843 protein-coding genes, 9 tRNA genes, 2 pseudogenes and 4 riboswitches (1 of these 858 running past the window's edge) are annotated in these 909,356 nt (G+C 65.4%); of the genes and pseudogenes, 525 read left to right on the top strand and 329 right to left on the bottom strand.

What is annotated here, in order from left to right; translation table 11 throughout:
• Positions 1-44 precede the first annotated feature (44 nt).
• The 3 genes from HY57_RS20125 to HY57_RS20115 all read left to right on the top strand — a co-directional run bounded on the left by HY57_RS20125 (position 45) and on the right by HY57_RS20115 (position 1,221).
• Positions 45-503, top strand: coding sequence for a PIN domain-containing protein (locus tag HY57_RS20125; protein ID WP_019465236.1), 459 nt, complete (start codon positions 45-47; stop codon positions 501-503).
• A 74-nt stretch (positions 504-577) separates the two neighbouring features.
• Entirely contained in the window at positions 578-1,000 is a 423-nt protein-coding gene (locus tag HY57_RS20120) for a hypothetical protein (protein ID WP_019465235.1), read from the top strand.
• 32 nt (positions 1,001-1,032) lie between these two features.
• Positions 1,033-1,221, top strand: coding sequence for a CPXCG motif-containing cysteine-rich protein (locus tag HY57_RS20115; protein ID WP_019465234.1), 189 nt, complete (start codon positions 1,033-1,035; stop codon positions 1,219-1,221).
• Here the strand turns inward: HY57_RS20115 and pncA are convergent, their stop codons facing one another.
• The gene (pncA, locus tag HY57_RS20110) at positions 1,222-1,869 is read right to left on the bottom strand and encodes a bifunctional nicotinamidase/pyrazinamidase (protein ID WP_019465233.1); all 648 of its coding nucleotides are present in this window, start codon (positions 1,867-1,869) and stop codon (positions 1,222-1,224) included.
• Between the two features lie 200 nt (positions 1,870-2,069).
• Between pncA and HY57_RS20105 the strand changes: the two genes are divergently transcribed.
• Together HY57_RS20105 and HY57_RS20100 are read left to right on the top strand one after the other, a co-directional pair.
• On the top strand, positions 2,070-2,462 hold the full coding sequence (locus HY57_RS20105; RefSeq protein WP_019465232.1) for a hypothetical protein: 393 nt from the start codon (positions 2,070-2,072) through the stop codon (positions 2,460-2,462).
• Between the two features lie 69 nt (positions 2,463-2,531).
• The gene (locus tag HY57_RS20100) at positions 2,532-3,731 is read left to right on the top strand and encodes an MFS transporter (protein WP_019465231.1); all 1,200 of its coding nucleotides are present in this window, start codon (positions 2,532-2,534) and stop codon (positions 3,729-3,731) included.
• 106 nt (positions 3,732-3,837) lie between these two features.
• Here HY57_RS20100 and cls read toward each other — a convergent pair whose 3' ends face one another.
• Complete coding sequence (gene cls, locus HY57_RS20095; protein ID WP_019465230.1) at positions 3,838-5,238, bottom strand: cardiolipin synthase; 1,401 nt, start codon at positions 5,236-5,238, stop codon at positions 3,838-3,840.
• Positions 5,239-5,304: 66 nt separating this feature from the next.
• Entirely contained in the window at positions 5,305-6,234 is a 930-nt protein-coding gene (locus HY57_RS20090) for a LysR family transcriptional regulator (protein ID WP_019465229.1), read from the bottom strand.
• 147 nt (positions 6,235-6,381) lie between these two features.
• On the opposite strand from HY57_RS20090, the gene HY57_RS20085 reads away from it, so the two are divergent.
• The 3 genes from HY57_RS20085 to HY57_RS20075 all read left to right on the top strand — a co-directional run bounded on the left by HY57_RS20085 (position 6,382) and on the right by HY57_RS20075 (position 9,877).
• On the top strand, positions 6,382-7,611 hold the full coding sequence (locus tag HY57_RS20085; RefSeq protein WP_019465228.1) for an MFS transporter: 1,230 nt from the start codon (positions 6,382-6,384) through the stop codon (positions 7,609-7,611).
• 33 nt (positions 7,612-7,644) lie between these two features.
• Positions 7,645-8,703: an SDR family oxidoreductase gene (locus tag HY57_RS20080; RefSeq protein ID WP_019465227.1), complete on the top strand. Its 1,059-nt coding sequence runs from the start codon at positions 7,645-7,647 to the stop codon at positions 8,701-8,703.
• Between the two features lie 160 nt (positions 8,704-8,863).
• The gene (locus tag HY57_RS20075; RefSeq protein ID WP_019465226.1) at positions 8,864-9,877 is read left to right on the top strand and encodes a zinc-binding alcohol dehydrogenase family protein; all 1,014 of its coding nucleotides are present in this window, start codon (positions 8,864-8,866) and stop codon (positions 9,875-9,877) included.
• Between the two features lie 46 nt (positions 9,878-9,923).
• Here HY57_RS20075 and HY57_RS20070 read toward each other — a convergent pair whose 3' ends face one another.
• Together HY57_RS20070 and HY57_RS20065 are read right to left on the bottom strand one after the other, a co-directional pair.
• Entirely contained in the window at positions 9,924-11,294 is a 1,371-nt protein-coding gene (locus tag HY57_RS20070) for an FAD/NAD(P)-binding protein (protein ID WP_019465225.1), read from the bottom strand.
• A 38-nt stretch (positions 11,295-11,332) separates the two neighbouring features.
• Positions 11,333-11,911 carry a cysteine dioxygenase gene (locus HY57_RS20065; RefSeq protein WP_019465224.1) on the bottom strand — a complete coding sequence of 193 codons (579 nt, stop codon included), beginning with the start codon at positions 11,909-11,911 and terminating at the stop codon, positions 11,333-11,335.
• A 223-nt stretch (positions 11,912-12,134) separates the two neighbouring features.
• Between HY57_RS20065 and HY57_RS20060 the strand changes: the two genes are divergently transcribed.
• The gene (locus HY57_RS20060) at positions 12,135-12,425 is read left to right on the top strand and encodes a hypothetical protein (RefSeq protein WP_019465223.1); all 291 of its coding nucleotides are present in this window, start codon (positions 12,135-12,137) and stop codon (positions 12,423-12,425) included.
• A gap of 75 nt (positions 12,426-12,500) precedes the next feature.
• On the opposite strand, the gene HY57_RS20055 is transcribed toward HY57_RS20060, so the two are convergent.
• Positions 12,501-13,157: an energy transducer TonB gene (locus tag HY57_RS20055; protein WP_026033916.1), complete on the bottom strand. Its 657-nt coding sequence runs from the start codon at positions 13,155-13,157 to the stop codon at positions 12,501-12,503.
• A 173-nt stretch (positions 13,158-13,330) separates the two neighbouring features.
• On the bottom strand, positions 13,331-14,158 hold the full coding sequence (locus HY57_RS21020) for a universal stress protein (RefSeq protein WP_019465221.1): 828 nt from the start codon (positions 14,156-14,158) through the stop codon (positions 13,331-13,333).
• A 290-nt stretch (positions 14,159-14,448) separates the two neighbouring features.
• On the opposite strand from HY57_RS21020, the gene HY57_RS20045 reads away from it, so the two are divergent.
• The 3 genes from HY57_RS20045 (at position 14,449) to HY57_RS20035 (ending at position 16,078) form a co-directional block, all read left to right on the top strand.
• Complete coding sequence (locus HY57_RS20045) at positions 14,449-14,883, top strand: hypothetical protein (protein ID WP_019465220.1); 435 nt, start codon at positions 14,449-14,451, stop codon at positions 14,881-14,883.
• A gap of 152 nt (positions 14,884-15,035) precedes the next feature.
• Positions 15,036-15,704 (top strand): PAQR family membrane homeostasis protein TrhA, encoded by a 669-nt coding sequence (trhA, locus tag HY57_RS20040; protein ID WP_019465219.1) that lies wholly within the window; start codon positions 15,036-15,038, stop codon positions 15,702-15,704.
• A 17-nt stretch (positions 15,705-15,721) separates the two neighbouring features.
• Positions 15,722-16,078 carry a TfoX/Sxy family protein gene (locus tag HY57_RS20035; protein ID WP_038581478.1) on the top strand — a complete coding sequence of 119 codons (357 nt, stop codon included), beginning with the start codon at positions 15,722-15,724 and terminating at the stop codon, positions 16,076-16,078.
• A 57-nt stretch (positions 16,079-16,135) separates the two neighbouring features.
• On the opposite strand, the gene HY57_RS20030 is transcribed toward HY57_RS20035, so the two are convergent.
• Together HY57_RS20030 and HY57_RS20025 are read right to left on the bottom strand one after the other, a co-directional pair.
• Entirely contained in the window at positions 16,136-17,902 is a 1,767-nt protein-coding gene (locus tag HY57_RS20030; RefSeq protein ID WP_019465217.1) for a DUF885 domain-containing protein, read from the bottom strand.
• Positions 17,903-17,991: 89 nt separating this feature from the next.
• Entirely contained in the window at positions 17,992-18,474 is a 483-nt protein-coding gene (locus HY57_RS20025; protein ID WP_026033915.1) for a DUF456 domain-containing protein, read from the bottom strand.
• A gap of 128 nt (positions 18,475-18,602) precedes the next feature.
• Between HY57_RS20025 and HY57_RS20020 the strand changes: the two genes are divergently transcribed.
• Positions 18,603-19,238: an RIO1 family regulatory kinase/ATPase gene (locus HY57_RS20020; RefSeq protein WP_019465215.1), complete on the top strand. Its 636-nt coding sequence runs from the start codon at positions 18,603-18,605 to the stop codon at positions 19,236-19,238.
• Positions 19,239-19,443: 205 nt separating this feature from the next.
• Here the strand turns inward: HY57_RS20020 and HY57_RS20015 are convergent, their stop codons facing one another.
• On the bottom strand, positions 19,444-20,343 hold the full coding sequence (locus HY57_RS20015) for a LysR family transcriptional regulator (RefSeq protein WP_026033914.1): 900 nt from the start codon (positions 20,341-20,343) through the stop codon (positions 19,444-19,446).
• 117 nt (positions 20,344-20,460) lie between these two features.
• On the opposite strand from HY57_RS20015, the gene HY57_RS20010 reads away from it, so the two are divergent.
• Positions 20,461-21,063, top strand: coding sequence for a short chain dehydrogenase (locus HY57_RS20010; RefSeq protein WP_019465213.1), 603 nt, complete (start codon positions 20,461-20,463; stop codon positions 21,061-21,063).
• Positions 21,064-21,179: 116 nt separating this feature from the next.
• On the opposite strand, the gene HY57_RS20005 is transcribed toward HY57_RS20010, so the two are convergent.
• Positions 21,180-21,956 (bottom strand): ferredoxin--NADP reductase, encoded by a 777-nt coding sequence (locus HY57_RS20005; protein WP_019465212.1) that lies wholly within the window; start codon positions 21,954-21,956, stop codon positions 21,180-21,182.
• Between the two features lie 269 nt (positions 21,957-22,225).
• On the opposite strand from HY57_RS20005, the gene dusA reads away from it, so the two are divergent.
• From dusA to HY57_RS19985, 4 genes are all read left to right on the top strand, one after another.
• Positions 22,226-23,239, top strand: a complete 1,014-nt coding sequence (dusA, locus tag HY57_RS20000; RefSeq protein ID WP_019465211.1) for a tRNA dihydrouridine(20/20a) synthase DusA — start codon at positions 22,226-22,228, stop codon at positions 23,237-23,239.
• Between the two features lie 97 nt (positions 23,240-23,336).
• Entirely contained in the window at positions 23,337-23,657 is a 321-nt protein-coding gene (locus HY57_RS19995) for a PepSY domain-containing protein (RefSeq protein ID WP_019465210.1), read from the top strand.
• Positions 23,657-24,349, top strand: coding sequence for a response regulator transcription factor (locus tag HY57_RS19990; protein ID WP_019465209.1), 693 nt, complete (start codon positions 23,657-23,659; stop codon positions 24,347-24,349). Before HY57_RS19995 ends, HY57_RS19990 begins: the two co-directional genes overlap by 1 nt.
• A 46-nt stretch (positions 24,350-24,395) precedes the next feature.
• Positions 24,396-25,733 carry an ATP-binding protein gene (locus HY57_RS19985; RefSeq protein ID WP_019465208.1) on the top strand — a complete coding sequence of 446 codons (1,338 nt, stop codon included), beginning with the start codon at positions 24,396-24,398 and terminating at the stop codon, positions 25,731-25,733.
• Between the two features lie 1,053 nt (positions 25,734-26,786).
• On the opposite strand, the gene HY57_RS19980 is transcribed toward HY57_RS19985, so the two are convergent.
• Positions 26,787-27,554 carry a zinc-dependent peptidase gene (locus HY57_RS19980; RefSeq protein WP_019467006.1) on the bottom strand — a complete coding sequence of 256 codons (768 nt, stop codon included), beginning with the start codon at positions 27,552-27,554 and terminating at the stop codon, positions 26,787-26,789.
• A gap of 12 nt (positions 27,555-27,566) precedes the next feature.
• Positions 27,567-27,788 carry a hypothetical protein gene (locus HY57_RS19975; RefSeq protein WP_144240860.1) on the bottom strand — a complete coding sequence of 74 codons (222 nt, stop codon included), beginning with the start codon at positions 27,786-27,788 and terminating at the stop codon, positions 27,567-27,569.
• Between the two features lie 335 nt (positions 27,789-28,123).
• Between HY57_RS19975 and HY57_RS19970 the strand changes: the two genes are divergently transcribed.
• The 6 genes from HY57_RS19970 (at position 28,124) to HY57_RS19945 (ending at position 32,145) form a co-directional block, all read left to right on the top strand.
• A complete protein-coding gene (locus tag HY57_RS19970) occupies positions 28,124-29,092 on the top strand; it encodes a biotin--[acetyl-CoA-carboxylase] ligase (RefSeq protein ID WP_019467008.1) in 969 nt (322 codons plus the stop codon).
• On the top strand, positions 29,089-29,847 hold the full coding sequence (locus tag HY57_RS19965; RefSeq protein WP_019467009.1) for a type III pantothenate kinase: 759 nt from the start codon (positions 29,089-29,091) through the stop codon (positions 29,845-29,847). The genes HY57_RS19970 and HY57_RS19965 overlap by 4 nt, the downstream gene beginning before the upstream one ends.
• 38 nt (positions 29,848-29,885) lie before the next feature.
• The gene (locus HY57_RS19960; protein WP_019467010.1) at positions 29,886-30,608 is read left to right on the top strand and encodes an SPOR domain-containing protein; all 723 of its coding nucleotides are present in this window, start codon (positions 29,886-29,888) and stop codon (positions 30,606-30,608) included.
• Positions 30,609-30,656: 48 nt separating this feature from the next.
• A tRNA-Thr gene (locus tag HY57_RS19955) sits at positions 30,657-30,732 on the top strand.
• Between the two features lie 345 nt (positions 30,733-31,077).
• Complete coding sequence (locus HY57_RS19950; RefSeq protein ID WP_019467011.1) at positions 31,078-31,422, top strand: hypothetical protein; 345 nt, start codon at positions 31,078-31,080, stop codon at positions 31,420-31,422.
• Between the two features lie 174 nt (positions 31,423-31,596).
• Positions 31,597-32,145, top strand: a complete 549-nt coding sequence (locus tag HY57_RS19945; protein WP_019467012.1) for a DUF922 domain-containing protein — start codon at positions 31,597-31,599, stop codon at positions 32,143-32,145.
• 92 nt (positions 32,146-32,237) lie between these two features.
• On the opposite strand, the gene HY57_RS21015 is transcribed toward HY57_RS19945, so the two are convergent.
• Entirely contained in the window at positions 32,238-32,771 is a 534-nt protein-coding gene (locus tag HY57_RS21015; RefSeq protein ID WP_081500734.1) for a YybH family protein, read from the bottom strand.
• Positions 32,772-32,919: 148 nt separating this feature from the next.
• On the opposite strand from HY57_RS21015, the gene HY57_RS19935 reads away from it, so the two are divergent.
• Positions 32,920-33,219, top strand: coding sequence for a hypothetical protein (locus HY57_RS19935; RefSeq protein WP_019467014.1), 300 nt, complete (start codon positions 32,920-32,922; stop codon positions 33,217-33,219).
• A 119-nt stretch (positions 33,220-33,338) separates the two neighbouring features.
• Here the strand turns inward: HY57_RS19935 and HY57_RS19930 are convergent, their stop codons facing one another.
• Both HY57_RS19930 and HY57_RS19925 read right to left on the bottom strand, forming a co-directional pair.
• Positions 33,339-33,644 (bottom strand): hypothetical protein, encoded by a 306-nt coding sequence (locus tag HY57_RS19930; RefSeq protein ID WP_019467015.1) that lies wholly within the window; start codon positions 33,642-33,644, stop codon positions 33,339-33,341.
• A 163-nt stretch (positions 33,645-33,807) separates the two neighbouring features.
• On the bottom strand, positions 33,808-34,053 hold the full coding sequence (locus tag HY57_RS19925) for a hypothetical protein (RefSeq protein WP_019467016.1): 246 nt from the start codon (positions 34,051-34,053) through the stop codon (positions 33,808-33,810).
• Positions 34,054-34,453: 400 nt separating this feature from the next.
• On the opposite strand from HY57_RS19925, the gene HY57_RS19920 reads away from it, so the two are divergent.
• The 6 genes from HY57_RS19920 (at position 34,454) to HY57_RS19895 (ending at position 39,460) form a co-directional block, all read left to right on the top strand.
• Complete coding sequence (locus HY57_RS19920; RefSeq protein ID WP_019467017.1) at positions 34,454-35,449, top strand: sterol desaturase family protein; 996 nt, start codon at positions 34,454-34,456, stop codon at positions 35,447-35,449.
• Positions 35,450-35,669: 220 nt separating this feature from the next.
• Entirely contained in the window at positions 35,670-36,065 is a 396-nt protein-coding gene (locus tag HY57_RS19915) for a rhodanese-like domain-containing protein (protein WP_081500735.1), read from the top strand.
• 38 nt (positions 36,066-36,103) lie between these two features.
• On the top strand, positions 36,104-37,018 hold the full coding sequence (rocF, locus tag HY57_RS19910; protein ID WP_019467019.1) for an arginase: 915 nt from the start codon (positions 36,104-36,106) through the stop codon (positions 37,016-37,018).
• Between the two features lie 50 nt (positions 37,019-37,068).
• Entirely contained in the window at positions 37,069-38,442 is a 1,374-nt protein-coding gene (locus HY57_RS19905; protein ID WP_019467020.1) for a tryptophan--tRNA ligase, read from the top strand.
• A 35-nt stretch (positions 38,443-38,477) separates the two neighbouring features.
• The gene (locus HY57_RS19900; RefSeq protein ID WP_019467021.1) at positions 38,478-38,804 is read left to right on the top strand and encodes a hypothetical protein; all 327 of its coding nucleotides are present in this window, start codon (positions 38,478-38,480) and stop codon (positions 38,802-38,804) included.
• Between the two features lie 14 nt (positions 38,805-38,818).
• On the top strand, positions 38,819-39,460 hold the full coding sequence (locus HY57_RS19895) for a DUF6348 family protein (protein WP_019467022.1): 642 nt from the start codon (positions 38,819-38,821) through the stop codon (positions 39,458-39,460).
• Between the two features lie 218 nt (positions 39,461-39,678).
• Here HY57_RS19895 and HY57_RS19890 read toward each other — a convergent pair whose 3' ends face one another.
• Complete coding sequence (locus HY57_RS19890) at positions 39,679-41,382, bottom strand: SulP family inorganic anion transporter (protein ID WP_019467023.1); 1,704 nt, start codon at positions 41,380-41,382, stop codon at positions 39,679-39,681.
• 13 nt (positions 41,383-41,395) lie between these two features.
• Positions 41,396-41,779: a VOC family protein gene (locus tag HY57_RS19885; protein WP_019467024.1), complete on the bottom strand. Its 384-nt coding sequence runs from the start codon at positions 41,777-41,779 to the stop codon at positions 41,396-41,398.
• A gap of 177 nt (positions 41,780-41,956) precedes the next feature.
• On the opposite strand from HY57_RS19885, the gene HY57_RS19880 reads away from it, so the two are divergent.
• Complete coding sequence (locus HY57_RS19880; protein ID WP_019467025.1) at positions 41,957-42,361, top strand: globin; 405 nt, start codon at positions 41,957-41,959, stop codon at positions 42,359-42,361.
• Positions 42,362-42,633: 272 nt separating this feature from the next.
• Here HY57_RS19880 and HY57_RS19875 read toward each other — a convergent pair whose 3' ends face one another.
• The 3 genes from HY57_RS19875 to pdhA all read right to left on the bottom strand — a co-directional run bounded on the left by HY57_RS19875 (position 42,634) and on the right by pdhA (position 46,210).
• Positions 42,634-44,019 (bottom strand): dihydrolipoamide acetyltransferase family protein, encoded by a 1,386-nt coding sequence (locus HY57_RS19875; protein WP_019467026.1) that lies wholly within the window; start codon positions 44,017-44,019, stop codon positions 42,634-42,636.
• Between the two features lie 121 nt (positions 44,020-44,140).
• A complete protein-coding gene (locus HY57_RS19870; RefSeq protein ID WP_026034225.1) occupies positions 44,141-45,121 on the bottom strand; it encodes an alpha-ketoacid dehydrogenase subunit beta in 981 nt (326 codons plus the stop codon).
• Positions 45,122-45,124: 3 nt separating this feature from the next.
• Positions 45,125-46,210, bottom strand: a complete 1,086-nt coding sequence (gene pdhA / locus HY57_RS19865; protein ID WP_019467028.1) for a pyruvate dehydrogenase (acetyl-transferring) E1 component subunit alpha — start codon at positions 46,208-46,210, stop codon at positions 45,125-45,127.
• Positions 46,211-46,425: 215 nt separating this feature from the next.
• On the opposite strand from pdhA, the gene HY57_RS19860 reads away from it, so the two are divergent.
• The 3 genes from HY57_RS19860 to HY57_RS19850 all read left to right on the top strand — a co-directional run bounded on the left by HY57_RS19860 (position 46,426) and on the right by HY57_RS19850 (position 50,947).
• The gene (locus HY57_RS19860) at positions 46,426-47,274 is read left to right on the top strand and encodes a tryptophan 2,3-dioxygenase (protein WP_019467029.1); all 849 of its coding nucleotides are present in this window, start codon (positions 46,426-46,428) and stop codon (positions 47,272-47,274) included.
• Between the two features lie 238 nt (positions 47,275-47,512).
• A complete protein-coding gene (locus HY57_RS19855) occupies positions 47,513-49,021 on the top strand; it encodes a peptide MFS transporter (RefSeq protein ID WP_019467030.1) in 1,509 nt (502 codons plus the stop codon).
• A gap of 429 nt (positions 49,022-49,450) precedes the next feature.
• Positions 49,451-50,947: a peptide MFS transporter gene (locus tag HY57_RS19850; protein ID WP_019467031.1), complete on the top strand. Its 1,497-nt coding sequence runs from the start codon at positions 49,451-49,453 to the stop codon at positions 50,945-50,947.
• Positions 50,948-51,034: 87 nt separating this feature from the next.
• Here the strand turns inward: HY57_RS19850 and HY57_RS19845 are convergent, their stop codons facing one another.
• Entirely contained in the window at positions 51,035-51,523 is a 489-nt protein-coding gene (locus HY57_RS19845; RefSeq protein WP_050997984.1) for a MarR family transcriptional regulator, read from the bottom strand.
• Between the two features lie 91 nt (positions 51,524-51,614).
• Between HY57_RS19845 and hppD the strand changes: the two genes are divergently transcribed.
• The gene (gene hppD, locus HY57_RS19840) at positions 51,615-52,712 is read left to right on the top strand and encodes a 4-hydroxyphenylpyruvate dioxygenase (RefSeq protein WP_019467033.1); all 1,098 of its coding nucleotides are present in this window, start codon (positions 51,615-51,617) and stop codon (positions 52,710-52,712) included.
• Between the two features lie 43 nt (positions 52,713-52,755).
• Here the strand turns inward: hppD and HY57_RS19835 are convergent, their stop codons facing one another.
• Positions 52,756-53,151 (bottom strand): DUF5362 domain-containing protein, encoded by a 396-nt coding sequence (locus HY57_RS19835; RefSeq protein WP_019467034.1) that lies wholly within the window; start codon positions 53,149-53,151, stop codon positions 52,756-52,758.
• A gap of 138 nt (positions 53,152-53,289) precedes the next feature.
• Between HY57_RS19835 and hmgA the strand changes: the two genes are divergently transcribed.
• The 9 genes from hmgA (at position 53,290) to tpx (ending at position 62,888) form a co-directional block, all read left to right on the top strand.
• Complete coding sequence (gene hmgA, locus HY57_RS19830) at positions 53,290-54,588, top strand: homogentisate 1,2-dioxygenase (RefSeq protein WP_019467035.1); 1,299 nt, start codon at positions 53,290-53,292, stop codon at positions 54,586-54,588.
• A 66-nt stretch (positions 54,589-54,654) separates the two neighbouring features.
• Entirely contained in the window at positions 54,655-55,641 is a 987-nt protein-coding gene (locus HY57_RS19825; protein ID WP_019467036.1) for a fumarylacetoacetate hydrolase family protein, read from the top strand.
• 120 nt (positions 55,642-55,761) lie between these two features.
• Positions 55,762-57,162, top strand: coding sequence for an oxygen-independent coproporphyrinogen III oxidase (gene hemN / locus HY57_RS19820; RefSeq protein WP_019467037.1), 1,401 nt, complete (start codon positions 55,762-55,764; stop codon positions 57,160-57,162).
• A 12-nt stretch (positions 57,163-57,174) separates the two neighbouring features.
• Positions 57,175-57,987 carry a helix-turn-helix domain-containing protein gene (locus HY57_RS19815; RefSeq protein WP_050997985.1) on the top strand — a complete coding sequence of 271 codons (813 nt, stop codon included), beginning with the start codon at positions 57,175-57,177 and terminating at the stop codon, positions 57,985-57,987.
• Positions 57,988-58,050: 63 nt separating this feature from the next.
• Positions 58,051-59,550 carry a copper-containing nitrite reductase gene (gene nirK / locus HY57_RS19810; RefSeq protein ID WP_019467040.1) on the top strand — a complete coding sequence of 500 codons (1,500 nt, stop codon included), beginning with the start codon at positions 58,051-58,053 and terminating at the stop codon, positions 59,548-59,550.
• A 10-nt stretch (positions 59,551-59,560) separates the two neighbouring features.
• Positions 59,561-60,319 (top strand): formylglycine-generating enzyme family protein, encoded by a 759-nt coding sequence (locus HY57_RS19805; protein ID WP_026034227.1) that lies wholly within the window; start codon positions 59,561-59,563, stop codon positions 60,317-60,319.
• A gap of 9 nt (positions 60,320-60,328) precedes the next feature.
• Complete coding sequence (locus tag HY57_RS19800; protein WP_019467042.1) at positions 60,329-60,898, top strand: SCO family protein; 570 nt, start codon at positions 60,329-60,331, stop codon at positions 60,896-60,898.
• A gap of 178 nt (positions 60,899-61,076) precedes the next feature.
• Positions 61,077-62,306 carry an alginate export family protein gene (locus HY57_RS19795; protein ID WP_019467043.1) on the top strand — a complete coding sequence of 410 codons (1,230 nt, stop codon included), beginning with the start codon at positions 61,077-61,079 and terminating at the stop codon, positions 62,304-62,306.
• An 81-nt stretch (positions 62,307-62,387) separates the two neighbouring features.
• Positions 62,388-62,888 (top strand): thiol peroxidase, encoded by a 501-nt coding sequence (gene tpx, locus HY57_RS19790; RefSeq protein WP_019467044.1) that lies wholly within the window; start codon positions 62,388-62,390, stop codon positions 62,886-62,888.
• A 70-nt stretch (positions 62,889-62,958) separates the two neighbouring features.
• Here the strand turns inward: tpx and azu are convergent, their stop codons facing one another.
• Positions 62,959-63,408 carry an azurin gene (gene azu, locus HY57_RS19785; protein ID WP_019467045.1) on the bottom strand — a complete coding sequence of 150 codons (450 nt, stop codon included), beginning with the start codon at positions 63,406-63,408 and terminating at the stop codon, positions 62,959-62,961.
• 184 nt (positions 63,409-63,592) lie between these two features.
• The gene (gene gap, locus HY57_RS19780; protein WP_019467046.1) at positions 63,593-64,606 is read right to left on the bottom strand and encodes a type I glyceraldehyde-3-phosphate dehydrogenase; all 1,014 of its coding nucleotides are present in this window, start codon (positions 64,604-64,606) and stop codon (positions 63,593-63,595) included.
• A 188-nt stretch (positions 64,607-64,794) separates the two neighbouring features.
• Between gap and HY57_RS19775 the strand changes: the two genes are divergently transcribed.
• Entirely contained in the window at positions 64,795-65,265 is a 471-nt protein-coding gene (locus HY57_RS19775) for an OsmC family protein (protein ID WP_019467047.1), read from the top strand.
• 73 nt (positions 65,266-65,338) lie between these two features.
• Positions 65,339-66,154 (top strand): S1/P1 nuclease, encoded by an 816-nt coding sequence (locus HY57_RS19770; protein WP_019467048.1) that lies wholly within the window; start codon positions 65,339-65,341, stop codon positions 66,152-66,154.
• Positions 66,155-66,178: 24 nt separating this feature from the next.
• On the opposite strand, the gene HY57_RS19765 is transcribed toward HY57_RS19770, so the two are convergent.
• Positions 66,179-68,233: an alpha/beta hydrolase family protein gene (locus tag HY57_RS19765; RefSeq protein WP_019467049.1), complete on the bottom strand. Its 2,055-nt coding sequence runs from the start codon at positions 68,231-68,233 to the stop codon at positions 66,179-66,181.
• 449 nt (positions 68,234-68,682) lie between these two features.
• Between HY57_RS19765 and pyk the strand changes: the two genes are divergently transcribed.
• The 3 genes from pyk (at position 68,683) to HY57_RS19750 (ending at position 71,937) form a co-directional block, all read left to right on the top strand.
• Entirely contained in the window at positions 68,683-70,155 is a 1,473-nt protein-coding gene (pyk, locus tag HY57_RS19760; protein ID WP_019467050.1) for a pyruvate kinase, read from the top strand.
• Between the two features lie 176 nt (positions 70,156-70,331).
• Entirely contained in the window at positions 70,332-70,781 is a 450-nt protein-coding gene (locus HY57_RS19755; RefSeq protein ID WP_019467051.1) for an energy transducer TonB, read from the top strand.
• Between the two features lie 148 nt (positions 70,782-70,929).
• Positions 70,930-71,937 (top strand): class I fructose-bisphosphate aldolase, encoded by a 1,008-nt coding sequence (locus tag HY57_RS19750; protein WP_019467052.1) that lies wholly within the window; start codon positions 70,930-70,932, stop codon positions 71,935-71,937.
• Positions 71,938-72,015: 78 nt separating this feature from the next.
• On the opposite strand, the gene HY57_RS19745 is transcribed toward HY57_RS19750, so the two are convergent.
• Positions 72,016-72,627, bottom strand: a complete 612-nt coding sequence (locus HY57_RS19745; protein WP_019467053.1) for an outer membrane beta-barrel protein — start codon at positions 72,625-72,627, stop codon at positions 72,016-72,018.
• Between the two features lie 255 nt (positions 72,628-72,882).
• On the opposite strand from HY57_RS19745, the gene tkt reads away from it, so the two are divergent.
• A complete protein-coding gene (gene tkt, locus HY57_RS19740) occupies positions 72,883-74,886 on the top strand; it encodes a transketolase (protein ID WP_019467054.1) in 2,004 nt (667 codons plus the stop codon).
• Positions 74,887-75,016: 130 nt separating this feature from the next.
• Positions 75,017-75,565, top strand: a complete 549-nt coding sequence (locus tag HY57_RS19735; protein WP_019467055.1) for a DinB family protein — start codon at positions 75,017-75,019, stop codon at positions 75,563-75,565.
• Between the two features lie 115 nt (positions 75,566-75,680).
• On the opposite strand, the gene HY57_RS19730 is transcribed toward HY57_RS19735, so the two are convergent.
• Positions 75,681-76,313, bottom strand: a complete 633-nt coding sequence (locus tag HY57_RS19730) for an HAD hydrolase-like protein (protein WP_019467056.1) — start codon at positions 76,311-76,313, stop codon at positions 75,681-75,683.
• On the bottom strand, positions 76,313-77,491 hold the full coding sequence (locus tag HY57_RS19725; RefSeq protein WP_026034229.1) for a phosphoglycerate kinase: 1,179 nt from the start codon (positions 77,489-77,491) through the stop codon (positions 76,313-76,315). Before HY57_RS19725 ends, HY57_RS19730 begins: the two co-directional genes overlap by 1 nt.
• Before the next feature lie 136 nt (positions 77,492-77,627).
• Here HY57_RS19725 and maiA point away from each other — a divergent pair, with 136 nt between their 5' ends.
• Complete coding sequence (gene maiA / locus HY57_RS19720) at positions 77,628-78,296, top strand: maleylacetoacetate isomerase (RefSeq protein ID WP_019467058.1); 669 nt, start codon at positions 77,628-77,630, stop codon at positions 78,294-78,296.
• A gap of 49 nt (positions 78,297-78,345) precedes the next feature.
• On the opposite strand, the gene HY57_RS19715 is transcribed toward maiA, so the two are convergent.
• Positions 78,346-79,461 (bottom strand): PilT/PilU family type 4a pilus ATPase, encoded by a 1,116-nt coding sequence (locus HY57_RS19715; RefSeq protein ID WP_026034230.1) that lies wholly within the window; start codon positions 79,459-79,461, stop codon positions 78,346-78,348.
• Positions 79,462-79,668: 207 nt separating this feature from the next.
• On the opposite strand from HY57_RS19715, the gene HY57_RS19710 reads away from it, so the two are divergent.
• From HY57_RS19710 to HY57_RS19685, 6 genes are all read left to right on the top strand, one after another.
• Complete coding sequence (locus tag HY57_RS19710; protein ID WP_235186592.1) at positions 79,669-80,139, top strand: DUF4398 domain-containing protein; 471 nt, start codon at positions 79,669-79,671, stop codon at positions 80,137-80,139.
• A complete protein-coding gene (locus HY57_RS19705; RefSeq protein WP_019467061.1) occupies positions 80,136-80,753 on the top strand; it encodes a DUF4398 domain-containing protein in 618 nt (205 codons plus the stop codon). Before HY57_RS19710 ends, HY57_RS19705 begins: the two co-directional genes overlap by 4 nt.
• A 406-nt stretch (positions 80,754-81,159) precedes the next feature.
• Positions 81,160-81,387 carry a YdcH family protein gene (locus tag HY57_RS19700; RefSeq protein WP_019467062.1) on the top strand — a complete coding sequence of 76 codons (228 nt, stop codon included), beginning with the start codon at positions 81,160-81,162 and terminating at the stop codon, positions 81,385-81,387.
• A gap of 156 nt (positions 81,388-81,543) precedes the next feature.
• Complete coding sequence (locus HY57_RS19695; protein ID WP_019467063.1) at positions 81,544-82,914, top strand: pyridoxal-phosphate dependent enzyme; 1,371 nt, start codon at positions 81,544-81,546, stop codon at positions 82,912-82,914.
• 147 nt (positions 82,915-83,061) lie between these two features.
• The gene (gene glmS, locus HY57_RS19690) at positions 83,062-84,891 is read left to right on the top strand and encodes a glutamine--fructose-6-phosphate transaminase (isomerizing) (protein ID WP_019467064.1); all 1,830 of its coding nucleotides are present in this window, start codon (positions 83,062-83,064) and stop codon (positions 84,889-84,891) included.
• 152 nt (positions 84,892-85,043) lie between these two features.
• A complete protein-coding gene (locus HY57_RS19685; protein ID WP_100218283.1) occupies positions 85,044-86,384 on the top strand; it encodes a phosphomannomutase in 1,341 nt (446 codons plus the stop codon).
• A gap of 44 nt (positions 86,385-86,428) precedes the next feature.
• Here the strand turns inward: HY57_RS19685 and HY57_RS19680 are convergent, their stop codons facing one another.
• The 5 genes from HY57_RS19680 to rfbB are packed head-to-tail and all read right to left on the bottom strand — an operon-like array spanning position 86,429 to position 91,266.
• On the bottom strand, positions 86,429-87,841 hold the full coding sequence (locus HY57_RS19680; protein WP_026034232.1) for a mannose-1-phosphate guanylyltransferase/mannose-6-phosphate isomerase: 1,413 nt from the start codon (positions 87,839-87,841) through the stop codon (positions 86,429-86,431).
• Positions 87,835-88,785 carry a dTDP-4-dehydrorhamnose reductase gene (gene rfbD, locus HY57_RS19675; RefSeq protein ID WP_019467067.1) on the bottom strand — a complete coding sequence of 317 codons (951 nt, stop codon included), beginning with the start codon at positions 88,783-88,785 and terminating at the stop codon, positions 87,835-87,837. The genes HY57_RS19680 and rfbD overlap by 7 nt, the downstream gene beginning before the upstream one ends.
• Positions 88,782-89,339, bottom strand: a complete 558-nt coding sequence (gene rfbC, locus HY57_RS19670) for a dTDP-4-dehydrorhamnose 3,5-epimerase (protein WP_019467068.1) — start codon at positions 89,337-89,339, stop codon at positions 88,782-88,784. Before rfbC ends, rfbD begins: the two co-directional genes overlap by 4 nt.
• The gene (rfbA, locus tag HY57_RS19665; protein ID WP_026034233.1) at positions 89,336-90,220 is read right to left on the bottom strand and encodes a glucose-1-phosphate thymidylyltransferase RfbA; all 885 of its coding nucleotides are present in this window, start codon (positions 90,218-90,220) and stop codon (positions 89,336-89,338) included. The genes rfbC and rfbA overlap by 4 nt, the downstream gene beginning before the upstream one ends.
• The gene (rfbB, locus tag HY57_RS19660) at positions 90,217-91,266 is read right to left on the bottom strand and encodes a dTDP-glucose 4,6-dehydratase (RefSeq protein WP_026034234.1); all 1,050 of its coding nucleotides are present in this window, start codon (positions 91,264-91,266) and stop codon (positions 90,217-90,219) included. The genes rfbA and rfbB overlap by 4 nt, the downstream gene beginning before the upstream one ends.
• A gap of 152 nt (positions 91,267-91,418) precedes the next feature.
• Between rfbB and HY57_RS19655 the strand changes: the two genes are divergently transcribed.
• The 12 genes from HY57_RS19655 (at position 91,419) to HY57_RS19600 (ending at position 106,138) form a co-directional block, all read left to right on the top strand.
• Complete coding sequence (locus HY57_RS19655; protein WP_038581463.1) at positions 91,419-92,609, top strand: trans-sulfuration enzyme family protein; 1,191 nt, start codon at positions 91,419-91,421, stop codon at positions 92,607-92,609.
• Positions 92,610-92,618: 9 nt separating this feature from the next.
• The gene (locus HY57_RS19650) at positions 92,619-93,446 is read left to right on the top strand and encodes an ABC transporter permease (protein WP_235186591.1); all 828 of its coding nucleotides are present in this window, start codon (positions 92,619-92,621) and stop codon (positions 93,444-93,446) included.
• Positions 93,447-93,448: 2 nt separating this feature from the next.
• Positions 93,449-94,162, top strand: a complete 714-nt coding sequence (locus tag HY57_RS19645; RefSeq protein WP_038581460.1) for an ABC transporter ATP-binding protein — start codon at positions 93,449-93,451, stop codon at positions 94,160-94,162.
• A gap of 39 nt (positions 94,163-94,201) precedes the next feature.
• Positions 94,202-94,927 (top strand): glycosyltransferase, encoded by a 726-nt coding sequence (locus tag HY57_RS19640; RefSeq protein ID WP_019467074.1) that lies wholly within the window; start codon positions 94,202-94,204, stop codon positions 94,925-94,927.
• Positions 94,927-95,676: a hypothetical protein gene (locus HY57_RS19635; protein WP_038580136.1), complete on the top strand. Its 750-nt coding sequence runs from the start codon at positions 94,927-94,929 to the stop codon at positions 95,674-95,676. The genes HY57_RS19640 and HY57_RS19635 overlap by 1 nt, the downstream gene beginning before the upstream one ends.
• A 47-nt stretch (positions 95,677-95,723) precedes the next feature.
• Positions 95,724-96,866, top strand: coding sequence for a UDP-galactopyranose/dTDP-fucopyranose mutase family protein (locus HY57_RS19630; RefSeq protein WP_019467076.1), 1,143 nt, complete (start codon positions 95,724-95,726; stop codon positions 96,864-96,866).
• Positions 96,867-97,094: 228 nt separating this feature from the next.
• Positions 97,095-98,279 (top strand): glycosyltransferase, encoded by a 1,185-nt coding sequence (locus HY57_RS21010; RefSeq protein WP_026034236.1) that lies wholly within the window; start codon positions 97,095-97,097, stop codon positions 98,277-98,279.
• Positions 98,276-99,763, top strand: coding sequence for a glycosyltransferase (locus tag HY57_RS21005; protein WP_019467077.1), 1,488 nt, complete (start codon positions 98,276-98,278; stop codon positions 99,761-99,763). The genes HY57_RS21010 and HY57_RS21005 overlap by 4 nt, the downstream gene beginning before the upstream one ends.
• Before the next feature lie 241 nt (positions 99,764-100,004).
• Positions 100,005-101,042, top strand: a complete 1,038-nt coding sequence (locus HY57_RS19615; protein ID WP_144240859.1) for a hypothetical protein — start codon at positions 100,005-100,007, stop codon at positions 101,040-101,042.
• Between the two features lie 1,003 nt (positions 101,043-102,045).
• Positions 102,046-103,329, top strand: coding sequence for an NAD(P)/FAD-dependent oxidoreductase (locus HY57_RS19610; protein WP_026034237.1), 1,284 nt, complete (start codon positions 102,046-102,048; stop codon positions 103,327-103,329).
• Between the two features lie 109 nt (positions 103,330-103,438).
• Complete coding sequence (locus HY57_RS19605) at positions 103,439-103,885, top strand: GtrA family protein (protein ID WP_039732549.1); 447 nt, start codon at positions 103,439-103,441, stop codon at positions 103,883-103,885.
• Between the two features lie 27 nt (positions 103,886-103,912).
• A complete protein-coding gene (locus tag HY57_RS19600; protein WP_039732553.1) occupies positions 103,913-106,138 on the top strand; it encodes a hypothetical protein in 2,226 nt (741 codons plus the stop codon).
• 292 nt (positions 106,139-106,430) lie between these two features.
• Here the strand turns inward: HY57_RS19600 and HY57_RS19595 are convergent, their stop codons facing one another.
• From HY57_RS19595 to HY57_RS19575, 5 genes are all read right to left on the bottom strand, one after another.
• Positions 106,431-107,168, bottom strand: a complete 738-nt coding sequence (locus HY57_RS19595; protein ID WP_019467082.1) for an SDR family oxidoreductase — start codon at positions 107,166-107,168, stop codon at positions 106,431-106,433.
• Positions 107,162-108,475 carry an FAD-binding oxidoreductase gene (locus HY57_RS19590; RefSeq protein ID WP_038580132.1) on the bottom strand — a complete coding sequence of 438 codons (1,314 nt, stop codon included), beginning with the start codon at positions 108,473-108,475 and terminating at the stop codon, positions 107,162-107,164. The genes HY57_RS19595 and HY57_RS19590 overlap by 7 nt, the downstream gene beginning before the upstream one ends.
• The gene (locus tag HY57_RS19585; RefSeq protein ID WP_268746176.1) at positions 108,475-109,929 is read right to left on the bottom strand and encodes a UbiA family prenyltransferase; all 1,455 of its coding nucleotides are present in this window, start codon (positions 109,927-109,929) and stop codon (positions 108,475-108,477) included. The genes HY57_RS19590 and HY57_RS19585 overlap by 1 nt, the downstream gene beginning before the upstream one ends.
• A 411-nt stretch (positions 109,930-110,340) precedes the next feature.
• Complete coding sequence (locus HY57_RS19580) at positions 110,341-111,282, bottom strand: electron transfer flavoprotein subunit alpha/FixB family protein (protein WP_019467085.1); 942 nt, start codon at positions 111,280-111,282, stop codon at positions 110,341-110,343.
• Between the two features lie 80 nt (positions 111,283-111,362).
• Positions 111,363-112,109 (bottom strand): electron transfer flavoprotein subunit beta/FixA family protein, encoded by a 747-nt coding sequence (locus HY57_RS19575; RefSeq protein WP_019467086.1) that lies wholly within the window; start codon positions 112,107-112,109, stop codon positions 111,363-111,365.
• Between the two features lie 140 nt (positions 112,110-112,249).
• Here HY57_RS19575 and galE point away from each other — a divergent pair, with 140 nt between their 5' ends.
• Positions 112,250-113,224, top strand: coding sequence for a UDP-glucose 4-epimerase GalE (galE, locus tag HY57_RS19570; RefSeq protein ID WP_019467087.1), 975 nt, complete (start codon positions 112,250-112,252; stop codon positions 113,222-113,224).
• Between the two features lie 7 nt (positions 113,225-113,231).
• Here galE and HY57_RS19565 read toward each other — a convergent pair whose 3' ends face one another.
• From HY57_RS19565 to HY57_RS19555, 3 genes are all read right to left on the bottom strand, one after another.
• On the bottom strand, positions 113,232-115,298 hold the full coding sequence (locus HY57_RS19565) for a glycoside hydrolase family 99-like domain-containing protein (RefSeq protein WP_026034239.1): 2,067 nt from the start codon (positions 115,296-115,298) through the stop codon (positions 113,232-113,234).
• A gap of 48 nt (positions 115,299-115,346) precedes the next feature.
• Positions 115,347-117,356, bottom strand: a complete 2,010-nt coding sequence (locus HY57_RS19560) for a glycosyltransferase (protein ID WP_019467089.1) — start codon at positions 117,354-117,356, stop codon at positions 115,347-115,349.
• Between the two features lie 87 nt (positions 117,357-117,443).
• The gene (locus HY57_RS19555) at positions 117,444-119,048 is read right to left on the bottom strand and encodes an electron transfer flavoprotein-ubiquinone oxidoreductase (RefSeq protein WP_019467090.1); all 1,605 of its coding nucleotides are present in this window, start codon (positions 119,046-119,048) and stop codon (positions 117,444-117,446) included.
• A 167-nt stretch (positions 119,049-119,215) separates the two neighbouring features.
• On the opposite strand from HY57_RS19555, the gene HY57_RS19550 reads away from it, so the two are divergent.
• Positions 119,216-120,613: an amidase gene (locus HY57_RS19550; protein WP_019467091.1), complete on the top strand. Its 1,398-nt coding sequence runs from the start codon at positions 119,216-119,218 to the stop codon at positions 120,611-120,613.
• A gap of 18 nt (positions 120,614-120,631) precedes the next feature.
• Positions 120,632-121,252, top strand: coding sequence for an alpha-ketoglutarate-dependent dioxygenase AlkB family protein (locus tag HY57_RS19545; RefSeq protein WP_019467092.1), 621 nt, complete (start codon positions 120,632-120,634; stop codon positions 121,250-121,252).
• Between the two features lie 4 nt (positions 121,253-121,256).
• On the opposite strand, the gene HY57_RS19540 is transcribed toward HY57_RS19545, so the two are convergent.
• From HY57_RS19540 to HY57_RS19525, 4 genes are read right to left on the bottom strand one after another with little or no spacing between them, the layout of a single operon-like run.
• A complete protein-coding gene (locus HY57_RS19540) occupies positions 121,257-121,880 on the bottom strand; it encodes an ABC-type transport auxiliary lipoprotein family protein (protein ID WP_019467093.1) in 624 nt (207 codons plus the stop codon).
• Positions 121,877-122,815 (bottom strand): MlaD family protein, encoded by a 939-nt coding sequence (locus HY57_RS19535; protein ID WP_019467094.1) that lies wholly within the window; start codon positions 122,813-122,815, stop codon positions 121,877-121,879. Before HY57_RS19535 ends, HY57_RS19540 begins: the two co-directional genes overlap by 4 nt.
• Before the next feature lies 1 nt (position 122,816).
• Positions 122,817-123,632 (bottom strand): ABC transporter ATP-binding protein, encoded by an 816-nt coding sequence (locus tag HY57_RS19530; protein ID WP_019467095.1) that lies wholly within the window; start codon positions 123,630-123,632, stop codon positions 122,817-122,819.
• Positions 123,629-124,774 (bottom strand): MlaE family ABC transporter permease, encoded by a 1,146-nt coding sequence (locus HY57_RS19525; protein WP_026034243.1) that lies wholly within the window; start codon positions 124,772-124,774, stop codon positions 123,629-123,631. The genes HY57_RS19530 and HY57_RS19525 overlap by 4 nt, the downstream gene beginning before the upstream one ends.
• Positions 124,775-124,975: 201 nt before the next feature.
• Between HY57_RS19525 and cysD the strand changes: the two genes are divergently transcribed.
• From cysD to HY57_RS19495, 6 genes are all read left to right on the top strand, one after another.
• Entirely contained in the window at positions 124,976-125,869 is an 894-nt protein-coding gene (gene cysD, locus HY57_RS19520) for a sulfate adenylyltransferase subunit CysD (protein ID WP_019467097.1), read from the top strand.
• Positions 125,869-127,755, top strand: a complete 1,887-nt coding sequence (gene cysC / locus HY57_RS19515) for an adenylyl-sulfate kinase (protein WP_019467098.1) — start codon at positions 125,869-125,871, stop codon at positions 127,753-127,755. The genes cysD and cysC overlap by 1 nt, the downstream gene beginning before the upstream one ends.
• Before the next feature lie 201 nt (positions 127,756-127,956).
• On the top strand, positions 127,957-129,057 hold the full coding sequence (gene gcvT, locus HY57_RS19510) for a glycine cleavage system aminomethyltransferase GcvT (protein ID WP_019467099.1): 1,101 nt from the start codon (positions 127,957-127,959) through the stop codon (positions 129,055-129,057).
• Positions 129,058-129,160: 103 nt separating this feature from the next.
• The gene (gene gcvH, locus HY57_RS19505) at positions 129,161-129,556 is read left to right on the top strand and encodes a glycine cleavage system protein GcvH (protein WP_019467100.1); all 396 of its coding nucleotides are present in this window, start codon (positions 129,161-129,163) and stop codon (positions 129,554-129,556) included.
• A gap of 625 nt (positions 129,557-130,181) precedes the next feature.
• On the top strand, positions 130,182-130,766 hold the full coding sequence (metJ, locus tag HY57_RS22235) for a met regulon transcriptional regulator MetJ (protein ID WP_081500737.1): 585 nt from the start codon (positions 130,182-130,184) through the stop codon (positions 130,764-130,766).
• Positions 130,767-131,106: 340 nt separating this feature from the next.
• Positions 131,107-132,147, top strand: a complete 1,041-nt coding sequence (locus HY57_RS19495) for an energy transducer TonB (RefSeq protein WP_019467102.1) — start codon at positions 131,107-131,109, stop codon at positions 132,145-132,147.
• 85 nt (positions 132,148-132,232) lie between these two features.
• Here the strand turns inward: HY57_RS19495 and HY57_RS19490 are convergent, their stop codons facing one another.
• Both HY57_RS19490 and HY57_RS19485 read right to left on the bottom strand, forming a co-directional pair.
• On the bottom strand, positions 132,233-133,540 hold the full coding sequence (locus HY57_RS19490; RefSeq protein ID WP_019467103.1) for a serine hydrolase domain-containing protein: 1,308 nt from the start codon (positions 133,538-133,540) through the stop codon (positions 132,233-132,235).
• Positions 133,541-133,697: 157 nt separating this feature from the next.
• Complete coding sequence (locus HY57_RS19485; protein ID WP_019467104.1) at positions 133,698-135,302, bottom strand: GMC family oxidoreductase; 1,605 nt, start codon at positions 135,300-135,302, stop codon at positions 133,698-133,700.
• Between the two features lie 143 nt (positions 135,303-135,445).
• Between HY57_RS19485 and HY57_RS19480 the strand changes: the two genes are divergently transcribed.
• Positions 135,446-136,690 carry an NTP/NDP exchange transporter gene (locus tag HY57_RS19480; protein ID WP_038580123.1) on the top strand — a complete coding sequence of 415 codons (1,245 nt, stop codon included), beginning with the start codon at positions 135,446-135,448 and terminating at the stop codon, positions 136,688-136,690.
• A gap of 11 nt (positions 136,691-136,701) precedes the next feature.
• On the opposite strand, the gene HY57_RS19475 is transcribed toward HY57_RS19480, so the two are convergent.
• The 3 genes from HY57_RS19475 to mtgA form a co-directional block, all read right to left on the bottom strand.
• Positions 136,702-137,130 (bottom strand): CBS domain-containing protein, encoded by a 429-nt coding sequence (locus HY57_RS19475; protein WP_019467106.1) that lies wholly within the window; start codon positions 137,128-137,130, stop codon positions 136,702-136,704.
• A gap of 103 nt (positions 137,131-137,233) precedes the next feature.
• Complete coding sequence (locus HY57_RS19470; protein ID WP_019467107.1) at positions 137,234-138,172, bottom strand: glycosyltransferase family 2 protein; 939 nt, start codon at positions 138,170-138,172, stop codon at positions 137,234-137,236.
• A gap of 64 nt (positions 138,173-138,236) precedes the next feature.
• Entirely contained in the window at positions 138,237-138,977 is a 741-nt protein-coding gene (mtgA, locus tag HY57_RS19465) for a monofunctional biosynthetic peptidoglycan transglycosylase (RefSeq protein WP_019467108.1), read from the bottom strand.
• A gap of 119 nt (positions 138,978-139,096) precedes the next feature.
• Between mtgA and HY57_RS19460 the strand changes: the two genes are divergently transcribed.
• On the top strand, positions 139,097-139,996 hold the full coding sequence (locus HY57_RS19460; RefSeq protein ID WP_019467109.1) for an Hsp33 family molecular chaperone HslO: 900 nt from the start codon (positions 139,097-139,099) through the stop codon (positions 139,994-139,996).
• Between the two features lie 219 nt (positions 139,997-140,215).
• Here the strand turns inward: HY57_RS19460 and HY57_RS19455 are convergent, their stop codons facing one another.
• Positions 140,216-143,113 (bottom strand): EAL domain-containing protein, encoded by a 2,898-nt coding sequence (locus HY57_RS19455; protein ID WP_019467110.1) that lies wholly within the window; start codon positions 143,111-143,113, stop codon positions 140,216-140,218.
• A 263-nt stretch (positions 143,114-143,376) separates the two neighbouring features.
• Here HY57_RS19455 and HY57_RS19450 point away from each other — a divergent pair, with 263 nt between their 5' ends.
• Positions 143,377-144,291, top strand: coding sequence for a hypothetical protein (locus HY57_RS19450; RefSeq protein ID WP_026034247.1), 915 nt, complete (start codon positions 143,377-143,379; stop codon positions 144,289-144,291).
• A gap of 83 nt (positions 144,292-144,374) precedes the next feature.
• On the opposite strand, the gene HY57_RS19445 is transcribed toward HY57_RS19450, so the two are convergent.
• From HY57_RS19445 to HY57_RS19425, 5 genes are all read right to left on the bottom strand, one after another.
• A complete protein-coding gene (locus HY57_RS19445; RefSeq protein WP_019467112.1) occupies positions 144,375-145,277 on the bottom strand; it encodes a DUF4097 family beta strand repeat-containing protein in 903 nt (300 codons plus the stop codon).
• Between the two features lie 19 nt (positions 145,278-145,296).
• Entirely contained in the window at positions 145,297-145,743 is a 447-nt protein-coding gene (locus HY57_RS19440; protein ID WP_019467113.1) for a hypothetical protein, read from the bottom strand.
• On the bottom strand, positions 145,740-146,291 hold the full coding sequence (locus tag HY57_RS19435; RefSeq protein ID WP_019467114.1) for an RNA polymerase sigma factor: 552 nt from the start codon (positions 146,289-146,291) through the stop codon (positions 145,740-145,742). Before HY57_RS19435 ends, HY57_RS19440 begins: the two co-directional genes overlap by 4 nt.
• Positions 146,292-146,418: 127 nt before the next feature.
• On the bottom strand, positions 146,419-148,263 hold the full coding sequence (locus HY57_RS19430) for a phosphoenolpyruvate carboxykinase (GTP) (RefSeq protein ID WP_081500738.1): 1,845 nt from the start codon (positions 148,261-148,263) through the stop codon (positions 146,419-146,421).
• A gap of 247 nt (positions 148,264-148,510) precedes the next feature.
• Positions 148,511-149,089 (bottom strand): TetR/AcrR family transcriptional regulator, encoded by a 579-nt coding sequence (locus tag HY57_RS19425; protein WP_019467116.1) that lies wholly within the window; start codon positions 149,087-149,089, stop codon positions 148,511-148,513.
• A 124-nt stretch (positions 149,090-149,213) separates the two neighbouring features.
• Between HY57_RS19425 and HY57_RS19420 the strand changes: the two genes are divergently transcribed.
• The 4 genes from HY57_RS19420 to HY57_RS19405 all read left to right on the top strand — a co-directional run bounded on the left by HY57_RS19420 (position 149,214) and on the right by HY57_RS19405 (position 153,565).
• Positions 149,214-150,104 carry an alpha/beta fold hydrolase gene (locus HY57_RS19420; protein ID WP_019467117.1) on the top strand — a complete coding sequence of 297 codons (891 nt, stop codon included), beginning with the start codon at positions 149,214-149,216 and terminating at the stop codon, positions 150,102-150,104.
• Between the two features lie 66 nt (positions 150,105-150,170).
• The gene (locus HY57_RS19415) at positions 150,171-152,642 is read left to right on the top strand and encodes an acyl-CoA dehydrogenase (protein ID WP_019467118.1); all 2,472 of its coding nucleotides are present in this window, start codon (positions 150,171-150,173) and stop codon (positions 152,640-152,642) included.
• A gap of 13 nt (positions 152,643-152,655) precedes the next feature.
• Positions 152,656-153,045, top strand: a complete 390-nt coding sequence (locus HY57_RS19410; RefSeq protein ID WP_019467119.1) for a hypothetical protein — start codon at positions 152,656-152,658, stop codon at positions 153,043-153,045.
• 49 nt (positions 153,046-153,094) lie between these two features.
• Complete coding sequence (locus HY57_RS19405) at positions 153,095-153,565, top strand: hotdog fold domain-containing protein (protein ID WP_019467120.1); 471 nt, start codon at positions 153,095-153,097, stop codon at positions 153,563-153,565.
• A gap of 176 nt (positions 153,566-153,741) precedes the next feature.
• Here the strand turns inward: HY57_RS19405 and HY57_RS19400 are convergent, their stop codons facing one another.
• The 9 genes from HY57_RS19400 to HY57_RS19360 form a co-directional block, all read right to left on the bottom strand.
• Positions 153,742-154,737, bottom strand: a complete 996-nt coding sequence (locus HY57_RS19400; RefSeq protein ID WP_019467121.1) for a diguanylate cyclase domain-containing protein — start codon at positions 154,735-154,737, stop codon at positions 153,742-153,744.
• Complete coding sequence (locus tag HY57_RS19395; protein ID WP_019467122.1) at positions 154,734-155,303, bottom strand: chemotaxis protein CheB; 570 nt, start codon at positions 155,301-155,303, stop codon at positions 154,734-154,736. Before HY57_RS19395 ends, HY57_RS19400 begins: the two co-directional genes overlap by 4 nt.
• 1 nt (position 155,304) lies before the next feature.
• On the bottom strand, positions 155,305-156,174 hold the full coding sequence (locus HY57_RS19390) for a CheR family methyltransferase (protein ID WP_019467123.1): 870 nt from the start codon (positions 156,172-156,174) through the stop codon (positions 155,305-155,307).
• Positions 156,171-159,854 (bottom strand): response regulator, encoded by a 3,684-nt coding sequence (locus tag HY57_RS19385; protein ID WP_019467124.1) that lies wholly within the window; start codon positions 159,852-159,854, stop codon positions 156,171-156,173. Before HY57_RS19385 ends, HY57_RS19390 begins: the two co-directional genes overlap by 4 nt.
• A 91-nt stretch (positions 159,855-159,945) precedes the next feature.
• Positions 159,946-160,866: a CPBP family intramembrane glutamic endopeptidase gene (locus HY57_RS19380; RefSeq protein ID WP_019467125.1), complete on the bottom strand. Its 921-nt coding sequence runs from the start codon at positions 160,864-160,866 to the stop codon at positions 159,946-159,948.
• A gap of 112 nt (positions 160,867-160,978) precedes the next feature.
• Positions 160,979-162,580, bottom strand: a complete 1,602-nt coding sequence (locus HY57_RS19375; protein WP_019467126.1) for a peptide chain release factor 3 — start codon at positions 162,578-162,580, stop codon at positions 160,979-160,981.
• A gap of 170 nt (positions 162,581-162,750) precedes the next feature.
• On the bottom strand, positions 162,751-163,248 hold the full coding sequence (locus HY57_RS19370; protein WP_019467127.1) for a GFA family protein: 498 nt from the start codon (positions 163,246-163,248) through the stop codon (positions 162,751-162,753).
• Positions 163,249-163,279: 31 nt separating this feature from the next.
• A complete protein-coding gene (locus HY57_RS19365; RefSeq protein ID WP_026034248.1) occupies positions 163,280-163,942 on the bottom strand; it encodes a M24 family metallopeptidase in 663 nt (220 codons plus the stop codon).
• 81 nt (positions 163,943-164,023) lie between these two features.
• Positions 164,024-164,380: a DUF1304 domain-containing protein gene (locus HY57_RS19360; RefSeq protein ID WP_026034249.1), complete on the bottom strand. Its 357-nt coding sequence runs from the start codon at positions 164,378-164,380 to the stop codon at positions 164,024-164,026.
• Between the two features lie 255 nt (positions 164,381-164,635).
• Here HY57_RS19360 and HY57_RS19355 point away from each other — a divergent pair, with 255 nt between their 5' ends.
• The 4 genes from HY57_RS19355 (at position 164,636) to HY57_RS19340 (ending at position 169,148) form a co-directional block, all read left to right on the top strand.
• Positions 164,636-165,427, top strand: coding sequence for a hypothetical protein (locus tag HY57_RS19355; protein WP_019467130.1), 792 nt, complete (start codon positions 164,636-164,638; stop codon positions 165,425-165,427).
• Between the two features lie 158 nt (positions 165,428-165,585).
• Positions 165,586-165,703: riboswitch (SAM riboswitch) on the top strand.
• Positions 165,704-165,789: 86 nt separating this feature from the next.
• The gene (gene metX, locus HY57_RS19350; protein ID WP_019467131.1) at positions 165,790-166,818 is read left to right on the top strand and encodes a homoserine O-succinyltransferase MetX; all 1,029 of its coding nucleotides are present in this window, start codon (positions 165,790-165,792) and stop codon (positions 166,816-166,818) included.
• Positions 166,819-166,857: 39 nt separating this feature from the next.
• A complete protein-coding gene (metB, locus tag HY57_RS19345; protein ID WP_019467132.1) occupies positions 166,858-168,066 on the top strand; it encodes a cystathionine gamma-synthase in 1,209 nt (402 codons plus the stop codon).
• Positions 168,063-169,148, top strand: a complete 1,086-nt coding sequence (locus HY57_RS19340) for a homoserine dehydrogenase (protein ID WP_019467133.1) — start codon at positions 168,063-168,065, stop codon at positions 169,146-169,148. The genes metB and HY57_RS19340 overlap by 4 nt, the downstream gene beginning before the upstream one ends.
• A gap of 254 nt (positions 169,149-169,402) precedes the next feature.
• Here the strand turns inward: HY57_RS19340 and HY57_RS19335 are convergent, their stop codons facing one another.
• Complete coding sequence (locus HY57_RS19335) at positions 169,403-171,010, bottom strand: APC family permease (protein ID WP_019467134.1); 1,608 nt, start codon at positions 171,008-171,010, stop codon at positions 169,403-169,405.
• 278 nt (positions 171,011-171,288) lie between these two features.
• On the opposite strand from HY57_RS19335, the gene HY57_RS19330 reads away from it, so the two are divergent.
• A complete protein-coding gene (locus tag HY57_RS19330) occupies positions 171,289-172,296 on the top strand; it encodes a tetratricopeptide repeat protein (RefSeq protein WP_019467135.1) in 1,008 nt (335 codons plus the stop codon).
• A gap of 198 nt (positions 172,297-172,494) precedes the next feature.
• Here HY57_RS19330 and HY57_RS19325 read toward each other — a convergent pair whose 3' ends face one another.
• Together HY57_RS19325 and HY57_RS19320 are read right to left on the bottom strand one after the other, a co-directional pair.
• On the bottom strand, positions 172,495-173,877 hold the full coding sequence (locus HY57_RS19325) for an L-serine ammonia-lyase (protein WP_019467136.1): 1,383 nt from the start codon (positions 173,875-173,877) through the stop codon (positions 172,495-172,497).
• Positions 173,878-174,101: 224 nt separating this feature from the next.
• The gene (locus tag HY57_RS19320) at positions 174,102-176,261 is read right to left on the bottom strand and encodes a TonB-dependent siderophore receptor (RefSeq protein ID WP_019467137.1); all 2,160 of its coding nucleotides are present in this window, start codon (positions 176,259-176,261) and stop codon (positions 174,102-174,104) included.
• Between the two features lie 225 nt (positions 176,262-176,486).
• Here HY57_RS19320 and HY57_RS19315 point away from each other — a divergent pair, with 225 nt between their 5' ends.
• The gene (locus HY57_RS19315; RefSeq protein WP_235186675.1) at positions 176,487-176,714 is read left to right on the top strand and encodes a glutaredoxin family protein; all 228 of its coding nucleotides are present in this window, start codon (positions 176,487-176,489) and stop codon (positions 176,712-176,714) included.
• Positions 176,715-176,794: 80 nt separating this feature from the next.
• Here the strand turns inward: HY57_RS19315 and HY57_RS19310 are convergent, their stop codons facing one another.
• The 3 genes from HY57_RS19310 to HY57_RS19300 are packed head-to-tail and all read right to left on the bottom strand — an operon-like array spanning position 176,795 to position 178,544.
• Positions 176,795-177,355, bottom strand: a complete 561-nt coding sequence (locus HY57_RS19310) for a YceI family protein (protein ID WP_019467139.1) — start codon at positions 177,353-177,355, stop codon at positions 176,795-176,797.
• A complete protein-coding gene (locus HY57_RS19305) occupies positions 177,352-177,927 on the bottom strand; it encodes a cytochrome b (RefSeq protein WP_019467140.1) in 576 nt (191 codons plus the stop codon). The genes HY57_RS19310 and HY57_RS19305 overlap by 4 nt, the downstream gene beginning before the upstream one ends.
• Positions 177,924-178,544 (bottom strand): YceI family protein, encoded by a 621-nt coding sequence (locus HY57_RS19300; RefSeq protein ID WP_019467141.1) that lies wholly within the window; start codon positions 178,542-178,544, stop codon positions 177,924-177,926. Before HY57_RS19300 ends, HY57_RS19305 begins: the two co-directional genes overlap by 4 nt.
• A gap of 164 nt (positions 178,545-178,708) precedes the next feature.
• Here HY57_RS19300 and HY57_RS19295 point away from each other — a divergent pair, with 164 nt between their 5' ends.
• On the top strand, positions 178,709-182,299 hold the full coding sequence (locus HY57_RS19295) for a hybrid sensor histidine kinase/response regulator (RefSeq protein WP_019467142.1): 3,591 nt from the start codon (positions 178,709-178,711) through the stop codon (positions 182,297-182,299).
• A gap of 32 nt (positions 182,300-182,331) precedes the next feature.
• On the opposite strand, the gene HY57_RS19290 is transcribed toward HY57_RS19295, so the two are convergent.
• Both HY57_RS19290 and HY57_RS19285 read right to left on the bottom strand, forming a co-directional pair.
• Positions 182,332-182,754 (bottom strand): DNA polymerase III subunit chi, encoded by a 423-nt coding sequence (locus tag HY57_RS19290; RefSeq protein ID WP_019467143.1) that lies wholly within the window; start codon positions 182,752-182,754, stop codon positions 182,332-182,334.
• Positions 182,755-182,829: 75 nt separating this feature from the next.
• Positions 182,830-184,317: a leucyl aminopeptidase gene (locus HY57_RS19285; RefSeq protein WP_019467144.1), complete on the bottom strand. Its 1,488-nt coding sequence runs from the start codon at positions 184,315-184,317 to the stop codon at positions 182,830-182,832.
• Between the two features lie 210 nt (positions 184,318-184,527).
• Here HY57_RS19285 and lptF point away from each other — a divergent pair, with 210 nt between their 5' ends.
• The 3 genes from lptF (at position 184,528) to HY57_RS19270 (ending at position 187,230) form a co-directional block, all read left to right on the top strand.
• Positions 184,528-185,625: an LPS export ABC transporter permease LptF gene (gene lptF, locus HY57_RS19280; protein ID WP_430536790.1), complete on the top strand. Its 1,098-nt coding sequence runs from the start codon at positions 184,528-184,530 to the stop codon at positions 185,623-185,625.
• Positions 185,625-186,725: an LPS export ABC transporter permease LptG gene (gene lptG / locus HY57_RS19275; protein ID WP_019467146.1), complete on the top strand. Its 1,101-nt coding sequence runs from the start codon at positions 185,625-185,627 to the stop codon at positions 186,723-186,725. Before lptF ends, lptG begins: the two co-directional genes overlap by 1 nt.
• A 226-nt stretch (positions 186,726-186,951) precedes the next feature.
• The gene (locus HY57_RS19270) at positions 186,952-187,230 is read left to right on the top strand and encodes a hypothetical protein (protein ID WP_019467147.1); all 279 of its coding nucleotides are present in this window, start codon (positions 186,952-186,954) and stop codon (positions 187,228-187,230) included.
• On the opposite strand, the gene HY57_RS19265 is transcribed toward HY57_RS19270, so the two are convergent.
• Positions 187,210-188,982, bottom strand: a complete 1,773-nt coding sequence (locus HY57_RS19265; RefSeq protein ID WP_019467148.1) for a glucan ABC transporter ATP-binding protein/ permease — start codon at positions 188,980-188,982, stop codon at positions 187,210-187,212. The genes HY57_RS19270 and HY57_RS19265 overlap by 21 nt on opposite strands.
• A 148-nt stretch (positions 188,983-189,130) precedes the next feature.
• Here HY57_RS19265 and ltaE point away from each other — a divergent pair, with 148 nt between their 5' ends.
• On the top strand, positions 189,131-190,147 hold the full coding sequence (ltaE, locus tag HY57_RS19260; RefSeq protein ID WP_019467149.1) for a low-specificity L-threonine aldolase: 1,017 nt from the start codon (positions 189,131-189,133) through the stop codon (positions 190,145-190,147).
• A gap of 1,191 nt (positions 190,148-191,338) precedes the next feature.
• Here ltaE and HY57_RS19255 read toward each other — a convergent pair.
• The 3 genes from HY57_RS19255 to HY57_RS19245 all read right to left on the bottom strand — a co-directional run bounded on the left by HY57_RS19255 (position 191,339) and on the right by HY57_RS19245 (position 193,975).
• Positions 191,339-192,592, bottom strand: coding sequence for a polyhydroxyalkanoate depolymerase (locus tag HY57_RS19255; protein ID WP_019463989.1), 1,254 nt, complete (start codon positions 192,590-192,592; stop codon positions 191,339-191,341).
• 96 nt (positions 192,593-192,688) lie between these two features.
• The gene (locus HY57_RS19250; protein WP_019463990.1) at positions 192,689-193,432 is read right to left on the bottom strand and encodes a class I SAM-dependent methyltransferase; all 744 of its coding nucleotides are present in this window, start codon (positions 193,430-193,432) and stop codon (positions 192,689-192,691) included.
• Between the two features lie 42 nt (positions 193,433-193,474).
• Positions 193,475-193,975 carry an RDD family protein gene (locus tag HY57_RS19245; RefSeq protein ID WP_038580113.1) on the bottom strand — a complete coding sequence of 167 codons (501 nt, stop codon included), beginning with the start codon at positions 193,973-193,975 and terminating at the stop codon, positions 193,475-193,477.
• A gap of 66 nt (positions 193,976-194,041) precedes the next feature.
• Here HY57_RS19245 and xerD point away from each other — a divergent pair, with 66 nt between their 5' ends.
• The 6 genes from xerD (at position 194,042) to HY57_RS19215 (ending at position 202,823) form a co-directional block, all read left to right on the top strand.
• Positions 194,042-194,953, top strand: a complete 912-nt coding sequence (gene xerD, locus HY57_RS19240) for a site-specific tyrosine recombinase XerD (RefSeq protein ID WP_019463992.1) — start codon at positions 194,042-194,044, stop codon at positions 194,951-194,953.
• 159 nt (positions 194,954-195,112) lie between these two features.
• On the top strand, positions 195,113-195,862 hold the full coding sequence (locus HY57_RS19235; RefSeq protein WP_019463993.1) for a DsbC family protein: 750 nt from the start codon (positions 195,113-195,115) through the stop codon (positions 195,860-195,862).
• A gap of 184 nt (positions 195,863-196,046) precedes the next feature.
• Complete coding sequence (gene purL / locus HY57_RS19230; protein WP_019463994.1) at positions 196,047-199,907, top strand: phosphoribosylformylglycinamidine synthase; 3,861 nt, start codon at positions 196,047-196,049, stop codon at positions 199,905-199,907.
• Positions 199,908-199,940: 33 nt separating this feature from the next.
• Entirely contained in the window at positions 199,941-200,684 is a 744-nt protein-coding gene (locus tag HY57_RS19225) for a hypothetical protein (protein WP_235186590.1), read from the top strand.
• A gap of 370 nt (positions 200,685-201,054) precedes the next feature.
• Positions 201,055-201,927, top strand: coding sequence for a glycosyltransferase family 2 protein (locus HY57_RS19220; RefSeq protein WP_019463996.1), 873 nt, complete (start codon positions 201,055-201,057; stop codon positions 201,925-201,927).
• Positions 201,924-202,823: a DMT family transporter gene (locus tag HY57_RS19215; RefSeq protein ID WP_019463997.1), complete on the top strand. Its 900-nt coding sequence runs from the start codon at positions 201,924-201,926 to the stop codon at positions 202,821-202,823. Before HY57_RS19220 ends, HY57_RS19215 begins: the two co-directional genes overlap by 4 nt.
• 109 nt (positions 202,824-202,932) lie before the next feature.
• Here the strand turns inward: HY57_RS19215 and HY57_RS19210 are convergent, their stop codons facing one another.
• From HY57_RS19210 to HY57_RS19200, 3 genes are all read right to left on the bottom strand, one after another.
• On the bottom strand, positions 202,933-203,445 hold the full coding sequence (locus HY57_RS19210) for a DUF2127 domain-containing protein (protein WP_019463998.1): 513 nt from the start codon (positions 203,443-203,445) through the stop codon (positions 202,933-202,935).
• A 336-nt stretch (positions 203,446-203,781) separates the two neighbouring features.
• Positions 203,782-203,976: a YbdD/YjiX family protein gene (locus HY57_RS19205; protein ID WP_019463999.1), complete on the bottom strand. Its 195-nt coding sequence runs from the start codon at positions 203,974-203,976 to the stop codon at positions 203,782-203,784.
• Between the two features lie 10 nt (positions 203,977-203,986).
• Entirely contained in the window at positions 203,987-206,062 is a 2,076-nt protein-coding gene (locus tag HY57_RS19200) for a carbon starvation CstA family protein (RefSeq protein ID WP_019464000.1), read from the bottom strand.
• 317 nt (positions 206,063-206,379) lie between these two features.
• Here HY57_RS19200 and def point away from each other — a divergent pair, with 317 nt between their 5' ends.
• From def to HY57_RS19180, 4 genes are all read left to right on the top strand, one after another.
• Entirely contained in the window at positions 206,380-206,919 is a 540-nt protein-coding gene (gene def, locus HY57_RS19195) for a peptide deformylase (protein WP_019464001.1), read from the top strand.
• A 988-nt stretch (positions 206,920-207,907) separates the two neighbouring features.
• Complete coding sequence (locus HY57_RS19190; RefSeq protein WP_019464037.1) at positions 207,908-209,905, top strand: OPT family oligopeptide transporter; 1,998 nt, start codon at positions 207,908-207,910, stop codon at positions 209,903-209,905.
• A 188-nt stretch (positions 209,906-210,093) separates the two neighbouring features.
• A complete protein-coding gene (mprF, locus tag HY57_RS19185) occupies positions 210,094-212,658 on the top strand; it encodes a bifunctional lysylphosphatidylglycerol flippase/synthetase MprF (RefSeq protein WP_019464036.1) in 2,565 nt (854 codons plus the stop codon).
• Positions 212,655-213,443, top strand: a complete 789-nt coding sequence (locus HY57_RS19180; RefSeq protein ID WP_019464035.1) for a virulence factor family protein — start codon at positions 212,655-212,657, stop codon at positions 213,441-213,443. The genes mprF and HY57_RS19180 overlap by 4 nt, the downstream gene beginning before the upstream one ends.
• 71 nt (positions 213,444-213,514) lie before the next feature.
• Here HY57_RS19180 and HY57_RS19175 read toward each other — a convergent pair whose 3' ends face one another.
• Positions 213,515-214,510 (bottom strand): SMP-30/gluconolactonase/LRE family protein, encoded by a 996-nt coding sequence (locus HY57_RS19175; protein WP_019464034.1) that lies wholly within the window; start codon positions 214,508-214,510, stop codon positions 213,515-213,517.
• Between the two features lie 97 nt (positions 214,511-214,607).
• On the opposite strand from HY57_RS19175, the gene HY57_RS19170 reads away from it, so the two are divergent.
• Together HY57_RS19170 and HY57_RS19165 are read left to right on the top strand one after the other, a co-directional pair.
• A complete protein-coding gene (locus HY57_RS19170) occupies positions 214,608-215,489 on the top strand; it encodes a LysR family transcriptional regulator (protein ID WP_019464033.1) in 882 nt (293 codons plus the stop codon).
• Positions 215,489-216,643: an acyltransferase family protein gene (locus HY57_RS19165; RefSeq protein ID WP_019464032.1), complete on the top strand. Its 1,155-nt coding sequence runs from the start codon at positions 215,489-215,491 to the stop codon at positions 216,641-216,643. The genes HY57_RS19170 and HY57_RS19165 overlap by 1 nt, the downstream gene beginning before the upstream one ends.
• 7 nt (positions 216,644-216,650) lie before the next feature.
• Here HY57_RS19165 and HY57_RS19160 read toward each other — a convergent pair whose 3' ends face one another.
• From HY57_RS19160 to HY57_RS19140, 5 genes are all read right to left on the bottom strand, one after another.
• Complete coding sequence (locus HY57_RS19160) at positions 216,651-217,613, bottom strand: MBL fold metallo-hydrolase (RefSeq protein WP_019464031.1); 963 nt, start codon at positions 217,611-217,613, stop codon at positions 216,651-216,653.
• 91 nt (positions 217,614-217,704) lie between these two features.
• Entirely contained in the window at positions 217,705-218,517 is an 813-nt protein-coding gene (gene pyrF / locus HY57_RS19155; RefSeq protein ID WP_019464030.1) for an orotidine-5'-phosphate decarboxylase, read from the bottom strand.
• A 105-nt stretch (positions 218,518-218,622) separates the two neighbouring features.
• Entirely contained in the window at positions 218,623-220,284 is a 1,662-nt protein-coding gene (gene ettA, locus HY57_RS19150) for an energy-dependent translational throttle protein EttA (protein WP_019464029.1), read from the bottom strand.
• A 209-nt stretch (positions 220,285-220,493) separates the two neighbouring features.
• A complete protein-coding gene (locus tag HY57_RS19145; RefSeq protein ID WP_019464028.1) occupies positions 220,494-221,105 on the bottom strand; it encodes a TetR/AcrR family transcriptional regulator in 612 nt (203 codons plus the stop codon).
• Position 221,106: 1 nt separating this feature from the next.
• A complete protein-coding gene (locus tag HY57_RS19140) occupies positions 221,107-222,207 on the bottom strand; it encodes an alpha/beta hydrolase family protein (RefSeq protein WP_019464027.1) in 1,101 nt (366 codons plus the stop codon).
• A gap of 144 nt (positions 222,208-222,351) precedes the next feature.
• Between HY57_RS19140 and glyA the strand changes: the two genes are divergently transcribed.
• From glyA to HY57_RS19115, 5 genes are all read left to right on the top strand, one after another.
• A complete protein-coding gene (glyA, locus tag HY57_RS19135) occupies positions 222,352-223,605 on the top strand; it encodes a serine hydroxymethyltransferase (RefSeq protein ID WP_019464026.1) in 1,254 nt (417 codons plus the stop codon).
• Between the two features lie 108 nt (positions 223,606-223,713).
• Positions 223,714-224,232, top strand: coding sequence for a transcriptional regulator NrdR (nrdR, locus tag HY57_RS19130; protein ID WP_026033715.1), 519 nt, complete (start codon positions 223,714-223,716; stop codon positions 224,230-224,232).
• Between the two features lie 896 nt (positions 224,233-225,128).
• Entirely contained in the window at positions 225,129-226,229 is a 1,101-nt protein-coding gene (gene ribD / locus HY57_RS19125; protein WP_026033682.1) for a bifunctional diaminohydroxyphosphoribosylaminopyrimidine deaminase/5-amino-6-(5-phosphoribosylamino)uracil reductase RibD, read from the top strand.
• Between the two features lie 32 nt (positions 226,230-226,261).
• Positions 226,262-227,131: a phytanoyl-CoA dioxygenase family protein gene (locus tag HY57_RS19120; RefSeq protein WP_019463806.1), complete on the top strand. Its 870-nt coding sequence runs from the start codon at positions 226,262-226,264 to the stop codon at positions 227,129-227,131.
• A complete protein-coding gene (locus HY57_RS19115) occupies positions 227,128-228,144 on the top strand; it encodes a Gfo/Idh/MocA family protein (RefSeq protein WP_019463807.1) in 1,017 nt (338 codons plus the stop codon). Before HY57_RS19120 ends, HY57_RS19115 begins: the two co-directional genes overlap by 4 nt.
• 40 nt (positions 228,145-228,184) lie before the next feature.
• Here HY57_RS19115 and HY57_RS19110 read toward each other — a convergent pair whose 3' ends face one another.
• Positions 228,185-229,195, bottom strand: coding sequence for a zinc-dependent alcohol dehydrogenase family protein (locus tag HY57_RS19110; RefSeq protein ID WP_019463808.1), 1,011 nt, complete (start codon positions 229,193-229,195; stop codon positions 228,185-228,187).
• Positions 229,196-229,284: 89 nt separating this feature from the next.
• On the opposite strand from HY57_RS19110, the gene HY57_RS19105 reads away from it, so the two are divergent.
• From HY57_RS19105 to HY57_RS19055, 11 genes are all read left to right on the top strand, one after another.
• Positions 229,285-230,196, top strand: coding sequence for a LysR family transcriptional regulator (locus tag HY57_RS19105; protein WP_026033683.1), 912 nt, complete (start codon positions 229,285-229,287; stop codon positions 230,194-230,196).
• 96 nt (positions 230,197-230,292) lie between these two features.
• A riboswitch (FMN riboswitch) is annotated at positions 230,293-230,459 on the top strand.
• 133 nt (positions 230,460-230,592) lie between these two features.
• The gene (locus tag HY57_RS19100; RefSeq protein ID WP_019463810.1) at positions 230,593-231,234 is read left to right on the top strand and encodes a riboflavin synthase; all 642 of its coding nucleotides are present in this window, start codon (positions 230,593-230,595) and stop codon (positions 231,232-231,234) included.
• Between the two features lie 196 nt (positions 231,235-231,430).
• Complete coding sequence (gene ribBA / locus HY57_RS19095; RefSeq protein ID WP_019463811.1) at positions 231,431-232,522, top strand: bifunctional 3,4-dihydroxy-2-butanone-4-phosphate synthase/GTP cyclohydrolase II; 1,092 nt, start codon at positions 231,431-231,433, stop codon at positions 232,520-232,522.
• A 178-nt stretch (positions 232,523-232,700) separates the two neighbouring features.
• Complete coding sequence (gene ldcA, locus HY57_RS19090) at positions 232,701-233,666, top strand: muramoyltetrapeptide carboxypeptidase (RefSeq protein WP_019463812.1); 966 nt, start codon at positions 232,701-232,703, stop codon at positions 233,664-233,666.
• Positions 233,667-233,709: 43 nt separating this feature from the next.
• Positions 233,710-234,171 (top strand): 6,7-dimethyl-8-ribityllumazine synthase, encoded by a 462-nt coding sequence (ribH, locus tag HY57_RS19085; protein ID WP_019463813.1) that lies wholly within the window; start codon positions 233,710-233,712, stop codon positions 234,169-234,171.
• On the top strand, positions 234,171-234,608 hold the full coding sequence (gene nusB / locus HY57_RS19080; RefSeq protein WP_019463814.1) for a transcription antitermination factor NusB: 438 nt from the start codon (positions 234,171-234,173) through the stop codon (positions 234,606-234,608). Before ribH ends, nusB begins: the two co-directional genes overlap by 1 nt.
• A complete protein-coding gene (locus HY57_RS19075; RefSeq protein ID WP_019463815.1) occupies positions 234,608-235,147 on the top strand; it encodes a GNAT family N-acetyltransferase in 540 nt (179 codons plus the stop codon). The genes nusB and HY57_RS19075 overlap by 1 nt, the downstream gene beginning before the upstream one ends.
• Positions 235,148-235,176: 29 nt before the next feature.
• Entirely contained in the window at positions 235,177-236,154 is a 978-nt protein-coding gene (gene thiL, locus HY57_RS19070; RefSeq protein WP_019463816.1) for a thiamine-phosphate kinase, read from the top strand.
• The gene (locus tag HY57_RS19065) at positions 236,151-236,651 is read left to right on the top strand and encodes a phosphatidylglycerophosphatase A family protein (protein WP_019463817.1); all 501 of its coding nucleotides are present in this window, start codon (positions 236,151-236,153) and stop codon (positions 236,649-236,651) included. Before thiL ends, HY57_RS19065 begins: the two co-directional genes overlap by 4 nt.
• A 666-nt stretch (positions 236,652-237,317) precedes the next feature.
• Entirely contained in the window at positions 237,318-238,472 is a 1,155-nt protein-coding gene (locus HY57_RS19060) for an acyltransferase family protein (protein ID WP_019464545.1), read from the top strand.
• A 39-nt stretch (positions 238,473-238,511) separates the two neighbouring features.
• Positions 238,512-239,087, top strand: coding sequence for a hypothetical protein (locus HY57_RS19055; protein WP_019464544.1), 576 nt, complete (start codon positions 238,512-238,514; stop codon positions 239,085-239,087).
• Between the two features lie 53 nt (positions 239,088-239,140).
• Here the strand turns inward: HY57_RS19055 and HY57_RS19050 are convergent, their stop codons facing one another.
• Together HY57_RS19050 and ahr are read right to left on the bottom strand one after the other, a co-directional pair.
• On the bottom strand, positions 239,141-239,386 hold the full coding sequence (locus tag HY57_RS19050) for a DUF6868 family protein (protein WP_019464543.1): 246 nt from the start codon (positions 239,384-239,386) through the stop codon (positions 239,141-239,143).
• Positions 239,387-239,407: 21 nt separating this feature from the next.
• Entirely contained in the window at positions 239,408-240,415 is a 1,008-nt protein-coding gene (gene ahr / locus HY57_RS19045) for an NADPH-dependent aldehyde reductase Ahr (protein ID WP_019464542.1), read from the bottom strand.
• A gap of 148 nt (positions 240,416-240,563) precedes the next feature.
• Between ahr and HY57_RS19040 the strand changes: the two genes are divergently transcribed.
• The 24 genes from HY57_RS19040 (at position 240,564) to HY57_RS18925 (ending at position 269,041) form a co-directional block, all read left to right on the top strand.
• Complete coding sequence (locus tag HY57_RS19040; RefSeq protein ID WP_019464541.1) at positions 240,564-241,532, top strand: potassium channel beta subunit family protein; 969 nt, start codon at positions 240,564-240,566, stop codon at positions 241,530-241,532.
• Between the two features lie 264 nt (positions 241,533-241,796).
• Positions 241,797-242,687 (top strand): subclass B3 metallo-beta-lactamase, encoded by an 891-nt coding sequence (bla, locus tag HY57_RS19035; protein ID WP_019464540.1) that lies wholly within the window; start codon positions 241,797-241,799, stop codon positions 242,685-242,687.
• Between the two features lie 70 nt (positions 242,688-242,757).
• The gene (gene hemP, locus HY57_RS21760; protein WP_019464539.1) at positions 242,758-242,985 is read left to right on the top strand and encodes a hemin uptake protein HemP; all 228 of its coding nucleotides are present in this window, start codon (positions 242,758-242,760) and stop codon (positions 242,983-242,985) included.
• 183 nt (positions 242,986-243,168) lie between these two features.
• On the top strand, positions 243,169-243,756 hold the full coding sequence (locus tag HY57_RS19025; RefSeq protein WP_019464538.1) for a hypothetical protein: 588 nt from the start codon (positions 243,169-243,171) through the stop codon (positions 243,754-243,756).
• Between the two features lie 192 nt (positions 243,757-243,948).
• A complete protein-coding gene (locus tag HY57_RS19020; RefSeq protein WP_019464537.1) occupies positions 243,949-245,220 on the top strand; it encodes an efflux RND transporter periplasmic adaptor subunit in 1,272 nt (423 codons plus the stop codon).
• Between the two features lie 52 nt (positions 245,221-245,272).
• Positions 245,273-245,995, top strand: coding sequence for an ABC transporter ATP-binding protein (locus HY57_RS19015; protein ID WP_019464536.1), 723 nt, complete (start codon positions 245,273-245,275; stop codon positions 245,993-245,995).
• Positions 245,996-246,056: 61 nt separating this feature from the next.
• On the top strand, positions 246,057-247,370 hold the full coding sequence (locus HY57_RS19010; RefSeq protein ID WP_026033797.1) for an ABC transporter permease: 1,314 nt from the start codon (positions 246,057-246,059) through the stop codon (positions 247,368-247,370).
• 10 nt (positions 247,371-247,380) lie between these two features.
• Positions 247,381-248,613 carry an ABC transporter permease gene (locus HY57_RS19005; RefSeq protein WP_019464534.1) on the top strand — a complete coding sequence of 411 codons (1,233 nt, stop codon included), beginning with the start codon at positions 247,381-247,383 and terminating at the stop codon, positions 248,611-248,613.
• 64 nt (positions 248,614-248,677) lie between these two features.
• On the top strand, positions 248,678-249,991 hold the full coding sequence (locus HY57_RS19000; RefSeq protein WP_026033795.1) for an ABC transporter permease: 1,314 nt from the start codon (positions 248,678-248,680) through the stop codon (positions 249,989-249,991).
• Between the two features lie 15 nt (positions 249,992-250,006).
• A complete protein-coding gene (locus tag HY57_RS18995) occupies positions 250,007-251,236 on the top strand; it encodes an ABC transporter permease (protein ID WP_019464532.1) in 1,230 nt (409 codons plus the stop codon).
• Between the two features lie 31 nt (positions 251,237-251,267).
• Entirely contained in the window at positions 251,268-252,569 is a 1,302-nt protein-coding gene (locus HY57_RS18990) for an ABC transporter permease (RefSeq protein ID WP_019464531.1), read from the top strand.
• Positions 252,570-252,579: 10 nt separating this feature from the next.
• Complete coding sequence (locus tag HY57_RS18985) at positions 252,580-253,803, top strand: ABC transporter permease (protein ID WP_019464530.1); 1,224 nt, start codon at positions 252,580-252,582, stop codon at positions 253,801-253,803.
• Between the two features lie 19 nt (positions 253,804-253,822).
• Positions 253,823-255,145 (top strand): ABC transporter permease, encoded by a 1,323-nt coding sequence (locus HY57_RS18980; protein WP_019464529.1) that lies wholly within the window; start codon positions 253,823-253,825, stop codon positions 255,143-255,145.
• An 8-nt stretch (positions 255,146-255,153) separates the two neighbouring features.
• Positions 255,154-256,365, top strand: coding sequence for an ABC transporter permease (locus HY57_RS18975; protein WP_019464528.1), 1,212 nt, complete (start codon positions 255,154-255,156; stop codon positions 256,363-256,365).
• A gap of 114 nt (positions 256,366-256,479) precedes the next feature.
• Positions 256,480-257,811, top strand: coding sequence for an ABC transporter permease (locus tag HY57_RS18970; protein WP_019464527.1), 1,332 nt, complete (start codon positions 256,480-256,482; stop codon positions 257,809-257,811).
• A gap of 10 nt (positions 257,812-257,821) precedes the next feature.
• Positions 257,822-259,072 carry an ABC transporter permease gene (locus tag HY57_RS18965; protein WP_019464526.1) on the top strand — a complete coding sequence of 417 codons (1,251 nt, stop codon included), beginning with the start codon at positions 257,822-257,824 and terminating at the stop codon, positions 259,070-259,072.
• Positions 259,073-259,377: 305 nt separating this feature from the next.
• Entirely contained in the window at positions 259,378-261,186 is a 1,809-nt protein-coding gene (locus HY57_RS18960; RefSeq protein WP_019464524.1) for a DUF885 domain-containing protein, read from the top strand.
• 52 nt (positions 261,187-261,238) lie between these two features.
• Entirely contained in the window at positions 261,239-261,640 is a 402-nt protein-coding gene (locus tag HY57_RS18955) for a hypothetical protein (RefSeq protein WP_019464523.1), read from the top strand.
• 82 nt (positions 261,641-261,722) lie between these two features.
• Entirely contained in the window at positions 261,723-263,060 is a 1,338-nt protein-coding gene (locus HY57_RS18950) for a sigma-54-dependent transcriptional regulator (protein WP_019464522.1), read from the top strand.
• A 153-nt stretch (positions 263,061-263,213) separates the two neighbouring features.
• Positions 263,214-263,522: a hypothetical protein gene (locus tag HY57_RS18945; protein WP_144240858.1), complete on the top strand. Its 309-nt coding sequence runs from the start codon at positions 263,214-263,216 to the stop codon at positions 263,520-263,522.
• 28 nt (positions 263,523-263,550) lie between these two features.
• On the top strand, positions 263,551-264,939 hold the full coding sequence (locus HY57_RS18940; protein WP_019464520.1) for a sensor histidine kinase: 1,389 nt from the start codon (positions 263,551-263,553) through the stop codon (positions 264,937-264,939).
• 60 nt (positions 264,940-264,999) lie between these two features.
• Entirely contained in the window at positions 265,000-265,953 is a 954-nt protein-coding gene (locus tag HY57_RS18935) for an SPFH domain-containing protein (RefSeq protein ID WP_019464519.1), read from the top strand.
• A gap of 9 nt (positions 265,954-265,962) precedes the next feature.
• Positions 265,963-266,409 carry an NfeD family protein gene (locus HY57_RS18930; protein ID WP_019464518.1) on the top strand — a complete coding sequence of 149 codons (447 nt, stop codon included), beginning with the start codon at positions 265,963-265,965 and terminating at the stop codon, positions 266,407-266,409.
• A 1,357-nt stretch (positions 266,410-267,766) separates the two neighbouring features.
• The gene (locus HY57_RS18925) at positions 267,767-269,041 is read left to right on the top strand and encodes a threonine/serine ThrE exporter family protein (protein ID WP_026033674.1); all 1,275 of its coding nucleotides are present in this window, start codon (positions 267,767-267,769) and stop codon (positions 269,039-269,041) included.
• Positions 269,042-269,107: 66 nt separating this feature from the next.
• On the opposite strand, the gene HY57_RS18920 is transcribed toward HY57_RS18925, so the two are convergent.
• The 3 genes from HY57_RS18920 to HY57_RS18910 all read right to left on the bottom strand — a co-directional run bounded on the left by HY57_RS18920 (position 269,108) and on the right by HY57_RS18910 (position 272,039).
• On the bottom strand, positions 269,108-269,434 hold the full coding sequence (locus tag HY57_RS18920) for an H-NS family nucleoid-associated regulatory protein (RefSeq protein WP_019463719.1): 327 nt from the start codon (positions 269,432-269,434) through the stop codon (positions 269,108-269,110).
• A gap of 375 nt (positions 269,435-269,809) precedes the next feature.
• Positions 269,810-271,507, bottom strand: a complete 1,698-nt coding sequence (locus HY57_RS18915; RefSeq protein ID WP_019463720.1) for a proline--tRNA ligase — start codon at positions 271,505-271,507, stop codon at positions 269,810-269,812.
• A 100-nt stretch (positions 271,508-271,607) separates the two neighbouring features.
• Positions 271,608-272,039: a DUF4124 domain-containing protein gene (locus HY57_RS18910; protein WP_019463721.1), complete on the bottom strand. Its 432-nt coding sequence runs from the start codon at positions 272,037-272,039 to the stop codon at positions 271,608-271,610.
• A gap of 198 nt (positions 272,040-272,237) precedes the next feature.
• On the opposite strand from HY57_RS18910, the gene pssA reads away from it, so the two are divergent.
• The 4 genes from pssA to HY57_RS18890 are packed head-to-tail and all read left to right on the top strand — an operon-like array spanning position 272,238 to position 274,882.
• Positions 272,238-273,008 (top strand): CDP-diacylglycerol--serine O-phosphatidyltransferase, encoded by a 771-nt coding sequence (gene pssA / locus HY57_RS18905; protein WP_019463722.1) that lies wholly within the window; start codon positions 272,238-272,240, stop codon positions 273,006-273,008.
• Positions 273,008-273,490 (top strand): hypothetical protein, encoded by a 483-nt coding sequence (locus tag HY57_RS18900; protein WP_019463723.1) that lies wholly within the window; start codon positions 273,008-273,010, stop codon positions 273,488-273,490. Before pssA ends, HY57_RS18900 begins: the two co-directional genes overlap by 1 nt.
• A 7-nt stretch (positions 273,491-273,497) precedes the next feature.
• Complete coding sequence (gene rimI / locus HY57_RS18895; protein WP_019463724.1) at positions 273,498-273,968, top strand: ribosomal protein S18-alanine N-acetyltransferase; 471 nt, start codon at positions 273,498-273,500, stop codon at positions 273,966-273,968.
• A 59-nt stretch (positions 273,969-274,027) separates the two neighbouring features.
• Positions 274,028-274,882: a phytanoyl-CoA dioxygenase family protein gene (locus HY57_RS18890; protein WP_019463725.1), complete on the top strand. Its 855-nt coding sequence runs from the start codon at positions 274,028-274,030 to the stop codon at positions 274,880-274,882.
• A 52-nt stretch (positions 274,883-274,934) separates the two neighbouring features.
• On the opposite strand, the gene HY57_RS18885 is transcribed toward HY57_RS18890, so the two are convergent.
• The 5 genes from HY57_RS18885 to HY57_RS18865 form a co-directional block, all read right to left on the bottom strand.
• Positions 274,935-277,763 carry a valine--tRNA ligase gene (locus HY57_RS18885; RefSeq protein ID WP_019463726.1) on the bottom strand — a complete coding sequence of 943 codons (2,829 nt, stop codon included), beginning with the start codon at positions 277,761-277,763 and terminating at the stop codon, positions 274,935-274,937.
• 583 nt (positions 277,764-278,346) lie between these two features.
• Complete coding sequence (gene hemE, locus HY57_RS18880; protein ID WP_019463643.1) at positions 278,347-279,414, bottom strand: uroporphyrinogen decarboxylase; 1,068 nt, start codon at positions 279,412-279,414, stop codon at positions 278,347-278,349.
• Between the two features lies 1 nt (position 279,415).
• Positions 279,416-279,676: a WGR domain-containing protein gene (locus tag HY57_RS18875; protein ID WP_019463642.1), complete on the bottom strand. Its 261-nt coding sequence runs from the start codon at positions 279,674-279,676 to the stop codon at positions 279,416-279,418.
• A gap of 234 nt (positions 279,677-279,910) precedes the next feature.
• On the bottom strand, positions 279,911-281,002 hold the full coding sequence (aroB, locus tag HY57_RS18870; RefSeq protein ID WP_019463641.1) for a 3-dehydroquinate synthase: 1,092 nt from the start codon (positions 281,000-281,002) through the stop codon (positions 279,911-279,913).
• Positions 280,999-281,538, bottom strand: a complete 540-nt coding sequence (locus tag HY57_RS18865) for a shikimate kinase (protein ID WP_019463640.1) — start codon at positions 281,536-281,538, stop codon at positions 280,999-281,001. Before HY57_RS18865 ends, aroB begins: the two co-directional genes overlap by 4 nt.
• Positions 281,539-281,596: 58 nt before the next feature.
• Between HY57_RS18865 and HY57_RS18860 the strand changes: the two genes are divergently transcribed.
• Together HY57_RS18860 and HY57_RS18855 are read left to right on the top strand one after the other, a co-directional pair.
• Positions 281,597-282,430: an NAD-dependent epimerase/dehydratase family protein gene (locus HY57_RS18860; protein WP_019463639.1), complete on the top strand. Its 834-nt coding sequence runs from the start codon at positions 281,597-281,599 to the stop codon at positions 282,428-282,430.
• A 79-nt stretch (positions 282,431-282,509) separates the two neighbouring features.
• Positions 282,510-282,854, top strand: coding sequence for a YbjQ family protein (locus HY57_RS18855; protein ID WP_019463638.1), 345 nt, complete (start codon positions 282,510-282,512; stop codon positions 282,852-282,854).
• A 239-nt stretch (positions 282,855-283,093) separates the two neighbouring features.
• Here HY57_RS18855 and HY57_RS18850 read toward each other — a convergent pair whose 3' ends face one another.
• Positions 283,094-283,924, bottom strand: a complete 831-nt coding sequence (locus HY57_RS18850; protein ID WP_026033655.1) for a kinase — start codon at positions 283,922-283,924, stop codon at positions 283,094-283,096.
• A gap of 41 nt (positions 283,925-283,965) precedes the next feature.
• On the opposite strand from HY57_RS18850, the gene pdxH reads away from it, so the two are divergent.
• The 3 genes from pdxH to HY57_RS18835 are packed head-to-tail and all read left to right on the top strand — an operon-like array spanning position 283,966 to position 285,852.
• The gene (gene pdxH / locus HY57_RS18845) at positions 283,966-284,553 is read left to right on the top strand and encodes a pyridoxamine 5'-phosphate oxidase (protein ID WP_026033654.1); all 588 of its coding nucleotides are present in this window, start codon (positions 283,966-283,968) and stop codon (positions 284,551-284,553) included.
• Positions 284,554-284,585: 32 nt separating this feature from the next.
• Entirely contained in the window at positions 284,586-285,023 is a 438-nt protein-coding gene (locus HY57_RS18840) for a secondary thiamine-phosphate synthase enzyme YjbQ (protein ID WP_019463635.1), read from the top strand.
• A gap of 4 nt (positions 285,024-285,027) precedes the next feature.
• Positions 285,028-285,852 carry a cobalamin-binding protein gene (locus HY57_RS18835; RefSeq protein WP_019463634.1) on the top strand — a complete coding sequence of 275 codons (825 nt, stop codon included), beginning with the start codon at positions 285,028-285,030 and terminating at the stop codon, positions 285,850-285,852.
• A 1,275-nt stretch (positions 285,853-287,127) separates the two neighbouring features.
• On the opposite strand, the gene HY57_RS18830 is transcribed toward HY57_RS18835, so the two are convergent.
• The 5 genes from HY57_RS18830 to HY57_RS18810 form a co-directional block, all read right to left on the bottom strand.
• Positions 287,128-288,384: an EAL and HDOD domain-containing protein gene (locus HY57_RS18830; RefSeq protein ID WP_019463579.1), complete on the bottom strand. Its 1,257-nt coding sequence runs from the start codon at positions 288,382-288,384 to the stop codon at positions 287,128-287,130.
• Positions 288,385-288,478: 94 nt separating this feature from the next.
• Positions 288,479-288,925: a flagella synthesis protein FlgN gene (locus HY57_RS18825; protein WP_019463580.1), complete on the bottom strand. Its 447-nt coding sequence runs from the start codon at positions 288,923-288,925 to the stop codon at positions 288,479-288,481.
• A complete protein-coding gene (gene flgM / locus HY57_RS18820) occupies positions 288,922-289,245 on the bottom strand; it encodes a flagellar biosynthesis anti-sigma factor FlgM (RefSeq protein ID WP_019463581.1) in 324 nt (107 codons plus the stop codon). The genes HY57_RS18825 and flgM overlap by 4 nt, the downstream gene beginning before the upstream one ends.
• An 86-nt stretch (positions 289,246-289,331) precedes the next feature.
• On the bottom strand, positions 289,332-290,024 hold the full coding sequence (gene flgA / locus HY57_RS18815) for a flagellar basal body P-ring formation chaperone FlgA (RefSeq protein WP_019463582.1): 693 nt from the start codon (positions 290,022-290,024) through the stop codon (positions 289,332-289,334).
• Complete coding sequence (locus HY57_RS18810; protein WP_019463583.1) at positions 290,021-291,328, bottom strand: methyl-accepting chemotaxis protein; 1,308 nt, start codon at positions 291,326-291,328, stop codon at positions 290,021-290,023. The genes flgA and HY57_RS18810 overlap by 4 nt, the downstream gene beginning before the upstream one ends.
• 164 nt (positions 291,329-291,492) lie before the next feature.
• Here HY57_RS18810 and HY57_RS18805 point away from each other — a divergent pair, with 164 nt between their 5' ends.
• The 45 genes from HY57_RS18805 to HY57_RS18575 all read left to right on the top strand — a co-directional run bounded on the left by HY57_RS18805 (position 291,493) and on the right by HY57_RS18575 (position 339,372).
• The gene (locus tag HY57_RS18805) at positions 291,493-292,422 is read left to right on the top strand and encodes a chemotaxis protein (protein WP_019463584.1); all 930 of its coding nucleotides are present in this window, start codon (positions 291,493-291,495) and stop codon (positions 292,420-292,422) included.
• A gap of 1,445 nt (positions 292,423-293,867) precedes the next feature.
• Complete coding sequence (gene flgB / locus HY57_RS18800; protein ID WP_019464400.1) at positions 293,868-294,269, top strand: flagellar basal body rod protein FlgB; 402 nt, start codon at positions 293,868-293,870, stop codon at positions 294,267-294,269.
• Positions 294,269-294,697: a flagellar basal body rod protein FlgC gene (flgC, locus tag HY57_RS18795; protein ID WP_019464399.1), complete on the top strand. Its 429-nt coding sequence runs from the start codon at positions 294,269-294,271 to the stop codon at positions 294,695-294,697. The genes flgB and flgC overlap by 1 nt, the downstream gene beginning before the upstream one ends.
• A 17-nt stretch (positions 294,698-294,714) precedes the next feature.
• Positions 294,715-295,389, top strand: a complete 675-nt coding sequence (locus HY57_RS18790) for a flagellar hook assembly protein FlgD (protein ID WP_019464398.1) — start codon at positions 294,715-294,717, stop codon at positions 295,387-295,389.
• Between the two features lie 34 nt (positions 295,390-295,423).
• The gene (gene flgE, locus HY57_RS18785) at positions 295,424-296,641 is read left to right on the top strand and encodes a flagellar hook protein FlgE (protein WP_019464397.1); all 1,218 of its coding nucleotides are present in this window, start codon (positions 295,424-295,426) and stop codon (positions 296,639-296,641) included.
• A gap of 25 nt (positions 296,642-296,666) precedes the next feature.
• Positions 296,667-297,407 carry a flagellar basal-body rod protein FlgF gene (gene flgF / locus HY57_RS18780; protein WP_019464396.1) on the top strand — a complete coding sequence of 247 codons (741 nt, stop codon included), beginning with the start codon at positions 296,667-296,669 and terminating at the stop codon, positions 297,405-297,407.
• Between the two features lie 183 nt (positions 297,408-297,590).
• Positions 297,591-298,376, top strand: a complete 786-nt coding sequence (gene flgG, locus HY57_RS18775; RefSeq protein ID WP_019464395.1) for a flagellar basal-body rod protein FlgG — start codon at positions 297,591-297,593, stop codon at positions 298,374-298,376.
• Between the two features lie 8 nt (positions 298,377-298,384).
• Positions 298,385-299,068, top strand: a complete 684-nt coding sequence (gene flgH, locus HY57_RS18770) for a flagellar basal body L-ring protein FlgH (protein WP_019464394.1) — start codon at positions 298,385-298,387, stop codon at positions 299,066-299,068.
• Entirely contained in the window at positions 299,068-300,237 is a 1,170-nt protein-coding gene (locus HY57_RS18765; RefSeq protein ID WP_019464393.1) for a flagellar basal body P-ring protein FlgI, read from the top strand. Before flgH ends, HY57_RS18765 begins: the two co-directional genes overlap by 1 nt.
• The gene (gene flgJ / locus HY57_RS18760) at positions 300,237-301,205 is read left to right on the top strand and encodes a flagellar assembly peptidoglycan hydrolase FlgJ (RefSeq protein ID WP_019464392.1); all 969 of its coding nucleotides are present in this window, start codon (positions 300,237-300,239) and stop codon (positions 301,203-301,205) included. The genes HY57_RS18765 and flgJ overlap by 1 nt, the downstream gene beginning before the upstream one ends.
• Before the next feature lie 18 nt (positions 301,206-301,223).
• Positions 301,224-303,098 (top strand): flagellar hook-associated protein FlgK, encoded by a 1,875-nt coding sequence (gene flgK, locus HY57_RS18755; protein ID WP_019464391.1) that lies wholly within the window; start codon positions 301,224-301,226, stop codon positions 303,096-303,098.
• Positions 303,099-303,104: 6 nt separating this feature from the next.
• On the top strand, positions 303,105-304,331 hold the full coding sequence (flgL, locus tag HY57_RS18750) for a flagellar hook-associated protein FlgL (protein WP_026033778.1): 1,227 nt from the start codon (positions 303,105-303,107) through the stop codon (positions 304,329-304,331).
• Between the two features lie 323 nt (positions 304,332-304,654).
• Positions 304,655-306,094 (top strand): flagellin, encoded by a 1,440-nt coding sequence (locus tag HY57_RS18745; protein WP_019464389.1) that lies wholly within the window; start codon positions 304,655-304,657, stop codon positions 306,092-306,094.
• A gap of 195 nt (positions 306,095-306,289) precedes the next feature.
• Positions 306,290-307,804 (top strand): flagellar filament capping protein FliD, encoded by a 1,515-nt coding sequence (fliD, locus tag HY57_RS18740; RefSeq protein WP_019464388.1) that lies wholly within the window; start codon positions 306,290-306,292, stop codon positions 307,802-307,804.
• Between the two features lie 16 nt (positions 307,805-307,820).
• Positions 307,821-308,252: a flagellar export chaperone FliS gene (fliS, locus tag HY57_RS18735; RefSeq protein WP_019464387.1), complete on the top strand. Its 432-nt coding sequence runs from the start codon at positions 307,821-307,823 to the stop codon at positions 308,250-308,252.
• A 2-nt stretch (positions 308,253-308,254) separates the two neighbouring features.
• The gene (locus HY57_RS18730) at positions 308,255-308,548 is read left to right on the top strand and encodes a flagellar protein FliT (RefSeq protein WP_019464386.1); all 294 of its coding nucleotides are present in this window, start codon (positions 308,255-308,257) and stop codon (positions 308,546-308,548) included.
• 73 nt (positions 308,549-308,621) lie between these two features.
• Positions 308,622-309,179 (top strand): PilZ domain-containing protein, encoded by a 558-nt coding sequence (locus HY57_RS18725; protein WP_019464385.1) that lies wholly within the window; start codon positions 308,622-308,624, stop codon positions 309,177-309,179.
• 360 nt (positions 309,180-309,539) lie between these two features.
• Complete coding sequence (locus tag HY57_RS18720) at positions 309,540-310,958, top strand: sigma-54 dependent transcriptional regulator (RefSeq protein ID WP_019464384.1); 1,419 nt, start codon at positions 309,540-309,542, stop codon at positions 310,956-310,958.
• Positions 310,959-311,212: 254 nt separating this feature from the next.
• Entirely contained in the window at positions 311,213-311,536 is a 324-nt protein-coding gene (gene fliE, locus HY57_RS18715; RefSeq protein WP_019464383.1) for a flagellar hook-basal body complex protein FliE, read from the top strand.
• 50 nt (positions 311,537-311,586) lie between these two features.
• The gene (gene fliF / locus HY57_RS18710) at positions 311,587-313,287 is read left to right on the top strand and encodes a flagellar basal-body MS-ring/collar protein FliF (RefSeq protein ID WP_019464382.1); all 1,701 of its coding nucleotides are present in this window, start codon (positions 311,587-311,589) and stop codon (positions 313,285-313,287) included.
• A gap of 57 nt (positions 313,288-313,344) precedes the next feature.
• Positions 313,345-314,340 (top strand): flagellar motor switch protein FliG, encoded by a 996-nt coding sequence (gene fliG / locus HY57_RS18705; RefSeq protein ID WP_026033777.1) that lies wholly within the window; start codon positions 313,345-313,347, stop codon positions 314,338-314,340.
• Entirely contained in the window at positions 314,337-314,987 is a 651-nt protein-coding gene (locus HY57_RS18700; protein ID WP_019464380.1) for a flagellar assembly protein FliH, read from the top strand. The genes fliG and HY57_RS18700 overlap by 4 nt, the downstream gene beginning before the upstream one ends.
• Complete coding sequence (gene fliI / locus HY57_RS18695) at positions 314,984-316,348, top strand: flagellar protein export ATPase FliI (RefSeq protein WP_019464379.1); 1,365 nt, start codon at positions 314,984-314,986, stop codon at positions 316,346-316,348. The genes HY57_RS18700 and fliI overlap by 4 nt, the downstream gene beginning before the upstream one ends.
• A complete protein-coding gene (fliJ, locus tag HY57_RS18690) occupies positions 316,345-316,779 on the top strand; it encodes a flagellar export protein FliJ (RefSeq protein WP_019464378.1) in 435 nt (144 codons plus the stop codon). Before fliI ends, fliJ begins: the two co-directional genes overlap by 4 nt.
• Positions 316,780-316,813: 34 nt before the next feature.
• Complete coding sequence (locus HY57_RS21360; protein ID WP_081500591.1) at positions 316,814-318,055, top strand: flagellar hook-length control protein FliK; 1,242 nt, start codon at positions 316,814-316,816, stop codon at positions 318,053-318,055.
• A 1,527-nt stretch (positions 318,056-319,582) separates the two neighbouring features.
• Positions 319,583-320,080 (top strand): flagellar basal body-associated FliL family protein, encoded by a 498-nt coding sequence (locus HY57_RS18675; protein WP_019466563.1) that lies wholly within the window; start codon positions 319,583-319,585, stop codon positions 320,078-320,080.
• A gap of 13 nt (positions 320,081-320,093) precedes the next feature.
• The gene (gene fliM / locus HY57_RS18670; protein ID WP_019466564.1) at positions 320,094-321,110 is read left to right on the top strand and encodes a flagellar motor switch protein FliM; all 1,017 of its coding nucleotides are present in this window, start codon (positions 320,094-320,096) and stop codon (positions 321,108-321,110) included.
• Entirely contained in the window at positions 321,107-321,448 is a 342-nt protein-coding gene (fliN, locus tag HY57_RS18665; protein ID WP_019466565.1) for a flagellar motor switch protein FliN, read from the top strand. Before fliM ends, fliN begins: the two co-directional genes overlap by 4 nt.
• Before the next feature lie 5 nt (positions 321,449-321,453).
• The gene (fliO, locus tag HY57_RS18660; protein WP_235186589.1) at positions 321,454-321,825 is read left to right on the top strand and encodes a flagellar biosynthetic protein FliO; all 372 of its coding nucleotides are present in this window, start codon (positions 321,454-321,456) and stop codon (positions 321,823-321,825) included.
• The gene (gene fliP, locus HY57_RS18655) at positions 321,825-322,616 is read left to right on the top strand and encodes a flagellar type III secretion system pore protein FliP (protein ID WP_019466567.1); all 792 of its coding nucleotides are present in this window, start codon (positions 321,825-321,827) and stop codon (positions 322,614-322,616) included. The genes fliO and fliP overlap by 1 nt, the downstream gene beginning before the upstream one ends.
• A 172-nt stretch (positions 322,617-322,788) precedes the next feature.
• Positions 322,789-323,058, top strand: a complete 270-nt coding sequence (gene fliQ, locus HY57_RS18645; RefSeq protein ID WP_019466569.1) for a flagellar biosynthesis protein FliQ — start codon at positions 322,789-322,791, stop codon at positions 323,056-323,058.
• The gene (fliR, locus tag HY57_RS18640) at positions 323,055-323,825 is read left to right on the top strand and encodes a flagellar biosynthetic protein FliR (protein ID WP_019466570.1); all 771 of its coding nucleotides are present in this window, start codon (positions 323,055-323,057) and stop codon (positions 323,823-323,825) included. The genes fliQ and fliR overlap by 4 nt, the downstream gene beginning before the upstream one ends.
• Before the next feature lie 10 nt (positions 323,826-323,835).
• The gene (gene flhB, locus HY57_RS18635; protein WP_019466571.1) at positions 323,836-324,972 is read left to right on the top strand and encodes a flagellar biosynthesis protein FlhB; all 1,137 of its coding nucleotides are present in this window, start codon (positions 323,836-323,838) and stop codon (positions 324,970-324,972) included.
• Positions 324,973-324,982: 10 nt separating this feature from the next.
• On the top strand, positions 324,983-327,076 hold the full coding sequence (gene flhA / locus HY57_RS18630; protein ID WP_019466572.1) for a flagellar biosynthesis protein FlhA: 2,094 nt from the start codon (positions 324,983-324,985) through the stop codon (positions 327,074-327,076).
• A gap of 143 nt (positions 327,077-327,219) precedes the next feature.
• Entirely contained in the window at positions 327,220-328,647 is a 1,428-nt protein-coding gene (gene flhF / locus HY57_RS18625) for a flagellar biosynthesis protein FlhF (RefSeq protein ID WP_019466574.1), read from the top strand.
• A 14-nt stretch (positions 328,648-328,661) separates the two neighbouring features.
• The gene (locus HY57_RS18620) at positions 328,662-329,585 is read left to right on the top strand and encodes a P-loop NTPase (protein ID WP_019466575.1); all 924 of its coding nucleotides are present in this window, start codon (positions 328,662-328,664) and stop codon (positions 329,583-329,585) included.
• Between the two features lies 1 nt (position 329,586).
• A complete protein-coding gene (locus HY57_RS18615) occupies positions 329,587-330,363 on the top strand; it encodes an RNA polymerase sigma factor FliA (protein ID WP_019466576.1) in 777 nt (258 codons plus the stop codon).
• Between the two features lie 134 nt (positions 330,364-330,497).
• Positions 330,498-330,905: a chemotaxis response regulator CheY gene (gene cheY / locus HY57_RS18610; RefSeq protein WP_019466577.1), complete on the top strand. Its 408-nt coding sequence runs from the start codon at positions 330,498-330,500 to the stop codon at positions 330,903-330,905.
• A complete protein-coding gene (locus HY57_RS18605) occupies positions 330,902-331,543 on the top strand; it encodes a protein phosphatase CheZ (RefSeq protein ID WP_019466578.1) in 642 nt (213 codons plus the stop codon). The genes cheY and HY57_RS18605 overlap by 4 nt, the downstream gene beginning before the upstream one ends.
• Positions 331,544-331,741: 198 nt before the next feature.
• Positions 331,742-333,694 carry a chemotaxis protein CheA gene (locus HY57_RS18600; protein ID WP_019466579.1) on the top strand — a complete coding sequence of 651 codons (1,953 nt, stop codon included), beginning with the start codon at positions 331,742-331,744 and terminating at the stop codon, positions 333,692-333,694.
• A gap of 2 nt (positions 333,695-333,696) precedes the next feature.
• The gene (locus HY57_RS18595) at positions 333,697-334,437 is read left to right on the top strand and encodes a flagellar motor protein (protein WP_019466580.1); all 741 of its coding nucleotides are present in this window, start codon (positions 333,697-333,699) and stop codon (positions 334,435-334,437) included.
• Positions 334,438-334,451: 14 nt separating this feature from the next.
• Positions 334,452-335,603 carry a flagellar motor protein MotD gene (gene motD / locus HY57_RS18590; RefSeq protein ID WP_019466581.1) on the top strand — a complete coding sequence of 384 codons (1,152 nt, stop codon included), beginning with the start codon at positions 334,452-334,454 and terminating at the stop codon, positions 335,601-335,603.
• A 52-nt stretch (positions 335,604-335,655) separates the two neighbouring features.
• Positions 335,656-336,117 (top strand): chemotaxis protein CheW, encoded by a 462-nt coding sequence (locus tag HY57_RS18585; protein WP_019466582.1) that lies wholly within the window; start codon positions 335,656-335,658, stop codon positions 336,115-336,117.
• 88 nt (positions 336,118-336,205) lie between these two features.
• Positions 336,206-338,143: an AI-2E family transporter gene (locus tag HY57_RS18580; protein ID WP_019466583.1), complete on the top strand. Its 1,938-nt coding sequence runs from the start codon at positions 336,206-336,208 to the stop codon at positions 338,141-338,143.
• Between the two features lie 284 nt (positions 338,144-338,427).
• Positions 338,428-339,372, top strand: coding sequence for a SphA family protein (locus tag HY57_RS18575; RefSeq protein WP_019466585.1), 945 nt, complete (start codon positions 338,428-338,430; stop codon positions 339,370-339,372).
• A 72-nt stretch (positions 339,373-339,444) separates the two neighbouring features.
• Here the strand turns inward: HY57_RS18575 and HY57_RS18570 are convergent, their stop codons facing one another.
• The 3 genes from HY57_RS18570 to HY57_RS18560 form a co-directional block, all read right to left on the bottom strand.
• Positions 339,445-340,515 carry a hypothetical protein gene (locus HY57_RS18570; protein WP_019466586.1) on the bottom strand — a complete coding sequence of 357 codons (1,071 nt, stop codon included), beginning with the start codon at positions 340,513-340,515 and terminating at the stop codon, positions 339,445-339,447.
• A gap of 437 nt (positions 340,516-340,952) precedes the next feature.
• Positions 340,953-341,228, bottom strand: coding sequence for a hypothetical protein (locus tag HY57_RS18565; protein ID WP_019466587.1), 276 nt, complete (start codon positions 341,226-341,228; stop codon positions 340,953-340,955).
• A complete protein-coding gene (locus HY57_RS18560; protein WP_019466588.1) occupies positions 341,225-342,367 on the bottom strand; it encodes a flagellar hook-length control protein FliK in 1,143 nt (380 codons plus the stop codon). Before HY57_RS18560 ends, HY57_RS18565 begins: the two co-directional genes overlap by 4 nt.
• Before the next feature lie 194 nt (positions 342,368-342,561).
• On the opposite strand from HY57_RS18560, the gene HY57_RS18555 reads away from it, so the two are divergent.
• From HY57_RS18555 to HY57_RS18505, 11 genes are all read left to right on the top strand, one after another.
• Positions 342,562-342,879, top strand: a complete 318-nt coding sequence (locus tag HY57_RS18555) for an STAS domain-containing protein (RefSeq protein ID WP_019466589.1) — start codon at positions 342,562-342,564, stop codon at positions 342,877-342,879.
• Between the two features lie 14 nt (positions 342,880-342,893).
• The gene (locus HY57_RS18550) at positions 342,894-343,256 is read left to right on the top strand and encodes a response regulator (protein ID WP_019466590.1); all 363 of its coding nucleotides are present in this window, start codon (positions 342,894-342,896) and stop codon (positions 343,254-343,256) included.
• Between the two features lie 166 nt (positions 343,257-343,422).
• Positions 343,423-345,405 carry a chemotaxis protein CheA gene (locus HY57_RS18545; RefSeq protein WP_019466591.1) on the top strand — a complete coding sequence of 661 codons (1,983 nt, stop codon included), beginning with the start codon at positions 343,423-343,425 and terminating at the stop codon, positions 345,403-345,405.
• Positions 345,406-345,707: 302 nt separating this feature from the next.
• Positions 345,708-347,390: a methyl-accepting chemotaxis protein gene (locus tag HY57_RS18540; protein ID WP_026034152.1), complete on the top strand. Its 1,683-nt coding sequence runs from the start codon at positions 345,708-345,710 to the stop codon at positions 347,388-347,390.
• Positions 347,391-347,646: 256 nt separating this feature from the next.
• Positions 347,647-348,153 (top strand): chemotaxis protein CheW, encoded by a 507-nt coding sequence (locus tag HY57_RS18535; RefSeq protein ID WP_019466593.1) that lies wholly within the window; start codon positions 347,647-347,649, stop codon positions 348,151-348,153.
• A 26-nt stretch (positions 348,154-348,179) separates the two neighbouring features.
• On the top strand, positions 348,180-349,895 hold the full coding sequence (locus HY57_RS18530) for a methyl-accepting chemotaxis protein (protein ID WP_019466594.1): 1,716 nt from the start codon (positions 348,180-348,182) through the stop codon (positions 349,893-349,895).
• A 2-nt stretch (positions 349,896-349,897) separates the two neighbouring features.
• The gene (locus HY57_RS18525) at positions 349,898-350,779 is read left to right on the top strand and encodes a CheR family methyltransferase (RefSeq protein ID WP_019466595.1); all 882 of its coding nucleotides are present in this window, start codon (positions 349,898-349,900) and stop codon (positions 350,777-350,779) included.
• Positions 350,776-351,435, top strand: coding sequence for a chemoreceptor glutamine deamidase CheD (cheD, locus tag HY57_RS18520; RefSeq protein WP_081500708.1), 660 nt, complete (start codon positions 350,776-350,778; stop codon positions 351,433-351,435). Before HY57_RS18525 ends, cheD begins: the two co-directional genes overlap by 4 nt.
• Before the next feature lie 306 nt (positions 351,436-351,741).
• The gene (locus HY57_RS18515; protein WP_026034155.1) at positions 351,742-352,839 is read left to right on the top strand and encodes a protein-glutamate methylesterase/protein-glutamine glutaminase; all 1,098 of its coding nucleotides are present in this window, start codon (positions 351,742-351,744) and stop codon (positions 352,837-352,839) included.
• Positions 352,840-352,854: 15 nt separating this feature from the next.
• Positions 352,855-354,039, top strand: coding sequence for a methyl-accepting chemotaxis protein (locus tag HY57_RS18510; RefSeq protein WP_019466598.1), 1,185 nt, complete (start codon positions 352,855-352,857; stop codon positions 354,037-354,039).
• 11 nt (positions 354,040-354,050) lie between these two features.
• The gene (locus HY57_RS18505) at positions 354,051-354,353 is read left to right on the top strand and encodes an STAS domain-containing protein (protein WP_019466599.1); all 303 of its coding nucleotides are present in this window, start codon (positions 354,051-354,053) and stop codon (positions 354,351-354,353) included.
• A 106-nt stretch (positions 354,354-354,459) separates the two neighbouring features.
• On the opposite strand, the gene HY57_RS18500 is transcribed toward HY57_RS18505, so the two are convergent.
• From HY57_RS18500 to cdd, 9 genes are all read right to left on the bottom strand, one after another.
• The gene (locus HY57_RS18500; RefSeq protein WP_019466600.1) at positions 354,460-354,837 is read right to left on the bottom strand and encodes a cupin domain-containing protein; all 378 of its coding nucleotides are present in this window, start codon (positions 354,835-354,837) and stop codon (positions 354,460-354,462) included.
• Between the two features lie 330 nt (positions 354,838-355,167).
• A complete protein-coding gene (locus HY57_RS18495; protein ID WP_019466601.1) occupies positions 355,168-356,364 on the bottom strand; it encodes a GGDEF domain-containing protein in 1,197 nt (398 codons plus the stop codon).
• Positions 356,365-356,582: 218 nt separating this feature from the next.
• Positions 356,583-356,948 carry a hypothetical protein gene (locus HY57_RS18490; protein WP_019466602.1) on the bottom strand — a complete coding sequence of 122 codons (366 nt, stop codon included), beginning with the start codon at positions 356,946-356,948 and terminating at the stop codon, positions 356,583-356,585.
• 94 nt (positions 356,949-357,042) lie between these two features.
• On the bottom strand, positions 357,043-357,618 hold the full coding sequence (locus tag HY57_RS18485) for an NUDIX hydrolase (RefSeq protein WP_026034159.1): 576 nt from the start codon (positions 357,616-357,618) through the stop codon (positions 357,043-357,045).
• Between the two features lie 76 nt (positions 357,619-357,694).
• Complete coding sequence (locus HY57_RS18480) at positions 357,695-358,657, bottom strand: DMT family transporter (RefSeq protein ID WP_019466604.1); 963 nt, start codon at positions 358,655-358,657, stop codon at positions 357,695-357,697.
• Positions 358,658-358,820: 163 nt separating this feature from the next.
• Positions 358,821-359,645 (bottom strand): AraC family transcriptional regulator, encoded by an 825-nt coding sequence (locus HY57_RS18475; RefSeq protein WP_019466605.1) that lies wholly within the window; start codon positions 359,643-359,645, stop codon positions 358,821-358,823.
• A 98-nt stretch (positions 359,646-359,743) separates the two neighbouring features.
• Positions 359,744-360,643, bottom strand: coding sequence for a 5'-3' exonuclease (locus HY57_RS18470; RefSeq protein ID WP_019466606.1), 900 nt, complete (start codon positions 360,641-360,643; stop codon positions 359,744-359,746).
• Positions 360,631-361,200 (bottom strand): nitroreductase family protein, encoded by a 570-nt coding sequence (locus HY57_RS18465; protein WP_019466607.1) that lies wholly within the window; start codon positions 361,198-361,200, stop codon positions 360,631-360,633. Before HY57_RS18465 ends, HY57_RS18470 begins: the two co-directional genes overlap by 13 nt.
• 225 nt (positions 361,201-361,425) lie before the next feature.
• Positions 361,426-361,833, bottom strand: a complete 408-nt coding sequence (gene cdd, locus HY57_RS18460) for a cytidine deaminase (protein WP_019466609.1) — start codon at positions 361,831-361,833, stop codon at positions 361,426-361,428.
• 162 nt (positions 361,834-361,995) lie between these two features.
• Here cdd and HY57_RS18455 point away from each other — a divergent pair, with 162 nt between their 5' ends.
• A complete protein-coding gene (locus HY57_RS18455; protein ID WP_019466610.1) occupies positions 361,996-363,096 on the top strand; it encodes an NAD(P) transhydrogenase subunit alpha in 1,101 nt (366 codons plus the stop codon).
• A 240-nt stretch (positions 363,097-363,336) separates the two neighbouring features.
• On the opposite strand, the gene HY57_RS21000 is transcribed toward HY57_RS18455, so the two are convergent.
• The 3 genes from HY57_RS21000 to HY57_RS18440 are packed head-to-tail and all read right to left on the bottom strand — an operon-like array spanning position 363,337 to position 364,888.
• Complete coding sequence (locus HY57_RS21000; RefSeq protein WP_019466611.1) at positions 363,337-363,927, bottom strand: DUF3106 domain-containing protein; 591 nt, start codon at positions 363,925-363,927, stop codon at positions 363,337-363,339.
• A 2-nt stretch (positions 363,928-363,929) separates the two neighbouring features.
• Positions 363,930-364,307, bottom strand: a complete 378-nt coding sequence (locus HY57_RS18445) for a hypothetical protein (RefSeq protein WP_019466612.1) — start codon at positions 364,305-364,307, stop codon at positions 363,930-363,932.
• Positions 364,304-364,888, bottom strand: coding sequence for an RNA polymerase sigma factor (locus HY57_RS18440; protein ID WP_038581391.1), 585 nt, complete (start codon positions 364,886-364,888; stop codon positions 364,304-364,306). Before HY57_RS18440 ends, HY57_RS18445 begins: the two co-directional genes overlap by 4 nt.
• 138 nt (positions 364,889-365,026) lie before the next feature.
• Between HY57_RS18440 and HY57_RS18435 the strand changes: the two genes are divergently transcribed.
• Complete coding sequence (locus tag HY57_RS18435; protein WP_019466614.1) at positions 365,027-365,332, top strand: NAD(P) transhydrogenase subunit alpha; 306 nt, start codon at positions 365,027-365,029, stop codon at positions 365,330-365,332.
• The gene (locus HY57_RS18430; RefSeq protein WP_019466615.1) at positions 365,332-366,759 is read left to right on the top strand and encodes an NAD(P)(+) transhydrogenase (Re/Si-specific) subunit beta; all 1,428 of its coding nucleotides are present in this window, start codon (positions 365,332-365,334) and stop codon (positions 366,757-366,759) included. Before HY57_RS18435 ends, HY57_RS18430 begins: the two co-directional genes overlap by 1 nt.
• Before the next feature lie 3 nt (positions 366,760-366,762).
• Here HY57_RS18430 and HY57_RS18425 read toward each other — a convergent pair whose 3' ends face one another.
• Positions 366,763-367,203, bottom strand: a complete 441-nt coding sequence (locus tag HY57_RS18425; protein WP_019466616.1) for a hypothetical protein — start codon at positions 367,201-367,203, stop codon at positions 366,763-366,765.
• A gap of 238 nt (positions 367,204-367,441) precedes the next feature.
• Here HY57_RS18425 and sufT point away from each other — a divergent pair, with 238 nt between their 5' ends.
• The gene (sufT, locus tag HY57_RS18420) at positions 367,442-367,999 is read left to right on the top strand and encodes a putative Fe-S cluster assembly protein SufT (RefSeq protein WP_019466617.1); all 558 of its coding nucleotides are present in this window, start codon (positions 367,442-367,444) and stop codon (positions 367,997-367,999) included.
• A gap of 821 nt (positions 368,000-368,820) precedes the next feature.
• Positions 368,821-371,472, top strand: a complete 2,652-nt coding sequence (locus tag HY57_RS18415) for a protease pro-enzyme activation domain-containing protein (protein WP_144240856.1) — start codon at positions 368,821-368,823, stop codon at positions 371,470-371,472.
• A 243-nt stretch (positions 371,473-371,715) separates the two neighbouring features.
• Here HY57_RS18415 and HY57_RS18410 read toward each other — a convergent pair whose 3' ends face one another.
• The 3 genes from HY57_RS18410 to HY57_RS18400 all read right to left on the bottom strand — a co-directional run bounded on the left by HY57_RS18410 (position 371,716) and on the right by HY57_RS18400 (position 375,242).
• A complete protein-coding gene (locus HY57_RS18410) occupies positions 371,716-372,207 on the bottom strand; it encodes an asparaginase domain-containing protein (RefSeq protein WP_019466619.1) in 492 nt (163 codons plus the stop codon).
• A gap of 206 nt (positions 372,208-372,413) precedes the next feature.
• The gene (locus HY57_RS18405) at positions 372,414-374,060 is read right to left on the bottom strand and encodes an acyl-CoA dehydrogenase family protein (protein WP_019466620.1); all 1,647 of its coding nucleotides are present in this window, start codon (positions 374,058-374,060) and stop codon (positions 372,414-372,416) included.
• Between the two features lie 177 nt (positions 374,061-374,237).
• A complete protein-coding gene (locus HY57_RS18400; RefSeq protein ID WP_019466621.1) occupies positions 374,238-375,242 on the bottom strand; it encodes an aldo/keto reductase in 1,005 nt (334 codons plus the stop codon).
• A gap of 110 nt (positions 375,243-375,352) precedes the next feature.
• Between HY57_RS18400 and HY57_RS18395 the strand changes: the two genes are divergently transcribed.
• Positions 375,353-376,246 (top strand): LysR family transcriptional regulator, encoded by an 894-nt coding sequence (locus HY57_RS18395; RefSeq protein WP_019466622.1) that lies wholly within the window; start codon positions 375,353-375,355, stop codon positions 376,244-376,246.
• A 194-nt stretch (positions 376,247-376,440) separates the two neighbouring features.
• Here HY57_RS18395 and HY57_RS18390 read toward each other — a convergent pair whose 3' ends face one another.
• Both HY57_RS18390 and HY57_RS18385 read right to left on the bottom strand, forming a co-directional pair.
• Positions 376,441-377,202: a class I SAM-dependent methyltransferase gene (locus HY57_RS18390; RefSeq protein WP_019466623.1), complete on the bottom strand. Its 762-nt coding sequence runs from the start codon at positions 377,200-377,202 to the stop codon at positions 376,441-376,443.
• Positions 377,203-377,214: 12 nt separating this feature from the next.
• The gene (locus tag HY57_RS18385) at positions 377,215-378,210 is read right to left on the bottom strand and encodes a hypothetical protein (protein ID WP_019466624.1); all 996 of its coding nucleotides are present in this window, start codon (positions 378,208-378,210) and stop codon (positions 377,215-377,217) included.
• 100 nt (positions 378,211-378,310) lie between these two features.
• Between HY57_RS18385 and HY57_RS18380 the strand changes: the two genes are divergently transcribed.
• The gene (locus HY57_RS18380; protein WP_019466625.1) at positions 378,311-379,786 is read left to right on the top strand and encodes a PLP-dependent aminotransferase family protein; all 1,476 of its coding nucleotides are present in this window, start codon (positions 378,311-378,313) and stop codon (positions 379,784-379,786) included.
• 109 nt (positions 379,787-379,895) lie between these two features.
• On the opposite strand, the gene HY57_RS18375 is transcribed toward HY57_RS18380, so the two are convergent.
• Both HY57_RS18375 and wrbA read right to left on the bottom strand, forming a co-directional pair.
• Entirely contained in the window at positions 379,896-380,243 is a 348-nt protein-coding gene (locus HY57_RS18375) for a DUF2069 domain-containing protein (protein WP_019466626.1), read from the bottom strand.
• Complete coding sequence (gene wrbA, locus HY57_RS18370; protein ID WP_192813464.1) at positions 380,240-380,914, bottom strand: NAD(P)H:quinone oxidoreductase; 675 nt, start codon at positions 380,912-380,914, stop codon at positions 380,240-380,242. The genes HY57_RS18375 and wrbA overlap by 4 nt, the downstream gene beginning before the upstream one ends.
• 60 nt (positions 380,915-380,974) lie before the next feature.
• On the opposite strand from wrbA, the gene HY57_RS18365 reads away from it, so the two are divergent.
• Genes HY57_RS18365 through HY57_RS18355 form a run of 3 tightly spaced genes read left to right on the top strand, consistent with a single transcriptional unit; the run spans position 380,975 to position 382,994 of the window.
• A complete protein-coding gene (locus tag HY57_RS18365; protein WP_038581383.1) occupies positions 380,975-382,246 on the top strand; it encodes a YihY family inner membrane protein in 1,272 nt (423 codons plus the stop codon).
• Entirely contained in the window at positions 382,246-382,725 is a 480-nt protein-coding gene (locus tag HY57_RS18360) for a TlpA family protein disulfide reductase (RefSeq protein WP_019466629.1), read from the top strand. Before HY57_RS18365 ends, HY57_RS18360 begins: the two co-directional genes overlap by 1 nt.
• A 2-nt stretch (positions 382,726-382,727) precedes the next feature.
• Positions 382,728-382,994: an acylphosphatase gene (locus HY57_RS18355; RefSeq protein WP_026034160.1), complete on the top strand. Its 267-nt coding sequence runs from the start codon at positions 382,728-382,730 to the stop codon at positions 382,992-382,994.
• A 4-nt stretch (positions 382,995-382,998) separates the two neighbouring features.
• On the opposite strand, the gene HY57_RS18350 is transcribed toward HY57_RS18355, so the two are convergent.
• Positions 382,999-385,776, bottom strand: a complete 2,778-nt coding sequence (locus HY57_RS18350; RefSeq protein ID WP_019466631.1) for an EAL domain-containing protein — start codon at positions 385,774-385,776, stop codon at positions 382,999-383,001.
• A 274-nt stretch (positions 385,777-386,050) separates the two neighbouring features.
• On the opposite strand from HY57_RS18350, the gene HY57_RS18345 reads away from it, so the two are divergent.
• Positions 386,051-386,551 (top strand): VOC family protein, encoded by a 501-nt coding sequence (locus HY57_RS18345; RefSeq protein ID WP_019466632.1) that lies wholly within the window; start codon positions 386,051-386,053, stop codon positions 386,549-386,551.
• A gap of 54 nt (positions 386,552-386,605) precedes the next feature.
• Here HY57_RS18345 and ppk2 read toward each other — a convergent pair whose 3' ends face one another.
• From ppk2 to hemA, 4 genes are all read right to left on the bottom strand, one after another.
• Positions 386,606-387,385, bottom strand: coding sequence for a polyphosphate kinase 2 (gene ppk2 / locus HY57_RS18340; protein ID WP_019466633.1), 780 nt, complete (start codon positions 387,383-387,385; stop codon positions 386,606-386,608).
• A 121-nt stretch (positions 387,386-387,506) separates the two neighbouring features.
• Positions 387,507-389,612 (bottom strand): tetratricopeptide repeat protein, encoded by a 2,106-nt coding sequence (locus tag HY57_RS18335; protein ID WP_081500710.1) that lies wholly within the window; start codon positions 389,610-389,612, stop codon positions 387,507-387,509.
• A 173-nt stretch (positions 389,613-389,785) separates the two neighbouring features.
• Entirely contained in the window at positions 389,786-390,865 is a 1,080-nt protein-coding gene (gene prfA / locus HY57_RS18330) for a peptide chain release factor 1 (RefSeq protein ID WP_019466635.1), read from the bottom strand.
• 68 nt (positions 390,866-390,933) lie between these two features.
• Complete coding sequence (hemA, locus tag HY57_RS18325; RefSeq protein ID WP_019466636.1) at positions 390,934-392,208, bottom strand: glutamyl-tRNA reductase; 1,275 nt, start codon at positions 392,206-392,208, stop codon at positions 390,934-390,936.
• Between the two features lie 104 nt (positions 392,209-392,312).
• Here hemA and HY57_RS18320 point away from each other — a divergent pair, with 104 nt between their 5' ends.
• The 9 genes from HY57_RS18320 (at position 392,313) to HY57_RS21355 (ending at position 400,690) form a co-directional block, all read left to right on the top strand.
• A complete protein-coding gene (locus HY57_RS18320; protein ID WP_019466637.1) occupies positions 392,313-394,052 on the top strand; it encodes a tetratricopeptide repeat protein in 1,740 nt (579 codons plus the stop codon).
• The gene (gene lolB, locus HY57_RS18315) at positions 394,049-394,678 is read left to right on the top strand and encodes a lipoprotein insertase outer membrane protein LolB (RefSeq protein WP_019466638.1); all 630 of its coding nucleotides are present in this window, start codon (positions 394,049-394,051) and stop codon (positions 394,676-394,678) included. The genes HY57_RS18320 and lolB overlap by 4 nt, the downstream gene beginning before the upstream one ends.
• Positions 394,679-394,799: 121 nt before the next feature.
• On the top strand, positions 394,800-396,194 hold the full coding sequence (ispE, locus tag HY57_RS18310; protein ID WP_019466639.1) for a 4-(cytidine 5'-diphospho)-2-C-methyl-D-erythritol kinase: 1,395 nt from the start codon (positions 394,800-394,802) through the stop codon (positions 396,192-396,194).
• Between the two features lie 17 nt (positions 396,195-396,211).
• Positions 396,212-396,288, top strand: a tRNA-Gln gene (locus tag HY57_RS18305).
• Between the two features lie 43 nt (positions 396,289-396,331).
• Positions 396,332-397,282, top strand: coding sequence for a ribose-phosphate diphosphokinase (locus HY57_RS18300; protein WP_430536789.1), 951 nt, complete (start codon positions 396,332-396,334; stop codon positions 397,280-397,282).
• A 106-nt stretch (positions 397,283-397,388) separates the two neighbouring features.
• Positions 397,389-398,033, top strand: coding sequence for a 50S ribosomal protein L25/general stress protein Ctc (locus HY57_RS18295; protein ID WP_019466641.1), 645 nt, complete (start codon positions 397,389-397,391; stop codon positions 398,031-398,033).
• Between the two features lie 45 nt (positions 398,034-398,078).
• On the top strand, positions 398,079-398,678 hold the full coding sequence (gene pth, locus HY57_RS18290) for an aminoacyl-tRNA hydrolase (RefSeq protein ID WP_019466642.1): 600 nt from the start codon (positions 398,079-398,081) through the stop codon (positions 398,676-398,678).
• A gap of 53 nt (positions 398,679-398,731) precedes the next feature.
• Positions 398,732-399,823 (top strand): redox-regulated ATPase YchF, encoded by a 1,092-nt coding sequence (gene ychF / locus HY57_RS18285; RefSeq protein WP_019466643.1) that lies wholly within the window; start codon positions 398,732-398,734, stop codon positions 399,821-399,823.
• Positions 399,824-400,102: 279 nt separating this feature from the next.
• Positions 400,103-400,690 (top strand): GNAT family N-acetyltransferase, encoded by a 588-nt coding sequence (locus tag HY57_RS21355; protein ID WP_026034161.1) that lies wholly within the window; start codon positions 400,103-400,105, stop codon positions 400,688-400,690.
• 5 nt (positions 400,691-400,695) lie between these two features.
• Here HY57_RS21355 and HY57_RS22185 read toward each other — a convergent pair.
• Positions 400,696-401,523 (bottom strand): annotated as a pseudogene (locus HY57_RS22185) (glycerophosphodiester phosphodiesterase family protein); the annotation flags it as partial.
• Between the two features lie 174 nt (positions 401,524-401,697).
• Here HY57_RS22185 and HY57_RS18275 point away from each other — a divergent pair.
• From HY57_RS18275 to HY57_RS18030, 50 genes are all read left to right on the top strand, one after another.
• Positions 401,698-402,186 (top strand): acyl-CoA thioesterase, encoded by a 489-nt coding sequence (locus HY57_RS18275; RefSeq protein ID WP_019466646.1) that lies wholly within the window; start codon positions 401,698-401,700, stop codon positions 402,184-402,186.
• A 104-nt stretch (positions 402,187-402,290) separates the two neighbouring features.
• Positions 402,291-402,376, top strand: a tRNA-Tyr gene (locus HY57_RS18270).
• A 30-nt stretch (positions 402,377-402,406) separates the two neighbouring features.
• Positions 402,407-402,480 (top strand) — tRNA-Gly (locus HY57_RS18265).
• 26 nt (positions 402,481-402,506) lie between these two features.
• A tRNA-Thr gene (locus HY57_RS18260) sits at positions 402,507-402,582 on the top strand.
• A gap of 66 nt (positions 402,583-402,648) precedes the next feature.
• Positions 402,649-403,839 carry an elongation factor Tu gene (gene tuf, locus HY57_RS18255; RefSeq protein WP_038580082.1) on the top strand — a complete coding sequence of 397 codons (1,191 nt, stop codon included), beginning with the start codon at positions 402,649-402,651 and terminating at the stop codon, positions 403,837-403,839.
• Between the two features lie 133 nt (positions 403,840-403,972).
• A tRNA-Trp gene (locus HY57_RS18250) sits at positions 403,973-404,048 on the top strand.
• An 82-nt stretch (positions 404,049-404,130) separates the two neighbouring features.
• The gene (gene secE / locus HY57_RS18245; RefSeq protein ID WP_019464003.1) at positions 404,131-404,526 is read left to right on the top strand and encodes a preprotein translocase subunit SecE; all 396 of its coding nucleotides are present in this window, start codon (positions 404,131-404,133) and stop codon (positions 404,524-404,526) included.
• A 9-nt stretch (positions 404,527-404,535) separates the two neighbouring features.
• Entirely contained in the window at positions 404,536-405,096 is a 561-nt protein-coding gene (nusG, locus tag HY57_RS18240; protein WP_019464004.1) for a transcription termination/antitermination protein NusG, read from the top strand.
• Positions 405,097-405,369: 273 nt separating this feature from the next.
• A complete protein-coding gene (gene rplK / locus HY57_RS18235) occupies positions 405,370-405,798 on the top strand; it encodes a 50S ribosomal protein L11 (protein WP_019464005.1) in 429 nt (142 codons plus the stop codon).
• Between the two features lie 3 nt (positions 405,799-405,801).
• Positions 405,802-406,509, top strand: coding sequence for a 50S ribosomal protein L1 (gene rplA / locus HY57_RS18230; protein WP_019464006.1), 708 nt, complete (start codon positions 405,802-405,804; stop codon positions 406,507-406,509).
• Between the two features lie 356 nt (positions 406,510-406,865).
• Positions 406,866-407,390, top strand: a complete 525-nt coding sequence (rplJ, locus tag HY57_RS18225) for a 50S ribosomal protein L10 (RefSeq protein WP_019464007.1) — start codon at positions 406,866-406,868, stop codon at positions 407,388-407,390.
• 46 nt (positions 407,391-407,436) lie between these two features.
• A complete protein-coding gene (gene rplL, locus HY57_RS18220) occupies positions 407,437-407,808 on the top strand; it encodes a 50S ribosomal protein L7/L12 (protein ID WP_019464008.1) in 372 nt (123 codons plus the stop codon).
• A 207-nt stretch (positions 407,809-408,015) separates the two neighbouring features.
• Complete coding sequence (gene rpoB, locus HY57_RS18215) at positions 408,016-412,173, top strand: DNA-directed RNA polymerase subunit beta (RefSeq protein ID WP_019464009.1); 4,158 nt, start codon at positions 408,016-408,018, stop codon at positions 412,171-412,173.
• Positions 412,174-412,262: 89 nt separating this feature from the next.
• Positions 412,263-416,477: a DNA-directed RNA polymerase subunit beta' gene (gene rpoC, locus HY57_RS18210; protein WP_019464010.1), complete on the top strand. Its 4,215-nt coding sequence runs from the start codon at positions 412,263-412,265 to the stop codon at positions 416,475-416,477.
• 179 nt (positions 416,478-416,656) lie between these two features.
• Positions 416,657-417,031 (top strand): 30S ribosomal protein S12, encoded by a 375-nt coding sequence (rpsL, locus tag HY57_RS18205; protein WP_019464011.1) that lies wholly within the window; start codon positions 416,657-416,659, stop codon positions 417,029-417,031.
• Between the two features lie 16 nt (positions 417,032-417,047).
• The gene (gene rpsG, locus HY57_RS18200) at positions 417,048-417,515 is read left to right on the top strand and encodes a 30S ribosomal protein S7 (protein ID WP_019464012.1); all 468 of its coding nucleotides are present in this window, start codon (positions 417,048-417,050) and stop codon (positions 417,513-417,515) included.
• A 33-nt stretch (positions 417,516-417,548) separates the two neighbouring features.
• Positions 417,549-419,666, top strand: a complete 2,118-nt coding sequence (gene fusA, locus HY57_RS18195) for an elongation factor G (protein ID WP_019464013.1) — start codon at positions 417,549-417,551, stop codon at positions 419,664-419,666.
• Positions 419,667-419,713: 47 nt separating this feature from the next.
• On the top strand, positions 419,714-420,904 hold the full coding sequence (gene tuf, locus HY57_RS18190; RefSeq protein WP_038580082.1) for an elongation factor Tu: 1,191 nt from the start codon (positions 419,714-419,716) through the stop codon (positions 420,902-420,904).
• 461 nt (positions 420,905-421,365) lie between these two features.
• Complete coding sequence (gene rpsJ / locus HY57_RS18185; RefSeq protein ID WP_014402136.1) at positions 421,366-421,677, top strand: 30S ribosomal protein S10; 312 nt, start codon at positions 421,366-421,368, stop codon at positions 421,675-421,677.
• A gap of 20 nt (positions 421,678-421,697) precedes the next feature.
• Positions 421,698-422,339, top strand: a complete 642-nt coding sequence (rplC, locus tag HY57_RS18180; RefSeq protein ID WP_019464898.1) for a 50S ribosomal protein L3 — start codon at positions 421,698-421,700, stop codon at positions 422,337-422,339.
• An 11-nt stretch (positions 422,340-422,350) separates the two neighbouring features.
• A complete protein-coding gene (gene rplD, locus HY57_RS18175) occupies positions 422,351-422,953 on the top strand; it encodes a 50S ribosomal protein L4 (RefSeq protein ID WP_019464897.1) in 603 nt (200 codons plus the stop codon).
• Positions 422,950-423,243, top strand: a complete 294-nt coding sequence (gene rplW / locus HY57_RS18170) for a 50S ribosomal protein L23 (protein WP_019464896.1) — start codon at positions 422,950-422,952, stop codon at positions 423,241-423,243. Before rplD ends, rplW begins: the two co-directional genes overlap by 4 nt.
• An 18-nt stretch (positions 423,244-423,261) precedes the next feature.
• Positions 423,262-424,083 carry a 50S ribosomal protein L2 gene (gene rplB / locus HY57_RS18165; protein WP_019464895.1) on the top strand — a complete coding sequence of 274 codons (822 nt, stop codon included), beginning with the start codon at positions 423,262-423,264 and terminating at the stop codon, positions 424,081-424,083.
• A gap of 12 nt (positions 424,084-424,095) precedes the next feature.
• The gene (gene rpsS, locus HY57_RS18160; RefSeq protein WP_017461870.1) at positions 424,096-424,368 is read left to right on the top strand and encodes a 30S ribosomal protein S19; all 273 of its coding nucleotides are present in this window, start codon (positions 424,096-424,098) and stop codon (positions 424,366-424,368) included.
• On the top strand, positions 424,368-424,703 hold the full coding sequence (rplV, locus tag HY57_RS18155; protein WP_019464894.1) for a 50S ribosomal protein L22: 336 nt from the start codon (positions 424,368-424,370) through the stop codon (positions 424,701-424,703). The genes rpsS and rplV overlap by 1 nt, the downstream gene beginning before the upstream one ends.
• Before the next feature lie 13 nt (positions 424,704-424,716).
• A complete protein-coding gene (gene rpsC / locus HY57_RS18150) occupies positions 424,717-425,466 on the top strand; it encodes a 30S ribosomal protein S3 (RefSeq protein WP_019464893.1) in 750 nt (249 codons plus the stop codon).
• Between the two features lie 11 nt (positions 425,467-425,477).
• Positions 425,478-425,891, top strand: a complete 414-nt coding sequence (gene rplP, locus HY57_RS18145) for a 50S ribosomal protein L16 (protein WP_019464892.1) — start codon at positions 425,478-425,480, stop codon at positions 425,889-425,891.
• A 1-nt stretch (position 425,892) separates the two neighbouring features.
• The gene (rpmC, locus tag HY57_RS18140; protein WP_019464891.1) at positions 425,893-426,078 is read left to right on the top strand and encodes a 50S ribosomal protein L29; all 186 of its coding nucleotides are present in this window, start codon (positions 425,893-425,895) and stop codon (positions 426,076-426,078) included.
• 12 nt (positions 426,079-426,090) lie between these two features.
• Positions 426,091-426,351 carry a 30S ribosomal protein S17 gene (gene rpsQ, locus HY57_RS18135; RefSeq protein WP_019464890.1) on the top strand — a complete coding sequence of 87 codons (261 nt, stop codon included), beginning with the start codon at positions 426,091-426,093 and terminating at the stop codon, positions 426,349-426,351.
• Between the two features lie 14 nt (positions 426,352-426,365).
• On the top strand, positions 426,366-426,734 hold the full coding sequence (gene rplN / locus HY57_RS18130) for a 50S ribosomal protein L14 (RefSeq protein ID WP_007513359.1): 369 nt from the start codon (positions 426,366-426,368) through the stop codon (positions 426,732-426,734).
• A 14-nt stretch (positions 426,735-426,748) separates the two neighbouring features.
• Positions 426,749-427,063 (top strand): 50S ribosomal protein L24, encoded by a 315-nt coding sequence (gene rplX / locus HY57_RS18125; RefSeq protein WP_019464889.1) that lies wholly within the window; start codon positions 426,749-426,751, stop codon positions 427,061-427,063.
• Positions 427,064-427,073: 10 nt separating this feature from the next.
• Positions 427,074-427,616 carry a 50S ribosomal protein L5 gene (gene rplE / locus HY57_RS18120; RefSeq protein WP_019464888.1) on the top strand — a complete coding sequence of 181 codons (543 nt, stop codon included), beginning with the start codon at positions 427,074-427,076 and terminating at the stop codon, positions 427,614-427,616.
• Positions 427,617-427,633: 17 nt separating this feature from the next.
• Complete coding sequence (gene rpsN / locus HY57_RS18115) at positions 427,634-427,939, top strand: 30S ribosomal protein S14 (protein ID WP_026033858.1); 306 nt, start codon at positions 427,634-427,636, stop codon at positions 427,937-427,939.
• Positions 427,940-428,164: 225 nt separating this feature from the next.
• Entirely contained in the window at positions 428,165-428,560 is a 396-nt protein-coding gene (rpsH, locus tag HY57_RS18110) for a 30S ribosomal protein S8 (RefSeq protein ID WP_019464886.1), read from the top strand.
• A 10-nt stretch (positions 428,561-428,570) separates the two neighbouring features.
• On the top strand, positions 428,571-429,098 hold the full coding sequence (gene rplF / locus HY57_RS18105; RefSeq protein WP_019464885.1) for a 50S ribosomal protein L6: 528 nt from the start codon (positions 428,571-428,573) through the stop codon (positions 429,096-429,098).
• A 29-nt stretch (positions 429,099-429,127) separates the two neighbouring features.
• Complete coding sequence (gene rplR, locus HY57_RS18100; protein WP_019464884.1) at positions 429,128-429,481, top strand: 50S ribosomal protein L18; 354 nt, start codon at positions 429,128-429,130, stop codon at positions 429,479-429,481.
• Positions 429,482-429,602: 121 nt separating this feature from the next.
• The gene (gene rpsE, locus HY57_RS18095) at positions 429,603-430,112 is read left to right on the top strand and encodes a 30S ribosomal protein S5 (RefSeq protein WP_019464883.1); all 510 of its coding nucleotides are present in this window, start codon (positions 429,603-429,605) and stop codon (positions 430,110-430,112) included.
• The gene (gene rpmD / locus HY57_RS18090; protein ID WP_019464882.1) at positions 430,105-430,299 is read left to right on the top strand and encodes a 50S ribosomal protein L30; all 195 of its coding nucleotides are present in this window, start codon (positions 430,105-430,107) and stop codon (positions 430,297-430,299) included. Before rpsE ends, rpmD begins: the two co-directional genes overlap by 8 nt.
• Complete coding sequence (gene rplO / locus HY57_RS18085) at positions 430,299-430,736, top strand: 50S ribosomal protein L15 (RefSeq protein WP_200873945.1); 438 nt, start codon at positions 430,299-430,301, stop codon at positions 430,734-430,736. The genes rpmD and rplO overlap by 1 nt, the downstream gene beginning before the upstream one ends.
• A gap of 4 nt (positions 430,737-430,740) precedes the next feature.
• The gene (gene secY, locus HY57_RS18080) at positions 430,741-432,066 is read left to right on the top strand and encodes a preprotein translocase subunit SecY (protein WP_019464880.1); all 1,326 of its coding nucleotides are present in this window, start codon (positions 430,741-430,743) and stop codon (positions 432,064-432,066) included.
• A 137-nt stretch (positions 432,067-432,203) separates the two neighbouring features.
• The gene (rpsM, locus tag HY57_RS18075; protein WP_019464879.1) at positions 432,204-432,560 is read left to right on the top strand and encodes a 30S ribosomal protein S13; all 357 of its coding nucleotides are present in this window, start codon (positions 432,204-432,206) and stop codon (positions 432,558-432,560) included.
• 12 nt (positions 432,561-432,572) lie between these two features.
• Positions 432,573-432,959, top strand: a complete 387-nt coding sequence (rpsK, locus tag HY57_RS18070; protein WP_007513384.1) for a 30S ribosomal protein S11 — start codon at positions 432,573-432,575, stop codon at positions 432,957-432,959.
• Positions 432,960-432,970: 11 nt separating this feature from the next.
• On the top strand, positions 432,971-433,597 hold the full coding sequence (gene rpsD / locus HY57_RS18065) for a 30S ribosomal protein S4 (RefSeq protein WP_019464878.1): 627 nt from the start codon (positions 432,971-432,973) through the stop codon (positions 433,595-433,597).
• A 16-nt stretch (positions 433,598-433,613) separates the two neighbouring features.
• Positions 433,614-434,612, top strand: coding sequence for a DNA-directed RNA polymerase subunit alpha (locus tag HY57_RS18060; RefSeq protein ID WP_026033857.1), 999 nt, complete (start codon positions 433,614-433,616; stop codon positions 434,610-434,612).
• 308 nt (positions 434,613-434,920) lie between these two features.
• Positions 434,921-435,301, top strand: coding sequence for a 50S ribosomal protein L17 (gene rplQ, locus HY57_RS18055; RefSeq protein ID WP_019464876.1), 381 nt, complete (start codon positions 434,921-434,923; stop codon positions 435,299-435,301).
• Positions 435,302-435,472: 171 nt separating this feature from the next.
• Positions 435,473-435,970: a disulfide bond formation protein B gene (locus tag HY57_RS18050; protein WP_019464875.1), complete on the top strand. Its 498-nt coding sequence runs from the start codon at positions 435,473-435,475 to the stop codon at positions 435,968-435,970.
• A gap of 27 nt (positions 435,971-435,997) precedes the next feature.
• Entirely contained in the window at positions 435,998-437,371 is a 1,374-nt protein-coding gene (locus HY57_RS18045; protein ID WP_019464874.1) for a class II 3-deoxy-7-phosphoheptulonate synthase, read from the top strand.
• 234 nt (positions 437,372-437,605) lie between these two features.
• Positions 437,606-439,276 carry an MASE1 domain-containing protein gene (locus HY57_RS18040; RefSeq protein ID WP_019464873.1) on the top strand — a complete coding sequence of 557 codons (1,671 nt, stop codon included), beginning with the start codon at positions 437,606-437,608 and terminating at the stop codon, positions 439,274-439,276.
• A gap of 186 nt (positions 439,277-439,462) precedes the next feature.
• Positions 439,463-440,221, top strand: coding sequence for a c-type cytochrome (locus tag HY57_RS18035; protein WP_019464872.1), 759 nt, complete (start codon positions 439,463-439,465; stop codon positions 440,219-440,221).
• Positions 440,218-441,501, top strand: a complete 1,284-nt coding sequence (locus HY57_RS18030) for a cytochrome c (RefSeq protein ID WP_019464871.1) — start codon at positions 440,218-440,220, stop codon at positions 441,499-441,501. Before HY57_RS18035 ends, HY57_RS18030 begins: the two co-directional genes overlap by 4 nt.
• Before the next feature lie 6 nt (positions 441,502-441,507).
• On the opposite strand, the gene HY57_RS18025 is transcribed toward HY57_RS18030, so the two are convergent.
• The gene (locus HY57_RS18025; protein WP_019464870.1) at positions 441,508-442,485 is read right to left on the bottom strand and encodes an NAD-dependent epimerase/dehydratase family protein; all 978 of its coding nucleotides are present in this window, start codon (positions 442,483-442,485) and stop codon (positions 441,508-441,510) included.
• Between the two features lie 92 nt (positions 442,486-442,577).
• Here HY57_RS18025 and HY57_RS18020 point away from each other — a divergent pair, with 92 nt between their 5' ends.
• Positions 442,578-443,474 (top strand): LysR family transcriptional regulator, encoded by an 897-nt coding sequence (locus HY57_RS18020; RefSeq protein WP_019464869.1) that lies wholly within the window; start codon positions 442,578-442,580, stop codon positions 443,472-443,474.
• Positions 443,475-443,492: 18 nt separating this feature from the next.
• Here HY57_RS18020 and HY57_RS18015 read toward each other — a convergent pair whose 3' ends face one another.
• Positions 443,493-444,002: a mismatch-specific DNA-glycosylase gene (locus HY57_RS18015; RefSeq protein ID WP_019464868.1), complete on the bottom strand. Its 510-nt coding sequence runs from the start codon at positions 444,000-444,002 to the stop codon at positions 443,493-443,495.
• A gap of 169 nt (positions 444,003-444,171) precedes the next feature.
• On the opposite strand from HY57_RS18015, the gene rng reads away from it, so the two are divergent.
• Positions 444,172-445,665, top strand: coding sequence for a ribonuclease G (gene rng / locus HY57_RS18010; protein WP_019464867.1), 1,494 nt, complete (start codon positions 444,172-444,174; stop codon positions 445,663-445,665).
• A 36-nt stretch (positions 445,666-445,701) separates the two neighbouring features.
• On the top strand, positions 445,702-449,613 hold the full coding sequence (locus tag HY57_RS18005) for a YhdP family protein (protein ID WP_026033856.1): 3,912 nt from the start codon (positions 445,702-445,704) through the stop codon (positions 449,611-449,613).
• A 107-nt stretch (positions 449,614-449,720) separates the two neighbouring features.
• On the opposite strand, the gene HY57_RS18000 is transcribed toward HY57_RS18005, so the two are convergent.
• Entirely contained in the window at positions 449,721-450,926 is a 1,206-nt protein-coding gene (locus tag HY57_RS18000; RefSeq protein ID WP_019464865.1) for a sterol desaturase family protein, read from the bottom strand.
• Positions 450,927-451,070: 144 nt separating this feature from the next.
• Between HY57_RS18000 and tldD the strand changes: the two genes are divergently transcribed.
• The 4 genes from tldD to HY57_RS17980 all read left to right on the top strand — a co-directional run bounded on the left by tldD (position 451,071) and on the right by HY57_RS17980 (position 456,189).
• Positions 451,071-452,510, top strand: coding sequence for a metalloprotease TldD (gene tldD / locus HY57_RS17995; protein ID WP_019464864.1), 1,440 nt, complete (start codon positions 451,071-451,073; stop codon positions 452,508-452,510).
• Positions 452,511-452,774: 264 nt separating this feature from the next.
• Positions 452,775-454,370, top strand: a complete 1,596-nt coding sequence (locus HY57_RS17990; protein WP_019464863.1) for a S53 family peptidase — start codon at positions 452,775-452,777, stop codon at positions 454,368-454,370.
• Between the two features lie 191 nt (positions 454,371-454,561).
• Positions 454,562-455,983, top strand: a complete 1,422-nt coding sequence (locus HY57_RS17985; RefSeq protein WP_026033855.1) for a YeiH family protein — start codon at positions 454,562-454,564, stop codon at positions 455,981-455,983.
• On the top strand, positions 455,980-456,189 hold the full coding sequence (locus tag HY57_RS17980; protein WP_038580066.1) for a hypothetical protein: 210 nt from the start codon (positions 455,980-455,982) through the stop codon (positions 456,187-456,189). The genes HY57_RS17985 and HY57_RS17980 overlap by 4 nt, the downstream gene beginning before the upstream one ends.
• An 87-nt stretch (positions 456,190-456,276) precedes the next feature.
• Here the strand turns inward: HY57_RS17980 and yjgA are convergent, their stop codons facing one another.
• Both yjgA and HY57_RS17970 read right to left on the bottom strand, forming a co-directional pair.
• Positions 456,277-456,867 carry a ribosome biogenesis factor YjgA gene (gene yjgA, locus HY57_RS17975; protein ID WP_019463501.1) on the bottom strand — a complete coding sequence of 197 codons (591 nt, stop codon included), beginning with the start codon at positions 456,865-456,867 and terminating at the stop codon, positions 456,277-456,279.
• A gap of 28 nt (positions 456,868-456,895) precedes the next feature.
• Positions 456,896-457,144 (bottom strand): DUF1653 domain-containing protein, encoded by a 249-nt coding sequence (locus tag HY57_RS17970; protein ID WP_019463500.1) that lies wholly within the window; start codon positions 457,142-457,144, stop codon positions 456,896-456,898.
• Positions 457,145-457,508: 364 nt separating this feature from the next.
• Here HY57_RS17970 and pmbA point away from each other — a divergent pair, with 364 nt between their 5' ends.
• Together pmbA and HY57_RS17960 are read left to right on the top strand one after the other, a co-directional pair.
• Positions 457,509-458,870 carry a metalloprotease PmbA gene (pmbA, locus tag HY57_RS17965; RefSeq protein WP_430536784.1) on the top strand — a complete coding sequence of 454 codons (1,362 nt, stop codon included), beginning with the start codon at positions 457,509-457,511 and terminating at the stop codon, positions 458,868-458,870.
• A 123-nt stretch (positions 458,871-458,993) separates the two neighbouring features.
• Entirely contained in the window at positions 458,994-459,431 is a 438-nt protein-coding gene (locus HY57_RS17960; RefSeq protein WP_038580064.1) for a DUF4870 domain-containing protein, read from the top strand.
• Positions 459,432-459,475: 44 nt separating this feature from the next.
• On the opposite strand, the gene HY57_RS21865 is transcribed toward HY57_RS17960, so the two are convergent.
• From HY57_RS21865 to HY57_RS17915, 9 genes are all read right to left on the bottom strand, one after another.
• Positions 459,476-460,219: a hypothetical protein gene (locus HY57_RS21865; RefSeq protein ID WP_019464652.1), complete on the bottom strand. Its 744-nt coding sequence runs from the start codon at positions 460,217-460,219 to the stop codon at positions 459,476-459,478.
• A 106-nt stretch (positions 460,220-460,325) separates the two neighbouring features.
• Complete coding sequence (locus tag HY57_RS17950) at positions 460,326-461,249, bottom strand: polyprenyl synthetase family protein (protein WP_026033820.1); 924 nt, start codon at positions 461,247-461,249, stop codon at positions 460,326-460,328.
• Entirely contained in the window at positions 461,209-461,460 is a 252-nt protein-coding gene (locus HY57_RS17945) for an exodeoxyribonuclease VII small subunit (RefSeq protein ID WP_038580060.1), read from the bottom strand. Before HY57_RS17945 ends, HY57_RS17950 begins: the two co-directional genes overlap by 41 nt.
• 192 nt (positions 461,461-461,652) lie before the next feature.
• Positions 461,653-462,942 (bottom strand): tRNA lysidine(34) synthetase TilS, encoded by a 1,290-nt coding sequence (gene tilS / locus HY57_RS17940; RefSeq protein ID WP_100218171.1) that lies wholly within the window; start codon positions 462,940-462,942, stop codon positions 461,653-461,655.
• The gene (locus HY57_RS17935) at positions 462,935-463,690 is read right to left on the bottom strand and encodes an NYN domain-containing protein (RefSeq protein ID WP_019464656.1); all 756 of its coding nucleotides are present in this window, start codon (positions 463,688-463,690) and stop codon (positions 462,935-462,937) included. The genes tilS and HY57_RS17935 overlap by 8 nt, the downstream gene beginning before the upstream one ends.
• Positions 463,691-463,798: 108 nt before the next feature.
• Complete coding sequence (locus HY57_RS17930; RefSeq protein ID WP_019464657.1) at positions 463,799-464,881, bottom strand: hypothetical protein; 1,083 nt, start codon at positions 464,879-464,881, stop codon at positions 463,799-463,801.
• Positions 464,882-465,193: 312 nt separating this feature from the next.
• Positions 465,194-466,150 carry an acetyl-CoA carboxylase carboxyltransferase subunit alpha gene (locus HY57_RS17925; RefSeq protein WP_019464658.1) on the bottom strand — a complete coding sequence of 319 codons (957 nt, stop codon included), beginning with the start codon at positions 466,148-466,150 and terminating at the stop codon, positions 465,194-465,196.
• A 378-nt stretch (positions 466,151-466,528) separates the two neighbouring features.
• Positions 466,529-470,086: a DNA polymerase III subunit alpha gene (dnaE, locus tag HY57_RS17920; protein ID WP_019464659.1), complete on the bottom strand. Its 3,558-nt coding sequence runs from the start codon at positions 470,084-470,086 to the stop codon at positions 466,529-466,531.
• Positions 470,087-470,178: 92 nt separating this feature from the next.
• On the bottom strand, positions 470,179-470,730 hold the full coding sequence (locus HY57_RS17915) for a TlpA disulfide reductase family protein (protein ID WP_026033821.1): 552 nt from the start codon (positions 470,728-470,730) through the stop codon (positions 470,179-470,181).
• A 161-nt stretch (positions 470,731-470,891) separates the two neighbouring features.
• On the opposite strand from HY57_RS17915, the gene HY57_RS17910 reads away from it, so the two are divergent.
• Positions 470,892-472,331, top strand: a complete 1,440-nt coding sequence (locus HY57_RS17910; protein WP_019464661.1) for an amino acid permease — start codon at positions 470,892-470,894, stop codon at positions 472,329-472,331.
• Positions 472,332-472,558: 227 nt separating this feature from the next.
• Here the strand turns inward: HY57_RS17910 and HY57_RS17905 are convergent, their stop codons facing one another.
• The 15 genes from HY57_RS17905 to rpsB all read right to left on the bottom strand — a co-directional run bounded on the left by HY57_RS17905 (position 472,559) and on the right by rpsB (position 487,741).
• On the bottom strand, positions 472,559-472,768 hold the full coding sequence (locus HY57_RS17905) for a hypothetical protein (RefSeq protein WP_019464662.1): 210 nt from the start codon (positions 472,766-472,768) through the stop codon (positions 472,559-472,561).
• A 342-nt stretch (positions 472,769-473,110) separates the two neighbouring features.
• Positions 473,111-473,737, bottom strand: a complete 627-nt coding sequence (gene rnhB, locus HY57_RS17900; RefSeq protein WP_019464663.1) for a ribonuclease HII — start codon at positions 473,735-473,737, stop codon at positions 473,111-473,113.
• Entirely contained in the window at positions 473,730-474,944 is a 1,215-nt protein-coding gene (lpxB, locus tag HY57_RS17895; RefSeq protein ID WP_019464664.1) for a lipid-A-disaccharide synthase, read from the bottom strand. The genes rnhB and lpxB overlap by 8 nt, the downstream gene beginning before the upstream one ends.
• Positions 474,945-475,008: 64 nt before the next feature.
• On the bottom strand, positions 475,009-475,782 hold the full coding sequence (gene lpxA / locus HY57_RS17890) for an acyl-ACP--UDP-N-acetylglucosamine O-acyltransferase (RefSeq protein WP_019464665.1): 774 nt from the start codon (positions 475,780-475,782) through the stop codon (positions 475,009-475,011).
• Entirely contained in the window at positions 475,779-476,252 is a 474-nt protein-coding gene (gene fabZ / locus HY57_RS17885; protein ID WP_019464666.1) for a 3-hydroxyacyl-ACP dehydratase FabZ, read from the bottom strand. Before fabZ ends, lpxA begins: the two co-directional genes overlap by 4 nt.
• Positions 476,245-477,273 (bottom strand): UDP-3-O-(3-hydroxymyristoyl)glucosamine N-acyltransferase, encoded by a 1,029-nt coding sequence (gene lpxD, locus HY57_RS17880; RefSeq protein WP_019464667.1) that lies wholly within the window; start codon positions 477,271-477,273, stop codon positions 476,245-476,247. The genes fabZ and lpxD overlap by 8 nt, the downstream gene beginning before the upstream one ends.
• Positions 477,274-477,410: 137 nt before the next feature.
• Positions 477,411-479,873: an outer membrane protein assembly factor BamA gene (gene bamA, locus HY57_RS17875; protein WP_019464668.1), complete on the bottom strand. Its 2,463-nt coding sequence runs from the start codon at positions 479,871-479,873 to the stop codon at positions 477,411-477,413.
• A 217-nt stretch (positions 479,874-480,090) separates the two neighbouring features.
• The gene (gene rseP, locus HY57_RS17870; protein WP_026033824.1) at positions 480,091-481,437 is read right to left on the bottom strand and encodes an RIP metalloprotease RseP; all 1,347 of its coding nucleotides are present in this window, start codon (positions 481,435-481,437) and stop codon (positions 480,091-480,093) included.
• Between the two features lie 22 nt (positions 481,438-481,459).
• Positions 481,460-482,647, bottom strand: coding sequence for a 1-deoxy-D-xylulose-5-phosphate reductoisomerase (locus tag HY57_RS17865; protein ID WP_019464670.1), 1,188 nt, complete (start codon positions 482,645-482,647; stop codon positions 481,460-481,462).
• The gene (locus HY57_RS17860; protein ID WP_019464671.1) at positions 482,644-483,462 is read right to left on the bottom strand and encodes a phosphatidate cytidylyltransferase; all 819 of its coding nucleotides are present in this window, start codon (positions 483,460-483,462) and stop codon (positions 482,644-482,646) included. The genes HY57_RS17865 and HY57_RS17860 overlap by 4 nt, the downstream gene beginning before the upstream one ends.
• A 13-nt stretch (positions 483,463-483,475) precedes the next feature.
• Complete coding sequence (uppS, locus tag HY57_RS17855) at positions 483,476-484,216, bottom strand: polyprenyl diphosphate synthase (protein WP_019464672.1); 741 nt, start codon at positions 484,214-484,216, stop codon at positions 483,476-483,478.
• A gap of 26 nt (positions 484,217-484,242) precedes the next feature.
• Positions 484,243-484,800 carry a ribosome recycling factor gene (gene frr / locus HY57_RS17850; protein WP_019464673.1) on the bottom strand — a complete coding sequence of 186 codons (558 nt, stop codon included), beginning with the start codon at positions 484,798-484,800 and terminating at the stop codon, positions 484,243-484,245.
• A gap of 156 nt (positions 484,801-484,956) precedes the next feature.
• On the bottom strand, positions 484,957-485,679 hold the full coding sequence (gene pyrH / locus HY57_RS17845) for a UMP kinase (protein WP_019464674.1): 723 nt from the start codon (positions 485,677-485,679) through the stop codon (positions 484,957-484,959).
• 234 nt (positions 485,680-485,913) lie between these two features.
• On the bottom strand, positions 485,914-486,792 hold the full coding sequence (gene tsf / locus HY57_RS17840) for a translation elongation factor Ts (RefSeq protein WP_019464675.1): 879 nt from the start codon (positions 486,790-486,792) through the stop codon (positions 485,914-485,916).
• Between the two features lie 58 nt (positions 486,793-486,850).
• A complete protein-coding gene (gene rpsB / locus HY57_RS17835; RefSeq protein ID WP_019464676.1) occupies positions 486,851-487,741 on the bottom strand; it encodes a 30S ribosomal protein S2 in 891 nt (296 codons plus the stop codon).
• A gap of 345 nt (positions 487,742-488,086) precedes the next feature.
• On the opposite strand from rpsB, the gene map reads away from it, so the two are divergent.
• The 6 genes from map (at position 488,087) to dapE (ending at position 495,848) form a co-directional block, all read left to right on the top strand.
• Positions 488,087-488,854, top strand: a complete 768-nt coding sequence (gene map / locus HY57_RS17830) for a type I methionyl aminopeptidase (protein ID WP_019464677.1) — start codon at positions 488,087-488,089, stop codon at positions 488,852-488,854.
• Positions 488,855-489,620: 766 nt separating this feature from the next.
• The gene (gene glnD, locus HY57_RS17825; protein WP_019463794.1) at positions 489,621-492,275 is read left to right on the top strand and encodes a [protein-PII] uridylyltransferase; all 2,655 of its coding nucleotides are present in this window, start codon (positions 489,621-489,623) and stop codon (positions 492,273-492,275) included.
• A gap of 136 nt (positions 492,276-492,411) precedes the next feature.
• Positions 492,412-493,239, top strand: a complete 828-nt coding sequence (gene dapD / locus HY57_RS17820) for a 2,3,4,5-tetrahydropyridine-2,6-dicarboxylate N-succinyltransferase (RefSeq protein ID WP_026033680.1) — start codon at positions 492,412-492,414, stop codon at positions 493,237-493,239.
• Entirely contained in the window at positions 493,236-493,592 is a 357-nt protein-coding gene (locus tag HY57_RS17815) for a Spx/MgsR family RNA polymerase-binding regulatory protein (protein WP_019463792.1), read from the top strand. The genes dapD and HY57_RS17815 overlap by 4 nt, the downstream gene beginning before the upstream one ends.
• 1 nt (position 493,593) lies before the next feature.
• The gene (locus HY57_RS17810) at positions 493,594-494,661 is read left to right on the top strand and encodes a VIT1/CCC1 transporter family protein (RefSeq protein WP_019463791.1); all 1,068 of its coding nucleotides are present in this window, start codon (positions 493,594-493,596) and stop codon (positions 494,659-494,661) included.
• Between the two features lie 53 nt (positions 494,662-494,714).
• Positions 494,715-495,848, top strand: a complete 1,134-nt coding sequence (dapE, locus tag HY57_RS17805) for a succinyl-diaminopimelate desuccinylase (protein WP_019463790.1) — start codon at positions 494,715-494,717, stop codon at positions 495,846-495,848.
• Positions 495,849-496,019: 171 nt separating this feature from the next.
• On the opposite strand, the gene HY57_RS17800 is transcribed toward dapE, so the two are convergent.
• A complete protein-coding gene (locus HY57_RS17800) occupies positions 496,020-498,440 on the bottom strand; it encodes a penicillin acylase family protein (protein ID WP_019463789.1) in 2,421 nt (806 codons plus the stop codon).
• 51 nt (positions 498,441-498,491) lie between these two features.
• Positions 498,492-499,304 carry a phosphodiester glycosidase family protein gene (locus tag HY57_RS17795; RefSeq protein WP_100218131.1) on the bottom strand — a complete coding sequence of 271 codons (813 nt, stop codon included), beginning with the start codon at positions 499,302-499,304 and terminating at the stop codon, positions 498,492-498,494.
• A 112-nt stretch (positions 499,305-499,416) separates the two neighbouring features.
• On the opposite strand from HY57_RS17795, the gene HY57_RS17790 reads away from it, so the two are divergent.
• Genes HY57_RS17790 through HY57_RS17780 form a run of 3 tightly spaced genes read left to right on the top strand, consistent with a single transcriptional unit; the run spans position 499,417 to position 500,728 of the window.
• A complete protein-coding gene (locus HY57_RS17790) occupies positions 499,417-499,782 on the top strand; it encodes a VOC family protein (protein WP_019463787.1) in 366 nt (121 codons plus the stop codon).
• A 50-nt stretch (positions 499,783-499,832) separates the two neighbouring features.
• Positions 499,833-500,321, top strand: a complete 489-nt coding sequence (locus HY57_RS17785) for an NUDIX hydrolase (protein WP_019463786.1) — start codon at positions 499,833-499,835, stop codon at positions 500,319-500,321.
• Entirely contained in the window at positions 500,300-500,728 is a 429-nt protein-coding gene (locus HY57_RS17780; RefSeq protein ID WP_235186587.1) for an NUDIX hydrolase, read from the top strand. The genes HY57_RS17785 and HY57_RS17780 overlap by 22 nt, the downstream gene beginning before the upstream one ends.
• A gap of 1,282 nt (positions 500,729-502,010) precedes the next feature.
• On the opposite strand, the gene HY57_RS17775 is transcribed toward HY57_RS17780, so the two are convergent.
• Both HY57_RS17775 and HY57_RS17770 read right to left on the bottom strand, forming a co-directional pair.
• A complete protein-coding gene (locus HY57_RS17775) occupies positions 502,011-503,225 on the bottom strand; it encodes a beta-ketoacyl-[acyl-carrier-protein] synthase family protein (protein WP_019464828.1) in 1,215 nt (404 codons plus the stop codon).
• Between the two features lie 3 nt (positions 503,226-503,228).
• Entirely contained in the window at positions 503,229-503,480 is a 252-nt protein-coding gene (locus HY57_RS17770) for an acyl carrier protein (RefSeq protein ID WP_019464829.1), read from the bottom strand.
• A 232-nt stretch (positions 503,481-503,712) separates the two neighbouring features.
• On the opposite strand from HY57_RS17770, the gene HY57_RS17765 reads away from it, so the two are divergent.
• The 3 genes from HY57_RS17765 (at position 503,713) to HY57_RS17755 (ending at position 506,563) form a co-directional block, all read left to right on the top strand.
• Positions 503,713-504,771, top strand: coding sequence for a GNAT family N-acetyltransferase (locus HY57_RS17765; protein WP_019464830.1), 1,059 nt, complete (start codon positions 503,713-503,715; stop codon positions 504,769-504,771).
• A complete protein-coding gene (locus HY57_RS17760) occupies positions 504,758-505,633 on the top strand; it encodes a hypothetical protein (RefSeq protein WP_019464831.1) in 876 nt (291 codons plus the stop codon). The genes HY57_RS17765 and HY57_RS17760 overlap by 14 nt, the downstream gene beginning before the upstream one ends.
• Positions 505,634-505,747: 114 nt before the next feature.
• Positions 505,748-506,563 (top strand): type II CAAX endopeptidase family protein, encoded by an 816-nt coding sequence (locus HY57_RS17755; protein ID WP_019464832.1) that lies wholly within the window; start codon positions 505,748-505,750, stop codon positions 506,561-506,563.
• Between the two features lie 7 nt (positions 506,564-506,570).
• Here the strand turns inward: HY57_RS17755 and HY57_RS17750 are convergent, their stop codons facing one another.
• From HY57_RS17750 to crcB, 10 genes are all read right to left on the bottom strand, one after another.
• Positions 506,571-507,770, bottom strand: coding sequence for a DegT/DnrJ/EryC1/StrS family aminotransferase (locus HY57_RS17750; protein WP_019464833.1), 1,200 nt, complete (start codon positions 507,768-507,770; stop codon positions 506,571-506,573).
• 2 nt (positions 507,771-507,772) lie between these two features.
• Complete coding sequence (locus HY57_RS17745; protein WP_019464834.1) at positions 507,773-508,216, bottom strand: EamA family transporter; 444 nt, start codon at positions 508,214-508,216, stop codon at positions 507,773-507,775.
• A gap of 1 nt (position 508,217) precedes the next feature.
• A complete protein-coding gene (locus HY57_RS17740; protein WP_026033850.1) occupies positions 508,218-508,583 on the bottom strand; it encodes an EamA family transporter in 366 nt (121 codons plus the stop codon).
• Between the two features lie 9 nt (positions 508,584-508,592).
• A complete protein-coding gene (locus HY57_RS17735; RefSeq protein ID WP_019464836.1) occupies positions 508,593-509,432 on the bottom strand; it encodes an alpha/beta hydrolase in 840 nt (279 codons plus the stop codon).
• 267 nt (positions 509,433-509,699) lie between these two features.
• Positions 509,700-510,227, bottom strand: a complete 528-nt coding sequence (locus tag HY57_RS17730) for a hypothetical protein (RefSeq protein WP_019464837.1) — start codon at positions 510,225-510,227, stop codon at positions 509,700-509,702.
• A gap of 185 nt (positions 510,228-510,412) precedes the next feature.
• Positions 510,413-512,650 (bottom strand): DNA topoisomerase IV subunit A, encoded by a 2,238-nt coding sequence (gene parC / locus HY57_RS17725; protein WP_019464838.1) that lies wholly within the window; start codon positions 512,648-512,650, stop codon positions 510,413-510,415.
• Between the two features lie 240 nt (positions 512,651-512,890).
• Positions 512,891-513,766: a TraB/GumN family protein gene (locus HY57_RS17720; protein WP_019464839.1), complete on the bottom strand. Its 876-nt coding sequence runs from the start codon at positions 513,764-513,766 to the stop codon at positions 512,891-512,893.
• Positions 513,767-513,892: 126 nt separating this feature from the next.
• Positions 513,893-515,011: a cyclopropane fatty acyl phospholipid synthase gene (cfa, locus tag HY57_RS17715; RefSeq protein WP_019464840.1), complete on the bottom strand. Its 1,119-nt coding sequence runs from the start codon at positions 515,009-515,011 to the stop codon at positions 513,893-513,895.
• Positions 515,012-515,065: 54 nt separating this feature from the next.
• Positions 515,066-515,410, bottom strand: coding sequence for a DUF190 domain-containing protein (locus HY57_RS17710; protein ID WP_019464841.1), 345 nt, complete (start codon positions 515,408-515,410; stop codon positions 515,066-515,068).
• 8 nt (positions 515,411-515,418) lie between these two features.
• Positions 515,419-515,802: a fluoride efflux transporter CrcB gene (crcB, locus tag HY57_RS17705; protein WP_019464842.1), complete on the bottom strand. Its 384-nt coding sequence runs from the start codon at positions 515,800-515,802 to the stop codon at positions 515,419-515,421.
• 75 nt (positions 515,803-515,877) lie between these two features.
• Positions 515,878-515,961, bottom strand: a riboswitch (Fluoride riboswitch).
• A 167-nt stretch (positions 515,962-516,128) separates the two neighbouring features.
• Here crcB and HY57_RS17700 point away from each other — a divergent pair.
• Positions 516,129-517,397 carry a multidrug effflux MFS transporter gene (locus tag HY57_RS17700; protein ID WP_038581356.1) on the top strand — a complete coding sequence of 423 codons (1,269 nt, stop codon included), beginning with the start codon at positions 516,129-516,131 and terminating at the stop codon, positions 517,395-517,397.
• Positions 517,398-517,676: 279 nt separating this feature from the next.
• Here the strand turns inward: HY57_RS17700 and HY57_RS17695 are convergent, their stop codons facing one another.
• Positions 517,677-519,701, bottom strand: coding sequence for a S1 family peptidase (locus tag HY57_RS17695; RefSeq protein ID WP_019464844.1), 2,025 nt, complete (start codon positions 519,699-519,701; stop codon positions 517,677-517,679).
• 210 nt (positions 519,702-519,911) lie between these two features.
• On the opposite strand from HY57_RS17695, the gene HY57_RS17690 reads away from it, so the two are divergent.
• From HY57_RS17690 to HY57_RS17680, 3 genes are all read left to right on the top strand, one after another.
• Complete coding sequence (locus HY57_RS17690) at positions 519,912-520,790, top strand: pseudouridine synthase (RefSeq protein ID WP_026033851.1); 879 nt, start codon at positions 519,912-519,914, stop codon at positions 520,788-520,790.
• 65 nt (positions 520,791-520,855) lie between these two features.
• On the top strand, positions 520,856-521,923 hold the full coding sequence (locus HY57_RS17685) for a class I SAM-dependent methyltransferase (protein WP_019464846.1): 1,068 nt from the start codon (positions 520,856-520,858) through the stop codon (positions 521,921-521,923).
• Complete coding sequence (locus tag HY57_RS17680; RefSeq protein WP_019464847.1) at positions 521,920-522,633, top strand: pseudouridine synthase; 714 nt, start codon at positions 521,920-521,922, stop codon at positions 522,631-522,633. Before HY57_RS17685 ends, HY57_RS17680 begins: the two co-directional genes overlap by 4 nt.
• Positions 522,634-522,658: 25 nt before the next feature.
• Here HY57_RS17680 and HY57_RS17675 read toward each other — a convergent pair whose 3' ends face one another.
• Positions 522,659-522,856 (bottom strand): hypothetical protein, encoded by a 198-nt coding sequence (locus HY57_RS17675; RefSeq protein WP_019464848.1) that lies wholly within the window; start codon positions 522,854-522,856, stop codon positions 522,659-522,661.
• 223 nt (positions 522,857-523,079) lie between these two features.
• On the opposite strand from HY57_RS17675, the gene HY57_RS17670 reads away from it, so the two are divergent.
• Complete coding sequence (locus HY57_RS17670; RefSeq protein WP_019464849.1) at positions 523,080-524,639, top strand: protein adenylyltransferase SelO; 1,560 nt, start codon at positions 523,080-523,082, stop codon at positions 524,637-524,639.
• 6 nt (positions 524,640-524,645) lie between these two features.
• On the opposite strand, the gene trxC is transcribed toward HY57_RS17670, so the two are convergent.
• Positions 524,646-525,083 (bottom strand): thioredoxin TrxC, encoded by a 438-nt coding sequence (trxC, locus tag HY57_RS17665; RefSeq protein WP_019464850.1) that lies wholly within the window; start codon positions 525,081-525,083, stop codon positions 524,646-524,648.
• A gap of 69 nt (positions 525,084-525,152) precedes the next feature.
• Here trxC and HY57_RS17660 point away from each other — a divergent pair, with 69 nt between their 5' ends.
• Positions 525,153-525,626: a hypothetical protein gene (locus tag HY57_RS17660; protein ID WP_019464851.1), complete on the top strand. Its 474-nt coding sequence runs from the start codon at positions 525,153-525,155 to the stop codon at positions 525,624-525,626.
• Positions 525,627-525,638: 12 nt separating this feature from the next.
• On the opposite strand, the gene HY57_RS17655 is transcribed toward HY57_RS17660, so the two are convergent.
• The 6 genes from HY57_RS17655 to HY57_RS17630 form a co-directional block, all read right to left on the bottom strand.
• Positions 525,639-526,994, bottom strand: coding sequence for a glycosyltransferase (locus HY57_RS17655; protein ID WP_235186586.1), 1,356 nt, complete (start codon positions 526,992-526,994; stop codon positions 525,639-525,641).
• Between the two features lie 354 nt (positions 526,995-527,348).
• Positions 527,349-528,119 (bottom strand): SH3 domain-containing protein, encoded by a 771-nt coding sequence (locus tag HY57_RS21860; protein ID WP_019464853.1) that lies wholly within the window; start codon positions 528,117-528,119, stop codon positions 527,349-527,351.
• Positions 528,120-528,176: 57 nt separating this feature from the next.
• Positions 528,177-529,499 (bottom strand): amino acid permease, encoded by a 1,323-nt coding sequence (locus tag HY57_RS17645; RefSeq protein ID WP_019464854.1) that lies wholly within the window; start codon positions 529,497-529,499, stop codon positions 528,177-528,179.
• Positions 529,496-530,584 (bottom strand): aromatic ring-hydroxylating oxygenase subunit alpha, encoded by a 1,089-nt coding sequence (locus HY57_RS17640; protein WP_019464855.1) that lies wholly within the window; start codon positions 530,582-530,584, stop codon positions 529,496-529,498. Before HY57_RS17640 ends, HY57_RS17645 begins: the two co-directional genes overlap by 4 nt.
• 99 nt (positions 530,585-530,683) lie before the next feature.
• Complete coding sequence (locus tag HY57_RS17635) at positions 530,684-532,510, bottom strand: 3'-5' exonuclease (RefSeq protein ID WP_019464856.1); 1,827 nt, start codon at positions 532,508-532,510, stop codon at positions 530,684-530,686.
• A gap of 182 nt (positions 532,511-532,692) precedes the next feature.
• On the bottom strand, positions 532,693-533,616 hold the full coding sequence (locus HY57_RS17630) for an oxygenase MpaB family protein (RefSeq protein WP_019464857.1): 924 nt from the start codon (positions 533,614-533,616) through the stop codon (positions 532,693-532,695).
• Positions 533,617-533,871: 255 nt separating this feature from the next.
• On the opposite strand from HY57_RS17630, the gene HY57_RS17625 reads away from it, so the two are divergent.
• Positions 533,872-534,969 carry a 3-deoxy-7-phosphoheptulonate synthase gene (locus HY57_RS17625; protein ID WP_019464858.1) on the top strand — a complete coding sequence of 366 codons (1,098 nt, stop codon included), beginning with the start codon at positions 533,872-533,874 and terminating at the stop codon, positions 534,967-534,969.
• Positions 534,970-535,130: 161 nt separating this feature from the next.
• Here HY57_RS17625 and HY57_RS21735 read toward each other — a convergent pair whose 3' ends face one another.
• On the bottom strand, positions 535,131-535,457 hold the full coding sequence (locus tag HY57_RS21735) for a hypothetical protein (RefSeq protein WP_144240855.1): 327 nt from the start codon (positions 535,455-535,457) through the stop codon (positions 535,131-535,133).
• On the opposite strand from HY57_RS21735, the gene HY57_RS17620 reads away from it, so the two are divergent.
• Both HY57_RS17620 and HY57_RS17615 read left to right on the top strand, forming a co-directional pair.
• Positions 535,437-535,712, top strand: a complete 276-nt coding sequence (locus HY57_RS17620) for a GNAT family N-acetyltransferase (protein WP_026033854.1) — start codon at positions 535,437-535,439, stop codon at positions 535,710-535,712. The genes HY57_RS21735 and HY57_RS17620 overlap by 21 nt on opposite strands.
• A gap of 134 nt (positions 535,713-535,846) precedes the next feature.
• Positions 535,847-536,536, top strand: coding sequence for a DUF1345 domain-containing protein (locus HY57_RS17615; protein WP_019464860.1), 690 nt, complete (start codon positions 535,847-535,849; stop codon positions 536,534-536,536).
• A 1,285-nt stretch (positions 536,537-537,821) separates the two neighbouring features.
• On the opposite strand, the gene HY57_RS17610 is transcribed toward HY57_RS17615, so the two are convergent.
• The gene (locus tag HY57_RS17610; protein WP_019465646.1) at positions 537,822-538,304 is read right to left on the bottom strand and encodes a YajQ family cyclic di-GMP-binding protein; all 483 of its coding nucleotides are present in this window, start codon (positions 538,302-538,304) and stop codon (positions 537,822-537,824) included.
• 110 nt (positions 538,305-538,414) lie between these two features.
• On the opposite strand from HY57_RS17610, the gene HY57_RS17605 reads away from it, so the two are divergent.
• Together HY57_RS17605 and HY57_RS17600 are read left to right on the top strand one after the other, a co-directional pair.
• Positions 538,415-539,593 (top strand): NAD(P)/FAD-dependent oxidoreductase, encoded by a 1,179-nt coding sequence (locus HY57_RS17605; protein ID WP_026033990.1) that lies wholly within the window; start codon positions 538,415-538,417, stop codon positions 539,591-539,593.
• 64 nt (positions 539,594-539,657) lie between these two features.
• Positions 539,658-540,545, top strand: coding sequence for an NAD(P)-dependent oxidoreductase (locus HY57_RS17600; RefSeq protein ID WP_019465648.1), 888 nt, complete (start codon positions 539,658-539,660; stop codon positions 540,543-540,545).
• 203 nt (positions 540,546-540,748) lie between these two features.
• On the opposite strand, the gene HY57_RS17595 is transcribed toward HY57_RS17600, so the two are convergent.
• Positions 540,749-541,216, bottom strand: coding sequence for a YaiI/YqxD family protein (locus HY57_RS17595; RefSeq protein WP_019465649.1), 468 nt, complete (start codon positions 541,214-541,216; stop codon positions 540,749-540,751).
• The gene (locus HY57_RS17590) at positions 541,213-542,094 is read right to left on the bottom strand and encodes a PhzF family phenazine biosynthesis protein (RefSeq protein WP_019465650.1); all 882 of its coding nucleotides are present in this window, start codon (positions 542,092-542,094) and stop codon (positions 541,213-541,215) included. The genes HY57_RS17595 and HY57_RS17590 overlap by 4 nt, the downstream gene beginning before the upstream one ends.
• Positions 542,095-542,257: 163 nt before the next feature.
• Here HY57_RS17590 and HY57_RS17585 point away from each other — a divergent pair, with 163 nt between their 5' ends.
• From HY57_RS17585 to HY57_RS17570, 4 genes are all read left to right on the top strand, one after another.
• A complete protein-coding gene (locus HY57_RS17585) occupies positions 542,258-542,860 on the top strand; it encodes a rhomboid family intramembrane serine protease (RefSeq protein ID WP_019465651.1) in 603 nt (200 codons plus the stop codon).
• A gap of 127 nt (positions 542,861-542,987) precedes the next feature.
• Positions 542,988-543,794, top strand: a complete 807-nt coding sequence (locus tag HY57_RS20995) for a histone H1-like repetitive region-containing protein (RefSeq protein ID WP_019465652.1) — start codon at positions 542,988-542,990, stop codon at positions 543,792-543,794.
• Positions 543,795-543,919: 125 nt separating this feature from the next.
• Positions 543,920-544,309, top strand: a complete 390-nt coding sequence (locus HY57_RS17575; RefSeq protein WP_019465653.1) for a hypothetical protein — start codon at positions 543,920-543,922, stop codon at positions 544,307-544,309.
• A 92-nt stretch (positions 544,310-544,401) separates the two neighbouring features.
• Positions 544,402-545,430, top strand: coding sequence for an aminopeptidase (locus HY57_RS17570; protein WP_019465654.1), 1,029 nt, complete (start codon positions 544,402-544,404; stop codon positions 545,428-545,430).
• 31 nt (positions 545,431-545,461) lie between these two features.
• On the opposite strand, the gene HY57_RS17565 is transcribed toward HY57_RS17570, so the two are convergent.
• Positions 545,462-546,277 (bottom strand): cytochrome c, encoded by an 816-nt coding sequence (locus HY57_RS17565; protein ID WP_019465655.1) that lies wholly within the window; start codon positions 546,275-546,277, stop codon positions 545,462-545,464.
• Positions 546,278-546,609: 332 nt separating this feature from the next.
• Here HY57_RS17565 and pncB point away from each other — a divergent pair, with 332 nt between their 5' ends.
• Entirely contained in the window at positions 546,610-547,806 is a 1,197-nt protein-coding gene (pncB, locus tag HY57_RS17560) for a nicotinate phosphoribosyltransferase (RefSeq protein WP_019465656.1), read from the top strand.
• Positions 547,807-547,921: 115 nt separating this feature from the next.
• Here pncB and HY57_RS17555 read toward each other — a convergent pair whose 3' ends face one another.
• The 3 genes from HY57_RS17555 to HY57_RS17545 all read right to left on the bottom strand — a co-directional run bounded on the left by HY57_RS17555 (position 547,922) and on the right by HY57_RS17545 (position 550,538).
• Complete coding sequence (locus HY57_RS17555; protein WP_019465657.1) at positions 547,922-548,734, bottom strand: MetQ/NlpA family ABC transporter substrate-binding protein; 813 nt, start codon at positions 548,732-548,734, stop codon at positions 547,922-547,924.
• 95 nt (positions 548,735-548,829) lie between these two features.
• Positions 548,830-549,513 (bottom strand): methionine ABC transporter permease, encoded by a 684-nt coding sequence (locus tag HY57_RS17550; RefSeq protein ID WP_019465658.1) that lies wholly within the window; start codon positions 549,511-549,513, stop codon positions 548,830-548,832.
• Complete coding sequence (locus tag HY57_RS17545; RefSeq protein WP_019465659.1) at positions 549,510-550,538, bottom strand: methionine ABC transporter ATP-binding protein; 1,029 nt, start codon at positions 550,536-550,538, stop codon at positions 549,510-549,512. Before HY57_RS17545 ends, HY57_RS17550 begins: the two co-directional genes overlap by 4 nt.
• A gap of 130 nt (positions 550,539-550,668) precedes the next feature.
• Here HY57_RS17545 and HY57_RS17540 point away from each other — a divergent pair, with 130 nt between their 5' ends.
• Positions 550,669-551,154 (top strand): glutathione peroxidase, encoded by a 486-nt coding sequence (locus tag HY57_RS17540; RefSeq protein WP_019465660.1) that lies wholly within the window; start codon positions 550,669-550,671, stop codon positions 551,152-551,154.
• On the opposite strand, the gene dacB is transcribed toward HY57_RS17540, so the two are convergent.
• Positions 551,139-552,740: a D-alanyl-D-alanine carboxypeptidase/D-alanyl-D-alanine endopeptidase gene (gene dacB, locus HY57_RS17535; protein WP_019465661.1), complete on the bottom strand. Its 1,602-nt coding sequence runs from the start codon at positions 552,738-552,740 to the stop codon at positions 551,139-551,141. The genes HY57_RS17540 and dacB overlap by 16 nt on opposite strands.
• 149 nt (positions 552,741-552,889) lie before the next feature.
• On the opposite strand from dacB, the gene HY57_RS17530 reads away from it, so the two are divergent.
• Positions 552,890-553,372 (top strand): FKBP-type peptidyl-prolyl cis-trans isomerase, encoded by a 483-nt coding sequence (locus HY57_RS17530; protein ID WP_019465662.1) that lies wholly within the window; start codon positions 552,890-552,892, stop codon positions 553,370-553,372.
• Between the two features lie 77 nt (positions 553,373-553,449).
• Here HY57_RS17530 and HY57_RS17525 read toward each other — a convergent pair whose 3' ends face one another.
• Together HY57_RS17525 and HY57_RS17520 are read right to left on the bottom strand one after the other, a co-directional pair.
• Positions 553,450-554,571, bottom strand: a complete 1,122-nt coding sequence (locus tag HY57_RS17525; protein WP_019465663.1) for a phospholipase A — start codon at positions 554,569-554,571, stop codon at positions 553,450-553,452.
• Positions 554,572-554,700: 129 nt separating this feature from the next.
• Positions 554,701-555,045: a hypothetical protein gene (locus tag HY57_RS17520; protein ID WP_144240854.1), complete on the bottom strand. Its 345-nt coding sequence runs from the start codon at positions 555,043-555,045 to the stop codon at positions 554,701-554,703.
• A 296-nt stretch (positions 555,046-555,341) separates the two neighbouring features.
• Between HY57_RS17520 and HY57_RS17515 the strand changes: the two genes are divergently transcribed.
• Complete coding sequence (locus tag HY57_RS17515) at positions 555,342-556,565, top strand: winged helix-turn-helix domain-containing protein (protein ID WP_026033993.1); 1,224 nt, start codon at positions 555,342-555,344, stop codon at positions 556,563-556,565.
• A 3-nt stretch (positions 556,566-556,568) separates the two neighbouring features.
• Here HY57_RS17515 and HY57_RS17510 read toward each other — a convergent pair whose 3' ends face one another.
• Positions 556,569-557,057, bottom strand: coding sequence for a hypothetical protein (locus HY57_RS17510; protein ID WP_019465666.1), 489 nt, complete (start codon positions 557,055-557,057; stop codon positions 556,569-556,571).
• A 343-nt stretch (positions 557,058-557,400) separates the two neighbouring features.
• On the opposite strand from HY57_RS17510, the gene HY57_RS17505 reads away from it, so the two are divergent.
• The 6 genes from HY57_RS17505 (at position 557,401) to HY57_RS17480 (ending at position 561,520) form a co-directional block, all read left to right on the top strand.
• On the top strand, positions 557,401-557,610 hold the full coding sequence (locus HY57_RS17505) for a cold-shock protein (protein WP_019465667.1): 210 nt from the start codon (positions 557,401-557,403) through the stop codon (positions 557,608-557,610).
• Positions 557,611-557,896: 286 nt separating this feature from the next.
• Positions 557,897-558,106: a cold-shock protein gene (locus tag HY57_RS17500; protein ID WP_019465668.1), complete on the top strand. Its 210-nt coding sequence runs from the start codon at positions 557,897-557,899 to the stop codon at positions 558,104-558,106.
• Positions 558,107-558,238: 132 nt separating this feature from the next.
• A complete protein-coding gene (locus HY57_RS17495; RefSeq protein WP_038580039.1) occupies positions 558,239-559,126 on the top strand; it encodes an alpha/beta hydrolase family protein in 888 nt (295 codons plus the stop codon).
• A gap of 61 nt (positions 559,127-559,187) precedes the next feature.
• The gene (locus HY57_RS17490; protein WP_019465670.1) at positions 559,188-560,246 is read left to right on the top strand and encodes an NADH:flavin oxidoreductase/NADH oxidase; all 1,059 of its coding nucleotides are present in this window, start codon (positions 559,188-559,190) and stop codon (positions 560,244-560,246) included.
• Between the two features lie 19 nt (positions 560,247-560,265).
• Entirely contained in the window at positions 560,266-561,138 is an 873-nt protein-coding gene (locus HY57_RS17485) for a pirin family protein (RefSeq protein ID WP_019465671.1), read from the top strand.
• A gap of 79 nt (positions 561,139-561,217) precedes the next feature.
• Positions 561,218-561,520 carry a DUF962 domain-containing protein gene (locus HY57_RS17480; protein ID WP_019465672.1) on the top strand — a complete coding sequence of 101 codons (303 nt, stop codon included), beginning with the start codon at positions 561,218-561,220 and terminating at the stop codon, positions 561,518-561,520.
• 111 nt (positions 561,521-561,631) lie between these two features.
• Here the strand turns inward: HY57_RS17480 and HY57_RS17475 are convergent, their stop codons facing one another.
• On the bottom strand, positions 561,632-562,021 hold the full coding sequence (locus tag HY57_RS17475) for a cytochrome c (protein ID WP_019465673.1): 390 nt from the start codon (positions 562,019-562,021) through the stop codon (positions 561,632-561,634).
• 113 nt (positions 562,022-562,134) lie between these two features.
• Here HY57_RS17475 and HY57_RS17470 point away from each other — a divergent pair, with 113 nt between their 5' ends.
• On the top strand, positions 562,135-562,980 hold the full coding sequence (locus tag HY57_RS17470; RefSeq protein ID WP_019465674.1) for a tRNA threonylcarbamoyladenosine dehydratase: 846 nt from the start codon (positions 562,135-562,137) through the stop codon (positions 562,978-562,980).
• A gap of 226 nt (positions 562,981-563,206) precedes the next feature.
• Here the strand turns inward: HY57_RS17470 and phbB are convergent, their stop codons facing one another.
• Together phbB and gluQRS are read right to left on the bottom strand one after the other, a co-directional pair.
• Complete coding sequence (gene phbB, locus HY57_RS17465; RefSeq protein ID WP_019465675.1) at positions 563,207-563,947, bottom strand: acetoacetyl-CoA reductase; 741 nt, start codon at positions 563,945-563,947, stop codon at positions 563,207-563,209.
• Positions 563,948-564,102: 155 nt separating this feature from the next.
• The gene (gene gluQRS / locus HY57_RS17460; protein WP_019465676.1) at positions 564,103-564,963 is read right to left on the bottom strand and encodes a tRNA glutamyl-Q(34) synthetase GluQRS; all 861 of its coding nucleotides are present in this window, start codon (positions 564,961-564,963) and stop codon (positions 564,103-564,105) included.
• Positions 564,964-565,179: 216 nt separating this feature from the next.
• On the opposite strand from gluQRS, the gene htpX reads away from it, so the two are divergent.
• The 7 genes from htpX to HY57_RS17425 all read left to right on the top strand — a co-directional run bounded on the left by htpX (position 565,180) and on the right by HY57_RS17425 (position 571,396).
• On the top strand, positions 565,180-566,079 hold the full coding sequence (htpX, locus tag HY57_RS17455) for a protease HtpX (RefSeq protein WP_019465677.1): 900 nt from the start codon (positions 565,180-565,182) through the stop codon (positions 566,077-566,079).
• 118 nt (positions 566,080-566,197) lie between these two features.
• Positions 566,198-568,069, top strand: coding sequence for a molecular chaperone HtpG (gene htpG, locus HY57_RS17450; RefSeq protein WP_019465678.1), 1,872 nt, complete (start codon positions 566,198-566,200; stop codon positions 568,067-568,069).
• A 288-nt stretch (positions 568,070-568,357) separates the two neighbouring features.
• Positions 568,358-569,260, top strand: coding sequence for an AEC family transporter (locus HY57_RS17445; protein WP_019465679.1), 903 nt, complete (start codon positions 568,358-568,360; stop codon positions 569,258-569,260).
• A gap of 10 nt (positions 569,261-569,270) precedes the next feature.
• Complete coding sequence (locus HY57_RS17440) at positions 569,271-569,630, top strand: DUF4440 domain-containing protein (RefSeq protein WP_019465680.1); 360 nt, start codon at positions 569,271-569,273, stop codon at positions 569,628-569,630.
• Between the two features lie 166 nt (positions 569,631-569,796).
• Positions 569,797-570,195, top strand: coding sequence for an RNA-binding S4 domain-containing protein (locus tag HY57_RS17435; RefSeq protein WP_026033995.1), 399 nt, complete (start codon positions 569,797-569,799; stop codon positions 570,193-570,195).
• A 103-nt stretch (positions 570,196-570,298) separates the two neighbouring features.
• Positions 570,299-570,880, top strand: coding sequence for a response regulator (locus HY57_RS17430; protein ID WP_019465682.1), 582 nt, complete (start codon positions 570,299-570,301; stop codon positions 570,878-570,880).
• A 264-nt stretch (positions 570,881-571,144) separates the two neighbouring features.
• Positions 571,145-571,396 (top strand): hypothetical protein, encoded by a 252-nt coding sequence (locus tag HY57_RS17425; protein WP_100218227.1) that lies wholly within the window; start codon positions 571,145-571,147, stop codon positions 571,394-571,396.
• A gap of 72 nt (positions 571,397-571,468) precedes the next feature.
• Here the strand turns inward: HY57_RS17425 and mutS are convergent, their stop codons facing one another.
• Positions 571,469-574,045: a DNA mismatch repair protein MutS gene (mutS, locus tag HY57_RS17420; RefSeq protein WP_019465684.1), complete on the bottom strand. Its 2,577-nt coding sequence runs from the start codon at positions 574,043-574,045 to the stop codon at positions 571,469-571,471.
• A gap of 342 nt (positions 574,046-574,387) precedes the next feature.
• Between mutS and HY57_RS17415 the strand changes: the two genes are divergently transcribed.
• From HY57_RS17415 to HY57_RS17335, 17 genes are all read left to right on the top strand, one after another.
• A complete protein-coding gene (locus HY57_RS17415; RefSeq protein ID WP_019465685.1) occupies positions 574,388-575,725 on the top strand; it encodes an MFS transporter in 1,338 nt (445 codons plus the stop codon).
• A 26-nt stretch (positions 575,726-575,751) separates the two neighbouring features.
• Entirely contained in the window at positions 575,752-578,316 is a 2,565-nt protein-coding gene (gene nirB, locus HY57_RS17410; RefSeq protein ID WP_019465686.1) for a nitrite reductase large subunit NirB, read from the top strand.
• A gap of 3 nt (positions 578,317-578,319) precedes the next feature.
• Complete coding sequence (gene nirD, locus HY57_RS17405) at positions 578,320-578,667, top strand: nitrite reductase small subunit NirD (protein ID WP_019465687.1); 348 nt, start codon at positions 578,320-578,322, stop codon at positions 578,665-578,667.
• The gene (locus tag HY57_RS17400; RefSeq protein ID WP_019465688.1) at positions 578,664-579,902 is read left to right on the top strand and encodes an NAD(P)/FAD-dependent oxidoreductase; all 1,239 of its coding nucleotides are present in this window, start codon (positions 578,664-578,666) and stop codon (positions 579,900-579,902) included. Before nirD ends, HY57_RS17400 begins: the two co-directional genes overlap by 4 nt.
• Entirely contained in the window at positions 579,899-582,604 is a 2,706-nt protein-coding gene (locus tag HY57_RS17395; RefSeq protein ID WP_019465689.1) for a nitrate reductase, read from the top strand. Before HY57_RS17400 ends, HY57_RS17395 begins: the two co-directional genes overlap by 4 nt.
• A 30-nt stretch (positions 582,605-582,634) precedes the next feature.
• The gene (gene cysG, locus HY57_RS17390) at positions 582,635-584,077 is read left to right on the top strand and encodes a siroheme synthase CysG (RefSeq protein ID WP_019465690.1); all 1,443 of its coding nucleotides are present in this window, start codon (positions 582,635-582,637) and stop codon (positions 584,075-584,077) included.
• Positions 584,078-584,135: 58 nt separating this feature from the next.
• The gene (locus tag HY57_RS17385) at positions 584,136-584,957 is read left to right on the top strand and encodes a uroporphyrinogen-III synthase (protein WP_038581319.1); all 822 of its coding nucleotides are present in this window, start codon (positions 584,136-584,138) and stop codon (positions 584,955-584,957) included.
• 91 nt (positions 584,958-585,048) lie between these two features.
• Positions 585,049-586,452: an amidohydrolase family protein gene (locus HY57_RS17380; RefSeq protein WP_026033998.1), complete on the top strand. Its 1,404-nt coding sequence runs from the start codon at positions 585,049-585,051 to the stop codon at positions 586,450-586,452.
• Complete coding sequence (locus tag HY57_RS17375) at positions 586,436-587,581, top strand: dipeptidase (protein WP_026033999.1); 1,146 nt, start codon at positions 586,436-586,438, stop codon at positions 587,579-587,581. Before HY57_RS17380 ends, HY57_RS17375 begins: the two co-directional genes overlap by 17 nt.
• A gap of 82 nt (positions 587,582-587,663) precedes the next feature.
• Positions 587,664-588,170 carry a CinA family protein gene (locus tag HY57_RS17370; protein ID WP_019465694.1) on the top strand — a complete coding sequence of 169 codons (507 nt, stop codon included), beginning with the start codon at positions 587,664-587,666 and terminating at the stop codon, positions 588,168-588,170.
• Positions 588,171-588,295: 125 nt separating this feature from the next.
• Positions 588,296-589,330, top strand: coding sequence for a recombinase RecA (gene recA, locus HY57_RS17365; protein WP_019465695.1), 1,035 nt, complete (start codon positions 588,296-588,298; stop codon positions 589,328-589,330).
• A 101-nt stretch (positions 589,331-589,431) separates the two neighbouring features.
• Positions 589,432-589,923, top strand: a complete 492-nt coding sequence (locus HY57_RS17360) for a regulatory protein RecX (RefSeq protein ID WP_019465696.1) — start codon at positions 589,432-589,434, stop codon at positions 589,921-589,923.
• An 84-nt stretch (positions 589,924-590,007) separates the two neighbouring features.
• Complete coding sequence (alaS, locus tag HY57_RS17355) at positions 590,008-592,644, top strand: alanine--tRNA ligase (RefSeq protein WP_019465697.1); 2,637 nt, start codon at positions 590,008-590,010, stop codon at positions 592,642-592,644.
• Positions 592,645-592,912: 268 nt separating this feature from the next.
• A complete protein-coding gene (gene csrA / locus HY57_RS17350) occupies positions 592,913-593,119 on the top strand; it encodes a carbon storage regulator CsrA (RefSeq protein ID WP_019465699.1) in 207 nt (68 codons plus the stop codon).
• Between the two features lie 74 nt (positions 593,120-593,193).
• Positions 593,194-593,286: transfer RNA gene (locus HY57_RS17345), tRNA-Ser, on the top strand.
• Between the two features lie 908 nt (positions 593,287-594,194).
• Positions 594,195-595,445 (top strand): YXWGXW repeat-containing protein, encoded by a 1,251-nt coding sequence (locus tag HY57_RS20990; protein ID WP_019465457.1) that lies wholly within the window; start codon positions 594,195-594,197, stop codon positions 595,443-595,445.
• A 178-nt stretch (positions 595,446-595,623) separates the two neighbouring features.
• Positions 595,624-596,211: a YajG family lipoprotein gene (locus tag HY57_RS17335; protein WP_019465458.1), complete on the top strand. Its 588-nt coding sequence runs from the start codon at positions 595,624-595,626 to the stop codon at positions 596,209-596,211.
• A gap of 50 nt (positions 596,212-596,261) precedes the next feature.
• On the opposite strand, the gene lpxH is transcribed toward HY57_RS17335, so the two are convergent.
• The 5 genes from lpxH to phoR all read right to left on the bottom strand — a co-directional run bounded on the left by lpxH (position 596,262) and on the right by phoR (position 602,838).
• On the bottom strand, positions 596,262-596,990 hold the full coding sequence (lpxH, locus tag HY57_RS17330) for a UDP-2,3-diacylglucosamine diphosphatase (RefSeq protein ID WP_019465459.1): 729 nt from the start codon (positions 596,988-596,990) through the stop codon (positions 596,262-596,264).
• A gap of 6 nt (positions 596,991-596,996) precedes the next feature.
• Positions 596,997-597,677, bottom strand: coding sequence for a peptidylprolyl isomerase (locus HY57_RS17325; protein WP_019465460.1), 681 nt, complete (start codon positions 597,675-597,677; stop codon positions 596,997-596,999).
• 89 nt (positions 597,678-597,766) lie between these two features.
• A complete protein-coding gene (locus HY57_RS17320) occupies positions 597,767-599,284 on the bottom strand; it encodes a Ppx/GppA phosphatase family protein (protein WP_019465461.1) in 1,518 nt (505 codons plus the stop codon).
• Positions 599,285-599,531: 247 nt separating this feature from the next.
• Entirely contained in the window at positions 599,532-601,634 is a 2,103-nt protein-coding gene (ppk1, locus tag HY57_RS17315; RefSeq protein ID WP_019465462.1) for a polyphosphate kinase 1, read from the bottom strand.
• A gap of 109 nt (positions 601,635-601,743) precedes the next feature.
• On the bottom strand, positions 601,744-602,838 hold the full coding sequence (phoR, locus tag HY57_RS17310) for a phosphate regulon sensor histidine kinase PhoR (RefSeq protein ID WP_019465463.1): 1,095 nt from the start codon (positions 602,836-602,838) through the stop codon (positions 601,744-601,746).
• Between the two features lie 12 nt (positions 602,839-602,850).
• Here phoR and HY57_RS22180 point away from each other — a divergent pair, with 12 nt between their 5' ends.
• Positions 602,851-603,027 (top strand): hypothetical protein, encoded by a 177-nt coding sequence (locus HY57_RS22180; RefSeq protein WP_019465464.1) that lies wholly within the window; start codon positions 602,851-602,853, stop codon positions 603,025-603,027.
• Positions 603,028-603,130: 103 nt separating this feature from the next.
• Here the strand turns inward: HY57_RS22180 and phoB are convergent, their stop codons facing one another.
• Positions 603,131-603,820, bottom strand: a complete 690-nt coding sequence (gene phoB, locus HY57_RS17305; protein ID WP_019465465.1) for a phosphate regulon transcriptional regulator PhoB — start codon at positions 603,818-603,820, stop codon at positions 603,131-603,133.
• 122 nt (positions 603,821-603,942) lie between these two features.
• A complete protein-coding gene (locus tag HY57_RS17300; RefSeq protein WP_019465466.1) occupies positions 603,943-605,625 on the bottom strand; it encodes a M48 family metalloprotease in 1,683 nt (560 codons plus the stop codon).
• A gap of 208 nt (positions 605,626-605,833) precedes the next feature.
• Between HY57_RS17300 and grxC the strand changes: the two genes are divergently transcribed.
• The 4 genes from grxC (at position 605,834) to HY57_RS17280 (ending at position 608,983) form a co-directional block, all read left to right on the top strand.
• On the top strand, positions 605,834-606,097 hold the full coding sequence (gene grxC, locus HY57_RS17295; protein WP_019465467.1) for a glutaredoxin 3: 264 nt from the start codon (positions 605,834-605,836) through the stop codon (positions 606,095-606,097).
• On the top strand, positions 606,094-606,501 hold the full coding sequence (locus tag HY57_RS17290; protein WP_019465468.1) for a carboxymuconolactone decarboxylase family protein: 408 nt from the start codon (positions 606,094-606,096) through the stop codon (positions 606,499-606,501). Before grxC ends, HY57_RS17290 begins: the two co-directional genes overlap by 4 nt.
• A gap of 219 nt (positions 606,502-606,720) precedes the next feature.
• The gene (locus HY57_RS17285; RefSeq protein WP_019465469.1) at positions 606,721-607,734 is read left to right on the top strand and encodes an isocitrate dehydrogenase; all 1,014 of its coding nucleotides are present in this window, start codon (positions 606,721-606,723) and stop codon (positions 607,732-607,734) included.
• A gap of 154 nt (positions 607,735-607,888) precedes the next feature.
• On the top strand, positions 607,889-608,983 hold the full coding sequence (locus tag HY57_RS17280) for a sterol desaturase family protein (protein ID WP_019465470.1): 1,095 nt from the start codon (positions 607,889-607,891) through the stop codon (positions 608,981-608,983).
• Between the two features lie 8 nt (positions 608,984-608,991).
• On the opposite strand, the gene HY57_RS17275 is transcribed toward HY57_RS17280, so the two are convergent.
• The 8 genes from HY57_RS17275 to HY57_RS17240 form a co-directional block, all read right to left on the bottom strand.
• The gene (locus HY57_RS17275; RefSeq protein WP_019465471.1) at positions 608,992-609,459 is read right to left on the bottom strand and encodes a carboxymuconolactone decarboxylase family protein; all 468 of its coding nucleotides are present in this window, start codon (positions 609,457-609,459) and stop codon (positions 608,992-608,994) included.
• 35 nt (positions 609,460-609,494) lie between these two features.
• Positions 609,495-610,394, bottom strand: coding sequence for an RNA polymerase sigma factor SigJ (sigJ, locus tag HY57_RS17270; RefSeq protein ID WP_019465472.1), 900 nt, complete (start codon positions 610,392-610,394; stop codon positions 609,495-609,497).
• Positions 610,395-610,452: 58 nt separating this feature from the next.
• Positions 610,453-611,397 (bottom strand): aspartyl/asparaginyl beta-hydroxylase domain-containing protein, encoded by a 945-nt coding sequence (locus HY57_RS17265; RefSeq protein WP_019465473.1) that lies wholly within the window; start codon positions 611,395-611,397, stop codon positions 610,453-610,455.
• A 97-nt stretch (positions 611,398-611,494) separates the two neighbouring features.
• Positions 611,495-612,280, bottom strand: a complete 786-nt coding sequence (thiD, locus tag HY57_RS17260) for a bifunctional hydroxymethylpyrimidine kinase/phosphomethylpyrimidine kinase (protein ID WP_019465474.1) — start codon at positions 612,278-612,280, stop codon at positions 611,495-611,497.
• Between the two features lie 215 nt (positions 612,281-612,495).
• Complete coding sequence (locus tag HY57_RS17255) at positions 612,496-612,789, bottom strand: GIY-YIG nuclease family protein (RefSeq protein WP_019465475.1); 294 nt, start codon at positions 612,787-612,789, stop codon at positions 612,496-612,498.
• Between the two features lie 52 nt (positions 612,790-612,841).
• Positions 612,842-614,221, bottom strand: a complete 1,380-nt coding sequence (locus tag HY57_RS17250; RefSeq protein ID WP_019465476.1) for a PhoH family protein — start codon at positions 614,219-614,221, stop codon at positions 612,842-612,844.
• Between the two features lie 151 nt (positions 614,222-614,372).
• Entirely contained in the window at positions 614,373-614,834 is a 462-nt protein-coding gene (locus tag HY57_RS17245; protein WP_019465477.1) for a peroxiredoxin, read from the bottom strand.
• A gap of 279 nt (positions 614,835-615,113) precedes the next feature.
• Positions 615,114-615,680 carry a glycine cleavage system protein R gene (locus tag HY57_RS17240; protein ID WP_019465478.1) on the bottom strand — a complete coding sequence of 189 codons (567 nt, stop codon included), beginning with the start codon at positions 615,678-615,680 and terminating at the stop codon, positions 615,114-615,116.
• 245 nt (positions 615,681-615,925) lie between these two features.
• Here HY57_RS17240 and dapA point away from each other — a divergent pair, with 245 nt between their 5' ends.
• Positions 615,926-616,819 (top strand): 4-hydroxy-tetrahydrodipicolinate synthase, encoded by an 894-nt coding sequence (dapA, locus tag HY57_RS17235; protein WP_019465479.1) that lies wholly within the window; start codon positions 615,926-615,928, stop codon positions 616,817-616,819.
• A 38-nt stretch (positions 616,820-616,857) separates the two neighbouring features.
• The gene (locus HY57_RS17230) at positions 616,858-617,451 is read left to right on the top strand and encodes a hypothetical protein (RefSeq protein WP_019465480.1); all 594 of its coding nucleotides are present in this window, start codon (positions 616,858-616,860) and stop codon (positions 617,449-617,451) included.
• A 117-nt stretch (positions 617,452-617,568) separates the two neighbouring features.
• On the opposite strand, the gene fdxA is transcribed toward HY57_RS17230, so the two are convergent.
• Together fdxA and HY57_RS17220 are read right to left on the bottom strand one after the other, a co-directional pair.
• Entirely contained in the window at positions 617,569-617,892 is a 324-nt protein-coding gene (fdxA, locus tag HY57_RS17225; protein ID WP_026033958.1) for a ferredoxin FdxA, read from the bottom strand.
• A gap of 50 nt (positions 617,893-617,942) precedes the next feature.
• A tRNA-Glu gene (locus tag HY57_RS17220) sits at positions 617,943-618,018 on the bottom strand.
• Positions 618,019-618,203: 185 nt separating this feature from the next.
• On the opposite strand from HY57_RS17220, the gene pcnB reads away from it, so the two are divergent.
• From pcnB to pgi, 6 genes are all read left to right on the top strand, one after another.
• Entirely contained in the window at positions 618,204-619,562 is a 1,359-nt protein-coding gene (gene pcnB / locus HY57_RS17215; RefSeq protein WP_019465481.1) for a polynucleotide adenylyltransferase PcnB, read from the top strand.
• Positions 619,559-620,041 carry a 2-amino-4-hydroxy-6-hydroxymethyldihydropteridine diphosphokinase gene (folK, locus tag HY57_RS17210; RefSeq protein WP_019465482.1) on the top strand — a complete coding sequence of 161 codons (483 nt, stop codon included), beginning with the start codon at positions 619,559-619,561 and terminating at the stop codon, positions 620,039-620,041. Before pcnB ends, folK begins: the two co-directional genes overlap by 4 nt.
• Positions 620,042-620,097: 56 nt before the next feature.
• A complete protein-coding gene (gene panB, locus HY57_RS17205; protein WP_019465483.1) occupies positions 620,098-620,928 on the top strand; it encodes a 3-methyl-2-oxobutanoate hydroxymethyltransferase in 831 nt (276 codons plus the stop codon).
• 20 nt (positions 620,929-620,948) lie between these two features.
• Entirely contained in the window at positions 620,949-621,794 is an 846-nt protein-coding gene (gene panC / locus HY57_RS20985) for a pantoate--beta-alanine ligase (RefSeq protein ID WP_019465484.1), read from the top strand.
• A 100-nt stretch (positions 621,795-621,894) separates the two neighbouring features.
• Positions 621,895-622,281, top strand: coding sequence for an aspartate 1-decarboxylase (gene panD / locus HY57_RS17190; protein ID WP_019465485.1), 387 nt, complete (start codon positions 621,895-621,897; stop codon positions 622,279-622,281).
• Between the two features lie 113 nt (positions 622,282-622,394).
• On the top strand, positions 622,395-624,038 hold the full coding sequence (pgi, locus tag HY57_RS17185; RefSeq protein WP_019465486.1) for a glucose-6-phosphate isomerase: 1,644 nt from the start codon (positions 622,395-622,397) through the stop codon (positions 624,036-624,038).
• 105 nt (positions 624,039-624,143) lie between these two features.
• On the opposite strand, the gene queG is transcribed toward pgi, so the two are convergent.
• Complete coding sequence (gene queG, locus HY57_RS17180; RefSeq protein WP_019465487.1) at positions 624,144-625,214, bottom strand: tRNA epoxyqueuosine(34) reductase QueG; 1,071 nt, start codon at positions 625,212-625,214, stop codon at positions 624,144-624,146.
• A 59-nt stretch (positions 625,215-625,273) separates the two neighbouring features.
• Between queG and HY57_RS17175 the strand changes: the two genes are divergently transcribed.
• The 5 genes from HY57_RS17175 (at position 625,274) to HY57_RS17155 (ending at position 631,984) form a co-directional block, all read left to right on the top strand.
• Positions 625,274-626,758: a bifunctional ADP-dependent NAD(P)H-hydrate dehydratase/NAD(P)H-hydrate epimerase gene (locus HY57_RS17175; RefSeq protein WP_019465488.1), complete on the top strand. Its 1,485-nt coding sequence runs from the start codon at positions 625,274-625,276 to the stop codon at positions 626,756-626,758.
• On the top strand, positions 626,755-627,225 hold the full coding sequence (gene tsaE / locus HY57_RS17170) for a tRNA (adenosine(37)-N6)-threonylcarbamoyltransferase complex ATPase subunit type 1 TsaE (protein WP_019465489.1): 471 nt from the start codon (positions 626,755-626,757) through the stop codon (positions 627,223-627,225). Before HY57_RS17175 ends, tsaE begins: the two co-directional genes overlap by 4 nt.
• 187 nt (positions 627,226-627,412) lie before the next feature.
• Entirely contained in the window at positions 627,413-629,068 is a 1,656-nt protein-coding gene (locus HY57_RS17165) for an N-acetylmuramoyl-L-alanine amidase (RefSeq protein WP_026033960.1), read from the top strand.
• 87 nt (positions 629,069-629,155) lie between these two features.
• Positions 629,156-630,994: a DNA mismatch repair endonuclease MutL gene (mutL, locus tag HY57_RS17160; protein WP_019465491.1), complete on the top strand. Its 1,839-nt coding sequence runs from the start codon at positions 629,156-629,158 to the stop codon at positions 630,992-630,994.
• Positions 630,995-631,069: 75 nt separating this feature from the next.
• Positions 631,070-631,984 (top strand): DUF1684 domain-containing protein, encoded by a 915-nt coding sequence (locus HY57_RS17155; protein WP_019465492.1) that lies wholly within the window; start codon positions 631,070-631,072, stop codon positions 631,982-631,984.
• A gap of 60 nt (positions 631,985-632,044) precedes the next feature.
• On the opposite strand, the gene HY57_RS17150 is transcribed toward HY57_RS17155, so the two are convergent.
• Positions 632,045-632,827, bottom strand: coding sequence for an enoyl-CoA hydratase/isomerase family protein (locus HY57_RS17150; protein ID WP_019465493.1), 783 nt, complete (start codon positions 632,825-632,827; stop codon positions 632,045-632,047).
• Positions 632,828-632,998: 171 nt separating this feature from the next.
• Here HY57_RS17150 and HY57_RS17145 point away from each other — a divergent pair, with 171 nt between their 5' ends.
• The 4 genes from HY57_RS17145 (at position 632,999) to HY57_RS17130 (ending at position 635,509) form a co-directional block, all read left to right on the top strand.
• Positions 632,999-633,715, top strand: coding sequence for an FKBP-type peptidyl-prolyl cis-trans isomerase (locus tag HY57_RS17145; RefSeq protein ID WP_026033961.1), 717 nt, complete (start codon positions 632,999-633,001; stop codon positions 633,713-633,715).
• 116 nt (positions 633,716-633,831) lie between these two features.
• Positions 633,832-634,029 carry a DUF1289 domain-containing protein gene (locus HY57_RS22310; RefSeq protein WP_026033962.1) on the top strand — a complete coding sequence of 66 codons (198 nt, stop codon included), beginning with the start codon at positions 633,832-633,834 and terminating at the stop codon, positions 634,027-634,029.
• The gene (locus tag HY57_RS17135; RefSeq protein ID WP_026033963.1) at positions 634,029-634,631 is read left to right on the top strand and encodes a CoA pyrophosphatase; all 603 of its coding nucleotides are present in this window, start codon (positions 634,029-634,031) and stop codon (positions 634,629-634,631) included. Before HY57_RS22310 ends, HY57_RS17135 begins: the two co-directional genes overlap by 1 nt.
• Positions 634,628-635,509, top strand: a complete 882-nt coding sequence (locus HY57_RS17130; RefSeq protein ID WP_019465495.1) for a sulfurtransferase — start codon at positions 634,628-634,630, stop codon at positions 635,507-635,509. Before HY57_RS17135 ends, HY57_RS17130 begins: the two co-directional genes overlap by 4 nt.
• A 121-nt stretch (positions 635,510-635,630) precedes the next feature.
• Here HY57_RS17130 and HY57_RS17125 read toward each other — a convergent pair whose 3' ends face one another.
• The 4 genes from HY57_RS17125 to uvrA all read right to left on the bottom strand — a co-directional run bounded on the left by HY57_RS17125 (position 635,631) and on the right by uvrA (position 641,511).
• Entirely contained in the window at positions 635,631-636,386 is a 756-nt protein-coding gene (locus tag HY57_RS17125; RefSeq protein WP_019465496.1) for an enoyl-CoA hydratase/isomerase family protein, read from the bottom strand.
• 162 nt (positions 636,387-636,548) lie between these two features.
• Positions 636,549-638,006 (bottom strand): DUF4139 domain-containing protein, encoded by a 1,458-nt coding sequence (locus HY57_RS17120; RefSeq protein ID WP_019465497.1) that lies wholly within the window; start codon positions 638,004-638,006, stop codon positions 636,549-636,551.
• 104 nt (positions 638,007-638,110) lie between these two features.
• Complete coding sequence (locus tag HY57_RS17115; protein ID WP_019465498.1) at positions 638,111-638,617, bottom strand: acyl-CoA thioesterase; 507 nt, start codon at positions 638,615-638,617, stop codon at positions 638,111-638,113.
• Entirely contained in the window at positions 638,614-641,511 is a 2,898-nt protein-coding gene (gene uvrA, locus HY57_RS17110; protein ID WP_019465499.1) for an excinuclease ABC subunit UvrA, read from the bottom strand. Before uvrA ends, HY57_RS17115 begins: the two co-directional genes overlap by 4 nt.
• A gap of 231 nt (positions 641,512-641,742) precedes the next feature.
• Here uvrA and HY57_RS20980 point away from each other — a divergent pair, with 231 nt between their 5' ends.
• The 4 genes from HY57_RS20980 (at position 641,743) to cgtA (ending at position 644,377) form a co-directional block, all read left to right on the top strand.
• Entirely contained in the window at positions 641,743-642,438 is a 696-nt protein-coding gene (locus HY57_RS20980; RefSeq protein WP_019465500.1) for a DUF2059 domain-containing protein, read from the top strand.
• A gap of 97 nt (positions 642,439-642,535) precedes the next feature.
• Positions 642,536-642,850, top strand: a complete 315-nt coding sequence (gene rplU, locus HY57_RS17100) for a 50S ribosomal protein L21 (RefSeq protein ID WP_019465501.1) — start codon at positions 642,536-642,538, stop codon at positions 642,848-642,850.
• Positions 642,851-642,869: 19 nt separating this feature from the next.
• Positions 642,870-643,127, top strand: coding sequence for a 50S ribosomal protein L27 (rpmA, locus tag HY57_RS17095; protein WP_019465502.1), 258 nt, complete (start codon positions 642,870-642,872; stop codon positions 643,125-643,127).
• A gap of 170 nt (positions 643,128-643,297) precedes the next feature.
• Positions 643,298-644,377, top strand: coding sequence for an Obg family GTPase CgtA (cgtA, locus tag HY57_RS17090; RefSeq protein ID WP_019465503.1), 1,080 nt, complete (start codon positions 643,298-643,300; stop codon positions 644,375-644,377).
• A gap of 1,259 nt (positions 644,378-645,636) precedes the next feature.
• Here the strand turns inward: cgtA and rpsT are convergent.
• Complete coding sequence (rpsT, locus tag HY57_RS17085) at positions 645,637-645,900, bottom strand: 30S ribosomal protein S20 (RefSeq protein ID WP_017460878.1); 264 nt, start codon at positions 645,898-645,900, stop codon at positions 645,637-645,639.
• A gap of 278 nt (positions 645,901-646,178) precedes the next feature.
• On the opposite strand from rpsT, the gene murJ reads away from it, so the two are divergent.
• The 6 genes from murJ to HY57_RS17055 all read left to right on the top strand — a co-directional run bounded on the left by murJ (position 646,179) and on the right by HY57_RS17055 (position 653,916).
• A complete protein-coding gene (murJ, locus tag HY57_RS17080; protein WP_019466916.1) occupies positions 646,179-647,771 on the top strand; it encodes a murein biosynthesis integral membrane protein MurJ in 1,593 nt (530 codons plus the stop codon).
• A 169-nt stretch (positions 647,772-647,940) separates the two neighbouring features.
• On the top strand, positions 647,941-648,894 hold the full coding sequence (locus tag HY57_RS17075; protein WP_019466915.1) for a bifunctional riboflavin kinase/FAD synthetase: 954 nt from the start codon (positions 647,941-647,943) through the stop codon (positions 648,892-648,894).
• A gap of 232 nt (positions 648,895-649,126) precedes the next feature.
• Positions 649,127-651,994, top strand: a complete 2,868-nt coding sequence (ileS, locus tag HY57_RS17070; RefSeq protein WP_019466914.1) for an isoleucine--tRNA ligase — start codon at positions 649,127-649,129, stop codon at positions 651,992-651,994.
• 265 nt (positions 651,995-652,259) lie between these two features.
• On the top strand, positions 652,260-652,751 hold the full coding sequence (gene lspA, locus HY57_RS17065) for a signal peptidase II (protein ID WP_019466913.1): 492 nt from the start codon (positions 652,260-652,262) through the stop codon (positions 652,749-652,751).
• Positions 652,752-652,827: 76 nt separating this feature from the next.
• Positions 652,828-653,787, top strand: a complete 960-nt coding sequence (ispH, locus tag HY57_RS17060) for a 4-hydroxy-3-methylbut-2-enyl diphosphate reductase (protein ID WP_019466912.1) — start codon at positions 652,828-652,830, stop codon at positions 653,785-653,787.
• 53 nt (positions 653,788-653,840) lie between these two features.
• Positions 653,841-653,916, top strand: a tRNA-Thr gene (locus tag HY57_RS17055).
• 315 nt (positions 653,917-654,231) lie between these two features.
• On the opposite strand, the gene HY57_RS17050 is transcribed toward HY57_RS17055, so the two are convergent.
• Positions 654,232-655,104, bottom strand: coding sequence for an ATP-grasp domain-containing protein (locus HY57_RS17050; RefSeq protein ID WP_038579996.1), 873 nt, complete (start codon positions 655,102-655,104; stop codon positions 654,232-654,234).
• A gap of 14 nt (positions 655,105-655,118) precedes the next feature.
• Positions 655,119-655,194: riboswitch (S-adenosyl-L-homocysteine riboswitch) on the bottom strand.
• Positions 655,195-655,412: 218 nt separating this feature from the next.
• Complete coding sequence (locus tag HY57_RS17045; RefSeq protein WP_200873889.1) at positions 655,413-656,390, bottom strand: LysR family transcriptional regulator; 978 nt, start codon at positions 656,388-656,390, stop codon at positions 655,413-655,415.
• A 51-nt stretch (positions 656,391-656,441) separates the two neighbouring features.
• Here HY57_RS17045 and pcaD point away from each other — a divergent pair, with 51 nt between their 5' ends.
• The 10 genes from pcaD (at position 656,442) to HY57_RS17000 (ending at position 666,895) form a co-directional block, all read left to right on the top strand.
• On the top strand, positions 656,442-657,248 hold the full coding sequence (gene pcaD / locus HY57_RS17040) for a 3-oxoadipate enol-lactonase (protein WP_019466909.1): 807 nt from the start codon (positions 656,442-656,444) through the stop codon (positions 657,246-657,248).
• Positions 657,249-657,274: 26 nt separating this feature from the next.
• Positions 657,275-657,574 (top strand): hypothetical protein, encoded by a 300-nt coding sequence (locus tag HY57_RS21720; protein ID WP_144240853.1) that lies wholly within the window; start codon positions 657,275-657,277, stop codon positions 657,572-657,574.
• Between the two features lie 216 nt (positions 657,575-657,790).
• Complete coding sequence (locus HY57_RS17035) at positions 657,791-658,303, top strand: GspH/FimT family pseudopilin (RefSeq protein ID WP_157786204.1); 513 nt, start codon at positions 657,791-657,793, stop codon at positions 658,301-658,303.
• A gap of 50 nt (positions 658,304-658,353) precedes the next feature.
• The gene (gene pilV / locus HY57_RS17030; protein WP_019466906.1) at positions 658,354-658,833 is read left to right on the top strand and encodes a type IV pilus modification protein PilV; all 480 of its coding nucleotides are present in this window, start codon (positions 658,354-658,356) and stop codon (positions 658,831-658,833) included.
• Positions 658,830-659,837 carry a PilW family protein gene (locus HY57_RS17025; RefSeq protein WP_019466905.1) on the top strand — a complete coding sequence of 336 codons (1,008 nt, stop codon included), beginning with the start codon at positions 658,830-658,832 and terminating at the stop codon, positions 659,835-659,837. The genes pilV and HY57_RS17025 overlap by 4 nt, the downstream gene beginning before the upstream one ends.
• Before the next feature lies 1 nt (position 659,838).
• Positions 659,839-660,441, top strand: a complete 603-nt coding sequence (locus HY57_RS17020) for a pilus assembly PilX family protein (protein ID WP_235186584.1) — start codon at positions 659,839-659,841, stop codon at positions 660,439-660,441.
• Positions 660,442-660,477: 36 nt separating this feature from the next.
• Entirely contained in the window at positions 660,478-664,386 is a 3,909-nt protein-coding gene (locus HY57_RS17015; protein WP_026034210.1) for a pilus assembly protein, read from the top strand.
• A gap of 11 nt (positions 664,387-664,397) precedes the next feature.
• Positions 664,398-664,886, top strand: a complete 489-nt coding sequence (locus HY57_RS22170) for a type IV pilin protein (protein ID WP_019466902.1) — start codon at positions 664,398-664,400, stop codon at positions 664,884-664,886.
• 409 nt (positions 664,887-665,295) lie between these two features.
• Positions 665,296-666,285: a PilW family protein gene (locus HY57_RS17005; protein WP_019466901.1), complete on the top strand. Its 990-nt coding sequence runs from the start codon at positions 665,296-665,298 to the stop codon at positions 666,283-666,285.
• A 34-nt stretch (positions 666,286-666,319) separates the two neighbouring features.
• On the top strand, positions 666,320-666,895 hold the full coding sequence (locus HY57_RS17000) for a pilus assembly PilX family protein (protein ID WP_019466900.1): 576 nt from the start codon (positions 666,320-666,322) through the stop codon (positions 666,893-666,895).
• 3 nt (positions 666,896-666,898) lie between these two features.
• Here HY57_RS17000 and recD read toward each other — a convergent pair whose 3' ends face one another.
• From recD to recC, 3 genes are read right to left on the bottom strand one after another with little or no spacing between them, the layout of a single operon-like run.
• Positions 666,899-668,890, bottom strand: a complete 1,992-nt coding sequence (recD, locus tag HY57_RS16995) for an exodeoxyribonuclease V subunit alpha (protein ID WP_026034208.1) — start codon at positions 668,888-668,890, stop codon at positions 666,899-666,901.
• Positions 668,880-672,542 carry an exodeoxyribonuclease V subunit beta gene (gene recB / locus HY57_RS16990; RefSeq protein WP_019466898.1) on the bottom strand — a complete coding sequence of 1,221 codons (3,663 nt, stop codon included), beginning with the start codon at positions 672,540-672,542 and terminating at the stop codon, positions 668,880-668,882. The genes recD and recB overlap by 11 nt, the downstream gene beginning before the upstream one ends.
• Positions 672,539-676,024 (bottom strand): exodeoxyribonuclease V subunit gamma, encoded by a 3,486-nt coding sequence (gene recC, locus HY57_RS16985; RefSeq protein ID WP_019466897.1) that lies wholly within the window; start codon positions 676,022-676,024, stop codon positions 672,539-672,541. The genes recB and recC overlap by 4 nt, the downstream gene beginning before the upstream one ends.
• Before the next feature lie 197 nt (positions 676,025-676,221).
• Here recC and HY57_RS16980 point away from each other — a divergent pair, with 197 nt between their 5' ends.
• The 3 genes from HY57_RS16980 (at position 676,222) to HY57_RS16970 (ending at position 679,261) form a co-directional block, all read left to right on the top strand.
• Complete coding sequence (locus HY57_RS16980; RefSeq protein WP_019466896.1) at positions 676,222-676,671, top strand: DUF3574 domain-containing protein; 450 nt, start codon at positions 676,222-676,224, stop codon at positions 676,669-676,671.
• 1 nt (position 676,672) lies between these two features.
• Positions 676,673-678,265, top strand: coding sequence for a hypothetical protein (locus tag HY57_RS16975; protein ID WP_019466895.1), 1,593 nt, complete (start codon positions 676,673-676,675; stop codon positions 678,263-678,265).
• 240 nt (positions 678,266-678,505) lie between these two features.
• Positions 678,506-679,261 (top strand): hypothetical protein, encoded by a 756-nt coding sequence (locus HY57_RS16970; protein ID WP_019466894.1) that lies wholly within the window; start codon positions 678,506-678,508, stop codon positions 679,259-679,261.
• Positions 679,262-679,286: 25 nt separating this feature from the next.
• On the opposite strand, the gene HY57_RS16965 is transcribed toward HY57_RS16970, so the two are convergent.
• The 3 genes from HY57_RS16965 to HY57_RS20975 form a co-directional block, all read right to left on the bottom strand.
• Complete coding sequence (locus HY57_RS16965) at positions 679,287-679,736, bottom strand: hypothetical protein (protein ID WP_144240852.1); 450 nt, start codon at positions 679,734-679,736, stop codon at positions 679,287-679,289.
• Positions 679,737-680,007: 271 nt separating this feature from the next.
• Positions 680,008-680,355 carry a zinc ribbon domain-containing protein YjdM gene (locus tag HY57_RS16960; protein ID WP_019466892.1) on the bottom strand — a complete coding sequence of 116 codons (348 nt, stop codon included), beginning with the start codon at positions 680,353-680,355 and terminating at the stop codon, positions 680,008-680,010.
• A gap of 92 nt (positions 680,356-680,447) precedes the next feature.
• Positions 680,448-680,681, bottom strand: a complete 234-nt coding sequence (locus HY57_RS20975) for a ribbon-helix-helix protein, CopG family (RefSeq protein ID WP_019466891.1) — start codon at positions 680,679-680,681, stop codon at positions 680,448-680,450.
• A gap of 485 nt (positions 680,682-681,166) precedes the next feature.
• Between HY57_RS20975 and HY57_RS16950 the strand changes: the two genes are divergently transcribed.
• The 4 genes from HY57_RS16950 (at position 681,167) to HY57_RS16935 (ending at position 685,357) form a co-directional block, all read left to right on the top strand.
• Positions 681,167-683,995, top strand: coding sequence for a TonB-dependent receptor plug domain-containing protein (locus tag HY57_RS16950; protein ID WP_050997977.1), 2,829 nt, complete (start codon positions 681,167-681,169; stop codon positions 683,993-683,995).
• A 159-nt stretch (positions 683,996-684,154) separates the two neighbouring features.
• Positions 684,155-684,343: a DUF1737 domain-containing protein gene (locus HY57_RS16945; protein ID WP_019466889.1), complete on the top strand. Its 189-nt coding sequence runs from the start codon at positions 684,155-684,157 to the stop codon at positions 684,341-684,343.
• Positions 684,344-684,363: 20 nt separating this feature from the next.
• On the top strand, positions 684,364-684,870 hold the full coding sequence (locus HY57_RS16940; protein WP_019466888.1) for a GNAT family N-acetyltransferase: 507 nt from the start codon (positions 684,364-684,366) through the stop codon (positions 684,868-684,870).
• Between the two features lie 31 nt (positions 684,871-684,901).
• Positions 684,902-685,357: an NUDIX hydrolase gene (locus tag HY57_RS16935; protein ID WP_019466887.1), complete on the top strand. Its 456-nt coding sequence runs from the start codon at positions 684,902-684,904 to the stop codon at positions 685,355-685,357.
• A 19-nt stretch (positions 685,358-685,376) separates the two neighbouring features.
• Here the strand turns inward: HY57_RS16935 and HY57_RS16930 are convergent, their stop codons facing one another.
• Positions 685,377-685,958 (bottom strand): flavin reductase family protein, encoded by a 582-nt coding sequence (locus tag HY57_RS16930; protein WP_019466886.1) that lies wholly within the window; start codon positions 685,956-685,958, stop codon positions 685,377-685,379.
• A gap of 116 nt (positions 685,959-686,074) precedes the next feature.
• On the opposite strand from HY57_RS16930, the gene HY57_RS16925 reads away from it, so the two are divergent.
• Positions 686,075-686,524, top strand: coding sequence for a helix-turn-helix transcriptional regulator (locus HY57_RS16925; RefSeq protein ID WP_019466885.1), 450 nt, complete (start codon positions 686,075-686,077; stop codon positions 686,522-686,524).
• Positions 686,525-686,561: 37 nt separating this feature from the next.
• The gene (locus HY57_RS16920) at positions 686,562-686,972 is read left to right on the top strand and encodes a VOC family protein (protein WP_019466884.1); all 411 of its coding nucleotides are present in this window, start codon (positions 686,562-686,564) and stop codon (positions 686,970-686,972) included.
• Between the two features lie 106 nt (positions 686,973-687,078).
• Here HY57_RS16920 and HY57_RS16915 read toward each other — a convergent pair whose 3' ends face one another.
• On the bottom strand, positions 687,079-687,999 hold the full coding sequence (locus tag HY57_RS16915; RefSeq protein ID WP_019466883.1) for a LysR family transcriptional regulator: 921 nt from the start codon (positions 687,997-687,999) through the stop codon (positions 687,079-687,081).
• Positions 688,000-688,237: 238 nt separating this feature from the next.
• Between HY57_RS16915 and HY57_RS16910 the strand changes: the two genes are divergently transcribed.
• The 8 genes from HY57_RS16910 (at position 688,238) to HY57_RS16870 (ending at position 700,830) form a co-directional block, all read left to right on the top strand.
• Positions 688,238-690,298 carry an FUSC family protein gene (locus HY57_RS16910; protein WP_050997975.1) on the top strand — a complete coding sequence of 687 codons (2,061 nt, stop codon included), beginning with the start codon at positions 688,238-688,240 and terminating at the stop codon, positions 690,296-690,298.
• Complete coding sequence (locus HY57_RS16905) at positions 690,291-690,500, top strand: DUF1656 domain-containing protein (RefSeq protein ID WP_019466881.1); 210 nt, start codon at positions 690,291-690,293, stop codon at positions 690,498-690,500. Before HY57_RS16910 ends, HY57_RS16905 begins: the two co-directional genes overlap by 8 nt.
• A gap of 10 nt (positions 690,501-690,510) precedes the next feature.
• Entirely contained in the window at positions 690,511-691,407 is an 897-nt protein-coding gene (locus tag HY57_RS16900) for a biotin/lipoyl-binding protein (protein WP_019466880.1), read from the top strand.
• On the top strand, positions 691,401-692,810 hold the full coding sequence (locus HY57_RS16895) for an efflux transporter outer membrane subunit (RefSeq protein WP_019466879.1): 1,410 nt from the start codon (positions 691,401-691,403) through the stop codon (positions 692,808-692,810). The genes HY57_RS16900 and HY57_RS16895 overlap by 7 nt, the downstream gene beginning before the upstream one ends.
• Before the next feature lie 106 nt (positions 692,811-692,916).
• The gene (locus HY57_RS16890) at positions 692,917-693,600 is read left to right on the top strand and encodes a LuxR C-terminal-related transcriptional regulator (protein WP_026034203.1); all 684 of its coding nucleotides are present in this window, start codon (positions 692,917-692,919) and stop codon (positions 693,598-693,600) included.
• Positions 693,597-695,456 (top strand): sensor histidine kinase, encoded by a 1,860-nt coding sequence (locus HY57_RS16885; RefSeq protein ID WP_019466877.1) that lies wholly within the window; start codon positions 693,597-693,599, stop codon positions 695,454-695,456. The genes HY57_RS16890 and HY57_RS16885 overlap by 4 nt, the downstream gene beginning before the upstream one ends.
• A gap of 537 nt (positions 695,457-695,993) precedes the next feature.
• Positions 695,994-698,231 carry a catalase/peroxidase HPI gene (katG, locus tag HY57_RS16875; RefSeq protein ID WP_019466875.1) on the top strand — a complete coding sequence of 746 codons (2,238 nt, stop codon included), beginning with the start codon at positions 695,994-695,996 and terminating at the stop codon, positions 698,229-698,231.
• A gap of 478 nt (positions 698,232-698,709) precedes the next feature.
• Positions 698,710-700,830 carry a putative bifunctional diguanylate cyclase/phosphodiesterase gene (locus HY57_RS16870; RefSeq protein WP_019466874.1) on the top strand — a complete coding sequence of 707 codons (2,121 nt, stop codon included), beginning with the start codon at positions 698,710-698,712 and terminating at the stop codon, positions 700,828-700,830.
• 4 nt (positions 700,831-700,834) lie between these two features.
• Here the strand turns inward: HY57_RS16870 and HY57_RS16865 are convergent, their stop codons facing one another.
• Positions 700,835-701,125: a DUF1330 domain-containing protein gene (locus HY57_RS16865; RefSeq protein WP_019466873.1), complete on the bottom strand. Its 291-nt coding sequence runs from the start codon at positions 701,123-701,125 to the stop codon at positions 700,835-700,837.
• Positions 701,126-701,246: 121 nt separating this feature from the next.
• The gene (locus HY57_RS16860; RefSeq protein WP_019466872.1) at positions 701,247-701,471 is read right to left on the bottom strand and encodes a hypothetical protein; all 225 of its coding nucleotides are present in this window, start codon (positions 701,469-701,471) and stop codon (positions 701,247-701,249) included.
• A 328-nt stretch (positions 701,472-701,799) separates the two neighbouring features.
• Between HY57_RS16860 and HY57_RS16855 the strand changes: the two genes are divergently transcribed.
• Together HY57_RS16855 and HY57_RS21715 are read left to right on the top strand one after the other, a co-directional pair.
• A complete protein-coding gene (locus tag HY57_RS16855) occupies positions 701,800-702,762 on the top strand; it encodes a hypothetical protein (RefSeq protein WP_019466871.1) in 963 nt (320 codons plus the stop codon).
• A 164-nt stretch (positions 702,763-702,926) separates the two neighbouring features.
• The gene (locus HY57_RS21715; RefSeq protein ID WP_019466870.1) at positions 702,927-703,478 is read left to right on the top strand and encodes a hypothetical protein; all 552 of its coding nucleotides are present in this window, start codon (positions 702,927-702,929) and stop codon (positions 703,476-703,478) included.
• Positions 703,479-703,547: 69 nt separating this feature from the next.
• Here HY57_RS21715 and HY57_RS16845 read toward each other — a convergent pair whose 3' ends face one another.
• A complete protein-coding gene (locus HY57_RS16845) occupies positions 703,548-704,498 on the bottom strand; it encodes an alpha/beta hydrolase (protein ID WP_019466869.1) in 951 nt (316 codons plus the stop codon).
• 138 nt (positions 704,499-704,636) lie between these two features.
• On the opposite strand from HY57_RS16845, the gene HY57_RS16840 reads away from it, so the two are divergent.
• From HY57_RS16840 to HY57_RS16825, 4 genes are all read left to right on the top strand, one after another.
• Positions 704,637-705,671, top strand: coding sequence for an AraC family transcriptional regulator (locus HY57_RS16840; RefSeq protein WP_019466868.1), 1,035 nt, complete (start codon positions 704,637-704,639; stop codon positions 705,669-705,671).
• 316 nt (positions 705,672-705,987) lie between these two features.
• Entirely contained in the window at positions 705,988-706,863 is an 876-nt protein-coding gene (locus tag HY57_RS16835; protein WP_019466867.1) for a DUF4124 domain-containing protein, read from the top strand.
• Between the two features lie 242 nt (positions 706,864-707,105).
• Positions 707,106-707,579, top strand: coding sequence for a nuclear transport factor 2 family protein (locus HY57_RS16830; protein WP_019466866.1), 474 nt, complete (start codon positions 707,106-707,108; stop codon positions 707,577-707,579).
• Positions 707,580-707,922: 343 nt separating this feature from the next.
• Positions 707,923-708,783 (top strand): hypothetical protein, encoded by an 861-nt coding sequence (locus HY57_RS16825; protein ID WP_019466865.1) that lies wholly within the window; start codon positions 707,923-707,925, stop codon positions 708,781-708,783.
• A gap of 99 nt (positions 708,784-708,882) precedes the next feature.
• Here HY57_RS16825 and HY57_RS16820 read toward each other — a convergent pair whose 3' ends face one another.
• Both HY57_RS16820 and HY57_RS16815 read right to left on the bottom strand, forming a co-directional pair.
• Positions 708,883-710,064 (bottom strand): WD40/YVTN/BNR-like repeat-containing protein, encoded by a 1,182-nt coding sequence (locus tag HY57_RS16820; RefSeq protein ID WP_019466864.1) that lies wholly within the window; start codon positions 710,062-710,064, stop codon positions 708,883-708,885.
• 379 nt (positions 710,065-710,443) lie between these two features.
• On the bottom strand, positions 710,444-711,070 hold the full coding sequence (locus tag HY57_RS16815) for a dihydrofolate reductase family protein (protein ID WP_019466863.1): 627 nt from the start codon (positions 711,068-711,070) through the stop codon (positions 710,444-710,446).
• A 519-nt stretch (positions 711,071-711,589) separates the two neighbouring features.
• On the opposite strand from HY57_RS16815, the gene HY57_RS16810 reads away from it, so the two are divergent.
• Positions 711,590-712,540 (top strand): glycosyltransferase family 2 protein, encoded by a 951-nt coding sequence (locus tag HY57_RS16810; RefSeq protein ID WP_019466862.1) that lies wholly within the window; start codon positions 711,590-711,592, stop codon positions 712,538-712,540.
• A 7-nt stretch (positions 712,541-712,547) separates the two neighbouring features.
• On the top strand, positions 712,548-714,329 hold the full coding sequence (locus HY57_RS16805; protein ID WP_039732533.1) for an ABC transporter ATP-binding protein: 1,782 nt from the start codon (positions 712,548-712,550) through the stop codon (positions 714,327-714,329).
• A 280-nt stretch (positions 714,330-714,609) separates the two neighbouring features.
• Here the strand turns inward: HY57_RS16805 and HY57_RS21345 are convergent, their stop codons facing one another.
• Positions 714,610-715,452 carry a class I SAM-dependent methyltransferase gene (locus HY57_RS21345; protein WP_081500725.1) on the bottom strand — a complete coding sequence of 281 codons (843 nt, stop codon included), beginning with the start codon at positions 715,450-715,452 and terminating at the stop codon, positions 714,610-714,612.
• 487 nt (positions 715,453-715,939) lie between these two features.
• Between HY57_RS21345 and HY57_RS16795 the strand changes: the two genes are divergently transcribed.
• The 5 genes from HY57_RS16795 to HY57_RS16770 all read left to right on the top strand — a co-directional run bounded on the left by HY57_RS16795 (position 715,940) and on the right by HY57_RS16770 (position 723,243).
• Positions 715,940-718,135 carry a hypothetical protein gene (locus HY57_RS16795; protein ID WP_019466859.1) on the top strand — a complete coding sequence of 732 codons (2,196 nt, stop codon included), beginning with the start codon at positions 715,940-715,942 and terminating at the stop codon, positions 718,133-718,135.
• 445 nt (positions 718,136-718,580) lie between these two features.
• On the top strand, positions 718,581-719,003 hold the full coding sequence (locus HY57_RS16790) for a hypothetical protein (RefSeq protein ID WP_019466857.1): 423 nt from the start codon (positions 718,581-718,583) through the stop codon (positions 719,001-719,003).
• Positions 719,004-719,508: 505 nt separating this feature from the next.
• A complete protein-coding gene (locus HY57_RS16780; protein ID WP_026034201.1) occupies positions 719,509-721,371 on the top strand; it encodes a potassium transporter Kup in 1,863 nt (620 codons plus the stop codon).
• 131 nt (positions 721,372-721,502) lie between these two features.
• Positions 721,503-721,925 carry a YybH family protein gene (locus HY57_RS16775; RefSeq protein WP_038579984.1) on the top strand — a complete coding sequence of 141 codons (423 nt, stop codon included), beginning with the start codon at positions 721,503-721,505 and terminating at the stop codon, positions 721,923-721,925.
• A 268-nt stretch (positions 721,926-722,193) separates the two neighbouring features.
• Entirely contained in the window at positions 722,194-723,243 is a 1,050-nt protein-coding gene (locus HY57_RS16770; RefSeq protein WP_200873888.1) for a fatty acid desaturase family protein, read from the top strand.
• Positions 723,244-723,308: 65 nt separating this feature from the next.
• Here the strand turns inward: HY57_RS16770 and HY57_RS16765 are convergent, their stop codons facing one another.
• On the bottom strand, positions 723,309-724,250 hold the full coding sequence (locus HY57_RS16765) for an alpha/beta hydrolase family protein (RefSeq protein ID WP_019466852.1): 942 nt from the start codon (positions 724,248-724,250) through the stop codon (positions 723,309-723,311).
• 304 nt (positions 724,251-724,554) lie between these two features.
• Here HY57_RS16765 and HY57_RS16760 point away from each other — a divergent pair, with 304 nt between their 5' ends.
• The 3 genes from HY57_RS16760 (at position 724,555) to HY57_RS16745 (ending at position 726,367) form a co-directional block, all read left to right on the top strand.
• A complete protein-coding gene (locus HY57_RS16760) occupies positions 724,555-724,959 on the top strand; it encodes a DoxX family protein (RefSeq protein WP_026034199.1) in 405 nt (134 codons plus the stop codon).
• Between the two features lie 504 nt (positions 724,960-725,463).
• The gene (locus tag HY57_RS21710; RefSeq protein WP_144240851.1) at positions 725,464-725,802 is read left to right on the top strand and encodes a hypothetical protein; all 339 of its coding nucleotides are present in this window, start codon (positions 725,464-725,466) and stop codon (positions 725,800-725,802) included.
• A gap of 34 nt (positions 725,803-725,836) precedes the next feature.
• Positions 725,837-726,367 carry a hypothetical protein gene (locus tag HY57_RS16745; protein WP_144240850.1) on the top strand — a complete coding sequence of 177 codons (531 nt, stop codon included), beginning with the start codon at positions 725,837-725,839 and terminating at the stop codon, positions 726,365-726,367.
• Between the two features lie 93 nt (positions 726,368-726,460).
• Here HY57_RS16745 and HY57_RS16740 read toward each other — a convergent pair whose 3' ends face one another.
• Positions 726,461-726,961, bottom strand: coding sequence for an OsmC family protein (locus HY57_RS16740; protein ID WP_235186582.1), 501 nt, complete (start codon positions 726,959-726,961; stop codon positions 726,461-726,463).
• A 45-nt stretch (positions 726,962-727,006) separates the two neighbouring features.
• Between HY57_RS16740 and HY57_RS16735 the strand changes: the two genes are divergently transcribed.
• Entirely contained in the window at positions 727,007-727,636 is a 630-nt protein-coding gene (locus HY57_RS16735; RefSeq protein WP_019466846.1) for a GntR family transcriptional regulator, read from the top strand.
• A 37-nt stretch (positions 727,637-727,673) separates the two neighbouring features.
• Here HY57_RS16735 and HY57_RS16730 read toward each other — a convergent pair whose 3' ends face one another.
• Genes HY57_RS16730 through HY57_RS16720 form a run of 3 tightly spaced genes read right to left on the bottom strand, consistent with a single transcriptional unit; the run spans position 727,674 to position 730,079 of the window.
• The gene (locus tag HY57_RS16730) at positions 727,674-728,423 is read right to left on the bottom strand and encodes a LytR/AlgR family response regulator transcription factor (protein ID WP_019466845.1); all 750 of its coding nucleotides are present in this window, start codon (positions 728,421-728,423) and stop codon (positions 727,674-727,676) included.
• On the bottom strand, positions 728,416-729,486 hold the full coding sequence (locus HY57_RS20970; protein WP_144240848.1) for a sensor histidine kinase: 1,071 nt from the start codon (positions 729,484-729,486) through the stop codon (positions 728,416-728,418). The genes HY57_RS16730 and HY57_RS20970 overlap by 8 nt, the downstream gene beginning before the upstream one ends.
• Positions 729,487-729,491: 5 nt before the next feature.
• Positions 729,492-730,079, bottom strand: coding sequence for a hypothetical protein (locus tag HY57_RS16720; RefSeq protein WP_019466844.1), 588 nt, complete (start codon positions 730,077-730,079; stop codon positions 729,492-729,494).
• 205 nt (positions 730,080-730,284) lie between these two features.
• On the opposite strand from HY57_RS16720, the gene HY57_RS16715 reads away from it, so the two are divergent.
• From HY57_RS16715 to HY57_RS16680, 8 genes are all read left to right on the top strand, one after another.
• Complete coding sequence (locus tag HY57_RS16715) at positions 730,285-730,971, top strand: ABC transporter ATP-binding protein (RefSeq protein WP_019466843.1); 687 nt, start codon at positions 730,285-730,287, stop codon at positions 730,969-730,971.
• Positions 730,964-733,333 carry an FtsX-like permease family protein gene (locus HY57_RS16710; RefSeq protein ID WP_019466842.1) on the top strand — a complete coding sequence of 790 codons (2,370 nt, stop codon included), beginning with the start codon at positions 730,964-730,966 and terminating at the stop codon, positions 733,331-733,333. Before HY57_RS16715 ends, HY57_RS16710 begins: the two co-directional genes overlap by 8 nt.
• A 165-nt stretch (positions 733,334-733,498) precedes the next feature.
• Positions 733,499-734,434 carry a DUF6662 family protein gene (locus tag HY57_RS16705; protein ID WP_019466841.1) on the top strand — a complete coding sequence of 312 codons (936 nt, stop codon included), beginning with the start codon at positions 733,499-733,501 and terminating at the stop codon, positions 734,432-734,434.
• Positions 734,435-734,443: 9 nt separating this feature from the next.
• The gene (locus HY57_RS16700) at positions 734,444-734,974 is read left to right on the top strand and encodes an FMN-binding protein (protein WP_019466840.1); all 531 of its coding nucleotides are present in this window, start codon (positions 734,444-734,446) and stop codon (positions 734,972-734,974) included.
• On the top strand, positions 734,943-735,821 hold the full coding sequence (locus HY57_RS16695; RefSeq protein WP_081500723.1) for an FAD:protein FMN transferase: 879 nt from the start codon (positions 734,943-734,945) through the stop codon (positions 735,819-735,821). The genes HY57_RS16700 and HY57_RS16695 overlap by 32 nt, the downstream gene beginning before the upstream one ends.
• Positions 735,818-736,300, top strand: coding sequence for a hypothetical protein (locus HY57_RS16690; protein ID WP_019466838.1), 483 nt, complete (start codon positions 735,818-735,820; stop codon positions 736,298-736,300). Before HY57_RS16695 ends, HY57_RS16690 begins: the two co-directional genes overlap by 4 nt.
• Before the next feature lie 152 nt (positions 736,301-736,452).
• Complete coding sequence (locus HY57_RS16685; protein WP_019466837.1) at positions 736,453-736,866, top strand: VOC family protein; 414 nt, start codon at positions 736,453-736,455, stop codon at positions 736,864-736,866.
• Between the two features lie 108 nt (positions 736,867-736,974).
• A complete protein-coding gene (locus HY57_RS16680; RefSeq protein WP_050997973.1) occupies positions 736,975-737,439 on the top strand; it encodes a GNAT family N-acetyltransferase in 465 nt (154 codons plus the stop codon).
• Positions 737,440-737,495: 56 nt separating this feature from the next.
• Here the strand turns inward: HY57_RS16680 and HY57_RS16675 are convergent, their stop codons facing one another.
• The gene (locus HY57_RS16675) at positions 737,496-738,026 is read right to left on the bottom strand and encodes a dihydrofolate reductase family protein (RefSeq protein ID WP_019466835.1); all 531 of its coding nucleotides are present in this window, start codon (positions 738,024-738,026) and stop codon (positions 737,496-737,498) included.
• 247 nt (positions 738,027-738,273) lie between these two features.
• Here HY57_RS16675 and HY57_RS16670 point away from each other — a divergent pair, with 247 nt between their 5' ends.
• The 3 genes from HY57_RS16670 (at position 738,274) to HY57_RS16660 (ending at position 740,870) form a co-directional block, all read left to right on the top strand.
• A complete protein-coding gene (locus tag HY57_RS16670) occupies positions 738,274-738,984 on the top strand; it encodes a hypothetical protein (protein WP_019466834.1) in 711 nt (236 codons plus the stop codon).
• A 207-nt stretch (positions 738,985-739,191) separates the two neighbouring features.
• Positions 739,192-740,262 carry an alginate lyase family protein gene (locus HY57_RS16665; protein ID WP_157786203.1) on the top strand — a complete coding sequence of 357 codons (1,071 nt, stop codon included), beginning with the start codon at positions 739,192-739,194 and terminating at the stop codon, positions 740,260-740,262.
• Positions 740,263-740,420: 158 nt separating this feature from the next.
• Positions 740,421-740,870, top strand: coding sequence for a thioesterase family protein (locus HY57_RS16660; protein WP_019466832.1), 450 nt, complete (start codon positions 740,421-740,423; stop codon positions 740,868-740,870).
• 138 nt (positions 740,871-741,008) lie between these two features.
• Here HY57_RS16660 and HY57_RS16655 read toward each other — a convergent pair whose 3' ends face one another.
• A complete protein-coding gene (locus tag HY57_RS16655; RefSeq protein ID WP_026034195.1) occupies positions 741,009-744,254 on the bottom strand; it encodes a TonB-dependent receptor in 3,246 nt (1,081 codons plus the stop codon).
• Positions 744,255-744,559: 305 nt separating this feature from the next.
• On the opposite strand from HY57_RS16655, the gene HY57_RS21705 reads away from it, so the two are divergent.
• Positions 744,560-744,979: a hypothetical protein gene (locus HY57_RS21705; protein WP_144240847.1), complete on the top strand. Its 420-nt coding sequence runs from the start codon at positions 744,560-744,562 to the stop codon at positions 744,977-744,979.
• A 30-nt stretch (positions 744,980-745,009) separates the two neighbouring features.
• Here the strand turns inward: HY57_RS21705 and HY57_RS16650 are convergent, their stop codons facing one another.
• Together HY57_RS16650 and HY57_RS21340 are read right to left on the bottom strand one after the other, a co-directional pair.
• Positions 745,010-745,561: a hypothetical protein gene (locus HY57_RS16650; RefSeq protein ID WP_019466829.1), complete on the bottom strand. Its 552-nt coding sequence runs from the start codon at positions 745,559-745,561 to the stop codon at positions 745,010-745,012.
• A 116-nt stretch (positions 745,562-745,677) separates the two neighbouring features.
• Positions 745,678-747,393, bottom strand: a complete 1,716-nt coding sequence (locus tag HY57_RS21340; protein WP_158407937.1) for a PLP-dependent aminotransferase family protein — start codon at positions 747,391-747,393, stop codon at positions 745,678-745,680.
• 49 nt (positions 747,394-747,442) lie between these two features.
• Between HY57_RS21340 and HY57_RS16640 the strand changes: the two genes are divergently transcribed.
• The 12 genes from HY57_RS16640 (at position 747,443) to HY57_RS22230 (ending at position 760,670) form a co-directional block, all read left to right on the top strand.
• A complete protein-coding gene (locus tag HY57_RS16640) occupies positions 747,443-748,525 on the top strand; it encodes a GGDEF domain-containing protein (RefSeq protein WP_019466827.1) in 1,083 nt (360 codons plus the stop codon).
• 55 nt (positions 748,526-748,580) lie between these two features.
• Positions 748,581-749,597: a hypothetical protein gene (locus HY57_RS16635; RefSeq protein ID WP_019466826.1), complete on the top strand. Its 1,017-nt coding sequence runs from the start codon at positions 748,581-748,583 to the stop codon at positions 749,595-749,597.
• A 215-nt stretch (positions 749,598-749,812) separates the two neighbouring features.
• The gene (locus HY57_RS16630) at positions 749,813-750,844 is read left to right on the top strand and encodes a virginiamycin B lyase family protein (protein WP_026034192.1); all 1,032 of its coding nucleotides are present in this window, start codon (positions 749,813-749,815) and stop codon (positions 750,842-750,844) included.
• 95 nt (positions 750,845-750,939) lie between these two features.
• Positions 750,940-751,302 (top strand): ArsR/SmtB family transcription factor, encoded by a 363-nt coding sequence (locus tag HY57_RS16625; protein WP_019466824.1) that lies wholly within the window; start codon positions 750,940-750,942, stop codon positions 751,300-751,302.
• The gene (locus HY57_RS16620) at positions 751,299-751,682 is read left to right on the top strand and encodes an arsenate reductase ArsC (protein WP_019466823.1); all 384 of its coding nucleotides are present in this window, start codon (positions 751,299-751,301) and stop codon (positions 751,680-751,682) included. Before HY57_RS16625 ends, HY57_RS16620 begins: the two co-directional genes overlap by 4 nt.
• Positions 751,679-752,383: an aquaporin gene (locus tag HY57_RS16615; RefSeq protein WP_019466822.1), complete on the top strand. Its 705-nt coding sequence runs from the start codon at positions 751,679-751,681 to the stop codon at positions 752,381-752,383. Before HY57_RS16620 ends, HY57_RS16615 begins: the two co-directional genes overlap by 4 nt.
• Positions 752,384-752,436: 53 nt before the next feature.
• Complete coding sequence (locus HY57_RS16610; protein ID WP_019466821.1) at positions 752,437-753,750, top strand: hypothetical protein; 1,314 nt, start codon at positions 752,437-752,439, stop codon at positions 753,748-753,750.
• A 533-nt stretch (positions 753,751-754,283) separates the two neighbouring features.
• Positions 754,284-756,836 (top strand): type VI secretion system Vgr family protein, encoded by a 2,553-nt coding sequence (locus HY57_RS16605; RefSeq protein WP_081870094.1) that lies wholly within the window; start codon positions 754,284-754,286, stop codon positions 756,834-756,836.
• A 19-nt stretch (positions 756,837-756,855) separates the two neighbouring features.
• Positions 756,856-758,079 (top strand): VRR-NUC domain-containing protein, encoded by a 1,224-nt coding sequence (locus tag HY57_RS16600; protein ID WP_019464795.1) that lies wholly within the window; start codon positions 756,856-756,858, stop codon positions 758,077-758,079.
• A gap of 43 nt (positions 758,080-758,122) precedes the next feature.
• Positions 758,123-759,349, top strand: coding sequence for a type VI immunity family protein (locus tag HY57_RS16595; RefSeq protein ID WP_026033841.1), 1,227 nt, complete (start codon positions 758,123-758,125; stop codon positions 759,347-759,349).
• Entirely contained in the window at positions 759,346-760,551 is a 1,206-nt protein-coding gene (locus HY57_RS16590; protein WP_019464797.1) for a type VI immunity family protein, read from the top strand. The genes HY57_RS16595 and HY57_RS16590 overlap by 4 nt, the downstream gene beginning before the upstream one ends.
• Positions 760,548-760,670, top strand: coding sequence for a hypothetical protein (locus tag HY57_RS22230; protein WP_268746170.1), 123 nt, complete (start codon positions 760,548-760,550; stop codon positions 760,668-760,670). The genes HY57_RS16590 and HY57_RS22230 overlap by 4 nt, the downstream gene beginning before the upstream one ends.
• An 81-nt stretch (positions 760,671-760,751) precedes the next feature.
• Here the strand turns inward: HY57_RS22230 and HY57_RS16585 are convergent, their stop codons facing one another.
• Positions 760,752-761,825: an alkene reductase gene (locus tag HY57_RS16585; RefSeq protein ID WP_026033842.1), complete on the bottom strand. Its 1,074-nt coding sequence runs from the start codon at positions 761,823-761,825 to the stop codon at positions 760,752-760,754.
• Positions 761,826-761,986: 161 nt separating this feature from the next.
• Between HY57_RS16585 and HY57_RS16580 the strand changes: the two genes are divergently transcribed.
• Positions 761,987-762,862: a LysR family transcriptional regulator gene (locus tag HY57_RS16580; protein WP_019464799.1), complete on the top strand. Its 876-nt coding sequence runs from the start codon at positions 761,987-761,989 to the stop codon at positions 762,860-762,862.
• Positions 762,863-762,916: 54 nt separating this feature from the next.
• Here the strand turns inward: HY57_RS16580 and HY57_RS16575 are convergent, their stop codons facing one another.
• The 5 genes from HY57_RS16575 to HY57_RS16555 all read right to left on the bottom strand — a co-directional run bounded on the left by HY57_RS16575 (position 762,917) and on the right by HY57_RS16555 (position 767,181).
• On the bottom strand, positions 762,917-763,435 hold the full coding sequence (locus HY57_RS16575; RefSeq protein WP_019464800.1) for a hypothetical protein: 519 nt from the start codon (positions 763,433-763,435) through the stop codon (positions 762,917-762,919).
• Between the two features lie 85 nt (positions 763,436-763,520).
• Positions 763,521-763,916, bottom strand: a complete 396-nt coding sequence (locus HY57_RS16570) for a DUF4440 domain-containing protein (RefSeq protein ID WP_019464801.1) — start codon at positions 763,914-763,916, stop codon at positions 763,521-763,523.
• A gap of 36 nt (positions 763,917-763,952) precedes the next feature.
• Positions 763,953-765,827, bottom strand: coding sequence for a hypothetical protein (locus HY57_RS16565; RefSeq protein ID WP_019464802.1), 1,875 nt, complete (start codon positions 765,825-765,827; stop codon positions 763,953-763,955).
• A 20-nt stretch (positions 765,828-765,847) separates the two neighbouring features.
• Positions 765,848-766,759, bottom strand: coding sequence for an ABC transporter ATP-binding protein (locus tag HY57_RS16560; protein WP_019464803.1), 912 nt, complete (start codon positions 766,757-766,759; stop codon positions 765,848-765,850).
• Positions 766,760-766,773: 14 nt separating this feature from the next.
• Positions 766,774-767,181, bottom strand: coding sequence for a GntR family transcriptional regulator (locus HY57_RS16555; RefSeq protein WP_019464804.1), 408 nt, complete (start codon positions 767,179-767,181; stop codon positions 766,774-766,776).
• A gap of 175 nt (positions 767,182-767,356) precedes the next feature.
• On the opposite strand from HY57_RS16555, the gene HY57_RS16550 reads away from it, so the two are divergent.
• The 4 genes from HY57_RS16550 to HY57_RS16535 are packed head-to-tail and all read left to right on the top strand — an operon-like array spanning position 767,357 to position 771,740.
• Complete coding sequence (locus HY57_RS16550; RefSeq protein ID WP_026033843.1) at positions 767,357-768,049, top strand: DUF3348 domain-containing protein; 693 nt, start codon at positions 767,357-767,359, stop codon at positions 768,047-768,049.
• Positions 768,050-768,086: 37 nt separating this feature from the next.
• On the top strand, positions 768,087-770,462 hold the full coding sequence (locus HY57_RS16545; RefSeq protein ID WP_019464806.1) for a DUF802 domain-containing protein: 2,376 nt from the start codon (positions 768,087-768,089) through the stop codon (positions 770,460-770,462).
• Positions 770,459-771,103, top strand: coding sequence for an OmpA family protein (locus HY57_RS16540; RefSeq protein WP_019464807.1), 645 nt, complete (start codon positions 770,459-770,461; stop codon positions 771,101-771,103). Before HY57_RS16545 ends, HY57_RS16540 begins: the two co-directional genes overlap by 4 nt.
• A complete protein-coding gene (locus HY57_RS16535) occupies positions 771,096-771,740 on the top strand; it encodes a DUF2894 domain-containing protein (RefSeq protein ID WP_019464808.1) in 645 nt (214 codons plus the stop codon). The genes HY57_RS16540 and HY57_RS16535 overlap by 8 nt, the downstream gene beginning before the upstream one ends.
• A gap of 48 nt (positions 771,741-771,788) precedes the next feature.
• Here the strand turns inward: HY57_RS16535 and HY57_RS21700 are convergent, their stop codons facing one another.
• Both HY57_RS21700 and HY57_RS16525 read right to left on the bottom strand, forming a co-directional pair.
• Entirely contained in the window at positions 771,789-772,526 is a 738-nt protein-coding gene (locus tag HY57_RS21700; protein WP_144240846.1) for a hypothetical protein, read from the bottom strand.
• Between the two features lie 102 nt (positions 772,527-772,628).
• The gene (locus HY57_RS16525) at positions 772,629-773,228 is read right to left on the bottom strand and encodes a TetR/AcrR family transcriptional regulator (protein WP_026033844.1); all 600 of its coding nucleotides are present in this window, start codon (positions 773,226-773,228) and stop codon (positions 772,629-772,631) included.
• A 139-nt stretch (positions 773,229-773,367) separates the two neighbouring features.
• Here HY57_RS16525 and HY57_RS16520 point away from each other — a divergent pair, with 139 nt between their 5' ends.
• Both HY57_RS16520 and HY57_RS16515 read left to right on the top strand, forming a co-directional pair.
• Positions 773,368-774,831: a phytoene desaturase family protein gene (locus tag HY57_RS16520; RefSeq protein ID WP_019464811.1), complete on the top strand. Its 1,464-nt coding sequence runs from the start codon at positions 773,368-773,370 to the stop codon at positions 774,829-774,831.
• Positions 774,832-775,038: 207 nt separating this feature from the next.
• A complete protein-coding gene (locus HY57_RS16515) occupies positions 775,039-776,391 on the top strand; it encodes a phenylacetate--CoA ligase family protein (protein ID WP_026033845.1) in 1,353 nt (450 codons plus the stop codon).
• Between the two features lie 40 nt (positions 776,392-776,431).
• Here the strand turns inward: HY57_RS16515 and HY57_RS16510 are convergent, their stop codons facing one another.
• The 3 genes from HY57_RS16510 to HY57_RS16500 form a co-directional block, all read right to left on the bottom strand.
• On the bottom strand, positions 776,432-776,719 hold the full coding sequence (locus HY57_RS16510; RefSeq protein ID WP_144240845.1) for a hypothetical protein: 288 nt from the start codon (positions 776,717-776,719) through the stop codon (positions 776,432-776,434).
• Positions 776,720-776,755: 36 nt separating this feature from the next.
• A complete protein-coding gene (locus HY57_RS16505; protein ID WP_157786182.1) occupies positions 776,756-777,175 on the bottom strand; it encodes a nuclear transport factor 2 family protein in 420 nt (139 codons plus the stop codon).
• A 99-nt stretch (positions 777,176-777,274) separates the two neighbouring features.
• Entirely contained in the window at positions 777,275-778,867 is a 1,593-nt protein-coding gene (locus HY57_RS16500; protein ID WP_100218174.1) for a glycoside hydrolase family 30 protein, read from the bottom strand.
• A gap of 399 nt (positions 778,868-779,266) precedes the next feature.
• Here HY57_RS16500 and HY57_RS16495 point away from each other — a divergent pair, with 399 nt between their 5' ends.
• The 3 genes from HY57_RS16495 to HY57_RS16485 all read left to right on the top strand — a co-directional run bounded on the left by HY57_RS16495 (position 779,267) and on the right by HY57_RS16485 (position 782,108).
• A complete protein-coding gene (locus HY57_RS16495; RefSeq protein WP_019464817.1) occupies positions 779,267-779,656 on the top strand; it encodes a hypothetical protein in 390 nt (129 codons plus the stop codon).
• Positions 779,657-779,889: 233 nt separating this feature from the next.
• On the top strand, positions 779,890-780,414 hold the full coding sequence (locus HY57_RS16490; protein WP_100218175.1) for an FHA domain-containing protein: 525 nt from the start codon (positions 779,890-779,892) through the stop codon (positions 780,412-780,414).
• Positions 780,402-782,108: a protein kinase domain-containing protein gene (locus tag HY57_RS16485; protein ID WP_235186581.1), complete on the top strand. Its 1,707-nt coding sequence runs from the start codon at positions 780,402-780,404 to the stop codon at positions 782,106-782,108. The genes HY57_RS16490 and HY57_RS16485 overlap by 13 nt, the downstream gene beginning before the upstream one ends.
• Before the next feature lie 13 nt (positions 782,109-782,121).
• Here the strand turns inward: HY57_RS16485 and HY57_RS16480 are convergent, their stop codons facing one another.
• The 3 genes from HY57_RS16480 to HY57_RS16470 form a co-directional block, all read right to left on the bottom strand.
• Complete coding sequence (locus HY57_RS16480; protein WP_050997889.1) at positions 782,122-783,066, bottom strand: LysM peptidoglycan-binding domain-containing protein; 945 nt, start codon at positions 783,064-783,066, stop codon at positions 782,122-782,124.
• Positions 783,063-783,902 carry a PP2C family protein-serine/threonine phosphatase gene (locus tag HY57_RS16475; protein ID WP_019464821.1) on the bottom strand — a complete coding sequence of 280 codons (840 nt, stop codon included), beginning with the start codon at positions 783,900-783,902 and terminating at the stop codon, positions 783,063-783,065. The genes HY57_RS16480 and HY57_RS16475 overlap by 4 nt, the downstream gene beginning before the upstream one ends.
• Before the next feature lie 303 nt (positions 783,903-784,205).
• Complete coding sequence (locus tag HY57_RS16470; protein WP_019464822.1) at positions 784,206-785,357, bottom strand: acyltransferase family protein; 1,152 nt, start codon at positions 785,355-785,357, stop codon at positions 784,206-784,208.
• 298 nt (positions 785,358-785,655) lie between these two features.
• Here HY57_RS16470 and HY57_RS16465 point away from each other — a divergent pair, with 298 nt between their 5' ends.
• Together HY57_RS16465 and HY57_RS16460 are read left to right on the top strand one after the other, a co-directional pair.
• Positions 785,656-786,612: a hypothetical protein gene (locus HY57_RS16465; protein ID WP_019464823.1), complete on the top strand. Its 957-nt coding sequence runs from the start codon at positions 785,656-785,658 to the stop codon at positions 786,610-786,612.
• A gap of 197 nt (positions 786,613-786,809) precedes the next feature.
• Positions 786,810-787,313 (top strand): hypothetical protein, encoded by a 504-nt coding sequence (locus tag HY57_RS16460; RefSeq protein ID WP_019464824.1) that lies wholly within the window; start codon positions 786,810-786,812, stop codon positions 787,311-787,313.
• 157 nt (positions 787,314-787,470) lie between these two features.
• On the opposite strand, the gene HY57_RS16455 is transcribed toward HY57_RS16460, so the two are convergent.
• The gene (locus tag HY57_RS16455) at positions 787,471-789,069 is read right to left on the bottom strand and encodes a hypothetical protein (RefSeq protein ID WP_026033848.1); all 1,599 of its coding nucleotides are present in this window, start codon (positions 789,067-789,069) and stop codon (positions 787,471-787,473) included.
• Between the two features lie 279 nt (positions 789,070-789,348).
• A complete protein-coding gene (locus tag HY57_RS16450) occupies positions 789,349-790,398 on the bottom strand; it encodes an alpha/beta fold hydrolase (protein ID WP_019464826.1) in 1,050 nt (349 codons plus the stop codon).
• A gap of 213 nt (positions 790,399-790,611) precedes the next feature.
• Between HY57_RS16450 and HY57_RS16445 the strand changes: the two genes are divergently transcribed.
• Positions 790,612-790,962: a hypothetical protein gene (locus tag HY57_RS16445; protein ID WP_019464827.1), complete on the top strand. Its 351-nt coding sequence runs from the start codon at positions 790,612-790,614 to the stop codon at positions 790,960-790,962.
• Positions 790,963-791,323: 361 nt separating this feature from the next.
• Here the strand turns inward: HY57_RS16445 and HY57_RS16440 are convergent, their stop codons facing one another.
• Positions 791,324-791,602 (bottom strand): hypothetical protein, encoded by a 279-nt coding sequence (locus HY57_RS16440; RefSeq protein WP_019466156.1) that lies wholly within the window; start codon positions 791,600-791,602, stop codon positions 791,324-791,326.
• Positions 791,603-791,906: 304 nt separating this feature from the next.
• On the opposite strand from HY57_RS16440, the gene HY57_RS16435 reads away from it, so the two are divergent.
• On the top strand, positions 791,907-793,346 hold the full coding sequence (locus HY57_RS16435; protein ID WP_019466157.1) for a DUF1254 domain-containing protein: 1,440 nt from the start codon (positions 791,907-791,909) through the stop codon (positions 793,344-793,346).
• Positions 793,343-794,371, top strand: a complete 1,029-nt coding sequence (locus HY57_RS16430; protein WP_019466158.1) for a DUF1214 domain-containing protein — start codon at positions 793,343-793,345, stop codon at positions 794,369-794,371. The genes HY57_RS16435 and HY57_RS16430 overlap by 4 nt, the downstream gene beginning before the upstream one ends.
• A gap of 134 nt (positions 794,372-794,505) precedes the next feature.
• On the opposite strand, the gene HY57_RS16425 is transcribed toward HY57_RS16430, so the two are convergent.
• The gene (locus HY57_RS16425; protein WP_019466159.1) at positions 794,506-795,120 is read right to left on the bottom strand and encodes a peroxiredoxin; all 615 of its coding nucleotides are present in this window, start codon (positions 795,118-795,120) and stop codon (positions 794,506-794,508) included.
• A gap of 450 nt (positions 795,121-795,570) precedes the next feature.
• Between HY57_RS16425 and HY57_RS16420 the strand changes: the two genes are divergently transcribed.
• The 4 genes from HY57_RS16420 to HY57_RS16405 all read left to right on the top strand — a co-directional run bounded on the left by HY57_RS16420 (position 795,571) and on the right by HY57_RS16405 (position 799,255).
• Positions 795,571-796,410, top strand: coding sequence for an SAM-dependent methyltransferase (locus HY57_RS16420; protein ID WP_019466160.1), 840 nt, complete (start codon positions 795,571-795,573; stop codon positions 796,408-796,410).
• Positions 796,411-796,596: 186 nt separating this feature from the next.
• The gene (locus HY57_RS16415) at positions 796,597-796,881 is read left to right on the top strand and encodes a hypothetical protein (protein WP_158407936.1); all 285 of its coding nucleotides are present in this window, start codon (positions 796,597-796,599) and stop codon (positions 796,879-796,881) included.
• Positions 796,882-796,889: 8 nt separating this feature from the next.
• Positions 796,890-798,671 carry a tetratricopeptide repeat-containing diguanylate cyclase gene (locus tag HY57_RS16410; protein WP_019466162.1) on the top strand — a complete coding sequence of 594 codons (1,782 nt, stop codon included), beginning with the start codon at positions 796,890-796,892 and terminating at the stop codon, positions 798,669-798,671.
• Positions 798,672-798,847: 176 nt separating this feature from the next.
• Complete coding sequence (locus HY57_RS16405) at positions 798,848-799,255, top strand: VOC family protein (RefSeq protein ID WP_019466163.1); 408 nt, start codon at positions 798,848-798,850, stop codon at positions 799,253-799,255.
• A gap of 43 nt (positions 799,256-799,298) precedes the next feature.
• Here the strand turns inward: HY57_RS16405 and HY57_RS16400 are convergent, their stop codons facing one another.
• Complete coding sequence (locus HY57_RS16400) at positions 799,299-800,009, bottom strand: DUF899 family protein (RefSeq protein ID WP_019466164.1); 711 nt, start codon at positions 800,007-800,009, stop codon at positions 799,299-799,301.
• Positions 800,010-800,236: 227 nt separating this feature from the next.
• On the opposite strand from HY57_RS16400, the gene HY57_RS16395 reads away from it, so the two are divergent.
• The gene (locus HY57_RS16395; protein ID WP_019466165.1) at positions 800,237-800,689 is read left to right on the top strand and encodes a GyrI-like domain-containing protein; all 453 of its coding nucleotides are present in this window, start codon (positions 800,237-800,239) and stop codon (positions 800,687-800,689) included.
• 4 nt (positions 800,690-800,693) lie between these two features.
• Here HY57_RS16395 and HY57_RS16390 read toward each other — a convergent pair whose 3' ends face one another.
• The gene (locus tag HY57_RS16390) at positions 800,694-801,314 is read right to left on the bottom strand and encodes a hypothetical protein (RefSeq protein WP_019466166.1); all 621 of its coding nucleotides are present in this window, start codon (positions 801,312-801,314) and stop codon (positions 800,694-800,696) included.
• Positions 801,315-801,520: 206 nt separating this feature from the next.
• Here HY57_RS16390 and HY57_RS16385 point away from each other — a divergent pair, with 206 nt between their 5' ends.
• On the top strand, positions 801,521-802,969 hold the full coding sequence (locus HY57_RS16385) for an alkaline phosphatase family protein (RefSeq protein ID WP_019466167.1): 1,449 nt from the start codon (positions 801,521-801,523) through the stop codon (positions 802,967-802,969).
• Positions 802,970-803,139: 170 nt separating this feature from the next.
• Positions 803,140-805,443, top strand: a complete 2,304-nt coding sequence (locus HY57_RS16380) for a transferrin receptor-like dimerization domain-containing protein (RefSeq protein WP_019466168.1) — start codon at positions 803,140-803,142, stop codon at positions 805,441-805,443.
• A gap of 22 nt (positions 805,444-805,465) precedes the next feature.
• Here the strand turns inward: HY57_RS16380 and HY57_RS16375 are convergent, their stop codons facing one another.
• Together HY57_RS16375 and HY57_RS16370 are read right to left on the bottom strand one after the other, a co-directional pair.
• Positions 805,466-805,786: a GIY-YIG nuclease family protein gene (locus HY57_RS16375; protein WP_019466169.1), complete on the bottom strand. Its 321-nt coding sequence runs from the start codon at positions 805,784-805,786 to the stop codon at positions 805,466-805,468.
• Between the two features lie 194 nt (positions 805,787-805,980).
• Positions 805,981-806,436, bottom strand: a complete 456-nt coding sequence (locus HY57_RS16370) for a hypothetical protein (RefSeq protein WP_019466170.1) — start codon at positions 806,434-806,436, stop codon at positions 805,981-805,983.
• A gap of 110 nt (positions 806,437-806,546) precedes the next feature.
• Between HY57_RS16370 and HY57_RS16365 the strand changes: the two genes are divergently transcribed.
• Positions 806,547-807,206 (top strand): 2'-5' RNA ligase family protein, encoded by a 660-nt coding sequence (locus HY57_RS16365; protein WP_019466171.1) that lies wholly within the window; start codon positions 806,547-806,549, stop codon positions 807,204-807,206.
• A gap of 46 nt (positions 807,207-807,252) precedes the next feature.
• Here HY57_RS16365 and HY57_RS16360 read toward each other — a convergent pair whose 3' ends face one another.
• Positions 807,253-807,654 (bottom strand): ExbD/TolR family protein, encoded by a 402-nt coding sequence (locus tag HY57_RS16360; RefSeq protein WP_019466172.1) that lies wholly within the window; start codon positions 807,652-807,654, stop codon positions 807,253-807,255.
• Between the two features lie 308 nt (positions 807,655-807,962).
• Here HY57_RS16360 and HY57_RS16355 point away from each other — a divergent pair, with 308 nt between their 5' ends.
• The 5 genes from HY57_RS16355 to HY57_RS16335 all read left to right on the top strand — a co-directional run bounded on the left by HY57_RS16355 (position 807,963) and on the right by HY57_RS16335 (position 812,668).
• Positions 807,963-809,360 carry a M20/M25/M40 family metallo-hydrolase gene (locus HY57_RS16355; RefSeq protein WP_019466173.1) on the top strand — a complete coding sequence of 466 codons (1,398 nt, stop codon included), beginning with the start codon at positions 807,963-807,965 and terminating at the stop codon, positions 809,358-809,360.
• A gap of 88 nt (positions 809,361-809,448) precedes the next feature.
• Entirely contained in the window at positions 809,449-810,216 is a 768-nt protein-coding gene (locus HY57_RS16350) for a class I SAM-dependent methyltransferase (protein ID WP_019466174.1), read from the top strand.
• Positions 810,217-810,259: 43 nt separating this feature from the next.
• A complete protein-coding gene (locus tag HY57_RS16345) occupies positions 810,260-810,448 on the top strand; it encodes an oxidoreductase-like domain-containing protein (protein ID WP_019466175.1) in 189 nt (62 codons plus the stop codon).
• A gap of 191 nt (positions 810,449-810,639) precedes the next feature.
• Positions 810,640-811,452, top strand: a complete 813-nt coding sequence (locus tag HY57_RS16340; protein ID WP_019466176.1) for a creatininase family protein — start codon at positions 810,640-810,642, stop codon at positions 811,450-811,452.
• A gap of 40 nt (positions 811,453-811,492) precedes the next feature.
• On the top strand, positions 811,493-812,668 hold the full coding sequence (locus HY57_RS16335; RefSeq protein ID WP_019466177.1) for a YncE family protein: 1,176 nt from the start codon (positions 811,493-811,495) through the stop codon (positions 812,666-812,668).
• Between the two features lie 57 nt (positions 812,669-812,725).
• Here HY57_RS16335 and HY57_RS16330 read toward each other — a convergent pair whose 3' ends face one another.
• The 5 genes from HY57_RS16330 to HY57_RS16315 form a co-directional block, all read right to left on the bottom strand.
• Positions 812,726-814,153, bottom strand: a complete 1,428-nt coding sequence (locus HY57_RS16330) for a carbohydrate porin (protein ID WP_019466178.1) — start codon at positions 814,151-814,153, stop codon at positions 812,726-812,728.
• A gap of 95 nt (positions 814,154-814,248) precedes the next feature.
• The gene (locus HY57_RS16325; protein WP_019466179.1) at positions 814,249-815,892 is read right to left on the bottom strand and encodes an Nramp family divalent metal transporter; all 1,644 of its coding nucleotides are present in this window, start codon (positions 815,890-815,892) and stop codon (positions 814,249-814,251) included.
• 110 nt (positions 815,893-816,002) lie between these two features.
• Positions 816,003-816,431 (bottom strand): S-adenosylmethionine decarboxylase, encoded by a 429-nt coding sequence (locus tag HY57_RS16320; RefSeq protein ID WP_019466180.1) that lies wholly within the window; start codon positions 816,429-816,431, stop codon positions 816,003-816,005.
• 175 nt (positions 816,432-816,606) lie between these two features.
• A complete protein-coding gene (locus tag HY57_RS21695; RefSeq protein ID WP_039732448.1) occupies positions 816,607-816,924 on the bottom strand; it encodes a hypothetical protein in 318 nt (105 codons plus the stop codon).
• A 384-nt stretch (positions 816,925-817,308) separates the two neighbouring features.
• Positions 817,309-818,367 carry a DMT family transporter gene (locus tag HY57_RS16315; RefSeq protein ID WP_038579967.1) on the bottom strand — a complete coding sequence of 353 codons (1,059 nt, stop codon included), beginning with the start codon at positions 818,365-818,367 and terminating at the stop codon, positions 817,309-817,311.
• Positions 818,368-818,504: 137 nt separating this feature from the next.
• Between HY57_RS16315 and HY57_RS16310 the strand changes: the two genes are divergently transcribed.
• Positions 818,505-819,503, top strand: coding sequence for an LLM class flavin-dependent oxidoreductase (locus HY57_RS16310; protein WP_019466182.1), 999 nt, complete (start codon positions 818,505-818,507; stop codon positions 819,501-819,503).
• Positions 819,504-819,733: 230 nt separating this feature from the next.
• On the opposite strand, the gene HY57_RS16305 is transcribed toward HY57_RS16310, so the two are convergent.
• The 9 genes from HY57_RS16305 to HY57_RS16265 form a co-directional block, all read right to left on the bottom strand.
• The gene (locus HY57_RS16305; RefSeq protein WP_085931562.1) at positions 819,734-820,792 is read right to left on the bottom strand and encodes an HDOD domain-containing protein; all 1,059 of its coding nucleotides are present in this window, start codon (positions 820,790-820,792) and stop codon (positions 819,734-819,736) included.
• A gap of 69 nt (positions 820,793-820,861) precedes the next feature.
• Positions 820,862-822,121, bottom strand: a complete 1,260-nt coding sequence (locus HY57_RS16300) for a TIGR03862 family flavoprotein (RefSeq protein ID WP_026034087.1) — start codon at positions 822,119-822,121, stop codon at positions 820,862-820,864.
• Positions 822,122-822,338: 217 nt separating this feature from the next.
• Positions 822,339-823,088 carry a slipin family protein gene (locus HY57_RS16295; protein WP_019466185.1) on the bottom strand — a complete coding sequence of 250 codons (750 nt, stop codon included), beginning with the start codon at positions 823,086-823,088 and terminating at the stop codon, positions 822,339-822,341.
• Between the two features lie 23 nt (positions 823,089-823,111).
• Complete coding sequence (locus tag HY57_RS16290; RefSeq protein WP_235186579.1) at positions 823,112-824,482, bottom strand: NfeD family protein; 1,371 nt, start codon at positions 824,480-824,482, stop codon at positions 823,112-823,114.
• A 236-nt stretch (positions 824,483-824,718) separates the two neighbouring features.
• The gene (locus tag HY57_RS16285; RefSeq protein WP_026034089.1) at positions 824,719-825,225 is read right to left on the bottom strand and encodes a hypothetical protein; all 507 of its coding nucleotides are present in this window, start codon (positions 825,223-825,225) and stop codon (positions 824,719-824,721) included.
• 73 nt (positions 825,226-825,298) lie between these two features.
• A complete protein-coding gene (minE, locus tag HY57_RS16280; protein WP_019466188.1) occupies positions 825,299-825,568 on the bottom strand; it encodes a cell division topological specificity factor MinE in 270 nt (89 codons plus the stop codon).
• 5 nt (positions 825,569-825,573) lie between these two features.
• Positions 825,574-826,389, bottom strand: a complete 816-nt coding sequence (gene minD / locus HY57_RS16275; RefSeq protein WP_019466189.1) for a septum site-determining protein MinD — start codon at positions 826,387-826,389, stop codon at positions 825,574-825,576.
• Between the two features lie 43 nt (positions 826,390-826,432).
• The gene (minC, locus tag HY57_RS16270) at positions 826,433-827,209 is read right to left on the bottom strand and encodes a septum site-determining protein MinC (protein WP_430536849.1); all 777 of its coding nucleotides are present in this window, start codon (positions 827,207-827,209) and stop codon (positions 826,433-826,435) included.
• 8 nt (positions 827,210-827,217) lie between these two features.
• Entirely contained in the window at positions 827,218-827,838 is a 621-nt protein-coding gene (locus HY57_RS16265; protein WP_019464488.1) for a GNAT family N-acetyltransferase, read from the bottom strand.
• A 211-nt stretch (positions 827,839-828,049) separates the two neighbouring features.
• Between HY57_RS16265 and HY57_RS16260 the strand changes: the two genes are divergently transcribed.
• The 7 genes from HY57_RS16260 (at position 828,050) to HY57_RS16230 (ending at position 836,306) form a co-directional block, all read left to right on the top strand.
• Complete coding sequence (locus HY57_RS16260) at positions 828,050-829,279, top strand: sensor histidine kinase (RefSeq protein ID WP_019464489.1); 1,230 nt, start codon at positions 828,050-828,052, stop codon at positions 829,277-829,279.
• A 105-nt stretch (positions 829,280-829,384) separates the two neighbouring features.
• The gene (locus HY57_RS16255; RefSeq protein ID WP_019464490.1) at positions 829,385-830,026 is read left to right on the top strand and encodes a response regulator; all 642 of its coding nucleotides are present in this window, start codon (positions 829,385-829,387) and stop codon (positions 830,024-830,026) included.
• 226 nt (positions 830,027-830,252) lie between these two features.
• Positions 830,253-831,602, top strand: coding sequence for a hypothetical protein (locus HY57_RS16250; RefSeq protein ID WP_019464491.1), 1,350 nt, complete (start codon positions 830,253-830,255; stop codon positions 831,600-831,602).
• Between the two features lie 170 nt (positions 831,603-831,772).
• Entirely contained in the window at positions 831,773-832,705 is a 933-nt protein-coding gene (locus HY57_RS16245; RefSeq protein ID WP_019464492.1) for an ABC transporter ATP-binding protein, read from the top strand.
• On the top strand, positions 832,702-833,436 hold the full coding sequence (locus HY57_RS16240; protein WP_019464493.1) for an ABC transporter permease subunit: 735 nt from the start codon (positions 832,702-832,704) through the stop codon (positions 833,434-833,436). Before HY57_RS16245 ends, HY57_RS16240 begins: the two co-directional genes overlap by 4 nt.
• A gap of 2 nt (positions 833,437-833,438) precedes the next feature.
• A complete protein-coding gene (locus HY57_RS16235; protein ID WP_026033790.1) occupies positions 833,439-835,343 on the top strand; it encodes a GldG family protein in 1,905 nt (634 codons plus the stop codon).
• Positions 835,344-835,442: 99 nt separating this feature from the next.
• A complete protein-coding gene (locus tag HY57_RS16230) occupies positions 835,443-836,306 on the top strand; it encodes a cytochrome c oxidase assembly protein (RefSeq protein ID WP_019464495.1) in 864 nt (287 codons plus the stop codon).
• Positions 836,307-836,513: 207 nt separating this feature from the next.
• On the opposite strand, the gene HY57_RS16225 is transcribed toward HY57_RS16230, so the two are convergent.
• Together HY57_RS16225 and HY57_RS16220 are read right to left on the bottom strand one after the other, a co-directional pair.
• The gene (locus tag HY57_RS16225; RefSeq protein WP_019464496.1) at positions 836,514-836,975 is read right to left on the bottom strand and encodes a copper chaperone PCu(A)C; all 462 of its coding nucleotides are present in this window, start codon (positions 836,973-836,975) and stop codon (positions 836,514-836,516) included.
• On the bottom strand, positions 836,972-837,589 hold the full coding sequence (locus HY57_RS16220; RefSeq protein ID WP_019464497.1) for an SCO family protein: 618 nt from the start codon (positions 837,587-837,589) through the stop codon (positions 836,972-836,974). Before HY57_RS16220 ends, HY57_RS16225 begins: the two co-directional genes overlap by 4 nt.
• Positions 837,590-837,670: 81 nt before the next feature.
• Between HY57_RS16220 and HY57_RS16215 the strand changes: the two genes are divergently transcribed.
• Positions 837,671-838,057, top strand: a complete 387-nt coding sequence (locus HY57_RS16215; RefSeq protein ID WP_019464498.1) for a DUF423 domain-containing protein — start codon at positions 837,671-837,673, stop codon at positions 838,055-838,057.
• 3 nt (positions 838,058-838,060) lie between these two features.
• Here HY57_RS16215 and HY57_RS16210 read toward each other — a convergent pair whose 3' ends face one another.
• The 5 genes from HY57_RS16210 to HY57_RS16190 all read right to left on the bottom strand — a co-directional run bounded on the left by HY57_RS16210 (position 838,061) and on the right by HY57_RS16190 (position 841,517).
• On the bottom strand, positions 838,061-838,525 hold the full coding sequence (locus tag HY57_RS16210; RefSeq protein WP_019464499.1) for a DUF1203 domain-containing protein: 465 nt from the start codon (positions 838,523-838,525) through the stop codon (positions 838,061-838,063).
• Positions 838,526-838,600: 75 nt separating this feature from the next.
• The gene (locus tag HY57_RS16205) at positions 838,601-838,804 is read right to left on the bottom strand and encodes a hypothetical protein (RefSeq protein ID WP_019464500.1); all 204 of its coding nucleotides are present in this window, start codon (positions 838,802-838,804) and stop codon (positions 838,601-838,603) included.
• A 97-nt stretch (positions 838,805-838,901) separates the two neighbouring features.
• Positions 838,902-839,093: an Arc family DNA-binding protein gene (locus HY57_RS16200; RefSeq protein ID WP_019464501.1), complete on the bottom strand. Its 192-nt coding sequence runs from the start codon at positions 839,091-839,093 to the stop codon at positions 838,902-838,904.
• Positions 839,083-839,952: an SPFH domain-containing protein gene (locus HY57_RS16195; protein WP_019464502.1), complete on the bottom strand. Its 870-nt coding sequence runs from the start codon at positions 839,950-839,952 to the stop codon at positions 839,083-839,085. Before HY57_RS16195 ends, HY57_RS16200 begins: the two co-directional genes overlap by 11 nt.
• Before the next feature lie 62 nt (positions 839,953-840,014).
• A complete protein-coding gene (locus HY57_RS16190) occupies positions 840,015-841,517 on the bottom strand; it encodes a transglutaminase domain-containing protein (protein WP_019464503.1) in 1,503 nt (500 codons plus the stop codon).
• A gap of 146 nt (positions 841,518-841,663) precedes the next feature.
• Here HY57_RS16190 and purT point away from each other — a divergent pair, with 146 nt between their 5' ends.
• From purT to adhP, 3 genes are all read left to right on the top strand, one after another.
• Positions 841,664-842,845 (top strand): formate-dependent phosphoribosylglycinamide formyltransferase, encoded by a 1,182-nt coding sequence (purT, locus tag HY57_RS16185; RefSeq protein ID WP_019464504.1) that lies wholly within the window; start codon positions 841,664-841,666, stop codon positions 842,843-842,845.
• Positions 842,846-842,985: 140 nt separating this feature from the next.
• Complete coding sequence (locus HY57_RS16180; RefSeq protein WP_019464505.1) at positions 842,986-844,509, top strand: FMN-binding glutamate synthase family protein; 1,524 nt, start codon at positions 842,986-842,988, stop codon at positions 844,507-844,509.
• Positions 844,510-844,715: 206 nt separating this feature from the next.
• Positions 844,716-845,753: an alcohol dehydrogenase AdhP gene (gene adhP / locus HY57_RS16175; RefSeq protein ID WP_026033791.1), complete on the top strand. Its 1,038-nt coding sequence runs from the start codon at positions 844,716-844,718 to the stop codon at positions 845,751-845,753.
• Positions 845,754-845,858: 105 nt separating this feature from the next.
• On the opposite strand, the gene HY57_RS16170 is transcribed toward adhP, so the two are convergent.
• The 4 genes from HY57_RS16170 to HY57_RS16155 form a co-directional block, all read right to left on the bottom strand.
• Positions 845,859-846,569 (bottom strand): arginyltransferase, encoded by a 711-nt coding sequence (locus tag HY57_RS16170; RefSeq protein WP_019464507.1) that lies wholly within the window; start codon positions 846,567-846,569, stop codon positions 845,859-845,861.
• Between the two features lie 81 nt (positions 846,570-846,650).
• Positions 846,651-847,043 (bottom strand): putative signal transducing protein, encoded by a 393-nt coding sequence (locus tag HY57_RS16165; protein WP_019464508.1) that lies wholly within the window; start codon positions 847,041-847,043, stop codon positions 846,651-846,653.
• An 87-nt stretch (positions 847,044-847,130) separates the two neighbouring features.
• Positions 847,131-847,994: an acyl-CoA thioesterase II gene (gene tesB / locus HY57_RS16160; protein WP_019464509.1), complete on the bottom strand. Its 864-nt coding sequence runs from the start codon at positions 847,992-847,994 to the stop codon at positions 847,131-847,133.
• A gap of 59 nt (positions 847,995-848,053) precedes the next feature.
• Positions 848,054-848,620 (bottom strand): N-acetylmuramoyl-L-alanine amidase, encoded by a 567-nt coding sequence (locus tag HY57_RS16155; RefSeq protein WP_019464510.1) that lies wholly within the window; start codon positions 848,618-848,620, stop codon positions 848,054-848,056.
• A gap of 82 nt (positions 848,621-848,702) precedes the next feature.
• Between HY57_RS16155 and HY57_RS16150 the strand changes: the two genes are divergently transcribed.
• The 5 genes from HY57_RS16150 to egtD all read left to right on the top strand — a co-directional run bounded on the left by HY57_RS16150 (position 848,703) and on the right by egtD (position 854,374).
• Positions 848,703-849,224: an alpha/beta hydrolase gene (locus tag HY57_RS16150; RefSeq protein ID WP_019464511.1), complete on the top strand. Its 522-nt coding sequence runs from the start codon at positions 848,703-848,705 to the stop codon at positions 849,222-849,224.
• Positions 849,221-851,428 (top strand): bifunctional 23S rRNA (guanine(2069)-N(7))-methyltransferase RlmK/23S rRNA (guanine(2445)-N(2))-methyltransferase RlmL, encoded by a 2,208-nt coding sequence (gene rlmKL / locus HY57_RS16145; RefSeq protein ID WP_019464512.1) that lies wholly within the window; start codon positions 849,221-849,223, stop codon positions 851,426-851,428. Before HY57_RS16150 ends, rlmKL begins: the two co-directional genes overlap by 4 nt.
• A gap of 126 nt (positions 851,429-851,554) precedes the next feature.
• Positions 851,555-851,893: a hypothetical protein gene (locus HY57_RS16140; RefSeq protein WP_019464513.1), complete on the top strand. Its 339-nt coding sequence runs from the start codon at positions 851,555-851,557 to the stop codon at positions 851,891-851,893.
• A gap of 247 nt (positions 851,894-852,140) precedes the next feature.
• The gene (gene egtB / locus HY57_RS16135) at positions 852,141-853,391 is read left to right on the top strand and encodes an ergothioneine biosynthesis protein EgtB (RefSeq protein WP_026033793.1); all 1,251 of its coding nucleotides are present in this window, start codon (positions 852,141-852,143) and stop codon (positions 853,389-853,391) included.
• Positions 853,388-854,374 carry an L-histidine N(alpha)-methyltransferase gene (gene egtD / locus HY57_RS16130; protein ID WP_019464515.1) on the top strand — a complete coding sequence of 329 codons (987 nt, stop codon included), beginning with the start codon at positions 853,388-853,390 and terminating at the stop codon, positions 854,372-854,374. The genes egtB and egtD overlap by 4 nt, the downstream gene beginning before the upstream one ends.
• A 21-nt stretch (positions 854,375-854,395) precedes the next feature.
• Here the strand turns inward: egtD and HY57_RS16125 are convergent, their stop codons facing one another.
• From HY57_RS16125 to HY57_RS16110, 4 genes are all read right to left on the bottom strand, one after another.
• Positions 854,396-855,550: a calcium:proton antiporter gene (locus tag HY57_RS16125; protein ID WP_019464516.1), complete on the bottom strand. Its 1,155-nt coding sequence runs from the start codon at positions 855,548-855,550 to the stop codon at positions 854,396-854,398.
• A gap of 12 nt (positions 855,551-855,562) precedes the next feature.
• The gene (locus HY57_RS16120) at positions 855,563-855,985 is read right to left on the bottom strand and encodes a VOC family protein (RefSeq protein WP_019464517.1); all 423 of its coding nucleotides are present in this window, start codon (positions 855,983-855,985) and stop codon (positions 855,563-855,565) included.
• A 1,233-nt stretch (positions 855,986-857,218) separates the two neighbouring features.
• Positions 857,219-860,674: a transcription-repair coupling factor gene (mfd, locus tag HY57_RS16115; protein ID WP_019465456.1), complete on the bottom strand. Its 3,456-nt coding sequence runs from the start codon at positions 860,672-860,674 to the stop codon at positions 857,219-857,221.
• Between the two features lie 200 nt (positions 860,675-860,874).
• Positions 860,875-861,486, bottom strand: coding sequence for a GNAT family N-acetyltransferase (locus tag HY57_RS16110; RefSeq protein WP_026033955.1), 612 nt, complete (start codon positions 861,484-861,486; stop codon positions 860,875-860,877).
• 181 nt (positions 861,487-861,667) lie between these two features.
• On the opposite strand from HY57_RS16110, the gene HY57_RS16105 reads away from it, so the two are divergent.
• Both HY57_RS16105 and HY57_RS16100 read left to right on the top strand, forming a co-directional pair.
• Positions 861,668-862,057: an MmcQ/YjbR family DNA-binding protein gene (locus HY57_RS16105; protein ID WP_038579956.1), complete on the top strand. Its 390-nt coding sequence runs from the start codon at positions 861,668-861,670 to the stop codon at positions 862,055-862,057.
• On the top strand, positions 862,054-862,446 hold the full coding sequence (locus HY57_RS16100; RefSeq protein ID WP_019465453.1) for a VOC family protein: 393 nt from the start codon (positions 862,054-862,056) through the stop codon (positions 862,444-862,446). Before HY57_RS16105 ends, HY57_RS16100 begins: the two co-directional genes overlap by 4 nt.
• 113 nt (positions 862,447-862,559) lie before the next feature.
• Here HY57_RS16100 and HY57_RS16095 read toward each other — a convergent pair whose 3' ends face one another.
• From HY57_RS16095 to HY57_RS16085, 3 genes are all read right to left on the bottom strand, one after another.
• Positions 862,560-863,468, bottom strand: coding sequence for a cation diffusion facilitator family transporter (locus HY57_RS16095; RefSeq protein WP_019465452.1), 909 nt, complete (start codon positions 863,466-863,468; stop codon positions 862,560-862,562).
• Positions 863,469-863,515: 47 nt separating this feature from the next.
• The gene (locus HY57_RS16090; protein WP_019465451.1) at positions 863,516-864,034 is read right to left on the bottom strand and encodes a Slp family lipoprotein; all 519 of its coding nucleotides are present in this window, start codon (positions 864,032-864,034) and stop codon (positions 863,516-863,518) included.
• Between the two features lie 83 nt (positions 864,035-864,117).
• Complete coding sequence (locus HY57_RS16085; protein ID WP_026033954.1) at positions 864,118-864,999, bottom strand: 23S rRNA (adenine(2030)-N(6))-methyltransferase RlmJ; 882 nt, start codon at positions 864,997-864,999, stop codon at positions 864,118-864,120.
• A gap of 226 nt (positions 865,000-865,225) precedes the next feature.
• Between HY57_RS16085 and HY57_RS16080 the strand changes: the two genes are divergently transcribed.
• The 4 genes from HY57_RS16080 to HY57_RS16065 all read left to right on the top strand — a co-directional run bounded on the left by HY57_RS16080 (position 865,226) and on the right by HY57_RS16065 (position 868,990).
• Positions 865,226-865,582, top strand: coding sequence for a hypothetical protein (locus HY57_RS16080; RefSeq protein WP_019465449.1), 357 nt, complete (start codon positions 865,226-865,228; stop codon positions 865,580-865,582).
• A gap of 83 nt (positions 865,583-865,665) precedes the next feature.
• Positions 865,666-867,393: a copper resistance system multicopper oxidase gene (locus HY57_RS16075; RefSeq protein ID WP_019465448.1), complete on the top strand. Its 1,728-nt coding sequence runs from the start codon at positions 865,666-865,668 to the stop codon at positions 867,391-867,393.
• Positions 867,390-868,367 (top strand): copper resistance protein B, encoded by a 978-nt coding sequence (locus tag HY57_RS16070; RefSeq protein ID WP_026033953.1) that lies wholly within the window; start codon positions 867,390-867,392, stop codon positions 868,365-868,367. The genes HY57_RS16075 and HY57_RS16070 overlap by 4 nt, the downstream gene beginning before the upstream one ends.
• 23 nt (positions 868,368-868,390) lie before the next feature.
• Positions 868,391-868,990, top strand: a complete 600-nt coding sequence (locus HY57_RS16065; protein ID WP_157786189.1) for a c-type cytochrome — start codon at positions 868,391-868,393, stop codon at positions 868,988-868,990.
• 271 nt (positions 868,991-869,261) lie between these two features.
• Here the strand turns inward: HY57_RS16065 and HY57_RS16060 are convergent, their stop codons facing one another.
• Entirely contained in the window at positions 869,262-869,903 is a 642-nt protein-coding gene (locus HY57_RS16060; RefSeq protein WP_019465445.1) for an NAD(P)-dependent oxidoreductase, read from the bottom strand.
• Between the two features lie 172 nt (positions 869,904-870,075).
• On the opposite strand from HY57_RS16060, the gene HY57_RS16055 reads away from it, so the two are divergent.
• Complete coding sequence (locus HY57_RS16055; RefSeq protein ID WP_019465444.1) at positions 870,076-870,972, top strand: LysR family transcriptional regulator; 897 nt, start codon at positions 870,076-870,078, stop codon at positions 870,970-870,972.
• A 15-nt stretch (positions 870,973-870,987) separates the two neighbouring features.
• On the opposite strand, the gene HY57_RS16050 is transcribed toward HY57_RS16055, so the two are convergent.
• The 3 genes from HY57_RS16050 to HY57_RS16040 form a co-directional block, all read right to left on the bottom strand.
• Positions 870,988-871,911 (bottom strand): DMT family transporter, encoded by a 924-nt coding sequence (locus HY57_RS16050; RefSeq protein WP_019465443.1) that lies wholly within the window; start codon positions 871,909-871,911, stop codon positions 870,988-870,990.
• A 52-nt stretch (positions 871,912-871,963) separates the two neighbouring features.
• Positions 871,964-874,123, bottom strand: a complete 2,160-nt coding sequence (locus HY57_RS16045) for an AsmA family protein (protein WP_026033952.1) — start codon at positions 874,121-874,123, stop codon at positions 871,964-871,966.
• A gap of 123 nt (positions 874,124-874,246) precedes the next feature.
• Positions 874,247-875,185, bottom strand: coding sequence for a peptidylprolyl isomerase (locus HY57_RS16040; protein WP_019465441.1), 939 nt, complete (start codon positions 875,183-875,185; stop codon positions 874,247-874,249).
• 170 nt (positions 875,186-875,355) lie between these two features.
• Here HY57_RS16040 and HY57_RS16035 point away from each other — a divergent pair.
• Together HY57_RS16035 and HY57_RS16030 are read left to right on the top strand one after the other, a co-directional pair.
• Positions 875,356-876,057, top strand: a pseudogene (locus HY57_RS16035) (plasmid replication/partition related protein); the annotation flags it as partial.
• Between the two features lie 490 nt (positions 876,058-876,547).
• Positions 876,548-876,787: a hypothetical protein gene (locus HY57_RS16030; RefSeq protein WP_019465439.1), complete on the top strand. Its 240-nt coding sequence runs from the start codon at positions 876,548-876,550 to the stop codon at positions 876,785-876,787.
• Between the two features lie 161 nt (positions 876,788-876,948).
• On the opposite strand, the gene HY57_RS21975 is transcribed toward HY57_RS16030, so the two are convergent.
• A complete protein-coding gene (locus HY57_RS21975) occupies positions 876,949-877,104 on the bottom strand; it encodes a hypothetical protein (protein WP_019465438.1) in 156 nt (51 codons plus the stop codon).
• Between the two features lie 299 nt (positions 877,105-877,403).
• Between HY57_RS21975 and HY57_RS16025 the strand changes: the two genes are divergently transcribed.
• Positions 877,404-878,609 carry an aminotransferase class V-fold PLP-dependent enzyme gene (locus HY57_RS16025; RefSeq protein WP_019465437.1) on the top strand — a complete coding sequence of 402 codons (1,206 nt, stop codon included), beginning with the start codon at positions 877,404-877,406 and terminating at the stop codon, positions 878,607-878,609.
• 5 nt (positions 878,610-878,614) lie between these two features.
• On the opposite strand, the gene HY57_RS16020 is transcribed toward HY57_RS16025, so the two are convergent.
• Positions 878,615-878,821, bottom strand: coding sequence for a dodecin (locus HY57_RS16020; RefSeq protein WP_026033951.1), 207 nt, complete (start codon positions 878,819-878,821; stop codon positions 878,615-878,617).
• A gap of 150 nt (positions 878,822-878,971) precedes the next feature.
• Positions 878,972-879,505, bottom strand: a complete 534-nt coding sequence (locus tag HY57_RS16015; protein WP_019465435.1) for a hypothetical protein — start codon at positions 879,503-879,505, stop codon at positions 878,972-878,974.
• Positions 879,506-880,164: 659 nt separating this feature from the next.
• On the opposite strand from HY57_RS16015, the gene HY57_RS21690 reads away from it, so the two are divergent.
• Positions 880,165-880,392, top strand: coding sequence for a hypothetical protein (locus HY57_RS21690; RefSeq protein WP_144240844.1), 228 nt, complete (start codon positions 880,165-880,167; stop codon positions 880,390-880,392).
• Positions 880,393-880,480: 88 nt separating this feature from the next.
• Here the strand turns inward: HY57_RS21690 and HY57_RS21685 are convergent, their stop codons facing one another.
• Both HY57_RS21685 and HY57_RS16005 read right to left on the bottom strand, forming a co-directional pair.
• Positions 880,481-880,873, bottom strand: a complete 393-nt coding sequence (locus HY57_RS21685; protein ID WP_144240843.1) for a hypothetical protein — start codon at positions 880,871-880,873, stop codon at positions 880,481-880,483.
• Positions 880,874-880,966: 93 nt separating this feature from the next.
• Positions 880,967-881,503: a carboxymuconolactone decarboxylase family protein gene (locus HY57_RS16005; protein ID WP_019465433.1), complete on the bottom strand. Its 537-nt coding sequence runs from the start codon at positions 881,501-881,503 to the stop codon at positions 880,967-880,969.
• A gap of 132 nt (positions 881,504-881,635) precedes the next feature.
• Between HY57_RS16005 and HY57_RS16000 the strand changes: the two genes are divergently transcribed.
• From HY57_RS16000 to HY57_RS15975, 6 genes are all read left to right on the top strand, one after another.
• Positions 881,636-882,553 carry an AraC family transcriptional regulator gene (locus HY57_RS16000; RefSeq protein WP_019465432.1) on the top strand — a complete coding sequence of 306 codons (918 nt, stop codon included), beginning with the start codon at positions 881,636-881,638 and terminating at the stop codon, positions 882,551-882,553.
• A 123-nt stretch (positions 882,554-882,676) separates the two neighbouring features.
• The gene (locus HY57_RS15995) at positions 882,677-883,870 is read left to right on the top strand and encodes an acetyl-CoA C-acyltransferase (RefSeq protein WP_200873942.1); all 1,194 of its coding nucleotides are present in this window, start codon (positions 882,677-882,679) and stop codon (positions 883,868-883,870) included.
• A 179-nt stretch (positions 883,871-884,049) separates the two neighbouring features.
• Positions 884,050-885,123, top strand: coding sequence for an NAD(P)H-dependent flavin oxidoreductase (locus tag HY57_RS15990; RefSeq protein ID WP_019465430.1), 1,074 nt, complete (start codon positions 884,050-884,052; stop codon positions 885,121-885,123).
• A 112-nt stretch (positions 885,124-885,235) separates the two neighbouring features.
• Positions 885,236-886,207: a LysR family transcriptional regulator gene (locus tag HY57_RS15985; protein ID WP_019465429.1), complete on the top strand. Its 972-nt coding sequence runs from the start codon at positions 885,236-885,238 to the stop codon at positions 886,205-886,207.
• 101 nt (positions 886,208-886,308) lie between these two features.
• The gene (locus tag HY57_RS15980; protein WP_019465428.1) at positions 886,309-887,019 is read left to right on the top strand and encodes an SDR family NAD(P)-dependent oxidoreductase; all 711 of its coding nucleotides are present in this window, start codon (positions 886,309-886,311) and stop codon (positions 887,017-887,019) included.
• Positions 887,020-887,073: 54 nt separating this feature from the next.
• Positions 887,074-887,310, top strand: a complete 237-nt coding sequence (locus HY57_RS15975; protein WP_019465427.1) for a tautomerase family protein — start codon at positions 887,074-887,076, stop codon at positions 887,308-887,310.
• Between the two features lie 74 nt (positions 887,311-887,384).
• Here HY57_RS15975 and HY57_RS15970 read toward each other — a convergent pair whose 3' ends face one another.
• The 4 genes from HY57_RS15970 to HY57_RS15955 form a co-directional block, all read right to left on the bottom strand.
• Entirely contained in the window at positions 887,385-888,203 is an 819-nt protein-coding gene (locus tag HY57_RS15970; protein WP_019465426.1) for an alpha/beta fold hydrolase, read from the bottom strand.
• Positions 888,204-888,281: 78 nt separating this feature from the next.
• Positions 888,282-888,653 carry a hypothetical protein gene (locus tag HY57_RS15965; RefSeq protein WP_019465425.1) on the bottom strand — a complete coding sequence of 124 codons (372 nt, stop codon included), beginning with the start codon at positions 888,651-888,653 and terminating at the stop codon, positions 888,282-888,284.
• Positions 888,654-888,848: 195 nt separating this feature from the next.
• On the bottom strand, positions 888,849-891,659 hold the full coding sequence (locus HY57_RS20965) for a protein kinase domain-containing protein (RefSeq protein ID WP_019465424.1): 2,811 nt from the start codon (positions 891,657-891,659) through the stop codon (positions 888,849-888,851).
• Positions 891,660-891,701: 42 nt separating this feature from the next.
• The gene (locus tag HY57_RS15955) at positions 891,702-892,271 is read right to left on the bottom strand and encodes an ECF-type sigma factor (RefSeq protein WP_019465423.1); all 570 of its coding nucleotides are present in this window, start codon (positions 892,269-892,271) and stop codon (positions 891,702-891,704) included.
• 132 nt (positions 892,272-892,403) lie between these two features.
• Between HY57_RS15955 and HY57_RS15950 the strand changes: the two genes are divergently transcribed.
• Complete coding sequence (locus HY57_RS15950; RefSeq protein WP_144240842.1) at positions 892,404-893,345, top strand: hypothetical protein; 942 nt, start codon at positions 892,404-892,406, stop codon at positions 893,343-893,345.
• Positions 893,346-893,654: 309 nt separating this feature from the next.
• Here the strand turns inward: HY57_RS15950 and HY57_RS15945 are convergent, their stop codons facing one another.
• Positions 893,655-894,818, bottom strand: a complete 1,164-nt coding sequence (locus HY57_RS15945) for an FUSC family protein (RefSeq protein ID WP_158407935.1) — start codon at positions 894,816-894,818, stop codon at positions 893,655-893,657.
• 227 nt (positions 894,819-895,045) lie between these two features.
• On the opposite strand from HY57_RS15945, the gene HY57_RS15940 reads away from it, so the two are divergent.
• Genes HY57_RS15940 through HY57_RS15930 form a run of 3 tightly spaced genes read left to right on the top strand, consistent with a single transcriptional unit; the run spans position 895,046 to position 896,774 of the window.
• Positions 895,046-895,408, top strand: a complete 363-nt coding sequence (locus HY57_RS15940) for a PadR family transcriptional regulator (RefSeq protein ID WP_019465420.1) — start codon at positions 895,046-895,048, stop codon at positions 895,406-895,408.
• A complete protein-coding gene (locus HY57_RS15935) occupies positions 895,408-896,325 on the top strand; it encodes a sensor domain-containing protein (protein WP_019465419.1) in 918 nt (305 codons plus the stop codon). Before HY57_RS15940 ends, HY57_RS15935 begins: the two co-directional genes overlap by 1 nt.
• A gap of 2 nt (positions 896,326-896,327) precedes the next feature.
• Positions 896,328-896,774, top strand: a complete 447-nt coding sequence (locus tag HY57_RS15930; RefSeq protein WP_235186578.1) for a DUF1579 family protein — start codon at positions 896,328-896,330, stop codon at positions 896,772-896,774.
• An 82-nt stretch (positions 896,775-896,856) separates the two neighbouring features.
• Here HY57_RS15930 and HY57_RS15925 read toward each other — a convergent pair whose 3' ends face one another.
• The 4 genes from HY57_RS15925 to HY57_RS15910 form a co-directional block, all read right to left on the bottom strand.
• The gene (locus HY57_RS15925) at positions 896,857-898,059 is read right to left on the bottom strand and encodes a DUF1501 domain-containing protein (RefSeq protein ID WP_019465417.1); all 1,203 of its coding nucleotides are present in this window, start codon (positions 898,057-898,059) and stop codon (positions 896,857-896,859) included.
• Positions 898,060-898,068: 9 nt separating this feature from the next.
• A complete protein-coding gene (locus tag HY57_RS15920; protein ID WP_019465416.1) occupies positions 898,069-899,619 on the bottom strand; it encodes a DUF1800 family protein in 1,551 nt (516 codons plus the stop codon).
• Between the two features lie 176 nt (positions 899,620-899,795).
• Positions 899,796-901,124, bottom strand: coding sequence for an esterase/lipase family protein (locus tag HY57_RS15915; protein ID WP_019465415.1), 1,329 nt, complete (start codon positions 901,122-901,124; stop codon positions 899,796-899,798).
• A 133-nt stretch (positions 901,125-901,257) separates the two neighbouring features.
• Positions 901,258-901,545, bottom strand: a complete 288-nt coding sequence (locus HY57_RS15910; RefSeq protein WP_019465414.1) for a hypothetical protein — start codon at positions 901,543-901,545, stop codon at positions 901,258-901,260.
• 105 nt (positions 901,546-901,650) lie between these two features.
• Here HY57_RS15910 and HY57_RS15905 point away from each other — a divergent pair, with 105 nt between their 5' ends.
• The gene (locus tag HY57_RS15905) at positions 901,651-902,250 is read left to right on the top strand and encodes a class I SAM-dependent DNA methyltransferase (protein WP_019465413.1); all 600 of its coding nucleotides are present in this window, start codon (positions 901,651-901,653) and stop codon (positions 902,248-902,250) included.
• Positions 902,251-902,260: 10 nt separating this feature from the next.
• Here the strand turns inward: HY57_RS15905 and HY57_RS20960 are convergent, their stop codons facing one another.
• From HY57_RS20960 to HY57_RS15880, 5 genes are all read right to left on the bottom strand, one after another.
• Positions 902,261-903,079 carry a class I SAM-dependent methyltransferase gene (locus tag HY57_RS20960; RefSeq protein ID WP_019465412.1) on the bottom strand — a complete coding sequence of 273 codons (819 nt, stop codon included), beginning with the start codon at positions 903,077-903,079 and terminating at the stop codon, positions 902,261-902,263.
• A 99-nt stretch (positions 903,080-903,178) separates the two neighbouring features.
• A complete protein-coding gene (locus HY57_RS15895) occupies positions 903,179-904,504 on the bottom strand; it encodes a carbohydrate porin (RefSeq protein WP_019465411.1) in 1,326 nt (441 codons plus the stop codon).
• A gap of 129 nt (positions 904,505-904,633) precedes the next feature.
• A complete protein-coding gene (locus tag HY57_RS15890; protein ID WP_019465410.1) occupies positions 904,634-905,077 on the bottom strand; it encodes a glycine zipper 2TM domain-containing protein in 444 nt (147 codons plus the stop codon).
• A 224-nt stretch (positions 905,078-905,301) separates the two neighbouring features.
• Positions 905,302-907,152 (bottom strand): translational GTPase TypA, encoded by a 1,851-nt coding sequence (gene typA / locus HY57_RS15885; protein ID WP_019465409.1) that lies wholly within the window; start codon positions 907,150-907,152, stop codon positions 905,302-905,304.
• Between the two features lie 336 nt (positions 907,153-907,488).
• Positions 907,489-908,886 (bottom strand): GntP family permease, encoded by a 1,398-nt coding sequence (locus HY57_RS15880; RefSeq protein WP_026033734.1) that lies wholly within the window; start codon positions 908,884-908,886, stop codon positions 907,489-907,491.
• Between the two features lie 177 nt (positions 908,887-909,063).
• Between HY57_RS15880 and HY57_RS15875 the strand changes: the two genes are divergently transcribed.
• Positions 909,064-909,356: the beginning of a TonB-dependent receptor gene (locus tag HY57_RS15875; RefSeq protein ID WP_019464112.1), read on the top strand. 1,924 nt of this gene lie beyond the right edge of the window; only the first 293 of its 2,217 coding nucleotides appear in the window; its start codon is at positions 909,064-909,066; the stop codon falls past the right edge of the window.

The following is a 909,356-nucleotide window of genomic DNA, read 5'->3' as shown; positions in this document are numbered from 1 at the left end:
AGAGCCTGTTTACGATCTCCGCTTGGCCGACCGGCTGTGCCACCATGCGCGCCATGTCTGTCCCCGTTCCCCGGCTTGTCCTCGATACCAATGTCGCGCTCGACTTGTTCGTGTTCCGCGACCCCGCCTGCGCGCGCCTGATGGATGCGCTGCAGCGAGGCGTGGCCACGGCCGTGGTGGACGAGCCGTGCCGTGCGGAATGGCTGGCGGTGCTGACGTACCCGGCCTTTGGGCTTACGGCACCGGCACGCGCCGAGGCGGCCACGGCGTTCGATCGCTGGGTGACGCTGCTTTCAGGCCAGGCCTTGGCGTTGCATCCCGGGGTGAAGCTTCCGCGTTGCGCCGATCCGGACGACCAGAAGTTCCTGGAGCTGGCGCTTGCCGCCGGGGCGCAGACCCTGCTCAGCAAGGACAAGGCGTTGCTCCAGCTGGCCCGCCGGACGGCTCGCGAGGGCTGGTTCCGCATCCTGTGTCCTTCGGCATGGGAACCACCCCCGCCGTAAGCGTACGATTCACAACCGATTGATCGCGTCTTAGCGATGCTCGAACAGCTCACAATCCAAGGTGGAGTCCGGCGATGAAGATCATGCAGAACGTAGCGGGTGCGGCAGTGTTGGTGGCCTTGGTGGCGCTGACCGGCTGCGGCGTGACCAACGACCACGACAAGGTCACCAAGGACGTGGTGTCCAACCGCCAGTTCCTCTACCAGACGCCGGGCGATGGCAACGCCACGCTGCAGGTGGTGCGCGCCAACGGCTACTTCGGCGGCGGCTGCTCCAGCCAGGTGGTCATCGACGACAAGTTCGCCGCGCAGCTGGAAACCGGCGAGCAGGCGACGTTCTACGTGCCGAGCGGCGCACACACCGTGTCGCTGCGCAATTCCGGCGCATGCCACAAGGTGAGCAGCGATGCACACGTGGACACCAACCTGGCCGCGGGCGAAAGCGCGGTGGTGCAGGTCAACAAGTGGGGCTCGTCGCTGTCGCTGGCCAAGCGCTGAGCGGCAGGCAAGCACCGGCAAGTGAGGATGTCATGCTCGAATCCACCCTCATCCATTGCCCCTATTGCGGCGAAGCCATCGAGATACTCATCGATGGCTCTGCCGGCGACCAGCAGTACATCGAAGATTGCCAGGTCTGCTGCCGTCCCATCGATATCCGCGTAAGCATCGACGAAGACGGCGAGCCCAGCGTCAGCGTGGCGTCCGAAAACGACGGTTGATCAGTCGAGCGCGGACGATTCGATCACGTCCACGCCCATGTTCTCGAAGCGCAGGCGCGTGGGAATGTCGGTGTCCGGCGAGACCGGGCGCGTGAGGTCCCACAGCACATGCGTGCGATAGCCCAGCTCCACCGCGTCCTGCGCGGTCCACAGCACGCAGACATCGCGCGCCAACCCGCACACATACACCTCGTCCACGCCCTGGTCGCGCAGCCACTCGTCCAGCGGCGTGGCAGGACGCTTGCCGTGGGGCCCGTGGTTTTCGCGAAAGCCGCTGTAGGAGTCCACGCGGGGGTCGTCACCCTTGCGGATCACGGTATCCAGGTGGGTCCAGTCGATGGATGGGTGTAGCTCCGCGCCGGGCGTGTCCTGTACGCAATGCGGCGGCCACAGCGTCTGCGCGTGGCCGTATAGCGGAATGCGGTCGAAGGGTTCGCGGCCCGGATGGGAGGAGGCGAACGAGACATGGTCGGCCGGGTGCCAGTCCTGCGTGGCGACGACGTGCTTGAAGAGGTCGCGCCTCAGCAGTTGGTCGATGCCGGGCACGATGGCGTCACCCTCATGGCAGGCCAGCGCGCCGCCGGGCATGAAATCCGGTTGCACGTCGACGAGGATGAGGGCAGCACGGCTGCTGACGGGGTGGTTCATGGTCAAAAGCGGGTCTCGCAAAAGGTTGCGCCTGGCAGTCTAGTTGGCCGGACGGAATCGTGGTGTGACGCGCTCGACGGGCCCCCGGCTGCCGATGCGCGGCGTTCAGGGTCTGCCATCCGGTGTAGACCAAGGTTGGTGCCCGATGGGGCCGCCGTCGCGGGCATAATGAGCCTGGGCAACCGACGGGAAACAGGGGCATGTTCTTCGATCAATCCTGGATGGGCTACGGCTTCGAGGGTGCGCTGGAGGCCGGCGCGATCGCGCTCGTCCTCGGCCTGGTCGTCTTCACCCTGTTGCACTTGTACGGACGTTCCCAGGGCTGGAGTCCGGCGCTGGAGATCGGTTGGGCGACGGTGATCGGCATGGTGCTGGCGGGCGGAAGCGACCTGTGGAATCTGTTCTACTTCAACTACGGGCGCGTGCAGTCGCTGCAACTGCTGCGCGTGCGCCTTGCCGAAGTACACGACCCGGACAACCTCGGCGGACGTGTAGTGGCCGAGTTCATTGGGGTGTGCGTTGGCGTTTACGTCGGCTGGTGGCTGGCAGGGCGCCGTCGCCAACGCCCGTCTCAGCGCCCGTCCCAGCAATAGCGGGTACCGGCGTTGCCATGACGCCGGTGCCATGCTGCAGCAAGTCTTTTCCCTCCCCTCGTTGTACCGATGAATACTCACGTTGAACCGCGCGAGCGCGACACGCCGCTGACTCTGCGCATCGTCCAGATCGTCCTCTTCACCTTCCTCGCCTATCTGGTGATCGGCATGCAATTGGCGGTGCTGCCGCCGTTCGTGCACGACGATCTTGGCTTTGGCGCCGTGCTCGCCGGGCTGGTGATCAGCACGCAGTACGTGGCCACCTTGCTCAGCCGTGGGTTCGCCGGACGGACGTCCGATACCGCCGGCCCCAAGCGTGCCGCGCTCATCGGCCTGGTGGCATGCGCTGGCAGTGGCCTGCTGATGATCGCTGCCGCGATGGTGCGCGGCTGGCCGCTGGCGTCGGTGGGCGTGATGCTGGTGGCGCGGCTGGCGCTGGGTATGGGCGAGAGTTGCGTGGCGACGGGTTGCATCATGTGGGGCATCGGGCGCGTCGGCGCCGAGCACACCGCCAAGGTGATTTCGTGGAACGGCATCGCCACCTATGGCGCGCTCGCGGTCGGTGCGCCCTTGGGTGTCCTCCTCACGGGGGCGCTCGGTTTCGCGAGCATCGGCGTGGCCAGCCTGGTGTTGATGGTGCTGGGCCTGTGGCTGGCGTGGCGTCGTCCCGCCGCGCGCGTGGAGGCGGGGGAGCGCATGCCGATGCACCACGTGTTCGGTCGCGTGGCGCCTTATGGCATGGGACTCGCGCTGGGTTCGGTGGGTTTTGGTGTCATCGCCACGTTCATTACGCTGTACTACGCCAGCGAGGGCTGGGCAGGCGCCGCGCCAACGCTCAGTGTGTTCGGCGTGTGCTTCGTCGGCGTGCGTCTGGTGCTGGGCTGGACCATCGCGCATTTCGGCGGCTACCGCACGGCGTTGGTCTCCCTGCTGATCGAAGGCGTGGGGCTGGTCGTGCTGGCCACCGCCGGTCATGCCGGCGTGGCGATGCTAGGCGCCGCGCTGTGCGGCATCGGTTTCTCGCTGGTGTTTCCCGCGCTGGGCGTGGTGGCGGTGGAGCGCGTGAGCACGAGCAATCGCGGGGCGGCGCTGGCGGCGTATTCGGTATTTATCGACGTGGCGCTTGGCGTCACCGGCCCGCTGGGCGGATGGATCGCTTCCGGTGGACGCTATGGGCCGATGTTCGTGGTGGCGGCGTCGATGGCGCTGGCGGCGGCTGTGTTGACGACTTGTCTGTATCTGGTCTACGGCAACAAGACCACCGGTTAATAGGCCTGACTGTGGGAGCGCACCTTGTGCGCGACCGCGACATCCACCGTGCTTCGGTGGGCGGTTGTCGCGCACAGGGTGCGCTCCCACAGGTAAGCGACAGGCATCACAGCACCGGATCGAACAGCCGCGCGACATGCATCGCCAGTCGCCGCAGGTACGGCGCTTTCTCGTATTCCGCCTCGGTCACTTCGTGCGCATGCGCGAAATCGTTGTCGAGCATCGCCTCCACCTGGGCGGCGAAGGCGCGATCCACGTTCAGCGCACTGATCTCGAAATTCAGGCGGAACGAGCGATTGTCGAGATTCATGCTGCCGACCGACGCGGTGTCGTCGTCCACCAGCAGCACCTTCTCGTGGATGAAGCCCGGCTGGTAGCGGAATACGCGGATACCGGCGCGCACGGCGTCGTGCGCGTACAGGCTGGAGGCGAGGAAGACGGTGTGATGGTCCGGTCGTGAGGGAATGAGCACGCGCACGTCGACGCCGCGGAACACGGCAAGCCGCAGCGCCGCCATCACCGCCAGGTCCGGCACGAAGTAGGGCGTGGTGATCCACAGCCGATGCCGTGCCGCGTGGATCAGCGCGACGAAAAACAGCGAGCAGGTTTCCTGACGATCCGCCGGTCCCGTGGCGGCGATCAGCGTATGCGCCGTGCCTCGGGCGGGGGCTGGCTTGAGTAAGGGCGGCAGGACGCCCGTGACCCAATGCCAGTCCTCCGCAAAGCTGCGTTGCAGGTCGGCTACCGCGGGGCCTTCGATCTCGAGGTGCGTATCCCGCCAAGGCGCCAGCGGCGGCTTGAGTCCCAGATATTCGTCGCCCACGTTGAGGCCGCCGACGAAACCGCGCTTGCCGTCCACCACGACGATTTTGCGGTGGTTGCGGAAGTTGAGCTGGAAGCGGTTGCTGCGGCGTTGCGTGGCGAACGGATGGATGTTCACGCCCGCCTGGCGCAGGGTATCCACATAGGCGTGGGGCAGGGCGTGGCTGCCGATGCCGTCGTACAGCACGCAGACGTCCACGCCAGTGCGTACGCGATCGATCAGCGCCTGCTGCATGCGCCGGCCGAGCATGTCGTCGTGGAAGATGAAGAACTGCACCAGCACGCACTGCCGAGCTTCACCGATGGCGGCCAGCATGGCATCGAAGGTGGCGTCACCGTCCACCAGCAGGCGCAGGCGCTGCCCTTCGTGGAAGCGTGCCCCCAGCATGCGTGCGATTTCGCCGTAGCGCTCGCTGACCACCGGCGGGCTGGCATCGGCGAGATGTTCGGCATAGAGCGCCTGGATCTGGCCGCGGCGCGCACGATGCAGGTCGATGTAGCCGTGGAAGCGGCTGCGCCCGAGGTAGAGATAAGGCACCAACGTGACGTAGGGCAGGAACACCAGCCCGAGTGCCCACGCAAACGCCCCCTGGGGCGTGCGCGTATTCATCACCGCGTGCATGGCAGCCAGCACGCCGGCGACGTGCAGGACGATCACCACAACGCCGATGGCCGTGGTCAGCATGCGATGCGGCCGATGGCCGGGGCGCGGCGGGGGTGTAGCGGGTCGTGCATGGTGTTCTCCACGTGGTCAGCGCATCGCGGCGCGCACGGTATCGAGCACATCCTGTTCGCGGGCCTGCAGTTCCTGCTGCAGATGATCCACGAATAGCCGGATGCGCGCAGGCAGGTAGGCGCGGCTGGGGTAGATCGCGTAGAGGTGGGCGTCCGGCAGGATCACGTCGTTCTTCAGTGGCACCAGCCGGCCGGCGCGCACGTCCTTGGCGATGTCCCAGGCGGATTTGAAGGCAATGCCGTGCCCGGCCACCGCCAGCGTGCGCATCAGGTCGCCGTTGTCGCAAGTCATCGCGGCGTCCACGCGCAAAGAGCGCGGGCCGTCGGGCGTCTGCACGATCCAGGGCAGCACGCCGTGTCCTGGCCGGTGCAGCATCAGGCAGCGATGCTGCTGCAAGTCGTCGGCGCTGCGCGGATGGCCGTGGCGATCCAGGTAGGCCGGGGAGGCGCATAGCACGCGGAAGTTGTTGGCCAGCCGGCGCGACACCAGCCGCGAATCGGCCATGGTGCCGCCGCGCACGGCCACGTCCACGCCGGCTTCGAACAGGTCGAGCAAGGCGTCCGAATTGGTCACCCGCAGGTGCAGCTGCGGATGCTGGTCCGCGAAGTTCGCCGCCATCGGGCCGATGTACTGGCGGCCCATGTCCACCGAGGCGGAGATGTGCAGCTGGCCGCGTACTTCCAGCTGGCGCAGCCCGACCGCCGAATTGGCGTCGTCCACGTCGGCGATGATGGCCTGGCAGCGCTCAAAGTAGATGGTGCCTTCGTCGGTGAGCACGAGGCGGCGGGAGCTGCGCTGGAGCAGGCGGACGCCCAACGCGGTTTCCAGCCGGGTCAGCCGCTTGCTGGCGGCCGCGGGCGACAGGCCCAGCTCCCGCCCGGCCGCCGACAGGCTGCCCTCGGTGACGGCGCGTACGAACAAGCGCATGTCTTCGAAATCGACCATCGTCCAGACGCTCCGACGCGCACCGGAAAGCCCGTCCCGGTTCCCGGCATCTTTAACTTTCAGGAAAAGATGCCTCTCTAGTTTGCGCAATTCCCGCAAGGGACGACAAGGCGCAAAGTGGCGCCCGTTTCCATCTGGGACCGTCCCATGAATGCCCCCTTTTCCGCTGAAGGCCCCCGCATCGGCGCGGCTGGCCAGTCCCGGCTGGCCCTGCTGGCGCTGTCTGTCGCGGCCTTCGCCATTGGCACCACGGAGTTCGTCATCATGGGCCTGCTGCCCGAGGTGGCGTCGGACCTGCATGTCAGCATCCCGTCCGCCGGCCTGCTGGTGTCGGGCTATGCGCTGGGGGTAGCTGCTGGTGCGCCGCTGCTGGCGGCGCTGACGGCCCGCATGGAACGGCGCAACGCGCTGCTGTTGCTGCTGGGCCTGTTCATCCTGGGCAACACCCTCTGCGCGGTGGCGCCCAACTATGGCGTGTTGATGGTGGCGCGCGTGGTCGCGGCGTTCTGTCATGGCTCGTTCTTCGGCATCGGCGCCGTGGTGGCGTCGCACGTGGTGCCGCGCGGGCAGGCCGCCCGCGCCATCGCGCTGATGTTCACCGGTCTGACCCTGGCCAATGTGCTGGGCGTGCCGTTCGGCACCTTCCTCGGTCAATGGGCCGGTTGGCGCTCCACCTTCGCCGCGGTCACCGGGCTGGGGCTGGTGGCAGCCATTGCTGTGTGGCGTCTGGTGCCGGCCCTGCCGGACTTGCCGTCACCCCACATGAAACGCGAGCTGGGTGTGCTGCGCCAGCCGCAGGTGTTGCTGGCGCTGCTGATGACCGTGCTGGGTTTCGGCGGTGTGTTCACCGTGTTCACCTACATCGCGCCGATCCTGCAGCAGGCCTCGCATGTGAGCGTGGGCGCCACGGGCTGGGTGCTGATTCTGTTCGGCGTGGGCACCACGGTCGGCAACATGCTGGGCGGCCGCCTGGCGGACTGGCGCCTGATGCCCTCGCTGATGGGTGTGCTGGCTGTGCTCGTGCTGATCATGCTGGTGTTCGCATGGAGCATGCACAACACCATCGCCGCCGTCGTTACCGTGTTCGTGTGGGGCGTGGCGGCGTTCGCCACGGTGCCGCCGCTGCAGATGCGTGTGGTGCAGCAGGCCAGCGAAGGTCCGCATCTCGCCTCGACGCTCAACATCGCCGCGTTCAATCTCGGCAACGCCATCGGTGCCTTCATCGGCGGCGCAATGATCGACATGCATCTCGGCCTGTCGTCGGTGAGTATCGCCGGCGCGGTCGTCGCCCTGTTTGGCCTGCTGGTGACGGCGATCAGCGCCGCGCTTGAACGCCGCCGCGTCACCCGCCTGGTGACCTGCGCCGCCAGTGCCTGATCCATCACACACCCCATCGAACGAAGGAACGTCATGACAACGCAAACCAAGGTCGCGCTGGTAGTCGGCGCGCAGGGCGTGATCGGCCGCAACCTGATCGATCACCTGGCGGCGAAGGAAGACTGGCAGGTGATCGGGCTTTCGCGTCGCGCTGGCGTGGATCAGGGACGTGTCCGCCATATCGCGGTGGACCTGCTCGACGCCGGCGACACGCGACGCAAGCTGGCTCCGCTCACCAGTGTGACGCATGTGTTCTACACCGCCTACCAGGATCGCCCCGGCTGGGCGGAGCTGGTACCGCCGAACATGGCCATGCTGGTGAACGTGGTCGATGCGATCGAACCGGTGGCGAGCAAGCTGGAACACATCAGCCTGATGCAGGGCTACAAGGTCTACGGCGGCCATCTCGGTCCATTCAAGACGCCGGCGCGCGAATCCGATGCGGCCTTCATGCCGCCCGAGTTCATGCACGACCAGCAACGCTTCCTCGAGGCACGCCAGCAGGGCAAGGCCTGGAGCTGGTCGGCGATTCGCCCTGCAGTGGTCGGCGGGTTCGCGCTGGGCAACCCCATGAACCTTGCGTTGGCCATCGCCGTGTATGCGTCGGTCAGCAAGGAACTGGGCCTGCCGCTGCGGTTCCCCGGCAAGCCGGGGGCATGGGACCGCCTGCTGGAAATGACCGACGCCGGCCTGCTCGCGCGTGCTACCGAGTGGGCTGCCACGGAACCGCGCTGCGCCAACCAGGCCTTCAACATCACCAATGGCGATCTGTTCCGCTGGAGCGAGATGTGGCCTTTCATCGCGGATTATTTCGGGCTGGCGCTGGCACCACCCCTGCCGTTGTCGCTGGCCACGGTGATGGCGGACAAGGAGCCGCTGTGGGACGCCATGCGCGAGCGCCACGGCTTGGCCCCGCATGCCTGGTCCGAGGTATCGTCCTGGCGCTTCGCGGATTTCGTGTTTTCGTGGGACTACGACATGTTCGGCGACGGCTCCAAGGCGCGCCGCTTCGGTTTCCACGAGCACGTCGAGACCAAGGCGATGTTCACGCGACTGTTTGATGACTTTCGCCGGCGCAAAATCATTCCGTGAGTTTTCGCTAGCCTTTGGAAACTCGTCATTCCCGCGTAAGCGGGAATCCAGTGCCTTGGCCTTTCGTGGCCTGAAAGTCGCTGGATTCCCGCTTGCGCGGGAATGACGAGCAAAGGTGTGGCCATCTTGAAGTCCCCTATCCATCCGCGAGGAAAACCGTATGAAAGCCGTTGCCTACCGGCAGATCCTGCCCATCACCGATGCGCAAAGCCTTGTCGACGTGGAGCTGCCGCAGCCGGCGCCCCAGGGGCGCGACCTGTTGGTGCGAGTGGAGGCCGTCTCGGTCAACCCGGTGGATACCAAGATTCGCCAGCGCGCCAACCCCGAAGGCAGCGACAAGGTGCTGGGTTGGGATGCGGCCGGCACGGTGGTGGCCGTGGGCGCCGATGTCACCTTGTTCAAGCCTGGCGATGACGTTTACTACGCCGGTGCCATCGATCGCCCCGGCAGCAACGCCCAGTTCCAGCTGGTGGACGAACGACTGGTGGGGCGCAAGCCTTCCACGCTCGACTTCGCGCAGGCCGCGGCCATGCCGCTGACCACCATCACCGCCTGGGAAATGTTGTTCGATCGTCTCGGCGTGCCGCGCGGCAGCACGCCGCGCAGCGGGGTGATTCTGGTCGTCGGCGGTGCCGGCGGCGTGGGCTCGATGGCGATCCAGCTGGTACGCAAGCTGACTAACTTCACCGTCATCGGCACAGCGTCGCGGGAAGACACGCAGGCCTGGGTGACGGCGATGGGCGCGCATCACGTCGTCAATCATCACGGTGACCTGGTGGCTGCGGTGAAATCCGTGGCGCCTCAAGGCGTGGATTACGTGCTCAGCCTTACGCATACCGAGCAGCATTTCCCTGCGCTGGTCGAGCTGCTCAAGCCACAAGGCAAGCTTGCATTGATTGATGATCCCGCCACGTTGCCGGACATCCGCCTGCTCAAGCCGAAGAGCCTCTCGCTGCACTGGGAGTTCATGTACACGCGTTCGCTGTTCCACACCGAAGACATGCAGGCGCAGCACCTGCTGCTCAACGAAGCGGCGGATCTGGTCGATGCGGGCGTATTGCGCACGACGTTGCGCGAAAACCTGGGAACCATCAACGCTGCGAACCTGCGTCGCGCCCACGCGCAGGTCGAGAGCGCAAGCACGATCGGCAAGGTGGTGCTGAGCGGTTGGTGAGTCGCGGGTCCATGCGAAAAGGGAGCGCCATGCGCTCCCTTTTCCTTTACGCGTCCCGCACCAGGCGGTCGGCGAGATGGCGTGCCTGCTGCCGGATCTCGGGAATCGCGGTGGATTCCCACAGCACACCGCGCAGCAGGGTGCCGATGGCGTAGAAGCGCGGCCACGCATGGTCGCCATGCATGACGCGGCCTTCCTTGGTGGCGGTGACGCCCAGGCCCAGGGGATCGGCGGTGACATGCCCGTTGGTGGACAGCTGGCGGATCAGCGGATGCATCGTGCGACGCACATCCGTATTCAGGCCCACCGTCTGGATCACCAGGTCGGCATCCATGGTTTCCATGCCCCGGCCATGCGGCAGGCGGATATCCAGATGCAGCTTGTCGCCCGTCACGTCCACCGCCTGCAGGCGGCCGCGCTGGCGGTGCAGCCGGCCGGCACTTTCCAGTGCCTTCATGGCCGCCATCACCTGCGGCGGCATGCGATGGCGCACGCGCTCCCAGGCCCAGCGCGCATGGCGCAGAAAGCGCGAGCGTTCCGCGTCAGGCAACAAGGCCCATAGCGAGGGCGTATGCGGGCGCAGGCTGTCGATCACCGTGCGCCAGTCGGCGCTTTGCGCGACGGACTCGCGCAGCAGGCGGATCCAGCTGCGGATGTACGGCTCGTCACGCATCGATTCGACCAGCTCGCTGCTGTCGTCGGCCGGTGCGGAGGCCTGGTGCAGGTGCGGTTCCGGCAGCAAGCCATGACGCGAAATGGCTTCGAACGTGGCGTTGGGCCAAAGTGCGGAGAGTTCCAGCAACACATCAACCGCGGTAAGGCCCAGCCCGATCAGCACGACCTTGAGCGGACGGGTGTCCGGCTTGGCGTGGGCCAGGAACCCCCACGGCTCGGTGACGTAGCGGCCGCTCTCGATCGCCGCGTCGGCGACGCCGGTCAGCGGCTGCGGTGGCAACGAGCCGATGGCCAGTACGGCGGCATCCACACGCGCATTCTCTTCGCCGTGGATGACAGTGACGCCATCACTCTCGGGCACGAGCGCATCCACCGTGAACGGCAGTACGCGCACGTCATGACCCGCCGCCCTTGCGCGTTCGAGCGCACGTTCCACTTCCGCTTCCAGATAGTCGCCGTAGAGACGGCGCGGCAGGAAGTCGGTACCGGCGATGGTGCTGTCGCCGCGCTGGGCGAAATCCAGGAATCCGTGCGGGCGTGCGGCAAACATGCTCATCGACGCCGCGCGGACGTTCAGCAGGTGCTTGTCCGAGCGCGTGCCATAGGCGACGCCACGCGGCGAATTGCCGCCGCCGGTGTACCAGTCCAGATGCAACGGCTGTGGCAGCTGGCGTTCCAGCAGTTCACTGAGCAGCGCTGCCGCTGCTGCGCCGCCGCCGATGATGGCGACCCTTCGATACATGCCATTCCCTTAAAAAAGCGTTTCTACGTGGGCGTGGATCAGGCGTACAGGCGGCCGGCAATGGCGCTGCGCTGCGGGCTCTTGGTCCACTGACCGGCTTGGCCGGCTTCTTGGTATGTGAAGTACTGTGCCAGATCGCCACCGTAGACGTGAAGCGTCAGCGCGGTTTCAGCTCGGGAAAGGTTGCGGCAGCGATGCGCGTGGCGGTCGTCGGCATCGAACCAGGTGACGTCGCCGGGGCCCAGCCAGTCGCGGCCCGTCAGGCGCAGGTTCTTCCCGTTTTCGCCGCGATCCCACGATTCCACTTCGAGCGCACCGTGCAGTGCCAGCTCCAGGCCCCATAGGCCGTCGTGATCGTGGATGGGCGTGCCGTAGTTGGCCGGCCACGCCATCACCAGCACGCTGATGTCCGGCTTGTTGCGCTGTGCCACCAGCCAGCGTTCGAAACCCTTTTCGCGCGTGCGCAGGTCGGCGAGGTCGTCGGCCAGCGCGTGCTTGTTCTGGTATACCGCGCGGCTCAGTTCCCTTGCCATCGTGGCAAGGTCAGGGTGTTCGCCCACGCCATAGTCAAACGCAATCTCACGCAGCGCCTTGAGGTGTTGCATGTGTTTGGCCATGCGATGTTACTCGACAGAAACCGGCGCGCAGTGGACCATTTGCCTCGTTAAAGTCCTGTAACACACGCTGATTGCAAACGCGCGGGATGGCATGACTTTCGCGACATGCGCAGCGTTCCGCAAAAGCGCACGATGACACTCGAGAGGGCCTTGAAAACCGTATGGGGTGCCTCAAAACGTCGATGCGCATGGTCGCCGACGATGAGCCGAAAGGAGAAGCGTCATGATTGCGATGAGCGTGCTCTTGATGGTGGTACTGGGACTCTGGCTTGGGGCCGTCACGATCGGCCTGGTGTTCAAGCTTGTCTTCAGTCTGGTTGGCGGTCTCTTCAGCCTGATCGGCGCCTTGCTCGGCCTATTCCTCGGCGGCGTCGCGCTGCTGGTCGCGGTGCCCATCGTGGCGCTTGCCCTGTTGCCCGCGTACCTGCCGGTGATCGTCGTGGCGGCGGTGATATGGGCCATTGTGCGCGTAGCGCGCGGCCCCGCGCACACGGCGACCGCCAACGCCCATTGAGAACTTCGATTGCCGTGGAATGGCCCGACCTGCCGCTGGATGCAGGCCGGGCCTTCCCTCACCGATGGATGGTGGCTACAGCTCGCTCAGGTTGAACGTCACCGGCACGCGTGCCCATGCACGCGCGGGATGGCCATTCACTGTGGCCGGCTCGAACTTCCAGCCCTTCAGTACCTGGTCTTGCGCGCTGCGGTCGAGCAGGGTGGAGCCGCTGCTCTTCTCGATGCTGACCTCCTGCGGGATGCCCGCCTCGTCGACCAGTACCTTCAGGATCACCTGGCCCTGCATGTGGGCATGCAACGCCTGCGCCGGGTATTTGAGCGGCGTCGCGCGATAGGCCAGCGTCGCTTCCACCGCCGCCCCCGTGTCGATCGTCGGCGGTGCCAGCGTTGGTGTTGCCGGCGGCGCGGCCACCGTGCCGTCATCCGATGTTGCAAGTACGGGCGCGGGTACGGGTTCCGGATGGGGCACGGCCGGCGCATGCGTGGGCGCTTTCTGTAAGGGTGGCCTCTTCAGGTCGATGATCGGCGGTGGCGGCACTTCTTTCTTCGGCGTGATCCAGCTGATCGGTATCGCGGTGACGCGTTGCACCTGCTGTACCAGTTGCGGGGCCATCGGCCGCATGACGGCGATGAGCGCAGCCAGGTTCAGGGCGATGGCGGCACTCATGGCAGCGACGCGAACGCTGTCGGGATGGGCGTGACGGGGTACAGCCAGGCTTGCGGACGACATGGGCGACCTCCTGACGTATCGATGTTGGGTTGTCGCACCCGACACGCTGCGGGGAGGCAGTGGGGATCGCGCGGGCGCGATTTCACCGTAGGCCTACTTATGGGACTTGCACAAGTAGCCGTATAGAGGGCTATTCTGGGCGGTGCACCCTGACTGGCCTGGAAACGGTTTTTTCAGTGCGCCACCAGCATTGGCACGTCGCCATGCATGAACAGGTGGCGGGTGGTTCCACCCAGCACCATCTGCGCCAGGCGCGAGCGGCTCCAGGCACCCATCACGATCAGGTCGGCGCCCTGCGCATGCGCGGCATCCAGCACGGCGGGTCCGGCCGCGTGGCTGGGGCCGGCGTCCAGCGTATCGATGCGGGCGTGGATGCCATGACGCTGCAGCCAGTCGGCCAGCCCGGGCGGGGGCAGCACCGGCAACATGTCCGCATTCATTTCGCTGCCGTCGAGCACGCGCACGTCGTCGGCCTTCTGCAGCAGCGGCACGGCGGCGGCCAGGGCAAGCGCGGATTCGCGGCTGCCGTTCCAGGCCACCAGCACGCTGGCGCCCAGGGTTGGCACGGGCGCGGTGTCCGGCACCACCAGCACCGGCCGGCCGCTGGCGAACACGCAGCGCGATACCGAGCCGAAGCCGACCGGGGCGTCGCTGCGCTTCTGGCTGCGCTCCATTACCAGCATGTCGTAGCCCGACGCTGCCTGGCTCACGGCCTGCACGGTGTCGCCCTGGGTGACCCGCCAACGCCCCGCCAGCGAGCGTGCGGCCAGCGTCTCCCGCCAATGGCCGTCGCGCGTCTGCGCTTCGGCGACCCGGCGCTGGGTTTCTTCCAACTGCACGGGCACGGCCTCGGGCAGGCTGAAGGCGGTGGCGGGGAGGTCGGCGACGTACAGCGCGTCGAGCCGTGCGTGGAGGCGTTGCGCCAGGGCCATGGCGGCGCGGGGGGCGGCGGCGCCCAGGTCCAGATGATCCAGATGCAAGAGTAGGTCGATCGCTGACATGGCGCTTCTCCCGATTCCCGGTCCGCCCCCAGCATAGAACCTGCCGTCGGTGACGGTGTAGCGGGCGTCGTCTCGGGCTTCAAAAAAAAGCCCCGCACAGGATGGCGGGGCGGCAAGGCCGGGCGTCGGGGGAGAGAGAGGGGACGCCCGGTTGTGCCATTTTTCCCCGGTGCGGCTTGTTCTGGCGTACAGCCCGGGTGAAAGAGGTATTCACGCCTCAGACGGTGCGTGCTTGCCAGAATCCTTGACGCGCCGTGCGATGGCGGTGCGGCTTGCATGGGAGGCGTGTGATGGGCGCGACAAAGTTTGCGGCGGCCTTGGTGTTGGCGTTCGCCGGCGGGATGGCATCGGTCCCGGCGCGTGCCGGCGACCTGGAGTGCAAGATGAATTTCCGTCTCTCGGGCTGGTCGGTGTTCTATCAGACGGCCACCGGCAGCGGCACCGTCCATTGCAGCAACGGGCAGAGCATGGGCGTGCACATCCGCGTCAAGGGCGGTGGCCTGACCTTCGGCAAGAGCCAGATCGACGACGGCGTCGGCAAGTTCTCCGGCATCAGCAGCATCAGCGAGATCAAGGGCCACTACGCCGACGCGGGCGTGCATGCAGGGGCCTCCAAATCCGCCGGTGCGCGCGTGATGACCAAGGGCAACGTCTCCCTGGCGCTCAGCGGCACGGGCAAGGGCTGGGACATCGGTGTGGCGTTCGGCGCCTTCATCATCGAGTGACGGTGGTGCGGCGGTCCTTCGCTGGCGGCATGGGTTGATCCACGACGGGGCTGCGCGGCGTTTCATACGCGGCGTGGCCTTGCAATCACCCGTGGGGCCGCTAAGGTGACGGAGCCGTACCCTTCGGTACGTTCCGTCCAAGGACTTTCCCCATGTCTGCCACCTCCGGCACGGCGCTCCCCCGCTATGCCTTCGGCGACGAGCTCGCCAGCAGCGTCATCCACGGCATCGGCATCCTGCTGAGCATTGCCGGCCTCGCCACGCTGGTGGCGTTCGCGGCGCTCTACGGCGACGCGCGCGCCGTGGTGGCGAGCGCGGTGTTCGGTTCCACGCTGATCCTCTGTTACACGGCTTCCACGCTGTACCACTCCATTCCCGGCGTGATGGCCAAGCGCGTGCTGCGCACGCTGGACCACATCGCCATCTTCCTGTTGATCGCGGGCACCTATACGCCCTTCACCCTGATTGCCTTGCCGGGTGCCTGGGGCTGGAGCCTGTTCGGTACGGTGTGGGCGCTGGCCGTGATGGGCAGCGCGCTCGAGCTCGGCCTGCTGAAGAAGTACCGCAAGCTCGCCGTGCTGATGTACGTGGGCATGGGCTGGGTGGGAGTGATCGCCTTCAAGCCCCTGCTCGCACACCTGCAGACCGGCGGCATGGTGCTGCTGCTGGCAGGCGGGGTGGCCTACACGCTGGGCGTGCCGTTCTATCTGTGGCGCAAGCTGCCGTACCACCATGCGGTGTGGCACTTCTTCGTGCTGGCGGGCAGCGTGCTGCACTACCTGGCCGTGCTGTTCTACGTGTTGCCCGACGCGCCGGCGTGAAACCGGACATCCAGGCCATGCGCAGTGAGCTGGAGGACGCCGCCACACATCTGGGGCGGCCACACGACCTTCGGTTCAAGGCCATGTTCGGCGGCCTGATGGCCTGGTTCGGCGAGAAGCCGTGCGCATGGCTGGGTTCGCACGGGCTGGCGCTGCGCCTGGCCGAGGCGGACCAGCCCGCCCTGCTGGCGGAGCCGGGCGCCGCGCGATTCCGTCATCGCCCGGACGAACCGCCCAGCCGCGACTACATCCTCGTGCCGCCCGCGCTTCGTCGCGATACCGCCCGCTTTGCGGAATGGCTGGAACGCAGTGGCAATGTACCCGCCCCGCAAAAAAAGAGGCCGCGCCCGAAAGCGCGGCCCCGTTCCGAATAGCCTGAGTATGTCGTCATTCCAGCTTTCGCTGGGATGACGAGCCAGTCGAGGTACCCGCTACTTCTTCTTCTGCGACGGAATGAACTGCGTGCGCACCGCTTCGGCCAGCTGTTCCGGCGGCAACAGGCCCTGGCCGATCACAAAGTCGTTGAAGGCCTGGCGGTTGAAGTCCTTGCCCAGCGCCAGCTCGGCGTTCAGTCGCGTCTGCTGCAGGCGCATGTATCCGTAGAAATACGCAGTGGCCTGGCCGGGGCTGTTGAAGGTGTAGCGGTCCAGTTCCTGCTGGGTCATGGCTTCGGACAGGCCCACGTCGTTGCGCAGCACGTCGTGTGCCCGCTCCTTGGTGATCAGGCCCAGGTTGAGCATCGGATCGAGGTAGGCGCGCGCGGCACGCTGCAGGCGGGCCTGCAGGGCGATGAACTGGCCGGCCGGCGGTTCGTACGGCAGCATTTCCGACTCGGCGTACAGCGCCCAGCCTTCCACGTTCACGCTGTTGAAGGCGAACAGGCTGCGCGCCAGCGACACGCCGCGCTCCACCATCGCCGCGAACTGCAGCTCATGGCCGGGGCGGCCTTCGTGCGCGGTCAGCGTCCACGCGGCGGCCTTATACGTGAAGTCGTCATACGAATCGGACTTGCCGCCGCTGGGGTTGCCCATGGTGAGCACGAAGGTGCCCTGCTCGCCGTGGTTGTTGATGAACGGGGGCGGGTCCATGTGCGGTGCCGGTACGGCGGCGGTTTCCGCTTCCGAGGCCAGGCGCATCTGCATCTTGCGCTGGGGCAGGGTGATGATGTGCTCGCGGCGGATGATGTCTTCGATATGGCCGATGATCTCGTGGTACCAGGGCACCACGTCATCCTTGCCCAGCTGCTGCTTCTTCAGCGCCTTGAGCACGTCGCGGTAATCGGTGGCCTGGATGTTTTCATCCTTCGCCACCACCGGCGCGATCATCTGCATCATCGAACGCAGCTCGGTGAACTCGAACTGGGCTTCCTTGATCAGCTGCTCCGGCGGAATATCGATGCCGACCTGCTTGAGGTTGTACGCATACAGCGGCTCCGGCAGGCGGAAGTCCGCACGCGCGCGCGGCACGATGGTGGAGCGCACCCAGCCGTCGTAGTCCTTGAGCTGGCTGTCCAGCGCGTCGAGCGCGGCCTTGCCCTCGGCATCGTCCAGCTTGTACTTAGCGAACAGCTGGCGGATGCCCTGCGCATAACGCTGCGTGTTGCTGAGCTTCTGCTCCACTTCGTTCTTGTACGGGCCGATCAGGTCCTTCTCGCCGATGCGTGCCTGGGTCTGCGCCTTGGCCAGATCGGTGATCGGCGTGCAGCCAGGCGCTTTGCCGACATAGCAGGCCAGGCGCTTCACCGCTGACGGGCGGCGCTTGGCGTCCACGTCGTCCTTCAGCAGCGCGAACTCGCCCTGGAAGATCAGCTGGCCCACGTCCTGGTACGGCAGCATGTACTTGTGGGTGAGGTCGATGCCTTCGATCTGCTGGTCCGCGGCCTTGATCATGATCTGCAGATCCTGGCGGACGTTGGCGTCCTTCTCGCCGGCCAGCATGTTTTCGAGCTTCGCCTTCGCATCGACCAGCGCGGCGCGCGAACGCGCGTCGACATCGGGCTTGAGGTCGGCGACCTTGTCGTCGTATCCGGGAACGCCGATCTGCGAGGCGAATTCGGGACTGAACTTCGCCATCACATCGAGCAGCACCTTCGCGTCGTCGTTGCTGCGATCGATCCAGGTGGGCGACTTGGTATCCGCATGGGCGGAACCGATGGCGGCCAGCGATACCGCCAGCGCCAGGGCAAGACGTTTGGACATGAGGGCTCCCCGAAGATGAAGTGCCCCGAGCCTATAGGGCGCGGTGGCGGCCAGCCATGTGCCGAAGGTCGCGCCGGTGGGGAGGCCCCTTAGCCAAACAGCATGGCAAAACCGAACAGGCCGACCATCACGAAGGAGATCACCAGCTTGACCAGGGTGCCGAACAACAGGCCCAGCCAGGTGGCCACGCCCACGTGGGCCGAGCGCAGCACGCTGGTGCCCGAGGCCAGTTCACCCAGCAGGGCGCCCGCGAACGGCCCGATGATGAGGCCGGCCAGGCCGAAGAACATGCCCACCACCGTGCCCAGGCCCGCGCCCGACATGGCCAGCTTGCTGGCCCCGACCCGTTTGGCGCCCAGCGAGGCGGACACGAAGTCCATCAGCACGCCGATGGTGCCCAGTGCGCCGATGATCACCAGCCACCACACGCCGAGGTGCCGGTACTGGTCCAACGCTGCCACCAGCCAGATGCCGCCGAAGATCATCGGGATGCCCGGCAGCGCGGGCAGGATGTTGCCGGCAATGCCGCCGATGATCAGCAGGGCGGCCAGCACGTAAAGCGCAATCTCCAGCATCAGTGGCTGTCCTCGTGGTCCGACGGTGCAGCATATCGGCATGGCCATGCGCCGTGCAGCGCCCGCATCGGCGACAATGGCGGTGCGAACCCCTGGCTGACGTTCCCGTGGATACCTCTGGCGACATGCTCCTGAAGGCCGATGAACTCGGCCGCATCGAAATAACCGAGCGCGATGGCGTGCGCGTGATCCGCCGCGACATCGTGGCGGCCCGCTGGTGGGCGCGCGCCTTTGCGCGGCGCGCCGCAGCGCGCGAGGCGCGGGCGCTGGCCAGGCTCGATGGTATCGACGGCGTGCCCGCGCTGTTGCGCTGGGACGGGCGCGAGCTTTTGCGCAGCTATATCGCCGGCGCGCCCATGCAGCAGGCCCAGCCGCGCGACCGCGCGTATTACCGCGAGGCCTTGCGCCTGCTGGCACGCCTGCATCGCCGCGGCATCGTGCACAACGATCTGGCCAAGGAGCCGAACTGGCTGGTGCGCGCCGATGGCCGGCCGGCGCTGGTGGATTTCCAGATCGCCTGGACGCGCGGCAAGCGCGGCGCCTTGTTCCGTCTGCTGGCACGCGAAGACCTGCGCCACCTGCTCAAGCACAAGCGCACGTATTGCCCGGAAGCGCTGAGCGCACGGCAGCGGGACATCCTCAATACACCCGCGCCGCATTCGCGGCTGTGGCGTGCCACTGGCAAGCGCCTCTACAAGCTGATCGCGCGCCGCGTGTTCGGCTACTGGGACAACGAAGGGCAGGGGCGTATCCGCGACTGAGCCCTCGTTACTCCTCCCCTGTGGGAGCGCACCCTGTGCGCGACAAGCCTACGAAGCAGAACCGACACGGTGAGGCAGTCGCGCACAGGGTGCGCTCCCACAAAAGGGGATTCCGCGCCCGCACTTTTTTGTAGGAGCGCACTAGTGCGCGACAAGCCGACGAAGCATTGCGACTGTGATGCCGCGGTAGCACACAAGTGCGCTCCTACAGAGGAGCGTCGGCGCCGAAGCGTTCGAGCAGGAACTCGATCATGCTGCGCAACTTCGCCGTGGGCCGGCGATCCTGCGCATAGAGCAAATGCATCGGCGTGGACGGCGGCGCCCATGGTGGCAGCACGGCCATCAGCCTTCCTTCGGCCAGATCCTCCGCCAGCAGCACCTCCGGCTGGAGCACGATGCCGGCGCCGTGCAGCGCCGCCACGCGCAAGGCGTCACCGTGATCCACGGAAAGACGCCCCTGCACCGGCACATCGCATTCCTCGCCGTTGGGGCCGAGTAGCCGCCACTGGTCGCGACGCCGCCAGTTGGTCAGGCCAAGGCAGATGTGCTTCGAGAGCTCCTCCGGGCGCGAGGGCGTGCCATGCCGCGCCAGGTACTGGGGCGATGCCGCCAGCAGCATGCGATAGGGCTGCAGCGGCCGCGCGACCAGTTGCGGGTCGTCCACCGCGCCGATGCGGATGCCCAGCTCATACCCTTCGCTGACCAGGTCATACACGCGGTTGTCCAGCGACAGCTCGACGCTCACGTCCGGGTAGCGTTGCAGGTATTCGGTGATGGCCGGCGTCAGCCGCCGGCTGCCGAAGCTCATGGGGGCGGTGATGCGAAGCCGTCCTCGCGGCGTGGCCTGTAGTTCATGCGCGCTGCGCTCGGCCAGTTCCACGTCGGCCAGCACCAGCTTGCAGCGCTCGTAGTAAAGCTTGCCAACCTCGGTGAGCTGCTGGCGGCGCGTGGTGCGGTGGAGCAGCCGGGCGCCCAGCCGTTCTTCAATGGCGCGGATGTGCTTGCCGGCCATGGTGGGGGAGACGCCACTCGCCTCGGCGGCGGCGGCAAAGCTGCCGGTGTCCACCACCCGCACGAACATCGCCATGCTCGCCAGCGTATCCACGATTCGAAACCTTCGGTTCGGAATGGGTCGAATGATGGCACGTTTATCGGGGCGCGGGCGTAGTGGAGACTGGGACGAGTCGGCCCATGCCGGGCCGCCACCTTCGAGGTTCCATCCATGCGAATTCTGCTCATCGGCGCCAGCGGCACCGTCGGCCAGGCGGTTGCCGGGGCGCTGGCGCCCCACCACGAACTCATCCGCGCCAGCCGGCACTCCGGCGACGTGCAGGTCGACCTGACCGATATGGCGAGCGTCGAGCGGATGTATCGCGAGGTGGGGCAGGTCGACGCCGTGGTCACCGCGGCGGGCCATGTGCATTTCGGCGACCTGGTCAGCACCACGCCGGAGCAGTTCCTGTCCGGCCTCATGGACAAGTTGATGGGGCAGGTGAATGCCGTGATGGCGGGCATTCCCCATGTCCGCGACGGTGGTTCGTTCACGCTCACCAGCGGCATCACGGCGATGGAGCCGATCCGGCAAGGCACCAATGCCACCACGGTGAACGCGGCCATCGAAGGCTTCGTGCGCTCCGCGGCCACGGAACTGCCGCGCGGCCTGCGCATCAATGCGGTGAGCGCCACCTTGCTTACCGAGGCACTCGATGCCTTTGGCCCGTATTTCCCGGGCTTTGAAGCCGTGCCCGGCGAGCGCGTGGGGCAGGTGTACCGGCGCAGCGTGGAAGGTGTGTGCACGGGGCGCACGTACACCATCTGGCAGTAATTCCAGCGCTGCAAGGAACTGTGGGAGCGCACCCTGTGCGCGACAGCGGCGTTACGTCGTACCTCGACGCCAGGCCCGTCGCGCACAGGGTGCGCTCCCACAAAATGCTCTGCTGCTTACTTCTCGACGAACGCCCGTTCGATCACGTAATCGCCCGGTTCGCGCGTACGCGGCGACACCTGGAAACCGCGCGTGTCGAGCAAGGCGCAGGTGTCGTCCAGCATCGAGGGGCTGCCGCACAGCATCACGCGATCCGTCGCCGGGTCCAGCGGCGGCAGGCCGATGGCCTTGCTCATCGCGCCATCGACGATGTTGTCGGTGATGCGGCCCTGGTTGCGAAACGCCTCGCGCGTCACCGTGGGGTAGTAGATGAGCTTCTCGCGCACCAGTTCGCCCAGGTATTCGTGCTGCGGCAGCTCGCTCTCCAGGTAGTCCTGGTACGCCAGGTCGTTGACGTTGCGCACGCCGTGCGCGATCACGATTTTCTCGTAGCGCTCGTAGGTCTCCGGGTCGCGCACCAGGCTCATGAACGGCGCCAGCCCCGTGCCCGTGCCGAGCAGGTACAGGTGCTTGCCGGGCTTGAGGTCGTTGAGCACCAGGGTGCCGGTGGGCTTGCGGCTGACGATCAGCGGGTCGCCGGGCTTGAGGTGCTGCAGGCGCGAGGTGAGCGGGCCGTTGGCTACCTTGATGCTGAAGAACTCCAGGTGTTCTTCGTAGTTCGCGCTGGCGATCGAATACGCACGCATCAGCGGGCGGCCATCCACTTCCAGGCCGATCATCACGAACTGCCCGCTGTCGAAACGGAAGCCCGGATCACGCGTGGTGCGGAAGCTGAAGAGACTGTCGTTCCAGTGGTGCACGTCGATCACGTGCTCCGTCGCCAATGCCACCATTGCCGGTTACCGTCCTGAGGGAATCTGGGGATGCTGCGGGCAGGGGACCGGTGGTGCCGGTACCGGACTCGTGTGGGGATGGCGGAATCCGCTGCGCCTGACGAGTGCTGCCTTGGGGGTGCAGCGAGCCCCTTCATTATGCCATCGGCGGGCCGGCCATTCATGCATGGAAGCCCCCTTGCGCCGGCCCAGGCAGGCTGCTGCGTCATCCTGCCGCGAAAAGGGCAGCATCCAGCCCGGAAAAACGGCATGGCAGGCCAGCCGTTACAATGGCGCCCATGTCAGCCCCCTCCCACGCCCCGCGGCAGCCGATCCAGAACGACGACTGGCGCCTCACCGTCGCGCCCATGATGGACTGGACGGACCGTCATTGCCGGTATTTCCATCGGCTGCTGTCGCCGCATGCGCGCCTGTACACCGAGATGGTGACCAGCGCCGCGCTGGTGCGCGGCAAGCAGCTGCGCCTGCTGGAACACAGCCAGCAGGAACACCCGGTGGCCTTGCAGCTGGGCGGGAGCGAGCCGCAGGAACTGGCCATTGCCGCGCGTTACGGCGCGGACGCCGGCTACGACGAGATCAACCTCAACGTGGGCTGCCCTTCGGACCGCGTGCAGTCCGGCCGCTTCGGCGCCTGCCTGATGCGCGAGCCCGCACTGGTAGGCGATTGCGTGAAGGCCATGCGCGACGCGGTGGACGTGCCGGTGACGGTGAAGTGCCGCATCGGCGTGGACGACCAGGACGACTACGCCGACCTGCAGCACTTCACCGAAACCATGCTCGCGGCCGGTGTCGAGGTGCTGGTGGTGCACGCCCGCAAGGCGTGGCTGCAGGGCCTGAGCCCCAAGGAAAACCGCGAGATCCCGCCGCTGGACTACGAGCGTGTGTATCGCCTGAAGCGCGAGTTTCCAGAACTCGTGGTGGTGATCAACGGCGGCATCACCACGGTCGAGCAGGTGCAGGCCCACCTGGCCCAGGTAGACGGCGTGATGCTGGGCCGAGCGGCCTACCACGACCCCTACGTCCTGGCCCGGGTGGAAGCGGCGCTCTATGGCGAGCCCCTGCCTGGCCGCGACGACGTGCTCCTGCACATGCGCCCCTACATCGAGGCCGAGCTGGCCCGGGGCACGGCGCTGAAGCACATCAGCCGTCACCTGCTGGGCTTGTACCAGGGCGAGCCGGGGGCCCGCGGGTTCCGCCGCCAGCTGAGTGAAGGTGCGCACCTGCCAGGGGCCGGCTGGGGCCTGATCGAACAGGCCATGACGCCATCCCGGGTTGCCGCGTGACCGTTCAGCTTAATCCGGTCAATATTCAGCTCCGAGTCCATAGTCTGAACGACGATGGATGTCGCCCCCCGCAGGTACCCCGGGTTTGTTTAACGAAATGAAAACAATCCTGCGCCCCCTCGTCTGGCTGCTGGCCTGCTCGGCAGGCGCCAGCGCCTGGGCGGCGCAGTCCAGCGAGCCGGCCATGTCGCTGGAGCAGGCCGTCGCCCAGGTACAGCACGAAACCGGCGGCAAGGTGTTGTCCGCCAGCACCGTGCGTCGGGGCCGCAGTTCGTTCGAACATCGCGTCAAGGTGCTCACGCCCACCGGGCACGTACGCGTGGTGACCGTAACCACGGAGGCCAGCAAGGCGCCGGCTTCCGACGATTCGACCAAGAACCCGTCCAGTGACGGTGGAAGCAACAAGGAGAAACACTGATGCGCATTCTTTTGGTTGAGGACGAGGCTCCGCTGCGCGAGACCCTCGCCGCACGCCTGAAGCGCGATGGTTTTGCCGTCGATGCGGCCCAGGACGGCGAAGAAGGCATGTACCTCGGGCGCGAAGTACCTTTCGATCTGGCCATCATCGACCTTGGCCTGCCCAAGATGTCGGGCATGGACCTGATCAAGTCGCTACGCGAGGCCGGCCAGCGCTATCCCATCCTGATCCTCACCGCCCGCGGCGGCTGGCAGGACAAGGTGGAAGGCCTCAAGCACGGCGCCGACGACTACCTCGTCAAGCCGTTCCACGTCGAAGAGCTGCTGGCACGCATCAATGCGCTGGTGCGCCGTGCCAGCGGGTGGTCCAAGCCGGTGCTGGCCTGTGGCCCGATCAAGCTGGACACCACTGCGCAGACGGTGACCGTGGAAGGCAAGCCGGTCGACCTGACCAGCTACGAATACAAGGTGCTCGAATACCTGATGCTGCATGCCGGCGAACTGGTCTCCAAGGCCGACCTCACCGAGCACATCTACCAGCAGGATTTCGATCGCGATTCCAACGTGCTGGAGGTCTTCATCGGTCGCCTGCGCAGGAAGCTCGACCCGGAAGGCAACCTCAAGCCCATCGAGACGGTACGTGGACGCGGATACCGCTTTGCCATCCCTCGCAGCGAAGCCGAAGACGAGTGATCCGTCCCCGCCGCGCCGCCCGTTTTCACTGGCGGCGCGCGCGGCATTGGCGACGGGCTTCGTGCTGGCCGCGTTCCTCGGCGTGGTCGGTCTTACGATCATGCGCACGCAGGCCGACAGTTCGCGCAAGGAACTGCAGGATCGTCTGCAGAATTTCGTCGTGGCCTATATCGCCGGGACCGAAGTTGGTCGCGCCGGCAAGGTGCTGATGCCCGATACGCAGCCTGACCCGAGTTTCCTGCGGCCGGGCTCGGGCCTGTACGCCATGGTCATCGGTGATGGCGGCTTCAAGTGGCAGTCGCCCTCGGCCATGCTGCGCGACTTCGATTTCATGCGCCCGCTGCAGCCCGGCGTGGGGCAATTCGTCGGCCCCATCGACACGCGCATGGGGCGCCTCTATTACTACGTCTATGGCGTGGCGCTGGACACGTCCGAAAGGAAATCGGTGCACCTCACCTTCATGGTGGCGCAGACCGAGGACCAGCTGGAAGGCAGCAACGCCGTGGCCCGGCGCAGCGTGGTGTTCTGGCTCGCCTCGCTGGGCGTGATGCTCATCCTGCTGCAGCTCTTGTTGCTGCGCTGGAGCCTGACGCCACTGCGCAAGGTGGCCAACGAAATGTCGCGCGTGGAGCGCGGCGAGCGCGAACACCTGGGTGACCAGTACCCGCAGGAACTCACCGGCCTCACCGAACGCATCAACGCCTTTATCGCCAGCGAGCGCGAGCAGCGCGTGCGTACGCGCAATACGCTGGCCGATCTCGCGCACAGCCTGAAGACGCCGCTGGCAGTGATCCGCTCCAGCCTGGAAAGCACAGGCGCGGGGTCGGGCGTGCGCGAGCCGGTGCTGGAGCAGGTGCGCAAGATGGACGAGCTGGTGGCCTACCAGCTCGCACGCGCGGCCACCTCCGGCCGGCAGACGTTTGCCACTACCGCCATTCCCATCGCGGGGCACGCGGAAGATCTGGTGCAGAGCCTGGAGAAGGTCTACGCCGCCAAGAACGTGCTGTGTGAGTTCGACATCGACGACAACGCCGCGTTCTATGGCGAGCAGGGCGATTTGCTCGAGCTGATGGGCAATCTGCTGGAGAACGCGTTCAAGTGGGCGCGCCATCAGGTGTTGCTGGTGGTGAAGATGCGTCCCGTGGCCGGCCGGCAGCGTCCAGGCTTGTGGTTGAGCGTGGAGGACGACGGCCCGGGCATCGACGAGGACAAGATCGAGAGCGTGCTGCAGCGTGGCGTGCGTGGCGATGAGCGCGTGCAGGGGCACGGCATCGGCTTGTCGATCGTGCAGGACATCATTCGCGCGTACGGCGGCGAGCTGGTGGTGGACCGGTCGCCGGAGTTCAATGGGGCGCGGTTTAGTGTGAAGTTGCCGCCGGGTTGATGGTTGGCGGTGTTGCCGCTGCGCTTTTTTGCTTGGGGCGTCTTCTGGCGCGCGCCTGGAAGGGGCGCGACAGCAGCTTCAAAGCGCTCCAGCTCTACTCCATCTACCCTCGAGGCACGCGGGAAGCCGCCATGGTTGGCTGCGGCTTTGCGGGAGTGTTGGGGGAGTGGCTGGTGTTCGCCCCGCCGCTTCATAAGAGCCGTCATCCCGGCGCCCCACAGGGACTAGCTTCGCGTCGCAGGCCGGGATCCAGCATCAGCAGCGGCTAGTCGTCGCGAAACGCGTAGATCACCAGTAGAGCGATTTCAACGAGCTAGCCTCGCGGCGTCATACGAGCCGTCATCCCGGCGTGGGCCGGGATCCAGTAGCAGCAGCGGTTAGTCGTCGCGAAACGCGTAGAACACCTGCAGAGCGATTTTAACGAGCTAGCCTCATGACGTCATAAGAGCCGTCATCCCTGCGAAGGCAGGAGGCGCTTTTCAACAGCCGAAGGGCTGGTCATCCAGTGACTTTGCTCTTTAGATTTTGGCCTGTGGTTGCCGTGATCCCGCGATCTGGCCGCTTACGACGCAAAGCTAGTCCCTGTGGGACGCAGCGGGCGTTTCGACCTTCTGCCGATGACGCGAAGCTAGTCCCGTGGGAAGGCCGAGTCACTTTTCTTTTGCTGGCCCACGCATGCGCAGGAGCGCATGCGAACGGCGAAGCCGGCCCGAAGGGCGTAGGGCAGGATGCCCGGAGTCAAAGATCCCACGGGGACTAGCTTCGCGTCGAAAGTAACCCAAAGAAAATGGCCTCAAGAGCTGGCAGTTGTGCTGGATACAAGCCTTGAAAGGTGAGGCATCCGGATCGTCACGATCGCTCTATTGAACGGCGTGGCTATATCGCAACACACCCTGGCCTAGAGGACTTAAAGCGGAGCGTGGCTACGCTTCCTTCTGTGCTACCGGGGACGTTCAGTGCACGCCACTTTTCTCTTCACATCAGGAGCGAGGCTGGGGTGGGGTAATCTATCCAAGGTAAGTATTTGGCCGTCTAAACATCCACCAAGCCACATCACCCCTCTGCCGGCGAAACCCCATAATACGCCTGCAACAACTCCGCCACCGCCGCATCCGCCCGACGCAGCACGCCAGGCTGCGACCAGTGCAGCTCGCTCACCACGGCAAAGAATTCATCGGGACTTTCCGACGCATACGGATCGATCAACGTATCGCGACCACGCGCCACGTCGTTGGAAAGCAAATCAAACGCGCGCTGGAACGCCACGATCCACTGCCGGCGCGGTATGTGCGGCGGCAGTGGCGGCACGCCATCAGGCGGGCCGTCGAGCATGTCGAGTTTGTGGGCGATTTCGTGAATGACCACGTTGAAGCCATCCCACGGCTGCGCAAGGTCAAGCTGCACATCGGCAAGCGACAGCACCAGCGGGCCATGCTCCCAGGCTTCGCCGATCAGCACGTCGTCGCCTTCGGTCACCACGCCGCTGCGGTCGTCGTGGTGGCTGCGCTTCACTTTGAATTCGCCGGGATACACCAGGATGTCGCGCCAACCGCGCAGGGCGCTGGGGCCTTGCTTCAGCACGGGCAGGCAGGCCTGCATGGCGATCAGGGTGCACAAGTCGTCGGTGAGCGCGGCGTCGGCCAGGGCATGGAAGCGTTTGCGTGCGAGGAACACGCCGGACAGCCGGCGCAGTTCACGTTGCCGGTGATGGTCCAGGCGTTGCGCGAGCGGGCAGGCGTCCAGCGCCCTGCGCCAAGGTTCGTCGGCAAGCGGAGGTGGTGTCAGGTAGGCGCGGAGGCGCCGCCACCAGGCAGCGGACACGGGCTGTGGACGTTACTGGATGGAACCCGGCAGCAGCGATTGCCAGCCGATGCGGTTCTGGCGGCTGCTGCGCGGTGCGCGAGCCGGCGTCGTGGTGGGGCAGTTGTCGTTGGAAGACGACGAGGACGAGGAGGGCGCCGTGTTCGCTTCGCGCGACAGGCCCAGTGCATCGCCGCCGCTGCCCGCGCCGTCGTGGCTGGAGCTGCCTTCCACCGTGCGCTGCATCGAGCTCATATCCTGGCTGTCCGCGTCCATGGCCGATGCAGCACCCACGCTGCCGACGCACAGAACACAGCCAAGCAAGATCTTCCCGACGCCCATGGCGGCTCAACCCCTTGATCCGCAATCCAAGATCCCGATGCTGGCAGAAAAAGGGGGGCGATACCAGTGCCCTGTTCCAGCCGTATGACGCTGGGGCGAGTCCCAGAAGTCATGCGACTTCCCGCCCGCGCCACCCTGTGGGGCGCCACGCCGGCAGGCTAGAATCGGCGGATGCCACGTTCTATCTCACTGTTTCCCATTTCCAGCGGGCGCCGCCGTCGCGGCCCGGCGCTCCGGGACGTCGCGTAATGCAGGCGCAGGAGCTGCTGGTGGCGCTGGCGGATGGCGGCATGGTGTCGGGCGCCCAGCTGGCCGAGCGTGCGGGGGTGACCCGCGCCGCCATCTGGAAGCAGATCGAAGCCCTGCGGGCCCGCGGCATGCCGGTGGAGTCGCGTGGCACGGCCGGTTATTGCCTGCCCTGGCCGGTGCAACTGCTGGATGACGCGGCCCTGCGCGCGGTACTCCCCGCAGGCGTGCGCTCGCGCCTCGGCACGCTGGAACTGCACTGGGAAATCGACTCAACCTCCAGTGAGATCCAGCGCCGCCAGGCCGATCTGCCCGACCTGAGCATGGTGCTGGCGGAAACCCAGACCGCCGGGCGCGGCCGTCGCGGCCGCCGCTGGCTGTCGCCGCCGGGCCTCAATGTCTACTTGTCGTGCCTCAAGCGTTTCGACGCGGGTTTTGGTGCGCTCTCCGGCCTGTCGCTGGCGGTGGGCGTGATGGTGATGCGCACGCTGTCCACGCTGGGCATCGAGGGTGCGGGCCTGAAGTGGCCCAACGACGTGCTGAGTGCGGACGGCAAGCTCGCCGGCATCCTCGTCGAGTTGGGCGGGGAATATCAGGGACCGTGCGCGGCGGTCATCGGCGTGGGCCTCAACGTGCGGCTCACCGAAGCCCTGCACGAGCAGGCGGGCCAGCCAGTGAACGACCTGACCACGCTGGCGGGCGAGGCGCCGGACCGCAACCGCGTCGCCGCTGCCCTGGTCGCCGCGCTGGCGGAAGGCCTGGATCAGTTTGAACGCGAAGGCTTCGCCGCCTTCGTGGACGATTACGCACGCCACGATCTGCTGCGCGGCAAGCCGCTGCGCGTGCAGGGCGCCACCAGCGTGCTCGAAGGCATCGGCGCCGGCGTGGATGAGCGCGGCGCCCTGCTGCTGACGACGGACGACGGTGTGCACCGCATCGACAGCGCCGACGTCACGGTGCGCCGCGCATGAGGCTGCTGCTCGATCTTGGCAATACGCGCCTGAAATGGGCCCTGCGCGACGGTGCGCAGTGGCATGCGCAGGGCGCCGTGGCATGGAACGAGGATGTGGTACTCGCGCTGCACGACGCGTGGCGCCATCTGCCCACGCCGGAAGCCGTGTTCGGCGCCTCCGTTGTGGATGGCGCGCGCGAAACGCAGATCGCCGCCGTGGTCTGCACCCGTTTCAACCACGCCACCACCTGGCTGCACACACCCGCCGAGGCCTGTGGCGTGCGCAATGCCTATCCCGAACCGGGTCGCTTGGGCGTGGATCGTTTCCTCGGCATGGTCGCCGCCCGCGCCGAAGGGCTGGCTCCCTGCGTGCTGGCCGGCGTCGGCACCGCGCTGACACTGGATGCACTGGACGCCGAGGGACGCCACCTCGGCGGCTTGATCGCACCCGGCCCGCAACTCATGCAGCAGTCGCTGCTGGGTGCGACGGCGCGCGTGCTGGTCGACCGCCCCGGTCAGGTGCTGGAAGCCGCCGACAACACCCCCGATGCCGTCGTCTCCGGTTGCTGGCAAGCCGCCGCCGCACTGGTCGAGCGCTTCGCGGCGCACATGGCCGGGCCGTTGGGCGGGGTGCCGCAACTTATCCTGGGCGGTGGCGACGCCGAGTCGCTGGCGCCGTTGATCGCCATGCCATCACGACTCAGCCAGGACAGCGTGCTGCGCGGATTGTCCGTGTGGTCCGACGCACATTCCCCTATCGAACAGGCTCTCTAGAATGCCTGCTCTCCCGCCGATTGCCTGACGGATCACCGATGTTCCTGCGCCTGTTGTTCGTCCTGCTGATCGCACTCAATATCGCGGTAGGCGCATGGCTGTTGCTGGGCCAGGACGACGTGCACGGCCGCAGTGCTACCGACCCCGGCGTACCCGAACTGCACCTGCTGAGCGAACGTCCGGCGCCGCCTTCCTCCGCCCCGGCGCCCACGTCGTCGGGCTCCAGCGCGGCCTCGGCATCCACCGCCGCCGCCGCGCCCGTAGCCCAGGCACCCACGCCAGCGCCGTCGCCGCCACCTGCGCGGCCGAACACCTACACCTGCATGGCGCTGGGTCCCTTCGCCACCCAGGTGGACATGCGCAACGCCCGCGTCGCGCTTGCCAATCAGGCCGCGCGCATGCGCTCGCGCCAGGAACAGACCACCCAGACCACCGGCTGGTGGGTCTACCTGCCCGGCGGCGGCAGCCGCGACAAGGCGCTGGAACTCGGCCGCCGCCTCGCCGCCGCCAACGTGGGCGATTACTTCGTGGTCAGCTCCGGCGACCAGCCCAACACCGTGTCGCTGGGCCTGTTCAAAGACCCGGCCAACGCCCGCCGTCGCCGCGAACAGGTCATCGCCGCCGGCTTCCCCGCGCAAATGACCGAACGCACCGAAACCGTGCCCGAGTACTGGCTGGACGTCGTCATCGCCGACAACGGCCACGCCGACTGGCGCAGCCGCGTCAAGGGCGTCGGCTCCCACAGCACCGGCTGCTTCTGAGCCCCTTTGGCGCTGGGCCGCGCCGGCCTGCTAGACTTGCCACCCTTCGCCGGTATAGCTCAGTTGGTAGAGCAACTGATTTGTAATCAGTAGGTCGCGGGTTCGACTCCTGCTGCCGGCACCAAGAATCTCTGGCCAGCACCATCACTTACGTGCGGCACTCGGGCCCAGGCCCAACTTCTCTTTCCTCTTGGCTCAGGTTTGGGCCTGCAGGCGACGAAGAACAAAAAGCCCGGCCAAAAGCCGGGCTTTTGCTGTTTGGATCTACTCATCCTTCTCCCTCCATTGGAGGTCAGGCGGGTCGATCGCGACCTGGTCACCACTTCCAGCGTGCAGAGAGGTGAGGGGCGGTGGCGGCGGTGGTACTTGCGCAGGGCAGGGCCCGCCGGCAGGCTGGGCAGGTCCGCGGTTGGTCCAGAGCGGACATGATCGCCGTGGCCTCGAGGGAGGCCTGGCCAGGGGATGGGGAATGGAAACGACGAACAGCGACCCGCAGCGGGAACGCCGCCGCCTGCGCGCGGCATTGGAAAGCATGAAGCGCAAACGTGGCCTGGCGGCCGGCGGCTTTGTCGCGGCCCTGGGGCTGTTGACCATGGCGAACTACTACACGGAGTTTCCGGATGCCGTGCGCTGGGTGATGCGCCTGGCGGCGCCCTTCGTGTTCCTGCCGTGCGCGCTGCCTTTCCTGCGCTCGCCATGCCCTCAATGCCATGGTCGCTATCACTCGATGGCGAGCCTGCTGCAGCACCCCGATCGCGCACCACCCTGCAAATCGTGCGGCTTCAGCATCGACAAGCACGTGTCCAGATACTGACGCCGAACATCGACGGGTAACAGATGGCCGGGAGGAGCGCAGCGACATTCCGGGGTGACCCACAAACGAGGCGGGGACAATGGGGCGCGTGAGCACTAGCACGCCCCCTTGTGCTCCCAGTACATGGCTGGCAAGTCAAAGGAGAGTGTCTTGCATAGAGCGATATTCGTGGCGATGGCGGTGTTTTGCTCTGGCCTGTATGCGGCGGATGCACCTGGTCCGGTGACGTTCAACACCTACACCTATGATGTGCATGGTGGGACCGTGTTCGACATCGAGAACGAGCTGCACGACAAGAGTCCGCTCGTTGTGCATGGCCGTCATATGCACGGCAAGACACATTGGGAGATCCACTATCACTATCACTGGAAAATGGATGGAGACCAATGCGTACTCGACGAGTTTGACGCAACGTTGAACGTCGATACGTTTCTGCCGCAGTGGGTTCGCCCGCAGCATCCCAACCCGATGCTGGCGCATGATTGGGATCGCTACATTGCCGCACTGCGGATGCACGAGCGCGGTCATGCTGAAGTGGGTGAAGATGCTCGAGAGGTATTGGTGACGCGAGCGAAAGCCATGGGGCCTGCACCAACTTGCGATGTTATAAAAAAACAGGTCATTGATCTTGTCGCCGAGGTTGTCGATGCGCATCGCAAGGTGGACGCCATGTATGACGACAAGACAGATCACGGCAGAACGCAAGGAGCGCATTTCCCCTGAGGAAATTCACTTGAGGAAACTGGGTCAGGTTCACTTCCGGCTGGAAAGTGAGCCTGACCCCTCAGTTCTCATGCCGCGTCCGCAACACGCGCTTAGGGCTTCGCTCCCGCAGTGGGCGCCGGATCCATAGAGGCGTGATCCACGGCGTAAACCCAATGCCCGTTTACGCGTCGCGTGACTTCGCTATAGCGCCCGGTTTCCGTTTTGGCAGCACCGCCTGCCTTGGGTGTGTAGGTGATCGAGTAGGTGCCCCACGCGACAGCATCTGTGCCTACAGTCTTCTCACCCAGGCGCTTGAGCTCGATATTCGTCACCTTGTTGTCGGCGTAGAACTTCGCGTAACTGTCGCGGATGGCCTTGGTGCCGGTCGCCATCGTTCCTCCCGGTGGCCAGAGCACTGCGTCGGCGGCGTAGCAGGCGACGGTGGCATCCGCGTCACCGGCAAGAAAGGCCTTGTGCCAGCAGGCATCCGCCTGATCCGGGCCGGATTCGGCGGCGAGGCTAGGGAGCGCAAAGACACACAGCAACATGGCTGTGGCGATATGCAGTTGGCGATGCATCATCGGATCCTCCGCGTTAGGTGTTCTATGGGGTGTCGCGGGTTCGTACCCGGCGACTTCAACCATAGGCGACCCCTTGGGAGGGCTTGTCCATAACGCGTTCGTTCTATGCCACGATGGACCAGGCGCTTGAGGTGGTTAAAGGTGCGGGCCATTTCCTCGGAAGTGTCCCGAACCATTCTTCTGTTCTTGTTTTGACGGGGACGTATCAGGAATGGAACAAGGCAAAGGTGCCATCGAGTCCGGACTGCGCCGTATCCGCATCAGGCGTTGGGTGTCGTATGGTCTGTTCGTTGGCTGGCTGCCCTGTGGCATCGCAGTGTCGAAAGTGACCAGTTCCGGCAAGATCGACATGACGCTGGCGTTGGTTTACATGGTCGCGATCTTGATTTCCGGGGTGATGGTTGGTTTCAGCATCTGCCCCCGATGCAAGCAGTATTTCTTCATGGGCACCTACACGAACACCTTTTCCGCGAAATGCATGAACTGCGGACTGCCGCTCTCGGGGGAGTGAGTGCCGTGAAAAGGAATTCAGACGGAATTGAAATGGGGCGGGGTGCTTTTCGTTGTTCGCTAGTTCTCGATCAGGCGACTCGAAAAGCACTCACACCCCTTCTCTCCTGAAACGAAGTCTCATGGTCCTTTTGCCAGCGCGGCCGACACGATGGCGCTGCGAAGTTCGGTCTGCGTCAGGGCATCGATCGGGGACTGACGGATGGCAACGGCCTTCATCGACTGGGGTTTCAGCATCAGGTGACGCTGAGCCTCCCAGTTCCTCGCCAGGCGTTGCGCCTGGGCGACTTCGGCTGGCGTCGACCCGACGAACCCCACGATCACATAACCATTCATGTCGACGGTGTAGGTTTCAACGGCGGCGTTGGCCTGCCCGATGCAGGCGATGCCGAGGGCGACAACCATGGAAATCATAGTGCGCTTCATGGGATGGCCTCCTGATGTTTGCGGATGCCTGTGCCGGAAGCTTGAGTTTAGGCGCGCGCCGCGCCGAAAACCTGAGGAATCCGCGCGGAAACCCTGAAGGATTCGCGACGATTTGCCATGCAGAACGGAAAACAGGGTTCAGCGCAAACCTGTCGGTTGCGGGCTAGAACGGCGACACGAGCTTGGGCACGCGCACGCCTTGCCACTGCTGCTCCTCAAGCTGCTGTCGCAGGGCGGCGGCAACCCGTTCCTTCTGGCCGGGAACGTCCGCGCCCCACACTTCGATCGCGGTTCGGGTGACTTCGTATTCCTTGCAGCTGGGGCAATGGACGGGTTTGAAACCGCCCCGGCTCTGGCTGGCTGCAACGGCGGCATCGCCACAGATAAAGCACTCGATCTGCTCATTCATAAACGGTCCTCGGCGACGTTTTGAAGCAGCGATGGCAGCACGGCGGAGGCTACGCAGGGTGCCGGTCCCGGCGCAAGGGTGTGCGCAAAACGGGAGGGGCGGCAGGCTGGGGCGGGCGGATCGGCCTGCGCGATGGGCGGGAGCAGGCCGCGTGGCCGACGCTAGCTTGTCGCGGGCCGATAGACCCACTGTGTGGCGTGCTGGATCCGGCTTGGCACACCTGACCCATACGCAACACAGCAAGGGACGAAAGGAAGAGGTTCGAGGGCGTCGGCTCCACCCGGCGCCTTGGCCTGTTCGGAGTTGTACCGCTATTTGGATCGTGATAAATCCCCCGACGGACTGGAGGCTTCCTTGAGTCGCCAGGGCAATCCAGGGACTGTCTCTGGGGAGGAGCGCGATGGGTGTGCTGGGCTGGATCCGCGATCAACTCATGGGCTTTTTCGGCCTGGGGCCGCTGCTGCAGATGTTCGCCACGGGCGACTACCGGGCGCTTGCCACGGTGGATGGTTTCGGCGACCTGATCGCTCCGGTCATCCCGCTGCTGCTGGTGTTCGAGTTGATGCGCGGTCTGCTCAGGCACCGGACCCGGCGCGTGGACTATCAGGTGCCACTGTTGGTGTGGGTGCTCAATCGTTTCATCGGTACGTTCCTCACGGTGGCCGTGGTCGGTTTCTGCATCGGCCAGTTCAACCGTTTCGCGCCTTTCCAGGCCGGGCTCACCTGGTATGGGTTGCTATACGGGTACGTGGCGTGGGAGTTCGCGCACTTCGTCTACCACTTCCTGGCGCACAAGGTACGCCTGCTGTGGTGCCTGCATTCGACGCACCATGCGCCGGTGGCGATGAACCTGTCGGTCAACTACGCGCACATCTTTCTTGAAGGCATGTATGCCGACGTCGTCCGCACCAGCATCTGCATGCTGCTGGGCGTGAGCCCGCCCCTGCTGGTGCTGATCGTGATCATCGACAGCTTCTGGGGGCAGCTCATCCACCTGGGTGAAAACGTGCTGCCGGAGGGAAAGCTTGGTGTCCTGCATCGCGTGCTGCTGACGCCTTCGCACCACCGCGTTCACCACGCACGCAACGTGCTCTACATGGACACCAATTTCTGCAACCTGCTGCCCATCTGGGACCGCGTCTTCGGCACCTACATGGAAGCGCGTGCGGATATCCGCATCGAGTACGGCATCACGCGGCCGGTGAAGCCGTACAGCGTGCTCGATGCGTACCTTGGCGAGTTCTGGTTGCTGGGGCGGGACGTATGGCATGCGCCCGGCCTGAGCAACAAGCTGCTCTACCTGGTGATGCCGCCAGGCTGGAGCCACGACGGCAACCATCACACCGCCAAGGTAGCCAAACAGGCGCTGCAGGCGGAGCAGGGTGTCGACCTTTGAGGGCTGGAAGCAGCGCAGCGGGAATCCGGGGACGAAACCATGGGTTGCCGGATCGGCGGGCCCAGCCTTTCGCGGGAATGACGGGGCATTGGCCGGGACGAAAAGCGGGAATCTTGGGTCTTTTTGACGTTACTATGGGCGGTGGCCGGCTTGCCGGCGTACCCTTTATTTCCTGATATTCAAGGTGTTGGCGGTGTTTCAGCGTTTTTCGCCAGGCCGGATGACAACGTCCCGCAGGTTTCTGGCCGTCCTGCTCGCCGGGATGCTGCTGGCGAGCGCGGGTGCCGCCTCGGCCGCGGATACACCGATCGACGCCGCACAGTTGCTGGAGCGCCAGCAGGCTGGCCAGGCGCCGCTGGTGCTGGACGTGCGCCACGCCGACGAATACGCCGACGGCCATATCGCCGGTGCGCTCAATATCCCGGTGGAACAGCTCGCCAGCCGTGCGGGCGTGCTTGGCGTGCCGCGCGACAGCGAAATCGTGGTGTATTGCGTCTCCGGCAAGCGCGCGGCCAAGGCCCAGCAGACGCTCACCTCCCTCGGCTATACCCACGTGCGGCTGCTGGATGGCAGCCTCAATACGTGGCGGCAGCGTCAACTGCCTCTGGCACACTAAGGCGCTTCGCATTCCCGTTTTTCACACTGCAGGTTTTCATGGTCAACAAGGCAATTTCCCTGATCGGCGTTCCCACCGACATCGGTGCGGGGCATCGCGGCGCTTCCATGGGGCCGGAAGCATTGCGCGTGGCCAACCTGGCCGCACGGCTCACCCGGCGCGGGCTGGACGTGGTGGATCGCGGCAACCTGCAGGGGCCGCTCAACCCGTGGCAGCCGCCGGTGAACGGTTACCGTCACCTGCCGGAAGTGGTGGCCTGGAACCAGGCCGTGCACGAGGCGATCTACGCCGAACTGGCTGACGGCCGCCTGCCCATCATGCTGGGCGGTGACCATTGCCTGGCCATCGGTTCCATCAGCGCGGTGGCGCGCCATTGCCGCGATACCGGCAAGACGCTGCGCGTGCTGTGGCTGGACGCGCACGCTGACTTCAACACCGCCGAGGCGACGCCCTCGGGCAATATCCACGGCATGCCGGTGGCCTGCCTGTGCGGCAACGGCCCGCAGGAGCTGATCAGCATGGGCGGCCACGTGCCGGCCACCACGGCGGACGTGTTCCGCCAGATCGGTATCCGTTCGGTGGACGAGGGCGAAAAGCGCCTGGTGCGCGAGTCGCAGGTGAGCATCTTCGACATGCGCCACATCGACGAAGTGGGCATGAAGCGCACGATGGAAGAAGCGCTGTCGGGCATCGACGAGAATACGCACCTGCACGTGAGCTTCGACGTGGATTTCCTCGACCCAACCATCGCGCCGGGCGTGGGCACCACGGTGCGTGGCGGCCCGAACTACCGCGAGGCGCAGCTGTGCATGGAGATGATCGCGGACTCCGGCCGCGTCGGCTCGCTGGACATCGTGGAGCTCAATCCCGCGTTCGACAAGAAGAACCAGACCGCACGCCTGGCGGTGGATCTGGTGGAGTCGCTGTTCGGCAAGTCCACGCTGATCCGCTGAACCCGGCCCGATTGCATCAACACTCAATAACGATACGAAGAAACGAGACCATGAAGACCCGCGTACTTACCGGCATCACCACCACCGGCACGCCGCACCTGGGCAACTACGTCGGCGCCATCCGCCCGGCGGTAGCCGCGAGCAGGCGCGACGACGTCGACGCGTTCTACTTCATGGCCGACTACCACGCGCTGATCAAGAGTGACGACCCGGCGCGCATCGAGCGTTCACGGCTGGAAATCGCCGCGACGTGGCTGGCTGCCGGTCTGGACCCGAACAAGGTCACCTTTTATCGCCAGTCCGACATTCCGGAAATTCCGGAGCTGACCTGGTTCCTCACCTGCGTCACCGCCAAGGGCCTGCTCAACCGCGCGCATGCGTACAAAGCGTCGGTGGACAAGAACACCGAGGCGGGCGAGGACCCGGATGCGGGCGTCACCGCCGGCCTGTACATGTACCCGGTGCTGATGGCCGCCGACATCCTCGTGTTCAACGCGAACAAGGTGCCGGTGGGGCGTGACCAGATCCAGCACATCGAAATGGCGCGCGACATCGCGCAGCGTTTCAACCATATCTACGGTCGTGGGCACGATTTCTTCGTGCTGCCGGAAGTGGTGATCGAGGAACAGGTAGCCACGCTGCCGGGCCTGGATGGACGCAAGATGTCCAAGAGCTACGACAACACCATTCCGTTGTTCGCGGGCGGGCAGAAGCATCTGCGCGATTCCATCATGCGCATCGTCACCGACTCGCGCCTGCCTGGCGAAGCGAAGGACCCGGACAGCTCCTCGCTGTTCACCATCTTCCGCGCGTTCGCCAGCGAGGCCGAATCCACCGCGTTTCGGCAGGCGCTGGTCGATGGCCTGGGCTGGGGCGAGGCGAAGCAAGTGTTGTTCGAGCGGCTGGAAGTGGAAATCGCGCCGATGCGCGAAAGCTACGACGCGCTGATGGCACGTCCGGCGGTGATCGAGGAGATCCTGCAGGAAGGCGCCAAGAAGGCGCGCGCCATCGCCGTGCCCAAGGTCGCCGAGCTACGCGATGCCATTGGCCTGCGGTCGGGCACGATGGTGGCCTCGCCGGCGAATGCGTCCAAGGCTGCCGCGCCGAAGGGCGGCAAAGCGCCGCGCTTCGCCAGCTTCCGCGATACCGATGGTAGTTTCCGTTTTCGCCTGTTCTCGTCGGAAGGCGAGGAGCTGCTGCTGTCGCGCTCGTTCGCCGACCCCAAGGCGGCGGGCGTGATGCAGAAGCGCATCAAGGAGCTGGGCAGCGTCTCTGCCGTGCTGCAGGTGCAGCCGCAGGCGCTGGTGCTGGAGATCGACGGCGAGCAGGTTGGCGCCACGCCCGCTTATGACGGCGAGCAGGCGCGCGACGAAGCACTGCTGCGCCTGCGCGGTGCGCTCGACCAGCTCGCTGCACAGGAATAAGAAGCCTTGGGGCTTGTTGGGGAGTGAACTGACGCATGCGTTATCTGGCCATCCTGCTGCTTGCGCCTTGGCTGCTGATCCTGGGCTGGGCGTTCTGGTCCTATCCCAAGAGCCTGCCGCGCACGCGCATGCGCCGCAGCTTCGACGTGGCTGCGCTGTTGCTCGCCGCGTTCGCCGCTGTGGAATGTGCCAGCCGCGCGTTCGATACCGCCACGGTGCCGGCGGTAGGCCAATATGGCCCGGCCAGTGGCGCGATCTGGCAGCAGGTGCTGCCGGCCCTGTATGGCTACGGCGCGTGCGTCGTGGTGTTGGTGCTGGCGCTGATCGTGCGTCAGCTGGTGTGGCGTCCGCACGCGCGTTGAAGGCAGAAACAACCATGCAAGACACGGAACTCCAGCGTTACCTCCTGCGCCTGTTCGAACGCCACGACGTCGAACTGGAGCCGGATGAAGAGTGGCTGATGACGGACGGTGATTTCCCCGCCGTGCGCGCAAGCTGGTTCGAGGGCGCGGCCGGTGAGCCGGGGCGGCTGGATGTCGACGTGGTGATCAGCGAAGACCGTCACATCGAAGAAAGCTTTGCCGGCATCGGCGGCGGCGAAACGGGTTGCCTCGATGCACTGAAGGCCTTCGAGCACGGCGTGTTCCACGTGCTGCTGGCGGCGTGCTGGTACGTCACCGACGACCGGCGCATGGATCTGCATGGCTGGGATTTCGGCATCCGCACCTGGGACGTGTTCGTGGGGCCCTGGTTGTCCAGCAAGGACGGCATCGGGCCGCCCGCCGAACTGATCCCGGTGCTGCGCGCTGCCCTGCAGAATGAGGCGCTGAGCCCGGAGTTGCACTGGGTGCGGCTGTTCTATCGTGTTGGCGACGATGGGGCCGTGAGTGCCGAGGCCTTGCTCGACAACGCACCCTGGCCGGCGGGTGACCGCCTGCTGACCTCGCTGCCCTGGCCGGCCGGCGAGCAGGGTTACAGCGTGCGTGGGTTTATTGCGCTGGATATCCGGGATTACTGATCGTTTGACGATCCCGCACTTCTGTGGGAGCGCACCCTGTGCGCGACAGCCTCACGGAGCGGAACCGACATGGCGCTGCCGTCGCGCACAGGGTGCGCTCCCACAGGGATGGGCGGCGCCGTGTGGATGGCGAGCCTTCTGTAGGAGCGCACTTGTGCGCGGCAGGCCTGGCAAGTGCAAACGACATCACGCCGTGGTCGCGCACAAGTGCGCTCCTGCTAGGGCGTGTCGTTTTCCGGGGCTGGGTCGGTATAGCGCTGGCGATACGCCGCCAGCATGGCCTGCCTCGACGGGAAGTACAGGATGCCCGTGCGCTCCGGCGGCAATCCCGCGCGCGTCATGCGCTTGATCAGCTGTGCGGTGCGCCCGGCGATCACCAATGGAATGCCTTGCTTGTCCAGCGCGCGACGCAATTCGTCGATGGCAAGGAAACCGGTAATGTCGTTCTTGGTCATCGAGATGGCATCGATGACGACCCAATGTGGGTGTTGCTCGCGCGCCAACCGTTCGACGCGACGCCGGAAATAGTCGGCGTTGAAGAAGGTAAGCGGCGACTCGAAGCGATAGATCAACAGGCCCGCAATGGCATGCGCCTCGGGGTAGTGGGCGAGTTCGTAGAAGCCAGCCTGCCCGTCGATCTGGCCAAACTGCTGCTCGGCGGGTCGCGCCACCTGCGAGAGAAAATAGAGCAGCGCCATGGCTACGGCGAGCAGGATGCCGGACATCACGCCAAACAGCACCACGCCCGCCACCGTGGCCAGGGCGATCAGGTGTTCGCTGCGACTGAAATGGCGCAGTTCGCGCAGGCCGCCCAGGTCGATCAGGCTCAGTGCCGCGGCGATCAGGATGGTGCTCAAGGCGGCGATGGGCAGCATGGCGAGCACGTTGTTGAACAGAGTCATCACCAGCAGGATGGCCAGCGCGCCAATGATGGAGACGGGCCCGCTCTTGCCACTGGCCGCATCGTTCACCGCCGTACGCGAGCTGGACCCGCTGACGGCGAAACCCTGGCAGGCGGCACTGGCCAGATGCGACAGGCCCAGCGCGAGGAACTCCTGGTTGCCATCGACCTGGTAGCCGTTCTTCGACGCGAAACTGCGCGCCGTCAGCATGCCGCTGCTGAAGGTGACGAGCACCAGCGCCCCGGCCGCCGGAAACAGCGTGCCGAACAGTTCGTGCGGCAGCGAAGGAGCCACCCACGTTGGCAGGCCGGCGGGCAGGGCGCCGACCACCGCGACGCCTTTCGTGCCCAGGCTGAGTAGCCACGTGGCGATGACGGCACCCGCGAGCGCGATCAATGCCGAGGGGCCGCGCGGCCAGACGGCCTTGACCGCGAAGAACAGCACGAAGGTTCCGGCAGAGAGCAAGGCGGTGGGCCAGTGCGTGCGCGGCAGTTGCGCGATCAGCGACAGCGCCTGGCTGATGGTGTCCTTGCCCTGCAGGGCGATGCCGAGCACCTTGCCGGACTGGCCCACGAGGATGGTGATGGCGACGCCGTTGAGCAGGCCGACCAGGATGGGGCGCGACAGGAAGTCCGCGAGAAAACCCAGCCGGAACCGGCTGGCGATGACGCATAGCACGCCGGTGATCAGGGTGAGCGACATGGCATAGGCCTGGTAGGACTCGCTGCCGGGTGCGGCCAACGGCATCAGCGTGGCGCCGAGCATGGCGCAGGTGGCGGCGTCGGGGCCCACGATCAATTGCCGCGACGAGCCGAACAACGCATACACGATCATCGGCAGCACCGTGCTGTATAGGCCGACGACCGGGCTGAAGCCGGCGAGCTGCGCGTAGGCAATGCTGATGGGCAAAGCCACCGCCGCCACCGACAGGCCTGCCTGCACATCCGCATGCAGCCATTCGCGGCGATAGTGCAGCAACTGGTCCAGTCCCGGCATGTGGCGTCGCAGAAAGGCGCTCATGGATGCGCGTCGATCAATCCCAGCGGTTGAGGTGTGGGCCGAAACGCTCGCGTTGCTGGCGCACCACGCAGAAGCGATGACCGCTGGGTGCCTGCATCACCCACCAGCGACCGCGCACGAAGGCCACACGCGTGGCGCCCAGCTTTTCCAGTCGCGCGACTTCGGCGTCCAGGTTGTCTGTCTCGATATCCAGATGCACGCGGCTATCGTGGTCTACACGCTGCAACAGGATGATCGGTTCGTCGTCAGCGGTGGCAAGTTCGGCATATTGGCCGTCGCCATCCTGATCGAGCGTGACGATGGGCTTGCCCAGCGCTTGGCTCCAGAAAGTGGCCGCTTGCGAGAGGTCGTTCGTCTTGCAGTCGAGCACGAGGGTGCACAGGCGGCTGTGGTGCATGGCGGTGTCCGGCGATGGGCCTGGGCCGATCCTATAGCGGCGACGGGTGCATGCATCGTCAACGCAGGGCACCTGTGTCAGATCGCGTGCTTGCGGCCAAATGCCAGGGCGGGCGTGACGGTGGTGCGTGATAGCTTGCCCGCGCTTAAGACAGTTCGCACCCGGGATGGAGCACGCATGAGCGACACGTTCGACGATCTGCAGACGAGTTATGGCCGCTGCCTGCAGCAGGGGAAATTCATTGCCCGCTTCTACGAGATTTTCATGGCCAGCCATCCGGAGGTGCCGGCGCTGTTCAAGGACACCGACTTCAGCAAGCAGCACATCGCGTTGCGTCGCGGCATCAGTGCGGCCATTGCGCATGCGGGCGGCAGCACGCTGACCAAGCGCACGATGGAGCAGGTGGCGTGCGCCCACAGTCGCGGCGGCCATGCACCGGTGCCGCCGGCGTTGTATCCGTATTGGACGGAGGCGTTGCTGGTGGCCATCCGCGAGCACGATCCGGCGTACGACCTGGCGTTGGAGCAGAGGTGGCGGAAGGCGTTGGAGCACACGATGAGGCATTTTGTGCAGAGGTATTGAGGGCAGGCTTTAGCTCCCTGGGCAGTGTTGGCGTTCTTCCGCCGCCATTTTCCGTCACCGCCAGCTCCCCCCTCACCGTCATTCCGGCGAAAGCCGGAATCCAGCGACTTTACGTTGCCGCGAAAGAGCTAAAAGGCACTGGATTCCGGCTTTCGCCGGAATGACGGTGAGGGGGATGGAACGGTTAGGAAGCCTTAAGCGGTGCGTTTCTAAGCGGGGCAACAAAAAAAGCCCCGGCATGCCGGGGCTTTTTCCATTCAACGCATCAACACTCAGTTCGGCATCGCCAAATCATCCAGCAGCGCCTTGAGGAAGCGCGCAGCCTCGCCGCCGGTGGCGGCACGATGGTCGAACGTCAGCGAGATCGGCATGCGGCGATGCACTTCGATGCCGCCCATCACCGCCACCACGTCGTGACTCAGCTTGCCCGCGCCGATGATGGCGACGCACGGCGGCACCACGACCGGCGTGGCGTAGCGACCGGCGAACATGCCGAAGTTGGACAGGCTGATGGTGTAGCCCGAGAGCTCCGACGCCGGGATGGAACGATCTTCCACCGACGTACGCAGGCGCTTGATGGCCGAACGGATGCCGGCGCCGTCGAGCACGTCGGCATTACGCAGGGCCGGCACGAACAGGCCTTCCTCGGTATCGACAGCAATGCCGATGTCCACGTGCTGGTGCAGCGTGCGGGTGAGGTTCTTGCCGTCGAACCAGGCGTTGAGCGCCGGCACGGCCTTGCACGCGGCCACGATGGCGCGGATCAGGCGGGCGGTGATGTCCTGCTTGCCGATCCAGGCGTGCAGGTCGGCGTCGTCCACCAGGGTGGTCGGCACCACGTTGGCGTGGGCCTCGGCCATCACGCGGGCCATATTGCGGCGAACGCCCTTGAGCTGCTCCGGCTGGCCGGTGACGGCCACGCTCGGCGGGGCGGTACGCACCGGCTTGCCAGCGAGCGACACCGGCGTGCGGCTCGGGGCCGGACCGGGCTCCGGCAGTTCCGGTGCCAGGTGACGGCCGGCCGAGGCGGGCACGCTGCGGGCCGGGGCGGCGCCCAGTGCGGCGGTGCCGTTGGCGGCAGCGTTCTTCACGTCGGCCAGGGTGACCACGCCGTCGGCGCCGGTCGGCTTGACGCGGGTCAGGTCGACCTTGAGCTTCTTGGCGAGCGCACGCACGGCCGGCACGGCCTTCACGCCGCCGACGCTGCTGGCTTGTTCGACGTGCACGGTGTTGCCGCTGATCATGGCGCCGACCACGGTGCCTTCGTCTTCACGATCGGCTTTGCCTTCGCTTTCGATCTCGCCGCCTTCATCGGAGGCGACCACCTTGTGGTCCGGGGCCGGGCTGCCGGCGCCCTTCTTCGGGCCATGGTGATGGCCGGTGGATTCGGCCTCGGCACGCTGCTTGGCGTTCGGGTCCGGCTCGAACTCGGCCAGCGCAGCGCCGGTTTCGATGATGTCGCCAGCGGCGCCGTGCAGCTTGGTGACCTTGCCGGTGTACGGCGACGGCACGTCGACGACGGCCTTGGCGGTTTCCATCGACACCAGCGGGGCGTCGAGCTTGATGGTGTCGCCTTCCTTCACGTGCCACTCGACGATGGTGGCGTCGGGGAGGCCTTCGCCGAGGTCGGGCAGGTAGAAAGTCTTGATGTTGGCCATGAGTTTGATTCCGTGGTCAGGCGGAGAATTTCATTTTCCGTCATCCCTGCGAAAGCAGGGATCCAGTGCCTTTGATAGTCGCTGGGTCCCTGCTTTCACAGGGACGACGATCGAATAGATATTAGCTGTTGGCCAACGTGCGCTTGGCGGCTTCCACCACGCGCTCGGTGCTCGGCAGGTACTTCATTTCCAGGCGGAACAGCGGAATGTGCGTGTCGAAGCCGGTCACGCGCTCGACCGGTGCCAGCAGGTCGTACAGGCATTCCTCGGCGATGCGCGCGGCGATTTCCGCGCCGAAGCCGGCGGTCTTCGGGGCTTCGTGCACGATCACGCAGCGGCCGGTCTTCTGCACCGATTCGGCGATGGTGTCGAAGTCGAGCGGGGTCAGCGTGGCCACGTCGATCACTTCGGCACTGATGCCTTCGGCAGCGAGTTCGTCGGCGGCTTCCAGCGCTTCCTTCACCTGGGCGCCCCAGGTGACGATGGTGACGTCGGTGCCGTCGCGCAGCACGAAGCACACGTCCAGCGGCAGCGCTTCGCCGTCATCGGGCACTTCTTCCTTGTACTGGCGGTAGATGCGCTTGGGCTCGAAGAACATCACCGGATCCGGATCGCGGATGGCGGCGAGCAGCAGGCCGTAGGCACGTGCGGGCGACGACGGCATGACCACGCGCAGGCCCGGGATGTTGGTGAACAGGTGTTCGTTCGCTTCGGAGTGATGCTCCGGCGCACGGATGCCACCGCCCCACGGCGCACGCCACACGGCCGGCACGGTGATGCGGCCGCGCGTGCGGTTGCGCAGGCGGGCGGCGTGGCAGGCGATCTGCTCCATCATCGGGTAGATGAAGCCTTCGAACTGCGCTTCGGCCACCGGCTTCATACCCTGGGCGGCAAGGCCCACGGTGACGCCGGCAATGGTGGTTTCGTCCAGCGGCGTGTCGAGCACGCGCAGTTCGCCGAACTTTTCCTGCAGACCCTGGGTGGCGCGGAACACGCCGCCGTTGACGCCCACGTCTTCGCCCAGCACCACGACGCTTTCGTCGTGCGCCATTTCATACGCGAGAGCCTGGGTAACGGCTTCGATAAGAGTGATCTGTGCCATGGCTTAGTGGGCCTTCTTGTCGAGCTGGAGTGCAAGATCGCGCTGCTTGGCGAGATCGGCGGGGACTTCGGCGAAGGTGTAGTCGAACATCGCCGTGACCGGCTGGGTCTTGGTCTCGAGGTAAGCGTTCACCTCGTTGTCCATCCACTCGTCGCACTCGTTCTTCCAGGCTTCTTCCTTGGCGTCGTCCCACACGCCCTTGGCCACCAGCCAGTTGCGCAGGCGCTTCATCGGCTCCTTCGCCCAGGCGTCCTTCACTTCCTGCTCGCCGCGGTAGCGGCGCGCGTCGTCGGCGGTGGTGTGGTCGGACAGGCGATAGGTCACCAGTTCGAGCACGCTGCCGCCTTCGCCGTTGCGGGCGCGGTCCAGCGCATCACCCATGGCCTTGCGCACGGCGATGATGTCGTTGCCGTCCACCTGGATGCAGTACAGGCCTGCGGCGATGCCCTTCTGCGCCAGCGTCGGCGCGCCGGACTGGATCTTGCGCGGTACCGAAATGGCCCACTGGTTGTTGACGATCACGGCGACCAGCGGCAGGTTCTGCGCGCCGGCGATGTTGATGGCGCCGTAGAAGTCGCCCTTGGACGAACCACCGTCGCCGATGGTGCACACGGCTACGCGCTTTTCGTTGCGGATCTTGAAGGCCAGCGCGCTGCCTGCGGCGTGCAGGCACTGCGTGGCGATCGGCACCGACCAGGCGAAGTCGTGGCGGGCCGGTTCCTTCTGGTAGTCGTTGCCGCGCTCGTCGCCGCCCCAGTACATGTACACCTCGCGCGGCTGCACGCCGCGGTAGAGCTGCGCACCGTATTCGCGATAGCTGGGAGCGAAGACGTCTTCCGGCTTCATGGCGCTGCCAATGCCGACGTGGGCGGCTTCGTGGCCCAGGCAGCTGGCGTAGGTGCCGAGCTTGCCGGTGCGCTGCAGGGCGACCGACTTTGCGTCGAACACGCGGGTCGACAGCATGAGCTTGTACAGCTCGACCATGTGGTTGAGGTCATTGGCGAATTCAGGCAGGTCATCACGGACCTGCTTGCCCTCAGCATCGAGATACTGGAGGTATTCGATTTCGAACTTGGCGGCGATGGACACGACTCGCTCCCGGAGTGAGTAATGGTGGGGATTTGGAGTGCCGGGACGTCGGCGGCCCATCCAGTGGGGCCAGCAGCGGACGTAAAGCCCTGAGCAAGACAGAAATTGTTACAGGGCGCCATGTTGCGCCGCAAGGCACGGTGCAGCATGCGCGCTCGTACGGGGTTGGGCCGTACACGGGTTACCATGCGGGCTTTTCCGCACCCCGGACCGACATGACCGAGAACCAGCGCGACCTTGAGGCCGGTATCGAGCTCGACCTTAACGGGCGGCTTACGTATGGCGGCTATCTGAAGCTGGACCAGTTGCTCACGGCCCAGCAGCCGCTGAGCGACCCGCCGCACCACGATGAAATGCTTTTCATCGTGCAGCACCAGGTGGCGGAGCTGTGGATGAAACTGATCATCCATGAGCTGAAATCGGCCGTGGCGCACCTGCGCCGCGATGAGATCGATCCATGCCTGAAGATCCTGGCTCGCGTGAAGCAGGTGCAGCGTCAGCTGTTCGAGCAGTGGGCGGTGCTGGAAACGCTGACCCCGTCCGAATACCTGGAGTTCCGCGGCGTGCTGGGCACCTCCTCGGGCTTTCAGTCGCTGCAGTACCGGCAGATCGAGTTCCTGCTGGGCAACAAGAACGCCCAGATGCTGCAGGTGTTTGCGCACGATCCTGCGGCGCAGGCCACGCTGCGCGAGGTGCTGGAAGCGCCCAGCCTGTACGACGAATTCCTGGGCTACCTCGCGCGCCGCGGGCACGACGTGCCGGCCGAACTCATCCAGCGTGACTGGTCGCAGCCTTACCAGCGGCATGCGGGTCTGCTGCCTGTGCTCAAGCGCATTTACGAGAACCGTTTGACGTATTGGCCCGAGTACCACATGTGCGAGCAGTTGGTGGATGTGGAGGGGAGTTTCCAGATGTGGCGTTTCCGCCATATGAAAACGGTGGAACGGATCATCGGGCACCGGCGCGGCACGGGTGGTTCCTCGGGCGTGGCGTTTCTCAAGAAGGCGCTGGATCTGGAGTTTTTCCCGGAATTGCTGGATGTGCGGACGGAGCTGGGTGCTTAAGTCCCTGACCTTCAACGATTGGAATCCGTTTCACGAACCCGATCTGACGGTTATCCCTCACCGTCATTCCCGCGAAAGCGGGAATCCAGCGCCTTCGCCTTGGCGCGAAAGTCACTGGATCCCCGCTTTCGCGGGGATGACGGTGAGGTGGGTGTTGGGCGTGTTCGCGAACGGGTTCTTACAAAAATTCCTGCCGGCGCACCTTGCGCCGTTTGTTGACAAAAACTAAGGGGCACGCATGACCAACACCGCCGAGACCGCACCCGCGGCCGCGCCTGATTTCCCGCAGATGCTCGGGCACCCGCGTCCCCTGTGGATGCTGTTCATGACCGAATTCTGGGAGCGCTTCGCGTTCTACAGCGTGAGCTGGGCGCTGGCGCTGTACATCGTGGCGCACTTCTTCCACGGCGATCCGGCGGGTGAGGCCTGGGCCAGCAAGATCTACGGCGCCTATACCGCGCTGATCTACGCCACCAGCATCTTCGGCGGCTTCGTGGCCGACAAGGTGATCGGTTACCAGCGCTCGATCCTGATCGGCGCGCTGGTGATGGCGGTGGGTCTGTTCGTGGTCATGTTGCCGGGCAAGGAGCTGTTCCTGTTCGGCCTGGCCATGGTCGTGGTGGGCAATGGCCTGTTCAAGCCGAACATTTCCTCGATGGTTGGCCAGCTCTATGGCCCCAAGGATGAGCGCCGCGACCGCGGCTTCACCCTGTTCTACATGGGCATCAACGGCGGTGCGTTGCTGGCGCCGCTGCTGACGGGCTGGCTTGCCGGCTACTTCAGTGATACGCCGACGCAGGAAAACTATCGCGTGGTGTTCGGCGCGGCCGGTGTCGGCATGGCGCTGAGCCTGTTCTGGTTCTGGTTCGGCCGTCGTGGCCTGAAGAACGTGGGGCGTCCCGCACCGGAAGCCGCCAGCCGCCTACGCGTGGTGTGGGTGCTTGTGGGTGTGGCGGTGGCGGTGCCGCTGGTCTACCTGCTGCTGGCCTTTATCGGTGCGAGCGGCCTGCAGTGGCTGCTGAGCCTGCTGTTCGTCGGCGTGGCGGCGATGCTGGTGGTGGAGGCGGTGCGGCACGACCGCGTGCAGCTCGATCGGGTGATCGCGATGCTGATCATCTTCGCCTTCAACATCCTGTTCTGGATGATGTATTTCCAGCTTGGCACGTCGTTCAACTTCCTCGCGGCGAACATGGTGGACCGCGAGATGTTGGGCGGCTGGATGTTCCCGGTGGGCTGGTTCCAGTCGGTGAGCCCGGTGGCGATCATCGTGCTGGCGCCGCTGGTGACGCAGGTGTGGTCGCTGCTGGCGCGGCGCCACAGGGAGCCGTCGATCCCGCGCAAGTTCGGCCTGGGCCTGGTCTTCAACGGGCTGGGCTTCACCGCGCTGATGTACGCGCTGACCTATTCGGTGAACAGCCACGGGCTGATCCCGTTCTGGCCGCTCACGGCCTGCTACGTGTTGCAGACCATCGGCGAGCTGTGCCTGTCGCCGATCGGCCTGTCGATGGTGACCAAGCTGGCGCCGCCGCGCCTGGTGGGCGTGGCGATGGGCGGCTGGTTCCTGTCCATGGCGGTCGGTGGCAACCTGTCGGGCCTGCTGGCGGGACGGATCAGCGGCGAGAGCGGCATGACGGCGGCGTCTGCGTTGTCCGGCTTCACCTTCAGTTTCTGGCTGTTGGCGGGTGCGGGCGTTTTGTTGCTGTTGATCTCGCCGCTGATCAACCGGCTGATGCACGGGGTGCGTTGAGCGCCGTGCTCGTTGCTCCCTCTCCCCGCCGGAAAGGGTTGGGGGGAGGGGCACCCTTGCCTCGTCTTTTCCAGTCGCCATCCCCGCGTACCCCGCAAAAGGGGCAAGGGCCGGAAGCGCTTCACAACAGCCGAAGGCTGGTCGCCCAGGGCCTTGGCTTTCGGTCGTCGCCTTGCGGTGCCGTGGTTCGCCTGGGAGGGGTTCTCTGGCCCGTCCGCCACCTGGCTCGCCCGCCGTGTCATACGGGGACCCCTTCAAAGCCAGATCCAGGTCCCAGTCCAAAGCCGGAATCCGGCCCATTGGTAGGACCTTTGCGACTTGCTATGGTGCGTTGCATTTGACGGGCCCGGCAGTCGCCGGTTACATGTTCGAGTTCGCAAGAATTTTCGACAGGCACGCGAGTGCCGCACTGGCCTTCATGGGGATTGCATGAGCGAGACCAACACCGCCACCGCACCGACGGCGCCCGATTTCCCGACGACCATGGGGCATCCGCGCCCGCTGTGGATGCTGTTCATGACGGAGTTCTGGGAGCGCTTTGCGTTCTACGGTATCCGCTGGGCCTTGGTGCTCTACATCGTGTCGCAGTTCTTTGGCGGCGATGCTGCGGGCGAGGCACCGGCGGGACGCACCTACGGCGCCTACCTGGCGCTTGTGTATGCCGCAGCCATTTTCGGCGGCTACATCGCGGACCGCGTGCTGGGCTACCAGCGCTCCATCCTGGTCGGTGCGGTGGTGATGTCGGCGGGCCTGTTTGCCATCGCCATTCCCGAAAAGCACATCTTCGAGCTGGGCCTGGCCACCATCATCGTCGGCAACGGCCTGTTCAAGCCGAATATTTCCACCATGGTGGGCAAGCTCTACGGCGTGGGTGACGGCCGTCGTGACAGCGGGTTCACCATCTTCTACATGGGCATCAATCTCGGCGCCATGGTGTCGCCGGTGCTGACCGAGTGGCTCGCCAAGGCGGTGTTCGGCAGCAATGCCATGCCCAGCTACAAGTACGTGTTCATCGCCTCGGGCGTGGGCATGCTGATCAGCCTGTTCTGGTTCTGGGTCGGCCGCCGCGGCCTGAAGGACATCGGCCGTCCGCCGGCCGGTGGCGAAAGCCGCATGCGCGTGGTCTACGTGCTGCTGGGCATGCTGCTGGGCATTCCGTTGGTCTATCTGCTGCTGGCGGCTGGTGCAGGCATCCTGCAGTGGGTGCTTTCCATCCTGTTCCTGGCGCTGGCGGTGCTGTTGCTGGTGGAGGGCATCCGCGAGGGCAAGGTGCAGCGTGACCGCGTGATCGCCATGCTGATCATCTTCGCGTTCAATGTGCTGTTCTGGATGTTCTTCGAACAGGCCGGCAGCTCGTTCACCTTCCTGGCGGACAAGATCGTCAATCGCCAGCTGGGCAGCTTCGAATTCCCCACGGCGTGGTTCCAGTCGGTCAACTCCATCGCCATCATTGCGCTGGCGCCGGTGATTGCGTGGATCTGGGTGGCCATGAAGAACCGCAACCCGTCCATCCCACGCAAGTTCGGCCTGGGCCTGATCTTCAATGGCCTGGCGTTCCTGCTGCTGATGTTTGCGCTGTCCAGCCTGGTCGACGGTCAGGGCAAGATCCCGTTCTGGACGCTTTTCATGGTGTATGTGATCCAGTCGGTGGGCGAGCTGTGCCTGTCGCCGATCGGTCTGTCGATGGTGACCAAGCTGGCGCCGCTGCGCCTGGTCGGCTTCGGCATGGGCGGCTGGTTCCTTTCGACGGGCATCGGCAACAACCTGTCGGGCATCTTTGCCGGCCACGTCAGCGGCGAGAGCGGCATGACGGTGCATTCCGCCCTGAACGGCTACACCTTCGGCTTCTGGTCGCTGCTGGGCGCGGGGGCGCTGCTTTTCATCATCGCGCCGCTGATCAACCGGCTGATGCACGGGGTGAAGTAACACGGGGTGAAATAAAGAGACCCCACCCACCCGTCATTCCCGCTTTCGCGGGAATGACGGGCAAAAGGGTGCAACGGCGGCTGGCGCTTACTTCGGCTCCATCGCCTGCAGCTTGTCCAGGATGCGCACCAGCCACGTGCGCTCCTCTTCATCCAGCCGGGACAAGAGGTTGCGCTCGTGCTCGCGGGCCATGGGTGCCACCACCTCGTGGATGGCCCAGCCGGCCTCGCTCAGGCCCAGTACCGAGCGGCGCTTGTCGCCGTCGTGGGTGGCGCGGGTCACCCAACCGGTTTCCACCAGCTTGGCCAGGGCGCGGCTCACGGCCACCTTGTCCATCAGGGTGCGCTCGGCCACTTCACGGGCCGACAGGCCTTCGAAACGGGCCAGCACGGCCATCACGCGCCACTCCGTCATGCTCAGGTCAAACCGACGCTGATAATCGTCCGCAATGGCCTGGCTGACCGCGTTGGAGAGGATCGATAGCCGGTAAGGCAGGAAGTTTTCCAGCTCCAGCGGGGCATGGTCGGGATGGTGTTCTTCGGCCACTGCTGCATCGCCTCTTGCAAATGGTTTCATATGTAACTATAACGCGAGGATTATGACGATAGTCGCACGCTAGGACGGTCCTGGCGTAGGCCTTCGAGCACCGATCCATCAGGAGAGCCCCATGAGCGCGCAGCCCAATCTTGGCATGCAGGTCACCACCTTCGAAAACCCCATGGGCATCAACGGATTCGAGTTCGTCGAATTCGCCGCCCCGGCGGGCCGCGGCCACGAGCTGCATACCCTGTTCAAGAACATGGGCTTCAGCGCGGTGCTCAAGCACAAGTCGCGCCCGATCACGGTATATCGCCAGGGTGGCGTGAACCTGCTGGTCAACGAAGACCCCGATTCCTTCGCCGCTGAATTCGCCCAGGCCCATGGCCCGTGCGCGGCGGGCTTCGCCATCCGCTTCCAGAAGCCGGCGAAGGAGGTCTATGACGTCGTACTCGGCAACGGCGGCGAGGCGATGAGTGAAAAGGCCAAGGCTACCCGTGCGGTGAGCGCGCCGGTGGTGAAGGGCATCGGCGACTGCATGCTGTACCTGATCGACCGTTACGGCGACCACGGCAACATCTATGACGGCGACTACGAGCCGATCGCCGGCGCCGAGCAGAACCCGAAGGGTTTCGGCCTCACCTTCATCGACCACCTCACGCACAACCTCTACTTCGGCAACATGCAGAAGTGGTCCGATTACTACGAGCGCCTGTTCAACTTCCGCGAGATCCGCTACTTCGACATCAAGGGCGCGAAGACCGGCCTGGTGTCCAAGGCCATGACCGCGCCGGACGGCATCGTGCGCATTCCGCTCAACGAATCGAGCGATCCGAAGTCGCAGATCAACGAGTACCTCGATGCGTACCACGGCGAGGGCATTCAGCACATCGCGATGTTCACCGACAACATCTACGACACGGTGGAAGCGATGCGTGCCAAGGGCGTGGAGTTCCTCGACACGCCGGACACGTACTTCGACGTGATCGACCTGCGCATTCCCAACCACGGCGAGGACGTGCCGCGCCTGGCCAAGAACAAGATCCTGATCGACGCCGACCCGGAAACCAAGCAGCGCAAGCTGCTGCAGATCTTCACGCAGAACAACATCGGCCCGATCTTCTTCGAGATCATCCAGCGCAAGGGCAACGAGGGCTTCGGCGAAGGTAACTTCCAGGCGCTGTTCGAATCCATCGAACGCGACCAGATGAAGCGCGGCTTCCTGTAAACCGCAAGAAGGCCGCCTATGGCAGGCGGCCTTTCCCTGGCGGTCAGTGCCAGGAGCCGCCGTTGTGCAGCATGGCGACGAACACGGCACCGTAGAGGATCATCAGCAGCACCCACAAGGCGATGCCAATGATCATCATGACGCCCTGGATCACAAAAAAACTGCGTAGCTTGGACAACGCCTCCTTCATCGCGGCGGCGTCGCCGCTGAACTGGGCGCGTTCGAGCGCACCGGCAGACTGCATGAGCAGGACGCCGATCCAGATCGGCAGCCAGGCGACCAGGATGCCGACGAGGGTGATGGCGTAAAGGGCACCCACGACGATGAACACGACGCCCAGGAATTTCATCCACCCCTTGCCTGAGGCGAGGGGCTGGATCAGGTCCTGGATCGAGTGGTTGGCCGGTGCGTTGCTGAGCGAGGAGTACGAGTCGGACATGCGGATTCCTTGTGATGTTGTTGCAATAGACGAACAACGCCTCTTCCATTGAGTGAGGCGGCCAACGGTTGTAAGGCAAGAGTAATAGGATCGCGTGGGTCGTTACGACCCCGCACTCGGGCAGATCGCGGAGCTTCCATGTCAGCCAGCAAGCAGCAGTACCAGACCGGTTTCGCCAACGAATTCGCTACCGAGGCCCTGCCCGGCGTGCTGCCTGAGGGGCAGAACTCGCCACAGGCCGCGCCGCTTGGCCTCTACGCCGAGCAGATCTCCGGCACGGCCTTTACCGCGCCGCGCCACAGCAACCGGCGCAGCTGGCTGTACCGCATCCGTCCGGCCGCCATGCACCACCCATTCGAGGCGATGCCGGAAGGCCGCTTCCACAACCGCTTCAATGAAGTGCCGGCCAACCCCAACCAGTTGCGCTGGAGCCCGTTTCCCCTGCCCAGCGAGCCCACCGATTTCATCGATGGCCTGTTCACCGTGGCCGGCAACGGCAGCGCGGCGGACCAGACCGGTGTGGGCATCCACGTCTATGCGGCCAATCGTTCAATGCAGGGCCGCTTCTTCTACAACGCCGACGGCGAGCTGCTGATCGTGCCGCAGCAAGGGCGCCTGAAGCTGACGACCGAAATGGGCGTGATCGAGCTGGAGCCGCTGGAGATCGCCGTGATCCCGCGTGGCGTCCGTTTCCGCGTGGAGCTGCTGGACGACACCGCGCGCGGCTATATCGCCGAGAACTTCGGCGCGCTGTTGCGCCTGCCGGACCTCGGCCCCATCGGCAGCAACGGCCTGGCCAACCCGCGCGACTTCCTCACGCCGGTGGCGGCCTACGAAGACGTGGAAGGCAAGTTCGAGCTGGTCGCCAAGTACCAGGGCAGCCTGTGGCGCGCCGCCATCAACCACTCGCCGCTGGACGTGGTGGGCTGGCACGGCAACTACGCGCCGTACAAGTACGATCTGCGCCGCTTCAACACCATCGGCTCGATCAGCTTCGACCATCCCGACCCGAGCATCTTCCTGGTGCTGCACTCGGCCAGCGATACCGAAGGCGTGAGCAACATGGACTTCGTGATCTTCCCGCCGCGCTGGCTGGTGGCGCAGAACACGTTCCGCCCGCCGTGGTTCCATCGCAACATCGCCAGCGAATTCATGGGGCTGATCACCGGCGAGTACGACGCCAAGGCCGAAGGCTTCTCGCCGGGCGGCGCCTCGCTGCACAACTGCATGAGCGGCCATGGCCCGGATGCTGCGACGTATGAGAAGGCCTCGACGCGCGACCTGTCGCAGCCGGACGTGATCACTGGCACGATGGCCTTCATGTTCGAGACGCGCCGGGTGATCCATCCGACCAAGCAGGCGCTGGCGCTGCCGGAGCTGCAGGGCGACTACTACGAGTGCTGGCAGGGCATCCACAAGCATTTCACCGGCAAATAAGCGCCGGACCACCGCAATCACCAAGAACGACTGGGCCGCGCCACGACGCGGCCACCGGAGCAAAGCATGAAACTGGGTTCATTGAAGGAAGGCGGTCGCGACGGCACCCTCATCGTCGTCAACCGCGCGCTGACGCAGGCGGTCAAGGCCACCGGCATCGCGTCGACGCTGCAGGCAGCGCTGGACGATTGGTCGAGTACGGCGCCGCGCCTCAACGCGCTGTATGAAGAACTGAACGCCGGCACCGCCAAGGGTGCGTTCGCGCTCGACATGCATGCGCTTGCTTCGCCGCTGCCGCGTGCCTATGAATTCGTCGACGGCAGCGCCTACCTGCCGCACGTCGAGCGCGTGCGCCGCGCCCGTGGCGCCGAGGTGCCCGAGTCCTTCTACGTCGATCCGCTGATGTACCAGGCGGTCAGCGCCGGCTTCCTTGGCCCGCGCGATCCGGTAGTGGTGCCGAGCGAGGACTACGGCATCGACCTGGAAGCCGAAGTGGTGGTGATCACCGACGACGTGCCGATGGCGGTGACGCCGGCGCAGGCCGTGGGGCACATCCAGCTGATCGGCCTGGTCAACGACGTGTCGCTGCGTGGCCTGATTCCCGCCGAGCTCGCCAAGGGCTTCGGCTTCCTGCAGTCCAAGCCGCGCTCCGCGCTGTCGCCGGTGTTCGTGACGCCGGACGAACTCGGCGACGTGTGGCAGGACGAGAAGCTGCACCTGCCGATGCGCACCTGGCTCAACGGCCAGTGGTTCGGCGAGGCCGAGTGCGGCGTGGACATGCAGTTCAACTTCGCGCAGCTGGTGGCGCACGCGGCGAAGACGCGTCCGCTCACGGCAGGCACCATCGTCGGCTCCGGCACCATCGCCAACGAAGACACCAGCAAGGGTGCGTCGTGCCTGGCCGAACAGCGCACGGTGGAAACCCTGCGCGACGGCAAGCCGACCACGCCGTTCCTGACGTTCGGCGACAGCCTGCGCATCGACGTGACGGATGCCTCGGGCGCGTCCATCTTCGGGTCCATCGAGCAGACCATCGCGCCGCTGAAGCGGTAAGCGAGGCGACCGCGGATCCGCGGGCATCCTTCCGTGATGCGCCGCGGATCCGTACGAATTGTCGCATCGGCCTGACGGGCGTCAGGCCTCACGTTCGGCGGCGCGGCGATACTGCCGCGCATGCGCACGAACACCATCGTTCCGGAATTCGATCCAGCCCTCATCGCTCGTTACGATGTGCCCGGGCCCCGCTACACGAGCTATCCGACCGCGCCCCAGTTCCATGCGGGCTTTGACGAGGCGGCGTTCCGCGCCCAGGTCATGGCCTCCAACGAAGCCGCATCGCCCCGGCCGCTGTCGCTTTATGTGCATGTGCCATTCTGCTTCAGCCCGTGCTTCTACTGTGGCTGCACACGCGTCATCACGCGTGACGTCACCCGGGCCGATCATTACCTCGACGTGCTGCTGCGCGAAATCGCGCTGACTGGCGCGCTGTTCAACCGGGATCGCCCGGTGCTGCAGCTCCATCTCGGCGGTGGCACGCCGAACTTCCTGGACGCACCGCGCATGGCCAGGCTGGTCGCCGCCCTGGAAAACAGCTTCGCCTACCGTCGCGGCGGCGTGCGCGAGTACGGTATCGAGATCGACCCGCGTTACGCGGACAGCCGCTACGTGCGCGACCTGGCGGCGCTGGGCTTCAACCGCCTGTCGGTGGGCATCCAGGACTTCGACCCCGAGGTGCAGGTCGCGGTCAACCGCATCCAGAGCGTGGTGCAGACGCGCGAGGTGATCGAGGGCGCGCGGGATGCGGGCTACGGGTCGGTCAGCGTGGACCTGATCTATGGCCTGCCGCGCCAGACGCTCGACGGCTTCCGGCGCACGCTGGACGAAGTGATCGCGCTGGGGCCCGATCGCGTGGCGGTGTATGGCTACGCCCATCTGCCGCATCTGTTCAAGGCGCAGCAGCAGATCGTCGACAGCGAACTGCCGGACGCCTCCACGCGCCTGGCGCTGTTTGGCGAAGCCTTCCGGACGCTGTGCGGGGCAGGGTATGTGTATGTGGGCATGGATCATTTCGCGCGTGCGGGCGACGAGCTGGTCCGCGCGCAGCGGGCGGGCACGCTGCAACGCAATTTCCAGGGCTATTCCACGCATGGCGACTGTGACATCGTCGGCCTCGGCGTGAGTTCGATCAGCCGGGTTGGCAACAGCTACAGCCAGAATGCGCGCGATCTTGTCGGCTACGAAGCCGCCCTGGCCGCGGGGCGCCTGCCGGTGAGCCGTGGCATCCGCCTCACCAATGACGACGTGCTGCGGCGCGCGGTGATCGGCGAGCTGATGTGTCACGGCGAGATTGATATGCATGGCTTCGGCCTGAGGCATGGCTTCCGCTTCGATGACATCTTTGCTTCCGAACTCGAGCGCCTGACGCCGTGTGTCGAGGACGGCCTCGTCACGTTCGACGCGCATGTCATCCGCGTCACCCCGCGGGGCCGGCTGTTGCTGCGCAATGTGGCGATGTGTTTCGACGCTTATCTGGGCAGCTCACTGGACACACCGCGCTACTCGCGCACCATATGACGTCACCCGTGCATGAACGCCACGAGTCCCTCTGAGTCCCAGTCCATAAGCACGCCCTCCGCCTGCCTGCCGGATGACGGCGACGACGTGCGCTTCTGCAGCGCATGCGCCTTCTCCGACGCCTGTCTTTCCGTCGGGTATGGCAAGCCCGAGCTCTCCCAGCTGCACTGTCTGGTGGAACACGTGGGGCCCGTGCGGGCAGGTGCCTATGCGTTTCGCATGGGCGATCCGTTTCGTGCCATCTATGCCGTGCGATCGGGCATGGTGAAGACCCTGGTGATCGATGCGGACGGCCGCGAGCAGGTGCTCGGCTTTCATCTGCCCGGCGAGGTGGTCGGCCTCAACGGCATCTACCCGGATCGCTTTCCCTGTGATGCGGTGGCACTGGAGTCGACCCAGTTCTGCCGGTTCTCCTTTCCTGCCATGAGTGCGCTGGCCACGCGCCTGCCGGCCTTGCAGCAGCACCTGTTCCGCCTGCTCAGCAAGGAGCTGGGCGCCACGGCGCAACTGGCGGCGGACCTGTCGGCGGACGAACGCGTCGCCGCCTTCCTGCTCGATCTTGGCGACCGTTACGCCTCCCGTGGATTTTCGGGTTCGCAATTTCGCCTGAGCATGCCGCGGGGCGACATCGCCAACTATCTGCGGTTGGCGCCGGAAACCGTCAGCCGGGTACTGGGTCGCCTGCGCAGCCAGGGTGCCATCGATATCGATGGCCGCATGGTTGCGTTGCGCGATCGCGCTGCGTTGCACGCGCTGGCAAAGGGCGCCATGTCCGACGGATCGTGGCGCATTGACGCAGCGGGCGCCTGTCGTCACCGGAACTGACTTCGGTCAAACCCGAAACAAAAGCGTTCCCTACGCTGGCGTGGCAACTACAGGGAGAGTTACATGTCACGCCTGATACCCATCCTGCTTTTGTCGGCGAGCCTGCTGCCCGCCCATCTCATGGCCACTGGCGCCAAAGGTGCTGCCACGGCACCGGCCGCGAGCACCGCCACGCCCGGGGATTTTGGTCCACCCCAGGGCCAGCCCATCCGCGCCGTGCTTGGCATTCCGCCGAACGTGCCACCGCCGATCCATCGCAACACGCCCGCCAAGGTCATCGTGGAGCTGGAGGTGGTGGAGAAGGACATGCCGATCTCCGAGGGCGTGACCTACACCTACTGGACGTTCGGCGGCACCGTGCCCGGCAGCTTTATCCGCGTGCGGCAGGGCGACACGGTGGAGTTCCACCTGAAGAACGCGCCTGACAACAAGATGCCGCACAACATCGACCTGCACGGTGTCACCGGCCCGGGTGGCGGCGCGGCATCCAGTTTTACGGCGCCGGGGCATGAATCGCAGTTCACCTTCAAGGCGCTCAACGCGGGCCTCTACGTCTATCACTGCGCCACGGCGCCGGTGGGCATGCACGTGGCCAACGGCATGTACGGCCTGATCCTGATCGAGCCGCCGGAGGGCTTGGCGAAGGTGGACCACGAGTACTACGTGATGCAGGGCGATTTCTACACCACAGGCAAGTACCGCGAGAAAGGCCACCAGCCGTTCGACATGGATGCGGCCATCGCCGAGCGTCCGACCTATGTGCTGTTCAACGGACGCGAGGGCGCGCTGACCGGCGACCATGCCCTGAATGCCAAGGTCGGCGAAACGGTTCGACTGTTCGTGGGCAACGGCGGTCCGAACCTGGTGTCGAGTTTCCACGTCATCGGCGAGATCTTCGACAAGGTGTACTACGAGGGCGGCACGCACGCGCAGGAAAACGTGCAGACCACGCTGATTCCCGCCGGTGGCGCGATGATGGCCGAGTTCCGCGTGGACGTGCCGGGCACCTACGTGCTGGTGGATCACTCCATCTTCCGCGCGTTCAACAAGGGCGCGCTTGGCATGCTCAAGGTCGACGGGCCGGAGAACAAGGCGATTTATTCCGGCAAGGAAGTGGACTCGGTCTACCTAGGCGATCGCGCCGGCGACAACCTGCATGCCGTCACCGTGGCGGCCAAGGCCAATGCAAGCGGCACCCTGAGCAAGGAAGACCAGATCAAGGCGGGCCAGCAGTTGTTCGTCGGCACCTGCTCGGTCTGCCACCAGGGCAGCGGTGAGGGCATGCCCGGCGTCTTTCCGCCGCTGGCCAAGTCCGACTATCTGGCCAAGCTGGCGAAGGAAAAGCTGATTTCCATACCCCTGCATGGGCTGACCGGTGCAGTTACCGTCAACGGCAAGGACTACAACTCGGTGATGCCCCCCATGTCGCAGCTCACGGATGACGAGGTGGCCAACATACTCACCTACGTGCTCAACAGCTGGGGCAACCCTGGCGGGCAGGTGAGCAAGGAGGAGGTGGGCAAGGTGCGCGCCCAGCCGGCTGGCGGTGGGGACGGTCACTGAGGCCTTCGCCATGCGCGGTGCGGCTCTCCTTGCCGGCATGCTTTGCTGCCTCGGCGCAGTGGCAGCGGACTATGTGCCGCTGCCCGGGGCGGTGTTCAACAGCGTCCTGCCGGCGGACGGCCAAAGCGCACCGGCAAGCATTGCGCCATTCGCCATGCGGGTGGAGCCGGTGACGAATGCCGAGTACCTGGCCTTCGTGCAGGTGCATCCGGAGTGGCGCAAGGGCAGCGCTCCCACGGTGCTGGCGGACGGTGCTTATCTCTCGCACTGGGAGGGTGCGTCGACCTTGGGCCCGAAGGCGGGGCCCGGTCAACCCGTAACACAGGTGAGCTGGTTCGCCGCCCGTGCCTACTGCGAGAGTGAACAGGCCCGCCTGCCCACCTGGTACGAATGGGAATACGCCGCAGCCGCCGATGCCCATCGTGCGGATGCCCGCGCCGATCCGGCGTGGCGCGAACGCGTGCTCGCCTGGTATGGACGCCCATCCACGGTATCGCTGGCAAGCGTCGGCGGCGAAGCGAACGTCTACGGCGTGCGTGACCTGCATGGGCTTGTATGGGAATGGGTGGACGACTTCAATGCCCTGCTGGTGAGCGCGGACAGCCGTGACCAGAACAGCGCGGACACGATGAAGTTCTGTGGCGCCGGCGCACTCACCATGCAGCAGAAGGAAAACTACGCGACGCTGATGCGGGTGGCGATGCTGTCCGCACTGAAGGCGTCGGATACCACGCGGAACATGGGTTTCCGTTGTGTCCGCCCACGTTGAGGAATGATCATGAAACGGCTGCTTTTCTTGCTCCTCCTGTTCCTTGTGACGGGAATCGCCTGGGGCGGCACGGCGCTTCCGGGCGACTCGGTCTACCAGTTCCAGGCCGGGCTGGTCGATCAGGATGGGCATGACTGGCGATGGGCGGACCGACGCGGGCACGTGCAGATCGTCTCGATGTTCTATACCTCATGCACGATGGTCTGCCCGATGATCGTCGACACCATGAAGCTCACGGCGCAGGCCGTGGATGCGAAGGAGCGGCCCAGGCTCGATCTGCTGCTGGTGAGTTTCGACCCGGCCAGGGATACGCCAGGCGTGCTGCATGACTATGCTGCGCGCCGCAAGCTGCCGACGCCGCCGTGGACGTTCGCACGGGCCAGCCGTGACACCGACACCCGGCAGATCGCGGCACTGCTTGGCCTGCAGTATCGCCAGTTGCCGGATGGAGATTTCAATCATTCCAGCGAACTGGTGCTGCTGGATGCGGAGGGGCGCGTGGTGGCCCGGACCAGCGAGATCGGCCGCGTGGACCCCGGCTTTGTCGCGGCCGTGAACCGGGCGCTTGGCGTTCCGTAGCCGGGCGCATGCCTGCGCCACGAGGCCGCTCGACGTGGCGTCTTCGTGCTTTTGGGGGGGACAGATTGTCACAAGGAACGCGCGCACCCCCGCGCGATTGATGGTGATCAGGATGGCACGGGCGACATCTGCCGAGACTGCGACCAGGGGTATCGCAGCCATTCGACAGGAGTCGTCCATGAAGTGCATCGGGTTTTTCCAACGCTGCTTCGCCATGAGTGCGTGGCTGGGGATGTCCGCCGCCGCGTTTGCCCAGTCGGGCGATCCGCCGGATAGCGGGGTGCAACTGGAATGGAACGCGCGACTGCGTCATGAGCAGGTGGATGCCGCGGCCTATGCACCGCATGCCTATGCCGACACCTTGCGGCTGCGCCTCGGCATACGCAGCCAGGTGGGTCATGGCTGGAGCTATGGCATCGAGGGAGCCGGCACGGCCAGCGCGGAGGATCACTACAACAGCGGAGCCAACGGGCAGGTGAGGTATCCATCCATCACCGACCCCAGTGGTGCCGAACTCAATCAGGCCTGGCTGGCTTGGCAGGGCGGGACGCTCGGCGCCAAGGTCGGGCGGCAGGAAGTGGTGTTGGACAACCAGCGCTGGGTTGGCAACGTCGCCTGGCGCCAGTTCGAGCAAACCTTCGACGCCGTGGCCTTGAGCTGGAAGCCTTCGGCAGCATGGTGGTTGCAATACGACTGGCTCGAACGGGTGAACCGCGTAGCCGGTCCGGAGGCACTCAATCCGCTGGCGCGTCATCGCGACTTGAACACGCATCTTCTGCACGCGGCCTGGAGCCAGGGGCGGCAGCAGGTGACGGGCTATGGCTACCTGCACAAGGACAAGGACGTCGCTACGGCTTCCACGGCGACGTACGGTGTCCGGTGGACCGGCAAGACACCCGCCGATGGCGGCTTCGGCTGGAGCGTGGAAGGCGCGCACCAGGTCGGCTATGCCAACAATCCCCTGTCGTTTGCCCACGATTACTGGCTGGTGGAGCCCTCATGGACGCAGTGGGGCGTCACCGGCAAGCTGGGGTGGGAGTTTCTTGGCGGCGATGGCCGCACGGCGCTGCAAACCCCGCTGGCCAGCCTGCACGCATTCAATGGCTGGGATGATCAGTTCGCGGTAACGCCAGCGGGCGGCCTGCAGGACTACTACCTGACCCTCAACGGTCCGTTGGGGCGTACCGGCGCGGGGCGCAGGTTCGCCTGGACGGTGGCCTATCACGAGTTCCACGCGGACCGAGGGAACGCACGCTATGGCAGCGAATGGGATGCCTCGCTGAGCTACACCGTGATGCCGGGCCTGCAGGCCTTGCTGAAGGCGGCGGATTATCGCGCCGACCGGTTCGGCCACGACGACACCAAGCTCTGGCTGCAATTGGAGTGGATCGGCAAGCAATCGCTATAAGTCATGGCGCGGACGCGACGGCCATCGTGTTGGCAGGGCCTCTCATGGTCTACTTAAGGACCCCATCCAACGAGGTGTCCCATGTCCCAAGTCACGCTGAAAGGCAATCCGGTCCAGGTCGACGGCCATTTCCCTGCCAAGGGCGAAGCGGCCCCCGCGTTCGCGCTGGTCGGCAAGGACCTGGCCGACGTCACGCTCGCCAGCTTCGATGGCAAGCGCAAGGTGCTGAATATTTTCCCAAGCATCGATACGCCGACCTGCGCCACCTCGGTGCGCCGCTTCAACGAGAAGGCGAGTCAGCTCGACAACGCCGTGGTGCTGTGCATTTCCGCCGACCTGCCGTTCGCGCAGGCGCGCTTCTGCGGCGCCGAGGGGCTGAGCAACGTCGTCACGCTTTCCACGCTGCGCGGCCACGATTTCCTGAAGAACTATGGCGTGGCGATCGCCTCGGGCCCGCTGTCGGGCCTGGCCGCGCGTGCGGTGGTGGTGCTGGATGCCCAGAACAAGGTCGTGCATAGCGAGATGGTGGGTGAGATCGCCCACGAGCCGAACTACGACGCGGCGCTGGCTGCGCTGGGCTGAGCCTGGCGAATCTGCGTGAAAAAGGCCGGGATCTTCCCGGCCTTTTTTCATGCATCGCGGGAGTGAGCGTTCAGGGTGCCAGCGTCAGCGTGCCCTTCATCAGCGCGGCATGGCCCGGGAAGGTGCAGAAATAGGCATAGGTTTCGCCTGCCTTGAGCTTGGTCACCGGGAAGGTGACGCTGTCGGACTCGCCGCCGCCGATGAGCTTGGTGTGGGCGATGACGCGCGTGTCATTGGGCTTGATGTAGTTCTGGTCCGCGCCGGCTTTCATGCCGTCCGCGATGATGGCCGGCTCGTCGGCCGCCGTGCCCAGCACCCAGTTGTGGCCCATGGAGGCCTTGGGCAGCTTGCCCGTGTGCTTCAGCGTCACCGTGAACTGCTTGCAGGTCTTGGGCACGGTGATGCTTTTCTGGTCGTACTGCATGGCGTCGTTGCCATCGATGGTGGCGGCGCAATCGGCGGCCCACAGGGGCGTGGCGGACAGGCCGAGCAGGGCGAGGGCCAGGACTTGGCGGATCATCGGGTATCTCCGGAGCGGGGTGGGAAAGCCCGAACGATTGCGCCGTGCCCCCGCTGGCGCGCTGACCTGGATCAGATCGGCGACTCCACATGCGCCGATGCGACCGTGTGCCGCGCAGGGGGGGGGCGGAAAAACAAAAGCCGGGCAGTGCCCGGCTTTTGTCGTTACATCAGTAGCGAGTGGCTTACTTGGCCGCCATCATCGCGACAGTCATGTCGAGCATGCGGTTGGAGAAGCCCCACTCGTTGTCGTACCACGACAGCACCTTCACCAGCGTGCCTTCCATGACGCGCGTCTGCGTGGCGTCATAGGTGGACGAGGCCGGGTTGTGGTTGAAGTCGATCGACACCAGCGGCTGGGTGTTGACGGCCAGGATGCCCTTCAGCGGGCCGTTGGCGGCTTCGCTGATGATCTGGTCGATCTCTTCCTTGGTGGTCGGACGTGCGGCGTCGAACACAAGGTCCACGACCGACACGTTGATGGTCGGCACGCGCATGGCGAAACCGTCCAGCTTGCCGTTGAGTTCCGGCAGCACCAGGCCCACCGCGGCGGCGGCGCCGGTCTTGGTCGGGATCTGCGAGTGCGTGGCCGAGCGGGCGCGACGCAGGTCGGAGTGGTAGACGTCCGTCAGCACCTGGTCGTTGGTGTAGGCGTGGATGGTCGTCATCAGGCCGCGCTGGATGCCGATCTTCTCGTGCAGCACCTTGGCCAGCGGAGCGAGGCAGTTGGTGGTGCAGGAGGCGTTGGAGATCACTTCCAGCTTGGAGGTGAGCTTGTCGTCGTTGACGCCGATGACGAAGGTGCCGTCCACGTCCTTGTCGCCCGGGGCGGAGATGATCACCTTCTTGGCGCCGGCGGCGATGTGCGCGCTGGCCTTGGCCTTGGAGGTGAACAGGCCGGTGCATTCCAGCACCACGTCGACGCCCAGGGCGCCCCACGGCAGCTTCGACGGATCGCGCTCGGCGCAGACCTTGATGCGGTCGCCGTTGACGATCAGATCGCCGCCGTCCACGGACACGGTGCCCGGGAACTTGCCGTGCGCGGTGTCGTACTGAGTCAGGTGCGCATTGGTCTCGGCATTGCCGAGGTCATTGATCGCAACGATCTGGATCTCGTTGGTGCGACCGGCTTCGTACAGCGCGCGCAGAATGTTGCGGCCAATGCGACCGTAACCGTTGATGGCGACCTTAATTGCCATGGGACAGCGTCCTCCGGTGAGATGACGAAAATAGCGGCTGTGGGACCGCCGTAAAACCGTCATTTTAGCCTGAACCGGCCCTTGGCTCCCATCCGGTTGTTAATCACCCGGATAGGGCTGTTCAGCGGGCGCCGGAAGCGTTTGAATCGACTTTTCTTTCGGGCGCCCCGGCCCACCAGGAGATTGGCATGAGCGAGACAGAACAGAGCTTCGGGATCACCCTTGAGCAGGTGGCGGACTACGAGTTCCGCGTACGCTTCGACGACACCCCGATTCCCGACCTCATCACGGACGAAACCTTGCCGCTGGGCCACAACGCGGGGCCCAATCCCTCGCGGATGATGGCCACGGCCGTGGCCAACTGCCTCGCTGCCAGCCTGCTGTTTGCCCTGCGCAAGTACAAGAACGCGCCCGGCACGATGGGCGCGAAGGCGAAGCTCACGCTGACCCGCAACGAGCATGGCCGGCTGCGCATCACCCATATCGGCGTGGACCTGCAGCTGGCCGACAAGGCCGAAACGCTGGAACATCTCGACCGCGTGCTCGCCCAGTTCGAGGACTTCTGCATCGTCACGCAGAGCGTGCGCCAGGGCATCAAGGTGGATGTGAGCGTGCACGACGGGGAAGGCACGGCCTTGCCTGTACCCGGCGAGGGTTGATCCCACGCTTGCGAGAACCTGTCATGGGGCTGTGGCAGACTGGTCCGCTTTCCCGGACAAGAACCACCGCCCCATGTCATTCCTGCGCCGAACCGCCGTTGCCGCCGCTGTCCTCAGTGTTGTCCTGGCACCCGCCGCCCATGCCTGGGGCCCGCTTGGCCACAGCATCGTCGCGGACCTGGCGCAGCGCCACCTGAGCCCGGCGGCGGAAGCGCAGGTGGAGCGCCTGCTGGCGCCGGAACACACCAAGGCGCTGGCCGACATCGCCAGCTGGCCGGACGAGATCCGCAACGATCCGGCCAAGGATGCGCTGTGGAAGCAGACGCGCGCCTTGCACTATGTCGACTTCACCTCCGGCGACTGCAACTACGTGCCGCCGCGCGACTGCAAGGATGGACAGTGCGTGGTCGAAGGCATCGACCATTACGTGAAAGTCCTGGGCGACAAGAGCCAGCCCGATGCAGCGCGACTCGAAGCGCTGAAGTTCGTCGTCCATTTCATCGGCGACGAACACCAGCCGCTGCACGGCGGCTCCCGCGACGACAAGGGTGGCAACGCCTATCAGGTGCAGTTCCAGGACAAGGGCACCAACCTGCACAGTGTGTGGGATTCGGGCCTGCTCAAGACCCGCGGGCTGGACTACAAGGCCTATGCGGACCAGCTCGAGGCACGCGGCACGGTGACCTTACCCGCGCCGATTCCCCCGTTCGACAACGCCTACGCCCAGTGGGCCGAAGAGTCGTGCGCGATCTCGCGCGACATCTACCCGGATGGCCACAAGATCGACCAGGCCTATGTGGACAAGGAGCTGCCAGTGGCCGAACTGCGCCTGCGCGAGGCGGGACGCCGCCTCGCGGAGGTATTGAACATCACGCTCGCCAACGGTTGAGGCCTCCCCGCGGCGCGCACGTGATCAGTGTGCGCCGCTGTCGCTGATCGCCGCCGTGCGGGTCGCCGTGTCGCTGCCGGGGCCGATATGGCGCGCCAGGAAGTCCAGCAATTTCTGGTACGCCGCTTCTTGATGGGCGGGAACGAAGAAGCCGTGGCCCTCGAGTGGTTCGACCAGTGTCTCGTAGTGCTTGCCGTCCTTGTCCAGCGCGCGGGTGAACTCCTGGAAGTTCTTGTACGGCACGCGGCGATCGTCTTGGCCGTGAATCAGCAGCACATCGGCCTTGATCCGGTCGGCGCCGCCAAGCGGTGAGCGGTGCAGCAGATCGTCGCGGTCCGTGCCCAGCACGAGGTTGAGATAGGACGTGCCCATGTCGCTGCGTTGCGTGTCGCTGCTGTCCATCTGCACCCGCAGGTCATACACGCCCGCATAGCCCACGGCGCACTTGTACAGGTCGGGCTCGCGCACCGCGCCTTCCAGCGCAGCGTAGCCACCATAGCTGGCGCCGTAGATGCAGATGCGCTGTGCATCGGCATAGCCCTGATGAATGGCCCACTGGGTGGCGTCCGTCAGGTCGTCCTGCATGCCGAGGCCCCATTGGCGGTAGCCCATCTGCTGGAACTGGCCACCGTAACCACCCGAGCCGCGGTAGTTCACTTGCAGCACGGCATAGCCGCGGCTGGCCAGCATTTGTACTTCGTTGTTGAAACCCCATTCGTCGTGAATGCCGTGTGGGCCACCGTGGGGAAGTACAACCAGCGGATAAGGCTTGGGCCCGGCGGGCAGCGTCAGGAAGCCGTGCAGGTTCACGCCATCGCGTGCGGTCATGTCGACGGGATCCATCGGGCGCATCTTGCCGGTGTCGACCCAGGGGCGGGCGTGCACGAGCAGTTTGGCATTGCGCGTGTTCAGATCGAACAGATAGTAATCGCCGGGGTTCCGGTCGCTGCGCACGAAAACTACCGCGCGCTTGCCGTCGCGCGTGAAGTCGATCAGCTGGCTGAACTGGCCAGGGAAATTCTTTGCGATCGCCTGGCTCAACAGCGCTTCGTCGCTGTCGCTGCTGAAGTAGTGCAGCCCCGGTTTCCCGTCCTCGGTTTCCACGGCGTAGTAGTCCATCTTGTCGGCCGTCAGCAGCAATCTGCCCGGATCGGCGAACTCGCCCTGGTAAAGGCGGGTGCGTTGCCGGCTTTCCATGTCCATCAGCTCGATCGCATCGGGATGTCCTGCCTGCGATACGCGGACATAGAGCTTGCTGTTGTCCCGGTTGAAGCCGATGGGCCACACGTCGACGTGCGATGTCGATGTCTCGTTTGCCAGTTCCCATGGCGCATGGTTGTCCTTGCGCAGCCACAGGGTGGGGTGGGTGAATTTGTTTTCGGCCATGGCGACGCGCACTTGGCCGGCGTGGTCGGCAAGCAGTTCTGCGTTACGCGCGGGCGAGGTGCCGACCTGGACCGTCTTGCCATTGCGAACGTTGAGCCGATCGATCTCGGTTACGTTGCCGCCGCTGAAGGCGGTGTAGTCGTTGACCGCGATAAGGATCTCGTCCTGATTGACGTATCGGTGGCTGATGGGCGTTGCCCCGGCACGTCGGCCCTCGGACTTGATCAGCGAACCCTTGGCGCCGGCGCGCCAGCCGAACAGTTCGATCTGGTGGGTTCCGTCCGGGTCGATGGCAAACAGCTCCCCGGTAAGTACGGGCGTGTCCTCCCCGTTCATTCGCACGGCAAGGGTAGCGATCAGGCGGTCGTCGTCGGTCCAGAAATAGCCGTGGATGAGTGCTTCCCGGCCAGAGGGAATCGCCTTGAGCAGACGAGCCGTCTGGCCGTCGAGGATGGCAAGCACGTTTTCGTGCGGGTCGTCGGGCTTGGGCACGATGGCGGCGATGTACTTGCCGTCCGGCGACAGGGATACCTGCGAAAAGTCCGTCGGCCGGACGAAATCGCTGATCGGCGGCGAGCCGGACTGAGGTGAGGACGCGGGCGCCTGCTTTTCGGCGGCCGTGGTGGCGATGGGCAGGGACGAACACAGGACGACCGACGCGACGGCGAAGGCCGCGCTGAAACGACGTGACATAGATTTCCCCTTTCCTTGGATATGGATCCCCCGATCCATGGTCGCGATGCTACCGGTTTGATCGCGGAGTGACATCGACCGGGCCATGCTGGCCTGGGCCGCGACGCATCAACGCGTGTCTCGCATCGAAAATTGATGCATTGCGACAAGCTTCTGCAGCGCGCCTGGGCAGGTCCATGAAGGCGTCGGGTGCGAACATTTTGGCCAACGCGACGAGGCCTGCGAGTGGCTTCGTTTTCGAGGGCATACAACACCAGTGAATCCGTCCGGCATGGCTGGCAAAACAGACCAGTGATGTGTCACGAACGTTGATAACTTGGTCGAGCTGCCATACCAGTGCTGCAGGTGGTCCGCATGCCAGAAGCAGTCCACTTTCACGCCTGCGCCGGCCCGCGAAAAGACGTCCAAAACCCTCTGGCGCGATCCGTCAGTTCTGCTAGTTTGAAATAATGACTATCGACAATCCGCTGCGCCGCACAAAAATCGTTGCCACCCTCGGTCCCGCCACCGACGCGCCTGGCATGCTCGAAAAAATCATTGCCGAAGGCGTGGACGTGGTTCGCCTGAACCTCTCCCACGGCCAGCCGGATGATCACCGCGCCCGCGCCGTGGCCGTGCGCGACGTCGCGACGAAGCTTGGGCGCGAGGTCGGTATCCTCGCCGACCTGCAGGGTCCGAAGATCCGCGTCGAGCGTTTCGCCAACGGCCCGATCGAGCTGAAGGTGGGCGACAGCTTCGTGCTGGACTGCACCCCTGGTGCGCCGCTGGGCGACAACACCCGCGTGGGCGTGAGCTACTACGACCTGCCCAAGGACGTGTCGGCCGGCGACGTGCTGTTGCTGGACGATGGTCTCGTCGCCCTCACCGTCGAAGAGGTGGTGGGCCAGGAAATCCGCTGCACGGTGCTGATTGGCGGCAAGCTGTCCGATCGCAAGGGGCTCAATCGCCAGGGCGGTGGCCTCTCCGTGTCCGCGCTGTCGGACAAGGACAAGGCGGACATCAAGCTGGCGGCCGAGATCGGCTGCGACTTCCTCGCCGTGTCGTTCGTGCGTTCGGCCGCCGACATGAACGAGGCGCGCCGCCTGCTCGAAGAAGCCGGCGGCAAGGCGTCGCTGGTGGCCAAGATCGAGCGCGCGGACGCGATTCCGGTGCTCGGCGAAATCATTGATGCGTCCGATGTGGTGATGGTGGCGCGCGGCGACCTGGGCGTGGAAATCGGCGACGCCGAGCTGCCGGGCCTGCAGAAAAAGATCATTCGCGAATCCGTACAGCGCAATCGCGCCGTCATCACCGCCACGCAGATGCTGCAGTCGATGGTGCGCTCGCCCATCCCGACCCGCGCTGAGGTGATGGACGTGGCCAACGCCGTGATCGACGGCACCGACGCGGTCATGCTGTCGGAGGAATCCGCCGCTGGCGCCCATCCGGACAAGGCCGTGGCCGCGCTGCGCCGCATCTGCCTGGGCGCCGAGCGCCAGTTCGAACCGAAGGAAGACCCCGCCACGCAGGGCCACCATCTTGACCGCACCGACCAGGCCATCGCGCTGGCCGCCATGCTGCTGGCCAGCCAGCTGGGCGTGCGCGCCATCGTGGCCTTGACCGAGTCGGGCGCCACGGCGCAGTGGCTGTCGCGTTATCGCAGCGCGGTGCCGATCTATGCGCTTTCGCCGTTCGACGACGCCCGTCGCCGCATGTCCATCCTCCGCGATGTGACCGCCGTGAAGTTCGCCCACGTGTCGCAGACCACCGCCGGTTCCGCGCGCGACGCCGTGCGCCAGCTCTTCATTGAAGGGAAGCTGGTCGAAGGCGATCGCGTGGTGCTTACCCATGGCGACCATATCGGCCAGGGTGGCGGCACCAATACGCTCAAGCTGCTCTCGGTCGGGGCCGCGGGTGTCGTGGAGTGCCTGCGGGACCTCTGAGCAAGTCGCGTTGAGCCGCCATCGTCCGCCGATCCGGTGTGGGCCGGGTCGGCGGGCGATGGCGCTCCGTCGTGCGGCGCTTTCGGGCACGGATCGATGCTTCACGCCCGCATCGCCGGGCGCGAGGTACGGCTAGAATCGCCGCACCGTCCCCGATCAGGTACAGGAGGTTTTCCATGAACACGAAGTCACGTCGCATAACCCAGGCGCTGGCGCTGGCATTGGCCATGACGGGCGCGGCGCCCCTGCTGGCGCAGTCCCGTGAGCGCATGGTCGGGCCGGAGCAGATCCAGTCTTACTGGATCATGCTCAACACCAAGGTGGATGCGGATATTCCCAACAGCGGCCGCAACATGGACAAGCCCGGCTGCGTGGCCGTCAGCTACATGATCGGCTCGGACGGCATCCCCCAGAACGTCACCGTGCGCAAGGTGGTGCCGCAGAGCGACCTGGACGCCGTGGCCAAGAGCGTGGTGAGCAACTTCCGCTATGGCCCGGCGCTGAAGAACGGGACGCACGAGCCGGTCAACACCTATTTCATCGTGCCGTTCAACCTGCCGGCCGACCCGGCGCAGCGGCAGTCCATCATCAACGCCTGCAAGCTGCCGGGCTACGAGCAGGCCTGAGGCGCCGCCAGGCCTTCTGCCAGGCCGTTCAGGGACGCTCCGGACCCTGGGCGGCCGCTTGGCCTATAATCGCGGCTTTTCAGCCTCCGCCCTTTCCGGGGCGGCATCACCTTGTGCGGCCCACACCGCCTAAGTATCCGGAGTTGTCATGAGCATCGAAGATCTCGAAAGCGTTGCCCTCGCTATGGTCGCGCCCGGCAAGGGCATCATCGCCATCGATGAGTCGACCAACACCATCAAGAAGCGTTTCGAGGCCGTCGGCATCGACAACACCGAAGAGAACCGTCGCGCCTACCGTGAGCTGCTGCTCACCACGCCGGGCCTGAACGAGCACATCTCCGGCGCGATCCTGTATGACGAAACCATCCGTCAGTCGACCAAGGACGGCGTGCCGTTCACGACGCTGATGAAGAAGAACGGCATCATCCCGGGCATCAAGGTCGACAAGGGCCCCGTGCCGCTGGCCGGCTTCCCGGGCGACGTGGTGACCGAAGGCCTCGACGGCCTGCGCGAGCGTCTCGCCGAGTACGTGAAGCTGGGTGCCCAGTTCGCCAAGTGGCGCGCCGTGATCAACATTTCCGAGGACAACCCGTCCTCCACCGCCATCGAGGCCAACTGCCACGCGCTGGCCCGCTACGCCGCCCTGTGCCAGGAAGCCGGCTTGGTGCCGATGGTCGAGCCGGAAGTGATCATGGACGGCGACCACAGCATCGAAGTCAGCTACGAAGTGCATGAAGCCGTGCTGCGTAGCCTGTTCAACGCGCTGTACGAGCAGAACGTGATGCTGGAAGGCACCATCCTGAAGGTCAGCATGGTCATCCCGGGCAAGGAAGCGGACGAGCAGGCCGAGGTCGAGGAAGTCGCCGAAGCCACCGTGCGCGTGCTCAAGACCACCGTGCCGGCCACGCTTCCGGGCATCGTGTTCCTCTCCGGCGGCCAGACCGACGAGCAGTCCACCGCCCACCTCAACGCCATGAACCGCATGGGCCCGCACCCGTGGCCGCTGTCGTTCTCCTACGGCCGCGCCATGCAGCAGGCCGCGCTGAAGCTGTGGGCCAAGGACATGAAGGCGAACTACGCCGACGCCCAGAAGACCGTCTTCGCTCGCGCGAAGGACAACGGTCTCGCCGCGCTCGGCCAGTGGAACGCCAAGTAAGCGATACGCAGCTTTTCATCGCTGCAAAGAAAACGGGCGCCTCGCGGCGCCCGTTTTTGTTTCATGCCAACCGTTGGATCAGAAGCGGTATTCCGCGCTGACGCTGTACAGGTTGGTCGGCAGGTGGATGTTCTTGTCGCTCTGGCTGCCGTCGTAGTAGTCCCAGTTCAGACCCACGCTGATGTTCTTGTTGATGTTGTAGCCCGCGCCCAGACCAGCGTAGTAGCGGGTGCTGTTGAAGTTGACGTTCTGCGGGTTGGTCTTGTCGTCGGTCAGGCCCGAGCCCTTGGCGAAGAAAGCGCCGCCGCGGACTTCACCGTACCAGTTCGGGCTGAAGCTGTAGCGCAGGTTCAGGCCGGCGGTGGCGCCCTGCAGCTTGGACTGGCCGTTGTTGCCGTTGTAGTTGGCGTAATTCTGGGTGTACTGGCCACGTGCGTCGGCACGGCCCAGGTAGACATAACCCACTTCCGCGCCCACCGAGGTATCCGGGTTGATCGCGAAGCGGTAACCACCCTTCACGCCACCGGCGAAGCTGCCGTTGTCGTAGGGGCCCTTCTGCACCTGGCCGTAGCCGGCGTTGGCGCCGACGTACCAGCCCTGCTGGGCGTTGCCGGCATCCTGGGCGAAAGCGGCGGGAACGGCGGCGAAACCAGCGGTAGCCAGGGCGAGAGCAAGAATGGTGTTCTTCATGGGGTACTCCTCTTTGTCTTATTGGGCCAGTCCGCGGCGCCGGGGGTTCGGTGTGGCGCGGCTGGGCACCTCGTGCCGACGGTGCTGTTCCTTAGATGGGAGGAGGGGATGGAAGTTTCAATACCGGTTAGTACATTATTAAGGTTGAGTTAATTGTTGTGGCCAATCAAGGGCAGCGTCTCATCGGCGACAGGACATCGCGGGATCGGCGACAATACCGGTTTTTATGGCCGCCCCTGCCGGAGACCCCCTTAGATGACGACCCGTCGCGAACTCGCCAACGCCGTGCGCGCCCTTGCCATGGACGCCGTACAGCAGGCCAATTCCGGCCACCCGGGCATGCCCATGGGCATGGCGGACATCGCCGAGGTGCTGTGGAATGACTTCCTCCAGCACAACCCGACCAACCCGAAGTGGTTCAACCGCGACCGTTTTGTGCTCTCCAACGGCCACGGCTCGATGCTGCAGTACGCACTGCTGCACCTGACCGGCTATGACCTGCCGATGGAACAGCTCAAGCGTTTCCGCCAGCTGCACTCCAAGACCGCCGGCCATCCGGAAGCCAGCGAAACCCCGGGCGTGGAAACCACCACCGGCCCGCTGGGTCAGGGTCTGGCCAATGCCGTTGGCTTCGCGCTGGCAGAGAAGGTGCTGGCGGACCACTTCAACCGTCCGGGCTACGAGATCGTCAACCACCATACCTATGTGTTCCTGGGTGATGGCTGCCTGATGGAAGGTATCTCGCACGAAGTCGCTTCGCTCGCCGGCACGTGGAAGCTCGGCAAGCTGGTCGCTATCTACGACGACAACGGCATCTCCATCGACGGCGAAGTGCACGGCTGGTTCACCGACAACACGCCGGAACGTTTCGAGGCCTATGGCTGGAACGTGATCCGCGGCGTGGACGGCCATGACGCCGACGCCATCAAGAAGGCCATCAGCGCGGCTACCAGCCAGTCTGACAAGCCCACGCTGATCTGCGCGCGCACCATCATCGGCTTCGGCTCCCCGCACAAGCAGGGCAAGGAAGAAAGCCACGGCGCCGCGCTGGGCAAGGACGAAGTGGCCGCCACGCGCGACGCGCTGGACTGGCGCCACCCGGCGTTCGAGATCCCGGCCGAGATCTATGCCGGTTGGGACCACAAGAAGGCAGGCGCCGAGCGCGAGCAGAAGTGGCACGATACCGTCGCCAAGTATTCGGCGGCCTTCCCGGAACTGGCGGCCGAGTTCACCCGTCGCGTGTCCGGTGAACTGCCGTCCGACTGGGCCGAGAAGTCGCAGGCCTTCGTCGACAAGATGCAGGCGGACGCCCCGGACGTCGCCTCGCGCAAGGCCTCGCAGATGACCATCGAGGCTTTCGCGCCGCTGCTGCCGGAATTGATCGGCGGCTCGGCTGACCTGGCCGGCTCCAACCTCACCAAGTGGAAGGGCAGCGTCGACGCTGGCAACGGCCGCGACGCCAAGGGCAACTACCTCTATTACGGTGTGCGCGAGTTCGGCATGAGCGCCATCGCCAACGGCCTGGCGCTGCACGGCGGCTTCATTCCGTACGACGCCACGTTCCTGGTGTTCTCTGACTATGCGCGCAACGCCGTGCGCATGAGCGCGCTGATCCCGGCCCATGTAATCCACGTGTACACGCACGACTCGATCGGCCTGGGTGAAGACGGCCCGACCCATCAGCCGGTGGAACACCTCGCCTCGCTGCGCTACATCCCGAACAACCAGGTGTGGCGCCCGTGCGACGCGGCGGAATCGGCGATGTCGTGGAAGCTCGCCATCGAGCGCAAGGGCAACCCGGCCTGCCTGGTGTTCTCGCGCCAGAACCTCAAGCCGCAGCAGCGCACCGCGCAGCAGGTGGCTGACATCGCGCGTGGCGCCTACGTGCTATCCGATCCGCAGGACACCAAGTTCAAGGCCATCCTGATCGCCACCGGTTCGGAAGTGGAACTGGCGATGGAAGCCGCCCGCACGCTGGCGCAGCAGAACGTGCCGGTGCGCGTGGTGTCCATGCCGTGCACGGAAGTGTTCGATGCGCAGCCGCTGGAGTATCGTGAAGCGATCCTGCCGGGCTGGTGCCGCGCCCGCGTGGCGGTGGAGGCGGCTTCGTCCGACTTCTGGCGCAAGTACGTGGGCCTGGACGGCGACGTGGTCGGCATGACCACCTTCGGTGCCTCGGCACCGGCGCCGCAGTTGTTCGAGCACTTCGGTTTCACCGTGGCCCACGTGGTCGACGCCGTGAAGCGCGTGATCGGCTAAGCCATCACGAAGCCCGATGAGAAAAAGCCGCGGCATGCCGCGGCTTTTTCTTTGCGTACTGTTTCAAGTGGCAGGCGACGCCGATGGCCGTCGGCGCTAGGCTTGTGGCTTTGGACCACAGGCCTGACCCATGACGACCCATGCCCCTTTGCGCCGCGATCATGTGCGACAGATGGCCGCCTACAACCGGTGGATGAATGACAAGGTCTATGCCGCGGCGGCGAGCCTGCCGGCTACGGAAGTCATGGCGGATCGCGGTGCGTTCTTCAGTTCGATTCACGGGACGCTGAGCCACATTGCCGTGGCGGACATGATCTGGTTGCAGCGCTTTGCGGGACACCCTGCGGGCTATGTAGCGCTCGATCCCGTGCGGGGCCTGCCGATCCAGCGTGATCTGAGTGCGCGGCCGTTTGGTGATCTTGCCGCGCTGACCGAACACCGGCGTTTTCTCGACGGCGTGATCGAAGCCTGGGCAGACGCGGTATCAGAAGAAGACCTGGATCAGGTGCTGGCGTACGCGAATACTCGTGGGGAGGCGTTCCGCAAGCCGTATTTCTTCCTCGTCATGCATTTCTTCAATCACCAGACCCATCATCGCGGGCAGGTGACGACGTTGTTGGCGCAGGCGGGTGTGGATGTTGGGGCGACGGATCTGTCGGCATTGATCGCTGAAGCCTGATCTCGCGAGGCAACACGATTTCTGTGGGAGCGCACCCTGTGCGCGACGGCAGGGCCACGCCGACACCACATCGCGAGGCTGTCGCGCACAGGGTGCGCTCCCACAGGTGATGAGGTCAGGCGGCGAGCAGTTCGGCCAGATGTCCCGGATCACGCGCCAACGCATGCGCCCCGGCCTTTTCCAGCTCGGCGCGACTGCCGAAGCCCCACAGCACGCCGATGCCCCGCACGCGATTGGCGACAGCGCCGTCGATGTCGAAATGACGGTCGCCGATCATCACCGCCTGCTGCGGCTCGGCGCCGAAGTCTTCGAGCGCGGCGGCGATCATGGTTGCTTTCTCGCTGTGCGCGCTGGACGGGTGGGGACCGTACAGACGGCTGAACGCGGGGCCAAAGGGCAGGTGCTCGATGATCGGCCGCGCGTGTCGCTCCGGCTTGCTGGTGACCACGGCCAAGGTGTGGCCGGCCGCCTGCAGGCGGCCGATCATCGCCTCGATGCCCGGGTACACCGAGTGCTCCTGCCAGCCGATGGCATGGAAACGCTCGTGGTAGTGCTCCACGGCCAGCTCGATGCGGTCGTGGTCGTGATCCAGCAGCGGCGCGAAGCTGTGGCGCAGCGGCGGGCCGATCCAGTGGCGCAGCTCGGCCGGGTGTTCCACGCCCAGCTGCGTCAGTGCATGCCGGACGCAGCCCAGGATGCCGATCTCCGAATCGATCAGCGTGCCATCGAGGTCGAACAGGCAGAGCATTACTTGCCCGCGCGCGCCTTGAGGGCGGCCACGGCCGGCAGTTCCTTGCCTTCGAGGAATTCGAGGAAGGCGCCGCCGCCGGTGGAGATGTACGAGACGTTCTTCTCGATGCCGTACTTGTCCACCGCTGCGAGCGTGTCGCCACCACCGGCGATAGAGAAGGCCGGCGACTCGGCCACCGCGCGTGCCAGCGTCTCGGTGCCTTGGCCGAAGGCGTCGAATTCGAACACGCCCACCGGACCGTTCCACACGACGGTGCCGGCCTTGGCGATCATCTCGGCGTAGCGGCGCGCGGTCTCGGGGCCGATGTCCAGGATCATCTCGCCTTCCTTCACCTGATCTACCGGCTTCACGGTGGCGGGGGCGTGGGCGGAGAACTCCGGTGCGACGACCACGTCGACCGGCACCGGCACGTCGGCGTTGCGGCGCTTGGCGTCGGCCATGACCTTCTTGGCGGCCTGGATGAGGTCCGGCTCATACAGCGAGTTGCCGACCGGGTAACCCATGGCGGCGATGAAAGTGTTGGCGATGCCGCCGCCGACGATCAGCTGGTCCACCTTGCCGATCAGGTTCTCAAGCAGGGTGAGCTTGGTCGACACCTTGGAGCCGGCGACGATGGCCAGCAGCGGGCGGGCAGGGTGCTCCAGCGCCTTGCCCAGCGCGTCCAGTTCGGCCGATAGCAGCGGACCGGCGGCGGCGATCGGGGCGAACTTGATGACGCCGTGGGTGGAGGCCTGGGCGCGGTGCGCCGTGCCGAAGGCGTCCATGACGAACACGTCGCACAGGGCGGCGTATTTCTTCGACAGGGCTTCGTCGTCCTTGCCTTCGCCGACGTTCATGCGGCAGTTCTCGAGCACCACCACCTCGCCCTCGGCAACCTCGACACCGTCGAGGTAGTCGGCTACCAGGCGCACCGGCTGGCCCAGCTTGTCACCCAGCCACTTGGCGACCGGCGCCAGCGAGGATTCGGCGTCGAACTGGCCTTCCTTCGGGCGGCCCAGGTGCGACAGCACCATCACCTTGGCGCCGGCGTCGCGGGCGGCCTTGATGGTCGGCAGGGCGGCTTCCAGGCGCTGGGTGGAGGTGATGTGGCCGTTATCGATCGGCACGTTCAGGTCTTCGCGGATAAGCACGCGCTTGCCGCGCAGATCAAGATCGCTCATGCGGGTAACGGACACGGCGGAACTCCTAGCTGGGATTCGGGATGCGGACGCCCTGAGGCGCGAACCGCCTATTGTCCTGCCCGTTTCGCGGTGATGCAAACCGCATGACAGGTATCCTAGGCGCCCGGCATGTCGTCGAGAGGACAAGGGTATGGGGCAGGATCTGGTGTTGTACGGCTATTGGCGTTCCAGTGCGGCCTATCGGGTGCGCATCGCCCTGAACCTGAAGGGGCTGCCGTACGAGTCCAAGGCGGTACACCTGGTCAATCAGGGCGGCGAGCAGCACCTGCCGGACTTCCAGGCTCTCAACCCGCAGGAGCTGGTGCCCTGCCTGATCGACGACGGGCGGGTGTTCACCCAGTCCATGGCGATCATGGAGTACCTGGATGAAACCCATCCAGCGCCGCCGCTGCTCCCGGCCGATCCGGCCGGCAGGGCGCGGGTACGCGCGTTGTCGCAGGTGGTCGCCTGTGACGTGCATCCGCTCGGCAACCTGCGCGTGCTCCAGCACCTGACGTCGCAGTTCGGGGCGGATGACGCCGCCAAAGGCGTGTGGTCACGCCATTGGATCGGCCTGGGCCTGCAGTCGCTGGAAGCGATGCTGGCGGGCAATGTCGCCACGGGCCGGTTCTGTCACGGCGATGCGCCCAGCATGGCGGACGCCTGCCTGGTGCCGCAGGTCTACAACGCGGTGCGCTGGAAGTTGCCGATGGAGGACTTCCCGACCATCTGCCGCATCGTGGATGCCTGCCAGTCGCTGGAAGCTTTCCAGCGGGCCGTGCCGGAAGCGCAGCCGGATGCGCCTGCCACTCAGGGCTGACGGTGTGGCGCGGGGCGGCGATGCACGCCCCGCCGCCTGACGGCGGGCTTCAGAAGCCCAGACCGTAGGGGTCGTTGCCGACCAGCTCGGTGCTTTCCGGGTTGCCGCTGTCGGACAGGCGGATCTTGAGCGCCAGGCCATCGCGGGAGTCCGCCTTGTTGAGCGCTTCGTCCAGCTCGATGCGGCCTTCCTTGTACAGGCGGTACAGCGACTGGTCGAAGGTCTGCATGCCTTCCTGCAGGCTGCGGTCCATGGCTTCCTTGACGTCGTGCACCTGGCCGCGGCGGATCATGTCGCGGATCAGCGGCGTGTTGAGCAGCACTTCCGTCGCCGGCAGGCGGCGGCCGTCCTTGCCCACCACCAGGCGCTGGCTGATCACCGCGCGCAGGTTGAGCGCGAGGTTCATCAGCACGTTCTTGTGCGCCGATTCCGGGAAGAAGTTGAGGATGCGCTCCAGCGTCTGGTCGGCGTTGTTCGAGTGCAGGGTGGCAAGGCAGAGATGGCCGGTTTCGGAGAACGAAATGGCCGCTTCCATGGTGTCGGTGTCGCGGATTTCGCCGATCATGATCACGTCCGGCGCTTCGCGCATCGCGTTGCGCAGGGCCTCGTGATAGCTGTGCGTATCCAGGCCGACTTCGCGCTGGTTGACGATCGACCGCTTGTGGCGGTGCAGGTACTCGATCGGGTCCTCGATGGTGAGGATGTGGCCCGAGGAGTTCTGGTTGCGGTGGTCGAGCATCGCGGCCAGGGTGGTCGACTTGCCCGAACCGGTGGCGCCGACCACCAGAATCAGGCCGCGCGGCTCCATGATCAGCTCACGGAAGATGCTCGGCAGCTGCAGCTGGTCGATGCTGGGGATCTCGCTCTTGATGGCACGGATGACCATGCCCACTTCGCCGCGCTGCTTGAACACGTTGATGCGGAAACGGCCGGCTTCCTTCACCGCCAGCGCCATGTTCAGTTCCAGGTCGCGCTCGAACTGGGGAACCTGGCCTTCGTCCATCAGCGAGTAAGCGATTTTCTTCACCATGCCGCTGGGAAGGCCGGTATTGCCCAGCGGGTAAAGCTTGCCCTCGACCTTAATGTTCACAGGGGCGCCCGTCGTCAGGAACATATCCGACGCGCCCTTGTCAACCATTAGCTTGAGGAAATAACCGATATCCACTCGAATCCCCTGTTCGTACGCATTGCTAAAAGCGATTATGCCCGCCCACAATACGCTGCGACACTCCGAGAGGACTGAGTGATGGTGCACATCTTTTCCCCGTCGACAGGGCAACTTAAGGTTGCCAGGCTGGCGGTTTCGACCCTGACGCTGGCCATGACGCTGGCGCTTGCCGGCTGCGCCTCCACGCCGCCGCCGGACGGGGCCATGAATCAGGCGCAAATGCAGCTGCAGGCGGCACGGGACGTCGACGCCTCCGCGTACGACCCGATTGACCTGGGCAACGCCCAGAGCAAGTTCCAGCAGGCCCAGAACGCCATGGCCAAGCGTGATTACGACGTGGCGGCCCAGCTGGCGGACGAATCCCGTGCCGACGCCGAGCTGGCGCGTGCCAAGTCCCGGCTGGCTGCCGCCCGCGCCCAGATCCAGAGCAAGACCTCGACCAACCAGCAGCTGCGCGACCAGATCGAGCAGTCGCTGTCCGAGCAGCAACAGCAGAACCAGAGCCAGGCCGCCGGCCTGCCGCCACAGCAGCAGACCCAGGACATGCCGGCCCCGACCAGCTCGCAGCTGGGCGAACCGATCCAGCAGGGCCAGGGCTTCCAGACCTACCCGCAGAACCCCAACCCCGACCAGCCGGCTCCTCCGTCGAGCACTGACCAAGGAGGCCACCTGTGAAATCCCTGACCTTCCGTCTGTCGACGGTGCTGGTGGCGCTTGCCGCCGCAGGCGCCGCCCATGCGTCCAAGGAAGACATGGACGTGGCTCGCCTCAACAGCAGCCTCAGCCAGCTTTCCAGCGACCCGGCCCTTGGCATGTACGCGCAGGCCGAGCAGGCGCGCGCGCATGACGCGGTGAACCAGCTCGCCCAGGCCCGTTCGCGCGACCGCACCCACGCCCTGTACATCGCCGAGCGCCGCGTGGACCTGGCCCGTGCCACCGCCCAGCTGCAGGACGCCCAGCAGCAGATCGCCAAGCTGGACCGCGAACACGACCAGATCCAGCTCGACGGCAGCCGCCGCGAGACGGAAATGGCTCGCCGCGAGCTGGAACGCCAACGCATGCAGTACCAGGCCGCGCAGGAAGAGTCTGCCCGCCAGATGGCCGCCGGCGCCGAAGCCACCGCCCAGGCGCAGGCCCAGGCAGAGCAGGCCAAGAAGCTCGCCGCGGCCCAGGCCAAGGTGGCCAACGCCGCCAAGAAGCAGGCTGACCTGGCCGCCCAGGCTGCCCGCGCGATGCGCCAGCAGATGCAGGGTGACAGCTCGTCGAGCAGCAAGGACCAGGGCAAGTAATCGCCCTTCCGAGGGTCGATGCCGAGAGGCCGACGGGGCTGCCGTCGGCCTTTTGTCTGTCTGCCCCGGCATGAGACGGCGTGGCCTGCCGCCCGGTCCATGCAGATTTCGTCGTGCAAAGGTGGGTGCCGCGCAAAATACTGTTCTGGCAGTATTTTTTCGGAAAGTTCCGTAACGCCGGAACCCGGTTATGACGCTTGCATGACTCCGGGACGGGGAGTAGGGTCAACTTCCCAAGGGGCATATCGCACCTTGGGTCACCGACCTGGATCATGCGCCTATCCCTCTCCCTCATTCGCTCTCCATGGACCGCTCAAGCGGCATGGATCGGGGGTGCTTGCGCCTGATCCAACGTCAGCAGGCGCCTTGCCGGGCACCTGCCGTTCTCTCCAGAGGAGGTTCGATCATGTTTGAAAACCAGCAGCGTGATGATGTCGAAGCTTTGATGAAGGCCGACGCTGAGTTTCGTCGGCTCTACCAGCACCATCAGGAGCTCGACAGCAAGGTGCACGACGCCGAGATCGGCGTCCTTCCCATCGACGACATGACGTTATCGGGCATGAAGAAGGAGAAACTCCACGCGAAGGAGCGACTCCAGCGCATGTGGGACACCCGAGCGCACCACATCAACTGAATCTGCGACGTTTTCGCATGAACGCGGCCCCGGCGCCTCACGGCTCCGGGGCCGCGTCGTTCATGGCTCCGCCGCAAGGGTGTCGTGCTGCTCGGGTATCATCGGCGTTCCAAGCGGCCGCCACCAAGCGGCCGGCGCCTATTGCAAGGAGTTCCCATGTCGGTCCACCAGAGTGTCCTCGAACTGATCGGACGTACCCCGATGGTACGCGCGCAGCGCCTGGACGTTGGACCGTGCGAGCTGTTCCTGAAGCTGGAAAGTGCCAACCCCGGTGGTTCCGTCAAGGACCGCATCGGCCTGTCGATGATTGAGGGCGCCGAGAAAGCCGGCAAGATCCGCCCGGGTGACACCCTGGTCGAAGGCACCGCCGGTAATACCGGCCTGGGCCTGGCCCTGGTGGCGCAGCAGAAGGGTTACCGCCTGATCCTGGTGGTGCCGGACAAGATGAGCCGCGAGAAAATCTTCAACCTCAAGGCCATGGGCGCCGAAGTGGTGCTCACCCGCTCGGACGTGGCCAAGGGCCACCCGGAGTACTACCAGGACATGGCCGAGCGCATTGCGCGCGAAACCCCGGGGGCGTACTTCATCAACCAGTTCGGCAACCCCGACAACCCGGCGGCGCATATCGCCACCACCGGTCCGGAGATCCTTGAGCAGCTCGACGGCAAGGTAGACGCCATCGTGGTGGGCTGCGGTTCGTCGGGCACGCTCAGCGGCCTGTCCAAGTTCTTTGCCGAGCACTCGCCCAACACCGAATTCGTGCTGGCCGATCCGGTCGGTTCGATCCTGGCGCAGTACATCAACGAGGGCACCCTCTCGACCAAATCGGGCAGCTGGATGGTCGAGGGCATCGGTGAGGATTTCCTGCCGACCATCAGCGATTTCACGCGCGTGAAAAAGGCCTACGCGATTCCCGACAAGGAAAGCTTCCTGGCCGCGCGCGAGCTGCTGGCGAAGGAGGGCATTCTCGGTGGTTCTTCCACCGGCACGCTGCTGGCCGCTGCGCTGCGCTACTGCCGCGAGCAGACCAGCCCCAAGCGCGTCGTGACCCTGGTGTGCGACACGGGCAACAAGTACCTGTCGAAGATGTACAACGACTACTGGATGCTCGACAACGGCTTCATCGATCGCGAACAGCACGGCGACCTGCGTGACCTGTTGCTGCGCCCCTTCGCCCAGCGTGACACCGTGGTGGTGGGGCCGAACGAATTGCTCATGACGGCCTATACGCGCATGAAGCTGTACGACGTCTCGCAGTTGCCGGTCATGGATGGCAGCCGCCTGGTGGGCATCCTCGATGAATCGGACGTGTTGATGCACGTGCACGCGGACGAAACCAAGTTCCGCGACGCGGTGTCCACCGCCATGATCACCAACCTGCAGATGCTGGACGTGCGTTCGCCTATCGAATCCCTGCTGCCCGTGTTCGAGCGTGGGCATGTGGCCATCGTGGTGGACGGCGAACAGTTCCTGGGCCTGATCACGCGTATCGATCTGCTGAACTATCTACGTCGCAAGGTGCATTGAAGCCCGGGTGACGGGGCGTTCAGCATGGACGGTGGACCATCGGCCACTCGGCCGCTGGTCTTGAAAGTTTGCTGAAATCGGTTGCGGACAAAGTCGCTGTTTCGCGACCGACCCCCAGGCCGCGCCCGTTCTAAGGAGTGACAACTCATGTGTGGAATCGTTGCCGCCGCCGCCCAGCGTGACGTGGCTCCCTTGCTCATCGCGGGCCTGAAGGCCCTCGAATATCGCGGTTACGACTCAGCCGGCCTCGCCGTGCTGAACGGCGGCGAGATCCGTCGCGTGCGAGCCAAGGGCAAGGTGCGCGAGATGGAAGGCCTGTACAGGGCCGACCCATTCCCGGGCGGCACCGGCATCGCGCACACGCGCTGGGCCACCCATGGCGTGCCCAACACGGCCAACGCGCATCCGCATGTGCAGGGTGGCGTGGCGCTGGTGCACAACGGCATCATCGAAAACTACGCCACGTTGCGCGGTGAGCTGGAAGCGCGTGGCCATGTCTTTACGTCGGAGACCGACACCGAGGTCATGGCGGCATTGATCAGCGAACGCATGGTTTCGGGCAAGTCGCTGCTGGATGCCGTGTCGTCCGTGGTGCATGAGCTGGAAGGCGCCTATGCGATCGCCGTGGTGAGCGACAGCGAGCCCGGCCGCGTCGTCGGCGCACGTCGCGGTGCGCCCCTGCTGGTGGGCGTGGGCATTGGCGAGAACTTCCTGGGTTCCGATGCCCAGGCGCTGATCCAGGTCACCAACAAGATCATCTACCTGGAAGAGCACGACGTCGTGGAGATCACCCGCGACCAAGTGCAGGTGTATGGCCACGATGGCAAGCCGGTCGAGCGCGCAGTGCATGAAAGCGAACTCTCCAAGGACGCCGTCGAGCGTGGCGAATACCGCCACTACATGCAGAAGGAAATCTTCGAGCAGCCGCGCGCCGTCGCCGATACGCTGGAGGCTCGCATCAGCCCGAACGGCGTGTTGCCCAACATCTTCGGGGTGGGCGGCGACGAACTGTTGGCCAAGGTGAAAGGCCTGCACATCATCGCCTGTGGCACCAGTTATCACGCCGGCCTTGTCGCCAAGTACTGGATTGAGGAATACGCCCGTCTACCGGTGAATGTGGAGGTGGCGAGCGAATACCGCTATCGCGAGGCCGTGGTGCCGGACGGCACCTTGTTCGTGGCCATTTCCCAGTCCGGCGAAACGGCGGACACGCTGGCGGCGATGCGCGAGTCGCGTCGTCGCGGCTATCTCGGCACGCTGGCGATCTGTAACGTGCCCGAATCGTCGGTGGTGCGCGAAGCGGACCTCAAGCTGATGACGCGCGCGGGCCCTGAGATCGGCGTGGCCTCCACCAAGGCATTCACCACGCAGCTCGCGGCGCTGGGCCTGCTGACGCTGCAACTCGCGCACCAGCGCGGCCTGGATGGGGCGCGTTATGCCGACCTGACCGCACAACTCCTGCACATGCCTTCGATGATCGAGAAGGCGCTGGAACTGGAGCCGCGGATCATCGAGCTTTCCGAGCGCCTGATCCATCGCCAGCACGCGCTGTTCCTCGGGCGCGGCGCGCAGCATCCAGTGGCGATGGAGGGGGCACTCAAGCTGAAAGAGATCTCCTATATCCACGCCGAGGCCTATGCGGCGGGCGAACTCAAGCACGGCCCGCTGGCGCTGGTGGATGAGGACATGCCGGTGATCGCGGTGGCACCCAATGGCCCCCTGCTCGACAAGCTCAAATCCAACCTGCAGGAAGTGCGCGCCCGCGGTGGCGAGCTGCTGGTGTTTGCCGATGGCGAGGCGAGCATGGATGGCAATGCATCGCGAGGCGTGATCCTGCGCATGGATGGCGGGGGCGATTTCATCGCACCCGCCGTGTTCACCGTGCCGATGCAGTTGCTTGCCTACCACGTGGCCGTGTTGCGCGGCACCGACGTGGACCAGCCACGCAACCTGGCAAAGTCGGTGACGGTTGAGTGAATGACTCAGGCTGCGGCGCAAGCACTGTAGGCATGTCGTGCCGGTTCATGTGAATCGGCCTCGTTGACATCTCTTGAATGGCGGATCTGTAGTCGGTCGTGAACGTCGCAATGGCGATAGACTGGCGCTCCCGAATGAAATCGGACACGCCGATGAAGTGCTTCAAGGCTTATGACATCCGTGGCCGCGTGCCCGATGAACTCAATGATGACGTTGCGTATCGGCTAGGGCGTGCTTTTGCCCAAACCGTGAATGATGGCGTCGTGGTGGTGGGGTTCGACGTGCGTCGGGACAGCCCGTCCTTTGCACAGGCCATCATTCGTGGCCTGAACGATGAGGGTCGTGACGCGATCGACATCGGGCTGTGCGGCACGGAAGAAGTCTATTTTCAGGTGTTTAGCCGTGGAGTCGCGGGCGGCATCATGGTGACTGCCAGCCACAATCCCATCGACTACAACGGCATGAAGCTGGTTCGGGATGGAGCACGCCCCATCAGTGGCGATACTGGCCTGCGCGACATCGAGCGTCTCGTTGAGGCAAACGCGTTCGGACCAGTGGCCGCGAAGCGTGGGGGCGTTACACACGATCATGACAAGTCGGCTTACATCGAACATCTTCTTGGATACATCGATCCACGAGCCATGCGCCCGCTCAAAGTGGTCGTCAATGCAGGCAACGGTGGTGCGGGTGTCGTGATTGACCTGCTTGCGGCGCACCTGCCGTTGCAATTTGTTCGCATCCATCACGAGCCTGATGGAAGTTTTCCCCATGGCATCCCAAATCCTCTGCTTCCCGAAAACCGCGCGGCTACCGCGGAGGCGGTGCGCCGACACGGCGCGGATTTGGGTGTCGCTTGGGATGGCGACTTCGATCGCTGCTTTCTGTTTGATGCACAAGGGGAGTTCATCGAGGGCTATTACATCGTCGGCTTGCTCGCCGCGCAGATGCTGCAAAGGCATCCCGGCGCGAAGGTCATCCACGATCCGCGGCTCACCTGGAACACGATTGAGATGGTCAGGCAGGCTGGCGGAATTCCCGTCGAAAGCAAGACAGGACACGCGTTTATCAAGGAGCGTATGCGCGCCGAGGATGCGATCTACGGCGGCGAGATGAGCGCTCATCATTATTTTCGAGAGTTCGCCTATTGCGATTCCGGCATGATCCCATGGCTGTTGATTGCCGAACGTGTGTCCGGCGGTACCAGCTTGGCGGATATGCTGGCCGAGCGCATGGCAGCCTATCCGTGCAGTGGCGAAATCAACTTCGTAGTCGACGATGCGCCAGCAACTGTGGCGTCCGTGCTGGATTATTACGCCGCGCAACATCCCCTGGTCGAACGCGTTGATGGTATCAGCGCTGACTTCGGTCGCTGGCGCTTCAATCTACGCTCGTCTAACACGGAGCCGCTGTTACGGCTCAACGTCGAGTCCCGAGGCGATGTTGAGCTAATGAGCGCAAAGACGCTGGAGCTCTCCTCCCTCATTCAGAAATGAGAAAGGCCCCCTCGGGGGCCTTTCTCATTGGGATGCCTCAAGCTTCAGGTCCGGCCGTAGGCGTCGTCGAAGCGTACGATATCGTCTTCGCCAAGATAGCTTCCGGATTGAACCTCGATCAGCTCGACCGGTACCTTCCCAGGGTTGCGCAGACGATGTTTGCTGCCCAATGGAAGGTAGGTACTCTGATTTTCAGCGAGCAAGAAAACTTTGTCGTCACAGGTCACTTCAGCCACGCCCTTGACCACGATCCAGTGCTCCGCGCGATGGTGATGCATCTGCAGGCTTAGCGAGGCGCCGGGTTTCACCACTATGCGCTTGACCTGGAAGCGATCACCGCGCTCCAGGGAGTCGTATGTTCCCCAGGGGCGGTGCACCACACGATGAAGATCGTGCTCCGTACGGCCGGCATCCTTCAATTTTTCGACGACCCGCTTAACCTCTTGCGAGGCATTGCGATGTGCAACCAGGGTGGCATCGGGCGTGGTGACCACCACGACGTCTTTCAGGCCGATCGTGGCCACCATGTGACGGTCATGCGAACGGACCAGGCTGCCCCTGGTGTCCAGGGCAATCACATCCCCCTCGACGTGATTGCCATTGGCATCCTTTTCGGCAGCGAGCCACAGTGCATCCCATGATCCGATATCCGACCATTGGCAGGCCACGGGTACGACGGCAGCTCGCGACGTCTTCTCCATGACCGCATAATCGATGGAGTCGCTGGGAGCTGAAGCAAAGGTTTTCGCTTCCAGTCGAATGAAATCGAGATCGATGTTGGCGTTCTCGAACGCGGCGCGCGCGGCGGCAAGCATGGCAGGCGCATGCTTGCCGAGTTCGTCGATGTAGCTGGCAGCGCGAAACATGAACATGCCCGAGTTCCAGTCGTACTCGCCGCTGGACACATAGCGTTCCGCAACCTCGAGCTGCGGCTTCTCGACGAATTGTTCGACCTGGAAAGCCCCCCCCCCAAGGGCCTTGCCACGGCGGATGTAGCCGAAGCCTGTCTCCGGACGATCCGGGCGGATGCCGAACGTCACCAGCCAGCCCTGCTCTGCCAGCGGCTGTGCCTTCGCCACCGCCGCGGAGAAGGAGGCTGCATCGCCAACCAGATGGTCTGCGGGAAGGACTAATACGATGGCCTCGGGATCTTTGGTCAATGCCTGCAGCGCACCGACTGCAATCGCCGGTGCCGTGTTGCGTGCGACCGGTTCGAGCAGGATGCTGGTATTACTGATCTGCAGCGCCTGCAATTGCTCGGCAGCGAGGAAGCGATGGTCATCGCTTGCGACCACGACTGGAGAAGTGGCTCCTGCAAGGTTGAGCGCGCGTTGTACCGTCTGCTGAAACAGCGTTTCGCTACCCGCAAGCGACAGGAATTGCTTGGGTAGGTTCCTGCGCGAGATCGGCCACAGTCGTGTGCCGCTGCCTCCGCTGAGAATCAAAGGAATCAGCATGATTTTTCCGTCGAAGAGGGGAGGGTCATGGTGTCGAGCACCTGTTCCAGTCCGATTTTCCAATCGGGAAGGGGTATGCCGAAATGGCTGTGAAACCCTTGGTTGTCCAGTACCGAGTAGGCGGGGCGTCTAGCGCGCGTGGGGAAGTCGGACGTGCCGATGGCGCGTACAAGAGGGCGCTTGGAAAGCAGGCCGCGATCAACGGCACCGGCGAAGACGGCCTCGGCAAATCCATGCCAGCTTGTCTTGCCGCTTGCCACAAGATGATGGGTGCCTTCCAGGGCGGATCGCGTTTCTACTGATGCATGGAGCCAGCGATCCAGCGCGGCCAGCGTGCCGGCTACGATAAGGTTCGTGCTGGTCGGTGCCCCGATCTGATCGACAACGACGGACAATTCATCTCGTTCCGCACCAAGTCTTAGCATCGTGCGCAGAAAGTTTTGGCCGTGGGCGGCATATACCCAGGCGGTGCGGAAGTTGAAATGTGCGGCGCCACTGGCAGCCAGAGCGAGTTCGCCCGCCAATTTGCTGCGGCCGTAAGCGCCAAGCGGATCGGTTTGTGCGCCAACGCCATATGGCGTACGGGCTTCGCCATTGAACACGTAGTCAGTCGAGTAGTGCACAACGAGGGCATTGTGCACACGAGCCCACTGGCCCAGCTCGGCGACGGCCTCGCCATTGATTCGAAGCGCGAGGTTTTCTTCTTCCTCGGCGCGATCGACAGCGGTATAGGCGGCGGTATTGATCACCACGTCGGGGTGCAACTGGTGCAGTACGGCCCGAAGACTGGAGGTGTCCGACAGATCGGCGACGTAGCCGTCCCCGCCCTCGGTTAGCTGACCATCGCGGCTGGCGGCGAACAGCTCGCCGCGTTCCGACAGTCCGCCCTGTTTAATGAAGCAACGACCCAGCTGGCCATTGGCGCCGAGCAGAAGGATCCTCACTGGGTCCACCTTGGCAGGCGAGGAGACGGGACGTCCCGCAACAAAGGGGCCTTTTGGTCCTTCTCCGACAACAGGGGATTCCTCACTGGCCAATCAATGCCAAGGTCGGAGTCGTTCCAGCGCACGCCGGCGTCGGCCGACGGGTCATACAGCGCGGTGCATTGGTAGGTGAAAATCGCGAACTCGCTCAGCACGCAGAAGCCGTGGGCGAATCCCTCGGGTATCCAGAAATGTCGATGGTTTTCCCCGGAAAGCATCACTCCTGTCCATTGGCCGAAGGTAGGCGAGCCTTGACGGATATCTACCGCGACGTCATAGACCTCGCCTTGCAAAACGCTCACCAACTTGCCCTGCGGGCTGGGCCATTGATAGTGGAGACCACGCAACACACCCTTGCTGGAGCGCGACACATTTGCCTGGACGAAGTTGGCGTCGATTCCGGCGTCGCGGAATGCCGCTTGGTTGTAGCTTTCATAGAAGAAGCCGCGGCCATCGCCAAAAACCCTGGGCTCAAGTACCAGCGCCCCCTGTAGAGGCGTTTCCTGGATCTTCATGGGGCGATGCCTTGTTCAGTCAGTGCATAGAGGTATTGCCCATAGCCAGTCTTGGAAAGCTCCGACGCCAGTCGACGCAGTTGTTCCGAATCAATCCAGCCATTGAGGTAGGCAATTTCTTCAGGGCAGCACACTTTGAGTCCCTGGCGGTGTTCAATGGTCTGTACGTAGTTTCCAGCTTCGATCAGCGATTCGTGGGTGCCGGTGTCAAGCCAGGCAAAGCCGCGACCAAGTCGCTCCAGGTGCAGCGAGGCGTCCTTCAGGTAGCATCGGTTCAGATCGGTAATTTCCAGCTCGCCGCGCGCCGATGGGCGCAGCTGCAAGGCGAAATCACAGGCGCGTTCGTCGTAGAAATATAAACCCGTGACTGCGTACTGTGATTTCGGTCGCTCCGGTTTCTCTTCCAGGCCAACGACCCGGCCCTGTGCATCGAACTCGGCAACGCCATAGCGCTGCGGGTCGCTTACTCGATAGCCGAATATGGTGGCGCCGGCCGATTGCTGAACAGCACGCTTGAGGTGTGCAGTTAGCCCGACGCCGTAGAAAATATTGTCGCCCAGTACGAGGCAGCTTCGGCGGCCGGCGACGAAGCTGCGACCGATGATGAAAGCCTCGGCCAAGCCGTTAGGCGACGGCTGCACTTCGTATTGGATGTTGATGCCCCATTGAGAGCCATCGCCGAGCAAGCGCTGGAACAACGCCTGCTCATGCGGCGTATTGATCACCAATATGTCGCGGATACCCGCCAGCATCAGCGTAGCGAGCGGGTAGTAAATCATCGGTTTGTCATAAACCGGCAGAAGCTGTTTGCTGATTGCGCGGGTGATGGGGTGCAACCTTGTGCCCGATCCACCGGCAAGAATGATTCCTCTTGTGCTCACAGGCCCAATCGCTCCATTCGATAACTGCCGTTGAGTACGCGTGTTGTCCAGGCTTGATTGGACAAGTACCAGGCAATCGTTTGACGAATACCTTGTTCAAAGGTGAGCGAAGGGCGCCATCCCAGCTCGCGATGAATCTTGTCGGCATTGACGGCGTAACGACGGTCGTGACCGGGACGATCCTTGACGAAGGTAATGAGAGACTTGCGAGGTGCCTGGTTGGCCAGCGGTTGCCGTTCGTCAAGGACGGCGCAGATGGTTTCCACCACCGCGATGTTTGGCCGCTCGGCATTGCCGCCTACGTTGTATGTCTCCCCGACTCGTCCAGCTTCCAATACACGGCGAATTGCCTCGCAATGGTCGCCGACGTAGAGCCAGTCGCGAATGTTCATTCCGTCGCCGTAGACCGGGAGGGGTTCCCCGGACAACGCCTTTTGTATGACCAGCGGGATGAGCTTTTCCGGAAACTGGTATGGCCCATAGTTGTTGGAGCAGTTCGTGGTTAGCGTAGGCAAGCCGTAGGTATGATGAAATGCCCGAACCAGATGGTCAGAGGCTGCCTTGGACGCCGAATACGGCGAATTGGGTGCGTAAGGAGTCTGCTCGCTGAAGTGTCCCTCAGCACCGAGCGAACCGTAGACCTCGTCGGTGGAGACGTGGAGGAAGCGGAAGCGTTCGCGCGCTGCATTATCGAGCGCAAGCCAGTAATCGCGGGAGCACTCGAGCAGGGCAAGGGTGCCCACCACATTGGTCTCGATGAACGCCGCCGGGCCATCGATGGACCGATCGACATGTGATTCGGCTGCAAAATTGACGATGGCGTCGGGTTTGTGCTCATCGAGGATACGGGTCACGCAGGCGCGGTCGCCAATGCTGCCCTGCACAAATATATGATTGTGGCTATTTTTGACGGCATCCAGGGTGCCCAGGTTGCCCGCGTAGGTCAGAAGATCGAGGTTCACGATCTTCAACCCGTCGGCAATTGCCTTCAGCACGAAGTTCGCTCCGATGAAGCCCGCGCCGCCGGTCACCAGTAAAGTTGTCATTAGGGGGTCTTGGTCGAGAGTCTATTTGGCATTGTGCCATGAGGTGCAGGGGGTGCGGCCCCATGTTTTTACCGCATAACGGAGTGTGTTAAGACAAGGCTGCGGGCTACCGGTATCATTAGGGGATTGCCCAAATGGACACGGTCCACCCCATGAGCCCCAAAAAGATATCCAGCGCCAAGCAAAAACAAGCCGTGGAACTTGGCTTGGGGACCCGGGCTATTCATGCAGGACAGCATCCGGACCCGACCACGGGGGCAATCATGACCCCCATTTACGCGACTTCCACCTACGTTCAGGAAAGTCCAGGTAAGCACAAGGGGTACGAGTATTCTCGAACGCAAAACCCCACGCGCATGGCGTATGAGCGTTGCGTGGCAGATCTGGAGGGCGGCGTCGCCGGTTTTGCTTTCGGGTCGGGCTTGGGTGCCGCCGCCACGGTATTGGACATGCTTGACTCCGGCAGCCATGTGATCGCGATGGATGACCTGTACGGCGGCAGCTATCGCTTGTTCGAGCGTGTGCGCCGACGTTCGGCGGGCCTGGATTTCAGTTTTGTCGATCTGAACGACACCGCAGCGCTCAAGGCAGCATTGAAACCTAATACGCGGATGATCTGGGCAGAAACGCCTACCAATCCGATGCTCAAGCTCGTGGATCTGGCAAAGGTTTCGCAGTTTGCCAAGAAGCACGGATTGATCCTGGTGGTCGACAATACTTTCTGCTCACCCATGCTGCAGCGTCCGTTGGAGTTCGGTGCGGATCTGGTGCTGCATTCCGCCACCAAGTACCTCAATGGTCATTCGGATATGGTTGGCGGCATTGTTGTGGCCGGCAGCAAGGAAATGGCCGAACAGATGGCATTTCTTCAGAATTCCGTCGGTGCCATCGCCGGTCCGTTCGATTCGTTCTTGGCCATGCGTGGCCTCAAGACGCTTCATCTGCGCATGAAGGCTCATTGTGAGAGTGCCATGCACTTGGCAAAGTGGCTTGAAGGCCACTCCGCCATCGATCGCGTGATTTATCCTGGGCTAAAGAGCCATCCGCAGCATGCGCTGGCTAAGCGCCAGATGCAGGGGTTTGGCGGCATTATCTCTATCGAGGTCAAGGGCGGGCTCAAGAGCGCGCGCCGCATGCTCGAGCGATGCGAGCTGTTTGCACTTGCCGAATCTCTTGGTGGCGTAGAAAGCCTCATAGAGCATCCTGCCATCATGACCCATGCTTCAGTACCACCGGCCAATCGCAAGCGCTTGGGCATCAGCGATGGTTTGGTTCGCCTGTCGGTGGGCGTTGAGGACGTCGTGGACCTTCAGGGTGAGCTTCAGCGCTCCCTGGCTGCATAGGACTAGCACGTGGGTCATACGAATTCGGTGCAACTGCAAAACACGGCTGCTGGGTCGTTTGCTGCGGCCTGGTCAGATTTTAATGCGGCCATCAAGCGTCATGAGGTCTGGGCTGCCCTGGCTTGGCAGGATATTCGCCAGAAATACAAACGATCCGTACTGGGTCCGTTTTGGATCACCTTGACCATGCTGGTCACCATTTCGGGCATGGGGCCTTTGTATGGATCCCTGTTCAAGATGGACATCCGGGATTTCATTCCCTACCTGGCGCTGGGCATCATCACCTGGGGATTGCTGTCGAGCTTGATTCTCGAAGGGTGCGTAACATTTCTGGGTTCGGACAGCCTTATCCGGTCTGTTCGCCTACCCATGGGCACGTATGTGTTCAGAATGATTTATCGGAACGTGCTTACCTTCGCGCACAATCTGGCGGCTTATATCCCCGTCATATTGTTCTTCGGCATTACTCCGCAATGGCGCTGGTTGGCCGCTATCCCTGGCGTGTTGATCATAATTCTCACTGCCATACCCCTTAGCTTCATCCTGGGTATCTTTTGCGCTCGATTCCGCGATATGCAGCAGATTATCGGGAGCATTGTGCAGCTGGTGTTTTTCATGACACCCATTTTCTGGAAGCCTGACCTGCTGAGGGAGCACGCCTACCTGGCGAACTTCAATCCTCTTTACCTGTTCATTGAAACCATTCGCGGCCCCATTTATGGGTACATTCCCGGCGTGAACACTTATCTTGGCGTTTGCGGCGTTATGATCCTGCTGTACGTCCTGGCGATTCCTTTGTTCGTCAAGTACCGCCAGCGAATTGCTTTCTGGGTGTGACCGTGGCGCACATTATTCTGGATCAATGCGGCCTTTCCCTGCCTGTGTACGGGGTGGGCAATCAATCCTTCAAGCAACTTGCCTTGTCCGCCGTGACCGGTGGAAAGATTGCGTCCACTAGTCGTCACATCATGGTGGTGGAGGCTTTGCGGGGCGTGTCGCTGGATATTCAGCCCGGTGATCGCGTTGGCCTGATCGGGCACAACGGTTCGGGCAAGACAACCCTGCTGCGCATGCTGGCTGGCATTTATCCGCCAACGGCCGGTTCGCTGTCGGTCGAGGGGAATGTCACCAGCCTGATAGACGTCACGCTGGGTATGGATTTCGAGTCGACCGGCTACGAGAACATCTACATCCGCGGGTTGATCCTTGGTCTGAAGAAGAGCCAGATCGCTCAACTCATGCCGGAGATCGTAGAGTTTTCGGGGCTTGGCGAGTACATGCATATGCCCGTCCGCACCTACTCGAGCGGTATGGTGTTGCGCTTGGCGTTTTCCATTGTCACTTCCGTGCAGCCTGACATCCTGCTGATGGATGAGTGGCTCAGTGTGGGTGACGCCGAGTTTGTATCGAGGGCGGAGGCTCGTCTAAAGCGCCTCGTCGACAATGCAAGCATCCTCGTGCTGGCCTCGCACAGTCCGAAAATCGTGGCCGATCTGTGCAATGTGCGCGTTACTCTCGAGCACGGGAGCGTTGTCGGTGTCGAGCGATCGTAAGGTTCCTCTTCGTCAGTCTGGGGGAGGGCAGCAGGGACGATGATCCGCAGTGTCACTGCCGTTGTCACTTTTCATCGAGAGGGCGAGTACGCCAGGACTGCGCTTGCGTCCATTGAACGTTGCAGAGCGTATGCGGAGAAGCGCGGCCTGTCTGTCAACTTCGCCATGACGCTGGATAACGGGGATGCCACCACTGAGGAGGCCATCGTCTCTCACGGCGGGCTGCGCGACGACGATCGATTGTTTCACATTGATCTGCGTGACTTGTCCCTAAGTCGCAACTACGCCATTGCTCACTCCGCCAGCGATGTGGTCGCCACGTTCGATGGCGACGATCTGTTTTCCGAGAATTGGCTGTACGAGGCGGTATCGGCCATCAAACAGCACGGTCCAGCAACCATCGTGCACCCCGAGCTTATAGTCGCCTTTGGTGGCTGGACCGCCTATTGGTACCAGATGAACCAGTCCGATCCCCGGTTCCGGCCTGAGTCACTGCTGTCCATCAACCACTGGAATGCTTGCTCCGCGGCGCGCCGTGAGGTCTTCGAGCGCTGTCCGTACGTGTGCGCCAGGGTGGGGGAGTCAGGTTTCGGCTTCGAGGACTGGCACTGGAACTGTGAGACAATCGCGGCCGGCTACGTTCATCGCGTCGCCCCCAGGACACTAAGGGCCGAGCGCAGGAAGCTTTCCGGCTCGCTCAATGTGGGACATCAGGACGCAGGCGCCGTCATCCGGCGTACGGCTATGTTCGACCGGGTACCCTGATGTACAAGGCATTTCGCGCCATTTACCGGGGATTTGACCGCACAATATTGCGGAGACTGCCGTCGCGGATGGAATGGTGGTTCAGTGCGATCATCTTTAACGGTGCCAAGCTGATATTAGGTTCGCGCTTGAAGGCGCGGACGGTCGGAGAATTCGTTGCGGGGGCGCACTCCGTACGATTGGGGGGGCGCCTGCCCGCCTGGGCCCAGGCCGAACTCCAGTCACTGGCTGGTCTTGAAGGGGATCTCCTGCCCTTGGGTAGGGGGGGGCAGGCCGTTGGGGAGTACATCATCCCCTGGGACTCGGTCCTGGCCGGAAAGGCCTATTTCCGGCTGCTAAAGCAAGCGAGCGGGACATTCGATGCGATATTATTGATCGGATCGAGCTTTTCGGAGGCAGCGCTCAAGTGTTTTGCAGCCAACGATAAGCGTCGCTTGTTGATTCTGGATCTGGATGGTGTCGTCGCCCCCGTTGGGGAGGCTCACTGCTCCGTTGCGGTGCTTCCCAGGCGAAACCTCGCAGAGGATGAGTGCGTCGCCGTGGTGACCCGGCTTTTGATCCAGATGGCACCTGCCGAAATTCTGTTTACCGGGCATCCGGTGGCGGATACATGCTTCCGCAAGCATGGCAAGGCGCTGCAGCAAGCCAGTTTACTCGTCAGATTGTCCCCCGAAGGTCGCCGCTATTTTGATGTAGAAGGGGCAGGCCCTCAGGAACAAGCACCCGATGGCATTTTTCGGGACAGATGAGCTATCTTTTAAAGCTGAATTAATTCTGAATTAGGACGAGCGCACCCGTGCCCAAAAAGAAGATTGCCATTGCCGGAGCCGGCTTTTCTGGCGCAGTCATCACGCATCAATTGAGCCAGGCGGGTTACGAGATCGACGTGTTCGACACTCGAGGCCACGTGGCGGGCAATTGCCATACCGAGCGCGACGCCGACACGGGTGTCATGGTTCATGTGTATGGGCCGCATATTTTTCACACCAGCAATGAAGAGGTGTGGCGTTACGTCAATGAATTCGACGAATTCATGCCGTACATCAATCGTGTGAAGGCCAATGTCGGCGGAAAGATTTATTCCATGCCGATCAATCTGCACACAATCAACCAGTTCTTCGGCAAGGCGCTCTCGCCCAAGGAGGCGGCTGCATTCGTCACCACGCTGGCAGACGAAAGCATCGCTGATCCCCAGACGTTTGAAGAGCAGGCCCTTCGCTTTGTCGGTCGCGATCTGTACGAGGCCTTCTTCCGCGGTTACACCCGCAAGCAGTGGGGTATGGATCCGACTGAGCTCCCCGCAAGCATCCTCAAGCGCTTGCCGTTGCGCTTCAACTATGACGACAACTATTACAACAGTCGGCATCAAGGTATTCCAAAGAACGGATATACCCATATCGTCGAGAAAATGCTCGACATGCCGGGCGTCAAGTTGCATTTGAGCACCCCATTCACGCGTGAAATGGTGCCGAGCTACGATCATGTGTTCTATAGCGGCCCGATCGACAAATGGTTCGATTTTGCCGATGGGCGTTTAGCCTATCGCACCCTTGACTTTGAAGCCCACACCGACAACGGCGATTTCCAGGGCAATGCCGTCATCAACTATTGCGACGAATCGGTGCCGTGGACGCGTATCTCTGAGCACAAGCATTTTGCTCCCTGGGAGTCCCACGAAAAGACGGTGATATTCCGGGAGCGCAGCCGTGTTTGTGGTGAGGACGATATTCCGTACTACCCGATCCGTCTGGTTGCCGAAATGAAGCAGCTAGCCAGCTACGTTGACCTGGCGCGCCAGGAGCAGTCGGTAACGTTTGTTGGTCGTCTGGGCACGTATCGTTACCTCGACATGCACGTGACGATTGCCGAGGCGCTGGACGTGTCGCGCCGTTTCCTTGCCGACCCGGATGGGATGCCCGCGTTCAACGTGGACATGTGAGGCTAAGCCTTGCCAATGGGCTGGTACATATCATTGGCTAGTTTGAATGGATCGAATGGATGTGCCCGGAAGCGCGCTGCGGCGCGCTCCCGGTGGCTGTGGAAGTAAACAGAGGGAGAGGGGGTCCTTTCCTGGGTTCAACGCCTGTCGCAGCGGCTTGATTGCGCGCGGCGGGCCTGGTCCAGCGTGCGACCCCTGTTGATAGCCATGATGAAGAGAAGTCGATAGATGACCGCCAAGCGCGTATATACCAACGCTGCGTATGACAAGGGGCTGGCCGCAGGCTCTGTGAGCATCATAGTTCCGGTCTACAACACCGAAGCTTATGTGCTGGCTACGCTGAAGTCGCTGGAAGCAGAGCACGCTGATCGCCACGAGATCATCGTGGTGCACGACGGGGGGAGCGACAACAGCCTCGCCATCGTGTCCGAGTGGGCCAAGGAGACGCAGAGTCCTGCGCTGATTCTCGATCAGCCCAACGCGGGGCTTTCCGCTGCGCGGACGTCGGGCATGGAGCACGCGCGTGGCGAGTTCATCGCGTTTCTTGACAGCGACGACCTGGCGACTCCTGGCATCTACTCGCGCATGACCTTGGCGGCCATCGACAACCGCTGCGACGTCGTGTTGTGTCGTGGTGCCGTTCTGGACGACACGACCTCGCGTCTCACACCGTTCTATGACGATTGGCTGTGGGAAGAGATTGCCGGCAATCGGGTTTTTGTGCAGAGCAGCCTGCGCAGCGAGCCGCGCTTGTTGCGCCTGGAGCCCAACGCCAATATGCGCGTCATTCGGCGTAGTTTCTTTGATGCCGCGGGAGTGAGCTTCGAGCCCGGCTTGCTGTTTGAGGACCTGCCGCCCCACGTGCTCGAGATGGCTGCGGCCAGCCGCGTTGGCTTGCTGAACACTACGGGCTACATCTACCGTGTAAACCGACCCGGCAAGATCACTGATGAGCGTAGTCGTCGCCGATTCGACATGATTCGCAGCGCGGGTCTGGCGATTGACGCTGGGCTCAGTTGCAAACTTGATCCGCAGGCGGGCGGCGCCCTGCTCAGTATGCTTGTGCGCATGCTGTTTTGGTGTGCGGAGAATGTCGTACTGAGTCAGCGCAAGGAGTTTTTTGCACTGGCGGCTGAAGTGCTGCAGCGCGTGCCCAAGGAATGGGGGATGGCGCATCGGCAGATGTTCGGCGCGCAGCGTGACCGCATACACGTGGTCTGCTTCATGGATGGTCTGGTCGACGCACTGATGCTGTTCAGTCTCGGGAGTCGCCCGGATATCTCAGATCTGCTGAAGATCTATCAGTCGCAGACTGATGATATTGGCAAGCACGTCTTGCGGCGTATGGCCAAGACTGCTGCGGCGCGGTTTATCCGTCGTCAGCGCCCGCTCGTGACCGAGAGAATCGCATGATCAAGTACCCTGAAATTTCCATTCTCTCCAAGCAGATTTCGGCGTTGATCGATCGTCAGATGATCGAAGATGACGTCTGGCGTATGGAAAATGCCTGGTACGGCAGCCGCGTTTTTCCTGAGCGGCCGCAGGGCGTATGCGTTTACATCGGTGCGCGCTCCGGATTGGAGGTGCTGCTGCAGCTGGAATATCTGCCGGGCTCGACCATCGATGTGGTGGAGCTCGATGCTCGTTTGCATGAGGCCCTGCTCGTCACCGTACGCAATGACTCGCGTGTACGGGTTCATGCGTCCCTGGAAGCGTTGTTCGAGGCGTTGCCCGAGGGTAGCATCGTCGATCATATGCGCCTGGAGGCTCACTACCTGAGCATGGCCGAGGCGCTGGTGGAGCGCTATCGCATCATTGCCTTGACCACCGAGCTCCATGGCACCATGCAGGTGAGCGACGGCGCGCGCAGGTTGCGTGGGCGCGTAGAGTATCTGTACCTGGCCCATCCTTTGGGCGGTGGCCGCGGTTTTGACAAGGGAGCGCCCGAGTTTGACGTATCGGTGATCGTTCCGGCCTACGGCGTCGAGAAAGAACTGGCTCAATGTATCGAGAGTCTTGCTCAGCAAACCGCTGAGCGACTTGAGATCATTGTCGTGGACGACGGCTCGCCGGATCGCAGCGGGGAGATTGCCGACGACTTCGCGCGGCGCTACCCGGGGCGCGTGTTCGTGATCCACCAGAAGAACGGCGGTTGCGCCGCAGCGCGTAGCGCGGGTCTGGCGGCGGCACGTGGCGAGTACGTGGGCTTCGTTGATGGCGACGACTGGGTCGACCTGAACATGTACCGCCACCTGCACGATATCGCCATCAATCACGGTGCCGAGATCGCGCAATGCGGCTTCCAGCTGCATTACTCCACCGGAGAGGTGGAGAGCGGTAACGACATCTACGCAGGCTCGGGCCCCTATGGACGACAGGGTGTGATCAGCAACGCGGTCTCCATTCTGACCGTTCAGCCCACGATCTGGCGTCGTATCTACTCGCGTCAGTTCCTGAGCGCCAACCGCATCGATTTCCCGGCGCACATCAAGCGTTTCGACGACCTGCCGTTCCAGTTCGAAGCGTTGAGCAACGTCAAATCGATCGTTACCACCGCTGAACAGTACTACTACTACCGCCAGGGGCGAGTTGGCCAGGACATCATGGCCAAGGACAAGCGCCTGTACGTGCATTTTGAGATTTTCGATTATCTCAAGCCGCGTATCTGTGACCACGCCAAGATGGACGTCATCTTCAAACTCCTCGAAGTGGAATTGAATTCCCACAACTGGAGCCTGGGGCGCATCGAGCCGCAATATAAAGAGGAGTACCACAAACTTGCGGTGGACTCGCTACGTCGTGGCTATGAAATGCTTGGTCCGAAGCGTATCCGGCGCATTGCAAAGGGACTCGGTCCGGTTCCTTTGGCGCTGGTTGAGGCGTCGCTCAAACCTTGAGGTGATGCAGCGGATTTTGCGCTTGGCAAGTCGTGAAATCCGCTACAGCTTTACGACAGCTTTTGGGGTAAAGTGAGTTCATAAGACTGTCACAAAGATGCGCGCGGGTCGGCCCTCTTTGTCGCAGCATGGACGGTGGAGTCGCCGCGCCATGAACTAGAACTCACCTCTCCTGAAGGAGCAGGAACCCTGGGGGATGCGGGAGTGCATCCAGCTTGGTGTCCTGTTATTCGATAAGTGCATGCAAAACCTTGGCTCTGAGAACGCCCACCTGTTCCGGACAGTATTTAAGTACGGCTCCACGATGTATGGGCTCTACGGCGACATGGTGTTGGGGGTGGACGGTTTGGTCCGTTACTACTCCCACCCGAACGAGCGCCGATACGAGTTATGCGACGACCGACTGCTCTTTTTCAACGAAGTCGATGAGGTCACGGCGGAGTTGACGCGGGTTGGGGAGGGACAGGTCTTTTTGTCGGGGGGGCTTCAGCGTGTATTCCTGTTGCCCACTCTGGTGCTGGATGAGCACCCGGCGCCGCTGCCTGATTATCCGCCCATGCTGATTAATTCCATTCCCAAGTCGGGTACCTATCTCGTCGAGGGGGTGCTTCGTCATTTGGGCGTGGCGCCTATTGGGCTTCACCTGGGGAGCTACATCTACGACGATAATCGGGGCATCGAGGAGGCTGACGTACATCGGGCTCCGCAGTCCCGCCGTCATTCGCTGCCAGCCGGTGCTTTGGCCGCATTGATGGGGCGAGGTGAGTGTGTTGTTGGCCATATTGAAGACAGCTTTCAGTTGGCCGCCATCGACAAGTTAGGCGTCGCCAAGTTGAATTGCATCCGCGATTTGCGCGATGTGCTGATTTCGCTTTATCGGTTCAAGCTGAGCACTGTAGACCCCCTGGATGTCGAGGACCGACTCTGGCGCGCACTCCCCGAATCAGGCCGATTCCTTGGCTTTTTGCTGCACTTTGCTGATCGTGATGTGAAGCACGTTCAGGAAGTTGCTCGGGCCATTGCCGCCGATGTTGGCGTTCGGCTGAAATTTGAAGAGCTCCTGACCGGGCAATTGACGGAAGATACGAGCGCAGCTCTCGCTGCCATTGATGGAGAACTCGCCACAGCGTTCTCGACAAAACTGCCGCTCGTGCTGGGGATGCCAACTTCAACATTGTCCGATAGACCTAGCTCCCACGAGGAGCACTGGTCCGCGGCGGTGCAGGACTTCTTTGAAGAGTCAGGCTTGGCAGAGGCCAATCGTATGCTCGGTTACTAACTTTTCTCAGAACCGCTGGCAGAATCCCGTAGTGATTCAAATTCAGCATTCCTGCGACGGATGAAAATCCGGTGCCCGGCGGCTTGTTGAAAGTCGAGACGTTGGATCCCCTCCCGCAGGGCAGAGGCACAGTTATGGGTTCCGGTGCTCGCGGCAGATCTGCCAGGTACTCTCAGTGCTCGGTCCTTGGGCGTCTCGCGTGATGTGCTGAGATAGCGTGGACACGTGGCAAGATTGAGTAGTGGCCTACGGCTCTGAGGGGCGGGCTCACGCTGTCCGATGACTGATACGTTGGCAACTCAGGTCAGGCGGCATGTGAGTTACCGTGCTCGCCCTGATACCGAACCCCAAAGGTGGCGGCGATAGTCGTTCTATCACGGGCTGGGCGGCCCGTTTCCTCTGCGTGTCGCGTTTTGCCGTCTTGACTTGCTAGCTGATGAGAGGCGGAAAGCGCCAGGTTGCCTGTGTTGGCCGCACGCCATGTCGGTCAAAGGCTCAGGGACACGGAACCTTGGAGTATGTCGCGTTCACGGCTAGGCAAGTGTACTTGCGCGGCTCATGGCAGGCCTGTTCCAGGGCGAATGCATCGCCAGCTTGCATTTGCCGTTGTCAGGCGGAATAAATGACCTTGGCCAGCGCCGACCGCCCGGCTATGCGGCATAAGGCATCGTAAGCCATTGGTTAAGTATGATATTTGGCGTGGTCGCAGCGTCTGCCGTTCCTGATGAGTGCTGGACTATCGAGAATATGGGCCAGCATGGCCCGACCCAGGTTCGCCACCTCATTGTCTCGATCGCCATTGCTTTAGATGATCGAAGGCAGATCCCGTGCGCAAGGGCCGCGGTTATCGCGGGGCGGGCGCTCAGCCCAGCCTCGAAAAAAAAGCGCCTGGCCCCTTATCATAGGGGGCTTAAGGGGTGCGATTTCGCTCGGGCATAGATCCAGGGCGACGAAGCTTCAATTCGAAGCGCGCTAACGAACGGCAAGGGAAATTCAATTCGATATGAGCACAGATCGCGTAGCAGTACTCGGCGCTGGTCCCATGGGGCTGGGTGTCGCTTACCAGTTAGTCAAGGATGGTCGCAAACCTGTGATCTTCGAGGCCGATGACCGTGTTGGTGGTATGGCTGCATCGTTTGATTTCAATGGCCTAAGCATTGAGCGTTACTATCACTTTCACGCTACGTCTGATGACGCCTTCTTCCAGGTTCTAAAGGAACTCGGCCTTGAGGATCGTATGCACTGGCGCGAAACCAAGATGGGGTACTTCCATAACGGACGCGTCCAACCCTGGGGAAATCCCATCGCATTGCTGAAATTCAAAGGCCTTAGCCTGCCAGCAAAGATTCGATATGGCATTCATGCGTTTTTGTGTACGCGTCGGAATGACTGGAAGCCCCTGGACAAGATCGAGGCCAGTGGCTGGATCCGGCGCTGGGTTGGCGAAGAGGCATGGGAGCTCTTGTGGCGTCGGCTTTTTGAATACAAGTTCTACGACTATTCCAACAATTTGTCGGCGGCTTGGATCTGGAGCCGCATTCGCCGGATTGGCAGGTCACGTTACGACCTATTCCGCGAGAAGCTAGGTTATCTGGATGGCGGCTCGGACACCTTGCTTGTTGCCATGCGCGACTACATCGAGCGAAATGGGGGCGAGTTCCATCTGAGCTCACCCGTTCAGAAGGTGCTGATGGAGGAGGGCAAGGTCACAGGTGTTGAAGTGGCTGGGCAACATCTCGCGTTCGATAAGGTGATCAGCACTGTTCCACTGCCTTACGTGCCGCGCTTGATGCCTGATCTGCCTGAAAGTTTACTGCAGGCCTATCAGAGCGTTAAGAATGTAGCGGTCGTCTGCGTCATAGCAAAGCTGAAGAAGCCTGTAACCAACAATTTCTGGTTGAATACAAACGATCCGGAAATGGATATCCCTGGAATTGTCGAGTACACCAACCTTCGTCCGTTGGATTGTCACGTCGTATACGTGCCTTTCTATATGCCCGGTGAGCATCCGACATACCAGGATGCGGACTCGGTGTTCATCGACAAGGTCCGGCGATATCTGCAGAAGATAAACGCCGATCTTGAGGATGATGACTTCATTGATGTCCGCGCAAGTCGGTACCGGTTTGCACAACCTGTTTGCGAACCAGGATTCCTTGACCGACTTCCGCCAGTGAAGTTGCCCATTGATGGCCTGCTGGTTGCGGATACCTCCTACTATTACCCCGAGGACCGCGGGATTTCCGAGAGCATTGGTTTGGCGCGCTCAATGGCGAAAATGATTTGAGCGACAAGACCCTTTTGGCGGCAGGGCGGGGGGTCTTAAGCCGATCTGCAAGCAGCCTCTTGTGCCATGAGTGGGTGTTTTCTGCGGTTGCTTGGGTGGATGACTTGGAATGAGTATGCAAAAACGGGAAAACGTGGTCCCTTCGTTCACGCCATTGATCAAGCAGTTCGCTGCGTTTGTCTTTGTCAGCTCAATCTCCGCCGTATGTTCGCTGATTGTGCGGTATGTGGCGAACCTGGTCATGCCGTACGAGGTGGCTGTCGGCCTCGCGCAGGTGGCCGGGGTGATTATCGCTTTTACTCTAAATAGGCGCTTTGTATTTTCTGGCGAGCAGGTTCTTACTTACGCCAGAATTTGGCGTTTTACCTTGGTAAATGTGGTGTCGCTTGCAATTGCGGTTACCGTAAGCTCGCTTGCTTTCCGAATTGTCCTGCCGAATTTGGGTGTGAGCTTCCATCCGGACGTCCTTGCGCAGCTGGTCGGACTGGCTGCATGCGCGCTACCGAGCTTTCTTGGTCATAAATATTTTTCTTTCAGGGCAGCCGGTGTTCGTTGAGCGCCAGCCAGGGGACGGTGTCAGGCTATGAACATGGGTTGGAGTTTTGCATACGGATTGCGGCGGTTTCTCGTTCTATTGATCGAGGCCGGTCTTGCGACTGCTTTCGTGTTCGCTGTTTGCGAACACTACAAGCCGCACTTCTTCTTTGTTGACGAAAGTTCGAGGCAGTACGGACCGATATTCCAGTACATCGGTCATCAACTGCTCAACGGCAAGTGGCCCTCCCTGACCATCGATATGTGGCAAGGAGGATTTCTCTTTGGCGAGAACCAGTATGGATTGCTAAACCCCGTCACCATGCTGGGGGCCGTGTTGTCAGCACTCTGTCCGACCGCGCGGATAGGGTTGTTCGCCATTGATGCGTACTACACCGTACTCTTGTGGTTTGGTGGCTGGCTGCTTGCAGGGAACTTTGAACTTCCGCGAGCCTACAGGCGGATATTTGCCTTTCTGCTGATCAGCAACAACTTTGTCGTCTATTGGTTCACATCCAATTGGACCGCGGGGCTGATCGGGCAAACATGGGTTGTATGGGTCGCCTTCTGCCTGACGTTGCAAGTGGTCCGGGCTCCGGCACTCATCCTGGGTGCCTTTTCCGCCTTCGCGGCCATTAACAGCGGCTGGCCGCATGCCATCGTAGCAACGTTTATTTTAGCGGGCGGCGTGGGTGCCGTTGCGCTTTGGACGCGTGACTGGCGTCGTGTGGCCTATGTGGGTCTGATCATGTTGTCAGCTCTCATCGCGTCTTTGCCCTCGATACTGGTGACGCGTGACTTGCTATCCATCTCATCAAGGGGTAGCGGCTTTTACAACAACTGGCTCCTGGTGCCGGTGTTGTCGGATATTCTGAATCTGGGATCCCCGACTTTGCTGCCCCACCTCAAGGGGTTCCACGACAAGAACGTTTCGCTGCCGATTTTCTTCATTGCTTGGTTCGGCTGGGCGCCTCTTCTCCTGGTAAAGCCCAACTGGCGAGTTTTTCTCAAGCCTCGTTTGCTCGGCTTGCTTGTGGGCGCAGCGGTCTTGTTGTTCCTGTCCTTGGGGCCTGAGCAAATCGGACCTCTGCGCTGGCCATTCCGGTTTGTTCCTTATTTCCAGTTTCTGGCGCTACTGTTCATCCTTGTGCTTTACCGCGAGTCCCGTGAACGTGAAATTGGGGTCGGCGTAGCGGTCACCCTTGCATTGCTTTTTGTCGTGCCACAGGTCATGTCGATCCAGTTTCAGCCGGAGAACATGAAGAATGCTGTAAGTGGAACATTGTTGCTGTTGGTCGCAGGCCTTTCGGTGGCGTATGTTTCAAAGATCAATGCGAGATTGGTGGCACATTTTGTGTTGCTGTGGTCGGGCATTTTCTTTGTATTTACGCATGCTATTTACCCGGCCAACGACATCGTTACGGACGCTCCGGACTTATGGCATGACCCGGCAGTTGACCGGCGCGAAACCATCGATGACATCGAGGTGAGCGGAAAGTTTTCGGATCCCATCGAGTATGTGTTTGCATCAGCCAATTCAACGGCTGGAGATCATCTGATCAATGGATATTTACGCCTTTCGTCCGGACAGCGATTCGTAAACGGTTACTCGCCGGCGAATCACGCCCGACTGCAGGAACTCTTTTGTCTGGATTTCGCCGGGGCCGTATGCGACAGGTCTCCCATGGCACTGTTCGAGGCTGAGCCGCAGTCGGGGAGGAAATTCGTAGACCTGATGCGGATCCGAGCCATCGTTGTTCCATCCCGGGAAGCAGGTCATGCGCCCGAAGGGTGGCAGGCAGAAACAATGGGAGATCAGTTCGCGCGCTGGGTTCGCAAAGATCCAACGACGTTTCCGCCTGGAACGATTTCTTTCACGGGAAGCGCGATTACTGGCGTAATGGAGCCTGCCAATGTGGGCGTTGAAGCCACGAAAGAGATCGTGAATATCAGTGTGTCCCAAGACAGGGCGCCGGCCGGGCCACTGGCCAGGTCACTAATCTTTGCGCGCCTCTGGTGGCCCGGTTATGTGGCAAGGATTGACGGGAAGAAGGTCTCCGTTTCGCCACACGACGGACTTCTGGTGCGGGTTGACGTTCCGGATGGAATCTCAGGTTCCGCGCGTCTCGTGCTTACCTTCGAACCACTAAAGGGTCGGCGTTGGGCGCTCTTGCCGCTGGGCATGATTGTGCTGTTGACCGGCTCCTTGTTGTTTCGGAGGATCGGCCGCCGACCATCGGACGAGCGGTCTGCTGGTCAGTCCGGGGCAGTGTGACGGACAGCAAGAGCCCTCGGATTTACCGAGGGCTCAGGGCGCCGTGCGCCTGCCACAAGGCATCGCCAGCAAAATCTCGCAACGTATCAGCCATGACATTCCCGCAGAGGCGGGAATGCGAAGCCTCTCGGCCCTTTGAAAGCGAGGGGCTGCTGGCCCGTCTTGGCGGGGCGATCTACCACGCGGCTTTAAGCGCGCCCCGGGACCAAAAAACCGCCAGCAACAGGTTCCCGGGAACGCGCCGGTTTCGCGTCGCTAGACGACGGAACACTGATCCTGGGCGATCATCCGCCTATAGCCTGATACGGCGGAAGACCGTTTCAGGAATGTGTCGAATCACCAACATGATAAGGCGCCAGAAGCCGGGTAAATAGACGACGGCCTTCTTTGTGTCGATGGCTCGAACAATTCCTTTTGCGACAGCGTCTGGCTTGGCCCAAAGCGGTCCCTTCTTGAACTCGCTTGTCATTGGAGTGTCGACGAATCCAGGCTTGATGTTCAGGATGGTGATGCCTTTGGACTTAAGCCTTTGCCCCATGCCGCTCAAGAAGGTGCTCACCGCAGATTTCGCGGCGCCGTAGAGATAGTTGCTGGCCCGGCCGCGATCGCCCGCAACGGACGAGATGACGGCTATGGTGCCGCTCCCCTTAGCCTCGAAGGTATTTCCGAGCTGCGTGAGCAGTGCAATCGTCGAACTCGCATTTATCCAGAACTCTGCAAGAGCGGTGTCAACGGATGCCTCGCAGGCCTCTTGCTTGGGTAAGGTGCCATGAGCGATCAGTGCAACATCGATGGATGACAAGAAGGCCTTCGCCTGTTCAAGTGCCCCGGCTTGGCTTGCCACATCACCTACATCCAACACGCAGCTGCCAACGGCTGATGCACCGCGGACGCTTAGATCTGCGGTAAGGTCGGCGAGCTTGTGGGAGTTTCGTGCGACGAGGAACAGTCGTGCGCCGCGATTTGCATAAATCCGGGCGGTAGCCTCCGCGATGGCAGAGTTTGCGCCGATGATAAGAACATTTAGCATGCGTGGTCCGTAACTCTGCGCCAAAGGCTGGAAGAGAACTTGGGGTCGATGAAGCCGCTGAATGCCTCCCAGTTCGTGTAGTACCGCTGGAAATGGTCGGCCGACATTCGAGCGTCCTTTGCCGGATAGACGCGGCCTCCCGATTCCGCAACAACGTTGTCCAATTGCTGCAGCAGTTGAAGCGTCGAGCTTCCGTGATTGGGAAAATCAAGCGCGAGCGTGGTTCCCGTACGTGGAAACGACATCATCCCCAGTGATTGCTGTTGCCCAAACTGCTTGAGTACCGCCAAAAAAGACCCGGATCCCGATTTGGAGATCAGCTCCATCAGGCGGTGAATCGATTGCTCTGCGTCCTCTGGTGGAACGACGCATTGATACTGCAGGAATCCGCGCGGTCCATAAATCCGATTCCAGTTTCCAATCGCGTCAAGCGGATAGAAGAATGGGTCATAGTGCGCTACGGCTCGGGCAAGTTGCTGCCTTTGCTTGTGATAGTAGGCGAAATTGAATGCGCGAAGGCTCAGATTGTTTATCAGCGAGACCGGTGGCGTGAATGGTACGTTCTTACGCTGAATGTCAGCCGGTGGACGTCTTTCTGGTTGTGCTGGGCCGTGGTTGGCGCGACTGAAGAGGCCGCGGCCGAGTGCCTTGCCGCGCGCCGCGCAATCGATCCATGCGACCGTGTATTCATGATTTGCTTCGGAGTCAGCGGACAATGCAAAGAACTCCGGCAGCCCTCCAAATCGGACGACTTCACTATTCAGCCAGGGGCTTGCTATCCGGCGCAGTTGAAGCTTCACCCTGGTGATTAGGCCGGTGAGCCCCAGGCCGCCAATCGTTGCCGCAAACCAGTCTGTGTTCTCCGTACGACTGCACCATCGGAGTGTTTCGTCGGTGCGACGCAATTCGAATCCGTGGATGTGGTGCCCAAAAGTTCCAGATCGGTGGTGGTTTTTGCCGTGGACGTCGTTGGCAATGGCCCCGCCGACGGTAACGAATTTGGTGCCAGGTGTGACAGGCAGGAACCAGCCTTGCGGTACGGCGAGGCTTAAAATTTCTGACAGGAGCACGCCTGATTCGCATTCGATGACGCCTGTGGCTGCATCAAATTGCAGATACCTGTCCAGTCCTCGAGCAAGCAAGAGTGCGCCGCCGTCGTTGAGGCAGCTATCGCCGTAACTCCTGCCGTTGCCCCGTGGCAAGAGATGTCCGTCAAAACGGGGAATGGGCGCATGCCGGTCGTGCAGCCCAATCAGGTGCTGCGTCGCTTTTGGGTAAAGCCCCCAGGACGGTGCTTGAGTCTTCATCAGATCGATATGGCGACAATCGCGGCGGCAATGACCAGCAAAATCCGGCTCACCTTGTCCTTCAGTGCGAACACGACCGGGTCGTCATGCATTACACCCCGATGGGCAATGGCCCAGGTCCGGCTAATCCAATAAAGCAGCAGGGGACATAGCAGCCAGAGATAGTGAGGGTGTCGATAAAGCATGCTGCTCGCGGTGCTTTCAACGTACTGCGCCAACACCAGCACGGCGAGGTAGCCGCTCGCGCTGCCGAGCGACTGTATGAGGGGAATGTCATCGACGTCATAGCCGCGACCTTTCGCCGTTACTTTTCCCGCCTTCTGCGCACCCAAGAGCTCCGTAAAGCGCTTGACCATGGCCAAGCTGAGGAAGATGAACATTGAAAACGCCATGAGCCAGAACGAATGCTTGCCCTGAATTGCGGCGGTGCCGGCAAGGATCCTTGTCGTGTAAAGCATCGCCAACACGATCACGTCAAGCATGACAACGCGCTTGAGGTGAAGCGAGTAAAGCGTGGTCAGTACGTAATAGGCGGCGAGCGTCAGTACGAACTTGACATCCAGAAGTGAGGCGAGAGCAAAGCCGCAAACAAGCAGAAGAGCCGCCACCACCGGGCCCGCGGCAAGTGGTAGCTTGCCCGCGGCAAATGGACGACTGCGTTTCCTGTGATGATGTCGATCCGCTGTCAGGTCGAGTAGATCATTGGTCAGATAGACGCTGGACGCACAGAGACCAAAGCACAGAAAGGAAAGAACTGTGCCGGCTACGGCTGCCAGATCAAAGATGCGATGCGCGGCCAGGAGTGGTAGGAAAACCAGGACGTTTTTGACCCATTGATGGACACGCAGCGCTTTTAGCCATGTGCGCAAAGTTGCCTTGTGCGCTGGAAATCGCTGTTTGACCTGCGCCACACGACTGGCCGCGGAGGAGAGGTGGGCGCTCGCTTCAACCACGATGGCTCCGTGGGCGCGTTGCCACACGGCCAAATCAACATCGGCGTTTCCGACATAGTCAAAACCATGCTCGCCAAAACGTTCGACGAGGGCATCGGCCTTGTTGCGACCGGACAGATTCCTCTTCCCGTCGCTGGCCATGACATCGTCGAAAACTCCAACGTGCTTGGCTACTGGGATCGCAAGCCTGGCATCCGATGCCGTGCACAGGATCAAGGGCCGCTTCGACTGCTGCGATCTGAGCCAGGCGAGCAATTCCTGATTGTATGGGAGCGCGGATGGGTCTAGTTCGACGCGCCGGGCAATCTGCTCCTTCAGATGAGCTTTTCCCTTAAGCAACCAAACCAGCATGCCAAAGAGCATCCATGGCTGCTTGCCCAGCAAAAGTAACGCTGACTCCACGAGCAGGTCGGAATGGATCAGGCTGCCATCCAGGTCGACGCACAACGGCATGGTGTGCTGATCGCACACAAAAGAGTTTGTATCCGGCAATGAATTCATTCTGCCCCTCCCTGCATGCTCCGAATAGGGCCTCGGAACCGCGGATGCGATTTACAATCGTGTATTTCTGGGTGAAGAACGCGCTTAAAGGCGGGTACCCAGAGGATTGGCAGATTTTAGGTTTTTTCTTACGCGTGCGGCAATGCAATGACCTGGCGGGTACTAGTGGTGCGTGACGGTCGCGACTCGATGGCGACTCTGTGTCATAAATTCGTTGCAATAGCGGTGTGGGCTATTGAGTTTGCCTTCGCTTGGTGTCTACGTCTGGTGCACCCGGGCACCTTGGCACGGCGTTTGGGGGCCCTGGCATGGCTTTGAGCCAGGACGATTCGAGGCAAATGGCAGAGCTTTTAGCCGCAGGAGCTCAAGAGTACACGGAGCGACCTTGGTGGTCGCCCCGTGCGGGTCGCCTTAAAGCGATTGCTCCAGCTCCGGGATGATCTTGAACAGATCCCCCACCAGGCCGATATCGGCGATCTCGAAGATCGGCGCCTCGCCGTCCTTGTTGATCGCCACGATGGTGCCTGCGTCCTTGATGCCCGTCAGGTGCTGGATGGCGCCGGAAATGCCGATGGCCATGTAGAGCTCAGGCGCGATGATCTTGCCGGTCTGGCCGACCTGTAGGTCGCTCGGCACGTAGCCGGCGTCCACCGCGGCACGCGAGGCGCCCACGGCAGCGCCGATCTTGTCGGCGAACTTGTAGATGATCTCGAAGTTTTCCTTCGAACCCACGCCGCGGCCGCCGGAGACGACCTTGCCGGCGCTCTGCAGGTCCGGACGATCGCTCTTGCCCGACTGCAGCTCGACGAAGCGGGTATGCGAGGGCAGGGTGGCGTCAACGCTGAGCGCTTCTACCGGGGCGTTGTTGGCGCCGCTGACGGCAGCGGCCCACGAGGCCGTGCGAATGGTGGCGACCACCGTGCTGCCGGCATCGGCTTCCACGGTGATGATGGCGTTGCCGGCGTAGATCGGGCGCTTGAAAGTGTGGCTGCCTTCCACGCTCATCACGTCACTGACCTGGGCCACGCCCAGTAGGGCGGCGACGCGCGGCAGCACGTCCTTGCCGAACGTGGTGGACGGCGCGAACACATGGCTGTAGCCAGCGGCGGCCTTCGCGATCTGCGGGGCCAGCACGGCGGCGAGCGGATGGGCGTTCTCGGCTCGGGCGACGGTAAGCACGCGGCTCACGCCTTCGATCTTGGCCGCTTCGGTGGCAATGGCGTCGACGCTGTCGGCCAGCACCAGCACGTCGATGGCTTCTGGCTTGACGGCCGCGGCGGCGCTCACGGCGCGCGCGGTGGAGGAATTCAGCTTGCCGTTCAGGTGCTCGGCGATGACGAGGATCTTGCTCATGGGTGTTCCCTCAAACGTGGGACAGGGAGGCTTTTATTGAAAAGTCCGGCCATGGATGGCCGGTGTTTGATCAGGGATGATCACAACAGCCCTTTCTGCTTCAGCGCCGCGACCAGTTCGGCCGCATCCTTCACCATCACGCCCTTGCTGCGCTTGGCCGGCGCGGCGTAGTGCGTGGTCTTGAGGTGGTCATTGGCTTCCACGCCCATCGAAGTGAATTCGATGGTGTCGATGGGCTTGGACTTGGCCTTCATGATGTCCGGCAGCTTGATGAAGCGCGGCTCGTTCAGGCGCAGGTCGGTGGTGATGACGGCAGGCAGTTCCGCTTCGATCACTTCCAGGCCGGCGTCGACTTCACGGGTCACCGTGGCCTTGCCGTTGGCGATCTCGACTTTGCTGGCGAAGGTGGCCTGTGGGCGGTCCCACAGGGCGGCCAGCATCTGGCCGGTCTGGTTGGCGTCGTCGTCGATGGCCTGCTTGCCCAGAATGACCAGGCCCGGCTGTTCCTTCTCGATCAGCTTCTGGAATACGCGGGCGGCGGTCAGCGGCTGCATGGCATCGCTGGTCACCACGTGGATGGCGCGGTTGGCACCCATGGCCAGGCCGTTGCGCAGGTGCGCGGTGAGGTCGGCCGGGCCGATGCCCACGACGACCACTTCCTCGGCGAGACCCTTCTCGCGCAGGCGCAGCGCTTCTTCCAGCGCGATGTCGTCGAAGGGGTTGGCGGACAGCTTCACGCCGTCCGTCACCACGCCCGTACCGTCGGGCTTCACCTGAATGCGGACGTTGTAGTCCACGACGCGCTTGTAGCCGACCAGAATTTTCATCAGCGGTTTTCCTCGGGTGGCAGGCGCGGAAGGGGGGCGCCTGTACGATGGGTCAATCCGTTATTCTAACCGGATCTCATAATCCATGCGGGCGCGAATGGTTGCCGCCCGCTTTCTCCGGGGCAGCCATTGGAGGGCCCATGAAAATCCTTATTTGCGGCGGGGCCGGCTACATCGGCTCGCATATGGTGCGTTACCTGGCGGCCCAAGGGCACCAGTCTGTGGTGCTGGACAACCTTTCCACCGGGCACCGTCAGGCCGTTTCCCCGGACATCCTGGAAGTGGCTGATCTGCTGGAACCGAGCTCATTGACGGGCGTGTTCGCCCGGCATCGCTTCGATGGCGTGATCCATTTCTGCGCACGGTCCCTGGTTGGGGAATCGGTTTCGCAGCCTTACGCCTATTACGAGAACAACGTGGCGGGTACGTTGAATCTCCTTCGTGCCATGCATGAGGCGAAGGTGGACCGCATCGTGTTCTCCTCTACCGCCGCCGTCTTCGGCAATCCGCAGGCGCCGTTGATCGACGAGGACCACCCCACGCAGCCGATTAACCCCTACGGCGCGAGCAAGCTGATGGTCGAACGCATTCTGGCCGATGCTGCGGGCGCATACGGTTTGCGTTCGACAGCGCTGCGTTATTTCAATGCCGCCGGCGCGGACCCTGCCGGTGGAATTGGCGAGTCGCACCAGCCTGAGACCCATCTGATTCCAAACGTGTTGCGCGCCGCGCTTGGCCAGGGCAATGGCCTGAGGGTGTTCGGCAACGATTATTCAACGCGCGATGGCACGTGCGTCCGAGACTACGTCCACGTCAACGATCTCGCCTCGGCACACCTGCTGGCGTTGGAATACATGCAAGCCAACGAAGGTGCGCACCGCTTCAACCTGGGCAATGGCCAGGGCTTTACCGTGCTTGAGGTTATCGAGGCGGCAAGGCGCGTAACGGGGCGGTCGATCGATTTTGCACAGGATGCCCGCCGGCAGGGGGATCCGGCTGTGCTGGTCGCGTCCAGTGACAAGGCGAGGCGGGTGCTCGGCTGGCGGCCGCGTTTCGTGGACATCGGCGAAATCATCGAGACGGCCTGGCGCTGGCACCAGTCGCCCGCCTACTGAGCTTGCTCTAGCCGCTCCGTTGCGCATAGGGGTACGGGGCGGCTCCTTCCCCGGCCTCGGGCAGGCCGCACACCCGTGCGGCACTCTGTGTTGTCATGCCGATGCTTGTTGCTGACTGCGTGAAGATGCGTTCCACGGCGTGCGCCATGGTGCCATCGACTTGCCCGGATTCGTCCTCGAATTCCCATAGGTCCAGGTGTGCGTCCAATAGGGGGCGCAATGCTTCCAAGCGTGCCCAGAACATGGTGCCTGCAATGAACTGATCACTATCGACGGATGGTGCGGCTATGCCGAGGCGGCTACTCAGGTAGTACACGTTGGCCTCGTTCGCGCCCCAGAAATAGTGGAGTGGTTGCAGATGCCCTTCAGCCGCCACCAGCCCCAGGTCGGCATGTTGTTCGAACGCTTCGAGTATCCGCTCGGCACGCGCCGGCGATAGCAATTTTTCCACCAGCTCACGCCGCCACTGGTCACCATCGTTTCGGTGGGTTGAGCGTTTGGTGTGAAGCTTGAGTACGACCTGTGCTCCCTCATCTAGCAGGCGATTGGCGACATGGAGGAATGGCAGGACGTCACGGCCGCGATTCTCGAACACCTCGATCTGTGGATCGAGGCCGAGCCTGGCTACGCAGTCGCGAACCTGTTTCTCGCGTTCGGGCGCCGTTGTGATGACCGTGCGCCAGGTAATGCCGCTGCGATCCAGGTCCTGGAGCATTTCCTCGAGTACGTCGACATACCATGCATGAATGACGGCGCATGGCCTTGTATCGGCCACGACAACGGGAGCTAGCGCGGACCGGGTGGCCTCAAGCCAGGCGTGTCCCAGGCGGTTGTCAGGCTCCAGCACTGCACCTTCAGCCCATTCGTTCCATGCGTTGATGAACACCAAGGGCATCCTGGGCATTCGGCGGCATGCGGTTTTGACGGCCTGCTGTAGCCAGTCGCGGTAGCCCCTGGGTGAGGCGTGCAGATAAACCCGGCCACGGCCGCTTCGGCGGGGCTCGTTGTCCCAACCCGCATTGACGCCGGGATAGAGTGGATAGGTCGGGTCGCTGGCGGTAGTGGCCTGCTTTGCAAGCATTCGCCAATCAAAGATGTCGCCGCGGTAGTCTGGATTAATAAGCCGTTGTTTTGATGTCACCGGCGTCAGCGACGTATTGTTGGGAGGGAACTCCACTGCCGCATCGAAGCCGATATCGCGCGGGTCGACACGGTCAAAGCTTTGTACGTAGGCCAGATGGAGCTCACCGATACCCTGGGCACGGCACCACTCGCGCCACCGCTGCGCGGTTGCCCTCGGGTCGGGAAGCAGGCTGGGGCGATAGACCAGTAGCATCGGCTTTCCGTCTACGCGCAGGTAGCGTGGGTCGCGCAGGTAACGCGACACGTATTCAATGAACGCAATGTCGTCTTCGGCGCTGTGCTTCTGACCGATCAGGATGTCCTCAGCGCGGCCGTCCCAGCGGCGTGACCAGTTTTCATTGGCCCAGCACAGGCAGATGGGCAGGCTGAGCGAGGCGTCGTCCAGCCAGGCCTGTAGTGGTGCTTCCAACAGCGTTTTGCCGGCGAACCAGTAGAAGTAGGTGCAAAAGGCACCGACACCATATTCGCTCGCCAGCTGCATCTGGCTGCGCATGACCTCGGCATGGCGCAGATCGTAGAACCCAAGCGCGCCTGGCAGCCGCGGCTGGACGTGGCCTTCAAACTGCGGCAGCGCGCGTGTGACATTGGCCCACTCGGTAAAGCCTCTACCCCACCACGAGTCATTTTCCGGAATGGGGTGGAACTGTGGGAGATAAAACGCGACGAGCCTGGCCGGCAAGGCTGCAGGCAAGGCTTTGCTGCGATACGGCACGTAGCCGATGGCCCGCCCGCCCGCGTGGCGCAGGGGTCTGTGCATCCGGCCTGTTCCCACGGGCAGCTGGCCCTGGGGGCCTTGTGGAACCAGGGATCCGTGTCGGTCCAGGAAGCGCTGGCGCCACTTGTCCCGCGTTGCTGTGGGCATGGGGGTTAGCCGAAAGCCTGCGCGCAGCAATCGAAACAAGCAGCGACGGCCAAGATCGGTGACGTTCATGTGGGTCTTCGCGGTAACGTTGGTGGTCCGATGACCGGGGGTACCTGGTCAATCTAACGCCAGGCGGAGGGCATGGGCGGCGGCCTCCCGTGAGAAGTGCTGGCGCACATTCTCCAACCCTCGCTGGGACAGTCGGCCCCACAGTACCTCGTCAAGCAGCAACCGATCCACGGCGTCGACGAAATCCGCCGCGTTGTTGGCAATCAAGGCGTCCTCGCCATCCGTTAGGCGCATGCCTTCGGCTGCGATGCTCGTGGCGATGACGGGTACTCCGTAGCTCATCGCCATGTTGATCTTGCCTTTCACGCCGGCGCCGAAGCGCAATGGGGCCAGCGATGCCATCGAGGTCTCCAGCCATGGGGCGAGATCTGGGACTCTGCCATGCAGTTCCAAGCCTGGTGTGGTCAGCTCCTGGCGCAGGGCATCGGTGACGTCGCCAAGAACGTGGATGCACATCTGCGGATGTCGTTCTCGAAGCCTGGGCAGGATATCCTGGGACATCCACCTCATTGCGTCCGCATTGGGCGGGTGGCCATGCCCGCCAATGAAGACCAGATCCTTGCGCTGCGCCCATCCGGTTTTGCAACCATGGATCTCGTGGATATTGGACAGCAAGATGACCCTGGCTTGCGGAGTTGCCTGTGCCAGCAGCGCCTTCTCGTGTGAACTCACCACGAAGGTGACGTCGCTTTGTTCGATCAGCGCCAGCTCACTCTTGCGCGACGCCTGCGCCTGGCGTGCCATCGAGGCATTGCCGCTGAGTTCGGCAGCGCGCTGCTCGCGCAGGAAGTGCAGGTCCACCGTATCGAACAGCAGGCGTGCCTTTGGCGCCAGCTTGCGCACCAATGCCGCGTACTGGCCGGCCACGGTGTGGCGGCAGAGCATCACGGCGTGGAGTTCATGCCCGTGCGCGCGCAACCAGTGGGGCAGGTCGGACACCCAGGGCTTGCACAGCACCTCAGTACCGATGGCACCCAGCGCGCGGATTTCATCGTCGCTGGCGCGACCGTCATCCGGAAGGAACGATACGGACCATCCCTGCTCGTCGAGCAGGCGAAGCATGGCGCTCAAGCGTAGCGACCCAGAGTCGCGGGTGGGTTCGGGCGTCATACTGTCGACGACGAGGATGCGCCCGCGCCGAGACCAGCGCATCGCGCGCATCAGCGACGTACCCTCCGGCGGCTGCGCGCGCAGTGCTTCTGCCCACTTGGCAACGAAGGTGGCCTGGTTCGTAACCTGATGACGCTTCATGCCCGCATGCAGGTCGGTGCCGGCGCTGATGCCTTCGCAGTGGATGATGGTGCTGGAGGGCTCGTAATAGACCTTCAGGCCACGTTTCCGCACCGCGAAAGCCAGGTCGGTGTCTTCGTAGTAGGCCGGCGCGTAGCGTTGGTCGAAGCCGCCGATGCGTTCGAATACCTCTCGACGGATCATCAGCGAGGCGCCGCTGACGTAGTCGGTTTCCCGGCGATAGCGCCATGCGGGTGCATCGCGCTGCTCGAAGCGCCCGGTGGTCCAGCAGGTGCCATCGGCGAAGACCAGTCCACCGGCTTCCTGCAGCCTTCCATCGGGGTAGACCAAACGGCTGCCGGCGATGCCGCAGTCTTCGCGATCGGCGAAGCAGCCCAGCAGGCCATCGAGCCAATGGGCCATGACCTGCGTGTCGTTGTTGAGGAACAGCAGGAATTCACCGCGCGCGGCGACGGCGCCTACATTGCAGCTGCCGACGAAGCCTAGGTTGCGTTCGTTCTTCAGCAGACGCAGGCCGTGGATCTGTCCCAGGCGTTCGGCGGAGTCGTCAGGGGACGCATCGTCGACCACGATGACTTCGAACGATGCCTTGGGCGCATGTCGTGCGATCGAGCGCAGGCAGGCCAGCGTGTAAGCGAGCTTGCCGTGGATAGGAATGACGACCGACACCAGCGGTTGGTCGTTGGTGGGCAGGGCGAACGGCTCGAACGGCAGGTCGAGCGGCTCGACATGCAGGGAGTCGTCGAACGCCGGCCGGCGTTCGAACTCCTGCTGCACGCGTGCGAGCGTGCCGCGCCAGCCACGCAAGGCGACGCTGCCGCGAAACCGCTGCAGCGCGTAGTTGAGGCGTTTAAGGCGCCAGGTGAGTCGGGAGGACAGCGCTATGCCCTCGGGTCAGAGATTCTGGTAGTTCGGACCCGAACCGCCTTCCGGCGTGACCCAGTTGATGATCTGGTAGGGATCCTTGATGTCGCAGGTCTTGCAGTGCACGCAGTTGGCGGCGTTGATCTGCAGGCGCTTGCCCGCCTCGTCATCGACGATCTCGTAAACACCGGCCGGACAGAAGCGCGTGCACGGGTTGCCGTATTCCACGCTGCACTTGGTCACGCACACGTCGGTATCGGAGACGTGCAGGTGGATGGGCTGGTCTTCGTCGTGCTCGGTGGCGGCGAAGTAGACGCCGGCCAGGCGATCGCGCGGCGGCAGTTCGCGGGGTTGTACGTAGTCGCGCTTGGGCTCCTCCTGCTCGCCCAGCTTGTGCAGGGACGACCAGTCGGCCTTGTTCTTCAGCGTCCACGGCGAGGCGCCGCCCAGCACGGTTTCCCAGGCCGCGTTCAACATGCCGAACCACAGGCCCTTCTTGAAGCCGGGCTTGATGTTGCGCACCTTCTTGAGCTCGGCCATCACGTCCGAGGCGCGCAGCTTGGCATCGAAACCCGCGGGGTTGAGGTCGTTGGCCACCAGGTGCTCGGCCGCCAGCATGCCGCTCTTGATCGCCTGGTGCGTGCCCTTGATCTTGGGCACGTTGAGCAGGCCGGCGGTGTCGCCGATGAGCAGCGCACCCGGCATCTCTACCGTCGGCAGGGACTGGTAGCCGCCCGTGACGATGGCGCGTGCGCCGGCCGAGAGGATGCTGCCGCCCTCGAGCAGCGACTTCACCGACGGGTGGTTCTTCCACTGCTGGAAGGCCTCCCACGGCTGGTAGTTGGGATCGCTGTAGTCCAGGCCGCTGACGTAGCCCAGCGCGATGCGGTCCTTGTCCAGGTGATAGAGGAAGCTGCCGCCGTAGGTATGGCTGTCGGCCGGCCAGCCGAAGCTGTGCACGATCTTGCCCGGCTGCACGCGTCCGGCAGGCACCTGCCACAGCTCCTTGATGCCGATGGAGTAGCCCTGCGGGTCGCTGTCCTTGTCCAGCTTGAAGCGCTTGATCAGCTGCTTGGTCAGGCTGCCGCGCGCGCCTTCGGCCAGCACGGTGACCTTGGCCTTGATGTCGATGCCCTGCGTGTAGCCCGGCTTGTGCGAGCCGTCCTTTGCCACGCCCATGTCGCCGATGCGCACGCCGGCGACGGAGCCGTCGTCATTATAGATGTTGTCGGCCGCGGCGAAGCCAGGGAACACGTCCACGCCCAGCGCCTCCGCCTGTGGCGCCAGCCATGCGCACAGGGCGCCCAGCGACACGATGACGTTGCCGTGGTTGTTCATGCCCGGGGGCACCGGCAGCTTGCGGGCGCCGGTCTTGCTGAGCAGCCAGAATTCGTCCTCGGTGGCCGGCACGCAGATCGGCGGCGGATTGTCGCGCCAACCCGGCAGCAGGGCATCCAGTGGCTGCGGTTCGATCACCGCGCCGGACAGGATCTGGGCACCGATGGTGGACGCCTTTTCGATGACGCACACGCTCGTTTCCGGCTTCAGTTGCTTGAGGCGGATGGCGAACGCCAGCCCGGAGGGGCCTGCGCCAACGACGACAACGTCGTATTCCATGATTTCGCGGTCGCTCATGGCGGACTCCGGAAGGCTAGTGCGGCACGATACCGTTCCATGACGTATGGAGCGGACAAACCGGCATTGTCCGGGTTCGGGCCACCGGGGGCAACGGTGGCCAGATCCTTGCAAAGCCTTCATCGGCAGTAGCCATAATCCCCTCACAGCGACACAGGGAAGAAAGCATGACTGTGCAACCAGCGATCAGCGAACGTGACCTTCGCCGGGCCACCATGTGCCAGTTGCTGCACTGGCTGGCGGTGGAGCGCGTGCAGCCACAGGCCCTGGCTGAGACGTATCTGGAAGCGATCGAGCGCCTCAATCCGTCCTTGAATGCCTATGTCAGCCTCAGCTCAGCGATGCTGCAGGAGCAGGCGCTGGCCGCCCAGCACCGGCGCCGCGACGGCGTGATCGGCCGGCTTGATGGCATTCCCATTGCCCTCAAGGACAACTTCGACGTGGCCGGCTGGCCCACCAGCGCGGGGCTGGCCGGACGCCGTGAGCCGGTGGTGGAGGATGCCCACGTGGTGGCGCGCCTGCGCGCCTCCGGGGCGGTGCTGGTCGGCAAGACCAATATGGACGAGGGGGCGCTGGGCGCGGTCACCGACAATCCGCATTTCGGTGCAACGCACAATCCGCATCGCCATGGCTACACCGCTGGCGGATCGTCCGGCGGCGCGGCGGCCGCGGTGGCGGCTGGGCTGGCGGCGGCGGCGGTGGGATCGGACAGCCTTGGGTCCGTCCGCATTCCTGCGAGCTACTGCGGCGTCTACGCGCTCAAGCCGACGCATGGCGAAATCTCCGCGCGCGGCATGGTGCCCGCGGCGCGTCGGCTCGATACCGTCGGCCTGCTCGCACGCAGCGCGGACGACCTGACGGTGTTGCTGCAGGTGTTGGCCGGTTATGACGCCGACGATGCGCGCTCGCGTCGCCGGCGCGTGGCGCTGTCGCCGCCGGACTGGGAACCGGGTCGCCTGCGGGCCGGGTTCCTTCCCAACCTGGCGGCTGTCGGCGTGCACCGGGACGTCGTGGACGTGTTCCAGGCCGCGCTGGACAAATGGCCGCGTGAACTGGGTGAGCGCCGCACCGTGGACTTCGACGACTGGGATTTCGCCCGCACGCGTCGTGCCGGCCTGCTGCTGATGGAGGCGGAGATGCTGGGCACGTTCGCCGCCGACCTGGCCGACACCGGGCATCGGGCGTCCGAGCATTTCCGCCGCCTGTTGAGTTATGCCGCCGGCAAGAGTGCGGCCGACTATGCCGCCGCCGATCGCGTGCTCGACGCCGCCACGCTGAAGATGCGCCGACTGTTCGCGCAGATCGACGTGCTGGTGATGCCCACCACGCCACAGGGCGCGTTTCCGCTGGATGGCCCGGTGCCCGATTCACAGGCCGACCTGACCAGCTTCGCCAGCCTGGCCGGTTGCCCGGCGGTGAATATTCCCATGGGCTATCTGCCGGATGGTATGCCGATTGGCCTGCAACTGGTGGGGGCGCGCGGATCGGATCTGCGCCTGCTCGAACTCGCCTCGGTGTGTGCGGCGACGCTCGACGTGGAGCCGGCATTCCCGGCCATCAGCTGACCTAGCGGGGCAGGTGCGGTGGGTTTGTTCGATCAGGCGACATCGGGTGGCTGGGAGTCGTTGCCGTTGCCGGGAGGCGAGCTTTCGTGGTGGCCGGCCTGGCTGGCTGGCGACGAAGCCGATGCCTTGCTGGCCGATGCCCAGGCAGCGATTCCGTGGGAAGTCCATCGCATCCGTATCTTCGGCAAGGAAGTGGACTCGCCTCGCCTGAGCTGTTGGATCGGCGACGAGGACGCCACCTACGTCTATTCGCGCACGCGCTTTGAACCGCACCCGTGGACGCCGGCACTGGCTTTACTGCGTGATCGCGTCGCCCAGGCGTGCGGAGCGCGCTTCAACAGCGTGCTCGCCAATCTCTACCGCAACGGCCGGGATTCGATGGGTTGGCACAGTGACAACGAGCCCGAACTCGGACCGCGGCCCGTTATCGCGTCGTTGAGCCTTGGTGCCGTGCGACGGTTCCGCCTCAAGTCCCGCGAGGGCGGCGACATGCTGGGCATCGAACTGGGGCACGGCAGCCTGCTGCGCATGGCGGGCGACACCCAGCGACTTTACGTGCACGACCTGCCCAGAACGAGTGCAGCCGTGGGGCCGCGACTCAACCTGACCTTCCGTTGGGTGGATGCCTCGCTGCGCTAGCGACTCAGTGGGTGCGCGAATCAGGGCGGTCCAGCGGCTGCTGCAGCGTCCAGTTCACCATCTGCGAGGCGAGCGCATCGGTGGCTTGCCCGAAGGCCGTGACGACCTGCGTCACCGCCGTGCCGCCCACTGGCTGGGTGATGTCGAAGCGGCGGCTGGCCACGATGCGCAGCCCATTGGTCTGCACCAGCCGCGCATCGAAGCGGATCACCACCACGGGCTGGCCGTTCTCGTAAACGGACTGGAAGGCGCGCAGGTCACCAGACAGGAAGTAGTCTGCCTGCAGGCTGGTTTCATCGCTGCTGAGGCCGGGGATGCGCCCATTGTCGCGGAAGGCATCGACCAGGCGGTTGCGCAGCAGCGTCGTGGCTGAGTCACTCCAGCGCGCACCTTTGTACACGCTCATCGTGTCGCCCTGAGGCAGCACGGTGATGCGCGCGCTGTCGATCATGCGCTCCGCGTGCGGCGTGTCGACGCGCAGCGACCAGGTGACGGGGGCGCCGATGTCATGCGGCAGCGGTGTGGCGGGCAGACGGTAGATCTGCTGCGGCTCCGACTTGGGCAGCACCGAGCAGGCCGTCAGCAGGGCGATCGCCGTCCCGGCGAAAAGATGGGCGAGCAACCTCATGGCTCAAACTCCTTGTTGCGTTCGCGACCAAGCAGGAAGCCGGCCGGGTTGTCGTCGAAGCGGCGCGAGATGCCGCGCAGCGAGCCGGCGGCATCGCGCAGTTCGCGCACGGCCGGGCCCAGTTCGCTGAAGCCTTGCAAACCGCCGTTGATGGCGGCGCGATTGTCGCTGAGCAGGCGGTCGATTTCGGCCGAGGAATGTTCCAGCGACGCCATGGTCTTGCGCGCGCTGTCCAGTGTCTCCCGACCCTGGTTGTCGAGCAGCCCATTGGCGTTGCGAACGAGCTGGTTGGTCTGCGCCAGTGTCTCGTTCGCCTGCTTGCTGGCCTGCGCCAGTTGCTGCAGCAGCTGGCGGATGTCGTCACGCTGTGCGGCGACGGCGCCGGTAGCCTGGTCCAGATGCTCCAGCGTGCGGCTGATGCGTTCGGTGTTCTCCGGTGACAGCAGCATGTTGGCGCGCGCGACGACTTCATTGATGTTGGTCACCAGATCCTCGCCGTTGGCCAGGATGCGGCTCAGCGGCGAAGGGTCTGCCACGATCACCGGTGGCTGGCCGTCGCGTGATTCCAGCGCCGGACTGTTCGGTGAGCCACCACTGAGCTGGATGATCGACAGGCCCGTCACGCCGGTCATCGTGAGCTTGGCATGGGTGTCCTGTTTCACCGGCGTATCGCCACCCACGCGGATGCGCGCCAGCACCTTGCGGGGGTCCTGGGGATCGAGCTTGAGCTGGGTGACGTCGCCCACCTTGATGCCGTTGTATTGCACGGCACTGCCCTGCGAAAGGCCAACCACGGCCTCGTTGAACACCACCTGGTAATCGGCGAACTGGCGGTCCGAACTGGACTTGGCCAGCCACAGCGCAAACATCAGCGCGGCGGCCACCACGATCACCGTGAACAGGCCTATGAGTACGTGATGGGCACGCGTTTCCATATCACTTCACCTCGGGGGAATGCTCGCGCTCGTGCGCTTCTTCGGCGGCGCGGCCGCGCGGGCCGTGGAAGTAGGCTTGCACCCATGGATCGGGGTATTGGGCCACTTCGTCGAGCGGACCCACCACCAGCACCTTCTTCTGCGACAGTACCGCCACGCGGTCGCAGATCGTGTACAGCGTGTCCAGGTCGTGCGTGACCAGGAAAACCGTCAGGCCCAGCGCGTCGCGCAGGGTCAGGATCAGCTGGTCGAACGCGGCGGCGCTGATCGGGTCCAGGCCGGCGGTGGGTTCGTCCAGGAAGAGGATTTCGGGGTCCAGCGCCAGCGCACGCGCGAGTGCCGCGCGCTTCACCATGCCGCCGGACAGCTCGGAGGGATACTTTGTCTCGGCACCCGCGGGCAGGCCGGCGAGCGCCAGCTTCACGCCACCCAGTTGCTGTGCCTCCGGGCGTGTGAGGCTGGCGTGTTCGATCAGCGGCATCGCCACGTTCTCCACGATATTGAGCGAGGAGAACAACGCACCGTTCTGGAACAGCACGCCGAAGCGACGTTCCACACGGGAGCGCTGTTCGGGCGGCAGGCTCAGCAGGTCCTGCCCGAACACATGCACCTGACCCGAGGTGGGGCGGCGCAATCCGACGATGCTGCGCAGGAGCACCGACTTGCCGGTGCCCGAACCACCGACGACGCCGAGGATCTCGCCGCGGCGGACGTCCAGGTCCAGGTGCTCATGCACGGTCTGCGTACCGAAGCGGTTCACCAGGTCGCGGACCTGGATCACGTCATCGATCGGCTGCGGTTTCGCGACGGCGTTCACCAACCCATCTCCATATAGAAGAGTGCGGCCACGGCATCGAGCAGGATCACCACGAAGATCGACTGCACCACGCTGGAGGTGGTGTGCTCACCCACGGACTCCGCGCTGCCACTCACCTTGAAGCCTTCAAGACAGCCGATGACCGCGATCAGGAAGGCGAATACCGGCGCCTTGGCAATGCCGACCAGAAAATGCCGCACACCAATATCCGACTTGACCAGGTTCACGAACATCACCGGCGGGATGTCGAGCACCAGCGCGCAGACCAGGCCGCCGCCGATCAGGCCGGCGATCATGGCAAGAAAGGTGAGCATGGGCAGCGACGCCAGCATGGCCAGCACGCGGGGCAGCACCAGCAGCTCCATCGGATCGAGCCCCAGCGCACGGATGGCGTCGATTTCCTCGTTAGCCTTCATCGAGCCGATCTGCGCGGTAAACGCGCTGGCGGTGCGGCCGGCCATCAGGATGGCGGTGAGCAGCACGCCGAATTCGCGCAGGAACGAGAACGCCACCAGGTCCACCGTATAAATGGTGGCGCCGAAGTCGGCCAGCACGGTGGAGCCAAGAAAGGCCACTACCGCGCCCACCATGAAGGTCAGCAGCGCCACGATGGGCACCGCATCCAGGCCGGTCTGTTCGATATGCGACACCAGCGAGGTGATGCGCCAGCGGCGCGGATGCCCGATCGTGCGCGCGAGGGTCTGCAGGGTCAGGCCGACGAAGCCGAGCAGGCGGACCTGCTGGTGCCAGACGTTTTCCATCGCCGCACCGATGCGTGCGAGCACCTCGGTGGCGGTGTTGTGCCGGCGCGCGGTCCGTGGTTCGACATAGCCGGCCATCGCCTTGCCGACGGTCTGCAGCAGCGCCCGCTGGGCGGCCGGCAGGGTGGGGTCGTCGGTGGCCAGATCCCCCAGCCGGGCGGCGCCAAGCAGGCCGGCCAGCAAGGCGGCGCCGGCGGTGTCCAGGGCGCCCAGCGCACTCAGGTCGATGGGAGTATGGGTGTCCAGCCGGCTCTTCAGTCCATCGACCGTGCGTTCCAGCGCTGCGTAATGGGCCAGCGTCCAGTCGCCAGCCACACGCAGGCGGGGAGGCGTGGCCGTGGCATCGAGCTGTGCGCTTCCTGTCGCCATCGATGTACTCATGGGGCGCGATCTTAGTGGAGTGTCGCGTAGGACAGGTGACGAAATGATGGTGAGGTCATCGCCAGTGCACCTGAAGCGTTTCCTTACGCCGAGTGGCCTGCTGCGCTGTCCTGCCTGCCATTTTCCGCTAAATTGCCCTATCGACCGTGTGCCCGGGTGCGACCGGGACTCCAGGAATCAGTGACGCCACGCATGTCTTCCATGTCCTATCTGGACGCCCTCGAAGCCGAGAGCATCCACATTTTTCGCGAAACGGCGGCTGCCTTCGAGCGCCCCGTGATGCTTTATTCCATTGGCAAGGACTCCTCGGTCCTGCTGCATTTGTTGCGCAAGGCGTTCTATCCGGCCCGCCCGCCGATGCCGCTGCTACACGTGGACACCACCTGGAAGTTCCGCGAAATGATCGCCTTCCGCGATGAGGTAGCGGCGGCGGGCGACGTGGAAGTGCTGGTGCATATCAATGAGGAAGGCGTGCGCCAGGGCATCTCGCCGCTCACCCATGGTTCGGCGGTACACACGGACGTGATGAAGACGGTGGCCCTCAAGCAGGCGCTGGACCACTATCGTTTCGATGCTGCCATCGGTGGCGCTCGACGCGACGAGGAGAAATCCCGCGCCAAGGAGCGCGTGTTCTCCTTCCGCAATGCCCAGCACCGTTGGGATCCGAAACAGCAGCGACCGGAGCTTTGGCACACCTACAACACCCAGATCCACCAGGGTGAAAGCGTGCGCGTGTTCCCCCTGTCCAACTGGACCGAGATGGACGTCTGGCATTACATCCAGCGCGAGCGGATTCCGGTGGTGCCGCTGTACTTCGCCAAGCCGCGCCCGGTGGTCGCGCGTGACGGCGCGCTCCTCATGGTGGATGACGATCGCTTCACCCTGCGCGAGGGCGAGAAGGTCGAGATGCGCAGCGTGCGGTTCCGCACCCTGGGCTGCTATCCGCTCACCGGTGCGGTGGAATCGACGGCCGCCACGCTCGACCAGATCATCGATGAGATGGCCGCCTCCCGCAGCTCGGAGCGCCAGGGCCGGGTGATCGACAACGACGGCAGCGCATCGATGGAGCGCAAGAAGCAGGAGGGGTATTTCTGATGGCCATCATCGACCCCGCCGGGAACATCGCCCCGGATACCGGCCTGCTGCGCTTCATCACCTGCGGCAGCGTCGACGACGGCAAGAGCACCTTGCTCGGCCGCCTGCTTTATGACGCCGGCATCGTACCGGACGACCAGCTCGCCGCGCTGGCGCGCGACAGCCGCAAGCTGCACGGCGACGGTCCCGAGGCGCTGGATTTCGCCCTGCTTACCGATGGTCTCGATGCCGAGCGCCAGCAGGGCATCACCATCGATGTGGCCTACCGCTATTTCCACACGCCGCGCCGCAACTTCATCGTGGCGGACTGCCCCGGCCACGAGCAGTACACCCGCAACATGGCCACCGGCGCATCCACCGCCCAGCTGGCCGTGGTGTTGGTGGATGCGCGCAAGGGCCTGCTGCCGCAAACGCGCCGCCACAGTTATATCTGCGCCCTGATGGGGATCCGCCAGGTGGTGCTGGCGGTGAACAAGATGGACCTGGTGGATTGCCGCGAGGACATCTACGCGGCCATCACCCATGAGTACCGCGCGCTCGCCGCGCAGCTGGGCATCACCACCGTGCACTGCCTGCCGGTGATTGCGCCCGGTGGCGACAACATCGGCAAGCCGTCGACGCGGATGCCCTGGTACCAGGGCCCCACCTTGCTGGCACTGCTGGAGTCAGCCGATACGGCGGTGACGCAGGCGGAAGACTTCCGCATGCCGGTGCAATGGGTGAACCGCCCCGATGCCTCTTTCCGCGGTTACGCCGGCACCGTGAGCGGCGGCCGCGTGGCCGTCGGCGCGGAGATCGTGGTGCAGCCGGCCATGCGCCGTGCCCGCATCGAGCGCATCGTCACGGCCGACGGCGACCTGCCGGAAGCCGTTGCCGGCCAGGCCGTGACCTTGACGCTAGACCGCGAGATCGACGCCAGCCGTGGCGACGTGATCGCCGACGCGGCCCGCCCCGCGCCGGTGGCCGACCAGTTCGCCGCCCATATCCTGTGGATGGGTGACGAATCACTGCTGCCCAACCGTGCCTACTGGCTGAAGATCGGTTCGCGCACGGTCAACGCGCGCATCACCTCGATCAAGCACAAGGTGGACGTGAACACGCAGGCCGAGCTGGCCGCCCGTCGCCTCGACCTCAACGAGGTCGGCTACTGCAACATCGACCTGGACCATGCCATCGCGTTCGAGTCGTATAAGAACAACCACGCCCTCGGCGGATTCATCCTGATCGACCGCACCACCCATGCCACCGTCGGCTGCGGCATGCTGGACTTCGCGCTGCGCCGTGCCGCCAACGTGCATTGGCAGCATACCGACCTGAACAAGGAGGCGCGCAGCGTCAGCAAGGGCCAGTCGGCGCGCTGCCTGTGGTTCACCGGGCTTTCCGGCGCGGGCAAGTCGACCATCGCCAACCTGGTCGAGCGTCGCCTGCACTCGCTCGGCTACCACACCTATATGCTGGACGGCGACAACCTGCGCCATGGCCTGAACAAGGACCTGGGCTTCACGGCCGAGGCACGCGTAGAGAACGTCCGCCGTGTCGCCGAGGTGGCACACCTGATGGTCGATGCCGGCCTGATCGTGCTGGTGTGCGTCATTTCGCCGTTCCAGAGCGAACGCCAGTTTGCGCGCGGCCTGTTCGATGAGGGCGAGTTCCTCGAGGTGTTCGTCGACACCACGCTGGATGAGTGCGAGCGTCGCGATCCCAAGGGGCTCTACCGCAAGGCCCGTGCCGGCGAGATCGTCAACTTCACCGGCATCGATTCGCCTTACGAGGTGCCTGCGGATGCCGAACTGCATCTGCGTACCGTCGGGCTGCGCCCCGAGCAGCTTGCCGAGCAGGTGGTCGAGCAGCTGCTTGCCGGCCTTGGGCACTCGACCCGGTCCTGACCGGTTTCCTTCCGCCCGTGTGGTGGCCACCGTCATTCCGATCACGGTCGGGATGCCGGTGGCGAGCGGCGCATGCGTTTGCATGTTGCGGTGCACGACGCGCGACCGATACGCCAACGCACGGTAAGTGCCTGGCACGCTTGGCTTGGAATGTATCCGTGGCCCCGGCGATAATGTTTCTTTCCCCAGGGCACGACTGCGATGACCGAGAAGACCGTACTCAACGATACCCACCGGGCGCTTGGCGCGCGCATGGTCGACTTCGGCGGCTGGGACATGCCGATCAACTACGGCTCGCAGATCGAGGAACACCACGTCGTGCGCCGCGATGCGGGCATGTTCGACGTCTCGCACATGACGGTGATCGACCTCCACGGCGCCCGCACGCGCGAGTTCCTCCGCCACCTGCTGGCCAACAGCGTCGACAAGCTCAAGGTGCACGGCAAGGCCTTGTACTCCTGCATGCTCAACGAGCAGGGCGGCGTGATCGACGACCTGATCGTCTACTTCCTGGGCGAGGAGTTCTTCCGCCTGGTGGTGAATGCCGCCACCCGTGCGAAGGACCTGGAGTGGATCGAAAAGCAGGCCAAGGCCTTCGGTGTCGAGGTCAAGGAGCGGCCGGACTTCGCCATGATCGCGGTGCAGGGGCCCAACGCCCGTGCCAAGGTCATTGGCCTGCTGGCCGAGGTGGACCACGAGCGCATCGGCAAGCTCGGCAAGTTCGCCGCCGCTGCGGCGCAGGGCCCGCACGGCATGCCGCTGTTCGTCGCCCGCACCGGTTACACGGGTGAGGACGGCTTTGAAATCATCGTGCCGCAGGAGCACGCCGTGGCCCTGTGGCAGGCACTGGCCGCTGCGGGCGTGGCGCCCGCCGGCCTGGGCGCGCGTGACACGCTGCGCCTGGAGGCGGGCATGAACCTGTACGGCCAGGACATGGATGACGCGGTGTCGCCGTGGGAGGCCAACCTTGGCTGGACCATCACCCTGGACGAAGGCCGCGACTTCATCGGCCGCAAGGTGCTGGAGGCGCAGAAGGCCGCCGGCGTGAAGCGCGTGATGGTCGGCCTGGTGCTCGACGAGAAGGGCGTGCTGCGCCACGGCCAGCCGGTGCTCACCGCCAACGGCGTGGGTGAAATCCTCTCCGGCAGCTTTGCCCCGACGCTCAACAAGGCGGTGGCGTTCGCGCGCATTCCCGCCGGCGAGCCGGGTGACGTGCGCGTGGACATCCGCGGCAAGGAAGTGCCGGTGCGCGTGGTGAAGTACCCCTTCGTGCGCGACGGCAAGCCCTGCGAAGGCATCTGACATTTACCTGGCGGCGACGCGGGCGTGGCCCGTGTTGCCAACCGGGTGGAGCGGCTAGAATTGCCACTCCACCCCGATCCCACATCAACGATTGGACCCGATCATGAGCGAGATTCCCGGCGATCTGAAATTCCTCAAGTCCCACGAGTGGGCCCGCGTCGAAGACGACGGCCTGGTGCGCGTGGGTATCTCCGACCACGCCCAGGGCCAGCTCGGCGACCTGGTGTACGTCGAACTTCCCGAGATCGGCGCCAGCGTCCAGGCCGGTCACGGCGTGGCCGTGGTCGAGTCGGTCAAGGCCGCCTCGGACATCTACAGCCCGGTCTCCGGCGAGATCGTCGCGGTCAACGAAAACCTCAACGACAAGCCCGAAACCATCAACGAAGATGCTTTCGGCGAAGGCTGGATCTTCCTGGTCCGCGCCAGCGATCGTGGCGAGCTCAACGAACTGCTCGACGCCGATGCCTACGCCGAGCTGGTCGAGAACGAAGACCACTAGGTCCAGGCTTCGATGCTTCACCCGACGCCGGCCGCTTGAAGCGGCCGGCGTCTTTTTTGGGTAGACGTCCAGGCGTTTTTCCCTGCGGGTGATCTGATCCGGATATGCGGCGGGTGATGTTTTTCCGCGCTGCAGTTCTCGCCGTCCATGCCGATAGATGTCCGGGACGGCATGTTCGGGAATCTGGTGGCGGAGTCACCCAACACCCCTCTTCGATGCCTTCGACGTCCTCCGGGGCGGTCCGGAACGGCCATCCGGACGGTCTCCCCGAAAAATAATTTCAGTCGACTTTTGTTCATCCAGAGAGGTGCCCCGGAGGCCCGCCCGGCCGGCATGCGATGTGTCTCGGCGGGTGAGACAGCCATGTTGCGCCGCACATGGCTTGGTAAAGACAAAATGCCTTGTTTTAAGCGGTTTTATTGAAATAAAGGTAATGGAATTGGCATTTATATCTGGATGTATGGACGTCCAAATAAAAATGCCTGTAAACCCCGCAAGGCCTTGTCTGGCGGGGGTTTTGACCCTCCTGGGGGTGGGTGAAACGGATTGATTTCATGGTTAAAATCAATTGACAGTTGAAATCTTCAGGAATAGCTTTCGCATCGGAACACGGAGAACGGGTGCCATGGCAACATCGAAATTCATCAAGCCTTATATCGAGCATGGAGAAAAGGCCGGCGCAGTACGCAAGATCACGGTCTCGATTCCACTGCACGTACTGAGGCCCTTGTCTGACGAACGCACCCGTCGTCAGGTGAACAATCTTCGGCACGCCACCAACAGCGATTTGCTGGTGGAGGCGTTCCTGCACGCTTTTACTGGGCAACCACTGCCAACTGATGAGGAGCTGAGACGAACTATGGCCACTGCCAAGAAAGCCGCTGCAAAGAAGCCCGCCGCCAAGAAGGCGACCAAGAAGGCCGCCGTGAAGCGCGCGGTCAAGAAGACCGCCGTGAAGCGCGCGGTCAAGAAGGCCGCCGTGAAGCGTGCGGTCAAGAAGGCCGCCGTGAAGCGCGCGGTCAAGAAGGCTGTCAAGAAGGCTGTTGTGAAGCGCGCGGTCAAGAAGGCCGTCGCTAAGAAGGTTGTGAAGAAGGCTGCTACCAAGCGCGTCGCCAAGAAGGCTGCCGCCGCCAAGGTTGTGAAGGCCGTCAAGGCTGCAAAGGCCCCCAAGGCTGCCAAGGCTGCCAAGGCCCCCAAGGCCAAGAAGTAAGCTTTACTCTTAATAATAAGTAAGAACGACTTTTCTCCCCGCGGTGCCCAGCGTGGGGAGAGTCCTTCGAAAGAGCGACTCGTCCCGGCCCTTGCCGGGACGCTTCGTTTCTGGCGCCAGAAAACCTGGCCTAGCCCGATGGCCGCGCAGCGGCCTCCGCCGAAGCGGGCGAGGGCGGCGCGATGTGCGTTCCATCGCCGACACGACGATTGATTTGCCGTAGTGCGGCATTACGGTTACCTTTCACACATCCGCGCCGCGGCGGGCCTGGGGAGGCCGGCCGCTCCTGGATTTACAGGGGGAAAAAGCGCGGGTATCTGATGCCACTCGGTGAGAGATCATGGATACCCGATTCAAATATCGCGCGCGTCGCCACGCGCGTGGGGCCATTCGGCCCGCAGCTATTGCCATCGTCGGCGTCGTGGGGGCCTTTGCCGTCGCGTCCTGGCTTTTCATCATCAAACCGCACATGGATATGGTCTCGGCCGATATCGGCGCCCATCCGTCGACGCCGGTAAGGGCCAGCAGTACCGAAGCGCCGCCGGCACCGGTCAACGTGGCCGCCATGAGCATGAACCAGCTGCTCGCCGAGGCCCGCAAGGCGGTGAACGAGCAGCGCCTGCTTTCGCCTGCGGGCAACAATGCCTTCGAGTTCTACCTGAAGGTGCTGGAGAAGCAGCCGGGCAACCAGGTGGCCACCGACGCATTGCGCGAAACCTTCCCGGTGGGCGCGAGCGTGGCCGAGCAGGCGATCAACCAGCGTGACTTCAACGAAGCCCAGCGGCAGATCGACCTGTTGGCGAAGGCCGACCCGGCCAACTACACGCTGACCATCCTGCGCTCCAAGCTCGATGCCCAGCGCAAGCTGCAGGATCGCGAGCAGCAGCTGGCGTCGGACAAGGAAAAACAGCAGCAGCTGGCGGCGCAGAAGGCAGCCACGGACAAGGCGGATGCCGATCGCCTCGCGGCCGAGGCACAGCAGAAGGCCCAGGCTGACCGTGCGGCACAGGCACGCGTGGCCCAGCAGCAACAGGCAACCGAAGCCCGTCAGCAGCAGTCGGCATCGGCCTCGGCCAACGGCGGCAACGCAGCAGGCGCGAATGCGAGTGGCACGCACCCGGCGGTGCTGTTGCGCAACGTGCCGCCGCGCTATCCAACCACGGCGGTTCGCGCGAACCAGGAAGGCTGGGTGGAAGTGACCTTCACCATTACGCCGGAAGGCTCAGTCGATGACGTGAAGGTGGTGGATGCCGAGCCACGCCATGTGTTCGACCATGCCGCGACCGAAGCGGTGAGCCGCTGGAAGTTCCAGCCGGCGACCCAGGACGGCACGCCGGTGGCCTCGCAGGACAAGCGCCGCATCGTGTTCAAGCTCAACTGACGGTTGACCTGCCGCCCGGGCGGCAGGTCCATGCAATGCAAAAGCGCCGCAGGAAGCCCTGCGGCGCTTTTTTCATTCGTGGTGCTCAGTTGGTGCCGTTGCTCGCGGTGGCGGCGCTCTTGCTCTTCCGGTGGGTCTTGCCTTTGGCGGTATGGGCGGCCGTTGCAGGCGCGTTGCTCTCGATGCCGGCCCAGTCGACGTGAGGGAGCCCGAGCAGGCTGTCGAACACCATCGGCAACAGGCCGGCGGGCAGGGGATCGGCCGAGTTCCACATCATCACCATGCCCACGCGGTACTTCGGCAGGAAGCCGATCATGGTGCGATAGCCCTCGACGGCGCCGGCGTGGAAGATCAGCGTTTCGCCTTCGTAGTCGAACACCCGCCAGCCCAGTGCGTAGGAGGCATCCTCGAGGCGGGCGCGGCGCCAGGGGGCCGAGTGCATCTCGATGGGCGTGGACACCTCCGGCGCATGCAGCGTGGCGAGCAGCGCGGGTGAGAGCACGTCAGGGCGGCCACCCATTTGCGCGATCAGCCACTGTTCCATGTCCTTCAGGCTTGCGTTGACGCCCGCCGCCGGGGCGACGCGGTAATACGCTTCCTTGGGTTCGAAGGGCGTCCAGCCGTTGCCGCTTGGGCGATGGGGGCGTGCCCAGCTCTTGCTGGCCTCCAGGCCTTCGCGACCGTAGCTGGCCGTCTTCATGCCGAGCGGGAAGAAGATGTTCTTGTCGACCTGGCGGGTGAAGAAGTCGCCGGTCTGGGCATAGACCACGTCGCCGATCAGGCTGAAGGCGATGTTCTGGTAGCCGTAGCACTGGCCCACGTTGCAGGTCAGCGTGACCTCGTCCAGCCGGCGCGCCAGTTCTTCATACGACACGTTCTCTTCGAGCATGTTGTCGTAGGTGTTCTTGGGCAGGCCCAGGCGCTGGCCAAGGATGTCGCGCACGGTGGCGTGCTCGGCGGCGCTGTCGTTCTTGAGCCTGAAGAAGGGCAGCACCGCGACGAGCTTGGTATCCCAGGAGAGCTTGCCGTCGTTCACCAGTACGCCCGTCAGCGCCGTGGCGAAGGCCTTGGACAGCGACGCGAGACGGAACACGGTCTCCGGTGTCACCGGCTCACGCGTGGCCGCATCGGCGTAACCGATGGTGCCTTCGAACACGACCTTGTTGTCCGCCACCACGGCGGTGGCCAGGCCGGCCACGGCGTTGCGCTGGTCGAGGCGATCCAGCCATTGCTGGTAGGCCGCCAGGGTGTCCTTCATGCGCTCGGCGGGTACGCCTTGCGCGGCCGGCGCAGCGTTGCTCTCGCCCGCCTGCGCCGCCGCGCGAGCCATGGGCGAGGTGCTGGCAAGTCCCAGCGTCGCGGCGATGAGCAATGGAAGCGTGCGAAACGTCATGCTGTTCTGAGGTCGGGGCGCCGTGGCGACGCCGGGTCGAGATACAGCTCGGAAGAGAGCCGGGCCTTGGGTCGCACCAGCCGGATCCATCCATGACGACCACCCGAGGGTACCGCAGGGGCGCGCGAAAATCCGCTGTCCGGACGGCGGATGCCCCCTATTCCCCGGGCGGACGCGTGCCAGGCCTGGTTTCGTTCAGGATGAGCGCACTCGCGCGTTCAGCCATCATGATGACCGGCGCATTGGTATTGCCGCTGGGCAGGCTGGGCATGACCGATGCGTCCACCACCCTCAGGTTCTCCAGCCCGCGCACGCGCAGCTCGCTGTCCAGCGGGGCGCGCGCGTCCTTGCCCATGCGACACGTGCCTGAGGGGTGGTAGATGGTTTCCGCCTTGCGTCGGATGAACTGGGCGTACTCCGCGTCGGTGGTGATGGCCTGTTCCGGGAGGACCGGCTTTCCGCGGAAGCGCGCGAAGGCGGGCTGCGAAAGAATCTCGCGGGAGAGCCGCGCCGCTTCGATCATGCACCGCAGGTCGTGCCCTTCCGCATCGCTCAGGTAGTTGGCATGGATGGCGATGGGCTGCGCGGGATGGGCCGAGCGCAGGCGAAGCCTGCCCCGGCTGCGTGGATGCAAGTAGCACGCGTGCACGGTGTATCCGTAGCCGGGCAGGCGGTGGCGGCCGTGGTCATCCAGCAACGCCGGCACGAAATGGAACTGCAGGTTGCAGCGCTCGTCCGTGGCCAGCCGGCTGCGCACGAAGCCGCCGGCCTCCGCGACGTTCGACGTGCCTGGCCCTTCACGATGCCGCAGGAAGCGCAGGCCAGCGGCTAGTTCGTTGAGGTGGTCGTAGGTGATTTTCTGCGTGCTGCCGTCCAGCGTGCAGATGTCTAGATGGTCCTGCAGGTTGGCGCCGATCTCTGACTGATCGACATGCACCGTGATGCCATGCTCGCGCAGATGATCCGCCGGCCCCACGCCGGACAGCATCAGCACCTGCGGGGTATTCACCGCGCCACCGGCAAGGATGACCTCGCCCGCCTCGATGACGGCCTTGCTGCCGTGCAGCTGCACGCCCACCGCGCGGCCGCGCTCCAGCACCACGCGCGCGACCATCGCCCCGGTGCGCACCTCGAGGTTGGCGCGACCCCGCGCGGGCCGTAGGTAGGCCGTGGCGGTGGAGCAGCGCATGCCGTCGCGCTGGGTCACCTGATAAAGCCCGAAACCGCCCTGGTCCGGGCCATTGAAGTCGTCGTTACGCGCATAGCCCGCGCTGACCGCGCTGTCGATGAAAACCTCCGACAGCGGGTTGTGATAGCGAAGATCGCTCACTCCCAGCAGGCCGCCGCTGCCGTGCAGCGCGCTGGCGCCGCGCGTGTTGTCCTCGCTGTGGAGGAACCAGGGGCGCACCTGCGCCCATGACCACCGGTCGTCGCCGGTGGCTTCGGCCCAGCGGTCGTAGTCGCCGGGCACGCCGCGGATGTAGCACATGGCGTTGATTGAGCTGGAACCGCCCAGCGTCTTGCCGCGCGGCCACCACAAGGTGCGGCCCTGCAGCTGCGGCTCCGGTTCGGTGCGGTAGTTCCAGTTGAGTCTGCGGATACTGGCCAGCCGCGCGATCCCGGCAGGCATGTGGATCAACGGATGCCAGTCGGACGGCCCGGCCTCGAGCAGCAGAACACGTCTGGTGCCGTCGGCGCTGAGCCGGTTGGCCAAGACGCAGCCGGCCGAACCTGCGCCGACGATGATGTAGTCGTAGTTCACTGCGCCCCTGCCGTTGGTCGTCACAGCGGCATGCTAGTCTGTATCGGACCCACGCTGGAAACGCCGGTGAATACCCCCCGACCTGCTGCAGCGAACGAAGGCCGTACTTCGATTCTCGCGACGGTGGCCTTTTTTTCGTCTTGATGGCCTACTACATCGTTCGAGCCCTGCGCGAAGAACTTGTCGGTGCAGTCGGTTCCCGGGAACTCCCCCTGTTCTACGGCATTACCTTCGGTGTGATGCTGCTGCTGACCCCGGTGTTCGGTGCTCTGGTGGCACGTTTCTCGCGCAAACGCCTGATCGGCTACAGCTACAGCTTCTTCGTCGCGTGCATGGTCGCCTTCGTGCCGGCCTTCGTGATGCAGGATCGCATTGGCGCGCGCTTGCTGGGCTCGGTTTTCTACGTATGGCTGAGCGTATTCAACCTGTTCGTGGTGTCTCTCTTCTGGAGCCTCATGGCGGACATTTTCCAGAGCGTGCAGGCTCGCCGCGTGTTTCCCACCATCGCGCTGGGCGGCATGGCCGGTGCCATCTGCGGGCCGGGGCTGGGAAAGCTGATGCTGGGAGTGATGGGCACGCCGCCGTTGCTCATCGTGTCGGCGATGGCGCTGACGGTTGCGCTGGGGTTGTTGCTCATCCTCTCCACCAGCCACGACTATCGTGCTCCAGGAGGGCAGGACGAGGCTATCGGCGGATCGCTATGGGCGGGCATCAAGGAGCTGTGGACGCGGCCATTCCTGCGCTACATGGCCGTGCTGATGGTGCTTGGTGACGGTATCGGTACGCTCGCCTATGCGCTGATGGCCGATTACACCAACGTCCATTTTCCTGATCGCGAGGCGCGTACCAATTTCTATTACAACCTGGACCTGGCGACCAATACCCTGGGGGTGCTGCTGCAGCTGACGGTGACGCGCTGGCTGCTGGTACGAAAAGGCGCCGGGTGGGCGCTGGTGACGGCCTCGCTGGTCAACCTGGTGTTGCTGCTGCTGGTGGCGCTGCTGGGTGTCGGCAAGATCGTCCTGTTCGGCATCGCTACCGCGCCCATGCTGGCGGTGATGATGGTGGGGTCGCGCGGTTTTGCCTATGGCATGACCAAGCCCGCCACCGACGCGCTGTATACCCGCGTGCCTCGCGAGACGCGCTACAAGGGCAAGAACTTCGTGGAGACGGCCATTTGGCGCTTCGGCGACCTGGTCGTGACGAGTGGCGTGAGGCTGCTGGGGGGACTGGGCGTTGCCGCCACTGGCATGGCCGCCATTGGCGCGGGCGTTTCGGTGCTTGCCACGTGGGTTTCTGCGCGCGCAGCCCACTCGCCCGACCTCCTGCCCGAGGCGCAGGCCGATGAAAGGCAAGCATCAGGACAGCCCGATGCCGCCGGTGTCTGAGCGCTGTTGGCTCAGCTGGTGATGTAACGCTGCAGCTGCTCGATCTGCTCCGCCTGGGCGTCGATCACTTCCTTCACCAGGTCGCCGATCGAAATGACGCCGACCACACGATCGCCGCTGACCACGGGCAGATGGCGGATCCGGCTGTCGGTGCACAGGCGCATGCAGTCGAACACGTCGGTGTCCGGCCCCACGGTGAGCGCCGGGCTGCTCATGATCTCCGAGACCGCGGTCTGCGCGGAGGAGCGGCCCTGCAGGATCACCTTCCGGGCGTAGTCACGCTCGGAGACGATGCCAACCAACCGTTCGCCACGCATCACCAGCAGCGCGCCAACGCGGCGCTCCGCCATGTGCTTGATCGCTTCAAGTACGGGCGCGTCCGGTGCGATGCTGAAGATGTCGGTGCCCTTGCCTTCCAGCAAATGCTTGACCTGTCGCATGCTTGAACCTCCCAGGAGGCCGCCATTGGGCCGCATGGGAAGAGTCTAGCGCTGCCGCGTGGACGCGGTGTTGGCCCGGCGTGAAGCGCGAGCCGCTGGCCCTTCAGGATCGTGCGCGGGGCGGGCGTTTTTCTTCGATGAAGTAGAGCGGTCGCTGCTTGCTCTCGGCATAGTTGCGGCCCAGGTATTCGCCGATCACACCCAGGGCCAGCATCTGCACACCGCCCATGAACAGGATCACCACCATCAGCGACGGGTAGCCGTGCACCTGGTCGCCGAGCAGCAGGGCCTTGCCGAACACCCAGATGCCATAGACGAAGGCCAGCACCGACGCCATCACGCCGACCCAGGTGGCGAGCCGCAGCGGTGCGGTGGAGAACGAAGTGAAGCCTTCGATGGCCAGTTGCAGCAGGCGCCAGTAGTTCCACTTGGTGGTGCCAGCCTGGCGCGGCTCGCGCAGGTAGTAGACGGCCGTCTGTCGATAGCCGATCCAGGTGAACAGGCCCTTCATGAAGCGCTGGCGCTCGCGCAGCTGGCGCAGGGCATCCAGGGCACGGCGAGTGAGCAGGCGGAAGTCGCCGGTATCGCGGGGCACGCGGGTGTCCGACACGCGCTCCATGCTGCGATAGAACAGGGCGGAGGTGAACTTCTTGAACCCGGTCTCACCCTCGCGCGCGGTGCGCGTGGCGTAGACGACATCGAAACCCTCGTGCCAGCGTTCGACCAGCGAGGGGATCAGCTCCGGTGGATCCTGCAGGTCCGCGTCGATCACCACGGCCGCATCGGCATCGACATGGTCCAGGCCGGCGGTAAGGGCGGCCTCCTTGCCGAAGTTGCGCGAGAGCTTGAGCCCGCCGGTGCGGCCGTCGCGCGCCGCCAGTTCCTCGATCAACTGCCAGGTTGTGTCGCTGCTGCCGTCGTCGATGTAGAGCACATCGCAGTCCAGCGGAAGCTCGTCCAGCACGCGGCCCAGTCGGGCGTGGAAGACCTCCAGCACGGCAGCTTCGTTGTAGGCGGGCACGACGACGGTAAGGCGTGGCATGGTGGAGGCAAGAGATCCTGGACGGTCGGCGAATGCTAGTGCACGTGCGCCCCGGCGGCGAGCATCAACGGTGACGCGGGTCACGCGACGGGGCCCTGCTCTGCAGATAGGCCGGGCCGCCGAGCTGCGCCATCTGTTGCTGGATCCAGTTCGCACGGCTTTGCACATAGGCCGTGGGGCGATCGGCGTGGAAGCGCCGGGGGCTGGGTAGCACCGCGGCCAGCCGTGCCGCCTGGGCCGCGCTGAGCCGCGCCGGCGGCACGTGGAAAAACGCATCGCTGGCCGCGCCCACGCCGTAGACGCCGTCGCCCAGCTCCGCGATGTTCATGTACACCTCAAGGATGCGCTGCTTGGGCCAGGTCAGCTCGATCAGCACCGTGAAATACGCCTCCAGTCCCTTGCGGACGAAGCTGCGCCCGTTCCACAGGAACAGGTTCTTGGCGGTCTGCTGGCTGATGGTGCTGGCGCCGCGCAGCCGCCGACCCTCGTCGGCGGCATCGACCGCGTCCTGGATGGAGTCGAAATCGAAACCGTGGTGGAACGGGAATTTTTGGTCCTCGCCGGCAACCATCGCCAGCGGCACATACGGTGGCACCTGGCTCCAGGGCACCCAGCGGTGCTGCAGGTGGAAATCTTTCTCGCCGTGAATGAGCGCGCCTGCCTGGCGCTCCATCATCACGGCCGACGTCCACGGCGGCACAAAGCGCAGCACCAGCACGACCAGCCAGCTGAGCGCCAGCCAGGCCATGACAACCAGTACGAAGGAGCGGAGCAGGCGGGCGGCGAGCGGGCGTCGTGAAGTCATAGCAGCGCAAGGGCGGAATTGGCGGCAGTATAGGGGCGCCGCTCCCCATGCGCCGTGGGTCGTTGTGACCGCATGCGGGCGCCCCCATTTAGGGCAATTGCTCTTGAGAGGTTTTTTCCGTGGAAACCGTGCTTGTCGAAGATGTGCTGCATCGCTTCATGCTCGAGCGCGCCGGCGTGCGCGGCGTGCTCGTTCGTCTTGGTCCGGCCTGGCGTGAAGTCGCTGGCCGCTCCGCTTATCCCGGCCTGCTGCGCTCCGTGCTCGGCCAGACCCTGGCCGCCAGCGCGCTGCTGACAGGCAACATCAAGCTGCAAGGCGCGCTGTCGGTGGAGCTGAAGACCAGCGGGCCGCTGCGCCTGCTGTTCGCTGAATGCACCGACCAGGGCCGCCTGCGTGGCCTGGCCCGCTGGACCGATCCGCTGCCGACCACGCTGGATCTGGCGGCGCTGCCGGATGCCATCATGGCGATCACCATCGGCAACGCCGAGCGCGGCCAGCGCTACCAGGGCCTGGTCGACCTGCAGCATCCGGATCTCGCTTCGGCGCTGGAAAACTACTTTGCCCAGTCTGAGCAGCTGCCGGCGCGCATCGTGCTGGCGGCCGACGGCGAGCATGCCGTGGGACTAATGCTGCAGAAGCTGCCGGGCGAGGGCGGCCATGACGCCGTGGAGGACGAGGATGCCTGGACACGCATCCAGCACCTCACCGCGACGCTGGGCCAGGAGGAACTCCTTTCCACGCCGCCGGAGCAGCTGCTCTATCGCCTCTACCACGAGGAGTCGGTGCGCCTGTTCGAGCCGCGTCCGCTGGCCTTCGGCTGCAGCTGCACGCGCGAGCGCGTCGAGGCGGTGCTGCGCTCGCTGGGGCGTGACGAAGTGGAAGCGGCGCTGGAAGCGCGCGAAGGCGAGATCGAGGTGATCTGCGAGTTCTGCGCGCAGCGCTACACCTTTGATCGCGTCGATGCCGAGCACCTGCTCAGCGTCAGCCCGACCGCCAGCGCGCCGCATACGGCGCAGTAAGCGTCGAGTCGCGAAACCAAAAAAACGGCGCCCTACAGGCGCCGTTTTTTGGTTCGTCATTCCCGCGAAGGTCGGAATCCAGTGGCTGCCGCGTAGGGTTGTCGCGACATGGTCGGCGCCCGTGGCGTCAAGGCGACAACCGATTCTTGCCGTTACTGGATTCCGGCCCTTGCCCCCTTTTCGGGGTACGCCGGAATGACGAGTAGGGAGCTGGGCTACTCAAGGCAGCGCGAAATGATGTTCGCGCTGCAGCCACACCTCAGCCATCTTGGGCGTGGCGAACAGAAAACCCTGCCCATAGCGGCAGCCAATGCGCTGCAGGGCCTCGCGCTGCTCCTCGTCCTCGATGCCCTCGGCGATGACCTGCATCTGCAACGAGTTGGCCAGCGCCTGGATGGCGCGCACCACGGCAGCGCCATGACCACCCTCGCGCGGCAGCTCGACGATGAAAGAGCGGTCGATCTTCAGCGTCTCGATGGGGTACTGGTGCAGGTAGCTCAGCGACGAGTAGCCGGTGCCGAAATCGTCCAGCGCGATGCTCACGCCATGGCTGCGCAGGTTGTCGAGCATGCGCTTCACCTGCGTGGCGTTCTCCAGCAGGGCGCGCTCGGTCACCTCGATGCGCAGGCAGCGCGGCGGCACGTGGTGCGACTCGATGAGGTCGAGCAGGCGTTTGTCCAGGTCCAGCGAGCGGAAGTGGCGGCCTGACACATTGATGCTGACGAAGCCATCGCTGCCGGCCAGGGCTTCGGCCTGGGCGCAGACCTGGTCGAAAATCTGCCAGTCGATGCTTTCCGCACAGCCGCTCTCCTCGGCCACCGCGAGGAAATCGCCTGGGGTAAGCAGGCCGCGATCCGGATGGCGCCAGCGCAGCAGCGCTTCGTAACCCACGGTGCGACCGGTCTGCAACGCCACGATGGGCTGGTAGAACGGCACGAATTCGTTGCGACTCAGCGCACGGCGCAGGTCGCCTTCCATTTCCAGCAGGGACAGGGCTTCGCGGCGCAGGCGGTCGTCGAACACCGCCGCGCGGTGGCGGCCCTCGTCCTTGGCGCGATACATGGCCGCGTCAGCGTCGCGCAGCAGCTCTTCCGGCCGCTGGTAGTGCGGGCTGGGCAGGGCAATGCCGATCGAGGCGGAGGTGAAGATCTCTTTCGCGCCCAGGCGGAAGGGCGTCTGCAGCTCGTCGATGATGCGCTCGGCGATGAGCATGGCCATCTTCGGGTCTGTGATGCCTTCGGCCAGCACCGCGAATTCATCGCCGCCCAGGCGCGCCACCACGTCCCGGGTCTTGAGGCAGGCGCGGATGCGCCCGCCGACCTGGAACAACAGATCGTCGCCCACCAGGTGGCCGACGGAGTCGTTGATGACCTTGAAGCGATCCAGGTCGATGAACAACACCGCAAACAGTTCCTGCGTATCGCTGTGATAACGCTGCAGTGCCTGCTCCAGGCGTTGCAGCAACAGGGTGCGGTTGGGCAGGCCGGTCAACGAATCGTGCAGGGTTTCGTATTTGAGGCGGCGCTCCACGCGCTCGCGTTCGGCGATCTGTTCGCGCAGGTCGCGGTTGGCCAGCGCCAGTGCGCGGGTGCGTTCGGTGACGCGGCGCTCCAGGCTCGCATAGGCCTGTTTCAGCGATTCGGTGGTGTGCTTGCGCTGCAAGGCGTTGGCCACGTGGTAGCCGACGAAGGTCAGCAATTCCTGGTCGCGGACATCGTAGGTGTGTTCCGGCGAGTAGCTTTGCACCGCCAACACGCCCATGGCGCGGTCGCCCCAGACCAGCGGCACGCCCAGCCAACAAAGCGAGCGGGAGCCGCGATGAGTAATCTCGCCCATCTGCTGCAGCCGGTCGAATTCCGCCGGGTCGGCCAGCAGCGGCTTGGCGTGGCGCAGCACGTACTCGGTCACGCCGCGGCCGTGCGCGCGCGGAAGGCGCACGGTGTCGAACTCGTCGACGGAGTAGGGGAAGCTGAGCGTCTTCTGCTCTTCGTCCAGCAGCGCAATGTAGAAGTTGCGCGCATACAGCAGGCCGCCGATGACGCGGTGCACGGCGGCATAGAAGTTGTCGATGCCTTCGGAGGCGTTGGCCAACTCGGCGATGCGGAACAGCGCGGCCTGCAGGCGTTCGCCGCGCTGGCGCTGCAGCACCTGCTGGCGCAGCACGCGGTTGGCTTCGCGCAATGCCGCGGTACGGCTGGATACGCGGCGCTCAAGTTCCTCATGCGCCTCGCGTCGTTCCAGTGCGGTCTGCACGTGCTTGGCGACGTAACTGAGCAGCTCGCGGTCGTGCTCGCTGTAGTGGGTGTCCTCGCGATAGCTCTGCATCACGATGCCGCCCACGACACGGCCGTCGCGCAACAGGGGAACGCCCAGCCAGTGCTCGCACACCGGGCCGAGCAGCACGAAGCGCCCCTTGAACTGCTCGGTCAGCTCGGCCACCGAACCCATGATCGCCTGCCCGCTCTGCAAGAGGTTCCAGGTCAGGCTGTAACGCATGTCCTGCAGCAGCACCGCCTCGTCGGGCGAGGGCGGCTCTTTGTCCATCGTGTCGACGTAGTACGGGAAGCGCACCGTATCCGTGGGGGCATCGTAGAGCGCGATGTAGAAGTTCTCTGCGTACATCAGGCTGCCGAGAATGGCGTGCAGCGAGTGCATCATCTCGGTCATGTTGTGCTCGGCGCCCGCCTGGTCGGCGATGGCGTAGAGCGCGCGCTGCAACCGCTCGGCCAGAGCAAGGCGGGAAATGGCCTCGTAAAGGCGCGAGGTCTCGGCGAGCTGGCGCAGGCGGCAGGCGACCAGCCGGCCGATCCATGAGAGGTTTTCTCTCATGGGGTCTGAGATCGTGCCGGTGGGCAGGGCCAGTACCAGCGAGCGCAGCCCCTGGGGGTCTTCGGCCAGATCCAGCTGGGTCAGCTCCGCGCTGGGCGGTTCCGTATCGCCCAGCAGGCGCCAGTGCAGGCGGCCGTCCACGCCCAGGTCGCGCAACATGGCCTCACAGATTTCCGCCACGCTGGCCGCATCGGCCGCGCGGAACAGGCGCTCCACCGCGGCATGCATGGCAACGACGGCGCTGTCGGCCGGGCAGGCGGTCATATGGCTGGAAAGGACCGGGGTCATCAGGCGCAGGACGAATCCGTACGTTGTCGACAGGAGAGGACTATATATCGCCTCCATTCAGCTTTGTCGCTGACCCGATGAACCGGGAACCTATTCGGCGCCCTGATGTCAAAAATTTGTGATGCGGGTCTTTTGGGCATGTGTCACAAAGCCGGATTTTGGGTGTTAGCAAAAAGTAAAATGTGGTATCGTTAGGCCTAACTCGTCTCTGGGAGGGGGCGAATTCGTTCCGGTCCAATGGTACCGCGGGGGTATTCGCGTACATGCGTCGTCTGTTCTTTTCATTGCCACTGTTGCTCATGCCGTTCGTCGCGGCAGGGCAGACTGCGGCCAATGATTCGTACAGCGCCGCCGGGCGCCTGCTCTCGCAGGCACCGGACCAGACCTCCCAGGCCGGCGCGAGCAATGGCGTGCCGCTGTGGCGTGGCGCCGATGGCCGCTGGCTGGCGCTGCAGTCCAGCAGCCAGTCGCTGACATCCGCGCAGCGCGCGGATGCACCGCTGCAGTTCCGCGCGCTGGACTCCGCCACGGTGCAGTCCTCCGATATCAAGTACGGCATCGCTCCCAATGTGCAGGCGCACCTGGGTGTGAGCGAACACAGCTGGGCGAACAACCAGGCGCCGCGCATCGTGGGCAGCGAAGTGGGTGCCACGTACAGCGACGGTCGCTACTCGGTGGGCCTGAGCCTTGGCACGGACAACGTCCAGGGCGCCGCCACGCTGCCGCGCCTTCTGCCGGGTGCGATGCCAGGCGTGAACGGCCTGTCCGGTTTCGACAGCAGCACGCAGGTGAATGCGCGTGGCCGCGTGGCGCTGGACAGCAAGAGCGGTATCGACCTCGGCGCGAGCGTTGGCCGCGTGCGCCTGCTTCCTGGCAACCTGCTGGGCGTCAATTCGCTCGACCAGAAGGCCGTGAGCTTCGGCGTTGACCGTGGTCCGCTGAGTGGCAGCATCGTCGGCCGCACCATGGCACCGGAAGCAGGCATCCCGGGGGCGGGCTACGCGGATCGTCGCTGGAACAGCATCGATCTTGGCGTGACCTGGCGTCTGCCGTGGCAGGGTGAGCTGAGCATCGGCGCGCAGAACCTGTGGTCGTCGGGCAACGGCGTGAATACGCCCGCCGGTCCCGAGCCTGACCAGTCGCGCACGCCATACGTGCAGTACCACCAGGATCTCTGACTTTCGCCGTCGGTCGCTGACCGGACAGGCAAAGAAAAACGCCGGGCATCGCCCGGCGTTTTCGTTGGTGCACCGGATGGCGGTCAATCCTGCCGGCGGATACGCAGGTCCCCGCTGAACGTCTCGATGTTCATCTTGCCCGCCCCACTGCCAGCGGTCGTCCTCAGCTCGCTGCCGGGGCCGTGGTCACCCTTCTTCACGGCGCCGAAGTCGCTGCGCAGGTCGCCGCTGAAGGTGCTGGCCTTGATGATGGCGGAGAGGTTGGATGGCACCTGCACCTGCACGTCACCGCTCATGCTGTCGACGTCGAAGGTACCGTTGGAAGCCAGGCCGCCTCCAAGCTGCACGTCACCGGAGACAGTGCTCAGGTTGAGCTTGTGCCACGGGCCGCCGCTGACCCGGATGCGTCCGGAGACGGTCTGCAGGTCCGCCTCGGCGCCAACGTTGGGGGCCAGGATGTCGCCGCTGACCGTCTGCAGCGATACCTTCTCCGCGCTGCCGGCGAGCTCAATGCTGCCGCTGACGGCATTCGCGTCGATGTTCGGCGAGCGTGCGTTGATGCGCGCCTTGCCACTGACCGCGTTGACCTTGATGGTGCCGCCGTCGATGCCATCGATGTTCATCGGCGCGCTGACCACGTCGATGTCCAGCGAAGCGCCGCGGGGCACACGGACATCCAGCGTGGTGGCACCCATCGACGTATCGCTGCCGAAGTTGAGCCAACCGGATTTGCCCTGCGATTCGACCTTGATGGTCATGCTGCCGTTGCTGCCTTCGATGGCGAGCGGCTTGGCGCCATCGCCGAGGCGGCCGGTGACCTGCACCTGGTTGCGATCCCAGGCGCTCACGGTGACTTCGCCCTTGATGTTGCTGATGCTAACGCGGGCGTTGGGCAAGGCCTCGTGGCTGAGGTTGATGGGCGTATCGGCCAGGGCCTGGCCGATCGACAGGCTGAGCAGGAGTGGAATGAAGCGTGCGGTTTTCATGGTGAAGGCTCCGCTGGACTCAACCAGCCTGGTGTTCCATCTGTCGCAGTTGTGCCTGTTGCTTTTGCGTACGGTTCAACAGTCGTTGCAGCGCCGGTGAGTGCGGTGCCTGCTCGATCGCCTGCCGCAGCTCCATGTTGGCGGCATCGAGTTCCACGGCCGCGCCGGCAAGGCGCGGATCGTTCGGGCGCCAGCGTCCCGCCTCCGGTATCACCGTGGCGCTGGCGTTGGCCAGCGTGCGGTCGCGCAGGTGCACGGCCAGGCTGCCGGCGAACAGGGACAACCCGACAAAGCTTGCTGCGATCAGCCAGTTCTGCGGCTGCCGCGCGGCTCGCCGGGGTGCAGGCGTCTTGGTTGTCGCCTCGGCGGCATCCAGCGCGGCATCGATGCCGGACCACAGGTCGCGGCGTGGCGCGACCGGTTCGCGCAGGGCGCGTGTCTGGCGGAGCCATTCAAATTCGTTCATGAGCGTTCTCCCAATACTTTCCGCAGCAGGCCACGGGCGCGATGCAGCTGCGCCTTGGACGAACCCACTGCCATGCCGAGTTCGGCACCGATTTCCTCGTGTCGCCAGCCTTCCACGTCGTGCAGTACCAGCACGGCGCGTGCCCGCGGCGGCAGCTTGCCGATGGCGCGTTCCAGTTCGTCGCGCTCGGCAGCACAGAAGGGCGTTTCGCCGCGGTCGGGGAGGTCGTCCTCATCCATCATGGTGACGGGGTCGGAGCCGCGCGAGCGGATGTCCATCAGGGCGACATTCACTGCCAGGCGATAAAGCCATGTGCCAAAGGCGCTGTCGCCACGAAAGCCGGACAGCTTCTGCCAGGCACGCACGAAGGCTTCCTGCGTGAGGTCTTCGGCCCGGGCGTGGTCATAACCGGCCAGGCGGAACACGGCGCCGTAGACGCGATCCACATGGGCGCGATACAGGCGTTGAAACGCCAGGCGATCGCCGGCCGCCGCCGCGTGGACGTCGTCCATGTCGTTGGGATCCGCGGCGGGCGCTGGCGGCGGCATCGTGGGTCCGGTGGCGGGGCAGGCTGCGATCATCTTGCCAGCTTGGATGCGCCACCGCGCGGCAAGGTTTAGAGGGGAATCGCAGAAAACCCCGCCGGTCCGACGGACCGGCGGGGCGAGGCGGGCGTCAGGAGGCGACGGCCGCGCGCGGCGTCACCGCCGCATCGTTCAGCGCCTTGGCGACGCGTTGCTGTTCGGCGTGCAGTTCGTTCGGCATGCGGCTGCCGAAGCTGTCGAGGTACTCGCCGATGGCAGCCAGTTCGGTGCTCCAGCCGGCGTTGTCGACATGGAGCAGGGCATCGACCGTGGCGCGGTCCAGGCCGAGGTCGTCGAGCTTGAGCTCATTGGCCTTGGGCAGGGTGCCGATGGGCGTTTGGTCGCCCTCGACGCGGCCTTCCACGCGATCGATCATCCACTGCAGCACGCGCAGGTTGTCGCCGAAGCCCGGCCACATGAAGCGGCCGTCGTCGCCCTTGCGGAACCAATTGACGTGGAAGATCTTCGGCAGTTTCGCGCCCGGCTTGTCGAAGGACAGCCAGTGGCGGAAGTAGTCGCCGTAGTGGTAACCGGCGAACGGCTTCATGGCCATGGAGTCGCGGCGCAGTACGCCGACCGCACCGGTGGCGGCAGCGGTGGTTTCCGAACCCATGGCGGCGCCGACGAGCACGCCGTGCTTCCAGTCCTTCGCTTCGAACACCAGCGGGATCAGCGACGGACGGCGGCCGCCGAACACGATGGCGCTGACCGGCACGCCCTGCGCGTCTTCCGCGCGCGGCGACCAGGTCGGGCACTGCTTCGCGCTCACGGTGAAGCGTGAATTGGGGTGCGCGGCCGGACCATTGGCCGGATCGTACGGACGACCCTGCCAGTCGGTGACCGGGGTGCCCGGCAGGCCTTCCCACCAAGGCTGATTGTCGGCGGTGACGGCGACATTGGTGAAGATGGTGTCGCGCGCGATGGTCGACAGCGCATTCGGGTTGGTGGCATCGCTGGTGCCCGGCGCCACGCCGAAATAGCCGGCTTCCGGGTTGATGGCGTACAGACGGCCATCCGCGCCAGGGCGCATCCAGCAGATGTCGTCACCCACGGTCCACACCTTCCAGCCGTCCTTGCGGTAGCCCTCCGGCGGAATGAGCATGGCGAGGTTGGTCTTGCCGCAGGCCGACGGGAATGCCGCGGCAACGTAATGCGTTTCGCCCTGCGGATTCTCGATGCCGACGATGAGCATGTGCTCGGCCAGCCAGCCTTCGGACTTCGCCTGGTAGCTGGCGATGCGCAGCGCGTGGCACTTCTTGCCGAGCAGTGCGTTGCCGCCGTAGCCGGAGCCGTACGACTTGATGGTCAGCTCCTCGGGGAAATGCATGATGAAGCGGCGTTCCGGATCGAGCTCGCCGGTGGAGTGCAGGCCCTTCACGAAGGTGCCTTCGCGCTCGATGCGTGCCTGCGCGGCAGCGCCCATGCGCGTCATCGTGCGCATGTTCGCCACGACGTACGGGCTGTCGGTGATCTCCACGCCGCAACGGGCCAGCGGCGAGTCGATGGGGCCCATGCAGTACGGAATGACGTACATGGTGCGGCCTTCCATGCAGCCGTCGAACAGGGCGTCGATCTTGGCGTGCGCGTCGGGCGGGGCCATCCAGTGATTGTTCGGGCCGGCGTCGTCCTGCTCCTTGGTGCAGACGAAGGTGAGGTGTTCGACGCGGGCCACGTCAGAGGGGCTCGACCGGTGCAGGTAGCAGCCCGGATGGGTCTGCTGGTTGAGCTCGATCAGGTCGCCGGTCTGCAGCATGTGCTGCACCAGCTGCTGGTACTCGGCATCAGAACCGTCGCACCAATGGATCTTCGCGGGGCGGGTCAGCGCCGCGACTTCATCCACCCAGCGCTGCAGCGCTTCCAGCTTGCTCGACATCGTTTCCTCGCTCTGGTCTTGAGGCAAAAAAGAGTAGAAACGGTAACTTACGAACACTGGCATGACAAGTGAGGATGCAGCAAAAAGCAACTGGGCGCACCCCAAAACCGTTGCCGGACTGGACAGTTACAGATGTAACAGCAGACCACTTTGGTAGGTGGACTGCCAGTGGCTTGCGGGCATGAAAAATCGCCTGGCGCGATTTTTGACATCGCGTTAGCGGTGACCCGAAGGGTGGCCGCCATGGATGGTGGCCATAAAAAAACGCCGCCCGAAGGCGGCGTTCCCCTGGACTTCCCCGTACCCGGGATCAGGCCGGCGTGAGCGTGCGGATCATGTGCTCCACGTAGGCGTCAAACTCATCATGGCTGATGCGCGGCAGGCCCAGCGTGAAATTGAGCTGCAGGAAGCCCACATAGGCGGCATAGGTCAGGCGGGCGCGATTGAGCGCCTCGTCCGGCGCCAGTCCGGCCTCGCGATAGATATTGGTAAGGAACTCCATGCGCCGTTGCGATACACGGGCCATCACCGGCACCACCTGCGGGTGGTCCAGCGCCTTCAGCAGCGCCGCATAGACACGGTGCGGCGCCAGCTCGTGCGCGACGCGGCGGAACAGCTCCGGCAGGCGTGCGCGCGGATCGGGCATGGCCTCGATCTGGCTGATGACTTCTTTCTCGCCGTACTGCTCCCAGCGTTCCAGTGCCGCCTGCAGCAGGGCCTCCCGGGTGCGGAAGTGCCAATAGAAGCTTCCCTTGGTGACGCCGAGCTGGCGGGCGAGCGCCTCGACGGCGAGTGCGCCGACACCCTGTTCGGCAATCAGTCGGAGGGCGGCGTCTTCCCAGTCCTCGGCGGAGAGGCGGGTGCGTTCGGGTTTAGCGCTTGCATTCATACCCGTATGGTAGCCCCTGGCGGCGGCTTTGCAATTGGCGTCATGGCAAGTGATTGAATCGACGCGGCCCCATTGTCGCGGCGCGTATTGACGTGGCGGTTTGCCGCAATCCATACTCATGCGTATGGTAACGACACCCGCCTCCGAGAAAGTCACCACTTCTGTCGCCGCCGTCGACGGCCTGGCGCTGGCCGTCGAAGTCCGCCGGCCGTCAGGTCACCCGGCGTTGTTGTTCGCGCATGGTTTCGGCCAGACCCGCGGCGCGTGGCGCGGCACCGCCAAGGCTTTGGCCGCCGAGGGTTTTCGCTGCATCACGTTCGATGCGCGCGGCCACGGCGAGAGTGGCCATGCCGAGGGTGGCGACTACCACATGGAGCAGTTCATCGGCGATCTGCGCCAGCTGGCCCACGCGGAACTGCACAAGCCGGTGCTGGTCGGCGCGTCGATGGGCGGGCTGCTGGGGCTGGTGATCGCCGGTGAGATCGACCCCTCCGCCTTCCGTGCGCTGGTGCTGGTGGATATCACCCCGCGTTGGGAGACCAAGGGCGTGGAACGCATCCTCGCCTTCATGCAGGCCCATCCGGATGGTTTCGAAAACTACGGGCAGGCGGCAGAAGAAATCGCGAAGTACCTGCCGCATCGCGCCGAGCGCAAGACAGAAGACCAATTGCGACCACTGCTGCGCGAAGGCGCCGATGGCCGCCTGCGCTGGCATTGGGATCCGGCCCTGCTCAATGGTCTGGTGAGCGAGAGCGAACGCTACCAGCCGCGCCTGATGGCGGCGGCGGCAAAAGTGCGCGTGCCTGTGCTGTTGTTGTCCGGTGGCCGCAGTGACGTGGTGTCACGCGAGACGGTCGACGAATTCCTGCAGTTGGTGCCGCACGCCGAACATGTGGAATTGCCCCGCGCCACGCACATGGTGGCGGGCGATGCCAACGATGCCTTCACCCGCGAGATCGCACGTTTCGTGGGCCGGCTTTCCCCAACGGACCGCAGCGATGCGATGCCGGCCTGATCTTATGAAATCCGCTCCGATGAAATCCCTGTTCCACCCCGACGTCATTCGTAACGAGGTGTTGTGATGTCCGTGATACTGACCCTGCTGGCGGCGCTCATCGCTACCGGCGCCTGTGCCTACCACCGCACCAGCCTGCGGACCTGGGCGATCGCCACGGTGATCACCACCGTCGTCGTCGGCCTGCTCGCGGGCGCGCCGTGGACGACATTCATCCTGCTGGTGATCGAACTGGCCATCGCCGTGCCGCTGCTGATGGACGGCTTCCGCCGCAAGCAGATCAGCGCACCGTTGCTGAAGATGTTCGCCAAGGTGACGCCGAAGCTGTCCGAAACCGAGCAGACCGCGCTGGAAGCGGGCACCGTCGGTTTCGAGGGCGAACTGTTCTCCGGCAAGCCGGACTGGCATGAGCTGCTCAAGCAGCCCAAGCCGGAACTGAGTGTGGAGGAGCAGGCCTACCTCGACGGTCCCGTGGAAGAACTCTGCGGCATGATCGACGACTGGCAGATCACGCACGAGCTGGCCGACCTGCCGCCGGAAGTCTGGGCTTTCATCAAGAAGCACAAGTTCTTCGGCATGATCATTCCCAAGCAGTACGGCGGCCTGGGCTTCTCCGCGCTGGCGCATTCGGCCGTGCTGCAGAAGCTGGCGACCATGTCGGCGACGGTGGCTTCCACCGTGGCCGTGCCCAACTCGCTGGGCCCGGCAGAACTGCTGCTGCATTACGGCAGCGACGAGCAGAAAAACCACTACCTGCCGCGCCTGGCCGTGGGCGAGGAAATTCCCTGTTTCGCGCTCACCGGCCCGTATGCCGGCTCCGATGCCACCTCCATCACCGACTACGGTGTGGTGTGCAAGCAGGTGGTCGATGGCGTCGAAACGCTGGGCATGAAGCTCACCTTCGACAAGCGCTACATCACGCTGGCGCCGATCGCCACGGTGGTCGGATTGGCTTTCCGCCTGTACGACCCCGAGAAGCTGCTGGGCGACAAGGAAGACCTCGGCATCACGCTGGCGCTGCTGCCGCGCTCGACGCCGGGCCTGGAAATCGGTCGCCGCCATTTCCCGCTGAACATCCCGTTCCAGAACGGCCCGCTGCACGGCAAGGACGTGTTCGTGCCGATGTCGGTGCTGATTGGCGGCCCGCACATGGCCGGCCATGGCTGGCGCATGCTGGTGGAATGCCTCTCCGTCGGCCGCGCGATCTCGCTGCCGTCCAATGCCACGGGCGGTGTGCGCGCTGCGGTTGCGGCGACCGGTGCGTATGCACGCATGCGCAAGCAGTTCGGTCTTTCCATCGCCCGCTTCGAAGGTGTGGAAGAAGCGCTGGCCCGCATCGGCGGCCTGACCTATGCCACGGCGGCGCTCTCGCGCGCTACTGCCGCCGCAGTGGATCGCGGCGAGAAGCCCGCAGTGCCCTCGGCCATCGCCAAATACCATGCCACGGAATGGGGCCGCACCATCGCCGGTGACGCGCTGGACGTGCACGGCGGCAAGGGCGTGCAGCTGGGCCCGAAGAACTACGCCGGCCGCGCCTGGCAGGGCGTGCCCATCGCCATTACGGTGGAAGGCGCCAACATCATGACGCGCAGCCTGATGATCTTCGGGCAGGGCGCCATCCGCTGCCATCCTTACGTGCTGAAGGAAATGCAGGCGCTGTCGATCCCGGAATACGGCGATCGTTTGAAGGCCTTCGATCGCGCGCTGTTCGGACACATCGGCTTCGGTATCTCCAACGCCGTGCGTTCGTTCGCGATGGGCATCACCGGTTCGCGCATCGGCGACACCGCGGGTGATGCCTACGTGCGCCGCTACTACCGCAAGCTCAACCGTTACTCCGCCGCGCTCGCGCTGTGCGCCGATACCTTCATGGGCGTGCTGGGCGGCAAGCTGAAGTTCAAGGAAAAGCTCTCCGCGCGCCTGGGCGACGTGCTTAGCTACCTGTACATCGCCAGCGCCATGCTCAAGCGCTATGAAGACACCGGCCGTCCGGAAGCGGATCGCCCGCTGCTGGCCTGGGCCTTCCACGAGTGCATGTGGCGCATCCAGACCGCGCTTGACGGCGCCATCCGCAACTTCCCGGTGCGGCCGGTCTCCTGGCTGCTGCGCGCGCTGGTGTTCCCGTTCGGTCGCCGCGAAGTGCCGCCGTCAGACCGCCTGGGCCGCCGCATCGCCGCCATCATCACGGCGCCGGGCGAAGCGCGTGACCGCCTCACCGAGTGGGTGTACCTCACGCCGACCGCGAACAACACCATCGGCCGCATGAACGCGCTGCTGCCGGACGTGATCGCGGCCGAGCCGGTGGAGCGCAAGTTCGGCAAGGCGCAGAAGGCCGGCCAGTTCAAGTCGCACGACTACGTGGGCCAGCTGACAGAAGCCATGCAGGCCGGCGTGATCAATGCCGCCGAGTTCGAACTGCTCAAGCGCGTGCGCGAAGGCGTGTTCGAGTTCATCTCGGTGGACGATTTCGATCCATCCGAGCTGCGTGCCGCGGTCACCCGTGCCGACCACAAGAAAAAGCTGGCCGACGCGGCATAAAAGGAGGAAAGGCATGGACGGCGAAACCCTGATCTATCTGTGTGGTGCACATAGCTTGGGTTTCGCCGTCTTCCACCTGGCGTTCTGGAAACTGTTCGACTGGCCGCAATCGCTGCGCCAGACCAACCCGGCCACGCGCGCGGTGACGCAGATTCTCAATCTGCGACTGATCTACGTGTTCCTCGGCGTGGCGGTGCTGTGCTTCTGGCTCCCCAACGAATTGCTGACCACTCGGCTGGGCCATGGGCTGCTGTTGGGTATGGCGTTGTTCTGGGTTGGGCGCACCATCGAACAGTTCGTGTTCCTGCGCTACAACCATTGGCTTGTTCATGGGCTGACGGTGTTGTTCGTGGTGGGCTCCGTGCTGTTTGCCATGCCGCTGGTGGGGCGGGCAGCGACATGATCGGTGGTAGCGAAACCCCTGGCCGGCCGTGCCAAAGAAGAGGCATACGATGAATCCAGCGCTTGCGCTCTACCGTCGCCTGACGCCGCTGCCGCTTGGCCGTTGGCTGTATGGCCGCCTGATCTGTTTCAAGGCGCCTTACTTCGCCACCATAGCGCCACGCTTCCAGGCACTGGAACCCGGCCGGTGTGAAGTGGCGATCCGCGATCGCCGCCGCGTGCATAACCATATCGGCACCGTGCACGCGATTGCACTTTGCAACGCTGCCGAACTCACGGCCGGCATGATGACCGACGTGACGATTCCCTCGAGCATGCGCTGGATTCCCAAGGGCATGACGGTGGAGTACCTGGCCAAGGCCAAGGGCACATTGGTGGCGCAGGCGACGCCCGAAGCTCCGGCGGTGGAAGCGTCCAGCGGTTACGCGTGGCCGGTGTTGGTGACAGTGCGTAACGAAGCAGGCGAGGATGTTTTCCGGGCCCGCATCGATATGTGGGTATCGCCGCGCAAGGCGGCCTGAGCGGTCCTGGCGCCCACACACGTTCTCCGAGCAACCCATTCCCCTCACCGTCATTCCGGCCTGCGCCGGAATGACGGTGAGGAAATACCAACGTTCCAGCGAGATCGTGAGCAGGCGCATGGAGCCTGTGCGGAATCTCCAGTCCCGTCACTCCTCACCGAGATCTTGATCAGGTCTCAGGTCGCCACTACGCAACGATTCTTCCCGCCTTCCTTCGCCTGGTAGAGCGCGCGGTCGGCGGCCTGGATCAGCGCCTCGTCGTTCTGGTGCGCGCCCTGCCACAGGGCCAGGCCAATGCTGGCGCTGACCCGGGCTTCGAACGGCCCACTGCTGCCTTCCAGCGGATACGGCTCCGCCAGCTTGGAGCACACCTGCTCGCAGCGGCGCAGGAGCAAGGTTTCGTCGCCGATGTCTTCCAGGATGAGCGCGAACTCGTCGCCACCCAGCCGCGCCACGGTGTCGGCGGCGCGCACCTCGTCGCCCAGGCGCAGCGCAATGGCCTTCAGCAAGGCATCGCCAGCCGGATGGCCGTGGTTGTCGTTCACACCCTTGAAGCCGTCGATATCCAGCAGGGCCAGCGCGAAGCCGGGGCCGTGCCGCGGCACGCGCTGCATGGCGGTGACCAGACGGTCATGGAAGAGCACGCGATTGGGCAGGCCGGTGAGCATGTCGTGGGTGGCCTGGTGGCGAATGCGTTCCTCGATGCGCAGTCGCTCGGCGATCTCCACGTTGAGCTGCATGTTGCGCTCTTCCAGTTCGGCCAGCGTCGCCTTCAATTCGGCGCGCGCGCGGTACAGTTCCAGGAAGACGCGCACCTTGGACTGCAGGATCATGTCGTTGATCGGCTTCTCGATGTAGTCGACCGCGCCGAAGTGGTAGCCGCGCACGCGGTTGATGTCATCGGCATAGGCCGCGGTGACGAAGATGATCGGCGTGTCGCGCAGGCGTTCGTCCTCGCCGATCAGGAAAGCCACCTCGAATCCGTCCATGTCGGGCATGTTGACGTCGAGCAGGATCAGCGCGAACTCGTGGTCCAGGCACAGCGCCAGCGCGGCATTGCCGCTGCTGGCCTCGTAGATCGCCGCGCCGCTGTTGGCGAGCAGATGCCGCATAGCGACCAGGTTGGCGGCCGTGTCGTCGACGACAAGAATCTTGGGGGTAGGCAGGGTCATGGCAGGCAAAGACGATTGAGCAGCGGCGCGATGTCCGCGAGGGGAAGGCAATAGTCGGCGCCGGCGCGTTCGAGCGCGGCGGCCGGCATGGCGGGGGATTCGGCGTCCAGCGGCTCCTGCACGATGGCGATGCCGCCGCATTGCCGGACACGAAGCAGGCCGTTAGCGCCGTCGCTGTTGGCGCCGGTGAGTACGACGCCGATCAGTGCGTCGCGCCAGGCTTCGGCGGCCGATTCGAACAGCACGTCGATGGACGGCCGGGCAAAACTCACCCGTTGATCCACGGATAGCGCAAAGCGCCGGTTGGTCTCGACCAGCAGGTGATAGCCGCTGGGTGCCACGTGGATGACGCCACCCTGCATGGGTGACCGCTCGCGCGCCTCCTCCACCGGAAGCGCGGCATGTTTGGCGAGCAGTTCGCAGAGCAGGTCGACCGTCGCCGAGCCCGTATGGCAACACACCGCAATGGACTGCGGCAGGCCAGGGTCGAGGTGGGCGAACAGCGACTCCAGCGCGGTCAGTCCGCCGGCCGAACAACCGATCACGATGGCTTGCGGCACGGTCATCTCATTCCTTGCCCGTACCGCGCGGACCCAGGCGGTAAATGCGGCGGGCTGCGTCCACGGGCGTGAAGTCGCTGGCCGATGGCGCGAAGTCCAGGCTCTCGCGCGTGCCGAGGCAAAGAAAGCCACCGCGCACCAGGCTGTCGCGGAACAGTGCCAGGGTGCGATCCTGCAGCGGGTCGGAAAAATAGATGAGCACGTTGCGACACAGCACCAGGTGCGCTTCGCAGAACACTTCGTCGGTCACCAGATTATGGTTGGCGAAGATCACGTTGCGACGCAGACGCTGGTCGAGCTTGATGAGTTCGTAGCGTGCGCTGTAGTAGTCGGCCAGCGTGTGCTTGCCGCCGGCGGCGAGATAGTTGCGCGACCACAGTTGCGCCTCGCGCGCCGGATAGATGCCTTCCTGCGCGTGCCGCAGCGCACTCTCGTTGAAGTCCGTGGCGTAGATCTGCGTGCGGTCGTAGAGCCCAGCTTCCTCCAGCAGGATGGCCAGCGAGTAGACCTCCTGCCCGTGGGCGCAGCCAGCCTGCCAGATGTTGATCTGGGGATAGGAGGCGAGCACGGGCAAGACCTGCTCGCGCAGGGCGAGGAACACATCCGGGTCGCGGAACATCTCGGAGACCGGCACCGACAGGCCTTCCAGTGCCACGGGCAGGAAATCCGGCTGGTGCAACAGGCGGGTGGTGAGTTCACTCACCGTGGCCGCTTCCTGCGCGTGGGCCAGCTGCAGCACGCGCCGCTTCAGCGAGGCCGGCGCGTACTGGGTGAAGTCATAGCCGTAGCGAAGTTTGAGTGCCCGGATGAACAGCTCGATTTCGATGTCGTCGAGCGAGGTGTCGGGCGTCTTCGCGTTGTCGGCCAGTTCGTTCATCGGTGCAGCCACACATGCATCATCGACGACAGCTTGTCGATGTCGATGGGCTTGGACAGGTAATCGTTCGCGCCTGCCTCAAGGCACTTCTCGCGGTCGCCGCGCATGGCCTTGGCGGTGAGCGCGATGATCGGCAGCTTCGCCAGTTGCGGCTGGGCGCGAATGGCGCGAATGGTGTCGTACCCATCCATCACCGGCATCATCACGTCCATGAGCACGAGTTCGACGTCATGGCCGTCGGCGAGGACCTTGAGCGCCTTCTGTCCATCCTGCGCCATGGTGACGTGGATGCCCCAGCCACGCAGCACCTTGGACAGTGCGAACAGGTTACGCATGTCGTCGTCGACCAGCAGCACGTTGCGATCGTGTAGCGCGCTCGCGTCGTGTGTCGACGGTGTGGCGGGCGACATGGGCGTCGTGGTCGCGGCGCCGGCGCCGTTGCCGGCACGATGCGTGCGGCCGTCCTGGATGCTGTGCAGGAACAGGCTCACCTCGTCGAGCAGGCGCTCGGGCGAGCGCGCGCCCTTGATGACGATGCTGTCGGTGTACTGGCGCAGCTTGAGGCTTTCCTCGCGGCTCAGTTCCCGGCCGGAGTAGACCACCACCGGCGGAATCCGGCCTCCCGCGGAAAGCTGCTCGAGGAACTCGATGCCCGACATGCCAGGCAGGCCCAGGTCGAGCACGATGCAGTCGTAGTTGGCGCCGGCCATGCGCTCCAGCGCCTCTTCGGCGCTGCCAGCCTCGTCGATGGTGACGTCGTCGTTGCGCAGCAGCGTGCGCATGGCGGCGCGCGAGTCGGCGTCGTCGTCGACGATCAGCAGGTGGCGCATATGGCCTTCGGCGAAGTGCAGCAGGCGGTCGAAGGCTTCGCCGATGGCCTCCCGGCTCACCGGTTTGGTAAGGAAACCCACCGCGCCGAGCTCGCGGCCACGATTGGCCTCGTCCACCGCCGAAATGAAATGCACGGGGACGTGACGCGTGGCCGGGCTGTCCTTCAGACGCTCGATCACCGTCCAGCCATCCATGCCCGGTAGCATCACGTCGAGCAGGATGCCGGTCGGGCGATAGTGCGTCGCCAGCTGCAGGCCCGATTCGCCATCCGCCGCGGCGAGCACGCGATAGCCCTTGCGGCGGACCATGTCGGCGAGGATGCGCGCGAACACCGGGTCATCCTCGATGATGAGGATCACCGTATCGCTGGGGTCGATGCTGTCGCGATCATCCTCGATGGTCTCCGGCAGCAGCGCCGATGTCACGGCAGGGCGAGGCGGCACCGTGACCGCGGCCGCCTGCGTGGCCGCGGCACCGGCGACCTGTCCGGCGGGGCCGGCCAGTGGCAGCAGGATGGTGAAGGTGCTGCCGTGGCCGGCGTCACTGTGCAGCAGGATGTCGCCGCCCAGCAGTTCGGCGATGCGCTTGGAAATGGTCAGGCCCAGCCCGGTGCCGCCGTACTGGCGGCTGGTGCTGGCGTCGACCTGCTCAAAGGCCTGGAAGATCTTCTGCATCTTCTCCGGCGGAATGCCGATGCCGGTGTCGCTGACGGCAATGGCGACCAGGTCCTTGCCTTGCAGCGAGGGCGGCAGGGCGAGGGCGGCGGAGGGACGTTCAAAGCGAACGGTCACCGAGCCCTGGTGGGTGAACTTGAAGGCATTGCCGATGAGGTTGTTGGCGATCTGCTCGAGCTTGGCGCCGTCGGTGCGCAGCGTTGCCGGCAGGTCCGGGCCGATTCGCACCGTGAAGCCGAGCTTCTTCTCGTGCGCTACGTGGTTGAACGTGCGCATGAGCGTGCGCTCGAGGTCGGCCAGCGGGAGATCGTCGAGCACCACGTCCATCTTGCCGGCCTCTACCTTGGACAGGTCGAGGATGTCGTTGATCAGGCGCAGCAGGTTGGTGCCGGAGTCGTGGATGATGCGTGCCGACTCCACCTGTTCCTCGTCGAGATTGCCTTCGCGGTTGTCCGAGAGGCTGCGCGAAAGGATCAGCAAACTGTTGAGCGGCGTGCGCAGCTCATGCGACATGTTGGCGAGGAACTCGGACTTGTACTGGCTGGCACGGGCCAGTTCCTCGGCCTTCTCCTGCGTTTCCTGCTGCAGCGTCTCCAGCGTGCGTTTCTGCTGGTTCAGCGTGTCGGTCTTCTGGCGCAGCTCTTCGTTGGACGCCTGCAGCTCTTCGGTCTGCACGCGCAGCTCTTCTTCCGAAGCGAGCAGCCGCTGCGACTGCTCCTGCAACTCGTGGGTCTTGGCGTTGAGTTCCTCGTTGGACGCCTGCAGGTCGTGCTGCTGGCGCCGCAGGGTTTCCTCGGAAATGCGTAGCTCGTCGGCCTGCTCGCTGGTGCGCTTGAGCAGGTCCTGCGTGCGGATGGCGCGACCGAGGTTCTCCAGCGACAGCGCGGCGATCGGCAGCAGCTCGTCGAGCAGGCGTTGCTGCGGGGCGGTGAAGTGCTGGAAGCTCGCCAGCTCCAGCACGCCGAGTAGCTTGTCGCGCAGGATCAACGGCAGCACGGTGATGGCGCGTGGCGGGGCTTCGCCCGTGCCGGAATGGATGCGCACGTAGTCGTCCGGCACGTCCTGCAAGGTGATGGGCTTCTGCTCCAGCGCGCACTGGCCCACGAGGCCCTCGCCTAGCGCATATTCCGTACTCAGGTGGCGACGCTGCTGGTAGCCGTAGCTGCCTTGCAGGCGCAGTCGTTGCTGTTCCTCGTCGAGGCGATAGAGCACGCCGACGCCGCAATCGAGCAGCGGCACCAGTGAGCTGGTCAGTTGCTGGGCGAACTCCCGCTCGGTCGCCACTTTCTGCAGATCGCTGGCGATGTAGGAGACCTGCGTCTTCACCCAGGTCTGAGCGGCCGTCTCGATCGCCATCTGCTTGAACACCTGCAGGGCGCGGGCGATTTCGCCGATCTCGTCGCGACGCTCGATCTGGCGGATTTCCACGGTGTGGTCGTGGTTGGACAGGCGCGTCATCAGGTCGGTCATACGGCGGATCGGCCGGGTGATGAGGCGGTAGGTCATGTAGACCACCGAGGCGCCGAGCAGAAGGCTCAGCAGCATGGTGACCCAGATGGCCGCACGCACTTCGGCCACGTCGCGGTTCTGCGTTCCCTCACGTTGCTTGAGCAGGCCGAGCTCCGTGTCGTCCATGTCGTCGAGGACGGCGAGGATGTCCTTGACCCCGACGGTGAGGTGCTTCATGTAGTCGCTCTGGACGCGCACCTGTTCGATCGCCGCCTGGCCCGGGTCGATGGCATGGATGGCCTGCATCGGCTCCACGCCGTTGCGCAGTGCCTCCTGCTGCCACTGGTTCACCATCGCCGACACGCGGTCGATGCGGATCTGCTGCACCGGGTTGTCGCTGGTCAGGCTGCGCAGCTCGGCGATGTCCTTGGCCAGGTCGGCGTTGGCCTGCCGGTGGTTCGCCAGCTCGCCATCGCGCGGGTCGAGCAGGTAGCTGCGCACGGCGATCTGGCTCGCCTGCAGGTGCTCGAAGACGTCGTCGATCTTGGCGCGCACGTCATAGGTGTGCCTTGACCAGCGCGCGCTGACGTCCTGCCGCGCCAGCGACTGCAACGTGACGACGCTGCATATCACGAACAGCAGCACCAGCGTGCCGATGGCAATGAGGATCTTCAGCTGCATCGGCTGGTGCGCCAGCCAGGAATAGCGGTTCTTCTGAGCTGCCATGCGTCTTCACAAGTTTTGGACCGGGCATGGCTGCCCGGTCGGGGCGGTTCCCGTCAGGGTATCCGCACTTTTGTGAAGGCGGTAGCTGATGTCACGAGTTCGTGACGGCCTTTCGCTGCCAGGCCGGCGGGATGATGGTGCCGCGGCGCAGCGCCACGATGAGCAGCAGGGCCGAGCAGGCCGAGCAAAGGATCAGGGCCACCACCGAGGCTTCCGCGCCAAACACGCCGCCGCTCAGCCAATCCGGGCCGCTGCGGCTGGAGATCAGCCAGCCACGGGCTTGCGTGCCCGACACCGGGACGCCGTATACAGTGCCTTGCATGACGTTCCAGGCAGCGTGCAGACCAACGCACGGCCATAGCGATCGCGTCACGTGGTACAGGAGGGCCAACAGCACGCCTGCCTCAATGGCAATGGCCAGCGAACTCCACAACGTGGCGCCCGGGTTGAAGATGTGGGCGGCACCGAAGAACAAGGCCGAGATGGCGAGTGCCCACCAGGTGCCCAGGCCTTCCTCGACGGCGCGGAACAATACGCCACGCGTGATGATCTCTTCGCCGATACCGGCGCCCAGGCCGGGAATCAGGATCCCCGGCAACCAATCCACCGACGGGTTGTTGGCGCCAATGATGTGGTAGCTGCCGGCCAGCCACAGCACGAGCACCACAGCACTGATCAGCAGCGCGCCGACCAGCAGGCCGGCAAGGCCAAGCGTGGGGATATCCCGGGCGGCCAGCTCGCGCATCGGGCGACGCTCGATGCCTTTCACCAGCATGGTGTAGGCCAGCACGGCGGGAATCAGCTGCATGGCCAGGATGCCCATGGTGCGCGGCACGGGCGGTACGCCATGGCCAACGATACCCATGGCGCCAACAGCGGCGGCGACCAGTTTGAACAGCACAAAGTAGAGTGCCGCGAAGAACACGATGCGGCCGAAGGGAGAAAACACTACCCAGCGCTGCCAGGGCGTAGCGGTCGCAGGTGTGGTGAAAGCGATCGGACTGGCAGGCATGCGTGGGGGTTCCCATGGAAGAGCGGCAAGGCTAACAGCGCTGCCATGGCCGCCACACCTGCCGACCGTCATTCCTGAACTTGCGCGGGAATGACGGTCACATGAGCAGGCCTTAGAGGTCCAGCGAGGTCGCGTGCTCGCGCGTGGCGGAGAAGCGCACGGCCGGCGACCGTTCCTGTGCCAGCTGCAGGTTCACGCGCGAAGGGGCGAGATACACCAGTTCGCCCGCCGCATCGATGGCGAGGTTGTTGGCATTCTTCTCGCGGAATTCCTCGAGCTTCTTCGCGTCGTCGCAGTGGATCCAGCGCGCCGTGGACACGGTGACCGGCTCGAAGGTGGCATCCACGCCGTATTCGTCCTTCAGGCGATAGGCGACCACGTCGAACTGCAGCACGCCCACGGCGCCAAGGATCAGGTCGTTGCTCATCAGCGGACGGAAGAACTGCGTGGCGCCTTCTTCCGACAACTGGGCCAGGCCCTTCTGCAGCGCCTTCATCTTCAGCGGGTCGCGCAGGCGCGCGCGGCGGAACAGCTCCGGCGCGAAGTTGGGGATGCCGGTGAAGCTCACCATCTCGCCTTCGGTGAAGGTGTCGCCGATGCCGATGGTGCCGTGGTTGTGCAGGCCGATCACATCGCCGGGATAGGCGTTCTCGACGATTTCACGGTCGCTCGCCATGAAGGTGAGCGCGTTGGCGATGCGCACGTCCTTGCCGGTGCGCGTCTGCATCATCTTCATGCCGGCGCTGTAGGTGCCCGAGCAGACGCGCATGAAGGCGATGCGGTCGCGGTGCGCCGGGTCCATGTTCGCCTGGATCTTGAACACGAAGCCGGTGAGTGCGCCTTCTTCCGGTTTCACGTCGCGCGACAGCGTGGCGCGCGAGCGCGGCGAGGGCGCATGCTCGACGAAGAAGTCCAGCAGCAGCTGCACACCGAAGTTGTTCACCGCCGAGCCGAAGAACACTGGCGTGAGCTTGCCGGCGAGGTACTGCTCCACGTCGAACGGATGGGAGGCGCCTTGCACGAGCTCCAGCTCGTCGCGCAGTTCCGCCAGCGCTTCGGCGCCGATGGCCGCCTCCAGGCCGGGTGCATCCAGGCCCTTGAAGATGGTGGAGTCCTGCCGCGTGAAGTTCTTGCCCTGCTCGAACACGTGCACTTCGTCGAGCAGCAGGTGGTACACGCCCTTCAGGCGCTTGCCCATGCCGATGGGCCAGGTGAGCGGCGCGCAGGCGATGCCCAGCACCGACTCCACCTCGTCCAGCAGTTCGATCGGCGAGCGGCCTTCGCGGTCGAGCTTGTTGATGAAGGTCATGATGGGCGTGTCGCGCAGGCGGCACACCTCCATCAGCTTGATGGTTCGTTCCTCCACGCCCTTGGCGCAGTCGATCACCATCAGCGCCGAGTCCACGGCGGTGAGCACGCGGTAGGTGTCTTCCGAGAAGTCCGCGTGGCCTGGGGTGTCGAGCAGGTTGACGATGCGGCCCTCGTAGGGGAACTGCATCACCGACGAGGTCACCGAGATGCCGCGCTCCTTTTCCAGCGCCATCCAGTCGGACGTGGCGTGGCGGGCGGCCTTGCGGCCCTTCACCGAGCCGGCCATCTGGATGGCGCCACCGAACAGCAGCAGCTTTTCGGTGAGCGTGGTCTTGCCCGCGTCAGGGTGGCTGACGATGGCGAAGGTGCGACGGCGGCGGGTTTCGGTGAGATGCGGGGACATGAGGGTATCTGGGCTCGCGAACCCGCCATTGTACCAAGGGTCAGGGAGGGGTGCCGGGGCGGCAGGGTTTACTGTGGGAGCGCACCCTGTGCGCGACGGCCCCGGTAACCATTCGGCAGCATGAGTCGCGCACAGGGTGCGCTCCCACAAGGGGCTAGTCTCACAGAGGCTTACTGCCGGCTGGCCCGCTTCTCGCGCAGGGCCAGCCGCCGCGCCTGGCTCTCCGGCGGCCAGTACTCATCCAGCGAATAGAACGCCTCCACCGCCGGCACGCCCGCGGGAATCACCACCCAGGGCTGCTTGCTGGCGGTGTAGATGTGGATGTCCGGGCTGACCCGGAACGGCTCGTCCATGGTACCTACCCGGATGAAAGCCACGGCATCGCCGCCACCGCCATAGTGGCTCCACAGGGCAATCCGGCAGGTCGGGCAGCGGAAGATCTTCTGGCCCTTGCCGCTTTCCGAGGGCGTCATGATCACCTCGGACATGCCGGCGAGCAGGGTCAGGCGCTCCGTCTCGATCATCGCGTTGAGCGCGAAGGCCGTGCCCGTTTCGCGCTGGCACCAGCGGCAATGGCAGCAGTGCACGAACAGTGGCGGCCCATCGAAGCGGTAACGGATCTGGCCGCAATCGCAGCCACCTTCCATCACGGTATCGCCGGTCATCATGGACAGCCCCTCCGCAGAGTGGTCGTGACGCTCAGTCGCGGGTCAACAGATCCTCGTAGAACGCGCCGTAAGGCTCGGTCGGATGGGCGATCTGGATCTCCAGGATCCACAGGCCGCTGGACGGGCGGTCGCCGTACTCGCCCAGGTCGCCGGCCTTGTGCACCGAGTGGGGAAAGTCGCTGACCCGATGACCCTTGATCTCGTGGTTGAGACGCCAGCCCATGGCCTCGGCCTGTTGCTCGGCAAACGCGTAGAGCGCTTCGCCGGTGAGGCCTCGGCTACGCCACGCCTCGGCGGTGGCGCGGAACAGTTCGCGCGCGGCATCGGCGCAGGCCTGCTTTTCCGGGGCATGGCCGATCACGAAGGTGTCGCCCACGTCGCCTTCATGGCCTTCGAACACCAGTCCGAGGTCGATGAAGTAGATGTCGTTCTCGCCAAGCCGCACCGGCTCGGAGCGCTCGCGGTAGGTCTTGGTGGTGTTCGCGCCGATGCGGATGATCACTGGGTGCCACAGCCGCTCCATGCCCAGCGCGCGGAACACCTCGGCCGCTTCGGCCTTGGCTTCTTCCTCGGTAATGCCGGGACGCATGCGCTCGCGGATGCCGCGCAGGGCGGCCCAGGTGCGCTCGCGCGCATGCAGCATCTGGTGCGGGTCGAAGCGGCTACCTACCGCTTCCTGGGGAATGGAGGTCATGCGGGTTGGCGGTCCAGGGGGAGGCGAAAAGCATGGCACAGCCCCGTGCCTGGCGCAGGTACCAATGGCCGTGCGAAAGGCTCAGGCGAGCAGGACCAGTGCGATGGCGAGCAGGGCGGGCAGGCCCTGGATCCACAGGACCTTGCGTGTCGCCGTGAGGCCGCCAAACACGCCCGCCACCAGCACGCAACCGAGGAAGAACAGGGTCACCGCACGGCCGCCGTCGCCCAGCCACAGGCCCCAGAACAGGCCGGCGGCGAGAAAGCCGTTGTACAGCCCCTGGTTGGCCGCCAGCACCTTGGACTGCTCGGCGAACTCCTTGGTCAGCCCGAAGGCGCGCCGGCCCGACGAACGGGTCCACAGGAACATCTCCAGCACCAGGAACCAGACATGCAACAGGGCGACGAGGGCGACGACGAGGTGGGCGGCGAGGGACATCGGCATCCGGAGGCGGCTGGGCAGGTGGCGCAGTGTTGCAGCCCGCACGGGGCGCCGCCACCCCGGGGCTACGGACAAGCAGCGCGGGCTACGTGAATAGCGTTGACAGGCCCTAACACTTCCGACCAATGGCTGTGGCCATGGGCCCGGCGTAGGTTGGCATGGCTGGGCCAGAGGAAGGGCGCCCACAGGACAGTGACGTTCCCAGGGGACATGGGCATCGCCCGGTCATTTCAACCGCTGGGGAGTCATGCCATGAACAAGTCACTGTCCGCAGGCCTCTGCCTGCTGTTGCTGTTTCCGCTGGGCGCGATGGCCGACGGGCCGTTCGACGGCACCTGGAAGATCGACATGAGCAAGATGCAGATGCCCAAGAAGCCCGATGTGCTCGTGCTCAAGGACGGCATGTATGCGTGCAAGACCTGCGTGCCGGCGGTGAACATCAAGGCCGACGGGCAGGATCATGCCGTTGCCGGCCATCCCTACCTGGACACCGTCGCAGTGGAAGTGGTGGACGCGCACACCATCAAGGAAACCGACAAGAAGGGTGGCAAGGTGGTGGCCACGTCCACTACCACGGTGGCGTCCGACGGCAAGACGGCGCGCTTCGAGTTCAGCGACAGCAGCGACACCAATGGCGCGCCGGTCACCGGTACTGGCGAGTTGAAGCAGGTGGCCGCGGGTCCGGCCGGTTCGCATGCCATCTCCGGTTCGTGGATCACGGCCAGCATCGCCAACCTGTCCGACAACGCCACCGAGATCACCTTCAAGCAAGAGGGCGGGGCGCTCACCATGACCACGCCCACGGGGCAGTCCTACACCGCGAAGCTCGACGGCACCGAGGCGCCCTACAAGGGGGATCCCGGCATCAGTACCGTCACCGTGAAGCAGAGCGGCAAGACCTCGATGGTGGAAACCGACAAGCGCGACGGCAAGGTGGTTGGCGTGATCACCTCCATCGTATCCGCCGACGGCAAGACCATGAACGTGGTGTTCGACGACAAGCTGCGCAATCGCACGATGTCGTTCGTGGCTCAGAAGCAGTGACGGCAAGGGCCGTGCCCGGCGCGGATCCAGCCCGGGCGCGGCCTGCGGCACGGTTGCACGAGTAACTGTCCATTTGAACGTCTAATATGCCGATGGCTAGGTGCATAGACGTTTAGACGTCTATTGACATGACTTTCCTTCGCCGTTAGATTCCCCCCTACTCATCGAGACCGGCGGAGGGACAGGCCCTTTGAAGCCGGGGCAACCTGCGGAATAGTTCCGCGACGGTGCCAATTCCTGCGGTAGCGCCGAAGGGCGCACGCCGCGAGATGAGGGCAGAACCGCACCGCCGCGCCCCCGTGCCGGCCGTGCCTTGCCCGCCTCTCCGGTCCGCAGGTCGATGCCGACCGGAGAAGAGCCAGATGTCCAGCCAGCCGCAACCCGTTCCGACCGTCGCGCCCGCCTCCATCGCGGCCATCGGCGGCATGCGGCCGGACCTCACCACCCAGCGTTGCACCCGTCGCCTCGTCGTCACGCCCAAGTACGGCAGCGCGCCGTGCGAGGTGGAAGTGAGCTACCTGTGGTGCGGCGCGCCCGATGCCCCCACGGTGATCGTGCAGGGCGGCATCTCCGCCACCCGCGACGTGGTGGCGCTGGACGGCGAGGCCGCCCCGGGCTGGTGGCAGGCCCAGGTGGGCAGTGGCCAGCCGCTGGATCTGGACCGCTACCGCGTGCTCTCGATCGACTGGATCACTCCGGCCGACCTCACCGGCGTGCAGGCCGTGTCCAGCGAGGACCAGGCCGATGCGCTCGCCGCACTGGTGGAGGCGCTGGGCATCAATCGCGTGCACGCCTTCATTGGCTCGTCCTACGGCGCGATGGTGGCGCTGGCCTTTGCGGCCCGTCACCCCTATGCCCTGGGCCGGCTGGTACTGCTGGCCGGCGCGCATCGCCCGCATCCGCTGGCCACGGCGCAGCGCTCCGTGCAGCGTGGCATCGTGCGGCTGGGGCTGGAAAGCGGCCAGGCCGACCAGGCGCTGGCGCTGGCCCGCCAGCTCGCCATGACCACCTATCGCGGCAGCGAGGAATTCGCCAAGCGCTTCACCGCGGCGCCGGAATTCCGCGACGGCCGCTTCCACTTCCCGGTCGAGGATTACCTCGAACACGCCGGTCGCCGCTTCGTCGAGCGCTTCGACGTGGAACGCTTCCTCGCGCTGTCCGAATCCATCGACCTGCACGACGTGACGCCCGAGCAGGTCGCCGCGCCCGCCACGCTGATCGGCTTCCCGTCCGATCGCCTGGTGCCGCTGGCCGACCTGTGCGAGCTGCAGCGTCGCCTGCATGGCCCGGCCACGCTGGAAGTGGTCGAGTCGCCTTATGGCCACGACGCCTTCCTCAAAGAAACCGACCGCCTCGCGCCCCTGCTGCGCGACGCGCTGGCCGGTTGTTGACCCCTCATTTCAAAGACGCGATACGCACGGAGATTCACCATGAGCGATACCACCGTCCCCTGTACCAAGCCGGGCCTGAACACCCGGGCCGTGCGCGCCGGCATCGAATCGGACACCCAGCACGGCGCCGTGGTGCCGCCGCTGCACCTGTCCACCAACTACGCCTTCGAAGGTTTCGGCAAGAAGCGCGCCTATGACTACTCGCGCAGCGGCAACCCCACGCGCGACCTGCTGGGCGACGCGCTGGCCGAACTGGAGCAGGGCGTGGGCGCGGTGGTGACGGCCAGCGGCATGGCGGCGGTGGCGTTGGCGTTGGAGCTGGTGCCGGCGGGCTCGCTGGTGTTGGCGGCGCACGACTGCTACGGCGGTACCTGGCGCCTGCTCGATGCGTGGGCCAAGAAGGGCCGCTTCCAGGTGAAGTTCGTCGACCTGACCAACAGCCACTCGCTGGCCGAAGGCCTCGCGCTGAAGCCTTCGCTGGTGTGGGTGGAAACCCCGTCCAACCCGTTGCTGCGCATCACCGACGTGCGCCACGTGGCACAGGCCGCGCATGCCGTGGGTGCGCTGGTGGTGGTCGACAACACCTTCCTCTCGCCGGCCCTGCAGCAGCCGCTCGCGCTGGGCGCGGACGTGGTGGTGCATTCCACCACCAAGTACATCAACGGCCACAGCGACGTGGTGGGCGGTGCCGTGGTGGCGCGCGACCAGGCCGTAGCCGACCAGCTCAAGTGGTGGGGCAACTGCAACGGCCTCACCGGTGCACCGTTCGACAGCTTCCTCACCCTGCGTGGCCTGCGCACGCTCAACGTGCGCCTGCGTCAGCATCAGGAAAACGCCGCGCGCATCGTCGAGCGCCTGGATGGCCATGCGGCGGTTCGCAAGGTGTATTACCCGGGCCTGGAAAGCCATGTCGGCCATGCGCTGGCCGCACGCCAGCAACAGGGCTTCGGCGCCATGCTGAGCTTCGAGCTGGAAGGCGACGCGGAGCAGGTGGCGGCCTTCGTGGATGGCGTCCGTTATTTCTCGCTGGCCGAATCGCTAGGCGGCGTGGAGAGCCTGGTCGCCCATCCCGCTTCGATGACGCATGCCTCCATGGCGCCGGAAGCCCGTCGTGCGGCGGGTATCGCCGATACCCTGCTGCGCCTCTCGGTGGGCATCGAGGATGGCGACGACCTGCTGCGCGACATCGATGCCGCGCTGGCGCGTGCGGAGGCCTCGATCCATGCCAAACGCCGGGTGAGCGCATGAGCGCGGTGCTGGCGAAGGAAGCCGCAGGCGCGTCGAAACCACAGGCATCGTCCTCCATTGCCGCCGTGTTGCTCGGCACCGGCGTGGTGGGTGGTGCCTTCCTCAAGCTGCTCAATACGCCAGCGGCGTCGTCGATCCGGCTGGTGGGCGCGGCCAATTCACGCCGTCAGCAGACGCAGGCCGAACAACTGGCTGACCGCTCGCTGCGCGAGAAGCTCAAGAGCCACGGCGATGTACGCAACGATGCCGCCTTGCTTGGTGCGCTCGATGCCAACGATGCCACGGTGAAAGTGATCATCGATGCCACTGCCAGCACTGCGCTGGCCCAGTGTCATGCGGACTGGCTGGCGCGTGGCTATCACGTGGTCACCGCCAACAAGTCGCTGGCGGGCGGTGACCTGCCCGGCTGGCGAGCCCTGCAGGCGGCGCTGGCGAATGGCGGTCGCTACGGCGATTCGGCGACGGTGGGTGCGGGACTTCCGGTGATCTCCACGCTGCGCCGGCTGCGTCATTGCGGTGATGCGCTGCTGACGCTGGAAGGCGTGTTCTCCGGATCGCTCTCCTACCTGTTCAACCAATACGACGGCAGCCAGCCGTTCTCCGCGCTGCTGCGCCGTGCGCGCGAACTGGGTTACACCGAGCCGGATCCGCGCAGCGATCTGTCCGGCGAGGACGTGGCGCGCAAGCTGCTCATCCTGGCCCGTTGTGCCGGCTTTGCGCTGCGCCCTGACGAAGTGGAAGTGGAGAGCCTGGTGCCGGCAAGCCTGCGCGGTGTCGATGTCGAAACCTTCCTCGCGCGCCTGGAGGAACTCGACGAACCGCTCGCCACACGGTATGCCGAAGCGAAGGCACGCGGTGGCGCCTTGCGCTTCCTCGCCCGCCTCAACCAGCGTGGCCGCGCACGCGTGGGTCTGGTCGAAGTGCCGGCCAACCATCCGGCTACGCGCCTGTACGGCACCGACAACCAGTTTGCGTTGAGCACCACGCGGTACAACACCCAGCCGCTGGTGATCCAGGGGCCGGGTGCGGGGCCGGAGGTGACGGCGCAGGCCTTGCTGGGGGATGTGCTGGCGCTGGCGTAAGCTCGCGTTGCGGTCGAGTGCCCCGCGCTTTGGCTCGTCATTCCGGCGCAGGCCGGAATCCAGTAGAAGCAAAGCATGGTTTTCGCCACACAACCGAACGCTCTCGCTACTGGATTCCGGCCTGCGCCGGAATGACGATAGGGAAGGTTGGGCTTTGATCGTCAAGTTTAGCGTGCTCAATGGCAGGCACCACAGAAAGAAAAACGCGCGGCTCATCACCGCGCGTTTTTCATTTCACCGATGGTGCGTGCCGCTCAATCGTGCACGTGCGGATTCGCCTCGGCCTCTTCCACCGACGGCGTGCGCCAACCGGACTTCACGCCCCACACGTAGAACACCAGGCCGATCACGGCGACGACGGCAAGGTCGGTGCCGTAGGTGAGATAGCCCTGGCCACCGAACTCCGCGCTGCCCAGCCACGACACTAGCGCCAGCGTCGGCAGGTAGAAGATCAGCCACCACGCGCCCTTCATCTGGCGGCCAAAGTCGTGCCAGTTCGCCTTGAACTGGTAGAACAGGTACACGGGCAGCGCCACCACCATCAAGATGATGATCTTGCCGGTCAGCGGCCAGCGTGCCCAATAGAGGAGTTCGGTCGCCATGATGAAGGCGACACCAGCGAGGATCGGCAGGCCCGCGATGCGCAGCGGGCGGTGCAGGTTCGGTGCGGTGCGGCGCAGCGTCATCGCGCTCACCGGGCCGGTCAGGTAGGAAATGATGGTCGCCACCGAGATCACCGCTGCCAGCGTGCCCCAGCCGCGGAAGAAGAACAGGAACAGGAACGACACCGCCAGGTTGAACCACATTGCCGGGCGCGGCACGCCCCACTTGGGGTGGATGCGGCCGAGAAGCTTCGGCATGGTGCCGTTGCGCTCCATGCCGTAGATCATGCGCGCGGTGGTGGCCGTGTAGGTCATGCCGGTGCCGCTGGGGCTGATGAAGGCGTCCACATACAGCAGCATCGCCAGCCAGTGCAGGTTGACGATGATGGCCAGCTCGGCAAACGGCGAGCGGAAATCGATGCCGTGCCAGCCAGCCTTGGCCAGCATTTCCGGCGGCACTGCGCCGATATAGGCCACCTGCAGGATGATGTAGACCACCGTTGCCAGCAGAATGGAGCCGACCACTGCGAAGGGTATGCTCTTGCCCGGGTTGCGTGCCTCGCCGGCCAGATTCACCGGGCTCTGGAAACCGTTGAAGGAGAACACGATGCCCGCCGTCGCCACGGCGGTCAGTACAGCGGCGAAGTCGATGGCATGCGCATCACCGTGCACGCCCACGGAGAAGTTCTCACTGTGGAAGCCACTGGCGATCAAGGCCAGGCCCGTCGCTGCCGGCACCACCAGCTTGAAGGTGGTGATGAGCGTGTTGGAGCGGGCGAACAACTTCACGCTCCAGAAGTTGAGCAGGAAATAGATGATGACCAGCACCGCCGCGATAAGCAGGCCGGCGGTTGAAAGTTCACCGTGACCGTCGGGCATGTGCATGTACAGGTCTTGGGCCCACTGCCACGGCCACGACGCCATGTACTGCACCGAGGCTTCGGCTTCCACCGGAATCACCGAGACGATGGCGATCCAGTTGGCCCATGCGCCGATAAAGCCCACCAGCGAGCCGTGCGAATAGTGGCTGTAGCGCACCATGCCGCCGGATTCGGGAAACATCGAGCCCAGCTCGGCGTAGGTAAGGGCGATGGTCATGATGATGGCCGCGCCCAGCACCCAGGCCCAGATGGCGCCCGGACCGGCCAGCCCCGCCGCTTTCCAGGCGCCGAACAGCCAGCCGGAGCCGATGATCGAGCCCAGGCCGGTGAGCATGAGGGCGAACGGGCCGACGTCGCGTCGGATGGAGGAATGAGACATGCAGGTCCCCAGGTCAGTGGATCGACGGGCCGCCCCCTGGGCGACACAAGTAGCAGCCGCCTTCCCGGGCGACACAAGGGGGCGATGATGACAGACCGGTCCCGCGCCTGTCAGCCCGTCAGGAGTCACGGATAGTGGCGCAGCGCAGCACTCAGGTCATTGAATCGGCGGATGAAACGAGGCTCAGGCCACGGTTTTTTCGCCTCTGGCGGGTGGCAAATTGGCGGAGCCCGGGTGGAAGGCTAGTATCGGGTTCTCTCCGCAAGGCAGGGCACACCATGACTCGTGCGACGTTGCTGGTGGCGATGGCGGCGGTGGCCGCGTTCTCGATGCCCACGATGGCGATATCCGGCGATGCCGCGCGCGAAGCGTTGCAGAAGCGTGCCGCGGCCGGCGACACGCAGGCACAGGTCGCCCTGGGCCGTGCGCTGCAGGATGACGGTGTGCCGGCCGACAAGGCCGCGGGCACCGAGTGGTACCGCAAGGCCGCGATGGCCGGCAGCGCGGAAGGCGCCTGGATGCTGGGCTCGGCCACCATGGCGGGAGTGGGCACAGCGCGTGACGTGCCTGCGGCCATCGCATGGATGCGCAAAAGCGTGGGCATCGACCAGAACGCGGATCACATGGCCGTGCTGGCCGTCGCGCTGTTGGCCACCGGCGGCGCGCAGAAGGAAGCCCTGCAATGGGCGCAGAAGGCCGCGGACAAGGGTTCGCCCAAGGGCATGGAGGTGCTGGCGATGGCACGCCTGTCCGGCGAGATGGGTTTGCCGAAGGACGCCGCGCTTGCCGAGAAGCTGCTGACGGCGGCGGCACAGAAAGGCGACGGCGATGCGCAGTTGTCGCTCGGCCAGTTCTACATCACCGGCGTGTTCGGCCGGCGTGACGCGGTCGCCGGCGTGCGCTGGCTACAGGCCGCCGCGGATGCCGGCAGCGCGAAAGCCGCCGGCACCCTGGGTTATTTCCTCATCACCGGCCGGGAAGGCGTGCCGGTGGATGCGGCGCGTGGTGTCGCACTGGCGCGCAAGGCCATGGCCGGTAACGAGATGCTCGGCCATTACGCGATGGGCGTGGCCTATGTGACCGGAGCCGGCATCGCGGAGAACCCGGCGGAAGGCTGGTATCAGATCTCGCTGGCGCAGCGCATGGACAGCCAGCAGCAGCTGAAAACCGCGGGCGACTATCTGGCGAAGGCGGCGGCGAAGCTGTCATCGGCGCAACTCACCGAGCTGAAGGTGCGCGTGGATGCCGATGCGCCAAAGGTAGCCACCGCGCCGGCGGGTTCGTGAGCGACGGCCGCCGCGCTCTTGTGGGAGCGCACCCTGTGCGCGACAGCCAACGGAGCGGCGAAGCGATGAAGTGGTTCGCAAAGGCCGCTCACTGAGTGACCTTGCGAGTCCGCGGTCGCGCACAAGGTGCGCTCCCACAGCGCGGCGGCAGGGCCACTTCATCGATGTCGTGCCCAGGCTACGGCGCCCGGATTTGCCTCAGCACTCGATAACGTTCACCGCCAAACCACCGCGCGAGGTTTCCTTGTACTTGTCCTTCATGTCGCGGCCGGTGTCGCGCATGGTGGCGATCACCTTGTCCAGCGACACGCGGTGCTTGCCGTCGCTCTTGAGCGCCATGCGGCTGGCGTTGATCGCCTTCACCGAGGCCATGGCGTTGCGTTCGATGCAGGGAATCTGCACGAGGCCGCCGATGGGGTCGCAGGTCAGGCCCAGGTTGTGCTCCATGCCGATCTCGGCGGCGTTCTCCACCTGCAGCACGTTGCCGCCCAGCGCGGCAGCAAGGCCGCCGGCCGCCATGGAGCAGGCCACGCCGACCTCGCCCTGGCAGCCGACTTCGGCGCCGGAGATCGAGGCGTTTTCCTTGTAGAGGATGCCGATGGCGCCCGCGGTGAGCAGGAAGTCGACGATGCCGTTCTCGTCGGCCTTCGGGATGAAGCGGTGGTAGTAGTGCAGCACCGCGGGCACGATGCCGGCCGCGCCGTTGGTCGGTGCGGTGACCACGCGGCCGCCTGCGGCGTTCTCTTCGTTCACCGCGAGGGCGTAGAGGTTCACCCAGTCAAGGATGGTCAGCGGATCCTTCAACGATGCTTCCGGCTGCGAGCGCAGATCCTCGGCCATCTGCGGTGCGCGGCGCGCGACCTTCAGGCCGCCCGGCAGCACGCCCGGCGAACGCAGGCCGCGGTTCACGCAGTCCTGCATGGCCTTCCAGATGGTGAGCAGGCCGGCGCGCGTTTCCGCCTCGGGGCGCCATACCTTCTCGTTCTCCATCATCAGCTGGGCGATGGTGAGCTTGTTCTTCTCGCACAGCTCCAGCATCTGGTCGCCGGTGGAGAACGGGTAGGGCTGTTCGGTGGTGTCGGCGACGATGCGGTCTTCCGCCGCCTCGTCGTGGTTCACCACGAAGCCGCCGCCTACTGAGTAGTAGTCGCGCGTGGCCAGCTCGTGGCCTTCCGCGTCATAGGCGGAGAAGCGCATGCCGTTGGTGTGGAACGGCAGCTTCTGGCGCTTGTTGAACACCAGGTCGCGCTTTTCGTCGAACTCGATCTCGTGCTTGCCCAGCACGCGCAGGCGATGCGTGGTGCGGATGCGATGCAGCGCGTCGGGGATGTGATCCGGATCGACCGTATCGGGGTGTGCGCCTTCAAAGCCCAGCAGCACCGCCTTGTCGGTGCCGTGGCCGCGGCCGGTCATGGCCAGCGAGCCATACAGCTCGGCACGCACGCGTACCACGCGGTCGAGCACGCCTTTCTCTTCCAGCCAGCGCTCGGCGAAGCGGGCGGCGGCACGCATCGGGCCAACGGTGTGCGAGGAGGACGGACCAATGCCGATCTTGAACAGGTCGAAAACGCTGACAGCCATGGAAGCACGCGGAGTGGGCGGGGAGAACCGCCTATTCTACGCGCGCTGCCGGGTCTTCGTTGACGCGGCGCAGCGACGGGTTCGGTGCGCGGGCGTATGGAGCGCGACATCTTGCAGCTTTTGCCCGTCATTCCCGCGCAGGCGGGAATCCAGGGCCTTTTTGCGACGTGGCTAAAGTCACTGGATCCCCGCCTGCGCGGGGATGACGAGTTAGGTAGGGTGCCTCAAAATGCGTACCGCACGTTCAACATGACACTGCGTGGCGCCGAGTAGAACCCCTGCGCCCAGTACAGGCTGGTGATGTACTTGCGGTCGGTCACGTTGTCGATGTTGACGGTGGTGCCCCAGTGCTGGCCAAAGTCGTAGCCGGCCATCAGCCCGAGCACGGCGTACGAACCCTGCCTGGTGAAGATCTCGCTGCCGTCCAGCGCCACGGCCTGCTGGTCGCGGTAGATGCGGTCCTGCCAGCGCAGCGTGCCGCCGACCTTGAAGCCGGGCAGGGCGTCGAAGCGGTAGCTGGTGGTGAGGCGGAACATGCGGCGCGGCACGTAGGTGCGCACGTTGTGGCCGTCTGGATCGGTAATGCCCAGCTGCGTGTAACCACCGCTGATCTGCCACTGGTCGGTGAGCTGGCCGCTTACGTCGAACTCGTAACCCTTGGAGACGGCGTTGATGCCCGTGTAGTAGTCCTGGTTGGTCGCCATGTTGTGGCCGGCGTATTCGGCGAGGCCATCCTGGCGCGAGCGGAACAAGGCGAACGAGGCATTGAGGCGGCCGTCGTACCATTCGCCCTTCACGCCGGCTTCCAGATTGGCGCCGGTGACCGGGTCGAGCACCTTATGGTTGTCGTCGGTCTGCGTCTGCGGGTTGAACAGCCTGGCGTAGCTCACGTAGGCCGAGTAGTTCTTGGCGAAGTCATACACCAGGCCGACGAACGGCGTGGTCTCGGTTTTCCCATAGTTGCTGGGCACGCCGTAGTTTTCGCCGTACTGCTCGATGTGCACCAGGCTGGCGCCGGTGATCAAGGTGACTGGATCGGCCAGGCTCCAGCGCGCGGTGCCATAGAGCGTCTTGCGCTTGATGTGGAAATCGCCATGGCCATACGAGGCATCGAACGGCGGTTCCGGATAGTTGCCCGTCCATTCGGTCAGCGGCGGCAGCGGTGTGCCGATGCCTTCGCCGTAGCTGGACAGCTGGCGCACATCGTCCTTCGCCCAATTCGCGCCCAGCACCAGCTCATGCCTGCGGCCGGCAAGTTCGAACGGGCCGGTGGCGTAAAGGTCGGCGACGTACTGTTTTTCGTTGCTGGTATACGCCGACGGGTAGGCGTACAGGCCCAGGCCCGTTTGCGCATCCGGCGTGCCGTACACGTAGAACAGGTTGCTGTCCTCGGCGATGCGGCGATAGTTCAGCGAGGCCTTGAGGCTCCAGTCGTTGCCCAGTTGCCGGGTGAGTTCGACGAACGTGCGCGTATCGGCGATGTTCCAGCGCGACCAGTCGGCGGACGTGCTGGTGTCGCGGCCGTAGTCGGTGGGCGTGCCGTCGGTGTTGTAGAGCGGCAGCGCGCCCCACATGCCGCCGTGGGTCTTGTTCTTCTGATAGGTGACGCCGGCGGTGAGCAGGGTGCTGCTGCCCAGATCCGCGTCCACGATGCCGGAGAGCACCTGCTTGCGCAGGTTGTAGCGGTCCAGATAACTGTCGGTGTCCTGGTCGGCGGCGATGAAGCGGCCACGCACGCTGCGCGACGCGTTGAGCGGGCCGGACAGGTCCACATCCAGCCGACGGTTGTCCCAGCTTCCCACGGTGAGGCCGATATCGCCCTGGAAATCCGCCGTCGGGCGCTTGCGCACGAAGTTGATGGTGGCGGACGGATTGCCGGTGAACGAGAGCAGGCCATTGGCGCCGCGCAACACTTCGATGCGCTGGTACACGGCCGTGTCGAGGTCGCCTTCCTGCTGGCCGTTGGCGAACGGCAGGCCCACGCCGTCGACGAGGAAGTTGGTGACGTCGAAGCCGCGCGCGCTGTAGTAGGTGCGGTCGGTTTCCACGCGCTCCACGTTCACGCCGGTGGTGGTGTCCAGCACCGCGTTGATGTTGGTGAGGTTGAAGTCCTTCATCTGCTGGTCGGTGACCACGCTCACCGACTGCGGCGTCTGGCGCAGGGTCAGCGGCAGGCGGGTGGCGCCGGCCGGCGTGCGGGTGGTGTACGAATCGCCGTCGCCCGTCACGGTGGCGGTGCTTTGCACGCCTTCCAGGTTTTTCACCTTGGTGGCGTCAGGCGCATCCGGGACATCCTCGGCATGCAGCAGGGGCGCGGTCAGTGTCAGTGACAGCGCCAAAGCGAGGGTGCGGTACGAAAACGGGCGTCGCGCAAGCGAGGGCATCGGATAGCCTTGGATGTCTTGTCGGTATCGGGGGGAGAAGGCCGGGGCGGTATGGCGTCCGGCGGGCCCGCTGGGCCTCAGGTTTGTAAATGATAGTTATTATCATTTGAATTTACCAGTCTCCACCCGGGACGAGATGCCGCAACGGGCCGATGCATGGTGTTTCGAAGGCCGGGGCGGGTGTCGCTCGATGTGGCTGCACGGTATCTTCCGGCCCCTATGCCGATGCGATACGTGCTCTATCAGCGGGACTACTGCCACCTGTGCGACCAGGCGCTGGCCGTGATGGCCGAGGCGCGCGCGCCGGATTTCGACAGCCAGTGGGTGGACGACGACGAGGCGCTGGAAGCGCGCTATGGCGCGCGGGTGCCGGTGCTGCGTGACAGCGAGGACGGTCGGGAGATGGACTGGCCGTTCAGTGCGAACGATGTGCGGGTGTTCGTGAACTTGTAAAGCTGTGGGAGCGCACCCTGTGCGCGATGACATGGAGGTCGCGCACAGGGTGCGCTCCCACAAGGTTTTTCGAACCGGGCTTACTTGGCGCCAAGCACCAGGTGCGCGTTGATCTTCACCTCGTTGGCGATCACCGAGGTGTCGGCGTAATCGCCGCCGCCTACGCCGAAATCCAGGCGCTTCACCGCGCCGGTGATGTCCATGGTCGCGCCCGTACCGGCCGGCTTGAACACCACGTTGAGGCTGACCGGCTTGGTCACGCCGCGCAGCGTGAGGTTGCCGTCGGCGATCACCTGCGCGCCGTTCTGGCGGAAGCCGGTGGTCACGAAGTGCGCCTTGGGAAACTTGGCAACGTTGAAGAAATCCGAGCCGGGCAGGGCGCCGTCACGGTCCTTGTCGCCGGTCTTCACGCTGCCCAGGTCCACCTCCACGTCGAACTTCGAGCCGGCGACCTTGGCCGGGTCGTAGCTGATGGCGGCGGTCCACTGGCCAAAGCTGCCGTCGAACGACTGGCCCTGGAAGCTGCTGCTGAAACCGAGCTTGCTGCCGGCAGGCTGCACGGTGTAGTCGGCGGCGCTGGCCAGGCCCGGCAGGGCCAGCGCGAGCAGCAGGGGTGCGAAGCGAAGTGCGGAACGGATCATGGGCGTTCTCCTTGAGGATTCTGGCGCAGGCGTGCGAAGGGGAGCATGCGCCGCAGGGTGTTGTCGCGATCGATCAGGTGATGCTTGAGCGCGCCGCCGATATGCAGCACCAGCAGCAGCACCAGGAACCAGAACAGGTATTCGTGCACTTCGTGCCAGAGGTGGCGCGCATCGGGATTGGCGGCGGTGAGCGCGGGCAGGTTGAACATCTTGAAGAACTGCAGCGGCTTGCCGACGATGGAGTTGAACCACCAGCCGCTCAGCGGCAGCAGCGCCACCAAGGCGTAAAGCGTGATGTGCACGGCGTGCGCGGCAAGGTGCTGCCAGCGCGGCGCGGGCTCGTCCTTGGGCTGGCGGTTGAAGAAACGCCACAGCACGCGCAGCAGGAACAGTGCCAGCACGGTCAGGCCGATCGACTTGTGCAGCGCCAGCCAGTTGATCTTCTGCATCGGGTTGCCGGCCAGATCCATGCACAGCCCGAAGATGCCGTTGCCGATGATCAGCAGGGCAATGGTCCAGTGGAAGAACTTGGCGACCGATCCCCATTGACGGTCGGTGTTGCGAAAACTCATGGCGATTCCTTGTTGTTGCGGGTGGTGTCTTCCTGGATGGCTTCCAGCTCCAGCCACACACTCACGCCGTGGCCAACGGCGTTGGGCGTGGCGGTGATGCCGTAGTCGTCGCGCTGGAGCATCAGCGTGCCGGAGAAACCGGCGACGGTGTGCATGCCGTAAATGGTCGTGCCAAGCCGATTGAAGGTGAACGGGATGTCCACCGCGCGGGTCACGCCGCGCAGGGTGAGGTTGCCGTGCACGATGCCGTGGGTGTCGTCCTTGCGCTCCACCGACGTACTGGTGAAGTGCGCATAGCGGGCCTTTTCAACGTCGAGATAGGCCGGCTTCAACACGGCCGCGCTCCATGCGGCGTCGCCCATGTCCAGGCTGGCCAGGTCGATATCCAGCTCGGTGGCGGACTGGCTCCAGTCGTCCTGATCGAAGCGCAGCCACCCTTTGGCGATATGCAGCCGTCCGAACGGGCGCGAAAACCCGTTGTGGTCGATGCTGAAAAGGATCTGGCTGTGCGTCGTGTCGTACCGGTACGCGACTGGCGCAGCCGACACGGCCGCCAGTGGCGCCAGGGCGCACGAGAGGGCGAGCAGCAGGCGGCTTGGAAGGCGTGACCATGGCATGGTGGGAGTCTGGACGATCCCTACGGGTGATGCCAGACGCTGTCCCCGAACGGATTGTTTCCCAAGGGGCAACGTCAGGACGGCGCGCACGGCAAGTCTGCCGAAAGCCATGTTCGTTCCGGCACGGTGGGTCTGGCATCATCGGACGATTCTGGGGGAAGTGCATGTTGCCGTCCTTGCTGTTCAGCCTTGTCCTGTCCCTGGGTGCGCCCGCGTCGGCGGCCGCATCCATACCGGCGGCCGTGCAGCAGGCGCCGGTGGCTTCCCCAAAGCACGCGTCGGACAACGAAGCACTGGCCACCCCGCAGTTCCGTCGCTACGGCACGGGCGAGGGCCTGCCGAGCAGCAGTGTCTATACCGTGGTCCAGGCGCCCGACGGCACCATGTGGTTCGGCACCAAGAGCGGCATCGCGCAGTACGACGGCGTTGGCTTCCATGCCTTCCGTCATGTGGCGGGCGATCCGAACTCGCTGTTCAACAACGGCATCTCGGTGCTGATGTTCGATCACGATGGTCATCTGTGGGCCGGGGGGCTGGAGGCGAGCCTCAACCGCTACGACCCGGCCACGGGCGCATTCCGCCACTGGAGCCACGACCCGGCCGACCCGGCGAGCCTGAGCAGCGACAAGGTCTGGTCCATCGCCCAGACCGGCGACGGTACCCTCTGGGTCGGCACCGCCGATGGCCTGGACCGCATGCATCCCGACGGGCGTGGTTTCGACCATGTGCTGGTGACCGGCCACACGCCCGATGCCCTGGGGCCGGTAGGCGCGCTGTTCGTGGATGCCCGTGGCCAGCTCTGGGTCGGCGCCGACAACGGCGTGTTCCGGCGCGCGGCGGACGGAACGTTTCATCCCATCCTGATCCGGTCCACGGACAAGCCGTTCGATGCCTGGCGCATCGAGGGCGACGGCGACGAAATCCGCGTGTCGTCCCCGCATGGCCTGTTCATCGTCGGCAGCGACGACCGGGCGCGGCAGGTAGGTATTGACGAGCTGCCCACGACCAACATTTTCAGCAGCGTGCGCGACCGGACGGGCCGCATGTGGATCGGCACGCAGCGCGGCCTGTTCCTGAAGGACAGTCACGACGCCGCCATCCAGGCCATTACCGACCAGCCCGTGCTCAACGGCAACCTGCCCGGTACTTGGGTCTGGCAGGTCCAGCTGGACAGCGAAGGCGGCCTGTGGATTGCGCTGTTCGACGGCGGCGTGGGCTACCTGGCGCCGGGTTGGGACAGCGTCAGCCGCTTCACGCATATCCCCGACGATGACAACAGCCTGCGCGATTCGGTGGCCTACGCCGTGGCGCGCGGCCGCAATGGCGCCATCTGGGTGGGCGAGCGTGACGGTCGCGTCGACCGGCTCTGGCCAGGCACCGGCAAGGTGGATCACATGATCTCTGGCCTGCGCGGCGACGTACTCGCGCTGACCGAAGACGTGCCCGGACGCCTGTGGATCACCGTGCGCGGCGAACTCTACCGCTATGCGAACGGCAAGCTGGACGCCGTCAACGGCGCCCAGTACGGCATGAAGCATCCGCTCGAGGTGGAGCTGGGGCCGGACGGCAAGCTCTACGCGCGTACCTTCGGCGAAGGCCTGTACCGGGTGGACCAGGACACGCTCACGGTGTCCCCGGTGTCGGTGCAACCGGCGCAGGAGAGGGCGCGCTGGGGCAGCCAGCTCACCCTCATGAACGGCACGTTCTGGTACGCCAGCGACGGCGGCCTGCTGCGCCTGGATCGCAGCAACGACCACTTCGAACCCGTGCCGGGCGTGGACGATAGCCAGCCCGTGGATGCGTTTGATTTCACCGGCGACGGCATGTGGATCGCACGCCCCGACGGGCTGGAGCATTACCGCTACACGGACACCGGGCTGGCGCTGGACCGAAAGATCAATGCCGGCCAGGGCTGGCCGTCCATCAACGTGGTGGATCTTGCCGTCGACCAGCACCAGCGCGTGTGGATCTTCGGTCGCGATGGCCTGTGGCGCTTCGATGCCGCTACCGGGCAATTTCGCGAAATGGGCCTGCAAGATGGCGTGAGCAACGGCGAGTTCCTGCGCGGTTTCGCACGCATGCCGGACGGCATGATCTATTCGCCGACCCTGGGCGGCGTGCTGGGCTTCAACCCCAACCGGGCCTCGGCGCGGGCGGAGCCGCCGCGCGTGGCAATCACGCGCATCCGCGTGCGCCGTGGTGTCGTCGTGCGCGATCTTCCGGTGCCCTCCAGCGGCGCGCTGTCCATCGACTGGAACGACTCGGGCCTGATCGTGGATTCGCGCGTGTTCTCGTACGTGGATCCCGCCGCCAATCGCTATCGCTTCCGCCTTGCCGGCCTGGACAACGCCTGGGTCGACGCGGGCAACCACGGCGAGCGCGACCTTACCGGCCTGCCGCACGGTGATTACACGCTGGACGTCATGGCGACAGGGGCGGACGGCGCGTGGGCGCAGCTGCCGCGCCCGCTGCATATCCACGTGGAGGCACCGCCGTGGACGCAATGGTGGGCGTGGTGCGTGTACGTGGTGATGGTGGTCCTGCTGGCCTGGCTCGCGTTGCAGGCCTGGCGCCGTCGCCTCGCCGCGCGCCAGCAGATTCTGCTGGCCGAACAGCGCAGCGACCTCGCCGAGCAGGCGAGTGCGGCCAAGACGCAGTTCCTCGCGACGCTCAGCCACGAAATCCGCACGCCGATGACCGGCGTCATGGGCATGGCCGAATTGCTGCTGAGCACGCCGCTCAGCCGCACGCAGCGCGATTACGCCGAGGCCATGCAGCGCTCGGGCGGCATGCTGCTCAAGCTCGTCAACGACGCCCTGGACCTTGCCCGCATCGAGGCGGGCAAGCTTGATCTTGAGGTCGCGCCGTTCGATCCGCGCGCGTTGATCGACGACATCGTGCACCTGGAGCAGGGGCAGGCGCGCGCCAAGGGTCTGCGTTTCGAGCTGGATCTGCCGCGCGACCTGCCACCGCGCATGATCGGCGACGCGTTGCGCATCAGGCAGGTGTTGCTCAATCTTGCCAACAATGCCTTGAAGTTCACCGAACGCGGTGGCGTGACCCTGCGCGTGCGCCGCGTCGACGAGGGCCTGCGCTTCAGCATCATCGACACCGGCCCGGGCATTCCCGAAGCGAGCCAGACCCGCCTGTTCCAGCGCTTCGAGCAGGTCACGGGACCGCAGCGTCGCGCGGGCAGCGGGCTGGGCCTGGCCATCTGCCGCGAACTGGTGGCGATGATGGGCGGCAGCATCGAGCTGGAATCGAAGGTGGCCTTCGGCAGTACGTTCCATGTACGCCTGCCGCTGCCGGTGGCGCAGGAGCCGGTCACCACCGCGGTGTCGGGCAATGAAGCGGTGGACGTGCCGCCGCTGCGCGTACTGCTGGTGGAGGACGACACCATCGTCGCCGCTGTTATCCGTGGCTTGCTGGAGCGCGCGGGCCACGACGTGTGCTACGTCGGCAACGGCCTCTCCGCGCTCGCCGAGCTGGCCCAGTCGGCGTGTGATGTGATCCTGCTCGACCTGGACCTGCCGGGCATCGACGGCTTCCAGATCGCACGGCTGATCCGTCAGCGCGAAGAACCCGGCAAGCGCATTCCCATCGTGGCGCTCACGGCACGCTCCGGTGGCGATGAAGAGTTGCGCGCGCGTGAAGCAGGCATGGACGGTTTCCTGCGCAAGCCGCTGACCGGCGAGCAACTGCGGGAGGCGATCCATGCACAGGTGGTGGCGGCGCGGGAGCCGGTCGACGGCTGAGGCCCTGCTCCCACCCGGAAGCAGGTTGGGGATTACATGTCGTGCTTGGTCACGTCGAAGCCGCGACGCTTGTACTCAGTCCAGCGCGTGCGCGAACCCTCGCGTTCCGCGGGGTCGGCGGCAACCACTTCCAGCACGCGGTCGTAGCGGCCGGGGGCGCACTCCTCGCGCAGGTTGATCAGCATCGGGCGATCGGGCGTTTCAACGCCGGGCGGGACGATCAGCACGGCGGTCACATGGTCATCGTCGTCACCGGCAAGCTGGTGCGTGATGAAGCCGTCCTCATCGAAATCCCACAGCAGTTCGTCGATGGCCTCGGCCTGCGCGAAATCGCGTGCCAGTACCAGCGTGGGCTGCTGCGCGGCGAACGCGCGCTTGGCCAGCTCGCACACCAGCAGCAGCGGCTGCTCGCGGAAGCGCGGCTTGTCGATCAGATAGAAGTCGGCGCGAGGCATGGCGGAAGCTTCCCTAGTTCGTCATTCCGGCGCAGGCCGGAATGACGGTGTGAGCGTGACGCGATGCGTGGTGGATTACGCAGCGCGATCCATCAGCCACTGCACCAACAGCGACACCGGGCGACCGGTGGCGAGGCCCTTGCGGCCCTCGTCCCAGGCCGTACCCGCGATGTCCAGGTGCGCCCAGCGCTGGCCTTCGGTGAAGCGCGCCAGGAAGCAGCCGGCAGTGATGGCGCCCGCGTTCTTGCCGCCGATGTTGGCGACGTCGGCGAAGCCCGATTCCAGCTGCACCTGGTAGTCGTCCCACAGCGGCAGGCGCCATGCGCGATCCAGTGTGTTCTCACCGGCAGCGATCAGCTCGGCGGCAAGGTCGTCGTGTTTGCTCATCAGGCCGCTGGCATGCTTGCCCAGCGCGATCACGCAGGCGCCGGTGAGCGTGGCGGCGTCGATCAGCACCTTCGGCTGGAACGTCTGCGCGGTGTAGGTGAGCGCGTCGCACAGGATCAGGCGGCCTTCGGCGTCGGTGTTGAGCACTTCGATGGTCAGGCCCGACAGGCTGGTAAGCACGTCGCTGGGGCGGTAGCTGTCACCATCGGGCATGTTTTCCACAGCCGGCACCACGCACACCAGGTTCACCGGCAGGCCCAGCTTCACGGCGGCCACGAAGCTGCCGATCACGCCGGCGGCGCCGCCCATGTCGAACTTCATTTCTTCCATGCCCGGGCCGGGCTTGAGGCTGATGCCGCCGGTGTCGAAGGTGATGCCCTTGCCGACGAAGGCATACGGCTTGTCGCCTTCCGCGCCGCCCTTGTATTCGAGCACCACGAGCTTGGGCTTGTTGGCCGAGCCGCGACCCACGGCGAGCAGCGAGCCGAAGCCCAGTTCGCCCATCTTCTCGTGGTCGAGCACGGTGCAGCTCACCTTGTCGTGCTGCGCGGCGAACTGCTCGGCCTGCGAGGCGATGTAGGCGGGGTTGCAGATGTTCGGCGGCAGATTGGCCAGTTCGCGTGCGACCCGCACGCCTTCGGCAATGGCGATGGCTTGCGCCAGGCCTGCCTGCGCGTCGTCGCCGCCGGCGAAGGCAAGCGCCGTCAGCTCCGGCTGCGCGGACTTCTCGCGCGGCTTGAAGGTGGCGGTGTAACGGTAGGCGGCGTAGTCGGCGGCCAGGGCGGCGGTGCGCACGCGCCAGGCGGCGTCGTGGCCCGGCACGTCCACCTCGGTCAGGTAGGACACGGCGCCGTCGATCGGCAGGCGACCCAGGGCGCGCGCGGCTTCGATGTTCACCTTCTGGTAGCGTGCACCGTCGAACGTCTTCTGCGTTCCCAGGCCCACCACCAGCACGCGCTTGGCCGCCACGCCCTCGGGCGCGAACAGCATGGCCGTGGTGCCGGCCTTGCCGTTGATGTCCCCGCTCTCCACCTGGCGCTTGATGGCGCCGTGCGCGGCGGTGTCCACGCGGGCGGCGGCACTGGTGAGCAGGCCGTTCTCGTAGACGCCGACGACCACGCAAGGGGTTTCGACGGATTCGGGAGCGGCGGAGCCAAGGCTGAACTGGAGAGTCATGGAGATGTCCTGCAGAAAGGTCCGGAAAGGCCCGGACAGGCTAGACTTGGGGTTTGCCGCACCCAGGGTTGGGGCGGCGCCAAGCCCTTCATCTTATCGCATGTCGAGAAACAGTCCCCAAGAACGGGCCGCCAGCCCGTACACTTCACTGCTGTTTCCCCTCCCGCGCCCCCGCGCGGGTAGTTCCGTGCGTGAGGACCGGTTCTGAGCATCCTCGATCGTTATTTCCTGCGTGAGCTGGCGCAAACCATCGCCGCGACCGCCATCGTGCTGCTGGCCATCATGGCCGGCACCTCGTTCGCGCGCGTGCTGCAGCAGGTGGCCAACGGCAGTTTCCCGGCCAGCGTGATGTTCCAGGTGCTGGGCCTGAACATGCTCGATGGCCTGACCACGCTGCTGCCGCTGTCGGCCTTCCTGGGCGTGCTCCAGGGCCTGGGCCGCATGTACCGCGAAAGCGAAATGCACGTGCTCGCCTCGTCCGGCATGGGCGCGAAGGGCCTGCTGCGCCCGATGAGCATCCTGGCGGCGGTCGTGGCGCTGCTGGTGGGCGCGGTGTCACTGTGGCTGGGCCCCTGGGCGGCGCGTACGTCCGACCAGCTGGTGGCCGCGGCCAACCGTTCGGTGATCGCGGCGGGCCTGGATGCAGGCCGTTTCACGCCGCTGCCGGGCAAGGGCGGCATCATCTTCGTGGACGAGCTGAGCCGCGACGGCAGCATGCTGGGCAACACCTTCATCGCCACCGAGCGCACCGGCCGCGACAATGTTCCGCACATCAAGCTGGTGACGGGCAAGCATGGCCAGCTCTATCAGGAAACCGATGGCAGCGGCCGCTTCCTGGCATTGCACGACGGCTACCAGTACGACATCCCGCTGGGCGCGGACAACTGGCGCAAGATGAAGTACGAACGCAATGACGCCTCGCTGGACAACATCCAGTCGGACACGGACGAAGAAGATCCCGCGCATTCGATGACGCTTGGCCAACTGCTGCGTACCGACAACCCGGACACGCGCGCCGAGTTCGCCTGGCGCACCATTGCGCCGGCGATGACGCTGGTGTTGCTGGCGCTTGCCTTGCCGCTGTCCCGCCAGAGCCCGCGAGAGCCGCGCTTCGGCCGACTGTTCCTGGCCATCCTCACGTTCTACTTCTACTACCTGCTGCTGGCGATCTGCCGTGGCCAGATCATCAAGGGCCACTGGCACCACTCGTTCCCGATGTGGGCCGTGACCGTGATCGTGTTCGGCGTTGCTGCGCGCATGTTCCAGAACCAGTACGGGCCGCGCAAAGTGCGCAAGGCGGGTGCGTGATGGCCTCGTTGCGCATTCGCCGCGTCGACTGGTTGGTCGGCACCACGGTGCTGGGCTCGCTGCTCACCGTATGGCTGGTCATCACCGGCCTCGATGCGGTGTTCCAGTTCCTGCGCCAGCTCGGCAACGTGGGCAAGAACGGCTACACCGTGACCAGCGCCGTGGTCTATGTGCTGGTCACGTTCCCGCGCCGCCTGTACGAAATGTTCGGCAACGCGGCGTTGATCGGCGGCTTGCTGGGCCTGGGCGGTCTGGCTGCCACCAACGAGCTCACCGCGTTGCGTGCCTGCGGCCTGTCCAAGCTGCGCATTGCCGCGTCGGCGGTGGGCGTGGTGGCGATCCTGGTGGTTGCCGTGGTGATCCTCGGCGAAACCGCGGCCCCCTGGGGCGACCAGCAGGCGCAGGCCATGCAGTTGCGCCTGAAGTCCAACAACGTGGGCCTCGGCGGTGCGTCCGGCCTGTGGGCGCGTGATGGCGATCGCGTCATCAACGCCAAGGGCTGGGTGGCCAAGCGCACCGCCACGCACAGCACCGTGCAGCTGCTCGACGTGCGCGTGTTCACGCTGACGCCGGATGGCCAGGTGACGCGCTTCGACTGGGCGCAAACCGCCGAGCACGACGGCCGCCAGTGGGTCATGAGCAAGGTGCGCAGCACCACCCTCGACGAGGGCGGCACGCATTCCACCACGGTGGCGAGCCAGACGTGGGATTCCAGGCTCAATCCGCAGGTGCTGGAACAGTCGGTGATCCAGCCGCAGTACCTGCCCATGCGCGACCTGCGCCGCAACATCAACTACCTGGAGCAGAACGGGCAGAACCCGGGCGTCTATGCCTCCGCGTTCTGGACGCGCGCGCTGTATCCGGTGAACGTGCTGGTGCTGGTGCTGCTGGCCATGCCGTTCTCGTTCGGCACGCTGCGTTCGGGCGGCCTGGGCAAGCGCATGTTCATCGGCATGCTGCTGGCCATCGGCTGGTACTTCCTGCAGAAGGCGATGGTGAACTTCGGCACCGTCTACGGTGTGCCGCCGCTGGTGGCCAACCTGCTGCCTGCGGTGATCCTGGCCGTGATCGCGTGGGTGTACTTCCGCAAGCACGGATAAGTCGCCGCCGCGTTGCATGCGGCGGCGAATGGCGTGTTGCCCGGCAAGCGAAGTAAGACAATTGCCGTGGTATGGCGACCATCGTGTGTAGTTAGATTCGCCCTGCCTTATGGCAGGTGCCGCTACGTGCCGGGTTGGAGCGCGCATCGGTCAACGACCGTCCCGCGTGGTGGCGGTGGTTTCCTGCCGGGCCTGGATCAATGGAGTTGGCCCATATCGCGGCAACATGCGCGATGCGCATGCACAGCCTTCGGGGAACAGGATGATAAAGATTACGGATCACACGGGCCGCAAGCATTTCGTCTCGATTGCGATCATCAGCGATATCCGCGAAGTCGCGGAAACCGCGGGCGGCAATGGCATACGCGCGCACGTCCGCCTGACCGATGGCCGGGAGATTCATTCGCGCGATGAAGCGGCGCAGTTGGCCCGGGCGGTCAACACCAGGAAGGAGCGCGTACGGCAGGGCGGCGGGCCCTCCGTGTCATCCCTGGCCACTTTCTGACGGCGCGTCCTGCGCCGATGCATCCGCCGCGAACTGGCCTTCCTGGGCCAATCGCGCGAACAGGCCGTCCTGTTCGATCAGTTCGCCGTAACGACCCTGTTCCACCAGCCGGCCCTGATCAAGCACCAGGATCAGGTCGGCGTTGCGGACCGTGGACAGCCGATGCGCAATGACGAACGTGGTGCGGCCGACGGTGAGCCGGTCCAGTGCACGCTGGATGCGCGCCTCGGTGGCGTTGTCCAATGCGCTGGTGGCTTCGTCCAGGATCAGGATGGGCGCGTCTTTCAGCATGGCGCGGGCAATCGCCAGGCGCTGGCGTTCGCCACCTGACAACGAACGGCCGCGTTCGGCTACCAGCGTTTCCAGTCCCTCGGGCTTGCGTGCGATGAACGTCGCCGCCTCGGCCGCCGCCACCGCGGCATCGATCTGCCCGGGATCCGCATCGGGGTTGCCCACGCGCAGGTTGTCCAGGATGGAGCGATAGAACATGCCCGCATCCTGGAATACCACGCCGATGTTTCTGCGCAGCGATTCCAGCGTGACGTCGCGCACGTCGTGGCCGTCCACCGTGACGCGCCCCGCGCTGGGGTCATAAGCGCGGTACAGCAGGCTGAGCGCCGTGCTCTTGCCCGCGCCCGTGGGGCCGACCAGGGCGATAGTGCTGCCTGGCGGCGCGCGGAAGCTCAGGTCGTGAAGCGCCGGTTGCACCGGGTCGTAGCCGAAACTCACCTGCTCGAATACCACCTCGCCGCGCACGCGGGGCAGAGCGATGGCGCCGGGGCGGTCGTCGATTTCCGATTGGCGGTCGAGCACGGTAAAGAAATCGCGCAGCGACTGCGACTGGAAGAACAGGTTCGACAAGAAAGTGGCGAATTGCTCCAGCCGTCCGATCAGCAGCATGGAAAAGCCGACAAAGCTCACAATGCCGCCCACGCTGATTTCGCCGCGCGAATGCAGTGCGGCGCCTACCGCGAAGATCGCCACAATGGTGAGCGTGCTCGCCGCCCGGTTGAGCACCGAGAGAATCGCCCAGCCGCGCAGCACGGGATACTGCGCGTTCAGCGTGCGCGTCATCAGTTCATGCAGCGCGCGCGACTCGGCCGCCAGGCGCGTGAAGCTCTGCACCACCGTGACATTGCCGAACACGTCGCCGGCGCGCGTGGCGATCTCGTGATGCAGCTCCTCCACCTCGCCCTGCGCCTTGTGCGTGCGTTGCACGGCGATGGCATTGAAGATGGAAAAGCACAGCAGCAGCGCGATCATCAGCAGCGCCAGCTTCCAGTTGAGCCACAACGCCACCGGCACCATCACGAAGATCGACAGCAGTGTGGCCAGGTGTTCGCGGAAAAAGCTCAGCCACAGGTTGAACAGGTTGCTCACGCCCACGTTCATGATGCGCGACAGCCGGCCCGTGTGATATTCGCCATGGAATGACATGGGCATCGATGCGGCGTGCTCAAAGAACAGCGCAATGGCGGCTAGGCGTCGCCGGTGCGCCAGACGATCTGCATGTAGCGACACCCAGACGTTCGCCAGCACCCCCGCGAAACCCACGCCGGCCCACAAGCCGATCAGGCGTGGCGCATCGCCCGCGTGCGTGCTGCCCAGGGCATCCACCACGCGGCCGAACAGCACCGGTTCGAGGAAGAACACGCCGGCCAGCGCCAGGTTGGCCAGTGCCAGTGTGATGGCCAGCTTCCGCTCCGGCGCCAGCAATCCGATGACGCGGAGGTAGAGACGCAGGAACGACATGACGTAGCCCCGATCGGCGCGCGTCCCCGCCTCATGCAGGGACTACGCGGCAAGGCTAGCCCATCGCCACGGGCGGCGTCAGCGGGCCTTGCCCGTCGGGTCATGAGCGATCAAGCTTCCGGCCTGTTGCTCTTATCGGAATACCGTCGTGGAACTGATCGACCTGCGCAGCGATACCGTCACCCGTCCCACGCCGGCCATGCGAGCGGCCATGTTCGACGCCGCGGTAGGCGACGATGTCTACGGCGAAGATCCCACCGTCAATGCATTGCAGGCGCGTCTTGCTGCCGACCTCGGCTTCGAGGCGGGGCTGTTCGTGCCGACGGGCACGCAATCAAACCTGGTGGCGCTGATGTCGCATTGCGAACGCGGCGACGAATACCTGGTCGGCGCGGATGCGCACACCTACAAGTTCGAGGGTGGCGGCGCCGCCGTGCTCGGCTCCATCCAGCCGCAACCGATCCCTCATGATGCGGATGGCAGCCTGCCACTGGACAAGGTGGCTGCGGCGATCAAGCCGGTGGACCCGCACTTCGCCCGCACACGCCTGCTGGCGCTGGAAAACACCTGGCACGGCCGCGTACTGCCGATGGATTACCTGAAGGCCGCGCAGGATTTCGCGCGCGAACGCGGACTGGGGCTGCACCTGGACGGCGCGCGCCTGTTCAACGCCGCTGTCGCCTGCGGCGTGCCTGCGCGTGAGATCACCAAGCACTTCGACAGCGTGTCGGTGTGCCTGTCCAAGGGGCTCGGTGCGCCAGTGGGTTCGGTACTGGTGGGCTCGTCGGCGCTGATCGAAAAGGCGCGTCGCTGGAAGAAGGTCGCCGGTGGCGGCTGGCGGCAGGCCGGCATGCTCGCGGCAGCGGCGCAGCATGCGCTGGACCACCATGTCGATCGCCTGGCGGAGGATCATGCCCGTGCGGCGACACTGGCCGCGGGGCTGGCTGATGTTCCCGGCGTGACGTTGCTCGGCCAGCACACGAATATGGTGTTCATTGACGTGCCGGCGGATCGCCTGCGGGAATTGGACGTCCATCTGCGGGAAGCGGGTATTCGCATCAGCATCGGGTATTTGCCGACGTTGCGGTTGGTGACGCATTTGGATGTGGATGATGAGGGCGTGGCGCGGACGGTGGCGGCGTTTCGGCGGTTTTTTGTGGGGTGAGTTTGGCGTTGTTTGAGGTGGCTGTTGCGCCGCAGATCTTCTCCCTTGCCCCTTTGGGGAGTGGGTTGGGGTGAGGGGGCAACCTGGCCTCGCCGTTTGGTAAGAACCGGCATTCCCGCGGAAGCGGGAGGCGCTTTTCAACTGCCGGAGGGCTGGTCATCCAGTGACTTTGCTCTGGGCCTACGGTGTTAGCGATACGGCGACCTGGCCGCCTACGCGGCGGGCGTTCCGACCTCCTGCCGGAGGCCGGGTCACTTTTCTTTGCTTGCCCAAAGAAAAGTAACCAAAAGAAAAGGCACCCCGGATGAGGCGCCTTCCGGGCCTGCGGCCCTCCAGGTACGCGGTCGGATTCCGGGCTTTTCGACGGGGCATCCTGCCCCGACGAAAAGTGCCTGGCGTCCTGCCAGGCACCCCTGCGGGGCCTGATCTCCACCCGCCCGCCGCCTCATACGGGGACCCGGTAGGTCAAAAGCCAAAAGCCCAAGCTAAAAGCTAAAAGCCGAAGCAAGAACCCGAGCCGTTGGCGGAGCATTCAAAGAGGCGAGTCCCCTGTGGGAGCGCACCCTGTGCGCGACAGCGGCGTCTCGTAGTCACCGCTCCGTTAGGTTGTCGCGCACAGGGTGCGCTCCCACAGAAAAGCGGGCGGCCGTGTGTGTCCCGTCTGCGCCGAAACGAAGCGAGGCTCCGCTTTAAGTCCTTATCGCCAGGGCGCGTTGCGAAGCGCTTGGATGTACCCGCTGTGTAGAGGCGAAGGTTGCCAAGCAGCGACTTGCCTCACGCGTTCGGGCTTTTCCCCACAAAATGCTGCCAGCTCTTCAGGCCATTTTCTTTGGGTTACTTTTCTTTTGGGCCAGCAAAAGAAAAGTGACTCGGCCTTCGGCAGAAGGTCGAAACGCCCGCTGCGTAAGCGGCCAGGTCGTGGGGTCACGGCAACTGGAGGCCGAGAGCAAAGTCACTGGATCCCTGCCTTCGCAGGGATGACGGCTAAAGAATGAAGTGGTGAGGCGAGCCCGCGAACTTTTCCCCGTTTGGGGCTCACTCCAACCCTCTCGTTGCTCCTCAGAGCCGCAGCCATCCATGACTGCTCCCCGCATGCCCCGCAGGGAGAAAGGGCGCAAACTCACCCGTTGGCGCGAGCCCAATCAACCGCGCCTAACGCAACCAAGGCAGCAGCCAACAGGCCCCCGCCGCTCACGCCACCGGCGCTTCGAACTTGCGAATGAACTCCCGCACCTGCGGGTAAACCGTCTGCCGCCAGCGGCGGCCGCTGAAGATGCCGTAGTGACCCGCGCCTTCCACCACCAAATGCGCGCGACGGTCGGTGGCGATGCCGCTGCACAGGTCATGCGCCGCTTCGGTCTGGCCGATGCCAGAGATATCGTCCAGTTCGCCTTCGACGGTAAACAGAGCCGTGGTCTTGATGGCCGAGGGCTTCACGCGTTCGCCGGACACGTCCCATAGGCCGCGCGGCAGCAGGAACTGCTGGAAGACGGTGGAGATGGTGTCGAGGTAGTACTCGGCTGGCATGTCGAGCACGGCGTTGTATTCGTCGTAGAACTTGCGGTGTGCTTCGGCGTCGTCCTGGTCGCCGCGCAGCAGGTTTTCGTAGAAATCCCAGTGCGAGTTGAGGTGGCGGCCCGGGTTCATCGCGATGAAGCCGGCGTGCTGCAGGAAGCCCGGGTACACCTCGCGGCCACTGCCCGGGTAGTTCGGCGGCACGGTGTGGATCACGTTGCCGCGGAACCAGCTGAGCGGGCGGTTGGTGGCGAGGTTGTTCACGCCGGTGGGGTTGCTGCGCGGTTCGATCGGGCCACCCATCATGGTCATGCTGAGCGGGGTTTTCTCGCCGCGCGCGGCCATCAGCGAGACGGCGGCCAGCACCGGCACGGTGGGCTGGCACACGGAAATCACGTGCAGCTTCTCGGCGCCGATGTGGCCGATGAATTCCTCGATATAGGCCACGTAGTCATCGAGATGGAACGCACCTTCACTGGCCGGCACCATGCGCGCGTCGACCCAGTCGGTGATGTACACCTTATGGTCCTGCAGCAGGGTGCGCACGGTGTCGCGCAGCAGCGTGGCGTGATGGCCGGACAGCGGTGCCACGACCAGCACGGTCGGCTCGCTCTTCAGGCGCTCGATGGTGTCCGGATCGTCGCTGAAACGCTTGAAGCGCTTGAGCTGGCAGAACGGCTTGTCCAGCACCACGCGCTCGATCACGGCGATGTCCTGCCCGTGCGAGGTGACCTGGGTCAGGCCGAAGGCGGGCTTCTCGTATTCCTTGCCCAGACGGTGCAGCAGCTCATAGCCGGCGGCCAGGCGCTGGGCGCCGGGCAGGTGGGACATGGGGCTGGTGACGTCGCTCAGCATCTTGGCGCTGGCTTCGGCGTAGTGGCTCATGGGGCCGAGGAAGGCGCGCTGCCATTCGTGGATCTGATAGAGCATGAGGGCGAACCGGGCGGGTCAGAGAGTTGCATCTTACCCGGTTTGGCGGCCTCGTGCTGCAGTGCCGCATCGTCTCATGCTTGGTGAATCAGTCGCTTACGTGCGACGACAAAGCAGCAGCACTTCATCGACGCCCGGGTTGTCGGGCAGGCCAGGCTGCCAGCGCAGCGGCTTCTGCAGGCGCAGGCCCAGCGGCATGATCACCCGGTTGTACCACCACATCGCCCGTTCTCGCTGGTGCGACAGATACCACTGGCCCAGGTTGAGCAGCGTGGTGGAGGTGGGCTGCATGCCGTAGACGGCGCTTTGCTCGACGGTCCACCCGTGGGCGGCCAGCCATTCCACGATGTGCGCCGGTTCGTAGCGGCGGTAGTGGCCGACGAACTCGTCGAAGGCCGTCCAGGCCGATTCGTGGAGCGGTACGGACAACATCAGGCGGGCTTGCGGTGCCGCCACGCGCGTCAGCTCCTGCAACGCGCCTTCGTCGTCGCGCACGTGTTCGAGGATGTCCAGCGCACAGACCAGGTCGAAGCTGGCGTCGGGACAGGGCAGGGCGCTGATGCTGGCGCGCATGGCGCTGGCGCCATGTCCGCGCAGGGCCTGCAGCGCGGCCTGGCTGATATCGATGAAATACGTGCCATCCAGCGGCAGCCGTGGGCGCAGGCCCGGGGCGATCTCCAGCCGGCGCGGCAAGGCCATGGCCAGGTCGCGCACCATCGGCCAGGTGTTGAAGCGGGCGGGATCCACCAGTCGCGCGCCCGACCACAGGCCGTCGTAGAACGACTGATTGGTGCGCTTCAGCTCTGCCTCGGAAGGGCGGGGGATGGCAAGGGTCGGCATGCGTCAAGTGTTGTCAGAAAACACCTGACCTGAAAGTGAAAATTACGCCATTCTTCGTAGTTCAGTGCCTGCAACGAGGTCGTGCAACGCACGTTTTCGCGAATCCGCCGCGGCGACGCCAAACCATGCGATCCACGCGATGAGCATTGCCCACGCCGCGCCGCGCGGGCCCATCCATGTCGCCAGGCCGAGCAGCAGCATCGGGGCGGCCGCCACCGCAAGACGGATGACCGCCTGCAGGGGCGTGATGCGCTGGCCGTCGGCATTCGTCACGCGGATCCGCCAGGGACGCATGCCCAGCGTTTGCCCTCCGCGCAGCCACGAGGCGAGGAAATAGGCCGACACCACTACTGCCTGCAGCGGCTGGTACCACCACGCGATGTGCGCGTGGCCGTCGGTGGTGACCACCGTACCGCCAGTGACGCGCTGGCAGACATAGCCCACCACCATCACGATGGCCACCACCGCGAGCAGGTCGTAGACCAGGGCGGCCAGGCGGCGCCACAGCGGGCAATACACATCGGTAGCGGCAGTAGAGCTCATCGACCAGGCAGCCTCGGAAACAGGGAGCGCTTGCACGAGGCGAGGCGGGCGGCGAGCATCGCGTCCATGCAGCAGGAAGAACCCAGTATCGCCGAAGCCGACCGCCGCAGCATCGATGCCTTCATCGAGCGCGTGTGGTCCGAAGATGGCCTGTCCGATCGCACGCTCGACGCCTACCGGCGGGATCTCGAAGGTCTCGCCCGCTGGCTGGGCACGCAGGGGCAGAGCCTGCGCAGCGCGCAGCGGCAGCATTTGTCCGCCTATCACGGCAGCCAGCCGGTGGCGGTACGTTCGCTGGCGCGCCGGCAGTCAGCGTTCCGCCGCTACTACGCGCATGTCGCGCGCACGGAAGCGGGCTTCGAAGATCCCACCCTGCTGATCGAGCGCCCCAAGACGCCGCGCAGCCTGCCCAAGGCCCTGGCCGAGCGGGAGATCGAGCGCCTGCTGGACGCCCCGGACGTCGACACCACGCTGGGCCTGCGCGACCGCGCGATGCTGGAGCTGATGTATGCCTCGGGCCTGCGCGTATCCGAACTGGTCGAGTTGCCGTTGGCCTCGCTCAACCTGCGCCAGGGCGTGGTGCGCGTCACCGGCAAGGGCGGCAAGGACCGGCTCGTGCCCATCGGCGAAGTGGCGGCCGAGCGCATCGAGGCTTATCTGGCCGCCGCGCGTCCCGTGCTGACGCGCGGCCGCCAGCCGGCGGCACTGTTCCTGAGCAAGCGTGGCGAGGGCATGACGCGGCAGATGTTCTGGACCCTGGTGAAGCGCTACGCGATGGGCGTGGGCATTGTGTCCAAGCGCATATCGCCGCACGTGCTGCGGCATTCCTTCGCCACCCATCTGCTCAACCATGGCGCCGACCTGCGCGCCTTGCAGATGCTGCTGGGCCACAGCGCGCTCAGCACCACGCAGATCTACACCCTGGTGGCGAAGGAAGGACTCAAGCGGCTGCACGCCCAGCACCATCCCCGGGGGTGACCGGGAACCTGGCTCCCGTCGTCTGCCGGCCAGCGCCATCAGAACACCGGGAACAGGCCCCATGGTGTGCCAAACGGCCCGCATACGCGTTCATGTGCTTGTGCGAGAATGGCTTTTCCCCCGCGCCCTCGGTGGCGTGGCATGTCGATGAGGTTTGCGATGTTCAAGAAATGGTTGCTGGCGCTGTGCGTCGGCGGGTTGACCCTCAACGCCTGCGCCGCGCCCGATGGCGCTGCCGCCGGGCCGGAGGCCACGGTGCGCAAGGCGCTGCTTTCGCTGGTGCCCAATGCGGAGATCAATTCGATCCGGCCGGCGCCGATGCAGGGTTTCTACCAGGTCATCGCCTCGGGCCATCTGGTCTACGTCTCCACGGATGGCAAGTACATGCTCAATGGCGACCTGATCGACCTCGCCAAGAAGAAGAACATCACCGACGACGGCTGGTCGGACTACCGCAAGGCCGAGCTGGCCAAGGTGCCGGCGGCCGACCGCATCGTGTTCGCCCCGGCCAACCCGCGCTACCGCGTCACCGTGTTCACGGACGTCAATTGCGCCTACTGCCGCCAGCTGCACTCCCATATCGATGACTTCAACAAGGCTGGCATCGCCGTGGAGTACGTCGCCTGGCCGCGCGAAGGCGTGACCAACGAAGCCGGCAAGACCACGCCGACCTACAACGAGATGGTGGCCGTATGGTGCGCCAGCGACCGCAAGGCCGCTTTCACCGCCGCCAAGCAGGGCAAGACACCCAAGTCCACGAACTGCCCGAACCCGGTCAAGGACGAGTTCGACCTCGGCGTGAAGCTGGGCGTGACCGGCACGCCGACCATCATCGGCGAAGACGGCAGCATGCTGGGCGGCTACGTCACCCCTGACGAGCTGCTGCGCGCACTCAAGACTGGCGGCTGATGTCGTGTCGTGGAGGCGCCAGGAGGCGCCTCCACGCATTCATTGTCAATGAAAACAAGATATTGATGGATTTTGACGGCCTCGTGCAAGCCGTCGTCGCCTGACGCGACATGATGCTGCGTCGCGGCAGTCTTGATCCGCCTTGGGGTACAATAGGCGTTTTCGCCTACCTCCCGTTCCCCGCATGATCGCACTCGACGGGCAGAGCGCCCTCTCGCCTTTTCGTCTCGAACGTCTGAACGCACGCCTGGAGGCCATTCATCGTGGCACCCGGGTGCAGGCGTCGTGGTTCGTCTACTTCATCGATGCCGACCGCACGCCGGAGGGCGAGCAGCATCGTCGCCTGCTGGAAGTGCTGGAAGCCAAGGACGGTACGCCGGAGGCCGCCTCGCTGTGGGTGGTCCCGCGCCTGGGCACCATCTCGCCCTGGTCCAGCAAGGCCACCGACATCCTGCATGGCGCCGGCTTCGACGTGCGCCGCGTGGAGCGCGGCGTCGCCTGGCAGGTCGCCGGGTTGCCCGCCGCGGGCAGCGAGCAGTACGACGCCGTGCTGGCGGTGCTGCATGACGCGATGACGCAGTCGGTACTCACCAGCCTGGACCAGGCCAAGGGCCTGTTCCTGGGTGGGCAGGCCGGCCCGCTGGTGCATATCGCCCTGGGCCATGACGCCAAGGGCGCACTGGACAAGGCCAACAAGGAACTGGGCCTCGCCCTGGCCGACGACGAGATCGAATACCTCGTCGCCCGCTATGCCGAGCTGGGCCGCGCCCCGACCGACGCCGAACTCTTCATGTTCGCGCAGGCCAACTCCGAGCACTGCCGCCACAAGGTGTTCAACGCCAGCTGGACGCTGGACGGCGAGGCTCAGGACAAGAGCCTGTTCGGCATGATCAAGAACACCCACCAGCACTCGCCGGCCTACACGCTGTCCGCCTATAAGGACAATGCGGCGGTGATCGAGGGTTACGAAGGCAAGCGCTTCTTCCCCGATCGCGACGGCGTGTGGCGCGCCCACCCGGAGCGCATCGAATATGCGATCAAGGTGGAAACGCACAACCACCCGACCGCCATCGCCCCGTGGCCGGGTGCCGCGACCGGCGCCGGCGGCGAGATCCGCGATGAAGGCGCGACCGGCCGTGGCGCCAAGCCCAAGGCTGGCCTCACTGGTTTCTCGGTGTCCGACCTGCGCATCCCGGGCCTGCCGCGCCCGTGGGAAGTGGATCGCCCGCTGCCGCCGCACATGGCCACCGCGTTCGAGATCATGCGCGACGGCCCGCTGGGTGCCGCGGCGTTCAACAACGAATTCGGCCGTCCGGCGCTGGGTGGCTATTTCCGCACCTACGAGCACGAAACCGGTGAAGCCGGCGTGCGCCGCGGTTACGACAAGCCCATCATGATCGCCGGCGGTCTCGCCAATATCCGCGCGGACCACGTGCAGAAGCGCGACGTGCAGCCGGGCAACAAGGTGATCGTGCTGGGCGGCCCGTCCATGCTGATCGGCCTGGGCGGCGGCGCCGCCTCGTCGGTGGCCTCGGGCACGTCCAGCAAGGAGCTGGATTTCGCCTCCGTGCAGCGTGACAACGCCGAGATGGAGCGCCGTGCGCAGCAGGTCATCGACAGCTGCTGGGCGCGTGGCGACAAGAACCCGATCGTCAGCGTGCACGACGTGGGTGCGGGCGGTCTGTCCAACGCCATTCCCGAGCTGCTCAACGACGCTGGCGTGGGCGGTCGCATCGACCTTTCCCGCGTGCCGTGCGATGACCCCTCGCTGTCGCCGATGCAGATCTGGAGCAACGAATCGCAGGAGCGCTACGTGCTCGCGATCGGCGCCGAGGATCTCGCCGAGTTCGAGGAATACTGCAAGCGCGAGCGTTGCCCGTACGCCGTGGTCGGCGATGCCACCGCCGAGCGCCGTCTGGTGGTGCACGACCCGGTCACCGATACGCTGGTGATCGATCTGCCCATGGACGTGCTGTTCGGCAAGCCGCCGCGCATGCATCGCGACGCCAAGCGCCTGAAGCCGCGCGTTGACCTGGTGCCCGACCTTACCGGCATCAGCATGGACGAAGCGCTGATGCGCGTGCTGCGCCTGCCCACCGTGGGCAGCAAGAGCTTCCTCATCACCATCGGTGACCGCACCGTCGGCGGCCTGAACGCGCGCGACCCCATGGTCGGCCCGTGGCAGGTGCCGGTGGCCGATTGCGCCGTCACCATCACCGACTTCGACAGCTACACCGGCGAAGCCATGGCCATGGCCGAACGCTCGCCGGTCGCGCTGCTCAGCAGCCCGGATGCCGCGCGCCTGGCCGTGGGCGAAGCCATCACCAACCTGGCCGCCGCGCCGATCGCTTCGCTGGGCGAAGTGCGCCTGTCCGCGAACTGGCAGGCCGCGGTGAATTTTCCGGGTGAGGACGCCGCGCTGTTCGATGCCGTGAAGGCCGTGGGCATGGAACTGTGCCCGGAGCTGGGCATCTCCATCCCGGTGGGCAAGGACTCGCTGTCCATGCAGACCGTGTGGAAGGATGGCGACACCACGCAGCGCACCGTCTCGCCGGTGTCGCTGGTCATCACCGGCTTCGCCCGCGTCACCGACGTGCGCCGCACGCTCACGCCGCAGCTGCGCCTCGATCGCGGTGATTCCGAACTGTGGCTGCTCGACCTTGGCGCCTGCCGCGACCGCCTTGGCGGTTCCGCGCTGACCCAGGTGTTCAACCGCGGTGGCGGCGTGCCGCCGGATCTCGACGACGCCAAGCGCCTGAAGTCGTTTTTCGACCTCGTGCAGGAAGCCAATGCCGGCGGCCTGCTGCTGGCCTATCACGACCGTTCCGACGGCGGCGCCATCGTGACGCTGCTGGAAATGGCCTTCGCCGGCCATTGCGGCCTGGAAATCCATCTGGATGGCTGGGCGGAAGCAACGCTGCGCGCGCTGTTCAACGAAGAGCTCGGCGCCATCGTGCAGGTGGCCGCGGCCAACCGCGAAGCCTTCGAGGCGCTGCTGGTGAAGCATGGCCTGACCAGCATGGCGTACCGCATCGGTCGTCCCAAGGAAAAGCTGGGCATCAAGCTGTTCCAGAACGGCGATACGTTGTTCAAGTGGAACTGGCGCACGCTGTTCGAGGCATGGAACGAAACCAGCCACGCCATGCAGCGCCTGCGCGACAACCCGACCACCGCCGACGCGGAGAACGAGTGGCGCCTGGACGATGCCGATCCGGGCATCAGCCCCAAGCTCACCTTCGACCCGCACGAAGACCTGGCCGCACCGTATATCGCCAAGGGCGCGAAGCCTCGCGTGGCGGTGCTGCGCGAGCAGGGCGTCAACGGGCAGGTGGAAATGGCGGCGGCGTTCACTCGCGCCGGCTTCGAGGCCGTGGACGTCCATATGTCCGACCTCGCCAGTGGCCGTATCAAGCTGGCCGACTTCCGCGGCTTCGCGGCGTGCGGTGGCTTCTCCTACGGTGACGTGCTTGGCGCGGGTCGTGGCTGGGCCACGTCCATCCTCTACAACGACTACCTGCGCGCGGAATTCAGCACGTTCTTCGCCGACCCGCTGCGCTTCGCACTTGGCGTGTGCAACGGCTGCCAGATGATGAGCCAGCTCAAGGACATCATTCCTGGCGCGTCGCACTGGCCGAAGTTCCTGCGCAACGCCTCGGAGCAGTACGAAGCGCGCGTGGCCACGCTGGAAGTGCTCGATTCGCCCAGCCTCTTCTTCAAGGGCATGGCCGGTTCGCGCATTCCGGTGGCCGTGGCCCACGGCGAAGGCCGCGTGAGCTTCCCGTACAGCTGCAGCCCGTCGAAGGCGGGTGCCGCGCTGCGCTACGCGGACAACCGCGGCAAGCCCACCGAGGACTACCCGCTGAACCCCAACGGCTCGCCGGGCGGCCTCACCGGCTTCACCGCCGCCGATGGCCGCGTGACGATCATGATGCCGCACCCGGAACGCGTGTTCCGCAGCGTGCAGATGAGCTGGCATCCGGAAAAGTGGGGCGAGGATTCGCCGTGGATGCGCATGTTCCGCAACGCACGGATGTGGTGCGGCTGATGCGGCCTGGCCACGCGGGCGCGAGCGTCTAGCGTGGCTGCCTTCGCGCATTGGCTTGCGCGGATGGTGCCGGCGGCGGCGTGGACCTGCGTGGTTGCGCTGCTGCCCTGGTGGGTGGGTTTGCCGTTGGTGTTGCTGTCGGTGGTCGGCGCGGTGCGGTTCGACCGGCGCATCGTCCACTATGCGGAGTTGTGCCGGCGTGCCTTGCGCTGGGGGCTGCCGGGCCTGTTGTTCGCGGTGCAGCGCGCACTGGGAGGCGACCTGATGGCCTGGGGCGCTGCCTTGCTCGGTGCATTGGCCGGTTTTTCGCTGGTGGTGCTGATGGAGTCGCTGCTCGATCATCGCGTCCGGCGTAGCCCGGCGGCAGCGGCAACACCGGAATGGCGCGAGCTGGCGATGGCTCCCATCGGGCCACCCGCGCATATCATCGAACTGGCGCGGGCGGAGTGGCACGAGGCCACCGCTGCATTCGAAAGTGCGGCCGGTCCCGCGCGATTCGAGCCGACCGGTGAAGGGCGTGGACGTTACGTGTTCGCGTGCGGGCCCGTGATCGAGAAAACCAGCTCGCGCTATTGCGCCAGCCCGCAGGGGCGATGGTTCGTCGCGAATCTGCCCGGCGGTCGCGGTGAAATACTGTGGGACAGACAAAGCGGCCGTACCCATCGCATGATGGGATGGCAGCTCAGCGGCTGGGAAGGCGAGCAGCCATGGCTGGCGCGGTGCAGTGACGGCGTGCCGGTGCCCTTGCACGAAGCGCTGGGGCAGGGGCGACGCTAGGGAAGCTCTGATCTATTCCCCGTACCCGGCATGACGTCCAGAAGGCCCACAGGGTGTGCCGCGTGGCGCAGGGCAGACTGGCCGTCTGTTCAAGCCGCGCGGCACACCCTGCGGGCCTTCTGGACGTCACCCCAGCATTTAAATTCAAAGGGTTGGGGCCGCACGGTAGGCGCGCAACGCGCCGTCCCGCCGTTTCGACAGACGGCCAGTCTGCCTTCACCGCCGGGACGGCGCGTTGCGTGCCTACCGTGCGGTGACGGGTACGGGGAATAGATCAGAGCTTCCCTAGGTAACATCACCATCCTCGGGACGTTCTGGACAACGCATACTTGTGGCTGTGAATACCGACGCAACTTCTTCCTTGTCCTCCGTGTTGCCGCTCAGCGTGATCGTGGTGGCGGCCGACAGTGGCCCGAGCCTGCGCGACTGCGTGCGCCGGGTGCTGGCGTGCGATGTGCCGCTGGAAATGATCCTGGTCGATAACGCCTCGTCCGACGGTATTCCGCAGGCCATCGCACGCGCGCACGAAAGCGACGCACGCCTGCATGTGATCTACAACCACGCCAACCTCGGGTTCGGGCCGGCGATGAATCGCGGCGCGGCGAAGTCGCGTGGCAAGTCGCTGCTGATCCTCAATCCCGATTGCCTGATCGATAACGCCACGCTGCAGCGCCTGTTGGGCCTGCTCGCAGCCAACCCGCGTGCCGGCGTGATCGGCGCGGTGGTGTGCGACGAGGACGGCACGCCCGATCCGGCGTCGTATCGCCGCGATCCGCTGATGCGCCGCGCGTTGAATACGCTGTTCAAGCGCCCTGGCGAAGGCATCAACATCGAAGGGCCCATGCCGGACCAACTGGTCGAGGCGGAGGCCGTATCCGGCGCCCTGATGCTGATGCCGCGTCGCGTGTTCGATTACCTTGCTGGTTTCGACGAAGAGTACTTCCTGCATTGCGAAGACCTGGACCTGTGCCGCCGCGTGCGCGACGCGGGTTATCGGGTCATGCTGGCGGGCGACGTGCACGTGCTGCACGGCAAGGGTTCCTCGAGCCGGCATCGCCCGGTGTTCGTCAGCCGGCACAAGCATCGCGGCATGTGGCGTTGGTTCCGCAAGTTCGATCCCGATGCGCGCAAGCCCTGGATTGCCGTGGCGGTGTGGCTGGGCATCTGGTCGCATTTCCTGCTGCAGATCCCCGGCCAGCTCTGGCGGCTGATGGCGCGCAAGCGCCCGAAGGACGCTGCATGAGCAAGCCGGCGTCGCGCGCATCGTCGCTGGCCACCTTGGGCCTTGTCGCTGTCACTGCCGTCTGGGGCTCCACCTTCTTCCTGATCAAGGATCTGGTGGGGCGCATGGCGGTGGCCGATTTCCTCGCGGTGCGCTTCCTCATCGCCGCGCTGGCGATGGCCGTGCTGTTCCATCGCCCGCTATTGCGCCTGAGCCGTCGCGAGTGGTGGCAGGGCACCGCTCTGGGCGCCATCTACGGCGTGGCGCAGTTGCTGCAGACGTCCGGGCTTGAGCACACCTCGGCGAGCATCAGCGGCTTCGTCACCGGCATGTACGTGGTGGTCACCCCATTGCTCGGCACGGTGCTGTTGCGCCAGCGTTTGCCGCCGGTGACATGGATTGCCGTGCTGCTGGCGGTGGGCGGCCTTGGCCTGCTGGCGCTGCACGGCTTCAGCATCGGCTATGGCGTGTGGCTTACGCTGGCGTCGGCGGCACTGTATGGCCTGCATATCGTGGGGCTGGGGTCGTGGTCGCGTCCCGGCAGCGCGTTTGCGCTCTCGACCGTGCAGATGATGGTGATCGCGGTGATCTGCCTGCTGGCGACCTTGCCGACCGGCCCGTCGCTGCCGCCCGACCTGGGTGCCTGGGCCGCCGTCGTCTACATGGCGCTGGTGGCCGGTGCCGGCGCGATGCTGGTGCAGACCTGGGCGCAGGCCCATCTGTCGCCCACGCGAGCCGCCATCGTGATGACGCTGGAACCGGTATTCGCGGCAGGTTTCGCGGTCACCTTCGGTCATGACGAGTTGACCTGGCGCATGTTGGCAGGCGGTGCGCTGGTGATGGCGGCGATGTACCTTGTGGAGCTGGCGCCCCGCAGTGGCGCGGTGCAGGCGGAAGGCTTGCACCACGAGGTGTAGAGCGACGCGATGTGTCCTGTGGGAGCGCACCCTGTGCGCGACAAGCCTACGACGAGGAAACGACGAATCTCCGCGGTCGCGCACAGGGTGCGCTCCCACAGAAGATGGATCAACTCTTGGGCTTGTGCGGATGCGGTTGCATCGCAAGGCGCACCAGATACACCACGATGGCGATGTTGGCCACCAGCGCGCCGAGCTTGAGCCAGGCGAACTTGTGCACGGTCTCGTACAGCTCCAGCGGGATCAGCGAACCCGTGGCGATCACCGTGAACCATTCCGCCCAGTGCTTGCGCAGCCACAGGCCGGTACCTTCGGTGGCGAAGATGGCCGCGTAGGCCAGCGCCACCAGGCCGATGGCGACGAACTTGCTCGGCCCCAGCGACTGCAGCAGTTCCACCAGCCGCCAGCGCAGGCCGTTGCTGTCGGTCAGCGACAGGTGCTCCAGCCAATGCACCAGCTTTTCGAAGTTCTGCTGGCGATCCAGATGGAAGGCGAACGCCGCCACCAGGATCAGGCACACCGTCTTCACCGCCTTGTAGATGGCAATGATGCGCAGGCCCAGGCTGTGCTGGGCTTCGATTTCCGAAGAGGGCTGCAGGTGCGGGTGGTGGTGTTCGGTCATCGGGAGTCGTGGGGTGACGAGCGGCCATGATCGCCGCGGGAAGATGAAGCCTGGGGAACCTAAAGCCTAAGGCATGCGGCCTGGTTCAGAAACAACAAGGGCCATGTCCGCCCCGGACGTGGCCCTCTGCGGTTTCCATTCGGGACTGTTTTGAGTCGCCGACACGGCCCACACGCGTGAATTCGCCTCAGCATCCCGGGCCCCCTCACCGTCATCCCCGCGAAAGCGGGGATCCAGTGCCTTTAAGTCGTGGGGGAAACCGGAAGTCACTGGATCCCCGCTTTCGCGGGGATGACGGTGAGGGATGCTGACGCCGTGAGACCTTGCCTGCGACCCTCAGCAGCAGCGCCCGCCGGTGCCCTTGTAGCGGGCGATCTGCCGCTCCCTGAAGAACTCCTTGTAGCTGGGCACCGGGCGCTCCGGGTGGTGCTCGCGCAGGTGCTTCACGTACACGTCGTAATCAGGGACGCCGCAGCAGAGGCGGGCGGTCTGCACCGCCCATTTCCTGATCGCCTGCAGCCTGGCTTTCATGGTCGTGGCCTCAACGGGTGGGTGCCGTGCCCAGCGCCACGTACGGTTCTTCGTGTGCGGTGGGGTGGTTGATCTTCCAGGCTTTCATGATGGCGGCGATGGCAAAGCCCGCCATGCTCAGCACCAGCAGCATGAAGATGCCGGTCAGCGCCGCATCGACGTAGTTGTTGGTGACGATGCGCTGCATCTCTTCCACCGTCTTGGCCGGTGCCAGCAGCTTGCCGTCCGCGGCGGCCTGGGCGTACTTCTGCGCGGCGGCGGTGAAGCTGATCGGGCCGCTGAGCTTCTCCCAGCCTGCGGTAAGCGTGCATACGCACAGCCAGATCGCCGGGATGCCCGGCACCAGCACGTAGCGCTCGCGCTTGAGCTTCACCGTCACCACCGTCGCCAGCATCAGCGCCACGGCCGCCAACATCTGGTTGGCGATGCCGAACAAGGGCCACAGGGTGTTGATGCCGCCCAGCGGATCGACCGCGCCCTGGTACAGGAAGTAACCCCACAGGCCCACGCAGATCGCGGTGGCCAGCAGGTTACCCGTCCAGGATTCGGTGTGTTGCAGCGGTTTGTAGATGAGGCCCGCGATCTCCTGGATCATGAAGCGGCCCACGCGCGTACCCGCATCCACTGTGGTCAGGATGAACAAGGCTTCGAACAGGATGGCGTAGTGATACCAGAACGCCATCATGCCCTCGCCGGGGATGATGCGGTGAAGCAGCTGGGCCATGCCGACCGCCAGCGTCGGCGCACCGCCGGCACGGCTGAGGATGCTCTTCTCGCCGATGTCCCTGGCGGTGTTGAGCAGTTCATCCGGCGTCACCACGAAGCCCCATTCGCTGATGGTCGTGGCCGCCTGCTGCGCGGTGGTGCCGATCAGTGCGCCCGGCGAGTTCATCGCGAAGTACACGCCCGGGTGCAGCGACGCCGCGGCGACCAGCGCCATGATGGCGACGAAGGCCTCCATCAACATGCCGCCGTAGCCGATCATGCGTGCCTCGCCCTCACTGGCGATCAGCTTGGGCGTGGTGCCCGAGGCGATGATCGAATGCCAGCCGGACACGGCGCCGCAGGCGATGGTGATGAACAGGAACGGGAACAGGTTGCCCTGGAACACCGGACCGGTGCCGTCGATGAACTTGGTCACCGCCGCCATCTGCAGCGTCGGCGCGGCCAGGAAAATCGCCAGCGCGAGCAGCAGGATGGTGCCGATCTTCAGGAAGGTGCTGAGGTAATCGCGCGGTGCCAGCAGCAGCCACACCGGCAGCACCGAGGCGCAGAAGCCATAGGCGATCAGCAGCCATGCCAGCGACTTCGCATCGAAATCGAACACCGTGGACCAAGTCGGCGAGGCGGCGATATACGAGCCGAACCAGATCGATGCCAGCAGCAGGGCCACGCCGATGATCGACACCTCGAGGATCTTGCCCGGCCGCAGCCAGCGCAGGTAGATGCCCATCAGCAGCGCGATCGGGATGGTGGCGGCCACCGTGAACGTACCCCAGGGGCTGTGCGTGAGCGCCTTGACCACCACCAGCGCCAGCACGGCCAGCACGATCATCATCAGCACCAGCACGCCGACCATGGCGACCACGCCGGCCACCGGGCCCAGCTCATCGCGCAGCATGTTGCCGAGCGAGCGGCCGTCGCGGCGCACCGACAGGCCGAGGATCATGAAGTCTTGCACCGCGCCGGCGAACACCACACCGAACAGGATCCACAAGGTGCCGGGCAGGTAGCCCATCTGTGCCGCGAGCACAGGGCCGACCAGCGGGCCGGCACCGGCGATGGCGGCAAAGTGGTGGCCGAACACCACCCACTTGTCGGTGGGCACGTAGTCCAGGCCGTCGTTGCGCAATACCGCTGGCGTGGCCCGGCTCGGGTCCATGCGCAGCACCTTGTCGTTGACGAACTTGCCGTAGAAGCGATAGCCGATCACGAACACCGAGATGGCGGCGGCGACCAGCCAGATGGCGTTGATAGGTTCACCACGGCGCAGCGCGACCACGCCCAGACACCAGGCGCCCACGATGGCGATGGCGGCCCACAGGATCTTTCCCGCGGGACTTGGTTTGACGACGACCGTAGACATTCGCGTTGGCTCCTGGAAGGTCAGTCGCAAGGGTCGTCCCCGTGGCGCCGGGGGTCAACGCCATTATGCGGCCGCGCGCATTAGCCATTGGTCGAATGTGCGTTGCCTGGCGTTCGTGCCGCAGTGCAGCGTGGGTCCAGGCGCGTGGCGTCCGTCGGATCCAGGTGGCCGAGGGCCACCCCGCGGCCGCTGATGGAATCATCACGTCGCTTAACCGCTGGCGTGCCGGCGTTGCTGGTATAAGTCGCGTCATCCGCCGGGCCCGCTTGCGGGCGACCCCAGCCCCGGGGCCGGCGCCTGCTTCCGACGAGGTTTGCATGATCCGCGAAATCCTGAAGATGGGCGATCCGCGCCTGCTGCGCGTGGCGCCGCCGGTACCCGATGCGATGATCGGCAGCGCCGAGCTCGATACGCTGATCGCCGATATGTTCGACACCATGCATGACGCCGGTGGCGTCGGCCTGGCTGCGCCGCAGATTGGCGTGGACCTTCAGCTGGTGATCTTTGGCTTCGATCAATCCGAGCGTTACCCGGACGCGCCAGCCGTGCCGCGCACCATCCTGCTCAATCCGGTGATCACGCCGCTGTCGCAGGACATGGAGGAGGGCTGGGAGGGGTGCTTGTCGGTGCCGGGCCTGCGGGGGGCGGTGAACCGGTACACGCTGATCCGCTATCAGGGTGTGGACCCAAAGGGTGCACAGATTGACCGCACGGCGGAGGGGTTTCATGCGCGGGTGGTGCAGCATGAGTGCGATCACCTGATCGGGCGGTTGTACCCGTCGCGGATCACTGACTTCAGCAAGTTTGGGTATACCGAGGTGTTGTTTCCGGGGATGGATCCGGGGGCGGATGAGTGATGGGTTTTTTCCCTGTCCCCTTGAGGGATGGGTGAGGGGTAAAAGCTCGCCTCACCGCTGCCTTCTTTAGCCGTCATCCCAGCGTAGGCTGGGATCCAGTGACTTTGCTCTTGCCCTTCGGTCTCGTGCGTTCCCACGACCTGGCCGCTTACGCAGCGGGCGTTTCGATCGTCTGCCGACGCTCGAGTCACTTTTCTTTTGCTGGCCCAAAAGAAAAGTAACCCAAAGAAAATGGCCTTAGGAGCTGGCGGCATTTCGCAGGGAAAAGCTCGAACGCTTGAGGCGGTTTGTTGCTTGGCAACCTTCGCCTCTACACAGCGGGTACTTCCAAGCGCTTCGCAACGCGCCGGAGCGATGAGGACTTAAAGCAGCGCCTCGCTGCGCTTTGGCGTGGTCGGAACCCTCACGGTCGCCCGCTTTTCTGTGGGAGCGCACCCTGTGCGCGACAACCTAACGGAGCGGTGACTACGAGACGCCCCAGTCGCGCACAGGGTGCGCTCCCACAGGGGACTCGCCTCTTTGGATGCTCCGCCAACGGCTCGGGTTCTTGCTTCGGCTTTTGGCTTTTGGCTCTGGTCTTGGTTTTGGCTCTTGATCTTCCGGAACCCGCCCGCGTACCCGGAGGGCGTCAGCCCAGAAGGCGCGTCACCCGGGGGGCCTTCTCTTTGGTTACTTTCTGACGCGAAGCTAATCCCTGTGGGACTTGGGCAAGCAAGAGAAAGTGACCCGGATCGCGGCAGGCGAGCCAGATCGCCATAACGTGTAACCAAATACCGAAACTCTGCCCATCAGCCCAGCCCCTTCCCTGAGCGACGAGGGAGCAAACATAAGTACCCCCAGGCGAGAAAGCGCCGAAGGAAAACGTCAACCCGTTGCCATTCCTCACGAATCCGGCAACCCTACGCGCTGGCCCGCCGCCCGGCGGGCCCGATCTATCCGTGCCGCCCCGGCGGCCACAGGGGAGCAATCACATGACGGGACAACTCTCGTGAGCGGCAATCTTTCCCAAACCGAATCGCGCAAAGAGCTGACCGTCCGCGGTCTTATCCTCGGCGTCATCATCACGGTGGTGTTCACCGCTGCCAATGTGTTCTTCGGCCTCAAGGCCGGCCTCACCTTCGCCACCTCGATTCCGGCGGCGGTGATTTCCATGGCCCTGCTGCGCGGGTTCAAGAACTCCACCATTCAGGAAAACAACATCGTCCAGACCATCGCGTCGGCGGCGGGCACCTTGTCCTCGATCATCTTCGTGCTGCCCGGCATGATCATGATCGGCTGGTGGGCGAACTTCCCGTTCTGGACGTCCTTCGCGATCTGCGCGCTGGGCGGCACCCTGGGCGTGATGTATTCCATCCCGCTGCGCCGCGCGTTGGTGACGGATACCGACCTGCCGTACCCGGAAGGCCTGGCCTGTGCCGAGGTGCTGAAGGTCGGCAGTGGTGACGATGCGGACGCCGACAGCGTGGAAGAGGGTCGCGCCGGCCTGCTCGCCGTGCTGTGGGGTTCCATCGTTTCGGCGGTGTTCGCCGTGGTGGTCGCCACGCAGGTGTTCGCGTCGGACTTCGTGCGCAACTTCCGCGTGAACGACAAGGGCGCGGTCAGCGGTTTCGACTTCAACCTCTCGTTCGCCCTGTTCGCCATCGGCCACCTGGTCGGCCTGTCGGTGGGCATCGCCATGCTCATCGGCGCGGTCATCGGCTGGGGCTGGGGCGTGCCGCATTACTCGGTGCTGGGCGACATGTCCGCCTCGGTGGATGCCCTGGCCAATGCCACCTGGAGCCACAAGGTGCGCTTCGTCGGTGCCGGCGCCATCGGTGTCTCGGCCATCTGGACGCTGGCCAAGCTGGTGAAGCCGGTGGTCAGCGGCCTCACTTCCGCCATGGCGGCCTCGCGCGTGCGCAAGGCCGGCAAGGCCGACTCGCTGCCGCGTACCGAGCGTGATATCCCGATCGGCATCGTGGGCCTGATCACGCTGGCCTGCTTCCTGCCGATCGGCTGGCTGCTGGGCTATTTCGGTTCGATCAGCGGCCTGGGCGACCACGTGGCCGTGCTTGCCATCGGTGGCGTGGCTTTCGTGGTGCTGATGGGCTTCTTCGTGTCCACCGTGTGCGGCTACATGGCGGGCCTGATCGGTTCGTCCAACAGCCCGCTGTCGGGCGTGGGCATCCTGGTGGTCATTGCGGCCGCGCTGCTGCTGGTGGCGTTCGTGAAGCCGCACGTGGGGCCGGAGGAAGGCAAGGCGCTGGTGGCGTTCGCGCTGTTCATCACCTCGGTGGTGTTCACCGTGGCGGCCATCGCCAACAACAACCTGCAGGATCTGAAGACCGGTCAGCTTGTGGACGCCACGCCGTGGCGCCAGCAGGTGGCGCTGGTGATCGGCGTGGTCGCCGGCGCGGCGGTGATTCCGCCGGTGCTGGACCTGCTCAACAAGGCCTATGGTTTCGTGGGCGTGGCCGGCGCGGGTGCGCATGCGCTGCCCGCGCCTCAGGCGGGCCTGATTTCCGCGCTGGCGCAGGGCGTGATCACCAACAACATCGACTGGAGCCTGATCATCACGGGCATCTGGATCGCCGTGGGCATCATCGTGGTCGACGAGATCCTCGCGCGCACCACCAAGCGCATGCGCGTGCCGCCGCTCGCGGTGGGCCTGGGCATCTACCTGCCGACGGTCAGCACGCTGATGGTGGTGGTGGGTTCGGTGGTCGGCTGGTACTTCGACCGTCGCGCGGATCGCTCGGCCAAGCCGGAATCCACCAAGCAGCTCGGCGTGCTGCTGGCTTCCGGCCTGATCGTCGGCGAGAGCGTGATCGGCGTGGTCATTGCCTTCATCGTCGGTTTCTCCGGCAAGGCCGCGCCGTTGGCGCTGGTCGGCGAGAGTTTCGGCGATTACGCCCAGTGGATCGGCGGCATCGCCTTCGCGGCCATCGTATTCATCATGTACCGCTGGGTGGCGCGGATGGCCAACGGCCTGGGCAACAAGCCCTGAGGCACCCCGGTCGCGCCCTACCTGAAGGGGGCGCGACCAAATGTCATGCCCGCATGCGACGATCGAACAGGAGGGCACGTTGACCGGCTATCCTAGGCGGTCGCAGCGACAGCGTTGCGCGACGGTCATGTGGAGGCGGTAAACGCGTGGTGGAGCAGACAGGGGCGGAGGCCCCGATTTCCGGTGAGATGCTTGCCCGCCCTGGCCTGATGGCCCGGTTGCGCAGGCTTGCCGGTCCGCTGCTTTCGGTGGCCATGCTGTGCCTGGCGCTGTGGGCGCTGCGCCATCTTGCCAGCGAAGTGAGCTACCGCGAGGTGGCCCGTTACGTCCACGGGCTGGAGAACTACCGCCTCGCGCTGGCCGTGCTGCTCACGGCCGGCAGCTACGGCGTGATGATCCTGTACGACTGGTTCGGGCTGAAATACATCGGCAAGCACCTGCCGGGTGCGCAGGTCAGCCTGATTTCCTTTATCAGCTACGCCTTCAGCAATGCGCTGGGCATGGCGCTACTGATCTCCGGCTCCATCCGCTATCGCTTCTATATCCAGGCCGGCCTGTCCACGGCGGAAGTGGCGAAGGTGGTGGTCTACACCACGCTCAGCTTCTGGCTGGGCCTGAGCGCGCTCACCGGCTTTACCTTGCTGCTGGTGCCCGTGCCGCCGTCGTTGCCGCTGGCGAGCCTGCGGCTTCCTGTCGCCATCGTGCTCACGCTGATCCCGTTGCTGTGGATCGCCGGCAGTCGCCTGCTTGGCCGCCCCTTGCGCATCTGGCGCTGGCGCCTGAGCCTGCCGGGCACCCTGGTCGCCACGCGTCAGGTGCTGGTGGGCGCAGTGGACTGGGGCCTGGCGGCCTACGTGCTGTACCTGTTGATGCCCAACCAGGTGGACACGGGCTTCGGCCACTTTCTCGCCATTTTCGTGCTGGCGCAGATCGCCGGCCTGATCAGCCATGTGCCCGGTGGCCTGGGCGTGTTCGAGGCGGTGATGCTGGCGGGCTTCGGCGCGGAAGGAAATCAGGGCCTGGAAGCGCCCATCCTCGGCGCGCTGGCGGCTTACCGCCTGATCTACTACTTCCTGCCGCTGTTTGCCGCGACGGTCGTGGTGCTGTGGCGCGAGGCACGCGGCCTGCGCCAGAAGGCCTTGCTGGCGCCGTGGTTCACCGGCTTGCTGCCGCCGTTCTTTGCCGGCCTGACGATGGTGTCGGGCGCGGTGCTGCTGTTCTCGGGCGCTACCTCGGCGCTGCCCGCGCGCATGGCCATCCTGCGCGACGTGCTGCCGCTGGCCGTGCTGGAAGTGTCCCACTTCCTGTCCAGCGTGGTCGGCATGATGCTGCTGATCCTGGCGCGTGGCCTGCAGCGACGCCTCGACGCGGCCTATGTGCTCACGCTGGTGCTGCTGGTGCTGGGTGCGGTGCTGTCGCTGCTCAAGGGCATCGATTACGAAGAAGCCACGCTGCTGTCACTGCTCGCCCTCGCGCTGGCGCCGGCGCACAAGTTGTTCTACCGGCGTGCGTCGATGTTCACCGCGAGCTTCTCGTGGGGTTGGATCATCGCCATCGTCGCCGTGCTGGTCTGTGCCGGCTGGCTGGTCGGCTTCAGCTACAAGCACGTCGAATACAGCAACAACCTGTGGTGGGAGTTCAGCTTCTACCACGGCGGTGCGCCGCGCGCGCTGCGCGCACTGGTGGGTGCGGCGGCCGTGGGCCTGTTGTTCGCGCTGGCCAACCTGATCCGCCCGGCCCGCCCGGACCTGCACCTTCCGAACGAGGACGACCTGCAGCGCGCGCTGCCCCTGATCAAGGGCTATACCTCCGCGCAGGGACACCTTGCCCTGACGGGCGACAAGACGCTGCTGTTCGATGCCGACAATCGCGCCTTCATCATGTACGACGTGGAAGGCCGCAGCTGGGTGGCGATGGGCGACCCGGTGGGCGAGGACGAAGATGCGCGCCGCGAACTGGTGTGGACTTTCCGCGACCAGTGCGAGCGAGCCGGCGGCTGGCCACTGTTCTACCAGGTCCGCCCGGAAGACCTGGACCTGTACCTGGAAGTGGGCATGAACTTCCTGAAGATCGGCGAGGAGGCCCGCGTGGACCTCACCGGCTTCAACCTCGACGGCAAGTCCAAGAAGGTGCTGCGCAACACCATCAACAAGCTCACCCGCGACGGCATGCGCATGGAGATCGTGCCGGCCGAGGCGGTGACCGCGTTGATGCCGCAGCTGAAGAAGATTTCCGACGCGTGGATGCGCGACAAGGGCGTGCGCGAGAAGGGCTTCTCGCTGGGCACCTTCGACCCGCGTTACCTGGAACGCACGCCGATGGCGCTGGTGTGGCAGGGCGAGGACCTAGTGGCCTTCGCCAACCTGTTCCTCTGCGGCAATAAGGAAGAGGCTTCGCTGGACCTGATGCGGCACCTGCCCGACGGTACCGCGGGCGTCATGGACTTCCTCTTCATCAGCCTAATGCAGTGGTCCAAGCAGGAGGGCTACCGCTGGTTCAATCTGGGCATGGCACCGTTCTCCGGCCTGCAGAACCGGCGCAGTGCGCCGCTGTGGAGTCGCCTGGGCGCCATGTTGTTCGGTCGTGGCGAGCGCTTCTACAACTTCCGCGGGTTGCGCAAGTACAAAGACAAATTCGATCCCGTATGGGAACCTCGTTACCTCGCGGTGCCCAACGGCATCGCGCTTCCGCTGGTGTTCGCCAATGTGGCGAGCCTCATCTCGGGTGGTCTGTCAGGCATGGTGCGCCGTTGAAACGATTCTGGAAGGTGGTGGGCCTGGTACTGGTGTTTGCTGCATGCGTGGGCCTGCTGGCCTGGCATCCGTGGCATCACGCCAGCATGGATGAATCGCTGGTGCAGGTGCCGGCGCAACCCGGTGTCACGCCGCTGGAAGGGCGCGGGGACGTGGTCGCCATCTTCTATTCCGGCGACGGCGGCTGGCGCGACCTGGACCAGTCCCTGGGCAAGATCATCGCCTCGCACGGTATTCCCGTGGAAGGCATCAGCCTGCTGCAGTACTACTGGCGCGAGAAGGGCCCGGACGATTCGGCCGCCGACCTGGATGCGCTGATCACGCGCACCCTGGCCCAGAACGGCAAGAAGCGCGTCTGGCTGATCGGCTTCTCGTTCGGCGCGGACGTGATCCCCACCATTGTGGGCAAGCTCAGCCCCGAAGGGCGCGCGCGCGTCGCGCAGATCGTCCTGCTCTCGCCGAGCAAGGACGCGAATTTCGAGATCGAAATGGAAGGCTATATCTCCGCGCGCGAGGGCAAGTGGAAAACCTGGACGCAGGATTTCTTCCAGTGGGTCAACCCGGTCAGGCACTACGATGCGATGCCGCCGCTGGTCGCGCTGGACAACCATCCACCGGTGGTCTGCTACTACGGCGTGCAGGACAAGGACGACACCATCTGCGCCGATCCCAAGCTGCCGCCGTGGATCAAGGTCTATGAAAAGACCGGCGACCATCACTTCGACTACAACTACGAAGGGCTGGCGCAGCAGATGATCCACGACCTGCCTGCCGCCACACCTTAATCGGAATACCCGGTGCGGGGCCGGCCCCCGGCAAGGGCAGGCGCGATGCGTGTCCTTGCCCTGCTGGCAGTTCATGGCGGCAGCGGCACCGACTGCACGTCGAACGGCACGTGGCGCGGTATGCCGGCGTCGTCCCCCTTGTGTGCAAACAGCAGGCTGTACTTCGATTCGATGTAGTACACGCGGCCATTCGCGATCACCCCGGATGACGGATCGTTGAGCCCCGCCACCAGCGTGACCAGCGAGGTGGCGCGGTGGCCGGCCAGCGTGGCCAGCGAGATCTCCCCGCCGTAGGGGCCGTTGTGGCCGAATGCGTTGCTTTCGAAGATCACCAGCCGGTCCGGTCCCGCCGAACGGATGGCGTCCGCATTCTTCAGCGTGCGCGGCATGTCGATACGGGCGACGTCACCGGCGCTGCCGTCGGACTTCATGTCGATGCGCAACAGGTAGGACGCAGCGGTCACCGTGCTCACGTATACATGCTTGCCGTCGATGGCGATGCCGTTGAGCTTGAAGCCCTCGGGGCCGGCTGCGAAGGCCGGATCCTGCTTCCAGATTTCCAGCGCCGCATCGCCGTCGCGCCAGCGGAACACGCGCGGCTGGAACGAGTCGGTGACGTAGAGGTTGCCTTGCTCGTCCTGCGCGAGGTCGTTGCAGTAACCCTTGTCGGGCAGCGCGTAGCTGGCGCGCGGCGCGCCGGTCGCCAGATCGTAGCTCTTGAGTGCGCTGGGTTGCGTGGGCACGGTGGTGAAGCCGAAGGTGCCGGAGCAGATCCACAGCAGGCCACGGCGGGCATCCACCAGCACGCCCTGTCCGTTGGAAAGGCCGTTGGCGCCGGGCGTTACCAGCACGTCCGGCTGGTCGGCACCGGGCCTGATCCGGGCCACCGCGCCTTGCCGCCAGCTGCCGACGTAGAACGAGCCGTCCGGGCCCACGGCGATGCTTTCCGGGTACCAGTCCGCCGGCAACGGGCGCGTGGACAACGGTGCATCGCCCGCGTGGCTTGCGGCGGCGAAAGCGCAGGCGCACGCCAGGGCCAGATGGCGCAGCAGCGGTGGCATGTTCATGGTGGTTCTCCCTGTGTCGATGGGCAGGGATTGTTGGCGGCGGCTTCTGGTTTATAAATGCGCATCCGGTTCCTTCACTCTGCAGCAGGGCTTTCGAATGGATCGACTGACCAGCATGGAAGTGTTCGTCCGCGTGGTGGAGAAGGGCAGTTTTGCCGCGGCCGCCGAGGCGTCCGGCCTGTCGACCACCATGGTCGCCAACCATGTGCGCGCACTGGAGCAGCAGCTCGGCGCGCAATTGCTCGAGCGCACCACGCGACGCCATCACATCACCGAGATCGGCGTGGCCTATCTGGAGCGCTGTCGCGACGTGCTCAACAGCGTGCAGGCGGCGGACCGGGTGGCTGAGGCCCTGCGCGCGGAGCCGCAAGGCACGTTGCGCGTCACCGCGCCGGTGACCTGGGGCGCGCATCGCCTGATGCCGGTGGTGGGCGCCTACATGGCGAAGTACCCCAGCGTGCAGGTGGAGTTGAGCCTCAACGACCGCGTGGTCGATCTGCATGAAGAGGGCTTTGACGTGGCGTTCCGTTCGGGGCCGCTACTGGACGATGCACTGGTGGCGCGCCCGCTGGCCCCGGCACACATGTTCGTTGTCGCCAGCCCTGCCTACCTGCAGGCCCATGGCGTACCGGAGGAGCCGGATGACCTGGCGGGTCACGCCTGTCTCGGCTTCATGGCCTGGGGGCGCCATCACCACTGGCGTTTCACCAAGGGAGAGCGTCGGGTGGAGATCCCCGTGCAGGGCCCGCTGGTATGCAACAACGGACAGGCCCTGTTGAGTGCGGCGCTGTGCGGCGTTGGCGTGGTGGCGCAGGCGGATGTGCTGCTGTCGCCATCGATCGAGGCGGGCCTGCTGGTCCGCCTGTTGCCGGACTGGGAGTTACCCGCGCGGCATGTGCATGTCGTGCGTCGGCGCGAGACACGGCCAACGGCGAAATTGCGTACCTTCGTTGACTTCGCGCTGCAGAGGCTGGGCTGATGGGCGCCATGCCGAACGACGTGGGCTTGCGCCGCAATGCGGGCATCGACCTGCTGCGCGGTCTTTCCATCCTGCTCGTGGTGCTGCACCACATCGGTTTGCGCATCAAGCTGCGCAAGACAGAGCTGGTGAGCCTGTTTCCGGAAAAGCTGCTGAATGCGCTGAACTTCAACGGTTACGAGGCGGTGTTCATTTTCTTCGTCATCTCCGGTTTCCTGATTACCAGCAACGCGCTGCGGCGCAGCGGGTCGTTGGCGAACATCGATCTGCGCACGTTCTACGCGCGACGGTTCTCGCGCATCGCACCTTGTCTCGTGCTGCTGGTGTTGGTGCTCAGCGTGCTTCACCTGCTCGGCGTACAGGATTACGTCGTCCAGCGCGAAGGACAGTCGTTGCCGCGCGCCATTGTCGCGGCGCTGGGTTTCCACTTGAACTGGTATGAAGGCATGACCGGCTACCTGCCGGGCGGTTGGGACGTGCTGTGGTCGCTGTCGATCGAGGAAGTGTTTTACCTGGGTTTCCCCATCGTCTGCCTGCTGACGCGCCGCACCTGGGTGCTGGCGCCGATGCTGCTCGTGCTGGCAGTGTCCTTGCCATGGACGCGTGCCGCGCTGGCAGACAATGAGATCTGGCAGGAGAAGGCCTATCTGCCCGGCATGGCGGCGATTGCCACGGGTGTGCTCGGCGCGCTGTTGGCACAGCGCTGGCGAACGGTGCTGCCGCATGTGGCATCCGCGCTGGGCGTGGCGGGAGCCGTCGGACTCTATCTGGTGATGTTCGAAGGCAAGTTGCTGTGGCAGATGATGCACAACGGCTACATGCTGCTGCTCACCGGCTCGGCGTTGTGCCTAGTACTGGCCAGTGCGTGGGCGCCCGTGGGGCGCACGCCGTGGCGTGGGCTGGACTGGCTGCGCTCATGGGGGCGCCTGAGTTACGAGATCTACCTGACCCACATGTTCGTGGTGTTTGGCATCGTGCGTGTGTATCGAGCCATGGGAAGCGACATCGCGCACGGCTATCTGTGGTATCTGCCGGCACTACCGCTGTGCTGGATGCTGGGTCGTGCGGTGGAGCGTTGTATCTCGCTGCCGGCGGAGCAGCGTCTGCGTGCACGCATGCTGCCCGTGCCTGCCGTCTCCGCGGTGCCGGCCTGATGGATGATTAGATCTCCATCAGGTCGCGGCCGACGATCAGGCGGCCCTTGAAGTGCGGCGCGACGGCATCGCGCCACGTTTCCTCCGGCACCGGTGGATTGCCTCCCGGCACGAAATGGTTGAGCACCAGCGTCTTCACGCCGGCGTCGGTGGCGATGCGAGCGACCTGTTCCGTGGTGGTGTGACTCGCCAGCAGATGTTCGCGCAGGCGCGTGGCATTCGGTTCGGTGGCGATCAGCTTGTCGAGTGCGGGGAGGTACATCACCTCATGGACCAGCACGTCCGCACCGCGGGCGAGGGCGACAAGGTTATCCGATGGACGGGTGTCGCCCGAGAACACGATGCTGCGGTCCGGGCAGTCGAAGCGATAGGCGAAGGCTGGCGCCACCGGCGGATGCTGCACCAGCGCGGCAGTGACCTTTACGCGTGCATCCTGCGTGACCAGCCCGGGGCCGGTGAGTTCGTGCGGCCGGATCAGCGGCGCCAGTGGCGGGCGGCCTTCGTCGGCGATGCGGGTACGGATGTCATAGTCGTTCATCGCGAGGAACAGCCGCGTCATCTCGGCCAGCGGCGGTGGCCCCCAGGTATTCACCGGCGAGTGCAGTGGTCCGGACCATGCCAGCCACAGCAGATTGCCGTAGTCCGCGTTGTGGTCGGAGTGCTGATGGGTGATGAAGACGTGGCGGATCGAACCAAGATCCAGCCCGGCCTGCACCATCTGACGCGCCACGCCGTTGCCGCAATCGATCACATAGGTCACGCCGTCCACCACGATGGCGTTGGCAGGGGCGGCACGATCCGCCTTGGGCGTGGGGCCACCGGCCGTGCCCAGCAGGATCAGGCGGGAGCGGCGCGACGTGTCGGCACGAACGCGCCATGGCGAAAGCGCACCCGCCGCGATGGCAAGCCCGGCGGCCTGCAGCAGGCGGCGACGTGTGACATGAGGCGCGGGAGGCAGCGGCATGGCCATATGGCTCTCCATGAGGAGCCGCCAGTATGGCAAGCCTGATGCGCGGGATTAACCCATCGTCCCGGCGCGCGCCGGGACGGCCACGTGAAAATCAACGACAGGCGTTGATGGTGTCGCGCAGTTCGATGGCGGCCTTGCGCGCGGCCTGGGCGAAATCTTCGCCGTTGCCGGCGTAGAGGATGGCGCGCGAGGAGCTGATCATCAGGCCAGTGCCGTTGGCGGAGCGGCCATGCCGCAACACCGCTTCCACGTCACCGCCCTGGGCGCCGATGCCGGGCACCAGCAGCGGCATGTCGCCCACCACGGCGCGCACCTTGCCCAGTTCCTCCGGCCAGGTGGCGCCGGTGACGAGCGCGCAATTGCCGTTGGCGTTCCAGTCGCGTGCAATGGTTTCGGCTACGCGCAGGTACAGCGGCTGGCCGCCGCAATCAAGCGCCTGGAAATCCGCGCCGCCCGGGTTGGACGTACGGCACAGCAGGATCACGCCCTTGTCCGCGCGATCCAGAAACGGTTGGGCGGAGTCGCGGCCCATGTACGGGTTCAGCGTCACCGCATCGGCCTTGAAGCGGTCGAACGCTTCGCTGACGTAATGCTGCGCCGTGCTGCCGATGTCGCCGCGCTTGGCGTCGAGGATCACCGGCACCGCCGGATGCTTCTCGTGGATGTGCGCAATCAGCCGTTCGAGTGCATCTTCCGCGCGCAGCGCGGCGAAGTGCGCGATCTGCGGCTTGTAGGCACACACGACGTCGGCCGTGGCGTCGACGATGTCTCGGCAGAATTCGAACACCGCGTCCGGGCGCCCCTTGAGGTGCGCGGGGAATTTCGCGGGTTCGGGGTCGAGGCCGACGCAGACGAGGGAGTCATGGTCAGCCCATGCCTGTTGCAGGGATTGCATGAAGTGCATCGGGTTCACCTACAGAGGAGTGAGTGGAGAGAAGCCGAGGAGTGGGAGAGAGCCGTTGCCGCACTCTCGTTCCTCACTCCTCTTTACTCATTTCTCGCTCTTAACTTACGCCAGCTTCTTGTACTTCACGCGATGCGGCTTGGCCGCTTCGTCGCCGAGACGACGCTTCTTGTCCGCCTCGTACTCGTTGTAGTTGCCCGGGAAGAACTCCACGTGCGAGTCGCCTTCGAACGCGATGATGTGCGTGGCGATGCGGTCCAGGAACCAGCGGTCATGCGAGATGACCACAGCGCAGCCCGGGAATTCGAGCAGTGCATCTTCCAATGCACGCAGGGTTTCCACGTCCAGGTCGTTCGACGGTTCGTCGAGCAGCAGCACGTTGCCGCCCTGCAGCAGGGTCTTGGCCATGTGCAGGCGGCCGCGTTCACCGCCGGACAGCTGGCCGACGATCTTCTGCTGGTCGGTGCCCTTGAAGTTGAAGCGGCCGATGTAGGCGCGCGACTGGATCTCGAAGTTGCCGATGGTGAGGATGTCCGAACCGCCGGACACTTCCTGCCACACGTTGTTCTTCGGATCGAGCGCGTCGCGCGACTGGTCCACGTAGGCGAGCTTGACCGTGTGGCCCAGCTTCACCTCGCCGGAGTCCGGCTGTTCCTTGCCCATGATCATCTTCATGAACGTGGATTTGCCGGCGCCGTTCGGGCCGATCACGCCGACGATGGCGCCCGGCGGAATCTTGAACGACAGGTCTTCGATCAGCACGCGGTCGCCGAACGCCTTGTTGACGTTCTTGAACTCGATCACTTCCTGGCCCAGGCGCTCGCCCGGCGGAATGAAGATTTCATTGGTTTCGTTGCGGCGCTGGTACTCGACCGAGTTCAGCTCTTCGAAGCGGTTCAAGCGCGCCTTGCCCTTGGACTGACGGCCCTTGGCGGCCGAGCGCACCCACTCCAGTTCCTTTTCGATGGCCTTCTGGCGCGACTTTTCCTGCGAGGCTTCCTGCTTGAGGCGGGCGTCCTTCTGCTCCAGCCACTCGGTGTAGTTGCCCTTCCAGGGAATACCGCGGCCGCGGTCGAGTTCGAGGATCCACTCGGCGGCGTTGTCGAGGAAGTAGCGGTCATGGGTGACGGCCACCACGGTGCCCGGGTAGTTCTGCAGGAACTGCTCCAGCCAATCCACGGATTCTGCGTCCAGATGGTTGGTGGGCTCGTCCAGCAGCAGCATGTCCGGCTTGGACAGCAGCAGGCGGCACAGCGCCACGCGGCGCTTCTCACCACCGGACAGCGGGCCGATCTTGGCGTCCCACGGCGGCAGGCGCAGCGCGTCGGCGGCCACTTCCAGCTGACGCTCCAGCGCGTGGGCGTCGTTCACCGCCAGCACGTTTTCCAGTTCCTGCTGCTCGGCGGCCAGCTTGTCGAAATCGGCGCCTTCTTCGGCGTAGGCGGCGTAGACCTCTTCCAGACGCTTCTGGGCGTCCAGAATGACCGACACGCCTTCTTCGACCGACTCGCGCACGGTCTTTTCCGGATCCAGCTGCGGTTCCTGCGCCAGGTAACCGACCTTGATGCCCGGCTGCGGACGGGCTTCACCCTGGAAGTCCTTGTCCACGCCGGCCATGATGCGCAGCACCGTGGACTTGCCCGCACCGTTCACACCCAGCAGGCCGATCTTGGCGCCGGGGAAGAAGCTCAGCGAGATGTCCTTGATGATGTGGCGCTTCGGGGGAACGATCTTGCTGACCCCGTTCATGGTGTAGATGTACTGCATGGAGCCTCCGGCGAGGTGCACGGCGCTGGCCGGAAGGGCAGGCGGTGCGATTCAGAGTGGGTGTAAACCACTCATTATAGCGGGTTTAGGGGGCGCTCCGGTGACGGTGCCCCCCATGCGGTGGCCGCACCTGTGGGAGCGCACCCTGTGCGCGACAAACCGGCGGAGCGGTGACCACGGAACGCTGCGGTCGCGCACAGGGTGCGCTCCTACAAGGGGAGGAGTGGCCTTGGCCTGGCCGCATCGAACAGGGCACTCACCGTGCGGGTGTGCAGCGAGGCCGCATCGAAGCCCTCGGGCAGCATCCCGGCGATTTCCAGCATGACGGCCCCGTGCAGGGAGGCCCAGATCTGGTGACCGAGAATGGGCGCATCCGCCTCCACCGTGCCCTCGGCGTTCATCACCTCGACATGCGCGGCGACGGTGCGCCACATACGTTCGTGGGCTTGCCGATAGGCCGGGTCGTCCCGCCGCGTCTCCGGGTATTCGAACATCAGCCGGTAGGTGGCGGTGTTCTGGCGGGCAAAGGCGATATAGGCGTCGCGCACGGCGCGGCTGCGGGTGCGCCCGTCGCCGGCCGTTTCCAGCGCGTTTTCCAGCGCCTCGGAAAAGCGGTTCAGGCCGCGGGTGCGCACGGCGGTGACGATCTCTTCCTTGTTGTCGAAGTAGCGGTAGGGCGTCATGGTGCCCACGCCCAACTCGCCGGCCAGGCGTCGCATGGTGACGGCGCCGGGGCCTTCCTCCACGTACAGCCGGGCTGCCGCTTCGCACAGGCGCTCGCGGAAGGCTTCGGTTTCCTGTTCGCTCAGCGCGCGTGGCACGTCAGCGGTCCTTTACGTCCAGCGTCTTGCGGAAAAAAGCCAACGCATCGGCATTGATCTGCTCGTGCGCCTTGGCGCGGTCGACCCCGGCAGGGTCGGCGCACAGCGGCGCGATGTCCTTCCTGAGCTCATCCGAGCAGGGCGGCAGGAACACCCAGTGGTCGGCATGGGGAATGTCCTTCACCGCGTACAGCGTCTTGAGCAGGGGCGCGATGTGCTTCGCATTGGCCTCCGGCGGCAGCACGTGGTCGTTCTGGCCGTAGTAGAGGAAGACCGGGATGCGCACGTTGTCGAAGCTGTTTTCGTCGAACAGCAGGCTGAGCGGCGCCATGGCGAAGGCGGCCTTCACGCGCGGGTCGGCGGTATCGCCGTAGCGGCCCAGCTGGCCCTGCATCGCGGCGAGGGCCTGCGCGATGGTTTCGCCCTGCCTGGCGGCATCGGCTTCGGCTTCGGCGCGGTGGCCGCACACATCCTTGTCCTGCGGGTAGTGATCGCAGAAATCGACGAAGCGGACGAAGCGCGGCCTGGCACCGGCGAGCATCAGGGCGGTATAGCCCCCGGCAGAGAAGCCCGCGACGCCGATGCGGGCGGGGTCGACCAGGTCCTTCCAGTGCGGGTCGTTCAGCACGGTGGTAATGGCCGCCTTCACTTGTACCGGGCGCCCGGCCAGCACCTCGATCTTGCCGACCTTGCTGGTGTCGCCGAAATAGTCGCCGAGCTGGTTGAGCGTGGCCACGACAAACCCGTGGCTGGCCAGGTACGCGGCCAGATCGTGGTGGCCCAGATTGCTGCCCCCGTTGCCATGGGAAATCACCACCAGCGGCTTGGCGCCGGGGATGGCGGGTGCGTCCGGGGTCGCCGCGACGTGGTAGGGCCCCATGGCCGTGGTGCCGTGTACCGGCAGGGGGGAGGGGTAGAACACATAGCCCTGAGTCGACGTGCCGCTGACCGGGTCGGTGATCCGGATGGCAGCGATGCCTACGCCCGTGGTGCCGGACGCGTGGGCGGCCAGCGGCAAGATCAGCACGAGGAGCAGGGCAAACCGGCAGAGCAGGGACAGGGACAGCGGGCGCGCCTTGGCGCGCAGCGGCATGGTCGGCATGGCGGAATTTCCGTGGCCTGGGTTGCGTGCAGTGTACGGTACAGTGTACGAAATATCCTGAGGAGCGCCCCCGAGGTGGCCGCTTTAGCACATCACAGCTACAATTTCCCGTTCTAACCCTGCAGCCACCCCAACGAGGTCAGGATGTTCCCGAAGCACGACACGATCGCCGGTTACGACAATGAACTGGCCCAGGCCATGGCCGACGAAGCCCGCCGTCAGGAAGACCACGTCGAGCTGATCGCTTCGGAGAACTACGCCAGCCCCCGCGTGATGGAAGCCCAGGGCAGCGTACTCACCAACAAGTACGCCGAAGGCTATCCGGGCAAGCGTTACTACGGCGGCTGCGAATACGTGGACATCGCCGAGCAACTGGCCATCGATCGTCTGAAGCAGCTGTTCGGCGCCAACTACGCCAACGTGCAGCCGCATTCGGGTTCGCAGGCCAACCAGGCCGTGTACCTGGCGCTGCTGAATCCCGGCGACACCATCCTCGGTATGAGCCTGGCCCACGGCGGCCACCTCACGCACGGCGCCAAGGTCAACGTCTCGGGCAAGCTGTTCAACGCCGTGCAGTACGGCGTGAACGAGCAGGGCCTGGTGGACTACGACGAAGTCGAGCGCCTCGCCCTCGAGCACAAGCCGAAGATGATCGTGGCCGGTTTCAGCGCCTACTCGCAGGTGATGGACTGGGCGCGCTTCCGCGCCATCGCCGACAAGGTCGGCGCCTACCTGTTCGTGGACATGGCCCACGTCGCCGGCCTGATCGCCGCCGGCGTGTACCCGAGCCCGCTGCCGCACGCGCACGTCGTCACCTCCACCACGCACAAGACCCTGCGCGGCCCGCGCGGCGGCATCATCGTGGCCAAGGACGCCGGCGAAGAGATCGAGAAGAAGCTGCAGTCCATCGTGTTCCCCGGCATCCAGGGCGGCCCGCTGATGCACGTCATCGCCGCCAAGGCGGTGGCCTTCAAGGAAGCGCTGGAGCCGGCGTTCAAGACCTACCAGGAACAGGTGGTCAAGAACGCCAAGGCCATGGCCAAGACCTTCATCGAGCGCGGCTACAAGATCGTCTCCGGCGACACCGAAAACCACCTGATGCTGGTCGACCTGATCGGCCGCGACGTCACCGGCAAGGACGCGGAAGAAGCGCTGGGCAAGGCCCACATCACCGTCAACAAGAACGCCGTGCCGAACGACCCCCGCAAGCCCTTCGTCACCTCGGGCCTGCGCGTGGGCACGCCGGCCGTCACCACCCGCGGCTACCAGGAAGCGGACGTGGTCGAGCTGACCGGCTGGATCTGCGACGTGCTCGACGCGCCGAAGGATGACGCCGTCATCGCCAAGGTGCGCGAAAAGGTCACGGCGCAGTGCCACAAGTTCCCGGTGTATGGCTGAGCAGCCGGGAATCGGGAATAGGGAGTCGGGAATAGTGAAAACCCGATTCTCGAAGCGTGTGGTGCTTTTGCTATTCCCTATTTCCCATTCTCCATTTCCGACGCACTGATGCATTGTCCTTTCTGCCAGCACGAAGACACTCGCGTGATCGATTCACGCCTTGCCGAAGACGGCGCCACCGTGCGTCGTCGTCGCGAGTGTCCGAAGTGCGGCGAACGCTTCAACACGTTCGAAACAGCCGAGCTCAAGCTGCCTTCCATCGTGAAGAGCGGCGAACGCCGCGAGCCGTTCGACGAGCACAAACTGCGCGTCAGCTTCGAGCGCGCGCTGCAGAAGCGCCCGGTGCCCACCGATTCGGTGGACACCGCCGTGCGCGAGATCGTCAACGACCTGCGTCGCTGCGGTGAGCGCGAAGTGCCCTCCCGCCAGATCGGCGAACTGGTGATGCGCGAGCTGAAGAAGCTCGACCAGGTGGCGTATGTGCGCTTCGCTTCCGTGTACCGGAAGTTCGAGGATGTGCAGGCGTTTCGCGAGGAGATCGAGAAGTTGGAGCGCGACCTGCCGGAGCTTGAGGCGCTGCAGTTGTCGTTGTTGGGCGAGAGTGTGGCGCGGCGCAAGAAGTCCTGAGCGCGCGCTTTGCTCCTTCTCTCCGATGGGGTGCAGGGGCAGCCATGAATGGCTGCGGCGTTGATGGGCGGGCTCGCCTTATCGCCTCGTTACTTTAGCCGTCATCCCGGCGCCCCACAGGGACTAGCTTCGCGTCGAAAGTAACCCAAAGAAAGGGCCCCCCGGATGACGCGCCTTCCGGGCGTTGCCCGGAAGGTTCGCGGTCGGGTTCCGGGCTTTTCGACGGGGCATCCTGCCCCGACGAAAAGTGCCAGGGATCCCTCCCAGGCACCCCTGCGGGGCCTGATCTCCACCCGCCCGCCGCGTCATACGGGGACCTGGGAGATCAAAAGCCAAAAGCCAAAGCCAAAAGCCGAGCCCTCGGCGGGGCACCCAAAGAGGCGAGTCCCCTGTGGGAGCGCACCCTGTGCGCGACAGCGGCGTCTCGTGGTCACCGCTCCGTTAGGTTGTCGCGCACAGGGTGCGCTCCCACAGAAAAGAGAAAAGCGGGCGGGCGTGTGGGTCCATCAGGGCCGAAGCGAAGAGAGGGGCTGCTTTAAGTCCTCATCGCCATGGCGCGTTGCGAAGCGCTTGGAGGTACCCGCTGTGTAGAGGCGAAGGTAGCTAAGCAACGACCTGCCTCACGCGCTCGGGCTTATCCCATCGAAATGCTGCCAGCTCTGGCTCTTCAAGCCATTTTCTTTGGGTTACTTTTCTTTTGGGCCAGCAAAAGAAAAGTGACTCGAGCGTCGGCAGACGATCGAAACGCCCGCTGCGTAAGCGGCCCGGTCGCGGGAACGCACGAGGCGACAACCAAACGTGGCCGAAACTGGATCCCGGCCTACGCCGGGATGACGGCTCTTATGAGGCCGGGAGGCTAAACTGACCCCATTCATCGCCCCCTAAAGCGCCAAGCCATGTCCCCAACATTCACCGCCACCGACCACGCCCACATGGCCCACGCCCTGCGCCTGGCGGAACGCGGCCTCTACACCACGCACCCCAATCCTCGCGTCGGCTGCGTGATCGCCCATGGCGAAGACATCGTTGGCACCGGCTACCACCAGCGCGCCGGTGAGCCTCACGCCGAGGTCTACGCGCTGCGGGAGGCCGGCGACAAGGCAAGAGGTGCGACGGCCTACGTCACCCTTGAACCCTGCGCCCACCACGGCCGCACGCCTCCGTGCGCCGATGCGCTGATCGCCGCGGGTGTGTCGCGAGTGGTGATCGCGTCGGAAGATCCGTTCCCGCAGGTGGCTGGCCGTGGCATCGGCAAATTGCGCGACGCCGGCATCACTGTGGAAACCGGCCTGATGCGCGAGGCTGCGCGCGAACTGAACATCGGTTTCTTCAGCCGCATCGAGCGCGGCCGCCCCTGGGTGCGCGTGAAGCTGGCGATGAGCCTGGACGGACGCACCGCGCTCGCCAATGGTGAGTCGAAATGGATTACCGGCGAAACCGCGCGTGCCGACGTGCAGCGCTGGCGCGCGCGCAGTTCCGCGATCCTCACCGGATCCGGCACGGTGCTGGCGGACAACCCGCGACTCACCGTGCGGCTGCCCGGAGACGAAGCATTCACGCCGCCGTGGCGCGTCGTGCTCGACAACCGGCTGCGTACACCATCGGACAGCCACGTGCTCGACGGCACCATGCCGACGCTGGTCTTGCACAACGAGCAGTACGCGCCGGTCGATCCACGCTTCCAGGCGGTGGAGCTGGCCGTCGTGGCGGAGGAGGGCGGCGCCATGGATATCCGTGCCGTCATGGACGAGCTCGCGCGGCGCCAGATCAGCGAGGTCCACGTGGAGGCCGGCCCCAGTTTGTGCGGCGCGTTGTTCGCGGCCGGGCTGGTCGACGAACTGCTGCTGTACGTGGCGCCGGTGCTGCTGGGCGACAGTGCACGGCCTTTGCTTGGCCTGCCGGTTCTGGCCGACATGGCGTCGCGCTGGAAGCTACGCACCATCGATCGGCGCATACTGGGCGAAGACCTTCGGCTGCAACTGCGGCCGATCCCGTGAGCGCGTCCTCGAACCCGATAGCCCACTCGACCATGACGAACACCACCCCGCCACGCCATGCCCTGAGCGAAGAAGAACGCCGCTTCTTCCGCGAGCAGGGTTACCTGATCCGCAAGATCCTCGATGACGCGAGCGTGGCGCGTTATGTCGCCGCCGTGGAAGACGCGCGGCGTGAGCGTGGCGAAACGCAGCAGCGCATGAGCAACCTGCAGTTCCTGCAGCCCGGCAAGGCGATCCGCGGCGTCCAGGACATCATCTGCAACGAAGACATCCTCGCTGTGTGCCGCGACCTGCTGGGCGAGGGCATCATCATCGATGGCGCGTCGCTGTTCTATGGCGACGCGGGCGTGGATTACCGGCAGGGCTGGCACCGCGACGTGCTGCAGGTGCCGGACGAGCAGATCGATACGCGCTGGTTCAGCGACGACTACCACTACAACTACGTGCAGATGAACATGCCGCTCACGGTGGACGGCTGCCTGTGGATCGTGCCCGGCAGTCATCGTCGCCAGCTCGATGAGGAAGAGCGCGCGATCTTCGGCAGCTCCGAGAAGATCGCCCCGGTGGACGCGCCGGAGTTGACGGCGGGCAAGCAGATTGTAGTGCAGCCGGGCGAGGCGGTGTTCTACAACAATTACGCCGTGCATCGCGGCTGGGGCGGCGTGCTCAAGGATCGCCGCATCACCATCCACCTGGGCTTTCACTCAACGCAGCATGCGCCGACGCTGCACTTCGGCGTGCTCGACCATACCGAATACAGCCTGGATTACCTTTCCTCGCTCGAGCCTTGCGTGCGCGATGCCCTGCGTGCGCACCTGGTCGAGCGTGCGCGTCACCCGGAAGTGAACGTGTTCCACGCCTATCACCAGCAGTTCCTCAAGCAGGAGTTCAAGACGACATGACGACGGCAGCGATACGCTGGGGCATCATCGGTTGCGGCAACGTGACCGAGGTGAAGAGCGGCCCGGGTTTCAGCAAGACGCCCAACTCCGCCCTGGTCGCGGTGATGCGCCGCGATGGCGCCAAGGCGCGCGACTACGCCGAGCGCCATGGCGTGCCGCGCTGGTACGACGATGCAGCCAAGCTGATCGCCGACCCGGAGGTCAACGCCGTGTACGTCGCCACGCCGCCATCGACGCACAAGCAGTACGCGTTGATGAGCATTGCCGCGGGCAAACCGGTCTACGTGGAAAAGCCCATGGCGATGGACCATGCCGAATGCGAGGCGATCATCCATGCCGGCAAGCAGGCGAATGTGCCGGTGTTCGTGGCGTACTACCGCCGCAGCCTGCCGCGCTTTCAGAAGGTGCGCGAGCTGATCTACGGCCAGCAGGCCATCGGCAAGCCGCGCATGGTCAACACGGTGTTGTACGAACCGCACCACCCGCGCTACCACGACGCGGCGAACCTGCCGTGGCACGTGGTGCCGGAGATCTCGGGCGGTGGTGTGTTCATGGATATCGGTTGCCACACGCTCGACATTCTCGACTGGCTGTTCGGGCCCATCGTTTCCGTGGAAGGCAACGCCAGCAATCAGCTGGGCGCCTATGGCGTGGAAGATGGCGTGGCGATGTCGTTCGCCTTCGGCAACGGCATGCTCGGCACCGGTATCTGGAACTTCGACAGCTTCAAGCACCACGATCAGGTCGAAGTGATCGGCGACAAGGGTCGCATCACCTTCGCTACCTTTGGCGACGGTCCGATCCATGTGGAGAACGTCGATGGCTCGCACGAGTACCGCGTGGCCAATCCCTTGCATATCCAGCAGCCGTTGATCGAAACCATCGTGGCCGAACTGACCGGGAAGAAGGGCGCCTGCCCGTCGACGGCAGACAGCGGTGCGCGCACCAGCTGGGTGATGGATCAGGTGCTGCGCGAGTACCGGCGCGGAACCGCGCAGGCCATTGGCGCATGAGGCAGGCCCGCGCTTCCCGCCGGGAAGCGCGGGCGGATCGTCACTTCGTGAAGTCGATGGCGATCTTGCCGAAGTGTTTACCCGAGGCCATCAGGTCGAAGGCTTTGCCCAGTTCCTCAAAGCCGAAGACCCGATCGATCACGGGCTCCAGTCGGCTGTATCCCACGGCCGCCACCATGCGCTCGTGCTGTTCCAGCGGAGCCACCGAAATACCCTGAAGGCGGATGCGGCTGAGCAGGGCCTGCGTGAGCGTGATGGTCGCTTCGTTGCCGCCCATGAAGCCCACCAGGCCAATGAAGCCGTGCATGGCCACGGCTTCCATCGACTGCGGCAGCGTCGCCGCGCCCACGGTTTCGATGACAGCATCGACGCCGCGGCCGCCGGTGGCTTCCCGCACGAGCGGACTCCATTGCGGATGCCTGACGTAGTTGATGCCGACGTCCGCGCCCAGCGCCTTCGCCCGCTCCAGTTTCTCGTCGCTCGACGACAGCACGATCACGCGTGCGCCGCGCAGCTTGGCGAACTGCAGGGCGAACAGCGCCACCCCGCCGGTGCCGAGCACCAGCACGGATTGCCCGCTGGTGACCTTGGCCAGCTCCAGCGCCTGCCACGCGGTCAGCGCGGCAATGGGCAGGGTGGCGGCCTGCAGTGCGCTCAGGTGGGCCGGCGCCGGGGCCAGCGCGTAGGCGTCGAAACAAGCCATGTCGCGCATGACGCCGTCGTCCGGGCCGCCTGGTTCCGTACCCACCCATTCCGGCCGGATGGCGCCGGCGATCCAGCGTGATTTGTAGAGGGTGGTGACGCGGTCGCCCGGCTTGAAGCGGCTAACGCCATCACCCACGGCGACCACCGTGCCCGCGCCATCGGAGACGGGGACGATGGGCAGCTTCACCGCCCGATACAGGTTGCCCTGCGCCATCAGCAGGTCGCGATAGTTCAGCGAAGCCGCTTCCAGTTTCACCAGCACTTCGCCCGGGCCGGGCTGGGGCGTGGGCAGTTCGATGCGGCGCAGGTGTTCCAGGCCGAAGGCAGGCAATTCATAGGCACGCATGACGGGACTCCTTGGTGGGAATGGCGTCATGGTCGGGCGATGCGGGGTGGATGATAATCTGCGCAAATGGCACATCATTTGTTCGGTTTATGAATAAATCATTCGAACTGACGCCAACACGGGTGCGCGAGCTGCGGGCCTTCGCCCTTTCCGCGCGCCTGCTGAACTTCTCCCTCGCCGCCCGCGAAGCCGGGTGCACGCCCTCCGTACTCAGCCGGCGCATTGCGTCGCTGGAAGAGGCTGTCGGCACCCGGTTGTTCATGCGCACCACGCGCCGCGTGACGCTCACCGCACGTGGCGAGGAGCTGCTGGCGCACTGCGAGCGGCTGGAACAGGTCATGGCCGACCTTGCCCTCGACCTGCGCCCGCGCGACGGCGAACCGCAGGGGCGGATATGCCTGCATCTGCCGCGAACCTACGGCCGCGAACGCGTCGCGCCGCTGGTGGCGCGTTTCATGGCGCGCCATCCGCAGATCCGCATCGACGCGACTTACGACGACACCTACGTCGACCTGGTGGCGGGGCAGGTCGACCTGGCCGTTCGCGTGGGACGGCTGGCGGACGCCCAGGTGGTGGCCCGGCGGGTGGGAACCATGCGCCGCTACCTCTGCGCGTCACCGGCCTATCTGAAGGGAGCGCCGCCCCTCGACGACCCCGCCGACCTCAAGCACCACCGCTGTGTCGCCTTCAGCGGGCTGCGCACCGGCACGCTCTGGCAGCTCCAGCAGCAACGCCGTCGACGCTCCGTGCGCGTCGAACCGGTGATGCGCAGCAACGACGTGCAGGCCGTGCGGGATGCCTTGCTGGCCGGGGTCGGCATCGGCGTCATGGGCGACTACATGGGCGATGCGCTGGTGGCGCAGAAACGACTGGTGGAAGTGCTGTCGCCATGGCAGTTCAGCGAATCGCCCATCCACCTCGTATGGCTCCCCGGCGCCGACCGCGTGCCCGCGGTGCGCCTGCTGATCGACTTCCTGGTGCAGGCCATGACGGCCCATTGAATGCAACGCGTTGTTCGCCACCGTGGACAAACGGGAGGGCGGCTCACACAAGGGTTGGTGTAGAATCGCCCGGCCGGTTCGCCGGCAAACCACAAACGACGTCTTCAGGGCGGGGTGAGATTCCCCACCGGCGGTAGGCCCTTCGGGGCGAGCCCGCGAGCGCTTCCAGATCATCGGAAGGTCAGCAGATCCGGTCCGATGCCGGAGCCGACGGTTGGCAGCCAGCGATGGCTTCCAGAAAGTCCGGATGAGAGAAGACGGTACGGCGCATGCCTTCGCGGGCGCGCGCCTGCCTGACGCCTTGGGGCGTTTTTCGCCTGTTTTTCAACGCGGGAAACGTTTCATGTCCAAGCATCGTTCCAGTTTTTCCGCCGCCTCCGTCCGGGAGGTGCGCTGATGTTCACCGGCATCATCCAGAGCGTGGGCCGCATCGCGCGGCTCGAACCGCGTGGCGGCGATGTGCGCCTGTACGTGGATACCGCTGACCTCGATCTTTCCGACGTGCAGCTGGGCGACAGCATCGCCGTGTCTGGCGTGTGCCTGACTGCCGTGACGCTGGAGCCGCGAGGCTTCAGCGCGGATGTCTCCAACGAAACCTTGTCGCTCACCACGCTGGGCAAGCACAAGGCCGGCGACCCGGTGAACCTGGAGAAAGCGCTGCGCCTCGCCGACCGCCTGGGCGGCCATCTGGTGTCCGGCCATGTGGATGGCGTGGGCAAGGTGGTGTCGATCACGCCGGACGGCCGTTCGCTGCGCTGGGTATTCGAAGTGCCTGCCGCGCTGTCGCGCTATATCGCGGCCAAGGGCTCCATCTGCATCGATGGCACCAGCCTCACCGTGAACGAGGTGAATGGCCACCGCTTCGGCGTCAACCTGATTCCCCACACGGTGGAACACACGGCGTTCCATGCGCGTCGCGCGGGCGATGCGGTGAACATCGAGGTGGACGTGGTGGCGCGTTACATCGAACGGCTGATCGCCGGTGGCGAGGCGCCGAGGCTGGATGAGGCGTTCCTCAAGCAGCACGGATTTGCCTGACCACTCCCTACGAAGCGTCATTCCGGCGCAGGCCGGAATCCAGTTGAGTCTAGGCCTGGTTGTCGCGATGAATCCGGTCAAAGGCAATGGGCCTTCGTAAGACCTCGGACTCACCGCGACTGGATTCCGGCCTGCGCCGGAATGACGAGCAAAAGGCCCGCAAGTGCGGGACACCAGCATTCCATTGGAACTTGCCATGAGCTTCAACACCATCCCCGAAATCCTCGAAGACATCCGCGCCGGCCGCATGGTCGTGATCCTCGACGACGAGGACCGCGAGAACGAAGGCGACCTCATCATGGCGGCGCAGATGGTGCGCCCGGAGGACATCAACTTCATGGTGCGCGAGGCGCGCGGCCTGGTGTGCCTCACGCTGACCGAACAGCGCACGCGCCAGCTGGGCCTCAAGCCCATGGTGGTGGACAACACCTCGCCGTACCAGACCAACTTCACCGTTTCCATCGAGGCGGCCGAAGGTGTCACCACGGGCATCTCCGCGCACGATCGCGCGCGCACCATCCAGGTGGCGGTGAAGTCCGATGCGAAGCCGCAGGACCTGTCGCAGCCGGGCCATATCTTCCCGCTCACCGCGCAGCCGGGCGGCGTGCTCACGCGCGCCGGCCACACGGAAGCGGGCTGTGACCTCGCCGCGCTGGCCGGGCTGGAACCCTCGGCGGTGCTGATCGAGATCCTGCACGAAGACGGCTCCATGGCGCGTCGCCCCGAGCTGGAAGTGTTCGCGAAGAAGCATGGCCTGAAGATCGGCACCATTGCCGATCTGATCCGCTACCGCCTGGAAACGGAGAAGACGGTACAGCGCGTGTACGAAGGCGATGTCGATACCGAATTCGGCCCGTTCCGCCTCGTGGCGTATCGCGATGCCATCCGCCACGGCCTGCACTTCGCGCTGACGCGCGGCGAAGTGGGCGGCGGCGAGCCGGTGCTGACGCGCGTGCACGTGCGCAATACCTTGTCCGATGTGCTGCATCTGCATCGCGACGATCTCGGCCTCACGGTGACCTCAGCCCTGCGCCGCATCGCCGACGAAGGCCGTGGTGCGCTGCTGGTTCTCTCCGGCGAAGACACCGCCGATGCGCTGCTGCGCCGGCTCAACCGTCAGCCCGCGGTGCAGGCGCCGGAAGAAGCGCAGCAGCAGGAGTGGCGCCAGCTGGGCCTGGGCGCGCAGATTCTTGCCGACCTCGGCATTCACCAGCTGCGCGTGCTGGGCACGCCGCGCAAGATGGTGGGCCTGGGTGGTTTCGGGCTGGAAGTGACCGAGTACGTGTAATCGCGGGTCGCCGACCTTGTGGGAGCGCACCCTGTGCGCGACCGCGGAGCCGCGTCGGCACCGCTCCGTTGGCTTGTCGCGCACAGGGTGCGCTCCCACAGAGGGTTGGCCGCAGCCCGCCACTCCCTCGCCATATCGCAGGCAACATACTCTGGGCTTTGAGCCAAAAACCTACGCCATGACCTCTCCCATCATCCGCCTCATCGCCCCCTCGGGCTACCCGCATGACCACGACGCCATGACGCGCGGCGTCGCGCGCCTGCGCGCGGCCGGTTGCACGGTGGACGGCACGGCGGTGCTGGATCGCGTGGAGCATCGCTTTGCCGGCAGCGACGAGGCCAGGGTCGCGGACATCAACGCACTGGCCACGGCAACCACGTTGCCGGATATCGCCCTCTCGGTCAGGGGTGGCTACGGCGCCACCCGCCTGCTGGAGCACATCCAGTACGACGCCCTGCGCGAGCGCCTGGCCGGCACGAACACCCTGCTGGTCGGGCACAGCGACTTCACGGCCATCCAGATGGCGCTCCATGTGAAGTGCGGGCTGGTCACGTTCGGCGGCCCCATGCTCGGCCCCGACTTCGGTGCGCCGGAGCTGAACGGCCTGATGTGGGAACACTTCTGGCACGCCGTGGGCGAGCCGGAAGCCGCCGCGGCCTGGGCCACGCCCGGTGATGCCCGGCTGGACCTGGAAGGCCCGCTATGGGGCGGCAACCTCGCCATGCTGTGCAGCCTGCTGGGGACACCGTATTTCCCGGCCATCGACGGCGGCATCCTGTTCGTGGAAGACGTGGGCGAGCCCCCGTTCCGCATCGAGCGCCTGCTGTACCAATTGCACCTTTCCGGTGTACTGGACCGGCAGAAGGCGCTGGTGCTGGGCCATTTCACCCACTGCCGCCCGCACAGCTACGACAACGGCTATGACACCGAAGCGGCCTTCGCGCAGATCGCCCGGGTGGCGCGGATACCCATCGTCCACGGCCTGCCCTTTGGCCACGAGGCGGACAAGTTCACCCTGCCGTTCGGCGTGCCGGCCCGCCTGCAGGTAGCGGACGGGCAGGCCAGCCTGACTTTCCGGGGCCACCCGACCCTGGCCGGGGCGGTGTCCCGGCCCATTCCGGGCACGTTCCCGCAAATTCCGTAAAATAGACGGCCCTCCGGGCCCAGACCCCAGGAAACGCATATCCATGAAGACCATCGAAGGCGATTTCGCCACGCCCAAAGGCCGTTTTGCCATCGTTGCCGGCCGTTTCAACGGCTTCGTCGTCGAGCCCCTGGTGGCCGGCGCGCGCGACACCCTGGTACGCCACGGTGTGAAGGACGATTCGATCGAACTGATCCGCGTGCCGGGCGCGTGGGAAATCGCGCTGGCCGCCCACAAGGTCGCCAACTCCGGCAAGTACGCGGCCGTGATCGCGCTGGGCGCGGTGATCCGCGGCTCCACCCCGCATTTCGACTACGTGGCCGGTGAATGCGCCAAGGGCCTGGCCCAGGCCGCCTATGCCTCCGGCGTGCCGGTAGCGTTCGGCGTGCTGACCACCGACAACATTGAACAGGCCATCGAGCGTTCCGGCACCAAGGCCGGCAACAAGGGCGCGGATGCTGCACTGGCCGCGCTCGAGATGGTCAACCTCTACGGGAAGCTGTAATGAGCCAGGGCATCGACCTCGCCGCCCGTTCGCGCGCCCGTCGCCGCGCGTTGCAGGCTATCTACGCATGGCAGATCGGCGGCAGCCGCATGAATGCCGTGATCGACCAGTTCCGTCATGAGCAGGACATGGAAGTGGCCGACCTCGAGTACTTCGAGGATCTGCTGCACGGCGTGGAGCGCCACGTCGAGGTCATCGATGAGGCCCTGAAGCCCTATGTGGACCGCGAGGTCGGCCAGATCGACCCGATCGAGCGCGCCGCGCTGCGCCTGGCCACCTATGAGCTGAAGTACCGGCCGGACGTGCCCTACCGCGTGATCATCAACGAGGCCATCGAGGTCACCAAGCGCTTTGGCGCGGACCACGGCCACAGCTACGTCAACGGCGTGCTGGACAAGCTGGCTGCCGCGTTGCGTTCCACGGAAAAGCGCGGTTGATGGACGGGGCCACGGCAGGTTCGTCCGTGGTTCCCGTGATCGAAACGGAGCGCCTGCGCCTGCGTGCGCACCGCGCCGCCGATCACGCCGAGCGCGTCGCCATCTGGTCCGACCCCGAGGTGACGCGCTTCATCGGCGGTCGTCCGCTGAGCGGGGAAGAGGTGTGGCGACGCTTCTTGCAATACATGGGCCTGTGGAGCGTGCTCGGCTACGGCTACTGGGCGGTCGAAGAGATATCCAGTGGTCGCTACATCGGCGACATCGGCTTCGCTGACTTCAGGCGCGACATGGAGCCGTCACTGCACGGCATGCTGGAGTTCGGCTGGGTGCTGGCGCCGCACGCACACGGCAAAGGCTACGCGAGCGAGGCGGTGGCAGCCGCCGTGGCCTGGGGCGCACAGCACTTTGGCGACCGGCGCGCCGTATGCATCATCTCGCCCGAGAACCTGCCTTCCATCCGCGTGGCCGAGAAGGCCGGCTTCAAGCGTTGGCAGGACACCACGTATCACGGCAGCCCGACCATCGTCTTCAGCCGATAAGTCCTGCCATTCCGACGAGGAAGCTCGCCATGGAATTCCGACTGATCGACCGTATCCGCGAGCGCACTGCCCAGGGCCGCGAAGACGTGCGCCTTGGCATTGGCGATGACGCTGCCGTGGTTGCGCCGCCGGTGGGGCAGGAGATCGCCATTGCCGTGGACACTATGGTCGAGGGTGTCCACTTTCCCGTGGGCACGGCGGCTGCCGACATCGGCTGGAAGTCGCTGGCGGTGAATCTTTCCGACCTGGCCGCAATGGGGGCGAGCCCCGCGTGGGCGCTGCTGGCGCTGACCTTGCCGCCGCAGCCCGCCGAATCACTGAAGCAGTTCATCGACGGCTATGCGGAAGGCTTCGCGCAGCTGGCCCAGCCGCATCGCCTCGCGCTGATCGGCGGCGATACCACGCGCGGCGCGTTGACCATCAGCGTGGCGGTGCACGGCTTCGTTCCACCAGGCAAGGCCCTTACGCGCGCCGGCGCCCGTGCGGGCGATGTGGTGTTGGTGACCGGCACCCTGGGCGATGCCGCGGGTGGCCTGCAGCTGCTGCAGCGGGGCGCACGCGTGGACGAGGGTGACGGGCGCGCGGCCTACCTGATCGAACGTCTGCACCGTCCCACGCCGCGCCTTGCCGCCGGCCTGGCCTTGCGCGAGCGCGCCAGCGCCTGCATCGACGTATCCGACGGCCTGCTTGCCGACCTCGGTCACATCTGCGAGGAAAGCGGCCTGGGTGCGGAAGTCGACGCGGAACTCTTGCCGCGCTCCCCCATGTTGATGGCGAGCTTCGACGAACTGGCCGTGCGCGATTTCGCGCTGGCGGGTGGCGACGACTACGAGCTGTGTTTCACGGTGCCGTCTGCAATGGTTGTGGATGTGCAAACCGATCTCGCCCGCCTGGGCTGCGGCGCGACGCGCATCGGCCGCATGGTTGAAGGCGCGGGCGTGCGTGTGCGCGACGCGCAGGGGCAATGGCTCGAAACCACACGGCATGGCTGGGATCATTTCGCATGAGCGACAAAAAGGTACTCACCCCTGAGCAACGTCGCCTGCTGCTCGCCACGCCGGCGGGGTGGATGGCCTGTGGCTTTGGTTCCGGTCTTGCGCCGGTGGCGCAGGGGACGTTCGGTTCGCTGGCGGCGGTGGTGCCGTGGCTGTTCCTGCGGCTGTTGCCGATGCAGCTTTATGTATTCGCGATCGTGGTGGCGTTTGCGGTGGGGGTGTGGGCGTGTGGCGTGGCCGGGCGCGCGGTGGGCGTGGACGATCACCGCAGCATTGTCTGGGATGAGTTCGTCGGGCTGTGGATTGCGCTGATTCCGGCGGTGTCGGCGGATTGGTGGTCCGTGATCATCGGGTTTGCGTTGTTCCGGTTGTTTGATGTGTGGAAGCCTTGGCCGATTCGCACGCTGGATCGACGGCTCAAGGGTGGGGTGGGGGTGATGGTGGACGATGTGGTGGCGGGGGTGTTTGCGGCGGTGGTGCTCGCGGTGGTGTTGAACGCGTTGAACTGATTTTTTGCGCTTTTGTTCAGGCCGCAGCCGCGGCTTGCACAGGTGCAGCGCATGGTGGGGGGATCGCTATGCGCGAAATTCCGGGGGGTCTTCTTCCTCTCTCCTCAGGGAAAGGGTTGGGGTGAGGAGACAACCTGGCCGCCTCGTTTCCTAAGCACCGTCATCCCGGCGCAGGCCGGGATCCAGAGCCTCGGTGTTTGGTTGTCGCCTCAGGCGTTACCGCGATCTGGCCGCTTACGCAGCGGGCGTTTCGACCTTCTGCCGAAGGCCGAGTCACTTTCTTTTGCTGGCCCAAAAGAAAAGTAACCCAAAGAAAATGGCCTTGAGAGCCAGAGCTGGCAGCATGTCGTCGGAATAAGCCCGAACGGCTGAGAGTCGTTGCTACTTGTCAACCTCCGCCGCTACACAGCGGGTACTTCCAAGCGCCTCGCAACGCGCCATGGCCAAGAGGACTTAAAGCGCAACGCCGCTCCGCATTCTCTTGCTTCGCTGCCAACTGACCGGCTTTCCAGGGCAACCACGAAAGCCCACAACACATTGCCCCGATATCGCCATGAATCGGGCGAAGTTCACCCCGCGCACCGCGATATATTCCGCCGTCGCGGCCATCATTCGACGCATCCGCATCGAAGCCGCGGGGGAACAACCTAAGGAAGGGGAGCAAGCGTGAGCCGATTGCCGGGTCTGGACGTGCTGCGTGCCGTCGCCATCGTGTGGGTGATGGTTTTTCATTCGTACTTTATTGGCGGCTGGGGGCATTTCGGGGGGATCGAGAAGAACGGGTGGATGGGGGTGGACCTGTTCTTCGTGCTCAGCGGCTTCCTGATCGGGGCGCAGGTGCTCAAGCCGCTGGCGGAGGGCGGGAGGTTTTCGTTCGGGGAGTTTTACCAGCGCCGGGCGTTCCGCATCCTGCCGGCGTACCTGGTGATGGTGGCGGCGTACTTCATTTGGCCATCCATCCGCGAGCAGGGGGAGCTGCAGCCGCTGTGGCAGTTCCTGACCTTCACGGTGAATCTGTTCATCGATGCCAGGGACCACCTGGCGTTCTCGCACGTCTGGTCGTTGTGCGTGGAGGAGCATTTCTACCTGGTTTTCCCGCTACTGGCATGGTGGCTCGCGCGGCATTCCTCCGTGCGCCGGTTCGCAGTGGTATGCACCGGCATCGTGCTGGCGGGCATGCTGGTGCGCGGTGCGCTGTGGCTGCACGACCTGGCCCCGGCGGCGGGCATTGACCAAAATTCCTATGGAAAAGCGTTCCTTGAGCGCATTTACTATCCCACGTGGTCCCGTCTGGACGGCCTTTTGATGGGCGTGATGCTGGCTGCTGCCAGGGTCTACCGGCCTGTCGTCTGGTCCCGATGGGGGCGACATGCCAACGGCTTTCTGCTCGCAGGGGTGGCGGTAGTCGGCGGTGCGATCTGGCTGTTCCGCGATCGGACCGGCTTCATTCCCACGGTGGTGGGCTATCCGTTGCTGTCCTTCGGCCTTGGGCTGGTGGTGTTCGCCGGCGCCCAGACGTCGGGTGTGCTCGCGCGGTGGCGCGTGCCCGGCGCGGGGTGGCTGGCGGCGGTGTCGTACAGCTTGTACCTGTCACACAAGGCGGTGTTCCATGTCGTGGAATCCGTCGCGGGGGCGGGGCTGGATGGCCACGGGGTACTGACTTTCGCAGGGTATGCGTCGGCGGTGCTGGCGGTGGGGGCGTTGCTCCACTACGGAGTGGAGCGACCGTTCCTCACGCTGCGGGAACGTGTGGTGCATCAGGCGTCGGCATCGGCGCAACCATCCGGTCTCACCGCCGGAGCCGGCACGGAGGCTGCCTGATGCGGGTTTAAGGGGAACTCACTCCAAGGGGAGGGTGTTATGAGCAAGCTCATGCGCATCGTTTGTCTGGTACTGCTGTTGGCCATCGTGCCCTGTTCCGTGTTCGCCGCCACGGCCGCACCGGTGGGGCCATGCCGGATGATTGATCCATCCACCTGCGCGGACGCCAACCAGTTGGTGCGCGCGAGCGGATTCGTGACGGCACTGGGGCATTTCGCCGGCGACAGCAAGGTCAACTATTTCCGCGGCAGCCGCTCGGTCAGCGAGCAGGCGTTGGCGGCGCTGGGCGGCTCCTCGCCGGCGGTGCAGGCGCTGGCGGACAACCATTACCTGTTCACGGCCTGCCCGACGCGTGAGTGCGGCGGCAGTGCGGCGGCGATCATCGTCAATGAATACGGCCAGATCGAGGCGCTGGGTTTTTCCAGCTACCACTGCGACACGGCCTGCGATGACTTCCGCCACCTCGATTTCTACGTCCGCAAGGACGGCGACAACGCGCCGCTGATTGCCGCACTGAAGGCCTGGAGCACCGGTGACGCACTCAAGAGCACCATGTGGCGCCCGGAGGCCGACCAGGGCCTGGACAAGCGAACGGACGTCCATACGCTGCCGTAAGGCGCCAGGCACCTGCGCGACGGCCGTCCATCCGGGCGGCTGTCGTGGCGGCGCTAGGCGCTGATGCGCAACGCCACGTACGGCAGGATGAACAGCAGCCACGTGGCGATCTTGTACCAGGCCATGCCGGCATAGTGGATGGCGTCGAAGGTTTCCCCGCTCAGCCGGAACCAACGCCGGTGCCACGCATACATGCGGTCGTGGAAGCCCAGGAAGAGCGAGAACCACACGACCACCAGCAGCAGGTTGAGCAGAGCGCTCCAGCCGAGCACGCTGCGCAGGAGTGCGATGGTCATCATGGCTGGCTTCCTCCCGGTGACTTATGCCTTGAGCACGATGCGGTAGCGCGCGTTGCCGTCGGCCAGGTGTTTGAGCGCGGCGTTCACGTCGGACATGGGGAACATCTCCACCTGTGGGCGAATGTCGTGGCGCGTCGCGAAATCCAGTAGCGTGGCGATGTCTTCGGGAGCGCCGGTGGGTGAGCTGGAGATCTCGCGCTCAGCCCCCATCAGCGAGAAGATCGGCACCGGTATGGGCTCGACCACCGCGCCCACGACATGCATGCGCCCGCGTGGCGCGAGGGTGTTGATCATCGCGCCCCAGTCCAGCGGCACGTTGACCGTCACCAGCAGCAAATCGAGCGAACGCGCGAGGCCGCCGATGGCCTTCGGGTCGCGGCTGGACACCACGTGGTGCGCACCGAAGGCACGTGCTTCGTCTGCCTTGGCGGCGGTGGAGGTAAAGGCGGTGATCTCACAGCCCCAGGCTCGCGCGAGCTTGATCGCCATGTGGCCCAGGCCACCGATGCCGACCACGCCCACGCGGGCGGTGGGGCTGATGCCGTAGGCAAGGAAGGGCTTGAGCACCGTGATGCCGCCGCACAGCAAGGGGCCGGCGCTGGGCAGGTCAATGCCCTCGGGCAGGGGAATGGCCCAGGCCCAGTGCGCGCGCAGCTTGTCGGCGAAACCGCCATGGCGGCCGCCGATGGTGGCCTCCAGTTCGCGGCACAGGTTCTGGTGACCGGACAGGCACTGCCTGCAGTGCATGCAGCTGGCCGAACTCCAGCCGATGCCCACGCGCTGGCCGATGCTCAGACCCTTGGCCTGCGGGCCAAGCGCGCTCACGCGTCCAATCACCTCGTGCCCGGGAACGAACGGATAGCGCGACATGCCCCATTCGTTGTTGATCATCGACAGGTCGGAGTGGCAGATGCCGCAGTAATCCACGGCCACCTCCACCTGCTCCGGTCCGAGCGGGCCCAGGTCGAATTCCGAAAGCACCAGCGGTTTGCCCGCCTGCTGGACGGCCCAACCCTTCATCATCGACATGGGGTGCTGCTCCGCTGCGAATGACCGGCATGCGCCAAAAAATCCAGTCTAGGGCGGGCAGCGTCGGCGCCGCGTGTAAACCGCGGCGATGGACGAACCACGCATGCTCTTGGCATGCTGGCGAGTCACCATCCATCGGAGCGCCCCCATGCAATACCGACGTCTTGGCAAATCCGGCCTGCAACTGTCCGCGCTGTCGTTCGGCGCCTGGGTCACGTTCGGCACGCAGGTGGGGCGTTCGCTGGCGCGCGACCTGCTGGCCATGGCGCACGACCACGGCATCAACTTCTTCGACAACGCCGAGACCTACAACAACGGCGTGGCCGAGACGCTGATGGGCGACGTGCTGGCCGACCTGCGTTTTCCGCGCGACAGCTACTGCGTGTCGAGCAAGGTGTATTTCGGCGCCGTGGACAACCCGCTGCCCACGCAACGCGGCCTGTCGCGCAAGCACGTGATCGAAGCCTGCCATCAGGCCCTGCAGCGCCTGCGCGTGGAACACCTGGACCTCTACTTTTGCCATCGCCCTGATCCGGATACGCCGATCGTCGAGACGGTGGCCGCGATGGATACGCTGGTACGCCAGGGCAAGGTGCTCTACTGGGGCACCAGTGAATGGCCGGCCGAGGCCATCGTGGAAGCCCATCGCGTGGCGAAGGAACATCATATGTACGCGCCGACGATGGAGCAGCCGCAGTACAACCTGCTGCATCGCGAGCGCGTGGAGCAGGAGTACGCGCCGCTGTATGACGCCTACGGCATGGGCACCACCATCTGGTCGCCGCTGGCCTCCGGCTTGCTGAGCGGCAAGTACAACCAGGGCGTGCCATCGGAGTCGCGGCTGGCCCAGCCGGGTTACGAGTGGCTGCGCGAGGCGGTGCTGGAGAACGATGCCTCGCGCCTGGACAAGGTGCGCCGGCTGGCCCCCATCGCGGCGGAGCTTGGCGTGTCGATGGCGCAACTTGCCATCGCCTGGTGCCTGGTCAATCCGCATGTGTCGACGGTGATGCTGGGCGCGAGCAAGCTCGAGCAGCTGGAGCAGAACCTGGGCGCTCTCGCGTTGTTGCCGAAGCTCGATGCCGAGGTGCTGAAGCGTATCGGGCAGGCGGTGGCCTGAAGCGTGATGCCACGTTGTAGGAGCGCACTTGTGCGCGACAGCCAACGAAGCGGCGACAATGTTGTGGTTGGCATTGATGCTGAGTGCAATCGCACGCCGAGGCTCTGCGGTCGCGCACAAGTGCGCTCCTACAAGGGGAGCCATGGTGTTTGGCTCCACAGCCCCAAACTCGCCAGATTTTGCCCTGGTCTTGCCTGACGATTGCTCGCTGTCGCCCAGTGGCGCTGGCATGCTGCCGCGACTCTTCACAAGGAATGCCGCCGCATGAAGCCCCTACGTCACGTGTTGTCCGCCTGTCTTGCCCTGGTCGCAGCCGCATCGGCCCACGCCGGCGACCACCCGGACTGGACGCAATCGCACAAGCCCTTCCACATCTACGGCGACACCTATTACGTCGGCACGCAGGGGCTCAGCGCGATCCTCATCGGTTCGTCGCAGGGACTGGTGCTGATCGACGGCACGCTGCCGCAGAACGCCGCGCAGGTGGAAGCCAACATCAAGGCGCTGGGCTTCCAGTTGCACGACGTGAAGCTGATCCTCAACACGCACGCGCATTTCGATCATGCTGGCGCCATCGCCGCGATCGCACGCGACAGCGGCGCACGTGTCGCGGCCAGCGAAGCAGGTGCGAAGGAGATGATGCTGGGTGGTCACGATCCGGAGGATCCCCAGTTTGGCGAAGCGAGCGAGTACCCGCGCGTGGCCCACGTCGACACCATTCCGGATGGCGGGGTTGCGCGTGTCGGCAACGTCGAAGTGACGGCGCATTACACGCCCGGCCACACGCCTGGCAGCACCACCTGGACCTGGCAATCGTGCGAAGCCGGCCGCTGCTTGCACATGGCCTACGCCGACAGCCTGAGCGCTTTGACCGCCGACGGCTCCGATTATCGCTACAGCGATCCGGCGTATCCGGAGCGGGTCGAGAATTACAGGCATGGTATCGCCGTGATAGCCGCCTTGCCCTGCGACATCCTGATGACGCCGCATCCCGGCGCGAGCGATTTGCTCGAGCGCGTCGCGCGCCGGGACGCGGCAGGCAAGCCTGATCCGTTGATCGACGCCGGTGCCTGTCGCGCCTATGCCGCCGAAGGTACCCGGATGCTCGACGCGAAGCTGGCCAAGGAGCGGGCAGGGCAGAAGGCCGCACCGTAAATCAGGTGGTTGACACTCAAATGAGAATTATTATCATCTGAGTGTCGCCACTCTCCTGCGGAGCTTCACCATGACCACGACGGTTCTGTCCCTCCCTGCGGGCGCCGACGCCCTGGCCCGCCCGTTCCGCCTGCTCAGCCTCAAACCCAGGGCTGCCGGCCCCGCCGTCGACGCACCGGTGCGGCGCGTCTCCAGCCTGTCGCTGCTGCAAGGCGAGCGCGAGCTGGTGATCCAGCACCAGGGCAGCGAGTACCACCTGCGGCTCACCCGCAACGACAAGCTCATCCTCACCAAGTAAGGGTTGCGTCGGCCCGTGCGCGAAGTACGGGCCGACGGCGGTGACACCGTCCCCCCGAGGGAGCTTCATGGGCATGGATGCCTTTCTTCTCCCGGCGCGCGCGCCGGGTTCATTCCCCAGGCCTATCGCCACGCGCTTCTTGCCGAACGCCAGCCGGGTCGCCTCCTGACTAGGAGCACGATGATGTTTGGCTGGCTAGCACACGCCTTCGCCGCCGTCCGGCCCTGCGCCGACACCACCGCATGGACCATCAGCCGGAGCGCCGTCCCGATCTCGGGCGCGGAGCTTGCCGCGCGCTTGCCACTGCTGGGAGGCGTGTTGTACCTGCCCGCCGCCTGCGCACCGGTTCGCACGATGCCGGATCCCGTGTCCGGCTGGCTGGTGGAGCGGGAAGATCTCGCCGCCTTGCTGCACACCACGGAACTGCGGGCATCGAGCATGATCGGCGCCGATGGTCCGCGCGAATGGATGGATTGCCTCGACGCTGCCGGCACGTTCTGCGCCCGGCTGCACCTGTTGCCCGATACGGACTATCTCGCGTGGGATGCGCTGCTCTCGGGCGGTGCGCTGCTGCCCGCCGCGCCGGTGTGCCCGGGCGAGGTGGCCTGCAAGGCCACGATCGCCGAGCTGGTGTGTTTTCAGACGCGGCGGCTGGCCTCCCTCGACGTGCTTGGCGCCGCGCCACTGGGACAACTTTCGCCGCTGGGGCGGGGGATCGCGCGCGACGTGGCGCGGGCGGCGGCGGTGGAACTGGCGCCCGCGCTGGACTAGGGGCCACTGGAGGGGGCGGCGTCCGCGGACGCTTGTCCGCCTGTCCGTGATGGTGTCCGCGGACAACTGTCCGGCCGCGCCGACTGTTTCCAACTTGCTGATTTATAGCGGATAAATCGGCAAGTCCAGCTTGGCACGCGGATTGCTCAATAGGGTCAGGGGCCGCCATTGTCCGCGGCCAGGGACCCATCGATGATTCGCGATACCTCCGCACAAGACCGTCTGGTCGAGGTCAAACCCAATCGCAAGCGCCGGGCCGTGCTGATCGGCATCGGCGCCGCCGTGCTGGCGCTGCTTGCCATGTTCGGCCCGCGCATTGGGCGCCTGTTCTCGGCCGAAGCTTCCGTGAGTAGCTCGCGCCTGGCCTTCGCCACGGTGGAGCGCGGCCCCTTCGTCCGCGACATTGCCGCCGAAGGCAAGGTGGTGGCGGCGGTCAGCCCGACGCTCTACGCCGTCTACGGCGGCGCCGTGACGATGAAGGTGCACGCGGGCGACGCGGTGAAGAAGGGCCAGGTGCTCGCCGTCGTCGACAGCCCCGAGCTGACCAACAAGCTGGCGCAGGAACAGAGCGCCGCCGATGCGATGCAGGTGGACTACCTGCGCGCGCAGATCGACGCGCGCAAGACGCGCGGTGAACTGCAGAAGGCCTACGACAACGCCAACATCGACGAGCAGGGCGCGCAACGCGATCTCGCCCGCTACCAGAAGGCGTTCTCGCAGGGCGCCGTGCCCAGCATGGACGTGGACAAGGCCAAGGACACGCTCGAGAAGATGCGCATTACGCTCGAGCATGCCAAGTCCGACCTGGCCACCAACACCGACAGCCTCAACTTCGAGATCCAGTCCAAGAAACTCGCGCACGATCGCCAGCTGCTGCTGGTGAAGGACCTGCAGCGCCAGGTGGACGACCTCAACGTGAAGTCGCCCGTCGACGGCCAGGTCGGCCAGTTGTTCATCGCTGAGCGCGCCACCGTGGCCAAGGACGCCCAGCTGCTCAGCGTGATCGATCTCTCCGCGCTCGAAGTGGAAATGAAGGTGCCGGAAAGCTTCGCCCGCGACCTCGGCATCGGCATGACCGGCGAGATCAGCGGCAACGGCAGCACGTGGAAGGGCCTGGTCAGCGCCATCTCGCCGGAAGTGGTGAATGGCGAAGTGGCTGCCCGCCTGCGCTTCGATGGCGCCACGCCCAAGCAGCTGCGCCAGAACCAGCGCCTGTCCGTGCGCATCCTGCTCGACAAGCGCGACAACGTGCTCACCGTGCAGCGCGGCTCCTTCGTGGACGAATCGGGCGGCAGCTATGCCTACCTCGTGCACGACGGCGTGGCGGAGAAGCACCCCATCCGCGTCGGCGCCAGCAGCATCGACAAGGTGGAGATCCTCGATGGCCTGAAGGAAGGCGACAACATCGTGATCTCCGGTACCGACAGCTTCAAGGGCGCCCAGCGCGTCGCCATCAGCAACTGATCACCACCACGCCATACCCATCAAACACCACTAAAGAGTGAAGGACACAACCATGCTCAAGATGACCCATCTGTCCAAGGTCTACCGCACCGAAGTGGTGGAGACCTATGCGCTGCGCGACTTCAACATCAACGTGAACGAAGGCGAGTTCGTGGCCGTCACCGGTCCGTCCGGCTCGGGCAAGACCACCTTCCTCACCATCGCCGGCCTGCTGGAGACCTTCACCGGCGGCCAGTACCACCTCGACGGCGTGGAGGTGAGCAACCTCAACGACAACGAGCGCTCGAAGATCCGCAACGAGAAGATCGGCTTCATCTTCCAGGCGTTCAACCTGATCCCCGACCTCAACGTGTTCGACAACGTCGAAGTGCCGCTGCGCTATCGCGGCATGAAGGCGCCCGAGCGCAAGCAGCGCATCATGGATGCGCTGGAGCGCGTGGGCCTGGCCTCGCGCGCCAAGCACTATCCGGCGGAGCTCTCCGGCGGCCAGCAGCAGCGCGTCGCCATTGCCCGCGCGCTGGCCGGCTCGCCGCGCCTGCTGCTGGCGGACGAACCCACCGGCAACCTGGACACGCAGATGGCCCGTGGCGTGATGGAGCTGCTGGAAGAGATCCATCGCGAGGGAGCTACCATCGTCATGGTGACGCACGATCCGGAGCTGGCCGCTCGCGCCCAGCGCAACGTGCACATCATCGACGGCCAGGTGGTGGATCTGGCGGAAGACCCGCGCTTCCACCACGCCGTGCATGCCGCCCGCGCCAACTCGCCGGCCTGACCGCCTGCCATCGATACCTCCCGCCGCGTGGCGGGAGGCGGCTATCGCCACGGGGATCACCATGTTCGCCTACTACCTTCAGCTTGGATTGCGCAGTCTCAGGAAGAACCCGCTATTGACCCTGCTGATGGTGCTGGCGATCGGCTGTGGCGTGGCCGCGTCGATGACCACCTACTCGGTGTTCCGCGCGACCTCCAACAACCCCATCCCACAGAAGTCCTCGCAGCTCTACGTGCCGCAGATCGACAACTGGGGGCCGGATGTCGGCCCGGACGCCAAGGGCGAGCCGCCCAATGCGATGACCTATACCGATGCCGTCAACCTGATGCGCGACAAGCGGGCGAAGCGGCAGACGGCGTTGTATCCGACGCAGATGTCCATCGTGCCGACGGACGCCTCCATGCTGCCGTTCCGCGAAACCAGCTACGGCTGGTACGCGGATGCGTTCGGCATGTTCGACGTGCCCTTCCTGTACGGCCACGCGTGGTCGGCCAGCGAGGACGATGCGCATGCCGCCGTGGCAGTGATCGGCAAGGCGCTCAACGACAAGCTGTTCAACGGCAGGAACAGCGTCGGCCAGAACGTCAACCTCAACGGCCGCGATTACCGCATTGTCGGCGTGGCCGACCGGTGGAATCCCGAGCCGGTCTTCTACGACGTCATCAATACCAACGGTTTCGATGACCCGATCCAGGTGTTCATCCCGTTCACGCGCGCGGTGGAGTTGCAGACGCCGACCAACGGCAACAACAACTGCAGCCACGATCCGGGCAAGGGCTGGGATTCGTGGATTCACTCGGAATGCGTGTGGGTGGGCTTCTGGGTGGAACTGCCGACCCGGTCCGAGGCCGATGCCTACCACCAGTACCTCAACGGCTATTCGGCCGAGCAGCAGCGCTCCGGTCGCTTCCGCTGGGCGCCGAACACGCGCCTGCGCAACGTCACCGAGTGGCTTGAGTACCAGAAGGTGGTGCCGCAGGAAGCGAAGGTTTCGCTGCTGGTGTCGCTGGGCTTCCTGCTGATCTGCCTGGTGAACACGGTGGGCCTGCTGCTGGCGAAGTTCATGCGCCGCTCCTCGGAGATCGGCGTGCGCCGTGCACTGGGCGCAACCCGCAAGGAGATCTACATCCAGTTCCTGATCGAAGCGGCGGCCATTGGTCTGGCCGGCGGCGTGCTGGGACTTCTGCTGACCGGCATTGGCGTGATGGGCGTGTCGCTGGTATTCGAGCCGGACATCGCCAAGCTCGCCACGCTGGACGTATCGCTGGTGCTGCTGACCATGCTAGTCGCGATCCTGGCGACCGTGCTGGCGGCCTTCTATCCCACGTGGCGTGCCGCGCAGGTACAGCCAGCGTGGCAGCTGAAATCCAATTGAGGCGACGATCATGATGCATATCAAGCCCATTCTCGCCGCTCTCCGACGCCACAAGGCCGGCACCATCCTGATCGCGATGCAGATTGCGCTGACGCTGGCCATCGTCTGCAACGCGCTCTTCATCATCAGCCAGCGACTGGAGCGCGTTCACCGTCCGACCGGCCTGGTGGAAGGCGACCTCATGGCCATCCAGAGCCGCTTCGTCGGCGTGGACGAGGCGAAAGCCGGGCCGCTCATCAAGGCGGACCTCGCGGCGCTGCGGCAGTTGCCCGGCGTGCAGGATGCCATCGCCATCAACTCCTACCCGCTGCGTGGCGGTGGCTGGTCGACCGGCGTGCGCACCGATGTGGACGCGAAGGATTCCAAGGGGCACACCACGCAGTACTTCGCTGACGAGCACACCCTTCCGACGATGGGGCTGCGATTGGTTGAAGGCCGCAATTTCCGCTCCGACGAGATCATCGAGGCCGATCCGCAGGGCGTGCCCGATCCCGCCGTGGTCATCGTGAGCAAGGCGCTCGCCGACCAGATGTATCCGGATGGTCACGCGCTGAGCAAGCCCATCTACATCGGCGACACCAAGAAGCCAGCCACCATCATCGGCATCGTGGAGCGCCTGGGCGTGCCCTGGAATGCGTCGTGGTCCGACAAGTTTTACGAGAACTCGCTGATCCAGCCCGTGCAGATGACGGGTGCGGCCACCAACTACCTGATCCGCGCCAAGCCCGGCCAGTTGGCCGACGTACTGAAGGCGGCGCCGGCGATGCTGATCAAGACGAACCGGATGCGCGTGATTTCGAGCGAGCGCGGCGTCCGCAGTTTTGCACAGGTGCGCGAGGAGGCCTACAAAGGCGATCGTGGCATGGCCCTCCTGATGGGCGTGGTGTGCCTGGTGCTGTTGGCCATCACGGCGGCGGGCATCGTGGGCCTCACCAGCTTCTGGGTCGGCCAACGTCGCAAGCAGATCGGCGTGCGGCGTGCGCTGGGCGCGACCAAGGGCGACATCCTCAACTATTTCCTTACGGAGAATCTGTTGATCGGCGTGGCCGGCGTCGTGATCGGCGCGCTGCTCGCCATTGGCATGAACCTGTGGCTGGTGACGCAGTTCGAGATGGCACGCCTGTCGCTGACCTATGTGCTGGCGGGTGTCATCGCGCTGTTGCTGTTGGGACAGGGTGCGGTGTTGGCGCCGGCCATGCGCGCTTCACGCGTGTCACCGGTGGAAGCCACGCGCTCCGTGTGAGGCGTGGTGCGGTAACAGGTGGTTGGAAAAACGTTTCAGGTGGAATGAGAGAGTCATGAGCAGCATGTTTATCCACAACTTGCGACTGGGCGCGGCAAGCCTCCGGCGCAACGTCCTGCTGACGGCATTGATGGTCATGTCGATCGGCTTCGGCGTTGCGGCGTCGATGGTGACGTTTGCCGTGTTCCGTGCGGTATCGGGGGATCCGATACCGCAGAAGTCGTCGACGTTGTTCGTGCCGCTGATCGACAATCGCGGGCCGGAGTACAACCGCCATGGCGAGCCGCCCTCGGCGCTCACCTACACCGACGCTATGGCCTTGATGCGCGCGCACAAGGCGGCACGGCAGACCATGCTGTTCCCGGTTGGCCTGTCCGTGATGCCGGACGACCCGCACCACATGCCGTTCAAGGCCGAGGGCTACGCCACCTACAGTGACTTCTTCACGATGTTCGACGTGCCGTTCCAGTACGGCAGCGGCTGGGGCAGTGCGCAGGACGACGCGCGCGAGGCAGTCATCGTGATCAGTCGCGCGCTCAACCAGAAGCTGTTTGGCGGCGCCAACAGCGTGGGGCGCGAGATCACGCTGGACGACCGCCATTACCGCATCGTGGGCGTCACCGACAACTGGGATCCCAAGCCGCGCTTCTTCGATATTTTTGACGACAAGCTGTTTGCCGATCCTTCGCAGCTCTATATCCCCTTCACCTACGCGGTCGCGCAGCACATCGACACCTACGGCAACAACAATTGCGGCAGCGTCGGCAAACGCGGCGACAGCTGGGACAGCTGGCTGCAGGGCGAATGCGTGTGGATCAGCCCCTGGGTGGAACTGCAGGATGCCGCGCAAGTGCTGGCCTATCGCCAGTTTCTTGATGGCTATGCGCGCGAACAGCGCGACGCCGGCCGCTTCAACTGGGCGCCGAACAATCGCCTGCGCGATGTGCGTGAGTGGCTCGACTACCAGCATGCGGTGCCGCCCGAGAGTCGAATCTCGCTGACGCTGTCGCTCGGCTTCCTGGTGATCTGCCTGGTCAACACCGTTGGCCTTCTGCTGGCGAAATTCATGCGTCGCGCACCGGAGATCGGCGTGCGGCGGGCGCTCGGTGCATCGCGGGCGGACATCTATCGCCAATTCCTGGCGGAAGCGGCGATGGTCGGCCTGGCTGGCGGCGTGCTTGGACTGGCGCTGACGGCCACGGGCATGCTTGGCCTGGGCCTGGTGTTCCAGCCGCAGATCGCGCGCCTTGCCCAGCTTGATGCGTCGCTGGTGCTGCTGACCATGCTGGTGGCGATCTCCGCCACGGTGATCGCGGCGTTCTATCCCACCTGGCGTGCGGCGCAAGTGCAGCCCGCCTGGCAACTCAAGTCCAACTGAGGAGGGGAGAAGAACATGCAGATCAAGCCGATTCTCTCCGCGCTGCGCCGCCACAAGGCGGGCACCTTCCTCATCGCCATGCAGATTGCCTTGACCCTGGCAATCGTCTGCAATGCGCTGTTCATCATCCATCAGCGCGTCGCGCATCTGTCCGAGCCGACGGGGATCGACGAGCCCAACCTTTTCGTGATCAAGAGCGAATGGGTGGGGGCGCCCGGCACGGAACGCGTCGACGCCATGATCCGCGAGGATCTGCAGGTGCTGCGCCAGCTCCCCGGCGTGCAGGACGTGACGCCGAGCAACTCCTATCCGCTGCGCGGCGGCGGCTGGGACGACGCCATCCGGCTCAAGCCCGACCAGACACAGGACTCGTCGGGAGCCACCATCTACTTCGCCGACGAGCATTTCATCGATACGCTGGGGCTGAAGCTGGTCGCGGGGCGCAACTTCCGCGCGGATGAAATCGGCCACATGGACATGCGCTACAAGCTCGCGCCGCCGATGGTGATCGTGACCAAGGCGCTGGCCGACAAGCTCTTTCCCGCTGGCGACGCGGTCGGCAAGACCATCTACCTGGTCGGTGGGCCGGCCACCATCGTGGGCGAGGTCGAGTTGTTGCAGGCCCAGAGCGTCTCGCAGTGGGCCTCTGCCTTCGCCTACCGGTCGGTGATCATTCCCGAGCGTTTGGCCATCTCACTGGGTTCGTTCTACATCGTGCGCACCCGTCCGGGGCAGCTGGACACGGCCATGCGTGCGGCGGGCAAGGCGCTGTTCGCGCACAACCCCCGTCGCGTGATCAACGAGGACGACGGCATTCTGAGTTTCAGCGAGGTGCGGTCGCGTGCGTATGAAAGCGATCGCGGCATGGCCATCCTGATGGGCGTGATCAGCGTCGTGCTGCTGGCGGTCACCGCCGCGGGCATCGTGGGCCTCACCAGCTTCTGGGTGGGCCAGCGTCGCCGCCAGATCGGCGTGCGTCGCGCGCTCGGTGCCACGCGGCGGGACATCCTGCATTACTTCATGACCGAGAACCTGCTGATCAGCGGTGCGGGCGTGGTGCTGGGCGTGGTGCTTGCCTTGGTGATGAACCTCTGGATGGTCACCCACTTCGAGATGCACCGCCTGTCGCTGGCGTATCTGGTCGGGGGTGTGGTGATTCTTCTGTTGCTGGGGCAGGGCGCGGTGCTCGCGCCGGCGTTGCGCGCATCGCGCGTGCCGCCGGTGGAAGCTACGCGCTCCGTGTAGACGGACGGGAATGTTGAGATAGGGGACGACGATGTTCACTTACTACCTGGACTTGGCGCTGCGCAGCCTCGGGCGCAACAAGATCCTCACCACGCTGATGGTGCTGGCCATTGCGCTCGGCATCGGGGCCAGCATGACCACGCTGACCGTGTTGCATGTGCTGTCCGGCGATCCGTTGCCGGGCGCCAGCGGCACGCTGTTCTATCCAAGGATCGACCCGCGCGACCAGGACAGCTACGAGGAGGGCAAGGATCCGCCTTACCAGGTGACCTGGATCGACGGCATGAACATGCTGCACGCCAAGCGCGCCGACCGGCAGGCCCTGATGACCGGCGGCTCGGTGCCGGTGCAGCCGGCACAGGCGAACCTCGATCCGTTCTACAGCGATGCGCGTTACACTTCGAGCGACTTCTTCCCGATGTTCCGCGTGCCCTTCCTCTACGGTCGGCCCTGGAGTGCGGAGGAGGACGACGGCAAGGCGCGCGTGGTGGTGATTTCGCGCAAGCTCAACGAGAAACTGTTCGGCGGCAAGGACAGCACCGGCCAGATCCTGCGGATGAAGGACACCGCCTTCCGCGTGGTCGGCGTGCTGGACGAGTGGCGGCCCAATCCGCACTTCTACGACGTGGACACGGGCAAGTACGCCGCGTCGGAAGACGTGTTCGTGCCGCTTACCACCTCGCATGACATCCGCCTGGAACACGACGGTTCCACCGACTGCTGGGGCACCGGTGGCGACGAGGAGCATGCGGAAACGCAGCCCTGCGTGTGGCTGCAGTTCTGGGTGCAGCTGGACAGCGCGGCCAAGGTCGCCGCGTACAAGGAGTACCTGGTCCACTACTCGGAAGAGCAGCGGGCGCTGGGACGCTTCGTGCGCCCGGTCAACGTGCGCCTGCCGGGGCTCATGGAATGGCTGGACATCAACAAGGTGGTACCGGGCGACGTGCGCCTGCAGACCTGGCTGGCGTTCGGCTTCCTGCTGGTCTGCCTGGTCAACACGGTGGGCCTGATGCTGGCGAAGTTCCTGCGCCGCGCGGGCGAGCTGGGCGTGCGTCGCGCGCTCGGCGCCTCCAAGCGCGAGGTGTTCATGCAGCTGTTGATCGAGTCCGGCGTCATCGGCCTGGCCGGTGGCCTGTGCGGTTTGCTGCTGGCCTTCATCGGCCTGTGGCTGGTGCGGCGCCAGCCGTCGGACTATGCCTCGCTGGCGCACCTGGACATGGCGATGCTGTTGACGACGTTCGTGCTGGCCATCGGTTCCACCTTGCTGGCCGGCTTGTTGCCCGCGTGGCGCGCGTGCCAGATCACTCCGGCATTGCAACTGAAGAGTCAGTGAGGACGCAGACATGGATATTCTTCCCATCCTTTCCACCTTGCGTCGCCACAAGATCACCGCGTTGCTGGTGATCATCGAGATCGCGCTGACCTGCGCCATCGTGTGCAATGCCGTGTTCATCATCAGTCAGCGGCTGGATCGCATGAGCATGGACAGCGGGGTGGACGAGCACCGCCTGCTGCACATCCAGCTGGCCGACATCGGCGACACCAAGGACAAGAAATCGCGCACCTTGACCGACCTCGCCGCGTTGCAGCAGATCCCCGGTGTGGCCGAGGTGGCCTCGGTGATGCAGGTGCCGTTCGGCAATTCGTCCTCGAATTCCGGCATCAAGCTCGACCCGAAGCAGAAGCTCTCCACGCTCAATGCGACCATGTATTCCGGCGAGAACCTGGTGCCTGCACTCGGCCTGCAGCTGGTCGCCGGCCGGGATCTGCGACCCGACGACTTCAAGGATTTCGATGACGTGGTGCGCGGCGCCGCCGCCAAGGACGCCAAGTCCCTGCCACAGGTGATCGTCATCACGCAGAACATGGCCCAGCGGTTGTGGCCCGGCCAGCAGGCGCTGGGCAAGCAGATCTACCTGATGGATTACCCCATGACCGTGGTGGGCGTGGTCAAGGAACTGATACGTCCGTCCATCTGGGACGATTCGGCCAAGAGCTACAGCATGATCTTCCCCATGCGCATGGCGCGCGGGGAATATGTCGTCCGCACCAAGACGCCGGAAGACCGCGAGCGCGTGCTCGCCGCCGCGCTGGCCAAGCTCAAGGAGATCAACCCGCATCGCGTGGTGCTGAAGAAGCACACCTTCGACGACATGCGGCACGACTTCTTCCAGAACGACCGCGCCATGGCGGGCCTGCTGATTGGCGTGTGCGTGGCGCTGCTGATCGTCACGGCGCTGGGCATCGTCGGCCTGGGCAGCTTCTGGGTCGCGCAGCGGCGCCGGCAGATCGGCGTGCGCCGTGCGCTGGGCGCCACGCGCACGAACATCCTGCGCTACTTCCAGACGGAGAACTTCCTGCTGGCGACCATCGGCATCGTCGTGGGCATGGTGCTGGCCTACGGCATCAACCTGCTGCTGATGGTGCACTACGAACTGCCACGCTTGCCCGGCATCTACTTCCCGGTGGGTGCGGTGCTGCTGTGGATCATCGGGCAACTGGCGGTGCTGGGCCCGGCCATGCGTGCCGCGGCGGTACCGCCGGTGGTGGCGACACGTTCGGTTTGAGCGACAAGGGGACAGGGATATGTTCGGTTACTACCTCGATCTTGCCTTCCACAGCCTGCGTCGGAACCAGGTGCTCACGGCGCTGATGGTGCTTGCCATCGCCGTGGGTATCGGCGCCAGCATGACCACGCTGACGGTGGTGCACCTGCTGTCGGGTGATCCGTTGCCGGGACGCAGCCAGGCCATCTTCTATCCGCAGGTCGATGCGGATCCAAAGGGCAAGGACGCCAACGAGCCGCTGGATATGCTGGATTACCGCACGGCCGTGGACCTGTGGAGCGCCCGGCGCGCCGACCGGCAGGCGCTGGTGGTGCAAAGCCAGGTACGGCTGAACACGGCGGAAGCGGGCAAGCCTCCCGTGATGACGACGATGCTGTCGGCCACCACGGACTTCTTCAGCATGTTCAACGTGCCGTTCCGCTACGGCGGTCCGTGGAGTGAGCAGGACGACGCGGCTCGCGCCCGCGTGGTCGTCATCACCGACGATCTCAACCAGAAGCTGTTCAACGGCGAGAACAGCGTGGGACGCACCCTGCGCCTGCGCGACAGCGACGTGCGCATCGTCGGCGTGCTCAAGCCCTGGCGACCGTCGCCGCAGTTCTATGCGGTGCGCGGTGGCCGCTTCGCCGGTGGCGATACCAGCGACTTCTACACCCGGCCGGAGGATGTCATCACGCCGTTCTTTACCGGCCTGGAGGTCAACGACGGCAACTTCCTGCAGTTCACCTGCTGGCAGATGCCTGAGCGACCGGGCCATCTGCAGAACGCTCCCTGCGTGTGGGTGGCACTGTGGGCGCAGCTCAACGATGCGGCGAAGGTGGCGGCGTATCGCCGCTATGTCGCCGACTACGCGGCGCAGCAGCAGGCGGCGGGCCGCTTCACGCATGCGGGCAATACGCGGTTGCGTGACCTGATGGGATGGCTGGACTACAACGGCGTGCTCCCCAGCAACGTGCGCCTGCAGGCCTGGCTGGCGGTGGCCTTCCTCGGCATTTGCCTGGTCAACATGGTGGGCCTGCTGCTGGCGAAGTTCCTGCGCCGCAGCGGGGAAATCGGCTTGCGGCGCGCACTGGGCGCCAGCCGCGCGGCCGTATTCACGCAGTACATGGTGGAGTCGGGCTTGATCGGCCTGATTGGCGGCGCGTTCGGCTGGCTGCTCACCCTGGCGGGGTTGTGGTTCATCCGGCAGCAGCCCGTGGCTTATGCCGACCTGGCGCGCCTGGACGTGCCCATGTTCATGCTGACCTTCCTCGCCGCGATTGGCGCGAGCCTGTTGGCGGGAATGCTCCCGGCGGTGCGCGCATGCCGCGTGGTGCCGGCATGGCAACTGAAGACTCTGTGAGGCCGACCATGACGCATTTCGCTCCCATCCTTGCCGCTTTGCGCCGCCATCGTCTCGCCACCGCGTTGATCGCGCTGGAAATCGCGCTTGCCTGTGCGGTGTTGTGCAACGCCTGTTTCCTCATCGTGGGGCAGTTGCGGATGCTTCATGTGGAAAGCGGCGTGGACGAATCCTCGCTGGCCCTGATCAGCCTCGGCTGCGATGGATGCAAGGGCACGGACCTCAACGCACGGGTCACCACTGCGTTGCGTGCCGTGCCTGGCGTGCAGTCGGTGGCGGTGGTCAATGCCGTGCCGTTTGCGGACCACGCCGGCTACGCCGGCGTTACCCTTGACCACGAGCACTACATCGCCGTGCCGCACTTCTACTCCGGCGGCCCCGGTGCCGTGGAAGCACTGGGCCTGCAGCGTGTGGCAGGGCATGCGTTCCAGCCGGAGGATTTCCAGGTGGCTGAAAACTGGCTGCCGAAGAACACGTCTGTCTGGGTCACGCGTGCGTTCGCCGAGCGCCTCTGGCCGGGACAGGATCCGCTGGGCAAGGAGTTCTGGTCGGACACATACCACTTCCGCGTGATCGGCGTGATGGCACACCTGGCGCCGCCCGATCCGGGCGGTGGGCATGGCGACAGCGCGGGTGAGTGGTCGGTGTTCGCCCCGGTGACTCCCGGTGACTCGCTGCACGGCGTCTACGTCTTGCGCGCCAGCCCCGCCGAGCTGCCGCGTGTGTTGCGCGAGGCACGCGACGCGGCACAGAAGGCCGCGCCGGAGGCGGTGCTCAATCTCCCGCAGAGCCGCACCGTGCCGGAGCTGCGCGCGGACTATTTCCGCCAGACCCGCATCATGGTCGGCATGCTGGCTGGCGTCATCGTGGCGCTGTTGCTGGTGACGGCGCTGGGCATCGTGGGGCTGGCCAGCTTCTGGGTGCAGCAGCGTCGCAAGCAGATCGGCATCCGCCGCGCCATTGGCGCGACGCGCAGCGACATCCTGCGTTACTTCCAGGCGGAGAACTTCCTGATCGTCACTGCCGGCATCGTGGTCGGCGTGGTGCTGACGTTCGGGCTCAACCTGGTGCTGATGAAGTTCTATGAAGTGCCGCGCCTTCCCGTGTATTACCTGCCGGTGGGCGCGCTGGCGCTGTGGGGGCTGGGGCAACTGGCGGTGCTGGCGCCGGCCATGCGCGCGGCGAGCGTGCCGCCGGTGGTGGCGACGCGGTCGGTCTGACCGTGTGAGGGGACGCGGCGTGGCCGGTACGGGCCGGTCATGCCTCTGGGGACGTAACGCGCGGCGCATGTGCCGCGACGGTTACGGAAAAATCACGCAACAGGGAAGGAACGCATGCGTTACAACCTGATGTTGGCCTGGCATGGATTGAGGCGGTTTCCACGCAGCACGGTGCTGGCGGTGCTTACCGTGGCGATGGGGTTGGCGGCGACGATGACGACGCTGGCCTTGCTGCACCAGCTGACGGCGGACCCGCTGCCTGGGCGCAGCAGCCACCTGTATCTGGCCTGGGTCGACACGGTGCATGCCAAGCCCCAGCAGAACCAGTCGCTCAATGAGATCACGGTAGAGAACTATCACCGCATCAAGCTGGGTGATGCACGGGAGTTGTTGCACGACCACCGGGCCGCCTGGCAGGCGGCCATGGCCAGCGTGTTCACGGAACTGACCGGCGATGGCGAGCAGCCGCGGCACGCACGCGACTACGTGCTGGCGACCACCGGTGAGTTCATGCCCCTGCTGGGCGTGTCCTTGCGCAGCGGTCGCGGATGGACGCCGGCAGAGGACGCCGCACACACGCCCTTGGTGGTGATCGACAGCGAGATGGCGCAGCACTTGTACGGCACGACCGATGTGCTGGGGCGCGATCTCAAGCTGGGGCATGGCGTGTTCCGCATCATCGGCGTGAGTGTTCCCTTCAGGCCGCAGCCGCACTTCTACGAGCTGGCGGCATTCGGCTTTGGCGACCGGCGGCGTGACGAAGCCTTCGTGCCGCTGAGTGCGTTGCTGGACGCAGGCGTCGACCTGGCGGGCAGTGACGGTTGCGACGAAGACGCGCCCAAGCAGAAAACCCTGTTCGGTACCGACGCCATTCACTGCGCATCGCTGAGCTACTGGGTCGATCTGCCGGATCGTCGGCAGGCGGCTGATTTCCTTGCCTACCTGCAACACTACGCGGAAAACCAGACATCGCTGGCCGGTTACGGCAAACCGGCGCACGCCGAGCTGACCGGTGTCGGGACGTGGTTGAGCAAACAAAACGTGGTGCCTGACAACGTGCGTTTGAACGCGTGGCTGGCGGGATCATTCCTGCTGCTGTGCATGGCCAACGTGGCGGGCTTGCTTGCCGCGCGTTTCCTGCGGCGTGGTGCGGAGATTGGTGTGCGCCGCGCACTCGGCGCACCGCGCCGTGCCATCTTCCAGCAGCATGTGTTCGAGGCGTCGATGATCTGCCTGATCGGCGGCGCGCTGGCCTTGCCGCTGACACTGTTCGGCCTTTGGACGCTGCGCTTGCAAGACAGCGGTTTCACCGATCTGGCGCGGCTCGATCCGGCGATGTTCGCGGCGTTGTTCCTGTTGGCGCTGGTGGTCGGGGTGGTCACCGGGTGGCTGCCAGCGTGGCGCGCGTCGCGTGTCGAACCGGGCCTGCAGGTCAAGAGCGCATAAGGGAGGCGCCATGTCACTTTCGATCATGCTCAAGGTACTGCGTCGCCACGCGTTGATGCCGACGCTGGTGCTGCTGCAGGTGGCGCTGGCCTGCGCCATTCTGTGCAATGTGTTGTTTCTCGTCTGGCAGCGCGTGCAGCCCATGGTGGCGCCCAGCGGTCTGGCGGAGAACGAACTGGTGCTGGTCGACCAGATTGCCTCGCGCGTGCGGCCTTGGACGGGTGCCGAGGTGCGCGCCGGCCAGCTGGCGCTGAGCCGCACGCCCGGCATCCGGTCCGCATCGGCGGCGCTAGGCTTGCCCATGATCAGCATGATGATGATCGACTACACCTTGCAGTCGCCCCGTGGCGTCAAGGTCGGCGTGAATGGCTATTTCGGCGAAGGGCTGGTGACATCGCTGGGCCTGCAGCTGATCGCCGGGCGGGATTTCCTGCCGGCCGAGTATCGGGACTTCGGCGTCAACCAATCGTCCTCCGCGGTGCCGGGCACCGCGTCGCCCGAGCCCATCATCATCACCCAGTCGCTGGCCAGGCAGCTGTTCGGCGATCAGCCGGCAGTGGGGCAGATGCTGAAGGTGCCCGACGAACCCGACGGACATGGCTACCAGGTGATCGGCGTGGTGCGCCACCTGATGCGCAACCAGCTCTCGCTGGCAACGGACGGCCGCGCGGACAACACGTTGCTGGCGGCCAAGCGCATTGGCGACACGGCCATGGTGGGCTACGCCGTGCGCATCGATCCGGCCATGCGCGAGGTGGCCATGCGGGGCATCCGCGACACCATCAAGCGTGAATTCGGGCCGCTGATGGCCGAAGACATTCAGGCCAAGATCGACACCTACGCCGAACGCCGCCACGAAGCCCTCACCAGCGCACGCGCCGCCCTGTGGCTGTTCGCCGGCGTCACGCTCGCGGTGATCGTGGTGACGGCCATCGGCATCATGGGCCTCACCGGCTTCTGGGTGCAGCGACGCACGCGACAGATCGGCATTCAGCGGGCACTGGGCGCGCGCCGTGGGCAGGTAATGCGGTACTTCATGGTGGAAAACCTGCTGATCGCCGGCGCCGGTGTCATGGTGGGCATGGCCCTGGCGTATGTCGCCAACGGCGTGCTCATGCACTATTACGAGCTGCCGCGCCTGCCGTGGAACTACATGCCGATCGGTGGCGTGGTGGTGCTCCTGCTTGGCCAGCTGGCCGTGCTGGCGCCGGCCAGGCGGGCGGCCGAGGTGCCCCCGGTGGTGGCGACCCGGTCGATCTAGGGTGGCGGTGGTGTTTGCCAAGAGCCTGTTCAATTTCTTGCGGGAACACCCATTTCCCTCACCGTCATTCCCGCGAAAGCGGGAATCCAGTGCCTGTTCGTAGCCTATAAAGTCACTGGATCCCCGCTTTCGCGGGGATGACGAGCAAAAAGAAGCCGCTTTTCTGAGACGCCCAGAAGATCTTGAACAGGTTCTTGGAGCTTCTCTGGGTTTCGCGTAGCTGAACCACTCGCCCGTGCGGTTCGGCACGGGCAGGCCGGCGCCGGGTGTGCAGAATAGGCGAATCTCAACCCGAGGATGTACCCATGAAGATCGGACCGCGAATGTTGTTGGCGGGTGTGGTGATGTCGGCGGCGTGCCTCGCCACGGCGCAGGCCGCCACGACCACGGATGTACCTACCCGCGTGAAGGCGCTCAACGCCCTGCTCGCCGAGCAGTGGCAGCACACGCTGGAAACGCAGCCGGAGTTCGCCACGATCCTGGGCGACCTTCGCTACAACGATCGCTGGGCCGACGCCTCGCCGGCCTATGCCGAGCGCGAGTACGCCGCAGACAAGGCCTTCCTGCAGCGCTTCAAGGCCATCGACACCACCGGCTTCTCGGAAGAGGACAAGCTCAACCAGGAGCTGATGGTGCGTCGCCTCTCCGATGCGCTGAAGGCGCACGAGCTGAAGATCGACGAGATGCCGCTGGAACAGATGACCGGCGTGCACTTGCAGCTGGCCGGTTTCATCAGCTCCATCCCGTTCGACAACACCAAGGAATACGACGACTACCTCGCTCGCCTGAAGTCGGTGCCGGCGCTGTTCGACCAGGCCACCGAAACCGCGCGCCTGGGCATGAAGAACGGCATGATGCCGCCGAAGTACGTGCTGGAAAAAGTGGTCACGCAGATCGACAGCATCGGCAAGCCGGCCGGCATGGACAGCCTGTTCGCCGAGCCGCTGAAGCACTTCCCCAAGACGGTGTCCGCCGCCGACCAGAAGCGCCTGCATGACGCCATCCTCGCCGCCATCGACCAGCAGGTGCGTCCGGCCTACGCCAAGCTCGGCACGTTCGTGAAGAACGACTACGCCCCGCATGGCCGCAGCGAGCCGGGCGTATGGCAGCTGCCCAACGGCGAGGCCATCTATGCCTTCCAGGTGGAGCAGATGACCACCACCAAGGAAAGCCCCGAGCGCATCCACGAGATCGGCCTGTCCGAAGTGAAGCGCATCGAAGGCGAGATGACCGAGATCGCCAAGCAGCAGGGCTTCAAGGATCTGGCCAGCTTCCGCGAGTCGCTCAAGACCAACCCGAAGGTGCACGCCACCTCGCGCGAGGACATCCTCAACCGCTATCGCACTTACCTGGCCGGCATGCAGCCGGAACTGCCGAAGCTGTTCGGCCTGCTGCCCAAGACCAAGGTGGAAGTGATGCCGGTGGAAGCCTTCCGCGAGAAGGAAGCGGCCGGCGCCGAGTACCGCCAGGGCACGCCGGACGGATCGCGTCCGGGCCAGATCTTCGTCAACACCGGCGATTACCAGAACCGCAACGTGCTGAGCATCGAGTCGACGGCCTATCACGAAGGCATCCCGGGCCATCACATGCAGATCTCCATCGCGCAGACGCTGCAGGGCCTGCCGCCGTTCCGTCAGCAGGCGGGCTACAACGCCTACATCGAAGGCTGGGCACTGTACGCCGAGCAGTTGGGCAAGGAGCTGGGCTTCTACAAGGATCCGCTCTCGTACTACGGCCATCTCTCCGATGAGCTGCTGCGCGCCGACCGCCTCGTGCTCGACACCGGCGTGCACTACAAGCATTGGAGCCGCCAGCAGATGGTCGACTTCTTCCACGCGCATTCCAGCGAGGACGAGCCGAGCGTGCAGGCCGAGACCGACCGCTACGTCACCTGGCCGGGCCAGGCGCTGGCTTACAAGATGGGTCAGCTGAAGATCCTGGCGCTGCGTGCGCACGCCAAGAAGGAACTGGGCGACAAGTTCGACATCCGCGCCTTCCACGACGAGATCCTCAACGGTGGTGCGCTGCCGCTGGACGTGCTGGAAGCCCGCGTCGATGCCTGGATCGCTGCCGTGAAGGCGGGCAAGGCACCGGCGCATCCGGCCGCTGCTTGATCCACCGCGCGCGCCGTCCATGACGGCGCGCGCTTTTTCAGGGAGTGATGACGTGCGACGAACACTGAAGCACCTGCTGCTGGCAGCGGGCCTGCTGTTGCCGGCCAGTCATGCACTGGCGTCCGATTGGTCATCCTGGGAATCAAGTGACGCCTTGCATTGGGGCAGGGGGGGACAGTCATTAGATCTGACGACGGACAAGGCCGGTGGCGTCAGGGTGGTGCAAGAAATGCCCGTGAATCTCTGGGGCCTCGCAGAGGGTGACCTTATCCTGCAAGCAGACGGCAAGCCCGTGGCCGCCGTGGCTGACTTCCTCGTCACGTTGCGGGATCACGGCATCTCGCCCATGCCCCTGAAGGTGCGTCGCCGTGGAACGGAGCAGGCCGTGCTGCTGGCTCCCCAGGCATGCGCCGAGCTGCTCGAACCGCTACCCCCTCCCATAAGAAGCGACTGAACTGTCAATCGCGACGAATCGGCGAAATGATGGCAACCTTTTGGCGTGGAGCTGCATCCACGTCTACATGTGCAAGCGACGAATGCGAACCGTACTGATCATTGACGACAACCCGGCCGTGGGCGAGGCGCTTTCCCTTGCGCTCTCCCTGCATGAGATTCGCCCGCTGACCGCGCTGACGCCCGAACAGGGCCTGGCCATGCTCGAAACCGAGCGGGTGGACGTGGTGATCCAGGACATGAATTTCACCGCCGACACCACCTCGGGCGAGGAGGGCATCGCGCTGTTCCGCGATATCCGCCTGCGCCATACCGATCTGCCGGTGATCCTGCTCACCGCTTGGACGCATCTGGAAACCGCAGTGGAGCTGGTGAAGGCCGGCGCCGCCGACTATCTCGCCAAGCCGTGGGACGACAACAAGCTGTTGGCCACGGTGGAGAACCTGCTGGAGCTTTCGGAATCGACGCGCGAAGTCACCCGCGCCCGCAACGAGCGTCGCAAGCGCCGCGAAGACCTGCAGCGTCGCTACGACCTCAACGGCATTGTGTTCGCCTCCGAGGCGATGGCGCGCACGCTGGACCTGGCCTGCCAGGTCGCACGCTCTGACGTACCCGTGCTCATCACCGGCCCCAATGGCGCCGGCAAGGAGCGCATCGCCGCCATCGTGCACGCCAACTCGGGCGTGAAGCGCGGCCCCTTCGTCGCCGTGAACTGCGGCGCGCTGCCGGGCGAGCTGATCGAGGCCGAGTTGTTCGGTGCCGATGCGGGCGCCTACACCGGCGCCAACAAGGCGCGCGAAGGCCGTTTCGAACTGGCCGACGGCGGCACGCTGTTCCTCGACGAGATCGGCAACCTGCCGCTGTCGGGCCAGGTGAAGCTGCTGCGCGTGCTGGAAACCGGCCAATTCGAGCGGCTGGGTTCCGGACGCACGCGCAGCGTGAAGGTGCGCGTGCTGAGCGCGACCAATGCCGACCTGAAGGCGATGATCCGCGCGGGCACCTTCCGCGAGGATCTTTACTATCGCCTCAACGTGATCGAAGTGAACCTGCCACCGCTGTCCGAGCGCGTGGACGACATTCTGCCGCTGGCCGATTTCTTCCTCGACGGCCGCGCCGAACTCACCGACGCCGCGCGCGATGCCCTGCTGGCGTATGCCTGGCCAGGCAATGTGCGCGAGCTGAAGAACGCGATCGAGCGCGCGGCCTTGCTGGCGGGCGACGGGCGCATTGCGCCCGAGCAGCTCAACCTGCCGCAGGTGGCCGCCGCTGGCGCGCGCAATCTGGACGAACCCAGCCGGGAATCGGTTGAAGCCGCACTGGAAAAGGCGGGTGGCGTCGTGAGCCGCGCCGCGCAATCACTCGGCCTGTCGCGGCAGGCGTTGTATCGGCGCATGGAGCGTTACGGCCTGGCCCAGGCCTGAAACCGGCCCGTTTCTTGTAGGAGCGCACCCTGTGCGCGACTGCACGATGTCAGGCAAGTCGCGCACAGGGTGCGCTCCCACAAGGTGAGGCAGGGAGCGTTGCCCCCGCCATGAATGCCGAGGATGATGTCCGGAGGGTCGATGGAGTTCGTCATGCGCTATCGCTACCTGCTTCTGGTCATCGCCTTGCTCGGCGCCAGCGCGGCGGCGCAGGGCATCGCCCCGCCGTCATCGAGCGACCGCTGGGGCAAGCTGTCGCCTGCGCCATCGGGCACGGCGACGACCGGTTACAAGGACACGCTGAGCACGGCGGCTAGCCAGGCCCAGCGCTTTAATTTCAGCGAGGGGCCCGTGAAGGACAAGGCACCGGCGGACCAGACGCCGATCCGCGTAATCATCAACAACGGCCGCGGGCCGCACGTCAATTGCGTGCCGATGGGTCCGGGTGGCGCGTGTCACTGATGGCGGCGCTGCACAGGGGAGAGGTTTGATGCGACTGGGCTTGCGTTCGCTCGAGTCGCGCATGGTGATGCTGCTGGGCTTTGCCGGCGTATCGGGTGCGCTCATCTATGCCGGCGTGTCCCAGTGGCCGCTGCCACAGATCCTGGTGTGGATGCGGCAAGAAGGCATCGATCTGGGAACACCGGCGCATTTCGGTTTCTATGGCGGCATCCTCGTGTCGATGGCCTTCCTGCTGCCGCTTTCGCTGTGGCTGGGCCATCGCGTGATGTCGCCGGTCACCCGGCTGCTGCGCGCGCTTGAGGGCGCCGTGGCCAGCTATCGCGACGGCGACTTCAGCTTCTCCATCGCCGCGACGCGTCGCGACGAACTGGGCGAGTTGATCCGCATGCACAACGCACTGGGCCAGACGCTGCGCGAGCAGCGCCAGAACCTCACCCAGCGCGAACTGCTGCTCGATACGGTGGTGCAGAACACGCCGGTGGCATTGGTGCTCACCGATGCGAGCGGCCGCGTGACCTACGCCAACATCGCGGCGCGCCACCTGTTCAACGACGGGCGTACGCTGCACGGCCTGAACTTCGCCGAGCTGATCAGCGACAGCCCCGAGGCCTTGCGCCGCGCCGTGGAAGGCGGCGAGGACGCGCTGCTGACGGTGGAGATGGACGGCGGCGAGGAAACCTTCCACCTGTCGCAACGCAATTTCCGCCTGCAGGGGCGGCCGCATCGCCTGCAACTGTTCCGGCGCATGACGCGCGAACTGTCGCGGCAGGAAGTGGCAACGTGGAAGCGCGTGATACGCGTGATCAGCCACGAGCTCAACAATTCGCTGGCGCCGATTTCCTCACTCGCGCACTCCGGCGCCGAACTGGCGCGCCGTGGCGACACCGCGCGGTTGCCGGGCGTGTTCGCCACCATTGGCGAACGCGCACGTCATCTGCACGGCTTCATCGCCGGCTACGCCAGCTTCGCCAAGTTGCCGGCGCCGCAGCCCTCGTCCATCGACTGGAAGCCGTTCCTGGAGAACCTGTCGCTGCATTGCAAGTTCCAGTTGCGCGGTTCCCTGCCGGAGCAGCCGGGCTGGTTCGATGCGGCGCAGATCGAGCAGGTGCTGATCAACCTGGTGAAGAACGCGCACGAGTCGGGCGGCGCCGAAGACGAGGTATCGATCTCGCTGACCGTGGTCAGCCGCGACGTGCGCATTGAAGTAGCCGACCGCGGCCCCGGCATGAGTGAAACCGTGCTGGCGCAGGCCCTGCTGCCGTTCTATTCCACCAAGCGTTCGGGCACGGGCCTTGGCCTGGCCCTGGCGCGCGAGATCGCGGAAGCCCATGGTGGCCGCATCGCGCTCGCCAACCGGGAAGAGGGCGGCCTGCGGGTCAGCCTGCTGTTGCCGCTGGGGCCGCGCGCCGACCGCTAGTCCCGTCGTCCACGGGCTCGCCTATACTCGGTCCAACCTTCATGGATCGGGGATCAGGCAATGGGACAGCTGTTTGCATTGGTGGTGATCGTGGTCGCGATCATCGTGCTCGCCAAGCTGGTGCGCATCGTGCCGCAGGGCTTCGAATGGACCGTGGAGCGCTTCGGGCGCTATACACGCACACTCACGCCGGGCCTGCATTTCCTGATGCCCTTCATCTACGGCATTGGCCGCAAGATGAACATGATGGAGCAGGTGCTCGACGTGCCTTCGCAGGACGTCATCACCAAGGACAACGCCGTGGTGCGCGTCGATGGCGTGGTGTTCTACCAAGTGCTGGATGCCGCCAAGGCCGCCTATGAAGTGGCCAATCTGGAACAGGCCGCACTGGCCCTGGTGATGACCAATATCCGCACCGTGCTCGGTTCGATGGACCTGGACGAATCGCTCAGCCAGCGCGATGCCATCAATGCCAAGCTGCTCACCGTGGTGGATGAAGCCACCCATCCGTGGGGCGTCAAGGTCAACCGCATCGAGATCAAGGACATCGCGCCGCCGCGCGACCTCGTCGATTCCATGGCCCGCCAGATGAAGGCCGAGCGCGAGAAGCGCGCCAACATCCTGGAGGCCGAAGGCCTGCGCCAGGCCGCCGTGCTGAAGGCGGACGGCGAGAAGCAGTCCGCCATCCTGGCCGCCGAGGGCAAGAAGGAAGCGGCCTTCCGCGAGGCCGAGGCGCGCATCCGCCTTGCCGAGGCGGAAGCCGAAGCGACCAAGATGGTGTCCGAGGCCATCGCCAACGGCAACGTCAACGCGTTGAATTACTTCGTCGCCAACAAGTACGTCGAAGCGCTGAAGGAGATGGCGCATTCACCGAATCAGAAGACCCTGCTGCTGCCGGTGGAGGCGACCGGCATCCTCGGTTCGCTGGCCGGCATCGCCGAGCTGGCCAAGGATTCGCTGAGCCAGCAGCAGGCGACGAACACCGGCCGCCGTACGCCGCCGGCGATGAGCTGAGCGACGACGATGGAACAGATCGCGCTGCATTACCTGTGGTGGATCCTCGCGCTGGTGTTGATTGCCATCGAGGTGATCCTGCCCGGCTATTTCATGCTGTGGATAGGCATTGCCGCCGGCGTCACCGGACTGGTGGTGCTGGTTGCGCCGGGCATGTCGATGCTGGCGCAGGCGCTGGTGTTCGCGGTGCTGGCGTTCTTGTCGTGCGCGGCCTATTGGTACGTGTTGCGTCCGCGCCTGATGCGGGATGAGCCGGGAGATGCGCTACTCAACCGGCGTGGCGAGCAGAAGATCGGGCAGCGGTATGTGCTGGCCGAGGCGATTGTTCATGGGCGCGGCAAGGCGAAGGTGGGCGATAGCCTCTGGTTGGTGCGTGGACCGGATTTGCCTGTGGGGAGCACGGTTGAGGTGGTCGGGGTGGATGGGACGACGCTGGTGGTGAGGGCGGTGGAGTAGTTCCTGCTCCCTCTACGCGGCCGGGCGCGCGGGGCCAGCCTTGGGTGGCTGCGGTTTTGAGGGACGGGAGAGGGGGGGTGAGGGGGCAAGCTAGCCCCGCCGCCTCGTTCTTTAGCCGTCATCCCGGCGCACCCCGAAAAGGGGGCAAGGGCCGGAGGCGCTTTTCAACAACCGCATGGCTGGTCATCCCGTTTCTGTCGTGGTCGGCCGTCGCCTCAGGCGCTCCCGCGATCTGGCTCGCCTGCCGCGGGCTTCCGAACTGCTGCCGCAGTCCGGGTCACTTTTCTTTGCTTGCCCAAAGAAAAGTAACCCAAAGAAAGGGCCCCCCGGATGACGCGCCTTCCGGGCCTATGGCCCTCCAGGTTCGCGGTCGGGTTGCGGGGTTTGTCGACAGGGCATCCTGCCCTGACGCCAAACTGGCCGGCATCCTTGCCGGCCACCCTTCGGGCTATTCCTCCCCCCGCCCGCCGCGTCATACGGGGACCCGGGAGATCAAGAGCTAAGAGCCAAAAGCCAAAAGCCAAAAGCCAAAAGCCAAAGCGAGAGCTCGAGGCGTCAGCGGAGCACTCCAAGATGACGGATCCCTTGTGGGAGCGCACCCTGTGCGCGACTGGGGCGTCTCGTAGTCACCGCTCCGTTAGGTTGTCGCGCACAGGGTGCGCTCCCACAGAAAAGCGGGCGGTCGCCCGCGTCCTGGCCACACCGAAACGAAGCGATGTGCCGTTTTAAGTCCTCATCGCCATGGCGCGTTGCGAAACGCTTGGAGGTACCCGCTGTGTAGAGGCGGAGGTAGTTAAGCAACGACCTGCCTCACGCGTTCGGGCTTATCCCAGCAGAATGCTGCCAGCTCTGGCTCTTCAGGCCATTTTCTTTGGGTTACTTTTCTTTTGGGCCAGCAAAAGAAAAGTGACTCGGCCTTCGGCAGAAGGTCGAAACGCCCGCTGCGTAAGCGGCCCGCTCGCGGGAACGCCTGAGGCGACGACTGACCACGACAGAAACTGGATGACCAGCCTACGGCTGTTGTGAAGCGCCTCCGGCCTGCGCCGGGATGACGGTGTCTTTGAAACAGCGAGGCTAGATTGATCCCTCCCCCGCCCCTCAAAACCGCGACCGTCCAAGGCCGCTCCCCGCGTGCCCCGAAGGGGAGACACCGCGCACGTTTCGCGACTGCCCCATGTCCACCCCACGGTTGGCCAAAGGATGTACAACCGGCAACACAAGCATCATTCAGATAGAACCCCTGAACTCATCCCCCTGACATAGCCGTCCAAATCAGTTTTACTACGGCCATGCCCAAGGCCACACCCTTCACACACATCCCATCGCACGCGGCCATCGTCGCGCGGACGGCCACGCGATGAACCCACCCATTGTCCTCACGCCACTGGCGATGGCGCCGCTCAACACCCGCATCGCGTTCCTGCTGGAACTGGCGCGCCGCCTGCACCAGTACGGCACGGCCGCGCCGCGCCTGGAAGGCGCGATCGGTGGGGCCGCGCAGCGCCTGGGGCTGGTGGCGGATGTGTGGTCCAGCCCCACGGCCATCATCATCTCGTTCACCGACCTCACCCAGGGCGAGGACGAGGTGGCACAGGTCACGCAGGTGATGCGCCTGGCGCCGGGGGACGTGAACCTCGCGCGCCTGAGCGATGCGGATGCCATCGCCGACAAGGTCATTGCCGGCGATATCGATCTGCGCGAAGGGTTTCGCCAGTTGCGCGAGCTGGGGCGTCCGGATACGCGCCGTGCACAGGCGGGAGTGATCGCGAGCTATGGGCTGGCGGCGGCGAGCGTGGTGGCCCTGCTGCTGCATAGCTCGTGGGCGGATCTCGTCACGGCGGCGCTGATCGGCCTCATCATCGGCACGATCACGGTGCTTTCGGCCACGCGCCCTCGGCTCGCGGTGGCCAGCGAGGCGATCAGTGCGCTGGTGGCCACCACCATTGCCATTGTGGTCAGCCAGTTCGTGGTGCCGCTGGCGATCAAGTCGGTGATCCTGGCGGGGCTGATCGTGCTCATGCCCGGCATGGCCCTCACCACGGCGGTGCGCGAGATCTCCAGCCAGCATCTGGTGGCCGGTGTGGCGCGCATGGGCGGTGCCATCGCCACGTTGATCAAGCTCACCTTCGGCACGGTGGCTGCCACCACGCTCTGCACGGCATTCGGTGTCGAAGGGCGCGACTATGCGCTGCCGCCGTTGCCGTCGTGGACGGACTATCCCGCGCTGATCGTCGGCGCCTTTGCCTTCGCCATCTCCTTCCGGGCGGCGCGGCGCGACTGGCTGGTGGTGATGGCCGCCGTGGTGGTGGGGTATCTCTCGACCCGTTGGGGCGGCGCCCTCGCGGGGAAGCTGCCGGCGGCGCCGTTCGGCGTGTTCCTGGGTGGCTTGATGCTGAGCAGCCTCGCCAACCTGTATGCGCGCTTCGTGCATCGGCCGGGGGCCATCATCCGGGAGCCGGGCATCATCCTGCTGGTGCCCGGCAGCACGGGCTTCCGCAGCGTGTCGTACCTGCTTGAGCGCGACACCACGCTGGGCATGGACAGCACCTTGCTGCTGGTCACCCTGTTGATTGCGCTGGTGGCGGGCTTGCTGTTTGGCGACCTGCTCATCGCACCACGACGCTCGCTGTAGAACACCGGCAACGCGTGCAAAAAAAACCGGCCCTTGGGCCGGTTTTTTCTTTTGCGGAGTGGGCGATCAGATCGCCAGATCCTTTTCTTTCTTGCCGGCCTTCAGCGCATCGTTGAACCAGCGCGGGCGCTTGCCGCGACCGGACCACACCTGCTCTGGATTGGCGGGGTTGCGATATTTCGGGGCCACCGTGCCGCCGCTGCGGCGCGGCTTGGCACCACGGGCGCCGCCAAAAATGTCTTCGAACGAATAACCCTCAGCCTTGATCAGTGCGTGGATTTTCTCGCGCAGCTTGGAAACCTTTTCCTTGCGCAATTCATTCTGGCGCGCCTGCGCCTTGCTGATCAGGTCGTTGAGCTGATTATGGTTGAGATTCTTGATATCCACTGCCATGCGTAACTCCCGGGGTGGGTGTGGCTGCTTGAACGGGTGCTGCGGCTTAGGGCAGTACCTCTTATGAATTATCGATTTTTACCCATTCAATGCGCTGTTGCAAAGCCTGTCATGCGATTTTTGACAAAAAGCGATTTGTTTCACCGGTTTTCAATAATGACACGCATGGCTGACGCAAGCCCATGGGGTTTTGCGAGCAGGGTAATGACCCCGGATACATGACAATTAATCGCTGGCGCCCCATTCGCTTGCGAATGCCAAAAGCAAAACGGGCAATGGATGCGATGGGCCGGATAATGAAGCCGAAAATGTCAGCGCCGGACAAAACAAAAACGGCCGCTTTCGCGGCCGTTTTCTTCCCGGGCGGGCCTGGCCTCAGCCAAGCAAGGCGAACAGCTCGTCCTGGGTCACGGCGCGGGCTTCGGCCTCATGGCGTGCGCGGTATTCCAGCGTGCCAGCGGCAAGGCCGCGTTCGCTGACCACCACGCGATGCGGAATGCCGATCAGCTCCATGTCCGCAAACATGGCGCCGGGGCGCAGGCCGCGATCGTCCAGCACAGCTTCGATGCCGCGGGCCTGCAGCGTCCGGTAGAGCGACTCGGCGGCCTGGGCGATCTCCGGAGCGTTCTTGGGGTTGATCACGCACACGGCCACGCGCCAGGGAGCCATCGGTTCGGGCCAGATGATGCCGGCTTCGTCGTGGCGCTGTTCGATGGCGGCGGCCACGATGCGGCTGACGCCGATGCCATAGCAGCCCATCATCATCACCTGGGCCTTGCCGTTCTCGTCGAGCACGGTGGCCTTGAGCGCCTCGGCGTACTTGTTGCCGAGCTGGAACACGTGGCCCACTTCGATGCCACGCGCGATCTGCAGGGTGCCCTTGCCATCCGGCGAGGGATCGCCGGCAACGACCTTGCGGATGTCTTCCACGCGGGTGACGCGGGCATCGCGGCCCCAGTTGGCGCCGGTGTAATGGGTGCCGTCCTGGTTGCCGCCGCAGACAAAGTCGGCCAGCACAGCCGCGTCACGGTCGACGATCACGGGGATCTCGGCGGGCAGGCCGGCCGGACCGATGAAGCCCGGGCGGGCACCGGTGACCGCGAGGATCTCTTCTTCGGTAGCCAGCACGGACTCGCCCGGCATGCCGGCCAGCTTGCCGGCCTTCACTTCGTTCACTTCGTGGTCGCCGCGCACGCACAGGGCCACCAGGCCCTCGTTGCCGCGGACCAGGATGGTCTTCACGCACTGCTGCGGCGTGACCTTGAGGAAGGCAGCGACGTCGTCGATGGTCTTCTGGGTGGGCGTGTCCACGCGCGTCAGCGCGGCGGTGGGGGCGGGGCGCGTGGCGGTGGGTGCCAGCGCCTCGGCCTTTTCGATATTGGCGGCGTAGTCGGAGCCGTCGGAGAAGATCAGCGCGTCCTCGCCCGAATCGGCCAGCACCTGGAACTCGTGGCTGGCGTTGCCGCCGATGGCGCCGGTGTCGGCCTGTACGGCGCGGAACTTCAGGCCCAGGCGGGTGAAGATGCGCGTATACGCCTGGTACATGGCGTCATAGGTCTGCTGCAGCGATTCGGGCGAGAGATGAAAGGAGTAGGCGTCCTTCATCAGGAACTCGCGCGCGCGCATCACGCCGAAGCGCGGGCGGATCTCGTCGCGGAACTTGGTCTGGATCTGGTAGAAGTTCACCGGCAGCTGCTTGTAGCTCTTCAGCTCGTTGCGCGCGTAGTCGGTGATCACTTCCTCGGCCGTGGGGGCGTAGCAGAAGTCCTGTTCCTTGCGGTCCTTGATCTTCAGCAGCTGCGGGCCGAACTTGGCCCAGCGCCCGCTTTCCTCCCACAGCTCCTTGGGCTGGATGGTCGGCATCAGCAGCTCCACCGCACCGGCGCGGTCCATCTCTTCGCGCACGACGCCTTCCACCTTGCGCAGCACGCGCAGGCCCAGCGGCGACCAGGTGTACAGGCCGGAGGCGAGCTTGCGGATCATGCCGGTACGCAGCATCAGGCGATGGCTGGCGATTTCGGCGTCGGCAGGAACTTCCTTGACGGTGGCCAGGTGGAATTGGCTGAGGCGCATGCGAACGGGTCCGACGGGGAAAGAGGCCGAGTATAGCGGCCTGCGGCGCCGGACTCCGCCGCCTGCGCCGGGTTTCCGGCACAGGCGGGAGCCAGGTACGTCAGCTGCCCGAGCAGTACTGCTGGTACTGGGCCTGGTTGGTGGCCTGCTGTTGCTTGCGCTGGTCGGCGTTCATGACCTTCTGCTGGCCGCCTTCCTGCAGTACCACGGGGCCGGCGCTATTGAGCGTTTCCATGTTGGATTTGAGGGTTGCGCACAACTTGGCGCGGTTCTCGGGGGTGTCCGCCACCGGCAGCTGGGATGCGGCAGGCTTGGGACGGCTTTCCGTGGTGGTTCCCGTGCTGCTGGCCGGGGCGGGCGCGGCTAGCGGCTCCACCGCACCATTTGTGCTGATCTTGCTGTACTGGGTGCCCTGCGGCGGCGGGGCGTCGGAGTAATGCACGGTACCGCTGGCGTCCTTCCACTTGTAAGCCTGGGCGGCGACCAGGGGCGCGACCAGCAGCAGCGCAGTGGCGATCAGAAGGCGACGCATGAGGGACTCCGGAGCGTTGGACAAGGGTGTGTTGGTTAAGCCGTGCAAGCTCGTGCGGAGGGGCGTTCCCGGGTCGGTCCGGGAAGCCGGCGAGGTAGGCGCGCCCCCCCTGAGAGGCCGTAGCATCCTTGCACCGCCTCCGGCCGGACTCAAGCGGAGGATGGTTTACACTGCGCGTATTCCGTCACGGATTGATTCATGACCGAGAGCAAGCCCGTCAGCCCTCCGCGCCACCGGGGCATTTACCTGCTGCCCAACCTGATTACGACCGGTGCGATGTTCGCCGGGTTCTATGCGATCGTGGCGAGCATCGGCGGGGATTTCAGCGCGGCTGCCATCGCCGTGTTCGTGGCGGCACTGCTGGACGGCATGGACGGTCGCGTGGCCCGCCTGACCAACACGCAGAGCGAGTTCGGCGTGCAGTACGACTCGCTGTCGGACCTGATCAGCTTCGGCCTGGCGCCGGCGCTGGTGATGTACACCTGGTCGCTGTCGACGTTGAAGGACTTCGGCCCCACCTGGGGCAAGGTCGGCTGGGCCGCCGCCTTCATCTATGCCGCCTGCGCGGCGCTGCGCCTGGCGCGCTTCAACACCCAGGTCGGCGTGATCGACAAGCGCTACTTCCAGGGGCTGGCCAGCCCGGCGGCCGCCGCGGTGTGCATGTCCTTCGTGTGGAGCATGGACAAGTTCGGCGTGCTGGGCACCGAAGTGTGCTTTATCACCCCCGTGATCGCAGTGGTGGTGGGCCTGCTGATGGTGAGCCGCTTCCGCTACTACAGCTTCAAGTCGCTGCCGATGGGGGATCGCGTGCCGTTCCTGTGGGTGCTGATCGGCGTGCTGGTGCTGGTGCCGTTCTTCATCGATCCGCCGCGCGTGCTGTTCGCCGTGTTCAGCCTGTACCTGCTGTCCGGCCCGGTGATGACCCTATGGGGCCGTGCCACGCACCGCCGACGCCGGGGAGTGGCCTGATGGCGAACGCCCACGCCACGCTGCCGCATCGCGAGCGCGTGCTGCGCGCGCTGGGCGTGACGCCGTGGGTGCGTCGCGCCGTGGCGCAGGAGGCACCCGTGGCCGAAGCGCCCGTCGTGGGGACCGCGCCGGCTGTGGTGGCGGGGGAGTGCGTCGTCGTGCTGCCTGCGGGCTGCTCGCCGCGGGAACTGGACCTGATCGGCCGGGCTCTGCTGACCTGCGGACCGGCCGTGGCCCGTGCCCCGCGCATCGAAGTCGCCCAAGGCCAGCTGCCGGCCGCGCCGGAGGCCCGTGCCTATCTGGTCTTCGGCGAAGCCCAGGCGCATGCGCTGGGGCGCGAGCTGCCAGCCGCCACGCTCAGCCGGGCCCATATCGTGCTGGCCGACGAACCGTCGGGCGTGCTGACCTCGGGCGCCGGCAAGCGTAGGCTGTGGAACGCGCTGCGCAGCCTGCGCCGCGCGCTGGCTTCGTCTGCGGAGTAACCCACGCATGGTTGCCGTGGCCCGTCCTCACGCCGAAATCCGCGCCATGCGGCGCGACGATGTGCCTATCGTGGCGGCGATGGAAGCGGCTTCCTACGACTTTCCCTGGACCGCGGGCATCTTCAGCGACTGCCTGAAAGCCGGACACCCGAGCTGGGTGATGTGGGTGGAGGGCGTCATCGCCGGCTACGGCGTGCTCTCGGTGGCGGCGGGCGAGGCGCATATCCTCAATGTTTGCGTAGGTCCGGACCACCGTGGCCTCGGGCTGGGACGGTTCCTGTTCCGTCGCCTGCTGGACATCGCGCGCTGGAATGGCGCGGGCCGCGTCTTCCTCGAAGTCCGCCCGTCCAACCCGGTGGCACAAAGCCTGTACCGCTCGATCGGCTTCGAGGAGATCGGGCGGCGGCCGAAGTATTACCCGGCGAAGGAAGGCCGTGAGGATGCCATCGTCATGGCGTTGGACTTGAGCCCGGCCTGAGCTAGTGTGGGTTTACCGGGGAGACGGCCAGGTCGCCCCTTGGAAAGGAACGGAAGCCGATGGATCTTGGAAGTGCCTGGACATCGCTGATGGACGAAGGCTATGCGGTGATTCGCGGTGCCGTCGACGCGAAGGTGTGCGATGACATCAATCAGCGTATTGCGAACTTCAAACAGCGCAACGCAAAGGCCGTGGCGCGCAATCTCGACGAACACGGACGCCTCTACCGTGTCGTCAACCTGCATCTTGCGGTGGACGCCATCACGCAGTTGCTCGTGCGCAACGCCGCCATCGGTGTCTGCGACCGCTTCTTTGGCGAACCGACTTCGCTGTACACCACGCTGTATTACGAACGGGGTTCGGAGCAGTCGCTGCACCGGGATACCCCCATGTTCTGCACGACTCCGTCCGAGCGCTATCTGGGCGTGTGGGTGGCACTGGATGACGTCAGCGACGACAACGGCCCGTTACGGGTGGTGCCGCGCAGCCATCTCTTGCCGCCGATCGATTTAGCGCGCATGCGGCGCGATGTCTTTGGCGACGGCTCCATCGCTCCGCTCAGTCCCGAGGGGTGGAACGCCTACCAGGAGGAAGTGCAGCGGCAGTGCAATGAGGCCAACCTGGCGTTTTTGCCGATGCATGCGCAGCGTGGCGATGTCATCGTCTGGCACCCGCAACTTTTCCACGGCGGCGCGCCGCACCTGTCGCCCCGTACGCGCCGCAGCGTGGTGATGCATGTCACGCCCAAGGGTGTGCCCGTCGGGCATATGGATGTGTTCTTCGACCCCGCCAAGGCGGTCAGCAGGGCCAAATGGGGGTACTACCAGCGGGGCGATCGCCATGTTGCCAAGTTCAAGCGCGTGGACTTTGGCCATGAGTACGGATATCGCACCTGGCGCTTGCGTAGAGCCTGAGACGAACCGCGGGTGATGGAAGGGCGCCTGCTGGGCGCCCTTCCTTTTGCCCTTAGCCCAGCTTCTGCGCCTGCTCGCGCAGCGCGGTGAGCTGCGTACCCCAATCGGTGATGCGCTGGCGTTCCTGTGCCACCACTTCCGCGGGTGCATTGGCGACGAAGTTGGCGTTGCCCAGCTTGCCTTCGCACTTCTTGATCTCGCCCTCGATGCGGGCGATTTCCTTGCCGAGGCGGGCCTTCTCCGCGCCCAGGTCGATCAGGCCCGCGAGCGGAATCAGCACACGCATCGCACCCACCACGGCGGCCGCTGCGGCCGGCTCGTCCGCGCCGGATTCGATCCACTGCGGTGCGTCGACGCGCGCAAGGAAGCTGATCTGTGCGGCGAACTTGGCGGCGCGTGCGCGATCCGTCGCGTCGCCATCGGCGAGCAGGAGCGGGATGGTCTTGCCCGGGGCGATGTTCATTTCTGCGCGGATACGGCGGATGCCGCTCAGCACGTTCTTGAACCACTCGACTTCGGCGGTGGCAGCCTCGTCGCCGGTGATCTCGTCGGCGCGCGGCCACGGACGCTCCAGCAGATACTTCGCCTGCAGGCCGAGCTTCGGCGCCACCGAGTGCCAGATCTCCTCGGTGATGAACGGCACGATGGGGTGCAGCGCACGAAGGATGGTTTCCAGCACCACCACCAGCGTGTGGCGCGTGGAAGCGGCGGCCACGGCATCCTCGCCGTTGAGCGCGGGCTTGGACAGCTCCAGGAACCAGTCGCAGAACTCGTTCCAGGTGAACTCGTAGAGCTCCTGCGCCAGCAGGTCGAAGCGGTAGCTGGCGAAGTGCTGTTCCACGTCGGTCAGCGTCTGCTTCAGGCGCGTGAGGATCCAGCGCTCCGCTTCCGTCACCGGGCCATTGGCCGGCGCGGCGAGTTCGCCTTCCGGCAGGTTCATCAGCACGAAGCGCGCGGCGTTCCACAGCTTGTTGCAGAACGCCTTGTAGCCTTCGGCGCGCTTGATGTCGAAGTTGATGGTGCGGCTGTAGCTGGCCAGCGCGGCGAAGGTAAAGCGCAGCGCGTCGGTGCCGATGGCGGGGATGCCGGTCGGATAGTCCTTGCGGATGCGCTTTTCCACCTTCTCGCGCACCTGCGGGATCAGCAGCGACTTGGTCGACTTGGCGACCAGCGGCTCCAGCTCGATGCCGTCGATCAAGTCAAGCGGATCAAGCGTGTTGCCTTTGGACTTGGACATCTTCTGGCCTTCCGCATCACGCACGATGGCGTTGATGTAGACATGGCGGAACGGCACGCGACCCGTGAAGTACTTGGTCGCCATCACCATGCGGGCGACCCAGAAGAAGATGATGTCGAAACCGGTGACCAGCACGGCGCTGGGCAGGAAGATGTTGTCGGTTGCCCAATCGGCCACGACCTTGCCGTGCTCGTCCTTCACCGGGCCGTCCATCGGCCAGCCCAGGGTGGAGAACGGCCACAGCGCGGAGCTGAACCAGGTGTCGAGCACGTCGTTGTCCTGGCGCAGCGCGCCAACCGGCGCGACGGTGGCATGCGCGCGCGCATCCGCCTCGTCTTCGCCCACGAAGATGTTGCCGGCGTCGTCGTACCACGCCGGAATGCGGTGGCCCCACCACAGCTGGCGGCTGATGCACCAGTCCTGGATGTTCTCCAGCCACTGCGTGTAGGTGGTGCTCCAGTTCTCCGGCACGAACTTGATGTCGCCGCCGCGCACGGCGTCGAGCGCCGGCTCGGTGATGGCCTTGCGGCCGCCCGGACGTCCATCGGCCTGCACGTCGGTGGTGAGGTCGAGGAACCACTGGTCGGTGAGCATTGGCTCGATCACCGCATCCGAACGCTGGCTCACCGGCACCTGCAGCTTGTGCGGCTTGGTTTCCACCAGCAGGCCGGCGGCCTCCAGGTCGGCAAGCACGGCGCGACGTGCTTCGTAGCGGTCCATGCCGCGGTATTTTTCCGGCGCGTTGCTGTTCACCTTCGCGTCGAGCGTGAAGATGTTGATCGGCGCCAGGCCATGGCGCTGGCCGATGGCGTAGTCGTTGAAGTCATGCGCGGGCGTGATTTTGACGAAGCCGGTGCCGAACTCGCGATCGACGTAGTCGTCGGCGATGACGGGAATCTCGCGGCCCGTCAGCGGCAGGTGCAGCATCTGGCCGATCAGGCGCGCGTGGCGCTCGTCTTCCGGATGCACGGCCACGGCTACGTCGCCCAGCATGGTTTCCGGGCGCGTGGTGGCGACGACGACGCTGTCCTTGCCGTCGGCGGTGTAGTAGCGGATCGACCACAGGTGGCCGTCGCGCTCGACGTTGTTCACTTCAAGATCCGAGACCGCGGTGCCCAGCGCCGGATCCCAGTTCACCAGGCGGTTGCCGCGGTAGATCAGGCCCGCGCGGTACCAGTCCACGAACACCTTGCGCACGGCCTCGGACAGGCCGGGGTCCATGGTGAAGCGTTCGCGCGACCAGTCGGCGGCCACGCCGAGGCGGCGCATCTGGTTGGTGATGGTGGAGCCGGATTCTTCCTTCCACTGCCACACGCGCTCGATGAAGGCCTCGCGACCCAGGTCGTGGCGCGTCTTGTCCTCCACCGCGAGCTGGTTCTCCACGATCTTCTGCGTGGCGATGCCGGCATGGTCCGTGCCTACCTGCCACAGCGTGTTCATGCCGCGCATGCGCTGGTAGCGGATCAGCATGTCCATCACGGTCTGCTGGAACGCATGGCCCATGTGCAGGGTGCCGGTGACGTTCGGCGGCGGCAGCAGGATGCAGTACGGCTCGCCCTGGCCGGTCGGCTTGAAGTCGCCGCTGGCTTCCCAGGCGGCATACCACTTCGATTCGATCTGGCCGGGCTCGAAACTCTTGTCCATCAGGGGCTCGCGTTTGCGCGCCGGGGCGGGCGCGTGGGGATTGACGGTAAAGGGTCGATTGTACGGGTGGGGGCGCTGGGGTGCCATTTCTGGCTGGCAGCCGGCCTTGCGTCGCCGCTTTTCCTCCCTCTCCCTCCGGGGAGAGGGCTGGGGCGAGGGGCGGGTGCTCGCCCCGGTGTTTCATTCTTTAGCCGTCATCCCGGCGCAGGCCGGGATCCAGTTTCAGCTGTGATCGGCTATCGCCTCGTGCGATCCCGCGATCTGGCCGCTTACGCAGCGGGCGTTCCGACCTCCTGCCGGAGGCCGGGTCACTTTCTCTTGCTTGCCCAAGAGAAAGTAACCAAAGAGAAGGGCACCCCCATCGCGGCGCTGTCCGGCTACGCCGGCCAGTCCGTGAGGGTCGGCCGGGCTTTTCGACGGGGCTCCTGCCCCGACGAAAAGTGCCGGGCGTTCTGCCCGGCACCCCTGCGGGGCCTGATCGTCCGCCCCTCACCGCCGCTCAAGGGGGCCCGAAGGTCAAAAGCTCGAAGGCGAAGGCTCGTACAGCTTCGCTGCACATCGCTCCTGGGGGAGCCGTCGCGGCTTAGCCGCGCAACTGCCGCCCGTACGCGTGAACCTCATCCACCAGCACCTTCACATGCTCGGGATTCACTTCCGGCGTAATGCCATGCCCCAGGTTGAACACGTGGCCGGGGTGGTCGCCGTAGCTGTCCAGCACGCGGCGTACCTCGCGGCGGATCACGTCCGGGTCGGCCAGCAGGATGGCCGGGTCCAGGTTGCCCTGCAGCGCCACACGGCCGGCCACGGCCTGGCGGGCGTCAGCGAGATCGATGGTCCAGTCCACGCCCAGCGCGGCGCAGCCCGTGTCGGCCATGGCGGAAAGGTGCCGGCCGGCGCCCTTGGAGAACAGGATCACCGGCAGCTCGCGGCTGGCCGGGTGGGCTTTCAGTGCCTCGACCACCTGGGCCATGTGGCGCAGCGAAAACTCGCGAAACGGCGCGGGGCCGAGCAAGCCGCCCCAGGTGTCGAACACCATCAGCGCCTGCGCGCCGGCCTCGGCCTGGGCGATCAGGTAGGCGGCGACCGCCTGGGCCAGGGTGTCGAGCAAGCGGTGGGCAAGGGTGGGCTCGCTCCAGCACATGGCCTTGAGGCGGGCGAAGTCGCGTGAGCCCTGGCCTTCCACCATGTAGCAGGCCAGCGTCCACGGGCTGCCAGAGAAACCGATCAGCGGCACGCGGCCGTGCAGCTCCTGGCGGATCAGGCGCACCGCGTCCATCACGTAGCGCAGCTCGCCGTCCATGTCCGGCACGGCCAGCTTCTCGATGTCGGCCTTCGTCCGCACCGGATGCGCGAACTGCGGGCCTTCGCCATGGGCAAAGCTCAGGCCCAGGCCCATGGCGTCGGGAATGGTGAGGATGTCGGAGAACAGGATGGCCGCGTCCAGCTCAAAGCGTTCCAGCGGCTGCAGCGTGACCTCGCAGGCCAGCTCCGGACTTTGCGCCAAGGCCATGAAGCTGCCGGCGCGGGCGCGGGTGGCACGGTATTCCGGCAGGTAGCGGCCGGCCTGGCGCATGACCCATACGGGCGTGGTATCCGTGGGCTCCCGGCGCAGCGCGCGCAGGAAGCGGTCGTTCTTCAACGCTTCAGTCATTTCAGGATCCGTAGGGGCCGTCCTGGCCCTGGCTGAACATCACGCGGAAGCCGCGCTTGATCTGCGCATCGCGTGCCTTTTCGAACGCGGCGAGCGCGTCGTCGCGCTCCAGGAACTGCTCGCGCTTGAGTGTGGCCTTGCCGCCCTGCACGCCGGATTCGCGATACAGCGTCCAGCCGCCCAGCAGATCCTGCTCCAGCACGATCTGGACGTAGCGCGGCGCTTCGGTGGTCGCGGTCACGGCTTGCAGGTAAAGGCGCATGGAGTCCGTTTCGAAGAGGAGGGCAGTGGGCCGCAGAACCCGCATTCTAGAAGGCTTGGGGCCTGAGGGGCGAGTGCGGCGATGCGTCGCTGGTCTCGGCGCGTCGCCAATATCCGATGGAGCGGCAACGACGTGGCGCAGCTGTCGCGCACAGGGTGCGCTCCCACACGTGGGCGTTCTGGTGCTTTTGGGTGGGAGCGCACCCTGTGCGCGACGCCTACGAAGCAGGCATCGTCAGCGAACCGCCGCCTCCAACACCGCCATCACCTGCGCCTCATCCACCCCGCCAACAATCTCCGCGCGGCCAATACCCCGCCACAGGATCAACCGCAGCGTCCCCGCGAGGTTCTTCTTGTCCAGCCGCATCAGCGCCAGCAATTGCGCCGGATCCATGCCCGCCGGAATCGCCGTTGGCAAACCCACCGCATCGAGCAGCCGATGCAGGCGTGCCGTATCGGCCGCTTCGCTCATGCCCAGGCGCTCCGACAACTGGGCAGCGAGCAACATGCCTACCGCCACGCCCTCGCCGTGCAACAACACCTTGTACTTGCCCGCCGTTTCCAGCGCATGGCCGAACGTATGCCCCAGGTTGAGCAGGGCGCGCTCGCCCTGTTCGGTTTCGTCGCGCGCCACCACGCCGGCCTTGTATTGCACTTTGCGGGCGATGGCCTCGATCAGCGGGCCGGTCTGGCGTGCATTCAGTGCGGCCGCATGCGCTTCCAGCCACGCGAAGAACGCGGGATCGCCAATGGCGGCGCCTTTCACCACCTCGGCGAGGCCGGCGCGGTACTCGCGCTCGGGCAGGGTGGCGAGGGTGTCGGTATCGGCGATCACCGCGCGCGGCTGGTGGAAGGCGCCCACGAGGTTCTTGCCGGCGGGCAGGTTCACACCGGTCTTGCCGCCCACCGAGGAATCCACCATCGATAGCAGCGTGGTCGGCATCTGGATGAAATCGATGCCGCGCATCCAGCAGGCCGCGCTGAAGCCGGCGAGGTCGCCCACCACGCCGCCGCCCAGTGCGACCACGCAGGCATCGCGCGTGGCGCCCAGTTGCGCCAGCGCGTCCAATGCAAGGCCGACGTTTGCGAAGGTCTTGTGCGCCTCGCCGTCGTCGATCAGGAACGACGACCAAGTCAGGCCGTCCAGCCCTTCCGCGACGCGGTCCAGGTAGAGCGGCGCGACCGTGGTGTTGCTGATCACCAGTGCATGCCGGCCGCGCAGCGCGGCGCGCCAACGGGCGTGGTCGTTGAGCAGGCCGGGCCCGATCCAGACGGGATAGCTGCGATCGCCCAGGGCGACGTCGATGGTGCGGGGCGTGGATGTCATGCTGCGTGCTGCCGTTGCCAATGTTGGTCGATCAGGAGAATGCTGCGTTCGCTGGCGGCGTGGACGGTTTCGTGCTCGCCGGGAATCGCCAAGTCCGCGACTTCCTCGTAGAGCGGCGTGCGTTGCTGCGCCATGGCGGCGAGTCGTTCGGCGCGGTCCACGCCGGCCAGCAGCGGGCGCTGGCGATCCTGCGCCAGGCGCTCCAACTGTTGTTCCAGCGTGGCCTGCAGCCACAGCACGTAGCCGCGCTCGCTGAGCAAGCGGCGGTTGGCGGGGTCGAGCACCGCGCCAGCGCCGGTGGCCATCACCACGCCGCGGCGTGCGCTGTACTCGGCCAGCAGGGTGCTTTCACGCTGGCGGAAGCCGGTTTCGCCCTCGATCTCGAACACGGCGCTGACCGGCACGCCACAGGCCCGCTCGATCTCCTGGTCGAGATCGACGAAGCTCAGCCCATAATGATCCGCCAGGCGACGGCCGATGGTCGTCTTGCCGGCGCCGGTGGGGCCGACGATAAACAGGTTGCACGATGGATTCATGGGTGAATGCTAACAGGCGCGAAAGCGCGCGGTTGGGCCGTCTGGCGGGAGACCTGCCATGAGCGTGCGGGTACTCATCGCCGGCGCGGGCGACGTCGGACTGCGCGTGGCGCAGCGGTTGCGGGCGCGCGGCGACGAGGTATGGGCGCTGCGACGCGGCGTGGCCGCGCCGGGGCAAGACGGTATCCACGGCATCCGCGGCGACCTGACCAAGCCCGAATCGCTGCGCAATTTGCCGGACGGCATCAGTCACGTCGTCTACCTGCCTACGCCCGATGCGCGGGACGAGGCGCTGTATCGCGCCGTGTTCGTCGATGGCTTGCGGCATCTGCTGGACGCACTCGATCGTGCGAGTTTGCAACGGCTGGTGTTCGTTTCCTCCAGCGCCGTCTATGGCGAGCACGGCGATGCATGGGTCGACGAGGACACACCGGCCGATCCGCCCGGCTTCAATGGCCGCGTGCTGCTGGATGCCGAGCGCTACGCGCATGAGCACGCACCATCGGTCGCGCTGCGGCTGGCGGGACTCTATGGTCCCGGCCGGCTGCAACTGATCGAAAGACTGCGCGCGGGCGTGGCGCGTGTGCCGCGTGATCCGCCGCACTGGGCGAACCGTATCCACGTGGACGACGCGGCCGCGGCCATCGTGCACCTGCTGTTCCTGCGCGATCCCTTGCCACTTTATCTCGGCGTCGACAACACACCGCTGCCGCTCGACGTGCTCTACGATGAGCTTGCGCGACGCGTGGACGCACCGACACCGGGTGATGGCGCGGCGCCGCCGGGCGTGGGAAGCAAGCGGTTGAGCAACGCGCGGCTGCGCGCCAGTGGTTTCGTGCCGCAGTGGCCGGATGCACGCGACGGTTACGCCGCGCTGCTGGAAGGCGACTGAGTCACCTTCCGCGCATGTTGCAGGCAAGCGGCGCGCAGCGGCGTTCCTTTCAACTCCACGCAACCCGGGAGACGGTTCCATGCCCAACGCCATTTCGCTTCACATGGTCACCACCGGCAATGAGTTGCCGGGTCACCGCATCGTGCGCCCCATGGGCATCGTGCGCGGCATCACCGTGCGTTCGCGCAGCGTGGTGGGCAACCTGGGCGCGGCCTTGCAGACGCTGGTGGGCGGCAACATCACCATCTACACGGAGCTATGCGAGAAGGCGCGCGAGGAAGCTTTTGAGCTGATGCTTCGGCATGCGGCGGAGCGTGGGGCCAATGCTGTCATTGGAATGCGCTACGACGCGAACGACGTCGCCGAAGGCGTGACCGAAGTGCTGGCCTACGGCACGGCAGTGCAGGTGGAGCCCACGACCTAGGAGCCCGTCACAGCCTACATTCTTGCCACTCGTCATTCCGGCGCAGGCCGGAATCCAGTAGCGGTTACATCCGGTTTTCGCAAGGCAATATCCAGAATATGGCCGACTATCGCGACCACCTCGCTTAGTCGCCACTGGATGACCAGCCATTCGGCTGTTGAAAAGCGCTTCCGGCCTGCGCCGGAATGACGGTGAGGACGATTGATGTCCAGGGCGAGGCCTTAAACAGGTTCTAAGCGTCAACTGTGGTTGACGGCGATGACATGACGCTCATCGTCGTACTCCACCGTGGTGTCGGCCAACGCGGGCAGGGTGGCGAGCGCATGGCGGCTCAGGCGTTCGTAGTGGGCAAGGAAGCGCACCATGGCCTCGGCGTCCATGGCCAGCGGTGCGTGGCGGGCCAGCAGTTCTTCTTCCTGCTCGCTGCGCCACTGGCGCACGATGCCCCAGTTCGGCGCCTGCAGCACGATCAGGGCGTCCAGCTTGCGCCACAGCGGCTGGTAGCTGCGCAGCTGCTTGTTGACCCAGTGGCGCCAGGTGCCTTCCGGATCTTCGTCGCGCTCCAGCGCGTTCACCGGTTCCTCCAGCGCGGCCAGCAACTGCGGGCGCAGGCCCAGCGCCCAGCCTTCCAGAATCACCAGCCGGGGTGGCCGGGTCACCTTGGACCACTTCGATGGCGCCAAGCGCGTGTCGCGCCCCTTGTCGAAGCGGGGGTGTTCCACCGGCAACTTGTCAGACGCCTGCGGCAACGCGGCCAGCACCGACATGAGCAGCTCGATTTCGTGCGTGCCCGGCACGCCGCGGGTGCGCAGCAGGGGATGGATCTGGTGAGCAAGGACTTCACGTTCGCTTCGCGAATAATAGAAGTCGTCCAGCGACAGCACTTCGGTTGGCCAGCCACGGGCCTCGGCCTGGGTCTTCATCTCCCGCGCCAGGGTGCTCTTGCCGCTGCCCTGCAGGCCGGATAGGCCCAGCAGGTAGGGGCGCCGGGCGCGGGCGATGCGGCCGGCATACTGGTCGAGCAAATGCCCGGCCAGGGTCGAATTCTGCGTGCTAGCATCTGGAGACATTTCGCCATGATGGCGCGCTCCGGCCACGATTCAAGACCCCCATGCTGAAACGAGAAATACTTGACACATTTGTGCAACTGCTTGACGAGGCCGGCCAGGCGGGAGAGCCCGAGCCGACCGCGATGAGCCTGGCCACCGTCGATGCCGCCGGCCGCGTGAGCTCACGCATCGTGCTGCTCAAGGGCGCCGACGAGCGCGGCTTCCGTTTCTATACAAACTACGAAAGCGACAAGGGCAGCCAGGTCGAGGCACACCCGCAAGTGGCGCTGTGCTTCCACTGGAAGCAGTTGCGCGACGCGGTGCAGGTGCGCGTGGAAGGTCTGGCGCGCAAGTTGCTGCCCGAAGAGTCCGATGCGTACTTCGCCTCGCGTCCGCGCGCCAGCCAGCTGGGGGCCTGGGCGTCGCTGCAATCGCAGACCTTGCCCGACCGCGAGACGTTCGAGCAGCGCTACGCCCGCTACGAACACGAATTCGAAGGCCGCGACGTACCTCGCCCGCCGCACTGGGGCGGCTACGTGGTGGAACCTGACATGGTGGAGTTCTGGTACGGCGCCGAATACCGGTTGCACGAACGCGTGCGCTGGAGCCGTCATGGCCAGACCTGGACGAGCCGCCTGCTTTACCCCTGAGTCGATCCCCTAGCCATTCGGAGGCCCTTCGCATGCGAGCCACGCCCGCCGATCACGTCGCCCAGAATGGCTTTGTCGTGCACACGCGCGGCCGCGGTTTCACCGAGATCACCGACAAGGTGGGTGAGGTCGTGGCCGCCAGCGGCGTGCACACCGGCATGGTCAACATCTTCAGCCTGCACACCAGTTGCTCGTTGCTGATCAGCGAGAACGCCGACCCGACCGTGCGCGACGACCTGGAGCGCTGGTTCGCGCGCGCCGTGCCCGATGGCGACACTATTTTCCGCCACGACGAAGAAGGCCCGGACGACATGCCGGCCCACGTGCGCGCCATCCTCACCGGCGTGAGCCTGGTGGTGCCGGTGCATTCGGGCAAGGTGCAGCTGGGCACGTGGCAGGGCATCTATCTATGGGAACACCGGCTCGATCCGCACCAGCGCAAGATCACGGTGACCGTGTTGGGACATTGAACGCGTGACTGATATTCGCAACAACGCCGACCACTACCCGCAGCGCATCGTCTGCCTTACCGAAGAACCCACCGAAGTGCTGTATGCACTCGGCGAGGAGCACCGCATCGTCGGCATCTCCGGCTTCACCGTGCGCCCGCCGCGGGCACGCAAGGAAAAGCCGAAGGTGTCGGCGTTCACCAGCGCGAAGATCGACGAGATCCTCAAGCTGCAGCCGGATTTCGTGATCGGCTTTTCCGACATCCAGGCGGATATCGCGCGCGAGTTGATCAAGGCGGGCGTGGAAGTGTGGATCAGCAATCACCGCAGCGTGGATGGCATCCTCGCTTACATCCGACGACTGGGCGCGATGGTGGGTGCGGCGGAGAAGGCGGAAGCCTATGCACAGAAAGCCGAGCAACAGATCGCGCGCATCGAAGCGGCGGCTGCGCAGTTCAAGCGGCGGCCCAAGGTGTATTTCGAGGAGTGGGACGAACCCCTGATCACGGGCATCCAGTGGGTGGCGGAGCTGATCCGCATCGCTGGCGGTGAAGACGTGTTTCCACGGATGTCAGGGGAGTCACTCGCCAAGCACCGCATTCTTGCCGACGCGGGCGAGGTGGTGGATGCCGCGCCGGACATCATTCTTGGCTCATGGTGCGGAAAGCGGTTTCGGCCGGAGCGGGTGGCGGCGCGCGAGGGGTGGGATGCGATTCCTGCCGTGCGGGACGGGGAGCTTTACGAGATCAAGTCGCCGATCATTTTGCAGCCGGGGCCGGCGGCGTTGTTTGATGGGTTGGAGGCGATGCATGGGATTTTTGCTGCCTGGGATAGGGGGCAGCGGGGCTGATTTTTTTGTCGCGTTGCTGATGTGGTGTGGGGCTGCGAGCTTTTTCTCGCTCTTCCTGCTGGGGAGCGCGGGAGCCACCATGGATGGTTGCGGGCTTTGAGGAGCGGGGGAGGGGCAATCTCGCCTCACCGTTTCACAGACACCGTCATCCCAGCGAAGGCTGGGATCCAGTGACTTTGGGCTCGGTTGTCGCGATATGGCGACCTGGCTCGCCTGCGGCGGGCTTCCGCCCTCCTGCCGGAGGCCGGGTTACTTTCTCTTGCTTGCCCAAGAGAAAGTAACCAAAGAGAAGGGCGCCCCGCTTGGCGCTGGCCGGTAAAGCCGGCCAGTCCGTGAGGGGCGGCCGGGCTTTTCGACAGGGCGTCCTGCCCTGTCGAAAAGGGATCGGCGTCCCTGCCGATCCCCCTTCGGGCCTGATCGTCCACCCCTCACCGCCGCACAGGGACCCAAAGGTCAAAAGCCAAAGCGCAGAGCGCACGGCTCGTGCCGCTGCGCGGCACCTCGCGGCGTGTCGAATGACGGTGTGTTCGACGTGGCGGGACCGTCCTTGTAGGAGCGCACCCTGTGCGCGACCGCAACGTTTGGTGATCATCGCTCCGTCAGGCTGTCGCGCACAGGGTGCGCTCCTACAAGGCTGCCTCAGGGTTCAGCCCAGTCCTCTCTAGGGAGAGAGGACGAGCGATAAGTGATGTTCAACGTGAACGACCTAAGGGCACGGAAGGAGGCGCCGCGCAGCGGCACGACGCTCCGCCTTAAGCCCTCTGCGCTGCGGCGCGTTGCGAAGCGCTCTGAGGTACCCGCTGTGTAGCGGCGAAGGTCGCCAAGCACCAACGTTCCTCGAGCGTTCGGGCTTATCCCCGCGCAATGCTGCCAGCTCTGAAGGCCATTTCTTTGGGTTACTTTTCTTTGGGCCAGCAAAGAAAAGTGACTCGAGCGTCGGCAGACGATCGAAACGCCCGCTGCGTAAGCGGCCCGGTCGCGGGAGAGCCCGAGGCGACGACCGACCACTACAGAAACTGGACCCCTGCCTCCGCAGGGGTGACGGCTAAAGAATGAAGCGGTGAGGCGAGCACCCACTCCTCACCCCAACCCTCTCCTTACTCCTTAAAACCGCAGCCATCCATGGTGACTACCCCGTGCCTCAAAGGGGGGGAGGACACGTCCCAAACCACCCGCGCCCAACCACCCACCGACCAAGCGCCGAGGACACAGATCAATTCAGCAGACGAAGCACTGAATCAACGCCTCGCCCACCAACGGAGCCAGAGCGAAAACTCAATTCGGCCGCTGATCCGCAAACGCGTAAACGTGATCCGCCCACTGCGTCGCCTCAAGATAAATCGCCGCCATGCGACGAATCACCTGTGGTTGCACTTCGCCACCGCGCAAGTTGCCCGCCTCCCAAGCGCGGATCTGATCCAGCAGCGGCGCGAACGGACCCTTGTTCTCCAGCAACGCACTGCTGATCTCACGTGCCAGCGGCAAATGCCACAGCACGAAATCCATCGGTGCTTCCATCATCGCATCAAGCAATGAGAACAGACCGGCAGTGAACGCCATTTCGCGTTGCTCACCGGGCATACCCTGCGCAAGTTTTTCGGCCATATGCGCGCGGATCAGCGCGGCGCGCAGCAATTCCGGCGGGCGATCGCCGGTGCCGCTCAGCGCCATGGTGTAGATCCAGTTACGCAGGCGCGCGGCACCGAAGAAGATGGCCGCCTGCTGCACCGACTTGAGCTGGCGCGGCAGCGCGAAATAGGCGGAGTTCACGCAGCCCAGCAGCTTGTAGCTGAGGATGGCGTCGTCGCGCACGATCTGGCCCAGCTCCACCGGGCCGGGATTGCCTTCCTGCAGGGCCTTCATCAGGCGCAGCAGACTCAGGCGGCTGGCGGCCAGCACGGGCACGGCGACCGGTTCGGGCTTGAGCAGGAACTGGCCCTGGATCGCCTGCAGCGGCAGCGATTCGCAGCGATGGTAGGTGTCGTGGTCGTCCACGTGGCCGGCGACCACGTGGGTGCCGCGGGCATGCAGGTATTCGCTGCGCGAACGCAGGGTCGCGGGGTCGAGCTTGCTGGCGTCTAGTCGCACGAACTGCACGATCTTCAGCAGCGGCTCGACGGCGGGATTGAATTCGAGTGTGGTGTCACCGGCATCGAGCATCAACGGGCAGCCGCGCTGCGCCATGCGGGATAGGCGTTCCACCAGGGCGGGATCGGCCGCAGCCTCGGGCTTCAGCAGCACGCCGAAACGCGGCTGGTGCTGCAGCACGTCGGTCTCCTCCATCAGGAGGTCGTGCGTGAGCCGGAGGAAGGTGCGGTTACCGCGCACGAGGCGGGCGAGGGCGCCGTCGGTGATGGTGGCGAGCGCGCGGCGCATCAGCGCGGCTTCGTCCTCCGCATGGTCCTGGAACACGATCTCGTACGCGAAGAGTTCGCGCTTGCTGTCCAGCATGGGCAGACGGATGACCGGCAGCGCTTGTTCGCTGGCGGCGGAGGCGTCTTGGGCGGGGGAGATGGCCGCGGCTTCGCTCATGATCGATCGACGTGTTGACGAGGGTTGGGTGGGACGGCAACTGCCGCCGACAAACACATGCAGGTGAAGCGATGCCGCAGCTGCGTCTTGTTGCTTATGCCTCGGCCAGCGTCTGCGAGCGCAGGCTCATGCGCAGATCTCCCGCGCGGCCGTACACGCTTGCTTCGGCTTCGTTGCCGGTCAGCACCGCCAGCGCCTTGCGCACCTGCTGCAGACGGATACCCACGAGGGTGCCGTTGCGCTGGTTGAGCTGCTCGCAGGCGCGCAGCGATTGCAGAATTTCCTGCCACTTCGGGGCCAGCTCGCGACTGGCCTCCGGTGCTCCCTGGCTGAGCTGTACGCGTTCGCTGTCGAGCTGTTCCAGTCGCAGCATCAGTTCGTGCTTGCTGGAACCCGCCTGATTAAGCGCGTTGACGTCAGCCGATTCCAGGGCGTTGCGCTCGGTGTTGAGCGTGTCCATCAAGTCACCCACTGCCAGCCGCATCTCCTCGACCGCGGCCGTCAGGGCATGGTCCAGTTCGGCTTGCAGGGAAGGTTTCATGACTTGCCGTTCATCTGGTTTTCGAGCGCCATCATGCGATCGGCGATGCGGCCGGCGTCGACCTTGTACGTGCCGTTGGCCAGCGCCTGGCGGATCTGCTCGACTTTCTTCGTGTCCATGGTGGCACCGCTGTTGGTGCGGGCTGCTTCCTGCAGTGCGCGGGCGGAGTCGGTCAGCTGCACGCGGTCATTTGCACCCGTGCTGCCGGCGGCGGCGTCGCTCGACGTCGTGCTGGAGGGGCCCTGCGTGGCGCTGCTGCCCTGGCCCGTGGGGGGCTGGGGAAGCTTGGGCAAGCCGTTGTTGGATATGGTGGTGTTCATGGGTCCGTTCTCTTGGATATCTGGCCCTGTTGCTGACAGGATCGGCCGGCTGGCCGCAAACTTTAATGGGTCGAGCGCGACGCGGGTCACGGAAGCGCCAGCACCTCGCCTGGCGCCATCACCATGGCGTCGATCACCTTGCCGGAACTGCCGTTGCGCACCCTCAGGCGCGAACCGCTGTCCCCGCTGCCCAGGGCGACACCGCTCGCGCGCACCTCGATGCCGTTGAGGCGGGATACCAGCTGTACCTGATCGCCGGCTTTCACGGCGCTGCGCCCGCCCAGGGCGGCCGGGGTGACCACGCTGCCCATGCCCAGGGCGCGCGACAGGGTACGGCCTTCCAGGTCCGCCATGTCGCTGACGTAGCCATAGCCCAGCTTGGCAATGTCGCGTTCCTCGCGGCGCACGTCGTCCGGACGTACGCCATCGCCACGCTGCAGGGGGCGTACTAATACCAGCACTTCGCGAAAAACCTGAAGCTGTACGGGTACATGCAGGGTCCAGCCGTCCGGGCCGGGGCAGCGCACCAGCACGGTCATGCGCGGCATGATGCGGGCGCCGGTCTGCAGGCCGGCATTGAGCGGTGCGAGACAGGGGGCGAGCTGCAGGGTACGTGTATCCAGTTCCGCCGCCTGTGCCACCACCCGGTTGCCCGGGGTTGCGTACTGGCCGCGCAGCCACTGTTCGGCGGCCGCGCGCGCCGCCTGGGCCGGTTCCACGGCGTGGGCGGGTAGCACCAGGGTGGCGAGCAGCAGGGAGGCCAGTACGCGCCGGATCACAGGTCGGCCAGCAGCGCGTTGAGCTGGCTGAGCAGGGTTTCGCGCTCGCTTTCCAACTGCTGCAGCAACTGGCCGGCCTGGTCGAGCTGGCCGTCGCACAGCAGGGTGGCGAAGTTGCTGCCCTGTTCGCGCAGGCGCGTGCCGGAGGCGGTCAGCGCGCTGGCGGCCGGGTTGGCGTCGCGGTTGGCGGTCAGTCGATCCAGCGTGCGGGCCAGCGCCTGCGTGTCGAACCAGCGACGATCGAGCGCGGCCGGTTCCTGCAGGGCCAGTTCCATCGCCTGGCGCAGGCCTTGCGCGGCTTCGCGCACGGTCAGGCTCAGGCTGGCCGGGTCCTGGCCGCTCTCGGTTTCCAGCCAGTCCAGCGCAAGGCGATGGCCGAGCAGGGCGCCGCGGCTCAGTGCCTCGGACTGACGCGTGGCTTCGGCGGAGCGGCGATGCCACACGCCCAGCGCGGCCTGCGCCGCCACGGCGCGGGCGTGCTGGGCATCCTGATTCTTGTGCATGGTGCCGACGCGCTCGCCGATCTGGCGCAGCGCTTCACCGCTGTCGCGCAGCGAGGCTTCGGTCTGGCCGAGGCCGCCCTGCGCGCGGTCGAGGCGGGACAGGCCCTGCTGCACGTCACCATCGAGCTGCTGCGAGAACTCGCCGATGGAACCGGTGACCGCTTCGATCTCGTCGGTGGCCTGGCTGGTCTTCTCGGCCAGTTGCTTCACCTCGTCCGCCACTACGGCAAAGCCGCGACCGGCCTCGCCGGCACGAGCCGCTTCGATGGCAGCGTTGAGCGCAACCAGGTTGGTCTGGTGGGCGATCTCCTGCACCACGCCGGTGAGCTTGCGGATCTGTGCCACCTGTTCGGCCAGCTTGCTCTGGTTGCGGTTCATGGCGGACAGGGCGGTGCGCAACAGGCGTAGCTGGCCGTCCAGCTCGCTCACGCTGCGCTCGCTGCTTTCGCCAGTCTGACGCGCGTAGTCCAGGCCGGTGGCGATCTGCTGCAGCGATGTCGAGATTCCGGCACTGCCGTCCGTCAAGCGGCCGACGTCGTCGCGGCTTTCCTGCGCCGACTGGTGCATGGAGGCCTGCTCCCGCACCAGTTGCTGCGAGGCGCCGAGCACCAGGCCCAGCTGCTCCATCGTCTGCATGGCAACGGCCGCCGGCGGGCGCGTGGTGAACACGGCCGCCAGCAACGGCGCCAGCGCCTGCGCTGCGCGCGGATGGCGTGCCGACAGTTGGGCGACCTGCGCCTGGTCACCCGCCGCGGCAGCGCGGGCGAGGTCGGCGAGATGCTGGCTCCAGATCAGACTCATGGGTGGATCATTCCTTCCTATAAGGGTCGCCACCGGCATCGGCGGCTGAGGTCGGAACTTGAGAAGCAAGCGACGTGCCACGCCCGGTTCGTCCCCCTCAAGCCGGCGGCACCCCGGCCGATACGCGTGGAGAAACGGCGGCTGGGCCGCGGCGAGGAAAGCGCATGACGGCGTGGATGGACAAGGTGGAGCAGCAGACCAAGCTGGCGGGGCACAACCGCGTGGCCATGCTGTTGTTCCGGATGGGCGATGACCAGTTGTTCGGCATCAATGTCTTCAAGGTAAGGGAGGTCATGCGCCGCCCACCCATGGAACGCATGCCGGACGCCCACCCGCTGATCGCCGGCAGCTGCGACTACCGCGGCACCACCATCCCCGTCATCGACCTGGCCGTGGCGCTGGGTTACGCCTCGCTGCGCGAGGTGGCCTCCGCCCACCTGATGGTCACCGAGTTCAGCCGCAGCGTGCAGGGCTTCCTCGTGGCCGAACCGCAGCGCCTGGTGCATTGTGCCGGCGAATCGCTGGCCGCCCCGGCCCCGGCACTGGGCTTTGGTGGCCGCGTGAACGCGGTAACGCGTGTGGACGGTGCGCTGGTGGCGGTGGTGGACGTGGAACACGTGCTGGCCTCACTCAACGCGACCACCACGGAACTGTCGGCGCCGATGCAGCGCATCGCCCGCGTCCATGACCTGCAGCCCCGGCGCGTGATGGTGGTGGACGACTCCCTGGTCGCCCGCAACCAGCTGGTGAACCTGTTCCGCCAGATGGATATGGAGTGCGTGATCGCGACGGACGGTCGCGAAGCGCTGGAGCGTCTGGAGGCGATCGCGGCGTCGCCGGGCGAGGAACGGGTGACGCTGGTGGTGTCTGACATCGAGATGCCGCGCATGGATGGTTATGCGCTGACGCGGGCGATCCGCGAGACGCCGGCGCTGCGCTCGCTGAAAGTGGTGCTGCATAGCTCGATCAGCGGCATTTTCAATGAGGCGATGGTGCGGGAGGTGAATGCGGATCGCTTCGTGGCGAAGTTCCAGCCGGATGTGTTGGCGCAGGCGGTGCTGGATTTGATGCCGGAGGGGTTGGCGGAGTTTTGAGCGCTGCGCTTTTCTTCCTCGCCATTGGGGGACGCGGGGAGGGGTGTTGGATGGCTGCAGTATTAAGCAGTATTAAGCAGCGAGAAGAGGGTTTGGGGGCAACCTAGCCTCACCGCTTCGTTCTTCAGTCGTCATCCCGGCGCACCCCGAAAAGGGGGCAAGGGCCGGGGGCGCTTTTCAACAGCCGCATGGCTGGGCATCCCGTTTCGGTAGGGGTCGGTCGTCGCCTCGGACGTTTCCGCGACCTGGCCCGCCTGCCGCGGGCTTCCGAACTGCTGCCGCAGTCCGGGTCACTTTTCTTTGCTTGCCCAAAGAAAAGTAACCAAAAGAAAGGGCCCCCCGGATGACGCGCCTTCCGGGCCTATGGCCCTCCAGGTTCGCGGTCGGGTTGCGGGGTTTGTCGACAGGGCATCCTGCCCTGACGACAAACTGGCCGGCATCCTTGCCGGCCACCCTTCGGGCTATTCCTCCACCCGCCCGCCGCGTCATACGGGGACCCGGGAGATCAAGAGCTAAGAGCCAAAAGCCAAAAGCCAAAAGCCAAAAGCCAAAGCGAGAGCTCGAGGCGTCAGCGGAGCACTCCAAGATGGCGGATACCTTGTGGGAGCGCACCCTGTGCGCGACTGGGGCGTCTCGTAGTCACCGCTCCGTTAGGTTGTCGCGCACAGGGTGCGCTCCCACAGAAAAGAGAAAAGCGGGCGGGCGTGCGGGTCCATCAGGGCCGAAGCGAAGCGAGGGGCTGCTTTAAGTCCTCATCGCCATGGCGCGTTGCGAAGCGCTTGGCACTACCCGCTGTGTAGAGGCGAAGGTAGCTAAGCAACGATCTGCCTCACGCGTTCGGGCTTATCCCAGCAGAATGCTGCCAGCTCTGGCTCTTCAGGCCATTTTCTTTGGGTTACTTTCGACGCGAAGCTAGTCCCCGTGGGATCTTTTGGGCCAGCAAAAAGAAAAGTGACTCGGCCTTCGGCAGAAGGTCGAAACGCCCGCTGCGTAAGCGGCCCGATCGCGGGATCGCACGATGCGACGACCGACCACGACAGAAACTGGATGACCAGCCTTCGGCTGTTGTGAAGCGCCTCCGGCCTGCGCCGGGATGACGGTTCTTTTGAAACCTTGAGGCGAGCACCCATCCGTCACCTCTGCACATACTCTCTCTCTGCCCCAGCCCTGCGGCCATCCATAGCTGCTCTCCGCGCACCCCTATGAGGAGACGGGCCAAGCCCTCGGCACCGTCACGACAAGCCATCCCCGGGCCCTGACAAACCCCCCGTCAGGAACCCGCTACACCCCGCGTCGACTTTCCGACATCCCCACCCAATCCCCTCACGCGCCACCCCCACAAAACCGGACAAACCCAGCAACCACGCGGCCTCCCAGCCGCCCCGCAAACCGTGGCACGCAAATTGCTCAAACCCATCCCGCGGCCCCTGCCGCAGGAGTGAGCGATGAGTTCCATCAACGACAACCTGTTCGGTCTCCACACCCAGGCACTGGACCTGTGGCAGAAGCGCAGTGAGGTGCTGGCGAGCAATCTCGCCAATGCCGACACCCCGGGTTACCTCGCGCGCGACGTCGATTTCAAGCAGGCATTGGCCAGCGCCAGCGGCACCAGCAGCGCGTTGCCGATGACGATCACGCAGCAGGGCCAGATCGATCCGCAGGCACAGTCCGCGCAGAAGCTGGCATATCGCACGCCCACGCAGCCGTCGATGGACGGCAACACCGTGGATACCCAGGTCGAGCAGGCCAACTTCGCCGCCAATGGCGTGCATTACCAGGCCAGTCTTTCCTTCATCACCGCGCAGATCCACATGCTGCGCACGGCCATCACCGGAGGCCAGGGCTGATGTCACTGTTCAAGATTTTCGATGTCGCGGGCTCGGGCATGGCAGCACAGTCGCTGCGGCTCAACACCGTAGCCAGCAACCTTGCCAACGCCGACAGCGTGTCCAGCACGCCGGAGGGGGCGTATCGCGCCAAGGAACCGTTGTTCTCCGCCGTGCAGAAGGCCGTTGGCGGTGCGAAAACCGCCGAGGCGGACAGCGCCGTCGGCGTGCAGGTGAAGGGCGTGACCGAAAGCCAGGCCGACGTGCAGGCGCGCTATGAGCCTGGCAACCCGATGGCGGACGGGACGGGCTACGTCTACGGCAGCAACGTCAATCCCATCGACGAGCTGGTGAACATGATCACCGCATCGCGTTCGTACCAGAACAATGTCGAGGCGATGAACACCACCAAGCAGCTGATGGTCAAGACCCTCGACCTCGGCAAGTAAGCCGGGAGGAAACCCACGTGTCCACGATTCCCAGCACTACCAATACCGGCAGCACCGGCGCGACCAGCACCTCGAGCGCGAACTCGTCGCTGTCGAGCAGTATGTCGCAGGCCGACTTCCTCAAGTTGATGACGGCCCAGCTGAAGGCGCAGGACCCGACCAATCCGGTCGACAACTCGCAGTTCGTTTCGCAGATGGCGCAGTTCAGCCAGCTCTCGGCGACGCAGCAGCTGGATACCGACCTGCAGTCGCTCGCAACCAGCGTCAACACGTCGATGCAGACCTCGCAGGTGCTCAGTTCATCGAACCTGGTGAATCGCCAGGTGCTGGTGCCGGGCAGCTCCACCACCTATGACGGCAGCGACGCGGTGAAGGGCGCGGTGAACGTGACCAGCGCCACCAGCGTCAACGTGCAGGTGGTGGACGGCAACGGCAACGTGATCCGCAATATTCCGCTGGGCGCGCAGAACGCGGGCCTCGCGCAGTTCAGCTGGGACGGCAAGGACGACAACGGCAATGCCGTGGCCGCCGGCACGTACACCCTCAAGGCGGCCAGTGGCAGCACCGCGCTCAGTACCTATGTCGCCGGCACGGTGACGGGCGTGGGCTATGGCGGCAGTTCGCTGGGCACGTACCTGCAGGTTTCGGGCGTGGGCGGCGTGCCGCTCAGCCAGGTGGCACAGATTCTCTGACGCTTCGCGCGTCCACTCCAAAGAGGAATAGAACATGGCACTCAATACGGCGCTCAGCGGCATCAACGCGGCCCAGTCCGATCTCAACGTCATCTCCAACAACATCGCCAACGCCAACACCACCGGCTTCAAGGGTTCGCGCGCGGAGTTCGCGGACATCTACGCGGTGACCGGCCTGAACATCAACTCCACCGCGGTGGGCAGCGGCGTGCGCCTGCAGGAAGTGGCCCAGCAGTTCAACCAGGGCGACATCCAGACCACCAACAACAGCCTTGACCTGGCCATCAGCGGCAACGGCTTCTTCGTGGTGAACAACGGCAGCGGCGTGCAGTACACGCGCGCCGGTGATTTCCAGAAGAACCCGAACGGCTACATCACCACGCCCGATGGCGCGCATCTGCAGATGTACCCGGCCAATGGTGCCGGTGGTTTCGACAGCAGCACGCTGACCGATTTCAACTGGGTCACCGCGCAGAGCAACGCCACGGCCACCTCGACCATCACCATGACGTCGAACCTGCCGGCGAGCGCCAGCGTGCCGGCCAATGCCTTCAGTACCACCGATTCCACCAGCTACAACGCCGCCGCGCCGGTGACCGTGTACGACTCGCAGGGCGGTTCGCACCAGGCGACGATCTACTACGTGAAGACCGGCACCAACACCTGGAACGCCAACCTCTACGTGGACGGCCAGAGCGCGGGTACGCAACCGCTGACCTTTGACGCTACCGGCAAGCTGGCCACGCCGAGCAACGGCAAGCTGGCCTTCAACAGCGTGAACCTGGCCAACGGTTCCTCGCCGATGACGCTGTCGCTCAACGTGGCCAACACCACGCAGTACGGCACGGACTATTCCGCCGGCACTATCCAGCAGAACGGCTTCGAGGCCGGCACGCTGTCGAGCATCGACATCGACAGCAAGGGCGTGATCACCGCCTATTACTCCAACAACCAGAGCACGCAGATCGGCCAGGTGGCGATTGCCAACTTCGCCAACGTGCAGGGCCTGCGCCAGCTGGGCAACACCACCTGGGCAGCCAGCACGGATTCCGGCCCGGCGGTGATGGGCACGGCGAGCGTGGGGCAGTTCGGCACCATCCAGTCGGGTGCGCTGGAAAGCTCCAACACCGCCGACACCACCGCGCAGCTGGTGAACATGATCCAGGCGCAGCGCGACTACCAGGCCAATGCCCAGGTGCTGTCGACCGACAACACGCTGGCTTCGGCGCTGTTCAACGCTGTTTCCCGTTAATCACCCGCGATAGCGAAGGGCAGCCATGGATCGTTCCGTCTACGTCGCGATGACCGGGGCCACGCAGATCATGCGTGCCCAGGAAGCGGTGAGCCACAACCTGGCCAACACGTCCACGGTCGGCTTCAAGAGCGAGCTCTCCGCCTTCCAGAGCGTGCCGGTGCTGGGCGAAGGCCAGCCGGCGCGCATCAATGCGGTGACGCACGGCATCGGCCAGAGCAGCGCGCAGGGTTCGCCGGTCAACACCGGGCGCGCGCTGGATATCTCCGTGCGCGGCGATGGTTTCATCGCCGTGCAGGCGCCGGACGGCTCGGAAGCCTATACGCGCGCCGGCGATCTTCAGCTCACCGCCGATGGTGCGTTGACCGATGCGAAGGGCAACCCGGTGATGGGTGGTTCCGGCCCCATCACCATTCCGCCGGCCACGGACATCAGCGTCGGCTCTGACGGCACCATCTCCACGGTGCCGCAGGGGCAGGGCGCCAACTCCATTTCGCAGATCGATCGCATCAAGCTGGTCAAGCCCGACATCACGCAGATGTCGCAGGGTTCCGATGGCCTGATGCACATGAACGACGGCAGCACGGCGGCGATCGACGACAACGTCACCATCGCCTCGGGTGAACTGGAAGGCAGCAACGTCAATCCATCGGCGGAGCTGGTGAAGATGATCGCGCTCTCGCGCCAGTACGACATGCAGGTGAAGTCCATCAAGACCTCTGAGGACAACGCCGATGCCAGCCTCAAGCTGATGCAGGCCAATTAAGTGCGGCTGATGAAACGACCAGGAACCCCGAAGGTTTTGATCGTCATTCCCGCGAAGGCGGGAATCCAGTGCCTTAGACCTCAACGAGCTTGAAGACACTGGATTCCCGCCTTCGCGGGAATGACGAGCTTGAAGTGTGACGGGATGTTGTTAGCGGCTCTCAGCCTTTTTCAGGAGTAACCGATGTTCTCTTCCCTCTGGATCGCCAAGACCGGCCTTGACGCGCAGCAGACGCGCATGGACGTGATCTCCAACAACCTGGCCAACGCCAACACCACGGCGTTCAAGAGCTCGCGCGCCTCGTTCCAGGACCTGATGTACCAGAACAAGGGGCAGCCGGGTGGGCAGACCACCGAGCAGACCGTGTCGCCCTCGGGCCTGATGCTGGGCACCGGTGTGCGCGTGGTGGCCAACGAGAAGCTGTTCACCGAAGGCAGCGTCACGCAGACCGGCAACTCGCTGGACGTGGCCATCCAGGGGCGTGGCTTCCTGCAGGTGAGCATGCCCGACGGCACCGTGGCCTATACGCGCGACGGCTCCCTGCATACCGATCCCAACGGCCAGCTGGTGACCTCGGACGGCTACCCGCTGGAGCCGGCCATCACCGTGCCGCCGAACGTGCAGAGCCTGACCATCGGTACCGACGGCACCGTGTCGGCGACGACCAATTCGTCGGCTACGCCGCAGACGCTGGGCACGCTGCAACTGGCGGACTTCATCAACCCCGCCGGCCTCCAGCCGATGGGCCAGAACCTTTATCAGGAAACCGCCTCCAGCGGTGCGCCGCAAACCGGCCAGCCCGCACTCAACGGCATGGGGTCGCTGCTGCAGGGTTCGCTCGAATCCTCCAACGTCAACGTGGTGGCCGAGATGGTCAACATGATCGAGACGCAGCGCACCTACGAGATGAATTCCAAGGCGATCAGCAGCACCGACCAGATGCTGCAAGACTTGACCGACAAGATGTGAGAACCGCCATGTCGTCCTTCCGTTCCCTTCCTCGCATCGGCGTCGTGCTGGCTCTGGCCATGCTGTCGGGCTGCGGCATGCAGCCGACGCACGACGATCACCAGTGGGCGGCCACCATGCCGGCGGAGCAGAGCGCTGCGCCGCCGACCGACGGCTCGATCTACCACGCCGACCAGGGCATGGAGCTGTTCAACGACGCGCGTGCGCACCGTGTGGGCGACATCCTCACCATCACGCTGGTGGAAAGCACGCAGGCGTCCAAGAAGGCCACCACCAACACGAGCAAGAAGGACGCAAGCACCATCTCCTCGCCGACCATTCTTGGTCATGCGCTCAAGGTCGGCGGCAAGACGGCGGACAGCAGCCTCAATGCCAACCGCGCGTTCGACGGCAGCGGCGACAGCAGCCAAAGCAACCAGCTCTCCGGATCGATCACGGTGACGGTGGCGCAGCGTCTTTCCAACGGCAACCTGATGGTGCGTGGCGAGAAGATGGTCACCATCAACCAGGGGCAGGAACAGATCCGTATCGCCGGCATCGTGCGTCCGCAGGACATCCTGCAGGACAACAGCGTGCCGTCCACGCGCGTGGCCGACGCGCAGATCGGTTACACCGGCAAGGGTGCACTGGCCGATGCGAATACGCAGGGCTGGCTGTCGCGCTTCTTCAGCTCGAAGTGGATGCCGTACTGATGAACATCCGTCGCCATGTCACCCATGCCGCGCTGGTCCGCACGCGCGAGCGCGTGGCCCATGCCCTGAGCGCCGCGGCCATCGTGCTGTGCGCGTGTTTCTCGGTGAACCAGCCCGCGCACGCGGACAAGATCCGCGACCTGGTGCAGGTCGGTGGCGTGCGCAGCAACCAGCTGATCGGTTACGGCCTGGTGGTGGGCCTGGACGGTAGCGGTGACCAGACCACGCAGGCACCGTTCACCACGCAAAGTCTGGAAAACATGCTGGTGCAGTTCGGCATCACGGTACCGGCCAATGTGCGGCCACAGCTGAAGAACGCGGCGGCGGTCACGGTGACCGCGCAGTTGCCGCCGTTCGCCAAGCCCGGCCAGGTCATCGACGTCACCGTGGCCTCCATCGGCAACGCCAAGAGCATCCGTGGCGGCGAGCTGCTGATGACCCCGCTGCGCGGTGCGGACGGCAACGTCTATGCCATGGCGCAGGGCAGCGTGGTGGTGGGCGGCATCACCGCGTCGGGCAAGAGCGGCTCCAGCGTGCAGGTGAACATTTCCGCGAGCGGCCGCATTCCCAACGGTGCGTCAGTCGAACGCGCGGTGGTCTCGTCGTTTTCCAACGGCGGCGACCTGGTGCTCAACCTCAACACGGCGGACTTCACCACGGCCACGCGCATCGCCGAGGCGGTGAATCGCACCTATGGCGCGGGCACGGCCAATGCGATGGACGGCGGCTCGGTGAGCGTGCGCGGCCCGCAGGATCCCAGCCAGCGGGTGGCGTGGATGGGCGCTATCCAGAATATCGACGTGACGCCGGGCGACGCGCCAGCGCGCGTGGTGGTCAACTCCCGTACCGGCACCGTGGTGATCGGCGCGGACGTGCGCGTGACGCCGGCCGCCGTGGCGCACGGTTCCATCCAGGTGACCATTTCCGAGAACCCGCAGGTATCCCAGCCCGGGCCCTTCAGCAAGGGTGGCCAGACGGTGGTGGTGCCGCAGAGTGACGTGCAGGTCAGCGAAGACGGCGCCCATATGTTCAAGTTCGGCCCGGGCACCAACCTCGACACCATCGTGCGCGCGGTGAACCAGGTGGGCGCCTCGCCGACCGACCTCATTTCCATCCTGCAGGCGCTCAAGCAGGCCGGCGCGCTCCATGCGGAGCTGGTGGTGATCTGATGGCTATCCCGGGGGACGCCGCCAAAAGCCTGAACACCTGGACCGACCTGTCCGGGTTTTCGGCACTGCGCCAAACCGCGCAGAGCGATGCCAAGGCGGCGTTGCCGGCGGTGGCCAAGCAGTTCGAGTCGATCTTCACGCAGATGATGCTGAAGTCGATGCGCGATGCCAGCAGCGGCGACGGCCTGATGGACAGCGACGCCGGCAACCAGTGGCGCGACATGTTCGACCAGCAGCTGTCCGTGCAGTTGTCGCAGGGCGGCCATGGCATCGGCATCGCGCAGATGCTGGTGAAGCAACTCGGTGGTGCGCTGGGCGGCTCGTCGGACGGCGCCACCGGCGCCAGTGCCAACGCCGCCAGCGGCGATGGCTGGCAGCAGCGGCTCCATTCGGTGGCCAGCGCGGTGACATCCACGGGCGAGAAGGTGCTCAAGCTCCTGCCCAAGGATGCCGAGGAATTCGTCAGGCAGCTGGCCCCCTACGCCCAGCAGGCCGCCCAGAAGCTGGGCGTGTCCGTGCGCGCCGTACTGGCGCAGGCGGCGCTGGAAACGCAGTGGGGCAAGCACCTGCCCACGCATTCCAATGGCAACACCAGCAACAACCTGTTCGGCATGAAGGCCGGCAGCAGCTGGGACGGCGACAAGGTGAGCGTGAAGACCCTGGAATTCGAAGGTGGCGTGCCGGTGCAGAAGCACGCGCAGTTCCGCTCTTATGACAACCCGGGCCAGTCGTTCAACGACTACGCCCAGCTCATTTCCGACAACCCGCGTTACGCCAGGGCACTGAACCATGGCGAGGACGTGGTCGGCTTCGCCAAGGGCCTGGTCAGCGGCGGCTATGCCACCGACCCGGCCTATGCCCAGAAGATCATCGCGATCGCCAACAGCCCCCAGATGCGTGACGCACTCGACGCTATCAGGGAGGGCGCCCTCAAGAATGTGGGCAGCCAGCCGAATCCCTCCGAGTGAAACGTCCCGGAATGACCCATGTCTAATCTCCTCAGCATCGGCGCCTCAGGGCTCAATGCCGCACAGGTGGCGCTGACCACCGTCGGCAACAACATCAGCAACGTCAACACGACGGGCTATAGCCGGCAGACGGTGGTGCAGACCGAGGCGATCTCGCAGAGCGGCGGCGGGCTCACCATCGGCAGCGGCGTCGACGTGCAGTCGGTGCAGCGTGCCTACAGCGACTTCCTGACCTCGGCGCTGTGGACCGCCAACTCGGGGATGCAGCGAGCCACCTCGACCAACAACCTGGCGACCACGCTGAACAGCGCGCTCAGTGCCAGCGGCAACCTGCAGGGCGCGCTGGACAGCTTCTACGGCGGTTTCAGCACGGTGGCGAACACGCCCGGCGTGGCGTCCAGCCGCCAGTCGCTATTGGGCAGCGCGGGCCAGATGGTCACGGTGTTCAATACGCTGAGTCAGCAGTTCACCGCGCAGCTGAGCCAGGTGAACGCGCAGATCAGCACCACGGTGAACAGCATCAACACCGTGGCGAGCAACCTGGCGAGCATCAACAGTAAGATCCATGCGGCCGGCAACAGCGTACCCAACGACCTGCTGGACCAGCGCGACAACCTGGTGCAGACGCTGTCGGGCTACATGGGCGTTTCCGCCTTTGTGCAGAGCGACAACACCATCAGCGTGTACGGCTCCAGCGGACAGGCGCTGGTGAGCGGCGACAAGTCGTTCGCCCTGCAGACCGCCCCCAACCAGTACGATGCCTCGCGCACCGAGGTGGTCGACAGCACCGGCACCGTGGTCAGCGGCAAGCTGAGCGGCGGCACGCTGGGCGCGTTGCTCGACTACCGCAGCAACGTGCTGGACAGCGTGCAGAACCAGCTCGGCCAGGCCGCCGTGGCGCTGTCCACCAGCGTCAACACCCAGCAGGCCAAGGGCCTGGACCTCAACGGCAAACAGGGCGGCCCGATGTTCAGCGTGCCCGCGCCGACGGTGCTGACCAGCAACCTCAACAAGGGCAGTGCGAGCGTCTCGGCCAGCATCAGCAATGTGTCCCAGCTCACCGGCTCCGACTACACGCTGAGTTACGACGGCAGCAAGTGGAACCTGGCGACCACTTCCGGGCAGAACGTGCCGATGACGGCCAACCCGGATGGCACCTATTCCGCCGATGGCATGACGTTGTCGCTTTCGGGCACGGCGCAGGCGGGCGACAGCTTTCAGATCCAGCCCACGCGCCAGGCCGCCAGCGGCCTCACGCTGGTGATGACCGATCCCAACGGCATCGCTGCTGCCGCGGCACTGAGCGCCACCGCGGCCACCAGCAATACCGGTACCGGCAGCATCAGCGCCGTGACGGTGACCGACCCCACCAACGCAGCCTTGCTCAGCGGCGCTACCGTCAGCTTCCCGTCGGCCAACAGTTACCAGGTGACGAATAACGCGGGCACCGTACTGGCCAGCGGCAGTTATGCGGCGGGGCAGACCATCAGCGCCAATGGCTGGAGCGTGACGCCTTCGGGCACACCGGCCGCGAACGACAAGTTCACCATCGGCGCGAACAGCAATGGCCTCAACGACACCAGCAACGCACTGGCGCTGGCGGGGCTGGCCGATACCAAGATCCTGAATGGCGGCACGCAGTCGGTGATCGACTCCTACGGCACGCTCACCACCAGCATCGGCACGGTGGGCAGCCAGGCAGCAAGCAACCTCACCACGCAAACCAGCCTGTACAACCAGGCCATGTCCGCGCAGCAGAGCGTGTCGGGCGTGAACCTCGATGAAGAGGCGGCCAGCATGGTCAAGTACCAGCAAGCTTACCAGGCCTCCGCGCAGGTGATCTCCACCGCGCAGACGATTTTCAGCAGTTTGATCACCGCGCTGCACGGGTAAAGAGCCATGCGTCTCTCAACGAGTTGGATGTACCAGCAATCGCTCAACACCATGATCAGCCAGCAGACGGCGCTGGCGGCGACCCAGAACGAGGTGTCCACGGGCAACCGCATCAATGTCGCCTCGGACGATCCGGCGGGCGCGGGACAGGTGGTCAGCCTTAACCACGTCATTGCGGCGAACACGCAGTATTCGGACACCATCAACTCGGCGACCACGCGGCTGAACACCGAAGCCAGCACGCTCAGCTCGGTGAACAGCGTGCTCGACACCGCGCGCACGCTGGCGCTGCAGGCGGTGAACGGCACGCTGTCCGACAGCGACCGCAAGAGCATCGCCAGCCAGCTCAGCCAGATCCACGACCAGCTCGTGCAACTGGCCAATACCACCGACAGCAACGGCAACGCGCTGTTCGCCGGTACCAGCACCACCAAGGCACCGTTCCTGGTGGGCGCCAATGGTGCGGTCACCTATGGCGGCAACGATGGGCAGCAGCGCTCGGCCGTGGGCTCGGGCCTGCAGGTGGCGACCAGCGATCCGGGCTCGGGCCTGTTCATGAATATCCCCACCGGCAACGGTTCGTTCGTGGCCAGTGCCGGCGGTGCCAATACCGGCACGCTGGTGGTGGGCAGCAACAGCGTCACCGACTTTGCCGCGTGGAACAGCGGCAAGGCTGCCAGTGGTGGCGGCTACACCATCACGTTCGGTGCCGGCGGTACCTGGACGGCCGCCGATGCGAAGGGTAACCCGGTGCTCGACAGCAGCGGCAACCCGGTCGGCGGCACCTATAGCGACGGCGGCTCGATCAGCTTCAACGGCATGACCATCTCGATGAGTGGCACGCCTGCGGCGGGCGATACGGTGTCGGTGGGCACGGGCGGGCAGCAGGACATCTTCAGCACGTTGAACAACATGATCAGCGCGCTGCAAGGCGGTGGCAGCGACACGCAGCTCACCAATGTGATGAGCCGCCAGATCGAATCCATCGACCAGGCGCAGTCGTCGATCAGTTCAGTGCAGGTGTCCATCGGCGGGCGGTTGAACACGGTGCAGCAGCAACAAAGTGTGTATCAGGATCTCAACGTGACCTATCAGTCCGCGCTGTCGGATGTGCAGGGCGCCGATGCGTACACCGCGATCAGCAAGCTGTCGTTGCAGCAGACGGCGCTGCAGGCATCGCAGCAGATGTTTGCGCAGGTGAAGTCGATGAGCCTGTTCAATTATCTGAAGTAATGGTGCGTGATCCAGCGCTCGTCATTCCGGCGCAGGCCGGAATCCAGTAGCCGAAGCTGTCGGTTATCGCGAAGACCGACCGTGGTCGCTACTGGATTCCGGCCTGCGCCGGAATGACGAGCAAAAAAAGCCGCCCGGGAGAGGGCAGGGGTGATGGGACGGGTAAGGGGCGTTGTTTTCGGCCACCGGCAAGCAAGGGCTCAAGTAATCCCTTGACGGGCCGAAAAACTCACTGAGGCGGATGGCATCCCACGCACGGAGCCTGGTCGCCGGCACGAACAACGCCAATCCAAACCGGTCACCGGTTACGTAGGAGAAATCCAATGTCTCTCGTTATCAACACCAACATTTCGTCGCTGAATGCGCAGAACAACCTGACCAAGTCGCAGAGCGCGCTCGCTACCGCCACGCAGCGTCTGTCGTCGGGCATGAAGATCAACAGCGCGGCCGACAACGCCGCCGGCTTCGCGATCTCCCAGCGCTACACCACGCAGATCGGCGGCCTCGGCCAGGCCAGCTCCAACGCCTCGGACGCCATCAACCTGGCGCAGACCGCCGGTTCGGCCCTGGACCAGGTCACCGCCAACCTGCAGGCCATCCGCGACCTGGCCGTGCAGTCGGCCAACGGCACCTACACCTCGGCCGACCGTTCGTCGATCGACCAGGAAGTGCAGCAGCGCCTGGCTGAAATCACCCGTATCGCCAACCAGACCACGTTCAACGGTTCGAACGTGCTAGACGGCTCGATGAAGACCAAGAGCTTCCAGATCGGCGCCAACGTCGGTCAGACCATCTCGGTCAGCCTGGGCACCAGCGTCAAGGCCAGCGCCATGGGCCAGGTGTCCGAAGTGTCCTCGGGCAACATCGGTACGATCACGCTGAAGGCAGGCGACCTCAGCGTCGGTGCCGGCGCCGTTGCCGCGGGTACCTACACGGCCACCTCGCTGGCCGCGGCGATGCAGACCGCTGGCGGCGCCGGCGTGACGGCGACCGTTGGCGCCAACGGCGAAATCAACCTCGCCAACACCAGCGCCTCGGTGGTGAACATCACCGGCAACATGGCCTCCACGCTCGGCTTGCCCGCCTCCCTGGCCGCTACCACCGGTACGGGTACCACCACCGGCGTGGCTGCCAACGTCAACAAGCTGTCGCCGAACCTGGCGACCGAGAACTTCAGCATCAACGGCACCACCATCGACCTGAGCAGCGCCAAGACCCTGCAGGACGTGTCCGATGCCGTTAACGCCGCTGGCATCACGGGCGTCAGCGCTGCAGTGAACGGTGCGGGCAATGGCCTCAACTTCTACTCCAGCGGTGCGCTGAAGATCGGCGACACCAACGGTGCTGCAGGCGCAATCGCCGGCATCATCACCGGTGCCGCCACCGACGTGAACAACGTCGCCGGTCCGACCACGCCGTACGTCCAGGGCACGGCTGCCACCTCCGGTGGCTCGCTGGCCACCGGCAACGTGCAGTCGGTCGATTCGGCCAATGACCTGATCTCCCGCGTCGACGTGGCGCTGAAGACGGTCAGCGACTTCGCGGCCCAGCTGGGTGCGGTGCAGAACCGCTTCCAGTCCACCATCTCCACGGTGGCCGCGCAGACGACCAACCTGCAGGCGTCGCAGTCGACCATCCGCGACGCGGACTTCGCGGCCGAGACGGCGAACCTCAGCAAGGCGAACGTGCTCCAGCAGGCGGGTATCTCGGTGTTGGCCCAGGCCAACTCCAACCCGCAGCAGGTGCTCAAGCTGTTGCAGTAACGGATACAGGCCAGGACGCGACTCTCCCGGGTCGCGTCCACCTGGGCCGGATTTACCGCCGGGCGGGCTGCCCCTCGCAGACCGCCCGGTGTTTCGGGAGCTTCCGGCAAAGCCTTCGCGCGCGAGGGTTTTGCCGGGGGCTCGAAACCTCCCGCCACGGCGGGAACCACTTCGGGAAACTGACAAGGCAGCGCGATGACCACCACCACCAGCAGCACCAGCGGCAGCAGCCTGAGTTCCCTGCTCAGCCAACTGGGTACGAGCACCGGCTCGGGCAGCAGCACGTCAGGCAGCTCCAGCAGCAGCTCCGCCAGCGGCACGTCGTCGGGCAGCAGCTCGGGCAGCGCCACCATCAGCTCGCTGGGCATCGGCTCGGGCCTGGACGTGAATTCCATCGTCACCGCGCTGGTGAATGCCCGCAAGGCGGCCTCGCAGCAGCAGATCACCACCCGCACCACGCAGACCAACAACCTGCTCACCGGCCTGTCGTCGCTGAACTCGGCGCTGGGCGGTATCCAGACCGCGCTGGCCACGCTGACCTCGGTCAACACCTTCAGCAGCTACAACGCCACGCTCACCCCGCAGGGTTCGAGCAGTAGCATCGGCAGCGCGAGCACCTTGTCGAGCGCGCACGCCGGCACGTACACCATTGCCGTGAGCCAGCTGGCCACCGCGCAGAAGCGCGCCAGCAGTGCCGTGGCCTCGGGCACGGCGGTGGGGCAGGGTACGCTGACCATTACGGTGGGTTCCAACACCATGAACGTGGCGGTCTCCGCCACCAACACGCTGTCGGATATCGCCACCGCGATCAACGGTTCCAGCTCCAATCCGGGCGTGACCGCCACCATCGTCAACGGCGTCAACGGCCAGCAGCTGATGCTGAGCTCGAGCAAGACGGGGGTGGCCAACGGCTTCACCATCTCCGCCAACGCCACCAGCAGCGCCGGCCTGACCAGCCTGGCCAGCACGCTGAACACGGCGGGCAGCAACGAGGCGCAGGACGCCAAGCTCACCGTCGACGGCATCGCGGTGACCAGCGCCACCAATACCGTCACCGGCATGATGGACGGCGTCACGCTCAACCTCACCGGCACCGGCACCAACACGCTGACGGTGGCGCAGGACAACACGGCGGCGACCAATGCCATCCAGGGCCTGGTCGACGCCTACAACAGCTACGTCAGCACGACGTCGTCGCTGTCGAGCTACGACCAGAGCAGCGGTACGGCGGGCGTGCTGCTGGGCGACACCACGCTCTCCTCGGTGCAGCGCGGCATCGCTTCCGTGCTCAGCAACTCGGTCAAGGGCAACAGCATCGGCACGCTGGCGAACCTGGGCATCACGCGCAATGCCGACGGTACGCTGGCCCTGGACAGCGGCAAGCTCGCCACAGCGTTCCAGAACAACCCGGCGGCGGTGAAGGATCTCTTCGTCGGCACCAACGGCTACGGGACCAAGCTCAACACCACGCTTAACGCGTACACGTCCAGCGGCGGCGTCATCAGCGCGCGCATGGACAGCCTGAACAACACGCTGACGCAGCTGAGCCAGCAGCAGACCGCGCTGAACAACCGCATGGCCACGTACCAGACGCAGCTGCAGCAGCAGTACACGGCGCTGGACACGCTGATGTCCACGCTCAACAGCACCAGCAGCTACCTGACGACCCAGCTGGCGGCGCTGAACAACTCGAACAGCTCGAAGAACTGAACGCGGGGAAGCGATCATGACCTACGGCTACATGCGCAACGCCAGTGCGCTCTACCAGGACACCAGTGCGCGCGGCAGTGTGGAAGGCGCCGACCGTCACCAGCTGACCGCCATGCTGTTCGACGGGGTGATCGACCGCGTCAACCAGGCGCGTGGCGCGATCCGCCGCGGCGACGTGCCGGCCAAGGGCACGCACTTCGCCCGGGCGCACGCCATCATCGGCGAACTGCGTGGCAGCCTGGACCATGACCAGGGCGGCCAACTCGCCGGCCGGCTGGATGCGCTGTACGACTACGTCAGCCGCCGCATGCTGCACGCCCAGCTCAACAACGACGAGCGCGCCATTGACGAGGTGGTGGACCTGCTCACGCCGGTGCGCGACGCCTGGCGCCAGATCCGCGACGAATTCCTGGCGACGCAGCAGCGCGCCCCCAGCGCGGCCGCCTGAACATGGCCGAGAGCATGCACGCCGCCCTGTTGGCACTGAGCGAGCGCATGCTCGCCGCCGCCCACGCGGGCGACTGGGATGCCGTGGCATTACTTGAGGCGGAGCGCGGCCAGGGGATCACCTCACTCTCCATCGCTGAACCCGGCGTGCTTGCGCTGTTCAGGACGCTGCTGGCGCATACCGAAGAAGTCCGCGAGCTGGCCCGTTGCCAGCGCGAGCGCCTCGGGGCGGATCTGGGAGAGCACCAGCACCGCCATCGCGCGCTGAGCGCCTACCTCGTCGCCGGCGCTGAGTGAGCGCGGCGGCACAGGCCTGGGTGCGCGCATAATCCCGCACGGCCGCCGTTCGCGGTCCAGCGACGAGGGCATCATGCAAGACGCTTCCTGGCAGGCATTTTCAGAACGGGTCACCTATGAGGATGGCCTTCACGTCAGCTGTGCCGACCTGTCCGCGCCGCTCGGCGAGCTGCAGCGGGCAGCCATGCGCGACCGCAATCTCAGCGTGCTCGGCACCCTGGCCGTGTTCAACGAACGCCGCATCGAAGCGCCGGACGAGGAGAGCCCGGTCGCGCAGGACATGCAGCGGCTCGACAGCAAGCTGAACGTGCTGATGGCCATGCTGGACCAGTTGCTCCAGCGCGGCGCCGATCTTCCGCCCCGCGTCCACGTCAGTTTCAACGCCATCGGCGCGGTGTTGCCCCGGGCGCTCTGGCCTGCCGGGCAGGCGCAGGGCCTGGTGCGGCTGCACTTCGACGGCTGCCTGGCCCTGCCGCTGGAGTTGGCCGCCCGTCGCGTGCAAGAGTGTGATATTGATCACGTTTTCGTTGCATTCGAAACGATGGATGAGGCCACATGTGACGCGATTGAGCGACTCGTGTTCCGTCACCACCGACGTAAAGTGGCAGAGCGCCGATCCACGGCCTCCTGAATGGCGAACCCGTTTCACATATCAAATGTGATCGATATCACGCTACGAAAAGCCGACACGAAAGTTCTTTGACGCAGATCTCGAACAGGTGTCGTACAGGGTCACCTTCCCGGATATTGCCTGCCGGGGGTTTTCTCCAGTGGAAACAGGTATCTGTGACGTACCTTTGAGTGGTCCGGCGATCGTGTTCAGCCAAGGTGACGCTCACCGGCAGGCCATGTGAAGACGCCCTGTCGGAAAACCGTGACTGGCTGGCCTCCTTCTTGCTCATTACCTCGCGCGGACGGCGACGGATTGTCGTCACGCGCGAAGGTGCAATCCAGGGGGTCACCAATGAAGCAGCACGCACGAGAGCAGCACATGGGCAAGTTCGACGTACTGGTGATCGAATCCGATCATCGCAGGGCGGAGTCGGTCGTTTCGGCGCTGGAATTTCTCGGCTATCGCCCGCAGCGCGGCGAAGAGTGCGAGAGGGTGGACGAAGCGACGCATGCATGGCGTGCCGTTTATGTGGGCAATGTGCGGGATGAGGCCGAAGCCGAACGACAGTTCGCCCGGCTTGGTATGGCTGCCAATGATGCGAGGGTGTTGATGGCGTCCGATTCGGAGTGGCTGTCCCGCTTGGGCATGGATGGCGTGGCGTCCGCGAGCCGCGTCGGCATCATCGAATTTCCGCTGCGCTACGAGCAGCTCTCGGACATGCTGCGCAACCCGCAGAGCCCGGCGATGCGTCGCCCAGAACTGCGCCTGGTGGGCAGCTCCGGTCCGATGGCGCGCGTCAACGCGCTGGTTCGCCAGGTGGCGCCGTTCGATTCCAGCGTGCTGGTGCTGGGCGAATCGGGCACCGGCAAGGAAATGGTGGCGCGCAGCATCCACGAGTGCTCGTCGCGCCGCGACAAGCCCTTTGTGGCGATCAACTGCGGCGCCATCCCGGCCGAACTGCTGGAAAGCGAACTGTTCGGCCACGAGAAGGGCGCCTTCACCGGTGCCATCAGCACCCGCAAGGGCCGTTTCGAACTGGCCGAGGGCGGCACGCTGTTCCTCGATGAAATCGGCGACATGAGCCTGCCCATGCAGGTGAAGCTGTTGCGCGTGCTGCAGGAGCGCGTGTTCGAGCGCGTGGGCAGCAACCGCACGCAGCGTTGCGACGTCCGCATCATCGCCGCGACGCACCGCAACCTTGAAGAAGCCATCGCCCACGGCCAGTTCCGCGAAGACCTGTTCTATCGCCTCAGCGTGTTCCCGCTGGAGATGCCGGCGCTGCGCGAGCACCTGGACGACCTGCCGGAGCTGGTGGAGGAATTCAACCACCGCCTTTCCCGCCGTGGCCTGGCCAGCGTGCGTTTCAGCGCCGGTGCGCTGAACGCGCTGCACAACTATGCGTGGCCGGGCAACGTGCGCGAGCTCTACAACCTGGTCGAACGCCTGGCCATCCTCTATCCGCACGCCGAAGTGCGCGTGAACGACCTGCCGGAGAAATATCGCGGCCAGCAGATCGTCGAAGAAGTGCGCGGCGCGGCGCTGCTGTCCCTGATGACGGGTCATGCCGCGGTGATGACCGAGCCGATGGCGGTGTCCAGCGAGTCGCTGATGATGCTGCCTGAAGGCGGCCTCGACCTGAAGGATCACCTGGCCGACATCGAGGTGGGTCTGATCCGTCAAGCGCTTGACGTCACCGGTGGCGTCGTCGCGCATGCGGCGAAATTGCTGCGCATGCAGCGCACGACGCTGGTGGAAAAGCTGCGCAAGTACGGGTTGCAGCCGAGCCTGCAGGCGTAAAGGGTCTAACGGGCCAGCAGGCGTAAGAAATACGTCGCCTCTCCCTCACCGTCATTCCGGCGAAGGCCGGAATCCAGTGCCTTTACTTTGGTGATGGCGCAAAGCGATCCACAAGGCGAAGAGCAAAGGCACTGGATTCCGGCCTTCGCCGGAATGACGGTGAGGGAAATTACCGTGGCGTTGTTGGTGCGATGAAGCTGGCACGGGTTGTGCAATACCACCCCCAATTACTCGTCACGCGTTGGAATTCCGTCATGAGCCAAATCGACGTCAACAGCCTGCTGTCGCAGATGCGCCAGCTCTCCCTGCAGACCAAGCCGGTGGAGCAGTCCTTCACGGCGGCCGCGCCGGGGCAGATGGATTTTTCCAGCCTGCTGAAGAAGTCGATCTCTTCCGTGGCCGACGCGCAGATGGATGCCGGCAAGCAGGCGGCGAGTTTCGAGCGCGGTGACGACGGTGCCGATCTCGCGCGCACCATGGTGGCCATCAACAAGGCCGACCTGTCGTTGAACACGTTGACCCAGGTGAGGAACAAGCTGGTCGACGCGTACAACAACATCATGAACATGCCGGTCTGACCGGCTTTTGACCACGACGTCACTGCGTCCACTGAGCAAGAGCAGTCTTCATGGCCGATAACGCCCTAGCGACCACCGACGAAAAGCCCGGTTCTCGCCTGGATCTCAAGCAGCTCGCGCGCACGCCAGCTTCGCGGCAATTGCTGCTGCTGGTGGGTGTAGCCGCGGCCGTGGCCCTTGGCGTCGCCGTGGTGTTGTGGTCACGCGGCCCCAATTACGGCCTGCTGTATGCCGGCCTGGAACAGAAGGATGCCGCCGCCGTCACGCAGGCGCTGCAGGCATCGAACACGCCTTACACGCTGGGCGCGGACGGCAGCTCCATCATGGTGCCCGCGTCCGACCTGGCGGCGATTCGCCTCAAGCTCGCCTCGCAGGGCCTGCCGCAGGGCAGCGTAGCGACCGCGGCCGCGCCCGGTGGCGATTCGCCATTCGGCATGAGCGACCTCGCCGAGCGCACGCGTTACCAGCAGATGCTGGAAACCGACCTGGGCAACACCATTGCCGGCCTACAGTCGGTGCGCGCCGCGCGTGTGCACCTGGCCTTGCCCAAGCCGTCGGCCTTCATCCGCGACAACAAGGAAGCCAGCGCCTCGGTGCTGGTGACGCTGTATCCCGGGCGCCAGCTCGATGCGAGCCAGGTGGCGGCGATCGTGCATCTGGTCGCGTCCAGCGTGCCCAATCTCGATCCCAAGCAAGTCTCGGTGGTCGACCAGCAGGGCCAACTGCTCACCACCACCGATCCGGGCAGTGCCAGCGCCGTGGGCGACTCGCGCCTGCGCCTGGCCACCCGCATCGAGAACACCTATGCGCAGCGCATCGAAGAATTGCTGACGCCGCTGGTCGGCCCCGGCAAGGTGCGTGCGCAGGTCTACGCCGATCTCGACTTCAGCGAAACCGAGAAGGCGACGGAAACCTTCGGCCACGACCATCCGGCGCTGCGCAGCGAACAGACCAACAGCGAACAGCATGTGGGCGAAGCCAATGACGCCGGCGTGCCGGGCGCGTTGAGCAATCAGCCGCCGAACACCGTGGCGCAGCCGACCGCGGCCAAGCCCAATGCAGGCAAAGGCGCAAAGACAGCGGCAACGGCGCAGAGCAGTGGCCCCAGCGATACCACCAGCAGCGCCACGCGCAATTACGAGCTGGACCGCACCATCAGTCATGTCAGCGATCCCGCCGGGCGGCTCGCGCGGCTCACCGTGGCGGTGGTGCTGGACAACAAGAGCGTGGCCGGCGACAAGGGCGCGCCCAAGAGCGTGCCGTTCACGCCGCAGGAGCTGGAACACCTCACCACGCTGACGCGCAACGCCGTGGGCTACAACGAAGCCCGTGGCGACAGTGTCAGTGTGATCAACCAGCCGTTCCACCAGGATCCGAACGCCAACCTCGAGGCGCCCTCGCAACCGTTCTGGGAGCGCCCGGGCATGCTCGACCTGATCAAGCAGGCCGCCGGCATCCTGGTGGCGCTGCTGGTGGCTTTCGGCCTGCTGCGCCCGTTGCTGCGCGGACTGTCGCGCGCCCCGATACCCGGGCGCGAGCTGGCCGTCGCCGGGGCGGGTGGCCCCGGCGCGCCCACCATCTCGGTGCGCGTGGACGACAAGGACGATATGGACGAACCGGTTCGCCTCGGCGGCGTGCCGCCCCAGCTGGCCTATGAGCAGCGCATCGGCATCGCGCGCCGCATGGTCAGTGAGAACCCCAAGCAAGTGGCGCAGGTGGTCAAGAGTTGGGTGGGCGAGGATGGCGGCTGATCTGACATCGCAGGGCATCCCTGGCGGACGAAACGAATCATGAAGGCAGACACGCAAATCAACGGCGCGCAGCGCGCGGCCATCCTGCTGCTCACCCTGGGCGAGCAGGATGCGGCCGAAGTGCTCAAGCACCTCAGTGCACGCGACGTGCAGGCAGTGGGCACGGCCATGGCCAGCCTCACCAATGTCACGCGCGAGCAGGTCGAGGTCGTGCTCGAGCGCCTCAACGAGGACATGGGCCGCCATACCTCGCTGGGCGTCGGCACCGAGGAATACATCCGCAAGATCCTGGTCAACGCGCTGGGCGAGAACAAGGCGGGCGGCCTGATCGACCGCATCCTGCTCGGCCGCAGCAGCAAGGGCCTGGAATCGCTGAAGTGGATGGAAAGCCGCGCCATTGCCGAGATGATCGGCCAGGAACACCCGCAGATCATCGCGCTGGTGCTGGCGCACCTCGAGCCGGACCAGGCGGCCGAAGTCATCGGCTACCTGCCGCCGCGCACGCGCAGCGATGCGGTGATGCGCATCGCCACGCTCGACGGCGTGCAGCCGCACGCGCTGAACGAGCTGGACGAAATCATGGAGCGCCAGTTCGCCGGCGGCAACACCAAGAAGCTCAAGTCCGCCAGCGTCGGCGGCCTGAAGGCGGCGGCCAATATCCTCAACGCGATGGAAACCAGCCGCGAGAACGAACTGATGGCGGCCATCCGCACCCACGATTCGGGCCTCAGCGGACGCATCGAGGAACTGATGTTCGTGTTCGAAGACCTGGGCGACCTGGACGACCGCAGCATGCAGACGCTGCTGCGCGAAGTGCCGACGGCGCGCCTGGTCACCGCGCTGAAGGGCGCCGAGCCCGGCGTGCGCGAGAAGATTTTTGCCAATATGTCCAAGCGCGCCGCCGACATGCTGCGAGACGACCTGGAAGTGTCCGGCCCCGTGCGCCTCAGCGAAGTCGACGCGGCGCAGAAGGAAGTGCTCGGCATCGCGCGCAAGCTGGCCGATTCGGGCGCGATCAACCTCTCAGGCTCGGGTGACGAGCTGGTCGCATGAGCGCCGTGATGAACCGGGACAACCTCCTCGCTTTCGAACGCTGGCTGCCGCCCGAAGTGGGTGAGCCGGTCGCAGCCGAGCCGGTGGCTGCCGAACCGGTGCAGCAGCCGACCGTGCGTGAACTGGAGGCACTGGAACAGCAGGCGCGCGAGGAAGGCTATGCCGCGGGGCTCGAGCAGGGCCTGGCGGAAGCCCGTGCCCTGCTGCAGGAGCGCGCACAGCGCCTGGACGATTTGCTGGCATCCGCAGCCCGTCCCCTGCGCAGCATGGACGACATGGTGGAGCTCGAACTGACGCGCCTGGCCATGACCGTGGCGCGCCAGGTGCTGGCGCACGAGCTGCGCACCGCGCCGGACCTGGTGGTGGAAGCCGTGCGCCAGGCCGCGTTGGCGCTGCCTTCGGCGTCAGGCAACCTGCGTGTACGGCTGCACCCGGATGATCTTGCCTTGCTGCGCTCCCTCGACATGGTGGAGTCGCACTGGCAGCTGCTGCCCGACAACAGCCTGCAGCGTGGCGATTGCATGCTCGAAAGCGAGCGTTCGCGCCTCGATGCGCGCATCGAAACCCGCCTTGCCGCTGTCGTCGATGCCGTGCTCGGCGCCGAAGCCGAGGAAACCGACGAGGATGCCGACGAGGTACGCGGATGAACGCGCAGCGGGATCCCTCGCGCAGCGCGTTGTGGCAGGAACGTCTTGCCCGCCGGCGCCAGCGCGCGCTGGGAACGCGCACGCTCACCGTGGAAGGCCGCCTGCGCCGCGTGGTCGGCCTCACCCTGGAAGCGGAAGGATGTGAGGCGCCACTGGGTGCGCGCTGCATGGTCACCACCGCCGATGGCAGCGAGCTGGATACCGAAGTGGTCGGCTTTGCCGATGAACGCCTGCTATTGATGCCAGTGACCGAGATGCACGGCGTGCTGCCCAATGCACGCGTGCGTCCCTGCGCGCATACGGGCGGGCTGCCGGTAGGGCTGGCCTTGCTGGGGCGCGTGGTCGGTGCCGATGGCGTGCCGCTGGATGGCCTCGGGCCGCTCGACGTCGACGAACACGCGCTGCTCAAGAACGAACCGATCAACCCGATGGCGCGCAAGCCCATCGACACGCCGCTGGATACTGGCGTGCGTGCGATCAATTCACTGCTCACCGTGGGGCGCGGCCAGCGTCTGGGCCTGTTCGCCGGCTCCGGCGTGGGCAAGTCGACCCTGCTCGGCATGATGACGCGCTACACCGACGCCGACGTGGTGGTGGTGGGCCTGATCGGCGAGCGCGGTCGCGAAGTGAAGGAATTCGTCGAACACACACTGGGGCCAGAAGGTCGCGCCCGCGCGGTGATCGTTGCCGCACCCGCCGACGCGCCGCCGCTTAAGCGCCTGCGTGGTGCGCAGTACGCCACGGCGATCGCCGAGTGGTTCCGCGATCGGGGTCAACGCGTACTGCTGCTGATGGACTCGATCACGCGCTATGCTCAGGCGCAGCGCGAGATCGCGCTCGCCATCGGCGAACCGCCGGCCACCAAGGGATATCCGCCGTCCGTGTTCGCCATGCTGCCTGCGCTGGTCGAACGCGCCGGCAACGATGCGGAAGGGCGGGGCTCCATCACCGCGTTCTACACCGTGCTCACCGAGGGCGACGACTACCGCCACGATCCCATCGCGGACGCGTCACGCGCCATTCTGGACGGTCATATCGTGCTCTCGCGCGACCTTGCCGAGGCGGGCCACTATCCCGCCATCGACGTCGAAGCCTCGATCAGCCGCGTCATGCCCGCCGTGGTGCAGCGCGAACACCTGCGCGCCGCGCAACGCTTCCGCCAGGTCTATTCGGCGTACCGCCAGCAGCGCGACCTGATTGCCGTGGGTGCCTACCAGAAGGGTTCCGATCCGCAGGTGGACCACGCCATTGCCATGTGGCCGAGGCTGCGCGACTTCCTGCAGCAGGAGGTGGATGCGCCGACCACGCTGGCCGATGCCATCGGTTCGCTTGAAACGCTGACCGCCGGAGGTACGCCGTGAAGTCCCGCGCGAACCGCCTGCAGCCCGCCGCCGACCTGGCGCACGAACGACAGGAAGCGGCCATGCAACGTCTGGCCGAGCAGCAGCAGAAGCTCGCCAAAGCCGAGCAGCAGCTGGAAGAGCTGCAGAAGTACCGTGCCGAGTACGCCCAGACGCAGGGCGGCGTGAGCGTGAGCGCACTGCTCAACCGTCGCCAGTTCGTCGAGCGCATCGACCAGGTCATCGCCCAGCAGGTCAACGAAGTGACCCGCCAGCGCCGCAACCTGGACGGTGTACGCCACCAGTGGCGCGAAGCCCACGCCCGCGAACAGGCGCTCGGCAGCGTGATCGACCGGTATCGCGAGCAGGAGCGCAAGAGCGAGGAGCGTCGCGAGCAAGCCGAGATCGACGAGCGCATGCAATACCGCCGCCCGACCAGGGGTTTGCCGTGACCCCGTCCAAGACCGCCTCCCCGGAGATCGCTCCATGACGCCTTCCACCGCCCTGATGGCGAACCTGGCACCGGCCCCGAGCGCGCCCGCCAGCGCGCCAGCCAGCGATGCGAGCCAGGCATCGTCGAATGCCGCGAGCAACACGTTCAGCACGCCGCTGCAACAGGCGCATCAGCAACTGGCGCGACAGAGCGAGCCGGCGCGCCCCGCATCGCCAAAGCCGGCGTCGGCGTTGTCGTCATCCTCTTCCTCTTCCTCTTCCTCTTCCTCTTCTTCGCAGGTGCAGGCCAGCGGCAAGTCGAACCATGACAAGGTCGACGACACGGCAGCGGCCGCCGCATCAGGTGCCGCCGCCGCGATGCTGGCCTTGCTCGGCCAGAGCGTGCCGGCATCGGCTTCCGCGTCCACGGTTTCCACGAGCGACGGCGATGCTTCCACAGGCGCCACCGACGCAGTGAGCGGTGCCGGCACGTCGGCCGCCGCGACCTTGCCGGCTTCCGCGACGATCTCGCTGCTTGGCGCGATGCAGGGCGCGGCCCCGGCCAAGGCCGGCGATGCGAACGAGTTCACCAAGGCCATGGATGGCATCAAAGACAAGAGCCTGTTCTTGCTGGGGCAGAACGCGGATGACGGCGATGACGCCGCAGGCCAGGCCACGACGGATACAGGCGCAGCCGCAAAAGGCGATGCGTTGGCCAGCGCCCTGCAGGCGCTGACGACCTCGTCGCCATCAAGCCAGAAGGACAGCAGCGATCCGCTCGAGGCGCTGAAAAACCTCACCGCCGCGGCCATGCCGGCACAGGCGCAACCCAACATCGCCACGACGCCCGCGCCGCATGTGCTGACCATGCAGTCAACGGTTGGCACACCGGCGTTTGGCCAGGAACTGAGCCAGCAGGTGACGTGGCTTGGGGGCCAGGATGTGAAGGAGGCACGCATCCGTCTGCACCCGGAAGATCTCGGCGAGCTGGACGTGAAGGTGAGCGTGAAGCAGGACCACGTGGACGTGGCCTTCATCGCGCAGCATCCGCAGGCGGTGCACGCCGTGCAGCAGACCTTGAGTCAGCTCGACGCCATGCTCGCGCACCATGGTCTGTCGCTGGGGCAGGCACAGGTGGGGCAGGGGAATTCGGGGCAGGGCTCGTCCGCGCAGCCGGGCGGTTCTTCGGGGACTTCGTCGGGTGGCGAGAGTGGATTGGCGGAAGGTTTGGGTGAGGTGGTTTCCGCGGTGTCGCCCATTGGGAAGGTGGTGGGGTTGGTGGATATGTTTGCCTGATTTTTTTCTCTCTCTTCCTTGGGTAGGCGGGAGAGGCCGTGGACGGTTGCGGCTTGAAGGAGCAAGGGGAGGCTGAGGCATCGCCACTTTCATGGTGGTGACGGGCCCATCTAGCCTCACGTTTTCATAAGAGCCGTCATCCCGGCGCACCCCGAAAAGGGGGCAAGCGCCAGAGGCGCTTTTCAACAGCCGCATGGCTGGTTATCCAGTTTCTGTAGTGGCGGGTCGTCGCCTCATGCGCTCCCGCGACCTGGCCGCCTACGCGGCGGGCGTTCCGACCTCCTGCCGGAGGCCGGGTCACTTTTCTTTGCTTGCCCAAAGAAAAGTAACCCAAAGAAAGGGCCCCCCGGATGACGCGCCTTCCGGGCGTTGCCCGGAAGGTTCGCGGCCGGGTTGCGGGGTTTGTCGACAGGGCATCCTGCCCTGACGACAAACTGGCCGGCATCCTTGCCGGCCACCCTTCGGGCTATTCCTCCACCCGCCCGCCGCGTCATACGGGGACCCGGGAGATCAAGAGCCAGAGCCAAGAGCCAAGAGCCAAGAGCCAAGAGCCAAGAGCCAAGAGCCAAGAGCCAAGAGCCAAAAGCCAAAGCGAGAGCTCGAGGCGTCAGCGGAGCACTCCAAGATGGCGGATACCTTGTGGGAGCGCACCCTGTGCGCGACTGGGGCGTGTCGTAGTCACCGCTCCGTTAGGTTGTCGCGCACAGGGTGCGCTCCCACAGAAAAGAGAAAAGCGGGCGGGCGTGCGGGTTCATCGGGGCAGAAGCGAAGCGAGGCGCCGCTTTAAGTCCTCATCGCCATGGCGCGTTGCGAAACGCTTGGAGGTACCCGCTGTGTAGAGGCGGAGGTTGCCATGCAGCAACGTTCCTCGACCGTTCGGGTTTATCCCATCGGAATGCTGCCAGTTCTGGCTCTCTAGGCCATTTTCTTTGGGTTACTTTTCTTTTGGGCCAGCAAAAGAAAAGTGACTCGGCCTTCGGCAGAAGGTCGAAACGCCCGCGGCGTAAGCGGCCAGATCGCGGGATCGCACGAGTCGACGACCGACCACTACCGAAACTGGATCCCGGCCTGCGCCGGGATGACGGGTAGGAAGGGTGCGGCAAGAGTGTCCCCTCACTCCAATCCTTGCCTTGCCTCGCCTCGCCTCGCCTTGCGTCGTCGCGCCGCGGCCCGCTAAACCATCGCGATCCACAGCCACTTCCCCGCGTACCCCAGCAGGCAAAGCGGCGCCCCGCGAGCGCGAGCAAGGCAATCCGCCTACAGGCCCCCAACGCGAGAAAGCCAGTTCGCCCCCAGGCGAAACCACCCAAACCCCGCCCCGCGCGACAACCTTCCGACAGCCGCCATCCCCCCGTCGCGCCCACTCTCCGACACGCGTCAAGAAAGCGCCGCCACCTCCTGCCGATCCACCGCAAACCCCGTCACACCAAGGCTTCCCAAGGATGGCACGCCGCTTGCTATCAAAGGGCATGCGCCACCCCGTAGCGAGTGGCAGACGTCTGGTAATCGATAGGGAACCACATTCGCATGGCTCAGAACGAGCAAGCAGAAACCACGGCCGGGACGCCCAAGAAGGGTTCCAACAAGGTCGTGATCATCATGGGCGTGGCGATGGTCGCCATGGCCGGCGTGTCCGGCTACCTGGTGATGAACGCGCGCAGCGCACATGGCGGTGCCCCAGAAGAACCGAAGGTGGTGATGTCCAAGCAGGAGCAGTACCTGACGATGGACCCGCCGTTCGTCGTCAACTTCAAGGACGACCAGTCGATGCGCTTTCTGCAGGTCGGCGTGAGTCTGATGTCGCATGACGCCGCCGCGCTGGCCGCCGCCAAGGACGCCGATCCGGTGATCCGCAACGCGCTGGTCATGCTGTTCAGCAGCCAGGACTACACCATCCTCAGCGACGCCGCCGGCAAGCAGAAGTTGCAGGCGCAGGCGCTGGATGCCGTGCGCAAGATTCTCGAGAAGCGCCTGGGTCGCCCGGGCGTGGAAGCGTTGTACTTCACCAGCTTCGTGATGCAGTAACGGAATCGCGGCGATGAGCGACCTGCTTTCACAGGAAGAAATCGATGCCCTGCTCGACGGCGTGGAAGGTGGCGCGGTCGAGACGGGTAACGACGAACCCTTGCCGCCCGATGCGGTCATTTCGTATGACTTCACTCAGCAGGACCGCATCGTGCGCGGTCGCCTGCCGACGCTGGAAATGGTCAACGACCGCTTCGCCCGCTTCTTCCGCACCGCCGTCTTCGGCGTGCTGCGCAAGACCTGCGAGGTGTCGGTGCTCGGCGTGAAGATGCTCAAGTTCGCCGAGTACGTGCATGGCCTGGCCGTGCCGAGCAACCTGAACCTGGTACGCATCAAGCCGCTGCGCGGCACGGCGCTGGTGGTGATGGAGCCGCGCCTGGTGTTCACCGTGATCGACAATTTCTTCGGTGGCGACGGCCGTTTCCACGCACGCATCGAAGGTCGCGACTTCACGCCCACCGAGAATCGCGTCATCCAGATCATGCTGGCCGAGCTGTTCACCTCGATGGTGGAAGCCTGGGCGCCGGTGCTGCCACTCAACTTCGAATACCTCAATTCCGAGATCAACCCGCAGTTCGCCAACATTGTCAGCCCCACCGAAACGGTGGTGGTGTCGAAGTTCCACATCGAACTCGATGGCGGCGGCGGCGAAGTGCACCTGACCCTGCCGTACGCCATGGTCGAGCCGATCCGCACGCTGCTCGATGCCGGCGTGCAGAGCGACCGCGTGGATCGCGATCACCGCTGGGCCGAAACCCTGCAGGACGAAGTGCTGGACGCCGAAGTGGAGCTGAGCTCGCTGCTGCTCGAAACGCGCCTGAGCATCGGCGACTTCCTGCAGCTTCGTCCCGGCGATGTCATTCCCATCCAACTGCCGGAGTTCAGCACCGTCTTCGCCGAAGACGTGCCGGTATTCCGTGGCCGCTACGGCCAGAACAACGGCCGCACGGCCGTCCGCTTCCATGCCCCGACGGGTCGCCGCGAAATGCGCCTGTCGACTGAACCCGCCCTGGAGATCGACCCCGCATGATTCCGACCAATGACGCCGTCAGCGCGACCCAGCGCGTCGAATTCGACCAGCTCAGCGCCCCCATGGGCGAAGGTGCCGACGTCAACCTCGACATGATCCTCGACGTACCGGTCACGCTCGCCATGGAAGTGGGCCGTACGCGTATCAGCATTCGCAACCTGCTGCAGCTCAACCAGGGCTCGGTGGTGGAACTGGACCGTTCGGCCGGTGAACCGCTCGACGTGTTCGTCAATGGCACGCTGGTGGCGCATGGCGAAGTGGTGGTGATCAACGAACGTTTCGGCATCCGCCTGACCGACGTGATCAGCCCGGCCGAACGCGTGCGCAAGCTGCGGTGAGTTTGATGATGCTGGCCCTTGCCCTTCCGGTCGCCGCCGCGCCCGAGATCAATGTCGGTGGCGAACTGGTGCGCGTGCTGCTGAGCCTGATCGGCATCATCGCGCTGATCTTCGCTGCCGGCTGGCTCAGCCGCCGGCTGCAGGCCCGTGCGACGCCGGGCGGGCGCCGCATGCGCTGCGTGGAATCCATGGCGGTGGGCGCGCGCGATCGGCTGATGCTGGTCGACGCGGACGGCAAGCGCCTGTTGATCGGCGTGGGGCAGGGTGGCATGCGCACGCTGCACGTCTACGAAGGCGCGGCACCTGCGCCGGACGCCGCGCCGCAACCGCCGATCGCGCCGTTCGGCGACGTGCTGGCCCGCTGGAAGCGCAAGTGATGAAGTCACTCCGTTGGATCTTCCTGGCACTGCTCCTGATGTGCCCGATGCTGCTGTGGGCCGCGCCGGCGATGCCACAGATGCCCTCGATGCCGCAGATGCCGGGTTCCGGGTCGGGCATCCCCGTGCTGACCGTGCAGAACGCACCGGGTGGCGCGCAGAACTGGACGTTGTCGCTGCAGCTGCTGGCGCTGATGACGGTGCTCACGCTGCTGCCGGCCGTGCTGCTGATGATGACCTCGTTCACGCGCATCATGATCGTGTTGGGCTTCCTGCGGCAGGCGTTGGGGACGCAATCCACGCCGTCGAATCAGATCCTGCTGGGCCTGTCGTTGTTCCTCACCTTGTTCGTGATGTCACCGGTGCTCAACCGCGCCTACACGGAAGGCGTGAAGCCCTATATGGATGGCCAGATGTCCGCCGAGCTGGCCGTGCCCGCCGCCGCCGCGCCGTTCAAGCACTTCATGCTGGACCAGACGCGCGACGCCGACCTGCAGTTGTTCACGCACCTGGCCAATGAAAAGCCCTATGCCAGCAAGGACGACGTGCCGTTTCGCGTCGCCATGCCGGCCTTCGTCACCAGTGAGCTGAAGACCGCGTTCCAGATGGGCTTCCTGCTGTTCATCCCGTTCCTGATCATCGACCTGGTGGTGGCGAGCGTGTTGATGTCGATGGGCATGATGATGGTGTCGCCCACCATCATCTCGTTGCCGTTCAAGATCATGTTGTTTGTGCTGGTGGATGGGTGGACGTTGTTGCTGGGGACGTTGGCGGGGAGTTTTTATACATGAGCGCCGGGCTGTTTCTTCACCGCTCGTTGCCCCTCACCGTCATCCCTGCGAAAGCAGGGATCCAGTGCCTCTCGCTCTTCCCCCGCCTCACCGCTGAAAGTCGCTGGATCCCTGCTTTCGCAGGGATGACGGGTAGGAAGGGGGGCTGCAAGACCGCGTCTGAGGGCACGCCATGACCCCTGAATCCGTCATCGAGTTCGGCCAGCACGCGCTCTATGTGGCCATGATGGTCGCCGCGCCGCTGCTGCTCACCGCGTTGGCGGTGGGCCTGATCATCGGCGTGGTGCAGGCGGCCACGCAGATCAACGAAATGACGCTGAGCTTCATTCCGAAAGTCATCGCCATGGCAGCCGTGGCGCTGATCGCTGGCCCGTGGATGCTGCGCACGCTGGTGCAGTTCACGCGCCAGCTGATCGAGAGTTTGCCCGGGGCGGTGAAATGACCACGGTGCCGTTCGCCGAGTTGCAGGGGCTGGTGGGTTCGATGTTGTGGGCGATGGCCCGCGTCGGCGGACTGTTCATGACCGCTCCCGTGTTCGGCGATGCCGTGGTGCCGCGCCGCATCCGTCTCGGCGTGATGATGTTGCTCGCCATGGTGCTGGCTCCGCTGGCACCGACCACCATCGACCTGATGTCTGCCGATGGCATCTCCACCATGGTCAGCCAGGCACTGCTGGGCGCGACGATCGGCTTTGTGCTGAAGCTGGCGTTTGAAGCGGTGTCCTTCGGTGGCCAGCTCGTTGGCCAGAGCATGAGCCTGGGTTTTGCGGAAACGGTGGACCCGCGCGGCGGTGGCAGTTCGCCGGTGCTGAGCCAGTTCTACCTGCTGATGGTGACGCTGCTGTTTCTGGCCATGAATGGGCACCTGCAGCTCATCTCGCTGCTGGCCGACAGTTTCCGCGTCCTGCCGCCGGGCCAGCCGGTGATCGGCACCAACGGTCTGTACGCCGTGGTGGCCTTCGCCACGCACCTGTTCGGCGGTGCGGTGCGCGTCGCCTTGCCGGCCATGACCTCGTTGCTGATGGTGAACATTGGCTTTGCCGCGATCAGTCGCGCGGCGCCGTCGATGAATCTGTTCGCGGTGGGCTTTCCCATCACGGTCACCCTGGGTTTCATTGCGCTGTGGTTGTCGATGCACAGCGTGCCGGGTGCGTTCGAGTCGCTGCAGACCAGCGCCTGGACGCTGATGCACGAACTGGCGGGCGGTTGAGGAGCCTGCCATGTCGGAACATGACGAACAGGAACGCACCGAACAACCTTCAGAAAAACGCCTGCGCGAAGCGCGCGAAAAGGGCGATGTTCCCCGCTCACGCGACCTGTCTGGCGCCGTGGTGGTGCTGGCCGGCGTGGCCGCCCTGATGAGCGGCGGCGAAGGTTCGATGCTGCATGTGCGCCGCATCTACAGCCTTGGCCTGAGTTACGGGCGCGACGCCTTGTTCAGCGACCAACTGCCGGGCCGCGTGCTGTCCATGGCCATGCACGAGGCGTTCGCGCTGTTCGCGCCGGTGGCCTTGGCCACGGTGCTCGCCGCGCTGGCCGCGCCCGTATTGCTGGGCGGCCTTAATTTCAGCGCCGAGGCGTTGCAGCCGAAGTTCGAGCGGCTCGATCCCATCGCCGGCCTGGGCCGCATCTTCGCCATGCGCGGCCTGGTGGAGCTGGGCAAGTCGCTGCTGAAGCTGCTGCTGATCGGCGGTGTGCTGCTGATGGTGCTCAAGGGCTGGCAGAACGACCTGATGTCCACCGGTCGCGGCGAAGTCGGCGCGGGCACGGTGAAGGCCATGAGCCTGCTCGGCCATGGCGCGCTGCTGTTCGGCTCCATCCTTGCGTTGATCGGCGGCGCGGATGCGCTGTACCAGAAGTTCGACCACACCAAGCGCCTGCGCATGACGCGCCAGGAACTGAAGGATGAGGCGAAGGAGAGCGACGGCAACCCCGAGCTCAAGGCGCGCGTTCGCCAGATGCAGTTCCAGATGGCGCGCAGGCGCATGATGCAGGAGCTGCCCAAGGCGGACGTGCTGGTGACCAACCCCACGCACTTCGCCGTGGCCTTGCGCTATGACGAAGGCCGCATGGGCGCACCGCGTGTGATCGCCAAGGGCATGGACGAACTGGCCATGCAGATCCGCCTGGTCGCCTCCAGTCATCGTATTCCCGTGGTGGAAGCGCCGCCGTTGGCACGCGCTTTGTATGCCACCACCCAGCTCGATCGCGAGATTCCTTCGACGCTCTACGTCGCCGTGGCGCAGGTGCTCGCGTACGTGTTCCAGCTCAAGCAGGCGGTGTCGCGCGGCGAGCCGCCGCCGACGGCGCCGCAACCCGATGTCGATCCGGACCTGATGGGTCCCTACAAGTTCTGACGGAAACACCATGGCCAACGCTACTGCCCTCGGCAATCTGAAGTCCCTTGGCCGCCGCGGACTCGGCGCGCCGGTGATCATGCTCGCCGCGCTGGCGATGATGATGCTGCCGCTGCCGCCTTTCATCCTCGACATGCTCTTCAGCTTCAACATCGCGCTGTCGCTGGTGATCCTGCTGGCGGTGATCTACGTGATGCGCCCGCTGGAATTCGCCGCGTTCCCCACCGTGGTGCTGATGGCGACCCTGCTGCGACTGGCGCTGAACATCGCCTCCACCCGCGTGGTGCTGCTGCACGGCCATGACGGTCCCGGCGCGGCCGGCAAGGTGATCGAGGCCTTCGGCGAGTTCGTCATCGGCGGCAACTTCGCCGTGGGCCTGGTGGTGTTCGCCATCCTCACCATCATCAACTTCGTAGTGGTGACCAAGGGCGCCACGCGCGTGTCCGAAGTGACGGCGCGCTTCACCCTGGATGCCATGCCCGGCAAGCAGATGGCCATCGATGCCGACCTCAACGCCGGCCTGCTCAACCAGGAACAGGCACGCGAGCGTCGCCAGGAAGTGCGCGAGGAAGCGGACTTCTACGGCTCGATGGACGGTGCCTCCAAGTTCGTGCGTGGCGACGCCACGGCGGGCATCCTGATCCTGATCATCAATATCGTCGGCGGCTTCTTCGTCGGCATCCTGCAGCACGGCCTTTCCGCCGGCGAGGCAGCCAAGACGTACACGCTGCTCACCATCGGTGATGGCCTGGTCGCGCAGGTGCCGTCGCTGATGCTGTCCATTGCCACTGCCGTGATCGTTACGCGCGTGTCCAAGTCCACCGACATGGGCAAGCAGCTGGTAGGCCAGCTGTTCGGCCAGCCGCGCGCACTGGCCGTGGCCGGCGTGGTGCTGGGCGTGATGGGCCTGATCCCGGGCATGCCGAACATCGCCTTCCTGCTGTTGGGCGGCACCTGCGGCGGCGCCGCGTGGCTGATGATCAAGCGCGAGCGTGAGGCGCAGGAACGCGTAGCCAAGGCCGCCGCCGACGTGCCGCCGCCGGCCGCCCCCCCGACGGAGCGCCTGGAGCTGGGCTGGGAAGACGTCGCCAGCGTTGATCCACTGGGGCTGGAAGTGGGTTATCGACTCATTCCGCTGGTGGACACGCACCAGGGCGGCGAGCTGATGGGCCGCATCAAGTCGGTGCGCCGCAAGCTGTCGCAGGAGATGGGCTTCCTGGTGCCGGCGGTGCATATCCGAGACAACCTGGACCTGGGCCCGAACACCTATCGCGTGACCCTGATGGGCGTGCCGATGGGCGAGGCCGAGGTGCACAACGATCGCCTGCTGGCGATCAACCCCGGCCGCGTGCAGGACGGCCTGCAGGGCATTCCCACGCGCGATCCGGCGTTTGGCCTGGAGGCCCTGTGGATCGAGCCGGGCCAGCGCGAGACCGCGCAGAGCCTGGGCTACACCGTGGTCGACCCGGCCACCGTCATCGCCACGCACCTTTCGCACATCCTGCAGAGCCACGCGCACGAGCTGCTCAGCCACCAGGACGTGCAGCAGTTGCTGGACCGCCTGGCCCAGACCGCGCCGAAACTGGTGGAAGATCTGGTGCCCAAGCGTCTGTCGCTGGGTGTGGTGGTCAAGGTCATGCAGAACCTGCTGGCCGAGCGGGTGCCGATCCGCAACATGCGCTCCATCGTCGAATCCTTGGCGGAACACGCCGGCCAGAGTCAGGATCCCGGCGCGCTCACGGCCGCCGTGCGCGTGGCGCTGGGGCGCCAGATCGTGCAGGAGATCTCGGGGCTGGGCACGGAGATCCCGGTCATCACGCTGGCGCCGGAACTGGAGCAGATCCTCATGGGATCGCTCGCCAATGGCGGCGTGGCGGGCGCCGCGGTGGAACCGGGCCTGGCAGACCGCCTGCAGCAGGGTGTCGCCGACGCCGCCCGCAAGCAGGAAATGAGCGGCGAACCGGCGGTTTTGCTGGTCGCGCCGCAGCTCCGTCCGTGGCTCGCGCGCTTCACCCGTCATGTGGCACAGAACCTGCACGTACTGGCCTACAACGAAGTGCCGGACAACCGCCGAGTGCGTTTGGTGCAGGCGCTGGGCCGTTAAACGAACAGACGAGCGAAGGAATGAGGGATGCGTAGCGAAGGCGCAACAAGCCGGCTTTCGGGGGCTGCGGCGAACGGCATGCAAGGCATGGCCGTGCGTTCGGGCCACGCACTGCTCGCCACCGTGTCGCGGAGCCACAAGGCATGAAGATCAAGCGTTTCGTGGCCCCTGACATGCGCCAGGCCATGCGTGCGGTGCGCGAGGACCAGGGGCCGGATGCGGTCATCCTGTCCACCCGCCGGATGGATGACGGCATCGAGATCATCGCCGCTGTCGATTTCGACGAAGCCCTGGTTCGCGAAGCGGCACGCCACGGCGCCCCGCTGGAAGTGGAAAACCGCGCCGTCGCTCCCGCGCCGGCTGTCGAGATGAAGACGGTTGCCGCGCGACGTTCCGACGTCACGCCGCCGCCGCTGCCGACGGCCAGCCGTCGCGACGACGAAGGCGTGACGGTGTCGCTCTCGCGCCGCGCCATGCCGCCCCGCGTGGAACCGGTGGCCGAAGCGTCCGTGGTCCGGACCGTGGAAGCCCCGGTCACCCCGGCCAGCCGGGCCGTCGAGCCAAAGCCCGCGATGACCGAAGCGGCGCACGCGGGCGATGCCGCCGACGTGCCGGCCTCGATCCACCCGCTGCTCGAACGCGCCCTGCAGGACACCGCACGTGTCCGCGCCGAACTGGGCAGCCTGCGCGACCTGCTGGAGACGCAGCTGTCGAGCCTGATCTGGAACGACATGGAGCGCCGCCAGCCGATGCGTGCCCGCATCCTGCGCGAGATGACCCGCCTGGGTATCGAGCCGGACGTCGCGCGCCAGCTGGTGGGCGAGCTTCCCGTCGAAATCAACGCCGAACAGGCGCGTTACCTGCCGCTGGGCGTGTTGAGCCGCAGCCTGTCGATCAGCCCGCGCGACCAATCCGAGCGTCGCGGCGTCACCGCGTTGGTCGGTTCCACCGGCGTGGGCAAGACCACCACCATCGCCAAGCTCGCCGCGCGCGCGGTGATGCGCCATGGCGCATCGCAGGTCGCGCTGGTGAGCACCGACCATTACCGCATCGGCGCGGCGGCGCAGCTGGAACACTATGGCCGCCTGCTCGGCGTGCGCGTATATCCCGCCTACGACGCCGACAGCCTGCGCCACGTACTGGAGCTGCTGCGCGGCCATCACACCGTGCTGGTGGATACCGCCGGCCTCGCCGGTGGCGATCCGCGCCTGGCGGAACAACTGGACGTGCTGCGCAACGGTGGCGACCTGCGCGCCTGCCTGGTGCTGGCGGCGAACGCGCACGCCTCCTCGCTGGACGAGGCCGTGCGCGCCTACCTGCCGGTGCAGCCGCACGCCTGCATCCTCACCAAACTCGACGAGGCCCCCAGCCTCGGCGGCGCGCTGTCGGTGCTGATCCGTCACCGTCTCGCGCTCGATTACATCACCGACGGCCAGCGCGTGCCGGAGGACATCGCCACCGCCGATGCGCGGGTGCTGGTGTGCCGTGCCGCGCAGGTGCTCAAGGGCAACACGGCGGCGGATGACATGGTCATGGCGGATCGTTTCGGACTAGCGGTGGCAAGCGCATGAGCGGTGTTTTCGCAATGAACCAGGCGATGGGGTTGGAGAGCATGTTGCGTGCGCTGACCGAACGACATAGCCGGCAGGCGCCGGTGCAGGACCAGGCCTATGGACTGAGCGGGGTGGCGCCGCGCAAGCGTTGCCGCGCCATCGCGGTCGCCGGTGGCAAGGGCGGCGTGGGCAAGACCACCGTATCGGTGAACCTGGGCATGGCGCTCGCCAGGGAAGGGCGCCAGGTGATCCTGCTCGACGCGGACATGAGCCTGGCCAACATTGACGTGCTGCTGGGCCTGACGCCCACGCGCCACATTGGCCACCTGCTGGACGGCAGCTGCACCATCGACGAGCTGCTGATGCCCGCGCCGCACGGCCTGAAGGTCGTGCCGGCCGGCTCGGGCACGCGCCGGCTTGCCCAGCTCGGTGCCGGCGAGCACGCGGCGGTGATCCGTGCCTTCGACGATCTGATCACGCCGCCGGACTACCTGGTGGTGGATACGGCCGCCGGGTTGTCCGACAACGTGGCGATGTTCGCCGCGGCGGCGGACGACGTGGTGGTGGTGGTGTGCGACGAGCCGGCCTCGCTGACCGATGCCTACGCCTTGCTCAAGGTGCTGAGCCGCGATTTCGGCGTGCGCCGCTTCCGCATGGTGGCGAACATGGTGCGCAACCTGGGCGAGGCCAAGCAGTTGCACCAGAAGCTCGCACGGGTGTGCGACCGCTTCCTGGACGTGGCGCTGGAATTCATGGGGCATGTCCCGCACGACGAACGGCTCAAGCAGGCCATCCGCCGCCAGAGCGCGGTGGTGGATCTGTGGCCGTCGAGCCGTTCGGGGCAGGCATTCAAGCAATTGGCGGGTGCGGTCGATACATGGGGTGAACCCGAGCGACTGGGCCTGGACCGCATCGCCTTTTTCAGCAGGCAGGCCGCAGTAGCGACGGGGTGGTGACATGAGCGTGGCTTCCGAATATCTGCAGCTGCAGCGGCAGAGTGCCGACGAACTGGTTCGCCAGCACGCGCCCCTGGTACGCAGGATCGCCTATCACCTGATGGGTCGCCTGCCGCCCAGCGTGGACGTCAGCGACCTGATTCAGGCCGGCATGATCGGTTTGCTGGAGGCTGCCCGCAATTTCACCACCGGCAAGAACGCGAGCTTCGAGACGTTTGCGGGTATCCGCATCCGTGGCGCGATGCTCGATGAATTGCGGCGCACCGACTGGACCCCACGGTCGGTGCATCGAAAAGTGCGCGAAATGGCGGAGGTCGTTCGTCAGATTGAAATCGAAACCGGTGCGGATGCCGATGACGCCGAAGTGATGCGGCGACTGGGCATGGGTGCCGAGGAATATCACCAGGTGCTGGCGGATGCCGCGAGCGCGCGCCTGCTCAGCCTCTCCGCGCCGGACGACGCGGACGGTGGCGCGGCGTTCGACGTGGTCGACGGCGACAGCCTCAGCCCGGCCGACAGCGTCGAGCACGAAGGCATGCGCGAGGCGCTGGTGGAGGCCATCGGCAGTCTGCCGGAACGCGAGCAGCTGGTGATGTCCCTGTATTACGAGGAAGAGCTGAACCTCAAGGAGATTGGCGCGGTGCTCGGTGTGACGGAGTCGCGCGTGTGCCAGATCCACGGCCAGGCCATCGTGCGCTTGCGTGCGCGCATGAGCGGTTGGCATGAGGGGCAGGCCGAGAGGTCAGCGAAACAACGCAAGGGAACGAAAGGCATGTAACACGGGCGCGATCGCCGGAGCGGAAGAGACGGGCTCTCGGTTCTCGCAGCGCGGCGGCCATCGGGTTGGCGCCCAGTACAAGCAGTCGTTTCAGCAACCACATCTAGCCAAGTGACGCGCAGCGGAGAAAGCGTTTGGACAAGAATATGAAGATCCTCGTGGTGGACGACTTTTCCACCATGCGGCGCATCGTTCGCAACCTGCTGGTCGAGCTCGGTTTCAGCAATACGCTGATCCAGGAAGCCGACGACGGCGAGAACGCGCTGACCATGTTGCGCAACAACGCCTTCGACATGGTCGTGACCGACTGGAACATGCCCAACATGACGGGCATCGACCTGTTGCGCGCCATCCGCGCCGAGCCTTCGCTCAAGGGCATGCCGGTGCTCATGGTCACCGCGGAAAACAACCGCGACCAGATCATCGCCGCCGCGCAGGCGGGCGTGAACGGTTACATCGTCAAGCCGTTCACCGCCGTCACCCTGCAGGAAAAACTCAGCAAGATCTTCGAACGCCTGGCCGCCAGCGGAGCCAACGCATGAACGCACAAGTCTCCCTGCTAGCCGGCGAATCGATGCCGCAGGAACTGCACGATCTTCTCAACAGCACCGACGGTGCTGCCTTCGAACAGGCGCTCGACGTGCTGGTACGCCAGCGCGAGCAGCGCCTGTTCCGCGCCCTGGGCCTGCTGGCCCGCGACCTGCACGATGCCGTGCGCCGCCTGGGCGGCGACCTCGCGCAGGAAGGCGTGCCGGGCAGCGTCGCCGACGCGCGCAAGCACCTGCAGGACGTGCTGGAAATGAGCTCGCAGGCCGCGCACCGCACGCTCGACTTCGCCGAGCGCATGCGCCCGCAGGCCGAGACGCTGGCCGCCAACGCCAGCGCGGTGATCGAGGGCACGAGCGAAGGCGACGTTGCCCACGTGCTGGCCACGCAGGCGCAGTCGTTCGCCAACGAATACCGCGAAGGCATGGCCGATTTCGTGGTGGCGCAGTCGTGGCAGGACCTGTCCGGCCAGCGCATCAAGAAAGTCGTGAACTTCATCGGCAGCGTGGAGAACTCGCTGCTGGAACTGGTGAGCCTGACCGGCGCGCTGGCAACGGGTGAAGCCGCCGCGGGCCCGGTGAAGGTGACCAGCCAGGACGAGGCGGATCGCCTGCTGAGCGAATTCGGTTTCTAAGAGCCTGGTCATGATCTCGGTATGGCGGCTACTTCCTCACCGTCATCCCCGCGAAAGCGGGGATCCAGTGACTTTGGCATGGCGTGAAAGTCACTGGATGACCAGCCATCCGGCTGTTGATGAAGCGCCTCCCGCTTTCGCTGGAATGACGGTGAAGCAATGCCGGGTTCATGAACAAGCACCAAGGACACACGCCTGATGGATCCCACGCTGGACAGCGAGCTGCGCAACGATTTCCTGGTGGAAGCCGGGGAGCTGGTGCAGCGCCTGGGTGAACAGTTGATCGGGCTGGAAGGCTCGCCGCGCGACGCCGAGCTGCTGAACGCCGTGTTCCGCGCGTTCCACACGGTGAAGGGCGGCGCAGGGTTTCTGGCCATCGAGCCGATGGTGCAGTTGTGCCATCACGCCGAGGACCTGCTCAACGTGGCGCGCAACGGGCAGCTGCTGCTCGATGCCGCGCGCATGGACGCACTGCTCGAAGCGCTGGATCTGCTCAACGACATGATGGCCGCGCTGGCCGGTGGCCAGCCGATGGCGATGCCGCCGCAGGCGCTGCTGCAGCGCTTGATGCCCGGTGCGGCGGCTCCCAAGCCGGTGCCCAAGCCCGTCGCTCCGCCGGTGGCGCCGCCGCCCAGTGACGGCACCATTGACGATTCGGAATTCGAGGCCCTGCTGGACAGCCTGTATGGCACCGGTGGCGCACCGGGCGCACCGGCGGCGGAATCGTCCTCGGGCAGCATCACCGACGACGAATTCGAGGCCTTGCTGGACAATCTGCACGGCAAGGGCGGCATGCCCGGTGCGGTGGAAGCGCCGGCGGCGGCCACCACGGCCGGCACGATTTCCGACGACGAATTCGAGTCGCTGCTCGACAATCTCCATGGCAAGGGTGGCGTGCCGGGCACGCAGGCATCCGCACCGGTGGCCGCTCCCGCGCCGGCGCCCGCTGCTTCGGCAAAGGCCGCAGCCCCTGCGCCGGAAAACACCGTGCGCGTGGACACCGCGCGCCTCGATGCACTCGTGCACCGCGCCGGTGAACTGGTGCTGGTGCGCAATCGCCTGCTGAGCCTCGCGGCCAAGAACGGCGACGAAACGCTCGAACTGGCCGCCACGGAACTGGATCGCGTCGCCGACGCCCTGCAGAACGCCGTACTCGGCATGCGCATGCAGCCGGTCGGCCGCTTGTTCCAGCGTTTTCCGCGCATCGTTCGCGACCTGTCGCGCCAGCTCGGCAAGGACGTGGAATTGGTGCAGGAAGGCGAGGGCACTGATCTCGACCGCAGCCTGGTCGAGGCGCTTGCCGACCCCATGGTGCACCTGATCCGCAATGCGCTCGACCACGGCCTGGAAATGCCGGAAGAACGCGAGCGCGCCGGCAAGCCGCGCAAGGGCAAGGTGACGCTGGGTGCGAGTCAGCGCGGCGAGCGCATCGTTATCACCGTGTCCGACGACGGGCGCGGCATGAATCCCGAGGTCCTGCGCCGCAAGGCGGTGGAGAAAGGATTGATGGACGAGGCGCAGGCCTCGCGCCTTACCGAGAACGAATGCTACGAAATCATCTTCCGCCCCGGCTTCAGCACGGCGGCCACCGTCTCCGACATCTCCGGTCGTGGCGTGGGCATGGACGTGGTGAAGACGCGCGTGGTGGAACTGGGCGGCACGCTTTCCGTGCGCTCACAGCTGGGCAAGGGCAGCACGCTGGAATTGGCCGTGCCGCTGACGCTGGCGATCCAGCGCGTGCTGATGGTGCGCGTGGGAGCGCGCCTGCTCGCGCTGCCGCTGAGCAACGTGGACGAGGTGTTCGAGCTGGCGCCGGGCCAGCAGCAACAGCTCGACGGCCGCGCCGTGGCCTCGCATCGCGGTCGCGCGCTGGCGCTGGCAGACCTTGGCGGCTGGGTCGGCGTGGAAGGCCCGTCGGGCCGTCACGTGGTGGTGCTGCACATCGGCCACATGCGCCTGGGTTGCCTGGTGCACGAGGTGATCGGCCGCGAAGACGTGATGGTGAAACCGCTCGGTCCCCTGTTCGAAGGCGTGCCCGCCGTGGCGGGTGCGACGGTTACCGGCGACGGCCGTCTGGCGCTGGTGATGGATCTGGCCGGTTTGTCCGGCGCAGACGGTCAACTCCTCCCCACTCTGCGTGTGAATAGCTGACCATGGACCTGGTAAGTCTCATCGGCACGATCCTGGCGTTCATCGTCATCATCGTCGGCACCGTCCTCAAGGGTTCCAGCGTGGAAGCGCTGTGGAACCCGGCCGCGTTCGTCATTGTGTTCCTGGGCACCATCGCCGCGTTGCTGGTGCAGAACTCCGGCAAGGTGCTCAAGCACGCCATGTCGATGTTCCCGCTGGTGTACAAGCCGCCGCAGCATCAGCCATCGGACCTGATCAGCCGCATCGTGGGCTGGAGCGAGATTTCGCGCCGCCAGGGCCTGCTGGGCCTGGAACCGCAGATCGATTCGGAAAGCGACACGTTCGTGCGCAAGGGCCTGCAACTGCTGGTCGACGGCAGCGAGCCGGAGGCCATCCGCGGCGTGCTGGAAGTGGAAGTGGGCGCGCGCGAGCATCACGACCTGGCCGGTGCGAAGGTATTCGAGAACGCCGGCATCTTCTCGCCGACCATGGGCATCATCGGCGCGGTGATGGGCCTGATGGCGGTGATGCAGAACCTGGCCGACCCGAGCAAGCTCGGCCACGGCATCGCCGCCGCGTTCGTGGCCACCATCTACGGCGTGGCGCTGGCCAACCTGCTGATGCTGCCGATGTCGGCCCGCTTGAAGGCGCTGATCCACAAGCAGACGCAGATGCGCGAAATCCTGATCGAAGGCCTGGTCGCGATCGCCGAAGGCGCCAACCCGCGCCAGATCGAAGCCAAGCTTCAAGGCTACCTGGCGTAACCGGGCGCAGCATCGTGGCCAGGAAGAAAAAACATCACGAGGACCACGTCAACCACGAGGCATGGGCGATCCCCTATGCCGACCTGATGACGCTGCTGCTGGCCTTCTTCGTGGTGATGTACGCGGTCTCCGTGGTGAACGAGGGCAAGTACCGCGTGATGTCCAACTCCATCATCGAGGCGTTCAACGGCTCCAGCCACGTGATCGCCGCGATGCCGCAGACGCGTGCGCAGCCGCACAACGTCGATCCGGCCATTGCGTCACCGCAGTCCCGGCCGGGCGCTGCCACCACCCCGGTGAGCGTGCCGATTCCAGCGCGCCCGCAACTGGTGCGTGTCGCGGATTCGCGCTCGGGCTCGGAGTCACAGGAGAAGCGCAACTTGGAATCGATCCGCGACCAGGTGCAGCGCGCGTTGCAGCCCCTGATCGACAAGCAGATGGTGATCGTGCGCAAGACCACGTCGTGGCTGGAGATCGAGCTGCGCACCGACATCCTGTTCGCCAGCGGCGCGGCCAGGCTCTCGCCCGAGGCGAACGACATCCTCGACAACATGGCGTCCATCCTCAAGCCGTTTCCCAATGCGGTGCGCATCGAGGGCTATACGGATGACCGTCCCATCAATACCGCGCTGTATCCGTCCAACTGGGAGCTGTCCGCCGCGCGCGCCGCGAGCGTGGCGCGACTGTTCTCCGAGCAGGGTGTGGATCCGTCGCGGCTGGGCATCATGGGCTGGGGCGAGTACCGGCCCAGTGCCGACAACACCACGGCGGACGGTCGTAACCACAATCGCCGCGTGTTGATCGTGGTGTTGAGCGAAGAGGACGCGCCCAAGCGCTTCCTCAACGACCTTCAGAACGGCCAGCTGACGGCGGACGATCGCGGTGCGCCCGCGCCGTCCGTGTCGGCAGCGCCCGCAGCGCCCGCTGCCGTGGTCGCGGTGGCACCGGCAGCCGGCAAGTCCGCACCGATCGTGGAAGTGGTGGCGCCCAAGCCGGTGGAAGACGCGCCGGTGAACAAGGTCATCCTCGCCAGACCCGTGCGCACCGCGCAACAGGACGGCGATGCGCGGCCGGATCTTGCGCCGCAGGTTTCCCTGCCCGATGTCGCCGCCGGTGCCATCAGCGTCGGCGGCGCGCGCGTGAGCTCGCCCGAGCATGGCCCGTGAATTGCATATTCGTCGTACCGGTCGCCAAGACCAGAGCAGGGGAGAGCGTGTCATGACCCAGGGACACAACACCGAGGACTGGCTGTCCTTCCGCATCGGCGGGCAGTGGTATGCCGCGCCGCTGACGCAGGTGAGCGAAGTACTGCGCGACGGCGAGCTCACGCCCGTGCCGGGTGCGGCCGCTGACCTGCTGGGCATTCGCCATCTGCGCGGACGCATCGTGCCGGTACTGGACGGGCGGCGTCGCCTCGGACTCGACGAGGAAGGGCGGGTGGACCCGTTCCAGGTGCGCCTGGTGATGCTCTCGCACGGTCCGCACCTGGTGGGCATCCGCGTGGATGCCATTGGCGACCTGTTGTCGGCCAAGGCGGCCGACGTTGCGCCACCGCTGCCCGGCGGCGCGGCGCGCGAGGATGACCCCGTGCAGGGCGTACTGCCCTCGCCGAACGGCTTCGTGGCCTTGCTCGACGTTCGTCGGCTGTGCCGCCTGCCGCTGGAGCACGAGGCGGCCTGATCCATCCGTCACCGGTCGAGGCTATCCTTGCGGCACCCCCGGGGCCATCCGTCTGCCCCGCCCGTGCCGCGATGGATAGGAGCCGCCCATGTCGTCGCAAGCCCCCGCATCGCCTGCCGCCTCGGCCAGCCAGCGCGCGGTCGTCATCGTCGCCGCGGCCTGCGTGCTGGCACTGCTGTACTTCGGGCGGGAGGTGCTGGTGCCGATCGTCCTGGCGGTGTTTCTCAGCCTGTTGGTGGCGCCGTGGGTGCGCCTGTCCCGTCGCGTCGGTTTGGGCCACGGCGCGTCAGTGCTGATCGCCGTACTGGCGCTGGTGGTCGTGGTCTCCGGCCTGGCCACCATGATCGGCACCCAGGTGGTGCACGTGGCGCGCAGCCTGCCGCAGTACGAAGTGACCATCCGCACCAAGGTGAAATCGCTGCGCGAGGAGACGCTGGGGCGGCTGGATTTCCTCCAGGGCGAACTGGGCAAGGTGATCGACGGCGGTGGGCAGGGCGCCGCGCCGGCACCCGCCGGCACGGCCGCACCGGCCTTCGTGGCGCCGCCCTACCTCACCAACGCGCCGGCCGAAGCCAAGCCAGCGCAGGCACCGGGCAAGACATCCTCTCCGCCACTGGCGTTGCTGACGCGCGTGTTGTCCACCGCGTGGGTGCCGCTGGAAACCGCGGGCATCGTGCTGGTGGTGCTGATCTTCGTGTTGCTGGAGCACGAGTCCCTGCGCGATCGCTTCATCCGGCTGGCGGGTGGCACCGACCTGCGCGCCACCACGGCGGCGATCAACGACGCGGGCGAACGCCTGTCGCGCTTCTTCATCTCCACCTTCTCGGTGAACTTCAGTGTCGGCGTGGCGATCTGGCTGGGCCTCACCGTGATCGGTGTGCCCAGCGCGCCGCTATGGGGCGCCCTCACGGCAGCCCTGCGTTTCGTGCCTTACATCGGCGTGTGGCTGGTGGCGGCCCTGGTGAGCCTGTTCGCGGCGGCGGTGGCGCCGGGCTGGTCGTTGCTGGCGATGACGATCGTGCTCTACCTGTTCGTGGAGATCGTGGTGTCGCAGCTGATCGAGCCCTTTCTCTACGGGCACACCACCGGCCTGTCGCCGCTGGCGGTGGTGGTGGCGGCGATCTTCTGGAGCTGGCTGTGGGGGCCGGTGGGCCTGCTCATGTCCACGCCGCTGACCCTTTGCCTGGTGGTGGCCGGCCGGCACGTGAAGGCGCTGGACCTGCTCAACGTGCTGCTTGGCGACGCGCCCGCGCTGACCATGCCGCAGCGCGTGTACCAGCGCGCGTTGTCGGGCGATGCGAACGAGATCCTCAGCGAGGCGCGCGACTTCCTGAAGCGCAAGAGCTTTGCCGCCTATTGCGATGCGGTGTTGCTGCCGGCGTTGCAACTGGCGCGCGTTGATCTTGGGGCCGGTGCGATCAGTACGGTGCAGCAGACCTCGGTGAAACGCACCATCGTGACCGTGGTGGAAGCGCTGGACAGCCACGAGAGCAAGTGGACGCGCTGGCGCCGGCGTGCCTCCGTGCTGGAGGACGCGAGCATCGGCCGCAGCCTGCGCCTGCATCGCGAGGAGGCTTACGGTCGCTGGCAGGGGCCGCTTGCCGTTCCGGCCGGCTCGGTGGTGTTGTGCCTGGGGCTGGGCTCGGTTGCCAACGATCTGTCCGCCGAGCTGCTCACGCGCATCCTGCGTGACCTGCACATCGATGCACGCCATCTTTCCATCGATGATTTCACTGCCTTCGACGCGGAGCCGCATCCGGATGCGACGCCCAATGCGGTGTCGATGGTCTATGTGGTGAGTGCCAACCCCGCCGCCGAGCAGGGCGCTTTCGACGATGCAGTGGCTATGGTGCGTGCCCGCATTCCGGGCGCGTGCATCGTCGGCGTGCTGTTCCCCGAACCGTTGGCGACGGTCGAGACCGCGCTACCCGCCAACGCGGACGTCAATGAAGTGGTGAGGTCGCTGGAGCAGGCCGCGCAACAAGCCATTGCGCGCATTCCCGAGAGCGGTGCCGCTGTGGCCTAAGCCCCGGACGACGGCATCACGCCGTCGACATCGTGGGTCGCCGTAGTGCATCGGCGCACTGCGCGGGGCAGGCGGAAATCGTAAGCAGGCCCCAAGGGTATCGGCGCGTCGCCGGTTCCTTTTCATGGCATGAAACTGCCGCGAGGTTTCCGTATTTATACGTAATCCACATAGGTGGATTTTCGCTTGTTCGCCATCGCACAGACGGCCACGCTGACTGTGTAGTCGGGGTTACCTGACGCAAGCATCTGGCGTTTCCTGTCATTGCCAATGGCGATCATTGTATGAAGCGACTTCTCTCGGGTTTCCTTGTCCTGGCCATTCTCGGCAGCCTTCCGGCGCACGCGACAGAAGGCGGTGTCGGACGTTCGATTACCGGCCTGCAGGCCGCTTCGTACTCCGGGCTGGTACCGCCTGCGTCCGGGTGGAACTGGCAGCTGGGCTATGCGTACTACAAGGGTGACATCAGCGGTTCGAAGGAAGTCCCGCTGACCGGTGGTGGTTCGTCGCTGGGCATCAGGGCGGAGTTCCAGCTCTTCTCGGCGGTGGGCATGTATATCTGGAACACCAAGCCGTCATCGTGGAATTTCGCCTCGATGGTCGACCTGCCGTTCGCCTACGTGGGGGCGACCGCGGACCTGGACCTGGGGCAGTTCCATCGCAGCGTGCACGACAGCACGACCGGCCTGTACGACATGACGTTCGTGCCCATCATCGCCAGCCACCATTTCAGCCAGACGCAGCACCTGTCGCTGGCGCTGTACATCGAGGCCCCGACGGGCAGCTACACCAAGGGGCGGCTGGCCAATGCCAGCCTCAATACCTGGGTGTTCACCCCCACCGTGGGCTACACGCAGTTGTTCAGCCAAGGCTCGCTGGAATGGAGCACGACGGCCGGTGTGGATTTCTATACCAAGGACAATGCCACCGACTACCAGAATGGCTCGGTGTTCCATCTCGATTCGCTGTTGGTGCAGCGCTTTCCCACGGGTTGGGGCATTGGGGCCGTGGGTGGATGGATCTATCAGATCGACAAGGACACCGGCCCGCTCGCCGATCGTTTGAATGGCTTCAAGGGACGCGCTGTGTCGCTGGGTCCCATGGTGAACTACCTGAAGAAGTGGCAGGGCGGCCAGGTCGAATTTTCGCTGCGCTGGCTGCACGAGTTCGATGTGAAGAACCGCACGCAGGGCAACCCTGCGATGCTGTCGGCGACGATTTCGCTCTAGCCAGGCCAGGGTGGAGCCCGGTGCGCGCGTCATCGTGGATGACGTGCGCACCGGCTTGGCGAGGCGTTCTGTTCAGAGCAGGAACTTGGGCACGGCCGGCACGATGACGAAGCGATAGTTCCAGCGTGCCCCCGGCATCGACGACTGCTGGATGACGGAGTACTGCACCTCAAAACCGTACTTGATGGGAACGCCCATCAGCTTGGTCGAGTAGTTGATGCCAAGGCCCACCGGAAAGTTGACCTTGTTGCCGCCACCCTGCGCATTCCAGTTGATGGCGATGTTGGGCGACATACCGATGTGCCACTTGCCGGCGTCATCCAGTTTTCGCTGGATGATGTACTGGACATTGGTCATGTTCACGTTGGGGCGGTCTTTCTTGCTGGAGGCGAACGACCACCACTGTTGCGGAAAGACGGCCAAAATCCATTCCGGACCGAGGTAGGCAAGCACGGCGGTGGGGCCGGCCGAGTATTTGCCGGTGCCCAGCACGGCCTCACTCGCGGTGGGCAGCATGACGGTTCCGCCCACGCCCCACACCAGCACGCCGCCATTGCTCAGCTTCTTGGTTTCCGAGGGGGCGACCAGGCCCACATAGGTGATGTCACCCAGGCCCGTGGTGCGGCTGTAGGGGTCGTTGACGATGGACTGCGTGCGAGGGTCCTGCGCGATCTGCTGCGGCGTATCGCCGAACAGGCCGCCGATGTGCTTGTTGACCGGTTCGCTGACGATAGGGAACGAGATGCGGTTGATCAGGTTCCAGTCGTCGCCGAGCTTGACGGGGAAGGTGGGAATGAACTGCGTGCGGTTCACGTCCTTGTAGTCGCCGATCGGTCCGCCTTTGACGCGCGTGTAGTCGTTCTGCAGGGGAAACATGACCAGGTTGGCCACGGGGTTGTTCATCAACTGGCCAATCTGGGCGTCCGTAGGTTTGCAGCCGGCCTTCATCTCGGCCTTCAGGTCGGCATTGATGTCAGCGTAGAAGTGGGCGCATTCGGGAGATGACGCCTGGCTATCGGTCGTGGCCGATGGGCTCGGCGGGGTGGTGCTGTCGGCGGCTTCGGCATGTACTCCGCTGACCAGCAGAGGCAGCAGAGCCAGTGGGGACCACCAGTGCTTCGAAGGTTTCTTTTGATGGGGCATGGCGTTTTCCTTGACTGGTGGGCGCAGCGCCTGGGTCGTGCGCTGCCTGCACCCATCGAGTCTTCTTGTTGGTGTATGGACAAGCGTTCACGGCGAAGCCCCCGACAAGCCGGGATTCATTCGTCGCAAATCAACGTTGCCGATGCGCGCGTCAGCAGTTGCAGTCTGCGTGCGGCAAGCAGCGGGAGCCAAGAGCAATCAACCTACATTGCCGCTCGCTTCGTCTGGTAGCGATGTCGGCTTTCACTGATGCTTGAAATCACGGCACGACAACCGCATGGCCTACGTATCGTTCGGCCTTTTGCCTGGCGTCGAATGGCATGGGTGAAAGCCATGTCCGCGCGCCGCAACGTCACCCATGGATTTTGCGTGGGGCGTGCCGGCGTGGCGCATCGTGGGAAGGCTGACGCGTGGCGTCGTGCCTTAGCGAGCCGATATCAGTGCTCGGCTTCAGCGGCGTCGTAAATGCTGGCCATGACGGCGGCTGCCGCGGCGTAAAGAGTGGCTGGCACGTCCTGGCGCAGGCGCAGCGAGGCCAACAGCGCAGCCATCTGCGGATCCTGATGGAGCGGAATGCCCAGTGCGCGGGCGCGTGCCAGCAGGGTTTCCAGCGACTCGGGCGGTAGGCTGACCGGCGCGGCCGCGGCATCGTTGGGGCCGCCGGTCAGGCGCAGCGTGACGCGCCGACGCGCGGGAGGAAGCGCCTGGCTCATGCGGTGGTCCTCAGCAGGATGGCGCTGTGCGGGCTGCTCGATTGCGGCAGCCCTTGTTGGCAAGTCAGCTGGTCGAGTATCAGGCCGCTCGCCGACAGCGCCTGGCGCAGCGCGCCGAACTGCTGTTCCAGGCGATGCGCCGTGCTGGCGCGTTCGGCCCACAGACGCACCGCGAGGCGCAGTTCGCGCAGTTGCAGTTCGCCCTGGATGGGCCCCAGGGCCGGCAGGTCGATGGCGAAGCCGAAAGTCCACGACGAACCGGCATCGGCGTCGGCGTGTTGTTGCAGCTGGATCTGCAGGATGTCGCGACCTTCCTCGCCCTGCAGCGGGATCTCGATCATCCAGGCGGAGGCGGTGGTCGCTTCGAGCTGTGCCACTTCCACCCGCGCCAGCGCCGCGTGCACTTCGCCATGCAGACGGGTGAGCAGGGCGTCGACGTCGTCTTCCAGCAGGGCCAGCGGCAACAGGGCCCGTGGTTGCGCCTGCAGGCCACGCTGCTGCAGCGGCGGTGGCGTTTCGGTACTGGCCGATGGGGTGGCGCGACGCGATGGCAGGTAGTCGTCGAGCAGGCTGGCCAAGCGAAGCAGGGCGCCTTTCCAGTCTTCCTGGCTCAACCCCGCCATGTCGAGGTGCGGTTGCGCCAATTGCGATTCGAGGAACAGGCCGCTGCGCTTGATGGCTTCTTCCAGGCCTTCGCCGCGGGTGATCTCCGCCGGCGTGCGTACGCCGTGTTCCAGCAGGGCGAGGGCCGGCCGCAGATAGGAGGGCAACTGCCGCAGGGCCGGACGCTGGGCCAACGCATCCAGCGTGGCGAGCAGCGGCGCGTAACCGTTCTGTTGTGGCAGGCGCTCGCGCATGGCCAGCTGGGTGGCCGGCTCGGGCGTCTGTGGTGCGATCACTTCCAGCAGCGGCTGGGCGCCCGTGCTCAGCACACGCACTTGGAACTGCGAGGGCAGCTGGCCGCGCGGGGCTTCCGTCTCCACGGCGAGGGCGCCGATCTGCAGCACCATCATCCCGTCGGGATTGATCCCCAGCGGGCGCGCCGACAGCACGGTACCGATGCGCCAGCTCTCGGCGGCACTGCCGGAGGCGGCGCCGGCCCAGGCGAGGGCTGCGAGGCTGGTGGGTTGAATGATCAATCGATGCTCCTTGCGGGCCGGGCGATGTGCGCGCGCCCGCCCTTGCCCTGTCCTTCGGCCGGCCCCGGGAAAACTTTAGGGCCTTTTTTGCCCCCGCGAACCCACCCGGCCGGGCAAAGAATCGCTAAAGCGGGCAGGGGCATGGCCGATAAACCACCCGTAGACGCTCTCTGGACGGGCGTGGGACCAACGCGATGGGCAGCAAGACGGCGGGTAAGGACAAGGGCGGGGCACGCGTGATCGCGTTGCCGGCCGACTTCCGGCTCGGCAGCGTGGCCGACGTCAAGGCCGAACTGATCGAGGCGTTCGACGCGCCCGCCGCGCAGCTCGACGGCGCCGCCGTGGAGCGCGTGGATACCGCCGCGCTGCAGCTGCTGGTGGCGTTCCGTCGCGAGGCGACGGCGCGTGGCCAGTCGCCCGCGTGGCTGGGAGTGAGCGATGTCATGCGTGATGCGGCCGGCGTGCTCGGCCTCGCACAGGCTCTGGAATTGCCGGCACCGATGCCGGCCTGAAACTGAGGTGGAAGATGGCAAAGATTCTTGCGGTTGACGATTCGGCTTCGATGCGCGGCATGGTGGCCTTCACCCTGCGCAATGCCGGCCACGATGTGAGCGAGGCGGAGAACGGCCAGCTGGCGCTTGATGCGGCCAAGGGCGGCAGCTTCGACCTGGTGCTGGCGGACGTGAACATGCCGGTGATGGACGGCATCAGCATGGTGCGCGAGCTGCGCACGCTGCCGGCCTACAAGGGCGTGCCGATCCTGATGCTGACCACCGAGTCGCACACGGACAAGAAGATGGAAGGCAAGGCCGCCGGCGCCACTGGCTGGCTGGTGAAGCCGTTCGATCCGGAGCAGCTGCTGGCGACGGTCAAGCGCGTGCTGGGCTAAAAGCGCGACATCTTTTTGCTCGTCATCCCTGCGAGGAGCTTCACAACAGCGAAGCTGGTCAAGCAGGGATCCAGTGACTGTCCTCGTGGCGCCGAAAGACGCTGGATCCCTGCCTTCGCAGGGATGACGGTCAAAAGCGACGACGTTCCCCATAGTAGAGATCATCATGAGCAAGGCCGGTCTGGCGCAGTTCCAACAGGTGTTCATCGAGGAGAGTCTGGAAGGGCTCGACACGATGGAGTCGTCGCTGCTCGCGCTGGACGAAGGCGGTGATGCGGAGCTGGTGCACACCATTTTCCGCGCCGCCCATTCGATCAAGGGTGGTGCGGCCACCTTCGGCTTCCCGGAGATGTCCTCGTTCACCCATGAGGCCGAGTCGCTGCTCGACGAAGTGCGTGGCGGCAAGCGCGCCATCGACGGCACCATCATCGAATTGCTGCTGCGGACGGTGGACTGCCTGCGCGGCATGTTCGCCCGCGCGCAGGCCGGCGAGCCGCTCAACGATGCCGTGGCCGAAGGGCTGCGTGCCGAGCTGGCCGCGGCCATGGGCCGTGGCGTTCCTGCCGCGGCCGTGCAGGCGCGACGCAACGCGGACCAGGCCGATGCGTGGACCGTCCGCTTTCGTCCGCACGCCGGCATGCTTGCCGGCGGCAACGAGCCGCTGCGCCTCATCCGCGAACTCGCCGGGCTTGGCGAGCTGCAGGTCACGCCGTCGTTCGACCGCCTGCCGACGTTTGCCGCGCTGGACCCCACCGAGTGTCATCTCGGCTGGACCATCGAACTGAAGGGCCCGGTCAAGCGCGCTGACATCAGCGGCGTGTTCGACTGGGTGGAAGACGAGTGCGACCTTGAGATCGAAGCCAGGCATGTGGTGGCCGACGTCGCGCCCGCACCCGTGGCCGTGCCTGCTCCGGCGGCGCCCGTTGCCGATGCGGGCGCCGCGCGCGCCCAGCGCGAAGCGAGTGCCGAGTCCAGCTCCGTCCGCGTGTCGATCGACAAGATCGATGGACTGATCAACCTGGTGGGCGAGCTGGTGATTACCCAGTCCATGCTCGACACCTTCCGCGAAGGCGACATCGACGCCTCGCGGCTGGCCCTGCTCGAACAGGGCCTGGCCCAGCTGGCGCGCCACACGCGCGAGCTGCAGGAAAGCGTCATGGGCATCCGCATGCTGCCCATCGCTTCCGTGTTCAACCGTTTCCCGCGCATGGTGCGCGACATCAGCCAGAAACTCGGCAAGCAGGTGAAGCTGGAGCTGATCGGCGAACAGACCGAGCTGGACAAGACGGTGCTGGAGAAGATCGGCGACCCGATGGTGCACCTGGTGCGCAACGCCATCGACCACGGCCTGGAAACGCCGGACAAGCGCCGCGCTGCCGGCAAGGGCGATACCGGCACGCTCACCCTGCAGGCTTCGCATCGTGGCGGCAACATCGTGGTGGAAGTCTCCGACGACGGCGCCGGCCTCAACCGCGATGCCATCGTCAACAAGGCGATCCAGCGCGGCATCATCAGCACTGGCGAAGGCATGAGCGATGAGGCCGTGGCGGAACTCATCTTCCAGCCGGGCTTCTCCACCGCCGCGGTCACCACGGATCTGTCCGGACGTGGCGTGGGCATGGACGTGGTGCGCCGTAACGTGTCGGATCTTGGCGGTACGGTCACCATCCGCAGCACGCAGGGCAAGGGCAGCGTGTTCACCATCACCCTGCCGCTGACGCTGGCGATCATCGACGGCCTGACCGCCGCGGTGGGCGAGGAGCGTTACATCGTGCCGCTGGTGTCCATCGTCGAGTCGGTGCAGCTGCGCGCCGAAGCGGTGCGCAGCCTGGCGAACGGTGGCGAGCTGTTCCGCTTCCGTGGCGAATACCTCCCGGTCATCCGGCTGCACGACGCGTTTGGCTGCGAAGGCGCGATTCAGGCGATCGATCAGGGCCTGATGGTGGTCGTCGAAGGCGACGGCACGCGCGTAGGCCTGTTCGTCGACGGCCTGATCGGCCAGCAGCAGGCCGTGGTGAAGTCGCTTGAGGCCAATTACCGGCGCGTGCAGGGCGTCTCCGGCGCCACCATTCTTGCCGATGGCTCGGTGGCGCTGATCGTCGATATTGCCGGGCTGGTCCGTATGCAGGGGCGCCGCAAGGCGGCGTGATTTCACGGCTCCCATAACACTGCCCATTCGTCATCCCTGCGAGGAGCTTCACAACAGCGAAGCTGGTCAAGCAGGGATCCAGTGACTTTCCGCGTGTCGTCCCAAGTCACTGGATGATCAACCGTCTGGCTGTTGAGGAGCGCTTCCCGCTTTTGCGGGAATGACGGCAAAAACCAAGCCACGATCAGATGACCAAGCCGCGACGGGAAGCCGCGGTACGCCGGCCTGCGGCCGGCGTCAGTGCAATGCAGGGAATGAATCCGGGCAATCGCAGAGCCGCCCTTTCATTCTGAAGGTCCCCCATGAAGTCTCCCTTGAAGTTCATCGATCGCCTCAGCCTCGCGGCCAAGGTGTGGATGGTCATTGCGTTTGTGATCGCCGGGTTGGTGACACTCACCGTCATCTCGGCCATCGACAGCCGCCGCCTGCAGATGGAGGCGCGCGTGCACGCGTTGCGCGACCATGTCGCTGCCGCCGTGGCCGTAGCGCAGAGCTTCCACGATCGCGCCCAGGCGGGTGAGTTCAGCGACGAGGAAGCCAAGCGCCGCACCTTCGCCGTGATCCGCGCGATGCGCTGGGGCAATGGCGGGTCCGGCTACGTGTTCGTGTTCGACTCCAACTTTGTCATGCACGTGCACGCCTTCCTGCCCGAGAAGGAAGGGAAGAACGTGATCGACGACAAGGACCCGGATGGCAAGCCGATCTGGCAGATGATTCAGCAGATCGACCGCGCGCAGGGTTCGGGCATCACCGAGTACGTGTGGCCGATGCCGCCGGACAAGAAGATCGTGCCCAAGATCTCCTATAGCGAGTGGTTCAAGCCGTGGGACCTGCACATGGGCACGGGTGCGTATTTCGCCGACATCGACGCCCAGTTCCGCCAGATGCTGGAAGGCAGCCTGCTGCGTGCCTTGCTGGTGGGCCTGCTGGTGATCGGCGTGGTGTGGCAGTCCATGCGCAGCATCCGCCAGAGCATCGGCGGCGAACCGGGGTTCGCGCTCGCCATGGCCGAACGCATTGCTGAGGGCGACCTCGGCGCGGGGGACGACGGCAACACCTTCGCACCGGGCAGCATGCTCGATGCGCTGCAGCGCATGCGCGCGAAGCTGGTGGAAATCGTGCACGGGGTGCAGCAGGGCTCGCAGCGGGTGTCGACGGCGGCGCAGCAGATCTCCCGTGGCAATGACGATCTGTCCCATCGCACGCAGGAGCAGGCGTCGAGCCTGGAGGAAACCGCTGCGTCCATGGAGGAAATGACCTCCATCGTGCGCCAGAGCGCCGACAACGCCAGCCATGCCGACCAGCTTGCCCGCAGCGCACGCGCCCAGGCGGAGCGCGGAGGCGACGTGGCAGGGCGCACCAGCCACGCCATGCGCGAGATCGAAGGCGCGAGCCGCCAGATCACCGACATCGTGCAGCTGATCGACGAGATCGCCTTCCAGACCAACCTGCTGGCGCTCAACGCCGCCGTCGAGGCCGCGCGGGCCGGTGAGCAGGGCCGCGGCTTCGCGGTGGTGGCCGGGGAAGTGCGCCACCTTGCCCAGCGCAGTGCGACCGCGGCGAAGGAGATCAAGGCGCTGATCGGCGACACCGTGGAGAAAGTGCAGGCCGGCTCGGTGCTGGTGGATGAATCGGGCCAGGCGCTGGCCGGCATCGTCGACAGCGTCAAACGCGTGACCGATATCGTGGCCGAGATCGCCGCCGCCGCACAGGAGCAGTCCTCCGGCATCGACCAGGTGAACCGCGCCGTGATGCAGATGGACGAGGCCACCCAGCAGAACGCGGCGCTGGTGGAAGAGGCTGCCGCCGCGGCCCGCGCCATGCAGGAGCAGGCGGACCAGTTGGCGGCGCAGGTGCGGTTTTTCCAGATCGAGGGGAATGCGGTGGCACCCGTCGCGCACGCCCGGGCCAGGCCGACCCCGGCAGTCCGGAACGCGGAGGCTGGGCCTGCCCCCGTCGCTGTCGGAGGTTGGAGCGAGTTCTGATCCGCCGAAACCCTAGGTAGGAGCGCACTTGTGCGCGACCGTCCCGCCGGAGTGGAACGCGGAGGCTGGCCTTCGCGGCTGGTCCCAACAGGCGTGGCGGGCGAGTCGTGAGGTTGCGGTCGCGCACAAGTGCGCTCCTACAAGGGGATGACCCAGCGCCCTGCCGAAAACGTGCATTTCCCTCAAGTTTCCCCGCCCACCGCCGATCCAGACATCGATAGGGGGCCTCTCAACTGGCCCCGACCACGAGGCGAACATGTCCGATAACCCCCGGAGCGAGGCGCTCCAGTCGCAGTACCTCACCGTCAACCTCGCCCACGAGGAATACGGCATCGACATCCTGGCCGTCCGCGAGATCCGTGGCTGGACGCCGGTCACGCGCATTCCGCAGGCGCCGCACTACGTGCTGGGCGTGCTCAATCTGCGCGGCGCGATCGTGCCGGTGATCGACATGCGCCTGCGTTTCGGCCTGGAGCGCGAAGCCTACGGCGCCACCACCGTCACCGTGATCATCACCGTGGCCGGCCGCAATTTCGGCGTGGTGGTCGATGCCGTCTCCGACGTGCTGGACGTGGCGGCGGACGCCGTCCGCCCGGTGCCGGACATGGGCACCACCGTGGATACCGAATACCTCAAGGGGTTGACCTCCGCCGGCGAGCGCATGGTGCTGCTGCTGGACGTGGACAAGCTGTTGCAGCCCCAGGATGCACAGATGCTTGAGGCGGCGCTGCCGGCTGCCTCCGATGTCAAAGCCGTGGCCTGAACGATAGAGCAGGAAGTGGAATCAACATGAAGAAGTTCGCACTGAAAGCCCCCGAACTCTCCGTCCGTAACCGCCTGCGCGCGGTGTTCGGCCTGCTGGGCCTGATGCTGATCGCCGGTGCGGTGATCGGTATCGGCTCCATGCAGCAGCAGAACGACGGCATGGGCAAGATCTATGACGAAGAGATCCTGCCGGCCCAGATGGTCGCCCAGGTCACCGAGCGTCACCTGATGTCCTTCATCCTGCTGGGTGAGTCGGCCACGCTGGTGGGCAAGCCCGACCAGGTCAAGGCCAAGCTGGCCGAATACGAAAAGCTCCGCGTCAGCATGGCGGCGCTGAAGAAGCAGCTTGCCGCCACGCCGATGAGCCCGGCGGTCAAGAAGCTGTACGACGACTGGAAGTCCACCGACGCGGACTACGCCGACGCGCTGTCCTCGATGGTCGACGCGCTGAACCAGGGTGACACCGGCGCGAGCGAACTGCTGGAAATGCAGGTGCGCCCGCTCATGATCCAGCGCGAGGACGCGTTGAGCAAACTGGTCGAGGCACAGCGTGCCGACGCCAAGCAGATCTATGACGCACAGGTCGCGCGTTTCCATCTCGTGCGCACGGTCAGCATCATCGCGCTGCTGCTGGGCCTGATGATCGCCACAGTGATGGCCGTGCTGCTCATGCGCTCCATCCTGAGCACGCTGGGTGTTGCCGTGAAGGTCGCCCACGCCATCGCCGGCGGCAAGCTGGGCCACAAGATCGCCACCACCCGCAAGGACGAACTGGGCGAGTTGCTCGATGCCCTGCGCACGATGGATGAGCGCCTGGGCAGCATCGTCGGCGAAGTGCGTCATGGCGCCGGCTCCGTCAGCTCCGCCGCGCAGCAGATCGCCCGCGGCAACGACGACCTGAGCCAGCGCACGCAGGAACAGGCCTCGAGCCTGGAAGAAACCGCCTCGTCGATGGAGGAGATGACCTCCACCGTGAAGCAGAACGCCGAGAACGCCAGCCACGCCAACCAGCTCGCCAGTGCCACGCGCCGCCAGGCCGAACATGGTGGCGAGGTGGCCTCGCAGGCCAGCGCGGCCATGCGCGAGATCAACGAATCCAGCCGCAAGATCTCCGACATCGTCAGCCTCATCGACGAGATCGCCTTCCAGACCAACCTGCTGGCGCTCAACGCCGCCGTCGAGGCCGCGCGTGCCGGCGAGCAGGGCCGCGGCTTCGCGGTGGTGGCGACGGAAGTGCGCAACCTCGCCCAGCGCAGCGCGGGTGCGGCGAAGGAGATCAAGGGCCTCATCAACGACAGCGCGGAGAAGGTGCGCGCCGGTTCGTCGCTGGTGGACCAGTCGGGCAAGGCGCTGGCCGACATCGTCGACAGCGTGAAGAAGGTCACCGACATCGTGGCCGAGATCGCCGCCGCCTCACAGGAACAGTCCGCCGGCATCGACCAGGTGAACCATGCCGTGCTGCAGATGGACGAAATGACCCAGCAGAACGCCGCGCTGGTGGAAGAGGCCGCCGCCGCTGCCCGCGCCATGCAGGAGCAGGCGGGTGAACTGGCCCGACAGGTCAGCTTCTTCCAGTTGGGCGAAGGCGGTTCCGACGTCGCGACCGAGAAGGCGCGCGGGCAGTCGGTGATGGCCGAAGCCGAAGCGGTGTTCGCCGCCGTGCGCAGCTCGAATGTGCCGGCACCGCGTCCCGCCACCCGCACGGAATCGGCTGACGCCGGTTCCTGGAAGGAGTTCTGAGCATGAGCATGGCTGCCACGATGGACAACAACGTTGGCGTGGCGGCCATGGGCGGCCCGACGCTGGGCAACGCCGAGTTCGAGTTCCTGCGTGCCTTCGTCTACGAGCAATGCGGCATCTCGCTGGGCGAGCACAAGCGCCAGTTGGTGCAGGGCCGCCTGGTGCGTCGCCTGCGTGCGCTGAAGCTGCGGGATTTCCAGGCCTACTGCGACCTGCTGCGGCGTGATCCGCAGCAGGAGCTGGGCGAACTGGCCAGCGCGATCAGCACCAACGTCACCGCGTTCTTCCGCGAGTCGCATCACTTCGACCTGCTGGCGGACGAACTGCTGCCGCGCTGGATCAACGAAAAGAAGAACGGCGGCCGCTTGCGCATCTGGTCCGCCGGCTGCGCCACGGGCGAGGAGCCCTACACGCTCGCCATGGTGCTGGCCGAGGCGCTGGAGAAGCACAACGCCAACGGCCTGGACGCCAAGATCCTGGCGACCGATCTTTCGCCGCAGGCGCTGGAGACCGCGCGCAAGGGCGTGTATGCACTCGAGCGTCTGGAAGGCGTAAGCGTGGAGCGTCGCCGCCGCTGGTTCCTGCGCGGCGAGGGCGACTACGCCGACTACGTCTGCGTCAACCCGCGGCTGCGCGAACTGGTGAGCATCCTGCCGCTGAACCTGTTGCATGACTGGCCGATGCAGGGGCCGTTCGACGCCATCTTCTGCCGCAACGTCGTCATCTATTTCGACAAACCCACCAAGCAGCGGCTGTTCCAGCGCTACGCAGGATTGCTGCCCGAGGGCGGCTATCTGTTCCTTGGCCATTCGGAGTCCATGTACGGACTCAACGACAGTTTTGACCTGATCGGAAGGACGGTCTACCGGAAACGCAGTGCATGAACGTTGCTGTAGCCAATGTTCCCGTGGGGGCAGGGTATGACCCTGCGCGGGTCATCCCGGGATTCGAACATCTGCGCCGGTTCTGGGATCCCGCGCACTCGTGCATGACCGTGAAGGTCCTGCCGGGCGAGTTCTACGTGAGCGCGCAGACCGAGATGATTTCCACCGTGCTCGGCTCCTGCGTGTCCGCTTGCATCTTCGACCGGCTACGCGGCATCGGCGGCATGAACCACTTCATGCTGCCCGAGCCGATCGGCGGCGAGCGCGGCGGCTGGGCGGACACGGTGGGGCGCGCGGCGCGCTACGGTAACGACGCGATGGAGCAGCTGATCAACGCCATCCTCAAGGCGGGCGGGCAGCGCGCGAACCTGGTGGTGAAGGTGTTCGGCGGCGGGCGCGTGCTCGCCACGATGACCGACATCGGCCAGCGCAACATCGCCTTCGTGCGGCGCTATCTGGCGGCCGAGCGGCTGGACGTGGCCGCCGAAGACCTGGGCGACGTGCATCCGCGCCATGTGCAGTTTTTCCCGGCCACCGGCAAGGCGCGCGTGCGCCAGCTGCGCGGCCGTACCGATACGGTGCTGGTGGATGGCGAGCGCCAGTATCTCAAGCGTTTGGCAAACGATCCGATAAAGGGAGAGGTGGAACTGTTTTGATGCCTGAAGCCTGTTCACGATCTCGGTAAGACGGCCATCTCCTCACCGTCATCCCCGCGAACCCCGAAAAGGGGGCGAGAGCGGGGATCCAGTGACTTTCACGCCTTAGCAAAGGCGCTGGATTCCCGCTTGACCAGCTTCGCTGTTGTGAAGCTCCTCGCGGGAATGACGTGAGGGTGGGCCGGGTCGGTGAACAAGCTCTCGTGGCGTTTGAGCAGTTTTCCTCAGCAAGCATCAGGCGCCGGGACGGGCCGGCGGACGTGGGCAGGCGCCCACGCCGCACGACGAAGGCGAGACGAATACGCGATGGAAAGAGTACGTGTCCTGGTGGTCGATGATTCCGCGTTGGTGCGGAAGCTGCTGTCGACCATGCTTTCGTGCGATCCGGCCATCGAGGTGGTGGGCACCGCCGCCGATCCGCTGATTGCGCGCGAAAAGATCAAGCAGCTCAATCCGGACGTGCTCACCCTGGACGTGGAAATGCCGCGCATGGATGGCATCACGTTCCTGGAGAACCTGATGCGCCTGCGCCCGATGCCGGTGGTGATGATTTCATCGCTCACCCAGGAAGGCGCGGAGGTCACGCTGCGCGCGCTGGAACTGGGCGCGGTGGATTTCTTCACCAAGCCAAACAATGACCTCGCGAGCACCTTCGCCGACGGCGCACAGGAGATCTGCGCCAAGGTGAAACTCGCCGCCCTTGCCAGGCCGCGCCAGCGCACGGCCGTGCGCAAGCTGGACGTGCCGCCGCGGCTCACCGCCGACGCGGTGCTGCCGCGCGCGCAGTCGGCCGGCACCCGTGGCGGCATGCCCATCATCGCGATTGGTGCGTCCACCGGCGGCACCGAGGCGATCCGCGTAGTGCTGGAGGCCATGCCGCCGGATGCGCCGCCGATCGTCATCACGCAACACATTCCCGCGGCCTTCAGCGGTCCGTTCGCGGCGCGCATGGATACCTGCTCGGCTATGCGCGTGTGCGAAGCGCGCGACGGCCAGCCGATCCAGCCGGGTCATGCGTACATCGCGCCGGGTGGCGAGCACCTGCTGGTGATGTGGGATGGCGCCAAGTATGTGTGCCGCTTGCACAACGGGCCGCCGGTGAATCGTCACAAGCCGAGCGTGGATGTGCTGTTCCGCTCCATGGCCGCCAGCGTCGGCAAGTCGGCCATCGCCGCCCTGCTCACCGGCATGGGCGACGACGGCGCGCGCGGCCTGCTGGAATTGCAGCAGGGCGGCGCGCGCACGCTGGTGCAGGACGAAGAATCCTCGGTCGTGTGGGGCATGCCCGGTGCCGCCTGGAAGCTCGGCGCCGCCAGCGAAAAGCTCCCGCTCGACCACATCGCCGCGCGCCTGCTGGCGCTGGCGCATCAACCCGTTTCCCGCGCCGCCGTGTCGGCCACCTGATCTGCGGATATCTCTATGGATGCTCTCTACTCCTTCGTGCACAAACGTCCTGCCGCTGGCCTGGCTGCCAGTGCCGTCGCGCTCGTGCTGGCCATGGTGTGGCCGTCGGCCTGGCTGGGTCCGGTGCTGGTGGTGCTGCTGACGGCCGTGTGGATCGTCGAGACGCGCCGCGCCGTGCCGGTCGCGGCACCGGTCATCCAGGCCTCGCTGGAACACCACGCGCCGGTACGCGAAGCGCTGGAAGAGGTGCGCAGCTCGCTGGTCGACGAACTGGGCCACGCCACGCGCGAATTGCACCAGGCGATGGATCTGCTGCGCGATGCGGTCACCGAACTCGGCGGCGGCTTCGACGGCCTGTCGCGCAAGACCGGCCAGCAGCAGTCGCTGCTGCGCCAGATCATCGACGTGCAGGGCGAGGGCGTGTCCGTGCAGGATTTCGCTGCGCGCACCGGTGACCTGCTGGAGCACTTTGTCGACATGGTGGTGCAGATGTCGCGCGAAAGCCTGCGCATCGTCTACCGCATCGACGGCATGGCGAAGGAAATGGACGCCGTGTTCGGCCTGCTGAAGAACGTCAACACCATCGCCGAGGAAACCAACCTGCTGGCGCTCAATGCAGCCATCGAAGCGGCGCGTGCCGGCGAATCCGGCCGTGGTTTCGCGGTGGTCGCGGGCGAGATCCGCAACCTGGCCAGCCATTCCAACCAGTTCAACGAACAGATCGGCAGTCACGTCGAGCGCGCCCGCGCCGCCATGGGCGAGCTGCGCGGCCTGGTTGGCACCATGGCGTCGCAGGACCTCAATGTGGCGCTGTCCGCCAAGGGCGGCATCGACGCCATGATGGCGCACGTGACCGAGAGCGACGCGCGCACCAGCAAGGTGGCCGACCAGGTGGTGGAGATCAACCGCGGTCTGGGCACTGACGTGGCTACCACGGTGCGCTCGCTGCAGTTCGAGGACATCCTCAGTCAGCTGATCAACCAGACGCGCCAGCGCCTGGTGGAACTGCAAGACATCACCACCGAATGCACGCGCGACATCCAAGAACTGGCCTGCAACCCCATCGATGCCGATGCGCTGGCGCAGCGTGCCGAGCGCGTGCGCAACCGCCTGGCGATTCAGCGCGAGAAGGCGCGCCTGCGCTCGCGCGGCCCGGCGCTGCAGAACTCGATGGACGCCGGCGAGATTGAACTCTTTTAAGGAACGCTGCCATGAGCCTGACCGTCCACCACGACCCCGACCTTGACTGCGTGACCCTGCAGGTAGGCGAGCGCTTTGACTTCAGCGTGCACCGCGCCTTCCACGATGCTTGCCTGGAGGGCCGTGCCGCGCGCAGCTACGTCATCGACCTGGGTGAGGTGTCCAGCATGGACAGCTCCGCGCTGGGCATGCTGCTTCTGCTGCGCGAGCACGCGGGTGCCGATCGGGCCGAGATCCGCATCGTCAACGCCGACACCGGCCTGCGCGGCACGCTGCGCGTGGCAGGCTTCGACAAGTTGTTCGTGCTGCACTGAGGCGCATGCCGCCCGCGGCGGATGCCCGCCGGGCGATACGTGCGACTGGCGATGGGGGCTCCGTCCGTCCGGCGATGCGGAACGGACGGGCCGCTTCCTGCCCGGCTTATTTGGCCGTCTTGAGCTCGATCACCAGCGCCTTGGTGGTCAGCGTCCCCATGTTCTTGTTGCTATGGGTGATCGGTTCGCTCCATAGCGCCTCGCCCGCCTTGTGGTCCGTATCGGTGACTTTTCCGTCGGCCGTGGTCGTCTTGGTCTTTCCGCCCGTCACGAAGTACACGACGTTGGCGGGGTGAGAGTGCATGGGTATCGTTTCACCCGGTTTGACGGTTACCTCGATCACCCGCACCTGGTCGTTCTCCAGCAACACCTTGGTGTTGTTGGGCGCTACCTTCACCATGTCCTGTGCATAGGCCGCGCCGCCACACAGGCAGGCGCAGGCCAGCGCGGCACCTGCGATGCCGGATCCCAAGCGATTCACCATGACACATCCTCCGCTGAGCATTGGAAACTGCCGGGCGTTCCCTGCATGGGCGGATGGACTGGGATCCGCCTGGACTCCAGAAAGACGTGTCGCCATGGGCGTGGCCTGCCGATGAGCGACGGTGCGACACATGACGCCATGTGTGTACGCAAGGCTGCGGGGCGGAGGCAGCGGCGCTTGCGCCTGCGATGGAACGCCAGGCGCATGCGCAGGACACGCAGTCTCGCCGGCCCGTTGGACCCTACGCCTGTGCCGCTGGGCTGTCTATCGGGCGGATGGCTACGGACGCCGGCTGCCGGCATCGGTCCGTCGGTGCCCGCAAGGGAGTCGTCAGCAACGGGAGTTGCCGGCCTCCGCCAGCACGCCGTTGTGCTCGTCGGCGGCGCTCACGCCGTTGCGGCCGTCGAATTTGGTGCGGTACATCGCCTGGTCGGCCTGACGCACCAGGTGTTCGAAGCGCGTGCCTTGCCGTGCCGCCGCCACGCCGATGCTGGCGGTAACGGGGATGGTGTGTTCCCCCACGCGTGCGTGCGAGTGGGCCAGGGCATGACGCAGGCGTTCGGCCGTTGCCAGGGCCTGTTCCAGGGTGGCGCCGGGCAGGGCGACGACGAACTCCTCGCCGCCATAGCGGCTGGCGAGGTGGCCCGGCCACTGGATCACCTCGCGCAACTGCTGCGTCACGTGGCGTAGCACGGCGTCGCCGGCATCGTGGCCCCAGCGGTCGTTGATCTGCTTGAAGTAGTCGAGATCGAAGATCAGCAGGGCAAACGGCTGGTCGCGTTCAAGGCAACGCTCCAGCGCCGCGCGGCCTTCCCCGACGATGGCGCTGCGGTTGAGCAGGCCGGTGAGGCCGTCGGTGCGGGCCGCGCGGCGCAGGTCCACCATCAGGCGCTCGGTGATCAGCTGCAGCAGGGCGAAATAAGAGGCCAGCGTGGTGAGGATGCCGATGACATAGGTGGCCGCCACCGGCATGCCCGCGAGCATCAGGTTCTGGCTGGCGCCGGGCGTGAGCGGCATGAAGGCGCGCGCGGCATAGAACAGGCCATTGATGAGCAGCACGATACCGGCGATAAGGCAGCTCTTGCGGATTTCCGGCTCGTGGTAGCGCAGCAGCAGGTAGGCGTAGGCGAGATTGAACGCCATGGCCTGCAGACTGCCGGCCAGCAGGCGCGCGCCAAGGTTGGGCGAGACGTAGGCGAACCAGGCGATGGCGCCGGTGTAGACCAGGGCAAGGCTGCATGGCCAGCGCCAGCGCATCGCCAGGCCGAGATGCTGGGCAATGCCTTTGAGCGCGAGGATATTGCCTGTGACCAGCAAGCCGTTGCCGACGACGATGGAGATGGCGTCCGGGATCTGATTACGCAGCCCGATCAGGGTGATGCCGAAGGTGGTGATCCAGATGCTCGCCACCCAGATGCGCAGCACCTTCTGTGTGTTCAGCACCGCCATCAACGACGTGAAGCCCACTGACGCGGCAATGCCCATCAGCAGGCTGACGATGGTCAGGGTGGGAATGTCTAGGTGCATGGCGCTCCCTGATGCCAGGGCACCCTTCTGGCCATGAGGGCACCCTGGGCCTCCGATGAGGCAGTGACTGAGTCAACCAGCATATCGGACAACATTCCAAAAACTTGAGCCACGTCACACTTTGCTTGATCGGGCCTGCCGTCGGGGCAAAAAAAAGGCCCCGCGAGGGGCCTTCAAGCAACACAAGACAAACGCAGGGCTTGCTGCGCGAAGCTGGCTTACCAGGTGCGCACGTCGGCCACGCCGACGGTGTACTGCTGCATTTCGGGGTCGAAGCGGAACAGGCGTCCGAGGTCGAACTCCACCGACTGGCCCGGGCCGATGTTGGTGGTACCTGCCGGCCAGCCCTTCTTGGCCTGGATGACCTTGCCGGAGCCGTCCTTCGCCTCGATGCTCACCTGCGCGGCAGCGGCTTCGGCGCAATGGTTCACCAGCTGGCCGCTGAGGCTGAGGCGGGCGGCGGCGCCGGCGCCAACGAGCTTCATCTTGAAATCCTGCACCGCGAAATCGGTGGGGGCGCAGGCGGCATGGGCGGCGAGCGGAGCAGCCAGGAACAGGGCGGCGGCGATCAAGGTCTTCTTCATAGAGGGGGTCCGTGATGTGGTCAGGTCGTAAAGGGTCGACATGACACACATCGGCGGTCCCGCCGGAATCTTTAGCCATCGCCGCCGGAACGGTTCAGCCTTGCGCCTTCAGTGTCGCGTGTTCGATGAACCACAGGCCGGCGAACAGCTTGGGATCGATCGAGTAGCCCTCCGCCGCGCGCGCGAACAGCCATTGGCCTGCGGTGGCACGCGGCACCTCGTGGACGATGATGTTTTCCGATTCGTCACCGCCGCCCGGGCCTACTTTCTGAAGATCCCAGGCGCGCACGAAGGCAATCATTTCGGTGCTCATGCCGGAGGAGGACGGCCCCTCGTGCACGAACTCCAGCCGCCCGCAGCGGTAGCCGGTTTCCTCTTCCAGCTCCCGGCCGGCGGCGAGCATGGCGTCTTCGTCGCCGTGTTCGTGCAGGTCGCCGACCAGGCCGGCGGGCATCTCGATGGTGTGCTTGAGGATGGAGACGCGGTACTGCTCCACGAACAGCACCTTGTCCTCCGGCGTGACCGCCAGGATGATCACCGCGCCACCCGGGTTGTTGCGCTCGGCGTATTCCCAGCGCCCGCGCTTGCGCAGGCTCAGCCACTTGCCAGTGCAAAGGGTTTCCACGGGCGCGTTGGCGTCGCTGGGAATACGGGAGTCTGGGTGATTCATCGGCATGACCGCGCGGCGGATTCGGAGTCCCGCATGTTGCCCCGCCCGATGTGTCAGCGACAACCTTCCGGCGGGCTCACTCCACCGTCAGTTCCACCGGTCGCGGCCGGATGCGCACGGCCCAGGCCACGCCCGCGACCAGCAGGCCGACGCCGGTGAGCGTCAAGGTGCCGGGCGGATGACCGCGCAGCACGAAGGCATAGGAGAGTGCCGCCAGCGTCTCGAACACAATCAGCTGCCCGGCGAGCGCTGTCGGCAAGCGCTGGCTCGCCGCATTCCAGCACAGCGAGCCCAGCCACGAGGCGAACAGGCCGATGGCCGCCATGAGGCCGATGAATCGCCAGGGATGTGGCCCGAAAGGCATCGCAAACGGGTTGCCATTGACCTTCATCAGCGACCACAGCAGCCCATAGCCACACAGCGCGAGCGGCAGCATGGCGAGCCCCTGCGCCGTGGCCCAGGTGCGCGGGCTGCGGTCCGGATGGCACCGCAGCCAATCCGCGTTGCGCAGCGGATACCACGTCCAACAAGCCACAGCGCCGGTGGCGAGCAGGGCACCGCGCGCGTAGCGCCAGAGATCCGCGCTGGAGGGTTGATCGAGTGCCGCCAGCTCGGCCCGGTTCACGCAGGCGATACCCAGCGCGATGAAAACGAGCGATGGTGCCAACGACAGCCACGGCAACCGACCGTCACGATGCGCGTCGCGCAGGTTGGCCGTGATGGCGATGACCACCGGCAGCGTGCCGATGATCATCGTCGGCAACGGCGCGCCCGCGAGCTGGATTGCACTGGCGAGGCACAGGTAATAGAGCAGGCCGCCCACGGCGGAGAGCTTGGCGGCCTCGAGCCAGTCCGCGCGGGTGAGCATGCGCAGGGCGCGGCGATCCATCCACCCCAGCGGCAGCGCGATCACGCCGAAGGCGAGATAGCGCCCCACCGACTGCAGCGCCGCCGGGTATTCCGGCAGCAGCAGGGGGCTGACGAACACCAGGCCCCACATGAGGCCGGCGGCGAGTGCGTAGAAGATGCCTGTCCACATAGGGGAAGCGTGGCGGAATGGTGTGACACGGTCTTGTACCAGATTGCGGAAGGTCCGCACGAACCCTGTGGGAGCGCACCCTGTGCGCGACGGCGGCGCCATGTCGATGCCGCTCCGTCAGGCTGTCGCGCACAGGGTGCGCTCCCACAGAAAAGCGCGTGGGCTACAACCGCAACGCCCGCTGATAGCGGGCCGGCGTCACGCCGTAGCGCCGCGCGAACGCCTTGGTCAGATGCGCCTGGTCCGCCAGGCCGACCGCGGCGGCGACCTGTGCCGGCGGTTCGCCGCGAGACAGTTGCCGCTTCGCTTCCGCCAGCCGAAAAGCCATAAGCATTTGCTGTGGCGTGGCGTGATGCTGCGCCTGGAACTGCCGCAGGAAATGGAACGGGCTGAGTCCGGCGATGGCAGCCAGCTCGTCGAGCGTCAGGCGTTGCGAGAGGTGCGCATGCAGGTAATCCACCACCGGCGCGAAGCGCGCGGCGGCCCCATCCATCGTCTTGCGCGGCACCTGTGCGTGGTGGCGGAACAGGCCGAGCAGCTCATGCAGCAGGCTGTCGAACGCCAGCGGCTCACGTGCCTGCCATAGCGCATCGAGCAGCACGGTCACGCGCCGCGCGCTGGGCAGGTCCTCGCGTACCACATCGCTGAACCACCAGCCGGGCTCGCCGGCGACGTCGGCCACCACGGAAGGTTCAATGTAGGCCATGCGGTAATGCCAGCCGCCTGCCGTTTCCGCGCGGCCCGTGTGCAGCTCGTCGGGATTCATCATCACCACCGAATCGGCCGGCGCGAGATGGTCGGCACCGCGATAGCGGAAGCGCTCCACGCCCGATTCGATGGCGCCCAGACCGAAGCCATCGTGTGTATGCGGATCGAAGGCGTGCCGCACGATATGCGCGCGATACAGCTCCACGCCCGGGCGGTGGGCTGCCAGACGGAATTCGGCCGCGTCGCGCTGCGACGGGAACGTGGAAGGGACGCCTTGCATGGCCTCATGCTATCGCGATGGGCGAGCCTCGTCGCGCACAGGGTGCCTCGCCATCCTGTGGGAGCGCACCCTGTGCGCGACACACGTCACCTCAGCGCTTATCCCAGCAGCGCCTTCAACCGTGTCCGCGTCAACGGCCCAAAACGCAGCCGCTCGCACAACGCATCCATGGCTTCCATCTCGCCGCGCTGTCGCCGCAAGGCATCGGCCTCCGGTGGCACCGGTGCATCCAGCGCGATACGGGTCAGGCGGCGATAAAGGCGCGCTGCTTCCGCATGTTCGCGTAGCTTCGCCGCGCAGCTGGCGGCGCCGCGAATGCGCAGGAAGGGCACTTCGTCCACGCGATCGAGCAGTGCGTCCAGACTGCCGAAATGCGCAAGCAGGGCGGCCGCCGTTTTCGCGCCGACGCCGGGCACGCCGGGAATGTTGTCCACGGCGTCGCCGCAGAGCGCCAGGTAATCCGCCACCTGGTGCGGGTGCACGCCGAGCTTCTCGTGCACGCCGGCCGGCCCCCAGCGGAGGTTGCGCGCGTAATCCCACTGCTCGTCGTCTTCGCCCAGCAGCTGGCCGAAATCCTTGTCCGCCGAGACGATCACGCTGCGGAAGCCGTGGCCACGCAGGGTCCACAAGGCGCTGCCGATGAGGTCGTCGGCTTCGTAGGTGTGGTCGATCAGTACTGGCACGCCCAGCGCCAGGGCCACTTCGCGGCACAGCACGAACTGGCGTTCCAGGTCCGGCGGTGGCAGTTCGCGGTTGGCCTTGTAGGCGGGGTAGATGGCGTTGCGGAACGAGGTGGTCAGCGAGGCGTCGAACGCCACGGCCAGGTGTTCGGGCTTCACGCGTTCCAGCAGTTCGCACAGGAAGCGCGTGAAACCGTGCACGGCGTTGACCGGATGGCCGTCGGCATCCTGGAATTCGTCCGGCATGGAGTGCCAGGCGCGGAAGACGTAGAGGCTGCCATCGACCAGATGGACGGCTGGACGGCTCATGGCGTCCATGTGCTGACCACCTCGGCGAGCACCGGTCGCTCGCGATCGGGGACATCGATCTGCGGCGTGCCGATATGTACGTAGCCGATCACCTGCTCGTTGTCCTTCAGGCCGAGGATGGCGGTGGCCTCGCGGTTGTACGCCGCCCAGCCGGTGAGCCACTGCGCACCAAAGCCGAGCGCTCCGGCGCCCAGCAACAGGTTGTAGGCCACGCAGCCGGCGCTCAGTTGCTGCTCGATCACGGGAACCGTGCTCGAGGCATCGATGCGAGCGATCACGGCGATCACCAACGGTGCGAAGTCGTAGCGCGTGCGATCCTTCTCGCGCTTGGCATCGGCCATGTGCGGATTCACGCGCAGCGACAGTTCGGCAAGGCGATGGCCGAAATCGAGCTTGGCCTGGCCCTGCAGCAGGATCAGGCGAAAGGGTTCGAGCTTGCCGTGGTCTGGCACGCGGATGGCGGCTTCCAGCAGCGTTGCCAGCGTGGCGGCATCGGGGCCGGGCTCGCCGAGTTGGCGGGACGGGACCGAGTGGCGCTGTTGCAGCAGGGAAAGTGGGTTGGACATGGGGAGGTCCGGGGGAAAAACGTTGATGCTAAGAGTCGGGGGTGGGGCTGTCCACGGATGGGGGCTTTTAAGGCGCTGGATTCCCGCCTTCGCGGGAATGACGATTGGGGGCAGAGGCCCTTCTGGTGGAAGGCGGGTGCCGACCCTGCTTTGTTCGTCATTCCCGCGAAGGCGGGAATCCAGTGACTTTACTGGCGCCACGAATCAGCCGAGAACACTCCACCCTCAACCCGCCAACCGAAACGACCCGGGCAGCAACGTCTGCACGGTGGTTTCCTGTACCGCACCCGTCAAATTGCCCAGCCACACCGGCATGGTGTCATCGCACAGCTCCGACATCACCTGGCGGCAAGCGCCGCAGGGGCTGATGGGCGAGGGTGTGTCGCCGATCACCGCGATGGCGGCGAAATCGCCGGGGCGGCAGCCGGCGGCTACGGCAGCGAACAGCGCCGTGCGCTCGGCGCAGTTGCACAGGCCGTAGGAGGCGTTCTCCACGTTGCAGCCGGTGAATTGGCGCCCGTCGCGCGTGACCAGCGCAGCGCCGACCAGGAAGCGGGAGTAGGGTGCATAGGCGTTTTCACGCGCCTGGCGCGCGAGGCCCAGCAGGACATCGGGAACAACGACTTCAGTCATCGGGATCTCCATCACGGGATCCCCCCGGCACGGTCGCCCAGGGCGGTTTTGATGCCGGTGGCGGGCCAGTTAACTCCCTTGGGCCGATGACTGCAAGTCGGCGGTGGTTTGTCCCGTGAGCCATGGGCTAGGATTCGGAAACCTTTCCGCAGGGGATGCACGATGCCGATCACCGTGGCTGCATTGCGTGAGACCGCCGATGGCGAGCGCCGCGTGGCGATCACTCCCGAAGTGGCGAAGAAGTTGCGCGGCAAGGATGTCCGCGTGCTGCTGGAGCGCGGCGCGGGCGCGGCGGCGGGTTTTCCCGACGAAACGTATGCCGACGTCGAATTTGCCGACGCGGACAGTGTGCTGGCGCAAGCGGACATCTTTGCCTGCGTGCTCCCGCCCGATGACAGCGTGTGGCCCCGTCTGCGCGAGGGCGCGGTGGTGGTCGGCCAGCTGCGTCCCTATGGTGCCGGCGCGCGCATCGCGGCGATGGGCCAGCGTGGCCTGACGGCATTCGCGCTGGAACTGCTGCCGCGTACCACCCGAGCGCAGGCGATGGACGTGCTCAGTTCGCAGGCGGCGGTGGCCGGCTATCGCGCCATGCTGATCGCGGCCGAGGCGTCGCCGAAATTCTTTCCCATGCTCACCACGGCGGCCGGCACCATTCGCCCGTCGCGCGTACTGGTGATCGGCGCCGGTGTGGCGGGCCTGCAGGCCGTTGCCACGGCACGCCGGCTGGGCGCGCAGACGGAAGGCTATGACGTGCGTCCCGAGACACGCGAGCAGGTGGAATCGCTGGGCGCGAAGTTCATCGAACTGGGCGTGAGCGCGGCGGGCAGCGGCGGTTATGCGCGCGAACTCACCGCCGAGGAGCGGCAGGCGCAGCAGCAGGCGCTGGCCGAACACCTGAAGAACGTCGACGTGGTCGTGACCACCGCCGCCGTGCCCGGGCGCCCCTCACCGAAGATCGTGACGCGCGCGATGGTGGACGGCATGAAGCCGGGCGCGCTCATCGTGGACCTCGCCGCCGAGGGTGGCGGCAATTGCGAGCTGACCCAGCCGGGCCAGCGGGTGGAGCATCGGGGCGTGGTGATCCTGGGCCCGCTCAACCTGCCCGCCGGGGCCCCGCTCCACGCGTCGGAGATGATGGCGCGCAATATCTACAACTTCGTCGAGTTGCTGATTTCTGGTGGAGCGCTGACGCCGGACTTCAACGACGAACTGGTCGCCAAGAGCTGCGTAACGCGCAATGGCGAGGCGCAGTTCCAGGCCTGACGCCGCCAGCGCCTTAGAGTCTGTTCAAAGTCTCGCTGTAGCACCTCGCTTCCCCTCATCGTCATTCCCGCGAACCCCGCAAAAGGGGGCAAGCGCGGGAATCCAGTGACTTTCGGTTTTCGATAGCACTCAAAGGCACTGGATCCCCGCTTTCGCGGGGATGACGGTGAGGAAATCTGGGGTTTGAAGGAGATCGTGAACAGGCTCTTACAAAAAAGCCCTGCGGGTGCAGGGCTTTTTTCAGTGCCGCGGGGGCCTGGGCGGCGGCGGTCCCATCGGTGGGCCCATCGGGCGCTGGCGCATGTCGTGATGCCACTGGCGCAGCAGCTGTTCGCGCTGGTCCGGTGGCAGCTGCTGGAAGCGCTGGAAGGCGGCATGCAGCTGCTCGCGTTCCTGCGGCGGCAGTTCCTGGAAGCGCTTGCTGTTCTCGCGGGCCTGCTCACGCTGTTCGGGCGTCATCTTCTGCCACTGGTCGATGCGCTGGCGGATTTCCTGGCGCTTGTCCGGCGGCAGCGACTTCCACTGTTGGGCGCGCTGCAGCATGCGTGCCTGGCGTTCCGGCGGATACGAGTTCCACTTGTCGGCCAGCGGCGCGAGGATGTCGCGCTCATCGGGCGACAGGCTCTGCCAGGGGCGCGGCTGGGGCGGCGGACCGGGCGGCATGCCCGGGGGCGGGCCGGGCGGGAACGCACCCGGGCCCGGCGGCGGGCCATGCGGCACATCCCCCGGCGGCGGACCCGGGGGAGGGAACTGCTGGGCCATGGCGTTGCTGGCGATGCCGCCGAGTCCGAAGACGAAAAGCAGCGACGCGAAAACACGGCATCGACGCATGGTTACCTGCTCGCCTCGCTGTCGCCGTTCTTGGCCAGCCATCCGTAGAACTCCATGTTCTGGTACAGCGTCGGGTCGGCGGCGGCCGCGTCGGGTGGAAGTTCACCATCGGTGTCCATGGCCTGGACCGCCGTGGGGACGGCCGAGGTCGGTCGCTGCACCGGTGAGGACAGGAACAGGGCGACGAAGGCGATGGCGGCGAAGGCGCCTGCCGGCAGCAGCAGTTGCAGCAGGCGGTGTGCCCACGACTCGCGGGTGCTGGCCAGCGCTACGCGCCGGGCCGCACGCAGGCGCGCGGCCATGGCGGGATCGAGGTGCACCGCTGCCTCGCGATACAGCGCGCGGGCGCGGCGTTCGAGGTGGTTGTCAGGCGCGTTCATCGCCAGTCCTCCAGTTGATCGCGCAGACGTTGCAGCGCGCGCGACAGATGTGTTTTGACACTCCCTTCCGAACATCCCATGGCCTGCGCGGTTTCTGCCACGTCCAGGCCTTCCAGCACGCGCAGCATGAAAGCTTCACGCTGGCGCTGGGGCAGCCGTTTCACGGCCGCTGCCATGTCCGCGTACGACTGGGAGTCGGTCAGCCGTTCCAGCGGCCCGGGGCCGGTGTCGGCGGGTTCCCAGGCGGGCAGGTCGTCGCCGTCTTCGTCCCGGCCACCCAGCCAGCCCACCATGATCGAGCGCACCTTGCGGCGGCGCTGCAGGTCCACGATGCGCCGGCGCAGGATGCCCCAGAACAAGGGCGTCCATTCCTGGGCGGGTTTGTCGCTGTAATGCTTGACGAGCCTGAGCATGGCGTCTTGCACGGCGTCCAGCGCATCCTCGCGGTGGCCCAGGTTCATCTCGGCCATGCGGAAGGCGCGGCGCTCCACCTGCGCCAGGAAAGCGTCCATGGAAGCAGGTGCCGCCCGGACGTCTTCGAGCAGCAGGTCGGCATCTAGGGTGGAGACGACGCTGTTCATGCCGTCATCGTCCGGTTCGTCGGATCGGCCATCCTGAGACTCCATCGGTGCGTCCTTGGATATCAACGTCCGAGGCTCGCGCGCGTTGACCCGCAACCGTATAGTGCGGTTACACCGATGTCCTGGCGGGGAGGGGTCATGATCGATGGTTTCCTGGCGCTCTACATCTTTATGCTGGCCGCTTTCACGGGGTACGAGATCATCGCCCGGGTGCCGGTGATTCTCCATACGCCGTTGATGTCCGGTTCAAATTTCATCCACGGCATTGTGCTGGTCGGCGCCATGATAGCGCTAGGCCACGCCCAGACCCCTTTTGAGGTGGTCATCGGATTCATCGGCGTACTACTGGGTGCCGGCAACGCCGCCGGTGGTTACGTGGTGACCGAGCGGATGCTGGAGATGTTCAAGGCCAGCAAGCCCGCCCCCGGCAAGGAGGCCAAGTAATGGCCTGGCTGTCGGATGTGATCAAGGCCTGTTACTTCCTCGCTGCCCTCCTGTTCATCCTCGGTCTCAAGCGCATGAGTTCCCCGCGGTCTGCCCGGGGCGGCATCGTGTGGGCGGGCGTGGGCATGCTGGTCGCGGTACTGGCCACCTTTGCCCTGCCGGACATGCACAACCGGGGGCTGATCCTGGCGGCGGTGCTGATTGGCGTGTCTGCCGCCTGGTGGTCGGGGCGGCGGGTCGCCATGACGGCGATGCCGCAGATGGTGGCCCTCTACAACGGCATGGGCGGCGGCGCGGCGGCGGCCATCGGCGCGGCGGAGTTGTTCAGCTACGCGGGCAAGTCCGTGACTTTGCTGGATGGCGGGCAGTTCACCGCCAATGGCGCTACCCCGGGTGCGGCGCAGTTGGCGCTGGCCGTGCTGGGTGCGTTGATCGGCTCGGTCAGCTTCTCCGGCTCGCTGATCGCCTTCGCCAAGCTGCAGGGCTGGCTGGACAAGCGTTTCGTATTCCCCGGCCAGCGCGTGGTGAACCTGCTGGTGCTGGCGGGCGCGGTGGTGCTGGGGGCGATGATCGCCAGTGGTCAGCTGACCATGCCGCTGATCGTGGCCTTCTTCGTGCTGGCCCTGCTGTTCGGCCTGATGATGACCCTGCCCATCGGCGGCGCGGACATGCCGGTGGTGATCTCGCTCTATAACGCCTTCACCGGTCTGGCGGTGGCGTTCGAGGGCTTCGTGCTGCAGAACGAGGCGATGATCATTGCCGGTACGGTGGTGGGTGCCGCCGGTACCCTGCTCACGCAGCTGATGGCCAAGGCCATGAACCGCTCGATCGGCAACGTGCTGTTCGGCAGTTTCGGTGCCAGCGGCGCCGAAGCGCAGGCTATCGCGGGCGCCCAGAAGCCGATCGAGGCGAGCGACGCGGCGGTGATGATGGCCTACGCCGAGCGCGTGGTGATCGTGCCCGGCTACGGCATGGCCGTGGCGCAGGCGCAGCACAAGGTGTGGGAGTTCGCCAAGCTGCTGATCGAGCGCGGGGTGAAGGTGAAGTTCGCCATCCACCCGGTGGCGGGGCGCATGCCCGGCCACATGAACGTGCTGCTGGCGGAAGCGGGCGTGCCCTACGACCTGATCGCCGACATGGACGACATCAACCCCGAGTTCCCGCAGACCGACGTGGCCCTGGTGATTGGCGCCAACGACGTGGTGAACCCGCTGGCCAAGACCGACCCGGCCTCGCCCATCTATGGCATGCCCATCCTGGACGTGGCTAATGCCAAGCAGGTGATCGTGGTCAAGCGCGGCAAGGGCACGGGCTTCGCCGGCATCGAAAACGCGCTGTTCTATGCCGACAACGCACGCATGCTCTACGGCGATGGTCAGGCGGCGGCCAGCCAGCTGGTGGCCGAGCTCAAGTCGCTGGACAGCTGACGATCAGCCGCCGGCCCTGGGCTGGCGGCTGTGACGCGAGGCGACGAACGCGGCGATGCCCATGCCGGCGATGAACCAGAGGTCGTCGGAGGGTGTGGCGCTCAATTGGGCGAGCTGCAGCAACATGGGCAGCCCGGCGGTGCGCAGCGAGTCGATCAGGCCCAGGCCCATGAGGCCGGCAATGCGTGCCGCCGCCATCAGCACGTTGACGTAGAGCACGGCGATGAACGTGGCGAACGCGGCGAGAATGGCCGCGTCGGGTTCGATGGGACGCACCCAGTGGCGGATCGCCTTGCCCAGCAGCCAGCCGCCCGGCACCGCTAGCCAGGGCAGGGCGTGCTGGGAGTAAAGCGTGGGAACCATCCACACGGCGCCCGCGGCGAGCCCCAGCATCAGCGCGCTCACCAGCGCGAACAACAGCGAGAAGACGGCCCGGATCTTCATGAATGGTGAGCGGCAAACTGGACGACGGACACGGATCTTCCCGGGCGTAAAATAACCATGATAGCGCGCCGGAGGCCCTGGCTGTCCCGCACCTGAAGCCGTGCTCGAGGGTGGGCAGCCCTTGAGATTGCCCGGTTCCGGCCTGATGTGAACGGGCATGGCCGGTTCGCAACCGGCATAATAGAAAGCTTGGCGTGGCAGCTTGCCTCGCCCATCGACGAGATTCGGCAGGATCGGCATGAGCGGTTTCAGTCTTAGCAGCGAACCTTTCACCCTGGAGCGCGACTGCCAGGCAGTCATGGTGCCCCAAGGCGAGACGGTCAGCCTGCCCGCCGGCCAGATCGGCTACATCACCCAGGCCCTGGGCGGCAGCTTTACGGTCTACGTGGAAGGCAACCTGTTCCGCATCGCCGGCAATGACGCCGACGCGCTGGGCAAGGAGCCGCCGCCGCCGATCGAACTGGCCAGCGATGCCAGCGACGCCGACGTCGAAGCCCTGGTGTGGCAGCAACTGCGCACAGTGTTCGACCCGGAGATTCCGATCAACGTTGTCGAGCTGGGCCTGGTCTACGACGTGAGCATGGAGCATCCCGCGCCCGACCAGCGCAAGGTCTACGTGAAGATGACCCTGACCGCGCCCGGCTGCGGCATGGGCGACATCCTCGTCGACGACGTGCGGACCAAGCTCGAGCTGATCCCCACCGTGACCGAGGCGGACGTGGACCTGGTGTTCGATCCGCCGTGGAACCACTCCATGATGTCGGACGCAGCCAAGCTCGAAACCGGCATGCTGTAAAGCCTTTGCGCGGGCATAGGCCCGTGCATCGCGATCCGGCGCACCTTGAGGCTGCCGAGGGCTGCTTCTCCCGCCTTCGAATTCCGTTCGTCTCCTTCCATCGCGATAGTGCGATGCATGCGCCTGGCCGGTCTGAGAGCGTTTACGCGGGCCTTCCCTGGCTGGCGTCAAGCCGACATTTAGATATAGAAATTTAACTGGCGTTAATGTTTGTGTGCGCCCCGTAAGGGAGTGCGCCGTTGGCGTGCGCAATATCTTTCGTAGGGGGCCAGGCGATTTTCACGCTGATCATATGGTCCGATGGTTTCATTCGAATCGATATAACTCGCGCCAATTCGCCGGCTGGACGGTTAAGTCGATTACTGCGACCGACGTCACCACTCTTCATAACATACGGTTTTGATTAGATTCTTTGTGCACTCCTCGTGAGCGTAGGTTTCGCGAAAGTAAGCGCAGAAAAGGACGAAATGGAACCCTGTTTCGTATTTATTTGCTGTTGTTGGAACGTTTAATACGGCCATCCGATTTCATTGACGCTTCGAATTTTCTTGATTAGCGTCAATTAATCCGTGAGCGGGAGGGTTGACGGATGGTCCTTTGGCGGCGTCGCACCTGCATCTGTCGGATGCGCGCCGTTTAGCGAGTCTGCGTCGGGGCATGCCGTTCCATGGAATGGCAGGGGGAAGCAAGCCCAGGCGCCTATCGGATCGCAACACAGTCACAAGACAAGACCCGAGGCCGTGACAACGGCGCATTCCTTTCATGTGGTGCAAGGCACCGCAGCGGGTCTGTTCGTCCTCAAAAAACTCAAGGAGAGAAGAATGGCTGTTCGTATCGATTTGCGGGGAAAGGCACTTCGTAAGGCACTGCTGCCGTTGACGATGTCGTTCGCCATGGCAGGTTCGTTGCACGCCACCACCCATGACGGCTGGGTCGGCGTGCGCACGCAGGCCGCCATGACGCATGCCGTGGCGCCCGCCACGGCACTGACCACGGCGGCAGCCTCCGGCGGCAGCTGGACGCTGAGCATGCACGGCTCGCCGAAGATCGACGCGGCCACCGTGTCGCCGCTGGAAGCCAGCAAGCCCATGCACGTGGCGCTGAGCCTCAACCTGCGCAACGTGAATGAGCTGGAGACCTTCCTGCACGCGGTCAACACGCCGGGCAGCGCGCAGTTCCACCACTTCCTGACCCCGGCGCAGTTCAAGGCGCGCTACGCGCCGACCGATGCCCAGGTGGCGCAGGTCATGGCGCATCTGAGCCAGTCCGGTTTCAGCAACGTCCGCGTATCGCCCAACAACATGCTGGTCGAGGCGGATGGCAACGCGAACACGGTGAACGCGGCGTTCCGCACCAACATGCGCACCTTCCAGTACGGCGGCAAGCAGCGCATCGCCAACGACTCGGCGGTGCAGGTGCCGGCGGCGCTGGGCGGCATCGTGGATTCGGTGCTCGGCCTGCAGAACCTCAACGTGCCGCACACCATGCACCACATCAAGGGGCCGGTGCATGCGGGCGCCAACAGCGTGGGCATCCAGGCGACCGGTACGCAGGCGTCGCACAACCCGCAGGATTTCCCCGCGATCTATGACGTGGGCAGCACGCCGACCGCGTCCAACACCAAGGTCGGCATCATCACCTGGGGTGACCTGACCCAGACCATCACCGACCTCAACACCTTCACCACCAACGCCGGTATGAGCGCGGTGAACACCCAGGTGGTGAAGACCGGCACCAGCGCCTACGCGGACGATCCGAACGGCGACGGCGAATGGAACCTGGACAGCCAGACCATCACCGGCACCTCGGGCGGCGTGAACACGCTGATCTTCTATACCGCGCCGAACTGCGACGCCAACGACAGCTGCCTCACCGACGCCGCCATCACTGCCGCGTACAACCGCGCCGTGACCGACAACGTGGCCAAGGTGATCAACGTGTCGCTGGGCGAAGACGAATCGGCGGCGAACAGCTCCGGTACGCAGGCCGCCGACGACAAGATCTTCGCGCAGGCCGTGGCGCAGGGTCAGACTTTCTCCATCGCCTCGGGCGATGCGGGCGTGTACCAGTGGTCCACCGACTCGACCGGTGCCCCGGGCTACGTCGCCAACTCGGCTGGCACGGTGCAGATCTCGCTGAGCCACTACTCGGTGAGCGAGCCGGCCACCTCGCCGAACGTGGTGGCGGTGGGCGGCACCACGCTGAGCACCAACGGCACGGCCTGGGCGGGTGAAACGGTGTGGAACGAAGGCCTGTCGGCCATCAGCCAGACGGATAGCAACGAGCGCCTGTGGGCGACCGGCGGCGGCGTGAGCCTGTTCGAATCCGCCCCGAGCTGGCAGACGACGGCGCTGGGTTCGTCGGCCACGATGCGCCAGGTGCCTGACCTTGCGTTCGATGCCGCGCAGTCGACCGGCGCGAACATCTACATCCAAGGCACCGCCTATCAGATCGGCGGCACCAGCCTGGCCTCGCCGATCTTCGTCGGTATCTGGGCGCGTATCCTCTCGGCCAACAACAACACGCTGGGCCTGCCGACCCAGAACATGTACGCCCATTTCCCGACCGACGCCTCGCCGCTGCATGACGTCACCTCGGGCAATAACGGCTACAACGGCTACGGCTATGCCGCCAAGGCCGGCTACGACAACTCCACCGGCTGGGGTTCGCTCGACATCGCCAAGTTCAACAGCTACGTGACCCAGTACTGGGGCGGCGGCGGTGGCGGCACCACGGGTGGCACGCCGACGGCGAACTTCAGCTTTGTCACCAACGGCCTGACCGCCACCTTCACCGACAGCTCGACGGATACGGGTGGCAGCATCTCCTCGTACGCGTGGACCTTCGGCGACGGCGGCACCTCGACCTCGGCCAGCCCGAGCCACACCTACGCCGCTGCCGGCACGTACAACGTGACGGAGACGGTGACGGACGGCGTGAGCGCGAAGACCTCGAGCAAGACGTCCTCGGTGACGGTGTCGGGCGGCAGCACGCCGTCGCAGATCATCGTGAACCCGGGCTTCGAGACTGGCGCGGCCACGCCGTGGTCGATGAGCTCCGGCACGCTCTGCAGCAACAGCACCTGCAGTGGCGAGACGGCGCACAGCGGCACCTGGTTCGCCTGGCTGGACGGCTACGGCACCACGCACACCGACACGGTGTCGCAGAAGGTGGCCATCCCCAGCGGTAAGACCTCGGCCAAGCTGACGTTCTACCTGCATGTCGATACCGCCGAGACCAGCACCACCACGGCGTACGACAAGCTGAGCGTGCAGGTGCTCAACAGCAGCGGCACGGTGCTGAAGACGCTGGCGACGTACTCGAACCTCAATGCGGCTTCGGGTTATTCGCTGGCGAGCTTCGACCTCAGCGCGTATATCGGCCAGACGGTGACGCTGAAGTTCACCGGTACGGAAGACGCGTCGCTGCAGACCTCGTTCGTGCTCGACGACGTGAACCTGACGGTGCAGTAAGCGCCATTGCCGTGGCGTAAAAGCGAAGAGCCCGGTCAGCGGTGACCGGGCTCTTTGTGCAACAACACTACAAAGACATCGTCATTCCCGCGAACCCCGCAAAAGGGGGCAAGCGCGGGAATCCAGGGCCTTTAGCTTTTTGTGCTCCGGGCTCGATGGAAAGTCACTGGATTCCCGCGCTTGCCCCCTTTTGCGGGGTTCGCGGGAATGACGAGCCAAAGAAGTTCGCCGGCGCGCCAAGGATCAGCCGTTGCTTTCCTCAAACCGGTTCGCATCGCGGTTCTTGCGCACCTTCGCCGGATCCCACACGCGGCCGTTCATGGTGATGTAGACGCCATCCGGCAACGTCTGCACGGCCGCGACGGCACAGCCGATGTTGAACACCGCGTCCGAGCCCTGGAAGCGCGCGGGGTTCAGTGCACCGGTGAGCACGATCACCTTGCCCTTGATGCTGGCCAGTTCGCGCGCGGTCTCCACCATGGTGTCGGTGCCGTGCGTCACCAGCACGTGGCGGTGCGGCTGCGCCTCGATGGTGGAGCGCACCAGCGCGCGATCCTCATCGCCCATGTGCAGGCTGTCCTTGCGCAGGATCGGGATCACGTCGAACTGGAAGGCCACGCCGAGCTGGCTGAGGATGTCGCCGATCTGCGGCGAACCGATCTTGTAGTCCGACTTGTCGTCGAAATAGATCTTGTCGATGGTGCCGCCGGTGGTGACGATGGTCAGATGCTGCATGGTCGTGGGTCGCCAGGGTGGGGAAAGGGACATTTTAGGGCCTGCGGGCGTTCGGCGCATGTTTTGGGCAGCGGCCACATGGCCGGAGCCCTTCCCTGTGGGAGCGCACCCTGTGCGCGACCGCGGCGTCACAAGGGCCGCTCAGTAGGCGGTATTGGGGCACGCCAGTCGCGCACAGGGTGCGCGCCCACAGGGTGTCGGACGGCTCAATGCGGGCCCAGCAACAGCGCCGTGTCGGTGGGATCGGCGGCGGACAGCCGCGACAGCCCGTGCGCCACGAAGCGCCGCAGCGCCGCGGCGGTGCGCGCGTGACCATGCGGGGCAGACCAGGTGTCGTGACGGGCCAGCAGCGCTGCGGCGGTGCAGCGGGCAAGGGTGAGGGCCAGCCCGCGGGCGCCTGCCTCCAGCGCATCGCGCTGGTTCGCATTGGTTTGCAGGTAGGCGGTAGCCGCATCCAGCGCCTTGTGGATCTCCTGCCGCGCGTGCGCATCGATGCTATCGGCCAGCCACGTTTCGATGGCCGTCCGCAAGGCGCCGAGGTGGTCACCCGCCAGCGCACGCAGGCTGTCCAGCGACAGCACGTTGGTGGTGCCCTCCCAGATCGCATAGACCTGCGCGTCGCGCAGCAGCTGCGGTAGGCCGGTATCTTCGATGTAGCCCGCGCCGCCGAAGCATTCCAGCGCCTCGGAGCACAGCTCCACGGCCATCTTGCCCGTCCACAGCTTGGCCAGTGGCGTGAGCAGGCGCAGCAGGGCGGCTTCGTGGGGTGGCGCGGCGCCTTGCTCCACGCGCCCGAGCAGATGTGCCACTTCGAAAGTGAGGGCGAACGCGCCTTCGAACTCCGCCTGCATGTCGGCCAGCGTCTGCGCGTGCAGCGGCTGGTCGATCAGGCGCTTGCCGAAGGCGTGGCGCCGCGTGGCGTAATCGCGCGCCAGCGACAGCGCGCGCGCCATGCTGGCGGTCGCGCCCACGGCGTTCCACGTGCGCGTGATGTTGAGCATCGGCGCCACCTGGCGCACGCCATTCGACAACTCGCCGAGCGGCCACGCCGGCAGGCCGTCAAGGTGGATTTCCGCCGTGGGCAATTCGTGCGTGCCGAGCTTGTCCTTCAGGCGATCGATGACAAGTTCAGGCTTGCGCCTGTCGCCGTCCATCGTCTCCACGTAGAACAGCGCGAGCGCGCCAGGTCCGGGGCCGGCGCCTTCCGGTCGTGCGAGCGCCAGCGCCATGTCGCCGACCACGGCCGAGCTGAACCACTTGCGGCCGTAAAGACGCCACTGGCCTGATGCATCCTGCCGCGCCACGGTTTCCGTGTTGCCCACGTCGGAGCCGCCCGCGTTCTCCGTCATCCACTGGCCGCTCAGCCAGAACGTCGATGCGTCGCGGCTGAGCAGGTGCGGCAGTGCGCGTTCGATCAATGCCTTGTTGCCCGACGCCTTCAGCGCCGTCGCCGCACCGTCGGTCATCGCCAGTGGGCAGCTGTAGAACTCGCTGGCCACGTGATAGAGGTAGGCGCGCGCGAATTCCTCCAGCCGCGCGTGCTCGTGCGCTTCATGGCCGGCAGCCAGCACGGCGTGCCGGGTGGTGATGTGCGGACCTTCCTGCCAGGCCTCGGTAAGCTCGATGCGGTCGACGCGTCGACCCCAGGCATCCCACTGCGTGAGCACGGGTTTGCGGCGCGTGCTGCGGCACGCGCGTTGCCATGCCATCAGCGCGTAATCGCCGAGGGCTTCCAGGTCGTTTTCGATGGCGGCGAGTCGCGACGGCGGCAGCGCGCGGCGAAGCATGGCACGCAGCAGTGGGTCTTCACGATACGGATGAGCGAGCTGCGGCGGATCTTGCAGGAATCCCATGATCGGCTCTCGACGGATCGGTGTCCTAGAGTATAGGCAGCCCCGGGAAGCCGTGCTTTTCCGCTCGTCATTCCCGCCTGCGCGGGAATGACGGATCGTTCGAGGTTTCTCCCTGGCGTGAGCAATCGCGGCAGTGTCGTGGTCGTATCGGCGGTGATCGATACGGCCACGTTGCCGTCAGTGGGAGCGTGCCTGTTCGCTGTCCAGGTGCGCCATCTGCGCGGCGGCGTAGCGGTCACCGGCGGCAGCGTTCTTCGGCACGGCAGCTTCGATGGTGGCCAGGTCATCGGCAGTCAGCACCACCTCGAACGACCCCAGCGCTTCGGCAAGGCGATCCCGACGACGTGCGCCGACCAGCGGCACGATGTCCTTGCCCTGCGCCGCGACCCATGCAATGGCGAGTTGCGCGACGGACACGTTCTTCTTTGCGGCGATCTGGCGCAGGGCCTCGACCAGCGCGAGGTTGTGATCGACGTTGCCGGCCTGGAAGCGCGGGCTGTGCGCGCGGAAATCGCCGGCGCCCGCGCTGTTCTTGTCCCAGTGTCCGCTGATCAGGCCACGCGACAGCACGCCATAGGCGGTGATGCCGATGCCCAGTTCGCGGCAGGTCGGCAGGATGCTGTCCTCGATGCCGCGGGAGATCAGCGAGTACTCGATCTGCAGGTCGACGATGGGGTGCACCGCGGCGGCGCGGCGGATGGTTTCCGCACCCACCTCGGACAGGCCAATGTGGCGCACGTAGCCGGCCTTCACCAGATCGGCGATAGCGCCGATGGTGTCCTCGACCGGCACGTTGGGGTCGAGGCGCGCGGGGCGATAGACGTCGATGTAGTCGACGCCAAGGCGCTGCAGCGTATAGGCCAGGAAGTTCTTCACCGCGGCGGGACGTGCGTCGTAGCCGAGCCAGTCGCCGGCCGGGCCGCGCAGCGCGCCGAACTTCACGCTGATCAGTGCCTTGTCGCGCGGCACGTTCTTCAGCGCTTCGCCGATGAGCATTTCATTGTGACCCATGCCATAGAAGTCGCCGGTATCGAGCAGGCCGATGCCAGCGTCCAGCGCGGCATGGATGGTGGCGATGCTTTCGGCACGGTCGGACGGCCCATACATGCCCGACATGCCCATGCAGCCCAGGCCAAGGGCGGAAACGCGGGGACCGGTGGCGCCAAGTTGACGGTATTGCATGGTGCGTCTCTCCAGGAGGTGGTGGGGAATCGGAACAGGCAAAGTATGGCGTCGCGTGCGGTGTACGATAATCCGTGTCTATCCGTACGACCTGTGCAGGAATTAGCACAATGGAAGAGCTTGGCCTTGCCGATGTCGAAGCGTTCCTGGCGGTGGCGCGCGCCCGCGGTTTCCGCGGCGCGGCGGCGCAGGCTGGCGTTTCGGCCTCCGCACTCAGCGCGGCGCTGCGGCGGCTGGAGTCGCGCCTGGGCGTGCGTCTACTCAACCGGACCACGCGCAGCGTCACGCTGACCGAAGCCGGACAGCGCCTGCTCGAACGCCTCGGGCCGCTGATCGGCGAGATCGGCAGCGCGCTGGACAGCATCAACGCGTATCGTGACAGTCCGACGGGCACGCTGCGTCTCAATGTGCCGTCCATCGTCGCGCGGCACATTCTTCCGTCCATCGCCTCGCGCTTTCTGAAGACGCATCCGGGTATCACGCTGGACGTGATCACCGACGATGCCTTCGTGGACGTGCTGGCGGCCGGCTGCGATGCCGGCATCCGCTACGAAGAACGCGTGGAGCGCGACATGATCGCGCTGCCGATCGGTCCGCGCGTGCAGCGCTTCGTGGCGGCGGCATCGCCGGCGTACCTGGCGGAGCGCGGGCATCCCACGCGTCCGCAGGAGCTGGTGGACCACGCTTGCATCCGGCATCGTTTTCCCAGTGGCGTCGTGGCTGCGTGGGAGTTCGAGCGACGCGGCAAGACGGTGCGCCTGCGGCCGGAGGGCCCACTGCTGGCTTCCACCGTGGAGATGGAAGTGGAAGCCGCCGTGGCGGGCCTTGGCATCATCCATACCTTTGAGGAATTCCTGCGGCCGCATCTGGCGAGCGGCGCGTTGCTTCCGATACTGGACGACTGGTGCCAGCGCTTTACCGGGCCGCTGCTGTACTACCCCAGCCGCAGCCACATGCCGGCGCCGCTGCGCGCCTTCGTTGATTTCATCAAGGGCGATACTTAGAGCCTGTTCAAAATCGCGCTTGGATGCTCATTTCCCTCGCCGTCATTCCGGCATGCGACGCGAAGCTAGTCCCTGTGGGGCGCCGGAATGACGAGCTTGGGATCTCGCGGGGTTTTGTTAGCGGCTCTTATCCCATGTTGCCCTGAATCGAAGACGCGCAACGAGGGGACGGTGAAGTGCGCCGGACAAACGGATTACGGTTTGCGGAACTTGTAGATGAAGCGATCCGTGTGCCCCTTGATGGCGGCGTCGTAGATGCCCTTGGTGTGATCGTCGGCGGGATTGGCCAGCGCGTCGCTCTCGCCCTCGAACTGGAAGCCGGCCGCCGCCAGTTCGCTCTTCACCGCGGCGGGGTCGATGCGGTGCAGGTCGTCCGTCTTTGAAATGCCCGTGCCGGCCGCAGCGGCGTGGTCGAGCACGATCAGCGTGCCGCCGGGCTTCAGGGCATCGAACAGTTGCTTGTCGAGCCTGGCCATGTCGGGCGAACCCATGAAGGGATCATGCAGGTCGTGGTAGTTTTGCGAGGTCCAGATCACGTCCACCGTTTCGGGAAGTTTGAGTTCGGCGACGGGCTCGACGAGCACGGTGACGTTGGCATAGGCCTCCGTTCCCGCAAAGCTGCGCACGCTCTGTAGCCCCTTCGGCGCCTTCTTGTCCATTTCCGACGGTTGCAACGCATAGACCTTGCCCTTGGGCCCGACCATGCGGCTGAACAGTCGCGTGTAGTAACCCTTGCCGGGCATCAGGTCGACCACGACGTCACCGGGTTTGATGCCAGTGAAGCCGAGCACGGCGGCAGGGTGGCGCTGGTCGTCAAGCGCGCGGTCGTCAGCGGGGCGGTTCTTGTCGGCGATTGCCAGGCCGACGAAACTCGGCAGTGGATGTGTCGGCGCGGCGGGCAAGGTGGCGGCGAAAGTCAGCAGGGCAGAGCCGGCGATCAGGCACAAGCGATTCATGGCGTCACTTCCTCAGTGCACGTAATTGAGTGCGATGGCGGGCGTGATGGACGATGACGTGCGGTTGCCCGATGGAATGACGCGCACGCCCAGCAGCAGGCCGATGTTGGGTGACCAGTTGTATTCCACGGCGGGCGCGAAGCCGATGTAACGGTTCGACTTCGCACCCAGCGCCGTGTCGGGCGGGAACGGATCGTTGTTCGCGTATTCCTGCCCGCTCACGTGCGTGCTGCTGTTGTGGCTGTAGATCACGTCCAGCGCAAGCACCCAGTGGCGGGTAAGGCTGTATTCCGCCGCCGCGTTGGCGAAGACGTTGACGCCGGGGCGCGCATGGCCGCGAAAATTTGCGTCGGTACCGTAGACGCTTACGCCTTCGACGTCGGCGCGCGACGAGAACGATGCAGACACATCAAAGCGCACGCGCAGGATGCGGCCGTTCGGCATCCACACATAGGTCTGCGTATTGAGGCCGATGGTGGTCGTGTACGCGCCACTGCCAAGGCCGTCGGCAGGGCGGTTGCCGAGGTGGTCGTATTTGCCGGTGGGGAAGGTCTCTTGCACGTTGACGGCGACGGTGGGCAGCCAGCTTCCTTCATGGAACTGCCGAAAGCGGTACTGCGCCTGCACCGTGATGTCGCCCACCTGCACGCCGCTGCTGTTGGGCGCGTTGCTGACGCGGTTGTAGCCGAACACCGGAATGATGCCCATGGTGAAGTTGTTGGCCACGCCGTAGTTCATGTAGGTGCGCGAGCCGAAGCTGTCCGAACCGCGGCTGGCGACGTCGTAGAGGTAAGGCTCGAGCAGCACATGCCCTGGCGGCAGCGTCTCGGCGGAGTTGGCCATCATGGGGCCGGTCCACCACGCGTCGTCGCGGGACTGCCGCAGGCCATCGGAGGCCACGTCCTGCCCATAGGCACGCTGGCAGGCGCCCGGCAGGCACAGCAGGAAGGCCAGCCAGAGCACGAACAGGCGGGGGGCGATCAGCGAAGAGGGTGGGTGTCGCTTCATGGTTGCGGGCTCAATCGGACGAGCGCAAGCTAAGCCCGCAAGTGGTTGGCTGAAATAACCACTTTACCGTCTTTTCATATAGCCACTATGGAGCCGCGCCATGCAGCGCATCCCCGCCGGATTCCTGCCGCCCGTCGCCATGGACGCGGGCAGCGACACGCCCATGTACCAGCAGCTGTCGGACTGGTTCCGCCGGGCCATCAGCAGCGGGCAGTTGAGGCCGGGGCAGCGTGTTCCCTCCACCCGCAACCTGGCCAATGAGCTGGGCATCTCCCGCATTCCGGTGTTGAGTGCCTATGAGCAGCTGCAGTCGGAGGGGTTCCTGGAAACCTTCACCGGCGCGGGCACCTGCGTGGCGCGGGCGATTCCCGCCGACATGACGCTGGAACGGAAGAAGCTGGCGCGCCCAGACCCCACCCCGTCACCCGGCGGTTCGCGCCGCACCTCGCGTCGCGCCGCGCTGCTGCGCTCACCCGAGCCGACGTGGCTGGCGAACATGGGAGCGTTCCGCGTGGGCGTGCCGGCGCTGGAAGCCTTCCCTGCCGCGCTGTGGTCCAAGCTGGTGAGCCGCCACGGGCGCCATCTGTCGGCGGAGGCCATGGGTTATGGCGATCCGATGGGCCACCTGCCGCTGCGCGAGGCGATCGCCGATTACCTCGGCGTAGCGCGCGCGGTGCGCTGCGATGCCTCGCAGATCCTCATCACCACCGGTTCCCAGCAGGGACTGCAGATCTGCGCGCACGTGCTGCTGGACGAGGGCGAGCGCGTATGGATGGAAGACCCGGGCTATCCCGGCGCGCACCAGGCCCTGCGCACGGCCGGAGCGGAATTGGTGCCGGTGCCGGTGGACGCGGAAGGCATCGATGTGGCGCATGGCGCGCGCGTGGCGGCGGATGCACGCGCCGTGTACATCTCGCCATCGCACCAGTTCCCGCTGGGCATGGCGATGAGCGCACCACGGCGGATGCAGCTGCTGCGCTGGGCCGCTCGAAACGATGCGTGGATCATCGAGGACGACTACGACAGCGAGTACCGTTTTGGCAGCCGTCCGCTGTCGTCGCTGCAGGGCACCGACACGCAGGAACGCGTGATCTATCTGGGCACATTCAGCAAGGTGATGTTTCCCGCCCTGCGGCTGGGTTATCTGGTCGTGCCCAAAGACCTCGTCCCGGATTTCCACGCGGGACGCGATGCGATCGATACGTTCTCGTCCACGCTTTACCAGTCGGCGATGACGGAGTTCATCCGCGACGGCCATTTCGCCCGACACATCCGCAGCATGCGTACGCTTTACATGGAGCGGCGCGCCGCCGTGCTCGACGCCATCAAGCGTCACCTGGGCGATCGCCTGGAAGTGATCGGCACCGAGGCCGGCATGCAGCTGGCCGGCTTCCTGCCGCAGGACGTGGATGACGTGGCGGTATCGCGCAAGGCGGCCACGGTGGGCGTCTCCGTGCGGCCGCTGACGCCGTGCTACCTGGTGCCGCCGGAACGTGGTGGCCTGCTTCTCGGCTATGGCGGCGCGAGCCAGGCGCAGATCGAGGAAGGTGTGCGCCGGCTTGCCGGGTGTTTCTAGCCCGGACGCCCTTCGGTGGGAGCGCACCCTGTGCGCGACCGCAGCGTCTCGTCGTCACCGCTCCGTTGGCTTGTCGCGCACAGGGTGCGCTCCCACAGAGGGGCGTGACTCAGGCGGGGCGACGACGCTTCACGCCCGCGCCCAGCACGCCAATCAAGGTCAGCGTGAACAGGATCTCCAGCCACGCCAGCCAGCGCTCGCCCGGTGCACTCCAGGCCTCGCTCACGCCATGGCAGAAATAGAACAGGCTGAGGATGCCGACCCACAGGAGGGCGCGCCGCACGTCGCGGATGGCGAACAGCGGCAGCAGCAGCGGCACCACGGTGAGGCACAGCACCAGCCACGAGGGCATGGACTGCGCGGGAAACAGCCAGCCGTGCCAGGTCAGCTGCAGCAGCGTGAGCGCCGCCCATGCCGCCAGCCCGACGCGATAGTTGGCGGTGACGGGCGTGCTCATGCGCTGGTGCCCAGTCGTCGCGCCACGTCGGCAAGCCGGCGACCCAGCGCACGCGCCAGTTCGCGCTCGTGTTCGCTGATCGCGTTGTCGCCCTTGGCGCCCGCGACATGGCTGGCGCCATAGGGCGTGCCACCGGTTTGCGTGGCGGTGAGGGCAGGCTCGGTATACGGCAGGCCCACCAGCAGCATGCCGTGGTGCAGCAGGGGCAGAGCCATGCTGAGCAGGGTGGATTCCTGCCCGCCATGCATCGTGCTGGTGGCGGTGAACACCGCTGCCGGCTTGCCGGCCAGCGCGCCGCTGGCCCACTCCGCGCCGGTGGAATCGAGGAAGTACTTCAGGGGCGCGGCCATATTGCCGAAGCGGGTCGGGCTGCCCAGCGCCAGGCCGGCGCATTCAGCCAGGTCCGCACGCGTCACGTAGGGCGCTCCTTCCTCCGGTTCCGGTGGCTGCGCGACTTCGGTGACGGGGGCCACTGGCGGCACCTGGCGAAGGCGCGCGCGCATGCCGGGCACTTCCTCCACGCCGCGTGCGACCAGTCGCGCAAGCTGGGCAGTGTGGCCGGAGCGGCTGTAGTAGAGGACCAGGATGTCGTGGCTCATGGTTTGGGTATGGCTGTCTGATCGGCTAGTGTAACGGGCGATCAAGTCCCTGTTGCCGCCATGTTCACGCATCCCGCATGCGACGCGGCGCGACCATGGGGGCCTTCGACGTGGAAAGGAGTCACCATGGCCATGGCCTTGCGTTTCGATCGCGACCGCTTGCAGAGCTTCCGCCAGTTCGTCTGGCAGCGGTTCATCGATGACAAGTGTTTCGAAACGGCGGGCGCGTTGTCCTACACCACGCTGGTGTCGCTGGTCCCGCTGATCGTGGCGTCGCTGGCGATCTTCGCCGCCTTTCCGGCCTTCGCCAATGCGCGCGGCATGCTGATCGACTTCGCCTTCCACAACCTGGTGCCCGCGGCGGGCGAGCACGTGCAGGACTATCTCGACCTATTCGCCGCCAACGCGAGCAAGCTCACCGGCATCAGCGTGCTGGTGATGTTCTTCAGCGCGTTGTCGATGATGGTGAGTATCGAGGACCGCATGAACCGCATCTGGCGCGTGCAGCGCCAGCGCGGCTGGGCATCGCGCCTGCTGCTGTACTGGGCCGCGCTCACGCTGGGGCCGGTACTGGTAGTGGGTGGCATTGCGGTGGCGTCGTTCGCGACGGCCTTGCCGATGCTCAACGACGCGGCGAACACGCTCAACCTGAAAGAGCGGCTGGTCGGCGTGCTTCCGTTCGTCGTGACCTTCCTGACGCTGATGCTGATCTACATGGTGGTGCCCAATCGCCGCGTGAACTGGCGCCATGCGGCCATCGGTGCGCTGATGGGGGCGGTACTGTTCGAAATCGCCCGTTGGGGGTTCGCACGCTTCATCCATCAGGCGCACACCTACCAGCAGATCTACGGGGCGATCGCGGCACTGCCGATCTTCCTGCTGTGGATCTACCTGTCGTGGGTCATCGTGATCCTGTGCGCATCGGTGGCCGCCTCGGTCTCCGCGTTCGATTACCTGCCGCCTTCGGACTTCCTGCCGGAAGATGCCGCCCTGCTGGGCCTGCTCGTGGTGCTGGGGCATTTCATCGAAGCGCAGCGGCAGGGGCGCAAGATCAATCCCGATACCGTGCGCGCGGAGGAACCACGCCTGCATCGCGCCTCCATCGTGGATTATTTCGGCGACCTTCAGCGCGCCTGCCTGATTCAGGGCGAAGTCGGCGGCGGCTGGTTGCTGACGCGCAGTCTCGACAGCACCGACCTGATGCGCGTATATGCTCATTGCTCGTACCGGGTGCCGCTGCATCCCGCGGACGAGGCCCGCGAGCACAACCTACGCCTGCCCGCCCCGCTGGTCGCGCTGCTCGACGAAGCCGCGCTGTCGCTTGGCAACATGCTGCACAAGACGCTGGACGCGGCCTATCCGCTGGGCGTGCCGGCATCGAACCACACCAAGGAAACATCGTGATGAAGTTGCGCAAACCGCTCGCCGCCATGGGCTTCATGCTGGCCATGGCCGGCGCGGCGCAAGCCGCCATGCCTGAGCAGCCGTCGATCAGGCTGACCACGCTGGACGGCAAGCCGTACGACCTTGCCGCGCAGCGGGGCAAGTGGGTGATCGTCAACTACTGGGCCACCTGGTGCGTGCCCTGCATCAAGGAGATGCCGGACATCTCGAACTTCGTCGCGGCGCACAAGGACAAGGTGAGCGCCATCGGGCTGGCCTACGACGACAGCGATGTCGCGGACATCAAGGCTTTTCTTGCCAAGCACCCGGTGAGCTACCCCGTGGCGCAGGTCACGCTGGACAAGCCGCTGAAGGATTTCGACGAACCGCGCGGCCTGCCCACGACGTGGCTGATCGGCCCGGATGGCAAGGTCGCCAAGCGTTTCGTGGGCACCGTGAACGAAGCCTCGCTCGGCGAGGCGATCGGCCTGGGCAAGTGACCATGGCAGCCGTGCGCTTCCTCGTCAGCGGCAGGGTGCAGGGCGTGTTCTATCGCGCCAGCGCCCGCGAGCAGGCGCTGGCGCTCGGCCTGACGGGCTACGCGAAGAATCTTGCCGATGGACGGGTGGAAGTGGTGGCCGCCGGCTCACCGATATCCATCGATGCTCTGGAACGCTGGCTCTGGCAGGGACCATCGGCGGCGCGCGTTGACCAAGTGGTGCGCGAAGCCTGCGACATGCCCGACGTCGAAGGTTTCCGCACGCGCTGAGTGATCAGACCACCAAGTGCGCGGGCGCCTGCGGGGGCATGGACGGATCGCCGGCCTGCAGGAAGGGCCGGGGCACCGACAGCACGAATCCCTGCGCGAAGTCGATGCCTAGCCGGTGCACCGCGGCCAGCAACTGGGGCGAGCTGACGCATTCGGCGATGGTCTGCTTGCCGGTGACGTGACCAATGTTGTTGATGGCCTCCACCATCGCCAGATCCATCGGGTCGTCGATCATGTCCTCGACGAAGCTGCCCTCGATCTTCACGAAATCGACGGGCAGGTGCTTGAGATAGGTGAATGAGGACATGCCCGCGCCGAAGTCGTCCAGCGAGAAGCGGCAGCCAAGGGCGCGCATTTCGTGGATGAAGGTGGTCGCGCGCGACAGGCTGGAGATCGCGGCGGTTTCGGTGATCTCGAAGCAGATCGACGACGGCGCAATGGCGAACTCGTTGAACTGCTGGCGCAGGAACACGGACAGGCCGTCCTCGCACAGCGACGTGCCCGAGAGGTTGATGGTGCACAGCGCGGGAATGTCTTCGTCGTTGCGTTCCAGTGCATCGCGCAGCGCGGCGAAGGCGGACTGCACCACCCAGCGGTCGATCGCCGGCATCAGGCCATAGCGCTCAGCCGCGGGGATGAAGGCGCGCGGCGGCACCATCTGGCCGTCTTCGCCCACCATGCGCACCAGCAGCTCCACGTGCGGGCGCTGCATGGGCTGGCGCAGGTCGACGATGTCCTGCGCGTACAGCCGCAAGCGGTTGCTGGCGAGTGCCGCCTGGATACGGCTGACCCAGCACATTTCGGTCTGCCGCACGGCGACTTCGTCGTCATCGAGGTGGTACGTCTGCACGCGGTTGCGGCCCTTCTCCTTGGCCAGGTGGCAGGCGGCGTCGGCGGCGCCCAGGATGTCCTCGCGCGCCAGTCGCTGGTCGGTGTTCAGGCTCACCAGGCCGATGCTCGCGCTGATGGTGAAGCTGCGCTCGCCGAAGGCGAAATGCAGGTCGCCGATGGCGGTGCGCAGGTTTTCCGCGATGGCCAGGGCGGCATCCTGCGCGCAGTTCTCCAGCAGCACGACGAACTCGTCGCCCCCCAGGCGCGCTACCGCGTCCGTCGCGCGCACATGGCCGGTGAACAGCGCGGCGAACTGCCGGAGCAGCTCATCGCCCGCGGCATGGCTGCAGGTGTCGTTGACGAGCTTGAACTGGTCCAGGTCAAGGTAGAGCACCGTGAATGGATGGCCGCTTTTTTCCGCGGAGCCGACCGCGCGTCCCAGCCGCCGCTCGAACTCGCGCCGGTTGATCAGGCCGGTGAGCACGTCGTGGCTGGCCTGGTAGCTCAGTTGCGCGGCGTGTTCGCGATCGCTGCTGACGTCGCGCATGACCAGCACCACGCCATCCATGTTGCCGTTGCGGTCGCGGATCGGCGTGGCGGTCAGGTCGATGGCCGTGGCGGGGCCATCGCGATGCAGGAGCACGAGCTTGTCGCCCTGGCTCCAGTCGGGCTGGCCGCCCAGCACCTGCATGGTGGGATCGTCGATGGGGATGCCGCTGCTTTCCGCCGCGAACTGGCAGATGGCACTTACCGGCATGCCGCGCGCGCGATCGGTGGTCCACTGGGTGAGGCGTTCCGCGCTGGGGTTGAGGTAGTCGATGCAGCCCTTCGCATCCGTGGTGATCACGGCATCGCCGATCGATTGCAAGGTGACTTCGGCGCGCTCCTTCGCCGCGAACAGCATGGCGTCGGCTCGCCGGCGCTCCGTGATCTCGGTGACCGATCCGGCCATGCGCCGCGAGGTGCCGGCGGCGTCGCGCGACGAGGCGCCGCGTGCGTGGAACCAGCGCGCGGAACCATCCCGTTGGAGTATGCGGAATTCCACGTCCAGCGGCGTGTTCCACCACACATGCGTGGTCACCGCGCGCATGACGTAATGACGGTCATCCGGATGCAGGCAATGGAATACGGTCTGGCGGGTGCCGTCGCCGGAGCGGTCGAGCCCGAGCATCTCGCGCAGGCGCGGCGAGAGGTAAACGTGGCCGCTCAGGCGGTCCCAGTCCCACAGGCCGTCGTTGCTGCCCGCCACGGCGAGCTGGAAGCGATCCTCGCTGGCGCGCAATTCGCTGGCCACGCGCGTGCGCTCGTCAAGCAGGCGGCGTGCGCGACGTGAGGCGATCAACACCATCGTCGCGGCGACCAGGCAAAGCCATACGCGCAGCAGGTTCGCCGTTTCCCGCGACGCACTGCCCAACGCATCGGAGAAGGCGTATTCCATCGGCGTCAGGCGCTGGTCGATGGCACGCAGGCGCAGCGTCGTGGCATCCACCCATGCCCTGGGGACATCGCCGCGGCTGATGCGCAGGTGGGCTTCGGCGGCGAGCGCGGCCAGCTCATCGATGGAGTGGTCGGCCTCGACCCATACGTCGATGGCGCGCCGGATGCTGCCGACCCCGTGGAAGTAGCGATACAGGCGGGCCATGCCCGGAACGTCCGACGCATCGATGCCGCCACGCCCGAAGCCCGAAGCGACGATGGCCATGTCCGGTTGCGGACGGTCCAGCTCGATCCGCGCGCGGTGATCGCCCAGGGGCACCGCGATGGCGTCAAGGTAACGGTCGTAATCGGCTTCGGCCTTGCTGGTCAGGTATTGCTCCAGGCTGGCGACGGCAATCTTCTGCGCCTTGGACCAGCGGCTTTCGCCGCCCACGAAGGCACGCGCCGCCGAAAGGATGTCCAGGCTGGCGGCGCACAGCCCGATCATCACGGCGACAACCAGCACGAACGGCATCACGATCTCGGCCGCCCGTTCTTTTTTGACCAGCTCGGCCCCCCGGCCTCTGACTGGCATAGACGCATCCCCGCGCGTGCCTGGAGTTCAGGCCATCGTCTTATCGGCCCGCCGCAGCGAAGCTTAAACGCAATGGATGGGCGTGCAACGCAATTCACAAGGTTTTGACCTTGCCCGCGCGGGGTAGGAGTACACCGCCATGTCGAACCGGAGCAGGGATATTCGTCGTCCGTAGCAGGGGGTCTGCAAGCCCATGACCAAAGAGGCATGACGCATGAACACGCGATTCCAGCGCATCACCCCATTTCTCTGGTTCGATCACCAGGCCGAGGAGGCCGCCCGGTTCTACGTGTCGATCTTTCCCAACTCGCGCGTCCTCGCCACCACGCGCTATGCCTCGGCCAGTGCAGCTGCCTCCGGACAAGCGGAAGGCTCGGTGATGACCGTCGATTTCGAACTCGACGGGCAATCGATGGCGGCGTTGAACGGTGGTCCCGTGTTCCGCTTCAACGAAGCCGTGTCGCTGGTCGTGCACTGCCGCACGCAGGAGGAGATCGATCACTACTGGGAGCGATTGCTGGAAGGCGCGGCGGATCAGACGGGTCAGTGCGGTTGGCTCAAGGACCGCTTCGGCTTGTCATGGCAGGTGGTGCCGGAGGACATGATCCGCTTGCTCACGGGCAGCGATGCCGCCAGCGTGGCGCGCGTACATGCCGCCATCATGGGCATGACGAAGCTCGACCTGCCCGAACTGCGCCGGGCGGCGGCGGGGTGAGGCGCCACATCGCGGGCACGCGGCGCGTGCATGCGTTGCCTTGCGGCGGTGGCTTCAGTCTTCCCAGGTGTCGGGCACCCACTCCGCCTTGCGGGTGACGTGCTCGGTTTTGGGCTTGCCCTTGAGCTTGGGCAGCTTGGTTTCGGGAATGCTTTCGTCGTGGCGCGGTACCTGTTCGAGCAGGTGGCGGATCAGGTTGACCCGCCCGCGCTTCTGGTCGTTGTAGTCCACCACGAACCACGGCGCGCTCGGCCGGTGCGTGCGTTCGATCATCAGGTCGCGCAGATGGCCGATTTCTTCGTACTTGTCGCGCGAGGCCATGTCCACGGGAGAGAGCTTCCAGCGCTTGAGGGGATCCTTGGCGCGATCTTCGAAGCGGTCCTCCTGTTCTTCCTGGTCCACGGCGAGCCAGTACTTGAGCAGGATGATGCCGTCGTCGGTAAGCAGCTTCTCGAAGGCCGGCACGGCCGACATGAAGGCCTTGTACTGCGCCTTGCTGCAAAAGCCCATGGCGGGCTCGATGACTGCGCGGTTGTACCAGCTGCGGTCGAACAGCACGATTTCACCCGCGCTGGGGAGATGATCCACGTATCGCTGGAAATACCATTGCGAGGATTCGGTTTCGCTGGGCTTGCCCAGGGCGGCAATGCGGTAGCCGCGCGTGTCCATCGATTCGGTGATGGCCTTGATGGTGCCACCCTTGCCGGCGGCATCCCTGCCTTCAAAGACCACTACCAGCCGGTGGCCGCTGCGCCGCAGCCAGCGGTGCAGGCCGGCGAGCTCCAGCTGGAGTTCGGCCATGACATGGCGGTACGTCTTTGTCTTCTTGCCCATCGCGCGCCTCCTCGGGATGCCGCCCGCATTGTCCGTGCCGGGGCGCACGATGGAGTGAAGAGGCCACCCGTGCGCTACCCGCGCCGCCATGCGCGAAACCCGTGAAGCGGGCTCGCGGTGTTTAAAGATCCAGATCGACCGGATGGCGCCCGATGCGATAACGGGCGCTCATCGCCTGCATGGCGCGGCGGAAATCGCCGGCAAAACCCTGCATGTCGAACAGGGAACTCTGCGTGCGCTGCTGCGACAGGTGCTGGCGCAGCGTGCGCAGCGCCTCGCGATCGTTGCCCAGCTGCGTCGCCATGGCGATGAACGCCTCGTCGTCCTCGCACACCAGTTCCGGCAGGCCCAGCTGCAGCAGCAGGCTGGTGGCGACGCGCCCGGCGAAGGTGCGGCCGGTGGAGGTCAGCACGGGACAGCCCGCCCACAAGGCATCCGACGCGGTGGTGTGCGCGTTGTACGGCAGCGTGTCCAGGAACAGGTCGGCGTTGACGTAGCGCGAGAGATAGTCGGCGTGGGGCAGGCGTGGCAGGAACACCAGGCGCTCCGGCGCGATGCCGGCGGCGCCCGCGGCGGCGCGCAGGCGGTCGTCGGTGCCATCCTTTCCGCTCAACAGCCACAGCACGCTGTCGGGTACTTGCTGCAGGACGAGCATCAGCCGCGCGAAGGCCGCGGGATTGATCTTGTAGCTGTTGTTGAAGCAGGCGAACACGGTGCCTTGCTCCGGCAGGCCGCATTCGGCCCGCGACGGCGGCTGTGCGACCTCGCGCGTGTTGTCGTTGGGCTGGTAACAGCGCGGCAGACGCACCAGCTTCTCGCTGACATGGGGACGCAGCTCGTCAGGCAGGATCACGGCGTCGGCGACGAGGTAGTCCATCCAGGGCGCGCCCGTACTGCCTGCGTAGGCCAGCCAGTTGACCTGCACGGGAGCGGGGCGCAAGGCGAAGAGGTCGGCGTTGTCGCGTCCGGAATAGCCGTTGAGGTCCACCAGGATCTCGACGCCTGTGTCGTGGATGCGCTGGGCAAGCTGGGCGTGATTGAGCGCGGAGACGTCGTGCATCGTCGTGGCCGCGGCGAGCCGGCGGCGGATCGCCCCGCCATCGTCGGGCGTGGTGGCGAACAGATGCACGTCCAGGTCGTCATAGCCGGCCAGGATCTCGAGCATCGCCACCACCAGCAGGCCGGTCGCGTGCTCGTTGAAACCATCCGCCACGAAACCGATGCGCACCGGGTTGTCCGGCGCCGGCTTGGCGTGCGTGAACGCCAACTGCTTGCGCAGCGGGGCCGTGCTCTTCTCGACCGCTGCGGCGTAGTTCCTGGCGCCCGTGAGTTGCAGCTCGGCGTCCACGTCTTCGGCCAGCAAGGTGAAGGGGCTGATCGTGCCGGCTCCCGTCGCCACGGCGGCCTGTGCGCGCTGGCTCAGTTCATCCAGGTCATGCCAGTCATACAGGCGGCGGCGCAGGAACAGCAGCTGGCTCAGCGCGCGCCCGTCGTTCGGGTCCAGTCGCAGGGCGCGCTCGTAGGCTTCGGCGGCGGCGGCCAGCTGGCCGTCGTCTTCCAGGGCCTGGCCGAGGGCAAATGGATACTGCGGGTTCTGCGGGGAAATGCGTTCGGCGAGCTGCCAGGCCTGGGTGGCTTCGGCGCCTTTGCCTTGGCTCTGCAGGATGCGTCCGCGCAGGGCATAGGCAGCGTCGAAACGCGGATACAGCTGCAGGGCTTCCTCGGTGTGTACCTGGGCCTGGTCCGCGTTGCCCAGCTCTAGTTCGGCCGCAGCAAGGTTCAGGCGCAGGCCGGGATGGGTGGGCGCGCCATGCGTGGCCATCGCATACGACTCGCGCGCATGCTGGAAGCGCGCCGCGGCCATCAGTGCATTGCCGAGCGTCAGCAGGATGGCGGGGTGACCCGGCGACTGCCGCAGGGCCGCGCGCAGGTGCTCGATGGCGCCGTCGGCGTCACCGCCCGCCAGCATGGCGCTGCCGAGGTTGCACTGCACTTCGATGCTTTGCGGGGCCAGCCGCGCGGCGTCCTGCAAGGACGCGAGGGCGTCGGCCGGGCGCTGCACCTGCAACAGGGCGATGCCGTGCAGTCGTGCCAGTTCGGCATCGTCGGGATACTGGCCGCGCGCGTCGCTGGCGGCTCGTTCGGCATCGTCGTAGGCGCCGCGCTCGATCCTTTCAACGATCTGCTGCGCCAGCACCTGGGGAGAGGGGGTAAAGAGGTCAGTCATCCCGCCAAACTAGCGCAGGGCGGCGTGGCTGCCAATCCGCAGGAGTCTTCCGGCCGGCAAAGGTGGGCCTGCAGTGGCTAACAAAACCCCTCAAGACCACACACCGTCATTCCGGCGTCCCCGTGGGGCGCCGGAATGACGAGCCGGGAACGTGGCGGGTTTTGTTGCGGCTCTCAGCCGGCCGTCAGGGCCTTCAGCTCATCCGCCTGGTTTTCGCGGGTAAGCGTATCGACCAGCTCGTCCAGATCGCCCTGCAGCACCTCAGGGAGGCGGTAGAGCGTGAGGTTCACGCGGTGGTCGGTGATGCGGCCTTGCGGGAAGTTGTAGGTGCGGATGCGCTGGCTGCGATCACCCGAGCCCACCTGCAGGCGTCGCGATTCCGCCTGGGCGGCAGCCTGCCGGCTGCGCTCGTCGTCGAGCAGGCGCGCCTTCAGCAGGCTCATGGCGCGGGCGCGGTTCTTGTGCTGGCTGCGCTCGTCCTGGCATTCCACCACGATGCCGGTGGGCAGGTGGGTGATGCGGATGGCCGAGTCGGTCTTGTTGACGTGCTGGCCGCCCGCGCCCGAGGCACGGAACGTGTCGGTCTTGATGTCGGCCGGGCTGATCTCGATGTCGTCGATCTCGTCCATCTCGGGCAGGATTGCCACCGTGGCGGCGGACGTGTGGATGCGTCCCTGCGATTCGGTTTCCGGTACGCGCTGCACGCGATGCGTGCCCGACTCGAACTTGAGGCGCGAGTACGCGCCTTTGCCCTCGATACGCGCCACGACTTCCTTGTAGCCGCCGTGTTCGCCGGGGTTCTCGCTCAGCACTTCCACATGCCAGCGGCGGCGCTCGGCATAGCGTGCGTACATGCGGAACAGGTCGCCGGCGAAGATGGCCGCTTCGTCGCCACCGGTGCCAGCGCGCACTTCGAGGAACAGGTTGGCCTCGTCGCGCGGGTCTTTCGGCAGCAGCAGGATCTGCAGTTCGTCGTCGAGTTCGGCCAGGCGTTGCTCAAGGCGGCCGATGTCGTCCTGCGCCATGTCGCGCAGGTCGGGGTCGTCCAGCATGGCGCGGGTATCGGCCAGTTCGCGCCCGGCCTGGTCGTGTTCGTGCAGCGACTTGGCCACCGGTTCGAGTTGCGCGTACTCGCGCGACAGTTCGCGGAACCGGTTGGCATCGGTCAGCACATCGGGTTGTGCGAGGAGCAGTCCGATTTCTTCGTGGCGTTCGGCGAGGGATTCGAGCTTGCGGCGGATGGAGGGCGTCATGGGCGAGAAACGAGTGGAAAGGTGAGGGAAAGCAGGATGCTTCGTGAGGGCGTTCTCTACGTCGCTCGCTACTCTTCGCTCACTTCTGGCTTCTCCTCGATGCCGTACAGGCGCCCCGCGGCGTGCAGCAGTTCCATGTCGCCGCTCATCGCCGCCTCGCGCAGGCGCGCGCTGGGGTGATGCAACAGCTTGTTGGTAAGGGTGTTGGCGAGGAAGGCCAGGGCCTCGTCCGGCGACTTGCCGCGCGCCAGCATGGCGCGTGCCTTTTCCAGCACTTCGTCGCGGTAGGTTTCCGCGTGCTGGCGCAGGTCCACGGCCGGGTTGCGCAGTGAAAGCGCGCGCCGCCATGCCATGTAACGCTCGACCTGCAGGTCGATGATGGCGTCGGCTTCGCGGGCGGCGGCCTCGCGCGAACGACGGTTGTCGTCGATGACCTGGCGCAGGTCGTCGATGCCATAAAGGAATACGTCGTCCAGCTCGCCGACGGACGGCTCGATGTCGCGCGGCACGGCGATGTCCACCATGAACATCGGCTTGCGGCGACGCGCGGCGATGGCCTTTTCGACCATGGCCTGCGTCACGATGGGCTGGCGCGCCGCCGTGGAGCTGATGACGATGTCCGCTTCGGCCAGATGCTGTGGCAGGTCGTTGAGCGAGATGGCGTAGCCGCCGCAGCGGCTGGCCAGTTCCTGTGCGTTCTCCAGCGTGCGGTTGGCCACAATCAGGCGGCGCACCTGCTTGTCCACCAGGTGGCGCGCGGCCAGCTCGATGGTGTCGCCGGCGCCGATCAGCAGCACGCAGGCCTGGCGCAGGTCGGCAAACACCTGCTCGGCCAGGCGCACGGCGGTGAATGCCACCGACACGGTGTGCGCGCCGATGCGGGTGTCGGTGCGCACGCGCTTGGCCACGGCGAAGGTGTGCTGCAGCAGGCGCTCCATCGGGGCACGCAGCGCCTGGGCGTCGCGCGCCTGCTGGTAGGCGTCCTTCACCTGGCCAAGAATCTGCGGCTCGCCCAGCACCATGGAGTCGAGGCCGGTCGCCACGCGGAACATGTGACGCACGGCTGCTTCTTCGTCATGCCGATACAGGAACTCGTCCAGCTTGCCGACAGTCAGATGATGGTGGCGGCTCAGCCATGCCTGCGGAACGTCTTCGGCTCCTGCCGAGACGCTCACGTAAAGTTCGGTACGGTTGCAGGTGGAGAGGATCATCGCCTCTTCCACGCCGGGCTCGCGGGCGAGATCCTGCAGGGCACGTCCGGTGGACTCCGCATCGAATGCCACTTGTTCGCGCAGGTTGACTGGCGCGGTGAGGTGGTTGAGCCCTAAGGCGATCAGCTTCATGGTTCGATTCGGGGCTGGAGGCATCCGGCGTAAACTAGCGGTTAGCAACGACCGTTCTACAGTGTGGATACGGCCGTGTCACGGACGGATGAGCGGAGAATAGTGTGCTGAGCAGGTGGTCCAAGTTCAAGCAACTGCGGCATTTTGCGGCCGCCGGCATGGTAGCGATGGCACTGGCCGGATGCGCCACCGTCTCGGGTCCGTCGGGACGCTCGTCCGCTACCGACAAGCAGCCGCTGGGCCGGCTGGTGGTCGCCGTACCTGACGAGGACCACGACCTGATGGCCCAGCTGCTGGCTGGTGAGATGGCGCTTTCCCGCACCGATCTCAAGACGGCCTCCCAGGCCTACGGTCGCGCGGCCCAGCTGTCTCCGGACCCCAAGGTCGCCGAACAGGCCGCCGCGCTGGCTATCGCGGTGCGCGATACCCCGGCCGCCGAGGCGGCCATTGCCCGCTGGCAGGCGCTGGGCGCCCGGCCGGCGCCACTCGCCCAGGCCCGCGCCCAGCTGGCGTTGAGCCAGGGCAACACCGAAGAGGCTCGCCGCCAACTGGAGATCCTGGTGGGTACCGGCGACCCGGACGCCTGGCGTCAGTTCGGCCGGGTTCTGGTCGGCAGCCGCGACGCCGCGCAGGCCACCCAGCTGCTGGAGGCCGTCGCCACGCCGCAACGCCTGCCCAATGACCCTCAGGCGTGGCTGGCCATGAGCGAGCTGGGCGACAAGCTGGGCCGTCACGCGTATGCGCTGCAAATCGCGGACGCGGCGGCCAAGCGTTTCGGTACGGCCGAGACGTATGCCTGGCTAGGTCAGATGAAGTACCACGATGGCGATCGGGTCGGCGCCAAGGCCTTGTTCGACAAGGCGCTGGCCAAGGATCCGAAGGACACTCACCTGCGCCTGGCCTATGCAACCTTGCTGGGGCAGGGCGGTGACTACACCACTGCCGCGAAGCTGCTCGACAACGGCCCGCAGGACGCCGACACCTATGCCATGCGCGCCGCGCTGGCCGCCCGCGCCAAGGACACCAAGACGATCAACCGCCTTTACAGCCAGCTGCAGCGCTCGCCGGAAGACGTGCGCCAGAGCAGCGCCTATCTGCTGGGTCAGCTGGCGGAGATGCTGGACAAGAAGGAAGAGGCGCTGAAGTGGTACGACCAGGTCGCCGACGATGACGACCACGCGTTTGACGCGGACCTTCGCAGCGCCATCCTGCTGCAGGACCTCGGCCGCAGCGCCGAGGCGCACGAACAGCTGGCGCAGATGCAGACCGATTATCTCGACCAGCCCGCCATGCTCCGGCGCGCCTATGAGGTGGACGCCGAGCTGTATATGGACGAGGGGCAGTACGCGCAGGCGGAGCGTTCCTTCAGTCGCGCGCTGCAGGTGACGCCGGACGATCCGGCGTTGCTGTACGGCCGCGGTCTTGCCTATGCCGAGGCCGGCCAGACCGATCAGGCGGTCAACGATTTCCGCCATCTGCTCCAGCTCAAGCCTGACGACACCGACGCCACCAATGCGCTGGGCTACACGCTGGCCGATGCCAACCGCGACCTGCCCGAGGCGCAGCGGCTGATCGAGCAGGCCCGCGCCGCGCGGCCGGACGACCCGGCCATCCAGGATTCCTGGGGTTGGCTGCAATACCGGCTGGGCCACCTGGACCAGGCAGAGAAGACCCTGCGGGGCGCATGGATGGCGCACAAGGACGCCGACGTCGGCGTGCACCTGGGCGAAGTGCTGTGGAAACAGGGTCGCCAGCAGGATGCGCGCAACGTGTTCGACGAAGTCCGTAAGATGGACCCGCAAAGCGTCAACCTCCACAACACCCTCAAGCGCCTCAATCCATGAAGCTTCCTATTCGACTCCTCGCGGCAGCCCTGCCGCTGCTGCTGGCCGCCTGTGTCCACAAGGAAGCCGTTCGCCCGCAGCCCAAGGCCGATTACGCCGTGCTGCTCAACGAACAGCGCGCCCGTGAACACCTGCTCCTGAAGACCGACCACTGGGTGCTGCAGGGCAAGATCGGTGTGTCCGGCGAGGTCAACGGCAAGAAAGACGGCGGCAGCGGCACGCTGACCTGGACCCAGAACGGGGAAAGCTACGACTTCGTCGTGCGCGGCCCGGTGGGCAGCAAGAGCTTCAAGCTGACCGTGACGCCGGATGGCGCCCTGTTGGAAGGCCTCGATGGCGGTCCGCAACGCAGCCCGGATGCCGAGTCGCTGGTGCAGAACGCGCTGGGCTGGCGCGTGCCGCTGCGCAACCTGCGCGCCTGGGTGCTGGGCACCCGCGCCGACAGCGGTCCGGCCGAGCTGCAGTTCGGCAACGATGGCTTGCCCTCCCTGCTGACGCAGGATGGCTGGGCCGTGTCCTACCCCGCATGGGATACCTCGCGCGAGCCGGCGGTGCCGTCCAAGGTGTTCGCGAGCGATCCACCGTATTCGGTGCGGTTGTCGATCGAGTCCTGGAGCATCCAGTAACCCTCAGAGTTTCCCCTGTGGGAGCGCACCCTGTGCGCGACGGCGGAAGTGGGGATTTCCGCGCCGTCTGTTTGTCGCGCACAGGGTGCGCTCCCACAGGAAGCCTTGGAATCCCCACCACATGACCTTCCACATCGAACGCGCCCGCCCCGACCAGGTCGACGCCCTGTGCGCCATCGAGCGGGCGGCAGTCGAACTGTTTCGTGGGCACCGCGCCTGGCCGTCCTACCGCGAAGTCTCCGTGCCGCCTGAAGTGCTGCGCGAAGCCATCGCGCGCGGGCTGGTGTGGGTGGCCGTGATCGGTTCGGGCGAACCGGTGGGCTTTGTCTGGCTGGATGCGGAAGAGGGCGGCAACACCATCGGTGTGGCCGAGATGGATGTGCTTCCTTCGCACGGCCAGCGTGGCATTGGCGCGGCCTTGCTGGAGCACGCCTGTGGCTGGGCACGCATGGCCGGCTATCACCGGGTCGATCTGGGCACGCTCGCCGACGTGCCCTGGAACGCCCCGTTCTACGAGAAACACGGCTTCCGGGTCGTCGACAAGAACCGCCCGGAGTTCGCCTTCGCCCTGGAGCGCGACCGCGAGAACGGGTTTCCGGAGGATCTGCGCGTCTTCATGAGCCGGCCGCTGGCGCCTCCTGATCCTGCCGACTGGACGGTGTGGCCCGCCCCGGCCAAGCTGAACCTGTTCCTGCGCATCGTCGGTCGCCGGCCGGACGGCTATCACGAGCTGCAGACCGTGTTCCGCCTGCTTGACTGGGGTGACGAGATCCGCCTGCGCGTCCGGCCGGACGGTGAGATCCATCGCCTGACCGACGTCCCCGGCGTCCCGGCCGACACCGACCTGGTGGTTCGTGCGGCCCGCCTGCTGCAGCCCCACGCACCGGCCGGGGCCGGTGTGGACATCGAGGTGGAAAAACGTGTCCCCATGGGCGGTGGCCTGGGCGGGGGGAGTTCGGATGCGGCGACGGTGCTGGTGGCGCTCAACCGCCTGTGGGGTGCCCGTCTCGACGAGGATGCCCTGGCCGAACTGGGGCGCCAGCTGGGCGCCGACGTGCCCGTGTTCGTGCGCGGGCGCTCCGCCTGGGCCGAGGGAATCGGCGAAAAGCTGACGCCGCTGGCGCTGCCGACCCGCTGGTACGTTGTGCTGGATCCGCATGAACACGTGCCCACCGGGGCGCTTTTTCAAGCGTCTGAATTGACACGAAATGCCCCTCCGGCGACAATTTCATCCTTTGCATCGGGCGAAACGGTCGAGAACGCGTTCGCGCCCGTGGTCCGCGCGCGACACCCGCGTGTGGCCGCGGCGTTGGACTGGCTCGACGGCTTCGGCCGGGCAAGGCTTTCCGGCAGTGGCGCGTGTGTTTTCCTGGAAACGGATTCCGTGGAGCGTGCCGAAGCCATCGCGGAGCGGTGTCCCGCCCCTTTCACGGCCCACGTGGCCAAGGGCGAGGATGTTTCTCCGCTGCATGTCGCCCTGGCGCGCTTTCGCGGCGTCGACAGGGGCGGCGGTTAGGAAAAATCCAGTATTACTGGGGCGTCGCCAAGCTGGTTAAGGCACAGGATTTTGATTCCTGCATGCGAAGGTTCGAATCCTTCCGCCCCAGCCATTTCCACATGGCTCAAACAGGTTCTTCAGAGATGACCCTCGACATGTCCGGCCCGATGCTCTTCACCGGCAATGCTCACCGCGCACTCGCCGAGGACGTCGCTCAACGTCTGGGTGTGCCGCTGGGCAAAGCGCTCGTCAGCACGTTCAGTGACGGCGAAGTGCAGGTGGAGATCGAGGAAAACGTCCGTCGCCAGGAAGTCTTCGTGCTGCAGCCCACGGGCGCGCCGAGCGCGGAGAACCTGTTCGAACTGCTGACGCTGGTGGATGCGCTCAAGCGCGCCTCGGCCGCCAGCGTCACCGCGGTCATCCCGTACTTCGGCTATGCCCGCCAGGATCGTCGCCCGCGCTCGGCGCGCGTGCCGATCACGGCGAAGATGGTCGCCAAGATGATCGGCACCGCGGGTGTGGATCGCGTGCTCACGGTGGACCTGCACGCGGACCAGATCCAGGGCTTCTTCGACATCCCGGTGGACAACGTCTATGCCTCGCCGGTGCTGCTGGCCGACATCTGGCGCAACTACAGCATGGACGACCTGATCGTGGTCAGCCCGGACGTGGGTGGCGTGGTGCGCGCGCGTGCCATGGCCAAGCGCCTGGACGACGCGGATCTGGCCATCATCGACAAGCGTCGTCCGAAGGCGAACGTCGCCACCGTGATGAACATCATCGGTGAAGTCGACGGCAAGACTTGCGTGCTGGTCGACGACATCGTCGACACCGCCGGCACCCTGTGCGCGGCTGCTGCGGCCCTGAAGGAGCGCGGCGCCCGCAAGGTGGTGGCGTACTGCGTGCATCCGGTGCTGTCGGGCGCGGCGCTGAAGAACATCGAAGGCTCCCAGCTCGACCAGCTGGTGGTCACCAACACCTTGCCGCTGCGGCCGGACATCGCCGCGTGCAGCAAGATCCGTCAGCTCTCGGTCGCCGAGCTGCTGGCGGAGACGATCCGCCGCATCGCCTTCGGCGAGTCGGTGAGCTCGTTGTACATCGACTGAGTTTCTTGCGGCGGGCCTCGGCCTGCCGCTGCTTTACGGCTCCTCTGGTCGCGGGGGAGTCGCATGACCGCCGCGAGGCGGTTCACTACTGATAGGCAATACCAACATGGCTACGACTCATGAAATCAAGGCTACGGCCCGTAATGACGAGGGGAAAGGTGCGAGCCGCCGCCTGCGTCATGCCGGCTTCGTGCCTGCCGTTGTCTACGGTGCCGGCCAGGCCCCGCAGAGCATCCAGATCGAACACAACACCATCCTTCTCTCCGCCAAGCACGAGTGGTTCTTCTCCTCGGTGCTCGACCTGAACGTCGACGGTCAGGTGCAGAAGGTGCTGGTGCGTGACTGGCAGAAGCATCCGTACAAGCTGCAGATGCTGCACATGGACTTCCAGCGCGTCGATCCGAACAAGGCCATCCACGTCAACGTGCCGGTGCACTTCCTGAACCAGGAAAAGTCCGCTGCCGCCAAGACCTCGGGCGTGGTGATCTCGCACAACCTGACGGAAGTGGAAGTGTCCTGCCTGCCGAAGGATCTGCCGGAGTTCATCGAACTCGACCTGGCCGACCTGAAGCCGGGCGAGATCGTCCACCTGTCGCAGCTGAAGCTGCCGAAGGGCGTGGAAATCGTCGCGCTGCACCTGGGTGCGGACCACGACATCGCCGTCGTCACCGCCAACACGGTGAAGGAAGAAGTCGAAGCGACCCCGGCCGAGGGCGAAGCCGCTCCGGCTCCGGAAGCTCCCAAGAAGTAAGTCGCAGCGGCCCGTGTTCGTCTGGACACGGGCCGCCACGATCTTATGGCGGGTCTGCGACTCATCGTCGGGCTGGGCAATCCCGGTGCCGAATATCTCCGAACCCGGCACAACGCCGGGTTCTGGTTTGTTGACGCCCTGGCGTCAGGGCAGGGCGAGCGCTTCGGTTTCGACGGCAAGCTGCATGGCGAAACCTGCAAGGTTCGCATCGGCGGCCAGTCGGTGTGGCTGCTCAAGCCCTCCACCTTCATGAACAAGAGCGGCATCGCCGTGGCTTCGGCGCTGCGCTATTACAAGATCGAACCGGACGAGTGCCTGGTGGCGCATGACGAGCTGGATCTGGATGCCGGCACCGTGCGCATGAAGTTCGACGGTGGGCACGGTGGCCAGAACGGTTTGCGCGACATCGTTGCGCACCTCGGTCACGCCAAGTTCCATCGCTTGCGCGTCGGCATTGGTCATCCGGGCCACAAGGACAAGGTCACGTCGTGGGTGCTGGGTCGTCCGTCCGAAAAGGACGAGGACGCCATCATCGACGGCATCGCGCGCGCACTCGACGTGCTGCCGCTGGCCGTGGACGGCCAGTTCGACAAGGCCATGCAACAACTACATACCCCTGGAGCGGGCAAGAAGGTACCGGGCTGATCACCAGCCCCTACTTCGAGCCGTTCCTACGAATACAGCTTTGCGGAGTCCCCATGGGCATCAAATGCGGCATCGTCGGCCTGCCTAACGTCGGCAAGTCCACCCTGTTCAACGCGCTGACCAAGGCGGGCATCGCTGCGGCCAACTTCCCGTTCTGCACCATCGAGCCGAACGTGGGCGTGGTGCCGGTGCCGGATCCGCGCCTCAATGCGCTGTCGGACATCGTCAATCCGCAGAAGGTGATTCCGACCGCGGTCGAGTTTGTCGACATCGCCGGTCTGGTCGCTGGCGCCTCGAAGGGTGAAGGCCTGGGCAACAAGTTCCTGGCGCACATCCGCGAAGTGGATGCCATCACGCATGTGGTGCGCTGCTTCGAGCACACCGACATCATCCACGTGGCCGGCAAGGTCGATCCCATCGCCGATATCGAAACCATCGATACCGAACTCGCGCTGGCTGACCTCGACTCCGTCGAGAAGGCGCTGAACCGCGCCGAGCGCGCTGCCAAGGCCAACGACAAGGAAGCGGTGGCCAAAAAGCCAGTGCTTCAGAAGCTTGCGGCCGGTCTCAATGAAGGCAAGTCCGCGCGCAGCCTGGGCCTGGATGACGAGGAAAAGGCACTCGTGCGTGACCTGTTCCTGCTCACGCTGAAGCCGCTCATGTATATCGCCAACGTGCGCGAAGACGGTTTCGAGAACAATCCGCACCTGGATGCCGTGCGCGCTCGCGCCGTGACCGAGGGCGCTGAGGTGGTGCCGGTGTGCGCCGCCATCGAGGAAGAGCTCTCGCAGCTCGATGACGCCGACCGCGACGAGTTCCTCAAGGACCTGGGCCTGGAAGAGCCGGGCCTGAACCGCGTGATCCGCGCGGGCTACAAGTTGCTCAACCTGCAGACCTACTTCACCGCGGGCGTGAAGGAAGTGCGCGCGTGGACGATCAAGCGCGGCTTCACCGCGCCGCAGGCGGCGGGCGTGATCCACACTGATTTCGAGCGTGGCTTCATCCGTGCGGAAACGGTGGGCTACGACGACTTCATCCAGTACAAGGGCGAAGCTGGCGCGGCGGCGGCGGGGCGCCTGCGCAAGGAAGGCAAGGATTACGTCGTGAAGGATGGCGACGTGCTGCACTTCCTGTTCAACGTGTAATCCAGCAAAGGGCCGCGATGCGGCCCTTTGCTTTTGGGCATCCCGTCGTTCATGCCGGCGCTGTCCACGATCTGGCGCTGGAGTAGCGGACCGCCTCGCTGACGAACACTGGTGCGGAGCGGGTAGGCCTTCCTGGGACGAGCCGCGAAGTGATGCTGCGCCAACCCATGGTTCGGGCCCCGTGCTTTGAGGGCTCAGGCATCGCAGCGGCATAATCCTTGCCGTGCAAGCCCTCACCGTGTTTGTCTGTGCGCGAGCCTGCGTGACCGGATCCTGAGGATGAAGAGCCGCCTGCATATGCGATTGGCCCACGCCGAGGATGCCCGCGCGATCGGCGTCCTCGTGCGACGGGTGACTCGCCGCTGGATCGTGCCTACCCAGCCGGCCGCCGCCGTTGGGCCGATGCTGGCGACCATGACGGCCCGGGCCATCCGGGCCAGGATCGGGGCCGGGCAGCGATTTCATCTGGCCTTCGTCGACGACGTGCTGGTCGGGGTCGCCGCCATCCGCGACGACCGCCATGTGTTCCAGTTGTTCGTCGGGACGCGTTACCAGGGGCAGGGCATTGCCCGGAAACTGTGGGACCGGCTACGCAACGATGCCGTCCGTCGCGCGGGCACCCGCGTGTTCACGCTCAATGCCGCGGAGGGCGCCGTTCCGATCTATCTCCGGTTTGGCTTTGTGTACGACGGCGATCCCGGTCGTCGGCGCGGCCATGTCATTGCTGTTCCCATGATTTATTGCATCGACGATCCATCCGTCGCGCAGCGCAGGCCGCGCCGCATCAGCGCCTCGCGGATCGGCGCAAGGGTTGCGGGCGAGTCCATCAGTACGGCATCCAGGCCTAGGCAGGTGGCTGCGCGGTAGTCGTCCTCGTTGCTGATGCCGATGACGAACAGGCGCTGCGTGGGCTGCTGGCGGAAGCAGCTGACGGTGGCGGGCGTCCATGGCGCGATATCGGTACTGGAGTGCCCCTCGCCGAGGGTGAAGGTTTCCACCACAGCCACCTTGCGCCGCCATTCGAAGGCGGCTGGCGCTTGCGGGTCGGGCGCGGCCCCGCAATGACCCGCCAGCAGCACGTCGAGCAGGCGTTGGCGCGTCGTATCCCGGGCTTCGAACAGGCGAGCCTGCGGATAGCGCGAAAACGCCGCCTGATAGGCGGCGTCGGTGGAATACAGGGTGACACGCGCCCAGGCCTGCTCTTCGGTAAGCACGCGGGCGACTGCGTCAGCCTGCGGCTCGGCAGGCTCGGCCTTCATGTCGAGAATGATGGGCATGCCTGCCGGAATGCTGCGCAAGGCGTCACGCAGGGTGGGGATGCCCACAGGGTGCTGCCGATAGGGGAATTCGCCGTGGGCGTTGCGGAACTGCCAGCCCGCATTGAGGGCAGCCAGTTGTGCGGCACGAACGCCGGCGACCGGCCCGCTTCCGTCGGTCAAGGCCTTGAGGTCCGCTGGCCGATAAAGCACGGGCACGCCATCCGCGCTCAGCTGCACGGTCAGCCACAGAGCGTCCGCACCGTGGGCCAGGGCCAGGCGGATCGCCTCTAGCGTGTTCTCCGGCGCGTCCGCCGTGCCGCCGCGATGGGCGACGATCAGTGGCAGGTGGCCAGGAGGTGCCTCGGGACGCACGCCCCGGCACGCGACCAGGCCCGCGAGGGCCAGCAAGGCGATGGCATATCGGATGAATCGAGGCGTCATGGTGGCGACGACGAAGGCGATAGGGGGATGGTGCGACTTGCTCGTTTTCACGTCAGTGACGATACCGCCCGGATCGTTGAGCGGCTTTCACCCGCCATGGTGAGGGCAAGACGGTGTCCCGGGCGTTGGTGAGCGCGCATAATCCTCTCCCTGTTTCCCTTGAGTCCCGCGCCCATGCCCGGCAAGCAGCACGAAGTGAGTTTCCGTTTCCTGGCCCAGCCGACCGATGTGAACTTTGGCGGCAAGGTGCATGGCGGCATGGTGATGAAGTGGATCGATCAGGCGGGCTACGCCTGCGCCGTGGCCTGGAGTGGCGCGTACTGCGTCACTGCGTCGGTCAGCGGTATCCAGTTCGTGAAGCCCATCCTCATCGGCGACCTGGTCACCGTGCGCGCACGCCTTATCCACACCGGCCGCTCCAGCATGCACATGGCCGTGGACGTGCTGGCCCGCGATCTGCGCAGCGACGAGCATCGCCTGGCGACCAGTTGCGTCATGGTGTTCGTGGCGCTGGATGCACCCGATGGCAAGCCTACGCCAGTGCCCGCGTGGGAGCCTCGCGACGATCGCGAGCGTCAGCTGCAGGAGCAGGCCATGCGCCTCATGAATCTTTCCAAGGAGATGGAGCAGCTGGTCGATGCTCACGTGGCCGAGGGTGTCTGACGGACATCTCTGAGCCTGTGAAAAAAATCGCGGAAAAACGTCATTTTTTCCGCGATAGGTGTTGACAGCCCCCGGCCTGATCCACACAATAGCCGTTCTTTGTTGGAGGGATACCCAAGCGGCCAACGGGGGCAGACTGTAAATCTGCTGGCTTACGCCTTCGGTGGTTCGAATCCACCTCCCTCCACCAGACGATTTCCGCAAAGGCTGATTCAACCAGGCGGGAGTAGTTCAATGGTAGAACCTCAGCCTTCCAAGCTGATGGTGCGGGTTCGATTCCCGTCTCCCGCTCCATTGAAGTCGTCTCAGGTGTTTTTTGTGCTCATGTAGCTCAGTCGGTAGAGCACTTCCTTGGTAAGGAAGAGGTCGCTGGTTCGATTCCAGTCATGAGCACCATCTCACCGCGGTCCGCGGGTATCATTCCACTTTTCTTCAATTCGACTCCATCGGGGTTTTAGACGTATGGCAAAGGGTAAATTCGAACGCACCAAGCCGCACGTCAACGTCGGCACGATTGGTCACGTGGACCACGGCAAGACGACGCTGACGGCTGCGCTGACCAAGGTGGGTGCAGAGCGCTTCGGTGGCGAATTCAAGGCGTATGACGCGATCGACGCGGCGCCGGAAGAAAAGGCCCGTGGTATCACGATCTCGACCGCCCACGTCGAATACGAATCGCCGACCCGCCACTACGCTCACGTGGACTGCCCGGGCCACGCCGACTACGTGAAGAACATGATCACGGGTGCGGCACAGATGGACGGCGCGATCCTGGTGTGCTCGGCCGCTGACGGCCCGATGCCGCAGACCCGCGAACACATCCTGCTGTCGCGTCAGGTGGGCGTGCCCTACATCGTCGTGTTCCTGAACAAGGCCGACATGGTGGACGACGCCGAGCTGCTCGAGCTGGTCGAAATGGAAGTGCGCGAACTGCTCTCCAAGTACGACTTCCCGGGCGACGACACCCCGATCATCAAGGGTTCGGCCAAGCTGGCGCTGGAAGGCGACCAGTCCGAGATCGGCGTGCCGGCGATCATCGCCCTCGTGGACGCCCTGGACACCTACATTCCGGAGCCGCAGCGCGCGATCGACCAGCCGTTCCTGATGCCGGTGGAAGACGTGTTCTCGATCTCGGGCCGCGGCACCGTGGTGACCGGTCGTATCGAGCGCGGCATCATCAAGGTCGGTGACGAAGTCGAAGTGGTCGGCATCCGCCCGACCCAGAAGACCACCGTCACGGGCGTGGAAATGTTCCGCAAGCTGCTGGACCAGGGTCAGGCAGGCGACAACGCCGGTCTGCTGCTGCGCGGCCTGAAGCGTGACGACGTCGAGCGCGGCCAGGTGCTGGCCAAGCCGGGCACGATCACCCCGCACACCGACTTCGAAGCCGAAGTGTACGTGCTGTCGAAGGACGAAGGTGGCCGTCACACCCCGTTCTTCAAGGGCTACCGCCCGCAGTTCTACTTCCGCACGACCGACGTGACCGGCGCGATTGAGCTGCCGGAAGGCGTGGAAATGGTCATGCCGGGCGACAACATCAAGATGGTCGTCACCCTGATCCACCCGATCGCCATGGACCAGGGTCTGCGCTTCGCGATTCGCGAAGGCGGCCGTACCGTCGGCGCCGGCGTGGTGGCCAAGGTCATCAAGTAAGCTGTAGACTGGGAAGTCGCCCGTCTCGCGGGCTGCAAGGATCCAGAGTCGGGCATGGCCCGGCTCTTGGAAAAGGCGCCGAAGGGCGCCACCTTGTGGCGGCAAGGCGAGCGACTTCACCCTTTTTCTGAATACGCCAGTAGCTCAATTGGCAGAGCAGCGGTCTCCAAAACCGCAGGTTGGGGGTTCGAGTCCCTCCTGGCGTGCCATCTTCCCGAGGATCCACGACGGATGGTGGATGGCATGCAGACCGTAACCCGGTCGATGCCTCCTCTCATCCGATCATGTCGCATGAATACGAAGGCAGAACCGACCAAGGGCGCCAACGGCGCCGATATCGCCAAGCTGGTGCTGGCCGTGATCGTGCTGGCTGCCGGCATTTTTGCGTATTCGTGGTTTGGCGCGGACGGCTCGGTCCCGCAGTCGATCCGACTGCTGGGCGTGCTGGCAGCGCTGATCATCTCGCTGGCCATCGGTGCGTTCACCGCACCGGGTCGTCGGGTGCGCGCTTTCCTCGGCGAATCGCAGTTCGAAATGCGCAAGGTGGTCTGGCCCACCCGCGACGAGACGCTCAAGACCACCGGCATCATCATGGTCGTGGTCATCGTGCTCTCGCTGCTGCTGGGCCTGATCGATCTGATCCTGAAGTCGGTCGTGCTCGACTGGCTGCTCAAGCTTGGTACGTGAGGTGATGGCATGAGCAAGCGTTGGTATGTGGTGCACGCCTATTCGGGCTTCGAAAACCAGGTGAAGCGTTCGCTCGACGAGCGGATTCGTCGCGCCGGCATGGAAGAGAAGTTCGGCGAAGTGCTGGTGCCGACCGAAGAGGTCATCGAGATGCGCAGCGGCCAGAAGCGCCGCAGTGAGCGCAAGTTCTTCCCGGGTTACGTTCTCGTGCAGATTGAGACGGATACCGAGGGCAAGGCGCCGCGCATCGACGACGAGTGCTGGCATCTGGTCAAGGAAACCCCGAAGGTCATGGGTTTCATCGGTGGCACGGCCGATCGCCCGCTCCCGATTCGCGATTCCGAGGCCGACGCCATCCTGAGCCGCGTCCGTGAAGGCGTCGAGAAGCCCAAGCCCAAGGTGCTGTTCGAGCCGGGCGAAATGGTTCGCGTCACCGACGGTCCGTTCAATGACTTCAACGGCGTGGTCGAGGAAGTCAATTACGAAAAGAGCCGCCTGCGCGTCGCGGTGCTCATTTTCGGTCGCTCGACCCCGGTCGAGCTGGAGTTTGGGCAGGTCGAAAAGGCCTAGGCCTTTTCGACAAGAGGGTGCGAAGCTTTTCGCTCTGAAGGCCTCTGGCTGGAGCGAAAAATCGGACGTCGCAGCCCACCCTGAGCCCCATGCCGTCAAGCGGCACAGGGCTTGCTTAAAAACTAAGCAGTCTCTATAGTATGCGGTTCACGCTGGGATTTTAGCCCCGGCGTGTCCGTGCTTCTGGGGTTCGCGGGATGGCGAGCCTTCCTCTCTCAGGGAAGACAACACTGCGAGGAGCCGCAAGGCGCTTGAACTCGCGAGGAAAATCCAATGGCAAAGAAAGTAGTTGGTTACATCAAGCTGCAGGTCAAGGCCGGTCAGGCCAACCCGTCGCCGCCGGTCGGTCCGGCCCTGGGTCAGCGCGGCCTGAACATCATGGAATTCTGCAAGGCGTTCAATGCCGCCACGCAGAAGATGGAGCCGGGTCTGCCGATCCCCGTGATCATCACGGCCTACTCCGACCGTAGCTTCACCTTTATCACCAAGACCCCGCCGGCCACTGTCCTGATCAAGAAGGTCACGGGCGTTGCCAAGGGTTCGTCCAAGCCGAACACCGACAAGGTCGGCAAGATCACCCGCAAGCAGCTGGAAGACGTTGCGAAGCAGAAGGAGCCGGATCTCACGGCTGCTGATCTGGACGCCGCGGTGCGCACCATTGCCGGTAGCGCGCGCAGCATGGGTCTGGTGGTGGAGGGCTAAGACATGGCAAAGATCACGAAGCGTATGAAGGCGGCCCAGGCCGCAGTGCAGCCGGGCAAGCTCTATGGCCTGGAAGAAGCCCTGACCATCGTCAAGAACAACGCCAAGGCGAAGTTCGCCGAGTCCGTGGACGTCGCCGTCCGCCTCGGCATCGACGCCAAGAAGTCCGACCAGGGCGTGCGCGGCTCCTCGCTGCTGCCGCACGGCACCGGCAAGACCGTCAAGGTCGCCGTGTTCGTGCCGGCCGGTGAGAAGGCCGAGGCCGCCAAGGCCGCCGGCGCCGACGCCGTCGGTATGGACGACCTGGCCGAGCGCATGCAGGCTGGCGACCTCGACTTCGGTCGCGTGATAGCCACGCCGGACGCGATGCGCGTGGTCGGTAAGCTCGGTCAGCTGCTGGGCCCCCGCGGCCTGATGCCGAACCCGAAGGACGGCTCGGTCACCGCCGACGTCGCCACGGCCGTCAAGAACGCCAAGGCCGGCCAGGTGAAGTTCCGCAACGACAAGGCGGGCATCATCCACGCCACCATCGGCAAGGCCAGCTTCGACGCTGCCCAGCTCGCGGACAACCTGAACGCGCTGGTCAACGACCTGCTGAAGGCCAAGCCGGCGACCGCCAAGGGTCAGTACCTGCAGAAGATCGCGCTGTCGTCCACCATGGGCGTGGGCGTGCCGGTCGAAGTGTCGACCCTGACGGTGTCGACCAAGTAAAAGTTGAAGTCCCGCACCGACTCAGGTCGGTGCGGGCACGTTTTTGAAGGCAGGCCCCGGTGAATAGCCGGAGTCGCCGTCAAAGACCGCAGGCGCGATCAGCGCGCCACGACGACGAGCAGGGAGCTCGTGTTGGCAAGGAACCGCCGTCGTGGAAAGCGGGTTCGCTTAATCGGATTCCCCGCGAATCTGGCCTGCGTAGATGGTGCTGCCCCTTCTGGAATCTTAGATTTTCTAGGATTGCTTTTCTGGAAAGGCCACCACCCGGGATCTCGCGATCCCCGACGTCAGGGAAGGCGTCGCTCAGGACCGCAAGCGGCAGGAGTCGCAAGCGGATTTCAAAGTGGAGGAGTGATATGGCTCTGAATCTCTCTCAGAAGCAAGAAGTAGTCGCCGAACTGGCAGAAGTTGCCGCGAAGGCTCACTCCTTGGTCGCTGTCGAGTACGCGGGCACCACGGTCGAACAGATGACCGCGATGCGCAAGAAGGCCCGTGAAAGCGGTGTGTTCCTGAAGGTTGTCAAGAACACGCTTGCTGCGCGCGCCGTCGGTGGTACCGAGTTCGAGGTCGTCAAGGACGCCCTGACCGGTCCGCTGCTGTACGCGTTCTCGATGGAGGAGCCCGGTGCTGCCGGTCGCCTGATCAAGGAATTCGCGAAGACCAATGACAAGCTGAAGGCTCGTGTCGTCTCCGTGGAAGGCAAGCTGCTGCCCGCCGCCCATGTGGACGTGCTGGCCTCGCTGCCGACCCGCGAAGAGGCGCTGGCCATGCTGGCCCGCGTGCTCGCCGAGCCCGCTGCGATGTTTGCCCGCGCCGTCAAGGCCGTGGCCGACAAGCAGGGTGGTGGCGAAGTCGCCGCGGAAGCCACGGCTGAAGCTTAAGTTCGACGCGTATCTAAAACGAATCAATTTCCAGAGGTAATACAAAATGTCCCTGACTAACGATCAGATCGTTGAAGCCGTTGCCGCCAAGTCGCTCATGGAAGTGATGGAGCTGGTGAAGGCCATCGAAGAGAAGTTTGGCGTGTCCGCCGCTGCCCCGGTCATGATGGCCGCTGGCCCGGCCGCTGCCGGCCCGGCTGCTGAAGAGCAGACCGAGTTCGACGTCATCCTGAAGAGCGCCGGCGACAAGAAGGTCGACGTGATCAAGGCCGTCCGTGCCATCACGGGCCTGGGCCTGAAGGAAGCGAAGGACCTGACCGAAGCCGGTGGCGTCGTGAAGGAAGCTGCTTCGAAGGACGACGCTGCGAAGTTCAAGAAGGACCTCGAAGCTGCAGGCGCCACGGTCGAACTGAAGTAATTGGCGCTCTTGCGCGCCGTCAGTTTGATCTAGCGTCAAAGCAAGCCTGGGGGCGTAAGCCCCCGGGCTTTGCCTGTTGTCGGCAGGGAATGGGGAATAGGGAATTAGGGAGCAGCCCTTGAAGGTGGGTAGCTTTCGATTCTCTATTCCCGATTCTCTATTCCCGACTCCCGATTCATCGAATACACAACCGAGGCGGTACCCACCATGGCCTACTCGTTTACCGAGAAGAAGCGCATCCGCAAGGATTTCGGCAAGCGTCCCCCTGTTTTGGGCGTTCCGAACCTGCTGACCATCCAGACCGATTCCTATCGCGAATTCCTGCAGGAGCACGTGGCTCCCAAGCAGCGTGATGACAAGGGTCTTCACGCCGCGCTGAAGTCGGTGTTCCCGATCGTTAGCTACTCGGGCAATGCTGCGCTCGAGTACGTCGACTATCGCCTGGGCGAGCCCCCGTTTGACGAGCGCGAGTGCCGCAACCGCGGCATGACCTTCGGTGCGCCGCTGCGCGTGACCGTGCGCCTGGTCATCTATGACAAGGACAGCCCGGCGTCCAAGAAGGCCGTGAAGTACGTGAAGGAGCAGGAAGTCTACATGGGCGAAATTCCGCTCATGACCGACACCGGCACCTTCATCATCAACGGCACCGAGCGCGTCATCGTCTCGCAGCTGCATCGTTCGCCGGGCGTGTTCTTCGATCACGACCGCGGCAAGACGCACAGCTCGGGCAAGCTGCTGTTCTCGGCGCGCGTGATTCCTTACCGCGGCTCTTGGCTGGACTTCGAGTTCGACCCGAAGGACGCGCTGTTCACCCGTATCGACCGTCGCCGCAAGCTGCCGGTGACGGTGCTGCTGCGCGCGCTCGGCTACAGCAACGTCGAAATGCTCGACGTGTTCTTCGAGCACAACGTGTTCCACCTGGGCAAGAAGGGTGGCACCACGCTGGAGCTCGTCGCCGAGCGCCTGCGCGGCGAAACGCTGACCTTCGACCTGACCATTGGCGACAAGGTGCTGGTGGAAGCCGGCAAGCGCATCACCGCGCGTCACGTGCGTCAGCTCGCTGCCGAAAACATCACCGCGCTGGAAGTGCCGGACGACTACCCGGTCGGCCGCATCCTGGCCATTGACGTCATCGATCCGAAGACCGGCGAACTGCTGGCCCAGGCCAACGACGAGATCACCGCCGAGCAGCTGGAAAACTTCCGCAAGGCCGGCATCGAAGTCGTGCCGACGCTGTACGTCAACGACCTCGATCGCGGTGCGTACATCTCGCACACCCTACGCATCGACAACACCAAGACGCCGCTCGAGGCGCTGGTGGAAATCTACCGCATGATGCGCCCGGGCGAGCCGCCGACCAAGGACGCCGCGCAGAACCTGTTCTACAACCTGTTCTTCACCTTCGACCGTTACGACCTGTCGGCCGTGGGTCGCATGAAGTTCAACCGTCGCGTGGGCCGCCAGGAGATCGTCGGTCCGGGCGTGCTGTACGACAAGAAGTACTTCCAGGACCGCAAGGAAGAGGAAGCCCAGGAACTGGTGAAGTCGCAGGGCGACCAGTCCGACATCCTCGACGTGCTCAAGGTGCTCATCGACATCAAGAACGGTCATGGCACCGTTGACGATATCGACCACCTGGGCAACCGTCGCGTGCGCTCGGTCGGTGAAATGGCCGAGAACACCTTCCGCATCGGCCTGGTGCGCGTCGAGCGCGCGGTGCGCGAGCGCCTGTCGCTGGCCGAGTCCGAAGGCCTGACCCCGCAGGAACTGATCAACGCCAAGCCGGTCGCGGCGGCGGTGAAGGAGTTCTTCGGTTCGTCGCAGCTCTCGCAGTTCATGGACCAGAACAACCCGCTGTCCGAAGTGACGCACAAGCGTCGCGTCTCGGCACTGGGCCCAGGCGGTCTGACCCGCGAACGCGCCGGCTTCGAAGTGCGCGACGTGCACCCGACCCATTACGGCCGCGTCTGCACCATCGAAACGCCGGAAGGCCCGAACATCGGCCTGATCAACTCGCTCGCCGTGTACGCGCGCACCAACCAGTATGGCTTCCTCGAGACGCCGTACCGCAAGGTCGTGGGCGGCAAGGTGACCGACCAGGTGGATTACCTGTCGGCCATCGAAGAAGGCGACCACGTCATTGCGCAGGCGAACTCGCCGCTCAAGGATGGCGCTTTCATCGAAGACTTCGTGTCCTGCCGTTTCCGCGGCGAGTCCGAGCTGCGTCCGTCCGCCGAAGTCGACTACATGGACGTCTCGCCCATGCAGACGGTGTCGGTCGCTGCCGCACTCGTGCCGTTCCTGGAGCACGATGACGCGAACCGCGCACTCATGGGCGCGAACATGCAGCGTCAGGCCGTGCCGACCCTGCGTTCGCAGACCCCGCTGGTCGGTACCGGTATCGAGCGCGCCGTGGCGCGTGACTCGGGCGTCATCGTCACCGCCAAGCGCGGTGGCGTGATCGACCAGGTCGACGCCGGCCGTATCGTGGTGCGCGTGAACGAAGAAGAAGTCGGCGACAACGATGCCGGCGTCGATATCTACACGCTGACCAAGTACACCCGCTCCAACCAGAACACCAACCTCAACCAGCGTCCGCTGGTGAACGTGGGTGACGTGGTGGCGAAGGGCGACACGCTGGCCGACGGTTCGTCGACCGATCTGGGCGAGCTCGCGCTCGGCCAGAACATGCTGATCGCCTTCATGCCGTGGAACGGCTACAACTTCGAAGACTCGATCCTGCTCTCCGAGCGCGTCGTGCAGGAAGACCGCTACACCTCGATCCACATCGAGGAGCTGTCGTGCATCGCGCGTGACACCAAGCTGGGCGCCGAGGAAATCACCGCCGACATCCCGAACGTGGGTGAGCAGGCGCTGGCTCGCCTCGACGAATCCGGCATCGTGTACATCGGTGCGGAAGTGAAGGCCGGCGACATCATGGTCGGCAAGGTCACGCCCAAGGGCGAGAGCCAGCTGACGCCGGAAGAGAAGCTGCTGCGCGCGATCTTCGGCGAGAAGGCGTCCGACGTGAAGGACAGCTCGCTGCGCGTGCCGCCGGGCATGGACGGCACCGTCATCGACGTGCAGGTCTTCACCCGCGACGGTATCGAGAAGGACAAGCGCGCTCGTCAGATCGAGGAAATGGAAATCAAGCGTATCCGTAAGGACCTTGATGACCAGTTCCGCATCCTCGAAGGCGCGATCTACAACCGTATGCGCACCCAGCTCGTCGGCAAGACCGCGATGAGCGGCCCGGGTGGCCTGAAGCGTGGCGCCGAGATCACCGACGCCTACCTCGACGGCCTCAAGCGCGACGACTGGTTCAAGATCAACGTCAAGGAAGAGGACGTCACGGAATTCCTCGAGCGCGCGGCCGACCAGGTCAAGCGTCACAAGGAAGAGTTCGACAAGCGCTTCAAGGAGAAGCAGGGCAAGATCACCCAGGGTGACGACCTTGCTCCGGGCGTGCTCAAGATGGTCAAGGTGTTCCTGGCCGTGAAGCGTCGCATCCAGCCGGGCGACAAGATGGCCGGTCGCCACGGTAACAAGGGTGTGGTGTCCAACGTGGTGCCGGTGGAGGACATGCCGTTCTCCGAAGACGGTACTTCGGTCGACATCGTGCTGAACCCGCTGGGCGTGCCGTCGCGTATGAACATCGGCCAGATTCTGGAAGTGCACCTTGGCTGGGCCGCAAAGGGCCTGGGCAAGAAGATCCAGAAGATGCTCGAGGCGCAGGCCAAGGTCGCGCAGATCCGCGAGTTCCTCGACCAGGTGTACAACCACCACGTCGCGGGCGCCGTGCAGCATGTCGACCTGAAGTCGCTGACCGACGAGGAAATCCTCGCCCTGGCGAACAACCTGCAGGAAGGCGTGCCGATGGCCACCCCGGTGTTCGACGGTGCCGAGGAAACCGAGATCAAGGCGATGCTCAAGCTCGCCGATCTGCCGGAGTCGGGCCAGACCACGCTGTACGACGGCCGCACCGGCGAGGCGTTCGATCGCCCGGTCACCGTGGGCTACATGCACTACCTGAAGCTGAACCACTTGGTCGACGACAAGATGCACGCGCGTTCGACCGGTCCGTACTCGCTCGTCACGCAGCAGCCGCTGGGTGGTAAGGCGCAGTTCGGTGGCCAGCGCTTCGGTGAAATGGAAGTCTGGGCGCTGGAAGCCTACGGCGCGGCCTACACCCTGCAGGAAATGCTGACGGTGAAGTCCGACGACGTGCAGGGCCGCAACCAGATGTACAAGAACATTGTCGACGGCAACCACGAGATGGCGGCGGGCATGCCGGAATCCTTCAACGTGTTGGTGAAGGAAATCCGCTCGCTCGGTATCGATATTGATCTGGAAGAAGTGAAGTGAGTTGAGGCGGAGACGAGGAGCGAACCATCGTTCCTCGTTCTCCCGGTTCCCGATTCTGCATTGCCTATTCCCGATCTTCGGAGACATCCATGAAAGACTTGCTCAATCTGTTCAACCAGCAGCGCACCGCGCCTGACTTCGATGCGATCAAGATCGCTCTGGCTTCGCCGGAGCTGATCCGCTCGTGGTCGTACGGCGAAGTGAAGAAGCCGGAGACGATCAACTACCGCACCTTCAAGCCCGAGCGTGACGGCCTGTTCTGCGCCGCCATCTTTGGCCCGGTGAAGGACTACGAGTGCCTGTGCGGCAAGTACAAGCGCATGAAGCACCGCGGCGTGGTGTGCGAAAAGTGCGGCACGGAAGTGACGCTGGCCAAGGTGCGCCGCGAGCGCATGGGCCACATCGAACTGGCCTCGCCGACCGCGCACATCTGGTTCCTCAAGTCGCTGCCCTCGCGCATCGGCCTGATGCTGGACATGACCCTGCGTGATATCGAGCGCATTCTGTACTTCGAAGCGTTCGTCGTGATCGATCCGGGTCTGACCGCGCTCGAGCGCGGCCAGCTGCTCAGCGAAGACCAGTACCTGGAAGCCGTGGAAGAGCACGGTGACGAGTTCGACGCCCGCATGGGTGCCGAGGCCGTCTACGAGCTGCTCAAGTCCCTGGATCTTCCGGGCGAAGTCGTGCGCCTGAAGGAAGAAATCGCCTCCACCAACTCCGAGACCAAGCTCAAGCGCCTCACCAAGCGCGTGAAGCTGATCGAGGCGTTCCTGGAGTCGGGCAACCGTCCGGAATGGATGGTGCTGACCGTGCTGCCGGTGCTGCCGCCGGACCTGCGTCCGCTGGTCCCGCTGGACGGTGGCCGTTTCGCCACGTCCGACCTCAATGACCTGTACCGCCGCGTCATCAACCGCAACAACCGCCTGCGTCGCCTGCTCGAACTCAATGCGCCCGACATCATCGTGCGCAACGAAAAGCGCATGCTGCAGGAATCGGTCGATGCGCTGCTCGACAACGGCCGCCGCGGCCGTGCCATCACCGGCACGAACAAGCGCGCGCTGAAGTCGCTGGCCGACATGATCAAGGGCAAGCAGGGCCGCTTCCGCCAGAACCTGCTCGGCAAGCGAGTGGACTACTCCGGTCGTTCGGTGATCGTGGTGGGTCCGACCCTGCGTCTGCACCAGTGCGGTCTGCCGAAGAAGATGGCGCTCGAGCTGTTCAAGCCCTTCATCTTCGCCAAGCTGCAGGCTCGTGGCGAAGCGACCACCATCAAGGCCGCCAAGAAGCTCGTCGAGCGCGAAGAAGGCCAGGTGTGGGACATCCTCGAAGAGGTGATCCGCGAACATCCCGTGATGCTGAACCGTGCACCGACGCTGCACCGTCTCGGCATCCAGGCGTTCGAGCCGAAGCTGATCGAAGGCAAAGCCATCCAGCTGCACCCGCTCGTGTGTACGGCGTTCAACGCCGACTTCGACGGTGACCAGATGGCCGTGCACGTGCCGCTCTCGATCGAGGCGCAGCTCGAAGCGCGCGCCCTGATGATGGCGACCAACAACATCCTGTCGCCGGCCAACGGCGAGCCGATCATCGTGCCGACCCAGGACGTCGTCCTTGGCTTGTACTACATGACCCGCGAGCTGGTGAACGCGAAGGGCAACGGCATGGTGTTCTCGGGCATCGGCGAAGTTCGCCGCGCCTACGACAACCGCGCCGTGCAACTGCACGCCAAGGTCAAGGTCCGCATCAACCAGGTGCAGATCGACGAAGACGGCAACCGCACCGAAACCACCCAGATCGTCGACACGACCGTGGGTCGCGCGCTGCTGCTCGAAATCATGCCGGAAGGCCTGCCGTTCGCGCTGGCCAACACCGAGCTGACCAAGAAGAACATCTCGCGCCTGATCAACCAGTGCTACCGCCGTCTGGGTCTGAAGGACACCGTGATCTTCGGCGATCAGCTGATGTACACCGGTTTCCGCTTCGCGACCCGCGCCGGCATCTCCATCGGCATCGACGACATGATCATCCCGGATCAGAAGAAGCCGATCCTGGAAGAAGCCGAGAAGGAAGTGGTCGAGATCCAGGAGCAGTACCAGTCGGGTCTTGTCACCGCCGGCGAGCGCTACAACAAGGTGGTCGACATCTGGTCGCGCACCAACGAACTCGTCGCCAAGGCGATGATCGACGGTATCGGCACCGAGAAGGTGGTCGATGCCGAAGGCAAGACGGTCAACCAGAAGTCCATGAACTCGCTGTACATCATGGCCGACTCGGGCGCTCGTGGTTCGGTGGCCCAGATTCGTCAGCTGGCCGGTATGCGCGGCCTGATGGCCCGCCCGGACGGCTCGATCATCGAGACGCCCATCAAGGCGAACTTCCGCGAAGGCCTGAACGTTCTGCAGTACTTCAACTCCACCCACGGTGCCCGTAAGGGTCTGGCGGATACGGCGTTGAAGACGGCGAACTCCGGTTACCTCACCCGTCGTCTCGTGGACGTGGCGCAGGACGTGGTCATCACCTTCGGCGATTGCGGTACGGACGAAGGCGTTACCATGCAGCCGATCGTGGAAGGCGGCGACGTGGTCGAGCCGCTGCGCGACCGCGTGCTGGGTCGTGTGGCCCTGGAAGACGTCTACGGCCCGGGTGAAGACAACGAGCCGATCGTTACGCGCGACACGCTGCTGGACGAAGCCCTGGTCGAGAAGCTCGACAAGGCCGGCGTGCAGTCCATCAAGGTCCGTTCGCCCATCACCTGTGCTGCCGACCATGGCGTCTGTGCACTGTGCTACGGCCGTGACCTGGCCCGTGGCCACCTGGTGAACATGGGTGAGGCCGTGGGTGTCGTGGCCGCTCAGTCCATCGGTGAGCCGGGTACCCAGCTGACCATGCGTACGTTCCATATCGGTGGTGCGGCATCCCGTGCTGCTGCCGTGGACAACGTGACGGTGAAGACCACCGGCACGCTGAAGTTCAACAACCTCAAGACCGTGCATCACAACCAGGGTCACCTGGTGGCCGTGTCGCGTTCGGGCGAATTGAGCGTCATCGACGCCAACGGCCGCGAGCGTGAGCGCTACAAGGTGCCGTACGGCGCGACCATCGCGGTCAAGGACGGCGATCCGGTCAAGGCCGGCCAGGCCGTGGCCAACTGGGATCCGCATACCCATCCGATCGTGTCGGAAGTGGCCGGTACCGTGCGCTTCATCGACTTCATCGATGGCGTCACCGTGCAGAGCCAGACCGATGAACTGACCGGCCTGGAGTCGGCGGTGGTGACCGATCCGAAGCGCCGTGGTACGGCCGCCAAGGACCTGCGCCCGATCGTGCGTCTGGAAGACGCCAAGGGTCGCGAGCTGAAGCTGCCGGGCACCGACGTGCCGGCGCAGTACATGCTCCCGGCCGGCGCCATCGTGTCGATCCAGAACGGTGCGCAGGTGGGCGTGGGTGACGTGGTTGCCCGTATCCCGCAGGAAACCTCCAAGACCCGCGACATCACGGGTGGTCTGCCGCGCGTGGCCGACCTGTTCGAAGCCCGCAAGCCGAAGGAACCGGCGATTCTCGCCGAGCGTTCGGGTGTGATCAGCTTCGGCAAGGACACCAAGGGCAAGCAGCGCCTCATCATCAAGGACGTGGACGGCAACGAGCACGAAGAGCTGATTCCCAAGTGGCGTCAGGTCATCGTGTTCGAAGGCGAGCACGTGGAGAAGGGCGAAACCATCGTGGACGGCGAGCCCAGCCCGCACGACATCCTGCGCCTGCTGGGTGTCGAGCCGCTGGCCGCCTACCTGGTCAAGGAAATCCAGGACGTCTACCGTCTGCAGGGCGTGAAGATCAACGACAAGCACATCGAGGCGATCATTCGCCAGATGCTGCGCAAGGTGGAAATCACCGATCCGGGTGAGAGCCACTACCTGCGCGGCGAGCAGGTCGAGCGCGTCCGCATCAACGGCGAGAACGACCGCGCCATCAAGCGTGGCGAGCGTCCGGCGGAATTCCAGTCGGTGCTGCTCGGTATCACCAAGGCCTCGCTGGCTACGGAATCCTTCATCTCGGCGGCATCCTTCCAGGAAACCACCCGAGTATTGACGGAAGCCGCAGTCCGCGGTACGCGTGACACCTTGCGTGGCCTGAAGGAAAATGTTATTGTCGGCCGTCTTATTCCGGCAGGTACGGGTCTGGCGTATCACGCATCGCGTCATCGCCAGGGCGGTCTGACCGCCTCGGAGCTTGAAACTCTCTCTGGCTCCGCTTCGTCGGCTTCCTTCGCAGAAGCCACCACCGGTAGCGACATTGGTGTGGAGTAAGCCCCTCACGGGCTCTACTCGCTGACATACGAAAAGAGGCGCAAGGATGGCGCCTCGTGTTCGGGCCATGGCCGGCAGGGCGTCAGCTTGTCTGTGACAAGCTGCCCATGTTAAATTCCCGCTTCTTGGCAGACCGAGCCGGTTCGGTCTGCCTTTATGTTTCTCAGGAACAGCTTCAGATGACGACAGTCAACCAGTTGGTTCGCAAATCCCGTAGCCCGAAGACCTACAAGAGTGCTTCGCCGGCTTTGCAGAACAGCCCGCAGCGCCGCGGCGTGTGCACGCGCGTCTACACGACCACTCCGAAGAAGCCGAACTCGGCTCTCCGCAAGGTCGCCAAGGTGCGTCTCACCAATGGCTACGAAGTGATCAGCTACATCGGTGGCGAAGGTCACAACCTGCAGGAGCACTCCGTGGTCCTGATCCGTGGCGGCCGCGTCAAGGATCTCCCGGGCGTGCGTTACCACACCGTGCGCGGCAGTCTCGACTGCGCCGGCGTCACCAAGCGCCGTCAGTCGCGCTCCAAGTACGGCGCCAAGCGCCCGAAGTCCTGATCTTTAGGAATTAACTATGTCGCGTAAAGGTTCCCATCCCGCCCGTCTGGTCCTGCCGGACCCCAAGCACGGCAGCCAGCTGATCGCCCGCTTCATCAACATGGTGATGAAGAGCGGCAAGAAGTCGGTCGCCGAAAGCATCGTTTACGGTGCTCTGGCTCACCTGGGCGAAAAGAACGCCGAGCCGGTTCAGCTCGTCGAGAAGGCGCTCAACAACATCGCTCCGGCGGTTGAGGTGAAGTCCCGTCGTGTCGGCGGCGCCACCTACCAGGTGCCGGTCGAAGTCCGTCCGGGTCGCCGTATGGCGCTCGCCATGCGCTGGGCCATCGACTCCGCCCGCAAGCGCGGCGAGACCTCGATGCCGCGCAAGCTGGCAGCCGAGCTGCTCGAGGCTTCGGAAAACCGTGGTGGCGCGATCAAGAAGCGCGAAGAAACCCACCGCATGGCAGAGGCCAACAAGGCCTTCTCGCATTACCGCTGGTAAGCAGTACAGCTAGAACTTTCAGAGGTTAAGACCGTGGCACGCACCACTCCTATCGAGCGCTACCGCAACTTCGGCATCATGGCTCACATCGATGCCGGCAAGACCACCACCACGGAGCGCATCCTGTTCTACACCGGTGTCAGTCACAAGATTGGCGAGGTGCACGACGGTGCAGCGACGATGGACTGGATGGAGCAGGAGCAGGAGCGCGGCATCACCATTACGTCGGCGGCAACGACGGCGTTCTGGAAGGGCATGGACCGCTCCCTGCCCGAGCACCGCTTCAACATCATCGACACCCCAGGTCACGTGGACTTCACCATCGAAGTGGAGCGTTCGCTCCGCGTGCTCGACGGTGCGGTGTTCGTGCTCTGCGCCGTGGGTGGTGTGCAGCCGCAGTCCGAGACCGTCTGGCGTCAGGCCAACAAGTACAAGGTGCCGCGCCTTGCGTTCGTCAACAAGATGGACCGCACTGGCGCGAACTTCTACAAGGTGGTCGACCAGCTGAAGGCTCGCCTGGGTGCCAACCCGGTCCCGATGCAGGTGCCGATCGGCGCCGAGGACAACTTCGAGGGCGTGGTCGACCTGCTCAAGATGAAGTCCATCATCTGGGACATGGAATCCCAGGGCATGAAGTTCGAGTACCAGGACATCCCGGCCAACCTGAAGGACAAGGCTGTTGAAGCCCGTTCGTACATGGTCGAGTCGGCTGCCGAAGCGTCCGAAGAGCTGATGAACAAGTACCTGGAAGAGGGCGACCTTTCCGAGGACGAAATCATCGGCGGTCTGCGCGCGCGCACGCTGTCCAGCGAGATCATCCCGGTCTTCTGCGGCACCGCGTTCAAGAACAAGGGCGTGCAGGCCATGCTCGACGCCGTCGTGCAGCTGCTGCCGTCGCCGATCGACCGTCCGCCCGTGCAGGGCGTGGACGATGACGAGAAGGAAGCCACCCGTTCGGCTGACGACTCGGCTCCGTTCTCGGCGCTCGCGTTCAAGATCATGACCGACCCGTTCGTGGGCTCGCTGACGTTCTTCCGTGTCTACTCGGGCACGCTCAACGCGGGTGACCAGGTGTACAACCCGGTCAAGTCCAAGAAGGAGCGCATCGGCCGCATCCTGCAGATGCACGCCAACGAGCGTCAGGAAATCAAGGAAGTCCGCGCTGGCGATATCGCCGCGGCGGTCGGCCTGAAGGACGTGACGACCGGTGACACGCTGTGCTCGCAGGATCACATCATCACCCTGGAGCGCATGACGTTCCCGGAGCCGGTGATCTCGATGGCGGTCGAGCCGAAGACCAAGTCCGACCAGGAAAAGATGGGTATCGCGCTGGGTCGCCTGGCTGCCGAAGATCCGTCCTTCCGCGTGCGTACGGACGAAGAATCCGGCCAGACCATCATCTCGGGCATGGGCGAGCTGCACCTGGACATCCTCGTGGACCGCATGAAGCGCGAGTTCAACGTGGAAGCCAATGTCGGCAAGCCGCAGGTGGCCTACCGCGAAACGATCCGTACCTCGGACGTCAAGTCGGACTACAAGCACGCCAAGCAGTCGGGCGGTAAGGGTCAGTACGGTCACGTGGTGATCGAGCTGTCGCCGATGACCGAAGAAGAGCGCAAGAGCGATGCCGTTAAGGACGATTTCCTGTTCATCAACGACATCACTGGCGGCGTGATTCCGAAGGAATTCATCCCGTCCGTCGAAAAGGGCCTGCGCGAAACCATCACCAGCGGCCCGCTGGCTGGCTTCCCGGTCGTGAACGTCAAGGTCAAGCTGGTGTTCGGCTCGTACCATGACGTTGACTCGTCGGAAATGGCGTTCAAGCTCGCCGCGTCGATGGCGTTCAAGCAGGGCTTTGCCAAGGCATCGCCGGTGCTGCTCGAGCCGATCATGAAGGTCGAGGTGGTGACGCCGGAAGATTACGTCGGTGACGTCATGGGCGACCTGAGCCGCCGTCGTGGCCTGCTCCAGGGCCAGGACGACACGCCGTCGGGCAAGACCATCAATGCGATGGTTCCGCTGGGCGAGATGTTCGGTTACGCGACGACCATTCGCTCGCTGACCCAGGGTCGCGCCACCTTTACGATGGAGTTCGACCACTACGCTGAAGCGCCGAACAACATCGCTGAGCAGGTCATGAAGAAGGCCTGATAAGGCCTCCTTCCTCCACACTACCGTTCTTTTTAGAGGTTTAAGTCATGGCAAAGGGTAAATTCGAACGCACCAAGCCGCACGTCAACGTCGGCACGATTGGTCACGTGGACCACGGCAAGACGACGCTGACGGCTGCGCTGACCAAGGTGGGTGCAGAGCGCTTCGGTGGCGAATTCAAGGCGTATGACGCGATCGACGCGGCGCCGGAAGAAAAGGCCCGTGGTATCACGATCTCGACCGCCCACGTCGAATACGAATCGCCGACCCGCCACTACGCTCACGTGGACTGCCCGGGCCACGCCGACTACGTGAAGAACATGATCACGGGTGCGGCACAGATGGACGGCGCGATCCTGGTGTGCTCGGCCGCTGACGGCCCGATGCCGCAGACCCGCGAACACATCCTGCTGTCGCGTCAGGTGGGCGTGCCCTACATCGTCGTGTTCCTGAACAAGGCCGACATGGTGGACGACGCCGAGCTGCTCGAGCTGGTCGAAATGGAAGTGCGCGAACTGCTCTCCAAGTACGACTTCCCGGGCGACGACACCCCGATCATCAAGGGTTCGGCCAAGCTGGCGCTGGAAGGCGACCAGTCCGAGATCGGCGTGCCGGCGATCATCGCCCTCGTGGACGCCCTGGACACCTACATTCCGGAGCCGCAGCGCGCGATCGACCAGCCGTTCCTGATGCCGGTGGAAGACGTGTTCTCGATCTCGGGCCGCGGCACCGTGGTGACCGGTCGTATCGAGCGCGGCATCATCAAGGTCGGTGACGAAGTCGAAGTGGTCGGCATCCGCCCGACCCAGAAGACCACCGTCACGGGCGTGGAAATGTTCCGCAAGCTGCTGGACCAGGGTCAGGCAGGCGACAACGCCGGTCTGCTGCTGCGCGGCCTGAAGCGTGACGACGTCGAGCGCGGCCAGGTGCTGGCCAAGCCGGGCACGATCACCCCGCACACCGACTTCGAAGCCGAAGTGTACGTGCTGTCGAAGGACGAAGGTGGCCGTCACACCCCGTTCTTCAAGGGCTACCGCCCGCAGTTCTACTTCCGCACGACCGACGTGACCGGCGCGATTGAGCTGCCGGAAGGCGTGGAAATGGTCATGCCGGGTGACAACATCAAGATGGTCGTCACCCTGATCCACCCGATCGCCATGGACCAGGGCCTGCGCTTCGCGATTCGCGAAGGCGGCCGTACCGTCGGCGCCGGCGTGGTGGCCAAGGTCATCAAGTAAGACCCAAAGGGGCCACCTTAGGGTGGCAGCCTGAAAAAAAGCCGGCCTTTGGGCCGGCTTTTTTTTTGGCAAATTCAGCGGAAAGGCGTGTTTTGGGGCTTTTCTTTGGCGGGAATTCCGGATATAGTCGCGGTCTTGCCTGTCGCCACGCCTTGTGTCTGGTGACCTTACAGCGAAATGAGGCACAGGAAGTGCTTCGAGTTCGCTGGCCTGGATGGCCAACACGCAAGAGAGGGCTTGGACGACAAAGCATGACGCTTTGTTGACCTGGCCATTTCGCGCGTTTTATACTTTTCCGTCTGGGCGGGCCCTTTTTGGGGCCTGCCTAGTCTTTTAAGGTCGTTTTCCAGGGTTTCGGCCCGAGATCACGTCCCGTAGTACCGCAGTAAATGGGTTGTGCGGGTGGGTGAGAAGCCCATCCGGTTCACAGAATTTGTTCTTTCGATAACAGGACACGGTTTATGGCGAACCAAAAGATTCGCATCCGGCTCAAGGCGTTCGATCATCGTCTGATCGACCGTTCGGCCAGCGAAATCGTCGAGACGGCCAAGCGCACTGGCGCTACGGTTCTCGGCCCGATTCCGCTCCCGACCAAGATCGAGCGCTACACCATTCTGGTGTCGCCGCACGTCGACAAAGATGCCCGCGACCAGTACGAGACCCGTACCCACAAGCGTGTGCTCGACATCGTCGACCCCAACGACAAGACCGTGGACGCGCTCATGAAGCTTGATCTCGCCGCTGGCGTTGACGTTCAGATCAAGCTCGGTTGAGCGATAGACAGGATACGAAGATGAGTATCGGACTGGTTGGCCGCAAATGCGGCATGAGCCGACTCTTCACTGAAGACGGACGTTCGATTCCGGTGACCCTGATTGAGGCCACCCCGAATCGCGTCACGCAGCTGAAGACGGAAGATAACGATGGTTACAGCGCTGTGCAGGTCGCAGCCGGCGTCAAGCGCGCCAGCCTGCTGACGCAGCCGCTGAAGGGTCACTACGCCAAGGCGAAGGTTGAGCCGGGTCGTGGTCTGTGGGAGTTCCGCGTGGCTGCCGAAGATCTCGGCAAGTACAGCGTGGGCGCCGAGATCAAGGCCGACGACGTGTTCCAGGTGGGTCAGATCGTTGACGTCGCCGGCGTGTCGAAGGGTAAGGGCTTCCAGGGCACCATCAAGCGCCACAACTTCACCATGGGTGACGCTACCCACGGTAACTCGCTGTCGCATCGTGCGCCGGGTTCTATCGGTCAGCGTCAGACCCCGGGTCGCGTGTTCCCGGGCAAGAAGATGTCGGGCCACATGGGTGCGGTGAACCGCACGCAGCAGGGCCTGGAAGTGGTCAAGGTCGACGCCGAGCGTCATCTGATCGCGGTGAAGGGCGCGGTGCCGGGCGCTACCGGTGGCGACGTCGTCATCCGTCCGACGACCAAGGGCTGAGGAGAGACGCCATGGAAATTAATGTCATTGGCGCCAAGCCGCTCAACGTGTCGGACGAAGTGTTCGGCGGTGAGTTCAAGCAGGCTCTGATCCACCAGGTGGTTGTGGCCTACCAGGCCGGCGGTCGCGCCGGTACCAAGGCCCAGCTGTCGCGTGGCGAGCTGTCGGGTACCACCAAGAAGTTCAAGAAGCAGAAGGGCGGCGGCGCTCGTCACGGCGACTACCGCGCTCCGATCTTCGTGGGCGGTGGTGTCACGTTCGCTGCCAAGCCGCGCAGCTACGAGCAGAAGGTGAACCGCAAGGCTTACCGCGTCGCGCTCCGCTCCATCCTGTCGGAGCTGATCCGCCAGGACCGTCTGAAGGTGGTCGAGAGCTTCGGCATCGACACCCCGAAGACCAAGGCGATGGTCGCGAAGCTGGCCGAGCTGCAGGTTTCCGGTCGTGTGCTGCTGGTGTCGGAAGACGCCAACGAGGCGACCTTCCTGGCCGCACGCAACATCCCGTACATCCACGTCGTTGACGTGCTGGCCCTGAACCCGGTCAGCCTGGTCGGTTCCGACCACATCGTCATGACCGTCGATGCGGTGAAGAAGATCGAGGAGTGGCTGGCATGAGCAACGAACGCATCCTGAATACGCTGCGTGCGCCGCACATCTCGGAAAAGGCAGCTCGCCTGGCCGAGAAGAACCAGTACGTGTTCGTGGTGGCCCCCGAGGCAACCAAGGCCGATGTCCGCGCTGCGGTGGAACAGATGTTCGACGTCAAGGTCGAGCAGGTGAACCTCGTCAACGCCAAGGGCAAGGTCAAGTCCTTCCGTTTCCGCGCTGGCAGCCGCCAGGGCAAGCGCAAGGCCTACGTTCGCCTCGCCGATGGTCAGACCATCGACGTGTCGTCCAAGGCCTGAGCCAGGAGTTGAATTGAGATGGCACTGATCACTCATAAGCCGACCTCCCCGGGCCGTCGCGACGCAGTTAGCGTCCGCACCGAAGGTCTCCATAAGGGCGCGCCGTACGCAGCCCTGACCGAAGCCAAGAACAAGAACGGCGGTCGCAACCATTACGGTCGCATCACTGTTCGCCATCAGGGCGGCGGTCACAAGCAGCGTTACCGCATCATCGACTTCAAGCGCGACAAGGAAGGCATCGCCGCCCGCGTCGAGCGCATCGAGTACGATCCCAACCGCACCGCGCACATCGCGCTGCTGTGCTACGCCGATGGCGAGCGCCGCTACATCATCGCGCCGAAGGGCGTGGCGGTGGGTGACCGTCTGGTGTCGGGTTCCGATGCGCCGATCAAGGCCGGCAACAGCCTGCCGCTGCGCGCGATCCCGGTGGGTTCGACCATTCACTGCATCGAGATGAAGCCGGGCAAGGGCGCGCAGATCGCTCGCTCCGCCGGCGCCTCGGTCCAGCTGGTGGCCCGCGAGTCCGGTTACGCCACGCTGCGTCTTCGTTCCGGCGAAATGCGCCGCGTGCCGGTTGACTGCCGCGCCACCATCGGTGAAGTCGGCAACAGCGAACACAGCCTGAAGAAGCTCGGCAAGGCCGGCGCGAAGCGCTGGCTCGGTATCCGTCCGACCGTCCGCGGCGTTGTGATGAACCCGGTCGACCACCCGCACGGTGGTGGTGAAGGCCGTACCTCCGGTGGCCGTCATCCGGTCAGCCCGTGGGGCACGCCGACCAAGGGTTACAAGACCCGCAACAACAAGCGCACGCAGCAGTTCATCGTGCGTCGCCGCAAGTAATAGGAAACGACTATGCCGCGCTCTCTAAAGAAAGGTCCGTTCGTCGACCTGCACCTCGTAAAGAAGGTGGAAGCCGCCGTTTCCGCCAACAACAAGCGTCCGATCAAGACCTGGTCGCGTCGTTCGATGATCCTCCCGGAGATGGTTGGCCTGACCATCGCCATCCACAACGGCCGTCAGCATGTCCCTGTGCTGGTCAATGAGAACATGGTCGGGCACAAGCTCGGCGAGTTCGCAGTGACCCGTACCTTCAAGGGCCATGGCGGCGACAAGAAGGGCAAGTGATGAGCACTGAAGCCAAAGCGATCCTGCGCAGCGCCCGCATTTCGGCGCAGAAGGCACGCCTGGTGGCTGACCTGGTCCGCGGTATGCCCGTGGGCCGTGCCAGTGACGTGCTCCAGTTCACCAACAAGAAGGCCGCAGCCATTGTTCGCAAGGTGCTGCTGTCGGCCGTCGCCAACGCCGAGAACAACCTCGGCGCTGACGTCGACGAGCTGAAGGTCTCGCGCATCTTCGTGGACGAAGGTCCGGCGATGAAGCGTATGTACGCCCGCGCCAAGGGTCGCGGTTCCCGCATCCTGAAGCGCACGAGCCACATCACTGTGGTCGTTGGCAACTAAGAGGACATCGACGATGGGTCATAAAGTTCATCCCACCGGTATCCGCCTCGGCATTGCCAAGGACTGGAACTCGAAGTGGTACGCCAACAAGGGCGAATACGCTCAGTACCTCGCGGCTGACCTGAAGGTCCGCGAGATGCTGCGCAAGAAGCTGGCCCAGGCCGGCATCTCCAAGATCCTCATCGAGCGTCCGGCCAAGACCGCACGCGTGACGATCCACACCGCCCGTCCGGGCGTGGTGATCGGCAAGAAGGGTGAGGACATCGAGAAGCTGCGCAAGGAAGTCAGCGACCTGATGGGCGTCCCGGCGCACATCAATGTCAGCGAAGTGCGCAAGCCCGAGATCGACGCGCAGCTGGTGGCCGAGTCCATCGCGCAGCAGCTGGAGCGTCGCATCATGTTCCGCCGCGCCATGAAGCGTTCGGTCGGCAACGCGATGCGTCTCGGCGCCCTGGGCATCAAGATCAATGTCTCTGGCCGTCTGAATGGCGCTGAGATTGCTCGTTCCGAATGGGCCCGTGAGGGTCGCGTGCCGCTTCACACGCTGCGCGCCGACATCGACTACGGCACCGCCGAAGCTCATACGACCTACGGCGTCATCGGCATCAAGGTGTGGATCTACAAGGGCGAGATCTTCGATCTGTCCCAGGTCAACCAGGAGTCGAAGGAAGAGCAGTCCCAGCCGCGCCGTGAGGGTGGTGAGGGTCGTCGTGAATCGCGTCGCGAGGGCGGTGAAGGCCGTCGCGAGCGGACGGCGAAGTAAGGAGAGTTGCCATGCTGCAACCCAAGCGAACCAAATACCGTAAGCAGTTCAAGGGCCGCAACGACGGTCTGGCCTTCTCCTCGAACCTCGTCAGCTTTGGCGAGTTCGGCCTGAAGGCCACCACGTTCGGCGCGCTGACCGCGCGTCAGATCGAGGCCGGTCGTCGCTGCATCACCCGCTTCGTGAAGCGTGGTGGCAAGCTGTGGATCCGCGTGTACCCGGACAAGCCCATTACCAAGAAGCCCATCGAAGTCCGAATGGGTGCCGGTAAGGGTGGCGTCGAATACTGGGTCGCCCCGATCCAGCCGGGCCGCATGCTCTATGAAATCGAGGGTATCGACGAGGCAACCGCACGCGAGGCTTTCCGCCTTGCCGCTGCCAAGCTCTCGGTCCAGACCCAATTCGTGACCCGGGCGGTGATGTGATATGGCCATCAAAGATCTGACCAACAAGACGGCCGAAGAGCTGAATAAGCACCTGCTGGACCTGCGCAAGGAGCAGTTCAACCTGCGCATGCAGAAGGGCACCGGCCAGCTCAACCAGCCGCACCAGCTGCGCCGCGTTCGGCGCGACATCGCCCGCACGAAGTTCGTGCTCGGCGGCAAGAAGTAAGGGACGGCCGATATGAGCGACAACCAGAAGCAGACGCGCACCCTCGAGGGCCGCGTCATCAGCAACAAGATGGACAAGACCGTGACGGTCCTGATCGAGCGCCAGGAACAGCATCCGCTGATCGGCAAGATCATCCGCCGCTCCACCAAGCTTCACGCGCAGGACGACCTGGGCGCGAACGAGGGTGACGTGGTCCGCATCGCGGAATGCCGTCCTCTGTCCAAGACCAAGCATCACCGCGTGGTCGAAATCATCACGCGCGCTAACGTCTAAGGGAGGGTGCAGACATGATCCAGATGCAAAGCACGCTTTCCGCGGCCGACAACAGCGGTGCCAAGGAACTGATGTGCATCAAGGTGCTCGGCGGCTCCAAGCGCCGTTACGCCGCGATCGGTGACGTGATCAAGGTCACCGTGAAGGATGCCATTCCCCGCGGCAAGGTGAAGAAGGGTGAGGTGTACAACGCCGTGGTGGTTCGTACCGCCAAGGGCGTGCGCCGTCCCGATGGCTCGCTGATCCGTTTCGACGGCAACGCAGCGGTCCTCCTCAACAACAAGCTCGAGCCGATCGGCACCCGTATCTTCGGGCCGGTCACTCGCGAGCTGCGCAGCGAGAAGTTCATGAAGATCGTCTCCCTCGCGCCCGAAGTGCTCTGAGCGGAGTCCAGACCATGAACCGTATCCGCAAGGGTGATCAGGTCCTCGTGATCACCGGCAAGAACAAGGGTCAGCGCGGCGACGTGCTGCGCGTTGATGGCGACCGCGTGTTCGTCTCCAACGTGAACCTGGTCAAGCGTCACACCAAGCCGAACCCCCAGGCCAACCAGGCTGGCGGCATCGTCGAGCGTGAAGCTTCGATCCATATCTCCAACGTCCAGCTGTTCAACTCCGCCACGGGCAAGGGTGAACGCGTTGGCGCCAAGACGCTCTCTGATGGGCGTAAGGTGCGCGTGTTCAAGTCCAACGGCGAAGTTGTGGACGCGTAAGGAATAAATCATGACGACGCGTCTCGAAACGTTTTACAAAGACCAGGTCATCCAGAAGCTCACCGAGCGTTTTGGTTACCAGAACGTGATGCAGGTTCCCCGCATCACCAAGATCACGCTGAACATGGGCGTGGGCGAAGCGGCGGGCAACAAGAAGGTGCTCGAGAACGCCGTGGCCGACATGGCCAAGATCTCCGGCCAGAAGCCGATCCAGACGAAGGCCCGCGTGTCGGTTGCCTCGTTCAAGATCCGCGACGGCTGGCCGATCGGCTGCAAGGTCACCCTGCGCCGTGCCCAGATGTGGGAATTCCTCGATCGCCTGATCAACATCTCGCTGCCGCGTACGCGCGACTTCCGTGGTGTCTCGGGTCGTGCCTTCGATGGCCGTGGTAACTACAACTTCGGCATCAAGGAACAGATCATCTTCCCGGAAATCGACTTCGACGCCGTCGACGCGATGCGCGGTATGGATATCTCCATCACCACCACCGCCAAGACCGACGAAGAAGCCAAGGCGCTGCTGGAAGCCTTCAGCTTCCCGTTCCGCAACTAAGAGCCGCGAGAGAAATCATGGCAAAGACCTCGATGATCAACCGCGATCTCAAGCGGACCAAGCTCGCCAAGAAGTACGCCGCCAAGCGCGCCGAACTGAAGGCGATCGTGCTGAGCCCCACCGCCTCCTACGAGGAGAAGATGGAAGCCCAGGCCAAGCTGCAGAAGCAGCCGCGTGACGCCAGCCCGGCCCGCCAGCGTACCCGCTGCGCGCTGACCGGTCGTCCGCGCGCCGTGTACCAGAAGTTCGGCCTCGGCCGTAACAAGCTGCGCGAAGCCACCATGCGTGGCGACGTTCCTGGCCTGCGCAAGGCCAGCTGGTAAGACCCCAAACTGGGCGGGGCAGGGCGCAAGCCTTGTCCCGTTCCGATGCGGCGGCAGGCCCCAGGCTTGCCGCCGTTGGCGCGATTACGTGCCGTTATTCGCAAAGTCGGAAAAATGCTGCTATAGTCGTCGGTCTGCGTCCCCGCAGGTCGGCCCTGTGCCGGCATACAACTCAAAACAGATTTCCGGTTTTTCGGATATCGGTGCACTCTGAAGGATGTTTTCATGAGCATGACTGATCCCATCGCCGATCTGTTTACGCGCATCCGCAATGCCCAGCTCACGGGCAAGCAGACCGTAAACATGCCGTCGTCGAAGCTGAAGGTGGCCATCGCCAACCTTCTTAAGAACGAGGGCTATATCCTCGACGCCAAGGCCTCCGTTGCGGAAGGCAAGCCGGTGCTCGAGATCAAGCTCAAGTATTTCGAAGGCCGTCCGGCCATCGAATCCATTACCCGTGTCAGCCGCTCCGGCCTCCGCGTCTACCGCGGCAAGGATGAGCTGCCGAAGGTCCTGGGTGGCCTGGGTATCTCGATCATCTCGACTTCCGCCGGTTTGCTGACCGACGCGCAGGCCCGTGCCAAGGGTCTGGGCGGCGAAGTCATCGGCCAGGTCGCATAAGGAGCCGACGATGTCCCGCGTTGCCAAACAGCCGATTACCCTGCCGAAGGGCGTTGAGATCACCTCGAACGCTGCCGGTATCACCGTCAAGGGCCCGAAGGGCACCCTGGCGACCCATGCCCTGCCGGGCGCATCCGTTTCCGTCGAGAACGGCGTGGCGAACATCGCCGTGGCCGAAGGCGCAGACGACAAGTTCGGTGGCACCCTGCGTGCGCTGCTGGCCAATATGGTCAAGGGCGTTTCCGACGGTTTCGAGCGCAAGCTCGAGCTGGTCGGCGTGGGCTACCGTGCCTCGATGGCCGGCAAGTCGCTGAACATCGCTCTGGGCTTCTCGCATCCGGTCGTGTTCGACGCTCCGGAAGGCATCACCATCGAAACCCCGTCGCAGACCGAAATCCTCATCAAGGGTTCGGACAAGCAGCGCGTGGGTGAAGTGGCTGCCAAGATCCGCGGCTTCCGTCCGCCGGAGCCCTACAAGGGCAAGGGCGTGCGCTACTCTGGCGAGAAGATCACCCTGAAGGAAGCCAAGAAGGCCTAATCGCCTATCCGCTTCCTGGAGAGAACACGATGAACAAGAACGAATCCCGCCTGCGTCGCGCCAAGTCCACCCGCGCCCACATCCGCAAGCTCGCCGTTGCCCGTCTCTCGGTGCATCGCACCGGTCAGCACCTGTACGCACAGGTGTTCGCCGCCGATGGCCAGAGCGTGGTGGCTGCCGCTTCGACGGTGCAGAAGTCGGTTGCTGAAGGCCTGAAGGGCACGAAGAACCTGACCGCTGCCGCCGCTGTCGGCAAGGCCGTGGCTGAGCGCGCGCTGGCTGCCGGTATCGAGTCCGTGGCGTTTGATCGCTCGGGCTTCCGCTACCACGGTCGCATCAAGGCTCTGGCCGATGCGGCTCGCGAAGCTGGCCTGAAGTTCTAAGCCAGTCCGGTTTCAGGTGCCGGTGTGAAGCCGGCACTTGAACCCACTCGAAGTACCTACAACTCCAAGCGGCACAGCCGCAAGCAAAAGTCCCGGTTCGCTGGGCATACGGAAAAAGAACATGTCTTCTACCGATCGCGAAAATTCGGACGGCCTGCTCGAGAAGCTGATTGCCGTCAACCGCGTGGCCAAGACCGTGAAGGGTGGCCGCCAGATGAGCTTCACCGCGCTGACCGTGGTCGGCGACGGCGAAGGTCGCGTGGGCTTCGGCTATGGCAAGGCGCGTGAAGTGCCGGTCGCCATCTCCAAGGCCATGGACCGCGCCCGCCGCAACATGGTGAGCATCGATCTGAACAACGGCACCCTGTGGTACGCCATCAAGGCCAACCACGGCGCAGCCCGCGTGTTCATGCAGCCGGCCTCTGAAGGTACTGGCGTCATCGCCGGCGGTGCCATGCGCGCCGTGCTGGAAGTGGTGGGCGTGAAGAACGTGCTGGCCAAGGCCGTCGGTTCGCGCAACCCGATCAACCTGGTCCGCGCGACCATCAAGGGCCTGCAGGCCGTTGCCTCGCCGAAGCAGATCGCTGCCAAGCGCGGCAAGACCATTGAAGAGGTGCTGGGCAATGGCTAAGAACGAAACCGCCGCCACCGTGCGCGTGCGCCTGGTCAAGGGCCTGCGCGGTGTGCAGAGCCGTCATCGCCTGAGCGTCAAGGCGCTCGGCCTGAACAAGCTCAACGACGTCCGTGAACTGAAGGACAGCCCGCAGGTGCGTGGCCTGATCAACACGGTCTATTACCTCGTGCGGGTTGAGGAGTAATCACCATGCGTCTTAACGACATCAAGCCGGCCGCCGGTGCCCGCAAGACCCGCCTTCGCGTCGGTCGCGGTATCGGTTCGGGCCTGGGCAAGACCGCCGGTCGCGGTCACAAGGGTCAGCACGCTCGCGCGGGCGGCACCCATAAGTACGGCTTCGAAGGCGGTCAGATGCCGCTGCAGCGCCGCCTGCCGAAGGTCGGCTTCCGTTCGCTGAAGAAGGCCGAGAGCCAGGAAGTGTTCCTGTATCAGCTGGCCAGCCTGAAGGCTGACGTGATCGACCCGATCGTCCTGCACCAGGCCGGTCTGATCGACAGCCGCGCCAAGAAGGTCAAGGTCGTCGCCAAGGGCGAGATCGGCCGCGCGGTGAAGCTGTCGGGCGTGCTGGCCACGGCCGGCGCCAAGGCAGCGATCGAAGCTGCCGGCGGCAGCGTGGAGTAATCACGTGGCGGCAGCCCAGGGCACATCGCTCGGATCGCTCGGCAAGCTGACGGAACTGCGTCAGCGCATCTTCTTCGTGATTGGTGCGCTGATCGTCTTCCGTCTTGGTTCCTTCATCCCGGTTCCGGGCGTCAACCCGGAAGCCATGACGAACCTGATCGAGCAGGGCGGCGGCCTGATGAACATGTTCAACATGTTCTCGGGTGGCTCGCTGGCACGCTTCTCGGTGTTCGCGCTCGGCGTCGTGCCCTACATCTCCGCATCCATCGTGGTGCAGATGATGGGCTCGGTTATCCCGAGTCTGCAGGCGCTGCGCAAGGAAGGTGAGGCGGGTCGTCGCAAGATGACCACCTACACCCGCTTCGGCACGGTCGGTCTGGCGGCATTCCAGGCGTTCGGCATCGCGGTGGCCCTGCAGAAGCAGGTGGCATCGGGTGGCGCGCCGGTGGTGTACACGCCGGGCATGGGCTTCATCCTGGCATCGATCGTCGGCCTCACCGCCGGCACGATGTTCCTGATGTGGCTGGGTGAGCAGATCACCGAGCGCGGTATCGGCAACGGTATCTCGCTGTTGATCTTCGCCGGCATCGTGGCCGGTCTGCCGGGTGCGGTGGCGCACACGCTGACCATGGCCAGCAACGGCGAGCTCTCCGTGATCCGGATGATCATGGTGGTCGGCCTGATCCTGGCGGTGACGGCGTTCGTGGTGTTCATGGAGCGCGCCCAGCGGCGCATCACCGTGAACTACGCGCGTCGTTCCGGAGGTCAGCGGGCCTACATGAACCAGACGTCGCACCTGCCGCTGAAGATCAACATGTCGGGCGTGATCCCGCCGATCTTCGCGTCGAGCCTGCTGATGTTCCCGGCCACCGCGGCCACCTGGTTCGGCCAGGGTCACCAGTCCCGCTGGCTGACCGAGCTGACCCAGGCGCTGACCCCGGGTGAGCCGCTGTACGACATCGTCTTCGCGGTGCTGGTGATCACCTTCGCCTTCTTCTATACGGCGATCGTGTTCAACTCCCAGGAGACGGCGGATAACCTCAAGCGCTCCGGCGCCCTGATTCCGGGTATCCGTCCCGGCCGCTCGACGGCCGATTACATCGATAACGTGATGACCCGTCTGACCGGTGTCGGCGCCCTCTACCTGGTGCTGGTCTGTCTGGTTCCCTCGTTTATGCAAAAGGCGTGGCACGTCCCCTTCTACTTCGGCGGCACCTCTCTGCTGATCGTGGTGGTGGTGGTGATGGATTTCACTGCCCAGGTGCAGGCGCACTTGGTCAGTCACCAGTATGAAAGCCTGCTCAAGAAGGCCAACCTCCGCCGCAACTGATGGCTGCTGGGGTGGTGGGAAGTTGGTCTAAGTCGGAGGGCGGCGGCACCCCTGGTGCCGCAGGGCTTTCCTGTTGGGTCGTTTACAGTTAGAATTGCGCGTTTACCGCGCACGAAACGCATCGGAGAAAGTACATCATGGCGCGCATCGCGGGTGTCAATTTGCCGGTCCAGAAGCATGTCTGGGTTGGCCTGCAGAGCATTTACGGGATCGGCCGCAGCCGGGCCAAGAAGGTCTGCGCGGACGCAGGCGTGGTTCCCACCACGCAGATCAAGTCCCTGAGTGAAGGCGAAGTCGAAAAGCTTCGTCACGAAATCGGTAAGTACGTCGTCGAAGGCGATCTGCGTCGCGAGGTGGGTATCGCCATCAAGCGTCTGATGGATCTGGGTTGCTACCGCGGTCTGCGTCATCGCCGTGGCCTGCCGGTGCGCGGCCAGCGCACGCGTACCAATGCACGCACCCGCAAGGGCCCGCGTCGCGCCATCAAGAAGTAACGGATTCCGAACATGGCTAAGCCTGTCAAGACCAAGAAGAAGATCAAGCGCGTTGTCACGGATGCCGTGGCCCACGTGCAGGCCTCCTTCAACAACACCATCGTCACGATCACCGACCGCCAGGGTAACGCCCTGTCGTGGGCGACTGCCGGCGGCGCGGGTTTCCGCGGCTCGCGCAAGTCGACCCCGTTCGCAGCCCAGGTTGCCGCCGAAAAGGCCGGCCGCGCTGCTGGCGACTACGGCGTGAAGACCGTGGAAGTCCGTATCAAGGGCCCGGGTCCGGGTCGTGAGTCGGCCGTGCGTTCGCTGAACGCCCTCGGTTACAAGGTCCTCAACATCATCGACGTCACGCCGATTCCGCATAACGGCTGCCGTCCCCCGAAGAAGCGTCGAGTCTAAGGAGCACACCCATGGCCCGTTATCGTGGAGCTACCTGCAAACTCGCCCGCCGCGAGGGTGCAGATCTGAGTCTGAAGAGCCCGGCGCGCGCGCTGGACTCGAAGTGCAAGCTTGAAAACAAGCCCGGCCAGCATGGCGCCAACAAGCGCATGCGTATGTCGGACTACGCGCTGCAGCTGCGTGAAAAGCAGAAGGTCAAGCGTATCTACGGCGTGCTCGAGCGCCAGTTCAGCAACTACTACGCCAAGGCGTCGACCCTCAAGGGCAACACCGGCGAAAACCTGCTGCGCCTGCTCGAAAGCCGTCTGGACAACGTCGTTTACCGCATGGGCTTCGCGGTCACCCGCGCCCAGGCCCGTCAGCTGGTCGGCCACAAGGCCGTGCTGGTCAACGGCAAGAAGGTGAACATCCCGTCGTACCAGGTTCGCGCTGGTGACGTGGTGGCCCTGACTGAGCGCGCCCGCACCCAGCTGCGCGTGCAGGAAGCGGCGACCGTGTTCGACACCATGGACCTGCGTCCGCAGTGGGTCGAAGTCGACAGCAAGAAGTTCGAAGGTACGTTCAAGTCGATGCCGGACCGTGGCGATCTGCCGACCGACATCAACGAGAGCCTGATCGTCGAGCTCTACTCGAAGTAATCAACCGGAGCCCTGCATGGCAGTTTCGTCAACTAGCGTGCTGCGGCCTCGCGGCCTCAGCGTCGAGCAGCTCGGTGCCAACCGCGCCAAGGTGGTGGTGGAGCCGCTCGAGCGTGGTTTTGGCCACACCCTGGGCAACGCGCTGCGTCGCGTGCTGCTTTCCTCGATCCCTGGCTCTGCCATCGTCGAGGTGGAAATTGATGGCGTGCTGCACGAATACACCACGCTGGAAGGACTGCAGGAGGACGTGATCGAAGTCCTGCTGAACCTCAAGGACGTGGCGATTCGCCAGCACTCGGGTGACGAAGTCACCCTGACCCTGTCCAAGAAGGGCAAGGGCGTGGTCACCGCCGGCGACATCGCCGTCGACCACTCGGTGGAAATCATCAACCCCGAGCATGTGATCTGCCACCTGACCAAGGACATCGCGCTCAACATGCGCCTGAAGGTGCGTCGCGGCGTCGGCTACCAGCCGGCCAGCGCGCGCCAGCATCCGGACGATGAAGCTCGTCCGATCGGTCGCCTGCAGCTCGATGCCTCGTTCGCGCCGGTGCTGCGCGTGGCTTACGAAGTGGACGCTGCCCGTGTGGAACAGCGCACCAACCTCGACAAGCTCGTGCTGGACATCGAAACCAACGGCACCATCGGTGCGGAAGACGCGGTTCGCAAGGCCGCCGAGATCCTCAACGACCAGCTGTCGGTGTTCGGTGACTTCTCGCGTCGCGAGAGCGCTACGGACAAGGCGGAGAAGGGCGGTTTCGACCCGCTGCTGCTCCGTCCGATCGACGACCTGGAGCTCACCGTGCGTTCGGCTAACTGTCTGAAGGCCGAGAGCATCTACTACATCGGCGACCTGGTGCAGAAGACGGAAGTCGAACTGCTCAAGACGCCGAACCTCGGCAAGAAGTCCCTGACCGAAATCAAGGACGTGCTGGGTGGTCGTGGTCTGGCCCTGGGTATGAAGCTCGAAAACTGGCCGCCGCCGGGCCTGTCCCACGGCATGCAGTTGGGCTGATGTTTTCGGCGGTCGTTCGCGGCCGCCTGCTGCACCGACGAACTGGCGAGCGTACCCCGGTGCGCTCGCCAGCTCTGTCAAAAGCGGCCCTCGGGCCGCGCGATGTTTCGGGCGACCGCCTTGGTCGCTTGGTTTTGGCGGTCTGACGAGTGTTGATCCCTCGGATTTTGCAGACGCCTAAAACGGCCAGCCTGGCCGTCTTGCTCAATAAGAGCCCGTACCACGAAGGGCTTCACCAGCGGGTAACCGCGGGAAGTCGGACCTAACCGCCGGCTTTTCATAACAACAGACATAGAGAGTAAATAGCCATGCGCCACCAGAAATCCGGTCGCAAGCTCAACCGCACGAGCAGCCACCGCGAAGCGATGTTCAAGAACATGGCTTCGTCGCTGTTCAAGCACGAGCTGATCCGTACCACCCTGCCGAAGGCCAAGGAACTCCGTCGCGTCGCCGAGCCGCTCATCACGCTCGCCAAGACCGATGGCGTCGCCAACCGTCGTCTCGCCTTCGCTCGCCTGCGCGACAAGGAAGCCGTCGGCAAGCTCTTCATCGAGCTGGGCCCCCGTTACCGCGAGCGTCCCGGCGGTTACCTGCGTATCCTCAAGGCTGGCTTCCGCCCGGGCGACAACGCCCCGATGGCGTACGTCGAGCTGGTCGATCGCCCGAAGACCGACGCCGCCGCCGAGTAATCGGTAGCGACACGTGTTTCGGAAAACCCCGGCAGGGTGACCCGCCGGGGTTTTTCTTTTTCCGGCCGATAACGGCCAACCGGCGACAGGGCCCATGGGCGAACCGTCAGGGCTGACAGGGGACGGGCAAGCGGGTAATGTCCCGTTTTCGCAACGCACCAAAGTCATCCCATGAATCCATTTCGCTGGTCGTATCGCGCTACCTACCTCGCCGGTTTCGTCATTTGCGTGGCGCTGCTGGGCTATGCGCTGTATGCCGAGCACGTGCTCAACATGATTCCGTGCCCGCTGTGCATCTTCCAGCGCATCGCGTTCATGGTGATGGCGGTGTTTTTCCTGATCGGTGGGCTGCACGCGCCGCGTGGCGGAGCGCGCTGGGTATACACGGGTGGCGTGATCCTGGGGGCGCTGGGCGGCATCGCGACGGCGGGCCGTCACCTGTGGCTGCAGACCTTGCCGGCGGACCAGATTCCCGCTTGCGGCCCGAATCTTGGCTACATGATGGATACGTTTCCGTTCGCTAAGGTGCTAAAGATGGTGTTCACTGGCTCTGGCGAGTGCGCCAAGATCGAGCCGGTGTTCGGGTTGCCTATGCCGGCCTGGACCCTCATGTGGTATGTGCTGCTGGTGGTCGCGGCGGTGTATGCCGCCTCGCGCAAGCGCGCCTGAGCGAGGCCGGGTTCCATGTCACAAACCATGTCCATGACACACACGCCGTTGCAAGATACCGAAGGCTGGTCGCCGCGTAGCTGGCAGGGCCGCCAGGCGCTGCAGCAGCCTTTGTACGAGGACGCGTCGGAGCTCAACCGGGCAACCGACCAGCTCGCCACGCTGCCGCCACTGGTGACATCGTGGGAAGTGCTCGCGCTGAAGAAGGCCCTGGCCGAGGCGCAGGATGGGCAGCGTTTCGTGCTGCAGGGGGGCGATTGCGCCGAAAGCTTCGCCGATTGCACCAGTCCCATCATCTCCAACCGGCTCAAGGTGTTGCTGCAGATGAGCCTGGTGCTGGTGCACGGGCTCAAGAAGCCGGTGCTGCGGGTGGGGCGTTTCGCGGGGCAGTACGCCAAGCCACGCTCGACCGATACCGAGACGCGTGACGGCGTGACCCTGCCGAGTTTCCGCGGCGACCTGGTCAACAGTCCAGAATTTACCCTCGAGGCTCGCCGGCCCGACCCGCAGCGCCTGATCCAGGCGCACGCGCATTCGGCGCTGACCATGAATTTCGTGAGGGCGCTGATCGACGGTGGCTTCGCCGACCTGCACCATCCCGAATATTGGGATCTGGCCTGGGTCGAACACTCGCCACTGGCCGCCGAATACCGTCGCATGGTCTCGGGCATTGGCGACTCGCTGCGCTTCATGGAGACGCTCGCAGGCCCCATCACCGGGTTCTCCCGAGTGGATTTCTTCACCTCCCACGAGGCCCTGCTGCTGCATTACGAGCAGGCGCTGACCCGGCAGGTGCCGCGCCACCAGGGCTGGTTCAACCTGTCGACGCATTTCCCGTGGATCGGCATGCGTACGGCCGCGCTGGACGGTGCGCACGTCGAGTATTTCCGCGGCATCCGCAATCCCATTGCGGTGAAGGTGGGTCCGTCGGTGACGCCGGATCAGTTGCTGCCGCTCATCGATGCGTTGAACCCCGAGGAGGAGCCTGGTCGCCTGACCTTGATCCACCGCATGGGCAACGCTGCCATCAGCCGGGCTTTGCCGCCCTTGCTGGAGGCGGTGAAGCGCGAGGGGCGACGGGTGTTGTGGGTGGCCGATCCGATGCACGGCAATACCGAAACGACGTCCAATGGTTACAAGACGCGTCGTTTTGACAATATCCGCGGCGAACTGGACCAGGCCTTCGACATCCACGCGGCCTCGGGCACCCGCCTGGGCGGCGTGCATCTGGAGCTGACCGGCGAGGATGTGACCGAGTGCATGGGCGGCGCCCGCGACCTCAGCGAGGCCGACCTGGATCGGGCGTACAAATCCATGGTCGACCCGAGGCTCAATTACGAGCAGTCGCTGGAGCTGGCCATGCTGATCGTGCGCAAGTCAGCCGGCTCCCTGAAACTCTGAGGGTCAAAAAAATCGCGCGGTTCCCGAAGCCCAGCCTCCGCTGGGCTTTCTTTTTGCATGGCAGTGCAGGGGAGACGGCACGCTGACGCATCGTGGTGCGTGGCGTAGGCTTTTTCCTGCGACAATCGTCGGCATTGCGCTCGTCCAGTCCCATCGCCGTTGGGGCGGATGGACGTGACGAGTCATCCATACAGGGGTTCGGCATTCTCGATGGGCACGGGAACGAAAGGGGAGATGGGCGCGGGAGAGCGCGCAACGTTCCATACCGTGCTACGCCAGCTCGGCGTGGCGCTGGCGTATGCCGCGTGCTACGCGCTCCTGAGGTATTTCTCGGTTTCCCATTGGAACCTCGTGGCCGGCCTGCGCGTGCTGTGCCTGCTGCTGGTGCCTCGTCGCTATTGGCTGGCCATGGCCGTGGGCGAGACGATGCCGCTGGCCTGGCTGGGGTGGTCCTCGCACGTCAGGTTTGGCACGTTGTGGGCAGTATGTGTCGCCGTGCCGCCCATCCTGCTGAGCGCGCCGGTGTATGCCTGGTTCCGGCGGCACGTGGCGGTCTACCGGGACGGGCGGGTGAACGTGACCGCGCTCATGACCGCCGTGCTGGCCGGTGGCGTCATCAGCGCACTGGTCAACACCGGCACTCTGGCGGTACTGACGGTGCCGCCGACGGAGCCCCAGCCGAGCATCACCGTGCATATGTTGCTCGAGTACTTCCTGGGCAGCTATCTGGGTGCGCTCACCGTGGTGCCGCCGGTCTTCGCATGGCTGAGCTGGTCGAGTCTCGCGTCGTCGCGCTATCGCGCCGCGATCAGGCGGGCGGTCGTGGGCGATTGCGTCAAGGGCGTGATTCCGCCGCTGCTACTGTTGATCTGGCTGGCTTCGGCAAGCCATGGCGACGAAGTCATGGAGATTGCCCGCCTGGCGATGTTCCTTCCCGCTGCGTGGCTTACCTTGCGGCGCGGCTGGCAGGGCGCGGCCCTGGGCGGGCTGCTGGCCAGCATCGCGATCGAGCTGACCATGACGGTGGTGCGCGACCCGGCCGTCATCCAGGCCCAGGCGCTGATCGCCTTCGCCGTTTCCAGTTTGATCATGCTGGGCGCGCGTGTCGCGCTGCCTGGCCAGGCGCCGCACGCCGCCGATGCGTCCGCGCGGCCTGATGACCACGACGAGAAGCGGCGCGGCTTCCTGTTGGCCCAGCAGGGCCTGTATCAGGAAGAACTGCGCTTGCGTCACGTGGCCGAATCGCTGGACCGGCTCGGCAAGTCCCTGCGTGATGGCCAGCGCCGCATGATGGACCGCTTGCGGCCGGTGCTGCCGGCGAGCATGGAACAAAGCTATGCCCGTCATCTGGACCTGACCCAGATGGAGATGCAGCGGCTGGCCGATACGCTGCATCCCCGCGCATGGCGCGAGCACGGCCTGGCGGCCACCTTCCAGAACGGTCCGCTGTTGCAGGCAGCATCGCTGGTCGGCGCGGATTACCGCTGCACGCTGACCAGCGACGGCCTCAATCAGTTGGCGCCTGACGTGCACATGATGCTCTACCGGCAGGCCTGCGAAGTGCTGGTCTACATGCTGGCGCGGGAACCGGTGAGGCGCATCCGCGTGCATATCCGTGGCGGATGCACGCACGGGCGGCGCTGGGTGGTGTTGCGTATCAGCGCCGTGCGAACGGCGCCATCCCAGCGTGGCAGACCGGTGCCCGAATGGCGGCAACTGGTGTCGCTGCTGGGCACCACCGGGCAGGGCATGGCCACGGTGCGCGAGCGAGCGCTCATCTACGGCGGCATGGTGCACGAACGAGAGAGCGAAGACCGTCTGGGCGTCACCTTGCTGCTCCATGACGCATTGCGCGTCGATACGCAGCAGGAATCAGCTGTCGATCCCCGGGCTGTATCGGCCTGATCAAGTCGCGGGCTGGGAAGGGTGCGTCGCCTTTCCGGTGGATGCGCCGCGCTGTGCGACAAGATGTCGCCGCCGCCTGCGTATCCCGTTTGACGCTGCTGACGCGACGCGCGTGCCTATAATCGAGGCATCGTTCCGGCGCGCTCCGTACCTCACGCCCGCGCCCTGACGCCAGGCAGGGGAAACATGAAGAGCCTCTCAGCGAAGTGGTCGCAGGTCGGTCGCGCCTTGGGCGTGTGGATGTTGCTGCTGATGATGGCGCAGGTCGGCGCGGCGAGCGCGCAGGATGCGCCGCACCCCGCCATTCCCGACACCTTGCAGCAGCGCATCGCCGCCTGCACGGCCTGCCATGGCGTGCATGGCGAAGGCACGCCGGAAAGCGGTTTCTTCCCGCGCCTTGCCGGCAAGCCCCCCGGTTACCTCGCGCGACAGCTGAAGGATTTCCAGGATGGCCTGCGCAAGTACGGGCCGATGGAATACACCGTGCGCCAGCTCAGCCCGGATTACATGCACGAGATCGCCGACTACTTCGCGGCGCAGGACGTGCCGTACGCGCGCTCGCCGGTGCCGAACGTTTCCGCCGATCTCCGCCAGCGCGGCGAAACACTGGTGATGCATGGCGACCCGTCACGGCAGATTCCTCCCTGCGCGGCCTGCCACGGCAGCCAGCTCACCGGCGTGCAGCCGGATATTCCCGGCCTGGTCGGCCTGCCCTACGACTACATCAGTTCCCAGCTCGGCTCATGGCGGACAAAGACCCGCGCCACGGTAGCGCCCGATTGCATGTCGCAGATCGCCAATCGCCTGAGCGATTCGGACATCACCGCCGTGTCGGCGTGGCTGGCCAGTCGTGAACTGCCGGCTGACATGCACGCGCAGGCGGCTGGCACCGTGACGCCGCCGCTGCATTGCGGCGTGCTGGGCGACAAGGGAGACGGCGCATGAAGCGCATCGCACTCATCGTGGTCGCCCTCGTGCTGATCGCCGGTGGTTGGTGGCTGTTCCGTGGTGAAACGCGGCAGCCGGTAGCGCCATCGGCGAGCAAGGTGGATGCCGCCACGCTCAAGGACCCGGCGCTCATCGCCAAGGGCGAATACCTCGCCATGGCCGGCGATTGCGCCTCGTGCCATACGGCGCAGGGCGGGGCGCGTTATGCGGGCGGCCGCGTGTTGCCCACGCCGTTTGGCAATATCCCGTCGCCCAACATCACGCCGGATCGCGACACCGGCCTGGGCGATTGGAGTTTCGAGGACTTCTGGCAGGCGCTGCACAGCGGTAAAGGGCGGCACGGTGAGTTCCTGTATCCGGTGTTCTCCTATACGTCCTTCACCAAGGTGTCGCATGACGACGCGCTGGCGATGTTCGCGTACCTGCAATCGCTGGCGCCCGTGCATGCCCCCACCCAGGCGTCGTCGCTCGAATTTCCCTACAGCGTGCGCAGCAGCCTGAAGGCCTGGCGTGCGTTGTATTTCAAGGAAGGTGAGTTCCAGCGCGACGCAACGAAGTCGGCGGCGTGGAATCGTGGCGCCTATCTCGTGCAGGGCCTGGGCCATTGCAACGAATGCCACGCGCCGCGCGATTCACTGGGCGGGCAGCAAGGCAACGCCTCGCTGGCCGGTGGGCAGATCCCGGTGCAGAACTGGTACGCGCCGGACCTGAGTACGCAGGCCAATGGCGGCCTGTCCGGCTGGAGCGAACAGGACATCGTCGACCTGCTCAAGACGGGCCAGTCGGCGCGCGGCACCGCCTTTGGCCCCATGGCTGAGGTGGTTGTGCAGAGCACGCAGCACATGCACGACGACGACCTGCGGGCGATGGCCGTCTATCTGCAATCGTTGCCGGCGCGGCCTGCTGCCGTCGCCAGTGCGTCACAGCTCGACACGCGCGCCCTGCTCGCCCAGGGCGCCAAGGTTTACGGCGAGCGCTGCGCGGATTGCCACGGCAAGGACGGCCAAGGCGTGGCGGGCATCTATCCGCCGCTCAGCGGCAATTCCTCGGTCAATGAACCCACCGGCATCAACGCGACGCGCGTGGTGCTGCTCGGCGGTTTCGCGCCAGTGACGCAGGGCAATCCGCGGCCCTACTCGATGCCTCCGTTCGCGCAGCAACTCAATGATGCCGACGTGGCCGCGGTGGTGACCTATATCCGCCAGTCGTGGTCGAACAAGGCCTCGGTGGTGATGGAGCGCGACGTCGTCAAATACCGCCACACGCCGATCGACTGAGCGGCGTTACGCATGCGCCGCCCTGACGGCGGCGGTCGCCGGCAGGCAGCCCGCGCCCTCCAGCGCCGCATGCACCGCCTGGTCCACGGGCGTGTACAGCCCGTCGCCGAGGAAGGCCTTGAGCTTGCTGTCGTCCAGCTGCATGCGTTCACGCCACAGGTAACGCATTTTGCAGAGCTCGCGCATCGTTTCGTTGAATGGCGAAGCGAGTCGCGCGAGCCACCACGGGAAGCGACCAGCCTTGATGGTGTCATCGCCCGTCGCCCGCCGGATGGCGGCAAGCATGGCGTGGCCGTCGAGCCAATGGCCGCCGACATGGAAGCTTTCGAAGTGCGCCAGTTCCGCCTCGCGATCCAGCAGGCGTGCCAGCGCGTCAGCGACGTCCGGCAGATAGGCCCAGCTGTGGCCGAGGGCATAGTCGCCGGGATAGGCGATGCGGGTGACGGGCTTGCCCGGCTGCATCAGTCCCTGCGCGAACCAGTTGCTGCCGGCGCGCGGCCCGAAGAAATCGCCGCAACGGAGCACCAGGACACGGGTGCCAGTTTCCGAGGCGGCCTGCAGGCGGCGCTCCATCTCGGCGCGGATCTCGCCCTTGCGCGTGCACGGGTGCTGCGGCGAATCCTCCCGCAGCAGCGGAAAGGCATCCGGGCCGTAGTTGTAAACCGTGCCGGGCAGCACGATGCGGGCGTTGCTGGCGCGGGCTGCCGCAATGGTGTTGTCCAGCATGGGCAGCACCAGGCGTTCCCAGCCGCGGTAACCCGGCGGATTCACGGCGTGGACGATCACGTCGACGCCGACGGCCGCGGCGAGCACGTCGGCGCTGTTCATCGCGTCGCCGGTCCGCCAGTCGATGTTCTGCGCAGCCTCCGGCGCCTTGCGCACCAGGGCGCGTACCCGCCAGCCGTGCCGCAGCAGGGCGAGGCAGGCTTCCTGGCCAATGCCGCCGTTGGCGCCAATCACCAGAACCGTTCGCTGTGCCTTCATGACGAAAATCCTCGTTGGGAGTGGCATCAGCTTGGGATGCCGGCCACCAAAAGAAAATTGCTCAATGACGAAGATCTGCTATACAAATATGCATGGCAGATATCGAACCCGGTTGGGAGCTCTACCGATCCTTCCTCGCCGTGATGCGGGAGGGCAGCCTGTCTGGCGCCGCACGGTCGCTCGGTATGACCCAGCCCAGCCTGGGCCGGCATATGCGCGAGCTGGAGGCGGCCCTGGCTACCGCCTTGTTCGCCCGTTCGCCGCAAGGGTTGATGCCCACGGAGGTCGCCCGGGAGCTGGTGCCACACGCGCAGGCCATGGCGTCGGCCTCGGCCGCTCTGCAGCGCGCGGCTTCGGCGGGGCGTGGCGAGGTCAGCGGCACCGTCCGCCTGACCGCCAGCGAGATGATTGGCGCCGAAGTGCTGCCGCCCATCCTCACCGAGTTCCGCGAGCGGCATCCGGGCATCGTGGTGGAGCTGGTGTTGTCCAATCAGGCCGCCGACCTGTTGCGGCGCGATGCCGACATCGCCGTCCGCATGGTGCAGCCCACCCAGGAGGCGCTGGTGGCACGGCATGTGGGCCGGGTGGAGTTGGGTCTGTTCGCGCACCGGCGTTATCTGGAATCGCACGGCTACCCGCAGGCGCTCGATGAGCTGGCAGGGCACGCGCTGATCGGTTTCGATACCGAAACGCCCTACATCCGCCGCCTGCGCCCGCAGGGGCTGCCGTACGCGCGCGAGCACTTTGCCTTGCGCACGGACAGTGACCTGGCCGGGTTGGCGGCCATCCGCGCGGGCTTCGGCATCGGCATCGTCCAGGTGAACCTGGCGCGGCGTGATCCCCAACTGGTCCGTCTGTTCCCGGCCGAGGTGTCGCTGCCGCTGGAAACCTGGGTGGTGATGCACGAAGACCTGCGCCCCAGCCTGCGTGTGCGCCGGCTGTTCGATCACTTGGCCGCGGCGCTGGAGGCCTATGCGGGGGGCGGTTGAGCGGGGCTCAGATCAGGGTCACGGCTGACGCACGAACGCCGCCAGCTCCCGCCAGGGGCCGAGATCCCAATGCCCGCGCGCCTGCCCGGAGGGTGAAGGCAGCACAAACAGTTGGGTTTGCCCGAAGCGTTCCGGTTGCAGGCCATAGCCCGCCGCATGCCCCAGCGCTGCCCGGGCGGCTGCCTTGCTGGTGAAGGCCAGTACGCGCGGTGCGTGGCGCTCGATGCGCTCACGCAGCGCGCCGGCATCGAAGGCACCGCGCGGCAGCTCGTCGTCGTTGCCCATGTGGTGCTTGGCCAGGTCGGTGAGGCCGATGCCCAGCGCGGGCAGCAGGGGAAATTCGGCAGGCGCGAACAGCCGAGGGGTCAGTTCCACCGCATGCAGCGTGCGCCAGAACAGGTTGCCCGGATGCGCGTAATAGGCGCCTTCCTCGGCCGAGCGGCGCCCCGCGGCGGTGCCGCAGAACACCAGGGCAAGGCCGGGCTGGAGCAGGTCGGGCAGGATCGGATCGGGCATCGCCCGCAGCATAGCGGGGCCCGCTCATGCCGACCTAATGGAACACTCGCCGGTACACGAAACCTTCTGATTTGCGGGCCAGTTGGCGACGTCACCGGCCGTCGACGAAACGGATACGCGCGCGCATCGACAGTGTGCGCATCCTGCCGCTATAAAGATCGCCCACCCACGGGAGTAGCTGGTGAGCGAAGAAATCCTGATCAACGTGACCCCACGCGAGACGCGCGTCGGCGTGGTCGAGAACGGCATGTTGCAGGAGGTGCACGTGGAGCGGGCCTCCCGTCGCGGCTACGTGGGCAACGTCTACAAGGGGCGCGTGCAACGGGTGATGCCGGGCATGCAGGCGGTGTTCGTGGACATCGGGCTGGAGCGCGCGGCCTTCCTGCACGCTTCGGACATCGTGCGCCCGTCGCTGCCGGCCGCCGCCGAAGGCGTCGAGGTGGGCGCCCATAGCGGCGGCAACGGCCATACCCCGTCCATCAGCGAACTGGTGCACGAAGGCCAGGAGATCGTGGTGCAGGTGGTGAAAGACCCCATCGGCACCAAGGGAGCCAGGCTCTCCACCCATCTGTCGATCCCTTCCCGTTACCTGGTGCTGCTGCCGCACGCGCGCACGCTGGGCATTTCCGCCCGCATCGAGGAAGAGGCCGAGCGGCAGCGTCTGAAAGAGGTGCTGAACTCGCTGATCGGCGAGAACCCGCTGGGCTACATCGTGCGTACCAACGCGGAGGGCCAGACCGCCGAGTCGCTGGCCTTCGACGTCACCTACCTGGGCAAGGTGTGGCGTGTGGTGCAGGAAAACATCGCCAAGGCCAAGGTCGGTGAGCGGGTTTACGAGGAACTCTCGCTGCCGTTGCGCAGTCTGCGCGACATGCTCAACGACGACATTGAGAAAGTGCGGGTGGATTCGCGCGAGACCTTCGAGAAGGTCGTGAAGTTCGTGCACAAGTTCATGCCGCACCTGGACGATCGCGTCGAGCACTATTCGGGCGAGCGCCCGATCTTCGATCTCTACGGTGTGGAAGACGAAATCCAGCGCGCGCTGAAGAAGGAGGTGCCGCTGAAGTCCGGCGGTTACCTCATCGTCGACCAGACCGAGGCGATGACCACCATCGACGTCAACACCGGCGGCTATGTCGGTACACGCAATCTCGAGGAAACCGTTTACCGGACCAACCTCGAAGCCGCGCAGGCGGCGGCGCGCCAACTGCGGCTGCGCAACCTGGGCGGCATCATCATCATCGACTTCATCGACATGACCGACGAGGAACACCGGCGCCAGGTGCTGCGCATGCTCGAAAAGGGCCTGCTGCGCGACCACGCCAAGACCACCGTCTACCCCATGTCGGCGCTGGGCCTGGTGGAGATGACGCGCAAGCGCACCACCGAGAGCCTGGAGCGGCAGTTGTGCGAACCGTGCCCGTCCTGCAGCGGGCGTGGCACTTTGAAGACCGCCGAAACGGTGACCTACGAGATCTTTCGCGAGATCACCCGCGCCGTGCGCCAGTTCAACACCGAGAAGCTGCTGGTGATGGCCAGCCCGAAAGTGGTCGGCCGCATCCTGGAGGAAGAGTCCGTCGCTGTGGCCGAACTGGAAGAGTTCATCTCCAAAAGCATACGCTTTCAGGCTGAGGAGCATTATTCGCAGGAACAGTTCGATGTGGTTCTGTTGTAAGGCGCGATGCCGGCCGCCTGGCGTCGCGGGCCGGCCGTGACCACCCCCTGGTTGAAACGCACGCATTTCTGCGCCCGGGCCCTGGCCTGGGTGGCCGGCGTGGCCGTGATTTCACTGGCCGTGCTGGTGGGCCTTGCCCAGATGCTGCTGCCGTCGCTCGCGCGCCACCCCCAATGGGTCGAGGCGCAGCTGAGCGCGAAGCTGCATCGACCGGTGACGTTCCAGTCGATGGAGGGGCGCTGGCAGCCCTCCGGCCCCTTGTTCGTGATGCGCGGCGTGACCGTCGGCGCGGGTGACGGCGGCGCGGCGCTGCAGATTCCCGAGGCGGAACTCAAGCTCGATCCGGGTGGCTGGCTGCTGCCATCGCGCCACGTGGTGAACCTGCACGCGCGCGGCCTGCAGTTCGACATCAGCCGTGACGCCGATGGCGCCTGGCACGTCAACGGCATCGGCCTGGCCGGCGGCGAGGAACGGCAGAAACCAGGCTTCGGCCAGTTATCCATCGGTCTGTGGTTGAGCGATACGCGGCTGGACATCACCGACAATCGCATCAACCGGCACTTCACCCTGCTGGCCGACCAGCTTCGCCTGAGCCGGCAGGGCAGGCGCATCCGCGTCGGTGCGCTGTTGCGCCGCGAAGGCGCGCCGGGGGAACTGCGTGGCGCCGGCAATTTCAGCGACGATGGCGCGGACGGCAAGCTGTGGATCAGCGGCAACAACCTGGACCTGCACGCCATGTCCACCGGTATCGATCTGGCCGGCTATACGGCCGACAACGGTAGCGGTTCGGTGGAAAGCTGGCTCGACTGGCGCGACGCACGCGTGGTGCGCGGCCTTGCCCGCTTCCATCTGCACGACATCAAGCTGGGCAATCCCGATGGCGCGAGCGCGGGCGCGGACGCCCTCGACGGCCTGGCCGACGTGGTGATCGGCAAGGACGGTTACACCGTGCGCTGGGCCGCCGATGACGGCGGTGCCGCGGTGGCGGTGCTGAAGGGCATGGGCACGGACCAGGCCAGTGTCGAGGTAGCGGCGCGCAACGTGCAGCTGGCGCCGCTGGTGCCCTGGCTGGCGCTCAAGCCGCAGCTGTCGGCGAACCTGGCGCAGTGGGTGGGCACCGGCAAGCCGCGGGGCCAGATCACGCGGGCCTCGCTGGCCTGGAGCCACGCCGAAGGCCTGCGTGCGCTCGACGTAGCGTTCGACAAGGTCGCCATCAATCCCGTGGGCAAGCTGCCGGGCATCGATGGCATTCACGGCGAACTGCGCGGCGATGCCCAGGCCGTGGCGGTGTCACTGCCCGCGCAGGCCACGGTGCTCCGCTTCCCGCATACCTTCCGCGAGCCGTTCGTGATGTCGAAGCTCGGCGGCGACGTAGCGTTCTGGCGGGACGACGAGGCGCTGCACATCGGCACCGATGCCCTGGATTTCGAAGGCGCCGGTTTCGGCGGGCAGGCGCGTGGCGAAGCGGCGTTGCCAAATGCCGGCGGACGTCCATTCCTCGACCTGTATGCCACGCTTTCCCATGCCAGCGTCGACGCGGCCAAGTTGTTCTGGCCGGTCGATTCGATGTCGCCGGCCGCCGTGCAGTGGCTGGACCAGGCGCTGGTCGCCGGCAACGTGGATCACGGCGACGTGCTGGTGCGCGGCGACCTGAAGGACTGGCCGTTCCACGCCAACGAAGGACGTTTCGAGGCGCGTGCCGAAATCAGTGGGCTGGAGCTGGCCTACGGCAAGGACTGGCCGCATGCGCAGAACGTCACCGCCGTCGCCAACTTCATCAATGGCGGCATGTTCGTCGAAACCAGCCAGGGCGAGTCGCTGGGCAACAAGGTCGATCGCGCGGTGGCGATCATTCCCGAACTCGGCCACACGGTGCTCGACCTCAACGTCAACGGCAGCGGCACCGGCGCGAGCATGCTCGATTTCGTGCAGCGCAGCCCCATCGGCATGCACCATGCGGACGTCCTGACCAAACTGAAGCTGGGTGGCACCGGGGCGTTCGATTTCCATCTGTCGCTGCCGGTCGCCGATGCCAGCAATTTCATCCTCGACGGTCGCGCGCGGCTGAAGGACGTGGATTTCAACGCGCCCGAGTGGAACCTGCAGCTCGACAAGCTGACCGGTGCCGCGACGTTCGACAAGGCGGGCTTCCACGCCGGCCCACTCGATACCAGCTTCCGCGGGCAGCCGGCGAAACTCGACCTGGCCATCGCCGGCGCCACCGGCCAGCCCAACACGGTGCTGTCGGCCAAGCTGGCGGGGCGTTTCAGCATGGCCGAGCTGACGCAGGGCTATAAGCAGCTGGACTGGCTCAACCAGGTGGCGACGGGCCGCAGCGATTTCACCGTGGGTTTCAACATCGTCAACACCTCGGGTTCGGCGGCCACCACGCAACAGCTCAGCGTGGATTCCATGCTGGGTGGCATGGCGCTCGATTTTCCGGTGCCGTTGAAGAAGGCCGCGGAAGACACGCTGCCGCTCCACCTGGACATGAACCTGCCCATGCAGGGCAGCGACGTGCAGCTGAGCATGGGGCAGGTCGTGCGCGCCCGCATGCGCCTTCCGCAGAATGACAGCCAGACGCTTGCCGCCACGTTTGCGTTCGGCACCAAGGCACCCGATGCCGTGCCCGACACGGGCATCCGCATCCGCGGCCGGCCAGCCAGGCTGGACGTCACCGGCTGGACGCAATACGCGGCATCGGGCGCCAGCAACAATGGGCCGGGCCTGGAAAGCATCGACGTGACCGCCGACCAGGCGCTGGTGTTTGGCCATCCATTTGCCAACATGCGCCTGCTCGCTTCGTCACAGCCAGACGGGTTGGTGGTGGATGTCGACAGCAGCGGCCTGGCCGGTCGTTTCAACGTGCCACTCGCTGACCTGTCGCGGCGTGGCGTGACGGCGCGACTGCAGCGCCTGTACTGGCCCAAGGACGTGCCTGCCCCCAAGAAGGGCGCCACCCCGGCCGAGACAGCGGCGGCGCAGGGTGGGGCGGCGAGCTCGCCTGCCAATCCGGCGACTCCTGTCGTCAACCCCGCGGCCACCGGCATTACGCCGTCTGCGTTGCCGCCGTTCCATCTGTGGGTGAGCGACTTGCGCTTCGGTGATTCCAAGCTGGGCGATGCGCGGCTGGAAACATGGCCGACCGATCGGGGCATGCATATCGACCAGTTGCGTACCCTGTCCCACGGCGTGCAGATCAATGGCGTGGGCGACTGGAACGGCACGGCCAGCGACAGTCACTCGCACATGCGCATCGATTTCGCCGCCGACAACATGGGCGACATGCTCGGTGCCTTCGGCTATGAGGGTCTGCTCGCCGGCGGCAAGGTGCGTTCGCAGCTCGATGCCACCTGGCCGGGCGCGCCGTCCGCCATGGAGCTGGGCAACATGGACGGCAAGCTGAGCATCAACATCACCGACGGCCGCATGCCTGAGGTGGGCACGCCGGGCGTGGCGCGTTTGTTCGGTCTGGTGTCGGTGCTGGAGCTGCCGCGCCGCTTGTCCTTCGACTTTGGCGATGTGTTCGGCAAGGGGCTGGCGTTCGATGCGATTGCCGGCGACTTCAAGCTGGGCGACGGCAACGCGAACACCGACAACCTTCAGATCCGCAGCCCTGCCGCGGAGATTTCCATCAAGGGGCGCACCGGCGTGCGCGCCAAGGATTACGACCTGCAGGTGCTGGCGATCCCCCATGCCGGCAACAGCCTGCCGGTGGTGGGGGCGTTCGTGGGCGGCCCCATTGGCATCGCGGCAGGCTTCGTCGCGCAGGGCTTGCTGGGCCACGGCATCAACCGTGCTGCCAGCGCGCGCTACAAGGTCACCGGCAGCTGGGACAAGCCAGTGATCACACTGATCGAGAAGAAGGACGTGCCGGTGCCGCCGACGGTGCTGCCGAGCGCTGATCCGTCATTGGCACCCGCACCGGCGAGCAGCGTCGGGCATTGATCTACGGCGTTTGATGTGGGAGCGCACCCTGTGCGCGACAGCGGCGCATCGTCGTCGCCGCTCCGTTGGTTTGTCGCGCACAGGGTGCGCTCCCACAGTGGACTCGCTCAGGCAGCCGGATCGCTCGGCTTGGTGCTTCCACGGAACGGGAACAACTGCTGGCGCACGAAGCCATCCGGCATGTAATCACCTACCACGCCATAGTGTTCCGGGAATTTCTTCGTCGACTTCACCGCCGTGCCGAACAGGTAGTCGAGGAAGGCGTAGTGCGCGGCGTAGTTCTTGTCGATGGCTTCATCGTCGGACGCGTGGTGCCAGTGATGGAAATCCGGTGTCACCACCAGGTATTTCAGCGGTCCCCAAGGCAGGTGCACGTTGGCGTGGTTGAACACCGCCTGGAAGCCCACCACGATGATGTAGGCATTCATCACGCCCTCGCTGAAGCCGAGAATGTAGAGCGGCGCCAGCACGCACACGCGCGTGGCGATCAGCTCCAGCATGTGCTGGCGTGAGCCGGCCAGCCAGTCCATCGTCTTCACCGAATGGTGCACGGCGTGGAAGCGCCACAGGAATGGCACCTCGTGATACGCGCGGTGCGTCCCGTACTGCGCCAGGTCCGCGACCAGGATGCACAGCAGCAGCTGCGGCACGAACGGTATGTGCTTCACGTACTGCTGGAAATCGCTGCTTACCAGCCAGCCGAACAGATGATGCAGCAGGAAGTTCACCACCAGCAGCGCCAGGCCGACGATGAAGTGATTCACCGCGAAGTGCTTGAGGTCGGTCTGCCATTCCTTGCGGAACAGCGTCTGTCCCTTGTAGAGCGGGAACAGTTTCTCGATCACCACGAAGATCAGCGTGGAGCCGAGCAGGTCGAGGATGAACCAGTCCAGCCCGATGTACGGTGTGTGGTCCGGAAAGTTGCCCACCGGTACGCGGGAGCCACCCAGCGCGGTCGCCGCGATCACCAGCAGGAAGGCCACCATGCTGAGCTGGCGGGCGCGTCCAAGGATGATGTTCGCCAGCGACATGCCGCCCGAGATGAGCAGGGCGGCCAGCAGCAACTGGCGCAGCACATCCACCGAGTACTGGTGGCGCAGGTCTGGCGTGGTCAGGTATTGGGGGAAGTGGAAGGCCAGCACGCCCAGCAGGCTCAGGAAGCCCAGCGAGAGGGCGATCACACTGCTGACCGTGCCTTTGCCCGGCTTGAGCTCGCCGTCCTTGTGCAGCAGCTCGCGGGTTTCCTCGATGGGGGCCTTGATGGCGCGGTCGATGACCTTGTGGGCCAGCGGCTGCCGGGGGGTATCGCTCATGGGTGATCCTTCACACGTGCGTCATAAACATGGGCGGCATCCTAACCTTTGGGCGCCAGGTGCTCCACGTCGCGGGCTTTAAACCCCCGGCGGCCGGCCCCAACTTGGTAAAGTCCCCCTTTTCCCGAATACGGCACCGACTTCATGGATTCCCTGATCGCGCAGGCAGAACGGCGCCTGCTGTCGCCGGGCGGCCTGGCCGCCACCGACCTGGACCGCGTTTTCAACCAGCTGATGGGCCCCTCCATCGATGCTGCCGACCTGTATTTCCAGCACTCCCGCAGCGAGTCCTGGATGCTGGAGGAAGGCATCGTCAAGGATGGCAGCCACTCCATCGAGCAGGGCGTGGGCGTGCGCGCGATCAGTGGAGAAAAGACCGGCTTCGCCTATTCCGACGAGATCGTGCTGCCGCAGCTGCTCGAGGCTTCCAGGGCGGCCCGCGCTATCGCGCGTGGCGGCAACGGTGCCGGCAAGCCGCTGGCGCTGAATGGCGGGCGCCAGCTGTATCCGGCCATCGACCCGGTCGAAAGTCTGCCCAACCCTGACAAGATCGCCCTGCTGCGCGAAGTGGACGCCTATGCGCGATCCCGCGATCCGCGCGTCAAGCAGGTCATCGTGAGCCTGTCGTCCATCGTGGACACGGTGCTGGTGGCGGCCTCCGATGGCACGCTGGCGGCGGATGTGCGCCCGCTGGTGCGCGTGAACGTTGCCGTGATCGTCGAGCACAACGGTCGCCGCGAGCAGAGCCACGTGGGCGGCGGCGGTCGCTATGGCTACCGCGAGCTGTTGGAGAACGGCCGCGCCATGGCATACGCCGACGAAGCCGTGCGGCAGGCGCTGGTAAACCTGGAAGCCGTCGACGCACCGGCCGGCAGCATGCCGGTGGTGCTGGGCCCGGGCTGGCCGGGCGTGCTTCTGCACGAAGCCATCGGCCATGGCCTCGAGGGTGACTTCAATCGCAAGGGCAGCTCTGCCTTCGCCGGCCGCATCGGCCAGCGTGTGGCCGCACCGGGCGTCACCGTGGTGGACGACGGCACGTTGCCGGGGCGCCGCGGTTCGCTCAGCGTGGATGATGAAGGCACGCCGACCGAATGCACCACGCTGATCGAGGACGGCATCCTCAAGGGGTACATGCAGGACAAGCTCAACGCCCGCCTGATGGGCATGGCACCCACCGGTAACGGCCGCCGCGAATCCTTCGCCCAGCTGCCCATGCCGCGCATGACCAACACCTACATGCTTGCCGGGCAGCGTGATCCGCAGGAGATCATCCGCTCGGTGAAGAAGGGCCTGTACGCGGTCAACTTCGGCGGCGGCCAGGTGGACATCACCAGCGGCAAGTTCGTGTTCTCCGCCAGCGAGGCCTACCTGATCGAAGACGGCAAGGTCACGCGCCCGGTGAAGGGCGCCACGCTGATCGGCTCCGGTCCGGACGTGCTCACCCGCGTCTCCATGATCGGCAACGACCTGGCGCTCGACGAAGGCGTGGGCGTGTGCGGCAAGGACGGCCAAAGCGTACCGGTGGGCGTGGGCCAGCCGACGCTGAAAGTGGATGCCATGACCGTCGGTGGCACCGCTTCCTGACGCGACGCTGTCAGCTTGAAAACGTGCGCCGCATCGCTGCTTGCGTCGCACGTTCTTTCGATATCGAAAAATCCCGACACGGATAGCGCAATAGCTTTCCGTCAACTTCCTTTCGTGTGTTAGCGTCGACGACGGGGAGTTGGACTTGGTCGAAAGGGGAGCTCGGCCGTCAGAGCCAAGGCAGACCAAGCCCGCGTAGCCTGCGGCCGGCCGCATAGCGCCGGAATGTCATCCACTACGGATCACGCTACGGGAGATCGTTTCATGCAGATGAAGAAGTCGACGCTGTGCCTTGCACTGACTGCTGCATTTGGATTGTTTGCTTCCACGCCGCTACTGGCGGCATCCCCCTGGGCCACGACTGCGACGCATGCCCATGAGCTGGCAGCGACCGCTGCCGTGAAAGACATCGCCGAATCGAGCATGCCGATTCATGTCGAGGTCGTCATGAAGGTGCAGAACGGCGCCGCGCTCGATGAGTTCGTCGCCGCCACGCACAACCCCAAGAGTGCGGCGTTCCGCACCACGTTGCAGCCCGCCGACGCCATCGCCATGTTCTCGCCAAGCAGCACCCAGGTGCAGGCTGTGGTTGATCACCTGGCCAAGGCCGGCTTCACCAACATCCAGGTGTCGGCCAACCGTCTGATGATCTCCGCTGACGGTAATGCGGGCAGCGCGATGAATGCGTTTGCCACCCGCCTGATCCACGCGAACGATGCCGAGGGTCGTGCCGCCTACGCGAACATCGACGATGCCAAGGTGCCGGCTGCGCTGGCCGATTCAGTGTTGTCGATTGTTGGTCTGCAGACCGTGTCGCACGCGCACACCATGATCAAGCCGGTCGCCGGTGGCACCCAGATCGCCTCGGGCACCGTCGGCCACAACCCCACGGAATTCCCGACCATCTACAACGTCGGCAGCACGCCGACCGCGTCGACGGTGACTGTCGGCATCATCAGCGACGGCGACATGACGCAGCCGCTGAAGGACCTGACCTCCTTCACCACCAAAAACGGCCTGCCGGCAGTCAACACGCAGGTGGTCGTGGTGGGCACGCCCGGTACCGATACCAGCGGCACGCCCGAGTGGGATCTCGACAGCCAGGACATCGTTGCCATGTCGGGCGGCGTGGGCAAGCTGATCTTCTACACGGCCAACTCGTTGGGTAACAGCGCGCTTACGGCGGCGTACAACCAGGCCGTGACCGACAACGTGGCCAAGGTCATCAACGTGTCGCTCGGCGAGTGCGAAACCACCGCCCACAACGACGGTTCGATGGCTGCCGACGACCAGATCTTCAAGTTGGGCGTGGCACAGGGGCAGACCTTCTCGGTGTCCACCGGCGACTCCGGTTCGAACGAGTGCGGCAAGTCACCGCGTGGCACCACGCCGAGCTATCCCGCCAGCTCCCCGTACGTGGTTGCGGTGAGCGGCACCACGCTGACCACCAGCTCGACCGGCTGGACGGGCGAGACCCTGTGGAGCAAGGCCGGCGGCAGCCCGAGCACGGTGGAACCGAAGCCGAGCTGGCAGACGCAGGGCGGCGGCACCACGCGCGATGTCGCTGACGTTGCCTACGATGCCGATCCGAACTCCGGTTCAATCATCATCGTGAACGGCTCCAACGCGCAGTACGGCGGCACCAGCCTGGCTGCGCCGCTGTTCGCCGCCACCTGGGCACGCGCACTGGCGGGCAAGCCGACGCTCGGTTTCGCGGCGCCGCACCTCTACACCGTGCCGACCAACAGCTACCACGACATCGTGTCTGGCAGTAACGGTGGCGAGACGGCGACGGTGGGCTGGGACTACGCCAGCGGTTTCGGCAGCATCGTGGTCAGCAATCTCTACAGCAACCTCTGACGCCAGCTTCATGGTGATCGGCAACGGGGCGCCTGGCGCCCCGTTGTCGTTTTGGAGTGGGTATATCCATAGAACGAATGCTCATTTCGCTTTGCGTCGGGCCGGGCGGACAGTGCAGCGTGCGGCCATGTCTGTGGCCGTACGGACGTCCAGATGTCCGTAGACGTATGACTTCCGACGAGTGCAGGGCGATGAGCGACGCTACCCGAGTTCTGCCGGCGCAAGTCCGGCCATCCCATGATGCTGCCACGCGCCCGGTGCGCTGGGGGCTGTTTGCCAACGAAGACTGGTGGTCGGTGTGGATTGGCCTGGCGGTGATCGTCGTGGCCTGGGCATGGTTCGCGCATGGCGGCAGCCTCAAGTGGCTGGCGGTGGCACCGGCCAAGTGGAAGACGCTGGGCGAAGCATGGCAGGGCGTTGCCTCGCACTGGCCAAACTACGTGGCGTTGTTCACCGCCTCTGCCTTGCTGTTCGGCACGGCGCTGGCGGTGCTGGGGCATTCGCTGTCGCGATTCCTGCCCTCGTTCCTGATCCTGTTCGTCACATCGTTGCTGATCTTTCTCGCGGCGACCTGGACGGAAGCATCGCGCTACAACCTGGAAGCGCCGCTGCTCGCACTGGCGCTGGGCCTGCTCGTGTCGAACACGGTGCGCCTGCCCGAGTGGTTCCAGTCGGGATTGCGTGTGGAGTTCTACATCAAGGTGGGCATCGTGCTGCTGGGTGCGACCTTGCCGCTCACCTTGCTGTTCTGGGCAGGTCCGGTGGCGGTGGGGCAGGCGACCATCGTGTCGCTGGCCACGTTCTTCACCATTTTCTTTGCCGGCAAGGCGTTGGGACTCGACCGGCGTTTCGCTGCGGTGCTTGGCGTGGGTGGCGCGGTGTGCGGTGTTTCCGCGGCCATCGCCAGCAGTGGCGCGGTTCGTGCGCGGCGCGAGGACACATCGGTCGCCATCACCCTGGTGGTGGTGTGGGCCATCGTGATGATCTTCGTGCTGCCTTTCGTTTCGCGTGCGCTTGGACTATCCACGGCCGTGGCGGGCGCATGGATCGGTACATCCGAGTTCGCCGATGCGGCGGGTGTCGCCGCCGCGCAGGCTTATGGTGATGCCGCGCGCAACGCGGGCGGTGCGATCGCCGGCGCGCCCGACGCCGCCGTGCAGGCCTTCACCCTGATGAAGGTCGTGGGGCGCGATATCTGGATCGGCATCTGGGCCTTCGTGCTGGCCTGGGTGGCGACCACGCGCTGGAATGCGGCGGAAGACGGCGTTCGGGCGAAAGCCGGCGCGAGGGAAATCTGGGCGCGCTTCCCGAAATTCGTGTTCGGCTTCGTGCTGGCCTCGGCGTTGGTGACATGGATCGCCAGCCACTATTCGCTGGCCGATTATCGCAAGATCGTCACGCCGGGCCTGGTGGCGCCGATCAGCACGCTGCGGACCTGGGCCTTCACCTTCTGCTTCCTCAGCATTGGACTCACCACTCGCTTGCGCTCGCTCACCGCAACGGGCTGGCGCCCGCTGCTGGCGTTCACGGTGGGCGTGATGGTGAACGTGATCGTCGGCTACGTGCTATCGGTGCACGTGTTCGCCGACTACTGGAACGGGTTGGGCGGATGAAGCTGGCCGCCGTGCCCGATGCGCGCTGCGAGCGCTGCCGTTTTTTTCGCGACGATCCGCGCGAAACGGAGCAGCGCGTGCCGGGGCTGATGTCGTTCGGTTCGGCCTATGGGGCGAGCATCGCGGCGAGTGCGTTGTGCGACGTGCACGATAGCTGGGTGTCGCCGGGGGATTCCTGTGGGCGGTTCGAGCCAGTGGAGGGGTGAAGCAGGTCGAGTCGCGCACAGGGTGCGCTCCCACAAGTGGGCGTTCTAACTTTGTGGGAGCGCACCCTGTGCGCGACTCAAGTGCCCTCAGTCTTCGTGCTCTTCCGCACCGTCGATGTCGATATCGACGTCGTCGATGACAGCCTCCGCCGCGCCACCACCCGCTGCCAGATCTTTCAGCAGCTGGTAGATCTCGCGATACGCGCGCGGCGGCTTGTTGCCGTCCTTCTCGATCTTCGCCTGGCGCACCAGCGAACGCAGGTGCTGGCGGTCGACGCTCGGGTACTGTGCAATCAGTTCGCCCATCGCCTTGTCCGGATCGGCGACGAGGCGATCGCGGGTGGCTTCCAGGCGGTGCATGGCCGCGGTTTCCTGGCGCTGGCGATCGCGGTTTTCACCCAGCGCGGCGCGCACGCCGTCGAACACGCTGGTGTCGTGGCGACGCATCACCTTGGCGAGGAACTGCATCTGGCGTTTGCGCGCAATGTGCGCAGTGATGCGGCGGGTGTTGGCGATTTCGCGCTGCACGTCTTCAGGCAGCTCCAGCCGCGCGAGCTTGCTTTGCGGCAGTTCGACCAACTGGATGGCCAGTGCCAGCACGGCCAGTGCATCGCGGCGTTGCTGCGTGCGGGTGGGGCCGTAGTCGTGGTCGGGGTCGTGGGTGTAATTGCGGTTCACAGATCAGGTTCCAGCAGTGGGGCTGCGCTCAGGGTGTCACCACGACGCCATCGAGCAGGTCGGGTTCGGCCTGCTCCAGCGTGAAGCGGGGGATGGGCTCGCCGTCCAGCTCCACGGTCTCGCAGAACATGGCGGCGGGGCGCACCCACAGGCCGTACTCGCCGTAGAGCGCCTGGTAGACCACTACTTCCTCCATCGTCTCGCTATGCCGGGCGGTGCCCAGCACGCGGTAACGCTGACCTTTGTAGTGGCGGTAGATGCCGGCTGTCAGGGACATGGCTTGGCTCCGCGACGCTCTTTGCTTTCGGGGACGCGCCCCCATTTTGGGGAACTGCGCGGTAGGACCGCGTATTCTACCCGTTCCTGGAGTCTGGTTCGTGCCTTCCTGTGGCCCGCGTTTGCCGCCCAAAGCCCTGCGTGAGTGTTCCGTGGCGCAGCGCCTGGCTGGCCGTCAGGTCAAGCCGCGGGGCGCTCACGCAGGGCTTTGGGCGGCAAACCCTTCGGGCCGGGTCTGTTTGCCCGCCAGCCTTCGTCATCTCTCAGTCGTGTATTGACATACACTCCTTCGCTCTTTCTTGACTGGCGCGCAAACAGCTCCCGGCGCGGGTCACAGGAAGGCACGAACCAGACTCTAGTGCAGGATTTCACGCGTGACCCAGCTTAGCCCCACTCAGGACCGCAGCAACGACGAGCTCGACCGCCTCGCCCAACTGGCCGAGGACGTGATTCGCCGGGCCCGCGCCGCCGGCGCCAGCCAGGCGGAGGTCGCGGCCAGCATCGACACAGGGTTGAACGTGAACGTGCGCCTGGGCGAGGTGGAAACAGTGGAGCACACGCGTGACCGTGGCTTCGGGCTGACCGTGTACTTCGGCCAGCGCAAGGGCTCGGCCAGCACGGCCGACCTGCATCCCGATTCCATCCAGGCCACGCTGGACCAGGCCTGCGCCATCGCCCGCTTCACCGAGGAAGACCCGGCGGCTGGCCTGGCCGACGCCGCGCGGATGGCCACCCAGTTCCCCGACCTGGACCTGTGGCATCCGTGGCGCATCGAAACCGACCAGGCCATCGCGCTCGGCAAGCAGATCGAGGACGCCGGCCGCGCGCATGCGGGCATCACCAACTCCGATGGCGCCAGCGTGCAGATGGGCGAGAGCCTGGCCGTCTACGCCAACTCCCACGGCTTCCTGGGCCGCGAGCGTGGCACCCGGCATTCCCTGTCGCTGTCGCTCATCGCAGGCGACGACGAGGGCATGCAGCGCGATTACTGGTATGACAGCGTGCGCTCGGCGGATGACTTCATGAGCGCGCAGGCGCTGGGCGACAAGGCCGCGCAGCGCACGCTCGCCCGCATGGGCGCGCGGAAGCTTTCCACCCGCCAGTGCCCGGTACTGTTCACGCCGGAAGTGGCGCGCGGCCTGATCGGCCACCTGACCAGCGCGGTCAGTGGCGGCGCGCTGTATCGGCGCGCCAGTTTCCTGGTGGACCACGCTGGGCGGCAGATCATGCCCTCGTGGATGAACATCATGGAGCGGCCCTTCATCATGCGCGGGCAGGGCTCGGGTTCGTTCGATGCCGAGGGTGTGGCCACGCGCGACAGTGCGCTGATCGAGAACGGCGTGCTTGCGCGCTACGTGCTAGGCAGCTACTCGGCGCGCAAGCTGGGGCTGGCATCCACCGGCAACGCGGGTGGCATCCACAACCTGGTCGTCGAGCCTGGCCAGGACGATTTCGCCGCCCTGCTCAAGCGCATGGGCTCGGGCCTGGTGGTGACCGAGGTGATGGGGCAGGGCGTCTCCACCGTTACCGGCGACTACTCGCGTGGCGCGGCCGGTTTCTGGGTGGAGAACGGCGAGATTGCCTACCCCGTGGAAGAGATCACCATCGCGGCCAACCTGCGCGATATGTACGCGAATATCGTCGCCGTGGGTTCGGACGTGGACCATCGCTCGCACCTGCTGACCGGTTCGATCCTGCTGGAGCAGATGACCATCGCCGGCGAATGAGCCCGGGTGGGCGGGCACGACCACTGGCACCCGCCAAAACGCGTGGACACTTGCTAGGATCGGGTCGTCAGCCAACGGGCTGACCAAAGCAGAACAGGCTTTTACGACCCAGGAGAAGTGCGCATGAGCGTTCCGCCCGAGTCTGTCGTACCGCCGCCGTCGAGCGAACCGGCCCCGCCGTCGGACCTACCCTCCGCCCAGGAGCGCCAGTGGGCGATGTTCGCTCATCTTTCCTCCTTGCTGGGCCTGCTCATCACCGGCCATTGGCTGGGCTGGGGATGCTTCCTCGGGCCGCTGATCATCTGGTTGGTGAAGAAGGACACGATGCCCTTCGTCAATGACCAGGGCAAGGAGGCGCTGAACTTCAACATCACCGTCGCGATCATCTTCTTCGCCCTGTTCGTGCTCACCCTGATCACGCTGGGGCTGGGCGTGGTGATCGCCATGCCCATCGGGGCCGTGGTCTTCATCGCCTGGCTGGTATTCACCATCATCGCGGCGATCCGCGCGAACGAAGGTCAGCGTTATCGCTACCCGTACACGCTGCGCCTGATCGGCTGACGCCGGCACGCACGGAAAGGCGGCCCTCGCGGCCGCCTTTCCGATCAGTGCAATCCCACGTAGGTGCGCTTGAACGTCACGGGCTGTTCCAGCGTGGGTACCTTCCACGCGCCGACCACGACCATCTGCTGGCCATCGGGCGTCATCGCCCAGGTCTGGTCGAGCTGGCTGCCGTCCGAGTAGCGGATGTTCACGGTCAGCTGGCCGTTCTCCATATGGCCGCGCACCATCGCGGTGCCATTGAGCGACTGCCGCGCCACACCATCCAGCTTGCCGGTGAGCTGGTCGCCATTGTTCAGGCGGATCTGGAATGTCTTGTCGTCCTGCTGCACCAGCAGGACCGCATCGCTCTTCAGCGTGGGCGGCATGGGGTAGGTCGCGGTCGCGATCGGGTCCTTGTCGCTGGCGCCGGCCGGCTTGCTGTCGCTGCTGTTGTCGCCATGGCGGCCATGACCGCCGCCCATGCCGCCACCACGACCCATGCCACCGCCGCCCATACCGCCACCACTCATGCCGCCATGGTGGCCACCCCCGCCGTGGCTCGCGGTAGCCGGGGGCGGGCTGGACGAGGATGCGGCCGGTGTGGGTTGCTGGCTGGCCTGCTCCTTGCGCGCTTCGATGCGCATGGCGTTGGTCAGGGCGTCGGGGCTGTCACTGTTGCGGTCGTCCAGGCGCCATGCCCCGGTGAAATCCGTGGTCTGCGCGGCGCTCGCGGTGCCGGCGAGCAGCAGGGCGGCAAGGGTGCCGGCGAAGGCGCCGCGGTAGCGGGAGAAACGGGGATGCGGCATGGGGCTGGAACCGTGAGGGACGTATGGCCTTCGAACGTTCCAGCACGGCCGCTGTTGACCTGCTGTCAGCGAAACGTAAGCGGCATCCCCGGAGAGCGTGCCCGGCTTATTTCAAACGCGCCGCTGCGAAGCGGGCCAGTTCCGCCAGCAATGAACCACGGCCGCCGAAGGGGGCGATCGCCTCCAGTGCGTCCCTGGTGAGGCCCGCAAGGCGCTCGCGTGACGCTTCCATGCCGATGATTGAGGGGAAGGTGGGCTTGTCCGCCGCGGCGTCCTTGCCGGCCGTCTTGCCGATCACGGCCGATTCTCCCTCGACGTCGAGGATGTCGTCCCGCACCTGAAAGGCCAGGCCGACCGCGTGGGCATAACGGTCGAGCGCGGCAAGCTCGTCCGGGGAGGCATCGGAGGCGAGGCCGCCCAGTTGCACGGCGGCGCGGATCAGCGCGCCGGTCTTGCAGGCGTGCATGAACTCCAGCTCGCCCAGCGTCAGCCGGCGGCCGACGGCGGCCAGGTCCAGCGCCTGCCCGCCGGCCATGCCGTCGGCACCGCAGGCGCGGCCGAGTACGCGCAGCATTTCCACGCAGCGGGCCGGCGACACGCCGGCGTCCACGTCGTGGGCCAGTAGTTCGAAAGCCAGTGCCTGCAGCGCGTCGCCCGCCAGGATCGCCATGGCTTCGCCGAACACGATGTGGCAGGTGGGGCGGCCGCGCCGCATGGCGTCGTCGTCCATGGCGGGCAGGTCGTCATGGACCAGCGAATAGGCGTGGATCAGCTCCACCGCGACAGCGGGGGAGTCCAGGCGCGAACCGGTTTCGCCGAGCGCATGGCCGGCCGCGTAGACCAGCAGGGGGCGCAGGCGCTTGCCGCCGCCAAGCACGGCATAGCGCATCGCCTGGTGGAGTTCCACGGGGGCGGTGTCGGCGGGGGGAAGCGAGCGGACAAGCGCCTCGTCGGCGCGAGCGATCAGCGACTTGAGCTGGGCGCTGAGCTCAGAGCTCGGGTTCGAAAGGTTCGGCTGTGTCTGGGGCATCGGGGTCGAGCAGCATTCGTACACGCAACTCGGCATTTTCCAATGCCTGCTGGCAATGACGATAGAGGCCGATGCCGCGTTCGAAAGAGGACAGGGATTCGTCCAGGCTCAATTCCCCGCCTTCCATACGCGCAACCAACTGCTCGAGTTCGTCCAGCGAGTGTTCGAAATCGGCGGCGGGAGCGACGGGGGCGGATGCAGACTTGGCCATGGCCCGCAAAGCTAGCGCAGGGGCCGTGCGGAATCAATCCGCGAGGGCTGGCACGTCGCGTCCATGTTGCGACCAGCGGGCCGCGATCCCCTGTGGGAGCGCACCCTGTGCGCGACGTGCGCACGGATCACCGAAGCGGCAGGAGGGTTGGGCCGCGGTCGCGCACAGGGTGCGCTCCCACAAGGCGGCGATCTACCAGGCCGGCTGCCAGCGTGGACGGGCCTCCCCCAAGAGCGCCATGCCCTGCGCACTGAACCAGCGGTCACCGACGCCGACGAGCTCCCCCTCCGCAAAGAACAGCGGGCAGGCGCTGCGGCGCCATGGCGGCATGCCGCTCTGCTGGAACAGGTCGCGCAGTTCCCGGGTATGCGGGTCACCGGCGGGGCGCAGGTGTTCGCCGCCCCGGCGCAGGCGCACGATCAGCGGGGTAGCCAGCCGTGCCGGCGGATCGAGCATCAGGCTGCCGCCATCGGGCAGGGCGAGCGGCTCCCCCTGCCAGATCGCCTGCCATTGCGGGTCGATGACCGGCTGGGGCGGCAGCGCCCACAGGCGGCCCTTCCACACGTGCACCTCGGCACCCGGCCAGCGGATGCATGGCAGCTGGCCGTCGCGTGCCACGCACTGTCGTTCGATCTGCTCCCGTTGTGCGGTGGTGGGCGCGGGGAGGCCGCGGGAGTGAAGCCAGTCATCGAGCAGGGGGTGGCGCAGGGCGGGCGACAGCGCGAGCCAGCCGCTGGCCTCCAGGCTGCCATTGGCCGTATCCAGCAGGCGCGCCTGTTCGGCGCGCCACTGATGCGCCAGTGCCTCGCTGGCGGCGCGATGCAGGCTGGCGCTGTGGACGATGGAGTCCACCGCCTGCGGCCAGTGCTGGCCCAGGCGCGGCAGGATGTCGTGGCGGAGGAAATTCCGCGAAAGCCGGGCGTCGTTGTTCGACGGATCATCGATGGTCGGCAATTGGTGTTGTTCGACGTAGCGCCGCAATACGTCGCGGGGCGTGTCAATCAACGGGCGCCACAGCACGCCATCACCCAGCCGACGCGTCTGGCGCATGCCGCCCAGGCCCTCCGGGCCCGCGCCGCGCAGCAGTTTCAGCAGGACCGTCTCGGCCTGGTCGTCGCGGTGATGCGCCAGCAACAGCCGCTCGCCTTTCTGCAACGAGGCGGCGAAGGCGCGATAACGCGCGTCGCGCGCCGCGGCCTCCAACCCATAACCGCGTGCGTGGTCCACGTCCACGCGCAGTACGAGGCAGGCCACCCCCCATTCCTGTGCCAGCTGCCTGCAGTGTTCGGCCCAGGCATGGCTGTCGGGGTGCAGGCGGTGGTCAACGTGCAGCGCGCGCAGGCCCCGCGCATGGGCTTCAGGCAATTGCGCCAGCGCGTGCAGCAGGGCGGTGGAGTCGGGGCCTCCGCTGTAGGCCACGCACAGGGCACCCTGCGGTTGCTCCCGCAGTGCGCGGCTCAAGGTCTCCACCAGCTTAGTCACGGGCGGTGGCTTTCTTGCTCTTGTTGCGCACGTAGATCACTTTCGGGCGACCTTCGCCGGGGCTGCGGCGATCCATCTCGAACAGCGTCGTGGCGGTGATCAGCTCACTGAGCTTGTTGTAGCCGTAGCTGCGCGCGTCAAAGTTGGGACGCTGCTTGGTGACGATGGAACCCACGCCGCTCAGCGTCGCCCAACCGTCGTCGTCCGAGGCCGCGTCCACCGCATTGCGCAGCAGGTTCACCAGGCTGGAATCCTGCTTGAGCTGCGCGGCGGTGCGGGGCTTGAGTGGCTGCTCTTCATCCGGCTTGGCGATCAGGATGTCGGTGTAGATGAATTTGTCGCAGGCCGCAACGAACGGGTCGGGCGTCTTGCGTTCGCCGAAGCCGTAGACGATCAGCCCCGATTCGCGGATGCGCGCTGCCAGCCGCGTGAAGTCGCTGTCGCTGGACACGATGCAGAAACCGTTGAAGCGACCCGAATACAGCAGGTCCATCGCGTCGATGATCATGGCCGAGTCGGTCGCGTTCTTGCCGCTGGTGTAGCCGAACTGCTGGATCGGCTGGATGGACTGCGTCAGCAATTGCTCTTTCCATCCCTTGAGGTGATTGGACGTCCAATCGCCGTAGGCGCGCTTGACGTGCGCCGTACCGTACTTGGCGACTTCCGCGAGCAGCGGCTCGGCAATGGTCGGCTGCGCGTTGTCCGCGTCGATGAGTACGGCGAGCTTGGTGACGTGTTCACTGGCCATGTCGGCCTCCGCAGTGACAGGCGGGCCGATCATAACGCGTTGGCGTGGCAGACCGCGGCAAGGGCAGCCCCGGTGTGTGCCGGGGCTGCGCAGCGGCTTCCTGCCGTGTCAGTCGGTGCCGAATGGCGGCGTGAGCCCGGTGAAGTCGCCAATCACCTTGGCGTCGTAAGGGCCGTTGAGCTGATTGAAGCCGCTGCCCGGCGCATTGATGGTGCCCTGCTGGAACACGATCTTGCCGCCGTGGGTAATTTCAATCACGCGATCGTTGAACTGGTCGCTGATCAGCGTGTTGCCGTTGCGCAGGCGCACCGCGCGCGTGGGCAGCGGTGCCGGGTTGCTGCCCGGAGCGTTGCTGGTGATGTACTGCCATACCGTGTGGTCGCTGCCGTTCACTTCCACGATGCGGTTGTTGTTGGAGTCGGTGATCAGCGTATCGCCGTTGGGCAGGCGGCTGGCGAATGCGGCGCCGCTGACGGTGCCCTGGTCGGTGAAGGTCTTGAGCAGTTGCCCGCGGGTGGTGATCTCGATGACGCGGTTGTTGTTTTCATCGGCGATCAGCACGTGCCCGTTGGTGAGCACCTCTGCGCTGTTGGGATTGCTGAGCTGGTTGGGGCCGTTGCCCGCCACGCCGGTGGTGCCGTATTGCCAGACAATCTGGTGCCCCAGGTTGACCAGGATGATGCGCTGGTTGCCCTGGTCGGTGATCAGCACATGGGGGCCCGCGTGGCCCGGGAAATTGATCAGGAAGATCGAATGCACCGGTGTGTTGAGCTGGTTGGGCCCTGCGCCCGTGACGCCGGCCTGGCCGTACTGCCAGATGATGTTGCCACCCGGCTCAACGATGAAGACGCGGTTGTCGGGGCAGCCATTCATGACGTCGCTGCAACCAGGGAAGCCTGGCGGCGTGCCGGTGCCGGACAACAGGGTGAGTGGACCGAAGCGCTCGGCGTCGTTGACGCCGACGATGCTGTGCGGGCCAGGCACGTCCGAGCCATTGCCGAATTTCCAGAGGACGCGATGCGTTGCCGGGTTGATCTCGACCACCCGGTTGTTGAACTGGTCGGCGATGAGGATGTTTCCTTCGGACTGCGCATGGGCCGGAGGTGAAACCGCCAGGCCTGCCAACGCGATCGCGCTGGCGGCGGCCAGCGCGAGGCGGGACGGTACTGGCCGAAGCTGGAAGAGAGCCATGTTCTGACGCCTCCGTATCGATGCGGAATGGGGAGTCAGAGGGCGTCGCCGGCCCGCAGCTGTCACGTACCCTGCGCAGCAGGGACATCCCTCTGGATCGGTCGCCGCGGGCGGTGGCCCATCAAGCGCATCCCATCGCCGTGATCACCCATGGCGGCGGGCAAGGGTTTCCTGCCTCGCCCAAGGTGAGTGCCCTGAATCAGGCTTTTGGTTTTACCAGGACGGCGGCGTGAGCCGGGGGGGGGGCGGAAGGTGTGCGCAGTCGTCCTGCGCGACGGGGATCCGGTGTGGCGAATCCCCGTGGACCGGGTATTACTCGGTGTGCGCGCCGTAGCTGCGCAGGCGCTTGTAGCGCTGTTCCAGCAGATCCTTCATCGGCATGGCTTCCAGCGCGTCGAGCTGGTTGAGCAGCACGGCCTTCAGGCGCACGGCCATGGAGTGCGGGTTGCGATGGGCGCCGCCCAGCGGCTCGCGCACGACCTTGTCGATCAGGCCCAGCTCCAGCAGGCGCGGCGCGGTGAGGCCCAGCGCCTCGGCGGCGTCCTTGGCCTTCTCGGCGCTCTTCCACAGGATGGAGGCGCAACCTTCGGGCGAAATGACCGAGTAGGTCGAGTACTGCAGCATGACCGTGCGGTCGCCCACGCCGATGGCAAGCGCGCCGCCCGAACCGCCTTCACCGATCACGGTGCAGACGATGGGGGTTTTCAGGTCGGCCATTTCCAGCAGGTTGCGGGCGATGGCTTCGGACTGGCCGCGCTCTTCGGCGCCCACGCCCGGGTAGGCGCCTGGCGTGTCGATGAGCGTGAGCAGCGGAATGCCGAAACGCTCGGCCATCTTCATCAGGCGCAGCGCCTTGCGGTAACCCTCGGGGCGCGGCATGCCGAAATTGCGGCGCACCTTGCCCTTGGTGTCGCGTGCCTTCTGGTGGCCAATGATCATCACCGGGCGACCATTGATGCGGCCCAGGCCGCCGACGATGGCGGCGTCGTCCGCATAGGCGCGGTCGCCGGCCAGTTCATGGAACTCGTCGCAGATCACGCTGATGTAGTCGAGCGTGTACGGACGGCCCGGATGGCGCGACAGCTGCGTGACCTGCCACGGCGTGAGGTTGCGGAAGATCTCGTTGGTCTTCAGCTTCAGCTTCTCGCGCAGGCGGCCGACTTCTTCGTCGATGTTGAACGCCTGCCCGTGGCTGGCGTGGCGAAGCTCTTCAATCTTCGCGTCCAGCTCGGCGATGGGTTGTTCGAAATCGAGGAAGTTGGGATTCATTCGGTGCAGTTCATGACACGGAAGCGCGCCAGTATACCGGTCTGGGGAAAAACGCGGGAACGGGGGCGTATGGGGGTGAGGAAAGGGTGAAGGGGTACTCGCTTTTTGCTCGTCATTCCGGCGTAGGCCGGAATCCAGTGACGATCACGCCCGGCTTTCGCCCAAAGCCCGATGAACTCTTTCGCGAAAGCCGACTACCGTTGCTACTGGATTCCGGCCTGCGCCGGAATGACGGGTAGGGAAGACTGAGGAACGTCAATCACCGCCACACCGCCGGTCGTCTGTCTTCACAATGCGCAGCTTGGCCGTCTCCACCCCGGCACCGTCCAGATGGCCCGCAGCAGCTCCGGAATGACGGGTAGGGCAGACTGAGGAACGTCAGTCGCCGCCGCGCGGCCGGTCGTCCGTCTTCACGATGCGCAGCTTGGCCGCCTCCACCCCCGGAACAGCCCGGATAGCCCGCAGCAGCTCTGGAATCGCATCCACGCGCCACTCCTCACCCAGCTCCAGGTCGGCCTGGGCCACGGCATTGTGGTAGCCGTACAGGACCACGCTGGCGCGTCCGCCGCGGTAGCCGGAGAGTGTGCGACGCAGGTCTTCGATGAACCCCGGATTCACGCCATTCAGTTTTAAACGCAGCAGGCGCGCGAAGCGGCGGCAGCCATCGCCCAGCGTATAGGCGCTGCGGGCGCGCAGGGCGAAGCCGCCACCGGAGAAATCGTCGATGCGCAGGCCACCTTCCACCACCAGCATCTGATCACGCGTGAGCATGGGGGCGATCTGCAGGTAGAGGTCGCCGAAGAAGCTCACCTCGATGACGCCGGTGCCGTCTTCCAGGCGGACGAAGGCGTCGCTGTCACCACGCTTGCGCACGGCGGTGACCATGCCGGCCACCGTCCACGGTGTATCCGGGCCGCGGCGGAAGCGGTTGTCGTCGCCGTCGCTCTTGCGTGGCTTGGGTGGTTGGTAGCGCTCGGCGATCTCGCCTAGCGGACAGGTCGAGAGCTGCGCCAGCTCATCCTTCCACGGGTCGGTCGGATGGCCGGACAGGTAGTGGCCCAGCGTGTCGCGCTCGCCCTGCAGCTTTTGCTCCAGCGGCCAGTCGGTCACGACCGGCAGTTCGACTTCAACCGTGGCGGTCGTCGCACCCATCATGGCGCCGAACATGTCGTTCTGGCCGGACTGCTTGTTTTTCAGGTGCTGGTCCGCCGCCTTCATGGCGTTCGGCAGCTGGGCCATCAGGCTGGCGCGGTTCGGTGCAAGTGCGTCCAGCGAACCGGAAAGAATCAGCGCTTCCAGCACGCGACGATTGAGCTTGGTGGAGTCCACGCGACGGCAGAAGTCGGCGAGATCCTTGTACGCGCCACCGCGCTTGCGCTCGTCGGCAATGGCCTCGCACGCACCCTGGCCCACGCCCTTGATGGCGCCCAGGCCGTAGCGGATTACCTTCGGCTCAACGGCGACGAACATGAACTCGGATGCGTTCACGTCCGGCGGCAGCACCTTCAGGCCGATCGCCTTCGACTCGTCGATGAAGGTCACCGCCTTGTCGGTGTTGTCCATGTCCGACGAAATCGTCGCGGCCATGAACTCGGCGGGGTAGTGCGCCTTCAGCCAGGCGGTGTGGTACGAAACGAGCGCGTAAGCGGCGGCGTGCGACTTGTTGAAGCCGTAGCCCGCGAACTTCTCCATCAAGTCGAAGATCTCATCGGCCTTCTCGCCGGTGAGCCCGTCCTTGGCGGCGCCCTCGCGGAACTTGGCGCGTTCCTTCGCCATTTCCTCGAGTTTCTTCTTGCCCATCGCGCGGCGCAGCAAGTCGGCGCCGCCGAGCGAATAACCGCCCACGATCTGCGCCATCTGCATCACCTGCTCCTGATAGACCATGATGCCGTAGGTCTCTTTCAGGATCGGCTCGACGCGCGGGTCGGGGTACACCACTTCCTCGCGGCCGTGCTTACGGGCGACGAAGCTGGGGATCAGGTCCATCGGGCCGGGGCGGTACAGGGCCACCAGCGCGATGATGTCCTCGAAACGGTCGGGCTTCGCATCCTTGAGCATGCGCTGCATACCCGAGGATTCGAGCTGGAACACGGCGACGGTCTGCGCCTTCTTCAGCAGGTCGTACGCCGCCGGGTCATCGGTGGCAATGGCGGCGATGTTGAGTTCTTCTTCACCATTCACCGCGCGCCGCGCGTTGATGGCCTTGACTGCCCAGTCGATGATGGTCAGCGTGCGCAGGCCGAGGAAGTCGAACTTCACCAGGCCGACGGCTTCTACGTCGTCCTTGTCGTACTGCGTGACGACGCCCGCGCCACCCGGTTCGCAGTACAGCGGCGCGAATTCGGTAAGCGGCTTGGGGCCGATCACCACGCCACCGGCATGCTTGCCGACGCCGCGGGTGATGCTTTCCAGGCTCAGCGCCAGGTCGATCAGCGTGCGCGCTTCTTCGTCCTGGTCGTAGAGATCGCAGAAATCCTTGACGATACGGTCCGGCTCTTTCTTCGCCTTCTCCGAACGACCCAGCGCGCATTGCAGCGTGAGGTCGAGGGGGCGCGCGGGAATGAGCTTGGCGATGCGATCCACCGCGTTGTAGCCCATGCCGAGCACGCGGCCGGAGTCGCGCAGCACGGCCTTCGCCGCCATCGAACCGTAGGTGATGATCTGGCTGACGTGGTCGCGGCCGTATTTGCGCGCGACGTAGTCGATCACCTCGTCGCGGCGATCCATGCAGAAGTCGATGTCGAAGTCGGGCATCGACACGCGTTCGGGATTGAGGAATCGCTCGAACAGCAGGTCGAACTGGATCGGGTCCAGGTCGGTGATCTTCAGCACCCACGCCACCAGCGAGCCCGCACCCGAACCACGGCCGGGGCCCACGGGAATACCGTTCTGCTTACCCCAGTTGATGAAGTCCGCCACGATCAGGAAGTAGCCGGGGAAGCCCATCTTGATGATGACGTCCAGCTCGCGTTCCAGGCGCGTTTCGTATTCCTCGCGCGTGCGGCCAGGCGCGACGCCGGCGAATTCCAGGCGCTCCTTCAGGCCTTCGCGGGAGATTTCGCGGATGTAGCTGGCCAGGTCGTGGCCTTCCGGCACCGGGAAGTCCGGCAGGTAATACGTGCCGAAGCTCAGTTCCAGCGTGCAGCGCTTGGCCAGCTCGATGGTGTTTTCCAGCGCCTCGGGAAGGTCGGCGAACAACGCCTCCATGTCCTCGGGCGACTTCAGGTATTGCTGGTCGCTGTAGTCGCGCGGGCGCTTGGGGTCGGCGAGTACGCGGCCCTGGTTGATGCACACGCGTGCTTCGTGCGATTCGAAGCCTTCCTGCTTCAGGAAGCGCACGTCGTTGCTGGCGATCACCGGCAGCTCAAGCTGCGCGGCCAGGCCGAGCGCGGCGGCGTTCCAGTTCTCTTCGCCCTCGCGACCGGTGCGGGTCAGTTCGAGGTAGAGGCGATCGGCCATCTGCATCGCGAACGGGCGCAGCCGTGCGGCGGCCACATCCACACCCTGGTTGACGGCGATGCGTGCCGCTTCGCTGTCGCGGCCCAGCACCGCGATCAGGCCATTCGTCGCCTCGGGTGTGAGCCACGACGCATCGACCATGGCGCGGCCGCTGTGCTGCCCGTCGCGCCAGGCGCGCGACACCATGCGCGACAGGTTGAGGTAGCCGGCATGGTTCTGGATGAGCAGGGTGAGGCGCCAGGGACGCGGGTCATCCGGCGCGCTGACCCACAGGTCGACGCCGCCGATCGGCTTGATGCCGGCCGCGCTGCAGGCCTTGTAGAACTTCACCAGCGCGAACATGTTGCTGTCGTCGGTCAGCGCGACGGCCGGAATACCCTGGCGCACGCAGGCATCGACCAGTCCCTTGATACGGATGGTCGAGTCGACCAGCGAGTACTCGCTGTGAAGGTGGAGATGAGCGAAGCGGACGGACATGGCGCACGCGCAGGATGGATGTCCAGCCTAACGGTGCAGCCCGGACCGGGCAAGAATTGACATTGCTTCCGGGGCGACTTTTCCGCGTCGGATCAGGAGGATGCCGGATGGTCGGCGGTGGCCGTCGTTGCCCCGGGCGCAGGCTGGGCGATCAATTCGTCCACATCCGCCATGATGGTATCGAGCATGGTTTCGTCGTAACCCGTGTAAACGTGGGCGACGCGCCCGTCCCGCCCGATCATCACCATGAAGGGCAGGCCGTGAACCTCGTAGGGCTTGCCGATACGGCCGTCCGGCGGGTCATAGGTCAGGATGATGTCGAGGTTCTTCCAGCGATTGCCGAGATCCTTGAACTTGTCGTAGTCGTCTTCGTGATTCACGCCGATGACCTGCAGGTCAGCGGTGCCTTTCAGCTTCTGGAGTGCCGCCAGTACCGGGAGCTCTTTGCGGCAGTAACCGCACCACGAGGCCCAGAAGGAAACGATGACGACCTTGCCGCGCAGTTCCGAGACGCGCACGTCGTGACCATGGCGGTCGCGGCCCAGGTCATCGGCGGGGATGGCGCCCGCGTTGGGATGGGCCTGGCACAGGGCCACCGCCCCCAGGGCCAATATGGCCAGCAAGCTTCGAGCGAAGCGTTTCATCGGTCCTCCCTTGGCGGGCCAGCATAACGGAGGTGTGGTGGCCTGCGACGGCCCTGGGGCGGGGCGGACGAATGGCGGTTGCAGGGACGGGCCGGGGCTGGCATGGTCCGGTGCTCTTTATCCACTTGCACGGCAGCCCTGACACTGCCCGGAAAATATCGATGTCATTGATCCGCTCGCTGTTCACCATCAAACCCATCGAGGCGTCGCTCACCGCCAGCGACAACCTGCGGCGCACGCTGGGCCTGAAGGACCTGATCGTCCTGGGCGTGGGGGCGGTGATCGGCGCGGGTATTTTCGTCATCACCGGGCAGGCAGCCGCTGAGCATGCCGGTCCGGCCTTGACCATCTCGTTCGTGCTTGCCGGCCTCGCCGCCGCGCTGGCGGCCCTGAGCTACGCGGAATTCGCCGCCATGCTGCCGGTCTCGGGCAGCGCCTACGTCTACGCCTACGCCACCTTTGGTGAATTGCTGGCTTGGTTCATCGGCTGGAACGTGGTGGCCGAGTACCTGCTGGCGGTCTCCTCGGTGGCCGTTGGCTGGTCCGGATACGGCGTGGGCCTGCTGCACAGCATCGGCGTCGACGTGCCGTCCGTACTGGCGAATGCGCCGCTGGCGTTCAAGGACGGCCACTTCGTGGTCACCGGCGCCTGGATCAACCTGCCCGCGCTGCTGGTGGTGGCGGCCATCACGGCGCTGCTCTACGCGGGGACGCGCCAGTCGACGATGTTCGCCAGCGTGGTGGTGGTGCTGAAGGTGTTGGTGGTGATCCTGTTCGTGGTGTTCGGCCTGCAGTACATCGACACCTCGCTGTGGCATCCGTACGTGCCGGCGAGCCAGGGCGGCGACCATTACGGCTGGAGCGGCGTGTTCCGCGCGGCGACCAGCGTGTTCTATGCCTACATCGGCTTCGATGCGGTGGCGACGGCGGCGCAGGAAACGCGCAATCCGCAACAGAACGTGCCGGCGGGCATCTTGATTTCGCTGGCCATCTGCACGGTGCTCTACATCGTGGTGGCGGCCGTGCTCACCGGACTGGTGCCGTATGCCGAGCTGGCGACCGCCGAGCCGGTGGCCACCGCGCTCGCCGCGCATCCGTCGCTGGCGTGGCTGAAGGTGCTGACGCAGATTGGCGCCGTGGCGGGCCTGACCTCGGTGATCCTGGTGATGCATATGGGGCTGGCGCGCATTCTGTACAGCATGGCCGGGGACGGGCTGTTGCCGCGCACGTTCGGCGCCGTCCACGACCGCTTCAAGACGCCGCACCGCACGACGGTGCTGGTGGGTGTGGTCGGCGGCATTCTCGCCGCGCTGTTCCCGCTGAGCCTGCTGGGCGACCTGCTGTCGATGGGCACCTTGCTCGCGTTCGCCACGGTGTGTATCGGCGTGCTCGTGTTGCGCCGCACGCGTCCGGACCTGCCGCGTGGCTTCCGCGTACCGGCCGCCCCGGTGGTGTGCACGCTGGGCGTCATCGTGTGCCTGTTCCTGCTGGCGCAGATGAACGCCGGCAACTGGATGCTGCTGGCTGGCTGGACCGCGCTGGGCATGCTCATCTACATCGGTTACGGCTACCGTCACAGTCGCCTGCGTTCGCGCGGCTGATCTCCCCGGGTCGCGGCGACGATGGGCTCCCATCGTCGCCGGCGCTCATCACCTGGAGCCTGTTCAAAATCTCGCTGCAGCACCTTGCTTCCCCTCATCGTCATTCCCGCGAAAGCGGGAATCCAGTGACTTTCGGTTTTGGATAGCGCTCAAGGGCGCTGGATCCCCGCTTTCGCGGGGATGACGGTGAGGAAATCTGGAGCTTGAAGGAGATCGTGAGCAGGCTCTTAGGAGATGTGGAAACGCTCGTTGCCTTCAGGACTCTCGATGTAGTGGTCCAGGCCCTGCACCCGCAGGGGATGCAGGTCGTAGTCGACATGCCGGTATTCGGCGTCTGCGATGGCGGCCATCTCGTCGGGGCTGAGCTGCGACGAGGGCGTCACATTCGGACTGATGCCAGGTGTGGCGGGGTCGTTCGGGCGGCGGATCGTGCTCATGGTGGACTCCTGCGGTCGAATGCGCGCTTGGTTGGAGTCTTCATTCCCATGCGGTTGGGGAGGCGCACATGGGGCCTGCATCCCTGCCTGATGGAAGTGCACCGGTCATTGCTGCGATCGGGTGAGGGTGGTCGACCCGGTGGCTTCGCTTCCTATCCCTTCGGATGCAGCGGCGGCCTGAAAGGTTGCCTCGATCGGGGAGGCGGCAGATGGTCGCTGCTCCTTGGAATCGAGCTTAGATTAGCGCTATTGCAGGGCGGTGACGCGGGTCATAGGGCATGGCTGTTGGCGGGCGTATTGGCCCCGCCGTTGCATCCCCGGTGCGACGGTGCGTCGCCTGTTTCAGAACAGTACGCCCTGGTCCACCAGGATCTTCACCGGCGCGAAACTGCGGCGGTGATGCGGGCAGGGGCCCAGACGCTGCAGTGCGGCCAAGTGCGCTGGCGTTCCATAGCCTTTGTGCTCGGCAAACCCATAGCCGGGATGTTCGCGGTCGAGCGCCACCATCCAGCGATCGCGCGTCACTTTCGCGAGAATGGAGGCGGCGCTGATCGCCGGCTCCAGCGCATCACCGCCGATGATGGCCCGGCCCGGGCAGGGCAGGTCGCGCGGCAAGGCGTTGCCGTCGATCCACGCCTCCTGCGCTGCCGGCGACAGGCCGGCCAACGCACGGCACATGCCGGTCATGGTGGCCTGGTAGATGTTGATGCGGTCGATCTCGTCGGACATCACCATCACGATGCTGTACGCCAGCGCTCGTTCGATGATCAGCGGGTAGAGTGCTTCGCGCTTTTGCTCCGTGAGCTTCTTCGAATCGTTGAGCCCCTCGATGGGGCGCGCTGGGTCGAGGATCACCGCCGCGACGGCGACGGGACCACAGAGCGGGCCGCGTCCTGCTTCATCCACGCCAGCGATTAGACGCGCGGCCGTATCGATGGCGGAGCGTCGCCTGGTCTTGGGCTCAGCCATGGCGCGGCGCCTCGATCATCTCGGCGACGGCGCCGGCGGCCAGGTCGCCGGCGTGGCCTTCCAGGTCGCCGCGCAGGGCAAGATGGAGTTGTTCGAACGCAGCCACGATGGCGCCGCGCCGTTCGCTGTCATGGAACAGCGCGAGCGTCGCCTCGGCCAGCTTGTCGACCGTGAAGTCGTCCTGCATGAGCTCGGGAACCAGCACCACGTCGTTACCCATGCCGCTCGCGCGCGCCAGGATGTTCGGCAGCGAATAGACGTCCGTCTTGAGCATGTTCAGCGCTTTCGCGATGCGGTAGCTCACCGGCGAAACGCGGTAACCCACGACCATGGGGCGCTTGGCGAGCATCGCTTCCAGCGTTGCCGTGCCTGAGGCCAGCAACACCACGTCGGCGGCGAGCATGGCCTCGTGTGCATGGCCGTCGATGAGCTGAGGTGCGCCTTCGCCCCCGGCGTCGCCGATGATCTGCTTCAGCGTGGCATGCACGCGCTCGTTCGCTGCAGGGACGATGATGCGAAGACCCGGCAGCAGCGTGGCGACCTTGCGTGCCGCTTCGATGAACGCGCTGCCCAGCTGCTTGATCTCGGAGCCGCGGCTACCCGGCAACACCGCGAGGACGGGCACGTTCTGGGGCAGGCCGAGGAAGTCGCGTGCGCCAGTGCGATCGGACACCAGCGCAAAACGGTCGGCCAGCGGATGGCCGACGAAGCGCGCGTCGATGCCGTGCTTCGCATAAATGGCGGGTTCCATCGGGAACAGGCACAGCACGCGGTTGGCGCTGCGGCCGATCTTCTCGGCGCGCTTTTCACGCCATGCCCAGACCGAAGGGCTCACGTAATGCACGGTACGGATACCGTCCGCGCGCAGGCGCTTTTCGAGGCCGAGATTGAAGTCGGGCGCATCGATGCCGACCACCACGTCGGGTTTCGCGGCGACGAGGCGCGCGATCAGTTCCCTGCGCAACTTCAGCAGGCGCGGCAGGTGGGACACGACCTCCGCGAAGCCGAACAGTGAAAGCTCCCGGATGTCGTACCAGGAATCGAAGCCGACGGCCTGCATGCGCGCGCCGCCGATGCCGATGAAGTGCGCCAGGGGATAACGTCGCCGCAGCGACGTTATCAGGTCGGCCCCAAGCTGGTCCCCGGAATCTTCGCCGGCAATGATGGCGATGGTGGGGGTCAGGGTGGTCGCGTCTGTTGCGGACATGTCGTTACATCAGCCGTCAGAGCCAAGGCGCATGCCTGAATTGTTGAGATGAGCGAAGCTCATCTCAACGCGCCAGCGAGCGCTCGCTGCGGTCGAGGAATTCGAGCATGGCGCGCACGTCGTCGCTGTCATTGGCCTGCACGCTGAGCTGTTCGCGGGCATCGGCCAAGGTCAGGCCGGCCATATACAGCGTGCGGTAGGCGCGCTTGATGGCCGAGATGCGCGTGGTGTCGAAACCGCGGCGCTTCAGGCCTTCGCTGTTGATGCCGCGCGGACGGCCGCGTTGCTCGTTGGCCATGGTCACGAACGGCGGGACGTCCGAGCCCAGCAGGCAGCCCATGCCGATAAAGGCGTGCGCCCCGATCTTGCAGAACTGGTGTGCGCCGGAGAAGCCTGCCATCACCACCCAGTCGCCGATCTCGACGTGGCCGGCGAGTGCCGAGTAGTTGGAAAACACGGTGTTGTTGCCGATCTTGCAGTCGTGCGCGATGTGCACGTAGGCAAGGATCCAGTTGTCGTTGCCGATCTGGGTCACGCCGCCGCCGTCGCCGGTGCCGCGATTGATGGTGACGTACTCGCGGATCTGGTTGCGGTCGCCGATCACCAGCTCGGTGCGCTCGCCCTGGAACTTCTTGTCCTGCGGGTCGCCGCCCAGCGAGGCGAACTGGCTGATGCGGTTGTCGCGGCCGATGCGGGTAGGGCCCTGGATCACCACGTGCGGGCCGATCACGGTGCCCTCGCCGACATGGACGTCAGCGCCGATGACACTGTACGCGCCGATGCTGACGTTATCGCCGATGACGGCCGTGGGATCGATCTGCGCGGTGGGATGGATCATTTGTCGGACCTCGCGGCGCACATCAGCTCGCAGCTGGCCACGACCTTGCCGTCGACGAGGGTGCGCGCCTCGAACAGGCCCATGCTGCGCAGCAGGCGCTTGAGTTCGACTTCAAGGCGCAGCTGGTCACCCGGCACCACCGGCGCGTTGAAGCGCGCGTTGTCCACCTTGGCCAGGTAGAACAGCGGGCTGCCCGTGGTGCCCTTCAGGCGGCTGGAGATCTGCGTGAGCAGGCCGGCGGCCTGGGCCATGGCTTCCACGATCAGCACGCCCGGCATCACCGGATGGCCCGGGAAGTGGCCCTGGAAGAACGGCTCGTTCATGGTCACGTTCTTGATGGCCACGGCGCTCTTGTCGGGTACCAGCTCGATCAGGCGGTCGACCAGCAGGAACGGATAGCGATGCGGCAGCAGCTGCTGGATCGTTTCCACGTTCACGGGCAGGTGGAAAGGCACGGTCAGGTCACTCATTGTTACGGTCCTTCTCCAGCGCCGAAAGCCGGCGCGCGTATTCGTCAAGATGCTTGAACCGGGCTGCGTTGCGCCGCCACTGGCGGTTTTCCTGCAACGGAACGCCCGAGGAATATTCGCCCGGTTCGCGGATGGAGTGCGTGACCAGGCTCTTGGCGGTAATGGTAACCCGGTCGGCCACTTCCAGATGACCCAGCACGCCGGCATTGCCGCCGATCATGCAGTAGCGGCCGATCTTGGCGCTGCCGGCCACGGCGGCGCAGCCGGCCAGGGCGGTGTGCGCACCGATGTAAACGTTGTGGGCGATCTGGATCTGGTTGTCCAGGCGCACGTCTTCCTCGAGCACCGTGTCATCCAGCGCGCCGCGGTCGATGGTGGTATTGGCGCCGATCTCGCAGTCGTCGCCGATCCGCACGCCGCCCAGCTGCGGCAGCTTGATCCAGTGGTCGCGGTCGAAGGCCAGGCCGAAGCCATCCGAGCCGATCACCGCGCCGGGGTGCACCAGCACGCGCTTGCCCAGGGTGACACGGATGACCAGGGTCACGCGTGCCACCAGCCGGCACTGCGCCCCCACGGTGCACTCGGGGCCGATGATGCAATGCGGCCCGAGGATGGCGCCGTCTTCGACCACCGCGCCGTCCTCGATCACGCAACCCGGACCGATGCTGGCGGTTGGTGCCACGCGGGCGCCCGGCGATACCACGGCCGTGGGGTGGATGCCCTGCGGCGAGGCGGGCAGGCGCTCGAACAGCGCCGCGATCTTGGCGTAGGCCACGTAAGGGTCACGGGCCACCAGCGCGGCGACCGGACTGTCGGCGACGTTTTCCTCGCGCATGACCACCACACCCGCCCGGGTGCCGGTCAGTTGCGAGGCGTACTTGCTGTTGGAAAGGAAGCTCAGCTGGCTGGGGCTGGCGCCTGCCAGGGTGCCGACGCCATCGATGACGCGCGAGCCGTCGCCGTGGCACACCAGGCCGAAACGCTCGGCCAGCTCGGATACGGTGGATTGGAAAACGCTCATGTCAGCTCCCTGCAATCGGGCCATTGTAGGTCGCCCCGGCGGAGGCATCAAAAAGGCGCCGGCGGGCGGTGGCCAGGGACAAAAAGAAGGCGCGGCATGGCCGCGCCTTCGGTGTTCGACCGGTGACGGTCAGCTCGTCAGAACTGGCTGCCGAAGGTGAACTGGATGCGCTCCTCGTAGTGACCGTCATCCTGCTGCGTGCGCAGCGGCACGGCAAAGTTGATGATCAGCGGGCCGATCGGCGCCTGCCAGTGCAGCGACAGGCCGGTAGAGACGCGCAGCGTCTTGGCGGTGAAGCTCTGGTAGTCCTGGTAGGCGTTGCCGACGTCCACGAACCACGACACGCGGGCGGTGTTGATGTCCTTGAGGAACGGCAGCGGCAGGTACAGCTCGGCCGTGCCCAGCACCTTGAAGGCGCCACCCAGCGGCTGCGCGTAGCTGTAGACGCTGCCCGGGCAGGTGCCATTCGGCAGCGGGGTGATCGGCATCTGCTTGCCCGTCACCGGATCGGCCACGGTGCCCACGCAGACACGGGGGCCCAGCGTGTTGTCCTGGAAGCCGCGCACGTCGCGCACGCCGCCGGAGTAGAAGTTCTGCCAGAACGGGAAGGTGATCTTCTCGCCCGCCTGGTAGATGCCGTCGTCGCTGCTGTAGTCGAAGGTCTGGCCGTAGGTCTTGCCGTAGCCCACCTGGCCGTCCACGTAGAGCACGAAGCCCTTGCCGATCGGCCAGTAGTGGTTCGCCTCGCCCATGATCTTGTAGTACTGCACGGTGGAGCCGGGCAGGGCGATGTCGGTGGACAGCGAGATCAGGCCGCCGCGTGTGGGTGCCCAGTAACCGTTGCGGGTGTCGTGGTTCCAGCCCAGCGTGGCATCCCACGTATGGATGGTCTTGTGGCCCAGCGCGTTCTGGTAGTCGACCAGGATCTGCGGCGAGTAGTTGGACGTCTGCACGTTGCCGTACGCGTCGAGGTACTCGTAGGTCAGGTTGATCTTGTTGCTGCTGATGCCCAGGCCGGCGCGGATGTTGTCCGTTTCGGAGATCGGGAAGCTCAGGAAGCTGGAGAACGACTTCAGCGAGCTCTCGTAGTTCACGAAGTCGCTGTTGGTGTCGCCGTAATTGCTCTTGGTGTAGCCGATGTTGTAACCGATACCCACGCCGCTGTCGGTGAGGTACGGGTTGAAGTAGCTGGCATTGACCGAGGTGGAGTAGTCGCTGCGCGACGCGCCCACGGTGAAGCTATCACCGGTGCCGAGGAAGTTGTTCTGCGACACCGACGCGGACAGGATGATGCCCGAGTACTGCGAGTAACCCACGCCGAACATCAGGCTGCCGGCGGACTGTTCTTCCACCTTCACGGTCAGGTCGACCTGGTCCTCGGTGCCCGGCACCAGGGCCTTGTCGATGTTGACGGTCTTGAAGTAGCCCAGGCGCTGCAGGCGGATCTTGGAACGGTCGATCGCCGGCTGCGAGAACCAGCTGCCTTCCAGCTGGCGCATTTCGCGGCGCATCACGTCGTCTTCCGTGCGGGTGTTGCCCTGGAAGATCACGCGGCGCACGTACACGCGCTTGCCCGGCTCGATGTAGAGCGTCAGGTCGACGGTGCGCTTGTCCTTGTCGAGCTTCGGCACTGGCGACACCTTGGCGAAGGCATAACCGATGCTCGCCAGGATGCTCTTGATCGCATTGGTGCTCGCTTCGATCGCCTTGCGATTGAAGGTGTCGCCCTTGTGCACGTACACCAGCTGGTGCAGCGAGTCCTCGGGGAGGATCAGCTCGCCGAGCAGGTGCACGTCGGAGATGGTGTAGATGTCGCCTTCCTTGACGCTGGCGGCGATGTACATCGAGCGCTTGTCCGGCGCGATGGTCACCTGCGTGGAATCGACGCCAAAGTCGGCATAGCCGCGGTCCATGTAGTAGGACTGCAGCTTCTCCAGGTCGCCGGAGAGCTTTTCACGCGAGTACTGGTCATCCTTCGAATACCAGGACATCCAGTTGGACGTGTCCGACTCGAAACCCTTGCGGATTTCCTTGTCGGTGAACGCCTTGTTGCCGACGATGTTGATTTCCTTGATCTTGGCAACCTTGCCTTCGCGGATTTCAATGTCGATGGCGACGCGGTTGCGGTCAAGCTGGGTCACGTGCGGGTCGACCGACACGTTGTACTTGCCGCGGTTGTAGTACTGGCGCACCAGTTCCTGCTGCACGCGGTCGAGCGAGAGGCGGTCGAAGGTCTCGCCTTCGGCCAGGCCGATCTCCTTCAGGCCCTTGCGCAGATCCTCTTCCTTGATGTCCTTGTTGCCGCGCAGGCTGAGCTTGGCGATGGACGGGCGCTCGACGACCTTGATGACCATGATGTCACCTTCGCGGTCGATCTCCACGTCACTGAAGAACTTGGTCTGGTACAGGGCGCGGATCGCGCGCTGGGCACCATCGTTGGTCAGGCGGTCGCCACGGTTGACCGGCAGGTAGTTGAGCACCGTACCGGCGGAGATGCGGCTGAGGCCATCGATACGGATATCGGAAACGACGAACGGCTCGAACGCGAGGGCATTGGCGGAGAGTGAGGCAAGCAGGATCAGGGCGGCGATACGCTTCATCGTCGATTCCGTTGGTTTTATTCCGATGAGACGGCCGGGACCGCCTCGATCAAATACGTGAAGCCAGGACAAGCCCAGCCTGAAAAGGGTGCTTGCATCTTCCCCAGATGCGCCGGGTGAACCACCGCCATGTGTCTGCCGCAGACGCCTGTACGCGCACGCTGCAGATACGCCTGTCCCTCGGACATCGCGCGACTTTTGGAAAAGCCGCCGCGCGTCACGAAGGCAGGAAGCGATGGATGTCGTTGTAGAAAGCCAATCCCATCAACGTGAACAGCATGACCAGGCCGACATACTGACCGGCCATCATGGTGCGTTCGCTCACGGGGCTGCCCTTGACCAACTCAATAAGGTAATACAGCAGCCAACCACCGTCCAAGACGGGAATGGGCATCAGGTTGAGGATCGCAAGACTTAGCGAGACCATCGCCAGGAAGCTGAAGAACCAGCCCACGCCCATGCTGGCCGAGGCGTTGGCGACCTGGGCGATGCCGATGACACCGGACAGGTTCTTCGTCGAAGCCTGTCCGGTCAGCATCTTGCCGATCATGTTGAAGGTGGAGGTGGCGCTGTTCCAGGTCGTTTCCAGCGATGCGCCCGCTGCCTTGAGCGGCCCATAGCGCAAGATGGCCTGTTCGCGGTCGGCGAACTTCACGCCGATCACCCAGGCGGTCGGCTGGCCTTCCAGCGACTCCATGCGGGCCGTCACGGACAGCGGCAGGGTCTTGCCGGCGCGGTCCACCACAATGGCCAGCGTGGGCGACTTGGCGGCTTCCTGCGGCACCTGCCGCTGGAATTCCTCGAAGCTGTCGATGGCCGTGCCGTTGAGGCTCACGATGCGATCACCGCCCTGCATGCCGCCCGTGGACGCCGGCTTGCCGGGCAGCACGGTGGCCACGATGGCCGGTGACGGGGCGAGCTTCAGGCCGAGCTTGTCGAAGTACTGGTCGATGGGCTGCCCGGCCGGCAACTGGTTGAGCGGCAGCACGAGGTGGCGCATGGTTCCGTCGGTGCCGCGCACGTCCATGGGCAACGGTTCGCGACCCAGCAGGCCGTTGGCCACGGCGTCCATGGAGTCGCTCCACGTCGACACGGCATGGCCGTTCACGCTCAGGATGCGGTCACCGGCGTGCACGCCGGCTTCGGCGGCGATGCTCTGCGGCACGGCCGCGATGACCGGCGCGACATCCGGCTTGCCGACCAGGAACATCAGCCAGAAGGCGATGAGGGTGAAGATCAGGTTGAAGCCCGGACCCGCCGCCACGATGGCGATGCGCTGCCAGACCGGCTTGCCGGTGAATTCCTGGCCAGCCAGCGCCGGATCGACCTCACCCTCGCGGGCATCGAGCATCTTCACATAGCCGCCGAGCGGGATCATGGCGACCTGGTATTCGGTGCCGTCCTTGCCCACGCGCTTCCAGATGGCCTTGCCGAAGCCCACGGAGAAACGCAGCACCTTGACGCCGCAGCGCCGTGCTACCCAGTAGTGTCCGAATTCGTGAAAGGTCACCAGCACGCCGAGCGTGACGAGTAACCAAAACACTGAGCCAAATACACTATTCATCGGTAAGAGCTTATCAGGCTTGTCAGCAGGCGTTGCGGAGGATACGGCGGGCGGCCTCGCGGGCCGTCCGGTCGCGTTCATTCAGGGTCTGGACATCGACCACAGCTTGCGCCGGCAGTTCCGTAAGTACGCTCTCGACGAGATCGGCAATGCCGAGGAAGGGCAGCCCGCCCGCCAGGAAGGCGTCGACGGCGACTTCATTGGCCGCATTGAGGATGGCGGTGGCGTCGCCGCCGGCCCGCAGCGCCTGAAAGGCCAGGGCGAGGCAGCGGAACGTGTCCAGATCCGGCTGCTGGAACGCCAGGGGCGCGCAGGCGGCGAGATCCAGCGGGGCCACGCCCGCCTCGATGCGTGCGGGCCAGGCAAGCGCGTAGGCGATCGCCGTGCGCATGTCCGGGTTGCCCAGTTGGGCGAGCACCGAGCCGTCCACATACTCCACCAGCGAGTGCACCAGGCTCTGGGGATGCACCAGCACGTCGATGGCGTCGGGCGCCGCGCCGAACAGGTGGTGCGCCTCGATCACCTCGAGACCCTTGTTCATCAGGGTGGCCGAATCCACCGAAATCTTGCGCCCCATCACCCAGTTGGGGTGTTTGCAGGCCTGTTCCGGCGTGACGCCGGCCAGTTCGGCACGGGTGCGCCCGCGAAACGGGCCGCCGGAAGCGGTCAGGATGAGGCGGCGCACACCGCTGGCCGCCAGGTTGGGGCGTCCACCGGGCAGGCACTGGAAAATGGCGTTGTGTTCGGAATCCACCGGAATGAGTTCGCCGCCGCCGGTGGCGAGTGCCTCCAGCAGCAGGGCGCCCGCCATCACAATGGATTCCTTGTTCGCCAGCAGCAGGCGCTTGCCGGTGCGGGCGGCGGCCAGGGTGGAATCCAGTCCTGCCGCGCCGACGATGGCGGCGACCACGGTGTCGCACAGCGTGCCGGACACCGCCTGCGTGATGGCGTCGTGCCCGCTGGCGATGTCGCAGCGCACGCCTGCGGCGGCCAGGCGGCGGGACAGCTCGCCTTCCAGCGCCGGATCGGCGATGACCGCCAGGTCGGGGCGGAAGCGGGTGCACAGGTCCGCCAGCGCGGCGACGTTGCTGTGTGCCGTCAGTACGGTGGCGCGGAAGCGGTCGGGGTGGCGCGCGATGACGTCGAGCGTGCTGCCGCCAATCGAGCCGGTGGCGCCCAGCACGGCGACCTTGCGAAGGGGCTGGCTCATAGGCCGAGCAGCAACAGGCCGGCGGCGAACACGGGCAGGGCCGCGAACACGCTGTCCAGGCGATCGAGCATGCCACCATGGCCGGGGAACAAGTTGCCGGAATCCTTCACGGCCGCATGGCGCTTCATCAGGCTTTCCAGCAGATCGCCCACGATGGAGGCGATCACGGTGAACACCGAGAGCAGGAGCAGGCCGGCCAGCTTGCCACCCGACACCCCCAGCATGGTGCCGCCCACGCCCGCCACGATGGCACCGGCGACGAAGGCGCCGTAAACACCCGCCCAGGTCTTGCCGGGGCTGATGGTGGGCGCGAGTTTCCGTCGGCCAAACTGGCGACCGCTGAAATAGGCGCCGATGTCGGCGGCCCAGACGATGAAAAGGGCGAGCAGGGTCCACCAGTGGCCGCGCTCGGAGGAGCCGTGGATGGTCACCACCGCGATCCAGGTCGGAACGATCACCAGGAAGCCCGCACCGAGCTTCATCAGGCAGTTTTCACGGGTCGGCGACGCGCCGAAGGCAAAGTGGCGCAACCACTGGCAAACCACGATCCACCAGCTCACGCCGGCGCCGATCAGGACCGGCCACCAGACGCTGTCGCGCACCTGCCAGCACACCACAAACACGAGGGAGGTGAGTGCCAGCAGGCCCGCGCGCGGCAGCGTGTTCTTGAGGCCGGACAGACGAGTCCATTCCCACATGGCCGCCAGGAAGGCGATAGCGACGATCACGGCGAAGACGCGCTCAGGCGCCAGCAGGATCAGCAGGATGACCAGTGGGGCAAGCAGCAGGGCAGTCAGTGTGCGCTGGAGCAGCATCAGTGTCCTTGGCTCAGGCCTTCGTGGCGACTTGTTCGCCGGTCTTGCCGAAGCGGCGTTCGCGGCGTGCGTAATCTTCGATGGCGCTCTTCAGGCAAGCCTCGTCGAAATCGGGCCACAGGGTATCGGTAAAGTGCAGCTCTGCGTAGGCAAGCTGCCACAAAAGGAAGTTGCTGACCCGGCACTCGCCACCGGTCCGGATAAAAAGATCCAGCGGCGGCAGGTCGGCCAGGCACATGAAATGGCCGAGCAGGTTCTCGTCGATCTCGTCGGCGCGCAGCTCGCCGCGCGCCACCGATTCAGCGGCCTTGCGCGCGGCCTGCACGATGTCCCAGCGGCCGCCGTAGCTCACGGCCACGTTGAGGTGCAGCGCATCGTTGCCTGCCGTGCGGGCCATGGCGGCCAGCATGCGTTGGCGCAGGCCGGGCTCGAAACTGGCCAGGTCGCCGACAAAGCGCAGGCGCACGCCGTTGCCGTGCAGCTCGTCCACTTCCTTGTCGAGCGCACGGACGAACAACTCCATCAGCGCGCCGACCTCTTCCTGCGGACGCTGCCAGTTCTCACTGGAAAACGCGAAGAGGGTGAGCACCTTGACGCCCTGGCGCAGGCAGGCCTCGACCACGTTGCGCACGGCTTTGCGGCCGGCGTTGTGGCCGAACGTGCGCGGCCGGTGGCGTAGCTTCGCCCAGCGGCCGTTGCCATCCATCACGATGGCGATGTGGCGCGGCACGCGCGCGTTATCGGCGCTGGTCATGGAGCGGGCGCTGGGAGTGACGGCGCTCAGAGCGCCATCAGCTCCTCTTCCTTGGTCTTGACGACGGCGTCGACGTCCTTGACGAAACGATCGGTAAGCTTCTGGATCTCGTCCTCGGCGCGGCGTTCGTCATCTTCAGTGATCAGCTTTTCCTTGAGCAGATCCTTGACCTGCTGCATGGCGTCGCGACGCACATTGCGGATGGCGATCTTGGCGTCCTCGCCCTCATGCGCCACGTGCTTGGCCAGCTCGCGGCGACGCTCTTCGGTGAGCGGCGGCATGTTGAGGCGAATGGTAGTGCCGGCGGTGTTCGGCGTGATGCCGATGTCCGAGGCCATGATGGCCTTCTCGATCGGAGCGACCAGGGTCTTTTCGAACGGGGTGATGATGATGGAGCGCGAATCGCCCAGCGCGACCGTGGCCACCTGGTTCAGCGGCATGTCCGAGCCGTAGTACGGCACCTTGATGCCGTCGACCAGGGCGGTGCTGGCGCGACCCGTGCGCAGGCGGGTCAGGCTGTGCCTGAGTGAGTCGATGCTCTTGCCCATGCGGGTCTGGGCATCGTTCTTGATGTCGTTAAGCATGGGAAACACCCCTCAAACCGTGCAAGCCGGCGAGTATAGCAGGGGGCTATGGGGCATTGGGGTGGCGCGGCGCGGGCCGTGCGGTGGGGAGGCGCGCAGGGTGGTCAGGGCCTGCGTACGCAGCCTCTCCCCGTGGGGAGAGGCTGCGTGGGACCGTTACTGGTCGCTGACGATAGTGCCGATGTGCTCGCCGCGCATGATGCGCATGAGGTTGCCGGCGACGGTCATGTCGTAGATGCGCAGCGGCATGCCGTGGTCGCGGCACAGGGCGATGGCTGCCGTGTCCATCACGGCGAGCTTGCGCTCGATCACCTGGTCATAGGTGAGCGTGTCGTAGCGCGTGGCGTCGGCATGGCGGGCAGGGTCGGCGGTGTACACGCCGTCGACCTTGGTGGCCTTCAGCAACAGGTCCGCACCCACTTCCACGGCGCGCAGCGCGGCGGCCGAGTCCGTGGTGAAGAACGGGTTGCCGGTGCCGGCGGCGAACAGCGCGATGCGTCCCTTCTCGATGTGGCGAATCGCACGGCGGCGGATGAAGTCTTCGGCCACATCGTGGATCTGGATGGCGCTCATCACGCGGGCGTAGCCGCCGCGGCGCTCGATGGCATCCTGCATGGCCAGTGCGTTCATGACGGTGGCCAGCATGCCCATGTGGTCGCCGGTGACACGGTCCATGCCGGCAGCCGCGAGGCCTGCACCGCGGAAGATGTTGCCGCCGCCGATGACGACGCCGATCTGGATGCCGGCCTTCTGTACTTCGATGATTTCATCGGCCAGTCGGCCGATGACCTTGGGGTCGATGCCGTAATCGGCCTCGCCCATCAGGGCTTCACCGGAGAGTTTGAGCAGGATACGGCGGTACTTAAGAGGTTCGCTCATGGGGTCTCCGGATTGTGTGGGGCAAAACGCGCGCATTGTAACGACAGTGACGCGAGCCGGTAAGGGTTTCGTGCCACTGCGGAACAGGAAAGTTCAGTTCCATCACGGGGTTGGCGATGGGGCTGGACGGAGCTGCCGGGCGCCGGGGCGGGGAGTGGGGCGCCGCTGGCTTCTCATAAAAAAGAAGCCGCGGTTGCCCGCGGCTTCTTTTCAGACTTCAGGGGAAGCGGGGGATTAGCCCTGCATCGCCTTGGCCACTTCGGCCAGATAGTCTTCCTGCACCTTCTCGATGCCTTCGCCCACGGCCAGGCGAACCACGGCCACGACGTCAGCGCCTTCCTTCTTCAGGACGTCGCCCACGGTGGTGTTGGTGTCCAGCACGTACGGCTGGCCGACGAGGGTCACTTCCGAGACGATCTTGTTGATCTTGCCGGAGATGATCTTCTCAAGGATGTCGGCCGGCTTGGCCTTGTCCTTCTCGGTCATCTGGCTCAGCGCGATTTCCTTTTCCTTCGCGACGAACTCGGCCGGGACGTGCTCCGGCTTGATGTGCGGCGGGTTCATGGCGGCCACGTGCATGGCGATGCCCTTGGCCAGCTCTTCCGAGCCGCCCTTGAGCGCCACGATCACGCCGATCTTGCCGCCGTGCGAGTAGGTGGCCAGCGGGCCATCGTTCGCCACGTGGGCCACGCGACGCACTTCGATCTTCTCGCCGATGGTGGCGGTCTGGGCCTTGGCGGCGGACTCGACGTTGTCGGCGCCCGGGAAGGCGGCAGCCTTGGCGGCGTCGATGTCGGTGGCGCCCGAAGCCAGCACAGCCTCAGCGATTTCGTTGGTGAACTGGATGAAGTTCGGCGCCTTGGCGACGAAGTCGGTCTCGCTGTTCACTTCGACCAGCACGGCCTTGCCGTTGGCCTGGGCGGTGGCGATGCGGCCTTCGGCGGCCACACGGTCAGCCTTCTTGTCGGCCTTGGCCAGGCCGGTCTTGCGCAGGTATTCCACAGCGGCTTCGATGTCGCCGTTGTTTTCGACCAGCGCCTTCTTGCAATCCATCATGCCGGCGCCGGAGCGCTCGCGCAGTTCGCTAACCAGTTTTGCGGTAATGGCGGTCATCTGGGTTCCTCAAAAGCTTTGATGCGCCCCGACCCTTGCGGGCCGGGGCAGGGAAGGCTTACTCGCCGTCCGACGACTCGTCGTTGCGGCCGCCGCGGCCACCGCGACCACCGTCACGACGCGGCGCGCCAGCGCCCTTCTTGGCCGGACCGCGGTTGTTGCGGTCGTCACGGCGCGGGGCAGCCTTGCGCTCTTCCTTGGCAACCGGGTTGCCTTCTTCGTCGAGCTCGACGAACTCGTTGGCGTCGCCCTGGGCGGCGGCCGGCGCGGCAGCCTTGCCTTCCAGGATGGCGTCAGCGGCAGCGCGGGCGTACAGCTGGATGGCGCGGATGGCGTCGTCGTTGCCCGGGATGGCGTAGTCCACCAGTTCCGGGTTGTAGTTGGTGTCGACCACGGCGATCACCGGGATGCCGAGCTTCTTGGCTTCCTGCACGGCGATGTCTTCATGACCGATGTCGATGATGAAGAGGGCATCCGGCAGACGGTTCATGTCCTTGATGCCGCCCAGCGAGTTCTCGAGCTTCTCGCGCTCGCGGCGACGGGCCAGCACTTCGTGCTTGACCAGGCGGTCGAACGAGCCGTCGGTCTCGGCGGCTTCCAGTTCCTTCAGGCGGGCCACCGACTGCTTCACGGTGCGGAAGTTGGTCAGCATGCCGCCGAGCCAGCGGGCGGTGACGAACGGCATGCCGGCGCGCGCGGCTTCTTCAGCCAACGGCTCACGGGCCGAACGCTTGGTGCCGACGAACAGCACGGTGCCGCGCTTCTGCGCGATCGCCGAGAGGAAGTTCATCGCGTCGGTGAAGAGCGGCAGCGTCTTCTCGAGGTTGATGATGTGGATCTTGCCGCGGGCGCCAAAGATGTACGGGGCCATCTTCGGGTTCCAGTAACGGGTCTGGTGACCGAAATGCACGCCAGCTTCAAGCATTTGGCGCATGGTGACTTGTGCCATGGGTAAAACTCCGATTGTTGGGCCGCCCTTTGCAGGGGATAGGCCCGGGGGTTGGGACCTCCACGCATCCCCGGCTTCGACCCCGGCAGCCCGCTATCATTGGAAGGGCTGGCCGAGGCACCCCGAAGGCGGTGCCGATGCGTGTGTGGCGTTTAATGTGTCCAATCAAGGACTTGTAGGGGTTGTGCCGCTAGGCGGTTACAATCTCCCTTCGCTTTGCGACGACCGCTGGAGCCCATGACCTGGACACCTGGGGTCAGCAAAACTTCGAAATTGTAGCCGGTGCGCCGGCGGTGCGGCAAGTCGCTGGAAATTCAGCAGGTTTGCCGCCATGTGAGTGGAACTATGGCAGTCACCCTTAAAACACCCGAAGACATCCAGGCCATGCGTGAGGCCGGCAAGCTGGCAGCCGAAGTGCTGGCCATGCTCAAGGAGCACGTGAAGCCCGGCGTGACCACCGAGGACCTTGATCGCCTCGCCTACGAGCACATCGTGAATGTGCAGAAGGCGATTCCGGCGAACGTGGGTTACAACGGCTTTCCCAAGACGCTGTGCACTTCGGTCAACCACGTGATCTGCCACGGCATTCCCACGCCCGGCAAGGTGCTGAAGGACGGCGACATCATCAATCTCGACGTCACCGTCATCAAGGACGGCTGGCACGGCGATACCAGCCGCATGTACTTCGTCGGCACCCCGTCGGTGCTGGCCAAGCGCCTGGTGGACACCACCTATGAGGCGATGATGCACGGCATCCAGGCGGTGCGTCCGGGCGCGACGCTGGGCGATATCGGCGCGGCGATCCAGAAGCACGCTGAGGCTGCGGGCTTCTCCGTGGTGCGCGAGTACTGTGGCCATGGCATCGGCAAGGTCTATCACGACGAGCCGCAGGTGCTGCATTACGGGCGTGCGGGGACGGGCCTGGAGCTGAAGAAGGGCATGACCTTCACGGTGGAGCCGATGGTCAATGCCGGCAAGCCGCAGACCAAGCAGTTACCGGATGGCTGGACGGTGGTGACCAAGGATCATTCGCTGTCGGCGCAGTGGGAGCACACCATTGCGGTGACGGATGATGGGTTTGAGATTTTGACGCCTTGGCCGGATGCGGCATGAGGTGGTGAAGGAGGGCTGCTTCGGCAGCCCTTTTTTTATGCGCGCTCTCTTTTCTGAGGTAGAGGGGGAAGGGGGGGGGCGGGGCAGGGTTTACCTCATGGCCTCAAAAGAGCCGTCATCCCGGTGCAGGATGGCCTCAAAAGAGCCGCCATCCCGGCGCAGGATGGCCTCAAAAGAACCGTCATCCCGGCGCAGGGTGGCCTCAAAAGAACCGTCATCCCGGCGCAGGCCGGGATCCAGTGACTTTGCGTTTGGTCTTCGCCTCGTACGCTTCCGCGATCGGGCCGCTTACGCAGCGGGCGTTTCGATCGTCTGCCGACGCTCGAGTCACTTTTCTTTTGCTGGCCCAAAAGAAAAGTAACCCAAAGAAAATGGCCTTCAGAGCCAGAGCTGGCAGCATGTCGACGGGATAAGCCCGAATGGGTGAGGAACGTTGTTGCCTAGCAACCTCCGCCTCTACACAGCGGGTACCTCCAAGCGCTTCGCAACGCGCCCTAGCGATGAGGACTTAAAGCGGAACGTCGCTGCGCATCCTCCTTGTGCGATGCCTCTTCGCGGTTTACACCACTGCTCCTCTCCCCTTCAGAAACAAAGCCGGGGTGAGGGATGGGGCTCGCGAGGGCGCCGCCCTGCGGGCCAGAAGCAAGGTCTACGTTGATCCCGCTGGCTCGGTTCCATCGAATTTCCGCTGTTCACCCGAAATTTCCACCCGCCAACCACCCTCATTGGTGGCAGACTTGCTGCATCGCCACATGCATCCCCGCTCATGACCGTCGCCCCGATCGTGTTGCCTCCCTTGCCCCGCCTTCCCGTGGCGGTGCCGCGCTCGGGCGTGTCGTCGGAGGCGCGTCGCGCGCTGCGGCAGTTGCTGGGGGACGTGGATCGCGCGCTGGATACGGCGTTCCGCGATGGGGCGGATGCCACGGCGCTGGCGCAGCGGCGCAGCGAATCGGTGCAGCGCATCGTCGTGCATGTATGGACGGCCTGCCTGGGTGACGTGAATGACGCGGCGTTGTTTGCCGTCGGCGGGTTCGGTCGGGGCTTGTTGTTCCCGCATTCGGACGTCGATCTGCTCGCGCTCGTCGGCCCGTCGGAGCCGGCACGCCTGCGTGCGCTGGAGCAATGCTTCGCCACGTTGTGGGATATCGGTTTGAAAGTCGGGCACGCGGTGCGCGATCTCCCGCAGTGCCGTGTGCTGGCCAAGCAGGATGCCACCGTGTTCACCAGCCTGCTCGACGCGCGGCGGCTCGTGGGTGACCCGGCGATGGAGCAGGGGTTGAAGGCCATCGTCGACGACCCGTCGATATGGCCGCCGGCGGAGTATCTTGCGGTGCGGCGGGCCGAGCGCGACGCGCGCCACGCGCGCTACAACGATACGGCGTACAACCTCGAGCCCAATCTCAAGGATGGCCCCGGCGGCCTGCGCACGCTCGATGCGCTGCGCTGGCTGGGGCGGCGCCTGGCACATGCGGATGACTTCGATGAGATGGTTGCCGAAGGTCTGCTCGATCCGGCGGAGAAGGACTCGCTCGAACAATCCGAAGCCACGCTGCGGCGTTACCGGTTCGCATTGCACCTGGAAGCAGGACGTGCGGAGGAGCGCCTGCTGTTCGACTACCAGCGCGCGCTTGCGGCACGACTGGGCTTTGAGGACGAGCACGAGAAGAACCTCGGCGTCGAGCAGTTCATGCAGGGCTATTACCGCGCCGCAAGTCAGGTGGAGCGCCTGGGCGTGCAGATCGCCGAGCGTTTCGAGGAAATGCTGGAGCCGCCTTCCGATCCGCGTGCCGTGGGTGAGGACTTCGTCCGCTACGGCAAGCGGCTGGCGGTGCGCGATCCTGACCTCTTCATGCGCCAACCTGCGGCGCTGGTCGAGGCGTTCATCGCGCGGCTGGGTGAACCCGGCATCACCGGATTCACGGCGGAAACCATGCGTCGCATGCACCAGGCATCGGCGGTGCTGGATCGCACGCTGGGTGACGATCCGGAAGTGCTCGCTGCTTTCTTGCGCCTGCTGCGGCTGGGCGCGCCGGCCGTGGAGGCGTTGTGGCGCATGAATCGCCATGGCCTGCTGGCCGCCATCCTGCCTGCCTTCGGCAAGGTGTTCGGACGCATGCAGTACGATCTTTTCCACGTGTACACGGTGGACGAACACACGCTGCGCGTGCTGCGCAACGTCGCACGCTTCGCCGATGCGGATGCCGCGAGCGATTTTCCCATCGCCTGCAAAATCTGGCCGACCCTGCCCAAGCCGGAGCTGTTGTTGCTGGCCGCGTTGTTCCATGACATCGCCAAAGGCCGCGGCGGAGATCACTCCGTGCTGGGCGAGGAGGATGCGCTCGCTTTCGGTCGCCGCCTCGGCTTGCCGGAGGAAGACACCCAACTGGTCGCGTGGCTGGTGCGCTGGCACCTGCTGATGAGCACGACGGCGCAGCGGCAGGACATCACCGATCCCGATGTGGTGAATCGCTTCGCCGAGACGGTGGGGGCTCCGGAACGGCTGGATTACCTGTACCTGCTCACCATCGCTGACATCATTGGCACCAGTCCCAAGCTGTGGAACGGCTGGAAAGATCGCCTGCTCGCGGACCTCTATACGTCCACGCGGTACGTGCTGCGCAGCGACGACGAACTGCCCTCCGACGCCGATGCGCGCGTGCGCAGCTGCCGCGACCAGGCCCAGGCACTGCTGGAGCAGGAAGGATTCGACGCCGACGCGTGCCAGCGCCTGTGGCGCGGCTTTCCGGAGTCGAGTTTCCTGCGCCATCGCCCGGAGCAGATCGCCTGGCAAACCGCGGCGATCCTGCGGGCCAAGGGCGAGACGCCGCTGGTCGAGGTGCATCCGAAATCGGTACGCGGCACCACCGAACTATTCGTCTATGTGCCGGATCGCGACGGCTTGTTTGCCGCCGTCACGGCGATGCTCGACCGCCTGCATTTCTCGGTGATGGAGGCTCGCATCCTCAGTTCGCCCACGGGCATGGCGCTGGATACGTTCCTGCTGCTGGAATCGGACACACAGCAGCCCGCCACGCCCGAGCGCGCCGAAGAGCTGAAACAGCGTCTGCATCGCGCCCTGTCGCAGCCGGGGCACGTGCACCAGCCGTCGCGCCGGAGCATGTCGCGCCACCTCAAGCACTTCCAGGCGGCGCCCAAGATTGCCTTCAGCACCGTGCACGGCCGTACGCGGCTTGCGCTGGTGTGCAGCGACCGCCCCGGCCTGCTCGCGGCGGTGGCGCAAGGCATGATGGATGCGGGCGTGCGCGTGCACGATGCGCGCATCGCCACCTTTGGCGAGCGCGTGGAGGATTTCTTCCTTATGACCGACCGGCACGACGCACCGCTCAGCGTGGAGCTGCAGGACCGCCTGCTGCATACGCTGCTCGAGCGGCTGGGGCCGGCGAAAGAAAAACGCGCCTGATGCCAGGGGGCCGCGGTGGCCCCATCCGTGCCGGTCGCCGGCCATCGGCTCGCGATGGACGGCTTTTCTTGTCAGAATCCCTTGTCCCCTGCGGCGCCTGGCGCCGCCCCATCGAGTTCAAATTGCCGTGAACGCCATGCAAACCATCGAAACCCTTATCAATGACGCCTTCGAGCGCCGCAACGAACTGACCCAGGCTGAGATCGACACGCATTTGCGTCCCGCCGTGGAGCAGGTGATCGATCTCCTGGAATCGGGCGAGCGCCGCGTCGCCGAGCCGGATGGCAACGGTGGCTGGACGGTCAACCAGTGGATCAAGAAGGCCGTGCTGCTGTATTTCCGCATCAACGGCAACCGCGTGGTGGATGGCGGTGCGGCGCTGGCCTTCGACAAGGTGCCGCTGCGCTTTGCGCATGGCAACGACGTGGAGCTGGAAGGCCTGGGTGCCCGCGTGGTGCCGGGTGCGCTGGTGCGCCGTGGTGCACACGTGGCCAAGGACGCGGTACTGATGCCCAGCTACGTCAACATCGGCGCCTACGTCGGCGCGGGCACCATGGTCGATACGTGGGCCACGGTGGGCTCCTGCGCGCAGATCGGCGCGGGTGTGCATCTCTCTGGCGGCGTGGGCATCGGCGGCGTGCTCGAACCGCTGCAGGCCAACCCGACCATCATCGAGGACAACTGCTTCATCGGCGCGCGCTCCGAAGTGGTCGAAGGCGTCATCGTGGAGAAGGGCAGCGTGATCGGCATGGGCGTGTTCCTGGGCCAGTCCACCCGCATCTATAACCGCGCCACCGGCGAGGTCAGTTACGGCCGCGTGCCCGCGGGCAGCGTGGTGGTCGCAGGCAGCCTGCCGGCGAAGGACGGCTCGCACAGCCTCTATGCCGCCATCATCGTCAAGCAGGTCGACGAAAAGACGCGCAGCAAGACCGGCATCAACGAACTGCTCCGGAGCGCCGAATGAGTGTGACCCTGTATGGCCTCCCTACCTGCGATACCTGCCGCAAGGCACGCAACTGGCTCGATCGTTTCGAGGTGGCCTACAGCTTCGTCGACTACCGTGCCAATCCCGTGCCGGCAACCACGCTGAAAGCCTGGGCACAGCAGCTGGGTGGCTGGGAAAAACTGGTGAACAAATCGTCCACCACCTGGCGCACCCTGCTGCCGCAGCGCAAGAATCCCGGCAGCGATCCGGAGTGGACCCTGTTGCTGAAGGAATACCCGGCGCTGGTGCGTCGCCCCGTCGTCGTGCAGCCGGATGGCGCTGTCAGCGTGGGCTTCACCGACAACGGTTTCAAGAAGCTGTTCGGGAAGTGACATGAGTAAGGTGCGTTCGGCGCGACATTACCGCACCAACCTTCGCATAGAGCGCGACAACGCCGCGCTCTATGACCGGCTGTCCGAACTTGCCGCCGACGAGCGGCTACGCCGTGCCTACCGTCGCATCGCCGATGGCGAACGCGCCAACGCGGCGTTCTGGGAAGGGCGGCTGACGCAGATGGGCGAGTCCGTGCCACCCGCCCGCATCGGTGCTCGCGTCAAGGTGCTCACCTGGTTCGCGCAACGCTTTGGCACCGAGTTCGTGATGCCCACCGTGGTGCGGCTGGAACATGCCGACCATCTGCCGACGCCGGTGGATCGCAGTGGCCACCGCGATCATTTTCTGGAGCCTGCCGCGCCCGCCACGCGCAGCGGCCGCCATCGCACGCAGAGCGGCAACACGCTGCGCGCCGCTGTCCTGGGAGCCAACGACGGCCTGGTGTCCAACGCCAGTCTGGTCATGGGCATGGCCGGTGCTGCCTCTGGCGATCACGCCATCCTGTTGGCGGGCTTCGCCGGGCTGGTGGCGGGTGCCTGTTCCATGGCGCTGGGCGAATGGCTCTCGGTCAACAGCTCGCGCGAGTTCTATCAGGCACAGATCGCGGCACGCGCGGAGCGACTGGCGGTGTCGCCAGAGGATGGTGCCCTGAGTCTTGCCGGCATCTATCGCGACAAGGGCATGGAGCCGAAGACGGCGGATGCGCTGGCGGAGCAGATCGCCGAGCGGCCGCGCACGGCGCTCGACACACTGGTGCGTGAAGATCTGGGCATTGATCCGGAAGAGCTGGGCGGATCCGCCTGGGGCGCCGCGATTTCCTCGTTCTGTCTGTTCGCCCTGGGCGCCCTGTTTCCCGTCGCGCCGTATCTTTTCCTGAAGGGCGGTGCCGCGTTCAGCGGCAGCATCGTATCGGCGATCGCCGGATTGGTGCTGATCGGCATGGGCACCGCGTTGTTCACGGGTCGCAGCATGGCGTTCTCGATCGCACGCCAGCTGGCCATCACAGTGGCTGCCGCCGGCATCACTTACGCCGTTGGGCATGTGCTGGGTATTGCCCTGGCGGGTTAAGGTTCGGCCAGTCGTTGGCCTGACCACCCCTATTTCTGGTTTTGAGGTACGTCATGTCAGTGGTTCTCGACCTCGCTTGTGACCTGATTCGCCGTCGTTCGGTGACACCCGACGATGCGGGTTGCCAGGCCCTGATCGGCCAACGCCTGCAGGCTGCCGGTTTCCGCGTGGAGCACCTGCGCTTCGGTGAGGTCGACAACCTGTGGGCGACGCATGGCGAGGGCGGGCCCCTGCTGGTGTTTCTCGGGCACACCGACGTGGTGCCGTCCGGCCCCGCCGACAGCTGGCGAAGCGATCCGTTCGAGCCGACGATCCGTGATGGATACCTGTATGGCCGCGGTGCGGCGGACATGAAGGGTGGCGTGGCGGCGATGGTGGTGGCGCTGGAGGCCTTCGTGGCGGCCCATCCCGATCATCGCGGCCGCGTGGGCCTGCTGTTGACCAGTGACGAGGAAGGCCCGACCAACCTCGATGGCGTGCGTCGCGTGGCCGAGCATTTCCGCGCCACCGGCGAGCGTATCGACTGGTGCGTGGTGGGTGAGCCCTCGTCGAAAGAGAAGCTGGGCGACCTGATCCGCGTCGGGCGCCGTGGCTCCCTGTCGGGCACCCTGCTGGTGCGCGGCATCCAGGGGCATGTGGCGTATCCGGAGAAGGCGCGCAATCCGATCCACACGTTCGCGCCCGCGCTGGCGGAGCTGGTCGCGGAGCGCTGGGACGAGGGCAACCAGGATTTCCCGCCGACCTCGTTCCAGGTGTCCAACCTCAACGCGGGCACGGGGGCCAACAACGTCATTCCCGGCACGCTCACCGCCTTGATCAATTTCCGCTACAGCACGGCCAGTCGCGCGGAAGATCTGCGCAAGCGCACCGAGGCCATCCTCGACAAGCACGGCGTGGACTGGCAGATCGAGTGGGCGCTGTCGGGCGAGCCGTTCCTCACGCCGCCGGGCGGTGCCGTGCGCGATGCGGTGGTGTCGGTGTGCAGGGAGCTTTGCGGCATCGTGCCGGTGGAGAGCACGGGCGGGGGTACGTCGGACGGTCGTTTCATCGCGCCACTGGGTGCCGACGTGGTCGAACTGGGGCCGGTGAACGCCACCATCCACCAGGTGGATGAATGCGTGTCGGTGGCCGATCTGGAAAAGTTGCCCGCGTTGTACGAAGCCGTGTGCGTACGGCTGTTCGATTGACGGCGGATGTGGCGCGAGCGGGCCGGCAGGCCACGCGCTGAAGGCATCCACGGCCACGCTGCGGCATCGCAGTGGACTCATGCCGGGGTTGTACGGAGCGATGCTGTCGCCGGGGTCATCCCGCTTTCGCCGCAGCCATGAAAAGAGCCGCCCTGGGGCGGCTCTTTTTGTTTACTCACTGGCGGGCAGCAGGGTCAGCGTGTGCCGGTCCGGTCCCGGCAACAAAGGTGTTGGACGTCCATTTACCCAGTCATCCTCGCCCGCGCCATGAAACGGCGACAACGGGTTGTCGCTCTGGCCGCCCGGCATGTGCAGGATGCTTTGCGCCTCGTGGCCGGGCATGGCGTCGAGGCGCTCCGATGCGCCAAAGCCCGGCGAGACGACGCGCGGCATGTTGTGGTCGCCGGGCAGGGGCTCATCCGGCATGTCGAGGAAGCGGCCGATGAAGCCCGGCAGGGCGCGCGACAGCGGATGGCGGATTGCCGTGCGGTTGGTTTCACCCCAGGTGCGTGCGGCGAGGCCGCCGGGTTGCTTGCCGAGGTCATCGGCCACCTCGCGGGCGGCGGCGTTGAGCAGCGCATTCCAGTTGTCGTACTTGGGGTCGAGCAGGTTCACCGGGCGCTCGCGCACCATCATCCACACGGCGGCTTCCGCATCCACCAGGCCGGGCCAGGCAAAGTCATCGTGTTTGGCTTTCACCTGGGCCACGAACGGGGCCAGGACCTTCTCCTTCACCTTGTCGCGGAAGGCACGCACCAGGCGGTAGTCGACGCTTTCGACCGAGGCGCGGCCGATCCACGTGGCCGTGAGCTGGCGCAGTTGCTCCAGTTCCGGATCATGCGTGCCGGCCAGCGTGTCCTGCAGCAGTCGCTGCCAGCGCGTAAGCAGCACCGCGCGGTTGTCCAACTGGATGTCGAGCAGGTTGCCCGGCGTGAAACTGTTGCGGCCACGCAAATCGTCGCGGATCTGTTGCGCGCGCGCGCCCAGGTCGTGGCCGCCATTGCCCAGCAAGTCGAGTTCGGCGCCGTCCACGGTGCGGTTGTTGGCCGTCCACAGGCGGCCATCGGCGGGATCTTCGATGCGCGGATACTGCGAGGCGTCGGCGCAACCCGTCCAGCCGGTATCGGCGGCGGACCAGTCCGCCGGCAGCGACGGGTCGAAACCCTTGCGCAGCGGAATGCAGGTGCCAGTCACCGTCCAGCCGATGTGGCCGGCACTGTCGCCGGCCAGCAGGTTTTGCGGCGGCATGCCCATGTCGTGGGCAAGGTCGAGCGCGGCATGCGCGCTGGCGGCGTGTTCCAACTGCATCACGCCCAGGTTGTAGCCATGCGGGCGGTCGCCAATCCACGCCAGCGCCAGCGGCGTGCCATCCACGTCCTTCGCCATGACCGGCCCCCAGCGCGTGGTTTCCACCTTCAGCGTGTGATCGGGGGCGTCCTTGATGTGGATGACCTCGTCATGCGCCTCGATGCCAGCCCAGCCCTCGGGCACCTTGTAGCGCGAGGCGTCCTGCGGGTCGCGCTGCACGCGTACCCAGTCGCTCCAGTCGCCGTAGCTGTTGGTGAAGCCCCAGGCGACCTGGCCGTTGGAGCCGACCACCAGTGCCGGCGTGCCCGGCAGTGACACACCGTTGGCGTCGCGCTGGCCGCCGGGCGCGGTGGCGTCGGCATAGCGCAGGCGCGCGCGGAACCAGATGTTGGGCACGCGCAGGGTCAGATGCATGTCGTTGGCGACAATGGCGGCACCCGTGTCGGTGAGGCTGCCGGCGACCGCAAAGTTGTTGCTGCCCGGGCGTGCCGCGTCCAGCGCGGGAAGCAGGGCGGCCGTCATCGCGCTCTTGTCGCCGCCGGTTACCGGTGCGCCCTTGCGCAGATCGAACGCGTCGACGCCGGGAATCACCGGCGGGCGCGAGAGATCGCCTTGCAGGGGTGCCTCCCAGTCGGGATCGGGCGACAGCAGGAAATCGGCGACCGGGGCAGGCAGGACATCGCGCAGTTCCGCCATGTGCAGTTCACGCTCGTTGCGGCCATCGCCATTGAGGTCCAGATACATCGCTGCGATGACCAGGAAGGAGTCTTCCGCGCGCCAGGGCTGCGGCGTCGCGTTGAGCAGCAGGTATTCCCACGGCTTCACGTGCAAGTGCGCGAGGCCCGCGTTGACGCCCGCGGCATACAGATCGAGGGTGCGCTTCTGTTCCGGCGGCAGGGCCGCATAGGCGGCCTGCGCCACGCTGCGCAGGCGATGGCGGCGATGGTTGACGTCGGTGTCCAGCGCCTTGGCGCCCACCAGTTCCGACAGCTCGCCCGCAGGCAGGCGGCGCATCAGGTCCATGGCGAAGAAGCGCTCCTGCGCATGCACGTAGCCCATGGCGTAGGTGATGTCGTCGCGACTCTTGCCCTGGAATGTGGTGGTGCCCAGTGCATCGCGCGTGATCGTCACGGCGTCGCCGATGCCTTGCAGTTTCACCTCGCCATCGAGCTGTGCGTGGCTGCCGGCCAGCACATACCAGCCGGCGATGCACAGGCCCAGCACCAGGATCAGCAGGATTCCGACAAGAGTACGAAGCCAGCGAAAACGTCGACGGTCGGTCATGGCGCGATGGGCTTGTTCCGGAAGATGGAAGGGGACCGCCAACAGGCTCGGTCAGGGCGTAGGTTGGGTAAACACCGCGAAAATGCCGGCGTAGGGCTTCACCATGAACGTGGGCGCGCCGGCATAGCCTTCGCCTTCCACGTAGAACTGCGAAATGGTGCCGTCCAGGTACAGCGCATTGCGGCAGCCGAGCTCTTCCTTGAACAGCCGCGCAAACGTATGGAAATTCACCGGTGCCTCGCTGACCGCGAACACGACCTGGTGCGGGGTTTTCGCGCACACGCCGCTGCGCCACTTGAGGCTGTTGGAGTCGTCGATGAACTGGTCGTTGAGCTTGCCATCGATCACCAGCATGGGCCCGGACTGGCTGGCCCATTGCGCGGGCTTTCCGGCGGCCTTGAATGCTGCGCTGGTCTGCACGTCGGCGTGTCCATCGGGATAGATGGCAAACACGCCGTTGGGCAGCAGCGAAAAATTGCCCGAGGCGGGATTGCCGTGCGCAAGGTTCAGCGGCACCGACGTCTTGCCGTTCTCCACGTACAGGCCCAGCGGTGCAAACTGGCGGTCGTAGATGCCGGCGTTGGCGGCGAACAGCATGCGACGGTTGTGTGCCATGCCCCACTGGCGCAGCGCGTTGATGGTGCCGAAAGCCTCGCCGCTGTCCGGGTCTTTCCAGTGCAGGCTCAACGTCTCGCGCTTGAGGTCGATACGGACCACGCGGAAGTTCTGGTTCTCGAACACCTGCTCCTTGCTGGCCACAGGCTGCGCCTGCCGGTCGCAACCGGTCGCCAGCGCGGCGGCCAGCAGCAGCCAGCACGGCAGGAAGCGCGGACGGGACGGCGGGCGGTCTGGAGCGGTGGACATAAGGCGATGGTCGCCGCCCGGGCCGGGCGTGCGCAAGTCCGGAACGACCCATGATTCAAGAAACGAAGAGCGATAGGATGCCAGGCCATCCCCATGGGCAAGGAACTGGCGCATGCACGGTCTGGAAACGGTGGAGATCAAGGCCTTTGTGCCGGCGCGGGATTACGCGCTGAGCCAGGCGTTCTATGGCGACCTGGGCTTCGAGCAGGGCTGGTCCGACCAGGACCTCACCTATTTCAGGCACGGGGATACCAGCTTCCTGCTGCAGAATTTCTATGTCGAGGAACTGGCGGCGAATTTCATGATGCACCTGCTGGTGGCGGACGTGGATGCCTGGTGGGCTCACGTGCAGGCCAGTGGTGTCATCGAACGCTACGGCGTGCGGTCCGTTCCGCCACGGGACCAGCCCTGGCGCATGCGCGATTTCGCATTGACCGACCCGAGCGGCGTGCTGTGGCGCATCGCGCAGAACCTCTGACGCCGGGCCTGACTATACTGGCCACTTTCCCCGCAACCGCAAGCGAACCGATGCCTTACACCCCCATCGTCGCGACCCTCGGCTATGTGCTGTCGCCGGATCGTCGGCAAGTCCTCATGATCCACCGCAACTCGCGGCCCGACGACATGCACCTGGGCAAATACAACGGACTGGGCGGCAAGATGGAGCCCGGCGAAGACATCGCCGCCTGCATGCGCCGCGAGATCCTCGAAGAAGCCGGCATCACCTGTGAGTCCATGTCCCTGCGCGGCACGCTCAACTGGCCCGGCTTCGGTAAGCAGGGCGAAGACTGGCTGGGTTTCATCTTCATCATCGACCGCTACAGCGGCACGCCGCTCACCGCCAACCCCGAAGGCACGCTGGAATGGGTGCCGGTCGATCGCCTGATGGACCTGCCCATGTGGGAGGGCGACCGCCACTTCCTGCCGCTGGTGTTCGATGGCGATCCGCGACCGTTCCACGGCGTGATGCCGTACCAGGATGGCCGCATGCAGTCGTGGGCGTATTCGCGGCTGTGAGCAGCGGGAAGCTCATCCGGATCGTCGCGGCGGTGATCCGGGACGGGCAGGGTAGGGTGCTACTGGTGCGCAAGCGTGGTGCCGCGGTGTGGCAGCAGCCAGGCGGCAAGCGCGACGCGGATGATGGTGACGACCTGCATACGCTTGCGCGCGAATTGCATGAGGAACTGGGCTGTCGCATGCAGCGCGAAGGGGCGCAATGGCTGGGTTGCTTCAGTGCGGCAGCGGCCAATGAGCCGGGGCATGTGGTTGAGGCCGAGGTCTACGAGGTGAAGGCCAAGGGACCGTTCGTCGCGCAGGCGGAGATTGAGGGGATATGTTGGGTGGATCCGTCGGCGTTGGGGGATTTGCCGATAGCGCGGTTGAGTCGGGAGTCGATCTTGCCGCTGCTGGTGGGGGTTGGGTGAGTTGGTTTCTCCTTGGGGTGTGAGGGAGGGGCGGCGTGATGCATCCGAGGTGCTTGGGTCTGCTCCCTGGTCCCTTTGGCGAGGGGCAATGCCACCTCACCGCCTCGTTCTTTAGCCGTCATCCCGGCGCACCCCGAAAAGGGGGCAAGGGCCAGGATCCAGTAACGGTAGTGGTCGGTTGTCGCCTCGGACGTGACCGCGATCTGGCCGCCTACGCGGCGGGCGTTCCGCCCTCCTGCCGGAGGCCGGGTCACTTTTCTTTGCTTGCCCACGCATGCGCAGGAGCGCATGCGAACGGCGAAGCCGGCCCGAAGGGTGGAGGGCAGGATGCCCGGAGTAAAGAAAAGTAACCCAAAGAAAGGGCCCCCCGGATGACGCGCCTTCCGGGCCTTTGGCCCAGAAGGTTCGCGGACGGGTTGCGGGGTTTGTCGACAGGGCATCCTGCCCTGACGCCAAACTGGCTCGCATCCCTGCGAGCCACCCTTCGGGCTATTCCTCCATCCGCCCGCCGCGTCATACGGGGACCCGGGAGATCAAGAGCCAAAACCAAGGCCGGAGCCAGAAGCTAAAAGCTAAAAGCCGAAGCAAGAACCCGCGTTGTTGGCGGAGCCTCCAAAGAGGCGAGCCCCTTGTGGGAGCGCACCTTGTGCGCGACTGGGGCGTCTTGTGATCTCCGCTCCGTTAGGTTGTCGCGCACAGGGTGCGCTCCCACAGAAAAGCGGGCGGCGGCCCGCGTCCCGATTGCGCCAAAGCGAAGCGATGTGCCGCTTTAAGTCCTCATCGCCTTGGCGCGTTGCGAAGCGCTTGGAAGTACCCGTTGTGTAGAGGCGAAGGTTGCTAAGCAACAACCTGCCTCAAGCGTTCGGGCTTATCCCCACGACATGCTGCCAGCTCTGGCTCTCTAGGCCATTTTCTTTGGGTTACTTTTCTTTGACTCCGGGCATCCTGCCCTGCGCCCTTCGGGCCGGCTTCGCCGTTCGCACGTGCTCCTGCACGTGCGTGGGCCAGCAAAAGAAAAGTGACTCGGCCTTCCCACGGGACTAGCTTCGCGTCGTCGGCAGAAGGTCGAAACGCCCGCTGCGCAAGCGGCCCGATCGCGGTATCGCCAACTCCGAAGGCCGAGAGCAAAGTCACTGGATTCCCGCTTTCGCGGGAATGACGGTGCTGATGGAACCGTGAGGCGAGGTTGCCCCTCACCCCAACCCTCTCCTCGCCCCCAACAACCGCAGCCATCCATGGCTACTCCCCGCATGCTCCAGCGGGAAGAGGGGCTGCAGCAACATCAGGCCATGCGCCTCACCGCCACCACCGCATTCAACCCACCAAACGCAAACGAATTGCTGATCGCCGCGTCCACCTTCTTCTCGCGTGCCACATTCGGCACATAGTCGAGATCACAGGCCGGATCCGGCTCCAGGTAATTGATCGTCGGCGGAATGATCCCGTCGTGGATCGCGCCAATGGCCGCCACCAACTCCAGCGCACCACCCGCGCCCAGCGCATGGCCGTGCATGGACTTGGTGGATGAAATCAGCATCTCGCGCGCATGCTCGCCAAACACGCGATGGATGGCGCGCGTCTCGGTGCTGTCATTGGCAACGGTGCCCGTGCCATGCGCATTGACGTAATCCACGTCCTGCGGCGACAGGCCGCCATCACGCAGTGCCATGTTCATCGCCGCCGCCGCGCCGATATCGGATGGAGCGGCGATATCGCCGGCATCCGAACTCATGCCGGTGCCCACCAGCTCGCAGATGATCTCGGCGCCGCGCTTCTGCGCCGACTCCAGCGTTTCGATGACATACATGGCCGCGCCTTCGCCGAGCACCAGGCCGCGGCGGCCCTTGCTGAAGGGGCGGCAGGTATCCGGGGCAAGCACGCGCATGGCTTCCCATGCGCGCAGCGTGCCGAGGGTGATGCAGGCCTCGGTGCCCCCCACCACGGCGGCGTCGACCATGCCGGAGCGGATCATCATCGCGGCCTGCGCGAACGCATGGTTGGACGATGCACAGGCGCTGGCCACCACGAAAGCCGGTCCGGTGATGCCGTGCACCATGCTTACCTGGCTGGCGGGCGCGTTCATCATCATGCGCACGATGCCGAGCGGGTGGAAGCGGCCTTGGTGTTCACCGTACAGGCGTTCGTAGAGATCGTCGCGCGTGGTTTCGCCGCCCGCGCCCGTGCCGATGACCACCGCCGTGCGGGCCCCCGCTTCGCCCTCGAAGCGGATCCCCGACTGGCGGATCGCCTCGTTGGCGGCAATGAGCGCGTACTCGCTGAAAGGATCCAGCAGCGCGCGGCGGGCGTCATCGAAAAAATTGGCGGGGTCGTAATCCACCACCTCCGCCGCGATGCCGCCGTTACGCAGCTGTCCCGGCTGGATGTGATGGATGGGGCCGATCCCGCACCGACCCTCGGTCATCGCCTTCCACACGGAAGGCGCGTCGTGGCCGAGCGCGCAGATGGCGCCCATGCCGGTGATCACGATGCGGCGCATGGATTATTCGCTGGTCTTCTGGGCGAGCTGGCGCTCGATGGCTTCGACGAGCTGGCCGACGGTGCCGTTGTCGAAATCGGTATCTTCGTTGGGCAGGTTGATGTTGAAGTGTTCTTCGATGTCGAAGATCACCTCGATGGCGTCCAGGGAGGCGATACCCAGATCCTTCAGGGTCGACTCCGGCTTGATCGTGTCCAGCTCGATCTTGGCCTGCTTGGCGATGATGTCGAAAGTTTCCTGCTGAACGTTGCTCATGTGTGCTTTCCTGGTTCCCATGGCGTCGGGTCGCGCGGCATCCCCCCGGATGCCGCTTCCCAAGCCTGACGAACCGTCAGGACAAAGTCCAGAACGCCACCTCAAGTGTCAGCGCGTTTCATGCTCCCCCTCACGCCTTTCACCAGTCTTTTCCTAAGGAAAAGGGCGGCTGACCGTGCCTGGCCGGGCGGGCCGTCGTATCCTATGGGCTTATGACCCGTGGGACTGTCGCGTGCGGTACCTCAATCAGCTCGAGCCGGACGCACTGGTCGCCCGGTTCGCGGAACATCCCCCTATTGATTTCAGCGTGATGCAGGTCGCGGGTACCCCGGCCTTCGTGGCGCCGTTCGACCTGTTGACCACGGCCGACGACGACGCACGGAAGAAAGTCACCGGTGCGCCCGGTTACCGCTGGTGGGGGCGCCTGCTGCGCTGGCGTACCGCTTTCGTGGGAACCACGGTGTCGGAGTACGCGCTGTTTCCCCGCGATGCACGCCCGGACGATCTGGCCAAGGCCCTGCGCGACCAGTTGGGTCGGCGTCAGCGCCTGATGATCGTGAAGGACATCCCGCAGGCCTCGCCGCTGTTCGATGCCGCCACGGGCGACTGGTGCCGGCATTTCGCGGATGCCTGCGCATCGGCCGGCTTCGTGCTGCTGGAGGGTCAGGCACTGGCCTACGTGCCGATCGATTTCCAGAGCGAAGACGAATACCTCGCGCGCTTGTCCTCGGGGCGCCGCAAGGATATCCGCCGCAAGCTGCGCAAGCGCGACGACGTAGTGGTGGAGTCGGTGCGTTGCGGTGAGGCCATGTTCAACGACGATGCGGTGATCGACGCCTATTACGCGCTGTACGAGAACGTCTACGCGCAGAGCGAGATCCACTTCGACAAGCTCAGTCGCGACTTCTTTGCGGCGGTGCTGCGCGACACGGCAAATGGCGGCGTAGTGTTCGTGTACCGTCATCAGGGCGATATGATCGGCTGGAACCTCTGCTTCGTGGTGGATGGCAAACTGATCGACAAGTACGTCGGGTTCGCCTATCCGCAGGCACGCGAGCAGAACCTGTATTTCACCAGCTGGTTCCACAACCTGGCCTTTGCGCGTGAACAGGGCCTTACGCACTACGTGGCCGGCTGGACCGATCCGCAGGTCAAGTCGTATCTGGGTGCACAATTCACCCTGACGCGACATGCGATTTACCTGCGCAATCCCTTGTTGAGGGCGGCCGCGCGCAAGCTGGGCAAATTCTTCGAAAGCGACAGCCAATGGGCAGCGAATGAACAGGCGTGAACCGCTGGTCCTGGATTTCGACAACTCGGTCGGGGCGATCCCGGGCGCGACCACGGTTGCGTTGAACGACTGGCAGGAAGCGATCCGCTTCGGCTGCACGCTGCGCACGTTCAATCGCCTGCGCGCGTACCTGGATGAACAGCTGCCGGCGAACTACGGCACGGTGCTGATGGGGTCGGGCGACTACCACCATCTCACCTGGCCGCTGGTGCAGCGCCAGCGCGCGCGCGGGCCGTTCCAGCTGGTGGTGTTCGACAACCATCCGGACAACATGCGCTTTCCGTGGGGCATCCATTGCGGTTCGTGGGTGCGCCGCGTGGCCATGCTGCCGTTCGTGACCCACGTGCACGTGGTCGGCATCACCTCGGGTGACATCGGCGCGAAGCACGCGTGGGAGAACTACCTGAGGCCGCTGCAGGCGGGCAAGCTCACCTACTGGTGCATGGACGTGAACGTGGATTGGGCGGCGAAACTGGGGTTGAGCGATGCCTTCCGCCGCTTCGACGATCCCGATGCGCTTACCTGCGCGTTCGTGAAGCAGCTCAAGCAGGCCCCGCAGCCGACCTATCTGTCGATCGACAAGGACGCCTTCAGCGTCGACACCGCACGCACCAACTGGGACCAGGGGCGGCTCGAAGAGTCGCACGCCATGGCCATCATCGAGGCGCTGCGTGGCCGCATCGTCGCCAGCGACATCAATGGCGAGGTTTCCGCCTACCAGTACCGCACGTGGTGGAAACGCATGTTGAGCGGCATGGATGGGCAGGAGCCGGTGCCGCAGAGCGAACTGGATGCATGGCAGGCGCAGCAGCGGGCGTTCAACACGCGCCTGTTGGCGGCCATTGCAGAAAGCAGCGTGTAAACCAGGGCAACCACCATCGCCCTTGCTGGCCGGCACGCGGTGTGGCGTCGGCCGGGTATTGCAAACGTGTCGAGAGCCGGCTCGTTCCGGCATGGTCCGAAGCGATGCCAACCCATGACCGAGCATTTTCCTGCCAGCCGCCGCGCACTGGTGTATCTCGCGAGCGCCTTCGGCATTACCTGGCTGGCGTGGGGCATCCTGGTGGTGCTGGCGCAACAGCAGGTCGCCCGCTACGGGACATGGCCGTACATGTCGCTGTATGTGCTGGGCGGGCTGGGGCCGACCATCGCTGCATATATCGCTGTATGGCGCACCCGGAGCCAGGCTCCGGTGAGCGAGTTCAACCGCCGCGTGCTGCATTGGCGCGTACGGCCCGTGTGGTATCTGCTGGCGCTGGGCTTGCCGGCGATGCTGGGTTTCGTTGCCATCGGCATCGCGGTGGCGTTGAAGCCGGCGCTAGGCGCGGCGGTGAGCTTCAAGGCGTGGTACCTGTTTCCCCTCTATCTGCTCATGACGATTGTCGGTGGCGGGCTGGAGGAATTCGGCTGGCGTGGCATCACACAGGACGAATGGGCGCGCAGCATCGGCCCCCTGCGCGCGGCCTTGCTGATCGCCCCGGTCTGGGCGCTATGGCACCTGCCACTGTTCTTCCTGCCGGGCGTGGCGCAGTACCACGCCAACTTTGCGTTGTTCCTGGCGGGCGAGTTCGGCATGGCGCTGTTGCTGGGCTGGTTGTACACCCATACGCGGAGCATCTTGCTGTGCGTGCTCATGCACGCGGCATCCAATGCCGTAGTGGTGATGGGGGTGTTCGTGCCCACGGGCATGGGGATGGGCTTGGTCGGGCCGTGCCTGGGGCTGGCCGTGGGCGTGCTGCTGTTCCTGTCGACGGGCAGGCGGCCGGAGAACCACGAGCCGCCCTTGCATTGAGCGCGCGTCAGCCGACGGCGCGTTCCAGTTCGACGCAGATCGACTCGAACGTCGCCTCGTCCAGCCACGGGCTGTTGGTGATGGTGAGCGAACGCGCCGCGAAGCTGCGCGCGTTGGGCAGCGGCATATCGGCGGCGATGTCGCGCAGGTAGCCGTAGTCGGGCAGGGCGTGGATGAACAGGCGGCTGACGCCGACCCCCGTGGTCCACAGGCTTGCCAGCGCCGCATCGCGTCGAGCTTCGTCCGGCAGCGTGAGCAGCAGGAACGGCCACACGCCTTGCTGCCCCGGCGCGTCGTGAAACACAGTGATGCCGGGAATGCGGCGCAGGCGTTCCACGCGGCGCAGCGCCTGCCCGCGGGTGGCATCAAGGAAGGCCGGCAGACGGGGCAGTGCTCGCGCGCCGACGGCCTGGCGCCAGTGGCTCACCGTATGCAGCGGGATATCGGGACCAAAGTCGTCGCCCACCGCGGCGACGGGGTCATTTTCCGCGAGCGCCTTGCGCAGCGGACGTCCATACGCCAGTGAAAGCAGCGACGGGCGATAGGCGAGCGTGTAGCCGACCAGCTCCAGCGCGCGCTGCCAGTCCATCTTTGCATCGGCGCGGATGGTGGCGTCATGGCTGGCGGCAAAGGCGTCGCGCAGCACCGGGTCGCGCGTCAGCAGCAGGCCGCCCTCGAACAGGGTGAGGCCCTTGCCCACGGCAAGGCTGAAGAAGCCGGCATCGCCGAGCAGGCCGACGGTGCGTCCGCCTTGCTTCGCGCCCAGCGCCTGAGCGGCGTCCTCCAGGACGTAGGCGCCTACGCGATGGGCCACGTCCAGCGCCGCATTGACGTCGGCCACGCGCCCGGCCAGGTGTGTGGGCACGATGGCCAGCGTCCGTTGACCGGCCAGCGCGCAAAGCTGCGCGAAGTCCATGTCGAAATGGTCGGGCGCGAGGTCGCACAGGCGCAGCTTGAGTCCGGCGCGATGGATGGCGAGCGCCACCAGTGGGCAGGTCCAGGCGGGAACGATCACTTCATCGCGCTGCGGGCGCAGGCGATGCATGGCGCGCAGTGCCACCACCATGGCCGCCGTGCCGGAGCATTCAAGCTGCAGATGATCCACACCCAGCCATTCGGCGACACGCTCAGCGAACGGCGCGCGGCCGGGCCACAGATCGGTCAGTTGCAGCGGCAGTCCAGCAGTGGGCGGCAGCTCGCGAGACATCGTCAATCGCCCGCTGTGACGCCCAGCGCACCCTTGGCTTCGGTGGGCGCGTCGCCTTCCGGATGTGCACCACTCTCGGCAAAGGCCAAGCAGACGATGCCCGCCACGATGGTCACGGCGCCAAGCACGCGCGCCAAGGTCAGCGGCTCGTGGAACAGCCACACGGAGAACAGCATCACGCTCACCACTTCCAGATGGGTCACCGCGAACGCGGGGCCAATCGGCGCATGCTTGAGCAGGGTCATCCAGGTGAAGAAGTTGCCGATGTAGCCGATCACCGCGATGTAGATCCACGGATGACCGAACACGCGCACGATCCACGCCCAGTTCGCCTCGGGCGGGAAGGCATGGTCGCCGGCGTACTTGAAGCTCAGCTGCACCAGCGTGTCGAACAGCACCAGGATGGTGAAGCCGATGGCGTAGAAGCGAACCAGGTTCTTCGTCATCTCAGCCGCCTCCCGCCAGGCCCACGATGGCCACGCCCGCCGTTACCAGCAGCATGCCGGTCACGCGCAGCGGCGTGAGCTTTTCTTTGAACAGGATGCGCCCGGCAATCATGATCACCACGATGTTGATCGAGCCCAGCAGCACGCCTTCGGACAGATCGACCAGCGACAGGAAGGCGATCCACACCAGGAATTCGGCAACGTAAGAGAGCACGCCGATCCAGATCCATGGGCGCGATGCCATGTACTTCCAGCGTGCCAGGCCGTCACCCGCACGCGGATCGCCGGCCGCCGCCTTGAAAGCGAGCTGGCCGACGGTGTCGAGCGTGACGTTGAGCAACCACAACGCAACCACCAGAGGACTCACAGCGAGTCCTCAGGCCGCAGCGCGGGCGGCAGGTTCGTAGGTAGCGGCGATCTGGCGGAAGAACTCCGCCGAACGGTCGGTCAGCAGGCGACGCTGCCGGTCCACCGTGATCATGTGGTAGCTGTCTTCCAGCCACAGCGTTTCCACTGGACCCGACACCGAACGCTGCACGAGGTAGGCGTTCTCGATGCTGGCGATGTCGTCCTCGGTGGCGTGGGCGATAAAGCAGGGCGCGGTGACGCGGGGCAGGTCGCGCTTCACCACGGCCGCCATGTTGTACATCTCGCCCAGCGACGGCCACGGGTTGCCCGGCAGGCCAGCCGCGGCGCTGTCACCACTCAGCATGGCGCCGCTGATCTGCGCGCGCAGGCGCTCGTCGCGAATGCCGTACGGTTCGCCCTCGTGCACCATGCGGTGCTTGCCGATGCCGAACTTGTGCAGGAACGGCAGCAGGAAGGAGAACTTGCCGATCCACGGAATCGCCCAGCCGTCATAGCGGAAGGTGGCGCCGTACACGCCCACGCCCTTCACCCATTCCGGGTGCTCGGCGGCGAGCTTGAGCGCCAGCACGGCACCCATGGACAGGCCGGCCACGAACAGGTGGTCCACCTCGTGGCGGTACTTCTCCGCCGCGGCTTCCACGCTGGCGTACCAATCCTTCCAGCCGGTGGCCAGCAGGTCGTCGACGTCGCCGCAATGGCCCGCCAACTGCATGCCGTAGACCGAATAGCCGGCGCGGTTGAGCCCCTTGCCGAGGAGACGCATCTCCGTCGGGGTACCCGTCAGGCCATGGATAAGCAGCACACCGCTGCGACCGCCTTCATAGCGGAACTCGACGTTCTGGATCACTGGAGAGCTCCGGTGCAGCAGGCGACAGGGGTGGGACGGCGCGATGCGCGCGGGGGGAAAGGACCGTAAACCATGGGAACAGTGTGAGGGCCCACCCTTTCCAAGAACTTTCGACCTTTTGGGCGCCAAGGTTAGGAAAGGTCTGATAAAAATGCCGGCCCTGTCGGCCCTCACGGGCAGGTCGAACCGGTCGGGCCGCTGCCCCAGCCATCTACGAAGGGTGCGGCGACAGGTTTTCGAATGGCCTCAGCCTGGCTTCCGGCAGGCTCAGTGGCCGAAATGCCCCTTGGTGCCGCTGACGGAAATGCTCATGCCGCCGGTCGGGTGCTCGCAGCTGCCGAACGCCTGGCTAAGCGTGACGCCCGCGCCGCCGTAGCTGCCACTGACGTGGTTGCCCGCCACCACGCCGGTGGTCACGGCGCCATGGACCTGCGGCTGGTTGTAGGTGGCATCGTCACAGGTCACGGCCGGCTGGGCGCTGGTCGCCGCCTGGGTGTCGCCAAGCGCTCCGCTGGTGTCGCCGTAATAGGTGCCGGGCGGATCCTTGGTGTAGGCGCCGGTCTTGGCCCCGGCCGGGGCGGTGGCCTTGGCCTGTGCGTTATTTGCCGGGGCACCGCCGGACGCGGCCTTGCCGGCGTCGGTGGGGGCGGCGGTATTCGCGGCTGCCGTGCTGGCGCTGGAAGCGGGCAGGTTGGCCGGCAGCTTGAGGTTGAGCGGCTGCTCGCTGCTCTGGGCCCAGGCCGTCGCGGCGAGCAGGCTGGCGGCGACGAAAGCGGTGATGCGGACGGTCTTCATGGGAAAAACTCCGGGAGCCTGGGGCTTATAACGCGCCACCGTCGCCGGTGTGCACACGTTGTCTTGGATTGCCCGTCAAGCGGTGAAGTTCCCGCTTTCCTGTGGGAGCGCACCCTGTGCGCGACTTGGCGTTGCGGTAAGCCAGTCGCGCACAGGGTGCGCTCCCACAGGTGGAGTGACCGGCCTTAGCCGGTGGTCTCGATGCGCTCCACCCGGCGCAGGCCCTGCGGCAGCAGGCCGCCTCGGGTGGCTCGGCTGCCGCCGTACTCGACCAGGTTCGACCATTTCAGTGTGAGCTTGCGCTGGCCGGCGTAGAGCGTGACTTCGCCCTTGCCTTCGGTGACCACGGCGATGCCGACCACCTTCACGCCTGCCGTCAGCTTGGCCTTGGGCACGTCGATCAGCTTGTTGCCCTTGCCCTTGTCCAGTTCCGGCAGCTCAGCCACCGAGAACATCAGCAGATGGCCCTCGGTGGTGACCACCACGATGCGGTCGCGCGCCGGGTCGGCGCTGACCTGTGGCGCCAACACCTTGGCGCCGTCACCCAGCGTGATGATCTGCTTGCCGGCCTTGTTGCGGCCGGTGAGCGCCTCGAAGCGGGTCACGAAGCCATAGCCGTGGTCGGTGGCCAGGATCAGACGCGTGTCGTTGTCGCCGGCCGTGAGCGCGTCGAAGCTGGCGCCCGACGGCGGGCTGAAGCGCCCGGTGAGCGGGTCGCCGTTGCCGCGTGCCGACGGCAGCGTGTGCGCGGGCGTGGAGTAGCTGCGGCCGGTGGAGTCGATCACGGCGATCTGCTGCGTGGTGCGCGCCTTCACGGCGGCCAGCAGGCTGTCGCCTTCGCGGTAGTTCAGGCCGTCGGCGTCGACGTCGTGGCCCTTGGCGGCGCGGATCCAGCCCTTCTGGCTCAGCACCACGGTGACTGGCTCGCTGGCGACCAGCGCGCTTTCGTCCAGCGCTTGCGCGGCTTCGCGCTGCACCAGCGGGGAGCGGCGGTCGTCGCCGAACTTCGCGGCGTCAGCGCGCAGTTCTTCCTTGATCAGGCCCTTGAGCTTGGCCGGCGACTTCAGCAGCACGTTGATGCGCGCGCGCTCTTCCTCGAGCTGATCGCGCTCGGCGTTGATCTTCATTTCCTCGAGGCGGGCCAACTGGCGCAGCTTGGTTTCGAGGATGTAGTCGGTCTGCTCTTCGCTGAGGCCGAAACGGGCCATCAGCACCGGCTTGGGCTCGTCCTCGGTGCGGACGATGCGGATCACTTCGTCCAGGTTGAGGTAGGCGATGCGCAAACCTTCCAACAGGTGCAGGCGGCGCTCGACCTTGGCCAGGCGATGGTTGAGGCGGCGCGTCACCGTGTCGGTACGGAAGTGCAGCCACTCAGAGACGATCCGCTTGAGATCCTTCACCTGCGGGCGGCCGTCCAGGCCGATCATGTTGAGATTGATGCGGAAGCTCTTTTCCAGGTCCGTCGTGGCAAAGAGATGCTGCATCACCTCGGCGGCGTCGATGCGGTTGGAGCGCGGCACCACCACCAGGCGGATCGGGTTCTCGTGGTCGGATTCGTCGCGCAGGTCTTCCACCATCGGCAGTTTCTTCGCGCGCATCTGCGCGGCGATCTGCTCGAGGATCTTGGACGGGCTCACCTGGTGCGGCAGCGCGGTGATGACGATGTTGTGCTCGTCCATGTGGTACACGGCGCGCGCACGCACCGAGCCGGTGCCGTTCTGGTACATCGCCAGCAACTCGTTGCGCGGCGTGATGATCTCGGCTTCGGTCGGGTAATCCGGACCCTGGATGTGCTCGCACAGGTCGGCGACGGTGGCGTCGGGGTCATCCAGCAGGCGGATGCACGCGCTCACCACTTCGCGCAGGTTGTGCGGGGGAATGTCGGTGGCCATGCCCACGGCGATGCCCATGGAGCCGTTGAGCAGCACGTGCGGCACGCGCGCCGGCAGCCAGCTGGGTTCTTCCAGCGTGCCGTCGAAGTTCGGCACCCAGTCCACCGTGCCCTGGCCCAACTCGCCCAGCAGCGCCTCGGCGATGGGGCTCAGGCGCGACTCGGTGTAGCGCATCGCGGCGAAGCTCTTGGGGTCGTCCGGCGAGCCGAAGTTGCCCTGGCCGTCGACCAGCGGGTAGCGGTACGAGAACGGCTGGGCCATAAGCACCATCGCCTCGTAGCACGAGGTATCGCCGTGCGGATGGAACTTGCCGATCACGTCACCGATGGTGCGGGCGGACTTCTTCGGCTTGGCGGTCGCGGCCAGGCCCAGCTCGCTCATGGCGTAGACGATGCGACGCTGCACCGGCTTCAGGCCATCGCCTACGAAGGGCAGGGCGCGATCCAGCACCACGTACATCGAGTAATCGAGATAAGCCCGCTCGGCGTACTCCTTGAGCGGGATCTGTTCAAAATTGGCTTGCAAATTCATGGGGTTGCGTCGTTTGCCTGCGCGCGGGCGGCGCGCTTAACCGGGGGATGGTGCCAGAAAGGGGGATCGGGGGGCGAGGGGGCGGCGGTCACGGCCCCTGTGGGAGCGCACCCTGTGCGCGACAGCCGACAGAGCGCTGAGGCCGGGCGGTCGCAGCACGAAAGCCAGCAACAGAGGGTTGCTGCGATTCCGCGGTCGCGCACAGGGTGCGCTCCCACAAGGGAATGGCGCGGCCGGCCTTCAGTTCTGAACGCGCTCGGTCTTCACGCCCAGCTTGCGCAACTGCTCTTGCAGGCTGTCGGGGCCAGCGAGGTGGCCGGCGCCCACGGCGACAAAGCTCACCCCGGGCTGCTGCATGCGCTCGGCGATGGTCTTCGCCCAGGCCCGGTTCCGCTCGACGATCAGGCGCTGGTAGAGCACGGGGCTGTCCTTGCGCAGGTCTTCGTCTTCCATGCGGGCGATGGCGGCGGTGTCGCCGTTGCGCCAGGCGTCGATCAACTCGTGCAGCTTGGCCGGGCCTTCCGCCACTTCCTTGAACGACTGGCGCAGAAAGTCCATCTGCATGGATTCAGGCAGGTCGGCGAGCATCAGGATCTGCTTCTCGGCCGTTTCCAGCCCGTCGACCGGCTTGCCGGCCTGCAGCATGCGCGCCTTGATCAACTTGTCGACGCCCTGGTTGGGGTCCAGCCCGGCCTGCATCAGCGGCGCCATGGTGAGGGTCAGGGCGGCCAGCCAGGGGCGCATGGACTGCAGCGCGGCCATGCCGCCAGGCAGCTTCGCGGTTTCGGCGGCTTTCTCCAGTTGGCCGCGATCTTTTTCGTCGAGCTTGCTCGACAGCGTTTCGCTGAGGTCCAGGCCGTGCTGCATGACCAGGGTTTGTATGGAGGCCGAGTCGTCATCGACGATCTCGATGCTGAGGCGTTGGCTCTCGTCCAGCGCCTTGTCCAGTGCGGGAGACTTCCAGTTCGTGTCCGATGGCAGCAGGTGCACGGTGCCGAACAGGTAAACCGTGGCGTGGTCGTTCCTGGCCACCCAGAGCCCGGGCTGGGCCATCGCCACCGTGGCGAGCAACAGGTTCAGGGCCAGCGCGGCGGCGAATGGTCGAAAGAGCTTCAAGGGGCTTCCCGGATCTGGGCGGACAACGTGGCGTGGCGGGGCAGGGGCCATCGAACCCGCCAAAGTGCGAACTATCCTGCGCAAAGCGCGCTGCTGCAAGCGAAAACCGGTGGAAGTCCGGGGAAATCAGCGAGGGACGCGATAGCCGCCGGGCACGCCGTGAGGGCTCAGCGTCAGTTGCCAGAGCTGGTCACGGCGGCTGCGGAATACCGCTGCCGACACCGCCAGGTAGAAGCGCCACATGCGGCGGAAGCGATCGTCGTAGTTCTTCGACAAGCGCGGCCACGCGGCATCGAAATTGGCCCGCCAGGCTTGCAGTGTCAGGTCGTAGTCCGCGCCGAAGTTGTGCCAGTCCTCCACCACGAACAGGTTCTGCACGGCTTCGGCCACCTGGCTGGCCGCGGGAATCATCGAGTTGGGAAAGATGTATTTCTCGATCCACGGATCCGGCCGGCCGGGCGAGCCATTGCTGCCGATGGAGTGGAGCACGAACAGGCCGTTGTCGCGCAGGCAGCGTCGCGCCACCTCGAAGTACTTGCGGTAGTTGAGCGCGCCCACGTGTTCGAACATGCCGATGGAGAACACGGCATCGAACGGTTCGTCGAGTTCGCGATAGTCCTGCAGGCGAATGTCTACCGGCAGGCCATCGCACAGTTCGCGCGCAAACGCTGCCTGCTGCTGGGACACGGTGATGCCCACGCCTTCCACGCCATAACGTTCGGTAGCGTATTTCAGCGCCGCGCCCCAACCGCAGCCGATGTCCAGTACGCGCTGGCCGGGCCGGAGGCGCAACTTGCGACAGATCAGGTCGAGCTTGGCTTCCTGCGCGTCGTCCAGGTTGTTTGCCTGTGCCCAATAACCGCACGAGTACACCATCCACTTGCCAAGCATGGCCTGGAACAGGTCGTTGCCCAGGTCATAGTGTGCCCGGCCGATCTCGAAGGCGTGCTCGCCGCGCTGCAGGTTGATGAAGCGCGCCTTCAGGTGCGCCAGCAGCGTGTCCAGTGTTTTCAGCTCACCGTCCAGCTGCGCGCCCAGGATGCGGGTGAACATGCCCGAGAGGTCCTCGCTGTCCCACCAGCCGTCCATGTAGCTTTCGCCCAGGCCCAGCGAGCCGTGCGCAAACACGCGCGCGTAAACGCGTTCGTCATGCACGAGCATGTCGGTGGGGCGTGATCCGTCGAGGCGGATGCCGGCATGTTCGAGCAGTGCGGCGGCGCGTGCCTTGAGTGAATCCTGGCTCATGCGTTCCTCGTATGGCATGGCAACGATGAAAGGCAGGGCCTGCGTGGTGCTGCCCTAGCCGGTACCCGGCGGCCTGCCCAGTATCTCGAAGCTTGCGGAAGCGATTGCATACACCGCGTCGACGCCGCTTTCGCGCACCGTCTGGATCAATGCCTGTCCTTGCGCCTCGGTGACCAGGAACTCCACTTTCACGGCAAGGTCGTCCGCCAGCTCGAAAAACTGCTCTTCGCGCAGCACGCCGTGCCGGCCGAAACCGCCAATGGCTCGGAACGCCGAGCCGCCGCCAATGCCGTGGGCGCGCGCGTGTTCAAGCAACCACTCGAACACCAGCATGCCACCGTGGCGGGCCCGGGAGTGGGTATAGAAGCTGAGCAGGACGCCTTGTTGCGGGTTGTTCATGGCCCCTCCTAGCGCAGCACGGCGCGGGTAAGGGCGATGCCGGTGACGGTCATCGCGATGGAGCCAACCAAGTGCAGCGCCAGGTGGCCACCGAACCAAAGATACTGCTGGCGCAACAGCAGCGTGGTCGATTCGGCCGAAAAAGTGGAGAACGTGGTGAGGCCGCCCAGGAAGCCGGTGGCGGCGAACAGGCGCAGTTCGGGCGGCAGGGTCTGGAAGTGGTCAAAGACGCCCAGCACCACGCCCATCAGCAGGCCGCCGACCAGGTTGGCGGCCAGCGTGCCCAGCGGCACGGTGGGGAAGATCGGGTTGAACAGCACGCCCAGTGTCCAGCGCAGCCAGCAACCCAATGCGCCGCCGATGCCGACGGCGAGAAAACCGGTAAAGCCCACGTTGTCGTCTCCCGTACCGAGGAACTTCGGATGGACTTCCCGGAAACAGGCACGCGCCTGCGCCCCGGAAAGCCCGGTGGTGCAGGCATCATCAACCCGAAGGTGGTTCGCCCCGCATGGCTCGGCCGGGGCGGGAGGCATGCCATCTCCCTGTCGGGTACCTCGAAAGCCCGTCACTACCGCTTTCGCGGGTAGGGAGGGCAAAAGCCGGGCTTTCGAGATTCCCTCGGGAGGGGATCGTAGCGGATGATCCGTCGAACGTCATGGATCGATGGCAGGTATCGCGCCGCTATACTCGACGCTCCTCGCCCGCCGTGCCCATGCCCATGACACCCACTCCGCGCCCCGTCCGGCGCAGCCTGCCGTGGCTGCTGGCGGGCCTGTCGATGATCGGTCCGTTCTCGATCGACGCCGTGTTCCCGGCATTCCCGCTGATTGGCGAGCGCTTCGGCGTGGACAGCACCGGGCTGCAGCAGCTGATCAGCATGTACCTGATCACCTACGCGGTGATGAGCCTGTTCCACGGCGCCATCTCCGACGCGATCGGCCGCAAGCCGGTGATCGTGACGGGCATGCTGGTGTATGCATTGGCCTCGGCCGGCGCGGCGATGTCGACCTCCTACGGCATGTTGCTGACCTGCCGCTCGATGCAGGGCGTGTGTGCCGGCGCGGGCCTGGTGGTGGGGCGCGCCATCGTGCGCGACAGCCTGGAGGGCGCGGCGGCGCAGCAGCTGATGTCGCGCGTGATGATGATCTTCAGCGTCGCGCCGGTGATCGCGCCGATCGTTGGCGCGCAGCTGCTGTTCCTCAACGGCTGGCACGGCATCTTCTGGGTGCTGATGGGCTTCACCCTGGTGATCGCGGTGGCCCTGGTGCTGTTCCTGGAGGAAACCCATCCGCCGGCGGCGCGTACGCCGTTCAACGCCTCCACGCTGATCCGCGGTTACGTCAGCTTCGGCAGGGACCGGCCGTTCTGGCCGCTGCTGTTGTCGTGCACGGTGAACTTCGCCGGGCTGTTCCTCTACATCGCCTCCGCGCCGCACATCATCCGCGATCTGCTGCACCTGTCCGCGCAAGGGTTTCCGTGGTTGTTCCTGCCCACCGTGGCGGGCCTGATGATCGGCGCGTGGCTGTCGGGGCGCATGGCCCATCGTCGCAGCGTGACTTACACGGTGAACCTGGGCTACAGCGCGATGCTGCTGGCCTGCGGGCTGCATCTGCTGATCGCGCTGGTGACCTCCGAGCCGGTGTTGCCGTGGTCCATGCTGCCGCTGGTGCTGCATGGCATCGGCATACAGCTGGCCTTCCCCACGCTGACCTTGCTGCTGCTGGACCGGTTCCCGCAGCGCCGTGGCGGCGCCTCGTCGGTGCAGGCGTTCTGCAGCCTGTTGTTGTGCGCGATCGTGGCGGGCGTGCTGTCGCCGCTGTTGTCCGGGCACATGGTCTATCTCGCGTTGGGCGCGAGCCTGCTGACGCTGGTGGGGTGGGTAGCATGGCGCTGGTACCAGCGGCTGACCACGCAACCGCGCGTACCGCACACCGCGATGGCCGAGGTCGAAGTGGAGTGCCAGACCGAGATCACCGAGCCGCGCTGAGGCGCGGCGTGCCAACCTCAAGCGTGGTGTGCCATGCAGGGATAGAGTTAGCGGCCCCTTGGTGTCGCTGACAAAACCCTGCAAGGCGGCAGCCTCCCTGATTCCAAGCGAGCCCTCAATCCCGTCATTCCGGCGCAGGCCGGAATCCAGTTGCCGAGTGCCAGGTTTTCGCGACAACGTCGATCCGCTCTTCGCAAAAAACCAAACGATGCCGCCACTGGATTCCGGCCTGCGCCGGAATGATGGGATTGAGGTGTAGGGGAGCTTTGTTGACCGCCCTCAGCGCTCGTTGACCTGCAGCTTTTCAAGAAGCAGGTTGAGCTTGCCCTTCATGGCGTCTTCCGGGCGCGGCCCGTCCACGCCGTAGAACGCGGTGTAGAGCACTTCCGGCTTGGTGTCGGCGTTGGCCTTGGTGCCGCCCACCGTGCCGATATAGGTCATGTCGTTTTCGCTGTAGGGCACGCCGTCGTCGGGGTGGCTGCGGTTGACGATCTTGCCCCAGCGGTTGCGGAAACCGTCGTCCAGGTCGTCCGATGGTGCCACGTGCCGGCTGACGCTCACGTGCTCGGCGTTCTCGACGTTGGCTTTCACGTCCACCCGGGAGACATCCCACACGGTCTTGCCGTGGTCCTGGAAGTAGGACATGCCGAGCACGAGCTGGCTGTCCGCGTCGATCTTCTGCAGCGAAGGTGTATAGCCAAAGCCCAGGCGTCGCGACTGGTACTTGAAATCATCGCCATAGTTGAAGCGGATGGCGATGTCCGAGAGCACGCTGGGCAGCAGGGCGGTGTTGGCCAGGAATTCCTTCCACTGGGCGAGCGTGCCGCTGTAGGACACGTAGACGTAGTTGGCGAGCTGCTTCATATCTGCCATGTCTTCGTGCTCGCTGCGGTTGTTGGTGACGCGGAGCATCGCCGCATAACCGTCGGGCACCGGCAGCAGGAAGGCCACCACCAGCCCGTTGTCGTACGCCATCGGCCATTCGCGGATCTGCCAGCGGCGCTGGTAGGTGTCGGTGTAATCGCGTTCCAGCGACGGCTTGCCCAGCGAGGTGATGTTGACCTGCTCCGCACCCACGCGGCGCTGCAGCGGAACAGCCTTCAGCGCCAGATCCATGAAGAGCTTCGAATCGTCGTACAACTGCTTGCTGGTGATGTCGTCGGGCTTGCGCAGGTGGAACATCACCTGCTGGCCGACCGCGGCGCGGCTGAGGTAACCGTTGCGCGGCAGCACGGCCTTGCTCTCGTTGGCCCTGGCGATGACCCAGGTGCCGTTGCTGTTGCGATGGAGCAGGGTGGGGAAGGGATCGAGCGTGGAGAAGCTGTGCAGCAGACGGTTGGAGCCGGCGCCGTTGGGGAACATCGTGCCGGCGTTTTCGGCCAGCAGGTCGTGCAGCTTCTGGTCAACGTCCGCGTTGTGGAGCTGCTGGTAGGTCGCGCTGAAATCGGCGAAAGACTTGGGCAGCGGGAACTGCGCCTTGAATGCGCCGGTGTGCCTGTCCTCGATCACGTCCAGCTGATAGCTCTCGCGCGTGTCGATGCTGCCCTGCTTGGCCGGCGCCTTCATCACCAGGTCGATGGGCAGCGCGTAGTTGAGGTTTTCGTCGGGCGACTTCATCACCACCACGCCAATGACCTTGCCGTCCTTGTCCAGCAAGGGGCCGCCGCTGTTGCCGGGCGATGCCGCCGCGGAAAAGCGCATCCATTTCCAGCGGCCGTCCTGCTCTTCCGGCGTCTGCGAGGTGTACAGGCCGTCACGGATCACGACGCCGGTGCCCAGCGCATTGCCCACGGCGTAGACCACCTGGTTCATGTCCGGCTGGGTGTTGATCGCCAGTGGCGCGACCTTGGGCGGGTTCTTCAGCGTGAACTCGACGAAATCCTCGTGCAGCGAGTAGCGGGTGACCTTGTCGATGGCGTAGACGTGGCCGGACGCGTCGCGCACGGCCGGCTCACCCATCAGGCTGTCGATGCCCAGCGAGAGCACGTGGCCAGCGGTCACATAGCGGTTCTCGCCGATCGCGAAGGCGGTGCCGACGGAATAGAACTTGTCCGTGCGCTGCTGGTAGGGCAACTGGTCCAGCGGCAGCGGTTTCTCGTAGGTGAGGGGGTCTTTCTCCGGCTTGGGGATGACCACCTCGAAGGTCGCGGCCTGTACCTGCGGCAGCACGGCAGGGTCCAGGGTCGCCGCATGCAGCGACGGCATGGCCGCCAGCGCCAGGCCGGCCAGCCAGGCAACGGCTGGCCATGCATGCCGGGGGTTCGAAGTGCGCGCTTGCCGAGCAGGGTGTGCCGGCTTGTCCATGTGCTGCCTCGTCAGTTTGTGGGCGCATCGGGTGGCGCCGTCCCTGGGTGCGGAACCCGTTCTTCACTGAGTTTATCCAACGTCCGTGGCGTTGGAGCGGTGTACGCCGGAAGTCATATCGGGCGCTTCGTGGCAGCCGGGCGCAGGTGCGGTGCCGCCGCGGAAAAACGGACGGGGTAAGCTGTCGCACGACCGCCCCGGAGTTGCCCGATGTCCCGCCCGCCCGCCGCCAGTACGGTGCATTTGCCACAAGGATCATGGGCTACCGTGCTGGACGGGCTGTGCGCGCTGTTTCCCCGGATCGGGCGCACGGTATGGGAGGATCGTTTCGCCCGCGCGCGCGTGCTTGACGCCGCCGGGCAGCCGCTGCGTGCCGATGCACCGTACCGTCCCGGGCTGCGCGTGCACTATTTCCGCGAGGTGCCCCGGGAGGATCCCATCCCCTTCCACGAAACCCTGTTGCATGTCGACGCCCACCTCGTGGTCGTGGACAAGCCGCACTTCCTGCCGGTGACCCCGGCGGGCGGCTTCGTGGAGGAAACCGTGCTGGCGCGCCTGGTGCGTACGCTCGGCAACGCCGATCTGGTGCCCTTGCACCGCATCGACCGGCACACCGCCGGACTGGTGATGTTTTCGGCCGACCGCGACAGCCGTGCCGCCTATCAGTCGCTGTTTCGCCAGCAGCGCATTGAAAAGGGCTACGAGGCGTGGGCTGCACCCTTGCCGGCCCAGTCGTTCCCGCTGGTAAGGCGTTCGCGCATCGAGGCCGGCGAGCCTTTTTTCCGCATGCACGAAGTGCCGGGGGAGCCCAACAGCGAAACGCGCATCGACGTGCTCGAGCGCCATGCCACGCACTGGCGCTATGCCCTGCAGCCGGTGACCGGCAAAAAGCACCAGCTGCGCGTGCACATGGCCGCCCTGGGGGCGCCCATCCTGTACGACCCGTTCTACCCGGACCTGCCCGAGCCACGGCCCGACGACCATGCGCGCCCGCTGCAGCTGCTGGCCCGGCGGTTGTCCTTCATGGACCCCCTCAGTGGCGTGCATCGCGAATTCACCAGCGAACTGGCCTTGCCCGAGCCAGCGTGATGGCGCCTTGGGGCGGGCGTTGACGTTGGTAACATAGGCACCCGTTCAACGATCGCATCGTCCCCATGCCCGCTTCGTTCGCTCCTGCCGTCCATGACGTGGCGCTGGAGGCCCTCTTCGTGCCGTTTGAAACCGGCGCCCTGGCGATGCCCGCCGATGGGCGCGTGCTGTTCCTGCGTGCACGCGACGGTTTCCGGCTGCGCGAGATGGCGGGCAAAGACTGGGTATGCGAACAGGGCTTCAGGCCGTTTGCCGACGCGCTGGAGCGCAGTGGTTTTGACGTGTTGCCGCCGGGAGGCGATGGGCGCTTCCCGCTGGTGCTGGTCTTGCCGCCACGCCAGCGTGACGAGGCGCGGGCCTTGTTCGCGCGTGCGTTGCGCCGGGTCACGGAGGGCGGGGTGGTGCTTGCCGCCGTGCCCAACGCGGAAGGTGCCCGGTCGGCCGAAAGCGACCTGACCCAGCTGGCGGGACCGCTGCACCAGCTGTCCAAGCACAAATGCCGCGTGTTCTGGACGCAACCGGTAGGCGGGCCGGTGGATGCCGGCCTGCTCGCGACGTGGGAGGCGTTCGACACGCCGCGAACGAACGACGCCGGGTATGTCAGCCGTCCGGGCTTGTTCGCCTGGGATCGCGTGGATACCGCCTCGGCCTTGCTGGCGGCGCATCTGCCGGCCGATCTCGCCGGCAGCGTGGCGGACCTGGGCGCCGGCTACGGTTATCTCTCGACCCAGGTGATCGAGCGCTGCCCGGGCGTGTCATCCATCGATCTCTACGAGGCCGAGGCGCGTGCGTTGGAGCCGGCTCGGCAGAATCTGCATCGCGCGCAGCGTGACAGCGGCCGCGATGTCGCCTTTGCCGTGCACTGGCATGACGTGACGCGGGGCTTGCCGCAACGATACGACGTGGTGGTGAGCAATCCGCCTTTTCATCAAGGGCGCGCCGATCTTCCCGAACTCGGGCGCGCTTTCATCGATACCGCCGCCGATGCCTTGCTGCCGCATGGCAGGTTCTGGCTGGTGGCCAATCGTCATCTTCCCTATGAGGCCACGCTGGCCGCACGTTTCAACGAGGTACGCACCGTGGTGATGCAGGACGGCTTCAAGGTGATCGAGGCACGCGGAGTGCGCGCATGAAATTAGTCAAGCTTATCGCCAACCTGGGCTATGGCACCCGCAAGGACGTGGCGCTGATGTTCCGCGAAGGACGCATCACCGATCCCGATGGCGACGTGCTCTATGCCGACGACAAGGTGCCGCACGAGCACATCCGCATCGACGAGGAACCGCTGGACCCGCCCACGGGCATGGTGCTGGTGATGAACAAGCCGCTGGGTGCCACGTGTTCACGCAAGGACATCGGGCGGGTCGTCTACGACTTGTTGCCGCCGCGCTACCGCATGCGCGATCCGGCGCTCTCCACGGTGGGACGGCTGGATCGCGATACGTCGGGCCTGCTGCTTTTCACCGACGACGGAGCGTTGCTGCATCGGATCATCTCGCCGAAGGCGCGCGTGGCGAAGGTCTATGAGGCGGTATTGGCCAGCGACCTGCGTGGCGATGAGGGCGAACTCTTCGGCAGCGGCACGATGATGCTCGAATCCGAAACGACGCCACTGGAGCCTGCGGTACTGGACGTGCTGGCGCCACGCCGTGCGCGTCTGACCTTGACGGAAGGGCGCTACCACCAGGTGAGGCGCATGTTCGCCGCGGTGGGCAATCACGTGGAGGCGCTGACGCGCGTGTCCGTGGGCGCACTGACGCTGGGCGAGCTGCGGCACGGCGAATGGCGCGCGCTTGAAGATCAGGAGATCGCGCGCATCTTTGAAGCACCGGCACGCGCTTGATGCGTACTGGCTGGGCAGGCGTTTTTCAGCCGAACGAGTTCTGCTGACGGCGCGCCAGTTCGTCTTCGCGCCTGGAGTGCGCGCCTGGTTGCCAGGAAACCAGCTGGAATGGGCTGCGATCCTGACGTCGGTGGTTGCGGACGTCACTGTCCCGGTGGTTCAGCATCCCTGCTACCAGTTGCATTCCGCGCTCGATGGCGGAACGTGCATGGAGCATGTGCATGTGTCGGACTCCCGGCCACCCCTGCGTGGCCGTTCGAGGCACATATAAACAGTTTCACGCGTGTTGCACAAATGCCAACAAGGCATGAATTTCGTCGTAAGTTCTTTGAAAGGAATGTGACAGTCTTCACAAAGATGAATCGCGTCCCGTCCGGCGATTCCGCCACCATCCGCCGTGCCTTCGCGGCACGGTGAATGGCCCGCCCTTCCCACCAAGCCAAGCCATGTCATCACTGACTTTCGACAACGCTTTCGTTCGCGAACTGCCGGCCGACACCGGGGAGGGGGCGCATCCCCGCCAGGTGCTGGGGGCCGTGTACTCGCGCGTCCAGCCCACACCCGTGGCCTCGCCGCGGGTCGTGGCATGGTCGCCTGAAATGGCGCAGGCACTGGGCCTGGATGCCGCGGACATGGAGAGCCCTGAGTTTGCGCAGGTGCTCGGGGGCAACGCCCTGCTCGAGGGCATGGAGCCGTTCGCCGCCAACTACGGCGGGCACCAGTTCGGTGTCTGGGCAGACCAACTGGGCGACGGGCGCGCGATTTCGCTGGGCGAGGTGCTGGCCCGCGACGGCGCGCGCTGGGAACTCCAGCTCAAGGGCGCGGGCCGCACGCCTTACTCCCGCGGTGCCGACGGGCGCGCGGTGCTGCGCTCGTCCGTCCGCGAATTCCTGTGCAGCGAAGCGATGCACCATCTTGGCGTGCCCACCACGCGGGCGCTCAGCCTGGTCGTGACCGGCGACCAGGTCGTGCGCGACATGTTCTACGACGGGCATCCGCAGGAAGAGCCGGGCGCCATTGTGTGTCGCGTCGCGCCCTCATTCATCCGCTTCGGCAACTTCGAGCTGCCGGCGGCACGTGGGGATATCCCGCTGCTGAAGCGCCTGGTCGACTTCACCATCGCCCGGGACTTTCCTGCGTTGCAGGGCGAAGGCGAAGCGCTTTACGAACAGTGGTTCAACCAGGTGTGCGAGCGCACGGCACGGATGGTGGCGCACTGGATGCGCGTGGGGTTTGTGCATGGCGTGATGAACACCGACAACATGTCCATCCTGGGGCTCACCATCGACTATGGCCCGTACGGCTGGATCGACCATTTCGACCCGGAATGGACGCCCAATACCACCGACGCCGGCCGTCGACGCTACCGATTCGGCCAGCAACCGAACGTGGCGTGGTGGAACCTTAGCCGCCTGGCCATGGCGATCGCGCCGCTGTTCAGCGGTACGGAGCCATTGCAGGCGGGGCTGGATCGTTACGCGGAGGTCTATGCCCAGGCGGATCGCGACGACATCGCCGCCAAGCTGGGCCTTGCATCGTGCAGGGACGAGGACGTCGAGCGCATGCGCGAACTCCACACCTTGCTGGCCGATGCGGAGGTCGACATGACGCTGTTCTTCCGCGCACTGGCCGACGTGGACCCGGCCCGGCCTTCGCTGGCGCCATTGCACGAATCGTTCTACGACGAGGCGAAGCGCCAGCAGTTCGAGCCTGCCTTCCAGTCATGGCTGGAAAACTATGCCGCCCGTGCGCGGGGCGACGCGCTTTCCGCGGAGCAGCGCCGCGTCCGCATGCGCGCCACCAACCCACGTTACGTCCTGCGCAATTACCTCGCGCAGGAAGCCATCGATCGCGCGATGCAGGGCGACTACGCGGGCATCCACGAACTGCTCGAGGTCATGCGACACCCTTACGATGACCAGCCGGGGAACGAGCGCTTTGCGCGCAAGCGCCCGGCATGGGCCACGCACAAGGCCGGCTGCTCGATGCTTTCCTGCAGTTCCTAGACCGGCTCAGCGCAGGGTATTGGCCAGGAACTGGCGCAGCTGGACGCCGTTCATGGCGCCGGCCTGTCGCGCCACTTCGCGGCCGTTGCGCATCACCAGCAGGGTGGGGATGCTGCGGATACCGAAACGCTGGGCCAGCGCGGGTTGGGCCTCGGTATCCACCTTGGCGAGCCGCAGCTGCGGTTCCAGGCTGGCCGCCGCCTCCGCGAAAACCGGCGCAAAGCCCACGCAGGGGCCGCACCAAGGTGCCCAGAAATCGATCACTACGGGCAGGTCACCGCGTGTCGCCACCGCGTCGAAGTTGTTCGCCGTGAGCGTGACCGGCTTGCCCTCGAACAGCGCGTGCTTGCAACGGCCGCACACCGGATGCTCGCCCAGGCGTTCCTCGGGCACGCGGTTGAGCGCGGAGCAATGCGGGCAGGGAATCGACAGCGTGGTGGACATGGCAGGCCTCGATGACCAAGACTCATTGCGTCGTCAGATGGTGTCCCCGGCGGCAGGAAACAAGGGAGGGTGGCCGTGGTTGGGCGAAGGCATGGACTCAAGGCGGGCCGCTGGATCGCGTTGCTGGCAGGCGTGGCCTGGACCTTGCCCAATAGTCTGCTGGGCGTGCTGGCAGGCCTTGCCTGCGTGCCGTGGGGCGCGCGGCCGGAATGGCGGCGGCGCGACTTGGCGCTGGGGTTCCGTTGCATGCCGCGCATCGGAAGTGGTGGCGCGCTCACATTGGGCAACGTCATCCTCTATTCCTGCGAGCAGTTGGATACGCCGTGTTTCACCTATGCGCATCGCGCCGGCCATCGGCAGGAGCCGTGCATCTCGCTGGCCGACCATGAACGCGCGCACGTGTTCCAGTACATGGTGCTGGGGCCACTGTTTCTGCCGCTCTATGCGGCATGCGGTGGCATCAGCGCGGGCAACCGGTTTGAGCAGGCGGCCGATCGCTATGCGCTCCAGCGTTCGGGATGGTGGCCGTGGCCGGCAACCTGAGCGGAGCGCGCGTCAGTACGTCCTGCCGTGCCAGCGCCGTGGGAGCATGCCTGAGATGTAACCCATCAGGCTGGCGGGCTTGAGCACCAGCCCATACACGAGTGCGTAGCCCAGCAGCCCGAACGGGTTGCGGCGCACGGAGAGCCCCAGCGCGCGGAACATGCGCGACTGTGCCGCGTAGACCATCAGATTGGTGAGCAGCGCCATGGGCATCACGAAGGCCAGCAGCGCACCCGCCAGCCAGTAGGCGCCCGCGCACGCGAGCAGGATGCCGGGCACCAGCGCCACCGCGTAGACCAGGTCGGTGTACGGGAACAGCAGGCTCCACCAGATGAAAAACGTGCTCAGCCGGCGACGGAACAGCAGCGAGCCATGTGCCCTGAAGGCTTCCACCACGCCGCGCGACCAGCGACCGCGCTGCTCGATGAACCGGGGCAGCGAGGCGGGCACGCGGGTGAAGGCGATCGCATCCTCCGCGTAACCCACCCGGTGATGGTCGCGCAGGATCGCCCAGGTCAGCACGGTGTCTTCCCCCACGCACTCGGGCCAGCCGCCGACAACGCGCAGGATGTCGGTGCGATACAGCGAGAACGTGCCCGGCGCGACCAGCGTGCCCTGGCACAGGCTCTGCACGCGCTTGGTCGCCGAGATGCCGTGGAAGTAATCCCACTCCTGCATGCGCGCGACGAGGCTCTGCCGCGAATTGCGCACCAGCACCGTGCCCGCGACGGCGGCGGTATTCGGCGGATCGCTCATGTAGCGCGTCACCAGTTGCCGCAGCGCTTGCGGGTGCAGGTGGGTATCGGCGTCCAGCGTCACGGTAACGGGATAGGACGCGAGCCTCAGTCCCGCATTGAGCGCCCTGGCCTTGCCGCCGGCACTCTTGAGGTCGAGCACTTCCAGCCACGCGTGGGCCGCGCCGCGCAGGCGTGCCAGGGTGGCGTCGGTGGAGCCGTCGTTGATCACCAGAACTTCGAAGGGCGCCGGGTAACGTTGCGCCGCAATGCCCGCCAGGGTGTCGAGGACGGTGTCTTCGGCGTTGTGCACGGCCATCAGGATCGTCACGCCGGGAAAGTCGGCATCGGCGAAGCGCGAGCGCGCGGGTCGGCGGTCAAGCAGCAGCCCCATCGCCAGAAACGCGTTCATGAACGCCGGAAGCACGGCGATACCCAGGACCAGCAGGTGCGCGGCCAGCTGCTTTCCCGGCGTTTCCTGCACGCCGATCCAGCGTCCAGCCACGGCATAGGCGAGCACGGCCCACGCCAGCGCGACGGCGAATGCGAGCACGAACTTCACATGCACCGGCACGTAATGGCGGCGATGCAGCTGGCTGTCGTTGGCGGCAGCCAACGGCAAGCGGACCGTCACGGGGAACAGTCGGCGCCTGGACCAGCCTTGTACGTTGACACCCATGCGAGAGCCTGCTGCTGCAACGGCATGGCGCGTGCCTGCCACGGATCATGCGCCTCGCCCGCGGTCGGCGGTAGGCGCTCGGCATGCCGGGTCGGGCGCCTGCCACGGATAACCTGGCGGCGTCCTGCCGGAAGCCGCTTCCACGGGAAAGAGAGGGGCAAGAGTCATGCCATGCCGCAGGCGCGGCGATATCGCCGCAACGTCAGGGAAAAGCCGCTAATGCGCTCAATGTGATGAGCATGCCAGCCATTCGCGACGACGCGCGCCGGCACAAACCGACGCGCTGTGGCGTCAGCCAGGGGCAGTCGCTCAGGCGCCTTGGTTGCCTTGGTTGCGGTTCGGGTTGCCGGGGGCGGGTCGCGTCTGCGGCTTCTGCCCCGGCGGACGACCATTGCCCTGTCCCGGTGGCGGCCGGTTGCCGCCCTGGTTCGGCGGCGGACGATTGCCCGGGGGCGGTCGGTTGTCACCGGGCGGGCGTGGATTGTGCCCCGGCGGACGCGTTCCCGGGTTGGGCGGCGGACGGTTGTTGGAGGGCGGGCGATGCCCCTGCGGCGGCGGTCGGTTGCCCGGCGGCGGTGGGCGATGTCCGCCGCCCGGCGGTGGCCGGTAACCGGGGGGCGGCGGGCGGTATCCCGGCCGCCAGCCCGGTGGCCGCGGCGGCGGCCGCAACGCATATGGACGGCCATACCAGTAATCGCGGTTCCGGTAGAACGGGCGATTCACGTAGTACGAGCCCCAATAGGCGGCAATCGAGAAGGTGATGATGGGAATGCCGATGCGCGCGCCGTAGTCGGCGACGTAGACCGGCTGGTTCTGGTAGGTGTACTGCACGAAAGTGCCGGCCACCCAGCCGCGCAGGCCCATGGTGATCACATCGCACCAACCCCAGCCCTCCGTGCAGCCCTGGATCGATACGGCGGTGCCGGCGGGCAGCTGGGCGATGGTGGGGTACCCCGCGTCCGGTCCGGCGTAGAGGTCGACGTACGAGGTCACCACGCCATTGAGTCCCTGCGCGAAGACGGCGGGACTCATCCATGCCGATCCGAAGAGCAACAGTACGATCAATACGGCGCGCTTCATGGTGGCTTCTCCCCGGACAACCGTTTGGATGAGACCGCCACCCCCGCGAAGAAGGCGTCAACGGCTGGCGGACGACGGACCCATAGCGAGCAGCGCGCGGCGCGCCGAGTAGCGTCGCCACAGGTAAAGCGGAAAGCCGGCCAGCAGCAACACCGCTCCCCACAGCAGCGGCTCCGCGCCGGCGCCGGCGAGCGCCCAGAGCGAGAACAGCAAGGCGACCGTGGCGATGACCCTGCGCACCCATGTCGAACGACCACCTTCCAGCCGCCACCACGCCAACGTCGTCACCAGGTAGGGCAGCAGATTGGTGGCAGTGGACAACAGGATCACGAAGGTAAACAGCGCCACCAGCGAGCGCGTGAAGTTAGCCGCGATCAGCGCGCTGGTGAGCACGCTGCTGACCAGCAACCCGATCCACGGCGTGCCGTGGCGATCCACGCGGGCGAACCACTTCGGGAACATGCCGTCCTGGGCGGCAGCCATGGTGGTCTGCGCCACCAGCAACACCCAGCCATTGAGCGTGCCAAAGCACGACACCACGGCCACCACCGCCACGCCGATGCCGGCTGCCGTGCCCCAGGCGTGCGTGGCCGCTGCCGCCATGGGGGCAGCGGAAGCGGCGAGCTGATCGCGCGGCAGCATGCCGATGACCACCGTGCACGCCAGCATGGTGGCGATGCCGGCGACCAGCGTGCCGATGATCGTCGCGCGCGGCACCGTGCGCATCGGATCCTTCACCACGCCGGTCGGCACCGTGGCCGTTTCCAGTCCCAGCAGCGCCCACAACGCGAGGGTGGCAGTGGACAGTGCGACGCCGGGTAGTGATTGACCCTCAGGGTTGAACGGATGAAACGAACCCGCGTTCAAGGTGCCCAGCCCGATCAGGCCGAACACCAGCAGCGGGACCAGCTTGAGCAGCGTAGTGACCACCGCGACGCGTCCGGCTTCGCGCACGCCCGAGAGGTTGATGCCCGTGCATATCCACAGCGCGGCCAGTGCACACAGGGCGCTGCGCAATGGCGTGGCCGTCACGGCGGGCAACAACGCACCCAGACTGCCGGTGAACGCCACGGCCAACGCCGCGTTCGCCGACCACGTGCAGATCCAGTAGCTCCACGCGACCAGGAAACCCACCGTATCGCCAAAGGCCCCGCGAGCGTACGCATAAGGCCCGCCATGGTTGGGGATGCTGCGCGCCAGCCAAGCGAATACCTGCGCCAGCGCCAGTGCCCCGCACAGCGTCACCGCCCAGCCGAGCAGGCTGGCGGCACCGAACGGCGCCATCGCGGCGGGCAGCACGAAAATGCCCGAGCCGATGATGTTGCCGATCACCAGCGCGACCAGGGTCCACTGGCCAATCACCTTGGTTGATGTGTTCATGCGGCGGTGAGTGACTCGCGATAGGCGCGGCGCACCATCTCGTGGAAGTGGTGCACGGCGTTCTCCCGCAGCGGATTGAGGCGGCCGGCGTCGTACGATCCGGAGGCGAGGCCGCGCTGCACGTCCTCGCAGATGGTCACATCCTCGTCCTGCACTTCGTCGCTGAATTCGACGTCACGCACGCGGCGGGCCTGCGCTTGCGCGCTGTCGTCGGCGGGGTAGTAGAAGTCGAACTCCACCCGGCAACGGTCCACGCCCAGCGGCAGCACGCGGTTGGTCTGCAGGCGCGAGGGCAGGATGTTGAGCATGGTGTTGGGATGGATGAAGTAGTACAGCGCCTCGCCGCTGCCGTAGAGATCGCCGCCGCTTTCCAGCGGGCTGTACTGGAACGAATACCACTGGGCCGTCTCGGTGATGTAGCTGCGGTAATCCAGCAGGCTGTTGAGGCCCGGATGGATATGCGGCACGTGGTAACCCTCCAGGTAGTTGTCCACGTACACCTTCCAGTTGCAGGCCACCTCGTAGCTGGCGCGGTGATGGAACTGGTAGTGCTCCAGCGAGCGGTCAGGGCCCAGTCGTTCATCGATGCCGGCGACCAGTTCGCGGAAGGGCGGTGCATCGCCGATCGCCACGAACACCAGGCCCTGCCATACCTGCACGCGCACTTCGGGCAGGCGGATGTCCGAGGGATTGAAATCCTGCGTTCGGCCCATCTCGGGCGCGCCGCGCAGCACGCCGTCCAGGCCGTACGTCCACCCGTGGTAACGGCAGCGCAGCGCCTTGGCACCTTTTCCATCGCAGCTGGCGATGGGGCCGGCGCGATGGCGGCACACGTTGTGGAAGGCGCGGATGGTGTTGTCTTCGCCGCGCACCACAATCAGCGGCAGGCCGGCGATCTCCGTCACTACGTGGTCGCCCGTGGCGGCCACCTGCGACTGGTGGCATACCAGCTGCCAGCTGCGCGCAAAGATCGCGCGCGCATCCAGCTGGGGCATGCGCGGATCGGTGTAGAAGCGGGCGGGCAGGGTCAGCGCGAAGTCGAGCGGTTGGGGTGCAAGAACGGTATCGTCAAACAGATCGCGCATGGACACATCACCGGCAGCCAATTTGTCCGACTATTTAACCCCATGGGCACGGCAAGGGAAGGGGGGCTAAGCGGCCACGGAGGCTGAACGGGTACGTGCTCACGCATTTGCGAGCTGCTGCTGCACCTCGTTGATGGAGTTGCGGATGCGCTGGCTGAAAATCGAATCTTCGTGGTGGATCAGCACCAGGCGCTCCGTCGCACGGGTCATCGCGACATAGAGCAGGCGCGCCTCTTCGGCTTCGTTCTTGCCGGGCTTGGGCAGCGAGCCCAGGCCCGGGATGATCACCAGCGGAAATTCCAGGCCCTTGCTGGCCTGCATGGTGATCAGCTTGACCGTGTTGTCCACCACGAACAGCGAACTGGAGCCGTTGCCCTCGGCGAGCTGGCTGGGAATGCCGGCGTGCTGCAGTGCCTCATGCAGCTTTTCGCCCTCCCAGCTGTTGCGGAAGATCACCGCCATGTCCGAGGCGGTGCGTGCGCCGGCGAGTTCGTCGCGCAGGCGCTGGATGATCGCCGGCAACTGATCCTTCTGCTGTTCGACACGGATGAGTTCGGGCAAGGCGCCACGGCGTCCCGAGCTCTGCGGTTCGATCAGGGGAATGCCGTCTTCATCCTCGTCGCGGCCCAGCAACAGTTCGTTGGCGAAGCCGCGCGCCACGGAGAGGATTTCCAGCGTGTTGCGATAGTTGAGCTTGAGGATGGTGGTGCGGCCCTGCGCCTGCACGCCCAGGCTTTTCCAGCTGAGCTTCTTGCGGCTGGCCTGTCCGTAGATGTTCTGCGCGTCGTCGTACAACACCAGCAGCGAGTTGGTGTTGGGATCGATCATCTGCACGATCAGCTTGTACCACTCCGGCTCGAAATCGTGGCCTTCGTCGATCAGCACGGCACCGTACTGGAAGCGCGGGATCTGGCCGCTGTCCACGCCCGCGATCACGGCGGGCGGCAGCTCCTCGGCCACATGCGGACCTTCCTCCGGCAACGGTACGTGGTACGCCGTGAGCATGCTGCGGCACCACTTGTGGAAGTTGTACACCTGCACTTTTTCGCTGAGGCCGCGCTCGCCCATCAACTGCTCGAGTCGTGCCGCGAGCGCCGTGTTGTAGCAGAGCACCAGGATGGGTTTGGACAGCGAGCGCGCCAGTTCCATCGCGCGGAAGCCCAGGATCATGGTTTTGCCGGAGCCGGCCACGCCGTGGATGATGCGATGCTCATCGCCCAGCGAGCGCGCAAGCATTTCCTGTTGCGCATCCATCACCTGGATCAGGTCGGGAATGGCGACCTTGCTCACCTTGCTGCGGCCGCTGGAGGCGAACAGGCCGAACTGGCCTTCACCGGCCTCTACGCGGATCTCCGGGAACAGGTGCCAGCGCACGCGGTCGATCTGGGGCAGGGTAAGCGCCGTAGGGAATACCTGCGGGAACATCGCCCACAGACGTTCCTGGAACGCCTCCGGCTCCACGGAGTCGTACATTTCGTCCTGGCAGATGACGAGATGCGAAGGAATGGCCGATTCCAGCTGACCGGCCTCGAACTGCTTGCGGCTCAGGTTGGCGAGCACCACGCCGTAGCCCAGCGGCATCTGCAGCCTGCCTTCGTAGGCGTGGCCGGGCGGATAGCACAAGGCCGGATCGCGCTGCAGCACCTTGCTGATCTCGTTGGCGCCGTCGCGGGCCTGCATCAGCGGGTTGTGTTCCTTCACGCTGCTGCTGCCGGTGATCAGCGTGAACAGCGTACGGTCTGCCTGCTGGATGGTGCCGGGCTTCCAGTCTTTCACCTCCAGCACCAGCAATCCGCGACGCGGATGGAACACGATGAAGTCGGGGCGACGTTGCTTCGCGCCGATGGCCACGTCGTACCACAGGAGGTAGTCGTCCTCGAGCTTCTGCTCCAGGCGTTCGGAAAAGCGCTTCTCGCCGCTGGTCATCTGCGGCAGGCAACTGTTTCGGGATGGGATGAGCGTCGCCACTGGGAAGCTGCCTCTTGCCGTTCCGTTGGTTTGCGCGGGGCGTTCAGGTCCGGCGACGTTAGCGGATCGGCGGGGCGTGTCAATCTCGTTGGCCGGGCGACTGGGGCAGGGGACGCCCGGCCTTGCGCCGGGGCATCACTTCAGCGCCAGCGTTGCAGTGTTTCCGCGGGTACGCCCACGCGCGCGCTGGCACGGCTTGCGATGCCATCGTGCAATGCCATGCGGAACACCGGCGCCACCGACCAGAGCGCTCTGGCCGCCAGCCTTGACTGCGCGCGCTGGAGCGGGGTGCGTTCCAGCAGGGTATCCGCCCAGGCCGGCAACAGGGCGGCACCGGCCTGCAGGAAGACATCGCGCGACAGCCCCGCCACCGGCACCGGCAGGCGCACGCGATACAGCACGTCCAGCACCTCACGCGAGCGGTCACCGAAACGGAGTTCAGGGCGCACGCGGCGGAAATAGGCGCCGATCTGCGCTTCCGATGCCGGTACGTCACGCGCGCCCAGCGCCTCCGCGATGCGTCGCACCTCGTCGTAGTAGCGATCGGCGGCGCCGGCAGGCAGGGCGATGTGGCTGTAGCGGCGGTAGCCCTGCAGGAAACTATAGGCTTCGGTGACGTGGACCCAGGTGAGCAGATCCGGGTCGTCGGCAGCGTATGGACGTCCATCGTCGCTCACGCCCTTGACCTGCGCGTGGATATGCTTCACGCGTTCGATCAGCATCTGCGCTTGGTCGAGCGGCGCATAGGTGGTGCCGCTGACAAACGATGTGGTGCGACGCAGGCGGCCGATGAGATCGTCGCGGAAGTTGGAGTGGTCCCACACGCCGGCCAGTGCGAGCGGATGCAGGGTCTGCAGCATCAACGCCGCAAGCCCGCCGGCCAACATGCCGGGGAAGTCCGCGTGCACGCGCCAGGTGGCGCTGTCGGGGCCGAACAACCCGGCGTCGCCGGCGGGATGGTCGTAATCGACATGGCCGCCACCGCCGCGCGGGAACGCGCTGAGCACCCAGCGTCGGATGGGTTCGCGGGCGGGGCGGGTCAGGAGGTTCCACGGAGAAGCCATGCGGCGAGTTTAACGTCCGCCGTCTGCCTTGGTTTCAAATGCACCCTTTGCATGCGCGAAAAGCCTGTGTTATTCCTTGTCGCCATGACCTTCCCCACCGCCCGCCAGTATTTTTGGTTTTACGGCTATCCGATGCCGCTGGCGGAGGGTTGGTCGCGATTGTCCTGACGACAAGACACCATTCCCAAAAAGGCCGCCAGCCACCACTGGCGGCCTTTTTTGTGGCCGCGAGTGGAACCCCCCGAGGAGACCACCGTGAACCCTTCCACCGACGATCTACGCATCCGCGCCATCACACCGCTCAGCCCGCCGGCCGAGGTGATGCGCGACTGTGCCGCGAGCGTGCACGCGGCACACACCGTCAGCGCCTCTCGACGCGCCTTGCACCGCATCCTGGCAGGCGATGACGATCGCCTTGCCGTGGTCATCGGCCCGTGCTCGATCCATGACACCCAGGCCGCGCTGGAATACGCCGAACGGCTCGTCGAGCAGCGCCAGCGGTACGCGGGCGAGTTGGAGATCGTGATGCGCGTGTACTTCGAGAAGCCACGCACCACGGTGGGCTGGAAGGGGCTCATCAACGATCCCGACCTCGACGGCAGCTTCCGCATCGACAAGGGCCTGCGCCTGGCGCGCGGCCTGTTGCGCGACATCAACGAGCTGGGCATGCCGGCGGGTTGCGAGTTCCTGGACATGATCACGCCGCAGTACATCGCCGACCTGGTCGCGTGGGGCGCCATCGGCGCGCGCACCACGGAGAGCCAGGTGCATCGCGAGCTGGCATCGGGGCTGTCGTGCCCGGTGGGTTTCAAGAACGGTACCGACGGCAACGTGAAGATCGCGGTGGACGCGGTCAGCGCAGCCTCGCAGCCGCACCATTTCATGGCCGTCACCAAGGACGGCCAGACGGCCATCGCCGCCACCACCGGCAATGAGGACTGCCACCTGATCCTGCGCGGCGGCAAGACGCCGAACTATGACGCGGCAAGCGTTGATGCGGCATGTGTCGCCATCGCCAAGAGTGGGCAGGCGGCGCGCGTGATGATCGATGCCAGCCATGCCAACAGCAACAAGCAGCCGGAGAACCAGTCCCGCGTGATCGACGATATCGCGCTGCAACTGGAGGCCGGCGAACAGCGCATTGTCGGCGTGATGGTGGAAAGCCATCTCGTCGGCGGAAGGCAGGATCTGGTGGAAGGCCAGCCCCTGCGCTACGGGCAGAGCATTACCGACGGTTGCATCGACTGGGACGCATCGGTGGCGGTGCTCGATCGCCTGGCACAGGCCGTGCGCGCCCGTCGTGCGGCGCGCCAGGCGACGCAGCGACCCGTGCGGGTGGCGTCCGGCTGCTGAACGACGGGGCTTGGCGTCGCTGACGGAACGGATCCCGGTGCTTGCCTCCTCGGCGGATGGCGCCGGGATCGACCGCCAGCGCCAGCGTCGCCACTTATCCAGCACGTGCGTGGCCCACGCGGATGACGGGCGTGAATATCGCGTCGACACGGCTGGCGTGTTCAGTCTTCCTGGGATGGCTCAGGCTTGCTCTTTGCCTTGAGCATCCTGCACGCGGACTGGCCAGCGTGGAGCACCCAGTTGATGGCATTGGTGAATATCGCCGTGCCTTCTTTTGGGTCGCCGGGCCAGGCAAGAGCAGCCTTGTTTCCCGTCACCTTCAGCTCTTTGGCGCGGGGCGCGGCGCCGTCTACAAGGCTTGTCGAAAGACTTATGCACGAAATGCGAACGCCGGAGGCGCATGTCTTCACGCGTGATTCGCTGCCACTTGCTTTAATCTCCGCGCCTTGCTCCTCGAGGTGCGTTTCATGTTCGCCGAGATCAATCACAACCCCAGGGCACATCGCTTCGAAACCAAGGTGGACGGTGTGCCCTGCGTGCTGGACTACACGCTTGAAGATGGCGTGATGACCATTACCCACACCATCGTGCCATCGGCCGTGGGCGGGCGGGGCATCGCCTCCAACCTGGTGCGCACGGCGCTGGACACGGCGCGCGTCGAGCATTGGAAGGTGGATCCGGCCTGTTCTTATTCGGAGATCTGGATGAACCGTCATCCGGAATACCAGGATCTGCACGTCTGAACCGGTGCGCCGTGTTGTCGCGGCCCCATGGCCGACAGCCGGCCCCCAGACCCTAGAATGCGCCATGCCCGCTGCCGGGACATGGAGAGATCATTCGTGACGACAAGCTGCCTGAACGCCGTGGGGTCGCCCGCATGAGCGCCACACCCGGCGAAACCCGCCCGCACGCGCGTGGCTTTGTCCCTTTCCGGATCCTGCGTGCCCGCCCGCGCCTGATGATCTCCGGCGCGCTCGCGCTGGTAACGGGCCTGGTGCTCCTGTACGGGCTGGGACTGAAGCCGGCCAAGGCATTGCTGCTGGGCTTTGACCTGGGCGTGGTGGTGTACCTGTGCGCCCTGACCGTGCTGTTTTGCCGCATGACGTCGCTGGAGCTGATGCAGGGCCAAGCGCGCAGGCAGGACACTGGCCGTTGGGGCGTGCTTTGGACGGCACTGATATTGACGGGCTTCGTCTCGCTGGCGCTCACCACGGAAATGGGGGCGGCCAAGGGCGGCGATGCGAGGGCCCTGGTGATTGCCGCCGTCAGCATTGTGCTGTCGTGGTTGTTCCTCAATGTGATGTTCGGCATGCACTACGCGCACGGGTTTTACGGCGACTTCGGCAAGAAGCACGAGGGGCTGGTGTTTCCCGGCACGGACCAGCCGGATTACTGGGACTTCATGTACTTCGCCATTGTGATCGGCATGACCTTTCAGGTGTCCGACGTGCAGATCAGCAGCCGTTATCTGCGCCGCGTTGCGTTGTTGCACGGGGTGATCGCGTTTTTCTTCAACGTGTTCATCATCGCGATTAGCGTGAATATTGCGGCGGGGTTGGCGGGCTGAGCCTGGATTCTTTTTTGGGGTTTTCGTGGGTGTTGGCGTGTCTTGGGAATGGGGGGAGGGCTGGGTAAGCGCGAAGCGCTTGCGACGGGTGTCTGCCTTGCGTCGCAGGATTTCCGTATGGGGGCTTTTGCAATCTAGCCCAATGATCTAGCCCAATCGCGTCATAAGCGCCGTCATCCCGGCGTAGGCCGGGATCCAGTAGCGGTAGTGGTCGGTCGTCGCCTCGTGCGTGACCGCGATCGGGCCGCTTACGCAGCGGGCGTTTCGACCTTCTGCCGAAGGCCGAGTCACTTTTCTTTTGCTGGCCCAAAAGAAAAGTAACCCAAAGAAAATGGCCTTAGGAGCTGGCAGCATTGCGATGGGAAAAGCATGAACGCTTGAGGCAAGTTGTTGCTTGGCCACCTCCGCCTCTACACAGCGGGTACTTCCAAGCGCTTCGTAACGCGCCATGGCGATGAGGACTTAAAGCGGGGCCTCGCGTTGCTTCGGCGCCGATGGGATACGCACGGTCGCCCCGCTTTTCTGTGGGAGCGCACCCTGTGCGCGACAAGCCAATCTGTGGGAGCGCACCCTGTGCGCGACAAGCCAACGGAGCGGTGATCACGAGACGCCTCTGTCGCGCACAGGGTGCGCTCCCACAAGGGACTCGCCTCTTGGGATGCTCCGCCGAGGTCTCGGGCTCTTGCTCTGGCTGTTTTTGCTTTGGCTTTTGACCTTGGCTCTTGATCTCCCGGGTCCCCGCATGACGCGGCAGACGGGGGGCGAAGGGTGGCTCGCAGGGATGAGAGCCAGTTTGGCGTCAGGGCAGGATGCCCTGTCCACAATCCCCGCAACCCGCCCGCGAATCTTCCGAGGGCCTTTCTTTGGGTTACTTTCGACGCGAAGCTAGTCCCCGTGGGATCTCTTGGGCAAGCAAAGAAAAGTGACCCGCCCTCCGGCAGAAGGTCGAAGGCCCGCCGCAGGCGAGCCAGGTCGCCTTATCGCGACAACGGAGCCCAAAGTCACGGGATGACTCGCTGCGCTCGCCCCTTCGGGGCCGCCCTACGGGCGTTCTGCGCGCCTCGCGCTTGTCCTGCCTTCGCAGGAATGACGGCTAAAGAGCACATCGGTGAGGCCAGTTTGACCTCTCGCCCAACTCTCTCCGCGCTTCCATATCGCGTCCGTCCATGTCCACTCCCCGTGTATCCCACCGGGCACGAGAAGCGGAGCTGGGATATTCCGTGCGCTTCAAGCCCGCCCGGAATAGGTCAGAACAAAAATCTCCCGCGACAGCGAATTACCACCATCAATCCCGGAAATTGTCGAACTGCAGCGGCAGCTCCACATCGGCCTTGCGCAGCACTGCCATCGCCAGCTGCAGGTCGTCGCGTTTCTTGCCGGTGACACGCAACTTGTCGCCGTTGATCTGTGCTTCGACCTTGAGCTTGGCGTCCTTCAACGACGCGACCAGCTTCTTGGCGATGGGCTGCTCGATGCCTTGCTTGACGGTGATTTTCTGACGCGAGCCGCCGAGGTTGGTTTCAGCGTCGCCCACTTCCAGCGCGCGGATGTCGATCTTCCGCGAGGTCAGGCGGCCGCGCAGGATGTCCAGCATCTGTTCCAGCTGGAACTCGCTGGGTGCGGACTGGGTGATCACGAACTTGTCCAATTCGAACTTCGCGTCGGAGCCCTTGAAGTCGAAGCGGTTGGCCAGCTCGCGATTGGCCTGGTCCACGGCATTGGTCAGCTCGTGCTTGTCGACTTCGGAAATGACGTCAAAGGAAGGCATGGTGGCGGGTCCGGTACGAAAGGAAAGCCCGAGTTTAAGCGATATGGCCCGTCCTGTCGGATAATGCGCCGCCAACCGGGCAGAGGGCAGGTCATGACGGCGGTGTGCGCGTGAAAGTGGATGTATTGGTCATGGGTGCCGGCGCGGCCGGGCTGATGTGCGCCATCGTGGCCGGGCAGCGCGGACGCAGCGTGCTGGTGGTGGACCATGCCAACAAGGTTGGCAAGAAGATCCTGATGTCGGGGGGCGGGCGGTGCAATTTCACCAACATGGGCGTGACGCCGGCCTGTTACCTGTCCGCCAACCCCCACTTCGCCAAGTCCGCGTTGGCCCGCTATACGCCGTGGGATTTCATTGCCATGGTGGAGAAGCACCGCATCGCTTACCACGAGAAGGAACTCGGGCAGCTGTTCTGCGATGAGTCGTCCAAGCTGATCGTGCGCATGCTGCTGGACGAGTGCGCGCAGGCCGGCGTACGCATTGAAACCTCCTGCGGCGTGCAGCGCGTGCGCAAGACGGAGGAGGGCTTCAGCGTGATCACGGCGCATGGCGAGGTGCATGCGCAGTCGCTGGTGGTCGCCACCGGTGGCCTGTCGATTCCCACGATGGGTGCCACCGGCTTCGGCTACGAACTGGCGCGCCAGTTCGGCCACGCGGTGTTGCCTACGCGCGCGGGGCTGGTGCCGTTGACGCTCAGCGGCAAGCACCAGGAGCGTTACCACGACCTGTCCGGCGTGGCTCTGCCGCAGGTGGATGCACGCGTGGGCAAGCGCTCGTTTCGTGCGGGCATGCTGTTCACCCATCGGGGCATCAGTGGTCCGGCCATCCTGCAGATTTCCTCGTACTGGCAGCCGGGCGATGACCTGCGCATCGACTTGTCGCCCGGGCTCGATCTGGCTGCATGGCTGCAGGAGCAGCGCGTCGCGCGACCTGCGGCGGAACTGAAGAATGTGTTGGGCGATGCGTTGCCGCGGCGACTCGCGCAGCGCCTGTGCGAGCTATGGTTCGAGAGCAAGCCGATGCGCCAGTACCGCGAGGCGGAACTGAAAGGCATCGGCGAGCAGCTGCACGACTGGCCTGTCGTGGCCAGTGGCACGGAGGGCTATCGCACGGCGGAAGTCACGCTTGGCGGTGTCGATACCGATGGCCTTTCGTCCACCACGATGCAATCCAAGCTCGTGCCGGGCCTGTATTTCGTCGGTGAAGTGGTCGACGTCACCGGCTGGCTTGGCGGTTACAACTTCCAGTGGGCATGGGCCTCGGGGCGCGCGGCGGGCGAAGTGGCCTGATTTCGCACGGGCTGAACGTCGTGCGTGATCCACTGGTGCTGTTGTTTTGTCTGGAGACAGTCGCATGAAAGTGGGTTTTATCGGCCTTGGCGCCATGGGCAGCGCGATGGCGAGCAACCTGATCAAGGCCGGTCACGAGGTGACGGTGTGGAATCGCTCGCCGGGTCCGACCGCGCCGCTGGCGTCGTTGGGCGCCAAGGTGGTGAAGAGTGCGGACCGCGCCGCGCAGGGCGAGATGTTGTTCAGCATGCTGGCCAACGACCAGGCCGTTCGCAGCGTTTTCTTTGACGATGGCCTGCTCGATGGCATGGACAAGGGCACCGTGCACATCAACCATGCCACCATTTCGGTGGCGCTGGCAGGCGAGATGGCCGCGGCGCACGCCGCGCGTGGCCTCGATTACGTCGCGGCCCCGGTGTTCGGCCGGCCTGACGTCGCGGCTGCCGGCAAGCTGAATATCCTTGCCGCCGGCAAGCCGCATGTGATCGAGCGGGTGCGCCCGCTGCTCGACGCCATGGGCAGTCGCATCTGGCCGCTGGGTGATGCGCCGGAGCGCGCGAACGTCGTGAAGATCGCGGGCAACTTCATGATCGGGGCCGCCATCGAAAGCATGGCCGAGGCATCGGCATTGACTCGCGCGCATGGCGTGAGCGCGGCAGAGTTCCTCGACGTCATGACCAGCACGCTGTTCGCTGCGCCCGTCTACCAGGGTTACGGCAAGCTGATTGCCGAATCGCGCTATACGCCAGCCGGCTTTGCGCTTCCGCTGGGATACAAGGACGTGGGCCTTGCGCTGGCCGCAGCGGATGCCACGCGCGTACCGTTGCCGCTCGCCGGCCTGCTGCGCGACAGCCTGCTCGAAGCCTTGTCGTCGGGTGAGGAGGACGTGGACTGGTCCATCATGGCGCAGGTGGCTGCGCGGCGTGCACACCTGGATGATCGCGGGCTGTGAGCGAGGCATTCGACGAACGGTGGGAGCGCACCCTGTGCGCGACAGCGGCGTGGAGTCTCGCCGAATCACCGGATTGTTGCGCGGCGACCTCGAAGTCGACGTGCGCTGGCATGCGGCTAGTCGCCTGATGGTTTGAGCGGTGGCGTGAGAGGTCTGTCGCGCACAGGGTGCGCTCCCACAAAGGTGAGGTATGGCCGCGCGTTTCAGCGCGTCTGCCGAAACCTCACCAGCCACCGGTCCAGCTGATTCGCGAAGGCCTGCTTGTCGCGTGCATGGAAGGCCGCGGGGCCACCCGTATCCACGCCGGCCCCGCGCAACTCGTCCATGAAGTTACGCATGGAAAGCCGCTGCGCGATGGTGTCGGGCGTATAGAGCTCGCCGCGCGGATGCACGGCGAGTGCGCCTTTGCCGATCACGGCGGCGGCGAGCGGGATGTCCTGCGTTACCACCAGGTCACCGGCACTGACACGATCGACGATCTCGTTGTCAGCCACGTCGAAACCGCCGGGCACCTGGATGGCGCGCACGAAACGCGAGGGTGGCGTGCGCAGCCATTGGTTGGCGACCAGGGTGACGTGCACCTGCTCACGCTCCGCCGCGCGGAACAGCACTTCCTTGATGGCGGCGGGGCAGGCGTCGGCGTCAACCCAAATTTGCGGCCGGGTGGTCAATCCTGGCCACTCCAGTGCAGGGCGCCGTCGATGATCGTGTTGGTATGGCCACCGATCCAGACGTCCTCGCCATCGATGCGGACGGTGAGGCTGGCGTCATGGCCAATCTCGCGGCCCTGGCTCACCACGTAGCCACGCGCCAGCGGGCCGGCGGGTTCGGCGTGGGCGATATAGGCGGCGATCAGGCCGTTGGCGGCGCCTGAGGCCGGATCCTCCACCAGGCCGACACCCGCCGGGAGCGCGCGCACCACGAGCTGGTAATCCGGGTGCGAGCTGCGCGCGAACACGCACAGGCCCATGCTGTCGGTGGTCTTGGCCAGGGCGCCGATGGCGGCGTGATCGGGTTTCCACTGGCGCAGCGTGGCTTCGTCCGCGCATTCGGCCAGCCACCAGTGGCGGCCGCCGGAGACATAGGCCGGCGGCAGCACGCCAAGCCCGATGCCGGACAGGGCGGCGTCGAGCAGCGGGTGCGCGTCGCGGCCGGTTTTCTCGACCACGGAGCGAGGTGATTTCAAAAGTAACTGTTGCGCGTCGCCGAGCTGTTCCACGCGAATGGGCAAGACGCCTGCGCCGCATTCCTGCCACAACACGCCATCCACCGGCTGGGCCTGGCCACACAGCAGCACGGCATGTGCGCTGCCAATGCTCGGGTGCCCGGCGAACGGAATTTCCTTGTGCGGCGTGAAGATACGCACGCGATAGCTGGCGCCGGGATGGCTGGGCGGCAGCAGGAAGGTGGTTTCGACAAGGTTGGTCCAGCGGGCGAAGGCTTGCATGCGGGCGTCGGTCCAGCCGGTGGCGTCGGTGACGACGCCCAGGTGGTTGCCGCCGCCGGGTGTGGCGGCAAAGACGTCCAGATGCAGGTAACGGATCGACATGGGGAGGTGCCTGGGGCGTGGGGAAACGCGTGAAGCCGCGCATGATAGTCCGGAATGCGGCCCCGCGCTTGGACTTTACGGTGGTTTCCAGAGTCGACAAGTGCGCGCCGCACCGCCAAGATGCGAAACCTTTGCCGTTGCCTTTCACCTGTACGGGATACGCATGATCACCCTGATCATCATCGCCATTACCGCCATCGTGTCTTTCATGGCGTTCAACAACGCCCGCTTGATGAATGATCTGATCCTGTGGCCGCCCGCGATCACGCGCAGCCGCGAGTACCACCGCCTGGTGACCTATGGCGTGGTGCACGCCGATTTCGGCCATCTGCTGTTCAACATGATCACGCTGTTCTTCTTCGGCCGCGTGATGGAAGGTTTCTTCGCGGCGAAGTTGGGCACGATGGGTTTCGCGCTGTTCTACATCGTGGCGCTGGTGGTCTCGATCCTGCCGACCTATCTGAACAACAAGAACAACCCTAATTACCGCAGCCTGGGGGCATCGGGCGCGGTGTCGGCGGTGCTGTTTTCGTACATCCTGCTGGCGCCGTGGGCGCGCATCGTGGTGTTCGTGCTGCCGATGCCGGCGATCATCTACGCTGTGCTTTACGTGGTGTATTCCATCTACATGGATCGTCGCGGGCAGGGCAACGTCAACCACAGCGCGCACCTGTGGGGCGCCGCGTTCGGCGTGGCTTTCACGCTCGTGATACGGCCGGAAGTGTTGTCGCACTTCCTCTCGGAACTCTCGCGACCGAGGTTCTGAGCACGTCGCGCCTATGGAAAAACTGCGGTTTTGCTCACCGTTGATACATCTTTGCGGTGTTACTTCTCGGTTTAGCCTGGCGTGATGGGGCGTCGGGCTATCTCGACAACCGCAGGAGTGAAGACGCATGGCAACGAAGCGCAAGCCGGCCGCGAAGAAATCCGCGGCCAAGAAAACCGCCACCCGCACATCCACTGCCAAGAAAAGCACCGCCCGCAAGCGCGCGACCTCCACCGCCCGCCGCGCTGTCCGCAAGACCGCCACCCGCAAGTCGGCAACCCGCGAGGTAGCTGCCCGCAAATCCACCGCACGCAAGGCGGCGACACGCAAGACGGCCGCGCGCAAGAGCACGGCCCGTAAATCGCCCGCGCGGAAGACGGCGCGCAAGACCGCAGCGAGGAAAACCACCGCTCGCAAGACCACCGCTCGCAAGACCACCGTTCGCAAGACCACCGCCCGCAAGGCGGTCACCAAGCGGGCAGCGCCGCGCAAGGCTGCGGTGAAAAAGACAACAGCCCGGAAGACGGCCCGCAAACGCAGCACCGCCAAGAAAGTGGCCAGGAAGGCGACCGGCAAGGCCGCGGCAAAACACGCCACCGCCGGCAAGACCGCCACCACGACAAGCAAGGCGGCAGGAAAGATGGCCACGAGGAAGGCGTCCGCCGCTCGGCGCAGCCGGGTCACGCCCGCCGCCACCCGACCCCGGCGACCGGTACGCAGGCACCTGACACCGCAGGAGGCCGTGGAGCATATCCAGGCCCTGCTGGAAGCCAAGCAGGAACGCGTACGCCAGGGGCCGACCTGGCCGGGCGCCGACGAACATCCCGTCGGCAACAACGGCAGCCTCGGCACGGGGGCCGGCAACGGCGGCGTTTCCAGCGAAGCCACTTACGGCCACATCCGCCAGCCGCCCGAGCGCAACGGCGGTAACTGAACCCGGCGATCGCCGGGTTCAGGCATGGCCGGCGAGTGAATACCGCCGGCCATGCCGGGAGCATTCAGTGCGTACTTAACGACATGGGTTCAAAGTAAAGCCGTCTTCCCCGAAGGCCTTTTGTCATGAAACGCGTGCTTGCCGGTCTTGCCCTGGCGGTTGCCACCGCGGCGCTATCCGGTTGCTACTACGATCCTGGCTACAGCTATGTGCGTCCGGTCGCCACCGCAGGTGGCGATGCCTACTACGGCACGGGCGTCGTCTATGACGGCTATTACGGCGCACCCGGTTACTACTACCCGAGCTATGGCTACTACGGTTACGGCTGTTGTTACTTGCCGAACGTAAGCATCGGTATTGGCGGTGTCTGGGGTTCGGGCTACTACGGCCGTGGTTACTACCGCGGCGGTTCCTACGGGCACGGTTATTACCGTGGCGGCGGTGGTGGCTACTATCACGGCGGCCATGGCAGCTGGGGCGGCGGCCACGGCGGCTGGAACGGCCACGGCCACTAGAATCAGGGCACAATCGCGGCATGAGGTTGTCTTGCTTCGTGCCGCGAAACCTTCGGATTCCCGGGCCCATCGTCGTATTGACGGTGGGCCTCATGCTTTCTGCCTGCAGTTCGGTCGGCTACTACGCCCATGTCGCCAAGGGGCAGGGCGAGCTGGTCGCGAACCGTCGCGACATCAGCGCCGTGCTGCGTGACCCCTCCACCGACGAGGCCACCCGCAAGCGCCTGGCGCTGTCGCAGGACGCCCGCCGGTTCGCCACCGATCACCTCGGGCTGCCGGACAACCGCAGCTACACCAGCTACGTGAAGCTGGATCGCCCTTATGTGGTGTGGAACGTGTTTGCCACGCCGCGCTTTTCGGTATCGCCGATCCAGCACTGCTTTCCCTTTGCCGGGTGCGTCGCCTATCGGGGGTATTTCTCGAAGGACAAGGCCAACGCCGAAGCGGCACGGCTGAAGGCCGACGGCGACGATACCTATGTGGGCGGCGTGCCGGCCTATTCCACGCTCGGCTGGTTTTCCGATTCCATCCTCAGCAGCATGATGCGCTGGGATGACGATGAGCTCGCCGGTACCATCTTCCACGAGCTCGCGCACCAGTTGGTCTACGTGAAGGACGACAGTGCCTTCAACGAATCCTTCGCCAGCTTCGTGCAGGAGGAAGGCCTGCGCGAATGGCGCCGCTCACGTGGCCTGCCGCCGCAGGACGACCATGACAAGGCCATGGACGATGGCTTCACCTGGCTGGTGATGGACCTGCGCGATCGCCTGAAGACGCTCTATGCCAGCGGGGTGGACGAGCAGGCCATGGCGGCCGGCAAGCAACAGGCCATCGACGACTTCCGCGTGCGCTATGCGCAGTGGCGCGACCTGGACTGGCCCAACGACCATCGCTACGACGCGTGGGTCAACGCGCCGATCAACAATGCGCGGTTGTTGCCGTTCGGCATCTATGACCGCTGGACGCCGGTGTTCCTGGCCTTGTTCCACCATGCGGAAGGGCAGTGGCCGGCGTTCTACGCCAGCGTCCGGCAGTTCGCGCGGCAACCCTACGCGGAGCGGCAGAAATTGCTGCAGCAGTGGCTGGACTCGACGCGCCGGCCCACGGTGGCGCCGCCCTGACGCGGGCCACGCGGAGATCATGAACAGGCTTTTAGGGCTGAGCCTTTCGTCCGGCCATGTGGTGCAGATAGGCGAGCAGGTTGTCCAGGTCCTGGTCCGTCAGCGCCTTGCGGTCGAAACCCGGCATGCGTGCCTGCGGCCAGTGGCGCAGGGATTGCGGATCACGGATATAGGCGCGGAGCAGATCCTCGCGCAGGTATTCGGTGGCACTGTGGGGGATGTTGAGATCCGGCCCGAGTTTGGCGTCGCCCTGGCCGTTGAGGGTGTGGCAGGCAAAACAGGTGTGCTGGAACACCACGAAGCCGCGCTGTACAGGGCTGTCGGTCTTCAGGGCCGGGTCGGGCAGGATGGCGGGGAAGCGCTCGGCGACCGACGGCTGGCGGCGGATGGAAACCAGCTGGAACGGCCATTGCTCCGGACCGATCTTCATGGCTTCCGGCTGGGTCCAGACCACGTAGAACGGGCCGGCATCACCCTTGATCTCCTCCAGGGTCGGCCAGGGATGGGCCGGATCCTCGACCGCCAGCCAAGCCACCGAGCCGTGTGCCTGCACGATCAGCGCGGCGGGAATCTGGGCGGCGAACCCGTCCGAGGCGACGAACTGCAGGGTGTCGTCCGGCGACGCGCCGTCGAGCAGGGCCTTCAGCGGCACGGCCCGGTAGCGCATGGCGCGCTTGAAGGCCACATCCGCCGGAATGGCGACGTCACGGGCATCGGCACGGGCCAGCAACTGCGCCGTCGTATAGGTCTTCTGGCCGTAGCCCACGTCGACGGTGAGCTCGGCCGCGTGAAGGGGCAGGGCGAGCCACAGGACGAGCAGGCCCAGGCGGCGAAGCGGGTGGATCATCGGGGGCGCTCCTTTTCCAGGAATCTAACAATTGTAGGCACGTCCGCCAGCTTGCCAAAAGCTGAACGGAACGGAAGGGGCGCTTGAACTAGGTCCAGCCCGGCCACACTAAGGACTCGTATCGCTGTGATGGCGACAAGAAGTGGCTCAGCACATCGTGCCACTGGGGGGCCGGTCCTTTTCCCCTCTTTGTTATGGACCAGGCCTGACAAAACCTCGGTAGCCCCTCCCCTGGCTACCGGGGTTTTTATTTGCCCGTCGTCCGGCCCCGGCTCGCCGTGGCCGATGCGTGGCGGGATAATCGCCTGGTCCCCCGCGCGCATGAGCGACCGATGATCGTTACCTCCCTGCTCGACACCGATCTGTACAAATTCTCCATGATGCAGGTCGTGCTGCATCACTATCCGGCGGCGCAGGTCGAATACAAGTTCAAATGCCGCAACCCCGGTGTCGATCTGGTGCCCTATATCGCCGAGATCCGCGAGGAGCTGGCGGGGTTGTGCTCGCTGCGCTTCACTCCGGAAGAGCTGGAATACCTGCGTGGCTGGCGTTTCATCAAGAGCGACTTCGTCGATTTCCTCGCGCTGTTCCAGCTCAACGCCAAGTACGTGGAGATCTACCCGGCGCAGGACGGCCCCGGCGAAATCGAGATACGCATACGTGGCCCGTGGTTGCACACCATCCTGTTCGAGGTGCCGTTGCTGGCCATCGTCAACGAGGTGTACTTCCGCAACACGCAGCGCGGCCTTGATTTGTCCGAAGGGCGCCGCCGCTTGCGCGAGAAGATCGCCCTGCTCCGTGACACGGAGGGTTTCCACGACTGCCGCATTGCCGACTATGGCACCCGCCGCCGCTTCTCGCGGGCGTGGCATGAGGAAGTCGCTACCACGCTGCGCGATGGCCTTGGCCGGCAGCTGGCGGGCACCAGCAACGTGTGGTTGGCGTGGAAGCTGGGCCTGACGCCGCTGGGCACGCTGGCGCACGAATACCTGCAGGCGCACCAGGCGCTGGGGCCGCGGCTGCGCGATTCACAGGTGGCGGCACTGGAGACGTGGGCGAGGGAATATCGCGGCGATCTGGGTATCGCGTTGTCCGATGTCTACGGGCTCAGCGCCTTCCTGCGCGACTTCGACATGTACTTCTGCAAGCTGTTCGACGGCACGCGGCATGACTCCGGCGACCCGTTCGCCTGGGGCGAGCGGGTGCTCGCGCATTACCGCGCCAATCGCGTCGATCCGAGCACCAAGGTGCTGGTGTTCAGCGATGGCCTGGACATCCCCAAGGTGATGAGGCTGTACCAGCACTTCCACGGCCGTTGCCAGCTTGCGTTCGGCGTGGGCACCAACCTCACCAACGACGTGGGCCCCGAACCCCTGCAGATCGTCATCAAGATGATCCGCTGCAACGGGCAGCCGGTGGCCAAGATCAGCGACACGCCGGGCAAGAACATGTGCGAGGACAGCGCCTACGTGACCTACCTGCGGCAGGTGTTCGAGATTCCGGCGGATCCTGAGGCGGTGCCTTGCTGAAACAAAATGCATTGTGGGAGCGCACCCTGTGCGCGACACGCCACGCGCCGTTGTACGACGACGCCAGGCCAGTCGCGCACAGGGTGCGCTCCCACAGGGAAAGAACCGCGGGTGTTTAGAACGCCGGCAACACCGCGCCCTGGTACTTCTGCTCGATGAACGCCTTGATCTCAGGACTGGTCAGCGCCTTGGCCAGCTTCTGGATGCGCGGATCGTCCTTGTTGTCGGGACGTGCCACCAGATAGTTCACGTACGGCGAGTCCTTGTCCTCGATCAGCAGCGCGTCCTTGGTCGGGTTGAGGCCGGCGGCGAGGGCGTAGTTGGTGTTGATCAGGGCCAGGTCCACCTCGTCCAGCGTGCGCGGCAGCATGGCCGCCTCCAGCTCGCGGAACTTCAGGTGCTTCGGATTGGCCGTGATGTCCTTCTGCGTGGACAGCTCGTTGGTCGGGTCCTTCAGCGTGATCAGGCCGTGCTTGGCGAGCAGCAGCAGCGCACGGCTGTTGTTGCTGGGGTCGTTGGGCAGGGTGACCGCAGCGCCATCCGGCAGCTGGTCGATGGACTTGAGCTTGCGCGAGTACGCGCCGAACGGCTCGATGTGCACGCCGGTCACGATGGTGAGGTTGGTGCCGCGCTCGCGGTTGAACGCATCGAGGTAGGGCTTGGTCTGAAAGTAGTTGGCGTCGACCGACTTCTCCAGCACCTGCACGTTGGGCTGCACGTAGTCGGCGAATACCTTGATCTCCAGATCCACGCCTTCCTTCGCCAGGATCGGCTTGACCTGCTTGAGGATCTCCGCGTGCGGCACGGCCGTGGCGGCCACCACCAGCTTCTGGCTGCCGGTATCGCCACCACCGTTGGACGACGAAGAACAACCGGCCAGCAGGAGCAGGGCGGAGAGAATGGCTATGAGCTTATGCGTCTTCGTCATATGGGCAAGGCGTCAACTTGTGCGGTGCACCAGAATAGCCGTCCATACCGCCGGATGCAAAAAGGCCCGGCGGGGTGCCGGGCCTTCTGCTTATCTTATTGCCGCGTATACCGCGCCACGATGCGGTCGCCGACCATCTGTAACAGCTGGACCAGCACGATCAGCAAGACGACGGTGACCACCATGTAATCGGACTTGTAGCTCAGGTAGCCGTAGCGATAGGCCAGGTCGCCCAGGCCGCCGGCACCGATGGCGCCGCCCATGGCGGTATAGCCCACCAGGGCGATCGCCGTGACCGTGGTGCCGGCGATCAGGCCGCCGCGTGCTTCGGGCAGCAACACGTGGCGCACGATCTGCCAGGTGGTGGCGCCCATGGCCTGGCTGGCTTCGATGACGCCGCGTTGCACCTCGCGCAGGGCGGTTTCCACCAGGCGTGCGAAGAACGGTGCGGCGCCGATCACCAGCGGCGGAATGGCGCCGCGGATGCCCAGCTTGGTGCCGACCAGCACGTAGGTCACCGGCATCAGCACGATCATCAGGATGATGAAAGGGATCGAACGCAGGACGTTCACCACCAGCGACAGCACGGCGTAAAGCGTCGGCATCGCGCGCAACTGGCCCTTGCCGGTGAGGTACAGCAACACGCCCAGCGGCAGGCCCAGCACCACGGTGAGGGCCAGCGAGCCGCCCAGCATCAGCAGCGTATCGATGCAGGCATGGCCGATCTCGCCCCAGTCGTCAATGTTGGGAAAAAGGCTCTGCAGCAGCGGGGCGCTCATGCGCGGTTCTCCGGCGACAAGGTGAGTTCTTCGATTTCAATGCCCGCGTCGCGCAGGGTGGCCAGTGCGTCGTCCACGCGCTCGCCCTGCATGGCCAGCGTGAGCTGGCCGTAGGGCAGGTCCTTGATGCGGTCGATGCGCCCGGCAAGGATGTTGAAGTCGACATTGGTTTCCCGTGCCACGCGGCCCAGGGCCGGCGTCCACGTGGCTTCGCCGCGGAAGGACAGGCGCAGGATGCGGCCGGGCACGTGCGCGAACGGCATCTGCTCGCCTGCGGCTTCCTCCGGCAACGCCTCATTGACGAAGCGGCGCGTGGTCGCGTGCTGCGGATGCAGGAACACGTCGGCCACCGGCCCGGTTTCCACGATGCGCCCTGCATCGAGCACCGCCACGCGATCGCACACGCGCCGCACGACGTCCATCTCGTGCGTGATCAGCACGATGGTGAGCTTCAGCTCGCGGTTGATCTCCGCCAGCAGGTCCAGCACGGCGGCGGTGGTCTGCGGATCGAGTGCACTGGTGGCCTCGTCGCACAGCAGGATCGAGGGCCGGTTGGCCAGCGCGCGGGCAATGCCTACGCGCTGCTTCTGGCCGCCGGAGAGCTGCGACGGGTACTTGTCCGCGTGCGCGGTCAGGCCCACGCGGGCCAGCAATTCGTCCACGCGCTGGCGGATCGCCGCCTCGTTGCGTTCGCCGGCCAGGCGCAGCGGGAACGCCACGTTCTGCGCCACCGTCTGCGACGACAGCAGGTTGAAATGCTGGAAGATCATGCCGATGCGCTGGCGCTCATGGCGCAGCGCGGCTTCATCCAGCGCGGTCATGTCGGTGTCGCCGATCAGGATGCGTCCGCCGCTGGGGCGCTCGAGCAGGTTGATCAGACGTATAAGCGTCGATTTTCCCGCGCCGGAATGGCCGATGATGCCGAACACCTCGCCATCGGCGATGTCGAGGCTGAAAGTCTGAAGTGCGGGAACGTCCCGGCCGTCGACACGGTAGGACTTGCGCACATCCTGGAATCTGATCACGGGGTACCTTCGGGAGCCGGGGAGGCGCGGGCTTCGGGTCTGTCGCCGGCAGGGCCGGCCGGTGCAAAGCATACGGCACGCGGGCTATCCGTGGGGCTAGACTGGTGCTCTTTCAATGAGGACCGATGCGATGACCTCTGTCTATGACTTCTCCGCGCGCGATATCGACGGCAACGAGCGTTCGCTCGCCGACTACCGCGGCAAGGCGCTGCTGATCGTCAACGTGGCGTCCAAGTGCGGTTTCACCCCCCAATACACCGGGCTGGAGGCGCTGTGGCGCGCCGATCGCGACAAGGGCCTGGTGGTGCTCGGCTTCCCCTGCGACCAGTTTGGCCACCAGGAGCCTGGTGACGAGGCGGAGATCCGCAACTTCTGCTCCACCAGCTATGACGTGACCTTCCCTATGTTCGCCAAGATCGAAGTGAACGGCGCGGGCACGCATCCGCTCTACAAATGGCTCAAGAGCGAAGGCAAGGGCATCCTGGGCAGCGAGGCGATCAAGTGGAACTTCACCAAGTTCCTGGTCGATCGCGATGGCCAGGTGGTGAAGCGTTATGCGCCCAACGACACGCCCGAGAAGATCGCCAAGGATCTGAACGCTCAATTGGCCGGATGAGTGGCCACACCGGGTGAGGCCGCCACGGCCTTGCCCGGGCTGCGCGACCCCGCGAGCAGCTCGGCGATCTGGTCGATGTCCTTCGTGGCGCTTGGTGCGCCGGCGGGTGGATCGTAGTTGTTGAGCATGATGGCGAACGCGAGCGGTTCGCCGTCGCTGGTGGTGACATAACCAGCGAGGCAGTGCACGAAGCTCATGCTGCCGGTCTTGGCATGCACGTTGTTGGCGGCTGGCGTGTTGCGCATGCGCCATTGCAGCGTGCCATCGACGCCAGCGACCGGCAGCGCCTGCATCAATGCCGGCCCGTAGGGCTGGCCGGCGAGGAAGGCGAGCAGGCGCGCCATCGCGTTGGGCGTGGCGAGGTTGCGCCGCGATAACCCCGTGCCTTCTTCGATCATGCTGGCGGTCGGTGCAATACCGATCTGTTCGAGCATCTGGCGCATGGCGCGAATGCCCCAACGTTCGCTGGTGATGAAACCCGTGCTGCCTTCGCGTTGTTCCGTGTCCGCCTGCGCCTTGACGCCTGCGAGCAGCAGCAGGTTCTGCAGATAGAGGTTCTGCGAACGTTTGAGTCCGCGCCCGAGGATCTCGCTGACCGGCGGCGAAAGCACCTCGGCCAGCGTTTGTGGTTGCGCCGGCAGGGCGGTGTCGCGTCGCGGCCAGTGCACGGTGGTCAGCTTGCCGTCGAGCTGGATGCCATGGCGCAGCAGCGCCTGCTGCAGCTGCCTGCCTGCGAACTGGGCGGGGTCGGGCAGGGCAAGCTTGTAGTTCTGCGCTGGGGATTTCGCCGCGATGCTTCCGAACGCGTACAGCATGTTGTCGCCGGGCGCGCGATAGAGATTCACGTCGCTGCGGGCGCGCTGGGCGGTGGTCATCACGTCGTTGGTCACGGCGGGTATGGCATCGGCCGGGTCGAAGCGCAATTGCGCCGCCGCGCCAGCGCCGACGCCGGGCGACACGGTGATCTCCACCTGGTTTTCGCCCACGCTCAGCGCGCTGGTCGGCACGGCGAACCAGCTTTGCAGGTCGGTGGCCTCCCAGCCGCTGCCCATCATGGGGCTGGCGAAGTAGGTGGCATCGGCGACCAGGTCGCCGTGCACGTGACGCAGGCCCTTGGCAGCCAGCTGTTCGGCGAGCTGGTCGGCCCAGTGGAAGGTGGCCGGATCGACGCCCAGCGTCGGATCACCCATGCCGTAGAGAATCAGCGCACCGTCCAGCCGTCCATGGCGGATCTCTCCGCCCGCCAGCACCCGCGTGGGGATGCGGTAATCGGGGCCGAGTTCGCTCAGTGTCACAGCCGCCGTGAAGAGCTTGACGGTGGAGGCCGGCTGGAAAAGCTGGTCGGCATGGTGGCTGTAGACGGTTCGTCCGCTGCTGAGCGAAATCACGGAGATGCCCCAGTCGGCGCCTGCAAAGCGGGGCTGGCCGATCAGGCCATCGATCTGCTCGCCCAGCGACGGTGCGATGGCGGCCGGGCTGGGCGTGGACGCTGCACCGGGGACCTGGCCCGCCGCCGAGGCCATCGCCAGCGCCATGCCAAAAAGCACGGCAGTACAACGGCATAGCAGGCGCTGGGGCAGGATCATGGGCGAAGTATCGCCAATCGCCGCCGGTCCCCGCTAGGCATCGGCGTCGAATGGAGACACATCCGTCGCCGGCATCCTCACAGGGGGTCTGTTAGGCTTATCGCTTCGTGCCGGCTTCTGCCGGCGCTCCTTCCCCAGTCGAGAACATCATGCAGATCGCCAACAACTCCGTCGTTTCCTTCCACTACACCCTGACCGACGACAACGGCCAGGTGCTGGACAGCTCGCAGGGTCGCGAGCCGCTCGTGTACCTGCAGGGTGTTGGCCAGATCGTCCCGGGCCTGGAGAAGGCGATGGAAGGCCGTCAGGTGGGCGACCAGTTCAAGGTCGACGTGGTGCCGGAAGAAGGTTACGGCGTGCACCACGCCGAGCTCGTGCAGGAAGTACCGCGCGAGGCTTTCCAGGGCGTGGAAGACATCCAGCCCGGCATGCAGTTCCAGGGTCGTGGCCCGCAGGGCGTCATCAACGTCACCGTGACCAAGGTCGAGAACGACAAGGTGCACATCGACGGCAACCATCCGCTCGCCGGCCAGACCCTGCACTTCGACGTCGAAGTGACCGACGTGCGCCCGGCCAGCGAGGAAGAGCTCGCCCACGGCCACGTGCACGGTGAAGGCGGCCACCACCACTGATGCAACGCGCGGACGTTGGCGTGACCGCCAGCGTCCGCATGGCACGGCAGGCTACCTGTCGCCGTGCGTAGCGCCGATCAGTACCAGTCGAGCAGCGATACGCCGATGCCGAGGTACGTGGCGTTGTGGTTGTAGTCGATCATGCTCTCGCCATAACCCTTGAACAGTTCCATGTAGCCACGCAGGTTGCCTGCCACCGGGAACGACCAGGTGAATTGCGCTGCGCCGTGGCTCTGGTTGCCGCCGCGCAGCGAGTGGCGCAGCAGCAGGCCGAACTCCTGGCCTTTCCACTCATGAATGATCTGCATGTCGGCGCGCCCCATGTAGTTGCTGATGTCGGGGTTGTTGTCGTCCGTGCCGCCCTCGGGAACGCGCCACCACGGCCGGAACATGATGGTCCAGCTCGGGCGTTCGAGGCCGATGTAGCCCATCACGCGGTTCCAGCTGCGCGACAGCGGATCGGACTGGCCATTGGATTGATGGTTCAGCGCAATGCCCATCAACCGGCCGTTCCAGCCGGCCAGCTCGTAGTTCGTGTTGAACATCAGCATCACTTCCGGCTCGTAGTTGGTCTCGCGGAAGGGACGTGACTCCTGCTTGTTGTACACCTGCCAGCGCGAGGACTGGGTATAGGCCACCCACACGTCGCCCGCATCGCCGAACACGCCCTGCCAGATCTTGGTTTTCAGGCTGAGCTGGAACTTGCTTTCGATGTTGTCCAGGTGCTGCGGTTCGGTAACCGTGTTGAGTGGATTGGGACTGCTGGGCTGCCGGTTCTGGTTGCTGCTGGCAAAGAACGGCAACACCACGATTGGCTTGTAGCCACGCAGGTTGAAGGTACCGAGCTTGCTTTCGGGCGACAGCTCCCAGCGACTGTCCAGCAGGGACAGCGGCTTCACTTCCGGCTCGGCCTGCGCCGTCGTCGTGGATGGATTGGCGGTGGTCGTCCGCGGGGCTTCGTGACCGAACACCTGGGTTACCGGCGTGGTGGATGTCTCCCCAACCGTCGTGTCGCTTTTCTTTTGCGCCGCGGGAAGATTGTCGCGCCCGGTGGCGTGGTCGTAGCAGGCCAGGCGTTGCGAGTCGGTTTCGATGGCGGTGCACGCGCGGATGTCCATCGGCTCCGGATTCTGCGCGTGGGCAGCGAGCGACGGCAGGCCTAGCGTGAGCAGCAAAGCTGCCTGGGAGGTGAGTCGCATGATGTGGCTCCGTCCTGGTCAGTGTTGCCCTGGCAGCACAGGTGGTCGTTCCCCTACCGGTAGCGCCATGCATCGCATGTGACGACGCGGGCCGCCGTTGCCGGCGACCCGCGTTCGTGGTGTTGCATCTTACCGGTTGTGGCTTACCCAGGCTTCGTACTGTGCCTTGGTGATGTGGCCGGTGTGGCCCTTGTCCACATAGCTGAAGTCATTGGCGAGCAGCGGATAGGCCGAGGCCTGCGCTTCGGTGATGTACTTCGATCCGCCCGACAACTGCTCGAAGCTTGGCGCAGGGCCCGACTTGATGGGCGGAACGCTGGAATTGATCGTCACCTGCTGTCCGCCGGCACTGGTCTGGGCCTGCGTGCCACCTTGCGGCGGAGGTGTCGGCGTCTGCGCCGGCATGGTCTGGGTGGGCGGCGGTGGCGGAGCCTGGGTGTTCTGCGTCGGCTGGGGAGGCGGAGGCGTTGGCATGGGTTGATCCTGTGCCAACAGCGAGCCCGCCAGCATCATGGAGCCGGCGGTTACGAGAACGAGTAGGGGAGTGCGGGGTTTCATCATCGTTACTCCATGCCAGAATGCGTGGCTCGTCTGCGGAAGCGCGCGATGGTGCAGTAGTGGAGCGATGGCGCGCTGCAAGTCCTTCGCGCAGAGTTCAAGCTAGCAGAGCACGGCTAAATGCCGGCTCAATACAGGCTCAACAAGGGCATCGTGATCACGTGAAGTCATCGTTACCGTTATCGGTTCCTTCATCTGCGCCATACGCCACATTGAGCCTGGCGCAAGCACAGCGTCTTCACCTGGCAGCGCAGGGCTTGCTCGGCAAGCCCAAGGGGCGCGCGAAAAAAAAGGATGTCGTCGATATCGTTGCACGCATGCGGCTGTTGCAGATCGACAGCATCCATGTCGTTGCACGCAGTCCGTACCTGGTGCTGCATTCGCGACTGGGCGACTACGAACCGCAATGGTTGGAGGACGTCCTGGACAGCGGGCGCCTTGCGGAAAGCTGGGCGCACGAGGCGTGTTTCGTGCCCGCGGCGGATCTTCCGCTGCACCAGGCCTGGCGCAGGCAGCGTGCGATGCATTGGGCATACAAGCATGCCGACCGTATGCACCGCGAGCACCGCGACGGCATGGATGCACTGCTTGCGCGCATACGCGACAACGGTGCGGCGCGCGCGGCGGATTTCGAAAGCGAAACGCGCAGCGCCGGCGGCTGGTGGTCCTGGAAGCCGGAGAAGCGTTGGCTGGAAGCATGGTTCGCGCTGGGCGAATTGATGGTGACGCGTCGCGAACGCTTCCAGCGTGTTTACGACCTGACCGAACGCGTGCTGGAAAAACTCGATCCACCACTGGATCGCGATTTGCTCGGGCTCGATCACGAAGCATTGCGTCGCCGCTTCATCGTCGACAGCGTGCGCGCACTGGGCATCGCGCAGGCACGCTGGATCGCCGATTACTACCGGTTGAAGCCCGCCGTGACGGACAAGGAACTCGCGCCGCTGGTGGCCAGTGGCGAATTGCTGACGGTGCAGGTGGCGGACTGGAGCATGCCGACCTATGTGCATCGCGATCACGCTGCGCTGCTGGCGCAGGCCGCATCAGGCCAGTTGCGCGCCACGCATACCACCTTGCTGTCACCGTTCGACCCGGTGGTGTGGGACCGTGCGCGTGCCCTGGCGTTGTTCGGCTTCGAATACACCATCGAGTGCTATGTGCCCGCACCCAAGCGCCAGTACGGCTACTACGTGCTGCCCATCCTCCACCGGGGGCGGCTGGTGGGTCGCCTCGATGCGAAAGCGCATCGTCGCGAGGGTGTGTTCGAGATCAAGGCGTTGTTTCTCGAGCCGGATGTCGAGGCCACGCCACGGCTGCTGGAAGACCTTGCCGGCGCCATCCGGGCGTCCGCGCAGTGGCACGAAACGCCCAAGGTGAAGCTTGCGCGCAGCCGGCCCGCGTCCGTGGCTGCCGCGCTGCGCACGTTGTTGCGCTGAAACTTAGTGCGAGCCGCCGCTGGCGGGGCTGGCGGGGATGGCCTGTCCACAGGATTTGCCCTGCAGCGTGGCGCGCAGCTGCTTGGCCAGGGCCGTGCAGCGAGCTCCCAGTTGCGGGCGCGTGTTCGGGTCCACCGAGTCCTGCAGCAGGCTGGTGCGCATGTCTTCATAGCGCGACTGGATCTGGTCAGGCGGATACACGCCCGCTGTGGTGTGGCAGGACACATAGCTGGCCAGATAGTCGTCGCAGGCGGGGATGCCGGTGCTGGTGGGCAGCGGCTTGCCACCGGAGGTGGTCACTGTAGCGGTGCGCGCCCTCGGTGCGCTGGTGCCCGTGCCGGTGGTCCGGGCACCGCTGGGCGTGGCCGTTGTCGTGGCGCCATGGGCAGGTGCGGTCGCGCGGGTTTCGGGCTTGTTGGAGCAGCCGGCTAGTATCACGCCGCCTGCGACAAGAGCGAGGAGGGCCAGGCGATGGTGGCGGTGGAACGTCATGGAGCTTCTCCTGCGCAGGTGTTCATGGAAGGGGCGGGCCGTCGGTTCTCATCCGACAAGGGACGGGATGAAATGCGAAGATGGCGTGAAAATCAAACCTGATTTGTAAGGACTGACGGTTATTCATTCAGGTTGGATAGGTATTTGCCTATTCGCCTTATGGCGTTGAAGCAGCTATCATGCGCTTACTGTGTTTGCCGGGGTCACCAGAGTTTTGTGACCCGATGCCGCCTGATCTCGATCTAGCAACATCGCCTCACCCCTAGGGTTTCCTTGCACACCAGTAAGCCGGCCTGCGCATGTCGCGCGGGCTGAGTCTGTTCAATCCTATGGAGTGATTTACATGTCTGATCGTCAGATCGGTACCGTCAAGTGGTTCAACGATGCCAAGGGTTTCGGCTTCATCAGCCGTGACAACGGCCCGGATGTCTTCGTGCATTTCCGCGCGATCCAGGGCAACGGCTTCAAGAGCCTCGTCGAAGGCCAGAAGGTTTCCTTCAAGGTCGTGCAGGGCCAGAAGGGCCTGCAGGCTGACGAAGTGATCCCGCAGTAATAAGCGTTTTCAAACGCTGAAGAAAAAGCCAGGCAGCAATGCCTGGCTTTTTTGTTTTATTCGCAAATGTCGTTGAAATGTGAAAATCAAAATATTGATTAAGGCCATTCACTTGCATTAAAGAAATCCGTTATGCTGGATTCACTGTGGTTGCTCGGTCACGTGCGTGCCCGGTGCGCGACTCGCGAGGGTCCACATCGCTTCACCCCCGATCCTGCATGCCCAGTAAGCCGTCGGCCAAAGGGGAGGCTGACTTGTCTCAGCATCGAGTTGATCGGAGTGAGTCATGTCGGATCGTGAAGTTGGCACAGTCAAATGGTTCAACGACGCCAAGGGCTTTGGCTTCATCAGTCGTGAGAGTGGCCCGGACGTGTTCGTGCATTTCCGCGCAATCAGCGGCTCGGGTTTCCGCAGCCTGAAGGAAGGCCAGAAGGTGAGCTTCAAGGTGGTGCAGGGCCAGAAAGGCCTGCAGGCCGATGAAGTGGCGCCGGCCTGATTTCAAACGGGGAAACCTATTTACTGCAGGAGGAAAAGGCCGGCCCACACCGGCCTTTTCTTTTCGCGGCTTTTTAGTTGCGTGACAGTTCGCTAGCCTGTCAGGACTTTTCCACTGGCATGCGTGCCGAGAATGTCCGCGACTGTTTCCATTCCCGCCACGCCTCCGCCTTGCCACGCATTGCCCGCCGTTGCCGTCGATGGCGCGCGCGCCGAGGTGATGCTGCAACGCCCCGCCGGCCGCGCAACGCAACTGCTTTACTGGGTGCCGGCCTTGGGTGTGGCGGCCAAACACTACCTGCCGCTGGCACAGGCACTGGCCACCCATGGCATCGCGGTGGCGATCCACGAATGGCGCGGCATCGGCTCCAGCAACAAGCGCGCGGGCCGTCGCGAAGACTGGGGTTATCGGGAGCTGCTGGAAGACGACCTGCCGGCCGGCATCGCCGTCGCCCGCGCCGCCGTGCCGCACGCACCGTTGTACCTCGGGGGCCATAGCCTGGGTGCGCAGATCGCATCGCTCTACACGAGCCTGCATCCGGAAGAGGCCGCCGGCCTGCTGGCGGTAGCGAGCGGCGCGCCGTACTGGCGACAGTTTCCGCAAGGCCGCCTGCTGTGGTTCGCCTATGCGCTGGCACCCTGGCTCGCGCGTCTGGTGGGCTATCTTCCGGGGCGAAGGATCGGCTTTGGCGGCAACGAGGCAAGGCGGCTGATCGACGATTGGGCGCGCACCGGCCGCACCGGACGTTACGCTGCCGTAGGCATGGGCATTGATTTCGAAGCTGCACTGGGCCGGCTCGACCTGCCGGTACTCGGGCTGCGGCTGCAGGACGACTGGCTTGTTCCCGAGGCGTCACTGTCATGGTTGCTGGGGAAAGTGCCGCGCGGCACCCACACGCAGCAGGTGGTCACGGCCGCCGAGCTGGACAGCGACAAAGCGGATCATTTCCGCTGGATGAAAACGCCATGGCCCGTTGCGACGCGGATGGCGGCGTGGCTGGAAGCCCAATCTACCCGATGAGGACCTTGAACCTCGAGCGCGCCGCCGGCATGTGTGACGGATATTTTCCTGAGCCGGTCCGATGAAACTCTTCACTCCCTACGCGCAACGCAGTCTTACCCTTCGCAACCGCATCGTCATCGCGCCGATGTGCCAGTACTCGGCCACCGATGGCATCCCCGATGACTGGCATCTGGTGCACCTGGGCAGCCGTGCCGTCGGCGGCGCCGGGCTGGTGATCGCCGAGGCCACCGCGGTGTCGCCGGAAGGCCGTATTTCCCCAGGTGACGTGGGTCTGTGGAGCGAGGCGCACCAGGCCGCGTGGCAGCCGATCACCCGCTTCATCAAGGCCCATGGTGCGGTCGCTGGCGTCCAGCTTGCCCACGCCGGGCGCAAGGCCAGCGCCCAGCGCCCGTGGGAAGGCGGTGGTCCGCTCGCCGCCGATGCCGGCGCCTGGCAGACCGTGGCGCCGTCCGCCGTGCCGTTCGACAAGCACTGGCACGTCCCGCAGGCGCTGGACACGCAGAGCATCGCCACGATCGTCGCCGATTTCCGCGCGGCGGCCGAGCGCGCACTGGCGGCAGGCTTCGAGCTGATCGAGCTGCATGGCGCGCATGGTTACCTGCTGCACCAGTTCCTGTCGCCGCTCAGCAACCAGCGTACCGATGAATACGGCGGCAGCTTCGAGAACCGCACGCGCCTGGTGCGCGAAGTGATCACCGCTGTGCGCGAGGTCTGGCCGGAGCACCTGCCACTGTGGCTGCGCATTTCCGCCACGGACTGGAGCGAGGGTGGCTGGGATATCGAGCAGAGCGTGCAGTTGGCCCATATGGTCAAGCCCATGGGCGTCGACCTGATCGACGTGTCCAGCGGCGGCCTGGTACCGCACGTGAAGATCCCGGTGTCGCCTGGTTACCAGGTGCCGTTCGCGGCGCGTCTGCGCCATGACGCGGGCATCGCCACCGGTGCGGTGGGCCTCATCACTGAATCCACACATGCCGCGCGCATCATCGACGAAGGCGCCGCCGACGTGGTGCTGATCGCACGCGAGAGTCTGCGCGATCCCTATTTCCCGCGCCGTGCCGCGCAGGAGCTTGGCGTCGCCATCACCGCGCCCGTGCAGTACCAGCGTGCCTGGTAACCGAGGAGGAAGAGACACCATGGAACAGCAACCGATATTGATCGAGGGCCGCGTGCACGACCTGGGCGACGGCTTCAACGTGCGCCGCCTGCTGCCTGTGCTGCAGGCACGCCACGTGGGGCCGTTCGTGTTTTTCGACTACATGGGGCCGGTCACTTTCCTCGATGACAAGGGCATGGACGTGCGCCCGCACCCGCACATCGGCCTGGCGACGGTGACGTGGTTGTTCGAGGGCGTGATCCGCCATCGCGACAGCATCGGCAGCATCGCGGACATTCGTCCCGGCGAGGTGAACTGGATGACGGCCGGCCGCGGCATCGTGCATTCCGAGCGCACGCCGCCGGAAGCGCGTGGTGGCGGCCATCGTGCGCATGGCATCCAGGTATGGGTGGCGTTGCCACAGAAGGATGCGGAGGTGGCGCCGGAATTCCATCATCACGGCGCCGATGAGCTGCCCAGGATTTCCCTGCCGGGCGCGGAGCTCGTGCTGATCGCCGGTACCGGCTATGGCAAGGAATCGCCGGTGAAGGTGTTCGCGCCGATGTTCTTCGTCGAGGCGACGCTGGAGGCGGGAGCGTCATTGCCGTGGCCGCAGGAACACGTCGAGCGTGGCGTGTGCGTGGTCGACGGCGAGGTGGAATGGGACGGCGTGACCGTACCGCCCATGCAGGCGGCGGTGCAGGCCGGCCCCGATTCACCACCGCTGCGGGCGCGCAGCAAGAGCCGCGTGATGCTGTTCGGCGGCGCGCCGCTGGATGGCGAACGTCACCTGTGGTGGAACTTCGTTGCCAGCACGCGCGAGCGCATCGAGCAGGCCAAGGCGGACTGGGCGGCGCAGCGCATGGGCAAGGTCATCGGCGACGAGGGAGAGTTCATCCCGCTGCCGGCCTGATACGGAGCATGTTGCGCCCGCGCATGCATTGGCGGGCGCTGCGGATTACCCTCCGGGCGTACCGTCCAGGGTGATCCGCATGTCCCAGTACGCCAGCTTCCGCGAGTTCTATCCGTTCTATCTGGGCGAGCACAGCGACGTGCAGTGCCGGCGCATGCACTTTGTCGGCAGCACGCTGGTGCTGGCGGTGATCGCTACGGCCATCGTCACCGGCAACGCATGGTGGCTGTGGCTGGCGCCCGTAGCGGGTTACGGCTTTGCCTGGATCGGGCACTTCGTGTTCGAGAAGAACCGCCCGGCCACCTTCACCCATCCGCTCTACAGCCTGATGGGGGACTGGGTGATGTACTGGCAGATCCTGCGGGGCAAGGTGAAGATCTGACGGAGCCCTTCCTTGTTGTGGGAGCGCACCCTGTGCGCGACCGCGAGGCTGCGTCGTTTCCGCCTGGTTGGGTCGTCGCGCACAGGGTGCGCTCCCACAGGTGAAGGAAAATCAGCGGTACTGCTGATGGCAGGACTGGCAGGTTTCCCCGATCGGCTTGATCGCCGCCGCCAGCGCGGCGCAATCGGCCGGGGCCGCCTGGATGGCCGCCTGGGTCTTCTCGCGCAGCTTGGCTGCCTCGTCCTTGAACGGTTGATCCACGCCCGGGAAGGCCTCACCTAGGTCCGTCTGGGTCTCCAGCAGGCGGGCGATGTGCTGTTGCGACTGGGCGGCATCGCACTTCTGCGCCTTCACCGCCGCGCTCAGTGCGCCGGCGTGGTGGGCCATGGTCATCATCAGGTGGTGCGAGTACGGCTGGCGCTCCTGCAGGGCATTCATGGCGAACACGGTGCCGACGATACCGATGGCCAGGCCGAGCACGAGCAATAGGGCGGAACGCATGCGCTGGAATCCCTTGCGATGATGGACAAACCCCAAGCATAACGGGCCGCCTGCAGGGGCGGGCCGTTCCCGATAAAATGCCGCCTCTTCAAGACGTTGTCATGGCTCCAGAGATGCAGATCGAAAACGCCGCCACGGTGGAAGAACACGCAGCCCCCGCTGCCGACCAGGTTGGCGCGGCGTTCCCGCGCGAGCGCTTCGCGGGCGTGGAGCGCCTCTATGGCCTGGGCAGCCTGGACCGGCTGATGCAGGCCCATGTCTGCGTGATCGGCATTGGTGGCGTGGGCTCGTGGGCGGCCGAAGCGCTGGCGCGCAGCGGCGTGGGTCACCTCACGCTGATCGACGCGGACGAGATCTGCGTATCCAACACCAATCGCCAGTTGCACGCCCTCGACGGCCAATACGGCAAGTCCAAGGTCAAGGTGATCGAAGATCGCCTGCGCGCGATCAACCCCGCGATCAAGGTGGACGCCATCGAGCGCTTCCTCACCACGTCCACGCTCGATGAACTGCTCGACCGTGGCTACGACGTGGTGCTGGACGCTTGCGACGCCTTCCGCGTGAAGCTGGAAGCCATCGCATGGTGTCGCCGGCGCAAGTTGCCGATGGTGAGCGTGGGCTCCGCAGGCGGTCGCACCGACCCCACCCAGGTCCGTGTGCGCGATCTTTCGCGTACCGAGCACGACGCGATGTTCAGCCTGATTCGCAAAAAGCTCCGGGCTGATTTCAACTTCCCGCGTAATCCGGATCGCTACTTTGGGGTGTCGGCGGTGTATTCGCTGCAGAACGTGCAGTACCCGCAGCCGGACGGCACGGTGTGCGGCACGCGTCCGCCGGTGGCCAATGGTGCGGAAGCGCTGAACCTGGCCTGCGGTGGCGGGCTTGGCGCCGCCACGCATGTCACCGGGGCGTTTGCCTTTGCGGCGGTGGGGAAGGTGATGGAGAAGCTGCTGGGCTAGGGCGCGCGGAACGATCCTCACCTTCGGATTTCCCTCACATCGAGACTTCCCTCACCGTCATCCCCGCGAAAGCGGGGATCCAGCGTCTTTCGCGCTTGCCTCACGCCTCAAAAGGCACTGGATCCCCGCTTTCGCGGGGATGACGGTGAGGTGGGGAGTGGTGGTGAGGGGTATTCGTTCTACAGGCATTGCCGAGCGTGATCCCACGCGTCAGCACGACGACACCTCACCAACCCATGTAATGCCCGCCGTTGATGGAGAGGTTGGCGCCGGTGATCCAAGCAGCTTCCTCGCCCGTCAGGAAAGCCACGGCATGCGCGATTTCCTCGGGCTTGCCCAGGCGGCCGACGGGGATCTGCGCCACGATCTTCTCGCGCACGTCCTCCGGCACGGCCATCACCATGTCGGTGCCCACGTAACCCGGTGACACGGTGTTCACGGTGATGCCGAACTTGGCGTTTTCCTGGGCCAGCGAGATGGTGAAGCCATGCATGCCGGCCTTGGCGGCGGCGTAGTTGGCCTGGCCGTACTGGCCCTTCTGGCCGTTGATCGAACTGATCTGCACGATGCGGCCCCACTTGCGGTTGCGCATGCCTTCGATCACCGGGCGGGTGACGTTGAAACAGGCATTGAGGTTGGTGTTCACCACTTCCATCCACTGCGGATAGGTCATCTTGTGGAAGGTGGTGTCACGGGTGATGCCGGCGTTGTTGACCAGGATCTCCACCGGGCCCAGTCCACCTTCGATGATGCGCACCATGGCCTCGCAGGAATCGGGATCCTTCACGTCGCCCGGCACCAGCATCACTTCGATGCCTTCCTTCGCCATCATCTCTTTCACCGCTTCGGCCTTGGCCTGGTCGCGGTAATTGGTGGCGACCCGATGCCCTTGGCGTGCGAGATAGCGAATGATCGCGGTGCCGATACCACCCGTGCCGCCAGTGACCAAAGCCGTGCGTTGCGTCATGCCTGTTCTCCAAAGATGCCTGTGACAAATCCACCCGGATCGTGTGGCCGGGACGCTGCCATGTCTATCACGCGCCATGTGGCAAAACGTCTACGGAGAGTACGCCGTCTTTAGGTTCCGTTGGTGGTCAGCGAATGAAATGCGGGGCGGGCCTTTCAGGCCGCCGCACGTTCGCTGCAGTGCGGCAGGCGCGCGGGGGAGAAATGGGCGAGGGCATGCGCCAGCAGCGAGGCGGGGTCGCTCGCCCCCGGATGCGCGGGGAGATCGAGGAAGTCCAGCGCGCGGCGCAGGGCCGGCAAAGGGTTCGTCGGGTCCACCGGATGCGCCCGCTCGGACTTGGACAGCTTGCGGCCTTCGCCATCCAGCGCCAGCGGCAGATGCAGGTAGCCGGGCGTGGGCAGGCCAAGGCAGCGCTGCAGAAAGATCTGGCGCGGGGTGGAATCGAGCAGGTCATTGCCGCGCACCACCTGGGTGATGCCCTGGAACGCGTCGTCGACCACGCAGGCCAGCTGGTAGGCGTAATAGCCCTCCACCCGGCGTATCACGAAATCCCCGGCCGCCAGTCGCAGGCTCTGGATCTGCGGGCCCTGCAGGCCATCCACGAAGCCGATCTCTATGTCCGGCACGCGCAGCCGCCAGGCCGGGGCGCGGCCCTCGACCGGCGCGGCGAGGCACTGGCCATCCAGATGCAGCCCACCCGCCAGGTCGTTGCGGCTGCACCAGCAGGGGAAAACGTGGCCCGTCGCCCTGAGCTGCTCGAAGGCGGCATCGTAGGCGGCGATGCGCCGGGACTGGAACAGCGGCGGGGCGTCGGCCAGCAGGCCGAACGCGGGCAGGGCGGCCAGGATGCTTTCCGCCGAGCCAGGCATCTCGCGTGGCGGGTCGATGTCCTCCACGCGCAGCAGCCAGGCCCCACCCGCGTGGCGGGCGCACAGCCAGCTGCCCACGGCGGCCACGAGGGAACCGAAATGCAGGTGGCCGGTCGGAGAAGGGGCAAAGCGTCCGCGGTAACTCATCGCGGCATTTTAAGGGCGGGCCGCCCCCTTTGTCGGAGCGCACGCGTGCGCAACCGGGCGGGGCGCTTGCTGACGCCCCGTTGAAACGCCCATCAGTGACAGGATGTTTCCCGTCTTTCGGCCCTTGAAACCGCAAGATTTCGCCACGATCCTTTGAGGGCGGTGGGGGCTTGCCTCGACATCGCATCCCTTTTCATGACTGCCCGAGAGACAGCCATGCGTCGCATCGCATTGTTCCTGCTTACCAATATCGCCGTACTTTTCCTGCTCAGCATCGTGTGCCATCTGTTTGGCATCGATCAGTGGGCCGCCGCCCGTGGTTACGGCGGCATGGGCAACCTGCTGGCCTACGCTGCCGTGATCGGCATGGGCGGCGCCTTCATCTCGCTGGCCATGTCCAAGTGGACGGCCAAGATGTCCACCGGCGCCCGCGTGATCGAACAGCCGCAGAACGAGGCTGAGCGCTGGCTGGTGGAAACCGTGCGCCGCCATGCGCAGAACGCCGGCATCGGTATGCCCGAGGTGGCGATCTACGACGCGCCGGAAATGAACGCCTTCGCCACCGGCATGACGAGAAACAGCTCGCTGGTGGCCGTAAGCACCGGCCTGCTGCAACAGATGGATCGTGAACAGGTCTCCGCCGTGCTCGGCCACGAGATTGGCCACGTAGCCAACGGCGACATGGTCACGCTGACCCTGGTCCAGGGCGTGCTGAACACGCTGGTGATCGTGGCGGCACGCGTGGTCGGCCGGCTGGTCGACAGCTGGCTGTCCGGCGGCCGTGACCGCGACGGTGGCGGCGGCATCGGCTATTTCGTCTCGGTGATGGTGCTGCAACTGGTGTTCGGCCTGTTCGCTTCGATGATCGTCATGGCCTTTTCGCGCTGGCGCGAGTTCCGCGCGGATGCGGCCGGCGCCAAACTGGCGGGCCGCGGCGCCATGATCTCCGCCCTGCAGCGCCTGCAGGTGCAGCACGGGGAAAGCACGCTGCCGCAGACCATCGCCGCCTTCGGCATCTCCGGCCACATCGCCTCGGGCCTCAAGAACCTGTTCATGAGCCACCCGCCGCTGGAAGAGCGCATCGCCGCCCTGCAGAACGCCGCCGGCAACGCCTGATCTTCACCCGCTCTCCCTGGGGGAGCGGTCATCATGAGGGGCCGACTCGTCGGCCCCTCTGTTTGTGTATCTTTCACGTTTGCCCGATTTCCGACGACTCACCGAACGAGCCTTCCGTATGACGAACGCCGCGCCCGAAACCCGCAAATTCGAAGCCGAAGTCGCCCAGGTCCTCCACCTGGTCACGCATTCGCTGTACTCGCACAAGGAAATCTTCCTGCGCGAGCTGATCTCCAACGCCTCCGACGCCTGCGACAAGCTGCGCTTCGAATCCATTGCCCATCCCGCGCTGCTTGCCGGCGAGGGTGAGCTACAGATCGACGTGAGCTGGGACCCGCAGGCGCGCACCGTCACCGTGCGCGACAACGGCATCGGCATGAGCCGCGACGAAGTGGTGGCCAACATCGGCACCATCGCCAGCTCCGGCACGCGCCGTTTCCTGGAGGCCATGAGCTCCCAGCAGAAGACCGATGCACGCCTGATCGGCCAGTTCGGCGTGGGTTTCTACTCGGCCTTCGTGGTGGCCGACCGCGTCACCGTGCTCAGCCGCCGCGCCGACCTGCCGGCCAGCGAAGGCGTGCGGTGGGAGAGTGATGGCAAAGGCGAATACACCCTGGCGCAGGCCGACCTGCCCGAACGCGGCACGGCGGTGATCCTGCATCTGAAGGCCGATGAGGACGAGTTCCTCAAGGGCTGGGAGCTGCGTTCGCTGATCCGCAAGTATTCCGACCACGTGGCGTTCCCGATCCGCATGCCGAAGGAAGAGGACGGCAAGCCGGGCAACGAGTGGGAAACCGTCAACGATGCGTCCGCGCTGTGGGCCAAGCCGCGCAGCGAGATCTCCGACGAGGACTACCAGAGCTTCTACAAGTCGCTCGGCCACGATTTCAATGACGCGCTGGCGTGGACGCACAACCGCGTCGAAGGCAGCCAGAGCTTCACCACGCTGCTGTACATCCCCGAGCAGCCGCCGTTCGACCTGATGATGGGCGGGCGCGACGAGCGCAAGGGGCTGAAGCTTTACATCAAGCGCGTCTTCATCATGGATGCGGCCGAGGAACTTCTGCCCAACTACCTGCGCTTCGTGCGCGGCGTGGTGGATGCGGACGACCTGCCGCTCAACGTGAGCCGCGAAATCCTCCAGCACAACCGCCAGCTGGAGCGCATCCGCGCCGCCTGCGTGAAGCGGGTGCTCGACCTGCTGGAGAAGCTCTCGCGCGACGAGCCGGAGAAGTACGCCACCTTCTACAAGGCCTTCGGCAACACGCTGAAGGAAGGCATCGGCGAGGATCCCGCCAACCGCGAGCGCATTGCCAAGCTGCTGCGCTTCGCATCCACCAAGGGCGATGGCGCCGCGCAGACCGTGTCGCTGGATGACTACATCAGCCGCATGGCCATGGGCCAGGACACCATCTGGTACATCACCGCCGACAGCTACGCCGCTGCCTTGGGTAGCCCGCAGCTCGAAGCGTTCAAGGCCAAGGGCATCGAAGTACTGCTGATGTTCGACCGCGTCGACGAATGGATGCTCAACAGCCTGCACGAGTACGAAGGCAAGAAGCTCCGCAACGTGGCCAAGGGTGATCTGCCGCTGGACGAGGCGGACAAGAAGCAGCAGGAAGAAGCCAGCAAGGCCGCCGAGCCGTTGGTGCACAAGTTGAAGGAACTGCTGGGCGACCGCGTGGGCGACGTGCGCGTGTCGGCGCGACTCACCGACTCGCCGTCGTGCCTGGCGTTGTCCGACTACGAAATGGCGCCGCACCTGGCACGCCTGCTGCGTGAGGCCGGCCACGACGTGCCGCTGGCCAAGCCAACGCTGGAAGTGAACCCGCAGCATCCGCTGCTCAAGCGCGTGGAGAGTGAGGGTGATGCGGTCAAGGCTGCCGACCTCGCGAACCTGCTGCTGGACCAGGCGGAGATCGCCGCTGGAGCGCAGCTGCCGGACCCGGCAGCGTTCGTGCAGCGTTTGAATCGCTTGATCGTGGGGTAAGGCGGGCGCAGGCCGGAACCCCAAGCTCGTCATTCTGGCGCCCCACAGGGACTAGCTTCGCGTCGCAGGCCGGAATCCAGGTGCGTTGATGTCCAGTTTTCGCGAAGGGTAAACGTAAAGTCGTTCGCGAAAACCCACCACCATCGCTACTGGATTCCGGCCTGCGCCGGAATGACGGCAAGTAGGGTAGTCGTGGCAAGCGCCAAAGCGCCAAAGCGCCAAAGCGCTACCCCATGGCAACCCGGAAACGGCCGCTATACTGCGGCCGTTTGGTTGTCCGGGAAGCCCATGAGCGCGTTGTTGCTGCTGTTTATCTGCCTTTTGCTCGGCGCCCTGGTCGCGCGTTTCGCCAGGCCGCCGGCGGGTATCGTTCATGGCATCAACTGGTGGGTGATCAACGTCGCGTTGCCGGCGCTGGTGCTGGCGCTGGTGCCCAAGGTGACGGTGGATGCGCAGCTGTGGTTTCCCGTGGCGGCGATGTGGCTGGTGTTCTTTGGGGCGTGGCTGGTGTTCGCCGTGCTTGGCAGGGTGCTGGGCTGGTCGCGGGAGCGTGTCGGCGCGCTGGTGCTGGTGTGCGGCTTGGGCAATACCTCATTCATGGGCTATCCCATGATGCAGGCCCTGCATGGCAAGGAAGGCCTGGCGCTTGCCGTGGTCGCCGACCAGATGGGGTGCTTCCCCTTGCTCGCTTCCGCAGGCGTGGCGGTGGCATCGCTGTATGCCGGGCGCACGCCGCAACCGGCCGTGATCGCGCGCCGCATTCTGACGTTTCCGGCGTTCCTGTCGCTCGTGGTCGGTGCTGTGGCCGGCGTGCTCGGTGGCTGGCCGGCCATGCTCGATGAGGTGTTCTCGCCGATCGGCGCCACGCTGACGCCGCTGGCGTTGTTCTCCGTGGGCCTGCAGTTCAAGTTCCACCTGGGGGAGCGGCAGTTGTCGGCACTGCTGGCGGGCCTGGGCTGGAAACTGCTGGTGGCGCCGCTTGCGGCCTGGGGGCTTGGCATGGCGGCGGGCGTGGGGGGGCTCACGCTGACGGTCGGCGTATTGCAGGCAGCCATGGCGCCGATGATTTCCGCGGCCATCCTGGCGGATGAACACAAACTCGAGCCGTCGCTGGCCAATACCGTGCTGGGCGCGGGCATCGTGTTGTCCCTGATCACCATTCCGCTCGGCAACATGCTGCTGGGCGGCTGAGGAGGCCGTGATGGATCTCGCCGCGCATCTGCTGGACCTGGAGACGCAACTGCATCGACAGGACGTGCGCGCCGACGGCATCGCGCTGCGCCGGCTGATCGCCGAGGATTTCTTCGAGTTCGGCGTATCCGGCACCGTGTGGACGCGCGAGGCCGTGATCGAGGCCTTGCGCGGTGAAGCCTTCTCGATGCGAGAGGTGAGCGATTTCCGCCTGACCTTGCTGGCCGACGACGTGGCGCTGGTGACGTATCGCGGGCATCGCGTGGCGACACCGCACCGTCCTTCGTCGGATTCGCTGCGCAGTTCCATCTGGCGGCTGCGCGAGGGCCGATGGCAGATGCAGTTCCACCAGGGCACACCGCTGTTGTAGGAGCGCACTTGTGCGCGACCGCGGACTGCCGGACTACCTCATTCCTTGACTCCCTCATTCCTTGCCGACGAACGGTCCCCCGGCAGCCTTGGGTGGCGTCGCCAGGTCCGGTCGCGCGCAAGTGCGCTCCTACAAAAGAAGCGCGGGCTTGCGCGACAATGGGCCCATGGCATCTCCTGAATCTTCTTCACCGGCTCCGATTCGCGCCGACGTGTGGCTATGGGCCGCGCGGTTCTTCAAGACCCGCAGCCTCGCCAAGCAGGCCATCGACGGCGGCAAGATCGACCTGAACGACGGCTCGTGCAAACCCGCCAAGGCGGTGCACGTGGGCGATGTGTTCCGCATCAGCCGGGGCGAGGAGCGCCTGGAGGTGGAAGTGCTGGCGCTGTCCGACAAGCGCGGCCCGGCCAGCGCGGCGCAGGCGCTTTATCGCGAGAGCGAGGCCAGCATCGCGGCCCGCGATGCGGCGAAGGCCCAGCGCAAGCTTGTGGGCGCCATGGCTCCGCCGGGCCGTCCGGACAAGCAGGCGCGTCGAGAATTGCGACGCCTTAAGGATTTCATGTGAGTCACCCATCTCAGAACGCATAGCGGATCTGGGTGAGCATGTCCTCCATGGAAAGCTGCGCGGGCGCGTGGTTTTCCCGGGATCTTGAAGTGGGAGGACAACAATGACGGGCATGGGATTCCTTAAGCGGCTGCTTACGGGTACGACGCCTGAACAAGCGGACCTGACGTGGCGCAAGACCACGCAGGGTGCGCGCGTACTGGTCGTGGACGATTCCGCGACCATCCGGGCCGTGCTTGGCCGCATGCTGGAAGTGGACGGTTACAACGTGATCCGTGCCGCTGACGGCGAGAGTGCGCTGGAATTGGCGCGTGCGGAGCCTCCGGCCATGATCTTCCTCGACATCGTCCTGCCCGGCATGAATGGCTTTGCCGTGCTGCGGGCACTGCGCCACGACCCGGTCACGCAGCACGTGCCCATCGTGATGATCAGCGGCAACCAGCAGGCCACCGAGCAGTTCTACGTGCAGCGCTTCGGCGCCGACGATTTCATCAGGAAGCCGTTCGGACAGCTGGAAGTGGCCCGCAGCATCGACCGGCTGGTCGGCTTCGGGCGCCTTTCCGCGCGCGAGGCGGCCAACGTGGTGTCGCTGCCGGTATCGGTGCCGGTGGAGACCATCCCATCCATGCTGGCGAATGCGTCGGCCGAGCCGGGCGCGGTCGGCGTTCCGGAACTCGCGGCCTGAGGCCAGGCTTCCCCTGAAAGACCAAGGGCGGCGCCCTGAGGCGCCGCCCTTCATCCTGCCCAGTGGGCTCGCTGGCGATAGCTGGCTCGGAAGCACTGTAGCGCGCGCCCATCTTGGGGTGAATTCGATGGTTCCGATGTCGCTCATAGCGCCCGTCTATGGCGCAGAGCGGACGTTTTCCTGAACGTTGGGCTGGAGCGTTCACGCATGCGCGACTTTGCGTGGCCCACGATGCCGCCACCTTCACCCAGCGGAGACGGCGCCGTGGCAGAAAGCATCCAGGAAGGCGACATGGTCTTCGTGGCCGATGGCGAAGACGGCATCGGCTCGGTGCGCCGGGTTCTGGCCGGCGGCGACGTGCTCGTCGTCTACATCGAGAACGGCGGCGATTTCGAGATACCGCTGGGTGCCGTGCGCGCGGTGCACTCGGGCAAGGTCGTGCTCAACCTGGACCATCTGCCCACGCCGGTGCTGGAAGCCATCGGCTACGCGAGGAAGTCGGAATACCCGCACTAATGTCGCCGCAAGCACCTAAGCAAACGCCTCGCCCGGGAGGACGAGGCGTTTGCGTGTCGGCACGGCGAGGGGTCAGGCCAGCGACTTGAGCCGATAGAGCGCTTCCAGCGCTTCGCGCGGCGTCATCGCATCGGGGTCGATGTCTTCCAGTGCCCGTTCCACCACGGACGGGGCGGCGGCGAACAGGCCCATCTGCGGTGACTCCTCGGTCGGCGCTTTCGTGCCGGCGGCCGAGGCGTGCTGGTACATGCCTCGCTCCAGTTCCGCCAGCGTGCGTCGCGCATCGGCAATCACCGACTTGGGCAAGCCTGCCAGCGCCGCCACCTGCAGGCCAAAGCTGCGGTTGGCCGGGCCTTCCTTCACCGCGTGCATGAAAACCAGCTGCTCGCCATATTCAACGGCGTCGAGATGCACGTTGGCGATGGTGGTGTATTCATTCGCCAGTTCGGTCAACTCGAAGTAGTGCGTGGCGAACAGCGTGTAGGAACGGCTGGCGGCCGCCAGGTGCACGGCAGCGGCGCGTGCGAGCGCCAGGCCGTCGTAGGTGCTGGTGCCACGACCCACTTCGTCCATCAGCACCAGGCTGTGTTCGGTGGCGTTGTGCAGGATGTTCGCCGTCTCGCTCATTTCCACCATGAAGGTGGACTGGCCGCGCGACAGGTCGTCGCCCGCGCCAATGCGGGTGAACACGCGATCGATCGGGCCGATCACCGCGCGCGAGGTCGGCACGTAGCTGCCGATATGCGCGAGCAGCACGATCAGCGCGTTCTGGCGCATGTAGGTCGATTTACCGCCCATGTTCGGACCGGTGATCACCAGCATGCGGCGACCGTCGTCCAGCGTGAGGTCGTTCGGCTCGAACGGCTCGTCGCGCACCTTCTCCACCACGGGGTGGCGACCGCGCTCGATGGCGATGCCGGGCTCGTCGGTGAGTTCGGGCGCGCTCCAGTCCAGCGTGACGGCACGCTCGGTGAGTGTGGCCACCACGTCGAGCTCGGCCATCGCCATCGCGGCGCTCTTGAGCGGTTCGAGCTGTCCGGTAAGCGTGTCGAGCAGCGCTTCGTACAGGGCGCGCTCGCGCATCAGCGAACGTTCCTTGGCCGAGAGCACCTTGTCTTCGAAGGTCTTCAGTTCTTCGGTGATGTAGCGCTCGGCGTTCTTGGTGGTCTGGCGGCGCGTGTAGTGCGTGGGTGCCTTGTCCGCCTGGCCCTTGCTGATCTCGATGTAGTAGCCGTGCACGCGGTTGTAGCCGACCTTGAGCGTGGCGATGCCGCTGGCGGCTTTCTCGCGTTCTTCCAGCTCGACCAGGTACTGGTCGGCGTGGGTGGAAAGGCGGCGCAGCTCGTCGAGTTCGGCATCGTAGCCGTCGGCAATGACGCCGCCGTCGCGCTGGAGCACCGGCGGTTGCGGCACCACGGCGCGGGCGAGCAAGGCGGCGGTGTCGGCGTGGTCGCCGATGCGTTCCACCAGCGCGTGCAGCAACGGGCTGTCGAGCGACGCAATCAGCGCGCGCAGCGACGGCGCAGCGGCCAGGCCGTCGCGCAGCGTGGACAGGTCGCGCGGTCGCGCCGAACGCAGCGCCACGCGCGCCAGGATGCGTTCCAGGTCGCCGATGCCGCGCAGCTGCTCGCGCAGCGGCTCGTGCTGGCGATGGTCGATCAGCGTGCCGATGGCCTGGTGGCGTGCGCGCAGCAGGTCGCGCGAGCGCAGCGGGCGGTTGAGCCAGCGGCGCATCAGGCGTGCGCCCATCGGGGTGACGGTTTCATCCAGCACGCCGAGCAGGGTGTGTTCGGTGCGTCCGCTGGGATGCGTATCCAACTCAAGATTGCGACGGGTGGCGGCGTCCAGCGCGATGGTGTCGCTGGCGCTTTCCACCGACATGCCGGAGATGTGCGGCAGCGCGCTCTTCTGGGTTTCTTCCACGTAGCCCAGCAGGCAGCCCGCCGCGGCAATGGCCAGCGGCAGGCGGTCGACGCCGAAGCCGCCGAGGTCGCGGGTGCCGAAGAAGCGGTTGAGTTCGCGCTTGGCCGCGTCGCCATCGAAGTGCCACGGCGGCCGGCGGCGCAGGCCGGGCAGGGTGCTGACGAACTTGGGCCAGGCCACGTCTTCGCCGACCAGCGTTTCGGCCGGCTGCAGGCGGGCCAGTTCCGAAGCGAGCGCTTCCGCGCTCGGCACTTCGCTGAGCAGGAAACGGCCGCTGGCGAGATCGACCCAGGCCAGGCCGTAAGCGCCGTGCGCGCCCGCGGAAATCGCCATCAGCAGGTTGTCGCGGCGTTCTTCCAGCAGCGCGGCGTCCGTCACCGTGCCTGGCGTGACGATGCGCACCACCTTGCGTTCCACCGGGCCCTTGGACGTGGCCGGATCACCGATCTGCTCGCAGATCGCGACCGATTCGCCCAGGCGCACCAGACGCGCCAGATAGTTTTCGACGGCGTGGTAAGGCACGCCCGCCATGGGGATCGGCTGGCCGGCCGACTGGCCGCGCTGGGTCAGGGTGATGTCCAGCAGTCGCGCGGCCTTGCGCGCGTCGTCGTAGAACAGCTCGTAGAAGTCGCCCATCCGGAAGAACAGCAGCACGTCCGGGTGCTCGGCCTTGGCGCCGAGGTACTGGCGCATGAGTGGGGTGTGTTCGGTGCTGTTGTCGGCCATTCCCGTGCGGTGTCCTGATGCATGACGTCGGCGCTGCGTGCGCCGGTCAAAGGCGCTCACTTTAGCGGTTCGGTCCGGTCTTGTTGAGCGCATGGCCGCAGGCCCTGTCATGGCGCCGTGTCGGCATTGCTGCACTGCAATGGTGCAAGCGGTGCCCTGGTCGGTGCCCGCTGGTGCAGCACCATGGGCATTTATCCGCCTCATTACCGCGAAGACCGCGATTTTCCTCGGCTTGACGGTATGGCATATGTGTTGCATAGCAACATGCGAGGCCCCCGGGGAGGGGCCGGGGCCGCGATGCGGCCGGCAGGGAGCGCTTCGTCATCTTCGAGCGGGGGTGGTATGTCGGGCAAGGCGACGCGGATCGAGCTGTTCCAATGGCGCACACCGCAGATGCGCGCGTTCCATCTGAGCTGGATGGCGTTCTTCGCGTGCTTCTTCGCATGGTTTGCGGTGGCGCCGCTGATGCCATTGGTGCGCACCGAATTCGGACTGGGGACGGACCAGGTGGCCAACATCACCATCGCGGCCGTCGCCGTCACCGTTTTCGGGCGACTGCTGGTGGGACCGCTGTGCGACCGTTTCGGGCCACGCCGGACTTATACCGGTTTGCTTCTGTTGGGTGCGGTGCCGGTGTTCGGCATTGCGCTGGCGCAGGGGTATGCATCGTTCCTGCTCGCGCGCATGGCGATCGGCATGGTGGGCGCGGGGTTCGTGATCACGCAGTACCACACCTCGGTGATGTTCGCGTCGAACGTGGTGGGCACGGCCAACGCCACGGCGGCGGGTTGGGGCAATGCGGGCGGCGGTGCCGCGCAGGCGTTGATGCCGCTGGTGCTCGCGGGCGTAGTGGGGCTCGGCGTGGCACGGGGCGCCGGCTGGCGCGTGGCCATGATGCTGCCCGGCGTGCTGATGGTCGTGGTGGGCGTGCTGTACTGGAAGCTCACGCAGGATGGCCCCGAGGGCGACTATCGCGAACTGCGCGCCCATGGCGTGGCGGCAGGCAGCGGCAAGCGCGGGGGCTGGTCCGCCTTTCTGCGGGCCGCAGGCAACTATCGCGTGTGGATGCTGTTCGTGACCTATGCCGGCTGCTTCGGCATCGAGTTGTTCGTACATGGCGTGGCGGCAGCGTATTACGTGGACCGCTTCGGCCTGAGCCTGGCCGGGGCTGGACTGGCAGTGGGGTGCTTTGGCCTGCTGGCGCTGTTCGCTCGCGCCCTCGGTGGCCTGGCCTCCGACCGCCTGGCGCGACGCCATGGTCTTTCCGCGCGGGCGCGCCTGCTTTGCGTGCTGATGTTCTGCGAAGGCGTGGGGTTGCTGTGGTTCTCCGGCGCGCACGCCGCGGGCATGGCGGTCGCGGCGATGCTCGCCTTCGGCCTGTTTACCCACATGGCGTGTGGCGCGACCTATGCGCTGGTGCCCTTCATCGACCGCAAGGCACTCGGCGGCGTGACGGGCATCGTCGGCGCGGGCGGCAACGTCGGCGCGGTCGCCGCGGGGTTCCTGCAGAAGCTCACCGGCTCCGTGCAGCAGAGCTTCCTGCTGCTGGGCGGCTTCGTGATCGCCGGCTCGCTGTGCGCGCTGGCCGTGCGCTTCAGCCGCGAGCACGTTGCCGACGAGGAGCGGTTGTATCGCGAAGCATTGCAACAAGCGCGGGGTCCGGCATTGGCCATCGATTGAATAGGCGGGAGGTCATCGGGATGGGGATGAAGCTTGTCGTCGTGGGCAACGGCATGGTTGGCCACAAATTGCTGGAAGAACTGGCGGCGATGCAGCCGCCGGGGCTGGAGATCACCGTGCTGTGCGAGGAAACTCGCCCGGCCTACGATCGCGTGCATCTCTCCGATTTCTTCGCCGGCAAGCGTGCGGAGGATCTCTCGCTGGTTACGCCGGGTTTCTTCGAGCAGGCCGGCATTTCCATACGGCTGGCGACGCGTGCGACCGGTATCGACCGGGCGATCAAGCGCGTGACCACCAGCGATGGCGATGTCATCGCCTATGACAAGCTGGTGATCGCCACGGGCTCCGTGCCGTTCGTGCCGGCGATACCCGGCAACGACCGCGATGGCTGCCTCGTATACCGCACGCTGGATGACCTGCATGCACTGTCCCATTGGGGCGCGCAGGCCACCCACGGCGTGGTCGTGGGGGGCGGGCTGCTCGGTCTCGAATGCGCCAAGGCCCTGCGCGACATGGGGCTGGAAACGCACGTGGTGGAATTCGCGTCGCGCCTGATGGCGGTGCAGGTGGATGACGCCGGTGGCCAGCTGCTGCGCAAGTCCATCGAGGATCTCGGCCTCATCGTGCATACCGGCAAGAACACGCAGGAGATCGTCGACGGCGAAGCGAAGCGCCATCGCATGCGGTTCGCCGACGGTGGCCATCTGGAAACCGACCTCATCGTCTTTTCGGCGGGCATCCGGCCGCGCGACGAACTGGCACGTGCGAGCGAACTGGGCGTGGGGCCGCGTGGCGGCATCATGGTGGACAACTTCTGCCGTACGCGCGACCGCGACGTGTACGCCATCGGCGAATGCGCGCAGTGGGGCGGCAAGGTGTTCGGCCTGGTGGCGCCGGGCTACGAGATGGCGCGTGTGGTGGCTAACCATCTGAACGCGCTGCTGGTGCGCAGCAGGGCGGCGAGCCTGCCCGAGTTCGCAGGTGCGGACATGTCCACCAAGCTCAAGCTGATGGGCGTGGACGTGGCCAGCATTGGCGATGCCCACGGTTTGACGCCGGGTAGCCGGACCTACCAGTTCAGCGACGGGCACAGGCAGATCTACAAGAAGCTGGTGGTATCGCAGGACGGCAAGCGTTTGCTGGGCGGCGTGCTGGTGGGCGATGCGACCGATTACGGCACGTGGCTGCAGATGATGCTCAACGAGCTGGAACTGCCCGAGTCGCCGGAGTCGTTGATCCTTCCCGCCATCGAGGGCGCGGCGAAACCCGGCCTCGCGGTGGATGCGTTGCCCGCGACCGCGCAGATCTGTTCCTGCAACAACGTAAGCAAGGCGGAGTTGTGCGAGGCAGTGGCGGCGGGCGCCACCTCCATCGGCGCGTTGAAGCAGGCGACGCGTGCCGGCACCACCTGCGGCGGCTGCGTGCCGCTGGCCACGCAGATCATGAAGGCGGAGATGAAGCGCCAGGGGCTCGCGGTGAACAACCACCTGTGCGAGCACTTTCCCTATGCCCGGCAGGAGCTTTACCACCTGGTGCGGGTAGGGCGGATCCGGCGCTTCGACGAGCTGCTGGCGCGCCATGGCCACGGGCTCGGTTGCGATATTTGCAAGCCGGTGGCGGCGAGCATCCTCGCCTCGTGCTGGAACGAGTTCGTGCTGCAACGCGAGCATGCCTCGCTGCAGGACTCCAACGATTACTTCCTGGCCAATATCCAGAAGGACGGCACGTATTCCGTGGTGCCGCGCATGGCCGGTGGCGAGGTGACGCCCGATGGTCTGATCGCCATTGGCCAGATCGCGCGCAAGTACGGTCTGTACACCAAGCTCACCGGCGGGCAGCGCGTGGATATGTTTGGCGCGCGCGTGGAGCAGTTGCCGCTGATCTGGGAAGAGTTGATCGCGGCGGGCTTCGAATCCGGGCATGCCTATGGCAAGTCGCTGCGCACGGTGAAGTCCTGCGTGGGCTCCACCTGGTGCCGCTATGGCGTGCAGGATTCGGTCGGCAAGGCCATCGATCTGGAGAACCGCTACAAGGGCCTGCGGTCCCCGCACAAGCTGAAGTTCGCCGTGTCCGGCTGCACGCGCGAGTGCGCGGAGGCGCAGGGCAAGGACGTAGGCATCATCGCCACGGAGAAGGGCTGGAACCTCTACGTCTGTGGCAACGGCGGCATGAAACCCCGCCACGCGGAGCTGCTGGCCGGTGATCTGGATGGTGACACCCTGGTTCGTTATATCGACCGCTTCCTGATGTTCTACATCCGCACGGCCGATCGCCTGCAACGCACCAGCGTATGGCGCGACAACCTCGAAGGCGGCATGGATTACCTGCGCGATGTCATCGTCAACGACAGCCTGGGCATCGGCGAGGAACTCGAAGCCGAGATGAAGCAGGTCGTCGATACCTATGAGTGCGAATGGAAGCGCGCGGTCAACGATCCGCAGGTGCGCAGCCGGTTCCGTCATTTCGTCAACAGCGATGCGGGCGACGACCGCGTGGCCTTCGTGCCGGAGCGAGGGCAGATCCGGCCGGCGACGGCCGCCGAAAAACAGACGCGACACGGCCGCATTCCGGTCGTCGTGGAAACGGAGTGAACGATGACGGGCAACGATAACGCGGGTTGGACGTCGGTCTGCGGCATCGACGATATCGTTCCCGACACGGGCGTGTGCGCGCTGGTGGATGGCGAACAGGTGGCGGTGTTCCGCATGGCAGGCGGCGAGCTGCATGCCATCGACAACATCGACCCTTGCTCGGGTGCCGCCGTGCTCGCGCGTGGGCTGGTCGGCAACCTCGGCGGACACCTGGTCGTGGCCTCGCCGATCCACAAACAGCATTTCGACCTGCGCACAGGCGAGTGCCTGGAAACGCCCACACTGAGCGTGCACGCATGGCAGGTGCGGCGCCATGGCGACACCGTGCAGGTCAGGCGCGCCGCCGCATGAGCAAACCCCGTCCACGGCTGGTGGTGATCGGCAACGGCATGGCCGGCATGCGCACGGTGGAGGAACTGCTGCAGCTGGCGCCGGATCTGTACGACATCAGCGTGTTCGGCGCGGAGCCGCATGGCAATTACAACCGCATCCTGTTGTCGATGCTGCTCAGTGGCGAAAAACAGGCGGACGACATCGTGCTCCATCCGCCAGTGTGGTACGCCTCGCATGGCATCGAGTTGCACACGGGCGATCCGGTCGTGGCGGTGGATCGTGCACGCCGGACAGTGCGCTCGCGCAGCGGCGTGGTGCGTTCCTACGATCGCCTGCTGGTGGCCACGGGATCGCGGCCGGCACCGCTCCCGGTACCGGGAGCCGCGCTTCCGGGCATCGTCAGTTTCCGCAATATCGATGACGTGGAACGCATGGTGGCCGCCGCGGGCGTGTATCGCCGTGCGGCGGTGATCGGTGGTGGGCTGCTGGGCATCGAAGCCGCCCATGGGCTGTCACGGCGAGGCATGCAGGTCACCCTGATCCATCGCAGCCAGGTCTTGCTCAACCAACAGCTCAACGCGGATGCCGCACGCCTGCTTGGGCGCAATCTCGAGGGCCGGGGACTGGCGTTGCGCCTGGGCGCGGAGACGGTGCGCTTCGAAGGCGTGCACAGGGTAGAGCGGGTATGCCTGGCTGACGGTAGCCAGGTGGATGCCGACATGGTGGTTGTGGCCATCGGCGTGCAACCGGACATCGCACTGATGCAGGCCAGTGGCATCTACTGCGAACGCGGCATCGTGGTGGACGATACCTTGCAGACCTATGACCCCCGCGTCTATGCCGTGGGTGAATGCGTGCAGCATCGCAAGCTGACATTCGGGCTGGTCGCGCCGGTGTGGGAGCAGGCGAGCGTCTGCGCAGCGCACCTGGCACGTTTTGGCCACCGACGGTACCGCTCGGCGCAGGCCGCCACGCGACTGAAGGTGACGGGCATCGACCTGTATTCGGCCGGCGACTTCATCGGCGGCGCGGGTACCGAGGATCTGGTGCTGCGCGACCCGCGTCGAGGCATCTACAAGCGCCTCGTGCTCAGCGGCAACCGGCTCGTCGGCGCGGTGCTTTATGGCGACGCGCGGGATGGCGGCTGGTACTTCGACCTGATCCGCCATGGCGACGACGTGGCACCCTGGCGGGACCGGCTGCTGTTCGGCCAGGCGTATTGCCAGCCCGCCCTGGCGCAGGCATCCGCATGAGCGCGCGCGTCGCCACCACCTGTCCTTACTGTGGGGTGGGCTGCGGGGTGCTGGCGGGAGTCGATGCCGCGGGCGTGGTGAGCGTTGCCGGCGATCCTTCGCATGGTTCGAACCATGGCCGCCTGTGCGTGAAGGGCGCAGCGCTGGGCGAAACCGTGGACCTGGAAGGGCGCCTGCTTCATCCGCAGCTGCGCGGTCAACACGGTCAATTCCAGCGCACAAGCTGGGATGAAGCGCTGGGACGCGTGGCGGAAGGATTCAGTCGCGTCATTGGGGAGCACGGTCCGGACGCCGTGGCTTTCTATGTATCGGGGCAGTTGCTCACCGAGGACTACTACGTCGTCAACAAGCTGGCCAAGGGGTATGTCGGCACGGCGAACATCGACACCAATTCGCGCCTGTGCATGTCCTCCGCCGTGGCGGGCCACAAGCGTGCCTTTGGCGAGGACGTGGTGCCCGGATGCTACGAAGACCTTGAGCTGGCGGAGCTGGTGGTGCTGGTGGGTTCGAACACGGCATGGTGCCATCCGGTGGTGTTCCAGCGCATCGCGGCGGCGAAAGAGTCCGGCGCACGCATCGTGGTGATCGATCCGCGCTTCACCGCCACCTGTGAATCGGCGGACCTGCATCTACCCATCAAGCCCGGCACCGACGTGTGGTTGTTCAATGGACTGCTGGCCTTCCTGTTCAGGCATGGCGTGATGGATACGGCGTTTGTCCAGGCGCATACGCAGGGCCTGGCGCCAGCCCTTTCGGCCGCCGAGGGCGATGCCTCGGACCCCGCCGACGTCGCCCGCCTTTGTGGCGTACAGACCGCCGACCTGTTGGCGTTCTATCGCCTGTTCGCCCGCCACGAGAAAACCGTCACGCTGTTCTCGCAGGGCGTCAACCAGTCGTCGAGTGGCACGGACAAGGTCAACAGCATCATCAACTGCCACTTGTTGACCGGGCGCATCGGCAAACCCGGCGCAGGGCCGTTCTCCATCACCGGGCAGCCCAATGCCATGGGCGGGCGCGAAGTCGGTGGACTGGCGAACATGCTTGCCGCGCACATGGACCTGCACGATGCGACGCACCGGGAGATCGTGCAGTCGTTCTGGGCCTCGCCGCGCATGGCTTCGCAACCTGGCCTGAAAGCCGTGGCGCTGTTCGACGCGATCCTCGAAGGCAGGGTGAAGGCCCTGTGGATCATGGGCACCAATCCGGTGGTGAGCCTGCCCGATGCCGATCGCGCCAGACACGCGCTGGAGGCCTGCGAGCTGGTGGTGTGCTCGGACATCGTCGAACGCACGGATACCAACCGTCATGCCCATGTGCTGCTGCCCGCGCTGGGTTGGGGCGAAAAGGACGGTGTGGTGACCAGTTCAGAGCGGCGCCTGTCGCGGCAACGCCCCTTCCTGCCTGCACCGGGCGAGGCGAGGGCGGACTGGCGCATCGTCTGCGATGTCGCCAGGCGCATGGGGTTTGGGCAAGGGTTCGGCTTCGACACACCGCACCAGATCTTCGTGGAGCACGCGCGACTGACGGCCTACCGCAATCACCCGCCGGCCGACGATGGCCTGCCGGCGGCACAGCGCCTGTTGAATCTTGAAGGCCTTGCCACGCTCTCGCCGCGGGACTATGCGGAACTCGCGCCCGTGCAGTGGCCGGTGAATCCAAAGGGCGATGGCAGCCGTCGGTTGTTTTCGGATGGGCTTTTTGCCCATGCCGACGGGCGGGCGCGCTTTGTCGCCACACCGGCGCGTGCGCCCATGCACGCACCAGACCGGGAGTATCCACTGGTGCTCAACACGGGGCGCGTGCGCGACCACTGGCACACCATGACGCGTACCGGCAAATCGCCCCGGTTGGCCGGCCATATGAGCGAGCCCTATATCGACATGCATCCGCATGACGCCTTGCACAGCGGCGTCCGCGAGGGCGAGCTCGCGCGTGTGCATTCGCGCTGGGGCGCCATGGTGGCTCGCGTTCGCCATGGAGGAGACATGCTTGCCGGTAACATCTTCGTGCCGATCCACTGGAACGATCAGTTCGCGTCGGATGCGCGCGTGGGAGGCGTGGTGAATCCGGTGGTCGATCCGGTGTCCGGCGAGCCGGAATTCAAGCACACGCCCGTGCGGGTGGAACCGTTTCCCGTGCGCTGGTATGGCTTCGCGTTCGGACGGCGGCGCCTGCCGGCATCGGAGTTGAGTTATTGGACGCTGATCCGCGGCGAGCGCTTTCTTCGCTATGAGCTGGCGCACCGGGAGCGGCCGAAGGATGGTGGCGCCTGGGCCAGGGCCTGGCTTGGCGTGACCGATGCGGACGCGGACTGGCTGGAGTACGAGGACAGGAACACCGGCGTGTACCGCGCCGTGCACATACAGGACGATCGCATCGAGGCATGCGTGTTTCTTTCCGCGCGTCCGGATCTGCCATCGCGGCACTGGCTGGCGAGCCTGTTCGCGCACGAGCGGATCGGCGATGCGGATCGCGCCGCCCTGCTGATCGGCGAGCCGCCAGGGGATGGTGTGGATGCCGGCCCGGTGGTGTGTTCGTGCTTCGGCGTTGGCAGGAACACCCTCTGCGAGGCGATCCGCAAGGATGGCCTCGACACTCCAGCAAGGATTACGGCCGCGTTGCGTGCGGGCGGCAATTGCGGCTCGTGCGTGCCGGAACTGCAGCGGCTGATCGCCGAATCCCGCGTAGCGCCGGAGGCATGACATGAATCGCCGGCAGACCGGAGGTACTCCATGAGGCTCTATCCACTGTTTGCCGATCTCAGTGGCTTGCCCGTGCTGGTGGTGGGCGGGGGCAGCGTAGCGAAGCGAAAGGCCGCGGCGCTACGTGATGCCGGTGCCGAGGTGACGATAGGCGCACCCCGCTTTGAGCCGGACCTCGCCGCCTGGATCCGGGAGGGGCATGTCCGGGCCTTTCACGGCGAGTTCGAGCCGGCGTGGCTCGAGGGCATGTGGCTGGTCGTAGCCGCCACCGACGATCATCCGCTCAATGCGAGGGTCGCCGGGTGTGCGAAGGAGCGCCGCATCTTCGCCAATGTCGTGGACGACGCCGCGCTGTCGCGATTCCACGTGCCCGCCGTGGTGGACCGTTCACCGCTGGTGGTCGCGGTTTCCACCGCGGGCGCCGCCCCCGCGCTGGCGCGGCGGATCCGTGAAGTGCTCGAACGCGTGCTCGACCACGCCTTGGGCCCGCTGCTGGCATTGGCCCAACGGCATCGCCGCCGCATCGTGCGCCGCCATGGGGACACGGCAGCGCGGCGGGACTTCTACGACTGGCTATATGACGGTCCAGTGTTTTCCTTGCTGCGCCAGGCGAAGCCCGCGCAGGCGGAGCAAGTCTTGCTCGATGCGCTGGAGTGCAACGGCAGTGTGCACAAGGAGGGATCGGTGGCCCTGGTCGGCGCGGGGCCGGGGCACCCGGGTTTGCTGACCCTGCAGGCGTTGCGGCTGTTGCAGCAGGCCGATGTCGTGCTGTACGACCAGCTGGTCAGTCACGAGGTGCTGGCCATGGCAAGGCGCGATGCCGAATGCATCGACGTCGGCAAGCGCTGCGGTGGCCGTCATGTGGCGCAGGAGCACACCCACCGGCTGATGCTCGCGCATGCGCGGGAGGGGCGCCGGGTGGTGCGCCTGAAAGGTGGTGATCCCTTCGTGTTTGGGCGGGGCGGCGAGGAAATGGCCTTCCTGAGATCGCACGGAGTCGCCTGCGAAGTGGTCCCGGGGATCACGGCCGCCGTGGCGTGCGCGGCCTTCGCCGGCATACCCCTCACGCACCGCGATCATGCACAGTCGATCTGCCTGCTTACCGCGCATGGCAAGGACGCGACCGATACGCTGGGCGACCAGGTGCTGGGCAATCCGCGACAGACACTGGCGATTTACATGGGCGTGGAAAAGCTCGATGAGCTGGCCGCGCGGCTGATTGCCCATGCACGCGACGCTGAAACACCTTGCGCCATCATCGAGAACGGCACGCTGCCGCAGCAACGCGTGATTGCCGGCACGCTCGCCACGCTTCCCGCGCTGGCCAGACGCCACGCGGTGAAAACGCCCGCGTTGCTGGTCATCGGCGAGGTGGCGGCGTTCGCGCGTGAGCATGCGTGGTTCGGCGAGCTGGTCGATGAGGCGGCGACAGGTGTCCCGCCACGACGTCTGGTCCAGCGGGAGGTTGCTTGACGCGTCGTCATGGTTTGACGGTTTCGGAGGGCAGGTGGTGGTGAGTGAGCAGGACGACATGAAGGGACCGTTGAGCGGCCGTTGCATCGCCGTTCCCGAGTCACGCCAGCTCGATGTATTCGCTGCCCTGCTTGAACGCCGCGGCGCGAAGGTGCTGCGTTGCCCGCTGGTGGACATCCGCGATGCCGCCGACCCGGCGCCGGTGCTGGCCTGGATTGCCGAAGTGAATGCCGTGGGCTGCGATGACTTGCTGTTGTTCACCGGCGAAGGGCTGCAGCGCCTGCTCGGCTGCATCGACCAGCACGCGCCGGCTTGGCGGGCCGCTTTCGTCGCGCGCCTTGCCGCGACGCGCATCATCGCCCGCGGCCCCAAGCCCGGACGCGTGCTGCGCGAGCTGGGGCTGAAGCCAGACGTCGTGGTCGAGCCGGCCACCAGCTCAGGGATGATCGGGTATCTGCGGGACGTCGATCTGCGCGGCAGGAGGGTGGGCGTGCAGTTGTACGGTACCGACCCCAATACACCGCTGATGGATTTCCTGGCGGATGCCGGGGCGGTCGTTCTGCCGGTCGCTCCGTATCGCTACGCGGATGCCGCAGACGACGCGGCGGTCACGACGCTGATGCAGCACATGGCGCAAGGCGCTGTCGATGCGATGGCCTTCACCAGCCTGCAGCAGGTAGAGCGGCTTTTCCGGCTGGCTGACCAGCTCGGCCACCGGCAGGCATGGCAGGCCGCCCTGTCGCACACTGTGGTTGCCGCGGTGGGCCCGCTGGTGGCGGAAGCCCTGGCGCGGCATGGCGTGACGGTCCGGGCCATTCCCGAGGGCAGCTACTACATGAAGCCGCTGACCCAGGCGTTGATCGGCGCGCTCGCGCGCTGACCCCGTGTTTCCCTCCCGTGCGGGCAGGGGCTGTGCCGGGACCTTCGGCATGCTTGTGATGGCGCAAAACCGATGTGTAGCATCGCCGGTCATGCACACGCCTCGACGACCTGCTACACGATGGGCGACAGCGCTGTTCCTTGCGCTGTCCGTTTCCGCCGCATGGGCCGCGGGCAGCGCCGGACCCGGGGCATCGGCCACCGAAGCCGCGACGCTGTATGCGGGGGCGACCGTCATCGACGGCACCGGCGCCGCGCCGCGAGTGAATCAGGACATCCTGGTTCGGGCGGAACGCATCGTCGCGGTGGGGCCGCACGGCTCGTTGGAAGGTACGCACGACGCCAGCTTCCATACGGTCGATCTGCACGGCAGCTATGTCATTCCCGGCCTGATCGACAGCCACGTGCACCTGGCGACACCGCCGGATGCAAAACGGGCGCAGGCCATCCTCCGTCGCAACCTCTACGCGGGGGTCACCGCCGTGCGCGACATGGCGGACGACCTGCGGTCGGTCGCCGAGCTGGCGCGCGAGGCGAGGGCGGGCGAGATTCCCGCGCCGGATATTTACTACGCCGCCCTGATGGCCGGCCCGACGTTCTTCCTCGATCCGCGCGTGTCGGCGGCCAGTTATGGGGTGACGCCGGGCAAGAGCCCGTGGATGCAGTCCATCGACGAGAACACCGATCTGCGCGAGGCGGTGACGCTGGCGCGCGGCACGTCCGCCACGGCCCTCAAGGTGTACGCGGACCTGCCGCCCGACCTGGTGGCGAAGATCACTGCCGAAGCGCACCGCCAGCACATCATGGTGTGGGCACACAGCGCGGTGTTTCCGACGCGCCCGGCCGACGTGATCAACGCCGGCGTCGACGTGGTGAGTCACGCCTGCTATCTCGCCTACCAGCTGGAACCGGTGATGCTGGCGTCCTACGAGGACCACACGCCGTTCCATGACGCGTTGCTGGCTCCCAGCGGCGACGATCCTGTCATCGCCGGGCTCTACCGGGACATGTTGAAGCACGGCACGATACTGGATGCCACCGGCAGCCTGTTCGTGCGCTACGACGCCGAGCGCAAGACGCATCCCGAGCGCAAGCCGCTGCGCTGCACGGGCCCGACCACCACCCGGCTGGTGCGCCAGGCCTGGAAGGCGGGCGTGCCGATCTCCACCGGCACCGACAGCGATGGAGGCCTCGATCAGGTTTGGCCATCCGTCTATGACGAAATCCGCTTCCTCGTGCACGACGTGGGCATGCCGCCGATCGAGGCCATCCATTCGGCCACGCTGGTCGGTGCCCAGGCCGCCGGGCAGGCGAAGGACATGGGCTCGATCGAAGCGGGCAAGCTGGCGAACTTCGCCGTGTTGTCCGCCGACCCCGCCAAAGACATCGGCAACCTCCAGAGCATCCGCATGACAGTCAAGCGCGGACGTGTGTATCCGCGGGGCGGCTACCCACCGGTAACGAAGGAAGAGATGGACCATGACGACGAGGATTGATCGGCGCACGTTTCTTACCGGCATGACCTGGGCGGCTGCGGCATCCATGCTGCCCGTGGAAACGCTGGGCGCAGCGCCTCAAGGCCGCAGCGCCGCGGGCAGCGGCATCATCGTCAACGCGCTGGGTGCGCTGGGCGATCCCAACCGGGATTCGGATTCACTGGTGCCCACCTTGTCGCCACGCGTGCTGGCGGACGCGCATGCCTCCGGCCTGACGGCGGTGAACGTGACGCTGGGCTACGTGTCCGGGCCGGGCGATCCGTTCGAGGCCAGTGTGCGCGACATCGCCGCCACCGACGCGCTGGTGCGCGAGCATGCGGGCGACGTGTTGAAGGTGTTCACCGCCGCCGATATCCGCCGCGCCCGTGACGAGCAGAAGATCGGGCTGATCTACGGTTTCCAGAACGGCGCCATGATGGGCAAGGACGCGACGCGCGTGGACGTTTTCGCCAACCTCGGCGTGCGCGTGTTCCAGCTGACCTACAACCCGGCGAACCTGCTGGGCGATGGTTCGATGGCGCCGGAAAATCGCGGTCTGACTCCGTTCGGGCGCGAGGTGGTGGCGAGGCTCAATGCGTGCCGCGTGATGGTCGATCTTTCGCACAGCGGTGAACACACTTGCCTTGAGGCCGCGCGCGTTTCCACCGCGCCCGTCTCGATCAACCACACGGGCTGTCGCGCAGTGACCGACCTGCCGCGCAACAAGACGGACGCCGAGCTGCGGCTGGTGGCGGAGCGGGGTGGTTTCGTCGGCATCTATTTCATGCCGTTCCTCCATGCGTCTGGCCACGCGCGTGCCGACGACGTGGTTGCGCACATCGATCATGCGGTGAACGTGTGCGGCGAGGATCACGTGGGCATCGGCACGGACGGCACGGTGACGCAGATCGATGACCTGCAGGCCTACCAGGCCACGCTGGCGAAGGAGATCCAGGAGCGCCGGAAGGCGGGCATCAGCGCCGCGGGCGAGCGGCCGGATACGTATCCGTTCGTGGTGGATCTGCGCGGTCCGCAGCAGTTCCACGAGCTGGCGCAGCGGCTGGCGCGGAAGGGCTATACCAGCGGGCGTATCGAGAAGATCCTCGGCTTGAACTTCCTGCGCTACGCCCAGACCGTCTGGGGAAGCTGATCCGTGGCGGTGGCGGCCCTTGGCGGGCGGGCGCCGGCAGGGTAGAAGGATCGGCCTCCGCCCACTCCCCAGGGATATCCCGATGACCTTGTCCGTTCCCACCGATGCCGAGCTCAAGGCACTGGCCGAACAGGTGGCTGCCGCCACCCAGCAGCGGCGCCTGATGATGGTGACTGCCGAGTCCTGTACCGGCGGCTGGATCGCCAAGGCCCTGACCGATCTGCCCGGCAGCTCCGCCTGGTTCGACGCCGGCGTGGTCACCTACAGCTACGAAGCCAAGGAGGCGCTGCTGGGCGTCAACCCGCGTACGCTGGAGCGCACCGGCGCGGTGAGCGAGGAAACGGCACTGGAGATGGTGTCCGGCGCGTTGTCGCGGTTTGGCGCGGGCGTGGCAGTGGCCGTCACCGGCATTGCCGGGCCCAGCGGCGGCACGCCCGACAAGCCCGTCGGCACCGTCTGGATCGGCTGGAAGCGGCGCGGCGGCTATGCCTATGCCCAGCTGTTCCACTTCGACGGCGACCGCGAGGCCGTGCGCCGGCAGACCGTGTCGGCGGCCCTCAGCGGCGTCCTCAAGGCACTGGCGGATTGAGCGCCGCGCCGCCCGCCGGGTGGCTTGACCGGTATGGGATACTCGTCCGCTGCGATTCTTAGCCCGTGAGACCAGCCACGGGCATCATGCCCCTACATTCACTGCCAACTCCAGGATTCAAGACGATGGATGACAACAAGCGCAAGGCGCTCACTTCCGCCCTCGGCCAGATCGAAAAGCAGTTCGGCAAGGGTGCCGTCATGCGCCTGGGCGACCGTTCCGACGAAGCGATCGAGACCGTGTCGACCGGTTCGCTGGGCCTGGACATCGCGCTGGGCGTTGGTGGCCTGCCGCGCGGCCGCATCGTCGAGATCTACGGTCCGGAGTCCTCGGGTAAGACCACGCTGACCCTGCAGGTCATCGCCAACTGCCAGAAGAACGGCGGCACGGCGGCCTTTGTCGACGCCGAGCACGCGCTCGACCCGTCCTACGCCGCCAAGCTCGGCGTGAACGTGGACGACCTGCTGGTCTCCCAGCCGGATACCGGCGAACAGGCGCTGGAAATCGCCGACATGCTGGTGCGCTCGGGCGCGGTGGACGTGGTGGTGGTCGACTCGGTCGCCGCGCTGACGCCCAAGGCCGAAATCGAAGGCGAAATGGGTGATTCCCACGTGGGCCTGCACGCCCGCCTGATGAGCCAGGCGCTGCGCAAGCTCACCGCCAACATCAAGAAGTCCAACTGCCTGGTGATCTTCATCAACCAGATCCGCATGAAGATCGGCGTGATGTTCGGCAGCCCGGAAACCACCACCGGTGGTAACGCGTTGAAGTTCTACGCCTCGGTGCGTCTGGACATCCGCCGCATCGGCGCGGTGAAGAAGGGCGAGGAAGTCATCGGTTCGGAAACCCGCGTCAAGGTGGTCAAGAACAAGGTGGCGCCGCCGTTCCGTCAGGCCGAGTTCGAGATCCTCTACGGCGAGGGCTCCTCGCGCGAAGGCGAGATCATCGAGCTGGGCGTGGCGCAGAACCTGATCGACAAGTCCGGCGCCTGGTACAGCTACAAGGGCGACCGCATCGGCCAGGGCAAGGAAAACGTCCGCCAGTTCCTGCGCGACAACCCGGCCATCGCCAACGAGGTCGACGCCGAACTGCGCGCCCGCCTGCTGGTGAACGGCAGCGGTTCCTCGCCGCTGCCGGCGGTGGAAACCGAAGAGGCCTGATCGACGTGTCGGCGGCGCAGCAGCGGGGCGGGCGGGACGCTTCGCCCCCCTTACAGGCGCCGCCGCGGATCTGACCGCCTGCCCAAGGGCAGGCCACGCACATGGCCCGCGATCGCGACGACAAGAAAGACAAACCCAGCGCCTACAGCAAGGCGCTGGGCATGCTTGCGCGACGCGAGCATTCCCGCCGCGAACTGAAGCTCAAGCTGCGGCAAAAGGGCTACGAAGGCGACGAGGCCGGCGAGGCTCTCGACCGCCTGGGCGAGCAGCACTACCAGGACGACGACCGCTTTGCCGAGGTGCTGGTGCGCAGCCGGGTCTCGCAGGGTTACGGCCCCATGCGCGTGCGGGCCGAACTGAAGAGCCACGGGCTCTCCGATGCCCGCATCCGGGCCGTGCTGGACGAGGCGGCGGTGGACTGGGAGACCAGCGCGCTGGCCCAGCTGCGGCGGCGTTTTGGCGGCGGATCGGCGCCAGATCGCGACGAAAAGGCCCGCCGGGCGCAATTTCTCTTGCGTCGGGGCTTTCCCGCCGCCACAGTACGGAGTGTTACCCACGCCGACGTGGACGACGCAGCCGACGACGATGCCTGACCTCCCCGCTGTTGGGGCGGATGGGCGTCGCTTAGGCCGTGCTCCCCGGACGTGGCCTCATTCCGCCAGGTCCTCCCCAGCCGCATGAAAACCGCCGACATCCGCTCGACCTTCCTCGACTATTTCCGCTCGAAAGGGCACACCATCGTGCCGTCCAGCTCGCTGGTGCCGGCCAGCGACCCGACGCTGCTGTTCACCAACTCGGGCATGGTGCAGTTCAAGAACGTGTTCCTGGGCAGCGAAAAGCTGTCGTACGTGCGCGCGGCCGACGTGCAGCGCTGCCTGCGTGCCGGCGGCAAGCACAACGACCTCGATTCGGTGGGCTACACCGCGCGCCACCACACCTTCTTCGAAATGCTGGGCAATTGGTCGTTCGGCGACTACTTCAAGCGCGACGCCATTGCTTTCGCGTGGGAGCTGCTGACCGGCGTTTTCAAGCTGCCCAAGGACAAGCTCTGGGTCACCGTCTACCACACCGATGACGAGGCCTTCGACATCTGGAACAAGGAAGTGGGCGTGCCGGCCGAGCGCATCGTGCGCATTGGCGACAACAAGGGCGCGCCGTACGCGTCGGACAACTTCTGGCAGATGGCCGATACCGGTCCCTGCGGCCCGTGCACGGAAATCTTCTTCGACCACGGCGAGGAAATCGCCGGTGGCCCGCCGGGTTCGCCCGATGAAGACGGCGACCGTTACATCGAAATCTGGAATCTGGTGTTCATGCAGTTCGATCGCGCGCCCGACGGCACGCTGTCGCCGCTGCCGGCGCCGTGCGTGGACACCGGCATGGGCCTGGAGCGTCTCGCCGCCGTGCTGCAGCACGTGCATTCCAACTATGAGATCGACCTGTTCCAGCACCTGATTAAGGTGGCGGCCGAACTGACCAGCACCCAGGATCTGGCCAACAAGTCGCTGCGCGTCATCGCCGACCACATCCGCGCCTGCTCGTTCCTGATCGTCGACGGCGTGCTGCCCTCCAACGAGGGCCGCGGCTATGTGCTTCGCCGCATCATCCGTCGCGCGTTGCGCCACGGCTGGATGCTGGGCGTGCGCGGCGATTTCTTCTGGAAGATGGTCAAGCCGCTGGTGGAGGAGATGGGCGAGGCCTATCCGGAACTGGCGCAGAAGCAGGCGTTCGTGGAAGACGCGCTGCGCACGGAAGAGCGCCGCTTTGGCGAGACGCTGGAGAACGGCATGCGCCTGTTCGACGCCGTGGCCGCCAACGCCAGTGGCAGCATTCCCGGCGCCGATGCGTTCCGCCTCTACGACACCTACGGCTTCCCGATCGACCTGACCGCCGACATCGCGCGCGAGCGCGGCCTGACGGTGGACATGGACGGCTTCGAGCAGGCCATGGAAGAACAGCAGGATCGCAGCCGCAAGGGCGGCAAGTTCGAGGCCAAGGGCCTGATGCCCGCCGAACTTGCCAGCCAGTTGCAGCCGACGGCCTTCCTCGGCTACGAGGCGCTGACCAGCCAGGGCAGCACGGTGGTGGGCATCGTGCGTGCAGGCAAGCAGCTCGATCAGCTGAACGATGGCGAGGAAGGCCTTGTCATCCTGGATCGCACCCCGTTCTACGCGGAGTCCGGTGGCCAGGTCGGTGATACCGGCGTGCTGGTGTGCGCCCCGGGTTCCTTTACCGTGGGCGACACGCTGAAGATGGGCGGCGTGTTCTTCGGCCATGCCGGGCAATGGCACGGCAAGCAGGCCCTGCGCGTGGGCGATGTGGTCGACGCCAACGTCGACGGCACGCGCCGCCAGGCCATCGTGCTGAACCACTCCGCCACGCACCTGTTGCACGCCGCGCTGCGCAAGGTGCTGGGCGAGCACGTGACGCAGAAGGGCTCGCTGGTGGCGCCGGAGCGCCTGCGCTTCGACTTCTCCCACTTCAAGCCGATGAGCGCGGACGAACTGCGCGAGATCGAGGCGCTCGTGAACGCCGAAGTGCGCCGCAACGAGGCCGCCGAAGTGCATCACATGGGTTACAACGACGCCATCGAGTTCGGCGCCATGGCGCTGTTTGGCGAGAAATACGGCGACGAAGTGCGCGTGTTGAAGATGGGTGGGTTCTCCACCGAACTCTGCGGCGGCACGCACGTGGGCCGCACGGGTGACATCGGCCTGTTCAAGATCGTCAGCGAGGCCGGCGTGGCCTCCGGCGTGCGCCGCATCGAGGCGGTGACCGGCGCCGGCGCGCTGGCCTACGTGGCCGACGAGGAGCGCCGCCTGGGCGAGTTCGCCCAGCTGCTGTCGACCAGCGGAGACGACGCTGTCGAAAAGCTGCGCCAGCTGTTCGACAAGCAGAAGAAGCTGGAGCGCGAACTGGAATCGATGCGCGCCAAGGCCGCCGGCTCGGCCACGGCCGACCTGGCCGGCACGGCCAAGGACATCGATGGCATCAAGATCATCGCCGCCCGCCTGGAAGGCCTGGACGCCAAGGCCCTGCGTGACGCCATGGACCAGCTGAAACAGCAGCTGACCGATTGCGTGGTGCTGCTGGCCGGCGCCGCCGAGGGCCGCGTCTCGCTGGTGGCCGGCGTCAACGGCAAGGCGCTGGGCCGCGTCAAGGCCGGCGACGTGGTGGCTCACGTGGCCAGCCAGATCGACGGCAAGGGCGGTGGCCGCCCGGACATGGCCCAGGGTGGCGGTTCGGACACGCCGGCGCTGCCGGGCATCCTTGACGGTCTGGCCGGCTGGATCGGCCAGCGGCTGGCCTCCTGACTGGGGGTCAACTGACCATACTCCGTTGGCGTTTACGCATTGCACTGCCATCGGACGCTCGGCTAGTATCCAAACACTGCCGGCACCGATGGTTGCGACGGTGTCGCCGACATGGCATCACAGGGGATGCCTCGTCTGTGGATCGAAACCGGGGAAGGCGGTAGGGCCTTCGGCGGTACAATCGTCGAACTGTTTCAGGCGGTGAAGCTCAGGGGTGAGGCATAACCGTCTGTGGGCCTGTGACCAAAGTATTCATGGAGTGGCAAACATGTTGATTCTGACCCGCAGGGTCGGTGAAACCTTGATGATCGGTGACGAGGTGACCGTTACCGTTCTGGGCGTCAAGGGCAACCAGGTGCGCATTGGTATTAACGCACCCAAGAACGTTGCCGTGCATCGCGAAGAGATCTATCAACGGATCAAGAACGAGCACGAGCCGGATGGCAACGCCTCCGGCGGCACTGGCGAACACTGACAGGCGATAAAAGCTTTACCTTGAGCGCGCCGGTCAGTATCCTTGCCGGCTCCGCAGAGATGCGGTCGAAAAACGGAGAGATGCCCGAGAGGCCGAAGGGGCTCCCCTGCTAAGGGAGTATAGGGTCAAAAGCCTTATCGAGGGTTCGAATCCCTCTCTCTCCGCCAGATACGCAAAAAGCCCCTAGTGGGGCTTTTTGCGTATCTGGCGGAGAGAGAGGTGTGGACGAACCCTCTGGTTCGACAAATTTGTCTGGAACAAATTTGGACAGCCGCAGGCTGGCCCTGGAGCGCGCAGCGCGGAAGGGTGAGGCCCACGGATGGGCCGAACAATCCCAACCTCCACGCAAACGCGGCCTTCAACGAAGCCCCCTAGTGGGGCTCTCGTATCTGCGGAGAGAGAGGTAGTTGACGAACCCTCTGGTTCGACAAATTTGTCTGGAACAAATTTGGACAGCCGCAGGCTGGCCCTGGAGCACGCAGCGCGGAAGGGTGAGGCCCACGGATGGGCCGAACAATCCCAACCTTCACGTCATCGCGCCCTCCAACGAAGCCCCCTAGTGGGGCTTTTTGCGTATCTGGCGGAGAGAGAGGTGTGGACGAACCCTCTGGTTCGACAAATTTGTCTGGAACAAATTTGGACAGCCGCAGGCTGGCCCTGGAGCGCGCGGCGCGGAAGGGTGAGGCCCACGGATGGGCCGAACAATCCCAACCTTCACGTCATCGCGCCCTTCAACGAAGCCCCCTAGCGGGGGGGGCTCTGCGTATCTGCCGGAGAGAAGTGTGGACGAGCGCTCCGGTTATTCGCCGCATCCTGCGCCTCACCCTCTGAGCCATCGGCTGCGCTGATGTTCGCTCCAGCATTCGCCGAAAGCTTTCCAACCCCCACTCGCGCACTTCACACGAAGCCACCGGCGAGTCCATGTACGCAATGAACCGACAGCACAGCGCAAGAAACCATTCACCCCCCAGCCAAGCTGCTGAACCCTCCCGAACCTGGGGGACGCAACGACGTACGACCTCGCGCCAGCTCCCGCGTTACCTTGCTTACGGACCCACTTCACGGGAGAAGCTTTATGGTGAGGATCCAAGCTGATCGCTGCGGGGCACGGCTGCATCGTGGCCTGCTTCGTTCGATGGTCGTCGCGTTGGCCTTGGCCACGGCGACGGTTGTCCCGTTGAGCGCAAGCGCAGACGTTTCCGTGGGCATCTCGGTCGGTTTTCCGCCGCCGCCCCTGCCGGTATACGAGCAACCGGTGATCCCTGCACCGGGCTACATCTGGGTGCCGGGTTACTGGGCCTGGGATGGCGATGATTACTACTGGGTTCCCGGTACGTGGGTGATGCCGCCCTACGTCGGCGCGCTGTGGACGCCCGGCTATTGGGGCTGGGTGGGCAGCGCCTACATCTTCCACGTTGGCTATTGGGGCCCGCACGTGGGCTTCTATGGCGGCATCAATTACGGCTTTGGCTATACCGGCGTCGGTTACGAGGGCGGTTACTGGCATGGCAATTCGTTCTATTACAACCGCTCGGTGAACCGCATCGAGAACGTGCACATCACCAACGTCTACAACCGCACGGTGGTGAACAACATCACGGTGAACCGGACGAGTTTCAACGGTGGTCAGGGTGGCATCGCCGCGCGACCGACACCGCAGCAGGAGACCTTTGCGCGTGAGCGGCACGCCGGGCCGGTGGCGGCACAGGAGCAGCAGCGCACGATGGCGAGCCAGAACCAAGCCATGCGCGCCTCGTTCAATCACGGAGCGCCTTCCATCGCCGCAACACCGCGTGCCGGCGCATTCAACGATCCGAGTGCTGCTGCGGCACATGGTGCGCAGGGACGGCCGATGCCGGCCGCGATGGGCGAGCAGCGCACCAGCGTGCCAGCACCACAGCCGCGCGACTCCATGGCACTGCATTCGTCGGGTTTCGCGCCTCACAACAATGGTTCGATGAATGCCCCGGGTGGCGCGCACACCAACAACTACGCGCCAGCCGAGAGCCATGCCGGCTACACGCGCGAGCCGTCGAACCCGGGCGGTGGCTATCACGCGGGCAGCAGCCCGCAGCCCTCGTACGCGCCGCATGCGCAGCGCCCGGAGCCTGCCTATCAAAACCGCGAACCGGCACCGCAGTACCGCGCAGCGGCGCCCCAGAACCGCGCGCCGGAACCGGCATTTCGTGAACCGGCACCTCAATACCACGCGCCCCCGCCGTCCTATCACGCACAGGCACCTCGCCCGGCGCCTGCGCCTCACCCGCAACCCCAGCCGCATGAGCAGGCCCAGCCGCACCATGGCGGGTCTGACGACCACCACTGACGGTCGCAGCGTTAGCGTTGTCTGAAAGTGCACCGGCTGCCTTCGTGGCAGCCGGTTTTTTTGCGGAGCATGCGGGTGCAGGTCGCATCCTCCACTAGAATGCGCGGCGGCCCGCCACCGGGCCGCGCGGACGCAGAGGCGTCCGCTGACATCATCGAAACATGGAAAGGGGATATCGATGTTGAAGCGTTTTGTGTTCGTGGCGTTGCTGGCCGCATCCGGCAGTGCCATGGCTTCAAAGAACCTGAGCAACATTCCGCTGGTGTGGTCGCCGACGCAGAGCTTCGCGGAGTTCGGCGCGATCGATCTGAACGGCATCGGCCATGTGAAAGTGCAGTTCAACGGTTTCACCGATGCGCGCAAGGATCCCGCGCTGATCGCCGAAAACCATGAAAAGGATCCGGTGCGCCAGGTGACCACGAAGGACAGCGTGGCGGCGTTCCTGACGGATCACGTGAAAGAGACCTTCGGCAAGGCGGGCATCAACGTGGTCGACACGGGCGGTGACGTCGTCGTCTCGGGCGAGATCCGCGACTTCTTCGTCAACGAGACCGATCAGTACGTGGGCAACATTACGCTCTACGTCACGCTGACCAATGCAACGGGCAAGGTGCTGTGGCAGGGTGTGGCCGGTGGCGGCGCGACCAACTTCGGCCGCTCCTACAAGGCGGACAACTACTACGAAACCTTGTCCAACGCCGTGCTGAAGCTGAGCAACAGCATGCTCAACAGCCAGGGCTTCCACAACGCGTTGCAGGTGCACTGACGCCACGCGCCGATGATCGCCCGCCACAGATGGCGGGCGATCGTTCGCGATCAGTGCAGCGCGAGCCCTTGCAGTTCAACGCCGTCCGGCGTAACCCGCAGCACGGAGCCCTGCTCGTACCAGTCGCCCAGCACGATGCGTTCGGCCGGCTGGCCGTCCAGCTCGAAGCGATGGATGGCGGGGCGGTGCGTGTGGCCGTGGATGAGTCGGGTAACGCCGCCCTGGTGCATGGCGTCCGCCACAGCCCCGGCATTGACGTCCATGATGGTTTCCATGGTGCTGCTCGTATGCGCCTTGCTGTCTGCGCGCGCCTGGGCGGCAAGCGCACGGCGCGCGGTCAGCGGCATGGCCAGGACCTGCGCCTGCCACTCCGGTGAGCGCACCTGCTTGCGCAGCGCCTGGTAGGCAAGGTCATCGGTGCACAGTACGTCGCCGTGCATCAGCAGGGTGGGGCGGCCGTATAGCTCGTGCACGGTACCGTCGTCGAGCAGGGTGAAGCCGGCACGCCCGGCGAAGTCCTTGCCGATCAGGAAATCGCGGTTGCCCACGATGAAGTAAACCGGCACCCCGTGCTCGCTGAGCGCCTTCGTGGCGCGCGCGATGCGGGTCGGGAGTTCGGCGTCATCGTCGTCGCCAACCCATGCTTCGACCAGGTCGCCGAGGATGTAGACGGCGTCGGCGGATCTTGCCTCGTCACTGGCGAGGAAAGCCTCGAACAAGTGCGTGATCTCGGGACGGCTGTCGTCCAGGTGCAGGTCCGAAATGAACAGCGTCGCCATCGTGCCTCAGCCCTTCTTGCCGCCGGACTTTTTGGCCGGCTCGGCGGCGGGCGTGGCCGTTGGCTGTGGCGCGGCGGTTTCTTCGCCCACCACGCTGGCGCTGTCGATCACCACCAGCGGATTGGGCACGTCGCCGGCGAACGGGCCAAGGCCGCGCGTGGGCAGGGCGGCCATCTTGTCGACCACGTCCATGCCCTTGATGACCTTGCCGAACACGGCATAGCCCCAGGTCAGGCCGCTCTGGTTGCCCACGAAATCGAGGCGGCGGTTGTCGACCAGATTGAAGAAAAACTGCGCCGTGCCGGAGTTCGGATCCGCGCCGCGCGCCACAGCCACCGTGCCACGCAGGTTGGAGAGGCCATTGTCCGCCTCGCTGGGGATGGCCGAGCGCGTGCGCTTGGCCTGCAGGTCGCGCGTGTAGAGGCCGCCCTGCACCAGGTAACCCTGGATGGCGCGGTGGAACACCGTACCGCTGTAGAAGCCGTCGCGCACGTACTGCAGGAAGTTCGCGACGCTCTTGGGGGCCTTGTCCGGGTACAGCTCCAGCGTGATGTCGCCCTGCGAGGTATGCAGCACCACTTCCGGATGCGCCGTGGCAGCGGGCGTTGTCGCCGTCGGCTTGGCCGCCTGGGCGAGCAGGGCGGACGACGGGAGCAGCAGGAGCGCGGCGAGCAGGAATCGTGTCATGGCGGGTCGGGCGGCGTGGGGCATCGGGACATCATACGCGGCGAAGCGGTTTCATGGCCGGGTCGGCGCAGGGCGGATACGGCCCGCGCTCAGGAGGGGTGGACTTCCAGCAGCAGCCCCAGCTCGTTCATGGGCGCCTGCTCTTGCTCCAGGTCGGCTTCGCTGAGCGGGTGCTGATCCAGCCAGGACGAGGGCATCGTGAGGCGCAAGCGCTGGCTGGTGGCGGCCAGTTGCATCGGGGGCAGCGACTCGGCACGGCGTGCGCGGCGGAACAGCACCGCCAGGCGGAGCAGGGCGGTGATGTAGCGGGCCAGCTGCCGGTAGCGCTGCGGCAGCGCCAGGAATGTGGCCTTGTCGGGCTTGCGGCGGTGCGCTTCCACGATGGCCGCCAGCAATTGCTGCTCCTGCCGCGAGAAACCGGCCAGGTCGGCGTGCCGCAGGATGTAGGCACCATGGTGATGGTGCTGGCTGTGCGCAATGGCCAGGCCGATCTCGTGCACGCGTGCCGACCAGGAGAGCCATTCGCGCGCTTCGCCATCCAGCTTCCAGATGCGGGCGATCTGGTCGAAGAACATCAGTGCGGTCGATTCCACGCGGCGCGCCTGGGCGCGGTCCACGCCGTAGCGGTTGGCCAGCGCATCGATGCTGGCGGTGCGCGGATCGCTGCCGCCGGCGCGGCCGAGCAGATCCCACAGCAGGCCTTCGCGCATCGAGCTTTCGCAGACACGCAGACGCTCGATGCCCAGCGCCTCGAAGGCGGCTTCGAAGATCGCCACGCCGCCGGCGATGACCGGTGCGCGGTCTTCGGCCAGGCCGGGCAGCTTCAGGGCGTTGATCTGCCCCTGCGCCAGCAGGGCGTCGCGCAGCGCGGCCAGCGAGGAGGGGGTGATGCCGTCATCGGACAGCCTCATGGCCTGCACCACCGAACCGATGGCCTTGGCCGTGCCCGAGGAGCCGTAGGCCTCTACCCAGCCGGACTCGCGGTAGTCCTCGGAAAACTGTTGCAGCAGCACGCCGATTTCGTTGTTGGCCCGCTGCCAGCGCTTGCGGTTGAGCTTGCCGCCCGGGAAAAAGCGCAGCGTCGAGGCAATGCAGCCCGCCTGCACGCTTTCCGTATGCATGGGCGCAAAGCCGCGGCCGATGATGAATTCGGTACTGCCGCCGCCAACGTCGATGACCAGGCGACTTTCGCGCGACGCGGGCAGGTCATGCGAGGCGCCGAGGAAGATCAGTCGGCCTTCCTCGCGGCCGGACACGATTTCCACGGGGTGCCCCAGCGCCGCCTCGGCGGCCGTCAGGAAGGTTTGCGGCGACGCCAGTCGGCGCACGGTATTGGTGGCCACCGCGCGGATGCGGATGGAGGGAACCCCCGCGATGCGCTGGCCGAACCGGGCCAGGCAGTTGAGCGCGCGGGCACGATGCTCGGCATCCAGCGTGCCGTCGGCGCGCAGGCCGGCGGCCATGCGCACCGTCTCGCGCAGGCGATCGATCACGCGGGGCTCGCCGTGTTCCACCCGGGCCACCACCATGTGATAGCTGTTGGAGCCCATGTCGACGGCCGCGATCAGTTCGCCGTCCTTGATCTGGATCTGATCGCCTTGACTCATGCGGGGCTCGTTCCGGGCTGCAGAGCGTGGATTCTCTCACGCGAGGACGGGGGCGAGTAGCGCTGGCAGGCCCAAGCGCGTGCTCACGATTTCCTTCAAGCCCCACGTTTCCTCACCGTCATTCCCGCGAAAGCGGGAATCCAGTGCCTTTAGGCTCTGAGTACAACGGGAAAAGACACTGGATTCCCGCTTTCGCGGGAATGACGGTGAGGGCCCCCGGGGCTTGAAGAGGGTCGGAAACTGGCCCTTACACCGCACCCGGCGTCAATTTCGCCAGCAGCCATTGCTGCGCGCTGTGCGGCGGCTGGTCACCAGGTTCGGCGCGGGTGTAGTGCCCGTCGCCATCAAGCAGCCAGGCCTCGGTGTTGTCGGCCAGGTAGTTCGCCAGCGTCTCTTCGTAGACACGCGCGGCGAGTGCCGGGTCAAGGATGGGAAAGGCCACCTCGATGCGGCGCTTCAGGTTGCGCTCCATCCAGTCGGCGCTGCCGCAATAGATCTCGGGCGAGCCGTCGTTACCGAACCAGTACACGCGGCTGTGCTCAAGGAAGCGCCCCACGATAGAGCGCACGCGGATGCGCTCGGACACCCCGGGCACGCCGGGACGCAGCGTGCATGCGCCGCGCACGATCAGGTCGATCTCCACGCCGGCCTGCGAGGCGCGGTACAGCGCCTGGATCACCTGCGCCTCGTTGAGCGCATTGAGCTTGGCCACGATGCGTGCCGGCCGGCCGGCTTCCGCGTGGGCGGTCTCGCGCTCGATCTTCTCCAGCACGCCGCGATAGAGCGTAAAGGGCGAGTGGAGCAGATGCTTCAGCTCGATCACCGGGCCCAGGCCCGAGAGCTGCTGGAAGATCTTGTGCAGGTCCTCGCCGATGCCTGGGTGCGAGGTCATCAGGCCGATGTCGGTATAGCTGCGACTGTTGGATTGGTGGTAGTTGCCGGTGGACAGGTGCACGTAGCGGCGCAGTACCTCGTCCTCGCGGCGCACGATCAGCAGCATCTTGGCGTGCGTCTTGTAGCCCACCACGCCGTACACCACCTGCACGCCGGCTTCCTGCAGCCGCGTGGCGAGGCGGATGTTGGCCTCTTCATCGAAGCGCGCGCGCAGCTCGATCACCACCGTGACGTCCTTGCCGTTGCGCGCGGCTTCCACCAACAGGTCCACCAGCGGCGTGTCGACGCCGGCGCGGTAAAGGGTCTGCTTGATGGCGAGTACGGACGGGTCCTGCGATGCCTGGCGTAGCAGGTCGATCACGGCCGCAAACGATTCGTATGGATGGTGCAGCAGCACGTCGCGCTGGCGCAGCACGTCGAACTTGCAGCGGGCGCCGACGAAGGCCGGCGGCAACTGCGAAATGAAGCGGGGGAACTTCAGTTCCGGACGCTCCAGGCCGTCGTAGATGGTGCCGGCACGGATGATGTTGACCGGGCCGTCGCAACGATAGACGTCTGTTTCCTCCAGCTCGAAATTGGCGATCAGCATGGCCACGATGGCCTTTGGGCAGTCGTTGCCGATCTCCAGCCGTACCGGGCGCGCATAGCCGCGGCCGATCAGCTCCTCGCTGAGCGCGCGGGCCAGGTTGTCCACTTCGGCCTCTTCGACCATCAGCTCGCTGTTGCGCGTCACGCGGAACTGGTACGAGCCGGCCACCTTGAAGCCGGGGAACATAAGATCGACGAAGCCCTGCAGCAGCTCGGCGAGGAAAATGTAGTGGTCGCCGCCGTCACAGACTTCACTCGGCAGACGAATGATGCGCGGCAACGAGCGCGGCGCGCGCACCAGCGCCATGTGGCCTTCGCGGCCGAAAGCGTCGCGGCCCTTCAGCACCACCGCGAGGTTCAGCGTCTTGTTGAGAATGCGCGGGAACGGATGGGCGGGGTCCAGCCCCAGCGGCGACAGCACAGGCAACACTTCGTTCTCGAAGTAACCCTGCAGCCAGCGGCGCTGGCGCGGCGTCCAGTCCTCGCGCGTGAGGAAATGGATGTTCTGGGTATCCAGCTGGGGCCGCAGTTCGTGCTGCCAGGTGTCGTACTGCTGGTCGACCAGATCCAGTACGCGCTTGCGGATGCGCGTGAGCAACTCGCCGGACGACAGCCCATCGGGGCCGGGCGCGGCGGAGCCGAACATGTGATGGTGCTTGAGCATGGCCACGCGCACCTCGAAGAACTCGTCGAGGTTGTTTGCCACGATGCTCAGGAAGCGCAGGCGTTCCAGCAACGGAATGCGTTCGTCACGGGCTTGCGCCAGAACGCGGAAATTGAATTCGAGGGCGGCCAGCTCGCGGCTGAGGTAGAGCTCGGGGGCGGCACGGTCGAGAACGGGCGGTGGAGTGGCTGGCTTGCGACGCATCCAGTCATTCTGGCCGATACCGCGATTTGTTACATGGTGCACTGCCGCGTACTGTGACGGCCGTTCAGGCTGGCCGTCGGAAACGCCTCAAGGCGCTTCCGGGAGGCGTTCAATCCGGGTCGGTGGTTCCCGGCGCCATCAGCCGCTCGTTGCTGAACCAGCAGGAGAAGGTCGACCCCTGGCCCGGCTCACTCTGGATGTCCAGGCGTGCCTGGTGCAGGTTGAGCACGTGCTTGACGATGGACAAGCCCAGGCCCGTGCCGCCGCTTTCGCGCGAGCGGCTGGAGGAGACGCGGTAGAAGCGCTCGGTGAGGCGGGCCAGGTGGCTGGCCGGGATGCCGTAACCCGTGTCAGTAACGGAGTAGACCGCGCCTTCCGAACTGCGGCGCCAGCGGATGGTGATGCGCCCGCCCGTGGGCGTGTAGCGCACCGCGTTGCTCACCAGGTTGGAGAACGCGCTGTGCAGGTCCTTCACCGAGCCCAGCAGGTCGGCCTCGGCGGTGGACTCCACGGTGATCTGATGGCGGCCCTGGCTGAGTGCCTCGGCCTCCTTGCGGATGGTGGCGAGCAGCGGCGTCATCTGCACGCGCTCGTCCTGCACGTGCTCCTGCGTTTCCAGGCGCGACAGCGTGAGCAGGTCTTCCACGATCTGGCCCATGCGCTTGGACTGCGCGCGCATCTCGTTGAGCACGGGCGCGAGTTCCGGCACGTCTTCCGGATCGATCAGCTCAAGGTAGCCGTGGATGACGGTGAGCGGCGTGCGCAACTCGTGCGACACGTTGGCGACGAAGTCGCGGCGAATCTGTTCCAGCCGGGTGAGGTGGCTGATGTCGCGCGCAAGCAGCAGGCGCTGGCGACGGCCGAACGGCAACAGCGTCACGTTGATGTGGCGGTTCGGATGGCCCGGCGCCGCGACGTCGTTGAGCGGTTCGCGCGCGCCTTCCTTCAGCCAGGTGGCGAGTTCAGTCGTGCTGAGGCGTTCGTCCAGGTGCGCGCCGCGATCCTGCGGGCGACGCAGCCCGAGCAGGTCTTCGGCGGCGTGATTGAACCAGCGGACGTGCTGCTCGTTGTCGAGCAGGACGACCGCATCCGGCAGGGTGCCGGCGGCGCTGCGAAGGTCGCGCAGACTGGAGGCGATGCGGCGGGAACGCGTCATGAAACGGTCATGCTTGAGAGAGGTCGGCGACGAATCGGGCGCCATCATGAGGTTTGCTTGATGACGGATTCGGGTCAGGAGAAAGACGATTTCAACGACGGCGACCAGCGCAAAACCAGCGGCCGCGCGGCCTCCTGCAAGCCATCCGACGAACGCGCCCGCAAGCAGCCCTGCGACCATGATGGCCGGCAGCTTCCAGGAGCGGTCAAAGGTAGTTGGCATGGGAAGTTCGCTTGAAAGTGCCGAGGCCAGCGGTCCGCCAGCATCGGCAAAAGCATGCGTTCCCGCAATAGGAACTTGAAGCCCGGCCGGCATGCCCGAAGGGATGCCGGTCAGACGCTCAGACGCTGGCGGAGAAGCGGTAACCCGCGCCGCGCACGGTCTGCACCATGTCGTCCAGCTTCCACGGCTCGAGTGTCTTGCGCAGGCGACGGATATGGACGTCCACCGTGCGCTCTTCGACGTACACGCTGCCGCCCCACACGTGGTCGAGCAGCTGCGCACGCGAGTACACGCGTTCGGGATGCGTCATGAAGAAGTACAGCAGGCGGTATTCGGTGGGGCCGATGGTCACCGGCTCTTCGCCGGCGAACACGCGGTGGGCCGGGCCATCGATGCGCAGGCCGCCCAGTTCCACCATGCCCGAACCGTCGTCGCCCTGGCTGCGGCGAAGCACGGCCTTGATGCGGGCGACCAGCTCACGGGTGGAGAAGGGCTTGACGACGTAGTCGTCCACGCCGGCTTCCAGGCCGTTCACGCGGTCCATCTCCTCACCGCGCGCGGTGAGCATGATGATGGGTACTTCGCGGCTCAGTTCTTCCTTGCGCAGGCGGCGCGCCAGGTCGAGGCCGCTGGTACCGGGCAGCATCCAGTCAAGCAGGATGAGGTCCGGTACCTGTTCGGCAATGGCCAGTTGGGCCGCGCGCGCGTCGGCGGCGTGGATGGCGTCCATGCCGGCCTTGCGCAGGGCGAAGGCGACCATGTCGCGGATCGAAGCTTCGTCTTCGACGATCAGGATGCGCTTGTGCACGCGTTAAGTCCGCTGGGAGAGGGCTATGACGCAATTATTGCAACGGTCCAATGTTACGCCCAGATGACATTTCACGTCGTCACAACATGACGACGTGGCCGGAGTCTCTCGGCAAGGCGAAATCAGCGCACCGCATTGGTGGCGCTGAAGCACAGGCGTCCCTGGCAATTCTCCCCGTTCTGCAACTGCTGGCTGCGGCCATCCGGGTTGTCGTCGGTCTGGATCTTGCGCTTGCGCAGCTCCATGACCAGCGGCGTCAGGTCGTTGATGCGGGCCTGGATGCGGGCGCGGGCGTAGTAGTCCAGGTCGGGGCGCTGTTGCAGGCGCTTGAGCTGCTCCATCGCATCGAACGGGCGGCCGGAGAGGTAGGCGGCGTCCGCATAGGCCTCGCCTGAGCGCACGGGGTCGCCCGCCTTCTCGGCGGCGCGGGCGTAGGTGCGGTAGAGCTCTGGTTCGTCGTTGTTGTCCAGCATGGGCATCACCATGGCCGCCGCCTGCCTGGCCTCATCCTGGGTGCCGCCTTCGGTCAGCGCCTTGGCGTAGCCCATGGCGATGGCGCGGTTGCGTGGCGATTGCCGGTTGAGCTCGGTGTAGATCGCCAGCGCCTCGGCGCGCCGGCCCGCCTGCAGCTTGGCGTCGGCCATGGCGACGCGGACGATCGGATTGTCCGGGTGCGCCGTGAGCAGGGGCTGCAGTTCGTCCACGGCCTTGGCGCCGCGGTTGCTGCGGATGAGCGCCAGCGCGTAGCCATAACGGTTGGATGGCGTGTCGAAGCCGGCTTCGCCCTGCAGGTTGTTGGCGTAATAGCTGGCGAGTTTTCCTGCATCGCCGGAGAGCACGCGTACGCGTTCACGCATCAGCAGGTACGTATCCAGCCCTCCCTTGGCATCCCGGCTGGCGATGGAGGTGGGATCTTTCACGAAGGCGATCGGCGCGGTGCTCTTTTCCCATTGAGCCTTGTCCAGCGTGGAGCCGTTGGGGCGCTGCTTCTGCCGGGCGACCAGCGCGCCGGCACGGGCCTTGGCGTCGCTGATGCGGTCCATGCTGACCGGGTGGTCCTGCAGCAGCGCCGGGACACCGCCCAGGTCGCCGCCGGAGCCGACCCGCAAGGTGTCTTCCATGCGCCCGAAGAAGGCCGCCATGGCGTCGGGGTTGTAGCCGGCGTTGGCGAGCGTCTGGATGCCCGCGCGATCGGCTTCGATTTCATCCTTGCGGGTGAAGTTGATCTGGCGCTGCATCAGCAGGCCCTGGCCGCCCATGAAGATGGCGCCCGCAGCGTCGCCCGCGCCGGCGCCGGCACCCGCGGCAATCGCCCCCAGCAGGACCAGCGCCATCAGCGGCGTGTCCTTCTTGGAGGCCTCGAAGGCGCGCTGCAGGTGGTTCTGCGTGATATGGCCGATCTCGTGGGCGATCACGCCCGCCAGTTCGCTCTCGTTGTTGGTGATGATGATCAGGCCGGAATTCACCGCGATATAGCCGCCGGGCGCGGCAAACGCGTTGATGATGTTGTCCTTGGCGATGAAGAAGGAAAAGTGCTCCTTGGGCTTCTCGCTGCCCGACACCAGGCGGTAGCCCAGGTCGTTGATGTAGTCGTCCAGCATGGGGTCGTCGAGCACCATGTCCAGCGCGCGCATCTGGCGCAGCATGGCCGCGCCGTAGTCCTGGGCTTCCTGCGGCGAGATCAGCGCATTGGCCGAACTGCCCAGGTCGGGCAGGCGCACGTCCTTGTCCTGCGCAGACGCACCGAGGGTGAGACCGGCGCAGACCAGGGCCGTCAGGAGGCGGGTGGGGGTGAAACGGCTCATGGGCCTCCTGCCCGCAGGCTATGCGTGGTCATGTGATTCGCTTTCGTTGGTCCGGCCGGGGCAGGGCGTGGTGCCGCATGCCCAGGTCAGCGACAATACCATTACTGACACCGGCTTACGGCGTCAGTTCACCTGTCTTCACCGTTGTTTACCGTGCCGGCGACCCCATCTGGGGCGCTATGGGGTTTCCCGTTTTTCGGAGTGTGTCGTGCCCAAGATTGAGGTCTATTCCACCGCGGTGTGTCCGTACTGCGTATCCGCCAAGAACCTGCTCAAGTCCAAGGGGCTGGAGTGGACCGAGGTGCGCATCGATCTGGACCCGTCCCAGCGCGAGTTGATGCTGGCGCGCAGCGGTGGCCGCCGTACCGTGCCGCAGATTTTCATCAACGACCACCACGTGGGTGGTTTCGACGACCTTGTGGCCGCCGACCGCAGCGGCAAGCTGGCCGAGCTGCTGGAGACCACCGCATGAGCAACACCACGGATCAGGGCAGCAAGGACCGCGTCGCCGAATTCACCGCCTTCCGACAGCGCATGAACGAACGCATCCTGTCGGAAGACAACCAGGTCGTCCGGCGCTTCTTCGCGCTCGATACGCAGACCTACAAGCCCGGTGCACTCGACGTGAAGACCAAGGAGCTGCTGGGCCTGGTGGCTTCCATGGTGCTGCGCTGCGACGACTGCATCAGCTACCACGTGGCCCAGTGCAAGGAAGCGGGCGTGACCCGCGAGGAATTTTTCGAAACCTTCAGCGTCGGCCTGGTGGTGGGCGGCTCCATCGTGATACCGCACCTGCGCCGTGCGGTCGATTTCCTCGACCAGCTGGAGTCGGGCGAGGGCGCCACGCCCGCGGCGGACCACGCCAGCCACGTCTGAGGCCACGTGGGCGGGGCGGTGACTCCTTGCCGCCCCGCAGACTCTTGCCGTCCCGTTGACGCGTGCGAGTTTATTCAATGCTGCATGCGAGGATTTGCAACGGTGGCCGGGCTTTCCGCTCTGGCCGCGGTACGGCTCATCGGGGATAATTGACGGGATTTACAACCCTGTCGTCCCCCGCCACAGGGTTGCTCGATTCATATCCCAAGGAGTGTCCCCATGAGCAAGACCATTGCCGTGATTCCGGGCGACGGTATCGGCCCCGAGATCATGAACGCCACGCTGCGCGTGCTCGATGCCCTGGACTGCGGCCTGTCCTACGAGTTCGTCGATGCCGGCATGGTTGCCCTGGAGAAGAGCGGCGACCTGCTGCCGCAGCCGACACTCGACGCCATCGCCAAGCACAAGGTGGCCCTGAAAGGCCCGCTGACCACCCCGGTGGGCGGCGGTTTCACCTCGATCAACGTCACCCTGCGCCGCCACTTCGACCTGTACGCCAACGTGCGTCCGGCGATCAGCTTCCCGGGCACCAAGGCGCGCTTCGACAACATCGACATCATCACGGTGCGCGAGAACACCGAAGGTGCGTACCTGTCCGAAGGCCAGACCCTGTCCGAAGACGGCGAAACCGCCATCTCGATGATCCGCAACACCCGCAAGGGCTCCAGCCGCATCGTGCGCTACGCCTTCGAACTGGCCGTGAAGAAGGGCCGCAAGAAGGTGACGGCCGTGCACAAGGCCAACATCATCAAGACCGCGTCGGGCCTGTTCCTCAACGTGGCACGCGAGATCGCCAAGGAATACCCGCAGATCGAGTTCAGCGAGATGATCGTTGACAACGCCTGCATGCAGCTGGTGATGAAGCCGGAGCAGTTCGACGTTATCGTCACCACCAACCTGTTCGGCGACATCCTGTCCGACCTGTGCGCCGGCCTGGTGGGCGGCCTGGGCCTGGCGCCGGGCGACAACATCGGCACCGAGGCGGCCATCTTCGAGGCCGTGCACGGTTCGGCTCCGGACATCGCCGGCAAGGGCATCGCCAACCCGTGCGCGCTGCTGCTCGCTGCCGCCGACATGCTCGACCACCTCGGCATGGTCGACAAGGGCGACAAGGTGCGTAACGCGATCCGCGACACCATGACCAACGACCGCGACAGCGTCACGCCGGACATCGGCGGCAAGGGCACCACGACCAGCTTTGGCGACGCCATCGTCAAGCGCGTCAAGGCCTGAGCGACGATCGACCCTGAAAGCCCCTCTCGCGAGAGAGGGGCTTTTTTTGTGCGCGCGTCCAAGGCTTGTGGCCGATGAGCGCAGTTTCGTGCGGCAAGATCGTGCCGTGGGTGCGGACGTAGAATCGGATCCCATATGCCGGAGTCCCGATGCGATGGCTGCATGGGCAGATCCGTGGGCCTCGATGCTTGCCTGGACGTGCACGCACGCCGTGCATCCCGTGCTGCAATGGCTGCATCTGTCGTGGCTGGACAGCCAGGCATCTGACATCGCCCGCTATTTTTTGCTCACCATCGCGCAGGTCGCCATCATTGCGCTGGTGCTGCGTCCGCTGGAATCGGTATGGCCGGCCGAGCGTTGGGAGCAACGCCGCACGACGGCCATCGATGGCCGCTACACCCTGATCAAGTTGTTCGTGGTGCTCCCGTTGTTTACTTACCTCGTGCTGTTTCCCCTCAATCAATGGATGGGAGGAGACAGCAACGGCGACGGCGCCGGGTTGGTGAGCATCCAGCAGGGTGTGCCATGGCTGGCGGGGCATCCGCTCGTGCTGTTCCTGGTCTACTACGCCATCTACGACTTCGTGCTGTACGTGGTGCACCGGTTGCAGCACCAGATCCCGTGGTGGTGGGCGCTGCACAGCCTGCATCACAGCCAGCGCCAACTCAGTTGCTGGTCGAATGATCGCGACCACTACCTGGACGATCTGCTCGAAGCGCTCATCGTCGCCGGTGTTGGCGTGCTCATCGGTGTAGCGCCGACGGAGTACGCGCTGCTGGTGCTGATGGGCGAGCTGCTGCAGAACCTGGGGCACGCCAACATCCGCCTGCATTTCGGCCCGGTGCTGGGGCGCGTGCTGGTGGATCCGCGCTATCACCGGCTCCATCACATGCGGGTGGATCCGGACCAACCCACGCTGCACGCCTGCAACTACGCCTTCGTTTTCCCGATCTGGGACATCCTGTTCGGCACGGCGCTCTATGGCCGGGCGGTGCGCCCCACGGGCGTATGCGATCCCATGGTGGATGCGGATAACCGCCATGGCATGGCCGGCCAGCAATGGACCACGTTGCGGCGCTGGTGGTGCGCCATCCGTTGCCGCGCCGGCTGGGTGCCGGGCGATGTGGCATTCGACGAGCGTTACCGGCCCGTTTCCGTCAGGCACATCGACCTGCACGCCCTCGAAAGGGAGGGGCGGCCGTTGCGGGCCGCCCCGGAGATGCGCGGCCCGGCATCCGGGCCCGCCTGATCGCGGTATCAGGCCGCCTGTTTCGCGGCGGGCTTGTAGTTTCCTGCCGGTGTCTGGAACGCCACGTTGATGCGGTTCCAGGTGTTGATCATGCCGATGATCACCGTCAAGCCGACCAGCTCTTCCTCGCTGAAGGAGGCGCGGGCGCGGTCGTAGACGTCATCGGGCACGCCGTGCTCGCCCAGCCGCGTGACGGCTTCTGTCCAGCCCAGCGCGGCGCTTTCGCGTTCGCTGTAGACCGAGGGTGCTTCACGCCAGCCGGGCAACATGTACAGGCGCTGCTCGGTTTCGCCAGCGGCTCGCGCATCTTTGCTGTGCATGTCCATGCAGAACGCACAGCCGTTGATCTGCGAAGCGCGCATCAGCACCAGTTCCACGAGCGGGCGTTCCAGCCCGCTCTCGTGCACGCCCTGACTGAAGTCGAACAGCGGCTTCATGGCCTGGGGATACTTCATGAAAGAGAGACGCTTGGACATGGCGGGTTCCTTGGTAGGCGGCCACGGTGGCCGTTTCAAACCAAGGACGCGCCGGCCTGCGGATTCGTGACAGCTTCCAGTCGAGCGAGTTTTTCCGGGTTGCGCAGCGAGTGGATGCTGGTGATGCGCTCGCCGTCGGTTTCGATCCACGCCACGGTGGCGAGCCTGGCATCCACCCAGGTGAGCAGCGCCGGCGCGCCGTTGAGCCACTGCAGGCGGTGCACGATGGAAAGGTGGCGGTAGCGTTGGGCGATGATGGCGTACAGCCGCACGAGGCGTTCGCCGCCGTGCAGTGGCCTGAGCGTTGCCGTGGCCTTGCCGCCGCCATCGGCCAGATGCACCGCATCTTCCGCGAACAGCGCCTGCAGCGATTCGACGCTGGCGCTTTCCAGCGCATCGCGGAATTTTTCCAGCAGCCGGCGCTGGGCATCCGGGGAATGCGTGAAGCGCGGGCGGCCTTCACGCAGGCGCTGGCGCGCGCGGTGCACGCGCTGGCGGCAGGCATCTTCGGCGATCTGCAGCATGGCGGCCGTTTCTGCGTGGCTGTAATCGAACACCTGGACCAACAGGAATGCGGCGCGCTCTTCCGGACTCAGACGCTCCAGCAGGGCGAGAAAAGACAGGCTGAGGCTTTCGACGCGCTCCAGTTCGGCCTCGGGCTGCTCCGTTTCCTCCACCAGCGGCTCCGGGAGCCAGGGGCCGGTGTAGTGCTGGCGCTCGGTCTTGGCGCGGCGCAGGCGGTCCAGCGATAGCCGCGTGGTGACGGTGACCAGCCAGGCTTCGGCATCGTCCAGCGCATCGGCATCCTGCTGGTGCCAGCGCAGCCAGGCGTCATGCAGTACGTCTTCGGCATCCGCCTGGGTGCCGAGCATGCGGTAGGCCAGCCCCAGCAGGCGGGGGCGGTGTTTCTGGAAGGTGGCGGTGGCGTGGTCCATGAGGCTCTCCTAAGGGCTGACACTGCATGGACGCGCGAACGTCATGGTTCGTGACGGCTCAGCCGAAGAAGGGCCAGGGAGCGGCGAAGAGGATCCAGAGGATTGCCAGCATGCCGACGTATTTCACGGCGCGAAACAGCTTGGGGAATTTCTTCTTGAAGACCCGGTTGCGCTCACGGCTGCGCTGGTTCATGGCGAACACGCGGTTGACGAAGCCGGTCTTCTCTTCCGGGGATTCCGTGTTGGGCGAGGCGGTGATCTTGCCCATGAAGGCGCCGACGCGATGGTTGATCGCATTCATGAAGCGCGTGCGCAGCGGGCGTTCCACGTCGGCGAACAGGATCACGCGGGTCTGGTCGGTGCGGTTCTCCGCCCAGTGCACATAGGTCTCGTCGAACACCACGTCCTTGCCGTCGCCCCAGCTGTGGATCTCGCCGTCGACGAAGATGCGGCATTCTTCCGAATTCGGGGTGATCAGACCGAGGTGGTAGCGCAGCGAACCGGCAAACGGATCGCGATGCGGGTTGAGCTTGCTGCCGGGCGGGAGCAGGGCAAACATGGCCGCTTTCACGCTCGGGATCGAATTGAGCAGGGCGACCGTCCTGGGGCACAGCGCCTCGGCGGAAGCGAGCGGCTCGCCGTACCACTTCAGGTAGAAGCGCTTCCAGCCCTGCTTGAAGAAGCTGTTGAAGCTGGCGTCGTTGTTCTTTTCCGCCGCGCGGATGTAGCCCTCGTCGAACAGGTGCAGGGCTTCCTCGCGGATGGCTTGCCAGTTGGCCTGCAGCAGATCGAGCTGAGGAAAGCCGCGGCGATCAAGGATGGGCTTGGCCGGCACGGCGGAAAACGCATACATCAGCAGGTTGTACGGCGCGAACACCGCCGAGTGATCCACCAGCTGGCGATCGAAGCGAAGCTTGGCGCGGCCGCGCAGGTGCACCAACAGCACGCACAGCACGAACAGTGCGAAAAGAGCCAACAGCACGAGGCGCGGGGCGAGGATCATGGATGCATGGGATGGCGACGGAGCGGAAGTGGTCATTCTACTCCGTGAACGCCGCAGCGCCTGGCCGGGGGTTCAGCCGGCGTGCGGATTTGCCACATCAATGGCCGAGCACATGGGCCTGCCCTCCGCCCGGGCGGTAGCTGCGTTCCAGCGCACGTTGTACGTAGGCCACGGCGCGGCGCACGGCTGAGCGGGGTGCCTGCCCCTTGGCCAACTCCGCCGCGATGGCCGAAGCCAGCGTGCAGCCGGTGCCATGCCCCTCGATGGGCAGGCGGCGATGGCGCAGCTCCATCACGCCGCGCTCGTCGTAGAGGCGGTCGACGACCTCGCGCTCGTCGGAGTGGCCGCCTTTGAGAAGCACGGCCCGCGCGCCGAGGGCGAGCAGTGCCTCGCCGGCGCTGTCGAAGTCCTTGGCCTTGCGCAGCTTGCGGCCCAGCAGTGCCTCGGCTTCCGGCAGGTTCGGCGTGAGCACGTCGGCCAGTGGAATCAGTTGTTCCACCATCGCCTGCACGGCGTCCTCGTCGAGCAGGCGTGCGCCGCTGGTAGAGATCATCACAGGGTCGACCACCAGCCATGCCGGCTTGCGCGCGCGCATTTCCTTCGCCACCAGCCGGGTCACGGCGGCGCTGCCCAGCATGCCGGTCTTCACCGCACCGATGGGGAAGTCGTCGAAGATAGCTTCAAGCTGGCTGTGGATGTGCTTGGTGGGAACGGTGTGTACCGCGGTGACGCCGCGCGTGTTCTGCGAGGTGATGGCGGCGATGACGGAGAGGCCATGCACGCCGCGTGCGTGGAAGGTCTTCAGGTCGGCCTGGATGCCGGCGCCGCCGCCGGAGTCGGAGCCGGCGATGGTGAGGGCGATGGGCGGGGAGGCATGGGGCATGGCATGGTGAGTCAAGGGCAGTGAGGGGCTATCGTAGTACCTCACGTGGTCGCAACTGGATGACCAGCCATTCGGCTGTTGTAAAGCGCCTCCGGCCTGCGCCGGAATGACGAGCAAAAGCCAAAGCGTGTGAGGTTTTCGAAACCCCTGCTCTTGATCGTCATTCCGGCGCAGGCCGGAGGCGCTTTACAACAGCCGAATGGCTGGTCATCCAGTTACAGCAGCGTTGGGTAAAGATCAGCCCATTTGGGATTCTCGCCTTCAATAAGTCGCAACTTCCAAGCTCGCTTCCAGTCCTTTAGCCGCTTCTCCCGAAGAATGGCCGACTCCATGGTTTCGTGCAGCTCGTACCAGACGAGGTTGTGCACGTGATGCTGCGAGGTAAAGCTTTCGATCACCTCATTTCTGTGCTGCCAGACGCGTTTGACCAAGTCGCTGGTCACACCGACGTAGAGCGTGCCATTGTGGCCGCTCGCCAAGATGTACACACAGGGTTGCCGTCGATCCATAACGTCTTCCAGGCAACGCCCCGGCATGCCTGCCGGGGCGCCGGCCAATCCCTTACAACGCCTCCGACGCAAAATCCGCCAGTCGCGAACGCTCACCCCGGCGCAGCGTGATATGCGCCGAATGCTCCCAATGCTGGAAGCGGTCAACCGCATAGGTGAGGCCGGACGTGGTCTCGGTGAGGTAAGGCGTGTCGATCTGCTCCACGTTGCCAAGGCAGACGATCTTGGTGCCGGGGCCTGCACGCGTAATCAGTGTCTTCATCTGCTTGGGTGTGAGGTTCTGCGCCTCGTCGATGATCAGGTAGCGCGAGAGGAAGGTGCGGCCACGCATGAAGTTGAGCGAGCGGATCTTGATGCGCGAGGCCAGCAGGTCGTTGGTGGCCTGGCGTCCCCAGCTGCCGCCTTCTTCGGGGTTGGCGAGCACTTCGAGGTTGTCGGTGAGGGCACCCATCCACGGCGTCATTTTTTCTTCCTCCGTGCCGGGGAGGAAGCCGATGTCCTCGCCCACGGACACGGTGGCGCGCGTCATGATGATCTCGCGGTAGCGCTGCTGGTCCATCACCTGCGCCAGGCCCGCCGCGAGTGCGAGCAGCGTCTTGCCGGTGCCGGCGGTGCCGAGCAGGGTGACGAAATCGATGTCCGGATCCATCAGCACGTTGAGCGCGAAATTCTGTTCGCGGTTGCGTGCGGCGATGCCCCACACGGCGTGGTTGGAGTGGCTGTGGTCATCCAGCAGCACCAGCGTGGCGCGGGTGTCGTCCACGTGCAGCACGCGCAGTTCCACGCTGTTGTCACCGGGCAGGAACAGGCACTGGTTCGGGTGCCAGTCCTCGTCCTCGCGGCGGTCGAGCTTGTAGAAGGTGCGGCCACGCTCGTTCCACGACTGCACTTCGGGGTGCTTGTTCCAGAAGTCTTCCGGCAGCTCCTTCGAGCCCGTGTAGAGCAGGTTGAAATCATCGAGGGCGCGGTCGTTCTCGTAGTCCTCCGCATGGATGTCGTAGATCTTGGCCTTGATGCGGAGGTTGATGTCTTTGGTGACCAGCACGACCTGGCGATCGGGGTTCTGGTCGCGCAGCTCGATCACGGCCGACAGGATGAGGTTATCCGCCTTGCCGTGGCCGTTGGTGGTGCGCTGCTGGAAATACAGGCGGCCCACGCCTGCGCTGCGTTTGAGGTTCACGCCTTCCGGGCTGACCAGCTCCAGCCCGTTGCTGATGCCGTGGCCGTTGCCGCGTTCGATCAGTTCATTGAGGAAACGGCTGACCTGGCGGCCGTTGCGCGAGACTTCCGAGGCGCCTTTCTTCTTCTCGTCCAGTTCCTCCAGCACCGTCATCGGGATGAAGACATCGTGCTCTTCGAAGCGGAACAGCGACGTCGGATCGTGCAGCAACACATTGGTGTCGAGAGCGTAGATGCGCTTGCTTCCGGTCATACGGAAGAGACCTCTTGGGCGTGCGAGGTGGATGAACCGCGGCATGGGGCATGCCGCGGGGAGCCGGCCAACCCGGCCGGTTTGCCACGCGCACCGGCGGATGCCCGTCCCCGGGGGCGGGCGGCGGCGTGGCGAAAGGAGCGATCAGGGGTCACTGGGCGGGAATGGCGTCGAGCACGGCCTGGGCATGCCCGGTAACTTTCACGTTGCGCCATTCCTGGGCCAGCCTGCCTTCGGGATCGATCAGGAAGCTACTTCGTACGACACCCATGTGACGTTTTCCGTACAGCACCTTCTCGTGGATCACGTCGAAGGCGTTGCACCAGGTTTCGTCAGTGTCGGAAACGAGCGGGAACGGCAGTTCCTGCTTGGTAGCGAAGTTCGCATGGGACTTCACCGAATCGCGCGAAACGCCGATCACCTCGGCATGGCGCTTCTTGAACTTGGGGTAGAGGTCGCGGAAATCCTTGGCCTCCGTGGTGCAACCGGGCGTCGAGTCCTTCGGATAGAAGTACACCACCACCCACTGGCCCTTCAGGCTGTCGAGCTTCAGTTCGCTGCCGTCGCCGGTCGTGCCTTTGAGCTTGGGGACTTTCTTGCCAACTTCGGGCATGGGTTCTCCTGCGAAGCCGTGGCCGGCTCCGACTGAATGCAATGAATCGAGGGGAACGGGGCAGCGGAGGAAGGCGTAAAGGCGACTGGCGTGCGCCCTGTGATCGGTGCGACTCGACCCGCCTGCTGCATGCATGCCTCTCCGGTGCTGCCCTCGGCGCAGAGACTAGCGCGTGCGGCGGCGAATGACAGCCCTTGCGGGGGATCGCCCTGGAGAGCATGCTCAAGGGCCCGGCGCGGCGCGCCGGAAATACGGTTTTTTGGGCGCCAGGCGCGCCGGTCAGAACTTCACCGGATCCATGATGGCGTCGAGGTTCAGGCCATCGCAGAACTCCAGGAAGTCGTCACGCAGCGCCGCGATATGGGTCGCCGCCGGAATGCCGATGGTGATCTGCGCCTGGAACATGTCCGCACCCGTCTGCATGGCCTGGTAGCGCAGCGAGCTGAGCTGTTCGATCACGATGTCGCGGCGGTCGAAGAAGTCGATGATCTTCACCAGGATGCCCGGCCGGTCGGCCGAGATGACCTCGATGAGGTAGGGCAGCAGGTGCGAATGGTGTTCGCGCGGCCCCGTGCGGTAGAACGACAGCCGCAGGTCTTCATCGCGGGACACCTTCGCCAGCGCGGTCTCGAGCTTGGCCACGGCATCCCAGGAGCCGGTGGCCAGCAGCGTCAGCGACGTATCCGCGCCGATCGACGCCACGCGGGCGTCGGCCAGGTTGCACCCGGCTTCGGCGATGCGCTTGGCCAGCGTCAGCAGCGGCGCGCGAGGGGAAGGGGTCAGCGTCTGGATGAGCAGCTGGTTGTCGCTGCCCGTGCGCGCGGAAGAACGGTTCAAGGAGTCCACCTGTGGCGGCGCCGCACGAAGCGGGTCAGAAACATATCCGGCGAGCTTACTGGCCGCCTGAGGAGCGCCGCAAGTAAGGCGGGCGGGGCGTGGGGCGGGATCGGGAAATCTTGCGCCGGCGCGGGGCAACCCCCGTCAGCCGGATCTGATCGTTCCTGGCGCCGAAGGGCCCGGGCGCCGTCTTGTATTGGCGTAAGAGCCTTTTCCAGTAACATGCGGGGTTTGATTTTCAGCCGGAGTCGGTCTTGGACATTCGCGGAAGCATCTGCGCGCTGGTAACGCCGTTCACGGCGGATGGCGCGCTCGATCTCGCGGCCTTCGGGAAGCTGCTGGACTACCAGATCGCCGGCGGCACCGAAGGCGTCGTCGTTGCCGGTTCTACCGGCGAAGCGCACATGCTCGAGCATGACGAATACGAGCGCCTGCTCGCCTTCGCCGTGGAGCGCGTGGCCGGGCGCATTCCCGTCATTGCCGGCACCGGCGAGGCGGGCACGGCCAAGACCGTGGCGCTTACCCGCCGCGCGAAGGCTCTGGGCGCCGATGCGGCGCTGGTGGTGGCGCCTTACTACGTGCGCCCCACGCAGGAAGGCCTGCGTCGCCATTACCTGGAAGTGGCGGACCACGGCGGCCTGCCAGTACTGCTCTACAACGTGCCCGCCCGTGCCGGTTGCGATCTGCTGCCGGCGACGGTGGCCGTGCTGCGTGACCATCCGTCCATCGTGGGCCTGAAGGAAGCGCTGGGCACCGATGAGCGGATTCGTGCCATCGCGGAACTTGCGCGCCCGGATTTCGTCTATCTCTCCGGCGACGACGGCACGGCTTGCAAGGCCATGCTCACCGGCGCGGCGGGAACCATCTCGGTGGTAGCCAATCTCGTGCCTCGTGCGTTCCGCATGCTGTGCGATGCGGCGACCGCCGGTGACAGGGGCGAGGCGCAGCGCTGCGACGAGGTTTTGGCCCCGCTGGTGTCGGCGCTCAACTGCGCACCGAACCCGATCGCGGTGAAGGCCGGCCTGCCGTCGCTGGGACTGGGGTTGGCGACGCCGCGCCTGCCTTTGGTGGAATTGGAGGATGGTCCGGATCGCTCGCGACTTCGCGAAGCGCTGGCGGGTCTGGCATCCTTGGCGAATGCGGCCTGATATCTCGGGCAACTGATACTCCTACGGAACCTGCTTACATGAAGAAATCCCCGCTTGTCGTGGCCCTGCCGGTACTGGCCCTGTCCGCCTTGCTGCTCTCCGGCTGCGGCATGTTCCGTTCGCAGAAGGCCTGGGAAACCGCCAAACAGGAAACGCCGCTGGAAATCCCGCCGGGCCTGGATACGCCGTCCACCAGTGCTGCGCTGGTGATTCCGGAGCCGGGCGCCAATAACCCGACCTCCAACGGCGCCACGGCCCGCACGGGTCAGAGTGGCGGCCAGATCGCCGACGGCTTCGTGCTGAACGACAACATCGACAACACCTATCAGCGCGTGGGCCAGGCCCTGGAGAATGGCGACATCGGCCAGGTGGTGGCGCATGACGACGCTGCCCATACCTATACCCTGAGCGTGGTGGCTTCCGACCAGCCGGCCCAGAAGAAGGGTTTCTTCAGCAGCATGTTCAACGGCAAGTCCAAGCAGAGCGCGGACGCCCCGGGCGCTGCGCCGCACCAGGTGACGCTGACCATCGGTTCCAGTGGCGCGAAGGCCAGCGAAGTGCGCGCGCAGGGCGATGCCGGCGCCGTGGCCAAGGTCATCGATACCCTCAAGGGTCGCATGGGCGGCGGTTGATCCGCTGCCACCCCGGCCCATGAAAAACGCCGCCCTGGGGCGGCGTTTTTTTATGCGTGCATGGCGGGATTCGAGGCGCGGGCCTGAACGTGCTGGCCTGAACCCGGCCGGGCCGGATCAGCGCTCGAGCAGGCCGAGCTTGCCGGGCTTGTTTTCCCAGTCCTTGGCGTCGGCCAGGCCGTCCTTGCGCTCGGTGATTACCGGCCAGCTCTTGGCCAGCTCCGCATTCAGCGCCACGAACGATTCCTGGCCCGCCGGAACGTCGTCCTCGGGATAGATCGCGTTGATCGGGCACTCGGGCTCGCAGAGGGTGCAGTCGATGCACTCATCCGGATCGATCACGAGGAAGTTGGGGCCTTCATGGAAGGCGTCGACGGGACAAACTTCGACACAATCGGTGTACTTGCACTTGATGCAGTTGTCGGTAACGACAAAAGTCATGCTGTCGCGCGCCTGTTGTTGGAAGGACGCGGCCCGTGCCAGGCCGGAAGTGGCGCTCCCTACGAGGTTCGAACTCGTGTTCCCGCCTTGAGAGGGCGGTGTCCTAGGCCACTAGACGAAGGGAGCGAAATGCACCGGAGCGCGGTAGTATAGCGGAATTGTTTCGCCCGGCAATGCCCTCGGGGGCTCCCGGCCCGGCCGGACGGGACGACCGCCAGCTCCGTGGGAACTGGGCGGATGTGGATGCGGCGGAACGGTGCCGCGACTGATCGCTTTGAATAGCGCATTGCGCTTGCAAGGATCCAAACCGCTTGAATCACGACGCAAGGACCAACGCCACGCCTGCACTGCGCATCATTCCGCGCGAGCAGCACGTGATTTCGCGCAAGAACATCAGCAAGGCAGCGCTGCGCGTGCTCTACCGCCTCAACGAGGCCGGCTACCAGGCCTACCTCGTGGGCGGTGCCGTGCGCGACCTGCTGTTGGGCGGGCACCCCAAGGACTTTGACGTGGCCACCAGCGCCACGCCCGATGAGGTGAAGAAGCTCTTCCGCAACTGCCGCCTGATCGGGCGCCGTTTCCGCCTGGCCCACGTGGTCTACGGGCCGGAGATCATCGAGGTGGCCACCTTCCGCGGCACTGGCGAGGAGGAAGGCGAGGGCGACCGCCACATCGTCGACGGCCGCATCGTGCGCGACAACGTGTGGGGCACCATCGAGGAAGACGCACTGCGCCGCGATTTCCGCGTCAACGCGCTCTACTACGACATCAGCGACTTTTCGGTGCGCGACTACGTCGGCGGCATGCAGGACGTGGAAAACCGCGTGCTGCACCTGATTGGCGACCCGGCCACCCGCTACCGCGAAGACCCGGTGCGCATGCTGCGCGCCGTGCGACTGGCCGCCAAGCTCAACTTCCGCATCGATGCGGCCGCGGCCGCGCCGTTCGCCGAGCTCGGGCCGCTGCTGGCGGAGGCGGCTCCGGCGCGCCTGTTCGACGAGTCGCTCAAGCTGTTCCTTGCCGGCCATGGCCTGAAGAGCTTCCACATGCTCGAGCAGACCGGCCTGCTGAAGTTCATGTTCCCGGCCACGGCCCGCGCCTTGAAGCGCGGCGACGAGGCCTTGCGCTCGCTGATCGAGCAGGGGCTCGCCAATACCGACGCGCGCGTCGCCGAAGGCAAGTCGGTGACGCCGGCCTTCCTGTTCGCCGTGCTGCTATGGGGCGAGGTGCGCGACCTGGCTCACACCTGGATGACCAAGGGCGTGGAGCCGGTGGTGGCGTGGGAGCGTGCGGCGACGCACGTCATCGCCGAGCAGTGCCAGCGTGTGGCCATTCCACGGCGCTTTACCCTCACCATGGAAGAAATCTGGGGCCTGCAGCCGCGTTTTGAGCAGGTGCAGCGCAAGCGGGTGTTCCGCCTGATGGCGCATCCGCGCTTCCGCGCCGCCTTCGATTTCCTGGTGTTGCGTGCGGCGGAGTCGCAGGCCGTGCGGCAATTGGGCGAATGGTGGGCGCATGCCCAGCAGTTGCCGCCCGAAACCCTCGCCGCCGCGCTGGCGGGCAGTGGGTCAAGCGGTGCGAACGACGAGGTGGCCGCCGCGCCCAAACCGCGCAGGCGCCGCCGTCGCAAACCGGCGTCCAAGAAGGGCGGCAAGTCGGATCCGGCGTGACCGAAGCATTCATTGCGCTGGGCAGCAACCTCGGTGACGCGCGCGGTCAGGTACTGGGGGCCTTCGATGCGCTCGATCGCCTCCCGCACACGCGCCTGCTCGAGCGCTCGCCGCTGTTTCTGACGCCACCGTGGGGCGTGCTGGACCAGCCCGCCTTCATCAACGCTGTGGGGCGCATCGATACGACGTTGTCGCCGCACGATCTGCTCGATGCGCTGCTGGGCATCGAGCGCGCCGCCGGGCGCGTGCGCGATGGCGAGCGTTGGGGGCCGCGCACGCTCGATCTGGACCTGCTGCACATGGATGGCGTGGTGCTGTCCGACGACCGGCTGACACTGCCGCATCCGCGCATTGCCGACCGGGCTTTCGTGCTGCTGCCGTTGCATGCCATGGCGCCGGGTTTGTTGCTGCCGGGGCAGGGTCGCGTGGCGGATCTGCTGGCTGCCGTCGATGTGGCCGGTTGCGAGCGCCTGCCTTGAGCCCTTCACGTTCCACGCGGGATAATCCGCGCCTGCTTCCGTTCTAGGGAATCCCCGTGTACGCGCAAAAAGCGAACGCACCCACGCGCAAGCCGGTCACCGTGCCGATGCTGCGCGCGATGAAGGCGGAAGGCCGTCGCATCGTCATGCTCACCTGCTATGACGCCAGTTTCGCGGCGCAACTGGAAATGGCCGGCATCGATATCGCGTTGGTGGGCGACTCGCTGGGCATGGTGATCCAGGGCCACAAGAGCACCTTGCCGGTCACGCTGGACCACATGGTCTATCACACAAGCATCGTGGCGCGCGGGCTCAACGCCACCCTGCTTGTCGCCGACCTGCCGTTCATGGCCGATCGCGACGTGGCGCACGCGCTGGAAGCAGGCGCGCAACTGGTGGGCGAGGGCGGTGCCGCGATGGTGAAAATCGAAGGCGCCGCGCCGCATATCCTCGAGGTGATCACGGCGCTGGTCGAACGTGCCATCCCCGTGTGTGCGCATCTAGGCCTGACGCCGCAGTCCGTGCACAAGTTCGGCGGGTTCCGCATCCAGGGGCGCGAGCAGAGCGCCGCGGACCGGCTGGTCGACGAGGCGCGGGCGGTGGAAGCCGCCGGTGCCGACCTGCTGGTGCTCGAAGGCATTCCGACCGCGCTGGGCGAGCGCATCACGCGCGCCGTCTCCATCCCGACCATCGGCATCGGCGCGGGCCCGCATTGCGATGGCCAGGTGCTGGTGATCCACGACATGCTGGGCGTCACGCCGGGCAAACGACCGAAATTCAGCAAGGATTTCCTCGCAGGACGCGATTCTGTGGGAGCGGCGATCACGGCTTATGCCGAGGACGTGCGCCATGGCGTCTTCCCGGCGCCGGAACACTGCTTCGACTGAAGCGACAGAGCAAAGCAAACATGCAGACAGTGCAAGATGCCGCGGCGCTGCGCGCCGTCATCCGCGGATGGCGCGGCCAGGGCCTTACCGTGGGCTTCGTGCCCACCATGGGCAACCTCCATGCCGGCCACCATTCGCTGATCAAGCTGGCCCGCGCCCGCGCCGACCGCGTGGTGGCGAGCGTGTTCGTCAACCCGACCCAGTTCGGCCCGAACGAAGACTTCGAGCGCTACCCGCGCACGCTGGTGCAGGACCAGGTCGGCCTGGCCGAGCAGGAGTGCGACCTGCTGTTCGCCCCGGAAGTGGCCACGCTCTATCCGTTCGGAGCGGAGCAAAGCGTGAGCATCCACGTGCCGCTGCTCACCGAAACCCTGGAGGGCGCCCGTCGCCCAGGGCACTTCGACGGCGTCGCCACCGTGGTGTGCAAGTTGTTCAACCTGGTCCAGCCGGACCTGGCCGTGTTCGGCCAGAAGGATTTCCAGCAGCTCAAGGTGATCGAGCGCATGGTCCGCGACCTGTCGCTGCCGGTGAAGATCATGGGGGCGCCGACCCTGCGCGCCGACGACGGCCTGGCGCTGAGTTCGCGCAACCAGTACCTGACCCCCGAGCAGCGCGCCCTGGCCCCCCAGATCTACGCCACCCTGCAGCAGATGCGGGAGCTCATCGCCAAGGGCCATGCCTGGCCGGTGGTGGAGCAGGCCGCCGCGTCCAAGCTGGCCCGGGCCGGGTTCGAGCCCGATTACGCCGCCATCCGCCGCGTCGAGGATCTCGGCGAGCCGGGCGAGGGCGAGACCGAGGGGCTGGTCGCCCTGATCGCGGCACGGCTGGGCACCACCCGCCTGATCGACAACTTGCCTTTCGAATGACCACCCCCATCTGGGGCTTGCCGGGGCGATGTTGCGATGCGACGTATCCCGGCTGGATAATGGTGAGCTACGCGGGCTGTCCCTGCCGGAAACTGAAGTCATGAACCTGAACATGCTCAAGTGCAAGATCCACCGCGCCACGGTGACTCATGCCGAGCTTCACTACGAAGGCTCCATCGCCATCGACGGCCTCCTGCTCGATGCCTCCGGCATTCGCGAGTACGAGCAGATCCATGCGTGGAACATCAACAACGGCAAGCGCTTCGTCACCTACGCGCTGCGCGCTGAGGAAGGCTCCGGCATCATCTCGGTGAACGGCAGCGCCGCGCATCGCGCGCAGCCGGGCGACCTGATCATCATCGCCGCGTTCGCCCAGTTTTCCGAGGCCGAGGTGGAGCAGTTCCAGCCGACGCTGGTGTACGTGGATGCGAAGAACGCCATTTCGCATACCAATCGCTCCATTCCCAAGCAGATGGCCGCCGCCTGATAACACCAGCGCCGCCCCCGGGCGGCGCATGGGTGCGGCGCAACAAATCTGCTGGCGCGCGGCGCGAAAAGCTGCGTAAGATCGGGATCTCTCCAAGCCACGCATGAGATCCCATGTCGCCCGAGCGCCGTCCGTCCTTCCTGGCAGAACACGTCGACCGCCTTGCCGGTACCCATCTTCGTGACTTGCTGAAGGACGCCGCCCGCGGCAAACGCCTGCGACACCGCCTTGGCCCGGTTCTGCTGGACCTGAGCCGGCAGAAGCTCGACCTGCAGGCGCTGGACGCCCTTGGCGCGCACGTCGAAGCCTCCGGCTGGCAGGCGGCGAGGGACGCCATGTTCGCGGGCGCGCCGATCAATACCTCCGAAAACCGCGCTGTGCTGCATACGGCACTGCGTGCCTCTGGCTCGCGACTGCCTTCGCCGGCCCCGCGCGATGCCTTGAACGAAATTGACGCCACCCTCAAGCGCATCGACGCGCTGGTGAAGGCCGTCGAGCTCGGCGATGCCAGTGCCTTCGGCCTGGCGCCGGGCATCACCGACATCGTCAACATCGGCATTGGCGGCTCGGACCTCGGGCCGCGACTGGCGGTGCGCGCCCTGACGCCGTACCACGTGCCTGGACTGCGCAGTCACTTCCTCACCAACGTGGACGGCCAATCGGCCTATGAGCTGATGCACCAGCTCGACCCGAAGCGCACGCTGGTCATCGTGGTATCCAAGACCTTCACCACGCAGGAAACGCTGCTCAACGGCGGCGTGATGCGCGACTGGATCAGTCGCGCCTACCACGGCGACAAGGCGGCCGTGGCGCGCCATTTCCTTGCCGTGAGCGCCAATGTCGCTGTAGCGGAAAAGTGGGGCGTGCCGGCCGCACAGGTGTATCCGATGTGGGATTTCGTCGGTGGCCGCTTCTCCCTATGGTCGGCCGTCGGCTTATCGCTGGCGCTGTCCATCGGCTCGTACAACTTCCACGAATTGCTGCGTGGCGCGGCGTTGGTCGACGATCACTTCCGCACGGCGCCTTGGTCGGAAAACCTGCCGGTGCTGCTCAGCCTGGTGGAGTACTGGAACCGTAATGCCCAGGGACGCGGCAGTCGCGCCGTGGTGCCCTATGCGGACCTGCTGACTGACCTCACCTCTTATCTGCAGCAGTTAGAGATGGAGAGTCTGGGCAAGCAGGTAACGCCGCAGGGCCAGCATGTCGCCCAGTCCACTTCGGCGGTGGTGTGGGGCAGCGTGGGCACCAATGCGCAGCATGCGTATTTCCAGGCGCTGCACCAGGGCACGGACGTCGTGCCGCTGGAATTCATTGGCGTGGTGAAGCCCGCGCACGACCTGGGCGCCAACCACGATGCACTGCTGTCCAACCTGCTCGCGCAGGCCGCGGCGCTGGCACTTGGCAAGACCTTCGAGGAGGCGCTTGCCGAGGCGACGTCCGGCACGGAAGAGGAGCGTCGCATTCTCGCCGCGCAGCGCAGCTTCCCGGGCGACCGCCCGAGCACCGTGATGATGCTGGACGCGCTGACGCCGGAAACCCTGGGGGCGCTGATCGCGCTCTACGAGCACAAGGTGTTCATGCTAGGCCATCTGTGGGGCATCAACGCGTTCGACCAGTGGGGTGTGGAGCTGGGCAAGGCGATTGCGCGGCAGATTCTTCCCGCACTCGAAGAGGGCGGCGCAAGCCGGGCCTCCGCTTTTGATTCGGCCACGCAGGCGCTGATCGACGTCATCCACGAGCGTCGTACCGCCCAGTAATCGCCATGCCCTGTGGGAGCGCACCCTGTGCGCGACGGTGACGCGGCAAGACTCGGACTTCGCCAGACGATTGTCGCGCACAGGGTGCGCTCCCACAGGGTCTCTTCAGGCGGACTGGCGCGCCAGCGCCCACGCCACATGCTCGCGCACGATCGCCGACGGGTGATCGGCACGCGCCTGCAAGGCCTGTCGAACCTCGTCCGAATGCGGTGCATTGCCCAGGGCCACGGCGATATTGCGCAGCCAGCCTTCGTAACCCGTGCGACGGATGGCCATGCCCTCGGTACGCTGCAGGAATTCCTGCTCACTCCAGCCGAACAGTTCCACCAGCTTGGCGCCGTCGAGCCGGTGCCGGGGCGCGAAATCCGGCTCGGTCGCGTCCTGCGCGAACTTGTTCCACGGGCAGATCAGCTGGCAGTCGTCGCAACCGAAGATGCGGTTGCCCATGGGCTCGCGCAGCTCCTCGGGAATGCTGCCGCGCAGTTCGATGGTGAGGTAGGAAATGCAGCGTCGCGCATCGAGTTTGTAGGGCGCGACGATGGCCTGGGTGGGGCAGATGTCGATGCAGCGCCGGCAGCTGCCGCAGTGTGCGCTGGCCGGCGCATCGATGGGTAGCGGCAGGTTCGTGTAGAGCTCGCCAAGGAAGAAATACGAGCCTGCGCTGCGATGGATCAGCACGGTGTGCTTGCCGATCCAGCCCAGGCCCGCGTTGCGCGCCAGCGCTTTTTCCAGCACCGGCGCGGAGTCGACGAAGGCGCGGTAACCAAAGTCGCCGATGGCACCATGGATGCGCTCGGCCAGTTTCTGCAGGCGGTTGCGCATGACCTTGTGGTAGTCGCGGCCCAGCGCGTAACGCGCGACATAGCCGGCCTCGGCGTCGTGCAGCACGTTCCAGGCGTTGCGCGTGCCCGGCGGGATGTAATCCATGCGCACGGAAATCACGCGCAGCGTGCCGGGTTCCAGTTCCGCGGGGCGGCTGCGCTTGTCGCCGTGGCGCGCCATGTAATCCATCTCGCCGTGATGGCCATCGTCGAGCCAGCGCTTGAGATGCAGTTCGTCCTCGCCCAGGTCGGTGCCGGCGATGCCGCAATCGGCAAAACCAAGCTCGCGCGCCCAGCGCTTGATGTCCAGCGCGAGCGTGGCGTAGTCGGCGGGTGAGGTGGAAACGGAGGACATGCGCCTATTGTAGGTGGTCTGCCCATGGGCACTTCATCGGCATGCCTATAATTCCCCGCATGACCGCCTCCCCACATCGTCATGAGCTCTATACCGTCGAACAGGTGCGGGCGCTCGATCGTCGTGCCATCGACGACCTCGGCGTGCCTGGCTACGAGCTGATGCAGCGGGCCGCCGCCGCCGCATTGGTCTGCCTGCGCCAGCACTGGCCACAGGCACGGCGTATCGCGGTATATGGCGGGCCCGGCAACAATGGTGGTGACGGATTCCTGCTGGCGGCACTGGCCCGGGAAGCCGGTATCCATGCGGAGGTCTTCGCATGGGGCGAAAGCCGTGGCGACGATGCCGTTCGCGCGCGCCGCGAATTCGAGCATGGCGGCGGCACGGTGCACGCCTGGCGCGAAGGCATCGAGCTGCCGCTGGTCGACGTGCACGTGGATGCGCTGTACGGCACTGGCCTGCAGCGTGCGTTGACGGCGGATATCGCTGGCCTGGTTCAGTGCATTCACGCGACGGGCGCGCCAGTGCTCGCGCTGGACGTACCCTCCGGCGTGAACGCCGATACGGGTGACGTCCCGGGCGTTGCCGTGCAGGCCGACGTCACCGTGACCTTCATCGCGCTCAAGCGCGGCCTGTTCACCGGGCTGGCCCCGGGCTACGTCGGAACCGTGCAGTGGGAACCGCTGGGGTTGACCGACACGCTGTGGCACGGTTTTGAGCCGGATGCCGGACTCATGCAGCCGTGGACCTTGCCGCCGCGTCCGCGCCAGTCGCACAAGGGCAGCAACGGCCATGTGCTGGCGATCGGTGGCGATCACGGCACGGCGGGTGCGGTCCGCTTGTGTGGCGAGGCTGCATTGCGCGGCGGCGCGGGCCTGGTCAGCGTGGCGACCCGTGCCGATCATCTGACCGCGCTCAACAGCGCCCGGCCGGAATTGATGGCGCACGACGTGCATGGTCCGCAGGCGCTGGAAGCCCTGCTGCCGCGCGCCACGGTGCTCGCCGTCGGCCCCGGGCTGGGGCAGGGCGCGTGGGGGCATGCCCTGTGGCTGACCGCGCTGGACAGTCATCTGCCACTGGTGCTGGATGCGGACGGCTTGAACCTGCTGGCCCGCGAACCGCGCGAGTTGGGCGACGGCGCCGTGATCACGCCGCACCCGGGTGAAGCCGCACGCTTGCTGGGTTGCGATACGGCGACCATCGGCAGAGATCGCTATGCCGCCGTGCGCGAACTCGCCCGCCGATACCGCGCCGTGGCCGTCCTCAAGGGGGCTGGCAGCCTGGTCGCCGATCCGCACGGCCGCGTTGCCGTGTGCCCCTGGGGCAATCCAGGCATGGCGACCGGTGGCATGGGCGACCTGCTGACGGGCATCATCGCCGCACTGATCGCGCAGGGCTGTGGCGCGTGGCAGGCGGCCTGCCTGGGCGTCTCACTGCACGCGCGGGCGGGTGACGTGGCGGCGCGGCACGGCGGCGAGCGTGGCCTGATCGCCACCGACCTGCTGGATCCGCTGCGGCGGCTGCTCAACGGACGGGAATCATGACGGACCCAAGCTGGAACCTGCCCGACGAGGCAGCCACCGCCGCGCTCGCCGCGCGCATGGCGGATGCACTGGACAGTGGACTGGTGATTTACCTGCACGGCGACCTGGGCGCCGGCAAGACCAGCTTTGCGCGCGCGCTGCTGGGGGCACTGGGTGTTGGCGAGCGTATCAAGAGCCCGACCTATAGCCTGGTCGAGTCCTATCGCGCCCAGGGGCGTCCGGCGTGGCATCTGGACCTTTACCGCATCGCCGATCCCGGCGAATTGGAATGGCTGGGGCTGGATGCCTTGTCCGACCCCGCCGCCATCGTGCTGGTCGAGTGGCCGGAGCGCGGCCAGGGGGCGCTTCCCGCGCCGGACCTGGTGGTGCATCTGGGGTACGCCGGCACCGGGCGCATGGCCCGGATGGAGGCGTGCACGGAACGGGGTGCAAGCGTCGCCGCGCGACTCGAGCCCGGTCGCGGCTAAGGTCCGCTGCGCCTAAGTATCGGTACTTGCTGAGATTTTTTTCGAAGGCCGGCCGGCAGGCTTAGCCTTCAGTTTGCGCGGCTTGCGGCCGATAGCTGCATGCCGACTAACGAAAGCGATGCAGGTTATGGATATTCAAGGGAAAACCTCTTGCTTTCCCGAGGCCGCTAGGCTTCAATTCCGCCCCATGAAGGGATATAGGACGCATCCTGCTGTGCTCGGCGCCGTGGCCTTGCTGGCCGTGGCGCCTTTTTGCGCGTCTCGCGCGGCCGACGTGAAGTCCGCACGCGTCTGGGCCGGGCCCGAATACACCCGCGTGGTGTTGGATGTTTCCGGCCCTGTCACCTACAAGCTCAGCCAGGACGGCGGCGAGCTCACGGTGGACGTCAACGCCAGCGCCATTGCCAGCAGCTTCAACGCCCCAGGCGCCACCGGCCTGTTCAAGGGCATCCGCGGCGAACGGCAGGGCGACAACGCCCGCCTGACCGCGAAGATCGACCCCTCCAGCAGCGTGAAGAGCTTCCTGCTCAAGCCGCAGGCGGAGTACGGCTATCGCTTGGTGGTCGACCTGTACCCGGGCAGCGGCAGCGTCGCCAAGGCAATACCGGCGAAGTTGCCGGCGCCGGCTCCGGCCGCTCCCGCACCCGCGCCGTCGGACGACGACGGCGACAGCAGCACCGCATCCACCGTGGCTCCCGTGGTCCCGGCTGCGCCGCCGGCAGCCCCCACACCCGCACCGGTGGCGGCGCCTGCGCCCGAACCCGTGCGCAGTACGGGCAAGTCCTCGCTCAAGTCCACCCAGAGCGGCATGGCGTCCACGCGCGCCGCCGCTGCGCTGCTCAATGGCGAGCGCAAGGTGGTCATTGCCATCGATGCCGGCCATGGCGGTGAAGACCCGGGCGCCCACGGCCCCGGCGGCACGCTGGAGAAGAACGTCACCCTGGCGGTGGCTCGCCAGCTGGCCGACCAGATCAACCAGCAGCCGGGCATGCGCGCGGTGCTGACGCGCAGTGCGGATTTCTTCATCCCGCTGGCCCAGCGCTACCAGATTGCCCGCAACAATTCGGCCGACCTGTTCGTGTCGATCCACGCCGACGCTTTCGTCAATGGCGATGCCAAGGGTTCATCCGTGTGGGTGTTGTCGCCGCGCGGCAAGACCAGCATGGCCGCCCGCTGGCTGGCGGACGGGCAGAACCGCGCCGACCTGATCGGCGGCGTCACGCTGGACGACAAGAACGACGGCCTGGCCGCCGTGCTGCTGGACCTGCAGCAGGGCTACTCCATGCAGGCCAGCGAATCGGTCGCCAACAACGTGCTCAAGGCGTTGGGCAACCTCGGTCCGACGCATCGCGGCTATGTGGAGCGCGCGAACTTCGTGGTGCTGCGTTCGCCGGACGTGCCCTCGATCCTGGTCGAAACCGCCTTCATCAGCAATCCGGACGAAGAGCGCAAGTTGCGCGATCCGTCGCACCAGACGCGCCTTGCCACGGCTGTCATGGGTGGCATCCGCAGCTATTTCGAGGCCACGCCCCCGCCGGGCAGTTGGTTCGCCGCGCAGGCATCCCATCGCAACGGCGTGGCGAATGTCGCCAGTTCTCAGGGCGACGACGAGACGTCCGCCAGGGCGACCCGCGCCGTGGCGCAGGCCATGGCGTCCACGTCCGGCGCTTCGGCCCGTGCGGACGACGGCGTGCAGGACATGCATCGCGTCGAGCGCGGCGAGAGCCTGCGGAGCATTGCCAAGCAGTACGGCATCAGCGTCAACGCCATCAAGAACGCCAACAAGCTGGACGGCGAAAGCAGCGTGCGGGTGGGCATGATGCTGGCCATCCCGGCCGGTTGAGCCGGGCTCCCAGGGCATGAACCAGGCGCCGCCGACAGGGCGGCGCTTTTGCTTTCGCCGGGGCGCCGCAGGCTCTAAGCTTCGTGGATGCCAGTCATTCGTCCCCTGCCACCCGAACTCATCAACCAGATCGCTGCCGGTGAGGTGATCGAAAGGCCATCGTCCGTCGTGAAGGAACTGGTCGAGAACAGCCTCGACGCAGGCGCCACGCGCATCGAGGTGGACATCGAGCAGGGCGGGGCGCGGCTGATCCGCGTGCGTGACGACGGTTGCGGCATTGTTCCCGACGAACTGCAGCTGGCGGTGGCCTCGCACGCCACCAGCAAGATCGGCAGTTTCGACGATCTTGAACACGTCGCCAGCATGGGTTTTCGCGGCGAGGCGCTGGCTTCGGTGTCTTCGGTGGCGCGTTTTGCGCTGACCTCGCGCGCGCAAGGCGTGGACACCGCGTTCCGCATCGAAGTGGACGGCGGCAAGATGCAGGCCGCGCGGCCCGCGCAACACCCGCAGGGCAGCAGCGTGGAAGTGCGCGACCTGTTCTACAACGTGCCGGCGCGCCGCAAATTCCTCCGCGCCGAGCGCACCGAGTTCGCGCATATCGACGATCTGCTGAAGTCGCTCGCACTGGCGCGCGGTTCGGTGGAATTCCGCCTGAGCCACAACGGCAAGCCGGTGCGCATCCTCAAGGCGGCGCGCGATGAAACTGCGGCCCTGCTGCGTGTGGCCGAGGTGATGGGCGAGGATTTCCCGGCGCAGAGCCTGCGCATCGACCATGCGGCCGCCGGCCTGCATCTGTCGGGCTGGGTGGGCTTGCCGACCGCGTCGCGCTCGCAGGCCGACTCGCAGTACTTCTACGTGAACGGGCGGCTGGTGCGTGACCGCGTCGTGGCGCATGCGGTGCGTCAGGCCTACGCGGACGTGCTTTTCCATGGGCGCCATCCGGCCTTCGTGCTGTACCTCGAACTGGACCCGGTCGGCGTGGACGTCAACGTGCACCCGGCCAAGCACGAAGTGCGCTTCCGCGAGCAGCGGCTGGTGCACGACTTCCTGTTCCGCACGCTGCACGAAGCCCTGGCGCAGACGCGGGCGGGCAGCACGGCACTGCCGGCCGGGGAATCGCCGTCGCCTGCGATGACGCCGTCCTACAGCATGGCCCCGCCTTCGTCGGCTGCCGTCTCCGCGCCGGCATGGCCGAACGCTTTCAGCCAGAGCCGCTTGAGCCTCGGCGTGAGGGATGAGCCACTGGCCGGTTACGCCGCGCTGTTGGGCGAGCCGGCGAACGCGCCGGCACCGTTGGGTTTCGCGGCCAACGCGCCGATGCCGGAGGCAACCGAAGAGGAAGCGCCGCCCCTGGGCTTTGCCATCGCGCAGCTCAAGAACATCTACATCCTTGCGGAAAACACGCATGGCCTGATCCTGGTGGACATGCATGCGGCGCACGAGCGCATCACCTACGAAAAGCTCAAGGCGGGCCGCGCCTGCAGCAATCTTCGTTCGCAGATGATGCTGGTGCCGTTGAATGTCGCCGTAAGCACGCGGGAGGCCGCCGCCGCGGAAGAACATGCGGATGCACTGGCCGAATGGGGGCTGGAGCTCTCGCGCAGTGGTCCCTCGGGCGTGGTGGTGCGCCGCATTCCCGCGCTGCTGGAGGGGGCCGACGTGGCGCAGCTGTGCCGCGACGTGCTGGCCGAACTGGCGCAGCACGGCAGTTCGCGTCGCCTGCAGGAGCTGGAAAACGAGCTGCTCGCCACCATGGCATGCCATGGCTCGGTGCGTGCCGGACGGCGTCTCACCATTCCTGAAATGAACGCGTTGCTCCGTGAGATGGAAGCCACGGAGCGTTCGGGACAGTGCAACCACGGGCGCCCGACCTGGACTCAGCTGAGCCTGCCCGAGCTGGACAAGCTGTTTCTGCGTGGACGCTGATTTTCTGTACGGGGCGCGCTTGCCAGTCTGGCAAATGGACGTCCATACTCGGAACCTCACTCGACGGGCCTGACCATGTTGCGTACCGCCGTACTCGCTTTTGCCCTGAGCCTTGGAGTTGCCAACGTGCAAGCCCAGACCAACGACGCCGCTGCGGCGACGGATTTTCCCCAGCAGAACGCCCACTGGCAGCAGAAGCGCCTTGCCAGCCTCACTGCCCCGAACGGCTGGTTGAGCCTGATCGGCCTGGACTGGCTGAAGGAGGGGGCGAACCGCGTAGGCAGCGCCGCCGACAACGACATCGTGCTGACGGCCGGCCCCGCCCACCTCGGCGTGGTGACGTTGTCGAAGGACGGCAGCATGCACATCGTGCTCGACAAGAACAGTGGCGCCACCGTCGATGGCAAGGCCGTGCACGAGGCCGCACTCGTCGATGATGCGCATGCCAGCGACGGCGCGCCGTCCCTTGTGGCGTTCGGCTCGGTGAGTTTCCTGGTGATCGAGCGCGACGGCCGCAAGGCGCTGCGCGTGAAGGACACCAACGCGGAGACGCGCACGCACTTCCAGGGCCTCGATTACTACCCGGCAGATCCTTCCTGGCGCATCGTCGCCGACTGGGTGCCGTTCGATCCGCCGCACGAGCTGGAAATCGGTTCGGTGCTGGGCACCATCAACAAGGAAAAGGTGCCGGGCAAGGCGGTATTCCACCGCGATGGGCACACCTACGAGTTGATGCCGATCCAGGAAGAACCCGATTCGCTGTTCTTCGTGATCGCCGACCGCACCTCCGGCAAGGAAACCTACGGCGCAGCGCGTTTCATGTATGCCGACCTGCCGAAGGACGGCAAGGTCGTGCTCGACTTCAACCGCGCCTACAACCCGCCGTGTGCCTTCACGCCGTATGCCACGTGTCCACTGGCGCCGCCGGAAAACCGCATGGATCTCGCGGTGACCGCTGGCGAGAAGAAGTACAAGGGCAGCGGTCACTGACCGCGTTGCCCAGGGAACCATCACGACGGCCAGCCTTGCGCTGGCCGTCGTGCTTTTGCATCAGCGGCCCTTGAAGTCGGCCTTGCGCTTTTCGAGGAACGCCGTGGTGCCTTCGCGCATGTCCTCGGTGGAGAACGCCAGGGCAAACGCCTGCGTTTCAAACTCCAGACCCTGGTCGATGCTGGTCTCGCCGCCCTGCAGGATGGCATCGAGAATGCCGGCGGCGGCCAGCGGCGCGGCGGCGGCCAGCTGATCGGCCATGGCGTTCACCGTTTCATCCAGTGCTTCGGGCGCCACCACGCGGGTGACCACGCCGAGCTCATAGGCACGCTGGGCCGGGATCGGCGCACCCAGCAGGCACAGCTCCAGCGCCGCGCCACGGCCGGCCAGGCGCAGCAGGCGCTGGGTGCCGCCGAAGCCGGGGATCAGGCCGAGGTTGATCTCGGGTTGGCCGAACTTGGCCTTCTCGCTGGCCACGCGCAGGTGGCAGCACATCGCCAGCTCCATGCCGCCGCCAAGGGCGAAGCCCTGGATGCGGGCGATGACCGGCTTGCCCAGGCGTTCGACCAGGCTCATCAGGCGCTGGCCCGCGCGCGAGAAGCCTTGCGCCTGGACCGGGGTGTAGCCATTCATTTCTGCAATGTCGGCGCCCGCCACGAACGCCTTCTCGCCGGCGCCGGCCAGCACGACCACGCGCACGGCATCGTCCTGGGCGGCCTGGGTGAAGGCCAGCGTCAGCTCGTTGAGCGTCTCCCGGTTGAGCGCATTGAGCTTGTCCGGGCGGTTGACGGTGATGGTGCGCACCGCGCCGCGGTTGGCGATTTCCAGGTTGCGATAAGCCATGTTCCACTCCGGCGGGAAAAGGGGCTCATGGTACCAGCGGGAACCTTTGGCGCTTCGCATGTTCTTAGCAGGGACGCCGGACCGTCCGGTCTGGCTGCACGATTCGCCAAGACCGCTTAGGATGGCGGACCTGCGGTTTTGAGCCTCGGCAGGCTCTCAATGGAGGAAGGCATGGCACAACTGCGTTGGCTCGCATACGGCATCCTGCTATGGGGTGTTGTGGCGCACGCCCAGGACAGTAGCGCCCCGCAAGGCCAGTCGCAGGTCAAGCTCGACAAGACCAAGCTGTCCTACGCCATCGGCTACCAGATCGGCAGCCAGTTCGCCAACGGCGATCCGGATGTGGACATTCCCACCTTGGTGCGTGCGATCCAGGACGCCTACGCCAAGAAACGCCCCGCCGTGCCCATGCGCGACATGCACGACCAGTTGCGCGAACTCGACGAACAGATGCACACCCAGGCGCTGGCGCAGTTCAGGCAGGCGGCGGAGACCAACGCGCGCAAGAGCGCCGACTACATGGAGCGCAACAAGGCGAAGCCGGGCGTGATCCAGCTTCCCTCGGGCATCCAGTACGAAGTGCTGAAGAAGGGCACGGGCACCAAGCCGGTGCCGGAAGGCTCGGTGGTGACGGTGAACTTCCGCGCCATGCTGATCGATGGCACCGAGTTCGACAGCTCCTGGGCCCACGGCTCACCGGTGAGTTTCGTGGTCAACAACAAGGTGATCCCGGGCTGGCAGGAAGTGATCCAGCGCATGCACGTCGGTGACTTGTGGAAGGTCACGGTGCCGCCCAGCCTGGCCTATGGCGTGAAGGGCGACCCGCCGCGCATCGGGCCGAACGAGACGCTGGTCTTCGAGATCGAGTTGCTCGAAATCAAGCCCTGACATCGTGCGGCCGCGGCCATGGTGCGTGGCCGCGGGAGTCCCGTGACGGCCCGTGATAGCATGCCCGCTTCCTTGGCACGCTTCCGTGCCGCGCTTACGTAGACACTCCTTGCGGCATGACGGCGGCTGACAGCTCCCCTGGTCCTTCCAGCAATCCCCTGAGTCCTTGCATCGGCATTTGCCGCCTGGACGAACGTGGTTACTGCATCGGTTGCCTGCGCACCGGCGACGAAATCGCCCGTTGGCGCGGCATGGACGAGCAGGAACGGCTTCGCTACATGCGCGACGTGCTTCCCCCGCGGAAGAGCGCTTGATGAGCGAGCTGTTGACCGACCTGAGTCATGCAGTGGTGCCATTGTCGTCACCGCCGACCGGGCAAGGTTGGAACCATGCGGACATGGTCCAGCTGATCGGTGACAAGCCGCGCCGGCCGGCCGCCGTGCTGGTGGGCGTGCGCGAAGGCGTGCAACCACGCCTGGTGCTGACGGTGCGCACCGACCATCTGCAGGACCACGCGGGGCAGGTGGCCTTTCCGGGCGGTCGTACCGACCCCGGGGACGCCGACGCCATCGCTACCGCGTTGCGCGAGAGCGAAGAGGAGATCGGCCTGGAGCGCCGGCTCGTCACGCCGCTCGGTTTTCTGGATCGCTTCGACACCATCAGCGGCTACACCATCACGCCGGTGGTGGCGCGCATCGATCCCGACGCGCGCCTGTATCCCGCGCCGGCCGAAGTGGCGGAAGTATTCGAGGTGCCGTTGTCGTTCTTTCTCGAACCGCGCAATCTCCGGCGGTACACCATGGACTTCCGTGGCCATCGCCGCGACATGGTGGAATTCGTGCACGGCGGCCATCGCATCTGGGGTGCCACGGCCGCCATGGTGTTCAACCTCCTGCAGAGGATGGGGCGGTCATGACGCTCAGGACCACGCTGATCGATGTCGAGGAACTGGCGGCGCTTGCGCCCGACGAGGTGTTGATCGTCGACTGTCGTTTCGACCTGATGGCGCCGGGCACGGGCCAGCGCGACGTCGGCAAGGGCGAGCGCGACTATCGCGAAGGGCACATTCCCGGCGCGGTCTATGCCAGCCTGGATGCCGATCTGTCCGACCTCTCGCGCAAGGCCGAAGGCCTGGGCCGCCACCCGTTGCCGCGGGAAGAAGCCTTCTCCCACGTCTTGTCGCGCTGGGGCTGGCGCGAAGGCACGCAGATCGTGTGCTACGACGCCGCGAGTGGTTCGCTCGCGGCTGCGCGCCTGTGGTGGCTGCTACGACTGGCGGGCATCCCAGGCGTCGCCGTGCTCGATGGCGGTTATCCCGCGTGGGTCGGTGCTGGCAAGCCGGTGGAATCGGGCGACGTGCATCGCACGCCGCGCCCGGTTTCCCTGCATTTCGATGCGAGCCTGTACACCGTCGATCACGCGTCGTTGCGCGCTGATCCGGAGCGTCTGCTGCTCGATGCACGCGCGGTGCCGCGTTATCGCGGCGAAGTCGAACCCATCGATCCCGTGGGCGGCCATGTGCCGGGCGCGCTGAATCGTCCGTTCTCCGAGAACCTCCGTGACGATGGCCGTTTCAAACGCGCCGACGTGTTGCACAAGGAGTTTGAAGCCGTGCTGGGCACGCACTCGCCGCAGGACGTGGTGCACATGTGCGGCTCGGGCGTTACCGCGTGCCACAACCTGCTGGCGATGGAGCACGCGGGCCTGACCGGATCGCGGCTGTATGCGCCGTCATGGAGCGGTTGGGTGAGCGATGCGAGCCGGCCCGTGGCCAAGGGCTCCGAGCCAGGCTGAGCCTTTTTTCTTTGATCTTCCTGTGGGAGCGCACCCTGTGCGCGACTGGCGTAACGGCTGCGTGCAGGGCCAGTCGCGCACAGGGTGCGCTCCCACAAGGGGACGACGGTTGACCGGCTGGTCAGTCTTTCTTCTTCAGCCGCGCCACGAGCTTTTCGAGCACCGCCTGCGCCTCCGGATGGAAGTAACCATCGACGAATTCGTCGAGCGGCAGCTTGTCCGGATCGGCCCAGACGGTGGTGAGGTCCGCGCGGGCAGTGGCGCGCGTCGTGAGCATGGCATGGGAGGGCAGGGCGATCAGTGCCTGCATCCACACCACCGCGCGCGTCACCACCTGTTCGATATTGGTGAGTTCGTCCACCAGGCCGATGGCCAGTGCTTCGGCCGAGTCGACCATGGCGCCCGCCACCATCAGGCGCTCCGCGCGATAGGCGCCCACGATGCGGCGCAGCGCCATCTGGATGCACTCAGGCACCACCAGGCCCACCTGCACTTCGTTGAGGCCGATGCGGAACGGGCCTTCGGCCATCACGCGGTAGTCGCAGAACAGCGAGAGCACCGCGCCGCCCGCGGGGCTGTGACCGGTGATCGCGGCGACCACGGGAACCGGCGACATGGCGAGCTTGGAGCTGGTGTGGAAGAACTCGCGCCAGAACGCGCGCACGCTGCCACGATCGCGGCCGATCAGCGAAGGTATGTCGGCGCCGGCCGAGAACATGCCCGGCATGCCCGAAAGCACGATGCCGCGCGCACCACCCGCGACAGCGTTGTCGACGGCGTCACGGAGCGCGCGCAGCAGTTCGGAATTGAGCGCGTTCACTGGGGGACGCGCCAGGTTGATTTCGGTGACGGCGTCGTGCGTGATCAGGTTGAGCATGGCGGAGGGCCAGAAATGGGTGGAGAGGAGTGAGCAGCGAGAGTAGCAAAGACCTCGACTCAATAGGCCAGAGGTGAGTTGGGAGGAGTGAGAAACGAGAGGGGGAAGGCTGAGCGGCCTCGCTTTCTCTCGCTTCTCACTTCTCTTCACTCGCTCTTGATCTCACCCCTGCGGGTTCTCATCGGCCGTCCACTGGTAACGCACGGCGTAGTCGAGCGTCGCCTTGCCGTTGGCCGGTACCGTTACCTTGAATTCCAGCGTGTCGGTGGTCTGCGCGCTGGGCTTGCTGCTCGAGGACACCAGCGTCCACTGGCGCCAGCGCTGGGGATGCTCGCGCACGGTGACCGTACGCGGGCTGTCGCCGGCGTTGGTGAGGGTGATCCGGAATGCCTCGTCCAGCGTGCGGCCGTTCTTGTCCACGTGGAAGGCGGTGCGCTCGCGATTGCCGCGCAAGTCGAAAGCCTGGCCGAGTGTGATGCGCGCGTCGCTGCCCTTGGGGGTGTCGTTGATGCGGCCTTCGCCGATGAATTGCGGCGTGCCGTTGCGGTCGGCGGTGAGCACGCGCAGGTAGCCCGCCGGCAGGCTGTCGAAGGCGTGGAACTGCAGGGTGCTGACGATGCCGGTACTGTCGCCGCCGGGCACGAAATCCTGGCCGATCATCGGCTGCGGGGGCACCCAGCCACCGCCGTTCTCGTAGAGCGAGGTGCGTTCGCACTCGATGGTGCGCGTGGCGTACAGCGGCACCTGGCTCACGCTGCCATCGGGCAGGTCGACGGCGCCGGGCAGGGTGTAGGTGCGGTAGTCGGCCAGCGTGGATTGCTCGGGCATCGCCCCATCCGCCATCTTGGCCTGCACCGAGAAGGCCATCGGGCGGGGCCCCGATACCGGCTTGGTGATCCGTGGCTCGCCGGCGATCAGGGTCAGCTGCACGTTGTTCCAGTCACGTCCGCTGCGATTGGCGATGCTGGCACGGGATTCGAACTGCATCCTGCAGCCATCGCCCGGCGCCAGCGTGCCCACGTAGGCCGCGCGCCAGCCCAGCCCGGACGTGGTGTAGCTCAAGATGGCCTGCGCCTTGCCGGCGCGCTTGGCGTCCACGCGCATCTGCAGGCTCGCGCCGGTCTGGAAGCTGCCGGCGGCACGAACGGCGGCGTATTCGCGGATCAGGCTGGTGCGGCCGGAGGCGTCCTGCACGAGCAGCCCATCGTCGGCGCGCAGCAAGGTGCCGCTGGCGAGTGGCTGCCCGCTGGTGGCGAGCACCTCCACCGGCTGCCCGATGAGGCTGCCGAGTGCCGCGTTCTGCCCCTGGCCAAGGCGAAGGCGCTGGGAGATCACCTGCGCGGCGTCACCCTCGACGCTCAGGGCCATGGCTTCGGGGTCGAGGTACTGCGGCAGGCCGCCCAGGCTGATGTCCTGCGTGCCGGACTTCAGGTCGAGCTGGCGCGGCTCCCGCGCCACCGCGTAGCCGGCGTGCACGCTGCCGCTGTCGCCGGCGCTGTAGAGCGCGGCATCGTCGCTGCGGTACAGCGTGAGCGTGGTGGAGGATGGGGCGGCGATGGCGCCTGCGCCGGTGCCGGCGGCCATGGCGAAGGCGAGGGTGCGAAGGGGAAGCGGGATCACGGTCGAACTCCTTTCGGGTGGTCGCCGTTGATAGTACGGATACCGCATGAAGCTGCGGCATCCGTCGTGCCGGAGGGGTTAACCCCAAATGCCGGCTGGGTCGTTCAAGCGCCCGCTTCGGCCGCGTCGCGGATCGACTGGGGCAGGGGTACCGGCTTGCCGGTGCCCGGGTCCATCCACACCATCACCACCTTGCCGTCGCTGTACAGCGAGCCATCGTGGGCGTTGACGATGCGATGGGCGATGGTCACCGAACTGTTGCCCAGGCGTTCGCAGAACAGCTCCACGTTCAACTGCGCCGGCCATTCGATGGGGCGGCGGTAGTTCAGTTCGCTCGCCGCCAGCACGGGCATGGAGTGCTCGTCGAACCAGCCCGGCACGTGCTGCAGCCATTGCAGGCGTGCCTCTTCGAGGTAGGTGAGGTAGTTGGCGTTGTTGACGTGATTGAACGCGTCCAGATCACGCCAACGCACGCCGATGGGGGCGACGAACAGCGGGCCAGTCGCCGCCTCCGGTGCCTGTGCGTTGTCCGTCACGGCCGGGGTGCTTTCCTGCACCTCGGCCTTGCGGGAACGCGTGCGTTTTTCAGGCACTGTTTCGGTGGAACTCATGCAGTCTTCTTCCGTAATGCAGGTTTGCTCTTGCCGTTGCTCTCGGCCTTGGCCGCCTTGACGGGCTTCATGTCGAGATGCGGGGCGAGGAAGTGTCCGGTATGCGAGCCCGGCGTGGCAGCCACCGTCTCCGGCGTGCCGGTCACGAGGATGCGTCCACCGCCGGCGCCGCCTTCCGGGCCGAGATCGACCAGCCAGTCGGCGGTCTTGATCACATCGAGATTATGCTCGATCACGACCACGGTGTTGCCCTGTTCCACCAACTGGTGCAACACGTCGAGCAACTGCTCGATGTCGTGGAAGTGCAGGCCGGTGGTCGGCTCGTCGAGGATGTACAGCGTGCGGCCGGTGTCGCGCTTGGACAATTCCTTGGACAGCTTCACGCGCTGCGCTTCGCCGCCCGAGAGCGTGGTCGCGCTTTGGCCGAGCTTGATGTAATCCAGGCCCACCTTGCGCAGCGTTTCGAGCTTGCGTGCGATGGTCGGCACGTTCTCGAACAGCTTGAATGCATCTTCCACCGTCATGTCGAGCACGTCGGCGATGGTGTGGCCCTTGTAGTGCACTTCCAGCGTTTCGCGGTTGTAGCGCTTGCCGTGGCAGACGTCGCAGGGCACGTACACGTCCGGCAGGAAGTGCATTTCCACCTTGATCATGCCGTCGCCTTCGCAGGCCTCGCAACGGCCGCCGCGCACGTTGAAGCTGAAGCGGCCCGGCGTGTAGCCGCGCGCGCGCGCTTCCGGCACCTGCGCGAACAGTTCGCGCAACGGGGTGAACAGGCCGGTGTAGGTGGCCGGGTTCGAACGCGGTGTGCGGCCGATCGGCGACTGGTCGATGTCCACCACCTTGTCGAACAGCTCCAGGCCTTCGATGGACTTGTACGGCGCAGCCTTCTCGCTGGAACCGTTGAGTTCGGTCGCGGCGAGGCGGAACAGCGTGTCGTTGACCAGGGTCGACTTGCCCGAGCCGGACACGCCCGTGACGCAGGTGAACAGGCCGGCGGGAATCGCCAGGTCGACGTTCTTGAGGTTGTTGCCGTTGGCGCCCTTCAGGTGCAGCCACGAATCGGCGTCCAGCTGCTGGCGGCGCTCCTCCGGCACCTTGATGCCGCGCTTGCCGGACAGGAACTGGCCGGTGATGGAACGCGGCGACGACAGGATGTCCTTGAGCGAGCCCTCGGCCACGATTTCGCCGCCGTGAACGCCAGCGCCAGGGCCGATGTCGAGCACGTGGTCCGCCATGCGGATGGCGTCTTCGTCATGCTCGACCACGATCACCGTGTTGCCCAGGTCGCGCAGGCGCGTCAGCGTGCCAAGCAGGCGCTCGTTGTCGCGCTGGTGCAGGCCGATGGACGGCTCGTCGAGCACGTACATCACGCCCACGAGGCCCGCGCCGATCTGCGAAGCGAGACGGATGCGCTGGGCCTCGCCACCGGACAGCGAGTCCGCCTGGCGATCCAGCGTGAGGTAGTTGAGGCCCACGTCGTTGAGGAAGGTCAGGCGCTCGCGGATTTCCTTCACGATCTTGACGGCGATCTCGCCGCGCCAGCCGGTGAGCGTCAGCTTCTCGAAGAAGGCGAGCGCGTCGTCGATGGAGCGCGAAGTCAGCGAGGGCAGGGCGTGGTCGGCCACGAACACGTTGCGCGCCGAACGGTTCAGGCGCTGGCCTTCGCATTCACCGCAGGCCTGGTCGCTGATGTACTTGGCCAGTTCCTCGCGTACCGCAGGCGACTCGGTTTCCTTGTAGCGGCGCTCCATGTTCGGAAGGATGCCTTCGAACGCGTGCTCGCGCGTCACGCGGCCACCGCGTTCAGTGATGTACTTGAACGCGATCAGCTCTTTGCCGCTGCCGTACAGCACCGCCTTCTGGACGTCCGCCGGCAGCTTGCGCCACGGCGTTTCCACATCGAACTTGTAATGCGCCGCGAGCGAAAGCAGCAGCTGGAAGTAATGCGCGTTGCGGCGATCCCAACCACGGATGGCGCCACCGGCGAGCGACAGCTCCGGATGCCCCACGACGCGTGCGGCATCGAACACCTGCGTGACGCCCAGGCCGTCGCAGGTGGGGCAGGCGCCGATGGGTGAGTTGAACGAGAACAGGCGCGGTTCCAGCTCCGGCAGCGAGTAGTCGCACACCGGGCAGGAGTAGCGCGAGGACAGCAGCTGTTCTGGCGCCTTCGCGTCGTCCATGTCCACCACGATGGCCAGGCCATCGCCCAGGCGCAGCGCGGTTTCGAACGATTCGGCCAGGCGTTGCTTGATGTCGTCACGCGGGCGGAAGCGGTCGATCACCACTTCGATGGTGTGCTTCTGGCGCAGCGTCAGCGGCGGCACGGCGTCCAGGTCGTAGACGGTGCCATCGACGCGAGCGCGCACGAAGCCTTGCGCACGCAGCTGGTCGAACACCTGCACGTGCTCGCCCTTGCGCTCGCGGATCACCGGCGCCAGCAGCATGTAGCGCTTCTCGGCATCCATCGCCAGCGTGCTATCCACCATCTGGCTGACGGTCTGCGCTTCTAGCGGAATGCCGTGGTCCGGGCAGCGCGGCGTGCCTACGCGGGCGTACAGCAGGCGCAGGTAGTCGTAGACCTCGGTGATGGTGCCCACGGTGGAACGCGGGTTGTGCGAGGTGGACTTCTGTTCGATGGAAATGGCCGGCGACAGACCCTCGATATGGTCGACGTCCGGCTTCTCCATCATCGAGAGGAACTGGCGGGCATAGGCCGACAGCGACTCGACGTAGCGACGCTGGCCCTCCGCATAGATGGTGTCGAACGCCAGCGAGGACTTGCCCGAGCCGGACAGGCCGGTGATCACGATCAGCTTGTCGCGGGGCAGGTCGAGGTCGATGTTCTTGAGGTTGTGCGTGCGCGCACCGCGTATGCGGATGGTGTCCATGTCGCCCGGGATGGTCGGAGGGGTAGGGGAAAACTGTACTATAACAAACTTGTCAGTACGGTTATTGCCGTCTGACGTCATCCAACAAACTCTTAAGAGAAGATCCGGCCGAGTATGGCCTAATGGATTCTTTGGCCGGGTTCCGGCCGATGCCACGGACAGAGAGTGCGGATGGGCAAGTTGACCAGATGGGGTGCCGCCATTGCGCTTGCAATGGGCGTGGGACAAGCGATGGCGTCATCGGCGCCGGCGACCGAGGACCAGGTTCGCCAGCTGATGGAAGTGGTCGGCCTTGGCAAGATGCTGCTGCAGATGAACACCCAGGCGGTGAACACGCTGCAGCAATCGATGCCCTGCGTCCCAACGGACTTCTGGCAAAACTACATGAATGAGAGCCAGACCCAGCTCTTCATCGGCCGCCTGGTGCCCGTGTGGCAGCGCCACTTCACCTCCGACGAGATGAACGGCCTGCTGAAGTTCTATCGCTCCCCGCTGGGCCAGAAGGTCATCACCGAGATGCCCACCACCATGGCCGAGGCGAACGAGGCCGGCCAGCAGTGGAGCCACGAGCGCAGCGACCAGATGGTCAACGAACTCAAGCATATGGGCACCCTGGACAGCGCCGGCCGTTGTCCCGCCAAGGTGGCGTCTTCGTCGGCCCCGGAAGCCGCCGTGGCGGGCGCGGCCGCCCTCAAGGCCGCCGACGCCGGATCCGACGAGGAAGAAGCCAAGCCGGCGGCAAAGGCCACCACGCACGCGGCTTCGCACGGCAAGGCGCCGGCCAAGAAGACCGCGACCAAGGCGGCGCCGAAGAAGACCACGGCCAAGCCGGCGGCCAAGACGCCCGCCAAGACCGATACCAAGGCCGCGCCGGCCAAGAAGGTCACCAAGCCCGCGGCCGCCACCAGCGGGCAGAGTGGTCAGTAATTGACCAGCGCCCTTCAGGCCCGCTATACTCCCGAGTTCGCCGGTGTCCATTTAGGGCCGGCGAGCCCAAGAGAATAACGACAGAAGGGAAATTCCCATGAGTTATGCAGTCATCAAGACCGGCGGCAAGCAGTACCGCGTTCAGCAGGGCGACGTCCTGCGCGTGGAACTGTTGAACGCCGAAGAAGGCGCAGCCTTCACCTTCGACCAGGTTCTGCTGGTCGGTGCCGGTGAGTCGATCACCGTCGGTGCCCCGACCGTGGCCGGTGCCACCGTCAGCGCCACCGTGCGCAAGCATGGTCGTGCCGACAAGGTCCGCATCATCAAGTTCCGCCGCCGCAAGCACCACAAGAAGCAGCAGGGACATCGTCAGCATTTCACCGAAGTCGAGATCACGGGCATCAACGCCTGATCAGCCGGAGTAGATAGTCATGGCACATAAAAAAGGCGTAGGTTCGTCCCGCAACGGTCGCGACTCCAACCCGAAGTATCTCGGCGTGAAGGTGTACGGCGGCCAGGCCATCGAGGCCGGCAACATCATCGTGCGTCAGCGCGGCACCAAGTTCCATGCCGGTACCGGCGTGGGCCTGGGTCGTGACCACACGCTGTTTGCGCTGGTCGACGGCACCGTCGAGTTCAAGACGCGCGGCGAGAACAACCGCAAGTTCGTCAGCGTCGTCAAGGGTTAATACCCAGCGATGCTGCAGCGAAGGCCCCGCTTCGGCGGGGCTTTTGTGTTTTGGAAGGCAGGGAATAGGGAATGGAGAATCGGGAATAGGCCGGACCGGTCGTTCCCTTCATGCTTCCCGCACCCTTGCTTTTACTATTCTCCATTCACCATTTTCTATTCCCTATTCCTATGAAATTCGTCGACGAAGCCATCATCAAGGTCCACGCCGGTGACGGCGGCAACGGATGCATCAGCTTCCGTCGCGAAAAATTCATCCCCTTCGGCGGCCCCGACGGCGGCGATGGCGGCAGCGGCGGCTCGGTGTGGCTGGTGGCCGACGAAGGCCTCAACACCCTGATCGACTTCCGCCACCAGCGCTCGTTCAAGGCCGAGCGCGGCCAGAACGGCATGGGCAGCCAGATGTACGGCAAGGGCGGCGAAGACACCTTCATCCGCGTGCCGGTGGGCACCGTGGTCACCAACGTCGACACCGACGAAACCATTGGCGACCTCACCCAGCATGGCCAGCGCCTGCTGGTGGCGCAGGGTGGCAAGGGTGGCCTGGGCAACATCCATTTCAAGAGCTCGGTGAACCGTGCCCCGCGCAAGTCGACGCCGGGTACGCCCGGTGACGTGCGCGAGCTGAAGCTGGAACTTAAGCTGCTGGCGGACGTGGGTTTGCTGGGCTTCCCCAATGCGGGCAAGTCCACCTTCATCCGCGCCGTGTCCGCTGCGACCCCGCGCGTGGCCGACTATCCGTTCACCACGCTGCACCCGAACCTGGGTGTGGTGAGCCTGGGCACGGACCAGAGCTTCGTCATTGCCGACATTCCTGGCCTGATCGAGGGCGCGGCGGACGGTGCTGGTCTGGGCATCCAGTTCCTGCGCCACGTGTCGCGCACGCGCCTGCTGCTGCACGTGGTCGATATCGCCCCGATTGACGGCGCGGATCCGGTGGAGCAGGTGCATGCCATCGAGCAGGAGCTGGAGAAGTTCGATCCCGAGTTGCTTCAGCGTCCGCGTTGGCTGGTGATGAACAAGGCCGACGTGTTGCCGGAGGACGAGCGCAAGGCGGTGGCCGAAGATGTCGTGCAGCGGCTGGGCTGGAAGGAGCCGTGGTTCCTGGTTTCCGCGATTGCGCGCGAGAACACCATGCCGGTGTGCCAGCAGGTGTGGCAGTTCCTTTCCGAGCAGCAGATGGCGCACGAAGAGCGCACCGAGATGTTGCCGGGGGATGTGCGATTGAGGGGGGAGGGGCACGCTGAGTAAGCGTGGCGCTTTGTTGCCTCAATACAGAAAAAGCGGCCGAATGGCCGCTTTTTTGTTCTCTCCCGCTCCCCCCTTAGGGAAGGGTTGGGGTGAGGAGTCAACCTTACCTCATGACTTCATAAAAGCCGTCATCCCGGCGCAGGCCGGGATCCAGTTTCTGTCGTGGTCGGTCGTCGCCTCGTGCGATACCGCGATCGGGCCGCTTACGCAGCGGGCGTTTCGACCTTCTGCCGAAGGCCGAGTCACTTTTCTTTTGCTGGCCCAAAAGAAAAGTAACCCAAAGAAAATGGCCTAGAGAGCCAGAGCTGGCAGCATGTCGTGGGGATAAGCCCGAACGCTTGAGGCAGGTTGTTGCTTGGCAACCTCCGCCGCTACACAGCGGGTACTTCCAGGCTTTTCGCAACGCGCCTTGGCGATGAGGACTTAAAGCGGCGCCCCGCTTCGCTTCGGCGTTGATGGAACCCGCACGATCGCCCGCTTTTCTCTTTTCTGTGGGAGCGCACCCTGTGCGCGACAACCTAACGGAGCGGTGACTACGAGACGCCCCAGTCGCGCACAGGGTGCGCTCCCACAAGGGACTCGCCACTTTGGGATGTTCCGCTAACGGCTCGGGTTCTTGCTTCGGCTTTTAGCTTTTAGCTTTTAGCTTTGGCTTTTGGCTTTTGACCCACCGGGTCCCCGCATGACGCGGTGGGCGGGTGGAGGAATAGCCCGAAGGGTGGCTCGCAGGGATGCGAGCCAGTTTGGCGTCAGGGCAGGATGCCCCGTCGAAAACCCCGCAACCCGCCCGCGCACCTAGAGGGCTGCAGGCCCGGAAGGCGCCGATTCCGGGGTGCCGTTTCTTTTGGTTACTTTCGACGCGAAGCTAGTCCCCGTGGGATCTTTACTCCGGGCATCCTGCCCTCCGCCCTACGGGCCGGCTTCGCCGTTCGCACGCGTTCCTGCGCGTGCGTGGGCAAGCAATGAAAAGTGCCCCGGCCTTCCCACGGGACTAGCTTCGCGTCGCCGGCAGGAGGTCGGAATGCCGGCCGCGCAGGCGGCCAGGTCGCCGTATCGCCAAAACGGGCCCAAAGGCCCAAAAAGAAAACCGGCTTCAGTCGGCCCCTTTTTCCCAAACACAAAAAAAAGCCGGCTTCCGCCGGCCCGCTTTTCCCAAAGCACAAAAAAGCCGGCTTCCGCCAGCCCGCTTTTCCCAAACACAAAAAAGCCGGCTTCCGCCGGCTTTTTCGCCAACCCGAGATTCAGTACGCGGAGCCGGCTTACGCCAGCTCGCGGATCTTCGCGTTGAGGCGGCTCTTATGGCGAGCAGCCTTGTTCTTGTGGATCAGGCCACGGGCGGCGTAGCGGTCCATGACCGGCTGCGCAGCGGCAAAGGCCTCAACGGCGGCTGCCTTGTCCTTGGCCTCGATGGCCTTGACGACCTTCTTGAGGGCGGTGCGCACCATGGAACGGGCGCTGACGTTGCGCAGGCGGCGCTGCTCGGACTGGCGCGCGCGCTTCTTCGCGGACTTGATGTTGGCCAAGGTAGAACTCCGAAATGAATTGCTGGGTTGGAAAAAGACTGGCAATTATGCGGGCAATGGGCCGCAGCGTCAACAGCTTAGCGTTGCCAAGGCGCCTGGAAGGGCGCTGTGCCGCCGAAATGGCGGCCAAAGGTGAACCGAAGGACCGGATTATGCCACGTCCGCGCTGTCATCTTGCCACCCTGGGCTGTCACACTACGCACCTTTCGGCGCCAGGGCAGAGGGGCTAGGCGCGTCTCACCAGCAAAGGCACGACAAGAGGCATGAAGTCTCCCAGCATGTTCCGTGGGCTGCTGTCCTTCAGCAGCATGACCATGATTTCGCGCGTACTCGGTCTGGTCCGGGACATGTCGATCAATGCCACCTTCGGCGCCAACGCGGCCACCGACGCCTTCTGGGTGGCCTTCCGTATCCCCAACTTTATGCGCCGGCTGTTTGCGGAGGGGTCGTTCTCCACCGCCTTCGTGCCGGTCTTCACCGAAGTGAAGGAGAAGCGCCCCCATGAGGATCTCAAGCAGCTGATGTCCCGCGTGTCCGGCACGCTGGGCGGGGTGCTGCTGGTCATCACCGCGTTGGGCGTCATCTTTGCCCCGCAGGTGGCGGCGCTGTTCTCGCAGGGCGCGGCCGATACGCCGGAGAAGTTCGCGCTCACCGCGCAGCTGCTGCGCCTGACGTTTCCGTTCCTGCTGTTTGTGTCGCTGACTGCGCTGTGCGGCGGTGCGCTCAACAGCTTCCACAAGTTCGCGCTGCCGGCGCTCACGCCGGTGATCCTCAACCTGTGCATGATTGGCGGCGCGCTGTGGCTGTCGAAGTTCGTGCACCCGCCGATCATGGCGATGGGTTGGGCGATCCTGCTGGCGGGCCTGCTGCAACTGCTGTTCCAGCTGCCCTCACTGCGTGGGCTGGACCTGCTCACGCTGCCGCGCTGGGGCTGGAGCCATCCGGATGTGCGCCGCATCCTGACGCTGATGGTGCCGACGCTGTTTGGCTCTTCCATCGCGCAGATCAACCTGTTGCTGGACACGGTGATCGCGGCCTACCTGATGACGGGCTCGCAGAGCTGGCTGTCGCAGGCCGACCGCTTCCTCGAACTGCCGCTGGGCTTGTTCGGCGTCGCGCTGGGCACGGTGATCCTGCCGTCGCTGTCGCGCCATCACGTGACCACCGACAAGGAAGGTTTCTCCAAGGCGCTGGACTGGGGCCTGCGCACCACGCTGCTGATCGCCGTACCGGCCATGTTCGCGCTGATGCTGCTGGCGCGGCCGCTGGTGGCCACCTTGTTCCAGCATGGCCAGTTCACCCCGTTCGATACGCGCATGGCCACGCTGTCCATCACCGCGCTGAGCTTCGGCCTGCCGGCGTTCGCGCTGGTGAAGGTGGCGCTGCCGGCGTTCTACTCGCGCCAGGACACCAAGACACCGGTGCGTGCCGGTGTGGCGTCGCTGGTGGCAAACATGGTGATGAACGTGATCTTCGTGGCCCTGCTGTACGTGCTGTGGGCGACGCCGGAACAGCGCCAGCTGCCGTGGCTGGACGGCATCGCCGCCGTGCCGGGCCTGCACATGGCGCTGGGCATGGCCAGCGCCATCGCCAGCTACATCAACCTGGGCCTGTTGTGGCATTGGCTGCGCCGGGCGGGCGTGTACCAGCGCCAGCCGGGCTGGGCACGGCACATGCTGCGCCTGGTGTTGTCCTGCGCGGTGATGGTGGCGGTGCTGATGGCGGGCATGCATCTGTGGCCGGACTGGACCGATGCGGACAAATGGACGCGCGTGTGGCGTCTGGCTGTGCTGGTGGTCGCAGGCGGCGGCGCCTATGTCGTGACGCTGTTTGCAGCCGGCTTCCGTTTGCGCGAACTGCGTGGCGTGTAACGTATTTTCCTCAGTCCTTAAGTTCGTCATCCCTGCGAAAGCAGGGATCCAGCGCCTTTTTGCGACGCCCGGGGAAGTCACTGGATCCCTGCTTTCGCAGGGATGACGGTGAGGGAATGTGCCGGGCATGGGGCATCGGCAATGCGGCCCCAGCCGCTATACTCGCCCGATGATGAGACTTTCCAGGGATGTCGCCGGTTCCACTCTGGCGCCCGGCGGCAGCGTGGTGGCCGTCGGCGCGTTTGATGGCCTGCATCGCGGTCACCAGGCTCTGTTGGCGGAGGTGCGCGAGCGCGCCGATGCGCTTGGCCTTACCCCCATCGTGGTCAGCTTCGAGCCGCTGCCGCGGGCTTTCTTTTCGCCCGAGCCCGTGCCCCGGCTTTCCAGTGTCCGCGAGAAGCTGCGCGGTTTTGATGCCGCGGGCATGGAGCAGGTGCTCTTGCTGCGCTTCAATCGCGCCCTCACATCCATGTCAGCGGATGAATTCGTGCGCCAGGTGCTGGTGGACCGGCTCAACGCCCGCGAGGTCTGGGTCGGCGCGGATTTCCGCTTCGGCCACAAGCGCAGCGGCGACGTGGCGATGCTGGAGCGGGTCGGGCCGGGTTTCGGCTTCACCGCCCGCACCATGCCCTCGGTGTTGCTGGACGGCGCGCGTGTTTCGGCGACGCGGGTGCGCATGCTGCTCTCGGCAGGTGAGTTTTCCGGCGCGGCGCCCTTGCTGGGCCGCCCGTTCGTGATCGACGGCAAGGTGGAATACGGCAAGCAACTGGGGCGCCAGCTGGGCTATCCCACGGCCAATATCCACCTGCGCGACCGCACCAGCCCGGTCCATGGCATTTTCGCCGTGCGCGTGGGCCTGGGCGAGAGCGAATGCAGCTGGCCGGGCGTGGCCAGCCTGGGCGTGCGGCCTACGGTGAACGAGGTGCCGGAGCCGCTGCTGGAGGTCCATCTGTTCGACTTCGAGGGCGATCTCTACGGCCAGCGCATGGCGGTGGAGTTCGTGGCCAAGCTCCGCGATGAGCAGAAATTCGACAACCTGGACGATTTGACCGTCCAGATGGCCAAAGACGCCCGGCAGGCCCGTGAATTGCTGGGCATGAACCCGCGTCTCAGCGAGGCGTAACCGGCCCAAATCCGGTAACGTTGGCGCTTTCGCCCCGTCATCCCGGCGACACCCCGGCAAGCTGTCGAAAGCAGCCTGCCGGAGCAGGCCAGGGATGACCTGCTCGTAGAGCAAGCACGGTAGTGCTTCCTCTACGGAGCCAGGTTCGGACAGGTGCCGAATTTGGCGAGTCGAGAAAGTGCAGGCACGCACTGTCTCGACATCCAGTAAACCATCAGAGCATCCCCAGGCAATGACCCAGGATTACAAGAACACCATCAACCTGCCGCAGACGGAATTCCCGATGCGCGGCGACCTGCCCAAGCGCGAGCCCAAGTGGCTGGCCGACTGGCAGCAGGTGGGCCGCTATGCGCAGATCCAGGAACGCGCGGCCAACCGCGACAAGGTGTTCGTGCTGCACGACGGCCCGCCGTACGCCAACGGTGCGATTCACCTCGGTCATGCGGTGAACAAGGTGCTCAAGGACGTGGTGGTGAAGTCGCGCCTGCTGGCCGGTTTCCGCGCGCCCTACGTGCCGGGCTGGGATTGCCACGGCCTGCCGATCGAAGTGGCGGTGGAGAAGAAGTTCGGCCGCGTGGGCGACAAGCTCGACGCCGCTGCCTTCCGACAGAAGTGCCGCGAGTACGCGCAGCAGCAGATCGACCTGCAGCGCACGGACTTCAAGCGCCTGGGCGTGCTGGGTGACTGGGAAAACCCGTACCGCACGATGGACTTCAAGTACGAAGCCGACATGGTGCGCGCGCTGGCGAAGATCGTCGGCAACGGCCATGTGGTGCGCGGCGCCAAGCCGGTGTACTGGTGCTTCGATTGCGGCTCCGCACTGGCAGAGGCCGAGATCGAATACGCCGACAAGGTGTCGCCGGCCGTTGACGTCGCCTATGACGCCGTCGATGCCAAGGCGCTCGCGCAGACGTTCGGCGTGGACGCGGGCGACGCCATCGTCGCCATCCCGATCTGGACCACCACGCCGTGGACGCTGCCGGAAAGCCAGGCCGTGTCGCTGGGCGGTGAACTCGAATACGCGCTGATCGAAGGCCCGTCGCGTGACGGCCACCGTGTGCTGCTGGTCGTTGCCAGTGCACTCGTGGAGAAGGTCGCGCATCGCTACGGCATCGACGGTGAGGCGAAGGTGCTCGGCCACGTTGCCGGCCAGTCGCTGGAAGGCGTGCTGCTCAAGCATCCGTTCTACGCGCGCGAAGTGCCCGTGCTGATCGGTGACCACGTGTCCGCCGAAGACGGTACCGGCGCCGTGCATACCTCGCCCGACCACGGCGTGGAAGACTTTGTCGTCTCGCGCAAATACGGCATCGAGACGCTCAACTACACCGAAGCGCGCGGCACCTACCGCGCCGACACGCCGGTCGCGCTCGACGGCACCGTCATCGCCGGCAAGCACCTGTGGAAGGCCAACGACGAGATCGTCGAGCTGCTGCGCCGTCGTGGCGTGCTGCTGGCCTTCGCCAAGATCGAGCACAGCTACCCGCATTGCTGGCGCCACAAGACGCCGGTGATCTTCCGCACCACGCCGCAGTGGTTCATCTCCATGGAGAAGGAAGGCCTGTGCAACACCGCACTCGACGCGATCAAGCACGTGCGCTGGGTGCCGTCCTGGGGTGAGGAACGCATCGCCGGCATGGTCGGCGACCGTCCCGACTGGTGCATCTCGCGCCAGCGCACCTGGGGTGTGCCGATCGCGCTGTTCATCCACAAGGGTACGCAGGAACCGCATCCCGATTCCGTTGCGCTGCTGGAGCAGGTCGCCAAGCGCGTGGAGCAGGGCGGCATCGATGCGTGGTATGCGCTCGACGCGGCCGAGCTGCTGGGCGACCAGGCCAAGGACTATGAAAAGGTCCTGGATGTGCTCGACGTGTGGTTCGACTCCGGCGTCAGCCACTTCGCCGTGGTGGGCCAGCGTCCCGAACTGCAGCAGGGCAAGGCGTCCAGCTACCACGTGATGTATCTGGAAGGCTCGGACCAGCATCGCGGCTGGTTCCAGTCCTCCTTGCTCACCTCGTCGGCCATGTTCGCCAAGGCGCCGTACAACGACGTGCTCACCCACGGCTTCACCGTGGATGCGCAGGGCCGCAAGATGTCCAAGTCGCTGGGCAACGGCATCGAGCCGCAGGACATCATGAAGAACCTGGGCGCGGACATCCTGCGCCTGTGGATCTGCTCGACCGACTACCGCAACGAGATGTCGCTGTCGGACGAGATCCTCAAGCGCGTATCGGATACGTATCGCCGCATCCGCAACACCGCACGCTTCCTGCTCGGCAACCTCGACGGTTTCGACCCCGCCAAGCACCTGGTGCCGGTGGAGCAGAGCCTGTTGCTGGACCAGTGGGCCGTGCAGCAGGCGTACGACACGCAGCAGGCCGTGATGGCGGCGTACGATCGTTACGACTTCCCGGAGATCGTGCAGCGCGTGCAGAACTACTGCACCAACGAGCTGGGCGCGTTGTATCTGGACATCACCAAGGACCGCCTCTACACGATGCCGACCGAAAGCCACGGTCGCCGCAGCGCGCAGAGCGCGATGTACCGCATCGCCGAGGCGCTGGTGCGCTGGTTGGCGCCGGTGCTCACCTTCACCGCCGAGGAAATCTGGCAGCACCTTCCGGGCGAGCGCAGCGAAAGCGTGCTGTTCGAAACCTGGTACGACGGCCTGTCCTCCACCCAGGGCTCGCCGGAGCAGCGCCGCTACTGGGCCGACCTGCTGGCGATCCGCGACACCGCCTCGCGCGTGCTCGAAGGCATGCGCAAGGGCGAGCAGATCGGCGCTTCTCTGGAAGCCAAGCTGGCGATCCATGCCGATCCGGCCATCGTCGCGCGTTACCAGCCGACGGCGTCTGAACTGCGCTTCTTCTTCATCACGTCGGATGTTCGCCTGGACCTGGCCGGTGGCCAGCCGGCGGATGCGGTGCTGACGGAGCTGGAAGGCGCGGACGTGTGGGTGTCGGCCACTGTCAGTGACGCCGCCAAGTGCGTGCGCTGCTGGCACCGTCGCGACGACGTCGGCACACATGCGAACCACCCGGAGCTGTGCGATCGCTGCATCAGCAATGTGGATGGTCCGGGTGAGGATAGGCGCTGGTTCTGAGCAAGGCTTTTTTCGCCTGAGTAGGCGAGCGAAGAGAAACACTTCACTTCTCGGACACGCCTCCTGACCGTCATCCCCGCGAAGGCGGGAGGTGTCTTTCAACAGCCGAATGGCTGGTCATCCAGCGCCTTCAGAACGCTGCGGCTGACGAAGTCACTGGATCCCCGCCTTCGCGGGGATGACGAGGGTAGGTTGAGCCTTGGCAATGATTTGGTTTGCGCACTGATGAGATTGGCGCGAACCTGACACGACACACAGATTCCCCATGAAACCCAAACCCAACGCCCTCAACTGGCTCCTGCTCTCCGCCGTCGTCATCGTGCTCGACCAGCTGAGCAAGTGGTGGGCGCTTGCCGCGCTGCAGCCCGCGGGCACGCCGCACCCGGTGATCCCCGGTTTCCTCAACTGGACCCTGGCCTTCAACAAGGGCGCCGCCTTCAGCTTCCTCGCCGCCGGCGATGGCTGGCAGCGCTGGTTCTTCGTGCTGCTGGCGGTGGTGATCAGCGGTGTCCTGGTGTCTTGGCTATCGCGCACGCCGCGCGGCGACTGGAAGACGGCCCTGCCGGTGAGCCTGATCGTAGGCGGTGCGCTGGGCAACCTGATCGACCGCCTGCACGCCTCGCAGGTCACCGATTTCATCCACGTCTATTTCCGCGAGTGGAACTACCCGGTGTTCAATTTCGCCGACTGTGGGATTACCGTGGGGGCCGTGGCGTTGGTGGTTTTCGGCCTGTTCCAGGGCAAATCCAAGGCCTGAACGCGCCATCACGTACGGCCTCACCGGCCGTGCGATAATCCGGATCTGTCAGCCGCCCGATCGATCCGGAGCTTCCGTGGACATTCTGCTCGCCAATCCCCGTGGCTTTTGCGCCGGCGTGGACCGTGCCATCGCCATCGTCGAGCGCGCGCTCGAATCCTACGGCGCTCCCATCTACGTGCGCCACGAAGTGGTGCACAACCGCTACGTGGTCGACAAGCTGCGCAACGACGGCGCCGTGTTCGTGGAAGAACTGCACGAAGTGCCCGACGGCGCCACGGTGATCTTCAGCGCCCACGGCGTGTCCAAGGCCGTGCGCGAGGAGGCCGACCAGCGTGGCCTGAAAGTGTTCGACGCCACCTGTCCGCTCGTGACCAAGGTGCATATGGAAGTGGCGCGCCTGGGGCGCACCGGCCGCAGCGTCGTGCTCATCGGCCACGAAGGCCACCCGGAAGTGGAAGGCACCATGGGCCAGTGGAACCCCGCCAACAAGGGCGAGATCCTGCTGGTCGAATCCGTGGAAGACGTCGCCGCGCTGAAGCCCAAGTTTCCGCACGAGCTGTCTTACGTCACCCAGACCACGTTGTCGGTGGACGACACCAAGGCGATTATCGAGGCGTTGCGCAGCACGTTCACCGACATCGAAGGCCCGCGCAAGGACGACATCTGCTACGCCACGCAGAACCGCCAGGACGCCGTGCGTCGCCTCGCCGCCTCCGTGGACTTGATGCTGGTGGTCGGCTCGGTGAACAGCTCCAACTCCAACCGTCTGCGCGAGCTGGCGGAGAAAGAGGGCGTGCGCTCCTTCCTTATCGACGGTGCCGAGCACATCGAGCGCAGCTGGCTCGACGGCGTCACCCGCATCGGCCTCACCGCGGGCGCCTCGGCACCGGAAAAGCTGGTGCGCGACGTCATCGCGCGCCTGCAGTCGTGGGGCGCGGGTGCCGTGCGCGAGCTCGACGGCGAGCCGGAAACCATCACCTTCGCGCTGCCCAAGGAGCTGCGTCTGGTCGGTGGCGTCTCCGCCAGCCTTTGAGCGCTCCACGTCTTGCGCCGTTTCGTTTCGCTCCGTAGAATTGGCGGTTCTTCGCCGGAATAGCTCAGTTGGTAGAGCGGCGCATTCGTAATGCGTAGGTCGCAGGTTCGACTCCTGTTTCCGGCACCAGCAAAATCAAAGGCTTGCGTGGCTTCAGCCCCGCAGGCCTTTTTGTTTTTCCTCGCTGCGCGTGGTACCAGTTCAATGAAGCTGCACTCTGCTGGGCTTCCCTAGCTGGAGCTATCACGGTGGCCGGAAAGGCCTGGTTTTGATCCCGGGCACGCATTCAAATAATGCCCTTGATGATCCTCGGTTCTGGAGCTTTTCCGGGGAGTGCTCGCGCGACGAGCGAAGAGTCACCAACAAGTCCCTCGTGTTCCCGATCCGTCATTCCGGCCTGCGCCGGAATGACGAGCTTGGGCATGGCGAGGGCTATTGGCGGCGCTACGTCGTCAGGCGCTTCCGCAGATTACCTGCGAAACGCTCCGCTGCTTCCGGCCGGTCGCTGAGGTGAAGGAAGGGCTCGATCATCTCCAGTTCCATCAACAGGAACTGCCCCTGGGACATTACGCCGTCCACGCGCGCGTAGGCCACGTTGGCATGGCCGAGTGCAGCCACGGCGGTGAGGGCGCGTTTCGCGCTGGCGATAAGAGCGGCATCGGGGTCCACGCGCTGGGCGGTGCCGCCGAATTCGGACTGCACCCGGTAATCGCCAGCAGCAGGCCGCTTGATCACGGCGTGGCTGAATTCACCGTCGAAAAACAGCAGGGACAACTCGCCATCGCTGACGACTTCAGGCACGAACGGCTGCACCAGATACTCGAACGCCATCGGCAGTTGTGCGATGGCCTGATCAAACGCCGCATCACCCACCTTGCCGCGCGCGGTATGCCAGGCCGTGCCGCTGATCGTCGGCTTTACCACGATCTCCTGGCCGCTCATCCCGGCGAGCCTTTGTCGCAAATGTGTCCCCGACACGATGCTGGTGGGAATGATGTCGATGCCTTGCGCGGCCAGTTCCGGGAGGTAGCGCTTGTCGCTGTTCCAGCGCAGCAGCGCCTTGTGGTTGATGGTCGGAACGGGCAGCTTTTCCAGCCATGCGCTGAAGGCGGCGTAGTGCTTGAAATAATCCCAGGTCGAGCGCATAAGCACGGCGTCATAGCGCGTCCAGTCCACGCGAGGATCGTTCCAGACGCAGGCGACGGTCTCGATGCCAAGGCGTTGCAACGACGTCGCCAGGTGGGCGTCATCCGGATGGATGTCCGGAATCATCGAGGATGTGGCGATGGCAAGACGATGAGTAACAGGGTGGGGCATGGCAAATCCTCCATCAATGGAGGGCGCCCTTGTTTGATGGATCGGAACCGAGCGTGGCGGACCAAGTCCGTCGCAGCACCCCTCGGTTCCGACTGCGCGACAGCGAGGCTGTGCGCGTTGGTTGGGCATCGGATGACGAAGCGCGGCTAGTCTCACTGAGCCGGCAGCGCTCCGTCAATGTGGTTTCTCCATGCGGAAGGGCAATCCGTTAGGCGCGAGACAGTGCCTGTCCATCGTCGGCGCTTCCGTGTCCGTATCCACCACGCAGTGGCGGGATCGCCCGCATCGGCGGGCGCCTCATGGAACGATCAGTGCGACGGCGTGGTTCGCCATTGCGCCGCGTGCTCCTGGACAAGCTGCCACAGCTGGTTCGCCACCGGCCCGTGTGGCCGGTCATGACGGCGGGCCACCACCAACTCCTCCACGGCGCCACTGAGATACCGGCCCGCGAGGGATATCAGGCTGCCATCGCGCAGTTCCTGCTCGATCAGGAAGCGGGGCAGGTGCCCCCAGGCCATGCCCTGCAGGATGACTTCCTTCTTCATGAGCTGGTCCGCGACCGTGCACTGCGGCGCGCCTTCCATCACAAAGTAACTGCGTGACTCCGGGCTTTGCGCTGTGTCGCGCATGATGCATTGCGTGAGTTCGCGCAGCTGTTCGCGGCGTATCGAGCGACTGGCACGAAACGGCAGGAAGCCCGGTGCGGCTACCGGAATCATCGGCACCGGGCATAGGTCCACCCATTCGGTGCGTGCATCGTGCTTGTCCACGCGGTGGAAGATCAGGTCCGCCTCGTCGTTGAAGAGTCGCTCCCATGGGCCGGTGACGGCTTCGAAATGCAGATGCAGCCGGGTGCTGGGGTGCTGTGAAAAAAAGCGGCTCAGGAGGCGCAGCGTCTGCGGCACTGGGCACAGGTCGCCAATCACGACCCGCAATTCGCTCTCCGCCCCCATGGCCAGTTGTGCGGTGTGGGCGTGCAGGCTTTCCAGTTCGCGCAATAGCGCTTGCGCGCGGCGATGAAAGGACTGGCCTGCCGCCGTGAGTTGCACGCGGTAACCGCCGCGCTCCAGCAGCTCAAGCCCAAGCTGCCGCTCCAGCTTGGCAACGGCGGCGAACACCGCCGGGTGCGAGCGGTTCATTACCTCGGCGGCGGCCTGGAAGCCGCCTTCCTTGACCACGGCATCGAAGCACTGGAGGTCGTGCAGGGTGAAGGCGCTCATGTCTGAAATACCTACAGAGTTTTTCAAAACTTTGTAATTTTTACCTGAAAGGGCGGCGCTTAGCATCTCCATCCGAACCGGGCACCGGCCCGGACCCCACCCAAGGAGCGAAGCGCCATGAACGACACCACTTTCATCACCACCGGCGACGGCTATCGCCTGGCCTACCGTCTTGACGGCACGGACGACAAGCCCGTGCTCGTCCTTTCAAACTCCATCGCCACGACGCTGCATATGTGGGATGGCCAGATAGCCGCGCTGACCCCGCATTTTCGCGTGCTGCGCTATGACGCCCGCGGCCACGGCCAGTCGGATGCCCCGGCGGGCGCCTATTCGATGGACCGGCTGGGTCGCGACGTGATCGAGCTGCTGGATGCGCTCGGCATCGAGCGGGCGCATTTCCTTGGCTTGTCGCTGGGCGGCCTGGTGGGGCAGTGGCTGGGCATCCATGCGCCGGAACGCATCGATCAACTCATCCTCAGCAACACGTCGGCCCGGCTGGGGCCTCCCAGCGAGTTCGATGCACGCATCGCCGCGCTGAAGACATCACCTGACATGGCCGCTGTCGCGGAGGCGTTCCTGGCCAACTGGTTCCCGGCGCCCATGCTCGAAGCAAACCACCCTGATGTCGAACCGTTCCGCGACATGCTGCTTTCCACCGCGCCCCAGGGTTTGGCCGGCTCCTACGCCGCCGTGCGCGACACCGACATGCGCCGGACCATTGCGCTGATCAACCGTCCCACGCTGGTGATTGCGGGCAGGGACGATACCGTCACGCTGGCCAGCCATGGGGAGTTCATCGCATCGACCGTGCCGGGCGCGCGCCTGGTGACGATGCCGGCCGTCCACCTGCCCAACGTGGAGCATCCGGATCTGTATACGCGCACGGTTCTGGATTTCCTGCTCGAAGAGAAGGCAGCCTGAAGGACAGGAGCAAAGCCGGGTTCGGGATGGGCGCTGCCGGGGCGTTGGCCTCAGGACAAACCCGCGGCGCTCCGATCGAACCCGCCGCCGGCATGGTCGATGCGCTGAGCGGTGAACATGGCGACGGCAATATATTGCGAAGTCAGTCGCATCTGCGACAAAAGTCAGATAAACGAAAGTTATGCGCTATTTCTTTCGTGTCGATTATGGCGCCGCTCCACACCCCGTCAGGCGGCTGCATCGTCGTCCAGGACGGAACGGCTCTTCGTCCATTAAACGCCGTTTCGTCCGCTTTTGCCCTCACTTGCCTGGCGATGGAAGCGTGATTCAGCTCACGAATGATGCGTGGGTGAGTGCACCGGTTCTACCGTCTGTCAGAAATAACCTACCGTTTGTCGACTTTAAAGCTTGCGTCTGGCTGGCTTAGACGTAAGCTTTTGCTGACAAAGGTCAGGGGATATCGCATGAACATGCGATGCAGTGAGCTAGGGGCAAGGCGGTCGCACCGTGGGCACGTCGGTGGTTTCACTGTGGTGGAGCTCGTGATCACCTTGTTGATCGGCGCCGTCATCATTGCGTTCGCGGCGCCCAGTTTCCGTTCGATGGTGATTTCCAACCGGCTGACCACCGTCGCCAACGAAGTCGTCGATGCCATCAACGTGGCACGCATGGAAGCGGTGAAGCGCAACGGCAATGTCCAGTTTTGCAGCGACTCGGCCACCGTCAACACCACCGGCAATGCCCTCGGCGACAAGTGCGGTGTCCAGGGCGGCGCGGTGTATGCCCTGTCCGTGGACAACAGCGGAAACCCGCAACTGGATCCGGTGCGCACCGACATTCACGAACTCGCCTCATCCCTCACGATCACCGGCAACATCGTCGCGCTGCGTTTCAACGGGCAGGGCCTCGGCGTGAAGCCGGGCACGTCCATGCCTTACAGCGGCACGGTGATCGACATCTGCAGTCCCAACCTCAATGCCGACAACCACCGCATCGTGCGGATGGTGGCGGGTTCCATCCTTGAAGTCGTCCCCAACCCGGGTTCCTGCACGTGATGAGCTTCCCAGCCGGCGCCGCGCGGACGCCATGCCAGGTTTCCCGAGCCGTGTCGGCACTGCGTCGTCGCGCCGTTGGTCACACGCAGAAAGGCGTGGGCCTGATCGAAGTGCTGGTGGCGGTGGTGATCCTCTCGGTCGCCTTCCTCGGCATCGCCGCACTGCAGGCGATGTCGCTGTCGACCAACAACAGCGCCATGGCGCGCAGCATGGCCACCGTTGCCACGTATTCGATTCTGGATGCGATGCGCGCGGACTATCTGAACGCCACCACCGGCCAGGCCTACACCACGAGCACACCGCTGAAGGCCTCGTCCTGTCCCACCGATACCAGCACGCTGGCGGCCAGCCAGCTGGCGCAGTGGTGCGGCCAGCTGGGCAATACGCTGGGCGTGGCCGACACCACCACCGGCAATATCCAGTGCGGCACCAGCGGCGAATGCACCATCACCATTTCGTTCCTGGATGTGCGCTCCGGCGCGGACGCCACGACGAAGCAACAGACCGTTACCACCAAGGCCCTGCTATGAGCGGCCATCGCGCCTTTTCCCTGCGTCGTCCGCCGCATGTGCCGCGCGAGTCCGGCTTCACGCTGATCGAACTGCTGGTGGCGCTGTTGCTGGGCACCGTGGTGATGGCCGGCGTGATCAGCGTGTTCACCACCAACCAGAAGGTGTATCGCTCCAACAAGGCGGTGAGCGACGTGCAGGACAGCGCGCGCATGGCCTTCGAGATGATGGCGCGCGACCTGCGCGTGGCGGGCCTGACCGGCTGCGGCAACGGCACGCGCATCGCCAACGTGGTGAACAACAGCGCGAGCCAGTGGTACACCAACTGGACCACGCCCATTATCGGCTATGCCGCCAGCCAGACCGACCCGGCCGCCGCCAGTCGTGCCGCGAACACGGATTCGCTGATCCTGCTGGGCGTGGAGGGCGTGGGCGTCAGTGTGAAGGCCAATGCGGAGCCGGCGGCCACCTTCACCATCAACGAATCGAGTTCGAACCTCAACACCGGCGACATCGTGATGGTGTGCGATCCGGATCATGGCGCCATCGTGCAGCTGTCCAACGTCAATGGCACCACGCTGACACACGCAACGGCGGGCACGCCGGGCAACTGCACGCTGGACCTGAGCTATCCCACCGTGTGCAGCAGTGGCAGCAGCTACGTGTTCGCCGCCAACGCGCAGATCGCCCGGATGACGGCGGCCGACTGGCACGTGGCCGCCAACCCGGCGACGGGCGGCACCTCGTTGTACCGCCTGTCGCTGGGTTTGAGTTCGGACGGTACGGGCAAGGCGGCAACGACCCGCTACGAAATGGTGCGCGACGTGACCGGCATGACGCTGCGCTACCACCAGGCCAGCGGCGCTGCGTTCGTAGCCGCCAACGCGGTGACCGACTGGTCGCAGGTCGATGCCGTGCAGGTAACGCTGAGCATGATCAGCACCGACCGCAGGGCAGGTATCAACAATGCGGCGGTATCGCGCACCTTCACCTCCACCATCACGCTGCGCAATCGGGTGACCTGACATGACGTGTGCTTTCACGAAATCCGCGGGCACGGTCCGTGGCGGGGTGGGTGCGCCCAGCGGCCCCTCGCGCCAGCGCGGCGTGGCGTTGATGGTGGCGATGATCCTGATGATCGTGATCACCTTGCTTGGCTTCGCCGCGGTGCGCGGCACGCTGATGCAGCAGAAGATGTCGGCCAACATGTACGACCGGCAGATCGCCTTCCAGAACGCGGAGGCAGCCATGCGTGCGGCGCAGGCGCGCATCGCCGCCAACCCGGGCGACATCGCGCGCAACTGCCAGGCCGGTGGCGTGGTGTGTCCGGCCAATCCGTTCAACGATCCCAACCTGCCGGCGGACAAGGTGTTCACGGTGCCGGTGGACCAGTACAAGGCGGGTGACCTCGCATCGGGCCAGCCGCAGTACGTGGTCGAGAACATGGGCACTTGGCAGGACCCCAATTCCAGCACCGGCTTCAACCAGAGCGCCAACGCCCACAACTACGGCGCACAGGGCCTTTCCACCACGGTGATGTATTACCGCGTGACCGCGCGCAGCGATTCGCCCGGTAATGCGGGCGGGCGCGCGATCGTGACGCTGCAAGCCATGATCAAGCAGGGTTGATCGATGGCCATCCAAATCCACAGGGGCTTCCACGCGATGAGCACGCCAACCCGACTGCGCGGCAGGGCCGCCGGTTTTCTCCGCAGGCTGCTGTGCACCGGCGTGCTGGTGTGCGGTCTTGGCATGGCCAGCGAACCGGCGCACGCTGCCGGCACGGCGGTCACCATCGACACGGCGCCGCTGATCATCCAGGCCGCGCTGCCGCCCAACATCATGCTGATGCTCGACGACTCGGGCTCCATGGCGTGGGACTTCATGCCTGACTGGAAATACCTGGGCAACACCACCGTCGATGGCTTGCGCAACGCCAGTATCAACGGCGTTTACTACAACCCGAAGGTGACCTATACACCGCCGCCGCAGGCACTGGGTGGGACGAACCTGTACAACGCATCGCCGGATATCGTCGGTGCCTACAAGGACGGCTTCCTCGACACCTCCACGACGGACGTCCGTTCGTACTCGTCGCCCAGCGCCAACAACCGGTACGCCTACTACACCCAGCTGACGCTGACGACCAAGAAGACCTACGCGCCCACATGCCCGTCGGACTATACGCTGGGCAAGGGTAGTTCGGGTTCGAACTATCAGTGCATCAAAAACTCCGATGCCAGCAAGACCTCCACGCCGACCTGTGCTTCCGGCGATACGCTGGTGTCCAGCCAGTCCCAGTGCCAGGCCGCCCAGCTCAACTACTTCACCTACACCACGGGCAGCGTGGGCAGCTTCGTAAGCCACTACGTCGGCGCGGACGGCGATTGCCAGTACCTGAGCACCAGCCAGCAGGCCGTATGCGACCACTCCGCCGCCACCCGGCAGAACGTGGCCAACTGGTTCTCGTACTACCGCACACGCATCCTGATGGCCAAGAGCGGCCTGATGTCGGCATTCGCCACCATCGACCCGAAGTACCGCGTGGGCTTCGCCTCCATCAACAACCGCAACACCACGGACATCAACGCGACCGGCCACACCTCCACCATCGGCAACTACACGCTGGCCCAGGTGCAGCCGTTCGGCGATGGCAAGGCCTCGACCCAGCGCGCCAACTTCTGGACCTGGGTGAACGACATCCAGCCCAACAATTCCACGCCACTGCGCGTGGCCCTGGACGCGGTCGGCCAGTACTACCAGTCCGACCAGCCGTGGCTGACCGATCCCCTGTCGTCCAGTTCGGGCGAGTTGGCCTGCCGTGCCTCCTACACCATCCTGACCACGGACGGCTTCTGGAACGAAGACGACAGCCTGGTTTCCGGCATCGGTGATGTCGACGGCGTGGCCGGCAAAACCGTGACCGGCCCGAACCAGCAGAGCTACACCTATGTGCCAGTGCTGCCGTACGCCGACAGCCCGAACACTACCAATTCGACCACGGTGACAAGCACCTACGCGGCCACGCCCACCTGCGATAGCGGCTTCACCTATTCGAGCGCGACCGATCAGTGCACGCGCAAGAACAACACCCCCAGGACGCCGACCTGGACTTGCAGCAACAAGTCGGACAGCCTCGACCTGACGGCAAGGATGTGCACGCACAAGACCACCGTGCCGCCCGTGACCTATTCGAACACGCTGTCCGACGTGGCGATGAAGTACTGGCGCACCGACCTGCGTCCGAATACCAAGAACGAAGTGCCGGTGAACGCCGAGGACAACGCGTTCTGGCAGCACATGACCACCTTCACGCTGGGCCTGGGCTTCCAGCCGTTGTACGCGGACCAGGTCACGCCGATTCCCATGGCCGACGTGTTCAAGTGGGCCCATGGTGATGCGACCAAGGCCATCAGCGGCTTCGCTTGGCCGCAGCCTACCGGTGACTCGATCAACAACATCGCGGACCTGGCGCACGCGGCGGTGAATGGCCATGGCGGCTTCTATTCCGCCACCAGCCCGGAATCGTTCGCTGACGGCCTGAAGGATGCGCTCAAGCGCGCCGCCCAGCGCACGGGTACGGGCGCCAGCCTAGCGGCCAACTCCACGCAGCTGCAGACCGGCACGGTGGCCTATCAGGCCAACTACTACACGGCCTCGTGGAAGGGCGACCTGAAGGCGCTGGCGATCGATGCCACCTCTGGTGCGATCGCCGCCACGCCCAGCTGGTCGGCGGCGAACAAGATGCCGGCGGCATCCGCGCGCACCATCTACACCTACAACCCGGCATCGGCATCCACCGCAGCGCCGAGCGCCGTCGCCTTCAAGGTGGATGGCAGCGGCAACCTGCCGGCACTGTCGTCCACCCAGCTTGCCGCCCTGGGCGGCGATACGGCGTCGCAGGCGGCGATGATCAACTACCTGCGCGGCGACAGCAGCAAGGAAGTGGCCAATGGTGGCAGCTATCGTTCGCGCGATACGTCGCTGGGCGACATCGTCAACTCGCAGCCGGTGTACGTGGGCGCGCCCTCGCCGAATCAGTTCAACAACCAGACGTTCTCCGGTTCGACGACGTTCTCCACCTACGCCAGCGACCAGAAGAACCGCGCGGGGCTGATCTACGTGGCGGCGAACGACGGCATGCTGCACGCATTCAATGCGGGCACCGGCATCGAGGCGTATGCCTATCTGCCGGGCGCGGTGATCGCCAACGGCAGCACCAAGGGCATCAGCGACCTGGCGAACACCGATTACGGCACCACGCTGGCCTTGCCGCACCAGTTCTTCAACGATGGCGAACTGACCGTGGCGGACGTCTATTCGGCCACGGGCAACGGCACCTGGAAGACCGTGCTGGTGGGCACCACCGGACGCGGGCAGGCGAGGGCGGTGTATGCGTTCGACGTGACCGACCCGGCCAACATCCAGTTCCTGTGGGAGCGTTCGGCCAGCGACGGCAACGCGGACGGCAACAGCAAATACATCGGGCAGATGACCGGCAAGCCGGTGATCGCGCAGACCTCCCCGGGCGTGTGGTCCGTGCTGATGGGCAACGGCTACAACAGTGCCGGCGGCGTGGCGGCGCTGCTGCAGTTCAATGTGTTCAGCGGCGCATTGAGTGTGCACCAGACCACCGATACCACCGGCCTCGCCGCGCCGGCGGTATGGATCAGCAACGCCACCTCCGGCATCAGCGACATGGCTTATGCCGGCGACCTCAACGGCAATGTGTGGTCGTTCGCGCTCAATACCGGGCCGACCAATTACACGGCCAGCCCGAACACCAGTGGCACGCTGCTGTTCACGGCCAAAGACGCCAACAACGTCGTGCAGCCGATCACGGGCGGCCTGCTGGTGGGCAAGAACCCGCAAACGCAGGATGTGTGGGTGTTCTTTGGCACCGGCCAATACCTGACCAATGCGGACCTGAGCAACCTCAATCCGCAGAGCTGGTACGGCCTTATCGTGAAATCCGGCGGCACCAACAAGTCGATCGACCAGCAGGCCAAGCAGGATCGCAGTTCCTTGGTGCAGCGCTACATCACCACGGAAACCACGACGACGGATGCGGCTGGCGTCACCACCTCGGTGGCACGCACGGTCACCACGACGGGCGAGGCGGCTTCCATGACGGGCAAGTCGGGCTGGTACATGAACCTGCTGCAGCCTTCGGGCAGCGGCACCTCGACGACCTACAAGAAGCAGGGCGAGCGCATGGTCACGCCCAACCAGTTCCAGGGCAACCTGCTGCTGGGCACGACGCGCATCCCGCAGGCGTCGGACCTATGCGATCCATCTGGCACGGGCTGGGTAATGGCGGTGGATCCATTCACCGGCACCAATCCGCAGTCGAACTTCTTCGATATCAACGGCGACGGCCAGATCAACGCCGGCGACGCGGTCAACGGCAAGCCGGCGGGCGGCATGGCCTTCAGCTCGCTGCCCAACAATCCGATTTTCGTGGGCGGCAACATGTTGATGAGCTTCGACAACGGCACCACCGGCAGCATCAAGACGTCCAGTTCCGGCGCAGGCATGACGCGTGTGTCGTGGCGTGAGCTGATCAATCAATGAGAGAGGGATCGATGAGTCCGCACCAGCCCAACCACCGCGTGGCGCCCCGTGATTCCCTGGCCTTGCGCCAGGCGGGTTTCACGCTGATCGAAACCATGATCGTGGTGGCGATCATCGGCATCCTGGCCGCCATTGCCTATCCATCCTATGTGTCGCACATCAGGAAGACGAACCGGGTCGCGGCGGAAAGCTGCATGTCGCAGATGGCCAGTTACATGGAGCGTTACTACACGACCTACCTGCGCTACGACAAGGCCGGCGGCGCAGCGGGTGCCGCCGCCAATGCCGTGCCTGTGCCCGATTGTGCGACCCCGCAGCAGGCGGGCAAGTTCTACACCATTGGCCTCAATGGTTCGCCGGGCGCGACGACATACGAGATCATGGCCCAGCCCATCGCGGGAACCAGCCAGGCGCGTGACACGCTTTGCGGTACGCTATATCTCGACCAGTCTGGTGCGCGCAGGGTCGATGGCACCGGCACCACGGGAGACTGCTGGTAACGGCACGAGGCCGCTGCAAGGTGGCCTGCTGTGGCCGTGATTCGGTCGCCTGCGGGGATACACGGTACGGCTGCTCTGGCCCTTAGGGTCTGTCGACGATCCCCCTCAAACTCCAAGTTTCCTCACCGTCATTCCCGCGAAAGCGGGAATCCAGCGCCTTTGAGCTTTGAGCACAAAAAAGACGCTGGATGACCAGCCTTTCGGCTGTTGAACGACGCCTCCCGCTTTCGCGGGAATGACGGTGAGGTGAGACAGGACGCTCAAGCAAGACTTTGAACAGGCTCTTGGGGCAGGGCAAGGCCCACACGACGACCAGCGCTTGGCCTAACGATGGCGTCGGCATCGCTGGCTGTACGTCGCGATGTCCGGCTGATGATCATCAATGCCCTGACTTCACCTTGGGCATGCCATGGCATTTCGCGCATCCGTCGTATGGCCGCGCAAGGACATCAGCGGTTTCAGCCTCGTCGAGTTGATGGTCGCCATGCTGGTCGGCCTGGTCGTGATGGCCGGTGTCGGCAGCGTCTTCCTGGCCGGCCAGCGCATCAACCGTACCCATCGCGCGCTGGGCGACGTGCAGGAAAGCCTGCGCATGGCGTTCGAGCTGCTGTCGCGGGACATCCGTCATGCTGGCGCCACCGGATGCGGCAACCGGCGCGTGGCGAACGTGCTTGCCGAGGGGCCCGCGAATGGCGGGGTGGCCTGGTGGGCCGACTGGCGTCATGCCATCCGCGGCTTCGGCGGCGACGATCCGGATGTCACCGCCGGCAGGGCGGCCGGCGACCGCCTTGCGGGCCAGCCGTCGCTGCAGTTGCTTGGGGGTGGGGAGACCAGCTTCAGCGTCGCCTCGCATGATGACGCCAGGGCAACGTTCACCACGCGCGAAACCGTCGCCGACGTGACCGCCGGTGACATCTTCATCGCGTGCGACCACGACCACGCTGCCATCTTCAAGGTGGGCAGTGTCGGCGCGCGTACCGTGGGCTATGCCGCTGACAAGGACAACTGTTCGGCAGGGCTGGGATATCCGACCTCGTGTGAATCGCAGGGCCGATATGCGTTCGAAGCCAATGCCACGCTGACGCGGCTCGATGTCTCCGACTGGTATGTCGGCTTCAATACGGACAGAGGCTTGTCACTCTATCGGCTCGGGCGGGAGGGAGAGGCACTCAGGCGCCAGGAAATGGTTCGCGGTGTGAGCGACATGCAGCTGGCCTATCACCAGATGGGTCATGCCAAACCGTTTGTGCGCGCGGCGGAGGTGACCGATTGGGAACAGGTCACGGCGGTGCGCGCGACCCTTACCGTGCAGAGTACCGACCCGCAGGCGGGTGTAGACGGCGCACTCATCGCGCGCCAGTTAAGCATGACGATCGCCTTGCGCAACCGGGTGCCGTGAGATGAATCATTCCCCGTCGCGGCGCAGGTGGCGGGTGTCGCGTTCGCGCAGGAGGGCGTCGCCGGCAAAGGAGCGCGGTGTCGCGCTGGTCGTCGCCTTGCTCCTGCTGCTGATCATCACGATGGTGGCATTCGTCGGACTGCGTGGCACGCTGCAGCAACAGAAAATGGCAGCGCACCAGCATGACCGCCAGCTCGCGTTCCAGCACGCCGAAGCCGCGCTGCGTGTCGCGCAGTCGCGCATCGCCTCCCATCCTGAGGAGATCGCACGCCACTGCAGGGCCACATCGACGGCTTGCCTGTCCAACCCATTCAACGATCCCGGTTTGCCGGCAGGCAGCATTCATACCGTGGAAAACCACGGCGGTGACGGCAGCTTCACGGCCTCCGTGGAAGCGGCCGGCCAGCCCCAGTACGTGATCGAGCACATGGGCGACTGGGTGGACACCGCACTGGATGCCGTGGTGGAGCAAAGCGCGAATGCCCACAATTACGGCGATCCGGGAGCCCTGCGTACCACCTATCGCATCACGGCGCGCAGCAGCGATCCGGCGGTCACCGGCGATCGCATGCTGGTGGTGCTGCAAGCCACGATCGAGCAGCGCCGCTGACGATTACACGGGCTGCGCATCTTCCGGCGACCAGCGCTGGTGCAGTCCGGAGTGGCGGTGTACCGGCAGCTCCACCGCCTGCCGCACCATCGCCGCAGGCGCCAGCAGGCTGAACCACCGGCGTGCACGCGTGATGCCGGTATAGAGCAGTTCACGCGTCAGTACGGCACTGGCGTCCGACGGCAGCACGAGGGCCGCGTGGTCGAACTCCGAGCCCTGCGATTTGTGCACCGTCATGGCATACACGGTTTCCCGCTCGCCCAGGCGCGAGGGCAGCACGAAGCGGATGCGCGTGGTATTGCTGCCGGCGTCGCCGGCTACTTCGAACGCCACGCGCAGGTGCATCCGCCCGAGTTCGTCCGGGACGCGCAGCGCAATGCCGACGTCGCCGTTCATCAGGCCGAGGCTGTAATCGTTGCGCGTCACCAGCACGGGGCGGCCTTCGTACCACTCGTGCGTGGTATCGATCAGCTGTGCCTGATGGAGAATGCCGGCGATCTGCCGGTTCAGGCCTTCCGCGCCGTACGGCCCTTGCCGCAGCGCGCACAGCAGCTGGAAACTGCCGAAAGCGCGCAGCACGCCACGCGCCCAGGCGTCGTATGCCGCCGCGTCTGCACCTGCCGCCGGACGCTCGCGCTGCAACCACTGGAGGTAGTGGCGATAGCCTTGCGGCTGCGCGGCGCCCGGGTGCGACTGGAAGTGCGCGGAGCCGCCATCCACCACCAGCTCGGCCAGCGTGCGTGCCTCTGCCGTGGCATCGACCCACGCGATATCGGCGTGGTGTCCGGCCAACAAGGCGAGCACCTGTGTGGCATCGCCACGATTGACGTGCTGTGCGAGCGTGCCGATGCCGCTGTCGGCGCCGAAGCGGTGGCTGTGGCGCAGCATGGCGACGTGCTGGTCGAGCGGGCGCGCGTCGTCGCGCACCCAGGCATCGATGCGGTCACCGGTGGTGTCGTGCAGCCACGTTGCGGTTGCGGTGCTGTAGTGACCGGCTTCCGCACGGCGGCACAGGTCACCAAGCACCGCGCCGGCTTCCACCGAGGAAAGCTGGTCCTTGTCGCCAAGCAGGATCAGGCGTGCGTCGTCCGGCAGCGCGGCGAGCACGGCGGACATCATCTCCAGGTCGATCATGGACGCTTCGTCGATGACCAGCACGTCCAGATGCAGGGGATGGCTGCTGTCGTGGCGGAAGCGCCGGGTATCCGGCCGCGCGCCGAGCAGGCGGTGCAGCGTGTCCACCTGGCTGGGAATGCTGGCGCGCACGTCGTCATCCACGTCGAGCTGGGCCACCTGCATGCTGATGGACGACTGCAATCGCGCGGCCGCCTTGCCCGTGGGAGCAGCCAGGCGGATGCGCAGGGAGCGCGCGGTGTCCTTGCGATGCAGCGTCTGCAGCAGGCCGAGCAGGCGCACGACGGTGGTGGTCTTGCCGGTGCCGGGGCCGCCCGTGATCACGGTGAAGGCGCCGCGCGCGGCAATCGCACACGCAACGCGCTGCCAATCGGGGCCCTGGCCGGGAGCGGTGGGAAACAGGCGCGCCAATTGTGCGGGCAGCAAAGGCGAAGGCGGGGGCACGCGGGCAAGCCGTTGGCCGATCGCCTGTGCCACGCGCTGCTCGTGATTCCAGTAGCGGCGCAGGTACAGGCGCGTGCCGTCCAGCACCAGCGGCGAGGCCGCACGCGTGGCGTCGCCCGCGTCCCCAATCAGGGCGGACGAAAGCAGCGACGCCGGCGTGGCGGCCGCTTCGGCCAGCAGCGTTCGCCAGTGGGACGGCCAGCCACCGTCATCGGCCAGCGACTCCCACGAGGACAGATCCAGGCAAAGATGGCCGTCCGCCTGCTGGCGGCTCACCAGTGCGCCGAGCAGGGGCAGGGCCGGCGGTGCATCCGCATCCTGTGCATCGAGGAAGCGCGCGAAGGCGATATCGAGCGGGCGTAGCCAGCCTCGCTCGATGGTTTGTTCCATGGCGGCGAACCATGCGTCAGGCGACACGGGCGCGCTCCCCATGGGCAAACAGGCGATCCATCGTTTCGACAAGAGCCTTCGGCAGGCGTTCGACGTGCACGCCATGGCCTGCATCGTCCACGCCGCGCAGATACAGGTAGGCCACGCCGCCCATATGGCGCTCGTAGTCGTAACCCGGCAGGCGGGCGCGCAACTGGCGGTGCAGGGCCAGTGTGTACAGCGCGTACTGCAGGTCGTAGCGTTCGCGCAGGATGGAGTCGCGCATCGCCTCGGCCGTGTACGCCCCGGCATCGTTGCCCAGCTTGTTGGACTTGTAGTCGATCACGTAATAGCGACCCTGTTGCTCCACCACCAGGTCGATGAAGCCCTTGAGCAAACCGTTGATGCGCTCGGCCAGCAGCGGCAGGCGTGGCCGCGCGTCCAGCGTATGCGCCGTCACCAGCCGGTCCAGCGCCAGCGTATCGACCTGGTTCGCTTCGAACCAGAACTCCAGTTCGGCGTAGTGGCTGGACATCTGCGCCAGCGAGGCGCGCGCGCCATCGGGCAGCGCGAGCGGCATGCGCAACAATTGGCCCATCCATGCCGTGAGCAGGGTGATGTGCGCTTGCCAGCCGCGCCGCTGGCAGCGACGGGCGACTTCCTTTTCCAGCGCCGGCATGTCGTCCGCCGTCTGGGCGAAGCCCTCGTCGGCGGCCCACTCCAGCAGGTCGTGCAGGAAGGTGCCGGCTTCCGCACCGGCGTGGAACGCGTGGATGCCTTGCGCCGCCGCACCACTGCCCGGCAGGGCAGGCTGCTCGGCGCTCGCTTCGATCAGCGTGTCCTGTGCTGCCGTCTCCGGCGCGGGCACGCGTGCTTCCTCCACGTCGGCGTACTTCAGACCGCTATAGCTGGACACGCGCCAGCGTTCGGCGGCGGGGCCTTGATAGATACGTGCTTCCCACAGCGGCGTGGCATCGGTCTGTGCGGTGGGCAGCCTGTGCACGGCCGGTGCGTCCAGTGTGTGGAGTGCCATGCCGGGTTCATCGCCGCGCAAGGCTTCCAGTCTTGGCATGAGGTCCGCGGGCTCGATCTTCGTGCCGCCGGACAGCACATAACCAAACGCCGATTTGTGCAGGGTCGCTGCCTTGCCTTGCCCGGCGCGTGTGCAGGCCACGCCCAGCCAGCACGCGTATTGCGCGCGGGTCAGGGCGACATAGAGCAGGCGCAGGTCTTCCTGCAGGCGTTCGCGATCTGCCTGCGCGAGCGCGGCGTCGCTCGCGCGCAGGTCCATGCGCAGCTCGCCGTCGTCGTCGTGCCAGGTGAAGCTGTCATCCGCCTTCAGCTCGCGCGCGGAGCAGATAAAGGGCAGCAGCACCAGCGGATATTCCAGGCCCTTGGATTTGTGGATGGTCACCACCTTGATCAGCTTCGCCTCACTTTCGAGGCGCACGATCTGTTCGTCGGCCGTGTCCGATTGCGGGTCGCCGGCGGCGGCCATCTGCGCGGCGAGATGGCGGATCAGCGCGTGCTCGCCATCCAGCGTGGCGGCGGCATGCTGCAACAGCTCGGCGAGGTGCAGCAGGTTGGTCAGCGCACGCTCGCCGTCCGGGCGTGCGAGCAACCGCGCCGGCAGGTCGAAGGCATGCAGCAGGTCGTGCAGCATGGCGAGCACGCCGTGACGCTGCCAGGTGGCGTGCAATTGGCGGAAGCGGTCACCGCAGGCCTCCCAGTGGTGCTCGTCAAGGTTGAGCTGGTCCAGCTCTGCATCGCTCTGGCCCAGTGTCGGCGTAGCGAGCGCGGCGCGCATGGTGCGGTCCGAGCCCGGTTCGGCGCAGGCGCGCAGCCAGCGCAGCAGGTCGGCGGCTTCGGGCGAGGCATAGACCGAGTCGCGATCGGAGAGGTACACGCTCTTGAGTCCACGCCGCTGCATTTCCTCGCGCACCTTCGATGCCTCGGCGCCGCGACGCACGAGGATGGCGATATCGCCCGGCTGCAACGGCCGCAGCGCACCGTCGGCGCCACGGAAACCGCAGCGTCCTTCCTGCGCCGCCGTGAGCAGTTCCACCAGGTAGGCGGCGGCATGCCGCGCCATCACGTCGGTATAGGCGGCCGTGCTGAGTGCGTCGTCGCCTTGCTGTAGCGCGAACTGCATCGGTGGCAGCGGTTGCCCGTCCAGCTCCAGCCGGTCGCCGCGGCCACGGGCGGCAACGGCGTGGAATGGCAGTGCATCCTTGCCGCGGCCGAAGGCGAAGGCGCCGTCGTCATGCGTGTCGGCGAATTCGAATACGCGATTCACTGCCTCCACCAGCGGCGTGGTGGAACGGTAGTTGGTGCCCAGCGTCCACATCGGCTGCTGCGCGCTGCCGCGTGCCCGCAGATACGTGTGGATGTCCGCGCCGCGGAAGCCGTAGATCGCCTGCTTGGGATCGCCGATCAGCAGCAGGCCCGTTGTGTCACGGCGTCCGTACACGCGATGGAAGATACGCCACTGCAGCGGGTCGGTATCCTGGAACTCGTCGATCAGCGCCATCGGATACTGGAGGGCGATGGTCTCGGCCAGGCGTTTGCCGGTATGCCCGTGCAGCGCGCCATCGAGGCGCTTGAGCATGTCGTCGAAGCCCAGCTGCGAGCGACGCTGCTTGGTTTCCTCGAGCTTTGCCGCCACCCAGCGCGTGGCGTGCGCCAGCACGGGTGCACGCCATGGCGCGACGATGCCCTGCGCTTCCACGCAGGCTTCGATGGCGTCGAAGGCCGGGTGTTGCAGGGCTTGCGCGCTCTTGTTCTTCGCCGCCGCCAGCGCGGAGCGCGTATAGCGGGGCAGGGCGGCGGAGGCATCGGCGCCGGTGGCGGCCCAGGCGCGGAGTACGGCCAGTTCGTCCTGCACCTTCTCCCTTCGCATCTTGGTGCCGTTGAGCGCGCCGGCATCCAGCGCCTGCGCGAACAGGGTCTCGATGGCATCGACATCGGCGAGCCAGCGGCTTCGCGCCTGATCTTCCGCCGCGGTGGCAGCACCCACGTGCTGGCGGAATTCGCCCAGCACCCGTTCGGCATCGGGCAGGGAGCGCCCGTCCAGGCGCAGGCTTTCCGGCGGCTGCTTCAGCAGCGGGCGCAGGTCCGCCTGCAGGTCGGCCGGTGTTTTCCACCAGCGCGATACCAGCGCCGCGCCGTCGCGGTTCAGCGGGAAGAAGTGGCAGCGCCAGTAGTCGCGCACGGTATCGGCGAGCAGCGCGCTTTCGTCCGTATCGGTGTCCTGCACGAACGGATGGCCGCTGTCGAACGCATGCTGGCCCAGCATGCGCTGGCACCAGGCGTGGATGGTGTGGATGGCCGACTCGTCCATCCATTGCGCGGCCAGATCCAGCTGTCGCGCCGCCCGCGCGCGGGCGTCGTCGTCGGGATAGACGGCCATCAAGTCGCGCAGGTAGTCATCCGGCTCGCGACGGCCGCGGAACACGTCCGCCGCTTCGCCCAGTCGTTCGCGGATGCGCTCGCGCAGCTCGGCGGTGGCGGCCTTGGTAAAGGTGAGCACCAGGATCTGCGACGGCAGCAGGGCCTTGCCTTCCGGCGCACCGTGGCCCAGCACCAGGCGCAGGTAGAGCGCAGCGATGGTCCAGGTCTTGCCGGTGCCGGCGCTGGCCTCGATCAGCTGGATGCCATGCAGCGGAAGCTTGAGCGGCTGGAGCGGTGCCGTCGCGTTCATGCGCCTGCTCCGCGGGTGATAGCCGGCAGCATCGGTTGGTAAAGCGCGAGCCAGTGATGGAAGCCACCGGCCTCCAGCATGTCGAAGCGCGGCCATGCGCGGGCGAGGTAGGCGTCTTCCTGTACCTCGCCCATGCCGCCGTAGCCGCTGCCTTCGTAGGCAAGCAGCGCTTGTTTGCGGGCCTTTTCGGGATCGCTGATGTTCAACAGCCAGGCAAATGCGGTCTTGCGCGCGATAGGTAGCGGCATGCGCATGCCTTCGCGCAGGCAGGCGAGCAGGGCGTTCAGGCACATGGTGGCGTCGTCGAGGTCCAGTGGGCGCAGCAGCAGCGTGGTATCCACGCCGATGATGTGCGTCTGCATGCGCAGGCCCAGGGCATGCGCCACCACGTGGACCACCCACGCGTTGATCGCCTTGTCGTGGCGGATGTCGTTCTTCTGCAGCAGCTTGCCGGTTGCGAGCTCGAGGCGCACATAGGGCGTTTCATCGCCGCGGCGCAGATCGGTCAGCCAGTCCTCCACACGAACGCCGTGGGCTTCGTGCAGCACTTCAATTTTTTCCTCGACCAGCGGCCAACGCTCGCAGGCGGCCAGCCAGCGGGCCGCAAGGTCGCCGCTTTCGCGCGCCAGTGCATCGCGCGCCAGTTCGCCGAAGCCACCGGGCGGAAGCGCGCCCTGGTCGACCAGCTGTCGCGTGGCAGTATCCACGGCATCCCGCGCATCGGGCGCCGTTACCGCGGCGCGCAGCACGCTGGCGGTGGCGATATGACGTTCCAGTGCATTGAGGCCGAACGGTTCGTCGTCCATGGTTTCTTCGTCCAGTTCGCCGAAGTGCACCTTCAGGCGATGGTTGAAGAAGTGGCGCACCGGCCTGGCCACGAAACTTTGCAGCAGGCCGATGCTCACGGCGGATTCCGGTTCCCACGGCGCCAGTGGCGCGTTCATGGCGGCTTCGTCGTGCTCGTTATGCGCCTGGCGCCACTCTCGCGCGTAGGTGAACAGGCGTGCGTCGCCATCCGCGCTGAAGTAGCGCCGGCTGAAGGCCTGCAGTGGATGCACCGTGGTCATGGCATCCAGCACGTGCTCGCCGGCACGGATTCCGGTGGGGTCGTCGTCCTGGCGATGCCAGCCACCGGCCACGTAGTCGCGCAACTGGCCCACCAGCACCGAGGGCGGCAGCACGCTGTTGTCGCGCACGTTGCGGCCGACCCAGCTCACGTAAAGCGCGTCACGCGCGGAGGCCAGCGCCTCCAGGAACAGATAGCGGTCGTCCTCACGGCGGGAGCGGTCGCCGGGACGCGCGTGGCCCGGCTGGGCCATCAGGTCGAAGTCGGCCGGTGCCTGTCGCCGCGGATAGTCGCCATCGTTCATGCCCAGCAGGCAGACCACGCGGAAGGGAATGGCGCGCATCGGCATCAGCGTGCAGAAACTCACCGCGCCACCCATGAAGCGTTGCGACAGGCGGCTTTCGTCCATGGAAGAGAGCCAGTGTTCGCGCACGATGTTGAGTGGCAGCGGCAGGGTGAAGCCGGCTTCCTCACAGGCTTGCCGCCACGCGTCGAGCGCGTCGTTGAGGCGCGCGAGGCGGTCGCTGTCGGACGGATCGTCCGCGTCGAAGAAGTCGATCAGCAATTGTTGCAGGCGCTGGTGCCACTGCTCCGGCGTGGTGGGCTCGCGCATGCGTGCCCACGCCTGTTCCAGCGCGTCCATCAACAGGATCAGCGGACCCACCATCGCGGCATCCAGTCCGCCCACTTCGCCATACGGCGCAATGCCGTGCCAGGTGTCGCCCTCGCCCACGGCGTAGCCCAGCAGCATGCGGCGCAGGCCAAAGCGCCAGGTGTTCTGTTCGATGCCGGGCAGCTCCAGGCTTTGTTTCTGCTCGCGGTCCAGGCCCCAGCGGATGCCGGCACCCTCGATCCAGCGCCGCAGCGTGGGCAGGCCGTTGTCGTCGATGCCGAAGCGCGCGCGCAGCGCGGGTACGTCGAGCAGGTCGAGCAGGTCGCTCACCGCGAAGCGGGATTCGGGCAAGGAGAGCAGGTGCTCCAGCGCCACCATCAGGGGCACGGCACCGCGCGAAGGCTGGTCGGCCACAGAGAAGGGCAGGTGGCGCGGATCGTCCGGCGGCAGGCGGCCAAACACGGCCTGCACATGCGGCGCATAGGTCTGGATATCCGGCACCATCACGATCACGTCGCGCGGTGACAGCGGTTCGCCGCGCCTCGCGGCGTCCTCGAACATCGCCAGCAGCTGGTCGTGCAGCACCTCCACCTCGCGCTGCGGACTGTGCGCGATGTGGAAGCGCAGCGAGGTGTCGCCGTCATGCCACGGCTTGCGTTGCGCGGCGTTGGCGGGCAGCGGCTCAAGGTCCAGGATGGCCTGCTGGATCTGCCGCAGCAGCGTGCTGCCATCGGTATCGGCGAACAAGTCGATGCTGCGGTTCCACGCGGCGAACTGCCGGCGATAGCCATCGGGCTTGTCGAAGGCATCGAGCAGGCGGATGTAGTCGCGCCCCTGCCGGCCCCACGCCGCCAGCAACGGATTGGCGTGCAGGTGAAGGTCCTCATAGCGCGGCTCGGCGGGCAGGCCGGGCTTGTTGCCGTGGCGGCGCTGGCTGGCCTTGAGCAGCTCGCGATCTTCGATGATGTCGGCCCAGTAGTGCCGGCACGGGTTGGCCACCAGCAGCAACACCTGGCTGAAGCGCGACAGCGCCGTGAGCGCTTCCAGCGTCTGCTGCGGCAGCGATGATATGCCGAACACCACGATGCGGCGGGGCAGCGCGGCGGGGCGTGCCTGCATGGTCGCGATGCATTCGAGGAAGGCCTGGTGCACGGCGGCGCGATGGTTGTGCCGTTCCGCGCCGACGTCGTCCAGCAGCAGTTGCCACAGACGTGCCTGCCAGCGCTGGTCCACCGGCAGCGGCCGGGGCTCGCCGCGCAGTTCGTCGCGCAGCACGTAGCGGCCTTGCTCCCAGTCGGCAAGCCAGTCGGCGCGATACACCTGGTACTGGTCGAACAGGTCGGCCACGCGTTCGGCGAGCTGGAAGCGCTTGCGCTCGTCCGGGTCGTCGCGGAGGAAATCGCTCAGCGGCGCGAAATCGGCTTCATGCAGGTGCGCGGGCAGCAGCCGCAGCAATCGCCAGCTCAGGCGTGACTTGTCGAACGGCGACGTGGTCGGCACCGCCTCGCGGCCAAGCACGCTGCGATAGGCCGCCCACAGGAAGCGGCCGGGCAATTGCACGTCGATGGCCGCGCTGATGCCCAGCCCGCCGCCGTCACCCGCGGGCCGCGCCAGCGCCCACTTCAGCCACTGCGCGATGCCGTTGCTCTGCACCAGCATCAGCTCGTCTTCCAGCGGACGCAGCGGTGCACGCGCCAGCCATGCGGTCAGCAGGTCGCGCAGATCCTCCATGCGATTGCCATGGATGACCATCAGGCCGGGCTGGATCGGGTTATCCAGTGGCAGGTCGAGGGTGTGGCTCACGTGGGGCAGGGGGCGGTGGCGCTCATGGGCACATTCTCGCCGAGTGGACGGTGGATGTCGCGCATCCTCACACAGAGGCGTCGCAGATCGCGAGAATGCAGTGCCGGCGTTTGTTGCGTCGCGCAACCCATGGCGCCCATACTCCGGCTTCATGGCCTTCCGCATATGGATGGCCAAATGCCAAGAAGGGTTCACGCATGACCTATACCCGACCCGCGGCCGTTGCACTGGCTGTGGCCCTGCTGGCCGGCTGCGCCACGACGGCTGGCACGCCGTCATCCCGGTTGCATGGCGATGCGGCGCATCCTGCCCAGGCCGCCGGTTGGGTCGAGACGCGGCTCTATTTCGGTCTGGGCCCCGCGGGCGACGCTGCGCACGGCATGGGCGAACAGGGCTGGCGCGCCTTTCTCGATGCCGAGGTGACGCCGCGCTTCCCCGACGGCCTGAGCGTGCTGGATGTCTACGGCCAGTGGCAGGGCAAGGGGCAAGCGACGCCCGAGCGCCTGCGGTCGAAGATGCTGGTGATCGACTACGCTGACACGCCGGCCAACCGCGACAAGGTGGAAGCCATCCGCGCGGCATGGAAGCAGCGCACCGGCGACCAGTCCGTGTTACGCGTGACCCAACCGGCCGAGGTGTCGTTCTGAGATGAGCACGACGGTACGTGAGCGCTGGATCTCGCCGGGCGACCTCAACGGGTTTCTCGGGCTGGTGGTGGATAACCTGTCGGTGCTGGCGTTTCTCGCCACCGCGCTGATCGGCATCTTCGGCTTTCCCGCCGACATCGTGTTCCTGCGCATGGTGCCCGGCACCACCTTCGGCGTGTTACTGGGCAACCTGGCCTATACGGTGATGGCGCGGCGGCTCGCGCGCCGGAGCGGGCGCGCGGATGTCACCGCGATGCCGCTGGGACTGGACGCGCCCACCAGCATCGGCATGGCCTTCCTGGTGCTGGGGCCGGCGTTCCTTCAGTTCAAGCAAGCGGGGCTCGATGCGCAGGCGGCAGGCATGGCCACCTGGCGGCTCGGCATGGCTGCCCTGGTGATCATGGGCGTGCTGAAGGTGGTGCTGTCGTTCTTCGGCGGCATGGTGCAGCGGCATGTACCACGCGCCGGCCTGCTGGGTTCCATCGCCGGCATCGCGCTGGTGTTGATGGGCTTCCTGCCGCTGGTGGAAATCCTCAAGCAGCCCCTGGTGGGTTTCGCCGGGCTGGGCGTCGTGCTTTACGCGCTGGTGGCGCGTGCGCGCATGCCGTGGAACCTGCCGGGCGTGCTGGTCGCCTTCGTGATCGGTGCCTTGCTTTATTACGGGCTGGGGCCGATGGGCTGGCTGGGCAGCGGTTATGAGGCGCCCAAGCCATGGACGTGGCGCTTCGCCTTGCCGCTGCCGACGCTGGAGTGGATGGCCGGCCTGGGTTCCGCCGTGCCGTACCTGCCGCTGATCCTGCCGTTCGGCCTGCTGATGGTGGTGGGCGGCATCAACGTGACCGAAAGCGCGCGTGCCGCCGGCGATGAATACCGCACGCGCGACATCCTGCTGGTAGAAGCATTGGCCACGCTGGTGGCCGGCTTCTGTGGCGGCGTGGCGCAGACCACGCCCTACATCGGCCAGCCTTCGTACAAGGCGATGGGCGCGGGTACCGGTTACACCTTGCTCACCGGCTTGTTCGTGGGCCTGGGTGGCGTGTTTGGCTACCTGTCCAACCTGGTGGAGCTGATCCCCTTGTCGGTGCTGGCGCCCATCCTGGTGTTCGTTGCCATCGGCATCACGGTGCAGGCGTTCGAGGCGACGCCCATGCGTTACGCACCGGCGGTGGTCTTCAGCTTCTTTCCTGCGGTCGCACGGATGGTGGCGATCAAGCTGACCGATCCCACATATGTGTCGCCCGACCATGTCGCTGCGCTGATCGGCGATCGCGCGCACGGCTTTTCCGAGCTGGCCATCATCAACGCGCTGGGCAACGGTTTCATCATCACCTCGATGGTGTGGGCCAGCTTCGTGGTGGCGATGATCGACGGCAAGGCGCTGCGTGCCGCGCTGATCCTGCTGTTGGGCGCGGCCCTGAGTGTGTTTGGCGTGATCCACTCGGTGGAGTTGAGCGGCGGCATCTATCTGCCGTGGCAACTCGGCGAGGCGTCGCGTCCGCTCGCGTGGCAATTCGCCGGTGCCTACGCCGTGCTCGCCGTGGTGCTGGTGGCACTTTCGGTGAGCGCTTCGTCACGTCGGACAGGGGCACCCTGACTGATCTTGTGAATTTGCGATTGGACGCAAAGAAGCGTTCGTCTGCCGTCGACACAATGCGCGCGCTTCGTCGTGTTGGTGTGCGGGTACGTGCCTAGGAACACGTACCCGTCATCACTCGACGGGGCGCTGCATAACGCCTTTGCCGAAAGAACATGCTTTGCCGTTCCGTCATCCATTCGTGACCCGGCAACGTTAGGATGCGCTGACCACAGGCGCGACCAACGGAAGGAAAAAGGCATGGCCAGTCAGGGATGGCAGAAATGGCTCAGCACCATGGCGCTTGCCATGGGCATGGCGTGCATCGCACCGTACGCAGCGGCACAAACGGCCAGCGATGCACCGGACGCGGATGCGGTGCCCTCCGATGCCGACCTTGCCAACACGCGTTGCGTTTCCGGCGAAGAGAAATTCCTGCCGGGCGACTACTTCTATTGCCTGGGCACGCAGACGTATGGGCTGGGCCGGTATGGCAGCGCGCAGCGTTTCTTCAAGACCGCGGCCGGCTGGGCAAGCAAGCCGGCGCAATACGTGCTGGCCGTGATGGCGCTCAACGGCGATCACCAGCCGGTGAATCGGCCACTGGCGTTGGCGTGGTTCGCACTGGCGGCGGAGCGTCCCCATTCACGTTTCCAGGGCGACCGCGACGAGGCCTGGAAGAACGCTTCCGACGACGAGCGCAAGGCCGCCGAACAGTTGCTGGCGACGATGCGTTCGGTCTACGGCGACGCCACCGCCGCGCCGCGTGCGCAGCGCCGTTACGAGGACGGCATGGCCATGCTCAATCGCCTGAGCAACCGCGGCGCGAAATACTGCATGGCGGGCATGAGCGATCCGTCGCGGCCGGCGGTCGATCCCGCCAGCTGTCCGCCGGTGCAGCAGGTGATGAAGATGGTGGATGCCGCCGCCGTCAATGTGTTCGACGGCTGGATCGGTCACGTGCAGGTGGGGCCGTTGCAGCGAGTGCCGGCGGAGGAAGCATCCGGCAAGCCGTGATCAGAAAGACGCGCCGCGAAACACCTCAGGCGCGCGCGTCCATCACCCACGAGTGCGTCAACGTGGTGAGATCGGCGAGGTTCATCGAGCGCTCCGCGCGCTCCAGTGCCTGGCAGGCGGATTCCGCCGCATAACGCATCAGGTAAGCCAGATGGGCGCGGTACTGCGTGCCGATACCGTAGGCGCGGATCATGCTGGCCGCTTCGGCCAAGCACTCCAGGTCGCTGTAGGCGCGATCCAGATCGGCACTGCTGGAGCACTGCACAAAGGCCGTGGCATCTTCGGGTTCGCGCGAGCGCAGGCTCACCACGTCTTCCACCAGCCGTGCGGCCTGGCGTGCTGCAAACATCAGTACATCGGCGGCGGCGTGGGACAGTTCGGTGTCGGACACGGCGCGGTCCGTCAGCTCCACAAGGCTGCGCGTGACAACAAGCAGTTGGGCCACGGGGCGAGCCGCGGCAGCGCTATGAGTCATGGTTCCGGCTCCCCCTCCGGACTGATGGGCCGGGACATTGTCCACGGAGTCGTGACATTTGTGTACAAAAGCCGGGTAGGAATTTGTGACAGTCCCCTCATTCCCCAGGCCGATCCGCCCCCGGTTGGCAGCCCGGCTCGATCGTTACGGCAGGCTAGACGCCTGAAAGTAGAGAAGCTTTCAGGCGCCCAGGCGGTGCCGGAAGCGACCGGCGTTGGCTTGCCGGCTGGCCATCGCTGCAACGCATGTCGGGCCGGCTTGCCCGGGGCGATCAGGCCTTCTTCAAGAAGCAGACCTTGAGCACCAGGCCCTTGATCTTGTCGGAGTTGCCTTCGATGTGCTCCGCATCACCGTCCACCAGGCGGATGCCGCGGATCACGGTGCCCTGCTTGAGCGGAATGGAAGAACCTTTCACCTTCAGGTCCTTGATCACCACCACCGAGTCGCCGCTGTTGAGCACGTTGCCGTTGACATCGCGCACGACCATGTCGGCTTCCTCGGCCTGCGCGGCAACCTGCGGCCATTCGTGCGCGCAATCGGGACAGATGAAGTGGTCGTTGTCCGGATAGGTGTTTTCCATGCCGCAAACCGGGCAGGCGGGAATGTCATGCGTCGTCATGGGTGTGCTCCAGGTTTCTGTCTGTAACTGATGAGTGATGTGGCCGTGGAGCGCGAGGACGTCCAGACGCACGGTCGTTACCGGCGATGGCGTCACCGCTTGCCCGCATGACCCGTCCCCGCCGGCGTGTCCTCAACCGCTTCCTGCATGGCTTCGTCCTCGGCGTGCCATGGCCGGCCCGTCGTCTGCTCGATGTACTCACGGATCAGGCGGCGGACCACCTGGGAGGGCGTCGTGTCTTCGGCGGCGCACAGCCGCTCGAACACCGCCTTCTTGCGCGGGTCGATCAGGATGGTCAGTCGGGCTGTGCGGCTTTCGATCGTCATGGCGGCGCTCGCACTCAATGTGCATCACATGATAATGCGGTGATCATCCTTGCCGCCACGCGGGGTGAGGGGCAGGGGTAGGAGTCGCCACTTTTGGCGTAAATTCTTGCGTGTGACTTGCTTATAGCTTTCATGAAACTGAAGTTGCAGGAATGACCTGATTGCCCTGTGGGGCATTTGTCAGTCTCGTGTAAGTCTTTGTTGCCATTGAAACTTACACGAGACTTACAAAAATCGTTGACTTTCTGCGACGAGCCCGTCTAAGTTCGGTGAAGGGTGGCAGGGGGAGTCCGCAATTTCCTGCTTGATTCATAGGGTTACGGAACTGTCCGGAAGGACGGTGCCGCGGGGACTCTTGCGCTCAAAAAAAGCCAGGGCGACGCCTGGCTCTCATTCCGTTCAGTCGATCACGTCGTTAGGGGAGCAAAAACGTGAAGCACTACCAAAACAGCAAGCTGTCTGTGGCCGTTCGTCTTGGCCTTGCGATGGGCGCGTTCGCCGTCGCGGGCTCGGTCTTTGCGCAGGATGCCGGCGACGCCCAGGCGAACCCGGATTCCGCCAAGAAGCTGGAAACCATCACCGTCACCGGTTCGCGCATCCGCAGCGTGGACGTGGAAACCGCGCAGCCGGTGATCACCCTGTCGCAGGCTGACATCCAGAAGACCGGCCTGACCAACGTCGGCGACATCCTGCAGAACCTGACCATCACCGGCCAGCCGACCTTCAGCAAGGCGGCCGTGCTCACCAGCAACACCGAGGAAGGCGGCCAGTACGTCAACCTGTACAACCTCGGCGAGAACCGCACGCTGGTCCTGGTGAACGGCAAGCGCTGGATGACCAGCCTCAACGGCTACACCGACGTGTCCACCATCCCCGCCACCCTGATCGACCGCATCGAGATCCTCAAGGACGGTGCCTCGTCGATCTACGGTTCCGACGCCGTGGCCGGCGTGGTGAACATCATCCTCAAGGATCGCGTCAACGGTGCCTCCGTGAGCGGCTCGGTGGGCCAGAACCAGGGCGGCGACGGCCGCCAGCAGGCGTACTCGTTCACCGTGGGCTCCACCACCGACAAGTCCTCGCTGGTGTTTGCCGCCACCTACAACAAGACCGATCCGGTGTGGGCGAAGTCGCGTGACTTCACCCGCTACACCTACGGTGACTTCGACCAGTCGGCAGGCTACAGCGGCACGGGGCCGTGGGGCCGCTTCACCTACAACGGTGACAAGTATGTGCTCAACCACACCGGCGATCCGAACCATATCGGCACCGGTGCCGACTCGCGCGACATCAACAACTACCACGTCGGCGTGGAGGACAACGATTACTTCAACGCCACCAACCAGATGATGGAGCAGCTGCCGACCGAGCTGAAGTCCATCTTCACCGAAGGCAGCTACAACCTCACCGACAAAGTGACCTTCAAGGCGACCGGCATGTATGCCGAGCGCAACTCGTCGACGCAGGTCGCCGGCTATCCGCTTACCAGCACCAGCCAGCCTGACTTTCCGGTGTACGTGAGCGGCCAGAGCTACTACAACCCGGTGCCGGGCACCGACCTGTCGTTTGCCCGCCGCATCACCGAACTGCCGCGCGTGACCAGCGAAAGCGCCAAGTCGCTGCATTTCGATGCTGGTTTTGAAGGCAACTTCGACTTCCTCGACCATCCGTGGAACTGGGACGCCGGTTTCGCTTACAACAAGTACGACGTGGACATCTCGGGCACGGGCAACATCAACCTGCTCAATCTCAAGCAGGCGTTGGGCCCCTCGTTCCTCAACAGCCAGGGCGTCGTGCAGTGCGGCACGGCCGCCAACCCGATCGCTTTGAGCCAGTGCGTGCCGTTCAACATCCTGGGCGGCCCGAGCGCGTCAACCAGGGACGCGCTGAACTACATCATGGCGCGCGAGCAGTCCACCGCGCAGAGCATCACCAAGGACTTCACCGCCAACATCACCGGCGGCCTGTTCGAACTGCCGGGCGGCACCTTCAGCTTTGCGGCGGGCATCGAGCATCGCGACAACAGCGGCTACGACACGCCGGACGAGCTGGCCAGTGCCGGCTACACCACGGACCTCGCCGCCGGCCCGACCACGGGTTCCTACACCACCAACGAGGCCTACATCGAGCTCAACGCGCCGCTGCTGAAGGATCTGCCAGGCGCCAAGTCGCTCGCGCTGGACGTGGCCAGCCGCTACTCGCACTACAGCAACTTCGGCAGCACCACCAACAACAAGTACAGCTTCACCTGGTCGCCGTTCGACGACCTGCTGGTGCGTGGCACCTTTGCCAAGGGCTTCCGCGCGCCGACGCTGGGTGACCTGTTCGGCGGCGGTTCGCAGACCTTCGACCAGTACACCGACCCCTGCGATGCGCAGTACGGCTCGCTCAGCAATGCCACCGTGGCCGCCAACTGCAAGGCCGCCGGCCTGTCTCCGAACTTCCGCCAGACGGATACCGCCGGCAACCCGGTGAAGGGCCAGAACCAGCAGAGCACCACGCCGTTCGTCACCGGCGCCGGCAACGCTTACCTGCAGCCGGAACACAGCACGACCCGTACGCTGGGCCTGGTGTACAGCCCGCACTACGTGGACGGTCTGGACATGACGCTGGACTACTACGACATCAAGATCACCAACGAGATCCAGGCGATCGATGCCAACTACGTGCTGGACCAGTGCTACCAGTATTCGGTGCAGGAGTTCTGCTCCGCGTTCCAGCGTGACGCCAACGGCCAGGTGGTGAACCTGCATCGCGGCAACGCCAACCTGGGCTGGATCGAAACCACCGGCTACAACCTGGGCGTGAACTATCGCCTGCCGGCGTTCTCGTTCGGCAAGTTCGTGTTCAACATGAACGTGAACTACCTCGATGACTGGAAGCAGGCCAGCACCAACGACGCGCCGACCATCAACTACGCCGGCCAGTACGGCTACCAGCACTGGCGCGCCAACCTGGGCCTGGACTGGACGCAGGGCAACTGGGGCGCCACCTGGGGCATCCGTTACTTCGGCTCGTACCTCGACCAGTGCTGGGATGCCACCACCCACTGCAACATGCCCAACTACACCAGCGTGAACTGGGGCTACGGCACGGGTGCCAACCGCATGGGCGCCGTGGTGTTCAACGACGCGCAGGTGCGCTACCAGTTGCCGTGGAAGGGCCAGGTCGCGGTGGGCATGCGCAACATGTTCGACAAGCATCCGCCCAATTCCATCAACGCCTACGTGCTGGGCTACAACTCGTCGGGCTCGGTCGACCCGACCATGGACCTGGGCCGCTACTTCTACGTGCAGTACAACCAGCAGTTCTGATCTCCTCGCAAGACCCTCCCGCTGCATGTTGCCGGAGCCCCGCAAGGTGCTCCGGCTTTTTTATGGGGCAGGGCACAGGGTGGCGCGGTCGACCATTCGTGCCGGTGGTCGTACAGTGGGCGGCGTTCCTTCACCTGCGGCCATCGCCAAGGAGTCCCCATGCCCGGTTCACCTCCCGATGGTCTCCCGCGCTATCGCCTGCTGACCGGCAAAGACGACGCGAGCTTCTGCCAGCGCGTTTCCGATGCGCTGGCATTGGGCTACAGCTTGTACGGTTCGCCCGCGGCGACCTTCAACGGCGAACACGTGGTCGTGGCGCAGGCGATCCTGTGGCCGGAGCACGACTAGCCCATCGGGACATCCCATCCATGCTGATTCGACCGGAGACACCGGCGGACGTCGCCGCCATTCACGCGTTGACCGCGGCGGCATTCCACGGGGCCGCGCATAGCTCGGGCACCGAACCATTCATCAATGATGGGCTGCGCAGGGCGGGGCAACTCACCTTGTCGCTGGTGGCCGAGGATGACGGTGTCATCGTGGGCCACGCAGCCATCTCCCCCGTCGTGTTGTCCGATGGCAGCGCCGGCTGGCTTGGATTGGGCCCGGTCTCAGTGCTGCCGCAGCGCCAGCATGAAGGCATCGGTTCGCGCATCATCCGCCAGGCGCTGGAAACGCTGCGGCGGGAAGGGGCCGCCGGTTGCGTGGTATTGGGTGACCCTGCCTATTACGGACGTTTCGGTTTCAGGGCGCATCCGTCGATGGTGTTGCCGGATGTTCCGCCGGAGTATTTCCAGATCCTTGCTTTCGACGAGCGGGTGCCCGTGGCCAGCGTGAGTTATCACGAGGCGTTTTACGCCACCGGCGACGATTGAAACACTCCGCAAAAACCAAGGAAGGAACCCGATGTCCAGGCAGCGCTTTCCCTTGACCAGCAGTGTTTTCGTCATCCTTCACGACGAGGGCCGGGTATTGCTTCTGCGACGTCGCAACACCGGATGGAAGGACGGCTATCTGAGCCTGCCCGCCGGCTCGCACGACGGCGGCGAGCCACTGGCCGCCGCTGCCGCACGCGAACTCAACGAGGAAACGGGTGTGGTGGTTGAGCCACAGGCATTGCGCCTGGCGCACCTGATGCACTGCCGCTCTGGCGACTCCGATGCCGAATGGCTCGGCGCGTTCTTCCGTGCGGATGCATGGAGCGGCGAACCCAGGCTGATGGAAGCCAACAAGCACGACCATCTTGGCTGGTACGAAGCGGCCCGCTTACCGGACGAGGTGATCCCCTATACGGCGCAGGGCATTGCCTGCGCGTTGAACGGCATGCCGTATTCCGATTTCGGCTGGAGCGACGCCGGCTGAGCGCTTCGCGCGAACCGCATCACTCAAGCGGCTCAGCCTTGAGCGATTCGCCAATCGCATAGAACTGGCCGCCCGCGATGTAGTGCAGGCTGCGCCATTCAGGGGCGGCGTGCTCGAAACCCCAGTGGCCGTGGGCGAACGCGCGTGTGTCGGCCCATGCGCCCACGACGTCGCCGACGAACAGATCGTAGGTTTCCTGGTTGTGCGGCTCGGCGATGAGCCGGCACGCAAGCCATGCGGAACAGCCGGCGACGAAGGGCAGGTCATGGCCGTCCATGGCGAACCACTGCACGCCGGCGCGCTGCAGTTTGTCCGGCACCTGGGTACGACCGAGATTGCCGACGGCATAGGTGAGCTGCAGTTGCGCCACGGTGGGCACCTGGATCACGAAGCGGCCGGTTTTTTCGATCAGTTCGCGCGTCCGGGTCGTCTTGTCCAGGATCACCGTGAGCTTGGGCGGGTCGAAATCCAGCGCGCAGGACCACGCCGCGGCCATCACGTTGTCCATGCCGTCGTGGCGTGCCGACACCAGCACGGTGGGGCCGTGGTTGATCAGCCGGTAGGCCTTGTCGAGCGGAACAGGGGCAACGTGGCTGTCCATGGAACGGTCTCGCCTGCGGGTGGGTGGGCGGCGCATTCTGCCAGCACTTCCGCACGGGGCCGCAAGCCGGACGATGGTGACTTGAGCCTGTCTTCGCGTCGTGACAGCATCGGGCGATGGCCAGCAAACCCACCGAGGCGCAGACCCTGCGCGATCTTGCACGGCTGCGCCGCGTCCGCGACCGGATGGACCGGGAGTACGCGCGTCCGCTGGACGTCGAGTCGCTGGCCCGGGCCGTGCACATGTCGGCGGGGCATCTGAGCCGCCAGTTTCGCCTGGCCTACGGCGAGTCGCCGTACTCCTACCTGATGACGCGGCGCATCGAGCGCGCGATGGCCTTGTTGCGGCAAGGCGAGCTCAGCGTCACCGATGTCTGCTTCGAAGTAGGGTGCTCGTCGCTGGGTACCTTCAGCACCCGCTTCACCGAACTGGTCGGCATGTCGCCCAGCGCCTACCGGCGGGAACAGGCGAACGCCACCGTGGGCATGCCGTCGTGCGTGGCCAGGCAGGTGACGCGACCGGTCAGGAATCGAGAAGCGCCGGTCGGAGAGCCAGAACTAGACTGATCGCCATGGACTTCACCACCCACAGAGAGAGAACGCCATGGACATCCAGATTCATTCGAGTTTCCTCCCGCAGAACGACCCTGACGCCGCGCTGACCTTTTATCGCGACACCCTCGGCTTCGAGGTGCGCAATGACGTCGGCTATGGTGGCAAGCGCTGGATCACCGTGGGCCCCAAGGGGCAGCCGGCGACCAATATCGTGCTCTATCCGCCGGAGGCCAGCCCGGGCATCACCGATGACGAGCGCCGCACCATTGCCGAGATGATGGCCAAGGGCACCTTTGGCATCGTGTTGCTGGCTACGCACGATCTGGCCAGGGCCTTCGAACAGCTGCAGGCCAGCGATGCCGATATCGTGCAGGAGCCGACCGACCAGCCTTACGGCGTGCGCGACTGCGCCGTCCGCGACCCGGCGGGCAACATGATCCGTATCCAGCAGTTGCGTTGATCGAACCTGCTGCGGCAGGCGAGGCGGCGGTGCATCCGTGCCAACGGATCACCGCCGTTTCTGTCTGGCCTTCGCTCGCCGGAACCCATGCGGAGGGCGTGACGCGTCACGGCTTCGCGCGGCCGCCTTTGGGCTTTGTCGCGCGCTTTGTGGCGGGCGTGCGCGCCCGATCCTGTCCGGCCTTGGGTGACACGGCGCGCAGGCCGGTGCGAATCCGTTCCATCACGCCCTTGTCGGCCTTGGTGGAGTGCACCGCGTACGCGGAGTACGAGAACTCGGGGCTGCCTGGAACCAGCTCAAGGCGTCCATCATCAAGGTAAGGGCGCACGAAGCCCTGGCGGAAATAGCCGCTGCCGCCCACGGTGAGTATGTAGTCGAGCGCCAGCGGCCCGTAGCTGATGGACACGATGGGCGCGGGCTGGTCGGGAAAGGCGGCACGGCAGCAGGCGGCGAACGCATCGCCCCAGTCGACGCGCACGTGGTCTTCCGGAGTCAGTGGCGGCTGCCCCTTCGCCGGCACGGTGCGCACCATCACCAGTTTCTCTTCGAACAGCAGTTCGGACACCACGCCCGGAATCTGCAGCGCCCCATACACGATGGCGGCGTCGAGCAGGCCCTGTTGCACGCGCTCCACCAGTCGCTCGGCATCGTCGATCTGCGCATTCACGGCAAACTCGGGGCAGGCCTGGCGCATCCACAGCAGCCAGTCGCGCAGGAAGGGGTCCCACAGGCTGAGCTCGGCACCCACGGTCACCGTCATCTGGCGGCCCGGTGGCAGGGCAACTGCCGTGCGCGCACGCTCCCACACCTGCACCATGGTGGTGGCGAAACGGAGGAACTGTTCGCCGGCGGCGGTCAGTCGCGCACCGGTCTTGGTGCGCACGAACAGCGGGCGGTCGAGCTGCTCTTCCAGCACGCGGATGCGCGCGCTCACCGCCGTCTGCGTCAGGTTGAGGTTGGCGGCGGCGCTGACGAAACTGCCCGTCTTGACGATTTCCAGGAAAGTGCGCGCGGCGCTGATGTCCATCCCACAGGCTTCATGTTGACCAATGCAGGGCCAATTTTAAGGCCTTTTCGGCGCGGGTTGCAGGGCGCGCCGCCACGCTGGAAAGCAGGCGCGCCGGTTCGGCACATTTTTATTGCTGGCAACCAGCAACATTTTGAACTCAGCATTCGCTGGCGCTTGGGGCAGAATACCGCACCGCCAAGCGGCCACCGGCTCCCGCTTCCCCCGGCCGGCCACGCCAGATCACCTCCAGCCACTGATGTCCGCCACGACCCGAGCGGCGACGTTGCCGCGCACCCTGTTTCTGCTTGATCCGCAAAAACTGCTGTTTTCCCTGAGCAGCTTCATCGCCGCCGCGCTGACGCTGGGCATCGCCTTTGAAGCCAGCCTGCCGCGCCCGTGGTGGGCGCTGCTGACCGTTTACGTGACGACCCAGCCGATGGCGGGGGCGTTCCGTCCCAAGATCCTCTATCGGCTGGGCGGCATCCTCACCGGTGCCACGTTGTCCATCGTGCTGGTTCCCAATTTCCAGCATGCACCGGAATTGCTGGTGCTGTGCATGGCGGCGGTCACCGGTGTGTGTATCTACCTGGCGGTGCTGGATCGCACGCCACGTGCCTTCCTGTTCCAGATGGCGGCCTTCAGCACCGCCGTGATCAGCTTTCCGTACCTGGACGATCCGGCGGACGTGTTCACCACGACGATCTCGCGCGTGGAGGAAATGACCGTGGCGATTGTCTGCGTCACCATGGTTCATGGCGTGCTGCAGCCGTGGAGCGTGACGCCGGTGATCCATGCGCGTGCCCGCGCCTTCCTGGCCGATGCCGCGCGCTGGACGCGCGATGCGCTCGGCCAACGCCATACGCGGCTGGAATACGAACATCGCCGCAAGCTGGCCGCCGACATCGCCGAGCTCGGCATGATGGCCATCCATATGCCGTTCGACCAGCGCCGTGCCCATGCCGGGCGGCGCATGGTGCTGGCCTTGCAGAAGCAGTTGTCGACCATCCTGCCGCTCGCCTCGGCCGCCGCGAACCGCCTGGACATGCTCAGCGCGCTGGCACCGCTGGCACCCGAGGTGGGACAACTGGTCGACGACGTACGCCACTGGCTCAGCCAGCCGGGGCAGGCGCCGTGCGCTACCGGCAGTGGACTGGCGGCGCGTTGCCGGCACCTGGCCGCGCGCACGGCCGCGCGGCCCTCGTGGAGCGAGTTGCTGTTGGCCAGCCTGTGCACGCGCGTGGCGGAGTTCATCGATGCGCAGGTGGAAGGCATCCGGCTCGTCGACCGGTTGGGTGACGGCGATGCGTGGCGGGACGAAGCGCGTGCGGCCGGTGAGCGCGAGAAGTACTTTCCGCTGGCGCGCGACCATGGGCTGGCGGCGCTCGCCGGCGTGGCGACGGCCACCGCGATCATCCTCTACTGTGCGGTATGGATCCTGCTGGCCTGGCCCGCCGGCTCGGCCACTGCAGCGTTCGCGGCGCTGATCACCTGTTCCTTTGCCGCGCAGGACGATCCGGCTCCCGTGCTGGGCCGTTATCTGGGCGCCACGCTCATCACGTTTCCGCTGGCCGCCTTCTACCTTTTTGCCGTGCTGCCGCGCGTGGACGGCTACGCCATGCTGGTCGTCACGCTGGCGCCGGCCTTGCTGGCGATCGGCTACGTGCAGGCCACGCCCGCGCTGTCGGCGCGGGCCTTGCCCATGTTTTCCTGCCTGATCGTGGCGCTGGGTTTCCTTGCGCGCTTCCAGGCCGACTTCGCCACCTTTATCAACGTCGGCCTGGCGCAGATGGGCGGCATCATCGCCACCATTGCGGTGGCCAAGCTGTTCCGCTCCGTCAATGTTCGCTGGACGGCCCGGCGCATGCTGCGCGAGAACTGGGCGGAGATCAGCCAGCTGGCGCTGCCATCGCGCCCGTTTCGTCCCGTGCATTGGACCGGCAAGGCGGTCGACCGGCTGGGCCAGGTGGCTGCGCGCATGGCGGTCGCCGAAGGTGACGACGCACTGCATGCAGCCGACGGATTGGCGGACCTGCGCATCGGCCGCAATGTCATCGCCATCCGTCGCGCCATGGCGGGGCTGCCCGAAGCGACCCAGTCCACGCTGCGCGAGGTGCTCGAGGGCATCAGCGCGCTGTTCCATGCACGCAGCCGCAAGGGCGAGCCGTTGCCGGCGACGCGCGCGCTGCTCGCGCACATCGACGCGGCCATCGACACCCTGGCGTCCGAGCCGAATCACCCGGCGTTGCTCGCTCTGGTCGGCATGCGCTGCAACCTCTATCCGGGGGCGCCGCCGCCAAGGATGACGGGCCATGCTTGAAGAGTTGCGCGTATTCGGCGTGTACGTGCCGGCAGCGCTGGTGTGGGCCGTGCTGGCCGGCGTGTCCGCGCATCTGTTGCGCGGCTGGCTGCAGCGTTATGCGTGGTCGAACCTGCTGGGCCATGGTGGCGTGCTGGAGATCGCACTGTTCGTGCTGCTGTGGTGGGGCCTGACGGCGGGCGCCGATATGTTCTTTTACTAGGGATGCAGTTGTGACCAACCCGTGGTTCATGAAAATCGTGCGCGCGCTGTTCACTGCGCTTGCCATCGCTGGCCTGTTGCTGGCCGTGCGCGCGCTGTGGATCCGTTATCAGGTGGAACCGGTGACGCGCGACGGCAAGGTGCTCGCCGACATCGTGCCGGTGGCGGCGGACGTTGCCGGCCTGATCACGCAGGTATGCGTGCAGGACAACCAGCCGGTGCAGCAGGGCCAGGTGCTGCTGGTGATCGACCCCTCGCGCTACGCGCTGGCGCTGCAGCAGGCGCAGGCCAGCCTGGGCAGCCTGCGCATTGCGCTGGCGCAGGCCGAACGCGAAGACGCGCGCAACCGTTCGATGTCCAACGTCGTCGCCGCCGAAGTGATCGAGCAGGGGCGCATGAAGGTGGAGCAGCTGCGCCTGTCGGTGACGCAGGCCGTGGCGGCGCGTGACCTGGCCCAGCTCAACCTGGACCGCACCGTGGTGAGGGCGCCGGTGAGCGGCAAGGTAACCAACATGACCTTGCAGCCGGGCATCTACCTCACGGTGGGCAAGGCGGCGCTGGCGCTGGTCAATACGCCATCGCTGCGCGTGGAAGGCTATTTCGAGGAAACCAAGCTGCAGCGCATCCATCTCAACGACGCTGTCGCCATTCACCTGATGGGCGTGCCCGGCACGCTTCGCGGCCATGTCGAAAGCATCGCGGCGGCCATCCAGGATCGCGAGCGCGCGGGTGACATCGCCCGGCCGGCGGACGTCAACCCGGCGTTTACCTGGGTGCGGCTGGCGCAGCGCATACCGGTACGCGTGGCGATCGACAGCGTGCCGCAGGGCATCCGCCTCGTGCCCGGCCAGACCGCCACCATCGACGTGCTGTCGCCCGGGCCCCGCCGGGAGTTCTTGCCGTGGTAACGCATCGCATCGCCGTGGGCCTGCTGGCCTGCGCCCTGGTGGCCGGTTGTGCGACGGTCGGTCCGGATTACCACGTGCCGGACACAGCCGCGATCAACGCTCCCGCTGCGCAGGGCCGCTTCGTCGCCGCATCCGCCGGCACCCGTGTCGATGCGCTGCCACCGCGCTGGTGGGAGCTCTACCACGATCCGGTGCTCGACGACCTGATCGCCAGGACGCTGGCCGCGAACACCGGGTTGCGCGTCGCCGAGGCCCAGCTGGAACGCAACCAGGCGCTGGTGGAAGAGGCGCGCTCGCAGCGCTACTCGGCCAGCGTGGATGCGGCGACCGCGTGGACGCATCCGTCCGAGGAGGCCGTGCTCAAGCGCGTTGGCGTGAAGCCCTACGAAAACTACAACGCGGGCGTTTCAGCGGCTTATGACCTCGACCTGTTCGGCGCCATTCGACGTGGCGTGGAAGCGGCCAGCGCGGACGATGAAGCCGCCGTGGCGGCGCGCGACCTGGTGCGCGTGCACGTGGTGGCCGAAACCGTGCGGGCCTACGCGGATGTCTGCAACGCCGGGCATGACATCGCACTCATGCAGCAGCAGATTGCCGTTGCGCAGGACGACGTGCGATTGACCCAGGTGTCGGTCGATCACGGGCGCACCTCGCCGGTGGAGATCACGCACCAGCAGGATGTACTGGCAACGGTGCAGGCGCAGCTACCCGCCCTGAAAGCCGTGCAGCGCAACGCCGCATTCCGCCTGGCGACGCTGGCCGGCCGCCCGCCGGCTGAAGCCGATCCGGCCCTGCTTGCCTGCAACCAACCCTTGGTGCTGGATCATCCCATTCCCGTGGGCGACGGACAGGGCCTGCTCCGGCGGCGCCCCGACGTGCGCGCGGCGGAGCGTCGCCTGGCGGCGTCTACCGCGCGCATCGGCGTGGCGACGGCGGCGCTCTACCCGGACATCAAGCTCGGTATCTCGGTGGGTTCCACCGGCAAGGCGGTCGACGCGGCCACCGGCTACACCAACCGATTCGCCGTGGGGCCGCTGATCAGCTGGAACCTCAACCGCGACGCCGTGCGTGCGCGCATTGCGCAGGCGGACGCGCAAAGCCGGGCCAGCCTGGCGGTGTTCGACGATACGGTGCTCGCTGCGCTGCAAGAAGTGGAAACCTCACTCGAAACTTACGCCGCCGACCTCGACCGGCAGACCGACCTGGTGGCGGCGCGTGACAGCGCCAGGCTTCGTGCCGCGCAGATGGACGAGTTGCGCAAGGGCGGGCGTATCGACAGCCTCTCCCTGCTGGCGGCCGAACGTGACCGCTGGGTCGCCGAGGGCGCGCTGGCAGCCAGCCAGCGCACGATCAACCGCGACCAGGTGGCGATTTTCCTCGCCCTCGGCGGGGGCTGGGAGTAGGGCGGCCGGCACCGGCATGCCGCCTGGAAGCCGCCGGGCCGTGCGCAGGGCGGCTTCCCCTATACTCGCCGGGCCGAGGGGCAAGCGACTGCCCGAGGGGGCGGCGATGAGCATGGACACCGGCCTGGGGCCGACACTGATCGTGGAGGACGATCTGCCGACGCTGCGGCGCATCGGTGCGTTGCTCTGCACGCTGGATGTTCCGCCGGAGTGGCATACGGCCGGCAGCATCGCGCAAGCGCGCGAAGTATGTTGCGCAAGGCCGGAACTGCGCACCGTGCTGATCGATATCGGCCTGCCCGATGGCAATGGCATCGCACTGATCGCCTGGCTGCACGAACATCGGCCCGACATCACTTGCGTGGTTATTTCCGCGTGGAGGGACGAGGTCCAGGTCCTCGCCGCGCTGCGAGCCGGGGCCAGCGGCTACCTGCTGAAGGAACGCGACGACGAGGAACTGCGTGTGGCCCTGCAGAGCATGGCCCGTGGCGGCGCGCCGATCGATCCGTTCGTGGCGCGCGGCATTCTTGCGCTCATTGCGCGTTTCGACGACACGCCCACGACGCCCGCGCAACCGTCTGACCAGACCGCACGCGGCAGGATATCCCCGCGCGAGGCGGAGATCCTGCAATGGGTCGCGCGCGGTTACAGCAATCGCGAGATCGCTGACGAGACCGGGCTGTCGCGCCTGACCATCGAGAGTTACACCAAGGCGATCTATCGCAAGCTCGCCGTGCGCTCGCGCACGGCAGCCGTGTTCGAGGCAAGAGTGCGGGGGCTGCTCAGTTGAAACGGCCGGCGCTGATCGTCGTGCTTGCCTGCCTGCTGCTCATGCTGTCGGCGTGCGCACGACGGGAGGCGCCTGCGCCGTCTTCATCCCAGGCCACCACGCTCGACCAGGCCGAGGCCGTCGTGGCGGACTGGAACGCGACGTCGCCGCCAACGTCGGGCTGGACGCCGGTGCGGTTGCCCGACATCTGGACCACGCGCTGGCCAACGCACGACGGCGTGGTGTGGTACCGCTTGCGCTGGCACCAGGCACAGGCGGACGCGCCGGTCGGGCTGCTGCTGGACTATGTCTGCCTGGCCGACGCGGTCTATCTCAACGGCAGCCTGATCCATCGTGATACCAACCTGGTGGAGCCGCTTTCGCGAAGCTGGATCAAGCCGCAATATTTTCTGATCGACCGGCCCTTGCTGCATCAGGGCGAGAACGAACTGCTGGTGCGCGTGTCCGGCCTTGCCGCGTACCAGCCCGCTTTTGGCTCCGTCACGGTGGGCAGCCCGCCGGCGGTCGAGGCGCTGCAGCGGACGGGCTTGCGCTGGCGCTACGACTGCCAGCTGTTCAACCTCGCGGTGGGCGGTGTGCTGGGTAGTCTGTTCGGCATCTTCTGGCTGTTCCGCCGGCAGGACGTCGTGTACGGCTGGTATGCCTTCAGCGCGCTGGTGTTCGCCGCCTACAGCTACAACTTCATCGCTTACCGCATCTGGCCGTTCGCCACCACGGACGGCTGGCAGGCCCTCAACGCAGCGCTGTATTTTGCTTCCGCCTCGGGCTTTGTGGTGTTCCTGTTGCGTTACTGCGGCAGGCGCAAGCCGTCGTTCGAGCGCACGCTGCTGGTGCTCAACGTGGTGGCGCTGGCCTGTGCGCTGGCGTGGCCGGAGCGCGTGGGGCCGCATCGCAACGCGCTGGTCGTAGGCGGTGGCCTGCTGTACTACACGGCCATTTTCGTGTTCATCGTGCATGCCGCGCGCACGCGGCGCACCGACCAGCGCATGCTGGCCGCCTGTCTGCTGATCCCGGTGCTGACCTCGGGACATGACTTCCTGTTGTTCTTCGGGGTGATCCGGGGCGACACCTATCTGCTCGCGCTCACGTCACCGCTGACCTTGATCGGCATGAGTTCGGTGCTGGCGCACCGCTTCGCCGCCGCGGTCAGGCGGGTGGAGAACTTCAACGTGGAGCTGCGCCTTGAGGTCGAGGTGGCCACCCGCGACCTGTCCAGCACGCTGGCGCGCGAACACGCGCTGGCGCTGACCAACACGCGCATCGGCGAGCGGCTCAACCTGGTGCGCGACCTGCACGACGGTTTCGGCGGCAGCCTGCTCAGCACCATTGCGACGCTGGAACAGTCGCCGCCCACGCCGGAAACGGCACGCATCGTCGCCACGCTCAAGGAGCTGCGCGACGATCTGCGCCTGATCATCGACACCACCACGCAGGAGCAGAGCGCGGACCTGGCCGGGCTGGTGGCACCGCTGCGGCATCGCTGGAGCCAGCGCATGGACGTGGCGGGCGTGGCCAGCCACTGGCGGCTGGAAGGCGTCGAACAGCTCCACCTGGGGCCCGCGCGCAGCCTCGACGTGCTGCGCTTCCTGCAGGAGGCGCTGACCAACGTGCTCAAGCACAGTGGTGCGAGCAAGGTAGAACTGGTGATGCGCCGCGATCCGGTCAGCCTGCGGGCCGAGGTGCGCGACGATGGCTGCGGTTTCGATACGGCGGCCCATGCGCAAGGCATGGGCCTGGCCAGCCTGCGTGCCCGCGCCCAGCGGCTGGGCGCCATGCTGGAATTGCGCAGCGCCGTGGGCGAGGGCACGACGGTATCGCTGGAGGTGCCGCTGCACGAGAGCCCGCCGGTGGCATGACGGGTTGTACCCGATCCCATCCGTATCCGTACCCGAATGGGGAAGTCTGCGGCGGATCAGCCTGCGTAAGATCCGCGCACTGGAACCATGCGAGGGACAAGCACCGCGGACGTCGCGGTGGCCGCGGACGCACCACGCCACCTTCACCCCACTTGCCGTATTAGTTCCGCTTTGTCGAACGCGCGTGTTCGTGTCGTGAAGCTCTTGCAAAAAGAGCGCTGCGCCGCGAACAGGATGAGGGACCGACGCCACTGAAGCCATAGGTTCGCCCTATCGCTGGCATTGCAAAAATCAAATTCTCTTGACGATGGCCCTTGCGTAAATTCCATGGACGAGAGGTTTGTCGACGCGAGCCATACGGGTCCCATGCACGCCGCGACATTGACCATCGAAACCGCCTCATGCATGACCGGTGGCCCCTCGGGGGACGCCCGGATGCGGCTGCCTGAAAAAGGCCCGGCCGCACTGTCGACGTACCAGGGAAACCGCACGCCATCGTCGTACCCGTAGTGGATCAGTCTCCCAAGGAGAAAGCGCATGTCCAACGAAGCCAAATGCCCGTTCCCCCACGCCGCAGGCAGCGGCACCACCAACCAGGACTGGTGGCCCAAGCAGCTGCGGGTGGATCTGCTCGCCCAGCACTCCAGCAAGTCCAATCCGCTGGACCAGAGTTTCAATTACGTCAAGGCCTTCAAGAGCCTCGATTACGCCGCGCTGAAAAAAGACCTCGCCGCGCTCATGACCGATTCGCAGGAGTGGTGGCCCGCCGACTTCGGCCATTACGGTGGCCTGTTCATCCGCATGGCCTGGCATAGCGCCGGCACGTATCGCATCGGCGACGGGCGTGGCGGCGGCGGGCGTGGCCAGCAGCGCTTCGCGCCGCTCAACAGCTGGCCCGACAACGTCAGCCTCGACAAGGCGCGCCGCCTGTTGTGGCCGATCAAGCAGAAATACGGCCAGAAGATCTCCTGGGCCGACCTGATGATCCTCGCCGGCAACGTCGCGCTGGAAACCATGGGCTTCAAGACCTTCGGTTTCGCCGGTGGCCGCGAAGACACCTGGGAACCCGACCAGGACGTTTACTGGGGCAACGAGAAAACCTGGCTGGGCGGCGACATCCGCTATGGCAAGGGCACCCCGGGTCATGAGAAGGAAGGCGTGGTCGTCGCCGAAAAGGAACTGCACGGCAGTGAGCACGCCCGCCACCTGTCCAACCCGTTGGCCGCGGTGCAGATGGGCCTGATCTACGTGAATCCGGAAGGCCCGGACGGCAAACCCGACCCGCTTGCCGCCGCCAAGGACATCCGCGACACCTTCGGCCGCATGGCGATGAGTGACGAGGAAACCGTGGCGCTGATTGCCGGTGGCCACACCTTCGGCAAGACGCACGGCGCCGGCCCCGCCGACCACGTCGGTCCCGAGCCCGAGGCCGCCGGCATCGAACTGCAAGGCCTGGGCTGGAAGAGCAGCTTCGGCACCGGCCGCGGTTCGGACGCCATCACCAGCGGCCTGGAAGTGACCTGGACCAGCACGCCGACCCAGTGGGGCATGGGCTTCTTCCAGAACCTGTTCAATAACGAGTGGGAGCTGACCAAGAGCCCGGCCGGGGCCAACCAGTGGGTGGCCAAGGGTGGCGAGGCGACCGTGCCGCATGCCTTCGACCCGAAGAAGAAGCAGCTGCCGACCATGCTTACCACGGACCTGTCGCTGCGTTTTGATCCGGGCTTCGAAAAGATCTCGCGCGACTTCCTGGCCCATCCGGACAAGTTCGCTGACGCCTTCGCCCGCGCCTGGTACAAGCTGACGCATCGCGATATGGGGCCGCTTTCCCGTTACCTGGGTCCGGAAGTGCCAAAGGAGACCTTTGCCTGGCAGGATCCGATTCCGGCCGTCGATCATGCACTGGTCGATGACAAAGACGTCGCCGCGCTTAAGCAGAAGATCCTCGCCTCCGGTTTGTCCGTGTCGCAGCTGGTGAAGACCGCCTGGGCGTCGGCCTCCACCTTCCGTGGTGGCGACAAGCGTGGCGGCGCCAACGGTGCGCGCATCCGTCTTGCGCCGCAGAAGGACTGGAAGGCCAACGAGCCGGAGGAACTGGCCAAGGTGCTGAAGGTGCTCGAAGGCGTGCAGGCTGACTTCAACACGTCGGCGGGCGGCGGCAAGAAAATCTCGCTGGCCGATCTGATCGTGCTGGCCGGTGGTGCAGGCATCGAGCAGGCCGCGAAAAACGCCGGCCAGAACGTCACCGTGCCGTTCTCGCCCGGCCGCATGGATGCCACGCAGCAGCAGACCGACGTGGAGTCGGTGGGCATGCTCGAACCGGTGGCCGATGGTTTCCGCAACTTCGCCAAGGAAAAGTTCAGCGTACCCCCCGAGGTTCTGTTGATCGACAAGGCGCAGCTGCTGACGCTGACGGCACCCGAGATGACCGTGCTCATCGGCGGCCTGCGCGTGCTCGGCGCCAACCACGGCAAGGACACGCATGGCGTGTTCACCGACAAGCCGGGCACGCTGAGCAACGACTTCTTCCGCCACCTGCTCGACATGGGCACGGAGTGGAAGGCTGTGTCGCATGACACGTTCGAAGGCGTGGACCGCAAGACCGGCAAGAAAAAGTGGACCGGTACGCGCGCGGACCTGATCTTCGGTTCGCATGCCCAGTTGCGTGCGCTCAGCGAGGTGTACGCCAGCGATGACGCGAAGGAGAAGTTCACCCATGACTTTATCGCCGCGTGGGTCAAGGTGATGGATCTGGACCGCTTCGACCTGGCGTGAGCCATCGTGTGGCCCTGCCGAGAGGCGGGGCCACCGTCGCACGCGTTACTTCTGCCGTCAGGAAACGATGCCCGGCCCCAAGGGCGGGGCATGGTCATTTGGGCGATGCCTCGCCACGGGCGTGAAGGCTCCCGGATTCGAGCAAAACCCGGCGTGTCAGGCTGTCGCACCCTGCGGATGCTCAACCATTCGCACGCGCGGCCGATACAACCGAAAGGTGGCAACAGCTGCAGCGGGCCTCGCCTCCAGGCTCCGTTTCTGCATGCTTCGTTCACGGCACAGGGGATTAGCTTCACGTGGCCATGCCTGGCAACGGTGCTCGCGGTGGTTCGCGCGGGCGGCCGGGCCGGGTGCCGGACGACGGGTGTTCGCATGAGGCATGGCCCGGCATCCGCCGGCATCGGGCAGTAGCCATCTTTCGCAAACGGAGGGCGAACGAGTGCTCAAGGCGTTATCGGCACTCCTGTTGGCAGTCCTGATGGCGGCGACCGTACAGGCGACGCCGACCACGTTGCGCGTGGTCAGCGACAACAACTACCCGCCGTATCTTTTCATTGGCCCCGACCATCAGCCGCGTGGCTACCTGGTGGACGAATGGAAGCTGTGGGAAGAGAAAACCGGTATCCACGTGGAGCTGGTGCCCACCAACTGGGCCAATGCCCAGCAGATGCTGCGCGATGGCAAGGCCGACGTGATCGAGCTGATGTTCCGCACGCCCGAGCGGGAAGCCCTGTATGACTACTCCGAGCCCTACGCCAAGGTCACCGTGGGCATCTATGTCGATGCCACCATCTCCGGCATCGACGACGTGGATGGCCTGCACGGTTTCGAAGTGGGCGTGGAGCGCGGCGACGCCTGCAGCGAACACCTCAGGCAGCACGGCATCACGGCGCTCAAGCAGTACAGCGGCTATACCGAAATGATCGACGCGGTGCGCCGCCGCGACGTGCGCATCCTGTGCATGGACGATTACCCCGCAAACTATTACCTCTACAAGACCGGTCAGGGCACCGGCTTCAATCGTGCCTTTGAGTTCTATACCGGCGAATTCCATCGCGCCGTGCTCAAGGGCCATGGCGACACGCTGGCCGTGGTGGCCGAAGGCATGAAGCTCATCACCGGTGAAGAGCGCGACGCGCTGCAGCGCAAATGGATGGGGCGCCCGGTGAGCTACACGCCCTACACGCAGATCTTCGCTTACGCCCTGCTGCTCGTGGTCATCGCGGGTATGGCGCTGAGCGTGTGGGTGTTCACTCTGCGGCGCGCCGTTGAGCGACGCACCAGGGATCTTGGTTTTCTTGCCTACCACGATGCGCTGACGCGGCTGCCCAATCGTGCCTTGCTGACGGACCGCATCGACCATGCGATCAAGCAGGGGGAGGGCGCGCGGCTGGCGTTGTTCCTGATCGGGCTGGATCACTTCAAGCGCGTGAACGAAAGCGTTGGCCATGAGGTAGGCGACGAGCTGATCAAGGCGATGGCCGAGCGTCTTTCCGGCATCGAGCAGGCGCATACCGTGGCGCGCATCGGCGCGGACGCGTTCGCCGTCACCCTGCTTGGCACGCTCGACACCACCACCATCACGGCTGCCGCCGAGCGCATGCTGCGGCTGGTCGCCAAGGGTTTCGCATGGGGTGACCGAAACATTTTCGTCAGTGCCAGCATCGGCATCGGCATCTACCCCGGCGACGGTAGCGACGGCGCGTCACTGCTGCGCCATGCCGACGCGGCACTGGGGCAAGCCAAGCGGGAAGGGCGCGCGCGCTTCCGCTTCTACAGCGCTTCCCTGAGCAGCGAGGCCCAGGGCCTGCTCGATCTGGGCGAAGGCCTGCGTGCAGCGCTGCAGCGCGATGAGTTCGTGTTGCTCTACCAGCCGCAGGTGGAACTGCGCACGGGCAAGGTGGTGGGCGTGGAAGCACTGCTGCGCTGGCGGCGTGACGAAACCCACGTGGTGATGCCGGACCGCTTCATTCCCTACGCTGAGGAAACCGGCTTCATCAGTGCCATCGGCGACTGGGTGCTGCAGGAAGCCTGTCATCGCGCGGCGCATTGGCTGCGGCGCGGATGGCCGGAGCTGCGCATGGCGGTGAACCTGTCGCCACGGCAGTTCGGCAGCGCCGACCTGTACGAGCATGTGTCCGATGCCCTGGGGGCGTCCGGCCTGCCGCCGCACTTGCTCGAGCTGGAGATCACCGAGGGCAGCCTGCTGCAACACGGGACAGCGGTGTCCGCCATGCTGTCGCGGCTGCGCGATCTGGGCCTGAGTTTTGCCATCGACGATTTCGGCATGGGCTATTCGTCGCTGGCCTACCTCAACCGCTTTCCCATACAGGTGCTCAAGATCGACCGGAGCTTCATGAGCGGCTTGCCGGACGACCCCAAGGCCGTCAGCCTTGTCTCGACCATCGTGGCCATGGGACGCAACATGAACATGCGTGTGCTGGCGGAGGGCGTGGAAAAGCTCACGCAGTGGAATTTCCTGCGTGACGTGGGCTGCGATTGCGCGCAAGGCTGGTATATCGGCCCGCCCATGACGGCCGCGGAATTCGAGGAGTGGATGGCGCTGGGCCCGTCTTTTCCGCCAGGCGATGGTCGATGAGCGCTCAGCCCGCGTCGACGACGAACATGCGTGCTTCCTGCGCCGCCTCACGCTCTAGCTTGATCGGCGCGTACTCCGCCGACCGGTAGAACGCCAGCGCATCGGCCAGGGTCGCGAACTCGAAGATCCCGGCCATGGGCAAGGGCGCCACGTCTCCTTCCAGCACCTGGGCCACGGGCCCGAAATGGAGGATACGTCCCCCGGCTGCCTGCAGCGCCGCCTGAAAGCGTGGCGCCAGTGCCGCTTGCCTGGCCGGATCTTTGATACGCAGATTGACGTGGACGTAGGCCGTCATGGCGAAGTTCTCTGGCTAAGGAAAAAAGGACGTCAGAAAAGAGGCAGAGGGCTCTTCCAGGGCTGGAAAAGCCCTCTGCCACTTTTTCTCGCTTCGTCAGGGCCGACCTTTACGCCGGCAATCAGTGCCCATCATTCGAGCCGTTGTTGCAGCTCGAATAGTTGGTGTTGGCCAGGGTCTGCGTGTGCGAGCCAGCCACATTCATGGCAGGCACGGTGATGCAACGCACACGTCGCACATCGGCGGTATTCGTCTTTGCCTGCCCATCCGTGTGGGTTGGCTGTGCCGCGCAGGCCGCTGCCAGGAGCGAGAAAAACGCGAGTGCTGCAAACTTGCTCTGCGACATATCATGTACCCCGTAAGTCCGTTAGGGATGACACAACTTCACTGCGTCAGGCAGCTTGTGGCGCGATGATAGGTGGACCGGTCAGCGTTTGGTAGACACCCATAGGTCACGCTTTCGCCCTGTCTGCTTCCGACCCATGCAAGGCATGGCGGATCGACAGTGGCGGGCTCTACCGGTGCCCGTGACGTCGCTGGTGGAGGAGGGTGCCGTCAGGATGGAACCGTGGGCGCAGGCCATTTATCGGGAGCGTTGGCCACGCTAACCTGCGCCAGACGCACGGCCAAGCGTTGCGAAACGATCTGTTGGCGGCCAGACGACATGCATTGTCATGCTCACCATGTCCTGCAGGGGGAAAACCGTGGCGGATTTTTCGATAAGCAAAGCGATCGGCTCGGGGTTCTCCCTTGTCGTGCGGCGGCCGGTGTCGGTGTTGGCCTGGAGCGTGGCCTACCTGCTCGTCGTGGTCGTTCCCATCGCATTGACGTTTGGCTACCTGTTGTCGGAGATGCCATCGCTCTTCGCGAATCTCCGGCAGATGGACCCTCATGGGGGCATGCCTGCGGACATCTTTCGCCTGCAAAGCAGGATGATGATGGCCAACCCGCTGATGATGGTGACCGGCCTGGCGGGGCGGGCGCTTCTGGTGGGCGCCGTCTATCGCAGCATGCTGGAACCCGACAATCGCCGTTTTTTCTCCCTGCGCTTCGGCAAGCAGGAGCTTTGGCTGGCTTTGTCGCTGTTCGTCTACGGCCTGATCGTCATGTTTGCGTTGTTGGCGGTGATGCTCGGCGGGGGCGTCCTGGGCAGCCTGGCCTGGCTGATCGGTAGCTTGATCGCCGACCCGGCCGCGGCCACGCTGACCCGTGTCGTGCTCATTGGCTGCGTGGTGATGGCAGCCGCCGGCGTGTGGATCTGGGTGGCCGTTCGGCTATCCCTTGGCCCTGTCATGACATTCGCCGAGAAGGAGTTTCGCCTGCCTGAGTCCTGGGCATTGACGGAAGGCCACGCCTGGAAGCTGGCCGGCCTGGGCATCACACTCGCCGTCATCGCTTTCGTGTTCGCGTTGATCATCGAAGGCATCGTTATGGCGATCGCCTATGGGCAACTGGGTGGCCTTGACAAGGCTCATCTGCAGGCGTTCTTCCCCACGGGGCAAATGCCCCACGTCGTGCCCCTGTTGCTCACGCTGTCCCCGGCAATCGCCCTGGGCTTCGCGTTGGTGGGCCCCTTGTTCGCCATCATGGTGGCGCCATTGGCGTCTGTGTACAGGGATCTGAAGGGCAGGACATGAGCGATGACACCCTGGCGCCGTGAGGGCCGAGGGGTGACCACTGGCACCAAGTGACGAACGGCACTGTGGTGATCCGGGTGCCGTCGTGATGATCCTTCCGGTGGTGATCGCTCGACAGGATGGAGCCTTCGAGAAACCTTTTTCACCGATGCATCGGAGGGGCAATGGACGAGCGGCAGTTCTTGCGCGCGCGTAGCGTGGCGACGGCATCGGTGGCAGCCGCCGAGTGGATCTTTCTCGTCTGGCAGCACCTTCATGGTGGAGTGGCCAGCCACCACCTGCTTGCTCGCGCCGATTTGCCGGCCATTTCAAACGGGTGGGGCGGTTTGATACTTCCATGGGTGACGTGGTTCCTGATCGGCCGCGTGCATCGTCGCGTTACGTCGCCAGCGGGCATGTCGATGCGATATGCCGTAGCCGGCTTCATCAGTGCGTTGTGTTTCGGTGCGCTGCTGTCGATCTTCTTCACGCTTGGCAACGATCAGGTCACCGGCCTGATGTTTGAATCGCTATTCCTGATCGCGCTGGTGGCCCCCATCTATCGCGCTGAATACCTGTTGGGCTTCGTGCTGGGCATGGCCTATACCTTTGGTGGCGTCCTGCCGAGCATCATCGGCTCGGTGATGGCGCTCATCACGCTGGTGATCCATCGCTATATCCGGGCAGGGCTGTTGCGCGTCGGCGGGATGTTCATCAGGGTGGTGAAGAGGGCCTGATGCCGTCGTTGCCGTGAAGCGTCCGCCTTCGGCCCACAGTGGACGCTTCAGTCATGCGATGGCGATGCCTCACCGCTCTGCCTGCATCACGTCGCCAAGAAAGGCGCGAATGGCCGAGACCATCTGGTCCAGTCCCGGGAGCTCGATGGGATAGTGCCCCGCGTTGTCCAGCATCGTCCTGCGGACCGGCACACGGTGGATGCGGCGGAGGAACCGTTCGCTCAGGTGCAGTGGCGTCCAATGATCCTGCGCGGGTTGTGTCAGCAGGATGGGGCACACGTCGAAGTCTTCGGGTTCGATGACAGGTGTGTAGTTCATGTAGCTGGCAAGAAAACGGGTGGTGACCCAGTTGCCGGCGGAGGTCTTGTCCGCCATGCACGCCTTCAACGCCGCCTTGTCATTGACCAGGGCGTGCATCTTGCTTGCCAGGGACATCGGCAGCCGCATGCCAGCCAGCGGGGTTTTGGCGGAGAGTGTCAGCAGGGGGCCGCCAACGCGGCTCATGAACATGTTGAGGGCTGTTTCGTCGCGCACCTGTTGCAGGCGTTGGTCAAGGAAGGTCATGCCGACGATACCCTTGACCTTACGGTTCAGCGCGGCGACGTGGTAAGTCTCCATGCCGCCCGCACTCAGTCCATAGAGCACGATGGGGCGTGAGTCTCTGGCTAGCTCGGCGTCGATCAGGTCACTGCCGGCCTGGACCCAGTCGTCATAGCGTATCGGCGCGCCGGCAGCCACTTCGGTGAGGCCGTAACCCGGCATGTCGATGGCGATGGTTTCGAAGCCGTGCCGGGCGAGCGGGGCGCCGAGGATGGTCGACATCTGCCGGCCATTGGTGCCGACGCCATGGAACAGGATGACCTTCAGCGGCGCCTCGGGGTTGCGGTAGCAGTCGAGGTGGATGCGGTGCTGTCGCCATGACCACCATTCCTCCTGCGGTTCGTCGCCGGGCTGGAGCTGATACGCCTGTGGCAGGAATGACTGGATCTGCCGCCACGCCACTTGGTCTGTGTAGTTCATGGAAACCTCCGTAACAGCCGCTGTCGATGCACGCAGCCTATCCAGCGCCGGGGCGCGGACGGAGAGTGGCTTGGGCCAGACGCTTTATGTTTTGGGCCATGTTTATAATGACTCCGGCATCGGCAGGGTCGCCCGCGCATGAACTTCTGGAACTTCACCCGTAGTCCCGCCAGTGTCCGCCTGCTGCTGGATTTCGGACGTAGCCGGGGCTTCACTACGGCCCAATTGCTGGCCGGCACGCAGCTGACCCTGGCGCAGATCGAGAACGCACAGGTCAGTCTTAGCCCTGGCCAGGAACTGGCCGTCATAGCCAACCTGCTGCGCATGGTTCCCGACTGTTCCGGCCTTGGCTTGCAGTTGGGCCTGGGTTATCAGCTGTCGGCCTACGGTGTGCTGGGCCTGGGCATGATGAGCAGCGCTACGGCCTTCGACGCCCTGCGCCTGGTGCAGCGCTTTCTGCCGTTGACCTATAGCTACGTTGCCATCACGCACCGCCGCGATGGCGATCTGGACAAGCTGTGGTTCGAGCCTCCCGCAAGCATGGATGCCGCGATGCAGGGCTTTGTCGCCGAGCGTGCCATGGGGGCCACGGTACGCGTGCTGTGCGATATCAGCGGCGTCAGCGCTCCACTGACAGCGATGCAGCTGCGCGGCCGCCCCGCGCCCACGTCAATCCATGGCGAGCTGGCCGAGGCGCTCGGATGTGTGCCGCGTTGGCGCGCGGCGGAAAACCTGGTTGCCATTCCACGTGCGCTGACGCAGCGAGCGCTGCCGCAGGCCAATGTCACCACGGCGGCCATGTGCGAGCGCATGTGCGAAGAGCTGGTGGAGCAGCGCAGGACGCAACTCGATACGCCGACGCTCGTTCGCGAGTATCTGGCAGCCACGCCCGATGCCTGCACCCCGAAACTGGCGGACGTCGCCGCCTTTCTGTGCACCAGCGAGCGTAGTCTCAAGCGGTGGTTCCACGACGACGGCACGTCGTTCCGCGAGTTGCTCGAAGAGAGCCGGCGCACCAAGGCGGATCGGCTGCTGGGCAATCCGCATCACTCCCTTACCGAGGTTGCCGAGCGCCTGGGCTTCAGCGATCTGTCTTCCTTTTCCCAGGCCTACAAGCGCTGGACCGGCCAGGCGCCCAGCCTTTCACCAGCTCGAGGCAAGTTGTCTCCGTGAGGCCCGGGGCTTTGGGTGAATCGCCACGTCGGGCCTGGGGTGCTCGTTCACGTTCGAAGAAACCTCTCCTCCGGGGCACACCCTCCCGCGACAGGCCATACCGCAGTCGCCTCGTGGCGAGCAGCCTTGTCGCCCAGATCTCTCATAGCCCAACCCGGTCACACGACTCCGCTGCCTGAAACCCGCGTGACGGGAAATAGGCCGAATTGCCGCTGTTAGCCGACAGCCCCATGTCAGTCATGGGCAGGTATGCGCCGCTAGCATCAGGGGTGTTCACGCCAGTGAAGTGGGTCCGCAGAACTCGGGGGAGTGGGAGATGCGCTGGTATCCCTTTTTCGCTTTGTGCCTGTTCGCCGCCACCGCCCACGGGCAATCGGTTTTCGAATGCAAGCAGAAGGATGGGGCCACCTCGTACCAGGACACACCTTGTCCCGGTAAGCCCAACGACCCACCCGCCGTGACGTTTGCCAAGCCAGCGGCTGGCGCGCTCACTGAGCAGCAGCGGCGGCAGGCCATGGCCTTGATCGATCATTTCCTCGATATCGGGCAGTTCGCTCCTGCGGTGGATATCGCCCAGAAAAATGGGCTCGAGTCGTATCTCCAGCAGCGCATGTCCGTCCGCACGCATCAGCACCCGGCAGGCTTAGCGCAAGGTGCGGGCGCCATTTCGTCACCCCTCCGGGGGAGCGACCATCAGCCGGGAACACCCACGCCTTCATCGCAACCTTCGCCGGTGGCATGCCTCGACAAGACCAGGCTCACCAACAGGATGAGCCCGGTTGAGCTGTGGAGGAGCATTGGGAGCTGCATTTCGTCTGGACGATATGACGACGGGATATTCATGTTTGCGCTGGCGGGATCGTATGGCGCATTCGACCGGCAACGAGTCGTCGATGTATCGGCACACCAGGCAAGCCAGCTGCTACCGATGGTGACCTACGCCTCACTCCCAGCGGATAAAGTCTCGGCGTTCCAGTCGCTTGCGTCGAAGACACTCGAGGATATGCCAAAGCGCCTCGTCTACTGCAAGGAGGTCGCTCGCATGGGGCCTCCCGAATACTTCCCGGGCTACATGGTTCAACATGGCCTCGGCCCCTTTACGGGGGCCCATATGGCTCAACCGCTCGTGGTCCCCTTTGATGCCAAGGCCGCGTGGGCCAGGGCGGTGAAGCAATATCTTCTATGTCCATGAAAGGCCGCGCGTGGGGGCGTTGAGGTGATGTTCGCTTTCGATCCACAACGGACTCTGCAAGCCCGATCTGTGTCGTGATCTTTTGTGAAAGGCATCGATGCGCTTTATCAACCCGATCCGGATGCGTCAGGTGAACAGGGACGACCTTCTGCCTCGCATGCTCAGGAACGAGCATGCTCCCCATCGTCTGATGGGACTGTTCTTTCGGTACGTTTCAGCGCTTCTTTCACTTGGAGGGGAACATGAAAATTGCCGCATGTCTGATGGCTTCCATGGCCATGGCGTTGATCGTTCGCCCCGTCATGGCGGGCGACAATGACGACATCAAATCCACTTTCGAACACTTCGTGTCCGCACAGAATTCCCACGACCTGAGCTCGGTACGTAACCTGCTTCTGGATTCCCCGGACTTTCTATGGATCACGCGTGGCACGTCCATATGGGGCCGGGAAGCAGCATTGAAGCGATTCGACTCCCTCTACAAGGGAACCTGGAAGCTCACGCCCGACATGGCAAATCTGAAAGTGATTTCCCTATCCAGCACCTCCGCGCAAATTTTTGTTCCGATCACCTTCAACATCGGCGCCACGGGCCAACCCGCGCCCGACATGCCTTTCCTTATGAACCAGACGCTGGTCAAGACATCGACGGGTTGGCGCATCGCCAGCATTCTGCCCATCGCTATGCCTGCCGCGAATCCCGCGCCACCGAAATAGGCACAGATCGAACGATGGGTTCGGGCTGACGCCGCTTCGCGGTATTGGCCTTGGGCTTCGGGCAGGGGCGGGGTAACGAGTCAGGGGGCTTCATAACGTTCGGCGAGGTATCGGTTAATGTCCGCTTTCGACCCGAAGCGGACATCGAAGGGTCAGTCGGTCTTATCAGTCAAAAGGAGGTGACGGATGAATCTAGCGACACGACGGATTGAAGGCCCTCGGTCCGTACCGTTCAAGCGCTGTGGGAACTCGCGGTCTGGGAGCTCCCGAGCGGCGCTATGGCCTCTTGTAGAGGCACGCTCTAAGCTAGCCTCAGCGCCAGAGGGGGCGTACAGGGGGGCATATGAAGAAGCTCGTGATGGGCATGCTGGGCGTAGGCATCGGTCTATGGTCGTCGGGGAGTTGCGCGGAAGACCTTCGTCAGCAGATGGTCGCCAGTACACTGGTGACCGGCACCGTCCTGGTGAGCCCCGATGGAAAGGTGCACAGCTTTAAGGTCGATCAAGCAGAAAAGCTTCCAGCAGCTGCACGCGACCTGCTCAACAGGAACATCCCCACCTGGACATTTGAGCGAAACGTTGCGCTGCCTGTGGACATCACTGAGCGCATGACAATTCGCCTCATGGCGAAAGCCGTCGATGCCCACCACGATGCCATCAGCATTGTTTCCGCGTCCTTCGACGACGACTTCAGGGCTGCCGATGAGACCGTGGTTCCTGCCACGCGCACTGAGCCAAAGTATCCGGGTGAGGCCGTCACCGGGAACGTCAACGGCACCGTTTACACCTTGATCTATGTCGGCCGCGATGGTCGGACTCAAAAGGCGCTCGCGGAACAGGTAAACCTGCGCACGGCCGTTCCCAAGAAGTATCAGGATCAGTTCCGGAAGGACCTCGCAAACGCGGCTACCAGCGCTTTGTCGTCATGGACATGGAGAGTGCCAACCTCCGGCCGACAGGCAGCGGCGCCGGGTTGGTGGGTCCGCATACCGGTTGTCTTCACCCTCAGCATCAAGGGAAAGCTTGAGATCAAAGACCCTGAATATGGCGACTGGGATGTCTATATCCCTGGCCCGCGCCTTCAGCTGACCTTGGATAGTGCAGATCAGGCTTTGCAGGCGCAGGGATCTGATGCAATCGCGAACGGAACTATCCATCTTGCCGACCCTTCCGTGAAACTCACGACGTCGCTTGGCGGAAGTTAAAGCTGGCACCAGAACATCCTATGAAATCGACCGAGTGCCTAGGATGAGTGTAGTGTCCGCTTCCGACCCAAAGCGGACATCCCGCCCCGCGAATCAACATCACGGCTTGTCGACCTTCACGGTCGCCGTGGACGAGGACGCGGCGGGTAGTGCCTCGCTGGTGTACTCGTAGACGTCCGAGCCGATGGCGTAGGCGGTGAAGTGCTGGCCGTCGGGCAGCACGCGGATCTTGTTGACCACGCGCCCCATCTCCACGTGTTCCCAGTGTTTGCCGCCATCCTTCGTTTCGAAACCGCCCTTGGTGGTGCCGACCCAGCCGAGATCGGCATTGGCGAAGCCCACGCCGAACTCGTTGACTTCCTTGTCGTCCACCAGTGGCAGCTCGCTCCACGTCTTGCCGCCGTCGGTGGTCTTCGCCACCCAGCGCTGGGTTGATCGGGCGTCCGTGTCGTAGCTCTGGATGGTGGCGTAACCCACGCGTCGCGTCGGGAAGGAGCCTTTCCAGATCAGTTCGGACGGCCGTTTGGATTCATACGCCCGGGTCCAGTGGGCACCCCCGTCGTGCGTGGTGATGATGACCGCATGCGACTTCGACAAGTCCGCATCGGATCCGCCGTAGATCACGCCGTTCATGGCATCGAAGAATTTGACGTCCACGATCATGGCGATCCACGGCGTCATGTCGGTGTTGGTCCAGGTCTTTCCGCCATCTAGCGAGTTGAGCAGGCGGGCAGGGCCGTTCACGCGCCCGGCCGCGTGGATCACCGTGGCGGCACTGTCGTGCGCGGCGCCGTCGGGATGGAGAATGTCGATGCCGCACACGCCCTGCATCGCCGGGCCGGGTACGCGGGTCACGGTTTGCCAGTGGTCGCCTCCGTCGGTGGTCTCGTACAGCGGCGTGCTATCGGTAACGCCCGGGTAGTAACCCGTGCCGATGTTTCCTGCGTAGCCGTGCCTGGCGTCGACCATGCCGATGGAGCGGAAATAGGTGCCCGGCTGCTTCAGGACGTTCTGCCAGCTATGGCCGCCATCCATGCTTCGCCATATGTTTCCCTTGCCGTTGACGTAGAAGGCGACATCGCGATTCACGACATAGATGTCGTCCTGCTTTCCCTTGTACGGCTCTGTTGGAAGCTTCTGCCAATGACTTCCCGCCTGCGGCGTCAGCGGGGCGTCGCTGGCGAACGCCATGCCCTGCGAGCAGACCAGCGCCCATGTCATGAGTGACAGTGTCTTGCGGATGGAAGCGGGCAGTCGGGACAAACGCATGTCGTTGGGCATGTCAGTGGGCCTGGCAAGAAGTGCAACGCGTGATAAGGATGAGCAAGCGCGGCAGCATCGGGCCGCCGTGCCCATTCCGGCCTGCTGGCTTGCGTCTTCGGGAGATCGTGGTTTCACTCCCGGCCACCGTCGTTCCTTGCACGCAGCTTGCGACGTGCAACAACACGGCGGAACCTTGATGCAAGTCGAGCGAGCGGCAGCTTATAGAGCGCGCGCCCGGTGGGCTCGTGTCGATGGGCACATGACTGATGGCATGGCAGCGACGTGGCGTGGGTCAGCGCGTCTTTGCTTGCCAAGGCGTCGCGGTGGCCGTGCAGGTAATTGCGCCGGGCGACGCCGGCCATCGGGTGTGTCAGCCCGCGGGCAAGCCGGGAGGTGCTCAGGCCGGTCGATAGATCTGCACCATGGCGCCCAGCGGAAATGCTTTCGAGCTGACCAGCGTGAGTGGCTTCGGCGCGGGCAGGCTGGAGAAGATCGGCTCGCCTTTGCCCAACACGATCGGATAGACCATCAACTCGTACTCATCGACCAGGTCATGGGCGATGAGGCTGCGCGCGAAACTGGCGCCGCCCAGGGCGATGATCGGTTTGCCATCCCCGGCCTTGAGCCTGGCGATTTCGTCGGCCAGGTCTCCGCTGGCTACGTAGGCCTGCGCCCAGCTTTCTGCGCCGGGTGGCAGTTGCCCGCTTTGGGTGTCGTCGGCCTGAGCGCGGGCTTTTCGAAGTCCTTGGACGGCCGTCTCCAGAATCGCCGGTCCCTGCTTTGAAAAGACCGCCTTGGGGATCTGGTTCATCGGCGGCGCGAATACCGTGGTGGCGGTCGGCCAGAAAGGGGCCATGTTCTGGAAGGAGCGACTGCCCATGATGATCAGGCTGGCGTTCCACAGGTTCTCCACCTTCCAGGCGATGGCCTCCTGGTCACCGCTGAATACCCATTGGATGTCGCCCCCGGGGCCGCTGACAAAACCGTCCAGCGACATGGACATCGTCAGGATCAACTTTCTCATGGCTCTCTCCTCGCGTGGGTTCGACCGGTGGCGGGGCCGGATCCAACGGTTCCGATCGCTCGCACCGCCGGCCTTCCGTATTGCGTCGAATGGCCGGCGGCAAATTCGACAAATCATCGGAACCATTTTCGTAAGGATATGTATCCGGCCATGCCCGGGAAGCAGGGGTCGTCGGGGTGAATGTGGTGGCGTGTAGGGGGCGGAGGTCATTAAGTACCTTTCATTGCGCCGTGCCCTGAGAGCTTTTGGGAGCCGTTGCCGGATAGCCCAAAAAAAATGGTCGAATGCCATGTAAGTACTTGGATTTACGCGCATCTTTGCGCGACGTATACTCCTGTTGGAGCTATGGAGGCGCAGGTCATGCTTACCGCCAGAGTTTTCAAGAAGGGGAATCCACGGGCCTTGCGCCTGCTGGCCAACTTGGCCCACGAATGCCCGGAAACATGCGGGCGTCCGCGCAATCACCGGGACACGCTATTCGCCTCCCCAGTCCTCCGACACGCCTGATCGGAGAACATCATGCGACCTGTGGTCTCGATCATCGTGCCGATATTCAATCGCCTGCACTTTCTGCGCGCTGCGGTCGAGTCCGTCTTCGCGCAGACCTTTTCGGATTGGGAGCTGATTCTTGCCGACGACGGCTCCGATAGCGAAACGGTCAAGTACATGCACCAGCTGCAACAGCAACAACGGCGAGTCAGGCTGCTTCGACTCCCGCACCGCGGTAGCGTCTCGGCCGTCCGCAACGCCGGGTTGCGCGAGGCGTCTGGTGAATACATCGCTTTCCTGGATACCGATGACCTATGGGTTCCCACCAAGCTGGAAACTCAGATCGCCTCCCTGCGCGCGAACAGCGACCGGAAATGGAGCTACACCGGATTCCGCATGGTGGACGCAGCACTGAATCCTCTGCCAAGAGCACCACAATTCAGTGCGGCGGATGGCTGGATCATCGATGCCCTGATGAATGCCCAGACCACGATCATGCAGTCGAGTGTCGTGGTCCGTCGGGACTTCTTCGATGAGGTAGGCCCGTATGACGAGTCGATGCGATGGTGCAGCGACTACGAACTTGCGGCGCGTTTCGCGCTACATGGTGCGGCCGACTGTATCGATCAGCCGCTTGTCATGGTCCGACGCCACACAGAGCACTGCTGTGATGATGTGAGTGCCTGCCAGGACGTCGTCGTGGCGCTCAAGAAGGTCCGTCGATACACCACCGGCTCCCACACCCAGGCGATCGTGCGCAAGCGGCTCGCCATCACTTGCGCATTCCTCGCGAGGAGTCAGGCAGTGCAAGGATTCAAGCTATCCGCTCTCGCCACGATGCTTGGGAGCGCGCACTACGCGTGGCGTTACAGTCAGTGGTGGTCGACCGCGGCGGAAGCGACCGCGCGGGTACTCATTCCAACGCCCGTGCAGAACGTCCTGCGGCGGGCGCGTCATGCGCTCAGGCTTCGGCATTCTTGAGTCCATCATGTCAACGGCACTCGCTCTTTGGCGCCTGCTCGATCATCGTCAGCGGTGGCGGCTGGTTGGTTTGCAACTGCTGTCGATAGTGATGGCCATCTGCACGGTAGGCGGCATTGCCTCGGTCGTTCCATTCTTCACCGCGCTCGCGAATCCGGACATCGTTCGGCACAATGCGATTCTGCAAGGGATTTTCCAGCGCTTTCAGTTCAGCAGCGAAACCTCGTTCCTGATCGCCTTGGGAGCGGCCTTTGCCGGGATGGTCCTGCTGTCGAATGTCGTGAATCTGTTCGGGCAGCTGGCGATCAATCGGTTTGCTTACCAGGTCGGCGATACGCTCTACGTTCGCCTGTTCCATGGATACCTGCTGCGCGACTACGCGTTCCATCTGCGCAACAACAGCTCGGTACTTGCCACCAAGGTACTGCACGAGACCGCGCGAGTGATATCGGGGCTGCTGCAGCAAGGACTCCTGCTGGTAACCAATGCCGTAACCATCCTCTGCGTCGTCGCCTCCATCGTGTTGCTCAATGCTCCGGTCGCCGTGGCCGTATTTGCGGGGTTGGGCGCGATCTATGCGGTGATTTACGCTTTTGCCCGCGGGCAGTTGCTACGCAACGGAGAGGCTGCGGGCCGTCATGGCGCCGAGCGGGTCGCCACAGTCAATGAGAGCTTGGGTGCCATCAAGGAAATTCTTCTGATGCAGGGGCGCGAGCTGTTCGTGCAGCGATTCGCCCAGCAATGCAGGGCCTACTCGCGCGCGTTGTTCAACATCTTTGCCGTCTCGCAGAGTCCGCGATATATCCTCGAATGCGTAACGGTCATTTGCCTCGTTGGCGTCGCCCTGTATTTTCGCAGTCGCGCCGGCGCCGCCGGCCCGTGGGTGGCGCAATTGAGCTTCGTCGGTTTTGCCGCCTATCGACTGCTTCCGTTGCTGCATCAGGCATTTGCATCGGTGGTGAAGATTCGTGCCGACCACCCCGCATTCGTCAGCATCAACGTCGACATGCCCCGCCTCCCGCCCGAGGAGACGCCGGCTCCCAGCGAGGCGGAACAGGAGATGTGGCACGGCAGACCGCGCAAGGAAATAAGCTTGCACGAGGTGTGTTTTCACTATGCGGCGAACGGCCCTGCGGCGCTATCAGACGTCTCGCTCGTCATTCCCGCAGGCTCGGTCATAGGTTTCATAGGACGCAATGGTTCCGGCAAGACGACCCTGCTCGATCTGGTCAGTGGATTGCTCTCGCCGCAATCGGGATGCATCGAGGTCGACGGTGTGACGCTCGATACCACGAATGGGAACGCATGGCGCTCCACCATCGCCTATGTTCCGCAGCAAGCATTTTTGCTGGACGCAACGTTGGCGGAGAACATCGCATTGGGCGTACCCACCGAGCAAATCGACATCGCGCGCGTGGAAACGGCGGTGCGACAGGCCTGCCTGGAGGAGTGCGCAGCCGCCTTTCCCAACGGCCTGCAAGAGCGGCTCGGCGAGCGCGGCAGCCGTTTGAGCGGCGGGCAGCGACAACGGCTAGCCATCGCGCGAGCGCTGTATCGCGATGCCTCGGTGCTGATCATGGATGAAGCGACGAGCGCGCTTGACTCGGCTGCCGAGACCGAGATCGTCGAGATGCTCAACACGTTGCGAAGCGGCCGTACCATACTCGTCGTCGCGCATCGAACCGAGTCGTTGCGCTACTGCGATCTAATCGTCGAGCTGGAGGGCGGCAGGATCGTTCGCGATGGAACTTACGGCCAGATCCTGGCATCGCCAAGGGCCTTGGCCTAGGGATGCCAGGATCTATTCCACGTGCCCGCCACCGCACCGCATAGGGGCGGAGGTCATCAAGCAGCTTTCATTACCCCTGGCCCTGTGTTCCGTTTTGCGTCCGGCTTCCATCTCAGATTTTCCGGCGTTCGTGCGGGCGCCGGAGGAAGCCGAGCATCGTGCCGGCTGATCCGTGCGGATAGCTGTGGTTGAATCGTGGAATCGGCAGACCGCCTTCGGGCTGGTCGATGCGGATGGATCATGGCGGGGTGGAAAACGACCAACCATTTGAGTGCAGAACCTAGATTTCGCCGATCACAAGAGTGAAGGTCTGCAGAAAGTGGAAATCGGGTCGGCGCAGTGCAAAATCCGTATGCAAAGGATCGCATAGCCGAGAAAGCTCCCCATAGTCCTCGCCGGATAGATACGGCTGAAGTCGTGGGCCCCATGTATCACGAAATATGGCTTCGACAAGATAGTTCTCGTCCTCGAGACTCAATGGTGTCACACGTTCAATCATGAAGGTGTTGGCCGTGACGTTGCGGAATCCGGTTTGGCGCAAAAGTCCAACCGTTGCTCGAACGGCGGTTAACTCTTTCTCGTTAACTTGGTAACGGTCCCGGTAGTAACTGCGGACAGCCTCATTGGTTGCACGCTCCAGCCTTGCGTCCCAGGCGAAATACATGTCGGGGAGGAACGAGCTTTGCCCCATCGCCACTCGTCCTCCTGGGCGGAGCAAGTTAGCCAGGAAGACCACACCTGCGGAGGGTTCTCGCAAATGATGAATGACGTTGGATGACCAGATCAAATCGAAGCTCGCATCTGCGAAAGGGGCCGCCAGCAAGTCTGCTTGTACAAGCCATGTGTCCCGACTTGCCAGCGTGCGCGCAGCAGCGAGGTGAGCTGAAGCGAGATCCGTGCCGATGGCTATTCCGCCAGGCTGGATCTGCGGCGAGAGCCACCTCAACACCTCACCCGTACCGCATCCGGCATCGAGTACACGCATGCCCGGCTTCAACTCAAGGCTCGCAATCGCTCGACTGATCTCCGGTTTTGCAAATGCGTTGAATAATTTGAGCTTGTGTGCGTAGTTTCTGGCAGCCGTGTCGCCAAGGAGCCCAGGAAGCGCAGCCGGGTTATTCATGGGGGGGCCGTGAATTGGGTGAGGTCTGGTGGCGCAAGGTTGGTCGCCGTTGGGTCGAGATGCCGGCAGTGGTTACTACGTTCGCCGTGAAGCCCTGGTCATTTCGCCGGACACCCTCACGCATCCGCCAGCTTTCCGAATTACCAAAGTAGCCCCAGCGTAACGCCCGGAATGTCTCGGTTCCTTTTTTGGACTGTCGGCCAAATGCCATCCGTCGAAAGGTCAGTGGCAACCTTCAGCATTGCGTTCACGCGCTCTCAGGGGCAAAGTCCGGGGCGCTTTCGAAGTGAAGCCCGCTCGGCAGCGATAGGGTAGAGCGGGTGCGGGGGAATGGAAGGGGACGTGTCCCGCTTGCTGTGGTGGATGCGGCCGATCGTTGCAAGAGACCCCAGACGGTGCGGGAAGAAGTGGGAGCCACGGGTATCCCGATGACTTCCAGCCCGCGCGACTCGTTGATTCAGTGTTCTGACTTTCCTGGAATAGGTGCATGAAACATCGCTACTACCTGCTGGTTGCCTCGCTGCTGCTGTCGCTTCTTCTGCTCCCTCGGGCCAGCCTGGGCATGAGCTACGAAGCCAGGGGTGGCAACCTGCGGTTCGCCATCGACGAGGCCAGCGGCAACTACACGCTCGATGACGGTGCACTGCACTTTGGCGGTCGGCTGCCAAGCGGTGCAACGCAGGTGACAAAGGCGGCGAATGGGCTGCACTTCAGGCTGGTGGACGGCATCGAGGCGACCGTTGCACCGGCGCCGGGCCAATCCAGTGCGCTGGTGTTTTCGTGGAAGGTCATTGGCACGGCACCGGTGGCGCCGCCGGCCTTTCCCGATTTCAGCATCGTGCCGTCGGGGATGCATTCGCTGTCGCATCAGCAGCTGAATTTTGCGCCTCCGGTTTTTGACGAGCCGCAGCAGGCATCGACGCCGTGGGTCTTGTTCACAACGGCCGGCAACACGCTCTTGGTTTCCCCGGCCTCGGATTTCTTCCTGGCAAGCATGCTTGGCGATGTCAGGACGCGTGTCGCCGTTGGCCTGAACGCGGAAGTGGCCAAGGTGCCCCCGGGTTTTGTCATGACCACGCTCGTGGCCTCGGCACCGGACATCGTGACGGCCTACCGCACATGGGGCGGCGCGCTACGCGGGCTCTATCACCGCAGTCCCGCCTCGGCCGAGGCCGATCCGATCCTGCGCTACATCGGCGTGCTCACCGACAACGCCGGTGGCCACTACTACTACAACTACGAGTATGCGGAAGGCCTGAACTATGAAGAATCGCTTGTGCGGTTCTTCGAGCGCAGCCGGGAGGCCGGCCTTCCTTTCGGCTATCTCCAGCTCGACAGCTGGTGGTACTACAAGAGTTCGTGGAACCCGCATGAGAAGGTGGGCCGGATCAAGAATCCGGCACTCCCGGACGAGGACTGGAACCGCTACGGCGGCCTGCGGGAATGGAAAGCCCATCCCGGCGTGTTTCCGAAGGGGATGGCCGCGTTCCACGAGCGGGTGAAGGTGCCTTTCCTTGCGCATAACCGCTTTATCGACAAGGACAGCCCTTATCGACAGCGGTACGAGATCTCAGGGGTGGCTGCCGTCGACCGCCGCTACTGGGATGAGCTTGCGAACTACGCCGCGGCCAATGGCATTGCCGTTTACCTGCAGGATTGGCTCGACGCGACCTACAAGTTCTCACCGGAGCTACGTGCCGTACCGGGCATGGGCGAGCGGTTCATGGATGGCATGGCGTTCGCCATGGCAGCGCATGGCATCACGCTGCAGTACTGCATGGCTTATCCGCTGCATATGCTGCAGGGCGTGAAGTATTCGAATCTGACGACCATCCGCGCAGCGGGCGATGGCCTGGAGCGCGCCAAGTGGAAGCAGCTCGCTTTCAATGCGCGCCTGATCCATGAACTTGGCGCATGGCCGGCGACGGACGTCATGCCATCCGGCGATACGGCGGCCATGCTGTTCGCGGTGCTCTCCGGTGGCCCGGTCGGTGTGGGTGACGCATTCGAGAAGCTCGATCGCGCCAACATCTTCAGGGTTGCGCGCACCGATGGGGAACTGGTGAAGCCGGACGAACCACTCATGCCGCTGGGCGTCAGCTACCTGAGCCAGGCGGAGAAGACGGGCGCGCCCATCATCGCCGCGACCTTCACCCGTCACGGCAGCCACAACACGGCTTATGTGCTGGCATTTGCGGAGGATCCGGCCAAGGGCGCCACGGATTTCTCCCTGGCTCCCGGCGATCTGGGGTTCAGCGGAACCGTGGCGGTCTTCGATCCGGCGGCGGAAACGGTCGCGACGTTGGGTTCCGGGGAATCGATAACCGGCAAGCTCGCCGGCGCCGACGCCTATGCCTACCGCATCGTGGCGCCGGTGTCCGCTTCTGGTATCGCCGTGTTCGGTGACATGGGCAAGTTCGTTTCCATGGGGCGCAAGCGGGTTGCCGGTTACGAGGCATTGCCTGATGGCGCGAGGTTGAGCCTGAGTGTCGCGCCTGGCGAAATGGAAATCACACTGGTTGGCTACGCGCGGTCCGACGTGGTTGCCCGCGCAACCGGGGCGCACATCACGTCGACCGAGTGGGATCGTGCGACCGGCCTTTTCAAGGTGACGTTGCAACCCATGGTGGGGCCGACGCATCAGGTCGCGCTTACCGTGGCCGTCAAATCCCGTGGACGGTGACGGTGGTGACAGCAGGACAGGCGCTGATTTTCGGTAGTGAACCGGCGCAATGGGCGGCCCATGGCACGGCAACCTGTCCATCGATCTTGCCGTGCCGTTGAACCGAATCAGTCACTGGCATGAGCGCAGTTTCAACTTGCAGCTTGCCACGCGATGACTTGAGTTTCAGGCAGCGCCGCACCGCATGCCTTGCTGAAGCTGCAGCGGGGGTGTGGAGAGCGCACTCCAAAGCAGACACGTCAGGCGGCGTCGTACGGTTGCCTGTTCCGTTCCCGATGCGCGCCACTTACACGAGCCTTGCAAGGCGGTGTTTGCTGCAATTCAGCGAGCCGTCCGGCACCTGAACTGAGGACAGTTTCATTCAGGATGCAGTTCACCGGCGTCCCATAGCGTCTGTTCCCGTCGCGTCGTCGAGCGCGTCGAACATCCATCCGGAGGTACATCCATGCGCAAGTCCATCCTCGTTGCCGCCATCGCCGCTGCCAGCGTGCTGAGCATCCCTGCCTTTGCCCAGGTTCATGCCGGCGGAAGCGCTGGTGTCAGTGCTGGTGCCAGTGTGAATCCTGGCGCGGTGGCGCAAACCGCAACGCAGACGGCCGCCGACACCACCTCCGCCGCTGGCCAGGCCATTGGCCAGGTGGGCCATGCGGCCAAGCACACGGCGCACAAGGCCGCGCATACCGCTGAGTCTGCCACCAGCGAAGCCACCACCGCTGGCAAGGCTGCCGCCAGCAGCACCGACCAGGCCGCGATGGATGCCGCCGGCTCCGCTAACACCGGCGTGCAGACGGGGGCGTCGGTCAACGGCAGCGTGGGTGCGGGCGTAAGCGCCAATGGCGACGCGAAGGCCTCGACCGGCAAGCCATGATCGTTGCAAGACGCCGTTGACCGAAACCAGGGAAGCCCCGGGAGACCAATCCCCGGGGCTTCTGTCTGACCTGGCCGCCCATAAGAGAGTAGGGGCAACGGCGATGGATGCCGTTGGGCAGCACTCGTTGCCCGTGCTTCTTTTTTTCGACCTGCCACGTTTCGTGGCGCCTTTCTCGATACCAGCCCGCCACCATGAGGTTGGCGGGATCCACTTCCGACAGGCGTTTCCGCCTGTCGACGCAACACACTATGAATACCCCGAAGCTGGTTTCATGGCCCTGGACTTCGGGAGCACATGACAGCCTGAAGACTTTCAAGTGAGGTCGATGGCAGGCGTGTCGGTGGTATCCGGTTGATCCGGGCGCATCGTGATGCGCTGCCGATGCCCGTGTGTGCGAGCCGCTTGGCGCCACGTGGGTTCGCCGGCCAGAATAAATCCCGCGTTGCTTCTCCCGTGAAATTTTCGTCGACAGGTCAGGTTCGCCATGACGCAGGAAACTACGGTGAGTTCACCCAAAGGGGGACCCGGGCTGTTGCTTGCGGGACTAGGCGCCCTTGGTGTCGTCTTCGGCGACATCGGTACCAGCCCGCTCTATACCTTCAAGACGGTGCTGGATCTCACCGGTGGCAACAACGCCGAGACCATCTATGGCGTCATATCGCTGCTGGTCTGGACGCTGATCATCGTGACCTCGGTGAAGTATGCGGGCTTTGCCATGCGCGTCGACAACGACGGCGAAGGCGGAATCCTCGCCCTGATGGCATTGCTGGGCGTGAAGCGCCAGAAGCGACCGGTGATTGTGGCGGCAGGCCTGTTCGGGGCCGCGCTGATCTATGGCGATGGCGCCATCACACCGGCCATTTCCGTGCTGTCGGCACTGGAGGGCCTGAACATCGTCACGCCCGCGTTCCAGCCGTATGTGTTGCCGCTCGCGGTGGTGATCCTGGTTGCCTTGTTTGCACTGCAGCCGATGGGAACGGCAACGATCGGCCGGACCTTTGGCCCCATCATGGTGATCTGGTTTCTGAGCATGGCCGTCCTTGGCCTCAGAGGCATTTTTCAGCACCCCGCGATCCTGTGGGCGATCAACCCCTACTACGCGATCCATTACCTGTTCCATGGCGGGAGTGGTGCCTTTCTGGTGCTGGGCGGCGTGTTCCTGTGCGTGACGGGCGCGGAGGCGCTGTATGCGGACATGGGGCATTTCGGCGCCCGACCCATCAAGTTTGCGTGGGCGGCGATGGTGTTTCCCAGCCTCGTGCTCAACTACGCGGGGCAGGGAGCCATTGTCCTGGCCGGCGCGCCGATCAGCGGCAACATTTTCTATCGCCTTTGTCCCTCATCGTTGACGGTGCCACTGATCGTGCTTTCCACGATAGCCACCATCATTGCTAGTCAATCGATTATCACCGGCGCCTTCTCCATGACGCGGCAGGCCATTCAACTCGGATGGATGCCACACATGCGTATTCGCCAGACCTCGAGCGAGGGCTACGGGCAAATTTATGTGGGCGTGATCAACTGGCTTTTGATGCTGGTTACCATCGGACTGGCGCTTTTCTTCCGCAAGTCGGACAACCTGGCGGCCGCCTATGGCATCGCGGTATCTGCCACCATGCTGCTGACGACCGTGCTGCTCTTCATCGCCATGCGCGAGATATGGAAATGGAACCTGCTTCTCAGCGGTGCGGTCGCCAGCCTGTTCTTCGTGGTGGATGCCTCGTTCTTCGCGTCGAATATGACGAAGCTGCTGGAGGGCGGCTATGTGCCATTGATGCTGGCGGGCCTCACCTATCTTGTGATGTTCATCTGGCACAAGGGCATTACGGAGGTCGCGAAGCGACTGGCCGAAAACCCGGTTTCCATCGGCTCGTTTCTCGAAAAGATGACCCAGTCGAACGTGGCCCGCGTGCCGGGCACGGCCGTATTTCTCACCCGGGCCAAGGACACGGCTCCGCCTGTCATGATGTGGTACGTCAGGCACAGCCGTGCGCTGCACCAGCATGTGCTGGCCGTCACGCTGGAGGTGGCGTCAACGCCCTTCGTCGAACCGCAGGGGCGATTGACGATACTGCAGCTGGCGCCCGATTTCTGGTCGGTCAGGGCAGTCTATGGCTTTATGGAAAAGCCGGACATGCCATCGCTGATGGCACAGGTTGTTACCAGTGGTTGCTTGATCGATATTGAAAAGCTGTCGTATTTCACCGGCATGGAGAAGATCGTGCCGCGCCGGGACGGTCAAGGCTTGCCCCGATGGATCTCGGGACTGTTCGGCGTGCTTCTTCGCAACAGCACGCGTTTGCCGGACTATCTCCACATTCCACCGGCGCAGGTGATGGATATCGGCAGGCAGGTGTCGATCTAGCGATCAGCCGGGCCGCCATGGTTCTGGAAAGAAAGCCCTCTTTCCGGAGGAGCAAGGCCAGACCTCCAGGCCGCGACGCAACGCCGGCAACAGGCCATGCAGTCATCCGGGAAACTGACAAGGACGCCGCTATGACAACGATGAAACGACCAGAAGATGCACCCGCGGCATTCCAGGCTGCCTGGAATGCCCATGACATGACGGCCCTGGGCGCCCTGTTCGATGAGGGCGCGACGTTCGTCAATCGCTTTGGGCACTATGTGCAGGGTGTCGACGAGATCGTGGCGCTTCACGAGCCTATCCACCAAACGATCTATCGTGACTCGACCCTGAAAAACGAGCTGATTGATGTCGTTCCCATTGCAGACGGAGCGGTGGTCATCCATTTCTGGAGTCGCCTGGCGGCGGGTGCGGCTCATCCGGCCGGGCCGCATGAGGTGGATACGCTGATCCTCGCTGTCTTGACGAAGCAGGACGAGAGTTGGCGTATTCGCGCGCTGGAGAACGTGACCCTGACAAACCCGCGAACCGGGGAGCCCGTCCTGCGCGGCTAGTGCATTCATCGGGATACCACGGAGGCGTACCTCGGCCCGACGATGCCGCGATCCGTGACCAGGTCCGCAGGGCGGGCAGGGCGCCACCATCCCGCTCGCGTTTGGACGTCCGCTCGCCTATGGCCGGTTGCCTGGCTGGCAAGAATCGGCGATGGTGTGCCAGCCTTCGTCAAAGGCACGCTCGTCAGGCTGTCAAAAGGCGCTGCTAGGTTAGGCAGTGGCCATTTGTACTCGCGGGGGAAAGATGGAAGGTGAGGCAACGGCAGGGATGGATGACCCCCGGAAGGCGACAGGACGGCGGGCGGTACGGCGTGTTCCTATCGACCTTCGCGCCAATGTGGCGCTGCTTGGGCTCATCGCAACGGCCATCGTGATGCAGTTCGTCGCATGGCCGTTCCTTCTGCGGCAGTGGGGCGTGGCAACGCTGTGGATCGCGGTGCCGCTGGCGCTGCTGACGCCGACCCATTGGGGGCTGATCCACGAGTCCATCCATGGGCAACTCTGGCCCCAGCGACGCCTCAACGAATGGGCGGGCCGCGCATTGGCCATCGCCTTTGCCTTGCCCTACGACGCCGTGCGCTTCGGGCACCTGATGCATCACCGGTTTACGCGCGAGCCCTATGACCAGCCGGACGTGCACCATGGCGGGACGCCGCGCGCACTGGCCCGCATCGGCTACTACGCGCACCTGTTGGGCGGCCTGTATCTGGGGGAGCTGGTGCTGCCACTGGTCACCTTCCTGCCGACCTCATGGGTGTGCAAGCTCGTTGCGCGCAAGCTTCCCGGCGACGACCCTGTCAGCCGGGATGTGCGGCGCCTGTTCCTGGGCTTTGCCGGCAACCAGGACCGACGCAGCCGTATGCGGCGAGACTGGATGGCCTCGATCGTGCTCCATGCCTGCGCCTTCTATTACTACGGGGCATGGTGGCCTGCGCTCGTCATCACCATGTTGCTGCGTGGCATGTGGCTCTCCGTGGCGGACAACCTGCCGCACTACGATGTGATGCTCGACGAACCGGATCGGGCCCGCAATTTTCGCGTGCCGGCCGTCTGGCGGCCCGTGTTGATGAACCACCACCTGCACCGCCTGCATCACCAGCACCCCACGCTGCCGTGGACCGCATTGCCCGCAATCGCTGCCGCCGATGACGGGGCTTCCGCCGCTGATGCGGCGTATTTCAGGTCGGCACTCAGGCAGTTTCGCGGGTTTGGAACGTGCGTGGCGGGCGATGCAACGCAGCCCGCCGCACGCGCCGCTCGGACGGCCGGATCGCTCCTGGAATCGGGTGGCGCAGGTCAGGTCGGCGATTGCCTCTGATCCCTGTCTTCCTCGTTCGTCGAGGGCCGTTTTCGATTCGTCGCGATCACCCCGGTGAGCCGACGTCACTTCGTTACGGCAGAGACCACCGGTTCTCCATCGATGAAGTGATGGACGGCGGCGATGGTGATGCCCGGCGCTTCTTCCATCAGCCAGTGGCCCGCCTGCGGGACGACGAGTTCGGTCACGTGGGTAGCGGCGTTGCGCATCACGATGGCTTCGTTCGCGCCGAACGACTTTTCGCCGCCGATCGCCAGCACCGGCATGGTGAGCCGGGTCGCCATGGCAGCCTGGTTGTCCTCGGCATCCTTGCGGATGGCGCGGAACTGCGCAAACGCGTCGTGCATGGCGCCGGGCCTGGCGTAAAGCCCGGCGTAGTGTTGCCGCGTGGCTTCGTCCACCTTCGAGGGATCACCCGCGAATTCGTTCCAGAAGCGGTCCAGATAAATACGCTCGCGGCCGGCGACGAGCCGCTCCATATCCGGGCCGCCGAAGTCGAAATGCCACAGCGCGGGCAGGCGCACGATCTGATCCCACGGCGGGATGCCGGGCACGGGCGCATCCATCACGACGAGGCGGTCCGTCTTGTCGGGATACCGGGCGGCATAGGCGTACGCCACCATCGTGCCGATGTCGTGCCCCACGACCGCCGAGTGGTCGATGCCCAAGTGGGTCAGCACGCTGCGGATGTCCGCCGCCTGCGTGCGCTTGTCGTAACCGTCTTCGGGATGCGAGGAAAGGCCCATGCCGCGCAGGTCGGGCACCACGACGGTATGGTTGCGCGCCAGGTCCGCAGCCAGCGGCGCCCACATGTCGCCGGTGTCGCCGAAACCATGCAGCAGGACGACAGCCGGCCCCTTGCCGCCAACGCGCACGTGAATCGTGGCGCCGTCCGTCTGGATGTCCTGGACGCGAAACGAGGGCGGAAAGGGTTGAACAGTGGCGGCCACGGGCAGGCTCAGGCCCACCAGCAGGCACACTGCGGGCATCAGGCGAATCATCGACATGACTCCCTCCGGAAGGGTTGGATCGGGTAGTGCCCCTGGACGATCGAGGCCGGTGGCCTCCTCGTGTGCGGGGTAGTTCAAGGCAGGGCGTGTCACGCGCGCGTGATCGAGCTGCCTGGCCGTTCCTTCGACCAAGGCCGCAACCCGCCGTGGACGTTCTGGGAGGCAATTCTCCGGGCAGCAGCTGGCGCGTGGCTGTGCCGGCGTTGCCCTGTGGCATAACATCCCGTTCTAGGCGGGGCCGCTTCGCTGCCATGGACCCCGGCGCAACCCAGCTCTGCAGATGGCCCGGGGGAGGCACGTCATGAGCTCAGACCGCATGGCCCGATACGCGCCGTTGCTACTCCGGGTGCTGCTCGGTTCCTTGTTCCTCGCGCATCTCTACTGGAAGTTCGCGATGCTTCCCGGCGGCCTGCCACGCTGGTGGGCAGGCTTCGCCACGAACGGCTATCCCGCGTTCGTTCCCTGGTATGTGTTTTCCGCCGAGCTCGCCGGCGCGCTGCTGCTCATTCCCGGCATCGGCACGCGATGGGTGAGTCTCTACGCGCTGCCCATGATGCTCGGTGCAACACAGTTCTGGGCCGTGCGCAAAGGTTTCTACTTCACGGGCGCGGGAGCGGAGTTGCCGCTGGTGTGGTCGTGTCTTCTGGTTCTGCAGGCCATGCTGGGCGATGGGCCGTATCGGTTGCGCGGCGGCAACGGTGCTTGAAGTTGTTCGTCGGGTGACCAACAGGGCGGAAGGATCGATTCAGTGGTATATCGAGTGTCCGCTTCCGACCCAAAGCGGACATCGCAAAATTGAGAGGGGCAAGGATGGTCCGCATTGATTTCAGCATCTTCTACGTAGGTGGCTCCTACGGTCACGCGAATGGCGACGTCGACATTGCCATTCCGAGCGGCCCCGGGGCGAGTATCGACTTGTCCGAAGTTGCCGTGGACGCTCCCCCAGCAGGCTTCTCCGGCCAGCTAGTAGTCGACTCCGTCCTCGCGGTTGATGGAATCGGAAACTTATATGCCTGTGGGGATGTGTGTGTCGCATCGAAGGCTGAGGCGAAGGCACTGGGTAGGTGGCTGGATGACTTGCCCGGGCTATCTGTTTGGCCCAACGACTTGGACGATCCTCTGTACCATGGCTCCAAATAGGTATAGGTAATGTCCGCTTTCGACCCAGAGCGGACCTTTCACGGGCGTGGCGCTTTTATCAGGGGGGACCGTGTGGAAGATTGCTGATGTGCAGAAAGACAAGCGCTATCGCTTGGCACTCGTTGAACTCGAAGGTGGAGAGCGTGAACTCCGTTTGTTGGAAGAGAACGCGCTTACCGATTTGCCGGAAGTGATGTTCGTTACCGAGTGCGTCCCACAAGAACTTCTGCGACGCAGAAGTGTTGAGCACATATCTAAAACGGTTTCACTGGTTGATGGCGGTCGCTTCTACTTCGACGCCCATGGGGTGTGGCTGACAAGTGATGAGGCCAGTGCTCTTCAAAGCGGTGTCCCGCTCCGCGAGATTCCTTGGCTGAATGGCACTATCCCTCGGTTCCCGCCGAAATAGGCCAGGTGCTTCTTCATTACACCCTGGTTGTGAAATGTCCGCTTCCGACCCAAAGCGGACATGTTTCGACCATCGTTGGAACCGTGCTGAAGATCACCTTCGCGATTCGATCCGGATGCAGGCGAAGGAAATCATGCGAAACACCGCCTTGGGTGTGGCCGTACTTTGGGCCGTAGTCGCGTTAGCAGTGATGGTGCGCGTTTCGTTCGCGGCGATCACGGCCAACGTGCTGATCGTGTTTATTGCCCTTACTGGCGCGGCCGTCTTGGCGCTCACCTGGGTTCGAGGTATCCGCTACCGGATCTTCACCGTACTGGTGAGGTTTGCGATATCGACGGCCTATCTGGGGACGTTGTGGGTGCTCGCCCTGGGTCTAGCGCTGGATCCCTGGATCAAGCCGGACCTTGAGCTACGACAGGGTGCTTTGACATGTCGCGCGGTGTATGTCGGAGAGCGGACCGAACTCATGGTTTTCGAGACGTTTCCATTCGGCATCGAGCGGCGGCTGTCCGACGACCTCTTGGATGACTCGACAGAACCAGTCACCTGCAAGCGACGTTCGTAGTGTCTCCGGGCTGGCGCGCGGAAGTGACACGAAAAAGGTCCGCTTCCGACCCAGCGCAGACATGGTGTCACGGCACGCGTTCTCGCCCGGCCATCAAATGTCGATATAGGTCGCCTCATAGCTGATCGGAAAATTGACCGATCGGGCGATGAAGCAGAAATCATGGACGGCATGGTGCAGCGCGTCGGCCTTGGCGAGGTCTGCGCCGCGTTCCACGACGATCTTCGGCCGAAGCACGGCACGGATGAAACGTCCTTCGCCGCGTGATCCGGTTTCGCCGACACCCAGCGGGTTGTCTTCGTACTGCTTCACGACGATACCGGCGTTACTTGCCAGGTGCAGATACCAGAGCATGTGGCAGGCGGAGAGGCTTGCCAGCAGCAGATCTTCCGGATTGGGCTTGGAAGGGTCGCCTCCAAGCATCGGGTCGTTCGAACACTCAATGGCTGCCTTGCCCGGCGTGGTAATGCGCCAGGTGCGGTCGTAGCCGCGATAGGTCTTGGTTCCCTCGCCGCGGTCGCCCGTCCAGACGATCTCCGCCGTGAAGTCATGATTCCTGGCCATCTGCGGTCCTTGAGTTGTAGATGTATACATGTATACACTTGGGTTTCAGCGAAGGCAAATGCGAGGCGCGCCGCGATGACACCGGAAACGATAGCCAGCCAATTGCGCGGCGAGCTGATGTCAGGCCTTCTGCGTCCCGGGGCTGATCTTTCCCAGGTCGAGCTCGCCCAGCGTTTCGGCGTCAGCCGCATTCCCATTCGGGATGCGCTGCGCATCCTGGCCGGTGAAGGGCTGATTGAAATCGCGGCCAACCGTGGCGCCAGGGCCATCAGCCTGACTCCTGCCGAAGTTCGCGAGATCTATGACTTGCGCATCCTGCTGGAGGGCGATTGCCTGAGGCGGGCGGCGGCGGTGATGACGCCAGCGGCCCTTGAGGAAATCGACCGCGTACGGCTCAAGTCCGACTTGGACGCCGGTGGCCCCGATTGGGCGGATGGCGATTGGGCGTTTCACCGGGCGATCTATCAGCTTGCCGGGCGACAGCGGCAGCTTGCGATGATCGAAGCGCTGCGCCGGACCTGCGTTCTGTTCGTCAGTGCGTACGCCACCATGCCGGCCAAGAAACCGCGATGGCTGGGCGAACATGGCGCGATGGTGAAGCATCTGCGCCGGGGCGACACGGAGCAGGCCCTTCAGGTGCTGGAGGGACATCTGGACGGCGCGGCCAAACACCTGCTTGCGCATATGAAGGCGTCGCCGGGCTGAGCCCGTGGCTACAAGCAGCGTGTATTGCCGGGCGTGATCAACGCGCCAGTTCGCGAAACACCTGTGCCTTGCTTTTGCTGACCGGCAATGCCGTGCCGTTATGCAGGACGGCCGTCAGCCGGCCATCAAGCTCACGCCGGAAGCGCGTCAGCTGGCCGAGATTGATGAGGTGCGCGCGATGGATGCGGGCAAAGCACTGAGGGTCCAGTCGCGCCTCAAGGCGGCTGAGTGCCAGGTGCAGGACGTAGTCGCCGCTGGCGGTGTGCGCCATCACGTAGTCGCCCACCGCCTCGAACCAGTAGATGTCGGCCACGGCCAGCGGCTGGATGCTGCGTCCGCTGCGCACGAAAAGCCGTTGCATGGGGCCATGGGCCAGCATCTCGCCGTAGCGGTCGAGTGCGGGTGGCAGGGGTTCGCCCAGCGAGGCGCGAACCCGGTCGAGGGCCGTGGCGAGGCGGCTCGCCCCAAAGGGTTTGAGCAGGTAATCGAGCGCGCCGAGTTCGAAGGCGGCCACGGCGTGTTCGGCGTATGCGGTGGTGAAGATGATGCGCGGAGCAGGCGGCGGCAGGCGACGCAACACGTCGATGCCTGAGCACCCGGGCATCTGCACATCCAGCAAGATCAGCTCGGGCTGCAACCGGTGAATCGCCTCGATGGCGGCCTCGCCATCCGCCGCTTCGCCTACGCAGCGAATCCAGTCGATCTCCTGCAACAGGTGACGCAAGCCGGCGCGGGCCAGGGGCTCGTCGTCGACGATGAGGGTTGGCACCGCGTTGCGCTCAGTCATCGTCGTGGCTCGCCGCGTGGAGAGGGCTGCGCGCGATCTGGGTCGCCGGCCAGTGCAGCGTGGCCGTGACGCCGGCCGGGGACGCGTGGACATCCAGCCTGGCATTCCGGCCGTAGAGCCAGGTCAGCCGTTCGCGCAGCCGCTGCAATCCCGTTCCGCCGCCCTGGTTCATGGCAGCGGGTTCGGCGCCCACGCCGTCATCGCTGACCATCAGGCACAAGCGCCCATGTTCGTTGCTGGCCTGAACATGCAGGTGGGTGGTGCCGCGCTTGGGCGCAGCGCCGTGCCGCACGGCGTTTTCCACCAGCGTCTGCAACGCAAACGAAGGCAAGGCGGCGTCCATCAGGTCGGCGGGCAGCGTGGCCGCAACCTGCAGCCGTTCGCCGAAGCGCAGCTGTTCGATCGCCAGATAGCGTTCCACGAAGCGCCATTCCTCGGCGAGGGTCACCAGGTCGCGCTGCTCCTCCAGCGCCGAGCGCAGCAATTGCGCGAGCAGCTCCGCCGCATGGCTGGCCCGGACGGGATCGAGCGGAATCAGCTGCACCACGGTGTGCAGCGCGTTGAACAGGAAGTGCGGATGCAACTGCGCGTGCAGGGCGGTGAGCTGCGCGCGCGCCGTCGCCGCCTGGATCAGCGCGGTGCGCTGGGCGGCCTGTTGGGCGTAGCCCACCGCGGCGATCATCACGTAGAGCCAGATGCCGGTCAGCATGAAAGGCCCCAGGCCTGGCCCCACCGCGAACACCAGGTGCCTACGAAACAGACTTTCGACCAGGCTGTATGCCGCTGCCCACAACAAGGCATACAACGGTGCGGCGACCGCATGGATCAGCAGGAAAGACACGTGGAACGGGTAGGGCCACGGGCATCGCTGAACCAGCACGCGCACACCCAGTCCCACCACGGCGCCGCTGACGATCATGCGCAGCGCCACCCACGCGGCGCCAGCCAAAGGCGCGCCGTGCACGTTGACGATCAGGACGGTGAAGAAGGCCCACATCGGCAGCCAGCCGATGATCAGCTGCAGCCAGAACCAGCTGCGCGTGGGCGATGACGGGTGCGTCACGCCGGTCAACTACCGGTGCGACTGGCGTTGAGCGTCACGTAAGCCGTCTCCCAGGTTTTTCCTTCATCGTATGAGCGGTCTTGCACCATGCGGAACCCCGTCGATGTGATGGCGGTGAAATGGGTGCGGCTTTGATAGTGCTTGCCTTCGTGGTCCGCGGCGTTGCCGGTGACCACCATGTCGCCGTCTTGCCAGTGACCCGTCGATGGTTGTGCATGGCCTTCGGCGGCATCGAGCACGGTGATCTTCCAGCAGTTTTCCTCGCGGGAAAAGATGCGCGTGAATTGCACCGGGGGCAGGGGATTGCCCGAGGCGTCGGTCAGTCGCAGTTCGTCCTCGATGCCCTGGCCGTCCACGGCGTGCCAGGCCTTCCAGTGGCCCGACAGTTTGGGTGCGCCGTGAATCAGGGCGAACAGGCCCGTGGCTTTCACCTCTCCCTTGACCTGCCATTGGCCGAGCAGGAAGTCGAACTGATGGGATTCCGTGGCACGGGCGGCCGGGACGCTGACGTCGGCGGCAACGGCCTGGGCAGCGATGGCGGTGAAGCCCAGCGACACGGCAGCGACGAAGGCGTGGCGAACAAACGGTGTCATGGCAATGCCTCGATGGTGGTTGGGACGCACCGAGACTGCCATGGCTTCCCGCGCAGCAGGCAGCGGGATTCGCCCAATCGCCGAAACAGCACGGTGAACGGCAGCCAGCGTCCCGAGGGGCCTGCTTACGCTATGGCACCTCACCCAGACATGTCGGGAGTCGCCCGTGTATCGCTCAATCGCCCCATCTCATTCGCACGAGCCGGTGATCCGGCTACGCGGTGTCAACAAGACCTACGCGGGCGGCAGCGCGAGTTGCGTGGCGCTTGCCGATGTCGACCTGGATGTCTTTGGCGGGGAGTTCGTCGCCATCACCGGCAAGTCAGGCAGCGGCAAATCGACCGTGCTCCATCTGCTGGGCGGACTCGACCGGCCCAGCGCTGGCGAAGTATGGGTGGGCGGCCAGGCGGTGCAGGCGCTGTCGGAGCAGGCGCTGGCGCGCTGGCGCGGGCGTTCGGTCGGCATCGTGTTCCAGTTCTTCCAGCTGATGCCGACGCTGTCGGCAGTGGAGAACGTGATGTTGCCCATGGACCTGGCGGGATGCTGGCCCGCCAGGGAGCGCCGCAAGCGCGCGCTGGCACTGCTCGACCGGCTGGACGTTCTGCCCCAGGCGGACAAGCTCCCTTCGACCATGTCCGGCGGACAGCAACAGCGGGTTGCCGTTGCGCGCGCCCTGGCCAACGCGCCCGCCTTGCTGTTGGCCGACGAGCCGACCGGCAACCTGGATACCCACAACGCGTCGGCCTTGCTGGATCTGCTCGGCGAGCTGGTAGCCGAAGGTCAAACGCTGGTGATGGTGACCCATGACCCGTCGGTGCTGCGTCGGGCTGGCCGCACCGTGACCCTGGAGGACGGCCGCGTGGCGCCATGCGGGGAGGCCTGCCATGTTTGATACGCGCTGGCGAAAAACGCTGCGTGACGCGTGGGGACATCGCGCGCGGACGCTGCTGGTGGTACTCGCCGTGGCGCTGGGTTTGATTGGCGCCGGGGCGATACTTGACGCATGGGCGCTGGTGCGCGTGACCACCCAGGCCAGCTACGTCGCGAGTCATCCGGTGGCGGCGACGCTGCAGATCACGCCGCTGGATGCGTCATTCCTCGCGCGTGTACGCCAGCTGCCCGGTGTGGCCGCGGCGCGGTTGCGGCGGACGGTGATCGCGACCACGCAGGGGCCGGGCGAACGCAAGACCATCGTGCTGCATGCACTCGACGATGTGGCCCGCCCCGATATCGGACGACTGCAGGACGTGCAGGGCGCGTGGCCGCCGAATGACGGTGAAGTCATGATCGAGCGTTCCTCGCTGGGTTACTCTGGCGCGACGGTGGGCGCCGTTCTTCCCGTTGCCGTCGCAGGCCAGGCGCCTGTCGCGCTTCGCGTCGGCGGCCTTGTGCGCGACGTGTCGGTGGCGCCCGGCTGGATGGATCATCTCGTGTATGGCTTTGTCAGCCTCGAAACCTTGTCCCGGCTTGGCGTGCCTTCCGGGTTCGACGAGCTGCAGATCACGGTGTCCGACCCGCATCCCAGCCAACAGGATGTGCGCCAGCTGGCGTGGCGCATCAAGGCGCTGGCGGAGGCGGAAGGGCGTCGCGTGGGGCGCATCAACGTGCCCGTGCCGGGCCAGCATATCCACGCCGCCCAGATGGATACGCTGATGCTCACGCAAGGCGGTTTCGGCATCCTCACCTTGCTGGTGTGCGGCTGCCTGATCGTCAACCTGGTATCGGCCATGCTGGCGGGCCAGCGGCGCGAACTGGGCATCATGAAGGCGGTGGGTGCGAGCGAGCGGCAACTGGCCACGCAGATCCTGGTGCTGGCGGGCGCGCTCGGCGTGCTTGCCGTGGCCGTGGCGCTGCCGGTGGCCGCCTGGCTTGGACGCCGCTACGGCAGTTTCCAGGGCGAGCTGTTGAATTTCCCCGTGGACAGTCAGGCGATTCCCTTGTGGGCATTCGCCGCGCAGGCTGCCGTAGGCGTGGTGTTGCCCGTGCTGGCCGCCGCGGTGCCGGTGGTGCAGGCCTGTCGCCAGTCGGTGGTGGCGGCGCTGCGCGGGCAGGAGCTGTCCAACGACGCTGCCGCCTTGCGCGTGCGGCATGGATTGCAGGGCGTGCCGCTCGCGCGTCCGCAGCTGCTGTCGTTGCACAACGCTTTTCGACAGCGCCAGCGTTGCCTGCTGACCCTGGTGGCGCTGGCGACCGCCGGTTCCGTCTTTATCGGCGCCAACAATCTGCGTGCGGCGGTGGAGCAGTCGGTGGATCGGCTGTTCGTCGATCAACACTACGACATCGCGTTGCGTATGCATGAGCCACAGCCGGCGAGCCGCCTGATCGAAACCGCGAACGCGGTAACAGGCGTGGACGCCGTCGAAGCCTGGGACGGCGCCAGCGCCGGTGTGGTGCGCGCGGATGGCACCGTGGGCAACATGTTCGATCTGTTTGCCGTTCCGCCGCGCAGCCGTCTGGTGACACCCGCGCTGCAGCACGGACGCTGGCTGCGCGATGACGATGCCGCCGGCGTGGTGATCGGCAGCGGCCTGCTGAAAACGGATCCGGAACTGAAAGTCGGGCAATCGGTGCAGCTGACCATCGATGGCCGGCAGTCACCCTTGCGGATCGTGGGCATCGTCGACAGCGGACCCGAGCCGCTGGCGTACGTCGCGCCATCCGCGTTCGCGGCATGGCGCGGCCATGACGTCGCTTCACTGCTGTTGATCAAGGCCGGCGCGCGCGACAAACAAGGGCAGCTCGACCTTGTCCAGCGACTGCGCGATGCCTTCGATCAGCAGGGGCTGGTCGTCGCCAGCAGCCAGTTGCTCAGCGAAGAACGGCAAGGCATCGAGGATCACCTGCAGATGGTGGTGAGCTTCCTCGGCGGCATGGGCTGGGTGATGATCGTGGTCGGCGGCATGGGCCTGGCATCCACCATGAGCGTGGCCGTGCTGGAACGCCAGCGCGAAATCGGTGTGTTGCGCGCCATGGGGGCGCGCGGTCGCACCATCCTCGGCATGGTGCAGCTGGAGGGCCTGACCATGGCGCTGCTTGGCTGGCTGATGTCGCTGCCGCTGTCGGTGCCCATCAGCGTGCTGCTGGCACGGGGCTTTGCCGCCGTCATGTTCCCGGTGCCCACGTCGCTGCTGCCCGAGCCGGGCGGTGCCTTGCGCTGGCTGGCGCTGGTGATGACCGTCGCCGTGCTCGCCTGCGCCTGGCCGGCACGGCAGGCCATGCGGTTGTCGGTGGTGAGGGCGTTGCAGTACGAGTGATCCGCGCGGTCGTTCCACTCGCCCTGACGTCATGGCGCCTGCCTCCCCGAAGGCGGGCGCTGGCCATATGGCAACCGAAAGTTCTTGCGTTTGGCCGCCTGAAGATACAATTGCGAATTACTATCATTTAGTATTACGCCCCTGTCATCTGGGGCCATCGTTCGCATGAAGCACATCGTTACGCGTTGCGCAGGCGTCTGTGCATCCGCGCTGCTCGCCGTCACCGCGCTCGCCGGCCTGGGCCTGTCCCGCGTGCATGCCGAGGAAAGCCAGTTCGGCTATGTCTACACCACCGACCTGCTGCCGCAGGGTGCCAAGGAAGTGGAGCAGTGGGCCACCTGGCGCCACCAGAAGGTGGCCGGCTACTTCGACCAGATCGATGGCCGCACCGAGTTCGAGTACGGCATGACCGACAAGCTGCAGCTCGCGTTCTATGCGAACTACGTGTGGTCGCGGGCGTATCACAACGGGCCGTTCGACCAGACCACGCCGCCCGAGCCGCTTTCCTACGACCGGCCGGGCCCGGACGACCACTACAACGCCAAGCGCTTCGTCGGCTTCTCCGGCGAGGCCATCTATCGCCTGTGGAGCCCCTATACGGATCCCCTGGGCGTGGCCATCTATGTGGAGCCTACCGTCGGTCCGCAGTTCCGCGAACTGGAAACCAAGCTGATCCTGCAGAAGAACTTCCTGGACGACCGCCTGGTCACGGCCTTCAATTTCACCTATGCACCTGAGCTGCGCTACGACTGGGCCGATGACGCCATGACGCACAAGCGGTGGCAGGAGGAGACGGACGTCAACCTCAATATCGCCGCCTCTTATCGCTTTGCGCCCAACTGGTCGGCGGGCATCGAGTTCCTCAACGAGCACGAATACAACAGCTACAACTTCAGCAACGAGTCGAACGACGGCTACTTCGTCGGGCCGGTGATCCACTACGGCGGCAAGAAGTTCTTCGTGACCGCGACGTTCCTCGAGCAGCTGCCCTGGGCCAGCGCGCATGCGGATACGGTGCCGGGCGCCATCGTGGGCCGTCGCATCTATGACAACGATTTTGAAAAGTACCGGGTCCGCATCAAGGCCGGCTGGTACTTCTGAGGCATCGCCATGAAATCACGTTTCCTGCTGATTCCCGCCTACGCCCTGGTGGTCGCTGCCCCGGTGCAGGCCACGGTGTACATGAGTGTCGAACAGGCCCAGGCGCAGATGTTTCCTGGGGCCACGCTGACACCCGATTTCGTGACGCTCACGCCTGAACAGGTCAAGGCCATCGAGAAGGCGAGCGACGTCAATGTGCTCAGCCCCAACCTGAAGGCATGGCGGGTGTCCACCGGCGGCTGGTTCATCGCCGACCAGGTGGTGGGCAAGCACGAGTTCATCCCGTTCGCACTGGCGCTGGACGACAAGGGCGCCGTGAAGTCCGTGGAGATTCTCGAGTATCGGGAAACCTACGGTGACCAGGTGCGCAACGCAGCGTGGCGGGCGCAGTTCACGGGCAAGACGCACGCGGCACCCCTGAAGCTTGGCACCGACATCCAGAATATTTCGGGCGCGACCTTGTCGAGCCGGCACATTACAGATGGCGTGAAGCGACTGTTGGCGACTTATGACCTCGTCCTGTCCAAGCAGCCGGGTTGAGCGGGCACGCCCGCTGCTCGGCACGACGGTAAAGGTCCTGGTGCAGGGCATGGACGCACCGCGGGCGCATGCCGCCATCGACAAGGCCTTTGCGCAGGTGGAGCGTGTGCACGCGCTGATGAGCTTCCACGAACCGGCCAGTGACTTGTCGCGACTGCACCGCGCACCTCTGGGCGAGCGGGTCACGGTCGACGCCATGACGGTGGAGGTGCTTGAAGAGGCGCGGCAACTGGCGGAGATGTCCGGCGGCGTGTTCGACATCACCATCGGCGGCCAGCTGGTGCGTGACGGCTTGCTGCCTTCGCCCCAGGGCGCCTGTCCACCTGACCCTTCCGCGTACTGGAAGGACATCGAGTTGCTGGAAACGCAGGTTTGCCTGCATCGCCCCCTGTGGATGGATCTGGGCGGCATTGCCAAGGGCTATGCCGTTGACTGCGCGGTGCACGCGCTGAAGGAACACGGCGTGACCCATGGCGTGGTCAATGCCGGCGGCGACCTGCGCTTCATCGGAACGGGGCCGCATCAGGTGGCCATCGATACGATGCTGCCGGACAGGGCGAACATTCCCGCGCTGGAAGTCGGCGAAGTCGCGGTGGCGACGAGCACGCCACGGGCACGAGCGGCGCATGCCGCCATTCCACATCGTGATGCGCTGCACCGCTTGCCGGTCGGCGGCGATCTGCTGGCAACCGTCGTGGCCCCGCGTTGCGTGCACGCTGACGCGCTCACCAAGGTCGTGCTTGCCCTCGGCACGCAGAGCGATGCCATGCTCCGGCACTACGACGCGGAGGCCTATCTGCAAAGCCCCGCTGGCGAGTGGACCTGCATTGGCCAGGTGATTTCATGAAGAACCCCGCGCACCACAATGTTGTCGGCCACCATCGCACGCCGTTGCGGTTGTCGCGTCAGCGCCGCTATTTGGTATACGCCATCGGCTGGGCGCTCTGGTCGAGCGGCGCGGCATGGCTGGTCTGCCATTATTTCCTGATGACCAAGGGCCCCTTCGGCGACACGCCGAGCCCACTGGAACCCTGGTGGCTGCGGCTGCATGGCGCCATGGCGTTTGGCGCGCTCTGGTCATTTGGTCTCACCTGGGGCGTCCACATCGTCGCTGGATGGAAAACCGGGCGGCAGCGCGTGACCGGTGGCGTTGCCGTCGGTGTGCTGGTCTGGCTGATCCTCACCGGCTATCTGCTCTATTACCTCACGGACGACACCTGGCGCGGCGTGAGCGTGCTTGCCCATTGGACGATAGGCCTGGCGCTTCCGTTGTTGCTGGCGGTGCACGTTGTGCTCGGGCGCAGGCGCGCAAAGCGCAAGGCGTGATGCCGCCGGACGAGGTGTTCGGTCCGCGGTGAAACCGGCGTCGACATCCGCACGGGAATCGATGGACCGGCCTTGTCGATTTTCCCCTGCCTTGTTCGTCAGCAGGAAGTCGTGATAATTCCATCGCGGCTTCCATCCCAAAGGACTGACTCATGAGCAAGATGATCTTCGTTAACCTGCCGGTGACCGACCTGAAGCGTTCCAAGGCCTTCTATGAGGCGGTGGGCGCGGTCAACAACCCTGCCTTCAGTGACGATACCGCCGCCTGCATGGTGCTCTCCGACACGATCTACGCCATGCTGCTCACGCATGACAAGTGGCGCCAGTTCACCAGCAAGCCCATCGTTGATGCCCATGCGAACGCGCAGGTGCTGCTTTGCCTTTCCGCCGGCAGCCGCGACGACGTAACCGGCATGGTCGACAAGGCAAGCGCTGCCGGCGGCAAGGCCGACCCCACGCCCGTGCAGGACTACGGCTTCATGTTCGGCCGCAGCTTCGAAGATCCGGACGGCCATATCTGGGAAGTGATGTGGATGGACCCCAGCGCCATCCCGCCGCACGGCTGAGCATCTCTTCAGTGGACAGGCGCGCGGCGCCTGTCCATCGTGATCGGGGGCGCCGGTTCCTGAAAGGGAGCGGCGTTTCCGGTCCGGCGTTTTCAACCCGGGGCCATCATGGACATTCGGTCACTCCACGCTGCGGATCTCGACCTTATCTGCAGGCACCGCGAAGACATGTTCCGTGACGCGGGCGGGCGCGACGAGGCGCTGGCCACCATGACGGGCCAATTCCGCGAATGGCTCAGGCCGCGTCTACGGGATGGATCCTATTTTGGCTTTGTGATGTCCGATGACGGCGCTCCCGTGGCCGGCATCGGGCTGATGCTCATCGACTGGCCGCCACACCCCGCGCACCCGATGCAGGACAAGCGCGGCTACGTGCTCAACGTCTTTGTCGAGCCGGATTACAGGAAGCGTGGGCTGGCCCGCGAACTGATGAAGCTCGCGGAAGCGGAGTTTGTCAGGCGTGGGGTGGGCTATGCCGTGCTGCATGCCACGGCGAAGGGCAGGCCGCTCTATCAAGGCCTGGGCTGGAACGGCACGACCGAAATGGCCAAGACGCTGGATGGCGAGCGATAGGCGAGCGGGCCTCACCTCACGGGGTTGATCGGCCGCCCTGGCGGCGCTTCACGCCCTCACGCGCGAACGTAGGTCAGCCGGACCACGTCTTCGCCCATCACGTCGCTTGCCACGAGGCGTAGCCGCAGTGCATAGCCTGCGAAGAATGGCTTGCCGCGACCGAGCACGACAGGGTGGAGGTAGATTCGATACTCATCGATGAGGTCAAGCTCGGTCAGGCTTCGCGCCAGGTCCGGTCCGGCGACTTCGATTTCTCCGGCGAGTTCGGTCTTCAGCTTCTTTACCACCGCCTCGAGGTCATAGGCGACCAGGGTAGCGTTGGGGCCGACGGACGCCAGCGAACGCGACACGACCCACTTCGGCTGGCGCCGCCACGCCTCCGCGAAGTCGCGTTCCTCGGCGCTCCAGTCGGGTGAGTCCTCGTCCCAATAGCGCATGACCTCGTACATGCGGCGACCATACACACTGCCCGCCAGGTCGCGCACCTGCGCGATGAAGTGACGAAAGAGCCGTGGGCCGGGCGCAAATCCCTGATGGTCGACATAGCCATCCAGAGACATGTTCATTCCGTAGACAAGCTTCGCCATGGGATATCTCCACGCCGTGGACTTGCGCATCGTCGTTGCCGACAGGCTACGACGGATCGGCTGGCCCTTCGTTGCGACACCATCCATGAGCGCCCCGGAAAGCCTTTTGTATGGGGCAACGCCTAGGCTTCGCCCAAAGGGCCGGTAAGGTCGTCGCGCCAAAGGGTGAACCATGAAGCCTGTCGTTATACCCCGAATCCTGTTGATCCCATGCGTTCTGGCCGGGGGCATGCAAGCGGCCGGGTGCATGCCCGTGAACTCGCTGGCGCCGGAGGTTGCACCGCCGGGCTTCGTGATCGGGCCGCAGGCGGGCGACCCGCACTCGCACGCGTCCTTCCCGCAGGTGCCGGGCGACATCATCAAAGTGTCATCGCACCTTCGCGTCACTCATGCGGTCGAGCAGGGCCTCAACTTCTTCGCCATCCAGGTGAACTTTCCCAATGGAACCTGGGCGCATGGCGGCCCTCAACGGGTGGATGGCAAGTATCAGATGAACTGGGGCGGCCTGGTGAGTCGCGGTGGCGGGAGCGCTGACTATCGCGAGGAAAGCCCGGGCGCGGACCTGCAGCACATGCAGAACGCGAGCGATGCGGAACGTAGCGCGCCGTATGCCTGGGTTGAAGGCAAGGACTATGTGCTCACCATCGAGCGTGGAAGCCAGAAAACCTTTCCTGCTGGCCAGTATGTGTTCATTGGGTCCGGCCCGGCCGTTCAGGTGTCCAACGCCCGTACGATGTGGGCGTGGAAGTTCACGCTCAAACCGGCGGATGGTCACGGGCCCGTTCAAGTCTCCGTTCTCTATGATGCCGCCGACCGCATCTCCAGCTTCTACATCTGGAACGAGTGTGGCTACGGATCCTGCGGCAAGGGGCAAAGTGCTGCATGGTCGATGCCCGTCTATGCCACGCTGAGTGCACCGGACAAGGACGCACAGACCCAGGCGCTGAAGCGTTTTTGACGCAGGCGCCGTTGGCGTGCGGCGTGAGCGGCGCCTGGCCCGAGGCTGGCGTCGTGCGGGGGTGACATCCCCTGTCCCTCAGGGCGAGTCGTGATAAGCCATCGGCGTCGTTTGCCACGCGTGAGAATCCAGGCCCATCTTCCCTTCGAACCCAAGGTCAGCCATCCAGCCATGATCGACAAACACCCCGGCCGCGCGCTTTGCGCCGTGATCACCGCCGTCACCATGATGTTGGCGGGCTGCGCCAGCGATGCCGTTCACCCGGGCGGATCGTCGACGCCGGAGGCGACACCGGCATCCCTTGGATCGGCAGGGTGGCCCGAGGTGGGCGACATGGAGGCGTGGCGCGCGACGCCAGCCCGGTGGCAGTCACTGCGCACGACCTGTGATCGCCACATCGGCTACGAGCCGCACCCCGTAAGCGATTTTTCGCCGCCGCCCCATTACGTCGACCGCGAAGGCGAACAACGCATCGTCAAGCCATTCACCGACGATGGCGATGTGGCGTACCGCGAGGCGCTGTGCTTTGCCGCCAGCGGCGACCGGCGTTACGCGGAGGTGGCCGAGCGGATTCTTGATGCCTGGGCCGCAGGTGTGCAGCGTATCGGCCAGGGGCAGGGTGTGGCCGATGTCAATTTCATGTTCCCACGATATGCATTGGCCGCAACGATGGTCCGCGCCGATAGTCAGTGGAACGACGCGAAGTTTCGTGCGTTCGTCCGGCAGCGTGTGCTGCCGCTTTCCACGGCCTCACGCAACAACAACTTTGGCAATTGGGGCGTGTTTCTCGAGGCGAGCAGCGCGGCGTACCTGCAGGATCGAGGACTGATGCAGCGGGCGGCGAAGCGCTGGCAGTCGCTGATGCTCAGCCAGGTGGCGCAGGATGGTTCGATGCCAGCGGAGATCTGCCGCAGCAACACGTCGGACTACTGCGGCGGCGCGGACAAGGGTGTCAACGGACTGTCCTACACGCACTACACCTTGTTTCCCACCACGATGGCGGCAGAGATTTTCCGCAACGCAGGCATCGACGTCTATGCCGGCAACGCCGGCCATCAACTGAGCCTGGCCTATGCCAGAGCTGCGCAATGGACCTTGCATCCGGAGACGTTCCCTTACTACGCGAGCAACAACGGCCATTTGAATGGCGTGCGCAATGCCGCGTACTTTCGAATCCTGCAGCGCAGAATGCCCAACGACGATGGCCGTGCCGTCATCGCCCAGGGGCATCTCGGTATGGATGGCTTTGAGATCGAGTCGCTGTATGCGCAACCCTGATCCGGCCGTTGCCATCCCGGTGGAGTCGATGTGAAGGCCAGCTCCTTCAAGCCAGAGGAAGGGCAGGGCCCAGGAGCGAAAGGTGAACCCGCCCCTTTCCCACGACATGCGGGCGGTATAATCCCGGGCCGGCCAATCACCTCCGCAGGAGCACGTGCATGTACACGAAGACTCTCTATGCAGGCTGGGGCGACATGGACTTCAACTCCCACATGCGCAACACGGCCTATCTGGACAAGACGGCCGACGTGCGGCAGATGTTCCTGATGGAACATGGCTTTCCCATGGAAGAGTTCGTGCGCCTGCGGATCGGCCCGGTGGTGATGAAGGACGAGGTGGAGTACTTCAAGGAGGTGGGCCTGCAAGAGCAGATCACCGTGACCTACGCCATCGCCGGCCATTCCGATGATGGCAGCCGGTTCCTTCTTCGGCACGAGATATTCCGGCGTGATGGAAAGCTCAGCGCGCGGGTGACCAGCGCGGGTGGATGGCTGAACCTCACCGAGCGCCGACTCGTGGCCCCGCCGCCGGCACTCCTGGCAGCGATGGAATCCCTGGAAAGGACGCATGACTTCGTCGTGCTTCCTTCCAGCGTAAAGCGTGACTGACGTTCTGGCGGTAGGGCGGGCCAGGCACACGCGTTGTTGCTCGACACGAGCGTCGCGTGGTCGCCGCTTCGATGCGGCAAAACAAAAGGAGCAGGCACCTCGCGATGCCTGCTCCCGATGCTGGCGGCCGTGCGTGGATCAGAAGTTGTAGCGCAGCGTCACCATGGCCGACCAGCGCGACACGACACGGCTCGGGTCGTAGAAGCCACCGTCATACGTGGTGAGCTGCTGCGGCTGGTAGTTGCCGTACTTGTCGGTGGGCAGCGAGTACACGTACTGGCCCTGCGCGTTCACGCCGCCATAGCTCGCAAGCGTGCGGGTGGGGTAGATGCCGGTGTTGCGCACGTCGCCCCAATGCTTGTCGAGCAGGTTGAGGAAGTTGAAGATATCCAGGCGGATCACGCCTTTGTTGCCGGCGAACAGGCCCGGCACTTCCTGCGAGAAGCTCACGTCCAGCTGGTTGACCCACGGCGTCGTGTCGCCGTTGCGTCGGGCGATCTCGCCGCGGTGGTCCTTCAGGTAGCTGTCGTTGGCGAGGTAGTTCTGGAACTGCTGGATCACCTGCGCGCTGGTGCCCTTGGCATAGGCGACCTTCGGGTCATTGGCCGACGGGATGTAGACCGGATCCCAGCCCGCGATGGTGTCGCCATTGGCATCGTTGGCGAACACCCAGGTGTACGGCGTGCCGGTATGGCCGTTGTAGAACAGCGACACCTGCGTGAAGTAGTTGCCGAAGAATGCGTGCTGCCAGTTCAACGAGGCCTTCAGGCTCTTGGCCACGTTGTAGTTGGACGTGGCCAGCACGTCGCTGTTGGGGTTCAGGCGCGCCACGCGGGAGTAGCCGTTGAACGCGATGGTGTCGGTGCCCGGGTCCACATCGGTGGCGTGGCTGAACGTGGCGCTGACCGTACCGGAGAACTCATCGCCGAACGGCTTGCTGAGTGCCAGCGTGAAGGTGTCCGACTTGCCCTTCTTGGTGTTGGTCAGATACGTCGACTGGTTGCTGAAGGCGCGGTTCTGGTTGGCCAGCGAGTCGGCGGTCTTCGGCGCTTCGCCCGGCGTCTTCCAGAACTGCTCGCGGCCATCCGGCAGCGTGCCGGTGGGTGCGCCGAAGTTCAGCGCCTCATACAGAATGCCGTCGCGCACCTTGATGTGCTGGTACTCAGCCGAGGCCATCAGGCCCCACCACGGCAGCTCGCGGTCCAGGGCCAGCGAGGCCTTCCACACCGTGGGCATCTTGAAGTTCGGGTCGATCGTGTCGATCGAGCCCGCGCCGCCACCGGCGGGGATGTTCTGGTGGAACGGATCGGGGCTGAACGGCGCCGTCGCCGGCGCGTACGAGGTGTAGTTGAGCAGGGTGACGCCGTTGTTCTGGTACGGGTTGGTCAGCCACACGATGGGCGGCGTGGTCTGGAACAGGCCGACGCCACCGCGCAGCTGCGTGCGGTAGCTGCTGTCGAATAGATAGTTGAACGACAGGCGCGGCTCCACCACCCGGTTGCCCGGACCGATGGCGAAGTTGTTGGGGAAGCCAAAGGCCTTCGCGAACGCCGGGTTGTATTCCGGCTTGACGTTGGCGTCGGGAATGTCGACGCGCACGCCGTACTGCACCGACAGCTGGTCGTTGAACTGCCAGGTGTCCTGCAGGAACGGGCTGTACTGGCTGTACGTCCAGCGGCCCGCGATGTCGCCGAGCGAATAACCGGGCGCGGGGTGGTAGAGGAGGTACGAGTTGTAGTTGCCGTTCTGGAAATTGTTGATGCCCCAGAAGTTGTACTGGCCGAACTGGGTCTGGCCGAACAGGTTGTAGATCTTGTTGCTCTGGACATCGATGCCGCCCTTGATGGCGTGATCGCCCACGACATAAGTGCCGGCAAGGAACAGGCTGAACTTCTTGGTATCGATGTGGTTGTAGTGGCGATAGCGTTCCTCGCCCAGGTTCACCGACGGGCCCTTGCCATCCGGCGACAGGTTCACGTTGACAGCCGGCTGCTGGAACGGCGCCGTGGTGTCCTGCACGAACTTCTGGTAACCCACCTTGGTCTCGGTGGAGAAGTTGTCGGTCCAGTCGTCGAACAGGTGCAGCACGTAGTTGTCGGTGGTGATCGCCTTGGTATACGTGTAGCTGGTCAGGCCCACGCTGTTGGCGCTGTTGCCGCCCACGGCGGGGAGTTCTTCCTTGGTGCGCTGGTAGGTGAAGCTGACGCGGTGTTCGTTGGTGATGTTCCAGTCGATCTTGCCGAGATAGCGCTTGTCGTCATACGCCAGGCCGGTGGCGCCACCGAACGTACCGGGCTTCAGGCCCAGCTTGTTGGCGGCGTCGATGATCTTCTGCAGGTCACCCGGCGACACCTTGTTGCTGGTCGAGGCGCCGTTGCCGAGCGAGTAGTCGAGGCCGTTGGCGGAATCCGCGCCGATGCCGTTGGTGCGCTCGTGTTCGGCCGACACGAAGAAGAACAGCTTGTCCTTGATGATGGGGCCGCCAACGTTGAAACCGCCGGTCCAGTCGTTCTTGTAGCCGTTGTACTGGTAGCCCGGGTTGCTGCTGGGCAGCCAGCCGGCATCGCCCACCAGCTTGGCGGCGTTGCGGTAGGAGTAGTACACCGAGCCGTGGTACTGGTTGGTGCCGGACTTGGTCACCGCGTTGACGTCCGCGCCCACCGTGTCGGAAGTGGTGTCGAAGTTCGCGGTGGAAAGGTTGTAGCCGGCGATGGCCTCCGGCGAAATCGGCGACTTCTGGTAGGGCAGGCCATTGGCATTGAGGCCGAACGGATCGCCCTGGCTCACGCCATCCACCGCGATGTTGTTGTAGCGGTTGTTCATGCCGTTGGCGGAGATCGAGCCCACGCCCTGGTCGATCACCGTGATGCGCGGGTCGACGCGCGCGATGTCATCGATCGAACGATTGCCCTGCGGCGTCGCTTCCAGCTGTTTCTGCGAAAGATTGGTCGACAGGCCCTTGTTGTCCGAGCTGAAGGTCTGCGCCAGCGCGGACGCATTCACCGTCACCGCGCCCAGCGTATTCGCCGCCTGTGCCGCTGCGCCCAGGCTCAGGTTGATGGAGGAGGGCTGGCCCAGCTGCAGGTAAATATCGTGCTGCTCGGCTGCCGTCAGGTCCGCCTTGCTGGCGGTGATCTCGAACGGACCACCCACGCGCAGCCCCTGCGCGGCGTAACGGCCATCGCTGTCCGTGGTCACCTGCTTCGTGGTGCCCGAGGGCTGGTGCACGATCGTGACGGTAGCGTCGGCCACCGGGTGCCCGGAAGCGTCCACCACGCGTCCGCTGACGCCGGACGTGGTGACGTTCTGGGCCGCGAGCGGCGCGGCGACGAGCAGCGAAGCGATGGCGATAGGCAACGCCCGGAGGCGGATGGGGTGAGTCATCTGAAGTCCTTGTCATGTAGGTTGTCTGCTCACTACCCATGGGCGCCCACGCGGCAGCACCGCGGGACCATGCATGGAAAGCGAACCCCTTGGCAGATCCGCATCAGGGGCAAGACTCACCCGGACGCGCAAATCGGCGCGCAAAATTACGATGGCCGCATGACAAACTTACATATTCTTACTAACGTGTGGCTGACGCCCGGCGCGCCCAAGCGTTGATCGGTGACCGGCCAGGCAGAGGGCGGGCCGCCGGGAGGCGAGCCTGCAGCCCAATGTGGACTGATCCAGCCAGGGTGGCAACCGGGATGCCGGCGCTGCAACGCCGCATGATCCTGCCGGCCGTTGTCGCAATAACGGCCGTGGTCCCGGCGTTGGTATTTGCCGTTCCGTACATCTTTACGGCGATGGGTTCTCGCGGGTCTGGTCTTTGTCGACTGCCCAAGGTGGCATGGCTGCAACACCCGTTGCCAAACGCGCACGCCGCTTTCCGCGGCAACGCGCGCGCCATGAAGGCAAGCCTGTGCGTCAGGGTACGGGGTGTCGCCGTGTTGCCGCGAGCGTTGGGGGATGCAGCAGGATCACTCCATCGCATCGATCCTGGCGAAGCACCGCCCGTGCGTGACATGTGGCTGGGTTATCGCCGTGATATGCGCCGCCTCACAAGACGCCATGCGCTGCTGGAGGCGGTCGTCCAGCAGCTGGCCCATGGATGGCGTGTGAGGTAACGGCCTGACGTAACGGGTTACGCGGCAGCCTCACTTGAGTCGCGTCAAATCCGCCTTGAATGCCGTTGCCCAGGTGTGGCCACCGTCCTGCGAGTAGGCAATCTCGTAGTGATGGGAGTCTGCTTTGATGTCAGACCAGACGCCGCGCACCAGTACCGTGCGCCCCTTGTAGACCGTGGTGCCGAACAGCTCGCCGCGACCGCTCTTGAAGCTGCCGATGGTCGGCGCCTCGGTCTCACCCGATGCGCCGTCGATATACGTCTGGCTCCATTGCCCGGCCTTGGCGTTGTAGACGAACATGGTCGCGCCCTCCCAATGTCCATCGGGGCCATCGGCTTCGATTTCCTCGAGCCAGGCGCGACCATCCCAGATCGGGCGTGCTGTCTTCGTGCCGTCCAGGGTCACCGTGTGTGTGCCCCCTTCGAACGGGTCGAGTACCTGGGTGGCATGGGTATGCCAGGCACCGCGCACGAAGTCGAAATCATGGGCGCCGTCGTGCGGCTGTCCGGCGTTCACACTCAAGGGGGCGCAGGCAAAAACGCCGGCAATCACGGTTGTGCGCAGCAACAGTCTCCACATCATCGCGGTCTCCTTATGACCAGGTCTTGGCCTCACTGTAGGGAAAGCAGGAAGCCCTGGATGAGCCAATCGGAGCCATTGTGGGTGGGCCACTTTGCCCCGGGCCGGCGTATGGGCGGCTAGAGCACGCGCCTCAGTGTCTTCAGGCCCTGCTCGATGGTCTTGAGATCAGCGGCGCCGTAGCCGAATACGAAGCCATCCATGGTTGGCGCGGAGAAGAAATAGCGCTCCAGTGAATGCAGGTGCACGTTCAACGCCAGCAGTTTTGCGCTGATCGGCTCAAGCGGTCGGGGTTGCGTCGATAGCGCCGCCACGTGCATGCCGTAGTGGGATGGCATCGGCGATAGCTCACCGGGAAAGTCAGATTGCAGGATCTGCCAGACCAGGTCTCGCCGCCGCCGGTATACGTCACGCAGTTTCCGCACGTGTCGCACCAGATGTCCTTCGGCGATATATCGGGCGACAGCCATCTGCGTCAGCGTCGGGCAATGCCAGTCGAGACAGTTCTTCGCCATCGTCAGCGCCGGCATGGCCCACCGTGGGGCAACGACAAAGCCCAGTCGCAGCGCGGGAAGCATGCACTTGGAGAACGTGCCGACATAGAACACGTCATCTGCCGTTGCGCTGGATCTCAGCGCTTGCAAGGGCGTGCCGTCATAGCGGAATTCACCGTCGTAGTCGTCTTCCACGATGACGGCGCCATGCTTGCGCGCGAACGCGAGCAGCGCCGTACGCCGTTGCGCGGACATGGACACACCCAGCGGAAATTGGTGCGAGGGACAGACGCAGACGATCTGCACCGGGGCGGGCAACGCATCGACCACCAGCCCCTCCGCGTCCACCGGCACGGGTACCACATGGGCACCAGCCGCCAGAAAGGCGGCACGCATCGGGGGGTAGCCGGGATCCTCAATGGCAACGGTCGTTTGTCCCGGAGTGACGAGCACACGGGCGAGCAAGTCGAAGGCCTGTTGCGCGCCGGCCGTCACCAGCACGTCATCGTGATGGCAGGCCACCGCGCGCGACACGCCAATGTGCGCAGCGATGGCCGTCCGCAGCGGGAAATGGCCTTGATTGCCTTGCGGACTCTTGAAGGCGGGTGGCTTCGTTTCCATTTGCCGGAGTTGCCCGGCGCTGATCCGGCGAAATGTTTCGAACGTGAAGAGTCGCGGATCAACCAGCGCGGGCCGGAAATCCACCGAGGCAGCCGTGCTACGGACGTTGCTGCGCGGGTTGTCGTTCCAGAAATGAAGCGAGCGGGCGAGCTCGGGACCCCGCCACAGTGAATTCAGGCGAGGATCGGCCTCTCCGGCTGCCGGTGATGGTTCGCGCAGTACCCGGTGTTGCCTGGGCGAGACATACCTGCCCGAACCCTGGCGGGACTGCACCAATCCTTCGAGGGCCAACCGCGCGTAGGCCCGGGCAATGGTGTTCCTCGATACCCCGAAGAAGATCGCTGACTGGCGCTCCACCGGGAGCCGGGACCCGGGAACCAGTCGACCGTCGAGGATGGCCGTCCGCAATTGCCCATAGATGACCTCCGCGGATCGGTGGCTTCCCTTCGGCGGAGGGTCAAGTGCGATCTCGAACGGACTGCTTGCGTTGTCGGCATCAGCTGCCACGACTTCCTTCCTCTGCAGTGGCCATCCGGCAGCCCGATTCAAGGGACGGCGGGCAGGGGGCGCCTGTCCCGCGGAAGCGCCGCCTTGGATCGCCCATACATTGCCCCGTGGCGTCGCTGCTTGCCCTTCAGCGTAAGGCATGAAGCGCCGGCCGGCAGCCGGGATCCCCCAGGGAGCGGCAGCGCACCTTACTTCCGGGTCCATGGCATCCATCTTGCTGTGATGTGAAGCAATCAATGGACTGCCGTGCCCAGGGACCCGCATGCACCAGCCGTTCGCTACTGCGCAGCGAGCCGACGATCCGAGTCATCGGCGCGAATACACGCATTACCTGGCGCACCGCATGGCGCCGGCCATTCATGCACTGACCGTGCTGGCGGTGGCTGCTTACCTGCTGGCGGCCGGGGGACGCGCGTTCGTCAGCGTATCGCCGGTGCCCCTGTGGCTGCGCCTGGCGCCCTCGGTGCCGCTGGCCTTGCTGGCCCTGGTCGCCCGCCGCGAAAAACGGCCGGTGCCGCTCAGCCTGCTGGCCCTGAGCTGCGTCTTGCTGCTGGAAGTGGGCGTCAATCTGAACGGCATCGGGCAGGTGCCCGGCCAGCGGCTGGTACTTCCTGGCCTGCTGTTGCCGGTGGCGACTTCGGTGATCTGGATCGGGCGGTGGGACTTCGTCGTCGCCATGGCCTTGTGCGCGCTCGGTCCCTTGCCGATGTTGCTGCTGGGGTCCGTCAGCGGGATCCCGGTGTTCCAGTACACCGTGTACATGACGATCGCCATTGCCGTGGCCACGGTGCTGCGCGCCTTCATGACGCGCACGCTGTTCGAACAGTTCCGGCTGGAGAAGCAACTGCGGGTGCAGGCCCACACCGACGGACTGACCGGGCTGCTGCAGCGCAACCGTTTCCTTGAACTGGCGCGTTATGCCTTGAACGACTTGTACGTGCGGCGGATTCCGGCTGCCGTGCTCTACCTGGACGTCGACCACTTCAAGCAGCTCAACGATGCGTTCGGTCACGCCGCTGGCGATGAGGTGCTGGTCAAGCTGGCCGAGGGTTTGCGCTCGCAGATGCGCGAGTCGGATCTGCTGGGCAGGATCGGTGGCGAGGAATTCGTCGCGCTGCTGCCCGGCGTCAACCTGCAGCACGCGCATTCGCGGGCGGAGCAGATACGCGTGGCGATACGCGCAGTACACCGCCCCGACCGGTTGCTGACCATCAGCATCGGCATCGTCCAGTGCAACCGTCACGGCGAAAGCCTCGAAAGCCTGATGTCACGCGCCGACAACGCCATGCGCCAGGCCAAGCTCAACGGCCGCAACCAGGTGGTCATCGACCATTCCATCGCCTGACGGCTGCGGGTACGATCCCGCCTGCCTCCGCTGCAAAGAACCCAGAGAACAGCGCATGAAGAAGCCCGCTTCGATGCCGGTCTTGCTGGGCGTGACTGCCATGGCTTTGGCGATCAGCGGTTTTGCCCTTGCCAGTTCGCCGAAACACGATGCCGCGCCACCGATCGAGCAGTCGTTCACCGCGTTCTGGCAGGCCGCCCAGGACAAGCCATTTGCCGAGCAGGAAGCGCTCTGGGACCAGTTCATCGAGCAACCCCGCGAAGCCGTTTACCAGTCCGTGGTCTGGGAAGTCAGGAACAACCCGGACTGGAAGCAGGGAAAGGACCGGTCGCTGAAGTCACGGTTCGAGGAGTACCGTCGCATGGGGGGCGACATACCGGGCGGCGTGCACGCCATCGACGCGGCGCTGGGCGTACAGGCAAAACGGTTCGCGCAGTATTTCGGTGCCTCCGGGCAGCCGCGCGCCATCGTGGTGCTCGCTCCGGATTTCGATGCCAAGAGCGGCGTGATGCCCAATGGTGATCCCGTGCTGGCGCTGGCGGTCGACTCCCTGCTGCTCGAAAAGGCCCAGCTGGATATCGTGCTGCCGCATGAACTCTTCCATCTGTGGGACGCCGAGCACTCAGGCATCACCAATGACGGGGTCATGCCGGATACGCACCTGCTGTTGCCGCTGTTTGAAGAGGGCCTGGCCACGTACGTCAGTACCGTCGTGTCGCCGGGCCATACCGATGGCGAGTACCTGCTGCAAAACGACCTTGGCGCGCTGCCCGAGGCAAGACTGAACGAGGCGGCCCGGCGCTTTCTGCGCGAAGCGGACGTGCTGACCATCGACCCTGCCAGACACCGCACCTCCGATACCTACGTGCACTGGTTCGAGGGCAACAGCACCCCGTTTCAACACGACCTGCCGAACCGCTCGGGTTACTGGCTGGGGTTGCACGCCATACGCGTGCTGGCGCGCCGCCACAGCCTGAGTGAGATGGCCTCATGGTCACCAGCGCGCGCAGAGAAGGAGATACGCGCCGCGTTGTTGATGCTGGCCGATGGCGGGCAGGTATCGGGTCATTGACTGGCGCATACGCCGGTCATCCCGCGGCGTCGCTGGCTTGGTTCAATCCGTGGTGGCGACATGTGCGATGGATCAACCACGTATCTGTTTGAAGAGTTGACGCGAGGCATGCCCGACGTTCCCGCCGCACCATGAAGATCCGCTCGTCACAGACGCAGTGCCATCATGGGAAAGTCCGCAGGCTTTGAGGCGCATCCCGAGCGCCGGAGGTGGCCATGCAGGAGACAGCGAGAACCCCCGTTGCCGTGGCCGCTTGGCGGGCCGTCGTCGTCGAACTGGTATTTGCCGTGCTGAGCATCATGCCCATGGCCTGCTTGGCGCAGACCGCGGCGCCGTCCTTCGAAACCTTCGCAGTTCCGCCCGGCAGCGGTCCGCACGATGTCGCGCCATCATCGGATGGCACGGTGTGGTACACCGCGCAGGCGAAGGGCGCGGTCGGCCGGCTGGACCCGCGCAGCGGCAAGGCGGACTGGATTGCGCTGGGCGACGGCGCCGCGCCACACGGCGTGATCGTGGGTCCCGACCATGCAGCATGGATCACCGAAGGCGGGCGCAATGCAATCGTCCGTATCGATGCGAAGACACTCGCTGTCACGCGGTTCCCGTTGCCGAAAGAGCGGTCGGACGCCAACCTGAATACGGCGGTGTTCGATAAGCGCGGGCACCTGTGGTTTACCGGGCAGAACGGCATCTACGGTGAACTCGATCCGGCGAGTGGCCAGATGCGGGTGTTCGATGCACCGCGCGGGCGCGGACCTTACGGCATCTGCGTCACGCCGGATGGCAGCCTGTATTACGCATCGCTGGCCGGCAGTTATCTGGGACGCATCGATCCCGCCAATGGCTCGGCACAGGTCATCGAACCGCCGACACCCAACCAGGGCGCGCGCCGCGCATGGGCCGATTCGAAAGGGCGGGTGTGGATCAGCGAGTGGACCGCGGGCAAGGTCGGCATGTATGACCCGGCGACGCGCCAGTGGCGCGAATGGACGCTTCCGGGGAACGCACCGCACGCTTACGCGATCTTCGTGGACGACAAGGACATCGTCTGGCTCAGCGAATGGAGCGCCAACGCGCTCGTGCGCTTCGACCCGAGAACCCAGCGGTTCGATGTCCTGCCGTTCCCGAGCCAGCACGCCAACGTCCGCCAGATGATGGGGCGCTCCGGCGAGCTGTGGTTATCCGCGTCCGGCGCCGATCAATTGCTGCGCTATCGGGCGCATGCTGCGGAATCCCCAGGCAAGTGACGCTTCGCAGGCTGCACCGGCAGCCTGAGGCGCAACATCCATGACCCTTTCGCCAGGGTCTTGACCTTTGCAATCATTTCGATAAATCTAGAAATATGAAATCGAACGACGCGCTCACCTGCCTCAATGCGCTGGCCCAGGAGCACCGCCTGACACTTTTCCGCTTGCTGGTGCAGGCGGGCGAGGAGGGCATGGCCGTGGGGGAGCTCGCGGAGGCCACGGGGTTGCCCGGTGCGACGCTAACCAACCATCTGCACATTTTGCGCCGGGCCGGCATGGTGAGTGACGAACGTCTTGGCCGGGTCATCCAATGCCGCGCGAACTATGGGCAGATGAATGCCTTGCTCGGGTTCCTCACCGACAATTGTTGTGCCAACGGCAGCGCAGCCACTGGCTGTGGACCTGCCAACACCTGTATTCCAACGGTAAAGTCATCACGCAAGGTGTCCTCGCGATGAAGCGCGTGCTTTTCGTTTGTATCGAAAATTCCAATCGCAGCCAGATGGCGGAAGCCTTCGCGCATATCTACGGCGGGGAGGGCGTGGAGGCATTCAGCGCAGGATCCAGGCCCTCCGGCGTCATCAACCCCAAAGCCGTCCGGTTCATGGGGGAGCTGGGCTATGACCTGACATCGCATGCGTCCAAGTCGTTGGATGACATCGCTGGCGAGTTCGACGCCGTGATCACCATGGGCTGCGGCGACAGCTGTCCCTGGGTGCCCGCCAAACGGCGCGAAGACTGGGGCCTTGCTGATCCCAAGCACATGGACGACGAGGGCTATCGCAGCGTGCGTGACGATATCGCGGCACGCGTAAAGCACCTGCTGGCGGAACTATGACGGGCCTTTGGCGCAAGCTGCTCGCCGAATTCATCGGCACGGCCTTGCTGCTGGCGACGGTCGTGGGCTCGGGCATCATGGGCGTGGCGCTTGCCAATGGAAACAACGCCGTGGCCCTGCTTGCCAACGCAGGCGCCACCGCAAGCGCGCTCTACGTGCTGATTGTGATCTTCGGTCCCGTTTCCGGCGCGCACTTCAACCCCGCGGTGTCGATGATCCTGTACCTGCGTGGTGACATGAGTCGTCGCGATGCCATCCTGTACGTGCTTGTCCAAACCATCGCCGCCATCGTCGGCGTGCTGTTGGCGCATGCGATGTTTGGCCTGCCGTTGCTCCAGCCGGGCACGCATGTGCGCACGGGTTCCGCGCAATGGCTCAGTGAGGGCGTGGCAACGTTCGGGTTGTTGCTGACCATCCTGCTGGGCCTGCGGCACCGAGCGGCGGCGATTCCCGCCCTGGTGGCCAGCTACATTTTTGCCGCGTACTGGTTCACCGCAAGCACCTCGTTTGCCAATCCCGCCGTGACGCTTGCGCGCTCGCTGACCCGGACCTTCGCGGGTATTCGCCCGAACGACGTCGCCGGTTTCGTTGCGGCCCAGATGGTGGGCGCCTTGGCTGCGGCGGCGGTTGGCAAATGGCTGACCGCAAAAAGTGCCGAGCCGCGCCTGGCAGAGGTTCGCGCGGATGGCGAATCGGCCTGACAAACATGGATCGAATGTACCCGGCGCGCCGGTCACCAAGGTGGTGATATCTCATGGCTGGCATGATCCTTGACCCGCGCAAACCGCAACCCGTTGACTGCGAAGTGATGCGCGCGAACCCGCGCAGCGTCGAAGCGCTCAACCGTGATTGCCACTGCGTGCCCATCGCGCCGGAGGCCATGCACGCGGCCTTGGCATCGGCCACCAGTGCGCATGGGCTGCCGCGCGACTTCGCGGAATCACATCCGCACTTGTTCGCCGCCTTGCCCGTTTATGTTTCGCGTGAGCATCTCGCGGCGATCGATGGCGTTGTCTCCGCCGTGGAGGCGGTGGTTACCGCGCCGGGCTATGCGTCGGAGGTGTTGGCGTGGGCACCGGCCATGGCCCAGTGGGACCCTGCCGTACCTGGCGGCATGCTGGGGTTCGACTTTCATATCACGCCGCACGGGCCACAACTGATTGAGATCAACACCAATCCCGGTGGGGCCTTGCTGAACACGCTGGTCGGTCAGGCATTGCAGGAATGCATGCCGGCGGCTGTCAGTCTCCCGGTGGACATGACCGACGCTGAGCAACATGTCCTGCGCGTCATGCGGCGGGAGTGGGAGCACCTGCGTGGCAGCCAACCACTTCAATCGATCGCGATCGTGGATACGAGCCCGGCCACCCAGTATCTCTATCCGGAGTTCCTGTTGTTCCGGCACCTGTTTCTTCAGGCAGGCATGGACGCGACGATCTGCGACCCTTCCGAGCTGGAGCGTCGGCACGGCCGCCTGTGGATAGGCGACAAGGCGGTGGACATGATCTACAACCGCCTGACCGACTTCGCACTGGCAGCGCCCGAGCACGAAGCCATCCGCGCGGGCTACCTGGCCGGCGAAGTGGTCGTTTCACCGCATCCACGCGCACACGCGCTATACGCCGACAAGCGAAATCTCGCCGTGCTTGGTCACCGGGAATTCCTCCTCCATGCAGGCGTTCCCGCCGCTGCCGTCGAAGCACTCGCGGCGGCCGTGCCAAAGACCACTGTCGTGACGCCTGAGAACCGCGACGAACTCTGGAGCCGTCGACGCGAGCTGTTCTTCAAGCCTGCCTCCGGCTTCGGCAGCAAGGCGAGTTATCGCGGCGACAAGCTGACCCGGCGCGTGTGGAGCGACATTGGCGAAGGCGCCTACATCGCCCAGGCATTGGTGCCGCCCAGTGAGCGACACACCCGGGACGACGGCGGACCGATGAAGACGGATATCCGTTGCTATGCCTACCAGGGGCGGCCCTTGTTGTATGCAGCCCGCCTGTACCGTGGGCAGACCACCAATTTCAGGACACCTGGCGGTGGCTTTGCCCCGGTGCTTACGTCCCGCCCATAACGCGTGACGCGGCGGCAACGGTGTTGCAGGCATTCTGTTCGCCGGAGATCGCCCGAACTGGCCGGCCCGAACGCAGGCACGGCCCGTCTGCGGATCGAGCGGCGCGATGATCGATTCGCCACGGCTTACGCGCTGCACTTCTCTGCAGCGACTGTCGCTGTCACATCAGCAAAGCCCATGCGACGTTCGCATGGCATCGCTGGATCGCTGACATAAGCGCTGCCACGCCTGCCGCGCCCAACCCGGCGCCCAGGGTGAGTGTCCGGTTCGGCGCCCGGTAAAACGCCAACGGCCCGCAGCATCAAGACTCATCCGATAGACGTCCCCCTGGCGGCATCGCTACGGTCCCGAGACAAGCATCTCGCTCTCTTTGTTCGCCATACCGGCACACACCACGTTGTGGCCAGCCACCGCGCATGGACGCGTCGGCACCCCATGCGTAGGGACACCTGATCGCCTTAGGGCGGGTCGGCGGCGGAGGAGGTGAGTTGTCTCGGTAGGACCACTCTCTATGCCAGGCCAAGGAAGAACCGATGTCTGATCGCTTCGACGCCATCGCCGCCACGGTCGCGGGCCCGTTTCACCAGCACTACGCTATCGAGGTCCCCGGCCTTGCCACGGCGTCGACGTTGTCCGTGCAATCGTTCACGGTGCGCGAATCGCTGGGCGAGCCGTACCGCATCACGCTCAGCCTTACCTCGCCGCAGACGCTGTCGCGAGGCGACCTGCTCGGCAAGCTCGCCACCTTCCGCATGCGCTCCGCTGAACGCATGCCGCGCCGCTTCGCTGGCTGCATCACTGCCTTCAGCCAGCTCAAGCGCACCCCGGACGAGGTGACCTATGGTCTGGTGATCGAGCCGCAGGTCGCACGGCTGCGCCTTACCCGGGCATCACGCGTGTTCCAGCACATGACGGCCCCGGCCATGATCGACGCGCTGCTGCGCCGTCACCGCCTCGAGGGCCATCAGTTCGCGTTCCGGCTCCGCCGTGCGTATGCGGAGCACGCCTTCCATCTGCAGTACCAGCAGAGTGACTGGGAGTACGTGCACCTCCTGATGGAACAGGAAGGCATCTATTGCTTCTTCGAGGAAGGCGAGCATGGCGATGTGCTCGTCTTTGCCGACGACGTCGACCATTACACCTACCAGCCCACCCTCACGCTGCCCCTGCGCGAATCGGCCGGCCTGAACGCCGCCAGCGACGCCATCCTCTCGCTGGAAACGCATGCGCGGACGGTGCAGCAATCCTTCGTCGTCGCGGATTACAACCCGGATCAGGCGTGGGAGCGCCTCAAGGCTGACGCCAACCTGGCCAGCAAGGATGCCACCACCTACGGCGAGTCCTATGTCTACGGCACGGGCCACCTCGATCAGGCCCAGGCCCGTTGGCAGGCACAGCTGCGGCATGAAGCGGCCCTTGCCGCCCAGGTGGTGTTCGCAGGCCAGAGTACCGCGCTGGCCCTGCGGCCCGGCCGCGTCACCCACACGGACAGCGCCCTGCCGGAGGCGCCTCACGGCATGGTGATTACCGCCGTGACCCATCACGGTGCGCGCGATAAGCCGTATGCCAACGACTTCAAGGCCATCCCGGCCGATCGGCGCTTCCGGCTTCCGCTCAACCCAGCAACGTGGCCGACCCTCACCGGCACCCTGTCCGCGCGGGTCACGTCCCCCAGCACCTACAAGTACGCCTATCTGACCAAGGCAGGCGAATACGTCGTGCGCCTCGACCTGGATTTCGACCCGTGGAACCCCGGCGGCGAAAGCGTGCCGCTGCGCCTCGCCAAGCCCTTCGCCGGCAAGCTGCAAACCGGCATGCACTTCCCGGCGCTGGATGGCGACGAAGCCGTCATCGCCTTCCGCGACGGCGACCCCAACAAGCCGTATATCGCCGCCTTCCACCACCACAGCCAAGCCACCGACCTGATCACCAATCAGGACCGCTGGATGTCGCGCAACGTCATCCGCACGCAAAGCGATAACAAGCTGCAGATGGAGGACTGGGAAGGCCAGGAGCACGTCAAGCTCAGTACGGAGCATTCCGGCAAAAGCCAGCTCACGCTGGGCCACATGGTGAGTGGCGCGATGGTCAACGGCCAGCGCGAGACGCGCGGCGAGGGCTTTGAGCTGCGCACCTCCGCCAAGGGCGCGGTGCGGGCGGGCCACGGTCTGTTCGTCACCACCGATGATCGTCCTCGTGCCCAGGGCAAGCAGCTCGACATGCAGGAGGCGATGCAGCAGTTAAGCGCCGCGCAGGCAGCGATGGAACGTCTGGCCGAGGTGGTCCGTGCAGCGCAGGCAGACGCGGCGGACACCATCGCCATGAACCACGTACTGCAACAGCAGCTCAAGGATCTCAAGGAAGCGGTGATGCTGTTCTCCGCGTCATCGTCCATCGCCCTGACCACACCCGAATCCATCCAGCACAGCGCCGGCAAACACCTCACCTTCACCGCGGGTGAGAACGCCGACGTGGGCGTGCTGAAAAAATTCACCGTCGCGGCGGGCGAGGCGATCAGCCTGTTGGCGCAAAAGATGGGCATCAAGCTGTTCGCCGCCAAGGGCCAGGTCGATATACAAGCGCAGAACGATGAGCTGGCACTCGCCGCGCTGAAAGACCTCACCATCACCAGCAGCAACGGCAAGCTGGTGCTGGAAGCCGACAAAGAGATTTGGATCGGCGCTGGCGGCTCGTACATCAAGATCAACCGCAACCGTATCGAAAGCGGTACGCCCGGCGATATCTACGAAAAGTGCGCGTGGTGGGGCCGGCGCGATGCCGCCTCCCTGCGGCCGCCGCTGGGTGTTCTCAAACCCAGCTACCGGGCCCAGTACGTGCTGCAAAACGAAGTAGACGGCTCGCCGCTGTTCCGCCACCCGTACCAGCTCAAGCTGCCCACGGGACAAACCCTGACAGGCCTCACCAACGATCGCGGCGAAACCCTGCCCGTGTTCACCGACAGCGCCAAAGACGTGCAACTCAGCGCCGTCAAGCCAGACAAGGTGACAGCGCAACCCTGGCACCTCGCCGGTGGCGGCAGCAACGAGATCGTTGCCGATTACCTCGACGACACCCCGTCCACCTGACCCGCAAGGACGCAACCTCATGGCCGCCACACTCCAACCCGTCGACACCACCTGCACCACCGTCCAGGAGAGAATCGACTACGCAAAATTGCCGCCGCTCGCCCTGACTTACCTCACCGAAAAAGTACGGGTCGCGCTGAAGGCTCCCAAAGTGGTCACCATGGTGCTGCCCGACGGCAGTGTCACCACGCAACTGCTCAAGCAGCTGGTCATGTCGGCCGCCATTCGGTTGGAAGAAACGTTGAAAGAGTTTCTTTGGCCGTACAAAGCGGAGGTGAGCTTTGATATGGCGCCCATGCGGAGAGGGCAGACTCCGATCCCCTTTCTCTGCCGCGACAGCACGGATGATCCCGACAACCACGACGAAGCCACCAAAGGCATCAATCGCCGCCACACCACGAACCCATTTCCGCTGGGCCTGACGCCAGGGTTGTTGCGCCGCCCCGACATCATCATCGTGACCAATCCGCTCAACCGCTGGCCCGGCCGCGGCACGGTGGACCGCGAAGGTGGAGCGCATGCGCCCAATCTGCGCCGCCTGGTGGAGGTGAAATTTCCCGGCGATGTCTTGAACAAGGATCAGGAAGAGGCTTATTTGGCGATTTCGGGGGGCGTCCCGTTCATGTCAGTGCTCGACGTGAACGATTGCGAGGGTGACCTGGAGAAAGTGCCCGTGGGTGCGCCCGCACCAGCGCCTCAGAAAGATCGCGGTCGGCAGCGCGCGCCCATCCGTTCGCCGACCCCCCTACCGGACCCGGCGTTTTACGAAAAGTGGTTGACCGACGTCGAACACGCCGTCCAATCCCTATGGCACGACACCCGCGAGGGTGCAGAGCGGCTATGGGACGAAACCCAGGCCTGGCTGCGCAAAGAGGCGCCGTGGCTGTTCACGGCGGGCCACTGGGTGGCCGATGCGCTGCACAAGGGCTGGACCTATGTCGACGAAGCCGGCCGCGCCATCTGGCACTACACCACCGAGCAGCTCAAGGCGGGCTGGCAGGCCATCAAGCAGGCCACCGACCTCACCTGGCAGCAGCTCAAGCAGATCGACTGGGCCCAGGTCGGCATCACCGTGCTCAAAGGTCTCGCGGTGGTGGTGCTGGTGATCGCTGCCGTGGTCGTGCTGGTGGTGCTGGCCGAAGTGCTGGTCGCCGTCTTGGCCGCCCTGGTCCAAATCATCGGCGTGGCCGCCGCCATCGGTGGTGCGGCCGCGCTGGCCGTCGCGCTGGGCGAAGCGGCCTGAGGCCGCGCAGGCCCATTCTTTTTCACGCCTTCCGAGATCATTCATGACTTCTCCCCATTCCCAGGCTTCTGGCGCGTCGGCCAAACCCGTGCTCACTCTCAAAGAAGCGTTCGAGCGCTACCGCGAAGACCTGTGCCTGTTCCGCAAAGATGGTCGCCTGGGCGTGCTGCCCGCCGTGATTGGCACCGTGTTCTTTGAACGTGGTTCCAAGCCCGATGTGCGGCAAGGTTTGCTGGCCTGCTTCAATCGTTTTGAGGAGCTGTTTGGCGAGCAGCTACGAAGTTGTGCGCGTGGTGGGAAATTCACCCGTTACACGGCCTCGGGCATGAAAGGCGTTCAGCGAACCATTCTGGAGACGCCTCCCCATCAAAAGGTAGAGGTGCTGTGTTCCAGCGCTCCTGATCAGGACACTGCTGCTGGTTATCAAATTGAAACGCTAACCAACGACGAAAATCTAAGCGACTACACCTTGCCGGGCACAACCCATGTGATTCCCAAAGGCGACGATGGTGGCGATCTCTCCTATCTGAAATTTCAGCTTCCCATGGATGCGATGGCGACGTCGTATGGGTTGAAGCAGTACCAGGACTTCCTGCATTTCGTTTGTCGTCAGTTGCCGGTGCGTGGCGGCTATGGCGGCCTCTCCGCCGTGCTGCCCTATAGCTTCCACCGATACATGCCCACGGAATGGGCGTTAGCCACACGCTTCAGCGGTCTGGAGATTGACAGCTATGGATTCACGCAAACCCGCACATACAAGACGTACTCGTACGAGGGGCCTTCGCTCGAGAAGCTAGAGCATTACTATCCCCACCCGAAACTTGGCGCCAAGACGGGTGCTTGGGGCTACATCAAGAGCATCAACTGGGTCACCGTGCTCGGCGATCTGTTCGTGCAACGACTGGGCGGCGAAGCGCGGATACGTCATGCCTTAGCCCGGCCCGATATCGGCATCGAGTGTATCGGTAGTTGCTTGCTGATTCGTGCGGGTGCGTTTCCGCGCCTGGGCGCACCGGAAGAAGGGCTGCCGGAGCCTTATGTATTCGTCAATCGCGTGTTGCGCGTGCTGCGCAATCCGAACCCGGAGCAGTTGCACACCCATATCGAAGGGGTGCCCAGCGCCGACGCGGACAACACCAAGGCCTGGGAGGCACGTTTCGATTTACCCGGCAGCCTACCGATTCCCACCCCACCGGACATCGTGCCGGCGCCCGACGACGAGTGGATGAAAAAAGCCTATTGGCCGCACTTCAAAGGTGACCATCCATGAGCACATCGCACGACACGACAAGCACGGTGCTCACCCTCAAAGAGGCCTTTGAGCGCTACCGCGAAGACCTGTGCCTGTTCCGCAAAGATGGCCGCCTGGGCGTGCTGCCCGCCGTGATTGGCACCGTGTTCTTTGAACGTGGTTCCAAGCCCGATGTGCGGCAAGGTTTGCTGGCCTGCTTCAATCGTTTTGAGGAGCTATTCGGCGAGCAGCTACGAAGTTGTGCGCGTGGTGGGAAATTCACCCGATACACGGCCTCGGGCATGAAAGGCGTCCAGCGAACCATTCTGGAGACGCCTCCTCATCAAAAGGTAGAGGTGCTGTGTTCCAGCGCTCCTGATCAGGACACTGCCGCTGGTTATCAGATCGAGACATTGACCAATACCGCCATCCCCGTTGATTACACCGATCCCGAGGGCTGGTCGGTCAAAAAAGGTACTGACCGGTTTCTGTCGTATCTGAAATTCCAGCTGCCGATGGATGCGATGGCGACGTCGTATGGCTTGAAGCAGTACCAGGACTTCCTGCACTTCGTATGCAGGCAGTTGCCGATACGCGGCGGCTATGGCGGGCTTTCCACTGTGCTGCCTTACAGCTTCCACCGCTACATGCCCACAGAATGGGCATTAGCGGAGCGCTTCAGTGGATTGGAGATTGACAGCTATGGATTCACACAGAAGGATGACTACGACCCCACATCCCACGACGTTGATGCCTCGGGGCGCACGACAGCCATCCACGATGTCCTGAAGCCTGGGGCGAAGGTAGTCGACTGGGGCTATATCAAGGGCGTCAATTGGATCACCGTACTCAGCGATCTGTTCGTGGAACGTCTTGGCGGCGAGGCGCGGATACGTCAAGCATTGGCCCGGCCCGATATCGGCATCGAGCGTATCGGTAGTTGCTTGCTGATTCGTGCGGGTGCGTTTCCGCGCCTTGGCGCACCGGAAGAAGGGCTGCCGGAGCCTTATGTATTCGTCAATCGCGTGTTGCGCGTGCTGCGCAATCCGAACCCGGAGCAGTTGCACACCCATATCGAAGGGGTGCCCAGCGCCGATGACGCCAACACCAGAGCCTGGGAGGCACGTTTCGACTTGCCCGGCAGCCTACCAATTCCCACGCCACCGGACATCGTGCCGGCACCGGACGATGATTGGATGAAGAAGGCCTACTGGCCGCACCTCAAAGGCGACCATCCATGAGTACATCGCACGACACGACAAACTCGGTGCTCACCCTCAAAGAAGCGTTCGAGCGCTACCGCGACGAGCTGTGCCTGTTCCGCAACAATGCGGACTCAAGTGTTGGCAGTCGGCGGTAAGTGACTGGTTGCGACACACCACGCCACAGACGCACCTGGGTTTGACCAGATGCGCCTGTGGCGCGCGGATGATGCCTGCCTTCAGGCGCTGACGGCTTCTGTCAGCGCCGGATAGTCCACGTAGCCCTGCGCACTACCGCCGAAAAACGTGTTGTGGTCGGCTGTGTTCATGGGCGCATCGGTTTTCAGCCGCGTGATGAAATCCGGATTGGCCAGCACCATCTGGCCGTAAGCCTCCAGGTCGGCCAGGCCCGACGCTACGTCATCACCGATCTGCTCGCGCGCGCGACCCGGGCGGTTGAGGATCAGTGCCTGCGTCCAGCGTTCGCGCAGGTCGGCCAGCAGGGGCTCGTTGCCCAGGTGCATGAGGTGCAGGTAGGCAAGGCCGAGCTTGTCGAGTTCGGCGACCAGGTAGCGATACAGATCCGGCCCTTCCGCGCCTTCGTCGATGCCCCACATGGTGGTGCCTGGCGACAGGCGGATGGCGGTGCGGTCCGCGCCGATGTCATCGGCAATCGCCGTGGCCACCTCGATGGCGAAGCGTGCGTGGTTTTCGATGGAGCCGCCGTATTCGTCCGTGCGCGTGTTGGCGCTGGGGGCGAGGAACTGGTGGACCAGGTAGGCGTTGGCGCCGTGGATTTCGACGCCATCGGCGCCGGCCTCGATGGCGCGTCGCGCGGCGTGGCGGAAGTCCGCGATGGTCTGGCGCACTTCCTCGGTGGTGAGGGCGCGGGGCGTGGGGATGTCCTGCATGCCCTTGGCGGTGAACATCGGCGTGCCCGGGGCGATCGCGGAAGGCGCCACGCCCTGGCGGTGGTGCGGGGTGTTGTCAGGATGCGACATGCGCCCGGCGTGCATGAGCTGGATGAAGAGGCGGCCGCCCCGGGCGTGCACGGCGGAGGTGATGGCGCGCCAGCCGGCGACGTGCGCGTCGGTGTAGATGCCTGGCGTCATCAGATAGCCCTGGCCATCGTCCGATGGCTGTGTGCCTTCGGTCACGATCAGGCCCAGATCGGCGCGCTGTGCGTAGTACTCGCTGGCCAGTTGGCCGGGCGTGCCATCGAACTGGGCACGGCTGCGGGTCATGGGCGCCATGACCAGGCGGTTTTGCAGGGTGTGGTTGCCCATGCGAACAGGGAGGAACACGGATGTCATGATGGCGCTCTCAAGGCTGATGGGTGGGGAAGGCGTTCGCGATGCCGGGGTTTCTGTCCGAGGCATCGCGCGGGTGGCCTGCGAGCGAGATCTTGGGTTAATCCACTGACGGGATAAATACGGTAAAGTGGATAACATTGATCCAAATATGGAGCAATGTGATGGAGCTGCTCAACGACATGGCCTTGTTCGTCGAGGTGGTGAAGGCCAGGGGCTTCCGTGGGGCCGCCGAGGCGACGGGCGTTCCCAACTCCACGCTGTCGCGGCGCATCGGCGCGCTGGAGAAAGCCATCGGCCTGCGCCTGTTGCACCGTACGACGCGCAAGGTCGAGCTGACCGAAGCAGGGCAGGTCTACTTCGAGCGCTGCAAGCGCATCGTGGACGAAGCGCGGCTTGCGCATGAGCAACTGGGCGACATGCTGGCCCAGCCCAGCGGCGTCTTGCGCGTGTCGATGCCTGTGGATTTCGCGACCATCTACATGGCGCCGCTGATCGCCGAGTTCGCCGCGAAGTATCCCGGTATCACCTTTGATTTCGACGTGACGCCGCGACAGGTCGACCTGGTGCGCGAACCCTACGATGTGGCCATCCGCATGGGCGAACCGGAGAGCTCGAACCTTATCGCGCGCCCGCTCGCGTCGCTGTCGACGCGGCTTTTCGCGTCGCCGCGTTACCTCGAGCGCGCGGGCACGCCGGTGGAACCGCAGGAGCTTGAAGCCCACGAATGCCTGAACATCCTGAAGGCCAGCACCTGGATGCTCCACCGCAAGACGGAGTCCATCCAGGTGGCCACCCGCAGCCGCTTCACCATCAACAGCGTTGGCCTGATACGCAGCCTGGCGGCGCAGGGCATGGGCATCCTGCTGGTGCCGGAGAAGGTCGTCGTGGACGACCTGGCGACAGGACGGCTGGTGCCCGTGCTGCCGGCATGGCGTGGCCAGTCGACGTCCGTCCATGCGCTGACGGAAACCCGTTTGCTACCGGCGAAAACGCAGCGCTTCATCGAGTTCTTCAAGGAGCGGCTGGCGCACGTCTGAGGCCGCGCTCTCCGGCGCGGGCCGCCTGTTGCGGCGCCGTGCCGGGAAGGGTGTCTAGCGAACGCGCCTGAAGTAGCTTGTCTTCATGACCGGCGAACCGTCCTGCCCGGGATAGACCGCCGTCTCGATCAGCGTCTGGCCGTCCGGCGCCATGGCATAAATGCGTGTCGATGCCAGCACGTCGCCCTTGCGCAGCGCCATCACCAGCACATTGGGCGCCGGTTGCTTCAAGGCCAGGCTGTCCGCCTCGGGACTGTTCTCGATGGGAGCGGGGCTGCCGTCCAGCGCGGCCGTGGATACGGAATGGACCACCTCGCCATTCGCATGGACGATATCGACCTGCGTTGCCCACTTGCCGCCATCGGCCTTGCCGAAGGTGAACAACACGCTCCGTGGCCGTTGCTGGGGCGGCATCGGCAGGCGCGAGGTGTCCACGGCCCAGCGGCCAAGCAAGGGCGATGCGTCGGCGCGTGGCGAGGGCGCGTCCGCTGCGGCGGCGATGGCGAACGGCAGTGACAGGGCGACGAACGATGCCAGGGTTACGCGGGCGAAGGTCTTCGGCGACAGCGTCATATCCTCGTCTCCTTGTCTGCCGGTCGATGGATGCCGCCTGGCATGGCCGGTCTTCGATCCCCCGCGTGCATGGCACGCGGCGGGCTCAGGGGAGTGCTGTTTCCTGCAGATAAACCCAGGCCGGCCGGCCATGGCGGGTCGCCTGCAACCATGCCCCGGAAAGGCGCCGGTTGGAAGAGCCATCCGCCAACACCTGGGTTTCGCGGTAACTGACCAGCCAGCCATCGGGCCGGTCCACCCGTACCGCCACCTGATCGATGGTGATGGCGACGCCTGGCCGTGCGCCGTATAGACGTCCGAACAGGGCCTGCGTGCCGTCGCGATCCAGCTGGTCGCCACGGATGGTCACCATCCGGAAGTCGTCTGCAAAGCAGGCGGCGAGTGCGTCGAGCGCCTCCGGTGGTGCGTCGCCGCGAAACCACGCTTCGATCTGTTCGTGCAAAAGGATGATTTCGGCGGAAGCCTTCTCAAGCGTGGTCATGCAGCAAGTCCCGGGAACGTGGTGGTGTGGTGTATGTCACGGCGTGGCGTGATCCAGGCGAGGCTGTTGCGGCGACCGCGCCATCGGGCGCCGCTGGTTCGTCGCGGCATGGGCGAATGCATGCGCACCCACCAGCCAGAAAGCCAGGAGGCCGGCGGGCCCCAGGGCGGCGTTGACGATAGCCCAGGCAACGGTGGCGCGGGTGGCAAGCCGCAGGCGTCGCGCATGCAGCACCGTCATCGCGAGGCAGGCCAGGGCGCAGGCAACGGCGAGCCACAGGATGCCCGCCGGCGGCCGTACCGGGTCGATGGGATCAAGCGAAGGCTGCGCGGCAAACATCGAGGTCAGCATCAGGCCGCTGCGATCGAGCAGTGGCGACAACCACCAGCCGATATAGCGGTACCACACGGGGAAATCCTGCGTTAGCGGACGTGTCGCGACGATGCGCCAGTGGCCGCTTGCGTCCACATGCACCACGTGCTGCACGCGCGGGAACGATTCATAGCGCAGATTGCGCAGGAACGTGAGCGAGACGAGATAACCGTCGCTGACATCGGCAATGCTTACCCGACCGAGCACGCTGACCGGACCTGGCAGCGGAATGCGCACGGGCAGGCCCTCGGCGCGCCGGTTGGCGTTGCCCACGTAGAGCGCCTGGTCGCTCAGCGCGGCCAGGTGGCTGCCCACCCGCATCAGCGGGGAGGCGAACACCTCTTGCGCCGGCAGTTCAAGCAGCGTGTCCATGGCGTGCGTGCGCGGCTCGTAGCGCCACGCGCTGTGCTGGTTGAGGATGAGCACGCTTTCGGCGTCGCTGGCGCCCAGCACACCGGCGATGGGCATGGCCGGCGTGGCGAACGTGGCGGCGTGCGGCGGCGTGAGCGTGCCACGGTCGCTACGGTCGTCGGCCAGCCCGCGTCCGACGAAGCGCATGCGGTCATGGCTGAATGTCCACGCCGTATCGTTGGCGGCATCGGGGAAGCTCAGCGGAAGCAGGTTGGTGAACTGCCCGCGCACGGGTAGTTCGTCGAACAGCGGCCCGTAACGTTCCAGCTTTTCCAGCCGGGTAACTTCCGTCATCCATTGCGGGGCGGCGGCATCGCGGCTGACCTTGAGTCCTTGCAGCATCAGCGCCTTGTCCGTGGCACGCTGGCTCTCCTGCACGGAATCCACGGGCGGTACAGCGGCCGTCGCCGGTGCCGTGCCCAGCAGGATCCAGCTGATCTGCAAGCCGACTTTCAGCGTGGTGAGCAAGGCCAGGTAAAGCGCAAACACCACAGGCGCGAACACCAGGCCCAGACGCCCAGCCGACGCCGGAATGGCCTGCCGGTCGGGGCGGAACACGATCCACAGCAACGCGGCGAGATAGCCGGCCACCAGCCACTGCAGCAGCAGTGCATTGAAGGCCTGTGCGTGCGCCATCCACACCAACAGCAGAAACACCACCGCGCCGAAGCCGACCCGGCGGTTGGCGAGCACCACGTATGCGCCCAGCGCGTAACCGATCATGCCGGTCGTCAACGCGGGCAGCGGCATCAGCCAGTGGCGCAGGTCGACCACGCGCGCCGTCATGCCGGCCTGCCACGCGGCGATCAACAGGATGGGCAGTGCCACGGCGAGCGCGATCCATGCCGCGCCCGCCGCCATCAGCGCGACACCGATGCGCCAGGCCGGCAACGGGCGGTGGATCAGCTGTACCCAGGCTGGCGGGCGCGCGTAGCTCATCATCTGGTAGGCGCCCAGGACCAGTCCGCCCAGTACGTAGCAGGCGGCGAAGATGCGGTAGGTCTGGGCGGTTTGCTGGGCGAGGTCGGTCGTGCGCGAGAGGAAGCCGAGCACGACCAGATGAGCGAGGCACGCGATGGCGCCCGCGACGCGAAAGCGGCGGAGTTCAGCCTTGAACAGAAGCCACATGGGTTGGTTCCTTGGAGAGGTCAGGCAGCCACGGGCGCGCGATGGCGCTGGGCGAGAAAGCCGTTGACGGCCTGGTCCAGGCTCACCGGCATGCTGTGCATGGAGCGCGCGCCGTGCTGTGTCAGGAAGTCGGCGAACGAGTCGTCGGCATCGGCGACGAGGTAGTGGTGCAGGCCGTCGATGCGCTGCATCTGCAGCAGTCCCGGCACGAGTTTCGGGTCGGGGCCACGGAACGGCATCTCGGCGATCCAGTAGCGGACGCCGGCAGTGAACTCGTCCGGTGGCGACATATGCCGCAACGAGCCGCGTTCCAGGATGATCAGGTTGTCGGCGACGCGTTCGATCTCGTCCATCTGGTGTGAGCAGTACACCACCGAGCGCGCCTGTTCGGTGGTGGCGTAGAGCAGCGCTTCGAGGAACGCGCGCTTGGCGACCACGTCCAGGCCGAGCGTGGGCTCGTCCAGGATTAGCAGCTCAGGTGACTGCGCCAGGCTCAGCGCCAGATTCACGCCGGCGCGTTCGCCACGCGACAGCTCGCCGATGCGCTGGCTGGCGCGTACGTCGAAATGCCCGATGACGTCGTCGTAGGTGGCTTGTTGCCAGTGCGCGTACTGGCTTCGCTGCACGCCGACGAGCTCGTCCACGCGCATCCATGTGGGCAGTGTGTGTTCCTCGTTGACGAAGCCGATGCGTCCGCGAACCTCCGGCGTCAGTGCATCGCTGGGGCAGCCCAGCGCCCACGCACGGCCGCCCGTGGGTTTCATGAAACCGAGCAGGATGCGGAAAAGCGTGGACTTGCCGGCGCCATTGGCACCCACGATGGCGTGGGTCATGCCTGGCTCCAGCGCGAGGTCTAGCTTGTCGATGGCCTGCTTGCTGCCGAAGCGCATGTCGAGGCCTTCGGTGCGGATGATGGGAACGTGCGTGTTCATGCGGAGCCTCCTGCTCAGGCGGATCGACGCGTGACGACGCGCAGTGCGTCGTCCAGGCGGGCGAGGGCGGTGTCGGGCGATAAGCCAAGCGCCACCACCTCGTTGACGAAGCGATTGACGGCCTCGGCCAGGCGGTGGTCGCGCTCCTGCGCGGAGAGCCGCGCGCGCGGCTCCGCCACGTAGAGCCCAAGGCCCTGGCGGGCCTGCAGCCAGCCTTCCGCGGTGAGTTCCGCGTAGGCCTTGGCCACGGTGTTCGGGTTGATCGACAGCTGCTGGGCCAGGCCGCGCACGCTGGGCAGCTGGACGCCGGGCTGAAGTTCGCCACGCGCCACCTTCATGCGCACCGCGTCGACGATCTGCCTGCTGATCGAGCGGGTGTCGCCGGTGGCGATGCTGATCGCCAATGCCTGGGTGCGGGTCATGGGAGCGGCTCCTGGCTGTACTGCGTGTAGTAGTACAGTTGGTGCGGATCGGTGTCAATACCGCCATCTGCCTGGGTTCGCTGTCACGCTGTCGGCGAGGCCTGGCAAGGGCTGGCGGCCGCAGGGAGCGGTCGCTGTCGTCAATGTGTAAAATCGACGGTTTTTAGCCAGACGTATGGTGCAAGTCCCTCAGCGAACGGCCGTTCGTGGCCCGACGTTCATCCGCTTGCTCGCTCGCCTGACGGACGTCGACGTTCCCGCTTCCAGGCAGTCACTGCCGGACCGGTTGAGCCAGTGGCTCGACTGGTCGCATGCCATTGCGCTGTCCACCGCGCTGGATGGCAGGCCATCCGGCGATGGCCTGGACGGGCCGTCCTTCGGCAGCGAGGAGGAGGAAGAGTGCGCCCGCATCCGCGGCTCGCTGGCGCAGGCGATTGCCGGTGACCCGGTGCTGGCCGTCGGGGACGCGGAAGAGGGTGCTGCGGATGCGGTCCCCGATTACGCGGTGTTCCGCCAGCGCTACCTCACGCTGCAGCGGCGCATGCAGGCCGGCACCGGGCATCTGCGCGGCCGCCTGCGGGACATGCTGGCGCGGCAGTCCGTGGAGCTGGCCCGGCTCGCCGAGGTGGACTCGGTGATGGAGCTGGCGCTGAGCCCGCGCGAGCAGATGCTGCTCGCCGCCGTGCCGGCCTTGCTGGGCGAGCACTTCGAACGCCTGCGCGTGGCGTCGTCGGGGGAGGCGTCCACGGCGTCGGCCAGCGCCTGGCTAAGTGGGTTTCGCAAGGACATGCAGAGCGTATTGCTCGCCGAACTGGATGTTCGTTTTCAACCGGTCGAAGGCCTGCTTGCAGCCCTTCGCGCCCGCTAATCGAGAAGTCACGTTGAAGAATCTGCTTAATCTTGCTGTGTTCGCTGTAGGCCTCGTGGCCGTGTGCTGGATCGGCGCGGGCTATATCGGTTCGAATCCGCTGGGTGCGGCCGTCGCGACGGTGATCGGCGCCTGCTACGTGGCCGGTGCGCTGGAGTTGCACCGTTACCGGCAGGCGACGGCCACGCTGGCGCACGCCGTGGCGGATGCCTCCGCCGCGCAAGGCAGCCTGGGCGAATGGCTCGGCCGCCTGCATCCCAGCCTGCGCAGCGCCGTGCGCCTGCGCGTGGAAGGCGAGCGCGTGGCCCTGCCGGCGCCGACGTTGACGCCGTACCTGGTCGGCCTGCTGGTGTTGCTCGGCATGCTGGGCACGCTGCTCGGCATGATGGCGACGCTGCGCGGCACCGGCATGGCGCTGGAAAGCGCGACGGACCTGCAGGCCATCCGCGGCTCGCTGGCCGCACCGGTGAAAGGCCTGGGCTTTGCGTTCGGCACCTCGATCGCCGGTGTGGCGACCTCGGCCATGCTCGGCCTGCTGTCCGCGTTGTGCCGGCGCGAGCGCCTGCAGGTCGTGCAGGCGCTGGATGCGAACATCGCCACCAGCCTGCGCGTGCATTCGCAGGCCCACCAGCGCGACGAAGCCTTCAAGCTGCTGCAGCAGCAGTCCGCCGTGATGCCGGCGCTGGTCGAGCGCCTGCAGGCCATGATGGTCGCCATCGAACAACACAGCACCGTGGCGAACGAGCGCCAGCTTGCCAGCCAGGAAACCTTCCACTCGCGCACCGAGGCGGCCTACACGCACCTGGCCGCGTCCGTGCAGCAGTCGCTGAAGGAAAGCGTGGCCGAAAGCGCGCGCGCCTCCAGTGCCGTGCTGCAGCAGGGCCTTGCCGCGAATGAGCATCAGCTTGCCAGCTACGACGCCTTCCACACGCGGGTCGAAGCGGCCTATACCCGGCTTGCTGCCTCAGTGGAGCAGTCGTTGAAGGACAGCGTCACCGAGAGTGCGCGTGCCGCCGATGCCCTGCTGCAGAAGAGCCTTGTCGCGAGCGAGCAGCAACTCGCCGGCCATGATGCCTTCCATGCGCGGGCCGAAGCGGCCTACACGCATCTCGCCGCCTCCGTGGAGCAATCACTGAAGGACAGCGTCGCCGAGAGCGCGCGTGCATCCAGCGCCACGCTGCAGCCGGTGGTGGAAGCCACCATGGCGGGGCTGGCGCGCGAAACCGCCTCGCTGCACGGCGTCGTTACGCAGGCGGTGCAGCAGCAGCTGGACGGCCTCACCAGCGGTCTGGCGAACACCACCGCCACCGTCGCGGAACTCTGGAGCAAGGCGCTGGCGGAGCATCGCCAGTCCAGCGAGGCGGCAGCCGATGACCTGCGCGGCTCGCTCGCGCGCTTCACCGAAACCTTCGAGCAGCGCTCGGCGGCGCTGATCGACGGCGTGGCCACGCGCTTCGATGCCACCGCTGGCCATGTCGCAGAGGCGTGGAACAAGGCGCTGTCGCAGCAGGCCGGCGTCAATGACGACCTCGCCAGCCGCAACCAGCAGGCGCTCGCCGCCGCCGCCGCCACCTTCGAGCAGCACGCGGCCGCCCTGGTCGGCACCGTGCGCGAATCGCACGCGGGTCTGCAGACCGCACTGGAAGCGCGCGACCAGCAGCGCCTGGCGACGTGGACGGAAGCGCTTGGCACCATCGCCAACACGCTGGGCGAACAGTGGGCGCAGACGGGCGAGCATGTCGCCAGCCGCCAGCAGGAGATCTGCAACACGCTGGCGCAGACCGCCAGCGACATCTCCGCCCAGGCACAGGCACACGCCAGCGACACCATCGCGGAGATCTCGCGCCTGGTGCAGGCCGCCTCGGAAGCGCCGAAGGCCGCGGCCGACGTGGTTGCCGAGCTACGCCAGAAGCTGTCCGACAGCATGGTGCGCGACACGGCGATGCTGGAAGAACGCAGCCGCCTGCTTGCCACGCTGGAAACCTTGCTGGATGCGGTGAACCACGCCTCCACCGAGCAGCGCGAAGCGGTGGATGCGCTGGTCGCCACCTCGGCCGACCTGCTCGATCGTGTCAGTACCCGCTTCACCGACCACATCGAAGCCGAAACCGGCAAGCTCGGCGCGGTGGCCGCGCAGGTCACTGGCAGCGCGGTCGAAGTGGCAAGTCTGGGCGACACCTTCGGCGCGGCGGTGCATTCGTACGGCCAGTCGAACGAAGCGCTGATGGAACGCCTGCAGCACATCGCCGACGCACTGGACAAGACGCTCGCGCGCAGCGATGAACAGCTCGCGTACTACGTGGCGCAGGCGAGGGAAGTGGTCGACCTGAGCATGCTTTCGCAAAAGCAGGTGATCGAAGACCTGCGGCAGATCGCCGACCAGCGCATCGCCGCCGGGACTGAAACCGCATGAACGACGAGATCGAGGTCGAAGGCGAATCCAACGCACCCATCTGGGCCGCCTTCGGCGACCTGATGTCGGTGCTGCTGGGCGCCTTCGTGCTGATCCTGGTCGGCGTGATTGGCATGCAGCTGCAACTCACCCACCGACTGGACGAAGAGATGAAGCAGCACCAGGCCGAAGCACAGCGCCGCAAGACGCTGGAGCAGGCACTGGCTGCGCCACTGGCCGCCGGTCGCGTGACGCTGGTGGACGGGCGCATCGGCATTCGCGGCAACGTGCTGTTCGCGCTCAACTCCGCCCAGCTGCAGCCGGAAGGACGCGACCTGCTGAAGAGCCTGGCCGGTCCGCTGACCGACTATCTGCGGTCCCGCGATGAAATCCTGATGGTGAGCGGCTTCACCGACGACCAGCAGGTACGTGATGGCAACCGTCAGTTCGCCGACAACTGGGAGCTTTCCGCAGAGCGCGCGCTGACCGTCACCCGTACCCTGATCGCCGAAGGCGTGCCCGCCTCGTCGGTGTTTGGCGCGGCGTTCGGCGCCGAGCAGCCGGTGAGCTCGAACGCGAACGAAGAGGGCAGGGCGAAGAACCGTCGCGTGGAGATCGCGCCGATGCCCAAGCCGTCGAACGCCGCCGCGTCCCATGACTGACGAAAGCCATCGCGCGCTACTCGACGCCTGGCGTGAGCAGGGCGCGGATCGCCTCGACCCCATCCGCTTCCATTTCATGGACGCGCTGGCGACGCGCGCAGCTCGCCACGAAGGCGAGGCACGACGTGTGCTGGATGAAAAGCTGCGCGCCTTGCTCGATGCCTACGCAGCGGATATCGAGCGCTCGATGGAAGAGGCCATCCGTGTCACGGAACGCACCGTCGACGCATCGGCGCGCGGCGTGTTTGGCGAACTGATCGACCAGCTCGCACGCGCTGCCGCCGCGCGCAGCGACAGTCCGGTGGCCGATGCCGCCGCGCCGGCTCAGGAAATGGAACTGCTGGGCGAGTTCAGGAAGATCTGGTCCTCGGTGCGTACCGAGAGCCAGTTGCGCCAGTCCATGGAAGACGCACCGGAGAACGCCGGGCCGCTTAATTCGCGCGCGCTCGTGCATCGCGCCGTCGCGCTGATGCGCGAACTTTCGCCGGGCTACCTGCAGCACTTCCTGGCCTACATCGACGATCTTTCGTGGATCGAGCAGATGAATGGCAGTGCTGCCGTGGCATCCCGGGAAGCCTCGCCGTTGGCGAGCCCGAAGAAGCGTTCGCGGGCCAAGGCAGGTACACGGCGCGAGTGAGGCCGGCGGCTTGCATCGGTGCGGCGGACTGATCGCCGCCATGCTGCCTCATCCCATGCGGGGATGGCCAAGCGGAGTGTCCTTGTTGCAATCGTACTTCTGCGCTTGCGTCTCCACTTCCTCCGGCGTGACGTGACGATCGATCAGCTGCTCGGTGGTCATCGCCCGCCATGCATCGACATCGACGCAATGGCGATCCGGGACGCCGAATCGATGCTGCAGGCGATGCACCAGATACTTGATGCCCTGCTTGTCCGGATCGATCAGCTGGATGCCCTGAACCACCGCGTGATCGGAACCGGGCAGCCGTACTCCCGCCTTACTTTCCGGCCCATGCCCCAGCAAGCTGCCGCCCGCGACATACCCTTGCGAAGCCGCTTCGCCCGATGGCATCGGGACTGATGGCTGCGTTGTCGCGGCGGATGGCGATGCGTCGGTGACGGGTGCCGGCGACTCGGCGTGGGGAGATACGGGCGGAGGCGATATCGTGACGCGAGAAGTGGGGTGCTCCGTGCTGGCGGGCCGGGCGGTCGATTGGCGCGTCGCCGTGATGGATTCGCGGGAAGCTGGTGCGGATGAGGGTCGTTGTCTGGCTTCGGGGTGTATTGGCACCGTCCAGTACACGTTTTCCTGCGTCCGGTGCGGGAGGTCCGATGTGTCGAAGGACTGGGGGGGGCGAAGCAACTGGATCAGCAGTGTGCCATGGAAAAGCATGAGCACGGCGTAGATCAGCACGCGCCGTGCGGACTCCCTCGCGTTGGCACTCCCTGCGGAACCCTGCTTCATGCATCGCTCCTTTGCCCCGGAAAGCAGACCGTGGCATGCGACGCGAAGTTCCGCGTTGGCGTGTGACGCACTCCACCCGGTAGACGCGCGTTTGCGCGGGGCTCAACGCCCGGGCGCAGCCCCCGCCATGAAGAATTTCAGGGAGCGCGACAATTCGGTGCGCAGGCTGGCGGATTCGCCGTCCAGCCAGCGCAGCACCGCGCCGAGATAAAGGAAATGCAGATGGCTGGCCAGCAAGGGCGCGGCGATGTCCCGGCGGACGTCGCCGTCCGCCTGCGCCTGCCCGATCAACTGCGCATAGAGCGGCAACATGTCGGAGTCGCTCTGTCCGGGTTCCCCGCTCCCGATGGCCTGGAAGCGATGGCGGATATAGGGCGCGGCGTAGTCGCGGTGCGACTCCCACCATAGCGCCGAGGCATCCAGTATCGCGGCTAGGCGCGACTGCAGGCTGCGGCGTGCCATCGCCTTGTGCAGCAATGGCCCCAGGTCGTTGGCCAGCTCGCCGTGCAGTGCATGCACGAGCGCCGCCTCTTTCACGGGGAAGTGGTTGTACAGCGTGCCCCGTGCGACGCCGGCGTCGGCGGCGATCTGCTCCATGGTGACGGCCTCGTAGCCGAACTGCTCGAACAGCGTCAGTGCCACTGCGGCGAGATGTTCGCGGGTACGGGCGCTCTTGCCTGGTGGGCGGGTGGGTGTGGACATGGCCGGGCCTGATATTGAACAATGCCCATAATTAGACATTGTTCAATTAGGGGCGATGCCAGCATAGCATGGCGTGCCGGACCCAGCCCGCTGGCGGTGTGCGGCGCCCCCGATATGCAACCACAGGATGAGGTTCCCCATGTCCCGTCATACTGCTCCCGTCATCGTGATCGGCGCCGGCTTGTCCGGTCTTTCCGCTGCCCTTGCCATGGCCCGCGCCGGTCGCGCCGTGACCGTGCTGGAAGCCGCGGACCCGCCGGGCGGCTGTTGCTCCACGACGCAGGTCGATGGCTATACGTTCAACAACGGCGCGGTCTATGTGGCGGTGCCGTCGCTGCTGCGCCGCACGTTCGAGCGGCTGGGGCTGGATTTCGATGCGGATGTGCCGCTGGTTTCCATCGATCATCCGCACGAGACGCATCTCGACGACGGCACGGTGGTGCATCTGGGCGCGCTCGATGCGTCGTGGGTGGAGGGTGCCCGCGCGGCGGACCGCACCGCGCTGTTGCGCAACGGTCTGCGCCGGCTGCAACAGGACTGGCAGCCCCTTTATCGCCGCCTGCTCGACGACGTACTGCCGTTCGAGCCGTCGTTGCCGCGCACGCTGGGGCAACTATGGCGTTATCTGCCCATGCTGGCCGGCCGGGCAGATCGCCTGATCGCCCGCTACTTTCCGGATCCCGCGCTGCAGGCAGCCGTGGCGTCCATCCTGCTCTACACCGGCACCGCGCCGCAGCGCCTGCCGTCATCCCAGCTGATCGGCCTGCTGGCCTTGCTCGAGGAGGGCTTCCATCTGCCCGAGGCGGGCATGGGCGCGATCACCGCCGCGTTGCATCGCGCACTGCAGGCGCAAGGCGTGTCGGTGCGCTGCGGCTGCAAGGTGGCGCGTATCGACGTGGGCGCCGATGGGGTGAACGGTGTGACGCTGGCGGATGGCGAGCAGCTTCAGGCACGCGACGTCATCGCTACCTGTGCCGGTTTCGCCGTGGTCAATCACCTGCTGCCGCCCCAAGCGGTTCCGCGCGCCATGCAGCGCACGGCACGCAAGGCGCCGCTGTCGCATCGTGCCGTTGCCGTGCAATTGGGTGGCCGCTTCGAAGCGATGTCCAGCGCGTTCATCGTCAATCACGTGCCTGAGATGCGCCGGCAGGGCGAACTGCATCAGGTGGTGCGCGGTACACCGCGCTGGCTTTCCTGGACATCACCGAGCCAGGTGTTGAGCCGCGTGGCTCCGGAGGGCAGGGCGGTGATCGAGCTCTATGCACCGGTGTCGGGCATCGAACATGCCAGCGAATGGACGCCCGCCATGACCGGGCGCGCGCTGGAAGGCCATCTCGCTGCCTTGCGAAAGCATCTGCCGTCGATGGATATCGAAACGGTAAGGACGCTCGATCCTCCCGCTTTCGAAAGCGAGCGGCACCTGTACGAGGGCGCGCTCTACGGCATCGCACCCGGTGCGAATCCCAACGCCTATTTTCCGCATCGCTCCGCCTTGCCGGGGCTGCATGTCGCGGGCCAGACCACGTATCCGGGCTTTGGCGTACCCACGGCGATGTTGTCGGGCCTGCAGGCGGCGGAGAGCCTGCTGTCGGTGCACCGCTAGTCCAAAAGCCAAGGCATGCGCGCGCCGCTCCTCGGCCCAGCTATATAGGCCTTTTTTCCGAGGGTTTGTGACAGTTTGGCGTAAGTGCAACGGGATGTATCGGGAGGATACTTTCGCCTTGCACGACAAGCACATGCGCAATTTCTTGCGCGCACGCAGCGTGTTGCTGAGCAGCGTCGACTGACCGGAAGTGACGGGGGCAGCGATATGAGTCAGTGGTACGAGTCAACGTTCCGAAACGTGCTTTTTCCCGCCTATGAATCGGGGCTGCGCCACCGCGACACGTTGTCGTGGCTGGAGCGGTACGAGGAGGATCAGTGGCTGTCGCCGGAGCAGGTGGCGCAGCTGCAATGGACGCGCCTCAAGCAACTGCTGGAGCACTGTCATCGCGACGTGCCGTACTACCAGAAGCAGTGGCGCGAGCTGGGCATCACGCCCGCGGATATCCGCAGCATGGACGATTTCGCGAAGCTGCCGCTGCTCACCAAGGCGGACATTCGCGCGAACTTCGAGGACCTCAAGGCCACCTCGTTGCGCGATGACCTGCTTTACAAGGCCACCGGCGGCTCCACCGGCGAGCCCATGCGCTTCGGCTACACGCGCGAAAGCAACAGTCGCCGCCATGCGGTGATGTGGCGCGGCTACGACTGGGCCGGCGCGCCGCTGGGCACGCGCAGCCTGTTGTTGTGGGGCGCGGGCGTGGGCCACATGCCGTGGCGGCAGCGCGTGCGGGAGCGCCTGTACCACGCGGCATTCTCGCGCCGCATCGTCAACAGCTTCCACATGACGGAAGCGAACATGGCCGAGTACGCTGACGTCATCGACGAATTCAAGCCGCGCGTGCTGCTGGGCTACACCGGGCCGCTGATCCGCCTGGCGCAATGGATGCTCGATACCGGGCGGCGCGTGCATCGTCCGCGCTCGTTCATCTCCTGCGGCGAAGCCATGCACGATTTCCAGCGCGAGATCATCGAGGAAGCCTTCGGCTGTCCCGCCTTCAACACGTATGGCTGCCGTGAATTCATGCTGATCGCGGCCGAGTGCGATCACCACGAAGGCCTGCACGTCAGCGCCGATCACCTTGTGGTGGAGCTGCCCAAGACGGCCGACGCCCCGCCGGAAGGCGATACCGGCGAAGTCGTGGTCACCGATCTCTCCAACTACGGCATGCCCTTCATCCGCTATGCCACCACCGACCTGGCCACGCCCGCGCATCACGCATGCAGCTGCGGTCGCGGGCTACCCCTGCTCAAGCGGGTGGAGGGGCGCGTGCTCGATGCCATCCACACGCCGGACGGACGCATCCTGCCGGGCATGTTCTTCCCGTTCCTGTTCAAGGAAACCAAAGGCGTCAACCGTTACCAGGTGGTGCAGCGGCAGCTGGACCGGCTGGACGTGTCCATCGTGCGCGGCCCGGCTTTCGACGATGACTCGCTGGCCTTCATCCGCCACGAGATCCACAAGGTGCTGGGCGACAGCCTGCAGCTGCACTGTCATTTCGTGGACGACATTCCACTGACCAGCAGTGGCAAGACGCGGCTGACGATTTCGGAGCTCTGATGCCGGCCCGTGGATGGAGCGGTGCGCGGACGCGCACTGCTCAGTCCGCATACCTGTTGCACAGCACATGGCAAAGCACGGCCAGCCCCACCAGCACCGCGAGCATCGGCGCCATGTGCGTGGAAAACCACAGGTGCGACCGGCTCTGCTGCTCGGTGATGTAGAAGTAGACGCCGTGGTACTTGAAGGGAACGATGTTCAACGGCGGCGCCGGTTTCGGCGGGCATTTCATGATGGACGTGAACAGCTGCAGCCAGGCGACGAACAGCGCGGCTGCCGGCACGATGAAGGTGGCCATCAGCACCCGCCAGAATGTCCTCGACGTCATGAAGTCCATGCTTGCCCCCAGTGATATCGCAGCCGGTCAGCTGCGCGGCGGAAACCAGACGTGCAGGATCTTGCCATCGCGCACTTCATACATCGCGATGGCATCGGCGGGGCCTTTGTCGGCCGGCAGGCCCATCAGGCGTTCATGGTCGACCACGATGGGGCCGTTGACCACGCGCTGGACAATGGCGGCATGGAACTCCTTGGGCCTGGTCGCCAGAAATGCGTAAGCCTTTTTCAAGGCATCCCTACCCGTGATCGGCGGGCGCTTGCCGCCAAGGTCCGTTACGGTGACGTCGTCCGCGTAGCAGGAGGCAAACGTGGCCACGTCATGCGCGTTGTACGCATCCACCTGTGCCTGCACCACCTCGGCCGGGTCGGGCGATGTATTGCTGCACGCCATCGCCGACAGGGGGAGCCACAGCATGGCCGCGAGCATGTTCGTGAGGGCAGGCATCTTCTTCTCCGTAACGGTGAAAGGGATGGCGCTTGGAATCACGTTCATCGTACCCCCGGCGCGAACATCGCCGCCGGCCCCACGCAGGCCTCGCTGGGTTCAGTTCTGCGGCTGGGCCTCGTGGTGTGCCGGCGTCAGCCCCGTGGCCGTCCTGTTCAGCCACGACAGGGCGCGCCGCATCAGGGCGCCGGGCTGGCCCGTGTTCCATACGAGGGTGGCCACGCTGCGCGGCGGCATGGCGTATTCGAAATGGGTGGGGCCCTCCGATACGGACACGCTGCGTGCTTCCTTGTTGCTGTTCACCATCACCAGCACCACCGACCCCTCGGAGGCGTTCTGGAACGCGACGTTGGCGATGCCCTTGTCGGCGTCGGTGTCGGTGGACGTCACGCGCACGGCGCCGGGCAACACGAACGAACTGAAGTGCGCCAGCGCGTAGTACTCGTCGTTGCGGCTTACCGTGCCCGTCTTCGAATCGATGGTGATCACGCCCTTGCAAGCGGCGCAGCCGCCGAAATGCGGGCCGTGGTCTTCGTCCAGTGCCAGGTTCCAGTACACCACGCCGCGCGCCCAATGCCGGATGCCCGTGACCAGCAGGTTGCGCGAGAACCAGATCAGCTCGCCATTGGCGCTCGACGCCCAGTCACCGCCGGAGCACTCGGTGATGTAGGTATCCTTCTGCGGAAACGCGCGATGCACGCGCCCCTGCGCCACCTGGCTGCCCTCGTAGCAATGCCAGGCGACGCCGTCGACGTAGCGCGTGGCATCGGGGTCGGCCAGCACCGCCAGGGGTTGTTCGGGGTGGTTCCAGTTGTGGTCCCACTCCAGGATGCGGGTTTTCGGCTTGTGCGCGGCCAGTTTCGGGCCCAGGTATTGCCCGACCAGGCGCGCCCGCTGGTCCGCGCCCATCTCCATGCCGGGGTAGGTGATGGGCGAGAAGTTCGGCTCGTTCTGCACGGTCAGTGCGTAGATGGGAATGCCATAGCCTTGATAGGCATCGAGGTACTTGATCAGGTAATCCGCGTAGTTGCTTTCGTACTGCGTCAGCAAGCTGCCGCCGATCAGGTTCTCACTGTCCTTCATCCATGCCGGTGCGCTCCACGGCGAGGCGATGGTGAGCAGGGTGGGGTGGATCGCCAGGATCTCCTGCATCATCGGTATCACGTCGGCAAGATTGGGCGTGACATTGAAATGGGCCAGGGGCTCGTCGGTCTGCCCCTGCGCGACATCGTCCAGCGTGTATGGCTTCAGCGAGAAGTCCGACGCGCCGATGGTCAGGCGCATCATGTTCAGGTTGAGGCCCGGCGGCGGGCCATACAGCTCATGCAGGATCGCACCGCGCTGCAGCGCGCTCATCTTGTTCTGCAGCAGCCACGCCGAGGAATCCGTCAGTGCGGCGCCGAACCCGTCCATGGTCTGGAGCTTCTTCTGAACGTCGATGACCACGTCGGCGGGTTGCGGGCTGCTGCCACTCATCCGGATGTCAGGCTGCCGCACCAGCTTCAGGCGGCGATCCTCCGTGCTCAGCCAGATCTGCACGGAAGGCCCCAGCAGGCGTCTAGTCACGGTCGCCCTGGGCCCGGTCCTGGGGTGCTCGAAGCGCGGCGCGTAGAGGACGGCCAGGGTAAGCAGGATAAGCAGGGCGATGAAGGCGGCGGCAAGCCGACGGGACTCCGGCCTGGGCTCATCCATGGTGCGTACACAGCCCTTCACACATACCGCTGCTCACTTGAATCACGAAGCTCTGGGCCTTTCCGCATCACAACAGGGTGGGGCGCGTTTCCTGACAGGGGCGTCTCCGGTGGTCTGGGGCCATTGTCCACAAGTCCGCCCCGGTGGGAAAGCCGACCTGTCTGCGCGTGCAGTCATCCGTCTGGCGGAGATATCCGCGTGGCTTGCGCACGGCGCATCGGGGCCCTCTGCGTCATCCGGGCTACCCGCTCCAGCCGATGGTTTCGACACACGTGCCGTGCTAGCGTGATTTCAGGGCCCGCCAGCCGGCTGAGTGTTTCAGCCGGCTGGCCGGGCTCCGAGCTTATCCGCATGGATCGCCCATGGTCGCGCCAACCGTGGTGGCAATGAGGGGGAAGCATGGGACACGACAAAACACGTTCGGATGTCTCGGTCGGCAACGTGGACTGGGAGGATCCCCGGCTCACCAGTCTGCTCAGCAAGATCGATGGCTGGAACATCGACAACCGCAATCATGTGCGGCCCCAGGAGGTATTGATCCGCGTGACCTGCGGCTGGAGCGCGAGCGATGCCAGCAAGCCGGCGCTGCTGATTTCGGAGGCTGATGGGGTCATGGTGCTGGGCACCTATTTCCCCTTGCCGCATGGCGAAGAAGTGCAGGTGCAGCGCCAGAATGGCGCTGAGGTTCGAACGTGCCGCGGCGTGGTGGTCGAAGAACGCGAAGGCCACCGCGCGGAAGACCGTGAGCAGCATATTTACCTGAACTGGCTGCGCATCCGCTCCAGCTGATGCATCCAGGCCGACCCGGCACACCGCCCGGGATAACGCCGGCCCGCGCCAGCGGGCGATCGCTCCCCGGCCAGGGAGCGCGGAAGATCTGCCATTTCCCAGGCGGGAATGCGTACCAGCGCAAGTTGTAAGTGCCCGGAAAGCGGCAAGCTTTGGCCGGTGGTTCAAGTTTGTGCACGGTTGGCCGATTCGGTAGCTTTACGGTCCGCGCGATTCTTCAGCCAAGGCGTTCGATGGAAAACTCTCGTCATACCGCGCCCGTGGCATCCGGGCGGCGCTTTGCTGGCTCGCAGGGCACGCAGTTGTTCACCAGCGACGAGCTGAGCCAGTGGGCCGCCGAGGCGGGCCCCGGCACCCATGGGCACGCCAGCGAGCGCGAACCGGTGCTGCAGGGCATGAGTACCGGGCTCGAAGGCCATCGCTTCTCCTTGCGCGCCGGCCGGCAAACCATCGGTCGCCGCGACGACAACGACATCGTGGTGAACGAGCCGAGCGTTTCCTCGGCACATGCGTGGATCATCAACCAGCAAGGCCACTACGTGGTGATGAACACGCTGTCCACCAACGGCACGTTCGTCAATGATCAGCGCGTGCATGAAGCGAGCATCAAGCATGGCGACCGCGTTCGCTTCGGTCAGGTGGAGTTCGTATTCCTGACGCGCGAACCGCGCGCACGCAAGCCGGGCGGCATCATGCTGCTGGCGGGCGTGCTTGTCCTGGCCGGGCTGGCCGCACTGCTCGGGTGGTGGCTGTCCTGAACGCCGTGGACAAGCCCGAGCTACCGCGCCATATCGGTCGCTACCGCATCGACGGCATCCTGGGCGAGGGTGCCATGGCCGTGGTCTATGCCGGTTTCGATCCGGGCATCGATCGTCCGGTCGCCATCAAATGCCTTCATCGTGACGCCGTTTCCGATGCGGGTTCTGACCGCCGCCTGCTGCTGGAGGCACGGGCGTCAGGGCAGTTGGTGCACCCGAATATTGTCACCATTTTCGATACCGGGGAGACCGACGACGGACGTCCTTACATCGCGATGGAGCGCCTGCCGGGCGACACGCTGGCCAGCCTGGTGGCGCGCGAAGGCCTGCCGCCGCTGTCGATGGCGATCGAGCTGGCCTCGCAGGTGGCGGCCGCTCTCGATCATGCGCACGGGCAGGGCATCATCCATCAGGACGTGAAGCCCGAAAACATCATGCTCGCCGACGGCTGGCATTACGCCAAGCTCAGCGACTTCGGCATCGCCGAGCGGCGTGCACGCCGCAGCGGACGAACCGGCAGCCAGCAGATCGGCGGCACGCCCGCCTACATGGCCCCCGAACGCCTGCGCGGCGAACCGGCGGACGAGCGCAGCGATCTGTTCTCGCTGGGCGTGGTGCTCCATTGGCTGATCACCGGCAAGCTGCCCTGGCGGGACATGCCGGACGTGAAGCAGTTGATCCACGAACGGCAGCGCCATCCGCATCCCGTGATTGCGCCGCTCGATCCTGCGGCTCCCGCCCTGTTGACGGATGTGGTCAGCACCTTGCTGGCGCCCACGGTGGAGGCGCGCTACCAATCCGGCGCGGAAGTCATCAACGATCTGCGCCTGGCGCGCCGCGAATACGAGCGCACCCACGAAACCCCCATCGCGACCCGCATCATCTCTCTGCGCCTGCGCTGGATCGGCGCACTTGGCGCCATCCTGTGCCTGGTGCTGCTGCTGGGCTTGGCCGGGATCTACGCCAAGCAGAACATCGCGGTGAACGGCCTGGCCACTGACTTCGGCAGTTCGCTGGGCCGCGTCGTGGCCAGCGAATCGGCGGAAAACCTGTTGCTGGGCGATGACGCCGCCACCCGCGCACTGGTGCAGGATGTCGCGCGCAACCAGCAGATTCATTATCTCGCCATTGCCAATCGCCAGGGCCTGGTGGTGGCGAGCACGCGCGCGTCGGACCGTGGGCAACCGCTTGCCGATGCCGGCAACTCCCAGCCGCTGGCTTCGTCTCCTGACGTGAAACGGTATACCGGCCGTTCCGCGGGCCTGGATGACATGATGGTGTTCGACGTGCCTATCCGTTACCAGGACAAGACCGTCGGCGAGCTGCGGCTTGGCGTCAGCAATGCACCGCTGGTCGCGGCCCAGCGGACCACGCTGGGCGTGATCATCGCCGTATTGCTGGTGACGCTGCTGGCGCTGGTGGGCGCGGCGTATTGGCTGTTCCGCCAGCCTCTGGCTTTGATGGCCATGCTCAGCGACGCGCTCATGCGCGTGGCACGGGGCGAATACCGGCACCGCATTCGCCTCGCTCGCCGCGACGAACTCGGGCAACTGTTCGCTTCGTTTAACCTGATGAGCAGCGCGCTGGAATCGCGCCACCCGGTGGATGCCACGCCGCGGCCCGGCCCGCCGGCCCAGCCTGTCGAACAGCCGACGCTGGTGGTATCGCCGCCGGCGGAACGAGCCGGCCGGTGAACCTGCCCGCGCCTCAGATCTGGTTGAGGCGCCGCTGCAGCTCCTGGGCGCGCGCGCGGTAGATCACGGCGCGCTCGTAACCAGGATCGACCGCCAGGATGCGATCCCAGAGCGTAATCGCCTGATCGAGCTTCTGGTCGCGATAGAGCACCACCGCGCGCTCGTGATACGAGGCCAGCAGCTGCGCGCGCACGGCAGGATCGCCCGCTGGCTTCACATGGGGATCCAGTGTCAGCGCCTCGTCGAGGCGCGACAGCGCCTGGTCGTCCTGCCCCTGCTTGTGCAGGGCCGTGCTTTCCGCCTGCAGTCGCCGGGCCTTTGCCGCAGACGACTCATTGGATGGTGCGGCATCCGCGGACGTTGCCGGAGGGATTGCCGCCGTCGCGGTGTCCCGGGTGCCGCCTCGCGCCGATGCACCGCCCGAGGCCGTACCACGTGTCGTCATCAGCGGCAGGCGAATCACCTCGCCCGCGCGAAGCGCGGAAGGATTGGTCGAGCCGTTGTAACGCGCGAGCACCAGAAACTGATTGGAATCCCCCAGCTCGCGCGCGGCGAGGGTGCTGTAACTGTCGCCTGCTTGCACGACGTAGTTGCGCGACGCCGAACCAAGTGCCGCCTTCGGGTCCACGGTCAGCTGGCGCGACAGGTTCTGCGCGGCGCGGTCGTTCGGGTATCGGGCCAGATAGCGGCGCAACTGCTGTTCGCCTTCGGCATAGCGGCCATGCAACAGATACGTGCCTGTGATGGCGCTCAGGCTCATCGGTTGATCGTTGTCCGGCGCGGGAGCCGTCGGCGTGTCGGTGGCCGTTGGCGTCCCGCTGAAGGCGCTGCCCACTTTCGACTTGAGTGCCCCCACCTGACTGCAGCCTGCCGCACCCAACATCACCGCGAGGCATAGTGCCCGCGTCGCGCACACCGCAAGGTGTGGCCTGGAACGAACCGCAACGATCACATTCATACCTCTTCCTGCATGGTGGCCGGCGCTTTGCGCCGCCTGCCTGCAAACACCGCCTGCCACAGGGCAGGCCAAAGCCCGCCAAGCGGCGGGCGCATAAAGATCAGCGAGACATTGTCGCCGCTGGCGCCGCCGCGTTCGACCGCCAGGTGTATGGCGTCGCGCACGGCGTCGTGCTGGTCATGGCGCTGCACGAAACGCCCGAGTTCTTCGTCCTTCAGCTGGGTCCACGCGCCGTCACTGCACAGCACAAACGCGCAACCGTGGCGCAGATCGCCGCTGCCGTGCTCAACCACCGGTTCCTCGGGACCACCCAGGCCGCGCAGCAGCTGTTGCTGGTCGGCATGCGTGACGAGTTCACGCTCGGATATCTCGCCCCGGCGATACTTCAGCTGCGCAAGGCTGTGATCCTCGGTGCGCCCCATCAGGCGTCGACCATGGAAACGGTAGAGCCGGCTGTCGCCAACGTGGGCCCAGGCGATGCGGTGATCTTTGACGAGCAAGGCGACGATGGTGGAGTGGGGCGCCCCGGCGATGAGTTGCTGCTGGCGGTGACGAAGCTCGGCGTGGGCCAGCTGGCAGAGCGATTCCAGAAACAGGGAGGTCGGTTGGTGGCGCCACGTGCCCCGCGTCCACAAACGGCGTGCCATCTCGATCACGCCCTGGGAAGCGAGCTCGCCCGCACCGTCCCCGCCCATGCCGTCGGCCAGCACCAGCAGGTAGGTTCGGGTTGCCGGATCGTGGAAGCAGATCAGGTCGTCCTGCTGCGCGTCGCGGCCACCCCGCGCCCGCCCGGCCACAATGCCGGGAAGCGCATGGAATTCGATCGAGTTGTCCACCCCCGCCCCCTTAGTGACCACCCTGGCATCGTCCCTTTCACGGGATGCGCATCGGTGCATCGTGTCCGCCCACGGTCGCAGCGTACAGCGCAACGTCCGTACTACAAGGCCGTCTAAACAAAGGCGCGTCCCATGTCCCCGCTTTCGTGATTTGGCTCACCGAAAGGCCGTGCCGGCGAGAGCCCTCCGGGCGGCAGGCCGCTCGAGCGACAAGGGTGTGTCCCCGTGCCGGGTGAGTCGACCGGCAGCGTGAAAAGGCGAATGTCCAGGGGTTGCCGCCATGCGGCTCTCAGGCAAGGGCCTTCATGGGCCATGAGGCGCAAGGCCCGTTTCATTCGCCTGCATTTGCCACGGCCAACGCAGACCCAGCAAGCGCTTGCGTGACCAGGTGGATAGGGGATGTTCCACGTATCGAAATACGACCCACGCGCAGAGCACGGCGGCCACGGGACGTATCAGGAAAAGCGCGATCCCGAAGGTCGGGTGACGCAAAGGCACTGCTTCGTCGATGCGCTGCAACAGCTCGAACACGTACACATGGACCAGGTAGAGGGCATACGAAATGCTCCCCATCCACAGGGACCATCGCGGCACCTTGATCGCGTCGGCCCTGGCCAATAGCGCAATGCTGGCAAACACGATGGTTAGCGGCGCTCCCCACCCCAGCGGACCAAAGAAGTTCACCATGCCCAGCGGCTTCCAGAGCGCCAACAGCAACATCAGGAGCACCAGCGTCGTGGCATGGATCACGCGCGCCGATGGCATCCTGATACGGGATCCGTAGAGCCAACCGGCGGCCATGCCGGATACAAAATCCCAGACGATCGGGTTGATGGCGAGATTGGCGTACCTGGACCAGGTCACCAACGGTTGCGCGACCACACTCAGGGTGTAGTTTCCGCGGCCCAGCGGGATCGCCACCAGCGTCAGCGTGAACCATGCCGCCATGGCCACATAGCGCCACCGGCCGAAAAACATGGACACCGCGAACACCAGGTAGAAGTACCACTCAAAACACAGCGTCCAGGCGACGCCCAACGCCATCTGAAAGTAGATGGCGGAGGCACCCGGGTTGTGGGGAATGAAGGCAAGGCCCTCCAGGTACGAAAGCACCAGACGGCGGTCGAGCAAGCCGCCCAAGCCGTGCTCCACCACCAGCGCCACGGGGGTCATGATCGCCAGCAACGGCCAGATCCTGGTGAACCGCTTGATCAGGAAGTTCCCGATGTAGGTTTTGCTGCCGTCGAAGTCCCGGGTGGTCCACACCATCAAGAAGCCGCTGATGATGAAGAACAGATCCACGCCCATGGCCATGGAGGGCAACACGTGGTCAGCGACTATCCGGCCTGCCGCCGTGCCTGCCAGCATGCCGCGGCTGTGAACCATGACCACCATCAGCGCGGCGATACCGCGCAGCGCCTGTATCCAGTCCAGCCGGGATGTTTGCGTGCTCATCCTCGTGAGTCCGCTTTTGCGTGGATTTGGTTGAAGCGAGCGTGATACATCGTTGCGGCGCGCATGTGCCGAGGAGTGATGCCGTGTCCTGATCTAGCGCCATCTAGGTAGTTCTTCGGTAGAGAAAATTCCTGCGCCCACACATGCTCCCCCGGGAAACCGTCATGGTGACGTCGGCCAGTTGCGTAACGGCGCTGCTGCACGGGCGCCCGGTCAACCATGGATAGACGACCCCATCCCCTTGCCCGTATTCAGAAGTGTTGCCAGCCACCGCGTCCATGTCATCGATACCGTGACCATGAAGCCTGTCGCACGCATCCTCACCCTGATGGCCTGCTTGTACCTGGCCTTGCCGGCGGAAGCTCAGGATCATCCCCGGTTCGACATCATCAAAGGCCAGCTGCAGCAGCGCGCCAACGCGGCGTTGGCCTTGATGGGGTATCTGCAGACGCCGGATGTCACATCCGGCGCGCTGTCCATCAAGGATGCCAGTACCGACAATCCGGCGTTCAACAACAGCTCGCTTGGCGGTGGCTTCGTGCTCAGCGACAGCGTGCCGATCTATATGGAAGGCACGATAGGGTACTCGCGCTACGATCCACGCTTCGTGGCGTCCAACGGTCAGGAGCAGCGCGATCTGCCCACCCGCTGGAACAACCTGGTGGTCACCGCCGGCATCGGCTGGAATGTCCAGGTGACGCGCGACTTCGCGATCATCCCCATCGTCAATGGCAGCTACGGCACGGTGAAAAGCGACGTCCAGCTGGGCAGCCTCTACATCGAGCGCAACACCAACCTCGACCTGCAGTTTCTTGCCAACGGCCATCTCGATGCGGCGGGCGCGGGCGGGTCGCTGCTACTGTCCTATGACCATGTCGCCGAGAACTATGAGGCGGAAGTGCAGCTGCGCTACACGGATATCTATACGCACAGCGTCAACAGTTCTTCGCGCATCGTGCAGGGCAGTTCGCGCAACGAGAACCTGAGCCTGTGGTCGCGCTACCGCGCGCCCACCGGCATGCACGCGCTGGATCGCCCGGTGCGCTATGTGCTGGAGTATGCACACACGGAATACTTTGGCAGCGAGGCCACGGTGATTGCCGTGAACCACCTCAATTCGTTGGGCGCAGGGCTGGAGCTGGATACCAGCAAATACCATCCACTGTGGATCTACCGGGCCCGCGCGGTGCTGCGTTATGTGTTCGCGCCAGGCGTGCAGGGCGTGTCGCTGGGGCTGGCGGTGACCTTCGACTGAGGCGAGGGCGTCCTTGGACAGGCGCCTGGCTCCGGCGGATTGTTCAGGTATCTGGCTGTTACCGCACCCGGCCTGCATCGGTTGCCGATTCTGCATAGTTCCCGGCCGAATCCGGGTATCCGCATTCCGCCGGGGTTCCTAATCTGTCATCAAGGGCGGCAAACCAGGACGCCCAGGTATGACTGGGGGAATCCGCTATGTATGCCGCTCGCTCCTTACAGGCCGGTACCGGCGCCACCGTGGCGCCGACGGCCAACGCCCGCGCCAGGAAAATGAACCGGTTGGATCTGCTCGCGCGGGTGATCAACCTGCGCGCCGACTGCGTGACGCTGGCATTGTCCGAGTCCTCGGTCGCCGAGCGCGCGGATTCAGACTGGGATGATCTCTTCGATCAGGCACAGACGCTGGGGCGGAACTGGGCAACCAACGATCCTGCCGGCGCGCGCCTGCTGCTGCCGTCCCTGCTGCCGGGCTTCCGTGGCGCCATGGCGCGTTTCGAAGACGGCTGCGTCGAAGTAGCCTGCCGCGGTGGCCAGCGCGGAAACGATTCGCTGGGGCGGCCGCTGGATGTTTCCGCGTCGAAACCCCTCATGGGCGTGTGCAACGCCTGCGATAGCGAGCTCACCTTCCTGCTGGAAGAAATCGCTGTCGACGAACCCCTCGTGGCCTGTCCCTGCTGCGGGCAGCCCTGGAGTCCCTGATTCCGGGCGTGGATCGGTGGGGATGGACCGCGGCCGGTCCGCCTCGTGCTGAACGTATCGAACGGCGTGGCGTCGACTCTTCCGCTCCGTTTTCCCTTGCGGCTCTTTCGCGACACCCGCATGCCCTCACCCCGCAAGGTGAGGGCATGGACGCGCGTTATTGGCAGCTGGCGAACTTGAACGATTCCAGGCGCGTATTCCAATTGAATGCGCCGGTGGTCCGCAGGTACTCGTTGGTGTACCAGAACGTGCAGTCGTCGACGGGGTCGACCGTCATCGCGCTGTAGTCGCCCCAGCGTGACAGGTTGCTGCCGCTTTGCGAACCCAGGCCTTCGATGATGCTGTTTTCCGTCTGCATGGTGCTCAGCGGATCCGTCGCGAGGCGGCCGGTATAGCGGATGGCCGGATGGATGCTGCTGCTGGAGGCGCTGTAACCCAGGGCCATGTTGCCCTGCTTGTCCATCGCCACCGAACCCAGCCAGCGATACGTGGTATCCGGTGCGAAGGTGGATTGCTGGTAGACCACGGGCGTGCCACCCGGGTTGCGGACCTCGTACCAGCGAACGCCCGTGTACGGGTTCTTGCTGGTCGTGCCCACCTTGACCGAATGCGTGGCCACGAGTGCCTCATGGTCGGCGAAATGGCGATACGCCAGTCGGAACATCAGGCGGTCGCCCAGCGAATCCAGCTTCTGCCGCGTGCCGGCCTGCGGCACGCAGGTGCCACCGCTGCATGCCGCGGCAAACGAGGCCACGTGCAATGCCGTGGGGCCGGTCAGGGTGGTGTTGGCCGTGTTGGTCCAGTCGACGTGGAACTTCCACAGGTTGAGCTGGCCGGCGGTGAAATTGAGCAGGTAGTTGGGCGAACCCACCGGCGGCGCCGTAGCACCGTCGAGGTCGGCGGGCAGCACGCCGCCGTAGCTGGTGGACAGCTGGAAGCACTGTTGCGTGGCGGCCGCGCCGCTCAGCATGGCGTTGCGGTCGTAGGCACACAGCTTGGCGCCGGCGAACGTATTGCCGTTGAACATGTTGAAGGTTTCGTAATACGCGTCCGGCCACACGCCCATCTTGGGGTAGTCGGGGAACACGCTGCCGTAGGGGAACGAGTAGCGATAGTACGCACCCGTGGCATCGCTGGTAGCAGATACCGCCACGCACTCGTAGTACGGCGCCGCTGTCACGGCGAACTGGGAAATCACCCAACGACCGGCGGCCTTGTCGTACACCACCGTGGCATCGCCGTCGTTGTCGGTTTCGCAGGGGCCGCCAAAGCCCGACCACAGCGTGTTCGTCGCCACGGGGCCGTAGACCACGTTCTTGGTGGCTTTGTCGAATACGGCAAAGCCGGTGTTGACGAGTTGGATGTACTGGGTGGCGCCCACGGCGCCATTGGTATCGGGCGGCGCGCTGTTCACGGTGAAGGTGCCCTGCGGGCCGCTGAAACCGTTGCCCACGCCTTCGACGCCGGAGCCTGCCGTGGGCGCGGCCGTGCCGCTGGTGCTGCCCTGCACGGCGCCGTCGGTCGGGTTGCCCGGGCCGTCCAGCCACGGCAACGGGCGGGCGGGGTGGTTGTGGCCGCTCTTGGAGAAATCGTCGGGTCGCGGCATCACGCCGCGCAAGGAGTGAAGTGTGTCGTGCTGTGCCGCGGGCGTGACGTCCGGCCCGGACTGCGTATCCGCATGGGCCGAACCCGCCAGGGCCAGGCCGATCGCAACGCTGAGCACACTGCAGCCAAATCCGGTTGCTCTCACAAACATGGGTCCTCTCCAGTCAATGCGATGACTTACGAAAAGGCCGGATTGCGTATACGACGCGTAGGCCGCGGTAACGACCGCAGCGCAACACGCAGACCGGGATCCCCACACCGAAACACCTCGTCCTGCGGTGCCTCCCCTGTGGCGGGGGTGCGTAGGACCTTGCGCCCCTATCCTTGCCGTGGGCTTTCAGCGGCGATGCAAACGCATGACGGCCGCTCCGTTCCCGGATAGTCGTCATGCGTCCTTCACGGCGAGCTGGTCGTTAACACATGCCCCATCTCAGAATTGGTCGACGTCGATTACCGCCTTGGCAAAGGCCTCCGGTGCCTCCTGCGGCAGGTTGTGGCCGATGCCGCCGGTGATCAGGCGATATTCGTACTTGCCGGTGAACTTCCTCGCGTAGGCGCTGGCGGGCGGATGCGGGGCGCCGTTGTCGTCGCCTTCCATGGTGATGGTGGGCACGTTGATGTCGGGCAGTGTGGCGAGCTGCTTTTCCAGCGCGTCGTACTGCGCCTCGCCTTCAGCCAGGCCCAGGCGCCAGCGGTAGTTGTGGATGGTGATGGCGACCTGGTCGGGGTTGTCCAGCGCAGCGGCGGAGCGCGCGAAGGTGGCGTCGTCGAAACCCCAGTGGGGCGAGGCGAGTTCCCAGATCAGCCGTGCGAAGTCGTGCGTGTACTTGGCGTAGCCGGCCTCGCCACGCTCGGTGGCGAAATAGTACTGGTACCACCACTGCAGCTCGGCCTTGGGCGGCAGCGGGGCGCGGTTCGCCTGCTGGCTGCCAATGAGATAGCCGCTGACCGACACCAGTGCCTTGCAGCGCTCCGGCCACATCGCGGCGAGAATGTCGGCGGTGCGTGCGCCCCAGTCGAAGCCGGCGACGATGGCCTTATCGATCTTCAGCGCATCCAGCAGCGCGATGGCGTCCTGGGCGAGCGCCGCCTGCTGACCATTGCGCTTCGTGTCTGCAGAGAGGAAGCGCGTTTCGCCGTAGCCGCGCAGCCAGGGAATGATCACGCGGTAGCCCGCGGCGGCGAGGATGGACGCCACGTCCACGAAGCTGTAGATGTCATACGGCCAGCCGTGCAGCAGCAGAACGGGCTTGCCGTGCGCAGGGCCGTCTTCCGCGTAGGCCACGTCGAGCACGCCGGCCTTCACATGCTTGATGGCCTTGAACGAGGTATGCCCGCCGGCCGCCGCGCGCTTGCCGGCGGCCGGGAGCGGCGCGGCCTGGGCGCTGGCCAGCGACGACAGGCCGAACGGGGCGATGGCAAGGCCAAGCGCTGTGGCGCCCAGGAAGCTGCGGCGCTTGGGATCGATCAGGTCCGACATGGCAGGTCTCCTCTCCGGATGGGGTGGGCATAGAAGAGCATCGGCATGTGTCGCCTCTGTGTGGTGACGCGGCGGCATTGAAACGTCGTGTACCCGCAGGGCGGCTGGATACATTCGGATACAAACCCGCTGGACGGGATGGATGTCCCTTGGGTTTTCTGCCAGGCGTCACCATGAGGGGGGCACGGGGCAGGGAGCCCGCAGGGAGGACGCATGGCCTGGTTGGATCCGCAATGGTTCACGCTGGAAGCGCTGTCGGCCGAATGGCGGCGCAAGGACATTCGCAAGTGGTTGATCGCCATGGCCACCATGGCGGTCGTCATGGCGCTGCTCAGCCAGCCGGAGACGGTGCACGTCGCGCTCTACATCGACTCGGTGGGCATCGACATGGCGCTGGCCTTGCTGGAGATGCAGCTGCTGGTGGCGTTGGCGCTCAGCTGCCACCAACTGGTGGAGCTGCTCCGCACGGCCTATGTGTCCGATGACCTGCTGGGCGCGGTGATGCGCAAGACGATATCGCTGGGGCGCTATCTGCGCGAAGCGATGCGGGGTTCGTTCCGTTAGCCCGTGAAGCGTGCGGCAAGGCGGTGGTCGATGTCGGGTTGCCGACCAGGCGTCGCCAACCAGACCCCGCTCACGATCCCCCTCAAGCCACCCCTCAAGCCACCCCTCAAGCCACCCGCCCCCTCACCGTCATTCCCGCGAAAGCGGGAATCCAGTGCCTTTAAGCTTTGAGCACAAGCAGAAAGACGCTGGATTCCCGCTTTCGCGGGAATGACGGTGAGGGGGGAGGCGGGGTGCCTGAGCAAGACGTTGAACAGACGCCAGGCTCATAAGCGGGCTCCTGCCGGCTCCAAAGCCCTGACCTCAAAAAAACAAAGGCCGGCAAGTGTGCCGGCCTTTGCGCAAGAAGCGGGGCGGGGGATTACTCCTCGCCGTCTTCCTCGTCTTCCTCTTCCTCGTCTTCGTCCTCGAAGGTTTCGAGTTCTTCGACGCGCAGGAAATTCGGCGCGGCGTCGGCAAAGCTGATCTGCTTGCCGTTCACCAGCATCGGGCGCACGTCACGGCGCGTGGTGCCGTTCTGCACGGACTCCACCAGCGCGAAGCACACCAGCGCTTCCGCGCTCTCGTCGCCGCTCTCGTCGAACACGGCAACCCAACCCGTGGCGGGCATGATCTGGATGATGGTTTCTTGCGAGGACATGGCAACTCCGGTTGGTCAAACGCGGAAGCTTGCCGGGTGGTCCGGAGGACTGCAAGCGACGGTTTTGTGACCGGGCAGGGGCGCCGGACGCCACGACCACGTCGACGCCACCCCTTTCGGGGGGCGACCGTCTGCAAGGGCATTCCTAAGATGCTTCGGAGTTTTGCGCGGGACGCGATGAATTAGGTAAATCTACTCGCTCGGCACCCGGTGTTTTGCGGATGCGGCACGTTCGTGCGTGGGCTCAATCTAGGTCGCACTTCACGTCCTCGTCTTCGATTCGGCCCCATCGGGAGCACCCGCCATGCGACGTCACGCCTTGACTCTTGCCCTTTCTTTTCTGCTGGTGCCGGCTCTCGGCCTGTACGCCAAGGATTCACCCGCGCCCGGCACGAAGCCGGTCGCCGGCGCCACGATGGATCTGGAACTTCGCGCCACCCAGCGCAACGCCGTTGCCGCGGTTATCTGGGGCATGCCTGCAGTCAACTTCCAGCTCATGCTGGATGCTTTTCTGAAAGTGGGCGGGCAACCCAATCAGGTGGCCTATTGGTCAAGGCCGCTCAACTGGAAGAACCAGACGCTCACGCCCAACCTGGCGACGATCTATTTCATGCCGTTCTACGACACCCGCAACGGCCCGGTGGTGCTAGAAATACCGCCTGCCGAGGGCGGCTCCATCACGGGTACCGTGGACAACGGCTGGCAGAACCCGCTGGAGGACGTGGGCCCTGCCGGCGTGGACAAGGGTAAGGGAGGCAAGTACCTCATCCTGCCGCCGGGCTACAAGGACAACGTGCCCGCGGGCTATATCCCGATGCCTTCGGCCACCTTCCAGGGTTACGCCATCCTGCGTTCCAACATGAAGGATGGCAGCGATGCGGAAATCGAAAGGGCGGTTGCCTACGGCAAGCGCGTCAAGTTCTACCCGTACTCCAAGGGCGGCGGCGTGGGCGAAACGCACTACGTGGATGCCTACGACAAGATGTTTGACTCCACCATCCCTTACGACTCGCGCTATTTCGAGGCGCTGAACCGTTTCGTGCAGGTCGAGCCCTGGCTGGTGCGCGACATGGCGATGATCGATCCCCTGAAATCGGTCGGCATCGATAAGGGCAAGCCCGATACGGCCATTGCCGATCACAAGGCGGTATTGGATGCCTCGGCGGCCGAAGCCAAGGCACTGATCGCGCAATGGATTGAGCAGGCCTACCTTCCGCCATTCAATGAGGGCGCGCACTGGGCACTACCGGTATCGCCAGAAGTCATCAAGGGCCAGTCCACCGATTTCCCGGACCCGGGCAACTACCCGATCAACGGACGGGCGGCGATCTATGCGATCGCGTACTTCTGCGCCAAGCACCTTGGCGCCGGTCAATTTTATCTGATGACCATCAAGGACAAGGACGGCCAACGGTTGGAGGGCGGTAAGTCGTATCGACTTCATGTGCCCGCCAACCCGCCGGTCAAGCTCTATTGGTCGGTCACCGCCTACGACGGCGACACGCACGCATTGATCCGCGACAGCAAATGGTCGGATCGCGGTTCGAATACGCCGGGTTTGCAGAAAAACGCTGATGGCTCCGTGGATATCTACTTCGGTGCCACGGCGCCACAGGGCAAGGAATCCAACTGGATCCCCACGGACGCCAAGCGGACATTTGAACTGATGTTCCGTTTCTACGGGCCGGAGAAAGCACTCTTTGAAAAGACCTGGAAACTCGCCGATATGGAGGTAGTGAAATGAAAAAGATGGTGATTGCCACGCTTGCGCTGGCCATGAGCGCCGCTGCGTTTGCCCAGTCAGGCGAGCAGGCCAAGCCGGTTCCGGTCAATCCGGACAACTTCAATCGCGCCGAAAGCGACATGTACTTCGGCGTGACCATCAAGCGGGCCGGTGGTATCGGCAAGATCGATCAGCACCGCGAAGTGATGGATGTCAACAACCAGTCGATTATTCGCGCCAATCGGGACACGCTCTATTCCGCCGCGGTGGTGGATCTCGACGCCGGTCCGGTGACGGTGACGCTGCCGGATGCGGGCAAGCGCTTCATGTCGCTGATCGCCGTCAATGAGGAACAGTACGCGATGGCCGTGAACTATGGCGCGGGCAAATACACCTTCAGCAAGGACCAGGTGGGTACGCGCTACGTCATGGTGGGGGTGCGCACCTTCGTTGACCCCACGGATCCTGAGGACATGAAAAAGGCTCATGCGCTTCAGGACGAGATAAAGGTGGAGCCGGCCGGCAAGGGCAGCTTCGATATCCCGCACTGGGATATGGCAAGCCAGAAGAAAGTCCGCGATGCGCTGGTCGTGCTGGCGGGTACGCTGCCCGATACCAAGAAGATGTTTGGCACCAAGAGTGATACGGATCCCATTCGCCACCTGATCGGCACGGCGTCGGGTTGGGGTGGCAACCCGGACAAGGATGCCACCTACCTGACCGTCACCCCGCCGAAGAACGACGGCAAGACGGTATACAAGCTGACGGTCAAGGACGTGCCGGTCGATGGCTTCTGGTCGATCAGCATGTACAACGCCAAGGGTTATTTCCAGCCGAACAAGTACAACGCCTATGCCATCAACAACGTGACCGCTAAGAAGAACGAGGATGGCTCGGTGACGGTGCAGTTCGGCGGTTGCGACGGCAAGATTCCCAACTGTCTGCCGACCACGCCGGGCTGGAACTACTGGGTGCGCCTGTATCGCCCGCGACCGGAAATCCTGGACGGCAAGTGGACCTTCCCGGCACCGGAGCCGGTCCACTAACGCCCGCTTGCGGGGTGCATCGCCTCCATGCGAGGCGGTCGCCACCATGGTGCCTCCATGCGCATGGCATGGAGGCACTTTTTGCGTCGGGACACGGCCGTTACCTGGCCGGCATCAAGAACCTCGGCGCCTGATCAGGGCGCCTTGCCCGCCTGCAACTGCTGCACGACCGCGAGCGACTTGCTCACGTGCTCCTGCGGATGCAGGTGATCGGCTTCCGACGAGAACACCGCCGCCACCTTGCCGTCCTTGCCGATCACAAAGGTCACGCGGGAGATGAAGCCGTGCTCGATGGCTTCGCCCCGCACGTCCTTCGCGCCGGGTTCGGCGGCGGACATCTTCACGTCGAACTGCTTGGCGATCTTGCCTTCGGGGTCGGAGGCCACCGGGAACTTGCCCGCGCAGTAGCTCGGGTCGGCCGAGAAGGTGTTGAGGCGCTCGATGCTGTCGGCGGAAACGCCAATGATGCTGGCGCCGGCCGCGGCGAACTTCGCGGCCTCGGTGGCGAAGGCGTGTGCTTCGATATCGCAGCCGCCGGTATAGGCGGAGGGGAAGAAGTAGACGATCACCGGTCCCTTCTTCAGCGCGTCGGCCAGGGAGATGGTGGAACTCTTGCCGTCATGGCTGGCCTGGGCGGTGAAGGCCGGGGCGGTGGCGCCCTGGCTAATGGCGGCGAATACGGGGGACGCCAGGGTGAGGCCGGCCGTGAGGGCGGCGGTAGCCAGGGAACACAGGAAGCGTTTGTTCATTGCGGTAAACCTCGTCAGGCACATGGAAAGAGGGCGGGACGTCGCGTCCGGGGCCGCCACCATGCGCGCATCCCGCGTCTGGCCGCAAGCGGCCGTACTTGCGATGTGCGCCGGGTGCCGCCACGACGCAGCGGCGATCGATGGGTGGACAACGACGAAACAAAGAGTGAGTGCCGCCGATGCCGCCCAAGGTTGTCGCGCGGTTGCTTTACGTCTTGCGGCCAAGCAAGTCCTGTTCCGGATCACGTGCTGCCCGCAGGCGCGTCGGTCGACCAGGGCGAGGGCGGCCATGTCGACGACGCCTGGCCTTGCCGTATTTTTTCTACTCGCCAGTTCATTTGCGGCGCAGGTGTATGCGCTTGCCGCACGGGCTTACCCCAAAACGGGGTAGCTCTTTGCCATAGGCCGCTTGGCGCCCACGGCTGTGGGAAATTGCCCTAATATCGCGGGATGGACCATTCCACGATTTCGCCATCGACGGACGTTCGCCGCGGCAGCCTCGCGTGCGTGGGACTGGGCATGACCCTCGGCTCCCATCTCACGCCCCTGGCGCGCAGCCACATCGCGCAGTCGGACGTGGTGTTCGCGGGGGTGTCCGACGGCATCGTGGAAGCATGGCTGCAGCGTATGCACGCGGATGTCCGCAGCCTCCAGCCCTATTACCGCGAAGGCAAGTCGCGACGGGACACCTACCAGGAATGGGTCGAGCTGATGATGGCCGAGGTACGCGCCGGCAAGCGCGTCTGCGGCGTGTTCTACGGGCATCCCGGCATCTTCGCCTGGTCGCCGCACAAGGCCATCGAGGTCGCGCGTGCGGAGGGCTATCCGGCGCACATGGAGCCGGGCATTTCCGCCGAGGATTGTCTTTACGCGGATCTGGGCATCGACCCGGGCCGCTTCGGTTGCCAGCATTTCGAGGCCAGCCAGCTGCTGCTGTTCGAACGCCGCATCGATCCTACTGGTTATCTGGTGCTGTGGCAGGTCGGACACGTCGGGGATCTGTCGCTGGCGCGTTTCGGCGCCACGGGGCCTGCCTACCGCCAGTTGCTGGTGGACCTGCTGGCCCAGGACTACCCGCTGGACCATGCATTGATCATCTACCGTGCGGCCACGTTGCCGATCCAGCAGCCACGCATACGCCGCGTGGCGCTGCGCGACCTGCCGCATGCCGAGTTGACCGCCGAGGAAACCGTGGTGTTGCCCCCGGCGCGGGCCATGAAGCCCAATCTCGCCGTGCGGGCCCGATTGGCCGAGCTGGATGCACTGGAAAAGCGGAGCGAGTCGGCGTAACCCAGTAAAGTCGTCATGCACGGCGGTAAGAGGGCTGTCGGTGCATGGCGTGATGGAAGGGACACCGGTGACGTTTGTCATCGGATGTCATCAAGCTGGGCCTGCGCGATTGTGGCGCGCAGGACACAGCCATCGTTGCAAGACCATCACAGTAACGCGAAAGGGGGACAATTTATGACGGATACGATGGATTGGCTTGAAGCCATTGGCCAGGACGCCTCGCTGCGCCATGCGCCTACCGAAGACCTGGCCAACCTGCTGGCGGCCGCGGACGCGTCCGAAGCACTGGTGGCGGCCGTGGCGTCGGGTGACAGCGCCTGGCTGGGGCAGGAGTTCGGCAAGTACTACATGCACGTGACCCAGAGCTCGCAGACGTCCCCCGATTTCGAAGAGCCGACGCCGGACGAGGAAGAGGCGCCGGACGAGGAGCCGCCCGAGTCCGCAGGTCGCGTGGCACCGACCGCCCATTAGGCATAGGGATGTCGGCCAGGCGCTTCAACGGTTGGCTCAGGCTCGCGTTGGCGAGCCTGGCCTTCTGCGCGCTGGCCGGCACGGTCCACGCCGCAGGAGCCGTCAGCGACGCCGGCTCCTTTCTTGCGCAGACCGAAGGGGTGCGCACCACCGATCATCCGCGTTTCCTGCAGATGCTGTCGCAGCTGCACGATGAGTCGTCGCGGCTGACGCCCAGCCAGCAGTGGTACCTGCGTTATCTCGATGCATGGCAGACCGCGTTCGAGGGCGATGGCCCGCGCGCCAACGTGATGCTGCATGACATCATCAATCACTCCGGCGACGTGACGCTGAAGGCCAAGTCCATGGCCTTGCTGATGCACAACCTCGGCTTGAGCAGCCATTACGAGGAAGCGTTTACTTTGGCCAACCAGTTGGCCTCCGATCTGCCGATGGTCACCGACAAACTGGCGCGCTTCATCGTGCTGTCCAATCTTTCGCAACTCATGGTGCAGGCGGGGCAGACCGATCCGGCGGTCAAGTATGCCCGCATGATGGAAGACTCGTTGCCGCCCGGCGAGAGCGTGTGCAACCCCTTGTCGATCGAGGTGAGCGCACTTTTCAAGAGCGACCGGCTCAATTCGTCCAGCCCCAAGTTGCAGGAAGCCATTGAGGCTTGCACGACTGCGGGGCAACCGGTGTTTGCCAACACCCTGATGCTGATCAAGAGCGACATCTACCTCACCGAGGAACGGCCGGACAAGGCATTGGCCCTGCTGAATCGTGTTGCTCCCAGCATCAACACCAACCGCTATTACTCCCACATGCGCGGTCTGCAGATCCAGCTGGCCCAGACGTATGAAAAGCTGGGTGATGAAGTCAATGCACGCAAGGCGGCGCTGGCCGTGCTGTCCATGAGCGGCCAGGACGAGGTCAGCGAATGGGTAAGAAACGCGTACGCCGTGCTCTACCGGGTGGAGAAGCGGCGCGGCAACGCCGCGGCCTCGCTGGGCTACTACGAACGCTATGTGGCACAGGATAAGGGCTACATCGATGACATCACTGCCCGCTCACTGGCCTATGCCGCTGTGCAGCAGCACATGTTGGCGCAGCGGCTGGAAGCCGAAGGCCTGAGCAAGCAGAACAACATCCTGCGCCTGCAGCAGGCGCTGGACACCAAGGCGATGGAGACCAGCCGGCTCTACATCGCCATGCTGATCCTGCTGATGATGTCCATCGTGTTCTGGCTGTTCCGCATCAAGCGCTCGCAGCTGCGCTTCAAGATGTTGTCCCACCATGACAGCCTGACGGGCATCTACAACCATCAGCACTTCGTCAGCGAAGCGGAGCGCGTGCTGCGCCTGACCGAGAGGAAATCCGGTGCGGCCTGCCTGATCTCCATCGACCTGGACCATTTCAAGCAGATCAACGACACCTACGGCCATGCCGTGGGCGACCTGGTGCTTATGCACACGGTGGCGTTGTGCCGCCGCCAGCTGCGTCCCACCGACCTGTTCGGCCGCCTGGGCGGTGAAGAGTTCGGCATCCTGCTGCCCGACTGCACCCGCGAGCAGGGCGTGGCCATTGCGGATCGCATCCGTGCGGCGATCGAGGCCACGCCGGTGGAAGGCGATGGCCGGCTGGTCACGTTCTCCGCCAGCATCGGGCTGGCGTCCACCGACAGCTCCGGCTATGAGCTGCAACTGCTGCGCAAGGAAGCGGACGCGGCGCTGTATCGCGCCAAGCGCACCGGTCGCAACCGCGTCATCTCGGGCACCGAAGTCCACGGCCACGGCATGATCAGGGCCTGACGGACGCTCGCGGGGCCGGTTGCACCGCTGGCCGGTGCCGTGTCGATTCCTGAGACGCCCGTTCGTCATCCTTGTGAGCCATCACGCCGGAGGAGCCCCCACGGCGCGGTGTCATGGATGACCTTGATGGCTGGCGCCGCAAGGTCCACGGTCCCCACGAAGCAGGAGTAGCCCGGATGAAGTTCATTCCCTATCTCGATTTCGACGGTCAGGCGCGGGAAGCGTTCGACTTCTATGCCAAGGCCTTCAACGGCAAGATCACCATGCGCATGACGTATGGCGAATCGCCCATGGCCCAGGACATGCCGCCGGAAACGCACGGCCGCGTGATGCATTCGCAACTGGAAACGCCCACCAGCATCCTGATGGGCGCCGACGCCCCGCCGAATACGGCGATCTCCAAGGGCTGCGTGAACATCGACGTGGGTAGCCCCGCCGAAGCCGACCGCGTGTTCACGGCGCTGTCCGAGGGCGGCCAGGTGACCATGCCCATCGCCGAAACCTTCTGGGCGCATCGCTTCGGCATGCTCACCGACCGTTTCGGCAAGGCGTGGATGGTCAATTGCCTGAAGTCGATGGACTGATGTCCCCTGCGACGGGCCGCCCAGGGCGGCCCGTCGCTTGTCGTCAGCTGCCGTAGTCGAGCTTCGGATACCAGTCCGTACCACGCCCTTCGGGCACGCAGTCGAGGATGGTCCAGATCGGCATCAGGTCTGGCGCGCCGCGCGGGTCCTGGCCGGGGTCGGCCGTGGCCATGCCCATTTCACCGGCCCAGAACAGGCGGACGTGGCCATCGCGCCGGGTGAACACGTTGAACGCGGGAATGTCGCTGCCGTCGTCGCCGACAGCGTGGTAGTCGCGACTGAAGTGGCCGTTCACATCCGAATACAGCGGCAGGTCCCTCCAGCCACGCTCCTGCTTGAACGCGACGAGGCGCTCGATAGGCGAGCGGGCGATCACCGCGAACGCGACGCGCTGCTGGATGTCGCGCGCCTCGCCGTTCCAGGCGCCGAGCAATGAGGTGCACATGGGGCAGGGACGCTCGCGTTGCGGGCCGAACATATAGCTGTAGGTCACCAGGGTCTGCTTGTCGCCGAACAGGCCGGCAAAGTCGACCGGGCCGTGCTCGCCGATGAACCGGTAGTCGCCTTTCACTTCGGGGCCGGGCGGCAGGGCACGGCGTTGCTCGGCCACGCGCTCGATCTGGCGGCGAAGCTCCAGTTCTTCGGCCAGCAGTGCGTTGCGGGCATGGCGATACTCGGCGCTTTCGCCGGTGAAGGTCACGCCGTTGCGCTTCACCAGTTCGGCGACGGGGACAAGGGTGGGGGCCTGGGACATGACAAACCTCGCGGTGATCGGCGGAAGAAGGGGTTGGGACGCAGCGTCGACCCGCAGGGGCGAAAGGCGCGTCTATCTTCACGACGAGCGGGGGGCGCCGGTTTCGACATCTCCCCAGCTTGCGAGACAGTCGACCGGCGGTGCAAGTGGCCCTTTTCACCCTGTTGTCATCGGCACCGGGTGGCTTAGGCTTGGGGTTCGTTCAATGCAGTCGCCGGGACCTCGCCATGGATCATCGGATCGTATCCTTGCCCGCTTTTACGGTGGTCGGACTGGAGTACATCTCCCGCAGCCCCAATGGCATCGGCGCGCTGTGGGACCGTTTCCTGCCGCGTGAAGGCGAAGTGGGGCCCAACGTGGAACCCGGCATCGCCTATGGCGTATGCGCGGCCATGCCGGATGGCATGCTGCGCTATGTGGCGGGCATCCCGGTGGCGGACGACGCGGCGGTGCCCGAGGGCATGGTCAAGTTCACGGTGCCGGCCCAGAAGTACGGCGTCTTCACCCACCGCGGCCTGGTGTCAGGCCTGGGCGAGGCCTTCCAGGCCATCCATACGCGCCTGCTACCCAAGCTGGGGCTGCGGGTGCAGTCCGGGGTGGAGTTCGAGCGCTACGACGAGCGCTTCACCGGGCCGGAGGATCCGGCCTCGGAAACGGACATCTATATCCCGGTCGAGTGACCGATCAGGCCGCCAACTGCGCGCGCGGGAAGGCGGCGAACGCCTCGTTCAGCGTGGCGCTCATCTGTCGGGCCAGCTCGGCATAGTCGCGGGCGCGGGGCAGGCGGGCGCGCTTGGGGGCTTCTTCCAGCAGGTCGACGAAGCCGTTGGTGGTGGCATCGGCGGCATGGGCGAACACGCAGGCGCGCGGCGAGTCGAGGAACACACGCATCTCCACGCGCACGCAGGCCTCGGTGGCGGCCGTGCCGTCGGGCTGGATCAGGATGGACAGCGAGCGGTTGCCGCGGCGGCGCAGCATGCGCAGGCATTCCTCCAGTTCGATCACCAGACGGTGGCCTTCGGGCAGGCACAGGTCGCGCCAGAACACGGCGTCCATCTCGCTCACCGCTTTGCGCACTTCGTTCTCGATGCGGCCCAGGAAGCCCACGCGCAGCTCGTGGCGCGTGTAATGCAGCGGCATGGTGGAGACCTGCACGTCGTTCTTGCGCACCAGGGTGGAATGGTTGATGCGCGTGAAGCTCAGGCCGGCCGCCTCGTAGCTCTGCGTGGCATTGGCCCCGCTGATGCCGGCAAATGCGGCCCATGCGGCTTTGAGATAGGCGATGTTCGGCGCCGTTTGCAGCATACGTGTCCCGCCATGAAGGGTGGTTCGCGCCCCGCTTGCGGGCGACGTGGGGTTTATCGGCGCCCCCGCCCGAAACTTCAGTGCCTTCCAACACTGAACGCCGTCCTGTGCGCGGGGTCACGCCAGCGACACCTGCCGATGATCGAATGCAGACATGCCTGCCGGCCCAATGGCCGCATCCCCACTGGCGAAGACAAGGCGACGACATGTCCACCCCCACGGCCAACCCGTTGTCCGCGATCAACCACATCGTGGTGCTGATGCTGGAGAACCGCTCGTTCGATCACATGCTGGGCTATCTGTATACGGATACGGGCAATGTGTCGCCCCTCGGGCAGCCCTACGAAGGCCTGACCGGCAAGGAGAGCAACCCGGGCGCGAGTGGCGGTGCCCCTGTCAGCGTGTTCACCATCGCGCCCGGCACGACCAGCACCTACTTCATGCCCGGCGCGGACCCTGGCGAGGGCTACAGCGCCACCAACGCGCAACTGTTCGGCAGTAGCAGCGCGCCCACGCCGCCGGTGGCGACGAACACGGGTTTCGTCAGCAATTTCGCCGCGGCACTGGCGTCGGATGCGAAGCAGAAGCGCCCGATCCTCGCCGGCACCGTGGCGGCAGACATCATGGGCATGCATACGCCGCAGACCTTGCCGGTGTTGTCGGCGCTGGCCCGGGGCTTCGCGGTGTGCGACCACTGGTTTGGCTCGGCGCCCACGGAAACGCTGCCCAATCGCGCATTCACCCAGGCGGGCACGTCGTTAGGGCATATGGACGACGCCACCAAGTCGTTCACCACGCCGACCATCTATGCCGCGCTGACGCAGAAGGGCCTGTCATGGGCCATCTACGGCTACAACGCCGAGCCGCTCACGCGCATGACTTTCCCTGACCTGGTCAGTGCGCCGGACGCCAACTTCGGCAAGTTCGCCGATTTCCAGGCGGCCGCCGCCAACGGCACGCTGGCCGGTTATGTGTTCCTCGAGCCGAGCTGGGGTTCCAGCGGCAACAGCCAGCATCCCAACTACGACGTGTCGTTGGGCGAGCAGCTGATCCACGACGTGTACACCACCTTGCGCAACAGCCCCGTGTGGAACCAGACGCTGCTCATCGTGACCTACGACGAGCACGGTGGTTGCTACGACCACGTGCCGCCGCCGACGAATGCCGTGCCGCCTGACGCGACGGCGGGCGAATACGGCTTCGACTTCAAGCGCTTCGGGCCTCGCGTGCCCACGCTGCTGATCTCGCCGCTGATCGCTGCCGGCACCGTGTTTCGCGTGCCGGACGGCGGCACGCCGCTGGATCACACCTCGATCCTGCGCACTGTCGAAACACGCTGGAGTGTGTCGCCATTGACCGCGCGTGACGCGGCCGCACCGGATGTCGGCAAGGCGCTGACGCTGACGACACCGCGCACCGACGATCCACTCGCTGGCGTGACGCCCCCGACCTCCAAGGGCAAGAACCCGGCAGCGGGCGTGCCCTCGCATCTGCAACAGGTGTACGCCGAACTGGTGTCGCGCCTGCCCGTGCCCGATGCGCACGGCGCGACGCAGCACGTCTTGCCCGCGCTCAAGACCGAAGCGGATGTGGATCGCTATATCGATGAACGCCTTGCGGCATGGAAAGCCGCGCGTGCGAAGGCCTCGTCCTGACGCTTTCCGCTGAAAGCTTTTTTTGCGGCGGATATCGGCCTGGAGCATGACCTTTGTCCTAGGCCAACGTCGCGGGGCAGGAGGTATAAGTGTCACGACAGCATTGAACGTCGGCGCGAAGGGAGAGCGCGCCGGCAACTATTCGTGCCACCGCTGGGGAGAGACAACGCATGACCCGTTTGACGATACGGCCGCTGCTGGCGGCCTGCCTGTTGGCTTCGATTGGCAGCGCACTTGCCGCAGACGATCACCACGACCAAGGCATGCTCGGCTTCAGCACCGACGGTGCCGCCGCGCAACAGAGCCTGGAGCAGCGCTTCGACGCCTTGCTTGACCCCGCCGACCAGCGCGAGTGGCTCAAGCAGATGTCCTCCGGGCCCAACCAGGTGGGTTCGCCGCACGACAAGGCCAATGCGGAGTTCATGCTGGCCAAGTTCAAGGAATGGGGCTGGGACGCACACATCGAAACGTTCGACGTGCTCTATCCCACGCCGAAGAAAGTGGCGCTGGAACTGAAGGGGCCGCATCCCTATACGGCCAAGCTGCATGAGCCCCCGGTGCCCGGCGACGCCACGTCCGGCATCAAGGAGGGCGTGCTGCCGCCGTACAACGTCTACGGTGGCGACGGCGACGTGAGCGCGCCGCTGGTCTACGTCAATTACGGCATGCCGGACGATTACAAGGACCTCGCGCGGCGTGGCATCGACGTGCGCGGCAAGATCGTCATCACGCGTTACGGCGGCGGCTGGCGCGGCCTGAAACCCAAGCTCGCGCAGGAGCACGGCGCGGTGGGCTGCCTGATCTATTCCGATCCGCGCGACGACGGCTACGCGGAAGGCGACACCTACCCGCAGGGCGGCTGGCGCCCGGAAGACGGCGTGCAGCGCGGTTCGGTGGCCGACATGCAGCAGTATCCGGGCGACCCGTTGACGCCCGGCGTCGGTTCCACGCCCGGTGCCAAGCGCCTGGCGCTGAAAGATGCCAAGACCATCCTCAAGATTCCGGTGCTGCCGATTTCCTATGCGGATGCCACGCCGTTGCTGAAATCGCTGACCGGCCCGGTGGCGCCGGAGCATTGGCGCGGCGCACTGCCGATCACCTACCACATGGGTCCGAGCAAGGCGCAGGCGCACCTGACGGTGCAGTCGGACTGGGGCCAGAAGCCGGTGTACGACGTGATCGCCACCCTCAAGGGTTCCACCGAGCCTGATCGCTGGGTCGTGCGCGGCAATCACCACGACGGCTGGGTGTTCGGCGCGTGGGATCCGCTGGCCGGCAACGTCGCGCTGCTGGCGGAGGCGAAAGCCATCGGCACGCTCTACAAGCAGGGCTGGAGGCCGCAACGCACGCTGGTGTATGCCAGCTGGGACGGCGAAGAAGCCGGCCTGCTCGGCTCCACCGAATGGGCGGAGACGCACGCCGACGAGCTGAAGCAGAAGGCCGTGCTCTACCTCAACTCCGATACGAATGGGCGTGGGTTCCTGGAGGCGGGCGGCAGCCATTCGTACCAGCACCTGGTGAACCAGGTGGCTGCTGGCGTGACGGACCCGGAAACCAAGGTCAGCGTGCTCGAACGCATGCGCGCACACGTCATGGTCCAGGGCAGCTCCAAGGATGCCAAGGCCGAAGCCAAGGAGTTCGCCAAGCTTGCCGCGGCGGGTGGCGACGTGCCGATCGCGGCGCTGGGTTCGGGTTCGGACTACAGCGCCTTCCTGCAGCATGTCGGCGTCGCTTCGCTCGACCTGGGCTTCAATGGTGAAGACGACAACGGCGGCATTTATCACTCCGCCTACGACTCGTTCGACCACTACGTGCGTTTCGGCGACCCGGACTTCCAGTACGGCGTGGCCTTGTCCAAGGTTGCCGGCCACATCGTGCTGCGCACCGCCGATGCGAGTGTGCTGCCGATGCGCTTCGGCGATTTCAGCGACACGCTGGATCGCTACGTCGACGAGCTGCACAAGCTGGTGGAAGACAAGCGCAAGGACACCGAGCAGCAGCACCAGCTGCTCGACAAGCACGTCTACGCGCTGGTCTCCGACCCGACGCGGCCGATCCTGCCGCCGGAACGCGATTCGGACGTGCCCGACATCAAGCTCGCGCCGCTCGACGAGGCGGCAAAGAAGCTGAAGAAGAGTGCGCAGGCTTTCGACGACGCCTATGGCAAGCGCGCCGCCGACGGCTTCAGGTTGTCCGCCGGACAACAGCAACAGGTCAACGAGCTGATGGGACGGATGGAGCAGTCGCTGACGGATGCCTCCGGCTTGCCGGGGCGCCCGTGGTTCCAGCACATGATCTATGCGCCCGGCATGCTCACCGGTTACGGCGTGAAGACGGTGCCGGGCGTGCGTGAAGCCATCGAGGCGCGCCGCTGGGACGAGGCCGGCCAGTTCGCTCAGGTGACGGCAAAGACGCTGGATGGCTATCGCGAGCAGTTGGACAAGATCACCGCGATGCTGAAGAAGTCGTCCTGATAGTGACGCGTCGCCACTGCGCTCAGTCCGGCGATGCCGGGCTGGGCGTGGTGGTGGCGACCTCTGTTTCGAGGTACAGGTAAGCGATCTTCCGATGCTTGGGCAGTTGCTTGATCTCCCACTCGGCGCGTGATGCCGCCGCTCGGTTGTCATAGGCACGCGAACCGATCAGCCGCAATGGCGGATGGGATCGCGTGTAACGCGCTCCCTTGCCGTTGACGTGCGCCAGATAGCGCGCTTCCAGATCGTTGGTGATGCCGGCGTAGTACGAGCCGTCGCGGCATTCGATCAGATAGAGGCACCAGGTGCCGGGAGTGGTGGCAATGTCGGTGGGGGCGGGCATGGGTGAGTGAAACCTGCGGTGGCGCTAGTGTGCCTGATCCCGGGCCGGCACCTGTGGGAGCGCACCCTGTGCGCGACGGCGGATTGCCCGCAGCCTTCACCGCTCCCTGCAAGAGGTGAGCCCCTGAGGTAACGACGCGGCGTTGCGGTCGCGCACAGGGTGCGCTCCCACAGGTGGGGCTTCGGCAATATCGGTCAGCCCGCGAGCTTGCGGCGCGTGAACAACGCAATGATCCAGCCGAACAGCAGCATGGCCGCGAGGTTGGCGATGAAGCCGAGAACGCTGAGGTGCGGGGTTTTATGCCAGGCAGAAAGCGGCATGACGACGTAGTTCATCACGAAGAAAATCACCACGCCGTAAGCCGCGCCCCAGACCGGCCATTGCCGTGTCGCGGCGACGCGACGCCCCACGAGGAGCACGAAGATGGCGGCGATCAGCAGCGACATGGCCCATTGCAGCAGCATGCCAAGCGCGGCTTCCGTGGAGCCGCCGGCAAGGGAGGCTTTGCCAAGCAGGCCACCGGCCACGTACTTGAGGATGATGATGGGGTTATAGCCGCTGATCAGCGAGGCGGCGCCGATGTCCAGCGTGCCGGCGACGAAGCCACCCCAGAGGATGGCGGCGAGAACAGGATGACGCGAACGGGGCATGGCATTTTCCTTGGCGTCTGGCGTGGTCACTTTAGCGGCCCGTGGCACCGTGGGCGACATGACGTTCCGCAGGGGCACTGCTGGCCCGGGGTAACCGTTACCATCGGACCATGCTCTTTTCCGATCCTGTGGCGAGCCCCGCCGAAACGCTGGTTGTCGACCTGCGCGATTATCCCGACTGGCGTCGGGGGCGCGAGCGTTACGGTGTCTGGGTGGTGCCGGTCGGGGACACGCCGCTGCTTGACTACATCGAGGCCGCGCGCGAACAGCTGGCCGACCTGATTCATCCCGATGCCCGGCGGCAACCGCACCTCACCGTGTTCGTTTGCGGCTTTCATGGCGAAGGCGACGCAGACGATGATTTCCCTCCGCAGCGCCTGGATCAGCAGGTGGCCTTGCTGCAGGCCAGGACAGAAGCCGCCTGCGCGCTGCCATTGGCCGGTGCCGACAGTTTTGCCAGTGCCGCCTTCATCCCGGTGGGCGATCCCCTGGGACAGCTGGCGCAATGGCGGTGCGTGCTGGGCGAGGCGAGTCGCGAGATCAGGCCGGCGGCTTACGTGCCCCACATCACCCTGGGGCTGTATCGGCGCCGCGTACCCGCCGGCGTGATCCGGCAACGCCTGGCCGCCATCGCGGCACCGCCACCATTGCTGGCGGTGCACGAACTCCACTACGTCACCTACGATGCGCGTGACCAGCTGGGGCCGCTGGAGATCGTTCGCCGCATCGTGCTGGATGCGGCGCCTGCTTCCACCGTGGGCGCTCCCTGAAACACGCCGCGCGGGCGATGGTCTTTCCGCGTGGCGCGAATCAAGCTCAGCGTGGCGCCATGAAATCGATTTTCTGCAAGCCCTGGCGCTTCGCAGCGGAGATCACCCCGGCCACGGCCTGGTACGACGCGCCATCCGCCGGATCGATCAGCAGGCCCGGCTGTTGCGCCTGATGCGCGGTGATGGCCAATTGTGCGGTCAACATCGAGGCATCCACTGGCGCGTCGTTCCAGTACATCGATCCATCGGCGTGGATGGATAGCCGCACGGTCACGGGTGGCTTGGTGGTGTCCATGTGACCGGGTTGCGGCAGGTCGAGCTTCAGTTTGTGGGTGAGCACGGGCGAGGTGATCATGGTGATCACCAGCAGCACGAGCAGGACATCCACCAGGGGCGTCACGTTGATCTGGGCGAGCGGGGCATCGGAAGCGCGAGCAGAGAAAGCCATGTTCTTCCTCCTGACGGCGTGATGTTGCATCGATGTGGGATGCCGGGCCTGGGGATGCGCCGGCGGTGCCAGCTTACTACCGCCATGCGCACGCTGCGCAAGCATGGCGAGGGTTGCCCATCGCGGCGAGCGCGGCGTCCTCACCGGTTTGTCCGCACGTCGTTTTCTCCTGCGGTCGTGGTGCGACGCGTCAGATGGTTTCGACTGATTCAATTTTCACGGCATGACGGGAATGCCAGCCCGCGCGCTGTTGCATGGCCCCGCAAAGCGACATACTCGGGGCTCCTTCCGATGATGGCGAGACGCCCATGCTGAAACCCTTGCTCGTTTCCCTGCTGGCCTGTTCGGTCGCGGCACCGGCCCTTGCGGCTGGCCTGGATGCCAACCAGGCACAGGCACGCGATATCTTCAGCCATCTGATCGCGTTCAAGACGGAGATCGGGCAGGGGCAGGTGCCGGTGATGGCCAAGTATCTCGCCGACCAGTTCCGCGCCGCGGGCTTCCCCGATTCGGACATCCATATCATTCCGCACGGCGAGACCGCCACGATGGTGGTGCGCTACCGGGGCACCGGCAAAGGCGGCAAGCCCATCGCGCTGATGGCGCACATGGACGTGGTGACGGCCAAGCCGGAAGACTGGCAGCGCGATCCGTTCAAGCTCACTGAGGAAAACGGCTATTTCTACGGACGCGGCACCGAGGACATCAAGAGCGGCGTCACCGTGCTGGCGGCGAACTTTATCCAGCTCAAGAAGGCCGGCTTCGTGCCCACGCGTGACCTCATCATTGTCTACACGGGCGACGAGGAGACCACGCAGGACACCATGGACGACCTGGTGAAGAACCATCGCGACTTGGTCGATGCGGAATTCGCGCTCAATACCGACGCTGGCGGCGGCGAGCTGAGCGAAGACGGCAAGCCGCTGGTGTTCGGCCTGCAGACGGCCGAGAAGGCGTATGCGGATTTCGAGCTGACTACGCGCAACCCGGGTGGCCACAGTTCGCTGCCGCGCGCTGACAACGCCATCTACGAGCTGGCCGATGCGCTGAAGAAAGTGCAGGCTTACCAGTTCCCCGTGATGTCGAACGAAACCACCATCGCGTCGTTCAAGGCGCTGGGCGCGACGACGCAGGGCAAGGTGGGGCAGGCCATGCGTGACTTCGCCAAGGATCCGCACGATGCCGCAGCGGCGGCGGTGCTTGCCGCCGAACCGTCCGAAGTGGGCAAGACGCGCACCACCTGCGTGGCGACGATGCTGCGCGGCGGTCACGCGGACAACGCGTTGCCGCAATCCGCGACGGCCAACATCAACTGCCGCGTGTTTCCGGGCGTCGCCATCGAAACGGTGCGGCAGACGTTGCAGGAGCAGGTGGGCCCGAAGGTGGAGGTGAAGCTGATCGGCCATGCCATAGCGAGCGACGCCTCGCCGCTGCGTCCGGACGTGGTGGCGGCGGTGACCAAGGCCGTGCATTCGATCCGTCCTGGCGTGGCGATCACGCCGGTACAGGAATCGGGCGCCACCGACGGCATCTATTTCCGCGCGGCGGGCATTCCCACCTACGGTGTGAACGGCATGTTCATGAAGAACAGCGATTCGTTCGCCCATGGCCTGAACGAGCGCGTGCCGGTCAAGTCGTTCTATGACGACGTGGCGTACTGGCATGTGCTGCTGACCACGCTGGCGGGACCGGGCACGACGAAATAACGCGACGGAGGAGCGTGCCGAAACTCCTGCTGCGGTTTATCCTGTGGGGGCGCAGAATGGCGCCCCCACATCCGAGACGGAGTTCGATATGCGTCCCACCGCCCTTGCCGTGCTGGTAGCTCTCGCTTTCCCTGTCACCGCCGCGCTGGCTGCTTCGCCGGCGTCAACGGAAGTCCCTTCGTACGTTACCGCCGCCGTCAACGACCCCGCCCGCAAGGACGACACGGCCAATGACGAACGCCGCAAGATCGCCGACATCATGGCCTTTGCCGAGGTGAAGCCCGGCCAGTCCGTGGTGGACTTGATCCCCGGCAGTGGCTACTTCACCCGCGTGTTCAGCGGTATCGTCGGCGCCAAGGGCCGCGTGTATGCCGTGTGGCCGAACGAATATGGCAAGGAGGCCGTGTCAGACGTGCAGGCGTCGAAGGCCCTGGTCGCCAACCCGCATTACGCCAACGTCGGCGTGCTGATGGTGCCCTCGAAGGAGTTCAAGACGCCGGAGCAGGTTGACCTGGTCTTCACGTCGCAGAACTACCACGACTACCCGGACAAGTTCATGGGCAACGTCGATCCCGTGGTGTTCGACAAGCAGGTCTTCGACTCGCTCAAGCCCGGCGGCCTGTTCGTGGTGATCGACCACGTGGCCGAGGCTGGCTCGGGCATGCGCGACACCGACACGCTGCATCGCATCGACCCGGCCATCGTGAAGAAGCAGGTGGAATCGGTGGGCTTCGTCTTCGACGGCGAGAGCGACGTGCTGCGCAACCCGAAGGATCCCCACAACATCAAGGTATTCGACAAGTCGATCCGCGGTCATACCGACCAGTTCGTCTATCGTTTCCGCAAGCCCGGCTGACTTTGAGTGGTACACCCGTTTGACTGATCCACAGCAAAAATCGATGGCGGAGGGCGCAGTTGCGCCCTCCAACGATCCACCCCCCACGCCACCGCAACGCCCCGACGACGAAGATTGCTGCGGCCAGGGCTGCGTGCCGTGCATCTTCGATCTCTACGACGAAGCCATGGGCCGCTATCGCGACGAGCTGGCAGCGTGGAAAGAGCGGCATCCGGGCGAGTCGCCTCCGTAGACACGCAGTCTCTCCCCTTGTGGGAGCGCACCCTGTGCGCGACTGCCACGCCATGGGGTCCCTGCCTGTCGTGGTTTTAGCGCTGGGCGATGACCTATCGGCGAGGTACTCTGCCAGTCCGCGTCGCGCACAGGGTGCGCTCCCACAGGGATGGGCTTTACACTTGGCGCCTGGTTTTTCAGGACGATTCCATGCCTTACCCGTCGTTGCGAGCCCTGCTGTGTGGCGTGTTGCTGCTTGGCGCCCATGCCGCCTTCGCCCAGACGCCGCGCACGGTGCAGCTCGAAGACCTCACCTGGACCGAGATCCGCGACCAGGTCCAGGCCGGCAAGACCACCATCATCATCCCCATTGGCGGCACCGAGCAGAGCGGCCCGGGCATTGCCGTGGGCAAGCACAACGCGCGCGCGGCCTTCCTCTCGCAGAAGATCGCCGAGCGCCTGGGCAATGCCTTGGTCGCACCGGTGGTGGCCTACGTGCCGGAGGGCAACACCGCTCCGCCCAGTTCGCACATGCGTTTCCCGGGCACCATCACCGTGCCCGATGCGGTCTTCGAGCAGATGCTGGAGTCGGCGGCGCAGAGCTTCGCCGTGCATGGCTTCGTCAACGTGGTGTTCCTGGGTGACCACGGCGGCTACCAGAAGGATCTTGACCGCGTGGCGGCGAAACTGAACAAGACATGGGGTGGCAAGGCCCGCGCCATTGTGCCGCCGGAGTACTACGCCACCTCGTCCGACGGCTTCAACCAGATCCTGCGCCAGCACGGCATCAAGGACGACGAGATCGGTACCCATGCCGGCCTGGCCGATACATCGCTGCAGCTCGCCGTGGCGCCGCAGATGGTGCGGCTGGACCGCCTGCAGCACGGCCCGAAGCTGGGCACGGCCGATGGCGTCTATGGCGGCGATCCACGCCGCTCCTCGGCTGACCTCGGTCAGCTGGGCGTGGATGCTATTGTGGTAAATACCGTCAATGCCTTGCGTCGCGACACGCAGGCGCATTGATCGAATCCCCCCCCTGTATCACTCAACCAAGTTGTGACCCATGGCCATCGCTAAAACCCTGCGCTCCTCCCGTCTGTTCCGCCTCGCACCGTTCGCGCTCGCCGCGGCGTGCCTGGGCGGCACCGCCCTGGCGGCTTCGGCCGTGACCACCGTGCCCGGCATGCCGCCGGTGGTGAACCCCGCCAACATGTATACCGAGGCGGGCCTGGGCAAGCTGAGCCCGGCGGTGAAGAACGACCCCGAGCGCATCTACGTGCCGAACCTGCGTTCGAACGACGTGTACGTGATCGATCCGACCACCTACAAGGTCGTCGACAAGTTCAAGGTGGGTGAGGGCCCGCAGCACGTGGTGCCGTCGTGGGACCTGCGCACGCTGTGGGTCACCAACAATGCCGAGCGCAAGAAGACCGGTAGCCTGACGCCGATCGACGCGCACACCGGCAAGCCGGGCACGGCTGTGCCGGTGGACGATCCGTACAACATGTACTTCACGCCGGACGGCAAGGAAGCCATCGTGGTGGCCGAGGCGTTTGCCCGCCTGGATTTCCGCGATGCGCACACCATGGCGCTGCGCTCCAGCCTGCAGGCGCCGGAATGCAAGGGCATCAACCACGCTGACTTCTCGATGGACGGCAGCTACGTCATCTTCACCTGCGAGTTCACCGGCAAGCTGGTGAAGATCGACATGGTGAACCGCAAGGTGATGGGCTACCTCGATCTGTCCAAGAAGGGCATGCCGCAGGACATCCGTTCGTCCCCGGACGGCAAGACCTTCTACGTCGCCGACATGATGGCCGATGGCGTGTACCTGATCGATCCGGCCAGCTTCAAGCAGGTCGGTTTCATCAAGACCGGCGTGGGCACGCATGGCCTGTATCCGAGCCGTGACGGTACCAAGCTCTACGTTGCCAACCGCGGCTCCAACAAGGTTCATGGTGCTCCCAAGGGCAAGGGCAGCGTGTCGGTGATCGACTTCGCGACGCAGAAGGTCGTGGCCAACTGGCCGGTGCCCGGTGGCGGCAGCCCGGACATGGGCAACGTGAGCGCGGATGGCAAGACGCTGTGGCTCTCGGGCCGCTTCGATGACGTGGTGTATGCGTTCGACACCACCAGTGGCCAGGTCCGCACCGTCAAGGTCGGCCAGGAGCCGCACGGCCTCGCGGTGTGGCCGCAGCCGGGCCGCTACTCGCTGGGCCATACCGGCATCATGCGCTAAGCCGGTATCTGCACTGCCATGGAACGGCGGCCTCGGTGAGGCCGCCGTTTTTTTTGCTCAGATTTCCAGATGCAGGCGACCGCCGAAGATCCGCACCGGCCCCTTGCGGTCAGCGTTGTACCCCGGGTTTTCGATCTGCTGGAAGTCGAAGCTCACCTGCACGCCCTTGATGATCTGCACGTTGTAGTAAGCGTCGAACGCCTGCTCGCGGCCGTAGCGCGTCAACTGGCCGTCGCCGAGGAAGCCACCGAGCCCGCCTGCCGCCAGATAGTCGCGATGATCGTGGTTGAGCCCCGCCGACGAGTACGCCACGCCTACCGTGTCGTCGGGCCGCATCCAGCGCGAGCCCTTGACCGAGACACCGCCGGAGACGACGTCGTCGATTTCGGTGAAGGCGTATTCCTCCACCTTGTCATCCGCCTTGCTGGCGCGAAGAAAGATGCCGATATCGTCGGTGACGCGCTGTTCCAGGCTGATGCCGTATCCGGTCTTGTCGGCGTCCTTGCGCACGGTGGTCACATCCGGCACGCCGCCCGTGGCGAGCGCCTGGTTGATGGCATCGCGATAGCTGCCGGCAAAGGCGCGGTTGCGGAACACCATCACGCGGACCAGGCCAGGCTGACCGGCCAGGGTGTGGTCGTGTTCGATCTCCAGGGTGTCGCCGTGATAACGGCCGATGTTGTAGTTGAGCTTGGGACCGTTGGCGATGGTGGGCTCCATGAAGCGGCCCGCACGGATGGCCCAGTCGTTCCAGTACAGTTCGGCAGCGCCGCCGATGGTGTAGGCGCGCGCATCGGCGGCATAGTCCCAGGCGCCGTGCGTGATCATGGCCCAGTTGAGGAACTGCGTGCGCGGATCGTTGGCGTAGGTATTCTTTTCGAACAGATCGGTCTGCGTGATCTTGCCGAGGGTGAAGACCAGCCGTTCCCGCTGGTAGTTGCTGGCCAACTGGTTGGGGCCGGCGTCGACATGAAACGTATCACCGCCCAGGTTGATCACCTGGCGCAGGAAGGCGCGTGCGTAGTAGCCGCGCGGCTTCACGCCACCGTTCTTCTGGATCTCGCCGTTGTTGATGCTGGCCAGGCCATACAGATGGGAAAGCGGCAGACCTTCGACCACTTCGGGGTTCACATAGAGTTCGCCGCCTTTCCAGAAGCGCGCACCGAGAAACGCCGTGAACGTCCAGGTGTAGCTGCGTTCGGCTTGCGGGATCAGACTCTGCGGGCCGGTGTAAGGGGCCTCGAAGGCGTCCTTGTGCTGCCAGACATAGGTGGTTTGCGCGTGAGCGCTCCAGCGGTCTTCGCGGGTGTCGGCATCGTTCGACGGCTGCGGCTCGCGCGAAGGTACGGCGGCGCGGTCGTCACCGGCCGCCGGAGTCGGCGTGTCCGTGTCCATGTTCGCCGCGTGGGCGGTCGAAGCGACGCAGCCGGCCAGGATCGCCGCCGATAGCGAGCGACGGGCGAGTGGGGCGAGGGTGTGAAACATGACAAGTCCTTTGATGATGAAAAGCGGGCAAAAGCGTCCTGTCACCCTCGCCGGGCGAGGGTGTTGGGGAGAGGTCCGGGTCAATCAGCGGGTGATCAGTGCTTGGCGACGATCATCTGTACGACCTTCACGATGGCCATGATCAGGGCGGCCGCGAGATAGGCGCGCAGCACGCCCAGCCACAGGCGTCGACGCACGCTCATCTGCGCGGGTGGCAAGGTGTGCAGCGGCGGCATGCGCCAGTGTTCGCGGCCCTGGCGATCGATGGGTTCGGCAGGCGCTATGCCACGCAGACGGCGCGTTACGAACAGGCCGAGCGCGACAAGGGCCGTCAGCGCCATGCCGCCGCCGAGGATGACCAGGATCTGCGCGCTGCTGATGGACGGGTACAGCACCGATGCGGTGAGGATGATCGACAGCAGCACCAGCACGGCGACCACGACACCGGTAAAGACATTGGTCGCGCGTCCGTTGGTCCACGGGCCCAATACCGCCTTGTCATTGCACAGCAGCAGCAGGAACACCGAAGCGCCAGGAAGCAGGATGCCTGCCAGGGTCTGCACGGCATTGGTGATCAGGCCCAGCGGCGAGTCGGGCACGAGCACCAGGGCCGCGGCCGCGGCGATCAACACGACGTACACGCCGTAGAACGTCTTGGCGTCGGAGGGCTTGCGGTGCAGCGAGTGGTTGATCGCAAACACGTCGCCAATGGCATAGGCCGTGGACAGCGACACCGCCGCCGCACCGATGATGCTGGCATCGATCAGGGCAATCGAGAACAACGTGGCCGGCACCTCGCCCACGTACCTGGCGACACCGGAAGCCACGGCGGCGGCATCGGTGAACTGGCCCATTTCCGGACGGCCGGCGAAGGTGGCGGCGCTGAAGCCCATCATCGCAATGGCGCCGATGATCACCAGCACGATGCCTACCACCAGGTCGATCTTCTCGTAGGTCATGAAGCGTGGCGTGATGCGCTTGTCGATCACATAGCTCTGCTGGAAGAACAGTTGCCACGGCGCCACCGTGGTGCCGACGATGGCAATGATCAGCAGCATCACTTCACTGAGCGGCGCACCCTTGGGCATGCCCGGCACGGTCATGTCGCGCAGCACCTGGTGCATCGGCGGGTGCACCATCACCAGCACGGGTACCAGCAACAGGCTGCCCAGCACCAGCATCAGCGAAAAGCGTTCGAAGCGCCGGAAATTGCCGGTGCTGGCCGCCAGGATGATCATCAGCGCGGATATCGCCACACCCCAGGTGCGCGGTATGCCCAGGTGATCGAGACCGAGGCTGATGCCGATGAACTCGGTCACGATGGTGAGCGCGTTGAGGATGAACAGATCGATGACGCTGAAGGCGCCCCAGAACTTGCCGAAGCGTTCGAGAATGAGTCGCGCGTGGCCGACGCCGGTCACGGTGCCCAGGCGCAGCACCATCTCCTGGTTCACGTAGAGCACGGGTATCAGCAACGTCAGCGTCCACAACAGCGCGGTGCCGTAGTTCTGGCCGGCTTGCGTGTAGGTGCTGAAGGCACCGGCGTCGTTGTCGCCGACCATCACGATCAAGCCGGGGCCGAGGATGGCGAGCAAGGTGCGCCATCGCGCGCCCCAGCTGGTTCGTTTCCCCGTATCGTGGCGGGCGATGGTGCCGAGGGCGCCGTGGATGTCGCCCACGTGGGCGCTGTCGAGTACGGCCGAATCGATGATGTCTTGCGGCGTGTGTGTATTGAGCATGGAACACCGTGGGTGTCTGGCGATGTCGCGATATCGCCGGACGCAGGCAGGAAGGAATGCGGCAGCTCGCCGTGCGCACTGCAGCGTTGCGAAGTGTCGAAGGCAGGGAGCTAGGCGGCGCGCCACCTCTCGGCGCCGAAGGTCTGGGTGGGGGCGATGGGCACGCGGCTGGCGGGCATCGTGTCGGTGCCGTGCTGCACGCGATGCAACACCGTGCGTGCCGGCCTGAAGTCATCGCACAGGCCTGCCAGCAGCTGGAACATGCCCGCGACATCCGTGCCGTGCGACGGCGCGGCGTACAGGTCGACGTTCACCGCGTCTCGCTCGGGAAACGTGCGCACGACGATGTGCAGGTCGTCGGCCATGACCGCGCCGATCACGCCGCGATGCGCCGAGAGGGTGAAGAAGTCATAGGCGATGGACACGTGGTGGCGCATCACGTGCTCGACGCAGAGCGCGCGAATGGCTTCGGGGTCGCGCAACGCAGTCAGCGCCGCGCGGCAGTCGAACCATTCGCCAAGGAAATGCATGCTGTTCATGAGTGAATCTCGCGCAGGTCCACCGCGGCGGGCGTCGAGCAGGCGCAAAAGGGCCGCGAACGCACACGCGCTCGCGCCTGCGCCGGGCACGAGCCCGCACGGGTGGCGAAAAATGAGTGGGGCGACGACGGGTCTATCGTCGCAACGGGCGCATCAAGGCGCCGCGCGCGGGCGGTCAGCGCGTTGGAGGGCGCATGTCGGCGTGGATGTCACGGCGCGGCATGCTGGGGGCCTGTCGAAGGGAGGAGAGCGCGGCATGCGACGAGCCGTGCGCTGAAGCAACGTGCCACTGGCAACGCAGCTGGCCCGTTGCCGGGTCACGTGTCCAGCGTGCCGTCAGCGGGTGACTGCGCAGCTCGACTTCCACGCGGCGAGGGCCGCGGGGCGTCATGGCATAGCGGATGTTGTACAGCCGTCCGGGCGGCGCAAAACGACGGCCCGCACGACGGCGACCGGGCCCGATACGGCCCGTGAAGGAATGAAAGAGGTTCATGGCTCACCTCCTGGGCGCACGCAACGGCGCAGGAGGCGGCCGGACTTCCCTAGTCGAGGAAAGCGCCGGTCGACCGCATGCGGTCGCCACAGGCGTCCAAGTTGTCTACAGGGCGCGCCAACATCGGATACGACGATCCAACATTGGCGCTGCTACTAGGGTAACTGTCCATTTCTCGCAGGTGGATAACCAGACAAGTGCCACGGGAGACCCGTAAGGCGCGGGCACGATACTCAGCCCGCCAGCCGCGTGTCAACGAAAATTTGCGTGTTGAAACAATGTATCAGCGAGGTACGGGGCGCCGTGGATTGGACGTCCAAACATCTCGCGGCCATGTCGGGCGGCGCAGGATGAGGAACAGCGTTGGCGCGCCGTAGCGCGTCCTCACGGATGCCCGTGACGATGGTGGATATCCGGAAAGTGCAGATGCGTGTGCGTGAGCGGCGCATGCTGGTGAGGGTGCGCGTGCGGTTCCGTGCCGTCCCAGTCGAAATCGTGCTCGTGCTGGTGGTGTTCGTCATGGACGTGGCGATGCGCATGGAACATCGCCTCGTGCGTGTGCTCGTGCTCGTGCCGTTCGGTCAGGTGCAGCCAGACGCCTGCGCCCATCAGTGCGGCGGCGAGCCAGAACAGGGTGGATGCGTGCTCGCCGAAGCACAGGATGGCGATGGCGGCGCCGATGAACGGCGCCGTGGAGAAGTACGCCCCGGTCCGCGCCGTGCCCAGTCCACGCAGGGCGAGCACGAACAACACGAGGCTGACGCCGTAGCCAAGCAGGCCGATCAGCATGGCGGGTGCCGCTTGCGTCCACGATGGCACGGCGGCGCCGATGGCCAGGCCGAGCGTGGTGTTGATGATGCCGGCCACGGCGCCCTTGCTGCCGGCAAGGAACAACGCATCCTGTGCAGAGACCTTGCGGGTAAGGTTGTTGTCTATCGCCCAGCACAGACACGCACCGGCGATAGCGGCAGGACCGATCCACCTGTCCGTGCCACCGCTGGCGTTCGACCAGGAAAGCAGCACGCCACCGGCGACGATCAGCACCATGCCGGCCACGATGCGTCGATCCGCGTTTTCCTTGAACACGACCCACGCCAGCACGGCGGTGAGTACGGCCTCCAGGTTGAGCAGCATGGAGGCGGTGGCGGCGGTGGTCGCGGCCAGCCCGACCATCAGCAGCAGCGGTCCCAGCACGCCGCCGAAGATGACCGCGGCGAGCCACCACCACCATTCACCGGCGGGCATCGACGGCAGTTGCAGCGAGCGGTCGCGGACGATGCGGATCAGAGTCAGTCCCACGCCACTGCCGAGGTAGAGCAGGCCGGCCAGCAGGAAGGGTGACGTCTGCCCGACCAGTTGCTTGGCGAAGGGCGTGCTGGCGCCGAACAGCGCGGCCGCCAGGAGCGCGGCGACGACGGGGCGGGAAAGCATCATCCGGGTCATGGTCTTCCTGGGGCGCGGAGCCGGCAAGCGCGCACGCATAAAGGTGCAGGCGCGTCATTGTATGCCGCCTCCGGGCGGAGGGCTGGCTTTTTCCCGACCCGCCCCCACGTGATGGGCTTCCCCGTCGAGGAAGCCCCATGATTCCGTTCTCCGTACTCGATCTGGCGCCCGTCACCGAGGGCAGCAATACCACCGAGGCGTTCGCCCATACGCTGGACCTGGCGCGCCGCGCCGAGCGATTGGGCTACACGCGCTACTGGCTGGCCGAGCACCACAACATGCCGGGCATCGCCAGTGCCGCCACGGCGGTGCTGATCGGTCATGTCGCGGGCGGTACCTCGACCATTCGCGTAGGCGCGGGCGGCATCATGTTGCCCAACCATGCGCCGCTGCAGGTGGCCGAGCAGTTCGGCACGCTGGAGTCGCTGTACCCGGGGCGCATCGATCTTGGACTGGGGCGTGCGCCAGGCACCGATCAACCCACTGCGCGTGCGCTGCGCCGCTACTTCGACAGCGCAGAAGCCTTCCCGCAGGACGTGGCCGAACTGCTCGCGTATTTCGAACCGGCCACGCCGGAGCAGGCCGTGCGCGCCGTGCCCGGCGCGGGCATTCCGGTGCCGGTGTGGTTGCTCGGCTCCAGCCTGTTCAGCGCACGCCTTGCCGCGGCGATGGGTTTGCCGTTTGCGTTCGCCTCGCACTTCGCACCGGATGCAATGGATGAGGCATTGGCTTTGTATCGCCGCGATTTTTGGCCGTCCAAACGATGGCAGGCACCCTACGCGATGCTGGGCATCAACATCGTGGGTGCGGAAACCGACGCGGAGGCGAAGCGCCTGTTTACCACGCAGCAGCAGAGCTTCATCAACCTGCGTCGCGGACGGCCGGGCCTGATTCCTCCGCCCATCGACGATATCGAGTCGTACTGGACGCCCACCGAAAAGTTCGGCGTGGAACGCGCGCTGGCCTGCGCAGTGGTCGGCAGCGCCGATACGGTGAAGGAGGGCATCGAGGCATTCGTGGCGCGGCATCGCCCCGACGAGCTGATGGTCACCGCCAATGTGTTCGACCACGAGGCGCGTTGCCGCTCGTTCGCCATCGTAGCCGATGCGCGGAAACGCATCGTCGCGGGGCGCTGAGGTGGCGCGGTTGGCGTATGCGGATGAATACGGCGGAAGCGTAGAGTCATTGGATTCCCGCTTTCGCGGGAACGACGGTGAGGAAGCTTTCGGCATTCTGGATAACTGAGGCGATTTACCTCGTCATTCCCGCGAAGGCGGGAGGCGTTTTTCAACAGCCGAAGGGCTGGTCATCCAGCGACTGTGCTTGGCATCTCCAACGGGATCTGCGCGACGCAGCACCTTTCGGCTTACTGCGCGTCGAAGCTCTGCCGCAGATCCTGCCGGCAACGCGCCAGCAGTTGCGGCGGGAAGGTGGCGATAGGGTCGTTGCCGTAGCCCGAGTCGCGGTCGAGCAGGCCTTGCTCGGTGAGCAGCTGGTACATCGCCAGCCGCTGGGCGACGTGCAACACGCGACTCATCGGCAACGTCAGCGCAGCGCTGCCGTGCTGCGCGTGTTCGATCAGCGCCTCCTGCACCGTCGGCGGCAGTTCCCAGTGCTGTCCGGCCTGCACGGTGAGCTGCGCGGCGAGCTGCACGCATTCCTCGATGAAGGCGGACGAACTGGCGGGCAGCTCGGTGTGCTGCAGCTCCCTGTCCAGCAGGCGCCCCACGGCACCCAGGCCGCTATAGCCCATCAGCGCCACGAGGTAGGCCTCGAACGCATCGCACTGGCCCTTGCTGAGGTACACCGCGGCGTGGCCGCAGCGTTCGGCGTGGTCCCACAGGCGCTGGCCCACGACCTGGCCGTTGGCGCCGGTGCTGGCCATCAGGATGGGCTTCATCACGTAGGACGTCACCACGTGGCGCAGGCCGATCTGGCCAAGCAACACCACGGCATGCTGCAGGCTGCCGATAGGGTGTGCGGTGCGGTAGGTCACGCTGCCGGTGACGCGCATGACTTCACCCACCAGCACGGGGTCGCGCCGGATCAGGTCGGCCAGCTGCGCGCCGCTGAGCTTGTCGTTCTTCATTGCGCGCATCAGCTGCGGCAGCACGGTCGGCATGCGGGGCAGGCTGCGTATGTCGAAACGGCCGCTGTCGCACTGGTCACGCAGGCGCTGCAGGATGGCTTGCTCGCGCGGCTTGTTGGGGCTGTCGCCCGCGCTGACCGGCTGGTTCAGGATGAAACGGAAGAAACGCTCGGCGATCTCATCGCAGGGAATGGTGGGCGGCTCGGGCAGGGCGTCGACCGGGAGTACCGGATGGGAAGCAGCCGGGCGTGGCGCCGGTGATTCCGTCGCGCGCTCACGTCCGAACACTCGCCACCAGTTCCCCATCATCGTGCTGCCAGCTCCCTCGATTGGCATCTGCTCCGCCGTGTATCGGCCGCTGGCGGAAAAAATGTAATGCGACGTCGCTGCAGGGCGACGCGATGCTCAGTTATCGGCGGCAGGCGGCAAATGCTTGATCCAGCCCGCGGCACCCAGGCCCGCGCGGCGTCCGCTGGCGAAGCAGGCGGTAAGCAGGTAGCCCCCGGTGGGGGCCTCCCAGTCGAGCATTTCGCCGGCGCAAAACACGCCGGGCAGGGAGGTGAGCATCAGGCGCGGGTCCAGGGCTTCCAGACGGACGCCGCCACCGCTGCTGATGGCCTCGTCGATGGGGCGCGCCCGTTGCAGGCGCAGTGGCAGGTGCTTGATGGTGCGGGCGAGGGTGTCCGCGTCGTGGAACTGGTCGCGGTCCAGTACTTCGTGCAGCAGTGCGGCCTTCACGCCGCTCAGGCCGGTCTGTCGACGCAGGTGCTCGCTCATGGAGCGGCTGCCGCGCGGCTTGGCAAGGTCGGCGCGCAGACGCTCGAGCGGGCGGTCGGGGGCCAGATCCAGCGCGATGGTGGTCGAGCCGTGCGCGCCAATGGCCTCGCGCAGGATCGACGACCAGGCGTAGATCAGGCTGCCTTCGATGCCGCCGGCGGTGATGACGCATTCGCCCTGGCGCGAGTGTTCCCGGCCGTCCTTGTCGTGCAGGTGGATCACCACTGGCTTGAGCGGCGCACCGGCGAAGCGGGTGGCCAGGTGCTCGCTCCAGCCGATGTCGAAGCCGCAGTTGGACGGCACCAGTGGCGTGACGTCGACACCGCGTGTCGCCAGCACGGACTGCCACTGGCCATCGGAACCCAGCTCCGGCCAGCTGCCACCGCCCATGGCCAGCACCACGGCGTCGGCGCGGACCCGCCGTTCGCCGTCAGGCGTGTCGAAGCGCAGTGCGCCATCATCGGCCCAGCCCAGCCAGCGGTGGTGGACGTGGAAGCGCACGCCGTCCTCGCGCAGCCGCCGTACCCAGCCACGCAACAGCGGGGCGGCCTTCAGGTCGCTGGGAAACACGCGCCCGGAGCTGCCGACGAAGGTCTCCACGCCAAGGCCCTGGGCCCACGCGCGCAAGTCGTCGGCATCGAATTCGTCCAGCCACTCGCCGACTTCCCGCGCGCGGGCACCGTAGCGTTGGATGAAATCGGGCTTGGGCTCACCGTGCGTGAGGTTCATGCCGCCCTTGCCGGCGATGAGGAACTTGCGGCCTACCGACCCCTTGGCGTCGAACACGTCCACCGACACACCCGCCGCATGCGCGGCTTCGGCCGCCATCAGACCGGCGGGGCCGCCGCCGATGATGGCGAGGCTGACGTGGGTGGGAGTGGTGGACATGGCGGCGCGGGTGGCGAATGGCTGGCCATTGTACAGGTAGCCCTCTGGCCAGCTCTGCCCCTCCTGTGGGAGCGCACCCTGTGCGCGACAGCCACGCACTGGTGTACCTCACGGGCAGTCCTTGGCGATGGAGGTTTTCTGCACGCCGCGATGCATGGTCGCCATGCAGTCCGCGGTCGCGCACAGGGTGCGCTCCCACAGTTGCGTGCCTGAGGGCTCAACTCAATCGGTCGATCAACGGCTTCACCAGATCCAACGGCAACGGGAAAAACACCGTCGATGCCTTGCCGCCGCTGGCCATGTCCGCCGCGGTCTGCATGTAGCGCAGCTGCAGTGCCTGCGGCTGCTGTGCCAGCAGGGCGGCGGCGTCGCGCAGTTTCTCGGCGGCCTGCAGTTCGCCGTCGGCGTGGATCACCTTGGCGCGGCGTTCGCGCTCGGCCTCCGCCTGGCGCGCAATGGCGCGGACCATGGTTTCGTTGAGGTCCACGTCCTTGATTTCCACATTGCTGACCTTGATGCCCCAGGGATCCGTGGCGTCATCGAGGATCTGCTGCAGGCTGTGGTTGATCGAATCGCGCTGCGAGAGGATGTCGTCCAGGTCGTGCTGGCCCAGCACCGAACGCAGGCGGGTTTGCGCGAGCTGGCTGGTGGCCTGGAAGAAGTCCGCGACCTGCAGGATCGCCTTGTCCGGCTCCACCACGCGGAAATAGACCACCGCATTCACGCGCACGGAGACGTTGTCGCGCGAGATCACGTCCTGCGGCGGCACATCCATCACAGTGACGCGCAGGTCCACGCGCATCATGCGTTGCACGACGGGTATCAGCACGAACAGCCCCGGTCCCTTGGTGCCTGTATAGCGCCCCAGCGTGAGCACCACGCCGCGTTGGTACTCGGGCAACACCTTGATGGCCAGAAACACCAGCGCTATGCACCAGATCACGATGACGCCGACGAAGCCGAACATACGCATCTCCTCTGTGGTCAACCTCAGGCGCGCGTGACGCGCAACAGCAAGCCATCGCGTCCCACCACGCGCACGCGCGTTCCCACGGGCAGGCTGGATTCACAATGCACGCGCCACTGCTCCCCGCCGATGCGCGCCCAGCCGTCGCCGTGCGCATCGATGGGCTGCGTCAGTTCGCCGGTGGCCAGCAACATCTGCATATCGCCGTTGAAAGCGCGGGCCCGCCGCGAGCGCGCGACCAGTCGCAGCAGCACACCAAGCACGGCTACGGCGCCCAAGGCGATGCCGGCGATCACGCCCAGGTTCACTGAGTAGCCGGGCACGCCGGTGTCGAACAGCATGATTGAGCCGATCACGAAGGCGATGACGCCGCCGATGCCAATGGCGCCCACCGATGGCATCACCGCCTCCGCGAGTACCAGCCCGATGCCCAGCAGCATCAGCGCAAGTCCGGCGTAATTGACCGGCAGCAGCTGCAAGGCATAAAGCCCGACCAGCAGGCAGATGGCGCCCGCCACGCCCGGCAGGAACACGCCGGGATGGAAAGCTTCGAGCACCAGCCCGTACATGCCTGCGAGGAGGAGCAGGTAGGCGATGGTGGGGTGGGTCACCAGCCCCAGCAGGTGCGTGCGCCAGTTCGGCGCGTAGTCTCGCAAGGGAAGGCCAGTGAGGTGCAGGACGACGTCCTGTCCGGCGACGTGGACGTGCCGTCCCTCAAGGCGAGCCAGCAGGGTAGGGATATCAGGGGCGATCAGGTCGGCCACATGCATCTGTACCGCTTCATCGGCCGTCAGCGTGGCGGCGCCTTGCACGGCCTTGGCTGCCCAGTCGGCATTGCGACCATTGAGCTGCGCGAGCGAACGGAGGGAGGCAATGGCATCGTTGAGCACCTTGTTTGCTTCGGCGTCGGATGATGGCGTGACGGCCGCGCTGCCGGAGGGCGCGGGCGGATTGGGCGACGGCAACGGGCTGTTGCCGCCCAGCGATACCGGCGTTGCCGCGCCGACGTGCGTGGCGGGCGCCATCGCTGCCACCGGGCAGGCATAGAGAATGTACGTGCCCGCCGAGGCGGCGCGGGCACCGCCCGGCGCGACATAGCCGATGACAGGCCGCTGGGCCGCGAGGATGCTGGCGATGATCTGCCGCATCGAATCGGACAGGCCGCCCGGCGTATCCAGCTGCAGCACGATGGCCGCGGCGCCGTCGCGCGTGGCGCGGTGCAGGCTGTCGTCAACGTATTCCGCTGCGGCGGGGCCAATGGGGCCGGAAAGATCGATGCGCGCCACGAAACCGGAGGAACGCGGAGCAACACCCTCCGTGTTGCCGGTCGCCATGGTCGCGGCCAGCATCATTGCCAACAGCGTACAGAGCCATGTCACGAGCCTTTGCGTCACACCGTGCCTCCTCGAGAGGGGCGGCATCACATTGCGCCAGGGGATGTTTTGCTGGCGTGAGGCGTGAGGCGGGGCGCGGGGGAGAGCAAAGTCACTGGATCCCTGCTTTCGCAGGGATGACGAGCGTGGTGTGTTCGGCCAGACCGAAAGCAGTCAGGAAACCCTCACCGTCATCCCTGCGAAGGCAGGGATCCAGTGACTTTGCCATCATGGAGCGAAAAGCGCCGAGTATGCCCTCAGCTGAAAACCGGCCGCCCTTCCTGATCCAGCAGCCCATGGTCGATCAACCACAGCCGCGCATTCCCCGCATCCTGCTCGAACCACGCCTGCGCGGAACCCAGCCGGAAGCTGTAGCCCCAGGCGTCCATGTCGCTCATCAGGCGCACGCGTCCGACGCCGGGCAGTTCATCGGCCAGGACGATCTGCAGGTAGCAGGTGGCGTCTTCCTCGTCGATGGAGTCGGTGGCGTCGGTGTGCACGACGCTGCGCCGCTCGGGCGGCAGCACGATGAGGTGACCGGCTTCATGCAGCAGTGAATGCACCGGCGTGTCGTCGCGGGCGTAGACCGTGGTGCCGATGATGCCGGCCTCTTCCTCGCCCCAGAAGCTGCCGGGAATGGCCGTGCCGGACGCCACGCGTTCCAGCGTGAGCCCGTAGCGTGCGAGCAGGCGGGCAGGCGCCTCGAAGCCGGTTTCGGCCAGGCGCATCACACTTGCTTCGTTGGGAGAGGAGGGGACTGACATGGGATGAAAACCGCCGCCGGTTCGCGGCGGCGGCAAGGCTAAGGTGGCGCGGCGATGCCGCGCCACGACATCATCAGCCGGGCTTGGCTTCGGCGTGTTCGGGCAGCGCTACCGAAAGCTCGAGGATTTCGTGTCCGCTGTCGCGCTCGACGTTGATGTTGATGGCTTCGAGGTCGACGTGGACGTATTTCTTGATCACTTCGAGCAGCTCGTTGCGCAGCAACGGCAGGTAGTCAGGTGCGCCCCGGGTGGAGCGCTCCTGGGCCACGATGATGCGAAGACGCTCCTTGGCGACGGAAGCGGTGGGTTCCGGCTTGCGCTTCAGGAAATCAAGAATACCCATCGCGATCAGCCTCCGAATACGCGCTGGAAGAAGCCCTTCTTGGGCGCGTCGAGAAAGCGCATGGCGCGTTCCTCGCCGAGGATGCGGGCAACCGTGTCGCTATAGGCCTGCCCGGCGTGCGAGTTGTCGTCCAGGATCACCGGCACGCCCGCATTGGATGCGGCCAGCACGTTTTCGGATTCGGGGATGACGCCGACCACGTTGATGCCGAGGATTTCCTCGACGTCCTTCACGCTCAGCATCTCACCCACGGCCACGCGGGCCGGGTTGTAGCGGGTCAGCAGCAGGTGCTGCTTGATGGCGCCGTCGCCACGCTCGGCGCGGCGGGTCTTGCTGGAGAGCAGGCCCAGGATGCGGTCCGAGTCGCGCACCGAGGACACTTCCGGGTTCACCACCACCACGGCGTGGTCGGCGAAGTACATCGCCAGGTGTGCACCCTTTTCGATGCCGGCCGGCGAATCGCAGACGACGTAGTCGAAGCCTTCCTTGCCAAGGTCCTCGAGCACCTTCTCGACGCCTTCCTGGGTGAGGGCGTCCTTGTCGCGCGTCTGGCTGGCGGCCAGGACGTACAGGCTCTCGTAGCGCTTGTCCTTGATCAGTGCCTGCTTGAGCGTGGCTTCGCCGTGCACGACGTTGACGAAATCGTACACCACGCGACGTTCGCAGCCCATGATCAGGTCGAGGTTGCGCAGGCCGACGTCGAAATCGATCACCGCGACTTTCTTGCCGGCAATGGCAAGGCCCGTGGCAAGCGAGGCGCTGGTCGTGGTTTTGCCCACGCCACCCTTGCCCGAGGTGACAACGATAATCTCAGCAGTCAAGGCTCATCTCCGCGTAATGCTTTGTTGTAGTAATTGGCGATCGTCACAGCTTGGCGATCAGCAGTTTTTCCCCTTCGAGCCAGCATCGCACAGACTGGCCTTCCAGGTCCTTTGGAATTTGTTCGAACACGCGGTAGTGGCCGGCGATGGCCACCAGTTCCGCGTGGAAGTTCGAAATGTATATGCGCGCTTTCTCATCGCCCTGTGCGCCGGCCATCGCACGGCCGCGCAGGCTGCCGTAGATGTGGATGCTGCCGTCGGCGATCACTTCGGCTGCGTTGGCGATGGTGCCGGTGACCACCAGATCGCGGTCGCGTGCGTACACCTGTTGGCCGGAACGCACGGTGCCGTCGACGTGCTGCGCACCCAGCGCCGGGCCGGCGGCGGGCGCGGGTTCCTGTCGCACGGGTTCGGCACGACGGGGCGGTTCCGGCGCGGGCGCCGGAGCGGCCGCCGCCGGGGCGGGCGGCGCGATGCTGCCGCCGTCGGCCGGCTCGTAGGCGGCGCGGAACTTGGCGATCAGCGGCAGGCCCATGCGTTGGGACAGCGCGTCGACTTCGCTGGTGCCGTAGGCCAGGCCCACGGGCAGCATGCCGGCGCTGCGCACCGCTTCGAGCAGGGCGTCGACCGTGCCGTCGTCAGGCAGGTGCAGCAGGTGGCTCAGGTCCAGCACCACGGCAGCGCGGGAGAACAATTGCGGTGCGGTGCGCACGCGCCGTTCCAGTTCTTCGCAGAGGGCGGCGGCGTCAATTCGCTTGATACGTACGTTGGCTATGCCGACCTGGCCAAAGCGCAGGTCACAGGCTTCTTGTGTATCCATTCGTGCATTCACGGGCGCCGCTCTCCCGCGAGGCGGCGCTGGGGGGTATCGGGGTGGACGGGGCGCTGGCGTTCGGCCAGCCACGGCACATCGGGCAGGCCGTCGTGGTCCAGGTAGGTTTCACGCACGAAAGCATAACTCGGAAGGTCCTTGGCGAGCAGGCTCACCTGCGGGCCTTCGGTGCCCATGCGTTGCTGGCCCACTTCCTGGAAGCCATAGGTGCCGTGGAACAGCACCACCACGTCGTCGCGCGGCTCCAGGAACACTTCGCAGGTCAGCAGCGGCACGCGCACCTCGGCGAAGCTGGTGACGTCGCAATAGAAGATGCGACCCAGCCCGTGGCGACGGTAGGCGTTGGCGATGACGATGCGGTCGATGTAGGCGAACTGCGGGTAGTGCTCGGCAAACCAGAGATAGTTCGGGCTGTCGTAGTCCCGGCCTTCGCGCAGGGCAATGAGGAACCCGGCCAGGTGGCCATCGATCTCGGCCACGCGAAAATAATCCGCGTGTTCGTAGAAGTAGCGCAGCTGAGCCGCGTCCAGGGCGAGGATGGTGCGGCCGGCGGCGTTGTTGAGCGCCAGTACGGCATCCAGGTCGTGCTCTCGCACGTCGCGGATGGCAAGGGCCATTCGTTGCTCCGCTGTGTGTGGTTCGAGTGACAAGACCGTTGAAGCGGCCCCAGGTTTCGGCGCGCATTATGACATGCGTCCGGCGGCCGCACATAACACGGCGCACCATGTAAAACCTTTGTAAAGCGCCAACAGGCGTGCCTTTCGGCAGGGGTGGGGGAGTGACTTCTCACGCATTGCACCACGCCTGCCGCTGGCTAATGATGCGCGTATGGCCTGGTCAAACATTAATCACATCCGGCTGCTCCGGTACGCTGGCCTGTTCACGTACCTGTGCGTCGCCCTGCCGCTGCTTTCCGGTCCCGGAGGGCTGGCGGAGGTCAGCGCCTGGTGGAGCAACCCGAACATCACGGGCTGGATCCTCTCCTACCTGATCTTTGGCGTGACCTACCTGCTGCTGACGCGGCGGTCGGGCATGACGCGGCAGACGGGGTATCCCTCCGTCGCCCAGCTGTTCGGGCTGGTCGTGCTCACCGGTTCGGCGGTGGCCATGGGCTGGTTCAGCCAGAGCGGCCTGTCGGCCATGCTCATGCTGGTGATCGCCGTGGTGCTGCCCTGGCAGCTGCCGGTGGGGGCAGGGCTGGCCTGGATGCTGCTGCAGAACCTGATGCTGATTCCCATCATCGCCAGCTACATGGGCTGGACGATCGTGACTGCCTTCCTGCAGGTCTGCATGTACCTGGGCATCTCGGCGCTGGTGTTCTTCACCTCGATGATCGCCAGCCTGCAGGCCGAGGAGCGCGAGGTGCAGCGCCGGCTCAATTCCGAGCTGCGCGCCACCCGTGCATTGCTGGCCGAGTCCACCCGCATCGCCGAGCGCATGCGCATCGCTCGCGACCTGCACGACCTGGTCGGCCATCACCTGACGGCGCTCAGCCTGAACCTGGAAGTGGCCAGCCATCTGGTGAACGCACAGGCGGCGGAGCACGTGCAGAAGGCGCAGGTGACTGCCAAGCACCTGCTGTCGGACGTTCGCGAGGTGGTGAGCGAGCTGCGCCAGGACGACGCCATCGACCTGACCCTGGCGCTGCGCAGCCTGACCGAGGGCGTGCCGGGCCTGGGCGTCCACATGCAGACGCCGCCGCGCTTCAGCGTGGAAGATCCGCGCCGCGCCCAGGTACTGCTGCGCTGCGCGCAGGAAATCATCACCAATACGGCGCGCCATGCCGGCGCCCGCAACCTGTGGCTGCGCTTCGATTACATCAACGCCAACCTGCTGGAACTGTATGCCCGCGACGACGGCCGCGGCGCGGTGAATTTCCGGCCGGGCAACGGCCTGTCGGGCATGCGCGAGCGGCTGGCCGAGTTCGACGGCAGCGTCACCGTCGAAGCCGCGCTCCAGCAAGGGTTTGCGCTGACCGTGCGCCTGCCGCTGGGCGAGGTCCAGGAGCTGGCGCACACGCCGTCACGGTTCGAACCCCCGGCTTTGGGCATGCTGTAGCCTTGCCGGGAGGTCGTGTCAAAATGTGCTGCTTGGATAGCAGCATCGTTCTCCCCGTTGGCCGCGGGCATCGCACGCTGGCCACCAACGTTTCGAGGATTCGCGATGATTTCCGTCTGTCTCGTTGACGACCAGAACCTGGTTCGCCAAGGTGTCCGTTCACTGCTCGACCTGGCGGAGGATATCCGCGTGGTGGCCGAATGCGCCGATGGCGCCCAGGCCGTCCAGGACATCCCGCGGGTGAAACCCGACGTGGTACTGCTGGACCTGCGCATGCCCAACATGAGCGGCCTGGAAGTGTTGCAGGCGCTGTCCGCCCGCAACGAACTGCCGCCCACCATCATCCTCACCACCTTCGACGACGACCAGCTCGTGCTGCAGGGCCTGAAGGCCGGCGCCCGCGGCTACCTGCTCAAGGACGTCTCGCTGGAGCAACTGGTGGAGGCTGTCCGTACCGTGGCCGCCGGCGGCTCGCTGGTGGCACCCATGGTCACCCAGCGCCTGCTGGCCGGGGTCGGCCGCATGCAGAACCAGTTCACCAGCCTGGAGCAGCCCGACCCCCTGACCGAGCGCGAGACCGAGATCCTGCGCCTGCTGTCCGGCGGCTACAGCAACAAGGAGATCGCCAACTCCCTGAAAGTGGCGGAGGGGACGGTGAAGAACCACGTTTCCAACATCCTCTCCAAGCTGGGGGTGCGTGACCGTACCCGCGCGGTGCTGAAGGCACTGGAGCTGGGCATCGTCTGATCCCTTGCGGGGCCTTGCCTGACGCCATTCGCAGGCGTCTGGAAGGCCCCTGTCGGGCAGTCTTTACGGCCGGATGGCGTTCGGGCGCGCGAGCAAGTAGTATCGGTGGCTTCGGCGCTGGCCGACCCCCGTTCATGCAGTGATTCTTCGGGAATCTCCCGTGGCGGGCCGGTCTCCGGCGACTGCCCTTGTGCCGTATACAGAGAGACGTGCGGAGAATCCCGGAATGATGCGTGTTCTTGAATTTATTGTGGCCCTGATCATCGTCGCAGTGGCGGCGGTGGTGGTGGGCGTGGTGATGCCCGGCAACGGTCATATCGAACGATCGTTGGTCATCGGCAAGGACATGCGTCAGGTCTATGACGTGCTGAGCAACTTCCGCCGCTTCCCGGAGTACTCCGAGCAGCGTGACGCTGACCGCAACATCAAGTTCGACTTCTCCGGCAAGGCCTATGGCCCCGGTGCCGAAATCTCCTGGGCCAGCGATGACGGCAAGGTCGGTACCGGCAAGTTCACCATCGCCTCGGCCGATCCGAGCTTCGACAAGGTCGATTCGACCGCCAAGAAGGCCACCCTTGTCTGGAACATCGACAACGACTGGCGTGGCAACGACAAGCACTTCACGGTCGACCTGGAGCGCAACGGCAGCCGCGGTCAGCTGACCAAGGTGACCTGGTCGTATGACGTCGACTACGGTTTCAACCTGATCAACCGCTACTCCAACCTGTACATCCACGGTGATCCGGACGTGTTCGTCCAGTCCACCCTGAACAACCTGCAGAACGTGCTGGCCGGCGTGCAGAACGTCGACTACACCAAGCTGATCCCGTATATCGAGCAGACCCAGCCGACTCCGGTCCTGGTGGTGTCGAGCTCGATCGAGCGCAAGGGCGGCCTCGAGGCCCTCGATGACGCCACGAACAAGGCTATCAGCCAGATCCAGGCTGCCGCCAAGAAGCTGGGCGTGACCACCACCGGTCCGCGCATCATCTACACCACGAACTACGGCGACCAGAACTACACCTTCGACGTGGCCATGCCGATCAGCGCGACCAGCCTGAGCGTCGCCGGCCAGACGGTGGAACTGACCGCTGCCAAGGCGCCCGACCTGAACGCCGCCGCGGCCAGCACCGCCGCTGACGCCAGCAGCGCCAACGCCGGCGACACCGCTCCGGGTGGCCATGACCGCTTCGGCCGCCTGATCATCGACAACGACGTGCGCGCCTTCCTTGCCTTCGGTGGCCCGGCCCTCAAGGCCGTGTGGAACGGTACCGCCGCCGGCGTGCCGCAGACCCGCGACCTGATGAAGGCCTATGCCCAGACCCACGGCTACAAGTTCGACGAAGTGGTGGGCCGCTTCTACGACATCCAGGCCAAGCCGGAAGTGAAGCAGGGCGACGAAGTGAAGCAGTACGCCGAGTACGACGTGTACCTGCCGCTGAGCTGGGCCCCGGATCAGACCCCGGAACAGGCTGCCGGCATCAAGCCGCCGTCGCTCGACGACAGCAGCGACCAGGCTCCGGCCGCGTCGGGCACGGCTGCCGCTCCGGCCGCAGCCGGTACCGCCGGCAAGTAAGCCGCCCAAACGGCAAGCATCGAAAAGGCCCTTCCTCGCGAAGGGCCTTTTTGTTTTTGCGCGCCGCACGGCCCGGTTCCGGCGAACTTTTCGGTTACAGTGCGGGTCCAGTCGCAGGTGGGGCCCGCGACACGCGTGCAGCAAATGCATGCCATACGATTTCACAGGACATGATCGAAACCGAACAGCTCACTCGTCGCTATGGCGCCCTGACGGCAGTGGACTCGCTGAGTTTCCGCGCCGAACCGGGGCAGGTGCTCGGCCTGCTCGGCCCCAACGGCGCCGGCAAGACCACCGCGATGCGCATGATCGCCGGGTTCCTGGCGCCCAGTTCCGGCACGGCGCGTGTTTGCGGCTACGACGTGCGCAAGGAGCCCCTTAAGGCCAAGCGTGCGCTGGGTTACCTGCCTGAGGGCGCGCCCAGCTATGGCGAGCTGACGGTGCGCGAGTTCCTTACCTTCATCATCCGCATGCGTGGCCTGCAGCGCGACGAAGGCTACCGGCGTTTCGAGCGCGTGGTCGGTGGTTTGCAGCTTGAGGGCGTGCTCGACCAGTGCATCGACACTTTGTCGAAGGGCCTCAAGCGCCGCGTGGGCCTGGCGCAGGCCATCGTGCACAACCCGCAAGTGCTGATGCTCGACGAGCCCACGGATGGCCTGGACCCGAACCAGAAGCACACCGTGCGCCAGCTGATCGACCAGATGGCACGCGACCGCACCATCCTCATCTCCACGCATCTGCTGGAAGAAGTGCACGCGCTCTGCAATCGCGTGGTGATCATTGCCAATGGGCGCCTGATGGTCGACGCCACGCCGGCGGAGCTCGAGTCGCGTTCCCGCTATCACGGCGCGGTGTCGTTCAGCGCACCGGGCAGCGGAGTATCCCAGGAGATGCTGGGGCGGCTGCCGCAGGTCGCATCGATCGAAGTCGATCCGATGGATGGCCGCATCACGGTTTTCCCGCGGACGGGTGAGCGCATCCTTGAACCGGTGGAAACGCTGCTGCGCCAGCAGGGGCTCGAAGTGTCGGAAATCCAGCTGGAACGCGGGCGCCTGGACGAGGTGTTCCGCCAGATCACCATGGGCGCGGAGAACAGGGAATGAGCCCGATCGCAGCGGTGACGCGTCGCGAATTGCGCAGCTACTTCGTGACGCCGGTGGCGTACGTGTTCCTGGTGATCTTCCTGGTGCTGTCCGGCATCCTCACGTTCTACGCGGGAGATTTCTACGAGCGCAGGCAGGCCGACCTGCAGCCGTTCTTCGTGATGCACCCCTGGCTCTATCTTGTGCTGGTGCCGGCGGTGTCGATGCGCATGTGGGCGGAAGAGGCCAAGGGCGGCACGCTGGAACTGTTGATGAGCCTGCCGCTCACGCTGGCGCAGGCGATGCTTGGCAAGTTCCTCGCCGCATGGATGTTCATCGGGCTGGCGCTGGTGTTGACCTTTCCGATCTGGATCACCGTGAACTACCTCGGTTCACCGGACAACGGCGTGATCCTGGCCGGCTACATCGGCAGCTGGCTCATGGCGGGTGCTTTCCTGGCCATCGGTGCCTGCCTGTCCGCCGTGACGCAGAGCCAGGTGGTGGCCTTTGTGTTGACCCTGGTGGTGTGCTTCCTGCTGATCCTGGTCGGGCAGCCGCAGGTGATGGAGTTCTTCCAGGGGGCGATGCCGCGCAGGCTGGTGAACGCGCTGGCGCACCTGAGCATGGTGCGCCACTTCGAGGCGATATCGCGCGGCGTGCTGGACCTGCGTGACCTGTTGTATTTCCTCGCGAGCATGACCGCCTGGCTTACCGCCGGCGTGCTCACGCTCGACCTGAAGCGGACGCCGTGAGCATGAGGCGCATTCACTTCAGCCGTCGCGTGGTGCTGCTGTCCGCCGTGGCCGTGCTGGCCACGCTGTTCGTCATCTTCGTGCTTGCCAGCAGCCGTTGGCGCATGGGGCGCGTGGACCTCACCTCCGACAAGCTCTACACGCTTACCCCGGGTACCGTGCATATCGTCGAAGGCTTGCACGCTCCGCTGCGCCTGACGCTCTACTTCTCCAGCCATGCCACGCGCGACCTGCCGCAGCTGCGCACCTACGAACAGCGCGTGGCGGAGATGCTGCAGGAGATGGTGGCGCGCTCGCACGGGCGGATACGCCTGAAGATCGTCGACCCCGTACCGTACTCGGACGACGAAGCCAGCGCCGAAGGTTACGGCCTGTCGCCGATCAACGGCGGCACCAATGGCGAGCGGGTGTTCTTCGGCCTGGTGGGCAGCACCTTGTCTTCCAGCGCCGATGCCGACATCGATACCGAAGGCGAGGATCGCCTGCCCAAGAAGGTGCAGGCGATTCCGTTGTTCGATCCTTCGCGCGAGACCTTCCTCGAGTACGACATCGCTAAGCTGCTGTACGAGCTGGACCAGCCGTCCAAGCCGCATATCGGGGTGATCAGCAGCCTGCCCGTGCAGGGCAATCCCGTGATCGGCGAAGAGCCCTGGACGGTGATGCGCCAGCTGTCGCAGCAGTTCGACGTGAAGACGCTCGATCCTGCGAAGCTCAAGCACATCGATGGCGACATCAAGGCCTTGCTGGTGATCCATCCCAAGCACCTGCCGGCCGATGCGCTGTACGCCATCGACCAGTACGTGCTTAACGGTGGGCACCTGGTGGTGTTCGTCGACCCCGTGGCGGAGATGGACAACACGCCGTTCGTCGACAGCAACGGCGTCACCGACGACCACAATTCGAACCTGTCGCGCCTGTTCAGCGCCTGGGGCGTGCAGTACGACCCGCAAAAGGTCGTGCTCGACCGCTCCCGCGCGTTGCGCATCGAGCTGGCGGACAACAGCTCCATGAGCCATCCGGCCATGCTCGGCCTGGGCCAGCCGGAGCTCAACCACGACGACGTGACCACGGCCAGCCTGCAGCGCATCAACGTATCCAGCGTGGGCTATTTCGATCTTGCGCAGGGCACGCCGTCGCGGCTGGTGCCGTTGATGCAGTCAACCACCGATGCCGAGGTGGTGCCGAGCCAGCGCGTGCGCGAGTCGATCAACAACCCGGCGGCGCTGCTCGATAACTACAAGCCCGACAACGTCCACTACGTGATCGCGGCCCGCGTGCGCGGCCAGTTTCCCAGCGCCTTCCCGGAGCGCTCGAACGAGCAGGGGCATCTGGCCGGCGCCAACGCCAGCACCGAGGTGATCCTGGTTGGCGATACCGACCTGCTGAGCGACCGCCTGTGGGTGTCGTACGCACAAAGCCTGCTCGGTCAGCCGCAGCTGAGCGCCATCGCCAACAACGGCGACCTGATCACCAACATCGCGGACAACCTGAGCGGCTCGTCGGCCCTGCTTTCCATCCACGGACGGGTCAGCTCGCAGCGTCCGTTCACCCGTGTGCTTGCCCTGCAAAGCGCCGCCGACCAGAAGTTCCTCGCCAAGAAGCAGGAGCTGCAGCGGGAACTGGCGGTCACCCGCACGCGCCTGGCCGAGTTGCAGCCGGCCAAATCGGCCGGTCGCAGCGATAGCGCGACGCCGGAGCAGCGCGCGGAGATCGAGCAGTTCCTGCAGCGCCAGCTGCAGATCAACAAGCAACTGCGCGACGTGCAGCACCAGTTCAATGCGGAGATCGATGCGCTCGGCCTGCGCCTGAAGTTCATCAATATCGTGCTGATCCCCTCGATCGTGACCATCGTTGGCCTGCTCTACGGCTGGCGCCGCTCCCGGCGCAGCCGGCGGGGTCGCGCATGAGTGCCATCGACGGCGGTGATGTGTCGCAGCCTCGTGCCGTGGATGCGGTGGCGGGGCGTATGATGGCGGGTCACCGCTGACCCGGCGCAGGTTTGTTCGATGATGGCAAGCGTGCTCAAGTGGATCGTGCCCTGGGAGTTCTCCTGGGTCTTCCTGCTGTCTTTCATCGGGTGTTGCGTGCTCTATGTTCGTGGCAGCCGCCGGCTTCACGTCAGCATCGGGCGGCGCCTGTCGTTCTGGACCGGCATGCTGCTGGTCTATGTGTCGCTGCACACGTACCTGGACTATTTCTTCGAGCATGAATTCTTCATGCATCGCATCCAGCAGATCCTGCTGCATCATCTGGCGCCGCTGCTGATCATCGCCTCGTATCCGGGCACCGTGCTGCACAAGGGCCTGCCGTTCCGCTGGCGCTTGCGCCTGCTGCGCCCGGTACGGCGCTCGTGGCCATGGCGCATGGCCAGCGCCGTGTGGTGCAACCCGGCCGTGGCCACGGTGGTGTTCGTTGCCTTCATCCTGATATGGCTGGTGCCGTCGATGCAGACGCTCGCCATGCTGGACTGGCGCATCTACCGCTTCATGAACTGGTCGATGCTGGCCAGCGGTTTCACCTACTGGTGGCTGGTGCTCGATCACCGTCCGCGTCCACCGGGACGCATGACGCCGGGCATCCGCGTGCTGTCGCCGGGCATCACCATGACGCCGCAGATCCTTGCCGGTGCGATCGTCACGTTCTCCAAGGCCGATCTTTATCCGATCTTCGAGATCTGCGGCCGCGCGTTCACCTTCAACGTGCTCACCGCCCAGCTGGTGGGCGGCGTGATCATGTGGGTGCCGGCGGCGCTGATCGAGTCCATCGGTGGCCTGCTCGCCATGCGCCAGTGGCTGCGCCTGTCGCGCAGCGGGCGCATCCGGCGCAAGCCGTGGCCCGCAAGGCGGATGCCTGCCACAGCGCAGCAGTAGTGGCAGCGCGGCATGGTAGGGCTCTTGGTGGGAGCGCACCCTGTGCGCGACCGCAGCGCAGGGGGCTTGCCCCAGTGTGCGATGTCCGAGTTGGTCAGGTGCATGCTGAAAGCGTTGTGCTGGCGCAACCGGTCCTGGAGGGAACCTTGCACCGCGTCGCGCACAGGGTGCGCTCCCTCAGGTAAGAAAGGTCAGCGCTGCGTTGCGTTAGCCACTGAAGCCCGTCGCATTGGCCGGCCGCGCGACAAAGTCGGCATCCAGCGTGCTGCCATCGCCGAAGGTGAGCGTTACCTTGATCGTGTCGCCGGGCTTCACCGGCGTCTTTGCCTGCATCAACATCAGGTGGTAGCCGCCGGGCGACAGTTCCGCCTTGCCGTGCGCGGGAATGGCAAGGCTTTCGACCATGGACATGCGACTGACGCCGCCTTCGCCGCTGCTCTGGTGCAACATGGCGCTGCCGTAGCTGGCGCTATGCGCGTCGCGCAGGCTGGCTGGCTGGTCGCCCGTGTTTTCCAGCGTGACATAGGCGCCCGCAGGCAGATCGCCCGGTAACACGCGTATCCACGCCTGGCTGGCGCGGATGTGCTCGGCTTCGTTGGCATGGCTCGCCGTGGCGAACATCAGGCCGAGCACGACGAAGGGCAGGGCGCAGGTGGTGCGAAGGCTCATGACTGGGTTCCCAGGCTCAGCAGCAGGTGCAGGTCGTGGACGATGTCGTCCTGCGGGTTGTTGGGCGTGGCGAGCAGGCGCGCCTTGCCTTCACCATCGAACAGATAGATGGCCGAGCTGTGCGTCACTTCGTACTGCCCGTCGGCGCGATCGGGTTCGCGTGTGAACGCGGAGCGGTAGCGCTTGCTCAGTGCCTCGACCTCGCCTGGCGTCCCGGACAGCCCGACGGCGCGCGGGTCAAAGGCATTGACGTAGGCGTGCATGACGTCCGGCGTGTCGCGCGCCGGATCGACGCTGACGAACAGGATGCGCGCGCCATCGGCCAGCGGCCCGAGCCGCTGCATGACCACGTGCAGCTGTGCCAGGGTCAGGGGGCACACGTCAGGGCAGTGCGTGTAGCCGAAATAAAGCAGCACCACCTTGCCGCGGTAATCCTGGCCGCTGACGTTCTTGCCGTGGTCGTCGACCAGATGAAAATCCAGGTCCGGCATGTGGCCGGAGACATTGGTGAGCCGCCACTCGATCCCGTCGTCACGATGGCAACCGGCGAGGATCAGCGCGCCGAACGCCAGCATCAACAGCATCAGCCAGCGACGGGTGCGACAAAGCTTCATGCGAGAATCGATGGGAGTCATCCCGCCAGCATACGACACTGGCCACCCGGCCGTAGCCCGGCAAGCCGAGGAGCGATACCCATGCGACAACCTGCCTTTTCGACGGGACTGCTGGTGGGGCTGGCAGGTGCCAGCGCCGTCGCCCTTGGCGCCTTTGGCGCGCACGCGCTGCGCGGTGTGCTGGATGAGCGCGGCGTGGAGCTGTGGCATACGGCGGTGAGCTACCACTTCTGGCACGCGCTGGCGCTGGTGTTTGCTGTGACGGTGGCTGGCGGGCGTGCCTCGCGCGTCGCCGTTGCCGCCTACGCCATCGGCATCGTGCTCTTCAGCGGCAGTCTTTACGCGCTGGCGCTGGGTGCGCCACGCTGGTTCGGCGCCATCACGCCGCTGGGCGGCGTGGCCTTCATCGTGGGGTGGATGGCGCTCGGCGTGGCGTTGACCGCGCGGGGCAGCCGCGCCACGGACTGAGCATCAGGCGCGGTCCACGCGGGCCGCATAGCAACCGGGCTTGGCCATGTGGATGTGCAGGTAGGCGATCTGCTCGTCGGCGAACAGGCGGTCGATCACCGGCTCCAGCGCCGTGCCCTGGGCGACATCGGCATCGCGAAGCATGCCTTGTACATCGAAGCCGCGTACCGACAACAGGCGTCGGCGCAATTGATCGGGCACGTCGTCCATGCGGTCGAACTGTTGCTCGCCTTCGCGGATGTAAATGGCATAGGTCGAGCGGAAGGGCGAGTTCGCCGGCTGGTGTTCGTAGTTGAGCAGGATCAGCGATTGCCCCGGCTCGGCATCGGTCAGGCTGACGCGGCACGGATAGGCGTGGGCGCGGTCGGCCGTCACGCGCATGGCGCGACGCTCCCACAGGGCTTCATCGGACAGGGTGAACAGTTCGGCAAAGGGTTCGGCGGGCAGGCCGGTAATGCGGAAGTGCATGACGGGAACTCCGTGGGGATGCCTCTCAGCTTCCCGCTCCGCGACGCTGCCCGCCATCCGCTTCTTGCGCTGCCTTCAACCGATGCGGAACACCTGGATGGATTCGCAATCCGGGCAGCGATAGCTCTGCAAGGCGGTGTCGTGCTCCCGCGACCATCGCCTGGCCTCGGGCGGAAGCGCGTCTTGGCGTTCCATCTCGACTTCTGCCCCCGCGCGCGAACAGTCGTCGCACAGCACCGGTCCTGCCGGCAGCGGACGATAGGGGGTGTTCTGGGTCATGGCGCTCTCCGCGGGCGACGGGTGATAGAGAACAGAAGCTAGCGCCAGCGCCGTTCACGTCCCGTCGAAGGGGGATCAATGCGGTGCCTTCGAGGCGTCAGTCGGCTTCGTCGTCCTGCACGGGTTCGGATGTGTCGCGCTTCAGGCGCCCCTGCTTGCGCAACGCCTCGCGCAGTACGAACTCGATCTGCGCGTTGACGCTGCGCAGATCGTCGTCGGCCCAGCGCTGCATGGCTTCGAGTACGGCAGCGCTGATGCGTAGCGGGTAGGCCTTCTTCTCAGCCGCCATAGAGCGTGCCGGCGTTCACCACCGGTTGGGTGGCGCGGTCGCCGCACAGCACCACCAGCAGATTGCTGACCATGGCGGCCTTGCGCTCCTCGTCCAGCTCCACGACGCCCTGCGTCTTGAGGCGGTCCAGCGCCATCGCCACCATGCCGACGGCGCCGTCGACGATGCGTTCGCGCGCGGCCACGATGGCGCTGGCCTGCTGGCGTTGCAGCATGGCCTGGGCAATTTCCTGGGCGTAGGCGAGGTGGCTGATGCGTGCCTCGACGACGCGCACGCCGGCCTTGTCCAGGCGCGCCTGGATTTCGTCGCGCAGGTGGTTGTTGATCACCTCGCCGTGGCTGCGCAGCGCGGGCTTGCCGTCGTCGTGCGCATCGTAGGGGTAGTTCTGCGCCATCTGGCGCAGCGCCGACTCGCTCTGGATGGTCACGAAGTTCTCGTAGTCGTCCACGCAGAACACGGCCTCGGCGGTGTCGATGACCTGCCACACCACCACGGCGGCGATCTCGATGGGGTTGCCGTCGCTGTCGTTGACCTTGAGCTTGCCGCTCTCGAAGTTGCGCACGCGCAGCGAGACGCGGCGGCGGCTGCAGAAGGGGTTGGTCCAGCGCAGGCCTTCCTCACGCACGGTGCCGTGGTATTTGCCGAACAGCTGCAGTACCTGGCCCTCGTTCGGGGCCACCTGGAAGAAGCCCTTGCTCATGAAGACGGCGATAATGTGGATCAGCACGCCCAGCGCCGCGTAGCCCAGATGCTGGCTTACCAGGCCGTAGCCTTCGCAGGCCAGGCCGATCAGCGCGAGAAGGATGACAACGACGACGGTGGGAATGCCGGAAGTCGAAAAGCCTTGCTGCTCGTTCATGGTGGTTTCTCCCTGGATGCAGAAATTAGATATCAATTTGATATCTAATTTCAAGGGAGGGGTCACCAGTCACGGGTGGCCACGGCAGCGCCCCGCAACATGGCGGGGGAGATGCCCGGCGCCGGGGCGACCTCGGCGATGCGCAGCTGGCCGAGCAGGTTGGACAGGTTGGCGAAGTGCCAGGGGTCGCCGTCGCCGCTGTCCAGGGCGATATGGGCGCTGTCGAAGCGGCCGAGCGCGGCGTCGAAGCTTTGCCAGCGGCCGTCCACCCACGCCTGCACCCAGGCGTGCGGCACGAACACGCGTGCGTTGCCGGCGTAGTGGTCCACATAGACCATGCCGGTGACCACGCGCGCGGGGATGCCTTCGGCCCGGGCCAGCGCGGCGAGCAGCACGGCGTATGCCTTGCAGTCGCCTTCATGGGTGCGGGTGATCTCGACGGCGGATGCGTAGCCGCCGTCCTTGTCATGCCTGTCGATGTAGCGGCTGACGAAATCGCGCAGGCGGGGCATCGTCGCCTGGGCGGTGGTGGCGCCCCCGGCCGCCTTGGCGGCCAGCGCGCGGACTTCCGGTGCATCGGCCTGCAGCCAGGCGTTCGCCTGCGTGTCCTCCAGGGTCGGCGTTGCCTGTCCGCCTGCGGCGGCGTCGCCGATCTCCACCACCCAGTCGCCATGCCCCAACGGGGTCACGCGCTGCTCGTCGGTGGCGATCACCGGCCGGGTGTCGTCGTCGCCGGTGTGGATGAGGTAGCGCAGGAATCCCTGGCGCATCGCTGCCGACAGGGGCTGGGGCGAGTCCACCATGGCGGCGCGGAGCAGGTCGATGTCCTGCACGGGGGCAAGCGCGCAGGCCTGGCTGCACGCCAGCATCACCAGTTCGTGGCCAAGCATGTCCAGCGAGCCCTTGCGCGTTTCACCCCGCGCGTTGATCCACAACTCCATGCGCTGCACGCCGCGCGGCGTCTGCACCACTTCCCGCTGATGGCTGAGCCATTCCGGGCCGTCCGGCAGCTGCACGCTTTCGTCGCCCAGTACCTCCAGGTCCACGGAGGCCACCTCCCGGGTCACGGGGTCGAACAGGTCCAGCGTGTAATGGCCCGTCTGGCGAGTTGCAACGGCCATGGCTCGCCGCTGGCCATCGCTGAGCAGCGCGCCCGCAGGCCAGGACAAGGTGGAGCGGGTGGGCAGGCCGCCGACGGTGGACGTGACCGCGTAGCTGCCATCAGCCTGGCGTTCGCCGTCGACGATGCTGTCGCTGCTCGACAAGCTGCTTCTGGCGTAGAAGCCGAGCGGCTGTCCGTCGAGGGTTTCCGTGCTGCGCGTCAACACACCCATGGGTGTGATGCCGCTGCCGCGATCCAGCTCGATCTGAAGGTCCTGCGTGGTGGTTACCGCGTGGTCGTCGCGACTGCGGTCGATGCGCAGGTGGCCGATCTTGCGGCCGGCCAGCAGTACCGTCATCCAGGTCGTGTCCGTGGCGGGCGCAGCATCCACGGCCCGCGCGACGAGGGCGGGAGAAGGGCTCAGCGCGAACGCCATCGACAGCGCGGCAAGCCACTTGCGCATGGGTCGCTCCGTGGGGACGGTGACAGCTGCAGTCAACGCCGCTCCGTGACGTTCGTCAATGGAATCTGCGTGATGGCGGAACGATGTGTGGCGCGATCCGTCAACGGCCCGCTTACAATGGCGCTTTGCCACCCCCGGAGACACCGATGAAGCCGTTTGGCACGCCTTATTCCGATCATGCGTTGCGCGTGCTGCTGCTGGGGTCGGGCGAACTGGGCAAGGAAGTGGCGATCGAGCTGCAGCGCTATGCGGTCGAAGTCATCGCGGTAGACCGCTACGCCGACGCGCCGGCCATGCAGGTGGCGCATCGCAGCCATGTCATCGACATGCTGGATGGCGCGGCCTTGCGTGCCGTCATCGAACAAGAGCAGCCGGACCTGGTGGTGCCGGAGATCGAGGCCATCCATACCCCCACACTGGTGGAGCTGGAGAAGGGTGGCCTGCGGGTGATCCCCACGGCGCGCGCGGCCTGGCTGACGATGGACCGCGAAGGCATCCGCCGCCTCGCCGCCGAGGAGCTGAAGCTGCCCACCTCGCGCTACCGCTTTTGTGACACCGAGGCCGAATACCGCGATGCGGTAGCCGCCATCGGCCTGCCGTTCGTGATCAAGCCGGTGATGAGCTCTTCAGGCAAGGGCCAGAGCCTGGTGCGCGAGGAAGGCGAGCTGCAGCACGCCTGGGAGTATGCACAGTCCGGCGGGCGTGCCGGCAAGGGCCGCGTGATCGTCGAGGGCTTCGTCGACTTCGATTACGAAATCACCCTGCTGACCGTACGCCACAAGGATGGCGTCAGCTTCTGCGCGCCGATCGGCCACCGCCAGGAGGACGGCGACTATCGCGAGTCGTGGCAGCCGCAGCCGATGAGCCCGGCGGCGCTGGCGGAGGCGCAGCGGCAGGCGGAGGCCATCACCGGTGCGCTGGGCGGCTGGGGCGTGTTCGGCGTGGAGTTCTTCGTGAAGGGTGACAGCGTCATCTTCTCGGAAGTGAGCCCGCGCCCGCACGACACCGGACTGGTCACGCTGGTGTCGCAGGACCTCTCGGAGTTCGCGCTGCATGCGCGCGCCATCCTCGGCTTGCCCATTCCGGTCATTCGCCAGTTGGGGCCGTCGGCGTCGTGCGCGGTGCTGGTGGAAGGCGAGGGCGCGGCGCCGCGCTACCACGGCGTCGCCGATGCGCTGAAAGAGGCGGACACGCAGCTGCGCATCTTCGGCAAGCCGACCGTGAAGGGCCGTCGCCGCATGGCGGTAACGCTTGCGCGCGACGAGAGTGTGGAGGCGGCCAAGGCCAAGGCCATTCGCGCGGCGAAAGCGTTGCGCATCGAGCTCTAGTCGTTGTCTCCTCCTCCCCATGACGGGGGCGAGGGCAGGGGCGGGTGATGGCAGCTTGCCATCGCTGTTGATACGGCCTTGTTGCAGGATCGATCTCCCGCCCGGATGGGCGGGATTACAGCTAACCACCGGAGAGAGAGATGGAACCGTCGGGATTCGCGCATTGGCTGGTCGTTGTCGTCGAGACATTCGCCGCCCTGTTCCTCTTGCTGCTGGCGTTGCTGGTGGTGGTGATCGGCGTGGTCTGGCTGGTCGATCGCAACCAGACCAGCAACTCGGTGCTACGCAACTTCCCGGTCATCGGCCACTTCCGTTACTGGTTCCTGCACCTGGGTGAGTTCTTCCGCCAGTACCTGTATTCCAGCGACCGCGAGGAGTTGCCGTTCAACCGCGCACAGCGCATGTGGGTTTATCGCGCGGCCAAGAACGTGGACAACACCAATGCGTTCGGGTCCACCCGTGACCTGCGTGGTGAGGGCGTGCCGTTCTTTGTCAACGCGCCGTTTCCCGCGCTGGGCGAGAAGCACGTCAAGCCGCGCCCGGTGACGCTGGGGCCGTACTCACGCCAGCCGTACCAGCACGCGGCCTTCTTCAATATCTCGGCGATGAGCTTCGGTGCGCTGTCGGCGCCGGCCGTGCGCGCACTCTCCCACGGCGCCAAGAAGGCCGGCATCTGGATGGACACGGGCGAGGGTGGCCTGGCGCCGTATCACCTCGAGGGCGGCTGCGACATCATCTTCGAGATCGGCACCGCCAAGTACGGTGTGCGCACGCCGGACGGCAAGCTGGACGATGACAAGCTGCTGGCCATCTGCGCGCATGAGCAGGTGAAGATGGTGAGCATCAAACTCGGCCAGGGCGCCAAGCCGGGCATGGGCGGCCTGCTGCCGGCGGCGAAGGTGACGCCGGAAATCGCTGCCATCCGAGGCATTCCCGTGGGCGAGGATTCGCAAAGCCCCAACCGACACCTGGACATTGGCAATGTGCAGGAGCTGATGGATGCGATCCACCATATTCGTGAACTCACCGGCAAGCCGGTGGGCTTCAAGGCGGTGTTCGGCGGCGTCGACTGGATCGCCGACCTGTGCGACGAGGTGAAGAAGCGCGGCATCGAAAGCGCGCCGGATTTCATCATCGTCGATGGCTCGGAAGGCGGCACGGGCGCGGCACCGCAAACCCTGATGGAAGGCGTGGGGCTGCCCTTGCACGAGGCCTTGCCGGCGCTGGTGGACCTGTTGGTGGTGAAGGGGCTGCGCGATCGCATCAAGGTGATCTGCTCGGGCAAGTGCATCACCGCCTATGACGTGGCGTGGGCGCTGTCGATGGGCGCGGATTTCGTCAACTCGGCGCGTGGCTTCATGCTGGCGCTGGGCTGCATCCAGTCGCTGCAGTGCAACCGCAATACCTGCCCTACGGGCATCACCACGCAGAACCCCAAGCTGCAGCGCGGTCTGGTGGTGGCTGACAAGAGCGAGCGCGTGGCCCACTACGCCACCAACGTGATGCAGGAAGTCGGCATCATCGCGCACAGCTGCGGCGTCGAAGAGCCGCGCCAGCTCAATCGTACGCATTGCCGCGTGGTGGGCGACGATGGTTTGTCGGTGCCGCTGGTGAAACTGTATCCCTATCCGGTGGTGCCGCAGGCACCGCTACCGCACGGTTGATATGACATGAAAAAACGGCCGGCATGACGCCGGCCGTTTTTTTGGGTGCATCCACGGTGCGGCCAACAACGACACATGTCGTTGATGCCGGTCACCCGCTCATCACGATGTGCACGGCATCTTTGCCGGGTCCCCGATGTGCACGGCTCTGCTGGCCGCAGGATGTGGCCGGGCCGTCGTGCGTCACGACTCAAGGAGATCGCCGCATGCCCCCCAGGATGATGAAAGCCGCCGTTGCGCACCGTTTCGGTGAGCCGTTGCGCATCGAGGAAGTGCCCGTGCCAGTGCCTGCACGCGGCGAAGTGCTGGTGAAGATCGTATGCACCGGTGTCTGCCATACGGATGTGCACGCCGTGGATGGCGATTGGCCGGTGAAGCCCCAGCCCCCTTTCATTCCCGGCCACGAGGGCGTGGGTGTGGTCGCGGCGCTGGGCGAGGGCGTGGAGAACCTCAAGGTGGGCGATCCCGTGGGCATCGCCTGGTTGCATGACGCCTGCGGTCATTGCGAGTACTGCATCACCGGTTGGGAAACCCTTTGCGAGACGCAGCACGACAGCGGCTACAGCGTGAACGGCAGCTTCGCCGAGTATGCAATAGGCAACGCGGCGTACGTGGCGCGTCTGCCGGACGATGTGGATTTCGCGGCGATGGCGCCCGTCCTTTGCGCCGGCGTGACGACCTACAAGGGCATCCGCGAAACCGAGGCGAGGCCCGGCGAATGGCTTGCCGTTTCAGGCATCGGCGGCCTTGGGCATCTGGCGATCCAGTACGCCACGGCGATGGGGCTGCAGGTGGTCGCCGTGGACGTGGCAGACGACAAGCTGGCGCTTGCCCGCAGGCTCGGTGCCTCCGCCACGGTGGATGCGCGACAACCCGGGGCGGTGGAGGAAGTGCTCGATGTGACCGGCGGCGGCGCGCATGGCGTGCTGGTGACGGCGGTCTCGCCACCCGCCTTTTCGCAGGCGCTGGGCTTTACGCGCCGTCGCGGCACCATGAGCCTGGTCGGCCTGCCGCCCGGTGATTTCGCCACGCCGATCTTCGATGTGGTGCTCAAGCGCCTGACTATTCGCGGTTCCATCGTGGGTACGCGCAAGGATCTTGCCGAAGCGGTGGCCTTTGCTGCGGCCGGCAAGGTCGTGCCCACCATCGAGCGGCGCAAGCTGGAAGACGTGAACGATGTGCTGCAGGGCTTGCGCGAGGGACATATCCAGGGGCGCGTGGTGCTGGATATCGCCAGCGCCTGATGGCCTGGTGGTGATAACGCACCCTGTGCGCGACGGTCGAGGCGGTAACCCAGCCCATCGCCGTCGCGCACAGGGTGCGCTCCCACCGTCGTGCGTGAGTGAGCCTCAGGGCTCGGTCATCTCCACCCAGCCTTCGCTGGTGCGGATCTGCAGCGGCCGGAACTTGCGCTTGTAATCCATCTTCGGATGGCCGGCGATCCAGAAGCCAAGGTAGATCCACGGCAGGCCCCGGCGCTTGGCCAGCGCGACTTGCTGCAGGATGGCGAACGTGCCGAGGCCGCGTGCGGTTTCGTCGGGGTCGTAGAACGTATAGACGGCCGAAAGCCCCTGCAGGCAGACGTCGGTCACCGCCACGCCGAGCAGGCGTGAGCCCTGGCGGAACTCCAGGAACATCGTGGGGCTCCAGGGCGCGGTGAGGAAGCGACGGAAGTCGCTGGCATCGGCTTCGTCCATGCCGCCGCCGGGATGGCGCTGGCGCAGGTAGCGTTCGTACAGCGCATGGCGTTCGGCGTTGTAGCCGGCCATGGATTCGATGACCTGCACATCCTCGTTGCGTTTCAGGCAGCGGCGCTGGCTACGGTCGGGCGTGAAGCGTTGCACGTCGATGCGGCAGGGCGTGCACGCACGGCAGTTCGTGCAATAGGGGTAATACAGATGCCCGCCCGCGCGTCGGAAGCCGCGCTCCAGCGCCGGACCATACAACTGGTCCAGCTGCGGCGCGGCGGGATCGATCACAAGGTTCTGTGCCGTGCGCTCGGCAAAGTAGCCGCAAGCGTGCGGCAAGGTTTGGAACAGTCGGACACGATCAGAGCGCATGGCCTGATTCTATGTCTGGTCTGGCTCACTGTGTCGATAGGCAAAACATGATAGGCCCCCGCTAGGGGGCGCCCGGCCGGCTCAGATGACGCCCATGTACCGCAACATCAGGACCACGAAGGCGCCGGCCACGGCCAGCAAGACGATCCGGCGGGACCGGGTGGCCACGCTCTGGCGCCGCATGTCCGGGGTGGGGTTGCGGGCGGCTGCCAGCTCCTCGCCATGGCGCACGACGGGCTCGATGCCCAGCTCCTTGAGCAGGGTGCGGGCGCGGGTGTAGTCGTCGGCCTTGGTCACCCAGACCTGGGCCCAGTTGTCCCGGTCTTCGTTGCGCTGCGAGTAGCTGAAGCGCTGGTAGCTGGGCCGGCGGTAGTTGGAGCGGTTCTCGATGGTGCACTCGATCCCCTGCTCGGCGAGCATGGCCGCGACGCGGTCGATGTTTTCCTGGCGGGGTGAGGTATAGAGCTGACGCATGGAGCAACCTTGGTTCGTCGCCGGACGGGGACAGGCCGGCGGCCGTAGAGCCGGCCACCCTGAAGTTTACTACGGTGGCCGGGCGGCTCAGCCGCGCAGGCGGATCAGGCCTTCCTGGGCGGTCGAGGCGACCAGCTGGCCATCACGGGTGAAGATCTGGCCGCGGGCAAGGCCACGGGCCCCCTGCGCCGTCGGGCTGTCGAAGGAGTACAGCAGCCACTCGTCGGTGCGGAACGGGCGATGGAACCACAAGGCGTGGTCCAGGCTCGCCATCTGCACGTTGTGCGTGTAGTACGAAATGCCGTGGGGCAGGGTGGCCGTGCCGATCAGGTTGAAATCGGAGGCGTAGGCCAGCAGCGAGCGATGCAGCTCCGGCGAGTCGCCCACCGGTGCGGTCAGGCGGAACCAGATGTGCTGGATCGGCGGGCGCTTCACCGGGTGCAGCTTGTCCTGCGGCCACACGTGGCGGAACTCGAACGGCGCATCCACGCCCAGCCAGCGCTGCAGTTTCTCCGGCAGCTTGGCCAATTGCTCGGGCGGCAGCGGACGCATCGGTTCGATGTCCTCGGGCATGGGCACTTCAGGCATCGACGATTGGTGCTCGAAGCCGGTCTCCGGCACCTGGAACGAGATCGAGCCGTTGAGGATCGGCTGGCCGTGCTGGATGGCCACCACGCGGCGGGAGGAGAACGTGCCGCCGTCGCGCGTGCGCTCCACGCTGTAGACGATGGGTGCGTTGATATCGCCGGCGCGCAGGAAATAGGCGTGCAGCGAATGGGCCGCGCGCTCGGCGTCCACCGTGCGCTGGGCGGCGGACAGCGCCTGGCCCAGCACTTGCCCGCCGAACACGAAATGCGTGCCGATATCCCGGCTCTGGCCGCGGAAGAGATTGTCCTCGAGGCGCTCGAGTTCGAGCAGGTCGACGAGTTCGCGGACGTTGGTTTCCGTCATGGAAAGGGGCTCGGCGGAGTATGGAGGCCGGCGATTATAGCCGGCGCCCCGGGGCGGCTTCAGCGGCCGGGGGCGGTAACCCGCTCCAGCCCGCTGCCTTGCAGCACCTCGGGCCATGGGAACAGTGGGCCGGGGTCGAGCTTGCGGGGCACTTCCACGGTCGGATCGTTGCTGGCCGGCAGGCGGGCCGTGTCCAGGTCCTCGTGGCCGGCGATCAGGCGGAGGTTGGGGTAATCGTGCTTCAGTTCGGCCAGCAGGGCGCGCAGGGCGGCCAGCTGGGCCGGGGTATAGGGCTCGGTCATGGTCTGCTGGCGGGAATCCCACCAGTGCGGGTAACGCCCCAGGTTCACCAGCTCGATGCCGATGGAGTTGGGGTTGTGCCCGCGCACGTGGTTGGCCACCCGCGTGGCCGGCACGTACTGGTGAATGCTGCCGTCCCGGTCGATATAGAAGTGGCCGCTGGCTCCCGCGCCGCTGTCATAAAGCACCCGCTCGCCGTACTCCCGGGCGGTCGCCAGGTCGGGCAGCTCGGTACAGTGGATCACCACCATGTCCACCGCGCCGGCAGGCCGTTCGGGCAGCAGGGAAACGTAGGGCAGGGGCTGGTCGATGATGGTCAGGGGCATGGTCGGCACAGTCTATCCCCGGTGTCATGAGACGTCGCCTGTTACGATGCGCGGCCATACAGACGTTGTTTCGGAGACCGCGATGCGCGGCCAGATCATTCTTTCGCATGGCTCGGACTCCGGTCCGGACGCCACCAAGGTCAGCGTGCTGGCGGCTTTTGCCGAGTCGCTCGGCTGGAAAACCCAGCGCCCGGACTACCGCACCGACGACCTGCCGGGTTATGCCGGCTCGGTCGACCCGCGCATCCAACGGCTGGTGGCCGCTATCGATACCCTGGACACGCCCCCGGTGCTGGTCGGCTCCAGCATGGGCTCGTTCGTCTCGGGCCTGGCCTCCCTGCAGCGCCCGGTGGCCGGCCTGTTCCTGCTGGCCACGCCCAGCGAAATCCCCGGCTACCGCCAGGCCTTCGATGTGGCCGAAGGCGTCCCCTCGCTGCTCTACCACGGCTGGCGCGACGACATCTGCCCGCCGGAAGGCGTGCTGGCCTTCGCCGGCCGCCGCCGCCTGCCGCTCATCGTGGTCGATGACGACCACCGCCTGAGCGACAGCATCGACCGCATCGTCGAACAGTTCGGCCTGTTCCTGACCGGGTTGGCCGCATGAGCGCGTTCTTCGCCACCTGCCCGAAGGGCCTGGAATACCTGCTGCGCGACGAACTGGTCGCGCTGGGTGCCGACGACGTGCGCGAGGCGCTGGCCGGCGTGCATTTCTCCGGCACGCTGGAAACCGCCTACCGCGCCTGCCTCTGGTCGCGCCTGGCCAGCCGCGTGCTGATGCCGCTGGCCGAGTTCGATGCCGCGACGGATGACGCGCTTTACGGCGGCGTGCAGTCCATCGACTGGTCGAAGCACCTGGGCCCGCGCGCCACGCTGGCGGTGGACGCCAACTCGGCCCAGAGCAAGCTCACCCACAGCCAGTTCATCGCGCAGCGCGTGAAGGACGCCGTGGTCGACCAGTTCCGCCAGCGCGACGGTTCGCGCCCGGACGTGGACACGGACGAGCCGGACGTGCGCATCAACCTGCGCCTGCGCCGCGACCGCGCCACGCTGTCCATCGACCTGGCCGGTGCGCCACTGCATCGCCGTGGCTGGCGTGAATTGCAGGGCGAGGCGCCGCTGAAGGAAAACCTTGCCGCCGCCATGCTGCTGCGCGCGCGCTGGCCGGACATCTACGCCGAGGGCGGCGCACTGCTCGATCCCATGTGTGGCTCGGGCACGCTGCTGATCGAAGGTGCGTGGATGGCGGCCGACGTCGCCCCCGGCCTGCACCGCGAGTACTACGGCTTCCTGGGCTGGGCGCAGCACGACATCGCGTTGTGGCGCGGCTTGCTGGACGAGGCGCGGCAACGCGCGGAGACGGGCCTGCGCGCGCTGCGCGCCTGCTTCTTCGGCAGCGATGCCGATGCGCGCATGGTGCAGACGGCCAAGCGCAACGCGCAGGAGGCGGGTGTCGCCGGCTTCCTCACGCTGGACAAGCACGACGTCACGCACGTGTCGCCACCGCCGGGTGTCGCCCGCGGCCTGGTCATCACCAATCCGCCCTACGGCGAGCGTCTGGGCGATCGCGGCGAGATGCCTCGGCTCTATCGCACGATCGGCGAAACCCTGCGCGAACGCTTCGCCGGCTGGCGCGCCGCCGTGCTGGCGGGTGATGCCGAACTGGGTCAAGCGATTCCGCTGCGCGCGGAGAAAAAGTACGCGCTCTACAACGGCGCGCTGGAAACCGTGCTGCTGATCTTTGAACTTCACGCACGCAGCGAAACGCCGCGCGAGGTGAAGCCGCTCTCCGAAGGCGCACAGATGTTGCGCAACCGCCTGGAGAAGAACCTGCGCCACCTGCGCAAGCGGCTGGAGCGCGAAGGCATCCACTGCTGGCGCGCCTACGACCAGGACCTGCCCGAGTACGCGGCAGCCGTCGACGTCTACGGCGATGAGGGCGGCACCTCGTGGCTGCACATCCAGGAATACCGCGCCCCGGCAGAGATCCCGGTGGAGACGGCACGCCAGCGTCTGCGCGAGATCGTGCGCGTGGCGGGCGAGGTGCTGGGCGTGCCGCGTGACCGCATCGCGCTGAAGACGCGCGAGCGCGGCAAGGGCGGTTCCAAGTACGGCCAGTTCGACCAGCGCGGCGAGTTCGTCGAGGTGGACGAAGGTAGCCTGCGTTTCCTGGTGAACCTGACCGATTACCTGGACACGGGCCTGTTCATCGACCACCGCCTGGTGCGCGCCAAGGTGCGTGAGCTGGCGTCGGGCCAGCGCTTCCTGAACCTGTTCGCCTATACCGCCACGGCTAGCGTCTACGCGGCGGCGGGCGGCGCGCGCGACACCACCAGCGTGGACCTGTCGGCCACCTATCTGGACTGGGCGTCCCGCAACCTTGCCCTCAACGGCTTCACCGGCGGCAAGCACCGCCTGATGCAGGCCGATGCCATGGCCTTCCTGCGCCAGGAGCGCGACCGGTACGGGTTGATCTACGTCGATCCGCCGACGTTCTCCAACTCCAAGCGGGCGGAGGACTTCGACGTCCAGCGCGACCATGTCCCACTGCTGTTGGCCTGCGGGGAGCGTCTCAACCGCGACGGCGTCATTGTGTTCTCGAACAATTTCCGGCGCTTCAAGCTGGACCATGAGGCACTGGCCGAACGGTTCAGGATCGAGGACTGGAGCGCGCCCAGCATCCCCTTCGACTTTACCCGCCGGTCAGACATCCACGGCTGTTGGCTGCTGCGCCTGCACACGCAGGAAGCGACCGGGGAATCGCCATGGGGCGGCACTGTGAACCACGTCAGGAATCAGGGCCGCCGTTAAGCCTTTTCACGCCTTTTACTCAGTCCGGATTCAGCGCAAAAGTTCGAGCATTGTCCCCGGCAAAGAGCGATAGAAGGCAACGTAGGATCCTTCCGTCGGAATCAAGCCTCCCTTGGGAGACACCTCATGAACAAGACCAAGACCTCCATCGTCAAGCGCGCTGCCCTGGCGACGGCCATGCTGATCGGCTGTGCCGCCGTCGCACCGGCTTTCGCAGGCCACGTCAGCTTGAATATCGGCGTCGGCTTGCCGGTATATGGCGGTTATTACGCGCCGGCCCCGGTGGTGTACGCACCGCCCCCGCCGCCGGTGTACTACGCGCCGGCCCCGGTCTATTACGCGCCGGCCCCGGTGGTGTATCCGGCAGGCGTGGGCGCCACTGTCATCGTCGGCGGCCATCCGGGTTACTACCGCCATGGCGGCGGTTACTACTACCGCGACGGTTACCGTCACTACGGTCACTAAGCAGACCGTCACCCGTGTCGATACGACAAAGCCCGGCTTCGGCCGGGCTTTGTTTTTGCGTTGCTGACGGTGCACTGCAGCAGCGCTCCGGCTAACGGCTGTCAGTCATCTGCCATCTTCGCATCACACCTTTTGAACGTGGCCTCCGGCATGGTGCGCGCATGTTACGGCGCCCTCATCGCGATACGAACCATCACCCACACTCCGGCCTGACGGGCGGCTTCGCCGTCGGCTCCAGGGGGCTGCGATGACATTGGCGCAATCGGCTGTTCACGCCGAGGCGCTGATGCTGCGATTCCGGAGGGTCCGCTCCCGCAGCATGGCCTTGTGCGCCACGTTGACGCCGGAAGACATGATGGTGCAGTCGATGCCCGATGCCAGCCCGACCAAATGGCATCTCGCGCACACCACCTGGTTCTTCGAACGCTTCGTGCTGGAGCGCGATCCGGCGTACCACCCGGCCCACCCGGAATGGCACTACCTGTTCAACTCCTACTACCAGACGGTAGGCCCCATGCATGCGCGTCCGCGCCGTGGGCTGCTCTCGCGACCCGGTGCGGCGCAGGTCCGGGCTTACCGCGAACAGGTGGATGAAGCGATCTGCGAATGGTTGGCCCGTGGCGTCGACGCCACCACGGCGGACATCATCGAGCTGGGCCTGGAACACGAGCAGCAGCACCAGGAACTGTTGCTCACCGACATCAAGCACGCCTTCTTCAGCAACCCCTTGCTGCCGGCCTTTACGACGCCGGTGGCGTCGTCCGCCACGGCATCGGTGCCCATGACCTTCCTCCCTGGCCGCGAAGGCGTGGTGGAGATCGGGCACCGGGGTCACGAGTTTGCGTTCGACAACGAATCGCCGCGCCATCGCAGCCTGCTGCAGTCGCATGCGGTGGCCAACCGGCCAGTGACCAACGCCGAGTACGCCGAGTTCATCCACGATGGCGGCTATCGCGAGCCGTCGCTCTGGTTGTCCGAAGGCTGGGACACCGTTTGCCGTGAACAGTGGCAACGGCCGTTCTACTGGCAGGAAGATCTCTCCAGCGAATTCACCCTGGCGGGCGTGCAGCCGATCGATCCGGATGCGCCGGTCAGCCACGTCAGTTACTTCGAAGCCGACGCGTTCGCGCGCTGGGCTGGCGCACGCCTGCCCACCGAAGCCGAATGGGAAAGCGCCGCCGCCGGCTTGCCCGTACAAGGCAACCTGCTCGATGCCATGGTGTTCCATCCCCAGGCGGCGACCGCCGGGGAGGGCATGCTGCAGATGTTCGGCGACGTATGGGAGTGGACGGCATCGCCCTACGTCAGCTACCCGGGCTTCAAGCCATGGGCCGGCGCGCTGGGCGAATACAACGGCAAATTCATGTGCGGGCAATGGGTGCTGCGCGGCGGCTCCTGTGCAACGCCGCGCGAACATCTGCGCGCGACCTACCGGAATTTCTTCCCTCCCCATGCACGCTGGCAGTTCATGGGGATCCGCCTGGGGCAGGACCGATGAGTGTGCAAGCGTTTGAGATCCGCGACGATGATCGTCGCCCGCCGGTCGACGATCTGCTCGGCATCGTGCAGCGCGGCCTGCGCGCACGCCCCAAGCGCTTGCCGTCGTGGCTGTTCTATGACGAGCGCGGCTCACAACTGTTCGAAGCGATCTGCGAGCAGCCCGAGTACTACCTGACCCGCTGCGAGATCGCGCTGATGGACGCGCATGCCGGCGATATCGCCGACGTGCTGGGCGAGGATGTGCGCCTGGTGGAGTACGGCAGCGGCAACGCGATCAAGACGCGCATGCTGCTGGAGCATCTCCACGCGCCGGTTTCCTATGTGCCCGTGGAGATCTCCCACGAGCCATTGCGCAACAGCATGCAGGCGCTGAACGAGCGCTTCCCGGCGGTTCCGGTGCAACCACTGCATGCCGACTTCACCCGTGCCTTGCGCCTGCCGATTCCACCGCGTGCACCGCGTCGCACGGTGATCTATTTTCCGGGTTCCACCATCGGCAATTTCGAGGCGCGCGACGCCGCCGAATTGCTGCGCAAGATGCGCAACGAGATGGGTGACAACGGTGGCATCCTGATCGGCGCGGACCTGAAGAAAGACACCCACACCATCGAGGCGGCCTACAACGACAGGGCAGGCATCACCGCCGAGTTCACCCTGAACATGCTGGTGCGCCTCAACCGCGAGATCGGTAGCGATTTTGACCTCGCCAGCTTCCGTCACCGTGCGCACTACAACGCCATGGCCGGACGCATCGAGACCTTCCTGGTCAGCACGCGCGACCAGAAAGTGCGTGTCGGCAAGCAGCAGGTGAATTTCGGCGCGGAAGAGGCCATGCAGGTGGAATACAGCTGCAAATACTCGCCCGAAGATTTCGCCGCGCTCGCCGGCAAGGCAGGGCTTGCGGTGGCGCATGAGTGGACCGACCCGGACGGCATGTTCGCCGTGTACTACCTCGTCAGGACCGGCGCGCGGCCGGCCTGACGCCTGCGTCCGCGCCGTTCGCTACGGGCTGAAGACCAGCACCAGGAACACCACGAACATCGACAGGTGCACCGCGCCTTCGAGCATCGTGGTGCGCCATCCCGAGAAGGTCAGCGTGCTCAGCACCAGCGTGGATGCCAGCAGCACCATGCTGGCCGATGGCAGGCCTAGCACCACCGGCTTGCCGGTGAACAGGCCGATGGCGAGCACCGCCGGCACGGTAAGGCCGACGGTCGAAGCCGCACCACCCAGGCACAGGTTGATCGCGCGCGTCAGCTGGTCGCGGCGAATGGCGATCAAGGCCGAAATACCCTCCGGCGTGAACACCAGCATGGCGATGATGATGCCGCCCAGCGACTGGGGCGCGCCGGTCGCCGCGATGCCGTAGTCGAGCACCTTGGCCAGGCTCTTGGACAGGATCACGATCGGCAGGATGTTGACCAGCAACAACAGCAGGTGGAACAGCATCTCGCCCTTGCGCGGACGGCGCGGCGGCGGCGGTAGATCTTCCGGCACGTTCTCGTCGGTATCCGAACGCGGCGCCACGAAATAGCCCTTGTGGCGCCCTGTCTGCAACCACAGAAACAAGCCGTACAAACCAATGGTAAGGATGGAGAAACTCACCGCCTGCACGGGAGTGAGCGAACCATCCGATGTCGACGTGGTGAAGTTCGGCAGCACCAGTGCGATGGTGGCGAGCGGGATGATCACGGCAAGAAATGCCGAGGCACCGTGCAGGTTGTACGCCTGCTCATGGTGGCGGATGCCGCCGACCAGCAGGCCCAACCCCACCACGCCGTTCAACACGATCATCAGCACGGCGAACATGGTGTCGCGCGCCAGCGTGGCGGTATCGCCCGCACCGAGCATCACGGCGGAGATCAACACCACCTCGATCAGCACGATGGACAAGGTGAGCACCAGTGTGCCGACGGGTTCACCCAGCAGACCGGCCAGCTCCTCGGCCTCGTGCACGACGCCGAAGGAGCCCCAGACGATCACGAAGAACAGCCAGGCGAACAGTGAAAGCCCGATGTCGTGGCGGCTCAGGTGCTGCATCCAGTCCGAACCGAAAACCAGGAACAGGGCAACCGTCGCCCACGCTATCGCTGGCCGTATCAGCATCTTCAGGTTGAACATCGGCTGCCCTTCGGGGCGCGGTGAGTCGAGGGTCATGGCTGCTCCGGCTCAGGGTGACTCTGTCATCAACGTGCCACCCCACTCAGCGGGGTCGGCATCGGCGATGGATTGGGAGAACTTCCAGCGGTGGCCGCCGATGTCCTCGAGAGAATACTGGCGTTCACCGTAAGGGTAATCGGTTGGTGGTTGGAGCACACGTGCGCCGGCTGCGCGGGCTCGCGCGTGGTGTTGGTCGACATCGGCAACGTGCACCATGACCGCGTGTGCGTGGTCGACGGTTTGTCCATGGTTTGGGAGTTCGGTGACGACGATGGAGCAGCCTTCATAGGTCAATTGCACGCGGTGATCGGCAATGCGCAAGCGCTCGCGGAAGCCGAGTGCGCGGCATAGCCAGGCGGCGGCTTCGAGGACGTCGGGGTAGGCGAGCTCGGGGATGATGATGCCGGGAGGCATGGAGCGGTTGGTGATCATGGGGTGTTGTCGGTGCGCCATGGAGAATGGCGGTGACGATGCGCCATGGGGTGTGCTTGGTGGGTGATTCCGGTTGCGGCGGAGCCTCGCTCTGGTCTTCGGGGAGCGGGTGTTCGAGGAGTGGGTTGGATGGAAAGGGGCGGGTTCTCGCCTCGGTCTGCTTATGGCCCGTCATCCCGGCGCAGGCCGGGATCCAGTTTCGGTAGTGGTCGGCTTTCGCCTCGTGCGTTTCCGCGGCCTGGCTCGCCTGCCGCGGGCTTCCGACCTCCTGCCGGAGGCCGGGTCACTTTTCTTTGCTTGCCCAAAGAAAAGTAACCCAAAGAAAGGGCCCCCCGGATGACGCGCCTTCCGGGCGTTGCCCTCCAGGTTCGCGTGCGGGTTCCGGGCTTTTCGACGGGGCATCCTGCCCCGACGAAAAGTGCCAGGGATCCATCCCTGGCACCCCTACGGGGCCTGATCTCCACCCGCCCGCCGCGTCATACGGGGACCCGGGAGATCAAGAGCCAAAGCCAAAGCCAAGGCCAAAGCCAAAGCCAAAGCCAAAGCAAGAACCCCGGCCGCCTGCGGGGCATTCCAAGGTGGCGGAACCCTTGTGGGAGCGCACCCTGTGCGCGACAGTGGCGCCTCGTAGTCACCGCTCCGTTAGGTTGTCGCGCACAGGGTGCGCTCCCACAGACAAACGGGGGACCGCGTGGGTCCCATCAGAGCTGAAGCGAAGCGAGGGGCTGCTTTAAGTCCTCATCGCCATGGCGCGTTGCGAAGCGCTTGGTAGTACCTGCTGTGCAGAGGCGGAGGTAGCCAAGCGGCGACTTGCCTCAAGCGATCGGGCTTATCCCCACGACATGCTGCCAGCTCTGGCTCTTGAGGCCATTTTCTTTGGGTTACTTTTCTTTTGGGCCAGCAAAAGAAAAGTGACTCGGCCTTCGGCAGAAGGTCGAAACGCCCGCTGCGCAAGCGGCCCGGCCGCGGGAACACGGCAACCGAAGGTCAAAGGCAAAGTCACTGGATCCCAGCCTTCGCTGGGATGACGGTTCTTTTGAAAGCCTGAGGCTGGATTGCAAAAAACTTCCCGCGGGCATTCGGCGATGCAAGGCAGGCATCGGTAGACGCACGTCACATCTCCCAGGCTCCCAGAACCCTCCGGGTAAGCACCAAAACGCGCGCACGTGCGCTCAGCGCAAATTCCTCAGCGCTGGAGGCTTGCGTAACAACGCCCCCAGCGAAACAACCCCATCACCCCGGCCGCCGCGCCCCCAACTGCACCAACACTTCCTGCGCCGCCCGAATGCGCTCCGTCGCCCCCGGCAACTCCAGATTCACCTTGAGCTTGTCCTGCCCATCCAGCTTGTACACGCGCGGCTGCCCCTGGATCAGCCGGATGATCGCCATCGGATCCACCTCCGGCTTGTCGCGGAAGGTGATGCGTCCACCGTTGGCGCCAAAATCCAGCTTGCGGATGCCCAGTGGCGTAGCCATGAGCTTGAGCTGGGCAATGGCGAACAATTGCTTGGCGGGATCGGGCAGCAGGCCGAAACGGTCGATCATTTCCACCTGCAGGTCGCGCAGATGGTCCTCGTTGCGTGCACTGGCGATGCGCTTGTACAGCGTCAGGCGGGTATGGACATCCGGCAGGTAATCGTCGGGGATCAGCGCGGGCAGGTGCAGTTCGACTTCCGTCTCGTGCTCGCTGCTGAGGTCGAAGTCGGGCAGCTTGCCGGATTTCAGCGCGCGTACCGCACGCTCCAGCAGTTCGGTGTAGAGGCCGAAGCCGATTTCCTGGATCTGGCCGGACTGCTCGTCGCCCAGCAGTTCGCCAGCACCGCGGATTTCCAGGTCATGCGTGGCCAGCGTAAAACCCGCGCCGAGCTCTTCCAGCGAAGCGATGGCTTCGAGGCGTTTCTCCGCATCGGCCGTCATCGCCTTGCGGTCGGGCACGACGAGGTACGCATAGGCGCGGTGATGCGAACGCCCCACGCGGCCGCGCAACTGATGCAGTTGCGCGAGGCCGAAGCGGTCAGCGCGGTTGATGATGATGGTATTGGCCGTCGGAATATCGATGCCGGTCTCGATGATGGTGGTACACACCAGCACGTTGAAGCGCTGGCGGTGGAAATCCGCCATCACGCGTTCCAGTTCGCGCTCGGCCATCTGGCCATGGGCGACGCCGATGCGCGCTTCCGGGATCAACTCTTCCAGTTCCCGCGCCGCGCGCTCGATGGTGTCCACTTCGTTGTGCAGGAAGTACACCTGGCCGCCACGCTGCAGCTCACGCTGGAAGGCCTCGCGGATCAGCGCCGGTTCCCATTGCGCGATGAAGGTGCGCACGGCCATGCGATGGGCGGGCGGGGTGGCGATCAGCGACAGGTCGCGCAAACCGCTCATCGCCATGTTGAGCGTGCGCGGAATCGGCGTGGCCGTCATGGTGAGCAGGTCCACTTCCGCACGCAGCTTCTTGAGCTGTTCTTTCTGGCGCACGCCAAAGCGCTGTTCTTCGTCGACGATGACCAGGCCGAGGTTCTTGAACTTGATATCCGGTGCGAGCAGCTTGTGCGTGCCCACGATCACGTCGACCTGGCCGTCGCCAAGGCGTTTCAGCGCCTCGTTCACTTCCTTGGACGACTTGAAGCGCGACAGCACGTCCACCTTCACCGGCCAGTCGGCGAAGCGGTCGGCGAAGTTGCGGTAGTGCTGTTGGGCGAGCAGGGTGGTGGGCACCAACACGGCGACCTGGCGGCCGGCGGTGGCGGCGGCGAACGCAGCGCGCAGCGCGACCTCGGTTTTGCCGAAGCCCACGTCGCCGCAGATCACGCGGTCCATCGCGCGCGGTGCGGCAAGGTCCTTCAGCACCGAATCGATAGCCTGTTCCTGGTCCGGTGTTTCCTCGAACGGGAAGCTGGCACCAAATTCCTCCACCATCTGGCGGTCGATCGGCATCGACTCGCCGCCGCGCGCTTCGCGCTGCGCATAGATGGCGAGCAGTTCGGCGGCCACGTCGCGCACCTTTTCCGCGGCCTTGCGGCGTGCGCGTTCCCAGGCGTCGCCGCCCAGTGAATGCAGCGGCGCCAGTTCGGGCGCGGTGCCGGTGTAGCGGCTGACCAGGCCCAGTTGCGCCACCGGCACGTAGAGCTTGTCGCCCTTGGCGTACTCGATGGTGAGGAACTCACCCTCCATGCCGCCCAGTTCCATCGACACCAGGCCCTGGTAACGACCCACGCCGTGGTCGACGTGGACGATGGGCGCGCCAATGGTCAGTTCGGTGAGATCGCGGATGATGCTTTCCGGATCACGCGCCGCGCCGCGGCGGCGCTTGCGCTCCGTCCGCACGCGCTCGCCGAACAGTTCGCGCTCGGTAAGCACTGTGACCGCCGGGTCGTTGAGTGCAAAACCCTGTTCCAGCCCGGCGATGGTGATGGCAAGGCGCAGCTTGTCCGCGCCTGCGAGGAAGGCTGGCCAGCCTTCCACCGTGTCGGGCTTCAAGCCAGCACTGGCGAGCTGCTCGATCAATGCCTCGCGGCGCCCGGCCGAATCGGCGGCGATCAGTACGCGCCCCGGGTAACTCGACAGGAAATGACGCAGCGACGTGCCCGGCTCTTCGCCCTTGCGGTTGAGCGGAAGCTCCGGCGCCGGCTGCGTGCCGCTGGGCAGCGCGTGCTCGTGGCTGCTTTCCACCAGCTCGACGCGCAGGCGTTTGTTGAGCTGCTCGCGCAACAGTTCAGGTTGCAGGTACAGCTCGGCGGGCGGCAACACCGGACGTTCGATGTCATGCGCGCGCTGGTCATAACGCTCGCCGGTCTGCGTCCAGAACTGGTCGGCGGATTCCAGGGCGCCTTCGCCCAACAGGAAGACGGCGTTGTCGGCCAGGTAGTCGAACAGCGTGGCGGTCTGCTCGAAGAACATCGGCAGGTAATACTCGATGCCGCCCGGCGTCACGCCTTCCTTCATGTCTTGGTAAAGCGGGCAGCGGCGCACGTCGATGGGGAAGCGCTCGCGCAGGCGCGTGCGGAAATCCTTGGCGGCGTTCTCGGTGAGCGGGAACTCGCGCGCGGGCAACAGCTCGATGTGGTCCACCTGCTGCTGTGAGCGCTGCGTCTCCGGATCGAAGCTGCGGATGGATTCCACTTCGTCGTCGAACAGCTCGATGCGGTACGGTTCGGCCGCACCCATCGGGAAGATGTCGATCAGCGCGCCGCGCACGGCGAAATCGCCCGGCTCGCCCACCTGCGGCACGTTGCGGTAGCCGGCCGCTTCCAGTCGCCGTTGTTCGGCGGCAAGGTCGAGCTTCTGCTTCTTCCGCACCACCAGTCCCGCCCCGGTGATATGGCTGCGTGGGGCAATGCGCTGCATCAGCGTGGCGATGGGCACGACCAGCACGCCGCGTTGCACGTTGGGCAACTGGTACAGCGTGGCGATGCGCTGCGAGACGATGTCCGGGTGCGGACTGAACACGTCGTAGGGCAGCGTTTCCCAATCGGGGAAATGCAGCACCGGCAGGTTGCCCGCGAAGACGCGCAGTTCGTCTTCCAGTGCGTGTGCACGCTGCGTGTCGCGGGTAACGGCCACCAGCAGGCCGGAATGGCTGCGCGCGGCCTCGGCGACCAGCAGGGCGCGCGAGGAACCGCGCGGCGACGTCCAGAAACGGCGCTGCTTGGGGCTGGTGGGCAGGGAGGGGTGGGGAATCGACTTGGTCATGCGAACCCAACTAGCGAAGGCGAGGCCTCATGCCGCGCCGGAAAGCGGGCAAGTGTAACGCGACCGCCCCGGGCGGACCGGGGCGGTGTCATGGCTTTACATGTGGGAGCGCACCTTGTGCGCGACAACCCCGCTGGACTGAGACGGCATCGCCGCTTGCAGTCGCGCACAGGGTGCGCTCCCACAGGGGCGGCGGCGGGTCAGAGCTGCAGCGAGATCTGCGTGGTGCCGGGTTCTTCCGGCGACAGGCGGCGCACGAAGCCCAGATCCTTGCACAGGTGCAGCATGGGGCGGTTCTCCAGCAGCACGTAGCCCCAGATCTCGCTCAGGCCGCGGCGGCGGCAGTCGTCGACCAGGCGCTGCATCAGCAAGGCGCCCAGACCCTGGCGGGCCCAGTCGTGTTCCACCAGCACGGAGAACTCGGCGCTGTTGGCAGCCTCATCGACGAAGATCCGGCCCACGCCGCGCATCTCGGCCGGCTTGACGGTTTCGTCCATCAGCACGAAGGCGGTTTCCCGCGCGGGGTCGATGTTGACCAGTCGCTGCGCCATCGAATCGGGCAATTCGCCCATGCAATGCAGGAAGCGGCGACGGATGTCCTCCGGCGACAGGCGGGTGAACTGGCGCTTGAGCGCGGCCAGGTCGCCCGGTTCGATGCCACGCAGGTACAGCGCGCGACCGTCGTGGGTATGCACCAGCTCGCCCTGCGGCGCCTTGGACACTTCCACCAGGCGAGGGCGGGCGAAGCGCTCGGTGCTGCGCGCGGGAACGAGCGCGTGGCGGCTGTTGGAGTAATCGATGGCGGGAGTCATGTCCATACTTTAACGTATTGTGTGCACCGCAACATGAACGAAATGCTTTATGCCGTAAGGAATTTTGCGGCGCTATGTCGCACCGCATGGCCGCTTGATCCAGGGCCTGGGGAAGGCTGGGGCATTCCCGGGGCAGAATGCGCCAATCCGGCCGGATGGGCGTTGAAGGAGGGTGAAATCCATGGCTGCTGCGACAAAAGGTATGACTCCCCGGCAGGCCGAACTGCTTTGCGCCGGCTGGCCGGGCGTCACCATGGATGTCAAATGGGGACACGAGCTGGTCTTCAGCGTGGGCGGAAAGATGTTCCTGGTCATGCCGATGGAAGGCGGCCGGCTCGCCTTCAAGGTGCCGGATGAGCGCTTCCTGGAACTGAGCGACCAGCCGGGTATCATCGCCGCCCCCTATCTCGCCCGTGCCCGCTGGGTCTCGGTGGTGGAGCCGCAACGCTTCGCCACGCGGGAGCTGCACGAGCACATCCACACGGCCTATGGGCTGGTTCGCGCCAGGCTCACCAAGAAACTGCAACGGGAGCTTGGTGAATGGCCGCTCCCTGAGGAAAAGCGCAAGTGAAGCAATACATCGGCAGCATCGCCCTCGTCGTGGCCGATTACGACGACGCCATTGCCTGGTACACCCGCGTGCTCGGATTCACCCTGGTCGAGGACACCGACATGGGCGGCGGCAAGCGTTGGGTCGTCGTGGCGCCGCCGGGTTCGGGCGAAACGCGCGTGCTGCTGGCCAAGGCCACCACCCCGGAGCAGTCCGCGCGCATCGGTGACCAGACCGGCGGCCGCGTCTTCCTGCTGCTGCACACCGACGACTTCTGGCGCGACTACCGCCGCATGGAGGCCGCGGGCGCGACGTTCTGCGAAGCGCCGCGCGAAGAGGCTTACGGCACGGTGGTGGTGTTCCAGGATCTGTATGGCAACAAGTGGGATTTGTTGCAGGTGAAGGGCTAGCGACACGCATCATCTGTGGGAGCGCACCCTGTGCGCGACAGGCCGCTTGCAGATCACGGCTCCGTTGGGTCGTCGCGCACAGGGTGCGCTCCCACAGGGGAAACGCGGTTCGCTCAGTCGGTGATATCCGGCTCGAAGAAACTCCAGCGGATATCCGGGAACTGCGCCTTCATCGCCCGTTCGACGCTGTTGATCGCCTGCACCAGCGCGGTCTGGTCGGGCGCCGGCGACATGCGCGCCTTCACCGCCACCATCACGTCCGGGCCCATCTGCAGGGTGATGACGTTGAGCACCACGTCCACCTCGGGGCGGGCGTTGATGAAGGCAATCAGCTCCTCGCGGCGCCTGGGCTCCACGCCCTGGCCGATCAGCAGGTCCTTCACCTCGCTGGCCACGGCGATGGCCACGACCACCAGCAGCACGCCGATGACGATGGTGCCGGCGGCATCGTAGAGCAGGTTGCCGGTGATCATGGTCGCCAGTACGGCAACCAGCGCCACGGCGAGGCCGATCAATGCGGCGAGGTCTTCGCCGAAGATCACCAGCAACTCGCTGGAGCGCGTTTCATGGAACCAGCGCCACAGGCTGCGGCCTTCCCGCGCCTTGTTCACTTCCTTCAGGCAGCCGTGCATGGAAATGGATTCGGCCACCACGCCGAAGCCAAGCACGCCGATCGCCAGCCAGGGCCATTTCAGCGGTTCGGGGTGGCTGAGCTTGTGGATGCCTTCATAAATGGAAAACATCCCGCCCACGCTGAAAAGCAGCATGGCGACGAGGAACGACCAGAAATACAGCGCCCGGCCCCAGCCCAGTGGGTGGTCATCGGTGGGCGGGCGCTCGGCCTGCCGCATGCCGAACAGCAGCAAGCCCTGGTTGCCGCAATCGGCCAGCGAATGCACCGCCTCGGCGAGCATGGCGCCGGAACCGGTGATGAGCGCGGCGACGAGCTTGCTCAGGAAAATGGCGACATTGGCGCCGAGGGCCAGCAGGATGGCCCTCAGTGAATTGGCGTGACCGGACATCGTGCCATCCTTTGGACGAATGACGCAGTTTAGCCGGCCATGTGGCCTTAGCGTATGACGCCGCCCACACCGATGCCGAAGCTCACGTTCGACTTGCCGGCGTTCATCTCGTCGGCCGTCCAGCGATGCGATTGGGCCACGCTGACGAGGGGAAAGACGTAGTCGGCCTCGCCCACCTTGCCGTTGCGCGCGCCGGAGAGATGGCCCGTCAGCGTGATCAGCGAGCCGGTGGGGTAGTCGAACGATTCCACGTAGCCCGGCATCACGGCGATGAAGCGGCCCCAGCCGCCGTTGTTGGCCAGCTTGGGACGCTGCGAGCTATCGAGCGGATAGCCGACGATCTCCACTTCGCTATGGTCGGCCAGGTTGCGCACCTCGACCACCTGGCCACCCCAGATCACATCGGCGTCGGCAAACCGGTCCGGCGATTGCGCCACGATGTTCGGCGCCGTAGCCACGGTGCTGGGCGAGGGCTTGTAGATCGGCGCGGGCGCGCAGGCGGCCAGGGCCAGCAGGCCGGTGGCGACGGCGCTGCGCAGGAGCGTGTGGGTGATGTGCTGGTTCATGGCCGGTATCCCCGAGTGTCGGTTCGAGCTTAACGGGCTCGCCCGCCAGAAGGTATACAGCGGGTGGATGCCGGCCGGAGCATTCAGCTGGCGCTTTCTTCCACCAGCCAGTCGAGCCGCCATTTCGCCGGGTGTTCCTGCGACAGCAGGGGCGCCATCGCACGCAGCGAATCCCGCAGGGCGTCATCCAGCTTCCATGGCGCATTGAGGATCACCATGCCCGACCCGTTGAGGCGCAGCGGCGAGTCGTCCGGATGCACCAGCAGTTCGGCGCGCAACACACGGCGCGCGCCGCAACGCTGCAGCCAGCGGTGGAACGGCTGGACCTGGCTGCGCAGCTTGATCGGATACCACACGGCATAGACGCCCGTGGGCCAGCGCTCCAGGGCGACTTTCAGCGCCTGCTCGATCACACGGTACTCGGATTCCTGCGCTTCGTAGGGCGGATCGATCAGTACCAGCCCGCGCTTCTCCTTCGGCGGCAGCAGCGCCTTCAATGCTTCGTAGCCGTTGCGCTGGTGCACGTGCACGCGATGGTCGTGGTGAAACAGTTCCTTCAGGCGCGCGGCTTCTTCCGGATGCAGTTCGCACAGCTGCGCACTGTCGGTCTCGCGCATGGCGTTCGCCACCTGCAACGGCGAGCCGGGATAAAGCTTCAGGCCGTGCTCGTTGCCTGGCAGGCGCAGGATGGCGTCCAGCCAGCGCCGCAGCAGCGGGGGCAGGGCATGTGCCTTGTGGTTGTCCTGGTGCAGGTCGGGGAACAGCAGGCGGGCGATGCCGTCCTTGTATTCGCCGGTCTTGCCCGCCTCGGTGCTGTCCAGGGCATAGCAGCCGCTGCCGGCATGCGTGTCGATGAAGGCGAACGGCGTGGGCTTGGCCTGCAGCGCCTCGATCAACGCGAGCAGCACGGCGTGCTTGAGGACATCGGCAAAGTTGCCGGCGTGGTAGGCGTGGCGATAGTTCATGGCAGGGAGGCGCGCCGGATGGTGGGTCATTATAGGCGAGCGGCGAGGCGTGAATCCCCACACGGTGGGAGCGCACCCTGTGCGCGACCGTGGCGCCATGCCGATACCGCTCCGTCAGGCTGTCGCGCACAGGGTGCGCTCCCACCGTGAGGGGATCGAGGCCCGAAGCCGCTTGGAGCCTGCTCCAGAGTTGAGGCACCGCCACCGCGCCACTATGCTCCGGCCCATGCCCCGTCACCTGTTTCGCCATCTGCGCCGTTGCCGCACCTTGCTGGTGCTGGCCCTGTGCGCGTGGATGGCGCTGTCCAGCGTGGCGTGGGCCATGCCGCGGCATGACGCTTGCTGTCCTCCGACGGCTTCCATGGGCATGTTGGCGACGCAGCACGCCGTGCCGGACCATGACGCGTCCCATGCGTCGACGTTGGCCCCGGACAGTTGCTGCACCCACGCACCTGCCAGCGTGCCGGCATCGATGGTGCCGCATGTGCTGCACGTGCAGGCCGATGGCTCCCATTCGCAGGCGCGTCGCCAAGCCGCGCCGCAACCTGTTTACGATCCACCGCTGCGGCCACCGGTCGCCTGATTCTCCGTTGATGGCAACAGGCCGGCGCGCGCCGGTCGATTCGATGCGCCTGCGCTGCGGGCGCGCATAGCGGAGTCAGGACAATGAACAAGCAGGAACCGCGCGGCTTTCAGCTGCCGCGTCGGCGTTTCGTACAGGGATTGGTGCTTGGCGGTGTCGCCGCCGGGCTGGGCTTGTGGCGCGGCAACGCGCTGGCGCAGGTTGCGGCGCCGCGCGCTGAACTGCGTGGCAATCATTTCGAGCTGGAGATTGGCGAACTGCCGGTCGACTTCACCGGGCGCAAGCGCGTCGCCACCGTGGTGAATGGCCAGCTTCCGGCGCCGTTGTTGCGCTGGCGGCAGGGCGAGACGGTGACGCTGCGCGTGCGCAACCGGCTCAACGTGGCCAGCTCCATCCACTGGCACGGCATTGTGCTGCCGGCGGACATGGACGGCGTGCCCGGCCTGAGCTTCGACGGCATTCCGGCGGGGGGCGAGTACACCTACCGGTTCACTGTGAACCAGTCGGGCACCTACTGGTACCACAGTCACTCGCGCTTCCAGGAGCAGACCGGCCTATACGGTCCGATCATTGTCGAGCCGCGCGACGGCGAGCGTTATCCGGCGGATCGCGACTACGTGGTGATGCTCAACGACTGGACGGACCTTGATCCGGAAACCATCTATGCCAACCTGAAGAAGCAGGGTGGCTACTACAACTACGGTAAGCGCACCGTCGGCGATTTCATGCACGACGCGGAACGCGAGGGCATGGCCAAGGCCCTGGCCGACCGGCGCATGTGGAACCAGATGCGCATGGATCCCACCGACCTGGCCGACGTGTCTTCCGTGGCCTACACCCATCTGGTGAATGGGCATACCCCCGCAGGGAACTGGACGGGTCTGTTCAGCGCAGGCGAGAAAGTCCGCCTGCGCTTCATCAATGGCTCGTCGATGACATTCTTCGACGTGCGCATTCCCGGCCTCAAGATGACCGTGGTCGCCGCCGACGGCCAGGCGGTCGAACCGGTGAGCGTGGACGAATTCCGCATCGGTACGGCCGAGACTTACGACGTGATCGTGCAGCCTTCGGCGGATCGCGCGTGGACCATCTTCGCGCAGAGCATGGATCGCACCGGCTACGCGCGCGCCACGCTGGCGCCACGCGCCGGCATGGTGGCGGAGGTGCCTCCGCTGGATCGCCGGCCCCTGCTCAGCATGGGCGACACGATGGGCCAGATGGACCACGCAAGCATGGGGCACGACATGTCCGGCATGGACATGATGGCGATGCCCGGCATGGCGATGTCGCACGCCAGCATGCCGACTGAGCCGTTGAAGACGGGGCCCGAAGTGGACATGCGCGTGCCCACACCACGCACCAACCTGGACGACCCTGGCGCTGGCCTGCGCGACAACGGCCGTCGCGTGCTCACGTATGCCGACCTGCATGCCGTGGATGCGCCGATCTCGCCGAACGTGGATCGCGAACTGACCTTGCGCCTCACCGGCAACATGGAGCGCTACCTGTGGTCGTTCGACGGCAAGCGCTACTCGGGCGCCGAGCCGCTGCGCCTGCGCCACGGCGAACACGTGCGCATCGTGCTGGTGAACGACACGATGATGACGCACCCCATCCATCTGCATGGCATGTGGAGCGAACTCGAAGCGCCGGATGGCAGCTTCCAGGCGCGCAAGCACACGGTGATGGTGCAGCCCGCGCAGCGCATCGCTTATCGCGTCAGCGCGGATGCGTTGGGCCGCTGGGCCTATCACTGCCATCTGCTTTACCACATGGAGGCGGGCATGTTCCGCGAGGTGGTAGTGGCATGAGGACGATGCTTTCGTTAGGGATCGCCGCGTGCCTGGGCGTGCTGCCCATGGTGGCTGCTGCGCAGAGCATGGATATGCACGACATGCCGGCGTCCCATGACAGTCACGCACCAACGCTCGACAACACCCAGGCCGCAGCGTCAAAAGACGATGCGCAGCCCGCGTCCATGGAACACGCCGGCCACGACATCGCGGGCATGCACGATATGCCCGGGCACGATATGTCGGGCACGGGACAGAAGGCCTTGCCGCCGAACGACCACGTGCCGCCGCCACCGCCGCAATCCGTGCCGCACGGCATGACGCCGGCGCAGATGAACGCCGTGATGCAGATGGACGACAACGCGCCGGTCGGCATGTTCCTGCTCGATCGCTTCGAACGCAGCCGCAGTACCTCTGGTGACTATGCGACAAGCTGGGAGGCCGAAGGCTGGTACGGCAACGCGATCAACCGGCTTTGGCTGAAGACCGAAGGCGAGCACGACCGCAGCGGCACGCAGGATGCGCGCGTCGAAGCGTTGTGGGGCCATGCCTTTGCGAGCTTCTGGGACTGGCAGCTGGGTGTGCGGCACGACTTTGGTCGGGGGCCGGATCGCCAGTGGCTTGCGGCTGGCGTGGAAGGCCTGGCGCCGTACTGGTTCGAAACGCAGGCGACGTTTTATGTCGGTGAGGAAGGCCGCACCGCCTTGCGGCTGGAAACCAGTTACGACATGCGCTTTACGCAGCGCCTGATCCTGACGCCTCAGGTCGAGCTGAACTTCTACGGCAAGGACGATCCGCAGCGCGGCATCTCCTCCGGCTTGTCCAACGTGGAGGCCGGGCTTCGACTGCGTTACGAGATCAGCCGCAAGTTCGCGCCTTATGTCGGTGTGAACTGGACGCGGCGCTTCGGCAGTTTCAACAACGAGCCCGGGGTGCCTGAAGCGCACGCGCGGGAAACCACCTGGGTGGCTGGCGTGCGGATCTGGCTGTGACGGGGAATGCGATGAAAAAGATCATGGCAATGGTGTTGCTTGTGCTTGTGCTGGTTGCTGCCGCAGTGGCCGCCTTCGTAGTGTCCGGTAGCTACGATATCGGCGCGGACCGGCCCCATGGGGCGCTGACGGAACGTGTGATCGGTACGCTGCGTGACCGCGCCATCGAACGCCATGCCGATGGCATCACGGTACCTGACCTGGGTGATCCGCAACGCATCCGGCGCGGTGCGGAGCACTACGCCGAGATGTGCACGTCCTGCCATCTCGCGCCTGGCTTGCAGCAAACGGAGCTGCGCAAGGGTCTCTATCCGCAGCCGCCGGACCTGTCGAAGCACGGCGTGCATGATCCGGCCGAAGCGTTCTGGGTCATCAAGCATGGCGTGAAACTCACGGCCATGCCGGCCTGGGGGCGCAGCCATGACGATGCGGCCATCTGGGACATGGTGGCCTTTGTCCGGCAATTGCCGAACCTGGACCAGGCGCAGTTCGAAGCGATGGCGGGGAGGGCGGCGGACGATGGCCATGGTGGGCATGAGCATGTGCATCATGACGAGGACGCCCAGGATGGGCCAGATCATCAGGACCATGAGGGCGAGTATGATCATGAGCACATGCACTAAGAACGTGCCCCTGATCTTGCCCGAGCATTCTGTTTCCCCTCTCCGTCATTCCCGCGAAAGCGGGAATCCAGTGACTTTGGGCTTTTTAACCGAGGCGGGAAAGACTTGAACGTGATGTGAAAAAGTCACTGGATTCCCGCCTACGCGGGAATGACGGTGAGAAAACTTTGGAGTATTGAGGCGATCGTGAGTAGTGAGCCGGCTCCAAGAAACGCACAAAGATTCGCGCAGCCAAAATGGCGGATGGCGTAAAGCCATCCGCCACGTACCATCAGTAAGCCACCGTGATGCGCTGCTTGCGCGCATCGTTCTTTTCAACGCGGTCAAGCAGGGCGGCGGCATAGTCCGGCACGCTGATGTGGCTCTTGCCATGGGCGTCCACCAGCAGCTGGTCGCCGCCGACGCGATACTTGCCGGTGCGCGGGCCGTCCTCGAGCAGCGCGGCCGGACTGATAAACGTCCATTCAACGTCACCCTTGTACTGGCGGAACACGTCCAGTGCCTTGGACTGTCCCAACGCTTCCCCCTTCCATGCCTCGGGGAACTTCGGGTCGTCGACCACGCGCACGCCCGGCGCGGTTTCCAGCGAGCCGGCGCCGCCTACCCACACCAGGCGCTTCACGCCTGCCTTGGGCAGGTTGTCCAGCACGGTGCTGGCGATCGTCGGAAACGCATCGTTGGAGCCGTCGCGACGGGCCGAGATGCTCACCACCACGGCATCGGCGCCGCGGACCGCATCCAGCCAGGTCGCTGGCGTGGCGATGTCGCCGGTCACCACCGTCACGCGCGGGTCGGGGTGGGCCAGGCGCGCCGGGTCGCGCACGATGGCGGTGACGTCGTCACCGCGTGACAGGGCTTCGTCGAGGATGGCGTGGCCGACATGGCCAGTCGCGCCGAACAGGGCGATCTTCATGGATGGTGCTCTCCAGCGGGGATAAGGGGAGTGCTGCGGACGATGACGCGGTTGGCGTGAACGAACCGGCTGCACCTGTGACGTCCGCCATGATGCGCTACCGGCTGGTACGGATAAACGCATCAAAAGGTAATTCACTGTAAAGTTTGGATTGACAGTAAGGAGGGCCGGCATGGCCGAGGTCAATCTCAACCGCTTGTCCGTCTTCGTGGCCCTGGTTCGCGCAGGCTCGTTCACCGCCGCTGCCGAGGTGCTGGGCATGACCAAGGCGATGGTGAGCCAGCACATCGCGCGGCTGGAGGCCGAACTCGGGGTGACGCTGCTCTCGCGCAGCACGCGTCGCATGACGCTGACCGAAGCCGGATCGACCTTCCACGCCGCCTGCCTGCGCATCCTCGCCGAGGCGGAGGCGGCCATCGCGCAGGTGGGCCGTGGCCAGGAAAAGCCCAGTGGCACACTGCGCCTCACTGCCACCGGTGACTACGGCACCGCCGTGGTCGCTCCGGCGCTGGCGGATTTCCTGCACCTGCATCCGGAGATACAGGCTGACCTGGTGCTCGACGACCACATGAGCGACCTGATTGCCGAGCGCTTCGACATGGCCATCCGCATGGGCTGGCTGCGCGATTCCAACCTGCGCTCCGCGCGGCTGGGCAGTTTCCGGCAGTTGATGGTGGCATCGCCCGCCTACCTTGCACGGCGTGGCACGCCACGGGTGATCACGGATCTCGCCTCGCACGACTGGGTGGCGCTGGCACTGCTGGCGACGCCGCTGCGCTGGACCTTCACGGCACCGGACGGTTCACGCCGCACGGTGCGCATGCGGCCCGTGGCGCAGGCCAACAACGTCACCGCGACGCATGCGCTGGTGCTCCATGGCGGCGGCGTCAGCGTGCTGCCGGATTACCTGGTGACCGATGACATCCGCGACGGCCGCCTCGTCGTGCTGATGGCGCAATACAGCCTGCCGGACTGCGGCATCTATGCGGTGTACCCGGGGCGTCAGCCGCCAGCCAAGGTGCGCGCCTTCATCGACCATATGCGCGCGACGGTGGCCACGCCCGCCTGACTTTCCGGGACGGCCTTATTCCACGACGTTGTGGCTTTCGGCGGTGCCAAGCAGCTCCGGTTGCGATGGCGGCGTCTGCTTGCGTGTCAGCAACGGATGGATGAAGACGGCGGCAAGGATCACCGCCACGCCGGCATAGAACCAGCCATCGAGCTGGCGCTGCTCGCCAAGCAGAAGCGTGGCCAGCACGATCGCGTAGACCGGCTCCAGATTGGTCACCATCTGCGTGCCGAAGGCAGTCATATGGCGCAGCGCCACCAGGGCCAGCGCAAACGGCAGCAACGTGCAGCCAAACGACAGCACCAGCAGCAGGATGCCGTCATGCAGGCTGGGCAGCACGAAGGCAGGGCCGGGCAGCAAGGGCGCCAGCAGGGTCAGGAACAGCGTGCCGGTGCCCAGTTCAATGCAGGTCACGGTCAACGGGTCGCCATGTTCCACCAGCCGCTTGTTGAACGCGCCGAACAGCGCCACCAGCAAGGCCGACACCGCACCCACGACGATGCCCATGCGCATCTCCAGCGGCACGCCGCCCACCACCATCGCCACGCCGGGCACCACGGCCACGCCGATCAGCAGCTCGCGCGGATCGAACTTGCGCCCCGCGATCCACGGCTCCACCAGCGACAGGAACACCGGCCCCAGGGCAATGCAGGTGGCGCCCACCGAGGCATTGGCCAGCTTGATGGCGGCATAGAAAGTGAGCCAGTGCAGCGACACCAGCACGCCAATGCCCGCATAACCCCAGCGCAGTTTTGCCGGCATAGCCCTGAGGCCACGCCTGACCTTGGGAATCAGCAGCAGCGAGCCCGCCACCAGCAGCGTGCGCCACCACACCAGCTGCAGGGCCGGCAGGGTGATCAACTTGCCCAGGATGGCGGTGAAGCCCCAGAGCAGGACGCAGAAATGGATCTGCCAGCGGGCCTTGATTGCCGGTTGCATGCACGAACGTCGGGAGAAGGAGAGCCCGGTATTCTAGCCTTGCCCCGACGCTTCAGCGTGTCGCAGGCGCTTTTGCCTTGGCCGGGAGTGGCGCCGGCCGCGCCTTGGACGATCCGCGCATCTGCTCCAGCACCGTGGCGCAGGTGTTGTCCGGCGCCCCCCGGCTTGCCGCGACCAGTGGCAGCAGGGCGGCGACGGGGGCGGCGAACACGCCCAGTGCGAGTGCGCCGCCGCCGCGCAGGATGAGCGGCCCGGGTTGCACGCCCACGTCCGGGTTCTTGAGGGTGCCCTTCACGTACAGCGGCGAGCGCAGCGACAGGATGCGCAGGCCCTTCGATGCCGGCCGTACGTCCAGATCCAGCTTTTCGTTGGCAAAATTGATCGTGCCGTTCACGCGGACGGTGGCGTCCTCGGTATCGAACACGAATAGCCGCGTCTCGTAGAGGCCGTTGGTCGCCGCCATGTCGGAGGCGGCGCAGTTGATCTTCACCGTCTTGTCGCCGAACAGCTTGGCAATGACCACATTGGCCACGTTGAGGCCGGCCGTTTCCAGCAGGGTCTTGCTGATGGCGCCGTCGTTCATCAGCAGCTTCAGTTCGCCGGTGGAGGTACCCATCAGCTCGCTGACAGAATTGCCGCGCGCATCCAGCGCCGCATCGCCGTTGATCTCGCCGAAACTGGTGCGCATCGGCTCGAAGGTGGGGAACAGTTCCTTCAACTTCAGGTGGCGCGCCTTCATCCGGATGGCGCCCTTCATGGGCGTGATGCTGCCATCGATGTGCAGGTTGCTCGCCACCGTACCGCCGGCGAGAGCGAAGTTCAGCGGATCGAGCGTGAGCACGCCGTTGTCCATGGCGACGTGCGTGGACAAGCCGTCGATGGGTAGCTGGGCCTCGCGCACGATCCGGTTCGCGTTGAAGCCGACGTCGGCATCCATGGCCCGCCAGCGGTCGGTACGGAACGGCTCCACCGGCAGCACCTTGTCGGCGGGCTGCGGCGTGGCATCGCCGCGTTGCTGCTTCTGTGCATTGCTGTCCGCGCCGATCAGCGGCGCCAGGTCGGCGAAGCGCAGCAGCTGGGAACTGAGTGTGCCGGCAAGCTTCGGGCGCGCGCCGCCGGTATCGAAGGTGAGGCTGCCCGCCAGGTCGCTGCCGCCCACGCGGCCACGGAAGTGGTCGTAGGAAAAGTGGCTGGCGCCGCGCTTGAGGTTGGCACGCAGGTGGCCCTCGGTCGCGTAGGGCGGGGTGTCCGGCAGGGTCACCCCCGTCAGCGGATACAGCTTCGCCATGCTGGTGCCGGAGAACCACAGGCGGATATCGAGCGCAGCCAGATGCAGCGGATCGGTAAGCGTGCCGACGAGGGCGATGTGCGAGTCGCCGACGTGTACATCCGCCTGTAGCGGGAAGGCCTGGTCGGCCTGTTGCAGCGCAAGCACGCCACCCGTCTTGCCGTTGCCGTCGACGGTGAGGCCCTGGTACTTGCCCACGGCCTGCCACACGAATTGATAGGCGGCACCGGTCTTGCCCGGCTCATTGCCTTCCTTGCCGGACTCCCTGGCCAAGGCCGTTCTGGCGCTGGCGCCTACCGTCTTCGTCGCCTGCTCGCGTGCGTCGCTGGATTGCTGCGCCACGATCTGGTCGTAGGGAATGGCGTGCTGCAGGGTTTCCATGGTGACCTGCAGGCTGGTCTTGCTTACCGCATCGTTGAGCGAGACATGCCCACGGTCGAAGCCGATCGCACGCAGGTCCAGTTGCCAGGTGGATGGCGAGCCGCTGCCGGCCAGCGCGACATCCCAGTTGGTGCGGTTCTGCGCATCGCGTTCCAGGTCGATGGTGGGCTGGGTCAGATACAGCACCGGGATTTCCACCCGGTGCGCGAGCAGCGGCAGCGGCGCGACGCGAAAATGCACCGCCTCCAGATGCGCAAAGATCGGCTGGCTGGCCCAGTCGGGGTTGCCTACGCGGATATCCTGCGCGACGAATGCCGGCCATGGCACCCAGCTCTCCATGCCACTGGCACCGCGTTCGCGCTGCCAGTGCACGCTGAGGTCTCCATTGATCGCAAAGGGCCGTCCGATGGTGTCACTGACCTGGGCATTGATGGTGGGCTTGAGGCGATTCCAGTCGAACGTCGCGACGACGATCAGCAGCACCACGACCAGCGCCAGCCAGACGCCGATGATCCACAAGACGATTTTCCTGGCCAGCCGCATGCCTCGCTCCCAAGAGACCACGAGGGCATCCTGCCGACCCGAGGGGTGAAGATCGCGTGGTCTTTGGGCGCAGCGCTAAGGCAAGGTTCACTCACTGCGCATGAGATGGACTCATGTTTGCAGTCAGTGCGATGTCTTGGCGTCGCGCACGGGAATGTTCACGCTGCACACATCGACTTTACCGGCCGGCAGGCGATAGAAATCGTCGAATCGATTGCGCTTGGCGTCGACCAGTGCCGCGAAGGTCACGCTGTCGGTGCGCAGTACTTCGACGTTCGGCCGTTCTTCGGCAGGCAGGTCCGAGGCCAGTCGCACGGAGCGGATGGCGATGCGTTGTTCGGGTTTCTCATAAAAGCCCATCGGGCCGGTTCCGCGCGGCAGGCCCGACAGGTATTCCATCCCCTGCAGTACGCGGCCGACGAGGGCAATGTTGCGATCCAGCGCGCGCGGCGCCTGGCCGATCACGGCATAGAGCTCACTGCCGCTTCCGGTTTCCGGATCGATGTCACGACCCACGCCGACCATGCCGTAGCAGTGCGTCAGCCACTGTTGCTGATGCGCCTTGTCGCGCGCGGCAGGGAAGCCTTCGGAGAATCCCACTTCGGGTGCGTAGAAATCGCCATCTTTCAACGCGGTGAAGGGCAGTTTGGCGTCGTAGGGGCGCGTGTATTCCGGTGGCAGGCGGTCCTTGGCCGAACCCAGCGGCTTGAGCTTGCTCTTGTCGCCGCTCTCATCCTCGTTGGCCGCATCGCCCCACTGCGTGACGAAATTGTCCTGCACGCGCTCAATGACAAGCCCGTCGTAATAGTGCTCGTGCGCCATGGTGCGGATGTTGGCGACATGCAGCGGGGTGAAGTCCGGTGCCAGCTCGATCAGCACGCGCCCCTGCGGCAGCTGCATCACCAGCACGTTCCGCGGGTCGGGCACGCGCCATTCCTGCGGCTGCGACTTGGCGAGCAGGTCCTTCGGCGAGGGCGTATGGGCGGGCTTGGCTTCGTCTGCGGCGACGGTGGCCGACAGCGTGGCGGCGAGTGCAAGGGCAAGGCAGTGGCGCAGCAACATGGAACTCCCCCGGTTGAAAAGTCAGCAAGGTAGCAGAGCGGGGCGCAGGCCGCTTCACCTGTGGGGCATGGCCCGGGCGCGTGGTGCACGTTCGGCCATCCATTGCAAGCCGCGAAACGCCGGCCGAGGTTCTCTACAATGCCGCCCCTTTGCCGTATCAGCCCGCATCCATGGACATCGTCGTCAACGAAGAACTCAAGGCCTACATCGATCCGCTGACTCCCGACGAGTACGAGGCGCTGGAGCGCAGCCTGCTCGCCGAGGGCTGTCGCGACTCGCTGGTGCTGTGGGGCAATATCCTGGTGGATGGCCACAACCGCTATGGCATCTGCCGCAAACACGACCTGCCGTTCAACACGGTGCAGAACACGCGTTTCCAGTCGATGGATGACGTGCACCTGTGGATGATCGAGCAGCACCTGGGCCGCCGCAGCGTGTCTGATTTCCAGCGTGGCGTGCTGGCGCTGCGCAAGCGCGAGATCATCGCCGAGCGCCGTAACCGCGCCAAACCGGTTGAAGATGAAGCGGCCCTCGCACCCGCCGCCGAAGCGCCGCCATTCGATGATGGCGTGCCGGTATCGGCGGAGGCGCCAGCCGCCGCTCCGGCGAAGGCCGGGTCCTTGCCCAGCCGGCAGGAGCTCGCCCGCGAGGCGCGCCTGAGCAACAACCAGGTGGTGATGATCGAGAAGATCCAGAAACAGGCTGCGCCCGAAGTGGTGGCCGCGGTGAAGTCCGGCGTGCTGTCGATCAATGCCGCCGCTGCCGTTGCCAGCCTGCCGGAGGACGAACAGCGTGCTGCCGCCATTGCCGGCGATGACGAACTCAAGCAGGCGGCCAAGCGCGTGCGCGAGGCTAAGCGCAAGCCGAAGAAGGAGCCGGAAGCGGGTGGCGATGAAGACCTGCCCACCTTGCGTCGGCGCGTCGCCGAGCTGACGGCGGAAGTGGCCGAGCTCAAGGCCGACAACGACGCGCTGCGCGAGCAGCTGGCACGCTGGGAACGATCCGCCCACGAGTGAAATGGATGCGCGGCCGAGGCTCTCGCCATGAATGGCCGCTGACGGCCAGCGAGGATCGGCGGCAAGACGCGGGTGATGAAAGGCGGCGCCGGAGCGGCCTGTTCTGCCCGCGTCATTCATGTTTCCGCGAAGCCCGTGCATCACCTGCGGCGAGCGGGCAGGGATTGGCGCCGAACGTGCTGCGAAGGCGCCGGCACGGGCTGAACGGCCGCGCGGTCCATGGCATCACCGGGACGCCGGGTACCTGTCCCGGCGGTCCTGCCAGATTCGTGCATTGCGTGACCGCGAAACGAGGTAGAAAGGCAGCGGTGCAACGGTCCGTTGATCCTGAGATGGCGTGCTGCCTATGCGTTACTCCAGAGAGCAACTTGCTGAGAGGTTTGCGGCGCTGGACGCGGAGCTGCTCCGGCTGGCCGCCGAGGACGCGCCTGAAGAGGATCTGTGGGCGGCCTTCGAGCATCTGGTCCACGTTCCCACCGCATCCATTGATCACGACGATCGCCGTTGGTGGTGGGAACAGGTCTACGCCGCGATGGAACGCCACGGTCTTACCGAGCTGAGCCGCCGGGCATCCTCTGGGCGCTGACTGCGTCACGCCAGGGCAGCGGACCGCCGCCAAACCATCATCGTCTTCCCGCGCATGCCCTTGCGCTCATCGAGCCCCGGGAGATTCCCGGGGCTATTTTTCGTCCAGCATCCGGACCGGCGGAAGGGCAAAGCGTTGTGCGCTATACACGGTGGGCTTGCTCAGCCAGCGGGTTGTGCCGCGACGGCAGGGGCGGCGTTGGCCACCGATGCGGCAGCATAGGTCGCCGGTGCACTGATCATCGCACCCAGGGTCAGCACGCACACCAGCAGGCAAGCGGCGAACAGGCTATGCAGCATCAGGTTCTCGAATTTCATGGTCGTTCTCCTTGAACAGGGTTGGATGGCTTTCACTGGATAGATGGCAAGGGCCGTGCCAAGCCACGATGTGGCCCGTAAACCGCGCCACCAAGCCATTTCGTCAATGCCTTCCGTGTCGTTGCGAGTGTCCGCGGACGCTGTCCGGACAAGGCAGTACGGACGTCGGACACATCGCCTGCCCATCGCCGCTGCGCCCGTGCATGCGACGCGAAGCGGTGGCGTAACCCGGTCACGTGCCGGCGGGGGCTGTGCTAGGTTGCCGGGCTTACGTCATGCCGGATCAAGGAACACATCCCGTGCCGCACGTTGCATCTGCGCTGTTGCCCCGCGAATTGTTCGACATGCCGCCCGACGTGCTCTGGCTCTCGCACTGCAAGGATGGTCCGCTGCCTCGCGTTTCCGCCGCCGCGGTACGCGCGCTGATGGATACCGAGCTGCGCCCCTGGGACTTGCGCTGGAACGAAGATTTCCTCGACGTGCTGCGCTCCCTGCGCCACATCGGCGCCAGCCTGTTTGGTGTTGCCGTGCAGGACATGAGCCTGGTGACCTGCACGTCGAGCGGGCTGGAAGTGGTGGCGCTCGGCTATCCGTGGCAGGACGGCGATGAGGTGCTCATTCCCGCGGGCGAATTTCCCAGCAACCGCCTGCCGTGGCTGGCCCTGGCGCGCCGCGCCGTGACCTGCACGGAAGTCGCCCTGTGGGATGGGCAGATGGCGCAGCCTTTCATCCCTCCCGATGCGGGCATGGAGCCAGAGCAGCGCCTGCTGGATGCGATCACGCCGCGCACGCGCGTCATGGCGGTGTCGTGGGTGCGCTATCAGGACGGTATCCGGCTGGACTTGCAGAAGCTCGGTCGCGGTTGCCGCGAGCGTGGCGTGCATCTTGTCGTCGACGGTATTCAGGGCGCCGGCACCATGGTCGCGTCGTTTGAAGGCGTGAGCGCGTTCTCGACCGGCGGACACAAGGGCCTGCTCGGCTTGCAGGGGCAAGGGTTGTTGTGGACGGAGCGGGCGTTTCGCCAGCGGCTGATGCCGGTGGGCACATGGTTGTCCGCGCCGGATGATTTTTCACAGAGCGGCACGCAGAAGCCCAACGATGAAGCGTGGGCGGTGGACGGGCGGCGCCTGGAAGCGGGTAGTCCTTCGATCCTGTCATGTGCGGCGCTGGCGTCGTCGATCCGTCTGCTGGTGGAAGCCGGTGGCCTGGCGGCGATCCAGGCGCATGTGGCCAGCCTGCAACGCGCCTTGCTGGCCGCGTTGCGGAAGGATGCGCGATGGTCGGCGGAGGCGGAACGACTGCGCGCCCTGGTGAAGGCGGGCAGGGTGGGGGCCACGCTGTCCTTCGCCCTGCCGGCGGACCGGTGCGCCCGGCTCTTGCAGGCGGCCGACGCGCAAGGCATCAGCGCGAGCACGCGCGAGGGGTATCTGCGCATCGCCTTCCATGGCTGGCATGGCGCGGGCGACGTCGATCGCTGCGCGGCGTGGTTGCTGTCGGTAGCCTGACGGGGCTACTCCAGCGTGAAGCCCACCTTCAGCGTCACCTGCCAGTACGCCACCTTGCCTTCATCGACATGACCACGGGTTTCGATGACATGGAACCAGCGGATATTGCGCACGGTTTTGGACGCATGCTCGATGGCCGTGCGGATGGCGTCGTCGCAGCTGGTCTTCGAGGAACCGGTGAGTTCGATGGTCTTGTAGACGTGTTCGGACATGCGCGTGGTCTCCATTAGCGCCATGCCGGATCGCAGGGCGTGCGCGCAGTCCATACCCAGGCTCGCCAACGAGGTGTGAAGGCTGTGGGCTTGCCGGCCCGGCCGGCGCCCTTGCGTGCAACGCACCCCGCTGCCCGCCGGGGCGGGGGCTCAACGGGCCGCTTCGCTCGCCGCGCTGGCAGCCGCCGACATGGGCCCCAGGAACATCGCCTTGAGCTTCTGCGGGCCAATCACGCGGGCAAGTTCCGCAAACACGCAGTAATTGAAGATCAACACCAGCAACAGGATCTGGATGGCCAGGAAGTGGGCCCAGTTTGTCTCCGTCAGCAACTGGTGGTTGGCGGTGCCGATGTCGTGCGTCTCTTTCCAGTACTCGTGCAGCCGTTCGAGATAGTGGATGAAGGTGGCGACGATGGTATAGATCACCGTTTTCCAGGCGGCATTCCACATCAGCGGTTTTTCGGGAAAGCGATTGATGAAGGGCAGCATGTTGGCCAGCAGCACGGCCTTGCCCAGGATCAGGGCGGAGATCACCACGGTGGCGAAGGTGGGTAGTGACAGGCCGGTGCCGCGCGTCATCAGGGCGCGGATCAGCAGCACGAGATTGAGTGCGACGAAGAAGAAGATGGTCGGCGGGAGCATCTTCAGGAATTCTTCTTTGATCTTGGCGGTGGCCGAGCCCATGGTCTGCTCCGGATAAGTCAGTGTCGCCAGTCCTTTGGGGGAACCGGGGCGACTGGCAGGAGGCGTCCCGTGGTATGCCGGCCAACCCTCAATGCGGGACAGGGGCCGGGCAGGGGTATTTCACCCGTTTGGACGTCCATCGGACTAGCGAACATCTACGGGACGGACCGTAGGTAGTTCCGCCTAAGTAGGCGGCGCCCTGGTGGCCGACTGTCTCTACCGGCGTTGCGATGGGGCGTCCGGGACGGGAGGGGAGCGGCTTGCCAGGTGTGACTTCCGCCCATGACTGGCGAGTCCGGCTCATCATCGGGACAGATCAGCGCCGTCCGTTGCGGCTGCGAACATCGAGCACCCGCGCGGCCGGGTTGCCGACCTTGCGCGTTCGTTGGACGGGGTTACGCCGTGACTGGGGCCATCGGGAGCATGAGTCCCCACTGAACGCATTCTTCGCTTTGTGCAAAAGCATGACGCGTACTGCACATGCGTAGGCTTAGACGTTAGGCGAGGCAGAACGGGCGCCCCAGTCATGCCCGAGGCAAAAACGCGCGAGTCAGCTGCCAGCGGCCCACTCCGCGGCAGGGAAATGGGCGGCATGTATCCGCCAGGCGCGCACGTCAGCAGCTGCCTCTGATGGTTTCCACGCCCAAGGAGGTCACACCATGGTTTCTTCGACGTTGAAAGTCTGCGTGCCGCTGGTGCTCGCCATGGCAACGCTGACGCTTGCCGGCTGCGGCAAGCAAGGCGACGAAAATGCCGGTGCCCCGGCGCCTGCGCCAACGAGCTCGGCTGCTCCGTCGCCCGCCACGCCGGCGACGGGAGGTAGCGCCGCCAAGCCGTCACCGGCCTATCCGCAGAGCTCGCCGGCTCCGGCTGCTACGACGCACTGAAGCCATCGCCACGCCGCGGCCCCGCCATCCCGGGTTGCCGGGGGCGGTGGGGTCGCTCATGCGTTTGATGCGGGCCTGACGGCAGGAGTCACGGTGCCCCAAGCGGCTGGTGAGGGGTGAGGGCACCCGCCATTTCCATCTGGTCTCGCAAGGTCGTCAAAGTCCAACTGGCGAAGGCTTTCACGTCCGGTTCGTCGCTGTGCGTGGCGGCGTCGAACCATCGCGGCTCGCAGACATCGCTCTTTGCGGTCGTGAACGTATCAAAATGGTAGCGCGATGCTAACGTTGTTGTGACCCATGCAAACCACCGCGCCATTAGGCTTGTACGCCGCTCACACGGAGTTCCGTCATGCCCACCGGTTTCCAGTGCGCCTATCCGCCGTGCCAGTGCTACGTCGACAAACCGGGCGAGTTCTGCAGCGTTCATTGCCGGCGCGCACAGGCTTCGGGCAATCTGGAACAGCAGTGCCGATGCGGACATCCCGCATGCACGGGCCGATCCGAGGAGGATCAGGACGGCTCAGCCGGCTGACGTCATGGGCCGCGACGGCCGTCGCGGCCCGGTGAACACGCGTCATGCGGCTTTCGGGAAATCGAGCACCGTATCGTTGACGCGATTGAACATGTTGGTGAAGAGGATCGCACTGACCGCGAGGATGGCTTCCACGATCTGTCGATCACTGTAGCCGGCGGCCTTCAGGCTGCTCACGGCTTCGGGAGCCAGCGTACCGCGCGTGGTCACCAGGGTGAGGGCGAATTTCACCAGCGCGTCGATCTTCGCGTGGCCGTCCAGGCCACCCTTGCGGATCTGCTGGATCTGCGCGGCGCTGTAGCCCGCCATCCTGCCCGTCATGGAATGCGCGGCCAGACAGTAATCACATTGCGACGCCTCGCTCACGGCCAGGTTGATCGCTTCCAGCTCCAGCGCGGAAAGCTGGCCCTGCTTCAGTAGCGCCTGGGTCTGGAGCATGTGGGCGAGCACCTGGGGCGCGTGGCTGCCGATCGCGACGTAGGCGTTGGGTACTTTGCCTGCTGTCTTCTTGATTTGGGCGAACAGGAGCGCGGATTCTTCCGGGGCATCGGCAACGTGGATGGTGTTGAGACGACTCATGGCGTGGACTCCTCGATGGGTTGGTTTCAGCACGGTGTCGGGCGGGGCCCGACCGTGTGAACATGGTAGGAAGGCGCCCTGGTTCCCTCCGCACACACGCGTCTCATTCTTTTGCCCGGGAGTCTCAGACCGATGGATGGCCTCGATCGACTGGTGAACGCCATGGCGCCGACCGGCAATGCGGAGCTGCAGTGCCGGTTTGCCGGCGAGTGGGTGCTCGAGCATCCGCGCTCGGCACCGAACCATCTGCCGTACCACGTGATACTGGAGGGCGCCGCCGAACTGGAGGTCGACGACCAGATCATCGCGTTGCGCAAGGGCGATGTCCTGCTGTTTCCGTACGGCGATGCGCACATCATGCGCAGCGTGGCTTCAGCAGGCGAGCGCCGGCTGCCATCCGGCCCGGAAACGCGGCGTTTCAACGGACAGGTCACGCTGGTCGAGCGCGCCGGCGAGGGTGAGGCGCTGGACATGTTGTGCGGGGAGTTCGCGCTGTCCGGGGCCACGGATGCGCTATGGACGGGCTTGCCCAAGCTGCTGCATCTGCGCACCGCGAACGGCGATGCCCTGCTCAGCCTTGTCCGCCTGCTGCGCGATGAAACCTCGCAGCCGCAAGCGGGTGGCGAAGCGGTCGTGCGCATGATCACGGGCGCCATGTTTGCCCTGATCCTGCGCGGCATGGCCAGCGACGGGCGTTGGCAGCTCGGCATTCTCGGCCTGCTCGCCCATCCGCGCCTGGCCGGCGTGGTCGACGCCGTGCTCAAGAACCCGGCGCATGCGTGGACCCTGCAGAGTCTTGCCGACGTCGCGCATACGTCACGCGCGAGTTTTGCGCGGCACTTCAGCGAGATCGCTGGCGTAACGCCGATGGAATGGGTCAACGGCGTGCGCCTGGCCGTGGCCGCGCAGTCCCTGCGCGCAGGAAAACTGTCGGCGGGCCGGGCGGCAGAACTCGCCGGCTATGCGTCGGAAGCTGCGTTCGCCCGCGCTTTCAAGGCTCGCTATGGCAGCAGTCCGGGTGCCTATGGGCGTTTGCACGCCAAGGGCTGACAGCCCGGGAAGGAGATGAAGCGGAGGCCCGGCTGGGTCTTGCTTAACATGAAATTACAGTCATCATATTATGTTTCCCGGCGAACCGCGCATGCCGCGCGCCTGTGAACCGCCATGTCCGCCATCGACCCCATCGTCATCGTTTCCGCTGTGCGCACGCCGCTCGGGCGTTTCCAGGGTGCGCTGTCTTCCTTGCCCGGGCATGCGCTGGGAACCGCGGCGATACGCGCAGCCATCGAGCGTGCCGGCGTGGCGCCAGACGCCGTGGACGAAGTGTTGATGGGGTGCGTGCTGCCCGCGGGGCAGGGACAGGCACCGGCGCGCCAGGCTGCCATCGGCGCGGGCATTCCGACCTCGGTGGGCGCCACCACCGTCAACAAGGTCTGCGGTTCCGGCATGAAGGCCACCATGCTGGCGCACGATCTGCTGCGTGCGGGCAGCGCCGAGGTGATCGTGGCTGGCGGCATGGAGTCCATGTCCGGCGCCCCGTATCTGCTGACCAAGGCACGCGGCGGCTATCGCGTGGGCCACGAACAGATCTTCGACCACATGATGCTCGATGGCCTGGAAGACGCCTACGAGAAAGGCCGCCCCATGGGCGACTTCGGGGAAATGGCCGCGGAACGCTATGGCTTTGGACGGGACGCGCAGGATGCCTGGGCCGTCGACACGCTGCAGCGCGCGCAGCGGGCCATAGGCAACGGCGACTTCGTCGACGAGATCGTGCCCGTCGAGGTGCGTGAGCGCGCGGGAACGGTGCTGGTCGATCGCGACGAACATCCGCAGCGCGTGTCCCCGGAAAAAATCCCCACGCTGAAACCCGCGTTCCGTAGTGACGGCACCATCACGGCGGCCAGCGCATCGGCCAATGCGGATGGCGCAGCGGCGCTGGTGCTGACCCGCCAGTCGACCGCGCAGCGCGAAGGCTGGCCGATACTCGCGGTGATCAGGGGCCACGCCACGCATTCGCAGGAACCGGCCTGGTACACCACGGCACCCGCACCGGCGATCCGCAGATTGCTGGGCCGACTGGACTGGTCGCTCGACAGCGTGGGCCTGTTCGAGATCAACGAAGCGTTCGCCGTGGTGCCGATGATCGCCGCGAAGGAACTGGGCATTCCGCGCGAGCGGATCAACATCCACGGCGGCGCCTGCGCGCTGGGCCACCCCATTGGCGCCACTGGCGCGCGTCTGATCGTGACGCTGGTGCACGCCATGCGTCACACAGGAACGAAACGTGGCGTGGCATCGCTGTGCATCGGCGGCGGCGAAGCGACGGCCGTGGCGCTGGAGCTGCCTGAGGAGGCGACGGCCTGAGCCGGCGGCGCGCCCGACACGTGCGCGTTGCAGGCCTGCTATCCGATAGGGCGTGACGCGTTCGTGAGCGCGCGATGCGTGCATGGCATGAAAGACTGATCGCCGGATTTCAAGCCTTAAATTGGCCCTCGTGCGGGCGTAAAGTGGCTGGCGTCCCCACGTCGCAGGAGCGATCAGTCATGTTGAGCCATGCGTCTTCTTCACTGCTCAGCGCCATTGGCATCAGCGTCCCCATCATCCAGTCGCCGATGGCCGGCGTGTCCTCGCCGGCCATGGCTGCGGCCGTGAGCAACAGCGGCGGGCTGGGTTCGCTGGGGGTGGGAGCCATGACGGCAGACAAAGCGCGCGAAGCTATGCATGCGTTCCGCCAGCTGAGCGACGGCCCGTTGAACGTCAACGTGTTCGTTCACCAGCCAGCACATGCCGACGAAGCGAAGCAGTCCGCGTGGCTGGCGCGGCTGGCGCCGGAGTTCAAACGCTTTGGCGCGGCGCCGCCATCCTCGCTCAGGGAGATCTACACCTCCTTCCTCGTCGACGACGCCATGCTCGCCATGCTCGTCGCCGAACGTCCCCGGGTGGTGAGCTTTCACTTCGGCGTGCCGCGACCCGACCAGGTCGAGGCCTTGCACGACGCGGGTGTGTACCTCATGGGAAGCGCGACCAACCTGCGCGAAGCCCAGGTACTCGAAGCCGCTGGCATGGATGCCATTGTCGCGCAGGGGTACGAGGCGGGCGGGCATCGCGGCGTGTTCGATCCGGAGGCCGATGACAGCGCACTCGGCACTATCGCCTTGACGCGTGTGCTCGTGGCCAACGTGAATGTTCCCGTGATTGCCGCGGGCGGCATCATGGATGGCGCAGGCGTTGCCGCCGTGCTTGATCTGGGTGCGGCTGCCGCGCAGCTCGGTACGGCGTTCGTGGTAACGGACGAGTCCTTGGCGGATGCCGGCTATCGCAAGGCCATGGCAAGTGATGCGGCGCACGCCACCGTGATGACGCGCGCGGTGTCCGGTCGACCTGCACGAAGCCTGGCGAGCCTGTTTACGCGGCTCGGTGCATCGGTGCGCGCGGCGGACATCCCGGACTACCCCATCGCCTACGACGCGGGCAAGGCATTGAACGCCGCAGGACGCGCGGCCGGCGAGTCCGGCTATGGCGCGCACTGGGCCGGGCAGGGCGCACCGCTGGCGCGGCCGATGTCCACGCAGGCATTGATGCGCACCCTGATCAACGAATGGCGACTGGCTACCTGAGTTGTCCAGCGAAGGCCAGCCAACGCGATGGGCCCGCGCCTAGCCGTGAGCCGAACAGTTGTAGGACACTTTCGCGACCGCGGCTTGCATGCCGTCACGCGAGGCATGTCCTATGGATCGCATCGATGCCATGAAGGTATTCGTGGCTGCCCTTGACGAGGGCAGCCTCGCGGGCGCCAGTCGCCGTACCGGGCGCTCGGCCGCCGCGGTGAGCCGGGCCATTGCCTTCCTGGAAGCACACGTCGGCGTGCCCCTGCTGCACCGGACCACGCGCTCGATCAAGCTGAGCGAAGCCGGCGAACGCTATGCCGCGGCATGTCGCAAGGTGTTGGCTGAGCTGGATGAAGCGGACCGGCAGGCGGCGGGCGAACGCTCCGTGCCGAGAGGCACGCTCACCATCTCCGCCACCGTATTTTCGGGCGTGGAAATCCTGCGTCCCCTCGTCGATGCCTTCATGGACGAGTACCCGACGGTGAACGTGCGGCTGCATCTGCTGGAGCGGCCGGTGAACCTGGTGGAAGAAGGCATGGACCTGGCGCTGCGCATCACGCATCTGGCCGACTCCACGCTGGTCGCCCATCGCGTCGGCGAGGTGCGGCGCGTGGTGGTGGCGTCGCCACGCTATCTCGCCACGCATCCGCAGATCGCGGAGCCGGCCGATCTGGGCAAGCAGCAGATCATTGCCATGGCGCACATGGGCATGGATTCGTGGAGCTTTCCACCGCTGGAAGGTTCGTCCGTGTCGCGCTCGGTGTCGTTTACGCCGCGGCTGGCGGTCAACAACATCCGGGCCGCCGTCGAATCGGCGGTGGAAGGTCACGGGGTGGTACGCCTGTTTTCATACCACGTCGCGCCGGAGATCAGGCAGGGCAAGCTGAAGGTGTTGCTCGCGGGCGATGAGCCCGCGCCGGTACCGGTGAACATCGTGTCGCCGTATGGCCGCCTGTCCGTGCCCAAGGTGCGCGCCTTCGTCGACTTCGCGCTGCCGCGCCTGCGTACGCGTTTTGCAAGCCTGGCGAAGGATGCCGGGTACACCGGAGGGACGCCGATTAAACCGCCGCGCGGAAGAGTGTCTGCCGGATAGCGGGGATTCGCTTCTCCCCCGCACGCTCCTAGATTGAAGTCATCGGCGGCAAGCGCCGGTCAGCGCACGCTGAAATCCTTCATCTAAGCGAGAGTCAGACCATGAACAAGCAGCAGAAAGTCGCCATCATCACAGGTGCATCGCAAGGCATCGGCGCGGGGCTCGTCAAGGGCTTCCGTGACCGCAACTACCGCGTCGTCGCCAATTCGCGCTCGATCCAGCCGTCCAGTGATCCCGACGTGATCACGGTGGCCGGAGACATCGCCGACCGCGGCGTGGCGGAGCGCATCGTGCAGGAAGCGCTGTCGCGCTTCGGCCGCATCGACACCCTGGTCAACAACGCAGGCATCTTCAGCGCCAAGCCGTTCACGGCATTCACCGCGCAGGACTACGCCGACAACATTTCGGTGAACCTCACCGGCTTTTTCCATATCACCCAGCTCGCCATCGCCGAAATGGAAAAGCAGCGCAGCGGTCATGTGGTCAGCATCACCACCAGCCTCGTCGATCATGCCATCGATGGCGTGCCCTCCGTGCTGGCGGCGATAACCAAGGGTGGCCTCAACGCCGCGACCCGGTCACTGGCCATCGAATACGCCAAGCGCGGCGTGCGTGTGAATGCTGTGGCGCCCGGCGTGGTCAGGACACCGATGCATGCACCGGAAAGCCTGGGCGCGCTGGCCGGGCTGCATCCCGTCGGCCGCATCGGCGAGATCGCCGATGTGGTGGATGCGGTGCTCTATCTCGACAACGCCGGCTTCGTAACGGGTGAAATCCTGCGCGTCGACGGCGGCCAGAGTGCCGGCCACTGAGAACCACAACGGGGTGGACGCGGTGTCCGCCCCGAAACCGCCGAGGAAAGCATCATGCCGATAGTCAACATACAGATCACCCGCGAGGGCACAGGGCCCGGTCGCCATGCAGCCACCGCGGAAGAGAAAGCCGCCGTCATCAAGGGTGTCAGCCAAGTCTTGCTGGACGTGCTGAAGAAGCCGCTGGATGCCACCTTCGTGGTGATCGAGGAGGTGGAACTGGAGAACTGGGGCTGGGGTGGGCAGTCCGTTTCCGCGCTGCGAAGGCAGCAGGCGGGCGGGAGCCGGTGAGGCCATGGACAAGGCGCCCGCAGGGGCGCCTTCGTGCAAGTTGTGGCTAGTTGCGCCGCCCGCGCGGCACAGACTCAGTCGGTGGACCAGCCCACGGTCGATGGCGGAAGCTGGCTCAGCCAGTGACTGGCCAGGTTGATCACGACGTCCGGCTGCTCGCGGTGCGGCACATGTCCGATCTGCTTGAGGATGGCGGTGGTGCCATCGGCGAGACGGGCAATACGCTGCGGATGCAGCACCGAGCCGTATTCATCCAGGTCGCCATGGATGGCGAGCGCAGGGGACGCTATCCGCGTCAGGTCATCGTCGAGATTCCAGCCGGCGAAGTCATCGGCCAGCCACGTGTCGATCCAGGCGTGCAACACCCATTCGGCCTTGTCGCCGTGATACTTCGTCAGCCGGTCGAGCTGGCCGGGCTGGCGAAACGCTTCGCGGGCCTCGGTGATGCCCTGCAGGGTGCGATCCTCCACGAAAGCCTGCGCGGACTCGGTGATCAAGGCGATGCAATCATCGGGATAGGTTGCCGCGCAAGCCACGGCCATGCCGCCACCCACGCTGTGCCCGAAGGCCACGAACGCACGGATGCCCAGCGCATCGCGCAGCGCACGGAAGTCGCCGCTGGCTTCGTCGTGGATGAAGGTGTTGCGCAGTTTGCCGGGATGCGGATCGGACTGGCCGAAGCCCAGACGGTCATAGGCGATCACGGTGCGTCCGGTGGCTGCCGCCAGTTGCGCCGGAAAGTCCCGCCACAAGGCCACGGAGCCCAGCGAGTCGTGGAACAGCACCACGGGCGCGTCGTCGCCGTTCCTGCCGACTGCCGGCTGCCAGAGCCGCGCGTAAAGCCGGCCGTTGCCGGACTCAATCCAGTGCTCTTGGATGGAACAGTCATTCATCGGGTCGGCGCGTTCGGCGAGGGAGGGCCGATTATGGCAGCCGAGCCATCGCGTGGCGCGTGCGTGTGTTCGGTCCCGCTACAGCGGCATGGTGACGTCGGCGGTCCGCGGCGTCGTTTCAAACCGCACCGAGGCATCCAGCGGACACATGAAGGGAGCGATGGCGTCGATGATGTCCTTCACGTTATCGAAGGACTTGTTCAACTGGTGGGTGAGCTTGCCGACGCGGAGAAATGGATCCCACGCTGCCTCACGATCCATCCGCTTGATGTCGCGGGTGTCGAAGGCCACCTGATCGAAACCCGGTGCCCGCAGGCAGTATTGGTGAGCCAGTGACTGGGGTTGCATCAGGCTCATGTGGCGCAGTCGCAACTCGGCGACGCTGAACAGCCATTCGGTGCCACGAAACACATGGAATTCGTTGTGCGGTACGAAGCGCGGGGCAAGCATGGTCGGTCTCCGTCAGGCGGGCCGTGTGCGCTTGGGAAGCTCCGCGGCCAGGTGCAGACAGGTTGCCTGAGCCTTGGGTGTCGCCCCATAAGACGAGTCCTAAAGTCGCCTGCCGCACGTGGAACGGCATGCAGTGGCCCACCAGCGTTTCGATGACGGAAGTCCGCGTCGGACTTCCGCCAAACGATGGAGAAATCAGCGCGCGACCAGCTTCGTGCCTGCCAGCAGGTGCACGGCCGCGTCGCGATCGGTATTGGGCCCCGCCTCGGCGTTGGCCAGCGACGCACGGGCCTGTTCGCGAAGGCGCTCGGTGGCTGTGCGATCGCCGAGTGATGCATCGACATGCGCAAGGTCGGCGGCGATGCGGGCCACCAGCGCTGGCGGGGCCGGCTCTGCCGCGTTGGCGGCGGCGAGCGCCGCGTCGAGCTGGGATGCGGCCTCTGCCTGGCGCCCGAGCACCTGCAGAATGTCGCCGTATACGAGGCGGGCGCGGATGGCTTTCTCCGACTGCCGGTCGCCCAGCGTGGCGTACATGTCCACGGCTTGGCCGGCGAGGGTGGCGGCGCGCTCGTCGTCGCCAGCAGTCGCCATCAGTTCGGCGTCGACGGCGAGCGCGAAGGCGGTATCCGGATGCGCGTCGCGATGCCGTTGCCGGCTTTCGGCCAGTGCGTCGTCCAGGGCCGCCCGTGCGCCGGTGAAGTCACCGCGCGCGATGAGCACCTCGGCCAGGCATGCGTGGTCGTAGGCGCGGCCATTGTCTGCATAGTCCACACCCAGCAAGCGTTGCCTGCGCTCGATCGAGTCGCGCAAGCGGGCTTCCGCCTCGGCATAGGCGCCTTGCCGAAAGCGGAGCTTGCCGATGTTGCCGATGCTCGTCGCTTCGTTGAGGCCGGAGGAAGGCGCCAGCGCCTGGTCGATGGCGATGGATTTGGTGTAGAACGCGGCGGCCTCATCGTAGCGACCCTCCAGGAAGAACACGCCGCCAAGGTCGTTGAGATGCCATGCCGTATGAGCGTTGGGGTGGGTGTATGCGCTGGCGTCGATGGCCACGGCGTCACGCATCAGCTGTTCGCCTTCTCCGTAGCGGCCCAGGCGGGTCAGTGCCGAGGTGAGGATGGCCATGGCGTCGGCGACGTCGGCATGCCGGGCGCCAAGGTGAACCTGTTTGCGCGCCAGCGCTTCGCGCAGCAGCGGTACGGCACGTTCCGGGCGGCCGGCATCCATATAGATCCAGCCGAGGTTGAGGGCCGCTTCGGTCAGCGCCTCGCTGTCTTTCGGAAGAATGCGGCGGGCCAGCGCCACATCCTGTTCGCCCATGGCTATCGCCCTGGCCGAATCGCCGAGGCGTTCGTCGAGGCCGGCAAGCCATGCAAGCGCCTGCACTTCCTCGGGAACGCCGCGGTTGGGGCCTGCTTCGAACGCATCCACGGCGCTCTGCAGCCGCGCGGTGGCCTCACGCACGCGACCCAGTTCATCGGCTTCCTTGGCAAGCAGGTATTCGATATGCAGGGTGCGGCGGTCGGTGGCGCCGAACTGCGCCCGTGCCAGCGCGGCGGCTTCCTCCAGCGGTTGCCACGCGCGTTCCGGGTGGCCGCTGCGGCGCTCAAGATCACCGACCAGGGCAAGGATCTCGGCGCGCAGCGCAGGTTGCGTGGCGAAGTCGTGGTCGGCACGCTCCCGTCCGCGGGCCAGCAGTTCCTCGGCGGTTTCGTTGGCTTCGGTGCCGTGCGCGGAACTGTCGAACAGGCCCTCGAGGAAGGTCTTGAGTGCGCCGGCGCGATGCGCCTCGCTGGCGGCGGCGAGGGCCTGTGCTCGTGCGTCCCGGGCCGACTGGCGCGCAAGCCGCGCCTCGTGCAGGCCGGCCACGGTGGTGGCGGCCAGTACAGCCGCGATGACGACAGCGATGGATACGGCCATGGCGTGCCGCCGTGCAAAGGTGACCGCGCGATACGCCAGCGTGTCCGTCCGGGCCTGCAAGGGCTTGCCCTCGAGGTAGCGCTGGATGTCGGCGCTGAGGGCCGCCGCGCTGGCGTAGCGGCGCGCAGGATCGGCATGGGTGGCCTCCTGCACGATCGCGTGTAGATCGACGCCAAGCTTCTTGCGCAAGGACTCGTCGTCAAACACGGAGGCCTTCGCGTCGACCTGTCCGTCCGCGCGATGCGGCGGTTGTTCGCCCAGCAACTCGGCCAGCAGAACGCCCAGCGCATAGACATCGATGGCCGTCGTTGCCGCATCGCCCGCCAGCTGTTCGGGGGCGGCATACGAGCGCGTCAGGCGGCGTGCCTCGGTGCGTGTGCGTTCGCCGTCGCCAGTGAGCAGCTTGGCGATGCCGAAATCCACCAGCTTGACGCCACCGTCCTTGCCGACCAGCACGTTGTTGGGCTTCAGGTCGCGGTGCACGATCAGGCTGCGGTGCGCATGGTCCACCGCCGCGCAGACATCCATGAACAGGGCGAGCCGCTCGCGCACGGACAGGCCGCGCAGCGCGCAGTGCGACATCAGGTCGTCGCCCGCGACGAATTCGAGCGCGAGGAAGGGCGTTCCGGTGGGGGAAAATCCCGCGTCGAGCAGCTGCGCGATGTGGGGATGCTGCAGGCGCGCCAGGATGCGTTGTTCGCGCAGGAAGCGCCGCCGCTCGTCGGCATCGTGCACATCGATGCGCAACAGCTTGAGAGCCACCGTCTGCGGGCCGCCGGGAAGGTCGCGCTCGGCTTCGAACACGCTGGCCATGCCGCCTGCGCCAACGAAGCGGAGCACGCGATAGCCGGCGATGGTCGGCAAGGTGTCGGCCGCGTCACCGGCGAACCCCGGCAACCACTGCTCCATGCCACGTTCCAGTGCCTCTACGCCGGGGGCGTTGTCCAGCGCCTGTGCCACCAGCGCGCGCAGGGTGAGGTCATGGCAGTGCAAGCGCAGCCATGCCTCCCGCTCGGCGACAGGCACCTCGAACAACTGGTCGATCAGGGGTTCGATTTCGTGCCAGCGTTGGGCGAAGGCGGAGATCATCGACGGTGTGTGCTCCCTGGCGGTGATGCCCCTATAGCGTATTCAGCCGGCCCGATCCGACATGGCCTGGGTATCGGGCATCAGGCAGGCGGAAAGAAAGGTGCGTGCCTTAAGCCAGTCGCGCTCCACCGTGCGGGCGGTGACGCCCAGCGCCTGGGCGATCTCCGGGCTGGACAAGTCGGCGAACAGGCGCAGCTCGGCCACGCGGGCAAGGCGTTCGTCAGTGGCCGCGAGCTGGCTCAGCGCTTCGTCGATGGCCAGCACGTCGATGATGTCCGATGCGTCATGCGCTGCCGTCAGTTCGGGTGCCTGGCGCTTCTGCGCCTTCTTCCTGCGCGCATGGTCGATCAACAGGTGGCGCATCACCTGACTCATGTAGGCATACAGGTGGGCGCGGTCGGTGAAGGCGAGCGCGTCGCTGGCCACCAGCTTCAGATAGGCCTCGTGCACCAGCGCGGTGGTTTCCAGCGTATGCGCGGCTTCCTGCGCGCGCTGGCGGCGTGCGAGCCGGTGCAGGGTGCTGTAGATGCGTGGAATCAAGGCGTCGAACGCCGCGGCATCGCCGCCGGCGGCCCGCGAAAGCACCTCGGTGATCTGCGGTTCTGCGCTCATGGGCGCGGACGTCCGCCCGATCGTGTCGGTACCGACATCCCTTTTGCGCTGTAGGAGGAGATGGCGCAGTCAGGAACAGCCACAGACCCAGGGATTGCCATCGCCCGTCACATCCACGAGAGGATAGAAGTCATGTCGAATCATCGCGCTACGAATGGTCGGCTCACAAGGGCCGCGGGTCTTGTCGCACTTGCCTTCGCCAGCCTTGCAGGCGTGGCCATGGCCGATGGAAGCAGCACGTCTCAAGCGGCCAGCTACAGTTACCAGACGCTCGACTATCCCGGCTCGACGCAGACGATCTTCTGGGGCATCAACGATTTCGGCGAGATGGCCGGGCAGTTCGACCTCAACCACACCACACCCCATGCCATGGTGTATCGGCACGGCCAGTTCGAACTGCTCGATCCGGCCATGCTGGGCACGTATTTCAGCGCGGCGGGTGGGCCCAACGACCTGGGCGCCACCTACGGCGCCTATGCCGATGCCACGGGGACGCAGCATGGCTTCGTGCTGCACGGTCATCATTTTGAAACGGTGGATTTCCCCGGCCATCTCAACTCGAACGTGGATGGCTACAACGAGTTCGGCACCATCCTCGGGGTGTACTGGGATGCCGACGGCGCCTTCCACGGCATCCTGCGTCGCGGCAAGAACTGGGATACGAAGTTCGACGTGGCAGGGGCCGCGGAAACCTATCCGCTGGGCCTCAACGACCTCAACCAGTCGGTGGGCTATTGGGACACCAATCCGAAGGCGCCCGCGCCACACGGCTTCTTTCGCGATGCGAACGGCAACATCACCCAGCTGGACGTGCCCGGTGCTTACGCCACCGTGGCGTTCGCGATCAATGATGTGGGCCAGATCGCCGGCTACTACTGGGGCACCACCGGGCCGATGCATTCTTTCGTCGAAGCGGATGGCAAGTTCGTGACGCTGGACTTCCCGGGTTCGACGGGAACGGCGGTGACCACCATCAACAACTTCGGCGTGGTCTCGGGGTATTACCTCGATGCCAAACGGCAGGCGCATGGCTTCATTGCCACGCCGACGTGGGCGGCCGAACAGCATCACTGAGCCGTGCAGGGGCTTTGCAAGGACGATAGGCTCCCGTCATTTCCGCCGCACTGAAGCGGGTCAGGCGGCGGTGCCGTAGCGCAGATGGATCAGCGGATAAGGACATCCCTGACCCTCTGCTTCAGAGCGGCCGGTGCGCTGGCTCGTCCACGGCGAGCCAGAACGGTGCGGCGGGCTGGAAGGTCGCGACCTCGTCCTCGATGGCCTGCCTGTTTTCGCGCGACAGGAAGTGATGTGTGGCGTCGACCGCGCTGCGTCAGATCGGCATGACGTGCGCACCGTCGCTGGGTGTCGATGTGCGGAGGGTGATCATCCTCTTCTGGAGAGGCGCCATGTGAAGCGAGAGGGCAACTGCCGCAGCAGCTTGAATGCCTGTTGTACCAGCAGCAGCATCGCGAAACCGGCAAGAATGCCGAGCAGGCGCTCTACGCCCGGCGCCATGCCGGCGGTGGCGTAGCGGTCCGGCACCAGCACGACGAGGAACGCCAGGGCGAACTGGACGCCGATGTAGCCATAGCGGTGCGGGCCGTTCTCGATATGGCGACCCACCGACACCCCGAGGCATACGCCCAGCGTGATGAGCACCACGCTGTGATGGGAGACCAGCAGGATGGCGATGGCAAGCAGGGCGCCGAGGCTGCAGCCGATGAAGCGGTAGACCATGCGCGTGGAGACTGCCTTGCGGTCCGTGTCGAGACTGGCCAGTGGGACAGCCATGACCGCCATCACGGTGATCCCGGCCTGGATCAAGGTGGGCGTGGCGACCCAGCGCGCGAAGCAGGGAATGAGCGACGCGGCGACGCCCGCCTGAAGGGCATGCACGGCGGCAGCGGGATGCCAGCCGAAGTGGGAGACGGTTGGGCCAGGCGGTTGGCCGGGCACCCAGCGTCGCAGCGATCGGGAGGAGAGATAGCTCACAAGAAGACTCGCGCTCGTGCCGATCAGGATCTCCACCACGCGTGCCTGCGCAAACGATGCGGGCGAGGCCGCCTGCGGCACGACGCTTTCGACCACCACCATCAGGAAGGTGAGCCCGGTGAACAGCCACGCATACGTGCGGCGGCCGACCAGCACCATGTACATGGTGGCCGTGACCACGATGCCCAGCGAGAGACAGGCCCAGAACGGATGCCCGGTGATGCGTATCGCCACCAGGTAACCGGCCAGGGCGCCCGCCACGGTGCCAAGCACGCGCAGCACCGCGCGCCGTGTGCTGGCCAGCAGGTGCGAGCGTATGACCATGAAGCCGCTGAAGGCAGCCCAGCCGACATTCCTTGTGCCCACGAGCTGGGCAAGCCCAATGGCCAGCAGCACCGAGGCCACGGCCTCCGCCTGATCGACCAGGCGCGGCCCGGGCTTCAGCAGCGTCGCCAGGTCACGCCACAACCCGCGCATGAGCGACCTCAGGTCGGCCAGCATTCGCCGGGCGCCGCGCGGGCCCGTGCCTGGATCGATGTTTTCTGGCTCAGGCATGGTCGGCCGGATCGTTGTTGCAAGGGCAATTCTAGTCGCGCGGCGCCCGCCTGCAATTGGCTGCCCGCGCGGCGAGCTGCGCGCATGGGCGGGCTTTGCCGCGACTGTCATTGGAGCCGTTCCGCGCACACCATGCCTTCTGGCAGGGGTATGACTTCAGGCCCACGCTACTACTGTTAACTTCACACTATGGTGCACTCCAAGGTATGACGCAGTGCGGGTGGGGCATGGAAGACAGCAGCAGCCATCTGAAGAAATTCCAGAAGGAACTGTCGGCGGGCACGGTGTCGCTGGTGCTGCTGGCGGTGCTGGGCCAGTCGCGGCAGCCGATGTACGGCTACCAGATCGCCAAGCGCCTGGAGGAAGTGGGCGAGGGCGTGCTCGCGGGCAAGCAGAGCGCGCTGTATCCCGTACTGCGCAATCTCGAGGGGGCGGGGCTGTTGGCCAGCGAGGTGGAACCTTCCATCAGCGGGCCGCCACGACGTTATTACCGCATCACGAAGCTGGGGCGCGAGGTGTTGCGTGACTGGGTGCAAGCCTGGAACGACACGCGCGATTCCGTCGATGCCGTTTTGCAAGGAGGGGTGTAATGAACGCACCACGCACGATCGCCGAATACCTCAAGCAGCTCCGCGCTGCACTGAAGGGTGCGGATCCGGCGTTGATCCAGGATGCGCTGTACGACGCGGAGGAACACCTTCGCGCCGAACTGGCCGACAACCCGCAGCGCAGCGAGGCGGACATGCTGGCGCATGTGGTGGGCACCTACGGCGCACCTGAGGAAGTCGCCGACATCTATCGCGACCAGGAGATCAAGATCCAGCGCGCGCTGCGTCCACCACCGGTGCCAAAGCAGCGTTCCGCGCTGGGCCGGTTCTTCAGCGTGGCGGCGGACTCGCATACGTGGGGTGCCCTGTTCTACATGCTGCTGTCGCTGGCGACGGGCATTTTCTACTTCACCTGGGCAGTGACGGGCGTGTCGTTGTCCGTGGGCTTGTCGGTGCTAATCATCGGCATACCGTTCACCATCCTGTTCCTGGGCACGGTGCGCGCGCTGTCGCTGCTGGAAGGTCGCATCGTGGAGAGCATGCTGGGCGTGCGCATGCCGCGGCGCCCACCGTATCCATCGAATGCGGGCAAGTCGTTCGGTCAGCGCGTGGGCGCGATCTTCACGGATGCGCGCACCTGGACCACGTTGTTCTACATGATGCTGATGCTGCCGCTGGGCATCCTCTATTTCACCGTGACCATCACCTTGCTGAGCATCTCGCTGGGCTTCATTGCCACGCCGGTCCTGAAGGCGCTGAGCGTGGCGGAGGTGATCAACCTGCAATGCGGCATTCCGCAGTGGCTGTGCGATGACAACTACTGGCCGCTGGCCATACTGACCTGCATCGGCGGCGTGCTCCTGCTGTTTGCCACGCTGCATATGGTGCGCGGTCTGGGCAGGCTGCACGGCAGCATCGCCAAGGGCCTGCTGGTGCGCATCGTGGGCGAAGGGAATTGACCGTGTCCTCGAACATGCTGGCCCGCTTGGCGGGCGAATGGCAGGGCGAGGAAACCATCGCGACGACGCGCTGGGGACAGGGTGGCCCGGCCACCAGCCGTGTGACGGCATCCTTGCAGCTCAACGGGCGCATCCTGGTGCAGGATTACCGGGAAGAGCGTGACGGCAAGACCTCGTTGCAGGCGCATGCGGTGTTCGTGGGCGAACCCGAGCATGACCAGTACAGCCTGTACTGGTTCGACAGCTATGGCTTCGTGCCCGGTACGCCAGCGCCGGGCCTGTGGAACGGCGAGCGACTGACGTTCGTGCGCAGCTCGCCGCGAGGCCAGACGCGTCACGCCTATGTGTTCGAAGGCGATGGCGCGTATACGTTGAAGCTGGAGAGTTCGTTTGACGGCGGGGTGAGCTGGGAGCCGGTGATGACGGGCACCTATCGGCGCCTCGCTTAAGTGGCGGAGAGCATCGCGCACAGGGTGCGCTCCCACAGGATGCTTTCGTTGTGGGAGCGCACCCTGTGCGCGACGCTCCTGCTTACACGAGCTGCAGATCCCTCGGGTGTGCACCCGGGAACACCGACTGCAGCTGGCTGCCCGACAGCCCCCACATGCGGCCCAGCAAGCCACCCAGCACGTCGCGGTAGTTGTTGAGCACCGGGTAGTCGCGGTTCTGCAGCAGGCTCTGTGCATTGACCGCCACCTGCTGGCCGGCGATGCGTCCGCCGTTCACTTTGCCACCCAGTACCCAGTACACCGTGCCGTGACCGTGGTCGGTGCCCTTGTTGCCGTTCTCGCGGAAGGTGCGGCCGAACTCGGACACCACGACCACCACGGTGTTGTTCCACTCGTCGCCCAGGGCATCCGCGTAGGCGGCCAGGCCCTTGCCGAGGTTGCTCAGGTTGTTGGCGAGCTGACCGGTGGTGCTGCCCTGGTTGACGTGCGTATCCCAGCCGCCGACATCGACGAAGCCGAGGCGATACTGGTCGCGCATCATGGTGGCGATGCGCTGCGTTTCGTCGGCGAAGTTCTTGGCATTCGGCGCGCCGCGATTCGCCTTCATCATTTCTTCCTGCAGCTCCTTCGACACCGTCTGGCGCAGTTCCAGGCCGTCGGCCGCGGCCGAGGCGAGCGAAGTATCGCGGTACATGCCGGCGAGGATGCTGGCCTGACGTTCGTCGTATACCGGCTTGGGATTGCCGCGCAACGAGATGTTGGGAATGTCGTGGCCGCTGCCCTGGAAGGAAAGCGGCAGCGCATCGGTGAAGGCGATGGATGGCACCGCGCTCATCTGGCCCGACAGGCGCGCCATGAAACCGGAACGGTAGTTGCTGCGCTGGTCGGTCGATTCGCCGGACTCGATGTTGTCCTGCGTCTCGAAATGGCTGCGCGACATGTCGTCGGTGCCGGCAAATGGAATGAACGCCACCTGGCGCTTCTGCCACAGCGGGTAGATGGAATCGCGCAGTACCGGGTTGAGACCCCAGTTGTTGTCGAGCCCGATGGCGCTGTTGGCGTTGTACGGATCGGGTTTGGCGATGGCCAGCGTGGGGCGCGACTCGTAGTAAAAGTCGCTGCCGTAGGGCACCAGCAGGTTGTTGCAGTCGTAGCCGCCGCGCAGGAACACCAGCAGGAAGCGGGGGGTGTTGGCCGGTGCGGCGAACAGCTTGCCTGAGAACGACAGCGCGGGAGCGGCCACGGCAGCGGTGGCGGCGGCGAGCAGGAATTCGCGGCGTTTCATGGCTGGTCCTCAGCGGTAATTGAAGTCGGGCGAAGAGAGCAGGAACGTATTCCATTCCTGCTGCGTGGTGGCCTTGGCGAGCGCATCGCGCGTGGGCGCGCTGAGCTTGGCGTCGAAGGTGTCGTAGTACAGCCGCGTGGTCAGCATCGGGAAGTCGCCACCCATCTTGGGCTGGCCTTCCGGGGTCAGCAGGCGGTTGTTGCCGGTGCCGATGGCGCCGGCGATCTCGAAGCGCTTGGCCATCTGCCCGGAGCTGGACCAGCCGGTGCTGTCCAGCGGCCAGCCGTCCGGCGTCAGGCGGCCGAACACCGGTTCGCCCAGCTGGTTGAGCCAGTTGAGCAGGGGCTTGGCGTTGGCGATGGGCTTGCCGTCGTAGGCCATGCGCACCGAGGACACCACGAACTGCATCGGGTCCTTGAACTTCTTGCCATAGCTGGCGGCCAGCTCCTTGGAGTCGAACATGGTCTGCAGCACCTCGGCGATGTCGCCGTCGGTGCGCTGGAAGGTGCGGGCCATCTTCGCCACCAGTTCGGGCGGCGGATTGTCGGACACGAAGTACTCGGCCAGCTTTTTGGAGACGAACTGCGCGCAGGCCGGCTGCTTGGTGATGATGTCCACGGCCTCGGTGATCTCGTCGAAGCCGCTGCCCTTGATCTTGTGGCCGAGCAGCACCTTGTCGCTGAAATCATGGCGCCTGGGGTTGAACTCGAACATGCCGTTACGCACCACCATCTCGGCCACGCGCGGACGCATGGCGGCGGGATCGCGCAACGGCGCAACGCCTGCGCCGGTGAGGATCAGCGCCAGCTGCTGCACGTCCTGCTGGGTGTAGCCGGACCCGACGCCCAGCGTGTGCAGCTCCATCAGCTCGCGGGCGTAGTTCTCGTTGACGTGGCCCTTGGCGTTCTGCGCGTTGTCCAGGAACTCCATCATCGCCGGGCTTTCCAGCGTGGCCATCACCAGGTCGCGGAACTTGCCCAGCGCGTGAGGACGGATCGTGTTCTGCACGTAATCGGCGGCCACCCAGCGTACGCGCCCCTTGGCGCCGTACACGCTGAAGTGGTTGAGCCAGAACCACACCATCTGCTCCTTGAGCTGGTTCGGCCCGTAGATGGCGTGCAGCATTTCGATTTCCTGCGCCTGCTGGAGCAGGTCGTTGGCATGCTGCTGCTGGGCCTTTCTGGCAGCGGCCTTGTCGTCGCCTTCGGGCATGTTCTTGATCTTGTCCTGCTCGTCGCGCAGGTTGGTCAGGAGCTGCTCGGTGGGCGTGTTCGCCGCTTCGTAGGAGTTGATCAGCGTGGTGATCGGCGCGGGCAGGTCGTCGCTGATGCGACCGTCGAGCTGCCGGTCGAACAGGCGGGAGCGCCCAAGGTCGCGGTACATGGCGACGGTGGCGCTATCCAGCTCGAAGCTGTCCCGGCGCAGCCAGTCGACGTCGTCCTGGGAGAGGGGGCGGGCATCGCGGGCCGCCGCAGAGCCGGCGCCAAGTATGAGCAGGGCGCTCACGGCAGCTAACCGCAAACGTGCACCAAGGGTGGGATGGTTCGGGCTGTCCTGCATGCGTCCGGGCTCCTGGCAGCGGTTGAACGGCGGCGTGGCTCGGGAGTGTCAACGTGGCAGGTGACGTCCGGCTTACCGGTCCGGCGTCCGGGAGCGCAAAAGGGTTCGGCGGATATTCATGCGCCGCGACAGCCTGGCGCAGGGATGGCGCGTCGGGGCGCGCCATCCTGGTGGCTTCAGTGCTTTCCTTTGGGGTGCTTCGAGGCGGCCGATCCCTTGGCGTGGATCCCGCTTGCCTTCGAGTGGGTGACGTGGCCGGAGGGTTCGCTGGTGGTCACCCCGGCGAGGGCGTGGGCGGTGGCCTCGTTTTCGCTCGGCTCGATCGACGCCAGCATGCGGGCGAGGTCGATGTAGAACGGCATGATGTCCTTGCGTCCCAGCCAGTAGGCGATGTTGAAGCCGATGAAGTCGCCATGATCCCAGCCGTTCATGGTCGGGAATGCGTTCCAGATGCCCGCCGGAAACGACAGGTCGTGCGGATCGGCGTCCCGATGTTTCTGGCCGAGTACATAACGGGTACCGGCGCAGGAGATGCAACCATCGCTCTCGTGCCATTCGCCTTCGTCACCCGGGTATTCGGGGTTGCCCTGGTTGCGGCCGATAATCAGGGCGGGCAGATACAGGGCCGGATTGATCGTCGGAATCGGCAGTGCACATCCGGTCCTGGTGTCTTTGAAGGTGGCATTGCCGGAGAACGTGAAGTAATAGGTCTCCGGGAACAGGCGCAGCCTGTCGCGGGCGATCATCGCGGCGCCTGGTGAGGTGAGATCGAAATATCCCGTATTTTTGGACTTCCAGATCTCGCTCTCGAAGACGCGCTCCATGTACTGGACGAAGGGCTCGTCTTTTTCGCGCTTGAGTCCCCACTGGTCCAGCTTGTAGTCATAGACGAAGTCATGGGTGTCGCCCCCGACCAGGGAGGCCAACGAGACGGTCATCTGCTTGTTGAGGCTCATGAAATTGAGCAGGCCGTCGTGGGTATCCAGGAACGTCGTGCCATTCAAGCCCGGGGCCAGGCCGGTGATGCTGTGCACCCAATGCTTGCCACCCAGGAACAGGTCGGAGATGTGCCCTTCTTCCGGATGGGCCGCGTGGTAGTCGCGCTCTTCCTGCGAACCATGGCGAAGGAAGGCCTCGAAGTCGCAGATGGTTTGTCCCCCCATGCTGTGGCCAACCAGATGGATCTTGTGGGTGTTGCTGATTTGCGGGTAGATGCCGGCAAAGGTGTGCCCGAACCGTTTGACGCCGTACTTCCTGGCATGGGCTGCCCCGTAGTCGACCTGGCCGCCGACGAGGTAGTAGTAGAGCTCCACCGCGCGCTCCCAACTGCTGGAGAATGGGCCCACTGTTGCTGTGCGTGTGTGGAAATGAAGGTCGTTGAGGCGCGCCTCGATATCGACTTTGCCGCCCCAGTATTTGAAACCCAGAACCTCGTCGCGGCCCCAACCGGTAAATCCGTGAACCAGGATGATGGGATACCGATTGCGAAAGTCACTGTTGGTCATGGCCTCTCCTCGTTGAACAGGTTTTCGCGCACACGCGCACGAAAACCATAGGCCGAGGCCAGGCGCATTATTATCAGGGGGATCCCACGATGACTGTCAGTTTCCGGTGCCGTTGATCTCTTGTTGATTCGTGTCAGGAATCGTCGGCGAATTCCACCAGCGCACCCAGCACGGATGCCTCCACTTCGGCGACGGCGCGCACGGCTTCCGCGTGCAGCGCATCGCGTGCGGTCACCTCGATGAAGAACAGTTCGGCGCTGTTGTCGTCGATGAGTTCGGACGAGCTGGAATCATCCCGCATGTCCAGCGACGGGTCGTCGATTTCCTCGACGTGCTCGATGCCATCGATGCCGTGAAGGATCGTGAGCAGGGTGTCGGCATCGTCGCGTGTGCCGGTCATGCGGATGTGGATCGTGGGCATGGGGGCGGCTCCCAGGTTCCAGCAATCCTATGCTGCGGCAAATCATGTTCAGGGCAGGTGATCGCCGCCGCTGGGTTACTATTCAGCATTCGCCGGAGATTGCCCGTGTCCAAGGTTTACGATCGCGCCTATTTCGACAAGTGGTACCGGCACCCGGACCACTCCGTGGCATCGCCGGCGGAACTTCGCCGCAAGATTTCCATGGTGTTGGCGCAGGCGGAGTATTACCTCGGGCGCCCGGTGCGTTCCGTGCTCGACGTGGGCTGCGGCGAAGGCGTATGGCGTGCGCCGCTGCTGAAGTTGCGCCCGGGCATCCACTATCAGGGGCTCGATGCGAGCGAATACGCGGTGTCCCGCTTCGGGCGCAGCCGCAATATCGGCCTGGCCCGCTTCGGGCAGCTGGAATACCTGCGGTTTGACCACCGCTTCGACGTGATCGTATGCACCGACGTGCTGCATTACCTGAAGCCGGCGGAGATCCGCGCCGGGCTCACCGGCATCAGCGACATGCTCGAAGGCGTGGCCTTCCTCGAAGTGTTCACCGGCAAGGATGGCGTGGACGGCGACATGGAGGGCTTCCATGCGCGTGCGCCGTCCTGGTACCTGAAGGCATTCAACGAGGTGGGCCTGATGCCCTGCGGCTCGCACTGCTACCTCGGGCCGCGGCTGGAACGCCGCGTGGCAGCGCTGGAAAGGCTGCCATAGCGCCGACCATTTACCAGGAAGGCGTCGCCACGATGCCGGAGCGCTTCTCTGTCAGTTCGATCTCGGCGTGGATGTTGGGCCGCAGCAGCGGACACAGGTCCAGCAGTCGCTGCACCGAACGCTTCCATGGCACATCCGAGAGGCGGTAAGTGTGCATCAGGCGCAGCTTGGCGGTGCTGAAATCCGGCGAAAGCAGCTGGAAATAGCGCGCCACTTCGCGGGCGCTGTATTCCCGCCAGTGATGGGCATAGGTGTGCTTGCCCAGAACCTCGTCCACGGAAATACCGCCGCCAAGGCCGCGGGCGAAGCGAAGCGGCTGCCAGGCACGCCCCTTCCATGAGTAGTAGTTGGGGGTGGTGACCAGGATGCGGCCACCCGGTTTGAGCACCCGATGGACCTGGCGCCAGAATCCGACCGGATTGAACGTGATGTGTTCGAGGATTTCCGTGAAGAGCACGACATCCACCGAGTCGTCCGGCAACGCGGACAGTTCGTGGGCGTGCTCCATGTCCGGGCAGGGCAGCAATTCGATATCCATCTGCCCGGCGAGGCTGCGCACGCTCGGGTGCTGCAGGGTGCCGGGTAGATCCATGGCGATGACCTCAAAGCCGCTCTGTCGCCACATGACGGACTGATGCAGCCAGTGCGCTCCCACGTCGAGCACGCGCTTGCCGGGCTTGGTCCAGGTTGCCTTGAACTCCTCGAGCGTCGCCCTGAATCGCGGGTAGTGATCGTCCAGGTAGTCGGTGGGGGTGCCACCGTGGGGCTCGAACAACGCCAGGAATGCGTCATACCCGTCGATGCGGCGCGCGCGTGCGGCAGAGGTCATCCTTTCCTCGGGTGCTGTGCTGTGTCCTTGGCGTCATGGTGCCATGGCATGGCATAGGCGCATGTGCCGAAAGTATTCGCGGGCCTTCGTCGGCCCTTTCTATAGTTCGAGGTGTGCGCGCAGTCCCACAAAGCGTGCGGGGCCGCGATCACGGTTGTAGCCGGGGTTGTGGATCAGCTGGATATCCGGGCTGAGCGTGACGTGTTCGATGGGCGTGAAGCTGTAGTACGCCTCGAGGATCTGCTCGCGACCATAGTTCAGCGCGCCATCGCCCAGCACGAAGCCATCGCCACCAGCAGCAAGATAGTCGCGGTGGTCGTGTGAAAGGCCGTTCACCACGATGGCCACCGAGAAGTGGTCGGTGGGACGGGCCCAGTGGCTGCCGGAGAGCTGCACGCCAGTGCTCAGCGTGCGATCCACTTCGGTGAATACGAACGACTCGGTGCGGCCATCGTTCCAGCCGGCGCGCATGAAGACGCCGGTGTCGCCGTTATCGGCCAGCGGCCATTCGCCGTTGATGCCAACACCGTATTTGTGGCGACCGGGCGCATCGTCGGCGTGGATGTCCGGTGCCTGCCCGGATTCCCGCGCGATGGCCAGCGCATCGCGATAGATGCCCATGCGGGCGGTATTGCGATAGGCGAGGAAGCGCAAGGCCCAGCCATCCTGCTGCGGCTGCACGGTCAGCTCGACTTGCTGGTTCTGGGATTGCGCCAGCGCGTTGACCAGTCGTTGTCCATTGGCTTCGTAGGGCATGAGGTAGATGCCATACCGCAAGCTCCAGGTCTTGCGTACCAGCGCCAACACGACGCCATCGGTGTAGCCGCGCGTGTCGGCGGCGAAGTCCCATGCGGTGTTGTTGAACAGCGACCAGTTCATGAACTGGGTGCGGGTGCTGCCGGCGTAACGGTTCTTGTCGAAATCGTCGGTCACCGACATCTTTCCCAGCTTCACCTCGATGCGCTCTACGGCCTCATCGGCGGGCAACTGGTCCTGCGCCCGTCCAACGTGGGTCGTGTCGTCGCCAAGGGCATGCGTCCAACGCAGGAAGGCACGTGCCACGTAGGCTGTCTTGGGCAGGTTGTTGGCACCGGCACGGATGACGTCGCCATTGGTGAGGCCGCCCAGGCCGGTGGCGCCGGAGACTCCTTCACCCTTGAACATTTCCACGTCGAGATAGAGCTGCAGGTGGGCTGGCAGGGCCGCGCCGACATACGCGCCGAACGTGTGCGAGCGTTCAGTGTCCCCGTTCGCACGGAGGCTAAGCGGGCCGGCATAGGGTGAGTGCAGCGAATCCTGGTGCTGGTCGACGAAGGTGTATTGCGCGCCCAGCCACTGGGGCACGAAGAGGCCGGGTTCGTCGGCGTGCAGCACGCCGCACACGGACAACAGGCATGCGGGGATGGTGGCGAGTCGGAATCGCATCGGTCAGCACATGGGGGCAGGGGGCGATGCGACGCCTCACCGGCGCCACACTACGGTCCGCCCAATGTAAAAAGGCCGCCTTGCGGCGACCTTTTGTCGATGCGGGTGAACGGCGTGCGCCGAGGGTGGTTATGGCTGCGCCACGACGCGGGCATTCTCGCCGTTGCCCTCGACGTATACCTTTTCACCCGTGCGGAACGTGGTGGAGGCCGGCTGGGTGACGGACACCAGCACGCCGTTCTTCAAGCGCACGATGATCTGCTGGCCGGCCACGGGCTTGTCGTAGTGTTTCTGCACTTCGTTGCCGGCGACGGCGCCGCCCACGGTGCCCAGCACCATGGCCACGTCGCGGCCGGTGCCTGCGCCGATCAGGCTGCCCACGCCCAAGCCGACGGCACCGCCCACCACGGCACCCACACCGGTGTGGTGGTTGGTTTCGATCTGCACGTTGCTGACCTGTTCGACCACGCCGGCACGGATCTCTGTGGCGCCCGATGGCGAGGCGCCCGGTGCGGTGGCGCATGCGCCCAGCAGGGCCGTGGCGGCAAGGGTGGCAAGGCTGCGTGCTTTCATGACGACTCCTGATGATGGGTAGAAGCTTTCGCTGCCGGCAGTGGCCGGGAGGCGTAGCGGGTCATCGTAGAAGTCGTGCGAGGGATCCGAAGTCGGCGACGGGATACGCGGGTTGCAGCCTTTTTGCGTGGCGCCGTGCGGGGGCCGGCTGCCCCCGGTTTTCCATGGGCACAAAAAAAGCCAGGCCCTTTCGGGCCTGGCTTTCGATACATCGTGCAAGGCGATCAGGCCGCGCCGCGCGACGCCTTCTTGCGGTCGTTTTCCGTCAGGTGCTTCTTGCGCATGCGGATTTCCTTCGGGGTGACTTCGACCAGCTCGTCGTCGTCGATGAAGTCCAGCGCCTGCTCCAGCGAGAACTTGGTCGCCGGGGTGAGCTGGATCGCGTCGTCCTTGCCGGAGGCGCGCATGTTGGTCAGCGGCTTGGGCTTGATGGCGTTGACGGTGAGGTCGTTGTCCTTGGCGTGGATGCCGATCAGCTGGCCTTCGTACACCGAGTCGCCTTCGGCGGCGAACAGCTTGCCGCGATCCTGCAGCGGCCCAAGCGAGTAGGCCGGAGTGGTGCCGCCCGCGTTGGCGATCATCACGCCGTTGAGGCGCTTGGCGATGGCCACCGGCGTGTACGGGCCGTAATGGTCGAACACGTGGAACAGCAGGCCCGAACCCTGGGTGAGGGTCTTGAACTGGTTCTGGAAGCCGATCAGGCCACGGGCCGGGATCAAGTACTCAAGGCGCACGCGGCCCTTGCCGTCGGACACCATGTTCTTCAGGTCACCCTTGCGGATGCCCAGGCGCTCCATCACGCCGCCCTGGTGCTGCTCTTCGATGTCGACCACCAGCTGCTCGATCGGCTCCATCTTCTGGCCGTCGATTTCCTTGATGATCACTTCCGGACGCGACACGGCCAGCTCGTAGCCTTCGCGACGCATGTTTTCGATCAGCACCGACAGGTGCAGTTCGCCACGACCCGAGACCAGAAACTTGTCGGCGTCGGAACCGTCTTCCACGCGCAGGGCCACGTTGTGCACCTTCTCGCGGTCCAGGCGCTCACGCAGCTGGCGGCTGGTGAGGAACTTGCCGCCCGACAGATCCTTGTTGCCGACGAACGGCGAGTTGTTGACCTGGAAGGTCATGCTGATCATCGGCTCGTCGACGCTCAGCGCCGGCAGCGCCTCGGGGTTGTCGATCGAGGTGACGGTGTCGGAAATGGTCAGCTCGGGGATGCCCGAGATGGCGACGATGTCACCGGCCTCGGCCGAATCCTGCTCAATGCGCTCCAGGCCGAGGAAGCCCAGCACCTGGCCGATCTTGCCCTGGCGCTTCTTGCCCTCACGGTCGATCACGGCGACCGGCATGCCCTTCTTCAGGGTGCCGCGCTGGATGCGGCCGATGCCGATGACGCCGACGAAGTTGTTGTAGTCCAGCTGGCTGATGCGCATCTGGAAGGCGCCTTCCGGATCCACGTCCGGCTTGGGCGCGTGCTGCATGATCGCTTCGTACAGCGGGGTCATGTCGCCTTCGCGGGCGTTCTCGTCCAGCGAGGCGTAACCGTTCAGCGCCGACGCGTAGACGATCGGGAATTCCATCTGCTCGTCGGTGGCGCCGAGCTTCTCGAAGAGATCCCACACCTGCTCGACCACCCACTCCGGACGGGCGCCCGGGCGGTCCACCTTGTTGACCACGACGATGGGCTTGAAGCCCATGGCGAAGGCCTTCTGGGTCACGAAGCGCGTCTGCGGCATCGGGCCGTCCATCGCGTCGACCAGGATGAGCACCGTGTCCACCATCGACAGCACGCGCTCCACCTCGCCACCGAAGTCGGCATGGCCTGGGGTGTCGACGATGTTGATGCGGTTCTTGGCGCCGGTCTTCTTGTTTTCCCAGGTGATGGCCGTGTTCTTGGCCAGGATCGTGATGCCACGCTCCTTTTCCTGGTCATTGCTGTCCATCACACGCTCGGCGAGCACGGTGCGCTCGTTGAGGGTGCCGGACTGCTTCAGCAGCTGGTCGACGAGCGTGGTCTTGCCGTGGTCGACGTGGGCGACGATGGCGATATTGCGCAGATTTTCGATGGACATGGAGTCGGCTCGGGCGGCACGGGGCCGTCGCGTGAGGTTTCAATAGGGGTAACCTGACAATTATACGGGGTTATGTGACAGCTTGCTTGAAAGGTCTTAACAAATTCGTTCAGGGTGGGCGGGAGCGTGGTTGGCTGGGGGCCTAAAGGCGCTGGATTCCCGCTTTCGCGGGAATGACGGGGTCGCACTATTTGCGGCCACGCCCGTTAAAAACCTCACCGTCATTCCCGCGAAAGCGGGAATCCAGCGCCTCTATTCGGTGCGAACCGAGGACCCGCACAAAAAGCGGCCCGCCAGGAGGCGGGCCGAAGGGGAGAAACCGTGGGGTGGGCCGGTTCAGACCAGCCCGGTCAGCCCATACGCCAGGATCACCACGAACACGGCCAGGGTCTTGATGACCGTGATGGCAAAAATGTCCCGGTAGGACTGGCGATGGGTCAGCCCCGTGACGGCCAGCAGGGTGATCACCGCACCGTTGTGGGGCAGGGTATCCATGCCGCCGGAAGCCATGGCGGCCACCCGGTGCAGCACGTCCATCGGGATGCCGGCCGCCTGGGCGTTATGAATGAAGGTGTCGGCCATGGCCCCCAGCGCGATGCCCATGCCACCCGAGGCGGAGCCGGTGACACCGGCCAGCGCGGTGACGGTCACGGCCTCGTTCACCAACGGATGGAGGATGGCGTGCAGGGCGTTGGCGATCAGCCGGAAACCCGGCAGGGCGGCGATGACCGCCCCAAAGCCGTACTCGGACGCCGTATTCATGGACGCCAGCAGCGCACCGCCCACCGCCGCCTTGCTGCCTTCGGCGAAGCGACGGGTCACCGGGCGCCAGGCAAAGGCAAGCACGCAGAGGATGCCGACCAGCAGGGCGCCTTCGACCGCCCAGATAGCGGCGATCTTGGAGATTTCCTGCACCACCGGCTTGGTCTCGCCGATCACGGCCGGCATGAACGAATGGCTGGCGCCGTACAGGCGGGGAATGGCATCGCCCAGCAGCTTGTTAAGCACCCCCACCAGCACCAGCGGCAGCAGGGCGACCAGCGGATGGGCGAGGTTGCCGCCTTCGAAGGCGACGGGTTCGTTCACCAGTTCGGTGCCATAGCCTTCCCCCATGGCCGCGGCCTTGCGCCGGCGCGACTCCAGATAGAGCAACCCCGCGACCAGGATGAACACCGCGCCCAACGTGCCCAGCCATGGCGCGGCCCAGGCATTCGTACCGAAGAATGAGGTGGGGATGATGTTCTGGATCTGCGGCGTGCCCGGCAGCGAATCCATGGTGAAGGTGAACGCGCCCAGCGCGATGGTGCCGGGAATGAGCCGCTTGGGAATGTCGGACTGGCGGAACAGCTCCGCCGCGAAGGGATACACCGCGAACACCACCACGAACAGCGACACGCCGCCGTAGGTGAGCAGGGCGCACACGATCACGATGGACAACATCGCGCGGCTGCGCCCCAGCAGGCCGATGGTGGCCGCCACGATGGACTTGGAGAAACCCGACAGCTCGATCACCTTGCCGAAGATCGCGCCGAGCATGAACACCGGGAAGTACAGCTTGAGGAAGCCGACCATCTTGTCCATGAACAGGCCGGTGAACATCGGCGCCACCAGCGAGGGATCGGTCAACAGCACCGCGCCCAGTGCGGCCACCGGCGCAAACAGGATCACGCTGTAGCCGCGATAGGCCGCGAACATCAGGAAGCACAGCGCGGCCAGCACGATCAGAAACGCCATCATCGGTTCCCCGGACACCCGCCGTGGGTATCGTCGTGCGGCGAGTATCCAGAGGCGTGCCGGCGCGCGGCACTGTACGAAGGTACAAGTGTGGTGCGCGAGGGCGCTGCCTAAGCTCCGTGGCATTCGGCGTCCTGTGTCCACGGGATGCGTCAAAGCGAGGGGAGCTGGGGAGCTATGAAACGCAAGCATCTGAGTCTGGCGATTGGTCTGGCGGTGGGCATGTGCTGTCTGGCGGTGCATGCCGATGACGCGCCCCAGGGAACGTCCACCACGGCCAAGCCATCCGACGCCAAACAGCTCGAAGGCATCAAGGTGACCGCGCGCAAGCGCGAGGAAACCCTGCAAGACGTGCCCATCGCCGTCAGCGCGTTCACCGCGCAGACGCTGTTCAACCAGAACGTGCAGAACCTGGCCGACCTGCAGGGCAAGGTGCCTTCGTTGCAGATCTATGCGGCGCGCGGCTCCAA

It is taken from the genome of Dyella japonica A8 (genome assembly GCF_000725385.1).
GTDB classification, from domain to species: domain Bacteria; phylum Pseudomonadota; class Gammaproteobacteria; order Xanthomonadales; family Rhodanobacteraceae; genus Dyella; species Dyella japonica_C.
Note: the sequence above shows the minus strand (reverse complement) of the source record. Positions and strands in the feature narration are given on the sequence as shown.

Excerpts from the sequence above, each read along its gene's own strand:
- HY57_RS20125 (WP_019465236.1), top strand. The coding sequence starts at position 45 with ATGCGCGCCATGTCTGTCCCCGTTCCCCGGCTTGTCCTCGATACCAAT.
- HY57_RS20120 (WP_019465235.1), top strand. The coding sequence starts at position 578 with ATGAAGATCATGCAGAACGTAGCGGGTGCGGCAGTGTTGGTGGCCTTG.
- HY57_RS20115 (WP_019465234.1), top strand. The coding sequence starts at position 1,033 with ATGCTCGAATCCACCCTCATCCATTGCCCCTATTGCGGCGAAGCCATC.
- pncA (WP_019465233.1), bottom strand. The coding sequence starts at position 1,869 with ATGAACCACCCCGTCAGCAGCCGTGCTGCCCTCATCCTCGTCGACGTG.
- HY57_RS20105 (WP_019465232.1), top strand. The coding sequence starts at position 2,070 with ATGTTCTTCGATCAATCCTGGATGGGCTACGGCTTCGAGGGTGCGCTG.
- HY57_RS20100 (WP_019465231.1), top strand. The coding sequence starts at position 2,532 with ATGAATACTCACGTTGAACCGCGCGAGCGCGACACGCCGCTGACTCTG.
- cls (WP_019465230.1), bottom strand. The coding sequence starts at position 5,238 with ATGCTGACCACGGCCATCGGCGTTGTGGTGATCGTCCTGCACGTCGCC.
- HY57_RS20090 (WP_019465229.1), bottom strand. The coding sequence starts at position 6,234 with ATGGTCGATTTCGAAGACATGCGCTTGTTCGTACGCGCCGTCACCGAG.
- HY57_RS20085 (WP_019465228.1), top strand. The coding sequence starts at position 6,382 with ATGAATGCCCCCTTTTCCGCTGAAGGCCCCCGCATCGGCGCGGCTGGC.
- HY57_RS20080 (WP_019465227.1), top strand. The coding sequence starts at position 7,645 with ATGACAACGCAAACCAAGGTCGCGCTGGTAGTCGGCGCGCAGGGCGTG.
- HY57_RS20075 (WP_019465226.1), top strand. The coding sequence starts at position 8,864 with ATGAAAGCCGTTGCCTACCGGCAGATCCTGCCCATCACCGATGCGCAA.
- HY57_RS20070 (WP_019465225.1), bottom strand. The coding sequence starts at position 11,294 with ATGTATCGAAGGGTCGCCATCATCGGCGGCGGCGCAGCAGCGGCAGCG.
- HY57_RS20065 (WP_019465224.1), bottom strand. The coding sequence starts at position 11,911 with ATGGCCAAACACATGCAACACCTCAAGGCGCTGCGTGAGATTGCGTTT.
- HY57_RS20060 (WP_019465223.1), top strand. The coding sequence starts at position 12,135 with ATGATTGCGATGAGCGTGCTCTTGATGGTGGTACTGGGACTCTGGCTT.
- HY57_RS20055 (WP_026033916.1), bottom strand. The coding sequence starts at position 13,157 with ATGTCGTCCGCAAGCCTGGCTGTACCCCGTCACGCCCATCCCGACAGC.
- HY57_RS21020 (WP_019465221.1), bottom strand. The coding sequence starts at position 14,158 with ATGTCAGCGATCGACCTACTCTTGCATCTGGATCATCTGGACCTGGGC.
- HY57_RS20045 (WP_019465220.1), top strand. The coding sequence starts at position 14,449 with ATGGGCGCGACAAAGTTTGCGGCGGCCTTGGTGTTGGCGTTCGCCGGC.
- trhA (WP_019465219.1), top strand. The coding sequence starts at position 15,036 with ATGTCTGCCACCTCCGGCACGGCGCTCCCCCGCTATGCCTTCGGCGAC.
- HY57_RS20035 (WP_038581478.1), top strand. The coding sequence starts at position 15,722 with ATGCGCAGTGAGCTGGAGGACGCCGCCACACATCTGGGGCGGCCACAC.
- HY57_RS20030 (WP_019465217.1), bottom strand. The coding sequence starts at position 17,902 with ATGTCCAAACGTCTTGCCCTGGCGCTGGCGGTATCGCTGGCCGCCATC.
- HY57_RS20020 (WP_019465215.1), top strand. The coding sequence starts at position 18,603 with ATGCTCCTGAAGGCCGATGAACTCGGCCGCATCGAAATAACCGAGCGC.
- HY57_RS20010 (WP_019465213.1), top strand. The coding sequence starts at position 20,461 with ATGCGAATTCTGCTCATCGGCGCCAGCGGCACCGTCGGCCAGGCGGTT.
- HY57_RS20005 (WP_019465212.1), bottom strand. The coding sequence starts at position 21,956 with ATGGTGGCATTGGCGACGGAGCACGTGATCGACGTGCACCACTGGAAC.
- dusA (WP_019465211.1), top strand. The coding sequence starts at position 22,226 with ATGGCGCCCATGTCAGCCCCCTCCCACGCCCCGCGGCAGCCGATCCAG.
- HY57_RS19995 (WP_019465210.1), top strand. The coding sequence starts at position 23,337 with ATGAAAACAATCCTGCGCCCCCTCGTCTGGCTGCTGGCCTGCTCGGCA.
- HY57_RS19990 (WP_019465209.1), top strand. The coding sequence starts at position 23,657 with ATGCGCATTCTTTTGGTTGAGGACGAGGCTCCGCTGCGCGAGACCCTC.
- HY57_RS19975 (WP_144240860.1), bottom strand. The coding sequence starts at position 27,788 with ATGAGCTCGATGCAGCGCACGGTGGAAGGCAGCTCCAGCCACGACGGC.
- HY57_RS19970 (WP_019467008.1), top strand. The coding sequence starts at position 28,124 with ATGCAGGCGCAGGAGCTGCTGGTGGCGCTGGCGGATGGCGGCATGGTG.
- HY57_RS19965 (WP_019467009.1), top strand. The coding sequence starts at position 29,089 with ATGAGGCTGCTGCTCGATCTTGGCAATACGCGCCTGAAATGGGCCCTG.
- HY57_RS19960 (WP_019467010.1), top strand. The coding sequence starts at position 29,886 with ATGTTCCTGCGCCTGTTGTTCGTCCTGCTGATCGCACTCAATATCGCG.
- HY57_RS19950 (WP_019467011.1), top strand. The coding sequence starts at position 31,078 with ATGGAAACGACGAACAGCGACCCGCAGCGGGAACGCCGCCGCCTGCGC.
- HY57_RS19945 (WP_019467012.1), top strand. The coding sequence starts at position 31,597 with ATGGCGGTGTTTTGCTCTGGCCTGTATGCGGCGGATGCACCTGGTCCG.
- HY57_RS21015 (WP_081500734.1), bottom strand. The coding sequence starts at position 32,771 with ATGGTTGAAGTCGCCGGGTACGAACCCGCGACACCCCATAGAACACCT.
- HY57_RS19935 (WP_019467014.1), top strand. The coding sequence starts at position 32,920 with ATGGAACAAGGCAAAGGTGCCATCGAGTCCGGACTGCGCCGTATCCGC.
- HY57_RS19930 (WP_019467015.1), bottom strand. The coding sequence starts at position 33,644 with ATGAAGCGCACTATGATTTCCATGGTTGTCGCCCTCGGCATCGCCTGC.
- HY57_RS19925 (WP_019467016.1), bottom strand. The coding sequence starts at position 34,053 with ATGAATGAGCAGATCGAGTGCTTTATCTGTGGCGATGCCGCCGTTGCA.
- HY57_RS19920 (WP_019467017.1), top strand. The coding sequence starts at position 34,454 with ATGGGTGTGCTGGGCTGGATCCGCGATCAACTCATGGGCTTTTTCGGC.
- HY57_RS19915 (WP_081500735.1), top strand. The coding sequence starts at position 35,670 with ATGACAACGTCCCGCAGGTTTCTGGCCGTCCTGCTCGCCGGGATGCTG.
- rocF (WP_019467019.1), top strand. The coding sequence starts at position 36,104 with ATGGTCAACAAGGCAATTTCCCTGATCGGCGTTCCCACCGACATCGGT.
- HY57_RS19905 (WP_019467020.1), top strand. The coding sequence starts at position 37,069 with ATGAAGACCCGCGTACTTACCGGCATCACCACCACCGGCACGCCGCAC.
- HY57_RS19900 (WP_019467021.1), top strand. The coding sequence starts at position 38,478 with ATGCGTTATCTGGCCATCCTGCTGCTTGCGCCTTGGCTGCTGATCCTG.
- HY57_RS19895 (WP_019467022.1), top strand. The coding sequence starts at position 38,819 with ATGCAAGACACGGAACTCCAGCGTTACCTCCTGCGCCTGTTCGAACGC.
- HY57_RS19890 (WP_019467023.1), bottom strand. The coding sequence starts at position 41,382 with ATGAGCGCCTTTCTGCGACGCCACATGCCGGGACTGGACCAGTTGCTG.
- HY57_RS19885 (WP_019467024.1), bottom strand. The coding sequence starts at position 41,779 with ATGCACCACAGCCGCCTGTGCACCCTCGTGCTCGACTGCAAGACGAAC.
- HY57_RS19880 (WP_019467025.1), top strand. The coding sequence starts at position 41,957 with ATGAGCGACACGTTCGACGATCTGCAGACGAGTTATGGCCGCTGCCTG.
- HY57_RS19875 (WP_019467026.1), bottom strand. The coding sequence starts at position 44,019 with ATGGCCAACATCAAGACTTTCTACCTGCCCGACCTCGGCGAAGGCCTC.
- HY57_RS19870 (WP_026034225.1), bottom strand. The coding sequence starts at position 45,121 with ATGGCACAGATCACTCTTATCGAAGCCGTTACCCAGGCTCTCGCGTAT.
- HY57_RS19860 (WP_019467029.1), top strand. The coding sequence starts at position 46,426 with ATGACCGAGAACCAGCGCGACCTTGAGGCCGGTATCGAGCTCGACCTT.
- HY57_RS19855 (WP_019467030.1), top strand. The coding sequence starts at position 47,513 with ATGACCAACACCGCCGAGACCGCACCCGCGGCCGCGCCTGATTTCCCG.
- HY57_RS19850 (WP_019467031.1), top strand. The coding sequence starts at position 49,451 with ATGAGCGAGACCAACACCGCCACCGCACCGACGGCGCCCGATTTCCCG.
- HY57_RS19845 (WP_050997984.1), bottom strand. The coding sequence starts at position 51,523 with ATGAAACCATTTGCAAGAGGCGATGCAGCAGTGGCCGAAGAACACCAT.
- hppD (WP_019467033.1), top strand. The coding sequence starts at position 51,615 with ATGAGCGCGCAGCCCAATCTTGGCATGCAGGTCACCACCTTCGAAAAC.
- HY57_RS19835 (WP_019467034.1), bottom strand. The coding sequence starts at position 53,151 with ATGTCCGACTCGTACTCCTCGCTCAGCAACGCACCGGCCAACCACTCG.
- hmgA (WP_019467035.1), top strand. The coding sequence starts at position 53,290 with ATGTCAGCCAGCAAGCAGCAGTACCAGACCGGTTTCGCCAACGAATTC.
- HY57_RS19825 (WP_019467036.1), top strand. The coding sequence starts at position 54,655 with ATGAAACTGGGTTCATTGAAGGAAGGCGGTCGCGACGGCACCCTCATC.
- hemN (WP_019467037.1), top strand. The coding sequence starts at position 55,762 with ATGCGCACGAACACCATCGTTCCGGAATTCGATCCAGCCCTCATCGCT.
- HY57_RS19815 (WP_050997985.1), top strand. The coding sequence starts at position 57,175 with ATGAACGCCACGAGTCCCTCTGAGTCCCAGTCCATAAGCACGCCCTCC.
- nirK (WP_019467040.1), top strand. The coding sequence starts at position 58,051 with ATGTCACGCCTGATACCCATCCTGCTTTTGTCGGCGAGCCTGCTGCCC.
- HY57_RS19805 (WP_026034227.1), top strand. The coding sequence starts at position 59,561 with ATGCGCGGTGCGGCTCTCCTTGCCGGCATGCTTTGCTGCCTCGGCGCA.
- HY57_RS19800 (WP_019467042.1), top strand. The coding sequence starts at position 60,329 with ATGAAACGGCTGCTTTTCTTGCTCCTCCTGTTCCTTGTGACGGGAATC.
- HY57_RS19795 (WP_019467043.1), top strand. The coding sequence starts at position 61,077 with ATGAAGTGCATCGGGTTTTTCCAACGCTGCTTCGCCATGAGTGCGTGG.
- tpx (WP_019467044.1), top strand. The coding sequence starts at position 62,388 with ATGTCCCAAGTCACGCTGAAAGGCAATCCGGTCCAGGTCGACGGCCAT.
- azu (WP_019467045.1), bottom strand. The coding sequence starts at position 63,408 with ATGATCCGCCAAGTCCTGGCCCTCGCCCTGCTCGGCCTGTCCGCCACG.
- gap (WP_019467046.1), bottom strand. The coding sequence starts at position 64,606 with ATGGCAATTAAGGTCGCCATCAACGGTTACGGTCGCATTGGCCGCAAC.
- HY57_RS19775 (WP_019467047.1), top strand. The coding sequence starts at position 64,795 with ATGAGCGAGACAGAACAGAGCTTCGGGATCACCCTTGAGCAGGTGGCG.
- HY57_RS19770 (WP_019467048.1), top strand. The coding sequence starts at position 65,339 with ATGTCATTCCTGCGCCGAACCGCCGTTGCCGCCGCTGTCCTCAGTGTT.
- HY57_RS19765 (WP_019467049.1), bottom strand. The coding sequence starts at position 68,233 with ATGTCACGTCGTTTCAGCGCGGCCTTCGCCGTCGCGTCGGTCGTCCTG.
- pyk (WP_019467050.1), top strand. The coding sequence starts at position 68,683 with ATGACTATCGACAATCCGCTGCGCCGCACAAAAATCGTTGCCACCCTC.
- HY57_RS19755 (WP_019467051.1), top strand. The coding sequence starts at position 70,332 with ATGAACACGAAGTCACGTCGCATAACCCAGGCGCTGGCGCTGGCATTG.
- HY57_RS19750 (WP_019467052.1), top strand. The coding sequence starts at position 70,930 with ATGAGCATCGAAGATCTCGAAAGCGTTGCCCTCGCTATGGTCGCGCCC.
- HY57_RS19745 (WP_019467053.1), bottom strand. The coding sequence starts at position 72,627 with ATGAAGAACACCATTCTTGCTCTCGCCCTGGCTACCGCTGGTTTCGCC.
- tkt (WP_019467054.1), top strand. The coding sequence starts at position 72,883 with ATGACGACCCGTCGCGAACTCGCCAACGCCGTGCGCGCCCTTGCCATG.
- HY57_RS19735 (WP_019467055.1), top strand. The coding sequence starts at position 75,017 with ATGACGACCCATGCCCCTTTGCGCCGCGATCATGTGCGACAGATGGCC.
- HY57_RS19730 (WP_019467056.1), bottom strand. The coding sequence starts at position 76,313 with ATGCTCTGCCTGTTCGACCTCGATGGCACGCTGATCGATTCGGAGATC.
- maiA (WP_019467058.1), top strand. The coding sequence starts at position 77,628 with ATGGGGCAGGATCTGGTGTTGTACGGCTATTGGCGTTCCAGTGCGGCC.
- HY57_RS19710 (WP_235186592.1), top strand. The coding sequence starts at position 79,669 with ATGAATCAGGCGCAAATGCAGCTGCAGGCGGCACGGGACGTCGACGCC.
- HY57_RS19700 (WP_019467062.1), top strand. The coding sequence starts at position 81,160 with ATGTTTGAAAACCAGCAGCGTGATGATGTCGAAGCTTTGATGAAGGCC.
- HY57_RS19695 (WP_019467063.1), top strand. The coding sequence starts at position 81,544 with ATGTCGGTCCACCAGAGTGTCCTCGAACTGATCGGACGTACCCCGATG.
- glmS (WP_019467064.1), top strand. The coding sequence starts at position 83,062 with ATGTGTGGAATCGTTGCCGCCGCCGCCCAGCGTGACGTGGCTCCCTTG.
- HY57_RS19685 (WP_100218283.1), top strand. The coding sequence starts at position 85,044 with ATGAAGTGCTTCAAGGCTTATGACATCCGTGGCCGCGTGCCCGATGAA.
- HY57_RS19680 (WP_026034232.1), bottom strand. The coding sequence starts at position 87,841 with ATGCTGATTCCTTTGATTCTCAGCGGAGGCAGCGGCACACGACTGTGG.
- rfbC (WP_019467068.1), bottom strand. The coding sequence starts at position 89,339 with ATGAAGATCCAGGAAACGCCTCTACAGGGGGCGCTGGTACTTGAGCCC.
- rfbB (WP_026034234.1), bottom strand. The coding sequence starts at position 91,266 with ATGACAACTTTACTGGTGACCGGCGGCGCGGGCTTCATCGGAGCGAAC.
- HY57_RS19655 (WP_038581463.1), top strand. The coding sequence starts at position 91,419 with ATGAGCCCCAAAAAGATATCCAGCGCCAAGCAAAAACAAGCCGTGGAA.
- HY57_RS19640 (WP_019467074.1), top strand. The coding sequence starts at position 94,202 with ATGATCCGCAGTGTCACTGCCGTTGTCACTTTTCATCGAGAGGGCGAG.
- HY57_RS19635 (WP_038580136.1), top strand. The coding sequence starts at position 94,927 with ATGTACAAGGCATTTCGCGCCATTTACCGGGGATTTGACCGCACAATA.
- HY57_RS21010 (WP_026034236.1), top strand. The coding sequence starts at position 97,095 with ATGACCGCCAAGCGCGTATATACCAACGCTGCGTATGACAAGGGGCTG.
- HY57_RS21005 (WP_019467077.1), top strand. The coding sequence starts at position 98,276 with ATGATCAAGTACCCTGAAATTTCCATTCTCTCCAAGCAGATTTCGGCG.
- HY57_RS19615 (WP_144240859.1), top strand. The coding sequence starts at position 100,005 with ATGCAAAACCTTGGCTCTGAGAACGCCCACCTGTTCCGGACAGTATTT.
- HY57_RS19610 (WP_026034237.1), top strand. The coding sequence starts at position 102,046 with ATGAGCACAGATCGCGTAGCAGTACTCGGCGCTGGTCCCATGGGGCTG.
- HY57_RS19605 (WP_039732549.1), top strand. The coding sequence starts at position 103,439 with ATGAGTATGCAAAAACGGGAAAACGTGGTCCCTTCGTTCACGCCATTG.
- HY57_RS19600 (WP_039732553.1), top strand. The coding sequence starts at position 103,913 with ATGAACATGGGTTGGAGTTTTGCATACGGATTGCGGCGGTTTCTCGTT.
- HY57_RS19595 (WP_019467082.1), bottom strand. The coding sequence starts at position 107,168 with ATGCTAAATGTTCTTATCATCGGCGCAAACTCTGCCATCGCGGAGGCT.
- HY57_RS19590 (WP_038580132.1), bottom strand. The coding sequence starts at position 108,475 with ATGAAGACTCAAGCACCGTCCTGGGGGCTTTACCCAAAAGCGACGCAG.
- HY57_RS19585 (WP_268746176.1), bottom strand. The coding sequence starts at position 109,929 with ATGAATTCATTGCCGGATACAAACTCTTTTGTGTGCGATCAGCACACC.
- HY57_RS19580 (WP_019467085.1), bottom strand. The coding sequence starts at position 111,282 with ATGAGCAAGATCCTCGTCATCGCCGAGCACCTGAACGGCAAGCTGAAT.
- HY57_RS19575 (WP_019467086.1), bottom strand. The coding sequence starts at position 112,109 with ATGAAAATTCTGGTCGGCTACAAGCGCGTCGTGGACTACAACGTCCGC.
- galE (WP_019467087.1), top strand. The coding sequence starts at position 112,250 with ATGAAAATCCTTATTTGCGGCGGGGCCGGCTACATCGGCTCGCATATG.
- HY57_RS19565 (WP_026034239.1), bottom strand. The coding sequence starts at position 115,298 with ATGAACGTCACCGATCTTGGCCGTCGCTGCTTGTTTCGATTGCTGCGC.
- HY57_RS19555 (WP_019467090.1), bottom strand. The coding sequence starts at position 119,048 with ATGAGCGACCGCGAAATCATGGAATACGACGTTGTCGTCGTTGGCGCA.
- HY57_RS19550 (WP_019467091.1), top strand. The coding sequence starts at position 119,216 with ATGACTGTGCAACCAGCGATCAGCGAACGTGACCTTCGCCGGGCCACC.
- HY57_RS19540 (WP_019467093.1), bottom strand. The coding sequence starts at position 121,880 with ATGAGGTTGCTCGCCCATCTTTTCGCCGGGACGGCGATCGCCCTGCTG.
- HY57_RS19535 (WP_019467094.1), bottom strand. The coding sequence starts at position 122,815 with ATGGAAACGCGTGCCCATCACGTACTCATAGGCCTGTTCACGGTGATC.
- HY57_RS19525 (WP_026034243.1), bottom strand. The coding sequence starts at position 124,774 with ATGAGTACATCGATGGCGACAGGAAGCGCACAGCTCGATGCCACGGCC.
- cysD (WP_019467097.1), top strand. The coding sequence starts at position 124,976 with ATGTCCTATCTGGACGCCCTCGAAGCCGAGAGCATCCACATTTTTCGC.
- cysC (WP_019467098.1), top strand. The coding sequence starts at position 125,869 with ATGGCCATCATCGACCCCGCCGGGAACATCGCCCCGGATACCGGCCTG.
- gcvT (WP_019467099.1), top strand. The coding sequence starts at position 127,957 with ATGACCGAGAAGACCGTACTCAACGATACCCACCGGGCGCTTGGCGCG.
- gcvH (WP_019467100.1), top strand. The coding sequence starts at position 129,161 with ATGAGCGAGATTCCCGGCGATCTGAAATTCCTCAAGTCCCACGAGTGG.
- metJ (WP_081500737.1), top strand. The coding sequence starts at position 130,182 with ATGGCAACATCGAAATTCATCAAGCCTTATATCGAGCATGGAGAAAAG.
- HY57_RS19495 (WP_019467102.1), top strand. The coding sequence starts at position 131,107 with ATGGATACCCGATTCAAATATCGCGCGCGTCGCCACGCGCGTGGGGCC.
- HY57_RS19490 (WP_019467103.1), bottom strand. The coding sequence starts at position 133,540 with ATGACGTTTCGCACGCTTCCATTGCTCATCGCCGCGACGCTGGGACTT.
- HY57_RS19480 (WP_038580123.1), top strand. The coding sequence starts at position 135,446 with ATGGCCTACTACATCGTTCGAGCCCTGCGCGAAGAACTTGTCGGTGCA.
- HY57_RS19475 (WP_019467106.1), bottom strand. The coding sequence starts at position 137,130 with ATGCGACAGGTCAAGCATTTGCTGGAAGGCAAGGGCACCGACATCTTC.
- HY57_RS19470 (WP_019467107.1), bottom strand. The coding sequence starts at position 138,172 with ATGCCACGCCTTACCGTCGTCGTGCCCGCCTACAACGAAGCTGCCGTG.
- mtgA (WP_019467108.1), bottom strand. The coding sequence starts at position 138,977 with ATGACTTCACGACGCCCGCTCGCCGCCCGCCTGCTCCGCTCCTTCGTA.
- HY57_RS19455 (WP_019467110.1), bottom strand. The coding sequence starts at position 143,113 with ATGACCCCGGTCCTTTCCAGCCATATGACCGCCTGCCCGGCCGACAGC.
- HY57_RS19450 (WP_026034247.1), top strand. The coding sequence starts at position 143,377 with ATGCGTCGTCTGTTCTTTTCATTGCCACTGTTGCTCATGCCGTTCGTC.
- HY57_RS19445 (WP_019467112.1), bottom strand. The coding sequence starts at position 145,277 with ATGAAAACCGCACGCTTCATTCCACTCCTGCTCAGCCTGTCGATCGGC.
- HY57_RS19440 (WP_019467113.1), bottom strand. The coding sequence starts at position 145,743 with ATGAACGAATTTGAATGGCTCCGCCAGACACGCGCCCTGCGCGAACCG.
- HY57_RS19435 (WP_019467114.1), bottom strand. The coding sequence starts at position 146,291 with ATGCCGCCGCCAGCGCCCGCCGCGGATCCCAACGACATGGACGACGTC.
- HY57_RS19430 (WP_081500738.1), bottom strand. The coding sequence starts at position 148,263 with ATGCCAGTGTTCGTAAGTTACCGTTTCTACTCTTTTTTGCCTCAAGAC.
- HY57_RS19425 (WP_019467116.1), bottom strand. The coding sequence starts at position 149,089 with ATGAATGCAAGCGCTAAACCCGAACGCACCCGCCTCTCCGCCGAGGAC.
- HY57_RS19420 (WP_019467117.1), top strand. The coding sequence starts at position 149,214 with ATGGTAACGACACCCGCCTCCGAGAAAGTCACCACTTCTGTCGCCGCC.
- HY57_RS19415 (WP_019467118.1), top strand. The coding sequence starts at position 150,171 with ATGTCCGTGATACTGACCCTGCTGGCGGCGCTCATCGCTACCGGCGCC.
- HY57_RS19410 (WP_019467119.1), top strand. The coding sequence starts at position 152,656 with ATGGACGGCGAAACCCTGATCTATCTGTGTGGTGCACATAGCTTGGGT.
- HY57_RS19405 (WP_019467120.1), top strand. The coding sequence starts at position 153,095 with ATGAATCCAGCGCTTGCGCTCTACCGTCGCCTGACGCCGCTGCCGCTT.
- HY57_RS19400 (WP_019467121.1), bottom strand. The coding sequence starts at position 154,737 with ATGACCCTGCCTACCCCCAAGATTCTTGTCGTCGACGACACGGCCGCC.
- HY57_RS19395 (WP_019467122.1), bottom strand. The coding sequence starts at position 155,303 with ATGACCGTGCCGCAAGCCATCGTGATCGGTTGTTCGGCCGGCGGACTG.
- HY57_RS19390 (WP_019467123.1), bottom strand. The coding sequence starts at position 156,174 with ATGAACGAACTGGCCGACAACGCGAAGACGCCCGACACCTCGCTCGAC.
- HY57_RS19385 (WP_019467124.1), bottom strand. The coding sequence starts at position 159,854 with ATGGCAGCTCAGAAGAACCGCTATTCCTGGCTGGCGCACCAGCCGATG.
- HY57_RS19380 (WP_019467125.1), bottom strand. The coding sequence starts at position 160,866 with ATGCCTGCCAGTCCGATCGCTTTCACCACACCTGCGACCGCTACGCCC.
- HY57_RS19375 (WP_019467126.1), bottom strand. The coding sequence starts at position 162,580 with ATGTCCCCGCATCTCACCGAAACCCGCCGCCGTCGCACCTTCGCCATC.
- HY57_RS19370 (WP_019467127.1), bottom strand. The coding sequence starts at position 163,248 with ATGATGACCGGCGATACCGTGATGGAAGGTGGCTGCGATTGCGGCCAG.
- HY57_RS19365 (WP_026034248.1), bottom strand. The coding sequence starts at position 163,942 with ATGACCTCCATTCCCCAGGAAGCGGTAGGTAGCCGCTTCGACCCGCAC.
- HY57_RS19360 (WP_026034249.1), bottom strand. The coding sequence starts at position 164,380 with ATGTCCCTCGCCGCCCACCTCGTCGTCGCCCTCGTCGCCCTGTTGCAT.
- HY57_RS19355 (WP_019467130.1), top strand. The coding sequence starts at position 164,636 with ATGAACAAGTCACTGTCCGCAGGCCTCTGCCTGCTGTTGCTGTTTCCG.
- metX (WP_019467131.1), top strand. The coding sequence starts at position 165,790 with ATGTCCAGCCAGCCGCAACCCGTTCCGACCGTCGCGCCCGCCTCCATC.
- metB (WP_019467132.1), top strand. The coding sequence starts at position 166,858 with ATGAGCGATACCACCGTCCCCTGTACCAAGCCGGGCCTGAACACCCGG.
- HY57_RS19340 (WP_019467133.1), top strand. The coding sequence starts at position 168,063 with ATGAGCGCGGTGCTGGCGAAGGAAGCCGCAGGCGCGTCGAAACCACAG.
- HY57_RS19335 (WP_019467134.1), bottom strand. The coding sequence starts at position 171,010 with ATGTCTCATTCCTCCATCCGACGCGACGTCGGCCCGTTCGCCCTCATG.
- HY57_RS19330 (WP_019467135.1), top strand. The coding sequence starts at position 171,289 with ATGACTCGTGCGACGTTGCTGGTGGCGATGGCGGCGGTGGCCGCGTTC.
- HY57_RS19325 (WP_019467136.1), bottom strand. The coding sequence starts at position 173,877 with ATGGCTGTCAGCGTTTTCGACCTGTTCAAGATCGGCATTGGTCCGTCC.
- HY57_RS19320 (WP_019467137.1), bottom strand. The coding sequence starts at position 176,261 with ATGCCCTCGCTTGCGCGACGCCCGTTTTCGTACCGCACCCTCGCTTTG.
- HY57_RS19315 (WP_235186675.1), top strand. The coding sequence starts at position 176,487 with ATGCGATACGTGCTCTATCAGCGGGACTACTGCCACCTGTGCGACCAG.
- HY57_RS19310 (WP_019467139.1), bottom strand. The coding sequence starts at position 177,355 with ATGATCCGTTCCGCACTTCGCTTCGCACCCCTGCTGCTCGCGCTGGCC.
- HY57_RS19305 (WP_019467140.1), bottom strand. The coding sequence starts at position 177,927 with ATGAGTTTTCGCAACACCGACCGTCAATGGGGATCGGTCGCCAAGTTC.
- HY57_RS19300 (WP_019467141.1), bottom strand. The coding sequence starts at position 178,544 with ATGCCATGGTCACGCCTTCCAAGCCGCCTGCTGCTCGCCCTCTCGTGC.
- HY57_RS19295 (WP_019467142.1), top strand. The coding sequence starts at position 178,709 with ATGTTGCCGTCCTTGCTGTTCAGCCTTGTCCTGTCCCTGGGTGCGCCC.
- HY57_RS19290 (WP_019467143.1), bottom strand. The coding sequence starts at position 182,754 with ATGCCTCGCGCCGACTTCTATCTGATCGACAAGCCGCGCTTCCGCGAG.
- HY57_RS19285 (WP_019467144.1), bottom strand. The coding sequence starts at position 184,317 with ATGACTCTCCAGTTCAGCCTTGGCTCCGCCGCTCCCGAATCCGTCGAA.
- lptG (WP_019467146.1), top strand. The coding sequence starts at position 185,625 with ATGGCCTCGTTGCGCATTCGCCGCGTCGACTGGTTGGTCGGCACCACG.
- HY57_RS19270 (WP_019467147.1), top strand. The coding sequence starts at position 186,952 with ATGCGCGATGCGCATGCACAGCCTTCGGGGAACAGGATGATAAAGATT.
- HY57_RS19265 (WP_019467148.1), bottom strand. The coding sequence starts at position 188,982 with ATGTCGTTCCTGCGTCTCTACCTCCGCGTCATCGGATTGCTGGCGCCG.
- HY57_RS19255 (WP_019463989.1), bottom strand. The coding sequence starts at position 192,592 with ATGCTCTATCAGATCCACGAATGGCAGCGCGCCTTCCTCGGCCCCATG.
- HY57_RS19250 (WP_019463990.1), bottom strand. The coding sequence starts at position 193,432 with ATGCCGACCCTTGCCATCCCCCGCCCTTCCGAGGCAGAGCTGAAGCGC.
- HY57_RS19245 (WP_038580113.1), bottom strand. The coding sequence starts at position 193,975 with ATGAGCTCTACTGCCGCTACCGATGTGTATTGCCCGCTGTGGCGCCGC.
- xerD (WP_019463992.1), top strand. The coding sequence starts at position 194,042 with ATGCAGCAGGAAGAACCCAGTATCGCCGAAGCCGACCGCCGCAGCATC.
- HY57_RS19235 (WP_019463993.1), top strand. The coding sequence starts at position 195,113 with ATGTTCAAGAAATGGTTGCTGGCGCTGTGCGTCGGCGGGTTGACCCTC.
- purL (WP_019463994.1), top strand. The coding sequence starts at position 196,047 with ATGATCGCACTCGACGGGCAGAGCGCCCTCTCGCCTTTTCGTCTCGAA.
- HY57_RS19215 (WP_019463997.1), top strand. The coding sequence starts at position 201,924 with ATGAGCAAGCCGGCGTCGCGCGCATCGTCGCTGGCCACCTTGGGCCTT.
- HY57_RS19210 (WP_019463998.1), bottom strand. The coding sequence starts at position 203,445 with ATGACCGAACACCACCACCCGCACCTGCAGCCCTCTTCGGAAATCGAA.
- HY57_RS19205 (WP_019463999.1), bottom strand. The coding sequence starts at position 203,976 with ATGAAAGCCAGGCTGCAGGCGATCAGGAAATGGGCGGTGCAGACCGCC.
- HY57_RS19200 (WP_019464000.1), bottom strand. The coding sequence starts at position 206,062 with ATGTCTACGGTCGTCGTCAAACCAAGTCCCGCGGGAAAGATCCTGTGG.
- def (WP_019464001.1), top strand. The coding sequence starts at position 206,380 with ATGATCCGCGAAATCCTGAAGATGGGCGATCCGCGCCTGCTGCGCGTG.
- mprF (WP_019464036.1), top strand. The coding sequence starts at position 210,094 with ATGCTTGCCCGCCCTGGCCTGATGGCCCGGTTGCGCAGGCTTGCCGGT.
- HY57_RS19175 (WP_019464034.1), bottom strand. The coding sequence starts at position 214,510 with ATGAACATGCCACCGCTGCTGCGCCATCTGGCCCTGGCGTGCGCCTGC.
- HY57_RS19170 (WP_019464033.1), top strand. The coding sequence starts at position 214,608 with ATGGATCGACTGACCAGCATGGAAGTGTTCGTCCGCGTGGTGGAGAAG.
- HY57_RS19165 (WP_019464032.1), top strand. The coding sequence starts at position 215,489 with ATGGGCGCCATGCCGAACGACGTGGGCTTGCGCCGCAATGCGGGCATC.
- HY57_RS19160 (WP_019464031.1), bottom strand. The coding sequence starts at position 217,613 with ATGGCCATGCCGCTGCCTCCCGCGCCTCATGTCACACGTCGCCGCCTG.
- pyrF (WP_019464030.1), bottom strand. The coding sequence starts at position 218,517 with ATGCACTTCATGCAATCCCTGCAACAGGCATGGGCTGACCATGACTCC.
- ettA (WP_019464029.1), bottom strand. The coding sequence starts at position 220,284 with ATGCAGTACATCTACACCATGAACGGGGTCAGCAAGATCGTTCCCCCG.
- HY57_RS19140 (WP_019464027.1), bottom strand. The coding sequence starts at position 222,207 with ATGCCGACCATGCCGCTGCGCGCCAAGGCGCGCCCGCTGTCCCTGTCC.
- glyA (WP_019464026.1), top strand. The coding sequence starts at position 222,352 with ATGTTCCCGAAGCACGACACGATCGCCGGTTACGACAATGAACTGGCC.
- nrdR (WP_026033715.1), top strand. The coding sequence starts at position 223,714 with ATGCATTGTCCTTTCTGCCAGCACGAAGACACTCGCGTGATCGATTCA.
- ribD (WP_026033682.1), top strand. The coding sequence starts at position 225,129 with ATGTCCCCAACATTCACCGCCACCGACCACGCCCACATGGCCCACGCC.
- HY57_RS19120 (WP_019463806.1), top strand. The coding sequence starts at position 226,262 with ATGACGAACACCACCCCGCCACGCCATGCCCTGAGCGAAGAAGAACGC.
- HY57_RS19115 (WP_019463807.1), top strand. The coding sequence starts at position 227,128 with ATGACGACGGCAGCGATACGCTGGGGCATCATCGGTTGCGGCAACGTG.
- HY57_RS19110 (WP_019463808.1), bottom strand. The coding sequence starts at position 229,195 with ATGCGTGCCTATGAATTGCCTGCCTTCGGCCTGGAACACCTGCGCCGC.
- HY57_RS19105 (WP_026033683.1), top strand. The coding sequence starts at position 229,285 with ATGAATAAATCATTCGAACTGACGCCAACACGGGTGCGCGAGCTGCGG.
- HY57_RS19100 (WP_019463810.1), top strand. The coding sequence starts at position 230,593 with ATGTTCACCGGCATCATCCAGAGCGTGGGCCGCATCGCGCGGCTCGAA.
- ribBA (WP_019463811.1), top strand. The coding sequence starts at position 231,431 with ATGAGCTTCAACACCATCCCCGAAATCCTCGAAGACATCCGCGCCGGC.
- ldcA (WP_019463812.1), top strand. The coding sequence starts at position 232,701 with ATGACCTCTCCCATCATCCGCCTCATCGCCCCCTCGGGCTACCCGCAT.
- ribH (WP_019463813.1), top strand. The coding sequence starts at position 233,710 with ATGAAGACCATCGAAGGCGATTTCGCCACGCCCAAAGGCCGTTTTGCC.
- nusB (WP_019463814.1), top strand. The coding sequence starts at position 234,171 with ATGAGCCAGGGCATCGACCTCGCCGCCCGTTCGCGCGCCCGTCGCCGC.
- HY57_RS19075 (WP_019463815.1), top strand. The coding sequence starts at position 234,608 with ATGGACGGGGCCACGGCAGGTTCGTCCGTGGTTCCCGTGATCGAAACG.
- thiL (WP_019463816.1), top strand. The coding sequence starts at position 235,177 with ATGGAATTCCGACTGATCGACCGTATCCGCGAGCGCACTGCCCAGGGC.
- HY57_RS19065 (WP_019463817.1), top strand. The coding sequence starts at position 236,151 with ATGAGCGACAAAAAGGTACTCACCCCTGAGCAACGTCGCCTGCTGCTC.
- HY57_RS19055 (WP_019464544.1), top strand. The coding sequence starts at position 238,512 with ATGAGCAAGCTCATGCGCATCGTTTGTCTGGTACTGCTGTTGGCCATC.
- HY57_RS19050 (WP_019464543.1), bottom strand. The coding sequence starts at position 239,386 with ATGATGACCATCGCACTCCTGCGCAGCGTGCTCGGCTGGAGCGCTCTG.
- ahr (WP_019464542.1), bottom strand. The coding sequence starts at position 240,415 with ATGTCGATGATGAAGGGTTGGGCCGTCCAGCAGGCGGGCAAACCGCTG.
- HY57_RS19040 (WP_019464541.1), top strand. The coding sequence starts at position 240,564 with ATGCAATACCGACGTCTTGGCAAATCCGGCCTGCAACTGTCCGCGCTG.
- bla (WP_019464540.1), top strand. The coding sequence starts at position 241,797 with ATGAAGCCCCTACGTCACGTGTTGTCCGCCTGTCTTGCCCTGGTCGCA.
- hemP (WP_019464539.1), top strand. The coding sequence starts at position 242,758 with ATGACCACGACGGTTCTGTCCCTCCCTGCGGGCGCCGACGCCCTGGCC.
- HY57_RS19025 (WP_019464538.1), top strand. The coding sequence starts at position 243,169 with ATGTTTGGCTGGCTAGCACACGCCTTCGCCGCCGTCCGGCCCTGCGCC.
- HY57_RS19020 (WP_019464537.1), top strand. The coding sequence starts at position 243,949 with ATGATTCGCGATACCTCCGCACAAGACCGTCTGGTCGAGGTCAAACCC.
- HY57_RS19015 (WP_019464536.1), top strand. The coding sequence starts at position 245,273 with ATGCTCAAGATGACCCATCTGTCCAAGGTCTACCGCACCGAAGTGGTG.
- HY57_RS19010 (WP_026033797.1), top strand. The coding sequence starts at position 246,057 with ATGTTCGCCTACTACCTTCAGCTTGGATTGCGCAGTCTCAGGAAGAAC.
- HY57_RS19005 (WP_019464534.1), top strand. The coding sequence starts at position 247,381 with ATGATGCATATCAAGCCCATTCTCGCCGCTCTCCGACGCCACAAGGCC.
- HY57_RS19000 (WP_026033795.1), top strand. The coding sequence starts at position 248,678 with ATGTTTATCCACAACTTGCGACTGGGCGCGGCAAGCCTCCGGCGCAAC.
- HY57_RS18995 (WP_019464532.1), top strand. The coding sequence starts at position 250,007 with ATGCAGATCAAGCCGATTCTCTCCGCGCTGCGCCGCCACAAGGCGGGC.
- HY57_RS18990 (WP_019464531.1), top strand. The coding sequence starts at position 251,268 with ATGTTCACTTACTACCTGGACTTGGCGCTGCGCAGCCTCGGGCGCAAC.
- HY57_RS18985 (WP_019464530.1), top strand. The coding sequence starts at position 252,580 with ATGGATATTCTTCCCATCCTTTCCACCTTGCGTCGCCACAAGATCACC.
- HY57_RS18980 (WP_019464529.1), top strand. The coding sequence starts at position 253,823 with ATGTTCGGTTACTACCTCGATCTTGCCTTCCACAGCCTGCGTCGGAAC.
- HY57_RS18975 (WP_019464528.1), top strand. The coding sequence starts at position 255,154 with ATGACGCATTTCGCTCCCATCCTTGCCGCTTTGCGCCGCCATCGTCTC.
- HY57_RS18970 (WP_019464527.1), top strand. The coding sequence starts at position 256,480 with ATGCGTTACAACCTGATGTTGGCCTGGCATGGATTGAGGCGGTTTCCA.
- HY57_RS18965 (WP_019464526.1), top strand. The coding sequence starts at position 257,822 with ATGTCACTTTCGATCATGCTCAAGGTACTGCGTCGCCACGCGTTGATG.
- HY57_RS18960 (WP_019464524.1), top strand. The coding sequence starts at position 259,378 with ATGAAGATCGGACCGCGAATGTTGTTGGCGGGTGTGGTGATGTCGGCG.
- HY57_RS18950 (WP_019464522.1), top strand. The coding sequence starts at position 261,723 with ATGCGAACCGTACTGATCATTGACGACAACCCGGCCGTGGGCGAGGCG.
- HY57_RS18945 (WP_144240858.1), top strand. The coding sequence starts at position 263,214 with ATGCGCTATCGCTACCTGCTTCTGGTCATCGCCTTGCTCGGCGCCAGC.
- HY57_RS18940 (WP_019464520.1), top strand. The coding sequence starts at position 263,551 with ATGCGACTGGGCTTGCGTTCGCTCGAGTCGCGCATGGTGATGCTGCTG.
- HY57_RS18935 (WP_019464519.1), top strand. The coding sequence starts at position 265,000 with ATGGGACAGCTGTTTGCATTGGTGGTGATCGTGGTCGCGATCATCGTG.
- HY57_RS18930 (WP_019464518.1), top strand. The coding sequence starts at position 265,963 with ATGGAACAGATCGCGCTGCATTACCTGTGGTGGATCCTCGCGCTGGTG.
- HY57_RS18925 (WP_026033674.1), top strand. The coding sequence starts at position 267,767 with ATGAACCCACCCATTGTCCTCACGCCACTGGCGATGGCGCCGCTCAAC.
- HY57_RS18920 (WP_019463719.1), bottom strand. The coding sequence starts at position 269,434 with ATGGCAGTGGATATCAAGAATCTCAACCATAATCAGCTCAACGACCTG.
- HY57_RS18915 (WP_019463720.1), bottom strand. The coding sequence starts at position 271,507 with ATGCGCCTCAGCCAATTCCACCTGGCCACCGTCAAGGAAGTTCCTGCC.
- HY57_RS18910 (WP_019463721.1), bottom strand. The coding sequence starts at position 272,039 with ATGCGTCGCCTTCTGATCGCCACTGCGCTGCTGCTGGTCGCGCCCCTG.
- pssA (WP_019463722.1), top strand. The coding sequence starts at position 272,238 with ATGACCGAGAGCAAGCCCGTCAGCCCTCCGCGCCACCGGGGCATTTAC.
- HY57_RS18900 (WP_019463723.1), top strand. The coding sequence starts at position 273,008 with ATGGCGAACGCCCACGCCACGCTGCCGCATCGCGAGCGCGTGCTGCGC.
- rimI (WP_019463724.1), top strand. The coding sequence starts at position 273,498 with ATGGTTGCCGTGGCCCGTCCTCACGCCGAAATCCGCGCCATGCGGCGC.
- HY57_RS18890 (WP_019463725.1), top strand. The coding sequence starts at position 274,028 with ATGGATCTTGGAAGTGCCTGGACATCGCTGATGGACGAAGGCTATGCG.
- HY57_RS18885 (WP_019463726.1), bottom strand. The coding sequence starts at position 277,763 with ATGGACAAGAGTTTCGAGCCCGGCCAGATCGAATCGAAGTGGTATGCC.
- hemE (WP_019463643.1), bottom strand. The coding sequence starts at position 279,414 with ATGACTGAAGCGTTGAAGAACGACCGCTTCCTGCGCGCGCTGCGCCGG.
- HY57_RS18875 (WP_019463642.1), bottom strand. The coding sequence starts at position 279,676 with ATGCGCCTTTACCTGCAAGCCGTGACCGCGACCACCGAAGCGCCGCGC.
- aroB (WP_019463641.1), bottom strand. The coding sequence starts at position 281,002 with ATGACATCCACGCCCCGCACCATCGACGTCGCCCTGGGCGATCGCAGC.
- HY57_RS18865 (WP_019463640.1), bottom strand. The coding sequence starts at position 281,538 with ATGAATCCATCGTGCAACCTGTTTATCGTCGGCCCCACCGGCGCCGGC.
- HY57_RS18860 (WP_019463639.1), top strand. The coding sequence starts at position 281,597 with ATGAGCGTGCGGGTACTCATCGCCGGCGCGGGCGACGTCGGACTGCGC.
- HY57_RS18855 (WP_019463638.1), top strand. The coding sequence starts at position 282,510 with ATGCCCAACGCCATTTCGCTTCACATGGTCACCACCGGCAATGAGTTG.
- HY57_RS18850 (WP_026033655.1), bottom strand. The coding sequence starts at position 283,924 with ATGTCTCCAGATGCTAGCACGCAGAATTCGACCCTGGCCGGGCATTTG.
- pdxH (WP_026033654.1), top strand. The coding sequence starts at position 283,966 with ATGCTGAAACGAGAAATACTTGACACATTTGTGCAACTGCTTGACGAG.
- HY57_RS18840 (WP_019463635.1), top strand. The coding sequence starts at position 284,586 with ATGCGAGCCACGCCCGCCGATCACGTCGCCCAGAATGGCTTTGTCGTG.
- HY57_RS18830 (WP_019463579.1), bottom strand. The coding sequence starts at position 288,384 with ATGAGCGAAGCCGCGGCCATCTCCCCCGCCCAAGACGCCTCCGCCGCC.
- HY57_RS18825 (WP_019463580.1), bottom strand. The coding sequence starts at position 288,925 with ATGAAACCTTCCCTGCAAGCCGAACTGGACCATGCCCTGACGGCCGCG.
- flgM (WP_019463581.1), bottom strand. The coding sequence starts at position 289,245 with ATGAACACCACCATATCCAACAACGGCTTGCCCAAGCTTCCCCAGCCC.
- HY57_RS18810 (WP_019463583.1), bottom strand. The coding sequence starts at position 291,328 with ATGAGTCTGATCTGGAGCCAGCATCTCGCCGACCTCGCCCGCGCTGCC.
- HY57_RS18805 (WP_019463584.1), top strand. The coding sequence starts at position 291,493 with ATGACGGCGTGGATGGACAAGGTGGAGCAGCAGACCAAGCTGGCGGGG.
- flgB (WP_019464400.1), top strand. The coding sequence starts at position 293,868 with ATGAGTTCCATCAACGACAACCTGTTCGGTCTCCACACCCAGGCACTG.
- flgC (WP_019464399.1), top strand. The coding sequence starts at position 294,269 with ATGTCACTGTTCAAGATTTTCGATGTCGCGGGCTCGGGCATGGCAGCA.
- flgE (WP_019464397.1), top strand. The coding sequence starts at position 295,424 with ATGGCACTCAATACGGCGCTCAGCGGCATCAACGCGGCCCAGTCCGAT.
- flgF (WP_019464396.1), top strand. The coding sequence starts at position 296,667 with ATGGATCGTTCCGTCTACGTCGCGATGACCGGGGCCACGCAGATCATG.
- flgG (WP_019464395.1), top strand. The coding sequence starts at position 297,591 with ATGTTCTCTTCCCTCTGGATCGCCAAGACCGGCCTTGACGCGCAGCAG.
- flgH (WP_019464394.1), top strand. The coding sequence starts at position 298,385 with ATGTCGTCCTTCCGTTCCCTTCCTCGCATCGGCGTCGTGCTGGCTCTG.
- HY57_RS18765 (WP_019464393.1), top strand. The coding sequence starts at position 299,068 with ATGAACATCCGTCGCCATGTCACCCATGCCGCGCTGGTCCGCACGCGC.
- flgJ (WP_019464392.1), top strand. The coding sequence starts at position 300,237 with ATGGCTATCCCGGGGGACGCCGCCAAAAGCCTGAACACCTGGACCGAC.
- flgK (WP_019464391.1), top strand. The coding sequence starts at position 301,224 with ATGTCTAATCTCCTCAGCATCGGCGCCTCAGGGCTCAATGCCGCACAG.
- flgL (WP_026033778.1), top strand. The coding sequence starts at position 303,105 with ATGCGTCTCTCAACGAGTTGGATGTACCAGCAATCGCTCAACACCATG.
- HY57_RS18745 (WP_019464389.1), top strand. The coding sequence starts at position 304,655 with ATGTCTCTCGTTATCAACACCAACATTTCGTCGCTGAATGCGCAGAAC.
- fliD (WP_019464388.1), top strand. The coding sequence starts at position 306,290 with ATGACCACCACCACCAGCAGCACCAGCGGCAGCAGCCTGAGTTCCCTG.
- fliS (WP_019464387.1), top strand. The coding sequence starts at position 307,821 with ATGACCTACGGCTACATGCGCAACGCCAGTGCGCTCTACCAGGACACC.
- HY57_RS18730 (WP_019464386.1), top strand. The coding sequence starts at position 308,255 with ATGGCCGAGAGCATGCACGCCGCCCTGTTGGCACTGAGCGAGCGCATG.
- HY57_RS18725 (WP_019464385.1), top strand. The coding sequence starts at position 308,622 with ATGCAAGACGCTTCCTGGCAGGCATTTTCAGAACGGGTCACCTATGAG.
- HY57_RS18720 (WP_019464384.1), top strand. The coding sequence starts at position 309,540 with ATGGGCAAGTTCGACGTACTGGTGATCGAATCCGATCATCGCAGGGCG.
- fliE (WP_019464383.1), top strand. The coding sequence starts at position 311,213 with ATGAGCCAAATCGACGTCAACAGCCTGCTGTCGCAGATGCGCCAGCTC.
- fliF (WP_019464382.1), top strand. The coding sequence starts at position 311,587 with ATGGCCGATAACGCCCTAGCGACCACCGACGAAAAGCCCGGTTCTCGC.
- HY57_RS18700 (WP_019464380.1), top strand. The coding sequence starts at position 314,337 with ATGAGCGCCGTGATGAACCGGGACAACCTCCTCGCTTTCGAACGCTGG.
- fliI (WP_019464379.1), top strand. The coding sequence starts at position 314,984 with ATGAACGCGCAGCGGGATCCCTCGCGCAGCGCGTTGTGGCAGGAACGT.
- HY57_RS21360 (WP_081500591.1), top strand. The coding sequence starts at position 316,814 with ATGACGCCTTCCACCGCCCTGATGGCGAACCTGGCACCGGCCCCGAGC.
- HY57_RS18675 (WP_019466563.1), top strand. The coding sequence starts at position 319,583 with ATGGCTCAGAACGAGCAAGCAGAAACCACGGCCGGGACGCCCAAGAAG.
- fliM (WP_019466564.1), top strand. The coding sequence starts at position 320,094 with ATGAGCGACCTGCTTTCACAGGAAGAAATCGATGCCCTGCTCGACGGC.
- fliN (WP_019466565.1), top strand. The coding sequence starts at position 321,107 with ATGATTCCGACCAATGACGCCGTCAGCGCGACCCAGCGCGTCGAATTC.
- fliO (WP_235186589.1), top strand. The coding sequence starts at position 321,454 with ATGATGCTGGCCCTTGCCCTTCCGGTCGCCGCCGCGCCCGAGATCAAT.
- fliP (WP_019466567.1), top strand. The coding sequence starts at position 321,825 with ATGAAGTCACTCCGTTGGATCTTCCTGGCACTGCTCCTGATGTGCCCG.
- fliQ (WP_019466569.1), top strand. The coding sequence starts at position 322,789 with ATGACCCCTGAATCCGTCATCGAGTTCGGCCAGCACGCGCTCTATGTG.
- fliR (WP_019466570.1), top strand. The coding sequence starts at position 323,055 with ATGACCACGGTGCCGTTCGCCGAGTTGCAGGGGCTGGTGGGTTCGATG.
- flhB (WP_019466571.1), top strand. The coding sequence starts at position 323,836 with ATGTCGGAACATGACGAACAGGAACGCACCGAACAACCTTCAGAAAAA.
- flhA (WP_019466572.1), top strand. The coding sequence starts at position 324,983 with ATGGCCAACGCTACTGCCCTCGGCAATCTGAAGTCCCTTGGCCGCCGC.
- flhF (WP_019466574.1), top strand. The coding sequence starts at position 327,220 with ATGAAGATCAAGCGTTTCGTGGCCCCTGACATGCGCCAGGCCATGCGT.
- HY57_RS18620 (WP_019466575.1), top strand. The coding sequence starts at position 328,662 with ATGAACCAGGCGATGGGGTTGGAGAGCATGTTGCGTGCGCTGACCGAA.
- HY57_RS18615 (WP_019466576.1), top strand. The coding sequence starts at position 329,587 with ATGAGCGTGGCTTCCGAATATCTGCAGCTGCAGCGGCAGAGTGCCGAC.
- HY57_RS18605 (WP_019466578.1), top strand. The coding sequence starts at position 330,902 with ATGAACGCACAAGTCTCCCTGCTAGCCGGCGAATCGATGCCGCAGGAA.
- HY57_RS18600 (WP_019466579.1), top strand. The coding sequence starts at position 331,742 with ATGGATCCCACGCTGGACAGCGAGCTGCGCAACGATTTCCTGGTGGAA.
- HY57_RS18595 (WP_019466580.1), top strand. The coding sequence starts at position 333,697 with ATGGACCTGGTAAGTCTCATCGGCACGATCCTGGCGTTCATCGTCATC.
- HY57_RS18585 (WP_019466582.1), top strand. The coding sequence starts at position 335,656 with ATGACCCAGGGACACAACACCGAGGACTGGCTGTCCTTCCGCATCGGC.
- HY57_RS18580 (WP_019466583.1), top strand. The coding sequence starts at position 336,206 with ATGTCGTCGCAAGCCCCCGCATCGCCTGCCGCCTCGGCCAGCCAGCGC.
- HY57_RS18575 (WP_019466585.1), top strand. The coding sequence starts at position 338,428 with ATGAAGCGACTTCTCTCGGGTTTCCTTGTCCTGGCCATTCTCGGCAGC.
- HY57_RS18570 (WP_019466586.1), bottom strand. The coding sequence starts at position 340,515 with ATGCCCCATCAAAAGAAACCTTCGAAGCACTGGTGGTCCCCACTGGCT.
- HY57_RS18565 (WP_019466587.1), bottom strand. The coding sequence starts at position 341,228 with ATGAGCCAGGCGCTTCCTCCCGCGCGTCGGCGCGTCACGCTGCGCCTG.
- HY57_RS18555 (WP_019466589.1), top strand. The coding sequence starts at position 342,562 with ATGGGCAGCAAGACGGCGGGTAAGGACAAGGGCGGGGCACGCGTGATC.
- HY57_RS18550 (WP_019466590.1), top strand. The coding sequence starts at position 342,894 with ATGGCAAAGATTCTTGCGGTTGACGATTCGGCTTCGATGCGCGGCATG.
- HY57_RS18545 (WP_019466591.1), top strand. The coding sequence starts at position 343,423 with ATGAGCAAGGCCGGTCTGGCGCAGTTCCAACAGGTGTTCATCGAGGAG.
- HY57_RS18540 (WP_026034152.1), top strand. The coding sequence starts at position 345,708 with ATGAAGTCTCCCTTGAAGTTCATCGATCGCCTCAGCCTCGCGGCCAAG.
- HY57_RS18535 (WP_019466593.1), top strand. The coding sequence starts at position 347,647 with ATGTCCGATAACCCCCGGAGCGAGGCGCTCCAGTCGCAGTACCTCACC.
- HY57_RS18530 (WP_019466594.1), top strand. The coding sequence starts at position 348,180 with ATGAAGAAGTTCGCACTGAAAGCCCCCGAACTCTCCGTCCGTAACCGC.
- HY57_RS18525 (WP_019466595.1), top strand. The coding sequence starts at position 349,898 with ATGAGCATGGCTGCCACGATGGACAACAACGTTGGCGTGGCGGCCATG.
- cheD (WP_081500708.1), top strand. The coding sequence starts at position 350,776 with ATGAACGTTGCTGTAGCCAATGTTCCCGTGGGGGCAGGGTATGACCCT.
- HY57_RS18515 (WP_026034155.1), top strand. The coding sequence starts at position 351,742 with ATGGAAAGAGTACGTGTCCTGGTGGTCGATGATTCCGCGTTGGTGCGG.
- HY57_RS18510 (WP_019466598.1), top strand. The coding sequence starts at position 352,855 with ATGGATGCTCTCTACTCCTTCGTGCACAAACGTCCTGCCGCTGGCCTG.
- HY57_RS18505 (WP_019466599.1), top strand. The coding sequence starts at position 354,051 with ATGAGCCTGACCGTCCACCACGACCCCGACCTTGACTGCGTGACCCTG.
- HY57_RS18500 (WP_019466600.1), bottom strand. The coding sequence starts at position 354,837 with ATGGTGAATCGCTTGGGATCCGGCATCGCAGGTGCCGCGCTGGCCTGC.
- HY57_RS18495 (WP_019466601.1), bottom strand. The coding sequence starts at position 356,364 with ATGCACCTAGACATTCCCACCCTGACCATCGTCAGCCTGCTGATGGGC.
- HY57_RS18490 (WP_019466602.1), bottom strand. The coding sequence starts at position 356,948 with ATGAAGAAGACCTTGATCGCCGCCGCCCTGTTCCTGGCTGCTCCGCTC.
- HY57_RS18485 (WP_026034159.1), bottom strand. The coding sequence starts at position 357,618 with ATGAATCACCCAGACTCCCGTATTCCCAGCGACGCCAACGCGCCCGTG.
- HY57_RS18480 (WP_019466604.1), bottom strand. The coding sequence starts at position 358,657 with ATGTGGACAGGCATCTTCTACGCACTCGCCGCCGGCCTCATGTGGGGC.
- HY57_RS18475 (WP_019466605.1), bottom strand. The coding sequence starts at position 359,645 with ATGCAAGGCGTCCCTTCCACGTTCCCGTCGCAGCGCGACGCGGCCGAA.
- HY57_RS18470 (WP_019466606.1), bottom strand. The coding sequence starts at position 360,643 with ATGGACGCCATGAGCCGTCCAGCCGTCCATCTGGTCGATGGCAGCCTC.
- HY57_RS18465 (WP_019466607.1), bottom strand. The coding sequence starts at position 361,200 with ATGTCCAACCCACTTTCCCTGCTGCAACAGCGCCACTCGGTCCCGTCC.
- cdd (WP_019466609.1), bottom strand. The coding sequence starts at position 361,833 with ATGACTGAAGTCGTTGTTCCCGATGTCCTGCTGGGCCTCGCGCGCCAG.
- HY57_RS18455 (WP_019466610.1), top strand. The coding sequence starts at position 361,996 with ATGCCGATCACCGTGGCTGCATTGCGTGAGACCGCCGATGGCGAGCGC.
- HY57_RS21000 (WP_019466611.1), bottom strand. The coding sequence starts at position 363,927 with ATGCGTCGATGCCGTGTTTTCGCGTCGCTGCTTTTCGTCTTCGGACTC.
- HY57_RS18445 (WP_019466612.1), bottom strand. The coding sequence starts at position 364,307 with ATGAACGCGCCTGACAACCACCTCGAACGCCGCGCCCGCGCGCTGTAT.
- HY57_RS18440 (WP_038581391.1), bottom strand. The coding sequence starts at position 364,888 with ATGAACAGCGTCGTCTCCACCCTAGATGCCGACCTGCTGCTCGAAGAC.
- HY57_RS18435 (WP_019466614.1), top strand. The coding sequence starts at position 365,027 with ATGATCGATGGTTTCCTGGCGCTCTACATCTTTATGCTGGCCGCTTTC.
- HY57_RS18430 (WP_019466615.1), top strand. The coding sequence starts at position 365,332 with ATGGCCTGGCTGTCGGATGTGATCAAGGCCTGTTACTTCCTCGCTGCC.
- HY57_RS18425 (WP_019466616.1), bottom strand. The coding sequence starts at position 367,203 with ATGAAGATCCGGGCCGTCTTCTCGCTGTTGTTCGCGCTGGTGAGCGCG.
- sufT (WP_019466617.1), top strand. The coding sequence starts at position 367,442 with ATGAGCGGTTTCAGTCTTAGCAGCGAACCTTTCACCCTGGAGCGCGAC.
- HY57_RS18415 (WP_144240856.1), top strand. The coding sequence starts at position 368,821 with ATGGCTGTTCGTATCGATTTGCGGGGAAAGGCACTTCGTAAGGCACTG.
- HY57_RS18410 (WP_019466619.1), bottom strand. The coding sequence starts at position 372,207 with ATGCAGCATCTGACCATCGTCACCACCGGCGGCACCATCGACAAGATC.
- HY57_RS18405 (WP_019466620.1), bottom strand. The coding sequence starts at position 374,060 with ATGGGATTCCTGCAAGATCCGCCGCAGCTCGCTCATCCGTATCGTGAA.
- HY57_RS18400 (WP_019466621.1), bottom strand. The coding sequence starts at position 375,242 with ATGCAATACCGTCAACTTGGCGCCACCGGTCCCCGCGTTTCCGCCCTT.
- HY57_RS18395 (WP_019466622.1), top strand. The coding sequence starts at position 375,353 with ATGGAAGAGCTTGGCCTTGCCGATGTCGAAGCGTTCCTGGCGGTGGCG.
- HY57_RS18390 (WP_019466623.1), bottom strand. The coding sequence starts at position 377,202 with ATGAATCGCTTGTGCCTGATCGCCGGCTCTGCCCTGCTGACTTTCGCC.
- HY57_RS18385 (WP_019466624.1), bottom strand. The coding sequence starts at position 378,210 with ATGAAGCGACACCCACCCTCTTCGCTGATCGCCCCCCGCCTGTTCGTG.
- HY57_RS18380 (WP_019466625.1), top strand. The coding sequence starts at position 378,311 with ATGCAGCGCATCCCCGCCGGATTCCTGCCGCCCGTCGCCATGGACGCG.
- HY57_RS18375 (WP_019466626.1), bottom strand. The coding sequence starts at position 380,243 with ATGAGCACGCCCGTCACCGCCAACTATCGCGTCGGGCTGGCGGCATGG.
- wrbA (WP_192813464.1), bottom strand. The coding sequence starts at position 380,914 with ATGCGTGAACATGGCGGCAACAGGGACTTGATCGCCCGTTACACTAGC.
- HY57_RS18365 (WP_038581383.1), top strand. The coding sequence starts at position 380,975 with ATGGCCTTGCGTTTCGATCGCGACCGCTTGCAGAGCTTCCGCCAGTTC.
- HY57_RS18360 (WP_019466629.1), top strand. The coding sequence starts at position 382,246 with ATGAAGTTGCGCAAACCGCTCGCCGCCATGGGCTTCATGCTGGCCATG.
- HY57_RS18355 (WP_026034160.1), top strand. The coding sequence starts at position 382,728 with ATGGCAGCCGTGCGCTTCCTCGTCAGCGGCAGGGTGCAGGGCGTGTTC.
- HY57_RS18350 (WP_019466631.1), bottom strand. The coding sequence starts at position 385,776 with ATGCCGTTCGTGCTGGTTGTCGCCGTGATGATCGGGCTGTGCGCCGCC.
- HY57_RS18345 (WP_019466632.1), top strand. The coding sequence starts at position 386,051 with ATGAACACGCGATTCCAGCGCATCACCCCATTTCTCTGGTTCGATCAC.
- ppk2 (WP_019466633.1), bottom strand. The coding sequence starts at position 387,385 with ATGGGCAAGAAGACAAAGACGTACCGCCATGTCATGGCCGAACTCCAG.
- HY57_RS18335 (WP_081500710.1), bottom strand. The coding sequence starts at position 389,612 with ATGACTGACCTCTTTACCCCCTCTCCCCAGGTGCTGGCGCAGCAGATC.
- prfA (WP_019466635.1), bottom strand. The coding sequence starts at position 390,865 with ATGACGCCCTCCATCCGCCGCAAGCTCGAATCCCTCGCCGAACGCCAC.
- hemA (WP_019466636.1), bottom strand. The coding sequence starts at position 392,208 with ATGAAGCTGATCGCCTTAGGGCTCAACCACCTCACCGCGCCAGTCAAC.
- lolB (WP_019466638.1), top strand. The coding sequence starts at position 394,049 with ATGAAGCTTCCTATTCGACTCCTCGCGGCAGCCCTGCCGCTGCTGCTG.
- ispE (WP_019466639.1), top strand. The coding sequence starts at position 394,800 with ATGACCTTCCACATCGAACGCGCCCGCCCCGACCAGGTCGACGCCCTG.
- HY57_RS18300 (WP_430536789.1), top strand. The coding sequence starts at position 396,332 with ATGTCCGGCCCGATGCTCTTCACCGGCAATGCTCACCGCGCACTCGCC.
- HY57_RS18295 (WP_019466641.1), top strand. The coding sequence starts at position 397,389 with ATGGCTACGACTCATGAAATCAAGGCTACGGCCCGTAATGACGAGGGG.
- pth (WP_019466642.1), top strand. The coding sequence starts at position 398,079 with ATGGCGGGTCTGCGACTCATCGTCGGGCTGGGCAATCCCGGTGCCGAA.
- ychF (WP_019466643.1), top strand. The coding sequence starts at position 398,732 with ATGGGCATCAAATGCGGCATCGTCGGCCTGCCTAACGTCGGCAAGTCC.
- HY57_RS21355 (WP_026034161.1), top strand. The coding sequence starts at position 400,103 with ATGAAGAGCCGCCTGCATATGCGATTGGCCCACGCCGAGGATGCCCGC.
- HY57_RS18275 (WP_019466646.1), top strand. The coding sequence starts at position 401,698 with ATGCCCGGCAAGCAGCACGAAGTGAGTTTCCGTTTCCTGGCCCAGCCG.
- tuf (WP_038580082.1), top strand. The coding sequence starts at position 402,649 with ATGGCAAAGGGTAAATTCGAACGCACCAAGCCGCACGTCAACGTCGGC.
- secE (WP_019464003.1), top strand. The coding sequence starts at position 404,131 with ATGAATACGAAGGCAGAACCGACCAAGGGCGCCAACGGCGCCGATATC.
- nusG (WP_019464004.1), top strand. The coding sequence starts at position 404,536 with ATGAGCAAGCGTTGGTATGTGGTGCACGCCTATTCGGGCTTCGAAAAC.
- rplK (WP_019464005.1), top strand. The coding sequence starts at position 405,370 with ATGGCAAAGAAAGTAGTTGGTTACATCAAGCTGCAGGTCAAGGCCGGT.
- rplA (WP_019464006.1), top strand. The coding sequence starts at position 405,802 with ATGGCAAAGATCACGAAGCGTATGAAGGCGGCCCAGGCCGCAGTGCAG.
- rplJ (WP_019464007.1), top strand. The coding sequence starts at position 406,866 with ATGGCTCTGAATCTCTCTCAGAAGCAAGAAGTAGTCGCCGAACTGGCA.
- rplL (WP_019464008.1), top strand. The coding sequence starts at position 407,437 with ATGTCCCTGACTAACGATCAGATCGTTGAAGCCGTTGCCGCCAAGTCG.
- rpoB (WP_019464009.1), top strand. The coding sequence starts at position 408,016 with ATGGCCTACTCGTTTACCGAGAAGAAGCGCATCCGCAAGGATTTCGGC.
- rpoC (WP_019464010.1), top strand. The coding sequence starts at position 412,263 with ATGAAAGACTTGCTCAATCTGTTCAACCAGCAGCGCACCGCGCCTGAC.
- rpsL (WP_019464011.1), top strand. The coding sequence starts at position 416,657 with ATGACGACAGTCAACCAGTTGGTTCGCAAATCCCGTAGCCCGAAGACC.
- rpsG (WP_019464012.1), top strand. The coding sequence starts at position 417,048 with ATGTCGCGTAAAGGTTCCCATCCCGCCCGTCTGGTCCTGCCGGACCCC.
- tuf (WP_038580082.1), top strand. The coding sequence starts at position 419,714 with ATGGCAAAGGGTAAATTCGAACGCACCAAGCCGCACGTCAACGTCGGC.
- rpsJ (WP_014402136.1), top strand. The coding sequence starts at position 421,366 with ATGGCGAACCAAAAGATTCGCATCCGGCTCAAGGCGTTCGATCATCGT.
- rplC (WP_019464898.1), top strand. The coding sequence starts at position 421,698 with ATGAGTATCGGACTGGTTGGCCGCAAATGCGGCATGAGCCGACTCTTC.
- rplD (WP_019464897.1), top strand. The coding sequence starts at position 422,351 with ATGGAAATTAATGTCATTGGCGCCAAGCCGCTCAACGTGTCGGACGAA.
- rplW (WP_019464896.1), top strand. The coding sequence starts at position 422,950 with ATGAGCAACGAACGCATCCTGAATACGCTGCGTGCGCCGCACATCTCG.
- rplB (WP_019464895.1), top strand. The coding sequence starts at position 423,262 with ATGGCACTGATCACTCATAAGCCGACCTCCCCGGGCCGTCGCGACGCA.
- rpsS (WP_017461870.1), top strand. The coding sequence starts at position 424,096 with ATGCCGCGCTCTCTAAAGAAAGGTCCGTTCGTCGACCTGCACCTCGTA.
- rplV (WP_019464894.1), top strand. The coding sequence starts at position 424,368 with ATGAGCACTGAAGCCAAAGCGATCCTGCGCAGCGCCCGCATTTCGGCG.
- rpsC (WP_019464893.1), top strand. The coding sequence starts at position 424,717 with ATGGGTCATAAAGTTCATCCCACCGGTATCCGCCTCGGCATTGCCAAG.
- rplP (WP_019464892.1), top strand. The coding sequence starts at position 425,478 with ATGCTGCAACCCAAGCGAACCAAATACCGTAAGCAGTTCAAGGGCCGC.
- rpmC (WP_019464891.1), top strand. The coding sequence starts at position 425,893 with ATGGCCATCAAAGATCTGACCAACAAGACGGCCGAAGAGCTGAATAAG.
- rpsQ (WP_019464890.1), top strand. The coding sequence starts at position 426,091 with ATGAGCGACAACCAGAAGCAGACGCGCACCCTCGAGGGCCGCGTCATC.
- rplN (WP_007513359.1), top strand. The coding sequence starts at position 426,366 with ATGATCCAGATGCAAAGCACGCTTTCCGCGGCCGACAACAGCGGTGCC.
- rplX (WP_019464889.1), top strand. The coding sequence starts at position 426,749 with ATGAACCGTATCCGCAAGGGTGATCAGGTCCTCGTGATCACCGGCAAG.
- rplE (WP_019464888.1), top strand. The coding sequence starts at position 427,074 with ATGACGACGCGTCTCGAAACGTTTTACAAAGACCAGGTCATCCAGAAG.
- rpsN (WP_026033858.1), top strand. The coding sequence starts at position 427,634 with ATGGCAAAGACCTCGATGATCAACCGCGATCTCAAGCGGACCAAGCTC.
- rpsH (WP_019464886.1), top strand. The coding sequence starts at position 428,165 with ATGAGCATGACTGATCCCATCGCCGATCTGTTTACGCGCATCCGCAAT.
- rplF (WP_019464885.1), top strand. The coding sequence starts at position 428,571 with ATGTCCCGCGTTGCCAAACAGCCGATTACCCTGCCGAAGGGCGTTGAG.
- rplR (WP_019464884.1), top strand. The coding sequence starts at position 429,128 with ATGAACAAGAACGAATCCCGCCTGCGTCGCGCCAAGTCCACCCGCGCC.
- rpsE (WP_019464883.1), top strand. The coding sequence starts at position 429,603 with ATGTCTTCTACCGATCGCGAAAATTCGGACGGCCTGCTCGAGAAGCTG.
- rpmD (WP_019464882.1), top strand. The coding sequence starts at position 430,105 with ATGGCTAAGAACGAAACCGCCGCCACCGTGCGCGTGCGCCTGGTCAAG.
- rpsM (WP_019464879.1), top strand. The coding sequence starts at position 432,204 with ATGGCGCGCATCGCGGGTGTCAATTTGCCGGTCCAGAAGCATGTCTGG.
- rpsK (WP_007513384.1), top strand. The coding sequence starts at position 432,573 with ATGGCTAAGCCTGTCAAGACCAAGAAGAAGATCAAGCGCGTTGTCACG.
- rpsD (WP_019464878.1), top strand. The coding sequence starts at position 432,971 with ATGGCCCGTTATCGTGGAGCTACCTGCAAACTCGCCCGCCGCGAGGGT.
- HY57_RS18060 (WP_026033857.1), top strand. The coding sequence starts at position 433,614 with ATGGCAGTTTCGTCAACTAGCGTGCTGCGGCCTCGCGGCCTCAGCGTC.
- rplQ (WP_019464876.1), top strand. The coding sequence starts at position 434,921 with ATGCGCCACCAGAAATCCGGTCGCAAGCTCAACCGCACGAGCAGCCAC.
- HY57_RS18050 (WP_019464875.1), top strand. The coding sequence starts at position 435,473 with ATGAATCCATTTCGCTGGTCGTATCGCGCTACCTACCTCGCCGGTTTC.
- HY57_RS18045 (WP_019464874.1), top strand. The coding sequence starts at position 435,998 with ATGTCCATGACACACACGCCGTTGCAAGATACCGAAGGCTGGTCGCCG.
- HY57_RS18040 (WP_019464873.1), top strand. The coding sequence starts at position 437,606 with ATGGGCGCGGGAGAGCGCGCAACGTTCCATACCGTGCTACGCCAGCTC.
- HY57_RS18035 (WP_019464872.1), top strand. The coding sequence starts at position 439,463 with ATGAAGAGCCTCTCAGCGAAGTGGTCGCAGGTCGGTCGCGCCTTGGGC.
- HY57_RS18030 (WP_019464871.1), top strand. The coding sequence starts at position 440,218 with ATGAAGCGCATCGCACTCATCGTGGTCGCCCTCGTGCTGATCGCCGGT.
- HY57_RS18025 (WP_019464870.1), bottom strand. The coding sequence starts at position 442,485 with ATGAAGGCACAGCGAACGGTTCTGGTGATTGGCGCCAACGGCGGCATT.
- HY57_RS18020 (WP_019464869.1), top strand. The coding sequence starts at position 442,578 with ATGGCAGATATCGAACCCGGTTGGGAGCTCTACCGATCCTTCCTCGCC.
- HY57_RS18015 (WP_019464868.1), bottom strand. The coding sequence starts at position 444,002 with ATGCTGCGGGCGATGCCCGATCCGATCCTGCCCGACCTGCTCCAGCCC.
- HY57_RS18000 (WP_019464865.1), bottom strand. The coding sequence starts at position 450,926 with ATGAGCGATACCCCCCGGCAGCCGCTGGCCCACAAGGTCATCGACCGC.
- tldD (WP_019464864.1), top strand. The coding sequence starts at position 451,071 with ATGGATTCCCTGATCGCGCAGGCAGAACGGCGCCTGCTGTCGCCGGGC.
- HY57_RS17990 (WP_019464863.1), top strand. The coding sequence starts at position 452,775 with ATGCAGATGAAGAAGTCGACGCTGTGCCTTGCACTGACTGCTGCATTT.
- HY57_RS17985 (WP_026033855.1), top strand. The coding sequence starts at position 454,562 with ATGAGCGACGCTACCCGAGTTCTGCCGGCGCAAGTCCGGCCATCCCAT.
- HY57_RS17980 (WP_038580066.1), top strand. The coding sequence starts at position 455,980 with ATGAAGCTGGCCGCCGTGCCCGATGCGCGCTGCGAGCGCTGCCGTTTT.
- HY57_RS17970 (WP_019463500.1), bottom strand. The coding sequence starts at position 457,144 with ATGTCCCTGACAGCCGGCATCTACCGCCACTACAAAGGTCAGCGTTAC.
- HY57_RS17960 (WP_038580064.1), top strand. The coding sequence starts at position 458,994 with ATGAGCGTTCCGCCCGAGTCTGTCGTACCGCCGCCGTCGAGCGAACCG.
- HY57_RS21865 (WP_019464652.1), bottom strand. The coding sequence starts at position 460,219 with ATGCCGCATCCCCGTTTCTCCCGCTACCGCGGCGCCTTCGCCGGCACC.
- HY57_RS17950 (WP_026033820.1), bottom strand. The coding sequence starts at position 461,249 with ATGCCCCAGACACAGCCGAACCTTTCGAACCCGAGCTCTGAGCTCAGC.
- HY57_RS17945 (WP_038580060.1), bottom strand. The coding sequence starts at position 461,460 with ATGGCCAAGTCTGCATCCGCCCCCGTCGCTCCCGCCGCCGATTTCGAA.
- HY57_RS17935 (WP_019464656.1), bottom strand. The coding sequence starts at position 463,690 with ATGGCCAGTGAACACGTCACCAAGCTCGCCGTACTCATCGACGCGGAC.
- HY57_RS17930 (WP_019464657.1), bottom strand. The coding sequence starts at position 464,881 with ATGGCTCTCTTCCAGCTTCGGCCAGTACCGTCCCGCCTCGCGCTGGCC.
- HY57_RS17925 (WP_019464658.1), bottom strand. The coding sequence starts at position 466,150 with ATGAATCCCAACTTCCTCGATTTCGAACAACCCATCGCCGAGCTGGAC.
- dnaE (WP_019464659.1), bottom strand. The coding sequence starts at position 470,086 with ATGTCCGTCCGCTTCGCTCATCTCCACCTTCACAGCGAGTACTCGCTG.
- HY57_RS17915 (WP_026033821.1), bottom strand. The coding sequence starts at position 470,730 with ATGAAACGCTTCGCTCGAAGCTTGCTGGCCATATTGGCCCTGGGGGCG.
- HY57_RS17910 (WP_019464661.1), top strand. The coding sequence starts at position 470,892 with ATGTCATTGATCCGCTCGCTGTTCACCATCAAACCCATCGAGGCGTCG.
- HY57_RS17905 (WP_019464662.1), bottom strand. The coding sequence starts at position 472,768 with ATGAGCACGATCCGCCGCCCGAACGACCCCGCCACACCTGGCATCAGT.
- rnhB (WP_019464663.1), bottom strand. The coding sequence starts at position 473,737 with ATGGCTGAGCCCAAGACCAGGCGACGCTCCGCCATCGATACGGCCGCG.
- lpxB (WP_019464664.1), bottom strand. The coding sequence starts at position 474,944 with ATGTCCGCAACAGACGCGACCACCCTGACCCCCACCATCGCCATCATT.
- lpxA (WP_019464665.1), bottom strand. The coding sequence starts at position 475,782 with ATGATCCATCCCACCGCGCAGATCGATCCCACGGCCGTCATCGGCGAT.
- fabZ (WP_019464666.1), bottom strand. The coding sequence starts at position 476,252 with ATGAGTGACCTGACCGTGCCTTTCCACCTGCCCGTGAACGTGGAAACG.
- lpxD (WP_019464667.1), bottom strand. The coding sequence starts at position 477,273 with ATGAGCGTTTTCCAATCCACCGTATCCGAGCTGGCCGAGCGTTTCGGC.
- bamA (WP_019464668.1), bottom strand. The coding sequence starts at position 479,873 with ATGAAGCGTATCGCCGCCCTGATCCTGCTTGCCTCACTCTCCGCCAAT.
- rseP (WP_026033824.1), bottom strand. The coding sequence starts at position 481,437 with ATGAATAGTGTATTTGGCTCAGTGTTTTGGTTACTCGTCACGCTCGGC.
- HY57_RS17865 (WP_019464670.1), bottom strand. The coding sequence starts at position 482,647 with ATGAGCCAGCCCCTTCGCAAGGTCGCCGTGCTGGGCGCCACCGGCTCG.
- HY57_RS17860 (WP_019464671.1), bottom strand. The coding sequence starts at position 483,462 with ATGCTGCTCCAGCGCACACTGACTGCCCTGCTGCTTGCCCCACTGGTC.
- uppS (WP_019464672.1), bottom strand. The coding sequence starts at position 484,216 with ATGACCAGCGCCGATAACGCGCGCGTGCCGCGCCACATCGCCATCGTG.
- frr (WP_019464673.1), bottom strand. The coding sequence starts at position 484,800 with ATGCTTAACGACATCAAGAACGATGCCCAGACCCGCATGGGCAAGAGC.
- pyrH (WP_019464674.1), bottom strand. The coding sequence starts at position 485,679 with ATGAGCGAACCTCTTAAGTACCGCCGTATCCTGCTCAAACTCTCCGGT.
- tsf (WP_019464675.1), bottom strand. The coding sequence starts at position 486,792 with ATGACCGCCATTACCGCAAAACTGGTTAGCGAACTGCGCGAGCGCTCC.
- rpsB (WP_019464676.1), bottom strand. The coding sequence starts at position 487,741 with ATGGCACAAGTCACCATGCGCCAAATGCTTGAAGCTGGCGTGCATTTC.
- map (WP_019464677.1), top strand. The coding sequence starts at position 488,087 with ATGGCAGTCACCCTTAAAACACCCGAAGACATCCAGGCCATGCGTGAG.
- glnD (WP_019463794.1), top strand. The coding sequence starts at position 489,621 with ATGACCGTCGCCCCGATCGTGTTGCCTCCCTTGCCCCGCCTTCCCGTG.
- dapD (WP_026033680.1), top strand. The coding sequence starts at position 492,412 with ATGCAAACCATCGAAACCCTTATCAATGACGCCTTCGAGCGCCGCAAC.
- HY57_RS17815 (WP_019463792.1), top strand. The coding sequence starts at position 493,236 with ATGAGTGTGACCCTGTATGGCCTCCCTACCTGCGATACCTGCCGCAAG.
- HY57_RS17810 (WP_019463791.1), top strand. The coding sequence starts at position 493,594 with ATGAGTAAGGTGCGTTCGGCGCGACATTACCGCACCAACCTTCGCATA.
- dapE (WP_019463790.1), top strand. The coding sequence starts at position 494,715 with ATGTCAGTGGTTCTCGACCTCGCTTGTGACCTGATTCGCCGTCGTTCG.
- HY57_RS17800 (WP_019463789.1), bottom strand. The coding sequence starts at position 498,440 with ATGACCGACCGTCGACGTTTTCGCTGGCTTCGTACTCTTGTCGGAATC.
- HY57_RS17795 (WP_100218131.1), bottom strand. The coding sequence starts at position 499,304 with ATGTCCACCGCTCCAGACCGCCCGCCGTCCCGTCCGCGCTTCCTGCCG.
- HY57_RS17790 (WP_019463787.1), top strand. The coding sequence starts at position 499,417 with ATGCACGGTCTGGAAACGGTGGAGATCAAGGCCTTTGTGCCGGCGCGG.
- HY57_RS17785 (WP_019463786.1), top strand. The coding sequence starts at position 499,833 with ATGCCTTACACCCCCATCGTCGCGACCCTCGGCTATGTGCTGTCGCCG.
- HY57_RS17775 (WP_019464828.1), bottom strand. The coding sequence starts at position 503,225 with ATGCGCCGCATCGTGATCACCGGCATGGGCGCCATCTGCGCGCTCGGC.
- HY57_RS17770 (WP_019464829.1), bottom strand. The coding sequence starts at position 503,480 with ATGAGCAACGTTCAGCAGGAAACTTTCGACATCATCGCCAAGCAGGCC.
- HY57_RS17760 (WP_019464831.1), top strand. The coding sequence starts at position 504,758 with ATGAACAGGCGTGAACCGCTGGTCCTGGATTTCGACAACTCGGTCGGG.
- HY57_RS17755 (WP_019464832.1), top strand. The coding sequence starts at position 505,748 with ATGACCGAGCATTTTCCTGCCAGCCGCCGCGCACTGGTGTATCTCGCG.
- HY57_RS17750 (WP_019464833.1), bottom strand. The coding sequence starts at position 507,770 with ATGTCTCGCGAGCTGCCGCCCACTGCTGGACTGCCGCTGCAACTGACC.
- HY57_RS17745 (WP_019464834.1), bottom strand. The coding sequence starts at position 508,216 with ATGACGAAGAACCTGGTTCGCTTCTACGCCATCGGCTTCACCATCCTG.
- HY57_RS17730 (WP_019464837.1), bottom strand. The coding sequence starts at position 510,227 with ATGAAGACCGTCCGCATCACCGCTTTCGTCGCCGCCAGCCTGCTCGCC.
- parC (WP_019464838.1), bottom strand. The coding sequence starts at position 512,650 with ATGAATTTGCAAGCCAATTTTGAACAGATCCCGCTCAAGGAGTACGCC.
- cfa (WP_019464840.1), bottom strand. The coding sequence starts at position 515,011 with ATGAGCCAGGATTCACTCAAGGCACGCGCCGCCGCACTGCTCGAACAT.
- HY57_RS17710 (WP_019464841.1), bottom strand. The coding sequence starts at position 515,410 with ATGAACAACCCGCAACAAGGCGTCCTGCTCAGCTTCTATACCCACTCC.
- HY57_RS17700 (WP_038581356.1), top strand. The coding sequence starts at position 516,129 with ATGACACCCACTCCGCGCCCCGTCCGGCGCAGCCTGCCGTGGCTGCTG.
- HY57_RS17695 (WP_019464844.1), bottom strand. The coding sequence starts at position 519,701 with ATGGACAAGCCGGCACACCCTGCTCGGCAAGCGCGCACTTCGAACCCC.
- HY57_RS17690 (WP_026033851.1), top strand. The coding sequence starts at position 519,912 with ATGTCCCGCCCGCCCGCCGCCAGTACGGTGCATTTGCCACAAGGATCA.
- HY57_RS17685 (WP_019464846.1), top strand. The coding sequence starts at position 520,856 with ATGCCCGCTTCGTTCGCTCCTGCCGTCCATGACGTGGCGCTGGAGGCC.
- HY57_RS17680 (WP_019464847.1), top strand. The coding sequence starts at position 521,920 with ATGAAATTAGTCAAGCTTATCGCCAACCTGGGCTATGGCACCCGCAAG.
- HY57_RS17675 (WP_019464848.1), bottom strand. The coding sequence starts at position 522,856 with ATGCACATGCTCCATGCACGTTCCGCCATCGAGCGCGGAATGCAACTG.
- HY57_RS17670 (WP_019464849.1), top strand. The coding sequence starts at position 523,080 with ATGTCATCACTGACTTTCGACAACGCTTTCGTTCGCGAACTGCCGGCC.
- trxC (WP_019464850.1), bottom strand. The coding sequence starts at position 525,083 with ATGTCCACCACGCTGTCGATTCCCTGCCCGCATTGCTCCGCGCTCAAC.
- HY57_RS21860 (WP_019464853.1), bottom strand. The coding sequence starts at position 528,119 with ATGAAGCGCGCCGTATTGATCGTACTGTTGCTCTTCGGATCGGCATGG.
- HY57_RS17645 (WP_019464854.1), bottom strand. The coding sequence starts at position 529,499 with ATGAACACATCAACCAAGGTGATTGGCCAGTGGACCCTGGTCGCGCTG.
- HY57_RS17640 (WP_019464855.1), bottom strand. The coding sequence starts at position 530,584 with ATGCGCGATCTGTTTGACGATACCGTTCTTGCACCCCAACCGCTCGAC.
- HY57_RS17635 (WP_019464856.1), bottom strand. The coding sequence starts at position 532,510 with ATGACCAGCGGCGAGAAGCGCTTTTCCGAACGCCTGGAGCAGAAGCTC.
- HY57_RS17630 (WP_019464857.1), bottom strand. The coding sequence starts at position 533,616 with ATGGCTTCTCCGTGGAACCTCCTGACCCGCCCCGCCCGCGAACCCATC.
- HY57_RS17620 (WP_026033854.1), top strand. The coding sequence starts at position 535,437 with ATGTTCGCCGAGATCAATCACAACCCCAGGGCACATCGCTTCGAAACC.
- HY57_RS17615 (WP_019464860.1), top strand. The coding sequence starts at position 535,847 with ATGAGCGCCACACCCGGCGAAACCCGCCCGCACGCGCGTGGCTTTGTC.
- HY57_RS17610 (WP_019465646.1), bottom strand. The coding sequence starts at position 538,304 with ATGCCTTCCTTTGACGTCATTTCCGAAGTCGACAAGCACGAGCTGACC.
- HY57_RS17600 (WP_019465648.1), top strand. The coding sequence starts at position 539,658 with ATGAAAGTGGGTTTTATCGGCCTTGGCGCCATGGGCAGCGCGATGGCG.
- HY57_RS17590 (WP_019465650.1), bottom strand. The coding sequence starts at position 542,094 with ATGTCGATCCGTTACCTGCATCTGGACGTCTTTGCCGCCACACCCGGC.
- HY57_RS17585 (WP_019465651.1), top strand. The coding sequence starts at position 542,258 with ATGATCACCCTGATCATCATCGCCATTACCGCCATCGTGTCTTTCATG.
- HY57_RS20995 (WP_019465652.1), top strand. The coding sequence starts at position 542,988 with ATGGCAACGAAGCGCAAGCCGGCCGCGAAGAAATCCGCGGCCAAGAAA.
- HY57_RS17575 (WP_019465653.1), top strand. The coding sequence starts at position 543,920 with ATGAAACGCGTGCTTGCCGGTCTTGCCCTGGCGGTTGCCACCGCGGCG.
- HY57_RS17570 (WP_019465654.1), top strand. The coding sequence starts at position 544,402 with ATGCTTTCTGCCTGCAGTTCGGTCGGCTACTACGCCCATGTCGCCAAG.
- HY57_RS17565 (WP_019465655.1), bottom strand. The coding sequence starts at position 546,277 with ATGATCCACCCGCTTCGCCGCCTGGGCCTGCTCGTCCTGTGGCTCGCC.
- pncB (WP_019465656.1), top strand. The coding sequence starts at position 546,610 with ATGATCGTTACCTCCCTGCTCGACACCGATCTGTACAAATTCTCCATG.
- HY57_RS17555 (WP_019465657.1), bottom strand. The coding sequence starts at position 548,734 with ATGACGAAGACGCATAAGCTCATAGCCATTCTCTCCGCCCTGCTCCTG.
- HY57_RS17550 (WP_019465658.1), bottom strand. The coding sequence starts at position 549,513 with ATGAGCGCCCCGCTGCTGCAGAGCCTTTTTCCCAACATTGACGACTGG.
- HY57_RS17540 (WP_019465660.1), top strand. The coding sequence starts at position 550,669 with ATGACCTCTGTCTATGACTTCTCCGCGCGCGATATCGACGGCAACGAG.
- dacB (WP_019465661.1), bottom strand. The coding sequence starts at position 552,740 with ATGATCCTGCCCCAGCGCCTGCTATGCCGTTGTACTGCCGTGCTTTTT.
- HY57_RS17530 (WP_019465662.1), top strand. The coding sequence starts at position 552,890 with ATGCAGATCGCCAACAACTCCGTCGTTTCCTTCCACTACACCCTGACC.
- HY57_RS17525 (WP_019465663.1), bottom strand. The coding sequence starts at position 554,571 with ATGCGACTCACCTCCCAGGCAGCTTTGCTGCTCACGCTAGGCCTGCCG.
- HY57_RS17520 (WP_144240854.1), bottom strand. The coding sequence starts at position 555,045 with ATGCCAACGCCTCCGCCTCCCCAGCCGACGCAGAACACCCAGGCTCCG.
- HY57_RS17510 (WP_019465666.1), bottom strand. The coding sequence starts at position 557,057 with ATGACGTTCCACCGCCACCATCGCCTGGCCCTCCTCGCTCTTGTCGCA.
- HY57_RS17505 (WP_019465667.1), top strand. The coding sequence starts at position 557,401 with ATGTCTGATCGTCAGATCGGTACCGTCAAGTGGTTCAACGATGCCAAG.
- HY57_RS17500 (WP_019465668.1), top strand. The coding sequence starts at position 557,897 with ATGTCGGATCGTGAAGTTGGCACAGTCAAATGGTTCAACGACGCCAAG.
- HY57_RS17495 (WP_038580039.1), top strand. The coding sequence starts at position 558,239 with ATGTCCGCGACTGTTTCCATTCCCGCCACGCCTCCGCCTTGCCACGCA.
- HY57_RS17490 (WP_019465670.1), top strand. The coding sequence starts at position 559,188 with ATGAAACTCTTCACTCCCTACGCGCAACGCAGTCTTACCCTTCGCAAC.
- HY57_RS17485 (WP_019465671.1), top strand. The coding sequence starts at position 560,266 with ATGGAACAGCAACCGATATTGATCGAGGGCCGCGTGCACGACCTGGGC.
- HY57_RS17480 (WP_019465672.1), top strand. The coding sequence starts at position 561,218 with ATGTCCCAGTACGCCAGCTTCCGCGAGTTCTATCCGTTCTATCTGGGC.
- HY57_RS17475 (WP_019465673.1), bottom strand. The coding sequence starts at position 562,021 with ATGCGTTCCGCCCTATTGCTCGTGCTCGGCCTGGCCATCGGTATCGTC.
- HY57_RS17470 (WP_019465674.1), top strand. The coding sequence starts at position 562,135 with ATGCAGATCGAAAACGCCGCCACGGTGGAAGAACACGCAGCCCCCGCT.
- phbB (WP_019465675.1), bottom strand. The coding sequence starts at position 563,947 with ATGACGCAACGCACGGCTTTGGTCACTGGCGGCACGGGTGGTATCGGC.
- gluQRS (WP_019465676.1), bottom strand. The coding sequence starts at position 564,963 with ATGAGTTACCGCGGACGCTTTGCCCCTTCTCCGACCGGCCACCTGCAT.
- htpX (WP_019465677.1), top strand. The coding sequence starts at position 565,180 with ATGCGTCGCATCGCATTGTTCCTGCTTACCAATATCGCCGTACTTTTC.
- htpG (WP_019465678.1), top strand. The coding sequence starts at position 566,198 with ATGACGAACGCCGCGCCCGAAACCCGCAAATTCGAAGCCGAAGTCGCC.
- HY57_RS17445 (WP_019465679.1), top strand. The coding sequence starts at position 568,358 with ATGAGCGCGTTGTTGCTGCTGTTTATCTGCCTTTTGCTCGGCGCCCTG.
- HY57_RS17440 (WP_019465680.1), top strand. The coding sequence starts at position 569,271 with ATGGATCTCGCCGCGCATCTGCTGGACCTGGAGACGCAACTGCATCGA.
- HY57_RS17435 (WP_026033995.1), top strand. The coding sequence starts at position 569,797 with ATGGCATCTCCTGAATCTTCTTCACCGGCTCCGATTCGCGCCGACGTG.
- HY57_RS17430 (WP_019465682.1), top strand. The coding sequence starts at position 570,299 with ATGACGGGCATGGGATTCCTTAAGCGGCTGCTTACGGGTACGACGCCT.
- mutS (WP_019465684.1), bottom strand. The coding sequence starts at position 574,045 with ATGGCCGACAACAGCACCGAACACACCCCACTCATGCGCCAGTACCTC.
- HY57_RS17415 (WP_019465685.1), top strand. The coding sequence starts at position 574,388 with ATGTCGGGCAAGGCGACGCGGATCGAGCTGTTCCAATGGCGCACACCG.
- nirB (WP_019465686.1), top strand. The coding sequence starts at position 575,752 with ATGAAGCTTGTCGTCGTGGGCAACGGCATGGTTGGCCACAAATTGCTG.
- nirD (WP_019465687.1), top strand. The coding sequence starts at position 578,320 with ATGACGGGCAACGATAACGCGGGTTGGACGTCGGTCTGCGGCATCGAC.
- HY57_RS17400 (WP_019465688.1), top strand. The coding sequence starts at position 578,664 with ATGAGCAAACCCCGTCCACGGCTGGTGGTGATCGGCAACGGCATGGCC.
- HY57_RS17395 (WP_019465689.1), top strand. The coding sequence starts at position 579,899 with ATGAGCGCGCGCGTCGCCACCACCTGTCCTTACTGTGGGGTGGGCTGC.
- cysG (WP_019465690.1), top strand. The coding sequence starts at position 582,635 with ATGAGGCTCTATCCACTGTTTGCCGATCTCAGTGGCTTGCCCGTGCTG.
- HY57_RS17385 (WP_038581319.1), top strand. The coding sequence starts at position 584,136 with ATGAAGGGACCGTTGAGCGGCCGTTGCATCGCCGTTCCCGAGTCACGC.
- HY57_RS17380 (WP_026033998.1), top strand. The coding sequence starts at position 585,049 with ATGCACACGCCTCGACGACCTGCTACACGATGGGCGACAGCGCTGTTC.
- HY57_RS17375 (WP_026033999.1), top strand. The coding sequence starts at position 586,436 with ATGACGACGAGGATTGATCGGCGCACGTTTCTTACCGGCATGACCTGG.
- HY57_RS17370 (WP_019465694.1), top strand. The coding sequence starts at position 587,664 with ATGACCTTGTCCGTTCCCACCGATGCCGAGCTCAAGGCACTGGCCGAA.
- recA (WP_019465695.1), top strand. The coding sequence starts at position 588,296 with ATGGATGACAACAAGCGCAAGGCGCTCACTTCCGCCCTCGGCCAGATC.
- HY57_RS17360 (WP_019465696.1), top strand. The coding sequence starts at position 589,432 with ATGGCCCGCGATCGCGACGACAAGAAAGACAAACCCAGCGCCTACAGC.
- alaS (WP_019465697.1), top strand. The coding sequence starts at position 590,008 with ATGAAAACCGCCGACATCCGCTCGACCTTCCTCGACTATTTCCGCTCG.
- csrA (WP_019465699.1), top strand. The coding sequence starts at position 592,913 with ATGTTGATTCTGACCCGCAGGGTCGGTGAAACCTTGATGATCGGTGAC.
- HY57_RS20990 (WP_019465457.1), top strand. The coding sequence starts at position 594,195 with ATGGTGAGGATCCAAGCTGATCGCTGCGGGGCACGGCTGCATCGTGGC.
- HY57_RS17335 (WP_019465458.1), top strand. The coding sequence starts at position 595,624 with ATGTTGAAGCGTTTTGTGTTCGTGGCGTTGCTGGCCGCATCCGGCAGT.
- lpxH (WP_019465459.1), bottom strand. The coding sequence starts at position 596,990 with ATGGCGACGCTGTTCATTTCGGACCTGCACCTGGACGACAGCCGTCCC.
- HY57_RS17325 (WP_019465460.1), bottom strand. The coding sequence starts at position 597,677 with ATGACACGATTCCTGCTCGCCGCGCTCCTGCTGCTCCCGTCGTCCGCC.
- HY57_RS17320 (WP_019465461.1), bottom strand. The coding sequence starts at position 599,284 with ATGAGTCAAGGCGATCAGATCCAGATCAAGGACGGCGAACTGATCGCG.
- ppk1 (WP_019465462.1), bottom strand. The coding sequence starts at position 601,634 with ATGCGTCGCAAGCCAGCCACTCCACCGCCCGTTCTCGACCGTGCCGCC.
- phoR (WP_019465463.1), bottom strand. The coding sequence starts at position 602,838 with ATGATGGCGCCCGATTCGTCGCCGACCTCTCTCAAGCATGACCGTTTC.
- HY57_RS22180 (WP_019465464.1), top strand. The coding sequence starts at position 602,851 with ATGACGGATTCGGGTCAGGAGAAAGACGATTTCAACGACGGCGACCAG.
- HY57_RS17300 (WP_019465466.1), bottom strand. The coding sequence starts at position 605,625 with ATGAGCCGTTTCACCCCCACCCGCCTCCTGACGGCCCTGGTCTGCGCC.
- HY57_RS17290 (WP_019465468.1), top strand. The coding sequence starts at position 606,094 with ATGAGCAACACCACGGATCAGGGCAGCAAGGACCGCGTCGCCGAATTC.
- HY57_RS17285 (WP_019465469.1), top strand. The coding sequence starts at position 606,721 with ATGAGCAAGACCATTGCCGTGATTCCGGGCGACGGTATCGGCCCCGAG.
- HY57_RS17280 (WP_019465470.1), top strand. The coding sequence starts at position 607,889 with ATGGCTGCATGGGCAGATCCGTGGGCCTCGATGCTTGCCTGGACGTGC.
- HY57_RS17275 (WP_019465471.1), bottom strand. The coding sequence starts at position 609,459 with ATGTCCAAGCGTCTCTCTTTCATGAAGTATCCCCAGGCCATGAAGCCG.
- sigJ (WP_019465472.1), bottom strand. The coding sequence starts at position 610,394 with ATGGACCACGCCACCGCCACCTTCCAGAAACACCGCCCCCGCCTGCTG.
- HY57_RS17265 (WP_019465473.1), bottom strand. The coding sequence starts at position 611,397 with ATGATCCTCGCCCCGCGCCTCGTGCTGTTGGCTCTTTTCGCACTGTTC.
- thiD (WP_019465474.1), bottom strand. The coding sequence starts at position 612,280 with ATGCCCCATGCCTCCCCGCCCATCGCCCTCACCATCGCCGGCTCCGAC.
- HY57_RS17255 (WP_019465475.1), bottom strand. The coding sequence starts at position 612,789 with ATGGATCGACGGCAACCCTGTGTGTACATCTTGGCGAGCGGCCACAAT.
- HY57_RS17250 (WP_019465476.1), bottom strand. The coding sequence starts at position 614,221 with ATGACCGGAAGCAAGCGCATCTACGCTCTCGACACCAATGTGTTGCTG.
- HY57_RS17245 (WP_019465477.1), bottom strand. The coding sequence starts at position 614,834 with ATGCCCGAAGTTGGCAAGAAAGTCCCCAAGCTCAAAGGCACGACCGGC.
- HY57_RS17230 (WP_019465480.1), top strand. The coding sequence starts at position 616,858 with ATGAAGAAATCCCCGCTTGTCGTGGCCCTGCCGGTACTGGCCCTGTCC.
- fdxA (WP_026033958.1), bottom strand. The coding sequence starts at position 617,892 with ATGACTTTTGTCGTTACCGACAACTGCATCAAGTGCAAGTACACCGAT.
- panC (WP_019465484.1), top strand. The coding sequence starts at position 620,949 with ATGCAGACAGTGCAAGATGCCGCGGCGCTGCGCGCCGTCATCCGCGGA.
- panD (WP_019465485.1), top strand. The coding sequence starts at position 621,895 with ATGAACCTGAACATGCTCAAGTGCAAGATCCACCGCGCCACGGTGACT.
- pgi (WP_019465486.1), top strand. The coding sequence starts at position 622,395 with ATGTCGCCCGAGCGCCGTCCGTCCTTCCTGGCAGAACACGTCGACCGC.
- queG (WP_019465487.1), bottom strand. The coding sequence starts at position 625,214 with ATGTCCTCCGTTTCCACCTCACCCGCCGACTACGCCACGCTCGCGCTG.
- HY57_RS17175 (WP_019465488.1), top strand. The coding sequence starts at position 625,274 with ATGACCGCCTCCCCACATCGTCATGAGCTCTATACCGTCGAACAGGTG.
- tsaE (WP_019465489.1), top strand. The coding sequence starts at position 626,755 with ATGACGGACCCAAGCTGGAACCTGCCCGACGAGGCAGCCACCGCCGCG.
- HY57_RS17165 (WP_026033960.1), top strand. The coding sequence starts at position 627,413 with ATGAAGGGATATAGGACGCATCCTGCTGTGCTCGGCGCCGTGGCCTTG.
- mutL (WP_019465491.1), top strand. The coding sequence starts at position 629,156 with ATGCCAGTCATTCGTCCCCTGCCACCCGAACTCATCAACCAGATCGCT.
- HY57_RS17155 (WP_019465492.1), top strand. The coding sequence starts at position 631,070 with ATGTTGCGTACCGCCGTACTCGCTTTTGCCCTGAGCCTTGGAGTTGCC.
- HY57_RS17150 (WP_019465493.1), bottom strand. The coding sequence starts at position 632,827 with ATGGCTTATCGCAACCTGGAAATCGCCAACCGCGGCGCGGTGCGCACC.
- HY57_RS17145 (WP_026033961.1), top strand. The coding sequence starts at position 632,999 with ATGGCACAACTGCGTTGGCTCGCATACGGCATCCTGCTATGGGGTGTT.
- HY57_RS22310 (WP_026033962.1), top strand. The coding sequence starts at position 633,832 with ATGACGGCGGCTGACAGCTCCCCTGGTCCTTCCAGCAATCCCCTGAGT.
- HY57_RS17135 (WP_026033963.1), top strand. The coding sequence starts at position 634,029 with ATGAGCGAGCTGTTGACCGACCTGAGTCATGCAGTGGTGCCATTGTCG.
- HY57_RS17130 (WP_019465495.1), top strand. The coding sequence starts at position 634,628 with ATGACGCTCAGGACCACGCTGATCGATGTCGAGGAACTGGCGGCGCTT.
- HY57_RS17125 (WP_019465496.1), bottom strand. The coding sequence starts at position 636,386 with ATGCTCAACCTGATCACGCACGACGCCGTCACCGAAATCAACCTGGCG.
- HY57_RS17115 (WP_019465498.1), bottom strand. The coding sequence starts at position 638,617 with ATGAGTTCCACCGAAACAGTGCCTGAAAAACGCACGCGTTCCCGCAAG.
- uvrA (WP_019465499.1), bottom strand. The coding sequence starts at position 641,511 with ATGGACACCATCCGCATACGCGGTGCGCGCACGCACAACCTCAAGAAC.
- HY57_RS20980 (WP_019465500.1), top strand. The coding sequence starts at position 641,743 with ATGGCGTCATCGGCGCCGGCGACCGAGGACCAGGTTCGCCAGCTGATG.
- rplU (WP_019465501.1), top strand. The coding sequence starts at position 642,536 with ATGAGTTATGCAGTCATCAAGACCGGCGGCAAGCAGTACCGCGTTCAG.
- rpmA (WP_019465502.1), top strand. The coding sequence starts at position 642,870 with ATGGCACATAAAAAAGGCGTAGGTTCGTCCCGCAACGGTCGCGACTCC.
- cgtA (WP_019465503.1), top strand. The coding sequence starts at position 643,298 with ATGAAATTCGTCGACGAAGCCATCATCAAGGTCCACGCCGGTGACGGC.
- murJ (WP_019466916.1), top strand. The coding sequence starts at position 646,179 with ATGTTCCGTGGGCTGCTGTCCTTCAGCAGCATGACCATGATTTCGCGC.
- HY57_RS17075 (WP_019466915.1), top strand. The coding sequence starts at position 647,941 with ATGATGAGACTTTCCAGGGATGTCGCCGGTTCCACTCTGGCGCCCGGC.
- ileS (WP_019466914.1), top strand. The coding sequence starts at position 649,127 with ATGACCCAGGATTACAAGAACACCATCAACCTGCCGCAGACGGAATTC.
- lspA (WP_019466913.1), top strand. The coding sequence starts at position 652,260 with ATGAAACCCAAACCCAACGCCCTCAACTGGCTCCTGCTCTCCGCCGTC.
- HY57_RS17050 (WP_038579996.1), bottom strand. The coding sequence starts at position 655,104 with ATGCCCCACCCTGTTACTCATCGTCTTGCCATCGCCACATCCTCGATG.
- HY57_RS17045 (WP_200873889.1), bottom strand. The coding sequence starts at position 656,390 with ATGCTAAGCGCCGCCCTTTCAGGTAAAAATTACAAAGTTTTGAAAAAC.
- pcaD (WP_019466909.1), top strand. The coding sequence starts at position 656,442 with ATGAACGACACCACTTTCATCACCACCGGCGACGGCTATCGCCTGGCC.
- HY57_RS21720 (WP_144240853.1), top strand. The coding sequence starts at position 657,275 with ATGGGCGCTGCCGGGGCGTTGGCCTCAGGACAAACCCGCGGCGCTCCG.
- HY57_RS17025 (WP_019466905.1), top strand. The coding sequence starts at position 658,830 with ATGAGCGGCCATCGCGCCTTTTCCCTGCGTCGTCCGCCGCATGTGCCG.
- HY57_RS17020 (WP_235186584.1), top strand. The coding sequence starts at position 659,839 with ATGACGTGTGCTTTCACGAAATCCGCGGGCACGGTCCGTGGCGGGGTG.
- HY57_RS17015 (WP_026034210.1), top strand. The coding sequence starts at position 660,478 with ATGAGCACGCCAACCCGACTGCGCGGCAGGGCCGCCGGTTTTCTCCGC.
- HY57_RS22170 (WP_019466902.1), top strand. The coding sequence starts at position 664,398 with ATGAGTCCGCACCAGCCCAACCACCGCGTGGCGCCCCGTGATTCCCTG.
- HY57_RS17005 (WP_019466901.1), top strand. The coding sequence starts at position 665,296 with ATGGCATTTCGCGCATCCGTCGTATGGCCGCGCAAGGACATCAGCGGT.
- recB (WP_019466898.1), bottom strand. The coding sequence starts at position 672,542 with ATGAACGCGACGGCACCGCTCCAGCCGCTCAAGCTTCCGCTGCATGGC.
- HY57_RS16980 (WP_019466896.1), top strand. The coding sequence starts at position 676,222 with ATGACCTATACCCGACCCGCGGCCGTTGCACTGGCTGTGGCCCTGCTG.
- HY57_RS16975 (WP_019466895.1), top strand. The coding sequence starts at position 676,673 with ATGAGCACGACGGTACGTGAGCGCTGGATCTCGCCGGGCGACCTCAAC.
- HY57_RS16970 (WP_019466894.1), top strand. The coding sequence starts at position 678,506 with ATGGCCAGTCAGGGATGGCAGAAATGGCTCAGCACCATGGCGCTTGCC.
- HY57_RS16965 (WP_144240852.1), bottom strand. The coding sequence starts at position 679,736 with ATGACTCATAGCGCTGCCGCGGCTCGCCCCGTGGCCCAACTGCTTGTT.
- HY57_RS16960 (WP_019466892.1), bottom strand. The coding sequence starts at position 680,355 with ATGACGACGCATGACATTCCCGCCTGCCCGGTTTGCGGCATGGAAAAC.
- HY57_RS20975 (WP_019466891.1), bottom strand. The coding sequence starts at position 680,681 with ATGACGATCGAAAGCCGCACAGCCCGACTGACCATCCTGATCGACCCG.
- HY57_RS16950 (WP_050997977.1), top strand. The coding sequence starts at position 681,167 with ATGGGCGCGTTCGCCGTCGCGGGCTCGGTCTTTGCGCAGGATGCCGGC.
- HY57_RS16945 (WP_019466889.1), top strand. The coding sequence starts at position 684,155 with ATGCCCGGTTCACCTCCCGATGGTCTCCCGCGCTATCGCCTGCTGACC.
- HY57_RS16940 (WP_019466888.1), top strand. The coding sequence starts at position 684,364 with ATGCTGATTCGACCGGAGACACCGGCGGACGTCGCCGCCATTCACGCG.
- HY57_RS16935 (WP_019466887.1), top strand. The coding sequence starts at position 684,902 with ATGTCCAGGCAGCGCTTTCCCTTGACCAGCAGTGTTTTCGTCATCCTT.
- HY57_RS16930 (WP_019466886.1), bottom strand. The coding sequence starts at position 685,958 with ATGGACAGCCACGTTGCCCCTGTTCCGCTCGACAAGGCCTACCGGCTG.
- HY57_RS16925 (WP_019466885.1), top strand. The coding sequence starts at position 686,075 with ATGGCCAGCAAACCCACCGAGGCGCAGACCCTGCGCGATCTTGCACGG.
- HY57_RS16920 (WP_019466884.1), top strand. The coding sequence starts at position 686,562 with ATGGACATCCAGATTCATTCGAGTTTCCTCCCGCAGAACGACCCTGAC.
- HY57_RS16915 (WP_019466883.1), bottom strand. The coding sequence starts at position 687,999 with ATGGACATCAGCGCCGCGCGCACTTTCCTGGAAATCGTCAAGACGGGC.
- HY57_RS16910 (WP_050997975.1), top strand. The coding sequence starts at position 688,238 with ATGTCCGCCACGACCCGAGCGGCGACGTTGCCGCGCACCCTGTTTCTG.
- HY57_RS16905 (WP_019466881.1), top strand. The coding sequence starts at position 690,291 with ATGCTTGAAGAGTTGCGCGTATTCGGCGTGTACGTGCCGGCAGCGCTG.
- HY57_RS16890 (WP_026034203.1), top strand. The coding sequence starts at position 692,917 with ATGAGCATGGACACCGGCCTGGGGCCGACACTGATCGTGGAGGACGAT.
- katG (WP_019466875.1), top strand. The coding sequence starts at position 695,994 with ATGTCCAACGAAGCCAAATGCCCGTTCCCCCACGCCGCAGGCAGCGGC.
- HY57_RS16870 (WP_019466874.1), top strand. The coding sequence starts at position 698,710 with ATGGCGGCGACCGTACAGGCGACGCCGACCACGTTGCGCGTGGTCAGC.
- HY57_RS16865 (WP_019466873.1), bottom strand. The coding sequence starts at position 701,125 with ATGACGGCCTACGTCCACGTCAATCTGCGTATCAAAGATCCGGCCAGG.
- HY57_RS16860 (WP_019466872.1), bottom strand. The coding sequence starts at position 701,471 with ATGTCGCAGAGCAAGTTTGCAGCACTCGCGTTTTTCTCGCTCCTGGCA.
- HY57_RS16855 (WP_019466871.1), top strand. The coding sequence starts at position 701,800 with ATGCTCACCATGTCCTGCAGGGGGAAAACCGTGGCGGATTTTTCGATA.
- HY57_RS21715 (WP_019466870.1), top strand. The coding sequence starts at position 702,927 with ATGGACGAGCGGCAGTTCTTGCGCGCGCGTAGCGTGGCGACGGCATCG.
- HY57_RS16845 (WP_019466869.1), bottom strand. The coding sequence starts at position 704,498 with ATGAACTACACAGACCAAGTGGCGTGGCGGCAGATCCAGTCATTCCTG.
- HY57_RS16840 (WP_019466868.1), top strand. The coding sequence starts at position 704,637 with ATGAACTTCTGGAACTTCACCCGTAGTCCCGCCAGTGTCCGCCTGCTG.
- HY57_RS16835 (WP_019466867.1), top strand. The coding sequence starts at position 705,988 with ATGCGCTGGTATCCCTTTTTCGCTTTGTGCCTGTTCGCCGCCACCGCC.
- HY57_RS16830 (WP_019466866.1), top strand. The coding sequence starts at position 707,106 with ATGAAAATTGCCGCATGTCTGATGGCTTCCATGGCCATGGCGTTGATC.
- HY57_RS16825 (WP_019466865.1), top strand. The coding sequence starts at position 707,923 with ATGAAGAAGCTCGTGATGGGCATGCTGGGCGTAGGCATCGGTCTATGG.
- HY57_RS16820 (WP_019466864.1), bottom strand. The coding sequence starts at position 710,064 with ATGCCCAACGACATGCGTTTGTCCCGACTGCCCGCTTCCATCCGCAAG.
- HY57_RS16815 (WP_019466863.1), bottom strand. The coding sequence starts at position 711,070 with ATGAGAAAGTTGATCCTGACGATGTCCATGTCGCTGGACGGTTTTGTC.
- HY57_RS16810 (WP_019466862.1), top strand. The coding sequence starts at position 711,590 with ATGCGACCTGTGGTCTCGATCATCGTGCCGATATTCAATCGCCTGCAC.
- HY57_RS16805 (WP_039732533.1), top strand. The coding sequence starts at position 712,548 with ATGTCAACGGCACTCGCTCTTTGGCGCCTGCTCGATCATCGTCAGCGG.
- HY57_RS21345 (WP_081500725.1), bottom strand. The coding sequence starts at position 715,452 with ATGAATAACCCGGCTGCGCTTCCTGGGCTCCTTGGCGACACGGCTGCC.
- HY57_RS16795 (WP_019466859.1), top strand. The coding sequence starts at position 715,940 with ATGAAACATCGCTACTACCTGCTGGTTGCCTCGCTGCTGCTGTCGCTT.
- HY57_RS16790 (WP_019466857.1), top strand. The coding sequence starts at position 718,581 with ATGCGCAAGTCCATCCTCGTTGCCGCCATCGCCGCTGCCAGCGTGCTG.
- HY57_RS16775 (WP_038579984.1), top strand. The coding sequence starts at position 721,503 with ATGACAACGATGAAACGACCAGAAGATGCACCCGCGGCATTCCAGGCT.
- HY57_RS16770 (WP_200873888.1), top strand. The coding sequence starts at position 722,194 with ATGGATGACCCCCGGAAGGCGACAGGACGGCGGGCGGTACGGCGTGTT.
- HY57_RS16765 (WP_019466852.1), bottom strand. The coding sequence starts at position 724,250 with ATGTCGATGATTCGCCTGATGCCCGCAGTGTGCCTGCTGGTGGGCCTG.
- HY57_RS16760 (WP_026034199.1), top strand. The coding sequence starts at position 724,555 with ATGAGCTCAGACCGCATGGCCCGATACGCGCCGTTGCTACTCCGGGTG.
- HY57_RS16745 (WP_144240850.1), top strand. The coding sequence starts at position 725,837 with ATGTCCGCTTCCGACCCAAAGCGGACATGTTTCGACCATCGTTGGAAC.
- HY57_RS16740 (WP_235186582.1), bottom strand. The coding sequence starts at position 726,961 with ATGTATACATCTACAACTCAAGGACCGCAGATGGCCAGGAATCATGAC.
- HY57_RS16735 (WP_019466846.1), top strand. The coding sequence starts at position 727,007 with ATGACACCGGAAACGATAGCCAGCCAATTGCGCGGCGAGCTGATGTCA.
- HY57_RS16730 (WP_019466845.1), bottom strand. The coding sequence starts at position 728,423 with ATGACTGAGCGCAACGCGGTGCCAACCCTCATCGTCGACGACGAGCCC.
- HY57_RS16720 (WP_019466844.1), bottom strand. The coding sequence starts at position 730,079 with ATGACACCGTTTGTTCGCCACGCCTTCGTCGCTGCCGTGTCGCTGGGC.
- HY57_RS16710 (WP_019466842.1), top strand. The coding sequence starts at position 730,964 with ATGTTTGATACGCGCTGGCGAAAAACGCTGCGTGACGCGTGGGGACAT.
- HY57_RS16705 (WP_019466841.1), top strand. The coding sequence starts at position 733,499 with ATGAAGCACATCGTTACGCGTTGCGCAGGCGTCTGTGCATCCGCGCTG.
- HY57_RS16700 (WP_019466840.1), top strand. The coding sequence starts at position 734,444 with ATGAAATCACGTTTCCTGCTGATTCCCGCCTACGCCCTGGTGGTCGCT.
- HY57_RS16695 (WP_081500723.1), top strand. The coding sequence starts at position 734,943 with ATGACCTCGTCCTGTCCAAGCAGCCGGGTTGAGCGGGCACGCCCGCTG.
- HY57_RS16690 (WP_019466838.1), top strand. The coding sequence starts at position 735,818 with ATGAAGAACCCCGCGCACCACAATGTTGTCGGCCACCATCGCACGCCG.
- HY57_RS16685 (WP_019466837.1), top strand. The coding sequence starts at position 736,453 with ATGAGCAAGATGATCTTCGTTAACCTGCCGGTGACCGACCTGAAGCGT.
- HY57_RS16680 (WP_050997973.1), top strand. The coding sequence starts at position 736,975 with ATGGACATTCGGTCACTCCACGCTGCGGATCTCGACCTTATCTGCAGG.
- HY57_RS16675 (WP_019466835.1), bottom strand. The coding sequence starts at position 738,026 with ATGGCGAAGCTTGTCTACGGAATGAACATGTCTCTGGATGGCTATGTC.
- HY57_RS16670 (WP_019466834.1), top strand. The coding sequence starts at position 738,274 with ATGCCCGTGAACTCGCTGGCGCCGGAGGTTGCACCGCCGGGCTTCGTG.
- HY57_RS16660 (WP_019466832.1), top strand. The coding sequence starts at position 740,421 with ATGTACACGAAGACTCTCTATGCAGGCTGGGGCGACATGGACTTCAAC.
- HY57_RS16655 (WP_026034195.1), bottom strand. The coding sequence starts at position 744,254 with ATGACTCACCCCATCCGCCTCCGGGCGTTGCCTATCGCCATCGCTTCG.
- HY57_RS21705 (WP_144240847.1), top strand. The coding sequence starts at position 744,560 with ATGCCGGCGCTGCAACGCCGCATGATCCTGCCGGCCGTTGTCGCAATA.
- HY57_RS16650 (WP_019466829.1), bottom strand. The coding sequence starts at position 745,561 with ATGATGTGGAGACTGTTGCTGCGCACAACCGTGATTGCCGGCGTTTTT.
- HY57_RS21340 (WP_158407937.1), bottom strand. The coding sequence starts at position 747,393 with ATGGATGCCATGGACCCGGAAGTAAGGTGCGCTGCCGCTCCCTGGGGG.
- HY57_RS16640 (WP_019466827.1), top strand. The coding sequence starts at position 747,443 with ATGCACCAGCCGTTCGCTACTGCGCAGCGAGCCGACGATCCGAGTCAT.
- HY57_RS16635 (WP_019466826.1), top strand. The coding sequence starts at position 748,581 with ATGAAGAAGCCCGCTTCGATGCCGGTCTTGCTGGGCGTGACTGCCATG.
- HY57_RS16630 (WP_026034192.1), top strand. The coding sequence starts at position 749,813 with ATGCAGGAGACAGCGAGAACCCCCGTTGCCGTGGCCGCTTGGCGGGCC.
- HY57_RS16625 (WP_019466824.1), top strand. The coding sequence starts at position 750,940 with ATGAAATCGAACGACGCGCTCACCTGCCTCAATGCGCTGGCCCAGGAG.
- HY57_RS16620 (WP_019466823.1), top strand. The coding sequence starts at position 751,299 with ATGAAGCGCGTGCTTTTCGTTTGTATCGAAAATTCCAATCGCAGCCAG.
- HY57_RS16615 (WP_019466822.1), top strand. The coding sequence starts at position 751,679 with ATGACGGGCCTTTGGCGCAAGCTGCTCGCCGAATTCATCGGCACGGCC.
- HY57_RS16610 (WP_019466821.1), top strand. The coding sequence starts at position 752,437 with ATGGCTGGCATGATCCTTGACCCGCGCAAACCGCAACCCGTTGACTGC.
- HY57_RS16605 (WP_081870094.1), top strand. The coding sequence starts at position 754,284 with ATGTCTGATCGCTTCGACGCCATCGCCGCCACGGTCGCGGGCCCGTTT.
- HY57_RS16600 (WP_019464795.1), top strand. The coding sequence starts at position 756,856 with ATGGCCGCCACACTCCAACCCGTCGACACCACCTGCACCACCGTCCAG.
- HY57_RS16595 (WP_026033841.1), top strand. The coding sequence starts at position 758,123 with ATGACTTCTCCCCATTCCCAGGCTTCTGGCGCGTCGGCCAAACCCGTG.
- HY57_RS16590 (WP_019464797.1), top strand. The coding sequence starts at position 759,346 with ATGAGCACATCGCACGACACGACAAGCACGGTGCTCACCCTCAAAGAG.
- HY57_RS22230 (WP_268746170.1), top strand. The coding sequence starts at position 760,548 with ATGAGTACATCGCACGACACGACAAACTCGGTGCTCACCCTCAAAGAA.
- HY57_RS16585 (WP_026033842.1), bottom strand. The coding sequence starts at position 761,825 with ATGACATCCGTGTTCCTCCCTGTTCGCATGGGCAACCACACCCTGCAA.
- HY57_RS16580 (WP_019464799.1), top strand. The coding sequence starts at position 761,987 with ATGGAGCTGCTCAACGACATGGCCTTGTTCGTCGAGGTGGTGAAGGCC.
- HY57_RS16575 (WP_019464800.1), bottom strand. The coding sequence starts at position 763,435 with ATGACGCTGTCGCCGAAGACCTTCGCCCGCGTAACCCTGGCATCGTTC.
- HY57_RS16570 (WP_019464801.1), bottom strand. The coding sequence starts at position 763,916 with ATGACCACGCTTGAGAAGGCTTCCGCCGAAATCATCCTTTTGCACGAA.
- HY57_RS16565 (WP_019464802.1), bottom strand. The coding sequence starts at position 765,827 with ATGTGGCTTCTGTTCAAGGCTGAACTCCGCCGCTTTCGCGTCGCGGGC.
- HY57_RS16560 (WP_019464803.1), bottom strand. The coding sequence starts at position 766,759 with ATGAACACGCACGTTCCCATCATCCGCACCGAAGGCCTCGACATGCGC.
- HY57_RS16555 (WP_019464804.1), bottom strand. The coding sequence starts at position 767,181 with ATGACCCGCACCCAGGCATTGGCGATCAGCATCGCCACCGGCGACACC.
- HY57_RS16550 (WP_026033843.1), top strand. The coding sequence starts at position 767,357 with ATGGTGCAAGTCCCTCAGCGAACGGCCGTTCGTGGCCCGACGTTCATC.
- HY57_RS16540 (WP_019464807.1), top strand. The coding sequence starts at position 770,459 with ATGAACGACGAGATCGAGGTCGAAGGCGAATCCAACGCACCCATCTGG.
- HY57_RS16535 (WP_019464808.1), top strand. The coding sequence starts at position 771,096 with ATGACTGACGAAAGCCATCGCGCGCTACTCGACGCCTGGCGTGAGCAG.
- HY57_RS21700 (WP_144240846.1), bottom strand. The coding sequence starts at position 772,526 with ATGAAGCAGGGTTCCGCAGGGAGTGCCAACGCGAGGGAGTCCGCACGG.
- HY57_RS16525 (WP_026033844.1), bottom strand. The coding sequence starts at position 773,228 with ATGTCCACACCCACCCGCCCACCAGGCAAGAGCGCCCGTACCCGCGAA.
- HY57_RS16520 (WP_019464811.1), top strand. The coding sequence starts at position 773,368 with ATGTCCCGTCATACTGCTCCCGTCATCGTGATCGGCGCCGGCTTGTCC.
- HY57_RS16515 (WP_026033845.1), top strand. The coding sequence starts at position 775,039 with ATGAGTCAGTGGTACGAGTCAACGTTCCGAAACGTGCTTTTTCCCGCC.
- HY57_RS16510 (WP_144240845.1), bottom strand. The coding sequence starts at position 776,719 with ATGACGTCGAGGACATTCTGGCGGGTGCTGATGGCCACCTTCATCGTG.
- HY57_RS16505 (WP_157786182.1), bottom strand. The coding sequence starts at position 777,175 with ATGCCTGCCCTCACGAACATGCTCGCGGCCATGCTGTGGCTCCCCCTG.
- HY57_RS16500 (WP_100218174.1), bottom strand. The coding sequence starts at position 778,867 with ATGGATGAGCCCAGGCCGGAGTCCCGTCGGCTTGCCGCCGCCTTCATC.
- HY57_RS16495 (WP_019464817.1), top strand. The coding sequence starts at position 779,267 with ATGGGACACGACAAAACACGTTCGGATGTCTCGGTCGGCAACGTGGAC.
- HY57_RS16490 (WP_100218175.1), top strand. The coding sequence starts at position 779,890 with ATGGAAAACTCTCGTCATACCGCGCCCGTGGCATCCGGGCGGCGCTTT.
- HY57_RS16480 (WP_050997889.1), bottom strand. The coding sequence starts at position 783,066 with ATGAATGTGATCGTTGCGGTTCGTTCCAGGCCACACCTTGCGGTGTGC.
- HY57_RS16470 (WP_019464822.1), bottom strand. The coding sequence starts at position 785,357 with ATGAGCACGCAAACATCCCGGCTGGACTGGATACAGGCGCTGCGCGGT.
- HY57_RS16465 (WP_019464823.1), top strand. The coding sequence starts at position 785,656 with ATGAAGCCTGTCGCACGCATCCTCACCCTGATGGCCTGCTTGTACCTG.
- HY57_RS16460 (WP_019464824.1), top strand. The coding sequence starts at position 786,810 with ATGTATGCCGCTCGCTCCTTACAGGCCGGTACCGGCGCCACCGTGGCG.
- HY57_RS16455 (WP_026033848.1), bottom strand. The coding sequence starts at position 789,069 with ATGTTTGTGAGAGCAACCGGATTTGGCTGCAGTGTGCTCAGCGTTGCG.
- HY57_RS16450 (WP_019464826.1), bottom strand. The coding sequence starts at position 790,398 with ATGTCGGACCTGATCGATCCCAAGCGCCGCAGCTTCCTGGGCGCCACA.
- HY57_RS16445 (WP_019464827.1), top strand. The coding sequence starts at position 790,612 with ATGGCCTGGTTGGATCCGCAATGGTTCACGCTGGAAGCGCTGTCGGCC.
- HY57_RS16440 (WP_019466156.1), bottom strand. The coding sequence starts at position 791,602 with ATGTCCTCGCAAGAAACCATCATCCAGATCATGCCCGCCACGGGTTGG.
- HY57_RS16435 (WP_019466157.1), top strand. The coding sequence starts at position 791,907 with ATGCGACGTCACGCCTTGACTCTTGCCCTTTCTTTTCTGCTGGTGCCG.
- HY57_RS16430 (WP_019466158.1), top strand. The coding sequence starts at position 793,343 with ATGAAAAAGATGGTGATTGCCACGCTTGCGCTGGCCATGAGCGCCGCT.
- HY57_RS16425 (WP_019466159.1), bottom strand. The coding sequence starts at position 795,120 with ATGAACAAACGCTTCCTGTGTTCCCTGGCTACCGCCGCCCTCACGGCC.
- HY57_RS16420 (WP_019466160.1), top strand. The coding sequence starts at position 795,571 with ATGGACCATTCCACGATTTCGCCATCGACGGACGTTCGCCGCGGCAGC.
- HY57_RS16415 (WP_158407936.1), top strand. The coding sequence starts at position 796,597 with ATGGATTGGCTTGAAGCCATTGGCCAGGACGCCTCGCTGCGCCATGCG.
- HY57_RS16410 (WP_019466162.1), top strand. The coding sequence starts at position 796,890 with ATGTCGGCCAGGCGCTTCAACGGTTGGCTCAGGCTCGCGTTGGCGAGC.
- HY57_RS16405 (WP_019466163.1), top strand. The coding sequence starts at position 798,848 with ATGAAGTTCATTCCCTATCTCGATTTCGACGGTCAGGCGCGGGAAGCG.
- HY57_RS16400 (WP_019466164.1), bottom strand. The coding sequence starts at position 800,009 with ATGTCCCAGGCCCCCACCCTTGTCCCCGTCGCCGAACTGGTGAAGCGC.
- HY57_RS16395 (WP_019466165.1), top strand. The coding sequence starts at position 800,237 with ATGGATCATCGGATCGTATCCTTGCCCGCTTTTACGGTGGTCGGACTG.
- HY57_RS16390 (WP_019466166.1), bottom strand. The coding sequence starts at position 801,314 with ATGCTGCAAACGGCGCCGAACATCGCCTATCTCAAAGCCGCATGGGCC.
- HY57_RS16385 (WP_019466167.1), top strand. The coding sequence starts at position 801,521 with ATGTCCACCCCCACGGCCAACCCGTTGTCCGCGATCAACCACATCGTG.
- HY57_RS16380 (WP_019466168.1), top strand. The coding sequence starts at position 803,140 with ATGACCCGTTTGACGATACGGCCGCTGCTGGCGGCCTGCCTGTTGGCT.
- HY57_RS16375 (WP_019466169.1), bottom strand. The coding sequence starts at position 805,786 with ATGCCCGCCCCCACCGACATTGCCACCACTCCCGGCACCTGGTGCCTC.
- HY57_RS16370 (WP_019466170.1), bottom strand. The coding sequence starts at position 806,436 with ATGCCCCGTTCGCGTCATCCTGTTCTCGCCGCCATCCTCTGGGGTGGC.
- HY57_RS16365 (WP_019466171.1), top strand. The coding sequence starts at position 806,547 with ATGCTCTTTTCCGATCCTGTGGCGAGCCCCGCCGAAACGCTGGTTGTC.
- HY57_RS16360 (WP_019466172.1), bottom strand. The coding sequence starts at position 807,654 with ATGGCTTTCTCTGCTCGCGCTTCCGATGCCCCGCTCGCCCAGATCAAC.
- HY57_RS16355 (WP_019466173.1), top strand. The coding sequence starts at position 807,963 with ATGCTGAAACCCTTGCTCGTTTCCCTGCTGGCCTGTTCGGTCGCGGCA.
- HY57_RS16350 (WP_019466174.1), top strand. The coding sequence starts at position 809,449 with ATGCGTCCCACCGCCCTTGCCGTGCTGGTAGCTCTCGCTTTCCCTGTC.
- HY57_RS16345 (WP_019466175.1), top strand. The coding sequence starts at position 810,260 with ATGGCGGAGGGCGCAGTTGCGCCCTCCAACGATCCACCCCCCACGCCA.
- HY57_RS16340 (WP_019466176.1), top strand. The coding sequence starts at position 810,640 with ATGCCTTACCCGTCGTTGCGAGCCCTGCTGTGTGGCGTGTTGCTGCTT.
- HY57_RS16335 (WP_019466177.1), top strand. The coding sequence starts at position 811,493 with ATGGCCATCGCTAAAACCCTGCGCTCCTCCCGTCTGTTCCGCCTCGCA.
- HY57_RS16330 (WP_019466178.1), bottom strand. The coding sequence starts at position 814,153 with ATGTTTCACACCCTCGCCCCACTCGCCCGTCGCTCGCTATCGGCGGCG.
- HY57_RS16325 (WP_019466179.1), bottom strand. The coding sequence starts at position 815,892 with ATGCTCAATACACACACGCCGCAAGACATCATCGATTCGGCCGTACTC.
- HY57_RS16320 (WP_019466180.1), bottom strand. The coding sequence starts at position 816,431 with ATGAACAGCATGCATTTCCTTGGCGAATGGTTCGACTGCCGCGCGGCG.
- HY57_RS21695 (WP_039732448.1), bottom strand. The coding sequence starts at position 816,924 with ATGAACCTCTTTCATTCCTTCACGGGCCGTATCGGGCCCGGTCGCCGT.
- HY57_RS16315 (WP_038579967.1), bottom strand. The coding sequence starts at position 818,367 with ATGACCCGGATGATGCTTTCCCGCCCCGTCGTCGCCGCGCTCCTGGCG.
- HY57_RS16310 (WP_019466182.1), top strand. The coding sequence starts at position 818,505 with ATGATTCCGTTCTCCGTACTCGATCTGGCGCCCGTCACCGAGGGCAGC.
- HY57_RS16305 (WP_085931562.1), bottom strand. The coding sequence starts at position 820,792 with ATGCCAATCGAGGGAGCTGGCAGCACGATGATGGGGAACTGGTGGCGA.
- HY57_RS16300 (WP_026034087.1), bottom strand. The coding sequence starts at position 822,121 with ATGTCCACCACTCCCACCCACGTCAGCCTCGCCATCATCGGCGGCGGC.
- HY57_RS16295 (WP_019466185.1), bottom strand. The coding sequence starts at position 823,088 with ATGTTCGGCTTCGTCGGCGTCATCGTGATCTGGTGCATAGCGCTGGTG.
- HY57_RS16285 (WP_026034089.1), bottom strand. The coding sequence starts at position 825,225 with ATGTCAGTCCCCTCCTCTCCCAACGAAGCAAGTGTGATGCGCCTGGCC.
- minE (WP_019466188.1), bottom strand. The coding sequence starts at position 825,568 with ATGGGTATTCTTGATTTCCTGAAGCGCAAGCCGGAACCCACCGCTTCC.
- minC (WP_430536849.1), bottom strand. The coding sequence starts at position 827,209 with ATGGATACACAAGAAGCCTGTGACCTGCGCTTTGGCCAGGTCGGCATA.
- HY57_RS16265 (WP_019464488.1), bottom strand. The coding sequence starts at position 827,838 with ATGGCCCTTGCCATCCGCGACGTGCGAGAGCACGACCTGGATGCCGTA.
- HY57_RS16260 (WP_019464489.1), top strand. The coding sequence starts at position 828,050 with ATGGCCTGGTCAAACATTAATCACATCCGGCTGCTCCGGTACGCTGGC.
- HY57_RS16255 (WP_019464490.1), top strand. The coding sequence starts at position 829,385 with ATGATTTCCGTCTGTCTCGTTGACGACCAGAACCTGGTTCGCCAAGGT.
- HY57_RS16250 (WP_019464491.1), top strand. The coding sequence starts at position 830,253 with ATGATGCGTGTTCTTGAATTTATTGTGGCCCTGATCATCGTCGCAGTG.
- HY57_RS16245 (WP_019464492.1), top strand. The coding sequence starts at position 831,773 with ATGATCGAAACCGAACAGCTCACTCGTCGCTATGGCGCCCTGACGGCA.
- HY57_RS16240 (WP_019464493.1), top strand. The coding sequence starts at position 832,702 with ATGAGCCCGATCGCAGCGGTGACGCGTCGCGAATTGCGCAGCTACTTC.
- HY57_RS16235 (WP_026033790.1), top strand. The coding sequence starts at position 833,439 with ATGAGGCGCATTCACTTCAGCCGTCGCGTGGTGCTGCTGTCCGCCGTG.
- HY57_RS16230 (WP_019464495.1), top strand. The coding sequence starts at position 835,443 with ATGATGGCAAGCGTGCTCAAGTGGATCGTGCCCTGGGAGTTCTCCTGG.
- HY57_RS16225 (WP_019464496.1), bottom strand. The coding sequence starts at position 836,975 with ATGAGCCTTCGCACCACCTGCGCCCTGCCCTTCGTCGTGCTCGGCCTG.
- HY57_RS16220 (WP_019464497.1), bottom strand. The coding sequence starts at position 837,589 with ATGAAGCTTTGTCGCACCCGTCGCTGGCTGATGCTGTTGATGCTGGCG.
- HY57_RS16215 (WP_019464498.1), top strand. The coding sequence starts at position 837,671 with ATGCGACAACCTGCCTTTTCGACGGGACTGCTGGTGGGGCTGGCAGGT.
- HY57_RS16210 (WP_019464499.1), bottom strand. The coding sequence starts at position 838,525 with ATGCACTTCCGCATTACCGGCCTGCCCGCCGAACCCTTTGCCGAACTG.
- HY57_RS16205 (WP_019464500.1), bottom strand. The coding sequence starts at position 838,804 with ATGACCCAGAACACCCCCTATCGTCCGCTGCCGGCAGGACCGGTGCTG.
- HY57_RS16200 (WP_019464501.1), bottom strand. The coding sequence starts at position 839,093 with ATGGCGGCTGAGAAGAAGGCCTACCCGCTACGCATCAGCGCTGCCGTA.
- HY57_RS16195 (WP_019464502.1), bottom strand. The coding sequence starts at position 839,952 with ATGAACGAGCAGCAAGGCTTTTCGACTTCCGGCATTCCCACCGTCGTC.
- HY57_RS16190 (WP_019464503.1), bottom strand. The coding sequence starts at position 841,517 with ATGCGCAAGTGGCTTGCCGCGCTGTCGATGGCGTTCGCGCTGAGCCCT.
- purT (WP_019464504.1), top strand. The coding sequence starts at position 841,664 with ATGAAGCCGTTTGGCACGCCTTATTCCGATCATGCGTTGCGCGTGCTG.
- HY57_RS16180 (WP_019464505.1), top strand. The coding sequence starts at position 842,986 with ATGGAACCGTCGGGATTCGCGCATTGGCTGGTCGTTGTCGTCGAGACA.
- adhP (WP_026033791.1), top strand. The coding sequence starts at position 844,716 with ATGCCCCCCAGGATGATGAAAGCCGCCGTTGCGCACCGTTTCGGTGAG.
- HY57_RS16170 (WP_019464507.1), bottom strand. The coding sequence starts at position 846,569 with ATGCGCTCTGATCGTGTCCGACTGTTCCAAACCTTGCCGCACGCTTGC.
- HY57_RS16165 (WP_019464508.1), bottom strand. The coding sequence starts at position 847,043 with ATGCGTCAGCTCTATACCTCACCCCGCCAGGAAAACATCGACCGCGTC.
- tesB (WP_019464509.1), bottom strand. The coding sequence starts at position 847,994 with ATGACGGAAACCAACGTCCGCGAACTCGTCGACCTGCTCGAACTCGAG.
- HY57_RS16155 (WP_019464510.1), bottom strand. The coding sequence starts at position 848,620 with ATGCCCCTGACCATCATCGACCAGCCCCTGCCCTACGTTTCCCTGCTG.
- HY57_RS16150 (WP_019464511.1), top strand. The coding sequence starts at position 848,703 with ATGCGCGGCCAGATCATTCTTTCGCATGGCTCGGACTCCGGTCCGGAC.
- rlmKL (WP_019464512.1), top strand. The coding sequence starts at position 849,221 with ATGAGCGCGTTCTTCGCCACCTGCCCGAAGGGCCTGGAATACCTGCTG.
- HY57_RS16140 (WP_019464513.1), top strand. The coding sequence starts at position 851,555 with ATGAACAAGACCAAGACCTCCATCGTCAAGCGCGCTGCCCTGGCGACG.
- egtB (WP_026033793.1), top strand. The coding sequence starts at position 852,141 with ATGACATTGGCGCAATCGGCTGTTCACGCCGAGGCGCTGATGCTGCGA.
- egtD (WP_019464515.1), top strand. The coding sequence starts at position 853,388 with ATGAGTGTGCAAGCGTTTGAGATCCGCGACGATGATCGTCGCCCGCCG.
- HY57_RS16125 (WP_019464516.1), bottom strand. The coding sequence starts at position 855,550 with ATGACCCTCGACTCACCGCGCCCCGAAGGGCAGCCGATGTTCAACCTG.
- HY57_RS16120 (WP_019464517.1), bottom strand. The coding sequence starts at position 855,985 with ATGATCACCAACCGCTCCATGCCTCCCGGCATCATCATCCCCGAGCTC.
- mfd (WP_019465456.1), bottom strand. The coding sequence starts at position 860,674 with ATGACCAAGTCGATTCCCCACCCCTCCCTGCCCACCAGCCCCAAGCAG.
- HY57_RS16110 (WP_026033955.1), bottom strand. The coding sequence starts at position 861,486 with ATGACTCCCGCCATCGATTACTCCAACAGCCGCCACGCGCTCGTTCCC.
- HY57_RS16105 (WP_038579956.1), top strand. The coding sequence starts at position 861,668 with ATGGCTGCTGCGACAAAAGGTATGACTCCCCGGCAGGCCGAACTGCTT.
- HY57_RS16095 (WP_019465452.1), bottom strand. The coding sequence starts at position 863,468 with ATGTCCGGTCACGCCAATTCACTGAGGGCCATCCTGCTGGCCCTCGGC.
- HY57_RS16090 (WP_019465451.1), bottom strand. The coding sequence starts at position 864,034 with ATGAACCAGCACATCACCCACACGCTCCTGCGCAGCGCCGTCGCCACC.
- HY57_RS16085 (WP_026033954.1), bottom strand. The coding sequence starts at position 864,999 with ATGAACTATCGCCACGCCTACCACGCCGGCAACTTTGCCGATGTCCTC.
- HY57_RS16080 (WP_019465449.1), top strand. The coding sequence starts at position 865,226 with ATGCCCCGTCACCTGTTTCGCCATCTGCGCCGTTGCCGCACCTTGCTG.
- HY57_RS16075 (WP_019465448.1), top strand. The coding sequence starts at position 865,666 with ATGAACAAGCAGGAACCGCGCGGCTTTCAGCTGCCGCGTCGGCGTTTC.
- HY57_RS16070 (WP_026033953.1), top strand. The coding sequence starts at position 867,390 with ATGAGGACGATGCTTTCGTTAGGGATCGCCGCGTGCCTGGGCGTGCTG.
- HY57_RS16065 (WP_157786189.1), top strand. The coding sequence starts at position 868,391 with ATGGCAATGGTGTTGCTTGTGCTTGTGCTGGTTGCTGCCGCAGTGGCC.
- HY57_RS16060 (WP_019465445.1), bottom strand. The coding sequence starts at position 869,903 with ATGAAGATCGCCCTGTTCGGCGCGACTGGCCATGTCGGCCACGCCATC.
- HY57_RS16055 (WP_019465444.1), top strand. The coding sequence starts at position 870,076 with ATGGCCGAGGTCAATCTCAACCGCTTGTCCGTCTTCGTGGCCCTGGTT.
- HY57_RS16050 (WP_019465443.1), bottom strand. The coding sequence starts at position 871,911 with ATGCAACCGGCAATCAAGGCCCGCTGGCAGATCCATTTCTGCGTCCTG.
- HY57_RS16045 (WP_026033952.1), bottom strand. The coding sequence starts at position 874,123 with ATGCGGCTGGCCAGGAAAATCGTCTTGTGGATCATCGGCGTCTGGCTG.
- HY57_RS16040 (WP_019465441.1), bottom strand. The coding sequence starts at position 875,185 with ATGTTGCTGCGCCACTGCCTTGCCCTTGCACTCGCCGCCACGCTGTCG.
- HY57_RS16030 (WP_019465439.1), top strand. The coding sequence starts at position 876,548 with ATGCGTTACTCCAGAGAGCAACTTGCTGAGAGGTTTGCGGCGCTGGAC.
- HY57_RS21975 (WP_019465438.1), bottom strand. The coding sequence starts at position 877,104 with ATGAAATTCGAGAACCTGATGCTGCATAGCCTGTTCGCCGCTTGCCTG.
- HY57_RS16020 (WP_026033951.1), bottom strand. The coding sequence starts at position 878,821 with ATGTCCGAACACGTCTACAAGACCATCGAACTCACCGGTTCCTCGAAG.
- HY57_RS16015 (WP_019465435.1), bottom strand. The coding sequence starts at position 879,505 with ATGGGCTCGGCCACCGCCAAGATCAAAGAAGAATTCCTGAAGATGCTC.
- HY57_RS21690 (WP_144240844.1), top strand. The coding sequence starts at position 880,165 with ATGGTTTCTTCGACGTTGAAAGTCTGCGTGCCGCTGGTGCTCGCCATG.
- HY57_RS21685 (WP_144240843.1), bottom strand. The coding sequence starts at position 880,873 with ATGTCCGCATCGGCACTGCTGTTCCAGATTGCCCGAAGCCTGTGCGCG.
- HY57_RS16005 (WP_019465433.1), bottom strand. The coding sequence starts at position 881,503 with ATGAGTCGTCTCAACACCATCCACGTTGCCGATGCCCCGGAAGAATCC.
- HY57_RS16000 (WP_019465432.1), top strand. The coding sequence starts at position 881,636 with ATGGATGGCCTCGATCGACTGGTGAACGCCATGGCGCCGACCGGCAAT.
- HY57_RS15990 (WP_019465430.1), top strand. The coding sequence starts at position 884,050 with ATGTTGAGCCATGCGTCTTCTTCACTGCTCAGCGCCATTGGCATCAGC.
- HY57_RS15985 (WP_019465429.1), top strand. The coding sequence starts at position 885,236 with ATGGATCGCATCGATGCCATGAAGGTATTCGTGGCTGCCCTTGACGAG.
- HY57_RS15980 (WP_019465428.1), top strand. The coding sequence starts at position 886,309 with ATGAACAAGCAGCAGAAAGTCGCCATCATCACAGGTGCATCGCAAGGC.
- HY57_RS15975 (WP_019465427.1), top strand. The coding sequence starts at position 887,074 with ATGCCGATAGTCAACATACAGATCACCCGCGAGGGCACAGGGCCCGGT.
- HY57_RS15970 (WP_019465426.1), bottom strand. The coding sequence starts at position 888,203 with ATGAATGACTGTTCCATCCAAGAGCACTGGATTGAGTCCGGCAACGGC.
- HY57_RS15965 (WP_019465425.1), bottom strand. The coding sequence starts at position 888,653 with ATGCTTGCCCCGCGCTTCGTACCGCACAACGAATTCCATGTGTTTCGT.
- HY57_RS20965 (WP_019465424.1), bottom strand. The coding sequence starts at position 891,659 with ATGATCTCCGCCTTCGCCCAACGCTGGCACGAAATCGAACCCCTGATC.
- HY57_RS15955 (WP_019465423.1), bottom strand. The coding sequence starts at position 892,271 with ATGAGCGCAGAACCGCAGATCACCGAGGTGCTTTCGCGGGCCGCCGGC.
- HY57_RS15950 (WP_144240842.1), top strand. The coding sequence starts at position 892,404 with ATGTCGAATCATCGCGCTACGAATGGTCGGCTCACAAGGGCCGCGGGT.
- HY57_RS15945 (WP_158407935.1), bottom strand. The coding sequence starts at position 894,818 with ATGCCTGAGCCAGAAAACATCGATCCAGGCACGGGCCCGCGCGGCGCC.
- HY57_RS15940 (WP_019465420.1), top strand. The coding sequence starts at position 895,046 with ATGGAAGACAGCAGCAGCCATCTGAAGAAATTCCAGAAGGAACTGTCG.
- HY57_RS15935 (WP_019465419.1), top strand. The coding sequence starts at position 895,408 with ATGAACGCACCACGCACGATCGCCGAATACCTCAAGCAGCTCCGCGCT.
- HY57_RS15925 (WP_019465417.1), bottom strand. The coding sequence starts at position 898,059 with ATGAAACGCCGCGAATTCCTGCTCGCCGCCGCCACCGCTGCCGTGGCC.
- HY57_RS15920 (WP_019465416.1), bottom strand. The coding sequence starts at position 899,619 with ATGCAGGACAGCCCGAACCATCCCACCCTTGGTGCACGTTTGCGGTTA.
- HY57_RS15915 (WP_019465415.1), bottom strand. The coding sequence starts at position 901,124 with ATGACCAACAGTGACTTTCGCAATCGGTATCCCATCATCCTGGTTCAC.
- HY57_RS15910 (WP_019465414.1), bottom strand. The coding sequence starts at position 901,545 with ATGCCCACGATCCACATCCGCATGACCGGCACACGCGACGATGCCGAC.
- HY57_RS20960 (WP_019465412.1), bottom strand. The coding sequence starts at position 903,079 with ATGACCTCTGCCGCACGCGCGCGCCGCATCGACGGGTATGACGCATTC.
- HY57_RS15895 (WP_019465411.1), bottom strand. The coding sequence starts at position 904,504 with ATGCGATTCCGACTCGCCACCATCCCCGCATGCCTGTTGTCCGTGTGC.
- HY57_RS15890 (WP_019465410.1), bottom strand. The coding sequence starts at position 905,077 with ATGAAAGCACGCAGCCTTGCCACCCTTGCCGCCACGGCCCTGCTGGGC.
- typA (WP_019465409.1), bottom strand. The coding sequence starts at position 907,152 with ATGTCCATCGAAAATCTGCGCAATATCGCCATCGTCGCCCACGTCGAC.
- HY57_RS15880 (WP_026033734.1), bottom strand. The coding sequence starts at position 908,886 with ATGGCGTTTCTGATCGTGCTGGCCGCGCTGTGCTTCCTGATGTTCGCG.